Here is a 903,386-nt window from a genome sequence, read left to right on the forward strand (position 1 = left end):
GCGCGTTGAATATTCCATCGCCGATGCCGTGCAGCAGCGCGGCCTCGTCCCCGTGCTCATCGCGGCGCTGCGCGCTTATTGGAGCCGGCCACGCCTGCCTCCAGACCTGCCCGCTTACCTGCGGGCCGATATCGGGCTAGGGCCCGTGTCGGAGCCCGCGCACTGGCTTGACGTGCCGATCAATCCTCATGGTGGCGGTCCCACGCCGCCGCCGCCCTTGTGAGGGCAGGGGTGGGCTGGATTGACCCGGCCCACCCCTGTTGTCACCCCTTGGCCGATCCGCTAAGGACGACGCGTGCCCCAGGACCGCCCAATGACCCAAAAAGCCAAGCTGATCGCTCCGCGCCTGCCGCGCGGCTTTGAAGACCGCACGTCCGGCGAGATCGCGGCCGTTGATGCCATGGTGCAAACCATCCGCCAGGTCTATGAGCGCTATGGCTTTGATCCGGTGGAAACGCCGCTGCTTGAATACACCGAAACCCTCGGCAAATTCCTGCCCGATACCGACCGGCCCAATGCCGGCGTGTTTTCGCTCCAGGACGATGACGAGCAGTGGCTGAGCCTGCGTTATGACCTGACTGCGCCGCTCGCCCGCCACTTCGCCGAGAATTTCGAAACCCTGCCCAAGCCCTATCGCTCCTATCGGCAGGGTTATGTGTTCCGCAACGAAAAGCCAGGCCCCGGCCGCTTCCGCCAGTTCATGCAGTTCGATGCCGATACCGTTGGGGCCGCCGGCCCCGAGGCGGACGCCGAAATGTGCATGATGATGGCCGATGTCATGGATGCACTCGGCCTGCAGAACCAGTATGTGGTGCGCGTCAACAACCGCAAGGTGCTCGATGGCGTGCTGGCGACCGCCGGCGTTGCCACCGAAGAGCAAAAGCTCATCGTGCTGCGCGCCATCGACAAGCTCGACAAATTTGGCACGCAGGGCGTCAAGCTGCTCCTGGGCGCGGGTCGCAAGGATGAAAGCGGCGACTTCACCAAGGGCGCTGGCCTGTCGGCCGAACAGATCGAGCCCATCTTGGGCTATCTCGAAAGCGGCACTCCCGCGCCGGGCGTGGAAAAGGGCAGCAATGCCCATGTCATCGCCACCATCAACAATCTTGCCGGCCTGATCGGCGGCTCGGCAACCGGGCTTGAGGGCGTGCAGGAATTGGCATCGATCTTTGGCTTGGTCAGCGCCGCTGGTTTTGGCGGCCGCGTCGTGCTCGACCCCTCCGTCGTGCGCGGCCTCGAATATTACACCGGTCCAGTTTTCGAGATCGAACTCACCTTCAAGGTGCAGAACGAAAAGGGTCAGGACGTGGTGTTCGGCTCGGTAGGGGGCGGCGGGCGCTATGATGGCCTCGTGTCCCGCTTCCGGCGTGAGCCCGTTCCGGCCACCGGCTTCTCCGTTGGCGTGTCGCGCCTGGCCAATGCCCTTAAGCTCACCGGCAATCTCAAGGCAGCCGAGCCGGTTGGCCCGGTTGTCGTGCTGGTGATGGACAAGGACCAGACCGCCGGCTACGCCGCGATGGTGTCCGAGCTGCGCGCGGCCGGCATTCGCGCCGAAATGTTTTTGGGCAACACCAAGAATTTCGGCAAGCAGGTCGCCTATGCCGACAAGCGCAATTCCCCTGCCGTGATCATCGAAGGCTCGCTTGAGCGCGAAGGGGGCATTTTGCAGGTCAAGGATCTCGTGGCCGGCAAGCAGGCCGCCGCCGCCATCACCGACAATGCCGAATGGAAGGCCGCGCGCCCCGGCCAGTTCGAGATCAAGCGCGAAGACCTGGTATCGGCCATCCAGCAGCTGCTGAGCGAGCAATGACCGGGGCCCTGATCGGATCGGAAAGCACACCAGGAGCTCAAGGCTCCTGCCCTCCCTCCCCCTTGAGGGGAGGGCCGGGGAGGGGGTCATTCAGTGAATTACCCAGCCCGGCTTATCCTCGATCCGGAGCGGTCGCATGACGCACGCCGCTTACCGCCGCGCCCAGCTCGAATCCCTGGTGGAGGCTCAGGGCGCCACCCGGGCCGCGCCGCCCCTGCTGCTGCCGGCTGATCCCTATTTCGACCTGGCCGGCGAGGAATTCGGGCGCCGCTTGTTGCTGACCTCGGGCGCCAGCAGTGCGGAATACTGCCTGCGCCCCGATTTCACCCTGCCCATCGTGGCCGATTACATCGCCAATGGCGCCGGTGAGCCGGCCGCTTTTTCCTATTTGGGTCCGATTTTCCGCCAGCGAGAGGGCGTTCCCGCCGAATTCGACCAGGCGGGGCTTGAACTCGTCGCGCAGCCCAATGGCGATGTGGCCCTCGATCAGGTGCTGACCTTTGCCCGCGCCGCGCTCGACCTTTATGGCGTGCGCCCGCATATCCGGCTGGGTGGCGTTGGCTTGTTCGAGGCCCTGTTGGCCCAGGCGGATATGCCCGCGCCTTGGCGCCCCCGCATCCGCCACCGCTTCGGCCACACCGAGGCGATGGCTCGGCTGCTGAGCCGGCTGGAAGCCGCCCCCGACGCTCCCCGCGCCGAGCAGCCCACGCGCGAAGCGCTGATCGGCGAGATTACCGAAAACATGGTGGCGGCGGGCCTCAGCCTGTCGGAAGGACGCACCCCCACCGAAATCGCCGACCGCTATCTCGAGCAGCAGGCGCTTGATGCCGCCCATGTGCCCCCCGCAACCCTGGCGCTGCTGCGGGACTATCTCGCCATTTCCGGCCCCGTATTGCAGGCGCTGACCCGGCTCGAAGCGCTGGCGGCGCGGCACCGGCTGATGCTGGGCGCCCCCATTCGCACTATTCGCCGGCATCTCGACAATCTGGGCGAAGCGCATGTGAGCTTTGACGCCAGCTTCTCGCCCCGGCTCGATTATTACACGGGCATTGTTTTCGAGATGCGCGGTCCCGGCGGCGCCGTCCTGGTGTCGGGCGGGCAATATGATCGGCTGCTCGAGCGCCTTGGCGCTACGGCGCCCATCGCCGCCTCCGGCTGCGCCGTGTGGGTTGATCGTTTGGAGGCCGAGTTAGCGCAATGACCGGCCTTACCCTTGCCGTGCCCTCCAAAGGGCGTCTTGAAGAGCAAACCCGCGACTGGTTCGCCGCCCGCGGCCTCGAGATCACCCGCCCCGGCGGCGCGCGCTCTTATCTGGGCGCAGTGGACGGACACCCCGAGATCACCGTGCGCTTTTACCCCGCGGCCGAGATTGCGCGCGAATTGATCCGCGGCACCATCGATCTGGGCGTCACCGGGCTCGACCTGATCCACGAAACCAGCGAAGTCGGGCCGGCCGCCGTTGCGGTTGCGGCCGAGCTGGGTTTTGGCAATGCCGATGTGGTGGTCGCCGTGCCCGATAGCTGGATCGATGTCACCCATCTCCATGATCTGGCCGATGTCGCTTCCGACTTCCGCTCCCGCCACGGCCGTTGGCTGCGCATTGCCACCAAATATATCACCGTCACCCGCCAGCATTTCGCCCGCGCCGGCATTGCCGAATACCGGACGGTCGAAAGCCTCGGGGCCACTGAAGCCGCGCCCGCTTCGGGCGTAGCCGATATCATCGTCGATATCACCAGTACCGGCTCGACCCTTGCCGCCAACGGCCTGCGCGTATTGGAAGACGGCGTGATGTTGCGCAGCCAGGCCTGCTTGTTTGTGTCGCGTGGCGCCGATTGGACGCCCGAGCGTCGCGTGGCGCTCGAGAACATATTGGGCACGTTAGGGGCCGCCGCCGACTTCTAGCGCTGCGCCCCATTGCCAGCCCTCCCCATTGGCGGCTAAGCCAAGTGCCGACTCTTCCGCCCGCCGCCTAACCCCCGGACCCTGATATGCTGCTCGATCCCCTTGTGCTGCTGGCGCTCGCTGGCGCTGGCATGCTGGCCGGCTTTGTTGACGCCATCGCCGGGGGAGGGGGCATGATCTCGCTGCCCGCGCTGCTTTCGGCCGGCGTGCCGCCCGTGGCCGCGCTCGCGACCAACAAGCTGCAGGGGGTGGTGGGAACGAGCCTTGCGGCGCTGACCTATTGGCGGCGCGGCTTTGTCACCCTGCGCAAGCTGGTCCCGTCACTCTTCACCACCTATGCCGGCAGCCTTGTTGGCGCTCTCGTGGTCAAGCAGATCGACGTGACCCTACTAGATGTCGCGGTGCCGGTGGCGCTGATCGGGGTGGCGCTGTATTTCCTTTTCGCCCCCAACTTGTCCGACCTCGACCGCGCGCCGCGCCTGCGCTTTGAGCTTTTCGTGCCGCTGATGGGCTTTGTGCTCGGCTTTTACGATGGGGTGTTCGGTCCGGGCACTGGCTCGTTCTTCACCATCGGCTTTGTGATGCTGTTCGGGCTCGGCATCACCCGCGCTGCCGGCAACACCAAGATCCTCAACCTGACCTCAAACCTTTCGGCCCTGATCATCTTCATCATCGCCGGGGACGTGGTCTGGCCAGCCGCCATCGCCATGTCGGTTGGCCAAGTGGTGGGCGGCTATGCCGGCGCGCGCATCGGCATCCGGTTCGGGGCCAAGATCATCCGCCCGCTGGTGGTGGTCGTCTCGATCATCCTCGCCCTGCGCCTGCTGATCTTCCGCTAAGACCTAGTCCTCGGGCTCCAGCCCGGCGGCCTGGCGCAGCGCGGCGTTGATGCGCTCCTGCCAGCCCGGCCCATCCTCCTGGAAATGCTCCAGCACCGCCCGGTCGAGCCGCAGCGACACCAGTTCCTTGCCAGCCGGTGGCGTTGCCGCCTTGGCGGGTGCCGCAGGTGCAGCTGGTTTGCTCGTGGCGCTCTTGAAGGCGGCTTCCGCCTGGTCGTAAGCGCTTCCGCGTCGTGGCGTCCGCATGCAATCCTCGTGGGTTGAGAGCCCTCACTCTAGCGCGGGATCGGCGCAAGAAAAAGGCGCAGTGTTTCCACTGCGCCTTTCCAACCAAGATCGTGACTGGGAAGAAACGATCCTGAATTTTTTGCCTGAATGGCTGGACTAGAAGTCCATGCCGCCCATGCCGCCCATGCCGCCGCCGCCCGGCATTGCCGGTGCTGCGTCCTTGGGAGCCTCGACGATCAGGGCTTCGGTGGTGATCAGCAGCGAAGCAACCGAAGCTGCGTCCTGCAGGGCGGTGCGAACCACCTTGACCGGGTCGATAACGCCCAGCTGCACCAGATCGCCATACTCGCCGGTTGCGGCGTTGTAGCCGAAGGTGAGCGAGGAGTTCTCGAGGATCTTGCCCACAACCACGGAGCCTTCGGCACCGGCGTTATTGGCAATGGTGCGTACGGGCTCCTGCAGAGCGCGCTTGACGATGGCGATACCAGCGTCCTGGTCGGCGTTGATGCCCTTGACGGTCATTGCGTTAGAAGCGCGCAGCAGTGCCACGCCACCACCAGCAACAATGCCTTCTTCAACGGCAGCGCGGGTAGCGTTGAGAGCGTCGTCAACGCGGTCCTTGCGCTCCTTGACTTCCACTTCCGTGGAGCCGCCGACGCGGATCACGGCAACACCGCCAGCGAGCTTGGCCAGGCGTTCCTGCAGCTTTTCCTTGTCGTAGTCCGAGGTGGTTTCCTCGATCTGCGCCTTGATCTGGCCAACGCGACCCTGGATGTCTTCCTGGGTGCCGGCACCATCAACGATCGTGGTGTTTTCCTTGGTGATCTCAACGCGCTTGGCAGTGCCCAGCATGTCGATGGTCACGTTCTCGAGCTTGATGCCGAGATCTTCGGAGATCACTTGGCCACCGGTCAGGATGGCGATGTCTTCGAGCATTGCCTTGCGGCGGTCGCCAAAGCCCGGAGCCTTGACGGCAGCAACCTTGAGACCACCGCGCAGACGGTTGACGACGAGGGTCGCGAGAGCCTCACCTTCAATGTCTTCGGCAATGATCAGCAGCGGGCGCTGGCTCTGCACAACCGACTCGAGGATCGGCAGGATAGCCTGCAGGTTCGAGAGCTTCTTTTCGTGCAGGAGGATCACGGGATCTTCCAGAACGGCAGTCATCTTCTCGGCATTGGTCACGAAATAGGGGCTGAGATAGCCACGGTCGAACTGCATGCCTTCAACGACATCGAGCTCGGTCTCGGCAGTCTTGGCTTCCTCGACGGTGATCACACCCTCGTTGCCGACCTTCTGCATGGCTTCGGCAATCATGTCGCCGATGGACGATTCGCCATTGGCGGAAATGGTGCCGACCTGGGCGACTTCGGACGACGACTTGATCTTGGACGAAGCGGCCTTGAGCGAAGCCACGACTTCTTCCACGGCCATGTCGATGCCGCGCTTCAGATCCATTGGGTTGAAGCCGGCGGCAACAGCCTTGACGCCTTCAACAACAATGGCCTGACCCAAAACGGTCGCGGTGGTGGTGCCGTCGCCGGCGATATCGTTGGTCTTGGAGGCGACCGAACGCAGCAGCTGCGCGCCCAGGTTCTCGAACTTGTCTTCCAGTTCGATTTCCTTGGCAACGGTCACGCCGTCCTTGGTGATGCGCGGAGCACCGAACGACTTTTCGATAACGACGTTACGACCCTTGGGGCCCAGGGTCACCTTGACCGCATTGGCCAGGATGTTGACGCCACGCAGCATCTTGTCGCGCGCGTCGGTGGAGAACTTTACTTCTTTAGCTGCCATGTGAGGCGCTCCTTAAAGTGCAGACAGGGAAAAGGGCAGGGGAAGCGGGCTATTTGACCGAGCAAATAGCCTTACGCTTCGACGATGCCCATGATGTCGGATTCTTTCATGATCAGCAGGTCTTCACCGTCGACCTTGACTTCGGTGCCGCTCCACTTGCCAAACAGCACGCGGTCGCCGGCCTTGACGTCCAGCGCCACAACCTTGCCGCTGTCATCGCGGGCACCTGGGCCAACTGCAACAATAACGCCTTCGGAGGGCTTTTCCTTGGCGGTGTCGGGAATGATGATCCCGCCTTTAGTCTTTTCCTCGCTGTCGAGACGGCGGACGACCACGCGGTCGTGGAGGGGACGGAAGCTCATGATTGCTCCTATAGCATCATCGGGACTGCAAATTCGCGCCCTTTGGCACTCACCGAGTGAGAGTGCTAACAGGGTGTCGCTGATATATGCAGGGGGCGCATCCGAGTCAAGCCGGGGCAGGGTGAACCCCGGGCGGGGATGATGCGTTGAGCACCGATACGCACAGCTAGAAAGGCACGAGATCATGACCGTTCAATGTCTTGATAAGGACATCAAGATCCGGCCGGCCGAAGGCCGCGTCCATGTCATCTTCGATGATGCGGAAATTGCCGATTCCATCCGGGCGCTGGAAGTCGATGAGCCCGGCTCCCCGCTGCGCATTTACCTGCCGCGCGAGGACATCCAGCCCGGCATTCTCGAAGCAACCGATACCCACACCACCTGCCCCTATAAGGGCGAGGCCTCCTACTACACCATCAAGACCCTGACGGCGACTGCCGAGGATGCTGCCTGGTATTATCCCGATCCTTGTCCACTGGTGGAGCCCATCCGCGATATGATCGCCTTCTGGGGCGACAAGATCGAATATCGCCGCACAGCGGTTTAACCGCCATTGCGGGTTGCCTTGGGGCTTTCATCGCCCCAGGGCTTGGGGCATAAGGGAAGCCATGAACACACCAGCTCAACCCCTCCAGATCCGCCTGCGCCTCAAGGGCGGCAGTGGCCAGAACGCCAATTGGCAATGGGAACTGCTCGATGCCGCCGGCGCCGTTGTCAAATCCGGCAGCGCCATGGGCCCCGAACACAAGGCCTTCGCCACCGCCCGCCAGGCCAAGGAAAAACTCGAAAAAGCCGCTGCCAACTAAGCCAGCGCAAACGAGACGCAAGTGACACTTTCCGGCGGGGCCAACCCGGCTTTTTCTCCACCTGCCACGGTTGCTCCGCTACGCGGCATCACCCTCAAGGTTGCTTCGGTCTGCGTTTTCGTGGCGATGTCGGCCCTGATCAAGGCGGCCGAGAACATCCCCGCGGGCGAACTCGTGTTCTACCGCTGCTTTTTCGCCATCGTGCCGGTGCTGGTTTATCTCGCCTGGCAGGGCAATCTGCGTTTCGGCCTGCACACCAACAATCCGTTCGGCCATGTGCTGCGTGGCCTCATCGGCATCGCCTCCATGGGCCTGAGCTTTTACGGGCTGACCATGCTGCCGCTGCCCGAGGCCATTGCCATTGGCTATGCCGCGCCGTTGGTCGTGGTGGTGTTGGGCGCCGTGCTGCTCAAGGAGCGGGTGCAGCTTTACCGCTGGACGGCGGTGATCGTGGGCCTGGTCGGCGTGATCATCATGCTTTGGCCGCGGCTCACCATCCTGAGCGGGCAAACCGCCATGGGCACCGGCGAAACCCTGGGCGCGCTCGCCGCGCTGCTTGCTGCCATCTTTTCGGCCTTTGCCATGATGCAGGTGCGCCGCCTCGTGCAAACCGAGCGCACCGAAACCATCGTGCTGTATTTCTTCATCACCGGCTCGGTGCTGTCGCTGTTGACCCTGCCGTTCGGCTGGGTTTGGCCCACGCTGGAGCAGACCGTGATCCTCGTCCTGGCCGGCATTGCCGGGGGTGTTGGGCAGATCCTCCTCACCGCCAGCTATCGCCATGCCGAAATGTCGGTGATCGCTCCGTTCGAATATACCTCGCTGCTGCTCGGCCTGGCGGTGGGTTTTGTCGCTTTCGGCGACATCCCGACGCTGCCCATGCTGGGCGGCGCTGCGATCGTGATCGCTTCGGGCATCTTCATCATCTTCCGCGAGCACCGCCTGGGGCTTGATCGGAACAAGGCCCGCCAGGCCAGCAGCCTCTAGGCCGCATTGCCGGGGACGCGATAGCGCGATTGCACCAGGCCCGATGGAAAGGCCCGGGTTTCCACATGCTCGAGCACCAGGTCGGCCTCGAGCGGCCCGAACAGGGGAATGCCCTCGCCGATCAACACCGGAATGCGGCTGATCACCAGATCCTCGATCAGCCCGGCGCGCAAAAACGCCTGGATCAGTTTGCCGCCATCCACATAAGCCGCGCGCCAGCCCCGGCCCGCGACCAGTTGCATCGCCTCCTCGGGCGTTGCATCCACAATCTCGACCTTGTCGGCAATCTCCTCGGGCACATCGGTCTGGGTGATGCTGCCGCTCAGCACCAGCACGGGCTTGGAATAAAACCACGGCCGGAAATGCTTGATCACCTCATAGGTGCCGCGCCCCATGATCACCCCATCCACTCGTTCCATATGGGCGTTGAAACCGTGATCCTCGCCAAGCGTCGGGTAATCCGTCAGCCAGGCGATGTCGTCATTCTTGCGCGCGATAAAGCCATCCAGGCTGGTGCCGATAAACACATGACCAGTGGTCACAACTCACCTCCATTGCTTAACCGGGCTTGATCTAAATCCGTGCCCTGTCAAACCCTGGCAGCAGGCTAGCTGGCCACCTCCAGCCCAGCCCAGCCCTGGCGCTTGCGGTAGATGGTCGAGGGGCTGATCTCCAGGGCCGCTGCCGCCAGCGAGATATTGCCGCCAAAGCTGGCAATGGCATCCTCGATGATGCGCTGTTCCTGCTCCCACATTGGCCGCACCGGCGAACGGCGCTCGGCCCGATTGCCGCCGGGCCCCAGTTCGCCCACTGCAGCGCTCGAAGCCACCATGGCCGCACTCACCTCGCCGCCATCGGCGAGCACGGCGATGCGCCGCATCAGGTTCTCGAGCTGCCGCACATTGCCGGGCCATTCCGATCCGCCCAGGACCGCAACCGCCTCGGGCGAAAACCCGGAGAACTGCTTGCCCTGCTCGCGCCCGAACCGCTCAAGGAAATGGCGGGCGAGGGGCAACACGTCGCTTGGCCGTTGCCGCAGCGGCGGCAGGTGGATCGGCAACACATGCAGCCGGTAAAACAGGTCTTCGCGCAATTGCCGGGTTTCGATCAGCTGCGTCAGCGGCTCCTTGGTGGCGCAAACCACTCGTATATCGAGCGCGTTGGTTGGCACCTCGCCCTCGCCAGTGATCCGGCCGGTCTGCAACAGGTGCAGCAGCTTGGCCTGCAGTTCGGGGTCGAGTTGCGCAACTTCGTCAAGAAACAGCGTGCCGCCATCCGCCCGCCGCGCCGCGCCCACGCCATCCGAGCCGGCGCCGAACAATTCGCGTGCCAGGGAATCAGCGTCGGCTGCCGCGCAGTTCACCACGACCATGGGGCGGCCAGCGCGCGGGCTGCTGCCATGCAGCGCCTCGGCGCACAAATTCTTGCCGGTGCCGCTTTCTCCGGTGATGAACACCGGGGCGGGGGAAGACGCGATCCGCATGATCTGATCGTAAACGGCCTGCATCGCCCCTGAGCCACCCACAAAGCCAGCAAAATCGGCCGAGGGCGGGGGCAGGGCGGGCTCACCCAAAAGGGCACTGGCCTTGCCGTGGCGCTGTGCCAACTCGCCGATTCGCGTCAACAGCGTCGCCCCGTCAACCGGCTTGGTCAGGCAATCATGCGCCCCAGCCCGCATCGCCACCAGCGATGCCGACACCGAACCACCATCAGACAGGGCAATCACCAGCGCGCCATCGGCCAGTTTGACCAGTCGCGCCATCGCCTCGTCAGTGCCGGGATCTTCGAGGCTTCCGAGATCCACCAGCACCAGGTCAAAGGCTTCGCGCCGCAAGGTTTCCGCCCCGGTCCGGCCGCAGGCCGCCAGGGCAAGCTGTGGCGCTGGCTGCAATTGCCCCGAGAGAGCTTCTTTGAGGTGCCGCACCGATCGCTGATCACGCTCGATCAGGAGCAGCCGGCCCGGCACTGCCAGGGGTCCCCCAGTGTTTGTCGCCATTGCGGCTTTGCCTTTGGTATAGTTCGACGCGCGCCGATTGTTCTCCAACAGGGTAAATATTCCGTTCCAGCCCGGGCCGGGGCGATGCTAAGAACATTGGGGCCGAATCCCGGCGCCCGTTAGGGGATCGCATCGCGCTGTGCAGGGCCTGGTTTATACCTTTATCGCGGTTTCAGCGGCGGCAGCGGGAGCTGCGGCGTATTTCGGGCTCGCCTTTACGCCCGCTCAGGCGATTCTCGCCGCGTTGGTTTTCGGCTGCATCGCCGTTACCGCCCATGAGCGTGTCCTGCGCCAGCGCGCCGAGCAGCGGCTCGAGCGCGCCATCGAGGAATTGTCGCGCCTCCTGTCCACCGATGCTAAGGCTGGCGCGGTGCTCGGCCAGCGCATCAACGCCATGGCCGACCTCAATGCCGGCCCGCGCCTGGGCGCCGTTGAGGCCGATATTTCCGTTCTGGGCACCGTGATCCGCCAGGTCGCCGAAGCCGTCGCCGATATCGAGGAAAGGGCGGCCCAACCTCAGGCCGCACCCGCCGCGCTGCGACCTGCCCCAGCCGCGACCATCGTGCCGCCACCACGCGAACCTACGATTCCGCTCGAAACCGTGCGGCGCGCCTTTGGCGAAGGGCGGCTGCTCTTTCACGTCCAGCCCGTCGTGACCTTGCCCCAGCGCCGGCCCACCGGCTTTGATCTGGTGCCGCGCCTCGCCCTCGAAGCGGGCGCATTGGCTGAACCGGCCGATTTCCTGCCCCGCCAGGGCGGCGCCGATGTGCTGCGTCAGCTCGAAAGCATCGGTTTGCTCGAAGCCATTACCCTGGCCCGCCGGGCCCGCACTGCCGGGCAAAGGCCCAATCTCTTTGTGCCGCTGTCGCGGGCGACCCTGGGCGACGGCCAGGCCGCCGAAGGGTTGATCGCTTCGCTCGAAGCCAATCGCCCCGTAGCGCCCAGCCTGATCTTTGCGATCGAAGAAGCAGAGTGGCTGTCCCTGACCACCGCGGAGCGCGCCGTGACCGACGCCGTCCACAAGAAGGGTTCTGGCTACAGCCTCCTGGCCGTGCAATCGCTGCGCCTCGATGTTGGCGAGCTTGCCGCCCGCGGCGTGCGCTCCCTGCGGATCGATGCCGCCCGCTTCCTCCACGCCCCCGAATCCCTCACTGATTTCCACGCCGCCGATATCGCCGATTACCTCGCCCGCTTTGGCGTGACGCTGCTTGCCAGCGGGGTATCAGCGGAAGCGCAGATCCCCGAATTGATCGATCACCGCATCACCCTCGTGCAAGGGCCTCATCTGGGCGCTGCCGCCCCGTTGCGCGGCGATCTGCTGCTCGATGGCGGCCGCCAGCCCGCGCCCGCCTTGCATCGGGTCGAGGGCTAACTCCACCACTCCCGTGCTGTTTGGGCTTGATCGGCGCCCCCAAGCTGCCACATAGCACGCAGCAGTTTATTTCGGAGTTCCCCATGACGTCCCATCCCGCCTCCATTTCCGGCCTGTCCGATCTTGCCGGGCGCTATGATGCGGTGCTGAGCGATGTGTGGGGTGTGATCCACAATGGCGTGTCGGCCTTCCCCAGCGCCGTCGACGCCCTCGTGAAATATCGTGAAGCTGGCGGCACGGCCGTGCTGATCACCAATGCGCCGCGCCCCTCGGGCCCGATCGTCGACATGCTTGATCGCCTTGGCGTGCCGCGCTCTGCCTATGATGCCATCGTTTCCTCGGGCGACGCCACCCGCGCCATGATCGCCCGCTACCAGGGCCGCCCGATCCACCATGTCGGCCCCGCCACCGAAGACGATGCGCTCTACGAGGGCCTCGATGTGCGCCGCACCACGGCCGATGAAGCCGAAGTGATTGTGGTCACCGATCTCGATGACGACACCCACACCCCCGAAATGTATCGGGAACGCGCCGAGCACTGGCTCGCGCGCAAGCTCCCCATGATCTGCGCCAATCCCGACCGCGTCGTGGAACATGGCGACCGCCTGATCTATTGCGGCGGCGCGCTGGGCGACCTCTACGAAGCCATGGGCGGGATCGTGCACATGGCCGGCAAACCCTATCGCCCCATCTATGAGGAAGCCTTCCGCCTCGCCGAACAGGCCGCTGGCAAGCCCCTCGACAAAAGCCGCGTGCTCGCCATTGGCGACAGCGTGCGCACCGATGCCACCGGCGCCGCCCAGTTCGGGCTCGACCTGCTGTTCATCACCGGCTCGATCCACGCGGCCGAACTCGATGCCTTTGGCAGCCCCGATCCGCAGCTGATCGCCGATCTCGTGGCCCCCAGTGGCGCCCGCCTTGCCGGCTTCCTGCCGCGCCTCACCTGGTAGGCGCGCGTGGCCTTTATTCGACTATCCAGCCTCGATGACGTCCCCGCCGCCCTGCGGGGCGCCTATGTCGCCATCGGCAATTTCGATGGCTTTCATCGCGGCCACCAGTCGATCCTGGCCGCCCTCAAGACCGAAGCGGCGCGGGCCAAGGCGCCCGCGGTGCTGCTGACCTTCGAGCCGCATCCGCGCGATGTGTTTGCGCCCTCGCCCTTCATGTTCCGCCTCACCGATGGCGACGCCAAAGCGCGGCTGGCGGAAGCCCTCGGGCTCGATGGCATCGTCATCCTCCCCTTCGATCGCGCCTTTTCCCAGATCGAGGCGGAAGACTTCGTGTCCCGCTTTCTCGTCGATGCCATGAACGTCGCCGGCGTCATTGTCGGCTCCGACTTTCATTTCGGCCGCGGCCGGCGCGGCACGCCCACTTTCCTCAAGGCGGCGGGGGAGGCGGCGGGCTTTGCCGTCCAGACCCTTGATCTGATGGACGAGGGCGACGAGCCCATCTCCTCCTCGCGCATCCGCGCCGCCCTCTCGGAAGGGGCGGTCACCGCGGCCAATCGGCTTTTGGGCTACCACTGGTTCTTTGATGGTTGCGTCGTGCGCGGGGACCAGCGCGGCCGCGAACTGGGCTACCCCACGGCCAACACCATGACCCCCAACGGCTTCCAGCTTGCCCAGGGCGTCTATGCCGTGCGCGCCCGCCTCGGCAATCGCCTTTTTGGCGGCGTTGCCGCCTATGGCAAGCCCATGTTCGACAACCAGCGCCCGCCCTTTGAAACCCACCTCTTCGACTTCGACGAGGACATCTATGGGCAAACCATCACCGTCGCCCTGGTCGGCCATATCCGCGGCCAGGAAGTGTTCAGCGGCCTCGATGAACTGATCGCCGCCATGGACCGCGACTCGGGCAAAGCCCGCACCCTCCTCACCCAAGCCACCCCCCTCAGCCCGCTCGACGAACAGCTGGGTTTCGTCGGCTAGCCCAAGAACTCGGCCCCATGAGCCATCGCCTCCCTCCCCCCTTGAGGGGAGGGACCGAGGGTGGGGGTTCCGGCTTTGCCTCCGAGTGGAGCCTGGGTACGGTTCCCCTTCGCTCCTCCACTCAAGCTCAGCCGCCTGCACCCCCACCCTAGCCCTCCCCTCAAGGGGGAGGGGACCCACCGTGCCTCGGCTTCGGCCGGCGCTTATCAGGGATGGCAAAGCGCTCCCGGCCCGACCAAGAACTCGAGCCCCAGAGCCATCGCCTCCCTCCCCCCTTGAGGGGAGGGACCGAGGGTGGGGGTTCCGGCTTTGCCTCCGAGTGGGGCCTGGGTACGGTTCCCCTTCGCTCCTCCACTCAAGCTCAGCCGCCTGCACCCCCACCCTAGCCCTCCCCTCAAGGGGGAGGGGACCTATCGTGCCCAACTCCTTGCTCTCGGCTCCTGCCCTCCCTCCCCCTTGAGGGGAGGGCCGGGGAGGGGGTGGTTCGGTGGGCCACTGATGGACCCCCACCCCCAACCCCTCCCCTCAAGGCGGAGGGGAGGCCTTCCACCAAGCTCTGCGTAAGCGGGAGTTCAGCAAGCGGGTCCACTGCGCTTAAATATCTCCTCGCAAGCCAAATCCCGCAGCCATCGCCTCCCTCCCCCTTGAGGGGAGGGATCGAGGGTGGGGGTGCCGGCCCTTCCATCCAGTGGAGCTTAGGTGCGACCCGGCATGAGTCTCAAACCCCAAACCTCTAGGCTCGTGCCCTCCCTCCCCCTTGAGGGGAGGGCCGGGGAGGGGGTGGTTATGTGGGCCACTGATCAACCCCTGCCTCTAACCCTCCGCTCAATGGTCAGAACCCACCGTGCCTCCGCGTCCGCCGGCATTCACGCGGAACTGACGGCCCCCCATCACCCCCGCCCACCGCAAATCAACCTTTGCCCCTCGCGCCTCACCTTGCTAAAAGGCCGCCAACCTCCCCCAAAGATTGCCGCCTCCATGACCGATACCGCTGCAAGCGCCACCGAAACCGATTATTCGTCGACGCTGTTTTTGCCGCAGACCGAGTTTCCCATGCGCGCCGGGCTCCCCGATCGCGAGCCGCTCTGGCTCAAGCGCTGGGAAGAGATGGATCTTTATGCCCGCCAGCGCGAACAAGCGGCCGATCGTCCGCTGTTTACGCTCCATGACGGCCCTCCCTATGCCAATGGCAACATCCATATCGGCCACGCGCTCAACAAGACGCTCAAGGACATGGTCAGCCGCTCCATGCAGATGCTCGGTTTCAACTCGGCCTATGTGCCGGGTTGGGACTGCCACGGCCTGCCCATCGAATGGAAGATCGAGGAGCAGTATCGCGCCAAGGGCCGCGACAAGAACGAAGTGCCGATCATCGAATTTCGCCAGGAATGCCGCGCCTTTGCCGAGCAATGGGTCGATATCCAACGCGACGAGTTCAAGCGTCTTGGCGTGCTCGGTGAATGGGACAATCCCTATCTGACCATGAGCTTTGACGCCGAAGCCCAGATCGCGCGCGAGCTGATGAAGGTCGCCGCTTCCGGCCAGCTTTATCGCGGCTCCAAGCCCGTGATGTGGTCGGTCGTGGAGCGCACCGCCTTGGCCGAGGCCGAGATCGAATATCAGGATTATGAAAGCGACACGATCTGGGTGAAATTCCCCGTGCATGGCGCTTCAGCCGAGGCCGGCGCGGATTTCGCCGCCACCGCCCGCCAGGTGCGCGACCTCGGTTCGGCCTTTGTGCTGATCTGGACGACCACCCCCTGGACCATCCCCGCCAACCGGGCGATCTCCTATTCCTCCAAGGTTGCTTACGGCCTCTACGAGATCACCGCGGCCCCAGAAGGCAATTGGGCCAAATCGGGCGAAAAATACGTCATCGCCGACAAGCTCGCCGCTGAAGTCTTTGCCAAGGCCAAGGTCGAAAGCTTCACGCGCCTTGGCGATGTCGATCCCGGCCAGATCACCGCCTGCCACCATCCGCTGCGCGGCCTTGCTGGCGGCTACAATTTCGATGTGCCCCTGCTCGATGGCGAACACGTCACCGATGATGCGGGCACCGGCTTTGTGCATACCGCACCCAGCCACGGCCTCGATGACTTTGAAATCTGGATGAACTCGGGCCGGCTCCTCGCCGAGCGCGGCATCGACACCTCCATCCCCTTTGCCGTGGACGATGCCGGTTTTTACACCGCCGAGGCCCCCGGCTTCGAAGGCGCCCGCGTCATCGATGACAACGGCAAGAAGGGCGACGCCAATAACCGCGTGATCGCCGCGCTCGCCGAGCGCGGCATGATGGTCGCCCGCGGTCGCGTCAAGCACTCCTATCCCCACTCCTGGCGCTCCAAAAAGCCGGTGATCTTCCGCAACACGCCCCAGTGGTTCGTTTACATGGACCGCGCCATCGAGGGCGTTGCCGGCGACACCTTGCGCCACCGTGCGCTCAACGCGATCGACGCCACCAAATTCTACCCGCCTGCGGGGCAGAACCGCCTGCGCTCGATGATGGAAGACCGCCCCGATTGGGTGCTGTCGCGCCAGCGCGCCTGGGGCGTGCCGATCACCGTCTTCGTGCATCGCCAGACCAACGAAATCCTCAAGGACGAAGCGGTCAACCATCGCATCGCCCAGGCCTTTGAGGCCGAAGGCGCCGATGCCTGGTACGCCGAAGGCGCCGCCCAGCGGTTCCTCGGCGACAGCTACGACGCGGCGGACTACGAAATGGTCCGCGACGTGCTCGATGTGTGGTTCGACAGCGGCTCGACCCACGCCTTTGTGCTGCGCAACAAGCAGAAATGGCCCTACCTCAAATTCCCCGCCTCCATGTATCTGGAAGGCTCGGACCAGCATCGCGGCTGGTTCCATTCCTCGCTGCTCGAGAGCTGCGCCACCAACGGCTTTGCCCCTTATGAAAGCGTGCTGACGCACGGCTTCACCATGGATGGGGAAGGGCGCAAGATGAGCAAGTCCCTGGGCAACACCGTTGCCCCGCAGGACATCATCAAGCAATACGGCGCCGATATCCTGCGCCTCTGGGTGGCGTCCTCGGATTATTCCGAGGATCTGCGCCTGGGCAAGGAGATCGTCCAGACCACGGTGGATGCGTACCGCAAGCTGCGCAACACCCTGCGCTGGCTCCTGGGCAATCTTGCCCATTACCAGCCCGCCGATGCGACCGAGCCCGCCGACATGCCCGAGCTCGAGCAGCTGATCCTGCATCGCCTGGCCCAGCTCGATGGCCAGGTGCGCGCCGCCTACAAGGAATATGACTATCGCCGTGTGGTGACGCTGCTCACCAACTTCATGAATATCGAGCTGTCGGCGTTCTATTTCGATATCCGCAAGGATGCGCTCTATTGCGACCCGATCTCCTCGGTGCGCCGCCGCTCTGCCCTGACCGTGCTCAATGGGCTTTTTGATTGCCTCACGGCCTGGCTCGCGCCCATCCTCGTTTTCACCATGGAAGAGGTTTGGCTCGAGCGGCACAAGGAAGCCGATGCCTCCGTGCATCTGCGCTTGTTCCCCGAAGTGCCCGCCGCCTGGCTCAACGACGAACTGGCCGCCAAATGGCAGCTGATCCGCAATGTGCGCCGCGTCGTCACCGGGGCGCTCGAGATCGAACGCCGCGAAAAGCGCATCGGCTCCTCGCTCGAAGCGGCCCCCAAAGTGTTCATCAGCGACCCCGCTTTGCTCGCCGCAGTGCAGGGTGAAGACCTGGCCGATATCGCCATCACCTCGGCGGTTGAACTGGTCGAGGGCGAAGGCCCCGCCGATGCCTTCCGCCTCGATGACGTGGCCGGCGTTGCGGTGGTGCCGGGCCTTGCCGAGGGCAAGCGCTGCGCCCGCTCCTGGAAGATCCTGCCCGAAGTGGGCAGTGATCCCGACTTCCCCGACGTCACCCTGCGCGACGCCCAGGCCCTGCGCGAACGCGCCGCCGCCGGTCTCTAGCCTGGTGCCCGAGCTTCGATCTCAGCTCCGCACGCCCCTTCACCTCCCCCTCCGTGGGGGAGGTCGGGTGGGGGTGAACGAGCCCCGATCCTCGGGCAACACTGCGACACCCCTCAACTGGTTGGACGCCCAACGATGAATCTGCGCGCCCTTGCCGACCCTTCGGTTTATGTCTCGCTCACCGCCGCCGTCCTCGCCTTTGGCCTCGATCGCGCGCACAAGAGCATGCAGGTTTCGGCCAATTGCATTTCGCTGCTGGCGGGTGCCTGCGTTGATCACTTCGAGGCTTTCATCCCCTTTTCCATGAGTGGCTGGAGCGGCGGGGAAGTGGTGCGCGTCACTCCGTTCTTTGATTATGTCCTCGTCTGGAACACCGGCATTTCCTATGGCCTGCTCGACGGCTTGCCGGTCTGGACCCTGGGGCTTGTCATGCTGGCCGCCGTGGTCGCCCTCGCCATCTGGTGGGTGCGTGCCGATAGTGCGCTGCTGCGTCTGGGGCTGGGCCTGTGCATCGGCGGCGCCCTTTCCAATGGCGTCGACCGGCTGATCTACGGCGCCGTGGCCGATTTCTTTCATTTCCACTGGGGCACGCTGTCGTTCTACATCTTCAACCTGGCCGATGTGGCGATCACCGCCGGGGTCGTCTTGCTGTTGCTCGACATGCTGGGCGTTGGCCGTCCACGCCCCGCTACGCCCACTGCTTGAACATGCTCGCGCCCCAATCTGGTTTTAGGCGCGGAACTAGTTTATAAGCACTCCCGACATTCTGAAGGACGTTTCATGCGCATGGGATCCACCGGGCCACAGACTGCTGCAAAGCGAGCTTCCCTTTGGGGCAAAGCCGGCTTGGCTCTGCTGCTGACCCTGACTATGGCGGCCTGCACCACCGTGGAAGGCACCAATGCCTTGACCGATGTCGGCACTTTCGAGCGCGAAGTGATGACTTCGACCGCCCGCGGCGTCGGCCTGCTCAACCGCGCCGACCCCAAGGAAGATCTGACCCAGGCCCGCGCCCCGCTGGTGCTGCCGCGCGATGCCGCCTCGCTTCCGGCTCCGACCCAGTCGGCCGCCGCCCAGTTGCCCGTCAACAGCGACCGCGTCCAGCTCAACACCGCTGGCATGAGCGAGGCCGAGATCAAGCGCCTGCGCAATGCCCGCGTGGTCGATACCCGCACCATCGCCGGTCGTCCCCTGACCGAGCAGGAAACCTCGGCGCTGACCGCCCGCATGCAGGGCGCCAATATGGAAGTCAGCACCACCGGCAAGCGCCCGCTTTATCTGCCGCCTGACGACTATTTTACTCGCGTGGGCGATGCCGATCTGCTGTGCCGCACCCCGAGCGGGGAAGTGGTCTCGCTGCGCGACCGCCGCTGCCCCGCCGATGTGCGCCGCGCCATCGAGGCCCAGCAGCCCCAAGTCACGAGCCCCGGCACTTTGGGCGCCGGCCCCAATGCCAGCATGAAGAGCATGACCAGCAGATAGGCTCAGGCCGCACTCGTTATTCAGCCCCGCCCATTGCGGCGGGGCTTCTTGTTTCCGCGCCGCCCCTTTGGGTCCCGCATGAAAGGCACCGAACTCATGGCCGACCAACCAGCCTCCCCCGATACCGGCGATCGTCTCGCCAAGGTCATCGCCCGCTCCGGGCTTTGCTCGCGCCGTGATGCCGAAGTGTGGATCACCGAGGGGCGCGTCGCCGTCAACGGCAAGAAGGTCATCACCCCCGCCTTCAACGTCACCGACCGCGACAAGGTCACCGTCGATGGCGCCCCGCTCGCCGCCCGCCAGGGCACCCGCGTGTGGCTTTATCACAAGCCCGCTGGCCTCGTGGTCACCGAGAAAGACCCTGAAGGCCGCCCCACCATCTTTGAAGCGCTCGAAACCCACGGCCTGCCACGCGTCGTGTCGGTCGGCCGGCTCGACATCAACACCGAAGGCCTGCTGCTCCTCACCAATGATGGCGGCCTCAAGCGCGTGCTCGAACTTCCCGCTACCGGCTGGCTGCGCCGCTATCGCGTGCGCGCCCATGGCACCGTGACCCAGGCCGCCCTTGATCGCCTCAAGGACGGCACCGAGATCGATGGCGTCAAATACGGCTCCATCGAAGCCACCCTCGAGCGCGAGCAGGGCTCCAATGTCTGGCTCGTCATGGCACTGCGCGAAGGCAAGAACCGCGAGGTCAAGAACGTGCTGGGCGCGCTCGGCCTTGAGGTTAATCGCCTGATCCGCGTCTCCTATGGCCCGTTCCAGCTCGGCGACATTCCCGTCGGCGCCATTGAAACCGTGCGGGCGGCCACCCTGCGCGACCAGCTCGGCAAAAAACTGGCCGAAGCGGCCGATGTGGATTTCGACAGCGAAATGCCTGAAGCCAATGCCCTGATCGGCAAGCCTACCCGCGACCGCCTGACCGGCCGCGGCACCAACACGGTCGAGATTGCCCGCCAGCGCTTCCGCTTCACCGACCATGCCGAAAAAACCGAGGAAGAGCTGCGCGCCGAACGCCCGCGTCAGGATCGTCCGGGCCGCTTTGACAACCGCAAGCCCGGCCCGCGACGTGTCGAGGAGCGCGAGGAATACGAGGCGCCACCGCGCCGCGTGATCTTTGATGATGGCCGTGAAGAAGAATTCGTGGCCAAGCGTTCCACCCGCGCCCCCGCCTTCCGCGACAGGGACGACCAGCCCGCCCGCAGCTTTGGCAAGGCCCCCGAGCGTCCCGCCAAGCCCGCCTTCGACAAGCCCCGCGGCCCTCGCCGCGAGGATGGTGACCGCAGCGGTCCAAAATCTTTTGGCGACAAGCCCAAGCGCTCCTTCGGCGATCGTCCTGGCGGCAAATCCTTCGGTGACCGCCCCGGCGGCAAAGCCTTCGGCGATCGCTCCGGCGGCAAGTCCTTTGGTGGGCGTCCTGGTGGCAACAAGTCCTTTGGCGATCGGCCCCGTCCGCCGCGCCCCGAAGGTGGCGCCGAGCGCCCATCGCGCGAGTTCACCGGCACGCCCCGTGGTCCGCGCCGCAGCGACGCCGAACGCCCGCAGCGTGATTTCCAGCCGCGCACGCGCGCTGACGCCGAGGCCGCGGGCGCGCCCCGCGCTTACACCCCGCGCCCCGACGCCGATCGTGCCCCCTCGCGCCCTGGCCGCAATTTCTCGGACAAACCGCGCGGCAATCGCCCCGATGGCGATCGCCCACAGCGCGGTCCTCGCCCTGCCGGTGATCGGCCGCAGCGCCCGGCTGGCGCTCGCCCGGGTGGTCCGCGTCCGGGCCGCGACGAGTTCGGCTCGGAAGCCAAGACCTATGGCAAGCCCAAGGTTCGCCCCGACGGCAAGCCTCATCCCAAGCGCGAAGGCGCGGCCCCGGCCCGCGGTCCGCGTCCCGGCGGCTTCGGCAAGCCCGGTGGCGCCCGCCCCGGTGCATCCGGTGGCGCCCGCCCTGGTGGCGGCGGTCGTCCGGCTGGTGCTGGTCGGCCAGCGGGTGGCCCACGTCCCGCGGGTGGGGCAGGGCGCCCCTCGGGCCCCCGCCGGCCAAAACCCTGACCGCAAGCGTGCCGAAAGGGGTTTGAGCTAGATGCGCATCGTTGCCGGCCGCTTTCGCGGCAAGGGGCTCAATTCGCCCTCCGATCTCTCGATCCGGCCTACTGCCGATCGGGTTCGCGAATCCATGTTCAACATCCTTGCCTCGCGCCTTGGGCCGGTGCTGGATGGTGTTCGCGTGCTTGATTTGTTTGCCGGCACCGGCGCGCTGGGGCTCGAAGCCCTGTCGCGCGGCGCCGCCCATGTCACCTTTGTCGATACGGGGGCCGAGGCGCGCGGCCTCATTCGCGACCATATCGAGGCCTTTGGCGCCGGCGGCATCACCAAGCTCTTGCGCCGCGACGCCACCGATCTGGGCGTGCCCGGCTCGATGAAGCCCTTCAACCTCGTCTTTCTCGATCCGCCTTATGGCAAGACCCTGGGCGAACAGGCGCTTGCGGGCCTGCGCGATAACAACTGGCTCGCCCCCGGGGCCACCATCGTCTGGGAAGAAAGCCGCGACGCCACCCTCGACATCCCCGCCGGCTTAACGCTCACCGACCGCCGCGAATACGGCGCCGCCGCCATCCACTTTTTGGTCTTTGGCGAACCGGAAGCAGCGGTCGAGGCGTAGGTAAGCCGGTGGCGAGGCCCCATCGCCTCCCTCCCCCTTGAGGGGAGGGATCGAGGGTGGGGGTTCAGGCCGTCGGACAAACTCGTCACGGGGGAAGACCCACCGCTCGAACCCCCACCCCAGCCCTCCCCTCAAGGGGGAGGGGGCGCATCGCGCATCTGGACGGTCAGGAGGACTTAACAGCGTGCGAGGTCCAATCTCTCCCACCCACCAGCTGTCACCCCGGTTTTGAGCCGGAGCCCATCCCGAAATTCTTCCGCTTGCCCCAACGGCCCGGCCCCATCGCCTCCTCCCCCTTGAGGGGAGGGATCGAGGGTGGGGGTTCAGGCCGTCGAACAAACTCGTCACGGGGGAGACCCACCGCTCGAACCCCCACCCCAGCCCTCCCTCAAGGGGGAGGGGGCGCATCGCGCATCTGGACGGTCAGGAGGACTTAACAGCGTGGGAGGTCCAATCTCCCTCGCCCCCAGCTGTCACCCCGACCCTGAGCCGGGGCCCGTCCCGAAATTCTTCCGCTTTCGCCAACGGCGGGGTCCCATCGCCTCCCTCCCCCTTGAGGGGAGGGATCGAGGGTGGGGGTTCAGGCCGTCGGGAAAACTCTTAACGGGGGAAGACCTACCGCCCGAACCCCCACCCCAGCCCTGCCCTCAAGGGGGAGGGGGTGGCATCGAGCCTAGCCCCTACACCCCCACACAAGCCTCGCACCGCCCGCGAATTTCCATCGTCGTGCGCTCAACCTTGAACCCGGTCTTGCCCGCCCATTCCCCTAGCCGACCTTCGATCACCGGGTCAGCAAATTCATCGACCTTGCCGCACCCTTCGCAAATGGCAAACGCGATCAGCCCCTTGCGATGGCAGTGCTCGTCCGCACAAGCAACGAACGCATTGAGCGATTCCAGCCGGTGGGCGAGGCCCCGTTCCACCAGCTTGTCGAGCGCGCGATAAACCTGCAGCGGCGCCCGCAAACCGTCCTCGCGCAGTCGGTCGAGAATGTCATAGGCGCTGAGGGGAGCCGAGGACCCGGTCAGCGCGCCCAGCACCAGCCCCTGGTTGCGCGTCAGGTCAGTGGGTGCGGCGTGGCTATGCGCCATGAATTTTCCTCCCGAACAATTTGTGGACCGGCACGGCGAGCGAAACCAGAAACACCAGCAAGGCCGCCACGACGATGGAGGGTCCGGAGGCCGTATCCCAGTTGCGCGAGCCGAACAGCCCTCCCACCACGGCAATCACCCCGAGCCCCGCCGCCACCGCGGCCATGCCTTCAGGTGTTGCGCTTAGGCGCCGCGCGGTTGCCGCCGGAATGATCAGCAAGGAGGTAATCAACAGCACGCCCACCAGTTTCATGGCAATGGCAATGACGCTGGCCATCAGGATCATGAGGATGATCCGGCTCGCTTCCGGGCGCAGCCCTTCGGCTTCCGCCAGCTCGGTGCTGACCGTCGAAGCCAGCAGCGGCCGCCAGGCCAGCGCCAGCACGACGAGGATCGCCGCGCCCCCGCCATAGATCACCATGATATCCTCGACCGAAACGGCAAGAATATCGCCAAACAAAAAGCCCATGAGGTCGATCCGCACCGTGGTCAAAAAGCCCACCAGCACCAGTCCGACCGCCAGGGTCGAATGGCTCAAAATGCCCAACAGCGCATCGGTCGAGAGCGTCGCCTGCCGCTGCAACAGCAGCAGCGCTCCGGCGACGAGAGCCGCAACCGCAAACACGCCCAGCGTCATGTTGAGTGACAAGATGATCGACAGCGCCACGCCCAGCAGCGCCGAATGGGCCATCGTATCGCCGAAATAGGCCATCCGCCGCCACACGACGAAACACCCCAGCGGCCCCGCCACCAGCGCCAGCCCAATCCCGGCGATGAGGGAGCGCGAAAAGAAATCACCGAACATGTGCGGCTCCCTGGAGGACCGATGCAACCGCCCCAATCCCGCCAAACGCGCGATCCCGTTCCCTCCCCCTTGAGGGGAGGGCTAGGGTGGGGGTTCGGGCGCCTTCAACATACTCGGGTTTCATGCCCCTAGTGCCCATGCCGGTGCCCCCCATGCCCGTGCGAATGAGCATGCTCATGCACCGCCCCAGCCGCCACCACGCAGCCGTCGTCGTGGTGCTCATGGTCGTGGTGGTGCTCATAAATTGCCAGCGTTTCCGCCGCGCGCGGTCCGAACAGCTTGAGATATTCCGGGCTGCGCTTGACCGCCGCCGGCGTGCCGGTGCAGCACACATGTCCATTGAGGCAGATCACCGTGTCGGTTTCCGCCATCACCACATGCAAATCATGGCTGATCATCAGGATACCGGCGCGCGAGCTGTCGCGGATCTGGCGCACCAATTCATAGAGCGCCACTTCGCCGGCAAAATCGACGCCCTGCACCGGCTCGTCCAGCACCAGAAGGTCCGGCTTGCGGATGGTGGCGCGGGCAAACAACACGCGCTGGAATTCCCCGCCCGACAATTCCTGCACCGCCGCTCCGAGGAGCCGCCGCGCCCCGACCAGATCGAGCGCCGCCTCGATTTCGCTGCGGCTGAAGCGGCCGGTCAGCGTCATCAGCCGCTCCACCGTCAGCGGCAGCGTCCAGTCGATGGTCAGCTTTTGCGGCACATAGCCGATGCGCAGCCCCGGCAGGCGCGTCACCGTGCCCGTTGTCGGCTTGAGCACGCCCGTCGCCATCTTGGCCGTGGTGGATTTGCCCGAACCATTGGGCCCGATCAGCGTCACGATCTCGCCGCGCCGGATGGCCAGGTCGACCCCTTCCACCAGCACGCGCGCCCCCCGGCGCACGCCAGCGCCGCTCATGCTGATCAATGTTTCGCGTCCTGCCTGCCCGTCCATTTCCGCTCCGTCACGTCGCTTGACAGCGTTCTAAACGTTATAGCATAACGCAGCAAGAACGTAATAACATAACAGGATTGCGCCGATGAAGCTGCTCCCCCTTGCCTTGGTTTCGAGCCTGCTGCTGGGCAGCACGGCCATGGCCGCGCCCAATGTGGTAGCCTCGATCAAGCCGGTGCACTCCCTCGTTGCAGCCGTGATGGAGGGGGTAGGGGAGCCGACCCTCGTCGTGCGGGGCGCCGCCTCACCCCACACTTATGCGCTGCGCCCGTCCGATGCCGGCGCGCTGCAGGATGCTGATCTGGTGTTCTGGACCGGCGCTGGCATGGAGCTGTTCCTCGCCGATGCACTGACCACCCTTTCAGGGCAAGCCGAAGTGGTGGAGCTGAGCCAGGCGCCCGGCATCACCCTCCTGCCAGTCCGTGAAGGCGGCACTTTCGAGGCCCACAGCCACGAGGGCGAGGGTCATGACCATGAGCACGACCACGAGGGTCACGATCACGAAGGCCATGACCACGAAGAGCACGACCACGAGGCGCACGATCACGAAGAGCACGCCCACGAAGGGCACGACCACGACCATGGCGGCGACATGCATTTCTGGCTCGATCCGCAAAACGCCATGCACATGGTCGATGCCATCGCCGCAGCGCTGAGCCAAGCTGATCCCGGTAACGCCACGGCCTACGCCGCCAATGCCGAGCGCGAAAAAGCCAACCTCGTCGCGCTGCAAGCCGAACTGACCGCGACCCTCGCGCCCGTCGCCGACAAGCCCTTCCTCGTCTTTCACGACGCTTACCAGTATTTCGAGAACCGCTTTGGCCTCACCGTCGCGGGCTCCGTCACCGTCACCCCCGACGTCATGCCCGGCGCCCAGCGGATCGACGCCCTGCGCGCCCGCGTGGCCGAACTCGGGGCCACCTGCGTTTTTGCCGAACCCAATTTCGAGCCAACCATCATTGCCGCGATCACCGAAGGCAGCACGGCCAAGGCGGGTGTGCTCGACCCCGAAGGCGGGGCCCTCACTGAAGGCCCAAACCTTTACCCCGAACTGCTGCGCGGCCTCGCCAATGGGCTCCTCGATTGCCTGGGCTAACTAACCCAGCGGCCCCTTGAAGATAAAGAATGCCCCGAGCGCAATGAGCCCGAACCCGACTCCGTGGTTCCAGGTGAACTGCTCGCCGAGGTAAGTGGCGCTGAACAGCACAAAGACCGACAGGGAAATCACCTCCTGAATGGTCTTGAGTTCGGCGCCGCTATAAACCCCGTAGCCGATGCGATTGGCGGGCACCGCCAGCCAATACTCGAAAAAGGCGATGCCCCAGCTTGCCAGCACCACCACCCACAGCGCCGTGCCGGGGAATTTGAGGTGCCCATACCAGGCAAAGGTCATGAAGAGGTTGGACGCGATCAAGAGCCCGATCGGGGCCAGCGTGGCAAAGTTCCAGCCCATTGCGATTACCGCGCGCCCTTGGTGGGCTGTTCGAGCGCATACAGCGCATCGCTGATCGACTCGAGCTTCTTGCGCAGCAGCTCCTGGGCGTCGTGCAGCCCGCGATTATAGTAATAGGCGCCCATCTTTTCGGCAAAAAAGGTCATCAGCATCTCGGCCGGCATCTGCCCGATGGTCTGGTCCAGCTCCAGCCGGAAATAATCCTGAATCTCCGCCACCATGGCCTTGGTTTCGTCGCGGCTGAACTTGATCGGCTTCATTGGGATGGGGCTCCAGAATCGGCGGCACGATAATGCCGCGATCGCCCGTCCGGCAAGCGCCACGCCGCGATTGACCCCTCCGGCCCGCCATGCGAGAACACAGCCTGTGTCGGTTCCCCAAGCCCGTTGTGGCGCGGGGATCAAAAGGGAACACGGTGCGGATTACCCATCAGGGGCCAAAACCGTGGCTGCCCCCGCAACTGTAAGCGGTGCGCTCCTCTCCTTATGCCACTGGCAGCCAAGCTGCCGGGAAGGCGAGAGGCGCTCTATTCACCGCAAGCCAGGAGACCTGCCGGCACAGCAACGAGCTTGTAAGCTCTTTTTCGTTCCGCGCACGGAGGGTGCCGCATGAATACCGCCACTGTTTCGACTGGCCTTCAGTCTCTCTCGCTGTCCCAGCGTCTTGTCGCCGGCTCGCTCGCGCTCCTGCTTGGGCTGACCCTGCTGGTCGGCACCGGCTTTGCCGGCGATTATCGCCTGCACAACGGCGCCCATGACACCCGCCACGCCATGGGCTTTCCCTGCCACTAAGGCCGGGCACGAGAGACGAACAAAGATGTTCCGCAATCTGTTTTTCGCTGCGCTGGTCGCAGCCCTTTGTGCTGGCCTTGTGGCATCCACGGTCCAGCATTTCCGCATCACCCCGCTGATCCTCCATGCCGAAAGCTTTGAAGGGGAGGGCGGCCATTCCCATGGCGAAGAGGCCCCCGCCGCGCATAGCCACGATGCGGCCACCCCGGCCCATGATCACGGCGCCGACGAATGGGCGCCCCAGGACGGTTGGGAGCGCACAGGCTATACCGTGCTCGCCAATCTCCTCGCCGCCGCCGGCTTCGCCCTCGTGATCGGCGCCGTGGGCCTCCTGGCCAATATCCCCATCGCCACCGGCAATGCGCTGTTGTGGAGCCTGGCCGGTTTTGCCAGCTTCTCCCTCGCGCCCGCCTTTGGCTTGCCGCCCGAGCTGCCCGGCATGCCCGCCGCCGGTCTGGGCGCCCGCCAGCTCTGGTGGGTCGCGACGGCCCTTGCCACCGGCGCCGCCTGCCTGCTGCTGGCTAAGACCCGGGCGGGCTGGGCCATTGCCGTGGCGCTCGCACTCGTCCTCGCGCCGCACATCGTGGGCGCCCCCGCGGCTCCCGAAGAGCCAAGCGCCGTTCCGGCCCATCTCGCCACCGCCTTTGCCGCCGCCACCATCGGCACTTCAGCTGTGTTCTGGCTGGTGCTGGGTGTCGTCTTCGGCCTCGTCAATGATCGCCTCGCCCGCCGCGAGGCGTCCCACCCCATCGGAGCTCCCGCATGACCACCAAGATCCCCACCACCGTCATCACCGGCTTTCTGGGCGCGGGCAAGACCACGCTTGTGCGTCACCTCCTCGCCCATGCCCCCAAGGGCAAGCGCATCGCCCTCATCATCAATGAATTCGGCGATCTCGGCGTCGACAAGGACATCCTCGCCGGCTGCGGCGACGAGACCTGCCGTGAAGAGGACATGGTCGAACTCTCCAATGGCTGCATCTGCTGCACCGTGGCCGACGAATTCATTCCCACCATGCAGGCACTGCTGAATCGCCCTGAAAAATTCGATCACATCGTCATCGAAACTTCGGGTCTGGCTCTGCCCCAGCCCCTGATCCGCGCCTTCAATTGGCCCGAGATCAAGGCGCAGGTGACCGTTGATGGCGTGGTGACCGTGGCCGATGCCGCAGCGCTTGCCGAAGGCCGCTTTGCCGCCGATGAAGCGGCTGTCGACCGCCAGCGCCGCCTCGACGAAATGCTCGACCACGAAACCCCCTTGGGCGAGCTCTTCGAGGATCAGCTTGCCGCCGCCGACATGGTCATCATCAACAAGACCGATCTCGTGGATCCCGCCACCCTCGAAAAAGTCGAGCAGAATATCCGCGCCGAGCTGCGCCCCGGCGTCGGCATTGTTCGCGCCGCCAATGGCCATGTCGATATCGCGGCGCTTCTGGGCCTTGGCATGGCTTCCGAAGACGACATCGCCAACCGCCCCAGCCACCACGAACTCGAGCACGAGGGCGAAGGGCACGAGCACGACGATTTCGACAGCTTTTCGCTCCAGCTCCCCGCCATCGCCGGCAAGGACGAGCTGCTTGCCATCATCGAGGACACGATCCGCACCCATGACGTGCTGCGCCTCAAGGGCTTTGCCGCCGTGCCGGGCGCGGCTGCGCGCCTCGCCATCCAGGCCGTCGGCCCCCGCATTACCGCCTATTTCGACCGCCCCTGGGCGCCCGGCGAAACCAGGCAAACCGCACTCGTCGTCATCGGCCAATCCCCGCTGGACCGCGCCGCCATCACCCAAAGCCTGCGCCGCGCCGAAGCCGTGGCGGCATAAGTTCCAAGAGAATGGCACAGGCACGGCACATTCGGCTTCATCCCACCGTCCCCCGTGCGGGGAGGGGGTTGTCGTGCTCGTGCCGTGGCATATCTGTGGCCTTCATCACCACCCCCTCCCTCGATCTCTCCCCTCAAGGGGGAGGGAAGCACAAGAGCCCCACGCTCAGTGACTTCGGCTCCTGCCCTCCCTCCCCTCAGGGGGGAGGGCCGGGGAAGGGGGCTCTCGTCTCCTCCACCAAGGCCCGCTGACATGCACCTTCTTTCCGCCCAAGCCGGTGCCATCCAGCAGGAAGGCGAGGCCATCGATCTCGCCCAAACCCCTGGCGCCTTCATCTTCGCCTCCTCGGCCGATAGCGAACTCGCCATGCTTGCCGCCGCGGCCGATCGCGCGGGCGAAACCGAGCTGCGCCTCGCCAACACGCTGCGCCTGTCCAACAATCTGTCCGTTGATCTGTGGCTCGAGCAGACCGTCCGCCATGCCCGCCTCATCGTCCTGCGCCTCATCGGCGGCGCTGCCTATTTCCAGTACGGCGTCGATGAGATCACTGCCCTCTGCGCCAACGGCAAGATCCCCCTAGCCCTGCTCCCCGGCGACGCCAATCCCGACCCCATCCTGCAAGCCCGCTCCACCATCCACCCCGAAGACTGGACCCGCCTCCACGCCCTCCTCATCGCCGGCGGCCCCGCCAATGCTGATGCGATCTTGAGGTCGTTCACTGAACTCGCCGTCGAGCCCTCCCTCCCCCTTGAGGGGAGGGCCGGGGAGGGGGTCCCTCAGACCGAACTCAAGCCCCGCCTCTCCCACCTTCAGCCCCAGCCCTTCGCCCGCTTCTCCCTCTGGCACCCCGCCACCGGCATCACCGACGAAACCGGCCTGCGCGTCCTGCACGGAAGACCTCATGGTGAGCCCGTCGAACCACGAGGTCGGGCACTCGATCTCGCCACCACCTCGTCCTTCGACAAGCTCAGGATGAGGTCTGCTGAGACATACATCCCCATCCTCTTTTACCGCGCCGCCCTCGAAGGCGCCGGCACCGCCACCCTGCAAGCCCTCGTTGCCGAGATCGAGAACCAAGGCCTGCTGCCGGTCCCGATCCTCGTGTCCTCGCTCAAGGAAGCCGCCTGCGTGCGCTTCGTGCAGAATGTGCTCGAGAGCTTCCCGCCCGCCGCCATCTTCAACCTGACAGGCTTTGCCCTCGCGTTGGACCCCAACGACACGAAGTCCGACCCCTTCAGCGGCACCGATGCCCCCGTCATCCAGCTGATCCAGTCCGGCCGCTCGGCAACGCAATGGCAGGCCGACCCCCAGGGCCTGTCCTCCAAGGACATGGCGATGTTCCTCGTCATGCCCGAACTCGATGGCCGCATCGGCGGCATTCTCGTCGGCCACAAAGCCGATGCCGTCTGGCACACCAGCACCCAATGCCCGCTCAGCGCCTATGCTCCCGACCATTCCGGCATCGGACGCGCCGTCCAGCTCGCCCGCAACTGGACCCGCCTCCGCGCCGCCCCCCGGCCCGAGCGCAAACTCGCCCTCATCCTCGCCAACTACCCCCTCCGCGACGGCCGCCTCGCCAACGGCGTCGGCTACGACGCCCCGGAGTCGACCGTGGAAATCCTCAAGGCGCTGGATGGGGCCGGGTACACGCTTTCAAACCAACCACCGGCCTCATCCCCCTCCCCCTTGAGGGCAGGGATTGATTGTGGGGGTTCAGGCCCATCAACCTACCCAAAATCCTCAGCCGACCTCATCGCCGCCCTCCAGTCCGGCCCCACCAATGCCGACCCCCAGCGCGGCTCATCCGCCGCCACGCTCTCGCTCGCCCGTTATCGCGAACTCTTCGCCGCGCTCCCCCAAGCGATCCAGACCGAAGTCAGGGCCCGCTGGGGCGACCCCGCCACCGACCCGTTCGTGCGCGACGACACCTTCCACCTGCCGGCGCTCATCTTCGGCAATGTCGCGATCCTGCTGCAGCCCGGGCGCGGCTATGGGCTCGACGAAACCCAGAGCTATCACGATCCCTATCTGCCGCCGCCCCATGCCTATCTCGCCGCCTATCTCTGGCTGCGGCACCAATGGGGCGCCCAGGCGCTGATCCACAACGGCAAGCACGGCACGCTGGAATGGCTGCCCGGCAAATCGACTGCGCTCGACGCTTCGAGCTATCCCGATGCGCTTTGGGGCCAGCTGCCCCATCTCTACCCCTTTATCGTCAACGACCCAGGCGAGGGCACCCAGGCCAAGCGGCGCACCGGGGCGGTGATCATCGATCACCTCATTCCCCCGCTCACCCGCGCGGAAACCTATGGCCCGCTCAAGGACCTCGAAGCGCTGCTCGATGAATATTATGCTGCCTCGGGCATGGACAGGCGCCGGCTTGCCGACCTGCGCCGCCGCATCCTCGATTTCACCCGCGACAGCCGGCTCGACCGCGATATCGGCCTGCCCGAGGACGAAACCGAGGCCCTGCTCAAGATCGACAATTTTCTTTGCGACCTCAAGGAAGCCCAGATCCGCGATGGCCTGCACGTCTTTGGCCAATCGCCCACCGCCGAACTCGAACGCGATCTCATCGTCGCCCTGGCCCGCGTCCCCCGCGGCGAGGCCCCGGGCGAGCGCTCCCTGATCCGCGCCCTCGCCGATGATCTCAAGCTCGGTTTCGACCCCCTGACCGCCAAGCTGGGCGAGCCCTGGGCCGGCCCGGATCTATCTGCATTGGCCTGCCTCCCCCTTGAGGGGAGGGCCGGGGAGGGGGTCCCTCCGCTCCGTCACCGCACCGTCGGCGACATCGTCGAACAACTCGAACACCTCGCCGCCGAACTGGTCTCCGGCCGCGCGCCCGAGCCCGGCTGGACCCAAACCGCCGCCGTGCTCGAAACCGTCGAAGCCGTCATCCGCCCGCGCCTGCGCGCTTCGGGCCCCGCCGAAATGGCCGCGCTGCTCGATGGGCTGGATGGCAAGTCTGTTCGCCCCGGCCCTTCGGGCGCACCTTCGCGCGGGCGCCTCGATGTGCTGCCCACCGGGCGCAATTTCTTTTCCGTCGATACTCGCGCCGTGCCGACCCCCACCGCCTGGGAGCTGGGCCGCAAATCGGCGGAAAACCTGATCCTGCGCCATTTCCAGGATACCGGCACCTATCTGCAGGCCGCCGCCATCTCCGTCTGGGGCACCGCCAATATGCGCACCGGCGGCGACGACCTCGCCCAAGCCATGGCGCTCATCGGCGTCAAACCGGTCTGGGATCCCGGCTCGCTGCGCGTTTCGGGTTACGAGATCATCCCGCTCGCCAAGCTCGGTCGTCCACGCGTCGATGTCACCCTGCGCATCTCGGGCTTTTTCCGCGATGCTTTCCCCGCCCAGATCACCCTTTTTGATCGGGCGGTCCGCGCTGTGGGAGCCCTCGATGAACCCACCGAGGACAACCCGGTCGCCGCCCGCATGCGCGCCGAAGCGCTGGGGTTGATGGCGCAGGGGCAAAGCGAAGCCGAGGCGTTCCTTGCCGCCGGCCACCGCATCTTCGGCTCGCGCCCCGGCACCTATGGCGCCGGCCTTGGCGCCCTCATCGATGCCGGCACCTGGCAAAACAAGGCCGAGCTCGCCGCCCGGGTCCTCGATTGGGGCCACTATGCCTATGGCGCCAAATCAGTCGGCACCCCGCAGCGCGACGGTTTCGCTGCGCGCCTCGCTGCCGTGGACGCGGTGATCCACAACCAGGACAACCGCGAGCACGACCTGCTCGATTCCGACAACTACTACCAGTTCGAGGGTGGCCTTGCCGCCGCCGCCGAAACGCTGAGTGGCCACCAGCCCGCCGCCTATCACAACGATCATTCCCGCCCCGAACGCCCGCTGATCCGGACCCTCGGCGAGGAAATCAGCCACGTCATGCGCTCGCGCGTCGTCAACCCGAAATGGATTGCCGGGGTCAAGCGCCACGGCTATCGCGGCGCCTTCGAGATCATCGCCACGGTGGATTTCATGTTCGCCTTCGCCGCCACGACCGGCGCCGTGCAGACCCACCATTTCGACCTCGCCTTCGAGGCCTTCATCGAGGACGACGCCACGCGCGACTTCCTCGCCACCGCCAATCCCTTCGGCTATGCCGAATTGCTCAAGAAATTCAACGAGGCCCGCGAGCGCGGTTTTTGGACCCCGCGCTCCAACTCGGCCTTTGCCTATCTGGAGACCGCGCCATGACCGACCAGCCCGCCAAGCCGCTCAAGAAGACCGACCTGATGAGCGAGGCCGAGCGCGACGCCTACCACGCTGAAAAAATGCGCAAGAAAAAGGAAGCCCGCAACAAGATCCTTGCCACCAAGACCGCGGAAAAGGGCCTCCTCATCGTCCACACGGGCAAGGGCAAGGGCAAATCCACCGCCGCTTTCGGCATGGTGTTCCGCGCGCTGGGCAATGGCATGCGCGTGGGCGTCGTGCAGTTCGTCAAGGGCGTCTGGAACACCGGGGAGCGCACCGTGCTCGACAAATTCCCCGATCAGGTGACCATCAATGCCATGGGCGAGGGTTTTACCTGGGATGTCGCCGACCGCCAGCGCGACCTCGCTGCCGCGCGCAAGGCCTGGGAGCAGGCCAAGGCGCTGATCCTTGACCCCAGCTACAAGCTCGTCCTCCTCGACGAGCTCAATATCTGCCTGCGCTACGACTATCTCCCCATCGAGGAGGTGGTCGAGTTCCTGCGCAACAAGCCGGCCGACAAGCACGTCATCGTCACCGGCCGCAATGCCAAGGATGAACTGATCGAAATCGCCGATCTCGTCACCGAAATGACCGAGATCAAGCATCATTTCCGCGCCGGGGTGAAAGCCCAGGCCGGCATCGAGTTTTAGCAGCCCACCTTCCGCAGCGCGCGCCCGAGCCGGTCCAGCACCGGGCGCATTTCGCCGAATTGCGCCGCCGAGATTTCGATCTGCCAGCTTGCGGTGCTTCGCCGGTCGCACAAAAGGATGGTGCGGCCAAACCGCATCCGCGAGCCTTTCACGGCCGAAAAACTCGCCCAGTCGGGCGTCACCACTTGCTCCCCCGTCCGCCAGCCGCTGCGTTCCAGCTCACGCCCGATCCGCGCCACCGTTCCCGCAAACGGGCCGCGCATCGGCTCGCCCCGGGCGCGCAAGGTCACCGCTTCCCCCGCCAGCTCGAAACTCTGCCCCGCCTCATCGCTTTTGCCCGCGACAAACCCGGCCGGCACCTCCAGTGCAAAGCCGAACCGCGTGTTCTCGTAACGCAGCGCCCCTTGCCCCCAAGCGGGCGCCGCCAGCAGCATCAGGCCCAACATGGCCAGCACCCGCATCACAGCACCACAATCCCGGCATGCTTGGCCTTGTTTTCCGGCTCCACGTGAATCGTGATCTGCGCATCCTTGACCGCTTCGCGCAGCTTGCTTTCGATCCCGTCGCAAATCCGGTGCGCTTCATCGACGCTGAGCGCGCCCGGCACCACCAGGTGAAAATCGATAAACACCATGCGCCCGGCCTGCCTGGTGCGAATATCATGGGCCTCGATGGCACCCGTAGCGTTGGTCGCGATCACCTCGCGAATGGTTTTCTGCGTTTCGGCCGGCACGGCGACATCCATGAGGCCGCCTACGCTCGCGCGCACCACGCCCCAGCCCGACCACAGGATGTTGACCGCGACCATCGCCGCGAGGATCGGGTCGAGCAGCGCCCAGCCGGTCATGATCGCCAGGCCCAGCCCCACCAGCACCCCGATGGTGGACACGACATCGGTCAACAGATGCTTGCCATCGGCTTCAAGCGCCGGCGAGCCTTCCGCGCGGCCATGGCGCAGCAATACGCCCGCCCAAACGAGGTTGATCACCGTGGCCACCGCGGCCAGCAGCAATCCCTGCCAGGGCGCATCGGGCAGCCGGGGGTGGAAAAACCCGACCCATGCCTCGCGCAGGATCAGGATTGCGGCCACGATGATCATCACGCCTACGATCACCGCCGAAAAATACTCGGCCTTGCCATAGCCATAGGGCAGGGCGGCGTCGGCCGGTCGTTGCGCCAGCCGCACCGCGATCAATGCGGTGAGGGCCGTCACCACATTGACGATCGATTCCAGCGCGTCGGAAAACAGCGCCACCGACCCGGTGAGCCACCAGGCGAGGAACTTGATGCCAAGCACCACCAGCCCAACCAACAGGCTTGCAGCAGCGATGTGAAGGGTTCTTTGCATGGCCTCGATCCGTCCGGCCTCCTTGTTGCGCCTGCGGCAAACGGGGAGGGCGGCCTGATAGCCCGTTCCGGCCAGCGCAACAATGATTGTCTTTGCAACTGCTTTTCATCTGCAAGGCCCCTGTGGGAAAGCGGCTGTTTTTGCCTGCAGGAGCGGCACGTCCAGGCTCATCGCCCGCGAGCGCAACGCTCGCACTGGCCTCAAGAGCCGCCCTACCCACAAGTGTCGTCCCGACCTTGAGCCGGGATCCATCCTGAAGTGGCAGCAGCTACAGCAATGGGCCGTCAGGCTGCGGGCGCCACGCCCCCAGGCTCATCCCACTGGTGGACTGATCCGCCGCTCGGCGCGGTAAAGCCCGATGCTGTGGATAAACACCAGCACCCCCAAGCCCTCCAGTGCTTCCTCGATGATCGCCACGAGGCGATAGGAGGCGGCGGTCACATCCCCCGTGGCATCCGAATAAAGCTTGCCCCCGATCAGCTCCATGCCGATGGCGCCGCCGATAAACAACGCTGCCGCCAGTAGCATGGTCGCGCGCACGCGTCCCGGCAGCGCCCGCAAAAAGGGAATAAAGGCCACCAACCCCAGTAGGCACAGCGCCGCCACCGGTAGCACCCAGGCGAAGGTCAGGAACCCCGATGTGCCAAGGCTCGAACCTACCGGCGCCGACAGCAACTCATGAACGCTCAGCGCCTCGTCGGCCGATAGCCCGAAAAACACCACACCCAGCAGCGTCCACTGCGCCCCGATCAGCCGCTCCCGGCGATAAACCCTGGCCCCGGTATCGAGCAGCATCAGGCCTGCGCCCGCCAGCAGCAGCTGGGAAAACCAGGTGTAAACGCTGCGCTCCACATCGAGGTCGAGCAGCCAGATCCTATCCTCCCCGTCCAGTCCCAGCCCATGCTGCACCACGGCAGCACCGATCAGCACCGCCCAGATCAGCAGCGGCACGAGGATAGGGCGGACAACCGGCCGCGCGGCGTCCAGCCTGCGGGCGTGCTCCTCTGTTATCTCGGTCATCGCTTCGCCCCGGCCCAGTGTCATTGGACTGTCATAATTGACCCCGGCTGCCGGACGATCTACCCGTCATGGCGCGTATAACCGCTCCGGCCGAGTACCTAATCCAAATGGCCTAGCAACCCCCTTCAGAGCCGCCGCAAGGGGCGCCCCCGGCCTGGCATCTCAACTCTAAGAGCTATTCGCCCGGTCCTACCGGCGCCGCATTCCGCCGCATTGATTGCCCCTATCGGCTCGGGCGCTTACAAGCCGCAGGGCAAGCGGCATCGAGCCTCATGCTGCACACGGGAGCAACCACATCGCCATGGGGCAGGGCACTGTGCATACCATTCCAGCCGAGCCGGCCCGGGTATTGGCCGGAATTGGCTCGCGCCGCCTAACCGATCCACAGGAGATCATCGCCCTTGTCGGGCAATGCCTCGAGGAAGCTGGCATGCCATTGGCCACATTGGTGGCCCTTGCCAGCCATGCCCGCAAGGCCGGGGATCCGGCGTTGCTTGCTGCCGCAGACGGGCTCGGCGTTCCCCTCCGCCTGCTTGATGGTCACGCCCTACGGGCAGCCGTCCCCACTCCATCAAGCGTGGTTGAGCGCCATACCGGGCTCCCCTCCATTGCCGAAGCCTGTGCCCTTGCCGCCGGCACGCTGCTGCTGCCCAAGCGGCAAACCGCTCGCGTCACCTGCGCGCTCGCTTTGTGCCGCCCCAGTTGGCAGCTCGATCGCTTCGGCCAGCCCGCGCCTCAGCCAGCCAGTGCCGCCACGCAGGCCTCCACATCGGCGACCTCGCGCGCCGGCGGATAAGCTGGACGCGCGACCATGATCACATTAGTCCTGCGCTGGCGCGCCGCCTCGAGCTTGTCGGCGGTTTGTGCGCCGCCGGAGTTCTTGCTGACCAGATGTGTGATTGCTTCCCGCTCCAGCAGCGCCAGTTCCCCTTCAAGTCGGTAGGGTGGGCGCGACAGAATTATTTCGGCATGCGGCGGCAGTGGCTTTGCCGGCGGCTCGATCAAGCGCACCACAAACCGGCAATCCTGGCGGCGGAGAAAGGCCTCGAGCCCACCATGTCCGGTGGTCAGCAGCACTTTGGCGCCCGCAGGGATGGCCGCGGCCGCGGCGGCCAGGTCGGGCACATGGGTCCAGGGCGCCTCGGGCGGCTCCCGCCAGGCTGGCCGCACCAGCCGCAACAGCGGGACGCCAGCGCCGTTTGCCGCGGCAACCGCATTGGCCGACATTCCGGCAGCATAGGGATGGGTCGCATCGATCAGCCAATCAAACCCGCTCGCCTGGAGAAAGGCCGCGAGGCCCTCAGCCCCGCCCAACGAGCCAATCCGCAATTGTCCCGCCGGAACCATCGGCTCCTGCGTACGTCCAGCCAACGAAGTCGTCACTTGGTGCCCGAGCGCCACCAGCCGCTCGGCCAGCTTGCGTGCCTCCCCCGTTCCGCCCAGCACCAGGATATTCATCTGTTCGCCATCTGCTTGTTCGCTCCCCGCCATTGTGGCGGCTCCGCCCGCGCGCCTCAAGGCAATCCCTGCCGCTTTCCCGCCGCAGCCCTGCGGCAAGGTGGTGCGGCGTGAGCCGGGGCTTTGTGGTTGCGGCCCCCCGCTCGGGTTCTGGCAAGACGGTCATCACCCTTGGCCTGCTCGCCGCCTTTCGGGCGCGTGGCACGGTCGTGGCCCCCGCCAAGGTTGGCCCCGATTATATCGACCCCACTTTTCTTAGTCGCGCCGCCGGCCGCGACGCGGTCAATCTCGATCCCTGGTCCATGACGCCGGGTCGCCTGCGCCATCTCGCGGGCGTTCAATCCACCGGCGCCGACCTCCTAATCGTTGAAGGGGTCATGGGCTTGTTTGACGCCGGCGCCGATGGCTGGGGCTCCACTGCCGATCTTGCCCAGATGTTGGACCTGCCCGTGGTGCTGGTGGTCGATGCCGACAAGCAAAGCCAGTCCGTTGCGCCCCTGGTCGCCGGCTTTGCCCATTGGCGTTCCGGCGTGCGCATCGCCGGCATCATTCTCAATCGCGTGGCTTCCGCCAAGCATGAGCGCATGCTGCTTGAAGCGCTGCTGCCCACCGGCATCCCCTGTCTTGGCGCCATTCCGCGCAACACCGAACTGGCGCTCCCCGAGCGCCATCTCGGGCTTGTCCTGCCCGGCGAGATCGATGGTTTTGCCGATTTCCTCCAAACCGCCGCCACCAGCATGGGCGACTATCTCGATCTCGATCGGCTCCAGGCACTCGGCGCGCCCCTCGCCGCAGCCGATGCTGGGAGCACTCCGCTGCCCCCGCTGGGTCAGCGCATCGCGATTGCGCGGGACGCGGCGTTCGCCTTTCTTTATCCGCACCTGCTGGATGGCTGGCGCGAGCAGGGGGCCGAACTGCTGTTCTTTTCCCCGATGGCCAACGAGCCGCCCGCGCCGGGGGCTGACGCCGTGTTCTTGCCCGGCGGTTATCCCGAACTCCATGGCGCAACCCTCGCCGCCGCATCCATCTTCAAGGCGGGTCTCCTTGCCGCTCGCGACCGCAATGCGCTGATCTATGGCGAATGCGGGGGCTTCATGGTTCTGGGCGACGCTTTGGTGGACAAAGCGGGCACTGAACACGCCATGGCCGGCCTCTTGCCCATCACCACCCGCATCGATCGCCCCAAGCGCATTCTCGGCTATCGGCGCCTGCGCCACACCGGCGCCTTGCCCTTTCCCCCCAATCTGCACGGTCACGAATTTCACTATTCCTCCGCCAAGCAGTCGCGCCTGCCGCCCCTTTTTATCGCAGCTGACGCGCGCGGGGATAACTTGCCGCCGATGGGTGCAGTGATCGGTCGGGTGATGGGATCCTATGCCCATGTCGTGGATGCCGCCCCATGAGCGCCCGCGCCCTCATGGTCATGGGCACCGGCTCCGATGTGGGCAAATCGCTGATCGTCGCCGGCCTCTGCCGCGCCTACACCAATCGCGGCCTGCGCGTTGCCCCGTTCAAGCCGCAAAACATGTCCAACAACGCCGCGGTCACCGCCGATGGCGGCGAGATCGGTCGCGCCCAGGCCCTGCAGGCCCGCGCCTGCCGCCGCGACCCGCTCACCGCCATGAACCCGGTGCTGCTCAAGCCCGAAGGGGAAACCGGCGCTCAACTGGTGGTGCGCGGCCAACGTCGCCAGTCCATGGCCGCCCGCGAATATTTTGACCGCCGCGCCGAACTCCTCCCCGAAGTGCTCGCCGCCTACCGCGAATTGGCCGCCGACACTGACCTGGTTTTGGTGGAAGGGGCGGGCAGTGCCTCCGAAGTCAACCTGCGCGCCACCGACATCGCCAATTGGGGTTTTGCCCGCGCCACATCCATCCTGACAATTTTGTTAGGTGACGTTCATCGTGGTGGCGTAATTGCGGCACTGGTGGGCACTTTTGCGGTAATCGACCCCGAAGACCGCGCCCTGATCGCCGCCACCATGATCAACAAATTCCACGGCGATCCAACCCTCTTCGACGGCGCCAAGCGCTTTCTCGCCGAGAAAACCGGCGTCCCCTGCCTCGGCCCCATCCCCCATTTCCCCGCCGCCCACCGCCTCCCCGCCGAAGACGTGCTGGCGCTCGAAGTCAGCCAACCCATTGCCAGCGCAGGAAAATTCACCATCGCGGTCCCCCGCCTGCCGCGCATCGCCAACTTCGATGACCTCGATCCCCTGCGCGCCGAGCCCGGCCTCGAGCTCATCCTCGTCCAGCCCGGCCAACCGATTCCGCGCCAAGCCGACCTTGTGATCCTCCCCGGCTCCAAAGCCACCCGTTCCGACCTCGCCGCCCTCAAGCTAAATGGCTGGGACATCGACATAAAAGGCCATCACCGCGCCGGCGGCCGCATCCTCGGCATCTGCGGCGGCTACCAAATGCTGGGACAATCCATCGCCGATCCCGACGGCATCGAGGGCGCCCCCGGCACCAGCGAAGGCTTAGGCCTACTCGACGTCACCACAATCTTATCCCCCACCAAACAACTGCGTCTCGAGCAAGCCATCCACCCCGCCAGCGGCCAACCCATCAGCGGCTACCACATGCATATGGGCGTCACGCAAGGCCTTGATACAGCTCGCCCTTTCGCAGAAGTTGCCGGCCAGCCGGAAGGCGCCATCAGCCCCGATGGGCGAATCATCGGCACCTATCTGCACGGCCTTTTCGCCGCCGATCCCTTCCGCCGCGCCTTTCTCGGCGCCGTCGCCACCCCCGATCTCGACTACGAAGCCGGCGTCGAGCAAACCCTCGACGACCTCGCCGCCCATCTCGAGCACCATCTCGACCTCGACGCCATCCTTGCCCTGTCCCGGATTGCCCAGCCGTGACCCCTTTCCTCATCGCCCCCATCGCGCTCCTGCTCGAACGCTGGCTCGGCTACCCCGACCTTTTGCTCCGCGCACTCGGTCACCCCGTCATGTGGTTCGGTCGCCTCATCGCCTGGCTCGACAATCGCGCGGACCGCGACCGGCTTTCCCCCGAGGCGCAGCGCCGGGCAGGGGTGGTGGGCGTAGTCGTGTTGCTGCTTGCAACTCTCGCCATCACCTTGCCGCTGCAGCTGTTTTTGCGCGCGCTGCCTTTTGGCTGGCTGGCGGAAGCCCTGCTGGCGACGCCATTTCTCGCGCAAAAGGAACTCGGGCGCGCCGTCAACGCCGTTGCTCTCGCCCTCGACCGCTCACTGGCCGAGGGCCGCGAAGCCGTCAGCCACATCGTGGGTCGTGACCCCGAACAACTCGATGAGGCTGGGGTCGCGCGGGCAGCGGTAGAAACCCTGGGGGAAAGCACGTCAGACGGCGTCGTCGCGCCCTTGTTCTGGCTGCTCATCGCGGGCCTGCCCGGCATCGCGCTCTACAAGGCGATCAACACGGCAGATTCGATGATCGGTCACCTTAACGAGCGCCACCGATACTATGGCTGGGCCGCTGCCCGGCTTGACGATCTCGTCAACTGGATCCCCGCCCGCCTCACCGCCGTACTGATTGTCCTCGCCTGCCGGTTCGTGCCCGGTGCCTCGGCGGCGCAGGCCTGGGCAACGATGCGCCGCGATGCCCGCAAGCATGCTTCCCCCAATTCCGGCTGGCCCGAAACCGCCTTTGCCGGGGCGCTGGGTTTTGCCCTTGGTGGGCCGCGCGCCTATGGGGGCGAAGTGGTCGATCTGCCGCTACTCGGGTCGGGCAAGCGCGACCTCGACGCCAATGACATCAGACACGCGCTGGCGCTTTACCGGGCAACACTTAACGTGCTGCTGGCGGCCTGCCTTGTCCTGCTCCTCCTGGGATGGCTGGCCGACTAGCCCCAGATCAGTCGTCCGTGGCGCCCTTGAGCGTCATCGGCAATCCGGCAACCACGAAATACACATCCTCGCAGATATCGGCGAGGCGCTGATGGGCGGCTCCCGCAAGATCCCGGAACGTCCGGGCCATCGCATTGTCCGGCACAATGCCCAACCCCACCTCGTTGCTGACGAGGATGACGCGGGTCTTCTCCATTTTCGCCAGCGCCTCGACGAGTTCTTCAACCGCCCTGGCCACATCGGAATTGGCGACGAGCAGATTGGTGATCCAGAGGGTTAGGCAATCCACCAGCACCACATCATGGCTGTTGCCAGCGCGCAGCAGCGTCTGGCTGAGCGCCAGCGGTTCCTCAATGGTGGTGAAGCGCCCACCGCGGCCGCGCTGGTGGGTCGCAACCCGCTCGCGCATCTCGCTGTCCAGCGCCTGCGCTGTGGCGAGATAGGCGGGGCTGCCGCCAGAGCGAATCGCCAGCCGCTCGGCAAATGCCGTCTTGCCAGAGCGCGCCCCTCCCAGAACCAGCACATGCCGCTGCATCATCGCACCTTTGTGTTTTTAGCCGTGAGGGCCGGTTCAACGTCGGCCGCACTTTGATCCCTAGTATTAGGCCGATTTGGCTGTGCAAGCGAGCTTGCCCTGGACTGGACGATCCGGCGCTTATTGTACTTTCGTCTTAGCGGCTTTCGCACTATGGTCCGCGCCGAAACGAGCCATTACCATTCCCGATCTCGCAACGGAGTTCACCCGCGTGCCCCGGTTTTATCTTGGCGTTGACGGCGGCGGCACCAATTGCCGCATCCGCTTGGCTGACGAAAATCTGCAAACGCTTGCCGAGGTCAAGAACGGGCGCTCCAATCTACAGATCGATGGCGCGGATCCCGCTTACAAGGCCATCCTCGACGGCACCCGCGATGTGTTTGCCGCCGCCGGGCTCGACCACGCACTCACGGCCGATACTTACGCGTGCTTTGGCATGGCGGGTGGGCGCATGGATACAGCCCGTGCCGCTTTTGCCGCGCGGCCCTGGCCCTTTGCCGGGGTGCAGGTCTATGACGATATCGACATTGCCCATGCCGGCGCCCTGGCGGGCAATGATGGCGGGGTGATCATTGTCGGCACCGGGTCTGCGGCCCTGGCCGTAGTCGAGGGGCAGCGCTTCCAATGCGGCGGCTGGGGCTTCCAGATCGGCGACCAGATGTCGGGCGCTATCCTCGGGCGCGAACTGGTGCGCTATGCCGTTGAAGCCAGTGACGGGCTGGTCGAAGCCTCGCCGCTGACCGAAGCTGTGCTTGCCGCCTTGGGCGGCGACAACCAGGCGGTCATGAGCTGGTCCTTTGCGGTCGATCTCGACGTCAAGATCATCAGCCGCGACGGATCGGAAGGGTGCGATGATGCCTTGATCGGGCGAGCTCCGGCAGAATTTGGCAAGCTGATCCCGCTGCTGATGGAATACTTTGATGCTGGCGACCCGGTTGCCCAAAAGATGATGACCGTACAACTGGGCTATGTGGATGCCTATGTTCGCTGGTTCCAGGCCCGCAACGCCAAGGTGATGGCGGTGGTAGGTGGCTTTGGGCAGCGCATCTTCCCCATCCTGCGTGAACGTTATGGCAATTTCGTCGCGCTGCCGCAGTTTGAACCGCTGCATGGCGCAGTTATCCTCGCCAAGCAAAACTTCGCTTCTGCCGCCAACAAGGGACTATAGCTCGTGTCCAGTCGCATTATTCCGGTCCAACCGTTCGACTACGTGGTTTTTGGGGCCACTGGTGACCTGACCAAGCGCAAGCTGATCCCGGCCCTTTATCATCGGTTCAAGGATGGGCAGTTCGACGAGCGGTCTCGCATCATCGGCGTTTCACGCTCTCCCTTGTCCGATGCCGAGTTCCAGACCCTTGCCCGGAATGCGGTCACGGAGTTTGTCGAGCAGGAATATCACGATGAGGCAACGATCGACCGCTTTGTGTCGATCTTCTCCTACGTCGCCAATGATGTGAGCGACCCGGCGAACTGGGCCGACCTGGACGGCGCGTTGCGGGACGATCCCGAGATCGTGCGCGCCTTCTACCTGGCGGTGGCACCCGACCTGTTCGAGCCGATAGCCGAATATTTGTCGAAGAAGGGCTATTACCGGCGCGACGCCCGCGTCGTGATCGAAAAGCCGCTTGGCCACGATCTCGCATCCTCTATGGAAATCAATGATGGCGTGGCCAAGATCTTCGAAGAAGATCAGGTTTATCGCATCGACCATTATCTGGGCAAAGAAACGGTGCAGAACCTGCTGGCGCTGCGCTTTGCCAACACCTTGTTTGAGCCGGTCTGGAACTCGGCCCATATCGACCATGTCCAGCTTACCGTTTCGGAATCGGTCGGCGCGGGAACGCGCGGCTATTACGACGAGAGTGGCGCCCTGCGCGACATGATTCAGAACCACATGCTGCAACTGCTCTGTCTTGTGGCGATGGAGCCGCCAGCCTCGGACGACGCCAATGCGCTGCGCGATGAAAAGCTTAAAGTGCTGCGCTCGCTCAAGCCGATTACTGCGGGGGATGTAGCGCGCATGACCGTGCGCGGGCAATATCGCGCGGTGTCTTCGGAAGGCACTTCGGTCAAGGGCTACCAGGAAGAACTTCCGGGCGAAAAGAAGGGTTCGCGCACCGAAACCTTTGTGGCGCTCAAGGCCGAAATTGGTAATTGGCGTTGGTCGGGCGTGCCGTTCTATCTGCGCACGGGCAAGCGCATGGCCCAGCGCGTCTCGGAAATCTGCATTCAGTTCCGCGCCATCCCGCACTCCATCTTCGATCACGCCGAAGGCGCGCCCAAGGCCAACAAGCTAATAATCCGCCTGCAGCCCGATGAGGGCGTCAAGCTGATGATGATGATCAAGGATCCCGGGCCGGGCGGCATGCGCCTGCGCGAAGTCCCGCTCAATCTGAGCTTTGCCCAGACCTTCACCGAGCGCACGCCGGAGGCCTATGAGCGGCTGCTGCTGGACGTGATCCGCGGCAACCAGACCTTGTTCATGCGCCGCGACGAGCTGGAAGCGGCCTGGAAATGGGTCGATCCGATCCGCGAGGCCTGGGACAATTCGAGTGAGCCGCCCCAGCCTTACACCGCCGGAACCTGGGGCCCATCGGGTGCCATTGCGCTGATCGAGCGCGACGGCCGCACCTGGTATGAGGAAGATCACTAAGACCATGCTCGACCGCCGCACCTTTGCCGACAAGCCCACCCTCGCCAAGGAATTGGCCGAAGCCGTTGCGGACCGTATCCGCGCAGCCATCGCCGAGCGGGGCAATGCAGCCATTGCCGTGAGCGGCGGCTCGACGCCCGCGCGCTTTTTCCAGGCCCTGGGCAAGTTCAAGGACCTCGACTGGGAAAAGGTCGTGGTCACCCTTGTTGATGAGCGGTGGGTCGATGAAACCAACGATCGCTCCAATGCGCTGCTGGTCAACGAGCGCATGCTGCAGGGCCCGGCCGCGGTAGCGCGGTTCTTGCCCCTTTATTCCGGTGGCGATGCACCCGACAATGCAGCTGTAGAGCGCACCAACGCTCAACTGGAAGCGCTGCCGCGCCCCTTTGCCGCCGTGGTCCTCGGCATGGGCAGCGACGGGCATACCGCGTCCTTCTTTCCCGGGGGCGATACCCTGGCCGAGGCGCTGAGCGCGCCGGGACCAACCATCGCCATCCGGGCGCCTGGTGCGGGTGAGCCCCGCATCACTTTTACCCTTCCGCGTCTTCTGGAAACGGATGGGCTCTACCTCCATATCGAGGGGGAAGAAAAGGCCGCCGTTCTGGACGCGGCGCTGGGCGACGGTCCGGTCGAGGACATGCCCATTCGCGCCGTGCTGCGCTCCGGCCATCCGTTAACTGTATACTGGTGCCCATAGTCCCCGAAGCGCTCCCCAATTGACCGCTTTGGCCACTTGCGGCTCCACCAAGGAGCTCCAATGCCTGTTCAGCAAGCCATCCAGGATGTCACCGACCGCATAGCGGCGCGCAGCCGCGACAGTCGCGCCCAATATCTACGCCGTCTCGATGCTCAGCGGGAAGCCGGGGTTTATCGCTCGAGCTTGTCCTGCGGCAATCTCGCCCACGGCTTTGCCGCCTGCTCGCCTGCCGAAAAGGCGGCGCTGGCCGGCACCAAAACGCTCAATCTGGGCATTGTCACCTCGTATAATGACATGCTCTCGGCGCACCAGCCCTACCAGTTCTACCCCGAAATCATCAAGCAAGCGGCTGCTGCGATCGGTGCCACCGCCCAGGTGGCGGGCGGCGTCCCCGCGATGTGCGATGGCGTGACGCAAGGCCAGCCCGGCATGGATCTGAGCCTGTTTTCACGCGATGTGATTGCGATGGCGACGGCTATTGCGCTGTCGCACAACATGTTCGATGCGGCCGTGTATCTCGGCATTTGCGATAAGATCGTCCCCGGCCTCCTCATCGGAGCGCTCACCTTCGGGCACCTTCCCGCCGTGTTCATTCCGGCAGGGCCCATGCCCTCGGGCTTGCCCAATGACGAAAAAAGCCGCGTGCGCCAGCTTTACATGGAAGGCAAGGTGGGACGCGCCGAACTGCTGGAAGCGGAGGCCAAGTCCTACCACTCGCCGGGAACCTGCACCTTTTACGGCACCGCGAACTCCAATCAGATGCTGATGGAAATCATGGGCCTGCACCTGCCCGGCGCCAGCTTCGTCAACCCCGGCACGCCCTTGCGCGATGCGCTGACCCGGGAAGCTACCGTGCGAGCACTGTCCTTGACTGCCCAGGGCAACAACTGGACCCCGGTGGGGCACGTGATCGACGAAAAGGCCATCGTCAACGGGCTCGTTGGCCTGCATGCGACGGGCGGCTCCACCAACCATACCATGCACCTGATCGCCATTGCGGCCGCCGCGGGGCTGCACGTGACCTGGGACGACATGTCCGATCTCTCCGACGCCACCCCGCTGCTGGCGCGCGTTTATCCCAATGGCGTTGCCGACGTGAACCACTTTCATGCGGCAGGTGGCATGGGCTTTCTGATCCAGGAATTGCTGGCATCGGGTCATCTGCATGAAGATGTGAAGACCGTCTGGGGCGAGGGCCTCTCTAATTACACGGTTGAAGCCAAGTTAATCGAGGACAAGCTCAGCTTTGAGCCGGCTCCCAAGCAATCGCACCTGCCCAAGGTGCTGACCGGCACGGCCGCACCCTTCCAGCAGACTGGCGGCCTCAAGCTCCTGACCGGCAATCTCGGGCGCTCGGTGATCAAGGTCTCCGCAGTCAAGCCCGAGCACCGGGTGGTCGAGGCTCCGGCACGGGTGTTCAACGGCCAGGAAGAAATGCAGGCGGCGTTCAAGGCGGGCGAGTTGAACGGCGACATGATCGCGGTTGTCCGCTTCTCGGGTCCGCGGGCCATCGGCATGCCCGAACTGCACAAGCTCACTCCTGCCCTCGGCGTGTTGCAGGATCGCGGCTTCAAGGTCGCGCTGTTGACAGACGGGCGAATGTCGGGCGCTTCGGGCAAGGTGCCGGCGGCCATTCATATGAGCCCGGAGGCGGTCGATGGCGGCCCTATCAGCAAGCTGCGCGACGGCGACATGATCCGGCTCGATGCCAATGCGGGAACCTTGCAGTTCATGGGCGATGAGGCCGAACTCCATGCCCGCCCGGCCGCCACCGAAGACTTGAGCAACCAGCAATGGGGTATGGGCCGCGAACTGTTCGCCGGCATGCGCAGCCTTGTGGGCGTAGCCGACCGGGGTGCCAGCGTATTCAGCTGAGCCCCGCTAGACCCCGAACGGGTAGGTTTCGGGGACCCCACGGGGCCGCACGGTTGGGAGCGGCGTGACTGCCTTTGTCTCATTGAACCAGACAAAAGCGTCGAATTGCTCTGGCAGCACGGCATTGAAGTAATGGCTCTGCCGCTCCGTTTCGGGGCGGTAGATCACCCCGATCGCTCGCTCCAGCCGGGGTTCTGCCAACGCCGACCGCAGCTGAGCGTCGCTGCGCCAATCGACCAGACCGCGCTCGACCCCGGCGTCGCGGAATATCCGCTCATGTGAATCGGGGCGGGCTGGACGGACCGTCTTGATCCGCATCGGCTCGTCCCAATCATCGGCCGCAGCCACCGTTCCGCGATCGGTGCCAAAGCCAATTGCAACTGCACGCTCGCCCCACGCCGATTTGGCATGATCGCCGATATTAAGCTGCCCCTGCCAGCCCATTTCCGTCGCCGCCGCCCGGCCCACATGCGAGTTGTGCGCCCAAACAATCGCCTTGGCGTCGGGACCCCGATGCTCCAGCACTGCCTCGAGCGTCTCGAACATATGCCGGTCGCGCAAATTCCAGGATTCGTTGGAGCCCTGATACATGACGCGGTAATATTGCTCGGCGGCGAGCACCACTCGGGCATTTTGGGTCGCATCGAAGAAATCGGCGCTGTCCTCACCTGCGTAGCTGAATTGGTGACCCATTAGCTCGGTGAGTTGCTGCACTACCTTTTCTTCGCACGGGTCGATCTCGCCAATGATGACGGAGCGGCCATACCATTCGGGCTCGGCTTGCCAGGGCGTCAGGCAACCATACCGCCGTCGTGCCTTTCGGGCTTCCGCCGGATCCACACGGTCGAGATAGCCCAGCACTGCACTGATCGATCCACGCAGGGAATAAACGTCAAGCCCGCGGAACTCGACGCGCCGGTTGAATGGCAGTGCTGAATTATGGGTATGCAGCCAGCCCACAAAGTTGGCCACATCCTCGTTGCGCCACATCCAGGTGGGAAAGCGGGCAAAGGCGGTTTCATCATAGCCAGGGCCTGGCCGCTGGCGGACATGGTGATCAATCCGGTTCGCGTCGGGCCAGTCCGCCTCCACCGCGACGATGGAAAAGCCATGGTTGACGATCAGGTGGCGGGTGATGGCCGCGCGCGCAGCGTAAAATTCCGAGCTGCCATGGCTCGCTTCACCCAGGAGGACGACTTTGGCGTCGCCGAACGCATCGAAGCAGCGCCCGAACTCGATCACTTCGGCTGGATCGGGTAGGATCTGGATGGCCTGTTGTATCTGGCGGACGATCCCGGCGGCTGCTTCCGGCCTCTCATCAACAACGCTCATCTCGACCTCCTGCAGGAGGTTAACGTCTGGGCCCGGGTGATCGCTGCAGCCTTAACCTGGTTAGCGGGTGCGGCCGAACAGGCGCTCGATGTCGCGCTGCTTGAGCTCCACATAGGTTGGGCGGCCATGGATGCACTGGCCGGAATGGGGCGTACGTTCCATGTCGCGCAGCAGCGCGTTCATTTCCTCCACCCGCAACCGCCGGCCTGAGCGAACCGAGCCGTGACACGCCATGCGCGCGATGATCGCTTCCATCCGATCAGCCAAGGCCGAGCTGGTTTCCCACTCCGCCAAGCCATCGGCAATGTCCTGTACCAGTCCTGCGACGTCCGTTTGGCCTAACAAGGCAGGGGTCTCCCGCACCGCCACCGCTCGCGGGCCGAAGCGCTCAAGATAGAGCCCGAACCGCTCCAGTTCGGGGGCCGCTTCCTCGAGCCGGGTGCAATCCTCCTCGGGCAGTTCCACCACCACCGGGATCAGGTGGGCCTGGCTTTGTATCGGGCCCGCCACCATTTGCTGCTTAAAACGTTCGTAGACAAGCCGCTCATGAGCGGCATGCTGATCTACCAGCAGCAGGCCATCGCCGTTCTGGGCGATGATGAAATTGTCAAACATCTGTGCCCGGGCGGTACCCAGCGGATAATCGCCTTGATCCCTGGCCTCTGGCACGGTTTCCACCCTGGCGCTGGGCTCGGCAAGGCCGGCGAGGCTCCGGGGCAGCGACCTCGGGGTGTCCACAAGCTGCCTGCTACTTAAGGATGGTGCGGCTGCATAGGGCGGGGCGGAATAGCCAAGCCCCGGGGTTTCTGCCAACTCAGGGGCCGATGCGAGGATTGGGTTTGAAAAGGCACCAAGCACGTCATCGGCAACACTGGACGAAGCCTTCCAGCCCGCTGCCGTCAGCGCTTCACCCACCGCGCGGATCACCGCACTGCGCACCGCTCCCGCATCGCGGAACCGTAACTCAGCCTTGGCGGGATGAACATTGACATCCACTTCGCCCGGATCGATCGCCAGATACAGCGCCACCACCGGAAAGCGGTCGCGGAAGGTGTAATCCGCATAGGCGGCCCGGATGGCGCCGATCAGCACCTTGTCGCGTACCGAGCGGCCATTGACGAAATAGAACTGGGACAGCGAATTGGCGCGGGTAAAGGTCGGCAAACCGGCCAGCCCCGCAACCACGACGCCATGGCGTTGCGTGGCAAGGGCCACGGCGTTGCGGGCGAAATCATCACCCATGATCTGAGCGAGCCGACCTTCGAGCGCACCCGACCCATGCACCGCGGGCCAATTGGCGGGTGAACGATCTGTTCCACCCAGCACGAAATGCACGCCGGGATTGGCCATCGCGAGCCGCTTGACCACTTCGGTGATCGCCCCGGCTTCTGCCCGGTCCGACTTGAGGAATTTGAGCCGCGCCGGCACATTGCGGAAGAGGTCCTTGACCTCAACCACGGTGCCGCGGTTGAGCGGGTGCGGGATCGGACCGTGTCGCACGCCATCCCTGACGGACAGACGCAACCCGCTTTGCGCTCCCGCCGGACGCGAGGCGATAGAAAGTTCGGCGACCGAGCCGATCGAAGCCAAGGCTTCCCCACGAAACCCCAGCGTGCGGATCTCGTCGAGATCGTCAGCCGAAAGCTTGGAAGTAGCGTGCCGTTCCACCGACAGCACGAGATCGTCGCCGTCCATGCCGCAGCCGTCATCCTCGATGCGGATCAGGCTTTTGCCGCCGCCGGCTGTGGTGATTGTGATGCGGCTCGCTCCGGCATCGATAGCGTTCTCCACCAGCTCCTTGACCACGCTCGCGGGCCGTTCCACCACTTCGCCCGCCGCGATGCGGTTGACGAGATTTTCGGGCAGTTGCCGGATCGGCATGGGCGATTCTCCTTGCGGCCAGCATAAGCCAAGCCGGCTGTTATGCCGACCCTGCTTTTGTGCTGCGCGGCGACATTAGCGAACCATGACGACCCGCACCGCATTGTATCGGGGCAGCAAGGAGCGCGCACCATGAGCGAAATCACTAAGCCCGGCAGCCCGGCAGACGAGGCCAAGGCCGCCAATGAAGCGGCCAATCGGCAGTTCAACGGCGCCAAGCCGGCCCCTGGCGCCAAACTGCCCGAGGCCAACGACGACGTGACCAAAGCCAACCACGAAGCTAATGCGGAATTCAATGGTTCGGGGGAGGGCGCCCCTTCGGGCAACAGCGTGGGCGGATTGCGCGGCCCAGCCGATTAAGTCTAATCCTCCGGGACGAATGCGCCCGGAGAACCAATGCATGTCCCAAGCCGCTATGGACCTGGCCCTGGAGCTGGCCGAAGAAGCCGCCGCCGATGGCGAGGCTCCCGTTGGGGCGGTTGTCGTGGAAGGGGTGCAGATCCTGGCGGCCGAGCGCAACCAGATGCGCGCGCTCAACGATCCTACAGCGCATGCCGAAATGCTGGCCATCCGCGCGGCGCTCGCCCGCCGAGGCACCGGTCGGCTGGATGGCTGCGATCTTTATGTGACGCTAGAGCCCTGCGCCATGTGCGCCGGCGCCATCGCCCATACGCGACTGCGTCGAGTTTATTTCGGTGCTGAGGACCCGAAGGCGGGTGCGGTGGAGAACGGCATTCGCCTCTTCGCCCAACCGAGTTGCCACCATCGCCCGGAAGTCATCGCGGGCTTAGGAGCTGCCCGGTCTGAATTCTTGCTCAAGCGCTTTTTCGCCAAGCTGCGCTAGCGCACCACGTCCGGCGAGCTGTCGATCACCGGTATCCGGCCTTGCATATAATCTTCCATGCGCTGCGACAGCATCCGCTTGAACCGGTCTTTGTCTGCATCCACATGGGCGAAGATTTCGCGCACCCGCCAGAACTCAAGCATGCCGAAGGACGAGACATGGGGGCGGATATAGATGTCGGGTGGATAAGCCGCCATCATATGCGCGGTCAGCGAGTGCATCATGATCTGGGCCGAGCCGAACCACATATCGATCGGCTTGTGGTCGGTCTTGTTGAGCCCCAGCGAAGGGTCGCCATTTACATCAATCCCGATCAAGAAGTCGGTGCCGATATCGGCTTGGTCGAGCGGCAGCGGGTTAACGACGCCCCCATCGACCAGGACGTGATTGGCATAGCTCACCGGCTTGAAAAAGGTTGGAATGGCAATGGAGCCGGCAATGGCTGGCCGCAACAGGCCGGTGTTGAACACGACCTGATGCCAGGACTGGTAATCGGTTGCCACCACATAAAGCGGCACCGATAGCTCTTTAAACGTTTCCGGGAACCCGAGGGGGGTGAAGGCATCAACGATGCTGGTGGCATCGAGCTGGGTCGGAATACCGTTTCTGAGAATGCCCCCAAGCCGGATATGGGTCGCCCAAAGCTTGCCGGCTATGATCCGCATCGTGCCCAGCACTTCAGTCGAGTGCTCGCGCAACTCCTTGCCCGTCATACCGGCAGCCCAGCCAGCGCCGATCAAGGCACCGATCGAGGTTCCGGCGATAACCGAAGGCCGCAAGCCAAGCTCATCCATGGCCTCGATGTAAGGAATATGGGTGAGCCCGCGGGCCGATCCGCCACCCAGTGCTACCCCGATCTTGGGTCCGGCAGATGTGCTCACCCCGCTCCGCTCCGCCCGTAAGCCGCGCAAATGATCCCCAAGAGCCTTGCCGCGCAGCTGCAGAGCCGTCAGCTTACGCCTAGGTGGAACGCCGTCAAAGGTGGGCGGCGGGGATGGTAAATCCGTGCCGTTGGTGTGGGGCTTAGGCGCGGTTACGCTCGATGGCCCGCCAGCCAATATCTCGGCGGCAAAAGCCCTCTGGCCAATCAATCTGGTCCACGCATCGGTAAACACGACGCTGCGCCTCTGCTATATCAGCCCCAAGCGCCGAAACGTTGAGAACCCGTCCCCCTGCTGCCAGTAAACGCCGGCCCTCGCGCCGCGTTCCGGCATGGAAGATTTGAACACCGTCGTGGTTAAGCCCGTCCAACCCCTTGATCTCCGACCCTGTCGTGTAGGAACCGGGATAGCCCTGGCTGGCGAGGATCACCGTCATGGCTGTCTCGGGGCTCCAGCGCACCTCGTGCCCCGCGAGATGGCCAATCGCCGTGGCATAAAGCAGTTCCAGCAGGTCCGACTGCAGCCGCAGCATCAGCACCTGCGTTTCCGGGTCGCCGAAGCGGGCATTATATTCAACGAGCTTGGGGCCCTCATCGGTCAGCATCAGCCCGGCATAGAGCACCCCTTGGTAAGGCGTGCCGCGCGCAGCAAGGCCGCGCACGGTGGGCTCGATGATTTCGCGCAGAACGCGCGCTTCCAGCTCGGGTGTTAGAATGTCGGCGGGGCTGTAAGCGCCCATGCCGCCCGTATTGGGGCCGGTATCGCCGTCAAAGGCGCGCTTGTGGTCCTGCGCGGTGGTAAGCGGCAAAATAGTTTGGCCGTCGCACAGGACGAAAAGGCTCACTTCCTCGCCCGTCATGAATTCTTCGATCACCACCGATGCCCCGGCGGCACCGAACGTGCCGCTGAAGCAATCCACGACCGCAGCGCGCGCGTCCTCCAGGGTTTCGGCGACCGTCACGCCTTTGCCCGCCGCAAGGCCATCGGCTTTGACGACGATGGGGGCCGTCTGGGTGGCGAGGTAATCGAGCGCCGGACCTTGGCTCTCAAAGCGGCGATAAGCGGCCGTCGGGATGCCCATCTCGTCGCAAAGCGCCTTAGTGAAGCTTTTGGAGCCTTCAAGCTGCCCGGCGGCCTTTGAGGGGCAAAAGCAGGCGACACCCGCCCTCCGCAGATCGTCGCCTAGCCCAGCGACCACCTGGGCGTCAGGGCCGACCACCACGAAGTCGATGGCCATCAGCTTGCAGAAGTCGATTACGGCTTGGTGGTCGGTGATGTCGATGGCGACGTTTTCGGCGATCTCGCTCGTGCCACCATTGCCGGGCGCGACAAAAAGCTGGGTCAGCCGTGGCGACTGCGCCAGTTTCCAGGCGAGCGCATGTTCACGTCCGCCCGAACCAATCACCAGAACCCGCATTCGCCCCTCCGTCACTGTCTGGCGCGGTGATGCACCAGAGGGTGGGCGCGGAGCAAGGCAGAACTACATTTCGGCTTCGCGGAAAATCGGCGTCACGTCCTCGTTCCACTCGCCGTTGAACTTGGCGAGCCACCGTTCAGCCGGGGACTGGGACAGGCGGATGGTTTCTTCCAGCGGCGCCAGATGGATGGTTTCGTCCTTGCCGGCGGCATTGCGGCGATCACGCCGTACGAGGCCAGCTTCGGCAATGCCCACCGCCTGCGCAGCAAAATCATAAACATTGGTGCGCCCCAGCGGCGTATCGAGGCCCAGGCGCGGCACTTCGCGGCGCAGGTGCTCGCGATCCCCCTCGGTCCAGGGCTGGATCATCTCATAGGCGGCTTCGAGGGAGATATCGTCGTAGAGCAGACCAACCCAGAATGCCGAGAGCGCGGTGACCGACTTCTCGTCGCCCATATCGGCGCCGCGCATTTCGAGGAACTGCTTAAGCCGCACTTCGGGGAAGATGGTCGAGAGATGGTCTTCCCAATCCTTGATGGTGGGCTTTTCGCCGGGCAGTTGGGGAAGCTCGCCCTTGAGGAAGGCACGGAAGCTTTCGCCCGCGACATTGACGTATTGCCCGTCGCGGATAACGAAATACATCGGCACGTCGAGTGCATAATCGGCATATTGCTCAAAGCCGAAGCCCTCTTCGAATGCGAAGGGCAGCATGCCGGTGCGGGCTGCATCGGTGTTGAGCCAGATGTGGGAGCGGAAGCTCAGGAAACCCGAATCGCGGCCATCCACAAAGGGCGAATTGGCAAAGAGGGCGGTGGCGATGGGTTGGAGGGCGAGGGCCACTCGCAGTTTGCGCACCATGTCTGCTTCGCTCGAAAAATCGAGATTGGCCTGCACTGTGCAGGAGCGGAACATCATCGAGGTGCCGAGTGTGCCCACCTGCTCCATATAGGGCGCCATGATGCCATAGCGCGACTTGGGCATGGAGGGGATCTCGGCGACCGACCAGGTCGGCGTCACGCCCAGCCCAAGGAAGTGGATGTCGAGCGGCGCGGCTGCGGCCTTGGCGACGCGCATATGCTCGGCCAACTCGGCCGCGGTGCCATGCAGGTCCTCCTGCGGGGCGCCCGAGAGTTCGAACTGCCCGCCTGGCTCGAGCGAGATGCCGCCCGCGATCTCGTTGTTACGCAGGCCGATGGGATTGTCCCCATCGAAAAAAGGCTCCCACCCGGTGAGCTGCTGCACCCCTTCCAGCAAGGCGCGAATCCCCTGCGGGCCATCATAGGTGACGGGCCGCAGTGGATTGGTGTGGAACACGTGCTTTTCGTGCTCCGTGCCGACCCGCCAGGCGCTTTGCGGCTTGCAGCCGCGCGCCATCGCCTCGATCAGGTCGGCGCGCGATTCGATGGGAGACGAGGGGTGTTCGGCGCCGGCCATGGGATGCTCTTGCAATGGAAAGGTCGAGTATGGCGCGAACATAGCGTTGCACCGCGACAAAGCAATCAGCTTATCGCCAATCACCGATGCTAGCCTGAATCACCGCTAGCGCTGCGACAGCCGCCGTATCAGCCCTGAGAATGCGGGAACCGAGGCTGATCGGCACCACAAACGGAGAGCCATGCAGACGAGCGCGCTCCTCGGGCGAAAAGCCGCCTTCCGGGCCGATCAGCATGCCGACGGGCGTGTCGCGCAGCTCAAAAAGCCGATCCAGCGGTGAGCCCGATGCCTCCGACTCGTCGGCAACAACCAAGCGCCGCTCGCCTTGAGCTTCGCTCCAGCCGTCCAGCAATGACCCAAGCGTGATCTCGCGCTCAATGCCGGGGACAGTCAACACTTCGCATTGTTCGGCCGCCTCCACGGCATTGGCGACGAGCCGTTCATGCTTGAGCCGGCTCACCTGGGTGAACTGGGTCAGCACCGGCTGGATGGTTCCAGCTCCCATCTCGGTGGCTTTCTGAATCACATAATCGAGCCGCTCGGTCTTGAGCGGCGCAAAGCCATACCAGAGCGGCGATGGCGGCGTTTGGGGGGCAATCTGCTCGAGGGTCTCAAGCACCACGGCCTTTTTTGCATCCACTACCATCCGGCAACGCCAAGCGCCGTGGCGGCCGTTGAACAACACCACTTCGTCCCCCACGCTCTTGCGCAGCACCGCGGCTAGATAAAGGGACTGCTCCTTGCCCAGCGCAATTGGTGAGCCGGGCCCAAGATCGGGCTCGACATAAAGGCGGGGCAGGGTAGCGTGGGAGCGGGGCATGAAGAAGGTCCAATGAGCGCAGAAAGCCAGCCAGCGGGCGCGGCGCGGTCAGCTCTACTCTAATTCGCGCAAACGCAGTAGAGCAGCAGCACGAGGCGAATGATCCGCGCCCGCGCAATCAAATGAGGATAGCATGGCGAGCCCATTGGACGCTCAGATCGGAAAGGGTGTGGCTGATGCCGCACAGGGCAATTGGGTTGACCGTTTCGCGCCCGCATGGCTCAAACCCTATGCGCGATTGGCGCGCTGGGATCGACCGATCGGCTTTTGGCTCCTGTTCTGGCCCTGTGCCTGGGGCCTGGGACTTGCTGCTGTAGCCGAGCCGCTTCGCGGCTTTGATTGGCGGGCGGCCGTCCTGACGTTTGTTGGCGCCGTGCTGATGCGGGGCGCCGGCTGCACGTTCAACGACTTTGTGGATCGCGACATCGACACCAAAGTCGCACGCACCCGCTCGCGGCCGATCCCTTCCGGGCAGGTTTCGGCAAAAAAAGCGCTGGTATTTCTGGTGGTGCAGGGGCTGCTGGGACTGCTGATTCTGCTGCAGTTTAATCCCTTCACCATTGTTCTCGGTGTGGCCTCGCTGGTGCTGGTCGCCATCTATCCCTTCATGAAGCGCGTGACCTGGTGGCCGCAGGCCTTTCTGGGCCTCGCCTTCTCCTGGGGCGCGCTGATGGGGTGGTCGAGCCAGACGGGCGGGCTGTCGGTGGCGCCGCTGCTGCTTTATTTCGGCTGTATCCTGTGGACCATCGGCTACGACACGATCTACGCCTTGCAGGACGTGGAAGACGATGCCCTGATCGGGGTCAAATCCACCGCTCTGCTGTTTGGAAAGCGCGCCAGAGCCATTGTGACCGGCTTTTATGTCGCGGCCTTCGTCTTGTGGCTGGCGGCGGCGGTGCTGGTGGGCGCCGGGGTGCTGTTTGCCGTGCTTTCGCTGATCGCCTTGGGGCTCTTGTTCTGGCAGGTGCAAACCCTTGATGCGGGGGCCCCCGGCAATGCGCTGCTGCGCTTCAAGAGCAATCATTATGTCGGGGTTGTCTTGACCCTGGCTCTCCTTGCCGAGTGGGTCTGGTAAGGGCGCGCAAAACGCCAAAGGGACCAGCCGCACCACCGACTGGTCCCTTCAACGTGCTTGGAGGCAACTCGGAATCTAGTTCGCTTCGCCCTGGCCGGGCTTGCGGCGATTAAGGAAGCGGGGGCGGCGGGCGGCATCGGCAGCAAGGCGGCGCCGAGCAACCCCTTGCCCGAGCATTACCCCGTCCACCTGCTGCGAATAGGGCAGATAGGTGCCATCGCCCGCCTTGATAAACAGCGGCAGGCGAAGTTTGCGACCCCAGTTCTGCCATTCGGCGACGACGTTCTGGTTACCCTCTTCCTCGAACACCCGGTAGTTCAGGTTTTCGTCCGCATGGACCAGTTCGATCGCGCTCGTCAAAGCACCCTCGATGGAAATGGACGTCGCCACCGCGACGCCGATGAATTCATGCACTGGAACCTTGATCTTGATCACAATGCCGCTCTGCTCGAGCTGCTTGCGAACGGTCACGGTCTTTACCGGTTCCTTGGGGCCATTATCGTTTGCTGCAACAAAGCGGCGATCGATTACGTTCGGTCGGCCAAATGCCAGCACCACTGAACCGCCTTCTATGGCTAAGCCTTCACCCATTTGATCTGCCTTCCTGCTAACCCCGAGAGCTTATTGCGTGCTCTCTTTTGTGCGGCCAATCTAGCGCGTCCCCTTACCTGTCGCCTTAATCCGCTCGGTTAAGTTTATCTTGTTTTCCTGCAGGGTTAGCAGGATGTGACCCGGTGTAGGAGCCGGTTAACCCCAACCAATCGGCTGCTGGTTTGCGCGCATTACGCAAGGAAGGGGGGCGAAATGTCCCAGGCCAGCTTGCACCTTGTCCAAAGCCGGGCACCGGCCTAGAACCGGGCCCATGCATGCAGCCCCCACCAGCGCCCAAGAAGATCTTGAACTGTTGCGCTCGAGCGCCGTCTCGGCAGGCATCATTGCCTGCGGCTTTTTCCGAGCACCGGTTAAGGCCTGGACCAAGGACAATGCTTCGCCCGTCAGTGAAGCCGATATTCTGGTTGATCGCTACCTTGCGGCCTCATTGCTCGCCGCGCGCCCCGATTATGGCTGGCTTAGCGAGGAAACGGCGGACAACCCGTTGCGCCTGACCTGTCGGCGCGTGTTTGTGGTCGACCCAATCGATGGAACCAAGGGGTTCTTGCGCGGCGAAGATAGTTGGACCGTTTCCCTGGCCGTCGTTGAGGACGGGGTGCCGATTGCCGGCGTGGTTTATGCGCCGGTGCGCAACGAAATGTATGATGCTTGCCGGGGCACAGGTGCTCGCCTCAATGGAGCGCCATTGAGCCGTCGTCGCCGCGCCGGAGGTTTGCCTTTGATTCCGGCGCCCACCGCGGTTCATCAGGAACTGGCCGCCGAGGGGTTGGATTACACCAGGGGTCCCTCATTGCCTTCGCTGGCCTATCGCCTCGTACAGGTGGCTACGGGTAAGCTTGACGCTGCCGTCTCGCGTCGGGGTGCGCAGGATTGGGACATCGCAGCCGCCGCCCTGATCCTCGAAGAAGCCGGCATTCCGCTTGCCGATGTCTGTGTGGGGCAACCAGTGTTCAACAAGCGCGATGTTCGCCACGGCGCGCTTGCGGCCCTGAGTGACATGAGCCTAAAACCGCTTGTTCATGCAGCGCTGATCAAGGTCTATGGATGCCCATCCGCCGCCGAGCCGGCGCTCGATTCTCCCCAGCCTTCGTGATGGAAACCCCGTTATGCCAAGCACCAAACCAGAGCCCGAAAAGCAGTTGCTTCACCTCGTGATTGGCGGGGAGTTGTCCAGCCTGGAAGGCGTCACCTTTGCGGACCTCGACAAGGTCGACATCGTTGGCGTGTTCCCAAACTATGCCACCGCTTATGCCGCCTGGAAGCAAAAGGCGCAGATGACGGTCGACAGCGCGCAGACCCGCTACTTCATTGTGCATCTGCACCGCTTGCTCGACCCGCGCCCAAGCTAATCCTCGGCGAGGGCAGCGAGCACCGCTGCGATAGCGCCGGGCGGGCCGATGCGCTCGCGGCCGAGCGCGCCAAGCTGCGCACGCTTGTCGGAATCTTCGAGCAGATCCCGCAACGCATCGCCAATTGCGGCTGCCTGCGGCGCCACGACCGTTCGCGCTTCTCCGAAGAGATTTTGTTCGTCGTTGAAGCGCGAGCGGCGATCGCGTGCATTGATGAAGGTGATAACGGGCTTGCCCATTCCCAAGGCTTGAACCGTTGCCGTGCCTGCTTGGGACAGCACCAAGTCTGAATTCTCCAGCAAGCTCCCCAAGGCCGCGCCCCGTGCCAGGTGGATGGTAAGGCCCTCTTGGCCCAGCGTTCCCAGATCATTGGCTTCGTGACTGTGAAGGCCAATCCGGCCCAGATCAGCCGCGCGCGCCAGTTCATCGATATTGACGCTGCCGGCAACCGCCAGAAAGACGTCGGGGCGCAACGCCTCAGGCAGGGTGCGCAGCGCGGCAACCTGCAGCGCAAAGCTTTCAGGGGTAAGTTGGCGGCTGCCGGGCAGCAGGGTGACCGCCAGCGGACGCGTGCGACGAGCAGCAGCGTCATAGGCGCCATCTGGCACCGTATCCATCATGATATTGCCGGCGCAGCGCGCGTCGATATCGAGCGCCTGGAGGTTTTTTGACAATTTGGGGCTGCGAGAAAAAACGATGCGGCAGGTGCGCTTAATGGCCCAACGCTCCGCCACGGAATAAAGGCGTGCAGCACCGGTCTTGTAGACGTCGAGGTAAAACAGGTCGCGATGGCCGGTCACCAGCCCTGCGAGCACGCCGACCATGTCACCTACAACCACAACCCGCTCATACTGGCCGACGCACTGGCGCATGAACCGCAGGGCCGGGGGGATGATTGCCAGTCCGCCGCTGGCAACGTCGCGCCGCAGCGAGCCCTTGACGTTACGCCAGCCCTCTGAGGCGAGGGTCGCCCGGGGACCAACGATCGGGCAAATGCCGGCGTAAGCATTGCCCGCCCCGATCATCGGATAGGCCTCGGCGCGCATGCCGTCTGGCAAGCGGGCAATAATCGCGGCAGCGATGCCGTCTTCCCCATGCCCGTTCGAAATGAACAGCAAGGGCCGGCGGGGTGAGGCTGGCACCACGCTCAGGATCCCAGGCCGTACCGCTCATAGGCCTCATGCGCAGCGGCGGCATCGACATAAGCCTCTTGCCGATCAACATTCCAGTAGCTCAACTCGTCGAGCGGAATGGCCTTGCCGGTAATGGCGCAACGCACAAAGGTGCCTGGCTTGAGCACGACATAGTCGCCGTCGAGATAGCGGACAACTGCCTCGCTGGCGGAAAAGCCTTTGTCAAATATGTTCATGCGGCGGCTCCTTACAGTCGGGCCCGATATAGCGCTCCCGAGCCTCGATCAAAAGAGGCTCTCCTGAGCTTGAGGCTCAGGATCGGCTGGACGCGGCTTGCGGCGGGGTGTCGCCGGGGCGCCAGTGATGGTGGCCGAAGTCTGCCCATCGGTGAACTCAATGCCCACGGTCTGCCCGGGCTGAAGTTCTGCGCGTTCGCGCACCAAATTGCCCGCCTCGTCCTTGATCACCGCAAACCCGCGCGCCAGAACGCTCTTGTAGCTGAGGGAAACCAGTAGTTTCCCCTCCTGATTGAGGGCAGCGCGCCGGTCAGCCAGGCCGAGGGCTATGCTTGAGCGCAACCGAGCCGCAAGGGGCGCCAATTGGCTGCGCCCGTGCCGCAACTCGGCCTGCAGGCTGCGGGGCGACAGCTTGGGCGCCACCGCCTCGAACAAGGCGCGCTTGCGCTCGAGCAGGCGCCCGGCCACTGCATCCAGCCGCCCCGCACGGGGATCATAGGTAAAGCGGGCCCGCTCCACATTGAGGCAGAGCCCGCTATTGGCGCGATGGCTCAGGTTGCGCAGACGTTCCGCGCCGTCGCGGTGTCGCTGCTCGAGCAGCTGCGGGCGCAGCTTGGGCTCAACGCGCGACAGCCGCATGCGCTGCTCCTGCACCGAGTGGCGCAGGCACGAGAACAGGTTGCTTGAAGCATGGTCGAGCCGTTGACGCTGCGTCGCCACGAGATCGGAAGCGCGCGGCAGGCCGGCGGCTACCGCTCTATAGCGATCGCGCGCGTTGTTGACGAGACGCCGGCTGGCGCCGCGCTGGCGGGCGCCGAGGTCATCGACATAGCCGATCAATTCGGCGCGCACCGGCACTGCCGCTTCGGCAGCAGCAGTTGGGGTCGGGGCCCGCATGTCGGACGCATAATCGACGAGCGTCGTGTCGGTCTCGTGTCCCACCGCCGAGATCACCGGAATGGCGCTGTTGGCGACGGCGCGCACCACCGCTTCCTCGTTGAAGCCCCAAAGATCCTCGATGGAGCCACCGCCGCGGGCCAGGATCAGCAGGTCGGGGCGAGGTATCGCGCCGCCGACGGCCAGACCATTAAAGCCCTCCATGGCGGCGACCACTTCCGGCGCGCAGGTGTCGCCCTGCACACGCACGGGCCAGACCAGCACGTGGCTGGGGAAACGATCCTCGAGACGATGGAGGATGTCGCGGATCACGGCGCCGGTTGGTGAGGTAATGACGCCGATCACCCGGGGCAAGTAGGGCAGGGGGCGCTTGCGCTCGCGGGCAAACAGGCCCTCGGCCAGCAGCTTCTTGCGCCGCTCTTCCAGCAGCGCCATCAGCGCTCCGGCACCGGCGGGCTCGATATTGTCGATGACGATCTGGTATTTGGAGGAACGCGGGAAGGTGGTGAGCCGGCCGCTCGCAATCACTTCCATCCCTTCTTCGGGCTTGAAGCTGAGGCGCGGGTAGCTCGTTTTCCACACCACGGCATCTATCGCCGCGTTCTCGTCCTTGAGCGTGAAGTAGCAATGGCCAGAGGCGTGCTGGCCGCGAAAGCCCGAAATCTCGCCACGCACTCGCACCGAGCCGAATTCATCTTCCACCGTCCGTTTCACCGCCTGAGCGATCTCGGACACGGTGAATTCGGCGGCATTGGTCAATAGCTGGGGCATGGGATTGTGGTGCTCCGAAGGGGCAGCTCAGTCAAGGGCGCGGCCTATTCGGCGGCCACAGCGTTTGTAGCGGGCTGCACGTGCAGATTGCCCATTGAGCTGACAATATGATTGGCGAGCGCATCATAGATGCTGCCATAGGCGTGGCTCGCGCGCAGCAGCGCCAGTTGAGCATCGCCGAGGCGCGGCAGGTTCTGGTCATCGCTCACCACGCGCATGCCCGGTTGCAGCGCGCTCTCGGGCAGGAACCCGACGGCCAGGTCCGACAGCACCGCGCTCGAGATCGCAAGAGCGTTGGAGGAAGTGTAGGCGATGCGATAATCCTTGCTGACCCGATTGAGCGCCTCAACGGCATCAGCCCGCCAGATGCAGCATTGCGGCCCGCAGGCGATCGGCAGCGGATCGCTCCCCAGGGCCTGCCCGCCGTGGGACGCGACCCAGAACATCTTTTCGGTGCGGAAGAGTTCGCCGAACGTGTTGCCGGTGCCCTGGGTGAATACGATCAGATCGTAGCGCCCCGCTTTCATGCCCTCAAGCAATTGCTCGGATGCCATGCAGGCGACATCAACCACGATCTTGGGATGGGTGCGCTGGAAGTTGGAGAGAATGACCGGCAGCAGGCGGACCGCATAATCATCGGGCACGCCGAACCGGATCGAGCCGGCCAGATCCCCTTCTGAGAAGTGATCCATGATCTCGGCATTGGTGCGCAGCATCTTGCGGGCGCGTGAATACAGCGCCTCGCCATGATTGGTCAGCGAAACGCTGCGGCCATCTCGCGTCAGCAGCTGTTGTCCAAGCCGCTCTTCCAGCCGCTTGATCTGCATGGAAACCGCCGACTGCGTCTTGTTCACCCGCCGCGCGGCCTCGGTGAAGCTGCCGCAATCGGCAATGACGCAAAAGCTCTGCAACTGATCGAGGTCCAGCGGAACGGCCATAGTGTGCATCACGGTATTTGATGGCGAGGATGAAATCTATTTGTTAGACGAATAGATGTCCAGCCCATACTGATAGACTTACCGGCCGCGCAATGCTGCCGAGCCGGCTAGGTGCCGGCATCCTTCTGAGGTATCATCATGGCGCACTCGCTGTTCAGCGAGCGGCTCGTTGCGGCCGCTCCCGCTTTTCCTCGCCCTTTGCTCGCCCTGCGACGCTATCTGGCGCAGGCGCAAGTCGCACGAGCCCGTCGCTACGCACTCCGTGCCCTGCTAGAGCTCGAAGACTGCCGGCTCAATGATCTCGGTATCTCGCGCAATGACGTGCTTGAGGCAGCGCGTACTTCCAGCCGTTCCCCCGGTCTGGCGCTTTCTGCAGCGCGGGCGCGTCGGTCCCGCCGCTAACCAAAGTTTGCACCGGCCCATCAGCCGGTGCCTTTCCGTTGGCCTGGGCGGTTAACCTGCTGCTCCCGCCATCTCCCGGGGCCGGTTTTGCCACCGACCCTTTTCCTGATGACTTGCCGGACAGTGCCCTGGGCACTCGTCCGGCTTTTTTTGGGGGATGGTTCGCCCGATCAGGGCAGCTTGGCAAAGCCGTCGGCAAAGCCGTTGAGCGACACGGGAATGCCGATGCCTTCCTCGGGGGTCTTGAACACCACGAAGATCGCGTCCGTGCCGGTCGAGAGCGTTTCGATCAGCGCATCATCGAGCATCACTTCGGCCACGCAGCCGTTGGGCAGGCAGCGCACAAAGGCGACGCGTCCCATATCCTTGCCATCGACATTGAGCCCGAGGCCATTGGGCAGCAACACGCCAAGCGGCGCCAGCACCCGAAGCAGCCGCGCTTCACGATCGGCGGTCTTGAGCACGATCACGGACAGGCCGACATTGGGCTGATCCTCAGCCATCACATTCTGGATGATGGCGCATTGCTCAAAGCTTGCGCCGGGCGGCGTATCGCAGCTCATCTGCCAATCGCCGAACTGCTCGCGCACCGTTCCTTGTGCATTGGCGGCTACGCCCCAGCCAAGCGTGGCCAAGAGCACAACGCCTGCAAAGGCGAGATGGTGCTTGATATTGTGCATCACTTTTCCTGTCTCCAGCCGATCTTCCGCGCGCGCAGGATGGCCGTGTATTTCCGGACAGCGGTGAACCCGCCATCAACCAAAGCTGTGCCTTGTAACCTGACATGAGCGTTCAACTGCGGCAAGGGTGAGGCACCAATGCCGCAACAGGCACATTTTGACGCAGAGTTAGACAGTGCGGGTGCGATGGACTCACTTGGTTTGATGTGATTTAGGTCAGGCCAGAGTTCTGCGCTCCGAGGTTGAGTCGGGGCGGCGTTAGCTATGCCGCATTGCCTCCTCAATCCCGGTGTGGATGCACCAGTTGATGCCGATAGGGGGTTTGTGTGACCAGGCAAGTCTTTGGAAGATTGAGTGCTGCTGCGGCAGCTGCGCTCGCACTGCTCCCGGCTGCGGCCATGAGTCAGGAACAAGCTAACCAGGGTTATGCTGCCCCGGGCCAGATCCATCTGATGGATTCGGTGACCCCGATCATGGACTCCATCACGGCGTTCCATGACGGCATCCTGTTGTGGACGATCTCGCTGATCGTGCTGCTGGTGCTCGTGCTGCTGATCGTTGTGATCGTTAAGTTCAATGCCAAGGCCAATCCCATCCCCGCACGCTTCACTCACAACACTCTTGTTGAGGTGATCTGGACCGTGGTCCCGGTGGTGGTGCTGATCATCATTGCCATTCCCTCTTTTGGTGTTCTGGCTGATCAGTTGATCACCCCCGACGGGGAGCGCAAATATCTCGGCTCGCACGTCTTCTCATTTGGTGAGGTGGAAGTTCCCGCGCCCTCGCTGACCATCAAGGCGACCGGGCAGCAGTGGTACTGGGATTATGAATATGTCGATCAGGGGGTTGGCTTCACCCAGCTCCTGCTGGCCGAAGAAAGCACCGACGGCACGGATCGTCCTACGGTAAAGCCCAACCAGCCGCGTCTTTTGGCTGTCGACAACGAGTTGATCGTGCCGGTCAATGCCACTGTGCGCCTGCAGGTGACGGCTGATCCTGCCGGTGTGATCCACGCCTTTGCGCTGCCGTCCTTTGGCGTCAAGATGGATGCCGTGCCGGGCCGGCTGAACGAAACCTGGTTCAACGCTCGCGAGACCGGCATCTACTACGGTCAGTGCTCGGAGCTGTGCGGCAAGGACCATGCCTACATGCCTATCGCTGTACGCGTGGTGACCGAGCAGGAATTTGCAACTTTCATGGCTGCTCTTGAAGGCGGCGACTATGCTGCCGCCAGTGCAACGCTCGCGGCAGTCCAGTAAGAACACGGGTTAGGGGATCCTTTCCAAATGGCCGATATTGCTCACCTCGAAGCCCAAGCCACCGGTCATGCTCCTGTGGCGCATGACCCGCATCAGCCGACTGGCTGGCGCCGCTGGGTATATTCGACCAACCACAAAGACATTGGTATCATGTACCTGATCTTCGCCATCGTGGCGGGGATCATCGGGGGCCTGCTTTCGGGCGTGATGCGCCTGGAGTTGCAAGAACCTGGCATCCAGATCTTCCACGGTCTGGCAGCGATGGCGTACGGCATCGAGGGCGGTGAAGCGCTCGATGCCGGCAAGCACATGTACAATGTGTTCACCACCGCCCACGCGCTCATCATGGTGTTCTTCCTCGTGATGCCGGCGACCATGGGTGGTTTTGCCAATTATTTCGCGCCCCTCATGATTGGTGCGCCCGATACGGCGTTCCCGCGCATCAACAACATCGCCTTCTGGCTGCTACCGCCCGCGTTCATCCTGCTGCTGATGTCGCTGTTCTTTGAAGGCACGGGCACCTATGGTTTGGGCTTTGGTGGCGGCTGGACCGTTTACCCACCGCTCTCGACCGCCGGTCACCCTGGCCCTGCGCTCGACTTCGCGATCCTCGCGCTGCATGTGGCCGGTATCAGCTCCATCCTTGGTGCGATCAACCTGATCACTACCATCTTCAACATGCGTGCTCCTGGCATGACGTTGCACAAGATGCCGCTGTTTGCCTGGGCGGTACTGGTCACCGGGTTCCTGCTGCTTCTGGCCCTGCCAGTGCTTGCCGGTGCCATCACCATGCTGCTGACGGACCGCAATTTCGGGACCACCTTCTTTTCGCCTGAAGGTGGCGGCGATCCGATCCTTTACCAGCACCTGTTCTGGTTCTTCGGTCACCCCGAAGTGTACATCATGATCCTGCCGGGCTTCGGCATTGTCAGCCACATCGTCTCAACCTTCTCGCGCAAGCCCATCTTCGGCTACATGGCCATGGCCTACGCCATGGTGGCCATTGGCTTCGTCGGCTTCGTCGTGTGGGCTCACCACATGTACACGACCGGCCTCAGCCTTGACGTTCAGCGCTACTTCGTGGCCGCAACCATGGTCATCGCGGTACCCACCGGCGTGAAGATCTTCTCGTGGATCGCCACGATGTGGGGTGGCTCGATCACCTTCCGCACCCCGATGCTTTGGGCTGTCGGCTTCATCTTCCTGTTCACCGTTGGTGGTGTGACGGGCGTGGTGCTCGCCAATGCCGGTGCCGACCGTTACCTGCACGACACCTACTATGTGGTCGCACACTTCCACTACGTGCTGTCACTGGGCGCCGTGTTCTCGATCTTTGCTGGCTGGTACTACTGGTACCCCAAGATGACCGGGCACATGTACAACGAGTTCCTGGGCAAGCTGCACTTCTGGGTCATGTTTGTTGGCGTGAACCTGATCTTCTTCCCGCAGCACTTCCTGGGTCTTGCGGGCATGCCGCGGCGCTATATCGACTACCCCGACGCCTATGGTTTCTGGAACCGGATCTCTTCCATCGGCTACTACATCATGTTCGTCGGCATGCTGATCTTCTTCTACGCGATGTGGGAAGCCGCCCGGAAGAAGCGTCCCGCGGGTGACAACCCCTGGGGTGAGGGTGCGACGACACTGGAATGGACACTGAGCTCGCCTCCGCCATTCCACCAGTTCTCGACCCTTCCCAATATGGACACCTCCAAGGCGCACTAAGCGCAGCATCAAGCCGGACCGCCCAAGTGCGGTCCGGAAAACTTAAGGCAAGGCGTGTGGCACTAGTTGACAACAGCACAATGATCTCCTCGGGGGCGAGCGAGGCGCGGGTAGAAGACTACTTCGCGTTGCTCAAGCCTCGTGTGATGTCGCTGGTGGTGTTCACCGCCCTTGTCGGCCTCGCAGTTGCCCCGGGCGGCATCAACCCGGTGATTGGGCTGATCGCTGTGTTGTGCATCGCCATTGGGGCGGGCGCCTCGGGCGCTCTCAACATGTGGTACGATGCCGATATCGATGCAGTCATGAGCCGGACGGCCAATCGCCCCATTCCGGCCGGGCGCATCAGCCGTGGTGAAACCCTGGTGTTCGGCGTTGTGCTGTCGGTGTTCTCCGTGGCGCTGCTTGGCCTCGCGACCAACTGGGTTGCCGCCGCTCTGCTCGCTTTCACGATTTTCTTTTATTCGGTGATCTACACCGTGTGGCTCAAGCGCTCGACGCCACAGAACATCGTCATCGGCGGTGCCGCCGGCGCCTTCCCCCCAATGGTCGGCTGGGCCGCGGTCACGGGCTCGATCACGCTCGAAAGCTGTGCGCTTTTCCTCATTACTTTCCTTTGGACGCCGCCGCACTTCTGGGCCCTGGCTCTTTACAAGCAGGGCGATTACGGCGCGGCCGGCATTCCGATGATGCCCAATGTGGTGGGTGAAGCCTCCACCAAGCGGCAAATCCTCGCCTATTCCGTTCTGCTCGCCGTTGCGGCCCTGCTGCCGACCGCTCTGGGCTTTGCGGGCCCGCTTTATACCGTGGTAGCCGTGGTAACCGGCGCTTGCTTTTTGTACTTTGCCTGGCAGCTGTTCCGCGCCCCCGATGGCGTGCCGATGCGCAAGGCGGCGCGCAAGCTTTTCACCTATTCGCTGAGCTACCTCTTCGTCGTTTTCTTCGCAGTCCTGCTCGATAGTTTCGTCGGGCGTATTGGAGTGTTCGGCTCATGAGTTCTCCCGAGGAGCCACACAAAGTTCAGCCTTTGGACCCTGCAGCCGAAGCTGCGCGCCTGCGCACCCGCCGGCGTCGCTCCATCGCACTTGGCGCCGCCCTGGCCCTGTTCGCGGTGATCTTTTACGTGCTCACCGTTATCAAGATGGGCCCGGGTATTTTGGATCGGGCACTGTGATGGCGACCATTGAGCATGATCACAAAGCCGATCCGGGCCGGCGTAACAAGCGCATCGCCATCTCGCTAGGCGCGATCGTCCTTTCGATGGCGGGCCTGGCTTACGCTTCGGTGCCGCTTTACCAGTTGTTCTGCCAGGTCACCGGCTATGGCGGCACGACCCAGGTCGCCGCCGACAACCCCAAGGGCGTCATTGCTCGCGAGATGACGGTGCGCTTCGACTCCAATGTCGAATCTTCCTTGCCCTGGACCGTAACGCCGGCCGCTTCGATCACCGATCAGATCGGCCGGGTCGATACCGTGAACTATGTGGCGACCAATCGGTCCGACAAGCCGGTTACCGGCATGGCGATTTTCAACGTCTCGCCCGATCGGGCGGGCGTCTACTTCAACAAGATCGAGTGTTTCTGTTTCACCGAGCAGACTTTACAGCCGGGGGAAACGGTGGAGATGCCGATCGTGTTCTTTGTTGATCCCGAACTCGATGATAACCACGAGCTCGCGACCATCAAGGAAATCACCCTTTCCTACACTTTCTATGCTTCAGACAACGAGGGAAGCTGAACATGGCCGAGATTGCCAAGAACCATGACTACCATCTCGTACCGCCCAGCCCCTGGCCGTTCGTTATGTCCGTTTCCGTGTTTGTTTTCGCGGTCGGGTTGATTTTTTGGATGCATCAGTGGACGCCCTGGATCTTCGTGATCGGTCTGATAGGCGTGCTTTACACCATGTACGCATGGTGGTCCGACGTCGTGCGCGAAGCCAATAACGGCGTAGATCATACCCCAGTGGTGCAGATGCACCATCGCTATGGCATGATCCTGTTCATCGCCTCCGAAGTGATGCTGTTCGTAGCCTTCTTCTGGGCCTATTTCGACGGCTTCTTCCGCCTCGACGATGTGGAGCAGTATGCTCGCATGGCCGCGACAGAAGGCAGCTGGCCACCGGCTGGCATCGAGCTGTTCGATCCCTTCCACCTGCCGCTGTTCAACACGCTGCTGCTCCTGACCTCGGGCACGACTGTCACCTGGGCGCACCATGCGCTGCTGCAGAACGATCGCCAGGGACTGAAGTGGGGTCTCATCCTGACGGTGCTGCTGGGTGCGGTATTCACCGTCGTGCAGGCCATCGAATATTCCGAAGCTGGCTTCTCGTTCAGCGGCAACATGTATGGCGCCACCTTCTTCATGGCGACGGGCCTGCATGGCTTCCACGTCTTGGTGGGTACGATCTTCCTGCTGGTCTGCCTGATCCGTGCCATGCGGGGCGATTTCACCCCAGAGCGCCATCTGGGCTTCGAGTTCGCCGCCTGGTACTGGCACTTTGTCGACGTGGTATGGCTGTTCCTGTTTGCCTCCATCTATGTCTGGGGCAGCTGGGGCGTTGCGATCAATCACTGATCGCGCCATCGACAATATTCTAGCGAGGCGCAGCCAAAAGCTGCGCCTCAAGCTTTTCTGATGCAGCGTCGAGCCGACCATCGTGTTCTGTCCGTTGCAGCCGCCCTACCTGCGCCCGGCGCAATCCCTTTTGTCTGGCCCGGCTTTGCTTCCCCTGGAACCATCAAGGCCTTGACCGCCCTAGGAGCCATCAATGACTTCGGCAAGTGAGCGCAGACCCGGCCGCGTCATGACCGGCATTTTCGTGGTGCTGATGCTGGCGCTGACCGCTGTTTGCTTGTGGCTGGGCAATTGGCAACTTCAGCGGCTGGGAGAAAAGGAAGCGTTGGTGGCGGCGGTCGACGCCAGGCTTCATTCGCCGCCAGTTCCGGCTCCTCCTGCTGGGGAGTGGCCGGCGCTTGACCTCGAGGCGTGGAATTTCCAGCCCGTTACGCTGACCGGGGCGTTTCAGCCCGATCAAACCGTTGCCGTCTTCACCAGTCTCACCAATCCTCGCGGGCCCGCTGGGGGACCGGGGTATTGGGTGGTTACCCCTTTCGTGCTGGATGGCGGTGGCACCGTGTTTGTGAACCGCGGCTTTGTGCCCGAGCAGTACCGCGAAGCCGCCCAGGCCGACCGGGAGGGGGCGGGGGTGCCCATGACCATTACGGGCCTTTTGCGTCCGGGTGAAAAGGCCGGTTGGCTGGTGCCCGAGCCCGACACTTCGAATCGGGTTGAATGGGTCCGCGATCCCGAGCGCTTGGCCGAAATGGTCGATCCGGCGCTCGCGCCGTTCGCCCCCTTCTATGTGGACATGGTGGCCGGCGAACCCGGAACCCTGCCACAGGGTGGCGAGACCATAGTGGAGTTCCCCAACAACCATCTGGGCTACGCGTATACCTGGTTTGGCTTTGCCATTGTCGCGCCCGTGATGCTGGTGGCCTGGCTGTGGGCTCAGCGCCGCCGCATGGAGCCTCAGGGCTAAGCAAGCCGATGCTGCCTTGCGGTTCGCGCCTGCTTTGACTAGGTTGCACCAAATCTCGAAAGGCACTTGCGTTCGATGCAGTTTGTTTCTACGCGCGGCCAGGCCCCCGTGCTGGGTTTCGCCGATGCCGTGCTGGCTGGCCTAGCGTCTGATGGCGGGCTTTATGTGCCGCGCGAATGGCCGCAGGTTTCTGCCGCTGAAATTGCGGGCTTTGCTGGCAGGCCCTATCCGGAAGTCGCTTACGACATTATCAGCCGTTTTGTTGGCGATGATATCCCCGCGGCCACGCTCAAAACCATTATCGATGATGCCTATGCGGTGTTCCGCCACCCCTCGGTGGCGCCGCTGGTGGAACTCGAGCCCAATCATTTCGTGCTCGAACTGTTTCATGGCCCCACGCTCGCCTTCAAGGACGTGGCCATGCAGTTCCTCAGCCGCGTGATGGATTACATCCTGCAGCAGCGGGGGCTTAGGGCCACCATTGTTGGCGCGACCTCGGGCGACACCGGCTCTGCTGCGATTGAAGCCTTCCGCGGCCGTGACACCACCGACATCTTCATTTTGCACCCGCGCGGTCGGACCTCGCCGGTGCAGCGCTTGCAGATGACCACGGTGCTCGATGCCAATGTGCACAACATTGCGCTCGAGGGCACTTTTGACGACTGTCAGAACAGCGTCAAAGCCATGTTCAACCACGCGCGCTTCCGTGACACGGTGCATCTCTCCGGCGTCAACTCCATCAATTGGGGGCGGATCGTCGCGCAGATCGTTTATTACTTCACCGCGGCCGTGTCCCTGGGCAGCCCGCATCGCCCGGTTAGCTTCACCGTGCCAACGGGCAATTTTGGCGACATCTTCGCCGGCTATTGCGCACGGGCCATGGGCCTTCCCATAGATAAGCTCGTCGTTGCGACCAACAGCAACGATATCCTGCGCCGGGCGATCGAGACGGGGCGCTATCAAACAGACGGTGTGGTGCCCACGCTCAGCCCCTCAATGGACATCCAGATTTCGTCGAACTTCGAACGCCTGCTGTTCGAGGCTGTGGATCGTGACCCAAGCGCTGTGGTGCGGATGATGGATGGGCTCAAGCAGTCGGGTGGCTTCAGCTTGCCCGAAACTGCTTTGGCCAAGATCCGCCGGGACTTCGCGGCCGGCACCACTGATGAGGCCCAGACCAGCGCCACCATCGCCCAGACCATGAAGTCCGCGGCTTACTTGCTGGATCCTCATACCGCTGTGGGTGTCCATGTGGCACGCGAACACTTGCCGTCCAGCACACCGATGATCACCCTGGCCACAGCCCATCCGGCCAAGTTCCCGGCGGCCGTAGCTGCGGCTTCGGGTATCGATCCAGCCCTCCCAACCTGGCTGGTTGATCTGCACAGCCGCGAGGAGCGCCTCGAGGTGCTGCCTAACGACCAGGACCAGGTGGAAGCCTTTATTGCCGCGCGAACGCGCGCCGCCACAACAGAACGCTGATCAGGCGCTCGCAGATCGCGGCGGCCGGGAGGATTGCTTGAGCGTACAATCGACGACCCTCGATAATGGCATGGTGGTGCTCACCGACGACATGCCGCATCTGGAAAGCGCCTCGCTCGGGGTCTGGGTGAAGGCGGGGGCACGCAGCGAGCGCAAGGCCGAGCACGGGATCTCCCATCTGCTCGAGCATATGGCGTTCAAGGGCACCAAGGGTCGGACGGCGCTGCAGATCGCCGAGGCAATCGAGAATGTTGGGGGCGACCTCAACGCCGCGACCTCGATCGAACATACCGGCTATTTCGCCCGGGTGCTCAAGGATGATGTGGTACTGGCAGCCGACATTCTCGCCGACATCCTCCAGAACTCGCAATTCGATGACGACGAGCTGACGCGCGAAAAGCAGGTGATCGTCCAGGAGATTGGCGCGGCCCGCGACAATCCGGACGATCATGTGTTCGACCTGTTCCAGCAAGCTGCGTATCCCAGCCAGCCCATCGGCCGCACCATTCTGGGTACCGTTGACTCGGTTCGCGAATTCACCCCTGACACAATCCGCAAATACATGAGCCGCAACTATGTGGGCGACCACATGGTCATCGCCGCCGCGGGCAATGTGGATCACGAGGGCCTGGTTGACGTGGCGCGCCAGCGCTTTGGCGATCTCAAGCCCAATGGGGCACCGGCGCCCCAACGTGCTGAATATCATGGCGGCGAGGAGCGCCTCCTGTCCGATCACGAGCAGGCTCACATCGTTCTGGGTTTTGAAGGGCGCGCCTATAATTCCGACGGCTTCTACGCCGCCCAGGTGCTGGCCTCCATACTGGGTGGCGGGATGAGCTCGCGCCTGTTCCAGGAGGTGCGCGAAAAGCGTGGGCTGTGCTATTCCGTTTACGCCTTCCATTGGGCCTTTGCCGATAGTGGCGTGTTCGGTGTTGCCGCCGCCACGGGGGAAGACGAGGTCGAGGATTTGGTGCCCGTGGTGCTGGACGAACTGCGTCGCGCGACCGAGACCATCACCGATGATGAGGTTATCCGGGTGCGCAACCAGATTCGTGCCGGCCTGCTGATGTCCCTGGAAAGCCCTTCGGCCCGCGCCGGCCAGCTGGCGCGCCAGCAGATCTTGTGGGGCCGTCCGATTCCGATGCAGGAAACCGTTGAGCGCATCAATCGCATCACCGCCCAGCGCGTGCAGGAGGTCGCCGAGCAGTTGTTCACCACAGGGGCACCAACCCTTGCCGGCATCGGTCCGGTCGGCAAGCTGGCGGAAGTCGACGCTATCGGCGACCTGCTGAAGCGTTGAGCCGGCACCATGCTCTGGCCTTGGTCACCTCCGACATCGCCCCTGGCACTGCGTGGCCCAAGGGTGATGCTGCGCCTGCCCCAGCATGGTGATTATGACGCCTGGCATCAACTGCGCCGCTCCAGCCGCGATTTCCTGAAACCCTTCGAGCCCCGTTGGACCGAAGCCGATCTGGCGCGGCGGGTATTTGCCAGCCGGGTCAAGCGGGCCCGGGAAGAGGCCGAGCAGGGCAGTGATTACTCCCTGTTCATCTTCCACCCTCAAGGCGACCGCCAAGTCCTGGTAGGGGGAATTACCCTTTCCAATATTCGCCGCCGCGCGGCGCAGTTCGTTACCCTGGGCTACTGGATGGGCCAGCAATGGGCCGGGCAGGGGTTGATGACCGAGGCAGTCGGCGTGACCCTGCCTTTTGTCTTCGACACGCTGGACCTCCATCGCATCCATGCCGCATTTCTTCCCGGCAACATGGCGTCGAGGCGCGTGCTTGAGAAGAACGGCTTTGTCGAGGAGGGCTTTGCCGAAAAATACCTGCAGATTGATGGGCGTTGGGAAGACCACGTGCTGTTTGGCCTGGTCAAGGAACGCTACCAGCGGCTGCACTACGGACAGCGCTGATATCCACCGTTGCGCATCAGCAACACTGGGCAAAGCTTGTTCGATTCAGCTTTCCCGGCTACCACAGCGCAATGTCGCCACGCCAAGCCGTCGCCCTTCGCTTCTGAACGCGCCGGACCACTGCCTTAATGCAGCCTAGCGCAGGATATAATCGCCCCTGATGCGTCACCTTATTGCTCTCGCGACCTGCCTTGCACTCGCGCTGTTGGGCCTCGCGCCCGTCGCCGCCCTTGAGGTTATTACCGTCCCCCAGGACGTCAACGCCGTTAACCTTTCGGACGTGGTTCAGCTCCAGCAAGGCAGCGAGGGGCGGGTACAACTGTCTACCGCGCCCGGCGAGGACGGGATTATCCGCCGCATCGAGGTTTTGGCCAGCCAGCAGGGCACCAATCCCAACTGGGCCCTGTTTGCGCTGCGCAATGATAGCGACCAGCAGATCGAGCGGCTCCTCGTGGCCCCGTTCTTCCGTTTGCCAGGCTCGGGCGTGTTTCAGCCGGACCTGGGTAATGAGCGGATCACCGCGCTGACGCCAAGCGCCGGCATTCGCCCGGTGCGGCTGGCCGATAGCGAGGCCGATGTTTTCGAGATTACGCTCGATCCAGGTGCGACCGTAACGCTCGTGGCTGAATTGGCGACCGGCGAGTTGCCGGAGCTTTATCTCTGGGAGCCCAACGCCTACCGCGATTATGTGAACTCCTTCACGCTGTTCCGAGGGGTGGTGCTGGGCGTCGCCTCGCTTGCGGCCGTGTTCCTGACCATCATGTTTGTGGTCAAGGGCCGCGGGGTGTTTCCTGCAACGGCCGCCTTTGCCTGGGCGGTGCTGATTTACCTGCTGATCGATTTTGGCGTGCTGGGCCGATTGCTGGGCCTGCCCGCAGGGGCAATGCAACCCATCCGGGCAGCTTCGGAGGCTGGGATCGCCACGACCCTGGCGGGCTTTCTTTTTATCTATCTCAACCTGCATCGCTGGCATCTGCGCTTCGTGCATTTGGCGCTCGGCCTGGCGGCATTGTTCCTGGCGCTGTTTGCTTTTGCTTTTTTCCAGCCAGCGATCGCCGCGACGATTGCGCGTCTCGTCCTCGTGCTCCTTGGCGTGTCGGGCTTTTTCCTGATCCTTCTGCTTGCCCTGCGCGGCTATGACCGGGCGGTGCTGCTGGTGCCGACTTGGATCATCATCATTGCCTGGCTGTTTTTCAGTTGGCTGGTTATTTCCGGGCAGGTCTCCAATGACGTGGCCCAGCCGGCGGTGGGCGGGGGGCTGGTGCTCGCCGTCATGCTGCTCGGCTTTACCGCCGTGCAGCACGCTTTCTCGGAAGGGCAGGTGTCGATTGGAACATTGTCGGAGGTCGAGCGCCGGGCGCTGGCACTGACGGGCTCCGGCGACTTCGTTTTCGACTGGAACATCGAGCGCGACCGCGTTTCGGTATCCGATGAACTGGCGACCCGCCTGGGCGAGAAGCGCGGCGCCTTGCGTGGCTCGATCAAGCGCTGGCTCGACCGCGTTCATCCCGAAGATCGTGACCGCTTCCGCACGGCATTCGACACCCTGGTGGAGCTGAGGCGCGGCAAGGTTTCGGCCGATATGCGCATTGCCGGCCATGACGGCAACTACCGGGCCTTCCGCATGCGGGTGAAGCCGGTGCTTGGTGGCGACGGGCAGGTCAACCGCATTGTCGGCACGCTCCAGGATGTCACCGAGGATCGTGCGGCCCGTGAGCGGCTGCTGCATGACGCGGTTCATGACAGCCTGACTGGGCTGCCTAATCGGCAGTTGTTCCTTGACCGGCTGGACCGCGCCCTGGAACGGGGCCGAACGCCCAATGGCGTCAAACCGGCCGTGTTCCTGATCGACATCGATCGGTTCATGGAACTCGAAGAACGCATCGGGCATTCGGCCGCCGATTCAGTGCTGCTGGCCATTTCACGGCGCATCGCCCGCATCATGCGCCCACTCGATACGGTGGCCCGCATTACCGGCGATCAGTTCGCCGTGGTGCTGGCCGCGGAGCAAACCGCCGGGCGCATTGCCGAAACGGCCGAGCAGATCCGCAAATCGCTCAAGGCGCCGTTCAATTTCGGCGACCGCGACCTGACGCTAACAGCGTCCATTGGCATTACCATCTATGACAGCGAGCCGGCTACGGCCACCGAAGTGCTGCGCGATGCCGAGCTGGCGATGTACTACGCCAAGCGACTCGGTGGCGACCGGATCGAGGCTTACCGCGCTTCGGCCCGCTCCATCTCCGCCTACAACCGCACCAGCGAGGAGGACCTCGAGCGCGGCATGAAGAATGGCGAGCTACAGGTGCAGTTCCAGCCGATCATGGATATCCAGTCCGGCAAGATCGCCGGTGCGGAGGCGCTGATGCGCTGGAACCATCCAACGCGCGGGGTGGTGGCACCCGAGGAGTTCATTACCCTGGCCGAGCGCTCGGGGCAGATCGAGCGGCTGGGCCGCATTGCCTTTGAGCAGGCGGCCTACCACACCCGGGACTGGGTGAGTTCATTGCCCAACCTGTCCGAGGAGTTCTTCGTTTCGGTCAATCTGTCACCGACGCAGTTGGCGACGGAGGCGTTGCTCAACGACATTCGGACGATCCTCGGCCAGAATGCCGGCATTGCCAGCCACCTCAAGCTTGAGCTGACGGAGTCACAGGTGATGACCAACCCCGAGCACTCAGCCTTTGTGCTCGATGCCTTGCATAAGCTGGGGATCGGGCTCGCGCTCGATGATTTTGGCACCGGGCACTCCTCGCTCGGTTACCTGCACCGCTTCCCGTTCGACACCATCAAAATTCCGCCCGACTTCGTGCAGATCAGTGCCGTCAATGGTGCTGGACATACGCAGGGGCCGATCATGCGCGCCATCATTGCGCTAGCCAACGATCTCGATCTCGCCGTGATCGCGGAAGGCGTGGAAACCCAGCCGGAATTGGAGCGCCTGCGCGAGCATAATTGTCGCCTGGCGCAAGGTTTCGTGTTTGGCGCGGCGATGAGCGCCAGTGAATTCACCAAGCATCTGAGCGCCCAGCTGGCGCGCTAGCCCTCAGGGCTAGGCGTGGCCGGCTTCGGTGCTCAGATTGGCCAGGCTCGCATGCATGCTGGCCAGCGCCGCCTCGTAGCGCTGTTCCACCGGCGTTTCGAACACCAGGTCATGGGTAAAGGGGACGGTGAGCCAGCCATTATTGCTGATCTCGCTTTCGAGCTGGCCGGCGCCCCAGCCGCAGCAGCCAAGGGCGAATAGCGCTGACTTGGGCGCAGGACCAAAGGCCATGGCACGCAGGATGTCGAGCGTTGCCGTCACGCACACCCCATCGGCAACGGCATAGGTATTGCCGCTCTTGTAGTCGGCCGAATGCAGCACGAAGCCGCGGCCCTTTTCCACCGGGCCGCCGCGCATCACCGGGCGTTCGCGGATGGTGTCGGGCAGCCGGATCACGGCGTCGGGGTCGCCCAGGTCGAGCTCGTCGAGGATATCGGCGAACCGCATCTCGGTGATGCGCTGGTTCACAACCAGTCCCATGGCGCCGTCGTCGTTATGGCCAACGAGCAGGATCACGCTTTTGGCAAAGCGTTCATCTGCCATATCAGGCATCGCGACCAGCATCTGTCCTTCAAGTGTCGTCATAGCGCTATAATAGGCATTCGCCGCGGCACTGCCAAGTTGGGCTGCGGCAGGTTGGCATATCGGGGGCATCACGAAGCCCTGATGAGGCGTCAGCTTTTTCTTCACCTCATCCTGCGTTAATGCCCGCCCATGCAGTGCGCTCCGCTCATCGCCGCTTTTTTTGTGCTCGTCTCGCCCGCCTGGGCTGGCGAAACGCCGTGGCAGGAAGTGGCGCCGGGCGTGAAGCTCCGGCTGATCAGCACCGGCGAAGTGCGGGCCGATGGCTCGGCCATGCTGGGCCTCGAGATCGACATGCCCGCAACGACCAAGACCTATTGGCGGGTGCCGGGCGATACGGGCCTGCCGACCAAGCTCGATTGGACCGGATCGGTGGGCATAATGGGCGGGCAGATCCATTGGCCCTATCCCTCTCGCTCTGAGACCGCGGACTATCTCGACTATGTCTATTTCGGGCCAACGGTGCTGCCCATCGAGGTGAGCGTCGATGGCGCCGAGCCGGTGGTCGAGCTCTCGGCCCTGTTGGGCATCTGCTCCGATATCTGCATGCCGGCCCAGGCCCGGTTTACGCTGCCGCTCCAGCTCGATGCGCCGGACCGGGCCAATGGTTTGCGCATCCGGCAGGCCTTGGCCGATATCCCCGTTCCCTGGGACGGGTCGGGCGAGCCCATTTCCGGAGTGCAACTGGGGGCCGATGGCGAAAGCCTCGATGTCCGGATTGCCGATCCGGCGGTGGAGCCGAATTCACTGATTGCCGCGACCGCTTCGGGCGAGCCGCTGTTTGGCAGCCCGCAACGCGGGGCAGAGCCCGGGCTGGTGCTGGTGCCGGTGCGAGGCGAGGATGGCGCCGCCGATCTGCACAACGAGACGATCGAGTTGACCTTTATGACCAGCCGCGGGCCCTATGTCGTGGTTCGCAAGGTCCAGGGGCCGCAAACGCCCGAGGAATGAGGAAATCGGGGATCGCCCTTGTATGCCTAACCAAAGCCGCATATCCCGGTCAGGAAGGTGGCGGTATCGGCCGCAAAGACGGCCTGCAATGGAGCAAAAACAGCAATGATCAAGAGTGGCGATGCGCTTCCGTCCGTGCCGGTAAAGCTTGTCGGGGCCGAGGGGAGCACTGACACCACCAGCGATGCCGTGCTGGGCACGGGCACGGTGGTGTTGTTTACCGTTCCCGGTGCGTTTACCCCGGGCTGCCACGTCAATCATCTGCCTGGCTTTATCGCCAACGAGGCCAAGCTGCGCGCCCAGGGCGTGGATCGCATTGTTTGCGCCGCCGTCAACGACCACCATGTGATGAAAGCCTGGGCCGAAGCCTCGGGCGCCGTGGGCAAGATCGAGTTCCTGGCCGATGGCAATGGCGAGCTTGCCGACGCCATGGGCCTGAGCAAGGATCTCAGCGTTGCCGGCATGGGCAAGCGCTTCATGCGCTCGGCACTGGTGATCCGCGATGGGGTGGTGCAGATCGTGGCGCCCGAGGAAGGCCCCGGGATCACGGCCAGCGGCGCCCCAGCCATTCTGATGGCGCTGGAAGCGGCCAACACCCCTTCGACGCTCTAGGAGGCCGGTATGCGCAAGATTTCGCTTCGAGCGGCGGGCAAATTCGGCATGCGCGCGGGTGGCGCGGGCGTCGTTGCGGCGCTGTTGGCGGGTTGTTCCATGGGCGGGTTGATGGGCGGCAACGGCACGCCGGCGGCCCAGCAGAACCTGCAGAACGCCACCGCGAGCCCGGCCGCCATGGCCGAGGCGCAAACCAATGCCCTGCCGGCGATTGCCACCGAATGCCCGCCCATCAAGGTGCGGCCGGGCGGGGAGGCCATGTATTATTACGGCAATGGCCGAACCGGGGACCCGCGCTCACTGCAGTATCAGGGCGTGATCGAGGAAAGCTCGCGCAATTGCGTGGTTTCCAATGGCCTCATCACGGTGCAGATGGGTGTGGTCGGCCGCGTGCTGCTGGGCCCGGCGGGCGACCAGAAATCGGTGACGGCGCCGATCCGCTTTGCAGTCGAACGCGACGGGCAGGCTGTGTTCTCGGAGAAATACTCCATTCCCGTGGCGATCACGCCGCCAGCGCAATCGGCCGAGTTCGTCAAAGTGGTCGAAAACGTCGCCATTCCCTATCTCGGGGGCGAAGAGATCACCATCTGGGTCGGCTTCGACACCCGCGGCTAAGCCAGGCCAAGCTATCACCGGGCGTGCCAAAGCGCCGCCCGGGTCTGAAACCCTGCGGTTGCTGCTGCGTCATGGGGCGAGATTCGTCCCGGTGCCGGTCGTCCGGCGTTGCAGGATAGAGGTGGAACTCACCTCGCCCCATGTTTCCCAGGGACTCTGTGGTGAAAGACCGTCCTCGGCTTGGACCCGCGCCGACTAGGGCACGATGTGCCCGGTGCCCGGGGTGAGGTCGGGCCAGATCATCCGTCACCGCAGGAGATGGAGCGACCTCCACCTCACCCGGCATTCCCGCACCGACCGTTCGTCGCGACCGCGCAGCTTGTGCGGGAACAGGAGCGATTGTGCCTGAGGTTTTCGGGGGCGGGGATAATTTTGTTGCGGGGCTGGTGCTGGCGCCCTCGCCCTTCGAGGCCGCTGCGCGGCACCTCAGGGTGAGGGCTGGGCGGGGCTGGTGAGTGGGCGTTAAGGTTGGAAAGAGCAGGGAGCTTTCCGGAGCCCTCATGGTGAGGTGCGCAGCGAAGCGTAGCCTCGAACCATGGGGGCGGCCATCATCAACTTGCGAGTTGCCCCACAAAGGGCGTTTGAAGACGGTGCCACAGGCTCGATTGTCAGGCCGGGATAAGTCGGTCCAAGAGTCCCGGCATCGAGTTCTTGGATAGGCCTGAACCCCCACCCTTGATCCCTCCCCAAAGGGGGAGGGTGTCGACTGAAAAGGCGGTTCATCAAATGGCGGTCTAGCGACGGGCCGGTGCTGCACCCACGCAGAACCGCCACCCTTTCAGCCATTCGGGCATAGCCCTCATGGCCTTCTTGCCTCCCATCGCTCCACTGGAGCGATCGGCCGCGGTGCGGACGGCGCGAAGCTCCACAAGGGGAGGGTGTCGACTCAGGGGCTGTCCCGCACGCCCACAAAAAAGCCCCCGGCTGGTGCCGGGGGCTGCAGTCAAGTTCCCAATGCGGCAGCGGCTTATTCCGCCGCTTGCGCCAGCTCGGTGGGTTCCCAGCGCAGGATGGGACTGCGGGCGGCGCGGGTTTCGTCGAGCCGACGGCGAGGGGCCTTGGTGGGGGCGGCGGTGAAGCGCTCGCTATTGCCCGCCTTGGCTGCGGTCGCCAGTTCCACCATCACATCGCAGAATTGGTCGAGCGTCTGCTTGCTTTCGCTTTCGGTGGGCTCGATCAGCATGGCGCCGTGCACGACCAGCGGGAAATACATGGTCATGGGGTGGAAACCCTCGTCGATCAGCGCCTTGGCGAAATCGAGAGTCGAAACCCCGGTATCCTTGAGGAAGCTGTCGTCAAACAGCGCCTCGTGCATGGTGGGATAATCGGGGAACGGCACCGAGAACAGATGCCGCAGGCGCGCCTTGATGTAGTTGGCGTTGAGCACCGCATCCTCGGCGGCTTGGGCGAGGCCATCGGCGCCGTGGCTGAGCATATAGGTGAGGGCGCGGACATACATGCCCATCTGGCCGTGAAAAGCCGTGACGCGGCCAAGGGCCTGGTCCTGCACATGTTCCACCAGTTCCAGCCCATCACCGCTGTTGCGCACGAAGGGGACCGGCGCAAAGGGTGCCAGCGCCTCCGACAACACCACCGGACCGGCACCGGGCCCGCCGCCGCCATGGGGTGTCGAGAAGGTCTTGTGCAGGTTGATATGCATGGCGTCGATGCCAAGATCGCCCGGGCGGACCACCCCCATGATGGCGTTGAAATTGGCGCCATCGCAGTAAAAGAACGCCCCGGCATCATGCACGGCCTGGGCAATCTCGATCACTTCGGGCTCAAAGAGGCCGCAGGTGTTGGGATTGGTCAGCATGATGGCCGCGACTTCGGGCGACAATGCCGCCTTGACCGCTTCCACATCGACGGTGCCATCGGCGCGGGCGGGCACGGCCTTGACCGAATAGCCGAGGAAGGCGGCGGTGGCCGGATTGGTGCCATGGGCGCTTTCGGGCACCAGCACGACAGTGCGGTGCGCCTGACCGGCGGCTTCCTGAGCCGCTTTGATCGCCATCATGCCCAAGAGCTCACCGTGCGCGCCGGCCTTGGGGGAGAGGGCCACAGCGGCGGTGTTGGTGAGGGTCATCAGCCAATGGCTGAGCTGGTTCATCAGCTCGAGCGCACCCTGCACGGTGGAAACCGGCTGGAGCGGGTGGATGTCAGCAAAGCCGGGCAGCCGCGCCATCTTCTCGTTGAGGCGCGGATTGTGCTTCATCGTGCACGAGCCCAAGGGATACATGCCGCTGTCGATGGAATGGTTCATGCGCGAGAGGCGCACATAGTGACGCATGGCTTCGGGCTCGGTGAGCCCGGCCAGGTCGAGCTTGGCCTTGCGGCCAAAACCGCCCAAGCGATCACTGGCAAGCTCCACCTCGGGCAGATCGACCCCTGAATGCTCGGTATCGCCGATCTCGAACAGCAGCGGTTCATCGGGGATGAGTGCCGAGCCAGAGGCGCTGGTGCTGCCGCCGGTGCCGATACCGGAGGGCCGACCCTGATTGTTCATGCTCATGCCAGTTCCTCCGTCAGAGCCGCGGTAAGGGCGGCGATATCGGACTCGGTGGTGAGTTCGGTCGCGGCCACAATGATGAAATTCTCCACCTCGGGATCACCCGGCAGTAGGCGGCTCGCGGGCACCCCAGCCAGGATTCCCCGATCGGCGAGCCGCTCGACAAGGCCAGCAGCCGACTGGGTGACCCGGATGGTCATCTCATTAAAGAAGGTCGCATTGAGCACCTCTATGCCTGCAATCCCGGCCAGCGCATCGGCCAGCCGCATCGCATTGGCATGGTTGAGGCGGGCCAGGCGCACAAAGCCCGCCTCGCCCAAGAGCGCCATATGGATGGAGAAGGCCAGGGCGCAAAGCCCGGAATTGGTGCAGATGTTGGACGTGGCTTTCTCGCGGCGGATGTGCTGCTCGCGGGTGGACAGCGTCAGCACGAAGCCGCGATTCCCGTCGGCGTCAACGGTTTCGCCGCAAAGACGACCCGGCATTTGGCGAATGAATTCCTTCTTGGTCGCCATGAGCCCAAGATAGGGGCCGCCGTAGTTGAGGGCATTGCCGATCGACTGGCCTTCGCCGACGACGATATCGGCACCCAGGGCGCCGGGCGCTTCGATGAGCCCTAGTGACACGATTTCGGTGATGACGACGATCAGCAGCGCGCCCTGGGCATGAGCGGCATCGGCGGCCGCCTGCAGATCACGCAAATGACCAAAGAAATCGGGGGTCTGCACGACGATGGCGGCGGTTTGCCCATCGATATGGTCGAGCAGGTCGCCCTGGCCCTCGGGGGAGGGGGAGAGGCAGACGAGATCGGGATCGTCCTTGAGATAGGAGCGGACCACATCGCGATATTGGGGATGGAGGCCCCCCGACAGCACGATCTTGCGCCGGCGCGTGAGGCGCCGGGCCATCAGCACCGCTTCAGCGGTGGCGGTGGAGCCATCGTAAAGCGAGGCATTGGCCACATCCATGCCGGTGAGCTTGGCGACCTGGGTCTGGAACTCAAACAGCATCTGCAGGGTGCCCTGCGAGATTTCGGGCTGATAGGGCGTATAGGCGGTGAGCCATTCCGAGCGCTGGATCAGGTGATCGACCGTGGCGGGCACATGATGGCGATAGGCACCGGCGCCGAGAAAGAACGGGCCATCCCCCGCGGCATGGTTCATGCCGGCAAGGCGGCGCATATGCGCCTCGACCAGATATTCGGGGCTGTGCGCGGGCAGGTCGAGATCAAAGGATTTGAGGGCGCCTGCGGGCACGGCGCTGAACAGCGCCTCGACGCTCGTGGCGCCGATCACATTGAGCATGGCGGACCGTTCGGCCGCCGAGTGGGGAAGGTAGCGCATGAGGGGGTCCGCCTAGAGCGTCAGTTCGGCATAGCCGTCGGCGTCAAGCAGGGTGTCGAGCTCGGCGGCATTGGCAATTTCAACCTTGAACAGCCAACCCTGCGCTTCAGGATCGCTGTTGATGAGGCCGGGCTGGCCGGAAAGGGCCGGATTGACCTCGGTGACGGTGCCCGACACCGGAGCATAGATCTCGGACGCGGCCTTGACCGATTCCACGACGGCGGCTTCGGCGCCCTTGGTCAGCTGCTTGCCGACTTCGGGCAGCTCGACAAAGACGATATCGCCCAGCTGTTCCTGCGCATAAGGCGTGATGCCGACAATGCCGGTGGTGCCTTCAACGCGGATATATTCGTGCTCGGGAGTGAACTTGGTGGTCATGGGAGAAGGCCTCTCAGCTGGCTTTGGCTTTGCGGAAATAGCGGTGGGGAACGAACGGAGTGGCGACGACCTCGGCGGGCTGGCTGCGGCCACGCACGGAGACGAGGAGCCTTGTGCCCGGTTCGGCCTGGGCGGGTGGCACAAAGCCAAGGGCGATGGCCTTGCCCAGCGATGGGGCAAAGCCGCCGCTGGTGACAACGCCAATCGGGGCGCCGGCGGCGTCGAGGATCTCGGCGCCTTCACGGGCCGGGGCGCCTTCAACCAGAAGGCCCACACGCACGCTGCTCAACTGGCCCTCGCGTTCGGCAAGGATGCGGGTGGCGCCGGGGAAATCACCCGCTTCGCGGCGGCGCTTGCTCACGGCAAAGCCGAGCCCCGCTTCAATGGGGGAAATGGTGGGGTTGAGGTCATGCCCGTAAAGCGGGAGTCCCGCTTCGAGGCGCAGGCTGTCGCGAGCGCCAAGGCCAATCGGATTGACGCGCTCATCGGTCACTAGCTGGTCCCAAAGAGCAGGCGCATCAGCGGCGGGCACGAGGATTTCAAAGCCATCTTCGCCGGTATAGCCGGAGCGGGCGACAAGGAGCTGCCCGTGCGCCCAAGGGAAGGCGGCATAGGTCATGAAGCCGAGATCGCCGGCGCCGGGGAGGAGCGCGCCGAGTACGGCAACGGCTTCGGGTCCCTGTAGCGCCAGCAGCGCCTGATCGGCATCGGCGCGCACGAGGGTCGCGCGATCACCGGCGGCCGCTTCGATGCGGGCGAAATCGGCGTCCTTGGTGCCGGCATTGACGACGATGTAAAGCTCGCCGCCCGCCTGGGACGAGCGGGCGACCATCAAGTCGTCAAGCGCGCCGCCTTGCTCGTTGAGCAGCAGGGTGTAGCGAATCTGGCCCGGCTTGAGGCCGAGGATGTCGCCGCAGATCAGGGGCTCGATGATCGCCGCAATGGCGGCATGGTCGGCCTCGGCATCGCCGCTGGGATGGTTGAGGCGCAAAAAGCTCGGGCCCATATGGCTGACATCGAAGAGCCCGGCATGGTCGCGCGTCCATTTGTGTTCGGCCATGATGCCGAGCGGATACTGGACGGGGAGATTATAGCCGCCAAAGGGCACCATGCGCCCACCGGCAGCGAGGTGGCGCTCATAAAGCGGCGTGGTCTTGAGAGCTTCGGCGGCGAGTTGGGCCATAAACGCATCCCGGAAAATGAACAAGGCGACACGACTACATCCGCCCTGCGGCGAATGGCGTGCCCCCTCTGTCCTCGACACCTGAGAGATTTCCCGGCTGAGCGCCGGTTGCTCCTTCGGTGGGACCGCAGCGTGCGGTCCGCTTTCCAGAGTTATCGCGTAAACTGCGGTCCTTTTGCCTGAGAGTTTCCGGGGCGGTTGCTCCTTCGGCGCTGGAGAAACCCAGTCTCTCCCGCAGTGGCGGCAACATGCTGGAGATTCTCGGAGCCGTCAATCGACTCCTTGTGTTGGTCCCGGCCATCGCAGAGCGGTGATGGAGCCAGCGCTACAGGCAACGGGTTTTGCCAGCACGCTACGCGGGCGCTAGGGTGCGGCGAGCTTGGGGAGATCACCGATGCAAAGCCTTGGTCCTGTTGCACTAGCCGTAACGCTGATCGCAAGCCTCGTGCCGGTGAGCAGGGCCGCGGAACTGGCGCCGCTTGTCGGCATGATCAATCCGCAGAGTTTGCCGCCTTACCCATCGGAGGCGGCGCAGCAAGCCGGGCTGGATGATCTCTCGCCCGCCCTCAAGCGCTGCATAGCTGTTTATCGGCTGCATTATGCCTTGCAGCAGCAGGGGCAGGGCGCCACGGATGATCCGACGATCTATGCTCCCGAAGATGGCGCTTTGTTCCTTCGGGTGGCGAGCCAGCAAGCGCAGATCCCGAGCATTACGGCGGCGGTGGCGCAAGTGGCCGGGGAAATCGAGCCCATCCTCGCCGCTTATACCGATCGCGTGGTCGAGAACATCAAGGCGGGAACGCCGGCGGTGGACGAGCTGATCGCTGGCGATCTGGAGCAGTGCCGCGCCGTGGCGATGGCGCTCAAGGCGTCCTAGGCGGGCCCACGCCGGCCCCGAATCGGATCACCGCACCAGGGGCAGCAGGCGATGGCGACCCCTTCGTTGAGCGCGAAGAACCCGTCGCCGCTGACAGGGAGCAGATAAAAGAGATTGCTCGCCTGCGCGCCTTCGCCCACCAGTTCGGGGCTGACAAAGATCAGTTGATCTTCCACGGCCTGGGCCAGTTGCCCGCATGAGCAGACTGGGCGCTCCGCCCAGCCAAATTGCCCCCAGACATCGTCGGCACTGACCTCGACGCGCCGCAGCATATCCATCTCGCATCATCCCATGCACTTCGCCGCACGGACAACCCTTGGGGCCGGTCACGGGTTCACAGCGAGCGCTAAACGGCTTCGAGGAAGCTCTCGGCGGTGCGCAGGTCGACCGAGACGAGCTGGCTGACGCCGCGTTCGGCCATGGTGACGCCGAACAGGCGATCCATGCGGCTCATGGTGATGGGGTTGTGCGTGATGCACAGGAACCGCGTTTCGGTGCGCTCGCGCATGGAATCGAGCAGGTTGCAGAAGCGCTCCACATTGGCGTCGTCGAGCGGAGCATCCACTTCGTCGAGCACGCAGATCGGCGCCGGGTTGGACAAGAACACCGCAAAGATCAGCGACAGCGCGGTCAGGGCCTGCTCGCCGCCGGACAGGAGGGTCATGGTTGCGGGCTTCTTGCCGGGCGGGCAGGCGATGATCTCGAGGCCCGCCTGGAGCGGGTCGTCGCTTTCCACAAATTGCAGCTCGGCGGTGCCGCCGCCAAACAGGGTGGTGAACAGCTCGCGGAAATAGCCGTTGACGCGCTCAAAGGCTTCGGTGAGCCGGGCGCGGCCCTCGCGGTTGAGCACACCGATGCCGGTGCGCAGCTTGGCGATGGCCTCGATCAGGTCATTGCGATCCTTGACCATGGCGTCGAGCCGGGCCTGGGTTTCCACCGCCTCGGCTTCGGCGGAAAGATTGACCCCGCCCAGGCGGTCGCGCTCGGCGCGCAGGCGCTCGAGCTTGCTTTCGGTATCGGCTTCGGCGGGAAGGGCCTGGTGCGGCTTGATGCCTGAAGCTTCAAGCGTGCGGCTGGCGGGGATGCCCAGGGTTTCCTGCACTTGTCGTTCTACGGCGCGCAGGCTCGCCATGTGGCCATTGAGGCGCTCCTCGACGCGGGTGAGCTCGATGCGCACCTCGGCCAGGGCGGCGGCGGCGCTCTTGTGGGCCGCATCGGCCTCGCGCCAGCGGGTTTGGGCGAGTTCAACCTCGTGCCGGGCCGCCTCGTGATCGCGGCGGGCGTTCTCAATCTGGCGTTCAAGCTTGCTGCGCTGTTCGGCAAAGCCATCCGGGGTTTCGTCGCTGCCGTCGAGCTGCGCCTGCGCTTCGGCGCGGCGCCCCTCGAGGGTTTGCAGTTGGGCCAGCGCCGCATCGCGCCGGCGCGCCCAGTTGGCGGCTTCCCCTTGCAACTGGGCGAGCCGGCTGTCGCGCAGGCGGGCATCGGCTTCGAGGCTGACCAGGCGGTTGCGCGCGGTTTCGGCACCCTCGCGCAACTCGCGCAGGCGCCGCTGCCGGGTTTGCGCCAGCGCCGCTGTTTCGGTGTCTTCGTTAAGCTCGGCCAGGGCGTCGGCCGCGTCCTCGCGACTTCGCTCGGCCTCGGTGATGGCCGTGGCGAGCTGATTGCGCGCCGCTTCAAACGCACTGCGTTGCGACGCAAGATCGGCCAGCGCGCGTTCGGCGGCGTTGACGCCGTCCTGCGCCTGCGTCACGGCGCGCTGGGCCCGGCGCCAGCCCTCGCGGCCATCGCGCTCATTGGTGCGCGCCAGATCGAGCGCTGAAGTGAGGGTTTCCACCTCGCGCTTCCAGCTGTTGCGCTCGCCCTTGGCGCGGGTGATGTCGGCATCGAGCTCGGCGAGCCGATTGCGTTGCGCCAGCCGCTGGGCGGCAGGGCTTGGGGCATCAGCGGCGGCCACAAAGCCGTCCCAGCGCCACAGCGCACCATCAAGGGTGACGAGGCGTTGGCCGGGGCGCAGCGCTTGTTGCAGATCGGCGCCATCGGCGGCATGGACCACGCCGATCTGGTCGAGCCGACGCTTGAGCGCCGGGCTGCCGGCGACATAGCGCGAGAGAGGCTCGGCGCCCTGAGGGAGGGCGGGATCATCGGAGCCATCGAGCGCCTCGCCCCAATGGAGGGGCGCATCGGGATCGGTGGAGGCTTCCAGATCATCGCCGAGCGCCGCGCCAAGGGCGGTCTCAAAGCCGGGCTCAACCTGTAGGTCGTCGACCACGGCGCGCCACATGCGATCGGTGAGATCGAGCATTTTGAGGAGGGTCGAGGCTTCCGCATCGAGCGCAATCAGCGCTGCTTCAATGGCCTGAAGGCGCGGCCGGGCGACGTCGATCCGGGCCTGGGCGGCAAGGGTGGCCTGTTCGGCGGCAAGGGTCGTCCGTTCAGCTTGCCCGAGGGCCTGCTGTGCGGCCCGCAGGGCATTGCGTTGCTCAAGCAGGGTCTGGTCGGCCTCTCCACGCGCATGGAGTGCGGCGGCGTCGCGGGCCAGATCGGCGGCTTGTGCCTTCAGCTTGGCGACCCGACGAGCAGCGTCTTCGAGATAGCGCTGGGCGGAGGCGCGGCGGGCTTGTTCTTCGGCCAGGGCCTGCTCGGCCACACGCGCTTGTGCTTCCGCTTCGATGACCTCGGCGCGAACAGCCTCGGCAGCATCTTGGGCTTCGGCCAGGGCCTCAGCAGCGGCTTCGGCTTCGCTTTCGAGGCGCTCGGTTTCAGCCTGGCTCGCTTCCAGCGCTGTTTCGCTGTCGCGCAGTTGTTGTTCTTCGCGCGTGCGGTCGGCGGCGAGTTGTTCCAGACGCCGTTCCAGTTCGGAGCGTCGTGCGTGGCTGCGTTGTTCCTGCTCGGCCAGTTGCTCGGCCAGGATGGTGTAGCGCTGCAAGACGGCCGCGGCGACCGTTTCGCGCTCGCGCAGGGGCTCGAGTGCGGCTTCCGCCTCGTCGAGCAATTCCTGGGCCTGCCGTTCCTTGTTGGTCGCGTCACCCAAGCGGCGGATCAGCACCGCCTGGTTGGCTTCCGATTCCTTTTCGGCAAACACCGCTGCGACCCAGCGCAGATGGAATAGCGTAGCCTCGGCGCGGCGGATATCGCCCGAAAGGCCGCGATAGCGGATGGCGAGGCGCGACTGGCGCTTGAGCACGTCGAGCTGGGTTTCGACCTGGGCGATGATGTCATCGACCCGCTCGAGGTTCTGCTCGGCGGCGCGCAGGCGCAGCTCGGCCTCGTGACGGCGCGAATGGAGCCCCGAAATGCCAGCGGCTTCCTCGAGCAGGGCGCGCCGGGCGGTGGGCTTGGCCGAGATCAGCTCGCCAATCTGGCCCTGGCGCACCATGGCGGGGGAATGGGCTCCGGTGGAGGCATCGGCAAACAGCAGTTGCACGTCGCGGGCGCGCACTTCGCGGCCATTGACGCGATAAACCGAGCCGGCCTCGCGCTCGATGCGGCGGCTGACCTGGAGCTCGTCGGCGGTGTTGAGGGCGGCAGGGGCGGTGCGATCGGAGTTGTCGAGCACCAGCGTCACTTCCGCCGAATTGCGGCCGGGCCGGCTTCCCGAGCCCGAAAAGATCACATCATCCATGCCCGACGCGCGCATGGCCCGATAGGAGCTTTCGCCCATGGCCCAGCGCATGGCTTCCACGAGATTGGATTTGCCGCAGCCATTAGGACCGACGATGCCCGTGAGGCCCGGCTCCATCTGGAGCACGGTTTCTTCGGCAAAGCTTTTAAAGCCATGCAGGCGCAGTTGGGAGAACTTCATGGCTGGCACACCAGGACGCGCCGGCCGCGGCTATCGGGATTGAGGAAGGTCGGGACGAGACTGCGCCCAGGCTTCCCGATCCCACCTAGGGAAAGGGAAGCCGTGGGCATGCAATCAGGGCGCCGCGGGAGCGGCAGGCGCCACTGGCGTGGCAGTTGGAGCCGCAGGTGTAGCGGCCGGTGACGCAGGTGATGCCGCTGGAGGAGCAACGGGGGTTGCGGCCGGTGCAGCCGGCGTAGCAGCAGGAGCTGCCGCAGGAGCGGGCTGAGCCGCAGGTGCTGCAGCGGGCTGGGCAGGAGCTGCGCCGTTGCTTGGCGTGAAACCGGCGGGCACCAGCGCGTCGACTTCAGCGGCCAGCTGTTCAAGCGTTTTGTCGCCGGTGAGCGTCTTGCCGTTAACATAAAAGGTTGGTGTGCCTTCGAGTCCAAACTCGTTGAGCGCCTGCTCACGAATGGCTTCCATCCCGGTGAACAGGGCTTGATTCGTCAAGGCAGCATCAAAGCTTTCCTGGGTAAAGCCGAGCTGGGTCGCGATTTCGAGGATCGCGTCGCGCGGGGTTTCCGAAGTGCCCCAGTCCTGCTGGGTACGGAAATAGGTGCCGATGACATTGTGGTAATTCTCATCGCCCGAGGCTTCGGCGAGCATGAAAATGGCGGCGTCGAGCACATTGCGCACAAATGGACGCAGGATGAAGCGCACCTTGCCCGTGTCGATATAGGCTTCCTTGAACGGGCCATAAACCGTGTTGTGGAAGGTAGCGCAGTGCGGGCAGGTGGGTGAGGCATATTCGATCACGGTGACCGGCGCGTCGGGATTGCCCAGCACCTTATCAGCGATGCCGCCGGCCGGAGCGAGCAGCTTGGCGGTATCGACCATTTCGCCTTCCGCCGCGCCGGCGCTCGAAATGCCACATACGCTGAGCGCGGTGGCAGCGGCGGCGAGAACAATGGTGTCACGGCGGTTTAACTTCACGGCGAACGCTCCTGTTTTTGTTTGGGCGACACTATACGGGCGGGACGTGTCGGCAAGTGGGCATAGCTATCAACTGGGGGTGAACACACTATTTGCGTTTCGGCTCCGCTTGCGCGGCCAGTTGCAGGCCCAGCATCCGCAATGCTTCACGCACGCCTTCATCTTCAACCCCCGCCACCGCGGCGCCAATGCGCGCCTCGACAACCGGGTCCGGCGGAGGGGGAGGAGGCGCCTTTCCAGCTGAACCGGAGCTGAAGGGCTCGGCCGAGAGCCGGACCTGGCCCACCAGCACATAGCCGAAATAACGATTAACCGCCGCAGCAATGGCCGGGGCTTCATGGGCCAGCATCAGCGCATGGCCGGGCTGGCAGCGCAGGTACAGCGTGGCGCCATCGGCACTGCGCTCGCCGCGCGGCCAGCTGAGCTTGTCGGGGATCGCCACGGTGTTGTAGGGGGCGGGTGCCATGGCGTGCCAATGCTCGAGAATATCGCGGCTGGCAAAGCCGCGTTTCTTGAGCACGGGATCGAGCGCCCCCGCAATCGCATCGGCAACGCTGACGGCGCGGTTGCGACGCTTGGGTTCGGTAGGGGGCTTGACCATGCCGGCAAACTAGCTTCCCGACAAGGCAGCGGCAAGGCCACCTTCCGGCGATTGCTGGCGCCGATGTGACCAAGGCGGCCTTGTCGCAGGCGCCGCGGCAGGGCAAACGGAAGGCATGCAGCTTTCCCACTCCCGCCCCGTCGATGCCGCCGCGGTTCTGACCTGGTATGACCGCAATGCGCGCGACCTGCCCTGGCGGGTGTCCCCCAGCGATCGGGCGCGTGGTGTGCTGCCTGATCCCTATCGGGTGTGGCTGAGCGAAGTGATGCTGCAGCAAACCACGGTTGCTGCCGTTAAAAGTTTTTTCCTGCGCTTCACCAGCCTTTGGCCGACGGTGTTCGACATGGCCGCGGCCCCGCTCGACAGCATCCTCAAGGAATGGGCGGGCCTGGGCTATTATGCCCGCGCACGGAACCTGCATGCCTGTGCGCAAGCCGTGGTGCGCGACCATGGCGGCGTGTTTCCGGCCACTGGCGAAGCGCTGCAGGCGCTGCCGGGGATTGGCGCCTATACCAGCGCCGCCATTGCCGCGATTTGTTTTGACGAGCGGGTGCCGGTGCTCGATGGCAATCTCGACCGGGTGCTGGCGCGGTTTTACGCGCTGCCGGTGCCGGTGCGCGAGGCCAAGGAGGAATTGCGGGCGGCGCTTGGCACAGCAGTGCCGGCGCGGGCGGGGGATTTTGCCCAGGCGATGATGGATCTGGGTGCCACTATTTGCGCGCCGCGCGCCGTGCTGTGCATGCTGTGCCCGCTGCAGGAGGGGTGCAGTGCGCTTCGCACCGCCCATCCGCTGAGCTTTCCGGTCAAGGCAGAAAAGCCGGAACGCCCCGTGCGGCGCGGCCATGCCTTTGTGATGCGAGACGGGGCGGGGGATGTGTATCTGCAAACCCGGCCCGACAAGGGGCTGCTGGCCAAAATGACCGAAGTGCCGTGCTCCCCTTGGGGCGAGGCGTTGGCCGAACCCAGCTATCCTGCCGCCGGCGACTGGCGCCACCATGGCCAGGTGGTGCATGTGTTCACCCATTTCCGGCTCGAACTGGAAGTGTGGTCGGCAACAGTGGAGCCCGACGGGCTTGACAGCGGCTGGTGGAGTTCACCGGCTGATCTGCACGGGGAAGCGCTGCCAACGCTGTTCCGCAAGGTGCTCGCCGGGGCGGGGGTGGAGGGGGCTTAAGCGGCGGCCATGGATAGTTCGTTCAGGCCGGAGCCCTGCACTTCACAGCCATCCATTGGCTTTCATGATCGGTGCAAGCAGATCGAGGTTCCGGGTGCGCTCGGCAGCCGCTGCGATCTTCGGGCAATTCGCCTTGAACCAGTCCTGTCCCGGTCTCCACGAGACCATGGCCGCTAGATAAGCATCGAGAACCGAGACGTTCTCGCCCATGACAAAGGAGCCGACAACTTCGCCTTCCAGCCACTGATACAGGTGCTGACGATGAGCATCACTGGAGGCGCGCAACTCGGACGGGGCGGAAGGTGCCCAGCGTTCGGGGTAATCGCCATAGGTGAATGTCGGGTAGACATTGGCGACCAGCCAGATCAGCAGGCGATAAAAGCGAAGTCGCTCCGGCGTGTCTTGGGGCGGTGCCAGGTGCGGTGCCTGATCAATCACCATAAGCGCGATAGCTGCGCTTTCGGTGATGACCTGCCCGGTTGCGAGGACCAGGGTGGGTATCTGCGCCAAGGGATTGGCTGCGGTAAGCGCATCGCGCGACGCACCGGGCTGATCGAACCCGGTGACATCGATAAGTTCATACTGCATGCCGGCGAGCGTAAGCATCGCCTCCGCAATGCCCGAACCCCAGCCGCGCACTCCATAAAGCTGCATCCCGTTCCCCTCCCGTTTCCGGTTGCTCAGCCGGTGACCTTAGCTGACCTGCAGGTTCCGCTCCATTGTGGGAGCATGGGTGGCACGATTACCAGTGAGCAGCCTGCGGCCCGCGGCAATTGCTGCAGCGAAATCAGTAGGCGGCAGTGAACCGCACGCGACTATGCCGATGTTGTTCAAGTTCGTCGACCATGGCGATTGCATAATCCGCAAAGCTGATTTTGCTGACACCAGCCTCATCAACAACCAGCTTGTCACCGCCCAGGCGGTAGTGACCAAGACGCGGGCCAGCAAAAAAGTCAGCGGCCGGGGAGAAGAAGATCCAGTCGACATCTTTCTCGGCACGAAGGTCTTCAAGGAAGGTGATGCCACCCTGCACAAAGGGTTTGGCTTCCTCGGGAAAGTCGGGCGCATCGATAAGCCGTACACCTGGTGCAACTTCCAGACTCCCTGCGCCCCCGGTGAACAGTACCCTGCCTATTCCAGCCTGCTTGACGGCAGACAATAGAGTTGCGGCAGGCACGTCGAAGCGCAAGGCGCTGATGACAGCGTCACTTCCGGCAATAACCTTGGCAAGCGCTGCAGGGTCGAATGCGTCAGCACTGACAGCGGTTACTTCCGGAGCACGGGGCACGGCATCCGGGTTCTGGTCCACTGCGAGCACCGCGTGCCCCCGGCGTGCAAGCTCCTTGGTGATTTCCGAACCGGCGCGTCCGCTTGCTCCGAGTACTGCGATTTTCATTTGTCGTCTCCTGTGGTAGTAACCATTGGAAACCTAGTTATAGATAGAAACGACACATGCAAGACGGCACTTTCACCACATCAGGTTACGCCGAGGAAACCCGAACGGCACGCGGAACCGTCTTTGCCAGTGACTGTTCGACACGAAAGCTGCTCGACCGCATCGGTGACAAATGGAGCGTCCTGATCCTGCTTGTGCTGGGAGATTCAGAAGCCCGGTTCAACGAACTGAGGCGGCAAATCGGCGGCATTTCGCAGAAGATGCTAAGCCAAACCCTTCAATCGCTTAGACGGGACGGGCTCATCACCCGCGAGGTTGAACCTACTACGCCGGTAACGGTCACCTATGCGATTACGCCCCTTGGCCGTGAACTGCTGACCGCATTGCGCATGATGATCGATTGGGCAGAAACCAGGCTGCCGGAGGTTGAGGCGGCGCAGCGTCTTCATGACGGGGCCTCGCAGTCGTTGGATTGATAAAGTCTGCGTGACCTGGCTGCCAGCGCCGTGGCCGAAAGATGCCGGGTCCTTCGCCTGACACATGTCAGCGGACGACGGCGTGAACGAAGCTGCATCAAGGGCACGGACCGTCGCCTTGCGTGTGTTGTTCTCTATGGCGATCCCCAGGAAGGGGTCTATGCAGGGTTTATCCCAGCATCAGCCATGAGCGCTCCGGTGAGCACAACTGGGAAAGGCCCCTCCGAGAACCCCGGGCAAAGAAAAGGCCGCCGGTTTGGAACCAGCGGCCTTGAAGTAGAGCCTGAATGATTGGAGGTCAGGATCAGGCAGAAAGCAAATCAAGTTTCGCGCGGATATCCGCCCGAAGGTCGTCGATGGGAGCGATATGGCCCCCTTGTTCGTAATGCCAGAAAGTCCACCCGTTGCATGCCTCGGCGCCCTGCACCAGCGCACCCACTTTGTGGATGGAGCCCTGATGGGAACCCGAGACGAGCGAGCCGTCTGCACGAACCATGGCGAAGTAACGTTTGGTTAAGTCGAAAAGTTGCGTGCCCGGTTCAATCATTCCTTGCTCGACGAGCGAGCCGAAAGGAATGCGGGTTTCCTTGCGCTTGGGCGTGACCGATTGCAGGGCTTCAAAGACACCCGGCCGGATGGTCGCGATGCGGTTGCGCGCGGCATCCACATAGATCTGCTCGCGCTCGATGCCGATGAAATGGCGCCCGAGCTTGCGCGCGACAGCCCCCGTCGTGCCAGTGCCGAAGAATGGGTCAAGCACGATGTCGCCGGGCTTGGTGGTGGCATTGAGAATGCGGAACAGGAGGGCTTCGGGCTTTTGCGTGGGATGCACCTTGCCGTCGTCCTCGCCCTTGAGGCGCTCATTGCCGGTGCACAGCGGAAACAGCCAATCGGAGCGCATCTGCGTGTCGTCGTTGGCGAGCTTGAGCGCTTCATAATTGAAGGTGACGCGGCTTTTCTGGTTCTTGGCCGCCCAGATCAGCGTTTCATGGGCATTGGTGAACCTTGTGCCCCGGAAATTGGGCATCGGATTGGCCTTGCGCCAGATCACGTCGTTGAGCATCCAGAAGTCGAGATCCTGGAGCGCCGCGCCAACGCGGAAAATGTTGTGGTAGGAGCCGATGACCCACAGGGCGCCATCGGGCTTGAGCACGCGGCGCGCCGCCGCCAGCCAAGCGCGGGTGAAACGGTCATAATGGGCAAAGCTGTCGAACTTGTCCCAATCATCGTCTACCGCATCGACGCGGCTTTGATCGGGACGGGTCAGGCCCGATTCCAGCTGCAGATTATAGGGTGGGTCGGCAAACACCAGGTCCACCGAACCCGCCGGCAGGCTGTTCATGTGCTCGATACAATCGCCCACAAGAATGGTGTCGATGGGGAGACGCCTTGGCTCCTCCGCAAAGGCCGGTTCGGCCCGACGCGCGGTACGCAACATACACTTAACCCTAACGCAACACTAACGCTCCTGTTGTAGCGCGTCAGGGTTAAGGGAGCGTGTGCAATGGGTTAGCGTGGAGTTAAGAGGCGAGCAGGACCGGGACAGCCGCCAGCGCCAACCGCTCGCGCGCTTCAGCAACAGGGGCAAAATCGGCGCGGTGATGGCGGCAGGGACCATGGTCCTTGAGGGCGCGCATATGCTGGGGCGTCGAATAGCCCTTGTGGCTGGAAAAGCCGAAATGGGGTGCATCGCAATCCATGATCCGGCACATCCGGTCGCGCGTGACTTTCGCAACGATGGAAGCGGCAGCAATCGAAACGCTGCGACCGTCGCCACCCACCAGCGCTAGGCCTTCGCAGGGCAGGCCCATGGGTACATCGCGACCATCCACCAGCACCCGATCGGGACAAACGCAAAGGCCGTGCACGGCCTGGGTCATGGCCCAGAGCGTCGCGCCGCGAATATTGCGGGTGGCGATGATGGAGGGAGGCGCGATCACCACCGAAACTCGGGCGGTGTCCACAATCTGGGCGAACAGCGCCTCGCGCACCTCTTCGGTCAGCTTTTTGGAATCGTTGAGGCCAACCGGAATGCAGGTGGGATCGAGTATCACCGCGGCCACGACCACGGGGCCGGCCAGGGGACCGCGGCCGGCTTCGTCCACGCCGGCGACGACGCGCGCCCCACGGGCCTGCGCGGCAAGCTCATGGGAATAATCGGGTTCAAGCTGGATGGGTGATTCGATCAGCATGCCGCCAGCATCGCGATGGGCCTGCGCGGCGTCAACCCGGCGCCAAGTCGCGCCGGGATCACAAATCAGAAGAGGCTCATCTGCCGGTCTTCGAGCTTGGGGGCAACGAAAAGATCGCTGCGCAGGCCCGGAAGCTTGGCGTCGAGCCCATAGCGCTCGCGCGCCTTTTCGAAGCGCTGGGTCAGCAGGGTCGCATACGGGCCTTCGCCCGTCATGCGGGTGCCCCAGCGCGAGTCATAATCCTTGCCACCACGGGTATCGCGCACCAGCGATAGCACATGCCGCACCCGGTCGGGGAAATGGCGCAGCAGCCATTCCCGGAAGATGTCGCGCACTTCGCCGGGCAAGCGCAGCAGGATCATCGCGGCTCCCTTGGCACCTTGGGCGGCGGCGGCATCGAGGATGCGCTCGAGCTCCATGTCGTTGATCGCTGGGATCATCGGGGAGGCGAGTACGGAGACCGGCACGCCCGCTTCCGACAGGAGCCGAATGGCTTCGAGGCGCCGCGCCGGGGAGGAGGCGCGCGGCTCCATCTTGCGGCTGAGCTTGTGGTCCATCGAGGTCATAGAGATCCCGACTTTGACCAGCCGGAGCTTGGCCAACTCGGTCAGGAGATCGAGGTCGCGGATCAGGAGGGCCGACTTGGTGGTGATGGTGACCGGATGGCGGGTTTCCAGCATCACTTCGAGGATGCCGCGCGTCAGCTTATGCTTGCGCTCGGCCGGCTGGTAGGGGTCGGTATTGGTGCCCATGGCGACCGGCTTGACGCGATAATTCTTGGCGCCGAGTTCCGCGCGCAGCGCTTCCACCGCATTGGTTTTGACATAGATGTCGCGCTCGAACTCGATGCCCGCGGAATGGCCGAGGAAGGCGTGGCTGGGGCGGGCAAAGCAATAGGAACAGCCATGCTCGCAGCCGCGATAGGCATTGATCGAGCGATCAAAGCCGATATCGGGGCTGTCATTGCTGGTGATGATGGTCTTGGCGCGCTCGATATGCTCGACCGTTTCGAACTGGGGCAGCGTTTCCACGCTGTTCCAGCCATCATCAAAGCTTTCCCGCGCCTGGCGCTCGAAGCGGCCGCTGCGGTTGGATTGCGCGCCCCGGCCGCGATTGCGGCTGGGATCAACCAGTTCGCGCCGCGCCAGATCGGCGTCGCGGCTGCGGCTGAGCTTTTCCAGGGCTTCAAAGGACGGCGCTTGATAAAGGGCCATGAGGCGATCTCCTTGCGCTTGCCCGGTCGAATCGCGACGGCACGCAGCGTGGGATTCACATAGCGCACGCACGAGAACAAAACAAGAACAAGGGTGAACAGCTGAGCTGCCTCGACCCATCAGATGGGCGTGGGGAACGGCTGATGCAAGACTGCCCTGCGTTCTGGCGGGTGGACGGGCGCGCTTGCACCCACTAAACCACCCGACCCGGTCCAGGGCGCCACCGCACTCGCTTCGGCGATGTCGAAATCGGGTTGGCCCGATCGTCAGGGCTGTGTTCCAGCTGCCCGGGACCGAACAAATTCAATTCTGCGAAAGGCACACCATGTCCAGCGATGCTTCTGTTTTAGATGCTGTGCCCCCATCCGCCGCCGCAGCTGAGCCAGGGCTTGGCGCGCGCAATCGGCTGGTGATCAACCTGCTGCTGGTTTCGGCCTTTGTGGTGATCCTGAACGAAACCATCATGGGCGTGGCACTGCCGCACCTGATGACCGATCTGGGGATCACCGCAAGCGCCGGCCAGTGGCTGACCACGGCGTTTCTGCTGACCATGGCGGTGGTGATTCCCATCACCGGCTTCTTGCTGCAGCGCTTTCATACGCGGCCTGTGTTTGTCGCCGCCATGAGCACGTTTTCGCTCGGCACCCTGATCTGCGCCACCGCGCCTGGCATTGAACTGCTGATTGCGGGTCGGGTGGTGCAGGCCATCGGCACGGCGATCATGATGCCGCTGCTGATGACGACGGTGATGAACCTCGTGCCGCCCGCAACGCGGGGCAAGACCATGGGCAATATCTCGACCGTGATCTCGGTGGCGCCAGCGATCGGGCCGACCATTTCGGGCCTGATCCTGTCGCAGCTGGATTGGCGCTGGATGTTTATCCTCGTTTTGCCGATTGCGCTGGGGAGCCTCGCGCTGGGATTTGCGCGCATCCGCAATGTTTCGACGCCCAAATCCGTGCCGATCGATGTGATTTCGGTCGGTATGTCGGTGGTCGGTTTTGGCAGCCTGGTTTATGGGCTGAGCGGGCTGGGGGAAGCTGCGAGCCATCCCGGTCCTGTGCCGGCCTGGGTGCCGCTGGTGCTCGGCGTCGTGGTGATCGGGCTCTTCGTGCTGCGCCAGCTTTCCCTACAGAAGCGCGACCGTGCCCTGCTTGACCTGCGCACCCTGCAAACGCCGACCTTCAGCATCTCGGTGGTGCTGATGGCGGTGATGATGATGGCGATGTTCGGTATGTTGATCCTGCTGCCCATCTATCTGCAGAACGTGCTGGGGCTGTCGACGCTGCAGACCGGCTTGATGCTGCTGCCGGGAGGCCTCGTTATGGGGCTCTGCGCGCCAGTGGTAGGTCGGCTCTATGACAAACATGGCCCAACCGTGCTGCTCGTGCCCGGCGCGACCATTGTGAGCCTTGTCTTGTGGAGCCTGACCATGGTTACGGAAAGCACGCCCTTTGGCTGGCTGCTGGCCGCCCATCTGGCGTTCAGCGTCGGTTTGTCGCTGATGTTTACGCCCCTGTTCTCGGCGAGCCTCGGTTCGCTCCAGCCCAAGCTGTATTCGCATGGCAGCGCCGTGATCGGCACGGTGCAGCAGGTGGCGGGCGCGGCGGGAACGGCGTTGTTTGTGGCGCTGATGACCCTGCAGTCAGCCAATCTGCTGGCCGGTGGTGCCGAGCCGTTGGCGGCAGCGGCGGGCGGCATCCGCTCGGCGTTCTTCGTGGGGGCGATAATCTCGCTGTTCGCGATCGTGGCCGCATTCTTTGTGCGCAAGCCCAAGGGCGGCACACCGGGCATGGTGCACGGGCACTAAGGCATCTCAAGTCCGATAACACTTCAGAACGGCGGCCTTCGGGGCCGCCGTTTTGCGTTTCAGCGCTCGGCGAGGCGGGGCATCACTTCCACGAAGTTGCAGGGTTTGTGCCGATAATCGAGCTGGTCGCGCAAAATGCCGTCCCACGCATCCCGGCAGGCCCCGCGGGAGCCCGGCAGGCAGAACACAAAGGTTTCCCCGATCAGCCCAGCCGTGGCGCGCGACTGAATCGAGGACGTGCCGATCTTGGTGGCCGAGTATTGGTGGAACAGCACCGAAAAGCCGTCCATGCGCTTGTTGAACAGCGGCTCGATGGCTTCGGGGGTAACATCGCGGCCGGAAAAGCCGGTGCCGCCCGTGGTCAGCACCACGTCCACTTGCGGGTCCGCAACCCAGGCCTGCACGGCGGCGCGGATGGCCTGCACATCGTCAGGCACCACCTGGCGCCCGGCGCTGCGGTGACCATCTTCCTCGAGCATGGAAACAAGCAGGGCGCCGGAGGTGTCGGTCTCGAGCGTGCGGGTGTCCGATACGGCGAGCACGGCGATGGACAGGGGCCGGAACTCGCGCTCGTCAAATCTTGCCGTGATAAACATCGCTTTGCTCCGCTGCAGCCTGCTGTTCGTCGAGTTCGGTTTCCTCGATATCGGCCCGAGGATCAAGCGCCACCGTTTCTGGCGTCACCTGCTCGTCCGAGGCCATAGGCTGGAACGGCGTGCGCGTGGCTGCATCGGGCGCGTTGCGGATGCGCATGCGCAGGATGGCCGCGACGGCCAGGATGGCGTGGAAGATACCCGTGACGACAAAAAGCCCAACCGGATGGAATGCACCCATGATCATGGAAGCGACGGCTGGGCCGATGGCGAGGCCAACACCCAGGGTCAGCAGCATGCCGCCAGCGATCTTGGCGAACTCGCCTTCCTTGGCGAAGTCATTGGCATGGGCCACCGCCACCGCATAAAGCGGATTGGCGGCAAAGCCATAAGCGGCGAACAGCACATACATCGGCCAACCGGCGGCGGGGTTGAGCAGCACCAGGGTCAGGGCCACGAGGGCGGCAAAGGTGGACAGCCCGATCATCACCAGGCGGCGATCGATCCGGTCGGAAAGACGGCCAAAGGGAATTTGCGCGGAGGCCCCCAGAATGGCGGCAAGGGCAAAAAGAAAAGCGATGCCGCCCGCATCGAGCCCCTGGGCATAGCCGTAGACCGGCGCCAGGGTGCCAAAAGTGCCATTGGCCATGCCGCAGCAGAATGCGGCAATCGCAGCAATGGGAGAGGTGCGGTAAAGGAGGCGCAGATCAAGCCGCGCCGAGGATAGGGGGCGCGGCTGGGGCGTCGAGGTGAGGGCGGTCGGCAGCACTGCGCAAATAAAGCTGATCGCGCCCAGCACGAAGGGCACATAGCCGGCGGTGCCGGTCATGGACATGGCGAACTGGCCAAGCACCGACGAGCACATATTGACCGTGACATAGATCGAAAAGGTCGTGCCGCGGCTGCGGTTATCGGTCACCTCATTGAGCCAGCTTTCAACGATCATCGCGGCGCCGGCAAAGCAGAAGCCCGATAGCGCGCGCAAGACAATCCAGCTGATGTCGTTGACCATCAGCAGGTTAAGGAGGATCGTGACCGTGCCAATCGCGGCCATCACGGAAAACGCGCGGATATGACCGACATTGCGCACAATCAGCGGCACGACGAGCGAGCCCGAAACAAAGCCTACCGACCAGCCAGTGCCGATCAGGCCGAGCGAGAGCAGCGAGAAGCCTTCTTCTGCGCCGCGAACCGAGAGCAAGAGACCCTGCAGGCCACCCCCGAACATCAGCAGGGCAGAGCCAAGGAAGAGGGCGTAAATCTTTACAACGGAGGCCATGACGCTTTCGGGGGAACGGAGTTGATTCGACTGAGTGTGGTTGGATCACGCAACGGTGACATTAAGGGGGCAAAATCCCCCAGCCCAAGCTCCAATGTCAGCCGATGCCCAATTGGTCCATTTTGGCCTTGAGGCTGAGCAGGTCGCGCCAGGCCTGCTGCTTTGCCGCAGGGTTGCGCAGCAAATAGGCGGGGTGAAGCGTGGCGATGGCCTCGGTTTGATGGTTGCCGATGCTCACCGGGCTCCATTTGCCGCGCATCTTGATGATGCCCGTACTGGTGGAGAACACCGTCTGCATGGCCGGTCCGCCGACGGTGAGCACAAGACGGGGCGCCACCAGCTCCACTTGCCGTTGCAGGAAGGGCAGGCATAGGGCCAGCTCCTCGGGCGTGGGCACCCGATTGCCGGGCGGGCGCCAGGGCACGGTATTGGCGATATAAACCTTGGTACGATCGAGCCCGATGGCGCCGAGCATCTTGTCGAGCAACTGGCCGGCGCGACCCACAAAGGGGCGCCCCTGCCGGTCCTCTTCGGCGCCGGGGGCTTCCCCGATCACCATGATCTGAGCTTGGGGATTGCCATCGGCAAACACCAGCTGGGTGGCACGGAGCTTGAGCCCGCAGCCATCATAGGCGCGCAGGATCTCTTCGAGTTCAACCAGGTTCTGCGCCTTGGCCGCAAGGCTGCGCGCTTCGGCCGGATCGCCCCCGAGTGCAGGCATGGGTGCGCTCGGCGCGGCCGAGGCGGCGGGATTGGGGACGGCGGGGCTGGGGGCAACACGGGCAGGCGGGCGCTGGTTGAAGCGGTCCACCGGCTCTTCGCCAAGGGCCAGGTCCACACCGGCAGCCCGATACCATTCGAGCACCGAGACCATCTCGGCGTGATTTAGCGGTCGCATCTCGGCCATGTTCTCTGTTATGGCACACCGCGTTTGCCGCGGCCAGCCGCGCGTGGAAAGAGACGACGGAGATTTCATGGCAGAAGCGGGCGAGCGCGAAAGCCTTTCCACCGATGTCGTGATCGTTGGCGCTGGTCCTGCGGGGCTGGCAGCGGCTATTCGCCTCAAGCAACTCCATCCCGATCTGGGGGTCACCGTGGTGGAAAAATCCGCCGAGATCGGCGGCCACATCATTTCGGGCGCGGTGATGGACCCCAGGGGCCTCGATGCCCTCTTGCCCGATTGGCGCCAAATGGGCCCGCCGGTGGGCCCGGCGGTCACGCGCGACACCTACCATTTCCTCACCGCCAACGGCGGGGTGAGCTTTCCCCATTGGCTGATGCCGCCGCAAACGCAGACGCCAGGAGGAGTGATCGTCAGCCTTGGGGATCTCGTGCGCTGGCTGGGCGAACAGGCGCAGGCGCTGGGCGTCGATATTTTCCCCATGACCGCAGCCGTCGATGTGCTGCGCAGCCCCGAAGGGCCGGTCCGGGGCATCATCACCGGCGATCTGGGGCGCGATCATGCGGGCAATCCCAAGCCGGGCTTTGCCGAAGGCATTGGCCTTGAAGCCAAATATACCCTGCTGGCGGAGGGGGCACGCGGCTCGCTCGCCAGGGCGGTGATCGGCGATTTTGCCCTCGCCAGCGAGCCACAGAAATATGGGCTCGGGATCAAGGAAGTCTGGGAAATTGCCGCCGACCGGCACGAGCCAGGGCGGGTGGACCACTTTCTGGGCTTTCCGCTCGACAACAGCACTTCGGGTGGCGGCTTTGCCTATCATGCGGCGGACCGCAAGCTTTACCTCGGGCTGGTGGTGCATCTTGATTACGCCAACCCGACGCTGTCGCCCTTTGACGAGTTCGGGCGGTTCAAGACCCATCCCAAGATCGCGGCGCTGCTCGAAGGGGCGACGCGCCTCAGTTATGGGGCGCGGGCGCTGGCGACGGGCGGCTGGCAATCGGTGCCGACGCTGGCCTTTCCTGGTGGAGGGCTGATTGGTTGCGCGGCAGGGTTCATGAACGCGCCGCGCCTCAAGGCCATCCACAATGCGATTCTGTCGGGGATGGGGGCGGCCGAAGCGGTGGGCGCCGCCATTGCAGCGGGGCGCCAGCACGACGCAATCGAGGATTTTGCCGGCCGCATCATGGCCACCGGGATCGAGGACGAGTTGCGCGCTGTGCGCAATGTCAAACCCCTGTGGTCGCGCCTTGGCACGGCTATGGGCGTTGCCGCGGCGGGCGCTGAAATGTGGAGCAGCGCAATCCTGGGCCGGTCCGTGCTGGGCACGCTGCGCCACAAGGGGGCGGACTTCGCTGCCACTCGCACCCTGAGCGAAGTGACGCCCAAGACCTATCCGCGCCCGGACGGGCAAAAGGTGTTTGACCGCGCCGCTTCAGTTTTTCTGGCCAATCTCGCCCATGACGAGGACCAGCCCAATCACCTGCGGCTGGCCGATCCGACCGTGCCGATCCGCGAAAACCTGCCGCGTTATGGCGAGCCGGCCCCGCTTTATTGTCCGGCGGGGGTCTATGAGCTGGATCGCTCAGGGGCCGAACCGGTGTTTCGCATCCATCCGGCCAATTGCGTGCACTGCAAGACCTGCGACATCAAGGATCCCGCGCAAAACATCACCTGGGTTCCGCCCGAAGGTGGCAGTGGTCCCAACTACAGCGGAATGTGACTGACCCGCCGACCGGCCGCACTTGCGGCGCGGTCCCAAAACCGCCAATCTTGCCGCCCAGAACTGGGCCGGTTCGGCCAAGGGAGATCCAAGCCTCGTGTCAATGCTATCCAATCGTCTGGCGCGACCCGCCTTTGTTGCCCTGATGCTGACCGGCCTCGTGGTTCCCCTGGCGGCCCAAACGGCCCCCACGTCCACGCTCGACATGCTGTCGCTGTTCCGCCCCAGCGTGACCGGCTCCTATCTGGCCGGGCAAGGGGCGCTCAAGGACCTGCGCACCGAGGAAGCCGCTCGCTATTTCAGCGATGCAGCCAAGGCCGACTGGGACAACCCGGTCATGGTGGAACGCGCCTTTATTGGCCTTGCCGCCGATGGGCAGATCGGGGAAGCGGCCTCCACGGCCCGGCACCTGCTCGAGCTCGACCCTGGCAACCAGCTTGCCGAACTGGTGCTGGCGACCGAAGCGCTCAAGGAGCGCCGCTACGGCGCTGCCGACCGCATGCTGGCCTCGGTGGGCCAGGATAGTTTTGTTGGCATCACGGCGGGTATCTTGCGGGCCTGGGCGATGATTGGCGACAATCGGGTCAAGGAAGCCGACAAACTGCTCGATGGCCTGGGGCAGGGTGGGCTTGAGGATTTCCTCGTGTTTCATCGCGCTCTCATGGCGGAAGCGGCCGGAGACAACCAGCGCGCCATTCGCTATGCCGGCCAGGCCTTTGATGCCGAGCCTGGCGTAGCCCGGATCGTCGAGGTTTATGCCCGCGTGCTCGCCAATGCCGGCGAGTTCGACCAGGCCAAGGCCGCCATCGCCAAGTTCCAGGATGCGGGGCTGAGCCATCCCGTCGTCACCATCGTCAAGGAAGCGGTCGATGCCGGGCAGCGCCCCGGGATCTTTGCCGCCAATGTGCAGGTCGGCGCGGCCGAAATGTTCCACGGCATCGGCGTGGCGCTCGCGCGCGACAGCAGCATGGACGTCTCGGTAATGTTCCTGCGCCTAGCGCTTTATCTTGATCCGTCTGCCGATGTGGTGGCGCTGGCCCTCGGCCAAGTGCTTGATGCGGCCGACCAGCATGACGCGGCCAACCGCATCTATGAAAGCGTTCCCGCCAATTCGGCGATGAAGCCAACCGCGGTGGTTCGGGTCGCCCAGAACCTCGACAATATGGGTGATCGTCCCGAGGCGCTGCGCCGGCTGGGCAATATCGTGGCGACCCAGCCCGATGACCTCGATGCGGTGTCGGTTTATGGAGACATCCTGCGCACCGACGAGCAATACGCCAAATCCATCGACGCCTATTCCACGGCGCTGGACCTCACCGGCGGCGAGAATGCATCGGATTGGCGCTTCTATTATGTGCGCGGCATCTCCTATGAGCGCAACAAGCAGTGGCCCGAGGCCGAGCGCGATTTCCTCAAGGCGCTTGAACTGCGCCCCGACCAGCCGCAGGTGCTCAACTATCTGGGCTATAGCTGGATCGACAAGGACATGCACCTCGTAGAGGCGCTAGCCATGATCGAAAAGGCCGTCGCTGCCATGCCCCAGGATGGCTATATCGTCGACTCGCTGGGCTGGGCCTTCTACAAGCTTGGCCGCATGGAAGAAGCGGTCAAGACCCTCGAACAGGCCGTGCAGTTGCAGCCCAACGACCCCGAGATCAATGACCATCTGGGCGACGCTTATTGGCGCGCGGGGCGGCGGCTCGAGGCCAAGTTCCAGTGGAATGTGGCGGCCTCCGTTGACGATATCGGCGTCGTCAAGGAGCGTGTGCAGCCCAAGCTGGCCAATGGTCTGGACGAACAAACGGCCGCCCAGTAGTTCGGGGCATGGGGCAGTATTGGACGCAGTCGGCGCCAGCCAAGGTCAATCTGGCGCTGCATGTCACCCGTCGGCGTGACGATGGCTACCACGACCTGCAAAGCCTGGTGGTGTTCGCCGACTTGGCCGACGAACTGGAAGCGGCGCCAGCGGCCAGCGACAGTCTTGCGATCACTGGCCCTTTTGCGCGTGGCCTGAGCGGTGGCGATACCAATCTGGTGTCGCGTGCCGTAGCCGCCTTTCGCGCCCGCTGGCCTGAGGCTGTGCCGCCGGGCCTCGCCATGCGGCTGCGCAAGAACTTGCCGGTGGCGGCGGGCATTGGCGGGGGCTCCGCCGATGCCGCTGCGGCGCTGCGCCTGCTCGCCGATCTGTCGGCCACGCCGATCCCTGTCACGGAACTGGCTGAGCTGGGGGCAAGGCTGGGCGCGGATGTTCCCGCCTGCCTCGTATCCGCCCCTCTGGTGGCGCGCGGGGTAGGGGAGATCCTTTCGCCGCTGCCAGCCTTTCCCGAATGCTATCTGGTGCTCGTCAACCCGCTGCTGCCGGTCTCGACGCCCGAAGTGTTCCGGCGCCTGCTCAAGAAGGACAATCCGGCAATGCCAGCCTTGCCTGAGCCGATGACCCGGCCCGCGCAACTGGGCATCTGGCTGGCGGAAACCCGCAATGACCTGCAGGCGCCGGCAGTGGAACTGGTGCCCGAGATCGGCCGCATCATTGCTCGGCTTGCGGCGGCACCCGGCTGCATGCTGGCGCGGATGTCTGGATCGGGGGCAACGGTGTTCGGGCTGTTCGGCTCGGGGGCGCAGGCGCATCAGGCGGCCCATGAAATGCGTCGGGCGACACCAGACCATTGGATTGCCGCGGCGCCGGTACTCGGGCCCTAGAACAGGCGCATCACGCTGAATTCGACCACATCGGCCAAGAGCGCGTTCATCGCGCCAGCGGGAGCGGCGTTGAGCGCGTCACGGGCGGCACCCGCATGGGCATGGGCCTGCCTTATGGTGCGCCCCAGGGTATCGTGCCGCTCCATGATGGCAACAACACTGCGCACCTGATCGTCGCTCGCCTCGGCATCGCCCAGCGCGCCGGTGATCACTGCCCGCTCGGCCTCGCTGGCGTCGGCAAGCGCCAAAATAACGGGCAGGGTCATCTTGCCTTCGCGCAGGTCATCGCCGCTGTTCTTGCCCAGCGTATCGGTCTCGCCGCGATAATCGAGCACATCGTCAACGAGCTGGAACGCGGTGCCCAGCTCAAGCCCGTAGCGGGCCAAAGCCTTGCGGCCCGGCGCATCGGCGCCGCCCGACATCGCGCCCACTTCGCACGCGGCCTGGAACAGCACCGCAGTTTTGGCGCGGATCACTTCGGCATAGTCTTGGGGCGTGGTGGAAAGATCGCCAGTCTTGGCCAACTGGAACACTTCGCCCTCGGCCATGGCGGCCGACGCGGCGGAAAGCACGCCCAATGCTGCAATGTCGCCAGTTTCCACCATCATCATGAAGGCTTGGCCGAGGAGGAAATCGCCAACGAGGATCGAGGCCTTGTTGCCCCACACCATGCGGGCAGCGGGCTTGCCGCGGCGCATATCGCTTTCATCGACCACATCGTCATGCAACAGCGTGGCGTTGTGCATGAACTCGACGGCGGCGGCGAAATTGATCGCCGAGCCGGTACCCTTGCCAAAGAGGGACGCCGCAGCCACGGTCAGCATCGGGCGCAGGCGCTTGCCACCGCTTTCGATGAGGTAGCGGGCCAGCTCGGGCACCATCTCGACATGCGAATCTGCCCGCGCCAGGATCAGCGCATTGACCTTGGCCATGTCAGCGGCAGTAGCATCGATCAGCCGATCAACAGCATTGGCACTGAATGCCGGTTTGGATTGCGTAACAACAGACACGCGGTACGGTCCTCGTTTGCCCCTACTGGCAAATCTGGTTGAGCCTGATGCGCTTGCCACTTAAGCTCGCGTAAAAACCGGCCAATTGGGTGCGATGTCCCTAGACCAGACCAGCGACTTTGTCCAACAGCAAACCACGACGTCAGACGCCTTTCTGGGCGGCCGCATCACTGTGCTCCAACCGGCCCGGGGCTTCCGGGCGGGGCTCGACAGCGTGCTTTTAGGGGCTTCGGTACCCCCTAGCGCGCAAACACTGCTGGATCTGGGCAGTGGCGTGGGGACCGCGGCACTCGTGGCACTCGCGCATGCTCCGGGCCTGCGCGCCACGCTTGCCGAGCGGGACGAAGCCATGCTGACGCTCGCACAGGATAATGCGGCCGCGAACGGCTTTGCCGACCGGGTGAGCTATGCGCATGCCGATGTGGCCGCCCCGGGCAGTGCGCGTCAGGGGGCGGGAATCGAGGAGAATGCTTACGAGACGGTTATCGCCAATCCGCCGTTTTTCGATGCTGCCCGGGGCACGCTCGCGCGCGTACAGGGTCGGGCGGGAGCCCGGCACATGCAAAATGAACAACTGGAGCTCTGGGTCAAATCAGCGGCGGGCGCTGCGGCGGGCGGCGGCGAGGCCATTTTCATCTATCCCGCGCAGGGGCTGCAAGCCTTGCTGGGCGCGTTTGGCGGACGGTTCGGGGCGCTGACCATTCTGCCGCTCTGCGCGCGGCCCGATGGTCCTGCCACCCGAGTGCTGCTGCGCGGCATCAAGGGATCGCGGGCGCCGTTGACGCTGCTCGGCGCGCGGGCGCTCCATGAGGCAGATGGCCGGGCGTTCCGGCCCGAGTTTGAAGCAATCTTCCGCGGCGAGGCGCGGCTTGTCTGGTAATCCCCCTGGATGCACCCTAAATGGGGCGGCGAGCGTGAAAGGAACCCGATGGCTGTTCAAACCCCCGCCTGGATGGGCCGGATCTGGCGTCGCCTGGGCGGCAACAAGACGGTTATCCCCGTGGTTCGGCTTCACGGCGTGATCGCCGCTGAACAGCGCCAGGGGCGGCTGAGCATTGCTTCGGTGGAGCCCTTGCTGCAGCGCGCCTTCGCCATCAAGTCAGCGCCAGCCATCGCCATCGTGGTCAATTCTCCCGGCGGCTCGCCGGTGCAGTCGCGCCTGATCTCCAAGCGCATTCGCGACCTGGCCGACGAGCATGGCAAGCCGGTTCTCGTCTTCGTGGAGGATGCGGCGGCGTCCGGGGGCTATTTCATTGCCGTGGCGGGTGACGAGATCATCGCTGATCCCTCTTCGATCGTGGGCTCCGTCGGCGTGATCATGGCCGGCTTCGGGTTTGTCGGCGCACTTGAAAAGCTCGGCATCGAGCGGCGGGTGCACACGGCAGGCCGCAACAAATCCACGCTGGACCCCTTCTTGCCGGAGAATCCGGGCGATGTTGAGCGCATCAAGGCGGTGGAGCTCGATATCCATTCGGTGTTTATCGAGCATGTGAAAGCGCGGCGGGGCGACCGGCTACGCGCCCCCGACGATGTGCTGTTCACGGGCGAATGGTGGCCCGGGCTTCGCGGCGTCGAACTGGGGCTGGTGGATGCGATTGGCGACCTGCATGCAACGCTGCGCACCCGGTACGGCGCCGATGTCGTGCTCAAGTTCATTGCGCCCAAGCGGTCCTGGTTTGGCGTGCCACGCCTCAGCTTTGCCGCTGAACTGCCCGCCGCCATGACCGCTACGCTGGAGGACCGCGCCTTGTGGTCCCGGCTGGGACTATAGCCAATGACCGCAGTTCTGCTTCGCCTCGCCATCTATCTCGTCATCGCCGCGGCCATCTATCTGGGTGTTCGCAAGATCTGGCGCGACTGGCAGGGCCAGTTCAAGAGCCAGGATGAGGAAGCCCGGCGCCTGCGCCGCGAGCGCGACCAGGCCGAGCGCGCCAAGCCGGGCGTGATCGATCTCAAGCGCGACGCGGACGGCACCTACCGGCCGGGCGGACCCGGCGACGAGAACAATCGCCGTTGACCGCTCCCGGCAGCCTCAATAGAGGATGGACCCGCACAAAGGGACCACGCCCATGACTGACCGCCCCGCCCATATGGACCCCAAGAACTCGTTCCAGGGCATGATCCTGACGCTTCAGAATTTCTGGGCCGAGCAGGGCTGCGTGATTTTGCAGCCCTATGACATGCAGATGGGCGCCGGCACCTTCCATACCGCGACCACCTTGCGCGCGCTGGGCCCCAAGCCCTGGAACGCCGCTTATGTGCAGCCTTCCCGCCGGCCCAAGGACGGGCGCTATGGCGAAAATCCCAACCGCCTGCAGCACTATTATCAGTTCCAGGTTATCCTGAAGCCGTCGCCACCCGACATTCAGGAGCTTTATCTCAAGTCGCTGGCGGCGATCGGTCTTGATAGCGCCCTGCACGACATCCGCTTTGTCGAGGATGACTGGGAAAGCCCGACGCTGGGCGCCTGGGGCCTTGGCTGGGAATGCTGGTGCGATGGCATGGAAGTCAGCCAGTTCACCTATTTCCAGCAGGTGGCGGGCTTTGAATGCTCGCCGGTGCCGGGCGAAATCACCTATGGGCTCGAGCGCCTCGCCATGTATGTGCAGGGGGTCGAGAACGTTTACGACCTCAACTTCAATGGTGGCGGCGGCAACTCCAAGGTCACCTATGGCGATGTGTTCCTGCAGAACGAGCAGGAGCAGTCCAAGTACAATTTCGAGGCGGCCGATACCGAGATCCTGTTCCGCCATTTCGCTGATGCGGAAAAGGAATGCCGGGCCATTCTGGAAGCCGGCCGCGAGGGCGACCGCCACACCATGGCCGTGCCGGCCTATGAGCAGGTGATTAAGGCTTCGCACAATTTCAACCTGCTCGACGCTCGTGGCGTTATCTCGGTGACTGAGCGGCAAAGCTATATTCTGCGCATTCGCGAACTTGCCAAGGCCTGTGGCGAAGCCTGGCTGCACACCGCGGGCGGTGGCGCCTGAGGCGCTAGACCCCCGCACGCCGCTGCAATGGACAAGGCTTCGTCCCCTTGCTAGGCACAACCCACACGCTCGAACGCCCGGTTTAAACCATGCCCGATCTGCTGCTCGAACTGTTTTCCGAGGAAATCCCTGCCCGTCTTCAGCGCCGCGCTGCCGAAGACTTGCGCAAGGCGGTGACCACAGCGCTGGTGGATGCGGGTCTGGTTTACGAGGGCGCCAAGGCGTTTGTGACGCCGCGCCGGTTGGCGCTGACGGTTTCGGGCATTCCGCCGCGCTCGCCCGACACGCATGAAGACAAGAAGGGCCCCAAGGTTGGCGCGCCCCAGCCGGCAATCGATGGCTTTTTGCGCTCGGCCGGGTTGAGCTCGATCGAGCAGGCCAAGGTTGAAAGCGATCCGAAGAAGGGCGAGTTCTACGTGGCCCATATCCACAAGCCCGGCGCCGAGGCCGCAACGATTCTGTCGGGCCTGCTGCCGCGCGTGATCGCCGATTTTCCCTGGGCCAAGTCGATGCGCTGGGGCTCGGGCAGCACCAGCTGGGTGCGCCCGCTGCGCGCAATTACTGCGACCTTCGGCACCGATAATGACGAGCCGATTGTAATCCCCTTCGAGGCTGCAGGGGTTGGGTCTGGCCAGACCACCTATGGTCATCGGTTCCTGGCGCCCGGAGCCATTCGTATCCGGCGCTTTGAGGATTATCTGATGGGGCTCGAGCGCGCCAAAGTCGTGCTCGACCTTGACCGGCGCAAGGACATCATCCGCAGCGATGCCGAACACCTCGCCTTTGCGCGCGGCCTGTCGGTGATTGGCGACGAAGGCCTGCTCGAGGAAGTGGCAGGGCTGGTGGAATGGCCTGTGGTGATGATGGGCGCGTTTGACCCGGCCTTTCTGGAACTGCCCGAAGAGGTGATCATCGCCACCATTCGCGCCAACCAGAAATGCTTCTGCCTGCGCGACGGGGCAGGGCGCCTGGCCCCCTATTTCATCATCACCGCCAATACGGTGGCGATCGACGGCGGCGCCGCGATCATCGCCGGCAATGAGCGCGTTATTCGCGCTCGCCTGTCCGACGCCAAGTTCTTCTACGAAGGGGATTTGGCAACTCCGCTCGAGCACGGTCTGCCCAAGCTCGAAGACACCGTGTTCCACGCCAAGCTCGGAACCCAGTTTGCCCGCGTCGAGCGCCTGGTGAAAATGGCAGGGCAGATCGCCCCGCAGGTGGGGGCCGATCCGGAACGCGCCAAGCGCGCCGCCATGCTGGCCAAGGCTGACCTCACCACCGGCATGGTCGGTGAGTTTCCTGAACTGCAGGGATTGATGGGGCGCTATTACGCCCTGGCGCAGGGCGAGCCTGCTGACATCGCCAATGCCATCGAACAGCACTACAAGCCGCTTGGTCCTACCGACGAGGTCCCCACCGATCCCGTCGCGATCGCCGTGGCGCTGGCCGACAAACTCGATCTGCTGACCGAATTCTGGCGCATCAACGAAAAGCCCACCGGCTCGCGCGATCCTTTTGCGCTGCGCCGTGCCGCCTTGGGCGTGATCCGGATCATCACCGAAAACGGCTTGCGCTTCCCCTTGCTGGTGGAGCCCGACCTGCTGGCCTTCTTCCATGACCGGCTCAAGGTGTCGCTGCGCGATGCGGGCGCCCGTCACGATCTGATCGATGCGGTGCTCTCTCCCGACAGCAATGACATGCTGCAGATCACCCAGCGTGCCGAAGCGCTGTCGTCGCTGCTGTCCTCGCCCGACGGGACCAATCTGCTGGCCGGCTATCGCCGCGCCGCCAATATTCTTGCTGCTGAGGAAAAGAAGTTCTCGTTGACCTATGATGGCGAGGTCAAGCCCGAGCTGTTGCAGTTGCCCGAGGAAACCGCGCTGGCCGCTGCGGTGACCACGGTGCAGCCGGCAGTGGCAGCCCGGGTAGCGGAGGATGATTTTACCGGCGCCATGGGCGATCTGGCGGCCCTGCGCGCCCCGGTGGATGCGTTCTTTGAAGCGGTGCTGGTCAACGATCCCGATCCGGCCACGCGCATCAATCGGCTCAACCTTCTGGGGCGCCTGCGCCAGACAATGCATCTGGTGGCCGATTTCTCCAAGATTTCGGGCTAGCTGCGGATGGAACCCCGGGGGTAGCCCCGCTCGTTTCCCCTGCCACATCTAAGCTGCGGCAGGAATGAAGATATGAGCGTTGGATTATTGGCGTTGCTCGACGACGTCGCGGGCCTGGTGAAAGTTGCCGCGGCGTCGCTCGATGACGTCGCGGGGCAAGCCGCCAAAGCAGGCGCCAAAGCCGCTGGGGCGGTGATCGACGATGCCGCTGTCACGCCTAACTATGTGCACGGTTTTACCGCTGATCGCGAAGTTCCCATTATCGGCAAGATCGCGCTGGGTTCGGTCAAGAACAAGCTGATCTTCCTGTTGCCCGCGGCATTGCTGCTCTCGTTTTTCGCACCCTGGGTGATCACGCCCTTGCTGATGATCGGTGGGGCGTATCTCTGCTACGAGGGAGCCGAGAAGGTTTTCCATGCGCTTCTGCCCCATCAGGCCGAGGCGCATGAGGCCGCACTGGTGCCGGCGGCGATCACCGCCCAGACCCTTGAGGACCAGAAGGTCGCTGGCGCGATCAAAACCGATTTCATTCTTTCCGCCGAGATCATGACCATCGCGCTGGCCAATATTCCGGTCGAGAACGTCATCACCCAAGCGATGGTGCTGGCCTTGGTCGGCATCGGCATCACGGTCTTGGTTTACGGTGCGGTTGCGCTGATCGTCAAAGCCGATGATTTCGGGTTGCTGCTGGCCAAAAAGGGCCGCACGGGTGCCGGACGCGCTTTCGGCCGCGGGCTGGTGACCGGCATGCCAGGCTTCATGCGCGTGCTGAGCCTTGTGGGTACTGCGGCCATGACCTGGGTCGGCGGCAGCATTGTCGCGCATGGCCTGTACGAGTTCGGTTGGGACCTGCCTGAACACATCATTGAAGGGGCCGCTCACTGGGCCGAGCACACCTTCAGCTCGTTTGCGAGCCTTGCGGGATGGTTCGCTACCGCCTTTGTGGACTTTTTCTTCGGCCTGCTGCTGGGCACGCTGCTGATTCCGGTGGCGGGCTATGTGGTCTCCCCGCTCTGGGGTTTGATCAAGCGGGTGTTGCCCAAAAGAGCCGCTAAACCGGTGGCGTAAACGCAGCCCGCTTGTTCTTGTAGGGTGCCATGCCTTCATTGGCGAGCTGATCGGCGCGCTCGTTAAGATCGTGTCCGGCGTGGCCCTTGACCCAATGCCAGGAGATGGTGTGGCGCTTGGTGGCTTCGTCCAGTGCCTGCCAGAGCTCGAGGTTTTTTACCGGCTTCTTGTCGGCGGTCTTCCAGCCGTTGCGCTTCCAGCCCTTCATCCAGCTTTGCACGCCGTTTTTGACGTACTGGCTGTCGGTATGCAGTTCGACCGTGCAGGGTCGGGTAAGCGCGTTAAGCGCCTCGATGGCGGCGGTCAGCTCCATCTTGTTGTTGGTCGTCAGCGGTTCCCCGCCGCACAATTCCTTGCGCTTGTCGCCATATTGGAGAATGGCGCCCCAGCCGCCCGGACCGGGATTGCCCGAGCAGGCCCCGTCCGTATGGATCACAACGGCTTCACTCATGGGGCGACGGTGACCTCGACGGGGCGCAGCTGCCGCGGCACGTTGAAGGCGATGTTCTCGACCGCCGTGACCTTCGCCTCGACCTTGATGTCGTAACGCTGCGCAAAGGCTTCGATGACTTCATCAACGAGCTTTTCAGGCGCCGAGGCGCCAGCCGAAACACCCAGGGTGCGAATGCCTTGGAGGCGGCTCCAGTCGATTTCGCTGGCGCGGTCCACCAGCATGGCGACGCGACACCCGGCCCGTTCGGCTACCTCGACGAGGCGAAGCGAGTTGGAGGAGTTGGGCGAGCCAACCACGACCATGGCGTCGACCAGCGGAGCTACCGCCTTGACAGCCTGCTGCCGGTTTGTCGTGGCGTAGCAGATGTCTTCCTTGTGCGGTCCATGGATTAGTGGGAAGCGCGACTGCAGGGCCGCCACGATCTCGCTGGTGTCATCCACGGAAAGCGTGGTTTGCGTCACATAAGCGAGTGCTGCCGGATCGCGGGGTGTAATGGCCATGGCACCGGCCACATCTTCCACGAGCGTAATGGCGCCGAGGGGCAACTGCCCCATCGTGCCCACGACCTCGGGATGGCCATGGTGCCCGATCAGCACGATTTCGTGACCTTCCTCGAAATGGCGCTGTGCTTCCACATGCACCTTGGACACCAGCGGGCAAGTCGCATCCAGAAACATCATGTTGCGGCTACGCGCATCGGCCGGAACGCTCTTGGGCACACCATGGGCCGAGAACACCACTGGCGCATCGCCCGGCGGAATCTCGCTCAGTTCTTCCACGAAAACCGCGCCTTTTTGGCGCAGCCCATCCACCACATATTTGTTGTGGACGATGGCGTGGCGCACATAAACGGGCGCGCCATATTTCTGCAGGGCGAGTTCGACGATCTGAATGGCTCGGTCGACCCCCGCGCAAAATCCGCGAGGGGCGCACAGCAGGATGTCTAGTTGTGGCCGCTTTTCCATCCCAGATCAGATGCTTTCGCGAGCCGGCCAAGTCAAGCCTTGTTGCAGGCAGGCTAGCTCATAGGCATTATGCGCCGCGCGGCATGGCAGGGATAGCAAGGTGAGTTTGGCCCAGGAAATTTTTGCGATTGCCCCTGCGGTGGGCAAGGCGAACCTATCGGCCTCGCAGCTCAAATTGCTTTCGGGCAAGGCCCGCTGGATTTTCCGCGTCAGCGATGCCGGTTTTCCCACCATTCCCACGATCTGCATCACCCGGGCGGCATGGGAAGCTCTGCAGGCCGAGCGCACGCGCCGGGACGCCAAACTGCGCACCCACTGGATCGCGTGCCTGTTCAAGCTGGTCGGCGATGATGGGCAAACGCCCTATCTGGCGGTGCGCACTTCAGCGGCGTCTCATAATGCGGGCCTGCTGCCCGCCAAGACCGGCATCGCGCCCCCCCTGAGCGCGGCCGATGCCGTTGATCCCAACCGGCCCCTCGGACGTGCGATCAAAAATGCCTTTGACAGCTATGGCTTTGCGCGCCCGGGTTGGGGTGAAGCGCGCCCGGATGACGAACGTGCGCGCCAGATCGTTCTGGTGCAAAGCTCGGCAGGCGGGGCAATCGTGTCCTTTCTCACCCGCAACGCGGCAACGGGGGGGCTCGGGCCGGCTCCAACCGACGGCAACATGCTGCCAGCGCTGCCTGACAGCATAACCGCCCTTGTGACGCTGCTCGATGCCAAGGCGGGGCGGCATATGTGCTGTTCGGTCGCGGTGAGCGGGAACGAGGCACAATTCTTGTCCGCACGGCCAGTCCAGGCCAGCCCCGCGGCCGAGCTTGAAGCGGCGGTGGACCGGGTGAGCCGCGGCGTCTGGTCACCGCAGAACGCCGTGTCACGGGTGGAGCCTGCCCGCCTGGCGCAGTTGCTGCATCCGCGCCTCAAGGCATCTGCTGCCGCCATTCCCATTGCCACCGGCCTCGGCGTGTCACCGGGAGCGGCCAGCGGTCCCATCGTCTTTAACGCCGAAGACGCAGCGCGCCTGCGCGCTCGGGGCAAGCATTGCATTCTTGTGGTCAACGAAACCGGCCCCGCAGATATCGAAGGCCTGAAGGCCGCGACCGGCATTCTCACCGCTCGTGGCGGCATGTCGAGCCATGCCGGCGTGATCGCCCGCATCACCGGCAAGCCCTGCGTGGCGGGCGTGCGGACCATGTCGGTAAACGCGACAGAAATGGTGTGCCGCATCGGCGAGCGCGATTATCGCACTGGCGACCGGGTGACCATCGATGGCACCGATGGGCAGGTCTATGCCGGGATGTTGCCGCTGAGCCAGCCCCATATCGGGGGCGCGATCGGCACGCTGCTGGGTTGGTCCGATCGCAGCCGCACCATTGCGGTGCGTACCAATGTGGAAACGGTGGAATCCGCCCGCACGGCGCTCAGCTTTGGTGCCGAGGGTATTGGGCTGGCGCGTTCCGAGCACATGTTCTTTTCGCCCGAACGCATGCTGGCGCTGCGCCGCGTGATCCTGTCCGAGGACGGCGACGATCGCAATCGAGCGGTGAACGGGCTGATCGGTTACCAGACCGGGGACTACGAGGCGCTGTTTTCCACCATGCGCGGGCTGCCGGTGACGGTGCGCCTGTTTGATCCGCCGCTGCACGAATTCCTGCCGCGGACGGAGGAAGAAATCGAGGACACGGCGGCTTCGCTTGGCCTGGCTGTCAGGGCTTTGCGGCTGCAGCTGGATCGTATCGCCGAGATCAACCCGATGCTGGGCCATCGCGGCGTACGCCTCGCCATCACTTATCCCGAACTGCTGCAGATGCAGACTCAGGCGCTGATGGCCGGCGCGCGTCAGGCTAGCGAAAGACAGGACGAGCCGGTGGTGATCGAGGTCATGGTGCCCTTTGTCTCTACCGCGACCGAAGTGGCCTTTGTGCGGGACCGGGTGAATGCCATTGCCGCCAATTCCGGGCTCTTGCGCTCCGACCGGGTGCGGTTTTCCTTTGGCACCATGATCGAGCTGCCCCGGGCTTGCCTGCGGGCCGGCGATATCGCCCATCTCGTGGACTTCATATCCTTTGGCACCAATGATCTGACGCAAACGACCTTTGGCATTTCACGCGACGACGCGCCCACTTTCCTGACCGTCTACCAGCGCAAAGGCATTTATGAGCGTGATCCCTTTGTCACCATCGACGAAAAGGGGGTGGGCGAGATGATTTCCATCGCCATTGCCCGCGGGCGCGCCGCCAATCCCTCGCTCAAGATCGGCATCTGCGGCGAACATGCGGGCGATCCAGCATCCTTGCGGTACTTTGCGGGGCTGGGGATCGATTATGTCTCCTGCTCGCCCTATCGGGTGCCGGTGGCGCGACTGACCTTGGCACAGGCAGCGTCTTAAAATTCGGGCTCGCAGTGCCTATGTTGTGAGCGCAGGGCCACCGATGGCGGAAGGGACATTTTGCTCGTGAACAAACTGCCGATGCTGGCGCTCATCCCGCTTCTTTTTGTTTCAGCGCCAGCGTTCGGGCAGTCAGATGGCGCGCAATGCGCCAGCATCCAAAATGGGGTTGAGCGTCTGGCCTGCTATGATGCCTTGTTCAGACCCGGTACTGACCCCGCTGCAGCGCTGGAAGCCGTGCTGGAATCCACCCAGCTGATCCCGGCTCGCCCCAGCGGCCGCGGTCCTGCAACCCTGACTGTGCGCTGTGAGGCGGGGAAGTTGAGCATCTGGTTTGGTTTTGCGGGCAATACGCTATCGGCCTTGGGCAATGATGCCGGCCTGACCCTGCAATATGATCTGCAAACCGACCGCAGTCGTACCTTGCCGGTGGACCCGACCAATACTGCCATCATCATCGGGGATCAGGCGGAAGCCGCCGCCTTTGTCGACAGCCTCGCGGGCGCGACTAATATCACGGCGCGGGTCACGCCGGTGAACTCGCGTTCTCTTTCGGTCCGGTTTCGGGTGGATAGCTTCGTAGACGAGGCGCAGGCTGTGAGGGATGGTTGCAGCTAAGTACTGCGACAAATCAGCCCGAAGGCCTCTTGCCCGGTTCTCGCCATTCTTCATCCACGTCACTGCCTGATTGGGCGTTTACTCCACGCTAACCCTAATAAGACATCATTTCACTGTCGGCCTCTTAGCGTCACTTTTGCCGATCAGTAGTTATGTTGCGTTTTGTTGAGTAGCTGAGATGGCCCTATCAAATCGGTCCGTCGTGCCTGTGCACGCGACCAAGTCGGCTCGTCGCCACCGTCCCCATGCCAAGCTTATGGCGTTCGGACTCGTGGGCGTACTGAGTTATGCGGGGCTCACCAGCGTCGCCTTCAGTCCCGCAGATGCGAGCGGCGAGTTAGCGGCACCGCCTGTTGTCGTCCAGGGCAGTCTTGGCGGTACAACAACGGTGCGCACGCCACAATCGTTCGATCACCTGTTCGAGAGCGCTAGCTTTACCGGTCCCAACCGGGCGGAAAAGACCGATCGGCTTCGTCCGAAGCAGGATGCACTGGCAATTTCTCGTAGCTTCGAGGAAGTGCGCACCCGGCTCGCGGCGCTGCGTGTCGCTCCCGGCCAGCCCGAAGCCTTGGGCCAAAGCCAAATCGCCGATGCAGCCATCGAAGCGCCGGCCGAAACCGATCCGGGTCCGCGCATGTCGGTGGCTTCCATTAATCCCGAAATCGGCTCCTCCGCCCTTGACGCCATCGCCGGGATTGCCCCGACCAGCACTGCTGGGACTTTGGGCCAGCCCATGCCGGCGGTTGCCTCCGAGCAACTCGCCTATGCCCGCGCGAATGCGCCGGTTCTTGGTGCCTTCGACACTGGCAAGGCGGTTGAGGTTTCCGACAAGGAGTTGTGGTGCCTGGCCACGGCAATCTATTTCGAGGCGCGGGGCGAAAGCTATCGCGGTCAGGTCGCTGTTGCTCAGGTCGTGCTCAACCGCGTCAAGGATCACCGCTATCCCAGCACGATCTGTGGCGTCGTGTTCCAGAACCAGCACAAGCGCAATGCCTGCCAGTTCTCCTTTGCCTGCGATGGCATCCCCGAGCGGATTTCGGACAAGAAGTCATGGGCGCAGGCGGAAGACATTGCGGCGCGCTTTGTGGACGGCGAGTTGTACCTGACCGAGGTCGCCGACTCCACCCACTATCACGCCACCTATGTGCGCCCCGCCTGGGCACCCCGCATGCAAAAGTTGACGCAGGTTGGGCTGCACGTGTTCTACAAGTTCAAGCGCGGCTGGCTATTTGGCTAGAACCGATCAGCAGACGCGATAGCTTTTGCCATATACGCAGGTAAAATCTCTGCCGATCCGCACCGCGGTTGCTGCATTGGCAAAGATCATCGACATGCCAGCGGTCGGAGTGAAAGAGGTCCAGCTCTGGCCGTCCCAGAACGAGAAGCGGTTGCCTGGACCGGGCTGCTCAACCGGCGAGACGCTAATGCCCGGATACTGGATGTGCTCTGAAACCAGCGCGTCAGTAGAATAGGTGCCGGTCGCCGTGACGGCGATATCCACCCAACTCACCCGGCCCGCCTCGATCTTCTTGACCCGGACGGTTTGGAGCGGGTTGGTGTCCACCCCTTCCTCATATTGCACGTGATACTCGCGATCATCAAAGCGCACGAGGCTGGCCGTATCGATGCCAACGCCGCGTTCCCCGGCGATTGCATCAACGACTATGCCAGGTCCGATCGCCGCCAAGGCGGTGGCGCAAACGGCGCCCAGACACATTCCGACTAGCATATGGCGCGTGGGTAGGTTCATGGCTGCGTCCCGAAATGAGGCGGTTTGATCCTGCTTGTTAACAAAGCAGTAACCTTTTTGCCGCAGCCGCAGCAAAGTTCAAACAATATTAGGGTTAACGAGTGGACGTCTAGGCGGAGGGCAGGATCGCCTCGCACGCAGCGATGAAGCGATCCTGCGCTTCGCGCGTCGGCCAGGGCCGGATCAGCCGGTCGAACTGATCAACGTCAAAGGTAGGCAAGCTCGGTGCGCCGAAAAAACGTTGGGCTTCAACAGCCGAAAAGCCGGCCAGATGCACGGCTTCGAAATAAGCGGCCTCGCGATCGGCTTTCTTGATAAGTTTTCCCAAGGCTGCACCGGCTGTAGCAGGGAGGGAAAACCGCAGATAGATCGCGCCCAGCAGCCGGTCTTCCACCGTTTTGTAATTGCCGCCCATCGCCGCCTTGAAGGGCGAGATGATGTCGCCCATCACATATTCAGGGGCGTCATGCAGCAGCGCCTGCAGCTGGGCGGTGTTGTCGGCCTCGGGGTTGTGGGCGCGAAACAATTCGAGCACGAGCACCGAATGCTGCGCGACCGAAAAGGCGTAGTCGCCCAGGGTTTGCCCGTTCCAGCGGGCGACGCGGGCGAGGCCATGCGCGATATCGGACAGCTCGACATCGAGCGGGGAGGGGTCGAGAATATCGAGCCGTCGGCCTGACAACATCCGTTGCCAGGCTCGGTCTTTGCCGCGCGCCATGATGCCCCAAAGCTAAAAGAGTGGTGGCGAAACGCTACTCATCGGGCGTTGATTCGCCAAACGCATAGCTTGCGTAAGGCGGCAGGGAAAGGCGGACAGGCTTGCCCTCGACGGTCGCGGCGGAGGGATCGCTGATCCGGTCGAGCCGGACAATGGCAACAGCGCGACCGTTGACGACCTGGCCCAGGCGCCCCGCTTCGCGTTCGCCCGCCAGCACGGCACCCCCCGAAGGCGCATCGACACCGTCAACGATCACCGGGCGGCGGCGGGCGGTGCCGCGGTGTTTCATGCGGCTGACCACTTCCTGGCCGACATAGCAGCCCTTGGCAAAATCAATGCCCTCGAGCAGGTCGAGCCCGATGTCATGGGCAAAGGCGTCGTTGGCGGGAAAGTCATTGCCCTGGTGCAGGATGCCAGAAGCAATGCGCTGCTCGTGATAGGCCGTGTCGTCCGCAACCCAGCCGTTGGCCGGCTCCACCGGCGCGATCTGGCGCCAACCCAGCCTAACGGGCCCCAGCCGATCGAGATGGCTGATCGCGGCGGGGTCCTGCTCGGTGGCAAAGCCGACGCGGTGGGTTTCCCGGAGATCATCGATCACCACCTGGGCACGGAGGCGATACATCTTCATGCGCTTGAAGAAATCATCGGCCACGGACTGGTGCACATCGAGCCAGATCGCGTCGCCTGCGTAACCGGCCAGACCTTCGGCGAGGATCTTGCCTTGAGGGGAGAGCAGCGCCCAGGCGACACCGGCTTCGCCCGTGCCATCGCCCTGCGCGGGGATATGGCCGGTAACGACATCGTTGAGCAGCTTGTGGGCGTCAACGCCCGAAAACCGGAACACTGCCCGGTCGGCGCGCAGATAGGTGGTCATGATCGTCTTGCTTCCCCAGACTGTCCGCCCGCAGCAACTGCTGCGGGGATTGCGGACATGGCGCGAAGCGCTAGCATTTTCAAGAACGCGGCCAAGGTCAACCGCCGACACCGAAAGCAGGCAGCATGACGGCCCGGTTCAGAGCAATTTATTGCAGCGTACGATCGAGGTTGTATTCGCCCGCGCGGATGCGTTCGGGCAGCAGCGCCACCATTTCGGCGGCTGCATCATCGCCATGCAGTTTGACGAGAGTCGCCAGCGCCGCAAACAGGGAAGCATGAGCGAGCGAGGCGCATTCCACCCCGTCGTCTTCAGCGCCATTCCAGGCCTCCGCCAGATATTCGAGCGCGATTTGACGCTCGCTTTGCTCGTGGCTGGGCAGCTCGATTTCGGCCGCGGTGATGAAGTGAGATTTTCTGATCGCCATGCTCAGCGGGTTAACATGGATGAACGGGGCTGGCGCACCACAAATGAGTGAAGGGTTAATGCAACCTCCGCAAATTTCGTTAACGCGGGGGCTCCCTATTCGGCATAGCGGGTGTGGATTTCGCGGGCGGTTCTTTCCGCTTCTGTCAGCAGGCGCGTGAGGGCTTCGCGGGCGCTCGGGGTGCAGGCGCGGTGAAAGCGCGCATAGGCGGTGTAGCCGGTGTTGAACGCCCCGGCGAGGCGCTGGCGCTGATCATCGTCGGGCTCGTCGAGTTCGATCAACTCGGCCATCTCGGCGCGCCAATCCTCGGTGCCTGCCTGGCAGAGGGGCTGGAGGAAATAAAGGCTCCCCATGATCTCGGCGAGCCGCTCCATGCGCGGCTGATAGGGCGGGTCGATCGCCAGCGCCGGCGTGACGACGGTCAGACAAAGGGCCGCCGCAATGGGGGCGAAACGCAGCTTCACTTGGATCCTGATCTCCTGATGCTGGGCGCTCTTAGCATTACCCGGCCAGAACGGCGAGGCATTGCCGGATCACGTCGTCGAGCCGGGTCGTCGTGCGAAAGGCGGGCAGCGCTGCGGGATCGACCCATTTGTGATCGGCGATTTCACTGGAGGGCATGATGGAGCCGCTGAAATCGGAGGAAACGAACACGGCCAACTGGTAGGTGCCACCGCCGCCCAGCTGCTGCACCAGCACGGGTTGCGGATTGCGCACGGCCAGCCCCAGCTCCTCCTTGACCTCGCGGATGACGCATTGCTCGATGGTTTCGCCGGGCTCGAGACGGCCTCCCGGGAACGTCCACAAATGCTGATAGGGGGGGAAGGCGCGCTTGATCAACAGCACCTTGCCGTTGCGTACCAACGCCACGCTGGCGGCGTTTGGAAGGTCCGTCATCTCGGCTCCATTTGCGATTCAACACTGCACCCCCTATTTTGGGGCGAGCATCAGGGAGAAGCAAATATGTGTGGTCGCTATGCGGCAACGCTGCCGCCCGAGCAGATGGCGGAACTGTTTCGCCTGCTCAATCGGATCGAGATGGTGCCGCGCTTCAACATCGCGCCCACCCAGCCGGTGGTGGCGATCTGGGAAGAAGCGGGGCGGCGCGAGGCGCATTTTGCCCGCTGGGGCCTCGTGCCGCGCTGGGTCAAGGATCCGCGCGAGTTTCCGCTGCTGGTCAATGCCCGGGTCGAGACCATGGCCGAAAAGCCGGCTTTTCGCGACGCCCTCAAGCATGGCCGCTGCATCATCCCGGCCAGCGGCTATTATGAATGGCACACCGGGCCCGACAAGAAAAAGCAGCCCTATTACATCACCTATGCCGATGGCCGCCCGATGGCGCTGGCCGGGCTTTACGCCACCTGGGTAGGCCCCGAAGGCGAGGAGATCGACAGCGTCGCGACCATTACCGTGCCCACCAACAACCAGCTCTCGGTAATCCATGATCGCATGCCCGCCATTCTCGAAGGCGAAGCGATGGAGCACTGGCTGGATGTGCGCGATGTGCGGGCCGAGGAAGCCCGGCAGTTGGCGCTGCCGCTGCCCGACAATGTGCTGAGCTATCGGCCGGTCTCGACCCGGGTGAACTCGGCTGCAGTTGATGACCCGAGCCTTATCGAGGAAGTAACGCCCGAACTGGCGGAACCCACCGCGCCAGTACGGCGCAAGGCCGCTGGTGCGGGAGCGCAGCTCGATCTGTTCTAGGCGGGAGCAAGGGAATGGAGCAGTTTACCGGCGGTTGCCTCTGCGGGAAGGTCCGGCTGGTGGCGTCCGGCCGACCCTATCGGGTCGGAATCTGCCATTGCCTTGATTGCCGCAAGCATCATGGCGCCCTGTTTTATGCGGCGGCAATGTTTCCGCAGGAGGCTGTGGCGGTCAGCGGGGAGGTCGGAGAATTCGGGGGGCGGTGTTTTTGCCCCACTTGCGGGTCCTCGGTTTTTGCCCGATCGGGCGACGAGATCGAGGTGCATCTGGGCGCGCTCGATGCGCCCGATCAGCTGGTGCCGAGCTACGAATGCTGGACGATCCGGCGTGAAGCCTGGCTGCCACCCTTTCCGCTCAGCCACCATTATGAGCGCGGCCGCGACCATGCCAGCCGCTTCGAGGACGAGGGTCCCGCCTAAACACCGATGCCGAAATAGCCCAACGCATCGCCCATCGCGTCTTCCTCGTAGCCGAGATGAGAGAGCAGGATGCGCTCAAGCGTGCGGTAGACTGTCTTGGCGTCTTCGAAGTGCTCGGGCGTGGGCTCGCTCGCCAGTGCGTTAAGTGCATCGACAAGCCGCAGCAGCAGTTCATGGACCACCACATGCTCGGCGCGCAGCCGCTCGGCAATCGCCTTGAACGCGGCGCCCTGTTCGGCCAGCGCGGGGAAGATCGCGTAGTCCTCGATCGAATGATGGGTGTCGACTAACTGGCAGTATTGCCCGCACAAATTGCCGAAGCGGCGGAAATTGCTGACCATCAGGAGGCCAGAAGTTTCGCTCTCCACCTCTTCGGGCGAGACGGCGCCGGTGGAGGCGCGCTCGATCAGGCGTCCGAGCACTTCCATGTTCTGGCGCAGATGATCGTGGATCATCTTAAGATGCTGGCCGGGCAGGCGCTGGTCTGGCGTCAGCCCCTCGAGCTTTTGCAGCGGCGGGCGAGTGGCATCGTCAAGAAAGGCAATGTCATCGAGCATGGGCAACTCCCCTGTGATTGCCCCGAAATGGGGCAAGGGGGAGATGCGATCAAGTAGGCACGCGCAGGTGACTGGGCCCGGTCAGCCCAGCATCTTGCCGGGATTGAGAATGCCCTTGGGATCGAGCGCATCCTTGATCGCGCGCATCATCTGCAGGGCCACCGGGTCCTTGACCTGGCGCAGGAGGTCGACCTTGAGCTGGCCGATGCCATGCTCGGCCGAAACCGATCCGCCCAGCTTGAGCACGATCTCATAGATGGCGGCGTGGACCGGCTCGGCTCCCGCCATGAACTGCCCGTTGTCGGCGCCGGGCGGGGGGCTGAAATTGAAGTGGATATTGCCATCACCCATATGGCCGAACGGCACCGGGCGGATGCCGGGCACCACCTGCGCGGCGGCAGCCGAACCTTCTTCGATCAGCCGGGGCACGGCGGCGAGGGGCACTGAGACGTCGTGCTTGATCGAGGCGCCTTCGCGCGACTGGCACTCGCTCATTTGTTCGCGAAAGGCCCACATGCGGGTGCGGTCCTCAAGAGATTCGGCGACCACGGCATTGTCCACCAGCCCTTGGGAGAACGCAGCTTCCAATGCTTCCTGCAGGAGGCCGGGCCGGCCGCCTTTGGGCCGTAGCACCTCGATCAACGCATACCAGGGGGAGGAACCGGCCGTGGGATCGCGATCGAGCATGCCGTGCCGCAACTGGATCTGCAGGCCAATCAGCGGGATCAGCTCAAAGGCATTGAGCTGCGCCCCCGCGCGATCCCGCATCAGCTGGAAGAGGGTAAAGGCCGCGTCGGGCGAGGCGATATTGACGAGGGCGGTTTCATATTCCTCGGGCTGGGGGAAGATCTTGAGGGTGGCGGCCGTGATGATGCCGAGCGTGCCTTCGGCGCCCACCAGCAGATCCTTGAGATCATAGCCGGTATTGTCCTTTTTGAGCCCATTGAGACCCTGGTAGAGCCGGCCATCGGCCAGCACCGCCTCGACCCCCATGCACAATTCGCGCGCATTGCCATAGGCCAGCACATTGACCCCGCCGGCATTGGAGGAGAGGACGCCCCCGATCCGGGCCGAGCCTTGCGAGGCCAGCCAGAGCGGGAACATGGCCCCTTTGGCTTCGGCAGCGCGGTGGGCGTTTTCGAGCACGACGCCGGCTTCGGCAACCATGGTGCCCGCCCCGGCGTCGATTGTGCGCACCCGATCAAGCCGCGCGAGGCTCACGATTACCTCGTCGCCGCGCAGGGGTACCTGTGCGCCAACGAGGCCGGTATTGCCGCCCTGCGGGATAATGCCCACGCCATGCTCATTGGCCCAGCGGGCTAAAGCCTGCACCTGCTCAACCGAACCGGGCAGGGCTACCGCTGTTGCCGGGGTGTGGAAGCGCTTGCGCGGCTCATGCAGAAACGACCCCATCCGCTCGGGGGAAGCGATCACCTGATCGGCACCCAGCAGGGATTGAAGCTGGGCGATGGTCTCGGCTGGGCTGAGTGGCATGGAAAACCCCGGCTGGTGCAGTGCAATTGCAGGGCAGCGAACTTGCCCCTTTGCCCCCCGATGTGCCACAACCCTGCTAACGACTCCAGCAAGGGATAACAATAATGAGCACTGGATTGATGGCCGGCAAGCGTGGCCTGATCATGGGCTTGGCCAACAACCGCTCGATTGCCTGGGGCATCGCCAAGCAGCTGCATGCGCAGGGCGCCGAAATGGCGTTTTCCTACCAGGGCGAAGCGCTCAAGCGCCGCGTCGAGCCGCTGGCGGCCGAAGTGGGCTCCGACTTCCTCGTCGAGTGCGACGTCTCCGACGAGGCGGCGATGGACGAGACCTTCCGCCAGATCAAGGAAAAGTGGGGCAGCCTCGACTTCGTCGTGCATGCCATCGGCTTTTCCAACAAGGACGAGCTTGAGGGCCGCTACCTCGATACCAGCCGCGACAACTTCGCGCTGACGATGGATATCTCGGTGTATTCCTTCACCGCCGTCGCCAAACGCGCCGAGCCGCTGATGAACCCGGGCGGCTCGCTGCTGACGCTGACCTATTATGGTGCGGTCAAATACGTCCCCAACTACAACGTCATGGGTGTGGCCAAGGCCGCGCTCGAGGCGTCGGTGCGCTATCTCGCGGTTGACCTGGGCAAGAACGGCATCCGCGTCAACGCCATCTCGGCCGGGGCGATCAAGACGCTGGCGGCTTCCGGCATTTCGGGCCTGCGCGACATGCTGCACTGGCAGGAAGCCAATTCGGCGCTGCGCAAGAATGTCTCGATCGATGATGTGGGTGGCGCGGCCACCTATCTCCTGTCAGAGCTCGCGGGTGGCGTCACCGGTGAAATCCACTATGTGGATGCCGGCTTCAATGTTGTCGGCATGAAGCTGCTCGACAACGACACGCCAGCGTCCAGCGAATAATCTTCAAGGTTTCGAGTTTCCCATGAGTGATGCGTTTCAATGGCCTGACTTCTATTTCGCGCGCCATGGTGAAACCGACTGGAACCGCGAGCAGCGCTACCAGGGCACGCGTGACATTCCGCTCAACCGGGTTGGGCAGTTACAGGCCGACGCCAATGGGGTGCTGTTGCGCGAACTGCTGGAGCGGGACGGCAAGGACCCCGCTTCGCTCAACTGGTTCGCTTCGCCCCTGAGCCGCGCCGCCGAAACCATGGACCGGATGCGGGCGGCCTTTGACGTGCCGCTGCCGCCCGTGATCCACGACCGGCGGCTGGTGGAAATCTCCTTTGGAGCGCTGGAAGGGCGCCTCCACTCGGAGATCAACCGGGAACAGGCGCTGGCCCCCGGTATGCGGGATGCGAGCTATTGGAGCTTCCGGCCCGAGCGCGGCGAGAACTATGACGACGTGGCGGTCCGCCTGCTCGAATTTGCCCGCGACCTGACGCAGAACGCCGTGGTGGTGGCCCATGGCGGCGTGCTGCGGGTGTTGCGGCACCTGGTGGAAGGCACCGAGCGCGCCGAAGTGCTGAACTGGCCACCGCCGCAAGGGGTGATCGCCCATTTCAGCGGAGGACGCATGACGCTGCATGCGGCGCTCGACACCTGGAACGCGCCGGCTGATTGACCGGCCTTCCTGTCCAGACAGGGGCAAGCAGGAGTTTTATTGCATGTCGTTCAACACCTTCGGCCAGCTGTTCCGGTTCACCACCTGGGGCGAAAGCCATGGGCCCGCCCTGGGCGTGGTGGTGGATGGCTGCCCGCCCGGCCTGACCTTGACCCCCGAAATGATCCAGCGGGACCTGGACCGCCGCAAGCCCGGCCAATCCAAATATACGACGCAGCGCCGCGAGGCAGACGAGGTGCGCATCCTCTCGGGCGTGTTCGAGGACGAGCGCACTGATGGGCCGCGCACTACCGGAACGCCCATTTCGCTGATGATCGAAAACACCGATCAGCGCTCCAAGGATTATGCCGAGATCCGCGACAAATACCGGCCGGGTCACGCCGACTATACCTATGACCAGAAATACGGCATCCGCGATTATCGGGGCGGCGGGCGCACCTCGGCGCGCGAAACGGCCGCCCGGGTGGCCGCAGGAGCCGTGGCGCGGCAGGTGCTGGGAGGCATTACCATTCGCGCGAGCCTCGTCCAGGTGGGGCCGCACAAGATCGACTATTCGCGCTTTGACTGGTCGCAGGTCGACCAGAATCCGTTCTTTTGCGCCGATGCCGAGGCGGCACTGCTGTGGGCCGATTATCTCGATGGCATCCGCAAGGCCGGCAATTCGGTCGGGGCCGTGATTGAGGTGGTCGCGGAGAACGTACCGGCGGGCTGGGGCGCCCCGATCTATGGGAAGCTCAGTGCCGATCTCGCCTCGGCGATGATGAGCATCAATGCGGTCAAGGGCGTCGAAATCGGCGCCGGCTTTGATGCAGCGAGCCTGACCGGCGTCGACAATGCCGACCAGATGCGGGCAGGGGCCGAGCGGCCCTATTTCTTGTCCAACCATGCCGGCGGCATCTTGGGCGGGATCTCCAATGGCGATCCGGTGGTGTGCCGCTTTGCGGTCAAGCCGACTTCATCCATCCTGCAACCGCGCCAAACCGTCACGACCGCTAATGCCGACACGGACATCATCACCAAGGGCCGCCACGACCCCTGCGTCGGGATCCGCGCCGTCCCGGTGGGCGAAGCGATGATGGCCTGCGTGCTGGCCGACCACTTCCTGCGGCATCGCGGCCAGACCGGGCGCGATGGTGCGCTGGGCTTCGGGCGAAACTAAGCGGAGCGCTTGCGCACGAATTCGGTGCGGAGCACGAGGCCCTTGATCGCGTCGTAGCGGCAATCGATCTCTTCGGGATTGTCGGTCAGCCGGATCGACTTGATCACCGTGCCCTGCTTGAGGGTTTGGCCCGCGCCCTTGACCTTGAGGTCCTTGATCAGCACCACCGCATCGCCATCGGCGAGCGGGGTGCCGGCGCTATCGACGACGCTTAGCGTTGCCGCGGCACTGGCCGCAGCAACTTCGGAGGCTGGGCGCCATTCGCCGGTCTGCTCGTCATAGATATAGTCGTCGTCAGCTGCGGTCATACCGGGCTCCGGGTTGGGCCAGCTAGGGCCCTATAAAGTCAGGGGGTGCGGCGAAAGATCAGCACCGTTTCCACATTGCCATCGCCGCCGGCGATGGGGGAGGTGACGGAATGGCGATGGGCAAAGCCCTGCGCCGCCATGAAGGCGATCACGTCCTCCAAGGCCGTAGCGATGGCGGGCTCATTGGTGACGATGCCGCCCTTGCCCACATTGGGGCGCCCGACCTCGAATTGCGGCTTGAACAACACTACGGCGTCGGCAGTGGGGGTGCAGAGCGCTAGCGGGCCGGCCAGGACCTTGATCACCGACACAAAGCTGACGTCGGACACCAGGACGTCGATGGGCTCGGGGATCAGCTCAGGCGTGAGGTCGCGCGCATTGACACCCTCCATGCTGACCACGCGATCGCTGCCCGTGAGGCGTTCATGCAACTGACCATGGCCGACATCCACGGCGTAAATGCGCCTGGCGCCACGCTCCATCAGCACCTGGGTAAAGCCGCCGGTGGAGGCGCCGACATCGATGCAGGTTTTTCCCGCAACCTCGATTTGCCCGGCATCGAGCCCGGCCACAAGCTTGAGGGCCGCACGCGAAACATAGTTGGCGGCGGGATCGCTCAGGGCGAGCTTGTCATCCCGGGCCACCATCTGGTTCTGCTTGTGGGCAGCGACACCATTGATGGTGACGGTCCCCCGCAGGATCGCGTCCCGCGCCCGGGCGCGGCTCGGCACGAGGCCGCGCTGCTCGAGCGCCAGGTCGAGCCGGATACGGTCGCTCAATCTTCGACCAGTCGCTTGACCTTGGCCACAGCCGTTTCGGCGGCTTCGCCATAGGCAACAGTGCCATCAAAGCTGCCATCGGCATTGATCAGGAAGGTCGAAGCGGTGTGGTCCACCAGATAATAGGGATCGTTGGGCTCGCCACTTTTTTCGGAAAACACGCCAAAGGCGGCCTTAGCATCTTCCGTCGCCTCGGGGCTGCCGACGAGCCCGATAATGGACGGATCATAGCCTTCCACATAGCCCTTGACCGTTTCGAGCGTGTCGCGCTCGGGATCGACGGTCACAAAGATGATGCGCAGGTCTTCGGGAGAAAGGCCCAGCTGCTGGCGCCAGGCAGTCGTTTCGGCCAGGGTGGTGGGGCAGACATCGGGGCAGAAGGTATAGCCAAAGAACACGAGGCTCGGCGTGCCGCGCAGATCGTTCTGCGTGAAGCTGCCGCCCTGGGTGGATTCCAGCGCAAATTCTCGGCCGGTCAGACCCAGCGGGCGCGCCGGGGGGCGGAACAGGTAGAGCATGGTGGCGGCAAAGGCGACCACAACCACAAGGCTCCACAAAGCGATCCGGAACCGGCGCAAGGATTTGGGCGATTGTGACATGGCTCAGGCGTCCAGCGGTTCGGTTCCGGTGGCGCGACCATCGCGCGACAGGGTGATCTTTTCGATGCGCGCTTCGGCCGTGCGCAGCAGGGTTTCGCAATGGGCTTTCAGCGCTTCGCCGCGCTCATAGATCGCTATGGATTCCGCCAGCGGCGCCTTGCCGCTTTCCAGCTTGCCGACGATTTCCTCCAGCTGGGCCAGCGCGGCCTCGAAGCTGAGGGACTTGACGTCTTCATGGGTTGGTTCGGCCATAGGAAATCCTATTCTTCGAGACGGCCCACAGCGCCGTCCATCAGCATGGCGACATGGTGCGAAACGCCCCCCGCCAGGCCCTTGAGGTCATACCCACCTTCCAGCAGCGATACAATCCGGTTGGCACAGTGGCGTTCCGCCACATCCATGAGCTTGCCGGTGAGCCAGCTGAAGTCTGAGGACTGCCAGTTGAGCTGGGCCAGAGGGTCGCGGGCGTCGGCGTCGAAGCCGGCTGACAGCAGCAGCAGATCGGGCGAAAAGTCGATCAGGGCGGGGATGATGCGCTCGAGATAGGCTTCGCGCATTGCCGCGCCGTCGCTTTGCGGATCGAGCGGCACATTGACGATATTGCCGACGCCGGTTTCGCTGGCAGCGCCGGTGCCGGGGTAGAGCGGCATCTGGTGGCTCGACGCATAGAAAACGGTCGGGTCGTCCTTGAAGATATCCTGAGTGCCGTTGCCGTGATGCACGTCGAAATCGATGATGGCGATGCGCTCGGCGCCGTATTTGCGCTGCGCTTCGCGGGCGGTGATGGCGGCGGTGTTGATGAGGCAAAAGCCCATGGGCCGGGCGATTTCGGCGTGATGGCCCGGCGGGCGGATGGCGCAGAAGGCGTTGTCGACTTCGCCGAGGAGAACGGCGCGCAGGGCGGTGAGGGCGCCGCCGAGGCCGGTGGCGGCGGCGTCCATGGAGCCGGGGGAGATAAAAGTGTCGGCATCGATCCGCCCGATGCCTTCAAGGGGGCGGGCGTGGCGCAGGCCGGCGAGATAATCGGGGCTGTGCACCAGCTCGGCCAGGGTCAGATCGGCGAAATCAGCGTTGCGGCGCAAGAGCTTATCGAAACGCGGCCGCGCCAGCGCTTCTTCCACTGCAGCGATGCGGTCGGCCCGCTCGGCATGTTTGGGCGGGGTCTCGTGGTCGGCAAAATTGGGCTGGCTGACAAGAAGAGTGGTCACAGGGGAGGGGCTCCGCGAAGGCATCGTCTTGACGTGCTGGGGCTTGGTTGTCAAACCAGCGCCATGAAGATGAACGACGGATTAACGGTTTCCGATCCCACCGACCCACAAGAGGCGGCGGCCTTGCTGCGGGCCGGCCAACTCTGCGCTTTTCCAACCGAAACGGTCTATGGGTTGGGCGCTGATGCGACCAACCCCGATGCGGTGCTCGCGATCTATGAGACCAAGGGTCGGCCTCGGTTCAATCCGCTGATCATCCATTGCGCTGACATCGGCATGGCCGAAGCACTGGCGCAGTTCTCGCCGCTGGCGCGGCGGCTCGCGGCGTTGTGGCCGGCGCCACTGACCTTGGTCCTGCCGGCGCGGGCGGGCAATGGGCTGGCCGATGTAGCGACGGCCGGGCTCGACACCGTGGCGATCCGCATTCCCGACCATCCGCTGGCGCTGGCAGTGATCCGTGCGGCGGGGCGGCCGCTGGCAGCGCCGTCGGCCAATCCATCAGGAAAGTTGTCGCCGACCACAGCCGAGCAGGTGCGGCGCGGTTTTGGGGGCAGGGTGCCGGTGCTCGATGGCGGGCCGTGCAAGGCTGGGGTGGAATCCACGATCATTGCTGTGGATGGTGAGCGGCTGGTGCAATTGCGCGCCGGGGCAATGGCGCGCAGCGAAATCGAGGAGCGCCTGGGCTTAGCGGTGGAACAGGCCAGCGCCGATGCGGCAGTGACGGCGCCAGGCATGCTGCGCAGCCATTATGCGCCGGGCGCGCTGATGCGGCTCAACACCACGCCGCAGCCGGGCGAGGCCTATCTGGCCTTTGGCGAAGCGCCCGATTTTGCGGGGCCGATGCGCAATCTGTCCCCCAGCGGGGATTTGCACGAGGCGGCGCGGAACCTCTTTTCCATGCTGCACGAGCTCGATGCCACGGGCGCCCCGACCATTGCGGTCGCGCCCATTCCCGCAACGGGGCTGGGGGAAGCGATCAATGACCGGCTGGAGCGCGCGGCGGCCCCGCGCTAGGGCGGCAGCCTCGCGGGCTTAGTCGCGGACCTTGTAGGGTTTCTGGTCGCGCCAGAAGCGCATCAGGCTTTCAAGGTCCGGATCGCCGCCCGGGGGCAGCACGACCCGCAGGTTCACGTACAGGTCGCCATCGCCATAAAGACCCTTGCCCTTGAGACGCAGGGACTTGGAAGTATCGACGCCCGGCGGCAGGTTGAGCTCGACCGAGCCATCGAGCGTGGGGACGCGCACCTTGACCCCAAGCACGGCCTCGTAAAGCGTGATGGGCAGATCGGTGCGCAGATCGCTGCCGTCGCGGCGGAAGGCCTTGGACTTCTCGAACTTGACGGTGACCAGCGCATCGCCGTTTTCCCCGCCGAAGGGGCTGGGCTGACCCTGGCCCTTGAGGCGGATCTGCTGGTTCTCCTCGACCTTTTCGGGGAGCTTGACCGACAGCACCTTGCCGCTGGGCATCCGCACCGGGATGGAAGCCGCCTTGTGCGCGTCTTCGAGGGACACAGCAGCGGTGACGATGATGTCCTCGCCCTTGCTGCGCAGGCCCGCACTGGTGCTGGCGGTGCCGGTAAAGGGATCCCACTGGGCGCCGCCGGCACCCGCGCTGCGGCTGGCGCCACGCGGCTGGCCGCCAAAGCCGTTCATGAATTCCTTGAGGATGTCCTCGGCTGAAAAGCCGCCCTGCGCCGAGCGGGCGCCACCGGCGCTGCCATAAGCGCCCGGGTTGAAGCCGGGGTGACGCGGATTGCCATCGGCATCGATCTCGCCGCGGTCGAACTGCGCGCGTTTTTCGGCGTCGTTGAGCAGGTCATAGGCATTGGTCGCCTCAGCAAACTTGCTGTGCGCGCTGGGATCGTCTGGGTTCTGATCGGGGTGGTACTTCTTGGCCAGCTTGCGATAAGCGGACTTGATGTCCTTTTCGCTCGCCGTGCGAGGCACCCCAAGTACGGTATAGGGATCGCGCATGGGTTCCAATCAGTTGAGGGTTGCGAGGCGTTGCTTAGCCTCTGGTTCAAGCTCTATATGGCGAGCGCCCCTCCCAATGTCTAGTTTGGGTGGCCCGAAGGGTAGCGGAAAAGCAAAAGGACAGGTCGATGTTGCAGACACTTACCGAACGGCTGTTCGATGACAGCGACCGCTCCGAGCTCGATCCCTTCGCCTTGTTCGAGGAATGGTTTGCCCTGGCTAAGGAGGGCGAGCTCAACGATCCCAATGCGATGGCTCTTGCGACCGCCGATGCCGATGGCATGCCCGATGTGCGCATGGTGCTGCTGAACGGGCGCGATGAACGGGGCTTTGTGTTCTTCACCAATTTCGAAAGTGCCAAGGGGCGCCAGCTGCTGGCCAACCCCAAGGCGGCCATGCTGATGCATTGGAAATCGCTGCGGCGGCAGGTGCGCGTGCGTGGGCCGGTGGAAGTGGTGTCGGTCGAGGAAGCCAATGCCTATTTCGGCGCGCGACCCAAGGGCTCGCAACTGGCGTCATCGGCTTCCCTGCAGTCGCGCCCGCTCGATAGCCGCGAAACGCTCGTCGAGCGCGTGGCGGAGTTGACCGAAAAAGTGGGTGAGAACACGGTGCCACGGCCCGCGCACTGGTCCGGCTTTCGCATCGTGCCCCTCGAGATCGAATTTTGGAAGGACGGGCAGTTCCGCCTGCATGACCGGGTGCGGTTTATGCGCCCGGAGCGCAATGCTGGCTGGACCAGCACGCGCCTTTACCCCTAGCATTGCCCACCAGTTGATCCTTTCGCAAGACATGCGCGCTCAGCTCGCACCATATTCAAGACCGGCGGCCAAGTGCGCATTCTGATCAGAACTTCAAAGACCGCTATCTGGGCGCGCTGGCTTGGGGGGCTGGCCGTGCCGGTGCTGGTGATCCCGGTGGTGATGCACCGGCTGCGCTGGCTGACGGGGGATCTGTTCCTCGTGGCCATGGTGCTCGCCTGCATCATCGCCGTGCTGGCGGTCGGCACGGCCATCGTGGCGCTGGCTCGCTTGTGGCAGAGCGGCGACCAAGGCTGGAACCGCGCCCTTGGGGGGCTGGTGATGGGGCTGCTGTGTCTGGCGCCCTTCGCCTGGTACGGCAATCTGGCGCTGACCTATCCGCCCGTGACCGATATCGCGACGATCGACCGGGGCGCCATGCCCCTGGTGTTCGAGCCCGGCACCGCCGCCATGCCGCCGCCGCGCACGCTGACGCGCGAGCAGATCGCGGCGCTGTTTCCCAATGTGGAAACGCGCGAATATCCGCTGACGCCCGAGCAGGCCTATGAAGTGGTGCTGCGCCAGGTGACGAGCCTGGGCTGGGATTTGCGCCTGCAACGCCCGCCGCTGGGAAGCGAGCCCGGGCGCATCAATGCCCAGATCATGACCTGGCCGGGCTGGCGCGAGGAAGCGGTGTTCCGCATCGAGGCCGGGCCCGAAGGCTCGCGCGTCGACATGCGGTCGGCCTCGCTGCATGCCTTTCATGATTTTGGCAGCAATGGCACGCGCATCGAGACGTTTCTCAGCGCGCTAGACGACGAAGTGACGGTGCTGCTGCGCGACAATCCCAGCACCACCCAGCCGGTGGATGCGGAGGCCGAGGAGACCGGCGAGTCAGAGACTGACGCGGAGGCCGAGGAGGCCGGATCGGAGCCGTAACCGGCCGAGATCGGCGAGATATTCCAGTTGCGCGCCCACAGTCATGGCCGCGGCCCGGCGCACGGGCAGGGACACATCGGGATAAAGCGCGCGCACAATGGCGGGGATGGAGCGGGCGCCTTGCTCCACCGCGGCAATGATCTGTCGGTTGCGCTCCTGCCGGTGGGCGAGGAGCGCCCTGGCATAGCTCGGACCATCTTCGATGGGGCCGCCATGGGCGGGAACATAGCGGCGATAGGGCAGGGCGATGAGCTTTTCCAGCGACTGGAGATAATCGGCCATCGAACCGTCCGGGCTCGCGACGAGAGTGGAATTCCAGCCCATGACGTGATCGCCTGTCAGCACGGTGTCGGTGCCGGTAAGGCCAAAGGCGAGGTGGTTGGCGCAATGGCCCGGCGTCGTATGCACCAGGAGCTCGAGGTCGCCGGCCAGGATGGTTTCCCCGTCCCTCAATACCCTGTCAGGCTGTAGCTCCCAATCGGAGGAGCGGCGCAGGGCGTTGGTTTCTCCTGCGCGCAAGGGGCGGGACAGGCGATGCGCCCCGCCAAACCAGAGCGGCGCGTTGAGTTCGGCTGCCAGTTGGGCGGCGCCAGCGCTATGGTCGCGATGGGTGTGGGTGAGGATGATGGCGCTCACCGGGCGCCCGGCGATGGCCTGCTCGAGTGCGGTGCGGTGCGCCGAATCATCGGGACCCGGATCGATGAGGGCGAGCTGCTCGTGCCCGACGAGGAAACTATTGGTGCCGGTGAAGGTATAGGGGCTGGCATTGGGCGCGGTGACGCGCATCAGGCCCGGGGCCACGGCAACAGTCTTGCCGGTCTGGGAATCGAAGCTGCGCTCGAACACGAGCTTGGGAGGTGTTGCCATTGCACTCACTAGGGCGAAAGACTAAGACTGGACAACCATATGGCTCCCCGAGCGGAAGCCGCATCATCTGCAGAAAGGTATGAAATGGCCGTGACCTTGACCACGCCCAATACGCTCCTCGGCGCGATCCAGCCACAGACAGGCACGGCCAAGCTGGCCGCCAATCTGGCGACCGTCGTGCTGGGCACGCTGCTGATCACGGCAGCGGCCAAGATCAATGTGCCGGTCTGGCCTGTGCCGGTGACCCTGCAGGGCATGGCCGTGGCCGCTCTGGCGGGTGCCTTTGGCCTGCGCATCGGCGTTGCCACCGTGGCGCTTTACCTGCTGCAGGGCGCGATGGGCCTGCCCGTGTTCGCTGCCGGCGGCGGCATGCTGTATCTCGCCGGCCCCACGGGTGGGTTCCTCCTTGGCTTCCTGCCCATGGCTGCCATCATCGGCTGGGCTGCCGATCGCGGTGCGTCGCGCAAGGTCATGCCAATGCTGGGCGCGATGCTGGCTGGCGAAGCGGTGCTGCTGGCGCTGGGCTTTGCCTGGCTGCTGGTTTTGTCCGGCCAGGCCGGCTGGATCGACCAGTCCAATGTGCTGGCTTCCGCCTGGAAGGGCGCTGTCGAGCCGTTCATCGTTTGGGACGGGCTCAAGATGGCCCTCGCCGCGCTGACCGTGACCGGCGCCTGGAAGCTGCTGCAGTCCAAGCGCTAAGCGCTGCACAGAGAAATGCGAAAGCCGGTCCCGAGGGGCCGGCTTTTTTGTTGGGCTTCGCTCAGTCGCCGATGGGCTGCATGGGCTCGCCTGCCTCGATCGTGGTGAGGCTTTGGCGCACGCGCCGCAGCAGCTCCAGCACTTTGGGGCCGATGGATTCGGCGGCAGCCATGGCAAGAATGTCGACCACGGCCAGCATGGCATAGCGCGAGGACGAGGGCTTGTAGAGCTGGGTCTGGTCTTCCTCAAACACAAAGGGGACGAGGTGCTGCACGGCGCCCGCCAATGGCGTTCCGGGCTTGGTGATGGCAATGCAGGTGGCATCATATTGGCGCGCGACGGCCACCGCGTCGAGGATCGAGCGCACGCGGCCAGAGGTGGAAAACGCCACCACCACGGTGTGCTTGTCCGACACCGAAGCGCTCATGGATTGCAGCTGGGGATCGGCATAGGCGGTGCTGTTGAGCCCGAGGCGAAAGAGGCGATTCTGCAGCTCCACCGCGGCCATGGAGGAATTGCCGCCGGTGCCATAAACGATGATGCGCTTGGCGCCGGCGATTTGCTGGCCAAGGCCGGTGACATCGGTATTGGCGAGCGCAACGCTGATGAGATCGAGCGCCGAATGGGCGCGGCTGCAGATGGTCGAGACCACCTGCTGGGAATTGTGGTTAGCCTCGGTGCTTTCGGCCGCGCGCAGATAGGCGCCACCCAGGGCGAGGGCCTGGGCCATATGCACTTTCATGTCGCGGGTGGAGGCAAAGCCGAGCGAGCGGGCGAGCCGGGTCACGGTGGGCTCGCTGACCCCGGCGCGGGCGGCGATCTCGGCAATGGGGGCGGTGGTGGCGAAGTGCATGTCACCAAGGATCACCTCGACGAGCCGCACTTCGGCCCGGTTGCCCTCCTCGAGCCGCGCCTTGAGCCGGGCAATGATGTCGATCCGCGGCTGGGGCGCAAGCGGTTTGGCCCCCGGCTTGCCAGCCATCACTGCACCGTGGCGGTGGAGGGCAGGCGCAGGCCGGTCGTGGCGTCAAAGATGTGGATGTGGCCGGGCTCGGCCCCCAGGCGCAGCACTGTACCGGTGGCCGGATCGAGCCGGAGGCGGAACACGCAGCGCACTTCCGCGCCGGCGATGCGCCCGAACACATGGGTTTCGGGGCCGGTGGTTTCCACCACTTCGGTCTGGAACTGCAGGGGACCGTTGTCGAGGAGGACATAGTTTTCCGGGCGGATGCCGACATCCACCACGGTGCCATCGGGTGCGTCCACCGGGTTGACCGGCAGCAGGCCGCCATCGGCAAGCTCGATGGCCATGCCGAGAGAGTTGCGCCGATAGGTGCCGGAAATAAAGCTCATCGCGGGCGAGCCGATGAAGCTGGCGACAAATCGGTTGACGGGGCGGTCATAGAGCTCGAGCGGCGCGCCGATCTGCTCGATGCGCCCGCCATTCATGACGACGATCCGGTCGGCCATGGTCATGGCCTCGATCTGGTCGTGGGTGACGTAAACCATGGTGGTGCCGAGCTTTTGGTGCAGCGCCTTGATCTCGGTGCGCATCTGCACGCGCAGCTTGGCGTCGAGGTTGGAGAGCGGCTCGTCGAACAGGAACACCTTGGGGTCGCGCACGATGGAGCGGCCCATGGCAACGCGCTGGCGCTGCCCGCCCGAAAGCTGGCCAGGGGTGCGATCGAGATAATCACCGAGATTGAGGATCGAGGCGGCACGGCCCAGCGCCTGCTGGGTGGCCTCGGATTGTTCGCGGCGCATGCGCGGGCCAAAGGTGATGTTGTCGCGCACATTCATATGGGGGAAGAGGGCATAGGACTGGAACACCATGGAGATGTCGCGCTGTTGCGGCGGCACGTCATTGGTGCGCGCGCCGGCGATGAAGAGGTCGCCGCCGCTGATCTCCTCGAGGCCCGCGATCATGCGCAGCAAGGTGGATTTTCCACAGCCCGAGGGGCCGACGAGCACGATGAACTCGCCATCATTGATGTCGAGCGAGACCCCATGCAGAACCCGGGTCGGGCCGTAGCGCTTTTCAATGTTCTGCAAGCTGAGTTCAGCCATCTCACCTCTCCCTTCACCTTGGGTTTGTCCCGTCAGGTTACCCCGGCAATGTAATAAAGCAACATTGCCGTCACAATTCACTTGAAACTTCCTCGAATATGAAAAAATCTATCACGAGGCGAAAGGGGAGGTCCGCTGAGGCAAACCTTCCAGGCCTGCCACAATGGGAAGGGAATGTTCATGTCGTTGCACTGGTTGAAAGTCGCGACTGCGACCGGCGTCGCTGCCATCGCGCTCGCAAGCGCCTCGTATGCCCAGACGGTCCGGGTGACCGTCGCCGAGTACAGCTCCAAGACCGGCCCCTATTTCGAAAAGGCCGCCAGCGAATTCGAAGCCGCCAATCCCGGCACCGACATCCAGATCGAAGTGGTGCCGTGGGATGTGCTGCAGCAAAAGCTGACTACCGATATTTCCGGTGGCGCCAATGCCGATCTCGCCATTATCGGCACCCGCTGGCTGATCGATTATGTCAGCCAAGGCATTGCCGCCCCGCTCGACGACTACATCACCGACGACTTCCGTGCCCGCTTCATCGATACCTTCCTCAGCCCCTCGGTGATGGAAGGCCAGACCTATGGCTTGCCGATCGCCGCCTCGGCGCGCGCCATGTATTATAACAAGTCGTTGTTCGAGGAAGCCGGCATTGCCGAGCCGCCCGCCACCTGGGACGAGCTCAAGGCCGCCGCCGAAAAGATCAAGGCACTCGGCGGCGATGCCTATGGCTTTGGCCTGCAGGGCAAGGAAATCGAGACCGACGTCTACTTCTATTATGCGCTCTGGTCGCAGGGCGGCACTCTCATAGAGGAAGACGGCACGTCGGGCCTCGACACCGAAGCGGCCTATGCTGCCGCGCAGATCTACAAGGACCTGATCGATGGCGGCTTGACCGAGCCGGGCGTCACTTCGCTCAACCGCGAAGACGTGCAGAACCTCTTCAAGCAGGGCCGCATCGGCATGATGATCACGGCGCCTTTCCTTGCCAACCAGATCAAGGAAGAAGCGCCCGACCTGCAATATGGCGTTGCCGCCATTCCCGCCGGCCCCAATGGCGACCGCGGCACCTATGGCGTTACCGACTCCATCATCATGTTCGAGAACAGCCAGAACAAGGACACGGCCTGGAAGTTCATGGACTTCCTCTTCACCACCGAAAAGCGGGCCGAATTCGACGAGAACGAAGGCTTCCTGCCGGTCAATGCCGAAGAAGCGGCCATGCCGCTCTTTGCTGACAACGCTGACTTGAAGGCCTTCACCGACCTGCTGCCCAGCGCCCAGTTTGCGCCGGTGATCGCCGGCTGGGAAGAAATGGCCGCCGCCACCTCCAATGCGCTGCAGCGCATCTATCTGGGCGAGGGCGAGATCAAGGCCGAACTCGACCAGGCCGCCGCCGAGATCAACGGCATCATCGAAGCCAACAACTAGCATCTGCAGTGCGGGGCGGCGGACCGAACCGGCCGCCCCGTCTTTTTCGCTACCAACAACAAGGTCCAGCCAGCGCATGAACCGGTCGATCTTCACCAACCCTTATGTGCTGATCGCTCCTGCATTCCTGCTGGCCGCCTTCATCATCCTGTGGCCGCTGTTCCAGATCGGGGAAATCTCGATCAGCAATGTCAATCGCTTCGGGCAGTTGCGCGGTTTTGCCGGCCCCGACAACTTCATGGCCGTGCTGGCCGATCCGCAGTTCCTCGCCTCGCTCTGGCGCACGGTGATCTGGACCGTCGGCATCGTCGCCGGCACCATCCTCGTTTCCATTCCCGTGGCGCTGATCCTCAACGAGGATTTTTATGGCCGCGGCCTCGCCCGCGTCATCATCATGCTGCCCTGGGCGGTGTCGCTGACCATGACCGCCATTGTTTGGCGCTGGGCGCTGAGCGGGGAAAGCGGCATGCTCAATTCCGCGCTGATGGGCCTGGGCCTCATCGACCAGAACATCCAGTGGCTGGCGCAGGCGGGTACCGCCTTTCCCATGCAGATCGCCATCGGCATTCTCGTCTCGATCCCCTTCACCACCACCATCTTTCTTGGCGGCCTGTCGGCGATCCCCGACGATCTTTATGAAGCCGCGCGGCTCGAAGGGGCCAGCGGCTGGCAGATTTTCCGCACCATCACGCTGCCCCTGCTGCGGCCCTTCATCAACATCGCGGTGGTGATGAACACGATCACCGTGTTCAACTCGTTCCCCATCATCTGGGCGACGACCCAGGGCGGGCCGGCCAATTCGACCGATATCCTCGTCACCTACCTCTACAAGTTGGGCTTTAATTTCGGCAAGCTCGGGGAGGCCTCGGCGCTGTCGCTGCTGATGTTTGCGCTGCTGCTGTTCTTCACCATCATCTATGTCCGGCTGGCCATGCAGGGAGAGCGGGAATGAAGACTTCGCGCCTGCTGCGCCGCTCGATCATCTCCTGGCTGATCCTGTCGCCGCTGATCATTGCCGTGCTGTTTCCCTTTGCGGTGATGTTCATCACCGCCATCAAGCCGGCCAGCGAAGTGCTGCGCCCCACCTGGTGGCCCAGCAATCCGCAATGGAGCAATTTCGTGACCATGTGGAACGCCACCAATTTTGGGGCGGCCCTCTGGAACTCCATCTATGTCGCGGTGCTCTCGACCGTGCTGTCGATTGCCGTTTCGATCCCGGCCGCCTATGCGCTCAGCCGCTTCCGCTTCACCGGCAAGGGCTTTGTGCAGCAGTTTCTGCTGATCAGCCAGATGCTCTCGCCCATCGTGCTGGTGATCGGGCTGTTCCGCCTCTTGGTCGCCCTCAAGCTGCTCGACAATCTCAATGCCGTGGTGTTCGTCTACGCGACCTTCAACATCGCCTTTTCGGTGTGGATGCTGCAGAGCTATTTTTCGACCATTCCCAAGGATCTCGAGGAGGCCGCCTGGATGGAAGGGGCCACCCCCTGGCAGGCGCTGCGCAAGGTGTTCCTGCCGCTGGCGCTGCCGGCCGTAACGGTGACCGCGATTTTCTCGTTCATCAATGCCTGGAACGAGTTCGTCATTGCCCTGACCATGCTGCGCAATCAGGCGAGCTATACCCTGCCCATCCAGGTGTTCTCGCTGGTGGCGGGCCGCTACACGGTGGAATGGCACCATGTGATGGCCGCAGCCTTCGTCGCCACCATTCCCATCGCCATCGTTTTTGCCTGGCTGCAGCGCTATCTCGTGCGCGGCCTGGCGCTGGGCGCGGTGAAATAAGGCGCCACCCCCACCAACCACTGTTCACCCGATCGCCGCTCGCCTGGGCCACCCCGCGAGCGGCACACTTCAAGGAGCTTTCCGATGGCTTTGCCCGGAACCAGTTATGACCTCGTGCTCAAGGGCGGGCGCGTCATCGACGAACGCAATGGCATCGATGGCCAGTTCGATCTTGCCATCAAGGCCGGCAAGGTTGCCGCCGTGGCGCCGGCCATCGAGGCCGGCACGGCCGCCGTGCGGGATGTGGCGGGGTGCGTCGTCGCGCCCGGGCTCATCGACATCCACACCCATGTTTATCATAAGGCCACGTCGCTCAGCGTCGATCCTGGCTTCATCGCCCGCCGCTCCGCCTGCACCACGCTGGTGGATGCCGGCAGCGCCGGCGCCGGCAATTATGACGGGTTCCGCGATTATGTGATGAACCACTCGCCCTATCGCATCCTCGCCTTTCTCAACATTTCCTTCCCGGGCATTTTCGGCTTCGACAAGGATGTGTCGATCGGCGAAGCCACGGCACGGTCCATGCTGCCGGTGCACCGGTGCGTGGAAAAGATCGAGGCCAATCGCGACCGCATCATTGGGGTCAAAGTGCGCATTGGCGGCATCGTCACCGGCGATCTGGGCCTGGGGGCGCTGGAACTGGCCCTCGAAGCCGCCGAAGCGGTCGACCTGCCGCTGATGACCCATATCGGCACCCCGCCACCCAGCTATTCCGACGTCGTCGATATGCTGCGCCCGGGCGATATCCTGACCCATTGCTATCGCCCCGATCCCAATTCGGCCATTGGCGAGGATGGCAAGGTGCTCGATGCCGTTTGGCGCGCCCGCGAGCGCGGCGTGTTGTTCGACATCGCCCATGGCATGGGGGCCTTTGGCTATGACACGGCTGAAACGGCACTGCGCGACGGCTTCAAGCCGGACCTGATCTCATCGGATGTCCATGTGATTGCTGTGGAAGGACCGGGCTATGACATGCTTCATACCATGAGCAAGTTGCTCAATTGCGGGCTGACCCTGGCTGAAGTCATCGGCATGTCCACCAGCCGCTCGGCGCTGGCGATCCGCCGGCCCGAACTGGGGCAATTGGGGGTCGGCGCGCCCGCCGACATCACCGTGCTGCGCGAGTACGACAGCAATTATGTGTTCGAGGATGTGGTCGGCACCCGCCGGCAAGGCTCGACCCTGCTGCAGCCCGAGGCGGTTTATCTGGCGGGCAAGGAAATGGAAGTCAGCCGCCGGCCGTTTGAAGAAGCCTTTTTGCGCGGGCATCACCACGCCCATTAGAGGGTAGGGCAGGGGCTTGCCCCTGGCTGCGGCGCCGGTTCCCGGGCGCTGCCTTGCCGGCAAGTTGAACAGGCCGAACCAAAAAGAAAGCAGCCCGCGATCCCCCGGGCTGCTTTCCCTTGCCTGGATTATTCGGTGAAATCGAATTCGGCGAGTTCGCAGACATTGTTGTTGGCCGAGACGAGCTGGTCGCCATCATCGAACACGGCCAGGAAATCATATTTGCAGTAACCGCTGCCGTCATCGATATTGATCATGGCGCTGGAGCCTGAAGCGAGCACATCGCTGCCCAGAATATCCTCTTCCCAGTTTTCGGTACCAGTGTTGGAGGCGTAAAATTCGGTGATCACATAGGACGTCTTGTTGTTGATCTTGACCTTGCGGTCGAGCGCCGACGCCGTCACCACGCTGGCACACAGCATCGCCAATGCGATGACTGCCGAACACTTCTTCATGATATCCCTCAATGTTGCAGAACTGCGCCCCAGCCCTACTGGTCCGAGCATCTACTTAGCAACAGGATTCTCGCGAGGCGTAAGGGCGGCAGGGATGGTGCCGCGAGGCGATAGGGAAGGGGGCGGCTGGCACAGGAACGGTCGATCCTTCGCGCGTGCTGCTTACGACTTGTTCCCGAGCAACGCTCCTAAAGCTGCGCCAACGCCTAAGCCGACGGCAACGCCGACCGCCAGATTGTCCAGCACTGTCAGGCCGACTGCGGCTCCAATAGCGAGCCCGATCGCTATTGCTGCGCCCATGCACCTTCTCCATCCGGCCGAACGCGAACACGGTAATACCGGCGCCAGGGAAGCCAAGTTCGCAGGGAACGGCGAGAAAAAACCGGACCTCCTGAGAGGCCCGGTTTGGTTGGTCGGAGTAGAGTGATTCGAACACTCGACCCCCTGCTCCCGAAGCAGGTGCGCTACCAGGCTGCGCTATACTCCGTCAGAACGTCCGGGGTTTGCTGGTGCGAGCCCCTGGCTGGGCCGTTATCCCTCGCGTTGGCGGCTTTATAGCCGCGGCGGGCAAGGCATTCAAGCACTCTCGATCAAGCAAATTGAGTGGCGCCCGAGCGTGTTGCACAGTGCCGGCAAAGCGTGTAGGAACCGCCGCAGTTGGGGCGTCGCCAAGTGGTAAGGCACCGGTTTTTGGTACCGGCATTCCTAGGTTCGAATCCTAGCGCCCCAGCCAGGATTTTCTCACCTCCCGTTTACGGCATTGGCCTCCGTTCCATTTTGCCGGTCAGCAGAAACCTGTGATTTCGCGGGTATGCCTTAAGTTGCGGCATCCATGGTGAGCTCCAGGCTGCGCAAGCGCTTTTGCGGATCGTACATATCGGACACGATCATCAGCTCATCGGCTTGCGTGCGCTCGATGATCTGCTGCAGGCCGCGACGGACGGTTTCCCTGCTGCCGATGACGCTGAAATCCAGCATCTGCCCGGCCTGGGCCTTTTCCATCGGTGTCCAATAGGTGTCGATATCATCGATCGGCGGCTGCATGAGCTGACGCTGTCCGCGGAAGATATCTGCGAACGACATCTGTTGCGACGTGGCAAGGAAACGCGCTTCCTCATCCGTTTCTGCGGCAATCACATTGACGCCGACCAGCGCATAGGGGGCGGCGGCCTGTTCGGATGGCTTGAAACGATCGCGATAGATCGCCAAGGCCTGATCCAGCGCCTGGGGCGCGAAATGCGAAGCGAAACCATAGGGCAGACCCAGTTCAGCCGCCAATTGCGCACCGAAAAGGCTCGATCCGAGAATCCAGAGCGGCACATTGCTGCCTGAGCCAGGAACGGCTTCAATCCGCTGGTTTGGCCCGGCTGGGGCGAGAAAGGCCTGCAACTCCAGGACGTCCTGCGGGAAATTCTCGGCATTGGCGGGATCGCGCCGCAAGGCGCGCAATGTCAACTGGTCGGTGCCTGGAGCGCGTCCCAGGCCAAGGTCAATGCGCCCCGGAAACAGCGTCTCCAGGGTTCCGAACTGTTCAGCGATGACATAGGGAGCGTGATTTGGCAGCATGATGCCTCCGGCACCGACGCGGATCGTGCTGGTTCCAGCTGCGATATGGGCGATCACCAGTGACGTGGCCGCTGTGGTCACACCGGCCATGTTGTGGTGCTCGGCAACCCAGATCCGGCGATATCCCAGCTTTTCGGCGTGCTGGCCAAGCGCCCGCGCCTCATCAAGTGCCGTGCGCCGGTCAGAGCCTTCGCGCACACGACCCAGTTCGAGAATTGAAAGTGGGATCACCCTGAAATGCCTCGGCTAAAGTAAACAGTGTCCGATCCCCTCCAAGCCGAAGGAAACCGTCGTATCCACCCCAGATAGGTGGGCTGCTGCACCAGTTCAATCGCGGAGGCGCTTGTGTCTGGCGAAGTCAACATAGCAGGCCTATGCCTATCCGAGATACTGAGGAGGCAGTTTGAGCGGAACGGGCGCTTAACGACCCATGGCAGCCGTTCCGTGGCGCCGAACCAGCACGGAGGATTTTAGGATGGCAAATGACGGGTTCAACGACCGCAATGGTGCGCTTTGCAGAAGCCGTCTCAGTCAGTGGGCTACCGATACTGTTTTTGCATGTTGAGACCGCCCCCGGAAACTCAGTCGACCTCCGCTCCAACTGCGTAGAACGGGTCGGGTTTGTCGACAATACCAGCCAAGGGAACAACGGGGCAGATCGGGGCGGCATCAGGCTCCAGGTGTCGCAAATGACGCACATCGGCGCCTGCCGTTGATGAGGAGGTCGTGCTTCAAGCACAGCCCATCCTGTGCCCGGACCGATGCGGCCGCCGAGGACAGCGCTGTCAGCCCAGGCAATTCACGTTCAAGCCGCCCCGGATCACTGCAGAAGTGTGCGCAGGAGAAACAGGTCTCGTGCGGGGCCTTGCTGCCGTCCAACCCATTGCGGATGAGGGCAAGAAGGCTCATTGGCCCAGCGCTTCCCAGTAAAAACCAAAGACATAAACCGAGAGGATAAAACCGAGGACCACATTGACGGCCACCCCGGCGGTGAAGGCGCCAAACGGTTTGGGACCTGCGGCGGCCAGGTCGCGAAAGCGGGTGGTCAGGCCGATGCTGAAGAAGCAGAAGATGAAGGTCCAGGTGAACAGATTCCGGATCGGCCCGATCAGGTTGGGAATGACGATGCGGTTATAGTCCTCAAGGCTGAATTGGGTGGTCACCGTGGTGATCACAGCCGAGGCCAGAAAGAAGCCGATCACGAATTTGGGAAAGCGCCGCCAGATTTCGCCGACATCGGGAGCGCTCCCTCCCGGACGGGCATCCCAGCGCATGGTCGCGACGATGGCGAGCCCCACGGCCCAGATGCCGATCCAGGGATCGCGACCGACGACCTTCATCAAGGTAAATGCCTGTACCGCCTGTTCGGGGGTGCCAGCAATACCATCCACCCGCCCGGCATAGCCCCCATAGGCCTGGGCCGCGGCAATGCCCGCGGCATCGGCAAATTCGGAGGTGCCGATCCAGGCGCCGGCGATCCCGGTTGGCAACCCCAGCGCACGGGCAACGAGCGGGAGAACAAAGATCATCACGATCGCCCAAAGCACGACAATGGTGATCGTAACGGCAGTATCCTCCTTCTTGCCGCCTACGGCGCCCGCTACTGCAATGGCGCCCGACACGCCGCAGACAGCCCCCCCCACGCCGAGCGTCGCGGCAAAGCGCCGGTCAAGGCCAAGCCGCACGGCCACCAGATAGATCACGCCGAAGGTCGTCAGCGACACAAGGGAAGCCTGCAGGATCGCAATGGGCCCGGCCTTGGCGATCAGCGACAGCGGCACGGTGGCACCGAGCAGCACGATCCCGGTCTTGACGTAGAACTCGCCCTTGAAGCCGGCATCGAGCCAGCGCGGCAGCCCTACGGTGTTGGCAATAACGAGCCCAAGCAGAAGCGCGACCAGGGGCGGCTCGAGATTGAAGTGCACCGCTTCCTCCCACTTGCCGATCACAGAGATGGCATAGGCCGCCAGGAAGAGCAGGGTGAATGCGGGTGCGAAGGCGCGAATACTTTGGCCAAGCGCTGCGAGCGCGAGCGAGAAGGCCACCAGCCAAAACAGATACAGCGCGCCGTAGCGCGGCCAGTTTGCCGCCAGGTCGTCGATTACCTGGGAGAAGTTGCTCCACTGCGGCGGCACCACCGCCAGCCAGCGCAAGCTGCCCCCGCTCCAGAACAAGAGGCACCCTATTGCGACCACCGTTAGGCCAATCCAGATGGCCCACCAGTCTTCCTTGCGCCATAGCTCGCGCCAGCCTGACGGGGGGGCATCTTTGGCCGGCGCGGTGGTGTCCGTCATGATCATGATCCCCCAAAGAGTTGTAGCGCGGCGGCATGCGCGGTCGAGGGCGAATGCAGGGCGCGGGTTCCACAGCACGTTGCGAGCTTGCGGTCTGCTGGAGGCGCTGCCCGTCCGAAGTCGGGCGCGAGCCTAGGTCTTGGGAATTAAGACGGACGAAGCCACAAGCACGCAAATTATACCTAAAGCGGCTTGCAGCGGAGGAAACCTGGGGGGCCAAGTACGCCGCTGCTATTCTCTAGGGCTGTTCAGAACCGATCGACAAAGTCCAAAGTGGCTGCCGGCTTCCGGGTAGGAGCCGTCGACACTAAGTTTGTCGATATCCCGGTAGCGCTTGTCGCTAAAGGTTTTCGCCTTTGGAGCTTTGCCCAGAAGTTATCGGTCTGCGATCCACCCGTTCAAAGCTGTTCCCCGACCGCAAACCGCGCGGGCAGCCTTCAGGATCTCGATCGCATGGGTTGAATGGAGAAGAGCTCGACCTTGAGATCGGGATAGTCACGCAGGATCGGCTTGTGCGCAAACCATGAACGGGCCCAATTGCGTGGTGATCGCCCTTGGCGCTGGCGCGACGGGTTGATCAGTTCGGCGGTTCTCGCCGAGTTGATCGGAGCGGGGGCTCACTGGTGTCCAAGCGGTCGGTCCCCTCACGCGGACCACCCACCTTCCTCGCTGCCCCACTAGCCGAGGCCGCTTCGTTGCCCTTGCTGAACCGCACGAGGAACTTGGCGCCGCCGTTATCGCTCCTGCCCACAGAGATGCTGCCGTTGTGCCGCCTGATAATCTCCTTGACCAGGCTCAGGCCAAGACCGGACCCTTCGTTCATGGGCTTGATGCGATGGAATGGCTCAAAAATCCAATCCCGGCGATCTGCGGGAATACCCGGCCCACTGTCGCTGATGGCGATCGACCGGTCCGCATGGACCGTCAGCAGGATTTCACCCTCGCCGCCCGCATGGATAATCGCATTCTGGACGAGGTTGATCAGGCCACGCTCAAGGGAGCTGGCATCGCCCAGCACCACCAAACTTTCCACCTCCGTGTCAAAGACCGGATCATACCCCGCCGCAATCGCCAGCGGCGCCAGGTTGGCCATGACATTGCGGCTCAACGCCACCATTTCCACCGGCTGAGGCGCCGTCTCCTGATGCTCGATCCTTTGCAGATCCAGGAGCTGTTCGGCCAAATTGGCCAGCCGGTGTACGTCCATGAGGACGCGATGGTCGAATTCCCCTTTGCGGGACAGCTCCAGTCGGTTCAACAGGATGGCGATCGGCGTCCTCAACTCATGGGCGGCATCGGAGAGGAAACGCTGCTTTTCGGCATAGCCATCGTCCAGGCGGCTCAGAGCGGCATTGATCGCATTAACGAGCGCCGCGACCTCCGAGGGCACCTCATCGCTCGGCAGCCGCACGCCACGTTGTTCGATGTCGATCCGGGAAGCCACGCGTTCGACGGCCCGCAGACTCGATAAACTGGCGCGCACGACCTGCGGAACCACGAGCATCGTCAAACCACCGAGCACCGCAACGAGAAGCACGAACAGGGGGCCGACTTCGCGTCCGGCAAAGGACAGCATGCCCGCGATCCAGCTCGGCCTCGCTCCGCCGCCGAACATGACCTTGACGTCCCCAACCCGGGAATCCTCCTCAAACAGCATGGCTCCATCGAAGTCGCTGGTTGAACCGAGCACCTCCAGGCTTTCGATGTCAGCGAGCCCATCCAGCAGCGAGTTCATTTGTGGCGGAACCTCGCCCCCGACGACCCGCCGCCCGAACTCGTCCACAACAACGTACCAGAGCCTGGGCGATGACCGGCGCACTTCCGCAAGGTCTTGGGTATCCTCGATCCGGAGCGCCCCGCCCTCGGCCACCAGGCTATCCGCGAGGATCTCGGAGATGTCGAGGTCGAACTTGGCTCCGGTATAGTCCTCGATATAGTAGAAAAAGAACACGCTGCTCAAAGCTATGGTAAGCAGAGCCGCCAGTTGCCAGAGCAGCAGCCTGGTGGTCAGCGTCCTGCGCAGAGAGCGTCCTGCAGCCACCGTCAAAGCGCTTTCAGAAGGTGGCCGACACCCCGCAGGGTTCGGATCTCAACAGAAGCCCCCGTCTGGGTCAGACGCTTACGCAGCCGAGAAATGTGGGCGTCCAGCGTATTTGACGCAATCTCATCGTCGAAGTTGAACACTGCATCCTCCAGCCCTTCCCGGGTCACGGCCCGGCCAGCCCGACGGATCAGTGTTTCAAGGATCAACATCTCCCGCCTGGGCAAGGGCAGGAGAACGTCGTTCACTGCCGCCTGGCGCGACTGGGTGTCAAATGTGACGTTTCCCACCCGAATGACATCGGGCGACAGAACAGCGCTGCGCCGCAACACCGCCCTAAGCCGTGCGAGCATCTCGTCGAAGGTGAAGGGCTTGCTGAGATAGTCGTCAGCGCCCAGTTCCAGACCGGCAACGCGGTCCGGGCTCGTTTTCAAAGCCGAAAGCACGATCACGGGAACGCCTTTCAGATGTTTCCGGATCACCGGCAGCAGGTCGAGACCTTCTCCGTCCGGAAGGCGCCGGTCGAGCAGGACCGCGTCGTGAACCCCTGCCAGAATGGCTTCAGTTGCGAGCTCGATCGTGGGCGCGTGATCGATGATCATGTCCTGGCGGCCAAGAGCCTGAGCGATATTGGCCGCCATATCGGGTTCGTCCTCAACCAGCAAAATCCGCACGGCCCGCCTCCTGTGTTCCTGTATGGCTTGCGACGCGGACATTGCCGTAATGTTGCGGATTCTGCGGGTAGAGCGCTGTCTTTGTAAGGTTCCTGCAAAGTGATCGGACCGGCATCTGGATCACGCAAGCCCGCCTTCAAAGCGGCCCTAACCGCCGGTTCGCGGCAACTGCCCGGACCCTGGCTCCATGCACAAGCTCGCGACTGGCGCCACGATCTCGTAGATCACGCCGCTTGGACGGAAGTCGATCCTCGTTGTCGCTCGTAACTCTAGCTGGACAAGCTCTCCGAGTATACGTGAGCCAAATCCACTTCGGACCGGAAAGACCACCTCCGGGCCACCGGCTTCGATCCAGCGGAAGCGCAGCATCAGAGTCTCCTGCTGTTCAATAGTCCAGAACACCTCGACCGATCCGCCCGAGGCCGAAAGAGCGCCGTATTTGGTGGAATTGGTCGCAAGCTCATGGAGGGCCAGCGACAGAGTTGAAACAACTTTGGGGCCGAGTAGAACGTGCGGGCCGGCCGTATGGATGTTGTCCGCCTGGAACGGCAAGACGCTTTTCTCGACGACGTCAGCCAGATCCGCGCAACCCCAACCGAGGTCGGGAATAAGATCCTGAGCGCTGGCCAAGGCTTGCAGTCTACCCATGGAGCGAGCCTGGGCATCCTGCAGGGAAACGGCTGTCCTTATCGACTGAGCGACAACTGCTTGTGCAAGCGCGAAAAAGTTTTTAGCCCGGTGTCTGGCTTCGTTTGATAGCAGCTTTCGATGCTCGTCGGCTTCGCGACGGGTGGTGATATCGAGCAAAACCCCGGTGATGATGGGCGCGGTCTTGATCAAGGCGCCACTGACCTTTCCCCTGAGCTCGATCCAGCGAACCTGGTGCAAAGGGGTTTGCAGTTTTACCTCTACAACCAATTCCTCGCCGGTCTCGATGGCCTTGTCGAGGGCTTCGCGCCAGGTTCTGCGATGTTGACCATCAAGCGCATAGAGCATGTCGTCATAACTGAACGGGCTTTCCGGCCGGTGCCCGAACATGAGCTTGCATTGTTCTGAGGCAATGAGAGTTTCGGTGGCGACATCGAGCGCCCAGACTCCCACTCCAGCATCTTGCAAGACGGACTGGAGTACCGATCCCGCCGCAGCGGCGGTCCAGCCGCCAGTGTTCGGACTGGCGAAGTCGTAGTTATCGTTCATGTTCGCTCCATATGGGGCCGTAATGTGGAGGCATCTGACAGCTGCGGATCACTGTAATCGTGTGTCGAACAGCAGATCACCGGAGACGACTCCCCAGTTGAAAGAAGTGTGGCGGAGGCATCACGCCTTATCGCGCTGCACTGGACAAGCTAGTCCTGGACCGGGGGGGATGCCGTTTGTCGGCACCTCCTGGCGCCCGATGGGGCGGCTGCTGCATCAACGCTCTTTATTCGGACAGTCAGCTTGCCAGTGGCACCCCTGATCGCGGGGGACATCGTTCCTGAGCCTTTCCACGGGACGCGATTGCCAAGAGGTGGGAAGGCGCTCAGGTGGGCTGCAGCAGGGCAGGGCACTTGAGCGCTGGAACCCATTAATTCTCTTGTTCCTGGCCGACCAAGGATTCAGCGGTCGCGGCCGGTAGTGGGGACCATTTGAAACCGGCGACCGGGCTCGTATGTTCTACGGCTGAGCGCTTGGGCGAGTTGCTGACCGGGCGAAGGGTGTCCTTCTCGAGCATGACGACGTAGCGCTCGCCATTGTCCTTGATCGCGTCGACACGAATGGAGTCGCCCCAGGCTTCGACGTGCTCGGCATCGATCCCACGGCTGTGCAATGTCGAAGTAAGATCAAGGACAGTCCTTCCATGAACCTCGCGGTCGGAGAGAAGGGATTCTGCTGCATTCGCGGAAGCCGTGGCCAGGAAGATTGCTGCAGCGGCAGTGATGAACTTGTTGTGCATAGGATGTTCCTTTCTGTTTTGAACATCCCCATCATCTCGCTCGAGCATTGCGTCCAGATTGCGTGATTTCCACTTTCGCATTATCAGTGGAATTCTTTCCGGCGGGCGTCTCGGCCCCAACGCTGCACCGACGTGAGCCTTACTTCCCGTTTGGAACCGATCTATTCGTTTCGTTGGTCGAAGTCGGCCTGGGCCTGCTCGAGCTCGGGACCACGCTCGAGCGCCCATGCGTAAAGCGCCTGGAACGGCTCCCGCAGTGAACGACCAAGCGGGGTGATCGTGTATTCGACGCCGACGGGCGTCGTTGGCAGAACTGTGCGCTTGACGAGGCCGTTTCGCTCCAATCGCTTCAGCGCATCCGCCAGCGCCTTGTGGGTGATGCCCTCGAGACGTCGCATGATCTCGTTGAAGCGCGACGGTCGCGTGCATAGGACTGTCAGGATCAGCACCGACCACTTGTTGGCGATCTGCTCCAGGATCGGCCGCGTCGTGCGCGCGTCGATCAGAGCTTCGTCGGGCGCCTGCCGAGCAGGCGCACGGGGGTATCGTTGGGAGGTGCGCATCTCCGTCGTGGCTTTGGACAAAGGTATACTCCGCGATATCTACGCTAAAGGCAGTGCGTAATTGACCGTAGATATAGGATCTATATTGCTCCGTCCATCAACATCAGATGGATGAGATATGACCAAACTCCAAGATAAGACAGTCCTCATCATTGGTGGCTCGGGAGGTATCGGAGGCGCGATCGCCCATCGCTTCGCGCAGGAGGGGGCGAACGTTTATGCCACCAGCCGATCCGCCAAAACTGAAGGGACCACCACGTCGGTGGGGACAGGCTCGATTCGCTCCGTATCGGCCGACGCCTCCCAGCCGGCCGATCTCGAAGCGGCGATCGCCCGGATCTACGGGGACGCCGGGCGTATCGACATCCTTGTGTTCAACGCGGGCCTTTCGGAGTTCGCCACCCTCGACGGCTTCACCGAGGAACACTTCGACCGCACCTTCGGGCTCAATGTCCGCTCACTTGTCTTCGCCGCCAAGGGCGCTGCAGGTCACATGGGCGCTGGGGGCTCAATCGTTCTGGTGGGCTCCATCGCCGGCGACATTGGCACCAAAGGCTACGGGGCTTACGGAGCGACGAAGGCCGCGGTCCGCTCGTTCGCCCGAACCTGGGCCAACGAGCTCGCACCGCGAGGCATCCGCGTGAACGTCGTCAGTCCCGGTCCCACCGACACGGCGATGTTTGCGTCCGCCTCCGACGAGATGCGGGCGATCCTGACGGGCATGATCCCGCTGGGACGCATGGGACGTGCGGACGAGGTCGCCGCCGCCGCTCTCTTCCTCGCCAGCGCTGAGGCGAGTTTCGTCACGGGAGCCGAGCTGCCAGTCGACGGCGGCATGGCACAGGTTTGAGGTTTATCACGATGTGCGGTTCTACGTTTCGCTGCCTCATCATAACCCTTGCGCGAGGCAGCGCAGTACGGATGCGCGGTTCGGCGAGCCGAGGCGGCCGCCGAAGACTGTGCATTTAAGCGCCGCGGCGGCATTGGCGAAGGCAACAGCCTCTGGAATGCTGCGGCTTTCGGCGAGGGCCAGCGTAAAGGCGCCGTGAAAAACGTCGCCCGCCGCCAGCGTATCGACAACATCCACCGCAGGGGGCAGCAGGTTGTGCAGGCTGCCGTTCTCCAGCCAAAAGCAACCTTGGGCACCGTCCGTAACTCCGACAAAGCCGGCAAAGCGGCCGGTCAACTCGCGTGTGGCCGCTGCAACGGAGTCGGTGCCAGAAACCAGCATTGCCGCTGGAGCCGAGAAAACCGTGTGGCTCGCCAAGGCAGCCAGAGCAAGGATCACCTCGGGCGGCCCGGTATCGGCGTCCAGCACGGCGATCTTGCCGGCTCCCCGCGCAAGGGAAAGCACTTTCGTGGCGGCTTCTGGCCAGCGGATGTCGACCTGGACGGCATCTGCCGACTGAATGAGAGTCTCGGGGATCCAATCCGGATCAACCCTGAGACCCTTGTCATAGTAGGGCAGGATCAATCGCTCGCCGCTGCGGTCGACAATGACCGCGCTGAGGGGCGTGGGAACGCCCTCAAAGCGCCGGATGTGTTCACAATCGACGCCCTCTGCTGTGACTTGGGCAACGAACTGGTCGCCCATGCTGTCATCGCCGATCCGGGTAATGAGCGAAGTTCTTGCCCCAAGGCGAGTCGCAGCAATCGCGGCGCTCGTTGCCATGCCGTGTGCCGCCTGGATCATCGCCTTGGGCAGCACCTTGCCCGGCGCGGTGGGCAGGGCGTCGACAGCAAAGATCATGTCCATGGTTGCCGCGCCGGCGAAAACAATGTGGGGAACCTGGGACATTGGCGGCTACTCAATACGGTCCGGCGGAAGCACAGGCGCAGGTGGTGCACGGGCCCGAGGGTCGGTGCTCGGTTCGGCGATGGTCGTCCACCGGCACGGTTAGGCCCGGTTCGACTTGGCCATAGCACTGGCAGCCTGGGCGATGAGGTCCGAATCGTTGGCCGAAATAACAAAGCTCACGCCCTGGTCACGCCAGTAATGCGCCTGTTCCGGGCCGCCGCAGTCGATCCCGACGATCTTGCCGGCGGCGCGGCCGCGGGCAATCACATGCAGGATAGTTTCGCGCAATTTGTCCGACTCGAGATAGCCTTTGCGCTCGAGACCGATGCTGAGCGAGAGGTCGTTGGGGCCGATATAGATGCCGTCGACCCCGTCGACCGCGAGGATCGCATCGACATTGGCGAGGCCCTCGGCCGTCTCGATCATAACGAGGCAAGTGGCGGCGGCATCGCCTTCGGGTGCCTGGGGTATGCTCGCGCGCACATTGCGCCAGATCGGTCCCCAGCTGCGGTTGCCTGCGGGGGCATAGCGGCAGGCGTTCGCGGCTGAACGAGCCTCCTCGGCATTGTTGACCAAGGGCACAATGATTGCCTCGGCCCCCAGATCAAGCGAGCGCATGATGAGGTCCGGCGTGTTCCATGGCACGCGCACTACAGCGGGCGAGTCAGCCTTGTGCAAGGCATCGAGCAAAGGGCTGAGCTGGGCCATGGTGACAAAGCTGTGCTGCAGATCGACACAAATGAAGTCGAACCCGGCGCGCCCCATGATCTGCGCGACCTGCGGGTCGGCAAATCCCGTCCAGGCCCCATAGCTCATCTCGCCGCTGGTGAAGCGTTGCTTGAGGCTCATTGTGCGGGTGTCCCGAACCTGGTGTGGAGGGCCTCGATGGTGGCGAGGGCCTCGGCATCGGGCAGGCCGACAGCCATGCGCGCCCGGCCGGCCGGAATGCCTTGCAGGCGCAAGCCAGTCTTGAGCCGTTCGATGTCGCCGAGCAAACCATCCACAGCTGCCTCAACATCGGCCTGCAATTCCGCCCGGTCCGTTTCGCCGCGGGCAACCGCGCCCGCCATGGCGACGAAAGGTTCGGGATAGACCGAGGCAATGCCCGAGATCACGCCATCGGCCCCGACTTGGTCGAGATTGCCGATCTCGCGATCCGACCCGGTCAGCACCAGAAACTCGGGTGGCAAGAGCTGCCGATAGGTGCCGACCGTTTCGAGGGATTCGCCGCTGATCTTGACACCGATGATGTTGGGAAGCTTCGCAAGCTCGGCCATGAGCTGGGGTGACACGGTGATGCCAGTGCGGGCCTTGAAGATGTAGACAAAGACGCCGAGGCCGTCCGAGATGTCCGAGATATGCGCATAGAATTGGCGCAGGGCTTCCTCTGTAGACGGCAGGAAATAGGGTGTGATGGCGGCGACATACTTTGCGCCTTCGGCGCGCGCTTGCTGGATCAGCCGCTCGACCTGGTAAAGACTGGCGGCACCGACATGGACCACCACCTGCTTGTCGCCCAGAATGTCGAGGCTGAGGCGGGTGAGCGCCTGGCGCTCGTCTTCGCTGAGCGAGGGAAACTCTCCAGTGGTGCCAAGTACAAAGGCGCCGTCCACGCCAGAGGCTGCGCATTTACGCATGATGGCGGTGTTGCCTTCAGGCGATACCGAGCCGTCGTCGGCAAAAGCGACAGGGAGCGCCGTCAGGATAATGGGCTTTTTGGGCATGGAAATACTTTCAGGTAAAATCAGGACGGATTGGCTTTGGCCCGCTTGGCCTTGCGGCGGGCCAGGAGTGGGGAGCCGAGAGCGGCGATAACGGCAATGATGGCGAGACCGATCAGCGTGGCCGAAATAGGCTTGTCGATGAGGCCCGTCGGGCCGTCGATCAGCAGCGAGCGCCGCAGATTGGATTCTGCAAGGGGGCCGAGGATAAGGCCGAGCACAATGGGGCCCGCGGGAATACCACAGCGCTTGAGGATCAGCCCGACTACACCGAAGAACAGCATCACCCAGACGGTGAACAGGTTATTGGTCGTAGCGTAGGTGCCGACGATGCAAAAGACCAAGACCGTCGCCCAGATATAGGGTTTGGGCATGTCGAGCAGCTTCACCATCATGGGCATGCGCACCAGATTGATGGCGAGCGTGATGAAGGTGGCGAGAACCATGATGGCCGTGATGGTTGCGACCAGGGCCGGTTCATTGACGAAAAGGCTGGGACCCGGCTGGATGCCCCAGACGATCATCGAGCCGATCATCACTGCCATGACCGAGTCGCCCGGAATGCCGAGGGCCATCGTGGTGGTGAGCGAGCCGCCCAGCGTCGCGCTGGAGGCGGTATCGGCAGCCGCAACGCCCTCGATATTCCCCTTGCCGAAGGTTGCCTTGGTGCTGGAGGCAGCCTTGGCCCGATCCCAGCCGAGCAAGCCGGCAATATCACCGCCTGCTCCCGGAATGATGCCGACCACGAGGCCAACCAGACCCGATATGGCGGTAGGCTTGGCGATGCGCTTGTATTCGGCTTTGGTTGGCCACCATCGGCCCAGCGCCGAGATCGGCTTTACTTCATGATTGCGATGGGTAAGCAACTGATCGAGCAGTTCGGCAATACCGAACAGGCCGATGATGACCGCAATGAAATCGAGCCCACCATTGAGCTCGCGGATACCGAAGGTGAAGCGGGCGTCGCCAGTGATCGGGTCGCGCCCGATCGTGGCGATAAACAGGCCGATAATGCCCGCGAGCAAGCCCTTGGTGATCGACTTGGACGAGATCGAGATCATGATGGTCATGGCCAGCACCACGACGGCGAACATCTCGCTCGGGCCGAACCGGAGTGCCAGCTGGGCCAGCGGCACTGCAGCGCCGGCGAAGAGCACCATGCTGGCCACAATGCCGACGGCGGAAACCAGCGCTGAAACGATCAGCGCCAAACCGGCCTGACCGTTCTTGGCCATGGGATAGCCATCGAAGGTGGTCGCGATGGAGGCGGGCGTGCCGGGCGTGTTGATGAGGATGGAGGGGATGCGATCGCCGAAATTGGCCGCCACATAGATAGTGAGCAGGACGGCCAGTCCCTGCACGGGCTCCAGCGTCATGGTGAAACCGCTGGCCAAGGCCACGGCCATCGTGGCCGTGATGCCGGGGAACATACCCACCAGCATGCCAACCACCACGCCGATGCTCAGGCACAGCATGACGCTTGGCTCAAAGACGGCAAGCACGCCGTCAAGAAGGGCGCTCATAGGGGAACTTTCAGCAGATAATGGAACAGGCCGTAAATGAACGCGGTTGTTGCCAGGGAAAAGATCACCAGCCCCTTCCAGCTGCGCAGCCCGAACAGGAACAGCAGGGCGGCGGTGAACACGAGGGTCGGAATGACATAGCCGATGGTTGACCAGGCAAAGACGTAGATGGCGCTCAGGGTCAGAGCGACCAGCATCCGGATCCAGCCGTCTTTTTCGGTCGCTTCAACCTCGCCCCGGCTCATCGGGGGAGCCAAAAAGGACATGCCGACCAGGATCGCTGCAAGACCGGCGGCGAGCACGGACAACAGTGTCGGCCACCATTTGGGGTCGACCCCGCCGCCGCCCATTCGCAGGATTATATTGCGCGATAGCCACAGCGCCAGCAGCGACAACATCAGCGCCGTTACGGCGATGGCGATCTCAAGGCGCCGGGAAGGAGCGGCAGAGTAATCTGGCTCGGCAATTGTTTCGTCCAGCGGCGGGGTGCCGCCGGACGAAGTTGCGAGCTGTTCAAGCTCGGCCACGATCAGGGCGCCAGAACTTCGGCATAGCGAGCAGCTTCGGCGTCAACGAACGCCTTCCACTCCTCACCAGTCTTGTAAACAGGCAGGATGCCGGCAGGCGTGATCGCATCAAGGAAAGTCTGCGAGGAGGCCGCTTTCTTGATGGATTCCTCGAGGATTGCCTTCACGTCGTCCGGAATTCCCGCTGGTCCATATACGCCGCCCCAAGCGCCGAACGTAAGGTCGTAACCCTGCTCCTTGGCGGTGGGCACTCCTGGAAAGGCGGGATGCGCTTCCTCGGCAAAGATCGCGAGGACCTTGAGCGAGCCATCGGCAAAGGCGCTTGCGGTTTCGCCGGCACCGGCGGTTACGGCGTTGACATGGCCGCCTAGAGCGGCGGCCACGGCTGGTGCGCCGCCGTCAAAGGGTACGCCTACCAGCTTGGCTTCGGTCAGCTTGGCCAATGTGAAGGTCGTCGCAGCGAAGGAGGACGCGGCGCCGGAGTTGGATACCGACATTTCCGTGGTCTTGGCCGCTTCGATGAACTCGCTCAGCGTGTTGTAAGGGCTGTTAGCGGGCACCGCGAGAACTACCGGGCTGTTCATGACCTGAGCAAGGTAGGTGTAGTCGGCGCGGTCGAAGTCATAGCCGAGGTGCTCGGCGATGGCGAATTCCACCGGACCGAAGCCAATCGTGTATCCGTCAGCCGGCTGCTCGGCCACATGGGCGAAGGCCACTGTGCCGGTCGCGCCGGGGCGGTTCTCGACGATGACGCTAACGCCAAGGTCCTTCTCAAGCTCCGCGGCGATAGCGCGCGAGGTCCGGTCAGAGGCGCCGCCGGCGGCAGCCTGAACGACAAACGTGATGTCTTTGGACGGAAAGCTGTCCTGCGCCCAGGCCGGAGCCGAAAAGGCGACGCCCGTAAGCGCGGTGGCTGCAAGGGCCTTGATGATCAAACGACGGGTATTCATGGTTCTCTCCCTAGATGAATTTTTGGATTTGTTGCCCTGACGGGTTCTCGCTTACGCTGGGGTGCCCCGATGCCTTTGCAGGGCGCGCTCCCATACCTTGACCATCCGCTCGCGTGAGCCGTCGAGATGAATGGCGAGTTCGGCTTCTGCCGGGTCTGGATCACCGGCTTCAATAAGATTGAGCAGCTTGCGGTGCTTGTCCGTGCTGGCGTGAAGATTTTGGTCGAGGGATATCGTGAGGCGCAGAAGCGTCATCATGACTGCCTCGTATTGCTGCCAGACATCCGTTAGGCGCTTGTGTCCCGATAGCAGGCAGATGGCGTTGTGAAAGGCAATATCGGCTTGCGCGAAGGCCGCCGCATCATTGACGTCCGCAGCGGCCTGCATACCGTCCACATATCTGCGCAATTCGCTAAATCCCTCCTGCGGGCCACGACGAACAGCCAGGCGCACGGCAAGCCCTTCGAGGGCTCCTCGAAGGGAATAGAGTTCGCTGATTGCATCCTGATCGATGCCGATCACGGTCACACCGCGCTGCTGGCTTTCAACCAAGCCTTCGAGTTGAAGAATGCGAAAGGCATCGCGAATGGGACCCCGGCTAACGCCGTAAGCTTCGGCCAGCTCGGCCTCGATCAACCGCTCGCCACGGGCATATTGCCCAGCCGCAATGGCTTCGCGGAGCGCGGCAGCGACCTGCGATCCAAGCGCATCACGATTGATAACGAAGGCTGGCGCGTTGGCCATTATCCCGATCTCCCCCTCAGGTCTGTTAACGGTAAGCCGTCAACGGAAAACAAGTCAAAGACTTTATTGCCTCTGGACTCCGGCTGAGGACGTCCCGACCGACTGAGGGTGAATCCCTAAGCAACGCGAATGATGTGCGGCGGCAGAGGGCGGCGCTTAGGGGAATGGGAGGTGGTGCTGCAACAAGCCTGTTGCGTTTGGAAGTAACTGCCAGGGGACCTTTGATAGGGCACCCAGTCCAGCATTGGCCGGGTTTACCTCAAGCCCCCCGGGACGTTGAGTCGGAGGGGCGATGCCGGCTTCGTTCGGTCCGACCACGCTGCCCTCCATCGAGGGGAGGGGCAGCGTGGCCGGGCAGAGGGTCTTAGCTGCGCGCCGCGAGCACGGCTGTTTTGGCGGGGATGGAGAGCACTTCGCGGATGGTCTGGAGGCGCTCGGGGGTGTAGTGGCCCGCGACGTCGAGCAGGTTCATGCAGCCGACCAGTTCGTCCTTGATGATGATCGGGACGTTGACGACGGACTGGCAGCCCAGCTGGTTGATCAGCTCATGGTCGAACAGGACCTTGGCGATGTCCTCGATGGTGTTGGCCACGAAATATTCGCGCTTGCCATGAACGATGTCGAACCAGGGGCCGTAGTTGAGGGGCTTGGTGGCCGAGGTGGGGTAGCTGACGGGATCGCTGGTAAAGGCGCGGCGCGACAGTTCGGCTTCCATATCCACCAGCATGATGGTGAAGAGCTTGGCGCCCACGGTGGCGCGGGCGAGGTCCTGCAGGGCGGTGAAGGCCGCTTCGGCGGTAGTCGCCTTGGCAATGGCGGCGTCAAAGGCGAGCAGGGCCTGGGTGTGGTCAGTCATGGTTTAGTCCTTGGGGTCTTGGAAGAGGCGCGGCGGCTAGCCTTCGGTTGCCGCCAAAAGTTCGCGCGAATAGGGCTCGCTGAGGTGGCGGGCCTTGAGGTTGGCGACGTCAGCGATTTCCACGATGCGGCCGCGCTGCATGACGGCGAGGCGATCGCAAAGGAAACTCACCACGGGCAGGTTGTGGGTGACGAGGAGATAGGTCAGCCCCTGTTCGCGGCGCAGGCGCTTCAAAAGGTTGAGGATCTCGGCCTGCACCGACACGTCGAGCGCCGAGGTCGGCTCATCAAGCAGCATGACCTTGGGCTTGAGCATCAGGGCGCGGGCAATGGCGACGCGCTGGCGCTGGCCGCCCGAAAGCTGGTGGGGAAAGCGGAAGCGGAAGCGCTGGTCGAGCCCGACATCGCGCAGCACCGCTTCCACCCGCTCGCCGCGATTGCCGAGGCCGTGGATGGCGAGGGGTTCGCTCAGGGCCGCATCGATGGTCTTGCGCGGATGGAGCGAGCCATAGGGGTCCTGGAACACCATCTGGACCTGGCTCGAGACGGCGCGATCGACGCCATGGCTGCGCGGCTTGCCCATGACGGAAATGGCGCCGGTCCAATCGGGGGCGAGCCCGGCAATGGCGCGCAGGATGGTTGACTTGCCCGAGCCCGATTCACCCACGAGGGCAAAGCTTTCGCCCTCCGCGATGGCGAGATTGACGGCATGGACGACCTTGGTGTCGCCATAGGAAATATCGAGGTTTTGCAGGTCGATGGCGTTCATGTGCCGGCCCATTGCGTGCGGTCGAGCACCGGGAGTTCGTCGCGGTTCTCATCGATTGTCGGCATGGCTGCAAGCAGGCCACGGGTATAGGGGTGGGTGGCGTTTTCGAGTTGCCCGGCGGCGCATTCCTCGACGACGCGCCCGGCATTCATGACGAGGATGCGGTCGCAGTAGCGACTGACGAGCGCCAGGTCGTGGCTGATCAGGATGAGCCCCATGCCCTTGTCGCGCACGAGATTATCGATGATGTCGAGCACCTGGGCTTGCACGGATACGTCGAGGGCGGAGGTGGGCTCGTCGGCAATCAACAGTTCGGGTTCGGGGATCAGCATCATGGCGATCATAATGCGCTGACCCATGCCACCCGACACTTCATGGGGATAGAGTTTGACCACCCGTTCGGGCTCGTTGATGCGCACGGCATGCAGCATCTCGATGATGCGGGCCTGGACGGCGCTGCGCGGCAGTTTCTGGTGGGTGACGAGGGCTTCGGCGATCTGGTCGCCGATGGTCATCACCGGGTTGAGCGAGAATTTGGGATCCTGCATCACCATGGAAATGCGGGCGCCGCGGAGGTCGCGCATCTGCCGCTCGCTTTGCGCTGTGATGTCGATGCCGGCAAAATGCAGCTTGTCGGCGGTGACTTCGCCCGGCTTGCGGATGAGTTTGAGGATCGAGCGGCCGGTCATGGACTTGCCCGAGCCGCTTTCGCCCACAATGCCGAGGCGCTCGCGCCCGAGGGTGAAGGAGAGGCCTTTAACGACTTCGACCCGGCCCGAATTGGTGGGGAAGGACACGCGCAGGTTTTCGACTTCGAGCAGGGGCTTGGTCATTGTGGGCCTCCGAGACCGCCGGGCGTGTGGAGGGACACCCCCCTCCTGGCCTCCCCCACAAGGGGGGAGGTGAGGGATGTGCGGAGGAGGGGATGTGCCAGTGAAGTCGCAGCCACCCTCCCCGTTGTGGGGAGGGGAGCAAAGCTTGGCCAGAGGCCTAGCGGAGCTGGAGTGGGGGTGGTGCGGTGGGGCGCTGATGGACCCCCTCCATCGATCCCTCCCCTCAAGGGGGAGGGAGGCAATGGAGCCGAGGCATTCCAGTTGGCGGCGGCAAATGCTGCTCGGTCTAGGGCTTTGCTACGGCCGATAAGTTGGGCCTCCCTCCCCCCTTGAGGGGGAGGGTTGGGGAGGGGGGTGGTGCAGTTGGCCACTGATGGACCCCCTCCCTCGATCCCTCCCCTCAAGGGGGAGGGAAGGGACGGAGCCGAAAACTCCGCGTCAGAAACAAAAGGGGTCATCAGTTCTTGCCCTCGCTCTTTGGATCGAGGACGTCGCGGAGGCCGTCGCCGAGGAAGCAGAAGCCGAGGGAGACGATGATGATGGCAAAGCCGGGCATGGTGGCGACCCACCATTGATCGACGATGAAGGTGCGGCCGCGCGAGATCATGGCGCCCCATTCGGGCAAAGGCGGCTGAGCGCCGAGGCCGATAAAGCCAAGGCCGGCGGCGGTCAGGATCACGCCGGCCATGTCGAGAGTGACGCGGATGATCATGGAGGAGGTGCAGAGCGGCAGGATGTGCTGGACGATGATGCGGATCGGCCCGCCGCCGGCCAGCTGCACGGCCGAGATATATTCGGCGTTCCGCACGGTCAGGGTTTCGGCACGGGCGATGCGGGCATAGGCGGGCCAGGAGGTGATGGCGATGGCGATGATGGCATTGTTGATGCCGGGGCCGAGGGCCGCAACGAAGGCCAGTGCCAGGATCAGCTTGGGCAGGGACAGGAAGATATCGGTAAAGCCCATGAGGATGCGATCGACCCAGCCACCGAAATAGCCGGCAATGGCGCCGACCAAGAGGCCCAGCGGCGCCGAAATCAGCGCGACGAGCCCGACAATGGTGAGGGTGATCTGCGAGCCCCAGACCACGCGCGAAAAGATATCGCGCCCGAGCTCGTCGGTGCCCATCCAGTATTGGCTGGATGGGGGGAGCAGGCGCGCCGAGAGGTTCTGCCCGGTGGGGGAATAAGGGGCGATCCAGGGCGCGAAGATGGCGGTGAGGATCAGGGTCAGGATGATGATGCCGCCCAGGGCCGATAGCGGATTGCGCAGGAGCGCGGTCAGTACGCGATAAGCGCGGCCGGCATTGGCCTGCAGGCGCGAAGTGGGGCTATCGGCAAGGAGCCAGGCGCGGGTGGTCATTGTGCTTGCTCCAGACATGCCGGGGATTGAAGGCTTTGGCCCTCCCTCCCCCCTTGAGGGGGAGGGTTGGGGAGGGGGGTGGTGCAGTGGGTCACTGAGGAACCCCCTCCCTCGGTCAAGCCATTCGGCATAGCCTCATGGCCTTGTTCGCTCAAATCGCTCCACCGGAGCGATTTGTCCCCTTGGGCCGCTCGCAAGCCCCTCAAGGGGGAGGGAAGGGCAAGAGCCGAGAGTCTTGGAGATTGCGGGGTCATCATCAGCGGGCCCTCGGGTCGAGGACGCGGTAGAGGACGTCGGAGACTTTGTTGATAACGATGAAGACGGCGCCGATCACGAGGGTGGCGCCGAGGACGGCGTTCATGTCGGCGTTGAGGAGGGCGGTGGTGAGGTAGTTGCCGAGGCCCGGCCAGGAGAAGACGGTTTCGATCATCACCGAGCCTTCGAGGAGGCCGGCATAGGAGAGGCCGATGACGGTGATCAGCGGCACGCGGATGGGCTTGAAGGCGTGGCGCCAGACGACGACGCGCTCGGGCACGCCCTTGACGCGGGCGGTGGTGACGAATTCCTGGCTCAGCTGATCGAGCATGAAGGAGCGCGTCATGCGCGCAATATAGGCGAGGCTGAAAAAGCCGAGCACCGAGGCGGGCAGGATGATGTGGGAGACGGCGTTCCAGAAGATCTCGGTTTCCCCGCGCAGGAGGCTGTCGATCAGGATCATGCCGGTGACGGGCTGGACAAGGCCATCATAGAAAATGTCGAGCCGGCCCGGGCCGCCCACCCAGCGCAGCCGGGCGTAAAACAGGGCGAGGCCCACAAGCCCGAGCCAAAAGGCGGGCACGGAATAGCCCAAGAGCCCCACGACGCGGATGGCCTGATCGAGCCAGCTGCCCTGGCGGGCTGCGGCAATGACGCCGAGCGGCACGCCCAGCGCGACACCGATCAGGATGCCCAAGGTCGCCATTTCGAAGGTCGCCGGGAAAAAGCGGCTGAGATCTTCGGCCACGGGCCGGCCGGTGGAAATGGAGCGCCCGAGATCGCCCTGCAGCACATTGCCGACATAGGCGATGAATTGCTGCCAGAGGGGCTGGTCGAGCCCCATGGCGGCGCGAGCGGCGTCATATTGGGCCTGGGTCGCGCGATCGCCCACCACGGAAAGCACCGGATCGATCGGGATCACCCGGCCGATAAAGAAGGTGATGGCCAGAAGGCCCAGAAAGGTGAGGGAAAGCGCCAGCAGGAAGCCGCCAATGGTCAGCAGGTTGCGGCCGATGCGCTTGTTGCGCATGCCTGGAGCGAGGGCGGGAGAGGCCAATTGCTGATCGAGCGCCACGCAGAATTCCTGTTTCAGAACAAACCAATAGCGCCGATGAAGCCATTCACCGCCGTGTTGCAGAAGCTGCATATTTCGCTTCCACCATATAGAATTGTTTGCTTATATCAAAAAAATTTTGGTGGAGACGGGTTTGGCCGAGGCGCTGGCAACACGGGAAACGGGGCACCCCAAAGTGGGTGCGTTGATCCGTGCGCGGCGCCGGCAACAGCAGCTGACCCTGGTGGCGCTGGGGGAAGCGGCCCAGCTTTCAGTGGGTTATCTCAGCCAAGTCGAGCGTGACCATGCCACGCCATCGCTGGGGACCCTCGCGCAGATCGCCCGGGCGCTCGGGGTTTCCATGGATTATTTCGTGGCAGCGCCCGCCGCGCAGAATGCGCTGACGCGGGCAGGCGAGCGCAACCGGTTTTCGCTCGATGGCTCCTCGATCCTTTACGAGCGGCTGGGCGCCGACTTTCCGGGCAACCAGCTGTCGAGCTTTTTGATGATCGTGCCGCCGGGCTATCGCTCCGAAACGGTGGCGCATGAGGGCGAAGAGATCCTTTATGTGCTTGAAGGCTCGATCACCCAGCGGCTCGATGGCGAGGAGATGGTGATGGAAGCGGGGGATAGCCTCCATTTCCGCGGCAATCGCCCCCATTCCTGGAGCAATCACACTGCGCTACCAGCGCGCCTCTTATGGACGGGAACGCTCGCGCTGTTCCGGTCCACGGCCCGGCCGCGTCCGGCCATCACCAAAGCCAAAGCCGGCGCCAACAAGCCGGTCCGCAAAAAACCCATCCCCAAGGAGAAACGCCCATGAAGCTCTTCCGCGCTGCCCTTTTGGCATCCGCGCTGGCCTTGCCGCTCGCGGCCGGCGCCGCCACTGCGGCCACCCCGGCCAATGCGCTGGTGATCGCCCAGAATATCGACGATATCGTCGCGCTCGACCCCGCGCAGGCCTATGAATTCTCGGCGGGCGAGATCAACGCCAATCTCTACGACAAGCTCGTGCAGTATGATGCGGTTGACACTACGGTGCTGGCGCCGGGGCTTGCGAGCGAATGGGTGGCGGATGAAGCGGCGAAATCGCTGACCTTCACCATGCGCGAGGGCGCGACTTTTGCGTCGGGCAATCCGGTGCGGCCCGAGGACGTCAAGTTCTCGTTCAAGCGCGTCGTGACGCTCGACCTCACCCCCGCCTTTATCCTGACCCAGCTGGGCTGGACGCCGGAAAACATCGACGAGATGGTCACGGTCGAGGGCAACACCGTCACCGTCAAGTGGACGGGGGATTTCGCCTCGGCCTTCGTGCTCAACGTGTTGGCGGCGCGCCCCGGCGCGATCGTTGATGAAGTGCTGGTGATGGAAAACGAAGTGGATGGGGACTGGGGCAATGCCTGGCTCAACACCCATTCGGCCGGCTCGGGCCCGTTCGTTCTGACCGACTATCGCCCGGCGGAGCTGGTGCGCCTCACGGCCAACGAAAACTACTGGAATGGCGCGCCGGCGATGAGCCAGGTGCTGATCCGGCATGTGGCGGAAGCCGCAACCCAGCAGCTGCTGCTGACCTCGGGCGATGTCGATATCGCCAAGAATTTGACGCCCGACCAGATCGGGGGCCTGGGCGAAAACGTCAAGGTCGAGGCCTATCCGCAGGCGGCGGTGCATTTCCTGTCGTTCAACCAGAAGACCGATGAGCTCACCGATCCCGCGATCTGGGAAGCGGCGCGGTACCTCGTTGACTATGACGGCATGACGCAGAGCTTCCTCAAGGGGCAGATGGAAAAGCACCAGGCCTTCTGGCCCAAGGGTTTTCCGGGCTCCTATGACGAGACGCCCTTCACCTATGACGTGGAAAAGGCCAAGGCGATCCTTGAGGAAGCCGGGATCGAAACGCCGATCAATGTGACGCTCGACGTGATCAATTCGGCCCCGTTCACCGATATCGCCCAGTCGCTGCAGGCCGGGTTCTCGGAAGCCGGGATCAATTTCGAGATCCTGCCGGGCACCGGCGCGCAGGTGATCACCAAATATCGCGAGCGCACGCACCAGGCCATGCTGCTGTATTGGGGTCCGGACTTCATGGATCCGCACTCCAATGCCAAGGCGTTCGCGTACAACTCCAACAATGCGGACGACAACTACACGGCCACGACGACCTGGCGCAATGCCTGGGAAGTGCCGGCCGAGATGAATGAAGCGGTCAATGCGGCGCTGGCCGAGCCCGACCAAGCCAAGCGCAACGAGATGTACACGGAGCTGCAAAAGCAGGTGCAGGCCGAAAGCCCCATCGTCATCATGTTCCAGGCGGCGCTGCAGATCGCCATGGCCAACAATGTCGAGGGCTATGTGAACGGCTCGAACTCGGACTTCGTCTACTACCGCCTCGTGACCAAGAACTAACACCGCTCATGCCTGCGACGGCCCTTCCGGGGCCGTCGCTCCACGCCCCATCGGCTTGCCGGCTCTCAGCGCACGCGTAGTGCTTCGATCAGCGCCCGCAAGGCCGGAGGGCTTTGCCGCCGGCTGGAGTGATAGAGGTAGCAGCCCGGAAAGGTCGGGCACCACTCGTCCAGCACCTGCACCAGACGGCCGGAAGCCAGGTCTTCGGCAACATCCTGCTCCATCATGTAGCCTAGCCCCGCGCCGGCCCGGACAGCTGCCGCCACCAGGGCGCCTTCATTGACGATCAGGGGCCCGGAGGGCTTGATCTTGATGTCTTTACCCTCATGCCGAAACTCCCAAGGCAGCAGCCCGCCAGACGTGCTCAGGCGGTAATTGATGCAGGCGTGACGCTCGAGATCATAAGGGGAAACAGGCGGTGGATTGCGGCTGAAATAGTCTGGCGTAGCCACAACAATGGTGCGCAAGTCCGGCCCCACCCGCACCGCGACCATGTCCTTTTCAACCGTTTCGCCAAAGCGAATGCCGGCATCGAACCCGCCCGCAACGATATCGACCAGCGAGTTCTCGATATTGACCTCGACCCGTATATCGGGATTGGCCAGCAGGAAAGCGGGGAGCTTGGGCTCAAGCACTGTCTGCGCCACCCAGGCGAAAGTGGTGATCCGCACCAGCCCCGATGGATGATCGCGCCATTCGCTGAGCCCGGCCAAGCCATTCTCGATGGCTGAAAGGGCAGGGCCAAGGGACGCCAAGAGCTGCTCGCCTGCGGGAGTGGGCGACACGCTGCGGGTGGTGCGTGACAGGAGCCGGACGCCAAGCCGCGTTTCAAGCCCGCGCATGGCGTGGCTCAAAGCCGAGGTCGAGAGGCCCAGCACAGATGCAGCACGGGTGAAGCTGCCCTCGCGGGCAATGGCAGCAAACATGGCAAGATCGTTGAGCGGCGTTCGTTCCATTGTTGCAGGGTGCTCACAAGCTCATCCCACGGGCAAGGGCTAATCGGGTGCCACTCTTGGCTCTACTTGTCAGGTGCAGCCTCAAGCCTTGAAGGATAAGCCTCATGAGTCTCACTCAATACCGCACCCTTGGTGCATCCGGCCTTGTCGTCAGCCCACTCGCGCTCGGTACCATGACCTTCGGCACCGGACGCTGGGGCACCGACGAAACAAGCTCCCGCGCCATCTTTGACACCTATGTCGCCGCGGGCGGCAACTTCGTTGACACAGCTGACATCTATTCAGGCGGGCAGAGCGAAGAAATGCTCGGCCGTTTCATTGCCCAGAGCGGCTTACGCGACAAACTTGTTGTCGCCACCAAGTTCGGCTTTTCGCGCCAGCAGGGCACTGCGCTTGCCGGTGGCAATGGCAAGAAGAACATCCGGGCCGGCATCGAGGGATCGCTCAAGCGCCTGCAAACAGATGTTATCGACATGTACTGGATGCATGTCTGGGACCGCACCACGCCGGCAGAAGAGGTTCTGGGCACCTTGAGCGACGCCGTTCGCGCGGGCAAAATCCTGCACTATGGCTTCTCCAATACGCCAGGCTGGTATGTCGCCAAAATCGCCACCCTGGCTGCCGCGCATGGGCTGCCCAAGCCGATTGGGCTGCAATATTCCTATTCGCTGATCGATCGTGGCGTCGAACTTGAACTTGCCCCAGCCGGAGCGGAATTCGGGTTGGGCCTCGTACCCTGGAGCCCTCTCGGCGGCGGGTTGCTAACCGGCAAATATGGTCGCGACATGCTTTCGCGTGCCGAGCAGGCGCCCGCTATGCCCGACAGCGCCGGCGATGGCGGCGAGCAGGGGAGCGATGGTCGGCTTAACGGTGACAATCCTTTCGGCGGCATGCTGTTCACGGAGCGGAACTTCGGGGTGGTGGACGCTGTGCGCGAAATTGCTCAGGAAGCGGGCAAGTCCATGGCCCAGGTCAGCCTGGCCTGGGTGGCGGCACGGCCGGGCGTTTCCTCCGTGCTGATCGGCGCCAGCCGCCCCGATCAGTTGGTGCAGAACATCGCCTCGCTTGAGGTGAGGCTGTCCGCTGATCAGTTGCAGCGCCTTGAAGCGGCTACCGCCCTGCCGCTCCCAAGCCCGTACTTCATCTTCCAGTTGCCGCGCGGCGCGTTCTTTGGCGGCAATGAGGTTGCGCCCTGGAACGCTTCGGCACACTGAACAGCACGAGGGGAGCCATGGCTCCCCTCGGCGTATCTCGGTTCGATTTACCAGGGATAGGCCTCGTTGACCGATCCGGTGAAGGTGCCGGTTGGGCCGTCGCTGCCGAGGAGAGCGACGCGTACGGCTTCGGCCGCACCCTGCTCGACGGTTTCGTTGCCTTCGTAGTTGTTAAGCGCAGTGCTGGTATAGCCGGGGGTCACCGCATTGACCTTGATCCCTTCCGCTTCAAGATCGATGGCAAAGGCTAGCGTAATGGCATTGAGCGCGGTCTTGGACGCGCCATAGCCGGGGTTGAACGTTGCCCTATAGGGACCGGGTTTGGAGTTGATGGTGAGCGAGCCAAGGCTGCTCGACACATTGACGATGCTGGCATCTTTCGATTTGCGCAGCAGGGGCACAAATGCCTGGGTGACGGCGAGCACGCCGAAAACATTGGTTTCCCAGATGGTGCGCACTTCATCGACCGAGATCAGGGTGGCCCGTGAGCGCTTGATATAGTCCTGCATGGTCTCGGTTTCCTGGCCGTTGGCCCGGGAAATCGCGGCATTGTTGACGAGAACATCGAGGCGGCCGAACTGCTGTTCGACTTGCGCCGCGGCGGCGCGGATCGAAGCCTCGTCGGTGACGTCGAGCTGGATAGGATGCACATCGCCGGCAATAGTTTGCGCGGCTGCCTTGCCCCGTTCGAGATTGCGCGAGGCGAGCAGCACCGTCACGCCATTGGCGGCGAGATCGGTTGCGATCTGGAGGCCGATGCCCTGATTGGCGCCGGTGACGAGTGCGATGCGGGTATTTTCGGTCATGGCTTGATCCTGTTCTTGATTGGCCGAACAGGAGGTGGTCATCGGCTGGTGGACGTTCTATCTTCAAACGTCCAAGATTATTTTGAATGAGTCCAGAATGGCTGATCCCCTCGCGCAGATCGTCGGCTTGCTGCAGCCGGGCGCGCCCTTTTCCAAATGCGTCACCGGATCAGGACCATGGCGGGTGAGACGGACCCAATCGCCCAATCCCTATTATGTCGCGGTCCTTAAGGGGAGCCTGCGCTACCGGGATCACCAAAGCGGGGAGATCCTCGTTAATGCGGGGGACTTCATCCTGATCCCCTTTGCGCACGACTTCAGCATGTGGAGCGAAGCGCCAAGCAGCGACAAAAATCTGGTGATCGATCCCGTTATCCTGCCCGGCGGTGGCTACCGCCTCGGCAGCATTGATGGCCCGACCGATATGCGGGCACTGGTGGGCTACTGCATATTCCAGTCGGACGATGCGAGCTTGCTGTCCTCGCTGCTGCCCGAAGTGGTTGTGGTGCGCAGCGAATATCGGTTGGCGATGCTGATGCAGTTGCTCGGCGATGAGGCTGTGGGCACCAAGCCGGGACGAGAAGTGGTGTTGCAGCATCTGCTCGAAGTGCTGCTGATCGAAGCGCTCCGCTCCACTGCCGATCTGGGAGATTCACCGGGATTGCTGCGCGGCTTGGCGGACGAGCGGCTCGCGGTGGCGCTCAGGGGCATGCATGCAAGACCGGAGCGCGGCTGGACCGTGGCCGAGCTGGCGCGAGAAGCCGCTTTGTCCCGGTCAGGTTTCCATGATCGGTTTCAAGGCGCTGTGGGCATGGCGCCGATGGAATATCTCAAGTCCTGGCGACTGGCTCTGGCCAAGGACCTGCTGCGCAAGCGGGAAGCGAGCGTGAGCGAGATTGCCCGCCAGGTTGGATATCGCTCGGCCAGCGCCTTCAGCGTGGCCTTTATGCGCGAAGTCGGCGTATCGCCGGTGCGTTATGCGCGCCAGGTCGCTGCTGCGTCATCCGGCATGGCGGCAGAAGAATTCGAAGGCGCTATCGCCTGACGGAGAAGCTCAGGGAAACCTGGTCCGCGCTCAAAGGCGGCGTTGTGGAAGTGCCCTTCGTGCCGAAGTATGATGATGTCACCAGCAGCTATCGGCGGTATTTCCCGAGGCCATTGCTGGCGAACTCAAGCGGAAAGAACACTCATGCGCCGCTGGATAATCCTTCTTGCTACCATGGCGGGGTTGGTCGCGGGCTTCCTGGGCGTGCTGGAGTTGAGCAATGCCAGAGGTTTCCAGCTCTTTGGCGATATCGTCGCGCGCCTCGACACTGATGCGCCCGTCGTGGCGCTCACTTTGGATGACGGCCCGACGCCAGCCTATACGCAGACCGTGCTCGACATTCTCAACGAACGCGATGTCAAGGCGACCTTCTTCCTCACTGGCCGGGAAAGCGCTGAGCATCCGCAGCAGGTTCAAGCCATAGCCGCGGCCGGTCACGAGATCGGCAATCATTCCTGGTCGCACAAGCGCATGGCCTTCATGTCGCCCGCAAGTATTGCCGAGGAAATCGAAAGCACCGATGTCGCCATCCGAAAGACCGGCTATGCGGGCCCGCTGCACTTCCGCCCGCCCTATGGCAAGAAACTCGTCGCCCTGCCTTGGTACCTCGCCCAACACGGTCGCACCACGATCATGTGGGACGTAGAACCTGAAGCTGATGCGGCTGATGCGGCCAGCCCCCGGAGCCTAGCCGAATATGCGATTGCCAATGCGACAAACGGCTCCATCATTATCATGCACGTCATGTATGAGAGCCGAGCATCAAGTAGACTAGCATTGCCTGCTATCATCGATGGCCTCAAGGCCCGTGGTTTCAAATTCGTCACGGTTTCCCAATTGCTGGCCGGCAGACAACAAAGCTCTGCAGCCGATTGATGGGCGTCTGGTCGCCGCATGGACCGGGAAAGCCCGGCGGTGTTTCGCGACGCCATCAAGGGCAGCGAGCTGAATTGGCAGCGTGGCGCCGCTTGGGCCTTCCGGCAGGCCACGGGCCTCGTATGGTATTATCGGCAGTCCAATCCCACGATGAGCGCTCTCGGGCGGAGCACCATTTCGCGTCTCGTCGAATACTTAGCCCCGTAGTCCGGCGATTGACGACGCTGCAGCAGGGTGGATCACGGCCATGATGTGGATGTCGATCTCCTGGTTGTCGATCATGGCCCCCAACCGCCGCGTGCCCTCCAGGGCAAAGCCGTGCTTCCGATAAAGGGCGATGGCCCCGCTGTTGTTGGCGAACACCTCGAGTTCCACCCGGCGAAAGCGCCTTGATCGCGCGGTTTCGAGCGTGGCAGCGAGCAGCCGGGACCCAATGCCTTGGCCGCGGAACTGCGTTACGAGGCCCATCCCCAGCACGCCGGAATGCTCAAATACGGGTTTGCTCTGCCGGCAAATGTCACACCAGCCAATGATTTGAGAACCCGCCAAGGCGACGAACTGTGGATTGCCGTTTTTGATGTTGCCGGCAACAAAGCTCGCTGTGCTCTCGATCGGCGGTGCCTGATGCGAGGACAAAAAGCGACGCTCCCGGGCCACGCTGTCAAGAGCAGCGTAGAAGCCGTCGAAATCACTCATTGCGATAGGCCTGATCTCGACCTTCCTGCTGCCCATCAGTCGCTCTTGTTGTTCTTAATTTCCGTTCAGCTGGGGTAGAACGCAAGCAAGCGTACCCAAGGCGTATCCCCCGGCCTTGCCAGGCTAAGCCGGCACGACTGCACTTCGTTTTTCCAGCCGGATCATGCACAGGGCAGCCACCAGCCCGAAGGCGCAAAGAGCGCTGGCAAACAGGAAAACGCTGCCGCTGCCGGAGGCGTAGAGCTGCCCGCCCACAAGGATAAAGACGCTGCCGAGGAGCCCCCCTGCCGCCGCATAGGAGCCGGTAGCGCTGGCAAGAAAGTGCGGGGCAACATGTCGGCGCATATAGGCGGCGACGCCAACTTGGGTAAGGCCCAGTGTCGCGCCTTGCAGTAACTGCATCAACAGGGTGGGCAAGATGTCGGTCGAGTAGCCGAAGGTACCCCAGCGCAACACGCCGGCAAGACACCCGATGCTGATGATCATGCCGGGCGTCAGCCGCGTCGTGATGCGGCTGGCAAACGCGAAGGCAATGATTTCGGCGGCGACGCCGATGGTCCAGAACATGCCGATTTCGAAGGTCGAATACCCAGCGCCCAGCCAGCGAAACGTGCTGTAAGCATAAAACAGGCCATGGCAGGCCTGGGAAATGGCTGCACTGCCGATAAGGAGCAGGAAGCTGCGGTTGCGCAAGGCCTTGGCAATCGCCGCAGTCGAGATCGGGCCGATCGCTGCACCATCCCCGCGGCCGGGGAGGGCGCTTGAAAGCCCGGCCTGCAGTGCAAGAACCAGGATCAGCACGAGGAGAATGACGGTGGGGCCCGACCAGTCGACCAGATAGCCGCAAAGCAGGGTCGTGACCACGACCGACGCCGAGCCCCAGGCTCGCACCCGGCCAAATTCCAGCCGGTATGTGGCAAGGTTGGCGATGAGGATCGACTCGCTGAGCGGAATGAGTGGCGCGCTGACGAACCGGAGGATGAGGTAAACGCCGGCCACGATGAGAGGGCCATTGGCGGCCAGCAAAGCGGCGGAAGCAAGCGTGGCGAGCACGACGAGGCCGAACAGGATCGCCTTGTTGCTGCGGGTGCGATCGGCCGCACCGCCAACCACGGGATTGACCACGACCGCCAGCGCCGAGGCAAGCGCGAGGCAGACCCCGATCTCTTGAACCGTAAGGCCGCCTGATTTCAGCCACAGCGGCATGAAGGTGATGCCGATCGCCACCTGCGCGTAAAGCGCAAAATAATACGCGTAGAACGCCATGCCCGAAACTGCCCACTCCGCTGCCACGTCAACGCGCTTGCGAGAGGCAACACCTTGTTGTCCCCCAACGGAGCGCGTCCTCCCCCCGGGCAGTCCGCCACTAGCCTTAGGCTGAGCGCCGCGGGATTTCCAGAAGCATCCAGCGGTTGGCACGCGCAAACGCATTACCTCCGTCGGGTGTTACCGGATGGCCAGAGAGCGAGGCCACTCTGGAGCCCCTAGGTGACGACAGTTTGCTGGCGGCGCGCAGTCAGGCGCCTTCAGTTTGCGCATGCAGCAGCTTCTGGATCTCCGCCATGGTGGCGGCCGGCAGCGGTCCTTTTTCAAGCGCCCCCAGGTTGTCGCGCACCTGCTCTTCCGTCTTGAAGCCGGGAATAGGGAAGGTGTTAGCTGACCTCGCCAGGTTCCACCCCAACGCGCCCTGGGCCAAGGTCCGGCCGCCCTGGGTGAGCAGGTCCCGCAGCGCTTCGATGCGGCTCAACACTTGTGGGGTCGGTACCCCGTTTTCAAAGTGCCGCACCCAGGGATGGCCCGCGCCGCGGACATCGGTAGCGGCCATCCGGCTGGCAGAGGTGAACTTGCCCGACAGCAGGCCCATGGCCAAGGGCGACCTGTTCATGCTGGCCAATCCGGCTTCCGCGCAGAGCGACAGCATGGCAGGCCCGTCGTGCAGGATGTTGAGTTCCTGTTGCACACCGGCAAAGTTGGGGAACTTCAGCATGCGGCGGGCCGCCGCGGCATCATCCGTGCTCCAGCCCCAGGCTCGGATCTGCCCTTTTTCAACCAGGCGCTCCAGAGCCTCGCCGGCCTGCTCCGCTTCATGATCGCCAAGTGTACCGGGATGAATCTGGTAGAAATCGATCACATCGGTCTTCAGTCGCTTGAGCGATTGCGCCACGGCCCAATGGATATAGCGCGAACTTACATCTACGGCGCCTAAAGCGCGGCGCTCGGCGTCATAGGTGAAGCCGAACTTGGTCGCGATCACGGCTTGGTCGCGGCGACCTTGCAGTGCGGCGCCCAGCACTTCCTCGCTATGGCCGGTGCCATAGGCATCGGCGCTGTCAAAGAGATTGGCGCCAAGCTCGAGTGCGAGGTGGATAGCGCGAACGGACTGGCTGTCGTCAACGGCGCCCCAGCCGTCGCTACGGCCATCAAGCGTGAACTCGCCCCCGATAGCCCAGCAGCCCAGGCCGACCGCGCCGACCTTCCAGCCCGTGCGCCCAAAAATACGTGTGGTTGTCATGCCGACCCCCTAGTGAGTGTGGTGAGCAACAAATTGGTTGAGCGACCCTCGCTCGGCACCAAGATCGGCGAGCAGCCAATCGTCAAGGAGCGCCAGCTTGCGCCGGGCAATCTGTTGCTTTCTCCAGTTTTTGATCTTGCAAAGAAGTCGTCCAAACATCCAAGCCTCCGATCATGTTGCGAAGCGGTTGATGTTGCAGTTTTGCGGTGATGCGCACCCTGACGCGCTCTGTAGCGCCGGCTACGGCTGTGTTTATTGCGCGTCTTCCCCAGGATCGGCTACGATCGACGCTGCAAAGGGCTTTGCAGGATTGAAAAATGGACCTGTCCTGGGACGGATTACGACTGTTCCTCGATGTTGCCCGCTTGGGCGGGCTGACGGCGGCCACGAGCAAGACTGGCGTATCTGCGGCAACCCTGGGACGCCGGATCACGGCGCTGGAGCGGCAGGTCGGCGAGCGGCTTTTCGTGCGCTCCCAGACCGGCTATCGCCTGACGCCAGTTGGGGAAGAGCTGCTGGTGCGGGCCGAAGAGGTTGAAGCATCCATGCTCGCGCTCAAGCGCTGGAAGGATGGGGCCATCGGGGAACGGGTGGTGCAGGTTTCGGCGGGACCATGGACCTCCGCTTTTCTTGGTCGGCAGATCGGCCGGGTATGGACAGCCACGGATCGCTTCGGGCTTGAACTGGTGACCGCCAACCAGAAGGTCGATATTGGTCGGCGCCATGCCGATCTGGGCATCCGCAACCAGCGCCCCACCGAGCAATGGTTGGTGGGGCGACTGATCGGCAAGGTGGCATATGGGCTTTATGCCAGGCCAGAACTCGTCAGCGGGGTTGCGGCCGGTTACTTTGTCGGCGTGGCCGGGGAAGCCAGCCAGACCCATTCTGCCCGATGGCTGCATGCCCGTCACGGCGACCGCATTGCCGTGCGGGGCAATGATGCCTTGAGCGTGCTCGAACTCGTGGCCGCAGGCGCCGGCATTTCCGTGTTCCCCTGCTTCGTCGGTGACAGCGATCCGCCGCTTGCGCGCCTGGCGGAGGCTATCCCCGAACTCGAAACCGAACAGTGGCTCGTGGCCCATCACGAGGAGCGCCACAGCTTTGCCGTGCGTACCGTCAGCGAGCGCATTGCGGCGCTGATGCGCGAGCACGGCGCCTTGTTCCGTGGCCAGCAGAGCCGGACCAATTGAATGGCATAAAGGTCAAGTCGACGACTGCCGCCCAAGATAGGCGGCGTACCAGTGCTTGAAATCCTCTTGCTCGGCGTATTGTGGGTAGGTCTGGGCGATCTCCGCGACAATCCTGCTAGGGACGGTGGCGCGCAGCGCGATGATCTCGGGGCTGCGGGGCAGCCGGAAGCAGGAGTGATCGTGGTGACTGCCGACGGCGAGGGAGCCGATTGGCTTGCCGTCGGCACCGCTGATGATCGACCACATCCAGCGTTGCTGATGGGTTTCGTCCGCATTGCCCCATTCCCGGCTGCGCGGGAAGCTTCCCGGCAATCGGGGTGTTGCCTTGAGGCCAGCTTCGCGCAGGGCGGCGTGCACAGGACGGAACAGCTCGGCATTAAGCGTGCCATAGGCAAGATCGCCGACTTCTTCGAATTGCTGCTGGAACTCCTGCAGCCGCACGGGCAAGATGCGGGCAAGTTCAAGGTCGATCATCGCCTGGGCGCGCCTGGCCAAGGCATGAATGTCAGTGCCCGCCCCGTCCGTCAGCAAATGAGCCTGCGCCGGAACTTGGGTCGAGCTTTGCTGCGTAACGGTTTCCACCAACAATCTTGCCGCTCGAGCAGCGCCATTGCTATGCATGGTACTGGCGAGTGCCCGGGCCCGGGTGGCGGTTTCGGGTTGGAGCCCTGTGTTGAGGGCCACGCAAAGGGACTCCATTGTTGGTGCGGCACCAGGATGCGCTACGCCAATCCCGAGCCGCTCGATCTGTCGTGCCCAAAACGGTTGGTCAGCGCCTTGGGGCACGATCACCTGCGGGGCACCCGCCCGTGCAGCGGTGGTCGTGGTGCCGGCGCCGCCATGATGGACCACGACGGCAACCCGTCTGAAAAGTGCCTGTTGGTTGACCTCACCGACAAGAAAACAGTCGCTTTGTTGGTCGGGCAGCGTGAGGCCAGCCCAGCCCCGCGCCAGAACTGCGCGGCGCCCATGGGCGCGGATGGCGGTTGCCGCGGTTTGGACCAACCGGTCGGCATTAGGCGCCGCTATGCTGCCAAAGCCAAAGTAAACGGGCGGAGTGCCAGCGTCCAAAAAGGCCTCCAGTTCGGGTGGCAGCGGGCGCGTGTCGGGCAGGATCCAAGCCCCGGTCTGCTCCGGTGCACAAAGATCGGTTGGCTCCCAGGGGCAGAGCGCCGCCTCCGAAGCCAGGAGCGGGCGCGTCGTAAAGACATGCTGGCGAATATCGGTCACTGCCGGCAGGCCCGTGGCGATCCGTTGTTGGTTGATCGTGCCGCCGAAAAGGGCGTTCATCACCTCGAGGTTGTGGTTCCACAGTGCGCGGTGGTCGGTCTCTCCCGTTGGGCGGGAATGACCGGGATAGGAAAGTGGCGGGTGGTGCTCGGATGGCAGGTACATCGGGCAGAACGATGCGTGGATAAAGGGCAGACCGCGCTTTTCGGCCACGCACTGAGCCGCGCCTACCGAAGGCATGAGACCGGTCGCGAGGATTGCATCGCAGCCGGCGGCTGCCGCGTCGATGGCCCGGCACTGGGCGGCGATCATCCTCATCCCGTAACCCGGGACATCGCTGGGAAATCGTTGAGCGAGCGCAATCCACTTTCGCACGCGCATGAAGGCGGGGACTAACTCAACGCCGGCACGTTCGGCAAGCACCACAAACTCCTGGTCGCCCGGAGCGGACAGCACCGCTTCCACACCGACCGCCTCGAGCGCGACTGCAAGCGCCACAATAGGTTCGACGTCACCCCGCGACCCATAGGTCGACAAAAGTACCCGCATCGATGCACTCCCTTTGCTTGGATACGGCAAGGGTTTTACGGCGGGGGCTTGAAGCAAGCCGCTTGTGATCTACATATCGAAGTTGGCGAGGGGTTGAGACCGATGTGTGTACCGAGGCCCAACTTAGCACGCCGAGGATCGACGTTCAGGCGGCCGCGGCAAACCCCAGTCGCCAAATGGCCGGCGCCGCCAGGGAAACACCTGATAGCAGCAGGAGCGAGAACGCCACGCGGCGCAGCGTGAGGACCGCAAATGGCGGCGGCCAGCGTTTTGCGGCATAGGTGGTGGCGGTAACCACGGGCGCCGCCAACAGCGCCCACCAACTTGCCTCATAGGGGAAGCTGCCGGTCAAGCCGACCAAGGACAGCCGGAACAAGGCGTTGACGCCAAAGATCAGCACTAAGGTGTCCCTGATGGCGGCCGCTGGCAGGGGTTGGCGATAGAAGTGATAGATCAAGGGCGGTCCGGCCGTGGAGAACATCCCGCCCAGAAAGCCGCCCAATGCACCCACCAGGACGAACGAACCCGAAGAAGACCGGTTGGGCAGCGGATGCGGCTGCAGGATCAACTGGATGCTGGCACCAACGATGACGGCGCCCAGCAGCAGGCGTAGTCCGTCCAGATTGGCGTCCGCAAGCCATTCGAGCATGAAATAACCCAGCACCACCAAAAGGAGGCTGGCGCCAATGGCGAGGCGAAACTCGCTCCAGGCCACGTTACGCCAGCCTCGGGCCAACACCTGAGTTGCATTGACCACCGTGAGGATGCTCACGATCACCGCGGCTTCGGGCAGGGGCAGCAGCCCGAGAATGCCGATACCGCCCATCATCAACAGGCCAAAGGCAAAGCCCGTCAGCGTCTGCACATAAGCGGCAGCGCCGGCAAGGACCAAGAGCATGGCGACATTCAACGGGTCCATTACCAGCCTGTAAACAGAATCAACGCCCGGGATAATAGCTGCATTCCCCGGGCTTGGCGCCGTGAGGCGGCAAATCAACGACTGACCGCTGCTCTCTGGACTTCGTTCTGCGCAACTGGGACGGCGAAGCGCCAGGCATTGTCAGCCAGATAATCGACGAGCCGCCGGCCCGGTCGCCCGGTGAGTTGGCTGAAATCGTCAGTGACCTGGCTGAAATGACCCGCGCGAGTAGCAGTAAAGATCGGCAGCATCTGTTCAACCAGAGCTGGCGCCAGTTTCATGCGCCCCGACTCGCGCTTGAACTGCGCCTCGTCGACACCCTCGTAGGTGACGGTGCGGCCGCTGATCGCCGCAAGCGCCGCTACGGCCTCGGCATAGCCCAGGCTGTCGGGGCCGGTCAGGTTGAAAGCCCGACCATCCGCAACTGCCTGGGTCAAAGCGATAGCGGCAGCTTCGGCGATGTCGCGCGCATCAATCAAGCTGGTCGTGGCATCGCCCGCGGGAAGCGCAAGCCGGCCAAGCTCCATGATGCCGGCGTGCCAGCGCCCGTGGAAATTGTCGAGGAACCAGTTTGGACGCAGGATCGCGTAGGGCGCGCCTGAGCTTTCGATCTGCCGCTCCAGTTGCCGCAGCGGAATGGCGTCATTGGCATCCACCCCCAGAGCTGATTGCAACACCAACTTAATGCCGCGCCGCGCTGCGGCCTCGACGAAGGGGCCAAGCAGTAAATGTGGTTCGGCCGAGGTCGGAACGACGAGGTAAGCCGCATCGGTGCCGGCAAGCGCCGCTTCAAAAGTCCGGGCCTGACTATAGTCCAGCAGCACTGTGTTGGCGTCACCTCCTCGCCTTGTGCCAATTTTGACGCTGTGCCCGGCGATCAGCAGCCGATTGGCCAGGTGCTGCCCAACTGTGCCGGTTCCGGCCGCAACAAGTATGGTCTTGAACATCGCGTTCTCCTTTCTAACCAGGAGAAAGATGGCGCGCCCTGAGAGGACAAGCCATGTGAGCCGATCTCCCCTTTCTTGCAGATCGTCTTGAAAAGGTGCAGGAGAGCGGCATGAATGTGCTTGATCAATGGATCCGCATGTACGCCCGCAGCCGGATGACCCTCGTCCGCAGCCGGATGGTTGAGCCTTGGGGCTTCCGGCTCGATCCGGGGGCAATGATCGCCTTTCACCTCGTCTGGCAGGGGACCGCTTGGCTTCGCCGGGCTGGCGAAGCGCCACTCCGGCTGGAAGAGGGTGATCTGGTGGTCCTGAGTGATGGAAAGGCCCACGATCTCGTGGCCAGCCCCAAGGGCGAGGCGCCCCCCGTCAGCCAGTTCGTGCAACAAGGATTTGATGTCACCAGCCAGTCTCCTGACGCGGTGATCTTTTGCGGGCGCTTCCAGGTGGATGGCACGCGCCGGCTGGGACAATCGGCGCTACCGCCCTGCATTCACCTGCCCGCCGCCGAGCTGCGCAAGGACAATGGCATTTTGCCGATCGTGCTGTTGCTGGCCGAGGAATTGGAGCACCAGGGCTTGGGCAATGAAAGCCTGGTGGAAAGTCTTGCCGACAGCCTGCTGGTTTACGTGCTGCGCCGTGCAGCCGAGCGCGCCGGGCATTCCGCCGGATGGTTGCCGGCAATGAAGGATCCCAACCTTGCCAAGGTGTTCCGGGCGATCCATGCCGATCCCGCCGCCAAATGGACTGTCGAGGGCATGGCGAAGGTGGCGGGGCTGTCGCGCGCTGCCTTTGCCAGACGATTCCATAACCGGGCGGGAGAGCCGCCATTGACCTATCTTAAAGGCTGGAGGCTGACTCTGGCCGCCAGAAAGCTTGCCAGTGGCCCTACTTCGGTAGGGTCACTGGCAAGCGAAGCCGGCTACGCCTCGGAGGCGGCTTTCACGCGGGCGTTCAAGGACTATCACGGCCTCGCGCCTCGAGCTTATCTGCAGACGCTCCAAAGTGGCGCGCGCTTGCCTGATGGACAAGCAATCCAGGAACTGCGTCAAGCATCGCAAAGCGCCTGATCCAAGATCAACTCCGCCAATACAGACATGTGCTTGCATTTGCCGGCGATGCTGCCCTATGCTGGCCCTATCCACAGGGGTGCTCCGTATGGTCGGGGCTGAGATGAGGGCGGCAAGCCTTCGGACCCTATAGCTGATCTGGGTAATACCAGCGGAGCGAGGCGGGCCATGTTCTCAGGCGCACAGATTTCCCTTTATCCAATGACCGGCGACTTTGTCGGCGTGATCATGAACGCGCTGGGTGCGCTCGATCCCTATCGTGAACGCTTGCGCATCGAGACCGATGACGTCTCGACCCTGTTGGTCGGCCCGCCCGAAGTGCTGTTTCCGGCCATGCGCGATCTGTTCAGTGCCGCCGCGCGCGACGGCACCCATTGCGTGCTTTCGGCGACAATCTCGCGCGGCTGCCCGGGTGAGCCCGATGATGCCATCTGCCAGTCCAATTTGTTCGAGGGGCAGGCTGCGCCTCTTGAGGAGCGGCGCGCCAGTGCGCTTACGGCAGTGCAGGATGCGCCCGACATCGGCGTCTTCGGGGTGGCCCAATTGTCTCTCTATGTGATGGGACAGGGCCATCACATGGACGAAATCTATGGCTGCATCGACTTTCTCAAACAGTCGGGCACCTTCGAAAAGTCCAAGCATTTCGCCACCAAGCTCAATGGCGACACCGGCGCGCTATTCGCCACCATCGAGCAGGCCTTCTGCCGGTTTGGACCGGCTGAGGGACATGTCACCATCGACCTGACCGTGTCGGCCAACAGCCCCAGCGCGCGCTGAGCGGAAGGTCCGGCATGGCGCAGTTGTTCTCCTTCGGGCGCCTTGTCGCCCGGTTTCTCAGTCAAGCAGGGCCCGCCGTGTTTTCGGTGGTGACCCTGATCCTGGCCTGGGAAGCTTATGTGCAGCTTTCGGGCATCTCGCCAACGGCGTTGCCGGCGCCATCCCGCATTGTGGTTCAGGGCTACCAGAACCGGGACGCGCTGGCCGGGCACACATTAGCGACCTTGCAGGCCACCATTTTGGGTTTCGGCTGCTCGCTCTGCGCCGCATTGCTGTTTTCGGTCGTGGTGGACTTCTTTCGCCCGGTACGGCGGGCGTTGTTTCCGGTGTTCATCATCACCCAGACCCTGCCGCTGGTCGCCATCGCGCCGCTCATCGTGCTCTGGTTCGGCTTCGGGCTGACGCCCAAGATCGTGCTGGTCGCGCTGGTCACTTTTTTCCCAATGCTGGTGGCGCTGGTGCAGGGCTATGACTCCACCGATCGCGATATCGAGGCGCTGCTGGCGTCCATGGGAGCCTCGCGCTGGCGCCGGTTCAGGATGTCGCGGCTGCCTTCGGCCTTGCCTTATTTCTTTGCCGGGCTGCGCATTTCCATCACCTATGCCGTAGTCGGCGCGATCTTTGCCGAATATGCCGGGGCGGTCCGCGGCTTGGGCATCTATATTCTCAATGCCAAGAACAATTTTCGCCCCGACCTGGTGCTGGCCGCCGTCGTCGTCAGCGCGACGCTGACCCTGCTCCTGTTTGGCGCTACCGTCTTGGTGCAGCGGCTGACGATGCCCTGGACCCGCTTGGCGCAGAGGCGCCCATGACCACGCCCAGGCTTGAACTGCGCAACTTGGGCAAGAGCTTTGGCGATTCCGAAGTTCTGGCCGACATCAACTTGAGCGTTGGAGCAGGAGAGTTCGTTTCGATCCTCGGCCCTTCCGGCGCTGGTAAATCCACCATCCTACAGCTGCTGACCGGAGCGGTGTCCACTGATGGTGGGGAAATGCTGTTTGATGGCACGCCACTCGCCCCAAAGAGCCACCCCTTTGCCTTCATGCCGCAACGCGATGCGCTGATGCCGTGGCGGCGGATCATCGACAATGCCACTCTGGGCCTTGAGGTGGCGGGCATGACGCGCAAGGCGGCCCGGGCGGCAGTCCAGCCGCTCTTTGCTGAGTTTGGTTTGGCCGGATTTGAAAACTATTACCCCGCGCAGCTTTCCGGCGGCATGCGGCAGCGTGCAGCGCTGCTGCGCACAGTGGTGCAGCATAAATCCATGCTGCTGCTTGACGAGCCTTTCGGGGCCCTGGATGCCCTGACCCGCACGCGAATGCAGCGCTGGCTGGCTGGGATGTGGACGCGCCATCGCTGGACCGTGTTGCTGATCACCCACGATGTCCGCGAAGCGGTGCTGTTGTCCGACCGGATCTACCTGTTGTCGCCGCGCCCAGCGCGGATCGTGCGCCGCGTCGACGTGCCGCTCGAGCATCCGCGACCCCCAGCAGGGTCGGCGGTCATCGCTCAAATCGAAGCCGATATCCTGCAGACCTTGTTTGAACCGGAGGAATAATCATGCCGCTTTCGCGCCTGCTGCTGATCCTTGGCCTTGCCGCCGCCCTCGCCAGCCCACCCGCACTGGCCCAGCCGGTGCCGGTGACCATGGCGCTGGACTGGACGCCCAACACCAACCATGTCGGCCTCTTTGTTGCCCAGGCCAAGGGCTTTTATGAGGAGGCGGGGGTCGCAGTTGAGATCCTGCCTTATTCCGACACTTCCGCTGGCACGCTCGTGGCCAATGGGGTGGTAGATTTCGGTATTCTTGGCTCCATCGGTCTGTTCACCCAGCGCACGGCCGGGGTTGATCTGGTCGCGACTTATGCACTGGTGCAGACCGAAACGGGGCGCCTTGTGTTCAACGGCGACCGGCAGGATATTCAAAGCCCCAAGGACCTCGACGGCAAGACCTATGCCGGCTTTGGCAGTGACTGGGAGAATGCCCTGATTGGCACGATCATCCGCGCCGATGGCGGCCGGGGGGAATTCGAGACGGTCACCTTGGGCACTTCGGCCTATGAAGCGCTGGCTAACGGCGCGGTGGATTTCACCCTCGAAGTTTATACCTGGGAGGGGGTCAAGGCCGAACGCGATGGGCGATCACAGCGCGCCTTCCGCTATGCCGATTGGGGCGTGCCCGACCAGCACACCAACTTCATCGGCACCACTGGCGCCTTTTTGGCTGAGCACCCGGACACTGCCAAGGCGTTCCTTGGCGCGAGCCAGCGCGGTTACGCCTATGCCGTCGCCCATCCCGGCGAGGCGACCGATATTCTGGTCGCAGCCAATAGCGACGCGCTGCTGGACCGGGACTTTGTGCGCGCATCGCTGCAGGCGCTGATCGATGGGCACTACCTGCGGGCCGAGAATGGGGCCGTGGGCGTCATCAATCCCGCCAAGATGGAGGCGATGGGCACGTTCCTGTTTGAAGCCGGCATCCTCAAGGACGGCGACGGCAATCCTCTGGCCGCCAAGCCTGACTTCTCCGGCTACTATACCAGCGCCTATGTGGAAGCCGCGCCGTGACACCAAGGCGGCGCATGGGGCTCAACGCGGTGATCTATGGGCTGGGGAGTCATGAAGCAGGCTGGCGCATGCCTGAAAGCAATGCGTTGGCCTCGACCGATCTGGGCTATTGGACCGACATCGCTCGTCGGGCTGAAGCGGGTGGGTTCGATGCTTTGTTTCTGGGCGATGTGCTGGCGCTGCAGCAAGGCGCTGACCGGCACCTCTCGGACGCGATGGACCCCTTCGTCATCCTTTCGGCGCTGGCGGCAGTGACCGAGCGGATCGGGCTAATCGGCACGGCCTCGACCAGCTTTGATCATCCCTTTCATCTCGCCCGCCGCTTTGCTTCCCTCGATCACCTCAGCGGTGGCCGGGCGGGCTGGAACATCGTCACCTCCTCCAACGCCCTCGAGGCCCACAATTTCGGGCTCGACGCCATGCCTGACCATGGCGAGCGCTATGCGCGGGCCGCAGATGTCACCGCGGCTGTGCTGGCACTTTGGAGTTCCTGGCAGGCCGATGCCCGGATCGCGGACAAGCAGGCGGGCCGCTATCTTGATCTCGCAAAGGTTCGGACGGTAGATCATCACGGTCAGTTCGTGCGAACCCGCGGGCCGCTGAACGTGCCCCGCTCGCCGCAGGGCCGCCCTTTGCTGGCGCAGGCCGGCGCCTCCGAGGCCGGGCGTGATTTCGCGGTGCGCTATGCCGATCTGGTGTTCACGGTTCAGGCCGATCTTGCCGAGGCGCAACTGTTTTATCGCGACATGAAGGCAAGGGCTTCCCGCCACGGCCGGCCACCGGAAAGCCTGCTGATTTACCCTGGCATCGTGCCTATTGCTGCCCCGACGCGGGCGCAGGCGGAAGACCGCTTGGTGCAGTTGAATGGGTTCATGGTGCCTGAGCACGCGCTGGCCAAGCTCTCCGCGTTCCTGGGCACCGACTTGTCTGCGGCACAGCTGGATGACCCGCTGCCTCCTTTTGTCGGTGCAGGGGCCCCCAGCCAGTCGAGTCAAAGCCGCGTGGCTGTTTTGGTGGGCATCGCCAAACGAGAGGGGCTCAGCCTGCGGCAGTTGCTGATGCGCCTTGCCAGCGGTCGAGGGCACCTGCTGGCGGTCGGAACGGGCGCCGAGATCGCGGCGACCATGCAAGACTGGTTCGACCAAGGGGCCGCGGACGGCTTTAACGTGATGGCACCGTTGATGCCGGCCGATCTGCAGAGCTTTGTGGATCTGGTGATACCAGAGCTCACGGCATCGGGCCTGTTTACCGCAAGCGGGGAAACGCTGCTGCGGCAGCGCGTCCAACTCGGTCCGGCATAGGTCAGTCCACCCCCTGCCGGTGCAGGCTCTTGGTGTAGAGCCGGTACATCGACAACGTTCCGGCGGCTTCAAGGTAAACCTTGGCCCGCAGGTCCCGCAATTGCCCGCCGCGTTGCAGCACCAGTCCCAGCGCCAGCCGCGCTGCTTCCTCGGGAGTCGCGGCGACCTGAATAAACTCTTCCGGTGCGCCTTCTGTCGGGGCGCAATCTACGACGCGATATTTCTTACTCAAACCCAGCACTCAGACGCATATCGGCGGCTCCCTTCGAATTGACCATTGCTGTTGGGACTGTCACCGAGGACCTGCTGACGAGCGCAAGGAAGCAACTTCCTGTTTGAGCCGTTCGATCTCCTGCTGGGCAGCTTCAAGCTGCCGCTCCAGGTCAGCGATCCTTATATCTGCCAGCTGGAGTTCGCTTTGCTCGGGCACCAGCTCACCATTGGGTACATCCTTGATCTTGTCGCTCATACCAGCTTTTCTTCGCACTTGGTAATTGCCGCTAGTCTAGCCCCTCCTATCCTCCCGGGACAATGGCATGGCGACCCTTATCGCCGCGCCGAAGCCGGGATGTGGAGAATGGACGCGAGCAGATGGCCCAGGGTGACCCGAATAAACCAACGGCGATGGGACGGATCGTCCCAATCACGGAACCGTGCGGAGGTCGAGGCGTTGGCCGCTAGCATGGTTAAATCGGAGGGGAACCATCGCCCCATGACCAGCCCACCCCGTCTGCCGCGATGGGATGCTCAGCTAAAGTCTTCAAGGCGGATGCCTCGGCAGGAGCTTCCTGGGAGGGTGTTCCGTGGATCCAGCAAGCGTTGAACCGCCTTTCAACCAAGGACATCAATGATTCCAGCGTCGTCCTTTTCCTTCGATATGAGCTTTTGCGGGCCGCCACCCACGCTGGCAACCCTGTGGGGGCGCTGGAACCTTGATCCCTTCATGTTGATCGCGCTGGCGTTGGTTGCCGCTCTTGCCGCCATCAGCTTGCGGACGGCGTCCCGGCAGCGCCAACTGGCAGGAGGGGCGAGCTGGGCACTAGCGGCGACGCTTTTCGGGTCCCCTTTATGTGCGTTGACCGTGGCGCTGTTCTCCGCCCGGGTGGGTCACCACATCCTCCTCACCATGGTCGTGGCGCCGCTCCTGGCGCTGGCGCTGCCGCCTGAGCGGGGGCGGCGGGCAAAACTCTTCCCTGCGCTGCTGGTCTCGACCGTGGCGCTCTGGCTCTGGCATGCGCCCGATTTCTATGCTGCGGCGTTCACCCATCCTGCGATTTATTGGGCCATGCAGGTGAGTTTGCTGTTGGCTTTCACCTGGCTGTGGCTGGGCATGCTGCGGGCCGACAATGCCATGGCCGCCGGGCTGACGGCGCTGTCCGGCGCCATCCAGATGGGCTTTCTGGGTGCGCTGCTGGTGTTTGCCTCCGGCCCGCTCTACCTGCCGCATCTGGCCACGACCCTCGCCTTTGGCTTTTCGCCGATCGAGGACCAGCAATTGGGTGGGCTCATCATGTGGGTGCCTGCCAATCTGCCGCTGCTGGGCGTTGTGATCTGGCGCCTGGTTGATGCGCTGCGGCCGGAACGCCGCCCGGCGGTGCAATGACCTGGGGTTTTGTCGTCGCCTGGCTCAAATTCATCCATGTCGGGGGGATCGCGCTCTGGTCGGCGGGGCTCCTGGCACTGCCTTTCCTTTACCGGCAGCGGCGGGGGCTGGAAGACGATGCGCTCCATCGGCTGCACGCCTTTACGCGCTTTTTGTACGTCAAGCTGGTGTCGCCGGGAGCTTTCGTAGCCATTGCTTCGGGAACTGCGCTGATCCTGATGCAGGGCACCTACCAGAACTGGTTTTCGGCCAAGCTGGTCGGGGTCGCAGTGCTGACAGGCATCCACATCTTTTCGGGTTTGGTGATCCTGCGCATTTTCGAGCGCAACGGCCACTATCCCACGGCGCGCTTCATGGTGATCGTGCCCCTGACCCTCACAGTGGTCTGCGCAATTCTGGCGCTCGTGCTGGGCAAACCACGCCTGCAATGGCCGCAAGGCCTGCAGGCGTTTTTCGCCCCCGGCGCCCTTTCCGAAATGGTCGGCCCCTTTATTGCCGGGTGGATATGATGAGGCCAACCCCATGATCGAACACCAGCTTGCCGCCATGCCAGCTTGCAAAAGCGGTGGCCATGCTCGCGAGCACCGAAAGCATCAGGCCGTTAGGCAGGATCTGTTCGGGGTAGAAAATGCGCAGGCCAGCATTGGCGCCGGCTATGGCGACGAGCACCATGGCGGCAACCGCATGGTTCCAACTGGCAACGCGCACCCGAATGCCGGGAACCGCCAGGAGTTCGGCCGTGCCGGCAAGCGCCGCCAGGACGCCGAAGGCGAAGGCCGCGGAAGCCGACCAGGTGCCGACCTGCACCCAGAACGGATCAGCGCCCCACCAGTAGAAGATATCGATGCCCAAGGTTGCGATAATGAACGCAATGGGAAAGTGCACCATCATGGCATGTATGGGATGGCCGGCGACGGCAATGGCCGAGCCGATATCCTTGTCGGCAATGGAGCGAATATAGGGATTGGGGTGATCAGAGCGTGCTTCGGGCGGCGTTTCTTCCCGCTGGGCTTCCTGTTCTTCTTCGCTCGATTGGCTCACCGCAGAGTTCCCTTGTTCAAGAGGCTGTTACTGGGGGCAACGCCAGCATTGCTGGGGGGTTGCAGCGGCGATTTGTCGGCGCTCGATCCGGCCGGACCGCGCGCGGCCAATCTTGCCACCCTGTGGTGGGTGATGCTGATCGGCGCGGCGGTGCTGTTCGGGCTCGTCATGGCCCTGTTCGCACTGGCTTATCGACGCCCCGCCTGGATCACGCGGGTGACGCCGGCGCAATGGATCGTGGGTGGGGGGCTCGTGCTGCCCATCCCCATTCTGATCGTGCTGACCGGCACGGCTCTGGTGTTGGGCGAGCAATTGCTGCCCAAGGGCGAGGCCCCGGTGCGCGTCGAGGGACGGGCGCAGCAATGGAGCTGGCACTTCACCCATCCCGAGAGCGCCCTTGCGCCCAGCGAGATCCTGCATATTCCCGCTGGAGAGCCGGTCGACATCGCCGTGACCTCCCTGGATGTTATCCATTCGCTCTGGGTGCCGCGGCTTGGGGGCAAAATCGACGCCATTCCCGGCAAGGTCAATATCATCCGCCTCCAGGCCGATGAGCCCGGTGTCTATTGGGGACAATGCGCCGAATATTGTGGCGAGGGCCATGACGGCATGCGCTTCCGGGTGGAAGCGCATGAGCCAGAGGCATTTGCCGCCTTGCTGGAAGGGCGCGCGCCATGAACCATCATCAGCAGCAGAACCATCGGCATCAGCTCTCGCCCATCGCCCTCCATAAGGCCCTGGAGCGCATCTGGGGCACGCCACCCGGTTGGGGGCGCCTGTCCAGCGTCAACCACACTGTGCTGGGCAAGCGGTTCATGGTCGTGGCGCTGACCTTTTTCGGCGTTGGCGGCCTCTTGTCCATGCTGATCCGCGCTCAGTTGGCGACGCCCAACAGTGCGTTTGTGGGCCCGGAAATCTACAATCAGATTTTCACCATGCATGGCACGGTGATGATGTTCCTGTTCGCCATTCCCATGTTCGAGGGCTTTGCGCTTTACATGCTGCCCAAGATGCTGGGGGCGCGGGACATGGCGTTTCCGCGCCTTACCGCCTATGGCTTCTGGTGCTACCTCTTTGGCGGCTCGATCCTGATCATCGCCATGTTACTGGGTGTGGCGCCCGATAGCGGCTGGTTCATGTATACGCCCCTATCGTCGCGCCCCTACACGCCCGGCATCAATGCCGATGTCTGGCTGCTGGGCATCACCTTTGTCGAAATCTCGGCGGTCACAGCTGCCATCGAGATGTTCGTTTCCATCCTCAAGATGCGCGCGGCCGGCATGTCGCTGGCGCGGATGCCGCTCTTTGGCTGGTATATGCTGGTGACGTCGGGGATGATGATCATCGGCTTTCCCCCGCTGATCCTGGGCTCGATCCTGCTCGAACTCGAACGCGCCTTCGACCTGCCGTTCTTTGATCCCACCCGCGGGGGCGATCCGCTGCTCTGGCAGCACCTGTTCTGGCTCTTCGGCCATCCCGAAGTCTACATCATCTTCCTGCCCGCTGCCGGGGCGCTGTCAACCATCATTCCCGTGTTTGCGCAGCGCCCGATCCTGGGCTATCGCGCCATCATCGCCGGCATTGTGGCCATGGCGTTCCTGAGCTTCGGGCTTTGGGTGCATCACATGTATACGGTGGGCATCCCCCATCTGGCGCTAGCCTTCTTTTCGGCCGCAAGCGCGCTGGTCGCGGTGCCGACGGCGATCCAGATCTTTGCCTGGATCGGCACGCTGGCCTCGGGCAAACCGCGCTGGGACGTGCCCATGCTTTATGTGGGCGGGTTCTTCTTCGTCTTCGTGATCGGCGGGCTGACGGGGGTCATGCTGGCCATGGTGCCGTTCAACACCCAGGCCCATGACAGCTATTTTGTGGTGGCGCATCTGCACTATGTGCTGGTGGGGGGCTTTGTGTTCCCCATGTTGGCCGCGCTCTACCACTGGCTGCCGCATTTGACCGGGCGAAAGAGCCTCTATGGGCTTTCGGTGCCCGCGTTCTGGCTGATCCTGATCGGCTTCAACCTCACCTTTTTCCTGATGCACCTGACGGGGCTGATGGGCATGCCGCGGCGCATCTCGACCTATCCCTCCAACTGGGGCTGGGATTGGCTGAACCTGCTGTCCTCGATCGGGGGCTTTATCCTCACCAGTGGCTTTATGCTGGTGCTGGCCGACCTCGTGCTGCAATTCCGCTTCGGCAAGCGGTTCCGGCGTGACCCGTGGTCGGCACAAACACTGGAATGGGCGACGCCGACGCCACCGCCAAGCTATAACTTCGCCTCGCTCCCGCAGATCGACCAGCGCGCGGACCTGCTCGAGCCGGCAGTGATCGGGCCAAAGCTGGCCGGTGGCCATGGCTATCTCGGTTTCGTGCGCAATGACCATATGGAGACGCTGGGCGTCGATATCGTCACTGGCGCGGCCGAGCATGTGATGGTGTTGCCGCACCGATCCTTCCTGCCGCTCTGGACGGCGCTGGCGACCGGTAGCTTTTTCCTCGCGCTGCTGTTCGGGCAATATTGGCTGGCGCCGATCAGCGCGCTGCTGGTGGTCGGGCTGTTCCTTGTCTGGCCGATGAGCCTGGGGAAGAAGCGCGATCACGGCCCGGTCGAGATCGGCATGAACGAGGCCGCGCCGTTCGACAGCGAAGTGGCAGCCAATGTCACCGTGCTCGCCAATGCCACCGGCCTTGTGACCAATGGGACCCTGTTTGCCTCCTTGCTGTTTGGCGGCCTGTTTCTTCTGGTGGTGGCGCAGAATTGGGAGGCGGTTCCACCACTCGCGCTATCGCCCTTGCTGCTTGGGCTGGCGGGTGCGAGCGCCCTTTTGGCGGCAGGACTGGCCTTTGCCGCGCAACGCCGTAACCAGGCGGGCCGCAGTCCGGTCCCACTGCAGGGCGGCGCCGTTGCACTGCAACTTCTGGCCGCGGCGGCCCTCCTTGCCCTCATGGTTGGGGTGGGGGACGCAACCCTTCATGCCCGTTCGGCCGTGGTATTTGCCACGCTGGGCTATTGCGCACTCCATTGTGGCATCGCCGCGCTCATTGCCGGACACGCGATCTGGCGGCATGTGCAGGGCTTTGTCTCCGCGCGTCGGCAGACCGATCCCAACCTGGCGCTGCTCTGGAACCTTTATGCGGGCCTTGCCGTGGTGCCCGGGGTCGGGCTTGCCCTCCTGCTTGCAGGTGCCGCATGAGCGCTTCCAACCGCCTCGCCCTGGTCCACCTTGTTTCCGGCTTTGTCGTCTGGTCGCTTGGCTTTGTGCTGCTCTATGGGCTTCAGGCGCTGGGCTGCGCCTATGGCTGGAGCCAGCACCGCTTGTGGCTGATATCAGCCTTTGTTGCCGTGCTGGTGCCGCTGGCCTGGCTGGCTTGGCGGCCCCGCCGCACCGGGCCGGAAGCGTCTAGTCTAGCAACGGCCGCGCTTTGGGTTAATCGGGCCGCGCTCGGGGCGGCAATATTGGTGTTCCTGCCCGTCACTTTCGCCTCCACCTGCATTTGAGTTAAAGCCTGCGCAAAAATAACAGGCAGGCTGCTTGTTTTGTGTTCAACAGCATGCCGGGCTGGGCTAGAGCATTGCCCAGCTTTGTTTTGACTGTGAGGGACTCCAATGATCGTCGAGAAGCTGCAACCTGTGCTTGATCAAGTGCTGCTGCGCAATGCAGGAGAGCCCGAGTTCCACCAAGCCGTTCGCGAAGTGCTGGAAAGCCTCGGGCCCGTCATTGCCAAGCATCCCGATTATCTCGAGCACGCGCTCATCGAGCGCATCTGCGAGCCCGAGCGGCAGATCATCTTCCGCGTGCCGTGGGTGGACGACAAGGGGCAGGTCCAGATCAATCGCGGCTTCCGGGTGCAGTTCAACTCGGCGCTCGGGCCCTATAAGGGCGGGCTGCGCTTTCATCCCTCGGTCAATGTCGGGATCATCAAGTTCCTCGGCTTCGAGCAGACCTTCAAGAACGCGCTGACCGGGATGCCGATTGGTGGCGGCAAGGGCGGCTCCGATTTCAACCCGCGCGGGCGCTCGGATGGCGAGATCATGCGCTTCTGCCAGTCGTTCATGACCGAGCTTTATCGGCATCTGGGCGAATATACCGACGTGCCGGCCGGCGATATCGGCGTTGGCGGCCGCGAGATCGGCTATATGTTCGGGCAATACAAGCGCCTGACCAACCGCTATGAGGCAGGCGTGCTGACGGGCAAGGCGCTGTTCTACGGCGGCTCGCGCGCCCGCACGGAAGCGACCGGCTACGGCAACACCTATTTCATCCAGTCCATGCTCGCGACCAAGGGGGAAAGCTTTGATGGCAAGCGGGTGGTGATTTCCGGCTCCGGCAATGTCGCCATCTATAGCGTCGAGAAGGTACAGTCCTTTGGCGGCAAGGTCGTCGCCATGTCGGACAGCTCCGGCTATGTCGTTGATGAGCAAGGGATCGATCTCGAACTGCTCAAGCAGGTCAAGGAAGTGCGCCGCAGCCGCATCTCCGATTACCTTCAGCTTAAGGGCTCGCAGTCCGGGGCTTATTTCGTGGGGGCCGAGAAGGGCTCGATCTGGGATGTGCCCTGCGATGTCGCCATGCCTTCGGCCACCCAGAACGAATTGACCGGCAAGGACGCACGCGCTCTGGTAAGCAATGGCGTGATCGCCGTGGGTGAGGGGGCAAACATGCCCACCACGCCCGAGGCGATCGGCATCTTCCGGCAGGCCAATGTGATGTTTGCCCCGGGCAAGGCTGCCAATGCCGGCGGCGTCGCCACCTCCGCGCTCGAGATGCAGCAGAATGCCTCACGCGACAGCTGGAGTTTTGAGCAGACCGAGTCCCGGCTGGCCGAGATCATGCGCGCCATTCACGACAACTGCGCCAGCACCGCCGAAGAGTTCGGCTCGCCCGGCGATTATGTGCTGGGCGCCAACATCGCCGGCTTTGTGCGGGTGGCCGAAGCCATGCGTGCGCTTGGCGTAGTTTAAAGCCGAGCGCCTTCAGCAAAGGGAGGCGCCACCGGCGCCTCACCCAGCCTGACGCTGCCGGATCAGTGCTGCCAGAGGACGAGGCCGGCGGCGGAGGCCATCATCACCCCGGCAGTCTTGTTGAGCCGGCGCAGCGCCGGCTCACTCTTGAAAAGGTCGCGCGCCGCGGCAGCCAGCAGCGCATAGCCGCAGCCCACGATCATCAGCACCACGATCACGATGGCCGTCAACTCGGCGAAAGCCAGCGGGTTCATCTGATCCAGCGGGATAACGGTGGGCAGGATTGCCAGATAGAACACAATGGTCTTGGGGTTGCCCATGGTCAGCGAGAAGCCGGCGAGAAAGGTCTTAAATGAAGCTTCGCTGCGCGGCTTCATTTGTTCGGCGCCCGGTGCGGCCGTCCAAAATTTGTAAGCGATGTAAAGCAGATAAGCCGCGCCGGCCCAGCGCACCAAGGTGAAAACTGGCCCGAGATAGGTGGCGATAGCGGCAAGGCCGAACACCGCAAAAATGAAATACACCATGTCGCCGGCGAGAATTCCCAGCACCATCGGGAAAGCTCCGCCAAAGCCCCCACCCAGTGCCCGGGCCACGACTGCGGCAACACCAGGTCCAGGCACCAGCACCGCGATGCCATATGCGAGGGTGAAGGTGAGAAGGGTCCAAAGATCCATGATCACGCCCGGGGAAAGCCAGCAGGAAAAGTCATCGACCGGGGCGGTCTTTATCGCCGCTGCCGGCCCTCGATGATGGCTATCTCGCACACATTCCCACTTCGGCAAACCCCTCGCGGCTTGGCTGGTCGGCTCAGGGGTTGGCGGGTTCGGGGGTCGTTGCGGCAAGGTCGTCCGCGTCAGCTTCTGGACCCAGCAGCATGAGGCTGGGTTCAGTGGCAAAGATCTGCTGGGCCATGGCCTGCACATCCGCCGCTGTAACCGCTTCGATCAGCCCGGCGCGCTCCGTGATGTAGTCGACCGGCAGGTCGCGCAACTGCTGACCCACCATGGCCCGGGCAATAGATACCGACGAGCGGAGTTGGTTGATGGGGTAGGCGCCGATCAAATAGCGTTGGATACGTTCGAGTTCGACGGGGTCCGGGCCATTTTCCGCCAAAGCCGCCAAGGTCGTCTTGATCACCTCGATGGTTTCATCCGCCTGATCGGAGCTGGTCGAGGTTCCGATGGTAATCGCGTGGGCATGGGCAAGATCAACCATGTTCCCCGAAACGCCATAGCTGAGCCCGCGTTTCTCGCGCACTTCCACATTAAGGAGCGACAGCAGGTTCCCTCCGGCGAGCAGTTCGGTCATCACATAGGCGGGGAAGAACTCCGGATCCTCCTGGGCAATGCCGGGAAAGGCCATGTTGATCGTGGTTTGTGGCAGGGGATAGCTGACCGCCAACTCCTGCCCAAAACTGAGTTGCGCGTCGGGGATCGGTATGAGCTCGGGTGCCTGAGGCAACCCACCGAACACCACGTCGATCATCTCGCCAGCTTCTTGGGGAGTGATGGCCCCTACAATCCCGATCTTGAGGTTCTCGCGCGCAAAAACGGCATTGTGGAAGGCTCGCAGGTTTTCGATCGTGATCACGGGAAGGGTTTCAACCGTCCCCTCCACCGGGCGGCTATAGGGATGATCGCCAAACAAGGCTTCATTCCACATCAGCCTGGCGGCATAGCCAGGGTCCTGCGACTGGGCGACGAGCCCGGCCATGATCTGGGCGCGCATGCGGTCCACGGCAGGTTGGTCGAAGCGAGGCTCGTTGACGGCCAGCGCAAGAAGCTCGGTTCCGTCTTCTCGCGCTTCTGACAGCATTCGCGCCGCACCCGAGAAGTTATCCTGGTCGGCGGAGAACTGGATTTCGAGGCCCACCTCGTCCAACTGCGTCTGGAAGGCCTCGCTATCGAGATCGCCCGCGCCTTCGTCGAGCAGGGTCGACATCAAATTGGCCCGGCCGAGCTGGTCGTTGGGATCCTGCGTGGCACCAGCACCTTTGAAGGCAAAGCCAAGGGTGATGATCGGAATGGTGTGGTCTTCCACCATCCAGGCCGAGATGCCACCAGGCGAGGTGATGGGCACGAACTCGGTCTGTGCATTGGCTGGCAGGATCCAGGCAAGCAGCGCCAATGGCGCCAGCAGGAGGGTCAAGGCGCGGCGCTGAGGTCGAGGTGAAACGATCATGGTGCGGGTTCCTCGGCAGGGGGCAGCAGATAGCCGGTGACGGCATTGTCGGCGCCAAGATAGCGAGCAGCGACGTCCTGCACGGCTTGCGGGGTCACGGCGCGGATCCGATCTGGCCAGGTGTTGAGGCCCTCGATCGTGCCCCCATTGGCGAGCCACAGCCCGTAGCTCATCGCCAAATGTGTGGGGTCGTCGCGCTGGAATACGGTATCGCGCGCAAAACGGTCAGCCACGCGGTCCACGTCCTCCTGACTGACGCCATTGGTGATGATGTCCTCGATCTCGGCGGAGATCGCCGCAATCAATTCTTCAAGTGTTGCGTCCGGCCGTGGCGCGCCCGAAAGCGTGAAAGTGCCCATGTCAAAAGCGGCGCCATCATAGCTGGCATTGGCCTGGGCAGCGATGCCCAACTCCACCACAAGCTTTTGGTAAAGGATGCTCCTCGTGCCGTCGCTCAACAGCCCAGCCAGAACATCAAGGGCCTCGGCTTCGCCCGCCGCGCCGGTGCGATAGCTGGGCACGACCCAGCCGCGCGTGAAACTGGGCAGCGCCACCCGCGGGTCGGTCAGGGTGACGGTGCGACTCGTGTCCTGCGGCGGCTCCTGGCGGCGGACGCGCTCAGGCAGATCGGGGCCGCGTGGAACTGCGCCATAGGTCTGCTCGGCGAGGGCGCGCACGGCTTCCGGTTCAACATCGCCAGCCACCACCACCAGCGCGTTGTTGGGCGCATAGTATTGGTTGTAGAAGCTGAGCGCGTCGTCACGGCTGAGCTCTTCGATCTCATGGGCCCAGCCGATCACCGGCGAGCCGTAAGGGTGGTTCTGGAACTGGGTTGCAGCCAGTTCTTCCGCGAGGATCCCATCGGGGTTGGACTCGATGACCTGCCGGCGCTCCTCCATTACGACCGATCGCTCCGCATCGATTATCTCGGGCGGCAGCGCCACATTGCGCATGCGGTCCGCTTCGATCGCCATGATTTCTCCCAATGCATCGGGGGGAATGGTCTCGAAATAGGCGGTTACGTCCCAACTGGTGAAGGCGTTCATGTTGCCGCCCAGCTCACTCACCAGGCGGTCGAGCGCACCGGCGGGATAGGTCTCGGTGCCGCGGAACATCAGGTGCTCAAGGAAATGGGCGACGCCCGATTGTCCAGGGGGCTCATCAGCAGCGCCCACGCGGTACCAGACGGTATGGGTCACGATCGGCGCCCTTGTGTCAGGCATCACCACCAGCTGCAGGCCATTGTCGAGGGTGAACTCACTGATCACCGGCGGCGGAATCTCTTCCTGCGCCAAAGCCGGTGCCGCAAGCATCAGGCTTGTGAACAGCCCCAATGCGGATCGATGCATATTGCTGGTTCCCTTGGATAAAGGCGGGGTTTTGAGGTGAGGGGTACGCTTGCCTGCCGCGCGCATTCACACTGCAGCGCAGGAGCCGGACCGGCGGCGTCGAACAGATGCAACAGCTTGGTGGGCGGTTTGGTTGCCGGTAAATTCCCCGCTGTGGCGGTTACGGGAAACAAGAATCCGGGAGGACGTGACCTAGTTCTCGAGCCAGTTATCCAGCAGGCCGGCGGCCACGACTTTGGCGCCTGCCAGCGTTAAGTGCGCGTAGTCGAACTGCATAGGTATGCCGTCTTGAGCAGTTTCGCGGCAGTTCCCGTCCGGGCAAATAATGCTGAGCGGTGAGCGGTAAGCGATTCCGGTCTGCACCAATCTTGCCGCAAGGGCATGGTCGACTGACACGGGCTCCGGCAGCATCGCGCGCGACAACACGCCGGCAGCCCCGCCCCAGACCTGTGCCCGCGCCAGAATATTGGGCACCGCACCGCCATATTCGGCGCTGGGCCCGACGATCATCACGGCCGGGCTGTGCTGGCCGGCAGAGTTGGCGAGGGCAACAATGCCGTCGACGTCCCCCTCGCGCCACCGGCCAGCGATGATGAGGCCGTCCAGGCGGGCATTTGGCAGAAACCGCTTGAGCACTAACTCGGTCAGATCAGCGCAACGCTTATCCTGCCAAGCCCCTTCAAGCGGTCGGCAGCCTGCCGCGGTGGCCTGCAGGAAATTGTAGTGCGGGTAGGCAGCCCGCAGCCCGCCGGACAGATGGGCGGCATGGCTATCGCCCAGCAGCAGGATATTGGGCCGCGTTGGATCAAGCCGTAGGCATGCTTCGCTATCCAGCACCGTGCCAGGCAAGTCGCGGTCGTCGAGAAAACAATGCCCCGCCTGGAAGTGCGCTCGATACTCCGCCGTCTGCGGATACCGGGCATAATCTGCGAGTGCCAGGACTTCGCCGGAATAGTCGCGAGCCCCAAAGTCCAGCCGTGTCAGGGTGAAGCCCGCGCCCGCAATGACCAGCAGTGCCGCAGCCCCGCTCGCCAGCACGCGAGATGGCGGCATGTGCTGCAGTCCCCGGCGCGCCGGCATTTCGATCAAGGGACGTGACAGCGCCGCTAGGGCCAGCGACATCGCAACTACCCGCACCATATCGAGGGCGTTCATGTCGGGCCCGGTGACGGCCCGATCGAACACGATCACCGGCCAATGCCAGAGATACAGCCCATAGGAGATGAGCCCGAGGTAAACCAGTGGCCGCCACTTGAGCATCGCTCCAACTGCGGTGCCCTCGCTCCAGGCAATCAAGAGGACAGCGCCGAGTACCGGGGGCAAGGCGTTGAGACCCGGGAACACACTGGTTTCGCTAAGGTACAACACGGGCGCGACCACAAGAGCGAGCCCGAGCCAGCCTGCCGCTTCACGCCAGAAACGTGAGGGGATCGATCGCGCCGGTTTGAGCGCCAGCAGCGCGCCGGCGCCAAGTTCCCAGGCTCGGGTAGGCAGCAGGTAGAAGGTGAAGAAACGCGCCAGTTCGGCACCAAACAGGCTCAGCACAAAGGAGCTAAACATCAACGCCACCAGGATGGCGACGAGATATCGCCGCGCCCAGCGATGCAGCGCCCATAGCAGCGCCGGGAAGGCGAGGTAGAACTGTTCTTCCACCGCCAGGGACCAGGTGTGGAGAAGCGGCACGCTGCGGGCCGGCGCGTCGAAATAGTCAGTGGTGAGATAGAAATAGATGTTGGACACGAACAGCGCTGCGGCAACGGCTGTTTCCCCAAGCGCCCGCAACTCGAAGGGAAACAAGACGAATTGCGCGGCGACCAGCACCGCCAGGATAACAAAAAGGAGCGGCGGCCCGATGCGCAGAAAGCGGCGGCGGTAAAACTCCAGAAAAGAAAACTGGCCGCGTTCGAGATCAGCCGAAATAATCGAGGTGATCAGATAGCCCGAGATCACGAAAAATACGTCGACGCCAACAAAGCCGCCGCCCAGTGCAGTCACGCCGGAATGGCCCAACACCACCGGGACAATGGCGAGGGCCCGCAGTCCGTCGATATGGGGTTTGTACTGGATGGCCGCACCGGAATGGGCTGGATTGAGCTCCATTGTACTAGTCCATAAGCCCAGGGCCTTGTCCATCATCGGCGCCTTAGGCGGGCTGAACTTATCCCCGGGTGGTTTACGCGGGTGGATAACGCTCCTCTCGGCTTTCCTGGAGGATGCACATGACCGACCGCTTCGAACACCATGCCAAGGGCCTCGACAGCCCTGCGAGCCATGCCTTCGCCATTACTCCCAACGACAGCGAGCCGCTGATCGAGGCTACCCGCGCCATCTATATCGGCGCTGGTGGAGCGCTCAGCGTCACGCTGTTGTCGGGCGCACAGGTCGTCTTCGTTAATCTGTCCGGCGGGAGTGTGCTGCCCGTCCGGGTGGTTCAGGTGAAGGCGAGCGGCACCACCGCCAGTCAGATCCTGGGGCTGGTGTGATGCTTGGCATATCCCTCAGTGCAGCCATTCACCAGCGCACGGGTGCTGCGTTGCCGGTTCCCGTTCCGCCACCTGCGGGCCTGTCCTTCACGCCCGATATCGCGGTCTTTCGGGACCAATTCGGCGCCTATACTCACGATTTTGATGCCCAAGCCCGCAAGCCTGCGCCCACGCATACCGTTTATGTCGGCAAGGGCGGTGACAACACCGCTGACGGCCTGAGCTGGTCCAGCCGCGTTCGCTCCATCAAGCAGGGTTTGGTGCGCGCCGCAGGCCTGGGCAGTCCCGGCGCTTCGACGCGCGTCCGTCTGTTGGTTCAGGCCGGGGAGTATCGCTTTTCCGAACAGGATGTCAGTGGCATTCCCGATAGCTGGGCGGGGCAATCCTGCCAGCGCAATCTTATCATTGAACCCTGCGATGGGTTCGGATCGCCATCCATGATGGGCCGGATCCGTTCAGTCCATGATCAGGTGATGCCGCCATTCCTGCCCGTTGCCGGCTCCAGCACCGTTTACGCGTCCGTTTTCACCAGCGAACGCGTCACCTCCTGCGTTTGGGATCGGACTTATGCCGACGAGTGGGGCAATCCGCTTTGCGCCCACAATGCGCCGCCCCCTAGCGCCGCCTATGCCAATGAAGCGGCGGTTGTAGCGGGGCTCGAGGCCATGCATGCGGCCGAGGGCGAAGGCGCCTGCTGGCTCGATGCCACGGGAAAAAAGCTCTATGTGCGCCTGCGGGACGGCCGGGCCCCGGACGCCAACATGATCGTGGGCCGTGGCACCAATGACAGCGTAGCTAACCCTGCGGACTGGAACATCTATTACGGGGGCATCCATGGAACTCTGGCAACGCTTTGGGCGACGCGGCTCGATGCCTTGGGCGGCGGCGGTTTTTATCTCTATCCAGATTGGAGCGGCAACCGCCGCGCCAGTGTGGTCCTCGACCAGTGCGACGCACTTTACAGCGCCAATATGGGCTTTCTTGCCTATGACGCCACGAATGTGATCCTGCATCGCTGCCGGGCGGCCTACTGCTTCAATGATGGGGTGGCTTATGATCAGCCCGGCTTCGGCACCTACAACCCCGACGCGGCATTCACTGGCGCGATCATCGGCGCCAGCCTAACAGTTTCCGCCATGGCAGGGTCAGCCGCAGGGGTGCTCGATATCGGCATGGTGATCGCGGGTGCGGGAGTCGCAGCCGGTACCCGGATCATCGGGAAAGGCAGCGGCACGGGTGGCGTTGGCACCTACCTCCTCGATCAAAGCCAAAGCGTTTCAAGCACAGCCATGACCGGCACCGGTGGTTTGGGTGGCGCGCGCTTTCATGAACTCGATTGCCGCTTCCGCTGGTGCGGCAACAACAGCCAGTTCGACACCTCCCGCAATGCCAGTTCGGCCCATGTCAACTGCACCGGCCTGCGCATCAACAGCCATGCGCTGTCCACGCAGAACCGCGCCTTCCATGACATCCACAATGCCCGTTCCTGGAATTTAGGCTGTGTTGGAGAGAGTTGCCGCCAAACCGGGGTGCAGAGCGCGGCTTTTACCGCCGGGCTAGAGCCGAACAGCAATGAAACCGCGCAGATGTGGCTGGATGGCTGCCAAAGCCTGGGCAACACCGCCGATCTGCAGGCGCACAAGGGAGCCGGACTCCGATTGCGCAATATGGGCGCGATCGCAGCCTTCCAAACGCTCGTCAGCGGTGGAGGCACGATCGCCCTTTATTGAACCACAAGGCTGCGGCAAGCCGATCATTGCCGCAGCCGATCTGCCATCCCTTTGTCAAGCAAGCCACGAATCTGGCGGCGCCAGCCACGGGGAACACTCCAGATCGAAGCGTAGGCAAACAACTGTCGCAGGGTCGGACTGCCATGGCGGAACGCAGCGGCAAGCAGTGGCAGGGCGGCCCGGTACGCCCCTTTGCCCTGAGCGTCGCGGGAAAGGTAACCGAGCAGGAAGCCACTATGGGCGCGCCTTGTCAGCAGCGATCCCAAGCTCTGCGCCCATGTCACGGACTGTTGCCAGCGATATTGGCCCGAGAGCGAAGGGCGTGGCTCATCGCGGTAATGCACCACCAGAGGCTGGGGAACAGTCAGCAACGGGTAGTTCAACTGCTTGGTCGCGCGCAGCACCAGTTCCCATTCTTCGTGCTGGCGCGCTGCAAAGCCAATATGCTCGAACACCGCCCGCGGCACCAGGAGCGAGGAGGTTTGGAGGAACCCCGCCCCGCGTCCCAGCCAGGTGTGCCGATCAAACAGCCATTCGTCAAAAGGCACTGCGCCATGATAAGGGCGCTCAGGCAGCAGAACGCTGGAGTGCGGGGTGACGACCCGGGACATGGTCATCACCACTGCCGGACGATTTGCGGCAAGTGCCAGTTGTTTTTCGAGCTTGTTGGGGCAGCCATTCGTCGTCGTCATCGAGAAAAGCCAGCCAGTCACCGGTGCTCAGGGCTGCGCCACGATCCCGGGTTCGGGCCGCGCCCAGCTGTGCGGGGTTGGAGAAGACGCGCAGCCGCGGCTCCTTTATCGGCTCCAGAGCGGCAAGCGTCGCCCCGTCCTCCCCGTCGATCACGACCAGCAGTTCCAGATCAGCCATGGTTTGAGCCAAGACGCTCCGGACCGCCCGCAGCACCAATTCGCTGCGCCCAAAGGTTGGAACAACCACGCTGACGGTCGGCATGTTGTCTCCATTTTGGCAAACAGATGCGCTGGCCCTGAGCCTAGCCAGCCGCTTGCCCCCGCGGCAACAGGCTTGTGGTTTCAGACTTAACTGAGAACCTGGCGCAGCAGCCGCTGGGCCCGCATCCAGATGCCGGCAGCGAACACCGCTTCCCCCAGTGCAATGCCGACGAGACTGAAGACCAGTTGACCCTGAGCTACGACGACGGCGACCACCGCAATGGAAATGGCGCAGGAAACCAGGCTGGCCAGGGCAAGGGGGCGGAACTGCCCAGCGGCCTGCAGCAATACACTGTCGGGCATTCGGAGGCTGCGCAGCAGGGCAATGGCCAGCCATTGCAAGGCTCCCGCCCAGATGACAGGCAAGCCATACTCGGGTGGAAACAAGAGGCGAGGCTGCCAAAGAAGAATGCTCAACCCCGCGCAGAGGCAGACGACCCAGATCAGCAGCAACGCCCGCCGGAAGAAACCCAAGGCGCCGCGCACCGCCCAAGGCTTGCCGCCTTGCGCCAGGATACGCGCGAGTTGCGGTCGCTCCAGATCACTTAGAGCATTCATCGCCAAGGCCATGGGGCGGATCAGCAGGGCGCTCGCCGCGAGGGGTGCAAAGCCGCTCGACCCTGCCACGAGCGTCACGATATAGGCGTGGGCATTGGCGGTGCCCTCCGTGGTGACAACCCCGAGCAGCGACCAGCGCGAATGGGCCTGCCAGATCTGTCGATAAGCAGGCATTGCGCGAAGCGAGAGCTGGGCGAATTGGCTGCGCAGGAAATCGGGCGCCAAGGCGAGCAGGCCAATGGTGGCGCTGCCCACGAGGGCCCAACCGGCGGCAAGCAGGCTTGCTGCATCCAGCAACTGGATCAGGACTATCCCGCCGCCCAAGGTCAGCCCATAGCTAATGTCCGAAAGTACCACCCGACTTTGCTGCTGCTCATAGGCATGGGCGCGACCGAACCAGCGCAGGACGTTGATGGCACCAAAGGCGGCAAACAGAGCCGCTTCGAACGTCCCCAAGGCGAGCGACACAGCAATGACGCCCAGCGCCAGCCCAGTCGCAATCGCCAGCACCAGATTAACGGCAAACATCGAGGCCACCACTGCGGTCGTGGCGCCTCCCTGGCGCAGCAAGACTACAGGGTAGGGAGCACAAAGCAGTGCCACTGCAATCCCAAGGCTAAGCTGTGAGCACACCAGTAAAAATGCAAAGCCGCCGAACTGCGCCAGTTCAACCGCGTGAAGCAGTTGAAGGGACAAGAGGAATTGCGCCCCCGCCGAGGCGATCGAGCCCATCGCGGCCAGGCCATAGGAGCGGGCGCGGGACGGAGTGCTATTCTGGCGGGTCTGGGGTGGAAGCAAGGCACGATTCAATTTGCTGCACACTCCGCGCGATGGCACACTTCATCCCGATCAACCCGAGCGCCTTGGCCCATGTACCTACGGCCTTTGACAGTTCAAACCTTTAGCGCTGCCGCTGTGTGCCCGGCTGGCCGCACCGGTTTTTACGCGGCGTTGTGTCTTTTTACGGTGCTGCTGCTGGTCTGCATAGGGCTTCAGCCCCTCCCCCGCGGCGGGGATGCGGCGGGGGCGGAAGGCGACCCTATCCGGCAGGTCAGCTATCTCGCCCTTTTCGCGGCGACCATGGTGGTGACGCGCCGCTCAACCTGGTTCTCGATTGTGCCGTGGAGCTTTTTTCTCGTGTTCGGATGGTGCTGGCTCAGCCTGCTGTGGGCGATCGAGCCAGGCATCGCCCTGCGGCGGGTGGGCATCACCACGGTGCTTGCAGTGCTGGTCTTTGCCGCAGTGCATTGCGCAGGGGCGCGCCGCTCCTTTGCCGCCCTATGGTGGGCGCTGGTGGGGGTGCTTGCCGTCAACTACGCGGCCGTCCTGCTGAGCCCCGCCGGGGTCCACCACGCGGGCGAAACCGGCGATCTTGCCTTGGCCGGCAGTTGGCGCGGCGCGACGATGCACAAGAATTTTGCCGGTCCCGTTTGTGCACTGACGGTTCTGGTGCTGCTGTTGGATCGGCGCCCGGTAAATGTCTGCCTGCGCTGGCTACTCCTCGCGGGCGCAGCATACTTTTTGTGGCGCACGCAGTCCAAAACCGCAATGGCACTGCTGCCCGCCGCCCTCCTTGGCGGACTGGTTTACATGGCCCTGGGACGCCGGCAACGGGTCTGGATCCTGCCTGCTGCCGGCTCTATCCTGTTGTCTTCCCTTCCATTTTGGGCTGAAATTCTTGGCGCCTTCAACCGATATTTGGCGCAACCTGAGGCCCTTACCGGCCGGACCCAGGTCTGGTCGCTGCTGCTGCGCTATGCGGGTGAGCACCCGTGGCTGGGCGCTGGATTTGGGTCGTTCTGGGGGGTGGGGGCGAGGGGGCCCGTGGGGGAGTTGGTGGAGGGGTGGGTGGCCGGGATATTCTCAGGGCACAATGGGTATCTGGATGTTCTGGTGCAGCTGGGGTGGCCGGGACTGGCCCTGGCGGTGCTGGCCTTTGCCATCGCGCCGCTCTCGCGCATCCTGGGGGCCAGCGGAATTGCGAGGCGGGACGGGGGGTTAGTGGTGGGGGTGCTGGTTTTTACCCTGGGGCACAACCTGACGGAATCGAGTTTGCTGAACCGCGATCATCCCGGCTGGGTGTTGTTCCTTGTGGCGGTGGCGCTGGTGTGCCAGCTGCGATGGGAGCGCCAAACAGCCGCTTTGCCGGGTTTCCGCCATGTTGATGAACGGGTTCTGAACGGCTTCCCGGCCGGGGTTGCGGCGGGTGCGATGGCCCCGCGAGGGGCAGCCGCTACAGCATCAGTATTAATCCAGTAATTCTTATTCACAGGTTGAAATATCGTGCTAAGCTCACTCTGCGGTGCTGATGAGTTCAAGCAGGATATAAGTTGTTGGGTGTGTCCGGCAGTTCTGGTTCGAGTTATCGCAGGTTAATTGCAGGTGCCGTTGCACAAGCATCTAGATGCTGGTCGCGGCATTCGACCAATTCTACTGGAGCGTGCTTCCACGTAACTGCTGTCCGTTGTGGTGGCGCTGAAATAGGCCTGTTGCTGCTGAGCGGGCATGACACGCAGGGCGGGATCACCAGTTTCATCGGATCGTTGCGGGCAGGGCTCGAGGCCGGGGGGCAGACTTGCCGCAGCGTGGCGCTCTACCAGGCGTTCATCTCGCAGCCGGGAGCTTATGAGCAGGTGCTCGTGCGCAAGCGGCGGATGTCGCCGCTCGATTATGCCGGGGCGGTGTTCCGATTGCTGCGACTGGTGCTGCGCGAGCGCCCCGCTGCGGTGGTGACGGTGATGCCGCTGGCAGGGGTGGCGGCGGGGCTGGTAAGCCTGCTTACCGGCACGCCGGTGATCGCGACCCACCACAGCACGTATCGGGACAACGGGCGCATCGTGCGCTGGCTGGACCGGATGGTCGGGGGGCTGGGTGGATACCGGCAGATCGTCTGTGTGTCCCAGGCGGTGGCGGATAGTTTTGCTGGGCATCCCAAGGCTTATCGCGCGCCGCTGCGGGTGATCGCCAACGGCGTGGCAGAGGTGCCGCCCGCGATGGGTCGAGCGCAGTGTCTTGCCCGGTTCGGCCTGCCGGCGGATGGGTCGGTCGTGCTCATGGCGGGGAGGTTGGCGCGGCAGAAGAATGTGCTGACGGCCGTCAAGGCAGTGGCACGACTTGAGGGCGTGGATCTGGCGCTGGCGGGTGATGGCCCCCTGCGCGAGGAGGTGCGGCAGCTTGCGCAGCAGTTGGGGGTGGCCGAGCGGGTGCATCTGCTGGGGCATCTGGGTCATCACGATGTGGTCGACCTGACCTTTACCTGCGACGCCTTTGTGCAGATCAGTTTCTTTGAAGGGCAGAGCCTGGCACTACTGGATGCGGTGCGTGCCGGAACGCCGATTGTCGTCAGTGACATTGCGGTGCAACGAGAGGTGATCAAGACGCCGACTGGCGAATTGGCGGGTGTTATCTGCGACCCGCAGGACGCCGATGATGTGGCGCGCGCCATTGCCGAACTGTTGCGCGATCCCGCGCGACAGCAGCAGCTGCGGGCGCAGTTAGCGTCACGGGTGCGCAGCGAAGCGCAGATGGTGGCGGATTACCGGGAGTTGTTGCGGCCTTTACTCGGCCAAGAGGCGCAGCCGCCCGTGGCCTGGGAAGGCGCGACCAGATGAGCAAGCCCGGCTCCCGCAAAAGGCTGCTGGCCGTATCCTCGAGCGGAGGCCATTGGCAGCAATTGCTGTTGCTTGGAGAGGCGTTTGCCGATTTCGACGTGGTTTATGCCAGCACAGTGGCCGAGGGTCGGCTGGCCAATGGCGGAACCAGCCTGAGGCTGCGCGAGGTCAACCGCACCCAGCCCTGGCTCGCTTTGCCCGCCCTTTGGGAAGCGCTGCTGCTGGTGCGCGGGCTGCGGCCAGCGGTGATTGTCAGCACCGGAGCGGGGCCAGGCCTCCTGGTGCTGCTGGCGGGGCGACTGCTGGGCGTGCCCACTGTGTGGGTGGACAGTGTCGCCAATGCCGAGCGTCTGAGCATGAGCGGCTGGCTGGCGCGGCGCTTTGTGCAGCTCCATTGCAGCCAATGGGAGCACCTGGCAGACGGGGGCCGCACCAAGTTCCTGGGGCGAATGCTGTGATCCTCGTGACAGTTGGAACCCAGCTACCCTTTGACCGGCTGGTCGCGGCCGTGGACCAACTGGCGCCGAGCCTTGGCGTACCCGTGTTCGGGCAAGTCGGCCGGGGGGCGCACGTGCCCAGCAACATGGAATGGGCCCCTGTGCTTTCGTCCGACGAGTTCGCCCGCCGTTTTGCTGCCGCGAGCACGATCGTGGCGCATGCCGGGATTGGCACGGTGCTGATGGCGCAGCGCTGGCGCAAGCCGATCATCCTCGTGCCACGGCGCGCCGGGCTGGGTGAACATCGCAACGACCACCAGCTGGCAACCTGCTCCGAACTTGAAGGGCGGCCCGGCATCTATGTTGCGCGCCAAACAGCGGAACTGGCCGACTTGCTTGGCCAGCCATTGCTGCCATCGGGCAACGAGGACGACGCAGACAACCGGCAAGGCTTGATCGAGGGGCTGCGCCAGCAATTGCGCCGATGGAGTTAGCCCGCTGCACCTTTGTGGCGCAGGACCGCTCCCCCGCTTTGCCTAGCCCTAAGCCAAGCCGGGGCGGCGCCGGTTAACCTGCTATCAGCGACCCTGTGGCATGGTTGGGGACGGCTTGGAGACCCCTGATGGGCGCAGCGGTTCGATTTGGGGTCACTTTGGCCTGCCTGGTGCTGCTTTATGCGCTGGCAGCCGGCGGCGGCTTGCGCTCCATCGATGCCGGCTTGCGCGATGTAAGGCTGGCGCTCAACGCCGTGCCGGCCAGCGGCAGCACGGTGGTGGTCGATATCGACAGCGAAAGCCTGGCCGAGATCGGCGTTTGGCCCTGGCCCCGCAGCCTTTATGCCCAGGCGCTGGATCGGCTGGTCGAGGCCGGAGCCGCCGAGGTGGCCTTCGATATTGATTTCAGCAGCGCCAGCACGCCGGCCGAGGATCAGCAACTGGCCCAAGCACTCGAGCGCGCTGGTGGCTATGCCTATCTTGCGGCGTTCCAGCAGTTGAGTGGGGCAGAGGGGGAACTCGCCCTGTCCATGCCCATGGCGTCCTTGCTGGAGCAAGCAAGCCCAGTGCTGGTCAACGTATTTCTCGATTCATCGGGGCAGGCCAGGTCATTTCTGTCGCGCGTCGAAACGGACCAGGGTGAGGTACGGGCGCTGCCGGTGGAACTGGTTCCGAGTGGGCAAGCCCTGCCGCGCAGCGTCAACATCGATTTCAGCATCGATGCGCGCACCATTCCGCGCATCCCCTTTGCCGATGTGCTGGCGGGACGGGCCGATCCGACACTGCTGCAGGGCAAGCAGGTGATCATCGGCGCCAGCGCCATTGAACTGCGCGACCTGTTTTCCATTCCCCGTTTCGGCATTGTCGCGGGGCCGGTGTTGCAGGCCGTTGCCGTCGAGACACTCAAATCTGGGCGCATCATCACCGATTTGCGGCTTGGCCCCTCTGCTATTGCGCTCGTCCTGATGGCGCTGGCCCTGCTGTTTCTGCGGTCGCGGTTGCGGTTGTGGCAGATCGGGCTCCTTGCGGCCGGGCTCGGTGCCGTTTGGGAAGTGGCGGCGCTCGTGACCTACCGCACCATGGCGGTGAGCTTTGATACCGGCTTTTTCCATGGCGGCATCGTGGTGTTGCTGGTGCTGGCTGTCGTGGACGAGGCCTTTATCCAATATCGGGGTCGCATCGCCGCCCTGCGCCGGCTGAGCCATCTGGCGCGCCATGACCAGACCACCGGGGCACTGTCGCGGGCCGGGCTGATCGAGGCGGCCGCGCCCTGGGGCTTTGCGCCCAAGGCCGTGATCCTGGTGCGGGTGCAGCGCCTCAACCTGTTGCGCGCTTCGCTTGGGCACGAAGTGACCGACAGCCTGCTGCACGCCATCGGGGAGCGCCTGTCCGGCCAGGTGCCGGGGCTGGTCGGCTATGTGGCGGACGATAGTTTTGCCTGGGCCTACCGGCTGGAGCGCCCAGACATGGCGGTGATGGACGAGGCCTGCCGCAGCCTTTCAGCCCGGCTCGGCGGGATCTATGACACGATCGGTCACCGCATCCATGTCGAGGTCAGATGCGGTTATTCGGCTGGCCCGCTCAGCGTGGACGACCTGCTGAACCAGGCCGAAACGGCGCTGCTGCAAGCCGATGCGGAGCGCGCGCCATTTGTGGGCTATAGCCCGACCGACCAGCAGCGCCTCGAGGAGCGGCGCCAGCTCGATCTCGATCTGCGCCATGCCGTTGAAGACGGGCAGCTCGAAGTGGTGTTCCAGCCCCAGATTGACCTGCGCACCCGCACCATTGTAGGGGCTGAGGCGCTGCTGCGTTGGCGCCATCCGCAACTGGGGATGATTTCCCCGGCCCAGTTCATTCCCCTTGCCGAAGAAACCGGTCTCATTGTCGATCTGGGGCGTTGGATCCTCGAGGAAGCGTGCAGCCAGGCCATGGCCTGGCCCTGGGAAGGGCGGATGTCGGTCAATGTGTCGCCGGTGCAGCTGCAATTGTCAGATGTGCCGGCGATGGTAGCAGGGGCGCTGGTCCTTTCGGGCCTGCCGCCGAAACGGCTTGATATCGAGATCACGGAAAGCAGTCTTGTTGCGGGCATCGGCGGGATCATCCGCACCTTTGCCGCGCTCAAGGGTATCGGGGTCGATGTGGCGCTGGATGACTTCGGTACCGGCTATAGTTCGCTGAGCTATCTCAAGGACCTGCCTTTCGACAAACTCAAGATCGACCAGAGCTTTGTGCGCGCCATGGGCGATGGGGCGGCGGGCGACGTGATCGTTGCCAGCATTATCGGGCTGGGGCGCAGCCTGGGCAAAACCACCGTGGCGGAGGGCATCGAGGACGAAGCCGCGGCCAGCGCGCTTGCGGCAATGGGTTGCTCGATCGGGCAGGGTTATTATTTCGGCCGGCCCGTTGACGGGCCGACCATGCGCGCATTGGTGGAAACAAACCTGCCTTTGCCGCAGGCCGCCAGCGCCTAGGCGCCGATCAGCACGGCAAAGCCGTGCTTCGCCAGCGAGCCGGCGGCCCCGGCCGTGCCAGCTACGGGTTGGCCGGTCATGGCGTCGCGGTATTGACCGGGCGGCAGGGCTACCCCTGCTGCAGCCTGGCCGCCATGGCCGGGAGACAGATCGGCAATCACGACAAGGCGCTCGCTCCCATGGCTGCGGGCAAAGCCGAGCACCTGCTCGCTGCCCGTGGCGAGGGGCTCATAGTTGCCCCGGAGCATGAGCTCGGGATGGGCCTTGCGCAACTGCAGCAGCGCCCTTGTCAGCACGATCTTGTCGTCGCCCGCGGCGCCCGGGCCAGCGGCAACCCGCGTCAGCCGCTCGCGCAATCCCGCAAAGTTGAGATCGCGCCGGTTGTCGGGGTCCACAAAGCTTTGCTCCCAATCTTCAGCGCCGCGATAGATATCGGGCACGCCGGGGACGGAAAGCTTGAGCGCCGCCTGGATGAGGCTTTTGCGCCGGCCGATATCGGCGAGCTGCTGCTGCAACTGCCGGAAGCTCGCAAGGAACGCCTCGTTGCGCAGCGCTGCCGCGACAAAGTCCTGAATGGCTTGCTCATAGGCTGGGTTGTTGACGCTCCAATCGCTGTGGAGCCGCGCTTCGCGCACCGATTTGAGCATGGCGGCCCGCAGGCGCTCGGTGAGGGTAGCCAGCGAGGGGGACTCGCTGCTATCGGTGGGGGGCCACCCGCCCAGCAGCAGTTGCAGGAAGAGGTAGATGTCGTTGTTGTCGAGGGCCAGCTCGGTGCTGTTTGCGAGCTGGTCGCGCCAGCCGAACACGGCCGCATCCCAGATGTCGGGCCGGTCGGCAATGGCGCCGATATTGGCGCGGGTGTCCTCGCCACGCTTGGTGTCGTGGGTCGAGGTAGTCAGCATGGTGGCGGGGTGATGCAGGAGGCGGCGCCGGTTGGCGTCGTGGAAGGCATCGATCCCCACCGAAAAGTTCTGCGGATGGGCGCCCACTTCGTTGAGCGAGACCAGCCGGTTGAAGCGATAAAGCGCCGTGTCCTCGAGGCCCTTGGCTATCACCGGGCCGGTATATTGCTGGAACTTGCCGAGCGCGCCCAGGGTCTCGGAGGGATCATACTGGTGCGGCAGCCCGGCGGTGAGGAACTGGCCGAGAAAGTCAAAAAGCGAGGGGGCGAAAAAGGGTTGCGAGCGGCGCGCCTTGGCGACGGCATAGTTGATCTCGCGGATATCGCGCTCGTCGGCCTCGGGGCCATCGATATAGGTGCGGTAAACCTGCAGCCAAGCGATGATCTCGCGCAGGCCCTTGCGGATGGCGTTCTGCGTCAGGTCCCGGGTTTGCGGCACGGACTGGGCGACAAGAAAGACGCGGTGCGCGAGGCTGAAGAGCTCGGCGGCGAGCTCATTGTCCATGACGCGCAGCTTGCACTGATAGGCTTCGGTGACGGGGTCGACGACATCGCCCACGAAGCGCTCGTAGGTGGCGGAAAGCGGCGTTTCGGCGGCGGGATTGGTGAGGACGCGGGTAAGGAGGGCACCGAACTCGTAGCCCGTCGTGCCCTCGACCGGCCAGTCGGCGCGCAGATCCTCGTGCGGGGCGAGGATCTTTTCGATCAGCAGATAGATCGGGCGCGGGGATGCGGCTCGCAGATCCTCGAGATAGCCCTTGGGATCAAGCAGGCCATCGACATGGTCGATCCGCAAGCCATCGACGAGCCCTTCCTCAATGAGGCCAAAGATCAGGGCGTGGGCGTGGTCGAACACGTCGGGCCGGTCGATGCGGATGGCGCCGAGGTCGGAATTGATGAAAAAGCGGCGATAGTTGATGTCGTCGGCGGCGGCGAGATAATGGACGAGCCGCCAGTGCTGGGTGGCAATGAGGCTATCGAGGGCGGCCCAGCTGCCGAAATGACCCGGCTCGCCATTGAGGGCGGCGACAGCGGCTTCGGGCTCGCCGTAATGGGCGAGGAGCTGCGCTTCGTCCTCGGGGCGGAGGGGGAGCTTGTGGGTGCCGTGGGCCCAGACGGCAAGGCCATCACTGTCAGCCTTGAGCACGATCTCGCCCGCTTCAAGCGCCTGGGCGTAGGACGTGCCGAGGAACGGGATCATCAGCTTGCCCTCGAGCGCCGGATTGGCGGGGGCCCAGTTGATGTCGAACCAGTCGGCATATTGGCTGCCGGGGCCGTGGCGCAAAACGTCGAGCCAGAGCGGATTGTCGGCGCCACCCACGCCCATATGGTTGGGCACGAAATCGAGGAGGATGCCGAGGCCGGCGGCGCGCATGGTTTGGGCGAGATCGCGGAACTCCTCGATCGTGCCGATCTCGGGATTGATCAGCGTGTGATCGACCGTGTCATAGCCATGGGTGCTGCCCGGCTGCGCCTTGAGGATAGGGGAGAGATAGGCGTGGCTGACGCCCAGATCGGCGAGATAGGGCACGAGAGCCTTGGCGTGGGCGAAGGTGAAGCCCTTGTTCAACTGCAGCCGATAGGTGGAAAGAGGAGTGGTGGAACTATCGCTCATGGGGCTCAACTGCTGGCGGCGCGGAGGGCGCGCGTCGGTGAAGGGGCCGCGGGGCCGGGAAAATGCCCCGGACAACGGTCCGTGCCAGCCTTTGTTCCCGGCTCAAGGATCGCGATAACCTAGCACTCTGAGCGCGAGGGTCTCGGGGGTGACGGGGCGATCAAACACCAGCGCCACGGGGCTTTGCGACTGGGCGGGGGCGTAATCAAGGGTCACGCTGCCGCTCACGGCGTCTTGCCCCGAACCCACAGTGCCTTCGATGCCCACTTCCGCAGCGGTGGCGTGGCCGAGATTGAGCACGGTGACATCAGCGACAAAGCCATCGGACGTTTGCCGAACGGCATCGAGCCGCAGCGTCAGCTCGGGATGGCTGCCGGTCTTGGTCAGGGCTTCCACCAGCAGAAAGCTGGCCAGCCCCAGAATAACGAGGGCCGACAGGGCGGCCAGGATCCACTCGATCAAACCCGCTTTACGGGCGGCGGGGGATGGGGGCGGGTTGCTGGCTTGGTCGGACATGGCAGGGCCCCCTTACAATATCAGCCGCGCGGCGGCGGCGCCGATGGCGGCAGGAAAGCCCAGCACCACCAGAACCCCCAGTGCGGTGCTGAAGGATAGGCCATCGAAACGGCCAAAGGTCCAGAGCACATAGCAGGAGATGGCGAGCGCGATGGCATAGCCCACGGTGGTGAAGCGCAAAAAGGCGCTCCACCAGGGCGTGTCGGGGGTGGCTTCGCTGCCCTTGAACTCGGATGCAAAAACAAAGCCGTGCATGAGCAGCAGCGACAGGGCGATCAGCGCCAGCGACTGCCAATCAGTCATGCGAAAGGCGATGAGGATCATTTCCTCGGTGGGGGCGACATTGAGCCCGAGATAGAGCGAGCCGGCGGCCATGATTCCCAGTTCGCTGCCATAGGATTGCTCGCGCTCTTCTTCCTCCTCTTCATCGCTTTGCCCGAACTGGCTGCGGCCAAGAAGGGCGCCAAGGGCGGCGGGAATGGCATGGATCACGATCTTGCCCACAAGTTCTGGCGCGCGCATGCCGGGCCCGATGACGCCGAGAACGAAAAGCAGGATCGTGCTGCTGAGGAGAGCAATACCATAGGCGATGGCGACATCGCGCAGATCGTCCTTCCAGCCCCAGGTCGCCTCAAAGCCCGAATAATGGGACAGGAACATCAGCATGGGCAGGCTGGAGGCCAGCAGGAGCAGCAAGCGCCAGCGCTCCATGGCAAAGCCGAGCTCCCACATTTCCATGGTCATCAGCATGGGGAGGGAAAAAACGAGGGCGCCGCCAAAGGCGCGGCCCAGGCCGGTGACGAGATCGCGAAGCTCGTGGCCGCCCGCATCCGCCTCGTTGGCCGCTGCTGTGCTCATTCTGCTTACCCCGCGTCAGGAAGGCCGCCCCGGAAGCGGCGCTGGTAGTCGGCATCATAAAGGGCGCTGTCGCGGAAATCGTTGCTGGCAAGGGAGGGGCCGACAAAGATGATGGCAGTGCGCTCGATGGGTTCCTCGGCCACTTGCGCAGCGATCGTGCCCAGCGTGCCGCGCAGAATGCGTTCACCCGGCCAGGAGGCATGCACGACAATGGCGACGGGGCAGTCGGGCCCGTAAAGCGGGGTGAGTTCAGCGACCACCCGCTCGAGCGCATGGATGGCAAGGTGAATGGCCAACGTCGCGCGCGTGGCGCCAAAGGCGGCGAGGGTTTCGCCCGCGGGCATCGGGGAGGCGCGGCCCGAAACGCGGGTCAGCACCAGGCTTTGCGCCTGGGCCGGAATGGTCAGCTCACGCCCAAGGCTCGCGGCTGCCGCGGCAAAGGCGGGGACGCCGGGCGTGAGCGTATAGGGAATGGCGTGGCGATCGAGCCGGCGCAACTGCTCGGCCACGGCACTCCAGATGGAGAGGTCCCCCGAATGGAGCCGCGCCACATCGAGGCCCGCCGCATGGGCGGCGACATATTCGGCCTCGATCTCATCGAGGGAAAGGGCGGCGGTATCGACGAGGCGGGTACCGGGGGCGCAGTAATCGAGCATCTCGCGCGGCACGATGGAGCCGGCATAAAGGCAGACCGGGCAGCCGGCGAGGAGGTCGCGGCCGCGCACGGTGATGAGATCAGCAGCGCCGGGTCCGGCGCCAATGAAATGGACGGTCATGGCTTGCTCCAGCACCATTGCAGCAACGGCATGGCCGGGCGCCAGCCCGTCATGGTGCCGATGGGAGAAGCGCGGCTGAGCTCGATGCGGGTGAGGCTGCCGCCATGGGCGGCGTGGTGGGCGAGCAGCACGGCTTCCATTTCGAGGGTGACGGCATTGGCGACGAGCCGGCCACCGGGGTGAAGGCTTTGCTGGGCGGCTTCCATAACGCCGGGCTCGCTGCCACCACCACCGATGAAGATGGCGTGCGGGGGCTCAAGACCCTCGAGCGCCGCGGGCGCGGTGCCTTCAACGAGTTGCAAGCTGGGGACGCCGAACAGGGCGGCGTTGTGCTTGATGCGGGTGCAGCGCTCGGGATGGCTTTCAATGGCAATGGCGCGGAGGCTCTGATGAGCCAGCATCCATTCGATAGCAATCGAGCCTGAACCCGCGCCGATATCCCAAAGCAATTCGCCCTGCCGCGGGGCGAGAGCGGCAAGGGTGAGGGCGCGCACTTCGCGCTTGGTGATCTGTCCGTCATGCTCGAACAGCGCATCGTCGCGTCCGGGCACCAGCGGCAGGATGCGGGCTTCGGACAGGGCAACGACAGAGATGGCCACAACATTGAGCGGATTGATGTCGGCGAGGGTAAAGGCACTGGCGGGCTGGGAGCGGACGCGCTCCTCGGGGCCGCCCAAGGCTTCAAGCACGGTTACGATGGAAAGGCCAAAGCCGCTGTCATGCAGCAGCTGGGCGAGCTGGGCCGGCGAATCGCCATCGGAAGTCAGCGCGAGGATACGCGCGCCGGGCTGCAGATGGGGGCGCAACAGATCCTGCGACCGCCCATGCAGCGACAGGGTGGTGATCTCACCGAGCGGCCAGCCAAGGCGAGCCGCGGCAAGGCTGAAGGCGGAAGGATGGGGCAGGACCCGCATCTGGGCGGGATCGATGCGGCGGGCGAGGGTGGCGCCGACGCCGAACTGGAACGGATCGCCGGACGCCAGCACGCAGACGGATTTGCCGCGAGCGGCGACCACGGCATCGACGGACAGCGAAAAGGGGCTGAGCCAGGGTTGCTGTTCGCCAGCGATCAAGGGGGCGGCAAGGCGCAGATGGCGTTCGCCGCCAAACACCAGTTCGGCCTGGCTGATGGCGGATTTCGCCGCATCGCCAAGGCCCGCGATGCCGTCTTCGCCGATGCCGACAATGGTCAGCCAGCTCATCGTGGTCCCCCGGCGGAACGGGGCGAATAAACGATCGGCGTGCGGCCGGGCCGTTCGATAACGCGGGTTTCGGGCGAGCCGATGATGACGCAAGTGGCCATATCGGCGGTGCTGGCATCGGCATCGGCGAGGGTGACGAGGCGCAACATCTCGTCAGGGCGGCCAGCGGCGCGACCAAAGATCACCGGGGTGCTCCAGGGCAGAACTTCGCGCAGGATGGCAAAGGCGGTGCCGAGCTGCCAGGGGCGGGCGCGGCTAATGGGATTGTAAAGCGCGATCACGAGCCCGGCGCCGGCAACGGCACGCAGGCGCTGCTCGATCAGCGTCCAGGGCTTGAGATTGTCGGACAGGGAAATGGCGCAGAAATCATGGCCGAGCGGGGCGCCCATGCGGGCGGCAACGGCGAGCATGGCAGTGACACCGGGCACGACTTCGAGCTCGAGATGGCGCCAGGGCTCGGGGCCATCCTCGATGGCTTCGCAGACGGCGGCGGCCATGGCGAAAACGCCGGGATCGCCACCCGACACGACGCAGACCTTTTCTCCCGCGGCGGCGGCCTGAAGGGCGGCACGACTGCGGTCGAGCTCTTCGCGGTTGTCGGAGGCGACGCGCTGCTGGTCGGGGCGCAGGGAGAGGCGATCAAGATAAGGGCCATAGCCAAAGAACAGCCGGGCTTCGGCCACGGCCTTGAGCGCTTCGGGGGTGATCTGGTCGGGATTGCCGGGCCCGAGGCCGACGACGCTGATTTTGCCGGTCATGGCCGCTCGCTCCAGCCGGGGACCAGCACCAGGGCAAAATAGGGGGCGGTGTCGTCCGGCTTGTCGCACAGGCGCATGGACTGGCCATTGCTCATCGTGCCGCGCTCAACATAAACCGCGGTTTCGAGCTTGCCCGCCGCAGCAATGGCGCGGCGGATCTTGGGCAGGTTGCGCCCAACCTTCATGATGACGGCACCTTGCGTGTCACCGAGGCGCCGTTGCAGTTCGGCTTCCTCGAGCGTGCCGGGCAGAACGGCCAGCACATCATCGCCCTGCACCAGCGGCAGGCCGGCCATCGACCAGCAGCCCGACATCGCGGTGATGCCGGGCACGACCTCGGTGGGGTAGCGATGGGCGAGGCGCACATGCAGATGCATATAGGAGCCGTAAAACAGCGGATCGCCTTCGCTTAGCACCGCAACCTTGCGCCCGGCATCGAGATGGGCGGCGATGCGCTCGGCCGCCTCGGCATAGAACTGCGCGGTGGCGCTGCGATAATCGGCGTGGTGCCGGTCGATCTCGGTGGTGACAGGATAAAGCAGGGCTTCCTCGTGCTGGGTGGGCGCAAGGAGATCGGCCACGATGGTGCGCGCATTGCTGCGATTGCCCGACTTGGCGAAATAGGCGACCACATCGGCGCCCTGGATGGCGCGCACGGCCTTGAGGGTCAGGAGCTCAGGATCGCCGGGGCCGGTGCCGACGCCGTAAAGGGTGCCGGTCATAGACCGGGCCTTGCCAGCGCATTGAGCGCCGCGGCGGTGATGGCGCTGCCGCCGAGACGGCCGCGCACGATGGCATAGGGCACGCCATAGGAGTGTTCGGCGAGCGCGGCCTTGGATTCGGCGGCGCCCACAAAGCCGACGGGCATGCCCAGGATCGCGGCGGGGCGGGGGGCGCCGTCGCGCAGCATTTCGAGGAGGTGGAACAGCGCCGTCGGGGCATTGCCGATGGCGACCACGGCGCCGGCCAGGCGCTCGCCCCAAAGATGGAGCGCGGCGGCCGAGCGGGTGTTGCCGATCTCTTCTGCAATGACAGGAGTCTGCGGGTCGCGCAGGGTGCAGAGCACAGGATTGTTGGCGGGCAGGCGAGCGGCAGTGACGCCGCGCACCACCATTTCGGCATCGCAGAGAATGGGGGCGCCGGCCTCAAGCGCGCCGCGGGCGGCCTCGACAAAACCGGGGCCGAATTCGAACTGCTCGGCGGCTTCCACCATGCCGGCGGCATGGATCATGCGCACGGCGAGTTCCGCCTCATCGGGGGTGAAGCGGCGCAGATCCGCTTCGGCGCGGATGATGGCGAAGGACTGCCGGTAAATGGCGTCCCCCGCTTTGATGTAGTCGTATTCGATCATGGCAGGTGGGGTCCAAGAGCGGCGGCGATGCGCACCGGGCCAAGCGCGGCCAGAACCGCGGCGCTGGTTTGGCCAGGCGCGCGATGCGCATGGAGAAGGCCGGCAAGGCGGGCAAAACCCGCGCGGGCATCGGCATGGGGGACGAGGAGCAGGGGTGCGTCGCTAGCGCGGCCCGATAGCACCACCGCCGAGCCGCCGGGCTGGGCCACGAGGGTCAAATCGGCCGGCCGCGGATGGGCGCAACCCTTGGGGCAGCCCGAGACATGGAGAGTCGCGGTGCCATCAAAGAGGGTCGGGAACGCGTCGAGCAGCTGTGATGCCAAGGTGCGGCTGGCGGCAAGGCCCGAGGCGCAGCCTTCATTGCCGATGCAGGCATGGGCATAAAGGCGCGGATCGGCGGGATTGGTGAGGAGGCCCAGCGCTGCGGCGGCGCGCCCGAAGGCGGCGAGCGCGGCGGGGGCACCCAGGGCGAGGAGGGCGTGGCCGGGGGAAAGGCGCAGCTCGGTGATGCCGGCAGATGTGGCGTCCTGCGCGAGGGCGGCGAGCACGGGGGCGGCGATGCTGCCAAAGGGCAGGGCGACGGGGAAAGCCGCGCCATCGCGCAGGGGAATGAGGCCGGCGGGCGGCGGGGGCGCGGGAAGGGTGGCGGGTGGGGACAGCCGGGTGGCGAGTTCGGCCTGGATCGCGGCGGGATCGAGATCGCGGGCGCGGGCGGCGGGGCCGAGCTCGGCAAGGCGGTGCAGGATCAGGCTGGCGGCAGGGAGCACGGCGGGGGTCGGGAGGGTGCCAAGCGCGGTTTTGCCCAGCGTGATGAGCCAGCGCTCGGCATCGAGGGCGGTGAAGCGCAGATCGGCGCCGAGGGGCGTGAGAGGGATGGCGCCACCGGCATCCACGACGACAGTGACCTTGGGGCCGAGGCGACGGGCGAGCGGGGCGGCCGCGACGCGGATGGCGGTTGCGAGGGGGCGCGGATCGGCCCGTTCGAGCGGATCGAGCCCGGCCAGAGGCGGGGTTTCCACCACGAGGCCGGCTTCGATGGGCAGGAACGCTTCAATGGCCTCGGCAAAGGGGGGGGCGGACTGCTCGGAGAGGCCCCGCGCCTGCAGATTGCCGCGGGCGGTGATCTCGAGCTGGCCATTGCCGTGCCGGGCGGCGAGTTCGGCGATGCGGACCAGCTGAGCGGGACTGACACGCCGCTCGGGCAGGCGCAGGCGCGCGAGGAGCCCGTCGCCGGTCGCCATCGGCTCGCGCAGGCTCGGGCAGGCACCGCGGCGCGCGGGCGCTTGGGGGTCAGTGATGGGCAGCAGCTGGAGCAAGTTCGGGCTTCGTGTTGCGTGAAGCCCTGTCCTTATACGATCCCTCGGGCGGCACAAAGCGCTCTATGGTTCGCGTTGTCGCAGCAGGTAGATGTCCATGATCCAGCCATGGCGCGCGCGGGCGGCCCGGCGCGTCTCGAGGATGGTGTCGCGGACATCGCCGAGGCGGCCGGCAATGGTGAGCTGGTCGGGGGTGCCGAGATAGGCGCCCCAGAAGATCTCGAGCTCCGGATCGGCATGGATAAAGGCGGTTTGCCCGTCGAGCATGACGACGCTGTCGCCCCCAAGGCCCGATTCGACCAGGCGGCGGCCGGTGGTGATCTGGACGGGCTCGCCGATGCGGTTGAGGGCAATGGCATGGGCCGAGGTGAGGGCCTGGATGGAGGTGATGCCCGGGATCACCTCGACCTTGAAGCTTTGGGGCTGGGGGAGCTGGGCGATGATGCGCAGGGTGCTGTCGTAGAGCCCCGGATCGCCCCAGACGAGAAAGGCGCAGGAGCCGCCATCGGGCACATGGGTGGCGATGAGCTCGGCGAAGATGCCGGCGAGCGTGGCGTGCCATTCGCTGACGGTCTGGTTGTAATCGGCGCCGCTGCGGCGGGTGGGGACGCGGTAGGGAACGAGATTGGGGGCGTCGAGATAGCGCTCGCAGATGTCGCGTCTGACCTGGGCGAGCTCGGCCTTGTCCTGGCCCTTGTCGGGGATGAAGAGGGTACCGGCGCGCTGAAGGGCATTGATGGCCTGCACGGTCAGGTGCTCGGGATTGCCGGTGCCTATGCCCACAAGGATGATGGTTTTCACGCGCGTTCTCCTGGCTGTGGGGGAGATGGCATGAAGGGCCGGGGCGAACAAGCCACACGATGGCGCGGCTGGGGAACGGGGCTTGACCTTCCCATGTTGGAACGCCGCATAGCTCGTGCCCCGACCAATCAGGAGGTTTGAAAATGAAGTGTCTGGCTCTTTCCCTGTGCGTGGCTGCCGCCTTGAGCCTGCCGGTAGCGGCGCAGGATCATGCCGGCCATGGCATGGCCGGCGGCGATAGCCCGGCAACCGAAGCCTTCAAGGCGGCCAATATGCGCATGCACGAAGCCATGGACCTCGACTATAGCGGCGATGCCGATGTGGATTTCGTGCGCGGCATGATCCCACATCACCAAAGCGCGGTGGAGATGGCGCAGATCGTGCTCGAGCATGGCAGCGATCCCGAGATCAAGGCGCTGGCCGAAAAGATCATCGCCGACCAGGAAGGCGAGATCGCCCAGATGCAGGAATGGCTGGCCAAACACGGCCACTAAGGAAAGAGGGCCACGCTCGGAAAGGAGCGTGGCCCTTCGGGTTTATGCCGGCTCGGGGGTGTAGCCGGCTTCGCGGATGGCCGCTTCCGCCTTGGCGCGGTCGCCGGTGAAGCTGACGCGGTGGGTGTCGAGATCAACGGCGATCTCGGCGCCGGGGAGCGCTTCCTCGAGCGCCTTGCGCACGGTGCCCACGCAATGGGCGCAGCTCATATCCTCGACGCGCAGAGTGGTTGTTTGGCTCATTTCAATGTCCTTTCACGGGTTGCGGCCCGGCCAGATCATCGAGGATCGGGCAATTGGGCCGGTCGTCGCCGCCGCAGCAGTGAACGAGATGCTTGAGCGTCCCGACCATGCCCTGCAGTTCGGCAATCTTGGTTTCGAGGTCGGCGATATGGGCCGAGGCGACCGCCTTGACCTCGGCACTGGCGCGGCTCTTGTCCTGCCAGAGGCTGAGGAGGCGGCTGGTTTCCTCGACGGAAAAGCCCAGGGTGCGGGCCCGCTTGATGAAGCGCAGCACATGCACCTGATCGGGGTCATAAACGCGGTAATTGCTGTCAGTGCGCCCGGGCGGCTCGATGAGGCCGATGGACTCGTAGTAGCGGATCATCTTGGCCGAAACGCCTGAGGCCTGGGCGGCTTCCCCGATATTCATGGGTTCACTCCTTGCAGGGTTACGGGGCGCACGGTGCGCAGCCGCTGGGCGTTGCCGACCACGAACACGCTCGAGAGGGCCATGGCACCCGCCCCGATCATGGGGGACAGGAGAATGCCGACGCTGGGATAGAGCACGCCTGCGGCCACCGGGATCAGGATGACGTTGTAGGCGAAGGCCCAGAAGAGGTTCTCGGCAATATTGCGCATGGTGGCGCGGCTGATGGTGAGGGCATTGAGCACCCCCTTGAGGTCACCGCCCAGGAGAACGACATCGGCGCTTTCGATGGCGACATCGGTGCCCGTGCCCACGGCAATGCCGATATCGGCGGCGGCCAGCGCGGGCGCATCATTGATGCCATCGCCGACAAAGGCGATCTTGCCTCCGCCGCGGCGTAGCGAATTGATGGCCTCGACCTTGCCGGCCGGCAGGATTTCGGCGCGCACTTCATCGATCCCGAGCTGGTCGGCAATGGCTTGGGCCGTGCGCTGGTTGTCGCCCGAGATCATGGCGGTGCGAATGCCTAAGCGGTGCAGTTCGGCAATCACCGCCTTGCTGGTCGGGCGGGCCCGGTCGGCAACGGCAGCCACGGCGGCAAGCTTGCCATCGATGCCCACCAGAATGGGCGTCTTGCCCTGGCCGGCGAGGGTGGTGAGCTGATCGGCAAATGCGGCCTTGTCGATGCCGGGCAGCTGGCCGGCATTGCCTACCAGCACCTGGCGCCCGCCAACGACGCCGCTGATGCCGTGGCCGGCCGAGGAGGCGAACTGCTCGGCCTCGGCAATGGGCAGGCCGCGCTCGGTGGCGGCGGCAACGATGGCGGTGGCGATGGGGTGTTCGGAGTAATGTTCCACCGCTGCCATCAGGGCCAGCACTTCGGGCTCGGCAAAGCCCTCGGCAACAACGAGATCGGTCAGCACGGGACGCCCTTCGGTCAGGGTGCCGGTCTTGTCGAAGGCGATCATGTCGACGTCGCGCAGGCTTTGCAGGGCTTCGCTGCGGCGGAAAAGGACGCCCAGCTCTGCGGCGCGGCCGGTGCCCACCATGATCGAGGTGGGGGTGGCCAGACCCATGGCGCAGGGGCAGGCGATGATGAGGACGGCCACCGCATTAACCAGCCCAAAGAGATAGCTCGGCTCAGGCCCCCAGATCAGCCAGACCACAAACGTGGCGAGCGCTGCCGCCATCACCGCCGGCACGAACCAGAAGGTGATGCGGTCGACCAGCGCCTGGATGGGGAGCTTGCCGCCCTGGGCATCCTCGACCATGCGGATGATCTGGGCCAGCATGGTATCGGCGCCCACCTTGGTGGCGCGGAAAGTGAAGCTGCCTTCGCCATTGACGGTGCCGCCGACCACACTGGCGCCTTCGGCCTTGCTCACCGGGATGGGCTCGCCCGAGATCATGGATTCATCGACATGGCTTTGCCCGCCGACGATCTCGCCATCAACCGCGATCTTTTCACCGGGCCGCACCAGAAGGATATCGCCGACGACCACCTGGTCGATGGGCACTTGCACAAAGCTGCCATTGCGCTGCACCTGGGCGGTCTTGGCCTGTTGCTGCACCAGCCGGGCAATGGCGGCGCCAGTGCGGCCCTTGGCCAGTGCTTCAAGGAGCCGGCCAAGCAGGATCAGCGTCACGATCACGGCCGCCGCTTCGAAATACACATAGCGGCTGGTGACCGGCACGAGGCCGGGCGCGAAGGTAACGAGCGTGGAATAAAGATAGGCCGCGCCCGCGCCCAGGGCGACGAGCGAGTTCATCTCGGGGGCGCCGCGCAAAAGCGCCGGAATGCCATGCGCAAAAAAGCGGCGTCCGGGGAAGAAGAGCACAATGGTCGTGATGACAAAATAGGCGATGTAGAGCCACTGAGTGGGCACCAGATGCATCACCGCCATGTGCATGCCGGGGATCAGGTGGCTGCCCATTTCGAGCACGAACATCGGCGCGGTCAGGACCGCGGCAAGGATCACGTCGCGCCGGAGCACGGCGGCGTCCTCGTCATGGTGGTGGCCGGCATGGCTGCTGCGCTGTTCGGGCGCGGGCTGGCCGGAATAGCCGGCCTTGGTTATGGCGGCGAGAACGGGCTCGAGTTGCGCATCGGGAGTGAGCTCGACAGTGGCGCGCTCGGTGGCGAGATTGACGGAAGCTGCCTTGACGCCGGGGGTCTTAAGCAGGGCGCGTTCCACCCGCGCCACGCAGGAAGCGCAGGTCATGCCTTCAATATCGATGGAAACGGGTCGGGTTTGGAGTGCCTGGTCGGTCATGATTTTCTCACCTCGTCCCACCCCATGTAGGGCTTCCCATCGTGGGAAGGTCAAGGGCTTCTGCCGCTTTCGCGCCATCAGAATGAATGGATTGTGAAGCCCGTGCTCATTTTGTTTGCACCTAGTGCATAAGAGGTGTGCAGCAAGGCGCGGTTCTCATCAGCCGGGGGTGCCACTACATAAGGCTCAGCAAAAGAGAGGACCCCCGCAAATGAATATCCGTCAGTCGATCCGCAACTATGTCCAGTACCAGCGCACCCTGCGCGAGCTGAACTCGCTTGACGCCCGCCAGCTCAATGATTTGGGCATTACCAAGGGCGACATCAAGAACATTGCGCAGGGCAAGGGCTTCTAAGCTCTTTCCAGCAGCAGTCGAAGAAGAAGGCGTCCACTTGGGCGCCTTTTGTCTTTTCAGGAACTAGCGGATGAGGTCGGCGGTCTTGCCGCCCAGGGCGCGGATGAGATCGTCGGGCGCCAGATTGATCTGCAGCCCGCGCTGGCCGCCATTGAGATAAACCCGGTCCTGCAAGGCGACGAGTTCTTCCACGCAAGTGGGCACGGCCTTGCGCTGCCCGAAGGGGCTGATGCCCCCGACCTTGTAGCCGGTGAGGCGCTCAGCGACGGCGGGCTTCATCATCTGCGCGGTCTTGCCGCCAAAGGCGGCGGCAAGCTTTTTCATGTTCACTTCCTCGTCCGACGGGACGACGACACAGACTGGCTTGCCATCCACCTCGGCCATCAGCGTCTTGAACACGCAGCCGGGATCAACGCCCATCGCCTCGGCAGCCTGCAGCCCCACCCGCTCGGCATCGGGATCGTAAGCGTAGGTCGCGAGCTCGAAGGGGATGCCGGCTTTGAGGAGGGCTGCGGTGGCGGGCGTGGTCTTGGACATGGAGCGGAGTTTACCGCTCCCATATTGGCTGGCAAGCGGGCCTAGCGCGGACAATGATCGCCCAGAATGGTTTCGGCGCCGATATCGCGCAGCAGATGGGGCGAGGCATGCAGCAGATCGAGGGTGACGCGGCGCCGGTGGCGGCGGATCAACCAGTTGCGCAGCGGATTCCATGGGCGGCGCGGGGCCGGATCGCGCGCTTCTTCGCAGCTTGAAACAACACTCATGGCATAACCAGCCTTATGCGGCTGCCTCTGGGATTATCGGGATAGCCGCGATTATTGCTGGCGGGTCGGCGCGCTTCCAACTAAAGCTGCCAAGGCTTCCATAAGGAGGTTTGATGCATGAGCCCCTTGCCACCACTGCCGGCGATCCGCGCCTTCGAGGCCGTGGCGCGCCATTTGAGCTTTACCCGCGCGGCCGAGGAACTGGGCATGACCCAGGCCGCCGTAAGCTACCAGATCCGCATTCTCGAGGAGCGGGTGGGCACGCCCCTATTCCTGCGCAAGCCGCGCCGGATTGAGCTCAGCCAAACCGGGGCGCAGCTGGCGCCTGAAGTGGCCAAGGGCTTTGCGGTGCTGCGGGCGGCTTTTGCCGAACTGGGCGGACGGGTCGACGCCACGCTCGCGATCAGCGCCGTGCCCACTTTTGCCAGCCAGTGGCTGGCGGCCAATCTCGGGCTGTTCCAGGTCGGGCATCCCGATATCGCGGTGCGCATCGAAAGCGCGCCGGAGATCATCGATTTCGCCGGCACCGAGATCGATGTGGCGATCCGCGCCACCGGGCGGATGGCGCCGGGACTGGTGGCGCATGGGCTGACCAAGGTGGAATATGCCCCCATGCTGCATCCGCGGCTGGTGGAGGAATATGGGGTGCGCGAACCCGCCGATCTGTTGCGGGTGCCTCAGATCACGCCCGATGACCCATGGGTCGCGGCCTGGTTCAAGCGGGCAGGGGTGGCGGTGCCGCCAGCGCCCGAGCGGCCCTTTGCGCGGCTGGGATTTCAATCCATGGAAGCGGTAGCCGTGATGGCCGGGCGGGGCGTCGCCATGCTGACGCCCCAGTTCTACCCCGAGGAAATCCGGGCCGGCCGCATGGTGCAGCCCTTTTCGACCGTGGGCTGGGACGGGCACTACTACTATCTCGTCTACCCCGAAGCGCGGCGCAACAACCCCAAGATCCGCGCCTTTCGCGACTGGATCCTCGAGGCGACTGCGCCGCTGCGGGCGCTGGAGCAGAGCTAGACAATACCGCCCGAGCCGCCTTCCACCGCCGGGCGGATGGCCGCGACCTTGGCGCGATAGCCAGAGGCCCGGTAGGCGCCGAGCAGGTCGATGGCGCCGCCCGCTTCGAGGCGGGCCATGGCCAGGATCGGCTCCACATCGGTGCGATAGGCGAGGCGCAGGGCCTGGGTGGCGCCCAGCGCGTCATTGGCCTGCTGCGCTGCTGCGAGCGCGGCGCGATCCACAAGGAGTGCCTGGGCATAGGCGCGCTGCACATCGGCGGCCGACAGCATCAGCGATTCGATGGGGTCGGTGACGTTGTGCGACTGGTCGAGCATATGGGCGGGGTGGAAGTCGGAGTAGCGCGCTTCGGCATCCACCAGCTCGTTGAAGACGAGGAACAGGCGGAACGGGTCAATCGAGCCGGCATCGAGGTCGTCGTCGCCATATTTGCTGTCGTTGAAGTGAAAGCCGCCGAGCTTGCCGAACTGGGCGAGGCGCGAAACGATCATTTCGATATTGGTGTTGGGCGCGTGGTGGCCGAGATCGACGAGGCAGAAGGCCTTGTCGCCGAGCTCGGTGGCGATGAGGTAGTTGGTGCCCCAGTCCTGCACGACGGTGGAGTAGAAAGCCGGCTCGTACATCTTGTGCTCGGTGTAGACGCGCCAGTCAGCCGGGAGGGCGGCATAGATCGCCTTCATGGCGTCGAGATAATGCTCGAACTGGGTGGCGAAATTGACCTGGCCGGGGAAGTTGGAGCCGTCGCCGATCCAGACGGTGAGGGCCTTGGACCCAAGGGTCTGGCCGATCTCGATGCATTCAAGATTGTGCTCGATGGCTTGCTGCCGGGTGGCGGGATCGGCGGCGGAGAGCGAGCCGAACTTGTAGCTTTGCAGCTGGCCGCGGGCGTCCGAAAAGGTGTTGGAGTTCATCGCATCAAAGCCGAGGCCGAAGCGGCTGGCGGCTTGCTTAAGGCGGTTGGGATCGGCTTTATCCCAAGGGATATGGAGGGAAACGGTGCGGGTGGCCCGGGTCAGCTGGGCGATGACGGCGCAGTCTTCGAGCTTGTCGAAGATATCGCGCGGCTCGCCCTGGCCGGGGAAGCGGGCAAAGCGGGTGCCGCCGGTGCCGACGCCCCAGGAGGGCACGGCAATGTTGAAACCGGCGACCTTTTGTTTGATCGCTTCGATCGCTATGCCCCGCCGGTCGAGCCGCTCGCCGAGGGAGTCGTAGTCCGCGCGCAGATCGGCTTGGCAGCGGGCATTGTCGGCTTCGATTGCGGTGGGGTCGATGATGTGATCGGTCATTTGTTGTGCCTCCCCTGCGACCCCCTCCCTCAGGAGCCGCGTGTTTTGTTGTTTTTGTTCTGCGTGAATCAGCGCGTAAAGGACTGGGCGTTGCCGGCGTCGACATTGAGGATGTTGCCGGTGGATTTAGCCGAGGCTTCGCTGGCAAAGAAATAGATGGCTTCGGCGATGTCTTCGGGGAAGACGGAGCGTTTGAGCAGCGAGCGCTGGCGGTACATGTCCTCGAGGCCCTCCTTGTCGGTCTTGTAGGTTGAGGCGCGCTGTTCGAGCCATTCGCCGGCCCAGATTTTCGAGCCGCGCAACACGGCGTCGGGATTGACGACATTGACGCGGATCTGCGCTTCGGCGCCCTCGAGGGCAAGGCAGCGGGCGAGGTGGATTTCGGCGGCTTTCGCGGTGCAATAGGCCGCTGCATTGGGGGAAGCGGCTAGGCCGTTCTTGGAGGCGACAAAGACCACATTGCCCCCGATCTTTTGGGCGCGGAACAGGCGGAAGGCCTCGCGCGAGACGAGGAAATAGCCGGTGGACAGGATGTCCATGTTGCGGTTCCAGAGCTCGAGCGTCGTGTCCTCGATGGGCGCGGAGGAGGCGAGGCCGGCATTGGAGACGAGGATGTCGAGGCCGCCGAATTCCACCACGGCATGGGCAAATCCTGCGATCACCTGGTCTTCGCGGGTGACGTTGATATTGACGGGGCGAACGACATCGGCGCTGAAGGCGGCAGCAAGTTCGGCAGTTGCGGTGTCGAGCGCGGCCTGATCGATATCGGCGAGCACGACGCAGGCGCCTTCGCGCAGCAGCCGGGCCGCCGTGGCCTTGCCGATGCCGCCGGCGCCGCCGGTGACGAGCGCGATCTTGCCAGCTAGGGACTTGGGCTTGGGCAGGCGCGCAAGCTTGGCTTCTTCGAGGAGCCAATATTCGATGTCGAAGGCCTCCTGCTCGGGCAGGCCTTGGTATTCAGAGACGGTCGAGGCGCCGCGCATGACGTTGATCGCGTTGACATAGAACTCGCCCGAAATGCGGGCGGTGGCCTTGTCCTTGGCGAAGGTGAACATGCCGATGCCGGGCATCAGATAGACCACGGCATTGGGGTCGCGCATCGCCGGGGAATTGTCGTGCTTCGAGCGCTCGTAATAAGCGGCGTAGTCGGCGCGATAGGCGGCGATCTGGTCGGCGAGGCCGGCAACCACGGCATCCACATCGGGATTGGCGGGATCGAAATCGATCACGAGCGGACGGATCTTGGTGCGCAGGAAGTGGTCGGGGCAGGAGGTGCCCAGCGCCGCGAGCGGGCGCAGATTGTTTGAGTTGACGAATTCCAGCACGGCCGGGGAATCGTCGAAATGGCCCAGCTTATGGCTGTCTTCGGAAATGAAGCCGCGGATTTTCGGCATCAGGCGGGCGGCGATGGCGCGGCGCTGTTCGGGCGGCAGCACCTGGACGGCCGCGCCACCAAAGATGGTCTTGCCCGCGGTTTGCGCTTCGAACCACTCGATGGCCTGGTTGATGATGGCGATGGTGGTTTCGTAGCACTCCCGAGGGGTGTCGTCCCAGGTGAAGAGGCCGTGGGATTCGAGGATCACTCCCTTGGCATTGGGGTTTTCTTTGCAGAACTTGCCCAGCCAGAGGCCAAGCTCGAAGCCCGGCTTTTTCCAAGGCAACCAGCCGATCGTGTCGCTGAAAATCTGCTGCGTCAGTTCGCGCGAGTTTTTCGAAGCCGCGATCGCGATGATGGCGTCGGGGTGCATGTGATCCACAAAGGGATGGTTCACATAGGCGTGGAGCGGGGTGTCGATCGAGGCGGCGCGCGGGTTGAGGTTGAAGGTGGCATGGGGGAGATAGCCCACCATTTCGTCCTCGAACTCGACCCCGCGGTAGAGGTTCTTGAGAGCGCGCAGCTTGTCCATATACAAGGTGGCAAAGCCATCGAGCTTGATCGAGGCGCTGTCCCCGCCCGAGCCCTTGACCCAAAGCACCTCGACCATCTCGCCAGTGAGGGGATCCTTTTGCATGATCTTGGAGGAGGTATTGCCGCCGCCATAATTGGTGACCCGCTTGTCACTGCCCAAAATGTTGGAGCGGTAAACCAGCCGCTCGGGCTCGCTCATGGCGGCGGCCTTAGCATCATCCCATAAATTCTGGAGGCGCTTGGGGGCGGGGGCGGACATGGGGTTCCTCTCAGATCGGGCAAAACTCCTGCCGAACTGGACATGATTGAAATGCGCTGTCAATCACAAACGATCAGCAGCAAGCAGAGCTGCGCAATGCTGAGTAATTCAGGTGGGTCCATGATTGACACTGATTGAAAAGCGCGCAAGGAATGCTGAAGGGAGGAGTGCTGCCGTGCATGAAACTGAGCGCCATAGAGTGATCGGGGCTGCGCTGCGGACGCGTTCCTTCGTGAGCGTGGCTGAACTCTGCGACGTCACCGGCGCTTCGGAAGCCACGATCCGCCGGGACATTGCGGCGCTGCATCTGAGCGGGCAGTTGCGGCGGGTGCGGGGTGGCGCGGAAGCGGTGAACCCGCCCGAAGAAGGCGCGCTGATGGGGCGGCCCTTCTCTGTCAATGAAACGCTCAATATCGCGCAAAAGCAGGCAATCGCCCGCGCTGCGGCGCAGCTTTGCCGTGATGGCGAGCCGATCATCATCAATGGCGGCACCACGACCTATCAGATGGTGCATCATCTGACGGGCAAGCGGCTGACCGTGTTCACCAACAGCTTCGCCATTGCCGAACACCTGATCCACAATTCGCGCAACAGCGTGGTTATTCCGGGCGGCACCATCTATCGCGACCAGAATGTGATCCTGTCGCCCTTTGGCGGGGTGGTGGCCTCGCATTTCTACGCCAAGCGCATGTTTATCGGCTGCCAGGGAATTGGCGAGCACGGGCTGATGGAAGCCGACCCGATGGTGGTGCAATCCGAACTGGCGCTGATCGGGCAGGCCGAGGAGCTGGTCGTGCTCGCCGATTCATCGAAGTTTTCGGGCCGCTCGAGCCTGATCCTGTGTGAACTCAACAAGATCGCCGCGGTGATCACCGACAGCGGCATCCGTGACGAAGACCGCCAGATGCTCGAAACAGCCGGCGTGCGGTTGATCGTGGCCGAAACAACTACTCAGGTCCAAGCGCAATCAAGCAGGGCCTGAGCCAACAACTAGCTGATATCAAAGCATTCCAGGGAGGGAATACCGCATGAAACTGATCAAGATCCTGGCCGCATCCACGGCTGTCGCCGTGCTGCTCGCCGCACCAGCCTATGCCCAGACGCGCATTGCGCTGGTGGTCAAATCGCTGGGCAACGGCTTTTTCGATGCCGCCAACAAAGGCGCGCAGGAAGCGGCCGCCGAATTGGGCGATGTCGAGGTGATCTATACCGGCCCAACCGCCGCCACGGCCGAAGCGCAGATCGAAGTGGTCAATTCGCTGATTGCCCAGCAGGTCGACGCCATCGCCATCTCGGCCAATGACCCCGACGCGTTGGTGCCGGCACTGCAGCGCGCCATGCAGCGCGGCATCAAGGTGGTGAGCTTTGACTCAGGCGTTGCCGAGGAAGGCCGCCAGATCCACCTCAACCCATCCGACACCGCGCTGATCGGGGAAACCATCATCAAGCTGGCCGCTGATCACCTGCCCGAGGGCGGCGATGTAGCGATCCTGTCGGCCGCATCCACCGCGACCAACCAGAATGCCTGGATCGAGGCGGCCAAGGCGGCACTGCCCGAGAAATTCCCCAACATCAATCTCGTCGCGACGGTTTATGGCGATGATGACTCGGTCAAATCCACCGAGGAAGCCAAGGGCCTGATCGCCGCCCATCCCGACCTCAAGGCCATCATTGCCCCCACTACGGTGGGTGTCGTAGCCGCTGCCCAGGTGGTGACCGACCAGAACCTGATCGGCAAGATCAATGTGACGGGCCTCGCGCTCCCCTCCGAATTCAAGCAGTTCATTGACAATGGCGCTTCGCAGGCCGTGGCGCTGTGGAACCCCATCGATCTGGGCTATTCGGCGGTGATGCTGGCCGACCAGCTGATCGATGGCAAGGAAGCGGCGCCCGGTGAAACATTCTCCATCGGCCGGGTCGGCGAAGTGACGCTCGACGACACCAACGCGGCGGCGATGGCCGTGCCGTTCCAATTCGACAAGACCAATATCGAAGAGTTCTCCAAGATCTATTGAGCTCCGTGCGCGCAGGGCGATAGCACCCCGTCAAGGCAGGGTAGCTGCAGTCTGCCCTCCCTACCCCTTGAGGGGAGAGGAGGGCCGGGGTGGGGGTCCTTCAGTGATCACCAGCCGACCCCCTCCCTCGATCCCTACCCTCAAGGGGGAGGGAAGCACAAAAGCCGGTGGTTCCGCGCATGGCGGGTACCCCCGGCGCCACCATCGGGAACGTAGATGACGCAGCCCATCCTGACCCTTTCTGGCATCGGCAAGAGCTTTCCCGGCGTGCGGGCGCTCAATGGCGTGGCGCTGGAGCTTTATCCGGGCGAGGTGACGGCGCTGATCGGCGAGAACGGGGCCGGCAAATCTACCCTGGTCAAGATCCTGACCGGGATCTACCAGCCCGATGCGGGGGAGATTGCCATTGCGGGCAAGCCCGTGGTGCTACCGACGGCCCATGCCGCCTTTGCGGCGGGGGTGACGGCGATCCACCAGGAAACGGTGTTGTTCGACGAGCTGACCGTGGCCGAAAATATTTATCTGGGCCATGCGCCGCGCACGCGGCTGGGGCTGATCGACTGGCGCACCATGCGCAGGGAGGCCAAGGCAACGCTCGATGCCATGGCGGCCGGGATCGAACCCGATCTCAAGCTCAAGGAACTGGGGATCGCTAAAAAGCACCTGGTGGCAGTGGCACGCGCGCTGTCGATCGACGCGCAGGTGGTGATCATGGATGAACCCACCGCCGCGCTCAGCCAAAAGGAGATCGAGGAGCTTTATGTGCTCATCGAGCTGCTCAAGGAGGACGGCAAGGCGATCCTCTTCATCTCCCACAAATTCGACGAGATCTATCGCATTGCCGACCGCTTCACCGTGTTCCGCGATGGCGAAATGGTGGGCAAGGGGCTGATCCGCGACACCAGCCAGAATCAGATCGTGCAGATGATGGTAGGGCGCGCGGTGGACCAGATCTTTCCCGCCCGCACGCCCGAGATCGGCGAGGTGGTGCTCGAGGCGAGGGGGCTGTCGCACCCCACCGAGTTCGAGGATGTGTCGTTCAGCCTGCGCCGCGGCGAAATCCTCGGGTTTTATGGCCTCGTGGGCGCGGGGCGCAGCGAGGTGATGCAGGCGGTGTTCGGCATGACGGCGCTGTCGGGCGGTACGCTGAGCCTCGACGGCAAGCCGATCAACCCGCGCTCGGCCGCCGATGCGGTGGAAGCGGGTATTGTTTATGTGCCCGAGGAACGCGGGCGGCAGGGGGTGATCACCAACCTGCCCATTTTCCAGAATGTGTCACTGCCCTCGCTGCGCCGCACGAGCAAGAGCCATGTGCTGCAGCTGGCACAAGAATTTGCGCTGGCGCGCTCGTTCACCGGGCGGCTCGATCTGCGCGCCTCCTCGCTAAGCCAGGATGTGTCGACCCTTTCGGGCGGCAACCAGCAAAAGGTGGTGATCGCCAAATGGCTGGCGACGGGGCCGCGGGTGATCATTCTCGACGAGCCCACCAAGGGCATCGATATCGGCTCCAAGGCCGCGGTGCATGGCTTCATGGGCGAGCTGGTGAGCGGCGGGCTGAGCGTGATCATGGTGTCGTCCGAGCTGCCTGAGGTGCTGGGGATGAGCGACCGCATTGTGGTGATGCGCGAAGGGCGGGTGGTGGCCGTGCTCGACAACAAGGGGCTGCAGCCCGAAACCCTGGTGCGCCTCGCGGCGGGGATCGCGCCAGAGGAAGCGGCGGCATGAGGAGCATCGCCAAGCAGCGCGAGATTTGGCTGGCCGGAGCGATTGTGCTGGTGATCGTGCTGGTCACCCTGCGCTTTCCCCGCTTTGCCCAGCCGGGCAATCTGCTGACCATTTTCAACGACACCTCCATCCTGATCATGCTGGCGCTCGGGCAGATGGCGGTGATCCTCACGCGCTCCATCGACCTGTCGCAGGCCGCCAATTTGGCGCTGACCGGGATGATCGCGGCCATGTTCAATGCCGCGTTTCCGGGGGTGCCGATCCCCGCGGTGATGGCGATGTGCCTCCTTGTGGGTGCAGTTCTGGGCGGGGTGAACGGGCTTTTGGTGTGGAAGCTCAACATCCCCTCCATCGTCGTGACCCTGGGGACGTTGACGATCTTTCGCGGGCTGGTGTTCGTGCTTTCGGGCGGGGCCTGGGTCAATGCCGCCCAGATGAGCCCCGATTTCATCAATCTGCAGCGCGCCGTGGTGCTGGGGCTGCCGGTGCTGAGCTGGATCGCCATTGCGGTGGCGGCGCTGTTTTACGTGCTGATGACGCGCACGCCGCTGGGGCGCGCGATCTATGCCATCGGGGTCAATCCGACCGCGGCGGTTTATACCGGCATCGATGTGGGGCGCACCAAGTTCCTCGCCTTCACCATTGCCGGCGCGGTTGCCGGGCTGTGCGGGTATCTCTGGGTGTCGCGCTATGTGATCGCCTCGACGGAGGTCGCGAGCGGCTATGAGCTGACTATCATCGCCGCTTGCGTGATCGGCGGCGTGTCGATTGCCGGTGGCATCGGCACCGTCGGCGGCACGCTCTTGGGGGCGTTGTTCTTGGGCGTGATCAACAATGCGCTGCCGGTGATCAATATTTCCCCGTTCTGGCAGATGGCGATCTCCGGTGGCGCGATCCTGTTGGCGGTGGTGCTCAATGCCCGGGGAGAGCGCTCGGCAGGGCGGGTGATCTTGCGAAAGGCGGAGGCGTGATGGCTTCCATGCCGGGTTCTGGCGCTCCCTCCCCCCTGGGGGAGGGACAGGGCGGGGGGTGGTGCAGTGGGTCGCCGGATCTGCAACTATCGGAAGCTATGAGATGACCGACACCGTAACAACCCGCCAATTGCCGGACCGGCTTGATCATCCCCTGCGCTCGGCGCTGCTGAGCTGGGAGTCGCTGCTGGTGCTGGTAGCGGTGGGTATTTTCATCGCCAATTCATTGGCTTCGCCCTACTTCCTCAATGAATGGTCGCTGTCGGACCTGACCTTCAACTTCACCGAAAAGGCGCTGATTGCGCTGGCCATGGCGCTGCTGATCATTTCGGGCGAGATCGATCTGTCCGTAGCGGCGATCATTGCCCTGGCCTCGACATTGATGGGTTTGGCGCTGCAATGGGGCGTGGATACGCCCGGGCTGGTCGCGATTGGGGTTGGAGTGGGGCTTTTGTGCGGCGCCTTCAATGGGGCGCTGGTGACCGGGCTCAAACTGCCCTCGATCGTCGTCACCATCGGCACGATGAGCCTGTTCCGGGGCATCGCCTTCATCATCCTGGGCGATGGCAGCTTCAAGGGTTACCCGGCCAGCTTCAGCTTTTTCGGGCAGGGCTATGTGTGGTGGGTGATTTCGTTCGAGCTGGTGCTGTTTGCGCTGGCGGCGGTGATCTTCTGGTTCACGCTGCATCGCACCGTGTTCGGGCGCCAGATCTATGCCATCGGCAACAATGCCGTGGCGGCCCGCTTTACCGGCGTGCGGGTGGATCGCATCAAGTTCGTGCTGTTTTGCCTGACCGGGCTGATGAGCGGCATTGCCGCCGTGCTGCTGACGGCGCGGCTGGGCTCCACCCGGCCGTCCATTGCCGAAGGCTTCGAGCTCGAGGCCATCACCATGGTGGTGCTGGGCGGGGTCAATATCCTGGGCGGCGGCGGCTCGATTATTGGCGTCGTACTGGCCGCCGTGATCATGGGGCTGGTGACCTTCGGGCTTGGGCTGCTCAATGTTCCGGGCATCGTCATGTCGATCTTTATCGGCACGCTGCTGATCGTGGTGATCGCGCTGCCCATCCTGTTCCGCCTGTGGAGAACGCGCAGCCAATGAGCGACTGGGAAAAACACGCCTTCAAGATGCAGCTCAATCCCGGCATGGCGGCCGAATACAAAAAGCGGCATGACGAGATTTTTCCCGAACTGGTTGACCTGCTCAAGCAGGCCGGCGTGCGCGATTATTCCATCCATCTCGATGAGGAAACCAATATCCTCTTTGGCGTGCTGTGGCGGCGCAAGGATCACACCATGGACGCGCTGCCCAACCATCCGGTGATGCAGCGCTGGTGGGCCCACATGGCCGATGTGATGGCCACCAATGAACGCAACGAGCCGGTTTCGGTCGACCTCAAGCCCATGTTCTGGATGGAGTAGCCGCGCGCCCCTAGTGGAGAGACGCGGGCGCGTGGGCTTTGCGGACGGCCCGCGCCATCAGCCACACCGCGAGCACGACGAAGGGCGCTGCGATCGAGAGCGCCATGGTCTTGTGCAGGTGCAATTCCTCGAGCGGCCCGGCGAGGAGATAGCTCAGGATGCCCAAAAGGTAGTAGCTGATGGCGATGGTCGAGAGCCCTTCCACGGTGCGCTGCAGCAGGAACTGGCTGCGCGAGGTCTGGGCGATGTTGTCGAGCACGGCGGCGTTTTGCACCTGCATATCAACGCCGATGCGCACATTGAGCAGGCCGATGGCGCGTTCGAGCTTGGCCGACAGTACGGCGAGGCGCTTTTCCATCGCCGCGCAAGTGGCAAGGCCCGGATCGACGCGGTTGCCGATATAGCTGCCCAGGGTCGAGCCGCGATCGGTGCCCGATTCCCGGATGCCCTGCACCCGCACGCGCAAAATGTCGCCATAGGCGTGTCCGGCGGCAAAGCGATAGCCGAGGCGTTCCGACATCTGGCTGGAGCGCACTGAAAGCGCATGGAGGGCATCAAGGGCCGCCTGGACCGCAGCGGGCGTAGTCGCCTCGGAAAGCTCTTCCATCAGCGCGGTGAGTTCGGTTTCGATACGCCGCAATTCCGGGGCGGTGCTGCGCGCCAGCGGCAGGCCGAGCAGGGCCATGGTGCGATAGGTTTCGATCTCGAGAATGCGGCGCACGATGATGGAGCGGCGCAGCGGCGTCAGCCCGCCGGCCGCCAGCTCGAACCGGGTGAAGCGGTCCGCATCGGGCACAAAATCGGTGGCGATCTGGGCTTTGCCCGCTTCCACATTGGCGAGGCACAGGCTGGGCAGACTGAACCCGGGCACCAGGCGGTCGGGTATGGTGGTTTCGGCAATGACATCGAGCCGCATCGCCCCGATCAGGAGCCCATCGGCCAGAACCTCAAGGCCAAGCCCATCGGGACGATTGTCGTTGTCGTCCAGCTCGCTGCGCCACGTGACGGTGACGAACTCGGTGTGAAACTCCCAGGTGACCTGCCGTCCGGCGCCGCCAAAGCTGTGCTGGCGCGTATCGGGCTGGGGCAGCGGGAGGTCTTGTTCGGCGCAAAACGCAGCGAAGCGCTCGAACACGGCCAGCATGGCGCCGGCCACGGGCGGCATCACCACGACGAGGCGGCGCAATCGGCAGGTCTCGGGCACGATCTCCACGGGACGGGCATGGACCTCCGCCATAATGGCGTCGCGGTAGGGGTGATCAGCAATGGTGGTTTGAACCATAAAAGGGCTCCGGCCCGGCCCGAATGCCGGTCGGCCATGTGGCGCTACCCGGCCGCGCTTGGCAATGAGGCGTTCGGGCGCGCTACTTTGGTCGAAGAGGCGGGAACGCTAGGGTGGGGATAGCGCTTATCATGGGTTAGAAGCCCGGCGCAGAGCCGTGATTTCGCTCGCGCTCGGTTTGCCTGGATACGAGGAATATTGGGCGAGTTTTTCCGAGCTGTTTCCTTTGCCGCCAATTTCGCCCTAGCTCATTTTCGCAGGCGCGCTAGGTTAACCCGAATGGGTCGAGCGCCCGCACACACGGAGAATCGCCATGCGTCTTGCCGTCAAACTCCTGAGCGCCGCCGCCGCGCTTGCCGTTTCCATCACCGCCGCCCAGGCGCAGGTGGTGGTGTCCTCCAAGATCGACACCGAAGGGGGCGTGCTGGGGAACATCATTCTCCAGGTGCTGCAGAATAACGACATTGCCGTGGAAGATCGCACGCAGCTGGGCGGCACGCCGATCGTGCGCGAAGCCATCATTGCCGGCGAAATCGACATCTATCCCGAATATACCGGTAATGGCGCCTATTTCTTCGAGGGGACCGATCCCGCGCTCTGGAACGACGCGGCCAAGGCCTATGCCGAGGTCAAAAAGCTCGACTATGACGCCAACAAGATCGTCTGGCTGAGCCCGTCGCCGGCCAACAATACCTGGGCGGTGGCACTGCGGGGCGATCTGGCGGAAGCCAATAACCTCAAGACCTTCTCCGAGTTCGGGGAATGGGTGGCTGGTGGTGGCGAGGTCAAGCTCGCCGCCTCGGCCGAATTCGTCAACTCGCCCGCAGCGCTGCCCAAGTTCCAGGAAGTCTATGGCTTTACCCTGTCGCCTGACCAGCTGATTACCCTTTCGGGCGGTGACACGGCGGCGACCATCGCGGCGGCGGCCCAGCAGACCAATGGCGTCAACGCTGCCATGGTTTATGGCACCGATGGGGGCATCGCGCCTTCGGGCCTGGTGGTGCTGGAAGACGATAAGGGCGTGCAGCCCGTTTATCAGCCCGCCCCGATCATCCGCGAGGAAGTTCTGACCGAGTATCCGCAGATCGAGGAACTGCTGACGCCGGTGTTTGAGGCGCTGACGCTCGAAACGCTACAGGAGCTCAATGGCCGCGTGCAGGTGGGCGGTGAAGCCGCGTCGGCGGTGGCCACCGACTTCCTGACCCAGGGCGGGTTCCTGAACTAGGCCCCGTGCGCGAAGTGGGGATGCGCATGCACCCCACTTCTGGCCTGCCATGGCGCAAGGGAGCCGCATGAGCACTGCCACTGCCGCTCCAGCGCGCCGGCCCATTTGGCTCGGCCTCGACAAGCTTGGCGTTCTCATCGCGGCCATCGCTGCGGCGGGGACGGTTTTGCCGTTCGCGCTGTTTCGCGCCAATCGCATCGTGCCGGGCGAGGCGCGCGGGATTCTCGAGGCCCTGCCGCCCGCCGAGGGCGCGGTGCTGCTCGGCGTGCTGGTGGGTGGGATCGTCGCGGCATTGCTGCGCCTGCCGCGCCGGATCAAGCTGGGAGCGGCGACACTGGCGCTGGCGTCCCTGGCGGTGATGATCGGGCGCTCGGCGGAGTTTCTGACGCCGCCGGAGAACACTTTTGCCCGGGTGTCCCCGGGCGCCGGGTTCTGGCTGCTGGTGTTTGCTTTTGCCCTGCTGCTGGCCGATTGCCTGACGCGATTGCGGCTCCAGCCCTGGCTGCGCATCGCCGTGCTCGCTGGCGTGGCCTTAGCGATGGCGGCGTGGCTGTGGTCGGGCGCGTGGAACGACCTCGCCCTGCTCAAGGAATACAGCACCCGCGCCGCCGCGTTCTGGAACGAGGGGCGCACGCATCTGGCGCTGGCCTTCGGCTCGGTGGCGGCAGCGATTGCCGTGGGCGTGCCGCTGGGCGTCCTGTGCTTCAAGGTCAAGCCGCTGCGCGCGGGCGTGCTGGGCGTGCTCAACATCATCCAGACCGTCCCCTCTATTGCCCTTTTTGGCCTCCTGATTGCGCCGCTGGCCTGGGTGGCCGCAACGGTGCCGGGGGCGGCGCGGCTGGGCATTTCCGGCATTGGTGCGGCGCCGGCGCTGGTGGCGCTGTTTGCCTATGCGCTGCTGCCCATTGTTTCCAATACTGTGGTGGGGCTGGTGGGCGTGCCGCCGGCGGCCGTGGATGCAGCGCGCGGCATGGGCATGACGGCAAGGCAGCGCCTGCTCGGTATTCAGTTTCCGCTGGCTTTCCCGGTTATTCTGACCGGGATCCGCATTGTGCTGGTGCAAAATATCGGCCTTGCGACCATTGCGGCGCTGATCGGGGGCGGGGGCTTTGGCGTCTTTGTGTTCCAGGGCATCGGGCAAACCGCGATGGACCTGGTGCTGCTGGGCGCCATTCCCACGGTGGCGCTGGCCTTTGCCGCGGCAGTGGTGCTCGACGCGCTAATCGAGATGAGCGGAGGGCGAGGGCGGCCGGCATGATCGAGATCGACAATGTTTCCAAGATCTATGACGGCACCGCGGTGGTCGATGCGGTGACGCTGACCGTGGCGCCGCGCACGATCTGCGTGATCGTGGGCACGTCGGGCTCGGGCAAGACGACGCTGCTGCGCATGATCAACCGGCTGGTGGAGCCCAGCGCCGGCACGATCCGCATCGATGGCGAGGATACGCGCAGCATCGAGGCCTATCAGCTGCGCCGGCGCATGGGCTACGCCATCCAGGGGCATGGGCTGTTTCCCCACCGCACGGTGGCGCAGAACATCGCCACCGTGCCCAAGCTCCTTGGCTGGGACAAGGCGCGCCGCAATGCGCGGGTCGATGAACTGCTCGAGCTGTTCCAGCTCGATCCCGGCCAATATCGCGACCGGCTGCCCCATGAACTGTCGGGTGGCCAGCAACAGCGCATCGGGGTGGCGCGGGCGCTGGCGGCCGAGCCCAATATCTTGCTGATGGACGAGCCCTATGGCGCGCTTGATCCCTTGATCCGGGCCAAGGCGCAGGAGGATCTGCTGGCGATCCAGCGGCGGTTCAAGACCACGATCGTGCTCGTGACCCATGACATGGAAGAAGCCATTCACCTGGGCGACACGATCGCGGTGATGGACAAGGGCCAGCTGTTGCAATGCGCCGCGCCCGCCGAGATCATCGCCCGTCCCGCGAGCCCCTTTGTGGCCGAGCTGATCGGCACCAGCGAGCGCCCGTTCCGCCTGCTGTCGCTCGAGCGGGTGGGCGATCATCTCGAGCCCGGCACCGGAACGGGCGAGCCGATCGAGGCCGGCGCTTCGCTGCGCGATGCTTTGGCCGAATTGCTGTGGTCGGGGCGGGCGGCGCTGCCGGTGCGCCGGGACGGGCAGATCGTGGGGCAGGTGACGCGCGAGGCGCTGTCGCGGCTGGCGGCGCGACCGCAATGACAGCGGGCAATGGGGTGCGGCTGCTGGCACTGGCGGTGCTGGTGCTGTTTTTGATGCAGCCTGAGCTGTTCAGCCCGTTTTTTGCGCTGTTCACCAAGCCGGGGCAGCCGGCGATCTATAACCAGGGCGGTCTGCTCGACATCACGTTCAACCATCTGGGAATCGTGCTGGCGGCTACCATCGCCGCCACCATTGCGGCGGCCGGGCTGGCGATCGTCGTCACGCGCCCGTTCGGGGCCGAGTTCCTGCCGCTTTGCCGTTCGCTGGCCAATATCGGCCAGACCTTTCCGCCGGTGGCGGTGCTGGCGCTGGCGGTGCCGGCGCTTAACAGTTTCGGCACGGCGCCGACGCTGCTGGCGCTGTTTTTGTATGGGCTGCTGCCCATCTTCGAAAATACCCTCACGGGTCTCACCAATCTGCCCGCCGCGGTGACAGATGCGGCCAAGGGCATGGGGATGACGGGCTGGCAGCGGCTCATGAAGGTCGAGCTGCCGCTGGCGCTGCCGGTGATCCTCGCGGGCATTCGGCTCTCGACAGTGATTTCGCTCTCGACAGCGACCATCGGCTCGACCGTGGCGGCGCGCACGTTGGGCGAAGTTATCATCGCCGGCCTATTAACGGGTAATACTGCCTTCGTGCTGCAGGGCGGGCTGATCGTCGCTGTTCTTGCGGTGCTGATTTATGATGGGCTTTCGGCGCTCGAGCGGATGCTGATGGTGCGGACGGGGCAGGCGGGCCGGGCGGAGGGGTGAAGGATGGCGCGCGATCACGAATTGGAGCAGCGGGTGCTCGACGATTTCGGACCGCTGCCGGGGTTGAGCGAGAAAGCCATGTTTGGCGGGCTGGTCTGGCTGCTCGATGGGCACATGTTGTGTGCGGCCACCGGCGAAGGTCTGATGGTGCGGCTGGGCAGGGGCAATGACGCCTGGGCGCTGCAAGAGCCTGATATTGCTGTGGTCGTGATGTCTGGCAAGCCGATGCCGGGCTGGGTGCGGGCGGGCATCGGGGCCTGTGCCGACGAGCAATTGCGGCGGCGCCTGCTCGATGCGGCGGTCACTTTCGTGGGCGCGCTACCGCCCAAAAACTGAGGGTTTTTGCCTTCGAGCGGACACAAAGATGAACCCCAGCTGAACGGGGTTTTAATCATGAGTTCAATGGTCTGCGCTAAAGTGCTCATGTCCAGCCAGTTGAAAGCCGAACCACCATGAACAAGCGACAGGAAAAGGTGTTGATCGCGACGCTGTGCGGCTTGGTCGTGACCGCAGCGGCAGGCTTTGTAATTCAGCCGGCCAATGCGGCCAGCACGCCGGTGCAGGCGAGCTCTTTTGCCGGCGAACCGGTGGCGCTGCCGAGAGCGCCAACGCTGCAGGTCCTGACGCAGCCGCTGGCGCCTCCCGGCCTCTGGCATTGACTTTTCCGGCTGGCTGCTAGTCGCAAGAAGTGGTTAGTTGGAGTGCTTTGCGATGGATGCCAATCCCGTTCTTGCCGAGACCACCCGCGGCAACTGGATCGAGAACCGCCATCGTGGCGCCTTTGCCGTGGTGGATGCCAATGGCACGGTGATCGCCTCGGCCGGCGATATCGACTTTCCCATCTTTCCCCGCTCCGCCATCAAATCCATGCAGGCGCTGGCCATCTTTGGCAGCGACGCCATTGGCGAGTTCCATCACAGCCCCCAGGAGCTGGCGCTGGCTTGCGCTTCCCACCATGGCGAGGAGCCGCATGTGGAAGGCGTCGCCCATCTGCTGGAGCGATTGGGGCTGTCGGTGGATGACCTGGAATGCGGCGCCCATCCGCCCACCAATCCCGCGGCGCGCGACGCGCTGCGCCAGGCGGGGCTCAAGCCCACGGCACTGCACAATAATTGCTCGGGCAAGCATGGCGGCATGCTGAGCGTGGGGCTGGCCATGGGCGTGGCAACCAAGGGCTATGTGGAGCGTGAGCACGCGGTGCAGCGCGCGGTGCGCGAAGCCATTGAAATGGTGATCGGCGAACCGCTGAGCGAGGAGCGCTGCGGCACCGACGGCTGTTCCATCCCCACTTTTGCGGCGCCCTTGCGCGCCTTTGCCCGCGGCTTTGCCGTCATGGCGACGGGGCGGGGCCTGCCGCCCGACATGGCGGCGGGCGCGCGGCAGCTGTTTGATGCGGCCACGCAATATCCGCTGCTGGTGGCGGGAACGGGCCACGCCGATACCCGCATCATGTCCGCTTTTGGCGGGCGGGTGATGCAAAAGATCGGCGCCGAAGGGGTGCAGTGCGGCGCCATCCGCGACAAGGGCTGGGGCTATGCCCTCAAATGCGATGACGGCAACATGGCTGCTTCCCAGTCCATGCTGGCAGGCCTGCTGCTGAACTATTCCGATCCCGAGGCCGACGAGCTGGCGGTGCTGCAATCCATCGCCAACCGGCCGATCAACAGCGTCCGGGGTGCCCAGGTGGGCTGGCTCCGCCCGGCCGGTCCCCTGGCTTAAACCATGGCGCGGCTTGTCCCTGCCGCCGGCGCACCGCTATAAGGACCCTCCTTAGTCAAGGCGAGGCCGATGCGCGACAGTGATCAAATCTTTCTCGGGGCCAGCACGCAGCCCGAAACCCTGGCGCTGCGCTATGCCAATCGGCATGGGCTGATCACCGGGGCGACGGGCACCGGCAAGACGGTGACCCTCCAGGTGCTGGCGGAAGGATTTTCGCGCGCCGGGGTGCCGGTGTTCTGCGCCGATATCAAGGGCGACCTGTCGGGGCTGGCCGTTGCGGGCGAGGCCAAGCCGGCGCTGATGGAGCGGGCCGACAAGATCGGGCTGCCCGGCGGGCTGGTGTTCGAGGGCTCGCCCACCATTTTCTGGGATATCTTCGGCAAGCAGGGTCATCCCGTCCGCACCACGATTTCCGAGATCGGGCCGCTGCTGCTGAGCCGCCTGCTCGATCTCAACGACACCCAGGAAGGCGTCCTCAACATCGCCTTCAAGGTGGCCGATGACGAAGGCCTGCTGCTGCTCGACCTCAAGGATCTGCGCGCGCTGCTGACCGATCTGGGCCAGCGCAACAAGGAAATCTCGCTGCGTTATGGCAATGTCAGCTCGGCAAGCATTGGCGCGATCCAGCGCGACCTGCTGGTGCTCGAGCAGCAAGGGGCGGAAAGCTTTTTCGGCGAACGGGCACTCGAGATTGCCGATCTCATGCGCACCGATCGCGACGGGCGCGGCTTTGTGTCGGTGCTGGCAGCCGACGAGCTGATGCGCTCGCCCCGGCTGTATTCGACTTTCCTGCTTTGGCTGCTATCGGAATTGTTCGAGGAACTGCCCGAAGTGGGGGACCCGGAAAAACCGCGGCTGGTGTTCTTTTTCGATGAAGCCCACTTGCTGTTCGACGATGCGCCCAAGGCGCTGATCGACAAGGTCGAGCAGGTGGTCAAGCTCATCCGATCCAAGGGCGTGGGCGTGTATTTCGTGACGCAAAACCCTGCCGATATTCCTGAAGCGGTGCTGGCGCAGCTGGGCAACCGGGTGCAGCACGCGCTGCGCGCCTATACGCCGCGCGAGCAAAAGGCGGTGCGCGTGGCGGCCGAGACCTTCCGGGCCAACCCCGCTTTTTCGACTGAAGACGCCATCACCCAGCTGGGGACCGGCGAAGCGCTGGTCTCGACGCTAGGCGAAAAGGGCGTTCCTTCGATGGTTGGGCGCACCATGATCCGCCCGCCGAGCGGCCGCATCGGTCCGCTGACCCCGGCCGAGCGGCAGGCCGTGATTGCCGATTCGCCGGTCGGGGGGCTCTATGATGCGGTGATCGACCGGGATTCAGCGTTTGAAGTTTTGGCGCGCAAGGCCGAGCGCCGCCAGGATGAGGCGGGCGCCGAGCGAGAGCGCAAGGAGACGCAGGCCCCCCGGCGTTCCTCACGCCAGACTCCGGCGGAAGCGGCGATGAATTCACTGGCCCGCACCGTGGCCAACCGGCTGGGCAGTGCGCTGGTGCGCGGCGTGCTTGGCAGCCTGAAGCGGGGATGGTGATGATGGCGGATTCGGTTTCCCCCACAGTGACATTGGCGGTTTTCGCGTCTGACCGGGGGCCGGGCGATCCCGAGCGCTCGAGCATCATGAGCCAGGCGGGAAGCCTGTTTGCCCGCAGGGGCGCCGCGATCGTGTGCCTGGCCGAGCAAGGCGTGTTGCCGGTGCCGCTGATCACCGCGGCGCGCGCTGCTGGCGGGCGGGTGCAGATCATTGGGGACGACACCATTGTGCTGCCGCCAGCGCTTGACGGCGTGCCGCTTGAGATCATTGCCGATCGCAGCGAACGGGCGGCCCGGGTCGGGGCGCTTGCCGATGCCTTCGTGGCGCTGCCGGGGTCGCTGGCTTCGATTTCGGCCCTTTTCACCACCTGGTCCGCCGCCAAGGAAAAGGGACTGGTGCGGCCCGTGGTCATGCTCAACCGGCACAAGGCCTTTGACGTGGTGCGCGGTTATGCGGCCGATGTGCTGTCGCACAGCCTGCAGGGCCACGATCGCCTGCTGCAGTTTTCCGACTCGGTCGAGGATGTCTGGACGCGGGCGAGCCGGCTGGTGGGCGAGCGCTAGTTCGGCGAGAGCTGGGGCGCGCTGGGCTGCGCTCGCTTGGGAAACAGCTGCACCACATTGTCCGAAGCGCGCCGGTTATGAAGCGGCTGGGGCGAGATGCCGGGCAGGTTTTTACGGCGCTCCGGGCCGCGGTAAACAGGCACGGGGCTATAACCGGTGCCGGCGGCGGCCCGCAGGCGGGCCTGCACCCGCTGCAGCAGATGGCGGGGCGACATTGGCTTGATCACCACTTCATCAATGCCCGCGCTGATGGCCTGATGGCGCATGGGGGGGGTGATGGCACGGGTCAGCGCGATCACCGGCACCTCGCGGCAGAGAATGGTGAGGTCGAGCCGGATCGCTTCCACCATTTCATAGGCGGGGCGGCCTTCCCGATCGAAATCGACGATCAAGACATCAATGGGGGCAAGGCGCATATAAGCAAAGAGCGCGGCTTCGCAATCGAACTGGCGCACGCGCAGCCGCAGGTCACCAGCCAGAACCATCGCCAGCAGGGATGACAGCGCGTCATTGGCTGCAAAAACAGCGACAAGTTTGCCTGATGAAGACACGCACACAACCCCTAATGGTAAACAAAGGGTTAGCAGGTGACATTGAGTCGGGCGAAGCAAAGCCGCAGCGCCCACAGCATTTCTTGTGGAAAGCACAGATGAAGGCTTGGGGGCGGGGCGCGGCCCAAAGCAAAAGGCCCGCCGCAATCAAGCGACGGGCCCATTGGCTGGAAGCGGAAGCGATCAGCCGCGCGCTTCGGTGAACATCTGCTCGACATGTTCCCAGTTCACGAGATTGTCGAACCAGGCTTCGAGATATTTCGGGCGGGCATTGCGGTAGTCGATGTAATAGGAGTGTTCCCACACATCGACGCCCAGGATCGGCTTGCCGCCATGCACGAGCGGGGACTCGCCATTGGCGGTCTTGGTGACTTCGAGCTTGCCGTTCTTGACCGACAGCCACGCCCAGCCCGAACCGAACTGGGTGGTGCCGGCATTGATGAAATCGGCACGGAACTTGTCAAAACCGCCCAGATCGGAGTCGATGGCTGCCTGCAGCGTGCCGGGCAGCTTGTTGCCGCCGCCATTGGGCTTCATCCACTGCCAGAAATGCACGTGGTTGTAGTGCTGGCCGGCATTGTTGAAGAGGCCCTGATTGGTGCCAAAGCTCGCCTGCACGATTTCTTCGAGACTCTTGCCTTCCAGCCCCGAGCCTTCCAGCAGCTTGTTGCCGTTGGTCACGTAAGCCTGGTGGTGCTTGTCGTGGTGAAACTCCAGCGTTTCGGCCGACATATAGGGGCCAAGCGCGTCCTTGGAATAGGGCAGTTCGGGCAGTTCAAAAGCCATGAGTAGCCTCCTGTTGAATCGATAAATCCGGGCCGGGTCCAAGCCTATAAGAGCTTGCCGGCATTGCTGCAATCAGCCCTGCGCTGATTGAGTTGATTGCGCCAGCCCGACGCAATCGAGCGCAAAGGCATAGCACATGGCGGTCTCCTTGATACGGTCGAACCGTCCCGAAGCGCCGCCATGCCCTGCGCCCATATTGGTCTTGAGGTAAAGCGGCGCCGCGCCGGTTTTGGTTGCACGCAATTTGGCGACCCATTTGGCGGGCTCCCAATAGGTGACGCGCGGATCGGTGAGGCCCGCAAGCGCAAAGATGGGCGGATAATCCTGGGCCGCGACCTGCTCATAGGGCGCGTAGCTGGCGATGCGCCGATAATCCTCGGCCGACAGCAGCGGATTGCCCCATTCGGGCCATTCTGGCGGGGTGAGGGGGAGGGTGTCGTCGAGCATGGTGTTGAGGACATCCACGAACGGCACCTGCGCGAGGATCCCGCCCCACAGATCGGGCCGCATATTGGCGACGGCACCCATCAGCATGCCGCCGGCCGAGCCGCCTTGCGCGACGATCCGGCCCTTGGCGGTATAGCCTTGCGCGATCAGCATTTCGGCGGCGGCGATGAAATCGGTGAAGGTATTGGTCTTGTGCTCGCGCCGGCCCTGGGCATACCAGCGATAGCCCTTTTCCATGCCGCCCCGGATATGGGCAGTGGCATGGATGAAGCCGCGATCAACGAGCGAGAGGGCGGATACGGAGAAGGCCGCGGGCATCGACATGCCATAGGCGCCATAGCCGTAGAGCAGGGCAGGGGCTGTGCCATCGAGTGGGGTGCCCTGGCGATAAAGCACGGTGACCGGGACCTGCTCGCCATCGGGGGCGGTGGCAAACAGGCGCCGCGTCACGTAATCGGCGGGGTTGTGGCCCGAGGGCACCTCCTGCTCCTTGAGCAGCGTGCGCTCGCCGGTCTCGAGATCGAGGTCATAGGTGCGCGAGGGGGTCGTGGGCGAGGAATAGGTGAGGCGGAAGGTCGAGGTATCGAACTCGTAGCCCACTGACATGCCCAGCGAATAGGCTTCCTCGTCGAACCCGACGCTGTCCTCGGCGGAGGTGCGCAGGTCGCGCACGATGATGCGGGGCAGGCCTTCGAAACGCTCGAGCCGCAGCAGGTGGTTCTTGATCACCGTGGTGTCGAGGATCAGCACGCCCTGCTGGTGGGGCACGAGATCGGTCCAGTTCTCCGGCCCCGGATTGTCGGCGGGGGCGGTGACGATCTTGAAGTCTTCCGCGCCATCAGCATTGGTGCGGATGTAAAGCACGCCCTCGCGCTCATCGACGTCATATTCGCGCTCGGTCACGCGTGGGGCAACGCAGCGGAGTTCGCCCGTGCCGTTCGCGTCGAGCAGCCAGACTTCAGAGGTCTGGTGGTCATGGGCATCAACGACGATGAACTTGCCGGACAAGGTGCGCCCGACCCCGACGAAAAAGCCGGGATCGCTTTCCTCGAAAACAATGCGATCGCTCTCCTGGGGCGTGCCGATGCGATGTTCGCGCACGCGGAAGGGGCGGTGATTGTCGTCGTATTCGGTATAAAAGATGGCCGTGCTGTCGTTGTTCCAGACATAGGAACCCGCGGTTTCGGCAATCACTTCCGGGCTGTCCGTGCCCGTATCGAGATCGCGCACCACGATGTCGTAATATTCCGAGCCGGCGCGGTCGGCGGCCCAGGCGAGATAGCGGTGGGAGGGGTCGTGCTCGGCCCCGGCAAAGCCAAAATAGCCGTCGCCTGCCTCGATATTGCAGTCGAGGAGCACGGTTTCGGGCCCGCCATCGCGCGGGGTGCGCACGACCTGCGGATATTGCTTGCCCTCGAGCATGCGCGAATTATAGGCGAAGGGGCCATCGGGGGAGGGGATGCCGCTGTCGTCTTCCTTGATGCGGCCGCGGATCTCGCGATAGATCGTTTCCTGCAGATCAGCGGTCGGGGCGCCGAACTCGGCCTCGAAAAAGCTGTTTTCGGCTTCGAGATAATCGCGGATTTCCCCATCCAGCGTTTCGGGCTGCTGCATCACTTCCTGCCAGTTGGGTGCGCGCAGCCAGTGATAGGGGTCCTCGCGCCGGTCATTGTGGTGCGTGGCGAAGTAGGGCTTGCGGGCGGCGACAGGTGAGGAAAGCTTGGGCATGAAAATTCCAGATGGGGCGAAAGCATCGGCCAAGGTGCCGGCTGCCCTCGCAGGGAGATGAAGGCAAGGTAGGGCTCCCGCCCGGTGATTTCCAGAGCGGAGCGGCAAAGCTGCAGCAACTCTGCAGGGCCAATTGTCACGCTCCCGTGATTTTAACTTGTCCCAGCAAGTCCATCCGCTAAGGTCGCCGCCCAAACAAACCGCCGGAATCGGCACTCAACTGGGGCGGACACTTGGAGTTCTGGACACCGGCAAGCTTGTATCTGGCAGTTGGGGCGCCCGCCCTGGCCGCACTCCTGGCGCCGCTGCTCGTGCGCTGGATGGGGGGAGCGGCCGGCTGGCTGCTGGCCCTGGTGCCTGCCGGCGTGTTCGTGCTGCTGTTGGGCGGGCTCGAAGCCGTGGCGGCCGGTCTGCCACTGCGCCAAGGCTTTGACTGGGTGCCGACCCTGGGGCTGCGCCTGTCCTTTGCGCTGGATGGGCTGAGCCTGTTGTTCAGCCTCACCATTGCGGCGGTGGGCACGCTGGTGGTGCTGTATTCCGGCGCTTATCTCAACGGGCATCCCCATCAAGGGCGCTTTCTCGCCTTTATCCTTGTTTTCATGTCGGCCATGCTCGGCGTGGTGCTCGCGGATTCCACGCTGGCGCTGTTTGCCTTCTGGGAGCTGACCTCGGTCACCTCGTTCCTTTTGATCGGGTTCGATCATCGCCGCGAGGCGGCGCGGCGGGCGGCCATCCAGGCGCTGGTGATCACCAATATTGGCGGGCTGGCGCTGCTGGTCGGCGTGCTGCTGCTGTGGCAGGCGACGGGCAGCTGGGAGCTGAGCGCGCTGGCCGGAACGGACATTCGCGCGCATGGGCTTTATGGCGCGATCCTGGGCTGTATCCTCCTCGCCGCTTTCACCAAATCGGCGCAGTTTCCGTTCCACTTCTGGCTCCCCAATGCCATGGAAGCGCCGACGCCCGTTTCGGCGTTTTTGCATTCGGCAACCATGGTGCAGGCCGGCGTTTATCTGCTGGCGCGCCTGTCCCCGACCTTGGGCGACACCCCGATCTGGACCTTGCTGCTGATCGTTTTTGGCGGCTTGACCCTGCTTTGGGGCGCTTTTGGCGCCTTGCGGCAAACCGATCTCAAGCAGATGCTGGCCCAATCCACCATCGCGTCGCTTGGGCTACTGGTGCTGTTGATCGGCATCGGCAACGAGGCGGCGATCTCAGCCATGGTGATCTATTTCCTCGCCCATGCCTGCTACAAGGCCGGCCTCTTCATGGTCGCCGGCGCGGTGGACCATGGCACCGGCACCCGCAATCTGCCGGCGCTAGGTGGCCTTGCCGACCAGATGCCGGTGAGCTTTATCGGCGCGGCGCTGGGGGCCCTTTCCATGATCGGCCTGCCGCTGACGCTGGGCTTTTTCGGCAAGGAAGAGATGTATCTGGCGCTGTTCACCTCACGGCTCGACTCGCTGCTGGGGTTGGTGGTGCTGATCCTGGGCAATGCACTGCTGGCTGGCGTCGCCATGGTGGTGATGATCAAGCCGTTTCTCGGGCCGCTCCTGCCCACGCCCAAATCGCCCCACGAGGCACCCATTGCCATGCTGGTCGGCCCCATTCTGCTGGGCGGGGTGGCCATTTTGGGCGCAGTGGCGGTGGAATGGCTGGGCCATGACATCGTCGCACCCGCGGCAAGCACTATCCTGGGCGAACAGGCGCTGAGCCATCTGGGGCTTGCCATCGATCTGCGCAGCCCCATCGTGTGGTTGTCCATCCTGACCTGGGGACTGGGCGTCGCCGTGTATTGGCAGGCCGCCACTATCCGCACCGTGCTGCGGCGCGGCGGGCGGGCGATGGGCTGGACCGCCGACCATGTTTTCGACCACGCCATGTTTGGCCTGATCCGCTTCGCGGCCGACGTCACCCGCTTCCTGCATCACGGCCGGCTTGAGGTTTACCTGCTGGTCGTGTTTGCCGCCCTGGCGCTCGTATTGCTGGTGCCGGTGATCGGTCTGGGTGGGCTCGATGTTCTGGGCTCATGGGCGCAGGGCAACTGGCCCGCCAATCTGCAGCCGACCATGCCCTATCTGCATGAATGGGTGGTCCTGGCGCTGGCGGTGACCGGGCTGGGTGCGGTGCTGCTCGCCCCCAGTCGGCTGGTCGCTATCCTGGCGCTGGGCATCCAGGGCACGGCCGTGGCGCTGCTTTATCTGCTGTTCGGCGCGCCGGACCTTGCCTTTACCCAATTCATGGTGGAAGTGCTTTCGGTCGTGATCCTCACCCTCGTGATGACGCGGCTGCGGCTCGATGAGCGCGATCACCGCCCGCTCGGGGAGGCGCTGCGCGATGGCGCGGTGGCGCTGGCCTGCGCTGTTGGCGTGAGCCTGACGCTGCTGTTGGTGCTGACCGGCACGCTCGACCCTACGCTGAGCGATTTCTTCACCGCCACCAGCGTGCCGATCGCGCATGGGCACAACATCGTCAACGTGATCCTGGTCGATTACCGCGGCTTTGATACGCTGGGCGAAATCTCCGTGCTGATGGCGACCGGCATTGCCATTCTGGCGCTGATCCGCGGCACGGCCAAGGCCGGCAGCGGCGCCAAGCGCCGGGCCGCCAAACCCGTCGAAGACGGCCTGGAGGGCGAGGCATGAACACCGTTATCTTTCGCACCACCGCCCCGGTGGTGATTGCCGTCATGCTGGTGTTTTCCGTGTTTATTTGCCTGCGCGGGCATAACGAGCCGGGCGGCGGCTTTATCGGTGGGCTGATCGCGGCGTCCGCCATCGCCATTTATGGCATGGCTGCGGGCGTGGATCGGGTGCGGCGCGCCATGCGGATCGACCCGCTGGCGCTGGCGGGCGCTGGCGTTCTGCTTGCCGCGGGCACGGGCGTGCTGTCGCTGTTTACCGGTTCACCCTTCATGACCAGCATCTGGTACGAGCTCAACCTGGGGGAATCGTCCGTGGCTCTTTCCACCCCGATGTTCTTTGATATCGGCGTGTATCTGGTGGTTTTTGGCAGTGTTTCGGCCATCGCCCTGGCGCTGGAAGCCGGTCGGGAGGAGGACCTCTGATGAATTTCTTTCTTGCCGTGCTTGTTGGCGTTTTCATCGGTTGCGGCGTTTATCTGCTGCTGTCCCAATCGGTGATCCGCATGCTGCTGGGCCTGACCGTGCTGGGCAATGGCATTAACCTCTTGATCTTCACCGCCGGCCGGCTGACCCGCGAAGTGGCGCCCATCGTGCCGCCCGGCCTCGATGTGCCGGTCGGGCCGATTGCCAATCCGCTGCCCCAGGCGCTGATCCTGACCGCCATCGTCATCAGCTTTGCCATGTTCAGCTTTCTTCTCGTGCTGGCCTTCCGCGCCTATCAGACGCTGGACGCGGACAACACCAACACCATGCGCCTGGCCGAGCCGCCCGGGGCGCCCCAGCCGCCGTTGAGTTATTGAGATGGCAGAGCCTTTTTCCCTGATGATCGGGATGACGCCGGCCAGCGAATGGCTGGTGGTGCTGCCCCTGGTGCTGGCGCTGATGGGCTCGGCATTCCTGCTTGTGCTGCGCCGGGCACCCGGCGCACCGGCGATTGCCGCCATGCTGGTGGTGATCGGCATCATCGTCTGCGAGATCGCCTTGATCGCGCGCATCCTGCGCGAAGGGCCGGTCAGCATGACCATGGGTGGCTGGCAGCCCCCATTTGGGATCAGTTTCACCGCCGACCTGCTTGGTGCCGGCTTTGCCCTCGCAGCCGCAATTGTCGCCCTGATCGTGCTGGTTTATGCCGAAGCGGAGCGGGATCCCGGCGAAGGCGCTCGCGATGGCTTTCACGCTCTGGTGCTGTTGCTGCTTGGCGGAGTGACGGGTTCGTTCCTGACCGGGGATCTGTTCAATCTTTATGTGTGGTTCGAGGTGATGCTGATCGCGTCCTTCGGGCTGCTGGTGCTGGGCGGCAAGCCGCTGCAGCTCGACGCCGCAGTGAAATACGGCTTTCTCAACATCATGGCGGCGAGCTTTTTCCTGCTCGCGCTCGGCCTGCTGCATGGCCTCTTGGGCACGCTCAACATGGCCGATATCATCGGCTTGGCCCCGGGGGCGAACCCGGCAGCGATGACGGCGGTGGCGGCCTTGCTGATGCTGGCCTTTGCCATCAAGGGCGCGGCCTTTCCGGTCAATGCCTGGTTGCCGGCGTCCTATCATGCGCCCTCGGCCGCAGTATCGGCGCTGCTGGGCGGCTTGTTGACCAAGGTGGGCGTTTTTGCCCTGTTGCGCACCATGATCGTGCTGCTGCCCGGCAGCTATGGCTTGCTGCAGCCCTTGCTTGCCACCGCGGCGATCGCGAGCCTGATCTTGGGGCCGCTCGGGGCGATCGCTGAAACCAATCTGCGCCGCGCCATCGGTTTCATGCTGATCGGTGGCATTGGCGCGGTGCTGGCCGGCATCGCCATGCCAACCCCCGAAGGCATTGCCGGTGCCGGGCTTTATATCTTCCACGCCATCTTCACCCTAACGGGACTGTACCTCGTGGCGGGCATGATCGAGCGCCGTACCGGGCAAACCGATACGCGCCAAATGGGTGGGCTTTATGCAGCCTCAACCCCCATGTCGATCCTGTTCTTCTTGCTGGTGCTGGCGGTTGCCGGCGTGCCGCCGCTGCTGGGTTTCTGGCCCAAATTGCTGCTGCTGCAAGCTGCGACGGCCGGGATCGAGGGCGGAGTTGATCCGGCGCGGCTGCTGTTGATGCTTGCCCTGCTGGGCAATGCGGTGCTGACGCTTATTGCGGGCACCCGGATCTGGGCGCATGTGTTCTGGCGCGGCGGCTGGGAAGGGGCGGGTTCCGAGCACCAGAATGCGCCGCTTGTGACAGTGCCTCGTCGCTCGAGCCTGCTGACCTTTGGAGCCACTGGCGCCCTGGTGGTGCTCGTGGTTGCTGCCGGGCTTTGGCCCAATCCACTGCTCGACGCGGCGCGGATCGGGGTAGCCGACATGATTGATCCGCAACGCTATATCGCGGCGGTGGAACTCGCGGGAGAAGCACCATGAAGCTGCCACTGCTGGTGATCATCCTGGCGCTGCTTTGGCTGGCCATAACCGGCAATTTCAGTGGTGCCAATCTGGTGTTTGGCGCCGTGATTGCCGCGGGCGCCATGTTCCTGCTGCGCGACTCGGTGGCGCCGCCCCGCGCGCTCAAACGCCTGCGGCGGATCGTCTCGCTGGCGGTCCTGTTCGTATATGAACTCAATCTCAGCGCCATCCGGGTCGCCATTCTGGTGCTGACGCCTGACCTGAAATCGGCGCTCCGCCCGGCGGTGGTGACGGTGCCGCTCAAGGTCAAGAGCGATGCCGAGATCACCCTTCTGGCCAATCTCATCACCCTGACGCCGGGCACGCTGAGCATCGATCTGTCGCCCGACCGCAGCCATCTCTATGTGCATGCGCTATCGGTGACCGACCCCCAGGCGGTGATCGACGATATCACTTCGGGCTTTGAAGCGCGCATCCGCAAGGTGTTCCAATGATGCCGGCAACCGAGTTCCTGGCCCATGCCACGACGGCGGCGCTGGTGCTGCAGGCTGCGGCCTTGTTGTTGTCGGTGGTGCGGATCATCATCGGACCAACCCTGGCCGATCGGGTGCTGGCGCTTGATCTCTTGACGGTGGTGGCGCTGGGCTTTGTCAGCATCATCGCCATCCGCACCGGGCTGATGCTGTATCTCGATATTGCTATCGCTCTGGGACTGCTGGGCTTTCTGGCAACAATCGCCCTGGCGCGCTATCTGCTGGCCCGCCGCAAGGCCACCACCATCGCCGCGGTGGAGAGCAAGCCATGATTGTTGAGCTGGCGCTTTATCTTGCGGCGTTGCTGATGCTGGTGGGGGCGGTGTTCAGCCTCCTCGCCACGATCGGCGTGCTGCGCTTTCCCGATCTGCTGACCCGCATGCATGCCGCCTCCAAGGCGGGGGCGGTTGGTGGTGGCTTGCTGCTGCTGGCCGTGGCGCTGGTGAGCCAGGATGCGGCAGTGGCGCTGCGGGCCATCCTGGGCATCCTGTTCCTGTTGCTGACCACCCCGGTTGCGGCCCATTTGCTGGCGCGGGTCACCTACCAGCCCGCCGAGGAAAGCGGGCAGCAGGTCACTCCTCCCCCGGAGTAGTATGGTAGTAATTGCTCCGAGGCCTTGAGACCGCCCAAATTGTCGCAACAGTTAGGCGGTAGGTATCATTGCGCCTGCGCCTAAAGACGCATAAGTAAACAGTACGGCGGTGAGTTAGGCTCACCCAAAAACAATAACAGAAAGGTTAACAAATGAACGATACCGCTGAGGCGGCGAGCGGCTACGAGACGGATCTAATCGAACTCAGTTCAGATATCGTATCGGCTTACGTCAGTCATAATGCCGTGAGTCCTACTGATCTGACGAAGTTGATCTCGGAAGTTCATGGTGCCCTGCGCTTGTTGCAGAGCAACGAAGTACCCGCGCCCCCGCCCGAAGAACTTAAGCCTGCTGTGTCGGTCCGCAAGTCTGTGGCGCCTGACTACATTATTTGTCTTGAAGACGGCAAGAAGTTCAAGTCGCTCAAGCGCCATCTGCGTACCCACTACAATATGTCTCCCGAAGAATATCGCGAGAAGTGGGGTTTGCCTGCAGATTACCCAATGGTCGCGCCGAACTATTCTGCGACCCGCTCCAAGCTCGCCAAAGATAACGGGCTCGGCCGCAAGGCTGTCTAAGCCCAGCTAACCGCTACGACTGGTCGCGTTCGCATCGCTCACGAGCGATTCAGGACGGCGGCTATGATCTGCCCCTCAAACGGCCGCTCCTGGAGCGGCCGTTTGACTTTGTGGGGTTTGTGCGCCCCAACTTATCCCCGCCCGGGCTTTACCGATGCAGTATCTAGGAATAAATTCCTTGATGCGCGGAGGTTGCAAGATGTCAGGGCAAACAGCACAACGGACTCAAGGCCGGCCCGACCCCGCTTGCGAGCAGGTGATTGCCTTGGTGGCGCGGCGGAAAAACGTGCCGGGGGAATTGCTTACCAGCCGCTCGCGCTGTCGGTTCGCTGCGGCGCGGGCCCGGCAACTGGCCATGTACCTGGCGCATGTAAGCCTGGGGCGCAGCCTGACCCAAGTGGGCGCGGTGTTCGGGCGCGATAGGACAACAGTCTCATATGCTTGTGCGCTGATCGAAGACCTGCGCGATGATCCGCGTTTCGACGACGAGGTCTGCGACCTCGAGCAGCGAATCGCCGGGCTGGTGGTGGGAGCGTCCGCTCATGAGCACTAAGCCAGGCGAGGCCAGCGCACCCCGATCGGCGGACCATCCCCTGCAGCGGCTGGGTGCGGGTAAGGATGACGAAGCCTTTCTCCAGGCTCATCACCTGCTGGCCGCCGAGCGGCTGATGCGGCTGGTGGACCGGGCGCGGCTCACCCCGCGCGTGACCATGTCCTATGATCCGGCGCGGGTGGGAGGGGGCAGGGGTGGGGGCAACGCCGCGCTCGAGATGTCCGATGCGGCCGCGGACGCGCGCAAGCGCCTCGGGCAGATCGCCGCGGCCATGCCGGGCGATTGCTGGGGCGTGGTGATCGATGTGTGCGGCTTCAGCAAGGGGCTGCAAACGGTGGAAACCGAGCGGCAATGGCCGCGGCGCAGCGCAAAGCTGGTGTTGCGAATTGGGCTCGAGCAGCTCGCGCGGTTGTGGGGCTTGTCGGGCAGTGCCAGCGGGCCGGAGCAAAGTCGGGCGCGGGGATGGCTAGCGGAAAGGCTGCCGTTGATCGGGGAGGAGGAGGAGGCGGGGCGCTAGCTTGCGCTCAGCGCCCGCCCTTCGGAGCGGATGCGGTTGACCATGGCAACGAGCCCATTGGAGCGCTGCATCCCCAGATGCTCGCTCAGCCCGATCTTTTCGAACCAGGAGACCGCATCGGTTTGCGCGACCTCAGCGGCTGGACGGCCCGAATAAAGCGCGATCAGGATCGCCACCAAGCCTTTGGTGATGATGGCATCGGACTGGCCCTTGAAGGTCATGGTGGCAGAATCGCCCCCGCGATTGGCCTCCGACACCAGCCACACATTGGACGCGCAACCCTTGACCTTGTTTTCCGGGGTCTTGTCGGCGTCCGGCATGGGGGGCAGGGCTTGGCCAAGCTCGATAACGTAATTCAGCCGATCCTCCCAGTCGTCAAGGAAGGAAAGGTTTTCGGCAATGTCCTGGAAGGCTTGTGGCTCGCTCATGCCTTTTAACTAGGGTACCGCAAGCGCCTTTTCCAGATGCAATGCGTTAGCTGCGGCGCGGACGTGGCCGCGGCAGGGGCACGGCGTCGGCGATCGGCGGGGCAGGGGCCAGCGTGGGTGGCGTTGCTGGTGCAGAAGCCGCAAGGGCTCCCGACAGCAGTGCCTTGCCGCCGGCGCATTCAAGGCTGGTGCAGGTGATTTGTGCGACGCCGTGGGAGGCGGCCTGGCGACCGGCCGCAACAGCCGTGGCTGACAGGTCCGAGCCCATGCGCGCGAGATCGGCACCGGGCTTGATCACCATATAGGCCAGACACAGCCAGAACATTGAGCGCAGCAAGAACATCATGTTTTCCGCGGTTGCCCGAAAGGGCCTGCCTCCGCGCGCCATTAAACCACAGCCGGGGTGTTCGATAAGCTTTGATGCAAATGCTGCTTAACAGATTTCCCATGCACACACCTTGTTTACGCTACCGGGAGAAAGCCGCCCCGGATCGGCGCCAAAGCTCCGCGTCACACCGGTCATTTAAGGCGCTCTTAGCTCTTGGGTTGCAGGGTGCAGTCAGTATCCAAGCCAGTGGCGAACTGCCCCGGCGCGGTGTCCCGGTACCCTTCCCCGGGACCTTAAGTGCGAGTGTAAGTATATGCGTAGCCTCTACTCTTTCGGCGCAAGCAAAGAGATGAGCCTGGCCGTTGCCGGATCCGGGCACCGCCCGGAAATGCTGCGCCGCAAGACCATTGGCGACAATGCCCGGCTGCTGCTGCTGGCCTCGGTGCTGGCCATGCCCTTCGCCGTGTTCTGGCTGGTCGGTGGGCGGGCGCTCCCCTTTGTTGTGGTCGCGATCGGCCTCGGCATTGGCATGGCAACCTTGGCCTTCCATGCCAGCCGCCAATATGAGCAGGCCGCTGCCGGCCAGGTATTCGGCATTCTGGGCGCTGGTCTGATCCTGACCCTGGTCGACCCGATGCTGGTCGATACGGGGCTCACCATTGCCTTGATCGCCCCGGTCCATGCTTCGCTGCTGGCGCGCTCTTCGCTGCGCAAGCTGAGCTGGCTGTTGCTGGCCGGCGTGCTGGCTTGCGGGATGGCGGCTTCAGTGGCCGGCTTTGGTGGCGCCGATGTGCCTCAAACCATGCTGGGGATCGTTTCGGGCCTCGCCTTCATCACTTGCGCCGGGATGGTTGCCTATACCGCCCACGGCATCGGGGCGGCATTCGAGGTTTACGACAAGGCCCAGGTCACCGCCTACCGGCACCTGATCGAGCATGTGCGTGATTCGGTGATTCGCTTTTCAAGCGAGGGCGACGTGCTGCTCGCTTCGCGCTCCTCGGAAACGCTGTTTGGTTGCCGGCGCTATGAACTGAGCGGCGCTTCGCTGAGCGAACGGCTTCATGTGCTGGACCGCCCGATCTACCTCACGGCATTTTCCGACGCCAACAAGGCCGGCAAGTCGCGCGTCGTGGAAGTGCGCATGCGCCAGGACGATCCGGTCGGTGGCACCAAGCTGCCCCGCTATATCTGGGTGGAAGCCAGCTTTTCGCCGGTGCGCGAGGATCTGCCTAGCGAAGGCGGCTATGAAGTTGTGGCGCTGTTCCGCGACATCACGGCTCGCAAGGACAATGAAGTGGCCATGCGCGAAGCCCAGCGAATCGCCGAGGAAGCCTCCACCGCCAAGTCGCGTTTCCTTGCCACGATCGGCCATGAGCTGCGCACGCCGCTCAATGCCGTGGTTGGTTTTTCCGAAATGATGACCAGTGGCATCGGCGGCGAATTGTCGCCTACACATCGCGAATATGCCGGCCTGATCCATCAGGGCGCGCGGCATCTGCTCGAAGTGGTGCGCATGCTGCTCGACATGAGCAAGCTTGAGGCGGGCAAGTTCGAGCTGCAGACCGAGCCCTTCGTGGCGGCCGATATTATCGAGCCCTGCATGCAAATGGTGGAAGCATCGGCGCGCCAGCGGGGCATCAAGATCGTTGCCGATATTGCGCCCAAGCTTCCGGCCCTGGTTGGCGATGAGCGCGCCTGCCGGCAGATCCTGCTGAACCTGCTGTCGAACGCCATCAAGTTCAGCCATGACGGGGGCACCGTCACCGTATCGCTCAAGCGCCAGGGCCAGTGCCTCAATTTGTCGGTCAGCGACACCGGGGTCGGCATGGCGCCCGAGGCCCTGAGCCGGCTGGGCGAAGCCTTCTTCCAGGCCCATGAAGGGCTGACCCGACGCTATGAGGGCACGGGGCTGGGGCTCTCCATCGTCAAGGGTTTGGTGGAATTGCATGAAGGCACGCTGCGGGCACTTTCCGAAATTGGAGCGGGGACAACCGTTACGGTCTTGCTGCCGGTAAACGGTCCGGCAATAAAGGTAGAGGACACTGCCGCCGTAACGCCCCTCCATCGTGAGCCGGTCTCTTCCCCAATCAGTTCATGGCAAGACGAAAAAAGAAAAGCGCAATGACGGCAACGACCATCTCGCGCCTGCCTCTCCTGGCGGGCAGCGCCGTGGCGACCAGTTTGGGTCGCGCGGGGCTCTGGACACTTTCTCGCTATATGCGCGCTCCGCTGGCCTCGACAGGCCTGCTGGCGCTGGTCACCCTGACGGCGCTGGCGGCCAGCAATGCGCTTTACTTCCAGACCCGGCACCATCCCGCGCCGTTCTTCGGCGAGGCGGGCGGCGAGTTGGCCGAGGCGGTGCCCGTGCCGGTGCCAGTCGCAGCACGACCCGAACCACAACTGCAGGCCATACCCGAATCGGTGCCGCAAACCACGGGCACCGTGTCCAAGCCGGTGGCCGCGCCCCAAGTGCCCGACCAGCCGGTGGGCAATGCCGAAGTGTTCGAGCTGCAAAAGCGGCTGGTTGAACTCAAGCTCTTTGACGGAATGGTCGACGGCTACTATGGCCCGCGCACGGCCCGGGCGATTCGCGCCTTTGAAGAACGCAACGGCATGACGCCGACCGGCGCCATGACCCGCGCGGTGATCGAGGCCATTCTCCAATCCGACAGCAACGGCGTGGCCTCCAAGGTGCAGCCGGCGGCGCAGGTGCAGCCCGCGCCCGCGCCGGCGCCGGTGGCCCCCGTGCAGGTTGCTGCGGCACAGCCGCAGGCGCAAACCGGCTTGCCGCCGCTGGCGCCTGTTGCGCCGGTGACGCGCAAGGCCGATCCGGTGGTGACCGCCGCCGCGCAAAGCATCGATTCCATCGTTGCCGCCGCCGATGGCGGCAGCCAGCCTGCGCCCACCGCTGTTGCCGCACCCGCACAGGTGGCGGCCGCCGCTCCCGTGCAGGCCCCGCCCGCCCAGCCCATGCCCGAGCCGATCCAGGTCGCTTCGCTCGAAGAGATCGCGCCGCCTGCGCAATCGGCTTTGGCGGGCAGCGACCCGGCCGACCAGGTGATGGCGGCCACGAGCCTGCCACCAGCCAACAACAAGCAGCTGGTGAGCCAGATCCAGCGCGGGCTCGCGAGCCTTGGGTTTTTCCATGCCCCCATCGACGGGCACCCTGGCGCCGAAACGGCCAAGGCCATCCGCGAATTCGAGAATTTCCACAATTACCGCGTGACCGGACAGGTCAATCCCGACCTGCTCGGCCTGCTGCAAGAAGCGGGCGCTTCGATCTAAGTGGGACCGCTGCGCAGCGATCTATGGTGTGGAGCCTTTGTGCGCCGGCACAATGATCTGGGCCATATCTGCGTAGTGTCGCGCAGGGGCGACCCAATTGCCGGGCAGGTGTTCATCGAGGTGGATCATCTCGATGGCACCGGCTCGCTGTTTACCCCCGCGCCCATGGCCAGCAGAGGCGACGAGGCCGGGCTGGTGTTTCAGCGCCGCTTCAGCCGCGTGGAGCCCGCCAAGATCCGCGAGCGCATCGCCCAGGAAGCTCGGTTCGATCCCGATCTGTGGGTGTTGAGCCTTGATCTGCGTGGCGATGATCCCGGGATCGAGATCGTCCCCTAGCTTGCCCGCTTAATGCCGAGGCGCGCGGCGCTTTCGACGGCGCCGTTGACTGCTGACGATTGGCTGGCCGACAGCAAGCGGCGCTGCGATTGCGGCTGGTATTGTGGCTTGTTGAGCTCGAGCAGGTTCACTTCACCGCGCCAGGCACTCATCAGATAGGCCATGGCGTCGGCCGGCACGGTGCTGAAAAGGGTGGCAAAATCACCCAGGGCGCGCGAGCGATCGCTGTCGTGGCTGGTGGCGTGGATGAGCACTTTGAGACCCTCATAGGCCGAGCATCCAAAGGCGCGTAGGATCACGAACAGCGATGCGCCCGTGACGTCGTGGGCGATCTGGCCGCAGCGCACTTCATCGAGCCCGGTGATCTGGCTGAGGAGGCGCGTCACTTCCGGGCGGCGGTTTTCGGAAAACAGCTTCATCAGCGCCCGGGTCAGTTCCTGGTTGGCGACCGAGATCTGCTCGATGGTCTTCTTGATCGGTGCCAGCGGAGTGGGTCGGTTGGCAAAGGACTGGATGACCTTGATGCGGTCATCGTCCGAGAGGTCAAAGAAGGCCGGCGCCAAAAGGCCAGCATCGAAATCCTCGCGCTTGGCGAGGGTTTGGGCGACCACATGGTCCATTTGCGCCGAACGGGCCAGGGCGCTGAGGTAAGCGCCGCGCGGCACGATGGCCGCGTTGGCGGCGAGGGCGCGGTAGACCTTGCGCGAATTGAGGCCAAAAAGCTTGGCCAGCGCGGCATTGGACAGATCGTCCCGGCCCGCAAGGATGGCGGCGGCGCCGACATCCCCGTCCGCGATGATCTCGAGAATAGTGTCTTCGGATAGCGCCGGCACCGCTTCGAGAAAGGCCTGAAGGTCGTCCCCGATATGGGCCGTCACGAGCCGCTCAAGGGCGGGGGACAGGAGATCGGCCTTGCCCAGGATGGCGGCGCCCTTGGCGCGCGCCTGGGGGCTGGCGGCGGGGAAAAGGCGGCTTGCCAGCGCCTCGAACTGGTCCAGTTCCACCGGGGTGGGCTTGCCGCGGCGGGCATAAGCGTCGCAGGCGGCAATCAGCAGCGTATTGGTGCGCTCGATGCCGCCGTTTTCGACCAAGAGCTGAAAGGTTTCGTAGGGCTGGAAGCCAAGCATGTTCGCGGACCGTCAACTGCTGCTGCGCACAAATCGGGCGTGTTTCCACTTTTGCCCCCAATTCGTTAGCGGACTATTAACCATGATGTTCGCTAAGTGGGCCCAGGCGCGAGGGGCGTTTCGCCGATACAGATTTAGCCGTGCATGCTGCCCCCGCTAGGGACGGGGGAGCCGAACACATTGGAGGCTAGCTTGGGAAAGCTCGTCAAATTCGAACTGCGCGAACGACCAGCGGCGGCCGCGGGCAAACCCTGCGGCAACGCCCAGATTTTGCTGTTTACCGGAGTGCGCTATGAACGCGGCACCACCTGTCCGCCGGCGGACCTGCGCGATCCGTCCCGGCCCAAGCGCCGTCGTGGCTAGCAGCGCCATCGGCAAATTTGGTTGGTCCTGCCTCTTGGTTGCCGCGCTGCTGGGAGGCTGTGCGCCGCGGCCCACGGGCGATTTTGGTCGCGCACGCCCGAGCTATACCCATGACGTGTTGCTGCCCGAAGCGGGCAAGGTTTTGGCCGATGCACGCGACGAGCCGGTCTCCAGCTTCAACCTTACGGACCAGGAAACGCAGATGCATAACCGCGTCTGGCGGTTCCTCGTGGCGCCCCATACCAAGGACTGGTTCTTCGATTATGCCACCGAGCTGCAGCGCACGCGCATTGCGGTGGACCTCGACACCCGCTTCGACATCGATCGCTATTACAATTGGCTGCGCCGCACCGAGTACCAATCATCGCGCGTGCGCTACAGCACGGTGGGCCGGCATATCGAGGCCGATCTGGATACGGTGCCCGGCACATTCCTCGCGATCTGCGCGGTGATCGAGGTGGATCGCCAGCGCGCCATTGCTGCGGCGACCTTGAGCAGTGTCGGGGCGGGGGAGCGGGCCGATGTGGCGGCGCGCAAGGCCGAGAACACGGCGCGGATCGACTGGTTCGTGCGCGCGCTTGATTACCGCTTTCAATCCTACAATTTCGCCCTCAACCAGTTGCTGGTGGAAACGCCCCATGAGCAATCAGTGGAAGTGGATGCGGTGCTGCGCCGGATGGCGGACTTTGTCAGCCGGGCCAAACGCCGGGATTTCTGCGGGGGCGCCGGAGCGCTGATTGTCGGCCGCAGCCAAGGCACGATCCCCTCGCGCTACCAGACCCAGCATATCGACCGGGAAGTGGTGCTGCCCAAATAGGCCAGCCTAGGACGGCGTGCCGCGATTGCCGCACTGCACCTTGGCGAGCTCGGCTTCAAAGCGCGGCCGCATCACGCCATGGGGTGGGGCGAGGCGAATAACGACGAAGAGCTGGTCGGAGGTGGCTTCCACCACCAGCAGCCCTTCGGCGATATCGAGCTGCTGCTGGGCAAGGAGGCGTGTTTGGGCGGCATTGAAGACGCCCAATTCGAGCGTTTGCCCGATGCCATCGCGATTGGTGGTGGCATAGGTCACGACACCAGCGGAATTGAAAATGGCCAGCGACCAGAAGGCGTCGGGCAGCAGGCCGCTCATATAGGCGGGGCCTTCGGCCAGATCGATGCGGCAGATGCCGTAAACCAGCTCGGGATCGAGTTCGAGCGGATTGGGCTGGCCGGCAACGACCGGGGGCAGGATGACGATGCGGTTTTCGGCGCCCAGCGCCTGGAGCCGCGTCCACAAGGTTTCCTCGGCGACAAGCGGCAGGGACAGGATCACCACGATATGGATGATGCCCCCCAGTAGCACGCCCGCTATGGCCCAGATCAGGGTGCGGATCATGTGCATGCCCCCCGCTGGATCGCGGGCATGGTATCGCCGGTGGCACCAAAGCCGGTGAACACGGCGGTGTCGTAGAGCGTCAGCCCCAGGGTGAACGGTCCTTCGCCCGCAAGTTCCAGCCAGTTGCCAGGGGCAAGCGTGGTGCCGACATGGATGCGGAACGAGCCGTCATTTTCGCGCACGATACCGGTGGAGCGTAGCGCCAGCGGGCCATCGGGCACGGCAACATTGATGCCGGCGGGGTCGGTCGCCACGAGAGTCCAGAACGTCGCCTGGGGTGTGCGTCCTTCAATGAGATAGCTGCAGTTGCGCCACAAGGGCTCGCCGGCGCTGTCGACATTGGCGACGAAGTGGAGGCCTTCTGCCTGGCCAAGCTGCAGGGCCGCTTCGCGGGTCAAATGGGCTCTGGTATAGGGATTGGGGTTGGGCGAGCCCACATCGGGCCAGGCCGTCCAGGGGCCGAGCTGGCTGACGGTGAACATGCGCCCATCGGTCAAGGCATAATAGCTCAGCCCAAAGCCAACCCCCAGGGCGATGACGCACAACAGCAGCAAGCGAAACACAAAGCGCACGGGTCAGCGGCTCGGAACGGGACGTGACGGCATGGACGGCTGAACCTGTGCGGGTCGAAGGACCTGCATGGCTATAGCAATGAGGCCGGGGCGGCGAAAGCGCATAGTGTCGCGTTCCCGGCATTTGATTGCCGGCACCCGCCCGCTACAGCGCCTGGGTGGGAACAGTCGCTGGCGCGGCTGCCTGGTCCGTTACGGGCTGGTTGGCCCGCAGGGTCGAGCCCAGCCGGTCGGCCATGTCGATCAGCTTGCGCGCAGCTTCGGGCGTGAGGCTTGGGGGGCGCTGCTCGGGCGGCTCTTCGAGCGCGGCATCGGCATCCGCGATCACCACGTTTTCGGGCGTGAAATCGACGCCAAATACCGGCAGCACCTCGATATTGGTGTGGGCATAAGCCATGAATTTTTGCCAGGCCATAGCGGGCAGGGTGCCGCCGGTGAGGTCATTGGTGGGCCGGTAGTCGTCATTGCCGAACCAGACAGCGGCAACGAAATTGCCGGTAAAGCCGCAGAACCAGGCATCGCGATAGGAGGATGTAGTGCCCGACTTGCCGACGGCGGGAACGCCGGGCACATCGGCGCGACGGCCCGTGCCGCCAGTGACCACGGTGCGCATCATGTGGTTCATGTTGGCCGCCGTGGTTTCGCTCAAGATGCGTTCGCGCGGCGCTTCGGGATCGGCCTCGAACACGACCTCGCCGGTCAGGGTCGACATGCGGGTGATGCCATAAGCGGGCGTCTTGAGCCCGCCGCTGGCCAGCACCGCATAAGAGGAGGTCATGTCGAGCACGGAAACCGAGGCCACGCCCAGGGCCAGCGAACGGGTCACGGGGTAATCGGCACGTAGGCCCATGCGGTGGGACAGGTCGGCAATAGGCTCGCGCCCGGTTTTGATGGAAAGCGTCACCGGCACCGTGTTGAGCGACTGGGCAAAGGCCGATTCCAGCGAGACATTGCCCTTGTAGTTGCGGCCATAGTTCTGCGGGCACCAGTCGCCGATGCAGACGGGACGGTCGGTAATGGTGTCCTTGGGCGTCAGGCCCAGCTGCTCGAAGGCTTCGGCGTAAACAAAGATCTTGTAGGCCGAGCCGGGCTGGCGGGTAGAAACAATGGCGCGGTTGAACTGGGACTTGCCGTAATCGGTGCCGCCCACCATGGCGCGAATGGCGCCATTGGTGTCGGTAACGACCATGGCGGCCTGATCAACGTCATATTGCTCGCCATTTTCGCGCACCACCGAGGTCACCGCTTCTTCGGCGTATTTCTGCAAAGTGGTGTCGATCGTGGTGCGGACGATGAAATTGTTGGAGGTGTGGTTGGACGCTTCGATCAGGCGCTTGGCTTCTTCGAAGGCCCAATCGAGGAAGTAATTGGGCGAGTTGATGTCCTCGCTGCGATCGATCGGCGCGGCGGGGTGGCGACGGGCCGCGGTGACCTGCCCTTCGGTCAGGAAACTGGAGGCCACGAGATTGGTCAGCACCAGATTGGCGCGACCGCGTGCGGCGGCCAAATCCACATGCGGGGCATAGCGGGTAGGGGCCTTGAACATGCCCGAGAGCATGGCCGCTTCGGCGAGGGTGATATCCTGCACCCGCTTGCCGAAATAGTATTCGGAGGCGGCGGTGACGCCGAAATTGCCGCCGCCCATATAGGCGCGGTCGAAATAAAGCTTGAGGATCTCGTCCTTGGTATAGTGCCACTCGAGCCAGAGGGCGAGATAGGCCTCGATGATCTTGCGCTCGAGCGTGCGCTCAGAGGACAGGAACAGGTTCTTGGCGAGCTGCTGGGTGATGGACGAGCCGCCCTGGGTGGAGTTTTCGCCCGCGGCATTGCTGACCAGGGCGCGCAGTGTGCCCACGATATCGATGCCGAAATGCTCGTAAAAGCGCCGGTCCTCGGTCGCGAGGGTCGCCTTGATCAGATAGTCCGGCATATCAGCGAGAGCCACGGAATCGTCCGAGCGGATGCCGCGGCGACCGATTTCGTTGCCGAAACGGTCCTGGAAGATCACCGAGTAGTCCTCGGCCTTGTTGTATTCACCCGAAGCGGTGGCATTGAAGGCCGGCAGCGCTAGGGCCGTCATCAGGACGGCGCCGATGGCCCCGAAGCTGAAGGCGTCCGAAAGGATCTCGACAAAGAAGCGCTTGATGCCCGCGACATGGAAAATGGACATGAAGTCCTGAAAGCGCGTATAGCCGCGCCCCAGCCAATGCCAGAATTCATAAAGCGAGGAATCCAGCCAAGCATCGGCGGCGAGCATGCCACCCTTGGTGCGACGCTTCTGCTTGGTGTAGAATGGATCGGACAAGAGGCAACCCCGGCTGGCTCACGCAGTGTTGTCCACCTTAGCACCGCAAGGCAACACAATCGCTGGAATATGATTGCGTCGCCGCGCCCGCAAGGGCAAACCCGCAACACGCTCAACCAAGCACTAGGATCGCATGGCCTTCTGGGAAGAAAAAACGCTCGCAGAAATGAACGACGCCGAGTGGGAAGCGCTCTGCGACGGGTGCGGTCGTTGCTGTTTGATCAAGCTCGAGGATGAAGAAAGCGGGCTGTTGATAACCTCCGATGTGCGCTGCCAGCTGCTCGATGGCGACAGCTGCGCCTGCACCAATTATCCCGGCCGGCAGGCCATCGTCCCCGATTGCATCAAGCTGACCCCGACCAATGTGACCGAGATCAAGTGGATCCCCACGACCTGCGCTTATCGGCGGCTGGCCGAGGGCAAGGGGCTGGCCTGGTGGCATCCGCTGGTCTCGGGCGATCCGCAGACCGTGGTGGATGTCGGGGTTTCGGTAAAGGGGCGCACTTTTGACGAGCGCTCGGTGGCGCCCGACGAGTGGGAAGAGCATGCGGTGGACTGGCCCGAATGGGAGCCGCCGGAAAGCCTTTAACCCTCTGTTCACCATACTGGCTGACGCTGCCTTAACCATGACTGGTGCAACAAGGCGGCAGTTCAACTGGGTACGGAGCCGGGCATGACCGACCTTCTTTCTGGCGGGGATACAGGGTTTTACTGGGACCGCGTGCGCGTGGCCCTCGAGAGCCTGACGCGAGCATGGTCGCAAGCCTCGGCGAAACAAGGCAGCAAGCTCGTCACTTTGTCCCGCCCGGCGGTCGACCAGCAGGCTGAGGCGGCCCTGCACTGGGCCTGGCGCTCCGCACAGCGTGCAGGCGGGCCGGTGAGCCTGCTCCTGCTGGCGATTGACCGCAAGGACGATTTTCTGGCCGCTTATGGCCCCGCAGCCGCCGAAAACTGCGCCTTGCTGGTGGGCGAGGCAATCAGCTCCGCCTTGCCGCATGGCGAGATCGGTTTCCTGCGCTTCGGACCCAATGAATTTCTGGTGCTGCTGCCCGGCGTTGAGCGGCGCGCGGCCCGCAAGCTGGCGCGTCATCTGGTTGATGCCGTCCGCGCCTGCCGGCTGAGCCACAAGGAAAGCCACGCCGGCGTGGTGACCACCAGCGTCGGGCTGGTGAGTGCGGCGCCGGAGCATTGGCCGGCAAGCGAAGTGCTGCGCCGGGCCGCCAACGGCTTGCATAAGGCGCAACGCGGCGGCCTGGCGCGAATTGCGGTGGCCGAGTTGCGCGCTTTGTCGCGGCGTGCGGCATAGGGGAGGGTTCCCCTCGGCCCGCGAAGCCCTTAAGGAAGCCGTCCCCGCTTTTCCCCCGCGCTCGGCTTTCGGTTACTTTTTCCATGATACACGCTTGTGGCCTCGATTTTGGCACGTCCAACTCGACTTTTGCGCGGGTGGACGCGGACGGCGTGCCGCATCTGTTGCCGCTCGAAGGCGCCAACGAAACCATCCCCAGCGTGCTGTTCTTCCCGTTCGACGACGAGCCGGTGCAGTTCGGCCGGGCGGCAGTGGCGCAATATGTGTCGGGCGCCGAAGGGCGGCTGATGCGCTCGCTCAAGAGCGTGCTGGGCACCAGTCTCTTTGCGGAAAAGACGCGCATCAAGGCGCGCAGCATGGGGTTCGACGAGATCCTCGGGATCTTCATCGCCGAGCTCAAGCGGCGCGCCGAACTGGCGCTGGGGGAACCTGTCGAGCAGGTGGTGCTGGGCCGGCCGGTGCAGTTTGTTGATGACGATCCGGTGGCGGACCGGCAAGCGCAGGACCAGCTGGAAGCCGCGGCGCGCGCACAGGGTTTTGCCAAGATCGCGTTCCAGTTCGAGCCCATTGCCGCTGCCCTCGACTTTGAGCGGGGTGTGGCGCGCGAGCAGCTGGCGCTGATCGTCGATCTGGGCGGCGGTACTTCGGACTTTTCGCTGGTGCGGGTCGGGCCCGAACGGGCAAAGCGGGCCGAGCGGGGCGACGACATTCTGGCGACCGGCGGCGTGCATCTCGGCGGCACCGATTTCGACCGCCTGCTGGCCGTCGCCAAGGTGATGCCGCATCTGGGGCTGGGCACGCAGACCAAGGATGGCAAGCGCTTTCTGCCGGTGGCGCCCTATCATGAGCTGGCCACCTGGCACCGGATCAACCGGCTGTACACCACCCAAAGCCTGCGCGACCTGCGCGGCACCGCCCGCGAAGCGCGCGAGCCCGAAAAGGTCGAAGCGCTGATCGGGGTAGTCGAGGATCGACTGGGGCACCAATTGGTGGGGGCGGTGGAAGCGGCCAAGATTGCGCTCTCGAGCGAACCCGAAATGCGGTTCAGCTTTCCCGTGCGCGACCGACGGATCGAAACCGAGATTGGTAGCAATGAGCTATTCGATATTCTTAATGGTTCGGCTGAGCGGCTCGAAGCGGCGATTGCCGAAGTGCTGCGCCGCGCCGGGGTAGGGGCGAGGGCGATAGATAGTTTGATCCTGACGGGCGGCTCAACGCAGGTGCCCGCCATTGCCGGACGGCTAGAAGCGCTGTTTCCAGAGGCGGAACTGGTGCGCACCAATGTGCTGGGCAGTGTGGGACTGGGCCTGGCGCTCGATGCGGCGCGCCGGTTCGGTCCGGCCCGCTGAAGTCTTTTCGATAGCTCCGGCCAAACAACTTATCCCCGCGTGACGCTGGGATGGTATGGTTATGCCACGATCAGAAAAGTGGGTAATACGGGGGGCGGCGGCTCTCAGGCCGAGCGGATCGCCTGCCAGCGCCGCATCCGCTTTTCGCTGGGGTCCACGAGGGCGGCGGGGTAATGGCCGCGGATCTGGCTGTTAAAGAATTTTCCGCGCGAGGGAGCCTCGGCAAAGGCGTTGAATACCTCGAGGGGCACATCGGCATATTTATAGCGCCGCCCCTCGGGGCCGAACCACACCGATAGCTCTCTGAACTCGGGTTTGTAATGGATATGGCGAATGGCGGACGACATCGGAGCCTCCCGGGGCCTGCGTGTTCCGCACGAGTGAATCCAGCGAGGAACCAAGCCGTTCCGCATAAAAGTTAAGATCGATTCACAAATGAGTCATTGATGGATGAACCAAGCACGGCAGCCCTGCCGGGCCTCGAGATCGACTGGCCCGCAGTGCGGATCGATTACGAGGAACTGGTGCTTACCCGCAACGCGATCTGCCGCAAGCATGGCGTGCCCATGGCGCAGCTTCTCGAGCGGGCATGGAAGTCGCGCTGGGAGCGGCCCGATGGCGAGGTGACCGATCGCAATATCCTGATCAACAAGCTTCTGGCGCTGCTGGAAGCCCAACTGGACGGACTGGAGCAAAGCATGGGTGGCGGCGTGGACAAGGAAGTCAATGTGCTGGGCGGCCTCGCCAAAAACCTCAAGGAGCTGATCGGCATGCAGAGGGCCGAGCGCGCCGGCAAGGTGGACGATGCCGAAACGCGCGAAATGCAGGACCTCAGGCGCAAGCTGGCCAAGCGCATCGATGCTCTCACCAAAGGCTGAGCTGCAAAAAGCCGCGGCCAAGCTGGGCGACGTTTCGACGAGGAAGTTGTTGCTGGATTGGCCGGCCTGGGCGCGGACGGCGCAATTGCCGCCCGATGGCGAATGGACGACTTGGCTGCTGCTGGGTGGGCGCGGTTCGGGCAAGACGCGGGCCGGCGCCGAATGGGTCAAGCAACTGGCGCAAAGTGGGGTGTCTCCAATTGCGCTGGTGGGTGAAACCATGACCGAAGCCATGGCGGTGATGGTGAAGGGGGAAAGTGGGCTCTTGGCCGTGCATGCCCGGGCCGAGCGACCAACCCTCAAGGGCACGGTGCTCACTTGGCCCAATGGCAGCGAGGCACATCTGATGTCCGCCTCCGACCCCGACCGGTTTCGCGGGCCGCAATGGGCGGCGGCCTGGTGCGACGAACTGGGCTGTGGGGCGGTCGACAAGGGAGCCAACCAGCCCAATATTTTTGGCGACGAGAAAAGCGCTGAAAGCGGGCGGCCGTTCTTTTCGAGCGGCGCCCCCGATCCGCTGATCCAGCGGCAGTTCCTGCGCGCCCAGCAAAGGTTCTGGCGCGACCCGGCTAACAATCCGGCGGGGATGGTGGATGTCGGGCGCATTTATCTCTGGACCTGGGACGCCCGGCCTTATCCCGCCTTTCCGGCGTTGGACGAGATTTGGGCCGACGGCGTCAATCACCGCACCGGCCACTGGCTGACAGGACGACTGGGCGGCGCGAGCAGCCAGGAACTGCTGGCGGCGGTCGCGGCCGAGCATGGCGTCGCGCTGACCGCCGAGCCGGCGCTGCCCTTTGTGGCGGGCTATCTCCTGGGCGATGCCAGCACCGGCCGTGAGGCGATCGAGCCGGTGCTCGAGGTGAGCGGCCTGCGCCTGCGCAGCCACGTCGATGGACTGCATTCCGGCCGCCCCTTGCGCGGGGAGGCGGTGAGGATCGAGCCGGATGCGCTGGTGCGGGCGGAAGGGCCGGTGCTGTCGCGCCGGCGTGGTGATAGTGCCGAAGCGCCCGGGCGGCTGGCGCTGTCCTATCTGGATCGCGAGCGCGATTACCTGACGGGGACCGTGACGGCGATGCGGAGCGGGGAGGGACCCCTGAGCGGGCAGTCGGTGGCGCTGGTGCTCGATGGCGCCGGCGCCCGGGTGGCTGCCGAAACCCTTTTGGGGGCAGCGGCCGCCGAGCGCGAAACGCTGACCCTCACCCTCGCGCCCGATCAGTTGGCGCTGGAGCCTGGCGATCTCGTGCAGATCGCCGGATTGGCCGAAGGGCCGTTCGAGATCAGCGAGATTCGCGACGGGCTGGCGCGGCAGGTGACGGCGCGCACTTTGCCTCAACCGGTGCCGGTGACGACCGTTGCCGAGCAGCGGGCGCCCGCGAGCCAGGCCGCGCAGGCCCGCGCCTTGCCACTGGTGCTGGCAGCGCAACTGCCTGGATTGGGCGCCGACCCGCTGGCCACACGGCTGGTGATCGGCGCCTTTGCCAGGCCCTGGCCGGGGGCAATCACTGTGGCCGATGAGGTCACCGGTGCCCCGGTAGCGCAGCTGCCGCGCGCGGCCGTTCTGGGCGAACTGGTCGCGAGCCTGCCCGCGGCAGCGGGTGGACTGTGGGACGATGCCAACACGCTGGAAATCCGGCTGCATGGGGGCCATCTGGCCAGCGCCAGCGACGCGGCCGTTCTGGCCGGCGCCAACCAGCTGGCGGTGCAAAGCCAGGCAGGAACCTGGGAGATCATCGGCTTTGCCCAGGCCGAGCTGCTCGGCGCTGGCCACTTCCGCTTGCACCGCCTGTTGCGCGGACAGGCGGGCACCGCTGGCACGATGGGTGACACCCCTGCCGGCACGCCCGCGATGCTGCTGGATGGCCGGGTCGGGCGGGTGGAGCTTGAGCGGCAATGGCTGGGGCAGGAGCGCCTGCTGCGCTGTTACGCCGGAGCGGGCGACCTGACGGGCACGGAGCTCGATGTCGCCGTGACCAGCGCGCCGGCCTTGCCGCTGCCGCCAGCCGAACTCACGGCGGAGCGGGATAGTGCCACTGGAGCAATCGTGCTGCACTGGCGGCCGCGTCACCGGCTCGACGCCAATGGCGGGCAGGGCTTTGCCCCGTCGCCTGATCACCTGCCCGAAGCCTATCGGATCACGATCCGGGCAGGCACGGCGGTTCGGCGGGTCGTGGAAACCGGCGCGGCGCAGTGGAGCTACCCACTTGCAGACCAGCTCAGCGACTGGGGCGGTCCGGCCGCACAATTCCAATTTTCGGTGTGCCAGCTCAGCGCTGTGCTGGGCGAAGGCCATAAGGCGGAGGGCGTGTTTGGTGGCTGAAGAGCAGTTCGAGCGGTGTCTGGCGCAGGTGCTGCGCCATGAAGGCGGCTTTGCCGACCACCCCGATGATCCCGGTGGGGCAACCAATATGGGTATCACCCGGCAAACCCTCGCCGCCTGGCGCGGAGTGAGCCCGGCAACGGCGCTGCCCGTCGGGGCTGTCCGTAATTTGAGCCGGGCCGAAGCGGCGCAGATTTACCGCGCCCAATACTGGGCCCCCGTCGGCGCTGACACGCTGCCCTTGGGGCTAGACTTGGCGCTGTTCGATTTTGCCGTTCATTCGGGACCAAGCCGAGCCGTCAAGACGCTGCAGGCCGAACTGGGCGTGGCGCGGGATGGCACCGTCGGCCCGGTCACCCTAAGGGCGGTGGGGCAGCGCGTTGCGCGCGAGGGCGCGGACGAACTGATCGATGCCCTGTGTGGACGCCGGCTGCAGTTCCTCTCGGAGCTTTCCACCTTTTCCGTGTTCGGCAAGGGCTGGACCGCCCGCGTCGCCGCTATCCGGCAGACGGCGCTCGATTGGAGCCCGGCTGCCCCCATTTCCACTAAAAACCGGAGCACGAGCATGACGTTTCTCAGTGGCTACAAGACCTATATCGTGGCGGCAATCATGCTGCTGACCGGGCTGGCGCAGGCGCTGGGCCTCGAGGTTCCGACGCTGCAAGGCAGTTCGGCGGGCCATTTGATGATGGAGGCGATCGCCGTGCTGTTGTTGCGTCGCGGCCTCAAGGCCAATGCCGCATCAACCTAATGCCCGTTGCGGCGTGGCGGGCCCGGAGACCGGCAGCCACGCCGCCAATATTGGGACGGTGGGGCAGAACATCGGCAAGGTATTGAACCAAGGCACCGCTGACCTATTCATGTGACATTCAGTTATATGTTTTTAAGGTGGCGTTATGAGAACCATGAGTCCCAAACCACCCATGTCCGCCGCCCTTGCTTTAGCTGTTGTGCTTGCGCTTGCCTGGGTGGGTCCGGCCAGCGCCCAGGCGTGCCTTGATAAGCGCGAGATCCAGGAGGCGGTTTCGAGCGGGCAGATCATGTCGCTCAATGCCGTGCTCGCCTCGGCCGGGGTTGACCGTAATGCCGAAATCCTGAGTGTGCAGGTCTGCGACCAGGGCGGCAGGCTGGTTTATGTCATCGGTGTGCTCAGTCCCGATGGCGCCGCGCAGAACCTGGTTGTATCAGCGCAGTAACGGCAGCATTAGGGGCACTCCATGCGAATTTTAGTGGTCGAGGACGACACCAGTCTCAATCGCCAGCTCAAGGAAGCGCTGACTGACGCAGGCTATGCGGTGGATGTCGCCTTTGACGGCGAGGAAGGTCATTATCTCGGCGATACCGAGCCCTACGACGCCGTGGTACTCGATATCGGCCTGCCACAGATGGACGGACTCTCGGTGCTGGAAAGCTGGCGGCGCGGGGGCAAGACCATGCCGGTATTGCTGCTGACGGCGCGCGATCGCTGGAGCGACAAGGTGCAGGGCATCGATGCGGGTGCCGACGACTATGTGGCCAAGCCCTTCCATATGGAAGAAGTGCTGGCGCGGCTGCGAGCGCTGGTGCGCCGGGCGGCCGGGCTGGCCTCCAACGAAATCACCGCTGGGCCGGTGCGGCTCGATGTGCGTTCAGGGCGGGTAACTGTGGATGGGCAGGCGGTCAAGCTCACCAGCCATGAATTGCGGCTGCTAAGCTATCTGATGCACCACAAGGGCAAGGTGATCTCGCGTACCGAATTGACCGAGCACCTTTATGATCAGGACTTCGACCGCGACAGCAACACGATCGAAGTGTTTGTGGGGCGGCTGCGCAAGAAGCTGCCGGAGGATTGCATCCAGACCGTGCGAGGACTGGGTTATCAGATCGCCGAGGACTAGTGGGTGAGCACTGCTGCGGCAACGCTGAAGCGCAAGGGCTCGATAACGGCGTCGTTGTTCTGGCTGTCGGCCGGCTGGCTGGTTGTGGCGCTGGTCGCGACGGGCTTTTTGCTGTCCGACCTGTATTCGCGCGCGCTCGACACTAGCCTATCGGACACGCTCGATTTCCATCTGGAAAGCCTGGCCGGCGCCTTGCTGGAATCAGGTGATCCGACCAGCAACGCCATTTCCCTGGCCGATCCCCGCTTTGATCGGCCCCGCTCGGGCTGGTACTGGGTAATTCGCGATGCCAACGGCACCCTGTACAATCTCTCGACCTCCGTGGTGGGTATCGATCTGCCGGTGATGATGGGCCCGCCCAATGCGCTGGGCCGCCGCACGGCGGTGATGGATGACGCCTTTGGCACCAATATGCGGGTGGTGGAGCGCACGATTACACTTGCCCCGACCACTTACCAGGTGGTGGTGACCGGCAATCTCAGCGAAATCTTACAGCTGGTGGATGAATTTCGCGGCCAGGCCTTTGTCGTGCTGGGCGCGGTCGGCGTAATGCTGGCGATCATGAGCGCCATTGTGGCGCGCATTGCCATGCGCCCGATTGCGCGCCTGAGCCAGTCGATCGAGGCCGTGCGCTCTGGCGAGAGCGGAGCGGTGACCGGCACTTATCCGGTTGAAATCGCGCCCCTGGCCGAAGAGGTCAACGAATTGCTGCGCTCCAATACGCAGATTATCGAGCGCGCCCGCAATCAGGTGGGCAACCTAGCGCACGGGCTCAAGACCCCTATTGCCGTGTTGCGCAACGAGGCCGAAACTCGCCAAGGCGCGCTGGCCGATGTGGTGCTCGCCCAAACCGACAAGATGAGCGGCCTCGTGGCCACTTATCTCGACCGGGCGCGACTGGCGGCGCGCACCTCGGTGGTTGGCAAGCGGGCCGACCCGGCGGCCGTCCTGTTGCGGTTGACGCGGGTGATGGGCAAGATCCACCCCAATATCGATGTGCGCTACGATCCGCCCGGTGGGGCAGTCCCGTGGTTCCGCGGCGACGAAGCCGATCTCGAGGAGATCACGGGCAATCTGCTGGATAATGCCTGCAAGTGGTCAAAGGGGGAGGTGCGGGTTCGGCTGGCCAGCGAGCAGGGCGACACCGCTACGAGCCTGTTGATCCGCATCGAGGACAACGGCCCCGGCCTGTCCGAGGAGGATGCTCAGAAAGTGTTGCGCCGCGGCGTCAGATTGGACGAGAAGACGCCGGGAAGCGGGCTAGGGCTGGATATCGTCAAGGAACTGGTTGATGTGTATGGCGGCAGCCTGCAGCTCAAGCGTTCGGCGCTGGGCGGGTTGCTGGCAGAACTGCGGTTGCCGACGGTGCGCTCCTCGAGTGCTGCCAAAGGCTGACGCATTTCCGCCACATTGCGTCCCAACAAGCACTTACCCCTTCGCGAGAGCCCGCAGATGAACCGTTTAGCATTCCTGGTACTGCCGTTATTGCTGTCGAGCCTTGCCGCTTGTTCGAGCACCGGAACCACGACCCAGGCGGTGCAAACAGCCCCCATTGTCCAGGCGCCAGTAATCGCCGCGCCAACGACGCCAAGCCCGGCGCAGACTACCCAGCAGGCGATGCTAACCACCAGCATTGCCAATGGCTTTGTGGATCCGGCAGCGCTGGCCCTGATGTCCTCAAAGGATTCGGCAGAAGCCAACAGCGCCCAGTTCTATGCGCTACAGTTCGGGCGCCCCGGCGCGCCACGCCAGTGGGCGGGCGACAAGGGTGCAACCGGTGCGGTGAGCGTAGGCCCCTATGTGCGGGTCAACAACCTCGATTGCCGCGACTTCACTCACTCCGTCAAGATCGGCGGGCAGGACTATACCCGCAAGGGCACAGCCTGCCGCGAGCAGAACGGTAACTGGGTCGTCGAGCGCGGCGCGGCCTGATCGCGTCGGTGCAGCAGGGATTGTTTACCGAACGCGGTTAGCATTGGAGGGTCATTCCTCCAATGCACGCCCGTTTCATGGCCCAAGCTGCTTTGCGCACCGACCCCACTGCCCCGCCATCGCGATTGGGCGGCGACGCGGTCATGCCGGCGCCCGTTTTTGGCGGCCTGCTCGATCCGGTACTGGTTGAGCATCGGCTGGCCTTTGCGTCATCAAGTTGCATTGCGCGGCAAGACGCCAGCACGATATGGCGCTTTGTTGTTCGCGACCTTTGTCCCGACCTGATCCCGCTCGCTGCGCTTGATGGACAGCCCTACGGAGCTGACGAGTTCCTGGCTGTAGTGGCTGTGGTAGCTGACCGCATCCGCGCTGCGATGACGGCAGCGGCGCGCGACCCCGAAGCGGCCCGCCGCCTTGGAGCGCAGTTGGGCGGCGAGGCTGGTTTGGCGGCGCTGCCCCTGGTGCTGACAGGCTTGGGGGGCTGGCCGCTGCTCGGCAAGGCGCACGCGCTAGGTCAGGCGATCAACGCCATCAGCGATGATGGGGCGATGGGGAGGGCCCTTGGGGCGCTGCCGCTCGCCGATCCGCCGCTTGCGGCGCTGCTGTTTCACGCCATCCTCACCGGGATCAGCAATCCAGCGCGAATGGTGTTGGCAGCGATCAAGGCCGCGGGCGGGGCAGGCGAGGCGCGTCTCAGCCAGGCGGGGTTTGCCCCGCTGGTGGAAGCCTCGTTCGCCCATGCCCAGCAGCAGGCGCTGGGCCTGCAGCCGCAAAGCGGGTTCGCCGACATGGATCTGGCGTGTCAGCGTCTTGAGCGCTACCACCGCTTGCTCCGGGCCTTAACCGCCAATATCGAATTTGCCCGGGCCAGTCGCTGGAGCGGGATACTGAACGGCATTGTCAAGCTAGCATCCGAGCGGGTCGAAGACCGGCTGCGCGACGTGGTGCCGGACCTGAACTCTGCCCTGCGACGCGCCCGGTCGGGGGCGGATCGCTCAGATGCCGATCGCATGCTGGCGGCGATCAATGGGATCTATCTCGTCGCGGCAATCCGCGCCTGTCGGGAGTCGCTGGCGGTCAACGCGCTTTTCGATCAGGTTTGGGCGCAATCGGGCGAAGCGCTTGAGCTGCACTGCAAGCACAATCTTGAACTGCTGCAGACAGATCCGCCTAACCCCATCATTGCCGCGCGGCTGGATGGCGCCATCACCATGGCGCAGGTGCGTTTCAATCCTGCCTATGCCGAAACGCTACGCCGCGCCCGTGCCACGGCCGAGCGCCGCAGCTAGATCCATGTCGTCGCGATAGGGCGCGACAAGGCGGATGGGGATGGCCCCGCCGTGATCGCGCAGGCTCGCCCACTCACCGACTTGCGCCCCTGGCTTGCCGATCAGGGCGATGGCGCCGCCATCGAGTGCGGCCACGACAACGCCGATGGCGTTCCGCGGATCGCTCCGGTCCGAGGCGAGGTGGATCAAGGCGCCCCGATCCAGCGCCCGAGCTTCGCCCGGGGCCACTAGCCAGAGCTTGGGGTCGTTGCCAAAGCGCCCGGCAAGGAATGGTGGTACCAGTCCAGCCTGGCTCTGCCGACCAGGTGGCGCTGCTGGTGTGGCGTCCCCCAAAGGAATCACCGCTGCGCGCTCTTGGGCGACGTGGCCAGCGCTTTCAGCTGGAATTGTTCCGAGCTGCACCGCGGCCGCGACTTCCGCCACGCCAAGAGACTGGGCATCGGCCAAGCTCCCCTCAGAGCGGGGACGATGCAGGAACCAGCCTCGCAAAATGCCGGTGGCGGAGTCAGCGGCAGGCGCAACCACATGCAGCCCACTTTCGCTCAAGAAAGCCTTGTCCGGCAGGGCTGCGGCTTGCAGCGAGATAGGCGTTGGCGCATCGGGGGTTTCATACAAGGGGTCGATCAGGCGCTCTTCCACCTTGGGGCGCTGCTGCCCGGTCAGCGCATAAACAGCATCGGCGCCACTCATCATGCAAGCCTGCCGGCTGAGATATCCGCCTGCCGCACCTGCAAGCGCGATGCCGGGCAAGGTGCCCTTGGGCACGAGGCGCGCGGTGGTTCCATCCCAGCTGCTGGCCCCGCCCGCCATGTGCCAAAGGCCCAGATCTGGCTGGAAGCCGCCGCAGACCAAGACACGTTCAACGGCAAAGGGAGCCTCTTGCCGGCCCAAATCGCCAAGGGCGAGTTGGGGCACCGCGCGCAAACCGCGCTCGCGTTCGCCCGGCTCAATGCTCCCGAGCAGGGTGCCCGGCGCCATGGTGATGCCATAGGCCTTGCAGAATTCAATGAAGCGCGATTGCGGCTGCGGGCGCGCGTCAAGCGTGCGGCGCACTGTTATGCCGGCATCGCTGGCCAGCATGGCCAAGCGATAAGCTGCATTGCTGACGGTCGCCACCAGGGCCGACTGGCCCGGCCAAACCCCGTAGCGGTGCGCAAGTTCAAACGCGTCAAGCGTTGTCATGACGCCAGGCAGCCGGTTGCCCGAAAAGATCGGCAGGCGTTCAATTGTTCCGGTGGCCAGCACGATGTGCGGAGCCGCAAAATCCAGCACCTGGCTGGTCCAACTCCCCCCATCCTCCTCCACCACATGCGCCCGTACCAGGCCTGGTGCTGCGGCAAAGGCTTGGGCGCGGGTGACAATGCGGATTTTGCCGGTTTGCTGAATGGCCGCGACAAGCCGGGAAATGCTCTCGTCGGGAGTTTCCTCGCCCTCTTGCGTGCCAAACAGGCGCGCCGAACCGCCAAGACAAGGCGATGATTCCACCAAGGTGACGCCAAGGCCCAGAACCAGGCCCGTCAGTGCCGCCGTCATCCCCGCGACCCCACCGCCCACCACAATGAGATCAGACGGGGCAGCAGGCGTGGGACCCTGATTGCGCCAGGCTTCGGGCAAGGCGTCCAGGCGATCCAGCTGCAGGTCCAGCGAGCGGGAAGGGCCGAGCAGGCGACGAACCCTGCCGAGCGGTGACGTGCCTGAGGGCCCTGCGGGATCGGTGACCATCTCGGCGCCATTGACCGCAGGCGCCTGCTGCATCGGCACGGCCGGCCCGCGCGAGCCCGTGGAACTGATAACCGAAACGGCAGGAGCAAAGCGCGGGCCAAGCCCCAAAGGGCGTCCGCCCAAGCGGCCTATCGCCTCAATGCCACTCGCGAGGGCCGCGCTGAGCACAGTGTCGCCTTCAAAGCCCTCCACCTCATATCCGTTGAGCTGGAACTGCAGAGGGCGGCTTCGATCGATCTGGGTACCGGCAAAACCGTGGCCGCCTGCAGGGTCGAGCCTGTTGGGTTGTTGGCTCAAGACGTCGCCTCCAAAGCAGCAGCACCAAACTCCGTCACCACCGAGCTTTGCGTCGAGCGCGCCGGGGTGCGGGCCTCGATCCAGCTTGCTTCCTGGGGCCTCGCCACGCCGGCTAGCCAGCGCGCGAATGCTGGAGCGAGGAACGCGCCCGCGGTGCCAAGCCCTGCCAGGATGGTGGGTCCTGTTTGGCTGATGCGACCGACCAGCGGAGCGCTATCGGGGCCAGCGACAGCATGGTAGCGGGCCTGGCCTACCTGTACCCAGCCCGATTGTGGGCCGGTGACCTGGCGCAGGGACGGGGCAAGCTCATCAACTCCGCCGTCGCCTACTCCCGAAACGCCCCCACCGGCTGTTTGCACCACAACCATGTCTCGATCCAGTTGAAGCACCAGCGGCGCCGCAAGTTGCGGCAGCGCCCGGAGCAGCAGGGTAGCGCGCGGACGCAAAGCCGCGAAGGTCGCAAGCTCGGCAGGCGGCACATTGCCCAAAATGGCTTCATCATCGGCAAGGACAAGATGATTCGCCCGCGCCTGCCACTCCTCGCTCCACAGGGTGCCTCCGCCATCCCCGTCAACGGAGATATGCGCCAACGATGCCTCGAGATAGGCCACCCCTTGCGCGGCCCCCCAGCTCGCAAGGCCCGGCTGCAGCCCCGGCCGGTGCAGCAGGGCGACGTCGCGCAAGATCCAGCCTTGCTGGCTGCCACGCAAGCTCGAAAGGGGCACCGGCTCGACCTCGTGGCCAAAACCCTGCGCTATGTGCCGGATATGGTCGAGCGCCGCCACCCCTTCGGGCTCTTCGCTGATGAACAGCGGATTGGCGCGCGACCAGCTTTCGCGCCCGGCTGCCTTGCTGATCGTCCGAAGGGTTTCGGGCACGGTTTGGTCGAGCAGCGCCCATGTTTCTGGCCGGGTCAGGGCACCCGCCGAAAGGTCAAAGCCCCGCGGCAGGCGCAGGCCGGACTGTCGTTCGCCGACCTGGATCACGCGGCGCCGATGTTGACCCGCCAGCAGGCCGGCCAACAGCATGGCCAAAGGGGTCGAGCCCACGACGGCAATGTCGAATTGTGTCGCGATCATTGGCGGTCACCAGCCAGAGCCTGTGGCAAACCGTCCCCCTCAAGCCTGCGTGTTTTGGTGGTTTTTCGCCACAGTGCGCTTATAGATGACTCTCCCGTGCCGCGTGCCGGCGCCAAGCATCCAGGGCCCATGCTTTTCTGGTTCATCGCCACTGCCGTTACTGCCATTGCCTGCGCTGCGCTGTTTTACGCAGGGGCAGGTCACAGGGTCAACGCGACGCGGCCCCAATTCGCCGCAGCCGATTCACACTTTGCCACAGTTCTGGCGCGCATTGAGGCCGATGAGGCTTCCGGTCTGCTCGGCGCTGCCGAAGCGGCAGGCGCCAGGGCGGAACTGGCGCGCGAAGTGCTGCGCGCAGAGAACGAGGCCCGCCGCCCTGCAGCTGGCAGGGGCGAGCTGACCCGCACTCCCTTGTTGCTCGGGCTCGGGGCAATCGCTGCAATTTCGCTGGGGACCTATGGATTTCTAGGGAGTCCCAACCTGCCTAGCCAGCCACTGGCTGGGCGCGCTGCGCCGGTAGCGGAGCCAGTCGATATCAACGCTGCAGTCGCGCGCATTGAAGCACAACTCGCCCAGCGGCCCGACGATCTGCGGGGCTGGACCGTGATTGCGCCCGCCTATGTTGATCTTGGCCGGTTGGAAGATGCGGAGCGGGCCTATCGGCGCGTTCTTGAGTTAGGCGGAGCAACGCCCGATGTGCAAACCAAGCTAGCCGAGGTGCTGATCCTGCAGGCTGACGGCGCGGGGTCGGCAGAATCGATGCAACTGCTGCGAGCGGCCGCGGCGAGCGATCCCAACCATGTGCTTTCGCGACTTTATCTTGCGGCCGAACTCACCCGCACGGCCAAGTACGAGGAAGCTGTGGCGGCTTGGCGCGAAGCGCTTGCATTGTCGCAAGGCGGCGAAGGGTGGCTGCCGGCGGCCCAGCAGGGGCTGGCAGTAGCGTTGAACGGCGGACAAGCTCCGGCCGAGCCCGCTCAATCGGAGATGATCGGGCAAATGGTTTCCGGCTTGGCCGCGCGACTGAACGCCGATGGCGGTTCGCCCGAAGAGTGGACGCAGTTGGTGCGCGCCTATCTGGTGCTGGAGGACCGCGAGGCGGCCCAGAGCGCCTATGACGCGGCAGTAGCGGCTTATCCGCAAGCCTTTGATCGTGGCCAACTCGACACTATTGCCCTGGATGCCGGGCTGACAACACCGGGAGCCACGCGATGACAGTGTCCGCAACCCTGCGCAAAAAAGGCTGGAGTCGCAAGCAGAAGCGGCTCGCGGTGATTGGGGGGCTGGCTGTTGTGGTCGCGCTCGCAACCACCCTGGTGCTGGTCGCATTGCGCGACCAGATCGTCTTTTTCTATGCGCCGTCCGATATTGTTGCCCGGCAGGTGCAGCCAGGCCAAGCGATCCGCGTGGGTGGTCTAGTCAAGGAAGGCAGTTGGGTGCGGGACGGGCAGAACAATAGCTTTGTGGTAACCGATAACCAGAACGAGATTGCCGCCAACTATACTGGCATCTTGCCCGATCTGTTCCGGGAAGGGCAGGGCGTGGTCGCCGAGGGCAGCCTTGGACCCGATGGCACCTTCAAGGCCAGCAATGTTCTGGCCAAGCACGACGAGAATTATGTTCCCAAGGAAGTGGTCGAAGCGCTCAAAAAACAGGGCGAGTGGCGACCCGAACCAGCGGTCGCAAACTGATGGCGATTGAACTCGGACATTTCGCGCTAATACTTGCCTTTGCCATCGCCACCGTTTCGGCGGTGGGCGGCTTTGCGTTGCGTCCGGGCGGAGAGCGGCTGGCGCTGGTGTTGAGCCAGGGGGCAGTGCTGCAGTTCGTGCTGGTGGCAGTGGCCTTTGCAGCCCTGATCCAGGCCTTCGTCAGCTCCGATTTCTCATTGGCACTGGCGGTCAACAACTCCCATTCGCTCAAGCCGCTCTTGTTCAAGATTTCAGGGGTATGGGGCAATCATGAAGGCTCCATGGTCCTCTGGATCCTGATCCTTGTGCTGTTTGGCGCTCTCGTCGCTGCCTTCGGCCGGGGGTTGCCGCCCGACCTACTGGCGCTGGTGCTGGCTACGCAAAGTCTGTTGGCCGCCGCCTTCGGGGGCTTTACGCTCTTTACCTCCAACCCCTTCGTGCGGATGGTGCCCGCGCCGTTGCAGGGCCGCGACCTCAACCCGGTGCTGCAGGATGTTGGGCTCGCCATTCATCCGCCGCTGCTCTACGCCGGCTATGTGGGCTTTTCGATCTGCTTTTCCTTTGCGGTTGCGGCGTTGATTTCGGGCCGCATTGACCAGGCCTGGGCCCGCTGGGTGCGGCCCTGGACCATGCTCAGCTGGACCTTTTTGACCTTGGGCATCGCCATGGGCTCCTACTGGGCCTATTACGAGCTGGGTTGGGGTGGCTGGTGGTTTTGGGACCCGGTGGAAAATGCCAGCTTCATGCCCTGGCTCGCTGGCACGGCGCTGCTGCATTCCGCGCTGGTGATGGAGAAGCGCAACGCGCTCAAGATCTGGACGATCTTTTTGTCCATCATCACCTTTTCCCTGTCACTGCTTGGCACCTTCCTGGTGCGCTCGGGCATTCTGACATCGGTGCATACCTTTGCCAGCGATCCCACCCGGGGGCTGGTGATCCTGACGCTGCTGGCTGTTGTGATCGGTGCCGCATTCACGCTCTTTGCGCTGCGTGCTTCGACGCTGCGCCAAGGTGGGCTGTTTGCGCCGGTGAGTCGCGAAGGCGCGCTGATCCTCAACAATCTGTTCCTTGCGACGGCAGTGGGTGCCATTCTCGTCGGCACGCTTTATCCATTGGTGCTTGATGCGCTTGGCGGCACAACCATTTCCGTGGGTGCCCCCTTCTTCAACCTGACCTTTGGTGCATTGATGTCGCCGCTCCTGCTGATCCTGCCTTTCGGGCCGCTGCTGGCCTGGAAACGGGCCGATGTGGTGAACGCCGCACAGCGCTTGCTGGGCGCCGGGGCACTAGCGATTTTTGTCACCATCCTGGTTGCTTCCCTGAGCGGCCGCTCAATCTCGCTAGCCCCGCTTGGGCTGCTGCTTGGTTTCTGGGTGGCTTTCGGGGCCGTCGCCGAGCTGGTCGACCGCGGGCGGATCGGACGCATCCCGCTGCGCGAAAGCGTGCGGCGACTGGTAGGACTGCCGCGTTCGGCCTGGTCAACAGCCATCGCGCATTTCGGGGTTGGCGTGACCGTGCTGGGCATCGTGGCGACATCCGCTTGGCAGACGGAACTCGTCACCACCCTTGACCCGGGCGAAACCGCCGAACTGTCCGGCTACAAGGTCGGCTTCGACGAGTTCGCCGAGCTAGCGGGTCCAAACTACCGCGCCGAGCAGGGGCATTTCACCATCACTGCCCCCAATGGCGGCACCCGGCCGCTGGTGGCCGAGCGGCGGATCTATGGCGCCAGCGGCATGACCACCACGGAAGCAGCGATCGGCACCTATGGGTTCTCCCAGCTTTATCTGCAGCTGGGTGAGCCGCTGGACAACACGCATGTGGTTCGGATCTGGCACAAGCCTTACATCACCCTGATCTGGCTGGGGGCCGTGCTGATGGCTGGGGCAGGGGTCTTGTCCTTGTCCGATCGCCGCCAGCGCATCGGGGCTCCACGCCGTACTGCCAAGGCAGTGCCGGAGCCAGCCGAATGAGTTGGTTGCGTGTGCTCATGATGCTGTGTGGATTGCTGCTGGCACTGCCCGCAGCTGCGGTAGGGCCGGATGAGATTCTACCCGACCAGGCGCTGGAGAGCCGGGCCCGCGACATCTCGGCGGGCCTGCGGTGCCTCGTATGCCAGAACCAATCCATTGACGACAGCGATGCCGACCTCGCCCGGGACTTGCGGCTTCTCGTGCGTGAGCGTCTGGTGGCGGGGGACAGCGACGAGGCGGTGCGGCAGTTCGTTGTCGATCGCTATGGTGAATATGTGCTACTGGCCCCGCGCTTTGGCGCCCATACGCTGCTATTGTGGGCAGCCGGGCCGCTGCTGCTGCTGGTGGGCACGGCCGGAGTCTGGCTTGCTGCTCGCCGACACGGGGGCGCCGGGCAGGGCGGCGATCTTACTGATGATGAAGTGGCAGCACTGGAGCGCCTGCGGCAGTCCAAAGCTGAGCGTTAGCGAGCTCTCACCTTACGAAAGTTTAATCCGAGCGCAACGTCGCCGAAAGGCGGTGCATTCCATATGTATCGCACAGGCTTATGAAACGGCCTTTCCAAGGAGACGAATCCCAATGCGCTCAACTATTCTTACTCGGACGCGGCGTTGGCTCGGGGCCTCGGCCCTGGCACTGACGGTAGCTGTCGGCGGCGTATCCACCGCTTTCGTGATGACCGGCCAGGCAGCTAATGCCCAGGTTCAAAACAGTGCACAAATCATCGTACCACCCGTGGAGCAGCCGCAGCAGGGCTTTGCCGACCTGGTGGAAGCGGTCAAGCCAGCGGTGGTTTCGATTCTGGTTGAGGCCGAAGCGGCTGGCCAGGCAGCTCAGCGGGGCGGTCAGTTCAATTTCAACATGCCGGACCTGCCAGAAGGGCATCCATTCCGTGACTTCTTCGACCAGTTCAGCGACCGCTTTGGGTCTGATGGTCGAGGGCAGGGCTCCGAAAACATGCCGCGGCCGCGGCCCTATATGGCGGCGGGTTCTGGCTTTGTGATCTCGGGTGACGGCTATGTCGTTACCAACAATCACGTGGTCGAAAATGCCACCAAGGTGACCGTCGTTTTCGATGACGGCACCGAGCAAACGGCCGAGATCGTCGGCACCGATGAGCGCACCGACCTTGCCGTGCTCAAGATCGAGGGTACGGACCTCCCCTTCGTGAACTTCGAAGGCGAGCCGAGCCGCGTCGGCGACTGGGTGGTTGCTGTCGGCAATCCCTTTGGTCTGGGCGGCACCGTGACCGTTGGCGTGATCTCCGGTTCGGGCCGCAACATTGGAGGCTCCGGCTATGGCGATTTCCTGCAGATCGACGCGGCCGTCAACACCGGCAACTCGGGCGGCCCTGCCTTTAACACCAGGGGCGAAGTGGTGGGCGTCAACACCGCCATCTACTCCCCCAATGGCGGCAATGTCGGCATCGCCTTTGCCATTCCCGCAGCCACGGTCAAGACCATTGTCGGCCAGTTGATCGAGGACGGTTCGGTGACCCGCGGTTATCTGGGCGTGTCCATTCAGGACGTGACCAAGGATATTGCGGACAGCGTGGGCCTCCCCAATGCTGCGGGGGCGATCGTGCGTGATGCCGCTCCCGATGGTCCAGCCGCCCCGGCAGGCGTTCGCTCGGGCGACATCATCATCCAGGTGGATGGTGAGCCCATCGACGACGCACTGGACCTGAGCCGCACGATTGCGGGCAAGGCTCCGGACTCCACGGTTGAGCTGACGATTTGGCGCGATGGCGCTGAAACCAAGCTTTCCGTCCAGCTCGAGACCTTGACCGAGGAAACGGCCCAGAACGACACCGAACAGGCGCCAACCACTCCCGAGCAACAGCCAGCGCAATCGAGCGAGGGCCTCACCCTGGTGCCCAATGGTGACGGCTCGGGCGGTCTGCTGATCCAGGAGGTTGATCCCGAAAGCCCTGCGGCGGAACGTGGTTTTGCAGTTGGCGATGCAATCCTTGAAGTCGACAACAAGCCTGTCGCAACCGTGGAGGATTTCCAAGCCGCCATTGCCGGCGTCAAGGATCGCGGGCTCAATACTGCCCTGGTCAAGGCCAGCCGTGATGGTGAAGCCCGCTTCATCGGTCTGCCACTAAGCGAATAAACCCGCTACGGTCCCGGGGCAGCCGCTCCGGGACCCTTTTCTCAGCGCTGCGCCGGGAGCGTCACGGTGAAGATTTTGCTGATTGAAGACGATCGTGAGGCAGCAAGTTACCTGATCCAGGCGCTTGATGAATCCGGTCACGTGACCCACCACGCCACCGATGGGGAAACCGGCCATGCCATGGCGTCGGATATGGAATACGACGTGCTGATCGTTGATCGCATGCTGCCTCGCCGGGACGGTCTTTCCATTGTTGAGTCGCTAAGGGCCAAGGGTGACAATACGCCCGTATTGATCTTGTCGGCACTCGGCGAGGTCGATGATCGTGTCACCGGGCTGCGCGCGGGCGGCGACGACTACCTGACCAAGCCTTATGCCTTCACCGAATTGCTGGCCCGGGTTGAGGTGCTTGCCCGCCGCTCGAGCCCCTCTGAAGCCGCCACGACCTATGAGGTTAGTGGCCTGACGCTGGACCGCCTGTCACGCAAGGTGGAACGGGATGGCGAATCTATCCTGCTCCAGCCGCGGGAATTCAGACTACTGGAATACCTGATGAGAAATGCCGGTAAGGTGGTGACCCGCACCATGCTGCTGGAAAATGTCTGGGATTATCATTTCGACCCACAGACCAATGTCATCGATGTGCATATGTCGCGCCTGCGGGCCAAGATCGACAAAGGCTATGCCAATCCACTGCTCCACACGGTGCGGGGCGCCGGTTACATGATCCGCGAGTAGCGCGTGCACCGTCTTGCCCAACTCTGGCGCACCTCCACGGTCCGGTTGACCGCCGCGTTTATCCTGATCTTCATCCTGTTTGCCGTGCTGCTGCTGGGCTTTATTACTTGGCAGTCCAGCGTGCAGATCCAGCGCCAGCAGGCTGATGATATCGATCGCGAAGTGCGCTTGTTCCAGCGGATCGATGCGAACCAGGGGCTTCGTGGCCTTGCCATAGCCGTGGACCGGCTGTCGCGCCAGCCGGGCCCGGGCGTATACTTCCTGGGCGACGCATCCGGCCAGTACCTGTTGGGCAATGTCGTGCAAATTCCCGCGGGAGTGCTGGTGGAGCCGGGCGTTTACAGCTTCGACTATGAACGGGCCAGCCCCTTGGGGGACGACGGCCAGTCCGATGCGGGTCCCCGCCGGGGCGTTGCTGTGGTGCGTTCGCTTGAACTCAGCAACGGGCTGCGGCTGGTGGTTGGCCGTGACGTGCTGGAACGGCGGGGCTATTCGGCCATCATTGTGCGAAGTTTCCTCGTAGGCGTCGCCGGAATCATCTTCTTTTCCATGGTGGCGGGGGGCCTCACCGCCAGAAGAGTGCTGCGGCGTATCGATTCCATCCGCGATACCTCGACCAAGATCATGTCGGGCAATCTCTCCGAGCGCGTGCCGATCACCCGGCGCAATGACGAATTCGATGGGCTGGCCACCAATCTCAACGCCATGCTCGACCGCATCGAGCAGTTGCTGCAGGGCCTCAAGGAAGTCACCGACAACGTCGCGCACGACCTAAAAACCCCGCTTACTCGCCTGCGCAATCAGGCAGAAGCGGCACTGCGCCCCGGGGCAAGCGACATGACTCGCGAGCAGGCACTCGAAACCACCATTGCAGAAAGCGATCGCCTGATCCGCACCTTCAACGCTCTTCTGATGATCGCCAGAGCGGAGGCGGGTGCCCCATCGGGCGCATTCGCTGAGGTCGATGTCAGCGCCGTCGTGACCGATCTGGCCGAGCTCTATGGCCCGGTGGCCGAGGACGAGGGAATTGCCGTCGAAACCGCAATTGCCCCATCCGTTCGCCTGAAGGGCAATCGCGAACTGATTGGGCAAGCTATGGTCAACCTGCTCGAGAACGCTTTGAAATATGCCAAGCCCGAGCAGGGCGGGCAGGGGCGGATCACCATCAGTTTGCGCGAAGAACGGGGGCGGGTCCTGATCGAGGTTGCCGATAATGGTCCCGGCATTGCAGAGGAAGATAGGCTGCGCGTTGTCGAGCGCTTTGTGCGATTGGAAAAAAGCCGGTCGGAACCGGGATCAGGGCTTGGGCTATCGCTGGTGGACGCGGTGGCGCGCCTGCATGGCGGCAGCTTCCGACTCGCCGACAATGCTCCTGGGGCGCGGGCGATCATCGACCTGCCTGCAGGGTGACGGGGACCGGCTTGCCGCGGCGAAACGTCCCATATATCACATAGGTTTATGGCTACTGCCCTCCAACAACTGCCCCCGACGCCAACGCCGCGCTTCGATGAATGGCTCGGCAGCCTTCCCGAGGCCGAGCGCGTTCCGCTGGCACTAGCTGCCAGTGCCCTTGGCCCTTTGCTCGAAACAGCGCCATATCTCTTGGGTCTAGCCCAAGCCAACGCGGGATGGTTGGGTCAGGCGCTGGGGCAAGTGCCAAATTCAGTGTTTCATGCCATCCTTGATGATGTCGCTGAGGCGGGGCGAACCGCGGCCGACGAAGCGGCGCTGGCGCCCATACTGCGTCGCGCCAAGGCGCGCACCGCCTTGTGGGCGGCGGTTACCGAAACGGGGCGAGCTCTAAGCACCGCACAGACCACTGCTGCCCTGTCCGACCTTGCCGATGCTGCCCTTGAAGCCGCACTGGACCTCTTGATGCGCCAGGCTGCGGGCCGGGGCTTGCTGGACATTCCAGTCGAGGAAGCGACGGCGGCCAATTCGGGCCTCGCCCTTTTCGCGCTGGGCAAGCATGGCGGACAGGAACTGAACTACTCTTCCGACATCGACATTGTCGCGTTTTTTGATCCGGAGAAAGGCGTGCTCGCTGAGCCGGCCGAAGCGACGAGGTTCTATTCACGCGTTGTGCAGCGGCTGATGGGACTGATCGAAGATCGCACGCCCGATGGTTATGTGTTCCGCACTGACCTGCGGCTGCGGCCCGATCCGGGTTCGACCCCGGTCGCGATCTCGGTTGATGCGGCCCTCGCCTATTATGAAAGCCGCGGGCAGAACTGGGAGCGGGCCGCCTGGATCAAGGCGCGAACTTGCGCCGGCGATGGGGAAGTTGGCGCCAGTTTCCTCAAGGAACTGGCGCCCTATATCTGGCGCAAGCATCTCGATTTCGCGACCATTGCCGATATCCAAGCCATGAAACGCCAGATCAACATTGCCAAGAACGTTGGCGAGATCCGCGTGGAAGGTCACAACGTCAAACTCGGGCGCGGCGGAATCCGCGAGATCGAGTTCTTCACCCAAACCCAACAACTGATTGCCGGCGGGCGCGACAAGAGCCTGCGCGCCAAACCTACGGTCCTCGCACTCGCGGCGCTGGCCGATGCCAATTGGATCACGCTCACGGCCGCTTCAGAGTTGAGCCACACCTATTGGTTCTTGCGCGCCGTGGAGAACCGGCTGCAGATGCTGCGGGATGAACAAACCCATACCATGCCGACCAATGCTGACGATCTGGCCAGCATTGCCCGGCTCATGGGAGAGGACAGCCTGCTGCGGTTTCAGGCCGAGTATCGTGCCGCACTCGAGCTGGTATCTTCCTACTATGGCGAGCTATTCACCGAAGGGGAGAGCCTGGGTAGTGCTGAAGGCAACCTAGTGTTTACCGGCAGCGATGATGACCCGGGCACGCTGGAAACCCTATCGCAGCTCGGCTTCACTGACCCTCATCTCGCGATCGCAACTGTTCGCAAGTGGCATTACGGCAGCTACCCTGCGACGCGTGCAGCGGCTGCCCGCGCCCATTTGACCGAGCTGCTCCCAGCGCTGTTGTCGACGCTTGGCGCTGCCGGCAATGCTGATCTGGCGCTGGCGCGGTTCGACAACTTCCTGTCCCGCCTACCCACGGGCGTGCAGCTCTTTGCCTTGCTGCGCACTCATGCCGATCTGCGCACCTTGCTGGTGCAAATGATGGCCTCGGCCCCCCGCATGGCCGAAGCGGTGATCCACCGCACCCATGTCATGGATGCCTTGATCGACCCCGCATTTGCCAGCGAAGTCACACATCGCGACGTGCTGATTTCCAAGGTCGATGCCTTCATGGCTGAAGCTCGCTCCTATGAGGAGAGCATCGATCGCGCCAGGATCATCGGACAGGAGCAGCGATTCCTGATTGCCGCGGGCTTGCTCTCGGGCACAGTGAGCGCGAAGGGTGCAGGTGAGCAGTTCACGGCCTTGGCCGAAACCCTGCTGAACCGCCTTTTCGCGACGGTTAAGGTCGAGTTCGAGCGCCGCCACGGCCGCATCAGTGACGGCCGGGTGGCGCTGCTAGCCTTCGGCAAAATGGCTAGCCGCGAGATGACAGCCACCTCCGACCTCGATTTCATCATGCTTTATGATGCTCCCGACGTGGAATCGGACGGCGACAAACCCCTCAGTGCCAGCCATTACTACACCCGGCTGACCCAGCGGCTGGTGGCCGCCATCAGCGCTCCGACAGCAGAGGGCGTGCTGTACCAGGCCGATATGCGCCTGCGCCCTTCCGGCAATGCCGGCCCGCTCGCCACCAGCTTGCACGGCTTTGTGGATTACCAGCTCGAACATGCCTGGACTTGGGAGCATCTCGCGCTCAGCCGCGCGCGCATAGTCTTTGCCGACGGCACCTTCGGCGAACAGATGAACGACGCCGTGGCCCGGGTGCTGGCAACGCGGCGTGACACCGCCAAGGTCATTGAGGATGTTCGTTCGATGCGGGCGTTGCTGGCCAAGGAACGGCCACCCCGCCACCCATTTGACCTTAAGCTCGCGGCGGGCGGACTGGTGGACCTGGAGTTCATCGCCCAGTCAGGGTTCCTGTCGGTCGGCTCCCAACTGGGCTTGCCGCAGGCGCTCACGGCGGAGGTGCTGACCCGGCTCGACGAGCTTGGCTTGCTGCCCAGCGGCACACGGCTCGCCCAGATCCATGGGCTTTATTCGGAAGTGATCCAGGTGATGAGCTCTGCCTTGCTCGACCCGTTCAAGGAGGAAGGCTGGAATGGGGCCTTCCGGGAATTGCTAGCGCAACTGACCCACTACCCCGATTTCAGCCGGCTTGAGCTGGATCTTGCTGAAATGCGCGCCGAGGTCTCGGCCGCAGCGCAGGCCTGGTACGAGCGAGCCGCAGCCCTATAGATGCCTATTCGGCCGCCCGAATGCCTTCTTCGCTGCGCAACGGCAGGGATATGGCCACCGTCGTGCCCAGGGAAGGGCTGGAGTCAATGGCCATGTGCCCGCCGCTGAGCTCGGCAATGGCGCGCGAAATCGAAATGCCAAGGCCGTGACCAACCCCTTCGCGAGTGAAGGTCGCGTCACCAAGGGCGAAAGGCTGGGAAAGACTGGCCAGCCGCTCCTCGTTCATGCCGAGCCCGGTATCGGTGATTTCAATAACAACGCCATCATGGGCAGCAAAGGCTGCCAGCGTGACTCGGCCCCCGCTCGGCGTGAAGCGGATCGCGTTCTCGACGATATTGCCGATCATGCGCAACAGCCCTAGGCGGTCGCCATGCACAACCGCGCCGCAACCTTCGCCGCGCACAAAGCTCAGCCCGGCTCGCGCAGTTTGTCCACGGAAGCGCTGCCCGACCTCGTCGAGGAGCTCGTCCACGCTGAGTGGATCGGAGCGCAGCATCTTCTGCCCGCCTTCAAGCTCCGCGAGATCAAGAATGGTCGCAAAGGAATCCAGCAGGTGTTCGCCAGAGGACTTGATCGACTGCACGTAATCCTTGTAGCGGCGATCGCCGAGCGGGCCATAAGCCTCATGCCGCATCAGTTCGGCAAAGCCGATGATGTGGTTGAGCGGCGTGCGTACGTCATGGCTGAGATGAGCCAGGAAATTGGTCTTGGAGCGGCTGGCGGCCTCGGCCTTGAGCTTTTCCTCATGATAGCGGCGGGCGAGCAGCCGCTGCTCCTCCCGGATGGAGTTCAGCAGTGAATCGGCTTTCTTGCGCTCGGTGACATCGGTCACGAGCGTAAGGAAATTGCCGTCGCCCAAGGGACGTTCCTCGATCAGCATGCAGCTGCCGTCTTCGCGATGCAGCTCCATCAAGCGGGTGTTGTCCGCGTCATTGACCAGCTTCATGTATCCGCCGGCAATCAGTCGCTTGACCATTTGGGGGTAGGTCACGCTTGTACCCTCCAGGTCCAGGCGCTCGCGGTACTGTTGATTGCAGACCACCAGCTGGCCCGATTTGGTCCAGCACGCCATCCCCATCGGCACAGCCGAAGCAAGGGTCTGGTAGACAAAACGCTGCATGCGATCGGGCATTTCGTTGAAGTGGCTGCGGCGCCAGGAGAGGCCTGTCATCAGCGCAGCCACGGCAAGGGCGGCCAGGGCCCGGACCAGCAGGCCGGGCCATATCAGGTCCTCATTGGCTTCAAGCAACAAGATACCGTGCTGACCAACGGGGAACTGCTCGCTGACGAGCGTTCTCTGGGGAGCAGTGGAAGGATCGGCGTGTAGCCGCGCATGAACGACACCGCCCGACAGCCTTACCGCTTGTTGCAGCTGCGGCAACGGAGCGGTGGTTGCGGCAATCTCGTCTGCCATCAATGCGCCGATGGCGGTCAGGTCGCGACGGGCCTCATCAAGGGTCCTTGCCGTGTCATAGATAATGAAAAGCGTCGCGGCCAGGATGGCGGTGAGTGCGACGGTCCTCGTCACGGGCGAAACCTTGCGGAAAAGGGACCCTGTATGGGTGTTCTCGCCTTCTGGCCGATGAGCTGAATTCTGACCTTTGCCCACGCTGAATCCATCAGCGCCGACGCCGGATTGCTCCGCCGACCGCATGAATAACTCCGTAATGTGAGGCTAATTGCCCCGACCGATACCCTTAACGAACAATGAATCAGGCGGTGGCAGCTTGTCCATACCTCTCCGGCCAGCGCTAAAGCGAGACCCGCCAAAAGGCGAGTCTCTTGAATCACTTAGCGACGGAGAAATATTCTTCCACAGGAACGTGCATTTAGCTTCCCAACATGCGGGAAAGTATGTCAGCCGTGTTGCGGCTCAGCTCGGTCGAGGCCTGCAACTGCCGGAGCGCAGAGTGTGCTGCCTCGCGCCGGTTTGGCTCCAGATTTTGCCAGATTCTGAAGCCTGTCAGCACCCGCGCAGCCACCTGCGGATTGACCGAATCCACCTCCGCCACGAAGTCCGTAACGAAGCGGAAACCAGCGCCGTCAGCACGGGCAAACTGAGTCGGGTTGCCCATCGCAAATGTCCCCACAAGCGAGCGCAAGCGATTCGGATTGGTCTTGGGGAAGCTGGGATCGGCAAGGATGGCACGCATGCGCTCGATCACCCCATCATCGGTGGCGCTGGCCGAAACACTGAGCCATTTGTCAAACACCAAAGGGTCCCCGGCAAAGCGCAGGCGGAAGTCAGCTAGAAGGGCAGGGGCGTCGGCGGTCCACTGCGAACCGCTGACCGCGAGCGCCGCCAGCCGATCGGTCATGTTGGTGGCTTCATGGTACTGCCGGGCTGCGAGCGCGGCCCCATCGGGGCTCGCCTGGACCAGGATGGACAGCAGGCGATTGCGCAAGGATCGCTGCCCCGACTGCGCCGTTGTGGGGGCATAAGTCTCCGTGATGGCGAGACCCTGGTAAGCCGCCTGCAGCATTGCAGCGACCGGTCCGAAGACTGCGCCGATCAAAGCCTGGCGCACCTGATGGACGCGGTCCGGATCTACATCCCGGCCGATGGCCCGGGCCACAAGCGACTCGTCGGGCAGACCAAGCGCCTGCGCCTTGAAGGCGTGGTCGAGCCCGGGGTCACCCAGCGTCTCCATCATGGCTTCGCGCAGTGCGGAGACCGCTTCATCGCGCCAGGTCGTGCCTTGGGCAGCTGCCACCATCAATTCGGTGCTGACCGATTGCAGCGCTTCCCAGCGGTTAAACGGATCGCTGTCATGCCGGGCCAGGAACAGATTGTCCGCCGCGGACCGGTCGGCATGGACCTGCACCGGCGCGGAAAAACCACGGAACAAGGAAGGAATGGGCGGGTTGGCGACCCCGCTGAACTCGATGACCGCTGTTTCGGTGTCGAGGATGATGAGGTCGTCGCGCACCGTTCCGCCAGATACGCCTGTCCAGCTTAGTTCGCTTCCGTTGGGTCCGAGCAGGCCGAACTTGACAGGGATGACCAGCGGCGACTTCTCCGGTTGCCCGGGAGTTGGTGCGGTGTGTTGCTTGAGGGTCAGCCGATAGGTGCGACTGATGGGATCATAGCTGTCTGAAACCGTGACCTGAGGGGTGCCAGCCTGCAGATACCAGATCTTGAATTGCTCCAGATCGATATCGTTGGCTTCCGAGAAGACCGCGAGGAAAGCCTCGATAGTCGTGGCTTCACCATCGTGCCGCTGGAAATAGAGGTCCATGCCCTTGCGGAACCCGGCTTCGCCCAAGAGGGTCGCCAGCATCCGCACGATTTCGGCACCCTTCTCGTAGACGGTGGTCGTGTAGAAGTTGTTGATTTCGCGATATTGGTCGGGGCGGGGTGGATGGGCCAGCGGCCCACCATCTTCGGGAAACTGCGACACGCGCAAATTCTGCACGTCATGGATCCGCTGCACCGGACGGCTGCGCTCGTCCGAGGAAAACTCCTGGTCCCGGTAAACCGTTAACCCTTCCTTGAGGCAAAGCTGGAACCAGTCGCGACAGGTAATGCGATTGCCCGTCCAGTTGTGGAAGTATTCGTGAGCGATGACGCGCTCGATCGAAGCGTAATTGGCGTCGCTGGCCGTGTCCGGCCGGGCAAACACCAGCCGATCGTTGAAGATGTTGAGGCCCTTGTTTTCCATGGCGCCGAAGTTGAAATCCGACACCGCGACGATGTTGAAGATGTCGAGGTCGTATTCGCGCCCAAACCGCTTCTCGTCCCAGGCCATCGAGCGCTTGAGGCTGTCCATGGCCCAGCCGCACTGGTCTTCCTTGCCTGGCTCGCAATAGATCGCCAGTTCCACCTTGCGGCCGGACATGGTGGTGAAGCTGTCGCTGATCGAGCCGAGCTTGCCGGCAACAAGGGCAAAGAGGTAGGCCGGCTTGGGGAAGGGGTCCTCCCAAACCGCATAATGCAGGCCGTCGCCAGCGTCACCGCGCTCCATCAGATTGCCGTTGGAGAGCAGCACCGGTGCCACGGCCTCCGGCGCCGTTATGCGCACCTTGAATGTGGCGAGGTTGTCGGGGCGATCGAGGTAATAGGTGATGCGCCGAAAGCCCTCGGGCTCACACTGCGTGCACCAGGTCCCGTTAGAGCGATAAAGCCCCATTAACTTGGTGTTCTTTTCCGGCCGCAGGGTGACCTCGGTTTCCAGCACAAACCGACGCAGTGGCGGCTCAACGAGAGTCATCCCGTTGGCATCGGCTGCATAGGCAGCCTCCACCAGCGGCAAGCCGTCGAGGGCCACCGATTGCAGCCGCAAACCGTCGCCATCCAGCACCAGCGGCGTGCCTGCAGCCGTGTCCGGGCGTGGCTCGATCGTCAGCAGCGAGCGAACGCGCGTCCCCTCTTCGAGGATGCGAAAATCCAGGTCTACCGCCGTGATGCGATAAGGACTGGGCGCGTAATCTTTGAGATAGATAGTGTGCTCGGTTTCAGTACGCATGATTTCGGTCCAGGTGTGAACCTTAGTCTTCAATCGATTGTGGCCGTGCCGCAACAGCAGACTTCGGTTAGATATGCGATCAGTGCGGCTCGCGGCCGCCTCCCTCCTTCTACGTCAAATTGGACGTCAATGGGGAGGGAAACCAGTTATGTGGCTGGCGTCCCGCGCAAGATTTCCCCCGGTTGACGTTGCAGCGTCATCTATTTCTGGGACTCAGCGTCGTGACAGGGCGCTCTTGAACGTCTGTTGCTTGTTGAAGGGGTGACCGCATGTTGCGCTGGTTTGAACAACGTCTGAACCCATATCCTGCCGAAGAGCCCAGTGAACCACCCCGTGGGTTGCTCGCTTTTTGCCTGTATTACAGCCGTGGCGCCAAGAAGTGGCTCGCCCTGATGGCTGTGACCGCAGCGCTCATCGCAGCGGGCGAAATCTTGCTGTTCGGCTTTATCGGCGATGTGGTGAACTGGCTGGCCGACGCGGACCCCCAGACTTTCCTGGCCACAGATGGCTGGAAGCTGGCCATCATGGGCGCGATCGTCGTTCTCGTGCTGCCGGGGCTGGTGTTGCTCTCAACGCTCACCATGCACCAGACACTCCTCGGCAATTTCCCCCAGCGCATCCGCTGGATGAGCCATCGTTATCTCATCCGCCAGTCGATGAGCTACTTCCAGGACGAGTTTGCCGGGCGCATCGGCGCCAAGCTGATGCAGACCTCGCTCGCCGTGCGCGAAGTGGTGATGAAGCTGCTCGACATGCTGGTCTATGTGAGCGTTTATTTCACCGGCGCGGTCGTGCTCGCCGCATCGACCGACTGGCGGCTGGCACTACCGTTCTTGGGCTGGGTCGTCTGCTACATCCTGTTGATGTGGTATTTCATTCCGCGCCTAGGCAAAATTTCCGAGCAGCAGGCCGATGCCCGCTCGACCATGACCGGCCGCATCGTCGACAGCTATACCAATATCGCGACCGTCAAGCTGTTCTCCCATTCCAATCGGGAGGAGCGTTATGCCCGCGAGGCAATGGATGGCTTCTTGGACACGGTTTATCGGCAGATGCGCATGTTCACCGTGCTCAATGTGGCCGTGAATTTCTCGAACGCGCTGCTGCTGTTTTTCGTTGGTGCCACCGGCATCTATCTGTGGTTGCAGGGAACCATGTCCCCAGGCGCTTTGGCGGTGTCGCTGGGGCTCGTGATGCGCTTTCAGGGCATGAGCCAGTGGGTGATGTGGGAAATGTCGGCGCTGTTCGAAAATATCGGCACGGTGCGCGACGGCATTGCTTCGATCTCGCTGCCGCGGGTGGTATCGGATGCCGAAGGCGCCAAGCCAATCGGCAAGGTGACCGGCGACATCCGCTTTGAAAATGTGAGCTTCCACTATGGCAAAGACAGCGGTGTCATCGACGGTTTAAACCTGCACATCCGGCCCGGCGAGAAGATCGGTCTGATCGGCCGCTCGGGCGCCGGCAAGTCCACCATCGTCAACCTGCTGCTCAGGTTCTACGATCGGCAGGGCGGCAGCATCCTAATCGACGGCAAGGATATCGCCGCCGTCACCCAGGACTCATTACGCGCCAATATCGGCGTTGTGACCCAGGACACATCCTTGCTGCACCGGTCAGTGCGCGACAACATCGCCTATGGCCGTCCTGACGCGACCGACGCCGAAATCCGCCAGGCCGCTGAACTGGCGGAGGCCGCCGACTTTATCGAAACCCTGAGCGATGCGCAGGGCCGCACAGGCTACGACGCCCATGTTGGCGAGCGCGGGGTGAAATTGTCCGGCGGCCAAAGACAGCGCATCGCCATTGCGCGGGTGCTGCTAAAGAACGCGCCAATCCTGGTGCTCGACGAAGCCACTTCCGCGCTCGACAGCGAGGTGGAAGCTGCCATCCAGAGCCAGCTGCAACTGCTGATGCGGGGCAAGACCGTGATCGCCATTGCCCACCGGCTTTCGACCATTGCTGCCATGGATCGGCTCGTGGTGCTCGACCATGGACGGGTAGTCGAGCAGGGCACCCATGCCGAGCTGCTCGAGCAGGGCGGGCTTTACGCTCAACTCTGGCAGCGGCAATCCGGCGGCTTCATCGAAGCCGAACAAAGCGAAGAGGCCGCTCAGTAGAGCGGCCTCTTGGCCGGCATGCCCGTGCCGGCGCTCCTAAAATTATTCTGCGCCTCGACGGAAAAACTCTTGCACAGCCAGACCACCCCCATTGGAGCTATCCGGCAGACTCTGTAGAAGGCTGAAATCGATTGCAGCGGTGCTTTCGCTGCTTTGAACGACGTCTACTGGGAGGAACCGGATGTCCACTGCCGCCGCTTATTCTGTGCTTGAACTTGGAGGGACATTCCGCCTTTCCTCGCCGACCTATCACACCTCGGTTCTCATCACCTTGCCTGGCGACGTGCATGGCGCCCTGCTGGCGAATGGGGAGATCCCTGATCCCTATTTTGGCGAGAACGAGAAGGAGGTCATGTGGGTCAATCGGACCGAATGGTCGGTCGAGCGCAGCTTTGAAGCAAGTGCGGCTGATGTTGATGGCTATCTGACCCTGACTTTGGCCGAGGTGGACTGCATCGCCACCATTTTCCTCAACGGTGAAGCGATTGCCCGCACCGATAATTCCTTTGTTCGCCACGACATCGATGTGACCGGCAAGGTCCGGGAAGGCAGCAACACGCTGCGCATCGAATTTGCCGTAACGCGCGATGTGGCCAAGGCGCGCGCCGAAGCGCATCCATTTCCGCTGCCCTTTACCAAGAACTACCAGACCAATGGCCTGGAGGGCATTCACCTCAATTTCGTGCGCAAGGCCCAATGCCATGCCGGCTGGGACTGGGGCATTTGCCTGATGCCGATCGGCATTTATGGCACGATGCAGCTGCGCCGCTCGCGCCTCGCGCGTCAGGAAAGCGTGCAGGTCGATCAGCTGCACAGCCATGGCGCTGTTGAGCTGACCATCCGCACCCGCATCTTCGCCTTCACCGCCGGCGAGGTGTCGATCAGTCACGCAATCGATGGGCAGAGCATTCGCGAAACCGTGCCCGTCCACCGCGGCGAAAACCTGCTCATCCATGGTGTTCGCATTGAAAACCCGCGCCTGTGGTGGCCGGATGGGCAGGGCGAGCAGCCCCTTTATGAGCTGGAAACCGAGCTCGATGGCGAGCGCACCACCCGCAAGCTTGGCTTGCGGCAGCTCGAATGGGTGGTCGAGCCCGATGAGATCGACCACACCTTCAAGTGCCGTATCAATGGGCGCGACATCACCATGATGGGGGCCAACTGGATCCCGGCGGATGCCATTCCAAGCCGCATTACGCCTGAGGTTATTCGCGATCTGCTGGGCAGCGCCAAGGCCGCGAATATGAATATGCTGCGGATCTGGGGCGGTGGGCAGTATGAGCCCGATTGCTTCTATGATCTGTGCGATGAGCTTGGGATCCTCATCTGGCACGACTTCATGTTTGCCTGCATGAGCTATCCGTCCGATCGGGCGTTCCTTGCGAGCGTGCGCGAGGAGGTGACCCAGCAGGTGCGCCGGCTGTCCCATCACGCCTGTATTGCCTTGTGGTGCGGGGACAATGAGGTGATCGGCTCGCTGGGCTGGTACCCGGAAACGCGTGCCGCGCCAGAGCGTTACGTGGCGAACTATGACCGGCTCAACCACATGCTCGGCACCATTGTCGAGGACGAGGATCCGGCCCGCCGGTTCTGGCCCTCATCGCCCTCAATGGGTTATCTCGATTTCTCTGATGGCTGGCATGCCGATACGCGGGGCGACACGCATTACTGGGATGTCTGGCATTCGGCCAAGGCCTTTGAGGCCTATCGGACGGTCAATCCGCGGTTTGCTTCCGAGTTCGGCTTCCAGTCGTTCACCTCGATGAACGTCATTGAAACGTTCTCTGAACAGAAAGACAGGAATCCCTCTTCGCCCGTGATGGAGAACCATCAGCGCAATGACGGGGGCAATGCGCGCATCCTCGAGACCATGACGCGCTACTTCCGCTTCCCGCGCGATTTCGACCAGATGGTGTTCCTGTCCCAGATCCAGCAGGGCCTGGCGATGAAGACCGCCATCGAATACTGGCGCTCGACCAAGCCGCGCTGCATGGGCACGCTTTATTGGCAGATCAACGATATCTGGCCGGTCGCGAGCTGGGCGAGCCTTGATTACGGCGGGCAGTGGAAGCTGCTGCAGTATATGGCGAAGCGCTTCTTCTTGCCGGTGAACGTCGTCGCGGTACCCCGGCATGCAGAACTCAAGACCAATTCGCGCGGGCTGCCGGTCGAGGGTGCGGCGCCAACGCAGATCGTGCTCAAGGCCGTCAACGATACCGCGGCCGAGGTGACGATCAGCCTCGAAGTCCGGGCGGTCAAGGTCGGCGGGGGCGATCGAGTGGTGTTCTCCGGCAGCAGCGCTGTTGGCCCGGATGCTGCAATGGCTGTGGCGACGCTCGACGTTGCCGATCTCGCCGCCGACGAGTTCCTGTTGTTCACCTGGCGCGATGCGGCCGGCAAGGTGCTGGGCGAGAATGATTACTTCCCCAAGCCCTACAAGGCCTATGAGCTGCCGCCCGTAGCGGTGTCGGCCAGCTGGGCCGAGGGCCCCGCCGGCCCGGTGCTGACCCTTGAGGCCGATAAGCCCGGCCTGTTCACCACCGTGACGGTCGATCAGCCCGGCTATTTCTCCGACAACGCCATCACCCTGCTGCCGGGTCGGCCCACAGTGCTGGGCTTTACGCCTCGCCATGGCGGCAAGTTCAGCGCCAAGGAGCTTGCGGCCACGCTCAGCATCCGCACGCTGGCAGATACCTTCTAGCTCCGGCCAGCCCCTTGTCTCGTGGCAAGGGGCTGACTCTTCAGCCCTGTTCGCGCCCGGATCAATGGTTGACAGGGCGCGGTGGGTGCGGCCAACCTGCCGATGCCGCGTTCTCCTGCGGCGCTCCGGATCCGCTCCATGTCGACGACTATTGCTCCCCTCGAGGAGCGCCGCCTGTTTGGCATCGGCCTCGTGCTGTGCGCCAATCTGCTGTTTACCTGCCTGGATGGCTCAGCCAAATGGCTCGGCCTGGTTGGCTTGCCGGCGATGCAGATCATCTTTGCCCGCTATTTCGTGCACCTCGTAATTGTTTCAGCGGTCAACCTGCCCAAGGGTGGTCGCGATCTGGTGCGCACCGCCAATCTCCGGATCCAGATCGTGCGGGCGCTGGCGCTGCTCGGATCGAGCCTGTGTAACTTCACGGCGGTGCGCTATCTGCCACTGACGGTCACCGGTGCCATCGGCTTTACGACACCGCTGATCATCTGCCTGCTCTCGGTGGTGTTCCTGCACGAGCAGGTGGGCTGGCGGCGCTGGACCGCCATTGGCGTGGGGTTCATCGGCATCCTGATCATTGTCCATCCGGGCAGTGAAGCCTTCCAACCGGCCACGCTGCTGTCGCTCGCCGGTGCTGGGTTCTACGGGGCCTATGTGCTGCTGACCCGGCGCCTGGCGGGGGTGGACTCGGCCGCGACCCAGCAGTTCTATACCGGCGCCGTGGCAGTGGTCTTGCTGTTGCCCTTCGCCTTTGCCGATTGGATCTGGCCAACGACAACGCTCGATTGGGTGGTTTTTGCCGCTGTCGGCGTGATTGGTTTCCTGGGGCACCAGTTCGTAACGGTGGCACATCGTTTTGCGCCGGCCTCGACCCTCGCGCCGTTCTCCTATGTGCAGATCATCTTCATCGCCGCACTGAGCTGGATCGTCTTCAACCAGCCGCCCGATATCTGGTTCTTGCTTGGCGCCCCCATCGTCGTGGGCAGCGGCTTTTACATCTGGCTGCGCGAGCGGGCCCTGTCCAAGCCCGTGGGTCCCGTCACCGAGCAACGCTGACGGGGCGGGCCGCCATGGCTCGCTCGCGCCAGGTGGCGGCATAGGCGTCCAATAGGGGCAGGGCCAAGGGGGCGATGGGCTTTCCGCGGCTCGAGCCCGGCTTAGCGCCGCCAAACAACATGCTGGCTCCAAGACTGGTGCCAGTGCTGTCGGCCGAAGCGCTGACCGGCACGCCGGTGAGCTGGGCAAGCGCCGCCGCGAACAGCCCATTGCGCGCAAAGGGGCCCTCGATGATGATCTCCTCGCCCAGCCCGCAGAGTTCGAAGCAGGTCTGCGTCACCAAGGCGAGATAGAGCGCGGTGGCAGCCGATCGTTCGCCCGGCGACAAGCGGTCGGGATTGGTGGTCCAGCGCCCCGTAGCAGCCGGGAAGGGGCCAACGCCGGGAGCAAAGCTGGGCAGGGCCTGGATGTCGCCGGCGATCACCGCATGGAGCTCGGCGCTTGTGGGTTCGACATAGGTGCCGACAAGAGCGTCAAATTCCCGACCGCCCATGAAGCGGGCGGTGGGTACGGGCCGGCCGAACGCGTCCACATTGGCGAGGCTGTCGCGCCGCTCATCGAGCCCTTGGGTCTTGCCGCCGATGGTCATGGCGATGGTCCAGGTGCCGGTGGAAAGGATCGTGACCGGCGCCTGCTGTCGACCGAGATGCGGCAGCAGCGAAGCGTTGGAGTCGTGAATGCCTGAGGTGACCGGGGTGTCCGGCGGCAGTCCGGTCTGGGCGCTGATCTCTGCCTTGATCGTACCGATAATGCTCGCGGCAGGGCGGATGGGTGCGAAAAGTTTTTCCAACCCCTGGCTGGTCACCAGCGATGAGAACTTGCCCTGCGCCGGCGCCCACAGATCGGTGTGGCAGCCAAGCGAGGTGACCTCGCTGGCGAGAACCCCGGTGAGCCGCCAGGCCCAGTATTGCGGATAGGGCAGGATATGGTTCACGCCGGCAAACGCATCGGGGAAGCTGCGGGCTTGCCAGAAGAGCTGCGCCCCCAGGTTCAGTCCACCGGGCAGACTCGGCGACAATGTCTCGGCAAAGCCGGGGCGTACAGCCCGGTACTGGGTGGAGAGGGCATCGGGCCCGGCATATTCATAATCCAGTACGGGGAGGGCCAGCTCGCTCCCGGACAGCAGGGCCGCCGTCGCGCCATGCGTGGTGATCGAAATCCCCTCGATGCCGTGCTCGGCATGCAATGCTTGAAGGCTCGCGAGGATAAAGGACCAAAGCCGGTCCAGATCGGCATGGGGGTAGGGCCCGTCGCGGACCACGCTGTTGGGCGTGCTGCGGCTCGCCACTTGTGCAGCGTTCACCGTGTCGATCAGCACCAATTTGGCGTTGGTCTTGCCAATATCGATGACGGCTACCAGTCGAGGATCGGGCATTGCAGCAGTTCCAAGCAGACCCTCCTGCAGTACTGCAGAAGATAGAAGCGCGCTAGCTGGCGCTATTGGCACCGCAGTTTTGAGGGCCCGGTGTGCCCTTGGCGGTTGAAGAACGCGGGCAAGCGCGTAAATAGGGCCCATGAACACTGCCCTTTCGCCAGCACAAGTCCCCACCGAACCCTTCTCGCTGCGCGAAGCTCGCCGCTTTTCCGTGGCACCGATGATGGAATGGACTGACCCCAGGTGTCGCTATTTTCACCGGCTGCTGACGAAGCGCGCGTTGCTGTTCACCGAAATGGTGACGAGCGCGGCGCTGGTGCATGGTGATGCGAGCCGGCACTTGCGGCTCGATCCGGTTGAGCAGCCGGTGGCCGTGCAACTTGGTGGGTCGGACCCGCACGAGCTTGCGGCCGCCACGCGCCTTGCGGATGCGGCAGGTTTCGCCGAGATCAATCTGAATGTGGGATGCCCCTCTGATCGGGTGCAATCGGGCCGGTTCGGCGCCTGCCTGATGGCCGAGCCGGGACTGGTTGCGCAATGCGTGCGGGCCATGCGCGATGCCACCGATCGGCCAGTGACGGTCAAGTGCCGCATCGGTATCGACGATCAGGACACCAAAACCGGTTTGGATCGCTTTGCCGATGCCATGGTGGAAGCCGGCGTTGACGCGCTTTACGTGCATGCCCGCAAGGCGTGGCTGAAGGGCCTGTCACCCAAGGAAAACCGCACCATCCCACCACTGGACTATGATCGGGTGTATCGGCTGCGGGCACGCCTATCGCCGCTGCCGGTGATGATCAACGGTGGCATCGAGACCCTGGAACAGGCGGAGGCTCATCTCGCCCATACCGACGGGGTGATGCTGGGGCGGGCCGCCTATCATACGCCCATGCTGCTGGCCGAGGTGGATCAACGCTTCTTTGGCGCCAGCGAGCCGAGGCCCGGGCTTGCCGAAGTAATGCAGGCAATGGCCGACTATGCCGCCCGCGAGCGCGCCACCGGGATGCGGGTCAATGCCGTGACCCGCCATATGCTGGGCCTGGCCAATGGACTGCCGGGGGCGCGGCAGTTCCGGCAGATTCTGAGCGTTGATGCCTGCCGGGCAGGGGCGGACGAAGGCGTCATCCTGCGCGCGCTCGATGCCCTCGAAGCTTCGGCGCTGCGGATGGCTGGCTAGTCGACCAGTTCGAGCGAGTTCTGGGACACGCTGTAGCGGCTCAGGGTTTCGAGATAAGTCATGCCCAGGAGACTGGTCTCGAGCGCATTGCGCTCGGCCACAAAGGCCGTGACCCCCTCGCGCACAATGCCGCCCACTTCGATCTGATCGAGCCGCACCCGCGCCGCCTGACCAGTGCCGTTGGCGGTGGCGACGGGGATCGAGTAGCGCAGCCGGCTGGTGTCGATGCCGGCGGCTTCCGCATCGGCTTCGGTCAAGACCACCGCGCTGGCGCCCGTATCGAAGATCATCGGGGTGGTGTGGCCGTTGATCGTGGCGGCGATTTCGAAATGTCCGCCCATGCCGCGCCGGAAGGTGGCGATACCACGCTCGGCATCCACGACGGCAACCCCCGGGCGCAACTCGCCGGCGACCCGCCCGGCAATGCCCACCAGCTCATCGCGATAGCTATAGGAGACGGCCGCTATGGCAAAGATCGCGACCCATAGACCAATGGCGCCAAAGAGCTCGGACGCGCGCCGGCGCCGGCCAAAGGCGCCGCCGGCAAAAACAACGAGCAGAATTAAGAGAGGCAGGAGTTGGGCTGTTTGCGCCTGGGTGAGGCCCAGAAGGGCACCCGCATCACTGCTCACGAGAGCGGCCAGGCCAACAGCAACCAGAAGGGCGATGCCGATAAAGATCATGCCTGCGCCCTGTTCCTAGCTGTGCAAATCATCTCACAGCATAAAGGAAAACTCGGGGGCGATTTCAAGGCCCGGCGGCAAAGCACACGAGAACCGCGAGCACCACAATCTCGAGGAGCGCGACGAGGCCACCCACGACGTCGCCGGTTTGACCGCCCAGCAAACGCCGGCAAAGCCCCGCCCAGGCAACGGTGGCGACGCCAGCAAGCAGCGCGGCGAGGAGGGGAGGGAGCCAGCTGCCCAAGGGCCAGGTGCTGAGGGTGAACAGCACCAGGGCGAGGGCCAGCCCTATGGCAAACGCAGGACCGCTGAGACTACCGGCCGTGGCCGAGGCACCGTCGCGCCGGGCGGGTGGCAGGGCCACGGCGAGCCACAATGCTCCCGAGCGGGCTAGCACTTGCGCCCCTAGCCAGAGGGTGGCGGCTCCAAGCGGATCGACAGCGGCAAGGCTCGCCAGCGCCGCGACCCGCATCAGGAGCAAAAGGCAAAGGGCAGCGACGCCATAGGTGCCGTGCCGGCTATCCTTCATGATCTCGAGCCGGCGCTCGACAGTTTGGCCGCCGAACAGCCCGTCGGCACTGTCTGCCAGCGCATCCTCGGCCATGGCGCCGCCGGCAACCACCAGCACGGCAACGGCAAGAGCGGCGGCAAGCAAGGGCGGCATGCCCAAATGCGGGGCGACAAAGAGCGTGAAAGCCGGTGCAAGCCCGATCAGGATGCTGGCGAGCGGCAGAACCGGGGCCATGCGATCGAGCTGTGGCAGCTCATGGGGTGCAGATCCGGTGGGCAGGCGCGAAAAGAAGCGGATGGCCATCAGCAGATCGGCCGGCACGGTGGGCCAGCGGCGCGGTCGCGCTCCGTTCAATTGCATTTCGCTCCCATCTGCGCCAGAAGTCCGGCCTTCCCTACCACTCGTTGTCCGGTTTCTCCATGCCCCTACACCCAGCCTATGCCGATGTGCTCGAACTGTTGACGATCCTGCCCGAAGGCGACGAGCAGGCAGTCAGCGCAGTGCGTGAGCGCGAGCGGCACCTGACCAAGCCCGCGGGGTCGATGGGCAAGCTTGAGGATCTGGTGGAATTCCTGGCGCGCTGGCAGGGGCGGGCCAAGCCGCGGCTCGACAATCCCATGGTTACGATCTTTGCCGGCAATCATGGGGTGACCGACCAAGGCGTATCGGCGTTTCCGCGCGAAGTGACAGCGCAGATGGTGGCCAATTTCACCGAAGGGGGCGCCGCGATCTCCCAGATCTGCGCCCTGCACGAGATCAATCTGCGCGTGTTCGAACTGGCGCTGGAACTGCCCACGGGCGACATCACGCAAACGGCGGCGCTCGACGACAAGATGTGCGCGGCCACCATCGCCTATGGCATGGAAGCGATCGCTGGCAAGCCCGACCTGATCTGCATCGGGGAAATGGGCATCGGCAATACCACCGTGGCGGCTGCGATCTATGCGGCCCTATACGGCGGCAGCGGGCGCGACTGGGTCGGGCGCGGCACCGGGGTGGACGATGCCGGCTTGGCGCGCAAGGCCGATGCCGTGGACCGCGCGCTGGCTTTGCACAAGAGCGACCTGGATCATCCGCTGGCGATCCTTGCTCGGCTTGGCGGCCGCGAGATTGCGGCCATGCTGGGGGCGATCATTGCCGCGCGCCATCAAAAGGTGCCGGTGATCGTGGACGGCTTTGTGGCAACGTCAGCGGCGGCGATCGCCCATGCCGTGCATCCCAATGCGATCGATCATTGCCTCTTTGCCCATGTTTCGGCCGAGCCGGGGCACCGCCGGGCACTTGAAGCCATGGGGCAAACCGGGCTGCTCGATCTTGGGATGCGGCTGGGGGAGGGGAGTGGCGCCGCCCTGGCCGCAGTGCTGGCCAAGACCGCGCTGCACCTGCATAACAACATGGCAACCTTTGAAAGCGCGGCGGTCACGGACCGCGCCTGAGGGCCAAAGACGCCGAAGCGGGTTAGCCCGCTTCGGAATAGATCTGCAGCCGGTCTTTTTTCTGCACTACTGGCGCCAGGGCATCCATGACCCGGGCGCGGGGGAAGGTCGCGATCACTTCGGTGCCGAAGCGCACTTTGGAGAAGAGATCAAAGCGCCCCTGGTGCAGTTCCATGATCTTCTGGACGATCGGCAGCCCAAGCCCCGCGCCTTGCTCGGCGGTCTTTTGCGCCAGCGAACCCTGGCCGAAGGAGGACAGCACGGTGGCAATCTCGTCCTCGGGGATGCCGGGGCCGTTGTCCTTGACTGAGATCAGCTGCCCGCCATCGCCGCTGCGAGTCACGACGAGAGTGATCTTGCCGTTCTGGGGCGTAAACTTGATGGCATTGCTGAGCAGGTTCAGGATCACCTGGCGGATGGCGCGCTCATCGCCCCACAGCCGCGGCAGGTTGTTCCCTACATTGAACACCAGCTCGATGCCCTTAGCCTTGGCGCGCAGTTCCATCATGCGGCGGCAATCGGCGGCGATATCGACCAGCGAGACGATCTCTTCATTGAGCTCATATTTGCCCGCCTCGATGCGGCTGAGATCGAGCAGCTCGTTGATGAGATTTAGCAGGTGCTGGCCGCTGGCGTGAATGTCGCCGGCATATTCCTTGTATTGCGGCACCTGATGGGGGCCCAGCAATTCGGACTGCAGCACTTCGGAAAAGCCGATGATCGCGTTAAGCGGCGTGCGCAATTCGTGGCTCATCGTCGCGAGGAACTGCGACTTGGCGATGTTGGCCTGCTCGGCATGGCGGCGGGCTTCATCGGACATGTGCCGGGCTTCTTCGAGTTCGCCGATCAGCGTATCTTTTTCCGCCTGGTGCGTGACGGTTTCGAGTTCGGACGCGTGCAGCTGGCGCGCAAGGTAAACAAAGAAAACTTCGCCACAAACCGCTACGGCCGCCAGCATGAAGTTGAGCGTGCCGCCCAGAGCGATGAGGTTGATCGAGACGGTGAGCGTCACCGGCAGCGTGCTCATCAAGGTGGCGGGCGGCAGGGTGTGGGTGGCCACGGCATTGGCCGCCACGCTCACCAGCACCATGGCAAACATCACCGGCGTCAGGCTCTCGGGACTGGCTACCAAGGTAAAGAGGGCCAGCAGCGACCAGGCGAGACCATAAACAGTCTCGCAGGCGACAAAGCTTGCCGTCCACTGACCGGCATTGAACTTGGCGGGATCACTCGCCTTGAAGCGCCGCGCGACCAGCACGATCACGAGAAGGCTGAGCAGGACTGTCCCTGCCCAGAGCGTGGCAAAGAGCGGCGGCACCCAGAAACTGGAAACAAAGGACAGGATGACCACGATGGCGGCCATTGGCAATGCCGCAGCGAGCCGGGCGCTGGCATAGTCATGCAGCAGCTCGAAATCGAACGCCGCGCGGGTGCCCGAACTGGACGTCAGGCGTTGGCGCGCATCCAGCACGGTCTTTTGTGCGTTGCGCTTGGTGTCACGCCCCATAAGCGAGCGGACGTCAGCGTCGATCGTGGCCCAGGACGGCATTGAACTCTTACTCGGTACTAAGTGATGCGAACCAGAAACGCATTCGCTACGCTCACAGCTGAACACTAGCGATGGCGTAGTTAACGGGCGGTGAAGTCCTGAATCGATATCTAAGGCAAAGGCGAGTGTTCGCCGGACGACGCGGCTCGCTGGCGGCAATGGTGATCCTTGCGCTCGTGGCGGTGTTGGCCGCATGGCTCGAGCCCGATCTCCCGCCGGTGGGCGGCGCCGGGCGCGCCAGCGATGGGGACAGTTTGCGCTTGGGCGAGCAACGTGTCCGTTTGCTCGGCCTCGACGCTCCCGAACTCAACCAGACCTGTCGCCGCGACGGAGCGAACTGGCCCTGCGGACAAGCGGCCCGCGACCGCATGGCGCAATTGCTGCGCTCGGGTGATCTCGACTGCCGCCCCGAAGGCCGGGACAAATATGATCGCTTGCTCGCGCGCTGCAGCATCGGATCCCAGGATCTTGGCGGCCGGATGGTCGCCGAAGGTTGGGCGCTTTCGTCGGGTGACTATGATCGCGAGCAAAGGGCCGCTCAGGCCGCCGGGCTGGGTATCTGGAGCGGCTCCTTCGTGCCGCCACGCGAATGGCGGGACCAGCAGGATCGTCCCGAGGCGGTCTGGGACTGGTTGCCGTTCTTCTAGGCGTTGAGGTTAGCTGGCTGCTTGCGCAAGATTATTGCGGCGCTCGCTGGAATGTGGCAGTTAATAACCTAAATTGGGCCGGCAAACCGGCCGGAGACGGAATAGGTTTTCGCGGGGGCGAGATGGCGCTGGACAAGATCGATCGTAAAATACTGACCTTGCTGCAGAAAGACGCTACCATGCCGGTCGCTGAAATCGGCCGCAAAGTGGGGCTGTCGACGACCCCATGCTGGCGCCGCATTCAGAAAATGGAAGAAGAAGGCGTGATCAAGCGGCGCGTTGCCGTTCTGGATCCCGTCAAGGTCAATGCCGGGGTCACGGTGTTCGTGTCGGTCAAGACCAATGAGCACAGCGAAGGCTGGCTGCGCAAGTTCGCGGCGGTTGTCGAAGATTTCGCCGAGGTGGTCGAGTTCTATCGCATGAGCGGAGACATCGATTATCTCCTGCGCATCGTGGTGCCCGATATCGCCGCCTACGACACCTTCTACAAAAAGCTCATCACCAAGATCGCCCTCACCGATGTGAGCTCGAGCTTCGCCATGGAGCAGATCAAGTACACGACCGCCTTGCCGCTGGACTTCGCCCTCGTTGTCGATGACGATAAATAGCCATGCTGCAGGGGTTCGAACATATCGGCATGACTTCGGGCGATCTTGATCGCACCATCTGGTTCTATTGCGATCTGCTGGGATTGCGCCTGCATCTGCGCAAGCCGGCATCCTCTGGCGAAGTGGCCTTCCTTGATGCCGGCGGCGGCATGCTCGAAATCTTCGCGCCGGCCGAGCCGGTGACCCGAGCCCAGGATGTGCCGCCGCAAACGGCTGGTATGCGCCACATGACCTTTGCCTTCTCCGACATCGACCCGGTGGTGCAACGGCTCGAGGAAGAGGGGCTCGAAATCATCGAGCGTCCACGGCTCGCGCACAACCAAGACGTGTTCAAGCGGGTGGCGTTCTGCCGTGATCCTGATGGGATCATCGTCGAACTCGCGGAACGGGCGGCTAGCCGCCCGTAACCGACATGTGCCGCCCCAGTGCCGGTGCTGGCCGGGCCCGGTCGATCACGAAGTCATGGCCCTTGGGCTTGATCAGCATGGCATGGTCCAGCGCCGCATCGAGCGCTTCAGCACCGCCCTCGCGCAGCGCGTCGCGGAGATTAACCTGATCTTCCTGCCCGAGGCAGAGGAACAGCTGGCCAGTCGCGGTCAGGCGGACCCGGTTGCAGCTTTCGCAGAAATTGTGGCTCATCGGGGTGATGAAGCCCAGAACGCCCCCAGTTTCAGCGACATGCATATAGCGGGCGGGGCCACCGGTACGCTGGTCGAGCTTGCTCAAGGTCCAGCGGCGAGCCAGCCGGTCGCGTAGCTCACGCAGGGGCAGATAGCTGTCGACCCTGTCGAGCCCAACTTCCCCCAATGGCATGCCTTCGATCAGTGTCAGGCCCATGCCCCGGCCATGCGCCCACTCCATCATGGGCTCGATCTCGTCTTCGTTGACGCCGCGCATCGCCACCATGTTGATCTTGATCTGCAGGCCCGCCGCTTGCGCGGCGTCAATGCCGGCCATCACATCGGCCATCCGGCCGCGGCGAGTGATTTGCGCAAAGCGGTCCGGATCAAGGGTATCGAGGGACACATTGATCCGCCGCATGCCCGCCTTGAAGAGGTCGCCGGCAAAACGGCTGAGCTGACTGCCATTGGTGGTCATGGTCAGCTCTTCAAGGCCATGCTCGAGATGTCGGGCCAGGCTGCGCACCAGATCAAGAATGTCGCGCCGCACCAGGGGTTCGCCGCCCGTCAGGCGCAGCTTGGTGACGCCGCGTTGCACGAAAGCGGCGGCAATGGTCTCGATTTCCTCAAAGCTCAGCACTTCCCGCTTGGGCAGGAAGGTCATGTTTTCCGCCATGCAATAAACGCAGCGGAGATCGCACCGGTCCGTGACCGAGATGCGCAAATAGGAAATATGGCGGCCGAAGCGATCAACAAGCGGTCGCGCAACGGAGACGGGGCTGGTCATGGCGCCAACCTAATCGTCTTCGCGCTCATTTCAAAGCGTGCTCGCCCGGAATTGCTTGGGCCGCAGCATTGATCCCTCTGGCGACCTGCTTTGGTCTGGGTTGACACGGGGCAGTATTGCCCGGCATCACCGCCGCAAAAGAAGGGGATGTGCCGGTGAGCGATGATCTGAAACGAGAAGCGGCTCGCATGGCCTTGTCGCAGGTTCAACCCGGCATGCGGCTCGGCCTGGGCACCGGTTCGACCGCTTGGCACTTTGTTGATCTGCTCGGCGAGAAAGTGGCCCAGGGCTTCGAGTGCATCTGCGTGCCCACTTCGGAGCGCACCGCCGAGCAGGCGATGGGCCTCGGCATCGCGCTCAGCGACCTTGATCATCTCGATCGCCTTGACCTCACCGTCGACGGTGCCGACGAGATCGACCCCCACCTCAATTTGATCAAGGGCGCCGGCGGGGCGTTGCTGCGCGAAAAGATCGTAGCGGCGGCCTCGGATGCAATGATCGTGATCGCTGATGGGTCCAAGGTTGTGGAGCAATTGGGCAGGTTTGCACTTCCGGTGGAGGTCAACGCCTTTGGTTTCGGCGCCACGATGCGAGCCCTCAACGCCGTAATGACTGCCCATGGCGCCGAGGGCCAAGCCAAGCTGCGCCATACTGCCGACGGTCAGGCCTACCATACGGATGGCGGTCACCTGATCGTTGATGCTTGTTTTGGCCGCATTTCGACGCCAGAAGCGCTGTCGCGCGATCTCCTTGACATACCAGGGGTGGTGCAGCATGGGCTTTTTCTTAACATGTGCAAAACCGCTTATGTGGCGACGCCGGATGGCGTAAGAACCATGCAGCGCGGGGACTGACCAACAGCGAGGTTCGATCAGGATGGCATTTTCGACGAAACGGGGTTTGACTGGGCGCGCTAAAGCGCTGCTCGCGGTGACACTCAGCGCCGGGCTGTTTGCCCTGGCCGCTCCCGCCATGGCCCAGGAAGTGCCGCCTGAGCAACTGGCGCTGGCGCGCAAATATGTGGAACTGACGGACCGCTCTGCCATCTATGAAGTGACCCTGGTCGAAACTGGCGTGCAGACCATGCGCCAGATCATCCAGCAGAACCCCGAACTGGTCGACGCCACCGACAAGGCCATTTCCAAGGTGTTGGAAGAGTACAAGGGCCGCAAGGGCGAACTGATGGACCAGTTTGCCCGCGTTTATGCGGTGCGCTTCACCAACGAAGACTTGCAGCAGATCGTCGCCTTCTACGAATCGCCAGTCGGCCAGAAGCTGGCCCAAGCCAATTCAGAACTGAATACCGACCTGCAGCGGGTCTTGATGGTGTTCACCAACAATGTGCAGCGTGAGTTCTTCGCCAAGGTGCGAAGCGAGCTTCGCGCCAATGGCGTCGAGATCTGATCCAGACGCATATGACCCCGCCTTGTGCGGGGTCTTTTTGTAGCAATGCGCCGCTCCATATCTAGGGGCGGTACTTGTGGGGCGTTGCAATGAGCGAAGCATATGATCTGGTCGTGATCGGCGGGGGCTCCGGCGGTGTCCGCGCCGCACGGATGGCCGCCAGCTATGGCGCGCGAACGGCTATCATCGAAGAATTCCGCGTTGGCGGGACCTGCGTGATCCGGGGTTGCGTTCCCAAAAAGCTCTATGTCTATGCCAGCCGCTTCAACGAGCTGTTCGACATAGCCTCCAGCTTTGGCTGGCAGGTGGATGCTTCCTTTGATTGGCCCACGCTCGTGGCTGCCAAGGAAAAGGAAATCAGCCGGCTCGAGCACGCCTATACCACCAATCTGGAGAACCCCGGCGTCGAGGTCATCAAGGACCGCGCGGTGGTCACCGGGCCCAATGGGGTGCATCTGGTGCGCGCCAACCGGGAGCTGCAGGCGCGCCATATCCTTGTGGCCACCGGCGGGCAGCCCATTGTTCCCGATATTCCGGGCGCCGAGCTCGCCATAACCTCCAACGAAGTCTTCGACCTGCCGCGCTTGCCCCATTCGATCCTGATCGCAGGCGGCGGCTATATTGCGGTTGAATTTGCCACCATCTTTGCCGGACTTGGAGTCAACACCAGCATCGTTTATCGCGGCGACTGCGTGATGCGCGGCTTCGACGACGACCTGCGGCGCGGCCTTGAGGCCGGACTGCAGGAACGCGGCATCCGGCTGATCTACCAGACCACGATCAAATCGCTGGTGCAGCAGGGCGATGATATCGCCGCGACCTTCAGCGACGGGGTGACGGCGCCTTTTGGCGCGGTGATGTTCGCTGTGGGGCGTCGGCCCAATGTCGAGGGGCTGGGTCTCGAAACGGCCGATGTCGAGCTGACCGCTGGCGGCGCCATTGCGGTGGACGAATATTCGCGCTCGTCCTGCCCATCCATCTATGCAGTGGGCGACGTGACCGGGCGCGCGGCGCTGACGCCCGTTGCGATCCGCGAAGGCTGGTATTTCGCCGAAACGGTGTTCAACAACAATCCCATAGCCGTGGATCATTCCCTGATCCCGACCGCGGTTTTTAGCGAGCCGGAACTCGGCGCCATTGGCCTGACCGAGGCTGAAGCGGCGACCCATGGCGATATCGACGTTTATATCGCGCGCTTCCGCCCGATGATGAACAGTCTCTCGACGCGGACCGAGCGCATGATCCTCAAGCTCATCACCGAGGCCGATGGTGGCAAGGTGCTGGGCTGCCACATTCTGGGGCCGGGGGCAGGGGAGATGATCCAGCTCGTCGCCATTCCGATGAGCATGGGCGCCAGCAAGGCCGATTTCGACCGGGCCATTGCCGTTCATCCCACCGCGGCCGAGGAACTGGTGACCTTCAAGGGCCCGACCTATGTTTACCGGGACGGCGCCAAGGTCTGAGCCGATAAGGCTTGGCAGGCCGGCGTGGCCTTGGTAGACCGCCCCTATCCGGATAGCGGGAAAGCGAGACAACCCATGACCACTTGGACCCCCAGCAGCTGGCGCGACAAGCCCATCCTGCAGGTGCCCGCCTATCCCGATCCGGTTGCCCTGGCCGAAGCCGAGCGCCAGTTGGCGACCTTTCCGCCGCTGGTATTTGCCGGCGAGGCACGGGACCTCAAGACCAAGCTCGCGGCAGTCGCGCGCGGCGAAGCTTTCCTGCTCCAAGGTGGGGACTGTGCCGAAAGCTTTGCCGAGCACGGCGCCGACCATATCCGCGATTTCTTCCGCGTGTTTCTCCAGATGGCCGTGGTGCTCACCCATGGCGCCTCCAAACCCGTGGTCAAGGTCGGACGCGTTGCCGGCCAGTTCGCCAAGCCCCGGTCTGCCGATACCGAAGTGATCGATGGGGTGGAACTGCCCTCCTATCGCGGCGATATCATCAACGCCATCGAGTTCACCGAAGGGGCCCGCCTACCCGACCCCGATCGCATGCTGCAGGCTTATCGGCAATCGGCGGCAACGCTGAACCTGCTGCGTGCCTTTGCCTCGGGCGGCTATGCCGAACTGACCCGCATCCATGAATGGACCGTCGGGTTCATGAAGGGCTCGAACTGGTATCCGCGCTACGAGGAAGTAGCGCGCAAGATCGACGACGCCATCACCTTCATGGCCGCGCTCGGCCTTAACCCGGACAATACCCCGGCCCTGCGTCAGACCAGTTTCTTCACCAGCCATGAAGCGCTGCTCCTCGGTTATGAAGAAGCGCTGACCCGCCGCGATTCCATTACCAATGACTGGTACGCCACGTCGGGTCACATGCTCTGGATCGGCGATCGCACCCGGCAGCCCGATGGTGCCCATGTGGAATATTTCGCCGGCATCCACAACCCGATCGGCATCAAGTGCGGCCCGTCCTTGGCCAGTGAGGACTTGCTGCGCCTGCTCGATCGCTTGAACCCGACCGATGAAGCGGGCCGCATCACGCTGATCTGCCGGTTTGGCGCGGAGAAGGTGCATGAGCACCTGCCGCGGCTGATCGAAACCGTGCAACGCGCCGGACGTACCGTGGTTTGGTGCTGTGACCCAATGCACGGCAACACGATCAAGGCCTCCACGGGCTACAAGACGCGGCCCTTTGATCGCGTGTTGTCGGAAGTTCGCTCCTTTTTCGAAGTGCATCGGGAAATGGGCACTTACGCCGGCGGGGTCCATATTGAGATGACGGGCGATGATGTCACCGAATGCGTAGGTGGCGTTTCGGCAGTAACCGAGGCCTCGCTGTCAGATCGCTATCACACTTATTGCGACCCTCGGCTCAACGCCAGTCAGGCGCTGGAACTGGCCTTCCTAGTCGCCGAAGAGGTGCATGCGCAAAAGCCGCCACGGCAGCACGCGCTGGCGGGCGAGTAACAGGCGCGTGATCTGCCGCGATCAACACTGACCGGGTGTTGATCGACGGGCGGGCTTGCTGTCCTATGCCAGCGCTTCGCTGACCCTGCTGAAAGTCGTTCATGCCAAGATCCCTGTTCCCTGCGGCATCGCCAGAGGTGCGCGCCCGCCTCGAACTGGACCCGACGATCAAACTGATCAATCATTATGATTGGGCTTCCAACCCGCTGGGTCCAATTCCAGCTTGGCCGGAAAGCCTCAAGGGGGCCGTCCGGGTCATGCTCGCGACCTCCACCCCAATGGCCATGCTGATCGGCTCTCAGGGCATCCTGATCTACAACAACGCCTATGCGGTGTTCGCCGGCGAACGGCACCCACACATCTTCGGACTTCCCGCCGAACAGGCCTGGCCTGAAATTGCCGAGTTCAACCGCCACAAGATTGACTTGGGACTGCGCGGGGAAACCCTGCATCTCGAGGAGCAGGAACTGCTCCTCAATCGCAACGGCACGCCCGAAGCGGTGTGGCTGGACCTGCATTATAGCCCTGTGCTGGCGGAAGGCGGCACCCCTTTGGCGGTGCTTTGCATTGTTCAGGAAACGACCACCCGAGTGCTGGCCGAGCGTGCCGTGGCTCGCAGCGAGGAGCGACTGTCGCTTGCGTTGAACAGCTCAACCCTGGTGGGAACCTGGGATTGGGACATTGTGGCCAACAGCGTCACCGCCGACGAAAAATTCGCCACCATGTATAACCTCGATGCGGCCACGGCCAAGACCGGGATCGCGCTTGAAGGCTTCATGCAGGCCATTCACCCCGAGGACGTGGGACGGGTGGGCGTCGAGATCAGGACCGCCTTGGCAGACGGCTCATCCTTCCGCTCGCAATATCGCCTGCTTGGACCTGATGGGACGATAAGGTGGGTTATCGCCTCGGGGCGTCCGCGTTTGGGCGACGATGGCAATGCCATCCGCTTCCCCGGGGTCGTGGTGGATGTCACCGAGCAGCGCCGTGCGTCGGACGCGCTGGCGGAAAGCGAGCTGCGCTTCCGAACCCTGACCAACGCCATGCCACAGATGGTGTGGTCGACCCTTCCTGACGGCTTTCACGACTATTACAATGACCGCTGGTACCAGTTCACTGGGGTGCCGCAGGGGTCCACTGATGGGGAAGGTTGGAACAACCTGTTTCACCCCGATGATCAGCAGAGAGCCTGGGCGATCTGGCGCAACTCCCTGGAAACGGGCGAGCCATACCAGATCGAGTACCGACTGCGGCATCATACCGGCGAGTACCGCTGGACCTTGGGTTTGGCGCTGCCGATCCGTGATAGCCAGGACCGTATCATACGCTGGTTCGGCACCCTCACCGATATCCATGAGACCAAGCTTGCAGCGACCGAGCGGGACCTGGTGGCGCAGGAGCTGAGCCATCGAATCAAGAACATCTTTGCGGTATTAACCGGCATCATCAGCCTGTCGGCGCGCAGCCAGCCGGAGATCAAGCCCTTTGCCGATCAGCTGCGCCAGCGCATCTTCGCTCTGAGCGAGGCGCATGATTTTGTCCGGCCCCATGCTGCCCGCTTACAGGACACCGAACACCAGGGCTCACTCTGGGCCTTGATCGAGCGCCTCCTGCAAGCCTACCACCGGGAGGGTACCGCGCGGGTCAGCTTCCGCGGTGAGGACGCTCCGATCGATGATGGCGCGGCTACTCCACTTGCACTCCTGTTCCATGAGCTGGGCACCAATGCCGCCAAATACGGCGCGCTGAGCGTTGCCGATGGGGAGGTGGTGCTGGAAGGCCGGGTAAGCGAGGATGGCTACCATCTCTCCTGGAAGGAGCGGGGCGGTCCGGTTCTTGATGGCGCGAGGCGACCGGAAGGTTTCGGCTCACGCCTCGTGAGCCTGAGCGTGGAAGGCCAGATGCGTGGCAAGGTCGAGCGGATCTGGGAAGCGGACGGGCTGAGGGTCGAGGTCGACCTTCCTGCTACGGCTCTGCGCCGCTCCGGGCGGTTGCAGAGCTAGAGCAACGGCTTGGTCAGCACTCCGTGGGCTCGGGCGTGGGGTCGAGCCAATCAAACAGCTGCAAACGACGGGGCGGGGCAGCTTCCTGCGCCTGGCGCCGAGCCACGGCATAGCCCACAGCGTCCCGTAGTTCCTTATCCGTGACCGGCTTGGGCAATACGCCCAGAGTGCCGGGAATGCCGGTGCCAAGCTGCGAAGGGTTGGCCGTCATGAACAGTACGGTGACGCCATGAGTTTGGCTGAGAGCCCGGCCAATGGCCGCCCCGGTAGGACCATCCTCAAGATTGAGGTCCACGAGGGCAACGTCAGTCGTTGCCGCGAGGCTAAGGGCCGTACGCTGGTCGGCAGCAATGCCCACCGGCTGGTGCCCCATTTCCGCGATGACATGCTCGATTTCGGTGGCAACGAAGATCTCGTCTTCAACTACCAGTATTCTGCAACTCATCACGCAAACTCTCGTCGGGTACTGGAGGGCAACTCGCTCGACCGGCTTCGGTTGCGCCGTGATTGGTCGCCGCCAGCCCTATACCCGATTACACCTTAAGATAGTTAGCGAAAAGTCTCTGTCTTCACTTAGCGGACTGTTAACCCTAATGAGGCATCAATGTGGCGTTGGGCTGAACGGCCCGGGTCTCAGAGGTTCCGATGAAGCGCACCCTCACCATTGCCTCCCTGCTTGCCGGAAGCGTTGCCTTGCCGGCAACTGCGGCTGACTACGGCTATGGGGGAATGCGGACCGCCTATCCCACCAACTGGCAGATCGGCGAAGACAATCCGCTGCGTTTCGAAGCGGGCGTGCGCTACTGGTATTCGCTCGGCGAGCAATCCTTGTCCCTTCAGGGCTACGAGCAGGACATCAACAGCACCTCCCATTCGGGGGAGGCCTTTGTCCGCATCGATGACGACAGCACGCGCTCCTTCTTGGAGGCCAATGTCGGTTACGCCTTTGCTACGAGCGGGGACTACTCCACGGATGGCATCGGGGGGACCTTCGATCTCCCTGGCGCGCGGTTGGGCTATGTCGGTGCTGACTTCGGCATGATGCCGTTCGGCAATGAGAGCTTTGGCGTCGGGGCTGTGATCGGCTACCAATACTTCAACGAATCGCCCGAGACCGGCCGCGCTTCGTTCACTACGGCTCGTTCAGCCAGCGACATCGCCTGGTCCAGTTCCACTGGAGATTGGTCCATAGGGTTCGACAGCGAGCCCAACAACTTCGACATCCACGCGGCCAAGATCGGCCTGGTTAGTCGCTTCGAAGTGGCGGATGCTTTCGACATCACTGCAGAAGCTGCAGCATTGCCCTATGCATGGGTGGACGGTACTCTCGGGACTCCGGACCTGGTGCCCGAAGATTTCGGCGGCAACGCTTTCCTCGCCTCTGCGGCCAGCGTCGGTGGCTACGCCTATGGCGCTGCGGGCAAGTTAATGGTTGGCTTTCACCCAACCGAGAACCTGACGGTTCGGATCGGCGGCCGGGCTTCCTATCTCCAAGGTGAGTACGACGCGACCTTCGACACTGCAACGGTGACGCCGCCGCAGCCGTCCTTCGAACCCGATGGCACGCCAGCGGACCCGGCATACACGGCGCCCAATCTTTCGCGGCAGTCCTATATCTCGACCAACAATCCCTTTTCATTCTTCCGCTACGGCGCCCTGTTTGAGCTGGCCGGCCGCTTCTGAACCATCGGCCGTGATCAGCCGTTACCAGCTTGTTCTGCCGGGGGCGAGTGGGTAAGGCTTGCGCGCGCTTCGTTCGCCCTGGAGGGAGCGTATCCGCGTCAGCTATAGGCCTATATCGTGACCGACCACCTGCGTATCGCGCTTGCTCAGCTCAATCCCAAAGTGGGCGATCTGGATGGAAACCTGGTGCTGGCGCGTGGCGCGCTGGCGCAGGCGGTGGCCGCAAAAGCCGATATCCTGCTGCTCTCCGAACTCTTCCTGACCGGCTATATTGCGGACGATCTTCTGTTCAAGCCGCAATTCGTGGCCGATGCTATCAAGGCGGCGCAGGATCTGGCAGCCGACACGGCCGGCACCGATGTGGCGCTGATCATTCCCACCATTTGGCAGGCGGAAACCGGCTTCCACAACGCGCTTATCGTCGCCGAAAAGGGCGAGATCACTGCCATCCGCTTCAAGCGCGAACTGCCGCGCAACGACGTTTTTTACGAGGAGCGCTATTTCACATCCGGACCGCTCCCGCTGCCAGTGACGATCAAGGGCGTGCCGATGGGGTTGCCAATCTGCGAAGACATCTGGCACCCCTGGGTGTGCCAGCATCTGATCCAGGCTGGGGCCGAAATGCTGCTTTGCCCCAATGGCTCCCCCTATTGGATGCAAAAGCACGAAGTCAGGGACCGGCTGGTGCGCGCCCGCACCTCCGAAGACGATGTGCCCATGCTTTATCTCAACCAGATCGGCGGGCAGGACGAACTGGTCTATGATGGCGCCTCCTTTGGCATGGAGCCCGGGGACAAGCTGGTGTTCCGCGGCGAGACCTTCGCACCCGATTTTATCCTGTCCGATTGGGAGCGCCGGGACGGGCGCTGGACCTGCGTGGAGGGTCAGATCAAGCCGCAGCTTTCCGCCGAGGAAGCGCCGTGGCGTGCCTGCGTGCTGGCACTGCGCGACTATGTCCGCAAGAACGGCTTCAAGCAGGTGGTGCTGGGGCTGTCCGGCGGCATCGACAGCGCGGTGGTGGCGGCGATGGCGGTGGATGCGCTTGGCGTCGAGAATGTCCACTGCATCATGCTGCCCTATCACTACACTTCCGAGGCAAGCCTTGTGGACGCCAAGCAATGCGCCGAACTGCTGGGCGTGCGCTATGACGTCGTTGCTATCGGTGGGCCGGTGGATCAGGCGCTCAAGGAACTCGACCCGATTTTCGCCGGCCGCCCCGCTGATCTTGCCGAAGAAAATATCCAGTCGCGCATGCGCGGCGTGATCCTGATGGCCGTGTCCAACAAGCTGGGCTCGATGCTCCTGAGCACGGGCAACAAGTCGGAAATGGCCGTGGGCTACGCCACCATCTATGGCGACATGAACGGGGGCTTCAACCCGCTCAAGGATATGCTCAAGATGCAGGTCTATAAGCTTGCGGATTGGCGCAACAAGCACCTGCCGGGTGATTGCCTGGGACCGGCGGGCCCGGTTATCCCCCAGAACATCATCGACAAGGCTCCCAGCGCCGAACTGCGTCCCGACCAGACGGACCAGGACAGCCTGCCGCCCTATCCGGTGCTCGATGCCATCATCGAGGGTCTGGTGGAGGACGAGTTGTCGATCGCCGAGGTCGCAGCGAAGGGGCATGATCTGGCGCTGGTGCAGCGCATTGACCGGCTCATCACCATTGCCGAATACAAGCGTCGGCAATCGCCGCCTGGACCCAAACTGACCTGGCGTGCCTTTGGCATGGGGCGCCGCTATCCCATCACCAATGGCTATCGCGATCGGACCGGCGCATGAGCGCACCTGTTGTACGCTGGGCCCCGTCACCCACGGGGCGCATTCACCTGGGCAATGCGCGGCCCGCGCTGCTGAACTGGTTCTTCGCGCGCCGCCATGGCGGCCGCTATGTGCTGCGCATGGACGACACCGATGCGGCGCGCTCCACCCGTGAGTTCGCGGACGGCATCGAGGTGGATCTGGCGTGGTTCGGCGTGAAGCCCGATCTGCTGGTGCGCCAATCGGAGCGGACGGCACTCTATGAGGCGGCGCGCGAGCAGTTGATCGCCGCGGGTAGGTTGTATCCCTGCTACGAAACCGAAGACGAGCTGGATCGGCGGCGCAAGCGAGCGCGGGCCATGGGCAAGCCCCCCATCTATGATCGGGCGGCACTAAAACTCACGGCGGAAGATCGCGCGCGGCTCGAGGCCGAAGGACGCCGCCCGCATTGGCGCTTCAAGCTCGACGGCAAGCCGGTTCAGTTCGATGACCTGATCAGGGGGCCGCAGACCGTCAACACCGCCTCCATGTCCGATCCGGTGCTGGTGCGCGAGGATGGCTCCTACCTTTATACGCTGCCCTCAGTGGTGGATGACATCGACCTGGGCATCACCCATGTGATTCGCGGCGAGGATCATGTTTCCAATACGGGCACGCAGATCGAGATCTTCGAAGCCCTGGGCGGCGCCGTGCCGCAGTTCGGGCACCACAATCTGCTGACCGACCCCGAAGGGCAGGGCTTTTCCAAGCGCCTCGGCTCCCAGTCGATCGCGGACTTCCGGCAGGAAGGCTATGAGCCACTGGCGGTGGCCATCATGGCGACGCTGACCGGCACGAGCATTCCCGTCGAGCCCTATGAGTCACTCGACGTCGTGGCGGAATTGCTCGACTTTGCGGCAATCTCGCATGGACCAGCCCGGTTCGATCCGGCCGAACTCGACACGCTCAATTCGCGTATCCTCCACGCCATGCCTTATTCCGAAGCGCAGCCGCGCCTGGCGCAGTTGGGTCTTGATGACGAGCCGCTCTGGCTGGTGCTGCGCGAGAACCTGGTCAAGTTCAGCGACGTGGTGGAATGGGCCAAGCTAATCCGCGGCCCGGTGGAGCCGGTGATCGCCGAGGAAGACCGCGACTTCCTCGTGGCCGCGCGCGAGTTGCTGCCAGCTGAGCCCTGGTCAATCGAGACCTGGGGCGAGTGGACGGGGGCCGTAAAGGCCCAGACCGGCCGCAAGGGCAAGGGCTTGTTCCTGCCCCTCCGCCTTGCACTGACCGGTCGCCACGATGGGCCCGAGCTTAAGAGCCTGCTGCCGCTGCTTGGGCGTAAGGCGTGTCTGGACCGACTACCCTGACCACCTTGTCGCCGAACTGAACCAGCCGCAGGCTTTTGTCTTCGGCGGTTTGCGGCGCAGGCCGGGTGACCGGGGTCTCGCCGGGGCCGGCAGGACGCGGCCGCGGCAGAGGAACATCGATCAGCGTGGCCGTTTGCAATGGCGCCTCGACCGGCGCGACGACTGCTGGCATCTGCCGGCGCGGATCGCGCGGGGGCAGGGGGAAGCTCACGCCTGATACTTCAGCGATGGTCCGGTTCTGGCCGTCAGCTGATACGGCGTTCCGGATCGTGCCCCCGCCAGCCGGGGTAGCACGGCAGCTGCTTTGCATATCCACCGCCTCGCGATATTTAAACGCGTTGGGCAAGGCGGAATAAGGCTGGCCACTGACGTTGCGCATCTGCTCAACTTCCTGACCCGGATTGTCGTAGAAATAGAGTTCCACCGGTGTGTTGGGACACATCGCCTGGCATTGCTGGGCGTCATTGCCGACATAATCGGTCAAAGTGGCGTAGCTGATGGGCCAGAAGTAACCATCGCTCAACCGCACGCAGAGGGTTCGCACAGTGTTGGAGCCCTGGCTGCCCCAATAAGCGCCATCGTCGACCAGGTCGCCATCGGTGAAATCGCCCTGGGTGGTAGTGCCGAACACGCGATCAAAGATCGACTGCCGCTCGCGCGAGAAGTCGGCGCTCGAGCCGCGCCCGGCGCCGCAACCAAAGCGGGCCAGTTCCTGCAGGATGGCTTCGCGCTGCTGGGCCACGGCACCGGCGCTATTCACCGACTGCGAGACCTGGGCATATTGTTCGCGTAAGTCCAGCACATCGCGTCCAATGCTCTGGCAGCGCGGTGACAGAGTGCGGCCAGCCCGCGCGTCATCATTGCAGCCTTCGCGGATGTAACGGCTTTCCGCGCTCTGCACCTGATCAGCGAGGCGACGGGCCGAGCGCGAATTGCCCTGCCGTTGCTGAAAGTCCGCGTTCCGATCGAATTGCCGCAGCGAATCTTCCAGCCGGGCGCAAGCGGCGGCCTGCGCATGCGCCGTGCCAACATCGAGCAGCAGGCAGACAGCTGCCACGAGCAAAAGGAGAAACGGGCGCAGGGTTGTTCTGCTCAAAGTCAATGCGTGGTCCTTGCTTGCGGCTGGAAGCGGCGGCGTTGCAAAAGCCGCATAGGCCAGCGCCGATCTGGTGGCAACACTATAGTCCCCGGCCAGATGGCGTGATAGCGCTGGCGCAACACTCGAGCGGGAGATTGCGCCACGATGAAGCTTGCTACCCTTAGAAATGGTCGCCCCGATGGCCAGCTGGTGGTGGTTTCCGCAGATGGACAGCGCTGTGTTGCCGCAGGCCGCATTGCGCCCCATCTGCAGGCAGCGCTCGATGACTGGGACAACGCGGCTCCTCAGCTGGCGGCACTCGCGTCCGAGTTGAACGCGGGTGCGATTGCCGGTCAGGTGTTCGAGGCCAGCCAAGCGCTCGCGCCGCTCCCACGCGCCTATCAGTGGATCGATGGCTCGGGCTATATGAGCCATCTCGAACGCGTCCGCACACTGCGAGGCAGCAAGGACGCCGAACTGCAATCCACCCGACCCCTGCTGTATCAGGGGGGTTCGGATACGCTGCTGGCGCCGACCGCGGCGATCGTCGTGCCGGAAAACGATCTGGCGCTCGACTTTGAGGCGGAGATCGCCGTGATCATCGGCCCCGTGCCGATGCAGCCATCCCGCGAGCAAGCGGCCGCTGCCATTCGGCTGGTCACGATCTGCAACGACGTATCCTTGCGCAGGCTGGTGGCCGAGGACCTGCAGGGCGGGTTCGGCTTTTTCCACGCGAAGCCCTCAACCAGCTTCGGCCCCGTCGCCTTGACACCCGACGCCCTGGGCGACGCCTGGCGGGACAACCGTCTGCACCTGCCGCTTCGGGTGGAGGTCAATGGCAATCTGATCGGACAGCCCAATGCCGGACGGGACGTGCAGTTCGATTTCGCCGACCTGATCATGGAGGCCGCTCGCACGCGCAGCCTTGCCGGCGGCACCATTGTCGGCTCGGGCACCGTGTCTAACCGGCATGACGAGAGCCTGCCTACCAAGCGCGATGGCATCGGCTTTGCCTGTCTTGCCGAACTGCGCACCGTCGAAAAGACTAAGTTCGGGCGGGCGCGCACGCCGTTTCTGCAGCCGGGCGACAGCCTGCGGATTGCGGCAATCGATGGGGCGGGCCGGGCACCATTTGGCGAAATCAATCAGCAGGTGACCCTGCTCGAGCGGCCGGCTTGATCGAATTTTCACGAAGGGCTTGATTTGGCGGCGGCTTGGGTCGAAGGTGGCGCCATGAAGATCAACGTTAATCCGATTAACGGCTGCGTTATTACCTGCTAACCACGATTTGGCAGCGCGGTCTTCTTTATCCAAAAAACCCGATACTCGAAGCGCCCGCAGCCAGTGCCCATCCGCATGGCCAGGACGTCAACATGAACTCGGGACTGCCGCCGCTTTCGCTCTACAACACACTGACGCGCCGGGAGGAGCTCTTCGAGCCTCTCGATAGCAGCAATGTGCGGCTCTATGTCTGCGGCCCCACCGTCTATGACTTCGCCCATATCGGCAATGCGCGGCCAGTGATTGTCTTTGATTTGCTGTTCCGCCTGCTGCGCAACGTCTATGGCGCCGAGCAGGTCACCTATGTCCGCAACATCACGGATGTCGACGACAAGATCAATGCGAGGGCGGCACGCGATTATCCCGACCTGCCGCTCAACGAGGCCATCCGGCAGGTGACGGAAAAAACCTCGGCGCAATTTGCCGCCGATGTCGCGGAACTGGGCGCGCTGGAGCCCACCTACCAGCCCCGGGCGACCGATTTTGTGCTGCCGCGCCCCGATGGCAAGCCCGACATGGTCAGCCTTATCGAAACCCTCATTGCCAAGGGCCATGCCTATGAGGCGGCCGGGGAGGTGCTGTTCGATACCACCTCCATGCCCGATTATGGCCGCCTCTCTGGGCGCAATCTGGAGGACAACCTTGCTGGTGCGCGCGTCGCGGTCGACACGCACAAGAAGAACCCGGCCGATTTCGTGCTTTGGAAACAATCGAGCGCCGATGAGCCGGGCTGGGAGAGCCCTTGGGGGCGAGGGCGCCCGGGCTGGCATATCGAATGCTCGGCAATGAGCGCCGCTTATCTCGGCGAAGTCTTCGATATTCATGGCGGCGGGTTGGACCTGATCTTTCCCCACCATGAAAACGAGATCGCTCAATCGCGCTGCGCGCACGGCACCCACGAAATGGCGCGGGTCTGGATGCATAACGGCTTTCTGCAGGTGGAAGGGCAGAAAATGTCCAAGAGCCTGGGCAATTTCGTCACCATCAACGAACTGCTCGCCACCGAGACATTCGGTGGCCGGCGCTGGCCCGGCGAGGTGCTGCGCCTCGCCATGCTGATGACCCATTATCGCGAGCCGATCGATTTCAGTGTTCGGCGCCTGGAAGAAGCAGAAACCAAGTTGCGCGACTGGCAACGCGCCACCGGGGGTGTCGCAGTTGAGGATGGGGCGGCGCCCGACGCAAGTGTGGTTGGGGAGTTGGCCAAGGACCTCAATTTCCATCGCGCCTCGGTGGCGCTCGACTTCATCGCCAAGCGTGCGAACCGGGGAGAGGGCGACGCCCGGCATTGCCTGGCGGCAACGCTGCGCTTCCTCGGCTTCAGCCTCGACGGGCTGCTCGCCAACAGCAGCGATGAGGAGCCGGCCCATGTCGCGGCCGCCGTTGCTGCCCGCCTTGCCGCCCTCAACAGCAAGGACTTTGCCGAGGCTGACCGCATCCGCAGCGAACTGGCGGAGCAGGGCATTGCGCTGATGGACTACAAGGACCCACAAAGCGGCGAGCGTCGCACCAAATGGGAGCTCAAGCGATGATCAGCTCGGAAGGCAATATCGAGGCGCATGCCGGCGGCTGCCAGTGTGGCGCGGTGCGGTTCCGCGTCAAGCTGCTGGGGCGACCGTCCATTTGTCACTGCCGCATGTGCCAGAAAGCGTTTGGCGGCTTCTTCGGGCCCCTGGTCACCGCCCATGATGCGGTCTGGAGCCGCGGTGAGCCGAAATGGTACCAGAGCTCCAACGCGGCGCGGCGCGCCTTTTGCGGCGATTGCGGCACTCCGCTCGCTTATGAAACCCGGTTTGGCCTTGAATTGGCGATCGGTGCTTTCGATGACCCGACGGTTGCTACCCCGGCGTTGCAGGTTAACCTGCACGACAAGCTGCCCTTCTTTGATGATCTGACAAGCTTGCCGGTGCGGACGGAAGACAGCGACGAGTGGCGCGACTTCCTTGCCGGCATCCACTCCAACCAGCATCCGGACCACGATACTTCGGATTGGCCATCGCGGGAGAGTTCACATGAGTGAAAGCTGGAGCGGCGGCTGCCAATGTGGGGCGGTGCGTTATCGGTTCACCGAGCGCCCGAGCAACGCCCATATCTGCCATTGCCGCATGTGCCAGAAGGCCTTCGGCGCTTTCTATGCGCCACTCGTGGGCGGCGCCCGCTCGACCTGGGAGCTGACGCGGGGGGCACTCGCCACCTTCATGTCGTCCGATCACGCCGAGCGTGGCTTTTGCGCCCGTTGCGGCACGCCGCTGACCTTCCGCTATACCGACGGCGATCGGATCGCTGTGTCGATCGGCTCGCTGGACCATCCTGAAGCCTTCCCTCCAATCAACCAGCACGGCGTTGAAAGCCGCATCAGCTGGGTGCCTGCGCTGAGCGGCCTGCCTGATTGCCCGCCCAGGACACCGCCACCTGGCCCGAACAGCACTAGAGTTCCATGTCCAAAGACCGCCTTTATCTCTACGACACCACCCTGCGGGATGGCGCCCAGACCGCCGGCATCGAGTTCTCGCTGGACGACAAGATTTCCATTGCGGCTCTGCTCGAGGAGCTTGGCGTCGATTACATTGAGGGCGGCTACCCCGGCGCGAACCCGGTGGACACAGAGTTCTTTGGCGAACAGCGCACCAACAAGGCCCGGTTCACCGCCTTTGGCATGACCAAGCGGGCCGGGCGCTCCGTTGCCAACGATCCAGGGGTACAAGGTTTGCTGCAGTCGCGCGCCGAAGCTGCGTGCTTTGTCGCCAAGGCCTGGGACCGGCAGGTGGAAACGGCGCTGGAAATCACGCTAGAGGAAAACCTCGCCAATCTGAGCGAAACCGTGGTGGCAACTGTTGCGGCCGGCAAGGAAGCTCTGGTTGACTGCGAGCACTTCTTTGATGGCTTTAAGTCCAACCCGGACTATGCGCTGTCTTGCGTGCGCACCGCGCTCGAGGCTGGCGCGCGGTGGGTGGTGCTGTGCGACACCAATGGCGGCACCATGCCCGCCGAAATCCGCGAGATCGTTACGGCGGTTCTTGGGGTGGCCCCAGGCGACAAGCTCGGCATCCACGCCCATGACGATACCGGCCAGGCCGTGGCGAACACACTGGCCGCCGTGGAAGCGGGCGTTCGCCAAATCCAGGGCACGCTTAACGGCATTGGGGAGCGCTGTGGCAACGCCAATCTCGTCACCATCATCCCTACGCTCTTACTGAAGTCCCATTACGCGGATCGGTTCGCAACGGGCATCGATGCGGGCCGCCTTGAGCGCCTGACTCAGCTTTCCCGAGCGTTCGATGATCGGCTCAACCGCGCACCGGCCCGGCAAGCGCCCTATGTCGGCGCCTCCGCCTTTGCAACCAAGGCGGGCATTCATGCCTCGGCCCTGGCAAAGGATTTTTCCAGCTACGAGCACATTCCGCCCGAAAGCGTGGGCAATGAGCGCTCGATCATGGTGAGCCAGCAGGCGGGCCGCTCCAATCTGCTGACGGCGCTTGCCCGACACGGCATCGCCATCGCCAAGGATGACCCGCGCCTCGAGCGGCTATTGGCCACCGTCAAGGAACGCGAGGCGCGTGGTTATTCCTATGACGGCGCTGATGCATCCTTTGCCGTGCTGGCGCGAGAAGTATTGGGCACCTTGCCCAACTTCTTTGCTGTCGAAAACTATCGCGCCAGTGTCGAGCGGCGCCATAATGCTCAGGGCGAAGAGGTCACGGTCACCGAAGCGGTGGTCAAGATCCGGGTCGATGGCGAATTGTTGATGTCGGTCGCCGAGGGCAATGGGCCGGTCAATGCGCTCGACCTTGCCCTGCGAAAGGATCTTGGCAAATTCTCTAGCCGGATCGAGGACTTGGTGCTCGTTGATTTCAAGGTTCGTATTCTGGACGGGGGCACGGGCGCGGTCACCCGTGTGCTGGTGGAAAGCCGCGATGGCACGGGCGAACGGTGGCACACTATTGGCGTGTCGCCCAACATCATTGATGCTTCTTTTGAAGCGTTGTATGAATCTATTACCTATAAGCTCTTGAAAACTGAGGCCACAGCAGCCAAGGCCGTCAAGACTGCCTAACCGGGCTGCCCATAGAGCGGCGCAGCTCCAATCGTCCTGGAGGACAAACTGGCCGACCCCGTTCCGAACAAGCCACTCGCGCTCACCATTGGCGCCGCTGCGCTCACGCTCGTAGTTGTTGTCGGTGTCCTTTCGGGGCCCTCGCTGGTTGCTTGTTTCAACAGCAGCGATGGAATGGGCCATTGTCTTCGCGGCAAGATGAGCGATGCCGGCATTCTGCCTGCCCCAGCCGTGGCCGCCACCGATGTTTCCGCCCCCGCGTCTGCCACGGAGGCGGTCGCGCTCGCTCCGGCTCAGTCCACTCCAGCAACAGAGACGTTAGCAGAACCTAATGCGTCTAGCCAAACGCCCCCGGCCCCGGCCGACAGCGTGGTTGCCGCGAACTTTGGTTTGCTTCGCGCGGAGCCCGATGGTTCGGTGGTGATCGCTGGCAGCGGCAAGCCTGGCAGCGAAGTTGAAGTGTTTTCCGATGGCGCGTCGATTGGCCGGACTAACGTTGAGGCAAGCGGCGATTGGGTGCTGGTGCCTGAATCGCCGCTCCCTCCGGGCGGAACTGAGCTCACCCTCGCCGAAGTTGGCGAGAAGGGGCAGTCGGGCCAGTCCTTTGTGGTTGTCATCGACGAGGCCCGCACGGCTGAGCCCTTGGTCGTAGCTAGTACACCAGGTCAAGCTAGCGAAGTATTGCAGGGCCTTGAACGCCCCAACACGGGCGCCGAGATTACAACCGCTGCGGCCCAGTCCGTTACAGAGCCGGCGGCCACCACTCCGGAAACGCCTGCCGCGGCGACATCACCCAGTCCATCTGCCGCCGTATCTCGGGCAGAAGCTCCAGCTGCGCCGGCCGATGCTCAGCCGGAAGCTCAAGCCGCGGCCGCTGCCACGCCCGGCACCTTGCCCATTGGTACGAGCACGACGGCACCGCCTGTCGAGATCGCTGCCGCTCCAGAACAAGAACCCACTGCCCAACTGCCGGGTCAGCCCGAGCCCGTGATGGCTCCGGCGCAAAACTCAGACCGACTTGCTGGAGCCCCGCCATTGCCGAGTGGGAGCACGGTTCCCGGTTCGCCGGGAGCAACGGTTCCGACGGTGCCCTCTGCAGGGCAGGCGCCAGCCAACCTACAAGTCGCAGCCGTCCCGCAGTCGACAGCACCACTTGGGGCCGCTGCGCCAGAGCCAGTTGTGGCGGCAACGCCCTCCGTTCCATCTGTTCAGCCGGGCGAGGAACCGTCATCCCTTTCTGCACCAACGCAGCCAAGCATTGATGCCATTGAAGTCGAAGGGGAGCGGGCATTTTTTGCCGGCGCTGGCCCGGAGGGTGGCACGGTACGGCTTTATGTTGATGACGTCTTCATTGCCGACGCCGTAGTTTCGGACGGCCGTTGGCTGGTGGAGAGCGGTAATGTTCTAACCAAGCCTAATCAGCGCATTCGCGTTGATCTCATCGACCCCGCAGATGCGAGTGTTTCGGCCCGAGCAGAAGTGAATTTCGTTCTCGAGGTCCCCACTGCGGACGCTCCGACGGCAGTAGCCCAGGCGCCTCGTCCGACGTCAGCACGCCCGGCCGCAGCGCCAACACCTTCAGCGGGCGCAACAGAACAACAGGCACCGGTCAATAAGCAGCAGCCTGGGCCGGTAGCAGAAGCAGGCTCCTCGGCCCCGCAGGTCGCCAGCCCTCCTGCCAGTGAGCGGTCCCCCACAACCGCTTCATCAAGTGCTGCCGCTGTAAACCTTCAACCGAAGGCGGCAGAGGCTCCGGCCGCGGCTGGCTCCGTTGCCTCAGCAACAAGCGCGGCGGAATCAGGTCCCGCCGAGGCGGCGGTACGCCCCGATACCACTCTGGCGACAAAGCCAATTGCTGACCAGGTGTCGCCGCCTAACCTTGTGGAGCCTTCTGCTGCGTCCCCAGCGGTGGAGACGCCCGCATCCGCACCTGCCGTCGCCGCCTCTCCCCGGCCTTCGAAGGTGGCGCGGGGCCCGGCCGCACCAGACGAGGTGCCAACTTTGGTTGGGGTCCAGGTCGGCAATGCCGAAGAGCAGCGTTTTGCCTCTGGCAAGGCCATCATCCGGCGCGGTGATAACCTTTGGACCATTGCGCGCCGCGTCTACGGTGCCGGCATCAAGTACACGACGATCTACCAGGCCAATAATGGTCAGATTCGCGATCCCAACCGGATCTATCCAGGCCAGGTGTTTGATCTGCCCGCCGGGGAGCAGTAGCGGTCAGGGCCGCTTCTGCTCGGTAAGCCGCGGGCAATTGCGCTTGCGCCGTAGCACACCATCTTCTATCGCTTGTTGACGATCAAAGAAGTGGCCTTCATGCAAGACGACGATTTCGCGACCATCATGCGGGCGCTCGGCCATCCGGTCCGCCTCAGCATATTGCGTATCCTGGCACGGGAGCAGCAGCGGGAATGCTGCTGCGCCGATGTCACAGAATCCTTGCCGCTGGCACAATCCACCGTCTCCCAGCACATCAAGGTATTGCTTGATGCCGGGCTGATCGAACGCAAGCCACGTGGGACCCGGAATTGCTATGTGGTGCAGCATGATCGCCTGCAGGCGCTTGGAAGCGCTTATGCAAGCATGCTGGAGGGTCTTGCGCCCGTGGTCCCAGCTATCCGGGAAACGGAACCAGTCTGATGTCAGTTGATCAAAGCCGGAAGGCAAAATCGTCCGTAAACGCGGACGAGGGTTCTGTGTTCGCCACAGTGCGCAATCTGTGGACCTATATGTGGCCAGCGGATCGGCCTGATTTGCGGCTGCGGGTGGTGCTGGCGATTGCGGCTTTGCTGCTGTCCAAGGTCGCAACGACGCTTATTCCCTTCGCCTATAAAGGTATCGTCGACAGCCTCGACGGCTCCCAGCCGAACAACACCTTGGTCATGGGCCTGGCTGTCCCAATTGTGCTGGTGATCGCCTATGGTCTCGGCAACATCATCGATGCTGGCTTCCAGCAATTGCGCGACGTGTTGTTCGCCAGCGTTGGCCAGAATGCCGTGCGTAAACTGGCCTACCGCACCTTCAATCACGTGCACCAACTCTCGCTCCGTTTCCACCTGGCGCGCCGCACGGGCGGTCTGAGCCGGGTGATCGAGCGCGGCACCAAGGGCATCGAAGCCATCGTGCGCTTCACCATGCTCAATATCGTGCCGACCCTGGTGGAGTTCGTGATCACCGCGGTGATCTTTGTCTACATGTTCGGCGTCAGCTATCTCGGCATCCTCGTGGTGACTATCTGGGGCTATCTCTACTTCACCATCAAGGCGTCCAACTGGCGTATCGCTATTCGCCGGGACATGAACAACAGCGACACCGATGCCAATTCCAAGGCCATCGACAGCATGCTGAACTTCGAAACAGTGAAGTATTTCGGCAATGAGAAGATGGAGGCCGAACGCTACGACCGCGCCATGGCCGGTTACGAGCGCTCAGCGATCCGGATTTGGACCTCGCTTGGCGTGCTCAACTTCGGCCAGGCGGTCATCTTTTATGCCGGCTTCATCATCATCAGCGTCATGGCGGTGAACGGGGTGATGAACGGCACCCTGACTCTGGGTGACTTTGTCCTGCTCAACACTTTCCTGATGCAGATCTATCGGCCGCTCAATTTCATCGGCTTTGTGTATCGCGAGTTGCGGCAGGGCCTGACCGATATCGAGGAGATGTTCAAACTTCTCGAGCAGCCCGCCGAAATCGTCGACAAGCCCAATGCCAGGCCGCTGGTGGTGACGGGCCCGGTCATTCGCTTCGATCACGTCAGCTTTCATTATGATCCCGACCGGCCGATCCTCAAGGATGTGAGCTTTGAGGTTCCGGCCGGCAAGACCGTCGCCATCGTTGGGCCGACCGGCGCCGGCAAGTCGACCATTTCACGGCTGCTGTATCGCTTCTATGACGTGACGGGCGGCGCCATCACCATCGATGGGCAGGACCTACGCGACATCACGCAGGATAGTCTCCGAGCGGCTATTGGCATGGTGCCGCAGGATACCGTGCTGTTCAACGACACCATTGGCTACAACATCGAGTATGGCCGCCCCGGCGCCAGCCATGAAGAGGTCCGCAAGGCGGCCGCAATGGCCCAGGTCGGTCCGTTCATCGAAACGCTCCCGAAAGGCTATGACACGCCCGTTGGCGAGCGTGGCCTCAAGCTGTCGGGCGGCGAGAAGCAGCGCGTGGCGATCGCCCGCACCATCCTGAAGGCGCCACCGATCCTGATCCTCGATGAAGCGACCTCGGCCCTCGACACCAAGACCGAGCGTGACATCCAGTCGGCACTGGACATCGTTTCGGCCAATCGCACCACGGTCGTGATCGCCCACCGGCTTTCCACCGTTATCAATGCGGACGAAATCCTCGTGCTGCGCAGTGGCACCGTCGCCGAGCGCGGCAATCATCGCGATCTGCTGGCGCAAGGTGGCCTTTACGCGCAGATGTGGAACCGCCAGCGCGAAGCCACCGAGGCCGAAGAAAAGCTGCGGCAGACCGCCAACGACCCCGATGGTTTTGTCAAGACTGTGGCGCCGGCGGCGGAATAGGGCAGGGGTCGTCCCAGCTTCGGGACCAAGCTTTTCGTCCTAACAAAGAAAAGGCCCGCATCGCTGCGGGCCTTTTTGTGTTTCTCAGAGCCGAGGCTATTCGGCTGCGTCCCGTCGGTCGACGCGCGGGCCGTTGGCGCCATCTTCCTTGAGGCCAGCGTCCTTGGAGACGATGTAGCGGCGGGCGCCATCGGCTTCCTCTGGGACTTCCACGGCCATGCCGTCGAACCCTGCTGGCACCGCCAGGGCGGTCTTGCGGCGGCCGAACCGGGAGAAGATAGAGCCCATCTGCTGCTTGATCACGCTGGGGGCGGTGATCATCACCGGCACCATGATCAGGGTCAGCAGCGTTGAGAAGAACAGGCCCGACACCAGGGCCGCCGAAAGGTGGATGAACCACGAGCCGGCTAGGCCCCCGATCACGATCTCACGGCGGATGAAGTCGAACTCCACATTCGCCCACATCGGGATCACGCCCAAGGCTGTGAGGAACGCGGTGAGCAGCACCGGGCGAACACGCTGGCCGACAGTCAGCAACATAGCCCTGACCGCCTCGACACCTTGATGCCGGTGGTAGTCATTATAGGTGTCGATCAACACGATGCCGTTCTTCACCACAATGCCTGCCAGGGCCACAATCCCCAGGCCGGTCATGATCGCAGAGAAGGTCATCCCCGTCGCCAGCATGCCCAAAAGCACACCCGCGACCGACATCGCTACTGTCGAGAGGGTCACCAACACCTGATAGAAGCTGTTATACTCGAGCAGCAGCACGAAGAAGATGATGGCCATGGCCATACCCATCGCCTGCACAATGAAGGCGTTTGCGTCGCCCATCTGCTCTTCAGCCCCGCCAAATGCCACATTGACCGTTTCGGGGAAGTTCTGCTCGCCGATCCAGGCTTGCAGCTCAGCCACCTTGTCAGCCGGAAAAACGCCTTCGGGAAGGTTGTTAAGACCTGCGGCCACGTTCATCACGTAGACTTGGTTGCGCCGTTCGATATTGGCGACCTTAGGCACCGGCTGACGGTCGATGAAGTTCGACACCGGGATCAGGCCTTGGGCTGTAGCAATACGCATGCTTTCCAAGGCATCGAAGGTGCGCTCGTCCTCGGGCAGGCGAACGCGGATGTCGAGCTCGTCGCCGGTTTCCGCGTCACGATAGGTGCCGAGCTTTACGCCGGAGGTGATCAGCTGAACATAGGGGGACAGCTCGCGCACGCCGATCCCGTAACGCCCCGCTTCCACGCGGTCGATCGTGATCTGCCAGTCGATGCCGCGCGAGGGCCGGCCGTCCTCCAGGTCAACGGTTTCGGGCCAGCTCGCCAGCTCGTTGCTGATGGCAGTGACCACGGGTAGCAGGTCATCATAGTTGGTGCTTTCCACCCGCATATTGATGTCCTTGCCCGCCGGCGGGCCGTTCTCGAGCGGCAGCACCTGCACGTCGAGCCCTGCAATGGAGCTCACGCGCTGGCGAATGTCGCCAAAGATCTGCTCGGCGGGGACCCGCTCGCTCCAATCAGTCAGCTGCAGCTGGAAGTTGCCCAGGGTGTTGGGCGGCATCGTGCCCGCGGCGCCGGTATCGCCGAACTGCATGATGACATCCTGGATGCCTTGAACATGCAGGATTTCGTCCTGCACCTCCACCAGCATGTCGCGTACTTCTTCGGGGCTGTAGTTGCCTTGGCCCACCACCGCCACAGTGGCATACTCAGGCTCGGAGGCAGGGAAAGCCTCAGTTCCCGTGGGGTTGTTGCTGTACAAGATAAAGATGCCGACGATGATGCCGAACCCGACAGCCAAGGTCGGGATCGGCCAGTGCATCAGCTTTTCCATCAGCCGCACATAAACGCCCGTAACGCCGCTTACCTTCTTGGCGTCGAACTTCTCGGGATACATCACCAGGTCGGCCTTGGCCTTTTCCTTCTCGTCCACATGGGTCGAGGCGATCACCGAGCCAATCACCGGCATGAAGATCAGCGCCGAGATGAAGGACGCGACCATCACGATGATCACGATCGTGGGCAGATAACTCATGAACTTGCCGATAATGCCCGGCCAGAACAGGAGCGGGATAAAGGCGCCCAAGGTCGTGGCGGTAGCGCCCACCACCGGCACGAACATCTTGCGCATCGCCATGATGAAGGCTTCCTTCTTCGGAACGCCCTCCATCAGTTTTCGCTCGGCATATTCAACGACCACCACGGGGTCGTCCACCAGCACGCCCACCGCGATCACGAGACCGAACATCACCATCATGTTGATGGTCATGCCCAGCATTTCGGCCACGAGGAACGCCATCATGAACGAGAGCGGAATAGACAATCCGATCATGAGGGCAGGGCGCAGGCCCAGCGTCGCGATACAGGTGATCAGCACCAGCGCCACGGCCGTGAGCACGGCCGCTTCCAGGGAGCGGAATAGGTTGGTGGTGGTTTCCGCCTGATCGAGGAAGAAGCTATAGCCAACACCGCCCGACCAGTTGGCCGCAACATTCTTGGTTGTTTCGCGCACCTGATTGGATACGTCGATGATGTTAGTGCCGGTCTTTTTGGCGACACTCAGGATCAGGGCTGGAGAGCCGTTCACCTGGGTATATTCGGTGGCGTCAGCCAACGACCGGGTGATGGTCGCCACGTCCCCGAAGGTGACCACGGTATTGCCGTCGGTCTTGAGCGGCAGGTCATATACGTCCTGTGCCGTGGTGATCAGCCCAGGCACTTCGATGTTGAAGGCGCCTTGGCCGGAATTATAGGTACCGCCAGGCACCACCATGTTGTTGCGCGCCAGCGAATCCAGCAATTGGCCAGCGGTGAGGCCATAGGCTTCAAGCCGGGTCTGGTCGATGCGGATTTCGAGCTGCTCGTCGCGAGCGCCTGACAGGGTCACTTCGCGCACGTCGCCAAGGGCCTCGAGCGCGTCTTGCAGTTCCTCGGCGCGGCGGATCATCTCCTTGTCGGGGGCGCTGCCATAGATAGCCACCGACATGATGGGGCCGATGAAATCGATCTCGGTGACGGTCGGATCGTCGGCTTCGCTTGGCAGCTTGGCCCGCACGGCATCCATCCGGGCGCGCGTATCGGCAAGGGCCTGGTCCTTGTCCGTGTTGATGTCGAACTCGAGCAGCACCGAGGCGTGCCCGGTCGTGGATGTTGTGGTGATGTTCTCCAGTCCCGTCAGGGTCGCCAGTTCTTCTTCTGCCGGCTTGGCCAGAAGATTTTCGGCGTCAGCCGGCGACACACCAGTCTGCGTGATCGACACATACAGATAGGGAATCTCGATAGCCGGGAAGCTTTCCTTGGGCATGGAGACATAGGCCACCGAACCCGCGCCGAGCACGAGCACCATGATCGTGAGGACGACGCGGGGCATCCGCAGAATGCGTTCGATGAAGTCGAGCATGGATGCGCTCCTTAACTGGCGGTCGCTTCAGCGCTTGCAGTGTCGGCGGGAGTCGCCTGCACCTGGTCGCCGGTGGTTACGCTTTCCTGGCCTACAGTGATCACCTCTGCCGTTTCCGGCAGGCCGCTCACCCAGGCACCGTCGCGGGTGTCGCTGACCACAGTGACGGGATAAAAGGCCACCTTGCCGTCCTCCACTGTGCGCACGCCCAATACGCCATCATCATCCAGCGTCAGGACAGATTGTGGCAGCAGGTGCCCCGGAACCGTTCCGACGTTGACGATTGCGCGTGCGGTGATGCCGTCGCGAATGGCGAAGTCTTCGTTGGGGATCTCGATCTCGGCTTGGAACGAGCGGGTGGCGTCGTCAGCCACCGAAGAGATGTAACTGACCTTGCCTTCCACCGTGTCACCGGTGACGGTCGTCACCGTTGCATCGAGACCGGTCTTGGCCCTGGCAATGTCGCCTTCTGCCACCGAGCCGCTGAACACGATAGGGTTGAGCTGCACGATGGTTGCGCAAGGCGTGCCGGCACTCAGCATGGAACCGGCAACAGCGACGGGGTCCTGGACCAAGCCGGCAACCTTGGCCTTGATCTCGGTCCGGGCCAGTTCTTCGCGGGCATTGTCAATGCCCGCCTGAGCCTGGGACACTCCCGCACGAGCCTGGGCCAAGGCCACTTCGGCTTCATTGGCCGTGTTTGTGGCGGCAAGGCCGCGCTTACGCAGGTCGGCATTGGTCGCATAATTGAGTTCGGCTTGCGCCAGTGCTGCCTCGGCTTGCGCCAAGCTGGCTTCGGCCTGAGCGACGGCCGCGGCGCGCGTGCCCTGATCGAGCGTGCACAGCAGCTCGCCAGCTTCGACGCGCTCGCCCTTGGTTACATGCACCACATCCACTGTGCCGGTTGTTTCCGCGACGGCAGCAACCGTGGACTTGGCCTGCGTGCGCCCGCGCACCGGCACTTGGATGGTCATCGGTTGTGCCGTGAAGGTCTGCGTACGTACGGATTGAACCGGCGCGTTGGCGCCAGTTACCGCCTCGGTACGTTGTGCAATGGTGAGTTTGGGATCGACCTCGGCCTCGTGATGCTCGGCCAAGACGCCAGCCTCGGCCAAGGCAGTGTGGATCGGACCGTGGTCTTCGCCCTCGATGACGGCAACGATTGGCTGCACGCCATTGCCCGGGCCTTGCCCGCCCTGCACCAGAGTACCGGTCGCCAGCCAGCCACCGGCCAGCAGCAGAATGGCGAAGGCCAACCCAAAGGAAAAGAATGCACGCATCGTACTTAGCCCCTTACTCAGCCGCGTCTTTGTTTCGCTCGGTCTTCGCCAAGCCGATCAACTCGTGCATATGCGCACGCAAATACTTTTCCGAAGCTTCCATGATGGCCCGGCCAAAGCCGACCACCCAGCAATCGGCTGCGCTCATCTCGCGCTCGGTAGCAGCAGTTTCCATGCCGCTTCGGCAGTCCAGGGTGCGCTGCAGATACTCAGAGCCACGCTGCTCCACAAGGTCTGCCGGCATCAGATGGGCGTAGCGGGCAAACAGCAGAAAAGGGCTGCGCAGCACATCTTCGCCGAGAGGTTCTGCCAACTCCTTGGCAAATGCATGGCGGCCTTCGATTGTGATGGCATAGACCTTCTTGGCCGGCTTGCCTTCTTGCTGCTCGGTGCGGCTGGTGACGAGCCCTTCTTCTTCAAGCTTGGCCAGCGCGGGATAGATCGAGCCGAAGCTGGCTTCGATAAAATAGGAACATTCACCCTCCACACATCGGCGGCGGATCTCGTATCCGGTCGCTTCGCCCTCATAGAGGATCGAAAGGCACAAGGTTCTGACGTTCATGGAAGGCTCCAGCAGACCTATTCAGGTCCGATATATGCTGGAGCTATATAGGGGGGAGGAGCAGCAAAGCAAGTGTGATTGCGACAGAAGGACGCAAACCAGTTAAGAAGGCCTCGCATGGCTCTTAGCCGTCCGGCTAAGCAGCACCTTTATAATGCGCAGGGGCGTTATGGCGCCAGTGGCAATGTAATAGGGGCAAGATCAAAGATCACGCCCCTCTAATTACTATGATTTAGCTCGAATTATCGGATCAGACTTTGCGCCCCGTCAATCCAGAGCGGCGTGCCGGTGATATGGCGCGACTGCTCGGATGCAAAGAACAGAATGGCGTTGGCCACGTCCTCTGCTTCGCCGGGTTCACCGCCGGTCAGGGGGATGTCGCCCTCAGGAAACTCAGCCGGTACTTCGGCCGCTTCGCTGTTGCGTTTTTCGGTATTGTCCGAAATTTCGGATTCGATGGCACCCGGGCAGATCGCGTTGATGCGGATGCGATGCTGCCCGAGTTCTACAGCCAGTTGCTGCACCATGGCGACTTGCCCCGCCTTAGTCACGGAATAGGCGGTGGCGCCGGGATTGGTGAAGGTGCGCGTGCCATTGATCGAGGAGATCACGACGATCGATCCGCCGCCCGCCTTGATCAGGTGCGGCACCGCATAATGGATGGTCAGGTAAGTGCCGCGCAGATTGATGGCGATGGTCTTGTCCCATTCCTCGGGCTTCAACTCGGCAATGGGGGCCCAAACCCCGTTCACGCCTGCGTTGGCTACGACGATGTCAAGGCGCCCATGTTCCTGCACCAACTGGCTGAACAGCTCTGCCATCGCCACATCGTCAGAGGTGTCGGCGGTCATCGCCGTGGCTGTGCCGCCGGCCTGCTTGATCTCCTCGGCGGTTTTTTCAACCTCCTTGGCCGTGCGGCTCATCACCACCACGCTGGCGCCCGCTTGGGCGAGCGTCAGCGCTGCGGCCTTGCCAATACCCGAACCGGCACCAGTCACCAGCGCCACCTTGCCCGAAAGATCCTGCGTCATGTGCTTTCTCCGTTTTGCCCTTAACGCTTGAAGCGCGCAAAACGTGGCAGGGCAGGTCCCGATTACCTAGGTCAAGGCGGCGGTATCGTCGGTCTGGATGATCGCATGCGAGAGCGAACCGATCGCTGGATAAAGCGGAATAAGGCAGGCTTGCAGGGCATGGTAGATATCAGGCTTACCCACGAACAGGCGCGATGTGGGCTGCAAGTCCTCCGTCAGTTCCGAATGCCAGCCGCCACGCTCATGGTCGATCATGTGATTGGCCGCAAAGTCCCAGAACCGGCGATACCAGTGCTGGAAATAGAGGTCCCGATCGTAATGAGAGAGGAACGCCGCCGCACCGATCGCCTCGCTTACCGGCCACCAGAGCTTCTCGCGCATCGCTGGCTGGTTGTTCCAGTCCAGCGTGTAATAGAAACCGCCATGCTGCTTGTCCCAGCCCAGCTCGATGGCCTGGCGGAAGAGACTGCGCGCCGCTTCGGTCATCCATGAGTTGCGCTTGTCGCTTAGAACCCAAAGCTGGAGCAGCAGCCGCGACCACTCCATCCAATGTCCGGGCGTGGTGCCGGAGGGCCGGAACATCTCCGAGCCGAGGTAATCCCTGTCTAACACCCAGTCCTGCGTGAAGTGCTCTGCCACCCGGTAATCGAGTGCGCTGGCATGCTTGCCGATGATGAGTTCGGCAATCCGTTCGGCTTTGTTCAGGTAAGCGCGGTCGCCAGTGGCCTCAAAGGCGGCCATCAGCGCTTCGGTCATGTGCATGTTGGAGTTCTGGCCGCGATAGGTGCTGATCGCGGACCAGTCGGCGCCGAACTCATCTCGCACCGCCCCGACCTCAGCGTCCCAGAATTGGCGGTTGATGATTTCGGTGACGTCAGCCAGCATGAGGTCGGCAAGGGGGTGGCCGGCGAGCTTGGCGCTCGATGCGGCCAGCAGCACAAAGGCGTGGCCATAGGCCTGCTTGCTGCTGTCCTTGAGCCCGTCATTGTCGAGCGACCAGCTATAGCCGCCATGCGTGCTGTCGCGGTGCCGCTCCCAAAGATAGCGCATTCCGTGGTCAACGATCTCGTCCGACCCCGGCCGGCCCAGCAAGCTCCCAAGCGCAAAGCAGTGCACCATGCGGGCGGTGGTGTGGATTGCCCGCACCGGGTTGTCGGCATTGAGCGGGTGACCATTGTCATCTAGTTCAAAGAACCCGCCCGCGGCGTTGATCGAGGCACCTTCAAAAAAGTCGAAAAGGTCATTGGCCTGCCGCATCAACCACTGCCGATGGAATGGGCGGTTGCTCCAAAGGCTTCTGTTGCTCGGTGGCAAAATCGGATGCGTCTCGCTCATTTGGCTCCCCCAGCCGACGCACAGAGGCCGGCTCCTCTGGGGAATGTATAAGGAGCCGCACCCGCGCTCGTAAACCCAGTTCTATAGCCTTTGGTAATGCGCCTCAACGCGCGCCACTTCCTCGGCCGACCCCAGGATCACTGGTACGCGCTGATGGATGGAGGTGGGCTGGACCTCAAGGATCCGCTGGGGTCCGGTGGTGGCGCGTCCCCCCGCAGCCTCGACAAGAAACGCCATGGGGTTGGCTTCATAGAGCAGGCGCAGGCGACCGCCCTTGCTCGCAGTTTCACTATCGAGCGGGTAGAGGAAAATGCCGCCGCGCATCAGGATGCGGTGGATGTCGGCGACCATGGAGCCGATCCAGCGCATGTTGTAGCGCTTGCCCGCGACACCCGTTTCGCCCGCGACGTTCTCGGCAACATAAGCGCTGGTGGCCTGGTCCCAGAAGCGGGCACGGGCCGTATTGATGGCGTATTCTGCTGACGCTGAGGGTACGGACACCCCGTCCTCAACCAGGGCAAACTGCCCGCTTGCGTCAATGGCGAAGGTCGCCACCTTATCTCCAAAGCTCAAGACGAGGCTGGTCGCCGGACCATAAGCGGCATAGCCCGCTGCAAGCTGACGCGTGCCGGGTTGCAGCAGGTCAGGAGCCTTGGGGTCAACGGCCAGGATGGAGAAAATGGTGCCCACGGTGACGTTCACATCCAGATTGGACGAGCCATCCAGTGGATCGCAGGCGACCATAAACCCGCCCTCATCGTTCAGGTGAAGCGCTTCATCCAACTCTTCGGACACTAGAATCGAAACAGCCGCATTTGCCCGCAAGTGCCTGACAAATATGTCGTTGGAGATTACGTCCAACTGCTTTTGCGCCTCGCCCTGGACATTGGTGGCCCCCGCAAGGCCCGTTTGTCCCGCGAGCGGCGCCAGGCGCAGCACTGCGGCGATCTCGGCACAAGCTCCAGCCACGGTATCGACAACCCATGCGAGTTCCGGGCTGGAGGTGGCAGTGGCAAGCCACTGCTTAAGCGTCTGGGTCATTGGCGCACTCGCGGTTGGTAGGGCTTGCTGCAAGTGTCGCAACCTCCATGAGGCTGGCAAGGCAGACTTTCGCCTAAGGCGGAGATGTTAATGCAGTGTGGTGGGATAGAACGGCGTGCCGCCGGGGGCAAGGGGCGGTCCCGCCCAGAACACGACATAAAGCAACTCCGCGCCGGCGGCATCGGTGATCTCGATCGAGCCGCGCAACTCGGCGTCTTCATCCTCGGCGGCCAGCCGCTCGACAATGGCGCGGCCGATTTCGCCGGCCCGCAATTCGGCAGCATCAAGATCGGGGTGTTCGCTGCCATCAAGGTCACGGATCAACCGGTCATCGGTGCGGTAGTGAAAAAAGAAGCGGGGCAAGGGGGACCTCCCTGGGTGAAAGGGAAATGCAGGCGGCGCCTGGCAGTTGCCGAGCCATACCCTGCATGCAACGCTTATTGGTGTCTTGTTAACGAATGGTAGTGATGCCGCTGCCAAAGCAAAGGCGAGCGCGTGGTGGTCGTTTCCGCCTCAATGATCGCACCCGCAAACAGTACATGGGTACCCGTCTCAATGGCGCCGATCACTTCGCAGTCGATGGCAGTGACGGCGCCCAGCAGCATAGGGTTGCCAGAAGGCCAGCTTCCCCATTGTCCAGAGGCGAAGCGATCCAGCGGGTCCATCCGGCCCGCAAAAGCATTGCCGATCTCGCTTTGATCATCGGCCAGCATGGCAAGGGAGAACCCACCGGTCTTGGCGATCACATCGGCCAGCCGGCTCACCATGTCGATGGACACCAGGATCGAAGGCGGCGCCGCCGACAGTGACAGCATGGAGGTTGCTGTGCGTCCGACGCGTTCCTCGCCGCGCCGTGCTGTCACCACATGGACCGTGGATGCCATCGCGGCCATGGCGGCGCGGAACTCGGCATCGCCGACTGTGGGGCGACGGGGGGCGCGGAGACGCAAGGCGTCGGGATAGTCAAAGTCAGCCATCCAGCCGTCCACCATTTGCCGTCGTCCGTCCTACTGCAATCCTCGCGCACACGCGCCGGTTCCATCTGTTGGATCGGCGTGAGCCGCTTTGGCGGGCTGCCGATTCCGGAGCGAGCTTGATCTAAGCGCTGGTTCCGGGTATTTTCCAAGTAGTTCCTTTGAAAACCCGCTCGCCCTCGATGTCAAGCCACGACATGCAAGACCACCAGTGGTCCCCTCGCAGCCCAGGGGAGCGGCTGCTCATGGCTATAAAGATGCATGGCTCGCTGAGCACCGCAGCTTTGGGTGCCCTGCTTGGCACCAGTGCAGAAGCGGCTCGCCAACAATTGCTCAAGCTGGCAAACCAGGGTCTGGTCAGCGCCACCAGCGAGCCCAAGGGTGTGGGTCGGCCTGGCCAAAACTGGAGCCTCACTTCCCAAGCCATGGCACGGTTTCCCGACACGCATGCGGCGCTGACGGTGCAATTGCTTGAATTGATCCGCAGCCAGTTGGGTGAGGCGGCACTCGACACCGTGATCTCGGGCCGGGAGATGGCGACAACCGCAGCCTACCACGAGGCTATGCTTGACAAGGCAAACCTCAGCGAGAAAGTTGCCACCTTGGCCCGGCTCCGTTCGGATGAAGGTTACATGGCGGAGTGGCGCCAGGAGGAGGACGGCGGTCTGTTGCTGATGGAAAACCATTGCCCGATTTGCGCCGCCGCCACGGCCTGCCAGGGTTTTTGCCGGGCCGAGCTCGATGTGTTCCGCCATGTGCTAGGGGAGGGTGCTCAAGTGGAGCGAACCGAGCACATCGTCTCGGGCGGCCGGCGCTGCTCCTATTCCATTCGCCCGGCGTTACGCGATGTCTGATACAGAGTTTCCCGCAAGCGCCAGGCTGTCCCGCATCGGCTGGGACATGCCGGTGGGACTGGACGAGGCACTGATCCGACGCGTGGTGAACGCATTTTATGCCGATGCCCGATCCGACCCGTTGATCGGGCCGGTCTTCAACCGCCTCATCCCCGAGGACCACTGGCCGCGGCACCTCGAACTCATCGCGGATTTCTGGTCGTCCATGCTGTTGGGCACGGGGCGCTATGGCGGACGGCCGCTGCCCAAGCACATCGCCATTCCCGAGCTTTCCGACGTGCACTTCCAGCGCTGGCTGCGGTTGTTTCGGCAAACGGTTGTGCGGATCTGCCCCGCTGAGATCGCTGCAGTCTTCATCGAACGCTCCGAGCGGGTCGGGAACAGCTTCCGCATGAACATCGCCATGCGGCGGGGTGAGGACATCACCACTATGGGTCCGCTGCAGCGCGAAGAAATTTAGTGCGGCCGTGCTGCCCGAGGAGGTCAAGGTCGCCGCGTGCTGCCGGGGCGGCCCCCGCGAGTATTATTTTTCCAGACGCTCCTGCAATGCGGCAGGTAAAGGCTTGTTAATCCCGACCGACCCGCTAGGTTTTCCGCGCAACGGCACGGGGGCGCGAGATGAGTATCGATTTTCCGATAAACGCCAGCGGCGTTAGCCAGCGTGATCCCGCTACCAGTGGCGGGGCTCCTTGTTGAGTACGCTGACGGCAACGACACCGGTGCGCGCCCGCTGGCGCTTCCGTCAGTCCAGCGTAATCCCCGGGTTTGGCCTGACCCTCGGTTTCACGCTGACCTCTTTCTCCTTGATAATCCTCGTGCCGCTGGTCTTTCTCGTTTTGCGCTCCACCGGGCAGGGGCTCGGCGTGTTCTGGGCCGCAGCGGTTGATCCGCGGGTGGTGGGAGCACTGCGGGTCAGCTTTTTGACCGCGCTGTTTGCCGCGGTAGTGAATGTGATCTTCGGCACGCTGATTGCCTGGGTCCTGGTACGCTATCGCTTCCCGGGTCGGCGGCTCCTCGACGCAATGGTTGACCTGCCCTTTGCCCTCCCAACGGCGGTGGCTGGGGTGGCCCTGACGGCGATCTACGCGCCGAACGGCTTTGTTGGCGCCTTGCTCACGCCGCTGGGCATTCGGGTCGCCTATACGCCGACGGGCATCATCATTGCGATGATCTTCATCGGCTTGCCTTTCGTGGTGCGTACCATCCAGCCCATCCTTGAGGAGGTCAGCCGCGAAGTAGAAGAGGTGAGTGCCACCCTGGGGGCTAATCGCTTTCAGACCATCACGCGCGTCGTGCTGCCGAGCTTGACGCCGGCCATCCTCACTGGGTTTGCGTTGGCATTCGCCCGAGCGGTAGGGGAATATGGCTCCGTGATCTTCATTGCCGGTAACATTCCTTTTGTTTCGGAAATTGCGCCGCTGCTGATCGTCATTCGGCTGGAAGAGTTCAACTATACCGGCGCCGCCGTGATCGCGACCGTGATGCTGCTGATCTCCTTTGCCCTCCTCTTTGCCATCAACCTGATCCAAGCCTGGAGCCGAGCGAGGTATGGCTATGGCAATTAGCCGACACTCCCCCATTTCAGAAAGCATCGGGGTCCGGCTCGCGCTGATCGTCATCAGCGTCCTGTTCATGGCGCTGTTTTTGCTGTTGCCGCTGGTGGCAGTGTTTTCGGAAGCGTTCCGGGCCGGGTTTGGCCCCTACCTCGCGGGGCTAAGCAGCCCGGACGCGCAGGCTGCGATCCGCTTGACCCTGCTGGTTGCGGCGATTGCAGTGCCGCTCAATGTCGTCTTTGGCATCTGCGCCTCCTGGTCTATCGCCAAGTTTGAGTTCAAGGGTAAGGCCTTCCTCATCACGCTGATCGACCTGCCATTCTCCGTGTCGCCCGTGATCTCGGGCCTCGTTTATGTGCTGCTGTTCGGTGGCGGCAGCCTGCTGGGCCCGTGGCTAAAGTCCCACGGCATCGAAGTGCTGTTTGCGGTGCCGGGCATTGTCCTCGCCACCATCTTCGTCACCTTTCCCTTTGTCGCCCGTGAACTCATTCCCTTGATGCAGGATCAAGGCACGGGGGATGAGGAAGCGGCGCTGTCGCTCGGTGCCGATGGGTGGCAGACCTTCTGGCGCGTCACCTTGCCCAATATAAAATGGGGCCTGCTCTACGGCGTGCTGCTCTGCAACGCCCGTGCGATGGGCGAGTTCGGGGCCGTTGCGGTGGTGTCTGGCCGGATCCGCGGCCAAACCACGACCATCCCGCTGCAAGTCGAAATGTTCTACAACGAGTATAATGCCACGGCTGCTTTTGCGCTGGCGTCCCTCCTGGCCATGCTGGCCCTCGTGACGCTCGTGCTCAAGACCGCCCTGGAATGGCGCTTTGGCGATGAAATCGCCGCCAGCGGCCACTGATCGGAGATCGAGATTTAATGGAAGTTCGCGTTAGCAATGTGCGCAAGGAGTTCGATGGCTTTGCCGCGCTCAAGGACGTGTCGCTCGATATCCGTTCAGGCGAGTTGATCGCCTTGCTGGGGCCCTCCGGCTCCGGCAAGACCACGCTGTTGCGCTTGATCGCTGGGCTGGAAATGCCGAGCCAAGGCAAGATCTTCTTTGGCGACATGGACGCCTCGGAAAAGACGGTGCAGGAGCGCAATATCGGCTTTGTGTTCCAGCACTATGCGCTGTTCCGGCACATGACCATTCTCGAAAACATCTCCTTTGGCCTCAAGGTGCGCCCACGAGCCACGCGACCGCCAGCAGGGGAAATTCGACGTCGCGCCATGGAACTGCTCGATCTCGTCCAGCTTTCCGGCCTCGAAAAGCGCTACCCCAATCAGCTTTCGGGCGGGCAGCGCCAGCGCGTGGCTCTCGCCCGCGCCCTGGCCATTGAGCCCGGCGTATTGCTGCTCGATGAACCTTTTGGCGCGCTCGACGCACAGGTCCGGCGCGAGCTGCGTCGGTGGCTGCGGGAAATGCATGACCGCACCGGTCATACCACTGTCTTTGTGACGCACGACCAGGAGGAAGCGCTCGAGCTGTCCGACCGCCTCTGCGTCATGAGCCAGGGGGCCATCGAACAGGTGGGCACCCCCGATGAGGTCTATGATCACCCCGCCTCGCCCTTCGTGTTCGGCTTTATCGGGGAATCCAGCGAACTGCCGGTGACGGTGGACAAAGGGGAACTGCTGGTTGCCGGTCGCGCGATCGGCGTGCCTGCTCCTGGGGTGCAGCCCGGTCCGGCGCGCATGTTCTTCCGGCCGCACGACGTGGATCTGGTGGAAGGCGATGCGACGCTCGCTGGCACGGTGCACACCAGCCGCCGCGTCGGGGGAACACGACGGGTTGAAGTTGATCTCGGTCCGGCCAACCACAAGGTGGAACTGGACCTTCCTTTTGATCATCCGGCTGGTGAACGCAGCCAGCTCACCTTCCGGCCGCGCCGCTGGCAGCTGTTCCCCGCCACCTGACGCTGCGATCAAAACAAGAGTTGGCATGGGGGGAACACGGGCACCTCACCCGCGTTGCCGGAGTCCAGTTGTTTCGAGTGACCTTCCCATGACCACCCCTGCTGCCGAGGCTATTCCCTCGCGCCGGCTCGCCCCTCGGGGCAATCCAGCATCCATTGAGCAAGATCGATCGGCGGCTTCCCGGCAGCCGCCCGCCGCCGCAACCGCGTTCCGCCTGGCGGCCATGCTTGGTGCGAACAGCTCAGTCCTGCTGATTGTCTCGAGTGAGCGTCGAGCTGAGGAAACCGCTCGAGCACTGCGCAGTTTTGCCCCCGAGGCCCAGGTGCTGTTGCTGTCTCCCTGGGATTGCCTCCCCTATGACCGGTCTTCCCCCAGCCATGAGAGCATGGGCCAACGGATGTCCGCCCTTCGGCAGTGCCTGGGTGAACGGGCCGGGGCCCGCGTCCTGGTAACGTCGGTGGATGCCGCGTTGCAGCGGGTTCCGCCATCTGAAGCCGTCAGCGGCTGTGTGCTTGAACTGCGCCGCGGTGAAACGCTGGACCGGCAAGCGCTCGAAGCGTTTGCCGGGCGCGCTGGTTACGAAGTTGACGACCGGGTAGATGAGCCTGGCGAGATTGCGCTCAGGGGCGGCGCGATCGAGATTTTTCCAGCCGACGGCGAAGCCCCATTCCGCCTGATGCTCGATGAAGCCGACCGGATCGAGAGCGTTTTTGCCTACGATCCGCGCAGCCAGCGGACCGAAGAGGAACAGGACAAGCTGCTTTTGGGGGCCGCCTCTGAATTGATCGGCGATGATGTCGAGCGGCTCCCCGGCGCCGAGCATCGGCTGCCGCAGCAATACGAGCGGCTGCAAACGGTCTTCGATTACCTTCCGGACGCCACCCTTTGGGTCAGCGAGATTGCGGCGGAGCGCGCGCCCACCTTGATCGAGCAGATCAGGGAAGCCCACCAAGCCGCAACTGACTTCGGCGCTGAATCAAGGCCGCTGCAGCCTGAGGCGCTTTACCTCTCCGGTGACGAGTGGACCACAGCGCTCGCGAGCCGCCAATTACAGGAGCTCGACCTGGAAGGGGTCGAGCCCGCACCGCGCTTTACCTTGGAGCGGAATCCCTCCCGCGCATTTGCGGGCTTCACGCGCGAGCAGCTGGAGGGTGGGCAACGAGTAGTGGTGACAGGCACCGACGGCGAACTGGAGCGGCTGCGAACAATGCTCCGCCGCTCCCGCGGGCCCTCGCCAAAGCTGCTGGCCACCTGGCACGATGTAGACGCGGAGCCAACGAACCAGCCTTTGGCGCTGCCCTTCGACCTCGACGCTGGCTTTGTGGACCGGGCCAACAACCTTGTTGTCATCGCCGCCCCTGACGCCTTGGGCACCCGCCTTGCCGACGCGGAACAAACCGATGCTGCCGTGCTGCTGGGCCAAACCGAGCTGCGGGTCGGCGACGTGGTAGTGCACGAGGACTATGGCGTCGGCATTTTGCGTGACCTTGATCGTGTCGAGGTAGAAGGGAGCGAGCAAGACACCGTGCGCCTGGAATACCATGGCGGTGCGTCCGTGCTGGTGCCGGTGGAGGACTTCGGTCGGTTGTGGCGCTATGGCGCCGACGCCGAGGCTGTCACACTGGACCGGCTGCACACCGATGCCTGGAAGAATCGGCGGGCGGAAGTCAGCGCTCAGATTGATGCCGCCGCCGAGGGATTGGCGGCAGCGGCCAAGGCCCGGGCACAGGCCACGGCCGAGCCGATCGAACCACCTGCGGCAGCTTTTGCGCGGCTTGCGGCCCGGTTCCCCTATCCAGAAACACCCGACCAGTCGGCCGCGATCCACGCAGTGCTGGAGGACCTGGCTTCCGGGCGGCCGATGAACCGCCTGGTCTGTGGCGATGTAGGGTTTGGCAAAACTGAAGTCGCATTGCGAGCAGCCGCGGCAGCGGCCTTGGCTGGCCGGCAAGTGGTGCTGGTCGCTCCCACGACGGTGCTGGTCCGCCAGCACCTGCAAAGCTTCGAGCGGCGCTTCGCGGGCACCGACATCAAGGTTGCCCAGCTCTCGCGTTTGCTGACGTCGGCGCAGAGCAAGGCGGTTAGGGAAGAGCTTGCGAGCGGAGAGGTCCAGGTCCTGGTGGCAACCGAAGCCGTGGTGGGCAAGGACGTGGCGTTCAATGACCTTGCCCTCGTGATCATCGATGAGGAGCAGCGGTTTGGTGCCAAGCTTAAGGCACAGTTGCGCGCGCTCGCACCCGATTTGCACGTGCTGATGATGAGCGCGACGCCGATCCCGCGCACCCTCCAGGCAGCCCTGGTGGGTTTGCAGGATGTGAGCATTATAGCGACCCCTCCCGCTCGCCGCCGGCCCATCCGCACTTTCCTGGCGCCCTTTGATGCGGGCTCGTTGCGCACCGCTTTGTTGCGCGAGCGGCGACGCGGCGGGCAAAGCTTCATTGTCGTGCCGCGCATCGAAGATATTCCTCCATTCGCCGAGGAACTGGCCCGCATCGTCCCGGAATTCACGGTGGCGATCGCCCATGGCGATCTGCCCCCGGCCGAGATTGACCGGGTATTGGTGGATTTCGCCAATGGGGTGGGGGATATCTTGCTGGCCACCACCATTATCGAAAGTGGTCTCGATGTGCCGCGCGCCAACACCATGCTGGTCTGGCACGCCGACCGCTTCGGCCTATCGCAGCTGCACCAGTTGCGCGGTCGCGTGGGTCGGGCCCGGGCCCAGGGGATCGCCTATCTCCTCACCGATCCCAACGATGAGATCCCCGAAGCTACACGGGCCCGTCTCTCGACGCTTGAGGCCTTTGACCGCCTGGGCTCGGGATTTGAAATCAGTGCCCGTGATCTTGACCTGCGCGGCGGCGGCGATCTGCTTGGCGACGAACAGGCCGGACATATGAAGTTGCTCGGGGCGGGGCTTTACCAGGATCTGCTGGAGCGCGCCGTCACCGCCGCCAAGGGGGAGGGCGGCAAACACAGCGGCCCCATTCATCTCAATCTGGGTGGCGGCGGCTCAATCCCGCCCGACTACGTTCCGGAAGCCGTGGTTCGCATCAATCTATATGCCCGGCTGCAACGGCTGCGCACCACCGAAGCCTTGGATGCCTTTGCCGATGAACTGGCGGATCGTTTTGGCGAACTGCCTGAGGCGACCCGAACCCTCCTGGGTGCTGCTCGCATCGCCATTGCGGCGCCCGCCTTGGGCATCAGCAAGATCGAAGCCGGTCCCCTGGCGATCGCCCTGACCGCCCCGGAACGCAGCGCCCAGAGGCTCGCCAAAAAAAGCGGAGGCGTACTGGAACTGAGCGATGGACGACTCATCTCGCGCCAAGAAACGCAAACACCTGCCGAGCGGGTGCTCATCATTGGTGAACTGCTGGAAAGCCTAGCCGCCTAGGTGGCCAGGAACAACCGGATCACGAGGCCAAGAGCGGTTACAGCCGCAACCCCCGCGATCCACAGGCCAACGAACCACAACCATTGGCTGGCCCTTGAACGGGGGCCGGTCAATGGTAGCCCTCCTCCGGGTCGATCTTGCCGCGAAACACCCAATAGGCATAGGCGGTGTAGGCCAGGATAACTGGCACCAGAACAACAGCGCCAACCAGCAGGAACAGCAAGGAGCTATCGGGCGCCGCGGCTTCCTCGATAGTAAAGCTGCCCGGCACGATATAGGGGTAAAAGCTGATGCCGACCCCGGCAAAGCTCAAGACAAACAGCCCCAACGCGGCGAGAAAGGGCTGCAAGTGCTTGTCGGTTACGAGCCCCTGCCAAAGGGCAAAGGCGCAGGCGGCCAGCAGCAGGGGAACCACGCCCGAAAACAACATCGTGGGCCAGCCAAACCAGCGCTCGAAGTAAACCTGGTTGATGAAGGGGCTCCACAGCGAGACCACGCCGATTAGCACGAGCAGGCCCGCGCCCGACCACATCGCCACTTTGCGCGCATGGGCCTGCAGTTCCCCTGAGGTCTTAAGGTTGAGCCAGGTTGCGCCCAGCAAAGCATAGCCAACCACAACAGCGACGCCGCACAGCACGGAAAAGGGCGACAGCCAGTCCCACCAGCCTCCAGCGTAGGAGCGGCCCTCGACCCGGATACCTTGCACCAGTGCACCCAGCGCAATGCCCTGGGTAAACCCGGCCAAGGTGGAGCCGATCCAGAACCCCTTGTCCCACCAGGCAGAGCCGCGATGGGTGCGCCAGCGAAACTCGAAGGCAACGCCGCGAAAGATCAGGCCGAGCAGCATCAGAATGATCGGCATGTAAAGGGCCGGCAGCACGGTGGCATAAGCCACCGGGAACACCGCCATCAGCCCACCGCCGCCCAGCACCAGCCAGGTTTCATTGCCGTCCCATACCGGGGCGACCGAATTGGTCATCACGTCGCGGTCGTGCCGCTTGGGGAAGAACGGAAACAGGATCCCGATCCCCAGATCAAAGCCGTCCAGCACCACATAGGCCAGCACCGCAAAGGCGATGATCCCGGCCCAGATTGTTGGCAGATCAAGGTCAATTGGCACCGGCGCCTCCTGATCGGATCGGGTCTTCCTGCGCGGGGCCGGGCATGATTCCGGCGGCGCGATGCGGGCCTTTGTCTAGCTCGTGATCCTCCTCTAGGATCGGCGGCCGGCGCATCAACCGGAACAGATAGAAGACGCCCGCGCCGAAGACGACGAAGTAAACGATGATGAACGCGGTCAAAGAGGCGCCCACTGCCGGTGCCGCTACGGGTGACAAGCTGTCGGCGGTGCGCATAACGCCGTAAACAGTGTAGGGCTGCCGGCCGACTTCCGTGGTGTACCAGCCCGCGAGCACGGCAACATAGCCGGACGGTCCCATCACCAGCGCTGCGCGATGCAGCCATGAATTGGTGAAAAGGGTCTTGCGCCAGCGCGCCCATAGTGACCACAGCCCGATGCCGAGCATCAGAAAGCCGATACCGACCATGATCCGGAAGGTGAAGAACGGGATCAAGGCTGGCGGACGGTCTTCAGGTGCCCACTCCTTGAGGCCTTTGACCTCACCATCGAGCTTGTGGGTCAGGATCAGCGAGCCGAGCTTGGGAATCTCGATTGCGAAATGGGTCGTTTCAGCCTTGTCGTCCGGAATCCCGAACAGGATCAGCGGCGCGCCGTCAGTATGGGTCTCATAATGCCCTTCCATGGCGGCGATCTTCGCTGGCTGATATTCGAGCGTATTGAGCCCCTGCAGGTCGCCAGCAAATATTTGCAACGGGGTGACCACGGCCGCCATCCACATGGCCATGGAGAACATGATCTGTGCCTGACGGTTCGATCTGTCCCGCAACATATGCCAGGCCCCCACGGCACCGACGGTGAATGCGGTGGTGAGATAGGCGGCGAGCACGGTATGAGTGAGACGATACGGGAACGAGGGGTTGAAGATGATCGCCCACCAATCCTCGGGCAGGAAGATGCCGTTCTCAGCGACGGAATAGCCCGCCGGAGTATGCATCCAGCTATTGGCTGAGGTGATCCAGGTAGCGGAGATCAGGGTGCCCAACGCCACGGCACACACTGCAACCATGTGGAGCGTATCGCCCACGCGTTGACGGCCAAACAGAGCAATGCCGAGGAAACCGGCTTCAAGGAAGAACGCCGTCAGCACTTCATAGCCCATCAAGGGGCCAATAACCGCGCCTGCGCGGTCGGAGAACACGGACCAGTTTGTGCCGAACTGGTAGCTCATCACGATGCCTGAAACCACGCCCATGCCAAAGGTTACGGCAAAGATGGTCTTCCAATATTCAAACAGGCGTAGATAGGCGTGGTCGCGTTTCCACAGCCAGAGACCATTGAGGACGGCAAGAAAGCTGGCCAGCCCGATGGAAAATGCGGGAAAGATGAAGTGGAATGATACCGTGAACGCGAATTGGATGCGCGCCAGGAGCTCTGCTGTAAGGCCATAGGTCATGACAACGCTCCGCCAAGACGCCGAACTACTCTATTTCAGCCCAGCTCCAACGCCCCCGTTTTCGGGAAAGAAGCTGGTGCCGGAGCGCGGTGCCTGATCGGTATGTAGGCACCAAGTGCGCAGCAGCACAATCCGCCGGGGCCGCGGCAAAACGGCCCGCATGTTCGCGTGTGGACCTCCAATATGGTCCAAAGACAGGAAAGCCGCCCGGGAGGAGGGGGCGGCTTTCGGGAAGGGGAGCGGACTGGTCCGCTCCCGATCTTGAAACGGGCTTACTGGCCCGCAACCACCGTACCAGGCGAGTAGATCACGGAGCGGTTGCCCAGATCCACGAAGTAGACGCGATCTTCGGTGTAGAAGTAACCGAGATTGTCGCGGCCCTCGACCGGAGCGATCACGACGGTTTCTGGAACCACATAACCAACGTCGACGTCGCCATCGATGACCACTGGCTCGGTTGGGTTGAGGCGGACATAATCAATGTCGCTGGCCTCGACGCCGGCTTCCGCACCGATTGTGGCGCCCGTAAAGCCGCCGATGATCGCTCCGATCGGCCCGAAGATCAGCCCACCGGCAACGGCGCCAGCAACACCGCCTGAGGTCGCTCCAACAGCTGCGCCAGCATCCGTGTTGTTCTTGAGGATCTGGGCAAATGCCGGGCTAACGCCCATTGCGATAACAGCCACCGAAGCCAAGAGAATCTTCTTCATTGTTATACTCCAAATTGTTCCGGTGCCCCGTTCGTGCACCTTGGTTCGCGCCGTAAAAACTGCGCTCTTGCCCCGCGGCAGACAGAACGGCCTAGCCTGAACTCGGTTCCGTTGCCGCGCGATGCCTCGTGGGATGGTTATGCCTTCCTTCTTCCGAAGGGTGGCATTGTTGTCCGCCCAGATCCGGGCCAGACTGCATTCTCCGACGCTGCAACCACCAAGGACATCAAGGATGCTAAAAGGGATTGATCCACTGCTGAGCCCCGAGGCGCTACTGGCACTACGAGCGATGGGGCATGGCGACGACCTGATCATCGCCGATTCCAACTTCCCGGCCGATTCGGTGGCGCGCAGCACGGTTTTCGGGCGGCCGATCCGCATGGATTGCGGCATTGTGCGTGCTGTCCAGGCCGTGCTCTCGGTGATGCCGATCGACACTTATGTCACCGATGCTGTCGCCCGGATGGAAGTGGTCGGCGCGCCCGACGAGATCGTGCCGGTCCAGGCGGAGGTCATGCAGTTGCTGGAAGGCACCGAGTTCCGCATGATCGGTATCGAACGCTATGCGTTTTACGAGCGGGCCAAGCAGGCTTACGCTGTGATCTGGACGCAGGAGCGCCGGCCCTATGCCGATTTTGCCATCCGCAAAGGTGTGCTTGGCCCTGACGAAGTCTTGCCCAACAGCTGAAAGTCTTAGCTGAGGGATAGTTTCTCACCCAAAGCCTTAAGGCTGGCGAGCGCGGCACTGGCATTGGGTGCTGTGCCGTCCAGCCGCTGCAGGAACGGGCAGGTGAGGGCGGCAATGGCAAAGCCGTCCGGCGACAGCACAGGCACGCTGATGTCTTCCACCCCCACCAGCTGCTGGCTTTGTCCGACGCGGAAGCCCTGCGCCTTGTACGCCGCGAGTACCTTTTCGCTGTCGAGTACCCGCGCCTGCTTGTCAGTGCCTCCCCAGCGCACCAGCAGTTCCTCGCGCGTATGCGGGTCCTGAAACGCCAGCAGCAGCAGTCCTGACCCGGTGGACAGCAGGTCGAGATGGGTGCCTACCCGGATGCCAAATTCCCAGTTGCCCGGACAACTGGCCTGCGCCACGACAATCCCGCTATCGGCGTCCGGCGCCACGAGGTGGCAGGATTGCCCGATCTCCCGGGCAAAGCCGTCCATCAGTGGCATGGCCCGAGCCACCAGCCGCCGCACGGGGGGATGGCGATGGGCAAGCACAAAGAGCTTCATCGTCAGCGCGTAGCGATCGCCCTCAGCCGAGCGGCTGACATAGTCGCGCACGACGAGCCGCTCGAGCATGCGATAGATTTCGCCCGGGCTGCGGCCCATCGCCTTGACGATCTCGCCGCGGGTCAAGCCGCCCGCCTGCTCCGAGAGCAGCTCCAGAATATCGAGGCCCTTGTCCAGCGCCGGGGCGCGATAACGGTCCTCGCGCTCATCCGCAAGCGCAGCAGCAGATTTGGTCATGGCGTGCTCCCCTCCCTTGTTTTCTATTGCAGGTGTGGTTCATTTGTGAACACATGATTTGTATATGAGACGCGTCGGCGTCCGAGATTGAACTGGAGGGGGCAATCAATATGCGGCTGCAAGGCAAGCGGATCTTCATTTCGGCGGCGGCTCAGGGCATGGGGCGCGCCAGTGCGCTGGCCTGCGCGGCGCAGGGCGCTGAAGTGATCGCCGTTGACATCAATGCCGAAGGGCTCGCGAGCCTCGAAGTCGAGAATGCGGCCATCACCACCCATGTGCTCGACATGCGTGATGGTGCGGCCATTAAGGCGCTGGCCGCTCAGCTGCCGCCGCTCGATGGCCTCTTCAACTGCGCCGGCTTTGTGCATAACGGCACCGTGCTCGATTGCACCGACGCCGACTGGGAATTCAGCTTCTCGCTCAATGTGCAGAGCATGTTCCACACCATCCAGGCCTTCCTGCCGGGCATGCTGGAGCGCGGCAAGCAGACCGGCGGTGGCGCCATCCTCAACATGGCCTCTATGGCCTCCTCGGTGAAGGGTTTTCCGAACCGCTTCCTTTACGGCACCACCAAGGCTGCAGTGATCGGCCTGACCAAGGGCATTGCCGCCGATTTCGTTAAGCAGAACCTGCGCTGCAATGCGCTGTGCCCCGCGACCGTGGATACGCCCTCGCTGCGCAGCCGCATCGCCAGCGCTGCCGACCCGGTGCAGGCCGAAAAGGACTTCATCGCCCGCCAGCCCATGGGGCGCTTGGCCACTGTTGATGACATTACCCCCATGGTGGTGTTCCTGTTGTCCGATGAATCGCGCTTCGTTACCGGTCAGGCGGTCGTCGTCGACGGCGGCGTAACGATCTAGGCCGCTCAGATCATGTCCGGGCGCATCGATTCCCACTGTCACTTCTGGCAACTGGGGCGGGGCGATTATGGCTGGCTGCAGCCAGACAACGCCGCCCTTGCTCCCATTTATCGCGACTGGGGGCCGCAGGACCTCGACCCACTCGCGCAAGAGGCGGGCATCGAAAGGCGTATGCTGGTTCAGGCGGCTCCCACGGTCGCTGAAACCCGCTTCCTGCTGGACGTCGCCGCTGCCGATCCACGAGGCGGCGGGGTTGTTGGCTGGGTAGACCTGGCAGCGCAAGATGCTGCCGAAACCATCGCACAATTGGCCACCTTCCCCCTGTTCAAGGGGGTCCGCCCCATGCTGCAGGATCTCGACGAGGCCGACTGGATCGCGACGCGTCCGCGTCCGGACGCCATCGAGGCTCTGCTCGAGCACGGCTTGAGCTTCGATGCCCTGGTCATGCCGCGCAATCTCGCATCACTGCGGCAATTCACTGCCCGCTACCCGGATCTGCCGGTGGTGATCGACCATGCCGCCAAGCCCGCGCTCGCCGCCCCTGCAGACGATCCGCGCCACGTGATGTGGCTTAGTGGCATGGCTGAACTCGCGCAGGACCCGCGTATCTGCTGCAAGCTCTCGGGCCTCCTCACCGAGATGGCTCCCGAGCAACGCAGCACAGTCGAGATGGCGGTGCAAACGCTCCAACCAGTGCTGGACCGCCTGCTGGAATGGTTCGGCCCTGACCGGCTGCTCTGGGGCTCAGATTGGCCAGTGCTGACGCTGGCGGCGCCTTTCGCGTTCTGGACCGAGGTCACTGATCGCCTGCTTGGCGACCTTTCCCAAGCGGAACAAGCGGCCGTTCTCGGCGGCAACGCCGCCCGGTTCTATCGCTTGCCAGAAGGAGCTGCGGCGTGAGCGTCCTTGTGGCCATGACCGGGATCGACAAGTCGTTCCCGGGCGTACGGGCGCTCAAGGGGGCTCAGTTCGAACTCCTCTCGGGAGAAGTGCATGCGCTGATGGGAGAAAACGGCGCCGGCAAGTCGACGCTGATGAAGATCCTTTCCGGCGTTTACAGCGCCGATGCAGGGACCATCCTCGTCGATGGCCAGTCCGCCAGCATTGGCAGCCCGCGCGAAGCACAGGCGCTGGGCATCAGCATCATCCATCAGGAACTGGCGCTGATGCGGGACCTGACCGCGGCGCAGAACATCTTTATTGGCCGCGAACCGCGCCGCGGGCTGCTGCTCGATGAAAGCGCGCTCAACCGGCAGGCCGAGGCCATTTTCCGCTCCATGAACCTGGCGCTCGATCCGCGCGTGCCGGTGGAAAGCCTCACCATCGCCAAGCAGCAGATGGTCGAAATCGCCAAGGCGCTGTCCTATCGCTCGCGCGTTCTCATCATGGACGAGCCGACCGCCGCCTTGAACGACGCCGAGATCAACGAGCTTTTCACCATCATCGGGCGGCTGAAGGCTGAAGGGGTGGGGATCGTCTACATCTCCCACAAGATGGACGAGCTCAAGCGCATTGCCGACCGCGTCACCGTGATGCGTGATGGCGAATATGTCGGCACGGTCCCGGCGGCCGAAACGCCGATCGAAACCATCATCCAGATGATGGTCGGCCGTACTCTCAGCAACGAAACGGCGGTGGTGCCCGATACGCAGGCAGCGCCGGTGGCGCTCGAAGTGCGCAATCTTACCCGTGGCCGCGAAATCCGCGATGTGAGCTTTTCCGTGCGCAAGGGCGAGATCCTCGGCTTTGCCGGGCTGATGGGGGCCGGGCGCACGGAGGTGGCCCGCGCCATTTTCGGCGCCGACCCGATCGAGGCGGGCGAGATTCTTGTCGATGGCAAGCCGGTCCGTATCCGCTCCCCCCAGGATGCGGTGCGCGCCGGCATCGGTTACCTTTCGGAAGACCGCAAGCATTTCGGCCTCGCTACGGGAATGGACGTGCGCAACAACATCGCGCTGGCGACCTTGAAGCGCTTCACGGGCGCTGCGGGTGTGCTTCGGGACGGCGCGATGCGCCAGACGGCGCAGGGTTATATCAAGCAGCTCGCCATCAAGACGCCGTCCGATACCCAGGAAGCGCGGCTCTTGTCGGGGGGCAACCAGCAAAAGGTGGTTATCGCCAAATGGCTGCTGCGCGATTGCCCCATCCTGATCTTTGACGAGCCAACGCGCGGCATCGACATCGGGGCCAAGTCCGAGATCTACAAGCTGCTCAATGCTCTCGCGGCGCAAGGGCGTGCGATCATCGTCATCTCCTCGGAACTGCCCGAAGTGCTGCGCCTCAGCCACCGCATTGCGGTGATGTGCGAGGGGCGCCTAACCGGTTTTCTACCCCCGGGTGCCCCGCAGCAGGATATCATGCGTTTGGCAACGCTGCGGCCCAGTGCCGTAGGTGCAGATGAACTCGAGCGAAAGGCTGCATCATGAGCACAATTGGCACTGCCGACCGGCCAGCCCTGCTTGCGGGCATCCGCTCATCGGGCGCCTACCACAAGCTGCTGGCTTTCTCCGGTCTGATCGCGCTTCTCGTCGTGTTCAGCCTTGCCTCACCCAATTTCCTCCAAACCGCCAATGTGCTGGCGATCCTGCAGGCGACCTCGGTCAATGGCGTGCTCGCCATTGCTGCCACCATCGTCATCATCACCGGCGGCATCGATCTGTCGGTGGGTACGCTGATGACTTTTTGCGCGGTGATCGCCGGTGTGCTCCTCACCAATCTTGGCCTGCCGCTACCCATCGGGGTGGTCGGTGCCATCCTGGCGGGCACCGCGAGCGGGCTGATCTCGGGTACGATCATCGCCAAGCTCAAAGTGCCGCCCTTTATCGCGACCCTGGGCATGATGCTGATCCTCAAGGGTTTGTCGCTGGTGATTTCTGGCACCAAGCCGATCTATTTCAACAACACGCCCGGCTTCACCCAGATCGCGCAGGGCTCGCTGATCGGCTCGGTGATCCCGGCGCTGCCGGTGCCCAATGGCGTGCTGATCCTGTTCCTTGTCGCCATCGTCATCAGCTTTGTGCTGAGCAAGACCGCGCTCGGGCGCTATACCTTTGCGCTGGGCTCCAACGAGGAAGCGGTGCGCCTGTCCGGCGTCAATGTCGATCGCTGGAAGATCGGCGTTTACGCCCTTGCCGGCAGTGTCGTGGGCATCGCCGGTCTGCTCATCGCTTCGCGCCTCAACTCGGCCCAGCCGGCACTGGGGCAGGGCTATGAGCTCGATGCCATTGCGGCGGTGGTGATTGGGGGCACTTCGCTCAGCGGCGGGCGGGGCACCGTGCTGGGCACCCTGATCGGTGCGCTGATCATCTCGGTGCTCGCCAATGGCCTGCGCATCCTTTCGGTCGCGCAGGAATGGCAGACCGTCGTCACCGGGCTCATCATCATTCTCGCCGTTTACGCCGATATCCTGCGGCGCCGCAAATTATAGGCGCCGAGCAAGCGATCGCGCCGCGGCGCCAACACCAAGAAGGCGAGCAACGCCTCTGGCTGCATACATAACCAGTTCCCTCCGGGAGGAAAAAACATGACGACCAGACGTACCCTGCTTGCGGCCATCAGCGCCCTTGCTCTCTTGGTTTCCGGCGGCGCCAGCTCTGCGCAGGAAACGCGCGAGATCGCGCTGATCTCCAAGGGCTTTCAGCACCAGTTCTGGCAGGCGGTGAAGGCCGGCGCCGACAAGGCCGGTGCAGAATTTGGCGTAACGGTGACCTTTGAAGGTCCGGACAATGAAACCCAGGTCGATCGTCAGATCGACATGCTGGCAGCCGCCCTGTCGCGCAATCCCGCTGCGATCGGCTTTGCGGCGCTCGACAGCCAGGCGGCAACGCCCCTGCTGCAGCAGGCCAAGGATGCCGGCATCCCGGTGATCGCCTTTGACTCGGGCGTCGACAGCGACATCCCGCTGACCACCGCAACCACCGACAACGTCGCTGCCGCAGCGCTTGCAGCCGACAAGATGGCCGAGCTGATCGGTGGCTCCGGCAAGATCGCCGTTGTCGCCCATGACCAGACCAGCCGCACCGGCATTGATCGGCGCGATGGGTTCGTCAACCGCATCGCCGAAGCCTATCCCGATATCGAGATCGTGTCGGTTCAGTATGGCGGCGGCGACCAGCTGCAATCGACCGAGATCACCAAGTCGATCCTCCTCGCCAATCCGGACCTCAAGGGCATCTTCGGCACCAATGAAGGCTCGGCGATCGGTGTTGCCAATGGCAAGCAGGAATTGGGCAGCCAGGTCGTGGTGATCGGCTTTGACTCAGGCGCGGCCCAGAAGGGGATGGTTGAAAGCGGGCTGATGGCCGGCGCTATCACACAAAACCCGGTCGGCATCGGCTACGAAACCGTCAAGGCGGCGGTGACGGCGCTCGATGGCGGCGAGCTGCCCGAGGTGATCGACACCGGCTTCTTCTTTTATGACGCCAGCAACATGAACGATCCCGAGATCGCCGCGGTGCTCTACAACTAGGGGCCAAGACCCTGCACCTACCTGCCGGGGGCGCTTTGCCTCCGGCATGGATCTTCGGCCAAGCGCCTTCCTTCGGAGTTTTTCGTGACCAAGATAGTCAATCTGCAGGTGCTGGACCTGCGTTTTCCAACCTCCGAGCAACTGGACGGCTCGGACGCGATGAACCCTGATCCCGATTACTCGGCCGCCTATGTGATCCTCGAAACCGACGCCCAGGAGCTGGCCGGCCATGGCCTGACCTTCACCATCGGGCGGGGCAATGAAGTTGTCTGCGCCGCCATCGAGGCCCTGCGTTCACGTGTCCTGGGGCTCGAGCTTGATTGGATCCGCGAGAATCCCGGCCGCTTCTGGCGGCATGTGACCGGCGACAGCCAGCTGCGCTGGATCGGCCCCGACAAGGGCGCCATGCATCTGGCGACCGGCGCAGTGGTCAACGCTGTCTGGGACCTGCTCGCCAAGGAGGCCGGCAAGCCGGTGTGGCAGCTTGTGGGCGAGATGAGCCCCGAAGAGCTCGTCTCGATCATCGACTTCCGCTATCTCACCGATGCCGTCACGCCCGAAGAGGCCCTGGCGATCTTCCGCAAGGCGGAAGCGGGCAAGGCGGAGCGCATGGCGACCCTGCGGGCCGAGGGCTATCAGTGCTACACCACCAGCGCTGGCTGGCTGGGCTATTCCAACGAAAAGCTGACGCGCCTCGCCACCGAGGCGGTCGAGCAAGGCTTCAACCACATCAAGATGAAGGTCGGGCGCGACCGTGACGACGATATCCGCCGCCTCGAAATCGTGCGCTCGATAATGGGACCTGACCGCTTCCTGATGATCGATGCCAACCAGGTGTGGGAAGTCGGCGAAGCCATCGAGTGGGTCAATGCCCTCTCACGCTTCAAGCCCTATTTCATTGAGGAGCCCACGAGCCCCGATGATGTTTCAGGGCACAAGGCGATTCGCGAGGGGGTCTTCCCGGTCAAGGTGGCGACCGGCGAGATGTGCCAGAACCGCATCATGTTCAAGCAGTTCATCAAGGACGGTGCCATCGACATCGTCCAGATCGATGCCTGCCGCATTGGCGGGCTCAATGAGGTTCTGGCCGTCCTGCTGATGGCGGCCAAATACGACCTGCCGGTGTGGCCGCATGCCGGGGGGGTGGGTCTCTGCGAATATGTGCAGCACCTCTCCATGATCGATTACCTCGTCGTGTCGGGCACCAAGGAGGGGCGGGTGATCGAATATGTCGATCATCTGCATGAGCATTTCCTCGATCCCTGCGTCATCGAGAACGCCGCCTATATGCCGCCCACGGCACCGGGTTTTTCCATCGAGATGAAGCCCGCTTCCCTTCAAACCTATCAGTTCAGGAACTGAGCATGGATCTGCAGCTCAAAGACAAGGTCTTCATCGTCACCGGGGGCGGGGCCGGCATTGGGGGGGCCATCACCCTCGGCCTTGCCGCCGAAGGGGCCATTCCCGTGATCTTCGCGCGCAGCGAGCTTGCCGAGGACTTTCGCGATCATCTGCTAGCGCTCTCGCCCCGATCGCGGCTGATCAAGTTCGAGCTGAGCGACGAGGCGGCCTGCGCGGCCGCCGTTGCCGAAACGCTCAAGAGCTATGGCCGCATCGACGGGCTGGTCAACAATGCCGGGCTCAATGATGGCGTAGGGCTTGAAGCAGGGCCCGACGCATTCCGGGCTTCGCTCGAAAAGAACCTTACGCACTACTATACGCTGGCCCATCATTGCCTTGCTGCGCTGCGCCAGACCAAGGGCGCGATCGTCAACATTTCCTCCAAGACCGCGCTGACGGGGCAGGGCAATAACAGCGGCTATACCGCGGCTAAGGGGGCGCAGCTTTCCCTCACGCGCGAATGGGCGGCATCGCTGCGCAATGACGGCATCCGGGTCAATGCCGTGATCCCCGCCGAGGTGATGACGCCCATGTATGCCAACTGGATCCAGTCGGCGGCCGATCCAGAGGCGCGGCTCAAGGAGATCACCGAGCGCATTCCCCTGGGCAAGCGCATGACCACGGCCGAGGAGATCGCCGACACGGTGGTGTTCCTCTTGTCGCCGAGGGCAAGCCACACGACGGGCCAGTGGCTATTCGTGGATGGCGGCTATACGCACCTGGACCGGGCTCTGATGTAACAAGGACTTGGCCGGAACAATGGGGGCTGATCCGAGTGGTCCGCCGCTGTTGTATGTTCAGTCGTGATAGCCATTGGCTTGCAGGTGGGTGACCACGGGCCGCGGTAACCAGCCCGAGCGAGGGGCCGGAGGCGGCTACAACAGTCTGCTTGAATTGCGCCTCCGAGAACGCAGAAAAGGCTTGTAAGGCCAAACCCATAAGGCACTATGGGCCCGTGCTGGAGCTTGTGCCTTCGGCGCGGGCGCGCACGGGCAAGGCGCGCCGCTGGGGGAAGCGCGCATGACCATGTTCAGCCAGGGAGTGCCGGCCGAGGACGCCCCCATCGATGTGCGTGCCATTGTGGGGCTGCTGCGGCGGCAAACGCGGCTGATCCTCCTGATCGCAGCCCTCGTTGCGGGTGGGGCGGTGCTGGTGAGCCTCTTGCTGCAGCCGGTTTATACGGCGAGCGCGCTGGTACAGGTGGATCCGGCGAGCAAGGATCTGCTGAACCCGCAAAATCAGTCGGCCACGGCCAGCAGTGACAATGCGCGGGTGGAAAGCGAAGTGGAGCTGGTGCGCTCCGACCGGGTGCTGCTGCAGGTGATCGAGGACGAGAATTTGCTCGCCGATCCGCAATTTGCGCCGGGTCTGGGGCTGCGGGACAGCATCATGGCCTTTCTGCGCCTAGGGCCGCCCGTCCCGGAGGGGCGCGAGGTGCAAGGCGAGGTGCTCAACACGCTGCGCGCGGCGGTGAGTGCGGAGCGGCGGGGCCTGACCTATCTCATTGCCGTCGAGGCGCGCTCGAGCGATCCCGCCGCTGCGGCGCAACTCGCCAATGCGGTGGCCGAGGCCTATATCGAGCAGCAGGTGCGCGGCAAGATCGACAGCACGCTTGTGTCGCGCGACGTGCTGCAGGAGCGCATCAACCAGGGGCGGGCTGCCATCCTTGCCAGTGAGGGTGCGTTCGACCAGTTCATTGACGACAACCTTATCCGGATCGATGCCGAGGGCGCGGGAAGCACAATTGCACAGTTGCGTGCGCAGATCGACCAATTGCAGGCGGAGCGGAGCCAGCAAGCGGGCCTGGCGGATCAGCTGTCCCGGCAGGTAGCTTTGGCCGATTGGCAGGGCAGCGCGGAGCTGCTGGGCTCGGATGCGTTGCGCGATCTGGAGCGCGAAAGGGTGGAGATCAGCGCCTCGCTCGCCACGACGGCGCCGGAGTCACCCGCCTTCCCGCAAATGCGCTCGCAACTCGATGACGTGGAAGGCCGCCTGCAGCAAACCGCGACCGCAGCGCTTGGCACACTGCGCACCCAGATGACCCGGGCCGAGGGCCGCGAACAGGTGCTGCGCCAGCAGATGCGCCAGAATGTGCTAGGCACCCAATTGCCCGCCGACGTGGTCACGGGCATGTATGAACTCCAGCAAGGGGCGGCACTGGCACGACGCCAATACGAAATGCTGCTGGCGCGCGTCCAGGATTTGGATGCACAGGCGTCGCTGCAGGTCGCCGATAGCCGTATCGTGTCGCCCGCACTTGAGCCGACCCGCCCCAGCTTTCCCAACCCGGGGACAACTTTGTTTCTTGCGGCATTTGCGGGGCTGGGGCTCGGCGTCGGCTGCGCCTTTCTTTACGAGAATTTTCTTGGCGGCTTCACCTCCGAGCAGCAAGCCGAGGCGGTGCTGCGCCACCGCGTAGCGGCGGCACTCCCAATGCACAAGCCGGGGCGCCGGGGCATCACGGTGCCGGCCGATGCACTGGTCCATGCGCCATTGTCGGCGTTCTCGGAAGCGGTGCGCCGCATCCAGGGCTCGATCGACCAGTTCGCCGGCAACACCAAACCCGGCACCAGCGAGATTGTGGTGGTAACCTCCACGCTCCCCGACGAAGGCAAGACCATTGCCGCCCTAGCGCTGGCGCGCTCCTATGCGCTGGCGGGGCGCTTGACCCTCTTGATTGACGGGGATCTGAGAAAGCCCAGTATCCACAAGGCGCTTGACTTGGAGCCATCCGAGGGATTGCTCGACTTCCTGGCTGACAAGAGCGAAAGCCTCAGCATTGCTTCGCTGATCCGCAAAGACCCGCACACTGAGTTAACCGTGCTGATGGGCGCCCGGCGCAGCGATATTCCGACGGACCAGCTGGTAGCGGGGGGCGGCTTCCGGCGGTTAATCGAGGCGGCAGCGGAGTCCTTCGAGGTCGTGGTGATCGATTCGCCCCCGCTCGCCCCGGTGGTGGACGGGCTTTATCTGGCGCGCTTTGCCACGGCGGCGATCTTTGTGGTGCGCTGGGCGAGCACGCCACAGACTGATGCCAAGAAGGGGCTCGCCGCGCTCGATGAAGCGGTGCGGCCCGGTGCGCCCGTACTGGTCGTGCTCAACGGAGAGGAGGTGCCGCGCTCGCGCTATGAAGCCCATTATGGCGGCTATTATGTCGATCCGGCTTGAGCCCAATCGTGCCGGTCAGCCCGGGGCGGCAATGTTGCGGGTCTTCGCGTATCTTGATAGAATTACCTAAGTAACGAAACAAGCCGCGCGCGCTTCTCGGACCGGCACTGTTTAGCCAACCGTTTCAGCCGGGTTTTGGTGGCGCGCACGCCGAGGCCATGCCCAATTGGCACTTTGTTCTCAGCACCTGCACCAAGTCAGCCGCAGCGGGGGTTAACGCAAGTTTAATGATTAAGCCGGATCCTCATGCCCTAGCCAAGCCGCCGTCCGAAACGGCCGGAGAACCGGGCATGACGACGCAAGCCCTGAGCAAACGAGAGCGGTTGCCCATTGCGCGAGGCTGGATCGTGCTTGGCTTTGTGGCCCTGAGCTGGATCGTGCTGGCGCTTTGCATCATTGGCTTTTGGGCCGTGCTGCAGCTGTTCTTTTAGCCCGACTGGGATCCCATTCGGTTCCCGCCCAAACGGCGAAACTACGGCATAGCCCGCCCGCAAACAGCGACACTTCTACCGGTACTCTGGCTCTGCTAAGTGATCCCTCACTGTTGCGTGGGGATTGTTGATGCATATTGCTGTTGTGGGAACCGGTTATGTGGGGTTGGTCAGCGGCGCGTGCTTTGCCGATTTCGGCCATACGGTGACCTGCGTTGATCTGAACGAAACCAAGATCGAAGCGCTCAAGCGCGGGGAAATCCCGATTTTCGAACCCGGTCTCGACCAGTTGGTGGTGGATAATGCCGCCGCCGGGCGCCTGCTGTTTACGACGGACCTCGCCGAAGCGGTCAGGGATGCGGATGTGGTGTTCATTGCGGTGGGAACGCCGGCGCGCAATGGCGACGGTCATGCCGACCTCTCCTATGTCTATGCCGCAGCCGCTTCCATCGCCGAGGCGGTGACGGACTTTACCGTCGTTGTCACCAAATCCACCGTGCCGGTGGGTACGGGCGACGAGGTCGAGCGCATTATCCGCGAGACCAATCCAAATGCGGATGTCGTGGTGGTGTCCAACCCCGAGTTCTTGCGTGAAGGGGCGGCGATCCATGATTTCAAGCTGCCTGACCGCATCGTCATCGGCATCGAGGACGAGCGGGCCCGCGAGCCGATGACCGAGGTTTATCGCCCGCTTTACCTCAACCAGGGGCCGCTGATGTTCACGGGTCGGCGCACCTCCGAGCTGATCAAATACGCCGCCAATGCGTTTCTGGCGATGAAGATCACCTTCATCAACGAGATGGCCGATCTCTGCGAAAAGGTCGGCGCCAATGTGCAGGACGTCGCGCGCGGCATGGGGCTCGACAACCGCATCGGCACCAAGTTTCTCCATGCCGGACCGGGCTATGGTGGCTCGTGCTTTCCCAAGGACACGTCGGCCCTCGCCAAGTCCGGCCAGGACCACGAGGCGCCCTTGCGGCTGGTGGAAACCACCATCGCCATCAATGACGGGCGCAAGCGCGCCATGGGGCGCAAGGTAATCGCGGCCATGGGTGGGGAAGTGCGCGGCAAGACCGTGGCGGTGCTGGGCCTGACCTTCAAGCCCAATACCGACGACATGCGCGATGCGCCATCGCTCTCCATCGTGCAGTCACTGCTCGATGCGGGCGCCAAGATCCGCGCCTATGACCCCGAGGGCATGGACGCGGCCAAGGCGATGATGCCCGACATCCATTATGCGCGCGATGCCTATGACGCGGCAGACGGCGCCGAGTGCCTGGTGCTGGTGACGGAGTGGAGCGAGTTCCGCTCGCTCGATCTCGAGCGGCTCAAGGGGGCGATGAACGCCCATACTCTTGTGGACCTGCGCAATGTCTATCGCGGCAAGGAAGTGGAAGCGGCCGGCTTCCGCTATGCGAGCGTCGGGCGCCCCTAAGGGCGCCCGCACGGGCCTATTCGGCGGCCAGTGGCTGCTGCTCGATGGTGTCGCGGAAAAACGCGATGGTCTTTTCCAGACCCTCGCGCAGCGCTACATTCGGCTCCCAGCCCAGCACGTCGCGTGCCTTGCTGATATCGGGCTTGCGCTGCTTGGGATCATCCACCGGCAGATCGGTGTACACCACCTTGGAGCCGGAATTGGTCAGCTCCACCACAAGCTCGGCCAGTTGGCCAATGGTGAACTCCACCGGATTGCCGGTATTGATCGGGCCGGTGACTTCCGGTCCGGTATTCATCATGCGGTGCATGGCGTCCACGAGGTCGCTGACATAGCAGAATGAGCGGGTCTGGTTGCCGGTGCCGTAAACGGTGATCGGCTTGCCCTGCAGCGCCTGGACGATGAAGTTGGACACGACGCGACCATCGGCCGGGTGCATGTTGGGGCCATAGGTGTTGAAGATGCGGATCACCTTGATCTGCACATCGTGCTGGCGGTGATAATCAAAGAACAGGGTTTCGGCGCAGCGCTTGCCTTCGTCATAGCAGGAGCGCGGGCCGATCGGGTTCACATGACCCCAATAGCCTTCGTGCTGGGGATGCACTTCCGGATCGCCATAGACCTCCGAGGTCGAGGCCTGCAGCACCGGCACGCGCAGGCGCTTGGCGAGCCCGAGCATGTTGATGGCGCCCATGACGCTGGTCTTGGTGGTCTGGACCGGATCGAACTGGTAGTGCACCGGCGAAGCGGGACAGGCCAGGTTGTAGATCTGGTCCACTTCCACATAAAGGGGGAAGGTCACGTCGTGGCGCATGAACTCGAAGCGCTTGTTGTCGAGCAGGGCTTCGATGTTGCGGCGCCGGCCGGTGAAGAGATTGTCGACGCACAGCACTTCATTGCCTTCGTCGAGCAGTTTTGCGCAGAGATGCGAGCCGATGAACCCGGCGCCACCCGTGACCAAAATGCGCTTGCTCATGCAGACTCCGTCAAATTCAAGGTTTGTAGCTTGCGCGTAAAGCCTCCGGGCAGCGCCAGCAAGGACTTTTGCGCGCTGGGCCCGCTGCGCCGGTTCAGCGTCGCACGCGCCGGCTGAGCGAACTGGCTGAAACGGCTAGGAGAATAATGCCACCGACAAGGATTTGCCGGACATAGCTATCCACGCTGAGCTGGGTGAGGCCGTTGTCGAGAATGCCCAGGATCAGCACGCCGACGATGGTGTAGAGCAGGCGCGGCTCGCCCTGTTCGGAGAGCGTGGAGCCCAGAAACACCGCCGCAATGGCGTTGAGCATGAGCCCGCTGCCCTGGGTAGGGTTGGCGGAGGCGACGCGGCTGGCATACATGATCCCCGCCATGGCCGCCGAGCCGCCAGTGAGGGCGAAGGCGATGAGCTTGAGCTTGCGCACGGCCACGCCGCTGAGATGGGCCGCCTCCATATTGCCGCCCATGGCGTAAAGCCGGCGGCCGAAAGTGGTTTGCTCGAGGAGGACCCAGGCGAGCGCGGCCACGGCGATGGCGAGGAGCGTCAGGTTCGGGATGGCAATGGCAACGCCGCCCCATTCGCCCAAGGGGAGCCCGCCGCGCGCGAAATCGCCGAACTCCGCAGGGATCGCCCGGCCCGAAATGGTCTTGCCGCCGCTGACCACGAAAGCGGCGCCCGACAGCATAGTGAGGGTGGCAAGGGTCGCGACAAAGGGCAGGATGCCGACATAGGCGATCAGCGCGCCATTGATCGCGCCGCCCACGACGCCGACGAGGAGGCCAATGCCAACGGCGGCCCAGATCGGCACGCCAAAGGTGAACAGAATGGCGACCACAATGCCGGCGAGGCTCGCCATCGAGCCGACGCTGAGGTCGAAATCGCCCATCACCATGACAACAGTCATGCCGGCGGCGACCACGATCAGCATGCTCATCTGCTGGCTGATGTTGAGCCAGTTGCGGGCAGTCATGAAGGTGTCCGGCAGCAGCACCCAGAAGGTGACGAGGATCAGCGCGAAGCCAAGGAGGGTGCCATAGCGGCGAAGGAGGGTGAGCATCGAATTATCCTGTGGCGCGGCCGTAGCAAAGATTGAGCAGCTTTTCCTCGTCGAGCGCTGAGGCGGGGAGGATGTCGCTGATGGCGCCCTCGCGCATCACGGCGATGCGGTCGGCCATGCCCAAAAGCTCAGGCAGATCGGAGGAGACCAGCACCACGCCCATGCCGCGCGCGGTCATGGCGCGGATGATGGCATAGACGTCGAACTTGGCGCCGACATCGACGCCCCTTGTGGGCTCGTCGAGCAGCAGGAGGCGCGGGTTGCCGACCAGCGCCTTGGCAAAAATGACCTTCTGCTGGTTGCCGCCGCTGAGCTCCTGCGCCCGCTGCCGGGGGCCAGCGGCTTTGAGGCGTACCAGTTCCCCCTGTTGGGCGGCCAGCGCCATCTCGTGGCGGGGTGTGAGGAAAGTGCCCCAGCGGCTATGGTCGGCCAGATGGGGCAGGGTGGTGTTCTCGAAAATGGGGCGGCTGAGGACGAGGCCTTCGGAGCGGCGCTCGCGCGGGATATAGCTGACGCCGGCACGCCAGGCATCGGCCGGGCTGCGCGGGCGATAAGGGGCGCCATCGAGGGTCATGGTGCCGCCGCTGGCGGCAAGATCGCCAAACAGGGTGCGCAGCAATTCGCGCTGGCCGGCATTGGCGATGCCGGCGATCCCCAGCACTTCCCCGGCATGGACGGCAAAGCTCAGCGCCTTGCCGCCGCGCGGGGTGAGCGCCTCGGCGGCGAGCACCACGGCTTCCCCGGGGGCGGTGGTGCGCGGCGGATAGGCCTCTTCGACGCGGCGGCCGATCATCAGGGAGACCAGGTCATCATGGGTGATATCGGCGATGCGGCCGGTATCGATGCTGCGCCCGTCGCGGATCACCGTGGCCATGTCGCAGATGGCCATGACCTCATCGAGCCGGTGCGACACATAGAGCACGGCAGCGCCCCGGGCGCGCAGCTGGCGCAGCACGGTGAAGAGGCGCTCGGATTCGCCACGGCTGAGGGCGGCGGTGGGCTCGTCGAGCACGTAAAGGCGGGCCGGGGCGTCGGCCTCGCCGATAAAGGCGGCGGAGATGCGCACCAGCATCTGGTCGCCCAGCGACAGGCGCCCGAGCGGGGTGGCGGGATCGAGATGGGTGATACCGAGGAGCGCGAGGGTTTCGCTTGCGGCCTGGTTCAGGCGTCGCCAATCCACAAAGGCACCGGCGCGGCGCGGATAGGGGCGCCCCAGAAAGATGTTTTCCGCCACCGACAGCGCCGGAACGACATTGAATTCCTGGTGGATGAAACGAAAGCCGAGCCGATAGGCTTCGCGCGGGCTGCCGATGCGGATCGGGACGCCGTCGAGCACGATCTCGGCGGTGTCGGGGGCAACGACGCCGGCGAGGATCTTGATCAGGGTGGATTTGCCCGCCCCGTTCTCGCCCATCAGCGCATGGATTTCCCCGGCGTTGAGATCGAGATCGACACCGCGCAGGGCGGGCACGCCGCCATAGGCCTTGGCGACGCCGCGCAGCCGCAGCAAGGGCGAAGAGGAGGGAACCGGCGGCGCTGGGTCGCCGGGCAGGGGATGGCTCAGCGTTTATTCCTCGCCCACATTGGCCGAGGTGATGAGCTTGGAGGGCACATAGATGACGCCCTGGACGATCTCTTCGCCCGCCAGCACACGTTCGACGGCGTCAGCGGCAGCGGTGCCGATGCCGGCAAAATCCTGGGCGACGGTGGCTTCCAAATTGCCGCCGGCGCGGATGGCGTCGCGCGCCTGGGGATTGGCATCGATCCCGGTCACGACAATGCCCTCACCTTCGCGGCCGGCCGCCTCGATGGCCTGCAGCGCGCCGAGCGCCGGCTGGTCCCAGGCGGCCCAGACCGCCTTGATGCTGCCCGGCTCGGGATTGGCCGCAAGGATGGCTTCCATCTTGGCGCGCGAATCGGCAATGCCGCCATCGGACACATCGGGGGTGACGCGATCGAGCACGGTGATATCGGGGAAGTTGCCAAAAACCGCATCGGCCACGACGCCGCGCACCTGGACGGGCGGGAAGGCCTCGAAAACGAACATCACGATATTGCCCTCGCCATCGATCCGGTCGGCGACATAGGCCGCGGTTTCGGCGGCCATGGCATAGCCATTGCTCGTGACATTGGTGACGAGCAGCGGATCGGAGCCGGCATCCATGCCGATCACCGGAATGCCGGCATCCTCGGCGGCGCGCAGACCGGCGGTCACCTGGGTCGGATCGACATTGAGCACGATGGCATCAACGTTCTGGTTGACCATGTCTTCCATGCGGCTGATCACGGCCGCGACGTCGCCAGCGGTGTCGATCACATTGACGTCCCAATCCTTGCCTTCTGCGGCCGCCTCGAAGGCTTCCACATAGAACTGCGTGCCGGGCTGGGCCAGATAGGGGGTGATCACCGCGATCTTGGATTGGGCGAGGGCAGCGCCCGCGCCAAGGCTGGCGGCAAGCAGAACAGTGCCGGCGAGCAGGCGCCGCGTCGTGGCCCGGGTAATGGTCATGTGCTGGTGTCCCCCAATGCGGCGGGCCGCAAGGGCCCGCGCGTGTTTCCTTTTTCTAGCCGGCACCATATGGGAGAGCCCAGAGATCGGCTAGAGTTTTGAGGACCGGCGCGTGGCGAAAAGCACACTTATCGGCGTGGATGTGGGGACAACCGCCACCAAGGCCGTGCTGATCGGGGAAGGGGGCGAGCGGCTGGCCGCCTTTTCGCAGGCTCACCCCACCCACCGCCCGCAGCCGGGCCATGCCGAGCAGGACCCGCGCGACTGGATGGCCGGCGTGCTGGCCGCGCTCGAGCGCTTTGCCGCCGAACATGACTTGAGCGGGCTGCAGGCGATCGGCATCTGCAGCCAAGTCAACACTCATGTGTTCGTCGATGGCGCAGGAGAGCCGCTCCTGCCCGCGATCACCTGGCAGGATACGCGCACCGCCCCCGATGCAGCCGCGCTCGAGGCGCAGGTGACGCCCGAGCAAAAGCTCGCCTGGTTCGGGGGCCCGGTGCCGATCGATGCCAGCCATGCTCTGTCACGCATGGCCTATGTCCGGCGCGTCGATCCCGCGCTTTATGCCCGGACAGCGCATGTGCTGCTGCCCAAGGATTTCTGCGTGCTGCAGCTGACTGGAGCCGTGGTGAGCGATCCCGTTTCGGCCGTGGGCATGGTCAATGAGCAGGGCTATGTCGCTGATCTGCTCGATCTCGTGCCCGGTGCCGCTGCCAAGCTGCCGCCGCTGGCGAGCTTTACCACCGTAGCCGGACGGGTGCGGGCCGGGCTGCCCTGTGCGGGCACCCCGGTGGTCGTGGGCGCCATGGATGCCTGGGGCGGCATGTTCGGCGTCGGGGTCGTGGGCAATGGCGATGCGATGTATCAAAGTGGCACCAGCGAGATTGCCGGGATCGTGTCCGCAACCGTGGTGCCGACGCCGGGGGTGATCCTGTTTCCGCCCTATGAGGGGATCGTCATGCATGCCGCGCCCACGCAAATGGGCGGCGCGGCGCTGGGGTGGTTTGCCGGAGTGCTGGGGCGCAGCCCGGCCGACACCGCGGCGCTGGCAGGGAGTGCCAAAGGAACGGTGCCGCTGTTTTTGCCGCATCTGCAGGGGGAACGGGCGCCACTCTGGGACGGGCAAACCAGGGGCGTCTTTGCCCGGCTCGATCCGAGTGCGGGCGCGCCCGAAATGGCGCGCGGCGTGCTTGAAGGTGTGGCCTATGCGGTGCGGCTGGCTTTTGATGCGCTGCGCCAATCGAGCGCCGTGGAGCCCGCAGTGATCAATATTGGCGGCGGCGGCGCCCAATCGGACCTCTGGTGCCAGATCCGTGCCGATGTGCTGGGCACGCCTCTGCGGCGCTGCGTGGCGCCGGAATCGGCAGCGCTTGGCGCCGCGATTTTGGCCGGGCAATCGCAGGATGCGAGCACGCCGCTCGCCGAAGTGGTGCGCCGGCTGGTGCGGTTCGACCGGGTGTTCGAGCCGGATCGGGGGATGGCGGATTACCATGCTGCGCGCCTGGGGCAGTATCGGCGACTTTATGAGGATCTGCGCGGGTTCAATAGCGGGTTTTGAGGTTTTTTCTCGCGTGCAGGAGTGGGCTCTCCCTCCTTCTGAGGGGAGGGCTGGAGGGGGTGGTTCTGGTGATCACTGATGGACCCTCACCCCCGGCCGCTCCCCTCAAGGGGGAGGGTGGTGCCCAGACCGAGAGCCCCGATGCACACCCTCCCCCTTGAGGGGAGGGATGGGGTGGGGGTTCTGGCCTGTCCAGCCAGGTGGGTGGTTGCTTGAGTCCCGGGAAAACAAGCGCCTGGCACAAAACTCCACTCGCGCTCCGACGCCTGCACCCCCACCCTAGCCCTCCCCTCAAGGGGGAGGGGACGGTTCGCGTTTGTGGCGGGGCTGGGTTCAAGCCTGGAGCTCTTTTGTTCTTCAGCCTCCATGCCGGCAGTCTGGCCTCCCTCCCCCTTGAGGGGAGGGCTGGGGAGGGGGTGATTCTGGTGATCACTGATGGACCCCCACCCCCGGCCCCTCCCCTCAAGGGGGAGGGGAGGTACGAGCCCGGAGCATGGGTCTCGTGGAATGACCCTAAAGCGTCAATGTCGTCCCCAGACCGAGAGCCCCGATGCACACCCTCCCCCTTGAGGGGAGGGATGGGGTGGGGGTTCTGGCCCGTCCACGAGTGGTTGCTTAAGCCCTGGAAAATTAGGGCGCTCCGCACAAAACTCCACTCGCGCCGCGACGCCTGCACCCCCGCCCTAGCCCTCCCCTCAAGGGGGAGGGGACGGTTCGAGTTTGCGGCTGGGCCGGGGTTCAAGCCTGGAGCTCTTTTGTTCTTCAGCCTTAATGCCGGCAGTCAGGCCTCCCTCCCCCTTGAGGGCAGGGTCGAGGAGGGGGTGGTGCGGTGCGTTGCTGAGGGACCCCCACCCCCGGCCCCTCCCCTCAAGGGGGGGGGAGGCGTAACCCTTGAGACTCGTTCTTGTGGGAGGGCTGGGGAGGGGGAGGCGTGAGCACCTCGTTCTGTGCAATTGCCCGCCTACACCCGGAACCAATCCAGGCATCCCAGGGGCAGGATGGAGTTGCTGACGAGGAGGGCGCCGTTTTGGTAGAGGGCGGTGGTGTCGCCGCCCTGGGAGAGGTCGACGGCCCAGAGCTGGTTGTTGGGATCGCTCCAAAGGAGGCGGGCGCCTGATTGCTGGATGGCGGTGAGCGCCTCTCCGGGGGTGATGCCGGGGCGGAACATCACCATGACGCTGTCCTGACCCGGCGCCGGAAGGGCGGCGAGGGGGGCGGCGACGACGACGGCGAGGACCAGCGCCAGGGGCGAGCTCATCAGCCGGCGCCCGCCGGTGGGACGGCGGCGCAGGAGGAGGCCGGCGACAAAAGGAATGATGCCGAAGATTGCCAGCCAGAGTAGGTCCCAGAACAGGGGATTGTCCACATCCATGCGGATGCGGTGAATGCCCAAGAGCCAATGGGACAGGACGGCATCGATGATATGCCAGGTGCCAAAGCCGAGGAGGGCCATGGCAAGCAGTAGCCGGTCGGCGCCCGGTTCGGCAAAGGCCTGGCGCGAGCGCCAGAGCAGCCATAGGCCAATGGCGGTCACGATATACATGAGGAGGTGGAACAGCCCGTCGGTCATCACCAGCACGCGCAGGTCCTGGCGGGCCTGTTCGAGCCCGCTCAGCAGATGGTGCCATTGCAGCACCTGATGCAGCAGGATGCCGTCAAAGAACCCGCCGAGTCCGAAGCCGATGGCAAAGCCGGCCCAGCCGAGGCGCCCACCCAGGTTCCTGCCTTCGGTTGCCGCCATCGCCTGTGCCATTCCTTGCCTCCGGATTTAAGGGTGGCTCAGTAGGTTGCGCGGCCACCAGACAGATCAAACACCGCCGCCGTGGTGAAACTGTTTTCCGCTGACACAAGCCAGGCCACCATATTGGCGGCTTCCTCGACCTCGAGGAACCGGCCGCGCGGAATGCGGCTAAGCATGTAATCGATGAACTCGGGCTTGAGTTCATCGAGGATGCGGGTTTTGGCCGTCGCGGGGGTGATCGCATTAACGGCGATATTGTATTTGGCCACTTCCTTGCCCACGGCCTTGGTCATGCCGATGACGCCAGCCTTGGCGGCAGCGTAGGCGGCGGCATTGGGGTTGCCTTCCTTGCCGGCGATGGACGCGATGTTGACGATGCGCCCGTAATTGCGCGCCTTCATGCCCGGCAGCACGGCGCGATTGACGTGAAAGGCCCCGTTGAGATCGATATCGATCACCCGGCGCCATTCATCGAGTTCATATTCGTCGAGCGGGGCGTTCTTGCCGGCGATCCCGGCGGAATGCACGACGATATCGAGGCTGCCGGCTTCCTGTTCGACCTGGGCGACCGCTGCGGCCACGGCATCGTAATCGGTGATGTTGAGGGTGATGGTCGAGGTGGCGCCGCCAAGGGCGGTGCGCGCCGCTTCCAGCAGCTCGCCGTTGATGTCCCACAACCACACGCGGGCGCCCGAGGCGACCAGCCGCTGGGCAATGGCAAAGCCCAACCCTTGCGCCCCGCCCGTCACCACAGCCACGCGTTCGCGCAAATCGATCTGGTTCATGCCTTGCTCCTCCGGCTTGTTTGACCCTCCCAATTCCCCCCTTGCGGCACTGGCTGTCAACACCCGGCAGGGGCCGTCCACTGTCTGCTGGCGTACGCAACGGGAAGGGGCGGCGCATGGGGTGGAGGGGATAACCGTTCGTCTGTCAGTGCGCGTGAATGGTTGAGAGACGTCGTTTGCTCTTGACCCAGGATAAGAGCCAATGAAACTGCAGCAGTCCACCATCCTCAACCGTCTGCTCGCCCTGCTTCCGGTCGCCGAGTTTGCGGTGATTGCGCCCATGCTCGAGCCGGTTCAACTGCCGCTGCGCGCGGTTCTGGCCGAGCCTGACCAGCCGGTGGAGCATGTGTTTTTCGTGGAGCGCAGCCTAGGCTCTATCCTAGCAACTTCCCCCGAGGGGCAGCAGGCGGAAGCCGGCATCTTCGGGCGAGAGGGGTTTGCCCCGACGGCGCTCGCGTGTGGGCTCCGACCGCACCATCATGCGCTAAGGCGTCAGGCGGGCAGCAGCCAGCGTAGCGATTGCTGCAATTGCTGCCTGCCGTTCTGCTCGAACCAGCGGCCATGGGCAAAGATCACCCGTTCCGGATCCAGCGCGACGAGCCGCGCCGCGGCCGCCGATGCCGCCGCACCACCGGCCTTGAAGGCGGCACGGGCATAAACCGGCGCTTTGCCGTCGGGCGCGGCCGAACCCACCAGCTTGGCGCCGATCTTCATCAACGGGGGCAGCTTTTCGGGCTCCACATTGACCACCAGATCGGTGAGCACCAGGCTGTGCGAGGGGCGGTGGAACAGGGCGGCTTCTGCAATGGCGCCGCCGCGCACCACCACCACTTCGACCTCACCATTCCATTCGCCAGGCGCCCCGTCTTCCAGCACCCGATCGAGCTTTAGATCGGCCTTTTGCACCGCCGGCCGCTCCTTGAGCGTCGGGGCACCCCACGAAACGACGCCGGGATAATGCTCCTGCCATTCCTTCATGAATGACCAGTGCACGGTGTTTGGTGCCACCAGATGCCCGATGCGGCCGATCGTCTCCAGCCGCGCGCGCAGCTCGAAGCTGAACTGAGTGGGTGAATGGAGCACCAGCTCCCCATTGCCAAGCCGGATCACCGTCATGCGCAGGGGAATGGGCATGCCGGCCAGATGCATGGGGCCACTATCGACGATCCAGAGATCTGGGGCGACGGGCTTGGGCTCGTTGATGGGTAGATAAGCAACGCTCGTCATGCGGACCTCCGGAGTGGGAGGTTGGATAACGCCCCCGCGCCGCAAAGGTCGCGCCGCTTTACCTGGAGCACCTCAGCGCGGCGCCGGCGAGGTGTAAAGATCAACCAGCGCCTTGGCACGCTCGACCACGAGGTCGAGCCCTTCTTCATAGGAAGCGGAAACCTTGGTGGGCAGCAAGGCGCGGGTGGCCTGTTCGGTCACTTCTGCTGTCAGGATCTTGTCTGCCAGAACCACGATGACGTGCCTTTTGTAGTAAACCAGCAAGAACCCGACCCTTGAACATTGCGCCCGACAACGCAGAGGGTGGCTGGTGGTTTCGGCCGGTTTCTTGGGAAATCGAGAAAGTTTGCCGGGCGAGAGTGTTGACAACCCGGGAACCGCCGCCCCGCCTCGTGTTTTCTATGCCATTGGAAAATCACAACATTGCGTGGCGATGAGGTGACCAGCGCGGCCGCTAGCCAGGACGTGACGGGTGGTGGCCACGCGTGCAGGGGTGTAGTAGCCATTCCCATCGAGCTCCTTTTTGAGCCAGGTTTCTCCCGCAAACGAGTATCGCCCTCGATGAATCCCGTTCTTTCCACCCGTATGGCCAGGCTGCGCGAGCGGATGGCTGCCACTTCCACCGACCTTGTGGTGATCGGCCCGTCCAGCCACATGCTCTATCTGGCCGATCTGTCGCCCCATGGCGACGAACGCCCGGTGCTGCTGATGGTCAGCCAGAGCTTTGCGGGTTTCCTGATGCCGGCGCTCAATGTCGACAGCGCCCGCCAGCACACCGATCTGCCGTTCTTTCCCTGGGCCGATGCCGAAGGGCCCGATGCCGCACTCGAGCAGCTGCTACAGGCGACGGGCGTGCCGCGCAGCGGCGCTTCGGTCGTGCTCGATGAAACCATGCGCGCCGATTTCGCCCTGCTGGTGCTCGATGCGCTGCCGGGCGCCCAGCGCCGCTTCACCGGCGATACGGTGAGCTATCTGCGTTCGCGCAAGGACGAGGCCGAATATGCCGCGCTCAAAGCCAGTGCCGTGCTCAACGACGCCGCCATGCTCGCGGGCTTTGCCGCGCTGCGGCCGGGGATCACCGAGCGCGAAGTGGCCGATGTGATCGGGCAGTTCTACAAGGATCATGGCGCGGCGCGCGAATTCACCAGCATCTGCTTTGGCCCCAATGGCGCCTTTCCCCATCACCACACCGGCGACACCCAGCTCAAGGCGGGCGATGCGGTGCTGATCGATACCGGCGCGCGCATCGGCGGCTATCCCTCCGACATGACGCGGGTGGGCTATCTCGGCACGGCGCCGGAAGGGTTCGACGAGATCCATGCCGTGCTCGACCGGGCGGTGGAGGCGGCGATCGCGGCGGCCAAGCCGGGCGTCCTGGCGCGGGAGGTCGACAAGGCGGCCCGCGATGTGATCACCGCGGCTGGCTACGGCCCCAATTTCCTGCACCGCACCGGGCATGGGCTGGGGATCGACATCCACGAAACCCCCTATATCACCGCAACCTCCGACACGGTGCTGGAAGAGGGCATGGTGTTTTCGATCGAGCCGGGGATTTACCTGCAGGGCCGGTTCGGCCTGCGGCTCGAAGAGATCGTCATCATCCGCAATGGCGTGGCGGAGATCTTGTCGGATCTGCCGCGCACGGCGATTGCCGGCGGCGCCTGAGCGAAGGGGCAAAGAAATGGGGAGGGCGCCGGGCGCTCTCCCCATTTGGTCGGCACTGGCGGCGCGCCTAGAAGGACCAGCGCACGCCTAAGGTATTGGCATTGGCGCCTTCGCCCATATGCCCAAGCGTATTCCAGCCGCCCGAGCGGTGCTGCAGGCGCCAGAAAAATTCCATATCCGGATTGTCGTGGGTGGAGATGCTGAGCTCCGGGGCCATGTAGAACAGGAACGTGCTGTCGCCATCGCGCTTTAGCTCGCGCACCACTTCGACATCGAGCGGATTGGTGATCAGGGACAGCCCGCCGGTGATGCTGGCCGAGATCTTGATCTTGTCGGTGTTGATGAACCCGTCCGAGCGCGCCACGACGCCTGCCCACACTTCGCCGGCAAAATCGGGGCCCTTGCGCACGGCCGCGCCGCCCTCGAGCCCGAGGCGGAAGCCGTTTTCCTGCCCAAGGAAGAAGTGCTGATAGCCGGCGCCCAGCATATAGGCGTCCTGATAATCGGTGGCGATGAAGTTGAAGGTTTCGCCGACCGATTCGCTGGAATAAACGCCACCGAACAGGAACACATTGCCGTTCTTGTCGAGAGCGGGAACCTCCACTTCCTGGGCAAGAGCCGGCATCGCCAAAGCCCCCACAAGCAAGCTGCAAACCGCAAAGCTGATCACGCGTCCCAAACGAAAACTCCTTACTGCAAGCCTGGCTCACCCAGCATCTCAGATGGTTCAGTCAAAACCAAGGCCGAATTGGCAATTGTACCCGTCGCGGAGCCGCTTGTGTCGGGAGCGCAACAAGAGAAAGCGGCACCCTTAAGCGGAGGGCGCCTTGAGCGGCAAGGCTTCGGTGTTGCCGCCCATGGTGGAGCGCCGCACGATGAGTTCGCCACTGAGCGGGTTGTGGGAAGGCGCAAGCTCGGGATTGGCGAGCTGGCCCAGGATCAGCTCGACGGCCTTGTCGACCATGGCATCCACTGGCTGGCTGAAAGTTGTGAGCGAATAATGGGGCCAGCGCGTGAGCTCGACATCGTCGAACCCCGCTACGGCGATGTCCTCGGGCACGCGCAGGCCGGCCGCCTCAGTCAGCGCATCCATGCCGCCCGCAGCAAGGATGTCATTGGCGAAAAACACCGCGTCGGTGGCTTCGCCGCGCGCGATCTCGAGAGCCGAGCGATATCCAGCCTCATAGCTGTATTCACCGCCCGCAATGCAGTGGCTGAGGCGCATGCCGAGTTCCGCCACCCGGGTGACATAGGCATTCTGGCGCTCGAGATTGGTCGAGGTATGGGGCAGGCCGGCCACATAGGCGACGCGCTGCCGGCCGATGGCATAGAAGTGGTCGGCAATAGCGCGGGCCCCCTCGATGTTGTTGCAGCTGACGGAAGTTAGGCTGAGATCGGGAATGGTGCGGTTGACCAGCACCGCTGCCCGTCCTTCGGTGGCCCAGCGCAGGGAAGCGCCGGACAGCACGGTGGCCGAAATGATCACCACCGCATCGACATTGTATTTCCGCAGGGCCAGCAGCTGCTCTTCGATATTGGACCCGCGGGTGATGTTGAACATGAGGCTCTGCAGACCCACCCGCTGCAAGCCGCGCGAGAGCTTTTCGATCAGGCTGGGATAAAACGGGTTCTGCATCTCCGACACGACAATGCCCGCAATATTGCTGCGTCTGGTGGAGAGCATGGAGGCGATGGCATTGGGCTGGTAGTCGAGCTCTTCGGCCGCCCGCAGGATGCGCTGCCGCAATTCCGGTGAGATCGAACTGCCCGGCGTGAAGGCGCGCGACACGGCTGACTGGCTGACACCCATCAGGCGCGCCAGTTCACGCGCCGTACGGGGCTTATGGCGCAGTTGCAGTGCCTCGGGGTCGGTCTTGGTCATCTAGCGTCTCGATTGTCTGGGCAGCATAGCGCATCGCTCCAGCTTAGGACATATCTTTGCATACGGATGCAAACAAGCGGTTGCATCCGTATGCAAGCGTGTTATCGTCGAGCTGTGGCAGGCCAAAGACTTCGTAGAAAAGTCCGGCCAACGCCGATCCGTCCGCGCCATTGGTGCGGCAGGGAGGTGAGTGCGCTGCAATCCTGTTTGCTTGACTTGTCATTGGGAGGGGCCATGACGGGCGCCTTGGACCACCTGCGCGTGGTCGATTATTCAGATACTCTGGCCGGGCAATATTGCGCCCGCCTGCTGGCCGATTACGGCGCTTCCGTTATTCTTGTGGAAGGACCGGACGGCTCGCCCGTCCGCCGCATGGCCCCGTTTTCGCGCCACGGCGATTCCCTGCAGTTCTTCCATCTCAATTCGGGCAAAAGCTCACTGGTGCTCGATCCCGATGCACCCGATGCCGCCGAGCGGCTGGCCATGCTGCTGGTCGGCGCCGACATAGCCGTGCTGCCCCCCGGTGCCGATGCGCAACGGATCAGCCGGCAGAACCCCGCCTGCATCGTGGTGCAGCCCTCGAGCTTTGGGGCTGATGGTCCCCGCGCCCAGTGGCAAGGCCCGGAAATCGTGTTGCAGGCCCTGTCAGGCATGATGCACAATAATGGTGCGGCCGGACGCGAGCCGCTGTTTGGCACCGGCAATCGCGCCGCCATGGCCAGCGGCATCGGCGCCTTTATTGGTACGCTTGCCGCGGTTTATGCTCGCGGCGAAACCGGTCCCGGCCAGATCGTGCAGATCGATGCCGCCGAAACCGCCGCCGCCATGTGTTTCCCCTATGTGATGCAGCATATCTATAATGGCTCCGTGCGGCAGCGCACGGAACAGGCCGTGCAGGCGGGGCAGGTGCTTTGCCGCGACGGCTGGGTGTGCATCTGGATCTATAACTTCCGCTGGCATGCACTGCTGGGGGCGCTCGAGCTCCCCGAGCTCGAGCATGATCCGCGCTTTGCCGATCCCGCCGACCGGCGTGCCAATTGGGATACGCTGTTTGCCATCTTCCAGGCTAAGGTCGCCGATCTCGAGGCCGAGGCGCTGGTGGAACGGCTGCAACAAGCGCAGGTGATTGCCGCCAAGGCTTATCGCCCATCCGAATTGATCAACAGCCGCCATCTGCGCGAGCGCAATTATTGGCAGACCCTGGACGGCCGGACCGTTCTGGGGGCGCCCTTCCGCTTGTCAGCGACGCCACGCCAACTGCGCTCGCTGGCACCGGCACTGGGTGCGGGCCCGACCGAGAACCTCCCATCGGCGCGGCCCGCGCCCAGCGCGCCGCCTCGCCACGACAAGCCCCTGCAAGATATCCGCGTGATCGAGTTGACGACCGCGTGGGCTGGGCCGATGGCCGGCCGGGTGCTGGCCTATTTCGGCGCTGAATCCATCCATGTCGAAGCGCCCAACCGAGTCAATTCCTGGCGGCTCAACAAGGACAAACCCAATCCGGTCAACTTCCCAGATCGGGAGCCCGGGGCGCGCTGGTATGATCGCTCGTTCCTGTTCAATTCCCAGAACGTCAACAAGCTCAGCTGCATCCTCAACCTCAAGACGGAGGAGGGCAGGGCGACCCTGCGGCGCCTGGTTGAGGTCGCCGATGTGCTGATCTGCAATTTCCGGCCCAATACGCTGAAAAAGCTTGGGCTCGACTACCAAAGCCTCGCCGCCATCAAGCCCGATATCATCGTGGCCGAACTGCCCGCCTTTGGCGTGACCGGACCGATGTCCAACCATGCCGCGCTCGGGCCCACCATGGAAATGGCGGCCGGCATGTCGGCGATGATCGGCTATCCCGGCGGGCAGCCCGAAGTCACCGGCCCTTCTTATCTGGACCCCATCGGGGGCTTCAATTCGGCCGCTGCGATCCTCACGGCCCTGGTGCATCGCCAGCGCACGGGGGAGGGGCAATATGTGGAGATCCCGCAGGTGGAAGCGGCCATGCACCTGATCGGTGCGGAAATCCTCAAGGCCGCTGAAACCGGCGATGACCCGCCGCTCAACGGCAACCGCGTACCCTACGCGGCCCCGCATGATGCCTTCCCCGCGCGGGGGGATGATCAATGGATCGCCATTGCCGCCATGGACGAAGCGCAGTGGCAGCGCCTCTGCGCCGAAATGGGTGCGCCGGAGCTGGCGAATGATCCGCGCTTTTCGAGCCTGGATCGCCGGCGCGACAATGATGAGGCGTTACGTGCCATCATCAGTGGCTGGACGGCCGACAAGGACAAGCATGCCCTGGCCCAGCAGCTGCAAGCCGCCGGGATTGCCGCAGCGCCGGTGCAGAACCCCAAGGATCTGGCCGAGGATCCCTATCTCGGTTATCGCGGCTTTTTCACCGAGCTCGAGCATCCCGATGCCGGCCGGCACCCGCATCCGAGCCTGCCCATTCACCTCAGCGCCACGCCCGGCGCGCAGATCCGGTCCGCCCCCACGTTCGGCGGGCACAACCGGCATGTGCTGCAATCCATTCTGCGCCTGCCCCCCGAGGAAATCGCGCGCATCGAAGCGAGCGACGCCATGGGCACCGAACCTTTGGCGGGGGCTTGAGCCATGCTCGACAAAGCCGAATTTCCCCGCGAACTGAGCGTGCATGTGCTGCTCGACGATGCCCCGCATTACAAGGGCTCGATCCATGATGATGCGGTGGCGCGGGCGCGCGGCTACAAGGCCGCGCTGATCCCCGGGGCGTTTGTCTATGGCCATATCAGCCGGCTCGCGGTTGAAGCCTGGGGCATGGACTGGGCGGAGCGCGGCGCCATGTCGGCCCGGTTCCGCAAGCCGGTCTACAACCACGACGATCTGATCGTGAAGGGCGAGGCGCTGGAGGATGATGGACAGTTCCTGCGCAGCGCGGTGACCGTGCTGAATGGGGACGGTGAAACCGTCGCCGCCGGTTCCATTTCACTTGCCCATGCGCCGCAAGTGCCGGCGCCGGGGCGGGATCTGAGTTTGCTGCTGCCGCCCTCCGAGGCGCCGGCGGTCAAAGCGGGCGAGTTGCCGGTGGGGGCGCCGCTGCATAGTCGAAATCGCGTGCTGACTCCCGAGGACGTTGCCGTCTCCAAAAGCGCCTTTGCCGAAAACCATCCGCTCTATGCACAAAGCGGCATCGTGCATTCGGGCATGCTGATGCGGCTGGCAATGGGCGACACCAATAGCGGTTGGAAGTTTCCGGCAGCCGTGGTGCTGGTGGAAACCGAAACCCAGCATTTCCGCCCGGTTTATCCCGGCCAGGGCATCCGCACCGCCGGCTGGATCGCCCAAACCTATGAGCGCAAGGGCAAGCACTACTTCGTGGCCGAGGAGTATTTCCTCGCCGATGGCGAGATCGCGGCGCGCTTCCGGAGAACGCAGATCTATGGCTGAGAACTGGATCGAAACGATTGAGGGCTTGTCGGTCAGCTACACCGCTTCCCCCAGCGCCGAGGATGTGGCGCGCTTTGTCGAGCTGAGCGGGGACGACTATGAGGCCCATACGGACGAGGCCTTCATGGCCCGCTCCCAGTTCGGGCGGCGTATCGCGCATGGCGCATTGCTGGTTGGCTATATGTCGGCCGCTGGCACCAAGGCGATCCGCGCGTCGCAAGGGCGGGGCAACACTACCGTGCCGGTGTCGCTCGGCTATGACCGGATGCGCTTTGTAGGGCCAGTGTTCTTTGGCGATACCATCACCGTGACCTACACGGTAACCGGTGTTGACGCGGAGCGCCGCCGCTCGGTGGCAACGCTCGAAGCGAGCAATCAGGACGGGCAAACCGTGGCTTTGGCCGAGCACATCATGAAGTGGCTGCATCCGGATGCAAACTAGCTGTTCGGGCCGCTTGCATACGGATGCATATAATGTAAGGTGAATGCAACGCATGGATAAGAACGGCACGCCAAGCCGTCGCCATGCCGCAAAGGGAGAGGCCCCATGACTGGAGCGGAGTTGGCCATGCCTGCTCGCGCGCGCGGCTGAGCGATGGAGCGTCAGCCACCCGCCCGCCGCGCCGACTACCGCTGGTTCTGTGTTGTTTCGCTGCGCTGGAACGACATCGACATCTTCGGTCACGTCAACAATGCGCGCTATTACGAGTTCTTCGACACGGCCGTGTTGCAGTTCCTGCACCAGCAAGATTTCGGCATCGGCACGGGCGGAGCGAGCCTGGTCGTGGCTGAAAATGGCTGCCGCTTCGTGCGCGAAATTGTCTTCACCGATCGGCTCGAGATGGGCCTGCGGGTGGAGCATGTCGGCTCCTCCTCCGTGCGCTACGGGCTTGCCGCCTTCACCAACGAGAACGAGACGGCCGTGGCCCAGGGCCATTTCGTCCATGTGTTCGTGGACACCCAAACCAAGCGCCCGGCGCCTTTACCCGAGCCGCTGCGCCAGCATCTGCAATCCATCCACCATCCCGCCTGAAAGATCCGACCGTGGCTACAGCTTCAACCATCAGATCCGTCGATGCCTTCCAGGTCGCCTGGAACCCCGGTGATCCGCCGGGCCGCCGCACCGCCTTTGTGCGGGTCACCACCACTGAAGGGCTGGTGGGCTATGGCGAAGCGTCGCCCATGTATGGGGGCGAGCACTCGCTTTGGGTGCTACGGGATGCGGCGGACTCGCTGGTGGGGGCCGATGTGCTCGACCATGGGGTGATCTATGACCGCCTGCTGCACCGCTATATCAAGCTGGGGCCCGAAGGGGCGGTCACCGGCGCCTTGGCGGCCCTCGACATCGCCTTGTGGGATCTCAAGGGCAAGCTGTTCAACCAGCCCATCTACAAGCTGCTGGGCGGCGCCTGGCGCACCGAAGTGCCGTTCTATGCCTCGATCGGGGGCAACGCTAACCGTAGCGTCGATGAAACCGTGCGGGTGGTGGAACAGCGCTGGCTCGCCGAAAAGCCCGCAGCCATCAAGATCCGCTGGGACGGTGACCGCACCCGGCAGGACTATGACATCCAGGGCGACATCGCCAAAGCCAAGGCCGTGCGTCAACTGGTAGGCCCGGACTTCCCACTCGCCTTTGATGCCAATAATCAATACTCGGTCGGCGGCGCCATCCGGGTTGGCCGGGCCCTCGAAGAGCTCGGCTATATCTGGTTCGAGGAGCCGGTGCAGCACTACGATGTGCGAGCCATGGGCGAGGTGGCCCAGCGCCTCGACATCACCGTTTCGGCGGCCGAGCAGACCTATACGACCCAGGCCCTGGTCGACATGATCAACGCCGGCGTGCGCATGGTGCAGCCCGATATCGTCAAGATGGGCGGCATCACCGGGCTCATGCAATGCGCGGCCATCGCTTACGCCCATGGCGTGGAACTGGTGCCGCACCAGACCCAGCCCACGATCGGCCACATGGCCAATCTGCATGTGCTCGCGACCATCATGCACCTGACCAAGCCGGCCGAATTCGCCGACCCCGACACCCGCATGTATCCCGGCTTCCGCAATCCGCCCAAGCCGGTGGATGGCAAGTTCCAGATCCCCTCGGCTCCCGGCCTCGGGCTCGAACTGATCGATGCCGAACTCGAACAACGGCGCGTCCGCTAGAGCCGCGCGACCACAAGAACAAGAGGAGACCCCAATGACCCTGAACCGCCGCAACTTCCTGGAACTGGCCGCAGCCGGCACGGCGCTTTCCGCGCTGAGCATTTCGGCCGCCCATGCCCAAGGCGACGATACGATCCGCATCGGCATTGCCGCCAACAACCCGCGTCACTCGGACCCCAACCAGACCACGCAAGGGCCGGACAACTGGGCCGTCGAGCAGATGTACGAGCAGCTCGTGCGTCCCGAAGATGGCAAGTTCGCGCTGACGCCGGAGGACTACCAGCCGGTGCTGGCCACCGAATGGACCATGTCCGAGGATGCCAAGACCTGGACCTTCAAGCTGCGCGAGGGCGTGCAGTTCCATCGCGGTTATGGCGAGATGACCGCCGACGACGTGGCGTTCACCTTCCTCAAGGCCAAGGATTTCGGCACTGGCCGGGTGATCTTCGCCAACATCGCCGATGCGGTGGCCAATGGTCCCTATGAAGTGGTGATCAGCCTGCACCAGCCCGACGTCAACTTCCTGGGCACGACGGTCTTCTCGCTCAACGCCAATATCGTGTCCAAGAAGGCCTATGAGGAAATCGGGGTGGAAAAGTTCACCACCGACGCCGTCGGCACCGGACCCTATGAATTGGCCAAGTACGACTCCGAGAGCGGCACCTATCTCAAGCGCTTTGAGGACTATTGGGGCGAGCCGGCCAAGGTCGGTAATATCGAGTGCCTCTATATTGCCGATACCACGGCGCGCACGCTGGCCCTGGTGTCCGGGCAGGTCGACATGATCGAGGCGGTGCGCGCACCAGGCTGGATTGACTCGATCCTGCAGCGCGACCCCAACATGAAGATCGACATGACGGTGCCGGGTTCGTTCAACACCCTTCATGTCAATCTCACCCGCGCGCCCTTTGACAATCTCCTGGTGCGCCAGGCGCTGATGCATGCGATCGATCGCAAGACAGTGGCCGATGCGCTGGCACCCATGGGTGGCGTACTGGTCGGCTTGCAGCCCGACTTCTTCCCGCCCGGGCTCAAGACCGAGGACCTGCCGCCCGAGCTGCGCTACGAATATGATCCGGAAAAGTCCAAGGCCCTCCTGGCTGAAGCGGGCTTCCCCAATGGGGTGAGCTTTGATGCCCTTTGCAGCCAGCGCGAGGATTATTCCTCCACCATGCTGATCGTGCAGGAGCTGATCCGCCCGGCCGGGTTCAACATGAACCTCATCATCGGCGATCACACCGCCTACCACGCCGACAACCGCTCGGACAAAAACACCCTGGCGATGCATGCCTCGAGCTATCCGCCGATTCCGACCCAGATCTACATCCAGCAGCTCTATTCCAAGGCTGAGGTGAAGGCCGATGGCTCGGGCGGCGGCAATTACAGCCATTATGGCGTGGCCATCCCGGGTGTTGATGCACTGCTCGAGCAGGCGCTCAGCGCCACCGACTACGACACCTATCTGCAATTGTGCCGCGAGATCGAGCTGCAGGTGCTGCGCGACCTGCCCCTGATCGGTCTGTCGACACTGTCCTACACCATGGTGCGCAATCCGCGCCTCGAGCTCGGCTACGAGGTGGAGAGCGGCTACGCACGGTGGCGACTGCATCGCGCCACCAAGGCGTGATCCATGCCGGCGCCGGACCCATCCGGCGCCGTTCAACCAGGGAGGAGGAACCCATGGCTTTGAACAGACGGAGTTTTCTGGAACTAGCGGCAGCCACCACGGCTTTGACAGCCATTGGTGTGCAGGCCAGCCACGCGCAGGACGCCGATACCCTGCGGATCGGCATTGCCGCCAATGGCCCCCGTCACTCGGACCCGAACCTGACCACGCAAGGTTCGGACAACTGGGCCACCGAGCAGATGTATGAGCAGCTGGTGCGGCCCGACGATGGTCGCTTCGCGCTGACTCCCGAGGAATACCTGCCTACGCTTGCAACGGAATGGACGCAATCAGAGGATGCCAAATCCTGGACGTTCAAGCTGCGCGAGGGGGTGCAGTTCCACCGCAATTACGGCGAGATGACTTCGGAGGACGTCGTCTTTTCGTTCGAGCGGGCTATCAAGGAAGGCACCAACCGCACCATCCTCTCCAATATCGAGAGCGTTGTCGCGACCGGGCCCTATGAGATCGCCATCACCCTCAAGCAGCCCGATGTGAACCTGCTGGGCACTTCGATCTTCAACAACAACACCTCCATCGTCTCCAAAAAGGCCTATGAGGAAATTGGGGGCGAGGCTTTTGCCACCGATGCCGTGGGCACCGGGCCATACGAGTTGGTGCAGTTCGACCCTGAATTCGGCACCCGCCTCAAGCGCCATGAAGGCTATTGGGGCGACAAGGCCAAAATTGCCAATGTGGAATGCGTTTATATCGCCGACACCACCGCCCGCACCCTGGCGCTGTTGGCTGGCGACGTGGACATTATCGAAGCGGTCCGAGCGCCTGGCTGGATCGACTCCATCCTGCAGCGTGACCCCACGCTCAAGATCGACATGACGACCCCGGGCTCGTTCAACACGCTCCACATCAACCTGACGCGCAAGCCCTTCGACAATCTGCTGGTCCGCCAAGCGTTGATGCATGCGATCGACCGCCCGGCGGTTGCCGCGGCACTGGCGCCGATGGGTGGGGTCATGGCGGGCCTGCAGCCCGATTTCTTCCCCGCCGGCTTCAAGACCGAGGATTTGCCGGCAGAGCTGCAATATCCCTACGACCCCGAAAAATCCAAGGCATTGCTGGCCGAGGCCGGTTTCCCCAATGGCATCAGCTTTGACTCGCTGTGCTCGCAGCGGGAGGATTATTCCTCGACCATGCTGATCGTGCAGGAGCTGATCCGCCCGGCCGGGTTCAACATGAACCTCATCATCGGCGATCACACCGCTTATCACGCCGATAATCGCTCGGACAAAAACACCCTGGCGATGCACTCCTCCAGCTATCCGCCGATCCCGACCCAGATCTATTTCCAGCAGCTGGCCTCGGCTTCGGAAGTGAAGTCGGACGGCTCAGGCGGGGGCAATTACAGCCATTATGGCGTGGCCATGCCCGGCATCGACGACCTCCTGAACCAGGCGCTGACCGCTTCGGATTACGAGACCTATCTAGACCTGTGCAAGCAGATCGAGCTGCAGGTACTGCGTGACCTGCCCCTGATCGGGCTCTCGACGCTGGGCTTTACGGCGGTGCGCTCGGCCAAGGTCGACCTCGGCTATGAGGTCGAGAGCGGCTATGCGCGCTGGCGGTTCCACCGCGCGACCAAGACGGTCTAACCCAATCCCCTATCCGGGCTCCCGACGGGAGCCCGGCCACTCCAAGGCGGTGCACTCATGGCCAGATATCTGCTTCTTCGATTGGGCGATGCCATCCCAACCCTGTTCCTGGTGTTGACCCTGGTCTTTATCGCCATGCGCATCCTGCCGGGTGATCCCGCGCTCGCCGCGTTGGGTGACGCAGCCTTGCCCGAACAGCTGGCTGAGTTCCGGGAGCGCATGGGCCTCAATGTCCCGCTCTGGCAGCAATATTTCAATTTCCTCGGCGGCGTGCTGACGCTCGATTTCGGCCGCTCGCTCCTGTCCAACACGCCCGTGCTGACGCTGATTGCGCAGAACCTGCCCTATACGATCGAGCTGACCCTTGCTGCGATGGCCATGGGCATCGTCGCCGGCATTCCCATGGGTGTTTTGGCCGCCACCAATCGCAACAAGCTCCCCGACGCTGGCGTGCGCCTGTTTTCACTGATCGGCTATGCCATTCCCGACTTCTTCCTTGGGGCGCTGTTGCTGATCACCTTTGCGCTCAATCTGGGGTGGTTCCCGATCAATGGCGCGGGCACCGATTTTGCCAGCCGCATGCACCACATCTTCCTGCCGGCGCTGACCCTCGCCTTCGTCAAGGCCGCGTTTCTCGGCCGGCTGACGCGAACGAGCCTGCTCGAAGTGCTGGGCAAGGACTATGTGCGCACCGCCCGCGCCAAGGGCGCCCGCGAAAAGCGGGTGATCTATAATCACGGGCTGCGCAACGCCATGCTGCCCATCACCACCGGGCTGGGCCTCAGCCTGCTTTCGACGCTCTCGGGCTCGGTCGCGGTGGAGCTGGTGTTCAACCGCCCGGGTATCGGGCGCCTCTTGATCGATGCCATCGCGCAGCGCGATTACGCGGTGATCCAGGGCGGCGTGCTGGTCTTTGCGGTTTTCGTGGTCCTCATCAACCTCCTGATGGACCTTGTTTATGTCGTCGTCGATCCTCGTGTGCGGGTGAGCTGATATGACTGTCGTAACCAACGATCCCGTTCGCCTCGCTCCCGCGCAGCCCAATGCCTTCCAGAAAGTGGGCAAGCTGCTGTTCGGGCGCATCGAAACGACGCTCGCCACCATCATGATCGGCATTTTCATCCTGGTGGCGCTGCTCGCGCCGTGGCTCGCGCCCTATGATCCGCTGGCGCAGTCGATCCTCAAAATCAACCGGCTGCCCAGCGCCGAGAATTGGCTCGGCACCGACCAGTTCGGCCGCGATGTGCTCAGCCGCCTCATCTATGGTTCGCGCAATTCGCTACTGTTCGGCTTCATCTCGCCGGTGCTGGCTGCCTTGTTCGGCACCTTGCTGGGCGTGACTGCCGGCTATTTCGGGGGCGTCACCGACCGCCTGATTTCGCGTGTGATCGATCTCTTGCTGGCCTTCCCCGAATTGCTGCTGGCGATCCTGATCGCAGCCGTGCTCGGGGGCGGGTTCTGGAACATCATCGCGGTGATCACGGTGGCCTTTATTCCCGGCTTTGCCCGTGTCGCCCGCGCCCAGACCCTGTCGATCAAGCAGGAGCCCTTTGTGGAATCGGCCATCGCTGTTGGCGTGCGCACCCCGGTGATCATCATCCGCCACATCATCCCCAACATCATGGCTCCGATCGTGGCGCTGATGACGCTGTGGGTAGCCTCGGCCATCCGCATCGAGGCCTCGCTGAGCTTTCTGGGCATCGGCACGCGCGCGCCCAATCCAAGCTGGGGCAACATCATCCGCGATGGTCTCAATAGCCTCTTTGGTTCGCCCTGGCCGATCATTGGCGCCGGCGTGGCCATTACGCTCGTGGTTCTGTCTTTCAACCTGGTCGGCGATGCCATCCGCGATGCGCTCGACCCCTCGACCGCCCGATAGGAGTGGATATGGCCAATACGGGTGCTCTTGCTGTTGAACGCGTCGTGCCCGATCCCGCGGCCGGGTCGGTGCTGTCCGTGCGGGATCTGCGCACATCCTTTCTGACCTCCAATGGCTGGGTGGAGATCGTCAAGGGCCTGTCCTTTGACATCGGGGCCGAGGAAACGGTGGCCGTGGTCGGGGAATCCGGCTCGGGCAAATCGGTGACCGCGCTTACGATCATGCGCCTGCTTGATCCGGCCGCGAGCCGCGTCGAAGGCTCGGTGCAGTTGGAGGGTCGTGAACTCCTGACACTGCCGCCAGCGGAGATCCGCACTGTGCGCGGCCGGCAGATGGGCATGATCTTTCAGGAGGCCATGACCAGCCTCAACCCGCTCCAGACCGTGGGCCAGCAGATCGCCGAAGTGCTGACCATCCATGGCCGGCATTCGGGACAGGCGGCGACGCAGGAAGCGTTGCGGCTGCTCGAGCGGGTGCGCATCCCGGGGGCCGCGTCCCGCCTCAAGGATTATCCCCATTCGCTTTCGGGCGGCATGCGTCAGCGCGTGATGATCGCCATGGCACTGGCTTGCAAGCCCAAGCTGCTGATTGCCGACGAGCCCACGACCGCACTCGACGTCACCATCCAGGCCCAGATCCTGCAGCTGATCAAGCAGCTGCAAAAGGAAGAAGGCATGGGCGTGCTGTTCATCACCCATGACATGGGCGTGGTGGCCGAAGTGGCCGACCGCACCGTGGTGATGCTGGAAGGGCGCGCGGTGGAGTCGGACACCACCGAAGCCATCTTTGCCCGCGCGCAAAACCCCTACACCCGCGCCCTGATCGCCGCGGTGCCCAAGCTGGGCGAGGGCAGTGAACACGGGCCGCAGCATTTTCCCATTCTCGATCGCGCCACCGGTGTGATCGTGCCGGGTCGGCAGCGTCCCGATACTGTGCGCCGCGACGCCGAGCCGGTGTTGCGGGTGCGCGAACTGGTCAAGCGCTTCGATATCCCGGGGGGCCTGTTTGGTGGGCCAACGGGCCGCGTTCATGCCGTCGAAAAAGTGAGCTTTGATCTGCGCGGCGGGGAAACGCTCTCACTGGTGGGGGAATCGGGTTGCGGCAAGTCCACCACCGGACGGGCGATCATGCGCCTCATCGAGCCGCAAAGTGGGGAGATCAGCATCGGGGGCACCGATATCCGCGCGCTCGACAAGGAGCGGATGCGCGGCATGCGCCGGCATATCCAGATGATCTTCCAGGATCCCTATGCCAGCCTCAATCCACGCATTACGGTAGGTGACGCCATTGCCGAGCCGTTCCTGACCCATAAGCTGGGCACCAAGGCCCAGGCGCGCGACAAAACCATGGACCTGCTCAAGCGGGTCGGGCTCACCCCGGAAATGGCCAACCGCTATCCCGCGCAGTTTTCGGGGGGGCAGCGCCAGCGCATCTGCATCGCCCGGGCGCTGTCGCTCGAGCCCAAGGTGATCGTGGCCGATGAAAGCGTTTCGGCGCTGGACGTCTCGATCAAGGCGCAGGTGGTCAATCTGATGATGGACCTGCAGGAGCAGTTCGGGCTTTCCTACCTCTTCATCTCCCACGACATGGCGGTGGTCGAGCGCATCAGCCACCAGGTGGCAGTGATGTATCTCGGCGAGATCGTCGAGAAGGGCCCGGTCGCGGCCGTGTTCGGCAATCCGCAGCACCCCTATACCAAGCGCCTGATGGCGGCCGTGCCCGTGCCCGATCCCGCCCGCCGCTTGCAGGTGCGCCCCGTCAACAATGACGAGATCAAAAGCCCGCTGCGTCCGGTGGATTTCGAGCCACCCAAGCGGGAATACCGGGAAATCTCACCCGGCCATTTCGTGCAGATCTGGGGCGACGACTGGAAGGTCTAGCGCCTTCTTCGTCCCCCGGCACCGAACAACAAGGATGTTTTCATGAGTTTTCAGGCCCTCGTTACTGACCGCAGCGCTGATGGGAAGGTTTCCTCGGCGCTCCAGACGCTCACCGACGATCGCTTGCCCCAAGGCAATGTCACTGTGGATGTCGATTGGGCAGGGCTCAACTACAAGGACGGGCTGTGCCTGACCGGGGCAGGGGGGCTGGTGCGCAACTATCCCCATGTGGCGGGTATCGATTTTGCCGGTACCGTGCGCGACAGCGAAGACAGCCGCTACAAGGCGGGCGACCCCGTGGTGCTGACCGGCTGGCGCGTGGGGGAAGCCCATTGGGGCGGCTATGCCCAGCGCGCCCGCGTCAATGCCGATTGGCTGGTGCCGCTGCCGCAGGGGCTGACCACCCGCGACGCCATGATCGTGGGTACGGCAGGGCTCACCGCCATGCTCGCCATCAACCGTCTGGAAGCGGCGGGTCTCAAGCCGGACGCGGGCGAAGTGCTGGTCACCGGCGCCGCTGGGGGCGTGGGTACTGTCGCCCTGTCGCTGCTGGGCAAGCTTGGCTACAAGGCCGTGGCGCTCTCCGGCCGTCCCGAACATGGCGACAGCCTCAAGGCGCTGGGCGCTGACAGCATCCTGCCGCGCGACGAGTTCCTGGCCCAACCCGACAAACCGCTGGAATCCGCGCGCTGGGCGGCGGCCATCGACAATGTGGGTGGCCCCCTCCTCGGCAAGCTGCTCAAGCAGGTCAAATATGGTGGTGCCGTTGCGGCCATCGGCAATGCGGCGGGCATCGAACTCAATACCAATGTGCTGCCGTTTATCCTACGGGCCGTATCGCTGCTGGGCATCGACAGCGTGATGCAGCCCTATGAGGCGCGCATTTCGGCCTGGTCCCGCATTTCCCAAACCCTTGATCTGGCCGCTTATGGGGCCATGGTCGAGGAGATCGGGCTCGACGGGCTGCCCGAAGCGGCGGGGCGGATCCTGGCGGGCCAGGTCAAGGGCCGCGTTCTGGTGCGGACCCGCTGATCGATGACCCTGGTTATCGCCCACCAATACGGCGAGCGGCTGGCCGCTTCGGTGGCCGCCGAACTGCCCGAGGAAGTAAGCTTTCACGGAATGGAGCCGACGCCGCAGACCGCCTGGCAAGTGCCGTCCGAAGCCGAGGTGCTGCTGGTCAGTCAGGATAGCGCCGCGGTGGGGCTCCATCCCAACATGCCTGAGCCCGCCGGCTGGCCGTTCAATTTGCGCTGGGTGCATCTGCGCTCCACCGGCATCGACAAATACCCGGCCTGGGTGTTTGCCGTGCCCAAGGTGACGGTGAGCCGGGGCACTTCGGCGGTGCCGATCTCGGAATATGTGCTGGCCGCCATGCTGAGCGTTGCCAAGCGCATTCCCGAGATCTGGACCGATGCGCGCAGCGTCTGGCGGCACCACAAGCTGGGTGAGTTGCATGGCAGCACGCTGGGGATCATCGGCTTTGGGGAGATCGGCCGGGCGGTCGCCGAGCGGGCGCTGCCTTTTGGCATGACGGTGCTCGCGACCCGCCGCTCGCCCCGCCCCAGCGGCATGGATGGCGTCGAGATCGTCTCGCTCCCAGATCTGCTTGGCCGTTCCGACCATATCGCGCTTTGCGCGCCGCTGACGCCGCAAACCCGCGGCATGCTTGATGCAGACGCCTTCGCCGCGCTCAAGCCCGGCGCCCATCTCATCAATATCGGCCGGGGCGCGGTGATCGACACCGAGGCGCTGCGCGCCGCGCTCGATGGGCCGCTGGCCTGCGCCACGCTCGATGTCACCGATCCCGAGCCGCCACCGGAAGGCCATTGGCTCTACACCCATCCAAGGGTGCGGCTGTCTCCGCATATTTCGGGCAGTTCGCCCGAGAGTAATCGCCGCACCACGGCGTTCTTCATCGCCAATCTGGAGCGGTTCATGCGCGGGCAGGACCTCGAAGGTGTGGTCGACCCGTCCGAGCGCTACTGAGCGCCAGCCCGCTTATTCCCTTTCTCCCTTCCACAAGGATGCACCATGCCCCAATGGCTCAAGCGCGGAAAAAATGTTGAGGAGCGCGCCGCCGCCGATCGGCAGGTGCGCGCCACAGTTGAAACCATTCTGGCCGATATCGAAGGGCGCGGCGATGCGGCCGTGCGCGAGCTCTCGGCACGCTTTGACAACTGGGATCGTCCCGATTTCCGCCTGACCCCGGCCGAGATCGACGCCTGCCTCGCCCAACTGACGCCGCAGGACCTGCACGACATCGAATTTGCCCAAACCCAGGTGCGCAACTTCGCCCAAAAGCAGCGCGCGACCCTGCAGGACCTCGAAGTGGAAACCCTGCCGGGTGTGACGCTGGGGCACCGGCATGTGCCCATCAATGCCGTGGGCTGCTATGTGCCGGGCGGCAAATATCCGCTGCTCGCTTCCGCGCATATGTCGGTAATAACCGCCAAGGTCGCCGGCTGCGCGCGCGTGATAACCTGTGCGCCGCCCTTCAACGGCAAGCCCGCCCCGGCGATCGTTGCCGCCCAGCACATGGCCGGTGCCGACGAAATCTATGTCCTGGGCGGTATCCAGGCGATCGGCGCCATGGCCATTGGCACGCAAAGCATCGATCCGGTCGATATGCTGGTGGGCCCTGGCAATGCCTTTGTGGCCGAAGCCAAGCGACAGCTTTACGGCCGGGTGGGGATCGATCTGTTTGCCGGACCGACCGAAACCCTGGTCATCGCCGACGACACGGTGGATGGCGAAATCTGCGCCACTGACCTCTTGGGCCAGGCCGAGCATGGTCCGACCTCGCCGGCGATCCTGTTGACCAATTCGCTGGCACTTGCCCACGAGACGATGCGCGAGATCGAGCGCCTGCTGGGCATCCTGCCCACCGGCCCGGTGGCCCGGCAGGCCTGGGAGGATTTCGGCGAGGTAATCGTTTGCGATAGCTACGAGGAGATGTTGGCCGAGGCCGACCGCATCGCCTCCGAGCACGTTCAGGTGATGACCGATCGTGACCTCTGGTTCCGCGACCATATGAGCAATTATGGCGCCTTGTTCCTGGGCCCGCGCACCAATGTCGCCTATGGCGACAAGGTGATCGGCACCAACCACACCCTGCCGACCCAGAAGGCGGCGCGCTACACCGGAGGGCTATGGGTGGGCAAGTTCCTCAAGACCTGCACCTGGCAGGAGGTCACCACGGACGAGGCCTCGGCAGCCATCGGCGAATATGGCTCGCGCTTGTCCATGCTGGAAGGTTTTGTGGGTCACGCCGAGCAAGCCAATCTGCGCGTGAGGCGCTATGGTGGCCGCAATCTGCCCTACGGCACTGCCGCAGCGCCGCGCACTCAAGCAGCCGAGTAAGCCATGAAAGCCGTTATTGCCGAACTTGAACACAAGCGGGCGGGAGCGAGACTGGGAGGCGGGCAAAAGCGCATCGACACCCAGCACGGCAAGGGCAAGCTGACGGCGCGCGAACGGCTCGATGTGCTGCTCGATCCCGGCAGTTTCGAAGAATACGACATGTTCGTCACCCATCGCGCGACCGAATTCGGCATCGGTGAAACGGTGATCCCCGGCGATGGTGTGGTGACGGGCTGGGGCACGATCGAGGGGCGCCTGGTTTATGTGTTTTCCCAGGATTTCACCGTCTTTGGCGGCTCCCTGTCGGAAACCCATGCCGAAAAGATCTGCAAGATCATGGATCTGGCCATGCAGAATGGCGCGCCGGTAATCGGGCTCAACGACAGCGGCGGCGCCCGCATCCAGGAAGGCGTGGCTTCGCTGGGCGGTTATGCCGATGTGTTCTGGCGCAATGTGCAGGCTTCGGGCGCCATTCCCCAGATCTCGGTGATCATGGGGCCTTGTGCGGGCGGGGCGGTCTATTCCCCGGCGATGACCGACTTCATCTATATGGTCAAGGACACCAGCTATATGTTCGTGACCGGCCCCGACGTGGTCAAGACGGTCACCAATGAAAGCGTGACCCAGGAAGAGCTGGGTGGAGCGTCGACTCACACCAAGCTCTCCTCGGTGGCCGATGCGGCCTTCGAGAACGACATCGAAACCCTGCTTGAAGTGCGGCGCCTCTTCGGCTTTCTCCCGCTCGCGGCCGGGCAGAAGCCGCCGCGCCGCCCGACCCAGGATCCGCTCAACCGCGATGATCCTTCGCTCGATACGATCATTCCCGACAGCGCCAACCAGCCCTATGACATGCGCGAAGTGATCGAGAAGGTTGCCGATGAGGGCGATTTCCTCGAGATCGGCAAGGATCACGCCGGCAATATCCTCTGCGGCTTTATCCGGCTCGATGGCCATCCGGTGGGGGTTGTGGCCAACCAGCCGCTGGTGCTCGCGGGGTGCCTCGATATTTCGGCGAGCAAGAAGGCCGCCCGGTTCATCCGCTTTTGCGACTGCTTTGAAATTCCCGTGCTGACCTTTGTCGATGTGCCCGGCTTTTTGCCGGGCGTGGCGCAGGAATATGGCGGCATCATCAAGCATGGCGCTAAGCTCCTTTTCGCCTATGCCGAAGCCACGGTGCCGCTGGTCACCGTTATCACCCGCAAGGCCTATGGCGGGGCCTATGACGTGATGGCGAGCAAGCACATCAAGGCCGATGTGAACTATGCCTGGCCCTCGGCGGAAATCGCGGTGATGGGCGCCAAGGGTGCAACGGAAATCCTTTATCGCTCGGAGCTGGGGGACAAGAACAAGATCGCCCAGCGCACCGCCGACTACGAAGCGCGCTTCGCCAACCCGTTCGTCGCGGCCGAACGCGGCTTCATCGACGACGTCATCATGCCCCACGGCACCCGGCGGCGGGTGATCCGGGCGTTCTCGACCTTGCGGCACAAGCAAAGCCATGCGCCGCGGAAAAAGCATGGGAATATTCCGCTGTGAGGGGGCTCGAAATACCCCCACCCCAGCCCTCGCAACGTGGGGGAGGGAGGCGCGCCGGTGCACTGGACGGCCCACGCATGACTTCTGATGAGGACCAGCAATGACCATCACTAAACTCCTCATCGCCAATCGGGGCGAGATTGCTTGCCGCGTCATCAAAACAGCCAAGCGGATGGGGATTGCGACGGTCGCGGTTTATTCCGATGCCGACCGTGATGCCCTACATGTGCAGATGGCCGATGAGGCCGTGCATATCGGGCCGTCGCCGGCACGGGACTCTTATCTCCAGATCGACAAGATCATCGCCGCCTGCAAGCAAACCGGGTCGCAGGCGGTGCATCCCGGCTATGGGTTCTTGTCGGAAAATCCGCGCTTTGCCGAGGCGCTTGAGGCCGCGGGGATCATCTTTGTCGGCCCGCCGGTCCGCGCGATCGAGGCGATGGGTGACAAGATCACGTCCAAGAAGCTCGCGGCCGAGGCGGGGGTGTCAACCGTGCCCGGACATATGGGGCTGATCGAGGATGCCGAGGAGGCGGTCTCGATCAGCCAGTCCATCGGCTACCCCGTGATGATCAAGGCTTCGGCCGGCGGTGGCGGCAAGGGCATGCGCATTGCCTGGACCGATGGCGAGGCGCGCGAGGGCTTTGAGCGCTCCAAGTCGGAAGCGGCCTCGTCCTTTGGCGATGATCGCATCTTCATCGAGAAATTCGTCACCGAACCACGCCATATCGAAATCCAGCTGATCGGCGATAGCCACGGCAATGTGCTTTATCTCAACGAGCGGGAATGCTCGATCCAGCGGCGCAACCAGAAAGTGATCGAGGAGGCGCCATCGCCCTTTCTCGACGAAGCGACGCGCCGGGCCATGGGCGAGCAGTCGGTCGCGCTGGCCAAGGCGGTGGGCTATACCAGCGCCGGCACGGTGGAGTTCATCGTCGATGCCGAGCGCAACTTCTATTTCCTCGAAATGAATACCCGCCTGCAGGTGGAGCACCCCGTCACCGAGCTCATCACGGGTCTGGATCTGGTGGAGTTGATGCTGCGTGTCGCCGATGGCGAAGCGCTGCCCCTGACGCAGGACGAGGTGCAGCGGAACGGCTGGGCCATTGAATCGCGCCTTTATGCCGAAGATCCCTATCGCAATTTCCTGCCTTCGACCGGGCGGCTGACGCGCTATCGTCCCCCGGCCCAAAGCCACACGCCCGAGCTCGTGGTGCGCAACGACACGGGCGTGTTCGAAGGCGGGGTAATCTCGACCTTCTACGATCCCATGATCGCCAAGCTCTGCACCTGGGCGCCGACCCGCATCGAAGCGGTGGACGCGATGGCGGTGGCCCTCGACAGTTTCGAGGTGGAAGGGGTGGGCAACAATTTGCCGTTCCTTTCCACCGTTATGGACCAGGAGCGCTTTCGCGAGGGGCGGCTGACCACCGGCTATATCGCCGAGGAATTCCCCGATGGTTTTACCGGCGCGCAATTGCCGCGCGGCCGGCTGATCGAGGTGGCGGCAGCGGCGGCCATGCTGCGGCTGACCGAGGAGGACCGCAAGGGGCTCGTGTCCCATTCCCCCATTGCCGGGGCGGTGGAAGTCTATGGCGAATGGGTGGTGGTGATCGAGGGCGAACAGGTGCCAGTCAAGCTGCGCCGGCTCGATCCGGCCGGCAGCTGGGAGCTTAACCTCTTTGATACGGCGCTGACCGCCGCAAGTTTTGCCTGGCAGCCCGGCGACAGCCTCGCCACCATCGAGTGGCCGACCGGCGAAACGGCAGTGCTGAAGGTCGAGCCGACCACATCGGGCTGCCACATCCGCTATCGGGGGGCCGACCTCAAGCTTTTGGTGCTGCCGCCCCATGTCGCGGCGCTGCTCAAATACATGCCGGTCAAGACGCCGCCCGATATGAGCCGCTATCTGCTCTGCCCCATGCCCGGCCAGGTCGTGCGTATCGACGTGGCCGAGGGCGAGGTCGTGGAGGACGGCCAAACTCTGGCCATCGTCGAGGCGATGAAGATGGAAAACGTGCTCCGAGCCGAAAAGCGCGCCCGCGTCAGCAGAATCCACGCCGCCCCCGGCGCGGTGCTGGCAGTGGATGCGGTGATCATGGAATTTGAGGCGGTGTGATGGGGCTGGTGTTTGTGGAGAGACACCCCCTCCCTGGCCCTCCCCACAAGGGGGAGGGTGACACCGAGTATGTGGCACAGTCTCGCCCCAGCACTGGCATCACCCTCCCCCTTGTGGGGAGGGAAGGGAGGGGGTAGCCGATGCCCACGCGCGCGCAACGCCTGCGCAAGAACCCGACGGCAGCCGAGATCCGCTTATGGCGCCTCATTGCGCCCTTGCGGCTCGGCTCATATCACTTTCGCAAGCAAGCGCCGATCGGCCCCTATATTGCTGATTTTGCCTGCCACCATGCCAAGCTGATCATAGAGATCGACGGCGAGAGCCATTTCCTCGGCGCCGGGCCTCAGCGCGACGCAGCCCGAACCAGCTTCCGTCAGGCTGAAGGATACCGGGTGCTGCGCTTCACCAATCTTGACGTGCACGACAACCCGGATGGCGTTTACGCCAGCGTGTTGGCTGCCCTTGCAACGGATACCGCCCATGCCCGCTAACTTCACCCACTGGGCCACCCTCGCCCAAAAGGAACTGCGCGAGACTCCGGTGTCCGCGCTCAACCGGGATTATGGCGGCACGCCGGTCAAGCCGGTGTATTTCGCCGAGGATGCGCCTCCAATGGACGAGGTGCCGGGCGCCGAGCCGTTTACGCGCGGCATTCGGGCGACCATGTATGCCAACCGGCCTTGGACGATCCGGCAATATGCGGGCTTTTCCACCGCCCGGGAGTCCAACGAATTTTATCGCCAGGCGCTGGAGCGGGGTCAAAAGGGACTTTCGGTGGCGTTCGATCTCGCGACCCATCGCGGATATGACAGTGATCATCCCCGTGTTGTGGGCGACGTCGGCAAAGCGGGGGTGGCCATCGACAGCGTCGAGGACATGAAGATCCTCTTTGCCGGCATTCCGCTCGACCAGATGAGCGTGTCGATGACCATGAATGGCGCGGTGATCCCGGTCTTGGCCATGTTCATCGTGGCGGCCGAAGAGCAGGGCGTCCCCCAGGCCAAGCTCGAAGGCACCATCCAGAACGACATCCTCAAGGAGTTCATGGTCCGCAACACCTATATCTATCCGCCCGAGCCCTCCATGCGGATCGTGGGCGACATCATCGCCTACACCGCCCGGCACATGCCGCGCTTCAACTCGATCTCGATTTCGGGCTACCACATGCACGAAGCCGGGGCGACGGCGGTGCAGGAGCTCGCCTATACGCTGGCCGACGGCATCGAATATGTGCGGGCGGCGCAGGGGCGCGGGCTCGATATTGACGCCTTTGCCGGGCGGCTGAGCTTTTTCTTCGGCATCGGCATGAACTTCTTCCTCGAGATCGCCAAGCTCCGGGCCGCGCGCCAGCTCTGGAGCGAGATCATGACGGGGCTGGGGGCCAAGGACCCGCGCTCCAAGATGCTGCGCACCCATTGCCAGACGTCGGGCGTGTCGCTGACCGAGCAGGACCCGCACAACAACATCATCCGCACTACGATCGAGGCGCTGGCGGCCACGCTGGGCGGCACGCAGTCGCTGCACACCAATTCCTTTGATGAAGCCATTGCGCTGCCGACCGAGTTTTCCAGCCGGATCGCGCGCAATACCCAGCTGATCCTCCAGCACGAAACCCGCATCACCGATGTGGTCGACCCGCTGGGCGGCTCGTTTTATATCGAGGCGCTGACGGCTGAACTGGTGGCCGGCGCCAAGGCGCTGATCGGGGAAGTGGAAGCCATGGACGGCATGACGGCGGCCGTGCAAAGCGGTGGCCCCAAGCTCGCCATCGAAACGGCGGCCGCGCAGCGCCAGGCCCGCATCGATCGCGGCGAGGACGTGATCGTGGGCGTCAACCGCTTCCGGCTTGATGCCGAAGAGCCGCTCGCCACCCGCCAGATCGACAATGCCAAGGTTCGCGACGAACAGGTCGCGGTCCTGGAGCAGGTGCGCCGCACCCGTGACGAGGCCCTGTGCCAATCCATGCTCGCGGCCCTGCGGGAGATGGCGGCCATGGATGAAGGCAATCTGCTGGCGGCGGCCATTGCCGCGGCGCGCGCCCGCGCGACCCTCGGGGAAATCAGTGGGGCGCTGGAAGATGTGTTTGGCCGCCACTCCGCCACCAACCGGGTGATTTCAGGCATCTATGCCGCCAGCTACGAGGGCGACCCCGAATACAGCACCGTCGCCGAGCGCGTTTCTGCGTTCAAGGCGAGCCGGGGCCGGGCGCCCTCGCTGCTGGTGGCCAAGATGGGGCAGGACGGGCACGATCGCGGCGCCAAGATCATCGCTTCGGCTTTCGCCGATCTGGGCTTCGCGGTGCATCTGGGGCAATTGTTCCAGACGGCGCAGGAGGTGGCCGATGATGCCGCCAGGCTCGATGTCGATGCCGTTGGCGTATCGTCGCTGGCGGCCGGGCACCTGACGCTGGTGCCTGAATTGATTGCGGCCCTGCGCGAGCGGGCACTTGGCGACACCACCGTGATCGTGGGTGGCGTGATCCCGGAAGGGGATTACGCCTTCTTGCTGGATGCTGGCGTGGCGGCCATTTTTGGCCCCGGCACCAATGTGCTGTCCGCTGCCTTTGCCCTCCTGGACCAGATCGAGGGCCGGCTCAGCAACCGCTAACCGGTCAGTTCTTGTCGACGGGCCTCGAGCGCATGCGGGACACCGTTTCGCGCTCCGCCCGCTTGCCGCGCAGCGGCGGCAGGCCGCGATCGAGCAGCGCCATATCCTCGAGCACCATGTCGCCCATGCGCTTGAAGGCGATATCGAGGGCCCCCGCCCGATGCGCCGAGCGCAACAGTCCCTCAAGACTGCGGGCGGGATGATCGAGGGGCAGCGGCTCTTCGGGGAAGACATCGGTTGCCGCCCGGATATGACCGCTGCGCACCGCCTCCATCAGCGCCTCGAAATCCACCACGTCGGCGCGGCTGAGAAGGATGAACGCGGCGCCCGGGCGCATGCTGTTGAAGGCCTCGGCGCCAAGGAACGCCTTGTTTTCCGAGGTTACGGCAGCGACGACGAACACGAAGTCGCTTTGCGTCAGCACGTCGTCGAGCGTCGCCGGCACGACGCCATGCTCTTCGAGCAGCGATGGTGGCAGCCACGGGTCGAACACGCGAACCCGGGCGCGAAAGCCGGCGAGGAGCCGGTTGAGCGTGCGGCCCAGATCGCCAAAGCCGATAATGCCGATCTCCGAGCCGCTCAGCAGCCGGGCGCTCCGGTTGCCGTCGCCACCCCAAAGCTCGGTGCCGGTGCCGAAGGCCGCATCATTGCCGCTGATCCCGCGCGCCAGATCGAGCGCCAGGCCGAGGCCCAGCTCCGCTACCGGCTCGGCAAACACCGCTCCGGTGGTGACCACATGGATGCCCCGCTCGAACAACGTGTCGTAGGGCATGTTGTTGATGAGATTGCTTTCGACATTAAAGACGCAGCGCAGATTGGTGAGCTGGTCGAGAACCGCCGGGGAGATGGGCGGCTGACCCAGAATATAACGCGCCGCGGCGAGACTTTCTCCGGGGACGGCATCGAGCGCGGTTGGCTCGATCTCGAGCACCCGATAGCGGGCCAACAGCGCGGCGCGCGCTTCGGGCGTGAAGATGAGATCGATGCTGCGGGGATGGGGCGCGCTGATGATGAGGGGTTTGGCGTCGGAGGGCATAGGGCACCATGGCGAGGCAAAGGCGTGCCGGGGCGCGCTCGCCGCCACGGTCACACCCGGTCTGCCGGTTGTTGAGAGAAAGGCAGGCGGCGGAACGCTCCGGGAGCGCCCCGCCACGGCGATCACTGGGCTGAACTATTGGCAGGCGCCGGGATCGGCCTGGGTGCACTTGTTGAATTCGAGATAGGTGAATTCTTCCACCGGCTCGCCTTCGATCAGCTTGATCATCAGGTCAGGGGCTTGGTGGCCCATCTCGAAGGGCTGCTGGGCCACATTGGCGTGCGAACGGCCTTGCTTGAACGCCTGGACCTGGGTGTCAAGCAAGTCGGAGGATACGATCACGATCTCCTTGGATTGGAGCTTGTCCATAATCGGGTCGGTGACCTGGGTATAGGCCTGCGGGCTGAACTGGGCCCAGCCGCCAACGAGGAAGAGGGCGTCGATATCGGGATTGGCGGTCAGCACGTCGGTGAGCTGGGTATTGGCCAGCGCCGAGTCGTCATTGGTGTAGACGGGGCAGCCTTCCACTTCGGTCCAGCCACCCTGGCCGGTGAGGCGGTCGGTGTTTTCGGCGCCCGCGAGCGTGTCGCGCGCGCCGGCGACGCGCTCATTGATGTTGGCCGCCGCCACATTGCCGAGCTGGAAGCAGACCGTGCCGCCCTCGGGCTTGAGCGCCATCAGCTCCTTGGCGATTTCCTCGCCCAGCAGATAATTGGAGTGCCCAATGAAGCCCTTGCGCAGCGATGCATCGGCTTCCAGCAGATCGGCATCGATGGTCATGATCGGGATCGTGGGGGCACGCTGTTTCAGCAAGTTCGCCATGGCGGGTGCATTGGAGGGCGAGATCGCCATCGCAGCCACCCCACGGGTCAGCAGATCGTCCACGATCTGGACCTCGCCCGCCTCATCCGATGACAGGGCCGGGCCGGTATAGGTGCAGATATATTCGGAATCCGGGTTTTCCTCGTTCCACAACTCGCAGCCCTGGTGCATCTCCTCGAAATAGGGATTGTCGAGGCCCTTGACGACGATGGCGAGTTCTTTCTTGTCCTGCGCCATAACCGGGTTGCAGGCCATGACGAGGGCGCTGCCGGCGAGCAGCAGCCACAGTTTGGTGTTCATTGTCTCACTCCCATATTCTCAGTTCGGGCTCGTTGGCCCGCAACAATAAGCAGACACGGGCAACACGCCCGCTCCTCAGTCGGCTTCAATAAAGTAGGGGTCTTCAACTGGCGGAAAAGCCGCCAGCCTCCTCACAATACAATGCTTAGTACCCGCAAGCGCGAAGTCAACTGGCTAGTTCGAGCGGTTGTGCTTGGCTCAGCCAAGCAGGAGCATTGACGTGCCCGACTGGGCCAACCTAAGCTTGCCGGCAAAGGAGGCGGGCAAACCGCCGGGGCGAGGAGCGATGGCATGAGCGTGTTGGAGCTGGACCACGTGTCCAAGCACTATGGTGCGATCCAGGCCCTGAGTGATGTTTCCCTCACGCTCAAAGCCGGGGAATGCGTGGGGCTGGTGGGCGACAATGGCGCGGGCAAGTCGACGCTGGTCAAGATCATCGCCGGTAACTTCCACCCGAGCAGCGGCGAAATCCGGATCGATGGGCAAAAGACCGATCTGCATAGCCCTAAGGACGCGCGCACCAAGGGAATCGAGATCGTCTACCAGGACCTGGCGCTGGCCGACAATCTGACCGCGGCCGCCAATATCTTCATGGGCCGCGAGCTCACCAATGGCTTTGGCATTCTCGATTATCGCGGCATGTACAGGCGGGCAGGGGAGCTGTTTGCCGAGCTGAAGTCCGAAACCCGGCCGCGCGATGTGGTGCGGCGTATGTCGGGCGGGCAGCGCCAGGCCGTGGCGATTGCGCGAACGCGGCTATCCAACCCCAAGATCGTGCTGATGGACGAGCCGACGGCGGCCATCAGCGTGCGCCAGGTGGCCGAAGTGCTCAACCTCATCCGGCGCCTCAAGGACCAGGGCATGGCCGTAGTGCTGATCAGCCACCGCATCCCCGATATTTTCGAAGTTTGCGACCGGCTGATCGTGCTGCGGCGGGGGCGTAAGGTTGGCGACAAGCGCGTCGCCGACTCCTCGCCCCAGGAGGTCACCGGCCTCATCACCGGCGCCATCGAACAGGTCTAGGGAGCAACAGAGATGGCCGCCGATTCATCCCTTTCGAGCGCGATCGACCAGCAAACCCATCGCGGTTTCCTGCCCTGGCTGCTTAGCCGGCAAGTGTTCTGGGTGGTGGTCGCTACCCTCGGGGCCTGCCTCTTCCTGTCGCTCTACACCTCGACTTTTGGCACGGCGCAGAACCTCTTTAACGTCACCCGCAATTTTGCGTTTGTCGGCATCATCGCGCTGGGCATGACGGCGGTGATCATGACGGGAGGGATCGATCTTTCGGTGGGCTCGACCGTGCTGGTCGCCGCCATTGTCACCAGCACGCTGATGGCCAGCGGGCTGCCATTGGGTATCGCCATGCCGGCAGCTTTGGGGGCAGCGCTGCTGATCGGCCTCGTCAACGGGGTCTTTGTCGCGGTTCTGGGCATGCCGCCTTTCGTGGTGACGCTGGGCATGATGTCGATCGCCCGCTCGCTGGGCATGGTGCTGTCCAACAACAAGCTGATCTACGAATTCGGGCCCGACCAGGGGCTGCTGTTTGCCATTGGCGGCGGCTCGGTGGTGTTCTTTGGGCTCCCCGTGCCCAATCCGCTGCTGGTGATGATTGCCCTGGCGCTGGTCACCGGCTTTGCCTTTCGCTGGACCAAATGGGGCCGCCATGTGCTGGCCATCGGCGGCAATGAACATGCCGCTGTTCTCACCGGCATTCCGGTCCGCGCCGTCAAGGTTTCGGTTTATATGTTCGCCGCCTTCACCGCGGGCCTCACGGGCTTTCTCGAAGTGGGCTGGCTCGGCGGCGTCAGCACCGGGCTGGGCACCGGCATGGAGCTGACGGTGATCGCGGCGGCCGTGATCGGGGGCGCCAATCTCTCCGGCGGCAGCGGCTCGGCGCTCGGGGCGGTGATGGGCGCGGCGCTGATCGAGGTGATCCGCAACAGCCTGATCCTCCTGGGGATCAGCACGTTCTGGCAGGGCACCTTTGTGGGCTCGGCCATCGTGCTCGCGGTCGCCTTCAACAAGCTGCGCGACAAGGACACCAGCGAGTAGCGGGGCACGGAAGCCCCTAACTCTCGAGGATCTTGCGCGCGATCGCGGCGGCTTGCACCCGGATATCGGGCACGGCCTCGATCTCGAAGAACCGCCCGCGCGTCAGCGGACCGAGCGCCAGCAGGTGCCGCGAGGGCTGCCCTTCGGCATTGACCACAAAGCAGTCGGGGCTGACATCGAGCCCGATATGGAGCGGGTCGGGGCGGGCGGCGCCGCTGGCCACGAGGTCGCGGATCACCGGATTGGAGCTCGAAAGCACATCGACGCTCACCCCGCCGCAATCATAGACCCGGGCGATATCGAGCGTTTCGCGCTCCTGCGTGCCCCGGCGGCGGATGGTGGCACGGACCCCTTCTGGAGCGCGGTCGATGCCGACAAACTCGGCCGCGACGAGGCTCACCTGACCCTCGGTGACCGCTTCCTCGAGACGCTGATGCAGCTCAGGTGGCAGCCGGTGGCGGTGAATGTTCCACCACGGCCGCAAATGGCGCAGCGCCTGGCGACGCGTGTGATCGGACCAGCTCTGCCAGATGCGCTGGTTATAAGGGCGAAGGCCATCAACGACGCTGCGCCAGTCGCCACCATTCGCTTCGGTCTGCGCCACAAGGCCCCGGAACCAGCCCATGAATTCGGGCAGGGACGCGCCAAAGGGCACATCGGCCTCCGCGATGCTGAGCGGGGGAATATCGCGGTGCCCCTTGGGCAGCAGCCCATTGCGCGACACGACGAGCGTTGGGCCGCGATGCTCGGCTTTCGCTAGGGACAGCCAGGCATCTACCATGGAAAGACCCGAGCCCAGGATCATCACCGGCGCATCTGGATCAAGCGGCGTATCGGCCTCCGAACCGACGCGCACGGCAATGCCGCGTCCCCGGGCCGGCTGGGTTTCGTGACCCACCGTCAGCACGGCAAAGCGGCTGGTAATGCTCGACCCATTGGCGAGCAGCGTTTCCACCTCGTGGCGCCCTTCGGTGAGGCGCACAACTTCTTCGCTCTGCACCACGAGCCGCCCCGGCCGCGCGCGAGCGGCTTCCGCCAGCACATCCTCAAGATAGGCGCCATAAAGCCGACGCGGCACGAACACCCAGGAGCCGCTCTCGGTGGGGTAGTTCCTCGCCTGCAGCCAGCGCCAGAAATGGTCGGGATCATCGGCAAAGGCGCTCATGCCGCGGGCCGGCACATTGACCTTGTGGTCGCGCTGGGTCGCGGAATAAGCGACGCCTTGCCCAACCTGTCCCCGGCGCTCCAAAAGGGTCACGCGGATATCGGCGGCCGGATCGCGCAGCAAATGGGCGGCCAGCAACACGCCGCTGGCACCCCCGCCGATGATAGTCACTGCCAGCTCTCTGTTGCTCATCGAGAGCCTCCCTAACTATGCCCGGCTATGGACCCGTAGCCTCTAGCGACCCAAGCGCGCACAGACAAGCCACGCAGGGATGCCGCGCTTCCGAGGGGAACGTCCATTGAAGCATCGACGTTGCCACCTCACTGTTCCCGAGGAGCCTTGGACCTGAACCTCAAGAGCTCTAAACCTCAGGGCCATACGACCAAAGCATAGCTTTTCACGCCGCGCGGCAACTGGTCTCAAGAAGCTGCGCTTGCGCAGCGGCAACACCAGAGGTGTTTTGCCATGCCCTGGCTGCGCGTGCATGTTAACGGCGGAACGGCTCGCCCGAACTGCTGCCGAAAAGGAAACCACCCATGGCTGACGACAACACCACGAGCCTGCGCGACGCCGCGCTGCATTTCCACGAATATCCCAAGCCCGGCAAGCTCGAGATCGTGGCGACCAAGCCCCTCGCCAATACCCGTGATCTGTCGCTAGCCTATTCGCCCGGCGTGGCGATTCCCTGCGAGGAAATTGCCGCCGATCCCCAGGCCGCCTACAAATACACCTCCAAGGGCAATCTGGTTGCCGTGATTTCCAACGGCACCGCCGTGCTGGGCCTGGGCAATATCGGCGCGCTGGCTTCCAAGCCGGTGATGGAAGGCAAGGCGGTACTGTTCAAAAAGTTCGCCGGCATCGATTCCATCGATCTCGAGGTCAACGAGCAGGACCCCAAGCGTTTCATCGAGATCGTGGCCCCGCTCGAGCCCAGCTTTGGCGGCATCAATCTCGAGGACATCAAGGCCCCCGAGTGCTTCGAGATCGAGGTAGCGCTGCGCGAGCGCATGAACATCCCCGTGTTCCATGACGACCAGCACGGTACCGCCATCATCGTGGCCGCCGCCGTGATCAACGCCATGCGCCTTGTGGGCAAGGACATCGCCAAGGCCAAGATCGTGACCTCTGGCGCGGGCGCTGCCGCCATTGCCTGCATGAACATGCTGATCGCCGTTGGTGCCAAGCGCGAAAACATCTGGATCGCCGACAGCAAGGGCCTCGTCACCCGCAAGCGCGACAACTCCGTCGATCGCTGGCGCGGTGCCTTCGCGCAGGATACCGACAAGACCGAGCTCAGCGAAGTCATGGCCGGGGCCGATATCTATGTCGGCCTCTCCAAGGCCGGCGCGCTCAAGCCCGAGATGATGCGCGACATGGCGCCCAATCCGCTGATCCTGGCGCTGTCCAACCCCATCCCCGAGATCATGCCCGAACTCGCCCGCGAGGCGCGGCCGGACGCGATGATCTGCACGGGGCGCTCGGACTATCCCAACCAGGTCAACAATGTCCTCTGCTTCCCGTTCCTCTTCCGCGGCGCGCTCGATTGCGGCGCCACCGTCATCAATGAGGCGATGAAGGCAGCCGCGGCCGAAGCGATCGCCCAGCTTGCCCATGAGCCCGGTCTCGAGGCGAGCAGCCATGGCGTGCCCGCTATTTTCGGGCCGGACTACCTCATCCCCAATCCGTTCGATCAGCGCCTGATCCTGCGCATCGCCCCCGCTGTCGCCAAGGCGGCGATGGACACGGGCGTCGCCAAGCGCCCGATCGAGGACTGGGCCGCCTATCGCGATACGCTGCATCGCTTTGTGTATCGCTCAGGCCTCGTCATGAAGCCCATGATCGAGCGGGCGCAGGAAAGCCTCAAGCGCATCGCCTTTGCCGATGGCGAGGACGAGCGGGTGCTGCGCGCCACCCAGGTGCTGCTGGAAGACAAGATGGGCCGTGCCATCCTGATCGGCCGCCCTTCGGTGATCGAGCAGCGCATCGCCCGGTTCGGGTTGACGCTGCAGGCCGGGCGCGATTTTGACGTCATCAACCCCGAGGACGATCCGCGCTATCGCGACTATGTGGACCTGTTCCACTCGCTGGTGGGCCGCAAGGGCGTCACCCCCGACACCGCCCGCACCATTGTGCGCACCAACACCACCGTGATCGGGGCCTTGGCCGTCAAGCGCGGCGAAGCCGATGCACTGATCTGCGGATTGCAGGGGCGCTTCATCAAGCATGCGCGTGATATCCAGTCGATCATTGGCCTCGCCCCCCAGTCGCGCCAGCTTTCGGCGCTTTCCATGCTGGTGATGAGCCGGGGCGTGTTTTTCCTCGCCGACACCTATGTCAACATCGATCCCAGCGCCGACGAGATCGTGGCCATCACGCTGCAGGCGCGCGACCACCTCAAGCGCTTCAATATCGAGGCGCGGGCGGCGCTGCTGAGCTATTCCAATTTCGGCTCGCGCGACGGCGCCACGAGCCTCAAGATGCGCGACGTGTTCGAAAAGCTGCAACAGGTCGCACCCGACCTTGTGGTCGATGGCGAAATGCAGGGGGATCTGGCGATCAACGAAAACCTCCGCGAGCGCTATGTCCCGAACTCGCTCCTGCGCGGCGAAGCCAATCTGCTGATCTTCCCCAATCTGGAAGCGGCCAACCTGTCCATGACGCTGCTCAAGGAACTCAACAACGCCCTCCCGATCGGTCCCATCCTCATGGGCACCAACCAACCCGCCCACATCCTCGCCCCCTCCGTCACCAGCCGCGGCATCGTCAACATGGCCGCAGTCGCGGCCAGCGAAGTGGGGGTGGGCTAAAGCCACACCCGTGCGCAGTCCGGTGATGGGCTGCGCCTTTCATTGCAGGAGGGGCTAGGAAGCCGTCGCGCGCGCTTGCACAAAGCCGAGCAGCGCCGCGTCCGCGCGATCGGTCACCTCGGCAATGACCCGGTCTGGACTGAGTTGCGGCTCGGCTCGCGCAATTGCGGAAAGTCTTCTGGCTGCAAGCTGCGTCAGTAGCTTGTTGGGTGCTCTGGCGGCCGGGTGATGTATCAAGAGATTGGCACGGCCTTCGTAATACTTCTTGCCGCCCGTGATCTTGAAATAAAGCTCTTTCGCATTGGTGGGAAAGAGCTCCTTCCATCGGATCTGCGTGCTGAGTGCCTCAGACCAATCGAGCCATTTGGTGTGATGCAAGGGATGAATAGGCTGGGCCGCAATCCATGGCGTTCGCAGCGCATCGGCGACGATGGCACCGTGCATGGCTTCGGTAACGAGACGCTCCAGACCGGCAATAGTGCTGAGCGTTTGCTGCACAGGTGCCGTGGGGTCGATGAATTTCACGCCCGCAAGGGCACAAGCCTCTTGCCAGTGGCCTCTCGCAAGGCTTTCAAAATGCGGCATGAAGCCAGTGCCGGATCGGCTGGCTCGTCCGATGGGGTAGATCTTGCGTAACAGAACGGCGCTGTCGCAAATGGCGAGCCCGGGGGGAAGTCTGAGCAGCTGTGCCGTGCGCGGTCCGCGCACGAAGACGGGCGACCAGCTGCCATCATGCAGATTGGGCAGCTTGCTATAGCCGCCATAACCCGAGCCGATAATGAATTTGCGCGAGGTGGAGGGCAGGAAATCCCAGATGATCGAGCCGATGCCGAGAAAGAGTTCGCTATCATCCTCGTCCAAAAATCCGCTGGGCAACAGGTGGGGCCACAGATAGGTGTTCAGTTCATCGCCGAAATTGGGCGTGTGGCCGCGGTAGTAAACCAGCTTCACTTGCTGCTTCTCCGCTTTGAGATCATGTCCCAGATTGCGTGCAGCTGCCGGTGCGCCAGCAACCAGGCAACGCTGCCATACATTAAGGCGCCGACCGCCACCGCCGCGATTATCCGCGCCGCCGGGTCGGTGAGTGGCCAGGCCGCCGACGTAAATTGAATCGAAACGGCCATGGCCAGCGTAGCGAGAACGGGTACCCGGAAGCCCCAGAGATAGCAGAGCATCGGCATGTTCAGAATGCGCGCCACCATATGCACGGATGGCAGCCACATCAGATAGGTCTGGATGGCCAGGCCAATGCTGAGTTCGGCAACGCCAAAGCGGAAAAGCAGGACGATACAGATGCCGGTCGCCAGCTGGCGACCCACCAAATAATAGAGCCACAGATCCGCATCGCCATTGCTGTTGATCAGCGAGCCTTGCAGCACCCCGATACAGGCCAGTAGTCCAATGGCACAAAATGCCTGCACCACCGGCACCGCCTCACGCCAATGCGCACCGAAAAGGAATGGTACCAAATCCGGTGCGATAAGCGCCACGCCGGTGAACACGGGAAACGACACCGAAGCGGACAGGAACGTAGCGATGAGAAAGGCCTTGCGCCGCAACTCCGACTCGTCCTGCATGGAGGACAACAGGGAGAACGAGACCGCGTTGAGCGGTCCGGCCATGACATCGCTCAACAACTGGAAAATGCGCCGCGAGAAGCCGAACAGGCCTAGTGCATAGGGACCCAGCAGGCTCCCGATCAGCAATTGGTCGATGTTGATGCTGTTGATGAAGTTAGCGCCCGTGGCAAAGCCACCAAAGCGTGACAGCTCCTGCAGGGCTGACCGGCGGAAGGAGACGCGTGGCAGCCATTTGGCGCTGACCAGGCAGGCTAGGGTGGCCGCGGCCGAGGAAACAAGCTGGGCCAAGGCGAGCGCCCAGAGCCCGTAGCCGGCAAACAACACAGCCAGGCAAACCACAGCGCCCGCAAGCGAAGCCACCACGGTGCGCAAGGCGAGTTTGTGGAACAACATGGTTCGAACAAGCAGGGCGTTCGGCACGATGGCGACGAGGTCGAGCACGATCTTGATCCCTAGCACGGGCATCAGCACTGCAAGCAGAGGCTGACCCATGGTCTCCGCCAGGGGTCGGGCGAGCACGCACACCAGCGCATAAAGCAATGCGGCCAGCCCGGCACCCAGCCAGAACACGACGTCAAGATGCGCCGCGGTGATGTTGGCGCGCTGAATGAGCGCTTGTCCGAAACCGGTCGGCGCCACCGCGCCGAGCAGGGCGATGATCGTGCTGGCAAAGGCGACGATGCCGAAATCATCGGGACCAAGGGCACGCGAGGTTGCCAGAAACACTCCGGCACTAACCAGCCCTGGCATAAGGCTGCTGAAAACCGACCAGAGCACCCCGACAACGGCCGAGCGGCTGCGGGAGCCGGCGAGATGGAGGTCTACCTGCGCATCATAGGCCATCAGACACGACTTCCCGGGTGGTCTTGCAGAGCCACACAGCCGCGTGCCCTACCAATTGGCAGCGTCTCGACGCGCCGTTGCGATGGCGGTGCAAAGCGTTACGGGGAACCGGAACGGAAAGGACGGGTCGGCTGCCGCAAGCTTTCGCAGCATTCTGAAATTGGGCAGCGACAATCGGATGAGCTGGCGCAGCATGATAAACGCGTAGGCTCGCTCGATGAGCTTGAGGGTGCTCTTCGCTATTGCCCGTTGTTCATCGTCCAGTTCCACCTCGCTCAGGACGCGATGCCAGAACAGCTTGAGATAAACGTAGCGGGCCACGGTTTCCTTCTTGGACCAGTCGAAGGCGGAGAAATAGATGTTGATGCCGGTGCCGCAGACAACATTGACCGAGCAGGAGAAAGCCGCCCCGTCGGCCAACTGCCCCAGCTTGATCCAAAAAAGATGGTCCTCTCCTGCAGCGCGCAGCCCGGTGTCAAAACGCAGATCGGGAGCGGCCCGCAGGCGATACACGACGCACGAGGTCTGACTGAGATACTCCCGCAAGTAACCGGTTAGCAGGGTGCTGGAGTTCACGAGCGCCCTTGTTCCGCGCCAAACGACACCCGATGCGCCGCGTTGCCAGTCTGCCATGGTGTCGAGTTCGCCAAAAAGGCTGTGCCCCCAGACCGACCGCGTGTGATCGCAGAAATAAAACGATGCCTCTGACCCGAGGCACTGCAGCGCCTCCTGCAGATGATGTGGCGCCCATTCGTCGTCCGAATCGAGGAAGGCGATGAAGTCGGCACCCAACTCGACGGCCCGATCGATTCCCGTGTTGCGGGCGGCACCGGGACCACCATTCGGCTGTTCGATCGGGATGAGCTCGTGCGGGAAACCCGACCATACGAGCGCGAGTTCGTCACTTGCCCGGATCGGGGACCCATCATCGACAACGATCACCGTCAGCTTGATTGCGCGCCCGAGCTCCTGCGCGGCAATCGAACGGAGCGCCCGCGCAAGTATACCCGCCTCCTTCTGGTAGAAGGGGATGATGATTGCGACGAGGGATTGTTCGCCGCTTGTGCTGTCATGGCCGGGCAAAGTACTCGCTCCGTAGTTTGGGGGTGAGCAGGCGCAGCTGGGCGAGAAGCCGGAGCTGAGCCAGAACGCGACGCCGACGGGGGCGGAACTGGCGCCATATCGCGCTCGATGCGCTGACGGCATTGTCATGCCCTACTCGGTAGATGGCTCCGGGGAATGGTAGTGGTGCGAGGGGAGTGCCAGCTTGGGCGAGACGCCGCTTGGCAAATTTGTGGCTGCCGAACCACTGGCGCAGATAGGTTTCGTCGGCGGCTTCCAGCGTGGGCGGCAGCACCAGCCGATCGGCATGGATGATCAGGGACGTGCCGCACAGCTCGTCAAAGCCTGACCCCAGCCGCATCAGGGTCGATGAGCCGTCATAGAGATAGCCGCTATCGACAAACCAGCCTGGCTGGGCAGGGTGAGCTTCGGCGAAGGCGGCGAGGCGATTGCTGACCAGATCATCGTAGTCGACGGTCATCACATAATTGTCCGGATCGACGGAAAGAATCCCCGCAAGCACCCGGCGGCCCTTGTCTGCCCGGATCGCCTCGAACCGGTGCTCCATATTGGCCAGGGGCGGCAACGGCGCCGGTGTGGGCAGATCGAGGCGATGCACTTCGATCTTGCCGGGCAAGTGCGGCAGGGGAGAATGGCGGCTCGCCACGACAATGCATCGCCAGCTCGAGCTGGTTTGTGCCGCGATCGAGGCTGCGGTAGCCTGCAGATTGCGCATGGCTGCAGGCCAGTCGGCCACACCGGCATGGTCGCGAATTGGGATGACGAAGCTCAGAGCTGGCATATGCTGGCCGGGGTTACAAAGCCGGGTGCCCGCACCCGTTTCCCGGTTTTAGCAGGCGCATTGCCACCAACTCAGCGCACAACTACTTACGCAATGCCCACCTTATGTATCGGGAGGGCTGCCCCTCCAACTATCCCACCCGCCAGCCATGCGTGAACACCTCGAAGCCATCGTCTCGCGCCACGCCGAGGAGGGTGATGTTGGCCGCTTGGGCGGTTTGAATGGCGAGGGTGGTGGGGGCGGAAATGGCGAGGAGGATGCCGGTGCCGAGCACGGCGGCTTTTTGCACGAGCTCCACCGAGATGCGGCTGGTGAGGAGGAGGGCGGCGTCCGCAGCGGGGAGGTGCTGGCGGCGGGCGGCGCCGGCGAGTTTGTCGAGGGCGTTGTGGCGGCCGACGTCTTCGCGCAAGGCGACAAGGCCCGCCTCGGGATGCCAGAGCGCGGCGGCATGCACGGCGTGGGTGAGGGCGTTGAGCGATTGCGCCGGCCGCAGCGAGGCGATGGCGGCCATGATCTGGTCGGGCGACAGGGTGAGCCTGGCCTCCACCCGCGGCGTCGTACGCAGCGCCTGTTCGAGGCTTTCGATGCCGCATAACCCGCAGCCGGTCGGACCGGCCATGGCGCGGCGGCGGGCGGCGAGGGCGCGCGCCCGTTCCTCGGCGACCCAGAGGCGTGCTTCCATGCCGGCGGCGTGCTCGACGATTTCGAAGCGCTCGATTTCGCCGAACTCGGCAATCATCCCCTCGGTCAGCGCGAAGCCGATCGCGAAGTCTTCAAGATCGGCCGGCGTCGCCATCATCACGGCATAGGTCGAGCCATTGACCACCACGGCCACGGCCGCTTCGGTGGCAATGTCGCGCCCGGCCGGGTCAAACTGCCCGGCCCAGCGCTGATGCTGCACGGACTGATGGGTCGGGATCACGCCGGCACGATCCGCACCGGCACCGACTTGGCGGCCGGCACATGGCTCTTCTCGGCGTGCTGGTAGACTGGGATCAGCACATTGCACTCGGGATAATAGCCGCCGCAGCTGCCTTTGGGCATGTCGTATTTAATGGCGCGCAGCCCGCCGAGACGACGCGGCACGCCATCATCGGCCACCGTTTCGAGGGCGACAGTGCTGCCATCGGCAATGCCGAAGCGCGCCATGTCTTCGCCATTGAGAAACAGCACGTCGCGGGTGCCTTCCACGCCGCGGAAGCGGTCGTGATACCCATAAACGGTGGTGTTGAACTGGTCATTGCTGCGCAAGGTGATGAGGCGCAGCACATCGGGATCCTTGCCATCATCAAAGCTGCCGCCCAGAGCCGAGGGCACCTTGAAATTGGCTTTGCCCGTCTTGGTCTTCCATTGGCGGTGGCTGGCGGCGATCGGGCGGCGGAAGCCTTCGGGCTTTTTGATGCGCTGGTTAAAGTCCCTGAACATTTCGGGCCAGGTGCGCTCGATGGCGTCGCGCACGAGGCTATAATCGCCCACCCACTGGTCCCAGGGGACATTGGGATTGGGGGGCAGGGTGGCCTTGGCGATCTCGGCCACGATGCGCGGCTCCGACAGCAGATCGGGGCTGGCGGGCTCGTTGATGGCGCGTGACTGGTGGATCACGGCGGTGGAATCCTCCACCGTCACCACCTGCTTGCCGGTGGCCTGCCGGTCATATTCGATCCGTCCAAGGCAGGGCAGCAGGAACGCCGTCTTGCCGCAAAACAGTTGGCCGCGATTGAGCTTGGTGGCGATCTGCACGGTCAGGCGCATCTTGGGCCAGTGCTCTTCCATCGGCCCATGATCGGGCACGGCGCGCAGGAAATTGCCGCCAAGCCCGATAAAGGCGTCGATCGTGCCATTGATGATGCCCTCGCAGGCTTCCACCGTGGTGGTGCCTTTTTCTCGCGGTGCCTTGAACTGGTAGAGTTCCTCCATCCGGTCGAGCGGCACGAGTTCGGGCTTTTCAGCGATGCCGACGGTGCGCTGGCCCTGCACATTGGAATGGCCGCGCACCGGGCAGATGCCGGCGCCGGGCCGGCCGATATTGCCGCGCAGCAGCGCCAGATTGACCAGCATCTGCACCGCTTCGACCCCCAGCTTATGCTGGGTGATGCCCATGCCATAAACCACCATGGCGGCCGGGGCGGCGGCATAGATGGCGGCAGCGCGCTCGATCTGAGCGCGGGTGAGCCCCGTTTCGCGCTCGAGATCGGCCCAATCCTGCGCTTCGGCAAAGGCGCGGAACTCCTCCATGCCATGGGTGTGTTCGGCAATGAAGGTGTGGTCCAGCACCGGCTGGCGGTTCTCGGCTTGCGCCTTGGCGTCGGCCTCGAACAGCCATTTGCACATGCCGATCACCACCGAAATATCGCCGCCCGGGCGCACCTGGTAGTATTCCCGGCTGATGCGGGTTTCGTGCTGCGTCAGCATCTGCACCGGGTTCTGCGGATTGACGAACCGCTCGAGCCCCCGCTCCTTGAGCGGGTTGAAGCTGACAATTGTCGCGCCGCGGTCGCTGGCTTCCTGCAACTGGTGCAGCATGCGCGGGCTGTTGGAGCCCACATTCTGGCCGAAAAAGAATAGGGCATCGGCGGATTTGAAATCGTCCAGCACCACCGTGCCCACCGGCACCCCGATGCTTTCGGCCAGACCCACCGAAGTGGACTCGTGGCACATATTGGAGCTGTCGGGCAGGTTGTTGTTGCCATAAAGGCGCGCCAGCAGCTGATACATATAGGAGGTTTCAAGCGACGCCCGGCCAGATGCATAGAACACCGTGCGCTTGGGATCGATGTCGCGAATGGCGGCCAACTCGCGTCCGATGCTGGCAAAGGCTTCGGTCCAGTCCACGGCTTCATATTTATCGGTCTGGGCGTTATAGCGCAGCGGTGTCGTTAGCCGGCCGATGGCCTCGAGGTCATGGTCGGGCCAGGTCTTGAGTACGCTCACCGTGTGTTCGGCGAAGAAACTGGGCGTCACCCGCTTACGCGTCAGCTCCCAGGCGGTCGCCTTGGCCCCATTTTCGCAGAACTCGGCGGGATGGGATGGCACCGGCTTGGCCCAGGCGCAGCTGACACAGGCAAAGCCCTCGGGCTTGTTCTGCTTGCGCAGCGCCAGGGGGCCCGTCGCCAGAATGCCTTCGCTGTCCAGATATCTGCCGACGGACTTGATTGAACCCCAGCCGCCAGCCGGTCCGCTATAGGGCGCGATGGTGATTTTTCTGGCCATGAGACGCTCGCTTTCATCGACAGCTTGGTTAAGTTCAAACACCCCCGACGCTAACCGGTTGCGGCGCGAGCGGAAAGACTGCCCGCAACGGAAAATCGGCTTTCTCCCTTGCGCCGATCAAGAATAGAAGCCAACAACTGCAGTCACTTGGCGCAGTTGATTGATTCCACCCTGGAGCTTGGCCACTGTCCGACAAGCAAACACAACTGGGTGACGCCTCCGTTCGAGTGGCTCGGAAGGCCGATATTGTCGTGATTGGCGCTGGGCAGGCGGGTTTGTCTGCCGCCTATCACCTGCGCCAGCGCGGCATTGTCCCGGGCCGCGGCTTTGTCGTGCTCGACAGTGCCGATGCCCCAGGAGGCGCTTGGCAGTTCCGCTGGCCCTCGTTGACCCTTAGCACCGTCAATCGCGTCCATGATCTGCCGGGGCTGGCTTTTGGCGACGCGATCGCGCTGGATGACCCGCAGGTGCAGGCCCGGGTGGCGGTGCCGCAGTATTTCGCTGAATATGAACGCAGGTTCGAGCTCCCGGTGCTGCGGCCGGTCAGCGCGCGCTGCGTGGTCAGCCGTGGCGAGCGGCTGCGGATCGAAACGGACCGGGGTGTGTTCTCGGCCCGGGGCATCATCAATGCCACCGGCACCTGGACGGCGCCCTTCGTGCCGCATTATCCGGGGGCCGAGACGTTCGGCGGCGAGCAATTGCACACCGCCGACTATCAGGGGGCCGAGCACTTCCGCGGCAAGCATGTGGTGGTGGTTGGGGGCGGCATTTCGGCCATCCAGCTGCTCGACGAAATCTCGCAGGTGACCACGACGCTCTGGGTAACCCGGCGTGAGCCGCAGTTCCGCACCGGACCCTTCGACATCGAAGCCGGCCGGACCGCCGTCGCTATGGTGGAGCAACGCGTGCGGGCCGGCCTGCCGCCACTTTCCGTCGTGTCGGTGACGGGGCTGCCCGAAACGCCGGCGATATCAGCGATGCGGGCGCGTGGCGTGTTGCAGCGCCATCCGATGTTCAGCGAGATTACCGAATCCGGCGTGCGCTGGAGCGATGGAAGGGAAGAGCGGGCCGATGTCATCCTCTGGTGCACCGGCTTTCGCTCGTCGCTAGATCATCTTGCCCCGCTCGACTTGCGCGAAGAGGGCGGTGGCATCCGCATGGGCGGGCGGCTGGCCACCCAGGTCTTGCGCGATCCGCGGGTTCATCTGGTCGGCTACGGCCCGTCGGCATCCACCATCGGCGCCAACCGCGCGGGCGCGGCGGCCGCGGCCGAATTGATCGCGACGCTTGGCCTCGGCAAAGCCATGGGCTAGCGCCCGCGCAGGCGGCCGATCAAGAGGGTAATCATCTCCATGCCCTCGGGCGTGAAGCTGACCGAATTGTCTTCGCGCGTGGCGAGGCCAAGCTCTTCGAGTTCGGCAACGGCCTTTGGATCGGCGTGGTGGCCCTTGCCGTCATCGGCGATCACTTTGGTGACGGGATCGCCGCTTTCGAGCTGGTGATAAATGGCAAAGGCGAATACTGCGAGGGCCGCATCGCTCAGGGTGTCGGGCGTGGTCATGGCTTGATCCTTGCTGGCGTGGAACGCGCCCGGGCGCGCTCCCGCGTGATCCGAGCTAGCTAGTTCTTGGGTTTTTCTTCGGTGGGGCGCTGATAGGTGCCCACCACTTCGCCCTTGGCCAGCACATGGCCTTCCATCGCCGCCAGCACGTCCTCGCGTTTGGCCCCCAGTTCCACCGGCAACTCGGCCAGATCGAGCGCAAAGACCTGGAAATGGTAGTTGTGGGCGGGATCCTCGAGCGGCGGGCGGGGGCCGTAATAGCCGGTCTGGCCGCGGCTATTGCTGCCCTGCTTGGCCCCTTCGGGGTCCTGCAGCACCGGATCGGTGTTGATGCCCTCGCGCAGGGTCGTGACGTCAGCGGGGATGTCGAAAAGCACCCAGTGCACGAAGGGCTTGGGCTCGTCGGCATCGGGATCATCCATGATCACGGCGAAGGACTTTGTGCCTTCGGGCGCCTCGTCCCAGGAGAGGGCAGGGGAGGCATTATGCCCTTCGGCGGCATGGGCGATGGGGATCGCACCATTATCCGCAAAGCTGGGGCTGCTGACAGCAAGCGTGCCATCGGCCTCCACGAGATTGATCGCGGTGTCGGAAGGCGCGGGTGTTTCGACCAGATTGGGCGTGCTGGACGCCGCAGCCGCATCGCTGCCTGCCCCATCCTCGCCCTCATAGCTGATGCGGTAGAGGATGCCGTTGAAATCGTCGGCCAGCAGCAGCGAGCCATCGATATCCTCGGTCAATCCGGCAAGCCGGGCGAGGAAGTCATAGCTTTGATCATCGTTCTCGATCAGCCAACCAGTGGCAAAGGAGGTCCAGTCCTTGGGCTCGCCGTCCTCGAAATCGACCCGGGTGATTTCATAGCCGCTCGGCGGGCGGCGGTTCCAGGAGCCGCGCATGGCGATAAAGGCGTCGCCGCGATATTCCTCGGGAAAGGCCTCGCCCTGGTAGAAGGTCATCTGCATGGGGGCGGCATGGGCGGTATAGCCGAGCAGCGGTTCCTCGCTCGCCTCGGCCCATTCCTCCAGCGTAATGCCCTCGGGCGGATTGTCCTGCGGATTGAAGTTGGAGAAGTCGTAGATGTAGGGCCAGCCATATTGCTTGCCCTGCTCGACGAGGTTGAACTCTTCCTTTTGCTCCTCGTCGCCCAGCCAGTCGGTGCCGTGATCGGCGCCGTAAAGCTTGCCCGTGCCGGGCTCCCAGCCAAAGCCGATCGTATTGCGCAGACCGCTGGCGAAGATGGTGCGCGTCTTGCCGTCGGGGGTGGCGCGCAGAATGGTGGCGCTTTCCGGGTTGGACTCGTCGCAGGCGTTGCAGGTCGAGCCCACGGTTATGTAGAGCATCCCGTCCGGGCCGATCGCCAGGGTGCGGTTGGGGTGCTGGCCGGCATCGGGCAGATCGTCGATGATCCGCGTCAGTTCGCCAAAGCTGCCATCGTCCTCGATTGGTGCAGTGAACACCTCCTTGGCGGTGGCAAGGTAAGCGGTGTCGCCATCGATAAAGATGCCGTGCATGCCCGGGCGGCCGGCGACCTTGGCGAAATCCTCGAACTTGCCATCGCGATCGGCGTCGATCAGCCGGATGACATCGCTTTCCTGGCGGCGGGTGGCATAAACATGCCCGTCCTCGTGCACCGCCAGCATGCGGGTATTGCCGAGATCCCGGCCCACCACCTCGACGGTGAAACCCTCGGGCACCGTGATCTTCCCGGCTAGCTCCGCGTCATCTTCAATCTCGACCGGGCTGGGCTCGAGGATCGACCCCTCGATAGTCACATCGGAATATTGTCCAACAGTGCCCTGCGGCTGGGCGGCGGCCGGAGTGGCCAAGGCCAGCAACACGGTTGCGGAGGTGGCGAGGGCGGAAGAAGCTCGGGTCATCGGGGTTTCGTTCCTGAGGGGTTTGGTTAATCCAACTCCTCAGGCCCGGTTCCCGATCCCCGCCAGCAAGAATTTGCTGGCACCAGAGGCATAAGAGAAGGCAGGCGGGCGCCCGATAGGGCGCCAACCTGGGTTAAGCGCCGGGCTTCATCACCACCTTGATGCAGCCATCTTCTTTGTCCCGGAACTTGCGATAAAGCTCGGGCCCTTCCGATAGATCGGCCTGGTGGGTGATCACGAAGGTCGGATCGATTTTGCCGTCCACCACCAGCTGCAGCAGCGGCGCCAGATAGCGATGGGTGTGCGTTTGTCCGGTCTTGAGCGTCAGCCCCTTGTTCATGAAGGCGCCCATGGGCACTTTGTCGAGCATGCCGATATAAACGCCGGGCATCGAGATGGTGCCGCCCTTCCGGCAACACATGATGGCCTCGCGCAGCACATGCGCCCGGTCGGTGCCGAGACCCACCTTCTGCTTGACGTTGTCGATCACCGAATCCGGTGCGCCGCTCGCATGGGCCTCGGTGCCCACGCAATCGATCACCCGGTCCGGGCCGCGCCCATTGGTCATCTGGAACAGCACGTCATAGGGGCTGGCGTTGTCGAAATTGATGGTTTCGGCCTTGCCATGCACCTCGGCCATCTTGAGCCGCTCGGGGACATTGTCGATGGCGAGGACGCGGCCCGCACCCATCAGCCACGCGCTCTGGATGGCGAACTGCCCGACAGGGCCGCAGCCCCAGATGGCGACCGTGTCGCCCGGCTCAATCTCGGCATTTTCCGCGGCCATATAGCCCGTGGGGAAAATGTCGGACAGGAACAGCACCTGCTCGTCGGTGAGTTCCTCAGGCACCTTGATCGGGCCGACATCGGCAAAGGGCACGCGCAGATATTCGGCCTGCCCGCCGGCATAGCCGCCCAGCATGTGCGAATAGCCAAAGAGGCCCGAGGGCGAATAGCCCATCGCGGCGCGAGCGATCGCCGCATTGGGATTGGAGCGATCGCACAGAGAGAACATCTGGTTCTGGCAGAACCAGCACTGCCCGCAGGCAATGTTGAAGGGCACGACGACGCGGTCGCCGACCTTGAGCTTGGTGTTGTCCTTGCCGACCTCCACCACTTCGCCCATGGTTTCGTGGCCGAGCACGTCCCCTGACTCCATCGTGGGCATGAACCCATCATAAAGATGCAAATCCGAGCCGCAGATCGCGCAGGAGGTCACCTTGATGATGGCGTCCTGGCCATGGACGATCTTGGGGTCATCGACGGTATCGTAGCGAACATCGCCTTTGCCGTGCCAGCACAACGCTTTCATTGGGTTCTCCAGGGTTGGTGCGGCCAGCGCCAGTCGCGCCTTCCGCAGGAATAAGCCTCGGAACCGAGCCGATGCTCGTTCCCGCTGGCCTTTGCTGCGTGGTTAACGCGCGCTCGCCGTGATCCGATCCAGTCCCGGCAACACCTTGGTGCCAAATGCCTCGATAAACTCCGCCTGGTTGCGCCCAACTTGGTGCAGATGCACTGCGGTCGCCCCCAATTCGCCGTAAGCCTCGATAGCGGCGCGATGCCGGCCAAGATCGGCCGACACGAACACTGCTTTGGCCATGTCTTCGCGTCGCACAAAGCGCGTGGCCGCATCAAAGTCGCTGGGACGGCGCAGATCCCAGTTGACCTCGCCGCCAATGACATTGGCCGACCATTGATCCAGCGCCTGCTCGAACGCCTCGTCCTCGGTCGCCGCCCAGCACAGCGCGTGCTGGATATGAACGGGCTTGTTCGCACCGCCATTGTCGCGGAAGGCCTCAATGGTCGGACGGATCTCCTCCACATCGCCGCCGGTGATCAACAAGCCATCGGCCCACTCGGCAACAAACGCTGCGGTCTTGGGGGTAATGGCGGCGCCAAATAGCGGCACCGGCTGGGCGGGGCGGGAATAAAGCTTGGCCTCCACCACTGTGACCCTGCCGCGATGGGTGACGGTTTCGCCGGCAAACAGCGCCCGGATGACCGCGGCACACTCGGCCAGCACGGCATTGCGCTCGGCCTTGTTGGGCCAATAGGTGCCGGTGATCGATTCATTGAGCGCTTCCCCGCTGCCGAGAGCCAGCCAGAACCGGTTAGGAAACATTTCCCCCAGCGTTGCCGCGGCCTGCGCGACGATGGCCGGGTGATAGCGATATCCCGGGGCCGAAATGGAGCCGATCGGAAAATCGGTCACTGCCATGGCGGCCCCCAGCCACGACCAAGCAAAGCCCGAGTGACCCTGCCGCTCGCTCCAGGGATGAATATGGTCCGATGATTTGGCGCAGGAAAATCCCGCTTCTTGCGCCTGTTGCACCAGCTTGAGCAGGCTCGAGGGAGCAAACTGTTCGTGGGAAGCGTGATAGCCGATCTGCATGGATTATCCCTCGCGTCGCCATTGATCGAGCACGTCCTGCGTGGTGCAGGCCGTCAGCTGGATGCCAAAGCGGCTGTCATAGATGGAAAGCATTGCGGCGTGAGTTTCGGCCGCCGAGCTGCACACCGCATCCTTGGGCAATACAACGTGGTATCCCAGATCGATCGCGCCCATGAGGGTGGACAGCACGCACACCTCGGTTTCGCCGCCGGTAATCACCAGCGTGTCGACCCCTTTGGCTTGCAACTGCTGGTGCAGCGCGCCTGACCACCAGGGTGAATAAACCGGTTTGTCGATCACTGCGGCCGGCGGAACAAAGCGCTGCAGCGAGGGGACCAGGTCCACCATCTCCGGCGCCATGCGCTCGCGCAGCATATTGGGCCAAGCCTCGTAATATTCTTGCCAGCTCCCCTGCGCGTCTTCAGCCCGCTCCGGCGGCACAAAGCGGGTGAATACCGTCCGCGCGGCGTGAGGCTCGGTCATTGCCTCGATCGCGGGCAGCACGCCGGCAAGCGTTTCGACATGCCAGTCGGTCTCCTCCGCGAACATGCGTTGCATGTCCACGCAGAGATGCACACAATTGGTGAAATTCATGGTTGATCCGCACAAGTAAGTGCCGCGTCAACGCCACCCCATGGCGATTGTTCCCGGACGGAACACACCTCCACCCCCGGCATTATCGTTGCAAACGGAGACGGCAAATGGCCAAAGACGCACCCACCACCGACCAGTTGCGCCAGGAAATCGACAGCGGAGCGACCGGCGAGAAAATCGGCTTCCCCGATCCCGCCGCGGCCCCGCTCGGGACCGATGCTGAAGCAGGTGGAAGTCCCCCAACCGCCTCGGAGCGCAAGCTGGACGCCGCCAGCCGGCCGAAATACCGCCAGGGACCCAAGATGCCTGGCACTGCACTTTATGCGATCTTTGTAGCGATCGGTGCGGCCGTGGTGGTCGGCGCCACGCTGCTTGGCACCATGGGCTGAGCCTTAGGCGTCGCGTTCGCCTTCAATTCCACGCGCGAGGTTGTAAACCTCGCGCGAATTAAGGTCCGTGTCGGAAACATCGCCAATCGGTTCCCGGTTTCGGTCGGCCGCGATCTCGCCCCATGCCGGGTTCCAAAGCAGATCGTCCTGCAGCACCACGACGACTTCGGCAAAGCCATGCAGCTGCCGTGCCGCCTCGGCGGCGGCAAAGGCGCTCGCGACATCGTCATATTGTGCTTCGTCGCCGTCCACATCGCCGCTTGCCGGCCACCAGACCGCAGCAAATGGCCGGCCATCCGAACCCGCTTCGATCCCGACGGTTACGGCATTGCCAGCGTCTTCCCCAACAGCGATCCGCCGATAAGAGCCTTGTTCGCCCGCCATCTCGCCCACCCTATTGTTGATCGTTGTAGCGCGGCTTGGTCATCCCCACGGTACGAGCCAGCTCGGTGAAGTCAGCCGTTTCGGGAGACTCAAGGGCGGTCTGCAACAAACGGATGGGAAAACACACGGCATCGCGCTCGGCTGGAGACAGGCTGTTCATCCGCTCGGCCCCCATTGCCATGGCTTCGGTCTTGCGGAACGCCAGGTCGAGCTGCTCGGTGCTGACAACGCCGGCATCGATCAGGGCGCGGTTCACCGCGGCAAGCGCCAGGTAAAGCCCTTCGAGCTGTAGATTAGCCGTATTCAATTTCCCCTCCATGCTAGACACAAAAAACCGGCGGCAGAGCGTGGCTCCGGCCGCCGGCGCATAAAACTACAGGCGCGTCGTCGTGGTGGTGCCGCGCTCGGCGATCACTTCGTCCGTGGACATGGCCTTGAAGAACGGCACTAGCTGGTAGATGGCCGACAGGCCGACAAGCACGTAAACAATACGGGCGATTGCCCCGTCCTGGCCGCCAAACAGTTGTGCCACCAGATCGACCTGGAAGGCGCCAACCAACAGCCAGTTGATGCCGCCGATGATGATTAACAGTAGAGTAATCAGATTGAGAGCCTTCATAAGTGCCTCCTGGGCAGGTTATGAACAAACAAGCACGCCCGGACCCTTTGGGTTCCGTAAAACCGCGCAGCTCTTTAGTATTACCCTAAATACCGGGCGCGATGGCGTTGTCAGCCCATCGACATGTAAAAGATCGTCCCCGCAACAACGATAAAGACGATTACCGCCACGACGATGCGGACAATGCTGCCGCGTGGGTCCTCACCCAATACGGCGCGTTCTGCCGGGCCACGTCCGCGGTCGGTCACGGTCGCCGAAGTCTCTGATTGCGGCTGGTCGCTGGGGGTCCCGTCCTGTTCCATTTCAACTCCCATGTTGCTGCTACTGCAACCGCCGTGGGCCTAGGCAGTTCCACTCTTCATTGGGAAACCAGCCCCACCGGGTCCCGATAACGTGCGTTAACTGGGAGAACAGCGATGAGCAGCAGTAAAGCGACTACCGGCGCCAACGACCGTCCCAAGGACGAAACCATTGCCCAGACCGGCGCAGGCCTTCCTGACGATACCTCCTTGCCGGTCGATGTCAGCGACGAGGACGTGGAACGCGCCCGTCAGAAACTGACTGAGGGAACGCCATTTGCCTCGGGCCGTCAAAAAACACGGGGCGCCTAGTGGCCCACTGCTCTGCCTTGACCATCCGCAGCACAAAGGAACCACCATGGCTGTTCAGATCCCCCTGAGCCAGGACGCTCGAGCCGACGAAACCAAGCAGGACGAGCATTTGCGCGAACTGGCGCCCGATCTAGCTTACCTGCGCATCGTCATGGTCAATGTGGTGTTCATCGGCGCCCCGACTGGACCCTGGGTGCTGGTGGATAGCGGGCTGCCCGGCTCGCGCAACAAGATCCTGGACGCCGCAGAGTCGCGCTTTGGCGCCGTGCCGCCTTCGGCCATCATCCAGACCCACGGCCATTTCGATCATGTCGGAGTGCTGGAAGATCTGGCCCGGCACTGGAATGTGCCCGTATACGCCCATGCCCTCGAAGCGCCGTTCCTTTCAGGGCAAGAGGCCTATCCACCGCCAGATGCGGCAGCCGATGGCGGCATCATGCCCAAGCTGGCACCGCTGTTCCCGCGCGATCCCGTCAATGTCAGTCAGTGGCTGCAGTTCCTGCCGCCCAGTGGCGCCGTGCCGGTGCTGCCCGGCTGGCGTTGGCAGCACACCCCGGGGCACACCCGAGGCCATGTTTCGCTCTGGCGGGAAGCCGACCGGACGCTGGTGGCGGGCGATGCGATCATCACCACCGGGCAGGAGTCGGCCTATGAGGTGCTGGTGCAGGAAGCCGAAATGCACGGGCCACCGCGCTATTTCACCCCGGACTGGATCGCGGCAGAACATTCAGTACGCACCCTGGCAGCCTTGGAGCCCGAACTAGTGGTCACAGGTCATGGCCGTGCCATGAGCGGCCCCGAAATGCGCGCGGCGCTGCATCGCCTCGCGGAAAACTTCCGGGAAATTGCCGTACCGCGCAGCCAGAAATAGGCTGCGCGGCAGAGGATCAGATCAGGCGACGGTGCGGCGCGGTGGGATTGTGTACCGCGCACCTGGCGAAACCACATCGATCACATGGCCATCGAGATCGCGCAGCACCGCGCGCGTCAGCGGGCCAAAGGTGGTGGGCTCCTCGATGATCTCGGTACCGAACGGGCGAATGGCCTCGACGGCTCCCGCCACGTCCTCGACGACCACTTCGAGATAGGCGCCTTGCGGTTCACCCCGCGCGGCGCGGGGCACGAACTCGCTCACCCAGTCGATCAGCCCAAGTTGAAACTGGCTGTCCGGGCTTGCCGCCAGCACCACATACCAGGCTTCCTGGTGCACGATCTGAAAGCCACAAAGGGCTTGGTAGAACGCGATGTTGTCGGCGATATTGCGGGTCAGCAGATTGATCGAAATACGCTGCGCTATGGGCATGAAAACCTCTTGTTGGGCGGAAAAAAGGGAGGGGCAGGGTGCCTGCTCCTCCCGGGTGCCGTTAGGGATTGTTATCGTCTTCGGCCTCGGCACCGATCGGGCCATCGGCCCCCGGCACGTGATGGTCTGAAGTCTTGCCCTCGCTGGGCTTGTCTTTTTTGGGCTTGTGGTCCGCCCCTTTAGCGGGGACGTCATCGGTCTTGCTGTGGCTTACGGGAGTTTTGCTCATTTGCTTCTCCTTGCCGGCGATTCCGGCGCGATTACCTCTTGGCCGTTTCGCCCACTTCGCGCAGCGCTGCATATTGCAGGGTAACTGGCTCGATATGCTGGTCGAGCCATGCCGCCATGTCCTGCTCTTCGCGCAGGTTCTGCGTCAGCAACTCAACGGCGCGCGTGTCGCCGATATGGTTGGCCAGCGCCAGCAGCGACTTGTAGGCGGCGATTTCGAAATGCTCGAACGCGTAGTTGGCAAACGAGTTCTTGACGATCTCGTCGGGCGCGACCGTGTGGCCAAGGGCCGCCATCGCGCCAGTGAAGGACAATGCCATGTCCTTGAGCGTCGAATTGTCTCCACCCATGCCCTCGAGCAACTGGTCAAGGCGTGAGAGTTGCACTTCAGTCTCGGCGATATGCTGCTCCAGCCGGCGTGCCACCTCGGGATAGTTCTCGATGCGGCTCACCTGCGGCTTCATGATGGAAAGGGCCTGGTTCTCCATGGCATGCGCATTCCGAAGGCCGCTCAGGAAGATGGAAGATACTTCATTCATGATGTTGTCCTCAGGTTATGGCAGGGTCGAAACACCAACTCTCGCCTGGGGTGAGGGTTCCCGTATCGGCGCCCTGGCTAGTCGTCCTCGCTCGTGACCCGCCGGCGAAAGTGCATCAAGGCTGGGCACAACAACTCGTGGCGTGCTGAAAGCGGCCTCCGGCGCCACCTCCTCCCACAGTCGCTGCTTTGCTTACAGCAGGCTCGCTCCGGCCCATTTGTTTGCTATATGAGCCGCGATGCAGCCCGGTCTGCCCGAACAATCAGCCGTGGATCTCGGCTCAACAACACGGACCTCCGCCCATGAGCGATCTTCTGGCCATTTCCGGCGCTCCGATCTTTGATGGCGAGCGCTGGCATGAGAATGCAGCATTGCTGGTGGAGTTCGGCCACGTCTCCGCGATCGTGGATGCACATCAGATTCCCGGCAATGCCGAGCGCGTCGTGCTGGAGGGCGGCAGCGTCGTGCCTGGGTTCGTTGATCTCCAGGTCAATGGCGGCGGTGGCGTGCTCTTCAACAATGATCCCTCCCTTGAGGCCATCCGCACGATCTGCGCCGCCCATGCCCAGTTCGGCACCACCGCGCTGTTGCCGACCTTGATCACGGACACTCCCGAGGTCAACGAACGCGCCATTGCCGCCGGGGCGCAGGCCGCCTCTGCTGGGGTGCCTGGTTTTTTCGGGCTGCATCTGGAAGGCCCGCACCTCGCCGTGGCGCGCAAGGGCACGCACGATCCCAGCCTGATCCGTCCGATGACCTCTGCCGATCTCGCGCGACTGCAAGCCGCTGTAACACTTCTCCCGTATCTGATTTGCACGGTAGCCGCTGAAACCGTCACTCCAGAGCAGATTGCGGCGCTGGCCGAGGCTGGCGTCACCGTCAGCATCGGCCATTCCGATGCCGACTATGCCACCGCTTCGCGCGCCTTTGCCGCGGGAGCTACCATGGCCACGCACCTGTTTAATGCCATGAGCCAGTTGGGCCATCGGGAGCCGGGAGTGGTCGGTGCCACGCTCATGCATGGCGCAGTGTTCGCGGGTCTCATCGCCGACGGGATCCACGTCCATCCCGCCGCCATTTCCGTTGCGCTGCGCGGCAAGGCCGGTCCGGGGCGCATCTTCCTCGTGACCGACGCGATGTCGCAGACTGGTACCGACCTGCGCACGCTGACACTTAATGGCCGCACCATCTATCGCGCCGATGGCGCGCTGCGCCTGGCTGACGGCACCCTCGCTGGCGCCGATCTCGATATGATCGACGCCGTCCGCTTCATGCATTCCGAGATTGGCGTGGCTTGGGAGGAAGCATTGCGGATGGCCTCGCTTTATCCAGCCGAAGCTATTGGGGCCGAAGCCGAGCACGGCCATCTCCGCCCCGGCGCCGTTGCCAGCTTTGTCCATCTCTCCGCGTCGCGAGAAGTGATGGCCACCTGGATCAACGGCACCGAGCAATATCGAGCTTAACTAGCCCCGGCCAATATACGGCATGGTGGTCGCCATCACCGTCATGAACTGCACATTGGCCTCGAGCGGTAAACTCGCCATATAGAGCAAGCCCTCCACCACATATCGTAGATCGAAAGTGGGCTCGGGCGCGATCGTCCCGTTAGCCTGCAGCGCTCCGCCGTTCATCCCGCTCGTCATGTCAGTGGCGGCGTTGCCGATGTCGAGCTGGCCACAGGCAATGTTGAACGCTCTCCCGTCCAGCGAGATCGCCTTGGTCAACCCGGTAATCGCGTGCTTGGATGCAGTATAAGAGGCAGCGCCCGGGCGGGGCGTATAGGCCGAGATCGAACCATTATTGATGATGCGCCCACCCTGGGGCGTTTGGCTGCGCATCTGCCGAAAGGCTTCGCGAGCAACGTAGAACGCGCCGTTGAGATTGGTGTCGATCATTTCCCGCCAGGTTTCCACGGGCAGGTCACCGAAATTGGTGGTGGGCGCAAACCGCCCCGCATTGTTGAAGACGAGGTCGATCCGCCCGTAACGCTCCACTACGCCGGCAAAGAAGGCCGCGACCGCCCGGTCATCGGTGACATCGCAGCGTGCCCAATGGCCATCAATCGAATTGGCTACGCTCTCCAGCGCTTCCGCGTTTCGTCCGCAGATCGCTACCTGATAGCCTGCTTCTGCCAAACCCCGGGCGGCCGCAAGGCCGATTCCCGAACTCCCACCGGTTACTACCGCAACCTTGCTCATGCTCACCCTCGCCCAGTTCCCAGCACAATGCCGCCATCTTTTGCCAAAGCATGATGCCACACCAAGCAGTCAAAACCACCGCTTCAACTCGTTAAATCTTTCCCGATCCCCTGCTAAGTGGCTCGCGCGGCAAGCAATTTAACCCGATGTTAACGACTATTAACAGGAAGTTCACGTTCCTGTGCTGAATCTGCAACATCCACTCCGCAACCATATTGGTGCGGCGGCAAAACGGCCTGTCTGTGATTGCGTACTCTGGGCGTATGCGTAGAGTGGGTCTTGCGAATCCATGCATGGGATCGTTTGTCGGTCGCGACGCGACGGCAACACACTGCACCACGATAGTGTGGTCGCGTTACGGCACCGCTGGGCAACCGGCACCAAGAATTGACTTTGGAGGTCAACAACAATGAAACTCAAGAGCCTTATCCTCGGTTCTGTTGCTGCTGCCGGTCTCTCGACCGCTGGCTTCGCCGCCGACCTGGGCGTTCTCACTTCGCTCGACGTTTGTGACTCGCTTGGCCTGTCCGGCCTGACGATCTCGTCCGACACCAACTGCCTGCAGATCTCGGGCGGCGTCGCTTACGAATTCCGCTTCGGCGATTACCGCGCTGCTGACGACATCGTCCTGACGCCAATCGGCAACGACTACAACCTCCCCACTTTCGGTAGCCCCGACTTCATCGGTCCCGACTCCGGCCCGCTCGGCTCGAATGACTGGCAGACCAAGGTCACTGCATGGCTGAAGTTCGTTGGCACCGCTTCGAGCGACTTCGGTCCTGCCAAGGCCGTCCTGACGCTGAAGCAGGTTGAAGCTGTTCGTTACCGCAACGAAGCTCGCGACACCTGGGGCGACAACGAGCCTCTGCACATCGACGAGGCCTATGTCTCGATCGGCGACACCACCACCATCATGGCCGGCCGCAAGTCCTCGATCGCCTTCTTTGGCGACAGCCAGCCGCTCAACTTCCTGGGCACCTTCGGCTATAGCGGCGTCGATAACGGCGTGATGTTCGACAATGACGACGAGCTGGATGTGCTCGGCGGCCATGTCATCCAGGTTACCTCGGATGTCGGCAACGGCGTCAAGGTTGGCGTTGGTCTCGAAAACCTCGACGGCCTGGACGACTCTGGCTTCCAGGATACCGATCCTTCGCGTACCGGTTCGCTGGTCGGCGTTGTCAGCTATGCTGGCGAAAACATCACGGCTCACCTGACCGGTTTCGGTATCGGTGTGCTGGATGGTGAAATCGACGAGTGGGGCGCTCATGCTGGCGTCACCGGCAAGTTCGACGCCTTCCGCGTTACCGCCGCTGCTGGTTATTACAACAACGACATCATCGACCTCGATAAGTTCCATGGCCTGGTGTCGGGTGCTGCCACCTTCGACATGTTCACTCTGGCTCTGACCGGTGAATATCAGCGTGCGGAGAGCGACGGCCTGGTTAATGACGGTTACGGCATTGCCGGCTCCGTTGGTGCCAATGTCACCGAAGGCGTCTCGATCAACCTCGGCGCTCGTTACTTCTCCGCTGACTTCGAGCTTCCTCCAATCGATGGTCCGTTCGTCGGCATCACCGAGAACGAAGCTCTCCAGGTTGCTGCTCAGTTGATCTTCGCGGTCACCGAGACCCTGAAGCTCACCGGCGAAATCGGTGGCTACTTCGGCGAAGATACCCTGCCGCTGGTCACTGCCGATGCAGACGACAATGTCTACTACGGCGCTGCTCGTCTCGATTGGTCCCCGAGCACCGACTTCACCTCGGGCGTTCAGGCTGAAGTTTACTCGAACGAGGCTTACCGCCTGACCGTTCGTGCACAGAAGACCTTCGAATAAGCTGAGCTAGCTTCGGCTACTCGTTTGAAAGGCCCGGCATTGCCGGGCCTTTCTTTTTTGCCTGCCGCATTAATCGGGGCTTCACTCGTGTCGCCGATGCTGCCCTCGGCATTCGGACAGCGGCTGGCGCGACAAAGTGGCCAATCCCACCATTGCCGCAGAAAAAGGCCGTAATTAGCGGCAAGCATTGAGCTATCAGGAAGCGAGCACCAGCCGTGAGCAGATCCGTTCCCCTTCAACAGGTCCTTCAATCGGCGTTGCTGCTGGTGACCGTTGTTTCGTTGCCAATCGGGATGGCGGCCAGCTCCGCGGTTTTGGCTCAGGCGCAAGTGGCCCCGCGAACCTCGCAATCCATTATCGACCTCCCCGCGCCGCGGGTAGAGGACTACTGGATCTCGGCGACGCGGCAACCCGGTGGAGCGCTGGTCTTTGATGGCTATGCTCCCGATGAGGCCACTCGCGATCGCTTGGCTGAGGTGCCCGGTGCCGATGTGAACTGGCTCAAGCTTGGCAGTGGTGCGCCCGAGCTTTATGACGCGGGCCTGCAATTCGGGATCAAGGTGCTGGAGCGGCTAGGGGAGGGGCGCTTCGCGCTCCGCCAGAACATTGTGACGCTGAGCGGCGTGGCCCGCTCCGGCTATGATCATGATCTGATCATGCAGAGCCTTGCGGGCCTTCCGGCGGGCCTGGTGCTCGCCCGGGCGGAGATCGCGCTTCCTGAACCCGCCGCCTATAGTTGGTCGGCCAGCAAGTCCGCTGCCGGAGAAGTGCTGCTATCGGGTTCCTTGCCCACGAGGGATCTGGGTCTTGAAGCCTTGTCGCATGCCGGTCCCTCGGCAGTTGACCAAACCAGCATCGCGCCAGGCGCCCCGTCGGGCTTTGGCGAGAATATCCTGGCTGGGCTCGATGCCCTCCAATTGCTGCGCTCGGGCACCGTTCGGTTTGACGGCACTGGCTGGAGCCTTACGGGCGAACTGCCCTTGGATCGTGATGAGACCGCAGTGACCGAGGCGCTCGATGCCGGCCGCATTCCGCCGGCGGCTTGGTCACTCAAGCTGGCTCAGGCGCCCGCACCAAGGCCCCAGTCTCGCGCGCCTGCGGCTGCTGCGCCCGCCGAGCCACGCCCCGCACCCACAGCCATGCCGTCAACTTCCCCACCAGCGGAAGCACCCAGCGCTCCCGAGCCTGTCGAGGAGCCCGCCACGCCTTCAGTGCCTGCCGCACCGGCAGTGGCCCCGGTTCAAAGCCCGGCGCCCGCGACGAGCGTGCCCGCACCGGCGCAGGCGCCCGCTGCCCCACCACCTGCGCCACCCAAGGCTCCCGCAGCGCCTACGCCGCCACCAGCCGCCAAGCCAGCTGCAGCCGCCCCAACTCCCGCCCCCTCGTCCACCAAGGCAGACCTCACCGCTTGCCGCGCGACGCTGGCGGAGTTCTCTGCCCGCAATTCCATTCTCTTTTCATCTGGAGCTGCGCGGATCGCGCCGGAATCCGAGGGCGCGCTCGATGAGTTGGCTCGCGACCTCGCCGCCTGTCCGGAGGCCGTGGTGCATATCGAGGGTTATACCGATTCAGAGGGCGACGATCGCGCCAATCTGGCCCTATCTGTCGCGCGCGCCGAGGCTGTGGTTGATGCACTGATCCTGCGCCGGATCAGCCCCGATCGGCTTTATGCGGTCGGTTATGGGGAATCCAACCCCATCGCCGACAATGCCACGGCCGAAGGCCGCCGGCTTAATCGCCGTATAGTCGTCACCATTCCCGAATAGCGGGTCGCCCTAGGCCGCCTTGCCGAGCGCTTGTTTGCTGATCCCGACCAGAAAGGCGCAGATGGCCTCCATCTCTTCCTTCTGGTCGAACAGGGCCGGGGAGCCTTGCCCGGCAATGGTCAGTGCCTGGGCATCTGGCCGGCGACGGGCCATTTCGCGAAAGATTTGCGGGCGCAACTGGTCGGTAAGCTGGGTGCGCAGCAATTGCAGGGGCGCACAGCGCAGGGCGTCGAACATCGGCCATTGCGGCTCCAGTTCATCATCGATGCTGATGCTATTGAGCGCCTCGAGCAGCTTGGCGTGATAAAGGGGCTTCGCGCGGCCCCGCTGATCCACGAAATGCGTGCGACCCATCAGTGCTTCGAGCCGTGCGTCGCCCAGCCCGGGATAGTCCCCGGCCAGCATGCGCCGGAAGCTGGCCGTTAGATTCTTCGTCCCGCGCAGGCTTTCCACATGGCCCATATTGTTGCGCAGCCGCACGATCCCGCGCGCGTCGGTTACCGGCCCCGCGTCGAGCAGTACGGTCCCCGCGAGCAGTAATGGATGCGCCACGCTCAGCGCCATGGCGACTTGCCCGCCATAACCCTGGCCAAGCACCACCGCGCGATAAATGCCAAGGGCGGCGAGAACACCCGCGACGTCCTCGGCCGCCCGCACGGCGCCATAGTCGGCAATGCGTTGCGGATCGCCCGAGCGGCCGCGGCCCGGCAGATCCAGCAGCACCACTGGCCAGCGCCCCCCGTCAAACCCGCGGAAGAATGCCGCAAACTCGGTGAAATCGCTCATATTGCGCTGAAAGCCGGGGATGCAGAGGATCGGCAACCGCCGGCTCGACAACTGCCCCTGCACATGGACGGCGATGGGCGTGTCGCGTGCGGTGATGGTCTGGATCGACAAGCCGGCAAAAGCCGGATGGTCGGGTGGAACGAAGCGCTTGCGGGCCATTAAGCTTCTGCTGTTGAAGGTGGCCCCAGTTACGCCAGCCGCCCTCCAGTTCTCAAGCAAAATCGCGGCTCATCGAATGCTGCGCAGCGCTGCTTGCGCGGAAATGGCGTCATGCCCGAGCCTCTCGCGATACACGAGGTAATTGCCCATAACCCGCTGCACATATTTGCGCGTTTCGGGGAAGGGGATCAGTTCCACCCACAAGACCGGATCAACATTGTCGGCGCGCGGATCGCCAAACGCCTTGATCCACTTGTTGGCATTGCCAGCCCCGGCATTGTAAGCCGCCGCCGCCAGCAGCAGCGAGCCATCATACCGCTTCAACTGCGCCTCGAGGTAGAACGAGCCCAAAAGCGCATTATAGCCGGGATCGCTCAACAACCGTTCGGGCGAATATTCCACCCCCACCTTGGCTGCGGTTTCCTTGGCGGTGCCCGGCATCAACTGCATCAACCCACGCGCGCCCACCGACGACACGGCGTCGATCTGGAACATGGATTCCTGCCGCACCACCGCCAGTACCGCCGCAGGGTCGGCCTTGAGCTTGGCCTCGACAATGCGCTCGTCCTTGGGGAAGGCCAGGAGGTCAAGGGCGATGCCCTGCTGCTCGGCGGCCGCAGCGATGGCGATGGCAACATTCTGTGCGCCAAGTTCCTGCGCCAGACGCCCGGCCAGCAACAAGTCGCTGGGTTGAGTGAGTTCACTGCCAAATTGGCGCAACAGCGTCAGGGCCATGCCGTGCTGGCCATTGGCTTCCAGCATCCGGATCGCACGCACCACTTCATTGGCTTCAAACAGCGCAGCGCTGTCGCGCCAGCTGGGCAGGGGGCGAATGCCTGCCCCGGTCTGCCCAAGTTCGGCCCGGGCCAATTGGCCATAATAGGCGGTTGGATAAGCGGCGGCTGCCGCAAAGGCGGCTTTTGCCGCTTCCGTGTCGCCGAACTGGCCTTCGGCGCGAGCAAGCCAGTATTTGGCCTGCGACACGCTGTCGGCCAGGGTGGCATGAGTAGCCATTTCGCTGAAATGGGTCTTGGCCAGTTCCGCGTCCTTGAGGAACGACAGTGCGATCCAGCCCGCATGGAAATTTGCCTCCACGAGCCGACCATCGGAGCCATGGGTGAACCCTGCCGCTGCCGCAAAGGCGAGCTCCGGCTTGCCAGCCGCCAGCAATTGCCGGATCAGCCCGCGCCGCTCGCCCCACCACAGCGTTGCTTCGGGCACTTCCCCCTTGGCGCGATTGAGCCAGGCGACGGCATCGTCCCACAATTCAAACTGCCGCGCCCGTTGCGCCCGGGAGAACTGATAGACCGGGTGGTCCCGCACGGCAGGATCCACCTTGTCGAGCAGCGCCTTGGCATTGGGGGCATCGCGGGAAACTGCGGCGCGCGCCACCACCAGGGTTTTCTGGGCTTCGCTCAAATAGGGCAGCAGCCTTTCGCTGCCCTGGGCGCGGTCATGCATCATCAAATAGGTGGCGCGCGCCCAATGCGCTCCGCGATCCAGCGCCGAACCCAACTTGGCCAGCACGCGCGATTCCTGTTCGCGCGTCAGCGCATTTTCACTCCACACGCGCCGCGCGAGAGCCGCGCCGCGTTCTTTGTCGCCGCTTGCGAGCAGGGCCTGCGCCAGCCGGATTTGAGCTTCGAGCGTCGCGGGCTCGTCATCGAGCGCGGCAATCACGTCCGCGTCCTTGGGTCTCTGCGCCAGCAAGGCTTGTTCCACCCGGCTCTTGAATACGTTGCCGCCGGCAAACGCCGGGGCGGTCGCGGCGAATTCGGCAATATCGCTAAAGCCAACGTCCCCGCGATGGAAATAAATCGCGGCCCATTGCAGCGCCCGTCGCTCGGCGAGGTTAGGCAGGCCCTTGGCCCGCGTGAAAGCAGTGCTGGCATCGCCATCGGCGAGCGCCGCCAGTGTTTCCTGGAAGGCGGCTGAGCCTTTGGGGTCAGCTTTAGCCGCTGCTGGCACGCTGCTCGGCATTGGGCGAACTGGTGCCATGCCCATGCTGGCCATGACCGGGGGCGCGGCTGCCGTGAGCAGGGGGGCAGGGGGACTTGGCAGCGAGCCGGTGATCACCGGGTCTTGCCCCTTGTGGGCTGCCAGATGCGACACGGGGGTGGCCGGCAGCAGCGCCAGCGTCATCGCCAGAAGGCTTGCATAAATATGGCCGGTCATCGTCGTGCCTTGCTGGTTGATCCACATCTGGCCGGCGCCACTTTCTTGCGAGAAGCGCCAGCTTGCCCTATGAGGGTAAACGCTGTGTTGCTGCCTTGTCGGCTAGCTTGCCTTTGCAGGCTCCCTTGTGGTCGCTGGCGACAAAAACTATGCTGCCCAGTCTCAGGAGCCCACTATGAGTGGGTCTATTGCATTCGCCCAAGTCACAAGTGTGGCACTCAACGAGGAAATTTCCATCAAATGCTGCGAGGATCAATAACGGCACTCATCACCCCCATGCTCAACGGGGCGGTGGATGAGAAAGCCTTCTCGAGCTTTGTGGACTGGCAGATTGCCGAAGGCACGCATGGGCTGGTTCCTGTTGGCACTACCGGCGAAAGCCCGACCGTGACCCATGCCGAACACCAGCGCGTGGTCGAAATTTGTGTCGAGGTCGCCAATAAGCGCGTGCCCGTGGTCGCGGGCGCCGGCTCGAACTCTACTGACGAGGCGGTCTCGCTCGCGCGCTTTGCCGAAGCCACGGGCGCCGACGCAGTGCTCTCGGTTGTGCCTTATTACAACAAGCCCAACCAGGAAGGGCTGTTCCAGCATTTCTCGGCTGTTGCCAACGCGATCGGCATTCCGGTTATTCTTTATAGCGTCCCCAGCCGCACCACCGTCGATCTCACCGTCGATACCATTGCGCGCCTGCGCGAGGCCCATGCCAATATCATCGGCGTCAAGGATGCCACTGGCAGCTTCGAGCGCGCGGCCATGCAGCGCGCCAAGCTCGGTGAGGACTTCATCTTGCTCTCGGGCGATGACAGCTCGGCGCTGGGCTTCAACGCCCATGGCGGCCGGGGCTGCATTTCGGTGTCCGCTAATGTGGCGCCGCGTCTTTGCTCGCAAATGCAGGAGCTGTCCCTAGCGGGTGACTTCAAGGCCGCGCTCGCGATCAACGACAAGCTGGCTTATCTCCACAAGGACCTGTTCATCGAGCCAAGTCCTGCTCCCGCCAAATATGCGGCCAATCGCCTCAATCTATGCGCCAATGAGATGCGCCTGCCGATCTGCCCGATCAGCAAGCCAGCTCAAGAGGCCATGGACTTTGCAATGGCCCATGCAGGTCTTATCTAGGCCCCTATGTCCGCAAAAAATGACAAAGCCAAGAACGGCGTGATCAGCCATGGCCTCGTGGCTGAAAACCGCCGCGCGCGCTTTGACTATGAAATCGTCGACACACTTGAAGCAGGTTTGGTGCTGACCGGCACCGAGGTTAAATCCTTGCGGCTGGGCAAGGCCCAGATCACCGAAGCCTATGCCTCGCCCGAAAGGGGCGAGCTGTGGCTGATCAATGCCCATATTCCCGAATATCTGCAGGCCAATCGATTCAACCACGAAGAGCGCCGCCCGCGCAAATTGCTGGTGTCGCGCAAGCAGTTGGCGCGCCTCGATGCCGAGGTGTCCCGCGCCGGGAACACTATTGTGCCCCTCAAGCTGTTCTTCAACGATCAGGGCCGCGCCAAGGTGCTGATTGGCCTGGGCAAGGGCAAGAAGAACTATGACAAGCGCGAAACCGAGCGCAATCGCGACTGGAACCGCGACAAGGCCCGCATCATGAAGGAAGGCGGCCGAGGCTAAAGGGCTGGGGCAGGGCAGTCCTTTCCCCCGCTGGCTCTTTCGGTGCCGGAACCATCGGCGCCACCTGCATTTCTGCTGTCGCACCAAACCTTGTGCTGTTGCCGGCATTGGTGTAAGCAACCCATTCATCCCCATCCAATTTGGAGACGTCCGTGGCCCGCGTCACCGTTGAAGACTGCATTGAAAAGATCGAGAACCGTTTCGATCTGGTTCTCATGGCCGCTCATCGCGCCCGCATGATCGCCTCGGGTGCGCAGATCACCGTCGCCCGTGACAACGACAAGAACCCGGTCGTCGCCCTGCGCGAGATCGGCGATGGCGCTATCTCCCCAGAAGATTTGCGCGAGGACTTGATCCATTCGCTGCAGAAATATGTCGAGGTCGACGAGCCCGAGCAGCATGCAGCGCCCTTGATCGAAAGCGGCGACGAAGATTCGCTCAACTTCGACACCATCAGCGAAGAAGAGTTGCTGCGCGGCATCGAGAGCCTGGCTCCGCCTGAGCGTCGCGACGACTAGGAATTTAGCGGCGATTAGCCGGATCTGCAGATTGCACGATCTGGCAATATCCCTATATCACTGGGAGGCGTTCGGCAGCTGTCGAACGCCTCTTCTCATTTGCTTTCAATGCACTAAGCTCACCGCTGGCGGGGCGGCCCTGATATGATGCGGCAATACGAGCTCGTCGAACGCGTTCAGGCGTATAACCCGAACGTCGACGAGCAGCTTTTGAACAAGGCCTATGTCTATGCTATGCAAAAGCATGGCACGCAAAAGCGCGCCTCGGGCGACCCCTATTTTGCCCATCCCCTCGAAGTCGCCGCGATCCTCACCGACCTCAAGCTCGATGATGCGTCGGTTGCCGTGGCGCTGCTGCACGACACCATCGAGGACACCGACGCCACCCGCGCCGAGATCGACCAGCTCTTTGGCCCCGAAATCGGCGCCATTGTCGATGGCCTGACCAAGATTGAGCGCCTCAACCTCGTCTCGCGCGAGGAGGCCCAGGCCGAAAACCTGCGCAAGCTCCTGCTCGCCATCAGCCAGGACGTCCGCGTTCTCCTCGTTAAGTTGGCCGATCGCCTGCACAATATGCGCACGCTGCAATATATGCCGGCCAACAAGCGCGAGCGCATCGCCCAGGAAACCATGGATATCTATGCTCCCCTCGCGGGCCGCATGGGTATGCAGGACATGCGCAACGAGCTTGAGGACATCTCCTTCAAGATCCTCCAGCCCGAACATTACAAGGCTATCACCGAGCGGCTGGACCAGATGAAGGTCCATTACCGCGAAGCCATCGATACGATCTCGACCGAGCTGACCGAGCGCCTCGCCAGCGAAGGGATCACCGCGCGCGTCAAGGCCCGGGTCAAGTCGCCCTTTTCGATCTTCACCAAGATCGAGCGCAAATCCATCGCCCTCGAGCAGCTCTCGGACATGATAGGCTTCCGGGTGATCGTGGGCTCGATCGACGAGTGCTACCATACGTTGGGCGTGGTCCACACCCGCTGGAAGCTCGTGCCCGGTCGCTTCAAGGACTACATCTCCGTCCCCAAGCACAATGACTACCGCTCCATCCACACCACGATCGTGGGTCCCGGCCGGCAGCGCGCCGAGCTGCAGATCCGCACCGAGGAAATGGACCGGATCGCCGAATTCGGTATCGCCGCCCATAGCCTTTACAAGGATGGCGCCTCCGCCGATATGGGCCGGCTCGAGCAGGAATCGCAGGCCTATGGCTCGCTGCGCTCCACCATCGAGCATCTGACCGCCGGCGCCACCACCGAAGACTTCCTGGAATCCACCAAGCTGGAGCTGTTCCAGGATCAGGTGTTCTGCTTCACCCCGCGCGGCCGGCTGATCGCGCTGCCGCGCGGCGCCACCCCCATCGATTTCGCCTATGCGCTCCACACCGATATCGGCGACACCTGCGTAGGCGCCAAAATCAACGGCGCCATCCTGCCGCTTGTTACGCAGCTGCGCAGTGGCGATGAAGTCGAGATCATCCGCGACCGCAACCACCTGCCGCCCGCCAACTGGATCGGCATTGCCGCGACGGGTAAGGCCCGCTCGGCCATTCGCCGTTCCGTGCGCAACGCCGCCGCCCAGCGGGCCCTGGCGCTTGGCGAGAGCGTTCTCAATATGCTGCTCGATCGTGAAGGTGTGTCCCTCGAGGAAAGCGAAGCCAAGGCGCTGGCCGAAGCCCTGCATATGCCGAGCAAGCGCGAACTGCTGATCGCGGTGGGCGAAGGCAAGATCGGCAGCGAGCAGCTGGGAACCGAACTCGCCGCGCTCAAGGGCCTCCGCAAACGCCGCCGCAAGCTTGATCTGCCCGTCGCCGATACTGCCGATGGCTGGTTCGCTCTGCGCGCCACTGACCTCTTCCGCTTCCGCGTGCCGGGGGGCCAGCGGGCCGGCGCCCGCGCCCGAGCCGCTCTTGCCCAGCTCGATTTTCATATGCCCGTCACCATTTCGGGGGAAGGGGTCGTGCCCGGCGATCGGCTGGTCGGCATCCTGCAGCCCGATGTGCCGATCACCGTCTATCCCATCCATTCCGAAGCGCTGGTCGACCTGCACGACAGCGACGTGGCCTGGGTGGATGTGCGCTGGAACCTCGATGGTGGCGGTGAAGAGCGGCTTTACCCCACCGTAGTCACCATGGAATCGGTCAACCGCCCCGGCTCGCTAGCGCAGATCTCCTCCGCCATTGCCGCCTGCGACGCCAACATCAATAATCTGGTGATGCGGATGATTTCACCCGACTTCCACCAGATGATCTTTGAAATCGAAGTGCGCGACCTGGCCCAGCTCACCGATGTTCTGGCCACGCTCAAGCGCAGCCCGGGCCTGTCTTCGGTGCAGCGCGCCGGCATGCGCGAAGCTGGCATGATCTCGACTCTGGAATGGGATGGCCGGGTTGAACGGAGGGGCAATGACGAAGACCTGGAGTAAACCCGCCTTGCCAAACCCTGTCGCCGCCGGAGCCACGCCATGATCATCGGCCTGGGCTCGGACCTCTGCCAGATCAACCGCGTCGAGCAAACCCTTGCGCGCTTTGGCGACCGCTTCACCCAGCGCTGCTTCACTGAAATCGAGCAGCGCAAGTCCGATCGCCGCGCCGAGCGTGCCGCTTCCTACGCCAAGCGTTTCGCTGCCAAGGAGGCCTGCTCCAAGGCTCTGGGCACCGGCCTTAATTTCGGCGTCTATTGGCGCGACATGGGCGTGGTGAACCTTCCCTCAGGCAAACCCACAATGCAGCTCACCAATGGAGCGGCGCGGGCGCTGGAGCGTCTGGTTCCCCCCGGCCACGAGCCGCTGATCCACCTGACCATCACCGATGATGCCGGCTTGGCCCAAGCCTTCGTGATCATCGAAGCGGTGCCGGTTGACCAACACACCACGACGCCTTAACGCTTCGGCGTAGCTTAACGGGATTATTCATGAGCCAGCCCGCCGGAAAAACTGTCAAGAAGGCCGAAACCAACGAGTGGTGGGATACCATTGTCGTTGTGGTCGAGGCCCTGCTGATCGCCATCGTGCTGCGCTCGTTTTTGTATCAGCCCTTTTCCATCCCCACCGCCTCCATGCAGCAGACGCTGATGATCGGCGACTACTTCGTCGCCAACAAATTCGTCTGGGGTTATGGCAAGCATTCCTTCTCGCTGGGACGCTACGGCGATTTCACGCTGCTCGATTTCGAGCTGCCTATCAACAGCCGCATCCTGGGGCGTGATCCCAATCGGGGCGATGTCGCGGTGTTCCGCCCGGTGCCGCAGAACATGGAATACATCAAGCGCATTGTCGGGCTCCCCGGCGATCGCATCCAGATGCGTGAGGGCCGCCTTTACATCAATGGCACCATGGTCGAGCGCGAGTTCATCGGCACTGCCATGGATACCGACAGCGAAGGCGATACGCGCGAAGTTGCCGTTTATCGCGAAACTTTTCCCGATGGTAACGTCCACACCATCCAGGAAATCGGCGATAACGGCCCGCTCGACAACACCCCCGAATATGTCGTTCCCGCCAGCCACTATTTCATGATGGGTGACAACCGCGACCGCTCCGCCGATAGCCGCGTCCTGTCTTCGGTCGGCTATGTGCCGGCAGTGAACCTGATCGGCAAGGCTGAAGCGCGCTTCTTCTCCATCAAGGACAATATCCCACCCTGGCAGCTCTGGCAGTGGCCTGCCAATGTGCGCTGGGACCGGATGTTCCAGCAAATCGACAAATGAGCCGGCGGGCCCGTTCTCACGAAAAGCTTCAGTTCCGGCTGGGCTATCAGTTTGCCGACGAAGACCTGCTTGAACGGGCGCTGACTCATTCCAGCGCCGTTTCACCGTCGCGGCGCATCGAGCGCTCCTATCAGCGGCTCGAATTCCTGGGCGATCGGGTGCTTGGCCTCGTTGTGGCCGATATGCTTTACCGGCGCTATCCCAAGGCCAATGAGGGCGAGCTTTCGCGCACGCTCAATACCCTGGTGCGCAAGGAAACTTGCGCCGTCATCGCGCGTCAGCTCGATCTCGGCTCCGAGCTTCGGCTGGGCGAAAGCGAGGCGCGCACCGGCGGCGCCCACAAGGAAGCCATTCTGGGCGATGTCACCGAAGCGGTGATCGGCGCCATTTTTTGCGATGGGGGGCTCGGCAAGGCCTATGAATTCGTCGAGCGCTTGTTTGAGGAATTCCTGAGCGAAGGCAATGCCGGCCGCGCCGATGCCAAAACGACATTGCAGGAATGGGCACAGGCGCGCGGGCTTGAGCCACCCGCCTATACCCAGACCGAGCGCACCGGCCCCGACCACGCGCCCGAATTCACCATCACCGTTTCCCTTGGGGATTTTGAACCCCTCAGCGCCACCGGCCCTTCCAAGAAGATCGCCGAGCACAAGGCCGCCGAACTCTTCCTGGTGCGCCAGCAGGTCTGGAAGGATCCCGCATGACCGACATTACCCCCACTGACACCTCCTGCGGCTTCATCGCCCTGGTTGGCGCCCCTAACGCCGGCAAGTCGACGCTCCTCAATGCCCTTGTCGGCACCAAGGTCTCGATCGTTACCCACAAGGCCCAAACCACCCGCTCGCAGGTGCGCGGCGTCGTCACCATCGACAAGGCGCAACTGGTCTTCATCGACACCCCCGGCATCTTCACCCCCAAGCGCCGCCTTGAGCGCGCCATGGTGGATAGTGCCTGGGGCGGGGCAGGGGATGCCGATCTGGTCGCCTTCATCGTTGATGCCGAAAAGGGGCTGACGTCCGAGATCGAAACCTTGCTGGAAGGGCTGGCCAATGTCACCCATCCCAAGATCCTGATCCTCAACAAGATCGACACCATCAAGAATGAAGCTCTTCTGGCCCTCAGCCAGGCGATCAACGAGAAGGTGCGCTTTGAGGCAACCTTCATGATTTCGGCCCTCAAGGGTTATGGCGTCAGCGACTTCATGGATTGGTGCATCAAGCACATTCCGCCCGGCCCCTGGCACTTCCCCGAGGATCACCTCACCGATCTGACGATGGCGATCACCGCCGCCGAGATCACGCGCGAAAAGCTGTTCCTGCGCGTCCATGACGAGATCCCCTACAACGCTACGGTCGAGACCGAGAGCTTCAAGATCCAGAAGGACGGGTCCTACAAGATCGACCAGGTGGTCTATGTCACCCGTGATAGCCACAAGAAGATCGTCTTGGGTGCCGGCGGGCAAACCATCAAGGCCATCGGCGCGGAATCCCGCAAGGAGCTGATGGCGATGTACGAAGTCCCCATCCACCTCTTCCTCTTCGTCAAGGTGCGCGAAAAATGGGCCGACGACCCCGAGCGCTACCGCGAAATGGGCCTGGAATTCCCCCATGGGAAAAACTGAGCGGACTATCCCCGCCTCGGATGTGATTGTCTCCTTAGGCATGAGGGGGGTGGCCCCTTCGGTGCACCACCGGACCACCCCCCACCCCAACCCTCCCCCTCAAGGGGGGAGGGAGACCATGCTCCGCATCTTCAGCAATATCGCGCACATCATTGCCTCGGCTCTATTCCTTCCCTCCCCCTTGAGGGGAGGGACCGAGGGAGGGGGTCCCTCAGTGACTCGCCAGACCGTCCCCACGCCGGCTCTGCTCTCGAACCCAAGGCATTGTCCCTACCCCGCTCGGACCTCCCCCTGAAATGGAATGGACCGGCGAAGGCCTGCTGATCGGGGTGCGGCGCCATGGCGAAACCAGCCTCGTGGCTGAAGCCATGGTGGCCGGACGCGGCCGCCATTTGGGCCTCGTACGTGGCGGCCGTTCCTCCAAGCTCGCCGCCGCCCTCCAGCCCGGCAACACCGTGCAACTGGTCTGGCGCGCGCGCCTCGAGGATCATCTCGGCATCTTTGCCGTGGAACTCCTCACCGGCCGCGCCGCCATTCTCATGGCCGACAAGGCCCGCCTCTACCTCAGCCAGCTCGTCTGCGAGCTGCTGCGGCTCCTGCCTGAACGCGACCCGCATGACCGGCTCCTCGCCATGGCGCTGGGCCTGCTCGACCGCCCGCTCGATGGCATGGCGCTCGCCCGCTTTGAGATTGCCGTGCTCGACGAATTAGGTTTCGGGCTCGATCTCTCCGCCTGCGCCGCTACCGGCGTTACGGACGATCTGACCCATGTGTCGCCCCGCACGGGTCGCGCCGTTTCCAACTCCGCCGCCCAGCCCTATCTTGATCGCCTGTTGCCCTTGCCCCCCTTCCTGCTGAACGAAGACGACGCCGCGTCCCCCGCCGATCTCGCCGCCGCGTTTCGCCTGTCCGCCCATTTCCTCGATCTACATGTCTGGTATCCCCGCCAGCTGACGCCACCTGCGACGCGTGAAAGCCTGGTTGCAATCCTCACCACCGCTGCTTAGCGGCCAAGCGGGGTCGCAGCACCGCAATGTCTGGGCAAAAACCCCAGAAACCCTGCGCATTGGGGGCTTTGCGGCTATAGTGTTTCCCGATTCGTTCTCCTGAAAGTGCTGTGATGTCCGACGCCGATACACTCCCGCCCGCCGACAACCAGCGCGTTGTCGATCTGCGGCAGGCGCTGGAAGAACGCTATCTCAGCTATGCGCTGTCCACGATCACCCAGCGCGCGCTGCCCGATGCGCGTGACGGGCTCAAGCCCGTCCACCGCCGCATCATCCACGCCATGCGCCTGCTCAAGCTCGATCCCAATCAGGGCTACAAGAAATCGGCGCGTATCGTCGGCGACGTGATCGGTAAGTTCCACCCGCACGGCGACCAGTCGATCTACGACGCTCTGGTACGCCTCGCCCAGGACTTTGCCCTGCGCTACCCGCTGGTCGACGGACAGGGGAACTTCGGCAATATCGACGGCGATTCCGCGGCCGCCATGCGCTACACCGAATCGCGCATGACCGAGGTGGCGACGCGCCTCCTTGAAGGCATCACCGAAGACGCCATCGATTTTCGCCCCACCTATGACGGCGAAGACGAAGAGCCGGTGGTGCTCCCCGCCAATTTCCCCAATCTCCTTGCCAACGGCTCCACCGGCATCGCCGTGGGCATGGCGACCTCCGTGCCGCCCCATAACCTCGTCGAGCTGTGCAATGCCGCGCTCAAGCTGATCCACAATCCGGCGGCCACGGTCGATGAACTGATCCATCGCGATTTCGCGGCTCCCCCCAGCAACGAAGATCTGGTGCGCGGCCCCGATTTCCCCACCGGCGGCCAGCTGGTTGAAACCCGCTCCGCCATTGTGCACGCCTATGAAACGGGCCGCGGCTCGTTCCGCCTGCGCGCGCAATGGAGCAAGGAAGAAAAGGGCCGCGGCGTTTACAACATCGTCGTCACCCAGATCCCCTATGGCGTGCAAAAGTCGCGGCTGGTCGAAAAGATTGCCGAGCTGCTGCTCGCCAAGAAACTGCCGCTGCTCAAGGATGTGCGCGACGAAAGCTCGGACGATATCCGCCTCGTCCTTGAGCCGCGCGCGGGCACCGTCGATGCCGTGATCCTCATGGAGCAACTCTTCCGCGTCACCGATCTTGAGGTCCGCTTCCCGCTCAATCTCAACGTGCTCGATCGCGGCACGCTGCCGCGGGTGATGAGCCTGGCCGATGCGCTCAAGGCCTGGCTCGACCACCGCAAGATCGTGCTCGTGCGCCGCTCGCAGCACCGGCTGCAGCAGATCGCCAACCGCCTCGAAGTGCTCGAAGGCTATATCATTGCCTATCTCAACCTCGATGAGGTGATCCGCATCATCCGCGAGGAGGACGATGCCAAGGCCTCGTTGATGGCGACCTTCTCGCTCACCGACAACCAGGCCGAAGCCATCCTCAATATGCGCCTGCGCTCCTTGCGCAAGCTCGAGGAACTGGAACTGCGCCAGGAGCACAAGAACCTGACGGCCGAAAAGGGCCGCCTTGAAGCGCTGCTCGCTTCCGACAAGCGCCAATGGGGCGAAATCGCCAAGCAGGTCGAAGCCCTCAAGAAGGCCTATCCGCTTTTTGCGGAGGACGGCTCGCCCCATCCGCTGGGCGCCCGCCGCTCCATCCATGGCGCCGCCCCCAATGCCGATCACGCCGAAATCACCACCGCCTTCATCGAGCGCGAGCCGATCACCGTGGTTCTGTCGGAAAAAGGCTGGATCCGCAGCCTCAAGGGTCATGACGCCGCCATCGATGAAAAGGGCTTCAAGGCCGGCGATCGCCTCAAGCTCGCCTTCAACGCCGAAACCACCGACAAGCTCCTGATGCTGACCACCGGCGGCAAGGTTTATACCCTCTTTGGCGACAAGCTGCCGGGCGGGCGCGGCCAGGGTGAGCCGGTGCGCATCATGGTGGATATGGAAGAGGACCAGGACATCGTGTCCCTCTTCGTGCATCGCCCCGGCGCCAAGCGCATCATCGCTTCGTCTAATGGCTACGGCTTTGTCGTGGGTGAGGACGAGATGATCGCCAATACCCGCAAGGGCAAGCAGATCCTTAATGTCACCGCCCCCGATGAAGCGCGCCTCCTTGTGCCCTGCGAGGGCGACCGTGTCGCCGTGATCGGGCAGAACCGCAAGCTCCTCGTCTTCCCCCTGAGCCAGCTCGCCACCATGAACCGCGGTCGCGGCGTGCGCCTGCAGCGCTACAAGGATGGCGGCATTTCCGATCTCAAATGCTTCTTCATCGCCGATGGGCTGACCTGGACCGATAGCTCCGGGCGCACTTTCACCAAACCAGCCGAAGAGCTGACCGACTGGATGGGCGATCGCGCCGCCGCCGGCCGCCAGCCCCCCAATGGCTTTCCCCGCAACAACAGGTTTGTCGGCTAGCCCCGACCCGCAGCACAGGCCCGGCCATGATCCGCCATTGCGTCTTCTTCCGCTTCCGCCCCGAAGTCCCCCAGGATGAGCGCGATGCCATCTATGCCGGGCTCAATGCGCTGGTCGGCCGCCTCCCGGGCCTGCTGTCCGCCCAGTTCGGCCCCAATGCCTCGCCCGAAGGCCTGGGGCAGGGGTTTAATGACGGCTTCATCATAGATTTCGCCGATGCCGCAGCGCGTGATCATTACCTCGTCGATCCCGATCATGCGCAAGCCGGCGCCCGCCTCGTTGCCGCCCTCCAGGGCGGCCGTGACGGCCTTATCGTCTTTGATCTGGAGATGAACGGAGCCTAGACCGCTTCCTCGAGCCGGCACCAGCCCAGTGTGCCTTTTTGCACTTCCAGCGGCTGGAACTGCGCCTTGTAGGCCATCTTGGGCGAGTTCTTCACCCAATAGCCCAGATACACATAATCGAGCCCGGCGGCGCGCACCTGGGCGATATGATCAAGGATCAGGAAGGTCCCCATGCTGCGATGGGCGAAGTCCGGATCGTAAAAGCTGTAGACCATCGAGAGCCCATCGGGCATCACATCGGTCAGCGCCACTGCCACCAGCGGCATATCCGGGTGGTTGCGCAGCCGGTATTCCACCAGCACCGATTGCACGGGCGTGTCCTCGACCATGTATTCATAGTCGACAAAGCTCATCTGCGTCATCCCGCCGCCGGCATGGCGGGAATCGAGATAGCGCTTGAAGAGGTCGTATTGCTCGGAGGTCGCCGTGGTCGGGCGCACTTCGATCGCGAGGTCGTCATTGTTGCGCAGCACGCGGCGGAAGCGCTTGGACGGCTCGAAGGCATCGGCCACGATCCGCACCGATTGGCAGGCGCAGCAATTCTCACAGGCCGGGCGATAGATCAGGTTCTGGCTGCGCCGGAACCCGTTCTCGCTGAGCAGGTGATGCAGGCTCGCTGCCCGCCGCCCCGATAAATGGGTAAAGAGCTTGCGCTCCTGCTTGCCGGGCAAATAGGGGCACGGCATCGCTGCGGTCAAAAAGAGCTGGGTCGTTTCTGGTGTCTGGTCGGTCAACGCGGGACCTTTAGCTGCCAAGACGGGAACTGTAATCCGCTCCCGTCCGCCCTGCAATCGTTCAATATGCTTGGTTCATGCGCGCGCGCTGCATCCGCCAGTGCCGCTCCATGGGGGAGCGACGCAGCATCAGCGTGCCGGTCAACAAATCGTGGATCATCTGCCGACGCGGCGTGAACAGCGCAAACAGCAACGACACGGGCCAGGAGATCCAGACCGTGACCCAGAAAACCGCCGCATGCAGGATCGCCATGCCACCATTGAGCGGCTGCCCGCGCGCCGGCGTCAGCACCAGATCCATCATCTGCATGCCGACGGTCGCCCGCCGGGCCGAACCCAGGGTGACGGCATAATAAAGGATCACGGACAGCGGCACGACCAGCGCCAGGGCACCCCAGGCCAGCCCGAAGGTCAAAAACCCCGCGATCAGCCCGACAAAGCTCAGCACCAGCACGATAACGCCCATCAGCACCAGATCGACCAGATAAGCCGACACGCGCCGCGTCAGCAAACCCTGGAACAGTTCCGGGGCGGAAGCGGGATCAGGCAGGGCAGGGGCGGCAGAATAAGTTTGGCTCATGACCAACAAATTGTCATAGCCGCGCCTCTGTGCAAGACCCCCGGCGCAAGGAATGCGCAGACGGGACCCTAGTCCCCCAGCGCCCGCGCCACTTCCAGCGCATAATAGGTCAAAACGCCATTGGCGCCTGCGCGCTTGAAGCCATGGAGGCTCTCGAGGATCGCCGCGCCCCGGTCGATTGCGCCCGCCGCGGCGGCCATCTCGATCATCGCGTATTCCCCGCTCACCTGATAGGCATAGATGGGGATGTTGAAGCTGTCCTTGGCCCGCCTGATGATGTCGAGATAGGGCATGCCCGGCTTGACCATCACGCTATCGGCGCCTTCGGCGATATCCTGCTCGATTTCGCGCAGCGCCTCGTCCGAATTAGAATAATCCATCTGGTAGGTCAGCTTGTCGCCCTTGAGCCGGCTGCCCGAACCCACCGCTTCCCGGAACGGCCCGTAAAAGCACGAGGCATATTTGGCCGAATAAGCCATGATCTGAGTGTCGTCGAACCCTTCGGCATCGAGCACCTGCCGGATGGCGCCCACCCGGCCGTCCATCATGTCGGAGGGCGCGATGATGTCGGCGCCCGCCTGCACCTGCACCAGCGCCGAGCGGATCATCACCGATACGGTCTCGTCATTGAGTACGCGGCCGTCCTGCACCAGCCCGTCCTGCCCGTCGCTGGAATACTCGTCCAGCGCCACATCGGCGATGAGCCCGATCTCGGGCACCGCGCTTTTAATGGCGCTCAGTGCCTGGCACATCAGATTGCCCGAGTTATAGGCCTCTTCGGCCCCTTCGCTGCGCAGATGGTCGGGCGTATTGGGGAACAGCGCCAGCGCCGGAATGCCCGCATCGCGCGCTTCGCGCGCTGCCGCCACGCACAAATCCACGCTCAGCCGCTCCACACCCGGCATCGTCTCGATGCTCGAGCGCTCATTGCTGCCCTCGATCACGAACAGGGGCCAGATCAGGTCGGCGGGGGTAAGCATGGTCTCGCGCACCATTGCCCGGCTCCACGCCGATTGCCTTGTCCGGCGCAGCCGCCGCCCGTCAAGGAACCCCATATCGTGCTTCTGCCAATACTCGGCCATCACTAAAACTCCTTTGCGCCCATATCCATAGCAGCGCCCGCGCTCCCCCGAAAGACATTGCCTTGTCCAGTGCTTTGCAGAGGGTTAGAACTGCGCGCATGGAATTCAACGCCCGCTCCACCGCCCTTTATGTCCGCGTCATTGCCCTGGTGAGCCTGATGCTCGGCCTCAACGATGCGGCACGCCTCCTTGGCGTGCAGCTGGGGGCACAAAGCCCGATCGAAGCCTGGGGCGTCACTGGCTTTGTCTACCTCGCCATTTTCGCCGGCGCCCGGCTCTTTGCCGCAGTGGGCCTTTGGATCAAGGCGAGCTGGGGCGCGGTGCTCCTCGTCGGCGCCACCGGCGTCGAGCTCGTGCTCTACCTACTCGGCAACCCCGATGTCACCATGACCGCACCCGGCTTTGCCGTGCGCCTGTTCCTCGTCGCCGCCATCATCGTGCTCTTTGCGCTCAACTGGCGCCACCGCCGCGCCCAGGCCGCCGACTGACGCCCGCAACGCCCCCATCGGCATTGCCGCGCTCCTGCCACGCTGTTGCGAAACCATGGCACCAAGACCGCAATCAACTGGGGAGGTTTCCAGTGGATGACCTTTGGCAGATCGAGCGTAGCCTCTGGCTCGATGGCGTTGAGGCTTACCGGGCCCATATGGCCGGCCAGTGCCTGATGGCCTTCGGCCCGGTGGGGACCATGGCTAACGCGGCAATCCTTTCCAGTCTCGAGCACGCGCCGCGCTGGTCCAGCGTTGCCTTTGCCAGTCAAACCGCCATCCGACCTGGCGACGTTCTGGCTGTTTTGTCCTATGAAGCGCTGGCCGAGCGCGCCGGCGCCCCGCCTTACCGCGCTCTCTGCACCTCGACTTACCTTCGCCAGCCCCAGGGCTGGAAGATCGTGCAGCATCAGCAAACCCAGCTCTCCTGAGCCTGCCCAAAACTTTCACCCGATCTCCTGGAGTGTTCATGCAGCCCGCCGTTTTTGTCCTTGCCGCTGCTTTCCTGCTGCTGCCACTGCAGGCAACTCAGGCCAAGACCATCTGCACTGTTGTGGCCGATGCGGAGAGTGGCACCATCCTGCTGGAAGAGGGGGATTGCCGCACCCGCGTCACCCCGGCATCGACCTTCAAGCTAGCCTTGAGCGCGATGGGCTATGACGCCGGCGTTCTCTCCAATGCCACTACGCCTACCCTCCCGTTCCAGCCCGGCTACCCCGATTGGGGTGGGCCGGAGTGGCAGCAGCCCACCAACCCGCTGCGCTGGATGAAGCATTCCGTGGTCTGGTTCTCCCAGCAGATCGCCGCAAAGCTTGGCGTCGAGCGCCTGCAGGGCTACGCCCAGGATTTCGGCTACGGCAATGCCGACTTCGCCGGCGATCCCGGGCAGGACAATGCCCTTGAGCGCGCCTGGATCAGCTCGTCCCTCCAGATCGCCCCGGTCGAGCAGGTGGCGTTCTTGCGCCACCTCGTCAATGGCACTCTGCCGGTGGAGCGGCACGCAATCGACATGACCATGGCCATTGTCGAGAGTTGGCCGACCTCCGCTGGCTGGACGGTTTCTGGCAAGACCGGATCGGCCTATCCGCGCCGGGCTGATGGCTCGTTCGACCGCGCCAGGGGCTGGGGATGGTTCGTCGGCTGGGCCGAGCACAACACTCGGCGCCTGGTCTTCGCACGCCTCCTGCAGGACGAGGAGCGGCAGCGCAGTTCAGGGGGAATCCGGGCGCGCAACGACGTATTGGAGAACTGGGATGAACTTGTCGTGAGGCTTGCTCAGTAGAGCTCGCCGAGCCGACACATGAAGCCACTGCCACCCGACGTTTTCACGAGGTTTTCCTCCTTAACTCCCTCTTTAGGTTACAATTGTGTTGGTGGGTGTAACGAAGAATAAAGCCAAATTCTCGTTGTTTTCCCGTAAGATAGTTTTAAGCGTGTGGCTTAGGCGCATGTTAGCGGGGGACGCCATATTTTCCTCTCATGAGATGCGAAAAGTCGCACGGACAGCAACAGCGAGGCTCAAATGGTAGGCAAATCGAACGCCAGCGAGGCCATGGTACCCGAGCAGCCCAAGCGGCTGAAGCCACTCTATCTGGAAGCCGTTTCACGCGTTGAACGGCTGCATCGCCGCCTGCTCGACCTGATCAAGGACGAGTTTGACCGCATGGGTTGGGACGACATCAACCCGGTTCAGGCGCTGCTGATGTTCAACATCGGCGATGCGGAACTGACTGCAGGGGAGCTGCGCTCGCGGGGCTATTACCTGGGATCCAACGTTTCCTATAACCTCAAGAAACTCGTCGAAAGCGGCTATATCTTCCAGGAACGCTCGCGTTCGGACCGCCGCTCGGTGCGCATCAAGCTTTCACCTAAGGGTGAGGAAGTGGCCGAGGTGATCGACGAACTTTATGACCGTCATCTCAAATCCATCGACAAGGTCGGTGGTCTGGGGGATGACGAGTTTGACGGCCTCAACAAGGCCCTCGCGCGCCTCGAACGCTTCTGGGTCGATCAGATCCTCTACAAGCTCTAGGCTCGTCTTAGTAAAACTGTAGCAATGGTGCCACACACCAAGTGAAACGCTGGCCTCGGCCGGCGTTTACTTATTTGTGCCGCAAACTGGCGACACAGCGCTGGTTACGCGGTTGAAACCATTTCCCGCGTAATGATGGTTCCTGAATTCTAAAGCTCGCCCGTTCGGGTGACCCTGGCGGTGGGCTGCGGAACACGATGGTAAGACCCTCGCAACTCGCGACGGGCAAATTGGATGTGTTTAGATGCGGTTGAATCGACGTTCACTCCTCCGGTCCATGGCCGTTGCCGGAGCCAGCGCTGCCCTTCCTTCCGCCGTTTGGGCGCAGGACGGCAGCATCTTGGATCTGTTCTCGGGCAATCGGACCCTGCGCGAAATCGACTCCGACGGCAACACGGCCGCCGCCGAAGCCTTGATTGCGACCAATGAGCCGATCCTGTCCTTTGATACGGCCTATAATCTGCAGCTGGCGATTTCCCAGTATGAGCCCTTTGTCGCCGCCGGCGGCTGGGAAGAAGTCCCGCAGGAAGCCTATGGTCTGTCCAGCGGCAAGAAGGGCAAGCCGGCCATCGCGCTCAAGCGCCGCCTGATCTCGTCAGGCGATATGGCGCTGGTGGAAAATGTCGATGATGTAGTCGATGAAGTCACCGATCGCGGCATCCGCACCTTCCAGGCTCGCCACGGCCTCATCGTCAACGGCAAGATCGACGAGCCCACCTGGTACGCCCTCAACGTTCCCGCCCAGACCCGCCTCAACCAGCTCTACCTGAACTTCCAGCGGGTGCAGAACCTCGCGCCCAACCTGTCCGAGCGCTATGTTGTGGTCAACATCCCCGCCGCCACCATCGAGGCGGTTGCTGGCGGCATGGTCGAGCAGCGCCACGTCGCCGTGGTCGGCCGTGTCGATCGCGCCACCCCGATCATGGCCAGCAAGATCAGCCAGATCAACTTCAATCCCTATTGGCACGTGCCCAAGTCGCTGGTCCGCAAGGACCTGACCAAGTACATGCAGGAAAACCCCAACTACTTGGCCGAGCAGAACATCTTCATCTATGATGGCTCGGGCAACAAGATCGATCCCGCCACGATCAACTGGGCCAATATCAGCGATACCGAAGTCAACTACATGTATCGCCAGGAGCCAGGCGCCGCCAACTCCATGGGCCACTGCAAGATCAACTTCTACAACCCCTATGACTGCTACCTGCACGACACCCCCACCAAGGCCCTGTTCGGCGAAAATGCACGGTTCCACTCTTCGGGCTGCGTGCGCGTCGAAAGCGTGCATCAGCTGGTGAGCTGGCTGTTGCGGGACAATGGTGACTGGACCCAGGACCGGGTCAACGCCACCTTCGAGTCGCTGCAGCGTCTCGACGTCAAGTGCGAGGGTCAGGTGCCGATCCACACCACCTACATCACCGCCTGGGCCAACCGGCAGGGCACGGTCAGCTTCCGCGACGACGTTTACAACTTCGACGCGCAGGGCAAGACGACCTTCGAAGCCTAAGCGGCGCACTAATCGAGGCCCTCCTTCGGGAGGGCCTTTTTTGTATGGTCCACAATTGAGTGGAGGGCGGGAGTAGCATCCTCCCGGAGACAAGATGAACGACGTTCAGGTTCTGTTTGAATTCGTTCAGGTTGGCGCCCAGATGCGCGTCGCCGCCATCGACAGCGCCACTGGGACCGAGGTCGTGGTGATCACGCCGGCCGCCGCAACCCGCACCCAGATGCAGCAAGTGGCGCTCGCCAAACTTCGCCGGCGCCTCGCCGAAACGCCGGCACCCGCCGCAACACCACGTCTGTTCTAGTAAAAAGCCCGGGAAACCCGGGCTTTTTGGAGGAGCTAGCTGCTAGAGATTGCAGCGGTGACGATAGCCGTCATAGCCGAGGAACGTATCGGTGCGCGCATCATAGGAGCGATAGCGCGCATAACAGGCCCGCACATGGGCACTGTAGGACGGCCCGTAATCATAAACCGGGCCAATCAGGCGATCACCGCGGCGATTGTCGTTGGCGATGGCTCCGCCCACGATTGCGCCAAGGCCAAAGCCCAGCACACCGGCGGCAACTGCGCCACCGCCATTACCGCGCCAGCCGCGATGATGATGCCGACGCGGGCGCCAGTCGCCCCGATCATGCCAGTCGCGATCGTGCCAGCCGCGATCATGGCGGCTGAACAGGCCCTGCGCCTCGGCGGGGACCGATCCGGAAAAGGCCAGCAAGCCGGCCATAGCTACGGCGCCTACGGTATTGAAGATGGTTTTCATGATAAACTCCTGCCCCCACGTGGCCGGCCTATCCGGTCTCCAACTGCTAAAATGATCCAGCGGCACGCAAGTTGCGTCACATAAGCGAATAGCTAACGCGCCCTTGGATTGAGCCCGCGCTTTGTGCTACAGGCTGCGCCATACCACCCACCACAACCCAATATCTTGGATTCTGGAGTACGCCATGAGCGCTGCTGCCTCTCTTCCGCTCTTTCCTCGGTTCTTCTCCGCCGGTCTGGCAGAAACCGATCCTGAAATCGCGGGCGCTATCAGCAGCGAGCTGGGTCGGCAGCAGCACGAAATCGAGCTGATTGCTTCGGAAAACATCGTCTCGCGCGCTGTGCTTGAAGCCCAGGGCTCGATCATGACCAACAAATATGCCGAGGGCTATCCGGGCAAGCGCTACTATGGCGGCTGCCAATTTGTCGATATTGCCGAAAACCTCGCCATCGAGCGGGCCAAGCAGTTGTTTGGCGCCGGTTTCGCCAATGTGCAGCCCAATTCCGGCTCGCAGATGAACCAGGCCGTGTTCCTGGCGCTGCTGCAGCCCGGCGACACCTTTATGGGCCTCGACCTCAACTCGGGCGGGCACCTGACGCATGGTTCGCCCGTCAACATGAGCGGCAAGTGGTTCAATGTCGTGTCCTATGGCGTGCGCCCCGACGATCACCTCCTTGATATGGACGAAGTCGAGCGCCTGGCCCACGAGCACAAGCCCAAGCTGATCCTGGCCGGCGGCACGGCCTATTCCCGCTTCTGGGATTGGGCGCGCTTCCGCCAAATCGCCGACGCGGTTGGCGCTTACCTCATGGTCGATATGGCCCATATCGCCGGTCTCGTTGCCGGCGGTGTCCATCCCTCCCCAGTGCCGCATGCCCATGTGGTCACCACCACCACGCATAAATCGCTGCGTGGTCCGCGCGGCGGCATGATCCTGACCAACGACGCGGACATCGCCAAGAAGGTGAACTCCGCCGTGTTCCCGGGCCTGCAGGGAGGGCCCCTGATGCATGTGATCGCCGCCAAGGCTGTCGCCTTCAAGGAAGCGCTGCAGCCCGAGTTCCGCGCTTATGCGCAGCAAGTCGTCACCAATGCCCGTGCTTTGGCCGAAACGCTCAAGTCCCACGGGCTCGATGTTGTCTCGGGCGGCACTGACAACCACCTCATGCTGGTGGATCTGCGCAAAAAGAACGCCACGGGCAAGCGGGCAGAGCAGGGGCTTGGCCGCGCCTATATCACCTGCAACAAGAACGGCATCCCCTTCGATCCGGAAAAGCCGTTCGTGACCTCGGGCATTCGCCTCGGCACCCCTGCGGGCACCACCCGCGGCTTTGGCGTCGCTGAATTCCAGGAAATAGGCAATCTCATCGTTGAGGTTCTCGATGGTTTGCGTGAAGCCAATTCCGAAGAGGGCAATGCCATGGTCGAAGCCGCGGTGCGCGACAAGGTCGTCGCCCTCACCAACCGCTTCCCGATCTACCAGTAAGGCTTAGGCATGCGCTGTCCCTATTGCGGCGACGACGATACGCAGGTCAAGGACAGCCGCCCGACCGAAGATTCCGGCGCCATCCGGCGCCGGCGCATCTGCACCGGCTGCGGCGGCCGCTTCACCACTTTCGAACGCGTGCAACTGCGCGACCTAACCGTGGTCAAAAAGAGTGGCCGCAAGGTCCCCTTCGACCGCGAAAAGCTGGCCCGCTCCGTTTACACCGCCCTGCGCAAGCGCTCGGTGGATCCCGAGCGCATCGAGCGCATGATCTCGGGCATCGTGCGCCAGCTCGAATCGCTGGGTGACGTGGAAGTGACCTCCGACCAGATCGGCGAATATGTCATGGAAGGGCTCAAGGGGCTCGACGACGTGGCTTTTGTCCGCTTCGCCTCGGTCTACAAGAACTTCTCGGCTGCAGACGACTTCCGCTCCTTCCTGTCCGAATTGGCGCAGGCCAACAGCAGCCCGCCGCTGCCTGAAGACTGATCCCGTGTTTCACCCGGTCGCGCTTTTCCGACGCGCAATGAACCGGCCACCCCCCATTCGAGTTACCCCCTCATGGCTCAAGCCCCCAAACGCGACCCGCAAACCGACCGACCCGCCAATCAGCGTGGTGCTGCCCGGCTGGCAGCGGTGCAGGCGCTTTATCAGATGGATGTCGGGCACCAGAGCCTGGAAGACACCCTCGCGCAGTTCGGCGCCTTTCATCTCGGCCGCGAGATCGAGGGCGAGCAGTATCTGCCCGCGGACGCCGATTTTTTCCGCCAGATCGTAGTTGGCGTCGCCAAGCACCAGCTTGAGGTCGATCCTGCCGTTGATCGGGCGCTGGCCGAAGGCTGGCCCATGGAACGCGTCGATGCCACGCTGCGCGCCATCCTGCGCGCCGCCGCCTTTGAGCTGCTACGCCGCCGCGATATTCCGCCCCGCGTCGTCATCACCGAATATGTGGATGTGGCCAAGGCCTTCTACGAGGACGATGCCAGCGGGCTGGTCAATGCCACGCTTGATGCCATGGCGCGCGAACATGGCAACAACCTCAGCGAAACGCTCTAGCCAATAAAAAAGCCCCGGGAGACCGGGGCTTTTGTGTCACTGGGGCAGCCTTGCCTCAGAACGAATTGAGGATCGAATCCACAAACGAGCGATCCTCGCCAAACGACGGGGTACGGCGGCTCTCGATGGTCACCGTCTTGCCGTCGGCCAGCGAATACACCGCCTTGTCGACCACCTTGTTGTTCTTGTCGAAATACACCACCAGCACCGTGCGGGACTTGATGTTGGTCAGCCCGAAATTGGTCTGCTGCACCTTGGTTTCGACATAGTAGAAGGCCGACTGGTCGCCAAAGGTATTGGTGGTCTGGGGTGAGCCGAGCACCAGCGTCACCAGTTCCTTGCTTTGGCCGACGCGAATCTGCGCCAGCGCGCTTTCCGAAATTTCATAGCCCTGGGTCCGGTTTTTGACAAAGGCAGTGCTGCTACCGGTACAGCCGGCAAGTGCCACGGCAATCACAGCGGCGGCAGCAAACGGCATCATCGGTCCGAGGGCGAAACGCACAGGCATGAATTTGACTTTCCAGATGGCACTCGATTATAGCCGTCCCCACGAATTCGTGGTCTTTCCGGCCGCCGAAATGTGTACCTGCCAAGGCGCCAATCTGGCAAGGTGGCAATCACCCGTCCGCAGGTCCTGCTTCGTGTTTGACCGATCAAGACGCTGAGCGCAATCCATGATCCTCTCCCTGTTCCGCAAGAACCCTGCTGCCGAGCCCGTTTACGCCGTTTATAGCGCCATTGTGTCTCAATCCCGGCAGCCGCTGTTCTATCGCGACTGGGGCGTGCCCGATACCGTCACTGGGCGTTTCGACATGATCAGCCTGCATCTGGCCCTGTTGTTCCGCCGCCTGCGCTCGGAAGATGCGCGCACCAAAGAATTCAGCCAGGCCGTGTTTGACCTGTTCTTCAAGGACATGGACCGCTCCCTGCGTGAAATGGGCGTCGGCGACATGGCAGTGCCCAAGAAAATTCAGAAAATGGGCAATATCTTCTTTGGTTTGCTCGCTGCCCTTAATGTTGCCATCGACAGCAATGATCGTGCAGCTCTCGAATCGGTGCTGACGCGCAATGTGCTCGATGGCGCCGAGCCGGCCCAGGTCGCGGCGCTCGCCGATTATGTGCTGGCGCTCGATGCGGCCTTGGCGCGCCAGTCGAGCCAGGCGATCACCACTGGCACCCTTTCCTTTGAGGTAGCGGCATGAAGCACACTGATGCACCCATTATCGACGCAGTGATCCGGGTGGATCGGTTGCCTGCAACGGGCCGCGAGATCGAGGTTCACCCCCAAGCCGCAGCACTCGCTGCGCTGGCCGAGCAACTCAAGCTATCTGCCGTGGAGCAATTCGGCGCCAAACTGGTGGCGACCCCACTGCGCGGCGGCATCCGGGTGCTCGGTCGGCTGACCGCGCGCATCGTGCAGCCTTCCGTCGTGACCTTTGAGCCAGTGGTGCAGGAGATCGACGAGCCGGTGGACCGCGTCTTCCTGCCCGAGCCCGATCAGGCCCACAAGGCTACGCCCGGCTCGGAACTGTTCATCGACCTCGAGGATGATGATTTTCCCGATCACATCGACGGGCCCGAGGTTGACCTCAGCGCCTTGCTGATCGAGACGCTGGCCCTGGCCATCGATCCCTATCCGCGCTTGCCCGGCGAAAGCCTCGACGCCTTGGGTATTGTGGCGCCTCCCGAAGATCAGGGGCCGTTCGCGAGCCTGCGCCAGCTCAAGACTGGCGACGATAAATAAGAACTTGCCCTCTTGGCCGGGCTTGCGCCGACCCCATGGTGGGGTATGGTGCCGCCGAGCCTTCCGGGGACCAACCATAGGCCGAAATGACTGACACGATAACCATCTCAGTGGACGCAATGGGTGGCGACAACGCCCCCCGAGCCGTGATCCACGGTGCGCTTTTGGCCTGGCGCGAGCACCCCGATAGCCGCTTCATCTTCCATGGCCGCCAGGAACAGATCAGCCCCTTGCTCGATGAGTTCTCCGAGCTAAAGCCGGTCAGCACCGTCAATCACTGCGAAGCGGTGATCGCCATGGATGAAAAGCCGAGCCAGGCCCTGCGCAAGGGCAAGGGCACGTCGTCCATGTGGATGGCTATCCAGGCGGTCAAGGATGGCCAGGCCGATGTGGCAATCTCGGGCGGCAACACCGGCGCCCTGATGGCCATGGCAACTTTTTGCCTCCGGCCCATGGAAGGCATTGCGCGCCCCGGCATTGCGGCGATCTGGCCAACGCTGCGCACCGACATCATCGTGCTCGATATGGGCGCCACCATTGGCGCCGATGCGCGCCAACTGGTGGATTACGCCATTCTGGGCTCGGCGCTCGCTCGGGCGCTATTCAACCATGAATCCCCCACCATCGGGCTGCTCAATGTGGGCACCGAGGAAGTGAAGGGCCTCGATTCCATCAAGGAGGCCGGCCGCATCCTCGCCGATGCCAGCGGCGCCGGTTTCACCTATCATGGCTTTGTCGAAGGCGATGATATCGGCAAGGGCACGGTTGATGTGGTGGTCACCGAAGGCTTTGTTGGCAATATCGCCCTCAAGACCGCCGAAGGCACCGCCCGCCAGGTTGGCAAATACCTCTCCAACGCCCTCAAGGCCAATCTGATGAGCCGAATCGGCGCGCTCTTTGCCATGTCGGCCCTCAAGCAGCTACGCCATAGGATGGATCCTCGCACCGTCAATGGCGGCGTGTTCCTGGGCCTCAATGGCGTTGTCATCAAGTCCCATGGCGGCACCGATGAAATCGGCTACAAGAGTGCCCTGGGCCTTGCCTATGAAATGGGGCGTAACCGCCTGATCGATAAGATCGGCGACAGCATGAAGCGTTTCCCCGTCAGTGCCGTTGCCGAAACTCCACCTCCACCATCCGAGGCGAACCCGGCGTGACCAAGACTCGTTCTATTATTCGCGGCGTGGGCGCCTATCTGCCCGAAAAAATCCTGACCAATGCCGAACTGGCCAAGATGGTGGATACCTCCGACGAGTGGATCCAGCAGCGGGTCGGCATCAAGGAGCGCCACATCGCCGCCGAAGGCCAGTTCACCTCCGATCTGGCCGTTGCTGCCGCCCAGCAGGCGCTCGATGCCGCCGGCATGACGCCCCACGACATCGACCTCATCATCGTCGCGACCACCACGCCCGATTACACCTTTCCGGCCGCGGCGACCTTGGTGCAGATGAAGCTGGGCATGCATCACGGCATGGCCTTTGACCTGCAGGCGGTCTGCTCGGGCTTTGTGTATGCGGTCGCCACTGCCGACAGCTACCTGCAGAACGGCCTTGCCAGCCGCGCCCTCGTGATTGGTGCCGAAACCTTTTCGCGCCTGCTGGACTGGACCGATCGCGGCACCTGCGTCCTGTTCGGCGACGGCGCCGGTGCGGTGATCATGGAGCGGGTGGAGATCGCTGATGGCGCGCCCGATCGCGGCGTTCTTGCTTCCGCCCTGCGCTCCGATGGCCACCATTGGGACAAGCTCTATGTGGATGGCGGCCCATCCTCCACCAAGGGCGTCGGCCATGTGCGCATGCAGGGGCCCGAAGTGTTCCGCCATGCCGTCGGCAAGATTACCGATGTGGTCTACGACACGCTCGACAAGGCCGGCTACACCGTGGACGACCTCGACTGGTTCGTGCCCCACCAGGCCAACCGCCGCATCATCGATGGGGCAGGGGCCAAGCTCGGCTTGCCCCCCGAAAAGGTGGTGATCACCGTTGATCGCCACGCCAACACATCGGCCGCCTCAGTTCCCCTCGCGCTCAGCGTTGCGGTGGCCGATGGCCGCATCAAAGAGGGTGACCTCGTGATGCTCGAAGCCATGGGCGGTGGCTTCACCTGGGGTGCTTCGCTTATTCGCTGGTAAGCCTTTTTGGCTGCATTGACCTGAGGTGTTTCAAGGCGTTAGTGTTAACGGCGGGCCGGAGGAGCCCGGTGCGGCAATCGCTGGAAGCATGTGAACTGAGCGGGTGGCAACACTGTTCTGTGGCCGCTGCCCGGGCGAAACGCGCTGGGTGCTGCCGCCACAAGCAGGCAAGCAATCGGCCTGTTTGCATGGGCCGGCCCTGACGTCCAAACGGGGGTGCGAATGACTCAGAAGACAGTAACGCGGGCTGACTTGGCGGAGGCCGTTTATGGCTCGGTAGGTCTGTCCCGAACCGAATCGGCGGAATTGGTCGAGCGCGTGCTCGATCTGATCTCGGAGGCGCTGATTTCGGGCTCCAATGTGAAGCTCTCCTCGTTCGGCTCCTTCCAGGTACGCTCCAAGAACGAGCGGATCGGGCGCAATCCCAAGACTGGTGAGGAAGTACCCATCCTGCCGCGGCAGGTTCTTGTGTTCAAACCCAGCAACGTATTGAAATCCAAGATCAACAAATCTATGGTCACCGCTGAAAAGTAAGGCGTTTTTGCCAAGGGGTGTGTGTTGGACAAGTCTCCCGACGCCTTCCGGACCATTTCCGAGGCTGCTGAAGAACTCGACCTGCCCCAGCACGTGCTGCGGTTTTGGGAGACGCGCTTCTCCACGATCAAGCCTCTCAAACGCGGTGGCGGGCGCCGCTATTATCGGCCCGAAGACGTGCTGCTGCTGCGCGGCATCCGTCATCTGCTCTATGATCAGGGCTTTACCATCAAGGGCGTCCAGCGCATTCTCAAGGATCAGGGTAGTCGCTATGTCATCGCTGTGGGCGAGGGCAAGCCGGTGGAAGACATCTTGCCCATGATCGAAATGGCCGAAGAAGCCGGCGACGAAGCCGAGATCGAAGAGGCGGTGATGACCGCCAGCCCCGCGCTGGATAAGGAGGCGCGCAACAAGCTCTCCGACGTGTTGCGCGAACTCCTGGAATGCAAGCGCCTGCTCGAGCGGGCGCGCGAAACCTGATCTAGCCGAACACCACCGTCTTGTGCCCGTTCAGCATCACCCGGTTTTCGAGGTGCAGCTTGACGGCCCGCGCCAGCACCCGGCTCTCGATATCGCGGCCAGCTGCCAGCATATCCTCAGGGCTCATCGAATGGGTCACCCGAGCGGTTTCCTGCTCGATGATCGGGCCTTCATCGAGGTCCGGCGTCACATAATGCGCCGTGGCGCCGATCAGCTTGACCCCGCGCTCATGGGCCTGGTGATAGGGTTTGGCGCCCTTGAAGCTGGGCAGGAACGAGTGGTGGATATTGATGATCTTACCAAAGAGCCGCGTCGACAGCGTATCGGACAGCACCTGCATATAGCGCGCCAGGACCACAAGGTCGGCGCCGCTTTCCTGCACCAGCGCCAGCACCTTGGCTTCCTGCTCGGCCTTGTTGCCTGCATTCACCGGCCACAGATGGAACGGAATGCCCTCGTTCTCGGCAATGCGCTGCCCCTCGGGATGGTTGGACACGATAGCGACCACCTCGGCATCGAGCCACCCAACGCGAATCTGGTAGAGCAGGTGCAACAAGGCATGGTCGAACTTCGAGACCATGATCACGATCTTGGGCCGGCGCGACAGCGGCACCAGCGTGGTCTTCATCCCGAACCGCTCAATCGGAGCGCGCAGCGCCCGCTCCAGCGCATCGCGATCGACGCCCTCGGGCGCAGCAAAGGCCAGCCGCATAAAGAAGGTGCCGGTCTGCCGGTCCCAGAACTGGTTGCTTTCGGCGATATTGGCACCCAGCGCCGCCAATTCGGTGGTCACCGCGGCGACAATGCCCGGCTTGTCCACGCAGCTTAGCGTCAGCACATATCCAGCTTGTTGCTCGCTTGTCGGCGCCATTGATTCCCTCCGCCTTGTTCCTGGGCTGGCGAGGAGATAGCGCCCCCCGGCACGATCGACAACGCTTTCCCGGCGGAATGCTCAATCATTCCGAATCGATCGCCCGCCGGGAGAGGCTGGGGCGCCGTAGCGCCCCGGCTCAGCGTGACGCCGGAACGCTGCGCCCGCTATCCTGCCGCATGATGAACAGCGATGCCCCCACGATCAACAGCGCGCCGGGCCAGAACCAGAGATCTGGCGCCTGGGACAGGATGAGCCAGCTCGCCAGCACATTGAGCGGCAGCTTGAGATCATCAAAGGGTTGCAGATAGGTCGCGTCTGCCACCGCATAGGCCTTGGCCAGCAGATACTGTGCCGCCGCCGATAGGAACCCGATCAGTACCATCAGCCACAGCACTTCGCCGCCCGGAATGGCCAACCCGGTCGGGATCAGGAACAGCGCATTGGCGGGTGTCATCAGCAGCATCAGGTAAAGCGTGATCGATTCGGGCGTTTCGAACCGAGTGAGATATTTGGTCAGCAGCGACGATCCCGCCCACAGCGCGGCCGCCAGGATCGGCAGCAGTGCCGCCCAGGTAAACACCGAACTCCAGGGCTGCAGGATAATCATCGCGCCGGCAAACCCGGTCACCGTGGCCAGGATTCTCGGCAACCGCACCTGCTCGCCCAGGAACAACCAGGCCCCCAGGATAATGAAGAACGGCGAGGTCATGACGAGCGCGATCACCTGCCAAAGCGGCACGCCCAAGGCAAAGGCAAAGCCAAAGGCCTGCGCCCCCGCGGCCGACAGCACGATGCGCACGAGATGCACCACGGGATGACGCGTCTTTAGCGCCTTGAGCCCCATGTTCCACACCAATGGGATGCAGAGCAGCGCCGCAATTAGATATTGCCAGAACACGGCAGAGGTGGAGGGAAAGCCCAACTGATAAGTGGCAATGGGCGTGGCGACATTGACGCCCGCATAGGCAATCCCGGCGCCCAGCATCAGCATGGCGCCCTGGATGGAAGGTGAAATCTGCCGACGGGGGGAGGCGGAGGCAATCTGGCTCAACGAGTTATCCTTTCGCGTAAGACCCAGCTACCTCAGGGTTTACGGGAAGGAATGGCGCTCACCCCCCGCAGCGGCACAACCGCAACGAAGCTCAAGCTCCATAGCCAGACCCGTTCTCTCTCATCCGGACTATAACCGTCGGCTCCGGAATCACACCGGATCTGCTGACCCCGACCTGCGCCGGGCGCTCGCGGGCTTGGGTTTCCCCTTACCGCCGGTGGGGAATTACACCCCGCCCTGAGAACGAATGCAGGAAACATCTCCTGCATCGCCAAACATAGGGCAGGGGAGCAGGCCAGACAAGACGGGGACACCGGTGTAACCGACAGGGCTCGCATGCGTCCTAAGGCGCTCCGAACTCGGGGCGAACTTGGTTGTCATCTTCCAGCATGAAGAAGTAGTCGGCGTGAAATGCGTTCTCCAGGCGAAAGCAGTCGTCAAGATTTTGGACGCCGAATTTCTGCGGCTGGTTGTGAACATAGCGAACGCGCGGATCCCTGAGCTCCTCGAGCACACTACGCGCGCTGCCATCTGGGCAATCATCGCGCACCTCGCAGATCCATTCGCCATGGCTTTGCGCCCGTAGGCACTGAATGGCTCGTTGGAGCGGTTCCGAGCCACGGTAGGTCGGGGTCCTGACAAGCACCAAAGGCATACGACCCTTCGCCCTGACGGCTGTAACTGTTGTCCAATGTTCAGCTACTAGGCCAAATCGGCGTTGTGTTCGCTGCGCCTCAAATCAGAATACACCAGGCACCAGCCGATAAGGCACGGCAGCAGTGAAATCACGATAGCTTGCATCGCGCGCTAAGACTCTTTCCTCCGCCAAGATGCGCCCGATCTGAAAAGCAAATGCTGCAGAATAAACCGCCAAGTTGAAGACGCTCGGGTAGGAGAGGAGGAATCCAATCTGGGTCAAGATGTAGCCGGCGTACATGGGGTGGCGAACCAGCCGATAGGGACCTTTTTTCTTCACCCCCCGGTTCGCTGCCACGGCTCCGAAGCTCCGTCGCAACGTTAATTTGGCAGCGATCTGGACAGACATTCCAACCAACATCAGCGCTGCGCAAAGAGCCTGCGGAGCAAGCCCTTCATTTCCAGAGGGCTGTACCAGGAGCGGCGTTGCAGTGCCCAAAAAAGCGAGCAGCCAATCCCCAGGTAGCATCGAAACTTCGGTAGTGAAGCGCCTGAAAAGCACAAAAAAGAGAACTGCGCCTTCCGAAACAAGAGCGATAAGCGTGATGATGCTTCCGGTTGTCAACCACGATTGACCGAGCTTCCATGCGAAGAAGCTGAAAATTACACTCAGCACGACGCGCTCTAGGGCGTCCAAAAAAACTTGAACATTATTGCGGAGCGGCTGTGATGAATGCATCTTATCTCGCAGCATGTCGGGTGTACGAGCTAACAATTATCTCGTAAACGAACCCCATATCGAACTGGAATTTTGCCGAACACTTATAAAACGTACTTAACAACGGGTTTAAAGGAGCAATTCTACGTACACAGAACTTGCCTGGTAGGTGTTTGATCTGTCCCTGCCAATCCTGGGCAGTTCATCGCGCCCCAGCCTCTCCCTCCTTTGGGGTTTCGGTTAGGGTCGTTCTATTTCGATTAGCCAGATCGCCTGTTGCTTTAGCTATGGCAGGCAGGGGATGGCCTGCTGGTTTTGGTGGCAATAAGCTCAACGAGCCGATGCGGCTCTAGCGTGCCCTCTAAGAAGCTCTGATCAAGCGTAGCCTCGAACATTGCGACAAACTACTCTTTGTCCTCAGTACCTCCGGACGTCCGGGCAGGAGCCAATCAATGTGGCGCATCCTCCAACCAATCCGCTGCTCTTGTTTGGCGCTCAGTTCCATCTCCCCTCTCCCATTAGCTTTGGACCGGAGGGGTGGGAGGGGGCATCCAGTGGGTGGGGTCTCGACCGCCTTTCTCAAACTGGCAATTCCAACATCCTCCGCCCCAAACGGTCCAGACGCATCGCTGCAGGTCTGGTCAGCCGCGAAGCCGCTAGACGGCGGTAGAACCCCAAGAATACGGTCCCATCCGTCGGCGCGTCATCTATCGTATTCTACTGTGCCATCTGCCTTGCTCCACCGCCGTGAACGAAAAGCGCAACCTCTGTGACGCTTTGGTGGGGCTTTCTCCCACTAACAGCGTTTTTCGACGTCGAATTTTCGGTTTGTTCCTTTGTTCCCGAATTTCGGGGTTGCCTGAAAACCCTAGCTTCTCTATGTGTCCCAGCAGTCGGGGCGTAGCGCAGCCTGGTAGCGCATTTGTCTGGGGGACAAAGGGTCGTCGGTTCAAATCCGGCCGCTCCGACCATTTTCAATTCACGCTTCAAGAAGCGGGCACACCCGCCATGCCGTTGCATCAGCGCGATCTGGAATCCGTGCGAACGCTCTGGCCGCAGCTCGGCACGGCCACCCTCACCCTCATCAATCATTCCGAAAACCACACTTTTCGCGCCGATCTGCCCGGTGGCGAGCGGTTTTGCCTGCGCGTTCATCGCCCGGCCTATCAAAGCCCGGTGACCATCGAGAGTGAACTGACTTGGCTCGCCGCCCTCGAGCGCGACACCGATCTGCCGCTGCCCCAACCCGTGCCGGGCGCCAATGAGCGCCTCTTGCAGACCGTCACCACGGCGGCGGGAGAATTGCGCAATGCCGTGCTGTTCCGCTTCATTGCCGGCACCGAGCCAGCCATCGACGCCGAGCTGACGCCGCTGTTCGCTACTCTCGGCGATTATGCCGCCCGCCTCCATGCCCATGCGCTGGCCTGGCCGCGCCCCGCCGGCTTTGTCCGCCAGGCATGGAACGCCGCCACCATTCTTGATCCCGATGGCCTCTGGGGCGATTGGCGCGTAGCCCCAGGCGTAGACGGCGCCATCCGCCCGCTGCTCGACCGACTCGATACCGAACTGCGAGTCCGCCTTGCGGCTTATGGCACATCGAGCGAACGCTACGGCCTCATCCATGCCGATATGCGGCTGGGCAATCTCTTGGTGGATGGCGACACCGTCAGCCTCATCGATTTCGATGACTGCGGCTTTTGCTGGTTCACCTATGATTTTGCTGCGGCTATCTCGTTTCACGAAACCCATGCTTCGGTGCCCGACCTGCGCCAGGCCTGGCTCGCCGCCTACACAGCGAAACGCTCACTCACCCCGGCCGATATTGCCTCGATTGATTCCATGGTCATGCTGCGCCGCATGGCGTTGTTGACCTTTATCGGCTCCCATATCGAAACCGAGCTGGCCCAAACCCATTTGCCCGGCTTTGCCCAAGGCACCGCCGAGCTCGCCGAGCGCTATCTCGGCGGCGCGCTCTGGCCGGGCTAGTAGGCGTTCTCGTTCTTGGACACCAGCGAGACCGGCGTCAGCAGCACGATGTAGAGATCGAGCAGGATCGACCAGTGCTCGATGTAATAAAGGTCGTGGTTCACGCGCTGCATGATCTTGTCGATCGTGTCTGTTTCCCCACGCCAGCCGTTCACCTGCGCCCAGCCGGTCATGCCGGGCTTGACCCGATGCCGGGCGAAATAGCCTTCCACCGCCTCGTAATAGAGCTGGTTTTCCGCCTTGGCCTGCAGCGCATGGGGGCGAGGGCCGACAATGGAAAGTTCCCCGCGCAGCACATTGAACAGCTGCGGCAACTCGTCGATCGAGGTGCGGCGGATGAATTTCCCCACCTTGGTCACCCGCGGATCATCCTTGGTCACGAGCTTGCTCGCGCTCTGGTCGATCATGTCGGTACGCATGGAGCGGAATTTGAAGATGCGGATCAGCTCATTGTTGAAGCCATGCCGCTTCTGGATAAAGAACACCGGCCCCGGGCTCTCGAGTTTGATGGCGATGGCCGTGGCTACCATCACCGGGGACAAGACGATCAGCGCCACCAGCGCCACGAGCTTGTCGAACAGCCACTTGAAGATGAGGTTCCAGTCCGAAATCGGCCGGTCGGCCATGTCGAACACCGGCACATCCCCGACATAGGAATAAGCCTTGTTGGTGAATTTGAGCTTGCTCATATGCGCCGATAGCCGGATGTCCACCGGCAGCACCCAAAGCTGGGTCAGCATTTCGAGCACGCGCTTTTCGGCCGATAGCGGCAGCGACACGATCACGAGATCCACCGGCGTGCGCCGCGCAAACTCAAGGAGGTCGGCCACCTTGCCCAGCTTGGGGCACCCATCCACCGTGTCGGGCGAGCGATCATCTACTCGGTCATCGAACAGGCCCAGAAGCTTGATGTCGTTGTTGGCACTGGCGCGAATCTGGCGGATCAGCACTTCGGCGTCGGCGCCACCGCCCACAATCGCGGTGCGGCGCTTGAGCCGGCCCCGCTCGGTCCAATAGCCAACCACCCCGCGCAGGCTGAGCCGATAAGCGATCAGCGTTGCCGCGCCCGCCCCATACCAGCCAATGAGCCAGACGCGGGAAAACATGTCCCCGGCCTTGAAAAGGAACATGCCCACGGTGAGCGCCACCATCACCAGCGTCCAGCCCACAAGGACGCGGCTGATCTGGTTGAAGATGGTGCGATAGGCGGCGATGCGGTGGGTGCGCGCCGCGTTGAACAGCACATTGGCCAACAGGCAAGCGCCAATGATCACCGGTACGTAAAAGCCGGGTTCATCAAGCTGCACATAGAAATGATAAATGCCGTAGCCCAGCGTGGCCAAAAGCAGCGCTTCGATGATCTGCGCGACGCCAACGATCACGGGACCCGAGATCACCCCTTCCACCGGCTGGGCGATGATGGCTTCAGCCTGGGGCGAAAGCGCGCGTGGGCCAGGTGTTTCTCCCAAGGCCTTATTGACGTGTTCAACCACGGCCTGTTGGGGATCGACACGAAACATGGCGCAGCAACTACTCCCTGGGAAGGGAGCAGTGTGGGTCAAAAGGAATGAAAACTCAGTGAAATTATGACGCTAAGGCTTATCTAACAGGCCGCGGTAAAGGGCTTCGATCTGCCCGCTCATCTGCTCGAGCGAGAAGTTCTGGCGGACAAAATCGAGCCGCGTTGCCATCTCTGCTTGCGCTTGTTCACGATGATCCAGCGCCTGCTGCATTGCTGCCCGCAAGGCCAGCGGATCGTTGGGCGCGACGAGACTTCCGGCCGTCGGCCCGAAGATTTCGGGAATGCCCCCCACCCGGGTGGCAATCACGGGCAGCTGCCCCGCCGCCGCTTCCAGCACCACATAGGGCAGTGATTCCGCCAGCGACGGCACCACCGCGCACCAGCCCTGAGGAAAAACCTGGCGCGCCGGCATTGCGCCGGGCAGCACGACGCGATCGCTCAGTCCCAACTGCCCAATCCGCTCGATCAGCGACTGCCGGTCGCCACCATCACCCGCCATCACCAGCCTTGCCGGCGATCCATCGGGGCGACGCACATCCACCAGTGCTTCCACCAGCACAAAGATGCCCTTGAGTTGACGCAGCTCGCCCACGAACACGAAGTCCGCCGCATTGGGAGCCGGGGGCAGGGGCACGAACTCTTCGCGCGTCAGCCCATTATAAATCACCACTGTCGGGCAACTCGGCTCGGCGATCAGGGCGGCATAGGTGGCCTTGGCATAGGCGCTCTCAAAAATGATGGCGCCGGTTTGCCTGAGCAGCGCCCGCTCCAGCAGGTGGAACACCTGTCCTGATCGGCTGGCCGAGGAGAAATGCAGCACTCCGCCATGGGGCGTATAAACCGCCGCGGCCCTTGCCCCGGCAAGCCGTGCCAACCGCGCATAAAAGCCACCCTTGGCGCCATGCCCGTGCAGCACATCGATATCGAGCTTGCCCGCCAGCCGGCGCACTGCCAGCGGCGTGGCGAGGTCGCCCGCGCCCAACACGCGCGGCATGGCGAAGCGGTGAATGCCAAGGCTTGCATGAGGGAGGAGGGCGGTCAGCCTGGTTTCGGTCTGCGCGTCATTGGCGAGGCTGTCGACCACCAGCCCGACCTCATGCCCCATTCCGGCAAGGGCCCGCGTCAGGTCGGCGACGTGCCGAAACAGCCCGCCCACTGGGGCGCGCATCACTTGCAGGATCCGCAGCTTGCCTGTTTGGCGCCCCGCCACCCCTAGAACCAGCGCTCCAGCACAACAATCGTGTCGCCGGGATAAATGGGGAAGTCGAGGTCGACCGTGCCCTTGGCCATCTGGTCACCCTGACGGCGATATACCACGGCCTTGTTGCGGTCCGCCGTATCGCTGAACCCGCCCGCCGTGCTGATCGCGGCGCGAACAGTCATGCCATGGATATAGGGAAACTGGCCGGAATTGCCGATCTCGCCCTGGATAAAGAACGGCCGGTATTCCGCCACTTCCACTGCCACGTCGGGGTTGCGCATATAGCCATTGGCGAGCGCCCCGGCCAGCCGCCGGCTCGCCGTCTGGGTGGTTTGCCCGCGCACCTGCACCGGACCCACCAGCGGAAACGCCACCGAGCCGCTGTCATCGACGCGGTAGGTGTCGGTCAGCTGTTCGTCGCCATAAACGGTCACGCGCAAAGTATCGCCGGTGTCGAGCTGATAAGGCCCCTTGGTCTCGACCAGATAGGTTGCGTCGCGTGTGGTTGCACAGGCTGCAAGAGGCATCACCAGGGCAATGGAAAGTATTGGAAGCCAGCGCATGCAAATCTCGGCATTTGAGTTGCGCTACTTTTGTCCTGCCATGGTTAAGATTTTGCTTAGTTCGTTGCTTGCCGGTCGCGCTTTGCGAGCAGCTTAACGGATTGCTTACCACGCCGGCGCAATAACAAGGCAGAACTTGGGCGAGGTAGGCGATGTCTTATGAGGCGCAAACCGTGCAGGACGCACGGATCGATATGGCTGCGCTGAGCGGGGCAGTCCTGCGGCGGCTTCCGCGCATCATCCTCGTCACGCTGGTGCTGCTCGCCGCAACCTTTGCCATCCTGATGTTCATGCCGCGCCTTTACGAGTCGACGGCCGGGATCCTGGTTGAGCCGCGCAGCAACATTTATACCCGCTCGGCCAACGAGCAGGCTCCTTCGGTGACCGGCGCGGAAGCCGGGGTCGTGTCTAGCCAGATCGAACTGATCAAGTCGCGCGACACCCTGTTGCGCGTGATCGACCAGCTCGGTCTGCGCTCGGTTGCCGAATTCAATGGGGGCAGTGCGGGCTTTTCCCCGCTCGCTATGCTGACCCAGATGCTGGGCCGTCCCAGCGCCCCCAACAACATCGATGAAACCGTCTTGGCCAATATCTACGATCGGCTCACCGTGATCCAGGAGCGCGACTCGCGCATCATCTCGGTGATCTTCCGCTCGACCGATCCGCAGCGGGCCGCCGAAATCGCCAATGCCATTGCCGCGGCCCATGTGGCGCGCCGCGCCGAGCTGTCTCTTTCCGACACCGCCGAGGCCTCGGGCTGGCTCGATGCCGAGATCCAGAAACTGCGCAGCCGCGTCACCGAAGCCGAGGCCGCCGTCGCCAACTTCAAGGTCGACAACGACCTCTTTGTTGGCAACAACAATACCAGTCTCGTCGACCAGCAGCTTTCCACCATTGCGACCCAGATCAACGCCGCCCAGGAGCGCAAGAACGCCGCCCTGTCGCGCGCTGCCTTGATTCGCGGCCTCTTGGAGCGCGGCCAGCCCATCGACGGCGTCGCCGATGTGCGCGACTCCGCCGTGATCCAGCAGCTCAGCCAGGAAAAGGCGCGCCTCCAGGGCGAGCGGGCCCAGCTTTCGGCGACCCTGCTCGGCAACCATCCCAATATCCGCGCCGCCGACGCCCAGATCAACGAACTCAACAACCAGATCGCCATCGAGGGCCGCCGCGTCGCCGAAGCGCTCGAAGCGGAAGCCCAGATCGAGGCCGATGTGGAAGCATCGCTCCGTGGTGATCTCACCACCGCCAAGACCTCGGCCTCCACCGCGACCCAGGACACCGTCACCCTCGACAGCCTTCAGCGCGAAGCCGCGGCCCAGCGCAATCTGCTCGAAGGCTACCTGCAGCGCTACAGCGAAGCCGCGTCGCGCACTGACACCAACTCGACTCTCCCCGATGTGCGGGTGGTGACCATGGCCGCTCCCGCCGTCACCCCTTCTTCGCCACGCACCCAGTTCACCTTGATCCTGGTGGGGCTGGCTTCCCTGCTGCTCCAGCTGGGCCTCGTGATCTTCAACGAGCTGATCTCGGGCCGCGCCATCGCCCCCGCGCGCACCGTCGTTGTGCAGCGCAACCAGGATGAGCTCGACGCCGTCCCCTTCCAGGAAGCCGAGCTCGAGCCCGACCAGCGTTGGGAAGAACCCGAGCCCGCCACCGCCGAACTGGGCCCCGAAGCCGCGCACCTGATCGACGCCGACGAGCCCCTGCATCGCTATGCCGAGCCCGTCTTTGCCGACGAGCCCGATGTCGTTACGCTCGCTGACGAGGCCGAGGCCGAGGACAACGAGGATGAGGACGCCGAGGACGAGGATGAGCCCGTCATGATCGAGGTTCCTGTGGTCGCCCAGGCCGAGCCCCTCGTACCCGTCGTGGTGGTCCCCGTCCTCGCTGCGCCACCGCCAGCCGACGAAGCTGAGCCCGAGCCTGTTGCGAGCGACGAAGATGAGGCGGACGTTCCCGCCCCCGAGCAGGTTTCCGCCGAAGACGGCCATGCCCGCCTGCGCCGCGCCCTGCTTGAAGTCGCGCCCGATCTCGTGGTCGAGGACCAGCCCGAACAGCAAACCATTCCCGACGCCCTGGCCCACGCCTATGCCGCATCCCATCTGGACACGCCGCGCCTCCACTATCGCGATGAAAAACTGCCCGACACCGTCGCCTTCAGCGACCTGGCTGCCGATCTCGCACTCGGCCGCACCCGCCTCGTGATCCTGGCCGGTCTCGCCGGTCATGACGAAAGCGCCGCTATGGCCGAGGAACTGGTGGGCGATGCCCTTGCTAGGGGTCTCAGCGTCGCTTTGGTTGATGCGGGCAGCGCCCGCCTCACCGAGGAGCCCGGCCTGTCCGATCTGACCAATGAAGCGGCAAGCTTTGGCGAAGTCGTGCACAAATCGGCCGACAACAGCTTTGCCGAAGTGCCCTGGGGCCAGTCCCCGATGCTCGATCGCCGCTCCACGAGGCCCGTGACCCTGGTTGAAGCTCTGGGCGACATCTATGAGGTCGTGGTGCTGCTGACCGGTCCCGCTGGCCCCAATTCCACCCTGCCCATGTTTGAGGCGCTCGATGGCCGGGTTATCCTCGTCACCGCCTCCATCGACAATGTCGACCAGATCGAGCAAACCCGCGAGCAGATGCTGGAGGCCGGTTTCGGGCTGGTGGAAGTCGCGTCCTTCCCCGAAGAACGTGTCGCGGCCTGAACCGCGCCATGTCGCTCAAATACACCGCCATCCGGGCCATGTTCGAGGCCTTGTGGCTGTCCCGGCTACCGGGCCTTGTGCGCACGCTGTCGAGCGCGCGGGGCGTGATCTTCACGCTCCACCGCGTCTTGCCCGAAACCCCGCCCGATTTCTCGCCCAACGCGATCCTCCAGATCGAGCCCGCCTTCCTGGACTACGTGATCGAGCGGCTGCGCGACCTCGGGGTCGACATTGTCTCCCTCGATGAGGCCATCGCGCGCCTGGCCGCCCCTGCCAAGACCCGCCCCTTTGCCGTTCTCACCTTTGACGACGCCTACAAGGACAATCTCCACTACGCGCTGCCCATCCTCGAGCGCCACGCGGCTCCTTTTACCCTTTATGTACCCACCGCCCTGGTCGATGGCACTGGCGATGTCTGGTGGCAGGCCATCGAGGACATCACCGCCGCCAATAACCGCATCGCCATCGCTGACGAGCCCGCCCCGCGCGACGCCCTGACAACAGCCGAGAAACAAGCCGCCTACGATGCACTCTACTGGCGTATGCGCCAGATGCCCGAGCCCGACCGCGTCGCGCTGCTCCATCGTTTCGCCGCCGACCACGGCTTTGATCTGGCCGCTCATTGCCGCGAACTGATCATGGATTGGGCCGAACTCGCCACGATTGCCGCCAATCCGCTCTGCAGCATCGGCGCCCACACTGTGCATCATTATGAACTCGCCAAGCTTCCCCCGGACGAGGCCCGCGAGGAAATGCAGCGCTCCGCCGAAATCATCGGCACCCGCCTCGGCACCCGCCCGGCCCATCTGTCCTATCCCATCGGCGGCCCGGCCTCGGCCGGGGAGCGCGAATTCGCCGCCGCCCGCGAACTCGGCTTTGCTTCGGCCGTCACCACCCGGCCGGGCGGGCTTTACCCGCACCACGCCCAGACGCTCCACGCGCTCCCACGCGTGTCGCTCAATGGCCTCTTCCAAAACCGTCGCTATGTGGATGTGTTTGCGACCGGGGCGCTCTTCACCTGGCTGGGCAAGATCGGTGCTTAAGCGCTGTCGGGCTTGGCCATCCAGCGGATGATCGCCATGGCCGGCAAGCACCAGCCCATGCCCACCACCAGAAAATAAACGATCAACACCAGCGGATGCAGGTCCGGCGGAAGTTGCAGATAGATCGCCGTGCCGATCCACAACCAGGCCACGATGGATCCCAGCAGCAAAACGATGCCGATCAACTTGCGGTTACGCTGGGTCATGTGCGGCAACGCGCCTGTTGCGAGAAAGGATGGCCGGGCATACCACTCGGCAGCCTTTCACGATACCGGGAATACACCCGTGACTCTTGTCCACGATGCCGCACTGAGCCCTGCCATTTCGCCAGCCGCCGATCGCCTGCGTCCGGTGCGCATCTGGCTTTATGGCCTGGCCGCCTTTGTGTTGCTGATCGTGGTTGTGGGCGGCATCACCCGGCTAACCGAATCGGGCCTGTCCATCACCAGCTGGAAGCCGATCACCGGCGCCATTCCCCCGCTGACCGAAGCCGATTGGCTCGCAGAATTCGAAGCCTACAAGCAGATCCCGCAATATCAGGTCAACAACACCTGGATGTCGCTGGCCGACTTCAAGATGATCTTCTTTTGGGAGTGGTTCCACCGCCTGCTCGGCCGGGTGCTGGGCTTCCTCTTCATTGTGCCCTTCGTTGTTTTCCTGTTCCAGAAGCGCCTGCCGCGCACGCTGGCGCTGCCGCTGTTCGGCCTTTTCCTGCTCGGTGGTTTTCAGGGCGCGCTGGGCTGGTGGATGGTGTCTTCGGGGCTGACGGAACTCACCTCGGTGTCGCAATACCGCCTCGCCGCTCACCTCACGGCTGCCGGCGTACTGCTGATCGCACTGACCTATGTGCCCCGCTCCATCGATCCAAGGCCGGTAACGGGGCAGGTGAGTGCCAAGCACCTCTGGAGCGCCGGGCTGCTTCTTGTTCTCATCATGATCCAGATCGCGGCCGGCGCCTTTGTTGCCGGGCTTGATGCCGGCATGGGCTATAATACTTGGCCTCTCATGGACGGTGCCCTTGTTCCCAACGGCCTTGGGGCCATGCAGCCGGGCTGGCGCAATCTTTTCGAGAACAACCTGACCGTTCAGTTCAACCACCGCATGATCGCCTACGGCATCGTGCTGTATATGGTCTGGCTGCTTTGGGCGCAGGCGAGGGCAGGGGGCTTTGCCGGCGTTCACCGCTGGCTGCCGCGCCTCGCTGTGATCGTGCTGCTCCAGGTAGTCCTGGGCATTTCCACCCTCCTGTCCCAGGTGCAGATCGACCTTGCCGTGGCCCACCAGGCCGTGGCCTTCATCCTCGCCGGCGCGGTAACGCTATACTTGGCCGATCTGCTACGCGCCGCGCGCTCAGCTGGCGTCCAGCGCACGGCTTCCCCCGTCTCAGTCGGCCTTGCAGAATCGATGCGGTAATATAATACCGCGTCTGTAAGCGCTTGTTTCTGCTGGCGATTTTATTCGTACTTGACGGGAGCTCATTCTCCCACTACACGGCCAGTCGAACATGCCGGAAACCGCTCGTGAGTGGTCGTCGGCAGGCATAGCTTTCTAAGGATATCAACATGACCACTTACTCGGCAAAACCGAGCGAGATCGACAAGAAGTGGCTCCTGATCGACGCCGAAGGGCTGGTCGTCGGCCGCCTCGCGTCAATCATCGCTTCGCGTCTGCGCGGCAAGCACAAGCCCACTTTCACGCCTCACATGGACATGGGTGACAACATCATCGTCATCAATGCCGACAAGGTGAAGCTGACCGGCCGCAAGCTCGATCAGCACCGCTTTTACTGGCACACCGGCTACCCCGGCGGCATCAAGGACCGGACTGCCCGCGAGCTGCTGGAAGGCCGCTTCCCCGAGCGCGTTCTGGAAAACGCCGTGCGCCGCATGATGCCTGGTGGCCCGCTGACCCGCGCCCAGCTCAAGAATCTGCGCGTCTATTCGGGTGCCGAGCATCCCCACGAGGCTCAGGCTCCCGAGCAGCTCGATGTTGCCGCGATGAACTCCAAGAATGTGAGGGCTAAGTAATGGCCGAGACCATCAACTCTCTTGAAGACCTTGGCACTTCCACTGTTGCCCCGGCCGTCAACACCGCTCCCGTCCATGTCCAGAAGCTCGACGCGCAGGGCCGCGCCTATGCCACCGGCAAGCGCAAGAACGCCGTTGCACGCGTCTGGATCAAGCCGGGCAAGGGCAATCTGGTGATCAATGGCCGCGAATTCGCTGCCTATTTCGCTCGTCCCGTGCTGCAGCTCATCGTCAAGCAGCCCATCGTCGCGACCGAACGCACCGACCAGTATGACGTCACCGTCACTGTTGCCGGCGGCGGTCTGTCCGGCCAGGCCGGTGCCGTTCGTCACGGCATCTCCAAGGCCCTCAACTTCTTCGAGCCGGACCTGCGTCCCGTGCTCAAGAAGGGCGGCTTCCTGACCCGCGACGCCCGCGTCGTCGAGCGCAAGAAGTACGGCAAGGCCAAGGCCCGCAAGTCCTTCCAGTTCTCCAAGCGCTAAGCTTCGGATTTTTCATTCGCGACTACGAAAAGGGCCGGGCAACCGGCCCTTTTCTTTTGCGGTGAAGGCTCGTGCTGCTTAGTCCCGCACCAGATGCTCATCCCTATCTCCCCCCATCGCTTCCATCCCTTGAGGGGAGGCGCCCACATCCCCACTTCCCATCCTCCCCCACCCGCCTATATGTGACGGGCCTCCGGACCCCCGCCATGCCCAGCCTCGTTACCCGCTTCCACCTGCTTTTGTTTGGCGTCACCCTGGCCATCGCCGGGGTCGCCCTCATCCATGTGCCCGAGGGCTATGTCTTTGTGGCCCATTGGCAGGGCAGCACCGCCGATTGGGCCTGGCCGCGCGACATTGCCCTGGCGGTCCCCCCGATGGTTGAACTGGCGCTGATGGGCGGCTTCTGGCTGCTCGGTCGTCGCCTGTCCAATAAGCAATTGGCCGATACCCGCCACATCCTCGATCCCGCCCTGACCCTCGCGCTTGCCATTGCCACGGCATGCCAGTTCGCCCTTCTGATGCAGGGTGTCGGCTCCGATCTCGACTTTTTCCGCGCCACCGCCTTTGTGCTGGCTGGCGTCCTCCTCGTGCTGGCCGCAGTGCTGTTTGAGGCTGAGCGCCACACCTATCGCGGCTTGCGCCTGCCTTGGCCGATCGCCTCCGAACGCGCCTGGCGCCTCGTCCACCGCCTGACCGGCCTGTCCTGCGCAGCCTTGGCCTGCCTCCTGATCTGGCTCGGCTGGATGGATGCCGGGGCCGGCCCACTGGTTCTGGCCATGGGCGCGAGCCTGCTGGCCGTTCCCCTGCTGGGCGCGACCCTCAGTGCACTGACGCGCCGCCTGTAACAGGCCCGGCATCAACAAAAGGGGAGGCCCCTGCCTCCCCTTTTTCTTTGTCTCGCAACGCGCCTCAGCCCACGAGCTTGAGCGCCGGGCGCCGCGGCTTGGTGCGCACCGGCTTGTAATTGGCCATCACGCCTTCGATCACGTCGATCGCCTTGCCCGTGCCGTCCTCGGCCTGCAGCAATTCGGCGATCTCGCCGGCATTGCGCCGATAGGTCTCGTTGGTGCTGAGGTCCTGCAGCGCGGCCGCCAATATCTCGGCGGTCAGCTTGCGCAACCGCACCGGCTTGGGCCCGCAGCCCATCTCATACACGCGCCGCCCCCAATAAGGCTGGTCGATCGCCTGTGGCACCACAAAGGTCGGCCGCCCCAGATGCAGCCCCGCCGAGGTTGTGCCCGCCCCACCGTGATGCACCACCCCGCTGACATAGCGGAACAGCTTGTCATGCGGCGCCTTTTCGAAGGCAAAGATGCTGTCGGGCAAATCGGACGGATCGATCCCGCCCCAGCCGCGCGCCACCACCGCCCGGCCGCCCCACAGCCGCACGGCCTCTTTCAAAATCTGCGTATTGCGCTCCGCCCCGAAGGGCATGGAGCCAAAGCCGATATAAACCGGCGCATCCCCGGCAGCCAGGAACCGCTGGAACTCGGGGGAGGGGTGCCAGTCATCATGCGTCTTGAGCTGCCAATAGCCCGTCACCAGCGCGGTCTTGGGCCAGTCGCGCGGCCGCGGCGATACAGCTTCCGAATAGGCATAAAGCGTCGTCAGCGGCGTGCCCTCGGTATTGGTGAACAGCCCGCCCATCAGCCGCGCATCTAGCCCCATCAGCTCGCGCCGCAGCTTGTTGCGCGGCAGGTTCCAATAGGCCTGCTGCACGGTCGCCGCCGTATAGGACAGCTTGTTGAGCGCCGGCCCCAGATCATTGCCCACATAATACATGCAGAGCGGAAACTCGCTGGTCGAGTTGAGCGGCTGCAGCGCCGTCATGATCGCGGGAATCTTGAGCGCTTCGGCAATGTCGATGCCAAAGCTGGTATTCATGTTAATGATGATCGCGTCGCACCCCTGGCACATATTCCAGGCGTGGCGCGCCGCCGTATCCACGATCTGCTGGCCCTGGCGCAACAGCGCGGGCGCATTGATCAGCATGGATTGGCTCATCGCGTTCTCGAACCGCGATTGCTGCAAAAATGCCTGGATGGAGGGTCCGAGGGAATGGAATTCGACGCCCCGGCTTTCGATCAGGTCCTTGAACTCTTCGGAAGCCCCAAGCACCGTCTCGTAACCGCGCTCCTGCAGGGCGATTGCGAGGGCCAGGTAAGGTTGAACGTCGCCTTGCGTTCCAATCGTCACCAAGGCTATGCGCTTCAAGATTGGACCTCGTCATCCGCTGCATGTGGTGCGGAAATCGGCCTGCGGCAGACCATTTACAATACCCGGGTCAGCATTTATGAACAACGAACCTTTAGCCGGTTTTCATAACTACGTCGCATCTTAAGGGCAAGAGTCATGCCGTTCCCCACATGATTGCATTGGTTGGAGCCTTGCTCGCCGGCAGTCCCGTGGCAGCCGCCACGGTCGGGGCAGCGGCGAACGCCCGCTAGCTCTTCCCGCTGGGCCACGCTGTTGGCCGGGAAGAGCCGAACAAATCTGCGATCCCTTCGAGAACGCTTAACCCTGTTCAAACCATAATTCCGCGACAATAAGCCAGTCTGTTGCAGACTGCGCGGCCCCAGCGCGTTGTCGCTAGCAAGGTCCCACCCCGGACCGCCCGAGGATTCCATGAGCGAAGATTTCCACCGCATCCGCCGTCTCCCGCCCTATGTTTTTGCCCATATCGACCCGATCAAGGCCAAGGCGCGCGCCGATGGCGTCGACATCATCGATCTGGGCATGGGCAATCCCGATATGCCCACCCCCGAGCACATCGTGAACAAGCTCCAGGAAGTGGTGAAGGACCCGCGCACCCATCGCTATTCTACCTCCCGTGGCATTCCGGGGCTGCGCAAGGCGCAGGCGAGCTATTATGGCCGCCGTTTTGGCGTCAAGCTCAACCCCGATACCCAAGTAGTCGCCACCCTTGGCTCCAAGGAAGGCTTTGCCAATATGGCTTCGGCCATCACCGCCCCGGGCGATGTGGTGCTGGTGCCCAATCCCACCTATCCCATCCATTCCTTTGGCTTCATCATGGCCGGCGGCGTCGTGCGCTCCATGCCCGCCGATCCCAATGAAGATTTCATGCGCTCGCTCGATCGCGCCGTGCGCCACTCCATCCCCAAGCCCATCGCGCTGGTCTTGAACTATCCCGCCAACCCGACCGCCTATACGGCCTCGCTCGATTTCTATGCCGAAGTGGTCAAGTACTGCCGCGCCAACGACATCTTCATCCTGTCCGATCTCGCCTATTCGGAGATCTATTTCGACGAGAAGGACCCGCCGCCTTCCGTGCTGCAGATCCCGGGAGCCATCGACATCTCGGTCGAGTTCACCTCCATGAGCAAGACCTATTCCATGCCCGGCTGGCGCGTCGGTTTCGCCGTCGGCAATGAGCGCCTGATTGCCGCCCTTGCGCGCGTCAAATCCTATCTCGATTATGGCGCCTTCACCCCCATCCAGGTCGCCGCCACTGCCGCCCTCAATGGCTCCGATGAAGTGATCGAGGAAGTGCGCAAGATCTACAAGGCGCGCCGCGACGTCATGGTGGAAAGCTTTGCCCGCGCCGGCTGGGACATCCCGGTCCCCAAGGCCACCATGTTCGCCTGGGCCCCCATTCCCGCCCAGTACGCCCATATGGGCTCGCTGGAATTCGCCAAGATGCTGATCCAGGAGACCGGCGTCGCCGTCGCCCCTGGCGTCGGCTTTGGCGAATATGGCGATCAGTATATCCGCCTGGCATTCGTCGAAAACGAACAACGCATCCGCCAGGCCGCCCGCAACATCAAAAAGCTCCTCGGCACCAAAACCGGCACCGGCAACGTCGTCCCCCTGACCGCCTGATTTTGGGCAGGGCAGGGGTTAATCCACTTCCCGCCCCACCTAACCCACTGCGCCAATCTCTCGGCTCCTGCCTCCCCTCCCCCTTGAGGGGAGGGGCCAGGGGAGGGGGTCGCCGCATGACCCACTAATGGACCCCCACCCTCAATCCCTCCCCTCAAGGGGGAGGGAAGCCCAAGAGCCAACACTCTTCTGCCCAACCGCAACTAACCCACCGTCACGAACGACTCACGCGGTGAGGATGCCCTGCGTCCAACCGCAACGCTGAGCTAGTGACACTCAATCTGTGTTAAGCATCTCTAGCTTCCACCCACCAGCCCCTCCGTTCCCCTCCCCCTTGAGGGGAGGGGTCAGGGGTGGGGGTTCAGGCGCTTGGGCTACCCTCGAGCTGCAAACAGCGCACCATAAAGAACCCTCCGCCACACAACCTCATCAGCCTGCCTCCCCTCCCCCTTGAGGGGAGGGGCCAGGGGAGGGGGTCGCCGGGTGACCCACTGAGGGACCCCCACCCTCAATCCCTCCCCTCAAGGGGGAGGGAAGCACAAGAACCTGGCAGCGCACTAAGCCAAGCTACCGATCCCGAGCTGAGGCTGACTGGCCGATCCATACCTATCCAACCACCAGCCTGTCCGTTCCCCTCCCCTTAAGGGGAGGGGTCAGGGGTGGGGGTGCAGGCGGATCGACAAGAGTGGAGGCCCGGGGATCAACCGGTGCTTCCATCTCAGGCCTCTGGTCGGCGGAGGGGCCGTACCCCCAACGCCAAAAGACACAAAAAGGCGGGTCCGAAAACCCGCCTTCTTCAATCTTCCCTCGCGTAAAACCTTAGTTCAACCGCGAACCCACATCGGCAATTGCCCGGTCGACCACCTGGCCGCCGCGATTGTTCATCTCGTCGGTGAGCACCACGCGCGCAGCCTCAATGGCAACATCGGCGGAGCGGGCGCGCACTTCGGCAATGGCCTGGGCCTCTGCCTGAGCGATCTTGTCTTCCACCGTCTTGGTGCGGCGGGCGACAAGTTCAGCCAGCGAGGCCTGGGCTTCATTGGTCAGGCGCACGGCGTCTTCCCGAGCGGTGGCGATGATGCTCTCCGCTTCGCTTTCGGCCGCAACACGCTTTTGCTCATATTCCACCAACAATGCGGCGGCTTCTTCGCGCAACCGCTTGGCTGCTTCCAGCTCATCGGCGATCTGCCGGATCCGGCCGTCGAGTAGTTTGGCAATGGTTTTGGGAATGCCGAAATAGGCAGCCACGGCAAAAAACAGAACCAGCGCGACGGTGGCCCAGAAGCTGTTATCCATCCATTCCATGCTGCTTACTCCTTGCCAACTTTGGCGACTGCAGCGCGAACGCTTTCAGGCGAAACTTCGCCCACGAGCTGGGCGACGATGGTCTGCGCCGTTTCGGCGGCGATATCGTCGACCTGGGTGAGGGCGGCTGCCTTGGTCTGGGCGATGCGGGCTTCCGCCGAAGTCATGCGACCGGCAAGGTCCGCTTCCACGGCCTGGCGCTTGGCGGCCAGTTCGGTCTGGATGGATTCGCGCGTTTCGGTGGCAATGCCCTGCGCCTTGCTCTTGGCGGCGGCAAGTGCCGCCTCATAGGCAGCGATGGCGGCATCGGTTTTCTGGCGGCTCGCATCGGCGGCAGCCAGGTCGGCATCCAGCCGTGCCTTGCGCTCGTCGATGATCGAACCGAGGCGGGGCAGGGCCAGCTTGCTCATCAGCAGGTAGAGCGCAGCGAAGGTGATCGCCAGCCACAACAGCTGTGAGGGGAATGTTGCGGGGTCGAAGGGCGGGAACACGCCGGTGTCATGGGCATCGGCGCCCACTTCGGTGCCGTGGTGTTCGGCAGCGGGGTCATGCCCCGTGGCGCCTTCCACAGGCTCCCCATGGGGGACATCAATAACCGTGTCGAGGTTTTGCTCGCTCGGTGTTTCCGCCTCTTGGGCGAAGGCTTGCGTGGCCATCGGCTTGGTTCCGTTCGATCCGGAGAAACCGGCGGTCGGCCGGTCGAGAAAAGGCAGCCGGGTCTAGAGCCCCGGCTGCATCAGCGTCGTGCTGCCTTGGATTAGGCGACGAACAGCAGGATCAGGGCGACCAGGAACGAGAAGATGCCCAGTGCTTCGGTCACGGCGAAACCGAAGATCAGGTTACCGACCTGCGAAGGAGCAGCGGACGGATTGCGCAGTGCGCCCGTCAGGAAGTTCGAGAAGATGGATGACACGCCAAGGGCAGCGCCGGCCATACCGAGGGTTGCAATACCAGCGCCGATGAACTTTGCGGCTTCAGCGTCCATTTGGGTAGTCCTTTCGAGGGGTCAAAGAAGTTGGCGGGTTCGCCGGGGAAAAACTCAACGCCTAGTGTGAAGGGTGAACCGCGTCGTTGAGATACATCGAAGTCAACACTGCAAACACATAGGCCTGCACTGCTGCCACGAGGAATTCGAGTGCTGTCAGGGCAACGCCCATGAAGAGCGGCAGGATGGCGCCCATCCAGCCAAGGAACCCGGCAGCACCCAGCGTCACCACAAAGCCGGTGAACACTTTAAGCGTGATGTGTCCAGCCAGGATATTGCCGAACAAACGAACCGACAGGCTGATCGGACGCGACAGGAACGACACGATTTCGATCGGCACGACGATGAAAAGGATCGGGGTCGGGATGCCGGCGGGGGCGAACAGCTTGAAGAACTTGAGGCCATGGCGCATCACGCCATAGATGAACACCACGCTGATCACCAGCATGGCGAGCGCGAAGGTCACGATGATGTGGCTGGTAAAGGTGAAGGCATAGGGGATCATGCCGAACAGGTTGCCCACCAGAACGAAGGCAAACAGCGAGAACACGAAGGGGAAGAAGCGCATGCCTTCGGTGCCGGCCGAACTCTTGAGCATATTGGCTATGAACTCATAGCCCATTTCCGCCACCAGCTGCAGCCGGCCGGGAATGATGCTGCGCCGGCTCGTTGCCAGCAGCAAAAAGCCCGTGATCACCACCACTGCCAGCACCATATAAAGCGAGGAGTTGGTGAAGGCGATATTCAGCCCCGAGCCGGGGGTGCCATCGCCACCAATCGTGGCAATGGGAAAAATGTCTTCGATGACAAACTGGTGGATCGGATCAGTACCGGCCAATGGAGAGCCCCTTGCGCGTCATCATCTAATCGATCCGCTCTTCCTCATCCGGCTCGGGCCCCATATCGGAGCCCGGCGGAGGCGGTGAAGCGGCGTTCATTTCCGTCACCACGCGGATGACATTGAATACTCCGGCAGCAAAGCCCACCAACAGCAGGATCAGCATGCCCCAGGGGCTTGAACCCAATCCCAAGTCGATCAGGTAGCCAAGACCTGTACCAACCATGATGGCGGCGACGAATTCGGTGCCGATGCGCATGCCGCGCGCCAGTCCGCTCATCTGCCTGGAATGGTCCTGCGAGGCTCTGTTGTCCTCGCGCTCCCGTTCCCGCCTGGCCTGGGCAATGCGCAATGCCAGATCGCGCGTTACCCCTGCAGCACTGGGCCGACCTTCGGTATCTTGCGGCTCTTGCATCCGCCTCTTCCCCTTGGCCGGCTTGAACCTGCACTTGGCAGGGCGCCCTTTTCTAAGTGGCCGCAACATAGTGGCGCCCCCTACGGGTGTCAAGAACACTGCAATTGGCGCAAATGCTTGTTAATAATAGCCTTTCCGGTTTTACCTAGGGGTGCGGCATGCTGTCCTGTCCCCGGTGTGGCAAAGTTAAGGCGAGCAGGGCAGATTCTGTGCCCCACCCGGGCCTCCCATTCGGCGCCATTCCTGCCTGTGGACTGGCCGGCGCAATCGCGATAGCGCTCGTCGGTGAACTCCTATTGACCTCTAGGTCATTTCCTATGCAGATGCGCGCCCATGAGCGATATCAAGTCTTTCCGCCAGTCTGTTGAATCTTTCATTGCCGCACGCGGCTGGACCCCGACCCGGTTCGGGCGCACCGTGGCGGGCGATCCGCTGTTTGTGTTCGACCTGCGCGAAGGGCGCGAGCCGCGCAGCGAAACCCGCGCCCGCATTTTGCGCGCGATGCAGGAGTTCGGGGAAGGGGAAACCGCCCCGCCGCTGCGCATCGGCGTTGCGGGCCTCGGCAATGTCGGTGCGACCCTCGTGCGCATCCTGCAGCGCGACGGTGCCGAACTCACGCGCAAGCTCAACCGCCAGATCGTCGTCACGGCCGTTGCCGCCCGTTCCCGCTCGCGCGACCGCGGCATTGATATTTCGGGCCTTGAATGGTTCGACGATCCCGTGGCCCTGGCCAAATCCGACGGCATCGATCTCTTCGTCGAGCTGATCGGCGGCGAAGACGGCCCGGCCTTTGCTGCGGTGAAAGCCGCGCTCGAGATCGGCCGCCCCGTCGTCACTGCCAACAAGGCGCTCCTCGCCAAGCACGGCGTTGCCCTCGCGCGCCTTGCCGAAGAATCCTCGGCCCAGCTCGGCTTCGAAGCCGCGGTTGCCGGCGGCATTCCCGTCATCAAGACCCTGCGTGAAGGCCTGGGCTCGGCCCGCATCGCCAAGGTCTTTGGCATCATGAACGGCACCTGCAACTATATCCTCACCCGCATGGGCAATGAGGCCATTTCCTTTGCCGATTGCCTCAAGGACGCGCAGGCCCTGGGCTATGCCGAAGCCGATCCGACCTTTGACGTCGAGGGCTTTGACACCGCCCACAAGCTCTCCATCCTCGCCACCCTCTGCTTTGGCTACGAGATCGCCCCCGACAAGATCCATGTGGAAGGCATCTCGCGCATCACCCAGCACGACATCAAGGTCGCCGCCGAGCTGGGCTACAAGATCAAGCTCCTCGGCATCGCCCAGCGCACCGAAGACGGCATCGAGCAGCGCGTTCACCCCACTTTCGTGCCCAAAGGCTCGGCCATTGCCGGCGTCGACGGGGTGATGAACGCCATCGCGCTCGAAACCGATCACGTCCACGAACTGCTCCTCGCCGGCCCCGGCGCCGGCGGCCCGCCCACCGCCGCTTCGGTGCTGTCTGATATTCTCGACATCGCCCGCGGCACCCGCGTGCCCCCGCTCGGCGTGCCCTCCGAAGAGTTGATGCCCTATAAACAGGCGCCCATGCGGGCCCATGAAGGCGGCTATTATATCCGCCTCAGCGCCAAGGACGTGCCCGGGGCCCTCGCCGCCATTGCCACCCGCATGGGTGAGCGCTCGATTTCCATCGATTCCGTCATTCAACGGTCCGATCTTGGCGTTAAGGCTGTGGCCGAAGACGGTACGCCTGTCCGCACTGTGGTGATGATCACACAGCGGACTTTGGAATCGGATGTGCGTGAATCGCTTGCGCAGATCGCCGCTGACGGGTTCATAGTGGGTGAACCGCAGTTGATCCGGATCGAAATGCTCTGACACTCCCACCGGGATAAGAACAGGGCCCGGGGGGAGCCAGCATGAAACTAAGCAAGGTCGAGGCCGAGAGCCCGGCCAATCTTCACCGCAGCCTGACGCTGGAGCTCGTTCGCGTCACCGAACGGGGCGCCATCGCCGCGGCCCAGTGGCGCGGCAAGGGCAACGAACAAGCGGCCGATGAGGCCGCCGTCGGGGGCATGTGCGACGAGCTTGCCACCGTTGCCATCGATGGCCGTATCGTCATCGGCGAAGGCGAAGAGCATGAATGCGAACGCCTGTTCATCGGCGAACGCGTCGGCACCGGTGCGGGTCCCCAGGTCGATATCGCCGTCGATCCGCTCGAAGGCGTCACCCTGTGCGCCAAGAACCAGCCCGATTCTATCGTCGTGCTGGCCATGGCCGAACGCGGGGGGCTGCTCAACGTCGCCCGCGATGTTTACATGCACAAGATCGCCATCGGCTCGGACTATCCGCCCGGCACCGTCCATATTGATTGGACCGCGACCCAAAATGTTACCGCCCTGGCCAAGGCCAAGGGTGTGCCGCTGAGCGAAATCACCGCCATCGTGCTTGATCGGCCCCGCCATTCCGCCCTGATCGAGGAGCTGCGCACTGCCGGCGTCGCGGTCAAGCTCATCAGCGATGGCGACATCGCCGGGGTCATCCACGCCGTCAATGCCGGCCAGACCGGCGTCGATATCTATCTCGGCTCCGGTGGCGCGCCCGAAGGCGTGCTCGCGGCTGCCGCACTGCGCTGCATTGGCGGGCAGATGCAGGGCAAGCTCATTCTCGATACCCCCGCCAAGCGCGAGCGCGCCCACCGCATGGGCATCACCAATCCAGCGCGGATCTATGAGGCAGGCGAACTCGCCGCCGGCGATGTGCTGTTTGCCGCCACCGGCGTTACCGACGGCACCTTGCTCGATGGCATCCGCCTCAGCCGCAATGCGGTGGAAACCTCCACCATCGTCATGCGCTCCTGGTCCCAGACCGTCCGCTGGATCCGCGCCCGCCACGCCCGTTGAACCAAACTTTCCGGGCTACCCGGAAAGTCTGCTCTTTGCTCCCGCCTCGGGCGGGCGTACGGGCCGCTTTGCCGCGCCGGCCGCTCGCCCCTCGAAATTGCCTCCAATATAGCTTAACTCTGCGCCATGCTGGAGCTTCCCCGCCACTTTCTCGACGTTTCCCGTTCCCTGTCCGGCCGCGCCTGGGTCGATCGCCTCGATCCCAACACCACGCGCATCGCCACGGCCATCAGCCAGCGCACCGGGATTTCTGAGATCCTCGCGCGCATCATCGCCGCCCGCGGCGTGGGTCTCGATGGCGCCGAAAGGCATCTCGAGCCCACCGTGCGCGAGCTGATGCCCGACCCGTCGACCCTCACCGATATGGACGCCGTGGCCGAGCGCATCGTCGCGGCAATCGAGGCGGGCGAGCCCATCGCCCTCTTCGGCGATTACGACGTGGATGGCGCCTGCTCCTGCGCCCTCATGGCCCGGTTCCTCCACCATTTCGGCGCCGCTCCGGACGTTCACATTCCCGACCGCATCTTTGAAGGCTATGGCCCCAATATTGCCGCCATGGACAAGCTCATCGATGGCGGCGCGCGCCTCATCATCACCCTCGATTGCGGCACCACCAGCGATGCCCCCATCGCCCATGCCCGCAATCGCGGCGTCGATGTTCTGGTGATCGACCACCATCTCTCCGACCACGATTTGCCGCCCGCTACCGCCCTGGTGAACCCCAACCGGCCCGACGACATTTCGGGTCTTGGCTATCTCTGCGCCGCCGGCGTCACCTTCATGGTGCTGGTTGGCGTCAACCGCCTCTTGCGCACGCGCGGCCATTCCGGTCTGCCCGATCTGATGCGCCTCCTTGATCTTGTCGCTCTCGCCACTGTTTGCGACGTGGTCCCCTTGGTGGGCCTCAACCGCGCCTTTGTGGTGCGTGGGCTCCAGATCGCCCGGCGCGGCGACAATCTGGGCATTGCCGCCCTCGCGCTCGCCGCCCGGGTCAACGGTCCGCTCAATCCCTATCACCTCGGCTTTCTGATCGGCCCGCGTATCAATGCGGGCGGGCGCATCGGCAATGCCGCCCTGGGCACCGAACTCCTCACCCTCACCGACGAGCACCACGCCCTCGCCATCGCCGCCCGGCTCGATGAGCTTAACAATGAACGCCAGCGCATCGAGATCGAAGCGGTGGAAGAAGCCACGCGCGTCGCCGAACTCGAAATCGGCAATGGCGAAGGCCCGCCGGTGCTAGTGCTGGCTTCCGCCGCCTGGCACCCCGGTATTGTCGGCCTTGTGGCGGCCCGCCTGCGCGAACGGTTTGAGCGCCCTGCCTTTGCCATTGCGCTCCAGCCCGATGGCTCGGGCACCGGCTCGGGCCGCTCCATGCCGGGCGTCGATCTGGGGCGTGCCGTGATCGAAGCGGTGGAAACCGGCCTCATACCCAAGGGCGGCGGCCATGCCATGGCGGCCGGCGTCACCATCCGCCCCGGCCAACTCGGCCCCTTCCGCTCCTTCCTTTTTGAAGCGCTGGGGTCCGCTGTGGGCACCGCCCGCCGCGCCACGAGCCTGCCGGTGGATGCCGCGCTCACCAGCCGCGGCGCCGCGCTTGAACTTGTGCATGAAGTCGAGCGGGCAGGGCCCTTCGGCGCCGGCAATCCTTCCCCCCTCTTTGCCTTTCCAGCCCATCGCGCCAAGTTCGCCCAGGTTGTCGGCAAGGGCGGCCATGTCAGCTTTTCGCTGACCTCGGGTGATGGCGCGCGGCTCAAGGCCATTGCCTTTCGTGCTGCGGGCACCCCGATCGGCGATGCCCTGCTGGCCAATTCCGACCGGCCGCTGCATTTCGCCGGCGGGCTTTCGATCGACCATTATCAGGGCCGCGAACAGGTGCAGTTTCGCCTCACCGATCTAGCCGTGCCTGCCCCGTGAGGTGAACTGAGGCTTGCATCTGCTTGTGGGCTGCGTAAATTAAGCGCATGGGCCTCTTTGTCGCACTGCCGACAGCGCGCCAGGGAGGGGGTTCTATCTCGGGGCAGTCGCTCTGCAGCGCTGCCAGGTAGCTGGGCAAGCGTTTATGCGTAAAACTGCAGTCACGAATACCGCCGCCGGCAGCAAACCTCTGACGGCGATACTGTCCTGGGCCGTCGAGCAAATCGGCTCCCGCGTCGTCAACGCGCCCCGGCATGGCGGCGTCACGATCATCTTCCCCAATGGCCGCACACGAACCTTGGGCAATCCCGCTACCGGCCTACATGCCGTGTTGCGCCTCAACAATTTCCGGGTTCTGAGCGAATCCATGCAGCGGGGCACGGTTGGCTTTGCCGCCGCCTATATGAATGGCGACATCGAAGTCGACGACCTTACCGCCTTGTTCCGCTTCTTTCTGCAGAACCGCGATATCATTCAGCGGGCCAATCCCGGCATCTTCCGCAAGGCGGCCGGCGATCTGCATTATCATCTCTCGCGCCGCAACACGCTCGATGGCTCCAAGCAGAATATCGCCGAGCACTATGACCTCGGCAATGATTTCTACGGGCAGTGGCTCGACCCCTCCATGACCTATTCTTCGGCGGTCTTTACCTCCGGGGACCAAAGTCTCGAGGAAGCCCAGCTCGCCAAATATCACCGCGTCGCCGACATGGCCGGCATCACCCCCGGCTCGAGCGTCCTGGAAATCGGCTGTGGCTGGGGCGGCTTTGCCGAAACCGTCGCGCGCGACTATGGCGCCAATCTGCGCGGCATCACTCTTTCCGCCGAACAACTGCGCTTCGGCCAGGAGCGCCTGCGCCGCCAGGGCCTCGATGACCGCGCCAAGCTTCATTTCGAGGATTATCGCAACACCACCGGCGAGTTCGACCATATCGGCTCGATCGAAATGATCGAAGCGGTGGGGCAGGAACACTGGCCGAGCTACTTCCAGACGGTCCATGACCGGCTCAAGCCCGGCGGCACCGCCGCCATTCAGGCCATCACCATCGATGAGGCCGATTTTGCCGGCTATAGCAGCGGGCCCGATTTCATCCAGCGCTATATCTTCCCCGGCGGCATGCTGCTGACCAAGACGGCGATGCGCGAATGCGGCGAGCAGCATGGCCTCGTGCTCGAACAGGTCGAAACCTTCCGCCTCTCCTATGCTCGCACCCTCCGGCTCTGGCGTGAGCGCTTCCTTGAGCGTTGGCCCATGATCGCGCCGCTCGGCTATGACGAGCACTTCCGCCGCAAATGGATCTATTACCTCAGCTACTGCGAAGCGGGCTTCACCGAAGGCTGCATCGATGTTGGAATCTACCAGTACCGCCGTCCGGCCTGAGCTCTAATCCTTGGGCTTGGGCAGCCGGCCCATCACCCAGAAGAACACCGGGTAGGGCATCATCCGCAGCAGTTTCATCGGCCACACCAGGCGCCGGGGAAACGCGATCTCGAACCGATCCGAGCCCAACAGGCCATCAACGATCCGCCGCGCCCCATCCTCGGTTTCCATCAGGAACGGCATCGGGAAATCATTGCGCGCCGTCAGCTCGGATTTCACGAATCCCGGAGCGATCATCCGCACCTTGATCCCGCTGCCAGCCAGTTCCGTGCGCATCGTCTGCAGCAACGCGATCATCGCCGCCTTGGTCGAGGAATAAGCCGCCGAACGCGGCAAGCCGAAATAACCCGCTACCGAAGCGATCCCGGCAATCTGCCCGCCGCCTTGCCGGCGCATCTGCGCGATAATCGGATCGAGGAACCGCACGAATCCCAGGAAATTGGCGTCCACCACCGCGCTGAAGGGTTCAATGGCATAATCGCTGACCTTGCGCTCCTGCCAGGCCGCCGCCCCGAACACAAACAGATCGATTCGCCCCAGCCGCGCGATTACCTCCGCCACTGCCGCATCCACCGCCTCGGTGTCGGTCACATCCAGGGGAAAGGCATGAATGCGCTTGCCATCCGCGACCTCGGCCAGCTTTTCGACCCGCCGCCCCGAAACCGCAACCGTCCAGCCCCGGTCCGCCAGCATCCGCGCCACCGCCGCCCCGATCCCCGAACCGCCCCCAATGATCCAGGCAACTTTTTCGGTCATGCCAAACTGCTCCCCAAACTGTCCCCACTGCCGCTGCAAATCCTCCCCGCCCCCTTAAGGGGAGGGGCCGGGGGAGGGGGTCGTTCAGTCACCACGATTGTCTCCGCCCAGAATCACCGCCCCATCATCACCCAACCCGAACCGTCCGGGCATAACTTCGGCGCCAAAAAGCCCCGATGAACAAATCGACAGCCGCCGTTCATCAACCCGGCGCAAAAGTGGCAAAAGGGTGCAAACACGCAAAAAGCCGATCCGTCAGTTCCCTGACGCGATCAGCACAAGCGGCAATAAATTGGAAGCAAGACCCTGGTACGCCCAAGGGGAATCGAACCCCTGTTCCCGCCGTGAGAGGGCGGTGTCCTGACCGCTAGACGATGGGCGCGGAGGAGGTCTTAGTGCTAGCTTATCCCCGCAACAGCAGCAAGGAAAATGGTACGCCCTAGGGGAATCGAACCCCTCTCTCCACCGTGAAAGGGTGGCGTCCTGACCGATAGACGAAGGGCGCCTAAGCGCTGGTGGTCGTATAGTCGGACCCTTTTGGATGTGCAACACCTTTGCGCGCTTTCCATCAACTTTTTCAACAGCCTGAGAAAGTCACCGGCCGCCGATAGCCCTTGGGCCGCTCACGCACATCCACATGAATAAAGGGTTTACCAGGATAGCACCCGAGCCCGCCAACCGCCGGCGTGCGCATGGCAAAAGCGATCAGCTCGCGCTTGTCTACCCCGGGGATATAGAAGTCAGCCGCCATGCATTTGGTGTGAAAAGAATTGTCCGCGCCGCCCGCCGCCTTGTTGTGCCGGCCATCGCGATAGCCCGAGCTCATGATCACCTTGCGCCCGAAATGCCCCTCGAACTCCCAGATCAGGAAACGTAGTTGCGGGCTGATGCAAAAGGCATTCACCTCCCGGCTGGCAACATAAGTGCCCCAGTCCGAGCGCTTGCCGGAATAGGCTTGCCCACTGCCACTGGCGAACATCGCCATTGGCGCGCAGCCAGCTAGGACCAGAACACAAATGAGGAGGGCGGCGATCGTTTTCATGGCGTCCACTCAGGTCGGCCAGTTGCGCACAAGCAACACAGCAACTGATGGTTTGCGAAGCCACTAAAATACGATCGAGATTGCTAACCCGCGCCTAAGCATCAGGGTTAACGAAGCTGTCTACCGGCCCTTGGCCGGCAGACAAAAATCGGGATTCGCTAGCTTACCACTTGCCGGTATTTGGCATGGAAGCCCAGGGCTCCTGCGGGGGCAGGGTGCCGTTCTGGATCAGCTCAACCGAGATCCCATCGGGCGAACGCACAAAGGCCATATGCCCGTCGCGCGGCGGCCGATTGATCACGACACCCATGTCCGACAGGTGCTGGCACAAGCCATAGATGTCATCGACGAGATAGGCGAGGTGCCCGAAATTGCGCCCGCCGGTATATTCTTCGGGATCCCAGTTATAGGTGAGTTCAACTTCCCCACCTTGGTCGCCCGGAGCGCGCAGGAAGATCAGGGTATAGCGGCCCTTCTCGTTTTCGCTGCGCTTGACCTCTTCTAGGCCTAGCCCCTCGCAATAAAATCGCAGGCTCGCTTCCACATCGGTCACGCGGACCATGGTGTGCAGATATTTCATCGGGGTAATTCCTCTGCAGTTCGGGCAACTCGCCTAACAAGTGAAGACGTGAGCCGCAACTGCCACACCTAAACTATTTCGAAACACCTTCTTAACTTTTGCCACTGAATCGGACACAGTGCTAAGGCTAGTGGAGTACCTCGCGGCGCGAGGCGAGTACGAAAAGGCGGCATCTATGGGGGCCAAACTGAGCGGCGAGGGCGACGAGCCTACGACCCTGTCTACCGGGGCGGTGACCGATCGCCCGCAAGCGACTGACGGCAGCATGGATACCATCGAGGTTTCCGGTGCCATCAAGTGGTTTGACGCTGGCAAGGGTTTTGGCTTTATCGTGCCCGATAATGGCATGGCCGACGTGCTGCTGCATGTCACCTGTCTACGGCGCGACGGCTACCAAACCGCCTATGAAGGCGCCCGCATCGTGGTAGAGGCCCTTAACCGCCCCGGCGGGCTACAGGCTTTTCGTATTATTTCCATGGACGAATCCACCGCGCGGCATCCTTCGCAGATGGCGGCGCCGCGCACCCATGTGGTGGTGGAGCCAACTTCGGGCATGGTCCGGCTCGAGGTGAAATGGTTCAACCGCATTCGCGGCTTTGGCTTTCTGTCCGCGGGCGAGGGCACGCCTGACGTGTTCGTCCATATGGAAACCTTGCGCCGCTTCGGCATCACCGAGTTGCGGCCCGGCCAGTTCGTGCTGGTTCGCTATGGCGATGGCCCCAAGGGCCTTATGGTTGCCGAGATTCGGCCCGATGGATGGGGCGACGCACCGTCTTCGCACTAGGATCACCATCCATGCTTACCGCCTTCACCGCGCCTCCCGCTGCCGCCCAAGTGGTGCGCCGTTCCGGTCTGCTCGTGGCTGCTCTCTTCGCGGTCGCGCCGCTGGCGGCCTGCAGCGATGAGGGCCAACTGGTTCTCCACACCTCGACCGGCGATCACGCCTTCAAAGTCGAAGTCGTCGATACGCCCGAAAGCCGCGCCAAGGGCCTGATGTACCGCCAGGAACTGGCTGATGACGAAGGCATGCTCTTTGACTTCGTGGATGAGCGGGAGGTGTCATTCTGGATGCGGAACACCTTTATTCCGCTCGACATGATTTTCATCGATGGCAAGGGCGTCGTCAAAACCGTGCATGTGAATGCCCGCCCGCACGACCCCACTTCGATCCCCTCGCAGGTTCCAGTGCGTTATGTGCTGGAGATCCCCGGCGGGCGCTCCCAGGAGATTGGCCTCAAGCCGGGTGATACCGTCGAGCATGACCTCATCGAGGCGGCGCCACAGCCCTGATCCTAGAGCCGCTTGAACACCATGCAATCAAGCACGGCCCACAGGTGCAGGCTGGCGCCCGCGACCACGAAGACGTGCCACAAGGCGTTCTGAAATCTCAGCGTTTCCCACAAGTGGAAGATAATTCCGAGCGAATATACGACGCCGCCCGCCAGGATCAGCCACAGTGTTGAGGCGGGCAGGGCGGTGGCCAGCGCCTGGAACACCAGGATGCCGCTCCAGCCGATTGCCAGGTACAGCAGAATGGCAAGGCGCCCGAAGCGGTGCGGCACCAGCAGCTTGAGGGCCACGCCAATCAGCGAGGCGGCCCATACGAAGGTGGTCATCACCATGCCCGTGGTCGTGCCGCCCAGCACCGCGAGGAAAGGCGTATAGGTGCCGGCGATGAACAGGAAAATGGCGGCCTGGTCGAGCCGCGCCAGATGCATCTTGATCGGCGAAACCGGCCATAGATTATACGCCAGCGACACGCCAAGCACGCAGATCAGCGTTGCCACATACAGCACAAGCGCCGGAAACGCCTCCGGCGCAGTGTGCGTCAGGGCAAATACCAGAAGGAACGATCCGGCAACAAGCGCCCCCACCAGCCCGAACACATGCACCAGACCATCGGCCACCAGTTCGGCCGGGGTATAAGGACGCTGCTCGCGGCTCCACCAGGAATAGGACGGGGACTGCTGAACGGGGTGCTGCACTACGGGCTCCTGCGGCGAGCCTGTTGCTGCCGGGTTGCCAACGCACTGATAAGCCACAGAGTTGCAGCGCGTGCGCCTGTGCCGCAGGCCAGAAGGCCACGAGCGGCCTTGGCGCTCCGTCCCACCGGCCCGCAATCGCTTGACCCGACCGGCCGTTCCATGTTCGACCAGCCGGGGAGGAATAGCATGTTCGACCTGACGCTGCCGACATTGTTGACCCGCATTGCGGTGCTGGTCCCAATCCTCGCCATCTACGGATTTGCCCTTACGGGTGCCGCGCGTTTGCTGGGCGATCAAGGCCCCGCCCAAGACGGCCGCCTCACCCTCAACCCTGCTGCTCATCTCGATCTGATCGGCGCTGTCGCCTTCTTGGTGTCGGGCCTGGGCTGGATGACGCCACTGCACCTGACGCCGACACGTCTGCGCCCCCCCGTTCTCGGCCCGGTTGCGGCCGTGCTCGCCCCAAGCTTGGCCATGCTGGCCCTGGCTTGGCTGGCCCAGCGGCTCATCCCACTCGCGATCAACATGGATTCGCTAGCCTGGGGCGCCATCGTCACCAGTGGTCTGCAAACGCTTTCAGGCAGCGCCGTGCTGTTTGCGCTGATCAACCTCGTGCCCGTGCCGCCGCTGGCGGCTGGCGCATTGCTCGGCCGGACATCGGAAATTGCCGGCTGGCTGGAGCGGCGGCGACTGCTGGTCAGCCTTGCCCTTCTTGTGGTGTTCGCGACCGGCAAAATCCAGCTCTGGCTGGCCCCAATCGTGGCCGCGGTTTTGGCGCTGATCGACTGAGTTTGGGCTAATCGAGGTACTTGACGGTCAAGTCATTGAGCCGCCCGTCGTCACGGATGCGCGCCAAGGCAGCAACGATGGCGCGCTTGAGGGTTAGGTCCCCTTTCCAGAGGCCAAACACCAAAGCGTCATCCCCGAGCGGCGGCGGCAGATCGGTCATGACCAAGCCAGTCTCGCGAGCCAGCGCGTGGGCATAAAGCGCGTCGGCAATGCCGGCATCGGCCGAACCGTCTGCAATTGCGGTCGCGAGATCATCGGGCGAGCGCACCAGCTGGGGGGTAACGCCTTGCCCTCGCAAGAACCGCGACAGCCCCAATCGGTCGGCACCCGGCACATTGGCCAGCACCGCCACTGTCGTCCCGGGCTGCAGTCCGCCCGCTGCCCGGGACAGAACCACCCAACCCGTCTCGCCAAATGGTGGCGTTACATCCAGAAAGGCGCGGGTGGCTGCTGTGTCTAGCGTGCCACCACCCACCACCGAGCATTGCGCCCGGCTGATCCGCCACAGGCTCAGATCAAAATCCTCACCCATGGCGGGCACTGTGACCGGCCGGAACCGGACGCCAATTTCCTCGGCAATCATCTGCAGCAGTTCAACTTCGAGCCCCGGTTCGGCCTCGTCAGCGGTCACGAGCGGCGGCCGCGTCACGGGCAGGCAGGCGCTCAACAGACCCTGGCGCCGCACCTCCGAAAGCGAGGTATCGGGCGGGAGCAAATACACCGCCAACAACAGAGCCATACCCCCGATTAACCAGGCATATTGCGACACAGTATCGAGGAGGCGGCGCAACATGGCTCAGTTCTTGCGGAAGTCGAACAGCGCCCAGCCGAAAAAGACCACGCACATGCCCACCAGCACCAGCGGCCCCAGGGCCGGATCGAACTGGGCGAAGCCGATGAAGTTTTTTCTTAGCGCATCAACGGCATAGGTCATCGGATTCGCGTGGATAAGGAACACCAGCCATTCCGGATAGATGATCGCCGCCTGCGCCCGCGACAGCGCTGGATCGAGCGGAAACACCGAGCTCGAGAGAAAATACAGCGGCAGGATCACGGCGTTCGAAAACACCCCGAAGCCCTCAAAACTGCGCACCCGATGCGCAATTACGATCCCCAGCGACGTCAGGCCAAAGGACAGGAGGAACATCAACAGCAGGCCCATGGCGATATCGGCTGGCGCGATGGGCACATCGACGAAAAACGCCAGGATCAGCACGAGGCAGCCATGAAACATCGCCACCGTCGCGCCGCCCAGCACCTTGCCGAGCAGCACCAGCGCGCGTGGCATGGGCGATACCAGCACTTCGCGCAAGAAGCCGAACTCGCGGTCCCAGATCAGCGACACCGCCGATTGCACCGAAGTGTACATGATGTTGAGGGCGATAACGGCCGGGAAGATAAACTGCAGATAGGTGAATGGGATCACAAAGCGGACCGCGCCATAAACCTCGCCGCGGAAATAAGGGTTAAGCCCGATCCCTAGTACCAGAACCCAGAGCAGCGGCCGGCTAACCCCACCGATTAATTGCCCCTTGTCCCGCGCGGCCCGCTTGATCTCGCGCAGCCAAATGGCAAACACCCCGCTGGCCAAAGCCCGCGGCCCCAGCGGTGTGGTTTGGGGAAAGTCATCTACCAGGCTCATCGGCGTCCCTCCCGCTTGGGCGTGACGGGTTCCGGGCGCTCCAGTTGCCGACCGGTAATGGCGAGAAACACGGAAGCAAGGCTCGAGCGATCAAAGGACAGGTCGGTGAGCCGATCGCCGAATTCGCCCAGGAACTCCCGCGTGAACTGCGATTGTGGGATGCGAACCAGCAACCCCTCCGGGATAGGCGTCACCAGCTCAGGATAGCGCGACTGGATTGCCTGCGCTGCCGCGGCATCCACCGGGCGCAGCCGCATATATTCCTGCCCGTAGCGCGATTTCAGCGCATGCGGCGTGTCCAGCGCCACCACCTTGCCCTGGTCGATAATGCAAACCCGGTCACAGTTCTCCACCTCCTCGACATAATGGGTGGTGATGATGAGGGTCAGGTCACGTTCGGCACGCAGCTTGGCGATATAGTCCCACATGGCGTCGCGTGAACGAGCGTCGAGCCCCACCGTCGGTTCATCCATCACGAGGATCCGCGCGTCATGCACAAGGGCGCGGGCAATTTCGAGCCGCCGCTTCATGCCGGCCGAAAGCGTCTGCACCAATGCGTTGGCGCGATCCGCAAGCTCGACCGCCGCCAGCACTTCCTGGATTCTGTCCCGCCTCAAAGCCTTGGGCACGCCATAGACCATGCCGTGGAACTCGAGGTTTTCACGAACCGTCAGGCGTCCATCCAGGCTGGAGGTCTGGAACACTACGCCGAGATTGCGCCGCACCCGTAATGGGTCGCGCATCACATCGGCCCCGCCGACCTTGGCCGTGCCACTGTCGGGCGCCAGCAGGGTGCAGAGGATATGCAACAAGGTGGTCTTGCCGGCGCCGTTGGGGCCGAGCAGGGCAAAGACCTCGCCGCGGTTGATCGTCAGGCCTACCCCATCGAGCGCCAGATGACGGCCATAGCGCTTGCTGAGGTCGTGCAGTTCGACTGCAGGAGTCATGGATTGGAGGGTGCCGCACCGGGCATGTCGATTTGCGTCAGCAACTCATCGACGACGCCATCCGCGACCAGCGCCGCAATCGCCTGGTCGATATTGTTGCGCAAGAAGGTGTCCCGGCTAAGCATGACGCCACCAATGGGCACCGGCGGCAGGTTGAGCGGGCTGGGAGAGGCGATGATGTCGAGCGCGGCGATATCAGGGCGGCTCTTGCCCAAGGCATAAAACGAGGGTGCCCAAACCAGGGCGGCGGCGACAGTGTCGCTCAGCACGGCGTCGAGCGCCTGGGTGTCGGTCGCCATCGGAAAACGCCGCCAGCGCTCCCCGGCCGGGCGGGAATTGTTGAACTGCACGAGGCGGAAATCTGCCGCAGAGCCGATCGTGGCCCCAAGCGCCTGGCCCGGGGCGATGTCGCCGAGGGTCGCGGGGGCGGGGGACTTGGCCACAAACACATAGCCGGTTTCGTAATAAGCCCGGGTGACTGTCACCCATTCGGGATAACCGCCGGCAAACAGTTTGAACCCGAAATACACGGCGCAATCGGCCAGCAGGTGCCGATACACATCCTCGAACTCGGCGCGCTCATTGGTGTCGGTCACCACATGCATGCGCGGCTCGAGCAAGAGGCTATCGGCAATGGCAAGGCCAATCGCCTTGTCGAACTCCCACCCGGGATCACGCGGATCAACACAAAAGCGGAAGGAATACTCGTCGCTGGCCCGGCCGAACTTTTCTTGGTCGGGCAGGCTGGGGCGATCCTGCGCCAGTCCCGGGGCGCAAAGGGCAGCCGCACAGAGCAGGCACGAAGCAAGAACCCGCCCGTGGCGGCGAAGGCGGGATAGCAAAACCATCAGGCTGGTTCCTCAAGAAAAACCGCGGGCGCCGAAGCGCCCGCGTCCAACTGCCTAGTTTGCGGCAGCTTGCGTGTCGGCAGCACCTGCTGCGTCGTCAGGCAGGGCGAACACCCAGAGCACCGAGCCAGCGGTTGGTACCACCAGTTCAGGCGTCAGCGTCGCTACCGAGCGCGCCATGCTCGAGCCGTTACCCACGGCAACCGCGACATACTGCTTGCCATCGGCTTCATAGCTGACGGGGAAGGAGTTGATCGCGTTGTTGGTGCGCATCTTCCAGAGCACGTCGCCCGACTCGTCGTCGAACGCATAGAACCAGCGGTTCCAGTCACCGGCGAACACGACGCCGCCTGCTGTGGGCAGCACGGCCGAGACGATCGGTGCGCGCTGGCGATGCGACCAAGCGGTTTCCTGGTCAACCATGCTCACGGCATCCACGCGGCCGATATTGCCGTCGCTGCCGTCAACCGGAATACGCGAGAAGGTCGCACGACCACCACCGGTATAGATCTGGCCGGCGTCAAGCGGCTGAGGCGTGGTGTTCGAGCAGTACTCGTTGAGCGGCAAATAAAGCATCTGCGTGCGCGGGCTGTAAGCCGTTGCTGGCCAAGCGCGGCCACCGGGGTCAGCCGGGCAGTTGAGCGTGGTTTCGCCGATCTTCGGGATGGAATCAGGGTTGATGGTCTTTTCGCCGGTTTCCTGGTCGATGGAAGCGACCACGTTCTGCGGCACGGTTTCCTTGGCCCAGAGCCATTCACCCGATTCGCGGTCCAGCGATTCGATGATGCCCAGCTTGCCGGCTGTCACGACCTGCTTGCGATCGGTACCATCATGGGGAAGATCGATCAGGATGCGCTCATAGATATAGTCCAGATCCCAGGTGTCGTTCTTGAGATACTGGTGGTGCCACTTGAGCTCGCCCGTCTGGGGATCGAGGGCAAGGGTCGAGTCGCTGTAAAGCGCGTCATTGGTGACGCCTTCTTCCTCGGATGCCGGCAGCAGGCCGCTCATCTCGGCAATCCACGGATAGGGCTGGCCCACACCGCTGAATACGGTCTTGGTTTCCGGATCATAGGTCCCGGCCAGCCACACCGATGCGCCAAAGCGGCTTTCGAGCGGTATGCCGTTCCAGGTTTTGTCGGCCTCGCCATCGCGAGCGATGGTGTAGAAGCGCCACTTTTCTTCGCCCGTTGAGGGGTCGTGTCCGGTGATGAAGCAGCCGCCAGGCTGGGCATTGCCGCAACCGGTCATGCCCTGGATCACCACGCCGTCGGCAATCAGCGGACCAGCTGAATAGCGCCAGCCCTTGTTCCAGTCCGCAGGCTGCACGTCCCACACGACCTGGCCGGTCTTGGCGTCGAGCGCGATGATATGAGTGTCCGATGTCGCGAGGATGATCTTGTCCTCGTAGATCGACATGTTGCGCTTGGTGGCCGTGTTGCCGGTGCCAGCCGCCACAACGTCCTCAGGCAGATCGCGCACATATTCCCAGAGCAGGTCACCGGTAGCGCCGTCGAGCGCCTGGACCTTGTCGAGGTTGTTGTGCACGTAAAGAATGCCGTCGTGAACGATCGGCGTGGTTTCGGTCGCGCCCGGGGTCAGCGACCAGGTCCAGGCGACGGTCAGGTTGCTGACATTGTCCTTGTTGATCTGCTCGAGTGGACTATAGCCCCAACCGTCATAGGTGCGGCGCCAGTGCAGCCAGTCGCCATCGGCGGGGTTCAACAACGTTTCGTCGGTCACCGGGGTGTAGCTATCGAGCCGGGACGGCGTTTCCTGGGCATGAACAATGCCCGAGGCAAGAACAAGCAATGAGCTCGCGAGCGCTGATGAGGCGAGCAGTAACCGCTTTTGCATTTGAGTATTTCCTCCGTAGACGCTGAAAGCCCGATTTTCGTCACGGGCTTTGTGCCCTCGCGACGCAATGGTTTGGCAGCGTTACACCGATCATGCGCCCCGTTACTTGGAGCCGTCAACCTTGGTCAGGCTAAGCGTGATCGCCATACCGTCGGGGCGCGGACGGCAATACCGACGGGGGTGACTCGGGCGCAAACCCCTCTGTGCCGGGCCATGGGCCGTGCTCGTCGGCGGCTGCGGCGGCCTGCCGCAGCAAGTCCACCCGGCGTCGCATTCAACTAAAGTATGAAGCTCACCTGCGACTCCTAGGCCTGGCAGTAAACCCGCGTCGCGTCACAAATAAACTTGTTGTCCTGCGCAGCCGATTGCTTCACGCTTGAGTTTGCCCAGACCGGGTAACCAAGCCCGGCAACTAGCCTGTGACGTTCTGAGGAGAATTTCGATGCTGCTTCGTACCTTCGCCATCTCGGCGGCAATGGCCGGACTCGCCTTGTCTGGAACACTGGCCAACGCCCAGGAAGACCTGCCCAAGGCAAGCTTCACTGCCGCCCAGGCCGATGCTGGACGCGCGGAATATCAAAAGAGCTGTCTGGATTGCCACGGCGCCAATCTCGATGATGGCGAGTTCGGTGGTCCGCCCCTGCGCGGCAGCAATTTTGAAGGCACCTATTTCGGTTTCACCGCCGATGGTCTGTTTGGCTTCATCAAGACGGCCATGCCCCCCGACCGCCCGGGTCGCCTGAGCGACAAGACCTATGCCGAACTGACGGCCTATATTCTGTCTAAGAACGGCGTCCAGCCCGGCACCACCCCGCTGCCCGACAACCTCGATGCCCTTGCGGGCCTCGTTATTGAGAAGTAGCGGCGGCGCTGTTGCGCTGTTGCGCGATTGTGCGGGGAGGGGACACCACCCCCTCCTGGCCCTTACCATGAGCACCGAAGTTGCGGCGCGTGGCGCTCCCGGCAGGGCCGTGCGCTAAAGCGAGAATGCTGATCCGACGGGATTCAACCGAACCCTGCACTGGACTGAGCAGCAGTTGGACTGGTCAAGCCCGCTGAAGCCGATCCGATCCTCGAACATGAGATCAGCCCCAGCCTAGACATGCACCGCGTGAACGGCTTAATGAATTCGTCCGCACGCCCCGCCTGTCAGCGGCACCGGCAGTTCCGTGTTACTGCTGGTCGGATCGGTCGCCGGTAAGCTCGAAAAACAGCCAGGTCGAGTAAGCGGCAATCGCCAGAGTGGCGCACACATACAATTCGGACATTCGGGGACTCCTCACGCAGGCCTTGCAGCCGTAACTCAGCATGGCCTGTTAACCTAAACGAGCCCCTAACGTTCCAGGGTGGTGGGATTTTTCCGCTGGAGCAGCTCAGCCGAATTGCGATCCAAAATTGAACGCCGGTTCGGTCCGATTGGCCAGGCCAGCAGCGGTCAAGCCTGAGCCAGCGCGCGCCAAATCTTCGATCGGTGCTGCGTCAGTGCTTCCACCCAAGTGCGCATGAGCAGAGACTCGGTTGGGTCCTCCCCCATATCTGCAATCGTGTCCCTGACCTCGTTCACGCCAATCGACGTAATCTCGTCATAAACCCAAGGCGCCACGCGGGGCAGTTCATCCAAATCAAACCGGTCGGTGAGCGGGTCACGGATGCGGTCGATTGTCGAAATGGCCATTCTAGGATCTCCTCTGTTTGAGACCAATGCCAATGACCTAGCGTAGTTCCCCGTGCTCACTTGCTGTTGAAAAGGGTCAACATGCGGTGCAATAAATCCTGCAGGGTAGTGTGCTCGCAAAATCTGGTGAAATTGGCGATCCCGGCAGGACTCGAACCTGCGACCAACAGCTTAGAAGGCTGCTGCTCTATCCAGCTGAGCTACGGGACCTCGGCCAAGCCCTCCTTTACCCGATTTCGGCCAGAAAAAAACCCGCCTCTTGGTCTCTGGCGCATCCATCTTTGTACGGGGCGTCGCAACAGCAGCCACCACGCGCGATTTTGTCGATCCCGGCAGGCGATGCTCCTAAGCTCCTGCTCGCAAGAACCCGGTTTTCCGAGGGTTTTCCCTGCAAGTTCAAATGCACCTTGACAGCAATGAGGTACGTGTATGAAACTAATGCAATCGATTGCAGAGGTCTCTTGGACGCCAATGAAATCGATTTAAACGCGGCCAGCTCGGGATATCTCACAAGAAGATAACCTTGCGGCTGGCAGATTTGCGGAGCGGTTCGCTCCAGGATCCTTGGGAGGATGCATCTATGACAAAGTTTACCGTGGCTGCCGCGATGGCGGCTGCCTTGATGAGCTCGACTGCCGCGATGGCTGCAGAGCTGGAAGTCACCCATTGGTGGACTTCGGGCGGTGAATCCGCCGCCGTGGCAGAGTTTGCCCGCTTGTTCGATGCGACCGGCAATAAATGGGTCGATAGCGCCCTGGCTGGTTCGGGCACCGGTGCCAACCCCGTCATCATCAGCCGCATCCTCGGCGGCAATCCGATGGGCGCCACCCAGATGAATACCGGCCGCGACGCCGAGGGCCTCATCCAGGCCGGCCTGATCCGCGACCTCACCCCAATTGCCGAAGAAGAGGGCTGGAAGGAATTCTACGCCGATCCAGGTCTCTTTGACGCCTGCACCTACGAGGGCAAGATCTACTGCGTGCCCGTCAACATCCACTCCTGGCACTGGCTGTGGCTCAGCACCAAGGCTTTCGAGACCGCCGGCATTCCGGTTCCCAAGGACTGGAATGAATATGCCACTGCCATTCCCCAGCTGCGTGAAGCTGGCGTCATCCCCTTCGGCCTTGCCGCTGGCTGGCCGCTGAACGGCATTCCCGGTGTGCTGCTGGCTGACGTTGGCGGTCCCGAACTTTACGAAAAGGTTTGGGGCGAGCATGACGCAGAAGCTGTTCGTAGTCCCGAGTTCCGCAAGGTTGCCGAAGCTTGGGCCACCATCCGCGATGCTGTTGACCCGGCTGAAGTCGTGCCGCAGTTCGGCGACGTCGCCAATCAGCTGATTGCCGGCGAAGCTGCCGCCAACATCCATGGTGACTGGATCCAGGGTGACCTGCAGGTCGCCGGCGCCGTTCCCGGCGAGGACTACGAATGCCTGCCGGGCCTGGGCCTGACCCAGCGCATCGAGGGTGGCGGCGACGCCTTCTACTTCCCGCAGCTGCCAGAGGGCACCTCGCAGGACGTCTTGGATGCTCAGGTGGAGCTCGCCAAGCTGCTCGTCAGCAAGGAAGCCCAGGTGGCGTTCAACCTCAAGAAGGGCTCCATGCCCATCCGCACCGATATCGACCTGTCGACGGCCAATCCCTGCATGCAGAAGGCCATCGCGATCCTCCAGAGCCCCGAAGGCCTGCTGCCTTCCGGCGAAACCCTGAACTCGAGCGACACCCAGCAGCAGCTGGACGACCTCAATCAGGAATTCTTCGCCGACAAGAGCTTCTCGGTTGACGACTACATCGAAGAATACGCTTCGATTATCGAGTCCGCCAACTAAGCTGGTCCTGCCGAACGGGGGCCGCTTGTGGCGGTCCCCACCGGCGCGGCGGGCGGCCCCTTGGCCGCTTCGCCCAAGTTTTCGCTAAAGGGGAAGCGCTATGACCGACATCCAGCACGCTGGTGCTTTGGGTCGGCCGGTGGCGGCCGACAAGCCACCAGGACTCCTGCACAATCTGTTTGTGCGCAATCTGAGCGCCAAGATCGCGGCGACACCCATGGTGGTGATCGTGCTGGTGGTGTTTATCGGCTGTACGCTCTGGAGCGTCTGGTTTTCGTTCACCGATTCACGTGCGCTGCCCAATGGCGCCTTTATCGGCTGGGAACAATATGAGCGCCTCTTTGCCGCCCGGCGCTGGCGCATCTCGGCCACCAATCTGTTGACCTATGGCATCTTCTCGCTGGTCTTCACCATGGTGGTGGGCTTCCTGCTCGCCGTGTTGATGGACCAGAAGATCCGCTTCGAAAGCGGCTTCCGCACCATCTTTCTGTATCCCTTTGCCCTCTCGGGCATCGTCACCGGCCTCGTCTGGCAGTGGATCATGAACCCCACGCTGGGGTTGCAATCTACGATGCGGGGCCTCGGCTGGACCAATTTCACCTTCGACTGGATCACCAATACCGACATGGTGCTGTATGCACTCATGATCGCGGGGACCTGGCACGGCACGGGCTTTGTCATGGTGCTGATGCTGGCCGGCCTGCGGGGGGTGGACGAGGAAATCTGGAAGGCCGCGCGCGTCGACGGCATTCCCACCTGGCGCACTTACCTGCAGATCGTGCTGCCCATGATGCGCGGCGTCATCGTTACCACGCTGGTGATCGTCGGCTCGGGCCTTGTGCGCACCTATGACCTTGTGGTGGCGCTCACTAATGGCGGCCCGGGCCTGTCCTCCGAAGTGCCCGCCAAATACGTCATCAACTACATGTTCAACGCTGGCAATCTGGGCCAGGCCCTGGCGGCCTCGACAGTGATGCTTGCGGCCGTGTTCGTGATCCTGATCCCCTGGATCGTCATCGAATTCGGACCAAAGAAGGCGCGCTAGGAGAACACCATGGCCACTATTGCCGCTACCGCCGAGCCCTTTGGTCCTCGCCCCCGTCCGTTTTTCACGCCAGCCCGCATCATCATCTACGGCATCATCATCGTCGCGGCCCTGTATTACCTGCTGCCGCTCTATGTGATGATCATGACCTCGGTGAAGGGCCTGCCCGAGATCCGTCTCGGCAACATCTTCGCCCCGCCGCTTGAAGTCACCTTCGAGCCCTGGGTTAAGGCCTGGACCAGCGCCTGCACCGGCCTGACCTGTAACGGTCTTGCCCCCGGCTTCTGGAATTCGGTCAAGATCACCCTCCCATCCACCGTTGTTTCGGTGTTCGTCGCCGCTATCAGTGGCTATGCGCTGGTCAACTGGCGCTTCAAGGGCTCCGAATTCTTCTTCACCTGCCTGCTGCTGGGCTCGTTCATCCCCTATCAGGTGATGCTCTACCCGATGGTGATGATCACCCGCGAGCTCAAGATCTTCGGCACGCTCTGGGCCGTCATCCTTGTCCACACCGTCTTCGGCATGCCCATCCTAACGCTCCTGTTCCGTAACTACTTCGCCTCGCTGCCCCAGGAATTGTTCAAGGCGGCGCGCGTGGATGGTGCAGGCTTCTGGCGCATTTTCTTCCAGATCATGGCACCCATGTCGCTGCCCATCTTTGCCGTGGCGATTATCCTCCAGGTTACCGGTATCTGGAACGACTTCCTGTTCGGCGTGGTCTTTGCCGGCACGCAGAACAACCCAATGACCGTGCAGCTCAACAACATCGTTAACTCGGCTCAGGGTGTGCGCGAATACAATGTCAACATGGCCGCAACGATCCTGACGGCAGCGGTACCGCTGACTGTTTATTTCGTCTCAGGCAAATGGTTCGTGCGCGGCATCGCCGCTGGCGCGGTGAAGGGATAAAGCAATGCAAAGCAGCGTTTCCATCAAGGATCTGTCGCTTAACTTCGGCTCCGTGCCGGTCCTCAAAAGCCTCGATCTCGAAGTGGGGCAGGGCGAATTCATCGTCCTGCTCGGGCCCTCCGGCTGCGGCAAATCCACCTTGCTCAACTGCATTGCCGGTTTGCTCGATGTCTCGGGCGGCCAGATCTTCATCGGTGGCAAGAACGTCACCTGGTCCGAACCCAAGGACCGCGGCATCGGCATGGTGTTCCAGTCCTATGCGCTTTATCCGCAGATGAGCGTGGAAAAGAACCTCTCCTTTGGCTTGCGCGTCACCGGCATGCCCAAGGACGAGATCCAGCGCCGCGTGGCGCGGGCCGCCGAAATCCTTCAGATCGAGCCCTTGCTTCAGCGCAAGCCGGCCAATCTTTCGGGGGGTCAGCGCCAGCGCGTCGCAATCGGACGTGCTCTCGTGCGCGATGTGGATGTGTTCCTGTTCGACGAGCCCCTTTCCAATCTCGACGCCAAGCTGCGCAGCGATTTGCGCGTCGAGATCAAGCGGCTCCACCAGCGGCTCAAGAACACCATGATCTATGTCACGCACGACCAGATCGAGGCGCTCACGCTGGCCGACCGCATCGCCATCATGCGCAGCGGTGAAATCCAGCAGCTGGCCGATCCGCACACCATCTACAACAAGCCTGTGAACCTTTACGTCGCCGGCTTCATCGGTTCGCCCTCGATGAACTTCATCAACGGCACCCTCAACGGCGGCGCTCAGCCTCACTTCGTGGCCGAAGATGGCACCCATGTTTCCATGGGCACCTATGATTTCGCCACCGCTCCCCAGGGCGCCACCAAGACCGTGCTCGGCGTTCGGCCCGAGCACATCGTGCTTGGCGATGTCGCTGCAACGATGCCCTTCTCCACCGAAGTCGAGATCGAGATCGTCGAGCCCATGGGCTCGGACACGCTCGCCTGGACGCGGATCGCCGGCCAGCCCGTCACCTTCCGGGCCGACAGCGATGTGCAACTTCATGTCGGCCAGAAGCTGCTGGTCGGCTTTGATCCGGCTCGTGGCTCCATCTTCGACACCCAGAGCACCAACCGGCTCTGACAACCGCTTCGGCTCCGCCGTCCGGCAGGGCCGCCTATTCACGCCAGATTTTTCGAACAAGAGGCCCCAATGACCGAGTTGTCATTTCAGCTTTATAGCGCCCGCAACTACCCCGATCTCGATGACTTCCTCGCCAAGCTGGCGGCTCTCGGCTACACCCAGGTGGAAGGCTATGGCGGTCTTTATGCCGATGCGCCCGCACTGGCGGAAAAGTTCAAGCGCAATGGCCTGTCCATGCCTACCGGCCACTTCGGTCTTGCTCAGCTGCAGGACACCGATACCGCGCTCAAGACCGCTGAAACCCTCGGTGTGAAGCGCCTCTACTGCCCCCATATCGGCCCGGAAGGGCGCAGCGCAGACGAAAGCAAGTGGGTCGAGCTGGCTGAAACCCTTGCGGGTCTGGGGGAAACCTTCACTCGTGAAGGCTATGGCTTTGGCTGGCACAACCACGATTTCGAATTTGTGCCCACCACCAGCGGCCGCACCCCGATGGAAATCATCCTCGAAACTGCCCCCGCGCTAGAATGGGAAGCCGACGTTGCCTGGATCGCCCGCGGCAAGGCTGACCCTGTGCAGTGGTTCGACCGCTATGGCGACCGCATCACCGCCGTGCACGTCAAGGACATTGCCCCGGCCGGGGAAGCCACCGATGAAGACGGCTGGGCCGATGTCGGCTTTGGCGTCCTCAACTGGGACCAGTTGATCAACGAGGTCACCAGCCGCACCAAGGCCCAGTATTTCGTCGCTGAACACGACAAGCCCTCCGATGCCGAGCGCTTTGCCCGCCGCTCCATCGCCACCGCCAAGAACTGGAAGTAACCGCTATGGCCAAGACCTTTGGCGTCGGCATCATGGGTGCCGGCAATATTTCGAGCGCCTATCTGCGTCTCGCGCCCCTGTTCAAGGGGCTCGAAGTGCGCGCGGTCGCCGACATCATCCCCGAAGCCGCCCGCAAGCGCGCCGAGGAGTTCGGTGTCGCCGCCCAGACGCCCGACGAGCTGCTCAAGAACAGCGAACTCGACGTGATCGTCAATCTGACCATCCCCTCGACCCATTATTCGGTGTCCACGGACATCGTTTCGGCCGGCAAGCACGCCTATTCCGAAAAGCCCTTCGTGCTGTCGCTCGAAGAAGGCCTCGCGCTCAAAAAGGCCGCGGACGAGCGTAATCTCCTGGTTGGCAGCGCGCCCGACACCTTCCTGGGCGGCGCCCATCAGCAGGCGCGCGACATCATTGATTCCGGTGCCCTCGGGCGCATCATGAGCGGCACCACCCATGTGATGAGCCGCGGCATGGAGCACTGGCATCCCAATCCTAATTTCTTCTTCCAGGTTGGCGCCGGCCCGGTGCTTGATGTCGGCCCCTATTACGTGACCGACCTCATCCACCTGATCGGCCCGGTTAAGCGCGTCTCCGCCTTCACCAACATGGCGCGCACCGAGCGTGAAGTGACGGCACCCGGTCCCTATCAGGGCACCAAGATCAAGGTCGGCACCCCGACCACGGTTCATGGCGTGCTCGAGTTCCACAACGGCGCCATCGTCACCATGGGGGCCAGCTGGGACGTGGCCAGCCACGGCCACCACAATATCGAGCTCTACGGCACCGAAGGCACGATCTATGTGCCCGATCCCAACTTCTTTGGCGGCGAACTCGTCACCACCGATATCGAAGGCACCAAGACCACGGTCACGCCCTGGGATCATCCCTTCGGCAAGGTCAACCAGGATCAGGACAAGCCCAACCCCCGCGCCAATTACCGCACGGCTGGCCTTGCTGACATGATGGCCTCCATCGAAGGCGGCTACCGCGCGCGTTGTGGCCTGGACGTCGCGCTCCATGCTGTCGATGTCATGACCTCGTTGCTCAAGGCCGGCGAAAGCGGGCAGGTGCTGACGCTCGCCACCACCTGCGAGCGCCCCGCCGCGCTCAAGCCCGAACAGGCCCAGGCCCTACTCAAGGCGTCGGCTTGACACTATCGCCGCGAGCGATAGCGTAACACTAACGAGGATCGGCGGCCGCGTGCCGCCGATTGCATCTGGGGAGCCCGAGCTGGCGACATGACTTGCCCGGCTTGGGACGGGAATTATCGAGGAGAAACATCATGCGCACCATCAAGGGCCCAGCCATTTTCCTGGCCCAGTTCGCCGGCGACACCGCCCCCTTTAATGAGTTCGGCAGCATCTGCGCCTGGGCGGCGGGTCTGGGCTACAAGGGCGTACAGGTCCCGACCGGCGTTGGCGCCATGATCGACCTCGAAAAGGCCGCGACCTCCAAGACCTATGCCGATGAAATCGCCGGCATCGCCCGCGAAAACGGCGTCGAGATCACCGAACTCTCGACCCATCTTCAGGGTCACCTCGTCGCCGCCCATCCCGTCTACGACACCATGCTGGATGGCTTTGCCCCCGCTTCGGTGCACAACAATCCCAAGGCGCGCCAGGAATGGGCCGTGCAGCAGATGCTGTGGGCCGCCAAGGCCTCGCAGAACCTGGGCCTGACCGAACACGCGACCTTCTCGGGCGCGCTGGCCTGGCCGTTCCTTTACCCCTTCCCGCAGCGCCCGGCCGGCCTTGTCGAGGAAGCTTTTGACGAGCTCGCGCGCCGCTGGACGCCCATCCTCAACGCGTTCGACGAGGCGGGCGTCGATGTCTGCTACGAGATTCACCCGGGCGAGGATCTGCATGACGGGGTCACCTACGAGATGTTCCTCGAGCGGGTGAACAATCATCCCCGCGCCAATCTGCTCTACGATCCCAGCCACTTCGTGCTGCAGCAGCTCGATTATCTCGAATACCTCGACATCTACCACGAGCGCATCCGCATGTTCCACGTCAAGGATGCCGAGTTCAACCCGACCGGCCGCCAGGGCGTTTATGGGGGCTACCAGAGCTGGATCAACCGGGCAGGGCGCTTCCGTTCGCTGGGGGATGGGCAGGTGGATTTCGCCTCGATCTTCTCCAAGATGGCGCAATATGACTTCGCCGGCTGGGCGGTGCTCGAATGGGAATGCGCCCTCAAGCACCCCGAGGATGGGGCGCGCGAAGGCGCCGAGTTCATCAAACACCACATCATCCACGTCACTGAGCGCGCCTTTGACGATTTTGCCGCTGCTGGCACTGATCAGGCGGCTAACCGGCGCATGCTTGGGCTCGAGTAAAGCTCCGCGACCTCACATGGCTCATTAAGGGCCCATCACCTCCCCCCTTTTGGGGGAGGCTGGGTGGGGGTATCGCCCCCGAACAAAGTAATCAAAGAACAAGGGGAGGCATTTCATGGCTGAAAACGGCGCAAGGCGCATTCGCCTCGGCATGGTTGGCGGCGGCAAGGGAGCCTTTATCGGCTATGTGCACCGCGTCGCTTCGCGCATCGATGGTGACTATGAACTGGTGGCCGGCGCGCTCTCGTCGCGCCCCGAAGTCGCCCAGGAATCCGGGCGCAATTTGGGGCTCGCACCTGACCGCATCTATACCAGCTTTGAGGACATGGCCCGCGCCGAAGCGGCTCGTCCCGACGGCATCGAAGCGGTCTCGATCGTCACCCCCAACCATCTCCATTTCGCCCCAGCCAAGGCCTTTCTCGAGGCCGGCATCCACGTCATCTGCGACAAGCCCATCACCTCGACCCTCGAGGACGCGCGCAAGCTCGCCGAAATCAAGCCGGCGAACGGCGCCAAGTTTCTGCTCACCCACAACTACACCGGCTATCCCCTGATCCGGCAGGCTCGCGAACTGGTGGAATCGGGCGCGCTGGGCACGATCCGCGTCATTCAGGCCGAATATCCGCAGGATTGGCTGACCGAGCCGGTGGAGCAATCCGGCACCGCACCGGGCGCCGAATGGCGCACCGATCCCGAGCGCTCGGGCGCTGGCGGCGCCATCGGGGATATCGGCACCCACGCCTATAATCTCCTGCGCTTTGTTACCGGCCTTAAAACCGAAGCCGTGTCGGCCGACCTGACCAGCTTCGTTCCCGGTCGCAAGCTCGACGATAACGTCCATATCATGCTGCGTTTCGCCGGCGGCGCCCGCGGCATGCTCTGGGCCAGCCAGGTCGCCGTCGGCAATGAAAACGGCCTGCAACTGCGCGTCTATGGCGACAAGGGCGGCCTCGAATGGCGGCAGGACAACCCCAACTACATGTGGTTTTCCGAGTTCGGTAAGCCGCGCCAGTTGCTGACCCGCGGAGGCGCCATCTCCCAGGTCGCGGCCTCCACCATGAATGTGCGCATCCCCTCCGGCCACCCCGAAGGGTACTTGGAGGCCTTCGCCACGCTCTACAGCCAGTTCGCCGAAGTGATCCGCGGCAACGGGGAAGCCTACGAAGGCCTGCTCCCGAGCCTCGCCGATGGCGTCGAAGGCATGCAGTTCATCACCGCTTCGGTGCAATCGAGCCGCAATGACGGCAAATGGACCAAGCTCAGCGATGTCTGAACGGCCCGGGGCCCGCTCGCGGTGCTCAGCCCTAACGGACCCCGAGGTGACCCACCGCGTTCACCCCACCCACACCTGTCACCCCGGCCTTGAGCCGGGGTCCATCCTGAGATGCCTTTGAAGAAAACGGAACGCGTGCGAACCTGGCCGCGCTACCGCACTAGCCGCGCGCCAAGAAAACCAGCAAGAATAGAACTGAAACGTCGCGTTCTAAACCGCGCCGTCACGGGGCAGGGGAATCAACACCCATCAACCCAAAGGCGCCTAGTGCGTCCAGGGCGCCTTGCGGTCGTGGCGGAAATTGTCGGGATAGCTCACGCGCTTGACGGTGGGCTCATGGGCCGGCTGCACCGAATAAGCGATGCCATTCTTTTGCGCATAAGCTTCGGCCGCTTCCAGCGTCTCGAACGAGAGGCGGATCTGCTGGCGCGTATCGGCTGAACTGGTATAGCCCATCAGCCCTTCGATCGAGCGGGGCGTGGACTGCTCATGCACCAAAACCCACTGCTTGGACTTGCCCTTGCCCGATTGCGTCGCGCTGCGGGCCGGCCGGTAGATGCGAGCGGTCATGGAACAACCTCAAGACTATGCGGTGCGATGGTCGGAGTACAAAGATTCGAACTTTGGACCCCCGGTTCCCAAAACCGGTGCTCTACCAGGCTGAGCTACACTCCGAGATCGCCGGGCAGTGGTTAGCCTGTTCCGGCGCAAAGGGCAAGGCACCCGTGCCCCTCATTTCACACTAATCGTCTATCACGCGATTTGGTTCACCGCGCGGCGCTATAGCGCTCCAGTGCCCGCGCGAGATCGGCCTTCAGATCATCGATCGCCTCGAACCCGATATGAAGGCGCATCATATTGCCCTCTGCCGTCCACGGCACGGCGGTGCGGCTCCCGGCGGGCTTGATCGGCAGGCAAAGGCTTTCATAGCCGCCCCAGGAATAGCCCATCGAAAACAGCGACAACCCATCAACGAACGCGGCGAGGGCCGCGCGCGGGGCAGGGGCGAGCACAATGCTGAACAGGCTCCCCGAGCCGGTGAAATCACGCTGGAACAGCGCATGGTCGGGGTGGCTAGGCAGGCCCGGATGCAACACCGCCGCCACCTCAGGCTGCTCCTCAAGCCAGCGCGCCATCTCGAGCGCCCGCTTTTGGTGTTCCGCCATCCGAATCGCCAGCGTGCGCAAACCTCTTGCCACAAGGAAGGCTTCGTCCCCGGAGGTGAAAAAGCCCAGCAGTGTGCGTGTCTTCAACACATCAACCCAAACGGCTTCTGTGGTGGAAATCGTGCCGGCAAACGCATCGGAATGGCCCACAAACATCTTGGTGCCGGCATGCATGACGATATCAGCGCCCAGCGCCAGCGGCTGGTGATAGAGCGGGCTCGCCCAACTATTGTCCACCAGCAGCCGTGCTCCCCCATCATGGGCAACCTTGGCCAGTGCGGGCAGGTCCTGCACTTCAAAGGTCAGCGAGCCTGGGCTTTCCGCCAGCACCGCCCTGGTGTTGGGCTGCATCATCACGGCAAGACCCGCCCCAACCCGCGGATCATAATAGCGCGCTGTCACCCCCATTCGCGCGAGAAAGCCATCGGCAAACTTGCGCACCGGATCATACGCACTGTCCGAGATCAGCACATCATCACCCGCCTTGACGCAGGCCAGGAGCGCCACCGTGATGGCAGCAAGGCCCGAGGGGAGCAGGAGCGTGCGGTGCGCGCCTTCCAGCGTCGTGACGACCGCTTCAACGCTGGCGGTGGTGGGATTTCCCGCGCGACCATACAAGAAGCGCTGCTCCTGGGCTTCCAGATCTGCCAGGCTGTTAAACAGTACGGTTGAACCGCGATAAACCGGGGTATTCACAAACCCGAACTGATCCTCGGGCGAGCGGCCAGCATGGGTGAGCAAGGTTTCGACGGACAGTTTCGGCGTCTCGTCGGATGAATTTTGGCGATGCATCTATGCTCACTTCCACGTCAAATCGCTGTTCTGACTAAATATACGCCAAATCATCGCGGGAGAGCTAGCTTGGGCTCTTGACGCAAATGGCTTTAGTCGGTTCGATGCATATCAGCATCAAAGCCGCCCAACCAAGCGGCGGTGCAACCAGAGCCGGGCGCCTGCGCCGAACGAGCTGTGGGACACTAGTCAGGAAACAAAAGGCAACCGAATGCACAAGACGCTCGTCAAGTTCGCTGTGACTGCCGCTTTTGGCCTCACAGCAACTGCCGCCTACGCCGATACGCTCGGCGACGTTAAAGCCAAGGGCTATGTTCAATGCGGCGTTACCGGCGGTGTTGCCGGCTTCTCGGCACCGGACGCCAACAACAAGTGGGCCGGCCTCGAGGTCGACTTCTGCCGCGCCGTGGCTGCCGCCATCTTCAACGACGCCGAAGCCGTCCGCTACACGCCCCTGACCTCGCAGGAGCGCTTTGCAGCTCTGTCTGCCGGCGAAATCGATATTCTGTCGCGTACCACCACCTGGACCATGAGCCGCGATACCGATCTGGGCATCAAGTTCATCGGCACGATTTATTATGACGGCCAGGGCTTCATGGTGCGCGAGGCCGATGGCATCGCTGCGGCCACGGACCTTTCGGGCGCTGCCATCTGCATCGAATCGGGCACCACGACCGAACTCAACGCCGCCGACTACTTCGCGGCCAACAATCTCGAATTCAACACCGTCGTCTTTGTGGATCAGGACGAAGTGGTGAAGGCCTATGAAGATGGCCGTTGCGACGTCTACACCACCGACGCTTCGGCGCTTGCTGCCGAGCGCTCCAAGTTCGCCAACCCCGACGAGCATATCATCCTGCCCGAGATCATCTCCAAGGAGCCGCTTGGCCCCGTGGTGCGCCAGGGCGACGATCTGTGGTTCAACATCAACCGCTGGGCCTATTTCGCCCTGCTGGAAGCTGAAGAACTGGGTGTAACCTCCGCCAATGTCGATGAAATGCTGGGCTCGGACAATCCGGCCATTAAGCGCCTGCTCGGCGTTGAAGGCGATTTCGGCACCCCAATCGGCCTGACCAAGGACTGGGCCTACCAGATCATCAAGCTCGTGGGTAACTACGGCGAAGCCTTCAACCGCAATGTCGGTCCCGACACCGCTATCGGGCTGGAGCGTGGCCTCAATGCGCTGTGGACCGATGGCGGTCTGCAGTACGCCCCGCCGATCCGCTAAGCCTTGAAGTAACCAGCCGGCGCTTTCCCACGAAAGCGCCGGTTTTGATTCGAACCGACTATTGGGTTGCCGGAAGATTTGGTTTTTCTGCCATGCAGGGCCGACTGCCTTGTGCTTCCATATCCTTTTGCAACCCGGGTTCATCATGAAAGGACCGCATGCCACATGGCCATGCAAGAAACCCTCGGCACCAGAGCGCCGCGCAGCTCCTTGGTGAATGACCCGGTAATCCGGGGCATTATCTACCAAGTTCTCGTTGCGGCGGCGGTGATCGCCTTTTTCGGCTGGATCATTCTCAACACCGCCCAGAACCTCGCCGCCCAGAACAAGACCACCGGCTTCGATTTCCTGTTTCGCACCGCTGGTTTCGATATCAGCTTCACGCTGATCCCCTGGAGCCGCACCTCGCTCTATTGGGAGGCCTTTCTCGCCGGCCTGCTCAATACGCTGCTCGTCGCCGTGATCGGCATCTTCTTCGCTACGATCATCGGCTTTGCCCTCGGCATCGCGCGCCTTTCGTCCAACTGGCTGATTGCCCGTGTGGCTACGGTCTATATCGAGACCATCCGCAACATCCCCCTGCTGCTGCAGCTCTTCTTCTGGTATTTCGCGGTGCTCAAGGCCATGCCGGCCGTGCGCGACAGCTTCCTCCTGCCCCTGGGAGTCTATGTCAACCAGCGTGGCATCATGGTGCCAAAACCCTTGCCGGACCACGAGTTCATCTGGGTTGCGGTGGCTTTCGGCATCTGCCTCCTCGCCGCCATCGCTATCGGCGTATGGGCCACGCGCCAGCGCACCCTGACCGGGCACTATCCTGCCGCCATTGTGCTGGCTGCCCGCATTGCCAATGCGATCGTCATGTTTGCCCTGGGCTACCTTGCCTTCGCCCTGATCGGCACGCTGCTGCCCGCCCTCGGCCAGCCGGCCGTTGCCGCGCTCGGCGGCGCGGTGTTAGCGGGTCTGACCTTTACGGCGCTCCGCCCCTATGCCGGGGGATTCGTCGCTTTCGCCCTCAGCTGGATCGTCCTGGTCTTCCTGCTGCAGGGCATGTTCGCGTGGCTGCCCGCCGTGGTCCTCTATGTCGGTGCGGCGCTTCTCGGGCTGACCGTCGGCTGGCTCACCCTGGTCCGCATCAGCGACACGCCCGCCGACGATAGCAAGTTCCCCACGGCGCTGCCCATCCTGGTGGTCGCCGGCATTCCCCTGCTGCTCTACTATCTCATCGGTGCCGAGTTGGCCTTTGAAGTGCCCGAACTGCAGCGCTTCAACTTCCGCGGCGGCGTCCAGCTCCCGCCCGAACTTGTCGCTCTGGTCTTCGGCTTGGCCATCTATACGGCCGCCTTTATCGCCGAGAACGTCCGTGGCGGCATTCGCGCCGTCAGCAAGGGCCAGACCGAGGCGGCCCAGTCGCTCGGCCTCAAGGAAGGTGATCGGCTGCGCCTGGTTATCATTCCCCAGGCCATGCGCGTCATCGTGCCGCCGCTGACCAGCCAATATCTCAACCTCACCAAGAACTCCTCGCTTGGCGCGGCGATCGGCTATCCCGAACTGGTGAACGTCTTCATGGGCACTACGCTCAACCAGACCGGCAAGGCCATCGAGGTGGTTGCCCTGACCATGGCGGTCTATCTCACCATCTCGCTGCTCACCTCGGCATTCATGAACTGGTACAATGGCCGCGTGGCCCTGGTGGAGCGCTAGAACCATGACCACAGATCTCGGCTTTGTCCGCAAGGACTTCATCGCCTCCAAACCGGCTCCCGGCCGCACCGGCGGCCCCATCCTTTGGCTGCAGCGGAACCTCTTCGCCACTCCGACCGACGCGCTCTACACCATCATCGGGATGCTGTTCCTCCTCTGGGCCGTCCCGCCGATCTACAACTTCATCATCGGCCACGCCGTGGGGCCAACGGGCACCGTTCTTGAATGCCGCGACGAAGGGGCAGGCGCCTGCTGGGCCTATATCTATGCCCGCTTCAACTTCTTCATCTACGGCTTCTACCCCATCGACCAGTACTGGCGGCCCAACCTCGTCTTTGCCCTGCTGGCGGTGCTCATCGTTTCGCTGCTGACGCCCGCGGCACCCTTCAAGCGCACCACTGCCCTGCTGTTCTTCCTGGTGTTCCCGGTGGTCAGCTTCTACCTGCTGCATGGCGGCGTTTTCGGCCTGCGCACCGTGCCTACCGGTGATTGGGGTGGCCTCATGGTCACGCTCATCATTTCTTTGGTGGGCATCATCTGCTCCTTCCCGATCGGGGTCCTGCTTGCCCTCGGCCGGCAGTCCAAGCTGCCCATCATCAAGACGCTCTGCGTCATGTTCATCGAGCTCTGGCGCGCCGTGCCGCTGATCTCGGTGCTCTTCATGGCATCGATCATGCTGCCGCTGTTCATGCCGGCCGGCACGACGGTGGACAAGCTGCTGCGCGCCTTGGTGGGCGTCACGCTCTTCACCTCGGCCTATGTGGCCGAAACGGTGCGTGGCGGCCTTCAGGCGCTACCGCGCGGGCAGTACGAGGCGGCGGCGGCCCTGGGGCTGGGCTACTGGAAGCGGATGTACTTCATCATCCTGCCCCAGGCGCTCAAGCACGTCATTCCGGGCCTGGTGAACAACTTCATTGCCTTGTTCAAGGATACGTCGCTGGTCTCCATCGTCGGCATTTTCGATTTGCTCGGCACCGTGCAGGCCGCCAGCGCCGATATCGATTGGGCATCTCCAACCCAGGCCGTGACCGGCTATATCTTTGCCGCCTTCATGTTCTGGATTTTCTGTTTCGCTATGTCCCGCTATTCGCTCTGGATGGAGCGTCGGCTGGATACCGGGCACAAGAGGTAAGTTATGAGCCAAGTTTCCGAAACCACGGTGGAACGTGATATCCGCACCGAGGGCATGCAGGTCTCCAAGACGGACGTGGCCATTGACGTGATCGGCATGCACAAATGGTATGCCGATTTCCATGTTCTGCGCGACATTAACCTCCGTGTCATGCAGGGTGAGCGCATCGTCATTGCCGGGCCCTCGGGCTCGGGCAAATCCACCCTGATCCGCTGCATCAACCGCCTCGAAGAGCACCAGGAAGGGCGGATCATCGTCAACGGCACCGAACTGACGGCCGATCTCAAGCGCATCGATGAGGTGCGCCGGGAAGTCGGCATGGTGTTCCAGCACTTCAACCTCTTTCCGCACCTGACCATTCTGCAGAACCTGACCCTCGCACCCATCTGGGTGCGAGGCATCCCCAAGGCCGAGGCGGAAGCCACGGCCATGCATTATCTCGAGCGCGTCAAGATCCCCGAACAGGCCAACAAATTCCCCGGCCAGCTGTCCGGCGGCCAGCAGCAGCGTGTCGCCATTGCCCGCTCGCTCTGCATGCAGCCCCGGATCATGCTCTTTGACGAGCCGACCTCCGCGCTCGACCCTGAAATGGTCAAGGAAGTACTGGATGTGATGATCTCGCTCGCCGAAGAAGGCATGACCATGATCTGTGTCACCCACGAAATGGGGTTCGCCCGGCAGGTCGCCAACCGGGTCATCTTCATGGACCAGGGCCAGATCATCGAGCAAAACGAGCCCGAAGCCTTCTTCTCGGCGCCACAGCATGAGCGGACCCGTCTCTTTTTGAGCCAGATCCTGCATTAATGCCGCACGCTCTTTGGTGAAGATCAGCCACTGATGGATTGACCCACTGGCGGCCCGGTCCAATATGGGCGCGCAATGGAGCAAGACATCGTATTGAGCCGTTTTTCCAAGCTGTTGCTGCGGATTGCCATAGCGCTGGCCGGTCTTTGCGCGTTGGCGCTCGCCAGCACTGGCGCGGCGCAGGCGCAAACCCTGCAAACCGTGCGCGACCGCGGCTTTCTGATCTGCGGTGCCACCAGCCCCTTGCCCGGCTTTGCCCAGCAGGATGCCGAAGGGCGCTGGTCGGGTTTTGACGTCGATTTGTGCCGCGGCATTGCTGCCGCGGTGTTCGGTGACCCCAACCTCATCGAGTTTCGCGCCCTGCGCGGCGAAAGCCGCTTTGCCCCGCTCCAGACCGGGCAGGTCGATGTGCTCACCCGCAATGGCTCCTGGACGCAGCGGCGCGATACGCTCTTTGGCGCGAGCTTTGTTGCCACCGCCTTTTTCGACGGGCAAGCCTTCATGGTCCCGCAGTCGCTGGGCGTGGTTTCCGCCTTTGAGCTCGACGAGATCAGCATCTGCGTGATCGATGGCGGCGAAGAGCTCGAGCGCGTGCAGGAATTCTTTTTCCTCAACCAGGCCAGCTATACCGAAGTGCCCTATGAGGACGTGGCCGATCTGTCGGTCGCTTATCGGGCCGGCCTGTGCCAGGCCGTCTCGGCATCAGGCCGCCAGCTGCAGGCAATGCGCCGCGATCTGCCCGAGCCGGCCAACCATCGCATCCTGCCCGAGCGCATTTCCAAGGAGCTATTGGGCCCGGCCGTCCGCGCCGGTGACGATCAATGGTTCAACATCGTTAAATGGACCATCTTTGCCCTGATCAACGCCGAGGAAGTGGGCATCACCGCCCTTAACACCAACTCCCTGGCCAATGCCCGCACTCCCGCCGTGCGGCGCCTGCTGGGGGTGGATGGTGATTTCGGCACGCCGCTGGGCCTCCGGCGCACCTTCATGAGCGATGTTGTCCGCGCCATCGGCAATTATGCCGAACTCTACGACCGCCATTTCGGACCGCAAACCGGGGCGGCGCTGCTGCGCGGTCAAAACGCGCTCTGGAGCAATGGTGGGCTTCTATATGCGCCCCCTGTCTTGTAGCGGAATCTAATCGGCAAAAAGCAGGTTTACGCGCCTGTTCTGCTTGCCTTTATTCTCGATCTTACCGATCGCCAGTTTGCCGATCTCGCTCGTATTGGCCACATGCGTGCCCCCACAAGGCTGCAGGTCGATCGAACCGATCCGGATCAGCCGCACCCGGCCTTGCCCCGTCGGTGGCTTGACGTTCATGGTCTTGATCAACTCGGGATTGGCTTCCATTTCCGCGTCGCTGATCCATTCCTGGCTGATGGGGTGCGCCGCTTCCACCATGGCGTTGAGCGCCGCTTCCACTGCCGCCATGTCCCCGGGCACTTCTGGCATCTGGAAATCCAGCCGCCCCTTGTCCGCCCCGATCGAGCCGCCAGTCACGGGGAAGGGCAGGGCGACCGACAGCAGATGCAGCGCGCTATGCATGCGCATCAGCCGGTAGCGTCGCTCCCAGTCGAGCTCGAGCACAACTTCTTCCCCCACCTCCGGCAGCGCCGCCCCAGCCTCGGGCACATGCACGATCTGCGTCTTGTCGCCATCGGGGTGAACGGCCGTCGCAATACTGATTGCCGAGCCTTCCGCCCGCTGCAGCGTGCCGCTATCGCCCGGCTGCCCGCCCGAGGTGGCATAAAACACCGTCCGATCCAGCACGATCCCGCCTTCGGGCGTGATCGCCGTCACGGTGGCAGCGGTGGAGCGAAGATAGCTATCGTCGCGAAACAGGAACTGGGTCATCTCGGCACTCAAAGCAGGGGGGAAAGCAGGCGCGCCGCCTGCGTCAGGAAGCGCATCGGCAGGCTGCGGGTGGTGACTTCTTCCATGTCCACCTGCCGGCAGCCCTCGAAATCCTGGATCAGCATGGATTCCACCGCCTGGATCGATTTGGGATCGGCGAACCACAAGGTGATCTCGAAATTGATCGCAAAGGATCGGTTGTCGAAATTGACACTGCCCACCGATGCGATCTGGTCATCCATCAGCACCACCTTCTGGTGCAGGAAGCCGTTCACATAGCGGTAGATGGACACGCCATGCTCCACCATCGCATCGGCATGGGCAATGCTGGCGAGCCACACCATTTTGTGGTCGGGCACATTGGGCAGCATGATCCGCACATCAACGCCCCGTAGCCGTGCGGCAAACAGCGCCGTGCGGATATCGGTGTCGGGCACGAAATAGGGGCTCACGATCCACAGCCGCTCGCGCGCCCGCCCGATGATATCGGTAAAGGCGATGGCGCATTCCTCGAGCTTGTCGGCCGGCCCGCTGCCCATCACCAGCACCGATTCGTCGCCCGGCGTCTTGACCACTTCGGGGGGCGTCGAGGGCAGAACTTCCCCCGTCGCCCATTCCCAATCTTCGCGGAACAGCAGCGCGCAGCCAAGCGCGGCCGGACCCGATACCTTCACATGGGTATCGCGCCAATGGCCGAACCGCTTGTCGAGGCCGATATACTCCACCCCCACATTGTGCCCGCCCACCCAGGCTTCCTCGCCATCCACCACCACGATCTTGCGGTGGTTGCGATAGTTGATGCGGCTGGGCCCATACATGCGCAGGAATTTGTGCCGCTGGTTGAAGCCGGCAACGCTGATACCCGCTTCGCGCAGGCGCTTGCGATACTTCCGGGGCATCCCGGTGCTGCCCACATCGTCATACAGCAGGCGGATCTTGACGCCGGCCTTGGCGCGCTCGATCAGCCGCTCTGCCAGTTCCTGGCCCAGTGCATCGTCGCGCACGATATAGAACTGCACGAGGAGATAAGACTTGGCCCGCGCTATCCCGGCAAAGATCGAGTCGAAGGTGGCCTGCCCATCGATCAGCAGTTCCACCTCATTGCCGTTGAGAAACGGCACTTCGGAAACCTTGCTTTGCACCGGCCAGCGCTCGCTGGTTTCCCGGTCGATCAGCGACAAATCCTTGGCCCGCAACGGCCGCGCCGAACGCCCGTTGCGAATGCGGTCGGTGGCGTAGTCGTCAAAAAACTTCCAGCCAAAGATCAGGTAGAGAAACGCGGTGGGGAAGGGCAGCAGCAGCAGCGACAGCAGCCAGGCGATGGAGCCCTGCGAGGTGCGCGAATTCATGATTTCGCGCACGGCGCAGACCAGCGCCAAAAGGTAGATCAGTGCGGACGCGATGGCGATCAGGTGCAGATCGGCCGCCACCATGTCGAGAATATCTATTAAACTAAACAATGCTGTGCCCGAACCTGTTGCGGCGTCAATCTAGCAGGCGCCGGCCCGGGCACAATGGTGGAGTGGCTCAGGCCGGGTCTGCTTCCATCACCGAGGAAATGTCGATGCTGGGGCGCTCCTCGAGCCAGCGGGGGACCGGCAGTCCCTTTGCTCGCAGGAACTCGGGATTATAGAGCTTGCTCTGGTACCGGTTGCCGTAATCGCAAAGTATGGTGACGATCGTCTTTCCGGGGCCGAGGTCGCGCGCCATGCGCACGGCGCCCGCGATATTGATCGCGCTCGAACCGCCAAGGCAAATGCCCTCGTGCTCGAGCAGGTCGAACACATAGGGCAGGGCCTCTGCGTCCGGGATCTGGTAGGGGTTGTCGATCGTCAGGCCTTCGAGATTGGCCGTGATCCGGCCCTGGCCGATGCCCTCGGTGATCGAATCGCCCGAGGACGCCAGCTGGCCCGTCGTGTAATAGCTATAAAGCGCCGCCCCTTCGGGATCAGCCAGCCCGATGCGCACATCCGAGCTGCGCGCCCGCAGGGCTTCGGCGACACCGGCGAGCGTGCCGCCCGAGCCCACCGCGCAGATAAAGCCATCGATCCGGCCATTGGTCTGCTGCCAGATTTCGGGACCGGTGGTTTCCACATGCGCGCGCCGGTTCGAGACATTGTCGAACTGGTTGGCCCAGATCGCGCCGCCCGGCAACTCCCGCGCCAGCTTTTCGGCCAGCCGCCCAGAAACCTTGATGTAATTATTGGGGTGGCGATAGGGCTTGGCCGGAACCTCGATCAGCTCGGCGCCAAACAGGCGCAAGGCGTCCTTTTTTTCCTGGCTCTGGGTTTCGGGGATCACGATCACCGATTTGAAGCCGAGCGAATTAGCCACCAGCGTCAGCCCGATGCCGGTATTGCCCGCCGTGCCTTCGACGATCGTGCCGCCGGGCTTGAGCGCCCCGCTTTTCACCGCGTCATGGATGATGAACAGCGCTGCCCGGTCCTTGACCGACTGGCCGGGGTTCAAAAACTCGGCCTTGCCCCAGATTTCGCAGCCCGTCAGCTCGGAAACACGGTTGAGGCGGATCAGCGGCGTGTTGCCGATAGCGGAAATCAGGTCTTTGTGCTTGGCCATGGATCGTGTGCGTTCGGGTTGGGGAGAGCTTAGTGTAGGTGTGCACCCAACGTGTCACAAGGCAGAAGGGTGCACTGGGGGAAGCTGTTCTCCACGCACCGGCTCGCGTGGGCCCTCATGCTGGCAAGCCGCTCCCCGCTAGAACCCTGTTCCCGTGTCAGCCGATCACTTCGGCCAGCTGCTCCATGGCCGCGCTCCAGGCTTCCATGGAAAAGATGCGCGTCTGTGGATCGGCATGGGGCAGGCCCCGCTCGGTGAGGGTAATCCGCGTGCGCCCTTCGCCCGCGGCCTCGAACACGATATCGAGCACGAACAGCAGCTCGTTCTCTTCGTCTTCCTCGTCCTTGTGCACCCAGGACAGCACCAGCCGCTGATTTTCGACGAACTGCAGCACTTCCCCGCTGACCACATGCTCATCGGGGTCTTCGTCATCGCCATAGGTGACGAACCGATATTCCCCGCCTTCAAAGGCGTCGAACTCGGCATAGTCGGCCTGCCACTGCTCGATCAGGGCCGGATCGGTCCAGGCAGCAAACACATCGGCCAGTTCGGCATCGATGGTGCGGGTCAAAGTGATCTGGCTTTCGCCATCGAGGTCCATGCCGTCGCTCATCGTGGAGCCTTTCTGTGCAAGCCAGCGTCATCGGCCACAATGTCGTGGTCGCTGAACTGGTTCAATGCGGTGCTGGGTAAGATGGGGAGCTGGGCTCGACCCTTGATAAACGAATGGCTCCGCGAGTAGGACTCGAACCTACGACCCAGCGGTTAACAGCCGCTTGCTCTACCAACTGAGCTATCGCGGAAGACATTCGGTAAGCCTTCTTGCGAAGGCGTGGTCCGTGTACCCAATGTGATTTGGTTTGCCAACCCCCTAAGCCACCAGTTCACGAAATTTGCGGTGGATTATGTTGGCGCTCGCGTTTTTCGGCCGCCAGCAGCTCGGCTAGCGTGTTGATGTTGATGAATGGATTATTCTCCCCCGCCGGCCAGTCCAGTTCCGCCGAACCCAGCTGCCGGTGCAGCGCCTTGAGGCTGGCTGGCGCGCAGCCCCTGCCAAGATCACCGAGCAGCGATTGCAGCGCCTCCAGCCGCCACGCGGCAACCGGCGGGTAGAAGTCTTGCCCATGCCTTGCATAGATCGCCTCTGCCTGCCCCAGCGCATCGGCTATCACCTGGGCAAAACCGGCCGGCAAAAACGGCGTATCCACCGGTGCAGATACCAGTACCCCCGATTCGATGCCGCTTTGCTTCAGTGCTGCCACCGCAGCCGCCAGCCCAGCCAGCGGGCCGCCAACAGCGGCAGGGAGGTCGGGGACCGCGAGCGCCCCGTCCGGCAGTGGAGCCGGTGCTCGATGAGGCCCTGTCGCAATCAACAAGGGCGCAGCGACAAGCCCGAACGCGGCTGCCACCCGCTCGAGCAGGCGCACCCCGCCCACGCGCAGTTCCGCCTTGCGCACCCCACCCAGCCGCTGCCCTGCACCCCCGGCGATGATGACGCCGAAGGGGAGGGTCACGAGCGCGTCGCTCTGTTGCGGTTCAGCTTCCAGCCCAGCAGCACCAGCATGCCGATGCCCCCGACGAGACCCCAGAACGGGGCGCCAAGTCCGGCGATGGTGATGCCGGAAGCCGTGGTGATGAAGCACATCATTGCCGGCAGCCGCACCTCTTCCTCCGCCAGCGCCCCAGTCAGCGCCGCCACGAGGCTCGACAGCAGTGCGAGGCCTGCTACCGTCTGAATCAGCAAGGGCGGCGAAGCGGCAATGAACGCCGCCGCCAGGCTCGCGGCCAAACCCAGAAACAGGTAGACGACACCCGCAGCGATTGGCGCGGGCCAGCGATGCTGCGGTTCCGGGTGGGATTCGGGGCCGGCACAAATCGCCGCAGTCAGCGCGGCCAGATTAACAGTATGCCCGCCGAACACCGCCGAAACGGCGCTGGCCAGCCCCGTCACCGTGAACAATGGCGCGGGCGCCGGGTGGTAGCCATTGGCCTGCAGCACTGCGAGCCCGGGCAGATTCTGCGACGCCATGGTGACGATAAAGAGTGGCAGGCCCAGCCGCAGCGCGCCATCCAGAGTAAAGTGTGGCATCACCGGCAGCAAGGCGGGCCAGGTCCCGTCGAGCGAGCCGGGCGCCAGATGCGTCGATACCGCCAGCATGGCCGCCGTCACTGCCACGGCAATCGGCACCGCATAGCGCCGGGCAAAGCGCAGCGCCACCACCCAGGCCAGCAGAATCGGCAGCGCCAGCGCCGGCAGTTCCGCCACGGCGGTCAGCGGCACCAGGCAGAGCGGCAGCAACATGCCGGCGAGCATGGCGTTGGCGATCGGAGCCGGAATCGCGCCCACCAGCCGCGCCAGGGGTTTGAACAGGCCCGTCAGCACGATCAGCCCGGCTGCCACCATGAACCCGCCCAGCACCGCCGGGAACCCACCCTCGGTCGCCCCCGCCGTCAGCAAGAACGCCATGCCCGGTGTTGACCAGGCAAAGCTCACCGGCACGCGCAGCCTTGCGCTGCCCACAATGTTGAGGACCCCGATCACCAGGCACGCAGCAAACAGCCCCGATCCGGCCTGCTGGGGCGAAGCGCCGGCTGCGGTCAGCGCCGCCAGCACCACGGCAAAGGTGCTGGCATAGCCAACCACCGCCGCGAGCGCGCCAGCCATGATTGGCTGCAGATAGATTCGCCAGCCAGTGTCTTGTGTTGATGTGTTGGTGGACACGCTTGCTCTTCCCAGTGGCGACCGCCCAAGCTGCGCCGCAACAAGGCGCCGGTTGCTCGGGCTCCTGGGATGATGATTTGGAGGCCACGCCCGGAATTGAACCGGGGTTCACGGATTTGCAATCCGCTGCGTCACCACTCCGCCACGTGGCCTCACCGGCGAGGTTTCTAAGTTAGCCCCTTGGCTTGCGCAAGAGCGCTGATGCAATTTCGCTCGCCATTCGGAACAAAGCTCCGGTGCCTGTTCGTAAATGAGTTCAGCTAGCGTTCCGCTTTACATGGGCGTGGCGGCGCACGGTGGCGCTTGAAACGCGCTTCTCGGTCCGCTTGGCATATCGCTCCATCGACAAGGTAGAAGATCGCGCTGCTCACAGGCGGAACGGTGTGGGACCACAATCTGGAGATCGCGTTTCGCAAGGACTCGTACCTTGGGCTGTTCTGGATCAAGTGACGCGAGGATGTCGGTAGCGTCATCCACCGGGAACCCGCTCACGGCGGCCATCCTCGATATGCTGCGATCGACCTGGTATCAAATGCCGAGCAGCGCGGGGGCCTGGCTTAATGGCCGAAGAAATGCTCGATCAGCAAGTTAAGAACGTTTCTCCAAATGAATCTCCAGGCCGCATCGCGAAGTTGTAGTTGAAGTGCAAACCATTTATGCCGGTAAGGTATTTATGGTGCAGATACGAATTCGACTGGAGTTACTTCGTGAGCGGTTTTGTTTTCACTGGTGCCAAATGGGGTAATCCAAGTCTTGGAACCTCCGGCGGTCAAGTCACCTGGAGCTTCGCAGCAGCAGCTGCTGGGGCCTTTTATATGTTCGATGCGCAACTTGGCGGCGCGTTTCAGTCGCTGGTGCGCGCGGCATTCGACCGCTGGGAGAGCCTTGCTAATATCGACTTAGTCGAAGTTAGCGACAGCAGTTCCACAAACATCCGTCTGGGCTGGGACAGCATGGATGGTAGAGGGGGCACGCTGGGTGAAGCAAGGTACTCCTTTTTCCAAGACGGGCAAATGAGCAAGGCTGAGATAGCCTTCGACTCGGCGGAAAACTGGTCAACTGATCCACGCGATGCGGGCTTTGGCACAAACTTCTTTGCAGTTGCGATGCATGAAATCGGCCACGCGCTAGGGCTTGGACATCCCGACGACCCTCAAGCCCTGATGTATCCTTATTTGGGGCCGCAGATGGAGTTGGACAACTGGGACGCTGAGGGCATAATCAATCTCTATGGGAGAAGCGGCCGCACATTTGGCACTGTAGCCGCTGATCAGTTCCAGGGATCCTTCGGTGCCGATGTTTACTCGGGAGGCGACGGCGGGGACACGCTGTATGGCGCAGGTGGTGATGACCTTCTCTATGGCAATCCAGGGGAAGATCTGGTTTTTGGCCATGAAGGCCAGGATACTATTTACGGCGGGCAGGATCGAGATACGCTTTACGGTGGGCAGGACAATGACGCCCTGTTCGGCAACATGAGTGATGATGCGCTTTTCGGAAATTTCGCCAATGACTACCTCCATGGCGGGCAGGGGAATGACTTTCTCCACGGAGGCCAAGGCGATGACACGCTGATCGGCGGTGTCGCAAACGACACCATGAACGGCGGTCTCGGAGCAGATCGCTTTGTGTTCGCCGAGGGCGGCGGCAGCGACCGCATCGAAGGTTTCAACTTCAGTGAGGGTGATCGCCTCGACCTGGGTGGTCAGACCTCTACCCGCGCTTTCGCCGAGGGCAACACCATTCTCACACTCGGCGACGGCGGCACGATCACTCTGATCGGCACGGACGCCGGTAGCCAGCTGTTCTAGGGCCCTCTAGTCAAAACACGCAGCTACTTAAGCCCCGCTTCGGTGGGGCTTTTCTTTGGGCGGTACACATGGATCACTGCACCCTCTGGTTGGTCCGGATCCCCCGTTGGGACCGGCCGATATGTCGCGAGGCACATGACCGGGATTAAAGCCTGGGCGTGGTGATGGTTATTTCAGACCACTTTGTACGCGCCTGCGTGAACGCCACGCTGCCGGGGAGGGCGATCTCATGTGGTGGGAACTGACCTTCGTCTTTGGGTGGGCCAGCAACTGGTTTTACCGGCGAAACAATACCCAGATCGCGCTAGGCGTTTCGCCCGGCGCTCTGAAGGGAGGATCACAGGGGACGGCGCCGGCGGCCACCGTCGCGGCGATGATCATGGATCCCGTCGGATGCTCAGAGCCTGCGTGAGTGTTCTGCGCTAGCCGCAAAGCGGACCAGACGACGTTAGGTATTTGTAATGGAATCGTACATGTACATGTCGGACCGGCGTCCGCCAAAGCACCACCACGATCTTAAGGCCATACATTGCCTGTACCTACCACAACCGTGAACTCGATTGCCTTTTCAGCTGACATGGGCGCTTCGGGGTCTGATTTTATCACCAACATCGCGTCACAGACAATTTCAGGCACACTCAGCGCTGCCTTGGCCGCTGGTGAAACTGTCCAGTTCTCGCTCGATAACGGGGCTAGTTGGACCTCGGGTGCTGCCACTATTGACTCTACCACCTTTTCGATACCGGGGGTCATTCTTGCTGGTTCGAATGTCCTCAAGGTCAGGGTGGTTGACGGCACCGATGCTGGCGCCGCAGCACAACGGGCCTATGTACTGGATACGACAGCCCCGGCCGTGACGATCGCTAGCAGTGCGTCCACGCTGAAGGCAGGTGAAACCGCCACCATCACCTTCACTTTCAGCGAGGACCCGGGTTCAACCTTTGATCCAGGTGATGTGCTCGTAACCGGTGGCACAGTTGGCTCAATCTCGGGTACTGGCCTTACACGTACGGCAATATTCACGCCATCGGCAGACACCAATGCGGGGACAGCCAGTATCACAGTTGCGGCTAGTAGCTACGAAGATGTGGCGGGTAACAGCGGCAGCGCTGGAGCGAGCCCAAGCTTGGTCTTTGATACGCAAGTGCCAACGGCTCCATCTACGCCCGTCTTGATTGCAGCAAGCGACACTGGGGCGTCAGACAGCGACGGCATCACGAACGACAACACACCCACGTTCAGCGGAACTGCCGCGAGCGGATCCGTGGTAACATTGTACGACAGTGACGGCGCCACTGCGTTAGGCTCGGCAACCGCGATTGGGGGTACTTGGTCCATCACTGCACTACCCTTAACGCCCGGAACCCACACGTTAACGGCTAAAGCATCAGACGCAGCCGGCAATAGCAGCGCAGCTTCGGGCCCTTTGTCGCTCACTATTGATACCTCGGCGCCCAGTGTAGCGATCAGCAGCAATGCTACCACGCTCAAGGCGGGTGAGACTGCGACTGTCACTTTCACCTTTAGCGAAGACCCAGGTGCGACCTTTACCTGGAATGGGACAGCAGGTGACGTGGTTGTAAGCGGCGGTACACTGGGCGCTCTGTCCGGAACAGGCCTCACTCGCACTGCAACGTTCACGCCTGCCCCTGATACCAACGGCGGTACTGCCAGCATCACCGTTGCCGCTGGCAGCTATCAGGATCTTGCTGGGAATAGCGGCGGTGCCGGAACAACTCCAAGCCTGACCTTTGATACCCTTGCGCCCGGCGCCCCGTCGGTCCCTGACTTAGAGGCGGTAAGCGACAGTGGCGCATCAAACAGCGACAACCTCACCAACATCACCACTCCGACTTTCACGGGAAGCGCCGAGAGTGGATCGACTGTCACGCTTTACGACACCGACGGGACTACGGCGTTAGGCACGACAGTTGCGGACGGTGGTAACTGGTCCATCACCAGCTCAATTCTGGCTGCCGGAGCCCACAACATCACTGCGAAGGTCACCGACGCAGCAGGAAATACCGGTGTGTCCTCTGCCGCGCTCGTAGTCACTATCGACACCGCTCGGCCCACAGGCACTATCGCCCTGAGCGATAATGCCCTGACCGTTGGGGAAACCTCCATTGTCACGTTCTCCTTCAGCGAGGCGGTGACGGGTTTCACTATTTCCGATGTCACCGTTGAAAATGGCGTCCTCTCCGGTCTGTCTTCGGCAAATGGGGGGGCAACTTGGACGGCGACACTGACCCCCTCTGCCAATGTTTCTGATGCGACCAACATCATCACGCTTGACCAGTCAGGTGTGTCCGACTCGGCCGGAAACGCTGGGCTTGCGACTGCTGTGTCCGGAAACTACACCGTCCAGACGGTTATTTCGACGCCACCAGCACCCACTCCCATCGTGAACCCCGGTACGCCGGGCAACGATATCGTGTTTGGTGGCGATGCCAACGACAGCGTATCTGGCGGACAGGGAGCAGATTACGTCTACGGTGGTGCTGGCAACGACGCCGTCTACGGCAACCAAGGCAATGACGTTGTATTCGGCGGCTTGGGTTCTGACAGCGTCTATGGCGGGCAGGACAATGACGTCGTTTATGGCGGCAACTCTGGCGTCGATACTAACGATGGTGCCGACGAGGTCTACGGCGGCCGCGGCAACGACGTAGCCTATGGCAACGCGGGCGATGACAAGATCTTTGGCGGCGAAGGCTCCGACACTGCCTACGGAGGTCAGGGCAGCGACGTCATGTATGGCGGCGAAGGAGTGGTCAGCACTGACGACGCTGCCGATCTGCTGTACGGCGGCTTCGGCAACGACGTGATCTACGGTAATTTCGGCGATGATCAGCTGTTCGGCAACCAAGGCGACGACATTATCTTCGGTGGCCAGGGCAATGACTTCATCCATGGCGGGCAGGGCAACGACACCCTGACCGGCGGCGTTGGCAACGACACCCTGACCGGTGGCTTGGGAGCGGACCGGTTCATGTTCGCACAAGGTGGCGGCAATGACCGCATCGAAGGCTTCAATCATCGTGAGGGCGACCGCATCGATCTTGGCGGGCAGAGCTTCACCAGGAGTTTTGCCGACGGCAACACCATTTTAACACTCGGTGACGGCGGCTCGATCACTCTGATCGGCACGGACGCTGGTAGCGCCCTGTTCTAAGCCTCCTAGTTCAGCAACAGCAACTCAGAGCCCCGCCTAGGCGGGGCTCTTCTTTGTCCACCGTCTGTCAGGAGCCCGGCGATGATCTCTTGCTCCAAGAGTTCCGATTCGTGCCCCCCGGAGGCGTCGCCATTCGCGATTGGCAGTCAACTGGCCGGTGCCGCCGCCGCATCCGCGGGGTCAAGAGATGTTGAACTTCGTGGCCGCTTCGGAACCGCGCGCAGCGGCGTTTCCCTCGTCCGGTATCCTGCAACAGCGGAGCACAGCGATGAACGGCAGAGAAATCTCCAACATTGTCGAGACTTCAATCACGGCGGCCGTGCGGGAGCGCAACTCCAAGCACCCGGTACTACCGGTGTCGCGGGCCGTGAGCCTGGCCATGGAGCGGATGAAGGCGGCGGACAAGGAGCGGGCGATGGTGTCTCGCCTGGTCTGCGACCACGGCATTCGCCGCGGCCTTGTGCTTCAGTTCGACGACAGGTGAGTTCCGCTACCCAGCGGCGGCGACGGTTTTCAGCGCGATCGGAGCCATCACGGCCCGGTTCTTGCCGCTGGTCTTGGCGTGATAAAGCGCTTCGTCCGCGCTTGCCACCATGGCCGAGAGTGGCTCGGACTGGTGCCTTGAGTGGATGCCAATGCTGATGCTGAGGGGATAGTCGTCGGGCATGCCCGCGATCTGAACCCGCGGAAATGCGGCGCGGATGGATTCGGCAATCGCCAGCAACTCGCTGCGCTGGCATTGGGGAAAGAACAAAGCGAATTCTTCGCCCCCTGTCCGGCCCACCAATGGGGTCTGCCCGAAGCTGGCCAGCACCCTGCTCGCCGCCGCTATCACCTTGTCGCCGGCAATGTGGCCAAAGTTGTCATTGACCTGTTTGAAGTTGTCGATGTCGACCAGCATGATTGCCGGCTGGGCTCGTCCCGCGCCGGGGGCCGCCATTGCGGCGTGCACGCCGGCATCAAATCCCCGCCGGTTCAGCAGTCCGGTCAGGTGGTCGCGGTCGGCCTCCGTCCGCAACTCGCTCAGCGCCCGCACCGTCCAGGCGGCAAAGAATGCCAGGGCCGTCGTGGTGGCGAGCACCGGGGTCATGGCCTGCACCGTCGCCCAATAATCGGAGGCCTGCAGCGAGCCGCCCGCATTGGTGTCGAGCGCATGCATCACGGTGGCAAGCGGGCGTGCCAGTGCCAGGGTAACCAGGAGCCCACCCAGCCCGACAAACAACCAGTCCACCGCTGATTTGGGTGTCGCTTGCAACAATTGCCATACTGTCACGGCACCCATGATCGCCAGGGTGGTGTTTGCCGTATAGATGCGCCCTTCCGTTGAGGGGGCAACCAGCAAGAACCACAGGAACAACACCGCCCCGAGCATATTAGTGGCGGCAAAGGCCGCAACCGGAACCGGCGCGCCAACTCGCACCATGGCGCTCACACAAAGCGCACCCACGGCTACCGTGAACAGCAGATTGACCACGATCCGAAGCCCAGGTCCCTCCCAGTGTTGCAGGAAGTCATTGGCGACAAAGGCCGCTCCGCAGCACACAAAGGCCAGCGCCAGAACGCAAAGGTAATCGTGGTTGGGTCGCAGGCGCCACAGCAGCAGGAAAGTTAGCCCCAAAACTGCCGATAATGCGGGGTTCAACAGCGCGAAAATGAACTCACCGGTCACAACTGCGAACTCACTTCCTGAACGCGGGCCTGGACCATGTCGCTGCACCGTCACCAAGAAAAGGTTAAGTTGATTGGTTGGATTGTTCCTACCCTTAACAATTCATCTGCACTGTGTCTGGCTGTATACTCTCCCTGGCCCCCTGAGCTCACCTAGGTGCGGACAGAAGCGGCTCGCCAAAGCTCCGGAACGCTTCCCCTGCCGGGTCCCTTGTGGCGCAACGGCTCGATCCGGACACACTAACTAAAAATTAACCATTCTTTCGGTCGTGGTTAAAACCAGCGGCTTGCCAGCGGTCCGGGGCAGGGATATTCACGTCCGGCATATCACCTGCCAGGACGTCCAGCCGATGACCGATTACGAACGCGCGCGCAAGCAGATGGTGGAGAATCAGCTGCGCACCAATAGCGTGGTGGACCGGCGCCTTTTGGCTCAGATGGGCCAGGTGCCGCGCGAACTGTTTGTTCCGCCCGAGCGCCAGCCGGTCGCCTATATCGATGACATCCAGCCGCTCGGCGAAAACAGCCAGCGCTTCCTTTCCATGCCACTCACTTTTGCCCGCATGGCCCAGCTTGCCGACGTCCAGCGGGGGGACGCTGTGCTCGATATCGGCTGCGCCACCGGCTATTCGGCTGCAGTTCTGGCTGGCCTTGCCGCTTCGGTGGTAGGTCTGGAGGAGGATGAGGGCCTGGCACAATCGGCTGCCGCTACCCTCGGTGAGCTCGGCATTACCAATGCTGAGATACTGGCCGGCGGACCCGAACAGCTATCGGGGCGCGATTTCGACGTCATCATCGTTGAGGGCACGCTCGATGCCGCGCCACAGAACCTTTATCCGCTGCTGCGTGATCACGGGCGCATGGTCGCCTTGATTCGCGATCGAGGCGTGGCGGTAGCCCACCTTTTTGTCCGCACCGGCAGCAACGTCGCGGCGCGGGCCGAGTTCAACGCCCATTTGCCGCCGCTCTGGCTCGCCAAACCCGAAGAAAACTTCGTGTTTTGAGGTGTCTGGAGTGTTGCGTTCAAAGCACGAGTTTCAACGATTCGTGCACCTTGTCGTGCTAGCTCTTGCCCGCCGGTTGTTTGCCGCGGCTGTGCAGCGTACAGTTTTTTGAGTATTGGAGGCGCGCGATGAGCATACGCGTTAAATTAACCGCGAGCGCCTTGGCTATTGCATTGGCAATGGGTGGGACCGCCGCGCAGGCGCAGTCCATCACCCAGGCGCTGACCGCAGCATATTCCTATGCGCCCGATTTGCAGGCGGCAGTGCTTGACGCCAAGTCCCGGGCCGAGAATATCGTCCAGGCCAAGTCCCGCAAGCTCCCCACCATCGGTGCATCGGTCAACGGCACCTATAACTGGAGCATTGCGGGCGGCCAGTTCCAGGACAGCACCTCCTTGAATGCCGGGCTGTCCTACAGCCAGACCCTTTTCGACAACTTCCAGACCGAAGCGCAGATCGAAGCGGCGCGCGCCGGTGCGGAGGCTGCCGAATACCAGATCCGCAACACCGAGCAGAACGTGCTGCTCAATGTGGTGCAGGCCTATATGTCGGTGCTGAGCGACCGCCAGCTGGTCGGCCTGCGCCAGGAAAACGTCAACTTCTACAACACCCAGCTGTCGTCGGCTCGCGATCGGCTCGAAGTGGGCGAGGGCACGCGGATCGACGTTGCCCAGGCCAATGCGCGTCTGGCGCAGGGTCAGGCCGCCTATCAGGCCGCAGTCAACAGCCTTGAAGTCAGCGAAGCCACCTTCCAGCGCTATGTCGGCCAGGCGCCCCGGGACCTGCAGAGCTCGCACAGCTTTGCCCGGCTGATCCCCAATTCGCTGCAGTCGGCCATTGCCGAAGCCGAAAGCGGTCACCCCGCAATCCTGACCGCCAAGGCTGCAATCCGCGCCGCCCAGGCCGGCAGTGATGCCGCCCAGGGTGCCTTTGGTCCCACCATCGATGTCACCGGCAGCATCGGCGCCAGCGATGGCACGTCCAGACAAGGCACTCCCCAAGCCGTCAGCGGTCAGATGCGCCTCAACATCAGCGTGCCGATCTATGCCGGTGGTGCCCTGGGTTCGGGCGTCCGCCAGGCCAATCTCGATCAGATCCGCTCCGAAGTCGACGCCATGTCCATTTATGACCAGATCCGGGAAGCCGTAATTTCGGCCTGGGCCGGCATCCAGAATGCCGATGCCCAGATCCAGGCGGCCCAGTCCGCCGTTTCGGCCGGCCAGGAAGTGGTCAATGGCGTGATCCAGGAACGCGATCTTGGCACCCGCACCACGCTCGACGTCCTTAATGCGCAGGCGGAACTGATCAGCGCCCGCGAGGGGCTGATCAATGCCTCGAGCAGCAAGGTTATCGCCACCTTCTCGCTCCTTGCCTCCATCGGCCGCCTGACGGCCGGGGACCTCGGTCTGCCCGTGCAAACCAAGACTGCCGTCAACTACACCCAGGAAGTGGAAGACGTCTGGCAGGAACTGCGGGTCGTCAAGGACGAGTAGGTCCAGGCGCATCGCAACAAGTTCTGGTGGCTGGGCAGTGCCCGGCCACAACTTTTAGGGGACATCTCTCGGGGCGGCCTCGCGGGTGATTCCCCATCGCTGCGCCCGGAGTTAATGTGTTGTTGACGAATCATGCGGCTGCGCCGGCGAGCAGCCCTCGTCCAGCGCAAGCGAGAGGCCCATCATGAACAAGCCTGCACCCAAAGAACCCTCCATGGACGAGATCTTGTCGTCCATCCGCCAGATCATCGCCGATGATGATGCGGCGGGGCTTCCGCGACGCTCCTCGGCTCAGGCCGCGCCCGCGCCAATGCAGCCCGCCTCCGCTTTCGCGCGAGCCTATAGCGCCCCCGCACCCATCGACCTTGATGACCAGTTCGAGGACGCCGAGCCCCTGGCCCTGTCCCCCGCCCAGATCATCGAGCAGCGAACCGAAGAGGCCCCATCCCCGTTCAGCTTCGAGAGCATGCTCGCTGAAACGCCGTCCGCCCGCCAGGACGATGCTCAAGACGAAGAGGAGGCCCCCTTGGCCGCACCCGAACCCGTAAGCTTTGAGCCCGAGGAACCCGAGGAACGCCCGGTTGCGACCGCTGCGCCGCTGCGAGTGCCTGGTTCCGATGCACGTCCCACGCCTGAGCCCGCTCGTGCCGAAACCGTACGTGTGCCCGAGCCGCCGCGGCCCGAGGCGCCAAGCGCCCAGGCTGCAGCCTTGCCCGATCCCACGCTCAGCAGCGATTTCGCCGAAGAACTGCTCGGCCCTGCCACCAAGGCTGCTGTGCGCGGCTCCATCACCAAGCTCAACGCCATTGGCCTTGGCAATGCCGGGCTCACCATCGAGTCCTTGATGCGCGACATGCTCCGCCCCATGTTGAAGGAGTGGCTGGACGAAAACCTGCCCGCCGTGGTCGAGCGCATGGTCGAGCGCGAGATTGCCCGCGTTTCGCGCGGCGAATAAGTTAATGCACCCTTGCGCGCGCCGCTGTTGACCATCCGGCGCGCATTTGGTTGATACACCGACAGATTTAGAGACGGCCCGCACAGTGCGAACTGGCGGGTCATTGTTGTTGCGAGTGACGCTATGATTGAAAAGAGCTATGAGCCCGGCGCCGTTGAAGGACGCATCTACGAGCAATGGCTCGAGGCTGGCGCTTTTGCCGCCGGGGCAGGGGCCGCGCCCGGCGCGGAAACCTTCACCATCGTCATTCCCCCGCCCAATGTCACCGGCTCGCTCCATATCGGGCACGCGCTCAACAACACCATCCAGGACATCCTGATCCGCTTCAACCGGATGCTCAAGAAGGATGTTCTCTGGCAGCCCGGCACCGACCATGCCGGCATTGCCACCCAGATGATCGTCGAGCGCCAGCTGGCTGCCAAGCAGATGAACCGTCGCGACATGGGGCGCGAAAAGTTCATCGAGCGCGTCTGGGAATGGAAGGCCGAGTCGGGCGGCACCATCATGAACCAGCTCAAGCGGCTGGGCGCGTCAGCCGATTTCAGCCGCGAACGCTTCACCATGGGCGATAATGGCTCGGCTGACGACCAGATGGTGCGCGCCGTCACCAAGGTGTTTGTCGAGCTGCACAAGCGCGGCCTCATCTATCGCGCCAAACGCCTCGTCAATTGGCATCCGGGCCTCGAAACCGCGATCTCGGACCTCGAGGTCGAGAATATCGAGATCAAGGGCCATATGTGGCACCTGCGCTATCCGCTCGCCGATGGCGTCACCTATCAGTTCCCCATTGCCCATGACGAAGAGGGCAAGCCCACTGAGTGGGAAACGCGCGACTACATCATCGTCGCCACCACCCGTCCTGAAACCATGCTCGGCGATGCCGGCGTTGCCGTGCATCCCGAAGATCCGCGCTATGCCGAACTCGTCGGCAAGTTCGTCGATCTGCCGCTGGTCGGGCGCCGCATCCCCATCGTTGCTGATGAATATGCCGACCCCGCTCTTGGCACCGGCGCGGTCAAGATCACGCCCGCCCACGATTTCAACGACTTCGAGGTCGGCGTTCGCAACAACCTCGAACAGATCAACGTCTTTACGACGCGGGGCGCCATCGTCGATGAGCCCTTCATCCCCGCCGCTTATCGTGGCCTGGATCGTTTCGACGCCCGCAAGCGCATCGTCGCTGATCTCGCCGCGCTCGCCGAGGAAAACCCCACCCGCGGCCTCGATCATATCGAAGACAAGAAGATCATGGTGCCCCATGACGAGAAATCAAAGCTCGTCGTCATCGAGCCCTTCCTGACCGACCAGTGGTGGGTCAAGGCCGATATCCTCGCCCAGCCGGCGCTTGCTGCCGTGCGCGAGGGCCGCACCAAATTCGTGCCGCAGCAATACGAAAACACCTATTTCGCCTGGCTCGAGAACATCAAGCCCTGGTGCATCTCGCGCCAGCTCTGGTGGGGTCACCAGATCCCCGCCTGGTACGGCCCCGACAACCACGCCTTTGTGGCTTCGAGCGAAGCGGAAGCGCAGGCCCAGGCCGATGCCCATTATGGTGCACCGACCCCGATCAAGCGCGACGAAGACGTGCTCGATACCTGGTTCTCCTCGGCCCTCTGGCCGTTCTCGACCCTCGGTTGGCCCGACCAAACCCCTGAGCTCAAGCGCTACTACCCCACCGATGTGCTGGTGACCGGTTTTGACATCATCTTCTTCTGGGTCGCCCGCATGATGATGATGGGCCTTGAATTCCTCGAAGAAGAGCCCTTCCACACCGTCTACATGCACGCCCTGGTCCGCGACGAAAAGGGCCAGAAGATGAGCAAGACCAAGGGCAACGTCATCGACCCCCTGCAGCTCATCGACCAATATGGTGCCGACGCCACCCGCTTCACCCTGGCGGCCATGGCCGCGCAGGGCCGCGACATCCGCCTCTCGATCAACCGCGTCGAGGGCTATCGCAACTTCGTCACCAAGCTCTGGAACGCCGCGCGCTTTCTTGAGATGAACGAGTGCCGCCGCGTCGAGGGTTACGATCCCAAGGCCACTACGCTCCCGCTCAATCGTTGGATCGTTGGTGCCACCGCCCGTGCCGTCGCTGCGGTGCGCCGCGGCATCGAGGACTACAAGTTCAACGAAGCCGCCAACTCGGCCTATGACTTTGTCTGGGGCACCTTCTGCGACTGGTATGTGGAATTCGCCAAGCCCGTCTTCATGGGCACCGATGAGGGCGCCAAGGCCGAAACCCGCGCCACGGCCGCCTGGGCGCTCGACCAGATTCTGAAAATGCTGCACCCCTTCATGCCCTTCGTCACCGAAGAGCTCTGGGCGGAAACCGGCGCCCACGGCCCGGCGCGCGACGGCCTGCTGATTCTCTCGACCTGGCCGGAGCTTGATGGTCTCGAAGACCCTGCGGCCGATGCCGAGCTCAGCTGGCTGATCGAGGTGATCACCAATATCCGCTCGGTGCGCAGCGAAATGAACGTGCCCGCCAGCGCCAAGCTGCAGCTGGCGGTAATCGGCGCTGACGACACCACGCTGCGCCGCCTCGTGGCCGGCACCAGCCTCATCACCCGCCTCGCGCGGCTCGAGGCCATCAGCCCGCAAACCACGGTACCCGGCGAATCGGCGCAGTTCGTCGTGGGCGAAGCTACCTGGGCGCTGCCCTTGGCCGAGTTCATCGACATATCAGCCGAAAAGGCCCGCCTGCAAAAGGAGATCGGCAAGCTCGATGCTGAAGTCAGCCAGATCGACAAGAAGCTTGGCAACGAGCAGTTCGTTGCCAAGGCGCCCGAAGAGGTGATCGAAGAACAAAAGGCCCGCCGCCAGGCGGCCGCCGACCGCCGCAGCCGCATCGGCGACGCCCTGCAGCGGCTCAGCTGACCGCGATGGATGGTCATCCTCCCGAGCCAACGGCCCGCGCCATCCAGAACGGTCTGGTTGGCGTAGGCACGGTGCTCGTCTTTGACGGCAAGGGAGGGGTTGGCCGCCAAGGCCCCGGCGGCGACCAGCCAATGGTGCCAAGCCGGGGTTTCAAGCTGATCTCGGGCAATCCCAAGTCGCCCGAGTTCGCCGCCTGGCTAAAATCCGACCTTGGCGACTTCAATGCCGGCCTGCTGACGACCCCCAGCACCCGCACCCGCTGCACGGTGCTGGAAGACAAGGCGCTGGTCGTCCTGCGGGTCGCCCGGCCTGGTGCCGAGCCGGAGGATATCGGCCGGCAGTTGCTGACCTTATGGATCGAGCGCGGCCGCGTTATCATTGCCTCCGAACTCAACATCATCGACTTTCTTGGTGTGTCCAAATGGGAAGCCTCTCACCACGCTCCCCTCAGCCCGGCGGACCTGATTGCGCGGCTCGCTCTGCGGGCCGCTGATCGGCTGGAGCCGCTGGTTGAGCGCCTTGCCGAACGACTGGACGAGATTGAAGAAAAGCTGCTTTCCGAAAACGGGGCAAAGTCGCGTAGCCGGCTGGCGCATCTGCGACGTACCCTGATCAGCTTTCGCCGTTTGATCTGGCCGCAGCGCGACGTGCTCAACACGCTCGAAATCGAGGACCTCTCGTTCTTCACCGCCAAGGACCGGCTGCGCCTGCGCGAAGCCTCGGGACGAACCGGCCGAATTGGCGAGGAGCTCGCCGCCCTTTCGGAGCGTGCTGTTCTGGTCCATGAGCAACTGGCCGACGCGCGCGCCGAGCAGATGAATCACACCATGCTGATTCTTGCCGCCGTCACGGCGGTCTTCATGCCACTGACGCTGCTCACCGGTGTGCTCGGCATGAATGTGGCGGGCATTCCCTTCTCCGAAAGTGCCCACGCCTTTTGGGGCGTTTGTGTCATGCTCCTGTTGCTGGCGCTGGTGATTGTTGGGTGGATGCGCAGACGGCGCTGGCTCTAGCCCAATTTCGCTCCGAGAGCCTGTTTGTCCGCGGCACAAGGTCTTGAATCAAACTCTGCGCCACCCGACCTTACTGCTTCCAAACACATGCGATTTTGCTCAGCAAGCATTAGGCGCATTCCTGCTTTGTGCTTATTGCGCAACAGCGCAGTTGATTCACTGCATTAACATCGTCATGCAACGATTTAGCGACATTTCCCGCCACAATGTTTGGGTATGAAGCAAGTCATGACAGGCATGGGCGTTGACCTAGGGGATCGCGGTTCCCAGTTGATCAGCATGCGGGGATTGGTCCGCGGTTTCGGGCCATGGTTCGACGACGTCCACCTTGGAGTGGGCGAAAGGAGTGAGATGCGGATCATGGGGGAACATTCCCTGATCTCCGTCGCGATGGGCGCGGTATTCGCTTTGGCGATGCTGGTACCCGCGCAGGCGCAGACTGCGGCAGATGCAGCGCTGGATATGGCCAAGATGCTCGACGGGGCAGGGGGCGGCGTGTCGGGCGACGACCTCGTCGCGGCGCTCGAAGATGCGGCGGCGGCCGGCCAGCCCATGGCCATGTGGCAGCTTGGTACCATGTATGAAAATGGCGAAGGCGTCGCCCGGGACCCAGTCAAGGCCTTTGGCTATTTCGCCCAGATTGCCAACCAGCATGCCGATGCCGCGCCCAAGGGCGTGGAATCCGACATCGTCGCGCAGTCCTTCGTCAAGATCGGCGATTATTTCCGGGACGGCTTGCCCGATGCCGGTATCAAGGCTGACGCCGATCGCTCCCATGCTTTGCTCCTCCATGCCGCCACCTATTTTGGCGATGCGGATGCGCAGTATCGCGTTGGCCTGTTGTATCTCGATGAAAATGAACTGGGCCTGAACCCTTTGCAAAGCGCCCGCTGGTTTTCGCTGGCCGCCCGCAAGGGCCATGGCGCGGCTCAGGCCCATCTGGGCGATCTGCTGTTCCACGGCGTTGCCGGGCTCGTGCCCCAGCAGGTCGAAGGCTTGATGTGGCTGTCCCTGGCGCAGGCCCGGGTCGCCGGCACGGCCGACGAGGTCTGGGTCAACAAACTGGTCAGCAATGCCATGTCGGTGGCAACGCCCGAGCAGCGCGCCGAAGCCGGTTCACTGGCCGCCAGCGTTGCCCCGCAATTCGCTTCGTTCTGAGCGGCGCTAGAAGGTAAACCAGCCTTCCACGGGCACATGGTCGCTCGGCTTGTCCCAGCCGCGCACATCCTTGTGCACCACCACATCGTCGAGCCGGTCGGCAGCCTGCGGCGACAGCAGCAGGTGATCGATGCGGATGCCGTGGTTGCGCCGCCAGGCGCCGGCTTGGAAATCCCAGAACGTATAGGACGGCTCTGCCGTGACCGCGCGCAGGGCATCGGTGAACCCCAGGTTGACCAGCGTGCGGAACCGCTCAAGGCTTTCAGGCCGGTAAAGCGCGTCGCCCCACCAGTTTTCCGGGTGATGCGCATCGATGGGGGCGGGGATCAGATTATAGTCCCCCAGGATGATGAAGGGCTCTTCGAATTTGAGCCGTTCCTCGGCAAATGCCGTCAGCCGCTCCATCCAGCGCAGCTTGTAGGGGAATTTTTCGCTATCCACCGGATTGCCGTTGGGCAGGTAGATATTGCACACGCGAATGGCCCCTGACGCGACCGAGAACACGCCCTCGATCAGCCGCGCCTGCTCGTCTTCGTCATCGCCCGGCAAGCCGCGCGTCACCTCATCAAAGCGCATCAGCGACAAGATCGCCACGCCATTCCAGCTTTTCTGCCCATGCGTTTCAACATGGTAGCCCAGCGCCTCGATTTCGGCGCGCGGGAAGGCCTCGTCGACGCTCTTGATCTCCTGCAGGCAGACGATGTCGGGCTTTTCCTGCTCCAGCCACTGCAGCAGCAGCTCCAGACGAGCCTTGATGCCATTGATGTTCCAGGTGGCGATGCGCATGCGATGGTCAACTCCTTGCGGGCGCGCGAAAGCTAGTCCGCAACGCCGCGCACCGCAACCGCCCTCAGGTCGGCCAATAGATGGCGTCGCGGATATCGAGGGGAAAAATCCCGTCGCTGCCCTCGAGCCCCGTATTGGTCATGGCCCCGACCGATAGCCCCGCCACCGGATCGATGAACCAGCTATGCCCATAAATCCCGCCCCAGCGCATCGTGCCCACGGCACACGGGCTGTCGGCAGCGATCGGATCAACCAGATACGCCCCGAAATAGCCGAACTGCCAGCCCGGCCCGCTCGCCTGTTCCAGTTGCGGCGTCTGGTTGCCCAGGCCCGCCGCCGTGGTTTCCCCCTTGATCACGCCACCGCCCCCGGTGCGCAGCGCTTCCAGCAGCACCATGAAGTCAGGCGCCGTGCCGGCCATGCCGCTGCCCCCGGAATGATAGGCCTTGGCATCAAAGATCCGCCCGGGCGAGAATGTCGTCAGCGTACCCGCAGGATTGGGCACGCTATGGGGATCGCCCATCAGCACCGGCGGCTCGCCATGCTCGGGATTGTCGGCATAAGCCGCCGCCAGCCGCGGTTCTCCTTGCGGCAGCAGGAACACCGTGTCGCTCATGCCCAGCGGTCCGGTCACATAGCGGGCTACCGCCTCACCCAGCGTCGTTCCCGTGACCCGCGCCACCGCCGCGCCCAACAGATCGGTGGATTGGCCATAAGCCCAGCCCGCTCCGGGCGCAAAGGGCAGCGGCACGCCGGCAAGCAATTCCATGTTCTCGTCCAGGGACAAGTGCCAGCGATTGCCCCCTACGGCCTGCACGGCCGGCCCCGCCAACTCAGTCTCCGACAGCACATATTCGCGCCCGAGCCCCGATGTGTGGGTCAACAGCTGCCGGATCGTGATCTCGGCGCCTTCGCCGCTCGCGAGCTTTGGTCGGAAATAGGGGAGATACCGGCTCACCGACGCCTCAAGCTCGAGCAGCCCGGCATCCACCAGCGCCAGCGCCGTTGTGGCAACGATAGGCTTGGTCAGCGAGGAAAACCGGAACACGGTGTCGAGCGCCATGGGGCGCTCGGCTTCCCGGTCGGCCAGCCCCAGCGCGTTCTCGTAGATGGTTTGTCCACGCTCCTTGGCGATCACCACCGCCCCGACAATGCGATTGTCGCTGATGGCGCGCTTGATCGTGGCGTCGAGGCGTTCGGCTATTGGCACATCGATTCTCCCCCTGAGGAAGAAACGATCACCGCGAAATCAGCTCAATCGCAAGTGCTTAAACGGCAAAGCTCGTGCCACAGCCGCAGGACGCCACGGCATTGGGATTGCGGATCTGGAACGCTTGCCCGATCAAATCGTCCACAAAGTCGATCTCGGCGCCGCCCATGAATTCAAGGCTCATGGCATCGATCAGTACCACCGCATCGCCTTTTTGCAGCACGACGTCGTCGGCCGCGGGCTGTTCTTGCACGAGGTTATACTCGTACTGGAAGCCCGAGCAGCCCCCGCCGGCCACCGAGATACGCAGCACCGTGCCTTGCGGCTCCTTGCTAAGGATGCGCGACACGCGCTTGGCGGCCCGATCGGTGAGCACAACTTCCGGAGCGAGGGCGATAGCTGACATTTGCGATTCCATGCCGTTTTAGGGGGACATAACGGTCAGGCTAAAATAGGAACCTTTGGGCCAATTGGAAAGAGCCCTGCGATCACCGATGAGCGACACCGCGCCCTATGCCTCCAAACCCGAACAATCCCTGGGCCGTCTTTACGGCACGGGGCCCAGTCCAACCCGTTCGGAATTTCAGCGCGACCGCGATCGCATCATCCATTCCACCGCCTTTCGCCGTCTGCAGCACAAGACGCAGGTGTTCCTGCACCATGAGGGCCGCCACTTCCGCAACCGGCTGACTCACACGCTCGAGGTCAGCCAGATGGCCCGCTCCATCGCCCGCGCTCTCAGGCTCGATGAAGACCTCGCCGAAGCCGTCGCCCTGTCCCATGATCTGGGCCATACCCCTTTCGGTCATGCCGGCGAGCGGGTGCTGCAGGGCAAGATGGCGCCCTGGGGCGGGTTCGACCACAACATCCAGGCGCTTCGCGTCGTGACCCGGCTCGAAAACCGCTATGCTGAGCATGACGGGCTCAATCTCACCTGGGAATCCCTTGAGGGCATCCTCAAGCACAACGGCCCCCTCATCAATGCCGATGGCACTCCCTTTGGCAAATACGCGCTCGAAGGCCTGCCCGCTGGCCTCGATGATCTGCCCGCCAGCGCCGATCTGCGCCTGTCCACCTTCGCCTCGCTCGAAGCTCAGGCGGCAGCCGTCGCTGACGACATCGCCTACAACGCCCACGACATCGACGATGCCCTGCGCGCCGGCCCCTTAACCCTCGATGCCCTCGCGCCCGTTCCCCTGGTCGGCCCCATGGTCGCCGAAGTGCGCGCCCGCTATCCCGAGGTAAGCCCCAAGCGCCAGGCCCATGAAGTGCAGCGCCGCCTCATCACCTCCAGCATCGAGGATGTTATCGCCGCATCCTCCGCCAATATCGCCACCGCGGGGATCGAGACCGCCGAGGATGTGCGCCAGGCCGGCACGACCCTTGTCCACTTCTCCCGAGCCATGGCGACGCAGGTGCAGGGCCTCAAGCAGTTCCTCTTCGAGCAGGTTTATCGTCACCCCAGCGTCATGGCGCCAGTGCGCCAAAGCCAGGACGTAGTCGCGGCCCTCTTTGATCATTATCTCGCCACCCGGGATCTTCCCGAGCGCTGGGGCACTCTCGCCGCCGCCGCGCCGACTCAGGCCGATCTCGCCCGCGTCACGGCCGACTTCATCGCCGGGATGACCGACCCCTATGCCCTCGATGAATATGCCCGGCTGTTTGACGCTCGCCCGGAATTCCGTTAACCCGGCCCTATATTCCCTGTCAGGTTGAATCATGGACGTTTTCGCGCTCTTTGCCGCACGAGTGGCCGATGCTTTGGCATCGCTCTATCCCGATCTTGCCCCCGAGCTGCTGGCGCGCATCGTCGTGGAGCCGCCGCGCGATCCCGCCCATGGCGATCTCTCCACCAATGCCGCCATGATCGTGGCCAAGCCGCTGGGCAAGAATCCGCGTGAAGTGGCCAATGCCATCGTCGAGCACTTCCAGGCCGATACCGACGTCAACTCGGTTGAAGTGGCCGGCCCCGGCTTCATAAATTTTCGGCTCGCCCCCGCCATCTGGTTCCAGATGCTGCGCTCGGTCGCCGAGCTCGGCCCCGATTTCGGCCGCTCGACCCTGGGCAAGGGCGAAAAGGTCAATATCGAATATGTCTCGGCCAACCCCACCGGCCCCATGCATGTGGGCCACACCCGGGGCGCGGTCTTTGGCGACACCTTGGCCTCGCTCATGGCCTATTCGGGCTTTGAGGTGACGCGCGAATATTACATCAATGACGCCGGCAGCCAGATCAACACGCTCGCCAGCTCCACCCTCCTGCGCTATCGCGAGGCCCTGGGCGAAACCATTGAGATCCCCTCAGGCTTCTACCCGGGTGATTACCTGGTCCCCGTAGGGCAGGCCCTGGCCGCCGAGTTCGGCCCCAAGCTGCTCGCCATGCCCGAAGCCGAAGCCCTCGCACTGGTCAAGGATCGCGTCCTTGTCGCCATGCTCGAACTAATCCAGGGCGATCTGGCCAAGCTCAACATCCACCACGACGTGTTCTTTTCCGAAAAAACGCTGCACGGGCAGGGCGGGGACATCGACACCACCCTCGAATGGCTGCGCGAGCAGGGCATGGTCTATCAGGGCCGGCTCGAAGCGCCCAAGGGCAAGACCCCCGAGGATTGGGAAGACCGCGAGCAAACCCTGTTCCGCGCCACCGACTGGGGCGACGACGTGGATCGTGCGCTCGTCAAGTCGGACGGCAGCTACACCTATTTCGCCGCCGACATCGCCTATCACCGCAACAAATATCTGCGCGGCTTCAAACACATGGTCAATGTGCTGGGCGCCGACCACTCCGGCTATGTCAAGCGCCTCCAGGCCGCCGTCAAGGCCGTGTCCGGCGGCGCCGCCGATATGGACGTCAAGATCTGCCAACTCGTGCGGCTGATGAAGAACGGCGAGCCGTTCAAGATGAGCAAGCGCTCGGGCGATCTCGTCACCCTTGCCGATGTGGTGGAGGAAGTGGGCGCCGACGCCGTGCGCTTCATGCTCCTGTTCCGGCGCAACGATGCGGCCATGGATTTCGACTTTGCGCTGGTCAAGGAGCAGACCCGCGACAATCCGGTGTTCTATGTCCAATACGCCCATGCGCGCACCTTCTCGGTGTTCCGCACCGCTGCGCGCGACCTGCCAGAAATGGATGTGTCACCGGCAGCGCTCGCGACTGCCCAGCTTGATCGCCTCGATTCTGCGGCCGATCTCGAACTGATCCGCGCCCTTGCGGCCTGGCCGCGCTCTGTTGCCGCAGCCGCAGTCGCCCACGAGCCGCACCGCGTTGCCTTCTACCTGCACGAGTTGGCCGCGGCCTTCCACGGCTTTTGGGCCAAGGGCAATGAAGATGCGCGCTTACGCTTTGTTAACGCTGAAGATCCAATGCTGTCATTGGCGCGGCTCGCGCTTGTTGATGCCGTTCGTCAGGTGCTTGGCAACGGCTTGGCGATCCTGGGCGTGTCTGCGCCCGAGGAGCTTTCATAATTCGGGCGTAATACTATGTTGTCTCGCCGCCAATAGCCGAGCTTCGGCTATTGCAGGAACCTAGAGGGCGCTGCTCCAATAACGACAGCGAAACCGCAGCCAATGGGTGCACAGTCCACATCCCCTGATGATCTGATCGCTGAACTCGCGCGTCTCATGGCCGAAGATGCCACGCCGACCCAGCCCAGCCCTCCACCCGCTCCGCCTGCGCCCGCACCGGCTGCGTCGGCTGCTGGCGTGCGCGTGCCGGGCGCCCATGCGCCTGAGTCGAGCCAGCCTGTGCCGGCGGCGCCAGCCGCTCCGGCATCGCCGTCGCGCTATGATTTCGGCCGCTTCACCCCGGCCCCAGCACCGCGCGCCGAGCCCGCACCCGATCAGTTCCGCCTTGAGCCACGGCCGCTGGCCACCGCACCCACGCACCCAGAGCCGGTGGAGCCGACTGCACCCCCGCAGCCCGCCGCAGCCGAGCCGGCCCCGCGCCACGACCCCTTTGATTTTGACTTCGGCTTTGGCACCCCCGCGGCACCGGCTCAGCCAGCAGCGTCGGCGCCGGTCGCTGCCTCCACTTCTCCCGCTGCTGATCCCGTGCCGACGCCCGAGCACGATTCCATTGGCGATCTGATCGCCGCCGAACTGTTTGGCGAAACCCGCGACGAACCTTCGCGCGGGGAAGCGCCCGACGTGGTGATGCCGGGCACCCAGTCCCGCGTCGAGCCCGAAACCGGCCGCGAGCCTGGCCAGCCACAATCGGGCGCCCGCATCGAGCCCTCCATGGGTGCGACGCGGCCAACGCCTTCGGCCCCGCCGCCACCCGCTTCGCAATGGGCCGCGCCGCCCGTGAATATGTCGCGCACTCCGGAGCCCGCGCCGGCACCCGTGAGCCCGCCACCACGTGAGCCCGAATTGCCATCCGCTGCCGCAGCGCCGGTGCGGGGTACGCCCCAGTCCGGCGCCTCGGGTGATCCTATCAGGGACATCGAAGATCTGATCGGGCGCGCTGCCCGCGTGGATATGGAGACTCCGCCCCCTCGGCCCGCGCCCGCGACACCGCAGCGCAGCCTTGCGACCCCCACTTTGCCGCCTCAGCCCACGGGCAAGCGCGTCGTCTCTGGCGCCGACGAGGCCATCCTGGCCGCTGCCGCCGCCACGGGTGCGGAAGTGGGTTGGGTGGATGATCCCGAACCGGTTGAGCCCGCGCCTCGTGGCCGCCGCGTCAAGGCCGAGCGGGCACCCAAGCCCGAACGTGCGCCCAAGCCGCCGCGCGTGCGCCGCGTCAAGCCCGACCGCGCGGACAGGGCCCCGCGCTCCTTTGGCTGGAGCCGCGCCCTTGTTGGTCCCGGCGTCGCGCTGGTTCTGCTCCTGCTGGCCGGTGGCGGCCTTTACTGGGTGCTCGGCAATAACGGCGACAGCGGTCCTGCGCCGCTGCTCACCGCTGACGCCACCCCCGTCAAGGAAGAGCCCCCTCCGGTCGATGAATCCGCAGCCCCCCAGCAATCGGTGATCTTCAACGAGATCGATGGCGTCGTGCCCGGCGCCGAAGAACAGCTGGTGTCGCGCGACCAGGCCGATGTCAACGAAGTCACCCAGGTGCCGCCCCCGGCAGCTGCGCCCGAGCCTGAAGGCGTGGTCAATCGCAAGGTCCGTACCGTTACGGTTCGTCCGGACGGCACCATTGTCAGCGGTGACAACAGTGTCGCAGGCAGCGCCATGCTGCCGGTGGACCGCCCCAATGTCCCGGAAGTTCCGGGCGCCAATCCCGCCGAGCCGAGCCTGCTGGGCAGCCTTGGCGCCGATCCCGCGCCCGGCCTCGCTCCTCCGCCGGGCGGCGCTGCTCCTGCAACGCCTGCCGCCCCTCCCGAGGCGCAAGTCCCCGCGGGGCCACCGGTCACCCCCGTTGTGCCTGGCTCCACGGTTCCCGCTGTTGACGTCAGCGGTGCGCCCATCCCGGGCAAGACCGCGCCAGTGCCGCTCAATCGTCCCGCTTTCACCGCCCGGCCCACCGCTGCAGCGCCAGCTGCTGCGGCGGGCGGCACCAACCTCGCGCCGCCACCGGCCGCAACTTCGCCGGTCAATGCGCTGGTTGACCCCGCACCGGCGCCGCAGGCTGCCGCTCAGCCCCCGGCTGCGCAAACCGTGATCGAGGCCAGCGCTGCAACGCCCCTCAGCAACGCGCCGGCTTATGTGCAGCTCTCGTCGCAGCGCACCGAGGAAGCCGCCCGCCAAAGCGCCTTGCAGATCGCCAACCAGTACGGCCCGCTGTTCAAGGGGGCCAATCTGGAAGTGCAGCGCGTCGATCTGGGCGAACGGGGCATCTTCTATCGCGTTCGCGTCCCGGCCAACTCCACCGCCGATGCCAACCAGCTCTGCTCCAGCCTGAAATCGGCCGGCGGCGATTGCTTCACGCTTTAGTCGTGCGTATCGCCTTGCTGCGGGCCGGCTCCGCTTGACCTTGATCGGCTGAGGCGCCAGCTTGCGCGCCCAGCCACCCGCAGAACCTTTTATGAGCAGCAGCATCGCCACCGATTGGCTCGACCCCAAGCCCGACCACGGGCCGGTGCTGCATGTCGATCTGGACGGCTACGAGGGTCCCCTCGATCTGCTGCTGGATCTGGCCCGCCGCCAGAAGGTCGACCTTGCGGCCATTTCCGTGCTGCAACTGGCCGACCAATATCTCGCCTTTGTGGAAGATCAGCGCGAACAGCGCATCGAACTCGCCGCCGATTACCTCGTGATGGCCGCTTGGCTCGCCTATCTCAAGAGCCGCTTGATGTTGCCCGCCGCGCCCGCCGACGAGGCGCCCAGTGGCGCCGAAATGGCTGCCCGACTGCAATGGCGGCTGCGTCGCCTCGAAGCCATGCGCCAGGCCGCTACTCGCCTGCGCGATCGGCCGCGCCTCGGCATTGCGGTGCATCCCCGCGGCGATCCAGAGCCCGTCGAGATCGCCCGCCACACCCGCTGGGACACGAGCTTGCTTGATCTGCTCAAGGCCTACGCCACCCAGCGCGAGCGCGTCCATCCGCCCGCTTATTCCCCCCGCATCCGCGTCGTCTGGTCGCTCCAGGATGCGCGCGACCGGCTGCGCATTCTTGTGGGCGAAACCGGCGATTGGGTCAGCCTCGACGCCTGCCTTTCCGCCTATATCGATGATCCCGCCGAGCGGGTCACCGCCCGCGCCTCGAGCTTTGCCTCGAGCTTGGAACTGGTGCGCCAGGGCGAAATCGAGCTGCGCCAAAAGGAAACCTTTGGCCCGCTGATGCTCCGCCGCCGGAGCGGGGAGGGCGCTTGACCAACCACGATCCTCTCGCGCCCGATCAGGCGCTGCGCATCCTCGAAGCGCTGCTCTTCGCCTCGGCTGAGCCGCTGACGGCGGCCCAGCTGGGCGCGCATCTGCCCCAAGGCGCCAATGTCGAGGCCGCAATCGATCAGCTTGCCCGCCATTATGCCGGCCGCGGCGTCAATCTCGTCCGCCGTGGTGACGCCTACGCCTTTCGCACCGCGCCCGACTTGTCCTTCCTGCTCCGCGCCGAGCAGGAGGAGAGCCGCACCCTGTCGCGCGCCGCGCTCGAAACCCTTGCGATCATCGCCTATCATCAGCCCGCCACCCGCGCCGAGATCGAGGAGATCCGCGGCGTCGCCGTCGGCAAGGGCACCATGGATATCCTCCTCGAAACCGGCTGGATCCGCCTGCGCGGCCGCCGCCGGGTTCCCGGTCGCCCCGTGACCTATGGCACCACACCAGCCTTTCTCGACCAGTTCGGGCTGGAAAGCCTCGCCGATCTACCTGGCATTGAAGACCTCAAGGGGGCAGGGCTGCTGGTTTCGCGCCCGCCAACTTCGCTGCGCCTGCCCTTTGATGGCCCGCTGCACGAGGATGAAGATCCGCTGCAAGACCTCGATTCTGCTGAGCAATAGTCGCGTGCGGCATTACGGGGTGTGCAATCAGCAACACGTTCTTGTGTTTGCCCGCGATTAAACCTATTTCTCGCTATATCTGTCAGGCTATCGCGATGGACGTAGTTCAAGGGAGATTGATATGCACGCGCCAGGAATTTGGGGCATCCTCGTTGTGGCCGTTGTGGTCATCCTGTTGTTTGGCCGTGGCAAGATTTCCGGCATGATGGGTGAAGTCGCCAGCGGCATCAAAGCCTTCCAGAAAGGCATGCGCGACGACGATGACAAGCCGGTCAACCGGGTCACCACCACCGCCGATATCGAAGCCCGCGAAGCCGAAAAGACCCGCGAGCTCTAAGGTCCCGGTCATCGGGTCCGTTAAGACGACGCGTTCGTAGGCAAGGATACTTATATGCTCGGCTTGGGCTGGACAGAGATGCTGGTCATCGGGGTCGTGGCGTTGATCGTCATTGGCCCCAAGGACCTGCCCGTAGTGATGCAGCGCGTCGGCAAGATCGTCGGCCAGATCCGTCGCATGGGCAACGAGTTCCAGCGCGAGATCAACAAGACGACGGGGCTCGACGAGGTGCGGAATTTGCGCAACTCCATCACCGCGCCGCTTAAAAAGACCAGCGAAGAAATCCGGCGTGAGTTCAACGCCATGACCCCGACCGGGCCCAAGCCCAGCGGGATCATCAAGCCTGCCGATCCGGCGGCCGAAAGCGTGGTCGACGAGATACGCGCTGCCGCTGGCATCCAAACGCCCGCCGCCGAGGCGACTGCTTCGGCGCCCGCTCCGCTCCCTCCCGCTCAGATTGTTGAGGCGCCTGTGCAAGCCACCCCAGCCCCTACCGCGCCGGTCACCACCACCGAACTCGCGCCCCTCAATGCTCCGGCCACGCCCAAGACGCGCAAGCCGCGCACCAATAAGGCGGCATCTGAGGGCGAAGTGCCCGATGCTCTGCCCACCGAGCCTGCCGATTCGCCGGCGGCCCCAACGCCCCGCCAGCCGCGCAAGCGCTCCAAGAAACCGAGCGAAACCGAACAAGTGCCCGCGCTTCCCGGCGAGCCTGCCGATAGCCCGGCAGCTCCAACGCCGCTTGAGAACACCTGACTATGGCCGACGAAAAGCTCAAGATCGAAGGCACGGCGCCCGAGCCTGAAGACGAGCTGGCGGGTAGCGAAGCCCCGCTGCTCGAGCATCTGGTCGAGCTGAGAAAGCGCCTGATCTATTCGGCGATCGCCGTGGTCGCCCTGATGATGCTGTGCTTTGTTTTCGCCGGCAACATCTTCGATGTGCTGCTCGGACCCTATCGCTCGATCTATTCCGATCCGGGCGATCTGGAGCTGATCTATACCGCGCCCCAGGAATTCTTCTTCACCCAGCTCAACCTCGCCCTGTTTGGTGCCATTTTCCTGGGCTTCCCGTTTATCGCCAGCCAGATCTACATGTTCGTGGCGCCCGGCCTCTACAAGCATGAGCGCCGCGCCTTTATCCCTTACCTCATTGCCACGCCCATCTTCTTCATTCTGGGCGCTTGCATGGTGTATTTCGTCGTCCTGCCCATGGCGCTGCACTTCTTTGCGGGCATGCAGACCGATGAGATCCGCATGCTCACCAGCGTCTCCGAATATCTCGGCCTAGCCATGACGCTGATCCTGGCTTTCGGCGTTTGCTTCCAGCTGCCCGTGGTGTTGACGCTCCTGGCTCAGATCGATCTGGTCCATGTCGACATGCTCAAGAAGGGCCGCCGCTACGCCATTGTCGGCATCCTGATCTTTGCCGCCTTCATCACCCCGCCAGATCCGATTTCCCAGATCGGTCTTGCCGTGCCCATGTACCTGCTCTACGAGCTTTCGATCATGTCAGTGCGCATGATCGAGCGGCGCCGCGCTGCGGCCGAAGCGGCTCGGGCGAGCGGACTCTCGTCCTGATCGCCGGCAACTGACCGACCCGCTTGGGGCCTGCCTGCCGCATCTGCTGGCGGCTGGCCCCCGCGTCCCGAAACCCTTGAAGAGGTGGGGTGCAGCCCCTCTAGCCATGTTCGATATCAAATGGATCCGCGCCAATCCCGAAGCCTTTGATGCTGGCATGTCGCGCCGCAAGGGCGTGCCTGTGCGCGCGGCCGATCTCTTGGCCATTGATGATCGCCGCCGCGACATCATCTCCCGCCTCAATGACGCGCAGGAAAAGCGCAACACCCTGTCCAAGCAGATCGGCCAGGCCAAGGCACAAAAGGACGAAGCCAAGGCCGCCGCGCTGATGGCCGAGGTCGCCGGCCTCAAGGAGTTCATCCCTCAGGGCGAAGCCGAAGAGCGCGCCGTTGAGCTTGAGCTTCGCAACGCTCTGTCGGTGCTGCCCAACCTCGTCTTCGAGGATGTGCCCGATGGGACCGACGAAACCGGCAATGTCGAATATTTCGGCCGCAACGGCACGGCCGAAACCGCCGCGCAGGTGCGTGCGCCAAAGCCGAGCCTGAGCTTTGCCCCCAAGGAGCATTTTGAGCTCGGCGAAGCCATGGGCGCCATGGACTTTGAAACTGCCGCCAAGCTCTCGGGCAGCCGCTTTGTTGTCCTCAAGGGTCAGCTGGCCCGCCTGGAACGCGCCCTCGGCCAGTTCATGCTCGATCTGCACACCACCGAGCATGGCTACCTCGAAGTGCAGCCGCCCTTGCTGGTGAAGGACGAGGCGCTGTTTGGCACCAACCAGCTCCCCAAATTCGAGGAAGACCTGTTCTTCACCCCGCATGGCGACAGCCGGCTCGCCCTGATCCCCACCGCCGAAGTGCCGCTCACCAATCTCGTGCGCGAAGCGATCCTCAGCGAGGAAGAACTGCCCCTGCGCTTCACCGCGCTCACCCCGTGCTTCCGCTCCGAAGCGGGCTCGGCGGGTCGCGACACCCGTGGCATGCTGCGCCAGCACCAGTTCAACAAGGTCGAGCTCGTTTCGATCACCACGCCCGAAACTTCGGTCGATGAGCACGAGCGCATGCTGGGCTGTGCCGAAGCCGTGCTGCAGCGCCTCGGCCTGCATTACCGCGTCATGAACCTGTGCACCGGCGATATCGGCTTTGGCGCCAAGCGCACCTATGACCTCGAGGTCTGGCTGCCCGGCCAGAACACCTATCGCGAAATCTCCTCGGTTTCGGTCTGCGGCGATTTCCAGGCCCGCCGCATGGATGCCCGTTATCGTCCCGCCGGCGAAAAGCAGGCGCCGCGCTTCGTTCATACCCTCAATGGGTCGGGCACGGCCGTGGGCCGCTGTCTTATTGCCGTCATGGAAAACTATCAGCAGGAAGATGGCACCATTGCCATTCCCGCTGTGCTCCAGCCCTATATGGGCGGCCTCACCACGATCGGACGCCCATAATGGCCTTGCGCATCCTCATCACCAATGACGACGGTGTGGATGCGCCGGGCATCGAAGTGATGACCGCCATCGCCCGCGAACTGAGCGACGATGTCTGGATCGTCGCGCCCGATGGCAACCAGAGCGGGGCAGGGCACCGCTTTACGCTCGGGCGCGAACTCAGCATCGACGAGCGCGGGCCCCGCCGCTTTGCCGTGGTCGGCGGCTCGCCCGCCGATTGTGTCGTGGCCGGCATGACCCACCTCCTGGGCGATCACCCTGCCGACCTCGTTCTTTCCGGCGTCAATGCCGGCCAGAACCTGGGGGACATCATCAATTGCTCCGGCACCGCTGGGGGTGCGCGCGAAGGCGCGCTTCAGGGGGCTGTAGGCATCGCCATGAGCCAGGCCATCAATTACGAGCAGGGCCACGCCATCGATTGGTCCAATGCCCGGCGCTATGGCGCCGCTGCCGCCCGGGCAATTCTCGCTGCGTCCCCGCCGCGCGATATCTATTACAACGTCAACTTTCCCACCTGCGCCCCCGGTGCGGTCAGCGGCCTCGCCGTGGTGCGCCATCAGCGCTTTTCGCGCTCGCCCTTCCGCTATTACGCCAGCGACAATCCCGGCAAGTTCTTCGTCGCCATTCCCGAAACCCCCATGCCCTTGGATCCAGCCGCCGATTTCGAGCAGCTGCGCCAAGGCCATGCGGTCACCGTAACCCCACTAGGCCTGCAGCAAACTGACACCGCCGAATTGTTGCGCATCGCCGGAACGCTGACGCTGGCCCAAGGCTGAGCGGCCTTTCCGCGCCTTAACCTTACCGAACACAAGACCCGTTCGGATTTTATGCAAATCGCGACGGCTTTAAACTCGTCTTTACCTTACCGGCCTAGATTCAAACTCGTGTTGAGTAGCCGCGTACGGATGAGAATAATGAGTACACGCGTATCCCGCCGGGCCTTAAAGAATGCCGTCGCGATCGGAGGCCTTGTGGTCGGTGCGGTTGCGCTTTCTGGCTGTTCGAGCCTGGGTAGTCGCAGCTTTGGTGACTCGACGGTCACCAGTTCTGTGGGCCAGTCCTCGCCGGCTTCGCTCAACCAGCCCATGCCATCGAGCTTGGGCGCGTCCACCCGGGTTGCCGAAGGCTCGTTCGTGCCCCCCGCTAATGTTAGCGGCGGTGGCGGCGGCTGGAATTCGCCTCCCTCAGGCTACCCACAACCGATGACCGCAATGGCGCCGGTTGCGCCGACGGGCTCGATGCCGTCCGTGCAGTCCCAAGACCTTCCAGTACTGAGTTCACAGTCTTCAATGGGAACACAACCCGCCATGCAAGCCCAGACCAGCCTTGCCCCCGTCGCTCCCCTTCCTCCCGCCGTTGCCATGGGCGCTCCGCCGTCCAACCTTGCAGCCCAGCGGCCTCAGATGGCTGCCACTCCGGCCCCAACGGCTCCCGCCGCCAGTGCCAATGGCGCCTACACCCACACCATTGCCAGCGGCGAGTCGCTCTACACCATCGCCCGTCGCTATGACGTGACCACCCAGGCCCTGGTGCAGGCCAATGGCCTGTCCTCGCCCGACAAGATCGTTGTGGGCCAGGCCGTGATCATTCCGGGCCGCTCGGATCTGGCCAAGCCAGCCGCTCCAGTGACCCAGCTGGCCAGCGCTGCACCGACTGCCGCGCCTGCCGCCACCACCATCGCCACTCTGCCCACGACGCCGACCCCAACCGCTGCGGCACCCGCCGCTCCGAGCCAGCCCGCGGCGGCACCGGCAGCGCCCACCAAGACGGCCACGGCTCCGGCGCCCGCCGCCGAGCCGGCCATGTCGGGCAATGACAAGTTCCGCTGGCCCGTCACCGGTCGCGTTCTCACTGATTTTGCCTCGTCCAAGGGCACGGGCATCAATATCGAGGCCTCCGAAGGCAGCGCTGTCGCCGCCGCCGAAAATGGCACCGTCATTTATGTCGGCTCGGGCGTCGAGGGTTATGGCAATCTGATCCTGATCCGCCACCCCAACGGCTATGTCTCGGCCTATGCGCACCTCAAGTCGATGAGCGTTGCCAAGGGTGCCGTGGTCAATCGCGGCGACACCATCGGTGCCGCCGGCATGTCGGGCTCGGTGTCCAAGCCCCAGCTCCACTTCGAGCTGCGCAAGGGCGCAACCCCGGTCGACCCGATGCCGCTGCTCGCCAGCTAGGCATCGCCTGACATCTTTGGAGACTGCTTGAAGGGCAGGGCGGTTTATACCGCCTTGCCCATTTCTCCGGCCAGCGTCCGCACCAGCTGGATCGCCACGCGACCCGACCGTGCCCCGCGCGTCGCCGACCACTCGATTGCCCGCGCCCGCAACGTTTCCTCGTCGATGTCGAGCCCGTAATGCTCGGCATAGGTCTTGACCATGAGGAGGAACGTGGGCTGGTCGCAATTGTGAAACCCGAGCCATAGCCCGAATCGATCCGACAGGGACACCTTCTCCTCCACCGCTTCCCCTGGCGTGATCGCGGTGGCGCGCTCGTTCTCGATCATGTCGCGCGGCATCAGGTGGCGCCGGTTCGAGGTGGCATAGAACAGCACATTGTCCGGCCGCCCCTCGAGCCCGCCATCCAGAATGGTCTTGAGCGACTTGTAGGAGGTTTCCCCGCTGTCAAAGCTGAGGTCATCGCAAAAGACGATGAACCGCCCCTCGGCATTGGCGATCCGCCGCATCAGCACCGGCAGCGATTCCAAATCCTCGCGGGCAATCTCGATCAGCACCAGCCGCAGGAAGCCCTCATCGGTTCGCTCGACAATGTCGGCGTGAATGGCCTTGACCAGCGAACTCTTGCCCATGCCCCGCGCGCCCCAGAGCAGCGCATTATTGGCCCCATGCCCGCGCGCAAACTGCTCGGTATTGCGCAGCAGGATATCCTGCACCGCATCGATTCCCTTGAGCATGGCCAGCGGCACCCGGCTTACCCGCGGCACCGGCATCAACTGCCCGGCAGCACCGTCCCAGTGGAATGCCGAATCGCTCGCCAACACCGCCGCCTGGTCGACGCCTGCATCCTTTGGCTGTAAGGCTTGGGCGATCCGGGCGAGGGACTGGGCGATCTCGGCGAGATAGTCTTGGCTGGTCAACGGGGCTTCCTTTGTTGTTGCCGCGGCAATGTGTGACTCCCGGATTGCCTTTGCAATGGAAGGGGGCCGCGGGTATACTCCGCGCGATTTTGATCCGGGCGCAAGTGCTGCAGCCTAGATTTGCGTCCAGTCGCGCCCTACATGCCAATCGGCTAGGCGCCCGTTCTCCAGCAAAGCCAAAAAAGAAAACCTAAAGGAGCTCGCCGATGTTTGTTACGCCCGCTTTTGCCCAGGCGGCAGGCGCCCCCGTCGCCGGTGGTGGAATTCAGGACATCATCATCCAGATGATGCCCATTCTGCTGCTCGTGGTGATCTTCTGGCTGCTGATCTTCCGCCCCCAGCAGAAGCGCCTCAAGGCGCAGCGCGAAATGCTCTCGGCGATCCGTCGTGGCGATACCGTTGTGACCACTGGCGGCATCATCGGCAAGGTCACCAAGGCCGTTGACGGCGAGGACCTCGAAGTCGAGATCGCCCAGGGCGTCAAGGTCAAGCTGGTGCGCGGCATGGTTGCCGATGTTCGCACCAAGGCCGAGCCCGTCAACGACAACAAGCCTGTCGTCTAAGCAGGATCATGCCGGGGCTCTGCCCCGGTTTTTTCGTCTCTAGGACACCTGATGCAGTTCTCGCCCGTTCGTACCGCTATCATCGTCATTGTTGCCCTGATGGGCATTCTCTTTGCCGTGCCGAGCTTCTTGCCGGACAATGTGAGGGAGAACTGGCCCGGCTGGCTGCCGAAGCAGACCGTGGTGCTGGGGCTTGATCTGCAGGGCGGTTCGCACCTGCTGCTCCAGGTCAACGAACAAGGCATCGTGTCCGAACGGCTGCAAAGCCTGCGCCGTGATGTGCGTAACGTCTTGGCCAACCAGAACGGCATCGGCAATCTCATCACCACCGATGCCGCCAACAACAGCCTCGTCATCGAGCTGACTGACCCCAGCCAGCTCGAAGCGGCGCGTACGGCCCTCCAGGGCCTGCAGAACACCGTCAGCAATTCCATGTTCGCGGCCGGCGGCGTCAACGAACTGGCCTTTGGCGAAACCCCCGATGGCAAGCTCACCGTTTCACTGACCCGCGAAGGCATCGCCGAGCGCACCTCTTCGCTCGTGTCCCAGTCCATCGAAGTCATTCGCAACCGCATCGACGAGCTTGGCACCACCGAGCCCTCCATCCAGCGCCAGGGCACCAATCGCGTTCTTGTCCAGGTTCCTGGCTTCGGCGATAGCGAGCGCCTCAAGAACCTCATATCCCAGACCGCGCGCCTGACCTTCCACATGGTCTATCCCGGCCTGACTGCTGCCCAGGCGGAAGCCCAGGGCCTACCCGCCGGCACCATGATCCTGCCCAGCCAGGATGGCGGCGCCGAGCTGATCTTTGAGGACGTGGCTCTTGGCGGCGAGTCGCTCGTTGATGCCCAGCCCAGCTACGACCAGCAGCGGGGCATTCCGGTCGTTTCCTTCCGCTTCGACACCAACGGCGCCCTGACCTTTGGCCAGATCACCTCGGCCAATGTCGGCCAGCGCTTTGCCATCGTGCTCGACGAGCAGGTCATCACCGCTCCGGTGATCCAGCAGCCGATCACCGGCGGCACCGGCCAGATCTCGGGCAGCTTCACCACCCAGAGCGCGAGCGATCTTGCCGTGCTGCTGCGCGCCGGCGCCTTGCCCGCCTCGCTCGATGTGGTCGAAGAGCGCACCGTTGACGCCAGCCTTGGCGCCGACTCCATCCGCTCGGGCCTCACCGCTGGTATTGTCGCCGCCGTCCTCGTGATCACTTTCATGGTGATCGCCTATGGGCTGTTCGGGGTCTTCGCCAACATCTCGCTGATCCTCAACATCGTCCTGATCTTTGGTGCCCTGTCCATGCTCGGCGCCACGCTGACGCTGCCCGGCATCGCCGGCATCGTGCTGACCATCGGCATGGCCGTGGACGCCAACGTGCTTATCTACGAGCGCATGCGCGAAGAAATGAAAGCGGGTAAAACCCCGCTGCAGGCCATCAATGCCGGCTTCGAGCGCGCCTGGGGCACCATCGTTGACTCGCACCTGACCCAGCTCGTTGCCGCCGTGGTGCTCTATTTCCTCGGCTCGGGTCCCGTGCAGGGCTTTGCGGTTACCCTCGCGCTCGGCATCGTGACCTCGCTCTTTACCTCCTACACGGTCACGCTGTACTTCGTGCGGCTGTGGTACAACTGGCGTCGCCCCAAGACCCTCAAGATCCAGCACTTCCGCTTCATTCCGGACGGCACCAAGATCCAGTTCATGAAGATCTCGCGCTATGTGATCGCCTTCTCGCTGGTCGCTTCGGTGCTGTCGCTGGGCTCGGCCTATTTCAAGGGCTTCAATCTCGGCATCGACTTCGTGGGCGGCACCGCGATCGAAATCCAGCATGTCGGCGGCCCCGCCGATGTTGGGCAGGTGCGCGAGCTGCTTGAGGGCCTAGGCCTCGGCGAAGTGCAGGTGCAGGGCTTTGGCACGCCCGAGGACGTGCTGGTGCGCGTCCAGGCCCAGGAAGGCGGCCAGGATGCCGATCAGGTCGCGGTCCAGAAGGTCGTCGACGCTCTCGCCACCGAGAACTACGAAGTGCGCCGCACCGAAGCGGTGAGCGGCACCGTCTCGAGCGAATTGGCCTGGAAGGGCACGATCGCCGTGATCATCGCGCTCGTGGCCATCCTGTTCTATCTCTGGTTCCGCTTCGAATGGCAGTTCGCCATGGCCGCGGTCACGACCACCACGCACGACATCATCATGACCATCGGTCTGTTCTCCATTACCGGATTGGAGTTCAATCTGACCTCCATCGCGGCGGTGTTGACCCTGGTGGGTCTGTCGCTCAATGAAACCGTGGTGATCTCGGACCGGGTCCGCGAGAACATGCGCAAGTACAAGAGCATGCCCATGCCCGAACTGATTGATCTGTCGATCAACCAGACCATCGTGCGCACCTCGCTCACCCAGTTCACCGTGTTCCTGGCGCTCATTCCACTGGTGCTGTTTGGCGGGGAAGTGATCCGCTCCTTCACCATCGCCATGACCTTCGGTTCGCTGGTGGGCATGTATTCTTCGATCATCGTTGCCGGCCCGATCCTGATCAATTTCGGCCTCAAGTCCCGGGCTGAGCGCACCGATCTGGCCGAAAAGAAGCCCGTCGACGAGCCGGCTGTCTGAGGCCATGTCGGAGGAAGGGCGCGGCAGCGGCTTTTACCCGCAACAGGTCGGCATTGATGCCTATGGCAAAGGCGGGTTCCGTTTTGCCGACCTGTCCCATCGCGGCTCGCTCCTCTGCCTGCCCACGGGCATGCACGCCTGGGACGTCACCGAGCCCGGTGACATCACGCTCGAAAGCCTCGCTCCGGTTTTTGCCGCGGCCGACGCCATCGATGTTCTGCTGATCGGGCTCGGCTTTGACATTTTCGGGCTACCCCGCGGCATCCGCGAAGCGCTGCGCGAGTGCAACATCATCGTCGAAGCCATCGCCACTGGTGGCGCCGTGCGCACCTATAATGTTCTGCTGGCCGAGCAACGCGCCGTTGGCGCCGCGCTGCTGGCCGTCGACCGGGTCCGGTGATGGCACAGGCCCAGGCGACTGGCAGCAATCAAAGCTTCAGGCATGCCGCCACGAGCCTGCGCGAACTCGACCGCGGCCGTTATCTCTCGACCTTGGTGCTGGGCGAGCACCGGGACCCCGTCACCGCGCTTTATGCCTTCAGCGCCGAAGTCGCCGCCATTCGTGAGCGCGTCTCCAATCCCGCGCCCGGCGAAATTCGCCTCCAGTGGTGGAATGACGCTCTGAGCGGAGAAGGGCACGGCGAGCTGCGGCAGAACCCGGTAGCCGACGCGTTGCTCCAAACTGTGGAGCGCTACGCCATTCCCGCCGGCACCCTGCAGCGCCTGCTGGGGGCGCGGCGCTTCGATCTCTATGACGATCCCATGCCCGATCTGGAAAGCTTCGAGGGTTATGCCGGCGAAACCGCCTCGACCCTGTACCAGCTCGCGGCGATGGTCCTCAACAACGGCCAGCTCGTCGAGCCCGGTGACGCCGCCGGTCATCTCGGCGTCGCGCACGCCCTGATCGGCCACCGCCGCGCCTTTGGTGTCCTCGCCCGGCAAGGGCGCATCATGCTGCCCTGGACCATCTTTGCCGCCAACGGTGTGCGCGAAAGCGAGATCTTTACCGGCACCGAAAGCGAAGGCCTCGCCGCCGCCCTTGGCCAGATCGCCGAACTCGCCGCCGACCACCTCGCCAAGGCCGAGGCCGCCATCGCCGCGTTGCCCGGCAATCTGCGCCCCGCCTTCGCCCCGCTCACCACGCTGCGCGCCCAGCTCGAGCGCATCAACAGCTCAGGGGAGGGCCTCTTCGCCATTCCCCCTGACTTGCCCGACTGGCAGAAAATCGCCCGCCTCTCCTGGTGGACCTTTCGCAACCGCTAGGCGTCCCTGCGGCCGGGCGGACTTCCGAGGCCGCCCCACCCACTAGCTGTCACCCCGGCCTTGAGCCGCGGCCCATCCCGAGATGGCGGTGCCTAAGCACGACGCGCGGCTACTCCCGCTCCCCGCCAAACGCCACAAACTCGCCGCGAAACGCCCCCGCCATCTCACCGGCATGATCCACCTGCGAGCGCACCGCGATCCGCGCCACGCCCTTGCGCGCCAGCATGCGCGTAAACGCCGCCCAGTCGCCCTCGAGGCTCGCTGTGGCGGTGAAGTCCCCCGCAACGGGGTGCAGATAGTCCATGCTATTGCGCTGGATCACCAGCCGGCTCGGCAGCCCCTCGGCGCTCAGCCTGACATGCAGCAGCGACCAGGCGGCGAGGGTCGCCACGGCGGAAGCGCTGCCGCCAAACACCGTGTCGCGATGATTGATATTGGGCGCGAGCGGCGCGCCCAGGGTCACGGCGTCGACGCTGCTCGCCACCACCTGCACCCCCATCGCCCGCGACAGCGGGATATGCTCATGCAGATAGGCTTGCAGCGCCTCGTTCGTCATGCCCAGCTCTTGAGATCGTCCAGCGCCCGCGCCGTGATCATGCGCCGTTTGGCGATCACCTTGTCATTGCCGCGCCAGCGCCCCGCGCCCTCGGGCTTGGTCACCGTCACTTCCGGGAACAGCCCGAAATTGACATTCATCGGCTGGAACGAGCGTGCTCCGCTATAGCCTTCGGCTTCGAGGTGCCCGCCGGTGATATGGCCGAGCAGTGCGCCCAGCGCCGTGGTGATCGGGGGCGGAGGCAACTGCTCGCCGCGTGCCTCGGCCGCCGCCATGCGTCCGGCCAGCAGCCCGATCGCCGCGCTTTCCACATAGCCTTCAACGCCCGTCACCTGGCCGGCAAAGCGCAGCCGCGGATCAGCCTTGAGTTTGAGATCGGCGCCCAGCACCTTGGGGGAATTAAGGAAAGTGTTGCGGTGCAGGCCGCCGAGACGCGCGAACTGCGCGTTCTCGAGCCCCGGGATCATGCGGAAGATCTCGGCCTGGATGCCATAGCGCATCTTGGTCTGGAACCCGACCATGTTCCAGAGCGTCCCCAGCGCATTGTCCTGCCGCAGCTGCACGATGGCATAGGGCTTGACCGTGGGGTTGCGCGGATTGGTCAGGCCAACCGGCTTCATCGGCCCATGCCGCAGCGTTTCGCGCCCCCGCTCGGCCATCACTTCGATGGGCAGGCAGCCATCGAAATAGGGCACCTTCTCCCAGTCCTTGAACTCATGCAGCGGCGCTTCGATCAGCGCATCGACGAACCGGTTATACTGCTCCTGGTCCATCGGGCAGTTAAGGTAGTCCGCCCCGGTGCCGCCCGGGCCCGCCTTGTCATAGCGCGACTGCGCCCAGACAATGTCCTGGTTGATGCTGTCGTAGTGCACGATGGGCGCAATGGCGTCGAAAAACGCCAGCGCATCCTCACCCGTCAACTCCAGCACCGCTTCCGCCAGCGCCGGGGAGGTGAGGGGGCCGGTCGCCACGATCACATTGCGCCAGTCCGCTGGCGGCAGCCCCGCCACTTCCTCGCGCTCGATGGAAATATTGGGGTGGCTCTCGATCGCCTTGGTCACCTCGGCCGAAAAGCCGTGCCGGTCCACCGCCAGCGCACCGCCGGCCGGCAACTTGTGCTGGTCGGCCGCCTGCATGATCAGCGAGCCGCAGCGCCGCATCTCTTCATGCAGCAGCCCCACGGCATTCTGCTCATGGTCGTCCGAGCGGAAGCTGTTGGAACACACGAGCTCCGCCAGACTCTCGGTCTGGTGGGCATCGGTGGCACGTACCGGGCGCATTTCGTGGACGATGACGCGCGCGCCGGCCTGTGCCGCCTGCCAGGCAGCTTCGGAGCCGGCCAGACCGCCGCCAATGATATGGATAGGTTCTGATGAGGACATGCGCGCCCATAACAAGGCCGCTGCCTCAGTGCAACTGCCGCGTCTCGCGGCCGGGCTGCCAGGCGCTCAATTGCGCTTGAGCACTTGTTCAGCAGGCGTTCATCGCGGTGAACGGCAATCCTGCTTTGCCCTATTGCTGGGCGACTCTTTGCAGCTGATTGTCAAACGAGCAGGCTCGCTTGAACAGCAAAACACCCGCATCTCACAGAGAAGCGGGTGTTCGGTCTATGTCAAACCTGAGGCTTGGGCAGTAATGCTTAAAGCGTGCTGGCATGATCGCGAGCAACACGGGTGATATCGGTACGCGAAATACCCAGATCGTTCAGCTGGCGATTGTCGAGAGCGGTGAGCTCACGGACGGTCTGCTGGTAAGCGGCCCACTTCTTGAAAGTCTTGCGGATGTCCATTCGATTTCTCCTTGCGTCTACGCCGATATATCTAGGCCATTGCGCACGACACTTGCAGTGGGTGATTGGTCAAACGAGCCATGCACGCCAAGCGCGGCTTTAACCACCGCCGTTCATTTCCGGTTAAAGCTCCGGTCAAAAATAAGGCCGCGGGATGGAGATCCCACGGCCGGTGCTTATTTCTGCGCTTGGCGTGTTCAGCGGTCGAACAGCCCGCGCGTCATTTTGTTGAACTCCGGCCCGCAAAGCCCCAGCGGATCAGGCTCTCGCCGGCAGGGGAGGTTGATTTCCCGGCGGTCCTGCTTGATCTCGACAGGGCGCTTGATGCACCAGACGGCACGCACGAACATGGCCCGTGCTCCTGTTCCAAATCGCGACAAACCCAAGCATGCCGAGCTTCGCTGTCACCTTCCACTGCTCATCGGGCAGGCGCGACATGCGCCCTCCGCATGGCGGGCTACTCCGCCGCCCGCCGCGCCGTGGCCGGCCGCCGCTCCATCACCTGCTTGAGGAATGTACCGGTATGCGAACGCGGGCTCGCCGCCACCTCTTCGGGCGTGCCTTGCGCCACGATCTCGCCGCCGCCATCGCCCCCCTCGGGGCCCAGGTCGATCACCCAGTCGGCCGTCTTGATCACCTCGAGATTGTGCTCGATCACCACCACCGTATTGCCGGTATCCACCAGCTCGTGCAGCACATCGAGCAGCTTGGCGACATCATGGAAATGCAGCCCCGTCGTCGGCTCGTCCAGCATATACAGCGTGCGCCCGGTTGCCCGCTTGGACAGCTCCTTGGATAGCTTGACGCGCTGCGCCTCGCCGCCCGACAGCGTCGTTGCCGGTTGCCCAACCTTGACATAACCCAGCCCCACCCGCTGCAGCGTGGTGAACTTGTCGCGGATTGTCGGCACCGCGGAAAAGAACTCCACCGCCTCGTCGATGGTCATGTCGAGCACATCCGAAATGGACTTGCCCTTGAACTGCACCTCAAGCGTTTCGCGGTTGTAGCGCTTGCCCTTGCACACATCGCAAGTGACATAAACATCGGGCAGGAAGTGCATCTCGATCTTGAGCACCCCGTCGCCCTCGCACTTCTCGCAGCGCCCGCCCTTGACGTTGAACGAGAACCGCCCCGGCCCATAGCCGCGCGTCTTGGCTTCCGGCAGGCCGGCAAACCATTCGCGTAACGGCGTGAACGCGCCGGTATAGGTCGCCGGATTGGAGCGCGGCGTGCGCCCGATGGGGGACTGGTCGATGTCGATGACCTTGTCGAGATGCTCGAGCCCGGTTAGGGATTTGTGCGGCGCCGGCATCACCCGTGCCCCGTTGAGGCGCCGCGCGATAGCGGTATACATGGTGTCGATCATCAGGGTCGACTTGCCGCCGCCCGACACCCCGGTAATGGCCACGAACATGCCGAGCGGCACATCCACATCCACATCCTTGAGGTTGTTGCCCGTGGCGCCGCGCACCGACAGATACTTGCCGGTCTTGCCCTCGCGGCGCTCCGCCGGAATGGCAATGCCCATGCGGCCCGACAGATATTTGCCGGTGAGGCTGTCCTCATGCGCCAGGATCTGGTCGGGCGTGCCTTCGGCCACGATATGGCCGCCATGCACCCCGGCACCCGGGCCGATATCGACCACATAGTCGGCCGTCAGGATTGCATCCTCGTCATGCTCCACCACGATCACGGTATTGCCGAGATCGCGCAGCCGCCGCAGCGTATCGAGTAGGCGCGCATTGTCGCGCTGATGCAGCCCGATCGAGGGCTCGTCGAGCACATACAGCACGCCCGTCAGCCCCGAGCCGATCTGGCTGGCGAGGCGAATGCGCTGCGATTCCCCACCCGACAGCGTGCCCGAATTGCGCGACATGCTGAGGTAATCGAGTCCCACATCGATCAGGAAGGTCAGCCGGTCCCGGATTTCCTTGAGAATGCGCTCGCCGATCTGCTTCTGGCTCGGCGTCAGCTGCGCCATCAACCCGGCAAACCACTCGTCCGAGGCGCGGATCGACATTTCGGTGACCTGCCCGATATGGAGCCCCGCAATCTTTACCGCGAGCGTTTCGGGCTTGAGCCGATACCCGTTGCAGGCCACGCATGGCGCCTGCGACATGTATTTCTCGATCTCCTCGCGCATCCCCGCGCTTTCGGTTTCCTTGTAGCGTCGCTCAAGGTTGCCGATCACCCCTTCAAAGGGCTTGGTGGTCTTGTATTGCCGCAAGCCGTCGTCATAAACGAACTCGATTGCCGTCCGTCCGGTGCCATAGAGCACCGCCTGCCGCACCTCGTCGGGCAGGTCGGCCCAGGCGGTCCCGGTCGAGGCACCGAAATGCTTGACTACCGCGCTCAGCGTTTGCAGGTAATAGGGCGCCGAAGTCTTGGCCCAGGGCAGCACCGCCCCGTCGCGCAGGCTCAGGCTTGAATCAGGCACGACCTGGCCCGGATCGATCTTCTGCTCGGTCCCCAGCCCGTCGCACACCGGGCAGGCACCAAATGGATTGTTGAACGAAAACAGCCGCGGCTCGATCTCGGCAATGGTGAAGCCGGAAACCGGGCAGGCAAACTTTTCCGAAAAGGTGATCTGGCGCGGCTTGCCGTTCTCATCGGTTTCGTCGGCCAGTTCCACCAACGCGATGCCGTCGGCGAGCTTGAGCGCCGTTTCAAAGCTTTCCGCCAGGCGCCCGCTGAGGTCGGGGCCCACGACCACCCGGTCGATCACCGCCTCGATATCGTGCTTGAACTTCTTGTCGAGGGTAGGGGCATCCTCGAGCTCGTAATATTCGCCGTCGATCTTGACGCGCTGGAACCCCTTGCGCCCCAGTTCCGCCAGTTCCTTCTTGAACTCGCCCTTGCGCCCGCGCGCAATCGGCGCCAGCAGATAAAGCCGCGTGCCCTCGGGCAGCTCCAGCACCCGGTCCACCATTTGCGACACGGTCTGGGACTCGATCGGCAGCCCCGTTGCGGGTGAATAAGGAATGCCTACGCGGGCAAACAGCAGGCGCAGGTAATCGTAGATTTCCGTGACCGTGCCCACCGTCGAGCGCGGATTGCGCGAGGTGGTTTTCTGCTCGATGGAAATCGCGGGAGACAGCCCCTCGATATGCTCCACATCGGGCTTTTGCATCATTTCGAGAAACTGCCGCGCATAAGCGGACAGCGACTCCACATAGCGCCGCTGCCCCTCGGCATAGATGGTGTCAAAGGCCAGCGAGGATTTGCCAGAGCCGGACAGGCCTGTCATCACGATCAGGCTGTCGCGCGGCAGCCGGACATCGATGCCCTTGAGATTGTGTTCGCGCGCGCCGCGCACCACGATTTCACGATTAAGGCTGGGATTGGGCATCACGATCCATGTTCATAAAGGCTGCGCCAGACAGGTGTCGGCATATAACGGCCGGACGGTCGGCGGGAACTCACAAATAGGGGCGCGCCACCGGGCAGGCAAGGCAAAGGGCCGGCATGGCGGCCTTGCACCCGCTGTCAACGCGCCCAACAAAGCCCCGGGGTCAGGCGCTCACCCCTTTGGAGCCACTCCATCCTGCAGGCCTGCTGACACAGCGTGTCAGTAGCATCCCCATCGCGCACCTCCCGAGCGGCCCCTTCCGCCGTCCTTGACTCGCCCCGCACTGAGAACATAAGATGAACGAAGTTAAAGGGCAATCCCCATCTACTGGGGTCCAGCGGTCAGGCGCAGCCGGCACAAACCGGTTCAAAACGCCAAAAAAGGCTGAGCGGCCGCGGTTTTGGGCGTTAAGTAGAACCCAAGCGGGCCGCAGGCCAAGCAAAGCGAAACGGAGCATGTCATGGCAGGCAGCGTCAACAAGGTCATTCTGGTAGGCAATCTGGGCAACGACCCCGAAGTGCGCAATCTTCCCAGCGGCGGCAAGGTGGTCAATCTGTCCATCGCCACCTCGGAAAACTGGAAAGACAAGAACACCGGCGAGCGGCGCGAAAAGACCGAATGGCACCGGGTGGTGATCTTTTCGGAAGGTCTGGCGCGTGTAGCCGAAAGTTACCTCAAAAAGGGCTCCAAGGTTTACATCGAAGGCCAGCTTCAAACCCGCAAATGGCAGGACCAAAGCGGGCAGGACAAATACTCCACCGAGATTGTGCTGCAGGGCTTCAACTCTAACCTTACGCTGCTCGACGGCCGCGGCGAGGGTGAAGGGGCAGGGGGCGGCGAGCCCGGCGGCTTCCGTGGCGCCCGCCAGTCCGACAACAACGGTGGTGGTGGCGGCGGCCGCCGCCCATCCCCGAGCGCCCCAGCCTTTGAGTCCGGCGGCATGGACGACGACATCCCGTTCTAGAGCCCGGTATCCGGCGGGTGTAAATCAAGCCGCCACAACACATTGATATCTATCAGGAAATGGCCGCTTTCGAGTGGCCATTTTTGTAAACTAATTCTGGATCTAGAACCCGATATCCGCCGAGTGTAAACTAAATCGGCGCAAGCGGTTGAATCCAAAGCAGATTCAGCCATCATCAATGTGTTTTAGCATTGCAATTAGACCAAGCCATGCACTCGTGAGAGCCTGAATGGGAGTTTTCCATTTGAGTTCCGCGCATGCAGTCAAGGCCGATCCGGTTCACCGCCCAGCCGTTCACGTTCCCGTCCACAGGCGAGCGCATCGTCATTGTTGAAGGACCGCCGCACGGTATCATCTACGAGCCGGCCTCGATCTATATCACCATTAACCTGCGCTCGCATGGGCTGTCGCCGAACACCATGCTCAAGCAGATGCAGGCGGTCACGATGCTTCTGAACTGGGCAGTCGATAGCAACCTGGATATCGAGCAGCGCATCGGGACCTGTGACCTCTTTCTGGTCGAGGAAATTCACGCCCTGAAAGAAGCCCTGCGCATGCACACCGGCAACGGGCAGCGTCGCGACCAGGAACTCGTCAGCGCCTCGCATTATACCAATCGCGTTATCGCCGTTCGAGATTATGTGGCCTGGCACGTCCAGCGAGTGATCCAGCGCATTCCTGCCAGCGGTGTGCACCGCGTTCTCGAGGCCCGTCGTCGCCTGGATGATTTTCAACGCCTAATGACGAGCGACTTGCCGGCGGCACGCATCAGGGAGCGAAATGGGCTGTCGGACGAGATCCAGCAGATATTCTTGGACGCGATAGTTCCGGGCAGCCTGACGAACCCTTTCAAGCCGCCCTACCAAATCCGGAACTACTGCCTCTTGCTATACTATCATGAGTTTGGATTGCGGCGAGGAGAGCCCTTGAAGATCAAGGGCGAAGATCTTGCATTGCACGGCACCCACCCCATCCTAATGCTGCGCGACCGCAAGGACGAAATCGAAGATCCCCGGTCGAGGGAGCCAAGGTTCAAGACCTATGCGCGCGACCTGGCGATGGGGTCAGTTCTCGTCTCGGCTACCAAAAAATGGTTGGCTGACAGATCCAAGAATTACCCGCTAGCAAAACGGTCGCCCTACCTCTTTCTCTCTCGGACGGGCCGGCCGTTGTCGATGAACACCGTCAACGACATGTTCCTGCTGATGAGGACCAAAGTCCCTGGATTGCCGCCTGACTTCACGGTCCACCATACCCGCCACAATGCGAATGACCGCTTTACCGCATTTGCAAAGGAGCAGGGGTGGGATGAAGCGACCACCAAACGCAATCGCAACTACATGTTCGGCTGGGCAAAAACGTCGGACCAGGGCGAGAAGTACACCAATCGTAGCACGCGTGAAGATGCCGCCCGGGCGTCGATGGCAATGCAAGATCGTAGTGTGCGCGGAGGGTTTGCGCCATGATGAACCCCAACAGCAAGCAGGCCCATGCCGGGTATCGCTCTCAGGGCGTCATCTACGACCTGGACAATCTGCCGGTCGATGCAACCACCCAAAAGTGGCGCTTGAACAGTGTCGGCAACCACGTGCTCAATTGGGCGGGTGTACCCTTTACGTCGCCCTCCATTTTGGATGCAGCGATCGGGTTCATGAAGTCTGTCGTGGCCACACAGGCCCCAGTATCTGCCTTCAATACCTTCCACGCCATCCAGACATTGGATCGCAGCCCAGCATTCGTGGATGCTGATGAGTCCGACGATGTCATTCCGCTGGTCGCCTTCACCGAATTGCTGCTGGCAGATGCAAATGACACATGGCGTACCCACTACGTCCGCCAATTTTACAATTGGGCGGCGGATTGGGGTTACCCCAATTTTTCGGCTGAAGTCGCCTTCGAAGCCAACCAAATGCGGATTGGCGGCAACGAAAAGGGGCGTGCTGTCCTGTCGGCAGACCCAGAAGCTGGTCCTCTTACCGATCTGGAAATCACGGGCCTATTGAACGCGCTTAAGGCGGCCGAGGACTCAGGGTCGCTCAATCCAGATGAAGCGGCCGCCTTGTGGCTGTCGATCGCCCTGGGACCAAACTCCGTGCAGATGTCGACCTTGCGTGAGGAAGACCTCAAAATCTTCAAAGACGATGGGGGAAAGCCGGCGTTTTTTCACATGGACGTACCGCGCATGAAAAAGGCGGGCCTCGGCCTTAGGGCCGGCTTCCGTAGGCGGCCGCTGAACACTCAGATTGCTGCGAGCGTCCTTCGTCTCATTCATCACAACGCACGAATGCGGAAGAGCTCGAAGCACGTGCGTGAGAAGATCCGCCCGATGTTTCCTCGGCCTGCCGTGAGGCACTCGATCGAAGACGGGCCGATGGCTGACTACGCTACCCATATGACCCCACCGGAGTTCACCCGCCTCATAGCCAGTGCCGTCGACAAACTTAGCGTTATCTCTCACCGCACCGGGCGGCCGCTCAAGGTGACCACTCGGCGCCTGCGCTATACCTTCGCCACTCGCCTGGTGCGCGAAGGTGTTTCCAAGCGCGAAGTGGCGGATCTGCTCGACCACAGTGACCTGCAGAACGTCCAGGTCTACTTCGACATCAAGTCCGATATCGTCGACAATCTCGACAAGGCGATGGCGATGACGCTGGGGCCGCTCGCTCAAGCCTTTATGGGAAAGGTGGTCCAGGGCTCGGACCAGGCCACGCGTGGCACCGATCCCACCAGTAAGGTGGCGACGATCGACAAGGAGCGGAACGCCATACGCGAAGTCGGCAGCTGCGGCTCATTCTCGTTCTGTCGCCTGATGGCCCCGATCGCCTGTTACACCTGCAAAGACTTCCAGCCTTGGATGGACGCACCTCACCACCTGCTGCTCGATGATCTTCTCAAAGATCGTGAGCGCAAGCAGAAGGCTGGTATGGACGCCCGTATGGTGTCGATCGCCGACAGCACCATCCTGGCGATCGCCGATGTCATCAACCGAATTGAGGAAGCGACCAGGGAGGCTGGCAAATGAATGTCATCATCCTTCCGTCAGCTCGCGAGCGGGATGCCCGTACAAATCTAACCGCATTCATCGACAAAGCCCGGCAAAGTGGCGCATTCGGTCCTGTCGTCTTCCAAGAAGCGGTGTGGGAAGCCGTCGCTCTTCGCACCAAAAAGCGTGTGACGGCCGGTAAGGTATCAGAGGGTTTGCACTTCCTGACCAATGGCGGTGGCAAGGGTGCCGGCGCTCCGGTACCATTCCCGGAACCGTTCGGCGCGTTCGTCAAAGCTGTGGTCAGGATGCGGGAGACATGGACGCCGACGGCGATCGAGAACCATCGCGTCTTAATCCGCGCTTGCCGGTACCTGCTCCCGGAGTTGGAGCAGTTCGGCTATGACCCCACATACCTGATCGCAGATCATTTCGATGCAGCCGCCCGGCGAGCACTGGAACAGTTGTCACCTTTGACGGCGTACGGCACCGGCAAGGCCTTGGCTCACGTGGCGACGATCGTCTCGCAATACAACCTGGCGCGTGTTCGCATCGACTGGTCCAATACCATCCGCCGCCCTCATAGTCAGGACCGTGTGAGCGATGAAGCGGTGGCGACCCGTACCAAACGCCTGCCCACGCAGGCGGCGCTGGATGCGCTTCCGACAATAGCTAATCTGGTCGCGGAAGATCGTGACATCCTCCGCATGCGCGCCATCGAGCTTCTGGTCTGTGGGGGATGGCGTATCAACGAGTTGCTTAACCTGCCTCTCGATTGCGAGGTGGAGGAGGCAACACTGAAGCACGGCCGGCCATCCGAAAACGACGACGGTTCACCGGGCGTCCGGTACGGCATCCGCTACAAGGCGGAGAAAGGCTTCAGCTGGACTATCAAGTGGATACCGACCGGAATGGTCGACGTTGCTCGCCGAGCTGTCGCTGACATCACCAGGATCACCCAGCCGGTGCGGGACGATGCCCTATGGATGCTGGATAACCCTGACTCCATCAATATTCCCGAGCTGCACCGAGATCCGGAACGGTTGATCAAAACCAAGGAATTTGAAGCCATCACGGGCCTCAAATCTCAGTTTTTTGGAGATCGCAGCGTTCCTATCTTCAAGACCGGAGGGCCTCGGGGGGAAGTGGCTGCGAAGGCAGGCGACATCATCAAAGCGCTCCTGCGCGAGAGCCCGATCGCTCAAGGAGAATATCCCGCTCACAAGTACCTCTTCCTGATCCGAGAAAACGGCATGCACGCGCAGCGTGGAGCCCTTCCCGGAACGGTCCGACACCTGACCGACGCGATGATCTCGAACTTCATAGTCGGCAGCGCCGGGGTGAGGAATGTGTTCGAACGCTTCGGCATGTTCGAATCCGACGGGTCGCCGATCAGGGTGACGTCGCATCAGTTTCGGCACTGGCTCAACACCCTGGCGCAGGAAGGCGGGATGAGCCAGGAGCTGATCGCGCGCTGGTCGGGACGGAAGGACATGGCACAGAACGCGGCATACGATCATATGACCGGGCGCCAGCTGGCCGAACAGGTTCGAGCGATGGCCGACAGCGGTCGGGTCCATGGCCACCTCATCCAAGTCGGCGAAGGCTTGCCGCCGGCCGACCGCAAGGACTTCCTGGCAACGCAGCTCGCGACCGCGCACGTCACCGATCTCGGTCTATGCTCTCATGATTGGGGGCTCGCTCCGTGCCCGGTGCATGGGGATTGCGCGAGCTGCGGTGAGCACCTGATCGACAAGGGAAACGAACTCCAGAAGCAGGCGGCGATTGATCTGCTTGCCGATGTCGAAGGTCTGATTGCGGTGTCGGTGGTGGAGGCTGAAGACGGGACCTATGGTGCGAACCGATGGTTGGACGCGCACGTGCGACAGCGTAATGATCTGAAAGCTGTGTTGGCGGTGCACGAAGATCAGTCCATCCCAGACGGCACACTGGTGCATTTGGGTCAGCAGGCGGCCGAACCGGTAGAACGGACGAGTGGCAGGTAAAATATTCTATCCACTGTATTCCCAGGCATTCCCGGAATTCGGCAAGCCTTACAGAAATTGCCTTTTAATGACAATCACTTACGTTGCAGGCGGCTCATAGTGAAGTCACGATGTCGGTGGGCGGCGGTTGCCCCCGTCGTGTCGGCATGCGCTGCCAGGCTCGTTGAGTGATCTTCGGGGACGGCATCGGCTATCCTTAAGGTACGTGAATTCATGCTGGAATCCGTCCTGCAATCCATTCGGGTCAGACCTTCGTTAAAGGTATCGCTCTATGCATCCCATAGAAGTGGGAGCCGATCCTTGGCCAAGCCGATGTCGAAAGTAGCGTTGCGCAACGCCGAGGGACCGAAGCTACGGGTCGCCGGGCGCCGGCGCATCACCGACTACGACATGAGGACGATCGTGCAGATCGTGCGCAATTGGCCTGCTGCTCCAATAACGTGGGAACTCATTGTCGAAAAGGTGGAGCGTGAACTCGCTGTCGCCGATCCGGAAGGAAAAAAATCAGGTCTGGGCGGTTGGACCCGCCAAGGCCTCTCCCGCCGGCCTGCAATCAAGAAAGCCTATCTCGAGCGACGGACGGAATTGGCGATCGAGGTCGAGCGCGTCAAGAAAAACCCAGCGCGAAACCGGGATCCTGAGATCGTCGTCTTGCGCCGAGAGCGAGACGCCCTCAAGATCGAGAATGCCCAGCTAATCGAGCAGATCCAGCAGTACCGGCAGCGCATTGCCTTCATGACGCATAACGCTGCAGTAGGGAAGCCGCCGGACCAGCTCGAGCAACCCCTCAAGAAGAAGATGCATCGCAGAGGCCTGGATTGAACGCACTTTCCGGGGCGGACATCGGCGCCAACAATGCCAGTCGGCTTGCAGAGTATCTGTCGGGCTTGGAGACCGCAGGCATAGGCTTGCCGGTGCGCGGCGGCAAACCCAACATGTCTGCTATCGCCATCGCCTGTTCGTTCGACCGTCAGGTGCTCTACAAGAACCCTGCGGCGGCATCCTTGCTCGAAGACTTCATTGCCCGACATCCGATCGCTGGGTCGGGTACGGACGTCGTCGTCGATCGCGAAGACAAGCCAACGGCAGACAAGCGCGACAACCGCATCCGTCAACTCGAGCAGCAGCTCGCCGCGGCCCGGGCCGAAGTGTCCGGCTTGCGTGAACAACTGCGGCGATACCGGCATATCGAAGAGCACGTCATCTCCACCGGTCGCGGCGTCCGTGCTCCCTTTCTTTCCGGGCCGTCCCTTGGAGAGATCGGAAAGCCGTGACCGTCCCTCGGAGCCGACCTGCCATTGGCGGGACTGCCGCGCGCAGCGATAGGCAAGAGGTGACCCGGTCCGCGCTTCAGCGCGGAGTGGTGCGGGAACCTCTTGCCGAAGCGAGCACGGCGGTATCGTCGAATGCAGTCGGGTCGAACGCTGGTGCATTGAGCGTCATCGTTAAGCACCTAGCCACCGATCCCGAATTCATCGGTATCGGATACGCCAAAGCCGGCAAGCTCGCGGAAAAGTTCGGTAGCGAGCTGCCCAAGATGCTGGCGGACGGCGACCCCGGACCGTTCGCGCCTATCGTGGGCCAGGAAGCGGCAGACACGCTGGTCGCCGCATGGCGCCGGAACCTTGCCAAAGGCGATGTCGTCGTCTGGCTCGCCGAGCTCGGCTTCGACCCTCATCTCGCCGGCAAGGTGGTCGACTTGTGGGGCGACACCGCCACCGAGCGGCTCCACGCAGATCCTTACGCGATGATGGCTTTGGCGGCCTTTCCGACCGTAGACGCCGCGGCGGCGAAGCTGGGGATCGATCCTAATGATCCTCGCCGGCAGGTCGCGGCCGTCGAAGGCGTCCTTTACCTGCGTCTGGACAAGGCCCACACGTGGATGTCGGCAGACGACTTAGCTGCCGGTACAAAGGCAATTCTCGGTGTGGAGGAGCATGATGCCCTGCGCGCGATCGATCTCGCGGCGGAGCTTGGCGCGGCAGTCAAATCCGGATCGGGGTACCAGCCCGCCGGCGCCGCCATGATGGAGGCCTATGTGGCGGACCGCATTGCCGCCATGGCGGCGCCTCCGGAGATGGATGATCTGATCGCCCGAGAGGTGTCGGCCGAAGAGGTCGACCAGTTTCTCGACGGGTGGACACGGGCCCGGGGCCTGGTCCTCGACGAAGACCAGCGCGATGCGGTGCATCTCGGCGTGCGCAGTCGGTTCTCGCTCGTGCTGGGCGGCGCCGGTGTCGGCAAGACCACTGTGCTGAATGCTGTGGCCGCGGCCTGTGAGACATTCGGCCGGGTAACGCATATGGCGGCGCTGGCTGGCCGTGCAGCCGTGCGCATCAGCCAGTCGACCGGACGTCCGGCAATGACCATCGCGGCCTTCCTGAAGGGCTGCGAGGCCCGCCAGATCGCCTTGGGACCCGAGAGCCTGGTGGTGGTCGATGAGAGCTCGATGCTCGACTTGCCGACGCTCTACCGGCTTTTGCGCGCATTGCCGGAGGGCGCCCGCCTGATGTTGGTCGGCGATCCCGGGCAGTTGCCGCCGATCGGATTTGGTCTGACCTTCCACGTCCTGGCCGAGACACCTGAAATGACCAAGGTCGAGCTGAGGCGAATCTACCGCCAGACCAGCGACAACGGCATACCGGCGGTGTCGCGTGTGATCCGGGCCGGGTCGATGCCGGAGTTCGACCAGTTCAGGGGCCCCGGCCAGGGAGTGAGCTTCGTCCAGGCGCCGAAGAGCCAGATGGCGGACATCATCACCGACATTGCTGCCGATCTTGGCGGTATCGGCGACGACCTCCGCATCCTTTCCGCCGTGAAGGCCGGCGACGCCGGAGTGCACGGGCTGAACGGCAGATTGCATGATTTTGTGGCCCGCGGCCGCCGGGTGGTCTCCGGGTACGCCGTTGGTGAGCCGATCATGTTCCTCAAGAACGATTACCGTCGGGACTTGCGCAATGGTTCGCTGGGAACGGTTGTGTCGCTCGGGGATGGCGTCGAGTGCGATATCGACGGCCGGCGGCACGTCTTCAGCGGCCGCGACCTCGCCGACCTTCAGCTGGCCTACGCCATGACCGTCCACAAATCCCAGGGATCGCAGTTTCGACGGGTGATCGTGCCGATCCAGCGGAGCCGGGTCTTGGACCGTACCCTGGTTTATACGGCGGTCACCCGTGCCACAGAGCAGGTGATGTTGGTCGGAGACCTGCCGGTACTACAGGAGGCGATCATGGCGCCGCCAATGGCCTCGAGGCGGGAGACAGGGTTATCAGGGCGTCTGGCAAGTACCGTTGCCTGATTGCCTGCTTGCCCCATTTCGGCCGTTGGACGGCCCATTACAAATCCAGAATGTGGGCATCCCGGCAGGAACCGACCCCTTTTCGGACTTTACGCTTTCAAACTTGATCTGCGGGAGGCGGACGCTGCGCCCAGTTTCGGTCGGCAGATGGCTCTGGTAATTTGACTGCATGAATACGACCCACAACCATAGCTTCCGGGCTGTGATGCCTGATGATCTCGCGATGCTGGCAAGTTGGCAGGCGAACCCTCATGTTCGCGAGTGGTGGGACCGCGAACCTTATAACGAGGCTGACTTAGCTGACCTAAGGGTGTCACGATGGATCGTCCTGAACGGAGATCGCCCCTTCGCCTACATGCAGGATTACTCCGTCCATGCATGGGAAGATCACCCGTTTTCGTACCTCCCACGGGGGGCACGGGGTATTGACCAATTTATTGGTGATCCCGAAATGCTGGGGATGGGGCATGGCTCAGCATTCATCTCGCTGCGGATGCGAACTCTTTTTGCCGAGGGGGTTCCAGTCATTGCCACTGACCCTCATCCCGATAATCTTCGCGCGATAGCGGCCTACAAGAAGGTGGGTTTCGAAGCGGTGGGAGCCGCGCAAGAAACTCAATGGGGCCTCGTCTTGCCTATGCTGGCCAAGCCCGTTTGATTGTTATTCAACTCGGACACGCATTCTGCCGTAGGTTGTAGAGTGTCAGCTTCTGTGGCTGCCTGAGCCGAAACCTACCTGTCCGCATCCCACCCCATCTAGGCCCCTGACACCAACTCGTCCCGGACTGTGGTATGGAGGTCTCCCCAGCACTCCGTGATTTTACCCTTTACGAAGCGATACATCACCAGCTCCTGTGTGCTGATCACCCTCCCGGTGGGCGCTATACCGCGGAAAGTGCCGCTCTGGGTGCCGGTGCCAATCAGGCGAGCAGCAAGCCAGTCTCCGTCGGCAACGGCGTGTTGTAAACTCCAGCGGTAATCGGGAAACGCTGCGACCACATCGAAACAGCCGGTGACATAGTTCACCAGGCCTTCGGTTGATCCTCGCACGTCTTTGGCGACGAACTCACCGAGCTCGGCAAATAGATGCTGGTTACAGCGCTCAAGGTATCGATGGTACAATGCAAGCTGCTCGTCTCGGTCCATGTTCACTCCACACATTGATCTAACCGCCGGCCTCTCGGTTCGTCATTCCGCCGGCGATTACACGGCCGGCTTGTAGTTCGATGCTGCCTAGCGACCATTGGCCACTTTCCAGATAAGGGTTTTAAAGCAGCCTACCCGGCCTCAGCCCGAAAGCATCGGCACATGTTGCAGGGAACAGCTCTTGGATAGGTATTCGTTGCCCTAGCGAGCGTCGGGCCCCTGCTAAAGCATCGGTAAGCCGCCTGTTTTCGTCGCCCTTGGCTTGGGGTACCTCTTGCTTTGACAGGAGCAACGGTTCTCGATGTCCGAAATGCAGATCACAGCAGCAACGTTCTCCGATCCTTCAATGTGCTCTCACCTCCAAGCCTATTAGACGGGAACGAGCTGGCAGAACGTTCCTGCGGTTTGCCAAACGGTGCTGAAACGACGGTACGGCGTAAAACGTTCAGGCGGTGTGCAGAACGGGCAGCTAGGCGGTGCGGCGGTGAAAAGCGACAGCTGTCACCTGAGGGAACCCCGCTTCGCCTTCTTCGGTTGAAACTAAACAACCGGAGTAACCACCATGATCCCGACTCGCGTCCACGGCGTCATCGACTAACTCGTCGGCATTGTCCTGATCCTTGCCCCATTCATTCTAGGCTTCGCTGATGGAACAGCAGCTCAATGGGTACCCATCATTATCGGCGTGGCAACGCTTGGTCTCGGCATGATCACGCGCCATGAGCTGGGCCTTGTCAAAATTGTGCCTATGACCACCCACATCATCATTGATGTGGCTTCCGGCCTTCTGTTGCTCGCTTCACCCTGGCTATTCGGCTTTGCCGATCGGGTCTGGTGGCCACACGTGCTGGTCGGCCTTTCGTATATCGTCATCTCGCTGCTGACCGCGCGTCACAGCCCCGTCGAGAACACTGTTCGGGCTTGAGCTTCACGCTGGCGAGGTCCCCCGGACTGGGGACCTCGTCCATTGGCATGTTTGTACCAAACGACAGGGCATCGGTGACCGTCCGCTTTTGTGTCCGACGATCTAAAAGCGGACTATCAGCAACCCACCCCCAAGATGCCGGTCCTCGGCTTTGAAAGCGAACCTTGCAGGTGGCCGTTTTTCATGGATCATATCTGTTGAGATCGGGGGGCAGAACTGTCGCTTTGACCGGGAATATAGCGAAATCAACCGCCCAGGAGGCGTGATGAGCGCAGGAGATGAAGTTGTAGGTGCTGCTTCCGCATCAAGCGAATTCGAGAGCCTGCACGAGATCGTGGGGAAGGCTCACCAGGTTCTGCTGAAAGAAAAATGGGATAGCCTCACAGGTGGGGCGGAAACGGAAACAACCCTCAAACGCAACCGTCTGGCCATAGATTCCATCGCCTTCAAACCGCGTGTGTTACGCAACGTCGGCACCGTAGATCTTTCCGTCGAGCATTTCGGCCGCAAGCTTCGACTGCCTGTGTTTCTCGCACCTACTGGTCCGTTGAGCTTATTCGACTCTGGCGGAGGAGCAACTGTTGTATCGGCCGCTCAAGCTTTCGGCATCGGCCACATGCTCAGCTCGGGATGCACACCGCTTGAGACCGTTGCCAAGGCGGCTCCCTCAGCTCTGCGAATGGCGCAGCTCTATGTCAGAGGTGATGATGTTTTCGTGCATGAGTATATTGGTCGCGCGCTCGCATGCGATTGTGCCCTAGTCTGCCTGACTGTCGATAGCGCGGTTCTCGCTCGTCGTGATCGAGACATAGCCAACCGCTATCGCACGGCTGGATTGGGAAAGTGGCAAGGTCAGGCCTATCAGGCCGGCCTCGACTGGCGAACCGTCAAGTTGATCAAGGACACCTACGACATTCCACTCGCGCTCAAAGGCATTGCCACGGTCGAAGATGCTCGTATCGCGGTCGATCATGGCGTGGACTGGATATACGTTTCGAACCATGGTGGCCGCCAGCTCGACCATGGCAGAGGTACGATGGATGCCTTGCCTGAAATCATTGATGCCGTAGCCGGCCGCGCAAAGGTGATGGTCGATGGCGGTTTCTGTCGCGGGTCAGATATCCTAAAAGCCCTCGCGATCGGTGCGAACCTAGTGGGCCTTGGTCGCATGCAATGCTATGCCCTCGCTGCGGGAGGTGAGGCCGCAATTACTCGCATGCTTGAGCTAATGGAAGACGAAATGCTCCGTTCCATGGCCCTGCTTGGTGTTTCAACCATTGGAGAGCTGGATCGGTCTTATCTGCATCCGGCAGTCCCGGTCACGATACCAGGCGCCTTGAGCGCATTTCCGCTCGTAGACCTGTCGTGAACTTAGTGACAGATCGGTCGCCCCGCCTGACACAACTTGACCTGACCGGCCCCTTTGAAGTCTTCGCTCGCGTACCTGGGCTTTCAATCGATTTGGTTTGGAAGGAACGCATGGCGATTGTGGACGCCTCAGGTCTTCGCCTGTTGCCACTCACGCCTCCACGATGCACCGCCTACTGACATTCTGTTTGTTCCGGGCGGCCCAGGGCAACTGGCTTTGATGGACGACGCTGAGACGCTGAACTTCCTGCGTCAATGGGCGAAACAGGCCAAGTTCGTGACATCGGTATGCACAGGGTCCCTCGTTCTTGCGGCTGCCGGGTTGCTGCAGGGCGCCGGGCTCACTTGATGTCTACTTCGTACCTTACCACCTTGGATCAGGGCGTGACATCGCGACGATTACGTCACCTCACCAACGCCAATCGCCTGCTTTGCCGGCCGCACCCCACCAGCCCAGCCGAGCCGAGCCGACGATCTCCCAGGCTTTGTGACAAAGGTTGGGAAGGATTGTCCTTGCGGTTCAGGAACCTGTCGGCGAACCTAGACGAACCTGAATTCCTGATTCTTTACACACGATCATCTCGAGGGCCGAAAATGCATGTGCTTTGCCAACGCACTAACACACACAGTTGCATTTGTTGCCCGGCACTACCGTTCTGAGGCTCGACGTCTCTATAAAAACCAGGAAAGTGGGTCGCTTCGGCGGCCCATTTTTTTTGCCGTATAGCCTTTCCGACTTCAAAGGCATGAAGCGACAGCGCGGCCCTGGGAAACAGCCCCATTATTGACTTTGCTCAATTTGCGGCACCCGCGACGGGCTAGTTTCACGGTGAAATAAGGCGTGCATGCCCGCACCATCCAAGAGTCGCCCAGACTTTGGCGCGGTGGCACCGAGCTGCCGATCTCTGTTTGCACGCAAGAGCCCTGACCGGAAGGAACCACCATGTTGACGTCCAAGGCATCTGCAGCTCTGCTCGTGACCGTCCTTGCGGGCTCGCTAACCCTGTCCCCGCTGGCGGTGGGGCAGGACAATGCCACCCCCGCCACCACGCAAGCCGCGCCTGAGGAGCCCGATGGAGCGCACCGCGCCATCCGCTGGGCGCAAGCCCATTTGCAGGAGATGGATGCCGCCATCACCGTTCTGGAGCAAAACACCGAACAACTCGCGGGCGACGCGCGCACCAAGGCCGAAGCGGAACTCGACAAGCTGCGCGCCGTGCGGGAGGATTATCAGCGCTCGCTCGAGGAGGCGCTGGCCACCACGGACGCCAGGACTCGCGAGGAAACCGAGCGGCTGGGCAGTGCGCTCGCCACCCATTGGGACGACTTCGAGACCGATCTGGCCGCCTATTATGACGCCGCCAAGGCTGATCACGAACTTCGCCGCGCCGTATTCATCGCGCGGGCCGAGGCGCAGGAAGCCGCCTTCAGGCAGGAAATCGAGGACCTCGACCAATCGGTGGCCAATGCGGCTGCAGGCGCCAAGGCCGGGCTCGACGCGCGCAAGGCAGCGCTGGAAGCCCGGCTGCAGGAAAGTCGCGAACAACTCGACCGGCTGGGCGCCGCGACCGACGCTTCCTGGCAGCAATTCGTCGATGGCCTGCACAATGCCCGCACGGCATTCCAGGCCGAGTTTGAGAAACACCAGTAAGCCTTTGATCTATTTACAGGCACTGCAGGCCCGTCGCGGTCGGCAGAACGGGAGATCGGCAGATGTGCACCGGCGCCAACTACACCACCAAAGACCATTATTTCGGCCGCAATCTCGATCTGGAGTTCTCCTATAACGAGACCGTCACGGTTACGCCGCGCAACTTCCCCTTCGAGTTCCGCAGAATGCCCAGGCTCGACACGCACCACGCCATCATCGGCATGGCGACCATCTCGGATGGCTATCCGCTGTACTACGACGCGACCAACGAGAAGGGGCTCAGCATGGCGGGGCTCAATTTCCCCGGTAATGCCGATTACAAGCCCGAAGCCCCCGGCCAGACCAATATCACGCCCTTCGAGTTCATCCCCTGGATCCTGGGCAAGTTCGAAACGGTGGACCAGGTCAGGCAAGAGCTGCGCGCGTTCAACCTCGTGGACATTTCGTTCAGCGAGGCCTTCCCGCTCTCGCCACTGCACTGGATCATCTCGGACCGCAACAAGTCCATCACTGTGGAGTCGGTGCGCGACGGCCTGAAGGTCTACGACAACCCCATCGGCGTGCTCACCAATAACCCGACCTTTGACATCCAGTCCTTCAACCTCAACAACTTCATGCACCTGTCGCGCAACCCGCCCGAGCAGCATTTCTCGGACCAGCTCAGCTTCGACGTCTACAGCCGCGGCATGGGCGCCATTGGATTGCCCGGCGATCTGTCTTCGTCCTCCCGCTTCGTCAAGGCCGCCTTCACCAAGCTGAACGCAATTTCGGGCGACTCCGAGTCGGAATCGATCAGCCAGTTCTTCAAGATCTTGGAGTCGGTGGCCCAGCAGCGCGGCTGCGTTGACGTCGGCAACGGCAAATACGAGATCACCATCTACTCGTCGTGCTGCAACACCGACAAGGGCATCTATTACTACACGACCTACGAGAACAGCCAGGTCACCGGGGTCGACATGCGCAAGGAGGACCTCGACGGCTCCGCGCTGGCCGCCTATCCGCTGATCAAGGGCCAGCAGATCCAGATGCAGAACTGAGGTCTCGGCTGCCGGCCGGCGCCCAGAACTCCCGGGCGAATGGGGGCAGCTTGTCGAGGCACTCGGCAAAGCTCGATTGATCCGTGCTGCGCCACAGCACCGTCGCCACATCCTCGATCGCGCTCGGGGGCGAGATATTATGGTTGGGCCGCAACTCCCGTACCTCCCGGCGCCATGCCGCGCGGTCCAGCACCGGAGCGGGAGCGGCGAGGGGGTCCCAGTCCATCACAAACAGCGCCCGCAGCATGGGCGGCAGGATCTGCACGAAGCTGATGCCCTCCTGAGCCGTCAGTCGCCGCCGAAACGCCAGCAACACCCCTTGGAGCGTGGTATAGGCCTGGTGGCGCGTCGCCAGTCCCGCTTCCTCGGCAATCGCGGCCAGCAACGCATCGAACTCAGCCGAAGCCCGCCGGTATTCGTTCGGCACCGTCATCCGCATCCTCCTCTCAGCCGATCACCAATCTGCCACCACTTGGCCGCGCGCGCACGCTGGCGGCGCCAATTCGCGCCCTCCTGACAAGACTTGTCCCGCGCGGCCCGTAAACCGCCAGCAGCAATCAATCAGGAGGCACGGAGATGAGTGAGTTTGTGGATAAAACCGCCCTGGTCACCGGGGCTGGCTCGGGCATCGGGGAAGCGACGGCTCGGGCCCTGCACGGGGCGGGAGCGCGGGTGTTTGTCGGCGTGCACACGCTCGAACAAGCACAGCGCCTGCAGCGCGAACTGCCGGGCATCGTTGCCGCGCCCTGCGACGTGCGGGACCCCGCTGCCGTCGAGCGCATGGTGGCGCAGGCCGTGGCGGCGTTCGGCCGCCTCGAGCTTTGCGTCAACTGTGTCGGCATCACCGGACCCGCGCCAACCCCCATTGCCGATTACGATCCGACGGTTTGGGCCGAAGTCATCGCCACCGATCTCACCGGCATGTTCCATTGCCTCAAATACCAGGTACCGGCGCTTGCGGCGGCTGGCACTGGGGCCATTGTCAACCTGTCCTCGGCTAATGGCGTGGTCGGCATTCCCGGCATGGCTGCCTATACTGCAGCCAAGCACGGCGTCGTGGGTCTTACTCGCAGCGCTGCTCTGGAGCTCGCCAACATCGGCATTCGCGTCAACGCCGTCGCACCCGGCTATGTGGCCACGCCCAAAGTGCTCGCCGCCGGCGAAGATGCGCTGACCCTGTTCCGCCAAAGCCACCCGATGGGGCGGCTGGCCGAGCCCGAGGAAGTCGCCGAGTTCATCCTCTTCCTGCTATCCCCGCGCAGCGCCTTCGCCACTGGCGCGGTTTACGCGCTGGATGGTGGCTACACCGCCCAATGACGCCGGCGCACATACGAAAAGGGCGACCACCCGGCCGCCCCTTGCAGTCATCCTTTGGGCTCAAAGACTATTTGCTGAACGGCACATTGGCGCGGATGCTTTCGCCAGTTTCAACATAAACCACGTTGAAGCCCACCGTGATCTCGTCCTGGTCGAGCGCAATATCGGCCGAGATATCGTATTCCTTGCCTTCTTCGTCCTGGTCGCGTTCGCGCAGGTTGAACAGCAATCCCTTGCCGCGCTTTTGCCCCACGGCAATGCCCGAAAAAGCGGCGTTGGAGGTCATCGCCGCCTCGAACCGCCGCTGCGCGTCCACATAGGCGAGCGTGCCATTGATCGAGAGCACCTTGCCGGCCAGCGTGCAGCGCCCGCTATAATTGACCTTGTCGCTATTGCCCGTGCTGACCTTGAGCCGGCACACCACGGTTTCCGAGCGATCCCCGGTCAGCGTGCCGCGGCCGCGCCAATCCCCGATATAGGATTGGAGCAGGGCCACATCGGCCGGCGCAGCAAAGGCCGGCGCCGCACCAACAACGCCAGACAAGGCAAGACCCGCGAATGCCAGGGCACGCGCCACAGGCCCGAAATAGTTCATCCTAACCCTCCGAATGGAAAAACTGCCCCCCGGCCACAGCGCCCGAGCTTAGCAAAACCCTGCTGCCGCGCGGCAAAATTCGCGACAATGTGAACAACCCAGATCCCACGCCAGCGAGCCAGCTACGAAACGATCGAGGACGGCGCCGCGCCGCGGGAAGCCGCTTCTCCGCTCGGATCATCGGGCGTCGATTCATGATCGGCCATGCGCACCTTGATCTTGCCCAGCGGGTGAAAGAACTTGCCGCCCGCGGCCAGCAAGGCCGGCAGGATGAACAGATCCCCGATCACGGCAAAGGCCAGCGTCGATACGAACAGCTTGCCGAACAGCGCTACCTGCGGCAGCTCCGAAAAGGTCACGATCACCACCCCGGCGCAGAGGATGATCGTCGTCGCGACGATGGCGCCGCCGATCCGGTCCAGCGTGTGCTTGACCGCCGCCAGGTGCTCCATGCCTTCCTCTCGTCGCGCATGCAGATAATGCGACAGGAAATGCACGGTGTCGTCCACCGCGATGCCAAAGGCGATGGTCAGCGCAATCACCGTGGTCAGTTGCAGCCCGGCGCCCGAGAAATACAGCCACGCCTCCGTTCCCAGCACGGGAAAGAGGTTGGGAATGGCCGAAGCCAGCGCCACCCGGAAGCTCTGGAAGGCAAAGCCGATCAGCCCCAGATTGACCAGCACCGACAACGTCAGGTCGAGCTGCAGCCCGCTCACGATCTGGTCGGTGGCAAAGGTCGTCATCACCCGGAACCCGCCGATTTCAGCGCCCTCGATCCCCGCCGTCCGCAGTTCCGCCGTCACATCGGTGACGAGGTCCTTGAGCGAATCCGAATCAAGGATCGTCGGCATGAACCCGGTCACCAGCGCCTGGGAGCCGTCGTCATTGATGAAGCGCCGCTTCATGAACGGGCCCACGGCCTCAAACACCTCTTCGCGCGTAAAGCCCGCTTCGGTGTAATTGGTCAGGCTGGCGGCGGAGATGACCTTGTTCTCCCCTAGGTGGGCTTCCATGATCTCGTGCACGCGCCGGATCGTCTCGAAATCCTCGGGCGCGACATTGGGATCGTTCTGCTGCAGCGGCACCCGCACATAAAGCGGCGCCACCCCGCCCACACCCTGGTCGATCTGCTGCGCCGCAGTGATCGCGCTGGATTCGCGCGCGGTGAAATCCTCGAAGGCGAAATGCGGCTTGATCAGGAAGTAGGGGACGAACAGGACGAGCGTGACCGCGATGGCGACGATTGAAACCAGTCGCCCATAGCGCCGGGCGAGAAACCAGCTCAGGGGCAGGGGAGCCGTCAGCACCAGGCTCGATCGCTTAGGTGCCTTGAAACCGAGCCGCAGCGATAGCTTGAGCATTAGCGGCATGAAGGTCATCAGGCACACAAACAGCAGGAACGAGCCGATCGCCCCCGCGATCGAAAACTCGCGCACGCCCTGGCCTGGGGTCAGCGACAACGACGCAAAGCTCACCAGTGTTGTCAGCATGGTCAACGCCGCGGCCGGCCCCACCAGCTTGACCGTGGCATCCACCGCCTTGTTGGGCTCCATCCCGTCGTCGCGCCAAAAGGCTAGCCAGTTAAAAACGAAGAACATGGATTCGGCGAACGAGATCACCAACACCAGCGTCGTCACCAGGATGGTGAGGAACGAGAACGAGCCGAAAAACAGCAGGATGATTCCCATCGTCCACATCACTGCCACAAACGGCGTCGCGGCAACGAGAATGGCGCCCGGCAGCGAGCGCAGCGCGAGGAGCGCGATCAGCGACCCCAGCCCAAAGCCCCAGACGGTGAACTTGAGCTGGTCGCTAACCGCCGCGTTCAGCATTTCCGTGGTCCAGACCGGCGGGCCGGTCAACTCCACCTGGATGTCTGCGTCCTGGTAAAGGGCGATGGTTTCGCGCAGGGAGGCGATCATCGCCTTTTCCCCGTTTTCCTGCACCGCATCGCGGTTGGGGAACATGATCAGCACCACGCCCGACAAATCGGGTGTGATCAGGTTGCGCATCATCGGGTCGTTCTGCTGCAGCTCACTCAGCGCCGCCGCAACCTCCGCCGGATCAGTCATCCCTTCAGGCACTGCCGGCACCGAGCCGCCGCCGCCATCAGGCTTGCGCAGCGTAAAGGGCGACATCGTGCCCACTGCGTATTCGCTCAGCTCCATGTCGAAGGCCAGCTCGCGCACCCGCTCAAGCACTTCCGGATCGGTCAGGCGAGGCGAGGTCACCAGCACATAGATGTCGTTTTCAAAGGTGCCGAAATTCTCCGACAGCCGCTGATAGGCGTCGTAATGCTCGCCCGACTCGGCAAACACCCGCAGCAGGTCCCCATCCACATTGGCGCGTGGGATTTGGCTGAACGCCAGGGCCGTAATCGCCAGCACGGCAAGTGCCACCGCCAGCGGATAGCGCAGTGTGGTCAAACCGATATGTTCAAGCCCAAAGCCGATGGAGCGGTCATGCGTCACCCGGGCCAGGGCGCGCTGGAGCAAAGCAGAAAAGGCCAAGACACCCGGTCTCCACGTATAAGGCGACGAATTGGCGCGATTTCTACGGCTTTGCGGCAGTTGCGTCCAGCAGCCACTGTAGTGCTGGGCGCAATGTTGTTGGTGTGTGCTTGGAAAAGCGCTGGCTTAACTTGCCAGACTCTCGCGGTGCAGGGCCAGCACCGCTTGCAGGTTTTGCGGCGCGCGGCCGGTAAACCGCTCCACCGTGTCGGCAACAATGGCGTGGTGACCCTCGGCAGCATCGCGGTCAAACGCCACCAGCAGATTGGCCATGAAGGGCGGCAGGCCCGCTGCCAGCATGCCTTCGAGCAACTGCTCGGGCGTCACCCCGATCCGGGCAATGCTCTTGCCGGACAGCTCGCTGAGCAGACGCGCAACTTCTTCCTGGGTCACCGGGGCAGGGCCGGTCACATCGAAAATGTTCTGCCCTTGCGCCTCGAGCAACGCGCCCGCCGCGGTGCGGGCGCAGTCGGCCCGGCTCACATAAGCACGGCCCTTGCCCGCCGTGGCATCGAACATTTGCCCCGATCGCAGCGCTCCCGCGGCGCCCATCAGCACCGCCTCGGCATAGATGTGATTGCGCAGCACAGTGAACTCGAGCCCCGATGCCGCCACCGCCTGCTCGGTCCAGTAATGATCGGCAATGCCCCCGGCGCTGGCGTTCGGCCGGGGATTGGGGGCTGAGGTATAGATGATGTGCTGCACGCCAGCGCTGCGGGCCGCTTGCACGGCTGCGCGCTGCTGCTCGGCCCGGTTTGCCGCGACCGTACTGATCATCAGCATGCGCTCGACGCCGTCCAGCTTGGCGGCCAGATCGGGGTCATCGAAGTCGATTTGCCGCAATTCGACCTCGCGTCCCTCGAATTCTGCCAGCTTGCCCGGCTCGCGCGAGCCCGCAATGATCCGCCGCGCCCCCTTGGCCAGCAATTCCTCCACCACCAGCCGGCCCAACTGGCCACCGGCCCCGGTTACCAGCACTGTTTTGTCGGCAAAACGGCTCATCATCGTGCTCCTTGTTCGGGCGTGAGGCAGGTGCCGCCCGGCACTTGGCCCTCGCCCCAGACTTAATGAGCGCGCAGCGGACTTGTAAGAAGGCACCTGCCTTATACCGCCCCCCACCTTATCAATGCCCGGCGACAAGGGGTCCCACCGCCACGATTGGTAATTTCGCGCGAAATCACCTATTTACTACTCAGCTGAATCAACCCGAATCGATACCGTGACCGATACGCCCGACACCGGAACCGGCGCGCCCCCGCCCTCCGACGATATCGCCCTCATCTCCATCACCGACGAGATGCGCAAATCCTATCTCGATTACGCCATGAGCGTGATCGTGAGTCGGGCCTTGCCCGACGTGCGCGACGGCCTCAAGCCCGTGCACCGGCGCATCCTGTTCTCGATGAGCGAGAATGGCTACGAGTGGAACAAGCCCTATCGTAAGTCCGCCCGCGTGGTCGGCGACGTTATCGGTAAATACCACCCGCACGGCGATCAGTCGGTTTACATGGCGCTGGTGCGCATGGCCCAGGATTTCTCCATGGGCCAGCTGCTGGTGGAAGGGCAGGGCAATTTCGGCTCGGTCGACGGCGATATGCCCGCCGCAATGCGTTACACCGAAGTGCGCATGCAGCGCATCACCAACAGCATGCTCGACGATCTCGACAAGGATACCGTCGATTTCCGCGACAACTATGACGGCTCCGAGCGCGAGCCTTCCGTGCTTCCGGCCCGCTTCCCCAATATGCTGGTCAATGGCGGCGGCGGTATTGCGGTGGGCATGGCCACCAATATCCCGACGCACAACCTAGCCGAAACCATCAACGCCGCGCTGATCCTGCTCGACAATGGCGAAGCCACGGTCGACGACCTGCTCGAAGTTCTGCCCGGCCCCGATTTCCCGACCGGCGGCATCATCCTTGGCCGCGCCGGCATTCGCGCCGCCTATGAAACGGGCCGCGGCTCGGTTCTGGTGCGCGGGCGGGTTGCCATCGAGGAAGTGCGCAAGGAACGCGAAGCCATCATCATCACCGAGTTGCCCTATCAGGTGAACAAGGCGACGCTGGTGGAAAAGATCGCCGAACTCGTGCGCGACAAGCGCATCGAAGGCATCTCCGACATGCGCGACGAATCCAGCCGCGAAGGCATGCGCGTCGTGGTCGAGATCAAGCGCGACGCGCTGCCTGACGTCGTGCTCAACCAGCTCTACCGTTACACCCAGCTGCAATCCTCCTTCGGCTGCAACTTCGTGGCGCTCAATGGCGGCAAGCCGCAGCTGATGACCCTCAAGGAAATCCTTGAGGCCTTTATCGCCTTCCGCCATGAAGTCGTGACGCGCCGCGCCCGGTTCCTCCTCAACAAGGCCCGTGACCGCGCCCATATCCTGGTTGGCCTGGCCGTCGCCGTCGCCAATATCGACGAAGTCATCGCCCTGATCCGCACGGCGCCCGATCCCGCGACCGCGCGCGAGCAGTTGATGACCCGCCGCTGGCCGGCTGCCGATGTAGCCCCGCTCATCGCGCTGATCGATGATCCACGCCACCGCATCAACGAGGACGGCACCTTCAACCTCTCCGAGGAACAGGCCCGCGCCATCCTCGAGCTGCGCCTCGCCCGCCTCACCGCCCTTGGCCGCGACGAAATCGGCGAAGAACTCAACGGCCTTGGCGCCGAGATCAGCGATTACCTCGATATCCTGCGCTCGCGCGAGCGCGTGATCGACATCATCCGCGACGAACTGGTTGCCATCCGCGACCAGTTTGGCACCCCCCGCCGCACCGAAATCGCCGACAGCCTCGCCGATTTCGACGACGAGGACCTGATCGCGCGCGAAGACATGGTCGTCACCGTTTCCCATGGCGGCTACATCAAGCGCGTGCCGCTTTCGACCTACCGGGCGCAGCGCCGCGGCGGCAAGGGCCGCTCGGGTATGCAGACCCGCGACGAGGATTTCGTTTCGCGCCTCTTTGTCGCCAGCACCCACACTCCGGTGCTGTTCTTCACCTCGCGCGGCATCGCCTACAAGCTCAAGGTCTGGCGCCTGCCGCTCGCAGCCGCCAATGCCCGCGGCAAGGCGCTGATCAACATCCTGCCGCTCGAGCAGGGCGAACGCGTCACCTCCATCCTGCCGCTGCCCGAGGACGAGGCCACCTGGTCCGATCTCGACATCATGTTCGCGACCTCGCGCGGCACGGTGCGCCGCAATTCGCTGGCCGATTTCACCTCGGTCAACCGCAACGGCAAGATCGCCATGAAGCTCGACGAGGGCGATCGCATCGTTTCCGTCGAAACGGCCAGCGCCACCGACGACATCATGCTCACCACCGCACTGGGCCGGGCCATCCGCTTCGGCATCAACGATGTGCGTGTGTTCAAGGGTCGCGACTCCACCGGCGTGCGCGGCGTGCAGCTGGGCGAGGGGGATACCGTTATCTCCATGTCGATCCTCCGGCACTTCGAGGCCACCCCGGCCGAGCGCAACACCTTCATCAAGCAATACGGCGCCAATCGCCGTGCCGCGACCGGTGAAGAGGCCGAGGTCGAGCTCACCGGCAGCGAGGACAGCGAAGAGGATGTGGGCGTCACCGCACTGTCCGTCGAGCGCTATGCGGAAATGGACGCCGCCCAGCAGTTCGTCCTCACCGTCAACGAAAAGGGCTTCGGCAAGATCTCGTCTTCCTACGATTTCCGCCTGTCCAACCGCGGCGGCAAGGGCATCCGCGCTACCGACCAAAGCAAGCTCGACGAGATCGGCCATCTCGTTGCGTCCTTCCCAGTGGAGGAAAGCGATCAGCTCATGCTCGTGTCCGATCGCGGTCAACTGATCCGCGTCCCGGTCGACGGCATCCGCTTCTCGAGCCGCGCCTCCAAGGGCGTGCGCATCTTCTCGACCGGCGCGGGTGAAAAGGTCGTTTCCGTGGAACGCATCAGCGAGCCCGAAGGCGACGACCCCGGCGAAGTCGACGGCAGCGACGCCATCGCCCCCTCGGGCGAATAACCAAACATGCGGGCAGCGCCGGGGTATCGAACACTCCTGGCGCTGCCTGCCCCCCGCTGGCTGGCGCTCGCGAGCCTGCCTGCCGACTTCGCCGACTGGCTCGATTACGCCGCAGTGGTGGCGCTCCTCGTCTTTACCTGGCAGCAAGGCCCACTCGCACTCGCCCTTTTTGCGCTTTGCCTGGCGCTCCCCTATCTCACTGCCGGGCCGGTGCTGGCCATCTATGTGGATCGCCTGCCGCTCCGGCGCGTCTTGTTCTGGAGCAATCTCGCCCGCGCCCTCGCCACCTCAGCCCTCCTGATCGCCCCGAACACGGCAGTTGTGCTCCTTTTGGTCTTCGTCCGCGGCTGCATCGACTCTGCCTTCAATCCCGCCCGCCAGTCCGCCATTCAGGCCTCCACCCCGGCCGACCTCCTGCCGCATGCCAATGCCCTCCACCACGCCATCAACCAGGGCTCCAAGATCCTCGGGCCGGCCTTGGGCGGGCTCTTGCTGACTGCGCTCTCGCCCCAGGGCGTCTTTGCCGTCAATGCCGGCTTCTCACTTCTTGCCGCGCTTCTCGTGCTCCCGCTGCAACTCGCCTCGCGCCAGCCCACCACCACCCCGGAACGCTTCTCGGTGGCGCTCCTCGCCGGAGTCAGCGAGTTCGGCCGCAGCCGCCTCTTGCTGACCGCCTTGGTGTTCTCCGCCATCGCGTTCTTCGCGTTCTTTCTCTACGACACCTTTATTGCCCTGCTGCTCGATGATCTCGGTTATGGACCATCCGCCCTGGGTTTCTCGCTGGCTTGTTCCGGCCTTGGCGGGTTGTTGGGGGCCGTGCTGGCCGCCCGGATGCCTCCGGAGAACCCGCTCGCCAGCATGATCAGCGGCGCGCTCATAGCTGGGCTGGCGGTCGGTGCGCTCGGCCTTGGCGCCGCGCTCGAACTGGGCCTGCCGCTCCCGGCTTACCTCGCGCTGATGGCGGTTATGGGCGGCTCCACGGCTTTCATGCTCGTGCCCTATCGCACGATCATCCAGACTGAAACTCCGCCCGACCGCATCGCCCGCGTGTCGGCCGCGGGTGAGGCCGTTACCACCGCCATCATGCTGTCCGGGCCATTTGTCGGCAGCTTCATCGCCACCCTTTGGGGCAACGCCGCTGCGTTTATTGCCGGCGCCTGCGTGCTGCTTCTGCTCGCCTTTGCCGGCCTCGTCATTCTTGCACTCCGCCCCCGCCCGTGACACAAACCCCAAAACTGCGCGGAGGGGCACATGAGCAGGCTGGTAGGGTTTTATCCCGGATCGTTCGACCCGGTGACCAATGGCCATCTCGATGTGATCGAGCGCGCCTGCAAGCTGGTGGATACCCTGGTTGTCGCCGTTGGCATCAATCCGGGCAAGAAGTCGCCGCTCTTTGCCCATGCCGACCGACTGGCCTTGCTCAACCAGGTGCTCGCGCCCATCGGCAAGCGCACCGATACCGAGTTTCGTGTCGTTGATTTCTCCGGCCTCATGGTCAATGCCGCCCGCGAACACGGCGCCAAGCTCATCATCCGCGGCCTGCGCGACACCACCGACTACAATTACGAGATGCAGATGGTGGGCATGAACGCCCAGATGGCGCCCGATCTGCAGACCGTCTTCCTGCCTTCCAGCCCGCCCGTGCGGCACATCTCGGCCACATTGGTGCGGCAAATTGCCGAAATGGGCGGCGATATCGCCGCCTTTGTTCCTCCCATTGTGCTCAAGGCTCTGCAATCCAGATGACCAATGCTTTTCGCCCGACTCGCCGCCTGTTCAGCGCCCTGGCGCTTGCCACTCTCGCCTTCGGCGCGGCTCCCGCCTTTGCCCAGGAAACGCCCAGCGGCACCCCGCACCTGCTGCTGACGCTTGAAGATGGCGTGGTCGATATCGAACTGCTGCCCGAGATTGCGCCCAAGCATGTCGAGCGCGTGGTCACCCTGACCAATGAGGGCTTCTACAATGGCCTCGTCTTTCACCGCGTGATCGAGGGCTTCATGGCCCAGACCGGCGATCCCACCGGCACCGGCATGGGCGGCTCGGAACTGCCCGACGTCGAAGCCGAGTTCAACAGCGAAAGCTTTGGCCGCGGCGTTGTGGGTGCTGCCCGCTCGCAGAACCCCAATTCCTTCAATTCCCAGTTCTTCATCACCACCGGCGATGCCTCGTTCCTTGACGGGCAATACACCGTGTTCGGCAAGGTCGTTTCCGGCATGGAAGCCGTGGACGCCCTCGAAAAAGGCCCAAAGTCGGCCAATGGCCAGGTCGAGAACCCCGACAAGATCGTCGAAGCCAAGATCGAATATAAGTAACTCGAACCGGGCTGCCCCTTCGGGCCTCCACGCACGCGATGTCATCCCGGCCTCGAGCCGGGATCCATCCTGAGACCCATCACCACGGCAGCGCCGCGTGAACCGTCAGGCGGTTGCACCCGCCGCCCAATGCCCTTACATCCCGCCCCATCAATCAACGAAAGCGAAAACCATGGCCGATTACGCCGATCCCGAAAACACCCTCGTCATTGACACCACCAAGGGCGAAGTCGTTATCCAGATGCGCCCGGACCTCGCCCCCAACCACGTCGCCCACATCAAGAAGCTGGCGCGTGAAGGCTTTTACGACGGCATCGTCTTCCACCGCGTGATCGAGGGCTTCATGGCTCAGACCGGCTGCCCCCGCGGCACCGGCACCGGCGGCTCCAAGTACCCGGACCTTAAGCAGGAATTCAACAACGAGCCCCACGTCCGCGGCACCGTTTCCATGGCCCGCGCCCAAAGCCCTGACAGCGCCAATTCGCAGTTCTTCATCTGCTTTGACGACGCGTCCTTCCTCAACAAGCAATACACCGTCTGGGGCCAGGTCATTTCCGGCATGGAAAACGTCGACCAGATCAAGCGCGGCGAACCCGTCCAGAACCCCGACAAGATGAACTCCGTCAAAGTCGCCGCCGACATCGCCGCCTAAGCATTTTTCTTGACCAACTTCCACGGGCGCCCCACCAGGGCGCCCGTTTTGTGTCTGCAGCCTCGCTTCCAGCCCCAAGTACCACCCTCGGTGCTCTTGCCTCCCTCCCCCTTATGGGGAGGGCCGGGGAGGGGGTCGCCGTGCTGTTGCCCCGATCCCTCTGATGCCGATAGCCGCACAAGCACCTATCTCAGCGCCATCGTCTCCCTCCCCCTTGAGGGGAGGGATCAAGGGTGGGGGTTCAGGCCGTGCCGCAAGCTCGGTGTTGAGGTTTGCTCCAGGACAAAAAGAAAGTTCCAAACCCACCACACTCAGCGCTGTGTCCTCCCTCCGTCTTGAGGGGAGGGCCGGGGAGGGCGCCGCCGTGCTGTTGCACCGATCCCTCTGATGCCGATAGCTGCACAAGCACCTATCTCAGTGCCGTCGTCTCCCTCCCCCTTGAGGGGAGGGATCAAGGGTGGGGGTTCAGGCCGTGCGGCAAGTTCGGTGTTGAGGTTTGCCCCATCACAAACAGGACGTTCCCCCACCCACCACCCTCAGTGCTCATTCTCCCTCCCCCTTGAGGGGAGGGATGGAGGGTGGGGTGCCGGCCGTCCCGCGAACCGGGTTCCTGTGGCACCCCCGCGACGCCCAACACCCTTCCGCCCCCCCCACCCCCATGCTAATCCCCCCGCATGCGCGTTTCCGATTTTGATTTCGAGCTCCCCGAAAGCTCCATCGCCCTCCACCCAGCCGAACCCCGCGACTCCGCGCGCCTGCTGGTCGTGGACCCGCAGCACGGCCTTTCCGACCGCCACATCCCCGATCTGCTTAACCTCCTCCACCCCGGCGATGTTCTCGTCGTCAACGACACCCGCGTCCTGCCGGCCGAACTGCGCGGCACCCGCATCCGCGGCGACAACCGCGCCTCCGTCTCCTTCAACCTCCACAAGCGCGACGATGCCAGCACCTGGCGCGCCTTCGCCCGCCCCGCCAAGCGCCTCGCCCTCGGCGACCAGCTCGAGCTGGGCAATGGCCAAACCGAGCCGCTCCGCGCCACCGTTGCGGGCAAGGGCGATGGCGGCGAAATCATCCTCCGCTTCGCCCTCAGTGGCGCTCAGCTCGATGAAGCGATCAAGTCCCATGGCGCCATGCCGCTGCCCCCCTATATCGGGGCCAAGCGCGCGCTCGAGGAGCGCGACAAGACCGACTACCAGACCGTTTATGCCGCCGAAGACGGTGCCGTGGCGGCTCCCACCGCCGGGCTCCATTTCACCCAGGACCTGCTCGACCGCCTTGAGGCCAAGGGCGTCACCATCGAGCGCGTGACCCTTCATGTCGGCGCCGGCACCTTCCTGCCCATGAAGGCGGAAGACACCGAAGACCATGTGATGCATGCCGAATGGGGCGAGATCGACGCCCCGACCGTCGAGCGCATCCTTGCCGCCAAGCGCGCCGGCGGCCGCGTGGTCGCCGTGGGCACCACAAGCCTGCGCCTCCTTGAGTCAGCCGCCCGCCCCACCGGCACGCTCGCCCCCTTTGTGGGCGATACCGACATCTTCATCACCCCGGGCTTTCAGTTCCGCTGCGTCGATCTGCTGATGACCAATTTCCACCTGCCCAAATCGACCCTCTTCATGCTGGTCAGCGCCTTTAGCGGGCTCGACACCATGCAGGCCGCCTATCGCCACGCCATCGACACCGGCTATCGCTTTTATTCCTACGGCGACTCATCGCTGCTGCTGCGAGCGCAATAGTGCTCGCCCGAGTTCCACGCCCCTCTTGCTGCAGGCTCGACCAGAATTAGCGCCTCACCCTAAGGGCAATCGGGAATTTCGAACCCCTTGCTCTTCAGCTTCCGTAGCCCTCATGGTGAGGCGGGAGCGCAGCGACCCTCGAACCACGAGGGCGTGGCACGACGACGGGCTCTTCCCACTCGCAGTTCAACCCACTACAACCCAGCGCCATGAAACAGGTCACCTTCACCCTTGCTGCCACCGACGGCGCCGCCCGCCGGGGCCGCATCGATACGCCCCGCGGCGATATCCAGACGCCCGCCTTCATGCCCGTGGGCACGGTCGGCACCGTCAAGGCCATGTATCCCGACCAGGTGCGGGAAACCGGCGCTGATATTCTCCTCGGCAACACCTATCACCTGATGCTGCGCCCCGGCGCCGAGCGCGTCGCGGCGCTGGGTGGCCTGCACGACTTCATGGATTGGCAGCGCCCCATCCTCACCGATAGCGGTGGCTTTCAGGTCATGTCGCTGGCCCAGCTGCGCAAGCTGACCGAACAGGGCGTCACCTTCAAATCCCATATCGATGGCTCCGCCCACCAGCTCACCCCCGAGCGCTCGATCGAGATCCAGACGCTCCTCGACAGCGACATCATCATGCAGCTCGACGAGTGCATTGCGCTCCCCGCCGAGTACAAGGAGATGGAGCGCGCCATGGAGCTGTCCCTGCGCTGGGCCGACCGCTCCAAGACCGCCTTCAATAATCAGGCCAATCGCGCCCTCTTCGGCATCGTTCAGGGCGGCGATTCCGCCGAACTCCGCGCCCGCTCCGCCGCCGGCCTCCGCAGCATCGGCTTTGATGGCTATGCCGTCGGCGGCCTCGCCGTCGGCGAGCCGCAGGAAGTGATGTTCCGCGTCCTCGACGAAATCACCCCCGAACTGCCCACCGACCGTCCACGCTATCTGATGGGCGTCGGCAAGCCCGACGACATCCTGGGCGCCATCGGCCGGGGCATCGACATGTTCGATTGCGTCCACCCCACCCGCGCCGGCCGCCACGGCCATGTCTACACGCGCTTTGGCGTCATCAACCTCAAGAACGCGCGCCACAAGGATGACCCTCGTCCCATCGACGAGCAGTCTCCCAACCGCAATTGCCGCCGCTGGAGCAGAGCCTATCTTCACCATCTGGTGCGGACGGAGGAAATTTTGGGGGCCATGATCCTTTCGCAGATCAATCTGGCCTACTATCAAGAACTGGTGAGTGGTGCTCGCGTGGCAATCGAGGCGGGTCGGTTCGCCGATTTTGCCGCCGAAACTCGCGCTGCTTGGGCGGCGGGCGATCTGCCGGTTATTTGACGTTCAGAAAGGGTTCATTTTCATGGCGAAATCAGGGCGCAAGGCCAGCTTCACCGACCTCGGCAAGCATCGCAAGCGGCTTGAAACCCAGCCCATGCGGCTGCAATTCGCCGAGGATCCCAACCGCTTTGAGCGCTTTTCCGCCCGTGCGGGCGACCTGCTGCTCGACTACAGCAAGAACCGCATCGACGAAGAAGCCATGGCCGCGCTCTTCGACCTCGCCCGCGCCGCAGGCCTCGAAGAGCGCCGCACCCAGATGTGCGAGGGCGAGCATATCAACCTCACTGAGAACCGCGCGGTCATGCACATGGCCCTGCGATATCAAGGGGACAGGCCTGTTCCTGTCGATGGCAAGGACGTCATGCCGGACGTGCGCGCAGTGCTTGCGGCCATCAAGACCTACACCGACGCCATCCGCTCCGGCGAGATCCGCAGCCATACCGGCGAGCAATTCACCGATGTCGTCAATATCGGTATCGGCGGCTCCGACCTCGGCCCCGCCATGGTGACCCTCGCGCTCGAGCCCTATACCCGTCCCGACTTGCGCGCGCACTACGTCTCCAATGTCGATGGCGCCCATATTCACGACACGCTCAAGCGCCTCAACCCGGGGACAACGCTTTTTATCGTTGCCTCCAAGACCTTTACCACCGACGAGACCATGACCAATGCAGGCTCCGCCCGCAAATGGCTGGCCGAATCGCTGGGCGAGGAAGCCGTCCCCAGCCACTTCGCCGCCGTTTCCACCAACATCCCCGCCTGCGCCGCCTTCGGCATCCAAGAGGATCGCATCTTTGGTTTCTGGGACTGGGTCGGCGGTCGTTATTCCGTCTGGTCGGCCATCGGCCTACCGATCGCCCTTGCCGTCGGTTACGACCATTTCTCCGCGTTCCTGAGCGGTGCCGACGCCATGGACCAGCACTTCCTCTCCGCCCCACTTGAGAAAAACCTGCCTGTTATCATGGGTTTGCTGGGTGTTTGGTACCGCAATGTCTGGGGCTTCTCCACTCACGCCGTCTTGCCCTATGACCAGCGCCTGTCGCGGTTTCCCGCGTATCTGCAGCAGCAGGACATGGAATCCAACGGCAAATCGGTGACCCTGAGCGGCAAGCCCGTGGCGTGGTCCACCGGCCCCATCGTTTGGGGTGAGCCGGGCACCAATGGCCAGCACGCCTTTTACCAGCTGATCCACCAAGGCACCGATGTCGTGCCCGCCGACTTCCTCGTTGCTGCCCGCCCACACGAGTCCATGCCGCCCCACCACGCCAAGCTCGTGGCCAATGTGCTGGCGCAGTCCGAAGCGCTGATGCTGGGCAAGACCGAAGAAGAGGTTGTGGCTGAACTCAAGGCACAGGGCCTCGACAAAAAAGCGATCAAATCTTTGGCTCCGCACAAGATTTTCCCGGGCAACCGGCCATCCAACACCTTGTTTTATCCCCAGCTCACCCCCGAAATGTTGGGCTCGCTCGTCGCTCTTTACGAGCACAAGGTCTTCACCCAAGGTGTGATCTGGAACGTCAACTCCTATGACCAGTGGGGCGTCGAGCTTGGCAAGCAACTCGCCAAGGCGCTGTTGCCCAAGGTTGAAGGCACTGCCGGCGCCGACGGGCATGACAGCTCCACCCAGGGCCTGCTCGCCTATTTCCATGCCAACAAGGGTGGATCGGCATGACCGTCAGCACCGAAGAGCAGCTGCAAGCCCTCAAGGAAATCGGCCGCATCTGTGCAATCACCCGCGACGCAATGAGCTCGGCCATGCGGCCGGGCATGACCACGGCCGAGCTGGACGACATCGGCCGCGCCGTTCTCACTGAGCATGGCGCGCGCTCGGCACCCGAGATCACCTATGAGTTCCCCGGCGCCACTTGCATTTCCGTCAACGAGGAAATCGCCCACGGCATCCCCGGCACGCGCGTCCTGCGGGAGGGCGACCTCGTCAATATCGACGTCTCGGCCGAAAAGAACGGCGTTTTTGCCGATACTGGCGCGTCCTTCGTGCTGGGCAAGGGGGACGCCCGGCTCGATGCCCTTTGCCGCGACGGCAAGAAGGCGATGTGGGCCGGCATCCGCACCGTCAAGCCCGGCGCCGGGTTCAACGAGATCGGCAATGCCATCGGCAAGTTCGCGAAGAAAGGCGGCTACACCCTGATCCGCAATCTCGCCAGCCACGGCGTGGGTGATAGCCTGCACGACGAACCCGGTGAAATCGCCACCTGGCCGGACCGCTCCGAACGCCGCCGCATCACCAATGGCTTGGTGTTCACCATCGAGCCTTTCCTGTCGCTCGGTGGCCGCTGGGCGGAGCAGAAATCCGAAGACGACGAATGGACGCTGGTCAGCAAACCGTCGGCCCCCTGCGTGCAATATGAGCATACAGTGGTAGCCACGCCCCGCGGTGCGCTGGTGGTGACGCTGGCCGCCTAAGCCTATACGGCGTTCAGGATCATCGGGGCAGCGAGGATAGCAGCAATTGCCACCAGAAACCGCAGATTGCCCAGCGCTCGCAGCGACGCCATGCTGAGAATTGTCGACAGCGCGGCGAATGCAGCTAGCGCAATCGCCATTGGCAGTAGCCCAGCTGTGGATATCGCCGCGCCGTCCGTGAGTTGCTCATAGGCCGTCTGCCCGGCCCAGCAACCAAGCAGGGCCACGATCAGCACCGTCATGGCCTTCGCCGCGATCAAAAGGGCCAGATCGATCGTCTGGCTCGCCAGCAACAGGGCCACGCCGCTGGCACTGACATGGGCCGCGACCAGGATCACGAACAACCGCGGATCCGCCAGCAGCGGCACCATTCCAGGAGGAGACGCGAGGGGCAGGTTGCCGATGAGTGACAGGTCGCCGCCGTAGCGCCTCAGCAGCAGGATGACATACAGCATGACCAAGGTGCCGACGGCGAAAACAAGCGCCGTCGCCACCCAGACTTTGATCAGTTCGATATTTTCCTGCGACACGGAGAAGTCCGGCTGATGGAGGGATGCTGATCGAAGTGCCGATCAATACCCGCCCAGCTCTAGCAGCCGAATCTCACCGCGAGGTAAAGCGCGGCTCTGGTAGGCTGCCGCTACTGGCCACCCGGATTGGAGGGGCCTTCGGATTCGCCGGCTTCGACATTTTCGAGTTCAGTATTTCCCGCGCCGCCGCTGGGAGCCTGGTTCACACCGGTAAACACCAATGTTGCCACCGCAATGATAACCACAACAACAATGATCGCCCCGATCACACGCCTGTTCATGCACATGCCTTTCTGCTTGTTGTCGACACAACGGGAAACGAGCGTTCAAGTTTCCTGCGCCGCAAATCAAGGCTGCCAAAACACTTAGCCTTCAAGCAACCCCGGGGGCAGGGTGCCGAGCCGAACCAGCACGCGGGGCTCGTCATAGGTGTCGGTTTCGATGTCGACTTCCTGGGAAAACGCAATGACCCCAGCGCGTGAAGGGGCCAGCCGTTCGGCTGTCAACAAGGCCTTGTCCCCGCTCTTGACCTGCTGCACCGGCTCGGCCACGAGCTTTTTGCCGACCTGCTTGAACGCCTGCACCAGATACATCGTCGCCACGCACGCCTCCGTTCAATGAGCACGTCCACGCGCGCCAAACACATTGCGCCTAGCCCTTCGGCTCTGCACACCGAGCTTAACTCAGCATATAAGTGACGTGGATAAGAAAGATGGTATGCCGGGAGGGGGTCGAACCCTCGACCATTCGATTAAAAGTCGAATGCTCTACCACTGAGCTACCGGCACAAACCAAAGGGGACGCCTTGCGGCGTTGCGGCGGAACATAGTCAGTGGCTGCCCGCTGTCAACCGCAATCACAAACCTGTACCGCGATATGGTGCCGGTGAACAGGCAATGGATACCTGTTGCAGACGAGCGCACAGCGCTGCTGCCTCGCCTTCTTCGCCCATCGGACCCGCAATGATGCGCTCCTGTTCGCTCCCCGCTTGCTGTCCCAGCAGCGGAACAAGGCCGAGCAACAGCGGTCCCACCTTATCTTGCAGTTCGCGCCAGGCGGCGTTTGCTTCGGCAGGCGCGATCGCATCCCCCACAGCCACGCCGAACGCCGACCCCTCGCCCGTGGCGGCTTGCTGGACGCCGAGCCGCTCCGGCAAGGGTTGGTTGGGCGATAAACTCGGCAGCGCCGGGAGCGGGGTTCGCCGGATGCGCACTGAGCCGCCTTGGGCTTCCTCTACAACGCTTCCATCCTCCCCTACCGAGGCCGTGACCGCCTCGCGATCAATGCCCAATCCTGCCGGCAGAGCTTCGAGGAGATTGGGCACGCTGACCTCAAGTGCCCCAACGCGCTGAACTGTTTGGCGGCCCGCTTGCTCTTGCAGGGCAAAGCGGTTCAACAGCGTTCCATTGTCGCGGCGCAGCCGCACGGTCTCGGAATTGAGCTCAGCAACCTGGTCCTGCAACTGCTCGAGACTGGCGCCCTCAAGCCGCGATTTATGCAGGCCGTTGAGCACGCTAGGGGGCAACAGGGCCGACACATTCGCGGCCAATACGGCCAGGGCGCTGCACACCAGGGCTATGATAGCCCAGCGTGTTACGTCCGATTGCCGAAAATGCCCGGAAGGGTTAGCCACTTCAGCCCTCTTGCCGCCCGCCGAATCGCGCGGTTAATGGAGCTTAGCACTGCGGCGTTGTTATCGCTTCGCCAACGCTTGCCTGCCATAATTTCCTGCCAACGCGTGTTCCCAACAACGCGGTCCGGAGAAGACGATCATGACTGAACTGCTTTCGATCATTCTTGCGGCGGGCGAGGGGACCCGAATGCGCTCGGCAATCCCAAAGGTTCTACACCCCGTGGGGGGATTGCCCGTAGTCGGCCATGTGGTGCGCGCCGCCCGTGCGGCCGGATCCCAGCGGATGGCGCTTGTCACCGGGCCGCGACACCAGTCGATCCGCGATGCGGTGTCGCGCATCGATCCTGAAGTCACTCATTTCCAGCAAGACGTGCCCCGGGGTACCGCACACGCCGCCTCAATGGCGCGCGAATTGTTCAACAGCGCCGAAGGCTATGTTGCCGTGGTGTATGGCGACCACCCGCTGTTGCGCGGAGAAAACTTCCGCCTCGTGCTAGATCGCCTTGATGCCGGGCTCGACGTGGCCGTTTTGGGCTTTGAGCCCGCCGACCCCACTGGCTACGGCCGTTTCATCACTGAGGGCGACCAGCTGGTTGCGATCCGCGAGCACAAGGATGCGACGGAAGAAGAGCGCCGCATCGGCCTCTGCAATGCCTGCATCCTGGCGTTCCGGGCTGAAGTGTTCCGCGACCTCATCGACAAGGTCGAGACCAACAATGCCCAGGGTGAGTTCTACCTGACCGATCTCGTAGAGCTGGCCAACAAGGCCGGCAAACGCGTCGGTTTCGGTGTGGCGCCGGAAAACGACGTTATGGGCGTTAATGATCGCCGCCAGTTGGCGCATGCCGAAAAGCTGTTCCAGCAGGTACGCCGCGACGATTTCATGCGCGCCGGCGTGACGCTGCGCGATCCCGACAGCGTCTGGTTCTCCTACGACACCGAGATCGCCCAGGACGTTACGATCTTCCCCAATGTGGTCTTCGGCCCCGGGGTCAAGATCGCCAGCAATGTGGAAATCCGCGCGTTCTGTGACATCGAGGATGCCGTGATTGCCGAGGGCGCCAGCATTGGCCCGTTTGCTCGCATTCGCGGCGGCGCCGAGATCGGGGAAAAGGTTCATCTCGGTAATTTCGTCGAGGTGAAGAAGTCGCGGATCGGCCCAGGCACCAAGGCCGGGCACCTCAGCTATCTCGGGGATGCCGAGATCGGTACGAACACCAATATCGGTGCCGGCACCATCACCTGCAATTATGACGGGGTGAACAAGGACAAGACGGTGATCGGCGACAATGCCTTTATCGGCTCCAACGCCTCCCTGGTGGCCCCCGTCACCATCGGCAATGGCGCCTACACGGCCTCGGGGAGCGTCATCACCGAGGACGTGCCCGCAGAGGCGCTGGCCTTTGGCCGCGCCCGTCAGGAAAACAAGCCCGGCTATGCGCCGCGGCTGCGCGAGCAGGCGCTCGCCAAAAAAGCGGCAAAGGGAAAATAGCATGTGCGGCATTGTCGGCATTGTCGGCAGCGAACCCGTCGCCACCCGGCTCGTGGATGCGCTGAAACGCCTCGAATACCGCGGCTATGACAGCGCCGGCGTCGCCACCCTGGAAGCGGGTGCGATCACCCGGCGGCGAGCGGAAGGCAAGCTTGGCAATCTCGCGCAAAAGCTTGCTTTCGAGCCCCTGGGCGGCCAAATCGGCATCGGCCACACTCGTTGGGCCACCCACGGCGCACCCACCGAGCAAAATGCCCATCCTCATGCGACGGACCGTGTCGCGGTGGTCCACAACGGCATTATCGAGAACTTTCGCGAACTGCTGGCCGATCTCGCCAAGGACGGCTACCTGCCCAAGACCCAGACCGATACGGAATCGGTGGCGCTCTGGACCAGCCGCGAGCTGGACAATGGCGCCGATCCCGAACTGGCCGTAGCCCGCACGCTCAAGCAGCTGCGCGGTGCCTTTGCGCTGGCCTTCCTGTTCAAGGATCGCGACGGCCTGCTGATCGCCGCGCGGCACGGCGCGCCCCTCGCCATCGGCTATGGCACGACCGAAATGTATCTGGGCTCCGACGCCATGGCGCTGGCGCCTTTCACCTCGCGCCTGACTTATCTCGAGGACGGCGATTGGGCCGTGATCACTCCTGAGGGCGTCACCATCCGCGACGGGCGCGACGCCATTGTGCAGCGCGAGCAGCAGATTTCCCAAACTTCTGCGCTCCTGGTCGACAAGGGCAATCACCGCCACTTCATGGCCAAGGAGATCTACGAGCAGCCCGAAACCATCTCCCACACGCTCAGCCACTATGTGGATATGGGCGCCGAAGCGGTCTCCTTGCGCGAAACCCTGCCGTTCAGCTTCGCTGACCTGACCCGCCTCACCATCAGCGCCTGCGGCACGGCTTATCTCGCGGGGGCCGTCGCCAAATACTGGTTCGAGCGCTTTGCCCGCCTGCCGGTCGACATCGATGTGGCGTCCGAGTTCCGCTATCGCGAACCACCGCTGGAGCAGGGCGGGCTCTCCCTCTTCATCTCCCAGTCCGGTGAAACCGCCGACACGCTGGCCGCCTTGCGCTATTGCGCACGTGAGGGCCAGCATGTCGCCTCGCTGGTCAACACGCTCGAATCCACCATCGCGCGGGAATCGGGCGTGGTGTTCCCCATCCTCTGCGGCCCCGAAATCGGCGTGGCTTCCACCAAGGCGCTGACTGCGCAACTGACCGCGCTAGCGAGCCTTGCCATTGCCGCCGGCCGTGCCCGTGGCGTGCTCAGCGCCGAGCGTGAAGCCGAGCTCGTGCGCGCCCTGATCAGCTTGCCTGCCGCCGTCTCGCAGGCCCTGGCTGCCGAAGGGCAGATCAGCGACATTGCCAAGCGTCTCTCCAAGGCCAAGGACGTGCTTTATCTCGGGCGCGGTCCCATGTTCCCTATCGCCATGGAAGGCGCGCTCAAGCTCAAGGAAATCAGCTACATCCACGCCGAAGGTTATGCGGCAGGCGAGCTCAAGCACGGCCCCATTGCCCTGGTTGATGAGGACATGCCGGTGATCGTCGTCGCCCCGTCGGACGAGCTGGTCGACAAGACCCTGAGCAACATGCAGGAAGTAGCGGCCCGCGGCGGCAAGATCATTCTAATCACCGATGCGGAGGGCGCCAAAACTGTCGGTCACGGCGTGGCCGACATCATCGAGATTCCGCATGTCGACGGCTTCGTCGCGCCAATCCTCGCCTGTATTCCCGTGCAACTGCTGGCCTATCACACCGCTGTCTTCATGGGCACCGATGTGGACCAGCCCCGCAACCTCGCCAAGTCGGTGACGGTGGAATAAGGCTAGCCCGCCCGGATCAGCTGGATCGCCTGATCCTTGCGGAACAGGTAGAGCAGGGTGCGCAGTGCCTCGCCGCGCTCACCGACAAGTCCAGGATTGGCCGCCAGCGCCGCCTTGGCATCCTCATGGGCAAAATCCAGCAGGTGGCGGTGCACATCGGGCACCGCCAGGCGATAACCTGGCATGCCTGATTGCCGCGTGCCAAGCACATCGCCTTGCCCCCGCAATTCCAGGTCGCGCTCGGCGATCTCGAACCCGTCTTCCGTGCCCTTGATCGTATCGAGCCGGGCCCGCGCCGTGTCGCTCAGCGGCTCCTTGTAGAGCAAGAGGCACGCCGACCGCTGCGAGCCGCGCCCCACCCGCCCGCGCAGCTGGTGCAATTGTGCCAAGCCGAACCGCTCGGCATGCTCGATGATCATGATGCTGGCATTGGGCACATCGACGCCCACCTCGATCACCGTCGTTGCGATTAGGAGCTTGAGTTCATTGGCGGCAAAGCGGCTCATCACCTCGTCTTTTGCTGCCGCGCTCATGCGGCCATGCACCAGCGCCACCTGATCGCCGAACACCTTGCGCAGCTCGGCAAACCGGTCTTCGGCCGCCACGACCTCGAGATGTTCGCTTTCCTCCACCAGCGGGCAAACCCAGAAGGCCTGTGCCCCTTCGGCTAGTCGCGCCTGGAGCCGTGCCACCACCCGCCCGTAATCCTTGATCGGGAGCACAGCGGTGTCGATCGGCTGCCGCCCCTTGGGCTTTTGCCGCAGCACGCTCGCCGCCATGTCGCCGAAATGGGTGAGCACCAGCGTGCGCGGAATCGGCGTCGCCGTCATCACCAGCAGATCGGTATGCCGACCCTTGTCGGATAGGGCGAGCCGCTGATGCACGCCGAAGCGATGCTGCTCGTCCACCACGGTGAGGCCCAGGTCATGAAACACCACGCCCGACTGGAACAGGGCATGCGTGCCGACGACAATAGTCGTCTCGCCGCTCGCGATCCGGGCGAGGATGGCCCGCCTCTCCCCCGCCGGCATCTTGCCCGTCAGCAGCTCACACCCCAGCCCCGCCGCCTCGCAAAGCGGCTTGAGGGTGCGGAAATGCTGGTTCGCCAGGAGTTCAGTTGGCGCCATCATCGCCGATTGCGCGCCGCTTTCCGCCACCGCCGCCATCGCCATCAGCGCCACCACAGTCTTGCCCGCGCCCACATCCCCCTGCAGCAGCCGCGACATGCGCTCGGGCTTGGCGAGATCGGCACGAATATCCTCGACTGCCAGCTGCTGCCCTTCGGTCAGCGAAAAGGGCAGCGCGGCAGTGACCTTCTCGGTAATCCCGCCGGTGAACTGGCGTGCCACCCCATGCGCGGCGACCATGCTCGAGCGGATCAGTTGCAGCGTCAGTTGCCCCGCGAGATATTCGTCATAAGCCAGCCGCATGCGGGCCGGGGACCACAACTCCGCTTCAGCCGGGTTGGCGGGCAGATGCACCGCGCGCATTGCCTCGCCAAAGCTGGGCCAACGCCGCTCCGCTATGATGGCATCATCGATCCACTCAGGCAGCGCCGGCACTGTTTCCACCACTTGCCGCACCAGCTTGGCCAGCGCTTTGGAGCTCAGCCCATTGGTGAGGGGGTACACCGGCTCGACCAGCGGCAGCGTATCGAACTTGTCGGCTTCCACGATATAATCGGGATGGGTGATCTGCTTTTCGCCGTTGAAAAACCCAATCTGCCCGGAAACGAAGCGCTCCTCACCAACGGGCAGCGCCTTCTCCACCCAGCCGCCTTGGGCGCGAAAGAACACCAGTTGCACGTCCCCGCTCTGGTCGTGGGCAAATACCCGGTGCGGCACATGCGGCTTGCCCCGCGGCGGGGGCTGGTGCCGGTCGATGTGAAGGCGCAAGGTGACGATCTGGTTGAGATAAGCCTCGGCAATACCTACCTGTCGGGAGCGGTCCACGACGCCCGAAGGCATATGCATCAGGATATCGAGCGCAATCGCTTCCTGCCCCTCCGGCGCCCCGAAAAAGCGCGACAACAAAGCCGCCAGCTTGTCGCCGACGCCCTTGATCGCGTGGAGCGAGCGAAACAGTGGATCAAGCGAACTTGGACGGGACAACGGCGAATTCCTGAAACAGCGCGAGGGACGAGTCCTGCTGACAAGCCACCCTATTGACGATAAGAAGCCCGCTCAATCAACCGCAACCAGGATCATGGCGCCCAAATGACTGCCGGTGAGGACATTACCATGCGCCGCAAGAAGATCCGCTACCGCGCCTGGCATCGCGGCACCCGCGAGATGGATCTTGTACTCGGCCCCTTTGCCGATCGGCATGTCGATACGCTGAGCGCCGAGGATCTCGACCGCTTCGAAGCGCTCCTCGATGAGGAAGATCCCCCTTTGCTCAAATGGGTGCTCGACCAGGAAGCCCCGCCGGCAGGTGTGGACCTCCACTTTTTAGGCCGGGTTATCGCCGATCACAGGAGCCGCATGGCCAAATGAACGAACAAAAACCCGTGGTTCGTCCCAGCCGTATCATCTCCAATGTGCCCGATGGCATGCAGCCCATGGTGCTGGCCAAGCTGGTCGAGCAGCGCCTCAAGGCTGCGCCCGAGGACGGCACGAGCCTGGTTTTCGTGGCCCGCGATGGCCGCCGCATGCAGCGCATCGCCGACATTCTGGGACCCATGCTGCCCGGTCATACCGTGCTGACACTCCCCGCCTGGGACTGCCTGCCTTACGACCGCGTATCGCCGAACAATGTGACCATCGCCGCCCGCATGAACACGCTGGCCGCACTCACGGCCGGCAATGAGCGTGGCGTGGTGGTGCTTACCGCCGTAAATGCCCTGATCCAGCGCCTGCCGCCCCGGGACGTGGTTGCCGGCATGTCGTTTTCGGCCGTGACCGGTCGCATCGTCGACAGCGAAAAGCTCATCGCCTGGGCTGCCAATAATGGCTATCTGCGTGTCCCGACGGTCCGGGAGTCGGGCGAATACGCCGTCCGGGGCGGCCTCGTGGACTTGTTCCCCGCCAGTGCCGAAGCACCCTTGCGTTTCGACTTCTTCGGCAGCCAGCTCGAATCCATCCGCACCTTCGACGCCGATACCCAGCGCACCACCGGCACGCTCAAGCGCGTTGATCTGACGCCGATGAGCGAACTGGTGCTCAACGAAGAAACAATCCGTCGCTTCCGGCAGAATTACACCGCCGCCTTTGGCGGCAACACGGTCGACGACACGCTTTATGCCAGCGTCAGCGGCGGCGCGCGTTATTCGGGCACCGAACACTGGTTGCCGTTTTTCTACGAGCACCTGGAAATGCTCTCCGCCTTTACGGGGGACGCGCCCTTTGTGTTTGATGACCAGGCGGCCGAAGCCTATGGCGAGCGCGTCACCCAGATCCGCGATTACTACGAGGCGCGTGAATCCGCTCGCACGCAAAAGCCGGTAGCCGGGGCAGGGGCGCCCTACAAGCCGGTCAAGCCCGAGCTGCTTTATGCCGTTGACCAGCATCCCTATGAGCTCGCCGGCGCCTCGGTTATCCAGCTCTCGCCCTTTCTGTCGCCTAACACCAAGGGCGCCGACGATGCAGGCGGCCATATCGCACCCAGCTTTGCCGCCGAGCGGCAGGCCACCGACACCAACCTCTTCCAAGCCGTGGTGGATCGCCTCCAAGCCGAACGCCGGCAGGGTCGTCGCACGGTCATTGCCTGCTGGAGCGCGGGCACGCGCGACCGCATGTCCCAGGTGCTCAAGGACCATGGACTGACGAACCCTCGCCTCGCCGAGAACTGGCGCGACGCCGAAACCACTAGCGCCGCCACGACCTCGCTTGTGGTGCTGCCGCTCGAAACCGGGTTCGAAACCAAGGACCTGCTCGTTCTATCCGAGCAGGACATTCTGGGCGAGCGCATCCTGCGACCTCAGCGCAAAAAGAAGGCAAGCGACGCGCTAACCGAGGCGGCGAGCCTCGCGGCCGGCGACCTTGTCGTGCATGTGGATCACGGCATCGGGCGGTTCCTCGGCCTCAAGGTCATTGAAGCCGGCGGCGCGCCGCACGAATGCGTGGAGCTGGAATATGCCGGCGACACCAAGCTCTACCTGCCGGTCGAGAATATTGAGCTGCTGTCGCGCTATGGCGCCGACGATGCGAACACCGCGCTCGACAAGCTGGGCGGCGTGGCCTGGCAGGCCAAGAAGGGTCGCCTCAAGAAGCGCATCCGCGAAATGGCGGAACAGCTCATCAAGATTGCGGCCGAGCGCCAGCTCACCCATGCCGATGTGGTCGAGATCAACCCGGGCGCTTATGACGAGTTCGCGGCGCGCTTCCCCTATGAGGAAACCGAAGACCAGATGGCCGCCATTGAGGCAGTCTTCGATGATCTTACCTCCGGTCGGGTCATGGACCGCCTGGTCTGCGGCGATGTGGGCTTTGGCAAGACAGAAGTGGCGCTGCGCGCCGCTTTCGCGGTGTCCCTCTCGGGCAAGCAGGTCGCCGTGGTTGTGCCCACGACCTTGCTCGCTCGCCAGCACTTCAAGACGTTCTCGCAGCGCTTTGCCGGCCTGCCGGTGAAGGTGCGCCACGCCTCGCGCATGGTATCGGCCGCCGAGCTCAAGGCGACCAAGGAAGGGCTCGCCGATGGGCAGGTCGATATCGTCATCGGCACCCATGCCCTCTTGTCCAAGACCATCAGGTTCAAGGATTTGGGCCTCCTCATCATCGATGAAGAGCAGCACTTTGGCGTCGGCCACAAGGAGCGCCTCAAGGAGCTCAAAGCCAATGTCCACGTCCTGACGCTCACCGCAACGCCCATCCCGCGCACGCTGCAGCTTGCGCTGACGGGCGTACGCGACCTGTCACTGCTCGCAACCCCCCCGGTGGATCGCCTCGCGATCCGCACCTTCATTTCGCCATTCGATCCCCTGTCGATCCGCGAAGCACTGCTCCGCGAGAAATACCGTGGCGGCCAGAGCTTCTATGTCGTGCCGCGCATCAAGGATCAGGCGGAAATAGCTGATTTCCTTCGCGAACAGGTGCCCGAAGTTAGCTTCGTCGTGGCCAATGGCCAGATGGCGCCGGGTGAACTCGACGACATCATGAACACCTTCTACGATGGCAAGTTCGACGTGCTGGTCGCCACGACGATCGTCGAATCGGGACTCGATATCCCTAATGCCAATACGCTGGTCGTGCACCGCGCCGACAATTTCGGCCTCGCCCAACTCTACCAGATCCGCGGCCGTATCGGCCGGGCCAAGGCGCGCGCTTATGCACTCTTCACTGTGCCGCCCGATCGAAAGCTGACTGACACTGCCGAGCGGCGTCTGGGCGTGCTCCAGTCGCTCGAAAGCTTGGGCGCCGGCTTCCAGCTCGCCAGTCACGATCTCGACATCCGTGGCGCCGGCAATCTCCTCGGCGACGAGCAATCCGGCCATATACGCGAAGTCGGCTTCGAGCTTTACCAGGCTATGCTTGAGGAAGCTGTCGCCAATCTCAAGAACGGCGACGCCGATTACGAGGACACCAACGAGTGGAGCCCACAGATCTCGCTGGGCATGCCGGTGATGATCCCGGAAAACTATGTCCCTGACCTGCAGCTGCGCATGCAGCTCTATCGGCGTCTGGGTGACCTGACCGACATCCGTGAGATTGACGCCGCCGGCGCCGAACTCATTGACCGGTTTGGTCCTTTGCCCGAGGAAGTCGAAGCGCTGCTCAAGGTCATTCTGGTCAAGGCTCTGTGCCGCCAGGCCAATGTGGAAAAGGTTGATGCCGGTCCCAAGGGCGCGGTATTAACCTTGCGCAACAACGAATTCCCCAATCCAACGGCTTTGGTGCGAATGGTTGCCGATCCTGCCAGTCAGGTTCGCGTCAAGCCCGACCAAAAACTCGTTTTCGCCCGCAACTGGCCCACTCCCGAGGCTCGCCTCAAGGGTGCTGCGGCCATCCTGTCTCGCCTCGCCAAGCTCGCCGCAGCCCAAGGGTGAGAGGCGCCGCATAATCCTTTGGCAAGAACGTCATGTTATTGCCCGATTTCAGCACTTGAAGGGCTACCAAGAATTGGGTGGCACCCTCGTCACCGGCTCCGCCAGAAAGCCAAGGAACGTTTATGATCTTCAGGAAACCTCTCGTAGCCGGAATTACCGCGGCAGCGCTTCTGCTCTCGCCTCTCTCCACCTTTGCGCAGGAGACTCCCGCTCCAGCTGCTCCGGCAGCCGAAGCTCCAGCTACGCCGGATGCGGCAGCTCCCGCCGAAGCTGCAACCGCTCCAGCAGCGGGCGGTCCCACGCAGAACTGGCTCAAGGTTTGCGATCCGCTGCCCAACAACCAGAAGGCCTGCATTATGCGTCAGGTCGTCTTGGCAAACGGGCAATTCCTGGGTTCCTTCCTGCTGCGTGATGATCCCGGTCAGGAAAGCCGCCTGCTGGCCGTCGCAGCCGTGCCGCTCGGCGTGCTGCTCCCTTTCGGCCTGACCTGGCAGATCGACGGCTCCAAGCCGGTACGCGTGCCGTTCATGCTGTGTGACCCCACCTCTTGCGCGACCCAGCTCGTGATCAACGAGGCCTATGTCAATTCCCTGAAGAAGGGCAGCACGCTCAAGCTGACCGCCAAGAACCGCCAGAACGAAGATCTGGTGATCGAGATCAACCTCGCCGGCTTCACCGCCGCCTATGATGGCGACGCTTCGCTGACCTTTGACCAGTTCCGCCAGGAAACCAGCGGCGAAAACGCCCTGGAGCAGGTTCTGCAGGATCGCGCCGAGCAGTTGCGCCAGCAGCTTGATGGTGGCGCCGCCGCACCCGCCGACGGTGCCGCGCCTGCCGCAGATGCTGCGCCCGCTCCAGCAGCAGCGCAGTAATCTGCAACTCAGAACAAGCAAACGGCGCGGGCAAACCGCGCCGTTTGTGTTTTCAGCCTAACGAATGCCCATGCCGAGCGAGAATGCCTGCCGGCGCAACCCTGGGAGCAGCTTGAGCGCCCACAGTCCGGCTGAACGCATCGCCTGGGCCGGGAGCATGTCTGCCAACAGCGACCGGAACAACGCATCCACCATGCCGCCGGTGCGGGCCAAATCCGCCGCCCGGCGATCGGAATAGGCTTTGCTGACCTCTTCAGCCCAAGAGGGGTTGGTAGTCGCAACGCCCTTCAGCACCGCCGCCAGATCTGCCACATCGCGCAGCCCCAGATTAAGACCCTGTGCTCCGATCGGCGGAAACGCATGGGCAGCTTCCCCCACCAACACCACTCCGCGGAAGCCCGCCCGCTCGACACTCAGCGTGCTGAGCGGAAACACATGCGCGGGTGTCGCCAGCGTGATCGGGCCGAACAGGTGCTGCGATTTTGCTTGGAAGATCGGTATCAGCCGCTCGGCCCCGCCTGCCTTGGCCCCTCGCAGCACTTCACGATCATCGATCCAGACAAGATTGGCGCGATTGTCCCCGGCCGGCACCAGCGTGAATGGGCCTTGCGGGTAGTGAAACTCAACCGACATTCCGCCGATCGGCCGCGTCAACTCGAGGTCACACACCAGCGCCGCCTGGGTGAAACCGTTCTCGCGTGCGCGAAATCCGGCCGCCGAGCGGATCAATGACTTCTTGCCATCTGCGCCCACGATCAAAGGAGCGCGCAGCCGTGATCCACCGGTGAGTGTGAGTTCCGGCAAAATCGCCTCGAAAGCAAATTCGGCAACCCCGAGCCGCCGAGTTTCCAGGTTTGGCAACTCGGCGGCTCGGGTCCGGAACTGGGCCAGCAAGCGTTGATTGGCGAAGTTCCAGCCAAAGGCCTCCAATCCAGACTCGCGCGCTTCGAACAAGGTCTCGGGTGCCCGGATCAATCGGCCTGTTGCATCGATGATCCGAATTTCGCTCAGCCGATGCCCCAAGGCTTCTGGTTGCTCGATCAAACCCGCTGAGCGCAGAAATTCGACGCTCGGCATCATCAAGGCGGAGGTGCGATTATCGACGGGGCCAGGAGGCGCAAGGTGAATGACCTGCAGACCCGTTTTTGCAACGGCGATAGCCGCCGCTAAGCCAACAAGCCCGCCACCAACAACGATGGCATCGGCATCGGCACTCGTTGACGCGCTCGGATTTGGCAGGTCGGACATAAGAAACCTCGGTTCGACGTTAGGCTGAACTAGCACTTTCCGGCCCGGTGAAGCCAGCGCTCCCGCAAACTGCTGCCTAACCAGCAGGAGCGGGAAAACACAGACTTGCACTTCTCTAGGAGAGCGGAGCAGCCTAGATATGGTGGCCTGACAGCCGAGATGGAGTCTTGAATGCTGGAGCTGCTCGCCGATCCCAATGTATGGATCGCATTTGGTACCCTGACGGCGATGGAAATCGTCTTGGGGATCGACAACATCGTCTTCATCTCCGTGCTGGTGTCACGCCTGCCCAAGGAGCAGGCGGACCGGGCGCGCAAGATCGGTCTTGCACTGGCTCTCATCTTCCGCATCTTGCTGCTGCTGGTGATCAGCTGGATCATCAGCCTCACTCAGCCTGCGTTCAGCGCTTTCGGACTTGAGCTTTCCTGGAAGGACCTGATCCTCATCGCCGGTGGCCTGTTCCTCGTCTACAAGGCCACCCACGAAATGCATGCTGCCATCGAGGAGCCTCATGAGGCCGATCTCGCGCAGAAGGCTACCGCAGCCTTCGCTGCGATTATTGGGCAGATCATCGTAATCGACGTGGTTTTTTCCATCGATTCCATCGTCACGGCGGTTGGCATGGCGGACCATGTCGAGGTGATGATTGCGGCCGTGATCGTGGCTGTGGGCGTGATGTTTGTTGCATCCGGCCCGGTTGCCAAGTTTGTTGCCGATCACCCCACCACCAAGATGCTGGCGCTGGCCTTCCTGCTGTTGATCGGCATGTCCTTGGTCGCCGACGGGTTCGGCTTCCATATTCCCAAGGGCTATATCTATTCGGCCATGGGCTTCTCGGTACTGGTTGAGGCGATCAATATCATCGCCAAGAGCCGCAAGGCCAAGAGTGCCGCTCCCGTGGCTCCATTCACCGGACCTAGCGGCGCAATCAGCGGCAACTCTGGCGCGGCTGCGGCGACGACTCGCTCCCCGGGCAAGTCAACGCCCGTGAGCCGCGCGCAGTCGCGCCCCAAATCTGCGCCCCGCAAGCCTCGGAGCTGAGCATGAGCAAGGCGATCGTCGTTCAACATACCGGTGGCCCAGAGGTCATGGAGTGGACGGACTGGCCTGTGGCCAGCCCGGGCGAGGGGCAGGTCGCCGTCCGCCAAACCGCGATCGGCCTCAACTTCATCGACACCTACCAGCGCTCGGGCCTTTATCCGCTGCAGACCCCGTTTGTTGCGGGCAATGAAGGCGCCGGCGTTGTTACCGAAGTTGGCCCAGGCGTGCAGGACCTCGCCGTTGGTGACCGGGTGGCTTACCAGGGGCAGGTCGGCGCCTATGCCGAGCAGCGCTTGTTGGCTGCGGACCGCGTCGTGCGCATCCCAGATGGCGTGGACGACCAAACCGCGGCAGCGGTGATGCTCAAGGGGCTTACTGCCTTTTATCTTCTGTTCAAGACCTGGCCGGTCCAATCGGGAGAAACCATTCTATGGCACGCTGCCGCAGGCGGCACAGGTCAGATCGCCACCCAGTGGGCCAAGTCCCTGGGGGTGCGCGTCATCGGCACGGCGGGGAGTGAGGAAAAAGTCGCCCTCGCCCTGCAGCATGGCTGCCAAGCGGTCATTAATTACAAGACCGAGGATTTTGCCGCCCGCGTGCGGGAGCTAACCGAGGGACGCGGCGTCGATGTGGTTTATGACGGCGTCGGCAAGGCCACGTTCGACAAGTCGCTTGATTGCCTTCGCCCCCGCGGATTGATGGTCAGCTTCGGCAATGCCTCGGGCGTGGTGTCCATTCCCGACCTCACCGTGCTGTCACGTAAGGGCTCGCTGTTCGTGACCCGGCCGATCAGCGTGCATTATTTCCCCCAACGCCGCGATCTGCTCGAGGGCGCCGAGGCCCTGTTCGGGGCAATCAGGTCGGGGGCGATCAAGGTCAATATCGGACGCACTTTCCCCCTCGCGCAAGCAGCCGAGGCACATCGCGCGCTCGAGGATCGGCAAACCACCGGCTCGGTGATCCTGCTGCCATAGGGGGATGGACAGCCAAACCGCCAGCGGCTAAACGCTGGCGCGTCGGGTAGGTGGCAGAGCGGTTGATTGCTCCGGTCTTGAAAACCGGCGAACGTGAAAGCGTTCCGGGGGTTCGAATCCCTCCCTACCCGCCAATCCCATAGTAGCAAACATTCTCCAGCGCGTAGGGCAGGGGTGGGAACCGCAGCTTCCGCGGGCCTTTGCGGCTGCACCTGTGGACTGCCCATCTAGCCTAAACGCCCGAAATGCTCTCTCTGACCTGTTTGTTCTCCAAAGCTGGGGACTTCCGCATTTTAGTCCCCAGCTTTTTAGCCGTGGCATCTCAGGCACTTAGGCCGGGCCCCTGATTTGAGTTAGAGAGCCGGCTGTTGGATGGCAGCAGAGCCTGGCGTCGAACTTTCGCAGTTAGTGCCGCTTGCGAACAACGAAGCGTCGCACTTAACTGGCAGCAGCCAACCCCGAACGTGCACGTGCACGATACCCCTTCCGACTCGTTGACCTGCGCACATCGCGTGTTCGCGCGCTTGAAGCGGCGCGGGGCATGTAGCTCCGAGGGCAGCTTTGCGCCCCATTGCCGTCATCCAGCGCGTTCCAGAGATTTCCTAGAAGCAGACGTACACTGCTAAGGTCTATGCGCTGTGTATGTGAGCGAAGCGGATGCGCTTCAACGCTTATTCAAGAGGTCAAGCATAGCGGGCCGATGCAGTCTTGGTTCTCCGCAGTAGACAACACTGGTCCTCGTTACCAATCGCGCTGCTTGATGTGCGTAGCTGAGAGCTCTCACTGAAATTAAAATCAAGGAACCTCAGCTTATTTTTCCTTGCCTGGAGTTGGGTTTCGATCTGAACGGACCAGCTCGACCAAGACACTGGCCGCGATCGGGAGCACGTCGTCATCGAACGCATATTCGGGATGATGCAGCGCCACCCCGCCGTTGTGGCCGATGAACAGATAGGCGCCCGGAACAACATGCAGCATGTCGGAAAAATCCTCGCTACCCAGGCTTGGCCGCATGGTTTGGATGATCCGGTCGGCGCTGACAACCGAAGCGGCGCATGCCTTGGCCCGCTCCGTCATGTGAGCATCGTTAAATGTGACGCCAAAGAAGGGGCGGCTTTCAACCTTTGCCTTAAGGCCATGAGCCGCGGCAACGCCATTTGATGTTCGGTGCAAGGCCTGCCGAAGGATCTCGGCGACCTCCGGGTTGAAGTAGCGCAAGGTTCCGGCTAGGGCGGCGGTTTCCGGAAGCACGTTGTAAGCGGATCCGGCTTGGATCCGGGTAACAGAAAGAACCGCTGCCTCGATCGGATCGACGCTACGACTAACCGCGGTTTGCAGCGCCAAAACAAGCTCGCTGATTGCAGGAACAACGTCGAGTCCCAAATGGGGTTGAGCAGCATGGGCACCGCGACCCATGAGCGTGATATCAAAGAAATCTGCGCCAGCCATTACCGGACCAGGCATCACGGCAAGGCTGCCCAGCTTAAGGTCCGGCCAGTTGTGCCACCCGTAGATTTCATCACAGGGAAAGCGATCAAAGAGCCCGTCGGCCAACATGGCGCGCGCTCCGCCCAAGGCCTCTTCAGCGGGCTGGAAAATGAAGACAACGGTTCCAGCAAGGTCGACATTGCTGGCGAGGCAATGCGCAGCCATCAGCAGCGACGTCGTATGGCCATCGTGCCCGCAGCCGTGGAACACCCCATTCACCGTCGAGGCCCAGGGTACGTTGAGGCGTGACTGCATCGGCAGCGCGTCCATGTCCGCCCTAAGTCCAATGGTCGGCCCTTCCCTCCGTCCGCGCAGGACACCTACAACCCCAGTACCACCAACACCCGTGCTGCACTCAATGCCCCAATCGCGCAGCTTTTCTGCGACGATGCCGGCGGTCCGGTGTTCTCCAAAACCAATTTCAGGGTGGGCGTGAAGGTCCCGGCGCAGCGCCACGAAATCGGCGGCGTGGCGCTGGATAAAGGGGTGGATGTTCACTTGGGTCTCGCCATGATGCCGCAACGGCTTGGTTGATGGGGTTCTGAACAGGCTACCGGTCAGCAGACGGTGACGTTAGCTGCAAGGCCAGCAAGGCTGGTTTCCTTGTAGCGCTCGCTCATGTCGTGACCAGTTTGCCGCATGGTTTCGATACAAGCATCGAGCGAGACGACGTGAAGTCCATCTCCTTTGAGGGCCAGCGATGCAGCCGTGACGGCCTTAACCGCTCCAAACGCATTGCGCTCGATGCATGGGATCTGCACGAGGCCGGCCACCGGGTCGCAGGTCATCCCCAGATGATGCTCGAGCGCGATTTCCGCGGCGTTTTCCACTTGTCGGACGCTGCCGCCCATGATCGCGCAGATGCCGGCTGCTGCCATCGCCGAGGCTGATCCTACCTCGCCCTGGCATCCTACCTCCGCACCGGAAATAGAAGCATTGTGCTTGATGATGCCCCCAATCGCCGCCGCAGTCAGCAGGAAATCATGCACCTGCCTGCGCCCGCCGCCTGGGGTGAACTTGACGAAATATTGCAGCACCGCCGGCACTACGCCGGCGGCTCCATTGGTCGGAGCTGTCACAACCCGACCGCCGGCGGCATTTTCCTCATTCACTGCCATCGCGAAAAGGCTCAACCAGTCATTGGCCAGCATCAGGCTGGGCTGGTTCTGACGCGACGATGCTTCGAGCTGCTCGTGGATGTTTTTGGCGCGGCGATTGACCTTGAGGCCACCTGGCAAGATCCCGTCCTGCCTTAGGCCCCGCTCGATGCAACTCGACATCGCAGACCAGATGGCGTCCATGCCGCGATCGAGTTCGTAACGACTGCGCACCGTTTCTTCATTGGCGCGCTTCATCTGAGCGATTGTCAGCCCCGACGCTTCTGCCATGGCCAGCATTTGGCTGGCCGTCTCGAAGGGATAGGGTATATCGCCCCGAACTGCTTGTAGCAGTGGGCCAGATGCCAATTCGTCCGCACTGACCACAAAGCCGCCGCCGATCGAAAAATAGGACTGGCGATAGATCACCTGCCCTGCTTCGTCCCGTGCGATAAATTGCATGCCATTAGGATGGCCGCGCAGTGGATTGCGCTTGTCGAGAACAAGATCGACGGCCGGACGGAAACGATAGGGCGGATGATCCGGCGGATGGACCTGCCCCTCCGCTTCGACACGCGCGACGATCGCATCAACCTGATCTGGATCGACAGAAGCGGGCAGGCATCCGCTCAAGCCCAGAATGATCGAACGGACGGTGCCGTGCCCGACGCCAGTAAAGGCCAGCGAGCCGTGCAGTGACGCAGTCAGGGCCACCGGTTTGGAGCGAGCGGGCCTGGGCCGATCCAGCCTTGCCAGTTCATCAAGGAACCGGCCGGCAGCCGTCATCGGGCCCATCGTGTGCGAGCTCGAGGGTCCGATGCCGATCTTGAAGATGTCGAAGATCGAAAGAAACATGAATGGGGCTCGCCCTTTGCGGCCATGTCGCCTAGGCAGATGCCGCGGGAACGAGGCGATCCCGCGGCTAGTTCTTTACGGAGCCACCATCTTCAGATTGGTGTCCAGGAACTCGGATGTAAAGGCATCGGCCGGATCGAAGGGAGTCTGGATGTCGAAATAGGTTTCGACAAGTTCATAGGTCTGGGCAACGCGATCGGCGTCTAGATAGCCGAGAGCTTCGGTGGTGGTGAACTCGTCGGCCATCAATTCCTTGACCCGGGTCCAGTGCTTGTTCATTTCGCCACGTTCAAGGCCACTGGCGCTTTCCGTGAGGGCATCGATGCAGGGATCGATGTTCGCCACGCACTCCGAATAGGCACGCTGCGTAACCCTAACGAACGCCGCGACGGTGTCCCGATTGTTTTCAAGAAAATCAGCGTTGACGATAAAGGAATTTCCATAAGGATTGAGGCCCAGTTCGCTCCAGCGCACGAAGCCTAGGTCATCGCCAAAGGTTTCGACTTTGAGATCGTGCCCGTTATAAAAATCGGAAATGATGTCGACCTGGTCGGCGGCCAAGGTTGCCACCTTGGCTTGCGGTGTCACGTTGACAAAACTCACCGAGTCTACCGCCAACCCTGCCGCTTCTGCAAAGGCGGGCCACATCACCCGCGCCGCGTCGGCCGGCGGATTGCCGATCGTGTGACCGGCGAAATCGGCCACGGTCTCGATGCCCGAAGACTTCTTCCAGTAAAAAGCAAAAGGCGCCTGGGCGTAAAGGCTCATTACGGCGACCACATCGGCACCCATGCTGCGGGCCACAAAGGCCGTTCCCAGTTCGGCAATGCCGATCGCATGCTTGCCTACGCCAACTGACTGCGCCGACATCGCCGAGCCGCTGCCTGCATCGATCGTGAGGTTGATACCGGCTTCCTCGTACCAGCCCTGCTGTTTGGCATAATAGATCGGCGCGTGGTCGGCGCCAGGCGTCCAGTTCAACACAATACCGACCGCCTCCTGCGACTGCACTGTGGTGGAAGTCAGCGCAATTGCCGCAACTCCGGCCAATAATCCGATAGATTTCCTCATGACGTCCCTCTTCCCCTTAAAGGCCTAGGTCAACGACCAGGCACAACCATCTCCAATGGTCCTGCGGGCGTACACGGGTGTCGACCGTGGGTACGATCTGCATTAAACAAACGCTAGACCTGGGCCGGTCCCGCGTCAATAACCTGATCAACTGTTTGGTTGCCTCTATGTCGAAGCTCACTGATGCGCCCGAAATCGGCGAGCCGCCGTCTCCGGCCAAGCCGAAGCGTCGGGTTGCCAAAAAATCGGATATCTCAAGTCGCGAACTGCTGCTGCGCGCTGCCAGCAAGGAATTCGCCACAAAGGGCCTGGAGGGTGCTCGCGTCGACCAGATTGCCAAGAAAGCGGGGGTCAATAAGCAGCTCGTTTACCACCACTTTTCCAGCAAGGAAGCGTTGTACCAGGCGGTGGTGGAGCAGGCGTACGCCCGCATCCGCGCCGAGGAAGCCAAGCTGCATCTTGACGCGGGCGATGCCAAGGAAGCAATGACGCGGCTTGTCGTATTTTCCTTTGACTATCTCGCGGACAACCGCGATTTCGTTGCGCTCCTGACCGACGTTAACTTTCATCAAGGGCGCCACTTTAAAGCGTCGGAAAACCTGCCGCAGCTGCATACGCTGCTTGTTGGCATGATCAAGGAAACACTTGATCGAGGCGCTGCTGCAGGCCAATTTCGGGCTGATGCGGACCCGGTGCAGCTTTATATCTCGATCGCCGGCCTGGGCTTCTTCTATTTTAACAACATCCATACGCTGTCCTCGATCTTTGACCGCAAATTCAACGACAAGACGCACATTGCTGAGCGTCGTGCGCATGTCGTCAACTTTGTCTTGCAAGCACTCCGGCCCGATTGACAGCATCAGATCGCCCGCATAGCATCCATCAACTAGTTGGTTGGTTTTGTTCTCTGGAGGGGGTGCGGATGTCAGCGATTCAGGAGGCAGATCCGCGCATCGCCGCCCCAATTCAGCGGAGCCACCGGCGGGAATTTTCTGACAAGCTACCCCGTTACGCCATTGTCGTCGGCATGCATCTGGCGGTGCTGCTGATCTGGCAGATTGCTGCCAGCTCTGGTGCCGTGCCCGCTTTCATTCTGCCGTCGCCGATGGCGACGTTGATGACCCTGGTCGAGCCGCGCTACCAGTGGCTCAGCAATAGCTGGGTCACCGCCGTCGAGATCTTTGTCGGCTACGCGCTGGCCGTGGCGTTTGGCGTCGTGGTGGCGCTGCTGTTCTCGTGGTTCCGCTTCCTCCAGATGGCCCTTTTCCCACTGTTCGTGACCTTTAGCCTTGTGCCAAAGGTGGCGCTTGGGCCGCTCCTGGTCATCTGGCTTGGCTATGGCATCACGACCAACATTATCTTTGCCTTTATCCTCTCCTTCTTCCCGATCCTGATCACCACCGCCCGCGGACTTCGCGAAGTCGAGCCCGATTTACTTGACCTGGTGCGGAGCCTGAAAGGATCGAGGACCCAGATTTTCCTCAAGATCCAGCTGCCAGGCGCGTTGCCCTACATCTTCTCGGCAATGAAGGTGGGCGCCGTGCTTGCGGTAGCCGGTGCGATCGTTGGCGAGTTCGTCGCTTCCAGCCAGGGCCTTGGCTATCTGATGATCCAGGTGCAAGGGCAGCTCGACGCAGCCGGCATGTTCATGGCTGTGATCCTTCTCACCTTGCTCGGTGTCTTGCTCTATGCGCTGGTGCTGCTGCTCGAACGGATTTTCGTGGTCAAGGACGCCCGTCTTGACGGGAACTCGCCATGAGCCACGGTACCGGCAAGCTGGCCTTCGCTTCGGCGAATGACCTGCTGGAAGGATATAGGCACGGAACGATTTCGCCCGTGGACGCCCTGGATGCCGTCCTCGATCAACTCGACCGGCTGGAACCCGTGCTTAACGCCTTCTGCGTTGTGGACAAGGATGGTGCGCGCCAGCAGGCCGAGGCTTCGGCCAGCCGGTGGCGAGAGGGGCAGCCCAAAGGGCTGCTCGACGGCGTGCCCGTTTCGATCAAGGATATCATCCTGACGGCGGGATGGCCAACCCTGCGTGGCTCCCGCACCGTCGATCCCAACCAGCAATGGAATGAAGACGGACCCGCTGTTGCGCGCTTGCGCGAACATGGGGCGGTGCTGTTCGGCAAGACCACGACACCCGAATTTGCCGCTAAGGGTGTGACGGACTCGCCGCTGACCGGCATTACCCGCAACCCCTGGAACACCGACCTGACGCCTGGCGGCAGCAGCGGCGGTGCTGGTGCTGCCGTAGCGACCGGCATCGGCCCATTGGCTCTCGCGACCGATGCTGGTGGCTCAATCCGCATCCCGGCGAGCTTTTCAGGCGTGTTCGGACACCGACCCTCGGCCGGCCGCGTGGCGATGTATCCGCCAACTCCTTATGCCTCGCTGGCCGCCTTCGGGCCTATGTCGCGGACGGTGCGCGATGCGGCACTGATGCTGTCGGTGATCGCCCAGCCCGACGTGCGCGACTGGGAAGCCGATCCCACCCCGCCTCTGCTGTACGCCGACCTCCTGGACAAAGCCGATCCGAGCACATGGCGCATCGCCTGGAGCCCGACCCTTGGCTATGTCGACCTGCACCCCGAAGTGCGCGCCATCGTCACCCGTGCCGTGGAAGTATTCCGCGGCCTCGGCGCGACGGTCGAGGAAGTCGAACACGTATTCGAAGATCCCTGGCCAGCCTTTCATCGCTTCAAGCGTGGGCTGACGGCCTTCGCCTTTCGCAACGTTACGCCGTCCCAGTACAACTTGATGGATTCAAGCCTGGTCGAAGATATCGAGGAAAGCCGCGGCGCGACGCTTGAGGAACACTTGGCGGCCCAGGTGGAGCGCGCCATGCTGGCGCGGCGCATGGGTGAGTTTCACCAGCGCTTTGATCTCCTGCTGACCCCGACTCTTGCCGTGCCGCCTTTCGCGGTCGGCCGCAACAGCCCGGACGGCTATAACGGGCGCTCTTGGTACGGCTTCACCTACCCATTCAACCTGACGCGCCAGCCGGCCGCCAGCGTGCCGTGCGGCTTGACCGAAGCCGGCTTGCCCGTAGGCCTGCAGATCGTCGGCCCGCCCCGCAACGATCTTATCGTCCTGCAGGCTGCCCACGCCTATGAACGCCAACTTCCATGGCAGCGTTTCGCGCCACTTGCCACGAGGACCAACACACCATGAGCGAACGCCTGATCCGCTTGCAGAACGTGCGCAAGGTTTATAAGACCCGGGACCGCGAAGTGCTGGCCGTTTCCGATGTGAACCTCGAGGTCAATAGCGGCGACTTTGTCTCGCTGGTTGGGCCTTCCGGCTGCGGCAAAACCACCGTCCTCAAGATCCTGGCCGATCTTCATCACGCCGACGAAGGCGTCGTTGAGATCGGTGGCGACACAATCCCCTTCGTCGCTGGGCGCGATGTCGGTATGGTGTTCCAGCAAGCGCTACTGTTGAAGTGGCGCAAGATTTTGGACAACGTCCTTTTGCCCGCTGAGATCCTGGGCCTGCCTCTTAAGGCGAGCCGCGAACGTGCGCTCGACCTCCTTCATATGGTCGGACTCAAGGGCTTTGCCGACCGTTACCCCTACGAGCTTTCGGGTGGCATGCAGCAGCGCGCCTCGATCGCGCGGTCCTTGGTGCACGATCCCAAGCTGGTATTGATGGACGAGCCCTTCGGTGCGCTCGACGCGCTGACGCGTGAAAAGATGAATCTTGAACTCCTCCGCATCTGGCAGGAGTCGCAAAAAACCATCATCTTCGTGACGCACAGCATTCAGGAGGCCGTGCTGCTCGGCTCCCGTTGTGCGGTGTTGACGGCAGGGCCGGCGCGCATGGCCGAATACTTCCCCATCGATTTGCCCTACCCGCGTACGCTTGAAATGAAAACTGGGGACGCTTTTGGCGCCTATACGCGCCGCATCTACAAGCTGCTCAATATGTGATCGGGTTGCTTCAGGCGAACTCCGGCCCGGTCAGCGCGAACACCCTGGCAGCGTCATCGAATGGTTCACTCCGGCCATGGAGCATGCGGGTAAATTGACGCTGCGAGGTGAACCCGCGTTGCCGCAGCACTGAATGGATTTCAACATGGCGATCCGGCACGTCGATATAGGCCGGTCCATCGATCTTCGACAGGACCGCTCCCAGCAGGTCGGCTGCGACGGTGTCATCCACTGCAACGAGGGGGCCGACCTGCGTGGCTCTTCCCCCCTCGCGACCTAAAACAAACCCCACGCATTCGCTGCCGACGAACTTGGTCTTTGCCAGTCCAGGCTGGCGGCGGAGTAGGCTGGCAAGAAGCGGCGTGCGATCAAGGACGAAGGCGCTGCGATCGAGCGCCGCCATAGCCTCAAGATCTTCCGGAGTGGCCGAGCGAATGGCACACCCGTTGGGGTTTTGCGCGACGAGCGCGTCGCATTGGAGGCGCGTTATCGAGTAGATGTCACGATAGCCCTGCCGCAGGTAAACCTGGCGACCGGCAGGCGTGGCATCGAGCCCAGGCGTCAGTCCACGCGCGGTCAGCCGTGCTCCGGCCCATTCCAGCAATTTCGTCGCATAGCCGCGACGTTGCTCGCTGGCCGTGACCAGCACCATGCAGACCCAGCCCACGGTCCCATGGGGGATTATGGCCGCCGTGGCAATAAGTTGGCCGTCACGGAACAGCCCTCGACCCTCGCCGACGGTGAGGATCGTGTTCCAGTCGTTCGCCGTCTGGTTCCAGCCCGCCTCGGCGACGAGGCGCATACAGGCGTCGACATCAGCAGGCGTGAGGCGTCGATCGGGCGCGGACATGACCTTAATATGTCCCGGTGCGAACCTCAAAGTGGGTCGCCTTGTTGAGGCTTCCCAAGCCACGCCTCAGCCAATCGGCCTGCCAATCGATCAGCGTAGCCAGCGCCACGGTAGGATAGCCGAAAAGTGAGGATGCACGCGACGTATTGGCGAGCCACGCTGTCGGCGCTTCCTCGCCGACCAACTTGACTCCGCATTCGAAGCGCCGGCCAAATTCACGGGCTAGCCAGGCAATTGAGACGGTTTCCGGCCCCGACACGTTGAGCGGTTGCGCCGGCACCGAAGTGTGTAGCAATGAGCGCAACGATTGGGAACAAGCATCGCCCTGCCAGATGACGTTGACATGGCCCATCGACACATCGATCTCCTGGCCTGCGAGGACCTTCAACGCCAAGTCATGCAAGACGCCGTAGCGCATATCGATGGCGTAGGAGAGTCGGAACAACAGGGCCGGCGTGTCGAGCGTCTTGCTGAAATGCTGGAAAATTCGTTCGCGCGCCACGCAGGACATGGCGTATTCGCCGGGCGGGGAAACCGGATCTTCTTCGCGCGATCCACCATGCGCCACCGGGGCGAAAGGATAGACGCAGATGGTGGAGTAAACCACGATGCGGCTGCCGGCAAAATGTTCGGCGACCAGCGCCGGAACATGGCTGTTCATCGCCCAAGTTAATTCTTCCGAACCGCTGGAGCCGAACTTGCGTCCCGCCATGAAGATGATGTTCTTAGCGCGTGGCAGCGCCGCTACCTGTTGGCGGTCTAGCAAGTCGGCGGAAATCGTCTCGATGCCGTGGCTTTCGAGATAGGCTTTGAGCTTCGGCTCGGAAAAGCGTGCCACTCCAAACACCCGGCGATCCGGCGCCGCTCGCTTGGCCATACGCGCGACCGTGGGCCCCATCTTGCCGCCAGCTCCGACGATCATGATGTCGCCATCGAGCTTTTCGAGATCGGCAATGAGTTGCGCATCCGGGGAGGACATGAACTCGTCCAGTTCGGCTTCGCTGGCAAAGAAATTTGGCTGGCGCGGGGTCATCATCGTCCCTCCCGTTGGTAGTTCAATGCCCGAGGAAACGGGCGAGGTTTTTTCTTACGAAGGTATCGTCCGTGAGGTGCGGATAGGCAGCAATGACCTGATCAAGGGCCTCGCGCTGACCGCGCCCCAGCCCCTCCTCGGGATCGAGGCAAAGGATATTTTCGAGCAGGCCTTGCCGACGCAAGACCTCATGGCATCCTGCAATGCAGCCGTGAAAATCGTTCTCGACATCGAAAACGGCAGCGTTCATCGCCGTGACCTGGGAATCGAGCGCCAGAAGCTCTTCCGGATTGGCGCCCTGAGCTGCCGCCCGCTTGCAGCGGTTGAAGATATCCACGGCCGAATGGGTCCAAACGCTCCAGTGACCGAGCAAGCCGCCTTTGATCCTGACGGTCACCGGCTGGTTGTCCCGATGAGCAACGAAAGGGAGCAGAAGGTCCAGGACGATGTGGTCGTCATTGCCGGTGTAGAGCGTAATCCGATCTTCGGCACCCGCATCCACCAGGCCCTGGATCACATCCAGCGTGCGATACCGATTGAACGGCGCCATCTTAATGGCAATGACGTTTTCGATTTCGCAGAACCGCTTCCAGAAGCTGCGTGGCAGATGGCGCCCACCCACAGCGGGCTGCAGATAAAATCCGAAAAGCGGAATGCGCTCGGCAACCGCGCGGCAGTGTTCGATGATCTCGTCTTCGCTTGCCTCACGCATGGCGCCGAGACTGAGGAGACCGGCATGGTAACCCAGACCAACCGCAACATCTGCCTCTTCGACGGCCTGATCCGTGCGGCCGGCAAGTCCGGCAATCATCGCCAGATTATGGTCGGGGTAGTCACTGGCAACCGTTTCAGCCGCCAGGCGCAGGACGGGCTCATAGAGCCCCACCGATCGGATGGCGAACTGCGTCGTGTGAACTCCTACAGCTAACCCGCCCACTCCGGAGTCGATGTAATACCTAGTCAAGGCCCGCTGCCGACGTTGGTCTAACCGACGATCAGCATCAAGTGCTAACGGATGCGCCGGAATGGCCAGTCCACCAGCAATCGCCGCGCGCAGCTCGGGTTTCAGCCCAACAATCTTAAGTGACATCTATTTACCCACTGACCAACTGTTTGGTTGAAAATAGCTATGAACACGCTGAAGTCAATGCCCGCCGGGATGTCAGTACGACGGGTAAATCAGAGTACTCGGACCGAAATCCCGGGGCAAATAGCGCGGATCAGAAGGTCGCGTGGAGTAAACGCGAAGCTAACCTTGATCATTGCTCTCGAGCGACAACCGCAAACATCGCGACGGCCGTGGAATGAGAGGCTGGACGGCAGCTAGCCCTGCCTTAGGCCCAAAAAGCAGACGGTCCGCAAACGGCCCCATTCTTGCCGTTGGTCGGTCACGCTGAATGTCTGAAACGGGGTCGATTTAAGCCACTGCCGGATGGGTGGGCGACTGTCTGCTCAGGTAACGGTTCGCAGCAGAGGTACTTCACCATCCCTGCGGCATCAGCGGTCCCCGCTCTGTGGCGGGATTATCCATGATCTCTTTATTCCTGCGGTGCTTCTCGATCGCTCGGTTCAGGCGCCGCTTTTGCTCTGCAACGTCCTGATCCAGGATGCCCGGAAAAAGCGTGCGTACAACGTCGTCTTCGTCATCGTGATGCATCGCGCCTTCTCGGATGCCGTACCACCACACCTGAAATACCTGAGCCTCGATCGGTAATTTGCGTGTTACCGCCAGATAGTCCCACCACCCCAGAAAGAGCGGAATAAGGTTGGCCTGATCGGAAAAGGTCGCCATGACTGCTTCATCATCCCGCGATGGATCATTCCGGTCTTTGCGAGTGAAGTGCTTGATCGCGTTCCAATAGACATTTCGCTCCTTCCGCAGCGACTGGACGTCAAACTTAGGGGACTTGTCCCAAATCAGCATCGAAATAGGCGCAACGTTTTCCTTGTGGGCAACGCGCTCAATGATCTCGCATCCGCCGCAAGCAAGCGACTGAATGGCGATCGGGTCTTTGTCGCGTAGGAAGAGAGCAAGAGCGCTGCCAAGCTGATGACGGGCAATGCGAACTGGGGTTTCGGAATCTGGGCTCATGCGCATAAGTATTGCGAGGCAATCGCAGCTGCACAAGACGTATGTACGGTTCGCGTCCAAGGCCAGTGCGCCTGCAGTCAGAGTGTCTGCTATTTATCTAGCGCAGCCAAAAGCGGACTGTCCGCAACCGGCCCCCAAAGTGCCGCTCGAAAACGGGGCTGCCTGACAACGCTCTCCACTAACCGCAACACCGTCTAGCTTTTCTCCTCCTTTCGCTTGTTGTCAGCTCTCGCTGCGGACTCTGTGAGAGGTTCGAGCCGCATCAAGGCTGCGAACTCCTCGTGAGTTAGAAAACCTAGAGCGACCACCGTCGCCTCGACGGAATGTCCGCTCCCCTGCGCCGCCTTCGCAACGGCGACCGCGTTCTCGTAGCCGATACGAGGCACTAAAGCTGTTACAGCAACGAGGCTGTTGCTCAAGAGGCTCGCAATTCGCGTCTCGTCGGCAACGATCCCTGTCACGCACCGCTCTGTCAGCACCGTCATGGCGGCTTCCAGCATACGGATCGACTGGAGGATGTTGAAGATAACAACCGGCTCCATCACGTTGAGCTGAAGCTGGCCGGCTTCAGCGGCGAGGGTCACCGTGAGGTCGTTTCCGATCACCTGGTAGGCTGTCTGGTTAACGACCTCGGGGATCACCGGATTGACTTTGCCCGGCATGATGGATGATCCGGCCTGCACTGCCGGCAGGATGATCTCGCCGATCCCGGCCCGCGGTCCGCTGCCGAGCAGCCGCAGGTCGTTGCAGATCTTCGAGAGCTTGACCGCAATGCGCTTCAGCACCCCCGAGAAGGTCACGAACGCACCGAGGTCCGAAGAGGCCTCTACCAAGTCGGTTGCCGGGATCAGCGGCATGCCAAATATGGCGGATAGTTGAGACACTGCGGCCTCCCGGTAGCCCGCCGGAGCATTGATGCCAGTTCCCACTGCAGTGCCGCCAAGATTGGTTTCGCGCAGTAGGTCTGAAACCTGACCCAGGCGCTCGATGTCTTCATTGATTGTTGCCGCGAAAGCGGAGAACTCCATTCCCAAAGTCATGGGAACCGCATCCATCAACTGGGTGCGGCCAACCTTCACTATCCCGGCGAAGGCACGGCCCCGCTCGGCGAACGCCTCGCTGAGGTGGCGCTGCACGCCCATCAGCGGTCGGGAGGCGAGCAGAATGGCAAGCCGTGCGGCGGTCGGGTAAACGTCGTTGGTCGACTGCGAACAGTTGACGTGGTCATTGGGATGCAAATGCCGATAGTCACCACGCGGCCGTCCGAGCCGGTCAAGCCCAAGATTGGCGATCACCTCATTGGCATTCATGTTGGTCGACGTACCGGCCCCGCCCTGGATCATATCAACGACGAAGTGCTCGTGGTGCTTCCCGTCGATGATCTCGTCGCAGACAGCGGCGATGATTTCGGCGAGCTCGGGGGCCAGCGCTCCCACCTGGGCGTTTGCCAGCGCCGCCGCCTTCTTCACCATAGCCAGTGCGCGCGGTAGCTCAGGGAAGTGCGACAGCCTCACGCCCGTGATGGGAAAGTTGGTCAGCGCCCGCGCGGTGTGGATACCATATAGGGAATCGGCTGAAAGGGGCAGTTCCCCAATCGAATCGTGCTCGAGGCGCTTGCTCATACATTTTCCTATGGCTTAGCCGGGGCCTGCCGCTCTCCTTGGCACCTGGCTCTCCGGCTGTTTTGTTCCGAGACGGTGAGACTGCGCTTGCACATCAGCTCCCAGCCACGTCAGCTGTATAAAGCAGAGTAACAGGAACAACATGCAACAGAAGCGCGACCCCACGTAGCCATGCGAACGGCGGATTGACGGTCGCGGATGCGGCCGGTCATTTGCCGTCCCCAAATGAGCCATGGACGTGTGGGCAAGCCAAACGGCTGCTTTCGACAACGCCGCCGCCCGGAGCGGACAGACCGCTTCCTGCCCCAAATCGGCCCTGCTTATCCCCGCAGCCAGGAGCAGGGGTACTCTACCTCCAAACAGGAGGTGAACATGTCACGAGAAGTTAGTCGCACCCGAGCTCAATACCTCAACGGCATAGCGGTGGCTCTGTTGGGCAGCAGCGTATCAGCAGTCAGCGCCGGTGCTCCGATGTGGGTGCTTGTACCTGCAGTAGCCGGAAGCCTGCTGTTGCACTGGCAGGCTGTACAAACTATCCGGCAGGGAAAGTGAGGGTTTCGGGGAAAGCAACTGCTGAGGCTGGTGCTGGTAACCTTGCCTTTGCCTCCGGGTCGCAATGCAGCCTGCTTTTACAGGATGCGCCATGAGTATTACACGCCTTAGCCGCCCCGACTTGAGCCTTGAGGAGGTGAGGGAAGCGCTGGCCGTTCGCGATACGCCATACTACCACCTGATCAGTTACGGCCGGCACGTGGGCCTACGGCGATCTTTGGAGGGGGACTTCTGGGTTGCTCGCATTCGCACCAGGGCAGGCGGCTACTATCGGCGGCAGATCGGCCCCGTTTCTGACAGCACAAGCCCGGGACTGACATACGCGGAGGGGGTGGCTGCAGCGCGAGAGTGGTTTTCTCGTCCCGGCGTTCACGCACATGCCGCCGACGAGAAGCGCATTGGGGTGCGGCAAGAGCTTGTGGTCTGCCCTGTGCCGGGGCTTTATAGCGTTGCTCACGCGATGAACGAGTACGTGGAGTGGAAGCGACTGGCTGCAGCCAAGAGCCACTTCGAGACCAATCTATCCCTCATCAACCACCACATTATTCCTCGCCTGGCCCATGTGCCTGTTGCAGAGTTCACCGGCGAGCACCTCAGGCGGTTTGTTAAAGAGGTGCTGGAAACACCGCCCAAACGCGGCAATCAAACGCTAGGCAAGAAGCGCAGCATCGACAGCCTTGATGACGAGCAGGCGCGGAAGCGCAAGAAGACCATCAACACCCTGATCGGCATTCTGCGGGTGGCCTTCCAAATGGGGTGGGAAAGCGGCAAGATCGAAAGCGATCGATCCTGGCGCTGCCTGAGGCGCATTCCTGCGGTGGATCGGCCTCGGATACTACATCTGTCCAGACCCGAATGCCGCGAACTTCTGGCGCAGTGCCGGCCGGACGTCGCTCGGTTGGTTCTAGGCGCTCTGTACACGGGCTGCCGGGCTACTGAACTGCTGCGCCTGCGCTGCGGCGATGTCGGGCGCGACGGATACGGCATCTATGTGGCGCCGCTCAAGACGTACAAGCCCCGGTTCGTGTTCCTGCCCGATGAAGCCATGGCTTGGTTTCTGGACCTCACCAAGGACCGCAAGCGCTCAGACCTGGTGTTTATCCGCGACAGCGGCAAACCCTGGTTCGGCAACTACAAGCACCTGTTCAAGGCGGCTGTCCGCGCTGCCGCTTTGCCAGAAGAGTTCACGTTTCATGGCTTGCGCCACACCTATGCCAGCCAGCTCATCCAAGCCGGAGCAACCGTGTACGCGGTGGCCGAGCAGCTAGGTCATGCTGACCCTACCACGGTTCTGAGGACGTACGGTCACCTCTCCCCACAGATCCGAGAGTCTGAGGTGCGGCAGCGGTTCACCACTCTCAGCCACGATAACGCTCAAGTCGCCAAGGACCGCCGCGACGAACTCCGCACTTGGCGTGGTAGCCTGCATGGAGCCGACTGGCGGGAATATGCAAAGATCTCAGATGTGCAGGAATACGAGACCGAGCAGATCGATTAGCCGGCCAAGTTCCGCTCCTGCTCATGCCACAGCTCGGTCTTGAGCGACAGTAGCGGTGGCAGGAGCAGATCAATTCGCTGTCCTTCCAGGATGCCCTCGATAATCTCGGGCGCGAGAAGGGTCATCCTAACCACCCGGCTAACATAGGATCTATCGATCCCCTCTGCATCCGCCATCTCCGCCACGGTGGCGTAGGCACCACTCTCCAGCAGCTTGCGCCACCGGAAGGCTCGCGCGAGGGCCTTGACCAGAGTGTTGTCGATCCGCGGGCGGGCAGAGGTGGCGATTTCTTCTCCTGCTGGCGACAGCACCAGCTTGCGCCCGCCGCGTCTGCGGATGGTTAGCGGAACGGCAATTGTGAGGGTGTCTGCAGCCTCGTTCTGATGTGTTCTGCTCATGCTGCCTGCCGGTGCTTGCTGGTGGTCGGCAGTTCGGCTGCGAGGGTTTGCAGTCCCTCGCTCCTGATCCGAATCCTTGCGCCTTCAGTGCTCAGGTCCACTCGCTCAACCAGCAGCTGCACGATCCTGGCCTGCTCGGCCGGGAACAGCTGATCCCACGCGCTTTCGAACTGCTGTAGGGCGAGCCTAACCTCATCATCTGTCACGCTTGGATCCTGCTGCCGTGCCGCCGCTGCGGTCCTGGCGATGATTTCGGGTGACCTCAGGATTCCTCGCAGCTGATCGATGACCACGCGCTCGATCTCGGCAGCACTAATGCGCCGGATGGGGCAGGTCTCAGGTCCCAGCTTAAGCACCGACATCGTCACGTAGTAGCGGTAGAGCTTGCCCCGCCGCCTGGTGTGAGTTGGGGTCATTGCCACGCCATTGGGGGCAAACAGCAAGCCCTTGAGCAGGGCAGGGGTTTGCGCCCTGGTTTTGCACGCACGGGAGCGAGGGCTTTCTTCCATGATAGCGTGCACCTTGTCCCATAGCTCGTGGCTGATGATCGCCTCGTGCTCGCCGGGGTAAGCAGTGCCTTTGTGGACGGCCAGGCCAAGATAGGTGCGGTTGCCTAGAAGTTTGTAGATGTACCCCTTGTCGATCGGCTTGCCCGAACGGGTGCAGAGGTTCTGCTCTCCGAGTTCCTTGGCGAGGAGTGTGGCGGAGCCGAGTTTGAGGAAGCGGGCAAAGATGGTGCGGACGATCTCAGCTTCGTCTTCTCGCACCCGGAGCTTGCGGTTTTCCACCCGATAGCCGAACGGCACCAGCCCACCCATCCACATGCCCTTTTTGCGTGAGGCCGCTACCTTGTCCCTGACGCGCTCGCCAATGACCTCGCGCTCAAACTGGGCAAACGAAAGGAGGATGTTGAGGGTCAGCCGACCCATGGAGGTGGTGGTATTGAACGACTGGGTCACCGAGACAAAGGTCACCCCATGCTTGTCAAACACATCCACCAGCTTGGAGAAGTCCATCAGTGAGCGGGACAGGCGGTCGATCTTGTAGACCACGACCACGTCAACGAGGCCGTCTTCAATGTCAGCCATGAGGCGCTTGAGGGCAGGGCGGTCGAGATTGCCACCCGAGAACCCACCATCATCATAGTCGTCGCGAACCGGGATCCAGCCTTCCGGCTTTTGGCTGGCGATAAAGGCTTGGCAAGCCTCCCGCTGCGCGTCGAGCGAGTTGAAGGCCATGTCCAGGCCTTCCTCGGTTGATTTGCGGGTGTAGACGGCACAGCGCAGCCGTCGCATCACCACATCCTTCATGGCTTGCTCCTCTGGTTCTTGAGCCCAAAGAAGGTCCAGCCATTCCAGCGGGTGCCGGTGATGCGCCGGGCAATGGCTGAGAGGGAGGTATAGGGCACGCCGAGATAGTCGAAGCCCTTGTCGGTGACAGTGACCGTATGCTCGACACCCTGCCACTCGCGTAGCAGGCGCGTCCCGGCAATCGGCAGTAGATTGGCAGACCTTTTGCGCACCTCGATGCGGCCGCCGTCCAGTTGTTCGCCGAGCTGCTCCAGGTGCCGAATGGTCTCGGGCTTTAGCCCACCATAGACCAGCTCCTGAATGCGGTAGGTGAGGCGGCTCTCCAGGAACTTGCGGTTGTAGGGTGGTGGTTCGGTGCCAAACAGGGTCCGCCACTTGGCCTTGAGCTCGGAGATGGAGAGAATCTTGAGCTCAGCAATCTGCGCCAGCACGCTTTCGCGCTGAGGATCGCTGGTAGGTCTATTCTTTGCTGCAGCAGCACTCATACACGCACTCCCGGTTGGTTCTGGGGCACACACATGCGTGGTGTCGGCGACCTATCCAGCCCAAGATCTGCCGACTGCGGAGAGAGTTTGGTTGACTGTGCCGCTCGCAGGCGCATGAGGCCAAGCGCCAAGATCTCTGTCACCTCGGCAATTCGCTCCGGGGCGGTCATTCTGTTGGGGTGCAGCGGGTTCATCTTGTGCCTCCGGTTGGAAGCAAGATGCCCATGGCCAGCAAGCCGCACAAACAAAATCAGGTACTTAGGGTAGAGGTGCGGCTAGAAAGTCAGTCCAGCGTAGCTGATCGCAGTTGCAGCTTTTCCACAAGGATGTGCGCCCCACGAGGCCCGCAGGCCGCCCCGCAGAATCAGACTCGACTCCCATAAGCAGGAGAACATAAAGTGAACGAAGCGGAGAGTAGACGGGCGTAGAACCTTGGCTTGCGCGCTTGCGCAACAGGTATGGAGATCACCATGAGCTTTGGAGCTTTGCTGCGGACCAGGCGGAACGAGCGCGGGCTGACGCTCGAGGATGTCGCGGTCCGCGTTGAACTATCGCTTCCTCATCTGTCTCGCATTGAGCGGGACCGGGAGAATCCACCGCGTGACGAGATCATTGAGAAGCTCGCCGCGACCATCGGTATTCCGGCTGATGATCTCTTCGCTGAAGCCAGGCGCCTGCCGCCTGACCTCAAAGAGCAAGCTGGAGAGGTATTTGCTCTGTACCGTCGTGCGAACCGCGGCTGGACACGCTGATGGTTGGCCAGATCGCCCTTAAGTATCCGCATGACGCGCGATCTCTCGAGCCCGGCCGCCTGCGAAGATCTGACATCGCGGCGCTCGCCCTCGAGGTGCGGGAGCAGTTGGTTCCCGATCGAACGCCCAAGCTGGACGTGACCAGGATCATTCATGCGACCAGGCAATTGCGCGTCAACGGGCTTGAATACGATGCGCACTGGGAGCTGCGGAAAGACCTGCAAGGTGAGTTCGGCGAACCTGCACTCGGTCTTGTCGACTTCGACAAGGAGCTGCCCAAGACAGCCCTGGTGTTCCTCGATGAGTTCGAGGTGCACAACAGAGACTACATCGCACGTTCGACCGCGGCTCACGAGCTCGCCCATCTGCTGTTCGACGCACCCGCTCGCCTGAGGAAGATCGAGCGAGGGGAGACGCTCTCGCCTGTGCAGAAGGCCGATCTGATGCTGCCCAAGGACCGATCGGGGCGAAGTGAACCGATGAACTGGGTCGAATGGCGCGCGGATGAGTTCATGGGATCGCTGCTAGCGCCGGCGAAGGTCATTCATGCCCACATGCTCAGGGTGTGCATCGCTCTGCGCGTACCGCGGCGCGCTAACGAACAAGGTCGGTTGATGATCAACGGCAACAAGGCTGGCAATGATTTGATCCAGGCTGTCATCGACGAACTGGCCGAGATCTTTGGACTTTCGAGCGTCTTCATCGAGTACCGACTGCAGCGTTACGGCTTTGTGCATGGGGAGCGGAATCGCTTCCATGCTTAAGCACATCAAGACCTACTTCAACCTGCGCGAGATCCAGGCCCGCTGGAACTCTGATGATGATGACATACAGTACTTCATCCTCAACGATCTGCTTGAGGTCTGTGTATGGACTATGAATGTTGAGGTAAGGCCGACGGACGGCAGTGAGACTGTGATGCTTGACGGCGTTCAGCCCGTGTTCGGGAAGGATCTGTGGCCGGTTCTCAGAACAGGTGTGAGCCCGGTGAATAGATTCCGCCAGGGCGATAAGGAGTTGATCAGGCAGAACCCGGCCACGCCCTTTCTAGTCAGAGTGGATGATCTGCTTGTGACCCGTGTGGAGCGAGATCGCTTCGAGCGAGAGAACGGCTTCGCCCTTGAGCCGGAGCTTACGGCAAGTCCTGAGTTGTTCGATCCGCTAGCGACGTTCAAGCACGATGCTACCTACGCCCATGTTACCATCGCCAACAGTGTCTTCAAGCTTGGTGCTCTTCAGGGGAACATCATCAAGCAACTGCACGCAGCCGCAAAGGCCGGTCAGCCCTGGGTTCACCAGGATGTTCTGCTGAGCAATACAAATGCGGGCTCGCCCAGGGTGGTGGACCTGTTCAAAGACAGAACGAAGCGAACCGCTCTGTTGAACGGCGACGGTAAAGGCCACTTTCGTTTGAACCTTCCCGTCAGACCTGTCACCTCGCTGAAGCGGAGCGCTTACTCCGCTGCTGTGTTCAGAGGTGAAATCAGCAAAGTGGGACGCTCATCCCACCCATCCCACCTGACATCCCCCTTCATGGGACGCTGATCCCCCTCTAGCTCCCACCCCATCCCACTCCAGAGCACCACGTGCGAAGCTGTTCGCCATGGAATGCTTCTCCTCGCAAGGCATCAAGCCAAGGAGAAGCCAAGTGAGTGTAACAGAGCTCTTTATCGATCAGATCCAACTAGCCCGCCGCTGGAAGTTGTCGCACCGCACTTTGGAGCGCTGGCGCTGGGTTGGAGAGGGCCCCAACTATACCAAGATCGGCCGGCGCGTCGTGTACCGGCTGATTGACGTCGAGAAGTTCGAGGCCGATGGCTATCGCGCCACCATGCAGGCGGAGGCTGACCGCCGTGGTTGACCGTCACCGTCTCCCTAACCGTCGTTCATGCACCACGCTGGCGTTTCGGCACAATGGCGCCGCTTACAACCTGACCGCCGGCTATTATGCCGATGGCCAGATCGGCGAGGTCTTCATTGATGGTCCGCGGATCGGTAGTGAGGTCTCGCACCTCGTGCATGATATCGCAGTGCTGGTCTCGATTGCCATCCAGTACCACGTCCCAGTCGAGGTCATGCAAGGCGCCGTCGGCCGCACCGAGATCACCGGCACACCGCATAGCGTTGCCGGTGCCGTGCTCGACCTGGTGGCTGGGGAGGGAGGACGATGATGAGCATCGATCATGCCCTGCTTGCCGCTCGAGAGGAGTTCTACGAGCGCGCCTGGGCTCACCCCAAATACATGCACTATGTCCGTCAGCATGGCCTGCAGCTGGCCCGGATCAATGGCTTTGCCGGGGCCACCGGTATGTTGCCCGTCGTGGACTGTGGCGGTGGGCACTTCGACTTCGAAGCCCCTGGGGAACTCGTTGAGGCCTTCATCTGCGAGGCTCTGGGCGAGGACGGGGAGAGTGTTATCGACCTGGTTGCCTGGCCGGTGAATCGCCCAACCACCGTGATGAGCATGTTCGGCCGGGCTCCGGTGCTCGGTCTGTGGGAGGCGGTGAATCCATCGACCTACTTTGGCGGCAAGGCGCTGCAAATGCACCGCACCCCACTGGAGTGGCTGCAGTCCGGCTGTCGCGGCGCTGCTGTCGTGGTGCCCCATCTCGCTGCGCGCTTCCTGTTCGACGTTGAAGGTCCAATTGCCGGCAAAGATGAGCGGCACCGGCGTCAGCTGCTGGATCTGGTGCGCAGCATTGTGGATGATCGCAAGATCATCTGCACGGCGGAGCAAGCGAGAGCGGCATGAGCGACCTGCCGTTCTCCTCTTCTGACAACTTCAGCTTCGATGCTGGCACGTGGCGCTCGCCTGGTACGAGCCATTCCCAAAAGCGGTTCATCGATCTGGTGCGCGCCAGCGCCTTCGATGGCATGGAGGTGCCGGTCCGGCGCTGGCACGTGCGGGAGCTGATCCCTGCCGGCACGGTCACCATCGTCAATGGCGATGGGGGCACCGGCAAATCGCTGCTGATCACCCAGCTGGCTCTTGCCACCACCAGTAACACGCCCTGGATCAGTCGGGAGGTGGCGCAGGGTCCCTGCATTTATCTCAGTGCTGAAGACGATCTGGACGAACTGCACCGCCGCATTGTTGCTATTGCCGAAAGTGCAGGGGTGCCCTTAACGCGTCTGGACGATCTCCACATTGTTCCCTTGGCTGGTGAGGATGCTCTGCTGGCCGCGCCCAAGCCGGGCAGCAATGTGCTGACCACCACGCTGCTGTTTGAATCCATTGAGGAGGCCATCAAGGAGGAGCAGCCCGCCCTGGTTGTCCTGGACACCCTGGCAGATCTGTTTGGTGGTGAGGAGAACCAGCGGTCGCAGGCGCGCCAGTTCGTTGGTCTTCTTCGCGGCTGGGCCATAAAGCACCACACCACGATCGTCCTGCTGGCCCATCCGTCCTTGAGCGGCATGGCCAATGGGAGCGGCTCCAGCGGCAACACCGCCTGGAACAACAGCGTGCGCAGCCGCCTCTATCTGGAGCGGGTGATAACCAAAGACGACAACAAAGTGTTTGAACCCGATCCAGACGCCCGGGTGCTTAGGACTGTGAAGGCGAACTATGGGAGAGTTGGCGGTGAGATCGCGCTCAGATGGGTGGATGGTGTACTCGAAGCCAAAGCCCAGCCGGCAATCAGTTCGCTTGCGCAGATGTCGGCGGAGAACAGGGCCGATCAGATATTCCTCAGCCTATTGGCTCGGTTCGAAGCAGAGGGAAGGCGAGTCAGCCCAACGCCTGCCGCACCCACCTATGCGCCATCGTACTTTGCCAAACATGCCGGAGCAGAAGGGATCACTAAAAGGGGGCTAGAAGCGGCGATGAACCGCCTATTTACGGCAGGTAAGATCCGGGTTGCGAAGTCTCCGGGGCCTCCATCCAAGCAGACCGACATCGTGGTGTTTAGCAGAGGGGATGGGCAGCATGATTGACCTACTTACCCCCTGCTTTACCCCCTGCAGAACGGGTGCGTTACCCCCTGCCGCACATCCTGCTTACTCCCCTGCGAACCCCTGCTTACCCCCTGTTCTTCCGCACCCCCATACCCCCTATACGCGTTGCGCCCTCTTTGAGGGTGGGCGCATGCGTATACAGCATCAGGCCGCGCAGGTGAGCTTGGTGCCTATTATATTCGGAGGCGGAGCTGAAAGCGGTACCAAAAGCTGACGGGTTCGGAGTATTACTCGCCGGACCACGGGGCCAATCGCAAGCCCCCGGGCATTTCGCGTTCGGCTTAGGGTTCGCCTCGACGGGCCTTTTGTTTGTCTGTCTCAACAGCTAAAATTGGTAGCACGCTTGTTTTTAAGCTGGGATGAGAACGGGAAGTATGAACGCGAGACTTAGGTGCTCATTTGCGGCCGCTGCTCTCCTATTGATGGTGTTGCCGGCTCAGGCCCAGCAATCGCCATTTAGTCAGCCGAACAGTGTCAGCGGCCAAGATTTGATCTTTTTGAGCGTGGGCTACTTGATAAATGCCCAACGCATCTGCGGTGTCAGGTATGATCCTGCCCGGTTCGACGCGGATATTCAAATGCTGGCCCGGTCTTTCGATATGTCTCCGGCGTCAGTTCTGCAGAAGGCTCAGGAGTTTGCTGACTATGCGGCCCCGCAGGTAACCGAGAAAACATGTAGAGAGGCGCCGGAGAAGGTTAAGCGCTTCAACAGGCCACCCGACTACAAGCCACCAGAGCAAACTCCGCCAGCTCCCAACTCGCTTTCGGAGTGAGTGATAAGAGACCGGCGCCGCCAGCTTGTGAAGTTCATGACGGATGCAGGTCCGGGGCTCTGCGCGAGTCAATTGCGTTCGCAGGCGATACCGTCTTTGTCGCGGTCCAACCTGTGAGGGTCGCCAGGGCCGTTCCGCTCGTAGAACTCCTGTGCTTCTCGCTGGGAACGGAAGTCAGAGCAGTCGCGGTCGGCTTGCGCCATTGATGATCCGGTAAAGCTAAGCAGCAGAAGCGTGCTCGCAAGCACAGCTTGAATGATGTTCATGATTGTCTCGCCCTCCAGCCAAGCTTTCACTCCACCTGCCGAGAGTCAATCACCACAGGCGGCTTGGTTATTGCTCTGATGACAACGTTCTTAGCATAAGTGAGCTACCAACTTTGCCAAAATTGGGCGTCGCTATTGGATATCGGTGGTAGGGGCTCTAATGGAACACATAACTCGGCGCGCCCGAATTACCAAAACTTGGCGCGTGGCATATGCCTGCTTCGCACTTGCCGTCCTTCTGGTCCCGGCTGCAGCAATGCAGGTGTCCAAAGGAGTGAACTGGGGTGCGGAGGACTTCGTCGCGGCTGCCGGTCTGCTTGGGATTGCTTGGGCGGCTGTCGAGGTTCTGTTTAGAGTTGTCGAGCGTCGTCCTGCGCGGGTCATCGGCACAAGCTTAGCCGTGATCGGAGTTCTTGCTGTGTGGGCTCAGTTGGCTGTCGGCATCATCTAATTGGCGGTCCAAGCTTCCTACCCGAAGACGCTCAAGTGATGGTACTCTCCGCGCAGCTTCGAAGAAATGACGTCCTTACAATGCAGCAGGGCCGCTGCGAGCCTCTGATTGCGAGCTAGACCATCCACATGGCGGGGGGGGGACGTATAAGTGTGGAAGGCTGAAGGGGCACGGACCCGCGTCCCTCTCACGCACAGATTTTTTCCCGCCTATAAAAAAACGCGCGCGAGGCTTTGGCGCCGGGGCAACGCCTCGCACATTGCTTTCTTAAAAGCACGGCAAATGACCAACTACAAATGGCTAACTCGGCGGCGCTGGGCCGCTCGCAGAGTGACCCCGCCACATGACGATCCCGATGTGCTTTGCGCCGACCCGCCCCGCATGGCACTCTGCGGCCAATTGCAGGAGAATGGTTTGCGCAGTTTCGATTTCAGTTCCTGGGAGAGTGTCTTAACCACCCTGGTCGGCATCGCGCTGTTCGCGCTGGTGGGCATCGGGGTTCGGCTGGTGATGATGACCACGATCCAGCAGCGCCAGCAGCGGCAGAACCGGCAGATCAACGAGCGCCTCAAAACCTTGATGGCCGCCTACAAGGTGCTAGGCGGCTCGTTTACCGGAAGGCTCTCGGTCGAGCCGCGCCACCTTCGCGATATCCGAGCGGCGGAAAAGGTGGCGGCCGAGCAGGGCGGAGAGGCGGTCGTGCCGCGCACCATGAGCGACGAGATGTTCGAACGCGTTCGCCAGATGCGTGACGCGGTGGAAGCGGCGCTGTCCGACATAATCCTGCTGGGCACTGACGAGCATGTTCGGCTGGCCGAGAAGGCGGCGCGTGACCTCGTGGCCGGCAATCAGATCCATACCGATGAGCTCGTGGTGTCGCTACGCAATTTCATTCGCCAGGCGCTCGACCTGTCTGCAATTCCGGCTGACCTGCAGATCCCCATGCAGGGCCCGAGCCGACCGGCCAGCACTGGCGGACGAGGTAGGGGTGGTGGTCAGCAGGGCAGCGGTGGCCGCGAAGGTGGCGGAGGCGGTGCCGGTGGTGTTGGCGGAGGTGGCGGAGGCATGGGGATGGGCATGGGCGGCCGGCCCGACGATGCGACCCCGCCAGGCGGTCCCTAACGGCGGCTGCATAGGTTGAGCATTTCGACCGAAAACGGGCACGAGGGGGTCGGAAGCGGTCGATGCATAACCAAGATTCCGCACCAGTTGCCTCCCTTTGTTCAACGGCTTGCATGGCGCAGAAGCGGGCACGGCTAGATCACGCTCACACCTCAGTCATTGGGAATGTCGTCTTGCTGGTCACTTCACCCTGCCTCGCAGACGGTCCGCGCAGCCCTGCGTAGGTCTGAGCAATAATGTCGTGCTTACCTGGGTTTAGCTCAGATGCTAGACTCTGAACATGACCCATCAGAGCCCCACAACTACCGTCTGGCCAGCCGACAAGGTGGAGCGCCGACGCCTAGCTGAGCTGGTGCCCTACGCTCGCAACGCCCGGACCCATTCGCCAGCCCAGATCAGCAAGATTGCAGCGTCCATCGATGAGTGGGGCTGGACCAATCCCGTGCTGGTGGATGAGAGCGGCAGCATCATTGCCGGCCATGGTCGGGTGCTTGCGGCCAAGAAGTTGGGCATCGTTGATGTTCCTGTCATGGTCGCATCCGGTTGGACCGAAGCACAACGACGTGCCTATGTCCTGGCCGACAACCGCCTGGCGCTGGATGCTGGTTGGGACGAGGACCTGCTCCGGAGTGAAATGGCTGACCTTGGTGAGCTCGGCTTCGACCTGCCGCTGACCGGGTTCTCGGAGGCGGAGCTCGGCAAGCTGCTGCCCGAGGTAGTCGAGGGTGACGCCGACCACATCCCGGCTGTTCCTGAGCAGCCGGCCAGCCGCCCAGGTGACCTATGGATCCTGGGTGATCATCGCATCATCTGCGGCGACAGCACTGATCCAGAAACCGTTGCTCGACTGCTCAACGGTGCCAATCCCCACCTGATGGTCACGGACCCACCCTATGGCGTGGACTACGATCCCGAGTGGCGCAACCGGGCAGGGGTGTCCACCACTGAACGGCTGGGCAAGGTCGAGAACGATCATCGGGCGGACTGGCGGGAAGCTTGGGCCTTGTTCCCTGGTGAAGTTGCCTATGTCTGGCATGCCGGCATCTACGCCACCACTGTGGCCGAGAGTCTCTTGGCATCAGGCTTCTCCATGCGCTCGCAGATCATCTGGGCCAAGCCGCGGCTGGTGCTGAGCCGGGGGCACTACCATTGGCAGCACGAGCCATGCTGGTACGCGGTCCGAGAAGGCGGGCAGGGGCATTGGCAAGGCGCACGGGATCAGACCACCATCTGGGCCATAGATGGAGCAGGGGACAATCAGGACACCAGCCATTCCACCCAGAAGCCGGTCGAGTGCATGCGCCGGCCCATTCAGAACAACAGCCAGCCAGGGGATGGAGTGTATGAGCCATTCTCCGGCTCTGGCACCACTATCATCGCGGCCGAGCTGGAACACCGCCGCTGTTACGCCGTCGAGCTTTCCCCCGAATACGTGGATGTTGCGGTGCTGCGTTGGCAGGCATTCACGGGCAAGGAGGCGAGGCTTGAGCACGGGCCGACCTTTGCCGATGTAGCAGTTGAACGCCGCATACAGTTCAACGCTCAAGAGCCCAGCTCATGACCACTCGCGGTCGTCCTGCTTATGAGCCCACCGACAAAGACCGGCGTGTGGTCGAGATGATGGCGGGCTGGGCTATTCCCGAGGAGCGCATTGCCAAGGTGCTGACTATTGATCCCAAGACCCTGCGCAAGCACTTCGCCCAGGAGCTGGAGGTCGGCCATGCCAAGCTAGAAGCACAACTGGCGCAGAACCTGCTGCGTATTGCCCAAGGGCATGACCGCCAGTCGCTCATCGCGACAATCTTCGCGCTCAAAAGCCGTTTTGGCTGGGTTGAGCAGCAACCTCCAGCGCGTGAGCAGCCGCTGGGCAAGAAGGAGCAGATGCGGGAAAACGCCAGGCGAGCAGGCGAGGGCTCGTCTAAGTGGGGTGACTTGCTGAAGGTCCCGGAGCCGCCGCGGTACTATCGTGAGGGCAGGGCGGCACCTGATGAGGAGGTGAACTAGCTGACGGTACAGTTCTCCTCAGCACGGCCATTTCGAAAGACAATGCACACAGTGAGGCGACCGCTCGTGTGCACGCAACCGATCAGAAAAAGAGAATGGGGCTTGGCCTCGGCTAGTTGCCAGAGTCGGCTCCACCCTGAGGAGGGCTCAATGTTGGGAACGGCCCCTGGTGAGGCTTGATCGGCAGTCTAGGACTTTGAACGAGAGTCCCCGGCGCCGTTCTCGATGGCGGGACGTTCCCTAACGAAGCCATAAAGGGCTGGACGCGGATTGCCTCGGTGCTGATACTTTAGGTCGAGTGCACCGGTCGGGATGGCAAAGATGACGTCAGTCATAGTGGAACACCGCGGCGTAAAGATCGACATCGCCCCTTCGGAGATATCAGAGCCGATCAAAGAGGCGATCCGAGGAGGTTGGTACGAGCTTCCTGAAAGTGAGGCCTTGGACCGCTTAGTGCTGGATGACGATATTGTTCTGGAGCTTGGCGCTGGTTGCGGGTTCATATCCACTTATGTCGCAAACCAAGGACGCGCCAAAGAGATCTTTGCCGTCGAGGCGAACCCCACTCTTATCCCGATCATCAAGCGTACCCATGAGCTGAATGGCGCTCAGGTGCGCGTTTTCAATGAGATGCTGGGGGCGGGCGAAGGCGAGACGCAGTTCCACATGCACCCGGATTTCTGGGCGTCCCGCTCCAACAACAAGTGGGACGGCGCGCAAACGATAACAGTGCCCCAGCGAGGCTTTCGTGCCCGATTAGAGGCTTGGCAGCCATCGCTGCTGATCATGGACATCGAAGGCGGCGAGCTGCCCTTACTTCGAATGGGTCTGCCCCCCTGCGTTAATCGTGTCGTCCTGGAGGTGCACGGGTGGGCGTACGGAGGGCCCGGTCTGCATGAGATCATGAGGTTGCTCTGCGACTACAGCTTCCACTACATGCCAATGGCCTCGAAGGGGTCGGTTGTGTGCTTCAAGCGGCTGGACAGCTAAAGGCGTTGATTGGCACAACTCGCACCAACCCAAGTCGGTGCGTCACGCAACCCCAAGACCAGCCCGCTTTGTGCGGGCTTTTTCATAGCCAGAAGTAAGGCGCCTGCGATCGACTGGTGCTCAAAAGCAGGCGCCCGCCTCTGTGGCGGTTAGCCGCAAGGCGTTAGGACTATAGCGCCTTTCTAGGGCGGCGTGTTTCCTAAATCTGACTGCTGCCGAATGCCTTCTGCAAGGCCCATTGAATAAGCTTCCATGAGAGCGTCCGAGATAGCCATCAGGAGCAGGGTTCGGTCACTCTCAATCTCAGCCAGCGAGATCTCGTCAGGCGGGCGCTTTTCCGCCGCCCCTTCGTAATCAACAATCTCGTTAGCCTTCGCCAACGCCCAAAGGGTGGTCTCGTGTTTGGCCATATGAATTAGGTCCGATATGCGGTCAGTTCTGAGTCAGGACTACCACGTCAGCTGTTGGTCGTATCCGCCACTTCAGCGGAACGGTGAACAGGGCGCGAACTACCCGCACTCCCTCTTCCTCATCAAACACGCGGGCGGGAATGTCGACCTTTCAAGGCTCCAGGGTGAACAGTCGCTCGATTCACTTGGCGTCTGATCTTCACAAGCCGCGGGTCTGAAGTCGACAACAAAGCCCGATAATCCAGCACCAGAGCAGCAACACCACAGCCGCGAGCGGCGACATGAACACGTGGTAGCGGTCTACCGGGAGCACGGACACCGACATGATTGTGTAGACGAAATAGCGAGCGCCTAAGACGCCAGTAAGCACCAAAGCCGACAACAACAGTGGCTGGGCCACTCGTCTTCTGGAGATGAACCCAAAGGCCCCGCCGCCGATAGCTCCGACCAGCAGCATCAGCCAGTAATTGCCGACGAACCACTCCCGGACCTCGTCCATGTTGCTTTGGTACTGTGCAACAACTAGGCGCTGTCGGCGGTTCAGAGCGTTATCGTAAAGCTCCGGCCTATGGTCCTCCGTCGCGTGGAAGCCTGCCTCATGTGGTCGAGGGAGCAACATCTTCCGCAGGTTAGCCAAGAGCCCGCCCGGTACCTCACCAACCCAGTTGCCGAAGTTCGGGTCTAGTGGATAGGGCAGGGTTGGTGAATGGCTGGGGTGTCGGCCGGCGTCGAGGGCGGATTCGATTTCCGCCGCCGCGGCGTTCATCTTTGCTGAGAGAACCCGATCATCAGCGCCGTACTGCTCGTTGACCAGCATAGCTATGAGCCAGAGCGTTCGTGTCGGGTCGATTTCACGGCGGCCTACGAACTCGCTCGAGTGAGTGCGCCAAGTATGGATACCCGTTCCTTCCACCTGATCATCGGGAAGAATAGAGCGGCGGGCGAACTCGGCAAAGGTGGGGCTTAGGTCGAGCGCAACCTGGAAGCTCTTCCGAGTGGCGGGAGCGAACCGGGTGCTGTCGTCCACTTCAATCCGATGGAGTTGAGTCAACAACGCTTGGTAGCTCGGCAGCAGAGCGCGGTAATGCCAGTCACCCCAAGCCGTGCCATTCTTGACTGCGACACCGGACAAGCCGATGAAGATCACCGCTAGGGCGGCCAAGGTAGGGCTCGCGGCGGAAACGAAACTACTAACGAAACGACTACGGTGCCTATCGGGGCTTCTGAACCAGAAATAGGCGGCGCCGGCACAGGTGAGCACAAACCCGGCGGCCACGAACAACTCTTCGCCCTCGCGAGTCAGGATGATCGCGACACCGAAGGCACCGAATATGGCCCAGCGGAAAGTGGCCGTGCTCCATTCGAGTGGACGCACTAATCCGACTATCGACCAGAACCATGCGAAGTAGAAAACCAAAAGCAGCGGCTCCCGTTGAAACTCGGTGAAGCTGCGGATGGTGTAGGGATTGAGGAAAACCACCGCCGCGCTGATCAGCGTCCATGCAGAGCCAACATAGGGCCTGATACGACAGTGCAGCGCCACCACTGAGGCGATGAATGCTCCCTCGAGGAACATACGCCAAGGAACGCCCGACCAAAGGACTGCCCTGGAGACTAGTGCGAGCATCGGCGGTCGCATGCTGTCGCTCGGCCTATTCCATGGCCCCTCAAGCGTAAGCAGCGCCAGACCGTCGGTGTCCCATATAGCGCCGACTATTTCGGTGTTGGACACTAGTAGCGCTCGGAAAAGCACGACGAACCCTAGCAACCACAGGAATGTCTTGGTTGGTCCTGAATTATTGATGATGCGTGCGTGGCGAATCTCATCTGGAGCCCTTTTGCTTGCCTCCGCCTTACCATCGTCCGACGCGCCGGCCTATTGAGCACCCTTGGTTTTTTCCGCTCGTACTGACGTAAGCGGCTCCCCGACTAACACCCCTACATCCTGGAGACTGACCATGAACGCGGAAGCGACTTTCCGTGCGAAGGCGCCTGGCATTATGGCCAAGCTCCTGAGCGACTTTCCCATTGGCGTCGATGACGCTGCAGCTGTCCTCGGCAACGTGGGCCACGAGTGCGCAGGCTTCACCGCCATGCAGGAGTTCAATCCGGTGGTGGCCGGCTCCAAGGGCGGCTGGGGCTGGCGACAGTGGGCCGGTCCCCGGCGTCGTGCCTTCGAGGCGTATTGCAAACGGAACGGCAAGGATCCCGCCAGCGACGAAGCCAACTATGCCTACCTGTTCATCGAGCTAAAGGGCATCGAAGGCAGCGAGAAAGCAGCGATCCCCAAGACCATTGCCGCCAAGGGTCTGGACGCCAAAGTCATTGCGTTCGAACTGGCGTTCCTGCGGGCCGGGGTGAAGCATTACTCCAGTCGGCAGCAGTGGGCGCGCGTTGCTCTGGACGCTTGGAAGAAGGCCGGACAGCCCGCCTCTCTGCCGTCTGCACCTGAGATACCTCGCTACCCCGAGCCGCCAGCGGCGCCCCTCGACGTGCCCCCGCGCACCATCCCCGCCAGCGACAAGCACCAAGCGGACACTGACGGGAGCAAATGGCCCGGCATCATCGCCATTGTCATCATCATCCTTATCGCCCTGGCCATCGCCGGGGCTTTTTTCTGAGCGCTAGGAGGCGCAGCAACATGATCGGCAACAACATCGTTCTGGGCTGGCTCTAGCGCCGGGCGCAGGAGCTCGGGGGCCTCGGCGGCACACTGGCGTTCCTCTACATGTCCCTGCCATCCGAGGGCAAAGACGCCATCAACCAGATCTTGGCCGGTGGCTGGCAGAACGTCTCTCTGGGCGCCGTTGCCACCATCGCGCTTTATATCTGGAGCCAGTGGAAATCCTGGCGCTCCACGGTGCGCCCGCAGGTGGTGACCGCGGATGCGCAGCAGATCATCCTGCCAAAGGAGAGCGTGGCCACGGCCAAGGTCGAGGCGATCGCCAAGAGCGCACCTGTGCCGCGCTCGCGCACCATCATCGACATGATCAGGCGCCGATTGCCATGAAGGCGATTATCGAGGAAAGCGCTGGCCATCTGCGCCAACGGTTTCGCCTCCGCAGTCTTGAGTGGCAGAACGCGACGACATCGATCGTGTTCGGGCTAACCATATTGTTCAATCCGGCGCTGTTCGATGCCGTCTCGTTCCGCGGCTTCGTGGGCGGGCCATTTGTGTGGGGAGGGGGCATATTCCTGCTCGGCTGCGTCAATGTGGCGGCCCTCATCATCAACGGCACGGTGCCTAAGCCAACAGCTGCGCTGCGCACCATCTCGGCGCTGCTGCAGGTCTTTCTCTTCTTTATGCTTTCCATCGGCTTCTATGCCTCGGGCACCGGCACCACCGGTATTGGCACCTACGGCGTCCTGGCCTTCTACGGGTTTTTTGCGGCCGCATGGGCGCTCTTGGACGCGGTGGCACCGGAATATGGACAGTGAACAGATCAGCGCGCTCTACCAGCTCGGCGGTGCCGCCGCCGTAATCATCGTCGGTGCCTTTTTTGGCATCCAGTGGGTGGTTCGCACCGTCCAAGCCATGAAGACCAGCCCTTCGGTCAAGACTGAGAAGACCACCATTATCACTGGCGATACGGTCGCCATGGATCGATTGGCTGGCACGATCGAAGCCAGCAACACCATCCTGACGGAAAACAACGTGCTGCGGCGTGAAGAGCACGCCGACAGAAGCATGATGCGCAAGGCCCTGGAGGAAAACACCGAAGCTCTGGAGAGGGCCACAGCCGTGCTCCAGGACATCCGGCCCGAGATCCGCGAGCTGACCCGGGAGATCGTGAGGTCGGGGAAGTGAATAGGTGAAACAGAAGCGGACGTTCGTTGCTGTGGCGACAGCCGGGAGCCAATCAGCGCATCAGGAGCGCTCGCAATTCGCGGTACAAATAAATGAACCCTTAACGCACGACCTGTTATGTAGTCCGGCATAAAGGACTGCTTCGACTCTAATTGCCTCATACCCAAACGGTCCTACTCACCCTCGTTTGTATCCGTGCCTCACGGGCCTTGCTGGGCCGCGACAGCCTGTCGCGACTTCAACCTATTCGCGAACGCGGTCCAGAGGTGGGTTATCTCTTTGCCGTCTCCGCCAAGGAGATCTAATGGCTATTCTCATCGTAAGCTCCTCAGAGTATCCCACCATAGCAGCAGCAATGGCCGCCGCAGCTAACGGCGACACAATCCAGATCGAGCCTGGGTTTGGGATCAACGAAAGCGTTTCTGTCACAAGCGACAGCTTGACCATCAGCGGCACCGCGAGCTCAACAGGCATCGTGCTGCAACTGGCGCCGGGGATTTTGTCGGTCACCCTGGATGGGGACGCATCGATCAACGTTCTCGATGCTCAAGGCAGCAGCACCGATGGCAATAGAATCCTGGGCAATGCCGGTGATAATACGATCACGGTCAGCGGCGGCGCCGATGTGGTCAATGGCGGCGCGGGCACCAATGATCGTTTGGTCGTGGAATATTCTAATGCGACAGGCGCCGTCACCGGCGACTCGACCTCCAACTTTACCGATGCGGGCGGCAGCGGCTCCGTGACCGTCAGCGGTGGTTTTGAGAACTTCACCATTAATACCGGCAACTTCGCCGACACGCTCACCACAGGCGATGGCGACGACAGCATCAATGCCGGCAATGGTGCCAACACCGTGACGGTCGGCCAAGGCGCCAATCGCATCATCGGCGGCGCTGATACCGATACCTTTGTAGGGCTGGACGGCGGCAACTACATGGATGGCGGCGACGGCACTAATACGATGACATCAGGTGGTGGCAGTGACACCATTATTTCCGGCAGTGGCACGGACAGCATCGTGTCGGGGGCGGGCGACGACACCATCAGCATCGTTGGGGGCTCCGACGTTGTGAATGCTGGCGCTGGCACTGATCAGTTGATTGTCGATTACGGGGACAGCACAACGGCTGTGACCTTTACGTTCTCGGGTGGCGACATCGGAACCGGATACGCCGGTCAGGTCGCCGCCGGCTCAACAAACATTGTTGATTTCGTTGGTGTAGAAAATTTCAGCATCAACAGTGGCAGCGCCAATGACGTGATCGTCTTAGGCGGCGGCGACGATTCGATCACTTCAGGCAACGGCAATGACACGCTGACCGGGTCGGGCGGTGACGATACTATAAATGGCGGCGCCGGCGCAGCCGATCTGGCGGTATATTCGGGGAATCGCACCGACTATACGATTACAGCTGTCGGACAGTCTTTTCGGATCGTGGACAATCGAGTAGGCTCGGCGGATGGCATTGATCTCGTCTCCGAGGTTGAGAACTTTCAGTTTGCCGACGGAACTCTGACGGCGTCCGCGCTTGCCGATACCATCATCCCACCAACAACCACGGTCAGCTCGGTAGACATTTCGGGTGACAGCGGTGCGTCCAATAGCGACTTCATCACCAATGTCGCCGCCCAGACGATATCGGGCAATCTCAGCGCCAATCTCGTAGCCGGCGAAACAGTCGAAGTCTCGGTCGATGACGGACAGAGCTGGGCTACTGCGACGTCCAGTGTCGGAACAAGCACATATTCAGCCAGTGCCACCCTTGTTGGATCAAACATCCTCCAGGCTAGGGTGGTGGATGAAGCGGGTAATTCCAGTGCCGCCATCAAGCAAAGCTATGTGCTTGACACTTCTGCACCGACTTCGTCATCACAGCCCGACTTGGCTGCGGCGAGCGACAGCGGTACATCAAGCACCGATGACCTCACCAATGACGTCACCCCAACATTTACGGGAACAGCCGAGAGTGGCTCCACGGTCACTCTGTACGACAGCGACGGCACGACGGTGCTGGGTACGGGAACCGCAACGGACGGCAATTGGTCCATTGCCGCAACAACCCTGGCGGGGGGCGCTCACACCGTCACTGCCAAGGTCAGCGACGCAGCCGGTAATGTCAGTGCTGTCTCGACAAGCACAACAGTCACGGTGGACACAGAGGCCCCTACAGGCACAATCACGCTGAGCGATGCGGCAATCACCGCCGGGGAGACGTCCACAGTGACGATCACCTTCAGCCAAGCTGTCGCGGGCTTCAGCAATGACGACCTGACGGTTCAGAGCGGTCTGCTGAGCATTGTTGCATCCACCGATGGCGGCATCACCTATACGGCCACCTTCACTCCGGCGGCTGGGGTTAATGACTTAAGCAACGTCATCACGCTGAACCAGGCCGGTGTAGCAGACGCCGCCGGGAATTCGGGTGCGGGAACGGCAACTTCTGCCAACTACACGGTCAACACTGCGCAGGTACCTGCTCCGCCGCCAGCGGGCGGCAATGATGGTGAAGACACTATTACTGGCGGCAATGGCCCAGACAATCTCGCAGGCGGCCTGTCCAACGACACCTTGGATGGCGGCAGCGGGGATGACGTGGTTTATGGCAACCAAGGCCAAGACGTGCTTTACGGCGGCCCTGGCCGGGATAGTGTTTTTGGCGGCCAGGACAATGATACCGTTTATGGCGGTAGCTCAGGACTAGATCCCGCTGACGATGCCGATGCTCTCTATGGCAACAAGGGTGATGACCTTGTTTATGGCAATGGCGGCGATGACAGCGTGTTTGGTGGCGAGGGCGCCGACACCGCCTTCGGCGGTCAGGGTAATGACCTGATCTTTGGTGGCGACGGTAGCGTGAGCATCGTTGATGGCAATGATCTGCTGTATGGCGGGTTCGGCAATGACACGATCTATGGCAATGGTGGGGATGACGCGCTGTTTGGCAACCAGGATGACGACATCGTCTTCGGTGGACAAGGCAATGACTTCATCCATGGCGGTCAAGGCAACGACACGCTTGTCGGTGGCAAGGGTGACGACACCATGAATGGCGGCCTTGGTTCGGATCTCTTCCTGTTCGCAGCAGGCGGCGGAAATGACCGAATCGAAGGCTTCAACTTTGGCGAGGGCGACCGCCTGGACTTGGGTGGTCAGAGCTTTACTACGAGCTCATCTAATGGAAACATGATCGTCACACTCGGCGACGGTGGCACGATCACTCTGATCGGCACGGACGCTGGTAGCCAGCTGTTCTAAGGCCTCCTAGTCGAGCAACAGCAACTCAGAGCCCCGCTTCGGCGGGGCTTTTCTTTGTCCGCCGTCTGCCAGGAGCCGGCGATGATCTACTGCCGAAAGTGCTCCGAACCGTGCCAGTGGGAGCCCAGCAAGATCAGCGGCCGATTGGTGATCTGGTATCGGTGCGAGTGTGATGGGGCAGGGCCATGGCGCCGGTGGGATGCAGAAGTGAATCTGCCCACGCGAGCTAGAGAATCTGCGATGCCTCCCTGAACATCCTTTGTAGCTTAGACCTCAAGGCTCCTGCCGGTCAGTTCTTGATAAAGCCGGACGGTTTCGTGGTCCGGCCCAACGCCCAGTTCCTCGTGCAGCTGCTTGCTGCAAGCGTTGAAGAGCTGCTTAACGCGCGAGAACTCCCCCTTCGCAGCCGCGTCAGACATCAGAGCCCGGTGGGCGCCTTCATGACAGGCGTCCAACTGTAGCAAACGGGAGGCACAAAAATGGCGTTGCTGAGGGGTGAGTTCTGTCCCGCTTTGCAGTGCCGCTGAAACCGTCCTGTTGAAGTCCTGGAGCAACGCGGTGCGCTGGAACGCAAGCCATTCCTCGAACCCGTTTCCCACGGAGCCAGACGAATCTAGTAGCTCACCGCGGTAAATTTCGCACATCCGCACGCACGCCCTTGGGCTGGGACTTGCAATAAGACCTATGAACTCCGCCAGATCGATATAGACGTTCTGGTCGGGGTTGAGCCAGACCGTTTGGGTATCTGCCGAGAGCAACTCAAAGTTGTAATCTTGCTGGAACTTGCGAATGCGACCCATACTTTGGCGGATGTCGGCGTTGGCCCGCTCGGAGCCGTTGTCGGACCAGATCAGATCACGGATACGCCCCCTCGATACGGGCTTACCCCGCCTTTCGAGCAGCACATAAATCAGAACCCGCAGCAGGTGGAGCGGCGGAGTGGCCAACTTTCCGGACGAGCGAACATGGCAGTGGCCGAAGACAAAAACCGATACAGTTGCGGTCACATCGTATCGTGCGGACATCATGTTCCTCTAAAGGTCCGGCTTACGCTCCCCATGCAGCCTTTAAACCAAGCGGTCGATAGGCACGACTATCATCAAGGAAATGCTCATCTTGATGATGAACAGCACTGCGCCTGATCAGGTGGGTAGCAGGTCGAAAGCTAGGCTCGATTGAATAAACCAGAACCCTCTGCGGCTGTCGATTACTAGAGCCGAACAATCTGGTTCCGGCAGCTCGTCGGATCTATGCGGAGGCGAGCACGGAGCTTGGCCGGCAATAGGTGGCAGACTGATGCGCTGACATAGGTGCGACTGCAACGGGCCCGCCATGGCCCCGGCGGGATGCTGAGGGTCAATGGGACGGCTTGTAAGGACGACCCCAGCCCTTCCTAGAGCCGGGGCCACCGCCAAAAAGGTCCTTGGAACTTGCAGACTCTCATCTGCACGGCTCAACGGCGCGGCGCCTTCGGAGTTCCGCAACAAAGCCGAGAGAAACATGCACATGAGGCTGGCAACGATTCACAGGGCCGTGAGTTAGAATTGCTCCTGGCCGACGAGGTCCGGCTAACCTTGGAGCTAAACATGATCAAAACTCGCCCCCTTGCAGTTGTTCTTACCGTCGCCCTGCTTTCCGCCAGTTCTGTAGCTGCCTTCGCTCAGGCGACGCCAGCTCCTACCGCGCCCGCTGTGGTGGAAGTCGACGAAAATGACGACGATGGCTTTGACATGGGCTGGCTGGGCCTGCTCGGACTTGCTGGTCTTCTCGGCCTGCGCGGGCGTCGTCATGACACTACGAACACGCGTACGACCACCGGCCACTAGTCTCTTAGCGCTGTTCCAGATTCGCCGCGTAGCTGAAGCAAGCTACGCGGCTTTTACTCGCCCGCTCAAAGCGTGCATCTGGTAGCACGGCGGGCATAAGGATGGTACACAACAGTATCGTCTGCCGGTTTCCGGGCGCGGACGGCTGGGAGAACATATTTGCTCTTGCCCCCTGAATGGGAGAAGAGCTGTGTCCAGCTTTGATCAATACAAGATGTTTACCCGCCAGTCTGCCGGGACTTCCAGAGGTCAGTTCCGCTACGGATTGGTAGCTCCAAGCGCTGCAGTGGCCCTGCACCTGTTGAGGACATTGAACGGGACGCCCAGAGGCACCGCAACGGCTCCAAGAAGTTCTGTGGCTACACGACCTCTGAATGCAAGCGACCTCGCCATCTGCTTACCGCTGGAGGAGGCCTTTGCCGCTGCAATCCAGATGGCGAACAAGTACGATACAGAACTATTCGTCACCGGCGAGGCGGGGCTTTGGCAGCCAGCCTGGGGCGGCCTACTCACCGAGCGTGAGGAAGGCTCTGATACGCCTCGCCTGCTGCTGAGGAAGCGCAGATGCCTCCAACCCTGTGTAAGAACAAACTCGCCTAAGCACCTAGACGCACAGGGTTGATATGGAGGGTAACAATTAGGCCATCGCTGGCCCAATCGTAGTCAATGGACCCCTGCAGCGCGCCTGAAATGCTGCGCGCGACGAGCTTCGTGCCATACCCCGCCGGCCGCTTCCAATGGGGTGGGGTAAAGACCCCAACGGGGGTGTTGGGGTCTAAGTGGGTGGGTGTAGCTAGGGCCACGATGGGCAGTCGCTACCATCAGTGCCGCCCAGCCTTAGGGGCTGCAGGAGCATAGGTCTGGCCTCCGGCTCCCCACTACAACGCGGGCCTAAGCCGTTCAGCGGCGACTTGGAAATCAACAACGTTCTGGCCAACATTGCGATGTGCGATGCTGGACGTGTAGGTTAGCGCAATAGCGCGCTCGATCATTTCTTCCAGCTCAACTGAAGTTGGATCGTTGTAAGGTAGGACTACTAAGGCCTGCTCGAGGAAGCCCCTGACCAGTGTCATACGTGTTGGCAAATGGAGCCCCCGTTCGCTGCGTTGAGTACATCGTTGGAGCTACATCGTTAGAGCTGCCGTTTGCTCGTACCCCTAACGGCTCAAGCGCAGTTTTAAACGCGCTTGATGCTGATTGTACGCGACCCCGTTCCGGCAGCCGAGAAGTGCCGGAGTCGGCCCATGTCCATTGCCATTGTTCCAAGCATTCAGACCTGAGCCAGGCGTTGAAGCAGCTGCATCCGGAGATGACCGAACAAGACATTGCGCAGAAGCTTGGCGCGGCACCCTCTGACGTTCGCCATGCACTCAGGGCCAAGCAGAGGGTGCGGAAGAAGTTCGGTCAGCGCGATTGATCTGCCATGGTCCCGGCCAGGCTACAGTGGCACCGCGAAGGAACGCGGTTCGTTGCCTACCCATTAGGGCGCCGGCATCCGGAGCGTGGCGCCGCTATTGAGTTGCGTCAGCATCTTCCAACCGGCCGTCAATGGTTCTGGATGGTCGCCTGGCCCAAGTGGTTTGAGCAGAACGGGCAGGCGGCCGACAAACAAGCTGCAGCAGATGCGGCAACCGAAGCTTGGTGGGCGCATGTGGCTACGCCCATACCGCGGGACGTAGAAACCGAAATCGATGTGCTGGTGGCACGGGTGTTGGTGGCGCCGCCACCCAACTACCTGTTCAGCGAGGATAGTGAGTTCCTTCGTAAGCTGATCAGTGCGCTGCGTCTGCAGTTCGAAGCGCAGATGCGGGCGGGTGAGACGCCAAAGGTGGTAGAGGATCTGCTGACAAACCTATCGGCGGAGCTGTACCGGCGGCGGGTAGCCCGAGCACTTTGACCGTCAGTCTCCAAAGGGTTCAAGCAATGCTCTGTTCGGCCCGGGGGCCGCAGACATTTCCGGCCCGGTGGCGCCGGCTCCCGACCTCGATCAGATAAAAGAATGGGCCAAACGCTCCCCACAGAAACGGCGCCCCAACGTAAGCCCAGTTGGCAGTTGGTGATACAAGAATGCAGACCGCTGCGATAACTCCCATGGCGGCAGTAATTGCGTAGACATTTGGCGCATGGCGGAATGACAACGCTAACAGCACGATGAACGCCGACAGTGGGAGGATGTTGGTCAGTGACCCGCTCAAGGCCCTGATCGGCGCCAGCACTGCTCTGTGTAACCATTCAGGCTGATATTCCTGAACGGCAGCAAAACTGTCAGATTTGGCCATGTGAAAATCCGGCGTGTCCCGCCGAGCGTATTTGTCCACAATCTGCCACGTGCGGCTGCCTAGTGTGACCGCTGTTCTGTAAAGGGCGCGCCATACAGCAGGCACCGGGTCTTGGGCTATGGCACCGGGCAGATTGTTTCGTAGTTCGCGTGTAGCTTTCAACTGCTCCTCAGCTGGACGCGCAGAGACAAAATCCCAAAAGAAGTTCTCGGGGCCCGCTGCGCAAAGCGTCTCGACGGGGCCCAATTCGGCAAAGATGGATACTATATCTGGATGGCCCGGGGCACAGGCGTAGGGGTGGGCGATGTCGGCAAGAACGGTAAGAGCATATTCGCTACCCTCGCCGGCCTTATAGAGGGCGGGCACTGCGAAGTTGAGGGCGAGCACCATAGCTACACTCGCCGCAGCCCCGGTTGCCACTAGGCGCCTGCTATATAGACGCAGGCACAACGGGAACATCACGAGCAGTAGCAAAGCGTATTCTGCTCTAAGGGCAACCGCCAAACCGATCAGTACTGTAAACCACCAGAAACGAGCTCGCGTTGCCCCTGTCGCGGACGCTACGAAAAAAACGGCAATGGCAAGCAGCACTACAGCCGGAGCCAAGAAATACCGCTGGCTAACGAACTGCACCGCCGTGAACTGGGGGCTGAGCGCAACAATCACGAGCAAAGCGAACGACGCAACCACTCCTCCTTTACGTCCAGTCTTGATCCATCCAAGCACCAGCACCAGTAAGAACAGGGTTGAAAAGACGAGTTGGCCAAGTATCAGGTGCGGAGTTCCAAGCGGCATAACCAGCTTGGTGTATAGTGCATAGACGGGGCTGTACCAGGTGACGAACTCGCCGGCGTTCGTCCTGCCAAGGATGGTGTCTGAGGTGAAGAAACCCGGATAGAAGGCCACCAGCTTCAAGCCCAAAATTAATCCTGCGACGGCCAAAGGCCAGTCTGTTTTCCAAGAAAAGCGCACATCTGGTAGTCTAGCTGCAGCGACGGCAGTGCCAGCTAAGACAGACAAAACCAGTAGGAAGATCAGCCTCTCAAGGGAGAACACCCCACTCTGAGCGGTGTCTATTGCAGCACGGCCATTCTCATCCAGGGTGAAGGGCCTGCTAAAACCGTCCTTCATCAGAACATACTGGCTTCCTGGAGAGCCTCGGAAGTACACAGTTCTAGGAAAGTCCGCTTGCTGGGGCCCAATGCTCGCTGTGCCGTCAGGCTCAAAAGGCACCTTGACGCTGTTCTCGTAGAATTTGCTCAGATACAGATCATCCGCTGCGCTGGAAATGGCTCTAACTTCATAAAGTCCGTGTGCCGCCTGCAGCCCACCAAAGCCGGCGACGAACACCGTCAGCGTCGCCAGTACCGCTAGCCCAATCCGTGCAGTATGCATGCAGATTCCTCCGACAAGAAACTTGCTGGCACGCCCGCGAGGCCGCGGCAATAGGGTTGGCTGCATGTGCTCCGTGAGTAGCTTGCCCCATCACGCGCAACAAAAAGCCCGCCGGTTAGGGCGGGCTAGGTGCTTTGGAGAGGGCCTGGCTACGCTGCTCGTTTATATACCGACTGGTCAGCCTCAAGCTTAATCACGCTCGTTGTCCACTGCGACAGCAGGCCGACGTCTGCAGGGTCGGTCCGCTTTTCGGCCGAGAGTACTGCTGTTCGTAGCGGGCTGTCCTCGAGCTGCGCTACGTCCTGGAACTTCACGATGGCGCCGTTGATGGAAACGTGGTGGGGCGTGACCAGGTCAAAGAGTACGCGCCCATGCTCTCCATCAACCAACGCAGCAAAGGTGCGCACTCTGCTCGACCGCCCCGGTAGAGAGATATCAAACGCTGCCCGCCCTTTGAAGGCCGCCCCAAGCTTGTCTTGCAGTTCACGCCGAAGGGAAACTTCCTTATCTTCCGACATGCGTTCGGCTGTCATCCCGACGGCCATGCGGCTCGCAGAGCCGACAAAGATTACGCTATTAGCGAGCCAGTCTAAATTGACCCGAGCTGCAAACATCATGTGTCCGTCGAATTGGATGCCGTTGCGATGCGCGACAGATGGAGCCAAACGACTGAACGTTCCCGTCCCACCAAGGTGCTCAGCGGCCAAATAGCCGGCCCCTTGGTCGTTCACGACGAACTCGTCTCCGTGTTTCTGAATGCGAACTACAACTGCGTCCCCCCGGGATATATCTGGGGAAGAGCAATCAGGCCCTCGCCATTCACGGTATCGGTCAGCACGAGGTTGCGGGCAAGCTGTTCTAGGATGCCCTTCATTTCGTCGGTCTTGTTCAGACTATCGTGGTGGAGCATGGCGGTTCCTCCATCCATAGACCGGGGACAACGAACGCAGTTCGTGTGGCGAACATCAACGCTGTCAGACCAAGGAACGGGCGACCGGGGCGGACCAGTTCCGGCCCCTTCATGTTGATCCTGAGCCCGAGTTTCACCTCACCATCAACCCCAAGCGGCCGGGTAAAATGAACCTCGCGTCCGGCGTTGTGCTTTCGTGTTTCCCATTCAGGGTTATCGCTGACGACCTTCTCGGCCGCGCAAACAGCCTTCAGACCGTCGATACCCCAAGAACGGGCGCTCAAGTAATGCTCCGGGCTTTGAGCTTGTGGGCTGCGCTCATGCATTCCCCTTTTGGCGGAACATCTTTCGCGCCGGAAGCCTTGAGCGCGGCTTCAACTTCATCCAGAAATCGTGTCCACATAGGCTTGCCCTCGTGCAGGGCATCTGGCTGGATCTTGTACGCTTTACAGCGCTCGCGGCACGCTTTCTCTCTCGGGTCTACGGGGTTACGCGGGCGGGGGGCGCGCTTCGGGCGCTTGGGCTTGGGGTCGGGGGGCACTCACACATTTCCCTTAGGCTCGATATCCTCAAGCCTTATCTCTTCCTCGCAACGAGTATGGCGAGTCTGTCACGCTCCGTCGACTCGCATTCTGCTGCCCCTATAGAGCGTTGACCACCGGCTTCTTCACGTCGGTTCCCTCACGCCGGCTGTTGTTCACCTCCGACCGATATGGCGCGTGCTGATAGGTTTGCCGATTCCTCGGACGCAGCACTATTTGCTAGTCAGGCCAGCCAATATAGGTGGGCGACGGGTCGCACACATTGAGCGGCTTGAAAATGATGTGCTTGCCGTTCGTGAAATCAATACGCGTGTTCCTCGCGCAACGGCCGCCGTCTTCGACAGTCACGGTCAGCCTGCAATGGGTGTTAATGCACGGCGGGTTAGTGCCAACCTCCTCGGCTCTCAGCACATCAATCTTGGCAACTTCCCAATCAATAGTGTTGACGATGAAGACCTTGTATTCTGCAGCATGAGTCATGCCGCAGAGCATCAAGCTTGCAAGAACGCCTGCTGCTAACTTGACGGTGAACATCTTCATCCTTTCAGAGTTTTGACCAGTGGGAGTTGTCACAAGAGCCTCAGAGCTGCAAGTTGAATCCGGCTGACCAGTGTGACCTGTTCATTCAAAGCGGATTGACCAGCGGCTTCTTCACATCCGTACCCTCATACCGGCTGTTGTTCACGGCGCGGCTTATCCGGTGGAACTGCAGCTGGCTATCCAGCTGATTGTCGAGCAGCAACCCCTTCGCCTCATCGCCCTGAGCTTCGCCTGACAGCCAGGCGTCATAGGCGTCCTCCTCCAGTATCACCGGCATGCGCCCATGGATGTGCGCGATGTGCTCCACGGCCGGCGCCGTGATGATGGTGCAGCTGGTCACGCCCAGGTTGTCGTTGTGGGCCCATAGCCCAGCAAAGCTGAAGCCGCGGTGCTCCGGTAGATAGAGGAGCCACGGGTCTTTCTTCCCGTCGTCCGGATTGGTGGTCCACTCAATATAGGCGTCGGCCGGGATCAGGCAGCGGCGCTTCTTGAACGGCTCACGAAAAGCCGGCGAGGTGTCAATCGTCTCAATGCGGGCATTGAACATCGTGGCTTTGGGCACTTCCTTGGCCCAGAACGGCACCAACCACCAGCGGCCTTGGTCCAGTTCGCGGTTGCCCGCCTTGTCGTGGTGAACGAACTGCACGTCCTGCGTCGGGGCAATGTTGTAGCGCGGCTGCATGTTGGAGGGCGCGATCGGGTAAAGCTCATCGCTGAGCTTGTAGAGGGCGTGAAGGTCGGCCCAGGTCATCTCGTTGGTGAAGCGGCCGCACAAGACGCGATTTACCTTTGCAACTGAGATCGAGCAGCTTGCGACGCTTGCTTCAGGGTCTCGCATACAGCCATGACCGCCGCTTGGTCGGTGTGACTGTAGATCTGCTCCCACTGCTTACCCATGGCTGCCTCGCTGAAGACATCAGGTGTCACTCCGTTCTCTGGCGTGCTGTACACGCCTAGAAAGTCGACGTTCCACCGGATCAACTCTAACTGCTTAGGGGTCCAGCCAAGCTCACAATTATCGTTGGCGACAATTACCATAGATAGAGACTCAAGGCCGATCCCCGCTGCGGACAAGGCATTCCGAATGTCAGCTTCAGGGCCTCGCTTGTTGGCGAAATCTTCAAGCTGGAGTTCCTGCGCGAGAGTGGATCCGCAAAGCAAAGATGCAGCAAGAAAGACGGCGATCAGCTTCATCATCAAACTCCCGGCTTCGCTTGGCTAATCCTACGCATACTCCTGCGCGGTGCCACAAGAGCGCGGCCTTCTAGATATCCGCCCAGGTCATCTCATTGGTGAAGCGGCCGCACATCGTCAGGCACCCTGCTTTTCGATGAGGCCCATTAGCCGGTCAACTTGGAGCTCCAGCTTTTCAATCCGAGCATCGAGCGCAGCTAAGGTTTCCATGTTCAGCAGTGCGGCAAGGTGAGCAGCGTTCCGGGCCTTAAGCTTGATCATCGCATGGGCCCGATAAACCTCTACAGTCCGACCAGAGAGTCCCAAAACCGCTCCCGCCTCGGCGCAAGTCAGACCCTGCGCCGTAAGCTCTGCCACTTGGCGCTCTCTGCTCGATAGCTCTTCCCGCATCAGTTATACCCCGGAAACTCCCTAAGTGTGCCCCACTCGTCGCGCCAAAGCGAGCGCTCCTGGAGGCTGATCACCACCCGCTCAAATGCCCACAGGGCGCAGAGGAACTCGGCGCGCCAACGCATCAGGAACGGAGTAGGGACCTTCCATGGTGGAGAGCACCTTATCGCCGCCGGTGATCCAGTCCGGCCAGTAGATCGAGGCGACAGTCTCGGGGACGATCAGCCCAAGCTTTTCCAGCACTGCCGTATCGCCTCCAACGCCAACAGTGATTGCGTCGAGCGCCACCTCATCGTCGTCATCGGTCCATTGGTAGGGGTCGGCATCACTTCCGCTTGGCAAACTCGTCGGCCTTCCGGTCTAGATCATTGAGGAAATGGCGCGACCTGGTCTGGTCTGCGACCTCCGCCTCGACGGCTGGCCCGACGAGCTTCCCCACCTCATCCAGCAGATCCGGCTTTCGCCTCGGCACCACCGGCAGGCGCATCAGTTGCACCACCACTCTTCGCCATCCGGCCAAGCAACAGCAAGCCGCTCCTCAATCAGGATGTCACCCACGTCTCGACCGCCAATCCGTATGGTCGCCAAGCGGCGCTTTTCTTCCGTTGCATCAAGGCCTCCGCGCTCGATGGTCCACTCGTTGCTGTTCAGCAGCTCAAGCATGCGGGCACTCGCCTGCCGCGCTAGCGCCTTCTCGCGATCTCCGCCGCAGATATGAGTCTGTGGCTCTGGGGTGTCAAAGCCCTCCAGTCGGATCTTCTCACCAGAGAGCCACAGGGTGTCCCCGTCCACCAAGCACGTTTTGGTCGGCGTGTTTCGTTGGTTGCCGCACATCTCGAGGCGCAAGCGAGGATGGGGTTGAGCTGCCGCGGGGAGGGCAGTTTGCAGCATCAAGACCGCGGCAATTAGCAGTGTGGCGTGCTTCATCAATCCACCGGGTCATCGTCATTAGCGATCGGGATTTCTTGGTCCACCTCTGTGGCTGCCATGAACTCGGCCAGGGCGGTGATCAGCGTTGCCGCTGCGCTCGGGTTGACCGAGATCGGGAGAAAACCCTGGTCAGTGTCCAGTTCCAGAATGCCGAGGTGGTGCTCCCCGACGGAGATAACACGCACCTGGCAGTCCAGCAGCCGATTCGGTTCGTTTAAGTCGATGGTGATGTTGAGGGTCATCAGTTCACGGTATCTCGCTAAAAGTGTCAGGTGGCAAGGTGGTGCTGCATGGCGCGTGCGCCACTGGAGAATGTTGGATGCCAGTTCCTTTCGCTCCGCCAGTGCCGCTCTTCTGCAGCGGCCCTGGCTACCTTTATCCGGAACCGTCAGACGCCATGTCGCCTCGGCAGGAACCGCTTGGGCAGGCGGCAGGCAACGGTGTAGGCCGGATCGAACACATTGGCGACGTCGTATCGAACGACTTGACCCATCAAATGGCTCGACGCCACGAGATCGAGACCAAAATCCTGACCGAGCCACTGCGCCATTTCGGTGGTGGCGTGCTGAAGGGCTTGATCGAGCGGGCGCGCATTGCCGATGGTAATGATATCCTCGGCCGTTTCCGCCCTTGGCCAGACCTGCGGCCGCCGCTTTTCCACACTTAGGGTAATGGTGACCTCAAAGCTGGTCTCCACCCCCGTGCCGACGATCTCGCCATCCCCCTGAATGGCGTGACCGTCGCCGAGAAAGAACAGCGCGCCCGGCGCGGCTACGGGAAACCACACCGTGGTGCCCGGGCCAAAGCGCCGGTAATCCATATTGCCGCCGTGCTCGGCGCTGGTTGCGGTGGAAATTGCCTGCCCAAGTGTGGGGGCGACGCCAAAGCACCCGATCATCGGCGCAAGCGGCAGCACCAGGTGCTCAAGACCGGGCACCGGGTCTTGCAACTGCACGGTCCCTTGTGCGCGATCGATGCGCCATTCCGTTCGGTTGCGGGGGGGTAGGACGCGAACAAATTCGGGGTCAACCACATTGGCGGCCAGCACTTGCCGGGTCCAGCCCGTGTCACGCGTGGGCTCCATCGCCATGATCTGCACCCGCAACGCGTCGCCGGGCTCGGCGCCTTCCACAAATATCGGCCCATTCATGGGATTGGGTCCACCCGAGCGGTTGACACCGTGCTCGTCATCGCCGGCCGCGTCCAGCGTTCGGGTTATCACCGTGTCCCCATTGGCAATGCGCAGAGCCGGCGGAAAAGTGCCGATAACATTGTAATAAGTGGTCGGCGTGAAGCGATGGATGGCCAAGCTGTTGTTCCTTCGAGGGGTTGAACTGGCGACACACGGCGCCGGGCTGATGCACTCCCTGGCCAGCCTAACCCCAAGCTGCCCCCAGCATCCAGCCACCAGTGCTGTTGAGCAAGCCAAGCCGTTCTGAACATAGGGCGCGGGAAACCAGTCGCCAATGCGGCCGGTCAGTTTGTAGGCGATCAAGCCAATCCATTCGCGGATCGCCAGTGTGGTGGTGTTCAGGTTCAGGATTGGGTTGGCCAGATCAAAGCCCATGCCCTCGGTCCCTGAGCTGCGATAGTCGACCGGCCGCGGCAGCACCTCAAGGCCAGCGCTGCGGAACAAGCCCACAGATCTGGGCATGTGAAACGCCGACGTGACCAGCACGATGGTCCTGGCTTCCGCCCCAAGCAGGGCGGCGCTGTTGGCCGCATTCTCGTCGGTGTTGCGCGACTCTCCTTCAAGCACCAGCCGCTCGGGAGCGATGCCCTGGGCGCTAAAGAACCGCCGGGCCGTTTCTGCTTCTGGTTCGCCATCAGCGATCAGCAGACCGACACCTCCGCTCAGCAGAATCTTGGCCTGGGGATACTGCTTGGCCAGCTGCAGGGTTTCGGTGAGCCTATCCCCTGCCTCGTTGAGTTCGGCAATGCGCCGCGCCGTGCTGACCCGGCCGGCCGTGGCGCCGCCCAGCATTATGATGGTTTGCACATCCGAGGGGAGGGGCTCTCCGCGCGGAAAGCACTCTTCCGGCGGTGCAATCAGGTTGTGAAGCCAAGCGTGGTAAAGGCGCTTAGCCCAAAGATCATCAGCCCCAAGCCAACGAATACCAGCCCCGCTAGTCGACGGCGCAACAGGCTCAACATCCATCCCGCCAAAAACAGCACGAAGGTAAGGCTGACGGGCTGCACGAACAGCCAGAAGATCTTGGACAGGATGAAAAACATGCGGGGCTAGATGCCCCGGAGCGGCAACGGAGTAAAGCGCTTCCCGCGCCACGTTGAATAAGTGGGGAGAAGTCTAGCCTCCGGTGCTCTTGATGGCGGCGGTCAGGAGTTGGCCCACTGCGGTTGAGCCGGCCCCGAGGTCGAGAGCTATGCTCATATGGTTGCTGTCCGGGATATCGATCCTTCTGGTTGGCACCTGCTGGGCAGCAAGCCGCGATCGCATCGCGTCTGCCTGGGAATGGAACGGCAGGGTTTCTTGCTCTCCCACCAGCAGCAGCACATCGCCGCCTGCACGATAGTTTCTCGAGAGAGGCGAGAATTTAGTGACCTCGTCCTCCGTCAGGCCGATCATTGGCTGCAGAAAGGACGACCGCAGCGGCTTTAGGTCATAGATACCGGCGAGAAGGAGCGCGCGCTTGGGCGCTACTGGGATATCTGCTTGCAGCAGCGTGCAGCACAGATGGGCGCCGGCGGAGTGGCCCGATACGCTCAGTTGGTTCGGGTCGCCGCCAAAGCGAGGTATATTTGCTACAAGCCAATCGGCAGCGCGGCGGACCTGCGCTACAATCGTCTCCATGCGAACCGCTGGCATCAGGGAATAGTCCATAACAGCGGCGATGGCGCCGGCAGCGACCACCGTATCGGCAATAAAGGAGAAGTCGTCCTTGCTGAACATCCGCCAATAGCCGCCATGAATAAAGAGATGCACCGGCACCCGGGCGGCCGCGGGCGGTGGCAAAAACAGGTCGAGCTTTTCGTCTGGCTCGGGCCCGTACTCAAGGTCCAGTACAGCCCGGTGATTATGCCGCGCTAGGGCGCTGCGGCCGGCATATTCTTTCAGGTAGCCCTCAAAGTCCGGCACGTGATCGCGTGTCCGAAACAGGTCCTTGGCATCTTCCACGATCATTTCCCCAGCTTGCACGTCATCCGTTTTTCGCACTGGCCACTTCCCGGGCTGAGCCTCTTGTGCGCCCCGAGGCAACTCGGAGCAACCGCGCGTCTGTAATCCAATATCATATACGATTGCATGTCGAGGTATGTCGTGCTAGCTGTTTGTCATTGCGAGGGGGAAGCAATGGCTCGGCACGTGCTCACGAGAGATGCGAAAATGGAGGCGGACAAAAGCGCCGCGCCAATCCCGCGCCCGATCAGTCTCGCCAACGAAGTCTATGAGGCAATCTTTTCCCAGTTGATGGCGCTAAAGATCGCGCCTGGTGCCCGCATAACCGTCGACAATCTTTCCCGCGAGCTTGGCGTTTCGCAGACTCCCATCCGTGAGGCCTTGGGGCGCCTCGAGGGTGAGGGGCTGGTCAACAAGACTCATCTCATCGGCTTTAGCGCCGCCCCACAGATCTCGGTTCGACAATTCGCGAACCTTTATGAACTTCGCCTTCTGCTCGAGCCTCATGCTGCTCGGGAGGCCGTTGCGCGCCTCACCGACAAGAACCTTGCTGCACTAACCGAAGCTGCGGGGGTTATGGGGCGGCGCGCCAAATCAGGCGATGAACGCGCGCGCTATTCGCAATTTGCCCGGCAGGACGCGGTGTTCCACGACATGATCGTGCAGACCGCTGGCAACGATCTGATCCGGGATACGCTGGCACACCAGCATGTCCACTTCCACATCTTTCGCTTGATGTTCCACTCGCGCGTCACCGCGGAAGCGCTGGAGGAGCACGAGGCGATTATTGCTTCGTTTGAAGCGCGTGACGGGCAGGCCGCAGAGCAGGCGATGCGGGCCCACATCGAGCGCTCGCGCGACCGCTTGCTGCCGGTTTTCGAATGACCGGGGTCGCGCACGCTGTGCTCCAGGATCGGGCGCAAACCACAGCGCAGCCGCTGATGCAATTGCAGGATCTGGGCAAAGCCTATGGCCCGATCACGGTGCTGAGCGGCGTTGACCTGGATATACGCGCCGGGGAAATCCACGCCATTATCGGCGAGAACGGCGCTGGCAAGTCTACGCTGATGCGCCTGGTTTCCGGGCATGTCGAACCCACCACCGGTACCATCACCTATCGCGGTCAGCCCGCACACTTCAGCAAGCCGGTGCAGGCCGAGAATGCCGGCATTGTATTGGTGCATCAGGAGATCCTGCTCGCCGACGGTCTCACCGTGGTGGAAAACCTCTTTCTAGGCCGCGAACTCGGTCGCAACGGGCTCGTCGATGACGCGACCATGGAGCGCATCGCCGCCGAGCGGCTCGCGGCGATCGGCTGCACCGCTTCCCCCCGGGACTTGGTTCGCAATCTTCCCATCGCCCAGCGCCAACTGGTGCAAATCGCCCGTGCCCTGCTCGAAGAGCACACCATGGTGATCTTCGATGAACCCACCGCGGTGCTCGCCGCCACCGAAGTCGAAACTCTGCTGGCGATCGTGCGTGGCCTACGGGACCAGGGCGCAGCCGTGCTCTACATCTCCCACCGCCTGGATGAGGTCGAAGCTCTCGCCGATCGCATCACAGTGCTCCGCGATGGCAAGAAGATCGGCACCTATCCCGCCACTGATTTAACCCAGCAGGACATGGCCAACCTCATGGTCGGACGCGACCTGGCTATGCTCTACCCACACAAGCGCGGCCTCTCCACCGCAGCGCCGCTGCTCGAAGTCGAGCATGCCGATGTGCCAGGTTTCGCGCACGACATTTCCTTCGTCGCCCGCCCGGGCGAAGTGCTCGGCTTTGGCGGCATGATCGGGGCTGGGCGAACCGAGCTCTTTGAGGGCCTGCTGGGACTGCGGCCCGCCAAGACCGGTGCCGTGCGCGTCGGCGGCAAGAAGACCCATATCCGTTCGGTTGCCGATGGCATCGAGGCCGGGATCGGCTATCTGACAGAAGATCGCAAGGGCAAGGGTCTGCTGCTGCGGGAGCGACTGGCACCCAACCTGGTGCTGACGGCTCTGTCCTGGATATATCGCAAACCATATCTCGAGCAAAAGCTCGAAGATCAGCAGCTCGATCGCGCGGTGCAGGAATATGATATCCGCGTGCGCAGCCGCCAATTGCAGGCCGGTCAGCTCTCGGGCGGAAACCAGCAAAAGCTGCTGCTCGCCAAGATCATGCTGCTCAACCCTTCGGTCGTCATCATCGATGAGCCGACGCGCGGCATTGATATCGGCAACAAGAGCCAGATCTACACTTTCATCGACAAGCTGGTGCGTGAGGGCAAGTCCTGCATCGTCATCTCCTCGGAACTGCAGGAGCTGGTGGGCCTGTGTGACCGCATTCTCGTGATGCGGTCGGGCCGGCTCGTGGCCGAACTGGAGGGCGACGCCATCACCGAACATGCGGTGGTGCTTGCCGCAACAAGTGGCGGGGCAACCGCCAGTTCAACTGGAGGAATTGCCCGTGGCTGAGATCAGTGCCGCATCACCGCGCGAAACCCTGCTCGGGCGCATCAACTGGGTGGATCTGGGCCCCTTCATCGCCCTGGCCGTCCTCGTGATCGTCGGTTTCCTCGTCAACCCCGATTTCCTCTCGCCCACCAACCTCACCAATGTCATCACGCGTTCGTCCTTCATCGCCATCATCGCGGTGGGCGCCACCTTCGTCATCTCCTCGGGCGGGCTCGACTTGTCTGTGGGCTCCATGGCGGCATTCGTGACCGGCGTCATGATCATGTTCATGAACGCGCTGGTCCCCAGCCTCGGGGCCAATGCCATCATCGCCGGTATGGCGCTGGTGCTCTGCGTCGGTGCGCTGTGCGGGCTGTTCAACGGTCTCATTGTCACCATCGGCAAGATCGAGCCCTTCATCGTCACCTTGGGCACGATGGGCATCTTCCGCGCCCTCATCACCTTCATGTCCAATGGCGGCACGATCCCGATCGACCGCAGCCTGCGCGAGCCCTTCCGCCCCATCTATTTCGGCACCCTGGCTGGTATCCCGATCCCCATAATCGTTTCGATCGTCGTGGCCCTGATCGGCGCCTTCCTGCTCTACAAGACCAAGTTCGGCCGCCGCTGCGCCGCCGTGGGTGCCAATGAGGAAGTGGCGCGATTTTCCGGTATCTCCATCCCCAAGATCCGCACCACCGCCTTCGTCATCCAGGGCGTATGCGTTGCAATCGCCGCGATCTGTTACGTCCCGCGGCTGGGCGCAGCCACCCCCACTACGGGCCTGCTCTGGGAGTTGCAGGTGATTACCGCCGTGGTGATCGGCGGCACCGCCCTGCGCGGCGGGAAGGGGCGCATCTGGGGCACCATCGCGGGCGCGGTGATCCTTGAAATGATCGCCAACCTGATGGTGCTGTCCGACTTCATCTCCGAATACCTCGTCGCCGCGGTGCAAGGCGTCATCATCATCATTGCGATGCTCGTACAGAGGTTCTCGAAAGCGCAGCCGTAAAGCGACCGAACGGCTTGCACCTGCGAAAGGTCCAAGGGAGGAAACTATGTCTCGATTGAATATGCTTGCCGCGATCAGTGTCGCCGCCGCGCTCGTGGCCGTGCCTGCTCTCGCCCAGGAAAAAAAGCTGATCGCCGTCTCGATCCCGGCCGCCGACCATGGCTGGACCGCCGGTGTCGTCTACCACGCCCAGGCTGCCGCCGAAGAAATCCAGGCCGCATTCCCCAATATCGAAGTTGTCGTCAAAACTTCTCCATCCGCTTCCGCACAGGTCAGCGCGCTCGAGGATCTGACCGCGACCCGCCAGCCGGATGCCCTCGTGATCCTGCCCCATTCCTCCGAGGAACTGACAGGGCCGGTCCAGAGCATCAAGGATGCCGGCACCTTCATCACCGTGGTTGATCGTGGTCTGACTGATCCCGAAATCCAGGACCTTTACGTGGCCGGCGACAACATCGCCGTTGGCTCCACTACGGCCCAGTTCCTGATCGACAATCTCGGTGGCAAGGGCGATGTGGTGGTGCTGCGCGGCATTCCCACCGTGATCGATGACGAGCGTATCCAGGGCTTCCAGGACACGATCGAAGGCACTGACATCAATGTGCTCGACATCCAGTATGCCAACTGGAACAGCGACGAAGCCTTCAGCCTGATGCAGGACTATCTCGCCAAGTACCCCCATATCGACGCCGTGTGGGCCAATGACGACGATATGCTGCTCGGCGTACTCGAAGCCATCCAGCAGTCTGGCCGCACCGAAATCAAATATGCGCTCGGCGGCAATGGCATGAAGGAAATCATCGAAAAGGTGATGGCGGGTGACCCCATGACCCCGATCGAGACGCCTTATCCGCCGTCCATGATCAAGACCGCGATCTACATGACCGCTGCCCAGTTCCACGGGCAGGCTCCGGTGCGCGGTTCTGTAAAGCTCGACGCGCCCTTGATCACCAAGGACAATGCGGCTGAATATTACTTCCCTGACTCCCCGTTCTGATAGCTGCAGGGCCAGCCCAGTGCTGGCCCCGCCCATACAACCACTGGAGACGCAAAATGCCAGGCAAGAAAATCCTGATGCTGGTCGGTGAATTCACCGAGGAATACGAGATCTTTGTTTATCAGCAGGCCATGGAAGCTGTTGGCCACACGGTCCACGTCGTCTGCCCCGACAAGAAGGCCGGCGATATCATCGCCACGTCCCTGCACGATTTTGAAGGTCACCAGACCTATACAGAAAAGATGGGCCACTATTTCCAGCTCAACAAAAGCTTCGATGAGGTCAAGCTGGACCAATACGACGCCGTCTATGCCGCGGGCGGCCGTGGTCCCGAATATATCCGCACCGACAAGCGCGTGCAGGCCATGGTCCGGCACTTCCACGAAACCAACAAGCCCATCTTCACCATATGCCACGGCGTGCAGATTCTGGTGGCGGTGGACGGCGTCGTGCGCGGCAAGAAGGTCGCGGCCCTAGGCGCCTGCGAGCCCGAAGTGATCCTGGCCGGCGGCACCTATATCGATCTGTCGCCCACCGAAGCCTATGTGGATGGCACCATGGTTTCAGCCAAGGGTTGGACAGCTCTTGCCGCCTTTATCCGCGAATGCCTCAAAGTCCTCGGTACCGAAATCCGCCACAGCGGCGACGTCACCGAGAAAGCCGCCTAACCACCATTGAGCCGGCCGCGCCACGTGGCCGGCTCAATCTTTGCATCAGACGAGGTCGAGGAACCGACCCGTATCGAGATCGATCGGCACCCCATGTTGGCGTCGATGTTCGGCTCGCTTCCATTCCCGGTCGCCGGGTGCCATGACCTCGTGTCCCTCCCGCGTGGGCGCTTCGCGCAAGGAGGCGATATAGCGCGACATGCCCATCTCGAAGATGGCCCGACCGGCGAAATGGTCAGGATCGATCGCCAGCACGAAGTGGCCCATATTGCGGGGCGTGCTGATATCGTCCGCCCCGACCATCGGGATGAAATCGGCATCGAGGGTTGTGCCGGTGAGCACGGCCGAAAGCAGCGTGGCGAGGCCCGCTAGCCCCGCGCCCTTGTAGCCATACTCGTCCCCGCCCAATGGCAGAACCATCTCGGCGCTATGCGGGTCGGTCACGGTGCCGCCGCTCTCATCGGCCGCAACACCGGGCGGCAGTTCCTTGTCCAGCGATCGATGCAGCAGCACGCGGTTCATCGGGATCGAGGAAGTCGCCATGTCCAGCAGCCAGGGCTTGTGGCCGGGCAGGGGTGCCGCAAAGGCCAGCGGATTGGTGCCGTGAAAGCGCTTGGCGCCACCAAACAGCGGCACCATGGAATCGGTGTTGGTGGTGGCAAAGCCGATCATGCCCGCATAAGCGGCCTCCAGGGCATAGGCACCCGCGGCGCCGAAATGAGACGAGCGGCGGACCCCCACCGCGGCAATGCCGCTTTCCTTGGCCCGCTCGCAGGCAATATCCATCGCCCGGTAAGAGGCGTAATGACCCAGCCCGTCATCCCCATCCAGCATGGTGCTGCCGGATCCCTTGTGCTCGACGCGCAGTTCCGGGTTCTTGTTGATCCGGCCGCCACCCAGCATCTGGCAATAATGCCGTACGAGGCGCACGCCATGGCTGTCTACCCCAAGCATCGAAGCATGCATCATCGCCTTGGTCGCAGCCAGCAACGACGCTTCGCTCGCGCCCGCTGCCCGCAGCGCCCCCTGGACTCGTCCCTCCAGCTCCTCGGGGGCAATGGTAATGGTGCCGGCAGAAACATCCGTCATATCAGCGCTTTCAGTTCTTGTTGGGTGAGGGGTCGCCAGGCAATCGCGGTCGCCCGCGCGAGAGCGCGGTGGCTGCAGCCGCTGCCATTCCGTGGCGTAATCGATCCGGCGGGCCTAGCCGAGATTTCGCCGGGTATGGACATTGGTGGGGCCGACATACCAGTCGCGCGCCGCAACCTCTTCGAACACCACCCAGACATCTTCGGGCGCCAGCCCCGTCGCCTCGGTTACCGCATCGCTCACCTTGCGCGCGATCTGGGCCTTCTTGCCTTCGGGGTCATCGGCGATGACTTCCCGGACCAGTCGGATGTTGATGAACGGCATGGGAATCTCCTACCCTTTTTTGGTGCTATCCTGCGTGGCCGGGGCATCCTCCACCCAGGCCAGGATGACGTCGCGTGCCCGCTCTATGTGATGCCGCATGGCGTCTTCGGCGCCCTTGGCATCGCCAGCACGAATAGCGGCACAGATCTTTGTATGTTCGGCAATCACCGCATCGGCATCGACCACGCCACGATTGCGATAAAGCGGGCCAATACGATGATTGGCTTGCAACTGGGCCAGGGCCCCTGTGATGAACATATTGCCGCAATCGGCGGCAATGGTTTGGTGGAACAGGGCATCTGCGTCCACGAAGTTCACGAACAGCTGGCTGCGTGGGCCCCGTCCGGCCGAGTTGATTCCCTTGATCGACTGCTCGAGCGTCGCAATGGTCTGCTCGGTACGATGCTGCGCCGCGAGAGCCGCGGCCGCAGGCTCCAGCAGCAAGCGCGTTTGAAACAGATGCGCGTAGTCGAGCAGGGACATGGCGGGCGCCGCCTTGTAGCGCCCATTGCGCAGCCGTACGACGAGCCGGTCCCCTTCGAGGCGCGCCAGGGCTTCGCGGATTGGGGTCTGGGACACGCCCAGCTTGCTCGCGATCACATCGATGCCGATCACCTCACCGGGCTCGACGGCTTGGTCGAGCACCAGGTTGCGAATGTGATTATAGGCCTGCTCGGCCAGGCTGGTCTTGTCGAGGGTCTTGTCCGCCGCCGGCATAATCGTCCTTTCCGATGGCGCGTCCTGCAGCACGACGCCAGGCACGCCACGTCTTCACGGCTCCCCATCAGCAACCTGCTCTGCAAACCACCACAAGCCAGCTTGCTAATCAATATCCTATATACTACGAAATCGGACAGAACAGAGCCAGCTCGCATCCGACAACCTGGTGCGAAGCGACCCGTCCAAAGAAGCAGGTAAGCTGCTCAGGTGTTGCGCGAGCTGACGAGGGGTTCAAAGGGCCGCCTGGCGGCGAGGAGGAATATCAATGAAGCGTTCACTGATTCTGCTGACTGCAGTTCTGGCATCGACCAGCCTGACCGGCATCGCGCATGCCGAAACATCGGGCAAGCGCATTGCCCTGTCCAACAACTATGCCGGTAATTCCTGGCGTCAGGCCATGCTCGAAAGCTGGGAGAAGGTGACGAGCCAGGCGGTTGCCGACGGGATCGTCGCGGCCGTCGACACCTTCACCACCGCCGATCAGGAAGTGCCCACCCAGGCCGCCCAGGTCCAAAACCTGATCCTGCAGGGCTACGACGCCATCGTCATCAATGCCGCCTCCCCCGACGCCCTGAACGGCGCCGTCAAGGCCGCCTGCGACGCCGGTATCGTTGTTGTCTCGTTTGATGGCACTGTGTCCGAGCCTTGCGCGTGGCGCGTGGCGGTCGACTACAAGCAGCTCGGCCAGCAGCAGCTCGACTATCTCGCCGGCCGTCTTCCCGAAGGCGGTAATCTCCTGGAAATCCGTGGTCTTGCCGGCACTTCCATTGATAACCTCATTCATGAAGGTATCGCCGACGGCGTCAAGGCTCATCCAAACTTCACCATTGTGGGTGAAGCTACCGGCAACTGGGATCAGGCCACGGCCCAGCGCGCTGTGTCGACCGTGCTGCCCTCGCTGCCCGAGATCGATGCCATCGTCACCCAGGGCGGCGACGGCTATGGCGCGGCTCAGGCCTTCCGTGCTGCCGGCCGTGATGTGCCGATCATCATCATGGGCAACCGTCAGGACGAGCTGGCCTGGTGGCAGGAGCAGCGCGATGCCAATGGTTACGAGACCTGGTCCGGCACCATCGCGCCCGGCATCTCGACGCTCGCCTTCTGGGTTGCCCAGCAGATCCTTGACGGCAAGGAAATCCCCAAGGACGTGACCGTTCCCTACCTGACCGTCACCCAGGAAACGCTGGATGAAGCTGTTGCCAACACGCCGGTCGGCGGCGTTGCCAACAAGGAATACTCGCAAGAGGAAGCCATCCAGGCCATCGCAGACAACCTCTAGGCGAGAGCAGAAGTAAGCCATGACCGCGCCAAACGGATCGGCAATTGAGCTGGCGGGTGTTTCCCGCTCCTTTGGCGCGGTGCGCGCCCTGTCCGACGTCAACTTGTTGATTGCCGGGGGCCAGTGCCTCGGACTTGTCGGCCATAACGGCGCCGGCAAGTCGACCTTGATGCATGTCCTTGCCGGCACGCTGCGACCCGATCAGGGCCGCATCCAGGTCGGCGGGCAGCAATACGACCAGATTTCGGTGCACCTGGCGCAAACCCTCGGGCTGCGCTGCGTGTTTCAGGAACTGTCCTTGTGCCCCAACCTCACAGTGGCGGAGAACACCCGCATCCTCCATCCTTCCATCAAGGGCTGGGGCTGGCGCAAAAAGGCCGGTGCGCTGATCAGCGCCATGCTGGAGCGCATTTTTCCCGGCCACGACATTTCGCCCGACACCGTAGTCTCCGACCTATCCATCGGCCGCCGCCAGATGGTCGAGATCGCTCGAGCCTTCACCGTCAGCGAAGGCGTGCTGCGCCTCGTGATCCTCGATGAACCGACATCCTCGCTTGATGCGACCACGTCGCGCCAGTTACTGGAGTTCGTGCGCAAGGAGGTCCAGAGCGGGGTCTCGTGCATCCTCATCTCGCATATGCTGGGCGAAATCCTCGACTACTCCGACCAGATCGCGGTGATGAAGAATGGCCAGCTCGTAGCTTCCGGCCCGGTCGCCAACTTCTCGCGCGACAGCCTCGTCGATCTGATGAGCGGCGGCGAGCATCCTGACCGCGCCGCGCGCGAGCGCTCGATCCGCTCCCTCGCCGACGCTCCCATTGCCGTCAAGGCTGAACGGGCGGGCAGGGGGCTACCCTTCGTTGCCCGGCGCGGCGAGGTCATCGGCCTTGCTGGCTTGTCCGGGCATGGTCAGACCGAATTCCTGGTGCAGGTCTTTGAAGCGGCCCGCGCCCGCAAGCCCGAAATCACCGTCACGGGCGCGGTGTCCTTCGTCGCCGGCGACCGGCAAGCCGATGGCATCTTCCCGCTCTGGTCCATCGCCGACAACATCGCGGTCGGCTCGCTGCCGGTGCTCCGCAACGGCCTGCTTCTGTCAGGCGCCAAGGAGCGGGAGCTTTCGAGCCGCTGGGGCCGAACCATGGCGATCAAGGCACCCTCGCTTGACGACGAAATTCTCTCCCTATCCGGCGGCAACCAGCAAAAAGCGCTCTTTGCCCGGGCGCTCTCGACCACATCCGCCGTGGTGCTGATGGACGATCCCATGCGCGGCGTCGATATCGGCACCAAGCTCGAGGTCTATGACATCATTGCCGAGCAGGCAGCGGGCGGCCGAACCTTCCTTTGGTACACCACCGAGTTCGAAGAGCTCGAATATTGCGACCGCGTCTACGTGTTCCAGAACGGGCGCATCGTGGGCGAACTGCAGGGCGCTGACATTACCGAGGCCAGCGTGATTGGCTCCTCGTTCAAGGACAAGGACGCGGCATGACCACCGATATCTCGACCACGGCACGCGGCCAGAACCTGGCTGCGTCCTCCCGTCAGCGCCTGCTGCGCGGCGCCCTGCCGGCGGTCTCGCTCGTCATCGTGCTTGCCGCGATCTGGTACTTCAATCCCCGGGCGATCAGCTACTTCGGCCTCAACCTGATGCTGAACCTGGCCATTCCCGTCGCTCTGGCCACCATCGCCCAGATGTGCGTCATGGCCACCAACGAGCTCGATCTGTCGATCGGTGCCTTTGTCGGCTTCGTCGCCTGCGTCACCGCCACCTATATGCCCGAAGCGCCGCTGCTTGCCGCGCTGATGCTGGCCGGCGGCGTGCTGGTTTACATGCTGGCGGCCATCATCATCCACTTGCGCAACGTCCCCTCCATCGTCGTGACCCTGGGCCTGAGCTTTTTCTGGGCGGGCCTCGCCCTCTTGATCCGCCCGACACCCGGCGGCTCCGCCCCCGGCTTTCTGCGCGACTTCATGGCCCTCCAGCCCCCGTTCATCCCAATGCCAGTCCTGCTGGCGATCGTGATTGGGGTGGTCGTACACCTCATCCTGATGCGCTCCTCCTATGGCGCGGTGCTGCGCGGCGTTGGCGGCAATGCCCGCGCGGTCCATCGTGCCGGCTGGTCCATCCTCAAGGCCAAGGTCGCCATGTTTGCCCTGGCCGGTGTCTTCGGCATTCTGGCCGGCATGACGCTCGTCGGCGTGTCCTCCAGCGCCGACGCCAATATGGCCACCGGCTACACCTTGCTCTCCATCGCCGGAGCGGTGATCGGCGGCGCCGAGTTCGTTGGCGGTCGCATCTCGCCCATCGGCGCGGTAATCGGAGCCCTGGTGCTGCAACTGGCCTCCTCGGCGCTGAACTTCTTCCAGGTGCCGTTCCTGCCCGGCGGCCGCATTCCGCAGGAATGGCAGGTCGGCGCCCAAGGCATGTTCCTGATCATCATCCTCGCCGCTCGCGTGCTCATCAGCAAAGCTGAAAAATGACCGATCAGACCCTTTCCCTTTCGCGGTTCACCCTAAGCAGTCTGCCGGTCTGGCTCTGGTCATTCCTCGGCGCCTTTCTGGTCTGGGTGCTGTCCTTTTCCATTGCGGGGCAGGGCGCCCAGGGCATGCTCGTCGCCGCCCTGTCCTTCTCGGTGTTCACCGTCATGGTGGGCTTGGGCCAGATGTTCGTCATCACCCTCGGGCCCGGCAATGTCGACCTGTCGATCCCGGCCACCATCGGCCTGGCCAGCGCCGTCGCCATGAAGGTCATGGATGGACAGAACAGCCTTATCCTCTGGGGTCTCCTTGCCGCGCTCGCCTGCGGCATCCTGATCGGTGGCTTCAATTATCTCCTGATCAGGCTCCTCCGTATCCCGCCCATCGTGGCGACCCTGTCCTCGAGCTTCATTATCCAGTCCGTCGGCATCAGCTATGGCCGCGGTCTGCAGATCAAGCCGCCCGCGGCGCTCTCCGATTTTACCTTCTCGCGCTTTCTAGGTGTTCCCGTACTCGCCATCGTCGCCATCGCCCTGTCGGTCGTGGCAGGGATCGTGCTGCACCGCACCATCTATGGCCGCACCGTGCTCGCCACTGGCCAGAACATGCGCGCCGCCCGCTTCGCCGGCCTGTCGGTCGAGCGCACCCGGCTGTTGACCTATGTGCTTTCCGGCGCTCTTGCCGCGCTGTGCGGCGCGCTGTTGGCCGGATTTTCGGGAGGTTCCTCGCTGTCGATGGGCCGCGAATACCTGCTGACCTCAATCGCCGTGGTCGTGCTCGGCGGCACCTCGGTCGCGGGCGGGCGGGCCAATGTCCCTGGGCTCTGGGGCGGTGCCTTGTTCCTGTTCATGGTGTCCACTCTGCTCAACACCGCAGGCTTCGGCTCGGGCTTGCGGGACGTCTTTACCGGTCTGATCATCGTTGCCGCGATCGCCATCACTGGCACGCGTCAGGCGCTCAGGTAAGAGCCCAAGAAGCAATCTCGGAGGAGGGTATTTTGGCTGCATCGGATTATGAAGTTCTGGACGAACGCTTTGCGCGCCTGCCGTGCACCACGGCCAACGTCCACAAGCTTTATCAAGGCTGCCATTGGGCCGAAGGTCCCGCATACTTCCCGGCCGGGCGCTACCTCGTCTGGTCCGACGCGCCCAACAACCGCATGCTGCGCTATGATGAGGCCAGCGACGCCGTCAGCGTCTTCCGCCAGCCCGCCAACAACAGCAACGGCAACACCGTTGACCGCCAGGGTCGCCTTGTTACCTGCGAACATGGCACCCGCCGCGTCACCCGCACCGAGCATGACGGCTCCATCACGGTCCTTGCCGACAAGTTCAACGGCAAGCGGCTGAACAGCCCCAATGACGTGGTGGTCAAGTCAGACGGCTCGATCTGGTTCACCGACCCGACCTATGGCATCGATTCTGACTACGAGGGCAACAAGGCCGAAAGCGAGATCGGCGCGTCCAATGTCTACCGGATCGATCCCGCTTCCGGCGCGCTCACCATTGTCTGTGATGACTTCGTCAAGCCAAATGGCCTTGCGTTCTCGCCCGATGAAAAGTTGCTTTACGTCGTTGACACCGGCCGCACCCACGGTCCGCAGAACCCGGCCCATATGCGCGTCTTCGAGGTCGGCGAGAATGGCACGCTCTCAGGCGGTCGGGTGTTCGCGGATTGCACGGCCGGGCTGTTCGACGGCTTCCGCCTCGATACGGCAGGCCGCATCTGGACCTCGGCTGCCGATGGCGTGCACGTTTATGATCCCGATGGCACGCTGATCGGCAAGGTGCGCATTCCCGAAGTCGTCGCCAATGTATGCTTTGGCGGACCCAAGCGGGACCGACTTTTTATCTGCGCCACGACGACACTGTATTCCGTGCGCCTGTTCGTTAACGGCGCGAAGACCTTCTGACCCGATCGCGCAGGCTTAGGCAAGCGCACAAAAACAAAGGCCCCGGCAGCTATAACAGCGCCAGGGCCTTCTTTTCGCCGGCGGCCGCGAGGAGGGGATCGCGCACCGGCTTAACCCTTAGATAGTTGCGGCTGGCCTACCCGCAAGACGCTCCCCGGTCACGAGATAGAGAGGGTGCATCAAGGGTAGTTTCCTGTTCTTTGCTGCGTGCTCCGCTCCCGATCTCCCGATCTCCCGAGCCCTGTAGTGCGGGCTTTCCGCGGCATTGAAGTGCTAAATCCCTGTTCCCAACAGGTCCAACATCTCCGCTGGCGCGTGCGAGTAAAGGTTACAGCGGCGCTTGGGGAGCGTCCTCAATGTCCAGCTACACGCGACCTGCGTCGACCAGGCACACCTGTCGCAGGGTTGACGATCCTGGTTTGGACGCATGTTGGGCAGCAACGCCCCACAATAAGGACGCAATGCGGCATGGTCCCAGAATCACCCTAATCCAGCCGTTCCGTCCGCCCATTGAGGCCGCAACGATCCCTTTAATGCTGACCTCAACGTCAACAGCGAGATATCGTTCCCTTAATGCAGAAGATTTTCAAAGCCGCCGCCGTTGCTCTTTCCCTCACCCTCGCCGCAGTTCCAATGGCTCCACAAGCTTTCGCCAAGGACAGCACCTTGTCGGGTGTGGCTTCCTGGTATGGCCCCGGCTTTCACGGGCGCACCACGGCCAATGGTGAGAAGTACAATATGCACCAGCTCACCGCGGCTCACAAATCCCTCAAGTTCGGCACCAAGGTTCGTGTGACCAACAAGAAGAACGGCAAGTCCGTCATCGTGCGGATCAATGATCGTGGACCTTACGTCGGCAGCCGGATCATCGACCTTTCCAAAGGCGCTGCCCAGGCCATCGGCATGATCGGCTCCGGGACCGCGTCGGTCACTGTAGAAATACTCGCATAAATAAGCTGAAATTGCACCTCAATGCGCTCGGGAACAAACCAATAAGACGGGTGTTCTTCAAGCAGAGGTGATCATCATGCGTAAAGTCCTTGTAGTCTTCGCAGCCGCTGTGGCACTGGCAGGCTGTTCTACGTCTCGAGAGCGCGTCGTGGTCTTATCACCACCAACTGCGGTTATTGTTCAGCCGCAGCCAGTGGTTCGGCGCGTCGAACCGCCACTCGCCAGGGGAAATGTGGATTCCGTCGCGGCGCTGCGGCCCGGCCGCGGCTATGTCGCCGCGTTTCCGGAAGCTGACCGCCGTGCGGCATGCGTGCGGCTCGATTATCGGCCCGGCACCCGCGGCTTCTCGCGCTGCTTGGTAGGAGATTTCCCGGAGAACCCCTACTTCGCCAGCCGATAGCCAAGCCAGCGTTGACCCAGAAGACTGCGCAATTTGCCCCGAGCGGCCGGTTCAGCGATCGGCTGCTGTTCGCTGAGTCCTGCGCTTCTGATCATCCGCCATTCGGGGTAGAGCTTGGCGCCTCCCGCACTTTTGTTGCCATGCGCCACTGGTTTATCGGCGAGCCAGATGCTAGGCGCCGTATCGATCTGCCCAAGAAAGGCGCGTTCCCGTTTTGCAGCCGAACTTTCTCGTTACTCACTCCGGTGGCTTTCACGCCGACGAACTCCTGTCCAGCGTCGTTCTGACCCGGCTCTTCCCCGATGCGCAACTAATCCGCTCCCGCGCTGCACAGTGGATTACTCCCGCCCAAGACCGCATCATCTACGATGTTGGCGGCGCCTATGATGCCGCAGCACAGATATTCGATCACCATCAGCGCGGTGCGCCGGTTCGGGACAGCGGCGAGCCGTTCAGCTCCTTTGGCTTGGTCTGGAAGCACTACGGACGCGATTATCTCCGTGCCTCAGGGATCATCGACGCCAATTTGGATGAGGTGCACGCCTCCTTTGACAGCGAATTCGTTCTCCCGGTCGACCTGATGGACAATGGCGCGCTCAGCGCCAGCGTCGCGGGGGCCCTGGCCGAACTAACCCTGCCGGCTTTGCTGGATAGTCTCAAGCCCCCCTTTGATCAGGCCGATCCAGCCAGCGAAGACAGAGCCTTTGCCGAAGCTCTCGCCATCGTCAGCCGGTTTGTTGAGGGCAATGTCGCTCGCAGGGCTGCCAAATTGCGCGCGGAACAAGTGGTTTTGCAGGCCATCGAAACAGCCGGCTCAGGACGGATCCTAGAGCTTCCCCAGGGCATGCCATACCGATCAGCGATCGCGAAATCAGGTGCCGACCACCTGCTCTTTGTGGTCCATCCCCGCGACAAGGATTGGTGCCTGGGCGGCATTCCGGTCGTGCAAGGCGAATTCAAGCTCCGCGCGGATCTTCCCGCCGCATGGGCAGGCTTGACCAATGGCGATCTCGAGGCCGTCTGCGGCGTCGAGGGCGCGAGCTTCTGCCACAATGGGCGGTTCATCGCGGCGGCAAAGTCTCGCGACGCCATCCTGGCCATGGCCGACTTGGCTGTTCGAGAAATTACCTCCTGATCCCACTCCGCTCCGATCCCTCGGGGCAGGGGCGTTGTTCGTTACTGCAGTTGCGGCTTTTGCAGGAAGCTGTTGCGGTCCGCGGTTTTTACCCGGACCCAATTGTCTCTTCCGTCTCGGACCAGGCGCAAGGCGAACTCGGAGCCCACCGGCGACGTGGTCCAAAGCTTGCGGTAAAAATCACTCAGGCCATTGATAGCATGGCCGTCGAGCTCACTGATGATGTCCCCGCTCTTGAGCCCCGCGTCTGCAGCGGGGCCGTGCTCGGCGACGCTCATCACGATCACCTCGTTGTTCTGCTCGGCCGTGAACACGCCTAGCCACGGGCGAGGCTCGTTCCGCGACCGCCCGAGGTTGACGAGGTCATCAAGGATGTCCTTCAACAAATCGATCGGCACGAACATATTGATGTCCGTGGTGCGCCCGAGTTGCAGCATCTGCAGGCGCAGCGAACCCAGTCCGATCAGCTGACCCTGCGGATCCACCAGCGCAGCCCCGCCCCAGGAAGGGTGGAATGGGGCGGTAAAGATCGCCTCATCAAGCAGATATTCCCAGTAACCGGCGAATTCCTGCTTGGCGACTATCTCGGTCAGCACCTCACTGCCTTCCCCATCAATGATAGTGCCGATATCGCCCAACTTGGTGGCTCCGGAACTGCCAAGGGTAAGGGCAGGGAGATCCAGTTCTCCCAAAGCCTGGACGAGGCCAAATCCGGTTTGCTGGTCGATGCCGAGCACATGGGCGTAGACAACCCGCCCGTCATGCGTGGTTAGCCATACTTCCTCAGCCTCGGTGATGAGATATCCGATGGTCAGGACCAGGCCGGTGGTGTTGATGACGACGCCGCTGCCTTCGCGGATCGTACCCAGGGTCGAGGCGGTGAATGCCGTTTCGGGCACCATCGCCCTGAGGGACACAATGGAGGTTCGGAACTTGTTGGTCATTTCTATCTCCCCACGGCGAGCCATGCACTTGTTCCAGATAGGATGATATCGCACAGCCGCAAGGCTCGTCTCCAGCCCGTTAACATGCTCTGCCGGTTCAACCCGCGAGAGTGAAGTGCCATACAGAAGCTGGCCTCGTGCTTTACGTTCACTGGCGCCTGTCAGCTTCGGAGTGAAACATTGACAAAACGCATGTCCAAGACCCTCGCGGCAGAGATCGCAGAACGAACAATGCAGGTCGTCAACCCGCAAAACCGCGCTCTCGCGCTGAGCGCGACGCTGCGCCGACACGGCTTTGCCTTGCCCGACCAGTTGCCCGCTTCCATTTTGGATAAGTCCGAGCTGAAGGCCTGGTTGCTAGCCACCTACACTACAAGCGGCTGACGCCAGGAGCCCATTTCGGCAATCCAGGAAGGTAAGTCCCACTCCCTCAACGACAATCCTTGCGGCTTTGATCTAAGTTGCGGCAATCTCGGTTGGAACCACATAGGATTTTAGTGGTTCACTCTCCATCTTACCTCCGGAGGAAAACATGAAGAAGATTGCACCTATTGCCTTGGTCCTTGTTGGGGCCATGTCCCTTACTGCGTGCACCACCACTGAGCGTACTGTCGCTGGCGCTGCGATTGGCGCTGGCGCTGGCGCAGTTGTCGGCGGCGCGGTCGCTGGCACGCCCGGCGCCGTTGTCGGTGGCGTCGCCGGTGGCGCGACGGGCGCCGTCATTGGCCGGAACTCCCGATAGGCGACCAATACGTCTCGAGAATGTCTGGGGCTTGAGTTCGCTCGGGCCCCTTTTTCATGGGCGATAGGTTGGCGTCAGTCGCGAATCTGACGATCCGTACTGTCTCTCGCCTTGAGCTCGAAACCAAGGTTCACCACCGCGGGCACAGGGCGCTCGCCATTGGCGGCGGCGATGATCATGTCGATCGCCTGGCGCCCCATTTCGTAGCGCGGCGTGCGGATCGATGACACGCTCGGCGCGCTCGCTGCAGCATATTCCAGGTCGTTATAGCCCATAATGCCGAATTGGCTCGGTACGCGGATATGTCGCCGCTGGCACTCGAAAAGGGCGCCCAGGGCCATGTCATCATTGTTGCAGAATACGGCATCTGCATCCGGCACCAGTTCAAGAAAATCGGCGAGCATCTCCGCGCCTCGGGTGACCGAAGATGGGTGCGGGCTGGTATAGATCAGCCTTTCGTCAAACAGATCGACAGCTTGCAAAACGTCCCGATATCCCTCCAGCCGCCGTTGCGCGCGCGGGTCCATACGGGCTCCAATGAAACCGATACGCCGATAACCTTTCTCCAGCAGGTGCCGCGCCGCGGCGCGCCCGCCTTCCCGGTGGTCAAACCCGATCATCATGTCGATTGGGCTGGCGCCGATGTCCATGATCTGCACCACCGGACAGCCGAAGCTGTCGAGCATGGCACGCGCCAATTCGCTTTGATCGATTCCCGCTACCACGAGCCCCGCGGGACGCTGTGCACCAAACAAGCGCAGAAGCTCTTCTTCCTTGCGGTTCGTATAACGCGAATTGCCCAGCTGCACTTGGTAAGCTGTGCCTTCCGCCGCGTCGAAAATGCCCCGCAGCACCTCCGCAAAGACCTGGTTGGTCAGGGATGGGATGATCACCCCGATGGTCGAGGTGGTCGCGGATGCGAGCGCGCGGGCTGCCTGGTTAGGTGTATAGCCGAGACTCGCAACGGCCTCTTTTACCCTCGCCAAAGCAAGCCCGGACACTATGTCAGGCGTCCGCAAAGCGCGAGATGCGGTGATAGCGCTTACACCAGCAGCGGCCGCGACATCCTTGAGCGTTACCGCTCTGTAACTTCTGCCATTTTCCCCCATCGCCCCTCCAAATGCACCCGTCCGCAGCAGGTGAGCCGTTGACAATGACATACGCTGTCATTTAAGCCGTTGTCTATATTGACGGCTGACCAGAGCAGTCGTGAGGGGAGAGCGGCAGGCCGCAATGCGCGGCAGGCTGTGGGGAGAAGATCATCGTGACCAATGCGACTCCGTTCGCCACACTCGGGGCATGCTTGCCATGAGGCGGCTCACTTCGGGCATCGGCAGGATCATCGAAGTATCCCTTGTGCTGCTGCTTGCAGGCATGGCGGCCATGATCTTTCTCAATGTCGTGCTTCGCTACGGATTTAATTCCGGCCTGGTCATTTCCGAGGAAATGAGCCGGTTCTTTTTTGTCTGGCTCACCTTTATCGGGGCCGTGTTGGCCTTCAGTGAGAATGGTCATCTGGGTGTCGAAACGCTGGTTCGTCGGTTCGGCCGCCGTGGCCGCATCATCTGCATGGCGCTGACCAACATCCTCATCCTGTTTTGCGTGGTGGTTCTGTTCTGGGGCACCTGGATGCAGGCGCCGATCAACGCCTCCATGCGTTCGCCAGTCGCTGGCATGCCCCTGGCCTATGTGTTCGGTGTCACCTTCTTTACCGCGGCCGGCATTGGTGTGATCGCGATCTGGCGGTTGTTCCGAATTTTCACCGGCCGGGTGACCGAAGGCGAGATCGCCCAGTTCGTGGGTGACTACGAGAGTATCGACAGCTTGCTGGAGCGCGGCGAATGACGCTGTTCGTATTCCTCTCGTCACTGCTGGGCGCCATGGCTATCGGCGCACCGATCGCCTTTGCGCTGATGTTCTGCGGCATCGTGCTGATGACCTATATGGGCATCTTCAATCCCCAGATCGTCGCCCAGAACATGGTCGATGGCACCAACAGCTTCATTCTGCTGGCCATTCCGTTCTTCATCCTCGCTGGCGAGTTGATGAATGCGGGTGGCCTGTCCAAGCGCATCATCGATTTCGCCATCTCCTTTGTTGGGCATCTCCGTGGCGGCCTCGGCTTTGTCGCCATCTTCGCAGCCCTGATCATGGCCTCGCTGTCGGGTTCTGCCGCCGCCGATACGGCAGCGCTGGCCGCCATTCTGATCCCCATGATGAGCAAGGCCGGCTACAACGTGCCTCGTTCTGCTGGCTTGATCGCAGCGGGGGGCATTATCGCCCCAGTGATCCCACCTTCCATCGCCTTCATCGTTTTTGGCGTGGCCGCCAATGTGTCGATCACTCAGCTGTTCCTGGCCGGCATCGTGCCGGGCCTGCTGATGGCGGTGGCGCTGCTAGTTGCTTGGTCCATCGTGTCGCGCCGGGATGGCGTCGAGGTCCTGCCGAAGCAGGATTGGGGTGCCCGCGGCCGTGCCACCTTGCGTGCTGGCTGGGCGCTGATGATGCCCGTGATCATTCTGGGCGGCATTCGCTTCGGCATCTTTACGCCAACCGAGGCTGGTGTGATCGCCGCCGTATACGCCATGTTCGTCGGCCTGTTCATCTATCGCGAACTCAAGCTCGTCGATCTTTATTGGGTGTTCCTGCGCGCCGCCAAGACTACATCGGTGGTCCTGTTCCTGGTAGCGGGTGCGCTGGTTTCGGCCTGGCTCATCACCAGCGCCAACATCCCGGGCGAGATCACCCGCATTCTTGAGCCGGTGATGGGCAACCAACTGCTCCTGATGCTGCTCATCATGGTGCTGGTCTTCGTCGTCGGTACGGCGCTCGATCTCACCCCCACCATTCTCATCCTCACCCCGGTCCTGATGCCCATCGTGCGTCAGGCCGGTATCGACCCGGTCTACTTCGGCGTCCTGTTCATCATGAACAACTGCATCGGCCTGCTGACGCCGCCCGTTGGTGTCGTGCTCAATGTGGTGAGCGGCGTGGCGCGCGTGCCCCTTGGCAAGGTTATCACCGGCGTGATGCCGTTCCTGCTGGCGCACTGTTTTGTGTTGCTGCTGCTGGTGCTGTTTCCAGAACTTGTCCTCACGCCGTTGCGCTGGCTGCGCTAGCCCCGCCGCGAGGACCTGACGACTAAAGAACGACGTCCAAAAGAGGAGGACAACCACATGACACTCAAGGCACTTCTTGCCGCAAGCGTATCGGCAACTCTGATCGCGGCCCTGACCGTCCCGGCCAGCGCCGAAGTTTCCCAGCGCACCATTCGCATCGCCAACGGCATTGCCGCCGATCATCCGGTGGGCGACGGCGTCGATGCGATGACCCAGTGCATCGCCGAGCGCACTGACGGCGCCTGGACCGTCAACGCCTTCTGGAGCTCGGCGCTGGGCGACGATCTGCAGTCCGCCCAGTCCCTTCGCTCCGGCACGCTGGAAATGGTGATTTCCTCGAGCTCGCCACTTGTCGCCATCGAGCCGGCGCTGGGCGTGTTTGATCTGCCATTCCTGATCTCGAGCGAACAGGAAGCTGATGCCCTGCTGGATGGCGAATTCGGCCAGTACATCGCCGACATGATGCCGAAGCACAACTTGGTCAACTTGTCCTATTGGGAGAACGGCTTCCGCAATCTTTCCAACTCGCTGCGTCCGGTGGAAAGCCTTGAGGACTTCAAGGGCATGCGCGTTCGCGTGATGCAGAACAACATCTTCCTCGATACCTTCCAGACGCTGGGCACCAACGCCACGCCAATGGCATTCGGCGAAGTGTTCACGGCCCTCGAAACCGGCGCAATCGATGCGCAGGAAAACCCCTATGTGACGATCGACACCTCGCGCTTCTTTGAAGTGCAGGATTACGTCTCCAACACCCGCCACGCCTATACGCCGTTCATGGTCCTGTTCTCGAAGCCAATCTTTGACACCTACTCGGCCGAAGAGCAGCAGATCCTGCAGGAATGCTCCGTGGTTGGCCGCGACGTGCAGCGCAAAGCCAGCCGCACGCTTTCCGAGCAGTCGCTCCAGCGGATCAAGGATGCGGGCCTCGAGGTCAACGACATCTCGCCAGAGAACATGGCCAAGATCCGCGAAGCCGTGCAGGGCGTCTACGAGCGCAGTGCCGCCACCATCGGTGCCGAGGTCGTCGAGCGCGTCAACGCGGCCCTAGCCGAAATCCGCGGCTAAACCCGCGAGCGCATCACGGGGGCGGGACCAGTGCTTTGGTTCCGCCTCTTCTATCCCGCCCTGCCTACCCAATCCGCTGCTCGTTACTCAGCACGGCGCGGACAACCGCTCCCGGATTGCCTAGATGAAGATCACCGGCGTCGAAACGCTTCGGCTTGCCGAATTTGCCAACATTGTCTGGATTATTCTGCGCACCGACGAGGGCGTGAGCGGTCTGGGCGAAACCTTCATGGGCGCCGCAGCCGTTGAAGCCTATATCCACGAGACAGTTGCGCCAAAACTGATCGGCCGTGACCCGCTGCAGATCGAAGCCATTAATCGGGACCTGATCGGTTATCTTGGCTGGCGCGGGGCCGGTGTGGAAACACGCGGAAATTCCGCGGTGGATATCGCGCTTTGGGACATCTTCGGCAAAGTGCTTGGGGTGCCGATCTCGGTGGCCCTGGGTGGCAAGTCGCGCGACAAGATCCGCACCTACAACACCTGCGCCGGCTACCGTTACATCCGCGATGCGCGCGCGCAAAGTGTTGCCAATTGGGGCATGGGCGAAGCCGCCCCCGGTCCATACGAAGACTTGGACGCATTCCTCAACCGCGCCGACGATCTAGCCCACTCCCTGCTCGAGCAGGGCATCACCGGCATGAAGATCTGGCCCTTCGACTTGGCGGCCGAGCGCACCAATGGCCTGGATATCTCTGCCGAGGAGCTCACCATCGCTCTGGCGCCCTTTGAGCGCATACGCCGGGCGGTAGGCGACAAGATGGACATCATGGTGGAGTTCCACTCACTGTGGAAGCTGCCGGCCGCCCAGCGCATCGCCCGAGCGCTCAAGCCCTACGACACCTTCTGGCACGAAGATCCTGTTCGCATGGATAGCCTCGAGACGCTCAAGGCCTATGCCCCCCATTCCGATGCGATGATCTGTGCCTCCGAAACGCTGGCCTATCCCCATGCCTTCCGCGACTATCTCGCGACCGGTGTCGCGGGCGTTGCCATGCTCGATCTGTCCTGGTGCGGTGGCCTCTCCGAAGCCCGGAAAATTGCTGCACTCGCCGAAGCGCACCACATTCCGGTGGCGCCCCATGATTGCACGGGTCCCGTCGTGTTCATGGCCTCCTGCCATTTTTCGCTCCATGCGCGAAACACCCTGATCCAGGAGTCGGTGCGAGCCTTTTACACCGGCTGGTACACCGAGCTTGTGACCGCGTTGCCCCTCGTCAGCAAAGGCGAGATTTCGGTCACCGACGCGCCCGGCTTGGGGCTTGAGCTTCTGCCTGAGTTGTTTACCCGCCCCGATGCCATCCACCGCCGCTCAGGCGCCGACGGAGAAGTGACGTGACCACATCTAAGCCAGCCATGTCCCCCGCTCGAATGGGGGTGCTCGTCATGCTGCTGGCGATGTTCCTGTTCTCGCTCAATGATGCGATGGGCAAGTGGCTGGTCTCGACCTATTCGGTCGGTCAGGTCCTGCTGCTGCGCTCCGCCGTGGCGCTGCTGATCCTCTTGCCCTTCCTGTGGAAAGCGGGACTGCGCCCGATCCTTTCGGCCGAGCGCCCGTGGCTGCAGTTCATGCGCGTCGTGTTCTCCACCGCCGAAGTGTTCTGCTTTTACTGGGCGGTGTATTATCTGCCGCTCGCCGACGTGATGACCTACTGGCTTGCCGCGCCCATCTATGTCGCAGCCCTTTCGCCAATCCTGCTCAAGGAAAAGGTCGGTCCGGTGCGCTGGGCGGCCATTGCCCTGGGCTTTGTCGGCGTGCTCGTGGCGCTGACGCCCTCGGGTGAGATCAATTTCATTGCGCTCGGCGCCGCATTGGTCGGCACGCTGGCCTTTGCGCTAATGATGATCACTGGCCGCAGCCTGCGCGGCACGCCCGATACCACGCTGGTGCTGTTCCAGCTCGGCGGCGCACTGGTCGCAGGCCTGGTGCTGACCCCCTTCAGCTGGACCACGCCCACCGCCCCCGACTTCCTGCTGCTCGGCGCGCTCGGCGTTGTGGCCATGGTGGCCCATATCGGGGTCAATCGTGCGGTCAAGCTGGCCGATGCGGCAACCATCGCGCCCCTGCAATACACCCTGCTGCCCTGGGCCATCATCCTGGGCTATCTATTCTTCGGCGATCTGCCGCGCCCGCTGACGCTCCTCGGCGCGGCCATCATCCTCGCCTCGAGCTTCATCATCTATCTGCGCGAAAACCGCGCCAAGACCGAACTCGGCGCGGCCCAGCCTGAACCGGGTTGATCAGGCCGCCCACATCTTCTTGCGGGAGGTCTTGCCGATGCCAGGGTTGAAGCTGTTGGTTGGATCAAGGCTCCGATAGAAATCCTCAAGCGCCGGCTGCGCCTTATAGAGATGCCCCACATTGTGCTCGGCCGGATATTGCGCGCCCCGCGTGTCGAGGATCGCCAGCATCTCTTCTTCGAGCGCATGGCAATCCACGCCCTTCTTGGCCAGATATTCCTGGTGCAGCACATGGCAGAAGAAATGCCCGCAATAGATCGTGCGCTCGATCCGCTCGGTAATGCTGGCAGGCAGGGTTTCGAACCAATCAACCGCATTGCGGGGCAGGGCGACATCGAGCGCCACAATATTCTCGACCGTCTTTTTGTGCGTGGCGCGATAGCGCACCACTGAACCACCCACGACGAAGCGATGGAGGAACGCAGCTTCCCCTTCCTCCTTGGTGCATTCGAAAAAGTCCGCATCCCCACTTGGCAGGCGCGCGGCAAGATACTGGCGCGCTTCAGCCACGCCGGCGCCGCCCATCTTGAGCAGCAGGTGATGGGCATAGCGGTCGCGATACTCGTTCATGCGCTTGGGCAGGTGCTCGGGCCATAGTCGCGCCAGCGCGTTGAGCACATGGTCGCCAATGGTCGAGCCCAGCCGCAGCTGCTCGGTCAGGCCATCGAACCAGCTCTTGGCCGCATAGGCCTTGGGCACATTGTCGGTGCCGAAAGCTCGGATGAACAGGAACAAATCCTTGCCGTAGACCTGCGCGGTCTCATAGGCCTCCCGGTGGATATATTCCCCGGCAATCGGCAGGTTTTCGAACCTGGCGAGGATATCGCGCCGGATCTCCCCCAACGTATTGGGGTCATTAGCGCCGATATAGAACACGGTCACATCCTTATCGGCCTCGAACGTATCGAGCCGCACCGCAAAAACGCCGATGCGGCCGGCCGAGCCCGAAGCCTCATAGTGCCGCCGTGGATCGGCATTGAACCGTGCCGGCGTCGGGGCATCGATATCGCGCACATGCTCGCAATATTGCTTGTCCGAGGCCCACTGATTGCTCGCATGGGTGATGTCGCTGTCCCGATAATCCTTGCGGTCCAGCCGCGACAGCACCGTCTCGGGATCATCGCCCAGCGCCACACCCAGATGGTTGACCAGCTGCAATCGTCCTTCCGCATCGATCTGCGCATAAAGGGCAAACTGCGTGTAGGCCGGCCCGCGCCGGATCAGCGAGCCACCCGAATTGTTGCACACCCCGCCCGTGACCGACGCCCCGATGCAGCTCGAGCCAATAACCGAATGCGGCTCGCGGCCTATGGGGCGGAGCGCTTTTTCCAGCTTGTCTAGGGTGGCGCCGGGCAGGGCGATCACCTGCCGCCCTTCCTCGATGAGGTCGATCCGGTCGATCCGCATCGTGTTGATGATGACAATGGGCCGATCATAGTCGTTGCCTGCAGGCGTTGACCCGCCCGTCAGCCCGGTATTGGCCGCCTGAAAGATGACGATCACATCAGCCGCGACGCAGGCCTCGAGCACCCGCCATTGCTCGAGCAGCGTTGCCGGCCGCACGGCCGCGAGGATCTCCCCGTCACCATAGCGATAGCCCTTGCGGAAGCGGCGGGTGGCGCGCTCGCCCACATGCACATGTCCCGGTCCGACGATCGCTTCGAAAGTTTCAATCAGCCGATCCATGCTGCAGCTCCGAAATTTCAGACCGTTGCCGCTTAGCACGGCGCAAACTAGTTTTCACGCCTTCCGAGGTGACCGAGACGTTCAATAATCAGCGCTTTTCATCGGCAGACCGCAGGGCCGCAGAACTGCTTAGAGGAAATCGGCACGATGTGGCGTGAACACATCCACGAGGCGGCCCCGCTCAAGCGCCTTGACGCCATGGACCAGCCCTGACGGCACGATGAAGCTGCCCCCCTCGCCCACGGTTTGGGTTACCCCGTCGATGGTGACTTCGAACGAGCCCTCCGCCACATAGCTCACCTGGATATGGGGATGGCTATGGAGGGCGCCGATCGCACCGGCCTCGAAGGCGAACTCGACCTGCATCAACTCGTCGGTGTGGATCAGCACCCGGCGTTTATTGCCCGGGCCCAGTTCGGTCCAGGAGGTTTCGTTCGCCTGTGCAAAAAGCTTCATTTCATTACCTCGCGAGCCAGCCGCCATCCACGGGGATGACAGCGCCATGCATGTAGTTTGCAGCGTTGGACAGCAAGAACACTGCCGCATCGCCAATATCGGCAGGGGCACCCCAGCGCCCCGCTGGAATCCGCCCGAGGATCGCGGACGAACGTTCCGGATCGGCCCGCAGGGCCGCGGTGTTGTTGGTCTGGATATAGCCGGGGGCAATGGCATTGACGTTGATGCCCCGCGCCGCCCATTCATTGGCCAGCAGCCGGGTGATGCCGAGCACACCGCTCTTGGACGCCGTATAGCTCGCCACCCGCACGCCACCCTGAAAGCTGAGCATGGAGGCGATGTTGACGATCCGCGCCGGGCGGTTCGCCGCCAGCGCCTTCCGCCCCAAGGCCTGGCACAGAAAGAACATGCTCTTGAGATTGGTGTCCATCACATCGTCCCAATCGGCTTCCGTGAGGTCAACCGCATCGGCCCGCCTGATGATGCCAGCATTGTTGACCAGCCCATCAATCGGACCATGTTGGTCCCAGACGGCATCGAACATGGCTTGGGCGGCGCTGCTTGAACTCAGGTCTGCCTGCACTGGCACGAACGGGGCCGCCAGTTCGGCCAGCAACCCCGCAGTTTCATCCATGCTGGATCGGCCAACCCCGATCACGCGTGCGCCGGCCCGTCCGACCGATACGGCGATGCCTTGGCCGATCCCCGTATTGGCGCCGGTCACCACCACCGTATTGCCTTGAAGGCTGAATGCCGAAAGGTCCATCACAGCAGTTGATCCATGCCGACCTTCTCGACATCGGTATAGTCGACATTGTCGCCGGCCATGGCCCAGATAAAAGTATACGACCCCGTGCCTGCGCCTGCATGGATCGACCAGGGCGGGGAAATCACCGCCTGCTCGTTGCGCACGATAAGGTGCCGGGTTTCTTCGGGCTCGCCCATCAGATGCACCACCAGCGCATCGGGCTTGAGATCGAAGTAGAGATAAGCTTCCATGCGCCGGTCATGCACATGGGCCGGCATGGTGTTCCACACCGAACCCCGGGCAAAACTCGTCAGCCCGACCACCAACTGGCAGGTCTGCACGCTATCGGCGTTGACGAACTGGAAGATCGAACGCTCGTTGGCCGTTTCCTGGCTGCCGAGGTCGAGCCGCTTGGCGTCGCTCTGCCGGATGAGCTTGGTCGGGTACCCGGCGTGTGCCGGTGCGCTCAGCAGGTAGAACTTGGCCGGCTCGCTCTCGCCGGCCGAAGCGAACGTGACCGCTTGGCTGCCCATGCCGATATAAAGCATGTCGCGCGGCGCGAGTTCGTGCCTGGTGCCATCCGCCTCGATGCTGCCGGGCCCGCCAACATTAACGGCAATCAGTTCGCGCCGATCCAGAAAAGCCGCCGTGCCAGTAGGCGCAATGGATTCAAGCGTGAGCGGCGAGCCTGCCGGCATGGCGCCACCCACGGCCATGCGATCATAATGGGTATAGGTCCAGTTTACTGCGCCCGGCGTAAACAGGCTCTCGATCAGGAAATGCTCCCGCAATTCCTCGGTGTTCATGGTGGCCGCGCTGACCGGGTCGATGGCAAAGCGAATTTCATGTTCAGTGGTCATAACTGGTCCTCGGTAAGCGGGTTAGACGGTGCGCAGGCGGGCGCGATAGCGCTCCTGGCTGCGGGAAAGATGCTGGCGCATGGCCTCACGTGCGGCGGCCGCGTCCTGTGCCGAGATCGCCTCCATGATATCGCGGTGTTCTCGCTGCAGCCCGGCCTGATACTCACGGCTTAGAACAGTTTCGGTGCTCCAGGGCGAGGCCACATCGCATGGAATGGTTCGGCTACCCAGCGCTTCGAGCACCTCGGTGTAGAATGGGTTGTTGGTTGCCGCGGCAATCGCCCGATGGAAAGCGAAGTCTGTCTTGCCCGTGGGAATTCCCAGCTTGAGCAAACGGCCAAACTCGTTCCAGGCCTCATGAATGGCAGCTTCCTGGCTGGCGCTGCGCCGCACCGCTGCCAGACCCGCGGCTTCGATCTCGATGCCCATACGCACTTCAAGCACGTTGATGGCGACGGAAATCTTGTTGGCGCTTTCCGCCCCCAGGGCGTTGAAGGGGCTGGCCGGACTGGGCACAACGAACACCCCGGCGCCCTGGCGCGACTGCACCAGCCCGTCGGCTGCAAGAGCTGCGATTGCCTCGCGCACCACCGTGCGGCTGACGCCGAAGATCGTCGTCATCTGGCCCTCGGTCGGCAGCTTGCCGCTGGCGTCATATTCGCCCGCCGCGATCCGCCGGCGCAGCGTTCCGGTCACGAGGTCAGCAAGCTTTGGTCTTCGCAGGGCAGGGGAGCTTTCGGTTGCGCTCATCGCCTATCCCCTGAACAACGCCGGCAGCCACAGCGACAGGGCGGGGATATAGGTAACCAGGCCCAATACCACGATGCCGGCAAGGTAGAACGGCCAGATACTCTTCATCGCCTCCATCACGCTGATCTTGCCCACCGCAGCCGCCACGAACTGCACCGGCCCGAGCGGTGGCGTATTGAGCCCGATCCCGAGATTGAGGATCATGATCACCCCGAAATGCACGGGGTCCACGCCAAATGCCTTCACCATCGGCAAGAAGATCGGCGTCGTGATGATGATCAGTGGTCCCATATCCATGAAGGTGCCCAGCAGCAGCAGGGCCACATTGATCATCAGCAGGACCAGCAGGGGGTCCGAGGAGATCGTAGCCATGCCTTCGGTCAGAATGAGCGCGACTTTCAGATAGGCCATTAGCCAGGCAAAGCTCGCCGCCGCTCCGATGATAAACAACACCATTGCCGTGGTCCGCACCGCCCCCAGCACGGCTTGGACGAACTCGCTCCAGTTGAGCGAGCGGTAAATGATGAGGGTCACGAGCAGCGCATAGATCACCGCGATGCAGGAGCTTTCTGTCGCGGTGAATATCCCGGAGCGCACCCCGCCAAAGATGATGACGATGAGCATCAAGCCAGGGATGGAAACAAGGAAGAAGTAGCCGGCGCGCCGAAAGCCCGGAAAAGGCTCGGTGGGGTAACCGCGCTTGACGGCAACGAAATAAGCGGTGATCGCCAGCACAACCGCCAACAGCAAGCCCGGAATGATCCCGGCGGTGAACAGGTCGGCGATCGAGATATTGCCACCGCCCGAGAGCGAATAGATGATCATGTTGTGACTGGGCGGCAGCAGCAGCGCGATCAGCGCCGCCATGGAGGTCACATTGACCGCATAATCAGCGCCATAGCCGCGCGCCTTCATCTGCGGGATCATGATGCCACCCACCGCCGCAGCTTCCGCTACGGCTGAGCCCGAAATGCCGCCAAACAGTGTTGAGGCGGCAATATTGACCTGCCCCAGACCGCCCCGCACATGGCCGATCAGCGAGCCGGCAAAGGAGATGATGCGCGAAGCAATCCCGCCCCGCATCATCAGATCGCCGGCAAAGATGAAGAACGGAATGGCAAGCAGACTGAACGCCGACACACCCGAATTGAGCTGCTGGAACACCACCACCGGCGGGCGTCCGAGATAAACGATGGTGGCAAAGCTCGCGATCCCGAGGCAGAACGCGATCGGGGTGCCGATCACCATCAGCACGGTAAAGACGCCGAAAAGGATCCAGTATTCCATTGTGTTCAGGCCTCGGTGATCGTCGGGTCGGCGGCAACATCATCGATCGGCTCGCCGGCCAGCCGCAGCAGGAGGCGCTCGGCGGCAAACAGGCACATCAGCGCGCCAGACAAAACGATGGGGAAGTAGGTAAAGGATGTAGGCAGGCCGAGCACGGGAATGCGGGTCGACCAATAGCGCACCGCCAATTCGCTGCCATAAACCACCATGCCTAAAGCAAAGGCCAAGACGCACAGATCGCTGAGGGCCCGCAGCCATGGCTTGGCGCCCGGCGGCAGGACGTAGAGCAGCACGTCAAAGCCCATATGGAAGTTCTCGCGCACCCCCACGGCTGCGCCCAGGAAGATGAACCAGGTCATCAGCATGATCGAGCCGCTCTCCGTCCAGGCGGGGGAAGCGTTGATCACAAAGCGCATGAACACCTGGTAGGCAACGATCGCCGTCATCGCCACGAGGCCAATGCCGGCCAGCCATAAAATGACGGTCGAGAGCTGTCCCAGCCAGCGGCTGGTGGGCAAGAGCCAGGTTCGCATTGCAGTTGGACCTCATGGGTGAGCCTGCCGAGCCACCCGTCGTGGCCCGCAAGGCGTCACGCGCCCCCGTCAGCACCATGCGGCGGAGCGCGGTGGAATGGGCCGACGCCCGTGCGCCGGCCTCCGTTCCTTTTCGATCAGCCTTCGGTCGCCTGGATGCGGGCAACCAGATCCTGCAGCGCCGGGTCGGTGACATATTTGTCGTAGACCGGCTTCATCGCTTCGATAAAGGGAGCCTTGTCGACTTCGTTGATCTCGGCACCGAGTGCTTCCACGGCAGCCTTGGATTCCACTTCCTTGGCGGCCCAGAGCTCGCGCTGCTTGGCAACGGACTCCTTGGCGGCTTCGCGGAACAGCGCCTGGTCTTCTGGCGTCAGGCCATCCCAGACCACCTTAGAGATCACCAGCACTTCGGGCACCATCAGGTGCTCGTCCAGCGAATAGTATTTCGCCACTTCCGCATGGCCGGCCGTGTCGTAGCTGGGATAGTTGTTTTCGGCGCCATCGATCACGCCGGTCTGGATGCCCGAATAAACTTCGCCATAGGGCATGGGCGTGGCATTGCCACCAAAGGCGGCGACCATATCGACGAAGATATCGGACTGCATGACGCGCATCTTCATGCCCGAGATGTCAGCCGGGGAGGTGATGGGCTTCTGGCTGTTGTAGAACGAGCGCGCGCCACCATCGTAGAACGCAAGCGCCACCACATCCACCTTGTCGAAGGCGCCCAGGATTTCTTCCCCGATCGGGCCATCCAGCACCGCATGGAAGTGATCGGCCGAGCGGAAGATATAGGGCAGCTGCGTGACCGTGGCTTCCGGCACCTGCGTACCAAAGGCACCGATCGAGATGCGGTTCATGTCGATGACGCCAAACTGGGTCTGCTCGATCGTGTCCTTTTCCTCGCCCAGCTGGGCGGAATGGAACACTTCGACGCTGTAGCGGCCATCGGTTTTCTGGCTCAGCAATTCGCCGAAATGCTTGACTGCTTCCACCGTTGGGTAGCCGTCGGGATGCGTGTCGGACGAGCGCAGCACGGTTTGCGCGCTGGCAGTCGAAAGCATCAGGGTCGTAGCGACGAGCGCCGTCGCTGCCAATTTAGGCAGATGAAACATGGTATCCTCCCATATGCATGTCCGTGCGCTTTGCTCTAGGCATCGGCACCCCTGCTGGCTGCATTCTGGCCAGCACCGGCAGCGCTATTGCGCTTTGGGAACTGCATGATTGGTAGAAAACGGCTCAAATCCAGTCAACATACAAATACCAAAACTTGTATGATGAATCGCGCGAGCGTCTGCGGAGCTATTGTTGAGGGGGCAGAAGGGTAAGTATAGGCGCGTCCAAGCTAAAGCATACTCGGCCGAGTGACTCCGCCGGCGCCATTTTTGGCGCTGCGCAGCACCTCGGCCAGATCAAGCGCAATGCTGGCTTCCATCGCCGCCCGCGCCTTAGCCCGGTCGCCCGCTTCGATGGCGTGGATCAGCTCATCATGTAGACCGATCGAGCAGGTGGCGTATTGCGGCAGCACATTGGCTCCGCCCTTTGAGACCGCGAGCGCCAGGGTGAGTTCCACCACGCCCAGCACCGAGCGGAGGAGGGGGTTACCCGATCCATCCGCCAGCACGCGGTGGATTTCGAGACAGGCGAGGCCAAACTGTTCGGCGCTGCTGTCGGCCGTGCTCATCTGGTGCAGCCAATATTTCATCAGGCGCACCTGCTCGGCGGTCCGTCGCTGCGCCATCCGTTCCGCTGCCTGCGCCTCAAGCGGCGCGCGCACCTCGAACAGACCCTCGATGAAGGGGCCGGGCAGGGTGGCATAGAAGTGCCAGGACAGCACCTGCGGGTCGAAATAATTCCAGCGGCTTTGCGGCGACACCCTTGTGCCGATCTTGGGCCGCGCTTCCACCAGCCCCTTGGCCTCAAGCGTCTTGAGCGCTTCGCGCAACACGGTGCGCGACACGCCATAGCTCTCCATCATCTCCGCGTCGCTGGCCAGCGTGGAGCCGACGGGAAAGCTTCCGCCCACAATGGCTTGCCCGATTTCATTGATCACGAAGCTATGGAAGTTCCGTGCAGCAGGCCGCCCGGAAAGCGAGCGGATAAGGCTGCCAGGTTCGATCATCTCAGGCCTTCTCGGGTACCTTTTCCCCCGGACCGGAGGCCGCGAAGATCAGCCGCTGCAGCACGATGAACAGGAACAACAGCACCCCGATGACGATCTTGGTCCACCAGCTCGAAAGCGTGCCATCAAAGATGATGTAGGTTTGCACGAGTCCCAGCAGCATCACGCCCACAAGGGTTCCGACCACAAAGCCATAGCCACCCGTCAACAGCGTGCCCCCGATCACCACCGCGCTGATGGCGTCAAGTTCGACGCCAACCGCCGCCAGCGGATAACCCGCGGAGGTGTAGATGGAAAACACGATCCCCGCCAGCCCGGCCATGGTGCTCGAGAGGATATAGATCAGCACCGTCGTGCGCGCCATCGGCACCCCCATCAGCGCCGCCGAAGTCGCATTGCCGCCAATGGCATAGACATAGGAGCCGAACTTGGTGCGATGCGCGAGCACCGCGCCCAAGGCGAAGATCCCGAGCATTAGGAGGCCGATAAAGCTCAGCCGCCCGCCACCGGGCAAGCGGATGATGAGGCTTGTGAGCCAATCCACAAACGGGTGGTCGATCCCCACTGAATCCTGGGTGATCACCGAAGCGCCACCACGGGCGAGGAACATGCCCGCGAGCGTGACGATGAACGAGGGCACCTGGAGGAAATGGATCGCGAGCCCCATTGTGGCGCCGAACGCCGCCGCTACGGCCAGCGCAATGGCAAAAGCCAGCACTGGATGCAGCCCCATCCAGGTAATCAGCACGGCAACAAGCACGCCGGTAAACCCGATCACCGCGCCCACCGAGAGATCGATGCCACCCGAGATGATCACAAAGGTCATGCCCACCGCGGCGATGCCGAGAAAGGCATTATCGGTAAGGAAATTGCCCAGGACGCGCGTGGAGAACATCCCGGGGAACTGGAGCACGGCCAGCCCATAGGCAACGAGGAAAATGACGAGGGTGGCGAGAAGCGGCCGGAGACTGCGATTCATGAGGTCTTGACCTTGGGCACGGCCACCAGCTTGCGCGGCATGACCCGGCCGGCGAGCGGCGATTGCACCAGCAGGATCAGGAAGATCATGCCAGCCTTGACGATGAGGTTGAACTCGGGCCGGAACCCGGAGACGAGAATGCCGGTGTTCATGGCCTGGATGATGAGCGCCCCCACCACCGCCATCGGCACCGAAAAGCGCCCGCCCAGCAGCGACGTGCCCCCGATCACGACGGCCAGGATGGCGTCGAGTTCGAGCCACAGCCCGGCATTATTGGCGTCGGCACCGCGAATATCTCCAGTGACGATCAGCCCGGCGATCGCGGCGCATAGTCCCGAGAGGGCATAAACAAAGAACAGCAGCATGCGGCTGCGAATACCCGAGAGGCTCGCTGCGGCGCGATTGACCCCGACAGCCTCGATGAAGAGCCCGAGCGCGGTGCGTCGCACCAGCAGCGTCACCCCCACCATCAGCACCAGCGCAATCACTGCCGCCATGGGGAAGCCGAGAAACGAGCCGGTGCCGATAAAGACCAGCAGGGGATTGTTGAAGGTGACGATCGAGCCTTCGGTGATCAGCTGGGCAATCCCGCGCCCCGCCACCATCAGCACCAGCGTGGCAATGATCGGCTGGATGTTGAACACTGCCACCAGCAGCCCGTTCCACAAACCGCAGGCGAGCCCGAGCCCCAGCGCCGCCGCCACGGCAATGGGCGCCGGATAGCCTGCCACGACGAGGCTCGCCGCCGCCGCGCCCGCGACGGCCATGATGGCGCCCACCGACAGGTCCACACCCTTGGTGGCGATCACACCCGCCATGCCGATGGCGAGAATGGCAACTGGCGCCCCGCGATTGAGCACGTCGATCAGGCTGCCAAAGAACCGCCCGTCCTGCCAGGTGATGCGAAAGAAGTTGGGAAATAGCAGCCAGTTGATCAGCAGCACCCCGACAAGGGCGAGAAGCTGCGGATTGGCGAGGCGGTTGAGCGACTGGCGGATCATGCCTCCTCTCCTTCCTTGTGGTTGGCGATGGCCTGCACGATCACGGCCGGGCTCATTTGCTCGCCATGCAATTCGGCCACGAGTTCACGGTCGCGCATGACGACGATGCGCGAGGAATAAGCGACCACTTCGTCGAGCTCGGACGAGATCACCACTAGTGCCATGCCATCGTCGCGCAATCGGTTGATGGTGCGCACGATCTCGGCATGGGCGCCCACATCGATGCCGCGGGTCGGCTCATCCAGGATCAGGAAGGCCGGATCGGTCGCGAGCCAGCGCGCGAGGATCGCCTTTTGCTGATTGCCGCCCGACAAGAGCTTGATGGGCATGTCGAGGGAAGCCGCGCGGATATCGAGTGATTCCCCGAACTTGCCGGCAATCTCGAGCTGTTCATCCCGGCTGAGCGCGGTGAACCACCCGAGCTTGCCCTGCAGCGCAATGACGATGTTTTCGCGCACCGACAGATCGCCGAAAATGCCCTCGATCTTGCGATCTTCGGGCAGGAAGCCAAATCCGTGATTGATCGCATCCGTTGGGCGATTGATGACGAGCTGCACGCCTTCCATCGACACGCTGCCTTCGTCGGCCGCGTCGGCCCCGAACATGATGCGCGCCATTTCCGTGCGACCTGACCCCAGCAGGCCCGCGACCCCGATCACCTCGCCTTTGCGGATGGTCAGGTCGAAGGGATGAACGCTGCGCTTGCGGCCATAGCCCTTGAACTCCAGCAGCACCTCGCCGCGCGCCCCATCGGCCTCAAGGCTGGTGGCACCGGAAAAGGCGATATCCTTGCCAAGCATCAGGCGTACCACTTCGCTGCGATTGAGCGTATCGATGTCGCGCGTGCCCACGAGCTTGCCGTTGCGCAGCACGGTGACGCGATCGGCGATGGCAAACACCTGCTCGAGGAAATGGGTGATGAACACCACCGCCATGCCTTGGGCCTTGAGCCCGTTGATGACCTCGAACAGCCGCTCCACTTCATTGCGGTCGAGGCTCGCGGTGGGTTCGTCGAGGATCAGCACCTTGCCCGAAAGCTCGACGGCCCGGGCAATGGCAACGATCTGCTGCACCGCCACCGAATGGGTACCCAGCTCGCTGCCCGGGTCGAGCGCCAGGCCATAGCGCGCCAGCACCACGCGTGCTTCGCGCTCCATGCGGCGCCGGTCCACCAGGCCCCATCGCGTCGGCTGGTGCCCCAGGAACAGGTTCTCGGCGACCGAGCGATTGGGCAGGAGATTGACCTCCTGATACACCGTGCCGATGCCATGGGTCTGAGCGTGCTGCGGATTGGCCAGCACAATTGGCCGCCCTTCCGCGAGGATCCGCCCCCCATCGGGCTGATAGGCCCCGGTCAGGATTTTAATCAGCGTGGATTTGCCGGCGCCATTTTCACCCAGAAGCGCATGCACTTCGCCCGCGCGCAGGCTGAAATCGACCTGGTCGAGTGCCAGGTGATTGCCGAAAATCTTGGTGATGCCGCGCGCTTCAAGCGCATAAGGGCCGTCTGACAAAACCGCCTCCTGGTTCAGCCGACCCGCTTTGATGACCCGGTCGGCAGCTCGCCGGCCCTGGTCATGGGTCTGACTTGCACCCCGGCGCGGAGCCGGGATGCAATTGCGATGCGATCAGGTCAGTAACCGAGATCCTTGCGGCGCTCGTATTCGCCCTCGGGATCGTTCTCGGCCGTATAAAGCTTGGACTCGGTGATGATGAACTTCTCGGGCTCGGTGCCGTCAGCCCAGTAAGCGCCCAGGGCGTCAAAGGCGGGACCAGCCATGTTTGGCGTCAACTCAACGGTGGCATTGGCTTCGCCGGCCGCAATGGCCTGGAAGATGTCGGGCACGGCGTCAATTGAGACGACCTTGATGTCGGTGCCCGGCTTGAGGCCGGCATCCTTGATCGCCTGGATGGCGCCAACCGCCATGTCGTCGTTATGGGCGTAAACCGCGCAGATATCGGCGCCATTATTGGACGACTTGAGGAAGGCTTCCATCACTTCCTTGCCCTTGGCGCGGGTGAAATCGCCCGTCTGGCTCTGGCCGATCGTGATGTTGTCGTGGCCAGCAATGGCTTCTTCAAAGCCCTTCTTGCGGTTAATGGCTGGCGTGGAGCCAACGGTGCCCTGCAGCTCAACGACATTGCAGTCCTCGTCGCCGACATTGTCGACCAGCCACTGGCCGGCCACACGGCCTTCTTCCACCTGGTCGGAGGCGACGGAAGTTAGGTACAGATCCTCAGGGGCATCGACGCCGCGATCGAGCAGCACGACCGGGATCTCGGCTTCCTTGGCTTCGGACAGCACGTCGTCCCAGCCGGTCGCCACCACTGGCGCGACGAGGATCGCGTCAACGCCCTGGGCGATAAAGCCGCGAATGGCCTTGATCTGGTTTTCCTGCTTTTGCTGGGCATCGGCGAATTTGAGATCGACGCCGCGCGCTTCGGCTTCCTGCCGGGTCACAGCGGTTTCAGCCGCGCGCCAGCCCGATTCCGAGCCGATCTGGGAAAAGCCGATGACCTTGCCGGAAACATCCTGCGCCAGGGTAGCGGAAGACAAGGCAGTAGCGAGGCCTGCCGCGAGGGCAAGCTTGGTAATGATGTTCACTGGTAACCTCCCATGTGCCAGTCGCGGCGTATTCACCTGCGACGGTGGGGAATCCCTACTAAAAGTACTATTATATGTAAAGTGGGTTGAGCGACTGCTGCCGCAGCAGACCCAAGTAACTGGTGCGGGCTATACTTCCGGGGCAGAGAGCAGGGGTGAGCCCTCACTTCACCTGGGTGCGGTCACACCAGTTTTTCTCCCGGACATGATCTTTCCCCAAAGCACCGGCAAAGGAGCATGGACGAGAGACTCGCCAAACCGCCCGCCAAAGGAAAACCCATGAAGCTGCTCCCCTTCGCGGCCATTGTGCTGACCATGATCATGCCCGCCCAAGGGCAGGAGCAATCGGCTTCCTGGGTTGAGCAGAAATGCGGGGCTTACCAGGCAGCCTGGACGGATGCCGTCGCCGCTGCCGACGAGACCCAGGTCAACTATGCCTTCATTGCCGCCAACGAGAACTTCATCGCCGGTGGCTGCACCGAACCGGTGGAGGCCTGCCCGCGCTCGCGGGTGGAACTGGACATCGCCAATGCGCTCACGCTGGCAATGATGAATGCCGGGGCGGCAAGCACCTTCCTGCCCTTCCGCTGCCCGGTTGAACCGACGGACAATGGCTGGTCCGGCCCAGGCCTCTAACGTCGGGCCGTCGCCTCCTTAGGTTACGCAGCCTTCCGCGCCGTCCAAACCATGTGACGCGCCCCACGCCCACCAGAGCGAGCTCGCACCCGGTTCTCCTCGACACTGGCAAAGCCCGAGCCCTCGAGGCGGCGCGTGAACTCCGCGCTGGGATGGGCTGACCACACAGCCAGGACCCCGCCCGGACGCAGTGCCGCCCGCGCCGCCGCCAGTCCCGCCCGGCTATAAAGCGCATCATTGCCTTCCCGGCTGACCCCGTCAGGGCCATTGTCGACATCGAGCAGCACCGCGTCATACGCGTTCTTGCCCGCGCCGATCAGCCGCCGCACATCGGCCTCGACCACGCTCACCCTGGGGTCGGCGAGGCAATCGCCGAACACCGGCCCCAGCGGCCCATGCGCCCAGGCAATCACCTGCGGCACGATCTCGCCGACTGTGATCCGCGCATCGGCATTGAGCAGCGTGAGCGCGGCGCGCAGGGTAAATCCCATTCCGAGCCCGCCGATCAGGATATGGGCCCTGGGGCGCGCCTTGATCGGGTCGCAGGCAAGCCGCGCCAGTTCTTCTTCCGAGCCGCTGAGCCGGCTATTCATCAGCTCATTGGTGCCTAGCATGATGGAATATTCGTCCCCGCGCTGCATCAGCCGCAGCCGCGTGTCACCACCCGGTACGCTGGCGGAATCAAGCTCGATCCAAGGCTTCATCGGCGGCCCGTCCTGGCTGGTGCAAACGGCAACGCTGCCGCGGCAGGTAGCCCGGACAGACCTGTCCGGGCACGGCGACAACCAAGGCGGTGTCATAGGAGCCGTACCCCGCAAGATCAAGCAGGGCCGTTTTAAGCTCACTCGCCAAGCTTCGCGAAGTCCAATGCCATCAGTGGCTTGACTGCTAGACCGGATTCTCTTGCAGAACTTACTATGAACGTTGCCGGCCATTGTCCGCTCTTCTTGCAACCAGCCGGTTGCCATGCGGCGCCTTAGCGGCCAAAATGCCGCAGCGTCAGTTCGTTCAGGAGGAATATCAATGAATTCAAGCGCCAAGACCAGCATGGGTCGCCTATCCACCCAAAGCCTGCTCGCTGGAGTAGCACTGGCCGGCCTGCTCGCCATGCCCATGCTTGCCTCGGCGCAAGAAACGCCCGTCGAGATCCCCAAGGGTCAGAACGAGCTGTTTTCCTCTCGCGTTGTGTCCACGGCCCTCAGCAATCCATGGGCCATGCGCTGGGGTCCCGACGACCAGATTTGGGTCACCGAGCGCACCAGTGGAGAAGTTACTCGCGTTGATCCCGAGACCGGCAACCAGCAGGTGCTGCTGACCCTTGATGACGTCTACACCGGCGTGCAGCACGAGGGCCTTCTGGGCCTGGCGCTTCATCCTGAACTGCTTCAGGGCACCGGCAACGACTATGTGTATCTGAGCTACACCGTCAACAACGGCACGGCCGAGGAGCCCGATCCTTCCGCCCGGATCGTGCGCTACACCTATGACGAGGCCACGATGCAACTGAGCGACCCCACGGTCCTCATCGAAGGGCTGCCGGCCTGGAACGACCACAATGCCGGCCGCGTCGTCATCGGGCCGGACATGAAGCTGTATTATTCCATCGGCGAGCAGGGCGCCAATTTCGGCCGCAACTTCCGCCGCCCCAACCTCGCTCAGGCCCTCCCCACCGCCGAGGAAGTCAGCGGCGAGGATTGGCACACCTATTCCGGCAAGATCCTGCGCATGGAACTCGACGGCGCCATCCCCGAGGACAACCCGGAGATCGAGGGCGTGCGCAGCCATATCTACAGCTATGGGCACCGCAATCCGCAGGGCATCGCTTTCGGGCCCGATGGCACGCTCTACGAAGCCGAACACGGCCCCTCGAGCGACGACGAGCTCAACATCATCCAGCCCGGCGGCAATTATGGCTGGCCCAATGTCGCCGGCTTCAAGGATGACATGGCCTATTCCTATATCAACTGGAGTGAGGCCCCGCCCGACATCGAACGCATCGTTACTCCAGTGCCCGACACCGTCCCGCAAACCGCGGAAACCGAGTTCGAGGGCGAGATGGTGGATCCGCTGGCCACCTACTTCACCGTCGACAGTGATTTCCCCTTTGGCGAGCAGTGCGGCTTCATCTGCAACCCCACCATCGCCCCCGCATCGGTGCTGTTCTACGAAGCCGGCGAGAACGGCATCGCCGAGTGGGACAACTCCATCCTGATGCCGACCCTCAAGCATGGCGTGCTCTACGTGCAGCACATGAGCGAAGACGGCAAATCGGTCGATGGCCTGCCCGAAGCCTGGCTCGGCAGTCAGAACCGCTATCGTGACGTGATCATCGCCCCCAATGGCCGCGATGTCTTCATCGCCACCGACGCCTTTGGCTCCGTCGTCCAGCTGTATGGCGATGAGCTGACCACGAGCGTGCTGCACAATCCTGGCGCGATCCTGAAGTTCACCTATGGTGGCGAGGAAGGCAGCGTGATCGGCACCGCCGGCGAGGCGCCAACCGACGCGCCTGCGTCCGAAGCCGTGCCGCCTGCCGGTGGCCCCGAGGAATGGGAGAACCCGGCCAATCAGGGGACCGAAACGGCACCCGCCGAAGGCGCGGCTCCCGACAATGCTGCCGCCGCACCGGCCGCCGGGGCAGGGGAGGCCGATCTTGCTTCCCTCGTCAGTGCCGGCCAGCCTAAATTCGTCTCCACCTGCTCGGCCTGCCATGGCGTCAACGGTCAGGGTGGCGCCGGCGCGGTGCTTGCCGGCAACCAGAACCTGGCCGATGCCGGCCATGTCGCCTCAACCGTGATCCATGGCTTGGGCTATATGCCACCCTTTGGTGATGAGCTCAGCGACGAGGACATCGCCCAGATCGGCAGCTATATCCGCAATTCCTGGGGCAACGACTTCGGGCCGCTGACCATCGATGAGGTGGCCGCCAAGCGCTAGTCGAGCTGCAACCGTGACGCAAAAGGCGGGAGCAATCCCGCCTTTTCTTTTGCTCAACTCGGCAACGCCGCCTCGACCGCCGACTTGTCCAGCACCGACGAGACCGTTTTGATCTGCCCATCCTCGAATCGGTAAAACACGTGCTCCGCGAATTGCACCCGCCGCCCATTTACCGGCCGCCCGAGAAAGCTCCCGCGTGGCGTGCAGTCGAACCACAAGCGCGCCGCCACATTGGCCCCCTCGCAGACCAGCAGGTCGATTTGGAACCGCAGATCCGGGATCTGCCGAAAATCCTCCTCCAGCATCGCGCGATAACCCGCCAGCCCGAACGCCCGCCCGTTATGGCTGACTTCCGCATGCACGAACGTGCCGAGCCGCTCCCAGTCCTGGGCATTGAGGCAGTCGACATAGCGCCGATAGATCGCCCCCAGATCGTCACCCGCCATCGCCCCCTCCCAGCTAAACCGCGCCCGCAGCCTCAACGCTGCTCTGGGCCTGCGCAATCGCCGCGCCGAATTCAGCCGGCGTCGGCGACTCGGGAAAAGCCGGAACGCCCTCGGGCAGCATCACCCAGGCTTGCTTGCGGCTGGTCCACAGATGCGCGACCGGCGCAATCGCCTGCCGCTCGTTCAAGGTGCCGGCGCGCAGGAACACCATGCCCGGGAGCACATCATTGCGGTTAAACAGGCGCGTATGACACTCGCGGCAGAACAGTTCTTCGGAAACCATGCCCTCGATCTTGCGCCGATAGGCCTCAAGTTCGCCCTCGCATTCGAAGCTGGCGGCCCGAACCATGGCGTGTTCGGCAAAGGCACTGCCGCTGCGCAACTGGCAATCGAGGCAGTGGCACGCATAAACATGCACCGGCTCGTCCGCCGCGATCCTGTAGGTCACGGCCCCGCATTCGCAGCTTCCGGTTTTCGGCATCTATTCTGGTCGTCCTGTCAATCTACGGCGCCCGCTAACGGGCGAGCGCTCTTTAGCCCTGGAGAATGGCTAACAACAGCCGCAGCACCTGCCCGAACCCCACCAGCATCAGTGCCAGCGCCAGGTCGGTGAGCAGGGTGTGAAAGCGCGTCACATCAGGCACATCCCGCGCCGAAAAGGCGCGCAGCAGCGCCAACAGCGCCAGCACGCCCGCCGCGAAAAAGAAGGTATAGATCAGGATCTGCGTGAACATGCGGCGGTCTCCTCCAGGGTGGCCTGTTTTCGCACGCTCCGCCGCCGAGCACAACGACCAGCCCCGCAGGCGCTCAGGCGCCGCTCACGCAACTTCGCCTCAGGTCGGGTGCGCTTCGGGCTCTTCGCTGCCGTCCTCGATCTCGCTTTCAAAGGCGTCCAGCGCATCGGCCACTTTCATCGCCACAGTCGGGTTCGCATCGCTTTCCGACTTGGCCTGCTCATAGCTGGTCAATTCCTGCGGCGAGATCCCCGCGCGGGCGGCGAGGTCATCAAGGGTGATGCCGAGGCGTTCGCGCCGGTCGCGGTCGGCAACGGGCGAGTGGTCGGTAAGGGGAATTCGCATCGCGGCCATGATCGTCTCCAGAGATGAAAAGCTGGACCTCAACGTGGCAGGCGCGCAAGCGTTTCCCCTCGTTCCCTCACGCCTTGAGCTTGGGCGAGCGGCCATACAGCAGCAGCATGGCCACGATCACGACGCCATAGATGATCTGCCGGCCATATTCGGCCATCTGCATCACTGACAAAATTGATTGCAGCAGCGTGATCAGGATCACCCCCGCCACCGTGCCCAGATAGTTGCCGCGCCCGCCCAGAATCGAGGTGCCGCCCAGCACCACGGCGGCGATGGCCGGCAGCAAATAGGCATCGCCCATCGATTGCGCCGCCTTGCCGCCATATCCCGCCAGCATCACGCCCCCGAGCGCCGCGAGCCCGCCCGACAGTGCGAACGCCACCATCACCACCCGCTGGGTGGGGATACCCGAAAGGTAAGCCGCGCTTTCCTTGTTGCCGATGGCATAAACCGACCGGCCAAAAGTCGTGCGCTGCAGCAGGAACACCGCCAGCGCTCCAGTGATAGCCCAGCCGATCACCGCATTGGGAATGCCCAGGATCGGATCGCCCGTTGCAATGAAGCGCATCGCGGCTGAAGCAGAGTCGCGCGGCGACGAGCCCCCGGAATAGGCCACCATCAGCCCTTGCGCGACCGCGTTGACCGCAAGGGTGATGATCATGGACGGGATGCGCAGATAGGCAACGCCCACCCCGTTGATCAGCCCCAGCAACACTCCGCACAGCACCCCAAATGGAATGGCAAAGAACTCGCCCATCGGCCCATAGGCGGCGGCCGCCGAAGCCATCATCGCCCCCACCGTCACCGTCCAGGGCACCGACAGATCGATCTGGCCCAAGAGGATCACCAGCATCATGCCGGTGGCAATGATGCCCAGGAACGCCCCCACCTTGAGTTGCTGCAGCAGATACTCGGGCGACAGGAAATTGGGGGAATAGAGGCTCCCCACCACCAGCAGTACGATGATGCAGCCGAATGCCGTCAGCACCGGCAGATCGAGGCTTTGCCGCAGCGTGCTCCACCGGTCGGCTGGAGCGGAATGCGCCTGAATGCTCATCGCTGCCTCACGTAAACAGGTCGAGCCGGTTGCGAACCTGGAACAGTCGGGCCGAACCGAGCGACACCGCCAGCAGCAGCACAATGCCCTGGAACAGCGGTTGGTAAAGCGGATCAAGATCGAACACGAATAACAGATCGCCGATGGCGCGGAAGGCGAGGGCGCCAAAGATCGCCCCGATCGCCGAGCCGCGCCCGCCAAACAGCGACACCCCGCCCAGCACTACCGCGGCAATGGCATAGAGCGTGTAGGTGTTGCCGTTGGATAGGGAGGCTTCGCCCGAATAGGTGAAGAAAGTCAGGAAGATCCCGCCGATCGCTGCGAGGAGGCCCGAGAGCACATAGGCGAGGAACTTGGCCCGCCGGATCGGCATGCCCGACATGTAGGCGGCCATTTCGGCTGATCCGACCGCATAGGCGGCGCGCCCCAGCACCGAGCGCTGGAATGGCACCCAGATCACCAGCACGACCCCGAGCAGCACGACGAGACTCGTGGGCACAACGCCGAACAAGCGCCCGGTGAGCGCGTCGGCCAAGCCGGAGTTAAAATTGGGATCGGAGCCAGGAAAGGGGCGCAGGATCAAGGCAATGCCGAAATAGACCGCCCCCGTGGCGATAGTCGCGACGATGGGCTGCAAGCGCCCGAAGATCACGATCAAGCCGTTGATCGCTCCGCAAGCCAGGCCCACCAGCAGGGTAGCACAAACCCCCAAGCCCGTTTCCCAGCTTGTACCACCGAGGAGATACGAGGCGACGCAATTGGCGAGAATGAAGATCATTCCTACCGAGAGGTCGATCCCAGCGGTCAGCACCACAAAGGTCTGCGCCATCGCGACGAAGGCCAGCAAAACGCCCTTGTTGGCCGCAGTCTGCACCACATTGGCGGTAAAGCCTGCAGGGTGGTTGGCGACATAGAGCGTGAACATCGCCACAAAGATCAGCAACGCCAGGAGCGTGCCGCGCTGGGCCGCGAAATGAAAGCGCCAGTCCCTCATGCTTGCGCCGGCGCGCCGGCCTCCCTCGTCATTTCCACGTTGAGGGCGCTGCCGATCAGCGCGCGCTCGGTGATCTCCTCGCCCACCAATTCGCGCTTGATCGCGCCGTCATACATCACCAACACCCGGTCGCAGCAGCCGATCAGCTCGTCGTAATCGGTGGAGTAGAGAATGATCGCCGCGCCCCCATCCGCCAGCTGGCGCAACAGCTGGTAGATTTCCTGCTTGGTGCCCACATCGATGCCGCGGGTGGGATCATTGAGGAGGATGATGCGCGGCTGCCCCATCAGCCATTTGGCAATCACCACCTTTTGCTGGTTGCCGCCCGAAAGCGCCGCCACCGGCACCTCGGTACTCGCCGTCTTGATGGCCAAGAGCTTGATCATCTCGTCGGCCGCTCGCCGTTCGGCCGCCTTGTCGATGATGCCGGCATGGGAAATGCGGCTCATGCTGGCCAGGCTCAAATTCTCCATCACCGACATGGGCAGCATCAGCCCCTCGGTTTTGCGATCCTCGGGGATCAGCGCCATGCCGACCAGCGGCGCCTTGGCGGCGCGCGGCCCGGTGAGCTTTCGCGCTTGCCCATCGATCAGGATCTCGCCCCCGGTGCCGCGCAACACCCCGAAGAGGGCGAGCAGCAATTCGCGCTGCCCCTGGCCGTCGAGGCCCCCGAGCCCGAGGACCTCGCCGGGCCGCACCCCAAAGGAGATGTTGTTGAGCCGGTCGGTCCAGGTCAGGTTGCGCACAGCCAGTACGGGCTTGACCGAAGCGGGCAGGGGCGCCGGCTTGGGCGGAAACACATTGGAATATTCCCGCCCGATCATCATCTCGATGACTTCGCCATCGCTGCGCGTGCCCGCCGCAAAACTGGCGACCTTGCTGCCATTGCGGAACACGGTGCAGGTATCGGCGAGTTCGGCGATCTCATGCATGCGGTGCGAGATATAGAGCAGCCCCAGCCCTTCGCTGCGCAACCGTTTGAGCACGCCAAACACCTTGGCGACGTCAGCCGCGGTCAGCGCCGATGTGGCCTCGTCCAAGATCAGCAGCCGCGGCTTGCGCGCCAGCGCCTTGGCGATCTCCACCAATTGCCGGCGCGACAGCGGCAAATCCTTGATCAGCGCCAGGGGATGAATGTCCTCGGCGCCCGCCCGCGCCAGGGCCGCTTCGGCGAGCCGCCGCTGCTCGCGCCGGTTGATGAGGCCAAACCGCGTCGGCGGGTTGGCGGCAATGATGTTGTCGGCCACCGAAAGCTCGGGGATCAGCGAGAGTTCCTGGAAGATGCAGACGATCCCCGCCGCATTCGCCGCCCCCGGATCGGGAAAGCTCACCGGCTTGCCGTCGAGGAACATTTGCCCTTCGTCAGGCGCCACCACCCCCGACATGATCTTGATCAGCGTCGATTTACCCGCGCCATTCTCGCCCAGAATGGCGTGCACGTGCCCGGCCTCGACCACGAGGTCGGCCTTCTCCATCGCCCGCACGCCACCATAGCGTTTGGATATCCCTTCCATGCGAAAGAGCGGAGCGGTGTTGTCCATGTCACCCCCAAGCCATCGACCAGGAGCGGGAGCCCGAAGGCCCCCGCGCCAGGCACTTACTGATTGCCTTCGGTCTGGCTCATGATTTCCTGGGCGCTGAAATTGATGCCGCAGGTGGGGAAGGAGTTGCCGACAAAGAAGTTGTCGGATTCGGCGGTGTAGAAATTGGTGCCATCGACAAAGTTGGGATCTTCGGTGATGTCGAGCGGCAGGTTGATCGCCTGCGGGATCACCTTGCCATCGAGCGCATCGATGGCGGTCTTGATCGCCACGGCGACCTGCGCGGGGCCCGAGCCCGCCGAAGAGCATTTGAGGCCATCGGCCGAATACTGCGCGCAGAACTTGCGGAACCCGTTCTCGGTTTCCCCGCCAAAGGGCACCATGGGGTGCTTGGCATCGAGCATGGCCTGGACCACCCCGGTGTCGCCGCCCTGGGCGGTGATGCCATCAAACTGGCCATGCACGGCAAAGGCGTCGGCCGCGGCTTTCTGCGCCACCCCATCGTCCCACTTGCCAACCACTTCGACCACTTCAAACGTCTTGCCCGAATTGGCGAACACTTCATGGATGCCGTTATGGCGATCGGTATCCACCGAAGTGCCGGCTACCCCGCGTACTTCCAGGATCTTGCCGCCCTCGGGCAGGTGCTGCACCAGCCAATTGCCCCAGAGTTCGCCGAGGCCCTTCTGGTCAACATTGACGTTGATGGCATCCTTGGTGTCGAGCGTATTGTCGAACGCCACGAGGATCACCCCGGCATCCCTGGCGCGCTTGATCACCGGTGCAAAAGCCTGCGGGTTCTGCGCGTTGACAACCACGGCGTCGTAGCCGGAATCGATGAAGTTGTTGATGGCCGAAATCTGCGCCGCCACGTCCTCGCCGGTGGAAACGACCTTGAATTCCTCCAGCCGCTCGGCGACTTCGGGCTGCGCCGCATAAGCCTTGGCCGTCTGGATCATCTGGATGCGCCAGGTATTGGCGACATAGCCATTGGCCAGCGCGATGCGATAGGGCCCGGTTTTGGCGGGAAACTGGAAGAACTGGGTGTCTTCCGTGGTGGGTACATAGCATTGCGCGTCGTCGGCCGGGCCTTCGACGATCTCGGGCTGCGCGGCAGTCAGCCCGGTCGAAAGCAGCAAGACGCCGATAGCCACCGAAGTGGTGCGTAGCATGTTCATTGTCTCCTCCCAGAGAACTTTGGCTTGCGCAAAGGTCGGGGTATCGGCGGCCGGGTTGTTGTGCACTGGTTTGCCAGCATCCACCCGTTTCCGCTCGCCCCGGAGGCTTGCGCAGAATCATGCTAACATGCCGTTTTGGGGCCTGCGAGCCCCCGTGAGCGACATTTGCAACACGAGCCGCCCCCGCGTCATTCGCCCTCATCCGGCCCGGCGCGACGGGCTGCCGCGCTGTCCATGTCCCCGGCAAATCAACAGCGGTGCCATGGCCGAAAGCGACCTTTACCTTCCCCTCAAGAGCTTCATGGAACAGCAGGGCTTCACCGTCAAAGGCGAGGTCAATGGCTGCGACCTCTTGGGTGTGCGCGAAGGCGAGCCGCCCGTTCTGGTAGTCTGCGAACTCAAGCTCAGCTTCAATCTCGAACTCGTCCTTCAAGGCGTGGATCGCGCCCCCGCCTGCGACGAAGTCTGGCTCGCCGCGCGCCTATCCAAGGCGGGCAGGGGGCGCGAAGCCGATGCGCGCTATCGCAATCTCTGCCGTCGCTTGGGTTTTGGCCTGCTCGGCGTGTCGGCATCCGGCGCGGTGGAGGTGCTGGTGGCCCCCTTTGCCGCCACCCCGCGCCGCAACCCCAAGCGGCGCTCGCGCCTCCTTGACGAGCATCGCCGTCGCATTGGCGATCCCAACAAGGGTGGCGGCAACCGCCAGCCCATCATGACCGCCTACCGGCAGGATTGCATCGCCTGTGCCCGCGCTCTCCTCGATGGCCCCCAATCGCCCAAGCAGCTCCGCACAATCGTCGATCGCGCTCCCATCATCTTGCGCCGCAATGTCTATGGCTGGTTCGTGCGTGAAAGCCGGGGTGTCTATGGCCTGACCGAGCTTGGTCGCTCATCTGTTTCACCGGCCGACTAGGGGCGACGCCCGAACCACATTCGTCAAGTTTGCCTGCCGCGCAGCGAGGGAACAAGCCGGGCCGTGCGCCGTTCATCCGCCGTTCACCTCATTAGGCGCTTTGTGCGCTCAGGGCGGAATCGCCCCCCAAACTTAAAAGGACATCGCGGCAATGAAATCAAAATTGCTAAGGGCTGCCTTGAGCAGCATCATGCTGGTAGGCATGGCCGGAGCCGCACTTGCCGCGCCCGCTATTGCCACCGCCAACGTCAATGTTCGTTCCGGTCCCGGGACCGATTACTACGCTGTCGATACCCTGCGCCGTGGTGATCGCGTTGATGTCGAAGGCTGTCGCGCCGGCTGGTGCTATATCGAGACCCGCCGCACCGAGGGTTGGGTTTCCTGGCGCTACCTGGCCGAACGCAACCGTCCTTCGCGTCCTGCCACCGTGTTCCAGTTCGATTTTGGTGCGCCCCCACGTTGGGAAGCCCCGCGCCATCGACCAGGCCGTGACTGGGACGGTCCGCGCCGCCCTGATCGTGACTGGGACGGCCGTGGTCCTGGCCGCGGTGACGGCCGTGGTGACGGGCGCGGCGATGGCCCGGGTCGCGGTGATGGCCGTGGCGACGGTCCGGGGCGTGGCGACGGCCGCGGTGATGGCGCAGGCCGTGGCGATGGTCCAGACCGCGGCAATGCCGGTCCTGATCGTCCGCGCGATGACGGCGCCAAGTGCACTTTGGGCATGCCCAACTGGCCCAATTGCGACCGTAGCTAATAAGCAAAACAGCCGCGCCCCACTCGGTGGCGCGGCTTTTTCGTGCCTCTTGCACATAGCAGGTGATCCGCTGCTAACCTGCTGATTTACAGCGTATTTTCCGTTCATTCTTATCAACCATCGGTGACGGAACAGGCTTCACGCCGCCGCCATTTATGCTGGTGTCGACCTCACGAGGCGCCGCTTGCGCCAAGGGCGCAGAGCGCTCGTAACCAAAGAGGACACTCCGGCAATGAAATCGAAATCGCTACCCGCCGCCTTAGGCGGCTTGATGCTCTTCGGCATGGCCGGAGCTGCACTTGCCGCGCCCGCCGTGGCGACAACAAACGTCAATGTTCGAACCGGACCTGGGACCAACTACGCGCCAGTCGCCGTCCTGCGGCAAGGGGATCGCGTCGAGGTCGATGGCTGCCGCCGCGGCTGGTGCTACGTCGAAACCCGGCGCACCGAAGGCTGGGTTTCCGGCCGTTATCTGGCCGAACTGCGGCGCCCAAGGGTGCCCGCGACCGTGTTCAGCTTCAATTTTGGCCCGCCGGATTGGAATCCTCCCCGGCCGCCGCCACGTCCTCCTGGCCCTCCTCCGGGACCGCCTCCCGGTCCTGGACCCGGACCTGGACCCGGACCTGGACCTGGACCTGGACCTGGACCTGGACCTGGACCCGGCCCTGGACCTGGCCCTGGACCTGGACCTGGACCTGGACCTGGACCCGGCCCTGGACCTGGCCCTGGACCTGGACCTGGACCCGGACCCGGACCCGGACCTGGCCCCGGACCCGGACCTGGCCCCGGACCCGGACCTGGACCGGGGCCCGGACCCGGACCTGGCTCGGACGGTGGCCCACCACCACCCCCGCCGAACTCCGGTTCAGGCTCCGGAGGCAATGGGGGACCGCCCCTGCCACCGCCGCGCATCGACTAAGAACTCTTTCACAAAATCGTACAGGAGCCGCGCCCGCTCAGGACGCGGCTTTCTTGCATAAGCCTCGGAAACTCAGATCTGGGGGCCCGGCCGCGTCGGCATGTCGTCGGTCAGCGGCACGGTTTGCCGTTCGATCAGCCGATGCACCAGTGGTGGGTTCTCCCCACGATGCAGGGCGCGCAGTTTCTCGAGATTGTCGGCATCGGCCTTGGTGCGGCGCATATTGTGGCGCACATAATCGATCCAGGTCGGCACATGGTAGGTTTCGGTCCAGATCTCAGGCTTTTCGAGGTCCCGCAACAGCGCCCACTGTCGGGCCCCATCGCGCCGGCGAATGCGGCGGCGCTCATTCATCAGCGCGAGGAACTCTTCCACGTCTTCCTGGGCGATTTGGTAGTCGACCATCACCATCACTGGCCCGCTGCGGGGGCGTAATTCCAGTCGGAGCACCGGCTCGTTGAACTTGTTGAGCGGCGTCAGATCGCGCGAGCTGAACTGGGGCAGGGGCAAGACGAACCCGATCAGCGCGCAGCCGAGCAGGGCGAGGGCCGCGCTGGCCAGCGACCAGTCCGGACCCCACAGATCGGCAACGCTCCCCCACAGCCAGCTTCCCGCCGCCATGCCGCCAAAGGTTGCGGTCTGGTAGAGCGACAACGCCCGCCCCACCACCCAGCGGGGTGTCGAGAGCTGGATCGAGACATTGAACAGCGACAGTGCTAGCACCCAGCTCGCGCCCGCCGGCAGCAGCGCCAGGTGGCTGAGCACTGGTTGCCGGCTGAACCCCAGCCCCGCGCAGCTCAGCGCAAATACCACGCAGGCGATCCGCACAATGGTTTCATTGCTGTAGCGCTCGCGGATTGCGCCGTTCAGAAACGCGCCGCCAATCGCCCCCAGCCCGAAAAAGCCGAGCAGGCTGCCATAAACAAAGGCGCCACCCCCCACATATTCATTGGCCACCGAAGGCAGCAGCGCCAGCACCGAAATAGCCGCCAGCCCGAACAGCAACCCACGAAAGAGGACTATGGTCAGGTTGGGAGATAGCGACACATAACGAATGCCCGCCCACATCGCGCTGCCAAAGCGCTCGCGCGGCAGCTTGGTGTTGAGCGGCGGTGATTTCCAGCGCCCCAGCGCCACGATCAGCGGCAGATATGAGACGGCATTGAGCGCAAACGCCGCCGCTGCCCCGGCAATGGCCACGATCAGCCCGCCAATCGCCGGTCCAACGCTGCGCATCATGTTGAAGCCGACGCTGTTGAGCGTCACCGCGCCCGGCAGGTCCGAGCGCGGCACGATATCGCCCATTGAGGCCTGCCAGGACGGATTGAACAGCGCCGTGCCGCAGCCGATCAGGAAGGTGAATGTCAGCAGCAGCCAGGGATTGAGCAAGCCAAGATAGCCCATCACCGCCAGCGCAACCGACACCAGCGCCATGCCGCATTGGGCAATGATCATCACCGTGCGCCGGTCGAAATTGTCCGCCAAGGCACCCGCCGCCAGCGAAAAGATCATGATGGGCAGGGTGGTCGAGGCCTGCACCAGCGCTACCATATTGTGGGAGTCGGTGAGCGTGGTCATCATCCAGCCGGCGCCAACCGACTGCACCAGCCCGCCAAGATTGGAGGCGAGCGTTGCCAGCCAAAGCAAACGGAAGGTCTCGTGCCGGAAGGGAGCAAGCACGGACGCTCGTTCAGACATACCAGTTCCTTTTCATGCGCCTGGTGATGGAACACCACCGCGGCCAACAGGTTGCGGGCCCAACTTGCCTGCAACATTGCTTCAATCGGCAGTCTCAGCGCCTCGAGTCGCTGCTCGATCCGCTGCTGCCGCACCCAACCTCATCAAGGGGTCAGGAACAAGTCCAATGCCGCCTTTACCGCACTGCTAGGCACGATATGCCCGCCCGTAAACTCGTCATACCGAACCTCATAGCCGCCCGCTTCGAGGGCGGGCACAATGCGACGACTGCAGCGGTCGACCGGCAGCACATTGTCCTGGCGCCCATGGGAGATAAAGATGCGCGGCTTGCCCTCCTCACGGCTGGGAGCGAGAAAACCCGGCGAGAACGCGAGGACTGACCCGAACAACTGCCCATTGCTGAGCCCAAGGCTCAAGGCATAAGAGGCACCGTCGGAAAAACCCGCCACGGCAACACGCTCGGGATCCACCGCGAAAGTGCTGAACACCGTTGCCAACGCCTCGTCGATCTGCCGGACATCTGGTCCGTACTGATGCGCGATCACATCCCAAGTCGGGGCGCGCGATTGCGGCGCCAGGATCAGGAATTTGAGCGCTTCGGCATGCTCCTGCAGCACCGACAAGATGTCCGAAGCGGTGCCACCGGCACCATGCAGCAGCACGACGAGCGGGACTGGTGTCTGCGGCAAGTTCCTGGGTACAAACAGCACCGGCTGCCGCTCGCCTTCACCCAAAGGCCAGACGCGGCCCGCATGGGGCGGATGGGATTGGCGCTGGCGATAGGGCTGGGCGCTAAGAACCCCCGCGCGCCAGAGTTCCTGAGCTGTGGGCATGGCAAAACTCCTTGCCCCTCCAACTTCGATGCGCCACCGCGGTTCCCCGGTGTAATCCTCGGCAGGCTCAAACAGCACTCGCGAGCGATAGAGTCCTGCCGGCGCGCCTTATAGTGCCTAAATCGCGAGATATTCCTGGCGCAGCTCGGCATTGTCGAGCACTTCGGCCGCCGTACCGCTGAACACCGTTTCCCCCGTATCAAGGATCACCGCCCGGTCCGCCAGGTTCAGCGCCGCAATCGCATTCTGCTCGACAATGATCGTCGTGATCCCCAGCGGCTTGATTGAATGCAGGATCCGTTCGATCTCCTGCACGATCACCGGAGCCAAGCCTTCATAAGGCTCATCGAGCAGCAGCAGTTTTAGGTCACGCGCCAGCGCCCGGGCGATCGCCAGCATCTGCTGCTCGCCGCCCGATAGCGTCACGCCCTCCTGCTTGCGTCGCTCCGCCAGGCGCGGAAAGCTCTGGTAGATTTGCTCGAGGCTCCACCCATTGCCCGGCGCCACCTTGGCGAGCGTGATGTTCTCCTCCACCGTCAGCCCCGAAATGATGCGCCGGTCCTCGGGCACGAGCTGGATGCCCGCGCGCGCCGCCTGAAACGCCCGCATCTGGTGGATGGGCTGGCTATCGAGCCAAATCTCGCCTTGCCGCAATTGCGGATTGTCAGTCCGAGCAATCGTGCGCAGGGTCGAGGTTTTGCCCGCCCCATTGCGCCCCAGCAACGCCAGGATCTCGCCCTTGCGAACATCCAGCGACACGCCCTGGACGATATAGCTTTCGCCATAATAGGCGTGCAGGTCGCGCACGGAAAAGAATGGCCGGGTGGTTTCCACCGCCGCGGCCTGGGCAACGCGCGTCTTTTGTCCCTCGAGCGTGATCGTGCTCATGCGTGCGCTCCCCCCAGATAGGCTTCCTGCACTTTAGGATTGCCGCGCACCTGGTCGGGCGTGCCATCGGCGATGATGCGACCTTGCGCCAGCACCGAAATCTTGTCGGCCAACGAAAACACCACATGCATGTCGTGCTCGATAATCACCTTGGTCATGCCCCGCGCCTTGATCTTTTGCAGCAGCTCGATCGTGGTATTGGTATCGTGCCGGCTCATGCCCGCGGTCGGCTCATCGAGCAGCAACAGCCGCGGATGCTGGATCAGGCACATTGCCAGTTCCATCCGCCGCTTGTCGCCGCGGCTGAGGCTCCCGGCCGTCATTTCCCGCCGGCTATGCATGCCGACATCCTCCAGCATGTGCTCGGCCTCGTCGCGGATGGCCGTTTCGCTGTCGAGCGAGCGCATGATGTTGAGCTTGAACGCACCATCGCGCTTGGCCAGCGCCGGGATCATCACATTATGCAACACGCTCAGATCGGCGAAGATCTCGGGCGTCTGGAACACCCGGGCAATGCCGAGCTGGTTGATCTGATAGGGCTTGCGCCCCGTCAGCACCGCACCATCGAACACCACTTGGCCGCTCGAAGGTGCGAGCTTGCCGATGATCACATTGAGCAGGGTCGATTTGCCCGCGCCATTGGGCCCGATAATGGCGTGGGTCTGGCCTTCTTCGACCTGCAGGTCGATATCAGCGAGGGCATGCAGGCCGCCAAAATGCTTGTGCACATCGGCGACGTGGAGAACGACATTGGGTGTGGTCATGGCGGCGTCCTCATTCAGCCGGTTGCGCTTGCCGGAGGGGCTTGCCCGGCACGGTGGGCGAGGGACGTGAGCGGTTGAACAACCCAGCGATCCGGCGCACCCCTTCCATGATCCCGCCGGGCAGGAACACGACGATCAGCACGAAAACGAGCCCCAGGGTCAGGAACCAGCCTTCCCCGACGAACTTGCTGGTGACCGTCACGAACCCGTCTGCAACCCCGTCAGGCAGGAAACCAAAGAAGCGGCGCAGCACCGAGTCATTAATCGCCGAAAAGATGTTCTCGAAATATTTTATCAGCCAGGCCCCGATCACTGGACCGACAAGCGTGCCCGCGCCACCCAGGATGGTCATCAGCACCACTTCGCCCGAGGCCGTCCACTGCATGCGCTCGGCGCCCGCCAGCGGATCGGTCACTGCCAGCAAAGCCCCTGCGAGCCCCGCATACATGCCCGAGATCACAAAGGCCGCCAGGGTATAGGGCTTGGTGTTGAAGCCGGTATAGTTCATCCGCGTCTGGTTGGACTTGATCCCCTTGAGCATCATCCCGAAGGGCGAGCCGGTAATGCGCTGGGCAAGGAAGAACGCCAGGATCAAGAAGCCCGCGCAGAAGTAGAAACCGGCAAACCCACCCAGCGACTGGCCCAGCAGCGTCGGCACCGGCTGGCCAACACTGCTCTGCCCGATCGCAGCATCAAGATGGCGGGGATCGCCCAGCGTCAGCTGCAGCCCGGTTTCACCATTGGTAATCGGGGTTAGCACGGAATAAGCGAGGTTATAGCTCATCTGCGCAAAAGCGAGCGTCAGGATGGAAAAGTAGATGCCCGAGCGCCGCAGGCTCACATAGCCGATCAGCAGCGCAAACACGCCCGAGACCACGATGGCAAACACCAGCGCTGGGATAGCATCGAGGCTCAGCAGCTTGAACGACCACACCGCCGCATAGGAGCCGACGCCGAAAAACGCGGCATGCCCGAAGCTGAGATAGCCCGTCAGCCCGAAGAGGATGTTGAACCCCACCGCGAAGATGGCAAAGATCATGAAGCGTTGCAGCAGGTCGGGATAAGCGGCGCCAAAGGGCTGCATCCAGATCGGCATCAGCAGCACGGCCGCCGAAAAGCCCAGAAACAGCAGCAGGTCGTTGCGGGACATGGCGCGCATCTCAACCCTCCATCACGCCACGGCGGCCAAACAGCCCGCGCGGCAAAACCAACAGGATCACGACGGCAACCAGGTAGATGATGATCTGGTCGATGCCCGGAATGAGCGCCTTGACCTGTGTCATCGAGGCAAAGGATTGCAAAATCCCGAGCAGGAACCCCGCGGCCACCGCGCCGGGCAGGGAGCCCATGCCACCCACGACCACGACCACAAAGCTGAGCACGAGGAAGTCCATGCCGATATGGTAGTTGGGCGGCAGCAGCGGCGTGTACATCACTCCCGCCAGCCCCGCGACCACCGCGGCGAGGCCGAACATGATGGTGAAGCGCCGGTCAATATCGATCCCCAGCAGCCCCACGGTTTCGCGGTCCGCCATCCCGGCACGCACCACCATCCCGAAAGTGGTGAACTGCAGGAAAGCAAACACGCCGCCGATGATCGCCGCCGAAAACAGGAAATAGATCAGCCGCCAGATCGGATAGGTGATCACATTGGCCTGCATGCCCAGCCACGCCCCGATATCGGCAGCTCCGCGCAGATCGGTGGGCATCGGCTGGGGAATGGGGTTGGGGCCGAAAAACGCCTTGATTAATTCCTGCGCCACGATAGCGAGCCCAAAAGTCACAAGGATCTGCTCGGCATGCGGGCGTTTATAGAAGTGCTTGATGATGCCGCGCTCGAGCGCCACCCCGATCACCAGCATGATGGGGATGGTGACGATGATCGACACCGGCACTGAATAGTTCACCAGCACCGCGCCCCAATCGCCGAACCAGGCCTGCACCAGCGGCTCGCGCACTTCGAGCGGCGTGCCCCAGGGCGAGAGCTTGGTGGGGTCGACCGTCACCGTTTCGAGCGTCAGGAACTGCCGGAACAGCACGGCACAAAAGGCCCCCAGCATGAACAGCGCGCCATGGGCGAAGTTGACCACCCCCAGCGTGCCGAACACCAGGGTGAGCCCCAGCGCGATCAGCGCGTAAGCGGCGCCCTTGTCGAGCCCGTTGAGGAACTGCAGGAAAATCACGTCGATCATGGTCTGGTTCTCGAACTCGGCGGCATCCGCAGTAGTCCTCATGGTGAGCCTGTCGAACCACGAGGACGTGGCAGTGGCGCGCTTCGCCCGTCAACAGGCTTTGGATGAGCTCTTCTGAACAAAAAACCCGCGCCACGGGGGGAGTGGCGCGGGGAAACTTGGCTAAGCGCAGATCGGCGCCGGCTCGGCCGGCCCAAGATCGCCGCCGAACATCGCTGGATCGTAAGCCACATCCGCGCGCGGGATTTCCTGGACGATGTTGAGCACGTCGAACTGGCTGGTCGGGCTTTGATTGCCCTGCACCACGAGCACGTTCTTGATGCACTGGTGATCTTCAGCGCGGTAGAGCGTCGGGCCATTGCCCATGCCGTCAAACTCGAAGCCTTCCAGCGCCGCAATCACTGCTGGCGGATAGAATGTCCCGGCACGCTCCACCGCATCGGCATAAAGCAGCGCCTGCACATAGGCGGTGTGCGCGGCCTGCGATGGCGGGGAGCCATAGGCGGCACCAAAAGACTTGGTGAAGGCCTGCGTGCCCGGATCCTGCAGGTTCCAGTGCCAGTTCGAGGTGCCGAAAATGCCCTTGACGCTTTCGCCCGCGCCCTTGGCCATCAGCTCGGAAATCAGCGGGGTGACGATCTGGAAGTCCTTGCCATTGGCCTGCCGGTCGCGCATCCCGAACTGCACCGCCTGGGTCAGCGAATTGACCATGTCCGTGCCATAGTGGTTGAGGATCAGCACATCGGCGCCCGAATTGAGGATTGGCGTCAGATATTGGCTGAAATCGGCTGCGCCCAGTGGCGTGCGCACGGCCTGCACGGTTTGCCAGCCCAAGGCTTCGGTGGCGTTCTTGATCGATTCTTCCTGCGTCCAGCCCCAGGTATAATCGGCCGTCAGATGGTAAGCGCGCCGGTCGGCGCCATATTCCTGGCCCAGCACCGGGGCGAGACCCACGCCCGACTGGTAGGCATTGAAGAAATGCCGGAAGCCGTAGCGGCGCTTGTCCTTGCCAGTGGTGTCGTTGGAATGGGTGAGGCCCGCCATGAAGATGACGCCCATTTCCTGGCAAAGACCCTGCACGGCAATGGCTTCGGCCGAGGAAGAGCCGCCCGTGACCATGATAGCGCCGTCGCGCTCGATCATGCGGGTGGCGCCGGCGCGGGCCACATCAGCCTTGGTCTGGCTGTCCGAGGTCACGAACGCGACCTTCTTGCCCAAAATGCCATTGCCCTTGAGAGAGGTGGGCTTGAGCATGGCGACGAGCCCACCGTCGCCTTCGCCATTGAGGTGCTTGACGGCCAGTTCATAGGCCTTCTGCTCGTCCGCGCCTTCTTCGGCGTAAGCGCCGGTCAGCGGCAGGTTGAGCCCGAAGGTGACGGTGTCGCCTGTGGGATTGTTGCAGAATTCCTGCGCCCAGGCACCGCGGGTGAAAATGGCGGGGGCGACGCCCGTGGCGATAATGCCGGCCAGGCCGGTCTGCAAAACCCTGCGGCGGGACAGGCCACGCTTGAGAAGTGTCATTGGTGTTCCTCCTTTTGGCGCGGGGCAACTGATGCATAGCCAGCCGCTCACCGCCGGTGAATATTTCCACCTCAGTAAAACCACAGCAATAGTGCATTGTTATTGCAGCGCTATTCTGTAAATTGTTGATCAGGCTGGGCCGATAACCAGTCAATCAATTTACAGGGGGAGGGGAGGGCATGCGGGCGCCGATCGGGTTTCGCATCAGCAACCGGCGGAAATCGCTCAAGATTTCGCAGGCAGCCCTGGCCCGCAGCCTTGGTATTTCGCCGAGCTATTTGAACCTCATCGAAAACAACAAGCGCGACATCGGCGGGGCGCTGCTGAACCGCGTCGCAGCCCAGTTGCAGATCGATATCGATGAACTCGCCGGGCGCACCGAGCAAAAGCTGCTCCAGGAGCTCGAGGAAGCCCATGCTGACCCCTTGCTTGAGTCGCTGCCGTTCCGGCCCGACGAGCGGCGTGAACTCGTCGCCCAATATCCCGCCAGCGCCACCGCTCTCGCGCGGCTGCATCGCGCCTATGCCACCGCCCAGTCCAATGCCGATGCCTATGCCGATCGGCTGCGCTCGGACCCGCTGTTGGGCGAATTGCTTCACCAGATCCTATCGGGCATCACCGCCGTGCGCTCCAGCGCCGAAATCCTTGAAGATGTTGGAGACCTCGACGAGTCAGAGCGCCGCCAGTTCCTTGCCGCCATTAGCCGGGAAGCGCGCACCCTTTCGGAGGTCGCGCGCAACCTCATCGGCCAGTTCGAAACCGCGAGCGAAAGCCGGCGCAGCGGCTCGCCGGCGCGTGAAATCGACGATCTCATTATCGAGCAGCACAACCATTTCCCGCTGCTCGAAGAGGCGGCCGAGCACTTGCGGGCCCAGCTCGAGCGCGCCGGCTCCTTTGGCCCCGCCACCCTGACGACCCTGCTCGCCACCCACTTCGGCATTGAGGTTACGGCTGGCGGCCCGCCCCCGGAGCCAGGCTTTCCCGGTCAATACAGCTTTGACGCCACAACGCGCCGGATGTGGTTTGCCGGCGCCTCCACCCTCGCCACCCGCCAGTTCCAGCTGGCCCGCCTGTATGGGGAGCTGGCCGCTCCCGATGCCATCGCGCTCACCCTGCAGAACGCGCTGCTATCCACCCCGACCGCCCGGCGCCTCGCCGCCCGCGCCGCCGGCTCCTACCTCGCCGGGGCCATCGTTTTCCCCTATGGGCAGATGCTGCAGCGCGCCGAAAGCTGCGCCTATGACCTCGATCACCTCCGCCAAAGCTTCAACGCCAGCTATGAGCAGGTCGCCCATCGCCTCGTAACCCTGCGCCGTCCGGGGCAGGAGGGGATCCCCTTCGGCTTCCTGCGCTCCGATCCGGCCGGGCGCCTCACCAAGCATTTCCCGTTGCCGGGCCTCCTGCTGCCCAACAGCGGCCATGCCTGCCCGCTTTGGGCCATTTATGGCGCCTTCCGGACCCCTGAGGCGCTGCTCCGCCAGGTCGTTCGCTTCTCCGATGGCTCCCGCTACCTGTTCCTTGCTCGCACGGTGCAGCGCCGCGCCGGTTCCTTTCGCGAACAACCCGCTATCTCCTCGGTGATGCTGGCATGCGACGTGCTGCATGCCGACCGCACGATCTATGGCGCCGGCCTCGATCTCTCCAATCCGGCCGCCGATATTCCCGTCGGCCCCGCCTGTCGCCTGTGCACCCGGCGCGACTGCGCCAGCCGGCAGGAAGAACCTCTCGCCCCCGGCGGCAGCACGGCTCCAGATCGCGCGCCCTTGCTGCCGCACCAGTTTGGCCTTGGCGATCCGGCGTGATTGCGCTTTAGTGCATGAACTTGCGGAGGGGAGACCGCGGGTAAGGGGGGACTTTGACAATCGATATTGTCATTGCCGAGGATGAACCGAGCATTCTGGAATCGCTCGATTTCATTCTGCGGCGCGCCGGCTGGACCATCAGCGCCGTCACCGACGGCGATGCGGCGTTAGAGGCCGTGCGCCGCCTGCGCCCGCGCATCTTGGTGCTCGATGTCATGCTGCCCAAGCGCTCGGGCTTTGAGGTGCTCAAGCATATCCGCGCCAATGCCGATACCGAGCACCTGCCGGTGCTGATCCTGACCGCCAAGGGCCAGCAGCAGGACCGCCGCATTGCCGCCGAACTGGGCGCCAGTGATTTCGTCACCAAGCCCTATGCCAATGCCGAGGTGGTGGGCGCGGTCAGGCAATTGCTGGGCGAGCCCGGTGGACCGCTCTAGGCTCATCCCGGCCATGCTGGTGCTCACCATACTGGGCGCCATGCTGATGCTGCCCCCCCTGGTCTATGTGTTCAACCAGGACATCGCCCATTTCGGCGTCCGCCAGATCGTCTTTTACCTGTTCGCCCTTTGGCTGGCCCTGATTATCGGCACCGCCTTGCTCGCCCGCGCGCTCCCGCCCGAGCCGGCCGACCCCGATGCCGGCGAGGGTGAACGCTGATGCTGTCGGCCGATTTCGTGATTGCCACGGCTATCGGCTATGTCGGACTGCTCTTCGTGCTGGCCTATCTGGGTGATCGCCGTGCCCGCGCCAACCAGCGCTCGTTCCTCCATTCCCCCGCTGTTTATACCCTCTCCATCTCGGTCTACTGCACCAGCTGGACCTTCTACGGCGCCGTCGGCAATGCCGCCCGCAGCGGCCTCGAATTCCTCACCATCTATCTCGGCCCCACGCTCGTTTTCGTGGGCTGGTGGTTCCTGCTCCGCCGCCTCGTGCGCATCAGCCACCACCAGCGCATCACCTCCGTGGCCGATCTGCTGTCCTCGCGCTTCGGCAAATCCAACCGGCTTGCCGTGCTGGTGACCTGCATCGCGGTGGTCGGCATCGCCCCCTATATCGCGCTCCAGCTCAAGGCGGTGACCTCGTCCATCCAGGCCGTCGCCGGGGCCTCCGAGTTCGGGCAGGGGAGCCTCGCCGGCATCGATGATGTCGGCCTCGCGCTCGGCATCGCGGCGGGCATGGCGCTCTTCACCATCCTTTTTGGCACCCGCCATGTGGACGCCAAGGAGCAGCACCACGGCGTCGTCGCCGCCATTGCCTTTGAAGCCGTGGTCAAGCTCGCCGCGCTCCTGACCGTTGGCATTTTCGTGGTTTATGTCGGCGGTGGCTTTGAGGCCATCTTCAGCCGGGCGGCCGAGTTGGGCGTCGCCGTCGATGCCGCCAACACCTTTGATAGCCGCTGGTTGACCACGCTTGCCCTTTCGGTTGCCGCGATTGTTTGCCTGCCCCGGCAGTTCCAGGTCACCGTGGTCGAGAACTCCGACGAGAACCATCTGCGCGTCGCGAGCTGGGCCTTCCCCGCCTATATGCTGTTGATGAGCCTCTTCATCCTGCCCATTGCGGTGTTCGGGCTCACCACCATGCCCGCAGGCTCCAACCCCGACATGTTCGCCCTGACCCTGCCCATGGCCTTTGGCCAGGATGGCTTAGCGCTCCTCGCTTTCATCGGCGGCTTTTCCTCGGCCACCTCCATGATCATCCTTGAGTCCATTGCCCTCTCGATCATGGTGTCCAACCACATCCTCATGCCCCTGATCCTGCGCTTCAGTGCCGGCAGTAGCGGGGACGGGCAGGGGGTTACGCGGCTGCTCCTCAATGCCCGGCGCGTTTCCATCGTGCTGATCTTGTCGCTGGGCTTCTTCTACTTCTTTTTCACCCGCGACTCCGACGCCCTGGCGCCCATTGGCCTCATTTCCTTCACCGGCATCGCCCAGTTCTTCCCCGCCGTGCTCGCAGCCCTGTTCTGGCGCGAAGCCTCGCTCAAGGCCGCGACCTCTGCTATCGCGCTGGGCTTTGTCTTCTGGGTCTGGTGCAGCTTCCTGCCGTCCTTCCAGTCCGTTTCCCCGGCGGTCGCCATGCTCCTCGCCCACGGGCCCTGGGGCATCTCCTGGTTGCGGCCCGAAGCCATGTTCGGTCTCGATGGCTGGGACCCGCTGGCACATGCGGCCTTCTGGAGCCTCACGGTCAACGTCCTCACCCTGACCATCGTCTCGCTCCTCACCCGCCAGTCAGCCCTCGAGCGCCTCCAGGCCAGCGTCTTCCTTGATGTGTTCAAGCGCGGCCACCACGCCCGCGGCAACTTCGTGCTCGGCTCGGCCACGGCCAACGATCTCTACTTCGTCGCCGAGCGCGTGCTGGGCGAGCGCCGCGCCGCCGCCCTGTTTGAAACCGCCGCCCGCGAAGCCGGCGTTGGGGCAGACCAGCTTGATCCCACCCCCGAATTCATCAGCCGGCTCGAGCGCGAGCTCGCCGGCTCCATCGGGGCCGCGTCCGCCCATGTGATGCTCTCCAAGGTCGTGTCGGGCAGCGACATCTCGCTCGAGGAAATGATGCAGATGGCCGACGAAACCCAGCAGGTCATTGAATATTCCCAGCAGCTCGAGCTCACCTCAGCCGAGCTGCGCTCCACCGCCCGCCAGCTCGAAGACGCCAATGGCCGTTTGCGCGAACTCGATATCCGCAAGGACGATTTTCTCAGCCAGGTCAGCCACGAAGTGCGCACCCCCATGACCTCCATCCGCTCCTTTTCCGAAATCCTGCTTGAGGAGCCCGACATCAGCGAACGCCAGCGCCAGCATTTCGTCGGGACCATCCACCAGGAATCGCTGCGCCTGACCAAGCTGCTCGACGAAATCCTCGATCTCAGCGCCCTTGAGCGCGGCGAACGCGCCTGGGAAAACACGCCCACCGATCCCCAGGCGGCGCTCGATCGAGCGCTGGTGGTGTGCGAAGCCGCCCTGCGCCAGCATGGCGTCCGGCTCGAATTGGGCGAGCGAGCTCCCGCCGCGCTGGTGGAGGGCGACGCCGATCGCCTCTGCCAGGTCTTCATCAATCTCATCATCAACGCCATCCGCTACAACAACGCGCCCGCGCCCGTTGTGCGGGTGCAAACCGCTGTTCGCTCAGGCAGTTACGCCGTCGAGGTGGTGGACAACGGCCCCGGCATTCCCACCGGGGAGCGTACGCTCATTTTCGAGAAATTCAGCCGCGGCAAGCGGGGCCTCACCGAAAAAGGCGGCGCCGGCCTTGGCCTTGCCATTTCCCGCCAGATCGTCGAGCGCATGCACGGCACGCTCGAACTCGTCGATGGCCCCTTGCCGGGCGCTTGCTTCCGCGTGCAGCTGCAACTAGCTTGCTGATCCGGTGCTGAGGGGCAGACCGCCCTATACTGCGCCCTTCTGACCTATTCTGCCTATTTTGAACAATATCGCTTATCCATCGTTTATGCCGAACGCTGACACATATTGGAGCTGATGAATGGCCGAAAAGAAGGCGAACTCCGGACTATCCAAGCCTGTGGAGGTCGGTCCCGACCTGGTGCCGATTGTCGGCAAAGGCCCGATGTCCCGCCCCGACGTCACCAAGAAGGTCTGGGAATACATCAAGAAGAACGACCTTCAGGACCCCCAGAACAAGCGCAACATCAAGGCCGATGACAAGCTCAAGACCGTGTTCGGCGGCAAGGATACCGTCACCATGTTCGAGATGACAGCCCTGGTGTCCAAGCACCTCGGCTAGTTCTTCCGGCGGGCCGACCGTTTTCGGCGGGGCCCAGCCATTCCGATCAGGCCAGAACCTCGTCGCACAGCACCACTTGGGTGCCGAAGGCGCCGAGGCTCTGCGCCACCCCGCCGTCGGGCAGCCGGTCCGTGAACAGGCAGGTAATCTTGCTGAACGGCACCACCTTGACCGCCGCCTCGCGCGTCCACTTGCTGGCATCTGCCGCCAGAAAACTCAGGCGCGAATTTTCCACCAGCGTTGAGGTGATCTGGGCCTCGCTATAACTGAAGTCCAGCACCCCATTGCTGGGATGCAGGGCGCCTGCGCCAATAACCGCATAGGACGCATAGAACTTCTCGAAAAACCGCAGCACATCGGCGCCCACCACGTCGCGGTCATTGTGCCGCAACAGCCCGCCGGTGAGATGCACCTCGATCTGGGATGCATTACACAGCGTCAGCGCCACATCGATATTGTTGGTGACCACGGTGACCCCCGCATGCTCGCGCATCGCCTCGGCCACATATTGCACCGTACTCCCAATGCCCATGAACACGGTTGAGCCCGGCTCGATCGCCGCCGCGATACGCTTGCCAATGCGTTGCTTGGCGCCGCTGTTCTGCGCCACTCGGGCATGCACCGATATATTATGGGCTTCCACCGGCACGTCGGCGCCGCCATGGAAGCGCCGGGCAAAGCCCAGATCGCAAAGTGTGTTGATGTCGCGGCGGATTGTTTGCGTCGTCACGCGGTAGCGGGCAGCCAGGGTCTCGATATACTGAGCCCCTTCGGTTTCAATGCGAGCAAGAATGTCGCGTTGTCGGCCCGACAGCATGTTCAACCCCATCACGCACTAGCCTAGAAACACCTTCGGGTCGTCGGTGATCACGCCGGTTAGCCCCGCGGGCCAGAAGGACGCCAGGACCGAGGGCTCGTTGACCGTCCAGGCCCGTACTTTGACGCCGCGCTCGCGCGCTTGTTCCAGAAAGCCGATGCTGAGCGCCTTGTAGTCGAGGTGCACGCTGCTTGCCGGAATGGCCGCGAGCTGCTCGGCCCAATCCGCCGGCAGCTTGCTCCACAGCATCGCTAGCTCCATCTCCGGGAACAGCCGATGCATTGCTGCCAATGCCGCGGGGTCAAAGCTCGAAATCATGATCGGGGGCAGCGCAGGGCACCCCTCGATCGCGCTTTGCACAGCTCCGGTCAGTTGCTCGAGCGAACGGTGGTGCTTGTGCTGCTTGATCTCGATATTGGCGCCCACGCCAAGCTCGCCCAACACCGCCAGCACTTCTTCCAGTGTCGGGATGCGCTCGCCTTTGAACGCGTCCCCGAACCGGGCGCCGGCGTCGAGTTCGGCCAGCGCACTGCGCGTCAACGCGCCCAGCGAACCCGTGCCCGTTGTGGTCCGGTCCACGCTGTCGTCGTGGATCACCACCAGGGTGCCGTCCTGGAGCAGGGCCACGTCTAGCTCCACCCATTTGGCGCCCTGTTCAGCCGCTTCGCGGAAGGCGGCAATGGTGTTTTCCGGCGCGGCGAGCGAGGCGCCACGATGCGCCTGCACTTCGTCCCGCTGCGGGCCGTTAGGGGTGCTGTTGGTCATGCGCGTTCCTTCTGCGGTCGTCCTGATCCGCTGCCTCGCCTGGATCTCAGGCGAGGGCGTCTGTGCGCCGACCCGTGCTGCTGTTGAACGGGTGGATCAGCGAGGCGGGGGCATAAAGCTTGATCGCCGCCCCTTCGGCCAGTTGCGGCCGCCCAGGCACCCGCAGGATCAACGTCTGGTCTGCCAGGCGCACATGCAGATGGCTTTCGCCGCCAACGGGCTCGAGCAGTTCCACCACGGCGTCGAGCACAATGGTTTCGCCCGCCGGCTTTTCGATCACCAGCTGGTCGGCGCGCAGGCCGACAATGTCGGTGTTTGCGGGTAGATTGCCCGGGTGGAAGCCTTCGGCGCCGGCCAGGGCCGCGATGGGGATCAGGTTCATCGGCGGCGAGCCAATAAAGCTCGCGACAAACAGCGTTGCCGGGCGGTCATAAACCTCAGTTGGCGTGCCGATCTGCTCGACCAGCCCACCATTCATCACCACCAGTCGGTCGGCCAGAGTCATGGCTTCGAGCTGGTCGTGGGTCACATAAAGGCTGGTGGTCTTGAGCCGGCGCTGCAGGCGGCGGATTTCCACCCTCATCTGCACGCGCAGCTTGGCGTCGAGGTTCGACAGCGGCTCGTCGAACAGGAATGCGGATGGCTCGCGCACAATGGCGCGGCCCATGGCGACGCGCTGGCGCTGCCCGCCGGACAATGCCCGTGGCTTGCGGTCGAGCATTGGCCCGATCTCGAGGATATCAGCGGCTTCCTTGACGCGCCGGTCGATCTCGGCGCGCGGGGTGCCGCGGTTCTTGAGCCCGTATTCCAGGTTTCCGCGCACCGTCATATGCGGATAAAGCGCGTAGTTCTGGAACACCATGGCGATGTCGCGCTCGGCCGGCTCGGCCTTGACCACATCGCGGCCATTGATCTCGATCCGCCCGGAAGTGACGGTTTCCAGCCCGGCCACCATGCGGAGCAGGGTGGATTTGCCGCAACCGGAGGGGCCGACCAGCACGATCATCTCGCCATCGGCGACATTGAGATTGATGCCTTTGACCGCCATGACATCGCCGCCATAGCTCTTTTGCAGGTCGACTAGGTTGATGGTTGCCATATCTATTTTTCCGTTTCGACCAGGCCTTTGACGAACAGGCGCTGCATGAGAAGGATAACGAGCACTGGAGGGAGCATGGCGAGCATCACCGCTGCCATGACGAGGTTCCAGTACGGATCGGTGTCGGCACTGGCCGCGAGCCGTTTGATGCCCATGACGATGGTGTAATAGCCGGTGTCGGTGGTCACCAGCAGCGGCCACAAATACTGCACCCAGCCATAGATGAAGAGGATCACGAATAGCGCGGCGATATTGGTCCGGCTGAGGGGCAGCAGGATGTCGCGGAAGAACTTCATCGGACCCGCGCCATCCACCCGCGCCGCTTCCATCAGTTCATCGGGAATAGTCAGGAAGAACTGGCGGAACAGGAACGTCGCGGTCGCCGAAGCGATCAGCGGAATGGTGAGACCGGCATAGCTGTTCAGCATCCCGAGATCCGCCACCACCTTGAAGGTGGGCATGATGCGCACTTCCACCGGCAGCATCAGGGTGATGAAGATCATCCAGAAGGCGAGCAGGCGGAACGGGAACTTGAAATAGACGATCGCATAGGCCGAGATGATCGAGATGGCGATCTTGCCGATGGCGATGGTCAGCGCCATGATCGTGGAATTGATCAGCATCATCCAGACCGGCGGCGCCCCGGCCGAAGACAGGCCGTTGGTGAGCATCCGCGCATAATTGTCGATCATATGCGGCCCGGGCAGCATGGGCGCTAGCCCACGCGAGAACGCGTCCGCGCCATGGGTGGATGCGATAAACGCCAGGTAGACCGGGAACGCCACCACGGCAACGCCGACGATCAGCAGCAGATGCGTCAGGATATTGAGGAAAGGCCTGTTTTCGACCATGACCGGCCTCCTAGTATTGCACGCGCCGTTCGACCCAGCGGAACTGGACGACGGTCAAAGCGATAACGATCAGCATCAGCAGCACGGACTGGGCCGCCGACGAGCCGATATTGAGGCCGACAAAGCCGTCGGCATAAACCTTGTACACCAGCGTGTTGGTGGCGCCCGCAGGGCCGCCGGCGGTGGTGCCGTCGATGATGCCGAAAGTGTCGAACATCGCGTAGTTGATGTTGACGATCATCAAGAAGAAGGTCGTGGGCGACAGCAGCGGGAACACAATGGTCCAGAACCGCTTGAACGGGCCGGCGCCATCGATAGCGGCCGCCTCGATCAGTGATTTGGGCACCGATTGCAGACCCGCCACGAAGAACAGGAAGTTATAGGAAATCTGCTTCCAGCTGGCCGCGATGATCACGAGGATCATGGCGTCGTTGCCGTTCACCCGGTGGTTCCAGCGATAACCGAACGCATCCAGCAGATAGGGCACGATGCCGATCGTGGGGTTGAACATGAACCACCACAGGATACCCGCAACGATCGGCGCCACCGCATAGGGCCAGACCAGGAGCGTGGTGTAGAACTTGCCCGAGCGCAACAGCCGGTTAACCGCCACAGCCAGCAACAGCGCCACGCCCATCGAGAGGATGGTGACGCCAACGGCGAACACCGCCGTGTTGGATGCCGCGCGCAGGTAGCCGGGGTCGGCGAACAAGCGGGTATAGTTCTGGAACCAGATAAAGGTGGTCCGGAAGCCGAACGGATCTTCGCGTTCAAAGCTCGACCGGACTGCCTGGGCCGCGGGCCACAGGAAGAAGATGATGGTGATGATCAGCTGCGGCGCCAGCAGCGCGTAAGGCAGCAGTTTGTTGGGGAAAATCGTGCGTTTGGACTGCATTGGGGCTCGCTGGCTGGGCCTCGGATGAAGACCCGCACCATTGGCGCGGGTCTTCCTGGCGTTAGCGGATTAGCTGTTGTTGGCTTCGAAATCGCGCAGGATGGCGTTGCCGCGGTCCACGGCGCTGTCCAGTGCTTCCTGGGCGGTCTTCTGGCCGGCCAGCATGGCCTCGAACTCGGCGTCCACGGCATCGCGGACCTGGGTCAGGTTGCCGAAGCGCACGCCCTTGGAGTTGGCTGTGGGAGTGCCGCGCATGATCTGCTCGATGGCAATGTCTGAACCCGGGTTCTCGGCGTAGTAGCCCTGCTCCTGGCCCAGCTCATAGGCAGCCGTGGTGATCGGTAGGTAGCCGGTGAACTGGTGCCAATCGGCCTGCACTTCGGGCTGGCTCAGATAGGTGAAGAACTTGGCGACGCCCGAATACACTTCGTCGGACTTGCCGTTCAGCACCCACAAGGTGGCGCCGCCGATGATCGAGTTCTTCGGTTCGTCGATCAGGTCGTCATAATAGGGCAGGGGCGCAAAGCCGACTTCGAAGTCCACGGCATTGCGGATAACGCCAGCGCGGCCAGCCGAGGAGTTCATGAACATCGCGCATTCCTGCGCCACGAACTTGGGCTGCGAATCGTTGCCGCCCACCGGGCCGCCATACTGGAACAGGCCTTCGTCAGCCCACTTCTTGAGATTGCCCCAATGCTTTACGACGGCTTCATTGTTGAAGGTCAGCTCGGCGGCCGGGCCACCAAAGCCGTTTTCCAGCGTGCCGAAGGGCTGGTCGTGCAGCGCCGACATGTTTTCGGTGTGGATCCAGGTGATCCAGGCCGTGGTGAAGCCGCACTTGGCTGCGCCGGAATCGACGATCTTGCGCGAGAATTCTTCCACTTCCGCCCAGGTCTTGGGCGCGACTTCCGGATCAAGGCCGGCTTTTTCGAACACGTCCTTGTTGTAGTAGAAAATGGGCGTGGACGAGTTGAAGGGCATCGACAGGATGTTGCCTTCGGTGTCCGAATAATAGCCAACCACCGGCTGCAGGAACGCGCTCGGATCCCAGGGCTCGCCCTTGTCGGTCATCAGCTGGTGCACGGGGTAAACGGCGCCCTGGGCGGCCATCATCGTGCCGGTGCCAACTTCATAAACCTGCACGATGGCGGGCTGCTCGTTGGCGCGGAACGCCGAAATCGCGGCGTTCAGCGTTTCAGGATAGGTGCCCTTGAAAACCGGGGTAACCTTGTACTCGGTCTGGCTTTCATTGAAGCCCTGCGCCACTTCCTCGAGCTTTTCGCCGAGTTCGGCGCTCATGGCGTGCCACCAGGTGATTTCGGTCTGGGCATAGGCCGGTGTTGCCGACATCACGGCGACCAGTCCTGCAGACAACAGCAAAGCGTTTTTGAACATGCTCACTCCCATGTTATTGCGCTGGGAGCTTTTCGTCCCAAGCTTGGCACCACTTGATAGCATCGATTCTTCCTTTGCAAACTGAAATGCTCATTTGAACATTCAAGAAGGGGGGTTGATGGCCTTGCTGCAGCCTGCTTAGGCTTCTAGTTGGAGCACCTAACCGTTTTATGACAGCGCACAGCGTCATTCGCGGTTTTGCCCCAAGCAGTTGCATCACTGGGGTTCATGTGAACATCATAGGGGCTGGCCATTTGGCCGCTCAAGGAGGCGTCGTTTGTATTTCATCGCAGTGCATCTGGTAGCCGCCATCGTGCTGCTGCTCTGGGCAGTGCGCATGGTGCGGACCGCGGTTGAGCGCGCCTATTCGCCCCAGCTCAAGCGTTTGCTGGCCTACGCCAACAAAAGCCGCATCGGCGCCGCCGCTGCCGGCACTGCCATGGCCGTTGCCCTGCAAAGCTCCACTGCCGTTGCCGCGCTCGCCTCGAGCTTTGCTGCTGGCGGGCTCCTCGAAGGCGGCACGGGCCTCGCGCTGATGCTGGGCGCCTATTTCGGCTCGGCGCTCGTGGCCAGCATCCTGTCCTTTGATCTCACCCTCCTCATGCCCCCGCTGATCATCATCGGCGGCATGCTGTTCCTGCGCGGCCAAAGCCGGGGCACGAAGCAACTCGGCCGCATGGTGCTGGGCATCGCCTTTGTGCTCCTGTCGCTGCAAATGGTGGGCGAAGCCACCGCCCCCTGGCGCGACAGCCGCGCGCTGGGCTCCGTCATTACCTATCTGCAGGGCGATCTCTGGACCGGTTTCCTTGTTGCCGCGCTTATCACCTGGGCGTCCTATTCCTCCGTCGCCAGCGTTCTCGTCATCATCTCCTTTGGCGCCACCGGCCTTATCCCGCTCGAAGTGGCCACCGCCTTTGTGCTCGGCGCCAATCTGGGCGGCACGCTGATCTCCTGGAGCATGACCAGGGCCGCCGATGTGCGCGCCCGCCGCATCGCTGTTGGCGCGCTGGCCTTCCGCGGCGGCGCCGCGATCCTCGTTCTGCTGCTGGTCCAGCTGCTGCCCCATCTGCTTGACGCTATTCCAGGCAGTGTCGGCCTCCAGGCAAGCATCCTCCATATCGGCTTCAACTTCGCCGTTCTGGTGCTGGGCTTGCCGCTGACCGGCCTTGTTGCCCGCCTGACCGAGCGCTTCATCAGTGAAGCGCCCGTCGAAGGCGAGCTCAATGTCGCCCGCCTGCGCTCCAACGCTCTGCTCTCGACCCCTACCGGCAACATCGATGCCGCCCTCGCCAGCGCTACGCGCGAGTTGCTGCGCATGAGCGAAACGGTCGAGGTCATGCTCCAGCCGGTGATGGAAATCTTCCAAAGCTGCGACAAAACAGCCATCCGCCGCATCAAGGCGCTCGAGTCCGAGGTCGATCAGGCCAATCGCGAGATCAAGCTGTTCCTCACGCGCCTTGAATGGGAGGAAATGGACCCCGCCCAGACCCGCCGCGCCAAGGACCTGACCAATTTCGCCATCAGCCTCGAACAGGCCGGCGACATCATCGTCAAGCAGCTGCTCAAGCTCGCCGAGCAAAAGCAGGAGCGGCGCCTCGCCTTTTCGTCCCAGGGCTGGAACGAGCTGACGGACCTGCATGCGCGCGTGCTGGGCAACATGCAACTGGCCTTCAATGTGCTCGTCTCCGAGGACACCGATTCGGCCCGCCAGCTCGTGGCGGAGAAGGACGAGATCGGCGTGCTCGAGCGGCGCAGCATGGAGCAGCACTTCAGCCGCATGCGCGACGGCAACCCCACCAGCATCCAGTCGAGCGACCTGCACCTTGAAACCGTGCACGCCCTGCGCCGGATCAACTCCCTGCTGACCGGCATCGCCTATTCCATCCTCAGCGACAGTGGCGAACTGCTCCGCACCCGGCTCGTGCAGACGGGTTAGTCCAGCGCAAACGCCCCGCGTTTGTCGCGCAGCGCAAACCCGGCGCAAACGCCCCCCGGCGCGTGCGCTTTTGCGCACGTCGCTCCCCCGCGCCTAAACCGTCTTCAGCCAGCCGCCATCGACGAAATAGGTCGAGCCCGTCGAATAGCTGGCCTTGTCCGAGCACATGAACACAAAGAAATTCGCCAGCTCCTCGGGGCTGGCGAAGCGCTTCATGCCCCCGGCCTCGTTGGCAACGCCCTGCAGATGCGCCTCCCAGCCATCTTCGCCGGCGATCTGCTTGGCCGTCTTGATCCAGTCGGGCGTCAGGATCAGCCCGGGATTGATGGTGTTGACGCGGATATTGTCGCCGACGACCTCGGTGGAGAGCGTCTTGCTGAACATCATCAGCGCGGCCTTGGTGGTGTTGTAGATCGGCTCATACCAAAGCGGCTGCACCGCGCAGATCGAGGCGTTGTGCAGCACCACCCCGCCGCCCCGCGCCTTCATGCTGGGCACGAGCCCACGCGCCAGCCGCACCGCCGCCATCACATGCAGGTCCCAGTAATACTGCCACTTGGCGTCATCGGCCTCCTGGATGGTTTCATTGGAGCCGGTGCCGGCATTGTTGATGAGGATATCGACCCCGCCAAAGCCGCGCTTGGCCCCGGCGATCACCGCCTCGCAGCCGGCGGTCGTTGCCACATCGGCGGCAATGGCGGAAACGATCACCCCATAGGTTTCGGCAATGCGGATGGCTTCCCGCTCGGCGCGCTCCCCATCGCGCCCGACCAGCACCAGATTGGCCCCTTCTGCCGCCAGCCCCTCGGCCACTGCCAGCCCAATCCCCACCGTGCCGCCGGTGATCACCGCGACCTTGTCCCGCAAACCCAAATCCATGCTCAAACCTTTTGTTCTACCGGCGGCGGCATCGCCCCGGTCATGATCGCCACCGCATCGGACATGGAAAAGTCCTTGGGGTTGATCACCGCGATTCGCTTGCCGAGGCGGTGGATGTGAATGCGATCAGCCACCTCGAACACATGGGGCATGTTGTGCGAGATGAGCACGATCGGCAAGCCGCGCCGCCGCACATCAAGGATCAGCTCCAGCACGCGCCGGCTTTCCTTGACCCCTAGCGCCGCTGTCGGCTCATCCATGATCACGACCCGGCTGCCAAAGGCCGCGGCCCGCGCCACCGCGACGCCCTGCCGTTGCCCGCCCGACAGGGTTTCCACCGCCTGGTTGATGTTCTGGATCGTCATCAAGCCCAGCTCCGAGAGCTTTTCGCGCGCGATTTTCTGCATGCGGCCGCGATCGAGACTGCGAAACACCGAGCCCATGACGCCTTGCTTGCGCAGCTCTCGGCCCAGGAACATGTTGTCGGCAATCGAGAGGGCCGGCGACAGCGCCAAATCCTGGTACACCGTCTCGATCCCCGCCATCCGCGCTTCGAGCGGCGAGCGGAAATGCACCGGCTGCCCCTCGAGCAGGATTTCCCCGCCATCGGGCAGCACCGCACCACAGAGCGCCTTTATCAGGGTGGATTTGCCCGCACCATTATCCCCGATCACCGCGAGGATCTCGTTGGGCATCAGCTCGAAATCGGCATGGTCGAGCGCCACGACCCGGCCATACCGCTTGGTCAGTTGCCGCGCTTCGAGAATGGGCTGGGTCATGCCGAAACCCTCCGGATCCATTGGTCGATCGCCACGGCGATGATGATCAGCGCGCCAACCGTCAGCTGCCGCCACAGCGGATCGACCCCGGTCAGCGACAATCCGGAATCGAACACGCCCACGATCAATGCGCCGAACAGCGTCCCTAGAATGGAGCCGCGTCCTCCAAACAGCGACGTGCCCCCGATCACGACGGCGGTGATGGCGTCGAGATTGGCGGTTTGATTGCCCAGCGGCGACACGGCGCCGACCCGGCCGATCAGCACCCAACCGGCAATCCCGCACAGCAGCCCTGCCAGGGTATAAACGCCCAACAGGGTGCGGTTGACCTGAATGCCCGCAAGCCGTGCGGCATTGGCATCATCGCCAATGGCATAAACATGCCGCCCAAAGGCCGTGCGGCTCAGGAGATACCAGATCACCACCGCGACCAGTAGCATCAGGATCGAGCCATACATCAAGAAGGCACCACCTCCGAGCGGGATGCGCGCACCCATCCAGCGCAGGAACGGCGCATATTGATCCAGCGCCTGCGCCCGGATCGTCGCGGCATTGGACACCAGCGTAATCAGCGCCCCATAAATGCTCCAGGTGCCCAGCGTCACGATGAACGGTGGCAGCTTGAGCGCGGTAACGAGAAGGCCATTGAGGAAGCCGCACAACAGCCCCGTCAGCAACCCCGCGGGGAAGGCAATTGCCACCGGCACCTGATAGTCCACCGCCAGCTTGCCCATGATGATGGACGACAGCACCATGATCGCGCCGACGGACAGGTCGATCCCCGCGGTAATGATCACGAGGGTCTGCGCCGTGCCCAACAAGGCAATAAGCGTCACCTGCGCCAAAATCAGCGACAGGTTAAGTGAGCCAAAAAACCGACCGCCGGTCACGAACCCGAACACCGCCACCGCCACCAGCAGGATGATGGCGGGAATCGCTGTTGGGTTCTGGTGAAAGAAGTGCTGGATCCGGCGCCCCGCACCGGGTGCCTCGTCCTCAAAGCTCGCCACTCCGGCAGGTCCGCTGCCAAGGCCACGCTCCGCCGTCGTCACGCCGCTGGCGTCGTCACTCATCGCCTGCTCCTCCTGGGGTGAGCGGAATGCAGTGGGCCCCTCCGGCGAGTGGCCGGAGAGGCCGGGGAGGCGTCTAGCCCCAGCAGAGTTCGGCAGCTTCAGTGGTGTCGATCGATTCAACCCCGTCCACCGGCTTGTCGGTCACGAGGCGTGCGCCCGTATCGTAAAAGCCCAGTTCCGGGTCGACTTCGGGCTTGGTACCGTCCTCGGCGAACTTGGCGATCGCCTCCATGGCAAGCGATGCCATGTCGAGCGGGTATTGCTGTGAGGTTGCGCCGATAATGCCTTCCTTGACGTTCTGCACGCCAGGGCAGCCACCATCGATGGCCACGATCAGCACCGAACCATCATCCTTGCCCACCGACTGCAGGGCCTGGTAGCCGCCCGCCGCCGCCGGCTCGTTGATGGCATAAACCACATTCACATCCGGGCAGCGTTGCAGCAGCGTTTCCATCGCGGTCACCCCGCCTTCTTCGGCGCCGCCGGTGACTTCATGCCCGCAAATGCGCGGATCGTCCTCGTCGCCATAGCGATTGGGATCCTTCACATCGATGCCGAAGCCTTCCATGAAGCCCTGGTCGCGCAGATAGTCCACCGTAGGCTGGTTGGTGGCCAGATCCAGGAACGCGATCTTGGCATTGGCCGCTTCATCGCCCAGCGTGCCAGCGGCCCATTGCCCGATCAGCCGTCCCGCCTGCCGGTTGTCGGTGGCAAAGGTCGCGTCGGCCGCATCCATCGGGTCGAGCGGGGTATCCAGCACAATGACCAGCAGCCCGGCATCGCGGGCCTGCTGAATAGTGGGCACGATAGCTGACGAATCCGAAGGAACGATGGCAAAGCCCTTGGCGCCCGCGGCGATCAGGCTTTCGATAGCGGCGATCTGGCTTTCATTGTCGCCATCGAACTCGCCGGCAAAGGTGCGCAACTCGAGCCCGAGTTCCTGCGCCTTGGCCTGCGCGCCTTCGCGCATCTTGACGAAGAAGGGATTGCCCTCGGTCTTCGTGATCAGTCCGACAATTTCCTGCGCATAGGCCGAGCCGGACGCAAGGCCGAGCAGCACGGCGCTAGCCGCCGTGGCTTTCCAAAACCTGTTCATGTGTTCTCCTCCAGAACAAGGCCGCCCCGAATTTTTTCGGTCACGACCGCTGCGAAGTTCGCGCGCACTCCTCGTGCGCCGCTTCGATAAAGATGATGTCAGCACGCCACCTTGGGGCCTGTCAATCAACCGGAATGGGGCTTTGCTCGTTTGTTGCTGTTGCTTCCGCCCTATCTTGGTGCGAGAGCCTGGCGGCAAGTAAATGCTGCCGTTTCCTTGTGCATTTGCTTTACGTAACGCTGCGCAATTTACCCCAATCGAACTCCACGCCCGTGCCGGGCACATCCGGCGCCACCGCCAGCCCGTCGCGCAACTGCAGGGGGCGGATGGTGTACTGGTCGATGTCAAAGCTATGCGCCTCCACCCAACCGGCATTGGGCTGTCCGGCTACGAGGCTCACATGCAATTCCTGCATCCCGTGGCTGCACACCGGCACCCCGTGTGCGCGCGACAGCTCTGCCACCCGCAGGAACCCGGTTATCCCCCCGCAATTGGAGGCATCGGGCTGGATGAACGAGAGTTGCGACTGCGCAAAGGCGTATTCGAACTCATGGATGGTGTGGAGGTTCTCCCCCATCGCCAGCGGCATCCCCGTTGTCTCGACGATCGTGGCGTAGCCGGCGTAATCATCGGGGATGATCGGCTCCTCGAACCAGAGCAGATCGAAGGGCTGGAACGCTCTCGCCGCCGCAACCGCGCGGGGCACATCCAGCGCATAATTGGCATCCACCATGAACGGGGTATTGGGGCCGATGAGCGCTCGCACGGCGCGCACCCGCTCCACATCTTCGGCCAGATCCGCCTTGCCCACCTTGATCTTGATCGCCCTGAAGCCTGCCGCCAGATACCCCTCGATGCTCTCGAGCAGCTCGGGTAGGGTGTAGTTGAGGTCGATCCCGCCGCGATAAACCTTGGCCGTTGCCCCGGCGCCGCCGGCCATCTGCCAGAGCGGCCGCCCCTCGCGCTTGCCCTTCAAATCCCAGAGCGCAATATCCACCGCCGACATGGCAAAGGCGGTGATCCCGCCGCGCCCCACATAATGGATGTGCCACCACATCGCGTCATAGATGGCGTCGATCTCCCCGGCATCGCTTCCCAGGAGCATGGGTGTCAGATCATCCTCGACGACCGCGAGAATCGCCCGCCCGCCCTTGCCGCCGGTATAGGTATAGCCCGTGCCCTCCGCGCCATCGCTGGTGCGGATGGTGACGGTGATGAGCTCGAAATGCGTATGCGCCCCGTGCTTGGCATCCACCATCACCTTGGGGAGCGGCACCCGAAACAACTGGGCCTCGACGGCCTCGATCACTGGCGTGTTCATGTTGGCTCAGGACCAGTTCACATACATGGTTTTCTTGCGGAAATAGCCGTCCAGCCCATATTTGCCGTCCTCCCCGCCCAGCCCCGATTGCCCCCAGCCGGTGTGGAAACCTTGCACCAGCTCGCCGCTCGAGCGGTTGCAGTAGATTTCCCCGAACTGCAGCGCTTCCGCCGAGCGCATCAGCCGCTTGAAGTTCTGCGTATAAACATAGGCAGAGAGTCCATATTCGCTGTCATTGGCGAGGCTCAGCGCCTCCTCGAAATCTCCCACCACCATGGCCGGCACCACGGGTCCAAAAATCTCCTGCTGCATCGCCGGCACCGAGTTGCTGGGCACTTTCATCACCGTGGGCGCATACCAATGCCCGCGGGCAAACTCCCCCTCCCGCAGCGGCCCCCCCTCGAGCAGCACCTCGGCCCCCGCTGCTACCGATTGCGCGACGATAGCGGCGACCTTTTCGACCTCCGGTCCACTGATCTTGGGCCCAAGATCGGGGTCACTCAACGGATCGCCGATCCGCAACCGCTGCGTGCGCGCCACAAATTTTTCCAAAAACTCATCGGCAATCCCCCGATGCAGATACATTCGCTCGTTGCAGGTGCAGATCTGCCCGCAATTGCTGAACCGCGCCGCCACCGCGCTTTCGACTGCCGCATCCACATCGGCATCGTCCATGACGATAAACGGCGCCTTGCCCCCGAGTTCGAGCCGCAGCACCTTGATCTGGTCGGCGCCCGCCCGGTAGATTTCCTTGCCCGCTCGCGTGCTGCCGGTCATGGTGATGAGGTCGGCATGGGGATGGGTCACCAGCGCTTCCCCGACGCTCCGCCCCGCGCCCGTCACCACATTGAACACGCCCGGCGGGAACCCCACTTCTTGTGCTAGTGCCGCGAGGGCCAGCCCCGAAAACGGCGTGAACTCATGCGCCTTGAGCACGAATGTATTGCCCGCCACCAGCGCGGGCCCCAGCTTGCGCGTGGCGAGCGCCGCCGGAAAGTTCCACGCCGTCAGCCCCACCACGACGCCATGCGGCACCCGCCGGATCCACACTTCCTCATTGGCCACGTCCGAGGGAAAGATATCCCCCTCGATCCGCCGCGCCGACTCCGCCGCATAGCGCAGGAAAGTCTCGGTCGCCCCGATCTCGCCCATGGCCTGGTTGAGCGGCTTGCCCTGTTCGGCCACCACGATCCGCGCCAGCACGCCATCGTTCTCGCGCACCGCGTCGGCCAGTCGCGAAAGGAGCTTGGCCCGCTCGATCGGCGGCCGCGCCCCCCAGGCCGGCTGCGCTCGCCGCGCCGCCTCCAGTGCCGCCGCCGCATCCTCGGGCCCGCCCTGGGGAATGGTGCCGATGATGCGCTGATTGGCCGGGTTCTCCACCTCGAACACATCGCGCGCGCCCCCATCGGTCCAGCGCCCGTCGATCAGCATCTGTCCGCGATACACCCCGCTACCGGCCAGCTCCGCCAACATCTCCTGCAGCATCAACGGCTCCTCCGCTTTGCTCCGACCAAAACAGCATAAGTGAGGCTGTGCAGCCCCACAAAGTCAAGCCCCGCCGCAGTTCACCAAAACTTTGGACGGACCAAACGGTGTTTTGCGCTTGCATTCTGATGCGAACTTGGTTGAGGTATCGGGCAAAGGAGAGCGGTGACGTGACGGGCGCAATGGAGCTGGCAGCGGAACACCGAAGCGGAGCGAGTGATCGCGCCGCCGATATGGTCGTGGCCCGGCTCGAAGCCATGATCGGCAGCGGCGAACTGCCTGATGGCAGCTATCTGCCCGCCGAGCGCGAGCTCATGGCTCAGTTCAACATCAGCCGCACCGTCGCGCGCGAAGCGGTGGCGCAACTGGCGGGCAGGGGGCTGGTTGAAACCCGCCCGCGCTTCCGCCCAGTCGTGCGCCGCGCCGGCTATGATGCCGCTCTTTCGGCTCTCGGTGGCGTCGTCGGCCAGCTACTCGGGCAAACCGCGGGTGTGAAAAACCTCTACGACACCCGCGTTTTTCTCGAAGCCGCGCTGGTGCGCCATGCTGCGCTCCATGCCCGCAAGGATGATCTCGCCGCCCTGCGCACCGCGCTCGAGGCCAATGAAGCCGCCATCGGTGATGCCGCTGAATTCTATCGCACCGACATGGCCTTTCATGCCGTCTTTTACGAGCTGCCGCGCAACCCGGTGATGCCCTCGATCCATCGCGCCTTCACCGGCTGGCTGCGCCCCCATTGGGAGCGCATGGATCGCTCCTCGGAGCGCAACCGCACCAATTGGCTCAGCCACCGCGAAATCTACCAGGCCATTGCCGAACGTGACCCCGAGGGGGCCGAGCGCGCCCTCAATGGCCACCTGACCGCCGCCTGGGAATATGTGCGAGGAACATTCGACCAGGGCTGAACTCCGCCAAGAGAGGACGCCCACCCGAGGAGGACCACCAAGCGTGACGCAGGAATACGATCATATCGTTGTGGGCGGAGGCGCGTCGGGCTGCGTGGCGGCCGCGCGGCTGGTCGAGGCCGGGCGCCGGGTGCTGCTTCTGGAGGCCGGGCACTCCCACCATCATCCGCTGCTCGATATGCCGCCGGGCATCTTCAAGATGATCAACGGCTCCAAATTCATGCGCTACCATGCCACGACGCCCCAGGAGCATCTGGACGGGCGCGTCCATGAGATTAGCCAGGGCAATGTGCTGGGCGGCGGCACTTCAGTGAACGCCCAGGTCTATATGCGCGGCCGCCCGTCCGACTACGATGCCTGGGATGAGCTCTTACGCGGCAACAATGCCGGAGTGCGCTGGGACTGGGAGCATGTGCTCCCCCATTTCCGCGGCATGGAAGGCAATAACCGCTTTTTCGATGAGCGCCACAACGACAGCGGCCCGCTGCTCGTATCCGATCCCGGCCATATCGATGATGTGTCGCGCTGGTTCGTGCAAACCATGCAGGGGCTGGGCGTCCCCTTCAATCCCGATTTCAACGGCCCGCGCCAAACCGGCGTCGGCTTCTACCAGTTCATGAACCGGCGCGGCAAACGCTCCAGCGCCGCTTACGCTTTCGTCGAGCCACTGCTCAAGCATCCCCGCCTGACCGTCAAGCTCAACGCCGCCGTGCAGCGCCTCGTCATCGACAAGGAGCGGGCGACCTCCGTCGTTTACGCCGACAACTCGGGCGAGCACACCGCCCATTCGGCTGCCGATATCATCGTCTGCTCGGGGGCGCTGGTTTCCCCCAAGCTGCTGATGCTTTCGGGCATCGGCCCCGCCGATGAACTGCGCGGGCACGGCCTTCCCGTCACCCTCGACGCGCCCGGCGTCGGCCAGAACCTGATCGATCATCCCGAAGTGCCGATCCTCGCGCACTTCAATGGTCCCTATGGCTATTTCGGCCACACCGATGGCTGGCGCATGCTCATGCACGGCCTGCAGTTCAAGGTTTTTGGCTCGGGCATGGTGACCTCGGCGGGCGTTGAAGCCGGGGCCTTCGTCAATCCCATCGACCCCGAGGCGGAACCCAGCATCCAGGCCTTCTGCGTCCCCTTTGTGTACCTCGACCGCGACCTGCTCAAGCTCATCGCGCCCACCCATGGTGTCACCGTCACCACCGTCGTCACCAAGCCGAAATCGCGCGGCTTCGTGAAGCTGCGGTCTGCCAATCCGGCCGATATGCCCGTGGTGTCGCCCCATCTGCTCAAGCACCCCGACGATATGGCCACCATGATCGCCGGCCAGCGCTTTTTCCTGCGCGCCTTCCAGAACGGCCCCTTGGGCTCGCGCGTCGACAAGATCCTGCGCCCCGACCCGGCCGATTGGAGCGACGAGGCCCTGGCGACCCACTGCAAGCGCATGGTCAAGACCAATTACCACCCCGCCGGCACCTGTCGCATGGGGCCTGATGGCGATCCATTGGCCGTCCTCGATGCCCAGATGCAGGTGCGCGGCATCGACAATCTGCGTGTCGCTGATATGTCGGCGTGCCCCACCATCAATGCCGGCAACACTGCCGCCCCGGCCATGATGCTGGGCGATCGCTGCGCCAGCTTCATCTTGGGCAGCACAGTCAATCAGATGGACGGAGTACGCGTTAGCCATGTCGCTTGAAGGCAAATCAGTTCTGGTCAGTGGTGCGGGCAAGGGTATCGGCCGGTCCACCGCTCTTATGCTCGCCAAGGCGGGCGCCCATGTCGTGGCGCTCAGCCGCACCGAGTCTGACCTGGATAGCCTCGTCGAGGAAATTGGCTGCACGCCGGTCGTGGTGGACTTGTCCGACCCTGAGGCTACTGTCGCCGCGGCCCATGCAGGTGGACCGGTCGACTATCTCGTCAACAATGCCGGCACCACCATCCTCGAAAGCTTCCTCGAAACCAGCGTCGACAGCCTCGAGCAACTAATGGCCGTCAACCTGCGCGCCCCGATGCTGCTCGCCCAGGAATATGCGCGCGATCGCATCAGTCGCGGCCTCGGCGGCGCCATCGTCAATGTCTCGAGCAATGCCGCATGGATGGGCTGGGCCGATCACGCTGCTTACTGCGCCAGCAAGGGTGCCCTCGATGCCATGAGCCGCGTCATGGCCAACGAACTGGGCCGCCATGGCATCCGCGTCAACACCGTCAATCCGGCGATTACGCTGACGCCGATGGCGGTAAAGGCCTGGAGCGATCCGGCCAAGGCCGATCCCATGCTGCGGCGCATGCCCCTCGGGCGGTTCGTGCAGCCCGAAGAAGTCGCGTCCGTGATCCTGTTTTTACTCAGCGACGCGGCCGCCATGATCAATGGTGTGGCCCTGCCGATAGATGCGGGTTTTGCCGTGAACTGAAGCAGCAGAGGGGAGCCCGGCAGGAAATTTGAGGGAGATAGTCGCAGGTTCCGGCCATGCTCCGGGCGCAGGTGCGTGTCGCTTAATACACCAAGGATTTCAGTTAGTTAGTACTAATTAGCTGCATTGACGTCGCAAGATTATTTCGTCAACTATCATGGTTCGTGGCTCAAGCCACCGGTCGCGCAACAGCGGCCAAACTGGGAGGAAAACTACATGATGATTACCCGTCGTAGTCTGCTGATTGCTTCGGCCGCCAGCGCCGCAGCGTCCATTCTGGCCTCGCGTGCCTTTGCCGCCGCGCCCCCGCTGGAACAGAAGGACACCTACAAGGTCGGCTTTGCCCAGACCGAGTCCAACAATCCCTGGCGCCTCGCGCAAACCAAGTCCATGCAGGACGAAGCCGCCGCCCGCGGCTGGCAGCTGGTTTATACCGATGCGGCGGGCTCCGCCGCCAAGCAGGTGGCCGACGTCAATTCCATGATTGCCCAGGGCGTGGATCTGATCTTCCTCGCCCCGCGCGAAGAAAAGCCGCTGATCCCCGCCATCATGGCCGCCAAGGGCGCTGGCATTCCGATTATCCTGCTCGATCGCAATGTGGACCAGAGCCTCGCCAAGCCCGGCGAAGATTACGTGACCTTCATTGGCTCCAATTTCGTCGAAGAAGGCCAGCGCGTCGCCGAATATCTGGTTGGTCTCGGCCTCGACAAAAAGGTCATCATCGAACTCGAAGGCACCACCGGTTCCTCACCGGCCAATGACCGCAAGAAGGGCTTTGATGACGTCATTGCCCAGAATTCGGACTTCCAGATCGTGGCCTCCCAGTCCGGCGACTTCGCCCGCGACAAGGGCCGCCAGGTGGCCGAAACCCTGCTGCAGGCTCATCCCGACGCCAATGTCATCTATGCCCACAATGACGAGATGGCCATTGGCGCCATTGCCGCCCTTGAAGCGGCTGGCCGCACCGCCGGGCGCGACGATTGCCTCGTCTTCTCCATCGATGGCGGCAAGGAAGCCGTGCAGCTCGTGGTCGATGGCAAGATCGAAGCCGTGGTCGAGTGCAACCCGCGCTTTGGCCCCAAGGCCTTCGACACCGCCGTGGCTTATGCCGCTGGCGAAACCATCCCGCCGGTGATCATCAATCCCGACGAGATGTATACGCCCGAAAACGCCGCCGAACTGCTCGACACTGCCTACTGATCGCAAGGTGACGGGCATCCGCCCTCGGGGCGGGTGCCCCCGTTTTTCGGAGTTCCAGCATGGCCGATGATCTGCTGCTCTCGATGACCGGCATCGACAAGCGCTTCGCCGGCATCCCGGCCCTGTCCGGGGCCTCGCTTGAGGTACGCCCCGGCGAAGTGCACGCCCTGATCGGCCAGAACGGCGCCGGCAAATCCACCATGATCAAGGTGCTGACCGGCTATCACAAGCGTGATGGCGGCGAGGTCCTGTTTGCCGGCCAACCCTTTGAAGTGGGCTCCCCCCATGAAGCCCAGTCGCGCGGCATCAGCACCATCTACCAGGAAATCAACCTCGTCCCCTTCCGCTCGCTCACCGAGAATATCTGCCTGGGCCGCGAAGCGCGCCGCTTTGGCATGCTCGATTGGAACGCCATGCACGCCGAAGCGCAGCGCCTGCTTGCGAGCTTCGGCATCACCGTCGATGTCCGCCGCCCCTTGATGGATTTCAACACCGCCACCCAGCAGATGGTCGCCATTGCCCGCGCCATCGGCTTTTCCGCCCGCCTCGTCATCATGGACGAGCCCACCTCGTCGCTCGACGAGGGTGAAGTCGCCATGCTGTTCAAGGTCATCCGCCAACTCAAGGCCGACGGCGTTTCCGTCATCTTTGTCAGCCACAAGCTCGATGAGCTCTATGACGTCTGCGACCGCGTCACCATCATGCGTGATGGCCGCACCGTGCGCACCGCCGACATGCACGAGATCGACAAGCTCGATCTCGTCTCCGCCATGCTCGGGCGCGACATCAGCAAGGCGGAAGGTCACGCCACCGCCTTTACCGAAAGGCACCGCGAGGCGGGGGAAACCGTCTTTGCCGCCCGCAACCTGGCCGCCCGGCAGGCGGTGCAGGATGTCAGCTTCGATGTCGCGCGGGGTGAGATTGTCGGTTTTGCCGGCTTGTTGGGGGCAGGGCGCACCGAAACCGCCCGCCTCGTCTTCGGCATCGATCGCGCGCGCGCCGGCGCCATGCAGATGGGCCACCAGCCCTATGCCCCCGGCCGCGCCAAGGACGCCATTGCCGCCGGCATGGGTTTTGTCACCGAGGACCGCAAGGCCGAAGGGATCGTGCCCGAACTCAGCGTCGCCGAAAACATGACCCTCGCCCTCCTGCCGCGCATCAGCAGGAACGGGGTCGTTTCCGAAACCGAGCAGCGCGAACTGGTCGAGCGCTTCATCGCCCAGCTCGGCATCAAATGCTCCGGACCCAACCAGAAGATCCGCGAACTCTCCGGCGGCAACCAGCAAAAAGTGCTGCTGGCCCGCTGGCTCGCCACCAATCCCAAGCTCCTGATCCTCGATGAACCCACCCGCGGCATCGATGTGGGCGCCAAGGGCGAGATCCAGCGCCTCATCCGCTCCCTCGCCGATCAGGGTCTGGCCGTGCTCATGATCTCCTCCGAACTCGAGGAAGTCGTCGAAGGCGCCGACCGCGTCTTTGTGCTGCGCGAAGGGCGGACAGTCGCCGAACTCACCGGCAGCGAGATCACCGAAGAGCGCGTGCTCGACGCCATGGCCCACGGCCATTCCACCCGAACCGAGCAGGTGCAGGCGTGACCGCAACTCTTCCCGCCCCGCACGCCGCCGAGCGCCGCCCCTTTGACGTTTTCGATTTCCTTTCGCGCTATGGCACGCTGATCGCGCTTGCGCTGCTGCTCGTCTTTAACCTCATCTTCACCCGCAACTTCGCCACCGTCCAAACCCTCAACGTCAATCTCACCCAGGTCTGCACCATCGTCATCGTCGCCGTCGGCATGACCATGGTGATCGGCACCGGCGGCATCGACCTCTCCGTCGGCTCCATCATGGCCATCTCCGGTGCGCTGGCGCCGATGATCTTTCTCGGCACCATCTTTCCCGTCGGCCCCATCGGCCCCGCCGTGGCCCTCGCTATCTGCGTCGCTCTCCTTGCCGCGACGCTCCTTGGGCTCTTCAATGGCTGGCTCGTCGCCTATTTCCGCATCCAGCCCATTGTCGCGACCCTCGTCCTCTTCATCGCCGGCCGCGGCATTGCCCAGGTCCTCACCAACGGCAACCTCCAGGTCTTCCGCACCCCCGAATTCCAGTGGATCGGCCTGGGGCGCCCCTTCGGCATCCCCGTCCAGGTGCTGATCATGGCCGCCATCGTGCTCCTTGCCGCCTGGGTCCTCCGCCGCACCGTCTTTGGCCGCGCCATCCTCGCCACCGGCGGCAATGAGCGCGCCGCCGAACTCTCGGGCGTCCCCGTCAGCCGCGTCAAACTCGCCGTCTACGCCATTTCCGGCTTTTGCGCGGGCGTGGCCGGGCTCATCGTCATCGCCATCAACTCCGCCAGCGACGCCAATCTCGTCGGCCTCGGCATGGAGCTTGACGCCATCGCCGCCGTTGCCGTCGGCGGCACGCTGCTGAGCGGCGGCAAGGCCACCATCATCGGCACCCTCATCGGCGCGCTCACCATCCAGCTCGTGCGCTACACGCTTCTCGCCAATGGCGTCCCCGACGCCGCCGCGCTCGTGGTCAAGGCCGCCATCATCGTCCTTGCCGTCTGGCTCCAGCAACAGGGCAGGGCGCGATGACCCGCAAGCCCGATCTGCGCATTCTCCTCGGCACCTATGGCGTCGTCATTGCCCTCCTCGCCCTCATCGCCTTTGGCTGGTGGCGCTACGACAACTTCGTCGGCTTTTTCAACATCACCAGCGTTTTGCGCTACAATTCCATGTTCGCGCTGGTCTCGCTCGGCATGTGCTTCGTCATCATGACCGGCGGCATTGATCTCTCCGTCGGCTCCACCGCCGCCCTCGGCAGCGTCGCGGCGGCCCTTGCGAGCCCCTATGGCATCCTCCCCGGCGCCGCGGCCGGCATCGGCGTCGGTCTCCTCGTCGGCGCCATCAACGGCCTTCTCGTCACCCGCGCCAACATCATGCCCTTCATCGCCACTCTCGCGACCATGCTCGCGGCCAGCGGCTCGGCGCTGCTGCTGGCCAACAACCAGTCCGTCTCCGTTTCCTATGAAAGCGGCTTCACCGCGCTGGGCCAGGGCAATCTCTGGATCCTGCCCATCCCCGCCGTGATTGCCGGGGTTGCCTATCTCCTCGGCTCGGTTGTCCTCAACTTCACCAGCACCGGCCGCACCGTCCTCGCCATTGGTGGCAATGAGGAAGCTTCGCGCCTCATGGGCCTGCGCACCGATGCCATCAAGTTCCTGACCTATCTGGCAAGCGGGGGCCTGGCCGGCCTCGCCGGCGTCATACTTGCCGCCCAGTTCGGCGCCGGCCAGCCCATCGAGGGCGTCGGCTGGGAGCTCTTTGCCATCGCCTCGGTCGTGGTCGGCGGCACGCTGCTGACCGGCGGCGTCGGCTCCGTCGGCACCACTTTGGCCGGCGTGCTGCTGCTCGGCATCCTCTTCAATGTGCTCAATTTCGAGAACGGTATGGGCTGGATTTCCCTTTCCGCCTATTGGCAATCGGTTATCCGCGGCGCCTTCCTCCTCGTCGTCGTGATCATCCAGGCCCGCATGGTGACGCGCCCAAACGCCCCGGCTTAGTCCTGCCGCCGGAACCACTAGCGTCCCAACCAGACTCAACACTTGAGTCTGGGACGCATTGTTCCTGTGAAAAAACGCAGGTCTGTTATGCGTCCGCTCTTGTGGCGCTCCCCCGCCGCAGCACATATGTAGCTCCCTACACTGTAGGTGAGCACGAACATGGCCGAGACATCCGAACTGCTTCGAAATGTCGCCAAAGCTGGGCGGGAACTGAGCGTGGGCTTTGATGTCCATCTCAAGGATCTCAACCTGACCACGGCGCGCGCGCGCGTTCTGCTGCTGTTGCTGCCCAGCACGGAAGGCGTCAGCCAGGCCGCCGTGACCGAACATTTGCGCGTTGAGCATCCCACCGCCGTGCGCATCCTCGATGGGCTGGAGAGCCTTGGCTATACCCATCGCGTGCCCAGCCCCGACGATCGCCGCGCCCGCATGATCGTTTTGACGCCGCAAGGCCGTGCTGTGGCCAAAAAGGTCTCGGCTATCGTTTCCTGTCTCAATGATCATCTGATGTCCCAGCTTGATCCCGCCGAAGCCGAGATCGCCAATCGTGTCCTGCTCCAGCTCCTCGACGGGCTGCAAAGGGTCAAGTCGGACATTGCCGGTTCTCTCACCAAGGATCGGGAGCACGCCCCCTCATGAGCACGCGCAGCACGGTAATAGCGGTCGCTGATCCCGTTGAGGATCGCGCCGCCGAGAACTCGACTCCGACCGAACAGCAGGCCGCCCTCGCGTCCGCAGCAACAACGGACACCCAGGCTGAACCGGAGGCGCAGCCAAGCGCGCCGCCAGCGGCGGCGCCGGCCTCGGGCATGCCCGCCATGCCGCCCTTCGTGCCCAAATCGCCGATCATGAACCTGGTTTATATCCTGAGTTCGCTGATCCTCGGGCTGACGCAGGGGCTCGGGCTCAATCTCATCACCGCCAATCTACCGGGCCTGCAGGCATCCTTTGGCGCCACCCAAACCGAAATGGGCTGGCTCGCCGCCGCTTATTTCGCCACCAATCTTGCGGGCACTATTCTCCTCTTCAAGGCGCGCACCCAGTTCGGGCTGCGGCGCTTCGCCGAGTTGGGGATCGCTGCCTATGTGGTGGTGGTCATCGCCCACCTGTTTGCCCATGATCTGCACTCGGCCATTGTCGTGCGCGCCATCATGGGCGTGGCCGCGGCCCCGCTCAGCACGCTCGGTTTTTACTACATGCTGGAATGGCTGCCCCCGCAAAAGAAGATGAGCATTGGCATCTGCTTTGGCATGCTCGGCTCAACCCTTGCCTTGCCCTTGGCTCGGGTCATCTCGCCCGATCTGCTGCAGATGGGCGATTGGGTGGGCCTTTATGCCGTTGAAGTGGGCATGGCGCTGGTCTCGCTCGCGATTGTGTTTCTCGTGCCTTTGACCGCCCCGCCGCGCATGAAGGTCTTTGATCGTGCCGATATCCTGAGCTTTCCGCTGATGACGGTCGGCTTTGCTTGCCTTGCCATCGTGCTCGGCATGGGTCGGGCCTTCTGGTGGTTCGAAACCCCCTGGATCGGCGAACTCCTGGCCCTCGGCATTGCCTCCATGGTGCTGTTCTGCATGGTCGAGCTGCATCGCAGCAATCCGATTATCGACCTGCGCTGGCTCACGGGTCGCGACATGCTGATCTTTGCCGGGGCCCTCGTCGTGTTCCGCCTGCTGCTGTCAGAGCAGTCGGTGGGGGTGTTTGGCCTCTTCACCGTGCTTAATCTGCAGAACGATCAACTGATCCCGCTCTTTGGCGTCATCGGCGTTGTGACCTTCATTGCCACCGCTGTCCTTAGCGCAGTGATCAAGCCGCAGCGCACCGAGATCATCCACCTCGTGGCGCTGGTCCTGATTGCGGCTGGCAGCTGGATGGATGCGCACAGCACCACGCTCAGCCGGCCCGAGCAATTCTATCTCAGCCAGGCGCTGATTGGCGCCGCTGGTGGCTTGTTCCTGCCGCCAGCCATGCTCAATGGCTTCATGAAAGCGCTGGCGCGAGGCCCGCAATATATTCTGTCGTTCCTTGCCGTGTTTCTCACCACCCAAAGCCTGGGTGGCTTGTTGGGCAGCGCCATCTTCACCACCTTCGTCGCCCTGCGCGAGCAGTTTCATTCCAACATGCTGTCGCAAGGGATCACCCTGCTTGATCCACTCGTGGCCCAGCGCATCCAGGCCTATGGCGGCGCTTATGCGCGCGTCCTGACCGATCCCACCCAGCTCAGCACGCAAGGGCTGAACCTGTTGACCCAGTCGCTTACCCAGCAATCCTGGGTGCTCGCCTATAACGACCTCTTCCTCGTGGTCTTCTACGGGGCGCTGGCATCCACTGCCGCGCTGGTCATTCACATGAGCCTCACCAAGCTCGCCGCCCTAAACGCCGCCAAAACTGCCAGCGCCGCCAGCCCGGCCTGATTGCCTCCCTGGAGAATTGACTATGCCTTTCCTCAAACTGCTTAAATCCAAGGGCACCTGGGCTGCCTTGCTGATCGGCCTCATCGGCGTTGGCGTCGTGCTCTATGCCTGGCAGCTGCCGCCTTTCACCTCCACGATCCAGTCCACCAACAATGCCTTTGTGCGTGGCCGGGTGACCATGATCGCGCCTCAGCTTGCCGGCTATGTCACGCAAGTGCCGGTCAGCGACTACCAGCAGGTTACGAAGGGCGATCTGCTGATCAAGCTCGATGACCGCATCTATCAGCAGCAATTGGCGCAGGCCGAAGGGGCCCTGGCCCAGCAGCGCAACGCCCTCGACAACTATGAGCAGAACCGGGCATCCAAGCAGGCGAGCCTCGACTATGCCAACGCCCAGCTCGAAGCCGCCGAAGCCTCGCTTGAGCGCGCCCAGGCCGATGCCGCGCGCAGCGAGTCATTGTTGGCTTCGGGCCTGTCGCCGCAATCGAGCAACGACCAGGTCCGCGCCGCATTGCTGCAAGCGCAATCCAGCGTCGCCCAGGCCCAGGCCAATATCAGCGTGGCTGAACAGAACCTGTCGCTGGTCGAGGGCAGCGTACCGGCATTGCAGGGGGCGGTTCACTCGGCTGAAGCTGCGGTGGAACTGGCCAAGATCAATCTGGCCAATACGAGCATCACCGCGCCCGTCGATGGTGTGCTCGGCGAAGTGACGGCGCGCGTGGGCCAGTATGTGTCCACCGGCAGCCAGCTAACCTCCGTCACCCCGCCCGATCGTTGGGTCGTGGCCAATTTCAAGGAAACGCAACTCGCCAGCGTCCATATCGGGCAGGAGGTCACCTTTTCCGTCGACGCGCTCAATCACCAACAGGTCAAGGGCCATATTTCGGAAATCTCGCCGGCGACCGGCTCGGAGTTCAGCGTCATCAAGCCCGACAACGCCACGGGCAACTTCACCAAGATCGCCCAGCGTATTCCGGTGCGCATCGAGCTCGATGCCGAGCCCGAACTGGTCACTCAGCTCCGGCCGGGTATGTCGGTGGAAGTCTGGGTCGACACGCAGCTCTAGGCGCGGGTGAGGGCGGCAGGAGCACTTCAGTGCCGCTTTGCTCACCAGCTGGCGGGCTTCGCGCCCGCCGGCAGCCTTTCGTCAGCTCGCCTCGATAACCGCTGACACAGCCTTGGCCAGTTCAGTTTGACGGAACGGCTTGGCGAGCCGGGGCAGCTCGATGCTTTCCTCGCCGGCTAGGTCCACAAAGCCGCTGGCAAGAACCACCGGCAAGTCAGGCCGTCGCGAGCGGGCTTCCCTCACCAGTTGCAAGCCCGTCATATTGGGCATGGCATAATCGGTCAGCATCATGTCGATCGGCTCACCGGTGGCCAGCACCTTGAGCGCCTCGGCGCCCGAGCCCGCCAGGATCGGGCTATAGCCGAGGTCCTCAAGCATGTCTGCGACATTGCCCAGCACCAGTGCATCATCGTCTACCACCAGCACCACGGGTTTTTTGGCCGGCTCGGTCGGGTGTGATTGCTGTTCATCGGCAGTGGCGGTGTCGAGCGTCGTTTCTGCTGCAGCTTCGGGCAGCCAGATCTGCGCCGTGGTACCCGTGCCTTTTTCGCTGGTGATCACTAACCTTCCGCCGGATTGTTCGACCATGCCCTTGACCATGGACAGGCCGAGCCCGGTACCTTTTCCCACGCCTTTAGTGGTAAAGAACGGCTCGGTTGCGCGGGCCAATGTCGCCGCATCCATGCCCTCGCCATTGTCTTCCACGGTGATCCGCACATAGCGGCCGGGCGGCATCGGCTTGCCGGCTCCGACGACATCGATCGATTTGGCCGAGATCCGGATAATGCCGCCGCCGGGCATCGCGTCCCGCGCATTGACCACGAGGTTGAGGATGGCCAGCTCGAGCTGGTTGGCATCTGCACGGGCCGGTCGCAAGGTCGCGGCAAATTCGGTCACGAGGTCGAGGGAAGGACCAAGCGAGCGCTCCAGCAGGTCCAGAATACCACGCACCAGTTGGGGAACGTCGACGGACTCGGGATTGAGTTCCTGCTTGCGGGCAAATGCCAGCATGCGCTGGGTCAGCGAGGCACCCCGCTGGGCCCCCTGCAAGGCATTGCCGATCAAGCGGCGCAGCTTGGGGTCGTCCGGCAGCCGCTTTTGCGCGAGCTCGAGGCTGCTCTGGATCACCATCAGCAGATTATTGAAGTCATGCGCCACGCCGCCGGTAAGCTGGCCCAGCGCTTCGGACTTTTGCGACTGAAAGAACGCCTCGCGCGCCTCATCGAGTGCCCGTTGCGCTTCGCGTCGTTCGGTATTGTCGCGGGTGACCTTGGCAAAGCCGACAATGTTGCCGGCATGATTGCGGATCGGGTCGATCACCACATGCGCCCAGAAGCGGCTGCCATCCTTGCGGACGCGCCAGCCTTCCTTCTCGAACCGCCCCTCGCGCGTGGCGGTTTCGAGCGCGATCCTGGGCAGCTCGATTTCCTGGTCTTCGGGCGTATAGAAGCGGCTGAAGTGCTGGCCGATGATCTCCTCGGCGCTGTAGCCCTTGATGCGCTGGGCCCCGGCATTCCAGCTGCTGACCGTGCCCTCCGGCGAGAGCTGGTACAGCGCATAGTCCGTGACGCTTTGCACCAGCAGGCGAAACTGTTCTTCGCTTTCGCGCAGGGCCGTTTCCGCCGCTTTTCGCTCCGATAGATCCCGGGTGACTTTGGCAAACCCGATCAGCTCACCCGTCGGGCTGCGGATGGGGTCGATCACCACATGCGCCCACATGCGGGTGCCGTCCTTGCGAACGCGCCACCCTTCCTGCTCGAACTTGCCCTCTTCGGCGGCAGTGCGCAGGGCTCGCGCGGGCAGATTCGTTGCCTTGTCTTCTTCGGTATAAAATCTCGAGAAATGGTGCCCGATGATCTCGGAAGCTTCGTAGCCCTTGAAGCGCTGCGCGCCAGCATTCCAGCTCACCACCGTGCCGTTACGATCCAGCATGTAAATGGCATAGTCCACGATGCTGCTCACCAGCAGCTGATAGTGGTCACTGCCGGGTGTCGTGACCTGGCTTTCGGTTTCGATCATGTCTGCCCGCACCTTCGCATCAATCGTCTCTCTCATCTACCCATTTGCCGCCGATGTCCAAACGTCTTGAGAGCGTCGCACGATCAAATGCGTTCCCTCGACACAGCAGGTGATGCAACTGGCCAGTTCCGGCGGGAACAGCTCGACGCCATGGGAGTTGGATTTTCGCCCATTCATAAAGGCTTTGCAGTGGTTCATAATGCGTTCATCGGTACGGCAGGATGGAGTCTAAATCGGGACTTTTCCGAGTTCCAGGGGGGAGGAACCGCCCTGGAGCGCTACGCCGCCGTATTCTCCGCCACCGAGGTAAACTCCAGCTTTCACCGCCGTCACCGCCCATCCACCTGGCAGCGCTGGCACGATTCAGTCCCGCAAAACTTCAAGTTCTCCGTCAAGCTGCCCAAGACCATCACTCACCAAAGTCAACTTATCGACCCCGAAACTGACCTCGATGAGTTCTTCGCCGACATCGCTCCGCTCGGCAGCAAGCTCGCGGCCATCCTCGTACAACTCCCGCCCAAGCTGGCATTTCAGCGCGAGTCCGCATCGGCATTCTTCTCCGCCCTCCAGGCGCGCAGCCCGGTGCCCGTTTATCTGGAGCCCCGCCACGCCACCTGGGCCAACGCGGAAGCTTCCGAACTGCTGCAGGCATTCAAGATCGCCCGCGTCTATGCCGATCCACAGCAAGAAGGCTTGCGCGCGGCGGCGCTTGCCGACGGCGCAACCTACCTGCGGCTGCACGGTTCGCCGAAAATCTACTATTCAGAGTACGACCATGCAGCCATTGAGCTTTTCGCCGCACTGCTCAGGGCTGGGAGTGGTCCAGGCTGGTGCATCTTTGACAATACCGCATCAGGCGCGGCGCTGCGCGACGCCTTCAAACTGCGCGATATTATCGCGGAGGAAAGCCCCGCAAGCACGGTCGCCGCTACAATAAGCGATGGTGCCGCCGGGGCGGACCGTTAAGGGCCCGCCTCGGATGCATACGCACGCGCGTTGGCTTTCTCTCTTCCGAGAGTTCATCGGCGTCGGCCCGGTAGTCGAGCTCGGCGTATGGGTCTGGGTCGTACTGGCAGGTCATGGCCGCAGCGGTCATTCGCTTAGTGAACGGCCTCGTCGGGCGGGCCGATCAGCTGGGCAATGCCTTCTTCCTCAAGCGCACGCTGGAACTCGTTCCAGGCGTCCATCTCGGTGGGGAAGGTGTCTTCCCAGATCAGCGAATTGTCGTCATCGTCCACCACTTCCAGGGTCCAGCCATCATTGCTGTCCTTGAGGCGGTAGATGCCGACCTGAACGGTGATCCCGTCCTGGGTGAATTCGCAGCTCTGCTCGGAAAGCTCAATATCCTGATTTTCGTCGCTCATCATTGCTCTCCATTGTTCGGTGCGCTCCCATAGCGCGACGAGGCGGCTATGGCCACCGCCAAAGCGTCGCCCCAACCATGCGCCTGGCACCTTCGACATATGGGAAACGCCATCTAAGTGGTTTCTTGTATGCTTTCTTTCGCGCCCATTGCCGGAACAGTGACGCGTTGCTGCCGGTCAAGGATCACCGGCCGCACATCTCCGGCTTCTTGGATTAACTACAGAATTGTCGCGGTAACGAACCGTAAACCACGTTCCGCTTGCAATTGCATCGAATTGCGCAGAGTTCCGTTGCTTCTGCACGGATGTGTGGAGTACGGCAATGGATCAAGCGTTGCACAATACTGTAGATCAGATCGGTGATGACCGGCGCGATACCGCCGTGGCAGTGGCGCAGTTTCTTGCGCTGGCCAAGGCTGCCAACGTCACTTTCGACCTGGTGGATGATCGGCTGACGATGAGGGCAGTCAAGCCGAAATGGGCCCTATGGGCACCGATCCGGCACTGCTTGGATGAGATCGGCATCGAAGCAATTGAAGAGCACTTCCGCAAAACCACGCCGCAAGAACGCGAAAGTCTTGGCGAGGTCGCGTGAGCTTGGGCTGTCACAGGGTCATGGTCATCGCGGCCGCAACGGCTACTATACCGAAGGCCGCCATCCCGGCAGCGAGGACCATCGCATGAGCCCGGGGCAGCCGGCGAATAGCTGAGGTGGATGCGTGGACGTCGTGGCCAGTTCCCTGCAATTCAACCTGTGTCATCGCTTACCCCTTGAGACAATGCGTGGCAGTCGCCAGTAGCTCGGGGCGGCCTTTGTTTAGTCGTTTCGCCCACGTCGCAAGCGTAGTCCAGCATGGCGGCAGGGGGAAAAGCCTTTCCGGAACGCCGTTAATTTTAATCTAATCCGCTCACTGGCCGATCTTGTATGGTAGTCGTTGATCTTGGGTCCGGATCATGGCAAAACCTGATCATGACCAATGCCCCGCACCTTCATCCCGATCGCTTTTTCCCTTTGGCCGAACCAGCACGGTCCGTCGCACGGGACCTTTATGCTGCTGTCAAAGATTTGCCGCTGATCTGCCCCCATGGGCACACGGACCCGTCCTGGTTTGCGGCCAATGATCGGTTTTCGGACCCCGCGGCGCTGTTTCTCACCCCAGACCATTACGTGTTGCGCATGCTGCGCAGCCGTGGGCTGAGCTATGACGATCTCGGCGTGCCCCGCAAGGACGGAAAGCCAGTTGCGGCCGGGCGAGATGCCTGGCGCCTCTTCGCCGCGAACTACCATTTGTTCGCGGGTACTCCATCCAAGACCTGGGTCGATCACTCGCTCCAGCTCACCTTTGGCATCAACGAAGAGTTGGGGCCAGACACTGCTGATGCGATTTATGACCTGATCGACAAACGCTTGGGTGATCCCGATTTGCTGCCGCTGGCGATTCTCGATCGTGCCAACGTAGAGACCATTGCGACCACCGAATTCGCCCTCGATCCCCTCCAGCACCATGCCCGTTTGGCTGACCGGGGATTGATCGGGCGGGTGCGTACCACCTATCGCCCTGATGATGTTACCGACGCCAGCCGCCCCGCCATCGCGGACAATCTTCAGCGTCTGGGGGAGGTCACGGGAGAAAATATTCCGACCTGGGGCGGTCTCATCAATGCCCACCGGAGCCGGCGAGAGTTCTTCCGGCGCTTCGGCGCCGTTGCGACCGATCATGGTGTTCCCACTGCCAACACCACTGACCTTCCCCTAGTCGAAAAGCAGGCCTTGCTCGACAAGGTCTTGGCTGGACGACACGATGCTGCCGATGCTGAACTCTTTCGGGCCCAGATGCTTACGGAAATGGCGCTGTTGTCGGTGGAAGACGGCATGGTCATGCAGATCCATGCCGGATCCCGCCGCAACACCGATCCGTTGCTGATGGCCGAGCGTGGCACCGATCTTGGCGCCGACATTCCTGGCACGACCGACTATGTCACCGGTATGCGGGCGCTCCTGGGCCGCTGCGGCAATGAGCCGAACTTACGCATCATCATGTTCGTACTCGATGAAACCACCTATGCTCGGGAGCTGGCGCCCATGGCTGGCTATTGGCCCAGCCTGATGATCGGCCCGCCGTGGTGGTTCCACGACAGCCCGCAGGGTATCCGGCGTTATCTTGACCAGGTGGTGGAGACGGCCGGCTTCTACAATCTCGCCGGCTTCAATGACGATACGCGTGCGCTGCTCTCGATCCCCGCCCGGCATGATGTCTGGCGCCGTGAAGTCAGCGGCTTCCTTGGGCGTTGGGTGGGCGAGCACCGGCTCTCGGCCGCGACCGCGCAGAACTTGGCCAAGCATTTGAGCTACACTGCAGCTAAGGATGCTTATCGCCTGAACTGATGGTCGCTTCGGGTGGGCGCTTATCAAGTTTTGGCGTAAAGAGCGCTGGGAGGTCGAATCACGACCATTGTTCTGCTCTAATGCGTCCATGATGAATCAGTCGCCCGTCGAAACAGCGCTCAGCCGCGCCATGATCCGCTGGTCCCTGACCCGCTCGCAGCCGCTTGCCGACACGGCAACCAGCTGGATTTTTCGCGTTGATCAGAATGGACGCAACTTTGCGGTGCTCAAGATCCTGAAGGCGGCGCCCCCAGATGCGGAGCGCCGCGGAGCGGCGCTGATGGCCTGGTATGGCGGGGAGGGCGCCGCGACCGTGTTTGACTCGCATGGCGACACACTGTTCATGGAATGGCTGGACGGCATTCCGCTCGGGGACGCTGTTCGTCGCGGCCACGACGAAGAGGCGACTGTCGCGCTTGCGACCGTGATCGCCAGTCTTCATCGGCCGCGTCCGCAGTCTCCCCCGGACTTACTTTCGCTACGCGAACGCTTTCAGATGCTATTCGATACCGATGTGCGGGTCTGGCCGCACACTGCCCGGGATCTCTACGCCCGTGCCAGCGGCATCGCGCTCAAGCTGTTCGACAAACCCAGTGCACAACTCCCGCTACACGGCGATCTGCACTACGACAACATCATCTCGTCGGAGCGCGGATGGCTCGCCATCGATCCGGTGGGCCTCTTCGGTGATCCGGCTTACGAAGTAGCACCCGCATTCGTTAGCCCCTCCGGCGCCGAAGCGCTGGTTGCCGACCCGCGCCGCATTTCGGCATTGCTGGACACCTTCGAGGCGCGACTCGATCTTCCCCGCAAACGGGTTTTGGGCTGGGCCGCGGCCCATGCAGCTTTGTCGGCGTCCGTGAACCTCGCGGATGGCAAGCCCATCACGATCCAACTCGCCTGCCTTCCTAATCTACTCAGCGCCTATGATCAGGCGTGACTTCAAGGGTTTTCTTCATGGCTAACCTGACCCGCCGCAGCGCGCTGGTGCTTGCGGGCGCGGCGCTGCTTTCGGCCTGCGCCACCACCGCGCCAATTGTTCCCGCCAGCGGTGGTACCACTCCCGAAACCTTGTCTGACGATCAAATCCTTGCCGCCATCAACGCGGTGCGCAAAACCAATGGCGCGCCGCCCTGGAGCTATAATCAGCGGCTTGAAACGGCAGCCCGTTCGCAAGCCCAGCTAATGGCAGCCAAGAACAAGCTCAGCCACGATCTGGGCGTTACCTTGCGCGAACGTGTAACCCAGGCTGGCTATCTCGGCGCAGTGGGCGAGAACGTTGCCGGCGGCCATCCCAATCTCGAAAGCGCCATCCAAGGATGGATGAATTCGCCTGGGCACCGGTCCACCTTGCTCAGCCCGAAATTCACTGAGTTCGGCTTGGCTGTGGCGCGCACCGACAAGGGCCGGCTGTATTGGGCCATGATCGCCGGCGGCTCATTCGAGGCTTGGCTCGTCTAGTCGCGCAGGCCTAAGCCGCTGTGCTAAGCGTGCGCCGCACTGCTGCGCCCCAACCGCTGAGCTTGCTCTCCCTCGTTGAGGGGTCCATTGCGGGCTCGAACCGCTGGTCACATAACCAGCCAGCGGCAAAGGCTTCCATGTCGGGCCAAGCCCCGGCGCGCGAGCCAGCGAGCCAAGCCGCGCCCAATGCAGTGGTTTCAAGGATCGTTGGCCGATCAACCGGCGCATCGAGCACATCCGCCAGGAACTGCATGGTCCAATCAGACGCGACCATGCCGCCATCCACGCGCAGCACGGTCTCCCCGCCAGTGCTTTTCCAATCCTTGCGCATCGCATCAAGCAAATCGCGGGTCTGGTAGCATACCGCTTCCAGTGCTGCCCGCGCGATCTCGGCTGGGCCAGTATTGCGGGTCAGACCATAAATGGCGCCGCGCGCCTCGGCATCCCACCAAGGTGCGCCCAAGCCCACAAATGCGGGCACCATGTAAACATGCTGGTTGGGATCTGCCGACTGCGCCAGGGGGCCAGTTTCGCTCGCCTTGTTCACAAGCTTCAGCCCGTCCCGGATCCACTGCACGGCTGCACCGGCCACAAAGATCGACCCTTCCAGCGCATAGGTGGTCTTGCCGTCCAGCCGATAGGCAAGGGTGGACAGCAACCGGTTATGCGACCGTACCAGTTCGGTGCCAGTATTGAGCAGCGCAAAGCAGCCAGTGCCATAGGTCGATTTCAGCATCCCAGGCTTGAAGCAGGCCTGGCCAATCGTCGCGGCATGCTGGTCGCCGGCAACGCCAAGGATCGGCACAGCCGCGCCAAACAGCGCCGCATCGGTGCTCCCGAAGTCGTCGGCGCAGTCCTTGACCTCGGGAAGCATCGCTGCGGGAACCCCGAACAACTCCAGCAGTTCGGGGTCCCAGCGATTGGCGACAATGTCAAACAGTAGCGTACGGGCCGCATTGGTAGCGTCGGTAGCATGCACTCGGCCGCCCGTTAGCCGCCAGATCAGAAAGCTATCAACAGTACCGAACAGCACTTCGCCACGTTCGGCGCGGTCACGGGCGCCAGGCACATGGTCAAGCAGCCACCTAATCTTGGTTCCAGAGAAATATGGGTCGAGCAGCAATCCGGTTCGCTCGGTTACCAGCGCCTCGACGCCGTCCCGCCGCAGCTGCGCACAAACCGGTGCTGTGCGCCTGTCTTGCCAGACAATGGCATTGGCGATCGGCTTACCGGTATCGCGATCCCAGCAAACCACGGTTTCTCGCTGGTTGGTGATGCCGATGCCAGCTAGCGCCGCCGGCTCAATTCCGGCCGCTGCAATGGCGGTTTGTGCTGTGGCAAGGACGCTTTCCCAAATGGCCTCCGGATCATGTTCGACCCAGCCATCCTGCGGGAAGATTTGCGCAAATTCCTGCTGACCGACCCCTCGCACCTGGCAGCTGGCATCAAAAACGATGGCTCGGCTCGATGTGGTGCCCTGGTCAATCGCCAGCACAAAACCCTCAGTCATTCCGTTCTCCCCCTTAGCGCCGTTGTGCCAGATAAGCGTCCAGGCGCGCCTTGTCTTCAGCCCCGGTATGCAGCCCCAGCTTGGTGCGGCGCCACAAGATATCGGCGGAACTCACAGCCCATTCATTGGCAATCAGATAATCCACCTCGCTTTGGTAAAGGTCAGCGCCGAAGTGAGCCCCCAGTTCGTGCAGTTCCTTGTTGTCCCCAAGGATTACCCGCGCCTTGGTTCCGTAAAGGCGCATCAGCCGCCGGATCATGGTGGCGGGCAGGCGGCTATAGTCCATAGCCAGGCGCCGCACTTCCGATTCAAACTGCAGCGGCTCGAACTCACCGCCCGGCAGTTTGGACTCCTTGGTCCAACGTGGGCCGCGTTGGCCCAGCACGCTTTCGATCTTTTCCATGGCGGACTCGGCCAAGCGCCGGGACGTCGTGAGTTTGCCCCCAAAGACGTGCAAGGCCGCTCCGCTGGCCAGATCGCCATCGAGCTTGAGGACGTAATCCCGGGTGGCTTCCTGGGCGGCGGTGGCGCCGTCGTCGAACAATGGGCGTACCCCGGAATAGGTCCAGACGATATCGGCTTTAAGGACAGGCAGCGCGAAGTACTCGCTGGCCGCCCGGCAGAGATAGTCGATCTCGCTATCAGAAATAGCGACGTCCTTGGGATCGCCCGTGTAGTCCTGGTCGGTGGTGCCGATCAGAGTGAAATCCTGCTCGTAGGGAATGGCAAAAATGATGCGCCCGTCGGCGTTCTGGAAGATGTAGCAACGATCATGGTCGAACAGCTTGCGCACCACGATGTGGCTGCCCTTCACAAGGCGCACATTGTGAGCGCCGTTGTTGCCCATCGTATTGCCGACCACTTCGTCCACCCAGGGACCAGCGGCATTGACCACGAACTTGGCGTGCACAGTCTGCTCGCCATCCGGCCCCGACAGCGTCAGCGTCCAGCCCCCGTTATCCCGGCGCGCGCTGGTGACCTTGGTGCGGGTGTAGACCGTCGCACCCTTGTTCGCAGCGTCCCGAGCGTTGAGAACGACAAAACGGGCGTCGTCCACCCAGCAGTCCGAATACTCAAAGCCCGTCTTGAAGCCCGGCTTGAGCGGCTTGCCGGCTTCATCCTTGCTAAGGTCCAGCGTCTTGGTCGGGGGAAGCAGGCGCCGTCCGCCCATATAGTCATACATCGCCAGACCCGCGCGCAGCACCACCTTAGGCCTCAGCCCCTTGTGGTGAGGCAAGACGAACCGGAGCGGCCAGATGATGTGCGGTGCGGCCGCCCAAAGGACTTCGCGTTCGGCCAAGGCTTCGGCAACGAGGCGAAACTCATAGTGCTCCAGATAACGCAGCCCGCCATGGACCAGCTTGGTCGCGGCCGATGATGTACCGGACGCTAGATCATTCATCTCGGCCAGCATCACCGAAAAGCCGCGGCCGACGGCATCACGAGCAATGGAAGTGCCGTTAACGCCTCCACCGATCACAAAAATATCGACTTGCTCTGTTTGGGTCATGCTGGGCTCCCGGGAGATTCCCGCCGCTTCTACGCCTTATGTTCGCTCATGAAAATGAACTTCATGTGCGTCTTGGAGCCGCCCGTCTCACTCCCTCGGATTGACCCGACCGCGACGGCAGTCTAGGGCAGGGGACCAGTTTCCAGGTTGCCCGGCCATGCTCGCCATATTCAATGTCATCGCGCCAATATTCGCGCTGATGGCGCTAGGCTACTGTGCCGTGCGCTTCCGGCTTTTTCCTGCCGAAGGCATCAAAAGCCTGATCGCATTTGTGAACAACTTTGCGACCCCTTGCCTGCTATTCCACTCCATTCTCACCAGCGATTTTCGTTCCGCCTTCAACCTTGCGATTATCGGCCCGTTTTACCTGGGCGCACTGATCTGCTTTGTGGTCGGCATATTCATCGCTCGAAGATTTTTTGTGAACACACCCGGCGAAAGCGTCTCGGTTGGCTTTTCCGGCACCTTCACCAATACAGTCTTGGTGGGGCTCCCCATCATGCAGCGCGCTTACGGTCTGGACTCGCTGCCGGTCACGCTCTCCATCATCGGCCTGCACGGTGCCATTTTGCTGAGCATCGGCATGGTGACCATGGAACTGGTCAAGCGGGATGGTCGCTCCTTGGGTAGAACGCTGCTGCTAGCGGCCAAGCGGGTCCTCTCCAACCCACTGATTTGGGGGATCGCCGGCGGGATGATCGGATCTTTTGCTGGGCTGCAACTGATCGAACCGGCCGATGCATTCTTCTTGATGATGAGCCAGGCGGTGGTGCCCGCCGCCTTGTTCGGCATCGGCGGCGCCCTGAACGAGTACCGCTTGTCCGACAATTGGAAGCAGGCCGTCGTGGCTTCGCTGATCAAGCTCGTCCTGCACCCCGCCATCGCCTATGTGCTTATGGTCTGGGTGATGCGGGTTGATATGGAGATTGCCCGATATGGCATTCTCCTGGCCGCTATGCCGCCCGGCGTTAATGTTTACGTGTTCGCGACCTACTACAATCGCGGCACCAGCGTCGCGGCGAACACGATTTTGATCGCAACACTTGCCTCGGCGGCTTCCATTTCGGCCTGGTTGTTGATCCTCGGTCCTTAGCGCTGGCCTAGGTGGCGGGCGCTACCGAGAAGCCCAGTACCCGCACGCCATCGCCCAGTGGCACTGCCCGTAAGGGCTGGGTCGTGTGGGCATCCAACCCCGCAGCCAGTCGCACATGCTGTTCAGTGGGGCAAAGTTGCAGCATGGGATCGAAGCCGATCCAGCCAAGCCGATCGTCAAAAGCTTCCGCCCAGGCGTGCAGCGCAGTGCTTCCGCCCTCGTCATCCGCAAGATAACCGGTGACATAGCGCGCCGGGATGTTGAGCGCTCGGGCCGCGCCGATAAATTGGTGGGCAAACTCGCTCGCCAGCGGCAATGACTTGATTGACGCTCCCTCACTTTCAGTCACCTCGGTCAGGCTCTCGCCCATCGACTGCGTCACCCCCCCGATCGATTGCGTCATGCCTGCCGCGGACATGGACTGGGCCGCCTCGCTGCCCCCGTTCGGGGGAGCCGCCGCATCCTCCACCTCTTGAGGAATAAGAGCTTCGCCCACCGCCGCCATCAGGCCATGCAGCACCTCCAGTCGATTATTGATGCTGCCTTTGAAGCGACCGAAGATTTCTTCGCTGCCCTGCGTTGACGACGTTTTGCGCTTGAAAAGACCTGGGACCGGTTCTCCCCCCACGCGCCCCAGAACACCATGCTTGTCAAGGGTCTCGACCACGCCGTCCACCGTGACCACGATCTCGCCTTCCGGGCGGCTTTGGTTAACCAGATGCATGATGTTCCCATAGGCGTCGGTAAACCGTGCCGCACTGTCGAGGCCCGGCATGTCCACAGTCCAGCTCTCGACCTTCTGCCCGACGCCTGATTGCGGCGTGAGCAGCAATTGCATCAGCGCATGCACGGTGCCGGGCGGGGGTGTAATGCTCAAGCGATGATGGATGGCGATGCGCATCTGGAAGCCTTTTGTGCCGAGCGATCCCGGGTGTCAGTAGAAATTGTAGCTGACCGACATGCACTCGGTGACATGATTGTTGCGGCCGATGAATTCGTTGAGGAACTCGTGCAAGCCGTGAGCGAAGATCGTGTCCATGGTTGTGTCCTCCACCATGGCACAGAGCTGTTCAGCCGCTTCGTGGCAGATCATGCGTTGCCCGTAGACATCCGCCAGCGTGTCCAGCGTGTCCGACATTGATCGTGCGCAATAGACCAGTGACCGCGGCATTTCAGGGCGCAGGATCAGATAGTCGGCAATGTTGTGGGCCTTGAAGCGGTCCCGATAGAAGTGCTGATACGAGCGGTGCGCCGATGCCGCCCGCAGGATCAGTGTCCATTGCTGGATGTCGAGCTCGCCCCCCACCATCGTCGCGCGTGGCAGCAGCACGTAATACTTCATGTCGAGAATGCGCGCCGTGTTATCGGCCCGCTCGACAAAACTGCCCGCCTGCGAAAACGCAAAACCGTCATCGCGCAAGATAGTGCCCAGCATGGCGCCGCGGAATTCGTGGCTGCGTTGCTTGACCCACTGCAAGAGGCCGAGCAGCTTGGCGCCGCGCACATCGCTGGGCTTGATCTGGGAGAACTCGAGCCAGGCGGCGTTCAAGCTCTGCCACATGTCGCTGGTGATGGCGGTGCGGACGGAGCGGGCGTTGGTGCGGGCCGCTTGCAAACATGAATGAACGGATGACGGGTTGTCCGGGTCGAACATCATGAAGTGCGCGACGCTGTCGACATCGGCCTGATCGTGCTTGGCGGCGAAGGCTTCGTCGACTTCGGCGGCCTGCATCATCGAGACCAGATGCTCGCTGGCGCCACCTTCGCGCCGCGAGGTAAGGCTCATGCGATAGCCAACTTCCAGCAGGCGGGCGATGTTCTCGGCCCGCTCCACATAGCGACTCATCCAGAAGAGGTTTTGCGCTGTGCGCCCCAGCATGGTCATGGCATCAGTCCTCCAGCACCCAGGTGTCCTTGGTGCCGCCACCCTGGCTCGAATTGACGACGAGCGATCCCTCCTTGAGCGCCACGCGAGTCAAGCCGCCCGGTGTGATCCGCACCTTGTCACCCACCAGAACATAGGGCCGCAAATCCACATGGCGCGGCGCCACGCCATTGTTGACGTAAGTGGGGCAGGTGGAGAGGGCGAGCGTGGGTTGGACGATGTAATTGTCCGGTCTAGCCAGGATCTTGGCCTTGAACTCCTCCTGTTGTGCCTTGGTAGAGGTCGGGCCAACCAGCATGCCGTAGCCGCCCGAGCCATGCACTTCCTTGACCACGAGTTCGCCTATATTGGCCAGCACCCATTCCCGCTGCTCGCGATCGGTACAGTTGTAGGTCGGGACATTGTTCAGCAGGGACTTTTCGCCCAGATAGAACTCAATGATGTCAGGTACATAGGTGTAGACGGCTTTGTCGTCGGCGATGCCGGTGCCGGGCGCGTTGACCAGCGTTACGTTACCCGCGCGATAGGCGTTGAAGAGGCCGGGAACACCCAGCATCGAGTCCGGACGGAAGGTTAGCGGGTCTACGTAATCATCGTCGATGCGCCGATAAATCACGTCTACCCGCGTCGGGCCCGTCGTGGTGCGCATATAGACCCTGCCGCCATCGACAAACAGGTCCGGCCCCTCGCACAGTTGGGCGCCCATCTGGTCCGCCAGGAACGAGTGCTCGAAATAGGCCGAGTTATAGATGCCCGGCGTGAGCACTACGATATTGGGCGAACTGCCGGCCCCTGCAGGCGCCACGCTTTCGAGCGTGCGGCGCAGGTTTTCGGGATAGGTTTCCACCGGCGCGACCTTGTAGCGATGGAAGAGGTCCGGAGCCAGTTGCATCATGGCCTCGCGGTCCTCGAGCATATAGCTCACCCCGGAAGGCGTCCGTAGATTGTCCTCGAGCACATAGAAATCATTGGGACCGACCCGCACGATATCGACGCCGATAATGTGGGCGTAAACGCCCTGCGCCGGCTCGAGCCCCATCATTTCGGGGCAAAAGGCGGCGTTCTGGAGGATCAGGTGCTCCGGTACCCGGCCCGCCTTGATGATCTCCTGACGATGATAGATGTCGTAAAGAAATGCGTTAAGTGCTCGTACCCGTTGCTCTATTCCCTTGCTCAGCCGGCGCCATTCGGCCGCCGAGATGATGCGAGGAATAACGTCAAAGGGGATGAGCTTTTCCGTGCCCTCACTCGAACCATAGACGGCGAAGGTGATGCCGAGCTTGCGGAAGATCGCTTCGGCGTCCGACTGCATCAGGGGCAGGGCTCGTTCGGGTTGCTCGGCCAGCCACTCGGCGAGAACGCGATAGGGTTCGCGGATCGATCCGTCCGCATTGTTCATTTCGTCAAACGGCGCTGTGTCGGCCATCTCGCTCCGAGGGTAAAGGGCTTGGTCCCATCCTATTCACATTGCTACATATTTGTGACGCGCCGTCCAGCGGGAGCAAGGGGCCATTTTCGCCAAATCTGGTCGACTCGGCGGGAACCTTTGTCTATTTCTCACCTGGGTTAAGAGCGGGGGGCGAGACCATGACCATCGAAATTCTGCAAACCAAGAAGCTGCTGGCCAGCTGCGAAGCGGCTCTTGCTGAACGGTTTACCGTGCATAAACTGCACGAAGTTCAGGAACCTGAACGCTTTCTGAACGAGGTTGGACCCCGCATTCGGGCCCACGCCGGCAGCGATGTAAATGCCGACCTCATCGCCAAATTGCCCAATCTGGAAATCATCGCCGGCTTCGGTGTTGGCACCGACAATATCGATCTTGCGGCAGCCAAGGCGGCTGGGGTGCGGGTGACCAATACGCCCGATGTGCTCAATGATGCCGTGGCCGAACTCACCATCGGCATGATGATTGCGCTGGCCCGCCGCATTCCGCAGGCTGACCAGTTCGTGCGGGCGGGAAAATGGCCGGCGGGCAATATGGGCCTGTTCACCGAACTGACCGGCAAGACCGTCGGTATTCTGGGGCTGGGGCGAATCGGCAAGGAGATCGCCACCCGGGCGCAGGCGATGAAGATGCGGGTGGTTTATCACGGCCGCAAGCGGCAGGAGAAAGAGCCCTATGTGTTCTATCCCGACCTGCTGGAGATGGCCCGCGATATTGACTGGCTGGTGATCATCGCGCCGGGCGGCAAAGGCACCAACCGGATCGTGTCGCGCGAAGTGCTCGAAGCGCTAGGCCCCAAGGGCATGCTGGTCAATGTCGCGCGCGGCCCCCTCATCGATGAGCCCGCCATGATCGAGCTGCTGTCGAACGGCAAGCTGGGCGGTGCAGCGCTGGATGTGTTCGAGAACGAACCTGAGGTGCCCGAGGCGCTGCTGAAGCTCGAAAATGTCGTGCTCTCGCCCCATCAGGGCAGTGCCACTCATCAGACGCGCGATGCGATGGGCGCGCTGCTGGTGGCCAACCTCGATGCCCATTTTGCCGGCGAGCCGCTGCTGAGCGCCGTCGTTTGATCTAGCCCTGAGCCGGCGGCAGCGTTGCTGCTGTCGCCGCTCCCTCGCTGAGCCCCTGGCGCCGCCGGATCAGCACGACGAGCAGCGGGATGACAAAGCTCAGCAGCAGCAGGCGGATCATGTGGTGGGCCGCGATAAAGGCGGCGTCGAAGCTGAGCGCCACACCCAGAGCCCCCATACCTTCGAGCGCGCCCGGCGACAGGCCGATCCAGATCTGCCCGAAGGGCATGTCCACCAGCCGGCTCACTCCGAAAGAGACGACGGTGACGATGCCGACGGTCATCGCCGTGGCGATCAGCCCGCCAAGGGCGGCCTGCATGAACTCTTGCCGGGTGATGCCCGCAAAGCGCGAGCCGATCAGCGCCCCTGTCAGCACAAAAGCGATGATCACCAGCGGCTCAGGCATGGCGCCGCTATAAAGCCCGCCAAGCTTGGCCGCAGTCGCCAGGGCCATCGGCCCCATGACCATGGCTGCGGGAACGCCGAGGCGCATGAAGACGAGCCCCAACGCCACGCAAGCGGCGGCGAGGGCCAGCAGCTCGCCCCAGCTCAGGGTTGTTGTCGGGGCAGCGCTGCCAAAATGCTCCACCGGCAGGAACATGGCGCCGATCGGCACACAGATCGTCAGCATCAGCAGCCGGATGACCTGGATGATGACGATCTGGCGGGCGTCGCCGACGCCGGCCGAAGCGATCCCCATGATGAAGGACAGATGCCCGGGAATGGAACCGAGATACGCCGTGCCCGGATCGAGTTTGAACACGCGCACCAGCATCCAGCCGGTGAGCGCGATGATCAGCACCATTTCGAGCACGAGGCCCGTAAGGCTGATCGGCCAGCTGGCGAGCAGCGACAGGCTGTCGCTGGCCACGGTTGTGCCCATCGACATGCCGATCAGCACAAAGGCGATGTCGCGCAAGCGGACGGGCATGCGCACGGGCAGGCCGATCATCGCCGCGACAGTCACCGCCAATGAGCCGCCCATGATCCAGCCGCCGGGCAGGCCCAGCGCGGTCGCCCCCAAGCCGCCTAAGGCGGACAGGGTAAGGGTCAGGAGGGTCAGCCCCAGGATGCGGGGCCGCCACCAGAGCTCTAGCGGATCGGCAGGGCTCGTTCCGCCAGCTTTACCCAATAACTTGTCCCCACCGGAATGATGGCATCGTTGAAATCGTACGTGTCCGTGTGCAACTCGGAACTGTCGCCATTGCCAAGAAAGATATAGGCGCCGGGCCGCTGCTCGAGCATGAATGAGAAGTCTTCCCCGCCCATGGAGGGGGGCACGTCCTTGTCGACGCGCTCGGCGCCGGAAACCTCCTCGGCAATGCCGGCGGCGAAGGCGGTTTCGGCGGGGCTGTTCACCGTTACCGGATAGCCGCGCATATAGTTGACCTCGGCCGACCCGCCAAAGCTTGCGGCAAATTGGGGCACGAACTGCTGCAGACGGGCTTCGATGAAGTCCTGCACCCCGGCATCGAGCGTGCGCACGGTGCCTTTAAGGCGTGCGGTACGCGGGATGACATTGTCGGCGTCACCGGCTTCCAGCACCGTGACCGACAACACAGCACTACCGAGCGGGTCCACATTGCGCGACACTACGGTCTGCAACGCGGTGATGAGTTGGGCGGCGATGATCACGGGATCGACCGTGGATTGCGGGCGCGCGGCATGGCCGCCCCGGCCCTCGATATCGATCACGAACCGATCCGTCGCCGCCATGATGCCGCCTACGCGAATGCCGAAATGGCCAGCCGGGATGCCCGGCCAGTTGTGCATGCCGTAAACTTCGTTGATGCCGAAGCGCTCGAGAACGCCGTCCTCGACCATTTCGCGCCCGCCGGCGCCGCCTTCTTCGGCCGGCTGGAAGATGAGGGCGACTCGCCCATCGAAGTTGCGGGTTTCGGCGAGATACTTGGCTGCGCCCAGCAGCATGGCTGTGTGACCATCATGGCCGCAGGCATGCATGCTGCCCGGCACCGCACTGGCGTAAGGCTTGCCCGTGCGTTCGGCGATCGGCAGGGCATCCATATCCGCGCGCAGGCCCAGGGTGCGCCCGCTTGTATTGCTCTTGCCATTGATGATGCCGACAACGCCGGTCCGCCCCAGCCCGGTCACGACCTCGTCGCATCCAAAAGCGCGCAGGAGTTCCTCGACCTTGCCCGCCGTGCGATGCACCTCAAACAGGATCTCGGGATTGCGATGCAGGTCCTGACGCCAGCCAGCGATCTCGTCGTGAAACTCGGCAATGCGATTGATTACGGGCATGAAAAACCAGAAAATTGTTCTGGGTCAGTGTCGCTGCCATAACTCTCCGCGTCAACCTCGCGGCGTCGGTCCGTGCCGGCAAACGGCAGCGTTTTTTAACATCGTGTGCCAGCTTGGGCCGTTATTTCCGCCCGCCGCCTTGTTCCGCTCGCCCAGATTTGCCAAACCATGCCCCGTGTTCCGGAGCCTCCTGCCGCCATGAAGATCCTTGTCGCCGTAAAGCGTGTTGTTGATCACAATGTTCGTATTCGCGTCCGCCCCGATGGATCGGGCGTGGAAACCGCTGGCGTGCGCATGTCGATGAACCCCTTTTGCAAGCACGCGGTGGAAGCGGCAGTGCAACTGGCGGAGAAGGTGGCAGATAGCGAAATCGTTGTGGTCTCGATCGGTCCCAAGCCCGCGACCGACGTGATCCTGACCGCCCTCGCCATGGGCGCCCATCGCGGCGTGCTGATCCAGACCGATGCCGAGCTCGAAACCCTCGCCATCGCCAAATTGCTGGCCAAGGTCGTGGCCGAAGAGCAACCCGATCTCGTGCTGCTGGGCAAGCAGGCAGTGGATGACGACAGCAATCATGTCGGGCAGATGCTGGCGGCCCTGCTGGACTGGCCGCAGGCCACTTTCGCTTCGGCCATCAACCCGACTGGCGACGGACTTGAAGTGACGCGTGAAGTGGACTGGGGCCGTGAAACCGTGGCGCTGCCGCTGCCGGCAGTAGTGACGGCCGATCTGCGCCTCAATACGCCGCGCAATGCGGCGCTGCCCATGGTGATGAAGGCGCGCAGCAAGCCGCTGGCGGTGCGCCCTGTGGAAGACTTCGGCGTCGACGTGACGCCGCGCCTGCGCGTTGACAGCGTGTCGCCCCCGCCTGATCGCGCTGCTGGCAAGACCGTGGGCAATGTTGCCGACCTCGCCCGGCTCATTGCCGATGACGTTGCCGATCTGGAGGCGCTGTGATGCCCGTTCTGGTTCTGGCCGAGCATGATCTCGGACTGCTCTCACCCGCTACGGCGCGTCTCGTTGGGGCAGTGTGCGAGTTGGGTGCGGTGGACCTGCTGGTTTTGGGCGAAGGGGTGGACCAGGTGGCGCTGGATGGCGCGCGCCTTCTTGGCGTCAATCGCGTGCTGGTGGGGCAGGGCGCCGATCTGGCAGCGGGCCTGCCCGACAGCATCGTCCCGTTGCTGGCGGGCCTGGCGCCACAATACACCTATATTGTCGCCGCCGCCGCGGCCGCTGGCCGGGACCTGATGCCGCGCCTTGCGGCCAAGCTCGACCTGATGCCGATCACCGATGTGGTGTCCATCCAGGCGCCCAACCGCTTTGTGCGGCCCATCTATGCCGGCAACGCGCTTCAAACGGTGGTGTCCGACCAGAAGCAGAACCTTTTGACGCTGCGCGCTTCCGCATTCCGTCCGGCCGGGTTCGGGGACGCCGCCCCGATCGAGCCGCTGCCACACGCGCCGGTGGCGTCGGCGGCGCGGATCATTGCGGCACACCGCACCGAAAGCGACTCACCCGACCTTTCCACGGCGCAGATCGTGGTGGGCGGCGGCGTGTCGGTGGGTTCGGCCGAAGGCTTCAAGCTCATCGAGCAGCTCGCCATAACGCTGGGCGCTGCCGTTGGCGCGACGCGCGCGGCGGTGGATGCAGGCTACGCACCTAATGACTGGCAGGTGGGGCAAACCGGCAAGATCATCGCGCCGGACCTTTATATTGCCGTCGGCATTTCGGGGGCCTTGCAGCACCTGGCGGGCATTCAGGGCGCCAAGCGCATCATCGCCATCAACAGCGATCCCGAAGCGCCGCTGTCCAAAATGGCCGATGCGGTGCTGGTGGGCGATCTCTTCACGATCGTGCCCGCGCTCATCGCCGAACTCGACCGTCTCGGCGTCAAGCGCTGACGGTTGCAAATCCCATCCCGGCTTCTATAAAGGCCGCGCCTCCCAACGGAACCCAGCCCCGCAATGTTCGAGACCCTTTCCAAGGCCCCTGGCGACAAGATTTTGGCGCTGATGGGCGAGTATGCCGCCGATCCGCGCACTGACAAGATCGACCTCGGCGTCGGCGTCTACAAGGACGAAACCGGTACCACCCCGATCATGTCCGCGGTGCGCAAAGCCGAAGAGCGCATTCTGGCGGCAGGCACCACCAAAACCTATCTCGGCATTGCCGGCAACAAGGGCTTTGGCGCCGCGGTGCTGGACCTGGCGTTGGGTGATGCGGTGGAACGCTCGCGCGTGCGCATCGCGCAGGCTCCCGGCGGCACCGGCTCGCTCTGGGTGCTGATGCAGCTGATCAACCGGGCCCGTCCGGGTGCCACCGTGTGGGGCTCGGACCCGACCTGGCCCAACCACAACCCCATCGCCGAAAATGCCGGGCTGACGGTCAAGAAGTACCCCTATTTCGATACGCAGACGCGCGGCGTGAAGTTCGATGCCATGCTGGCCACGCTTGATGGCCTGGGGCCGCAGGATATCGTGCTGCTGCATGGCTGCTGCCACAACCCGACCGGCGCCAACCTTTCCAACGAGCAGTGGGACGCGGTGGCCGCGAGCCTTGCCCGCACTGGCGCATTGCCCTTTATCGATCTCGCCTATCTCGGCTTTGGCGATGGCCTTGCTGAAGACGCCTATGGCACCCGCAAGGTGCTGGCAGCAGTGCCCGAGGCCCTCGTCGCATTTTCCGGCTCCAAGAACTTTGGCCTTTATCGCGAGCGCATCGGCGCGGCGATCCTTGTGGCCCGTGATGCCGCACACGCCGATATCGCCAATTCCCAGCTGCTCAACATCATCCGTGGCGCTTATTCCCAGCCGCCCGATCATGGCGCCGAGATCATCCGCACCATCCTCGAGGATGCGCAGCTGCGCGCGGAATGGGAAACCGAGCTCAACGAGATGCGCGCCCGCATGATCCGGCTGCGCGAGAAGTTGGCCGACGCCATCCGCCAGAAGAGCAATTCGGAAGACTTCGATTTTATCGCCCGCCACCGCGGCATGTTTTCGCTGCTCGGGCTCGATAATGCCACTGTCGAGCATGTAAAAGCGGCCCGGGGTGTCTATATGATAGGGGACAGCCGCATCAATGTCGCGGGCATTCCCGAGGACCGCGTTGACGATCTCGCCCATGCCCTGCTTGCGGGAACGAAATAAAGCGGCGCCCGTCACCCTGACGCGCCGGCAACCCAGACTCTAGGAGGAAACGATGAAGTTTTTCGTCGACACCGCGGACATCAATGACATCCGTGAACTGCATGAAGCCGGCCTGGTTGACGGCGTGACCACCAACCCCTCGCTGATTGCCAAGTCCGGTCGCGACTTCAAGGAAGTGATCAAGGAAATCGCGGCGATCACCCCCGGCCCGGTTTCAGCTGAAGTCGCCTCGCTCGAATATGAAGGCATGGTTGCCGAAGGCGAGCACCTTGCCAAGATCGCGCAGAACATCGTGGTCAAGCTGCCGCTGACGCTCAATGGCCTCAAGGCCACCAAGCACTTCGCGGAAAAGGGCATCAAGACCAATGTGACCCTGTGCTTTTCGGCCAACCAGGCCCTGCTCGCAGCCAAGGCCGGCGCGACCTATATCTCGCCCTTCCTCGGGCGCCTCGATGACCTCAATCTCGATGGCGTCGAGCTGATCGAGAATATCCGCACGATCTACGACAACTACCAGTTCGACACCCAGATCCTGGCCGCTTCGATCCGTACGCCCAATCACGTGACCCAGGTCGCGCTGATCGGTGCTGACGTCGCGACGATCCCGCCTGCCGTGATCCGCAAGCTGGCCGATCACCCGCTGACCAAGTCGGGCATCGACAGCTTCCTTAAGGATTGGGCCGGCACCGGCCAGTCGATCCTCTAACTATGCTTGGGCTCCGGATCATCCGGGGCCCGCTTCTTGTTCGAGACAATTGCCGCGGTCAGCTCATGGGCCGGCCGCAGCTATAGGGCAGGTGCGGCGCCTGCCTCATTCGTGAAAGCCTGACATGGCCGATACCGAACTTGCTGCTGCGGTGAAAGCCGCCTTGGACGCCGTCGAGATCCCCGGCGGCGACACGCTGGCGGGTTATGCCGGCCTCTCGGAAATCATCGTGACGCCCAGCGCCGTGGCCTTTGCCATTGCGGTGCAGCCGGGCATGGAAGCGGCCTTCGGGCCGGTGCGCGAGGCGGCGCAGCGCGCCGCCCAAGCGGTGGCGCCGACGCGCAAGATCATGGTTTCGCTGACCTCGGACAAGGCGCCAGCCACCGGGCAGGCCGCGGCACAGGGCCGGCCGGGTCCTGCACCAAAGCAGGCTGTGCCTGGCGTCAAGCGCATCATTGCCGTTGGTTCGGGCAAGGGCGGGGTGGGCAAATCGACCACGGCGGTCAACCTGGCGCTGGCATTGCAGGCGGACGGGCTGCGTGTCGGCATCCTCGATGCCGATCTTTATGGCCCATCCATTCCCAAGCTCCTGCATCTGGAGGGCAAGCCGGCGGTGCGAGAGGACGGAATTTTCTCGCCGCATGATGCCTTCGGGCTCAAGGCCATGTCGATCGGCTCCATGCTCAATCCGGGGCAGGCGGTGGTCTGGCGCGGGCCGATGGCCACCTCGGCCTTGCGGCAATTGCTCCGCGAAACGGACTGGGGCGAGCTCGATATCCTCGTGGTCGACTTGCCGCCCGGGACGGGCGACATCCACATCTCGCTGTTCCAGCAGGCGGAAGTGGATGGCGTAGTGATCGTTTCGACGCCCCAGGACCTGGCGCTGATCGACGCGCGCAAGGCCATCGACATGCTGCGGCGGCTTAGTGTGCCGTTGCTGGGGCTGGTCGAGAATATGAGCTATTTCATCGCCCCCGATACCGGCAACCGCTACGATATTTTTGGGTCGGGTGGCGCCCAAAAGGCGGCAACTGAACTCGACATGCCGTTCCTGGGGGCGGTGCCGCTGGTGATGTCGATCCGCGAGGCGTCGGATCGGGGTGCGCCGCCGGTGGTGGCTGATCCCAATGGTCCAGAGGCCGAAGCCTTCCGCGCCATTGCGCGCAGGATTCTTGCCGCTACGCCGTCGCTGCGCCACTAAACTGAGCGCATCCTTGCCCTAGGTTGCGGCGCCGGGAACGAGTTGCCAGCTAGAACATTAAGCGAACACCGGAACGGAGTTCGACATGTCCACGACCAATCCCAAAGTTGCCGACGCCCCCAATTCCAATCTTCAGAAGGACCCTGATGATTGGACCACAGGGGACGACCCGATGACGGGCGCACAGGCGTCCTATCTCAAGACGCTAAGCGAGCAGGCCAGCGATCCCGATGCCTTTGCCGAGGATCTGAGCAAGGCGGAGGCCTCCAAGCGCATCGACGCGTTGCGCGAAAAGCTCGGGCTTTAAGCGAGGAGCGCGCCGGCCCCAAGCTCGGGCAGGCGAGCGCCGACCAACTCCTGCGTCAGGCGGTGCTGGGGGTGCTCGAAGATCGCCTTCGGCTCGCCCTGTTCAACGATGCGACCGGCCTCCATCACCATGACCCGGTCCGCCATGGCGCGGACCATATCGAGGTCATGGCTGATCAGGAGATAAGTCAGCCCGAACTCGGCCTGCAACCGCGCAAGCAGGTTCAGCACTTCCCCGCGCACCGACACATCGAGGGCTGACACCGGTTCATCGAGCACCAGCAGCTTGGGCCGGGTGACGAGGGCGCGCGCGATGGCGAGGCGCTGGCGCTGTCCGCCCGAAAATTCATGCGGGTAGCGCTCGAGCATTTCAGGGGACAGGCCAACGGCAGTGATGGCTTCGTGCAGGCGTTCAGTGCGTTGCACGAGGCCAAGTTCAGGCCGCAGCCGCAACGGCTCACCAACGGATTGCCCGATGGTGAGATGCGGATTGAAGCTGCCGAAGGGATCCTGGAACACCAGGGAAATGTCAGCCCGCAACGCCCGGGGCAGGTCGCGGCCGTGATAAGGCTTGCCGCCAAGCCGCACTTCCCCGTCGCTGGCACTATCGAGGCCCGCAATGATGCGGGCGAGGGTGGTTTTGCCGCAGCCGGAAGGACCGACCAGAGCCAGGCATTCGCCGCTGCGAAGCGTGAAAGAAACCTCGTGCAGCGCCCGTAGGGGCTTGGCCGCCCATGGCCAAAGCCCATTGCCGCGGTAGTCGCGACTGACGGCTGCAACCTCCAGCAGGGTTTCACCGAGCGGGGCCCGGTTGGGGCCGACCACGTCGAGGCGTGACGCAGCCACCAGGCGACGGGTGTAGTCTTGTTGCGGGGCGCCCAACACCGCCCCCGTGGTTCCCTGTTCCACAACCACGCCGCGATGCATCACCATCACGCGCGAGCAAAGCGCCGCAACCGCCTTCAGATCATGGCTGATAAACAGCAAGGCCATGTGCCGTCGCTCGCAGATCTGGGCGATCAGTTCGAGCACGCGGCGCTGAGTGACGAGATCGAGGGCGGAAGTGGGCTCATCGGCAATCAGCAAATCGGGTTCGCTCGCGAGCGCCATGGCGATCATGGCGCGCTGCCGCTGTCCACCCGACAACTGATGCGGATACCGACGGGCGTGCTCGGGCAGAAGGCCCACCTCGGCCAAGAGCTGGGGCACGGCGGTTGCCGCACTCGTGTTGGCCTCGTTTAGTTCAACAGCTTCCTCGATCTGGCGACCGATGCGCATCAGAGGGTTAAGCGCGGTCATCGGCTCCTGGAACACCATGCCGAAGCGTTTGCCGCGCAGTCGCGCCATCGGGCGTTCGGCGGTGGGCAAGGGGGTGCCATCGAGGTGGATGGTGCCTGTCAGTGTGGCGCCTATGGGCAGCAGGCCAGTTATCCCGAGGGCCGTCAGGGTTTTGCCAGATCCACTTTCTCCGATGATGCCAAAGCGTTCGCCCGGCTCCAGAGCAAAGCTGACGTTTTTGACCACCTCGGTTTGGCCGAAGGCGATTGATAACCCGCGCACCTCAAGCAAGGGCATGCGCAGCTCCCTGGCGGCGCAGGCGCGGATCAAGCACGTCGCGGAGGCCATCGCCGGCGACATTGATGCACACAACGATCAACACAATGGAGAGCCCCGGCACCAGCGTCAGCCAGGGATGAATTAGGAAGAGGCTCTGGGCATCACGCAGCATCAAGCCAAGGCTGGTGGCCGGGGGCTGGGTGCCGAGCCCGACATAGGACAGGCCTGCTTCCGCCAGGATGCCCAATGATAGCTGGATCGTGCCCTGAACGATCAAGAGGCTGAGAATGTTGGGCAGCAAGTGTCGCCAAGCGATGGCCGCGTTGCCAAGGCCAGCGAGGCGGCCAGCGGCGACGAAATCCAACGTGGCAAAGCTCAGGGCTCCGCCACGGGCGACGCGGGCAAACACCGGGATGTTGAAGATGCCAATGGCAATGGTGGCATTGATGGCGCCCGGGCCAAACAGAGCGGTGATCAGAATTGCAGTGATCACGGCAGGAAAGGCAAACACCACATCGCTGAGACGCAGCACCAGCCATTCTACCGGACCACCCCATGCGGCGGCAGCAAGGCCTAAGGGCACGCCGATGCCGGCGCCGATCAACACGGCCATCGCCGCCACGACAAAGCTAGTGAGCGTTCCTGCCATGACGAGCGAAACCATGTCCCGGCCCAACTGGTCGGTGCCGAGCCAGTGGGCGGCCGTGGGACCAAGAAACCGGCGGCCGATATTGATCTCCGCGATGGAATAGGGCGTCCACCAGATCGAAACGAGGGCTAGCAGCGCAAACAGCAGCGTGCCGGCTGCGCCGAGGCGAAAGCTCCGGTTGGCAAAAAGGCGTTCGATCATGTCGCCACGCCTCGCCCGCGCAGGCGCGGGTCAACCAGGCCGTAGGCGAGGTCGACCAGCAACATGGTGAGGCTGACCGTCACCACCAGCACCATTACCGCGCCACGCACAAGGATCAGGTCACGCTCCGAGATGGCGGTGAAGATCAGGCGGCCCAGACCGGGCAGATAGAACACATTCTCAACGATAATAGCGCCGGCGATCAGGAACGCGAATTGCAGACCCAGAATGGTCAACACCGGGAGCATGGCATTGCGCACGCCATGGCGCCAAACGGCCTCGCCCAGCGTCATGCCCTTGGCACGCGCGGTGCGGATAAAATCCTGCTCCTGGATGTCCACCAGCGCCGTGCGCATCACCCGCGCCAGGATCGAGGCCTGGGGCAGCGCCAGCGCCAGGCTCGGCAGAACCAGCGAGCGCATGGCAGCAAAGGGGTTCTCGTTCCATGGCGTAAAGCCACCGGGCGGCAGCCAGCGCAGGGCAACAGCAAAGACAAGGGTCAGCAACATGCCAAACCAGAAATTGGGGACGGCGACGCCCAACTGCGCCAGCACCATCAGCGCGGAATCGAGGGCCTTGCCACGGTGGCGGGCCGCAAGGATGCCGAGCGGCAGCCCGACCGCGACCGAAATGATGATCGCCGCGATGGTGAGGGGGAGGGTGACCGCGAGTCGCCCAGCAATCAGCGAGGCCACGGGAGCCTGCTGGGTGTAAGACTCCCCGAGATTGCCGTGCAGCATGCCCCAGAGCCAGGCGACGAAACGCTGCGTTGGTGGAGCCTCAAGGCCCATCTGCAGGCGCAGATTGGCCACGGCCTCATGGCTGGCAGTGATACCCAGGATAAAGCGGGCGGGATCGCCGGGCAGCAGGTCAAGCAGAAAGAAGATCGCCGTCGCCGCGAGCAGCAACGTCAGTGCAAACCCACCCAAGCGGCGCAGCAGAAAAACCATCATGCCGTGGCCGCCCCGGACGCCTTAGTCCACCCAGTGGATGGAGCGGAGCACCACGCCCTCGATCGGCGAATTCGGCCACATGCCTTCGAGCTTGGCGTTCCACACGCCGGTCTTTGCCAGCTCGAACAAGTAGCCATTGACCGCATCATTGGCGAGAATGGTCTGGGCCTCGATGGCGAGGGACTTGCGTTCCGCCTCGTTGGTGGTGGCATTGAGCGTCTCGATCAGCGCCTGGAATTGCGGATTGTCGTAGCCGAAATAATAGTTGGGATCGGCATAGATGCCGATGTCGAAGGGCTCCACATGGGCGATGATGGAGAGATCAAAGTCCTTGTTGGTCAGCACATCTTCGAGCCACTGCGCCCATTCGAGGTTGATGAGTTCGAGCTTGATGCCGACCTCGGCAAACTGGCTGGCGAGGATCTGTCCGCTGACCTTGGCATAGTTCACCGGGGGCAGCTTGAGCGTGGCGCTGAACCCATCGGGATAGCCGGCTTCGGCGAGGAGCGCGCGCGCCTTTTCGGGGTCATAGGGATAGGTATTGGTCAGATCGACATAATAGGGATTGTGCGGGGCGAAATGGCTGCCGATCGCCACGCCATAGCCATAGGTCGCCCCTTCGATGATGGCGGCGCGGTCAATGGCATGCGCCATGGCCTGGCGCACTTTGAGCTCGTTGAAGGGCGCCTTGGCATTGTTGGTGGACAAGATGGCCTCACCCTCAGTCGTGCCCACCAGCACCTTGAACTGCGGATTGCCCTCAAAGATCGGCAGCGCTTCGGCGGCGAAATTATTGGTGCCGTCTACGTCGCCCGCAAGGAGCGCATTGGTCATGGTTGCGGTGTCGCTGATAAACACGAAAGTTGCGCGGGTTATCGCCGGCAGCTCACCCCAATAGGGGCCATATTGCTCGAGCACGACGCGGCTGCCCTTGTCCCACTGCACAAAGCTAAAGGGGCCGGTGCCGATGGGGGCAGTGGCATTGTTCTCGGCGCTTTCGGGCGCAACGATGATGGCATCCCCACGCCCGAGATTGAACAGGAACATCCCGTCGGGGCGGCTGAGGGTAAAGGTGATGGTTTGGGGATCCTGGACCACAACGCTGGCGATGGGGGAGAACAGCGCCTTCTGAGCATTGATGCTCTCTGGCGCCAGCAGCCGGTCAAAGGTGTATTTGACGTCATCGGCATCAAAGCTGGTGCCGTCATGGAAGGTGACGTCAGGCTGGAGGATGAAGGTATAGGTCAGCCCGTCATCGCTGATCGTCCAGCTGCTGGCGAGGGAGGGCTGCACCGCGCCGGTCTGGTCGATCTGCGTCAGGCCCTCAAAGACGTTCTGATAGCCGATGTTGTCGATGGCTTCGGCAGCGCCTGCCGTAGGATCAAGGGTAGGTGGCTCTAGGGCGACGCCGATCCGGATTTGCGTCGAGGCAGCAAGCGCAAGGCTCGACCAGCTCATGCCAAGCATTGCCGCCATGCCCAGAATTTGTAGTCCCTTGCCCATGCTTTCGCTCCCCGTTGCGGCTCGGCCGCCTTGCGTTCTTTTCTATAAGGCAGTGCGCCCGGCATGGCACCTAGGCAAAGGATGAAGATTTGCTGGTGTGACCCCAGTGCATGGCATGATCATGCACTGCCGGAGCGGTGCGGCGGCCCGATTACTTCTCGCCGGCTTCGGCGATGGGCGCATCGACGAGGTCGGAGGGAATGCGCAGTGTGAACAGCAGCCCGTGCTCGCCAGCTGGGTCCACGGCCAGTGAAAAGGCGTTGACCGACAGCAGCGAGCGGGTGAGGGCGAGACCGACGCTGGAGCGCACCGGCGCCACGGCCTTGCCGTCCCGGCCCACGCCATCGCGGAACACCACGAAACGTTCAGCCATGTCGACTGCTGTGTTGGAGCTATCGCGCACATGGATGGCGATGCTGCCATCGTCCTCCCTATTGGAGGAGATGATGACGGCGCCACCCGCCGGGGTTTGATCAATAGCGCTGGCGAGCAGGTTCAGCACCGCTTGGGCCAGCGATGCCCGATCGGCCGTGACCTTGGGCAGGGATTCGGAAATCGCATTGCGCACGATCACCCGCGAGATGCCGGCCTGGTGGCGGATGCGCAGCACGCAGCTTTCGAGCAGTCCGGTCAGATCAATGCTGGCGCGTTGGGGCAGGTAGCGCCCATCGCGCAGGCGGGTGAAATCATCGAGTTCATCCACCAGCGCGGCGATCTCGTTGCCGGCAGTGACGATATCCTGCGCATAAGTCTCGTGGCGCTCGGTGCCGAGCCGACCAAAGGCCTCCGAACGCAGCAGATCGGAAAAACCGATGATGGTGTTGAGTGGGCGGCGAATCCCCCGGCTGATCCGAGCCAGCAGCGCTGGATCGATATCGCTCGGCGCTCCGAGGCGCGGCTGGCTGGTTTCGCGCTGGTGCACAAAGCCGAAATAACCGGTGACGACGCCCGCCTGGCCCTGCGCAAACAGCATCAATTCGGCACCCGCGGAGGCGGCGCGCAGCGACAGGCAGGGACGGGCCGATTCGGCAAAGCGCGCTGGCCGCTCAAGGAACGACTGCAGATCCGGGGTGTCGGCGCGGGCGACAAAGCTCGTCAGCGGCCGCCCCTGCAGCGACGCGCCTTCCTGGCCCAGCAGCGCGGCGGCACGCGGGGACACGACGCTCAGCACGCCCGCCCGATTGGTTTCGAAGAACCCGTCCCCACGCAAGCTGGCAAAGGTTTCCGCGAAGGCGCGCACTGCAGCTTCATGGCCAGTGCGAACTTCGGTGGCGCTCGCCGACAGCATGAGGGCCGGGCGACCCTGCCAGGAAATGGACTGCAAGCGTGCGGTCACCGGCACCAGCGTGCCATCACGCTGCACCAGATGGTTGACCGGCCCCGCTTCGTGACCTTCCGGTCCGGCCGCCGGGAACACCGAGGCCAGGCCGGCGGCGCGCAGGTTCTCCACCGAATCATAGCCGACCATCTCGGTGATGGCACGGTTGGCGAACAGCACTTGCTGATCACGGAACACGAGGATGCCGAGCGGCAGCCGGTTCAGCACCAGCGTTTCGCCACCCAGATTGATCAGTGCACCCGAACTGCTCGGTGGTTGGGCAACAGCGCGCTGCGCCTGACCCGAGGTCTCACCCATGCGGTCGTTCAGAATGCGCGAGAGCTCATCGAAGTTGTAGCGCGAAACGCGTTCCACCGCCTCAGGATCGGGGGCGCCCCGCGGCAGGATTTCCGGGCCATCCTCAGTCGCGGCATCGGATTGGGGCTCGGGAGTGTCATCGCCGTCGAATTCGGCAAGCTCGTCCTCGGCTGTGGACGCTAGCAACTGCTCCTGCGCGTTGTCCTCGTCCTCATCCACTTCCGGCTCGGGCTCATCGATAAAGGCGGCTGTTGGTTGCTCCATCGGCGCCGCCGATGCTTCGACCTCAATCGTCGCGGGGGTGTCCTGCTGATCTTCGGCCGCAGGGGCAGAAGCGGCAGCGACAAAGCCTGTGCCTGTCACCAGCCAGAGTTGTGGTGCAGCGCCGGTAACAACCGGGTCGCTTTGCAGCGGATCATCCGAATCGGTGAGCGGCGAGAACAAATCGGCGTCCGCACTCAACCGGTCGACCAGCGCCGATAGCCGGGTGCCCACGCCTGGCGCTTCTTCGACAGGCGGCTCGGAGGCGTCTGATGGCGTTACCTCTGGTTCGTTCTCGAACTCGGAAACCGCTTCCGAGGTCTCGGCGGCGCTGTCCTCGTCCTCGGCCTCATAGCCGCTCGGAGCGGCAGCATCGCTTTCGGTCGCCCGCCAGTTGTCGAGCTCGCGCTGATAGGCCGCATCATTGGCCTCGATCGCCGCGGCAATCGGGGCAAGCTCACCCACCTGGGGATCTGGTTCGACCGTTTCCTCGTCTTCATCAACCAATGCGACAGGCCGGAAGGGCGCCGTTTCCAGGACCACGCCGGGGGGCGGCAGCGGCAACCATGGCCGCGGTGGCAAGACAGGCCCTTGCGACTCAGCTGCGGGCAGTTGGGGCTCTTGAGCCTCTACCAGCGCAGCTTCCAGCTCGGGCGCCACAACTGAAAGCTCGAGCGACTCGGTGACCGGATCTGGCGAGGTCTCGGAGTCTATCGTCGTCGGCGGAGCAGCCGGCTCACTCGTCACGGCCATAGCCGAGGGTGCGGCCAGCGAATCGGCAGGGGCCAGGGCGGGTGCCGGACCGCTCGCCAACAAGATCTCGGCGTCGATGGCGTCAACCGCCACGATCAGCAGCATCGCTGCGCCTACACCATCGAGCAGCGGCGTTGTGGCGCAGGTCGCCGAGATCGGCTTTTCCCCAGCCAAGAACTGGATCCGCGCAAGACTGCTTCGACCGGTGGAGCCGAGTCGGATATTACGAGCTATCTGGCCCTTGATCGGTACTGGGGTGGGGCCGCGCTTGATGCCGCTTTTCTTGAGCTTGGCGCCAAACAGCGTTGCTGCCCGATTGTGCCAGATCAAGTGCAGCCCGTCGGCGGACCATAGCCAGGCCGGGCGGGGATCCTCGGCGTGTTGCAACACGCGGGCACCAGCTGGCGATGTGATCCAGTCGTCATCCATCGATAACCGCTACCCGTTGCATCTGTGCCATTTCGGTACAGTTCATTCTTGTTCGTTAAGTGTTCTTCAATATAGCGCCCCTCGCACCCGGTCCATAGCAGTGCGGCCGAGACCCCCCAACAAACTTGGGCATGGTTAAGAGGAGCGGTGCAGAGGGGTAAGCTGCAAAAGAGCGCTTGTCATCAGCGACAAGTCGACCTATGTATCGCGCGCTTTCGGGACTCGCTTGGCGATGTACCCGGACAGGCCCATTGCCGCCTTAGCTCAGTTGGTTAGAGCGCTAGATTGTGGATCTAGAGGTCCTCGGTTCGATCCCGAGAGGTGGTACCACTCCTTCACATCCCTGCTGCCGCATGTTGCGCCCGACAGATCAAGTCGGCGTCGAACTTGCCCGCTGCGGCGCCGGGATCCCAAACACCTTCCCATTGCCACCGAAGGGGCGGAAATCCCGCAGCAATGGCCCGATTTGTGTGCCCGAATCTTAACCATCGGTATCTTGCGATATATCATTGCGCCCCCTCAAAGAGCGGCATAGCATCCCCATGATGCACGCACGGCCTCGGGCCTTCGGTCCCCGGCATGGCGCGCCCCTTTGCTTTGTCCAACATGTGCGCGATGTGGCCAAATGGGTATGCGGAACAAAACCTTCATCTCCGATCTTCTGCAGCAACACGACATCCAGGTGGGAGGGCAGCGACCCTTCGATGTCACCGTTTACGACGAAAAGCTGTTTGACCGGGTGATGCTGCAAGGCACGCTCGGCCTCGGCGAGGCCTATATGGAGGGGTGGTGGGACGCTGCGGCGCTCGATCAGTTCATCTACCGACTGCTGGTGAACAACGTCAAAGCCAAGCTGCCGATCGACTTTGCCCTGATGTGGAGCATGCTAAAGGGCCGCATCCTCAACCTGCAGCGCCTGAAGGTGCAAGAAGTGGGGGAGCGGCATTATGACATCGGCAACGATCTTTACGCTGCCATGCTCGATCCACGCATGATCTATTCCTGCGGCTACTGGAAGAACGCCACCACTCTTGCTGAGGCGCAGGAAGCTAAGCTCGACCTCATCTGCCGCAAGGCAGGGCTGGAGCCGGGTATGCGCATTCTCGATATCGGCTCGGGCTGGGGCGGGTTCCTGAAGTTCGCCGCCGAGCGCTACGGTGTTGAGGGTGTGGGGGTAACCATCTCCAAGGAGCAGGCGAGTTGGGCCAATAGCCACTCCGAGGGCTTGCCGGTCGAAACCCGGCTGATGGACTATATGGCGCTCGAGGGAAAGTTTGACCGCATCATCTCGATCGGCATGTTCGAGCATGTGGGCTACAAGAACTATCGCCCCTATATGGAAAAGGTGCGGGAGTTGCTCGCCGATGATGGCCTGTTCGTACTGCACACTATCGGCGGCAATCTCACCCAGTCGCATGGCGATCCATGGAGCGAAAAGTACATCTTTCCCAATGGCATGCTGCCGTCGCAAAAACAGATCAGTGAAGCCAGCGAGGGCCTCTTCATCATGGAAGATTGGCACAATTTCGGGGCGGATTACGACCGGACCCTGCTGGCTTGGTACGAAAACTTTGAGGCAGCCTGGCCCAGTCTCAAGGACAAGTATGGCGACCGCTTCTATCGGATGTGGCGCTATTACCTGTTGAGCTTCGCCGCCACATTCAGGGCGCGCTATACCCAACTCTGGCAGGTGGTTTATTCACCCAAGGGCGTGGTTGGGGGCTATTCCAGCGTCAGGTAGGCGGGGCAGACTGGCCTCGCGACTGAAACGACTTGAATTTTACTGGCTGGGCAAATTGTCCAGCTCGTTGATCCCGGCCAGCAGTTTGCGGATCGATTCGATCTGGATGGTGAGGTTCTTGATGCGGGTATTGGCGCGCTCGGCATTGCGTTCGAGCTCGGAGATGGACTGCTCGTCGGCGGCGGAGCGTTCACCGAACTCGCCCAGCTGTGACAAGGAGGTCGCCGCGACGGCGTAATCGCGCTCGCGGCGCCGCGTCAGGCCATCGCGTTCATTGATCGCCGCTTGCAGCTCGCCTGCAACGGCGCGGCGCATCCGCTCGATGCGCGCACGGTCCTGCTCCTTGTCGCGCTCGGGCGAGCGGGTCTGGAACATGCTGAAAGGAACTTTCATGGGAGCGGATCGCCGAAGACATCTGGAGCCTAGGTGAGTCTAGCTGCGCGCAGGCCCATATAGCAAGGCGCAAAGGTCAGCGCGGCTCGGCTGGTGGCGCAGCACCCTGCCGGGGCAGCATGGTGCCGGGCAGGCTCAGCAACAATTGGGCATGGAAGCCCGCCGACCAGGCCAGTTGCATGATGGCGCCGGCGAGCGCCGCCGTGATGCCATGGAAAACGCCATGGTGGCTGGACCAGCGGCTGGCAAAAACCACAATCACCCCAGCCCAGCCCAACAGCGGCAGCGCCGCGAGCGGCGTGGCCGATGTGAATAGCGCCAGGCCAAGGGCGGGCAGCAGCAGGATGACCAGCCAGCGCCGCGCATTGGGCGGCTGGCGGTGCATCAGCGCCGTACGCGCCCGGCCGCGACCGAAATTGAAGTATTGCCGCCAGAGACGATCAAGGGAATCGCGGGGGAAATACTCGATGGTGAGGGGCGCGAGATAAAGGCGCCGCCCTGTGGTGGTGAGGCGCAGATCGAGTTCGGCGTCTTCGTTGTGGCTCAAGGTCTCGTTGTAGCCGCCAACGGCGAGGAAATCGTCGAGGAGGAACAAGGCATGATGCCCATGCTCCACCCATTTGCCGCCCGAGATGCTGCGATGCGCGGCGCCGCCAGTGCCATAGATCGAGTTCTGCGCTTCGGCGATGGCGATCTGCAGGGGCGCTTGCCCCACCGCTTTCATGCTCACCACGACCGAATTGGCTTGGGTCTGCCGTTGAATGGCAACGAGCTGGCTCACATAATCACGCGGATAGGCGGCGTGGGCATCGATGCGCACTAGAAAGCGGCAGTCCTGCCCGAAGAGGCGAGCGGCGAGGTTGACGCCGGCACTTTGCAGCCGCCGGGTATTGCGGATCAGGTGTACTTGCGGGGCGGCTTGAGCGATCTGCCGGACAATGGCCGCGGTTTCGTCGGTGCTGCCACCATCGGCCACCACAATGGTCATTGCCGCGGCGAGAGGGTCAGCAAGGAGCGAGGCAAGCACATCGGCGATGTGCCGGGCTTCGTTCAGCGTGGGAACAACAACGAGGACGCTTTCTCGCAACAATGTGGATCCACTGCCCAAAGTGATGCGCCTCGATCAGCTGTCGCTGCGCCTCCGGATGGGGTAAATGGAAGATTAACGGGCAACAAGAATCGCCCAATACGTACGGAAACCTCGCTAGGCCGGTGGATATCCGTGCTCATACGGAGGCTGCGCAGCGGATAACCTTGCGGCGCTGGCGACGGTCGGTCCTGAGGGCAGGGACAAGCCGACTCGCCCCTGCCGGCAAGTCTCGTCTTGCCCCGGCGGGGCCTGCAGTAGTAGGACGGCGCGAACCAACACGCCGAGGATCACGTGAGCAGACGCGACTTTGATGCATCGATCATGCGCCGGCTGCGGCGGGTTGCCGGACGGCACGGGCTGACCATTCTGACGGCCGAAAAGCTCACCGCCAAAATGGGCAAGGGCGGCCATGCGCTGCGCGACGACGAGAGCTTCAACGTGGTCTACGGGCACGACCCGCTGCCGTTCACCGCGACCCTGGCCGATATCGAGGCTTATCTCGACAAGCTCGATGCGGGCGAAGAGTAAGTCTGGCTGACCTTGCTGGCAACCGGCCTATGCGCCCTCATCGGCGAATTTGCATTATTTATTCTGTAACATGAATCGAAGCACACTCCCTTCATTGGCTACTTTGGAGGCGCGTATGTTCACTCTAATAAACGCCGACGCAGAGGACGACGACGCGGAAATCACCGACCCCCAGGAAATTGCCGAGCTGTTTGCCGCTATTGCAGCCGTGGCCATCGAGGCCATCGGGGCAGGGCAAGCCCGCCAGCTCTTTGATGCAGTTGTCGAACAGGAGGGCCGAGATCCCAACTAGCTCTCCCACTTCCAGCCCTCACCACTGACCACGCCGCGCGATCGGGCGCTCAGGTAGCGATCGGCAAATGGTTCTGCTAAGGCGGGACCATCGCCAATCAGGGACTTTGTGCGCCATGTCTGACGCAGGCCTGCCACGGGTCAAGCCCACTATCTTGCCGCTCGGTGACGCGGCAGTGCTGGTGCGCTTTGCCACGAGCTTAAGCGAAAGCGCCAACAATGCTGCGGTAGCGCTGGCGCGCCTGCTTGGGTGGCAGCCTGTGCCAGGGGTAGTCGAAATCACGCCCAATCTGGTGTCGGTGCTGGTGCGGTATGATCCCGCGCTCACCGACGCGGGGCAGCTGGCCGGTGAACTGCGGTTGCGGCTGGCCGGGTTGGACAATGCAGCGGAGTCAGGGGAGCAGCACAAGATCAAGGTGCGCTTCGGCGGCGCGGCTGGCCCCGACCTGCCAGAGGTGGCGGCGCTGCTCGGCATGGAGGCGGACGCCTTTGTGCAAGCCCATAACCGGGCACCACTGCGGGTGCTGGCGACCGGTTTCGCGCCGGGCTTTGTGTATTGTGGTTTTCACGGCTCCGAACTGGTGCTGCCGCGGCGCACGGCAGTGCGGCGCGCCGTGCCCGCCGGTAGCGTGCTGTTTGCGGCCGGGCAGACCGCCATTGCCGCCACGGAAATCCCGACGGGCTGGCACGTGATTGGCCGCACCGAGTTTCGCAATTTCGACCCCGCCGCCGCAGCGCCAACGCGGCTTGCGGCTGGCGACGCGATTCAGTTCGAGGCCCAAGCGTGAGCGCCACCATTACGATTCTCCGGGCGGGGCCGCTCACGACCATTCAGGACGAGGGCCGCTCTGGATTGTTGGCCAGCGGGATCAGTGCGTCGGGACCAATGGACACGGCTGGGTTTGCGTTGGCAGCGGACATGTTGGGCGTCCAAGCGCTTGGGGGCATCGAGTTCACCATGGCGGGGCTCGAACTGGCCGCGACTGCCGGCTCCTGCCGCATCGGCTTTGCCGGCGGTGCTTTTACGGTGCGTCACAATGGCGAACCGGTGAATTGGCCCGGAACGGTGTTGCTGCAAGCGGGCGACCGGCTGGCGATCACGCCCGGTGGTGCGGGGAATTACGGCTATCTTCGCTTCGATGGAGACCTGCAACTGCCGGCAGTGCTGGGTAGCCTAGCTACCAACAGCCGCGCGCAATTGGGGGGATTGGCCGGGCGGCCGCTGCAGGCCGGTGATCGCTTGGAGCTTGGAGCGGGCGCCAGCGGTGCACCGAGACTGCAGCGGTCAAGACCAGTGCCCGCCGAGAGCGCCTTTCGTGTGGTCTGGGGCATCCATGCCGACCTGTTCTCGCCCCAAACACGGCAGGCCTTTGTTGCAGGACGCTTCGAGGTGAGCCCACAAATGGACCGAATGGGCGTGCGCTTGCGCGATGCCGAGAGGGTTTTTGCCGGTGCGGGTGCGCTATCGCTGGTGTCTGACGCGACTGTTCCGGGCGATATCCAGATCCTGGGCGATGGCACGCCGATCGTGCTGATGCGCGATCATCAGCCCACGGGCGGCTATCCTCGCATTGCGACGGTAATCTCGGCCGATCTGGATCGGTTCGCGCAACAGCGCCCCGGAACCACAATTGCATTCCAACCGGTCACTGTCGAACATGCCCATCGTTTGCTGCGCGGAGAAACGCCATGATCTCGATTGATCTCAATGCCGATCTTGGCGAAGGCATGGGCGGTGATGATGCGCTGCTCGCGATCGTCTCGAGTGCTTCGATCGCCTGTGGCGGCCATGCGGGGGATGCGACCACCATCCGCCATGTCCTGGAGCTGTGCAAGGCGCGGGGAATCAGGGCTGGGGCTCATCCCGGCTATGCTGATCCGGCGCGGTTTGGCCGCTTCCGGATGGATATTTCCGCCGAGCAGCTGCTCGGCCAGATCAGCACGCAGATGCAGCTGATCCGCTCCGTTGCCGAGGATGTGGGCGCTGAACTGGCCTATGTGAAACTGCATGGCGCACTGGCCAACCAGACCGCGGAAGACCTTGAGCTTGCAACGCAGGTGTTCAGGGCGATCAAAGCAACGGACCCTCAACTGGCAGTGCTGGCGCTCGACAACAGCCAACAGGTGCGCGCCGCCGAGGGGCTTGGTTTGCCCCTGATTCGGGAAGCCTATGCGGACCGTGCCTATACGCCTGCAGGGATGCTGATGTCGCGCTCGGAGGCTGGAGCGGTGATCCATGAGTCGGACGCCGTAATCACGCGTTGCCTGCGGCTGGCCCTGGCCGGCGAGATCGTCGCCATTGATGGAACAGTGCTGACCTCGTCAGCGCGCTCGATCTGCCTGCATGGCGACACGCCCGGGGCGGTGGAACTGGGCAAGGCGGTGCGGCTGGCGCTGGAAGCCGCAGGGGTCACCATTGCCGCCCAGCTACCCGAACAACAGCCAGCCTAGGTCAGAAGTGGCCACTGTCGGGGATGTTAAGAATATGCCCGCAAGCCTTGCAGTGAACCGCATCGGGATCGTGCCGCTGCAGCCCGCATTGCGGACAGGGGAAATGCACCTTGTTGGGGCGAAAGATCGCCTGCGCCAGGCGCACGAACAATGAGATACCGACGAACATGATGACGATGGAAACGAGCTTTCCCGTCGTGCCGGGCAGGGTGATATCGCCAAAGCCCGTGGTCGTGATCGTGGTGACGGTGAAATAAAGCGCGTCCACATAGCCGGCGATCCCGCCGCCCCGGCCGGCAAACACGGTGTAAACAAAGCCAGTGACCACAAACAGGAACACCAGCAGGTTGATCACCGCCTGGATGGTTTCCTGATATTGGGCCAATCCCCGCTTGCGGAGCGGCCGCCAGAAGACGGTGCTGCGGGTCAAGGTCCACAGGCGCATGATGCGCAGGAACCCCAGATTGAAGAACCAGGTCGGCGCCAAGAGCGTCAGCAGGATGAAGATGTCGATAATCACCGGCAATTGGCGCAGCCAACGGGTAAAGTTGTTGGTGGCAAGCGCGCGGGCGATGATGTCCAGCCCCAGCAAGGCGGCGATGGAATAATCCAGCCACAGAAAGGCATCCTGATCGCGGATCAGGGGAGAGGCGATGAAAAAGCCGATGATCGCGAGGTCCACCACCAGCACAAGGTACTGAAAGCGAACCGCCGCTGGCGACTGACCGTGATACAAGACGCGCAGCGTCGAGCGCAGGCGTGTAAAGCCGCTCCGCTTGGAGGCTCGGTCGGGCTGATCCATGTCATCGTAACCTATCAAGGGAGACGGGTGGCGGTTGCCATAGTGAGCTGGTCAGGAATAGCGTTGTTCACGCCACGGGTCGCCGTGGTTGTGATAGCCGCGCGTTTCCCAAAAGCCAGGCTGGTCTGTGGCCGCAAATTCGATCCGGCGCAACCATTTGGCGCTTTTCCAGAAATAAAGATGGGGCACGACGAGGCGCATCGGGCCACCATGCTCGGCGGTCAGCGGGGTGCCTTCCCAGCTATGGGCCAGAACCGCATCTTCCACCAGGAAATCGGCGACGGGCAAGTTGGTGGTGTAGCCGTCATTACTGAACAGGTGAACGAACTGCGCTTCGGGCTGCAACCCGACCTGCGCCGCCAACTCCTGAGTGGAAACGCCTTGCCAGTGGTTGTCGTAGCGCGACCAGGTGGTGACGCAATGGATGTCTGAAACTGGGTTCACCTGGGGCAGGGCCATGAAGCCGTTCCAATCCAGTGTGGTCAGCCGATCCACGAGCCCGGTGACGTCGAGCTTCCAGTTGGTCAGATTGATGGGAGGCTCGATCCCCAGATCAAGCACCGGCCAGTTCTTGACCAGGTGCTGGCCTGGAGGCAAGCGGCTATCCTCGGGGCGGCTGGTGCGGCCCGTGATGAAGCGACCCTCGGCGGCCCATTTCGCCTTGGTGCGGGTCAGTTTGCTGTCTTGTGTCAGATCGTCTGCCATCGCGCGCTCCGCTTCTGGGTAAGCGAACGCGCCGGGGTGCACCGAAGTTTCGGCGTCAGTTCATCCGCAGGTTTTGTTGTACCACCGTCAGCATTTCCTGGGCAGAGGCGAACTCCACCGCAACCCCGTTCTGGAAATGGCGCACGACGCGAGCGCGCATGCGGCCCAGCGTAATCGGCGTGCCCAAGGCGGGGCGCACATCCAGCTCCACCGCGGCGCCCGAGAGTGAGATGTCGATGATCTTGCAGTTATAGCGTCGGCCATCATCCAGCACGACGCTGGAATGGCGGATATCGGGCACCACACGTTCGTGGCGGCGATCTTCAGGCAGGTTCAGCAGTTCCTTGTTGGCGAGCCAGGTCAGCTGGGCCGCCATCTTGTCGCGCTTGCGCGGCGAGGCGGCGATGTTCATGCAGAACCCACCATCGATCTGGGCGAGAATGGTGCCTTCGATGCGACCAACAAGGTCCACATACGCAATGACCTTTTCCCCCACAACGCCACTGATGGGCGCGACGACCACCGCGTCGCCGGGCGACATCTCAAGGATCTGGCAGGGGAACTCGCGGCGGTCCGCCAGCATATAGCGGCCAAGGACGGAAACCTTGACGCGCTGGAATTGAATGGGCTCGGCACGCGTGCGGGCCGGGGCGATGAAGCGCGGAGAAGGTATTGCGTCGCTGAGCATGCGCCAGACCGATGGTGAGCGTTATCCACGCAAACCTATCGAGCTTTGGTTAAACAGTTGTAAGAATTTGGGCGCCAAAGACGCGCAGATCGGCGTGTTTCTGGAGGTTCCGCGGCAAGGCCTTACTTACCACGACCGCCGTCGATCACCGCCAGATGGGCGTAGCGGCGGGCGGAGCGGCCATAAACGGTGGCGGGCATTGGCGCCGAGGCGGAATAGCTGCGCTCGCCCACCACCTGCACTGATACATCTCTGACGGTTTCCTCCAGCGCCACATCATCGGGCCAGATCAACCGCAGGCCGGAAATGCGCTGCTCGATGATCGGCTGCACGCCCAGCCAATAGGGCTCATTGACGGCCGTCATGGCGCCCAAGAGGCGGGTATGGGTGGAGCCATTGTGCCGCAACGGCATCAGGATAGTTTCAAAGCTGGCCTTGGTGTGGATTGCCGTGGTGCCGCTGAAGGTTACCAGCGCCACCGCATGGTCTTCGGTCACCGCACGCAGGAGGGTATCGAGCGCATCCTGATCGCGTTCATGCCAGAGGGCGGAAAAGGAGCGGCCCTTGAGTTCGCGGCAATAGCTGTTGCACAGATGGGAACCAGCAAGGCGGAACGAGAATTTGTCGTTCTCGTCCAGTTCAAGGATGAAGGTGTTGCCCAGGGCATCGCGAATGCGGGCCGGGTCAATATCCTTGCGGTCTGGAGCGCTGCGGGAACCCCGCAGCTTGTTCCAATAATCATAGAGCGTTTTGGTGCTCGTTTTTTGCATGGTCGACCCAGTTGCGGAATGGGCGCGCATTCCCCCCATGGAACGCTTTCGCCGCATCTCAACCATGGCAAAATGGCTCGACAATTGCGCCATTAATCAAAGCTTAAGGTTAACGCGCCCACCCGATTGTGGATAAAGAAGCGCAAACGGGCAGTGCGCCTGAGAGTCGGAGAGATCACATGGCCGAACAAGGCCCCCCAGCCGGTGAGGCCGGTGCTGCCGGGCGCGAACCGGTTTTCTTGCTGCCAGGTTCGGTGACGGCGCTCTGTGGCGTGCTGGTTGCCATTCACCTGGCGTCAACCTTGATCCTTAACCCCGACGGGTGGAATCAGCTGATCTTCTGGGGTGGGTTTCTGCCGCTGCGAATCGCTGCCGCCTTTGATGACCCCAGCCTCGGTGTGCCGCTGCTCTGGACCCCGCTGACCCATGCATTCCTGCATGGCAGCTGGGACCATTTGCTGGTCAACGTGGCCTGGCTCGCGATCTTCGGCACCCCGGTCGCGCGCCGCTATGGCGCCGTGCCGATGCTGCTGATCTTTTGCGTGTCCTCGATCGCCGGTGCGGCGGCCTTTGCCGCCACCACACTGTGGAACGGGGCTTATCTCATCGGGGCTTCAGGTGGCGTGGCGGGGCTCACCGGCGCGGCAGTGCGATTCTTCTTCCAGCCGGTGCTGGTAGGGGTGGATCCCGAAACCGGCGAGCAGGTGATTCTCGGGCGCCGGCTGGCGAGCCTGCCCGAGCTGTTCCGCGACAAGCGGGCCCGGATGTTCGTGCTGATCTGGGTGGTGCTCAATGCGGCGGTGCCGCTCCTGCCCATGCTGACCGGCACCAATGTGGGCATTGCCTGGCAGGCCCACCTTGGTGGCTTTTTTGCCGGTCTGTTGATGGTCGGTTTGTTTGAGCGGCGGCCTTAGCCGTAGACTTCGTCGGGATTAAAGAGGCGCGGCGAGCCGTCATCTTCAAGCATCAGCTCGCCTTCGTTGAGCACGACGCGCCGGTAAAAGCAGCTCTGGCGGCCGGTATGGCAGGCAGCGCCGCGGCCGGTCTGCTCAACGGTAAGGGCGATGGCGTCCTGGTCGCAATCGAGTCGCAGCTCGGTGACCTGCTGCAGCTCGCCCGAGGTTTCGCCCTTTTTCCAAAGCGCGTTGCGCGAGCGCGACCAGTAATGGGCGATGCCGGTTTCCAACGTTAGCCGCAGGGCTTCCTTGTTCATATGGGCCAGCATCAGCACGGCATTGCTGCCCGCTTCCACGGTGACAACGGTGATGAGGCCATTGGCATCGAACCGGGGAGCAAAGGCGGTGCCTTCCTCCAGTTCGGTAGGGGACAGGCTCGCGGGATCGGCAAAGGTAATGTTCATGGGGCTGGTTTATCCTGCACCTGGCGGCTTTGCCAACCGGTCAGCGTCGCGTTACCATCGCAAAAAACCGGTCACGCTCCACCCGGTCCTCGGCAAACACGCCGGTGAAGCGATGGGTGACCGTGGTGACATCATGGGCCCGCACGCCGCGCATGGACATGCACATATGCTCGGCTTCGAGCATCACGGCGGCTCCGCGGGGCGTAAGGCTGGCTGTGATGGCGTCGATGATCTGCGCCGTCATTGCTTCCTGCGTCTGCAGGCGACGCGCGAACACATCAACCAGGCGAGCCAGCTTGGAAAGTCCAACCACCCCGTCAACGGGCAGATAGGCGATATGGGCCTTGCCGACAAAGGGCACCATGTGGTGCTCGCAATGGGAGTGGAACGGGATATCGCGCAGAAGGACTATGTCGTCATAGCCGCTGATATCGCGGAAGGTCGTGGACAAGATCTCGGCGGCGTCCTGCTCGTAGCCGGAGTAGAACTCGCGATAGGCTTTGGCCACGCGGCTGGGCGTTTCCAAGAGGCCTTCGCGGTTGGGGTCGTCGCCGGCCCAGGCGATCAGCGTGCGCACGGCCGCTTCCGCTTCCTCTTGGGTGGGACGGCGCACGGGCGCCGGAAAGGGGGCAACGGGAACGGCGGTTTTCGATAGAGCGTCCATGGCGGCTCCGGTAGCGGCCGGCAAGCAGGCGGGCTGAGCGGGAAAGTGACCGGTTCAGATGATACCGCGCCTGTTACAAGGCATGCGCGCTCCTATATAGAGGGAGCGGCGGGCTCTCACAAGAAACAGAATTTCGTGGTTGATGGAACTTAGCGATCTCTATTCCGAGCGTATTCTCGATCTGGCGGCCAATGCTGTCCAGCCGGGGCGCCTGGCGCAGCCCCATGCTTCGGCGCGCAAGGTCAGCCGCGTCTGCGGTTCGCTCATCGAGGTGGACATCGAGGTGACGGACGGGGTGATCACCGGCTACGGCCATCATCTCTCCGCCTGCGCCCTGGGGCAGACCTCTGCGGCGGTGGTGGCGCGCGAAATCGTGGGCACAGATGTCAGTGCGTTTCGTGAGTTGCGGGCGCAGATGTACGCGATGCTGCAGGCTGAAGGGACGGGTCCCGCCGGCAAGTGGAGCGATCTGGGCTATCTGCTGCCCGTGCGTGACTACAAGGCGCGGCACGCTTCGACCCTTCTGGTGTTCGACGCCGTGGCGGAAGCGCTCGACACCATCGAAGGCAAGACCGAGCCCAAATGAAGCCGTCCGCCCAAGCGTTCTGGCGCGCCATCGACCTGCCGTTCAAGCTGGTGGCGGTGCTGCTGATCACCATCTATCGCTACACGCTGTCGGCCTTTGTCGGGCGAACCTGCCGGCATTTGCCGAGCTGTTCGGAATATACCGGCGAGGCGATCTGGCGCTTCGGGTTTTGGCCGGGCGGCTGGATGGGACTGGCGCGCTGGAGCCGCTGCCGGCCCGGTGGCACCCATGGCTATGATCCGGTGCCTGAGGCTTTGCCGGAGGAGGGGCGCTGGTGGCAGCCCTGGCGCTATGGCCGCTGGCGCTAGCACCTGGAAGTCGAGGCGGCACCGAGTTTTTGGTGTGCTCAGGTGGCAATAAACGCAAAGCGTGCTAGATAGGCCCGCCTTGCCGCGAACAGCGCGGCATGAACCCATTTCTGGAGAGAAACAATGACGATCAAGGTGACGTTCCCCGATGGTGCAGCTCGCGATTTTGCGCGCGGCACCACCGGCACCGAGATCGTCGAGGGTATCTCCAAGAGCCTCGCGAAAAAGACGGTGGCAATGCGCTGGAACGGCGTGTTGAGCGATCTCAGCGATCCGCTCGAAGCCGATGGCCGCATCGAGTTCGTGACGCGCGACAGCGGCTCCAAGGATGTGCTGGAGCTGATCCGCCACGACGCCGCCCACGTGCTGGCCGAAGCCGTGCAGGAATTGTGGCCCGACACGCAAGTGACGATCGGCCCGGTGATCGAGAACGGCTTTTACTACGACTTCAAGCGCGACGAGCCGTTCAGCGAAGACGATTTCCCCGCCATCGAAAAGAAGATGGCTGAAATCATCGATCGCGGTGCTGCCTTTACGAAGGAAATCTGGACGCGCGACCAGGCCAAGGCCTTTTTCAACGCGCGCGGCGAGAACTTCAAGGTCGAGCTGGTGGATGCCATTCCGGCCGATCAGTCGCTCAAGATGTACAAGCAGGGGCAGTGGATCGATCTGTGCCGTGGCCCGCATATGCGCTCGACCAAGGATGTCGGCAGCGCCTTCAAGCTGACCAAGGTGGCCGGCGCTTATTGGCGTGGCGACAGCAATAACCCGGTGCTGAGCCGCATTTACGGCACGGCCTTTGCCACCAAGGATGAGCTGGAAGCCTATCTCCACATGATGGAGGAGGCCGAAAAGCGCGACCACCGCAAGATCGGTCAGGAAATGGACCTCTACCATTTCCAGCCCGAAGCGCAGGGTTCGGTGTTCTGGCATCCGCGCGGCTATGTGCTCTACAACCAGATGGAAGCCTATATCCGCCGGCGCCTTAATTCCTCGGGCTATGTGGAGGTAAAGACCCCGCAGCTGATGAGCTCGAAGTTTTGGGAAATGTCGGGCCACTGGGGCAAGTACCGCGAGAACATGTTCGTGGTGCCCGATGAAGTGCCTGGCACTGAGGAAGAAGGTCCGGTGCTGTCGGGCAAGGGCGACCTCATGGCGCTCAAGCCCATGAACTGCCCGGCCCACGTGCAGATCTTCAACCAGGGCATCAAGAGCTATCGCGATCTGCCGCTACGCATGGCCGAATTCGGCTGCTGTCACCGCAACGAGGCCCATGGCGCGCTGCATGGCCTGATGCGCGTTCGGCAGATGACGCAGGACGACGCCCATATCTTCTGCCGCGAAGACCAGATTCAGAGCGAAACCGAGCACTTCGTGCATCTGCTGTATTCGGTTTATGCGCATATGGGCTTCGACAATGTGGTGATCAAACTCGCCACGCGCCCCGAAAAGTTCGGCGGCACGATCGAGCGCTGGGATGCGGCCGAAAAGGCGCTGGGCGATGCGCTGCGCGCCACCGGCTATGATTTCGAGATCGCCGAAGGCGAGGGGGCGTTCTATGCGCCCAAGCTCGAATTCCACCTCAAGGACGCGATCGGGCGCTCCTGGCAGGTCGGCACGCTGCAGCTCGATTATGTGCTGCCCGAGCGGCTGGGTGCCACCTACATCGCCGAAGACGGCTCGCGCCAATATGCGGTGATGCTGCACCGGGCGATCCTTGGTTCGCTCGAGCGCTTCATCGGCATGCTGATCGAGAACTATGCCGGCAAGATGCCGATGTGGCTGGCTCCGACCCAGGTCGTGGTCGCCACCATCGTTTCGGAAGCGGACGATTACGCCGAAAAGCTGGTGCGCCAGCTACGCGAAGCGGGCATCCGGGCCGAACTTGATACGCGCAACGAAAAGATCAACTACAAGGTGCGCGAGCACTCCGTGGGCAAGGTGCCGCTCATGTTCGTGGTGGGCAAGCGCGAGGCCGAGGAGGATACGGTTTCCGTGCGCCGACTCGGCACCGAAGGGCAAAAGGTCATGCCGGCCATGGACGCCATCGTGGCGCTGATGGCGGAAGCGACCCCGCCCGACCTCCAGCAAAAGGCCGCCTGAACCGTGCCGCAACGTCCGTCCAACCGCGAACTCAAGGCGCTGACGCATCTGGGCGAAGACAACATTCTTGGCCCCGATGACTTCAAGGATATCGGCGAGAAGGTCTTTGCCGGCATGGAAAAGAAGGGTTGGGTTGTTCCTGCCGAGGGGCACCCCAACCGCTTCAAGGCCACGATCAAGGGCCTCACCGTCCATGAAGGCGAAATCATCTTTGCCGGTCGGCTGAAGCGCTAAGCCGAGGAAGCGGGCATGGCCGATCCGATCCCCATCACCCGCTCAATCTCGATCGATCCCGGTGAGATAGAGGAGACCTTCGTGCGTGCGGCCGGGCCCGGCGGACAGAACGTCAACAAGGTCTCGAGCGCGGTACAGCTGCGCTTTGACCTAGCCAACTCCCCCTCCATTCCCGAAGGCATGAAGCGGCGGGTAGCGGCGCTGGCGGGCAAGCGCCTGACCAAGAACGGCGTGATCGTCATCACCGCCAACAGCCACCGGGACCAGCCGATGAACCGCGCCGATGCGCTGGAGCGGCTGGTTGGGCTGTTGGTGGCTGGCGCTCATGTGCCAAAGCCCCGGGTGGCCACGCGCCCAACGCTGGCTTCCAAGCGGCGCCGACTAGAAGGCAAGTCGATCCGCTCCGCCACCAAACAGCTACGCAACACTCGGCCAGACGCTGAGTAAGGCAACGCCGCCGACTGTGGTTTGCCGGCGGCGCTGGATTGAGCCTGACCTTATTGGGCGGTGGCCTTGATTGTCACCTTGTCGATCAGAACCTTGGGGTCCTCTTCGGCCGCCATGAAGTCCACGACGCTGACGCCGCCCGGCTCCTTGGCCACCACATCGATATTGAGGTTCTTGGCTTGGCCGCTGACAAAGGTGTTGATGGCGCGCCCGACATTTTGTGCATCAGCGGCGCCGGCGAGCAGCCCCACGATCGTGCCCTCGGCCAGCCCGGCAAAGATTGGCCGGAGCGCTTCTGGTTGGGTGCCCTGCTCAGCGGCAACGGCGGCAAAGATGATGTCGGTGAGCCCCTGATCGCTCACATCGACATTGAGCTTGCCGACGGCCAGTTCCATGCCGGCGGCGAGCGCCGTATCCGCGTCCAGGTCAAACAGCGCGGCGGTGGCATTGGTAAGGGTGCCCGTCATGACGATAGTCGCCAAATCCGCCCCGGTCACCGAGATCTCGTTGATGTCGATGCTGCTCGTGGCTTCGTTCCAGGCCGCGGCGATCTTGAAGCCGGCATCGATGTCGGTGACACCCAGCGCGCGCAGTTGGGCCAACTGCGGGTCGCTCGTGTCTTCCGGCAAGGCGAAGGCTAGATTGGTCGCCGACATCAGGAAATCGGTGGGAATGCCGTTGCGGTATTCGGCCAGGGCCAGGTCGAACGCGCCCAGGCTGCCCTTGATGCGCACGGAGCTGTCTTCAGGATCGGGCACATCGACGCTGATCTGTTCAAGCGAGAAGCCGGTAAAGGCGGGCACCAGCGCCCGCGCATTGGCATCAAGCCAAGCTTGGTCGATCGCCTCGGGCGCCGCTTCGATGGCGGCAATCGGGCCAGCGAGGTCGATCTGCTTGAAGACCGCGCGGCCCATTTCGAAGTGGCCATCGCCTTCAACCGCAATGGTCATGCCCTCAATGGTGATCTCGGGATAGATGCCGGGGGACAGCCCGGCCATGCTCATGCTCTTGACCCCGACCGTAAGCGGGCGGTCTTCGTCATCGACGCCGTTGCAATCAAAACCGCCGAACTGGGCAGGGGAGGTTTCAAAGGCGGTGAAGATGTCGGCATACATACGCAAGGCCGCGCCCATCAGTTCTGGCGAGGGGGTCTCGTCGTCCTCATCCTCATCGTCGAGCGCACTGGAGAGGGCCATGAATTCGGCCATGGAATGGCGGAGCGGCCGGCCCTTCACTTCGGCCATGGTGATCGGGCCCATGGTGCAGCTGACTTCGGGGGCTTTAAACGAGCCGCCCTCAAAGTTGAAATTGGTGTAAAGCGGCGTCAGCTCATTTGAAGGATTGGTCTGGACCAGTCCGTAAAGACCGAGCACCGCGCCGATGTCGAGCGTCGCCGCCGTCATGGCGCCCATCTGGGCACTGCCCTCGTCTTCGCTCTCTACAGTTGTGCCGCCAAGCGACACGGTTGCGGCAACGCCATTCACGACATCAGTGAGCACCAGATCATTAAATACGACTGTGCTTTGCGTGGCGTCGTTGTCGCCACTTGTGGTTTCGATCCGGACATTGATGGCCGGGATGGTAATGCTGGTGGCGGACAGCGACGCCAGCGCTTCGGCATTGTCGGCGATATTGCCGCTGAAAATCTCGCGCAACGTGGCTTCATCAAGATTGGAGTCCACCGCCTCGATCGTATCGATCTCGACCTGCTGGGTCGTGGTTACCTCCGCCGGAGCTGGCTGGGACACCTCCGGCGCCGGGTTCTTGATCTTTTGCGCCCAGGCGGCTCCAACCGGCAGAGCGACGGTGAGCATGCAGGCGGTGACAAGAGCGGCGAGGCCGCGATGGGGTCGGTCACAAAACAACATTGGGGATCTCCTCGCCACTCGGCCCCCACTGCATACTATAGGCTGGCCGGCAGACAAACCCCGTGCCGGCAAGTCGCGCCCGAACACCCTAGCTTGGGCGGCTGGTGACCGCTGTCAGCACTTCGATGTCTTGGGCTGATCCCGGTTGCACCTGGAAGGCGCGGTCAAACACCTTGTCGCCGATCTTTGCGAGCACGACGTAGTCGCCAGCGGACAGGACGGTGGAGGGAAAGGCGCCCAGATCAGTAAAGAGGGTGGCGCCATCCGAGTTTTTCACCGTCCATTCCACGTCAGCAATGGCTTCGCCGCCCGGCTCGGACACCAGCTTGAAGGCAACCTGACTGGCATGATGATAAAGCGTTGCGTCGGTGAGTTGGCCGGGCTCCACCCGAAGATCGGCCCGGACTTCGGCATTGATCGTGCCGAAATGGGACACCACGTGGTAGGTGCCGGAATTGAGCGTTACAATGTCGTTGGGCGTCAGGCCCTCCGCGATGGGCACGCTGCCGGTGGCTTCTTCGAGGAAGATGTCGAACCGCAGCAAGTCGGGTGGGATCGGGATGTCCCCCGTCACTGCAGCATTGAGCCGCAAGGCACCGGCATCGAGCACAAAGCTTTTTTCGTTGGGACCGGCAACAACCGTCACCGTGTCGCTGATCTGAGCCCGGCCATAAGCGATGTGGACCACGTAATCTCCGGGCGCCAGTTCCAGCTTGGCCGTGCCTTCATCGGATTTGGCGACCAGGGGAAGCTCCCCGCTGGCGTCCGGCGTGGGTTCGAAGATGCGCCAAACCAGCCCGTTGGGAACGACTGCCCCGTCCTGAGTGATCTTGGCAGTGAGCGAAACGGGCTGGGGTGCGGATGTCAGCGCATTGATGGCGGCCGTGGCGGGCGTGCTGCCCGGCGCGGCTGGCCCACTGCCGCCCTCACGCTGTGGCCGCGGGCGGGGCATGGGCGGCGACTCCGCACTTTCCTCCTGGGCCAATGGCCCTGGTGACCCCCATGGCAGTTGGGCTCCGAAAACCAGAGTCAGTCCAACAGCAAGGATCGGTCGCAAACGCATGTTAACTCCAGGCCAGACAGTCGCCCCCCGCGCTGATCTCAGGCGCGGATGCTAGGCAGCGATTGGGGAGAAGCTGTGTCACAGACCATCCCGGTTGAAAACAGTGGCATGGGCATAGCTACCATTTTGTGTGGTTCTGGACTGGCCCGGTCCCGGCGCACTTGCTATGGCAGCCCCAACAACGGAGAATTTCCATGCCCGCCAACCAGGCCATGCTCGATTATCTTCTGACCCGCCGGTCGGTGGGCATGGCTTTCCTCCAGGAGCCCGGGCCCACCGCCGAGCAACTCGAGCAAATGCTGACAATCTCCACCCGCGTGCCTGATCATGGCAAGCTGGCGCCTTGGCGGCTGATTCTGATCCAAGGCGAAGATCGCCTGGCCGCCGGCGAGAAACTGGCCGAAATTGCTGCAGCCAAGAACCCTGCGATCGAGCCCGTGGCTATGGATTTGGAGCGCCGCCAGTTCTTGCCGGCGCCCCTGACCGTGGGCGTGCTCTCCACCGCTAAGCCACACCCCAAGATTCCTGAATTCGAACAGTTGCTGTCGGCGGCCAATGTCACCTTCAACCTTGTTCATGCCGCCTATGCCATGGGCTTTGCCGCCCAGTGGGTTACGCGCTGGTATAGCTATGATGAAACCGCCGCGGCCGCACTTGGTGCACGGCCAGGCGAACGCTTTGTCGGCTTCGTCCATATCGGCACCCCTACCGCAACGATCGAGGATCGCCCCCGCCCGGCGCTTGCCGATGTGGTGACGCGCTGGACGCCTTCTGCAACATAGAACCTCCCCACCGCGTTGTTGCGGAAAGGGAGGAATGGCCATGGCCGAGCATCACTACATCGTTGCGCGCAGCGAAAGCCAATGGAAGGTCAGCTATCGCGGCACCGACCAGGGTCCGTTCACCAGCAAGGAAGAAGCCATCGAGATCGCCATCGCTGCGGCCCAGGCCGAGTACAACGACGGCGAGGACGTGGAAGTGCTGGTGCAGGATATCGAATCGAACTTCCACACGGCGTGGACCTCAAGAAATACCGGGGACGAGGGTGCTCCCCTGGCCACCAAGGCTTGAGCCTTAACGCGGCGTTAACCATATCCGTCGCTTAGTCCAGGGGCAAGTTTCTGGAACCGTGCCGCGCATGGGCGTTCAACCAATCGCAGTGCCACAAAGCCTGGCTTATGTGCTCAATGCCGCCGGCGACCGCAACGGCGTCGATTTTGATTATCTGCTGCAAACCGCCATTCGTGAAAGCAGCCTCAATCCGCAGGCCAAGGCGCAGACCTCCTCGGCCACCGGGCTGTTCCAGTTTCTCGAAAGCACCTGGATGCAGGTGATGAAGGAGCAGGGCCCCCGGCTTGGCTATGGCGATTATGCCAATGCCATCCAGCGTAACAGCGAGGGCGACTACTTCATCGCCGACCCCCAGGCCCGCCAACAGATTCTGAAATTGCGGGAAGACCCGCAGATCGCCGCCGATCTCGCCGCGGCCTTCACCAAGACCAATGGCGACTACCTGCAATCCCGTTTCGGCCGCATGCCCAGCGCGGGCGAGCTCTATATTGCCCATTTCCTTGGGGCGCAGGGCGCCGAGCGCATGTTCACCGCGGGTTTGCAGAACCCCGATCAGATCGCCGCGAACCTGTTTCCCCGCCAGGCCTCGGCCAATCGCGCGATCTTTTATGCCGATGGCCAACCGCGCACGATCCGTGACGTTTATCGGGTGCTGGTGTCCAAGCATGAAGCGGGCGGCGCCAATGCGAGTTTCGCGGCCCAGCAGTTGACAGGTGTAGCGCCACCATCCGCGGTGCCGGCACCGGAGGTGGTGCCCTCACGCTTTTCGCCGGCCAATATGTCGTTCACGGGCCTGTTCACCAACCAAGGCACCTCGCCTGCGCCCGAGATTGCCCCGGAGCCAGGCTCGGCCTTTTTCACCCAGCTCTACGCCCCCTGACATGAATCGGAACCCGGTTGGCGTCATGACGTTCCTGTCAAAACGCTGACACAGCAGCCGGGAGGCCTGCCATGCGCCATCATTCTGTTCCGTTCGCGCCTAGCCACGAGTTGAGCATCCCGCCAGGATGGGTGTTTGTCGGCTTGCTGGTGGCGAGTTGGCTGGCCGTGATCAGCTTGGCGCATCTGGCGCTCCACCTTTTCGCCCTCCTGACAGGCACTTGATTGCACCGCTATCATGGTGAACGTTTCCTTAAGTCTCCGTGACTTAGAACTTTCTGCGCGTGTGTGCGGAGTGAGTCATGGTTGGCTATCAGGAGTTCGTGTCGCTGTGTCAGTCCCCCGATAGCGAGGATCGAGGTCGCGCCGCACATTTGTCGGCGATCGCTTATCTCAACCACCATGGTCCCGCCGATGAACAGGCCGCGCTTTATGCTGCCTTGATCGGTTTTCTGGATGATCCCTCGGTCAAGGTACGCGCAGCGCTAGCCTATGGACTGCTTCACTCGTCCGACGCGCCCCGTCCGATCATCCTGGCACTGCTGCACGACAGCGCCGTGATCGCGCGCGCCGTGCTCCAATATTCTCCCGTACTGATCGATGCCGACCTGTTCGGCCTGGTACAATCCGCCGAGCCCGGCCTGCTGCTGGCGATCAGCGAGCGCGACCGCATCAGCCCGCGCCTGGCGGCGGCGCTGGTGTCCTGTGGCGACCGGCCCATTACGCTGCGGCTGCTGCGGCGAACGGAGATTGATTTGCCGGCGCCGCTACTCTCGAACCTGGCCGCGACGCATGGGGATGAAGCGCAGTTCCGCGGGGCGCTGCTGGCCCGCGACGACCTGCCGGCCGATGCGCGCCTGCTGCTGGTGCAAAAAATCAGCGCAGCCTTGCGCAATTGCCGCGTGGTCAAGGGATCGCTTGCCACCGAGCGGCTCAACCGCCTGCTCCGCAACAGCGAGGACACTGCGGTATCCTCGATCGGGGAACGTGAAGCCGTTGCCGGGCCATCCAACTATGTTTCGGCTCTGGTGGAGACCTCGCGGATTAATGCTCGCGTCTTGCTGCATGCCATGGTCACCGGTCACGTGATGTTTTTCGCCGCGTGCCTCGCCGAACTCAGCGATGTACCGCATGCCAAGGTGCTCGCCATTCTTGAGCGCGGCAGCCGGCCTGCGCTGCATGCGCTGTTGTCTCGATGTGGGCTGGGGCAGGGGGTGGGCAACCTCCTCGCCCGCCTTGTGCTGCATGCCCGCGCTACCGATCTTGTCGATGATGCTGCCGCTCGCCATTATGTGGTTACGGCGCTGACGGAAGAGTTGATCGCCGAGCATGCCGGTGTCATCCCGGCCGAGCTCGAAGAGGCTTTTGCATACCTCAGCGAGCAGAACATCCCCTTGGCACGCCAGGCCGCCCGCGGGGTCATGGCCGCCTTTGCCGAGGAAGCCAGCCTTGATCGCGCGCTGCCTGCCCCGGTGGTCGAGCCGATAGCGCTGCCCGCAGCCTGAACCGCTAGAAGCGGAACTGCTCGCTCAGCACCCGCTCTTCAAGGCTGGTGCCGGGGTCGAACAACAGCGTCACCCCATGCGAGCGATCTTCGTGCACGGTGACTTCGAGCACGTTCTGAAACTCGACATTGTCAGCAACTGCGCTGACGGGGCGCTTGGCCGCTTCCCGAGTGACGAATTTCACCACCGCCCTGTTGGACAGGATAGCACCACGCCAGCGGCGCGGCCGGAACGGCGAAATCGGCGTCAAAGCCAGCAGTGGGGCCTCGATCGGCAGGATCGGGCCGTGGGCGGAGAGATTGTAAGCTGTTGAACCGGCGGGCGTTGACAGCAGCGCCCCATCGCAGATCAACTCCTCGAGCCGGATCTCCCCGTCCACGATGATCTGGATCTTGGCGGCCTGATAGGACGAGCGGAACAGCGACACCTCGTTGAGCGCCAGGGCTGTTTGCGTGTTGCCCGCCACATCGAGCACCTGCATGGACAGCGGATAGATACGGGTCTGCTGCACGGCCGCCAGGCGCTCGTCGAGCCCGTCTTCGGAAAAGACGTTCATCATGAACCCGACCGAGCCGAAATTCATGCCGTAAACCGGGATGTCGCGCCGCATCACCTGATGCAGGGTTTGCAGCATCAAGCCATCGCCACCCAGCGCCACGACATAGTCGGTCTGGTCTATCGGGTAATCGCCGTAGCGCTGCCGCAGCCGCTGCGCAGCGGCCTCCGCGTCGGGAGTGCCATTGGTGACAAAGCAAATTCGAGGCGGGGCTGACGCGGCCAAAGCTGCACTCCAAAGGAAACGCGTCTGCCTAACATGTGAAGCAGGCCCGTGCCAGCAGTCTCGCGGGACCGCCGCTCCTGTGGGTCGCTGCAATAGCCCATTGCCCGCAGGCGCCCGCAATGCTAGAGGGCCCTCGGCGCCGGTATAGCTCAGCTGGTAGAGCACCTGATTTGTAATCAGGGGGTCGCGGGTTCGAACCCTGCTGCCGGCACCAGAAAAACTCCCCAGCGGAGAGTTACGGCACTTACCAGACAATCCAAAACGAGCAGTTGAGCGGGCAAAAGCGCCGGTCACAGCTTAGCCGTTCCCCTGCGCGCCAGACGCCGGCAGCCCCACTTCTCCACACGCACGATCACCGATCCTGTTCGTCGCTCCAACCATTTGCCCAGAGTAGGCCGATGATTGCTCCCTTGCTCGATGGCAGGATGGCGAGGGGGATGATGATGGCGAGCGGTACGAGGACATAGATGTAGACAAGTGGGCTGCCAGCGCCCCTGAGCTCCATCTCCAGCATCACAAAGCCGATGATATGGCCCACCACCGTGATGACGAGGAGAGGCAGGATCAGGCCTACCCGGTAATTGGCGAGCGGCTCGCCGCACACGGCGCATTGATCAACCTGCTCAAGATAATGGTGGAAGAGCCAGCCCTCGCCGCATCGAGGGCAGCGGCACTTGATGCCGTTCCATATTGCCGGCCAGGTCTTCCTGGTTTCGCCGCTTGAGGAAGGCATGGGAGGCCTCCATTTTGGATGGAGCGAACTTCCCGCTCCGCCACTCGCTCCCGGGTTCAATTGCACGAGCTTACATCCGGCCGCCCCGAGTAATCACGTCAAATGTCATGCCTGGGGGCCGGGCGCTGTTTTTGCCGTTTGCTGTCGATAGTGTCTCGCTATGCTTGCTAATCCTGATTAGCATTGGGAAACCGCAGAGACGGCATGCCGTTGGTCTGTCGCTCAACGCTTGGTTCCCCATGTCCCCCGGTGTCATTCTCGCTCTTCTGGCCTACGGCCTGTTCTCCTGTTCCGATGCCTCGATCAAGAGCCTGGGCGGGGAGCTCAGCGTGTTCGAGATCGGCTTTTTCACCTCGTTGTTTGCCGTAGGACCGGCGCTTTTGAGCAAAGCCCGCAAGGAGCGCTGGCGCGACGTCTTGCAGTTCAACAATCCATTGTTGCTCAATATTCGCGGCCTTTCCGGCGTGCTTGGCTCTGGCTGCGTGATTTATGCCTTCACTCATGTGCCGCTCGCCGAAGTATATTCCCTGGCTTTCCTCGCGCCTATTTTCGTGGTGCTGCTGTCAGCTATGCTCCTCGCCGAAGCCATTCCGCGCTATCGCTGGCTCTTGCTGGTGCTTAGCTTTGTCGGCGTGCTGATCGTTGTGCGTCCCGGGTTCCGCGAATTGCAGCTTGGCCACCTGGCGGCGCTGGCCTGTGCCTTTTTCACGGCGACTAATACGGTTGTGCTCCGCTCCCTCGCGCCGCGCGAGCATCGGCTGAGCATCTTCGCCACGGTGACGCTCTACGCACTGGTCCTGAATGGGATCGGCATGATCATCTGGGGCAGCAGCCTGCCAACCTTGCCCCAGCTTGCGGTGCTGGCCCTGATCGGCACCATGGGCGGCGTCGGACACCTGACCTTTATTGGGGCCACCAGGCTGGCGCCAGCCAACCAGGTGGCGCCCGCCCAATATACCCAGATGCTGTGGGCCCTGGGGCTGGGGGCGCTGTTCTACGGCGAGTACCTGGATGGCATTGGCATAGTTGGGCTCGTCATCATGATCGGTGCGGGCGCCTTGAACCTGCTTTCGCCCGAGGCCTATGGCCGACACCTCAGCCTGAAGAGACATGGCGGCGCTGCTCAGCAGCCGAGCGAGGCCAAGGTGCTTGACGATATTGCGATTTCGCAGTGCGCGATAGCCGGGTCGGGTCCGCAGCAGGCGAAGTCGTAACTACCGCAGTCTTGATCGCCGCCTGTGCTGAGTGACCGCAACCAAAGCTGCCTGCTGCCGCTTTACGCAAACTGCACGCGCAATGGAGAAAACGCGATGATCACCAGAACAGCTTTGTCCCTCGCTCTCGCCGCCGTAATGGTCCTGCCAGGCGCCGCCTTTGCCCAGGAAGAGCACCGGATCGCCGGCAAGGCCGTTCCCGCCGATCAGGTGGCCGGGGTCCAGGCAAAATGCGACGAGATGCGCAAGGGCGAAACCACTTCCCCCGTGGCCGAGGCCGCAGCCGATGAGCCCAACAAGGAAGCTGGCGGCGAAGCGGCCGCTGACGCGGCCGTGGAACTCTCAAGCGAGCTTTGGACTGCAGACGGCACCATCGATCTGGAAAAGCTCTCGATCGAGCAGTGCAGCGAAGGCAATTTCGGCCTCGCGCCCAACTAAGCCCGGCATCGAAAACACAAAAAGAACTGGAGTTCCGCGCCTGCGGAACTCCAGTTTTACGTTCAGGCGCCGGTGATGCGCCAGATCACATCACCCACGTCGTCCGCCATCAGCACCGACTTGTCGGCAGCAATGGCCACGCCCACCGGCCGGCCAAAGGAGAACTTCTCGTCGGCCGACAGGAAGCCGGTGAGAATGTCGCGGGGCAGGCCAACTGGCTTGCCGTTCTCGAAGGCGACGAAACAGAGTTTGTAGCCGCTGAGCGTGCTGCGGTTCCACGAACCATGCTGGCCGATGGCCATGCCCGCTGGGAAGCCGGGCAGGGTACCTTCCGGCAGCCAACAAAGGCCGAGCGACGCGGTGTGCCCGCCCAGCGCATAATCGGGCGCGAGGGCCGTCGCGACCTTGGTCGCGTCCTGGGGCACCCGGTCATCTACGGTTTGACCCCAATAGCTGTAGGGCCAGCCATAAAAGCCGCCATCGCGCACTGAGGTCAGGTAATCGGGCGGGGTCTCATCGCCCAAGCCGTCGCGCTCGTTGACCACGGTCCAGAGCGAACCATTGCTCGGCTGCCAAGCCAGACCCACCGGATTGCGCAGACCACCGGCAAAGATGCGCGATTGGCCGGTCGCGAGGTCCAGTTCGTGGATGCAGGCGCGATCGATTTCGGCTTCCATGCCCGCGTCACCGATATTGCTGAGCGAGCCCACGGCCACATAAAGCTTGGAGCCATCGGCGCTGGCGATGAGGTTGCGCGTCCAGTGCCCGCCCGGCTTGGTGCTCATGAGCTTGCGGGGTGCCGCGGTGATCTGGGTGGCGCCCGCTTCGTAGGGATAGGCCAGCACCGCGTCGCTCGCACCGACATAAAGCGTGTCGCCGATCAGCACCATGCCATAGGGCTGGCGCACATTGTCGATGAACACATGCCGGATTTCGGCCACCCCATCCTCGTCCGCATCGCGCAAGAGGGTAATGCGATTGGGGCTCCTGCCCGAAGCCTTGGCGCGCTTCATCGTGCTCGACATCGCATGGTCGAACAGCGACTTCGGCTCCCCCGATTCGCCCATGGATTCCGCCACCAGCACATCGCCATTGGGCAGCACATGCATGTTGCGCGGGTGGTCGAGCTTGCCCGCAAAGGCATTGACCTTGAGCCCGGCTGCGGCTGTCGGGGTGTGCCCCGGTTCCCAGCCTTTCGCCGTCGGCATCTTGAGGGTTGGGATGCTGCCCTGTGGCTTTGGCGCCGGAATGGTGGGGGCAGTGCCGTAAACCGGCGGGCGGGGGCCGTCGCCCGAGTGGCGGACGGCAACGGCAACCGCGCCTACGGCGGCAACGACACGGGCGAAGACGGCACTGGTGTTCATTGACGGATCTCAACTGGCGGAACAGGTTAGCTCAAGCTAACGCCATTGCGACGGGTCGAACACCCCTGCAGGGAGCGATCTTGCACGCTTTTAGTGTTGGCTGGTCGCCGAGTTGCTTCCTGTAGCTCTCCCTAACCGCGCACATCGGAACAAAGGGAATCTCCAGTCGTTCCTGAAGGACACACACAGAGGAGACGACGATGCGAATTCTAGCCCTAGCTGCCCTTGTTCTGATGTCCGGCACGGCTTTTGCCCAGGACGCCGCTCCTGCCGCCGGTGGCGCGGCCCCGGCCGCAAACCCATCCGCCAGCACAACGGCGCGCACGCCGGTGGAGACGCCCCAGTTCATCGAACAGGCTGGCTTTTCCGGCACCTTTGAAATCGAGTCCAGCAAGCTGGCGCTGGAAAAAGCCGAGCGCGACGACGTCAAGGAATTCGCCCAGCACATGATCGATGAGCACACCGCCAATTCCGAAGCCCTGACGGATGCGGTAGCCGCGACCGGCATCGAGATTGCGGTGCCAACCGTGCTTGATCCGGTGCATCAACAGATGATGGACACGCTTGAAGCCTCGACCGACTTCGACATGGACTATCTCAAGATGCAGTATCAGGCCCATCAGGACGCGATTTCACTGTTCTCGTCCTATGCCGAGGCTGGCGAAGCCGGCCCGATCAAGGAATATGCTGCAGCAAGCCTGCCCGCCTTGAACATGCATCTGGAAATGCTGCCCGAGGACGCAAAGCCCGAATAGGTCCTTTCCGCCTCTACAAAAAAGCCTGCCGCTCCCGAAAGAGCGGCAGGCTTTTAATCAGATAGTGGCAACTCGACCCGGAAGAGCCGCGTAGCCAAACAGATTATTCGGCCAGCTCAGCATACATGGCGTCGAAACGCGACTGTGCCTTGGGCGGAACCTTGACGCTCTTGGCTTCTTCCAGATTGGTCGGCTCGCCGACAACAACCAGGGCCACCATGCCCATGCCGAAGTGCGGAGCGCACTTGACGCCGTAAACACCTTCGGTGTCGAAGGTCACGGTGATTTCTTCATTGAGCTTGCCCTTAAACGGGGTAGCGCCTTCGGGCAGCATGCCGGCAATGGTTTCGGCGTTGTGGCCCTTGTCGGTGGGCACGAAGGTGACAGTGTCGCCAACGGCAATTTCGGTCAGCGCTGGCTCGAACACCATCGTGCCGTCCTCGCCCTTGTTGAGCATCTGGACCTGATGGTCAGCAGCGAAAGCGGGGAGTGCGAAAGCGGATACCGCTACGGCCGCAAGACCGAGAGTTTTGAGAATACGAATTTTAGCCTCCTGAAGGAACTACTACTACAACCGGAAGTACGCCGTGGTGTTCCCGCATGTCAGTCACTTATCGAAAGTGAATGCCACCGGCGTCTGAGGTTCAGATAGGAAATGAAATGTGGTTTGCCAACCGGACCGCACCTGTGAACAGGTTCTTCAGCGCTTGCTCTCGCCCCCTCTATGACGCAAAAGCACGCATGATCCGTTTTCACAGAAATCCTAGCGCTACCACAGGTTTGGGCGGGGCGGTTCGCGTAGATTTGCCCACCTCGGGAGGGGGCCGGAAGTGACTATACCCTCTGTTTTCGTTGACAATTTGTCGCATAGCTATGCCGGGAAACTGGCGCTCGACAAGGTATCCCTCACCATCGCGCGCGGTTCCAGCTTTGCCCTGTTGGGTCCAAACGGGGCCGGCAAGACCACGCTGATCAGCATATTGTGTACGCTGCGGAAGGCCGACAGCGGCACCGCCGAGGTGGATGGCATTGATGTCAGGCGCAGTCCGACGGCCGCGCGCAAGCGCATCGGGGTCGTGTTTCAGGACTCCAGCCTCGATGATCGCCTGAGCGCCTATGAGAACCTCAACTTCCATGGCCTCGTTTATGGCATGCCCGCCCGCGACCGGCGGCAGCGCATCGGCGAGATGCTGGCCCTGGTTGAGCTGGAAGACTGGCGCGATGCCATCGTGCGCAGCTTTTCGGGCGGCATGCGCCGGCGCCTCGAGATCGCCCGGGCGCTGCTACACAACCCAGCCATCCTGTTTCTCGATGAGCCCACGGTTGGCCTTGATGCCCAAACGCGCGAGCGCATCTGGCAATATCTCGATCAACTGCGCCGCGAGCGCGAACTGACGGTACTCACCACGACCCACTATATCGAGGAGGTGGAGACCGCTGATCAGGTGTGCATAATCAACAATGGCGTCATCGTGAACCAGGGCAGTCCCGCCGAACTCAAGCTTGCCCATGGCCGGAGCTGGATCCATGTCGTGCCCAGGGACGACACTGTGCGGACGGCGATCCTTGCCCGTTTTCCCGAGACGCGGGATCTGGGCAGTAACCGCTTGGCTGTACCCGTTGCCGGCGATGGCTTTGTCGACCAGTTCCTGGCCAGCTTTGGCAGCCAACTCAGCGAAATGCGCCTGGAACAACCAAGCCTTGAAAGCGTGTTTCTCGCCCTGACCGGAACCGAGCTGCGCGACCGCGCTGCTGGCCGCCGCGATGCCGAGCAGGCGGCCGGCAGAAGGGCAGGGCGGCGATGATCATGTCCGTGCCTTTCCTCCTCCCTCAGCGTCATCCGTGGCCATCGGCCGTTCAACCCCGCGCTGGCAAACCCCATCTGCGAGGCACAGCATGAACGCCATATTGCCCCTGCTGCGCGGCGTTTATGGCGTGTGGCTGCGCGAGGTCACCCGCGCAACGCGCGATCGCGGCCAGATGATCGGCGGCGTCAGCCGCCCGCTCATCTGGCTGCTGATCCTGGGCGTCGGGCTCAATCCTTATTTCCGCGGCGAGGTCTATGGGGAGGTGCGCTATGTCATCCCCTATACCTATCTGCAGTTCCTGTTCCCCGCCGTTATCGTGCTCAACATCATGTACACCTCGATCCAGTTCGCGGTGTCGGTGATCTGGGATCGTGAATTCGGCTTTCTCCGGGAAGTGCTGGTTTCGCCCATGCCCAAGCCGCTGGTCCTGCTCGGCAAGGTGCTGGGCGGTAGCACGGTCGCGACGCTGCATGGCGCGGTGGTGCTGATCCTGGCCCGGTTTGCCGATGTCACCATGACGCCAGAACAGGTGGTGACGGCTCTGGCCTTCATGTTCCTGCTGTCCTTCGGGCTGACCTGCTTTGGGGTGATCCTCGCGGCTCGGGTGCGCAGTTTTGAAGGCTTCGGGGTTTTCTCCAACACGCTGATTCTGCCGCTTTATTTCACCTCGTCCTCGGTGTTTCCGCTCGACCCGGCCCTCAGCCGCACCCAGACCACCGCCAGCTACCCGGAATGGCTGGTGTTCCTGGTGCAAATCAATCCGATCACCTATGCGGTCGATACGCTGCGAGGGGTGCTGATCGGCTTTAATCAGTTCACGCCCAGCTATGGCCCCGCGATCGTGGTCGGCATGGCCATCGCGTTCTTTGTGCTGGCCCTCGTGGATTTCGGCCGGTCATGAGCACGAAGCGCCCGCATCGCTGGCTGCGGGCAGCGGCCAACCTCGCGCTGATCGCGGCGCTGCTGTTTGCCGTGAGCTTCCTGCCGCCCGACACTTCGCTCAAGGAGCGGCGGCAGGCGGGGGTCCTCAAACTCTGCGTCCCCCCGCGCTATCCGCCTCTGGTCACCGGTGATCCCGCGCAACCTGGGTTCGACATCGAGCTGGCCCAGCATATCGCCGATTTCATCGGTGTTCGGCTCATCGTCAATGCCCTCCCATCGATGGGCCGCGACTTCAATCCACGCAATTGGCAACTTTCCCGCGCCCAGTGCGACATGATCGCGGGTGGCCTGACCGACACGCTGCAAACGCGCGGGTTTCTCCAGACCATCCCCACCACGGCCGAAACCGGCTGGGTGGCTATCGCGCCCAACGGAGAACTGCCATCTGGGGGTGCTGCCGCGGCCGTGCTGCCGGGCTCCAGCGGTCTTGACCGCCTGGCCCTGTCGAGCTGGCTGCGCGCGCACGGACTGCGGCCCGTATTGGTCAGCGGCCCCGATGAGCTGACCCGTGCGCTAAGCGAGGGGAGGGCGCAGGTGGGATTTGCCGAGCGATTCGCGGCGAGCGCCATTGGGAGCCTGCCGCCTGACTTCACGCTGTCATGGCTCCCGGCGCAGGATCTGCCGCGCTACCAGATGGCTCTCGGCTTGTGGAAAGGCGACCAGACGCTGATGCGCGCCGTTCGGGCGGCAATGGAGCACCTGCAGGAAAGCGGATCCCTCGATAATCTGCGGGAACGCTACAGGCTAGGCGGGGTTCTTCCTGAACAAGGCTCATTGTAGCTATACGCGAAAGCAATCTGAACTTCGCATCGTTACGCCTCAGTTACCTATTGAAGCCGGCGGGTTTGAGGTTTAGGCGTGCCGGTGCAACGATATGACCACTATCGCTTCGGGCGCGCTCACGGGCGTGCCATCCAACTCACCACCTTTGGGAGGTTATCGTGATCGAAAGATCCAAAGGGCTATTTGTCAGCGCCACATTGTTGTCGCTGACCCTCGGGCTGCTTGGGAGTGGCGCTGCCACTGCCGCCGGCTTTACGGCGGAACAAGCGGAAGCGGGGAAGTCCTCGTACGATTCCAACTGCGCACAATGCCACGGCTTCCAGCTTGAGGGCCCCGATGCCCCCGGCTTGGCCGGACGCGACGTAATGCAGAACTGGTATACCGCTGCCGGTCTTTATGACTTCATCAGCGTCGCCATGCCGCCTTCGGCCCCCGGCCTGCTCGGCGAAGACGTCTATGTCAACATCGTCGCCTACATCATGTCGTTCAACGGCGCTCAGCCCGGGGACACGCCCATGACTGCCGATCCGGAACTGTTGGCATCCATCTCGCTGCCGGAAGAAACCGCAGCTGGCGCCGCTGCCACGCCGTCTGCTCCGGCTGAAGCTGCGACTGCCACGCCGGAGACGACCGTGCCGCAGGCCTTCACCTGGGGCAAGCAATTGCCTGGTGGCGCGCCACCAGCGGCAGCAGCTGCGCCTACTGCGGCGGCTGAACCGGCCGTTCCGCAGGCTTTCACCTATGGCAAGCCATTGCCCGGGGCAACCAACTAACTCACTGCATCTAAGCGCGTCCGCGACGCGCACCATTGGAGAGAATCGATGAAAATCGGTGTTTTGAAATCAGTCTTGGTGGCGACGACAGCCATGATGGCATTGTCCGGCGCAGCTTTCGCCCAGGGCGTGCGCGAAGACTACAAGCCCGTCACCGAAGAAATGCTGGAAAACCCTCCAGCTGAAGAATGGCTGATGTGGCGTGGCACCCGCGACAACCAGGGCTACAGCCCGCTCGATCTGGTCAACAAGGACACGGTCAAGGATCTCGAACTCGCTTGGGCCTGGCCTATGGCTGAAGCCGGCATCCAGGAAACCGCTCCCCTGGTGCATGACGGCGTAATGTTCCTGCAGACCAGCAACGCTATCGTCGAGGCGCTCGACGCCAAGACCGGCGACCTGATCTGGCAGTACCGCCATGCCATGCCCGAGATCCCGACCTCGTGGAGCTACCAGGCCAACCAGGCTCGCCGCCAGAAGAACTCGATCGCTCTTTATGAGGACAAGATCGTTCTGACCACGCCCGACGCCAAGATCGTCATGCTCAACGCAGCAGACGGCAAGGTTGTGTGGGAAAAGCAGGTTCTCGATTACAACCTGGGCTATTCCTACACGATTGGGCCGCTGATCGTTAAGGACAAGATCATCTCGGCCATCTCGGGCTGCTCGATCGCCGGCACCGCCGGTGGTTGCTTTATCCTGGCTCACGACGCCAACACTGGCGAAGAGCTGTGGCGCTTCAACACCATCGATGACCCCAACAATCCTGAGCAGCAGGCAAGCTGGGGCGAAGTGCCGCCGGAAAACCGTTGGGGCGGTACGCCCTGGGCAACCGGTGCCTATGACGCTCGCACCAACACCACCTTCTGGGGCATTGGTATGCCCGGCCCCTATGCCGAGCTGATCCGCGGTTCGGGTGACGGCAACGTGCTCTACACCAACTCGACCCTGGCTCTCGACGCCGATACGGGCGAGCTGAAGTGGTACTACCAGCACCTGCCGCGCGATAACTGGGATCTGGACAGCCCGTTTGAGCGTATCCTGGTTGACCAGGAAATCGACGGCGAGATGCATCACCTGCTGATCAGCGTTCCCGGCAAGAACGGCATCGCCTTCGGCCTTGACCGCGACACTGGCAAGTATCTGTGGCACAAGGAAACCGTTGTTCAGAACGTCGTCACCGGCGTTGATCCTGACGGCACCGTGCACATCAACGAGGACCTGATCTCCGAAGCCGTTGGCCAGGAACACCTGGTGTGTACTTCGGTGTCGGGCGGCAAGCTCTGGCAGGCCGGCTCCTACAGCCCGCTGACCCAGACCTTCTTCGTGCCCCTGACCGAGGCTTGCAACACCGTTGCGCCGACCCAGACCGAATTCACCGCCGGCAATGCCGTTGGTGCGGTCAAGTTCGGCCCGCGCGTTCTGCCTGAGGGCATCACCGATGCCGGCCTGCTGCAGGCGCTGGACATCAACCCGATTCAGGCCGAATCCAAGTGGCAGGCGCGTGAGCGTCCGTCCATGACCAGCTCGGTTCTGGCAACCGGCGGTGGTCTGGTGTTCGGCGGCGACGCTGCCCGCTACGTCAAGGCCTGGGATCAGGACACCGGCGAAGTGCTCTGGGAACAGCGCCTGAACGCCCCGATCGGTGGTTACCCAATGACCTACGAGATCGACGGCGAGCAGTATGTCGCCATCCCAACCGGCTACAGCAACTCGGCGAGCTCGATCTCCTCGGCCTTCCCCGAGATCCCGCTGCCGACCGGTTCGGGCAACTCGGTCTTCGTCTACAAGCTGCCGAAGGAATAAGCTTCCGGCGCGATCAATTGAAAGGGGCTTCGGCCCCTTTCTTTATTTTGGAGAACCTCATGCTTCGCACTCTCGCGCTTTCAATGGCGCTGCTGCTGTCTGGCCAGGCCTTGGCCCAAACCAGCAGCGTGCCGGGTGAACTGCTCGACAATTCGCGCCGCCAGAACGGCGACCAGATCAATGTCTGCTTTGACACCAGCAGCGTCATCAGCGCTTTCGACCACGACGTCGCCCAGGCCATTGGGGATGCGCTGTTCCTGCAGGTCAACGTCAAGGAAGGCTTTGGCGGCTTTCCGGTAAACGGCGATGGCTTCATGGACGAGCTGATGCTGGCCATGAACAACACCTGCGACATGTTCATGGGTGTTTCGGTGCAAACCAACTCGCCCTTTCCCGAATGGGCTGCCGTGACCCGTCCCTATGCCACCATTCCGTTCGTGCTTGCGGTGGAGGATGCCAATTGGAATAGCTGGGCCGACATTCCGCATGACCGCAAGATCGGCACCGCGCTGCAAAGCGTGGGCGAGCTGGTGTATATCACCTGGTCGCTGCAGCAGCCCGAAGCCGAGCGCTGGAAGCGTTTGCCCTATGCGGACAATTCACTAATGGCCAAGCGCGTGCTCGATGGCACGCTTGGTGGCATGCTGCTCTGGCAGCCCGCGCTGCGCAAGCTCCAGAGCGAGGTGCCTGAGGCCGCGGCTTTGCGGGTGATTGAACTTGCCCCGGTGCCTGCGACCGCGATCAAGGTCGGCGCCGTGGTCTCGAGCCGGGACGCCTTCTTGCGCACCCAGGTTGACCAGGCCATCGACGCCCTTGTTGCCGACGGCACTATCCAGACCTTGCTGGACAAATATGGCTATACCGGCCAGGCCGGCGATCAATAACTGATCCTGCGCGTGAGCCAATGGCTCACGCGCCAGTTGTTGGCTTAGCCCAGCAGCTGGGCCATCGCAGCGGGCAGCCAGCCCGTCACGAGCAGCACAACAAGACCTGCCAGCACGAACGGCTCCCACCGGCGGATCTTCTTTTCCGCCTCTGGAAAGGCCGCCTGCAGGAACAAGCCCCCAACGAGCCCTGGGAGCGGCAGGATGTTCAGGATGGTTGTAGCCAAGGTAATGCGCTGCAACTCCAGCACCACCCCAAGCACGGCGTAGCCGCCGGTGCGGGGGAGGGCGACCTGCAGCAGCGGCCGTAGCCACCACAGCAGCGGGATCAACAGCAACACCGCTGCGAGCCCAAGGATCGCGACTGCCGCAGCGCGAAGGCGGCTGTTGCCGCTGCCGTCTACGTCCAGCCACATAGAGCGAATCCACCCCATCTGAAACAGCGTCCCCATCGCCAGCCCCCAGACCGACAGATGGGCAAAGGGATTGGCGGTCAGCCGACCTTCATGCTTGGGGCGCAGGAAACCGAGCAGCCGCGCAAACAGCGCCAGCAGGCCACCCAGCACCGCCGTATAAATCAGGAAAGCCCCAATGCGGGAGGCGAGCAAACCCACGGTCAGTTCGTTCAGCAGGCCCAACTGACTTTGTCCTCTCGTCGCGTCCAGGTTCGTGCTGCTGAAACACGATGCCGGCGCTCACTTCAAGTGGGAAGTGAGCGCCGGGATTGTTTGCCCAAGCCGAAAAACTTAGCCGAAGCTTGGTGTCGTCTGCGAGCCAGTGCGCCCCGTTGCCAGCGCGGCGGCAGCAAAGTCGGCGATGGCCGGATTGTAAACGTCCGACCGCTCGAGAAAGCCCATATGGTTCACGCCTTCGATCTTCCGCAGCGTGGCGGTTGGCGTGTATCCGGCGATGGTTTCGCTCGCGACCGGCTTGGTCACGATGTCGACCTCGCCTGCCAGCACCAGAACTGGCACCTGCAGCTTTGCGGTTGCGCCCGTTGCATCCCAGCGGAACATCGCCAGATTGCCATCGGCGATAGCGGCCTGGGAATTGCGCGTGCTAAGCAGCGTGGTGTGATCAAGCTGGCTGCGCGTCACGTATTTGCCAAAACCCAGACGATTGGCCATATGCGCGGTGCCGCTGAGATAGCTCTGCCATGCACTCAGCTGGCTGAGGGGCAACAGCCATTTGGTCAGCGTCATCAGGGGCTCCAACACCGGGAAGCGCAGCGCTTGCATGAGGCGCGGCAAGATCATGGTCTTGAGCGGGTTGGTATAGGTGGTGTTGACCAGAACTACCCCGGCCACTTTGGTGTCGAACACCCCCGCATGGTCACGCGCCAGGGTCTGGATGGTCATGCCACCAATGCTGTGCCCAACCAACACGACGCGAGTTGCACCGGTCCAGGCGATCACTGCGGCCAGATCAGCCGCGAATGCTTCCAGGCTGATCTCGCCACGCGATTTCCCTAGCCCGGGCAGATCCCAGCTGACGACCCGGAACTGCTGGCCCAGATCGCGTTTGGCGTAATTCCAGATCGTGCTGTCCATGCTCCAGCCATGGGTCAGGATGATTGTTTCGCCGCCGGGTGCCCCTGCCTGCTCCACATAAAGCTGGGCGCCGTTTGGCGCCTCGATGGTGGTGCCATTGCCACGGACCGGAGCAGTACGATCCTTGTCGGCACCCGCCAGCAGCAGAACCACCAGCGGTCGACCCAGAAAGGAAAAGGCGAGGCCAGCCAGCCCCACCCACAGCAGCCAGTCCTCGCGCACCCGCACAATCGTGCCGTCGGTTTGGCGGACGAGATCGCCATCCCACCACGACCACAGCAGATAGCCAGCCGCAATCAGGATGGCGAGGGAGATGAGGTTGGCGAGAAAGCGGAACAGAAATTGAAGCGGCATGGGAACCCTTGCGGTAAAGCCTTGTGCAAGGGGTAATCGCCTCGATGCCTGAATGTTCCGGCCTGTTCTATGCTAGTGCGGCTTGCCCGCCACTCTCAGGCCGGGGTGAGGCTATATGCGGTGGCCATGAAGGCCAGCGAGAGAACAAAAAGGCTGGTCAGGAGAAGCGTGCGACGCATGAGGAGGGTTCCGGCTTGCCCCGGGCTTAGGACCCACAGCTGTCGGGGTCCAACCCCATCGCGTCGTAACCCTAACCGGTATTGTTAGCGTGGACAAACCGGCCGCCTGGGGCACTGGCCCATTGCAGCCCAAATCCCGAAATGCAAACGGCGGCCGCTGTCCGAGGACAACGACCGCCGCAATCACACCAACCAGCACCGTCGCCTATTGGTCGCCGCGTTCCAACTCGAGCACGAAGTGGAGCATGGCTTCACGCAGGTGCAGCAAACGAGCGCGGGCGTGATAGCTCGCCTCGAGCGCGGCCTTGCTTTCGCGCAGCTTCTGCTGCTCGAGTTCGATGGTCTGGTCGAGATTGGTGATCTGGGTGTGCAGCATTTCGAGCTGGGTGCGGTGGCTCATGATGTTGTGGTCGAATTCATCGCGCCCATGCATGTCTACATAACGCGTTGCGCCAAGGTCCTTGGTAGGAGCCCGGTTCTGGCGCAGGAATTCTGGAGATGCATTTGCGTTGAGTGCAGCCGCTGCCGCCTTGTTGTCGAGTTCAGTTGCCATTGTGTATCCTCCGGCTTGAGTGGCCATGTTGGTGTGGTTGTGAATAACCGTGAATTGCTTGTTGCACGGCGAAAAGTGGCGATCCAGCAGTGACTTAACCAGTGGTTAATCTTAACCAAATGCTTGCTGGCTTAAGTCCGCGATACGGACCTGTTAACGCCGGTGTATTTTTGGTGAATAACCCCGGCGCCGCCCTTCCAAGGTTGTGCGACTCTGTTACAGTTTTCTCCATGGCAAACCGATATATCCTCAATTCCGACGCCGATGGTTCGTTCTCGATCGTCGACATGTTCACGGGCTGGAACGCCCGACATGTCGGGCGTGAACTCACCCGTATTCCCGCTCATATGGCGCAATCTGGCCTCGCACTCATGAATGCGCTTGATGCGGCAGAGCGTTTGGAACACAGCAAGCCGGTCGAAGCCAGTCGCAGCCGGACCTAGCGTTAATAGAGCCACCCTGAACAGGGTGGCCCGAGTCTTAACAGCGTCATGCCTCGACTAGTTCGCGCACGGTCGCGACGATTGTCTCAGGGTTATAAGGCTTTACGAAAAATTTCCCGTCCGGCACTTCGCGCGGGCTCACCCGCCGGACGCCCGAGGCCACCACAATCTTGATGTCGGGCCATTCGTCCCGCACTGCCGCGGCCAGCGTCAGGCCGTCCATTCCCCCGTCCAGATCCACATCGGTGAACATGGCGTGCACCGCCACGTGCGAATACAGCAGCGCTAGCGCGGCCGCGGCGCCGGCTGCTTCATGCACCTTGAAACCCTCATTCTCGAACACCGCGACAATGTTCATGCGGATAAGCGGTTCGTCTTCAACGATCAGGACGGAGATCTGCTCGGTCATCGGACACCAGGGGCTGGGAGATACTCCGGCCTGAACGTCACCACCTTTGAATCGATCCTTCACATTCGGCGCGAAGCTCGACATTTGCCCGGACTCGTTTGGCCCCGATCGAACCCCAAGATTGCCCAGTCGTGCCCCGGCAAATGTAGGATCGTGGCGTCTTCAAGCGTCAGCAGCAACAAGGAGGTGCACCATGCCCTATGTTGATGGATATGTTCTTGCCGTGCCGAAGAGCTTTCTGGAGCAATACAAGGAAATTGCCCGCCGGGCGGGCGAGGCCTGGATGGCCTACGGCGCCTTGGCCTACAAGGAAGCCGTCGCCGATGACGTGCCCTACGGGGAGCTGACATCCTTCCCGCGCGCCGTGATGGCCACCGAGGACGAAGTCGTGATCTTTTCCTGGGTGCTTTATCAATCGCGCGAACAGCGCGATGCCGTCAACGCCAAGGTCATGAACGACCCCGAGCTCACCGGGCTGATGGAAAACGCACCGATCGACATGAAGCGAATGATTTTCGGCGGCTTCACCACCTTCGTCGATCTATAGGCTAGACGGCCGGGGAGGGGGTTGCCTAAGCCCGGCCGAACTCATCATCCAAGCGCGTGATGTCGTCTTCACCGAGGTAAGAGCCCGTTTGCACTTCGATCAATTCCAGCAAGATTTTGCCGGGATTAGCCAGTCTATGCGTACACCCCAGCGGAAGATAGACCGACTGATTCTCGGTGACAGTTTGCACTTCATTGTTGAGCGTCACCTCGGCGGTCCCTCGCACCACAATCCAGTGTTCGGAACGATGATGGTGCCGCTGCAGCGAGAGCTTCCTGCCTGGCTTGACAAACAGGCGCTTGACCTGGAACCGCTCCCCGGTCACCAGCGAAGAATAACCACCCCAAGGTCGATACGAGGTACGGTGTATCTGGGTCAAGGCCGCGGTATGGCTTCGCCCGCGCAACTGCTGGACCATGTCGCCGACCTTTTGCGCTTCGGACAGCCGCCCGACATAGATTGCGTCTTCGCTGGCGATCACCGCCACGTCCTCCAGGCCCTCCACGGCGACATGAGCACGGTCGGTCACTACCAGGGAGTGGCTCACATTGGACAAGGTGACCCCGCCGCGGCTGACATTATCCGATCCGTCCTTGTCTGCGACCTTCCACAGCGCAGCCCAACTCCCTAGGTCAGACCAGCCAAAACTCACGGGGACCACCGCGGCGCAGTTGGTCCGTTCAAAAATCGCAATATCCACGGAGACGTTCGGTGCCTCGGTGAAGCCGGTCTCATCCAGCCGAACGAAGTCGGCATCGATCCGGCGCTGCTCCATCGCACGCGTTGCAGATAGGAAAGTCACCGGTGCTAGTTTTTCGCATTCCAGTAGAAACTGGCTCGCACCTAGCATGAACATGCCCGAGTTCCAGAGGAATTTCCCGCTCGAGAGCATTTCCTCGGCACGAGCGCGATTGGGTTTTTCCACGAACCTTGCAACCCTGTGGCAGCCGGCCCTCAGCGGCTCGCCTGGGGAGACGTATCCGTAGCAGGTCTCCGGTTCGGTAGGTGCGACGCCAAACGTGACAAGGCTCCCGTCACGTGCAGCTTCAGCCGCAAGTTGCACTGCCGCGGCGTAGCCCGCGTCAATCTGTACCTCGTGATCCGACGGGAGTACGTGGACGATGGCGTCTTCCCCGGCCTGGCGTACCGCTTCCAAGCACGCGATTGCGATCGCCAGGGCCGTGTTACGGCTCATCGGCTCTAACAATATTGCAGCAGGAGATTGTTGAACTTCAACCGCCTGTTCGGCAACTATGAAGCGGTAATCGATATTGGTGATGACCAGCGGCTCGCTATAAACGCTCCGGTCGCTGACGCGCAGTAATGCTGCTTGAAACAGGCTGGTTGATCCGACGAGTTCCAAAAATTGTTTGGGCCGCGCCGCGCGTGACATCGGCCAGAGCCGCGTACCCTGTCCGCCAGCCAGTATTACAGGAACGATCAGACCGGCCATACTTAGTCTCCGCCACCCAGACAAGCCCACGGCGCAGCCTGCAAAAGTACTTAGCAACAAGGTTGCTGCTGAGCGCAAGAACATCTTGACCTTTAGTTAACTCTGCTGGGAGTTCCGCAAACTTGCCGCCTGCCCTTGGCTGTGCCAAACCTTGCCCGCACCACCAAAGGAGTCCCAGCCATGAAAACCCGTGCCGCCGTTGCCTTTCAGGCCGGCAAGCCGCTCGAGATTGTCGAGGTCGATCTTGAAGGTCCTCGCGCGGGCGAAGTTCTCGTGGAGATCAAGGCGACAGGTATCTGTCACACCGACGATTTCACCCTTTCTGGGGCGGATCCGGAAGGGCTGTTTCCCGCCATTCTCGGCCATGAAGGCGCAGGCGTGGTTGTGGATGTCGGCGCCGGCGTCACTTCGGTGAAAAAGGGCGACCACGTCATCCCGCTTTATACGCCCGAATGCCGTGAATGCCCGTCTTGCCTGTCGCGCAAGACCAATCTGTGCACCGCCATCCGCACCACGCAAGGGCAGGGGCTGATGCCCGACGGCACCTCGCGCTTCTCGTTCGAAGGCAAGCCGATCCACCATTATATGGGCTGCTCGACCTTCTCGAACTACACTGTCTTGCCCGAGATCGCCGTGGCCAAGATCGACCCGGCCGCGGCCTTCGACAAGGTCTGCTATGTCGGCTGCGGCGTCACCACGGGCGTTGGCGCCGTGATCAACACGGCCAAGGTCGAGATTGGCGCTACGGCCGTCGTCTTTGGCCTCGGCGGCATTGGCCTCAACGTCATCCAGGGTCTGCGTCTGGCCGGCGCCGACATGATCATCGGCGTTGACATCAACAACGACAAGAAGGCCTGGGGAGAACGCTTCGGCATGACCCACTTCGTCAACCCCACCGAGATCGAAGGCGACGTCGTCCCCTATCTCGTCAACCTGACCAAGCGGCGCGGCGACCTGATCGGCGGTGCCGACTACACCTTTGATTGCACCGGCAACACCAAGGTCATGCGTCAGGCCCTCGAAGCCAGCCATCGCGGTTGGGGCAAATCGGTGGTGATCGGCGTCGCCGCAGCCGGTCAGGAAATCTCCACCCGTCCGTTCCAGCTCGTCACCGGCCGCACCTGGATGGGCACCGCCTTTGGTGGCGCGCGCGGCCGCACCGATGTGCCGAAAATCGTTGACTGGTATCTCGATGGCAAGATCGAGATCGATCCCATGATCACCCATACGTTGCGCCTCGAAGACATCAACAAGGGCTTTGAGATGATGCATTCCGGCGAAAGCATCCGCAGCGTTGTAGTTTACTGATGTAGTGCGCCTGACCCTGGCTGCGGCCGGGTCAGGCTCCCTTGCTCCAAACATGCATGGATTTTATGCCGGCACCCACCATTTACGTTGATGCCGATGCCTGCCCGGTCAAGGACGAGGCGCTTCGCGTTGCCGAACGGCTGGGGGTGGCGCTGGTCTTTGTTAGCAATGGCGGGGTGCGGCCCTCGCGGGATCCGATGGTGCGGGTGGTCGTGGTACCCGCCGGCGCCGATGCGGCCGATGACTGGATCGTCGAACAGGCGCAAGCCAACGACATCGTCCTGACCGCCGATATTCCGCTGGCCAGCCGCGCCCTCGAAAAGGGCTGCCATGTGCTCGGCTTTACCGGCAAGCCCTTCACCCAGAACTCCATCGGCATGGCGCTCGCTATGCGCGAGCTCAAGCAGCACCTTCGCGAAACCGGCGAAAGCAAGGGCTACAACGCGAGTTTTGGTCGCGCTGATCGCTCGGCCTTTCTCAGCGCGCTTGATCCGCTGGTGCGGCGAGCCCTGGCCGCAGCAAGCGAGTAAGCTGAGCTACTCTTCGTCGTCTTCGACATCGGTGAGGTAAACCGACACCTCGATGTCGATCCCATGCACCGCCACCGCGGCGGCGAGATGCGCGGGCAGACGGGCCGACATCGATTCGCCCGCTTCGGGGAAATCAAAGGCCAGGTCCAGCACCGCCCGGCCCAGCCGCCGATCTTCCAGCATGGCCTCGATGGCGGGGCCCGATCGTTCCGCCAACTCGAGTACAGCCCGAACCGGATTGGCCGTATCGAGGTCCACTTGCGCATACCAGTTGTTGTCGGCGTCTTCCGGCTCGTAACGGCTGGTCAGCTGCTTGAGCGCCGTATCCAAATCCCGCTGGGTGATGCTGACGCCCGAAAGCCGCAAGGCAATGGCAAATGGCTCGAACTGGCTCATGCAGACCGTCCTGCAGTTGCAGCAAACAGCGCGATCGCTGCCGCATTGGAAACGTTGAGGGACTTGATGGGACCGGGCATGTCGAGCTTGACCATCTCGTCGCAAAGCTCGCGCGTGCGCTGCCGCAAGCCCTTGCCTTCCGCTCCCATCACGATGGCGAGCGGCTGATCGTCAGTGCGGGGCCGCAGGGGTTGCTCGCTTTCAGAATCAAAGCCGAGGACCAGCATGCCGCGGCTTTTCAGCTTTTCCAACGCATCGCCGAGATTGCGCACCTCGATCATGGGCACGAGATCAAGCGCACCCGAGGCCGACTTGGCCATCACCCCGGTCTCCCGCGGCGAATGGCGCGCAGTGGTAATCACCGCATCGGCGCCAAAGGCGCAGGCGGTGCGCAGAATAGCGCCGACATTGTGCGGGTCGGTGATCTGGTCGAGCACCACCACGAGCTTGAGCGGGTCGATATCGTCGAGCCCGAACCGGCTGACCGGATCCACTTCCAGCGCTACGCCCTGGTGCACGGCATCGGCCCCCAAGAGCCGATCAAGCTCCTTGGGCGTGGTTTCGGTCACCTTGACCTTGCCCAGCTCGCCGCTTTCGCGCAGCCGCAACAAGGCATTGGGCGTGGCCAACAGCGCCTTCTTGACGCGACCGGGATTATCCAGCGCAGCGCGGACGGTATGAAAGCCATAAAGATAGACCGGGCCGTCATCGGGATTGTAGCGCTGCTTGGGGGGAAATTTGTTGATGCTCATGGCCGAGCGTTAGCCTCTTTGCGTCGCTCCGGCAAGCAGAGGGGCATGGTGGAAGTGCCCCGTTTTCGTTTTCTTGCGGGCAACCGGGTCAGGGGTGTTGACAGGAGCGGGCAGGGCACCCATAAACCGCCCCGACGACGCGCTTCGGTGCATCGTTTCCTGCCCAACGGCGAAGTTGCAGTGGAGGGGTGGGAGAGTGGTTAAATCCATCAGACTGTAAATCTGACCGCTTAGCGTACACTGGTTCGAATCCAGTCCCCTCCACCAACGCCGCCGGGCAACGCGCCCGGTTCCCGGCCCCCCATCTCCTTCCTTGATCGTTTCGAACAGGCTGCGGCCTTGGTTCGTGTGCAAGGGTTTGGCTGCCGAGCATTGGCTTGCATCCAGTCCGCTGGTGCCCAGCTCGTGAGTGCTTGGCCAAAGCCGGCGAAGTTCTCGTCTTCAACCCGGGCCGATGAGTTCACCCTCGACCCGCAACCCCTGCTCATCGAACAAGTGCCATTGCCCGGTAGCTGGGGTGACATGAAGTGCGTCCCCGCTCCGCAACCCGCTTTGGCCGGCCTCATGCACCAGTAACGCCGTGCCGTTGGGCATAGTGCAGTGCAGGTAGCTGCTGGCGCCATGCTGCTCTGCCACCTTGACCTGAACGGGCCAGCCTGTGTTGGAGGAGACCAGATGTTCGGGGCGGATCCCGAGCGTTGCGCTTGCCCCGGTTTGCAAGGGCACGCGACGCACCGGCAAGGTCAGGTCGGGCAGGCCTTGGCCTGAGAGAGTCAGCCCTGCATCATTGTTGGCCGCCACCACCGTTTCCACAAAATTCATCCGTGGCGAGCCGATGAAGCCGGCCACAAAGCTGTTGCGCGGCCGGTTGTAAAGATCGAGGGGAGCCCCAACCTGCTCGATCTTGCCTTGGCGCAGAACCACGATCTTGTCGGCCATGGTCATGGCCTCGATCTGGTCATGGGTGACATAGATCATCGTATTGCCTAGCCGCTGGTGCAAGCTCGTGATCTCAACCCGCATCAGCACCCGCAGCTCTGCGTCAAGATTGGACAGCGGTTCGTCAAACAGGAAGATTTTCGGGTCCCGCGTGATGGCTCGCCCGATCGCGACACGCTGCCGTTGTCCGCCGGAAAGTTGCTTGGGTCGACGCTCCAGCAATTGCTCGATCTGCAGGAGCGTGGCAGCGCCAAGCACCCGTTGTTCGATCTCCTGCTTGGGCATGCGGATATTTTCGAGGCCGAAACTGAGATTCTCGCGAACCGTCATATGCGGGTATAGGGCGTAGGACTGGAACACCATGGCCACGCCCCGGTCGGCGGCCGGAACGTTGATCACGCTCTGCCCATCGATGCGAATGTCGCCGGAAGTCGCGTCTTCGAGACCGGCGATCAGGCGCAGCAGGGTCGACTTGCCGCAGCCCGACGGGCCGACAAACACTACGAACTCCCCGTCGGCGATTTCCAGATCGACGCTGGGGATCACTTCCACGAGGCCGAAGGATTTGTTGAGGCTTTCAAGCACGAGATTTGCCATGCGGACCTCACTTGATCCCGGTTGAGGCAATGCCACTGGTGATGTAGCGCTGCAGGAAAATGAATGCGAAGGCGAGCGGCAACGCCGTCAGGGTGGTCATCGCCAGCAGCTGTTCATACCGAACGACATTCTCGTCCTGATAGGAGGCGAGGGCGAGCTGGAGGGTGAACACTTCGCGCCGATTGAGCACTACCAGGGGCAGCAGGAAGTCGTTCCACCGCGAAAGAATGGAAAAGATCGCCACCACCGCCAGAGCGGGCGAAGACAGGGGCAGGATGATCCGCCAAAAGATGCGCCATTCACTGGCATGATCCATCCGCGCCGCCTCGATCAGCTCATCGGGAATGGTGAGCATATATTGCCGCAGCAGGAACACGCCGGTCGGCGTGGCCACCGTGGGCAGGATGACGCCCCACAGATTGTTGACGAGCCCCAGCTGGGCTACGATCAGATAGGTGGGGACCAGCACCACCGTCGCCGGGATCATCAGCGTTGAAAGAATGGCCACGAGCGCCAACCCGTCACCGCGGAACCGGTACTTGGACAAGGCAAACGCCGCCATCGAGTTCATGATCAAGGTAATCACCGTGGCTGCAACGGTGATGAACAGGCTGTTGAACACGAACCGCCAGATATCGCTGCCCGAACTGGCGAGCAGCTGGACATAGTTCTCGACGGCAAAATGCACCTTGCGCACGGGCATGGCGTTAGCAACTGGTACAACGATGCGGCCGGCCTCAGGATTGTCCGGATCCACCATCTGGGCATTAAGGCCCACTCGCCGGATCTGCGCGAGTTGAACCACCTCGCCGCTTTCAGTCGTGACGTCGAACAGCGGCAAGCTCTGGTCATAGCCTTGGACCATCACCTGTTCGGTTGAATAGGGCAGAAGTGTCGGTGGAAATTCCTGCAGCGCCGCTGGGGTTTTGAACGAGGACAGCACGACCCAAACCACGGGCGCGAACATGATCAGCACGCCTAGGAGCAGATAGCCGTAGGTCAGGAAGTCGGAAAGCGCCAGTTTCCCCCTGCCACGGCGGCCCAGCAGCATGGCCCTCACTCCACCCTCGGATCGCGGCAAGCTCAGGTCAGCCATTGCTCGATCCTCGCGAAACGCGCAGTTGGACAAGAGTGAAGACGAGCAGCACCACCCCCAGCAGCAGGGACGCGGCAGCGGCCAGTCCGAAGTTGCGCGGCTGGATGGCAAAGCCAATCTCGTAAATATATTGCACCATCAGCAGGGTCGCCGAGCCTGGGCCGCCGCCCGTTAGAACGTAAAGCTCATCAAAGGTCTGCACCGAACGGATCACCGCCAGGATGAAGACCACCAGCAGCACTGGCCGCAGCAGCGGCAGGGTGATGCGGGTGAAAACGCGCCAGTGACTGGCGGAGTCCATCTTGGCAGCCTCGTACACGTCGCGGGGGATCGCCTGCAGGCCCGCCAGCAGGATGATGGTGTAAAAGCCCATATGTGCCCAGACGGTGACGAACACCGACCAGAAGAATGCCGAGTTGGCGTGGACCAGCCAGTTCACCGGCTCCATGCCGAGATTGGTGAGAATGCCGTTCAGCACGCCGGTGCGCTGGAGGATCCACTGCCAGGTTAGGGCGACCACCACTGGCGACAGCATCACTGGGAAAAGAACACGCCGCGAAAAAAGCCGCGGCCCCTGATGTCCCCGTTAAGGCAGATAGCCGTCAGCAGCGCGATGCCAATCATGGCTGCAACCTGGGTGGGCACAAACACCAGGCTGTTGCCGAGGGCGCGCCAGAACAGGTCACGCGAACAGGTGGAAGGATCGAAATAATTGCCGCAATCCAGCAGCGTCTCGTAATTATAGGTGCCGATGAACGGGCGTTCGGATGGGTAAAGGCGGTCGCTGCCCGTGAAGGAATAAAAGATGTTCACAAACACGGGCAGCAGGGAGAACAGGATCACCGCAGCCAGGTTGGGCAGCAGGAAGAACCACGGCATTCGTTTGATGCCGATCAGCCTCTGCAGCCCCGCCATGAGCGGCTCGATTGCCCGCGCCGGCAGGGAAAATACCGATCCCGTAGCGTGCGCAATACGAGATGAAGCACCCATGCCGCCCTCCCGGATTAAGCTTTACTGCGCCTTGGCGGCTTCGATCGCGAGGTTCACGTCCTGCTTGATCCGGTCCATTGCGCCATCCACCTCAAGTTCGCCATTAAGGACCTGGCTGATGCGGGTGGTGAGGGCATTCATCATTGCGCGTTGGTAGCGCCAGCCTTGGAAGCGGTACGCTGCAGGCGCCATCTTGGGAATCTGCGCGATGAAGGTAGAAAGCGCTTCCTGGGTCCGCTCCGAGGCGCCGGGATATTCGATGCCGCTTTCGATCAGGGTGGAGGCAGCCGGGATTTCCACGGCTGCTGCCAGCACTTCGCTCAAGTTTTCTGGCCGAGCCAGATAGTTGATGAACTCCCCCACCAGTTCAGGCTGGTCGGTGTGCTGGAACGCCACCAAAGCGCCGCCGCCGGGCATGACCGTGCAGGAGGAGGGGCCGCATGGAGCGGCAATAACCTTCCAGTCGAACAGGTCTCCCACTTCCTGGTCCATCTGGCTTAGCGTCCATGAGCCGCCGAAATAAAGCACGGTGTTGGCGTTGAGGAAGTCCGAGAACAGCTCGCGGTGGGTGGCGCCACCCACGGCGCCCCACAAATCCATCGGCATGGTGCCGTCCTGGTGCCAAGCCACGAACTGCTCGATGGCTGCGCGCAAGCCATCGTCGACCACCGGATTGCCCGCCTCATCGACGAGTTCGGCCCCATAGCTTATCGCCAGGCTGGAAAAGCGGTGTCCCGATCGGTCCATTTCCATTGCAAAGTCGGTGCCGGTCGCTTCGGCAACCTGGCGTGTCGCTTCGGCCCATTCCTCCCAGGTGGCGCCTTCTTCAGGCACCGGGATCCCGGCCTGTTCAAACAAGGTCAGGTTGACATAGCCCCCGTTGACCGTCAGCGAAGTCGGCATGCCATTGATCGCTGTGCTGTTCGCCTCGCCACCGCGCAACCATTGCAAGGTCCGCTCGAAGTTCTCGTTGAACAGGGCTGGATCAACATAGGGCGTGAGATCCAGGTAATAGCGGCTGAGGCCACCAAGGTCGGTGACGATGGCTGCGTCGGGGCCTTGCCCCGACGCCAACTGCACCGGCAGGCTTTCGAGCATCGACTGATAAGGGACGACTTCCAGGTTGACGGTCTTTCCCGGGTTCTCCTGCATGAACCTCTCGGCGATGGGCTGCATCGTGTTGCAGCCAAAGCCGAGATCGTCGCAGACCACCGTGATTTCTTGAGCCAGCGCTGGTGCGCTGGCGAGCATCAGGGCGCCCAAGGCGCAAGTCAGGCGAAGCCTAGAAAGCTGCATGCGTTCCTCCTCCACATCCGCTTCGAGGCAACGGCTCCTCCGACCCTCGAACGAGTTTGGTCTAGCCAGCAGGCTCTGGCCTTACCAGCAGGTTGGTGCGATCGGTTGGGCTTGTCAATAGTTCCTGCGCCTTGACCGAACAGACCGTCCAGCCACTTGGCCGCCTTGACAGCAAGCCCTTCCCTGATGTGTCTTGGAGCGGTTTTGGTCTTACCAGATGACCCGGAGGCCAAGAAGCCATTGCGCCGGGAGAAAGTTAGTCAATGCTGAGATTTGCCGCGATAGGCATCGATCATGGTCACATCTTCAACCACATCGATGGCCTGCTCGATGCCGGCGCAGAGTTCGTCGGCTATTGTCCAGAAAGTTCGGTTCCCGCTCTGGTGGACACCGTGCGCAAACAACATCCTGGCGTGCCTGAAGTCAGTCGGGACCAGCTTCTTGCCGATAAGGGCATCGATGTCGTCTGCATCGCTGCGGTTCCCCGCGACCGGGCCGGTCTTGCCATCACCGCCATGAAAGCCGGCAAGGACGTGATCGTCGACAAGCCGGGCGTGACCACCTTCGCTCAACTGGACCAGGTCAAGCGCACGGTGATGGAGACGGGCCGGATGTTCTCGGTCTGCTTTTCTGAGCGCCTCTGCGTTCCCTCGGCGGTCAAGGCCGGCAAGCTGGTTGCAGAGGGCGCGATTGGCAGGGTGGTGCAGACAATCGGCATGGGACCCCATCGCCTTTCTGCCGCCAGCCGCCCCTCCTGGTTCTTCGATCTGGATGCCTTTGGCGGCATTATCGTCGACATCGCATCCCACCAGATCGACCAATTTCTCTTTTATACCGGCTCCAATTCGGGCGAGGTCGTTGCCAGTTCGGTCGGCAATTTCGGCACGCCGCAAAGCCCGGATTTCCAGGATTTCGGAGAGGTCTTGCTGCGCAGTGAGCAGGGTTCCGGCTATATCCGCGTTGATTGGTTCACCCCCGCCGGCCTGCCGACCTGGGGCGACGGTCGCCTCACCATTCTGGGCACCGACGGCTATATCGAACTGCGCAAATACATCGATATCGGCGGTCGGGACGGCAAGGACCACCTCTTCCTGGTCGACGGATCTGGCGTGCGTCACATCGACTGCAGCAGCGAGCCGCTCGACTATTTCACGAGCTTTGTCGCCGACGTGCGCGAGCGCACGCAAACGGCAATGACCCAGCATCACGTATTCGAAGTCTGTCGGCTCTCGCTCGAAGCGCAGCAGCAGGCAACCCATATTGGCGGGAGGAAGTCGGCATGAGCCAAAAGTTGCGAGTGGCAGTTATCGGTGCAGGAATCGCCGAGCGCCATCTCATGGCCTATCAGTGGAACAAGGATCTGTTTGATGTAGCGGTGCTTTGCTCGCTCGATGAAGATCGCGGCCGGCGCCTCTGCGAAACCTTCAACATCCCTGAGTACACCCAGGACGTCGACACCCTGTTCGCCCGGGGGGACATCGATGTGGTGGATGTGTGCACACCGCCGCACAACCATTTCGAGCTATCGCGCCGCGCCATCGAAGCGGGCAAGCACGTCATCTGCGAAAAGCCGCTGTTCGGCTCCATCGCCGAAGTGGATGCCATGGCCGAAATCGTCGCGCGCTCCGGACGCAAGCTGATGCCGATCTTTCAGTATCGCTATGGGACCGGCCTGCAAAAGCTCAAGTTGCTGATGGATGCGGGCCTCACGGGCAGGCCGTTCATGACCACAATCGAAACGCACTGGTGGCGCGGTCCGGCCTATTACGAAGTGCCATGGCGCGGCAAATGGGCGACGGAGTTGGGTGGGGGCCTGCTCGGGCACGCCATTCACGCCCACGACATGCTGAACTATGTGCACGGGCCCTGCGCCGAACTCTTCGCCTATGGCGCGACCCTGGTCAACAAGATCGAGGTCGAGGACACCATGGCGCTGGCGGTAAAAATGCAGAATGGGTCGCTCGCCACGCTTTCGATGACCTTGGGCTCGCGCAAGGAGATCTCCCGGTTGCGCTTCTGCTTCCACGATCTTGTCGCCGAAAGCATACTCGAGCCCTACACGATGGGCCGCGATCCCTGGCAATTCACCGCCGGAACGCCCGAGCACCAGCAACGGGTGGACGACGCCCTGGCCGGCTGTGAGGTGAAGGAGGATGGCTACACCCGACAGTTCGAGCTGTTCCATCAAGCGATCATCAGTGGTGGCGAGCCGCCCGTGACCTTGCAGGACGCCAGGAACTCGCTTGAACTGGTCACCGCGGCCTATCAGTCTCAGCGCACGGGCCTGCCGACTCCAATGCCGATCGGTCCAGGCAATCCCCTTTATCGCTCCTGGCTGCCGGAAACGGAGGCCGCCGCCTGACGCAGTTGAAATGGAGGAGGCTAGAGAGTGGGGCATTTCCTCCCACGCTCGGCAAGGACAAGATGGATCGCACCCAGCGGTGCGGCTGATCCCAGCATCAGGGGATCAGCTTCCACGCGAGCGGCGCTGATTATGGCTCTGGTCCTTTCAAGCTGCTGGAAGTGCGCCCCCGCGAGCCGGGCAGGGCGGCTTGTCCCGGCGGTCCGCTTCAGCGTTCGATGAGTTCGATCATGATGCCGTCCGGATCTCGGCAAAATGCCACCCGCCGCGCAATGTCGCGGTTATGCGCATCGCGGGGCGGCTCGACGATATCAACGCCGGCATCCAGCAGAATGTTGTAGATCTCATCCACGCTGTCGAAATTGAAGGTGAGATGCCGCACACCCGCCCGCCCGATGGCCACGTCTTCGGCGGTCAGCGCGCCCGTGGCGGGGCAAACCATCTCCAGCATCGGCCCCTTGGCGTCCAGGAATGCCAGTTCGTCGCCATTGAACACCCGACGACGCACGCGCAGCTCCAGCCCGAGCAGGTCCACGTAAAAGGCCAGGCTTCTGTCGATGTTCTTCACGGTGATGCCCACATGCTCAAAACCCTTCAGCATGGCCGCGTCTCCCTCTAATCCTCAGGTCCGGTAAGCCGCCGGCGTTCGTCGGCTTGCAGCAATTCCTCCGACACGTTGTTGATGTGTCGCGCCATGGCTTTGTAGGCCGCATCGGCATTGCGCAGCTTCAACGCTGCAACAATCGCATGGTGGTCGCCGATCCAGGTCGGGCGGACCGCGTCGCCGTGCATGTGCTCGTGGATCTTCTTCCACATGCGCGAGGCATCACGTTGTGCCCACAAGGCCTCGGTGATGGAGACGACGATTGCGTTTCCGGTCATATGGGCGATGATCATGTGGAATTCGCGGTCGTTCTTCTCGTTGTGGACCGCTGAACTGCCCTCGTCCTGCATGCGAGCAATACTGTCTTCGAGCCGCATGATGTCATAGCTATTGGCGCGCTGTGCCGCGATGGCGGCAGCGCCTGACTCGACGGCAAGTCTTGCCTGCAGCAACTCGAACGGTCCCGGCCCGATATCGGTATTGATGATGTCGAAGTTCACATCATTGGTTTTTCGCGGCAGGATAACGATGCCGGCGCGGCCCCGGACCTCGACCACGCCGCGCATCTCGAGGGCAATCACCGCCTCCCGGATCGATGGCCGGCTCACCTGTAGCTCTTCCGCCAACTCGCGCTCTGACGGCAGGCGCCAGGATGGATCGCCCGAATGCGCTTCGATCATCTGGGCGATGCGCTGAGCCACCACCTGGTAGAGGCGCTTGTTGCTGAGCTGATAATTCGCACCGTCTACTCGGTCCAACCGCCTGTCCTTATTCAAGCATGCCCCTAAGCGAACAGCTTTATCCATGATCGAGCGGCAAGTCGCGCGATCAGTTGCATCCCCTATGCCACTCCTAGCACAGTTCTCGTTCCTCAGCCGTTCTCTTGATGGTAAGATCTAGCCGGCGGCAGTACTCGCAAGCCCGATGCCCCCCATCAAACTCGTTTTCCCCGTCGAACTTTGTTTCCTCTGAGCAGTTGTGCAGCAGAGCTTGAGGACAACAACCATGCAGCAGAGATGGCCCCGGCGCTTGTGGATCGTGCGCCACGGCGAAAGCACCGGCAATGTCGCCCGCCAGGCGGCAATGGATGCCGGCCTGTCCGAGATCAACATCGATCACCGCGATATCGACGTTCCACTCAGCCCGCTGGGGGAAGAGCAGGCCATTGCGCTCGGCCGCTGGTTTTCCCGCAATCGCCACGAGGGCCTGCCCGAAGTGGTGCTGACCTCCCCCTATGCCCGCGCCAACCGCACGGCCGAGCTCATCTGTGAGCATGGCGCCTTCACCGATGCCGAATTCATTGCCGACGAGCGGTTGCGCGAAAAGGAATTCGGCATTCTCGATCGCCTGACGACGGCGGGGATCCAGGAGCGGTTCCCCGATCAGGCGCGCTTCCGAACCCTCTTGGGCAAGTTCTACCACCGTCCGCCGGCGGGCGAGAGCTGGTGCGACGTGGTTTTGCGCCTGCGCAGTCTGATGGACACGATCGGGCTTCATCATGGTGGCCAGGACGTGCTGATCGTCAGCCACCAGGTCGTCGTGCTCTGCTTGCGCTACTTGCTGGAGCGACTGAGCGAGGAAGAGATCCTCGCCATCGATCGGGAAGGCGATGTCGCCAATTGCTCGATCACTGAATACCACTTTGCCGAAGGGACGCGCAAAGGCGGCGAACTCGTGCTCAAGCGGTACAATTTCCTGGCTCCTCTGCAAGAGGATGGCACCACCGTCACCGCCGAGCCGCCCGTCGCCAGTGCCAATCCATGAGCGAGCACTCCATTACGCGTGAGTTCCTGCTCGAGAACCCGCTGCCTCTGCCGCAAGGCGAGGTCGACAAGGACGCCCGCGGCCGGGTCATGGCCGTCGGCGGGCACCGCGAAGTTCCGGGCGCCGTGCTGCTTTCCGGCGAGGCTGCCTTGCGTGCCGGCGCCGGCAAGCTCGGGATTGCGACCGTGCGCAGCAGCGCGTTGGCGCTGGGGCTCGCCATTCCCGAAGCGCGGGTGCTGGGCTTGTCGGAGACCACCACCGGCGAGATCGAGGCGGCAAATGCCGCAGCCATAGCTGCCGCGATCCACGACGACGATACAGTTCTGCTCGGCCCTGGCATGCTGGACGATGAAGTGGCCGGCGAACTCGCTGCGAGCCTGCTGTCCTCGCTCCATGGCCGAAGTTTTGTTCTGGATGCCGCGGCTTTGACCGGGTTGCGGACCCGACTCGAACACATGAAGGAACACGCCGGACGCGTTGTTATCACGCCCCATGCTGGCGAAATGGCCACCTTCCTCGACATTCACATTCGGGAAGTTGCCGCCGATCCCGCAGCCGCTGCCCGCCGTGCCGCTGCGGCAACGGGTGCGGTTGTGGTGATGAAGGGCAGCCACACCAGGATCGCGAGCCCACAGGGCGAGATCTGGGAGGCCCGGCAGGGCAATGTCGGTCTTGCTACGTCGGGTTCGGGCGATACGCTCGCAGGCATCATCGCCGGCCTGCTGGCGCGCGGCGCCTCCCCGCTGCTCGCGGCGCAATGGGGCGTTTACATGCATGGGGAAGCCGGCGAGCGCCTCAAGCAGGTCCATGGCCTGCTTGGCTATCTCGCGCGCGAAATCCCGGTGCAAATCCCTGCCATCATGCGAGACCTGCAGCCCGCAGCCAGTTGAGTGCTCGGGACGGGGCCGACCGGTGTTGACCGGCCCCAACCATCTCACGCTGAAAGCACCGTTTCGCTGGCATTCATCGGCTCGCCCCTATTGGGCCTGCCCGTCCCGGTGGTGATCAAGGCCTTAAGGCTCCCGCCGATATAGGTGCCCCAGCCGTCCGAGCAGACATCGAAGCACTCATATTCCGGCACAAGCCCGATATGGGTGAAGCGCAACTGCGTCCCACCCTCCACAGGCTGGATATCAAAGACGATGTCGGTGCCGGTCCACTCGGACTTGTCCTCGGTGAAACTGAAGTGGTTCTGGACCACATGCCAGGCAACGCGGCGATCCGGGATCAACTCGGTGACGCGGATCTGCGCCCGGTGCACGTCGCGATACGCATAGTCGAAGGTGGAGCCCAGGATATCAGTCGCGCCCTTCACATCCTCGGACCACCAACCCCGAACATTGGTGATGGCGTCAAAGACGGCAGCAGGTGGTTGCGGCACGTTAAAGCTGGTCTCGAAGTTTTGGTCGTTCATCGCTGGTCTCCTTGGTTGAAGGCATGGACGTGCTGCGTCGGCCGCGCCGCAGCGCGTCGATGGAAAAGGAGCGGCCGTGTAGTATCCTCGTGAGGGCTGGCTTAGGGCTGCAGCCTCACGCCCTGCAAATCATAGTGCTGGATGTAGAGCTCCTGCCGCCGTTGCCAGCCGTTCGGATCGACGCCCCCTGTAGCGCCGTTCAGCAGGGATTCGAGGTGATCAAGAAAGTCGTGCCAGCCCGGCAGCATCAGGGCGCTGTTGACATAGGGCATGCCGCGATGGGTGAAGATCAGCCTCGTTCCGTTCCGGTGGCGGCTCAGCTCGTAGCGCACCACGGACTCGGGTGCATGGGTGTTCGACCAACTGTATTCGAGCAGGTGAGGGGGCTCCCATGCCCGCACGATGCCGGTCATGGGATGCGGGCCGCCCACCATCAGCTCGAACCGCCCACCGAGGCGGGGCTCCACATAGGCCGCCCCCATCCAGTCGGCGAGCCGCTCGGGTTCGGTGATCGCGCTCCACACCGTTTCAACCGGTCGGTCGTAATGCCGCTCGAAGCGCACATCGATATGATCCGCTTGGCGGGTAAAGACGCCCAGTTCATCGTTGAACGCCATTTCAATCACTCCTTTTGAGGTGATCATCGAGCGCATCGAGCTTGTTCGCCCAGAACGCGCGATAGGGCTGCAGCCAGTGATCGAGTTCCGCCAAGGGCTCTGGTTCCAGGCTGTAGAGCCGCCGTGGCCCGTCCACGCGAAAGCGCACCAGCCCCGCCTCATGCAGGGCCCGCAAATGCTTGGACACATTGGGCTGCGGCAGGTCCAGCCGATCCACCAGCACACCGGCGGGCTGCTCGCCCGCCAGCAGCAGGCCCAGAATTTCGCGCCGAACGGGATCGGCTATAGTTGTGAAAATCGACATGCAAGAATATTCCGCCATAGGCATATGCCTGTCAAGGAATATTACCGGGATATCGGAGCCGCTATTGGGCGAGGTCTGCCCGGGCTTTTTCGAGTTCATTGCTGTAGCGGCGCAGCAGGTGCGCTTCGGTCAGAATGCCGATCACCTTGGGATCGCCGAGGTCGCTGACGACCACGATGGCTTCGGCATTGTGCTTCTCGAACAGCGCCCCGGCATCCAGCGCCTGCAAGGCAGGATGCAGCATCACATCGGTCTGGCGCAGGATTTGGCTGACGGTGCCCGCTTCGTCGAGCCCGTCTGGGGCATAGGCGTCCGCCACATCGATAAGGCCGACATAGCGGCCATCATCGCGTGTGGCGATCACCCGGTTGGCCGAGCCAAGTGGATAAGCGCGGCGAAACTCTTTGAGCGTCATGGTTTGCGGCACCATCTTGACGTCCCGGCGCATCATCTTGCCCACGGTGAGATTGCGCATCCAGCCCACATCATGCGCGCTGCGGATGGTTTCCCCGCGCAGGTGAAAGCGCCAGGTGGTGAAGGAATAGCCGAAGGTTTCCCGCACCAGCATGGAGGAGGTGACCGCCGCCACCAGCACCGCAATGGTCAGCGGCAAGCTGCCCGAAATCTCGAGCGCAAGAAACGCCATGGTCAGAGGCCCCCCGACCACGGCTGCGGCGAGCCCCGCCATCCCCACCAGCATGGGAATGCTCGGATCGGGAAACAGCCCCGGGCTGATCGCCTGCGCCAGCCAGAAATACACCTGGCCCAACAAGGCGCCGAGGAACAGCGAGGCAAAGAACAGCCCGCCGCGGAACCCCGACCCCAGGGACACAGCCGAAGCGAGGACCTTGAGCACGAGCAGGCTCACCGCCACCCCGATGGGCAGGGGCGGCGAGGCAAATGCCCGCTCGAGCGCGCCATGGCCGGCCGACAGCACCGAGGGCGAGATCATCGCCAGCCCACCCACGATCAACCCGCCGACCGCCGGTCGGCACCAGCTGGGCACATGCGACTTGCTGAAGCTGCGTTCCACCACGCCGACAAGCCGCATCAGCAGAATGCCCAAGCCGCCCGCCGCGACCCCGCTCACGACGATCAGCAGCACCTGAGGAACCCCAAACGACAGCGCTTGGCTGATCGACACCACCGTATGGCCTTGCCCGAAAACGGAGGTTACCAGCACCGCCGAAATGCAGGCGGCGATTACCGGCGCCAAGGTCGAGATGGAATAAGTGCCGATGATTAGCTCGAACGCGTAAAAGGCGCCGGTCAGCGGCGCCCCGAAAGCTGCGGCGATGGCCGCACCGGCGCCGCACCCCACCAGCTTGCGCAAGTCGCCGCGCCGCAGGTGAAAGAAGTCGCCCAGCTTGGATGCGGTTGCCCCGCCCATCTGCGTATAGGCCGCTTCCAGCCCCACCGAGGCGCCAAACCCGTTGGAGATCAGCGTTTGTGCGGTGATGATGAGACTATCCGTCATGGAGAGCTTGCCCCCATGCAGCGCATTGGCCTCTACCAAGTCGACATAACGCGACTTACGCCGGCGCAGCAGCAGGCCGAGCAGCCCCAGCAGCAAGCCGCCGATTGCCGGTACAAAGGCCAGGTCAAAGGCCAGCGCGGGCAGGGCGCTCAAGCGTTCGCCGGGTGATAGCTGAAAGAGAATGCTCTGCATGCCATAGGCCAGCTCGCGCAGCACCAGCACGACGAGCCCGGCCAGCGCGCCGATCACGACGGCCAGCACCACCAGCCCGGTTTCGCGCCGCCGGATCAGGCTGCCCATCCACGCCGACATCCCCTCTGCGGTTAGCCGATGCTGCAACCAGCGCAGGCCCTTGCCGAGCTGCGAGGCGCTCCAGCCCGGTTGCCCCTGCGCGCCGGCGTTTTCGGGCACAGCTTGATCCGGCGCGCCGTCAGGAGCTTTGTCGATCTCGGCTTGCTGGGCCTCTGGCTCTGGCATGGGCTCGCTGCTCCTCACGCCCGCCGGGCATCAAAGGCAAGGCGAAAGCCGACATTGCTGGCGGCACTGTCCCGTGACAGGGCCATGCGCGCGGCGATCCGGTAGCGATAGCAGTAGCTCTTGTGGCACAAAAACGAGCCGCCCTTGAGCAGTCGCTCCCCATGCAGCCGCGCCGCCTCATTACGCTGGCGCGCCTTGAGCGACACCGAACGAATGCGGAATGGTTCTGCCGTCCACTCCCAGACATTGCCGACCATGTTGTAAAGCCCGAGCTCGGATGGAGCGAAGCTGCGCGCCGGCGCCGTGGCTTCAAACCCATCGCGAGCCGTATTCAGCCGGGGAAAGCTGCCCTGCCAGATATTACAGAAAATCGCCTCATCGCTCGGCTCCTCGTCCCCCCAGGGAAAGCGTTGCCGCCGCGCACCGCCCCGAGCTGCATGCTCCCATTCGGCCTCGCTCGGCAGCCGCCCGCCCCCCCATTGTGCAAAGGCTTCCGCATCCCGCACCGACACCTGCGTCACCGGATGATCCTGCCGCTCATCCACTGAACTGCCGGGCCCTTCCGGTTCGCGCCAATACGCACCATCTACCCGGTGCCACCAATTCAGGCCCGTGCCAACAACTTCCCCTAAACCCTTGTCGCCGCCCAGGAACACCGATGACCAGCCGAACTGCTCGGCCTCTGTCACATAGCCCGTGGCCGCCACAAACTCGGCAAAGCGCTCCACCGTCACTGTGGTTGTTTCCAGCAGGAAATCGTTGAGCTTGACCGGTCGCTCCGGTCCTTCCCCGTCAGCGGCAATCACCGGATCGTTCGTCCCCACAAAGCTGCGCCCACCCTTGATCAACACGGCATCCACCGACCGCGTCGGCGCCACCGGGGCAGGGGTCGCAACCGGGGTGGCCGTCACCGCCGCCGCTAACCTGCCCGAAGAAGGGGCGCAACAGGACATGGCTCAGCTCACGCTCAAGCCGGCAAGCACCTCGGCGCTGTTGTGCTCGGGAATGTCGCCGATCTCGGCCATCTTGGCGTCGAGCTTGCTCAGCATCCGCGCGAACACATCGCGATAGTCGGGGTCGTTCGCGCGATTGATCAGCTCGTGCGGATCGCTCTCGCAGTCGAACAGCTCCCATTCAGGCGGCTCCTCGCCGGGAAAGGCGCCGAGCTGGCCCAGATCATCATTGTACCAATAGATCAGCTTGTAACGATGGTCGCGCACCCCGTAATGGGCAAAGGCGTTGTGGTAATAGTCCTTGTGCATCCAGTAGCGATGATAGGCCACATCCTGCCAGTCGCCCGCCGCACTGTCCTCGAGCAGCGGTCGCATGCTCACCCCCTGCATATAGCTCGGCAGCGGCGCGCCGGCGTAATCAAGGAAGGTCGGCGCGAAATCCACATTGGTGGCGATCTGCTTGGACACTGAACCCGGCTTGATCGCCGCCGGATAGCGGATCACGAACGGCATCTGCAGCGATTCCTCATACATGAAGCGCTTGTCGAACCAGCCATGCTCGCCCAGGAAGAAGCCCTGGTCGGAGGTGTAGATGACGATCGTGTCCTCGGTCAGCTCATTGGCATCAAGATAGTCGAGCAGCCGCCCCACATTGTCGTCCACCGCCGCAACCGTGCGCAGATAGCGCTTGATATAGCGCTGGTATTTGAAGAGGTGCAGCTCGCGCCGGCTGGTGAAGGTGAAGTTCTCGCCGGTGTCCTTGTCGATCAGGCGCAGGCCACTGACATCCTCGCGGTCGGGAATCTTGCGACCGACAAAGCCGTTCTCAGCGCGCTGGGCTTCGCCGATCTCATCTCCGCCCTCGGGCTGCACCAGCCCCAGATCGTCATAGGTCATGTCCTCGCGGATCCGCATCTTGGCAAGCTTGGCGGCCTCAGCGCGATTGCTGTAGTCATCGTCATAGGTTGGCGGAACCGGCAGATCCTCGGTGTAAAGCCCGCGATAGCGCGGATGGGGCGCAAAGGGCCGGTGTGGCGCCTTGTGGTGGCACATCATGAAGAATGGCCTCTCGCGATCGCGCCGCTCGAGGAAGTCGATGCACTTGTCGGTGACAATGTCGGTGGCGTAACCCGCTTCAACCGTCGCGCCATCGGGCCCGATCATCACCGGGTCGAAATAATCGCCCTGGCCAGGCAGCACCGACCATTCATCAAAGCCCGTGGGCTGGTGCTCGGGGCCTTCGCCCAGGTGCCATTTGCCGAACATGGCGGTCTGGTAGCCGGAATGGCGCAGATGCTTGGCCACATTGGGCAGGCGGTTATCGAGATGGGTGGCGAGCGTCGTCACCCCATTCACATGATTATAGGTGCCGGTCAGGATCGAGGCGCGGCTGGGTGTGCAGATCGAATTGGTGACATAGCAATGATCGAGCCGCATGCCCTCTTCGGCGATCCGGTCCAGATTGGGCGTCGAGTTGAGCCCCGAGCCGTAGCAGGAGATGGCATTGGCCGCATGGTCATCGGACATGATGAACACGATATTGGGGCGCTTGCTGGTCATTGAATGTTCCGCGGTCTTGAGCGTGCCGGCAGCTGCGGCCACCCAGCGGGCAGCCGCAGCATAGGGCGATAGATCAGTTCGAATAAAGGTTCGACAGGTAGAACTCGCTGGCGGGCAGCGGATCGGTGATCTTGCCGAAGTCCACATAAAGATTGGCCAGCGTATCGAGCCAGCCATTGACCGTGCCATCGGCGCTGAGTTCTTCGAGTTCGGCGCTCGAGGGCAGGCGGGCCTGCGGCGCTTCGGCCGCCAGCGGCTCCACCGGCACGCCCAGGAACGCTGCGGTGATCTGCACCGACTGGTCGAGATTGCCGCGGCGATAATCCAGCGCTTCCTTGATCACCGCATTCATTTTGCGCACGGTGTCTTCGTCGTTGGCTTTCTCGTTGCTGACGATAAAGGAGCTGGGGAACGCCACTTCGGGGAAGAAATCCTCGTTGGAAGAGAGCTCCTTGAGGTCCTTCACCCGCTGCCGGATCACGTCGACGAACGGATACCAGATGCCCGCGCCATCCACCTGGCCCGAGGAAAAGGCCGTGACGATCGTGCTGGGGTCCATGCTGACCACCTGGACGTCCTCGATGCTCATGCCGGCCTTGTCGAGCGCGAGGCGCAGCAGCATGTCGCCCGAAGTGCCTTCCGGCACCGCGACGCGCTTGCCGCGCAGGTCCTCGATGCTCTCGATCCCCGGCTGCCCGATCACCCGGTCGGTATAGCCCAGCGCATTGATGGCGATCACCTTGGCCTTGCCAGAAGCCGGCAGCCACAGGGCACCTGGCCCGATATAGGCAAAATCCAGCGAACCCGCGCCCAGCGCCTGCACCTGGATCGGGCCATTGGTGAACACGCTTAGCTGCGGGTCGAGCCCGTGCTTGGCCCACAGGCCCTGGTCATTGGCGATGGCAACCATGCTCGAGCCGAAATAATCGGCGATATAGCCCACGCGCACCTTGGTGAGGTCCTGGGCGAAGGCGGGGGTCAATGCCGCGCTCGCCAGCGCCATGCCCGCGATGATCTTGATGAAGCTGCGTTTGTTCAAGGCTTACTCCTCCTGGTTGCTATTGCTTTGGCCCGATCGTGTGTAGACGGCATGCCAAACTTGGTTGCGGATTGCTGCAAATTGCGGTGACAGCCGGATCTCGTCATTGCGCGGATAAGGCAGGTCGACCTCGATGATCTCCTGCAGGCGCCCCGGACGAGAGGCCATGACCACCACGCGGTTGGCCAGGTACACCGCCTCGTCCACATCATGGGTGATGAACATCACGGTGCGCCGCTCGCGCATCCAGGTGTCGAGCAACTGGTTCTGCATCCGCACCCGTGTCAGGGCATCGAGCGCGCCAAAGGGCTCGTCCATCAGCAGCACCTGCGGATCCACCGCATAGGCCCGCGCAATGGCGCAGCGCTGCTTCATTCCGCCAGAAAGCTGCTTGGGCAGCGCATCGGCAAAATCCGAAAGGCCCACCAGTCCAATATAATGGTCCGAAATCCGCCGGCGCTCGGCCCGCTCCACGCCCTTGAGCTTGAGCCCGAATTCCACGTTCTGCCGCACCGTTAGCCAGGGAAACAGCGCATATTGCTGGAAGATGACGCCGCGCTCGGGTCCGGGCCCTTCCACCGCCTTGCCATCCACAAGGCACTGGCCGCTGCTCGGCTTGAGCAAGCCGGCCGCAATATTCATCGCTGTCGACTTGCCGCAGCCCGACGGGCCCACCACGGTGACGAATTCGCCATCGAACACCTGGAGGTTGAAGTTCTCCAGCGCCACGAAGCGCCCATCAGGCACGCCGAACACCCGTCCGACATCGCTGAAATCGATCTTGACCTCGGCGCTCAATGCTCGACCCTTTCCTGCCAGGAGGTCAGGCGACGCTCGAGAAACAGCACGATGCGATCCATGATCAGGCCCAGTATTCCGATCGTGATCAGCGACACAAAGATGACCGGCAGGTCGTAGTAAAGCTGCCCTTGCTGCATGCGGAACCCCAGCCCCGATTGCGCCGCGATCAGCTCGGCGGCCACCAGCGTCGCCCAGGCAGCGCCAAGACCAATGCGAAAGCCCACGAGGATGAACGGCGTTGAGGCCGGGATCACCACCTTGGTGAAGATCACCCAGTCATTGGCCCCGAGCACGCGGGCGGCATTGATGAAGGTTTTGTCGACATTGACCACGCCCTGATAGGTCGCGACCACGGAAGCCAGGAACGAGGCGAGAAAGATCACGAAGATCTTGGGCGGCTCGTCGATGCCCAGCGTAACAATGGCCAGCGGAATGATCGCCAGTGGCGGGATCACCCGGAAGAACTGGATCCACGGGTCGATCAGCCCACGCGCCACCCGATACCATCCCATCAGGAAGCCGACCGGGATCGCGATGGTGATGCCCAGGAGGAAGCCTGTCAGCACTCGGACAATGGAAGCTCTGACGTCATTGAATAACTGTCCGCTGCTGATCGCGGTGCCAAAGCGCTGCACCACCTGAACTGGGCCCGGCAAGGGTGTTGAGCCGCTCGCCGAATACAGCCACCAGATCCCGATCCCGACCACAAAGGAAATGGTGCCCAGCGCAAGATTGGAGCGCAGCAGGCCGCCGGGTTGCCCCGTCTCCGCGGCGGCTTCATGGTTCGTGGTCATCCAAGTCATCCCTGATAGCGAACTCCTTCAATCCGCCGCGGGCATCTCCCAGAGGCGCCGTTTTGGATTGCCGAAGTGCCCGTCCGACTCTCACCATCGGAACCGCAGCATCAGCTGTTGTGGCAGGAATGCTTGGAGGACGCCAGCGCGGCGCAGTCGCAGCTTATCGCGTGAGCCGGCCTTGATCCGGTGACGCGGACAATGGTTCTAAGACCTTTCAAGCACCCGCATTTCCCCGTCCCAGTCGATCTCGTCCGCCGGCAGGGCAATACCATGATGGCTGGCCGCTGCATCGATGGCGCGTCTTGGATTATTGGCGGCCATGATGATCGCGGTATCGAACGAAGCGATGTTCCAGCGAACCACATTGCGAACCGCCTGATCCATCTCCAAAGCCGAACCGGCGAGATTGTCGTGCCCGGGAACCCGCACCATCCCATCAATATCGCGCTCTATGCTCATGCCCGCAAATTCGTACTGACCAGGCTCCGCCGCCGCAGCCAGCACGGCGTCGCTCACCAGGATGGATTTGTCGACGCCCTTGAGGCGAACCAAGGCGCGCAGCGCGTCCGGTGCAATATGATGCCCATCCGCGATGAAGCACGCCCAGAGCCCCTCGGCTCCCAGCTGTGCCAGCAGCGTATTGTTGAGCTTGGGCAAGTGCTGGGGCAAGCCATTGCCCAGATGGGTTGAGCAGCTGGCGCCTGCCGCTACCGCCATCTCGATCTGTGCGTAATCGGCCGCACTGTGCCCGATACTGACCGCCATCCCGGCCTTCTTGAGTGCGCGGATCGCTTCCGCGCTCCCTTGGCGCTCCGGCGCCAGCGTTATCATCAGGATCGGCCGCCCCAGCCCAGCGGATAAGCCCTGAACCATCGCAGCATCGGGGTCGCGCATCGCGTCGGCGGGATGACACCCCTGGTAGCCCGCCTCTGCACGCAGGAACGGCCCTTCGAGGTGATAGCCAGGAACCATGCTGGGGCCGAGCCGGCTGCTGCGGGTCGCCGCGTCAAGCGCCGCGAGCCGCTCGGCCAGTTGATCGGGATGCGCCGTGATGATGGTCGGCAAACACCCGGTGACCCCGGCCTTGCGCATCGCCGCCAGGGCATGATCGAGGGCGTCCGGCGTAATCGCGGGATCGTTGAAGTCGACCCCGGCATAGCCGTTCACCTGCAGGTCAAACAGCCCGAGCGTGGTGATCGCCATCAGCCATGCACGGGGCGCAGCAGGGACGCTGCCGCCGGGTCCAGATAAAGGCCGGCATCGGGATGCTGCTGAACAATCGAGGCGGGGAACAGGTTCGAGACCGGCCCCTCCACCGCGGCCTGCACCGCCTTGGCCTTGCGCTCATCAGGCACTGCAAGGATCAGCGCTTCGCACGCCATGATGCGCCTGATGCTCATGGAGATGGCCCGGGTGGGCACGGCCTCCAAGGTCTCGAACCAGCCTTCGCCGAACTGCTGCTGCCGGCAAGCGGCGTCGAGATCGACCACGAGATAGGGCTGGTCATAGTCGAAATCGGCCGGTGGGTCATTGAACGCGAGGTGGCAATTCTCCCCGATCCCGGCAAAGCATACATCGATCCGCTGGCCGGCCAGGGCCCCGTTGAGGCGCGCCAGTTCAGCATCAAGATCAGCGGCGTCGGCGTTGATGGCGAGGAACGACTTGTAGCCCGGCAGGCGATCCAGGAATCGCTCGCGCAAATAACGCCGGAAGCTCGCCCCATGCGTCACTGGCAGGCCGACATATTCATCCAGATGGTAAAAGCTGACTGCCGACCACTCGATTTCGGCCTGCAGCAGCTGTTCCAGCATCTCGAACTGGCTGGCGCCTGTCGCCAGCACCACATGCGCCTCGCCATGCTGCGCTATCGCTTCGCGGATCAGGCGGGCACCATGTTCGGCGGCAGCCGTACCCAGCGCGGGCTTATCGGGGCAAATGGAAATCTTCACTGCAAACTCCGGCGAAAAGGGCAGGGATGAGAGCGGTTACGCCCGCGGGCAATGGCAATGCTCAATCAAGCGCGATAACCCGCAAGCCGGCAAGCACTGCAGGATCATCAAAGCGCTCCTTGGGATCGCCATTCGTGATCAGCACGTCCACATCGGCCAGTTGGGTCACCACATGCGGCGCGCGGCGGCCGAACTTTTCGTCATGGGCCATCAGGATCACTTGCCGCGAATGGGGCAGGATGGCCCGCACCAGCTCGACCTCCATCGGGTCGAACTCCTGCACGACCCCATCACGATCGATGGCGCTGGCGCCGATCACCGCCAGGTCGAACTTGAACCGGTGCCGGCTTTCATCGGCCACCGTGAGCACCGAGGAGTCCTTGTTGCGCACATAGCCGCCATAGACATAAACCGTGGCATCGGTCTTGAGCGCGCAGGAATGCGCCACTTCGAGGTTCGGTGTGGCGATCAGCACGCCGGGATGGCGTGCCAGCACTTCATGAAGAGAATCGAACGTCGTCCCCAGCCCCACGAAAATGGTCGCGCCGGGCGTCAGGAACTCCTCGAGCGCCAGCACCAGCCGGCGCTTGACCGCCACACCAACCGCATGACGCTCGTCATGGGTATGATGCGCCACGCCTGGAGAGGCGAACGCACCGCCAAAACCCTTTTGCAGCAGCCCCTCGGTTTCGAGCGTGCGCAGATCCCGGCGGATGGTCTGGTAGGTCACGTCGAACCGAGCTGCCAGCTCGGCCACCGAGGCCGCGCCATTGGCCCGCACCGCCTTCAGGATCGCCTGCCGCCGCTCGCCCGCCCGGATATTGCCCCCCGCGCCAGCCTCGGCGTCGGTTTGCGGATGCAGCCGGGGCGCGTGCTCGCCGCTCATTTCAGCCGCACACCCAGATAGCTGCGATCGTCGGTCAGCTGCAGGGCAGTCGTGCCCTTGGTGCTCATATAGGGGCCGATCTTGTGCAGATCCTCTGCCTCCACTTCCTCGAAGGCGGTTTCCCAGGATGCCACGCCGAACTCGGCGCCCATCTTGAAATAGCCGTCCGAGAACAGCTCGATGGTCTCGATCTCGGCCAGTGGATAGCTGCGCGTCTCGATGAAGCGCTTGGGCACGGCAAAGCCATCCAGCCCGCCATAACCCAGCACCGGCTCGGTGACATTGGAGAATTGCCCCTGACCGTGGGAAATCCCGTGCTGGATCAGCACCAGGATTTCAGCCTCGGGCACGCTGGGCAGGTGCTGCCGGCAGGCGCTGAGGGCGCTCTGCTCAATCGCCTCCACGATTTCGGGCGCGGCGGTGACTGTGCCCGCCTGCTGGTTGCGCGTGCCCTGCCAGGTCATGGCCGCGGCATGCTTGTCGCACTCCTCGAGCGAAGCGCCCCGCTGTTCGAAATAGCGCCAGGTCTCGCGGCGCAGGATTGCCGTCACATCGTCGAGGGGCTTGAGCACCTGCAGCGTATCGTGGCCGTTGATGCGAATACCGCTGTCACCGACTGCCACCACTTCGAGCCGGTCGCCCAGGAGCAGCGCGGCCATCACCGTGCAGCCGCCGCGCAGCTTCCAGTCCGCTTCCACAGCCTCAAGCGCCCCATGCTGGGCATAGCCGGCATGGATTGCCTCGCCGAGATAATCGACGAAATGCTCGCCGCCCTGGAATTGCAGGTCCGGCTGGTCGGGCTGGCCTTGCGCCAGCAGAAAGATTTCGATGGCCCGCTTGACGGTGCGCGAGGCAAACTGCCCCGACAGCATGCCGCCAAAGCGGGTGCCATTGCGATCGGTTACGCCGTCGATGACGGCGTAACCTAGGTTCGGCATGATTACGAGGCTGTCTTCATTGGTCTCCGGCTGGCCAAATTTCTTGCCCAACGTAAAAGCTTCAAGCTGCCGCATGTAATCCTGCTCTAGTCGTGTTTTTCGATGTGGTGGGCCGGCTTATTCGCCGACGGCCGTCCGCCACTTGGCCAGTACGTCCTCGGCGCCGCCGAAGTCGCTGAGCGGCTTGACATTGACGAGGGTCAGATCGGCCAGGTTCGGCGTGCCGGCCGGGCCTTCAACGTCGAGGCGCACCGAGCGGCGGCCGATATCCATGGCGAGCTTTTCCTGGGTCGACTTGGACATGGCCCAGTCGATAAACGCCTTGCCGCCTTCTGGATTGGGGCTGTTCTTGACCAGCGCCACGCCATCGGGGGTCGCTGCCGTGCCATCGGTCAGGTGCACGATCGAGATCGGTGCGCCGCCCTGCACATATTCCAGCGCATTGTCTTCGAGGGTCAGGCCCATTGCGGTTTCGCCATCGGCAACAAAGCGCGGCACGGCGCCCGAAGAGTCGGCGAACACGAAGTTCTGGGCGATCTCGGCATACTTGTCCCAGCCCTCGTCACCAAAGACGGTGAGGACAGTCTGCAACTGCTGCATGGCCGAACCCGAACCATCGGCACGGGCCGTGGCGATCTGGCCGGACCATTTGGGATCGGCAAGCTCAGCCCAGGTCTTTGGCGCCGATTCGAGCGGCTGCAGGTCGGTGTTGACCGCCAGCACGTAAACAACGGCAGTGTAGGGGGTCCAGGCGGGATCCTTGACGAACTGCGGATCGATCTGGTCAGCCTCGGGGGGCGTATAGGGCTCCAGCAGATTGCTGAGTTCGGTCAGCTGGCTACCCGAGATGGACCAGATTACGTCTGCGGCCGGTGCGCCCGCTTCGGCCTGCACGCGCTTGGCGATATCGCCCGAACCGAGCTTGACCACTTCGGCCTTGAGGCCGGTTTCCTGCTCGAAGATCGGCAGCAGCGTATCGACGATCGATGACTTGTGGGCGGTGTAGATCACCACCGAGCCGTCCTGGGCCAGCGCCAGCGAGGTCATGCTGGTCGAGGCGATCAGGGCCGCGGCCGACAGTGCCAGGAATGTACGTTTGCGAATGCTCATTCGAATCCTCCGGTTCGTTTTTAGACATTTTTCGGGTGAGATGATCCTGAACTACGCCGAAAGATGTTGCAATACGAAACTAGGCCGGTGTCATATGTGACAACGCAGTCCGGGAGGAGCAGGCATGAGTTATCTTGAGGTCCGCAACGCTACCAAGCAGTTCGGATCCACTTTCACGGCATTGGCCGGCGTTTCCATTGCGGTTGAACGCGGCGAGTTCTTCACTCTTCTGGGCCCGAGCGGCTGCGGCAAGACCACCTTGCTGCGCGCCATCGCCGGCTTCAATGACCTCTCATCGGGCGAGATCACCCTGGACGGCGCCAATCTGCGCGTCGTGCCCCCCCATCAGCGCGACATCGGCATGGTGTTCCAGGACTATGCGGTGTTCCCCCATCTCAGCGTCTTCGACAATGTCGCTTTCGGCCTCAAGCCCCGCAAGGTGCCGGCCGCCGAGATCAAGACCCGTGTGACCACCGCGCTTGAAGCCGTACGGCTCGGCGCCATGGCAGAGCGCCTTCCCGCCGCCATGTCAGGCGGCCAGCAGCAGCGCATCGGCTTGGCGCGCGCCATGGTCATTAATCCGCGCCTGCTGCTCATGGATGAGCCCCTGTCCAATCTCGACGCCAAGCTGCGCATCGAGCTGCGCGAGGAAATCCGCGACATCCAGAAGCAGGTCGATATCGCGACCATCTATGTGACCCATGATCAGGAAGAGGCGCTCGCGATCTCGGACCGCATCTGCGTTATGAGCGCGGGCAAGATCGAGCAGATCGGCACGCCCCAGCAGATCTATGGCGATCCGCAGACCAGTTTTGTCGCCCAGTTTGTGGGCACCCTCAACATCTTCACCCCGGGCGATGCGATCAATGTGCTCGTCGCCCAGCTAGGCCTGTCCAACGAAGGCGTCGCCAACTGGACCATCCGCCCGGAACGTCTAGCCCTTGGGAACGGCACCGAGCCGGCCTCTGCCCAAACCGCTACGCTGCCCGGCACCGTGACCAAATACACCTATCTCGGGCGCGAGGCTCATGTGCAGGTGGAAACCCCGGCTGGCGTTGTCATCGTTCAGCTGGCCGATCCCGGCATGGCGGCGACCAGGCAGGCGGGCGAAACGGTCTCGGTTCTGGTGCCGCGTGAGGCCCTCATGGCGTTCCGCGCCGATGGCACGAGGATCCAGCAATGACCCTGCTGCAGCGCCTCAATTTCTGGTCCGTGGTGATGATTCTCACCTGGGTCCTGCTGTTTGTGCTGCTGTTCATTCCCGTGGGCTCGGTCCTGGTGTCGAGCCTTTATGATCAGTCCGGCAATCTGACCATCGCCAATTACCTGAAGTTCCTTGGCGAACCGCGCTTCCGGCAGGCCTTTGTCAACACGCTGGTGGTGGGCTTTGGCGGCCTCTTTGGCGCGCTGCTGCTCGGCTCCATCATGGCCTTTTGCGTGTCGCGCTTTGTTATTCGGGGCGGCAAGTTCGTCTCGCTCCTGGCCATTCTCGCGCTCGTCTCGCCGCCCTTTATCGGCGCCTATTCCTGGATCGTGCTGTTTGGGGCAGGGGGCGTGGTGCGTGGCTGGCTGCGCGAAGTGGGGATCACCATGCCGCCCATCTACGGGCTGGGTGGCATCCTCATCGTCTTCTCGCTCAAGTTCTATCCATACGTGTATCTCATGGTCTCGGGCGCGCTGAGCAACGTCAACCGCTCGCTTGAAGAGGCAGCCGAAGGCCTGGGGCTAACCCCTTGGCAGCGCACCATGCAGATCTCGTTTCCGATGGTGTTCCCGGCGCTCACCGCCGGAGGGCTGCTCGCTCTCATCCACGCCATCGCTGATTTCGGCACCCCGCGTCTCCTCGGCCGCGGCTACAACGTTCTCGCCACCGAAGCCTTCACCCTTTATTCGGCCGAAGTGGGCTCCAACATGTCCATGGCCACCACGATCAGCGTCGTGCTGATCCTGGTCTCGATGGTCTTCGTCATGCTCCAGCGCTACATGTCGCGCCGCAATGTTTATCATGGCAACATGATCAACAAGCCGACCCGCATCCAGCTCAAGGGCTGGCGCAATGTCCTGGCGCATTTCGCCGTCTACTTCATCGGCCTTTGCGGTGCGATGCCGGTCATCATCTCGGTGATCTATTCCTTCCGCAAAACCAATGGTCCGGTGTTCCAGCAGGGCTTTGCCCTCCAGAGCTATGAACGCATCCTGTTCAACCTCGGCGATGTCGTGCGCAACTCGCTCACCTTCTCGGTGGCAGCGGTTGTTCTGATCGTCATGGTCGGCACCGTGGTCGGCGTACTGGTGGCGCGGCGCACCAATCTCAACACCGCGCTGCTCGATGGGGCCTTCATGGTCCCCTATGTGATGCCCGGCATTGTCATCGGCATCGCCTTTATCGCCGCCTTCAACACCGGCCCCATTGTTCTGACCGGGACGGCTGCGATCATCATCCTGTCGATCTTCATCCGGCGGCTGCCCTACACGGTCCGCACCACCGCTTCCTCGCTGCGACAAATTTCCCCCAGCATGGAAGAAGCCGCGGTCTCGCTCGGCTACAGCCCGTTCCAGGCTTTCCTGCGCATCACCGTGCCGCTGATCGTCCCCGGCATCATTGCCGGCGGCATGCTCAGCTTCGTCACGGCGATCAACGAGCTGTCGTCCTCGCTCGTCCTTTATGTCGGCAGCACCATGACCATGCCGGTGCGCATTTACCTTCTGATCCTCGACGGTGATTTCGGCACCGCCGCGGCCCTCTCGACCGTGTTGCTGCTGTTGAGCGGCTGCGCCGTTTACATCGCGTTCCGCTTCATGGGCCGTAATGAACAGGCACTGCTGTGACATCTGTGCAGCTTGACCATCTCACCGGGCAGGGGCCTTTGCGCCCCAGCTTCATCTACTTGCCCCGCATCCAAGCAAAGGATCGCTCTATGAACCGCACCTCCATGATCAGCGTGTCAGCTCTCGCCCTGGCTCTCGGCGTGTCCAGCCTTGCCGCACTGCCCGTGCTCGCCCAGGAAGACATCTCGGGCTCGACCCTGGTTGTATACACGCCCAACGAAGAAGGCATGCTCGACAGCCTCATCCCGGTCTTCGAGGACCAGACCGGCGTTGAAGTGCAGCTGATCACTGCTGGCACCGGTGAGCTCTACCAGCGCATCGGCAGCGAAGCGGGCAATCCGCAGGGCGATGTGATGTTCGGTGGCGGCGCCGCCCAGGCCAATGCCAATCAGGAACTCTGGGCCGAGTATGTCTCGCCCGGCGATGCCGAGATGGTCGAAGCGGGCAAGAACACCACCGGCTTCTTCACCCCCTACCAGGCCGATGGCTCGAACCTGCTGGTCAACACCGAAGCGGCCGCCAAGGCCGGCGTCGAGATCGACAGCTATGCCGATCTGCTCGCGCCCGAGCTCAAGGGCAAGATCGCCTTTGGCGATCCCACGGCTTCGTCTTCCGCCTTCGCCCAGCTTACCAATATGCTCAAGGCCGTCGGCGGCGATTATGAATCCGACAAGGGCTGGGACTTCGTCCGCTCGCTCGTGACCCAGCTCGATGGCATCACCATCGGCTCCTCGAGCCAGGTGGCCCAGGACGTCGCCAATGGCGAATACATCGTCGGCCTCACCTATGAGCCGCTCTCGTTCAACTTCGTCCAGAGCGGCGCTCCCGTCGAGATCGTCTACCCCGAAGAAGGCGCGGCCTTCCTGCCCGCGACCGTCCAGGTCATCAAGGGCGGCCCCAATGAGCCGGCTGCCCAGGCCTTCATCGACTTCGTGATCTCCGAAGAAGGCCAGACCATCATCGCCGAGCAGACCGCCGGCCGTCCCCTGCGTGAAGGCGTCGACAAGCCCGGCCTGCCGGCTCTCTCCGAGATCCCGACCGTGCAGGAAGATGGCGCCTATGTTGCGGCCCATCGCGACGAAATCGTCGCCAAGTACAAGTCCATCCTCGAGGAACAGTTTTAATGCTTGACGGCATCAATCAGGGAGCAGCGCGGTGACCAGTATTGCGCTGCGCTCGCTCCGCAAGGAGTACAACAACCAGGTCGCGATCCCCGATCTCGACCTGGACATTGCCGATGGCGAGTTCTTCACGCTGCTGGGTCCCTCCGGCTGCGGCAAGACCACGCTGTTGCGCATGATCGCCGGCTTCAACTCCATTGAATCCGGCACCATTTCGTTCGACGGCGCGGTGATCAATGATCGCCCGCCGGCCGCGCGCAATATCGGCATGGTGTTCCAGAACTACGCCTTGTTCCCGCAGATGACCGCGGCCAAGAACGTGGCCTTTGGTCTGCAGACCCGCAATGTTGAAAAGGCCGAGATGGCCCGCCGCGTCGAGGCGGCGCTCGCTTCCGTGCATATGGCCCATCTCAAGGATCGTCTGCCCGGCGCCATGTCTGGCGGCCAGCAGCAGCGCGTGGCCCTCGCCCGCGCCCTTGTGATCCAGCCGGCCGTGCTGCTGATGGACGAGCCCCTGTCCAATCTTGACGCCAAGCTGCGCGTTGAAATGCGCGACACCATCCGCCAGGCCCAGCGCGAAGCGGGGATCACCACCGTCTACGTGACCCACGACCAGGAAGAGGCGATGGCGGTGTCCGACCGCATTGCCGTGATGCACCAGGGAATCGTGCAGCAGGTCGGCACGCCCGCCCAGATCTATCGCCACCCTGCCAACCGGTTCGTTGCCGAATTCATCGGCAAGACCAATCTCCTCACCCGCGATCTGCGCCGCGTTGACGGACGCGCCCTGATCGATCTCGGCGATGGCGAACCCCTCGACATCACTGCCGCCGTCAGCGACGCCGCCAGCGGCACCGTCGAAGTCTCGGTGCGCCCCGAAGCCGTCCGTGCCGCCGCAACCGGCCTTCCCGCGGAGATCGTCGAGGAAACTTTCCTTGGCTCCCATTCCCAGGTCCAGGCGCGCCTGCAGACCGGGGAAACCGTGGAGTTCCTCGAATTCTCCCGCCGCTCCTCCCAATGGACGCGTGGCGAGCCGGTCTTCCTGCAGTTCGACCGCGACATGCTGACCTTCTTTGATGCGCAAACCGGCACCTCCATCAGCAATGGAGCCCAGCAGTGAAGCTCGCCGGCGATCGTCTCGACGGCTGGACGGCCATCGCACTGACCCTCACCGGCGGCTACCTGCTCATGGTGATCTGGCCGCTCGTGATCGTGCTGATCAACAGCGTCAGCGCTGGCGGCGAGTTCTCGCTCGCCGGCTTTGCGACCTTTTTCTCCTCGCGCCTGTATTATGGTACCCTGGTCAACAGCCTGCTCGTGACCGTCTGCGTCACCATCCTGGCGCTGGCCGTTGCGTTCCCGCTCGCTTACTTCATGACCATGTTCCGCATCCGCGGCAATCGCACCGTGCAGATGCTGATCCTGGCCTCCATGATGTCCCCGCCATTCATCGGGGCTTATTCCTGGATCCTGCTGCTGGGCAACAACGGCATGATCACCCGCTGGCTCGAAAGCACCTTCGGCATCGAATCGCCCAGCATCTATGGTTTCCCGGGCATTGTCCTGGTGCTCACGCTCCAACTCGTGCCGCTGATCTTCACCTATCTGATGGGCGCCTGGCGCACCATTGATGTGTCGCTGCTGGAGGCCTCCGAAAGCATGGGCATCACCGGCTGGCGTCGCGCCATGCAGGTGATCTCGCCGCTGCTGCTGCCCACCGTGCTGGCCGGCAGCCTACTGGTGTTCGTGCGCGCCTTTGCCGATTTCGGCACCCCGATGCTGATCGGGCAGGGATTCCGCACCATTCCCGTGCTCATCTACAGCTCCTTTGTGGGCGAGGTCAGCATCGACAAGAGCTTTGCCGCCGCAGTGGCCGTCATCGTCATCCTGGTGACGCTTACGGTCTTCCTCGTGCAAAAAGTGCTGGTGGATCGCCGGCAGTTCTCGATGACCGCCCTGCGCTCCATCGAGGCGCGCAAGCTTCCAGGCTGGCGCGGCGTTGCCGTGCATGCCTATGTCTATGGCTTCCTGGTTCTCGCCTTGGCGCCGCTCGCAGTTGTCGTGGTGAGCTCGTTCCGCAAGACGCTCTACGGTCAGTTCGTGGCCGGCTGGACGCTCGACAGCTATACCGACGCCCGCCGCGACATCCTCCGCTATATCGGGAATACCTTCGGCATTGGCCTGACCGCGCTGGTCATCCTTGTCGTCATCGCCGTGCTGGTTGCCTACCTGACCGTGCGGCGCAAGGGTGCCCTCAGCAATACGCTCGATACCATGACCATGGTGCCCTATGTGGTGCCCGGTCTCATCATCGGCATTGCTCTCGTCACCGCCTTCAGCCAGGGCCCGCTGGTGCTCACCGGCACTTTCGCCATCATGGTGATCGCGCTGACCATCCGGCGCGTGCCTTATGCCGTGCGCTCCACCACCGCGCTCATGCACCAGATCAGCCCCAGCATCGAGGAAGCGGCGATCAGCCTCGGCGCCTCCAAGTTCCGCACGCTGGTCCGGGTGATCGTCCCCGCGCTGGCGCCCGGGATCATGTCGGGTGCGGTGCTGAGCTGGGTGACCATCATCACTGAGCTCAGCACCACCCTGTTCCTCTACAACACCTCGACGCAAACGCTCTCGCTGGGCATCTACGCCCAGGTGATCCGCGGCCAGCTCGGCACCGCGGCTGCGTTGTCGACGATCTTGCTGGCGCTGACCATGCTGTCCCTGTTCCTGCTGATGCGCCTGCCCGGCGGTCACAAGGAACTGCGCGTTTAACTCGGTCGAGCTGGCGGCAAGTTGTCCGCCAGTTCACGCTCACCAGCATGATTGCCTTGGTTGCCTGCTGCAACTAGGCTAACCCTCTGGTCGGCGCTGTTTGTCCGCGCTGCCCGGGGGATCCCATGAAAGCAGAAACCGGCAACCTGTTCCGTAAGCTGGAAGCCATTGGCGAACTGACCGAGGAGATGAAGGCGGCGATCGACGCCATGCCCCTTCGGGTCAAGTCGCTGGCCAAGGGTGAGCACGTCGTCAGCGATGGCGAAATCCCCCGGCATAGTTGCCTGCTGCTCGAAGGCATGCTGCACCGCAGCAAGCTTACGCCCCAGGGCAATCGGCAGATCCTTTCCATCCACATCCCGGGGGATGTGCCCGATCTGCACAGCTACCATCTCAAGAAGATGGACCATGACCTGGTGGCAACGGTCGACTGCCAGGTAGCCTTGATCGCCCACGAGGACATCGGGCAGGCTATCCACGCCAGCCCGGCGCTGAGCGACCTTCTCTGGCGCGAAACCCTTATCGATGCCGCCACCTTCCGCGCCTGGATGACCATGATCGGCCAAACCCAGACGCTTGCCCGTGTCGCCCATATCCTGTGCGAGCTTTATGTCCGCTGGGAGATGATCGGCGACCTCGAAGGCGGGCCTTTTCCCTTCCCGCTAAGCCAGGACGAAGTGGCCGATGTGATCGGCGCCAGCATTGTCCTTGCCAGCCATAGCTTGCAGGCCCTGCAGCAGCGCGGATTGGTCAGCCTGGAGGGGGGCAAGGCGACCGTGCTCGATTGGCCCGCCCTGCGCGACCTCGCGCAGTTCGAACCCGCCTACCTCTATTACCTCCACGAGACCCGCAGGCGCTAAGCCTGGCCCGGCCGCTTGATCGTCAAGCTGATGGAGAGCTCCAGCAGTCGCTCCTGGTGCTCGTCTCGCACCCACATGGTGATGCTGCCCGGCGGCGAGGTGGGAATCAGATCGCGCACCATCTCGGCCAGCGCCTTCACAGCCTCATCCTCCGCGGCCTGTTCGTCGCGCAGGTTCGTGCCTTCCGAGTCTTCGTGGAAGCTCCCGTCATCGACGTCGAAAAAGAAGCGCTGCATCACAAAGGCACCCTGTGTAGCCCGTCAACGAAGATGGAGCAGGCCAGTTGCTGAATTAACCTGTGCCGGGCTCGGGTCTTTGCACCGCGCCAAGCAAGCTTGTGCGGCTAAGGTCCTGATTATTCTCCTATCGTGAAATCCGGCCACTGCCCATGATTTAGGTCAAGCAATCGTGAGCCGCAAAGTGATACCAATAAAGGGGCTCCGAAGCGGTGCTCGCCGCCTCGGGTGCTTTGCCCAGCTTGGGCTTTCCTGTGGGCAACTTATGGTTTCGCAACTCTTGCGGGTGACGCCGAACCGCCAAAAGCGCACTGTGCCAAGGCAACGCACTGGGGCCGATACGATGCACCTGCTACCCCACACCATGCAGACCATTCTCGACGAGCAACCCGCATCAGCCGATTCGGTGACGGCGCAAGCAGTGTCGCGGCTCGAGCAGCGCTTTGGGATGACGGCAGCGATGTCGCTCAATGCCCGGCTGCTGGCCGAGGCACTCAATGCCGCCCTTTCCGATCCCCACACCCGCAGCCTCTTGCAGGCACCAGGCACGGCCGGCGCGGTTTAGCCTGGCCCGAAACCGGCGCTCCAACGGCAAAAGCGCCCCGCAGAAGCCTGCAAGGCGCTGAACAGCACGGCAATGGATGTTATCGGGGGCGGAGCCCTCTGCAGGCTCGGGCTTAAAGCCCCTGCAGATCAGCCTCGGCGACGACGCGCTCGCGACCGTCGGAATCGTCGTGGACGCGGTACTGAAATTCGCGGCCTTCAAAGGGCAGCAGGCGCAGCACGACGCATGGCGTCGCCGCCTTGCCTGCGCGCACATTGCTCAGCAGCATCAGCCGATCGCCGGTGCTGTAGAGATGGTTGACCTGGCGGGCCACGGGGGCAGGGATGCTACGGGCCATCGGCGCAACATTATCAGTCACCGCAGGCACAGGGGCAGCAGCTGCGGAACCCCGGCTGCGCTTCATTGGCACTGCGATACTTTTCAAGTTAGCCGACACAAGAGCACTCCCGCCTGGAACAAAACAAACACCGGGATGTGCCAGGCGGCGCACCCCGGTGCTAAAGTCTTGGGCTTAGCTCAGCAGCGACAGATTGGCTGCCGAAACCTTGCCGTCACGACCGGTTTCCAGTTCGTAGGAAACCTTGTCGTTTTCATACAGGCCCTGCAGGCCCGAACGCTCTACTGCCGAGATGTGGACGAAAGCGTCCTTGCTGCCATCTTCAGGCGAAATAAAGCCGAAGCCCTTGGTGGTGTTGAAGAATTTTACGGTACCATTGATGGTTGCCATGATGAAGTCCTTTGAAAGCCCGAAGCACATGCAAGCGAGCACTCCCTTGGGCGACATGCGCAAGGGTGATAACGTTCGCAAGAAAGAGAAGGGAGCCAGGGCCCGGAGAACCGGAAGATCAGGCAGCCGACGATTGGCTGTAAACGTGTAACCCTTGTATGACAGTCAATGGTGTTCAAAGCAAGGCCGCATGTCCGCCGCGCCAGTCCGGGCCAGTTTGGCCCCGGGAAGCCGCTGGCGCTTTAAAGGCTGGCGACATGCCCGTGGCCCGACTACCATCATAATATTCCGGCCTTCTTCCGGCTTTTCAGTGCGGACCTTTCCATGACCACAGCCTTCCCGGCAGAACTTGTTCTCAACAATGCACGTATGGTGCTGGCCGATGAGGTGATCCAGGGTTCCCTTCGTGTCGTGGACGGGCATATCGCCGAAATCGGCAGCGTCAGTGCATCCGGCACGGACCTGGAGGGTGACTACCTGATCCCCGGTCTCGTGGAACTCCATACCGACCATCTGGAAACCCATTACGCCCCGCGTCCCCGCGTGCGCTGGAACCCAGTGGCGGCAGTGCAGGCCCATGATGCCCAGATCGCCGCTTCCGGCATCACCACCGTGCTCGATGCCATTCGCGTCGGCACCGATGAGCACGCCGATGTCGGCCTCGATGAGTCGCGCATCTTGGCGGGAGCTATTGGGGCGGGGACGCGGGCAGGGCGCCTGCGCGCCGAACATCACGTCCATCTGCGCTGCGAGGTTTCCGCACCCGACTGCCTTGAGAGCTTTTTGCAGGTGATGGACGATCCCCAGGTGCGCTTGGCATCGTTGATGGACCACGCGCCCGGCCAGCGCCAATTCGTCAAGGAAGAGGTCTATAAGTCCTATTACCAGGGCAAGCTCAAGCTCAGCGACGCCGCGCTCGAGGAGTTCACCACGCGGCGCAACATCGAATCGCAAACCTTTGCCGGCCGCCACCGCCGCGCCATTGCCGATCTGTGCCAAAGCCGCGGCATCGTCCTAGCCAGCCACGACGACGCGACGTCAGACCATGTGGAAGAAGCGGTGACGCTCGGCACCCATATCGCCGAATTTCCCACCACGCTGGATGCGGCGCGCGCCTCCCGCGAGGCCGGCATGGCGATCCTGATGGGCGGGCCCAATGTGGTGCGCGGTAGCTCCCACTCCGGCAATGTCTCGGCCCGCGCGCTGGCCGCTGCCGACCTGCTCGACATCATCTCCTCCGACTACATCCCGTTCAGCATGTTGCAGGCCGCCTTTGCCCTCGCCGACGGCCCCGAAGGGGTGAGCTTGCCCAAGGCTGTGCAACTGGTCACCAAGCGTCCGGCCGCCGCCATCGGCTTTGATGACCGCGGCGAGATCGCCGTCGGCAAGCGCGCCGACCTGGTGCATCTGCGCATCGAAGACGGCATCCCGATCGTCCTGACCGTCTGGCGCCAAGGTCGCCGGGTGGTATGACCGGCACCTTCGTCGCCGTTGTTGGCCCCAGTGGCGTCGGCAAGGACAGTCTGATCCGCTTCGCCCGCGATCGGCTGGGCGATAAGATCTGTTTCGTGCGCCGGGTCGTTACCCGCAGCGCCGATGGCAATGCCGAGGATCACGATACGCTCGATCCCGAAGGTTTCCTGCAAGCCGAAGCCCGCGGCGAGTTCGCGCTCAGCTGGGCCGCACACGGCCTGCGCTATGGACTGCCGGCCACACTGGAACATGAACTCGCCAGTGGCCGGGTCGTCGTCGCCAATCTCTCCCGCGGCGTGTTGCCAGCGCTGCTGCAGCGCTATCCCACCGCGGTGGTCGTCTCCGTGGTGGCGGATCGCCCGGTGATCGCCGAGCGGCTCCTGCGCCGCGGTCGGGAATCACCGGCCTCGGTGGAGCGACGCCTCGCGCGCCGCATCGAGTGCAACACCGTGCCCGCCAACGCCGTCGTCATTGACAATTCGGGTGAGCTTTCCGTTGCCGGCGCTCAGTTCGTGACGCTGCTGCAAGAGCTCGGTGGGCGCTGAACTAAGCTATAGTAAGTACGGGAAAGTTCAGCTTACTCAAAAGGTTAACTGTGCGTGATTCTGCACCTCTATACAGTGTTCTTTAGTTACGAGAGTAGGCAGCAGCATGGATCTTCCTGGCATCGGCAGACGTGAGTTTCTCGCCAAGGCAACCCGCACTTTCACCGCTACGCTCCTTGCCGGCTCGCTCGTAGCTTGCGGGTCGGGCGGGCACCGGCGCAGCGCCCGGTCCCGCTCCGTGATTGGCGGTGGGGCCGCCGACACTGACGCCGTCTCCTGCTTCCTGCCCGGCACGCGCATCGGGACGGCCAAGGGCACTGTTGCCGTCGAAACCCTGCGGATCGGCGATCTCGTGCAAACCGCTTCCGGCACCCAGCCCGTCAAATGGATCGGGCGCAGCCTACGCCGCCGTCCAGCCGCTGGCTGGTCGCTCGCCATGCGCCCAGTTCGCATCCGCCACTCGGCCATGGCCCAAAATGTCCCCAGCCGCGACCTGCTGGTCTCGCGCGAACACAGCCTCTTTCTCGATGGCGTGCTGATCCCGGCCTATCAGCTCATCAACGGCACCACCATTACCGCAGAGCCCTGGGATCATTCCCCCACACTCGAGCTGTTCAACATCGAATTGGCTGAGCATCAGGTGATCTTTGCCAATGGAGTGGCGGTCGAAACCCTCCTCGCCAATAATGGCCGCGACCAGTTCGACAATGCCGCCGAATATGCGCTTCTATACGGCCCGGACACCGTCACCGCCGCCAAATACGCCCGCGTCATCCGCTATGGCCGTCGCCGCGACCGCGCCATGGCCTCTGTCAGGCGCTGGCTCACCCGCTGGGGTCTTGATCTGCGTGACGCCTCCATGCGTGCTCATGACCGCTTCGCCGCCCGCGCCCAAATGGCCGGTTGAGCGGGCAGGGGCCTCGCTGCGCATCAATCCCCCGCAAAGTGCGCGATGGCCCACCCGCGCTCTTGCATTGGGCTGCGCCTCCCGCTAGTTCTGTGCGTCGGGTTCGCCCCCAAGCGGGCGGGTATAGCTCAGTGGTAGAGCAGCAGCCTTCCAAGCTGAATATGCGGGTTCGATTCCCGCTACCCGCTCCAAAATCCCTCACATTGTCAGTAAATTACCCGCACGCGCTGCAAGCGCGTCGTAACTCCGTTGCAACTCCCATCGCGGGTGCGGCTGCATTGGCGTCGGCAATCCTCCATATTGGGCCCGAACGCCTGCCGGCTGTGGAGGACCCCCGATGCATTTTACCTTCCGCCAGGAGCCAGGGGTGTTCACCATCACCGCCGGGCTGGTCGACGCCCATGGCGATGTGCGCACCGGCAACCGCGTCCAGAGCGATAAAACGCCGCTCACGCTGACCGAAACCCGCGTGTCCTTTGGCCTCGATATCCAGAACCTTGATTACGATCGGCTGGCGCTGGCCTGCTGCCTGCTCTTCCTGCCTTTCATCGGCAACAAGGTCTCTTTTTCCTTCCCAGTGTCCGATGTGATCCCCGAGTTCCTTCACGCCAATAAACGCGGCGCTCCCGGGCCCGAGCCGGTCGAAGTCACCACCACCGTAACGGGGCCGCGCCCCGAGAATGCTTCGCCCATCACCCTCGCCACCTGCGGGCTCGCCTTGGGCGGGGGCTTTGATGCCGTCGCGGTCAAGACGCTGCTGCCCGAAGTGTTCAGCTACCACCTCGTCAGCGCCATCATCGTCAACAACGTCTTCCACCTGCCCATCTACCGCTTCTACGCCGATCGCGACGCCATCCGGCTCAACGACGCCCCCGTCTGCGACCAGTATATCTGGACCAATGCCGAAAACATCGCGTCCCCGCGCGGCGTCACCACCTGGGCCACCTATGCCATTCCCATGCTGCTGGCCGGCGCCGATCTCGGCCTCAACTGCATCCTGTCGGGCACGGTGTTCGAAGGCTCGTTCAACGAAAACGGCCGCCGCTATGTCGAGTTCAGGCCCGGCAATCGCCATGACACGATCGGCCGGGCCTTCGCCGCCCTTGGCCTGCGCATCGCGCCTGCAGCCACCATGCTGCCCGAATATCTCAACATCAAGGAAGTTGCCCTGCATGGATTGGGCGACCAGGTCTCGTTCTGCATCATGGGGCCAAATGGCGGGCCCTGCGGGCGCTGTCTCAAATGCTACCGCAAGCGCCTGCTTTACGAGGCCCTGAAGCGCGAAACCGCGATCTCCATTCCCCAGTTCGAAGCGATGGACATCGCCCGCTTCGACAATCCCTATATCGCCAAGCTCTGCCAGGTCAGGCCGGTTTACCTCGCATCCTCGTTCAAATGGCTGCAGGGCCGGGTGCCGGAGAGCCTCTACCTGCCCAGCATGGCCGACGCGGTTGCGCAGGTGCCCCCCGTCCGCTTCGATCTCGGCCGATACTTCCCACCGGGGCTCGATATTTTGCCCGACACCATCGCGTCAGCCATGACCGAACGCTTGTCGCGGCGGTACCAGCCCATGAGCGCGGAGGAGATCGCCGCGGTGCGCGCCTGGAACTGCTTTGCTGCCGCCTAGATCCAGCCCGCGATCGCGCCAAGGCCCGCCAGGGCAAAGCCGCCGCCCGCCACGCGCGTCGCCCCGGCGCCAAACCGCCCGGCGAGTCGCGCCACCGTCAAGCTCGCCGTCATCCCGGCAAGATGCAGGCTCACGGTCGCCAGCGTGAATCCGGCGACATAGTCCAGCCCATTGGCGCCGCCGGGCATTTCCGCCCCATGCGCATGGCCATGGAACAGCGCGAAGACCCCCACGAGGCCCATTGCCGCCGCGACCGGCATCGGCCGCCCCAGCGCCGCGGCGCCCCCGATCAGCACGCTCGAAAGGGCAATCCCCAGTTCCACAAACGGCACCGGCAGCCCGGCAACTCCGGCGCCAAAGCCGACAATCATCATTGCCACAAAGCTCAGCGGCACCGCCCAAAGCGCGCGCCCGCCCAACACAAAGGCGAACACCCCAACCGCCACCATCGCCAGCAGATGATCGAGCCCACCAACGGGATGCTCGAATCCGTGCACAAAGCCGAGGGCGTGTTCGGGCCCGCTATGGGCAAAGGCAAGGTTGGGAAAAACGGCGAGCATAACAAGGGCAAGCACTAGGCGCATCGATATCCTTTCGGGGACACGTCCGTCCCTCCGGTTCAGGTTGCTTCCCACGGCTTCCATTCACTCGCGCGTTAGTTATCCCCGGAGGCGCCACGCTTGTAAATGCCCCCTCGTGCCTCGCGCACCTTGTTTGGCGCCCCGGCGTTTAGCGGTTCTCAAGCCCGTGGCGCTGGGCCACACTGCGCGCCTTAACCGGAGTCGCCCCTTGCCATGCTGTTGATCATCTTTCTTGTGCTGCTGCTCCTCTTTGTGCAGTCCCAGCTTCCCGGCGTTCTCCTGGCCAAGCAGGTCGGGCCCGAGGCGCAAATGGGCGCGCGCGACAATCTGCCCGAACCCACGCCCGAACTAGCCCGCTCACGCCGCGCCCTCGCCAATCTGCAAGAAAACCTGCCGGCTTTTCTCACTCTGGCCGTGCTCTCGATTGTGCTGGGGGAGCAGGGCTGGCTGTCCCTCCTGGGCGCGACATTGTTCCTCGCGGCGCGAGTCGCTCATCTCTTATGCTATATGCGCGCGCTCAGCCCCTGGCGCTCGATCAGTTATGCGCTGGGCCTGCTCGGCACCATCCTTGTGGCGGTCCCGCTGGTGCCCCATCTTTGGGGATGAGCGTCGCGAACCTCTTGCACAGCGCGCGCTTTGCCATTAGTGGATAGCTCGCCTGAAGGGGTTTAGCTCAGTTGGTAGAGCATCGGTCTCCAAAACCGAGGGTCGTGGGTTCGAGTCCCCCAGCCCCTGCCAGGCACTTCCACCATTGATCGCTGCCAGCCCGCTCGGTGAGCGTGCTTTTTGTTGCCTGTCCGGTTTGGTGATGCGCTGGGCAAGAAACCGATAGCGACCTATGGCCCGGCTCTGCCCCTTGGGAGTTATTCGTTCCACTTGGGAACGGGGCTGAAACGGGGCAGCTCCTTGAAGCGCTGTTCCAGCTGGTTCTGCCGCCAGTCGGTCTGCAAATCCTTCAGTTGCCGCTCGTTGGCACGCGCCGCGGTTTCCTCGGCCAGTTCCTGCTGGATGCACACGATGCGGTTATTGGTTTCCTGCACGCTGCGGGTGCCGGGCGGGCAAGCGGCCATTGCTCCGCTGACGGGTACGAGCAACACGGCGGCAATGAGGGCGGATCGCAACAGCATGGTTTGGCTCCATTCGTATCCGCGCAAGCGCGGCAGAAAACTCACCCCTTAATCTAGGCCATATCAGCGGGAATGAAACCCCGCGAGGCTCCTCAGGCCGATCAACTGCACCAGCAACCCTTGCCGCGGTGCCACCAGCCTTCGCCCATTTCCTGAAAAGGAGGGTAGGGGCGGGGGCACTGGCCCCCGGCACCAGTGCACGCAGACACTATCCTTCCCGGGCCATCCGCTCCTGCCGCGCTTGTTCTGCCGCCGTGGGCTCGGCCAAGGCAAAGGATCCGGTTGAAACCTCCCCCGCGCGCTCATAAACGCTCAAGCTGACCCCGCTCGCCGAGACGCTGTTGCTGACGAGTTTAAGGGCCCGCGGCTTGGTGCCGTGCCCGAACAGCCGCTTGCCCGGGCCCAGCAGCACGGGAAAGCTCAGGAGGCGAAGTTGATCCACAAGGTCATGGGCCAGCAGCGTTTGCACCAACACCGTGCTGCCTTGCGTCAGCAGATGGGGGCCATCCTCCGCCTTGAGGCGCCTTAGGGACTCCACCACCTCACCGCGCAGCGGAGTGGTATTGATCCACCCAAACTCCTGGTCGGATCGGGTCGCGACATATTTCGTCACCTTGTTGAAGGCCGTGGCAATCGGATCATCCGCCGGCATATGCGGCCAGTGCGCAGCAAATATTTCGTAGGTCTTGCGCCCGAGCAGCAGATCATAGGGCTCGGCAAACCCGGCATCCATGAATTGCCCCACCGCTTCGTCGAAATAAGGGACACCCCAACCACCATATTGAAAGCCACCCGTGGGATCTTCGCTTGGGCCGCCGGGGGCCTGCATCACGCCGTCAAGGCTGGCAAATGCACCTACGATGAGCTTTCTCATGCCTGTAACTCCTCATATCCGTCGCAATCAGGACGCCCACAAAGGCGCATAGCCGACATTCAGCCACACGGAAATTTGCATCGGCGCTGCAGGGGAGTTTGGATTGGCCGTGGCCGTTATGAGGCTTCAGCGCAGTCGGCCTTGAACCCGGCCACCAGGCTCCGCGGTAGCAGCCGCCATTGCTTCGCTCGCCGCGAGTTCGTCCGCCTCCATCTGCTCGTGCCGGGCCTTGATCCGGTTGAGCTGATGGGCGGCGTGGGCAAGCAGTGCAGTGCGGATTTCGGCGGCCTGGGCGCGCCCGATATCGGCCCGGCATTTCAGGTCCAGCGAGAACTCCGAAACCGCCCCCATGAAGGTTTCGCGCACCTTTACCCGGATCACCCCAACCGTGCGGCCCTTGATGATGCGGTGCGGCTCGAAATACAGGATGTCACAGGCCTTGATCTCAAAGCTCATCGACCCGTCCTCCACCGGCCAACCGCCCGATCGCATCAAAGCAGATCAGTGTGACACTGCAACTCAACTTCCCGGCCTAGCTCGGGGGATGTAGACTGTGGCAGGCAAGCTGTTCGGGCCCAGTGCGGTCCAACAAATCGGGCAGGGGCTGTTGCAATCCGCGTCTGATTTCTCTAGATAGCAGCTTCCAGCCGTGCGGGTGTCCTGCGCGGCCTTTGGTTTTGCACCAAAACACCAAAGAGATGATTCGCTGATGGCGCGTACGAACCCGATCACCTTCCTCCAGCAGGTTCGAACCGAAGTCAGCAAGGTGACTTGGCCCGGCCGCAACGAGGTGATGATCTCTACGATCATGGTACTTGTGCTGGTTATGTTGGCCAGTCTGTTTTTCTTGTTGGCCGACCAGCTGATTTCGTGGCTGGTATCGCTGATGCTGTCGATCCGCTAAAGCGGTCGGCGAATAACCACTAGGGAGCGACGAGGCGGCATGGCCAAGCGCTGGTATATCGTTCAGGCGTATTCGAACTTTGAGCGCAAGGTGGCGGAAGACATTCGCCAGAAGGTTGCGCAAAAGAAGCTCGAGCATTTGTTCGAGGACGTGATCGTGCCGACCGAAAAGGTCACGGAGATCCGTCGTGGCCGCAAGGTCGATGCCGAGCGCAAGTTCTTCCCCGGCTATGTGCTGGTAAAGATGGATATGACCGACGAGGCCTTCCACCTCATCAAGAATACCCCCAAGGTCACCGGTTTCCTCGGTTCGGACAACAAGCCGATGCCGATCTCGGAAAAGGAAGCCATGGCCATTCTGCAGCAGGTGCAGGAAGGCGTGGATCATCCCAAGCCGTCCGTGTCCTTCGAAGTGGGCGAGAATGTCCGCGTGTCGGATGGCCCCTTCGCCAGCTTCAATGGCGTGGTGGAGGAAGTCGACGAGGAGCGTTCGCGCCTCAAGGTCGAGGTGTCCATCTTCGGGCGCCCCACTCCGGTGGAACTCGAATACGGTCAGGTCGAAAAGGTCTGATCGATTTTGCCGCGCTGATCCGCGGCATCCCCATTCCGGCGCAAGCCGGATACTGCCGGAGCGATCCGGCAAAATCTGTGGAAGAGGGCGGTTGCTGCCAGGCGGCCGATCAAGCTTCGCACCACAGCGTCAAACGCTCCGCTTGACCGCGGAGACAACATCAAAGGACGATCATGGCAAAGAAAATCACTGGCTACGTCAAGCTGCAGGTGCCTGCGGGTTCCGCAACACCTTCCCCGCCGATTGGCCCAGCACTGGGTCAGCGCGGTCTGAACATCATGGAATTCTGCAAGGCGTTCAATGCCGCCACGCAGGAAATGGAAAAGGGTTCGCCCATTCCAGTCGTGATCACTGCCTATGCCGACAAGAGCTTCACTTTCGAGATGAAGTCTCCCCCGGTGACCTACTTCATCAAGAAGGCCGTCAACCTCAAGTCCGGCTCCAAGCTTCCGGGCAAGGAATCGGCTGGCACCATCACGCAGGCTCAGCTGCGCGAAATCGCCGAAAAGAAGATGAAGGATCTCAATGCCGACAATGTCGACGCTGCTGTGTCGATGATCGCCGGCTCCGCCCGTTCCATGGGCATCCAGGTCGAGGGTTGATAGATGGCACATATCGGTAAGAAGACCGTCAAGGCACGCGAAGGCATCGACCGCAACAAGCTCTACAAGCTTGATGAGGCAATCAAGATGGTCAAGGAACGCGCCACCGCCAAGTTCGACGAAACCATCGAAGTTGCCATCAATCTGGGTGTTGATCCCCGCCACGCCGACCAGATGGTCCGCGGCGTTGTGAGCCTGCCCAATGGTACCGGCAAGACCGTGCGCGTCGCCGTGTTCGCCCGTGGCGCCAAGGCTGATGAAGCCACCGCTGCTGGTGCCGACATTGTTGGCGCCGAAGACCTGATGGAGCAGATCCAGGGCGGCAAGATCGATTTCGATCGCTGCATTGCCACCCCTGACATGATGCCCATCGTTGGTCGTCTCGGTAAGATCCTCGGGCCACGCAACCTGATGCCGAACCCCAAGGTCGGCACCGTGACCATGGACGTCGCTGGCGCCGTCAAGGCCGCCAAGGGTGGCGCTGTTGAATACCGCGTCGAAAAGGCCGGTATCCTGCATGCTGGCGTTGGCAAGGTTTCGTTCTCGGACGAAGCCCTCCTGCAGAACATCAAGGCGTTCACCGACGCCGTGCAGAAGAGCAAGCCCGCCGGTGCCAAGGGCACCTATGTCAAGCGCGTTGCCGTGTCCTCGACCATGGGCCCCGGCGTGCACGTAGAGCCGGCTTCCGCGCTCTAAAACGAAATTCGGGCGGTTCGCCGCCCGGACCGCACCCGATTGGTTCGCCTGTCGGGTGCGTAAGTCCTGTCCGAGACTGCCGGTGCTGATCGATCTGGATCAGCTTAATGTCCACCGACGCCAGCATAGATGGGGTGAAGACCAAGGATTTTCCGGCCCGCAAGGGCCGGGGTGTTCAAGGTTCGAACCAGGCCAGTTGCCCATCCGGGCAGCACGGTTGACAGGCATGTAACCGTTGCTCCTCTCCTCCTTCGGGAGATCGGAGGGCAGCAATTGGCAATGGCCCGGCATTGTTTCTTGTCGGGCTCAATGTGGAGACTAGCAGTGGAAAGAGCGGAAAAGCGTGAGCTTGTCGCATCGCTTCAGTCAGCCCTCTCGGGCGCTGGGTCGATCGTCCTCGCGCAGAATGCCGGTCTGACCGTGGCCAATCTGGAATCGCTTCGCCGTGAGGTGAAGGGTGCCGGTGGCTATGTGAAGATCGCAAAAAACCGTCTTGCCAAGCTTGCTCTTAAAGACACCGACCACGCCGACATCTCGGACCTGTTTACCGGTCCGATCGTCATCGCCTATGCGGAAGACCCCATGACTGCGCCCAAGCTGGCGCAGAAATTTGCCGACAAGAACGCGAAATACGTCGTTCTTGGTGGCGTCATGGGCAAGACCGCTCTCGACGCAAACAGCGTCAAGGCCTTGTCGACCATGCCGTCGCTCGATGAACTGCGCGCCACGCTCGCCGGGATGCTCAAGCAGCCCGCGACCCGTATCGCTTCGGTCATCGTCGCTCCGGCTGGTGGTATCGCGCGCGTGTTGGCCGCTCACGCGGAAAAGAGCAACGAAGCAGCGTAACCCCCATGGTTCCCTCTGGAACCGGTTTGAACTGAACACCTGAAAAGAAGAGATTTATCAAATGGCTGATCTCGCCAAGATCGTAGACGACCTGTCTGCCCTGACCGTTCTGGAAGCTTCCGAGCTGTCCAAGATGCTTGAAGAAAAGTGGGGCGTTTCGGCTGCAGCTCCTGTTGCTGTTGCCGCTGCTGGCGGCGGCGCTGCCGCTCCTGCTGCTGAAGAAAAGACCGAATTTGACGTGATCCTCGCCTCCTTCGGCGAGAACAAGATCAACGTCATCAAGGAAGTCCGCGCCATCACCGGCCTGGGCCTGGGCGAAGCCAAGGCACTCGTTGAATCGGCTCCCAAGGCCATCAAGGAAGGCGCCACCAAGGCTGAAGCCGAAGACATCCAGAAGAAGCTGGAAGCTGCCGGCGCCAAGGTCGAACTCAAGTAAGTTCGCTTTTACCCCTTGCAATTTGCGAAATGGCGCGCTATGTGCCATTTCGCTTTATCGTTTCAGCTTGGAAACGAATCGCCGGACCGGTTGGATAGGTCCTGGCGCCAATTTGCGGAACATATGACGATTTCGATGTCTGAGGCACGCTGACGTCCCGAAACCTCATGGTTATTGGCCATGGGGTTGTTTGACGTTTCATGTCTTCCCTTCCCATGGCTGGGGCAGGGCCTTGAGCCATCGCTGAGCCTAAACGACTAGACCCCACAAGGGCACATATCCCGATCCCCGACGGCTGATAGTCGGGGCTTTGGCTAGGTGCCTCCGAGACAATCGCAGAGAAACAGGAGCTTTCATGGCTACCACGTTCAACGGCCGCCGCAAGGTACGCAAGTCCTTCGGTTCCATTCGCGAAGTCACGGAGATGCCCAACCTGATCGAGGTCCAGAAGGCCTCCTATGATCAGTTTCTTCTCGTAGACGAGCCCGAAGGCGGCCGTCCCGATGAAGGGCTTCAATCCGTATTTCGTTCGGTGTTCCCCATCACCGACTTTTCCAACACCGCTTCTCTCGAATTTGTGAAATACGAATTCGAGCAGCCCAAATACGACATCGACGAGTGCCGTGCGCGCGATATCACTTTCGCTGCCCCGCTCAAGGTGACGCTGCGGCTGATCGTGTTTGAAGTGGACGAGGAAACCGGCGCCCGCTCGGTAAAGGATATCAAGGAGCAGGACGTCTATATGGGCGACATGCCCTTCATGACCTCCAACGGCACCTTTATCGTCAACGGTACCGAGCGCGTCATCGTTTCCCAGATGCACCGTTCGCCTGGCGTGTTCTTTGATCACGACAAGGGCAAGACCCACTCCTCGGGCAAGCTCCTGTTCGCAGGCCGCATCATTCCCTACCGCGGCTCCTGGCTCGATCTGGAATTCGATGCCAAGGACATCGTCTATGCGCGTATCGATCGGCGTCGCAAGATCCCGGTGACCTCGCTGCTCAAGGCACTCGGCATGGATGCCGAGGAAATCCTCGCGACCTATTACACCACGCTCCAGTACGAAAAGACCGCGAGCGGTTGGCAGGTGCCGTATGACGCCGAGAAGTGGAAGGGTGCCAAGCCCAGCCATGACCTGATCGACGCCAAGACCGGCGACGTCGTCCATGAAGGCGGCAAGAAGCTGTCTGCTCGCCAGGCCAAGAAGCTGGCCGAGAATGGTTTGACCCATTTGCTGGCGACCGATGCCGATCTCTACGGCATGTATCTGGCCGAGGATCTGGTCAATCTCCAGACCGGCGAGATCTATGCCGAAGCTGGCGACGAGCTGGACGAGAAGGTGCTTGCCACCCTGGTTGACCTCGGTTTCGATGAGCTGCCCCTGCTCGATATCGACCACATCAATGTGGGCGCTTACCTGCGCAACACGCTTGCCATCGACAAGAACGAGTCGCGTGAAGACGCGCTGTTCGACATCTATCGCGTGATGCGTCCCGGCGAACCGCCGACCGTTGATACCGCCGAAGCCATGTTCAAGTCGCTGTTCTTTGACAGCGAGCGCTATGACCTGTCCGCCGTGGGCCGCGTCAAGATGAACATGCGCCTTGAGCTCGACGCTCCCGACACCATGCGCACCCTGCGCAAGGAAGACATCGTTGAAGTCGTGCGCACCCTCGTGGATCTGCGCGACGGCCGTGGCGAAATCGACGACATCGACAATCTCGGCAATCGCCGCGTGCGCTCGGTCGGCGAGCTGATGGAAAATTCCTATCGTCTTGGTCTGCTCCGCATGGAGCGCGCCATCAAGGAGCGCATGAGCTCGGTCGAAATCGACACGGTCATGCCCCAGGATCTGATCAACGCCAAGCCGGCGGCTGCCGCCGTGCGCGAGTTCTTCGGTTCTTCCCAGCTCAGCCAGTTCATGGATCAGACCAATCCGCTTTCGGAAATCACCCATAAGCGCCGCTTGTCGGCTCTTGGGCCTGGTGGTCTCACCCGTGAGCGTGCTGGCTTTGAAGTGCGCGACGTGCACCCGACCCACTATGGTCGTATCTGCCCGATTGAGACCCCTGAAGGTCCCAATATCGGTCTGATCAACTCGCTCTCGACCTTTGCGCGCGTCAACAAATACGGCTTCATCGAAACCCCGTACCGCAAGATCGTCGACGGCAAGCTGACCGACGACGTGGTCTATCTGTCCGCCATGGAAGAGGCCAAGCACTATGTCGCCCAGGCCAACGTCACTTTCACTGAAAGCGGCGAGCTTGAGCATGACCTGGTGGTTGCCCGCCATGCTGGCGACAACGGCCTGACGCCCAAGGAAAACGTCGATCTGATGGACGTTTCCCCCAAGCAGATGGTGTCGGTTGCCGCCTCGCTGATCCCGTTCCTCGAGAACGACGACGCCAACCGTGCTCTGATGGGCTCCAACATGCAGCGTCAGGCTGTGCCGCTGCTGCGCGCTGAAGCGCCGTTTGTCGGCACCGGCATGGAAGCTGTGGTTGCCCGTGACTCCGGCGCCGCCATCGTGGCCAAGCGCAAGGGCATCGTTGATCAGGTGGACGCGACCCGTATCGTTATTCGGGCGACCGAAGAAACCGATGCGAGCAAGACTGGCGTCGACATCTACAACCTGATGAAGTTCCAGCGCTCCAACCAGTCCACCTGCATCAACCAGCGTCCGCTGGTGGTCGTGGGCGACCATGTGAACCAGGGCGACATCATCGCCGATGGTCCCTCGACTGAACTGGGCGATCTGGCTCTGGGCCGCAACGTGCTCGTCGCGTTCATGCCCTGGAACGGCTACAACTTCGAAGACTCCATTCTGCTGAGCGAGAAGATCGCGATGCAGGACGTCTTCACCTCGATCCACATCGAGGAATATGAAGTTATGGCCCGCGACACCAAGCTTGGTCCTGAGGAAATCACGCGCGACATTCCGAACGTGTCGGAAGAAGCGCTCAAGAACCTCGACGAAGCCGGTATCGTCCATATCGGTGCCGAAGTGATGCCAGGCGACATTCTCGTGGGCAAGATCACGCCCAAGGGCGAGTCGCCGATGACGCCGGAAGAAAAGCTCCTCCGCGCCATCTTTGGTGAAAAGGCTTCCGACGTTCGCGATACCTCGCTCCGCGTTCCGCCCGGCGATGCTGGTACTGTTGTTGAAGTGCGCGTGTTCAATCGCCACGGCATCGACAAGGACGAGCGCGCCATGGCCATCGAGCGCGAGGAAATCGAGCGTCTCGCCAAGGACCGTGATGACGAACAGTCGATCCTGGACCGCAACGTTTATGCGCGTCTCAAGGAAATGCTGTTTGGCAAGGCTGCCACTGCTGGCCCGAAGGGCTATGTCGTCGGCACCCGCCTCAATGACCAGATGTTCGAGGCCCAGCCCCGCTCCAAGTGGTGGCAGTTCGCGGTCGATGACGACAAGGTCATGACCGAGATGGAAGCCTTGCACGCCCAGTACGAGGAAAGCCGTCGTCTGCTCGAGCAGCGCTTCATCGACAAGGTGGACAAGCTGCAGCGCGGTGACGAACTGCCTCCGGGCGTGATGAAGATGGTCAAGGTCTTCATCGCGACCAAGCGCAAGATCCAGCCAGGCGACAAGATGGCCGGCCGTCACGGCAACAAGGGTGTGGTGTCGCGCATCGTGCCCATCGAAGACATGCCTTATCTCGAAGACGGCACTTCGGTGGATATCGTGCTCAACCCGCTCGGCGTGCCTTCGCGCATGAATGTGGGTCAGATCCTCGAGACTCACCTGGGCTGGGCTTGCGCCGGCATGGGCAAGAAGATCGACGAGATGGTGCGCATCTATCAGCAAAAGGGTGACCTCAAGCCGCTGCGTGCGGAAGTGGGTGCGCTGTTTGCCGGTGATGAATCCATCACCGATCTCGATGACGACGGTCTGATCCGCCTCGGCGAACACCTCTCCAAGGGCGTGTCGATCGCGACCCCGGTGTTTGATGGCGCCAAGGAAGCCGACATCGTTGAGATGCTGGAGCGGGCAGGGCTCAAGGGCTCGGGTCAGTCCACCGTGTTCGACGGTCGCTCGGGCGAGCAGTTCGATCGGCAGGTGACGGTTGGGTATATCTATATGCTCAAGCTCGACCACCTGGTGGACAACAAGATCCACGCCCGTTCGATCGGCCCGTACTCCCTGGTTACCCAGCAGCCGCTGGGCGGCAAGGCACAGTTCGGCGGACAGCGTTTCGGCGAGATGGAAGTGTGGGCTCTCGAAGCCTATGGCGCGGCTTACACGCTCCAGGAAATGCTCACCATCAAGTCGGACGACGTTACCGGTCGTACCAAGGTCTATGAATCCATTGTGCGCGGCGACGATACGTTCGAGCCGGGCATCCCCGAGAGCTTCAACGTTCTGGTCAAGGAAATCCGTTCGCTCGGTCTCAATGTCGAACTCGACATGCGCGACCTCGGCGGCGACCTCGGTCAGGCCGAAGCGGAGCTCGCACCTCCTCAGGAAGCGGCGGAATAATCCGGCACTTCCCCATCCCGTTCATCATCCGTTCAGGTCTGTGGCGAAACCACGGCCTGGGCGGGTAGAGGAGAGTTTGAATGAACCATCATTCCCACGTCATGGACCCGTTTAATCCGGCTGTCCCGGTGCAGACCTTCGATCAGATGAAGATCTCCATCGCTTCGCCCGAGAAGATCCTGAGCTGGTCCTACGGCGAGATCAAGAAGCCCGAGACCATCAACTATCGTACGTTCAAGCCTGAACGCGACGGTCTTTTCTGCGCGCGCATCTTTGGCCCTGTGAAGGACTACGAATGCTTGTGCGGCAAGTACAAGCGCATGAAGTTCAAGGGCGTCATCTGCGAAAAGTGCGGCGTTGAGGTGACCCTCAGCCGCGTGCGTCGCGAGCGCATGGGCCATATTGAATTGGCCGCGCCCGTTGCTCACATCTGGTTCCTGAAGTCTTTGCCGTCCCGTATCGCGCTCTTGCTCGATATGACGCTCAAGGACATCGAGCGCATTCTTTACTTCGAGAACTACGTTATTCTCGATCCGGGCCTCAGCCCCTTCACCCAGCACGAGCTGCTGACCGAAGAGCAGTTCCTGGACGCTCAGGACGAATACGGTGCCGACAGCTTCACCGCCAAGATCGGCGCTGAAGCCATTCGCGACATCCTGCTGGCGCTCGATCTCGAAAAGATCGCCGCTGACCTGCGTGTCGAGATTGCCGAGTCCACCACCGAGCTTAAGCCCAAAAAGCTCGCCAAGCGCCTCAAGATCGTCGAGCAGTTCATCGTGTCGGGCAACAAGCCCGAATGGATGATCATGACCGTCATCCCGGTCATTCCGCCCGAGCTGCGCCCGCTGGTACCGCTGGATGGTGGCCGCTTTGCCACGTCCGATCTGAACGACCTTTATCGTCGCGTCATCAACCGCAACAACCGGTTGAAGCGCCTGATCGAGCTACGTGCGCCCGACATCATCATCCGCAACGAAAAGCGCATGCTGCAGGAAGCTGTGGACGCGCTGTTCGACAACGGCCGCCGTGGCCGCACCATCACCGGTGCCAACAAGCGTCCGCTCAAGTCGCTGTCCGATATGCTCAAGGGCAAGCAGGGCCGGTTCCGCCAGAACCTGCTCGGCAAGCGCGTCGACTATTCCGGCCGTTCGGTCATCACCGTTGGTCCCAACCTCAAACTGCACCAGTGCGGCCTGCCCAAGAAGATGGCGCTTGAGCTCTTCAAGCCCTTTATCTACTCGCGCCTTGAGGCAAAGGGTTTCTCCTCGACCGTCAAGCAGGCCAAGAAGCTGGTTGAGAAGGAAAAGCCCGAAGTCTGGGATATCCTTGACGAAGTGATCCGCGAGCACCCGGTTCTGCTGAACCGTGCGCCCACGCTCCACCGTCTGGGCATCCAGGCCTTCGAGCCCATCCTGATCGAAGGCAAGGCCATCCGTCTGCATCCGCTCGTTTGCTCGGCTTTCAACGCCGACTTCGACGGTGACCAGATGGCCGTGCACGTTCCGCTGTCGCTCGAAGCGCAGCTGGAAGCGCGCGTGCTGATGATGTCGACCAACAACATCCTGCACCCCGCCAATGGTCAGCCGATCATTGTGCCCTCGCAGGATATCGTGCTGGGCCTCTACTACCTCTCGTTGATGAACGAGAAGGAGCCGGGCGAAGGCATGGTGTTCGGCTCTTATGCCGAGCTCGAGCATGCCCTCGACAACAAGGTTGTGACCCTCCACACCAAGATCAAAGGCCGTGTCACCAGCTTCGATGAAGCGGGCAACAAGACCACCGAGATCGTGGAAACCACTCCTGGCCGCATGCTGATTGGGCAGATCCTGCCCAAGAACCCGGCGGTGCCGTTCTCGACGGCCAACCAGCTGATGACCAAGAAGATGATCTCCAAGATGATCGACACGGTTTACCGTGGCTGCGGTCAGAAGGAGACCGTGATCTTCTGTGACCGAGTCATGCAGCTCGGCTTCAAGAACGCCTGCGACGCTGGCATCTCGTTCGGCAAGGACGACATGGTGATCCCGGCGTCCAAGTACACGATCGTGGAAGCTGCCCGTAAGCAAGTCGAAGAGTTCGAGCAGCAGTACAATGACGGCCTGATTACTCAGGGCGAGAAGTACAACAAGGTCGTTGACGCCTGGGCCAAATGCGGCGACGCCGTGGCCGAAAAGATGATGGAAGCCATCCGCACCGTCCAAATCGACGAAGAAACCGGTCGCCAAAAGCCCATCAACTCCGTCTACATGATGAGCCACTCAGGCGCGCGTGGTTCACCGGCACAGATGAAGCAGCTGGCTGGTATGCGTGGTCTAATGGCCCGTCCCGATGGCTCGATCATCGAGACCCCGATCACGGCTAACTTCAAGGAAGGCCTCAACGTTCTCGAATACTTCAACTCCACCCACGGTGCCCGTAAGGGTCTCGCTGATACGGCATTGAAGACCGCGAACTCGGGCTATCTCACTCGTCGCCTGGTGGACGTGGCGCAGGACGCGATCATCGTGTCAAATGATTGCGGCACCGAGCGTGGCCTGACCATGGAGCCGATTGTCGATGCCGGCCAGATCGTGGCCTCCATCGGTCAGCGGGTACTTGGTCGCACCGCTGCCGACGACATCTTCCATCCGCTGTCTGGTGATCTGATCGCCACCAAGGGTACGCTGCTGGAAGAAAAGCATATCGACATCATCGAGGAAGCGCGCATCCAGTCGATCCGGATTCGCTCCCCGCTGACCTGCGACATGCGTCAGGGTACCTGCGCGGCCTGCTATGGTCGTGACTTGGCCCGCGGTACGCCGGTCAACATGGGTGAGGCTGTTGGCGTTATCGCTGCTCAGTCCATCGGTGAACCCGGCACCCAGCTCACCATGCGTACGTTCCACATTGGTGGCACGGCGCAGGTGGTCGACTCCTCGTTCCTTGAGGCCGGTGCGGAAGGCACGATTGCCGTTCGTAATCCGAACCTCGCCAAGATCGAGGGCGGTCGCCATGTGGTGATGTCGCGTAACGTGTCGCTGGCAATTCTCGATGCCGACGGTAAGGAGCGGGCTACCCATAAGGTGACTTACGGCTCCAAGCTCCTCGTCGCTGAAGGCGACACGGTGCGGCGTGGTCAGCGTTTGGCTGAATGGGATCCCTACACCCGTCCAGTGCTTGCCGAAGTTGAAGGCGAGGTCGTGTTCGAAGATCTCGTCGATGGTGCCTCGGTTGCGGAAAACACCGACGAAGCCACCGGCTTCACCAAGCGCGTTGTCATCGACTGGCGCACCAACCAGCGTGGCGAGGGCCTCAAGCCCGCGATTGCCATTGCCCGAGGTGGTGTGGTCCAGAAGGTGGAACGTGGCGGCGACGCTCGTTACCTGCTCTCGGTTGATGCCGTCATTGCGGTTGAACCCGGCGAGAAGGTTGCGCCCGGTGACGTGCTGGCCCGTATTCCGCTGGAATCGGCCAAGACCAAGGACATCACGGGCGGTCTCCCACGGGTTGCCGAATTGTTCGAAGCTCGTCGTCCGAAGGACCACGCCATCATCGCTGAGATCGATGGTACCGTCCGGTTCGGTCGCGACTACAAGAACAAGCGTCGCGTCATCATCGAGCCGCATGAGGAAGGTGCAGAGCCCGTCGAGTACCTGATCCCCAAGGGCAAGCCCTTCCACCTTCAGGAAGGCGACGCCATTGAAAAGGGTGAGTACATCCTCGACGGCAACCCGGCGCCGCATGATATCCTGGCCATCAAGGGCGTGGAGGAGCTTGCTCGTTACCTCGTCAATGAAATCCAGGAGGTCTATCGACTGCAGGGCGTGCTGATCAACGACAAGCACATCGAGGTGATTGTTCGCCAGATGCTGCAGAAGGTCGAGATCGTGGATCCCGGTGAGTCCGGCCTGCTCAAGGACGAGCAGCTCGACAAGCTGGATTTCGACGAACTCAACGACCAGCTGGTCAGCGAAGGCAAGAAGCCGGCAACCGCCAACCCGGTCCTGCTCGGCATCACCAAGGCGTCGCTCCAGACCCGCTCGTTCGTGTCGGCAGCCTCGTTCCAGGAAACCACCCGCGTTCTCACGGAAGCAGCGGTTTCGGGCAAGGCCGATTTGCTCGAGGGTCTCAAGGAGAACGTGATCGTGGGCCGTCTGATCCCAGCCGGCACCGGCGCGGGTATCTCCTCTGCACGGATGATCGCCGCCAAGCGCGACGACCTTATCCTCGAGGAGCGCCGTCGCCAGGCGTCGACCGTCCAGATCCCGGCGCCAACAGCAGCCGAGTAAGACCGGCTACTGCGATTTAGGGGAGGGGGCCGCAAGGCCCCCTTTCTTTATGCTAGCTGCACATCTCGCTCCCGCAGTGGCGGTTCAACGATGGCGAACGAGGCGAAGGCAGCGGTCTAAGCGCCTAGGACGGCGCCGTGTAACCGACGTGATCTGCGAATTGCTCGACCACCATGGTCCAGATTGCTACTTGCGAACTAAGGTAGGCCGGGCTCACCCCTTCGACCAGATCGATGTCCATCTCGACACACGCGTCCTTGTCCTGGTCGAGGTAGGCGCGGCTAAAACGCTTGGATGCATTCCACTCGTTGATCACCTCCAGCGTTGGCTTCACATCAACAAAGCCAAGAAAGAAGTTGATGTCCTCACAGTCGGCATTGTCCGTGCAGTTGCGGAACAAGATCTGATAGCCGACTTCTCCGATCTTGCCATTGATCAGTGGATCCCCGTTGGGCTGAGCCGAAAGGACTGCTGTACCGTACTCGGTTGCTGCCGCTAGAACCGCATCCACATCGGCCCCGGTAATCGCCTCTTGCCCTGTGGCAATGCCGGTAAAAGCGAGCACCATGAATGCGCCGGCAGTCTTTGCTATAACTCTCATCAAAACCTCCATGGTGGGCTGACAGCCAAGGGGCTGTTGCTCGATCGAACACTACACTTTCACTGCTTTGGAGGAAGGGCGTGGCGCCCGAAAGGAGAAGCATGGTTGAACCGCCATGAAGGTCGCAAATCTCAACATGCTGAATATTTGACGCATGCCTCCAATGCGCAAAATCACGAAAGAATCCTTGACGGAACGACTCTCCGCCTCTAAACAGCCCATACCTTAGCGGTCGGTCGTGATTGTCGCTTCGGGTACCTGCCACCTAGCGCGGGCATCCAGGACACTCAAACACACTGTGGGTAGATAGACGAAGTAAATCCTTGTGCGCATGACTGCCGCCTTTGTTGGCGCGTGGTCCGCTGCAATTGAGGCGCCGCCATACCCCTTAGGGGGTCAGGTGAGCGCTATTTTGGTTTGCTTGTCACGATCGAAATGAATTTGGACGATGGAAAGAGCTCAATGCCGACCATTAATCAGCTGATCCGCAAACCACGCGCCAGCAAGCCCAAGCGGAACAAGGTTCCCGCAATGGAAGCCAATCCGCAGAAGCGCGGCGTGTGCTCCCGTGTCTATACGACCACTCCGAAGAAGCCGAACTCGGCCCTTCGCAAGGTTGCCAAGGTGCGCCTGACCAACTCCCGCGAGGTGATCTCGTACATTCCGGGCGAAGGCCACAACCTCCAGGAGCACTCGGTTGTGCTGATCCGTGGCGGTCGTGTTCGCGATCTTCCGGGTGTTCGTTATCACGTGCTCCGCGGTGTCCTTGACACCCAGAGCGTGAAGGACCGCAAGCAGCGTCGTTCGAAGTACGGCGCGAAGCGTCCGAAGTAAGGAGAGAGTCATGTCCCGTCGCCACCGCGCAGAAAAGCGTGACGTTATCCCTGATCCCAAGTTCGGTGATCTCGTCGTAACCAAGTTCATGAACTCCCTGATGAAGGACGGCAAGAAGTCCGCTGCCGAGTCCATCGTTTATGGTGCGTTCGATATCGTCGAAGCCAAGATCAAGCAGGACCCGATCACGGTGTTCCATACCGCGCTCGACAACATCCGTCCGGCTGTGGAAGTTCGTTCGCGCCGTGTTGGCGGTGCAACCTACCAGGTTCCCGTCGAGGTCCGTGCCGACCGTCAGCAGGCTCTTGCCATTCGCTGGCTGATCGACTCGGCCCGCAAGCGCGGTGAGAACACCATGCGTGAGCGCCTTTCTGGCGAGCTCATGGATGCTGTGAACGGGCGTGGTCAGGCCGTCAAGAAACGCGAAGATACGCACCGTATGGCTGACGCCAACCGTGCCTTCTCGCACTACCGCTGGTAGTAGGAGCGCCCTATGGCACGCGAATATCCAATTCCGCTCTATCGTAACTTCGGCATCATGGCGCACATCGATGCTGGCAAGACGACTACGACTGAGCGCATTCTGTACTACACCGGTAAGTCCCATAAGATCGGCGAAGTCCACGACGGCGCCGCGACCATGGACTGGATGGAGCAGGAGCAGGAACGCGGCATCACGATCACGTCTGCTGCCACGACCACGTTCTGGAAAGACCGCAACGGTACCCAGCACCGCTTCAACATCATCGACACCCCCGGCCACGTTGACTTCACCATTGAAGTTGAGCGTTCGTTGCGTGTGCTCGACGGTGCCGTTGCCCTGCTGGACGCCAATGCTGGTGTTGAGCCACAGACCGAGACCGTTTGGCGTCAGGCCGACAAGTACCGGGTTCCCCGTCTGATCTTCGTGAACAAGATGGACAAGATCGGCGCCGATTTTTATCGCTGCGTCGAGATGGTCGGTTCGCGTCTTGGTGCCAAGGGCGTTCCGGTTCAGCTGCCGATCGGCGCTGAGAATGAGTTCAAGGGCGTTGTCGACCTGATCGAGATGAACGCTCTGGTCTGGCGCAACGAAGAGCTCGGGGCCCAGTGGGACGTTGTTGAGATCCCCGAAGATCTCAAGGACAAAGCCGAGAAGTATCGCGAAGCGCTGATCGAAGCCGCGGTTGAACTCGACGACGACGCCATGGAAGCGTACCTGAACGGCGAAGTGCCGAACAACGATACGATCCGCCGGCTGCTTCGTCGCGGTGTTATCGACGCCAAGTTCTTCCTGATCTTTGCGGGCTCCGCCTTCAAGAACAAGGGCGTGCAGCCTTTGCTGGACGGCGTGATCGACTACTTGCCGTCGCCTGCTGACGTTCCGGCCATCCAGGGTATCGATGCCCGTACGGAAGCGCCGATCGAGCGTCACGCCGACGACAATGAGCCGCTGTCGATGCTGGCCTTCAAGATTGCCAACGATCCGCACATGGGTTCGTTGACCTTCTGCCGCATCTACTCGGGTCACATCGAGCAGGGCGCAATGCTGGAAAACACGGTCAAGGAAAAGCGCGAACGCGTCGGCCGTATGTTCCAGATGCACGCCAACAGCCGCGAGCAGATCACCGAAGCCTTCGCTGGCGACATCGTCGCTATCGTTGGCCTCAAGGACACGACCACGGGCGATACGCTTTGCGCGCAGAATGCTCCGGTTATCCTTGAACGCATGATCTTCCCCGAGCCGGTTATCGATATCTCGGTTGAACCGAAGTCGAAGGCCGACCAGGAAAAGATGGGTCTTGCGCTCAATCGTCTTGCTGCAGAAGATCCGTCGTTCCGCGTCAAGACCGACGAAGAATCGGGTCAGACCATTATCTCGGGCATGGGCGAGTTGCACCTCGACATTCTCGTTGATCGCATGCGTCGCGAGTTCAAGGTGGAAGCCAATATCGGTCAGCCGCAGGTGGCTTATCGTGAGACCATCACCCGCAAGGCCGATGTGGACTATACCCACAAGAAGCAGTCGGGTGGTTCGGGCCAGTTCGCTCGTGTCAAGCTGACGGTTGAGCCAGGTGAAGTCGGCAAGGGTCTTGAGTTCGTCAACGCCGTTGTTGGTGGCTCGGTGCCCAAGGAATATATCCCGGGCGTCGAAAAGGGCGTGAAGTCGGTGATGGCTGCCGGTCCGTTGATCGGGTTCCCGATCGTGGACGTCAAGGTGACGCTGACCGAAGGCGCCTACCACGATGTTGACTCCTCGGTGCTGGCATTCGAAATCGCCGGTCGTGCTGGTTTCAACGAAGGTCTTCGTAAAGCGGCTCCAAAAATCCTGGAGCCCATCATGAAGGTTGAAGTTGTCACGCCGGAAGATTACATGGGCGACGTCATCGGCGACCTGAACTCCCGTCGGGGCCAAATTCATGGAACCGAGAGTCGTGGTGTCCTTCAGGTGGTGAATGCCTATGTGCCGCTCGCGAACATGTTCGGCTATGTGAACTCGCTGCGCTCCATGAGCCAGGGTCGTGCACAATATACGATGACGTTCGACCACTACGAGCAAGTGCCACAGGCAGTCGCTGACGAAGTCCAGGCCAAGTACGCCTAAACAAGAAACTGAAACTAGGTTGGCCGCAGGGCTAACCGATACGGAGAGAAGCAATGGGCAAGGAAAAGTTTTCCCGCAATAAGCCTCACTGCAACATCGGCACCATCGGTCACGTTGACCATGGCAAGACCTCGCTGACCGCAGCCATCACCAAGGTTCTGGCCGAAACCGGTGGCGCGACCTTCAAGGCGTACGACCAGATCGACGCGGCGCCCGAAGAAAAGGCCCGTGGCATCACCATCAACACCGCTCACGTTGAGTATGAGACTGCCAATCGGCACTACGCTCACGTGGACTGCCCCGGCCACGCCGACTATGTGAAGAACATGATCACCGGCGCAGCCCAGATGGACGGCGCGATCCTGGTCGTGTCGGCTGCTGACGGCCCAATGCCCCAGACTCGCGAGCACATCTTGCTGGCCCGTCAGGTTGGCGTGCCTGCTCTCGTGGTGTTCCTGAACAAGTGCGACATGGTCGACGATCCGGAACTGCTTGAGCTGGTTGAGCTGGAAGTCCGCGAGCTCCTGAGCTCGTACGAATTCCCCGGCGATGATATCCCGATCACCAAGGGTTCGGCCTTGGCCGCTCTCGAGGACTCGGACAAGGCTCTTGGTCACGACGCCGTTCTGGCGCTGATGAAGACCGTTGACGAGTACATCCCGCAGCCAGAGCGTCCTGTTGACCAGCCGTTCCTGATGCCGATCGAAGACGTGTTCTCGATCTCGGGTCGTGGTACTGTGGTGACCGGTCGCGTTGAACGCGGCATCGTCAAGGTTGGCGAAGAAGTCGAAATCGTCGGCATCAAGGCAACCCAGAAGACCACCGTTACGGGTGTCGAAATGTTCCGCAAGCTGCTCGACTCGGGCCAGGCTGGCGACAACATCGGCGCGCTGATCCGTGGTATCGACCGCACCCAGGTGGAGCGTGGTCAGGTTCTGTGCAAGCCCGGTTCCGTGACCCCACACACCGACTTCGTTGCTGAGGCCTATATCCTCACCAAGGAAGAAGGCGGCCGTCACACCCCGTTCTTCGGTAACTACCGTCCGCAGTTCTACTTCCGGACCACCGACGTGACCGGTATCGTGACCCTGCCGGAAGGCACGGAAATGGTTATGCCTGGTGACAACATCAACATGAACGTTCAGCTGATCGTTCCGATCGCAATGGAAGAGAAGCTCCGCTTCGCTATCCGTGAAGGTGGCCGCACCGTCGGCGCCGGCGTGGTCGCCAAGATCCTTAAGTAAGAGCGACTGTTTATTCGCGGCGCGCGGATTGACGCGCGCCGCGTCCATTTCTGTCAGGATTCACAAGATGAACGGTCAAAATATTCGCATCAGGCTCAAGGCCTTTGACCATCGTGTGCTCGATAGCTCGACCCGCGAGATCGTCAATACGGCCAAGCGTACGGGCGCGCAGGTACGCGGCCCAATTCCGCTGCCGACGCGGATCGAGAAGTTCACCGTCAACCGCTCGCCGCACATCGACAAGAAGTCGCGCGAGCAGTTCGAGATCCGGACCCACAAGCGTCTTCTCGACATCGTGGATCCGACTCCCCAGACGGTTGATGCACTGATGAAGCTCGACCTCGCCGCCGGTGTGGACGTCGAAATCAAGCTCTAAGTGACATAATTTTCGCGCTTGCCGCCAACAGGGTCCTCTTGGGAAACAATGACCCGGCACAGCGCCAGTTTGAAAAGGTTTAAACCGATGCGTTCTGGATTGATCGCACAGAAGCTGGGCATGACCCGCATTTTCACCGATGACGGCGCGCATGTGCCGGTCACGGTGCTTGAGCTGCAGAACTGCCAGGTGGTAGGTCAGCGGACTGCGGAAAAAGACGGCTATGTGGCGTTGCAGCTCGGTGCTGGGCAGGCGAAAGCCAAGAATACGACCAAGGCAGAACGCGGCCAGTTCGCCGTCGCCAAGGTCGAGCCAAAGCGCCACGTCGCTGAGTTCCGCGTTGATGAGGCCAACCTCATCGAGGTCGGCGCGCAGCTGCAGGCTGACCACTTCGTCGAAGGCCAGCTGGTGGATGTCACCGGCACCTCGATTGGTAAGGGTTTTGCCGGCGGTATGAAGCGCTGGAACTTTGGTGGTCTGCGCGCGACCCACGGTGTGTCTGTGTCGCACCGTTCGATCGGTTCGACCGGTGGCCGTCAGGACCCGGGCAAGACCTTCAAGAACAAGAAGATGCCGGGCCATATGGGCGATCGTCGCATCACCACGCAGAACCTCAAGGTCGTCAAGACCGATGTCGAGCGCGGTTTGATCATGATCCAGGGTTCGGTCCCAGGTGCCAAGGGCGCTTGGATCATGATCAAGGACGCCGTCAAGAAGCCCGCTCCCAAGGATGCGGCTTTCCCCGGTTCGTTCAAGCCCGCCGCTGATGTTGCGGGGGAGGCAGTATAAATGGAACTCCAGGTAACCACTCTTGATGGCCAGTCGAACGGCAGCGTTACGCTTGCTGACGACGTGTTCGGCCTCGAAGTGCGGCAGGACATCCTGCACCGCATGGTTCGCTACCAGCAGCTCAAGGCCATGTCCGGCACGCACGATGTCAAGCATCGTTCGGAAGGCGTGCGCACGGGCAAGAAGTTTGTGAAGCAGAAGGGTTCGGGCGGCGCCCGTCACGGCGATCGCAAGGCTCCCCAGTTCCGTGGTGGTGGCCGTGCATTCGGTCCGACCCCGCGCAGCCATGCGATCGATCTTCCCAAGAAGGTCCGCGCCCTGGCACTCAAGCATGCTTTGTCGGCCAAGGCTAAGGCAGGCGATCTGATCGTCCTGGATAGCGTTGCGACTGCTGCTCCCAAGACTGCGGCGCTTCGCACCGTGTTCGGCAACTTGGCCTGGTCCAATGCGCTGATCATCGATGGTGCGGCTGTGGACCAGAACTTCGCTCTGGCCGCCCGCAACATTCCGCACATCGACGTGCTGCCGGTGCAGGGGATCAACGTTGTTTCGATCCTCAAGCGTGAAAAGCTCGTCCTGACCAAGGCAGCGCTCGAAGCGCTGGAAGCGAGGTTCGCATGAACAAGCTTAGCGCTTACGACATCGTCCGCAATCCAGTGGTGACTGAAAAGTCGACCATGGCTTCGGAAAACAACCAGGTTGTTTTCGATGTGGCAATCGATGCCAGCAAGACCGAGATCAAGGCCGCCGTCGAGCAGCTCTTCCAGGTCAAGGTGAAGGCAGTTAACACCCTCGTCCGCAAGGGCAAGGTGAAGCGTTTCCGCGGCAAGATCGGCGTTCGTAACGACGTCAAGAAGGCCATCGTGACCCTCGTCGACGGCCAGTCGATCGATATTTCGACCGGCCTCTAAGGGACAGAGACAAAAATGGCTCTAAAAACTTACAATCCCACCTCCGAAGGCCGTCGTCAGCTGATCACGACCGATCGTTCGGAACTCTGGAAGGGCGCTCCGGTCAAGACCTTGACCGAGGGTTTGTCCAAAAAGGGCGGCCGCAACAACCGTGGACGCATCACTGCGTTCCACCGTGGCGGCGGTCACAAGCGGACCTATCGTCTGGTTGACTTCAAGCGCGTCAAGTTCGACTCGGTCGGCACTGTCGAGCGGCTGGAATATGATCCCAACCGTACCGCCTGGATCGCCCTGGTGATCTACGAAGACGGCGAGAAGGCTTACATCATTGCGCCGCAGCGTTTGTCGGCTGGTGACAAGGTCATCTCTTCGATGAACGGCGCCGACGTGAAGCCCGGCAATGCAATGCCGCTCGAGCGTATGCCCGTTGGCACGATCGTGCACAACATTGAGCTTAAGCCCCGCAAGGGCGGTCAGGTCGCTCGCTCGGCTGGTGCTTATGCCCAGTATGTTGGTCGCGACCAGGGTTGGGCGATCCTGCGCCTGAACTCGGGTGAACAGCGCCGCGTGCATGGCACTTGCCTTGCAACCGTTGGCGCGGTTTCCAACCAGGACCACTCCAACACCTCGCTCGGCAAGGCCGGCCGGTCGCGTTGGCTGGGTCGCAAGCCCGTCACCCGCGGCGTGGCCATGAACCCGATCGATCACCCGCATGGTGGTGGTGAAGGCCGTACCTCTGGTGGCCGTCACCCGGTTACGCCTTGGGGCAAGCCGACCAAGGGCAAGAAGACTCGCAGCAACAAGGCAACGGACAAGTTCATCGTTCGTAGCCGCCACGTGAAGAAGGGCAGGTAAAACATGACCCGTTCGATTTGGAAGGGGCCGTTTGTTGACGGCTATCTGCTCAAGAAGGCCGAGAAGGCCCAGTCGTCAGGCCGCAGCGATGTGGTCAAGATCTGGAGCCGCCGCTCGACCATTCTGCCGCAGTTTGTCGGCATCACCTTCGGCGTCCACAACGGCCAGAAGCATGTTCCGGTGAACGTCACTGAAGACATGATCGGCCACAAGTTCGGCGAATTCGCTCCTACCCGTACCTATTACGGGCATGCGGCCGACAAGAAGGCCAAGAGGAAGTAAGATGGGCAAGCCAAAAACCCAGCGTTCGCTCAAGGACAACGAGGCCAAGGCTGTGCTGCGCATGCTGCGCATCAGCCCGCAGAAGCTCAACCTTCTGGCCCAGCTGATCCGTGGCAAGAAGGTCGAGAAGGCTCTGGCCGAACTCGAGTTCTCGCACAAGCGCATTTCCGGCCAGGTCAAGAAGGTGCTCGAGAGCGCCATCGCGAACGCCGAGAACAATCACGGCCTCGATACCGACGCGCTCGTCGTCGCCGAAGCCTATGTCGGCAACTCGCTTGTCATGAAGCGTTTCACGGCTCGCGGCCGTGGCCGGTCGTCGCGGATCGAGAAGCCTTTCGCGCATCTGACGATCATCGTCCGGCAAGTTGAGGAGGCCGCATAATGGGCCAGAAGATCAATCCAATCGGCTTCCGCCTGGGCATCAACCGCACTTGGGACAGCCGCTGGTTCGCCAACAAGGGCGAATACGGTTCGCTGCTGCAGGAAGACCTCAAGATCCGCGAGACTCTGCTCGAGGATCTCAAGGCCGCTGCCGTGTCCAAGATCGTCATCGAGCGTCCGCACCGTAAGTGCCGCGTGTCGATCCACACCGCCCGTCCGGGCATCGTGATCGGCAAGAAGGGCGCGGACATCGACAAGATCCGCGCCAAGGTCAAGAAGTACACCGACAGCGAAGTGCACATCAACATCGTTGAAGTGCGCAAGCCGGAAACCGATGCGACCCTCGTTGCCCAAGGCATTGCCCAGCAGCTGGAACGTCGTGTTGCCTTCCGCCGCGCCATGAAGCGTGCTGTGCAGACCGCAATCCGCATGGGCGCTGGTGGCATCCGCGTGAATGTCGGTGGTCGCCTTGGTGGCGCTGACATCGCTCGTACCGAATGGTACCGGGAAGGTCGCGTTCCGCTGCACACCCTGCGTGCTGATATCGACTACGGCACTGCCGAAGCCGAAACCACGTATGGCATCATCGGTATCAAGGTCTGGATCTTCAAGGGTGAAGTTCTTGAGCACGATCCCACTGCCCATGAGCGTCGCGCGACTGAAGGCAACGATGCCGGTGGTCAGCGTAGCGAACGCAGCGAGCGTGGTCCGCGGCCTGATCGCGGTGACCGCGATCGTGAACGCGCATAAGAAGGTTAGTTCATTATGCTGCAACCAAAAAAGACTAAGTTCCGCAAGGCGCACAAGGGCCGTATCCACGGCGTCGCCAAGGGCGGCACCGAGCTTGCCTTCGGCCAGTATGCCCTCAAGGCAACTGAGCCAGAGCGGGTCACCGCTCGCCAGATTGAAGCTGCTCGTCGCGCCATTACCCGCGAGATGAAGCGCCAGGGTCGTGTCTGGATCCGTATCTTCCCAGATGTGCCGGTTTCCAAGAAGCCGACTGAAGTGCGTATGGGTAAGGGCAAGGGTTCGGTTGAATTCTGGGCTGCTCGTGTTAAACCGGGCCGCATTGTATTCGAGATCGACGGCGTCCCCGAGGACGTTGCCAAGGAAGCGCTGCGCCTTGGCGCAATGAAGCTTCCGATCATGACGCGGGTTGTTACCCGCATTGCCGACTAAGGACTGCGAGCATGAAAGCCAGTGATGTGCGGAGCAAGACCGCAGACGAACTGAAGGATCAGCTCGTCGACCTCAAGAAAGAACAGTTCAACCTGCGTTTCCAGCGTGCTACCCAGCAGCTGGAAAAGCCGGCCCAGGTAAAGTCCGTCCGCCGCGACATCGCGCGGATCAAGACGATCCTCGGCGAAAAGAACGCAGCGAAGTAAGGAGCCGCGACCATGCCAAAGCGCGTTTTGCAGGGGACTGTGGTCTCCGACGCCAATGAGAAGACGGTCGTGGTGCGCGTTGAGCGCCGCTTCACGCATCCCGTGATGAAGAAGACGGTTCGCCGGTCCAAGAAGTATCACGCCCATGACGAGGCCAATCTGGCCAAGGTCGGGCAGATCGTTTGGATCGAAGAGTGTGCGCCGATTTCCAAGAACAAGCGCTGGACGCTGGTTCAGGACGCGGCTCAGGAAGGTGCTACGCCATGATCCAGATGCAGTCCAATCTCGATGTCGCCGACAACTCCGGCGCCAAGCGGGTCATGTGCATCAAGGTACTCGGCGGTTCGCACCGCAAGTACGCTTCGGTCGGCGACATCATCGTCGTCTCCGTCAAGGATGCCATTCCACGTGGCCGTGTCAAGAAGGGCCAGGTCATGAAGGCCGTGGTCGTTCGCACGGCGTTCGACATCCGTCGTCCCGATGGCACCGTAATCCGCTTCGACAAGAATGCCGCGGTTCTGATCAACAATCAGAAAGAGCCAATCGGCACTCGTATCTTCGGACCAGTTCCGCGCGAGCTTCGCGCCAAGAACCACATGAAGATCATTTCGCTCGCGCCAGAGGTGCTGTAATGGCTGCCAAGATTAAAAAGGGCGACAAGGTCGTCGTCCTGGCCGGCAAGGACAAGGGCAAGACCGGGCAGGTCCTGCAGGTCATCCCGACCGAAACCAAGGCGCTGGTCCAGGGTATCAACCTGGTTCGTCGCCACACTAAGCAGACCGCGTCGACCGATGCAGGGATATTCACCAAGGAAGCCCCGATCCATTTGTCGAACATCGCGCTCGCCGACAAGGATGGCAAGCCCACCCGCGTCGGTTTCCAGATCAACGACGGCGTCAAGACGCGCGTTGCCAAGTCGACCGGAGATGTGATCGATGGCTGAGACCGCTTACATTCCGCGGCTTCGTACCGAGTATGAAGAAAATATCCGCAAGGTTCTTCAGGAGCAGTTCTCCTACAAGAACGTCATGGAAATGCCCAAGCTCGACAAGATCGTGCTGAATATGGGCGTTGGCGAAGCCGTCAACGACACCAAGAAGGTCAAGAGCGCTGCGGGCGATCTGGAAAAGATTGCCGGCCAGAAGCCCGTGATCACCCATGCTCGCAAGTCGATCGCCGGCTTCAAGGTGCGCGAAGACATGCCGCTGGGCGTCAAGGTCACGCTGCGCAAGACGCGCATGTATGAATTCCTTGACCGTCTGGTCAACATTGCGCTGCCCCGCGTGCGAGATTTCCGCGGCCTCAATCCGAATTCATTTGACGGCCGTGGCAACTACGCTATGGGCATCAAGGAACATATCATCTTCCCGGAAATCAACTACGATCAGGTTGACCAGGTCTGGGGCATGGACATCGTCATTGCGACGACGGCCAAGAGCGATGATGAGGCGCGCGCGCTTCTCAAGGCATTCAACTTCCCGTTCCGCCAGTAAGCGGGCAGGGGAAGGATAAGGAACAGGACATGGCCAAGACCAGCTCCATTGAAAAGAACAAGAAGCGCGTTGCGCTCGCCAAGCAGTATGCCGGCAAGCGCGCAGCTCTCAAGGCGCAGACCAAGGATCAGTCGATCCCCATCGATCAGCGTTTCGCCGCCCAGCTCAAGCTGGCCGAACTGCCTCGCAATTCCGCCAAGGTGCGGGTGCGTAACCGTTGCGAAGTGTCGGGTCGTCCACGTGCTTACTACCGTAAGCTCAAGATGAGCCGTATTGCACTGCGTGAGCTTGGCAACATGGGCATGATTCCCGGCCTCGTGAAGTCGAGCTGGTAAGGAGAATCTGAGATGAGCTTTTCCGATCCCATCGGCGATATGCTGACCCGCATCCGCAATGCCCAGTTGCGCCGCAAGACTTCCGTGTCCACGCCGGCTTCCACGCTGCGTGGCCGCGTCCTGGACGTGCTTCAGTCCGAAGGCTTCATCCGCGGCTATTCGGAAACCAAGTTCGAGAACGGCGCTGCCGAATACGAAATCGAACTGAAGTATGCCGAAAACGACCCCGTGATTCGCACCATCGAGCGCGTTTCGCGTCCGGGCCGTCGCGTTTATGCGTCGGTCAAGAATATCCCCCAGGTTGCGAATGGCCTGGGTGTGTCGATCCTCTCCACCCCCAAGGGTGTGATGGCCGACCACGAAGCCAAGGCCGCCAATGTCGGTGGCGAGGTACTCTGCCGCGTGTTCTAGGGCTTGTGCCCTGGATCCACGGTAAGACGATTACTCAAGGATTGAACTGAAAAATGTCACGTACTGGCAAGAAACCGGTTGCACCGGTGAGTGGCGTTACGGTGACCGTCAATGGTCGCACCGTAACCGCCAAGGGGCCCAAGGGCGAGCTGAGCCTGCCCCTCATGGAAGTTGTCAATGTTGAGCAGGGCGACGACGGCATCACCGTTGTTCCGGCCAACGACACCCGTGAGGCGCGCGCTGCCTGGGGCACCACCCGTGCACTGATCCAGAACATGGTCACCGGTGTCAGCACGGGCTTTGAAAAGCGGCTGGCGATCCAGGGTGTTGGTTATCGCGCTGCTATGCAGGGCAAGGATATCAAGCTTTCGCTTGGGTTCAGCCACGAAGTGATCTACCAAGCCCCTGCGGGCATCACGCTTGCTGTCCCTGCACCGACCGAGATCATCGTGACCGGTACGGACAAGCAGCAGGTTGGCCAGGTTGCGGCCAATATCCGCGAGTGGCGTGCTCCAGAGCCCTACAAGGGCAAGGGCGTGCGGTACCTGGGCGAACAGGTCTTCCGCAAAGAAGGCAAGAAGAAGTAAGGAGCGCCAGCTATGGCTATTAGTGCAAAAGGTGCGGAGCGCCGCAAGGCCCGTGTCCGCAAGGCGCTCAAGGCTCGTGCCTTCGGTCGTCCGCGTCTGTCGGTTTTCCGTTCGGACAAGAATATCTACGCTCAGATCATCGATGACACGACGGGTCGCACCCTTGCGGCCGCTTCGACGCTCGACAAGGACATCAAGTCCAGTGTTGCCAATGGCAGCACCGCTGAGGCTGCAGCAGCGATCGGCAAGCTGATTGCCGAGCGCGGCACCCAGGCTGGCGTCGCTGAAGTCGTCTTCGACCGTGGGTCGTACATCTATCACGGCCGTGTAAAGGCCCTTGCAGAGGCAGCCCGCGAGGGCGGTCTGCAGTTCTAAGACACGGCAAGGAAAAACATTATGAGCAGAGACGTTCAAGAACGCGAAAGCGAATTCGTCGATCGCCTGGTCCACATCAACCGTGTGGCTAAGGTGGTCAAGGGTGGCCGTCGCTTCGGCTTTGCAGCGCTTGTTGTTGTCGGCGACCAGAAGGGCCGCGTTGGCTTCGGTCACGGCAAGGCGCGCGAAGTTCCAGAAGCAATTCGCAAGGCAACCGAGCAGGCCAAGCGGCAGATGATCCGCGTGCCGCTGCGCGACGCTCGTACGCTGCACCACGATGTGCAGGGTCGTCACGGCGCCGGCAAGGTGATCCTGCGCGCAGCTGTTCCCGGTACCGGCATCATTGCTGGTGGTCCGATGCGCGCTGTGTTCGAAACGCTTGGCATCAACGACATCGTTGCCAAGTCGCAGGGCACTGCAAACCCATACAACATGGTGCGGGCTACCTTTGATGCGCTCAAGCGCGTTGATAGCCCTCGCTCGGTGGCCTCCCGTCGTGGCCTAAAGGTTTCCGAACTGCAGGCTCGCCGCGGCGAAGCCGCCGTCGAAGTCTGATCGCACCACCTAGTCGGAGATTAAAAATGGCTGATGGCAAAACCATTACCGTCCAGCAGATCGGATCACCGATCCGCCGTGACAAGGTGCAGCGTGCAACCCTGATCGGTCTGGGGCTGAACAAGATGAACAAGAAGCGCGAGCTGATTGATACGCCCGAAGTGCGCGGCATGATCAACAAGCTCCCGCACCTCGTCCGCGTAATCGGCGAGTAGGAAAGAAGGTCCCCCATGACCCGTTTGAACGAACTTCGTGATAATCCAGGCTCCAGCAAGACCCGTATCCGCGTAGGCCGCGGTATCGGTTCGGGCAAGGGCAAGACCGGTGGTCGCGGTGGCAAGGGCCAGACCGCACGCTCAGGCGTGGCGATCAACGGTTTTGAAGGCGGCCAGATGCCCCTTCACATGCGTATGCCAAAGCGCGGCTTCAATCCGCCGAACCCCAAGGACTGGAACCAGATCCGTATCGATCGCATCCAGAACTACATCGACAGCGGCAAGCTGGACGTGTCCGGTGTTGTCGATGCTCAGGCTCTTGTTGCTGCCGGCGTGATCCGTCGCGTCAAGGACGGCGTGCGCCTGATCGGTGCTGAGGGTTTCACCGCCTCCAAGGTCACCTTCAAGGTTGATTATGCAACCAAGGGTGCGCTTGCAGCTATTGAATCTGCAGGCGGCAAGGTCGATTTGCTCAAGGCAAAGTCGACGGCAGAGGACGCACAGGCCGAGTGATTTCACTCGGTCTTACGCGCCTGGCCTTAAAGCCATAGGGAGCGATGCATGGCGTCCGCAGCCGAGCAACTAGCTCGTAATCTTAACTTCTCGACCTTCTCGAAGGCCAAGGCCCTTCAGCAGCGCATCTGGTTCACACTGGGCGCGCTGCTCGTTTATCGGCTTGGCACTTTCATTCCCGTTCCTGGCATTGATCCGGACGCGTTCCGCGCGACCTTCGAACAGTCCCAGCAGGGCATTATTGGCATGTTCAACATGTTCGCCGGCGGTGCCGTCGAACGCATGGCGATCTTTGCCCTCAACCTGATCCCCTATATCACGGCTTCGATCGTCGTGCAGGTGATCGCCACCGCATCGCCTCGTCTTGAGGCGCTCAAGAAAGAAGGCGAAGCTGGCCGTCGCAAGATGAACCAGTACACGCGCTATCTTGCCGTGGTGTTTTGTGCCGTTCAGGCCTATGGCATCGCCGTCGGACTGGAGGGCAGCCAAGGCGTTGTGCTCAATCCAGGTTGGTTCTTCCGTATCTCGACGGTGATCACGCTGGTTGGCGGCACCATGTTCCTGATGTGGTTGGGCGAACAGATCACTGCACGCGGCGTAGGTAACGGCATTTCCTTGATCATCTTTGCCGGTATTGTCGCCAACCTGCCGACCACGATTGTTCAGACTTTCGAGCTGAGCCGGACCGGTGCCTTGCCGCCCCTGGCTGGCTTTGGCATCGTGCTGCTTTCGATTGCGGTGATTGCCTTCATCGTGTTCTTTGAACGCGCCCAGCGCCGGCTGCTGATCCAGTATCCAAAGCGCCAGGTCGGCAACAAGATGTTCCAGGGCGATACCTCGCATCTGCCGCTCAAGCTCAACACGGCAGGCGTGATCCCGGTGATCTTCGGTTCATCGCTCCTGCTGCTGCCTGCAACCATCGCGTCCTTTGCCGCTCAAGGCAACGCGCCGCAATGGCTTCAGGTGACCACGGCGCTGCTTGGTCGTGGGCAACCACTTTACCTTGCGCTCTTTGCCTTCTTCATCATCTTCTTCGCCTTCTTCTACACGGCAATCGTCTTCAACCCGCAGGAAACTGCCGACAATCTCAAGCGCTCTGGCGGCTTCATCCCGGGCATTCGTCCCGGCGAACGGACCGCTCAGTACATCGACTATGTGCTGACTCGTATCACTCTGATCGGCGCGCTTTATCTGACTGTTGTGGCGCTGATTCCCGAGTTGATCCACAACCAGCTGGCGGTGAGCCAGTTCATCGGCGGCACCTCGCTGCTGATCATGGTGACGGTGACGCTCGATACGGTTAGCCAGATCCAGAGCCATCTGATCGCGCAGCAATATGAAGGGCTGGTCAAGAAGTCTCGTCTGGGTGGGGGCAAACGTCGATGAGGTTGATCCTGTTGGGGCCGCCAGGAGCGGGCAAGGGGACACAAGCAAAAATCCTGCTGGAGACCTACGGAATTCCGCAGCTCTCCACCGGGGACATCCTGAGGTCGGCTATTGCGGCCAAGACCCCGTTGGGGCTTGAGGCCAAGGCCATTGTGGATCGTGGGGATCTAGTTTCCGACGAGATCGTTAATGGCATCGTTGCTGAACGCCTCGATGCACAGGACTGCCAGCCGGGCTTTATCCTCGACGGCTTTCCCCGCACCATTGCCCAGGCGGAAGCCTTGGGTGAGATGCTGGCGGCCAAGGGTGTCGAGCTCGACGCCGTGGTCGAGATCAAGGCCGATCCCGATGTTCTGGTCCAGCGCGTGATTAATCGCGCCAAGGAAAGTGGCGGCGCTCGCGCCGACGACAACGAGGACGTGCTGCGCAAGCGCCTTGCCGTTTACGGCGAGCAAACCGCGCCGTTGGTTGCCTATTACAGTGGCAAGGGTCTACTGCGAACTGTGGACGGCATGGCGCCGGTCACCGCAGTGACCGATGCCATCAAGGCGGCCATCGAGCACTGAAGGCAGATTTGGCAGGGCAGTTGACTCTGGCTTGTCAAGTCCTTAAAGAACCGCGTCAGTTCCATAGATTATTGGGCTGGATTCGGTTCCTCAATTGGTTGGGGGTCGAAATCCGGTCCCTTGTTGTTTAAAGGCACGGGCCGTGACGGTATCCGTGTTGAATGAAGGAGAGCAGACGTGGCTCGTATTGCTGGCGTCAATATCCCGACGAATAAGCGCGTGATCATCGCGTTGCAGTATATCCACGGGATCGGTGACAAGTTCGCCGAGGATATCTGCACCAAGGTTGGCATTCCAGCCGAGCGCCGCGTCAATGAATTGACCGACGCTGAAGTTATCCAGATCCGTGAAACCATCGACCGCGACTATGTCGTGGAAGGTGATCTGCGCCGCAATGTGGCAATGAACATCAAGCGTCTGATGGACCTGGGTAATTATCGCGGCCTGCGCCACCGTCGCGGTTTGCCGGTTCGCGGTCAGCGTACCCACACCAATGCCCGCACCCGCAAGGGTCCGGCCAAGCCGATCGCCGGCAAGAAGAAGTAAGAACCCATTTGGGGTTCTTCGATGTAGCTGCCGGGGCCGCTCCAAGGCTGACGGCAGCGTAGATATCGATCAGAGGAATTAAATGGCTAAGACTGAAACCACGCGCGTCCGCCGCAAGGAGCGCAAGAATATCACGTCGGGTGTTGCTCACGTGAATGCATCCTTCAACAACACCATGGTCACCATCGCTGACATGCAGGGCAACACGATTTCGTGGAGCTCCTCGGGTGTGATGGGCTTCAAGGGTTCTCGCAAGTCGACCCCGTACGCGGCTCAGGTCGCTGCTGAAGATGCTGCCAAGAAGGCTCAGGAACACGGCATGAAGACCCTTGAGGTTGAAGTGCGCGGTCCTGGTTCGGGTCGCGAGTCTGCGCTGCGCGCTCTCCAGGCTGCCGGTTTCAACGTCACCTCGATCCGTGACGTCACTTCGATCCCGCACAACGGCTGCCGTCCGCGCAAGCGGCGCCGCGTTTAATAGAGCAGTCAAGAGCTCCCGGCCGGGGCGGCCGGGAGTCTTATTGCGTTTGCGGCGGTGCGGCCGGGCGAGGGCCGCGATTTTGAAAGGACAAGAACCGTGACGATCCAGAGGAACTGGCAAGAACTGATTAAGCCGACCAAGCTGGAGATTGTTTCGGGCAGCGATAACGCGCGCGTGGCCTCGGTGGTTGCCGAGCCGCTTGAGCGCGGTTACGGGCTTACCCTTGGTAACGCCCTGCGTCGCGTGCTGCTGTCGTCGCTTCAGGGCGCGGCGGTGACGGCAATCCAGATTGATGGCATTCTGCACGAATTCTCCTCGCTGCCGGGCGTGCGCGAGGACATGACCGATCTCGTCCTCAACGTAAAGGAAATTGCGTTGAAGATGGGCGGCGAAGGCCCCAAGCGCCTGCAGCTGACGCGGCAGGGCCCGGGCGCTGTGACTGCTGGCGACATCAAGGTCTCCGGCGACATCGAAGTGCTGAACCCCGATTTCGTGATCTGCCATCTTGATGATGGCGCCGAGATCAATATCGAGTTCACCGTGAATACCGGCAAGGGCTATGTCCCGGCCGACAAGAACCGTCCTGAAGACGCACCGATCGGCTATATCCCGGTCGACTCGCTGTTCTCGCCGGTTCGTCGCGTGTCCTACAAGGTCGATGCCACCCGTGCTGGTGAATCGCTCGACAAGGACAAGCTGACGCTGCAGGTGGAAACGAATGGTGCGATCTCGCCGGATGATGCCGTGGCTTATGCCGCTCGCATTCTGCAGGATCAGCTCTCGGTGTTCGTGAACTTCGAAGAGCCCAGCAAGGAAAAGGCGCAGGATTCCGTGCCCGAGCTGGCCTTCAATCCGGCGCTGCTCAAGAAGGTCGACGAACTCGAGCTTTCGGTGCGTTCGGCCAACTGCCTCAAGAACGACAACATCGTTTACATCGGCGACCTGATCCAGAAGACGGAAGCCGAGATGCTGCGGACCCCGAACTTCGGCCGCAAGTCGCTCAACGAAATCAAGGAAGTCCTGGCACAGATGGGGCTTCATCTCGGAATGGACGTCAACAACTGGCCACCCGAGAATATCGATGACCTCGCCAAGCGCTACGAAGATCATTATTGATCGCGCGCTGCCAAGCACTTTAGGAGACCACCATGCGCCACGGTAATTCAGGCCGCAAACTCAACCGTACGGCCAGCCATCGCAAGGCGATGTTTGCCAACATGTCCGCCGCGCTGATCAAGCACGAGCAGATCGTCACCACGCTTCCCAAGGCCAAGGACCTGCGTCCGATCGTCGAGAAGCTCGTCACCCTCGCTAAGCGCGGCGACCTGCATGCCCGCCGTCAGGCTATCGCTCAGATCCGTGACGAAGGCCAGGTTGCCAAGCTGTTCGCAGTGCTCGGCCCGCGTTATGCCGAGCGTCAGGGCGGCTATATCCGCATCATGAAGGCCGGCTTCCGCTATGGCGACAATGCGCCCATGGCCGTGATCGAGTTTGTTGATCGTGACGTCAATGCGAAGGGCCAGGACAGCGGCCCGGTACAGTATCGCGACGAAGACGAGTCCGAAGCCGCGTAAGCGCTCAGACCCATAGACTTTTAGAAGCGGCTGCGGTTCACTCCGTGGCCGCTTTTGTTTTGGGGGGAACGATGGCCAAGGGTATGGTTGTAGTTACGGGCGCCAGTGGCTTCGTGGGGAAGTACGTTCTGGCGGATCTCATAACTGCCGGTTATCGCGTGCGTGGGACCGTACGCGACCTCACCAAGAGCGATGCAGTTCGCGAGGCGGTATCTTCCATAACGGGCCAGTCGGTTCGCAGCGAACTCGAGTTGGTCCAGGCAGATCTCCTGGACGATGCGAACTGGTCCGAACTTCTTTCCGGCGCTGACGCGGTCATGCATGTTGCCACGACAGTTCTGGCCATCGAGCCTAAGGACCCTGATCTGGTTGTGCGCCCCGCCGTTGAGGGCACGGAACGGGTGCTGCGATTTTCCGCTGCAGCTGGCGTCAAGCGCATCATTATGACGTCATCACTTGCCACGATCGGCTATGGCCTTGGTCACACCAGCGGCAAACGGGTCTACACCGAAGCTGACTTCACGCGGCTCGAAGCGCTGGAGCATCCCTGGGCCTACTGCATCGGCAAGACCCGGGCGGAGCGTGCTGCCTGGTCTTTCGCCCAGGCCAATGATTTGCATCTCACCACTATCCATCCCGGTGCCATTCTCGGGCCGGCGTCCGATCCCGATACCAGCGTATCGCTGGGCTTGGTGGTTAACTTGCTTAGCGGGGCCACCCAGGCGGTCATCAACACTGGATTCGCCATTGTTGATGTGCGTGACGTTTCGGCGATGCACCTGGCGGCTCTGGAAGATCCAGCTTCAGTGGGCGAGCGCTACATCGCTGCCGATGGATATACTCGCTTTGAGGAGGTCGCGGCCATCCTTCGCCGTCACTACCCGGATTGCCCCATTACGGATCGCGTGCTCCCGGACGAAGTCCTGCTAGCCATGCTGAGATCTGGTGGCAGCTCCAGCCAGATCATCAATGATATCGGCAATGAAAAGCACTACGATGGTGCCAAGGGCAGGGCGCTGCTGGGGCGTCCTTATATCTCGCCGGAAGAGGCGGTGCTTAGTGCGGCGCGTAGCGTTATCGAGCTCTGCATGGTCCAGCCGACGCAGGCCGCCTAGCCGATTCGGAGTCCCATCTGCGTCAGTAAAAGGCCGCCTCGGGTGATCGAAGCGGCCTTGTCAATTCATTCCGGCTGGACATCCTTGCCGGTATAGACCTCTTCGACCCAATACTGGTCGCGGCGATCAAAGCCGTTGAAGGGGGTCAACGAGGCCTGGGTGTAGGCGCCCATCAGGCCGAACTCGATCCAGTCGTCTTCATCGATATCGGCGGGCAGGGTGAACACCTGGGGCAACACGTCATAGCTGTCGCAGGTTGGGCCCCAGATGGTGAACTCAGAGAACTCCGCATTGTTGTCGTGCACCCGCGCACCGCGCCACACCCGCACTGGGGGAGTAAAGTGCATGAACTTCACTTCCATCAGCGAGCCATAGGCGCCGTCATTGACATAAACCGATTGGCCGCCACGCTGATGCTTTACCCGCAGCAGCAGCGAGGTGGACGAGGTCACGAGGGCCCGACCGGGCTCGATGATCAGCTCAGGGCGATTCTTGTTGCCGAAATGATCCTCGACCGCGGTCGAGATCGTTTCGAAATAATAGTCCATCGGCGGCGCTTCGCTGGTCGGGTAGGGGGCGGGATAGCCGCCACCGATATTAAGGCGTTTCAGCTCGATCCCCGCTTCGTTCACGATGCGCGATGCCGCCGCGATGTGACGCTCATAGGCATAGGCGTCTTCGCACTGCGAGCCGACATGGAAGCACAGGCTCGGCGTATAGCCCATCTGCTCGACCATGGTGACGATCTCGGCGGCGCCTTGCTCCATCACGCCGAACTTGATGCCAAAGTCATAGGACTTGAGCGCCTTGCCCGCCTTGAAGCGCGTGGTGACTTCCACATCGCGCGACGGCGACACCACTGACGCAAGCTGATCGAGCTGCTGGGGATGGTCGATGGTGAAGGAGCGAACGCCGAACTCCTCATACGCCCGCACGATTTCCCGCTTGTTCTTGATCGGGTTGTTGTAGTGCATTGCTGCACCCGGCGCATAGTCGCGCACCAGCTCCATCTCTCGATTGGAGGCAACGTCGAATGCTTTGAGCCCTTCGCGGTGCAGCTGCGCAATGATGTGAGGCGAGGGGTTGCACTTGACGGCATAAGTCAGCAGCCCGTCAAAGCCCTTGCGAAACACCTTAGTGGCCTTGTGCAACTCCCGCTCCGAGAACAGAAATGCCGGAAAATCCGGAGCTTCCGCAGCGATCAGCGCGGAGGTATTGGGAAACACGTGTTTCGGCTCAGTGGTCATTGACGACTTGCCTTTCCGGCACAGGAGAGAGGGGGGAGGTGAGCGCTGCATATAGGGTGCCACGCCCCCCAATTCAAACCTTTATTTGCATTGGATTTATCTGCTGGTCGCTGTGCCATTTTGACGACAAAGTCTGGGCGTTTCGCTGCCCCTCCGCGGCCCCCGGGCCGCACCCTTTGCTGGAGTTTTGCTGGATGCGTGTGCAGGCTTGGATCGGGGCTGGTTTGGTGCTTGGAGCTCTGGCTCTGGGCGGGACAATGGCTTTGGCTCCACTACAGCAAGCCTCCATGGCGCAAAGCCAGGATTTGACAGAGGCGCCTGCCACTCGGCAGGTGCCCCAGAGCGAGGGGCAGCTCAAGCTCAGCTTCGCACCGGTCGTGGCGACGGTCGCCCCTTCGGTGGTCAATGTTTATGCGACCCGCATCGAGCAGCAGGCTACATCCCCCTTTGCCAGCGATCCATTCTTCCAGCGCTTCTTTGGCGGGCGCCAGTTCCAGAGCCGCCCGCGCGAGAGTCGCTCGCTGGGCTCTGGCGTAATTGTGGATGCCAGCGGCGTCGTGCTCACCAACCGCCATGTGATCGAGGGCGCCACTGATGTGCGTATCGCCCTTTCCGATGGCCGTGAGTTTGCAGTCGACATCGTCGTCGAAGATGGCCAGACTGATCTGGCCGTCCTGCGCGTGCGCGACCCCGCTTCCGTGACCTTCCCCGCTATCACCTTTGCCGATTCGGACGGGCTCCTCGTTGGCGATCTGGTGCTCGCCATCGGCAATCCCTTCGGTGTCGGGCAGACGGTGACGAGCGGCATTGTTTCCGCCCTGGCCCGCACCGGCGTGGAAAGCAGCGACTACGAGTTCTTCATCCAGACCGATGCGGCGATCAATCCGGGCAATTCCGGCGGCGCTCTTGTCGATCTCGACGGCAAGCTTGTGGGCATCAACACCGCCATTTATTCGCAGACCGGCGGCTCGGTGGGCATCGGCTTTGCCATTCCCGCCAACATGGCGCGGCTGGTGGCCGATGCTGGCGTCGCCGGTGGCGAGATCGTGCGCCCCTGGTTTGGCGCCAAAATGCAGACAGTGACCGCTGATATCGCCAAGAGCCTCGGCATGCCCGCACCGCATGGGGCGCTCATCACCGAAGTAGCGCCCGGCGGG

General features: G+C 62.9%; 888 protein-coding genes, 16 tRNA genes, 2 pseudogenes and 4 riboswitches (2 of these 910 cut by a window edge). Of the genes and pseudogenes, 509 read left to right on the forward strand and 397 right to left on the reverse strand.

Going from position 1 to position 903,386, the window contains the following annotated elements; translation table 11 throughout:
- The 5 genes from ELX51_RS03015 to ELX51_RS03035 all read left to right on the forward strand — a co-directional run.
- Positions 1-223, forward strand: partial view of a hypothetical protein gene (locus ELX51_RS03015; protein WP_127752118.1) — the 3' portion only. Its footprint begins 35 nt before the window's first position; the window shows 223 of its 258 coding nt (coding positions 36-258); the start codon falls outside the window, past its left edge; its stop codon occupies positions 221-223.
- A 90-nt stretch (positions 224-313) separates the two neighbouring features.
- Complete coding sequence (hisS, locus tag ELX51_RS03020) at positions 314-1,810, forward strand: histidine--tRNA ligase (protein WP_127752119.1); 1,497 nt, start codon at positions 314-316, stop codon at positions 1,808-1,810.
- Between the two features lie 136 nt (positions 1,811-1,946).
- Positions 1,947-3,011 (forward strand): ATP phosphoribosyltransferase regulatory subunit, encoded by a 1,065-nt coding sequence (locus ELX51_RS03025; protein WP_127752120.1) that lies wholly within the window; start codon positions 1,947-1,949, stop codon positions 3,009-3,011.
- The gene (gene hisG, locus ELX51_RS03030; RefSeq protein WP_127752121.1) at positions 3,008-3,715 is read left to right on the forward strand and encodes an ATP phosphoribosyltransferase; all 708 of its coding nucleotides are present in this window, start codon (positions 3,008-3,010) and stop codon (positions 3,713-3,715) included. Before ELX51_RS03025 ends, hisG begins: the two co-directional genes overlap by 4 nt.
- An 86-nt stretch (positions 3,716-3,801) precedes the next feature.
- Entirely contained in the window at positions 3,802-4,554 is a 753-nt protein-coding gene (locus ELX51_RS03035) for a TSUP family transporter (RefSeq protein ID WP_248305231.1), read from the forward strand.
- A 3-nt stretch (positions 4,555-4,557) separates the two neighbouring features.
- On the opposite strand, the gene ELX51_RS03040 is transcribed toward ELX51_RS03035, so the two are convergent.
- The 3 genes from ELX51_RS03040 to groES form a co-directional block, all read right to left on the reverse strand.
- Positions 4,558-4,800 carry a BrnA antitoxin family protein gene (locus tag ELX51_RS03040; protein ID WP_127752122.1) on the reverse strand — a complete coding sequence of 81 codons (243 nt, stop codon included), beginning with the start codon at positions 4,798-4,800 and terminating at the stop codon, positions 4,558-4,560.
- Positions 4,801-4,938: 138 nt separating this feature from the next.
- Positions 4,939-6,579, reverse strand: a complete 1,641-nt coding sequence (gene groL / locus ELX51_RS03045) for a chaperonin GroEL (protein WP_127752123.1) — start codon at positions 6,577-6,579, stop codon at positions 4,939-4,941.
- Between the two features lie 71 nt (positions 6,580-6,650).
- Positions 6,651-6,941 carry a co-chaperone GroES gene (gene groES, locus ELX51_RS03050; RefSeq protein ID WP_127752124.1) on the reverse strand — a complete coding sequence of 97 codons (291 nt, stop codon included), beginning with the start codon at positions 6,939-6,941 and terminating at the stop codon, positions 6,651-6,653.
- A gap of 184 nt (positions 6,942-7,125) precedes the next feature.
- Here groES and ELX51_RS03055 point away from each other — a divergent pair, with 184 nt between their 5' ends.
- The 3 genes from ELX51_RS03055 to ELX51_RS03065 all read left to right on the forward strand — a co-directional run bounded on the left by ELX51_RS03055 (position 7,126) and on the right by ELX51_RS03065 (position 8,734).
- Positions 7,126-7,488 (forward strand): DUF427 domain-containing protein, encoded by a 363-nt coding sequence (locus tag ELX51_RS03055; protein ID WP_127752125.1) that lies wholly within the window; start codon positions 7,126-7,128, stop codon positions 7,486-7,488.
- Between the two features lie 61 nt (positions 7,489-7,549).
- Entirely contained in the window at positions 7,550-7,747 is a 198-nt protein-coding gene (locus ELX51_RS03060; RefSeq protein ID WP_127752126.1) for a hypothetical protein, read from the forward strand.
- Positions 7,748-7,768: 21 nt separating this feature from the next.
- Entirely contained in the window at positions 7,769-8,734 is a 966-nt protein-coding gene (locus ELX51_RS03065) for a DMT family transporter (RefSeq protein WP_282567572.1), read from the forward strand.
- Here ELX51_RS03065 and ELX51_RS03070 read toward each other — a convergent pair.
- Positions 8,731-9,276 (reverse strand): dihydrofolate reductase family protein, encoded by a 546-nt coding sequence (locus tag ELX51_RS03070; protein ID WP_127752127.1) that lies wholly within the window; start codon positions 9,274-9,276, stop codon positions 8,731-8,733. The genes ELX51_RS03065 and ELX51_RS03070 overlap by 4 nt on opposite strands.
- 65 nt (positions 9,277-9,341) lie before the next feature.
- On the reverse strand, positions 9,342-10,730 hold the full coding sequence (locus ELX51_RS03075; RefSeq protein WP_127752128.1) for a sigma-54 dependent transcriptional regulator: 1,389 nt from the start codon (positions 10,728-10,730) through the stop codon (positions 9,342-9,344).
- Between the two features lie 139 nt (positions 10,731-10,869).
- On the opposite strand from ELX51_RS03075, the gene ELX51_RS03080 reads away from it, so the two are divergent.
- The 8 genes from ELX51_RS03080 to rsmD all read left to right on the forward strand — a co-directional run bounded on the left by ELX51_RS03080 (position 10,870) and on the right by rsmD (position 22,110).
- Positions 10,870-12,102 carry an EAL domain-containing protein gene (locus tag ELX51_RS03080; protein ID WP_127752129.1) on the forward strand — a complete coding sequence of 411 codons (1,233 nt, stop codon included), beginning with the start codon at positions 10,870-10,872 and terminating at the stop codon, positions 12,100-12,102.
- A gap of 83 nt (positions 12,103-12,185) precedes the next feature.
- Positions 12,186-13,052: a TIGR01459 family HAD-type hydrolase gene (locus ELX51_RS03085; protein ID WP_127752130.1), complete on the forward strand. Its 867-nt coding sequence runs from the start codon at positions 12,186-12,188 to the stop codon at positions 13,050-13,052.
- 6 nt (positions 13,053-13,058) lie between these two features.
- Positions 13,059-14,030, forward strand: coding sequence for a bifunctional riboflavin kinase/FAD synthetase (locus ELX51_RS03090; protein ID WP_127752131.1), 972 nt, complete (start codon positions 13,059-13,061; stop codon positions 14,028-14,030).
- 978 nt (positions 14,031-15,008) lie between these two features.
- The gene (gene ileS / locus ELX51_RS03095; RefSeq protein ID WP_127752132.1) at positions 15,009-17,975 is read left to right on the forward strand and encodes an isoleucine--tRNA ligase; all 2,967 of its coding nucleotides are present in this window, start codon (positions 15,009-15,011) and stop codon (positions 17,973-17,975) included.
- A 135-nt stretch (positions 17,976-18,110) separates the two neighbouring features.
- Positions 18,111-18,680 carry a signal peptidase II gene (lspA, locus tag ELX51_RS03100; protein ID WP_127752133.1) on the forward strand — a complete coding sequence of 190 codons (570 nt, stop codon included), beginning with the start codon at positions 18,111-18,113 and terminating at the stop codon, positions 18,678-18,680.
- 75 nt (positions 18,681-18,755) lie between these two features.
- A complete protein-coding gene (locus tag ELX51_RS03105) occupies positions 18,756-19,457 on the forward strand; it encodes a hypothetical protein (RefSeq protein ID WP_127752134.1) in 702 nt (233 codons plus the stop codon).
- 96 nt (positions 19,458-19,553) lie between these two features.
- On the forward strand, positions 19,554-21,500 hold the full coding sequence (locus ELX51_RS03110; protein ID WP_248305232.1) for a pseudouridine synthase: 1,947 nt from the start codon (positions 19,554-19,556) through the stop codon (positions 21,498-21,500).
- 31 nt (positions 21,501-21,531) lie between these two features.
- Positions 21,532-22,110, forward strand: a complete 579-nt coding sequence (rsmD, locus tag ELX51_RS03115) for a 16S rRNA (guanine(966)-N(2))-methyltransferase RsmD (RefSeq protein ID WP_127752136.1) — start codon at positions 21,532-21,534, stop codon at positions 22,108-22,110.
- Between the two features lie 680 nt (positions 22,111-22,790).
- Here rsmD and ELX51_RS03120 read toward each other — a convergent pair.
- The 3 genes from ELX51_RS03120 to ELX51_RS03130 all read right to left on the reverse strand — a co-directional run bounded on the left by ELX51_RS03120 (position 22,791) and on the right by ELX51_RS03130 (position 24,947).
- Positions 22,791-23,201 (reverse strand): Fur family transcriptional regulator, encoded by a 411-nt coding sequence (locus ELX51_RS03120; protein ID WP_127752137.1) that lies wholly within the window; start codon positions 23,199-23,201, stop codon positions 22,791-22,793.
- Positions 23,191-24,006 (reverse strand): metal ABC transporter permease, encoded by an 816-nt coding sequence (locus ELX51_RS03125; RefSeq protein WP_127752138.1) that lies wholly within the window; start codon positions 24,004-24,006, stop codon positions 23,191-23,193. The genes ELX51_RS03120 and ELX51_RS03125 overlap by 11 nt, the downstream gene beginning before the upstream one ends.
- Before the next feature lie 128 nt (positions 24,007-24,134).
- A complete protein-coding gene (locus ELX51_RS03130) occupies positions 24,135-24,947 on the reverse strand; it encodes an ATP-binding cassette domain-containing protein (RefSeq protein ID WP_127752139.1) in 813 nt (270 codons plus the stop codon).
- Between the two features lie 85 nt (positions 24,948-25,032).
- Between ELX51_RS03130 and znuA the strand changes: the two genes are divergently transcribed.
- The gene (znuA, locus tag ELX51_RS03135; RefSeq protein WP_127752140.1) at positions 25,033-26,043 is read left to right on the forward strand and encodes a zinc ABC transporter substrate-binding protein ZnuA; all 1,011 of its coding nucleotides are present in this window, start codon (positions 25,033-25,035) and stop codon (positions 26,041-26,043) included.
- Here znuA and ELX51_RS03140 read toward each other — a convergent pair whose 3' ends face one another.
- Both ELX51_RS03140 and ELX51_RS03145 read right to left on the reverse strand, forming a co-directional pair.
- Positions 26,044-26,400 (reverse strand): DMT family protein, encoded by a 357-nt coding sequence (locus ELX51_RS03140; protein ID WP_127752141.1) that lies wholly within the window; start codon positions 26,398-26,400, stop codon positions 26,044-26,046. It abuts the gene before it with no gap.
- Positions 26,401-26,405: 5 nt separating this feature from the next.
- On the reverse strand, positions 26,406-26,660 hold the full coding sequence (locus ELX51_RS03145) for a DUF2164 domain-containing protein (RefSeq protein ID WP_127752142.1): 255 nt from the start codon (positions 26,658-26,660) through the stop codon (positions 26,406-26,408).
- 93 nt (positions 26,661-26,753) lie between these two features.
- Positions 26,754-26,972, forward strand: a riboswitch (cobalamin riboswitch).
- 36 nt (positions 26,973-27,008) lie between these two features.
- Between ELX51_RS03145 and ELX51_RS03150 the strand changes: the two genes are divergently transcribed.
- From ELX51_RS03150 to cobO, 5 genes are all read left to right on the forward strand, one after another.
- Entirely contained in the window at positions 27,009-27,191 is a 183-nt protein-coding gene (locus tag ELX51_RS03150; RefSeq protein ID WP_127752143.1) for a CbtB domain-containing protein, read from the forward strand.
- Between the two features lie 25 nt (positions 27,192-27,216).
- Positions 27,217-27,957: a CbtA family protein gene (locus ELX51_RS03155; RefSeq protein WP_127752144.1), complete on the forward strand. Its 741-nt coding sequence runs from the start codon at positions 27,217-27,219 to the stop codon at positions 27,955-27,957.
- Complete coding sequence (cobW, locus tag ELX51_RS03160) at positions 27,954-29,012, forward strand: cobalamin biosynthesis protein CobW (protein ID WP_127752145.1); 1,059 nt, start codon at positions 27,954-27,956, stop codon at positions 29,010-29,012. Before ELX51_RS03155 ends, cobW begins: the two co-directional genes overlap by 4 nt.
- Positions 29,013-29,264: 252 nt before the next feature.
- Positions 29,265-33,212 carry a cobaltochelatase subunit CobN gene (gene cobN, locus ELX51_RS03165; RefSeq protein WP_127752146.1) on the forward strand — a complete coding sequence of 1,316 codons (3,948 nt, stop codon included), beginning with the start codon at positions 29,265-29,267 and terminating at the stop codon, positions 33,210-33,212.
- 38 nt (positions 33,213-33,250) lie between these two features.
- On the forward strand, positions 33,251-33,859 hold the full coding sequence (cobO, locus tag ELX51_RS03170; RefSeq protein ID WP_127755159.1) for a cob(I)yrinic acid a,c-diamide adenosyltransferase: 609 nt from the start codon (positions 33,251-33,253) through the stop codon (positions 33,857-33,859).
- Here cobO and ELX51_RS03175 read toward each other — a convergent pair.
- From ELX51_RS03175 to ELX51_RS03185, 3 genes are all read right to left on the reverse strand, one after another.
- Positions 33,856-34,320, reverse strand: coding sequence for a hypothetical protein (locus ELX51_RS03175; RefSeq protein WP_127752147.1), 465 nt, complete (start codon positions 34,318-34,320; stop codon positions 33,856-33,858). The two genes, cobO and ELX51_RS03175, sit on opposite strands and share 4 nt — an antisense overlap.
- Positions 34,320-35,207: a cation diffusion facilitator family transporter gene (locus ELX51_RS03180; protein WP_127752148.1), complete on the reverse strand. Its 888-nt coding sequence runs from the start codon at positions 35,205-35,207 to the stop codon at positions 34,320-34,322. Before ELX51_RS03180 ends, ELX51_RS03175 begins: the two co-directional genes overlap by 1 nt.
- Positions 35,208-35,519: 312 nt before the next feature.
- Entirely contained in the window at positions 35,520-36,227 is a 708-nt protein-coding gene (locus tag ELX51_RS03185; protein WP_127752149.1) for a hypothetical protein, read from the reverse strand.
- Between the two features lie 316 nt (positions 36,228-36,543).
- Between ELX51_RS03185 and ELX51_RS03190 the strand changes: the two genes are divergently transcribed.
- Positions 36,544-37,023, forward strand: a complete 480-nt coding sequence (locus ELX51_RS03190; RefSeq protein ID WP_248305233.1) for a cobalamin biosynthesis protein — start codon at positions 36,544-36,546, stop codon at positions 37,021-37,023.
- On the opposite strand, the gene ELX51_RS03195 is transcribed toward ELX51_RS03190, so the two are convergent.
- Positions 36,963-37,718, reverse strand: a complete 756-nt coding sequence (locus ELX51_RS03195) for a cobalt-precorrin-6A reductase (RefSeq protein ID WP_248305234.1) — start codon at positions 37,716-37,718, stop codon at positions 36,963-36,965. The genes ELX51_RS03190 and ELX51_RS03195 overlap by 61 nt on opposite strands.
- 77 nt (positions 37,719-37,795) lie before the next feature.
- Here ELX51_RS03195 and ELX51_RS03200 point away from each other — a divergent pair, with 77 nt between their 5' ends.
- Genes ELX51_RS03200 through cbiB form a run of 3 tightly spaced genes read left to right on the forward strand, consistent with a single transcriptional unit; the run spans position 37,796 to position 41,516 of the window.
- Entirely contained in the window at positions 37,796-39,088 is a 1,293-nt protein-coding gene (locus tag ELX51_RS03200) for a cobyrinate a,c-diamide synthase (protein ID WP_248305235.1), read from the forward strand.
- The gene (locus tag ELX51_RS03205) at positions 39,085-40,551 is read left to right on the forward strand and encodes a cobyric acid synthase (RefSeq protein ID WP_127752151.1); all 1,467 of its coding nucleotides are present in this window, start codon (positions 39,085-39,087) and stop codon (positions 40,549-40,551) included. Before ELX51_RS03200 ends, ELX51_RS03205 begins: the two co-directional genes overlap by 4 nt.
- Positions 40,548-41,516, forward strand: coding sequence for an adenosylcobinamide-phosphate synthase CbiB (gene cbiB, locus ELX51_RS03210; RefSeq protein ID WP_127752152.1), 969 nt, complete (start codon positions 40,548-40,550; stop codon positions 41,514-41,516). Before ELX51_RS03205 ends, cbiB begins: the two co-directional genes overlap by 4 nt.
- A gap of 7 nt (positions 41,517-41,523) precedes the next feature.
- On the opposite strand, the gene cobU is transcribed toward cbiB, so the two are convergent.
- Entirely contained in the window at positions 41,524-42,051 is a 528-nt protein-coding gene (gene cobU / locus ELX51_RS03215; RefSeq protein ID WP_127752153.1) for a bifunctional adenosylcobinamide kinase/adenosylcobinamide-phosphate guanylyltransferase, read from the reverse strand.
- Between the two features lie 211 nt (positions 42,052-42,262).
- Between cobU and ELX51_RS03220 the strand changes: the two genes are divergently transcribed.
- The 4 genes from ELX51_RS03220 to edd are packed head-to-tail and all read left to right on the forward strand — an operon-like array spanning position 42,263 to position 47,276.
- Positions 42,263-43,219 carry a BadF/BadG/BcrA/BcrD ATPase family protein gene (locus ELX51_RS03220; protein ID WP_164854733.1) on the forward strand — a complete coding sequence of 319 codons (957 nt, stop codon included), beginning with the start codon at positions 42,263-42,265 and terminating at the stop codon, positions 43,217-43,219.
- Between the two features lie 3 nt (positions 43,220-43,222).
- Positions 43,223-44,704 carry a glucose-6-phosphate dehydrogenase gene (gene zwf, locus ELX51_RS03225; protein ID WP_127752155.1) on the forward strand — a complete coding sequence of 494 codons (1,482 nt, stop codon included), beginning with the start codon at positions 43,223-43,225 and terminating at the stop codon, positions 44,702-44,704.
- Complete coding sequence (gene pgl, locus ELX51_RS03230; protein WP_206524690.1) at positions 44,688-45,401, forward strand: 6-phosphogluconolactonase; 714 nt, start codon at positions 44,688-44,690, stop codon at positions 45,399-45,401. The genes zwf and pgl overlap by 17 nt, the downstream gene beginning before the upstream one ends.
- Before the next feature lie 60 nt (positions 45,402-45,461).
- Positions 45,462-47,276 carry a phosphogluconate dehydratase gene (gene edd, locus ELX51_RS03235; RefSeq protein ID WP_127752156.1) on the forward strand — a complete coding sequence of 605 codons (1,815 nt, stop codon included), beginning with the start codon at positions 45,462-45,464 and terminating at the stop codon, positions 47,274-47,276.
- Positions 47,277-47,282: 6 nt separating this feature from the next.
- Here edd and ELX51_RS03240 read toward each other — a convergent pair whose 3' ends face one another.
- Both ELX51_RS03240 and mutL read right to left on the reverse strand, forming a co-directional pair.
- Positions 47,283-48,608: an erythromycin esterase family protein gene (locus ELX51_RS03240; protein ID WP_127752157.1), complete on the reverse strand. Its 1,326-nt coding sequence runs from the start codon at positions 48,606-48,608 to the stop codon at positions 47,283-47,285.
- 60 nt (positions 48,609-48,668) lie between these two features.
- The gene (mutL, locus tag ELX51_RS03245) at positions 48,669-50,489 is read right to left on the reverse strand and encodes a DNA mismatch repair endonuclease MutL (protein WP_127752158.1); all 1,821 of its coding nucleotides are present in this window, start codon (positions 50,487-50,489) and stop codon (positions 48,669-48,671) included.
- 132 nt (positions 50,490-50,621) lie between these two features.
- On the opposite strand from mutL, the gene ELX51_RS03250 reads away from it, so the two are divergent.
- Together ELX51_RS03250 and ELX51_RS03255 are read left to right on the forward strand one after the other, a co-directional pair.
- Positions 50,622-50,849 carry a hypothetical protein gene (locus ELX51_RS03250; protein WP_127752159.1) on the forward strand — a complete coding sequence of 76 codons (228 nt, stop codon included), beginning with the start codon at positions 50,622-50,624 and terminating at the stop codon, positions 50,847-50,849.
- A 40-nt stretch (positions 50,850-50,889) separates the two neighbouring features.
- The gene (locus ELX51_RS03255; RefSeq protein ID WP_206524691.1) at positions 50,890-51,333 is read left to right on the forward strand and encodes a nucleoside deaminase; all 444 of its coding nucleotides are present in this window, start codon (positions 50,890-50,892) and stop codon (positions 51,331-51,333) included.
- Here the strand turns inward: ELX51_RS03255 and ELX51_RS03260 are convergent.
- The 4 genes from ELX51_RS03260 to ELX51_RS03275 all read right to left on the reverse strand — a co-directional run bounded on the left by ELX51_RS03260 (position 51,330) and on the right by ELX51_RS03275 (position 55,885).
- Positions 51,330-52,214, reverse strand: coding sequence for a patatin-like phospholipase family protein (locus tag ELX51_RS03260; RefSeq protein WP_164854734.1), 885 nt, complete (start codon positions 52,212-52,214; stop codon positions 51,330-51,332). The two genes, ELX51_RS03255 and ELX51_RS03260, sit on opposite strands and share 4 nt — an antisense overlap.
- A 142-nt stretch (positions 52,215-52,356) precedes the next feature.
- The gene (purD, locus tag ELX51_RS03265; protein WP_127752161.1) at positions 52,357-53,631 is read right to left on the reverse strand and encodes a phosphoribosylamine--glycine ligase; all 1,275 of its coding nucleotides are present in this window, start codon (positions 53,629-53,631) and stop codon (positions 52,357-52,359) included.
- Positions 53,632-53,694: 63 nt separating this feature from the next.
- On the reverse strand, positions 53,695-55,065 hold the full coding sequence (locus ELX51_RS03270; RefSeq protein ID WP_127752162.1) for a glutamate--cysteine ligase: 1,371 nt from the start codon (positions 55,063-55,065) through the stop codon (positions 53,695-53,697).
- A 70-nt stretch (positions 55,066-55,135) separates the two neighbouring features.
- Complete coding sequence (locus ELX51_RS03275; RefSeq protein ID WP_127752163.1) at positions 55,136-55,885, reverse strand: 16S rRNA (uracil(1498)-N(3))-methyltransferase; 750 nt, start codon at positions 55,883-55,885, stop codon at positions 55,136-55,138.
- A 133-nt stretch (positions 55,886-56,018) separates the two neighbouring features.
- Between ELX51_RS03275 and ubiA the strand changes: the two genes are divergently transcribed.
- On the forward strand, positions 56,019-56,960 hold the full coding sequence (gene ubiA, locus ELX51_RS03280; protein ID WP_127752164.1) for a 4-hydroxybenzoate octaprenyltransferase: 942 nt from the start codon (positions 56,019-56,021) through the stop codon (positions 56,958-56,960).
- Between the two features lie 75 nt (positions 56,961-57,035).
- Here ubiA and ELX51_RS03285 read toward each other — a convergent pair whose 3' ends face one another.
- Complete coding sequence (locus ELX51_RS03285; RefSeq protein ID WP_127752165.1) at positions 57,036-57,551, reverse strand: DUF6101 family protein; 516 nt, start codon at positions 57,549-57,551, stop codon at positions 57,036-57,038.
- Positions 57,552-57,822: 271 nt separating this feature from the next.
- Here ELX51_RS03285 and ELX51_RS03290 point away from each other — a divergent pair, with 271 nt between their 5' ends.
- Positions 57,823-58,665 carry a 3'(2'),5'-bisphosphate nucleotidase CysQ gene (locus ELX51_RS03290; RefSeq protein ID WP_127752166.1) on the forward strand — a complete coding sequence of 281 codons (843 nt, stop codon included), beginning with the start codon at positions 57,823-57,825 and terminating at the stop codon, positions 58,663-58,665.
- Between the two features lie 13 nt (positions 58,666-58,678).
- Positions 58,679-58,921, forward strand: coding sequence for a DUF4170 domain-containing protein (locus ELX51_RS03295; protein WP_127752167.1), 243 nt, complete (start codon positions 58,679-58,681; stop codon positions 58,919-58,921).
- Here the strand turns inward: ELX51_RS03295 and ELX51_RS03300 are convergent.
- From ELX51_RS03300 to ELX51_RS03315, 4 genes are read right to left on the reverse strand one after another with little or no spacing between them, the layout of a single operon-like run.
- Positions 58,918-60,063 carry a hypothetical protein gene (locus ELX51_RS03300; protein ID WP_127752168.1) on the reverse strand — a complete coding sequence of 382 codons (1,146 nt, stop codon included), beginning with the start codon at positions 60,061-60,063 and terminating at the stop codon, positions 58,918-58,920. The genes ELX51_RS03295 and ELX51_RS03300 overlap by 4 nt on opposite strands.
- Positions 60,064-60,068: 5 nt before the next feature.
- A complete protein-coding gene (locus ELX51_RS03305) occupies positions 60,069-60,290 on the reverse strand; it encodes a DUF2093 domain-containing protein (RefSeq protein WP_127752169.1) in 222 nt (73 codons plus the stop codon).
- A 48-nt stretch (positions 60,291-60,338) separates the two neighbouring features.
- A complete protein-coding gene (gene xseA, locus ELX51_RS03310) occupies positions 60,339-61,958 on the reverse strand; it encodes an exodeoxyribonuclease VII large subunit (protein WP_127752170.1) in 1,620 nt (539 codons plus the stop codon).
- 44 nt (positions 61,959-62,002) lie between these two features.
- The gene (locus ELX51_RS03315; protein ID WP_164854735.1) at positions 62,003-62,896 is read right to left on the reverse strand and encodes a LysR family transcriptional regulator; all 894 of its coding nucleotides are present in this window, start codon (positions 62,894-62,896) and stop codon (positions 62,003-62,005) included.
- Between the two features lie 138 nt (positions 62,897-63,034).
- On the opposite strand from ELX51_RS03315, the gene ELX51_RS03320 reads away from it, so the two are divergent.
- Entirely contained in the window at positions 63,035-63,298 is a 264-nt protein-coding gene (locus tag ELX51_RS03320) for a DUF1127 domain-containing protein (protein ID WP_127752172.1), read from the forward strand.
- Between the two features lie 170 nt (positions 63,299-63,468).
- Here the strand turns inward: ELX51_RS03320 and ELX51_RS03325 are convergent, their stop codons facing one another.
- The gene (locus ELX51_RS03325) at positions 63,469-63,978 is read right to left on the reverse strand and encodes an invasion associated locus B family protein (RefSeq protein ID WP_127752173.1); all 510 of its coding nucleotides are present in this window, start codon (positions 63,976-63,978) and stop codon (positions 63,469-63,471) included.
- Between the two features lie 398 nt (positions 63,979-64,376).
- On the opposite strand from ELX51_RS03325, the gene coxB (ELX51_RS03330) reads away from it, so the two are divergent.
- The 11 genes from coxB (ELX51_RS03330) (at position 64,377) to ELX51_RS03380 (ending at position 76,939) form a co-directional block, all read left to right on the forward strand.
- On the forward strand, positions 64,377-65,237 hold the full coding sequence (gene coxB / locus ELX51_RS03330; protein ID WP_127752174.1) for a cytochrome c oxidase subunit II: 861 nt from the start codon (positions 64,377-64,379) through the stop codon (positions 65,235-65,237).
- A 27-nt stretch (positions 65,238-65,264) separates the two neighbouring features.
- The gene (ctaD, locus tag ELX51_RS03335; protein ID WP_127752175.1) at positions 65,265-66,962 is read left to right on the forward strand and encodes a cytochrome c oxidase subunit I; all 1,698 of its coding nucleotides are present in this window, start codon (positions 65,265-65,267) and stop codon (positions 66,960-66,962) included.
- A gap of 56 nt (positions 66,963-67,018) precedes the next feature.
- Positions 67,019-67,954: a heme o synthase gene (locus ELX51_RS03340; RefSeq protein ID WP_248305236.1), complete on the forward strand. Its 936-nt coding sequence runs from the start codon at positions 67,019-67,021 to the stop codon at positions 67,952-67,954.
- Positions 67,951-68,133 carry a hypothetical protein gene (locus tag ELX51_RS03345; RefSeq protein ID WP_127752176.1) on the forward strand — a complete coding sequence of 61 codons (183 nt, stop codon included), beginning with the start codon at positions 67,951-67,953 and terminating at the stop codon, positions 68,131-68,133. The genes ELX51_RS03340 and ELX51_RS03345 overlap by 4 nt, the downstream gene beginning before the upstream one ends.
- Entirely contained in the window at positions 68,133-68,696 is a 564-nt protein-coding gene (locus ELX51_RS03350) for a cytochrome c oxidase assembly protein (RefSeq protein ID WP_127752177.1), read from the forward strand. The genes ELX51_RS03345 and ELX51_RS03350 overlap by 1 nt, the downstream gene beginning before the upstream one ends.
- Before the next feature lie 2 nt (positions 68,697-68,698).
- Complete coding sequence (locus tag ELX51_RS03355; protein WP_127752178.1) at positions 68,699-69,535, forward strand: cytochrome c oxidase subunit 3; 837 nt, start codon at positions 68,699-68,701, stop codon at positions 69,533-69,535.
- 193 nt (positions 69,536-69,728) lie between these two features.
- Positions 69,729-70,499 carry an SURF1 family protein gene (locus ELX51_RS03360; RefSeq protein ID WP_127752179.1) on the forward strand — a complete coding sequence of 257 codons (771 nt, stop codon included), beginning with the start codon at positions 69,729-69,731 and terminating at the stop codon, positions 70,497-70,499.
- Positions 70,500-70,574: 75 nt separating this feature from the next.
- Positions 70,575-71,981 (forward strand): threonine synthase, encoded by a 1,407-nt coding sequence (gene thrC / locus ELX51_RS03365; protein ID WP_127752180.1) that lies wholly within the window; start codon positions 70,575-70,577, stop codon positions 71,979-71,981.
- Between the two features lie 37 nt (positions 71,982-72,018).
- Positions 72,019-73,281 carry a pitrilysin family protein gene (locus ELX51_RS03370; RefSeq protein ID WP_127752181.1) on the forward strand — a complete coding sequence of 421 codons (1,263 nt, stop codon included), beginning with the start codon at positions 72,019-72,021 and terminating at the stop codon, positions 73,279-73,281.
- A gap of 66 nt (positions 73,282-73,347) precedes the next feature.
- The gene (locus tag ELX51_RS03375) at positions 73,348-73,896 is read left to right on the forward strand and encodes a GNAT family protein (RefSeq protein WP_248305237.1); all 549 of its coding nucleotides are present in this window, start codon (positions 73,348-73,350) and stop codon (positions 73,894-73,896) included.
- A 160-nt stretch (positions 73,897-74,056) separates the two neighbouring features.
- Positions 74,057-76,939, forward strand: coding sequence for an EAL domain-containing protein (locus tag ELX51_RS03380; RefSeq protein ID WP_127752183.1), 2,883 nt, complete (start codon positions 74,057-74,059; stop codon positions 76,937-76,939).
- Between the two features lie 9 nt (positions 76,940-76,948).
- Here ELX51_RS03380 and ELX51_RS03385 read toward each other — a convergent pair whose 3' ends face one another.
- Positions 76,949-77,524 (reverse strand): YqgE/AlgH family protein, encoded by a 576-nt coding sequence (locus ELX51_RS03385; protein WP_127752184.1) that lies wholly within the window; start codon positions 77,522-77,524, stop codon positions 76,949-76,951.
- Positions 77,525-77,653: 129 nt separating this feature from the next.
- On the opposite strand from ELX51_RS03385, the gene ELX51_RS03390 reads away from it, so the two are divergent.
- From ELX51_RS03390 to ELX51_RS03400, 3 genes are all read left to right on the forward strand, one after another.
- Positions 77,654-78,472, forward strand: a complete 819-nt coding sequence (locus ELX51_RS03390) for a protein-disulfide reductase DsbD domain-containing protein (protein WP_127752185.1) — start codon at positions 77,654-77,656, stop codon at positions 78,470-78,472.
- A 105-nt stretch (positions 78,473-78,577) separates the two neighbouring features.
- Positions 78,578-79,084: a peroxiredoxin gene (locus ELX51_RS03395; protein WP_127752186.1), complete on the forward strand. Its 507-nt coding sequence runs from the start codon at positions 78,578-78,580 to the stop codon at positions 79,082-79,084.
- Between the two features lie 9 nt (positions 79,085-79,093).
- On the forward strand, positions 79,094-79,699 hold the full coding sequence (locus ELX51_RS03400; RefSeq protein ID WP_127752187.1) for a hypothetical protein: 606 nt from the start codon (positions 79,094-79,096) through the stop codon (positions 79,697-79,699).
- Positions 79,700-80,666: 967 nt separating this feature from the next.
- On the opposite strand, the gene gcvPB is transcribed toward ELX51_RS03400, so the two are convergent.
- From gcvPB to gcvT, 4 genes are read right to left on the reverse strand one after another with little or no spacing between them, the layout of a single operon-like run.
- Positions 80,667-82,211, reverse strand: coding sequence for an aminomethyl-transferring glycine dehydrogenase subunit GcvPB (gene gcvPB / locus ELX51_RS03405; RefSeq protein ID WP_127752188.1), 1,545 nt, complete (start codon positions 82,209-82,211; stop codon positions 80,667-80,669).
- Positions 82,208-83,551, reverse strand: a complete 1,344-nt coding sequence (gcvPA, locus tag ELX51_RS03410) for an aminomethyl-transferring glycine dehydrogenase subunit GcvPA (RefSeq protein ID WP_127752189.1) — start codon at positions 83,549-83,551, stop codon at positions 82,208-82,210. Before gcvPA ends, gcvPB begins: the two co-directional genes overlap by 4 nt.
- Positions 83,552-83,563: 12 nt before the next feature.
- On the reverse strand, positions 83,564-83,929 hold the full coding sequence (gene gcvH / locus ELX51_RS03415) for a glycine cleavage system protein GcvH (protein ID WP_127752190.1): 366 nt from the start codon (positions 83,927-83,929) through the stop codon (positions 83,564-83,566).
- 13 nt (positions 83,930-83,942) lie between these two features.
- Complete coding sequence (gcvT, locus tag ELX51_RS03420) at positions 83,943-85,112, reverse strand: glycine cleavage system aminomethyltransferase GcvT (RefSeq protein WP_127752191.1); 1,170 nt, start codon at positions 85,110-85,112, stop codon at positions 83,943-83,945.
- Positions 85,113-85,269: 157 nt separating this feature from the next.
- A riboswitch (glycine riboswitch) is annotated at positions 85,270-85,357 on the reverse strand.
- A 149-nt stretch (positions 85,358-85,506) separates the two neighbouring features.
- On the opposite strand from gcvT, the gene ELX51_RS03425 reads away from it, so the two are divergent.
- Complete coding sequence (locus tag ELX51_RS03425; protein WP_127752192.1) at positions 85,507-85,989, forward strand: hypothetical protein; 483 nt, start codon at positions 85,507-85,509, stop codon at positions 85,987-85,989.
- Here ELX51_RS03425 and ELX51_RS03430 read toward each other — a convergent pair.
- From ELX51_RS03430 to ELX51_RS03445, 4 genes are all read right to left on the reverse strand, one after another.
- Positions 85,986-86,267, reverse strand: coding sequence for a hypothetical protein (locus tag ELX51_RS03430; protein ID WP_127752193.1), 282 nt, complete (start codon positions 86,265-86,267; stop codon positions 85,986-85,988). The two genes, ELX51_RS03425 and ELX51_RS03430, sit on opposite strands and share 4 nt — an antisense overlap.
- 68 nt (positions 86,268-86,335) lie before the next feature.
- The gene (locus tag ELX51_RS03435; protein ID WP_127752194.1) at positions 86,336-89,791 is read right to left on the reverse strand and encodes an AAA family ATPase; all 3,456 of its coding nucleotides are present in this window, start codon (positions 89,789-89,791) and stop codon (positions 86,336-86,338) included.
- A 114-nt stretch (positions 89,792-89,905) separates the two neighbouring features.
- Complete coding sequence (locus ELX51_RS03440) at positions 89,906-90,763, reverse strand: DsbA family protein (protein ID WP_127752195.1); 858 nt, start codon at positions 90,761-90,763, stop codon at positions 89,906-89,908.
- A gap of 88 nt (positions 90,764-90,851) precedes the next feature.
- Positions 90,852-91,364: a DciA family protein gene (locus ELX51_RS03445; RefSeq protein ID WP_127752196.1), complete on the reverse strand. Its 513-nt coding sequence runs from the start codon at positions 91,362-91,364 to the stop codon at positions 90,852-90,854.
- 115 nt (positions 91,365-91,479) lie between these two features.
- On the opposite strand from ELX51_RS03445, the gene ELX51_RS03450 reads away from it, so the two are divergent.
- Positions 91,480-92,538 (forward strand): A/G-specific adenine glycosylase, encoded by a 1,059-nt coding sequence (locus tag ELX51_RS03450; protein ID WP_127752197.1) that lies wholly within the window; start codon positions 91,480-91,482, stop codon positions 92,536-92,538.
- Positions 92,539-92,580: 42 nt separating this feature from the next.
- On the opposite strand, the gene ELX51_RS03455 is transcribed toward ELX51_RS03450, so the two are convergent.
- Positions 92,581-93,192: a glutathione S-transferase gene (locus ELX51_RS03455; protein ID WP_127752198.1), complete on the reverse strand. Its 612-nt coding sequence runs from the start codon at positions 93,190-93,192 to the stop codon at positions 92,581-92,583.
- A 133-nt stretch (positions 93,193-93,325) separates the two neighbouring features.
- Positions 93,326-93,934 (reverse strand): NAD(P)-dependent oxidoreductase, encoded by a 609-nt coding sequence (locus tag ELX51_RS03460; RefSeq protein WP_127752199.1) that lies wholly within the window; start codon positions 93,932-93,934, stop codon positions 93,326-93,328.
- Positions 93,935-93,990: 56 nt separating this feature from the next.
- Between ELX51_RS03460 and ELX51_RS03465 the strand changes: the two genes are divergently transcribed.
- Positions 93,991-94,410, forward strand: coding sequence for a helix-turn-helix domain-containing protein (locus tag ELX51_RS03465; RefSeq protein ID WP_127752200.1), 420 nt, complete (start codon positions 93,991-93,993; stop codon positions 94,408-94,410).
- Between the two features lie 304 nt (positions 94,411-94,714).
- Here the strand turns inward: ELX51_RS03465 and ELX51_RS03470 are convergent, their stop codons facing one another.
- The 3 genes from ELX51_RS03470 to ELX51_RS03480 all read right to left on the reverse strand — a co-directional run bounded on the left by ELX51_RS03470 (position 94,715) and on the right by ELX51_RS03480 (position 97,816).
- Entirely contained in the window at positions 94,715-95,848 is a 1,134-nt protein-coding gene (locus ELX51_RS03470; RefSeq protein ID WP_127752201.1) for a site-specific DNA-methyltransferase, read from the reverse strand.
- 82 nt (positions 95,849-95,930) lie between these two features.
- Positions 95,931-96,602 carry a ribonuclease HII gene (locus ELX51_RS03475; protein WP_127752202.1) on the reverse strand — a complete coding sequence of 224 codons (672 nt, stop codon included), beginning with the start codon at positions 96,600-96,602 and terminating at the stop codon, positions 95,931-95,933.
- 65 nt (positions 96,603-96,667) lie between these two features.
- On the reverse strand, positions 96,668-97,816 hold the full coding sequence (locus ELX51_RS03480) for a PA0069 family radical SAM protein (protein WP_127752203.1): 1,149 nt from the start codon (positions 97,814-97,816) through the stop codon (positions 96,668-96,670).
- Positions 97,817-98,141: 325 nt separating this feature from the next.
- On the opposite strand from ELX51_RS03480, the gene ELX51_RS03485 reads away from it, so the two are divergent.
- Positions 98,142-99,626, forward strand: coding sequence for an MDR family MFS transporter (locus ELX51_RS03485; protein ID WP_127752204.1), 1,485 nt, complete (start codon positions 98,142-98,144; stop codon positions 99,624-99,626).
- Positions 99,627-99,685: 59 nt separating this feature from the next.
- Here the strand turns inward: ELX51_RS03485 and moaB are convergent, their stop codons facing one another.
- From moaB to ELX51_RS03500, 3 genes are all read right to left on the reverse strand, one after another.
- The gene (gene moaB / locus ELX51_RS03490; RefSeq protein WP_127752205.1) at positions 99,686-100,222 is read right to left on the reverse strand and encodes a molybdenum cofactor biosynthesis protein B; all 537 of its coding nucleotides are present in this window, start codon (positions 100,220-100,222) and stop codon (positions 99,686-99,688) included.
- Positions 100,200-101,498 (reverse strand): MFS transporter, encoded by a 1,299-nt coding sequence (locus ELX51_RS03495; protein WP_127752206.1) that lies wholly within the window; start codon positions 101,496-101,498, stop codon positions 100,200-100,202. The genes moaB and ELX51_RS03495 overlap by 23 nt, the downstream gene beginning before the upstream one ends.
- 97 nt (positions 101,499-101,595) lie before the next feature.
- On the reverse strand, positions 101,596-102,405 hold the full coding sequence (locus tag ELX51_RS03500; protein WP_127752207.1) for a uracil-DNA glycosylase: 810 nt from the start codon (positions 102,403-102,405) through the stop codon (positions 101,596-101,598).
- A gap of 67 nt (positions 102,406-102,472) precedes the next feature.
- Here ELX51_RS03500 and ELX51_RS03505 point away from each other — a divergent pair, with 67 nt between their 5' ends.
- The 3 genes from ELX51_RS03505 to ELX51_RS03515 all read left to right on the forward strand — a co-directional run bounded on the left by ELX51_RS03505 (position 102,473) and on the right by ELX51_RS03515 (position 106,819).
- Positions 102,473-104,119, forward strand: a complete 1,647-nt coding sequence (locus ELX51_RS03505) for an electron transfer flavoprotein-ubiquinone oxidoreductase (protein ID WP_127752208.1) — start codon at positions 102,473-102,475, stop codon at positions 104,117-104,119.
- Between the two features lie 103 nt (positions 104,120-104,222).
- On the forward strand, positions 104,223-105,935 hold the full coding sequence (locus tag ELX51_RS03510; protein WP_248305315.1) for a tetratricopeptide repeat protein: 1,713 nt from the start codon (positions 104,223-104,225) through the stop codon (positions 105,933-105,935).
- Between the two features lie 8 nt (positions 105,936-105,943).
- Entirely contained in the window at positions 105,944-106,819 is an 876-nt protein-coding gene (locus tag ELX51_RS03515; RefSeq protein WP_127752210.1) for a 4-(cytidine 5'-diphospho)-2-C-methyl-D-erythritol kinase, read from the forward strand.
- On the opposite strand, the gene ELX51_RS03520 is transcribed toward ELX51_RS03515, so the two are convergent.
- Positions 106,816-107,829, reverse strand: a complete 1,014-nt coding sequence (locus ELX51_RS03520) for a polyprenyl synthetase family protein (protein ID WP_248305239.1) — start codon at positions 107,827-107,829, stop codon at positions 106,816-106,818. The genes ELX51_RS03515 and ELX51_RS03520 overlap by 4 nt on opposite strands.
- A 94-nt stretch (positions 107,830-107,923) precedes the next feature.
- On the opposite strand from ELX51_RS03520, the gene ELX51_RS03525 reads away from it, so the two are divergent.
- From ELX51_RS03525 to ELX51_RS03550, 6 genes are all read left to right on the forward strand, one after another.
- On the forward strand, positions 107,924-108,709 hold the full coding sequence (locus ELX51_RS03525; RefSeq protein ID WP_127752211.1) for a methyltransferase: 786 nt from the start codon (positions 107,924-107,926) through the stop codon (positions 108,707-108,709).
- A 48-nt stretch (positions 108,710-108,757) separates the two neighbouring features.
- Positions 108,758-109,600: a S49 family peptidase gene (locus ELX51_RS03530; protein WP_248305240.1), complete on the forward strand. Its 843-nt coding sequence runs from the start codon at positions 108,758-108,760 to the stop codon at positions 109,598-109,600.
- Positions 109,601-109,603: 3 nt separating this feature from the next.
- Positions 109,604-109,846, forward strand: a complete 243-nt coding sequence (locus ELX51_RS03535) for a hypothetical protein (protein ID WP_127752212.1) — start codon at positions 109,604-109,606, stop codon at positions 109,844-109,846.
- Between the two features lie 52 nt (positions 109,847-109,898).
- Complete coding sequence (locus ELX51_RS03540; RefSeq protein WP_127752213.1) at positions 109,899-110,819, forward strand: glycine--tRNA ligase subunit alpha; 921 nt, start codon at positions 109,899-109,901, stop codon at positions 110,817-110,819.
- A gap of 89 nt (positions 110,820-110,908) precedes the next feature.
- Positions 110,909-112,933, forward strand: coding sequence for a glycine--tRNA ligase subunit beta (glyS, locus tag ELX51_RS03545; RefSeq protein WP_127752214.1), 2,025 nt, complete (start codon positions 110,909-110,911; stop codon positions 112,931-112,933).
- A gap of 72 nt (positions 112,934-113,005) precedes the next feature.
- Complete coding sequence (locus ELX51_RS03550) at positions 113,006-114,001, forward strand: DUF808 domain-containing protein (protein WP_127752215.1); 996 nt, start codon at positions 113,006-113,008, stop codon at positions 113,999-114,001.
- Here ELX51_RS03550 and rnhA read toward each other — a convergent pair.
- The gene (gene rnhA / locus ELX51_RS03555; protein ID WP_127752216.1) at positions 113,985-114,452 is read right to left on the reverse strand and encodes a ribonuclease HI; all 468 of its coding nucleotides are present in this window, start codon (positions 114,450-114,452) and stop codon (positions 113,985-113,987) included. The two genes, ELX51_RS03550 and rnhA, sit on opposite strands and share 17 nt — an antisense overlap.
- A complete protein-coding gene (ispH, locus tag ELX51_RS03560) occupies positions 114,449-115,420 on the reverse strand; it encodes a 4-hydroxy-3-methylbut-2-enyl diphosphate reductase (RefSeq protein ID WP_127752217.1) in 972 nt (323 codons plus the stop codon). Before ispH ends, rnhA begins: the two co-directional genes overlap by 4 nt.
- 100 nt (positions 115,421-115,520) lie before the next feature.
- Here ispH and ELX51_RS03565 point away from each other — a divergent pair, with 100 nt between their 5' ends.
- The 3 genes from ELX51_RS03565 (at position 115,521) to ELX51_RS03575 (ending at position 119,664) form a co-directional block, all read left to right on the forward strand.
- On the forward strand, positions 115,521-117,809 hold the full coding sequence (locus ELX51_RS03565; RefSeq protein ID WP_127752218.1) for a putative PEP-binding protein: 2,289 nt from the start codon (positions 115,521-115,523) through the stop codon (positions 117,807-117,809).
- Between the two features lie 66 nt (positions 117,810-117,875).
- Complete coding sequence (locus ELX51_RS03570; protein WP_127752219.1) at positions 117,876-118,427, forward strand: hypothetical protein; 552 nt, start codon at positions 117,876-117,878, stop codon at positions 118,425-118,427.
- A 178-nt stretch (positions 118,428-118,605) separates the two neighbouring features.
- A complete protein-coding gene (locus tag ELX51_RS03575) occupies positions 118,606-119,664 on the forward strand; it encodes a cell wall hydrolase (RefSeq protein ID WP_127752220.1) in 1,059 nt (352 codons plus the stop codon).
- A gap of 6 nt (positions 119,665-119,670) precedes the next feature.
- Here ELX51_RS03575 and ELX51_RS03580 read toward each other — a convergent pair whose 3' ends face one another.
- The 6 genes from ELX51_RS03580 to ELX51_RS03605 form a co-directional block, all read right to left on the reverse strand.
- Positions 119,671-120,177, reverse strand: a complete 507-nt coding sequence (locus tag ELX51_RS03580; protein ID WP_127752221.1) for a hypothetical protein — start codon at positions 120,175-120,177, stop codon at positions 119,671-119,673.
- 109 nt (positions 120,178-120,286) lie between these two features.
- The gene (locus tag ELX51_RS03585; RefSeq protein WP_248305241.1) at positions 120,287-120,862 is read right to left on the reverse strand and encodes an HD family hydrolase; all 576 of its coding nucleotides are present in this window, start codon (positions 120,860-120,862) and stop codon (positions 120,287-120,289) included.
- Between the two features lie 67 nt (positions 120,863-120,929).
- Complete coding sequence (locus ELX51_RS03590) at positions 120,930-121,769, reverse strand: folate-binding protein YgfZ (RefSeq protein WP_127752223.1); 840 nt, start codon at positions 121,767-121,769, stop codon at positions 120,930-120,932.
- Positions 121,770-121,917: 148 nt separating this feature from the next.
- On the reverse strand, positions 121,918-122,196 hold the full coding sequence (locus ELX51_RS03595; protein WP_127752224.1) for a hypothetical protein: 279 nt from the start codon (positions 122,194-122,196) through the stop codon (positions 121,918-121,920).
- Positions 122,197-122,291: 95 nt separating this feature from the next.
- Positions 122,292-122,660 (reverse strand): TIGR02301 family protein, encoded by a 369-nt coding sequence (locus tag ELX51_RS03600; protein WP_164854736.1) that lies wholly within the window; start codon positions 122,658-122,660, stop codon positions 122,292-122,294.
- A gap of 37 nt (positions 122,661-122,697) precedes the next feature.
- The gene (locus ELX51_RS03605) at positions 122,698-123,093 is read right to left on the reverse strand and encodes an NUDIX domain-containing protein (protein WP_127752226.1); all 396 of its coding nucleotides are present in this window, start codon (positions 123,091-123,093) and stop codon (positions 122,698-122,700) included.
- Between the two features lie 66 nt (positions 123,094-123,159).
- On the opposite strand from ELX51_RS03605, the gene ELX51_RS03610 reads away from it, so the two are divergent.
- Together ELX51_RS03610 and ELX51_RS03615 are read left to right on the forward strand one after the other, a co-directional pair.
- Positions 123,160-123,900: an SOS response-associated peptidase gene (locus tag ELX51_RS03610; RefSeq protein ID WP_127752227.1), complete on the forward strand. Its 741-nt coding sequence runs from the start codon at positions 123,160-123,162 to the stop codon at positions 123,898-123,900.
- Between the two features lie 14 nt (positions 123,901-123,914).
- Complete coding sequence (locus ELX51_RS03615; protein WP_127752228.1) at positions 123,915-124,319, forward strand: GFA family protein; 405 nt, start codon at positions 123,915-123,917, stop codon at positions 124,317-124,319.
- Here the strand turns inward: ELX51_RS03615 and ELX51_RS03620 are convergent.
- Both ELX51_RS03620 and ELX51_RS03625 read right to left on the reverse strand, forming a co-directional pair.
- Positions 124,316-124,876, reverse strand: coding sequence for a hemerythrin domain-containing protein (locus ELX51_RS03620; protein WP_127752229.1), 561 nt, complete (start codon positions 124,874-124,876; stop codon positions 124,316-124,318). The two genes, ELX51_RS03615 and ELX51_RS03620, sit on opposite strands and share 4 nt — an antisense overlap.
- 81 nt (positions 124,877-124,957) lie before the next feature.
- Entirely contained in the window at positions 124,958-126,370 is a 1,413-nt protein-coding gene (locus ELX51_RS03625) for an FAD-binding oxidoreductase (protein ID WP_127752230.1), read from the reverse strand.
- Positions 126,371-126,474: 104 nt separating this feature from the next.
- Between ELX51_RS03625 and ELX51_RS03630 the strand changes: the two genes are divergently transcribed.
- Genes ELX51_RS03630 through aroC form a run of 3 tightly spaced genes read left to right on the forward strand, consistent with a single transcriptional unit; the run spans position 126,475 to position 129,107 of the window.
- On the forward strand, positions 126,475-127,284 hold the full coding sequence (locus ELX51_RS03630; RefSeq protein WP_127752231.1) for an SDR family oxidoreductase: 810 nt from the start codon (positions 126,475-126,477) through the stop codon (positions 127,282-127,284).
- A 22-nt stretch (positions 127,285-127,306) separates the two neighbouring features.
- Positions 127,307-127,948 (forward strand): histidine phosphatase family protein, encoded by a 642-nt coding sequence (locus ELX51_RS03635; RefSeq protein ID WP_127752232.1) that lies wholly within the window; start codon positions 127,307-127,309, stop codon positions 127,946-127,948.
- A 43-nt stretch (positions 127,949-127,991) separates the two neighbouring features.
- Complete coding sequence (gene aroC, locus ELX51_RS03640; protein ID WP_127752233.1) at positions 127,992-129,107, forward strand: chorismate synthase; 1,116 nt, start codon at positions 127,992-127,994, stop codon at positions 129,105-129,107.
- Here aroC and ELX51_RS03645 read toward each other — a convergent pair.
- From ELX51_RS03645 to ELX51_RS03665, 5 genes are read right to left on the reverse strand one after another with little or no spacing between them, the layout of a single operon-like run.
- Positions 129,104-129,415 (reverse strand): alkylphosphonate utilization protein, encoded by a 312-nt coding sequence (locus ELX51_RS03645; RefSeq protein ID WP_127752234.1) that lies wholly within the window; start codon positions 129,413-129,415, stop codon positions 129,104-129,106. The genes aroC and ELX51_RS03645 overlap by 4 nt on opposite strands.
- Positions 129,416-129,453: 38 nt before the next feature.
- A complete protein-coding gene (locus ELX51_RS03650) occupies positions 129,454-130,194 on the reverse strand; it encodes a TlyA family RNA methyltransferase (RefSeq protein WP_127752235.1) in 741 nt (246 codons plus the stop codon).
- Positions 130,191-130,793 (reverse strand): SCO family protein, encoded by a 603-nt coding sequence (locus ELX51_RS03655; protein ID WP_127752236.1) that lies wholly within the window; start codon positions 130,791-130,793, stop codon positions 130,191-130,193. Before ELX51_RS03655 ends, ELX51_RS03650 begins: the two co-directional genes overlap by 4 nt.
- A gap of 3 nt (positions 130,794-130,796) precedes the next feature.
- A complete protein-coding gene (locus ELX51_RS03660) occupies positions 130,797-131,045 on the reverse strand; it encodes an exodeoxyribonuclease VII small subunit (protein WP_127752237.1) in 249 nt (82 codons plus the stop codon).
- 8 nt (positions 131,046-131,053) lie between these two features.
- Positions 131,054-132,001 (reverse strand): histone deacetylase family protein, encoded by a 948-nt coding sequence (locus ELX51_RS03665; RefSeq protein ID WP_127752238.1) that lies wholly within the window; start codon positions 131,999-132,001, stop codon positions 131,054-131,056.
- A 69-nt stretch (positions 132,002-132,070) separates the two neighbouring features.
- Between ELX51_RS03665 and ELX51_RS03670 the strand changes: the two genes are divergently transcribed.
- The gene (locus tag ELX51_RS03670) at positions 132,071-133,015 is read left to right on the forward strand and encodes an L-threonylcarbamoyladenylate synthase (protein WP_127752239.1); all 945 of its coding nucleotides are present in this window, start codon (positions 132,071-132,073) and stop codon (positions 133,013-133,015) included.
- An 18-nt stretch (positions 133,016-133,033) separates the two neighbouring features.
- On the opposite strand, the gene ELX51_RS03675 is transcribed toward ELX51_RS03670, so the two are convergent.
- Complete coding sequence (locus ELX51_RS03675; RefSeq protein ID WP_127752240.1) at positions 133,034-133,975, reverse strand: J domain-containing protein; 942 nt, start codon at positions 133,973-133,975, stop codon at positions 133,034-133,036.
- A gap of 128 nt (positions 133,976-134,103) precedes the next feature.
- Here ELX51_RS03675 and pdxH point away from each other — a divergent pair, with 128 nt between their 5' ends.
- The gene (pdxH, locus tag ELX51_RS03680) at positions 134,104-134,733 is read left to right on the forward strand and encodes a pyridoxamine 5'-phosphate oxidase (protein WP_127752241.1); all 630 of its coding nucleotides are present in this window, start codon (positions 134,104-134,106) and stop codon (positions 134,731-134,733) included.
- Positions 134,734-134,805: 72 nt separating this feature from the next.
- The gene (locus ELX51_RS03685) at positions 134,806-135,651 is read left to right on the forward strand and encodes a DUF1499 domain-containing protein (RefSeq protein WP_127752242.1); all 846 of its coding nucleotides are present in this window, start codon (positions 134,806-134,808) and stop codon (positions 135,649-135,651) included.
- Here the strand turns inward: ELX51_RS03685 and ELX51_RS03690 are convergent.
- On the reverse strand, positions 135,607-136,518 hold the full coding sequence (locus ELX51_RS03690; RefSeq protein ID WP_127752243.1) for an MBL fold metallo-hydrolase: 912 nt from the start codon (positions 136,516-136,518) through the stop codon (positions 135,607-135,609). The genes ELX51_RS03685 and ELX51_RS03690 overlap by 45 nt on opposite strands.
- An 84-nt stretch (positions 136,519-136,602) precedes the next feature.
- Here ELX51_RS03690 and ELX51_RS03695 point away from each other — a divergent pair, with 84 nt between their 5' ends.
- Positions 136,603-137,217 (forward strand): biotin transporter BioY, encoded by a 615-nt coding sequence (locus tag ELX51_RS03695; RefSeq protein WP_127752244.1) that lies wholly within the window; start codon positions 136,603-136,605, stop codon positions 137,215-137,217.
- Positions 137,218-137,278: 61 nt separating this feature from the next.
- Here the strand turns inward: ELX51_RS03695 and ELX51_RS03700 are convergent, their stop codons facing one another.
- Both ELX51_RS03700 and ugpC (ELX51_RS03705) read right to left on the reverse strand, forming a co-directional pair.
- Positions 137,279-138,199, reverse strand: coding sequence for a MurR/RpiR family transcriptional regulator (locus ELX51_RS03700; RefSeq protein ID WP_127752245.1), 921 nt, complete (start codon positions 138,197-138,199; stop codon positions 137,279-137,281).
- Positions 138,199-139,284 (reverse strand): sn-glycerol-3-phosphate ABC transporter ATP-binding protein UgpC, encoded by a 1,086-nt coding sequence (gene ugpC / locus ELX51_RS03705; protein ID WP_127752246.1) that lies wholly within the window; start codon positions 139,282-139,284, stop codon positions 138,199-138,201. Before ugpC (ELX51_RS03705) ends, ELX51_RS03700 begins: the two co-directional genes overlap by 1 nt.
- A 180-nt stretch (positions 139,285-139,464) precedes the next feature.
- Between ugpC (ELX51_RS03705) and ELX51_RS03710 the strand changes: the two genes are divergently transcribed.
- The 4 genes from ELX51_RS03710 to ELX51_RS03725 all read left to right on the forward strand — a co-directional run bounded on the left by ELX51_RS03710 (position 139,465) and on the right by ELX51_RS03725 (position 143,769).
- Entirely contained in the window at positions 139,465-140,706 is a 1,242-nt protein-coding gene (locus ELX51_RS03710) for a sugar ABC transporter substrate-binding protein (RefSeq protein ID WP_127752247.1), read from the forward strand.
- 76 nt (positions 140,707-140,782) lie between these two features.
- Positions 140,783-141,658, forward strand: coding sequence for a sugar ABC transporter permease (locus ELX51_RS03715; RefSeq protein ID WP_127752248.1), 876 nt, complete (start codon positions 140,783-140,785; stop codon positions 141,656-141,658).
- Positions 141,655-142,485, forward strand: coding sequence for a carbohydrate ABC transporter permease (locus ELX51_RS03720; RefSeq protein WP_127752249.1), 831 nt, complete (start codon positions 141,655-141,657; stop codon positions 142,483-142,485). The genes ELX51_RS03715 and ELX51_RS03720 overlap by 4 nt, the downstream gene beginning before the upstream one ends.
- Before the next feature lie 84 nt (positions 142,486-142,569).
- Entirely contained in the window at positions 142,570-143,769 is a 1,200-nt protein-coding gene (locus ELX51_RS03725) for an amidohydrolase/deacetylase family metallohydrolase (RefSeq protein ID WP_127752250.1), read from the forward strand.
- 128 nt (positions 143,770-143,897) lie between these two features.
- Here ELX51_RS03725 and ELX51_RS03730 read toward each other — a convergent pair whose 3' ends face one another.
- The 3 genes from ELX51_RS03730 to ELX51_RS03735 all read right to left on the reverse strand — a co-directional run bounded on the left by ELX51_RS03730 (position 143,898) and on the right by ELX51_RS03735 (position 144,711).
- Positions 143,898-144,224, reverse strand: coding sequence for a hypothetical protein (locus tag ELX51_RS03730; RefSeq protein WP_127752251.1), 327 nt, complete (start codon positions 144,222-144,224; stop codon positions 143,898-143,900).
- 162 nt (positions 144,225-144,386) lie between these two features.
- Entirely contained in the window at positions 144,387-144,524 is a 138-nt protein-coding gene (locus tag ELX51_RS19915; protein WP_164854737.1) for a hypothetical protein, read from the reverse strand.
- 110 nt (positions 144,525-144,634) lie between these two features.
- Positions 144,635-144,711: transfer RNA gene (locus tag ELX51_RS03735), tRNA-Pro, on the reverse strand.
- Positions 144,712-144,882: 171 nt separating this feature from the next.
- Between ELX51_RS03735 and ELX51_RS03740 the strand changes: the two genes are divergently transcribed.
- Positions 144,883-144,957: transfer RNA gene (locus ELX51_RS03740), tRNA-Gln, on the forward strand.
- 83 nt (positions 144,958-145,040) lie between these two features.
- On the opposite strand, the gene ELX51_RS03745 is transcribed toward ELX51_RS03740, so the two are convergent.
- The 7 genes from ELX51_RS03745 to ELX51_RS03775 all read right to left on the reverse strand — a co-directional run bounded on the left by ELX51_RS03745 (position 145,041) and on the right by ELX51_RS03775 (position 153,298).
- Positions 145,041-146,021, reverse strand: a complete 981-nt coding sequence (locus tag ELX51_RS03745) for an LLM class flavin-dependent oxidoreductase (RefSeq protein ID WP_127752252.1) — start codon at positions 146,019-146,021, stop codon at positions 145,041-145,043.
- Positions 146,022-146,695: 674 nt separating this feature from the next.
- Positions 146,696-148,084 (reverse strand): putative sulfate exporter family transporter, encoded by a 1,389-nt coding sequence (locus tag ELX51_RS03750; protein WP_127752253.1) that lies wholly within the window; start codon positions 148,082-148,084, stop codon positions 146,696-146,698.
- Positions 148,085-148,661: 577 nt separating this feature from the next.
- A complete protein-coding gene (locus tag ELX51_RS03755) occupies positions 148,662-150,035 on the reverse strand; it encodes a HAMP domain-containing sensor histidine kinase (RefSeq protein WP_127752254.1) in 1,374 nt (457 codons plus the stop codon).
- Between the two features lie 92 nt (positions 150,036-150,127).
- The gene (locus tag ELX51_RS03760) at positions 150,128-150,799 is read right to left on the reverse strand and encodes a response regulator transcription factor (RefSeq protein ID WP_127755167.1); all 672 of its coding nucleotides are present in this window, start codon (positions 150,797-150,799) and stop codon (positions 150,128-150,130) included.
- 147 nt (positions 150,800-150,946) lie between these two features.
- Complete coding sequence (locus ELX51_RS03765) at positions 150,947-151,996, reverse strand: HWE histidine kinase domain-containing protein (RefSeq protein WP_127752255.1); 1,050 nt, start codon at positions 151,994-151,996, stop codon at positions 150,947-150,949.
- A gap of 370 nt (positions 151,997-152,366) precedes the next feature.
- Positions 152,367-152,735 carry a hypothetical protein gene (locus ELX51_RS03770; protein WP_127752256.1) on the reverse strand — a complete coding sequence of 123 codons (369 nt, stop codon included), beginning with the start codon at positions 152,733-152,735 and terminating at the stop codon, positions 152,367-152,369.
- A 161-nt stretch (positions 152,736-152,896) separates the two neighbouring features.
- Positions 152,897-153,298, reverse strand: coding sequence for a helix-turn-helix domain-containing protein (locus tag ELX51_RS03775; RefSeq protein ID WP_127752257.1), 402 nt, complete (start codon positions 153,296-153,298; stop codon positions 152,897-152,899).
- A 118-nt stretch (positions 153,299-153,416) separates the two neighbouring features.
- On the opposite strand from ELX51_RS03775, the gene ELX51_RS03780 reads away from it, so the two are divergent.
- Positions 153,417-154,148 carry an SDR family oxidoreductase gene (locus ELX51_RS03780; protein WP_127752258.1) on the forward strand — a complete coding sequence of 244 codons (732 nt, stop codon included), beginning with the start codon at positions 153,417-153,419 and terminating at the stop codon, positions 154,146-154,148.
- Between the two features lie 39 nt (positions 154,149-154,187).
- Here the strand turns inward: ELX51_RS03780 and ELX51_RS03785 are convergent, their stop codons facing one another.
- The 12 genes from ELX51_RS03785 to ELX51_RS03840 form a co-directional block, all read right to left on the reverse strand.
- Positions 154,188-155,096, reverse strand: a complete 909-nt coding sequence (locus tag ELX51_RS03785) for a PfkB family carbohydrate kinase (RefSeq protein WP_127752259.1) — start codon at positions 155,094-155,096, stop codon at positions 154,188-154,190.
- A gap of 99 nt (positions 155,097-155,195) precedes the next feature.
- Entirely contained in the window at positions 155,196-155,945 is a 750-nt protein-coding gene (locus ELX51_RS03790; protein ID WP_127752260.1) for an aldolase/citrate lyase family protein, read from the reverse strand.
- Positions 155,942-156,820: a dihydrodipicolinate synthase family protein gene (locus ELX51_RS03795; protein WP_127752261.1), complete on the reverse strand. Its 879-nt coding sequence runs from the start codon at positions 156,818-156,820 to the stop codon at positions 155,942-155,944. The genes ELX51_RS03790 and ELX51_RS03795 overlap by 4 nt, the downstream gene beginning before the upstream one ends.
- A gap of 20 nt (positions 156,821-156,840) precedes the next feature.
- Positions 156,841-158,340 (reverse strand): tripartite tricarboxylate transporter permease, encoded by a 1,500-nt coding sequence (locus ELX51_RS03800; protein ID WP_127752262.1) that lies wholly within the window; start codon positions 158,338-158,340, stop codon positions 156,841-156,843.
- Positions 158,337-158,867: a tripartite tricarboxylate transporter TctB family protein gene (locus ELX51_RS03805; RefSeq protein WP_127752263.1), complete on the reverse strand. Its 531-nt coding sequence runs from the start codon at positions 158,865-158,867 to the stop codon at positions 158,337-158,339. Before ELX51_RS03805 ends, ELX51_RS03800 begins: the two co-directional genes overlap by 4 nt.
- Before the next feature lie 2 nt (positions 158,868-158,869).
- A complete protein-coding gene (locus tag ELX51_RS03810; RefSeq protein WP_127752264.1) occupies positions 158,870-159,817 on the reverse strand; it encodes a tripartite tricarboxylate transporter substrate binding protein in 948 nt (315 codons plus the stop codon).
- Positions 159,818-159,868: 51 nt separating this feature from the next.
- On the reverse strand, positions 159,869-160,561 hold the full coding sequence (locus ELX51_RS03815; protein ID WP_127752265.1) for a GntR family transcriptional regulator: 693 nt from the start codon (positions 160,559-160,561) through the stop codon (positions 159,869-159,871).
- Between the two features lie 364 nt (positions 160,562-160,925).
- Positions 160,926-161,417 carry a GAF domain-containing protein gene (locus ELX51_RS03820; protein ID WP_127752266.1) on the reverse strand — a complete coding sequence of 164 codons (492 nt, stop codon included), beginning with the start codon at positions 161,415-161,417 and terminating at the stop codon, positions 160,926-160,928.
- 36 nt (positions 161,418-161,453) lie between these two features.
- Positions 161,454-162,185, reverse strand: coding sequence for an ABC transporter ATP-binding protein (locus ELX51_RS03825; RefSeq protein ID WP_127752267.1), 732 nt, complete (start codon positions 162,183-162,185; stop codon positions 161,454-161,456).
- Positions 162,182-163,018, reverse strand: a complete 837-nt coding sequence (locus ELX51_RS03830; RefSeq protein ID WP_127752268.1) for an ABC transporter ATP-binding protein — start codon at positions 163,016-163,018, stop codon at positions 162,182-162,184. The genes ELX51_RS03825 and ELX51_RS03830 overlap by 4 nt, the downstream gene beginning before the upstream one ends.
- A gap of 457 nt (positions 163,019-163,475) precedes the next feature.
- Positions 163,476-164,378 carry an ABC transporter permease gene (locus tag ELX51_RS03835; protein ID WP_127752269.1) on the reverse strand — a complete coding sequence of 301 codons (903 nt, stop codon included), beginning with the start codon at positions 164,376-164,378 and terminating at the stop codon, positions 163,476-163,478.
- A 256-nt stretch (positions 164,379-164,634) separates the two neighbouring features.
- Positions 164,635-165,663 (reverse strand): ABC transporter permease, encoded by a 1,029-nt coding sequence (locus tag ELX51_RS03840; protein ID WP_127755168.1) that lies wholly within the window; start codon positions 165,661-165,663, stop codon positions 164,635-164,637.
- Between the two features lie 178 nt (positions 165,664-165,841).
- Between ELX51_RS03840 and ELX51_RS03845 the strand changes: the two genes are divergently transcribed.
- Both ELX51_RS03845 and ELX51_RS03850 read left to right on the forward strand, forming a co-directional pair.
- Positions 165,842-166,510, forward strand: a complete 669-nt coding sequence (locus ELX51_RS03845) for a cupin domain-containing protein (protein WP_127752270.1) — start codon at positions 165,842-165,844, stop codon at positions 166,508-166,510.
- Positions 166,507-168,093 (forward strand): ABC transporter substrate-binding protein, encoded by a 1,587-nt coding sequence (locus ELX51_RS03850; RefSeq protein WP_127752271.1) that lies wholly within the window; start codon positions 166,507-166,509, stop codon positions 168,091-168,093. The genes ELX51_RS03845 and ELX51_RS03850 overlap by 4 nt, the downstream gene beginning before the upstream one ends.
- Before the next feature lie 65 nt (positions 168,094-168,158).
- Here the strand turns inward: ELX51_RS03850 and ELX51_RS03855 are convergent, their stop codons facing one another.
- Positions 168,159-169,049: a LysR family transcriptional regulator gene (locus ELX51_RS03855; protein WP_127752272.1), complete on the reverse strand. Its 891-nt coding sequence runs from the start codon at positions 169,047-169,049 to the stop codon at positions 168,159-168,161.
- Between the two features lie 104 nt (positions 169,050-169,153).
- Between ELX51_RS03855 and ELX51_RS03860 the strand changes: the two genes are divergently transcribed.
- The gene (locus ELX51_RS03860) at positions 169,154-170,263 is read left to right on the forward strand and encodes an aldo/keto reductase (RefSeq protein WP_127752273.1); all 1,110 of its coding nucleotides are present in this window, start codon (positions 169,154-169,156) and stop codon (positions 170,261-170,263) included.
- A gap of 47 nt (positions 170,264-170,310) precedes the next feature.
- On the opposite strand, the gene ELX51_RS03865 is transcribed toward ELX51_RS03860, so the two are convergent.
- Positions 170,311-171,069, reverse strand: a complete 759-nt coding sequence (locus ELX51_RS03865) for an SDR family NAD(P)-dependent oxidoreductase (protein ID WP_127752274.1) — start codon at positions 171,067-171,069, stop codon at positions 170,311-170,313.
- Between the two features lie 97 nt (positions 171,070-171,166).
- Between ELX51_RS03865 and ELX51_RS03870 the strand changes: the two genes are divergently transcribed.
- The 3 genes from ELX51_RS03870 to ELX51_RS03880 all read left to right on the forward strand — a co-directional run bounded on the left by ELX51_RS03870 (position 171,167) and on the right by ELX51_RS03880 (position 173,197).
- Positions 171,167-172,114: an AraC family transcriptional regulator gene (locus ELX51_RS03870; RefSeq protein ID WP_127752275.1), complete on the forward strand. Its 948-nt coding sequence runs from the start codon at positions 171,167-171,169 to the stop codon at positions 172,112-172,114.
- Positions 172,115-172,258: 144 nt separating this feature from the next.
- Entirely contained in the window at positions 172,259-172,990 is a 732-nt protein-coding gene (locus ELX51_RS03875; protein ID WP_127752276.1) for a polysaccharide deacetylase family protein, read from the forward strand.
- Positions 172,991-173,008: 18 nt separating this feature from the next.
- Entirely contained in the window at positions 173,009-173,197 is a 189-nt protein-coding gene (locus tag ELX51_RS03880) for a hypothetical protein (protein WP_248305242.1), read from the forward strand.
- Here ELX51_RS03880 and ELX51_RS03885 read toward each other — a convergent pair.
- From ELX51_RS03885 to ELX51_RS03895, 3 genes are all read right to left on the reverse strand, one after another.
- Positions 173,186-173,722 (reverse strand): GNAT family N-acetyltransferase, encoded by a 537-nt coding sequence (locus ELX51_RS03885; RefSeq protein WP_127752277.1) that lies wholly within the window; start codon positions 173,720-173,722, stop codon positions 173,186-173,188. The two genes, ELX51_RS03880 and ELX51_RS03885, sit on opposite strands and share 12 nt — an antisense overlap.
- 87 nt (positions 173,723-173,809) lie before the next feature.
- Positions 173,810-174,952 carry an MFS transporter gene (locus tag ELX51_RS03890; protein WP_164854738.1) on the reverse strand — a complete coding sequence of 381 codons (1,143 nt, stop codon included), beginning with the start codon at positions 174,950-174,952 and terminating at the stop codon, positions 173,810-173,812.
- A gap of 250 nt (positions 174,953-175,202) precedes the next feature.
- Positions 175,203-176,198: an aldo/keto reductase gene (locus ELX51_RS03895; protein WP_127752279.1), complete on the reverse strand. Its 996-nt coding sequence runs from the start codon at positions 176,196-176,198 to the stop codon at positions 175,203-175,205.
- A gap of 21 nt (positions 176,199-176,219) precedes the next feature.
- Here ELX51_RS03895 and ELX51_RS20250 point away from each other — a divergent pair, with 21 nt between their 5' ends.
- On the forward strand, positions 176,220-176,408 hold the full coding sequence (locus ELX51_RS20250; protein ID WP_248305244.1) for a hypothetical protein: 189 nt from the start codon (positions 176,220-176,222) through the stop codon (positions 176,406-176,408).
- Between the two features lie 107 nt (positions 176,409-176,515).
- Complete coding sequence (locus tag ELX51_RS03905) at positions 176,516-177,388, forward strand: LysR family transcriptional regulator (RefSeq protein ID WP_127752281.1); 873 nt, start codon at positions 176,516-176,518, stop codon at positions 177,386-177,388.
- Positions 177,389-177,400: 12 nt separating this feature from the next.
- On the opposite strand, the gene ELX51_RS03910 is transcribed toward ELX51_RS03905, so the two are convergent.
- The 3 genes from ELX51_RS03910 to ELX51_RS03920 all read right to left on the reverse strand — a co-directional run bounded on the left by ELX51_RS03910 (position 177,401) and on the right by ELX51_RS03920 (position 181,033).
- Complete coding sequence (locus tag ELX51_RS03910; RefSeq protein WP_127752282.1) at positions 177,401-179,167, reverse strand: DUF6022 family protein; 1,767 nt, start codon at positions 179,165-179,167, stop codon at positions 177,401-177,403.
- 145 nt (positions 179,168-179,312) lie between these two features.
- The gene (locus ELX51_RS03915) at positions 179,313-180,086 is read right to left on the reverse strand and encodes a TSUP family transporter (protein ID WP_127752283.1); all 774 of its coding nucleotides are present in this window, start codon (positions 180,084-180,086) and stop codon (positions 179,313-179,315) included.
- A gap of 74 nt (positions 180,087-180,160) precedes the next feature.
- Positions 180,161-181,033 (reverse strand): NAD(P)H-binding protein, encoded by an 873-nt coding sequence (locus ELX51_RS03920; protein ID WP_127752284.1) that lies wholly within the window; start codon positions 181,031-181,033, stop codon positions 180,161-180,163.
- A 110-nt stretch (positions 181,034-181,143) separates the two neighbouring features.
- Here ELX51_RS03920 and ELX51_RS03925 point away from each other — a divergent pair, with 110 nt between their 5' ends.
- From ELX51_RS03925 to ELX51_RS03950, 6 genes are all read left to right on the forward strand, one after another.
- Positions 181,144-182,100, forward strand: a complete 957-nt coding sequence (locus ELX51_RS03925) for an AraC family transcriptional regulator (protein ID WP_127752285.1) — start codon at positions 181,144-181,146, stop codon at positions 182,098-182,100.
- Positions 182,101-182,165: 65 nt separating this feature from the next.
- Positions 182,166-182,278: riboswitch (TPP riboswitch) on the forward strand.
- Positions 182,269-182,877, forward strand: coding sequence for a YkoF family thiamine/hydroxymethylpyrimidine-binding protein (locus ELX51_RS03930; RefSeq protein WP_127752286.1), 609 nt, complete (start codon positions 182,269-182,271; stop codon positions 182,875-182,877). It overlaps the preceding riboswitch by 10 nt.
- 14 nt (positions 182,878-182,891) lie before the next feature.
- Positions 182,892-183,689 (forward strand): ABC transporter permease, encoded by a 798-nt coding sequence (locus ELX51_RS03935; RefSeq protein ID WP_127752287.1) that lies wholly within the window; start codon positions 182,892-182,894, stop codon positions 183,687-183,689.
- Entirely contained in the window at positions 183,686-184,435 is a 750-nt protein-coding gene (locus ELX51_RS03940) for an ABC transporter ATP-binding protein (protein ID WP_127752288.1), read from the forward strand. The genes ELX51_RS03935 and ELX51_RS03940 overlap by 4 nt, the downstream gene beginning before the upstream one ends.
- Before the next feature lie 2 nt (positions 184,436-184,437).
- On the forward strand, positions 184,438-185,445 hold the full coding sequence (locus tag ELX51_RS03945) for an ABC transporter substrate-binding protein (protein ID WP_127752289.1): 1,008 nt from the start codon (positions 184,438-184,440) through the stop codon (positions 185,443-185,445).
- A complete protein-coding gene (locus ELX51_RS03950; RefSeq protein ID WP_127752290.1) occupies positions 185,442-186,746 on the forward strand; it encodes an LLM class flavin-dependent oxidoreductase in 1,305 nt (434 codons plus the stop codon). The genes ELX51_RS03945 and ELX51_RS03950 overlap by 4 nt, the downstream gene beginning before the upstream one ends.
- A 1-nt stretch (position 186,747) precedes the next feature.
- On the opposite strand, the gene ELX51_RS03955 is transcribed toward ELX51_RS03950, so the two are convergent.
- Both ELX51_RS03955 and ELX51_RS19920 read right to left on the reverse strand, forming a co-directional pair.
- Positions 186,748-186,978, reverse strand: a complete 231-nt coding sequence (locus ELX51_RS03955; protein WP_127752291.1) for a hypothetical protein — start codon at positions 186,976-186,978, stop codon at positions 186,748-186,750.
- 60 nt (positions 186,979-187,038) lie between these two features.
- Positions 187,039-187,215 carry a hypothetical protein gene (locus ELX51_RS19920; protein WP_164854739.1) on the reverse strand — a complete coding sequence of 59 codons (177 nt, stop codon included), beginning with the start codon at positions 187,213-187,215 and terminating at the stop codon, positions 187,039-187,041.
- Positions 187,216-187,593: 378 nt separating this feature from the next.
- Here ELX51_RS19920 and ELX51_RS03960 point away from each other — a divergent pair, with 378 nt between their 5' ends.
- Positions 187,594-188,349, forward strand: a complete 756-nt coding sequence (locus ELX51_RS03960; RefSeq protein ID WP_248305245.1) for a cytochrome c oxidase assembly protein — start codon at positions 187,594-187,596, stop codon at positions 188,347-188,349.
- Complete coding sequence (locus tag ELX51_RS03965; RefSeq protein ID WP_127752292.1) at positions 188,346-188,858, forward strand: CopD family protein; 513 nt, start codon at positions 188,346-188,348, stop codon at positions 188,856-188,858. Before ELX51_RS03960 ends, ELX51_RS03965 begins: the two co-directional genes overlap by 4 nt.
- Here the strand turns inward: ELX51_RS03965 and ELX51_RS03970 are convergent.
- A complete protein-coding gene (locus ELX51_RS03970; protein ID WP_248305246.1) occupies positions 188,839-189,390 on the reverse strand; it encodes a DUF2231 domain-containing protein in 552 nt (183 codons plus the stop codon). The genes ELX51_RS03965 and ELX51_RS03970 overlap by 20 nt on opposite strands.
- Before the next feature lie 12 nt (positions 189,391-189,402).
- On the opposite strand from ELX51_RS03970, the gene coxB (ELX51_RS03975) reads away from it, so the two are divergent.
- The 4 genes from coxB (ELX51_RS03975) to gdhA all read left to right on the forward strand — a co-directional run bounded on the left by coxB (ELX51_RS03975) (position 189,403) and on the right by gdhA (position 194,350).
- The gene (gene coxB, locus ELX51_RS03975; protein ID WP_248305247.1) at positions 189,403-190,068 is read left to right on the forward strand and encodes a cytochrome c oxidase subunit II; all 666 of its coding nucleotides are present in this window, start codon (positions 189,403-189,405) and stop codon (positions 190,066-190,068) included.
- Complete coding sequence (gene ctaD, locus ELX51_RS03980) at positions 190,065-192,581, forward strand: cytochrome c oxidase subunit I (RefSeq protein WP_127752295.1); 2,517 nt, start codon at positions 190,065-190,067, stop codon at positions 192,579-192,581. The genes coxB (ELX51_RS03975) and ctaD (ELX51_RS03980) overlap by 4 nt, the downstream gene beginning before the upstream one ends.
- On the forward strand, positions 192,578-192,886 hold the full coding sequence (locus tag ELX51_RS03985) for a hypothetical protein (RefSeq protein WP_127752296.1): 309 nt from the start codon (positions 192,578-192,580) through the stop codon (positions 192,884-192,886). The genes ctaD (ELX51_RS03980) and ELX51_RS03985 overlap by 4 nt, the downstream gene beginning before the upstream one ends.
- 108 nt (positions 192,887-192,994) lie before the next feature.
- Positions 192,995-194,350: an NADP-specific glutamate dehydrogenase gene (gdhA, locus tag ELX51_RS03990; protein ID WP_127752297.1), complete on the forward strand. Its 1,356-nt coding sequence runs from the start codon at positions 192,995-192,997 to the stop codon at positions 194,348-194,350.
- A gap of 62 nt (positions 194,351-194,412) precedes the next feature.
- Here the strand turns inward: gdhA and ELX51_RS03995 are convergent, their stop codons facing one another.
- The 4 genes from ELX51_RS03995 to ELX51_RS04010 form a co-directional block, all read right to left on the reverse strand.
- Positions 194,413-195,024 carry a LysE family translocator gene (locus ELX51_RS03995; protein WP_164854740.1) on the reverse strand — a complete coding sequence of 204 codons (612 nt, stop codon included), beginning with the start codon at positions 195,022-195,024 and terminating at the stop codon, positions 194,413-194,415.
- A 133-nt stretch (positions 195,025-195,157) separates the two neighbouring features.
- The gene (locus ELX51_RS04000) at positions 195,158-196,531 is read right to left on the reverse strand and encodes a pitrilysin family protein (protein ID WP_127752299.1); all 1,374 of its coding nucleotides are present in this window, start codon (positions 196,529-196,531) and stop codon (positions 195,158-195,160) included.
- Positions 196,528-197,880, reverse strand: coding sequence for a pitrilysin family protein (locus tag ELX51_RS04005; protein ID WP_127752300.1), 1,353 nt, complete (start codon positions 197,878-197,880; stop codon positions 196,528-196,530). Before ELX51_RS04005 ends, ELX51_RS04000 begins: the two co-directional genes overlap by 4 nt.
- A gap of 192 nt (positions 197,881-198,072) precedes the next feature.
- Positions 198,073-199,980 carry an acyltransferase family protein gene (locus ELX51_RS04010; RefSeq protein WP_164854741.1) on the reverse strand — a complete coding sequence of 636 codons (1,908 nt, stop codon included), beginning with the start codon at positions 199,978-199,980 and terminating at the stop codon, positions 198,073-198,075.
- A 119-nt stretch (positions 199,981-200,099) separates the two neighbouring features.
- On the opposite strand from ELX51_RS04010, the gene ELX51_RS04015 reads away from it, so the two are divergent.
- Both ELX51_RS04015 and ELX51_RS04020 read left to right on the forward strand, forming a co-directional pair.
- Complete coding sequence (locus ELX51_RS04015) at positions 200,100-200,363, forward strand: hypothetical protein (RefSeq protein ID WP_127752302.1); 264 nt, start codon at positions 200,100-200,102, stop codon at positions 200,361-200,363.
- Entirely contained in the window at positions 200,363-202,093 is a 1,731-nt protein-coding gene (locus ELX51_RS04020) for a hypothetical protein (RefSeq protein WP_127752303.1), read from the forward strand. The genes ELX51_RS04015 and ELX51_RS04020 overlap by 1 nt, the downstream gene beginning before the upstream one ends.
- A gap of 23 nt (positions 202,094-202,116) precedes the next feature.
- On the opposite strand, the gene ELX51_RS04025 is transcribed toward ELX51_RS04020, so the two are convergent.
- From ELX51_RS04025 to ELX51_RS19930, 3 genes are all read right to left on the reverse strand, one after another.
- Entirely contained in the window at positions 202,117-202,710 is a 594-nt protein-coding gene (locus ELX51_RS04025; protein ID WP_127752304.1) for a hypothetical protein, read from the reverse strand.
- Positions 202,661-203,047 carry a glycosyltransferase family 2 protein gene (locus tag ELX51_RS19925; protein WP_164854742.1) on the reverse strand — a complete coding sequence of 129 codons (387 nt, stop codon included), beginning with the start codon at positions 203,045-203,047 and terminating at the stop codon, positions 202,661-202,663. The genes ELX51_RS04025 and ELX51_RS19925 overlap by 50 nt, the downstream gene beginning before the upstream one ends.
- Before the next feature lie 86 nt (positions 203,048-203,133).
- A complete protein-coding gene (locus tag ELX51_RS19930; RefSeq protein WP_206524694.1) occupies positions 203,134-204,402 on the reverse strand; it encodes a hypothetical protein in 1,269 nt (422 codons plus the stop codon).
- An 87-nt stretch (positions 204,403-204,489) separates the two neighbouring features.
- On the opposite strand from ELX51_RS19930, the gene ELX51_RS04035 reads away from it, so the two are divergent.
- The 5 genes from ELX51_RS04035 (at position 204,490) to ELX51_RS04055 (ending at position 210,617) form a co-directional block, all read left to right on the forward strand.
- Entirely contained in the window at positions 204,490-205,863 is a 1,374-nt protein-coding gene (locus ELX51_RS04035) for an O-antigen ligase family protein (protein WP_164854744.1), read from the forward strand.
- Positions 205,864-206,093: 230 nt separating this feature from the next.
- Positions 206,094-207,215 (forward strand): glycosyltransferase family 4 protein, encoded by a 1,122-nt coding sequence (locus tag ELX51_RS04040; RefSeq protein ID WP_127752307.1) that lies wholly within the window; start codon positions 206,094-206,096, stop codon positions 207,213-207,215.
- A complete protein-coding gene (locus ELX51_RS04045) occupies positions 207,212-207,673 on the forward strand; it encodes a glucuronosyltransferase (protein WP_127752308.1) in 462 nt (153 codons plus the stop codon). The genes ELX51_RS04040 and ELX51_RS04045 overlap by 4 nt, the downstream gene beginning before the upstream one ends.
- Positions 207,670-208,146: a glycosyltransferase gene (locus ELX51_RS04050; protein WP_127752309.1), complete on the forward strand. Its 477-nt coding sequence runs from the start codon at positions 207,670-207,672 to the stop codon at positions 208,144-208,146. The genes ELX51_RS04045 and ELX51_RS04050 overlap by 4 nt, the downstream gene beginning before the upstream one ends.
- 128 nt (positions 208,147-208,274) lie before the next feature.
- Entirely contained in the window at positions 208,275-210,617 is a 2,343-nt protein-coding gene (locus ELX51_RS04055; protein ID WP_127752310.1) for an EAL domain-containing protein, read from the forward strand.
- Here the strand turns inward: ELX51_RS04055 and treY are convergent.
- The 10 genes from treY to cobF form a co-directional block, all read right to left on the reverse strand.
- On the reverse strand, positions 210,614-213,133 hold the full coding sequence (gene treY / locus ELX51_RS04060; protein WP_127752311.1) for a malto-oligosyltrehalose synthase: 2,520 nt from the start codon (positions 213,131-213,133) through the stop codon (positions 210,614-210,616). The two genes, ELX51_RS04055 and treY, sit on opposite strands and share 4 nt — an antisense overlap.
- A 102-nt stretch (positions 213,134-213,235) precedes the next feature.
- On the reverse strand, positions 213,236-213,649 hold the full coding sequence (locus ELX51_RS04065; protein WP_127752312.1) for a hypothetical protein: 414 nt from the start codon (positions 213,647-213,649) through the stop codon (positions 213,236-213,238).
- A 12-nt stretch (positions 213,650-213,661) separates the two neighbouring features.
- The gene (locus tag ELX51_RS04070; protein WP_127752313.1) at positions 213,662-214,507 is read right to left on the reverse strand and encodes a TIGR02587 family membrane protein; all 846 of its coding nucleotides are present in this window, start codon (positions 214,505-214,507) and stop codon (positions 213,662-213,664) included.
- A gap of 5 nt (positions 214,508-214,512) precedes the next feature.
- Entirely contained in the window at positions 214,513-215,283 is a 771-nt protein-coding gene (cobM, locus tag ELX51_RS04075; protein WP_127752314.1) for a precorrin-4 C(11)-methyltransferase, read from the reverse strand.
- Positions 215,280-216,485, reverse strand: a complete 1,206-nt coding sequence (cbiE, locus tag ELX51_RS04080) for a precorrin-6y C5,15-methyltransferase (decarboxylating) subunit CbiE (RefSeq protein ID WP_127752315.1) — start codon at positions 216,483-216,485, stop codon at positions 215,280-215,282. Before cbiE ends, cobM begins: the two co-directional genes overlap by 4 nt.
- Positions 216,482-217,243 (reverse strand): precorrin-3B C(17)-methyltransferase, encoded by a 762-nt coding sequence (locus tag ELX51_RS04085; protein ID WP_127752316.1) that lies wholly within the window; start codon positions 217,241-217,243, stop codon positions 216,482-216,484. The genes cbiE and ELX51_RS04085 overlap by 4 nt, the downstream gene beginning before the upstream one ends.
- On the reverse strand, positions 217,240-217,965 hold the full coding sequence (locus ELX51_RS04090) for a precorrin-2 C(20)-methyltransferase (RefSeq protein WP_127752317.1): 726 nt from the start codon (positions 217,963-217,965) through the stop codon (positions 217,240-217,242). The genes ELX51_RS04085 and ELX51_RS04090 overlap by 4 nt, the downstream gene beginning before the upstream one ends.
- Positions 217,962-218,594: a precorrin-8X methylmutase gene (locus ELX51_RS04095; RefSeq protein ID WP_127752318.1), complete on the reverse strand. Its 633-nt coding sequence runs from the start codon at positions 218,592-218,594 to the stop codon at positions 217,962-217,964. Before ELX51_RS04095 ends, ELX51_RS04090 begins: the two co-directional genes overlap by 4 nt.
- Positions 218,591-219,910 carry a precorrin-3B synthase gene (gene cobG / locus ELX51_RS04100; protein WP_127752319.1) on the reverse strand — a complete coding sequence of 440 codons (1,320 nt, stop codon included), beginning with the start codon at positions 219,908-219,910 and terminating at the stop codon, positions 218,591-218,593. The genes ELX51_RS04095 and cobG overlap by 4 nt, the downstream gene beginning before the upstream one ends.
- Before the next feature lie 63 nt (positions 219,911-219,973).
- Complete coding sequence (gene cobF, locus ELX51_RS04105) at positions 219,974-220,711, reverse strand: precorrin-6A synthase (deacetylating) (protein ID WP_127752320.1); 738 nt, start codon at positions 220,709-220,711, stop codon at positions 219,974-219,976.
- Between the two features lie 143 nt (positions 220,712-220,854).
- Between cobF and ELX51_RS04110 the strand changes: the two genes are divergently transcribed.
- Entirely contained in the window at positions 220,855-221,205 is a 351-nt protein-coding gene (locus ELX51_RS04110) for a DUF305 domain-containing protein (protein WP_127752321.1), read from the forward strand.
- Between the two features lie 42 nt (positions 221,206-221,247).
- On the opposite strand, the gene ELX51_RS04115 is transcribed toward ELX51_RS04110, so the two are convergent.
- Genes ELX51_RS04115 through ELX51_RS04125 form a run of 3 tightly spaced genes read right to left on the reverse strand, consistent with a single transcriptional unit; the run spans position 221,248 to position 224,127 of the window.
- The gene (locus ELX51_RS04115) at positions 221,248-221,448 is read right to left on the reverse strand and encodes a heavy-metal-associated domain-containing protein (RefSeq protein ID WP_127752322.1); all 201 of its coding nucleotides are present in this window, start codon (positions 221,446-221,448) and stop codon (positions 221,248-221,250) included.
- Between the two features lies 1 nt (position 221,449).
- Positions 221,450-221,857 (reverse strand): Cu(I)-responsive transcriptional regulator, encoded by a 408-nt coding sequence (gene cueR / locus ELX51_RS04120; protein WP_127752323.1) that lies wholly within the window; start codon positions 221,855-221,857, stop codon positions 221,450-221,452.
- On the reverse strand, positions 221,854-224,127 hold the full coding sequence (locus ELX51_RS04125; RefSeq protein WP_206524695.1) for a heavy metal translocating P-type ATPase: 2,274 nt from the start codon (positions 224,125-224,127) through the stop codon (positions 221,854-221,856). Before ELX51_RS04125 ends, cueR begins: the two co-directional genes overlap by 4 nt.
- 211 nt (positions 224,128-224,338) lie before the next feature.
- Between ELX51_RS04125 and ELX51_RS04130 the strand changes: the two genes are divergently transcribed.
- On the forward strand, positions 224,339-224,482 hold the full coding sequence (locus tag ELX51_RS04130) for a DUF1127 domain-containing protein (protein WP_127752325.1): 144 nt from the start codon (positions 224,339-224,341) through the stop codon (positions 224,480-224,482).
- Positions 224,483-224,545: 63 nt separating this feature from the next.
- On the opposite strand, the gene ybaK is transcribed toward ELX51_RS04130, so the two are convergent.
- Both ybaK and ELX51_RS04140 read right to left on the reverse strand, forming a co-directional pair.
- A complete protein-coding gene (gene ybaK / locus ELX51_RS04135) occupies positions 224,546-225,019 on the reverse strand; it encodes a Cys-tRNA(Pro) deacylase (protein WP_127752326.1) in 474 nt (157 codons plus the stop codon).
- Positions 225,020-225,060: 41 nt separating this feature from the next.
- On the reverse strand, positions 225,061-225,246 hold the full coding sequence (locus ELX51_RS04140) for a hypothetical protein (protein ID WP_127752327.1): 186 nt from the start codon (positions 225,244-225,246) through the stop codon (positions 225,061-225,063).
- A 117-nt stretch (positions 225,247-225,363) separates the two neighbouring features.
- On the opposite strand from ELX51_RS04140, the gene ELX51_RS04145 reads away from it, so the two are divergent.
- The gene (locus tag ELX51_RS04145) at positions 225,364-226,263 is read left to right on the forward strand and encodes a LysR substrate-binding domain-containing protein (RefSeq protein ID WP_127752328.1); all 900 of its coding nucleotides are present in this window, start codon (positions 225,364-225,366) and stop codon (positions 226,261-226,263) included.
- On the opposite strand, the gene rhaI is transcribed toward ELX51_RS04145, so the two are convergent.
- Positions 226,260-227,549, reverse strand: coding sequence for an L-rhamnose catabolism isomerase (rhaI, locus tag ELX51_RS04150; protein WP_127752329.1), 1,290 nt, complete (start codon positions 227,547-227,549; stop codon positions 226,260-226,262). The two genes, ELX51_RS04145 and rhaI, sit on opposite strands and share 4 nt — an antisense overlap.
- 68 nt (positions 227,550-227,617) lie before the next feature.
- The gene (locus ELX51_RS04155) at positions 227,618-229,717 is read right to left on the reverse strand and encodes a bifunctional rhamnulose-1-phosphate aldolase/short-chain dehydrogenase (protein WP_127752330.1); all 2,100 of its coding nucleotides are present in this window, start codon (positions 229,715-229,717) and stop codon (positions 227,618-227,620) included.
- A gap of 175 nt (positions 229,718-229,892) precedes the next feature.
- Between ELX51_RS04155 and ELX51_RS04160 the strand changes: the two genes are divergently transcribed.
- The 6 genes from ELX51_RS04160 (at position 229,893) to rhaM (ending at position 235,850) form a co-directional block, all read left to right on the forward strand.
- A complete protein-coding gene (locus tag ELX51_RS04160) occupies positions 229,893-230,699 on the forward strand; it encodes a DeoR/GlpR family DNA-binding transcription regulator (protein WP_127752331.1) in 807 nt (268 codons plus the stop codon).
- Positions 230,700-230,745: 46 nt separating this feature from the next.
- On the forward strand, positions 230,746-231,732 hold the full coding sequence (gene rhaS, locus ELX51_RS04165) for a rhamnose ABC transporter substrate-binding protein (RefSeq protein ID WP_127752332.1): 987 nt from the start codon (positions 230,746-230,748) through the stop codon (positions 231,730-231,732).
- Between the two features lie 216 nt (positions 231,733-231,948).
- Positions 231,949-233,457, forward strand: coding sequence for a sugar ABC transporter ATP-binding protein (locus ELX51_RS04170; RefSeq protein WP_127752333.1), 1,509 nt, complete (start codon positions 231,949-231,951; stop codon positions 233,455-233,457).
- Positions 233,454-234,428: an ABC transporter permease gene (locus ELX51_RS04175; RefSeq protein ID WP_127752334.1), complete on the forward strand. Its 975-nt coding sequence runs from the start codon at positions 233,454-233,456 to the stop codon at positions 234,426-234,428. Before ELX51_RS04170 ends, ELX51_RS04175 begins: the two co-directional genes overlap by 4 nt.
- A gap of 103 nt (positions 234,429-234,531) precedes the next feature.
- On the forward strand, positions 234,532-235,530 hold the full coding sequence (locus ELX51_RS04180; RefSeq protein ID WP_127752335.1) for an ABC transporter permease: 999 nt from the start codon (positions 234,532-234,534) through the stop codon (positions 235,528-235,530).
- Positions 235,527-235,850 (forward strand): L-rhamnose mutarotase, encoded by a 324-nt coding sequence (gene rhaM / locus ELX51_RS04185; RefSeq protein ID WP_127752336.1) that lies wholly within the window; start codon positions 235,527-235,529, stop codon positions 235,848-235,850. Before ELX51_RS04180 ends, rhaM begins: the two co-directional genes overlap by 4 nt.
- 10 nt (positions 235,851-235,860) lie before the next feature.
- On the opposite strand, the gene ELX51_RS04190 is transcribed toward rhaM, so the two are convergent.
- Positions 235,861-237,132, reverse strand: a complete 1,272-nt coding sequence (locus ELX51_RS04190) for a DUF3422 domain-containing protein (protein WP_127752337.1) — start codon at positions 237,130-237,132, stop codon at positions 235,861-235,863.
- 313 nt (positions 237,133-237,445) lie between these two features.
- Between ELX51_RS04190 and ELX51_RS04195 the strand changes: the two genes are divergently transcribed.
- The 9 genes from ELX51_RS04195 (at position 237,446) to ELX51_RS04235 (ending at position 245,111) form a co-directional block, all read left to right on the forward strand.
- Complete coding sequence (locus ELX51_RS04195; RefSeq protein WP_127752338.1) at positions 237,446-238,357, forward strand: ABC transporter substrate-binding protein; 912 nt, start codon at positions 237,446-237,448, stop codon at positions 238,355-238,357.
- A gap of 67 nt (positions 238,358-238,424) precedes the next feature.
- On the forward strand, positions 238,425-239,615 hold the full coding sequence (locus tag ELX51_RS04200; RefSeq protein WP_127752339.1) for an ABC transporter permease: 1,191 nt from the start codon (positions 238,425-238,427) through the stop codon (positions 239,613-239,615).
- Positions 239,612-240,547 carry an ABC transporter ATP-binding protein gene (locus tag ELX51_RS04205; protein ID WP_127752340.1) on the forward strand — a complete coding sequence of 312 codons (936 nt, stop codon included), beginning with the start codon at positions 239,612-239,614 and terminating at the stop codon, positions 240,545-240,547. Before ELX51_RS04200 ends, ELX51_RS04205 begins: the two co-directional genes overlap by 4 nt.
- Positions 240,544-241,299, forward strand: a complete 756-nt coding sequence (locus tag ELX51_RS04210; protein ID WP_127752341.1) for an ABC transporter permease — start codon at positions 240,544-240,546, stop codon at positions 241,297-241,299. Before ELX51_RS04205 ends, ELX51_RS04210 begins: the two co-directional genes overlap by 4 nt.
- A 3-nt stretch (positions 241,300-241,302) precedes the next feature.
- On the forward strand, positions 241,303-241,635 hold the full coding sequence (locus ELX51_RS04215) for a TfoX/Sxy family protein (protein ID WP_127752342.1): 333 nt from the start codon (positions 241,303-241,305) through the stop codon (positions 241,633-241,635).
- Positions 241,636-241,751: 116 nt separating this feature from the next.
- Positions 241,752-241,958 carry a hypothetical protein gene (locus ELX51_RS04220; RefSeq protein WP_127752343.1) on the forward strand — a complete coding sequence of 69 codons (207 nt, stop codon included), beginning with the start codon at positions 241,752-241,754 and terminating at the stop codon, positions 241,956-241,958.
- 52 nt (positions 241,959-242,010) lie between these two features.
- Positions 242,011-243,018: an asparaginase gene (locus ELX51_RS04225; RefSeq protein WP_127752344.1), complete on the forward strand. Its 1,008-nt coding sequence runs from the start codon at positions 242,011-242,013 to the stop codon at positions 243,016-243,018.
- 69 nt (positions 243,019-243,087) lie between these two features.
- Positions 243,088-244,548: a helicase HerA-like domain-containing protein gene (locus ELX51_RS04230; protein WP_127752345.1), complete on the forward strand. Its 1,461-nt coding sequence runs from the start codon at positions 243,088-243,090 to the stop codon at positions 244,546-244,548.
- On the forward strand, positions 244,548-245,111 hold the full coding sequence (locus ELX51_RS04235; RefSeq protein ID WP_172122727.1) for a hypothetical protein: 564 nt from the start codon (positions 244,548-244,550) through the stop codon (positions 245,109-245,111). Before ELX51_RS04230 ends, ELX51_RS04235 begins: the two co-directional genes overlap by 1 nt.
- On the opposite strand, the gene ELX51_RS04240 is transcribed toward ELX51_RS04235, so the two are convergent.
- The 3 genes from ELX51_RS04240 to ELX51_RS04250 all read right to left on the reverse strand — a co-directional run bounded on the left by ELX51_RS04240 (position 245,108) and on the right by ELX51_RS04250 (position 248,623).
- Positions 245,108-245,662: a response regulator gene (locus ELX51_RS04240; protein WP_127752347.1), complete on the reverse strand. Its 555-nt coding sequence runs from the start codon at positions 245,660-245,662 to the stop codon at positions 245,108-245,110. The genes ELX51_RS04235 and ELX51_RS04240 overlap by 4 nt on opposite strands.
- A 183-nt stretch (positions 245,663-245,845) precedes the next feature.
- Positions 245,846-246,448, reverse strand: coding sequence for a superoxide dismutase (locus ELX51_RS04245; RefSeq protein WP_127752348.1), 603 nt, complete (start codon positions 246,446-246,448; stop codon positions 245,846-245,848).
- Between the two features lie 72 nt (positions 246,449-246,520).
- A complete protein-coding gene (locus tag ELX51_RS04250; RefSeq protein ID WP_127752349.1) occupies positions 246,521-248,623 on the reverse strand; it encodes a S9 family peptidase in 2,103 nt (700 codons plus the stop codon).
- 320 nt (positions 248,624-248,943) lie between these two features.
- Here ELX51_RS04250 and mbhE point away from each other — a divergent pair, with 320 nt between their 5' ends.
- The 10 genes from mbhE (at position 248,944) to ELX51_RS04300 (ending at position 256,407) form a co-directional block, all read left to right on the forward strand.
- Complete coding sequence (gene mbhE / locus ELX51_RS04255; protein ID WP_127755170.1) at positions 248,944-251,265, forward strand: hydrogen gas-evolving membrane-bound hydrogenase subunit E; 2,322 nt, start codon at positions 248,944-248,946, stop codon at positions 251,263-251,265.
- Positions 251,262-251,687, forward strand: coding sequence for a Na+/H+ antiporter subunit B (locus ELX51_RS04260; protein WP_127752350.1), 426 nt, complete (start codon positions 251,262-251,264; stop codon positions 251,685-251,687). The genes mbhE and ELX51_RS04260 overlap by 4 nt, the downstream gene beginning before the upstream one ends.
- Entirely contained in the window at positions 251,687-252,064 is a 378-nt protein-coding gene (locus ELX51_RS04265; RefSeq protein WP_127752351.1) for a Na+/H+ antiporter subunit C, read from the forward strand. The genes ELX51_RS04260 and ELX51_RS04265 overlap by 1 nt, the downstream gene beginning before the upstream one ends.
- A gap of 1 nt (position 252,065) precedes the next feature.
- Positions 252,066-253,652 (forward strand): proton-conducting transporter membrane subunit, encoded by a 1,587-nt coding sequence (locus ELX51_RS04270; RefSeq protein WP_127752352.1) that lies wholly within the window; start codon positions 252,066-252,068, stop codon positions 253,650-253,652.
- Positions 253,649-254,128 (forward strand): Na+/H+ antiporter subunit E, encoded by a 480-nt coding sequence (locus tag ELX51_RS04275; protein ID WP_127752353.1) that lies wholly within the window; start codon positions 253,649-253,651, stop codon positions 254,126-254,128. Before ELX51_RS04270 ends, ELX51_RS04275 begins: the two co-directional genes overlap by 4 nt.
- Complete coding sequence (locus ELX51_RS04280; protein WP_127752354.1) at positions 254,125-254,439, forward strand: cation:proton antiporter; 315 nt, start codon at positions 254,125-254,127, stop codon at positions 254,437-254,439. Before ELX51_RS04275 ends, ELX51_RS04280 begins: the two co-directional genes overlap by 4 nt.
- A complete protein-coding gene (gene mnhG / locus ELX51_RS04285; protein WP_127752355.1) occupies positions 254,436-254,759 on the forward strand; it encodes a monovalent cation/H(+) antiporter subunit G in 324 nt (107 codons plus the stop codon). The genes ELX51_RS04280 and mnhG overlap by 4 nt, the downstream gene beginning before the upstream one ends.
- A gap of 152 nt (positions 254,760-254,911) precedes the next feature.
- The gene (locus tag ELX51_RS04290; protein ID WP_127752356.1) at positions 254,912-255,337 is read left to right on the forward strand and encodes a MucR family transcriptional regulator; all 426 of its coding nucleotides are present in this window, start codon (positions 254,912-254,914) and stop codon (positions 255,335-255,337) included.
- 199 nt (positions 255,338-255,536) lie between these two features.
- Positions 255,537-255,890 carry a helix-turn-helix domain-containing protein gene (locus ELX51_RS04295; RefSeq protein ID WP_127752357.1) on the forward strand — a complete coding sequence of 118 codons (354 nt, stop codon included), beginning with the start codon at positions 255,537-255,539 and terminating at the stop codon, positions 255,888-255,890.
- A complete protein-coding gene (locus ELX51_RS04300; protein ID WP_127752358.1) occupies positions 255,880-256,407 on the forward strand; it encodes a DUF6456 domain-containing protein in 528 nt (175 codons plus the stop codon). Before ELX51_RS04295 ends, ELX51_RS04300 begins: the two co-directional genes overlap by 11 nt.
- Here ELX51_RS04300 and ELX51_RS04305 read toward each other — a convergent pair.
- Complete coding sequence (locus ELX51_RS04305; RefSeq protein WP_127752359.1) at positions 256,404-256,835, reverse strand: SufE family protein; 432 nt, start codon at positions 256,833-256,835, stop codon at positions 256,404-256,406. The two genes, ELX51_RS04300 and ELX51_RS04305, sit on opposite strands and share 4 nt — an antisense overlap.
- A 46-nt stretch (positions 256,836-256,881) precedes the next feature.
- Positions 256,882-257,181 (reverse strand): hypothetical protein, encoded by a 300-nt coding sequence (locus tag ELX51_RS04310; RefSeq protein ID WP_206524696.1) that lies wholly within the window; start codon positions 257,179-257,181, stop codon positions 256,882-256,884.
- A gap of 331 nt (positions 257,182-257,512) precedes the next feature.
- On the opposite strand from ELX51_RS04310, the gene ELX51_RS04315 reads away from it, so the two are divergent.
- From ELX51_RS04315 to ELX51_RS04325, 3 genes are read left to right on the forward strand one after another with little or no spacing between them, the layout of a single operon-like run.
- Entirely contained in the window at positions 257,513-259,288 is a 1,776-nt protein-coding gene (locus ELX51_RS04315) for a PAS domain-containing sensor histidine kinase (RefSeq protein ID WP_164854745.1), read from the forward strand.
- Positions 259,285-260,448 carry a peptidoglycan-binding domain-containing protein gene (locus tag ELX51_RS04320; RefSeq protein WP_164854746.1) on the forward strand — a complete coding sequence of 388 codons (1,164 nt, stop codon included), beginning with the start codon at positions 259,285-259,287 and terminating at the stop codon, positions 260,446-260,448. The genes ELX51_RS04315 and ELX51_RS04320 overlap by 4 nt, the downstream gene beginning before the upstream one ends.
- On the forward strand, positions 260,449-260,784 hold the full coding sequence (locus ELX51_RS04325) for a DUF1491 family protein (RefSeq protein WP_127752363.1): 336 nt from the start codon (positions 260,449-260,451) through the stop codon (positions 260,782-260,784).
- On the opposite strand, the gene ELX51_RS04330 is transcribed toward ELX51_RS04325, so the two are convergent.
- Positions 260,781-261,911 carry a DUF2336 domain-containing protein gene (locus ELX51_RS04330; protein ID WP_127752364.1) on the reverse strand — a complete coding sequence of 377 codons (1,131 nt, stop codon included), beginning with the start codon at positions 261,909-261,911 and terminating at the stop codon, positions 260,781-260,783. The genes ELX51_RS04325 and ELX51_RS04330 overlap by 4 nt on opposite strands.
- A gap of 192 nt (positions 261,912-262,103) precedes the next feature.
- On the opposite strand from ELX51_RS04330, the gene ELX51_RS19935 reads away from it, so the two are divergent.
- Both ELX51_RS19935 and ELX51_RS04335 read left to right on the forward strand, forming a co-directional pair.
- Positions 262,104-262,274, forward strand: coding sequence for a hypothetical protein (locus tag ELX51_RS19935; RefSeq protein ID WP_164854748.1), 171 nt, complete (start codon positions 262,104-262,106; stop codon positions 262,272-262,274).
- Complete coding sequence (locus ELX51_RS04335) at positions 262,267-263,091, forward strand: hypothetical protein (protein WP_127752365.1); 825 nt, start codon at positions 262,267-262,269, stop codon at positions 263,089-263,091. Before ELX51_RS19935 ends, ELX51_RS04335 begins: the two co-directional genes overlap by 8 nt.
- Before the next feature lie 6 nt (positions 263,092-263,097).
- On the opposite strand, the gene ELX51_RS04340 is transcribed toward ELX51_RS04335, so the two are convergent.
- From ELX51_RS04340 to ELX51_RS04350, 3 genes are all read right to left on the reverse strand, one after another.
- The gene (locus ELX51_RS04340; RefSeq protein ID WP_127752366.1) at positions 263,098-263,652 is read right to left on the reverse strand and encodes a hypothetical protein; all 555 of its coding nucleotides are present in this window, start codon (positions 263,650-263,652) and stop codon (positions 263,098-263,100) included.
- Positions 263,649-264,224: a DUF1214 domain-containing protein gene (locus ELX51_RS04345; protein ID WP_127752367.1), complete on the reverse strand. Its 576-nt coding sequence runs from the start codon at positions 264,222-264,224 to the stop codon at positions 263,649-263,651. The genes ELX51_RS04340 and ELX51_RS04345 overlap by 4 nt, the downstream gene beginning before the upstream one ends.
- A 145-nt stretch (positions 264,225-264,369) precedes the next feature.
- Positions 264,370-266,529, reverse strand: coding sequence for a PBP1A family penicillin-binding protein (locus ELX51_RS04350; RefSeq protein ID WP_127752368.1), 2,160 nt, complete (start codon positions 266,527-266,529; stop codon positions 264,370-264,372).
- A gap of 133 nt (positions 266,530-266,662) precedes the next feature.
- Between ELX51_RS04350 and ELX51_RS04355 the strand changes: the two genes are divergently transcribed.
- From ELX51_RS04355 to ELX51_RS04365, 3 genes are all read left to right on the forward strand, one after another.
- A complete protein-coding gene (locus ELX51_RS04355; RefSeq protein WP_127752369.1) occupies positions 266,663-267,118 on the forward strand; it encodes a YcgN family cysteine cluster protein in 456 nt (151 codons plus the stop codon).
- Between the two features lie 84 nt (positions 267,119-267,202).
- Positions 267,203-267,835 (forward strand): diguanylate cyclase, encoded by a 633-nt coding sequence (locus tag ELX51_RS04360; protein ID WP_127752370.1) that lies wholly within the window; start codon positions 267,203-267,205, stop codon positions 267,833-267,835.
- Positions 267,836-267,918: 83 nt separating this feature from the next.
- Positions 267,919-269,184: an Hsp70 family protein gene (locus ELX51_RS04365; protein WP_127752371.1), complete on the forward strand. Its 1,266-nt coding sequence runs from the start codon at positions 267,919-267,921 to the stop codon at positions 269,182-269,184.
- A gap of 104 nt (positions 269,185-269,288) precedes the next feature.
- Here ELX51_RS04365 and ELX51_RS04370 read toward each other — a convergent pair whose 3' ends face one another.
- The gene (locus ELX51_RS04370) at positions 269,289-269,531 is read right to left on the reverse strand and encodes a KTSC domain-containing protein (RefSeq protein WP_127752372.1); all 243 of its coding nucleotides are present in this window, start codon (positions 269,529-269,531) and stop codon (positions 269,289-269,291) included.
- A 99-nt stretch (positions 269,532-269,630) separates the two neighbouring features.
- Here ELX51_RS04370 and ELX51_RS04375 point away from each other — a divergent pair, with 99 nt between their 5' ends.
- The 8 genes from ELX51_RS04375 (at position 269,631) to ELX51_RS04410 (ending at position 277,480) form a co-directional block, all read left to right on the forward strand.
- Positions 269,631-270,062 carry a hypothetical protein gene (locus ELX51_RS04375; protein WP_127752373.1) on the forward strand — a complete coding sequence of 144 codons (432 nt, stop codon included), beginning with the start codon at positions 269,631-269,633 and terminating at the stop codon, positions 270,060-270,062.
- Positions 270,043-272,382, forward strand: coding sequence for a glycoside hydrolase TIM-barrel-like domain-containing protein (locus ELX51_RS04380; protein WP_164854749.1), 2,340 nt, complete (start codon positions 270,043-270,045; stop codon positions 272,380-272,382). The genes ELX51_RS04375 and ELX51_RS04380 overlap by 20 nt, the downstream gene beginning before the upstream one ends.
- The gene (locus ELX51_RS04385) at positions 272,375-273,133 is read left to right on the forward strand and encodes a glycoside hydrolase family 108 protein (RefSeq protein ID WP_127752375.1); all 759 of its coding nucleotides are present in this window, start codon (positions 272,375-272,377) and stop codon (positions 273,131-273,133) included. Before ELX51_RS04380 ends, ELX51_RS04385 begins: the two co-directional genes overlap by 8 nt.
- Positions 273,134-273,278: 145 nt before the next feature.
- Positions 273,279-273,578 carry a hypothetical protein gene (locus tag ELX51_RS04390; RefSeq protein ID WP_127752376.1) on the forward strand — a complete coding sequence of 100 codons (300 nt, stop codon included), beginning with the start codon at positions 273,279-273,281 and terminating at the stop codon, positions 273,576-273,578.
- A gap of 21 nt (positions 273,579-273,599) precedes the next feature.
- Positions 273,600-274,259: a response regulator transcription factor gene (locus tag ELX51_RS04395; RefSeq protein WP_127752377.1), complete on the forward strand. Its 660-nt coding sequence runs from the start codon at positions 273,600-273,602 to the stop codon at positions 274,257-274,259.
- Positions 274,260-274,262: 3 nt separating this feature from the next.
- Positions 274,263-275,654: a HAMP domain-containing sensor histidine kinase gene (locus ELX51_RS04400; protein ID WP_127752378.1), complete on the forward strand. Its 1,392-nt coding sequence runs from the start codon at positions 274,263-274,265 to the stop codon at positions 275,652-275,654.
- Between the two features lie 57 nt (positions 275,655-275,711).
- Entirely contained in the window at positions 275,712-276,191 is a 480-nt protein-coding gene (locus ELX51_RS04405; RefSeq protein ID WP_127752379.1) for a hypothetical protein, read from the forward strand.
- Between the two features lie 77 nt (positions 276,192-276,268).
- Positions 276,269-277,480, forward strand: a complete 1,212-nt coding sequence (locus ELX51_RS04410; RefSeq protein ID WP_127752380.1) for a hypothetical protein — start codon at positions 276,269-276,271, stop codon at positions 277,478-277,480.
- On the opposite strand, the gene ELX51_RS04415 is transcribed toward ELX51_RS04410, so the two are convergent.
- Entirely contained in the window at positions 277,442-279,499 is a 2,058-nt protein-coding gene (locus ELX51_RS04415) for an FAD-dependent oxidoreductase (protein WP_127752381.1), read from the reverse strand. The genes ELX51_RS04410 and ELX51_RS04415 overlap by 39 nt on opposite strands.
- Positions 279,496-280,578 (reverse strand): hypothetical protein, encoded by a 1,083-nt coding sequence (locus ELX51_RS19940; protein ID WP_164854750.1) that lies wholly within the window; start codon positions 280,576-280,578, stop codon positions 279,496-279,498. The genes ELX51_RS04415 and ELX51_RS19940 overlap by 4 nt, the downstream gene beginning before the upstream one ends.
- 129 nt (positions 280,579-280,707) lie before the next feature.
- Between ELX51_RS19940 and ccmI the strand changes: the two genes are divergently transcribed.
- From ccmI to ELX51_RS04455, 8 genes are all read left to right on the forward strand, one after another.
- Positions 280,708-281,793, forward strand: a complete 1,086-nt coding sequence (ccmI, locus tag ELX51_RS19945; protein WP_164854751.1) for a c-type cytochrome biogenesis protein CcmI — start codon at positions 280,708-280,710, stop codon at positions 281,791-281,793.
- Positions 281,790-282,269: a cytochrome c maturation protein CcmE gene (gene ccmE, locus ELX51_RS04425; protein ID WP_127752383.1), complete on the forward strand. Its 480-nt coding sequence runs from the start codon at positions 281,790-281,792 to the stop codon at positions 282,267-282,269. Before ccmI ends, ccmE begins: the two co-directional genes overlap by 4 nt.
- A complete protein-coding gene (locus tag ELX51_RS04430; RefSeq protein WP_127752384.1) occupies positions 282,269-284,242 on the forward strand; it encodes a heme lyase CcmF/NrfE family subunit in 1,974 nt (657 codons plus the stop codon). Before ccmE ends, ELX51_RS04430 begins: the two co-directional genes overlap by 1 nt.
- Positions 284,239-284,709 carry a cytochrome c-type biogenesis protein gene (locus ELX51_RS04435; RefSeq protein WP_127752385.1) on the forward strand — a complete coding sequence of 157 codons (471 nt, stop codon included), beginning with the start codon at positions 284,239-284,241 and terminating at the stop codon, positions 284,707-284,709. Before ELX51_RS04430 ends, ELX51_RS04435 begins: the two co-directional genes overlap by 4 nt.
- 112 nt (positions 284,710-284,821) lie before the next feature.
- Complete coding sequence (locus ELX51_RS04440) at positions 284,822-286,357, forward strand: Do family serine endopeptidase (protein ID WP_127752386.1); 1,536 nt, start codon at positions 284,822-284,824, stop codon at positions 286,355-286,357.
- Between the two features lie 66 nt (positions 286,358-286,423).
- Positions 286,424-287,095 carry a response regulator transcription factor gene (locus ELX51_RS04445; RefSeq protein WP_127752387.1) on the forward strand — a complete coding sequence of 224 codons (672 nt, stop codon included), beginning with the start codon at positions 286,424-286,426 and terminating at the stop codon, positions 287,093-287,095.
- Between the two features lie 3 nt (positions 287,096-287,098).
- Entirely contained in the window at positions 287,099-288,505 is a 1,407-nt protein-coding gene (locus ELX51_RS04450; RefSeq protein WP_127752388.1) for an ATP-binding protein, read from the forward strand.
- A gap of 48 nt (positions 288,506-288,553) precedes the next feature.
- Complete coding sequence (locus ELX51_RS04455) at positions 288,554-291,436, forward strand: bifunctional [glutamine synthetase] adenylyltransferase/[glutamine synthetase]-adenylyl-L-tyrosine phosphorylase (protein WP_127752389.1); 2,883 nt, start codon at positions 288,554-288,556, stop codon at positions 291,434-291,436.
- 4 nt (positions 291,437-291,440) lie between these two features.
- Here the strand turns inward: ELX51_RS04455 and ELX51_RS04460 are convergent, their stop codons facing one another.
- Both ELX51_RS04460 and pepN read right to left on the reverse strand, forming a co-directional pair.
- Complete coding sequence (locus ELX51_RS04460) at positions 291,441-292,964, reverse strand: PAS domain-containing sensor histidine kinase (RefSeq protein WP_164854752.1); 1,524 nt, start codon at positions 292,962-292,964, stop codon at positions 291,441-291,443.
- 301 nt (positions 292,965-293,265) lie between these two features.
- Positions 293,266-295,902 carry an aminopeptidase N gene (gene pepN, locus ELX51_RS04465; RefSeq protein ID WP_127752391.1) on the reverse strand — a complete coding sequence of 879 codons (2,637 nt, stop codon included), beginning with the start codon at positions 295,900-295,902 and terminating at the stop codon, positions 293,266-293,268.
- Positions 295,903-296,171: 269 nt separating this feature from the next.
- On the opposite strand from pepN, the gene ELX51_RS04470 reads away from it, so the two are divergent.
- The 3 genes from ELX51_RS04470 to ELX51_RS04480 all read left to right on the forward strand — a co-directional run bounded on the left by ELX51_RS04470 (position 296,172) and on the right by ELX51_RS04480 (position 301,776).
- A complete protein-coding gene (locus ELX51_RS04470; protein ID WP_127752392.1) occupies positions 296,172-298,022 on the forward strand; it encodes an ABC transporter ATP-binding protein in 1,851 nt (616 codons plus the stop codon).
- Positions 298,023-298,203: 181 nt separating this feature from the next.
- Positions 298,204-300,723 carry a glycoside hydrolase family 2 protein gene (locus ELX51_RS04475; RefSeq protein ID WP_127752393.1) on the forward strand — a complete coding sequence of 840 codons (2,520 nt, stop codon included), beginning with the start codon at positions 298,204-298,206 and terminating at the stop codon, positions 300,721-300,723.
- 138 nt (positions 300,724-300,861) lie between these two features.
- Entirely contained in the window at positions 300,862-301,776 is a 915-nt protein-coding gene (locus ELX51_RS04480) for a DMT family transporter (protein WP_164854753.1), read from the forward strand.
- On the opposite strand, the gene ELX51_RS04485 is transcribed toward ELX51_RS04480, so the two are convergent.
- Positions 301,760-303,151 carry an FGGY-family carbohydrate kinase gene (locus tag ELX51_RS04485; RefSeq protein ID WP_127752395.1) on the reverse strand — a complete coding sequence of 464 codons (1,392 nt, stop codon included), beginning with the start codon at positions 303,149-303,151 and terminating at the stop codon, positions 301,760-301,762. The genes ELX51_RS04480 and ELX51_RS04485 overlap by 17 nt on opposite strands.
- A gap of 139 nt (positions 303,152-303,290) precedes the next feature.
- Here ELX51_RS04485 and dusA point away from each other — a divergent pair, with 139 nt between their 5' ends.
- The gene (gene dusA, locus ELX51_RS04490) at positions 303,291-304,328 is read left to right on the forward strand and encodes a tRNA dihydrouridine(20/20a) synthase DusA (RefSeq protein WP_127752396.1); all 1,038 of its coding nucleotides are present in this window, start codon (positions 303,291-303,293) and stop codon (positions 304,326-304,328) included.
- Here the strand turns inward: dusA and ELX51_RS04495 are convergent.
- Both ELX51_RS04495 and ELX51_RS04500 read right to left on the reverse strand, forming a co-directional pair.
- Positions 304,325-305,011: a TIGR02281 family clan AA aspartic protease gene (locus ELX51_RS04495; protein WP_127752397.1), complete on the reverse strand. Its 687-nt coding sequence runs from the start codon at positions 305,009-305,011 to the stop codon at positions 304,325-304,327. The genes dusA and ELX51_RS04495 overlap by 4 nt on opposite strands.
- A 64-nt stretch (positions 305,012-305,075) precedes the next feature.
- A complete protein-coding gene (locus ELX51_RS04500; protein ID WP_127752398.1) occupies positions 305,076-305,882 on the reverse strand; it encodes an adenosylcobinamide-GDP ribazoletransferase in 807 nt (268 codons plus the stop codon).
- Positions 305,883-305,941: 59 nt separating this feature from the next.
- Here ELX51_RS04500 and cobT point away from each other — a divergent pair, with 59 nt between their 5' ends.
- Positions 305,942-306,958: a nicotinate-nucleotide--dimethylbenzimidazole phosphoribosyltransferase gene (gene cobT / locus ELX51_RS04505; protein WP_127752399.1), complete on the forward strand. Its 1,017-nt coding sequence runs from the start codon at positions 305,942-305,944 to the stop codon at positions 306,956-306,958.
- A gap of 22 nt (positions 306,959-306,980) precedes the next feature.
- Here the strand turns inward: cobT and ELX51_RS04510 are convergent, their stop codons facing one another.
- The gene (locus tag ELX51_RS04510; RefSeq protein WP_248305248.1) at positions 306,981-308,507 is read right to left on the reverse strand and encodes a HAMP domain-containing sensor histidine kinase; all 1,527 of its coding nucleotides are present in this window, start codon (positions 308,505-308,507) and stop codon (positions 306,981-306,983) included.
- Between the two features lie 125 nt (positions 308,508-308,632).
- Between ELX51_RS04510 and ELX51_RS04515 the strand changes: the two genes are divergently transcribed.
- The 3 genes from ELX51_RS04515 (at position 308,633) to ELX51_RS04525 (ending at position 310,169) form a co-directional block, all read left to right on the forward strand.
- On the forward strand, positions 308,633-309,154 hold the full coding sequence (locus ELX51_RS04515) for a thermonuclease family protein (RefSeq protein WP_127752400.1): 522 nt from the start codon (positions 308,633-308,635) through the stop codon (positions 309,152-309,154).
- A 128-nt stretch (positions 309,155-309,282) separates the two neighbouring features.
- Positions 309,283-309,762 (forward strand): Lrp/AsnC family transcriptional regulator, encoded by a 480-nt coding sequence (locus ELX51_RS04520; protein ID WP_127755172.1) that lies wholly within the window; start codon positions 309,283-309,285, stop codon positions 309,760-309,762.
- Between the two features lie 2 nt (positions 309,763-309,764).
- Complete coding sequence (locus ELX51_RS04525; RefSeq protein WP_127752401.1) at positions 309,765-310,169, forward strand: VOC family protein; 405 nt, start codon at positions 309,765-309,767, stop codon at positions 310,167-310,169.
- Here the strand turns inward: ELX51_RS04525 and moaA are convergent.
- Positions 310,156-311,169: a GTP 3',8-cyclase MoaA gene (gene moaA, locus ELX51_RS04530; RefSeq protein ID WP_127752402.1), complete on the reverse strand. Its 1,014-nt coding sequence runs from the start codon at positions 311,167-311,169 to the stop codon at positions 310,156-310,158. The genes ELX51_RS04525 and moaA overlap by 14 nt on opposite strands.
- A gap of 155 nt (positions 311,170-311,324) precedes the next feature.
- Between moaA and rpiA the strand changes: the two genes are divergently transcribed.
- The 5 genes from rpiA to ELX51_RS04555 all read left to right on the forward strand — a co-directional run bounded on the left by rpiA (position 311,325) and on the right by ELX51_RS04555 (position 317,491).
- Positions 311,325-312,023 (forward strand): ribose-5-phosphate isomerase RpiA, encoded by a 699-nt coding sequence (gene rpiA, locus ELX51_RS04535; RefSeq protein ID WP_127755173.1) that lies wholly within the window; start codon positions 311,325-311,327, stop codon positions 312,021-312,023.
- 46 nt (positions 312,024-312,069) lie between these two features.
- Positions 312,070-312,573 carry a DUF2059 domain-containing protein gene (locus tag ELX51_RS04540; protein WP_164854754.1) on the forward strand — a complete coding sequence of 168 codons (504 nt, stop codon included), beginning with the start codon at positions 312,070-312,072 and terminating at the stop codon, positions 312,571-312,573.
- Between the two features lie 89 nt (positions 312,574-312,662).
- A complete protein-coding gene (gorA, locus tag ELX51_RS04545) occupies positions 312,663-314,036 on the forward strand; it encodes a glutathione-disulfide reductase (protein WP_127752404.1) in 1,374 nt (457 codons plus the stop codon).
- Positions 314,037-314,111: 75 nt separating this feature from the next.
- Positions 314,112-315,488, forward strand: a complete 1,377-nt coding sequence (locus ELX51_RS04550; protein ID WP_127752405.1) for a 3-deoxy-7-phosphoheptulonate synthase class II — start codon at positions 314,112-314,114, stop codon at positions 315,486-315,488.
- Between the two features lie 101 nt (positions 315,489-315,589).
- A complete protein-coding gene (locus ELX51_RS04555; protein ID WP_127752406.1) occupies positions 315,590-317,491 on the forward strand; it encodes a PAS domain-containing protein in 1,902 nt (633 codons plus the stop codon).
- Positions 317,492-317,504: 13 nt separating this feature from the next.
- Here the strand turns inward: ELX51_RS04555 and ELX51_RS04560 are convergent, their stop codons facing one another.
- On the reverse strand, positions 317,505-317,999 hold the full coding sequence (locus tag ELX51_RS04560; protein WP_282567580.1) for a response regulator: 495 nt from the start codon (positions 317,997-317,999) through the stop codon (positions 317,505-317,507).
- 137 nt (positions 318,000-318,136) lie between these two features.
- Here ELX51_RS04560 and ELX51_RS04565 point away from each other — a divergent pair, with 137 nt between their 5' ends.
- The 3 genes from ELX51_RS04565 to gltX all read left to right on the forward strand — a co-directional run bounded on the left by ELX51_RS04565 (position 318,137) and on the right by gltX (position 322,287).
- Complete coding sequence (locus ELX51_RS04565) at positions 318,137-319,174, forward strand: hypothetical protein (protein ID WP_127752408.1); 1,038 nt, start codon at positions 318,137-318,139, stop codon at positions 319,172-319,174.
- Between the two features lie 117 nt (positions 319,175-319,291).
- A complete protein-coding gene (locus ELX51_RS04570) occupies positions 319,292-320,959 on the forward strand; it encodes an NAD+ synthase (RefSeq protein WP_127752409.1) in 1,668 nt (555 codons plus the stop codon).
- Positions 320,956-322,287: a glutamate--tRNA ligase gene (gltX, locus tag ELX51_RS04575; protein WP_127752410.1), complete on the forward strand. Its 1,332-nt coding sequence runs from the start codon at positions 320,956-320,958 to the stop codon at positions 322,285-322,287. Before ELX51_RS04570 ends, gltX begins: the two co-directional genes overlap by 4 nt.
- On the opposite strand, the gene ELX51_RS04580 is transcribed toward gltX, so the two are convergent.
- A complete protein-coding gene (locus tag ELX51_RS04580; protein WP_164854755.1) occupies positions 322,232-323,383 on the reverse strand; it encodes a DUF2865 domain-containing protein in 1,152 nt (383 codons plus the stop codon). The two genes, gltX and ELX51_RS04580, sit on opposite strands and share 56 nt — an antisense overlap.
- 147 nt (positions 323,384-323,530) lie before the next feature.
- On the opposite strand from ELX51_RS04580, the gene ELX51_RS04585 reads away from it, so the two are divergent.
- From ELX51_RS04585 to ELX51_RS04620, 8 genes and pseudogenes are all read left to right on the forward strand, one after another.
- A complete protein-coding gene (locus ELX51_RS04585) occupies positions 323,531-324,544 on the forward strand; it encodes a fumarylacetoacetate hydrolase family protein (RefSeq protein WP_127752412.1) in 1,014 nt (337 codons plus the stop codon).
- Positions 324,545-324,738: 194 nt separating this feature from the next.
- Positions 324,739-326,178, forward strand: coding sequence for a cysteine--tRNA ligase (cysS, locus tag ELX51_RS04590; RefSeq protein WP_127752413.1), 1,440 nt, complete (start codon positions 324,739-324,741; stop codon positions 326,176-326,178).
- Positions 326,175-326,666, forward strand: coding sequence for a GFA family protein (locus ELX51_RS04595; RefSeq protein WP_127752414.1), 492 nt, complete (start codon positions 326,175-326,177; stop codon positions 326,664-326,666). Before cysS ends, ELX51_RS04595 begins: the two co-directional genes overlap by 4 nt.
- 85 nt (positions 326,667-326,751) lie before the next feature.
- A pseudogene (locus tag ELX51_RS20255) lies at positions 326,752-326,919 on the forward strand (GFA family protein); the annotation flags it as partial.
- A gap of 164 nt (positions 326,920-327,083) precedes the next feature.
- Entirely contained in the window at positions 327,084-328,700 is a 1,617-nt protein-coding gene (gene cimA / locus ELX51_RS04605; RefSeq protein WP_127752415.1) for a citramalate synthase, read from the forward strand.
- 1,992 nt (positions 328,701-330,692) lie between these two features.
- Entirely contained in the window at positions 330,693-330,917 is a 225-nt protein-coding gene (locus ELX51_RS19950; protein WP_206524697.1) for a LysM peptidoglycan-binding domain-containing protein, read from the forward strand.
- Positions 330,918-331,016: 99 nt separating this feature from the next.
- Positions 331,017-331,340 (forward strand): metalloregulator ArsR/SmtB family transcription factor, encoded by a 324-nt coding sequence (locus tag ELX51_RS04615; RefSeq protein ID WP_127752417.1) that lies wholly within the window; start codon positions 331,017-331,019, stop codon positions 331,338-331,340.
- Positions 331,340-333,238, forward strand: coding sequence for an ABC transporter ATP-binding protein/permease (locus ELX51_RS04620; RefSeq protein WP_127752418.1), 1,899 nt, complete (start codon positions 331,340-331,342; stop codon positions 333,236-333,238). The genes ELX51_RS04615 and ELX51_RS04620 overlap by 1 nt, the downstream gene beginning before the upstream one ends.
- A 96-nt stretch (positions 333,239-333,334) precedes the next feature.
- On the opposite strand, the gene ELX51_RS04625 is transcribed toward ELX51_RS04620, so the two are convergent.
- The 8 genes from ELX51_RS04625 to ELX51_RS04660 all read right to left on the reverse strand — a co-directional run bounded on the left by ELX51_RS04625 (position 333,335) and on the right by ELX51_RS04660 (position 342,866).
- Positions 333,335-336,640 carry an efflux RND transporter permease subunit gene (locus ELX51_RS04625; protein ID WP_127752419.1) on the reverse strand — a complete coding sequence of 1,102 codons (3,306 nt, stop codon included), beginning with the start codon at positions 336,638-336,640 and terminating at the stop codon, positions 333,335-333,337.
- Positions 336,641-336,651: 11 nt separating this feature from the next.
- Positions 336,652-337,920 carry an efflux RND transporter periplasmic adaptor subunit gene (locus ELX51_RS04630; RefSeq protein ID WP_127752420.1) on the reverse strand — a complete coding sequence of 423 codons (1,269 nt, stop codon included), beginning with the start codon at positions 337,918-337,920 and terminating at the stop codon, positions 336,652-336,654.
- 13 nt (positions 337,921-337,933) lie between these two features.
- Entirely contained in the window at positions 337,934-338,482 is a 549-nt protein-coding gene (locus ELX51_RS04635; RefSeq protein ID WP_127752421.1) for a PadR family transcriptional regulator, read from the reverse strand.
- 242 nt (positions 338,483-338,724) lie between these two features.
- Positions 338,725-339,513, reverse strand: a complete 789-nt coding sequence (locus ELX51_RS04640; RefSeq protein WP_127752422.1) for an SDR family NAD(P)-dependent oxidoreductase — start codon at positions 339,511-339,513, stop codon at positions 338,725-338,727.
- Between the two features lie 66 nt (positions 339,514-339,579).
- On the reverse strand, positions 339,580-340,770 hold the full coding sequence (locus ELX51_RS04645; RefSeq protein ID WP_348983129.1) for an AGE family epimerase/isomerase: 1,191 nt from the start codon (positions 340,768-340,770) through the stop codon (positions 339,580-339,582).
- A gap of 159 nt (positions 340,771-340,929) precedes the next feature.
- A complete protein-coding gene (locus ELX51_RS04650) occupies positions 340,930-341,889 on the reverse strand; it encodes a class 1 fructose-bisphosphatase (protein WP_127752424.1) in 960 nt (319 codons plus the stop codon).
- An 87-nt stretch (positions 341,890-341,976) separates the two neighbouring features.
- Positions 341,977-342,252 carry a hypothetical protein gene (locus ELX51_RS04655; RefSeq protein ID WP_127752425.1) on the reverse strand — a complete coding sequence of 92 codons (276 nt, stop codon included), beginning with the start codon at positions 342,250-342,252 and terminating at the stop codon, positions 341,977-341,979.
- Positions 342,253-342,326: 74 nt separating this feature from the next.
- Complete coding sequence (locus tag ELX51_RS04660) at positions 342,327-342,866, reverse strand: flavin reductase family protein (RefSeq protein WP_127752426.1); 540 nt, start codon at positions 342,864-342,866, stop codon at positions 342,327-342,329.
- Positions 342,867-343,108: 242 nt separating this feature from the next.
- Here ELX51_RS04660 and ELX51_RS04665 point away from each other — a divergent pair, with 242 nt between their 5' ends.
- The 6 genes from ELX51_RS04665 to ELX51_RS04690 all read left to right on the forward strand — a co-directional run bounded on the left by ELX51_RS04665 (position 343,109) and on the right by ELX51_RS04690 (position 350,572).
- Entirely contained in the window at positions 343,109-343,717 is a 609-nt protein-coding gene (locus ELX51_RS04665) for a metalloregulator ArsR/SmtB family transcription factor (protein WP_248305249.1), read from the forward strand.
- Entirely contained in the window at positions 343,710-344,177 is a 468-nt protein-coding gene (locus ELX51_RS04670; protein WP_348983130.1) for a group III truncated hemoglobin, read from the forward strand. Before ELX51_RS04665 ends, ELX51_RS04670 begins: the two co-directional genes overlap by 8 nt.
- 241 nt (positions 344,178-344,418) lie before the next feature.
- Complete coding sequence (cysT, locus tag ELX51_RS04675; protein ID WP_127755175.1) at positions 344,419-345,282, forward strand: sulfate ABC transporter permease subunit CysT; 864 nt, start codon at positions 344,419-344,421, stop codon at positions 345,280-345,282.
- Positions 345,266-346,120, forward strand: coding sequence for a sulfate ABC transporter permease subunit CysW (gene cysW / locus ELX51_RS04680; RefSeq protein ID WP_127752428.1), 855 nt, complete (start codon positions 345,266-345,268; stop codon positions 346,118-346,120). The genes cysT and cysW overlap by 17 nt, the downstream gene beginning before the upstream one ends.
- A 17-nt stretch (positions 346,121-346,137) precedes the next feature.
- Positions 346,138-347,175 carry a sulfate/molybdate ABC transporter ATP-binding protein gene (locus tag ELX51_RS04685; RefSeq protein WP_127752429.1) on the forward strand — a complete coding sequence of 346 codons (1,038 nt, stop codon included), beginning with the start codon at positions 346,138-346,140 and terminating at the stop codon, positions 347,173-347,175.
- An 88-nt stretch (positions 347,176-347,263) separates the two neighbouring features.
- Positions 347,264-350,572, forward strand: coding sequence for a DEAD/DEAH box helicase (locus ELX51_RS04690; RefSeq protein WP_164854757.1), 3,309 nt, complete (start codon positions 347,264-347,266; stop codon positions 350,570-350,572).
- A 109-nt stretch (positions 350,573-350,681) separates the two neighbouring features.
- Here the strand turns inward: ELX51_RS04690 and cydB are convergent, their stop codons facing one another.
- From cydB to ELX51_RS19955, 3 genes are all read right to left on the reverse strand, one after another.
- Positions 350,682-351,686, reverse strand: coding sequence for a cytochrome d ubiquinol oxidase subunit II (cydB, locus tag ELX51_RS04695; protein ID WP_127755176.1), 1,005 nt, complete (start codon positions 351,684-351,686; stop codon positions 350,682-350,684).
- Positions 351,682-353,106 carry a cytochrome ubiquinol oxidase subunit I gene (locus ELX51_RS04700; RefSeq protein WP_127752431.1) on the reverse strand — a complete coding sequence of 475 codons (1,425 nt, stop codon included), beginning with the start codon at positions 353,104-353,106 and terminating at the stop codon, positions 351,682-351,684. The genes cydB and ELX51_RS04700 overlap by 5 nt, the downstream gene beginning before the upstream one ends.
- A 272-nt stretch (positions 353,107-353,378) precedes the next feature.
- Positions 353,379-353,816, reverse strand: coding sequence for a DUF1236 domain-containing protein (locus ELX51_RS19955; protein ID WP_164854758.1), 438 nt, complete (start codon positions 353,814-353,816; stop codon positions 353,379-353,381).
- A gap of 232 nt (positions 353,817-354,048) precedes the next feature.
- On the opposite strand from ELX51_RS19955, the gene ELX51_RS04710 reads away from it, so the two are divergent.
- Complete coding sequence (locus tag ELX51_RS04710) at positions 354,049-354,504, forward strand: RbsD/FucU domain-containing protein (protein ID WP_127752433.1); 456 nt, start codon at positions 354,049-354,051, stop codon at positions 354,502-354,504.
- 5 nt (positions 354,505-354,509) lie between these two features.
- On the opposite strand, the gene ELX51_RS04715 is transcribed toward ELX51_RS04710, so the two are convergent.
- Positions 354,510-355,286: a helix-turn-helix domain-containing protein gene (locus ELX51_RS04715; protein ID WP_127752434.1), complete on the reverse strand. Its 777-nt coding sequence runs from the start codon at positions 355,284-355,286 to the stop codon at positions 354,510-354,512.
- Positions 355,287-355,396: 110 nt separating this feature from the next.
- On the opposite strand from ELX51_RS04715, the gene ELX51_RS04720 reads away from it, so the two are divergent.
- The 10 genes from ELX51_RS04720 to ELX51_RS04760 all read left to right on the forward strand — a co-directional run bounded on the left by ELX51_RS04720 (position 355,397) and on the right by ELX51_RS04760 (position 367,049).
- Complete coding sequence (locus ELX51_RS04720) at positions 355,397-356,146, forward strand: SDR family oxidoreductase (RefSeq protein WP_127752435.1); 750 nt, start codon at positions 355,397-355,399, stop codon at positions 356,144-356,146.
- A gap of 12 nt (positions 356,147-356,158) precedes the next feature.
- Positions 356,159-357,046 (forward strand): amidohydrolase family protein, encoded by an 888-nt coding sequence (locus tag ELX51_RS04725; protein WP_127752436.1) that lies wholly within the window; start codon positions 356,159-356,161, stop codon positions 357,044-357,046.
- A gap of 14 nt (positions 357,047-357,060) precedes the next feature.
- Positions 357,061-358,572, forward strand: a complete 1,512-nt coding sequence (locus tag ELX51_RS04730) for a sugar ABC transporter ATP-binding protein (protein WP_127755177.1) — start codon at positions 357,061-357,063, stop codon at positions 358,570-358,572.
- Entirely contained in the window at positions 358,569-359,573 is a 1,005-nt protein-coding gene (locus ELX51_RS04735; protein ID WP_127752437.1) for an ABC transporter permease, read from the forward strand. The genes ELX51_RS04730 and ELX51_RS04735 overlap by 4 nt, the downstream gene beginning before the upstream one ends.
- 96 nt (positions 359,574-359,669) lie before the next feature.
- Complete coding sequence (locus tag ELX51_RS04740) at positions 359,670-360,614, forward strand: ABC transporter substrate-binding protein (RefSeq protein ID WP_127752438.1); 945 nt, start codon at positions 359,670-359,672, stop codon at positions 360,612-360,614.
- 84 nt (positions 360,615-360,698) lie between these two features.
- Positions 360,699-361,976, forward strand: coding sequence for an L-fuconate dehydratase (locus ELX51_RS04745; protein ID WP_127752439.1), 1,278 nt, complete (start codon positions 360,699-360,701; stop codon positions 361,974-361,976).
- A 2-nt stretch (positions 361,977-361,978) separates the two neighbouring features.
- On the forward strand, positions 361,979-362,755 hold the full coding sequence (locus tag ELX51_RS04750; RefSeq protein WP_127752440.1) for an SDR family oxidoreductase: 777 nt from the start codon (positions 361,979-361,981) through the stop codon (positions 362,753-362,755).
- 280 nt (positions 362,756-363,035) lie between these two features.
- Positions 363,036-365,183 (forward strand): Wzz/FepE/Etk N-terminal domain-containing protein, encoded by a 2,148-nt coding sequence (locus tag ELX51_RS04755; protein ID WP_127752441.1) that lies wholly within the window; start codon positions 363,036-363,038, stop codon positions 365,181-365,183.
- 290 nt (positions 365,184-365,473) lie between these two features.
- Entirely contained in the window at positions 365,474-365,614 is a 141-nt protein-coding gene (locus ELX51_RS19960) for a hypothetical protein (RefSeq protein WP_164854759.1), read from the forward strand.
- A gap of 130 nt (positions 365,615-365,744) precedes the next feature.
- The gene (locus tag ELX51_RS04760) at positions 365,745-367,049 is read left to right on the forward strand and encodes a UDP-glucose/GDP-mannose dehydrogenase family protein (RefSeq protein WP_127752442.1); all 1,305 of its coding nucleotides are present in this window, start codon (positions 365,745-365,747) and stop codon (positions 367,047-367,049) included.
- 16 nt (positions 367,050-367,065) lie between these two features.
- On the opposite strand, the gene ELX51_RS04765 is transcribed toward ELX51_RS04760, so the two are convergent.
- The 4 genes from ELX51_RS04765 to ELX51_RS04780 form a co-directional block, all read right to left on the reverse strand.
- Positions 367,066-368,025: a UDP-glucuronic acid decarboxylase family protein gene (locus tag ELX51_RS04765; protein ID WP_127752443.1), complete on the reverse strand. Its 960-nt coding sequence runs from the start codon at positions 368,023-368,025 to the stop codon at positions 367,066-367,068.
- Positions 368,026-368,119: 94 nt separating this feature from the next.
- On the reverse strand, positions 368,120-369,085 hold the full coding sequence (locus ELX51_RS04770; RefSeq protein WP_127752444.1) for an ABC transporter permease: 966 nt from the start codon (positions 369,083-369,085) through the stop codon (positions 368,120-368,122).
- A gap of 4 nt (positions 369,086-369,089) precedes the next feature.
- Positions 369,090-370,595 carry a sugar ABC transporter ATP-binding protein gene (locus tag ELX51_RS04775; protein WP_127752445.1) on the reverse strand — a complete coding sequence of 502 codons (1,506 nt, stop codon included), beginning with the start codon at positions 370,593-370,595 and terminating at the stop codon, positions 369,090-369,092.
- 57 nt (positions 370,596-370,652) lie between these two features.
- Positions 370,653-371,594: a substrate-binding domain-containing protein gene (locus ELX51_RS04780; protein ID WP_127752446.1), complete on the reverse strand. Its 942-nt coding sequence runs from the start codon at positions 371,592-371,594 to the stop codon at positions 370,653-370,655.
- A 112-nt stretch (positions 371,595-371,706) separates the two neighbouring features.
- Here ELX51_RS04780 and ELX51_RS04785 point away from each other — a divergent pair, with 112 nt between their 5' ends.
- The gene (locus ELX51_RS04785) at positions 371,707-373,152 is read left to right on the forward strand and encodes an FGGY family carbohydrate kinase (protein ID WP_127752447.1); all 1,446 of its coding nucleotides are present in this window, start codon (positions 371,707-371,709) and stop codon (positions 373,150-373,152) included.
- Positions 373,153-374,113: 961 nt separating this feature from the next.
- On the opposite strand, the gene ELX51_RS04790 is transcribed toward ELX51_RS04785, so the two are convergent.
- From ELX51_RS04790 to ELX51_RS04810, 5 genes are all read right to left on the reverse strand, one after another.
- Complete coding sequence (locus tag ELX51_RS04790; protein ID WP_127752448.1) at positions 374,114-374,905, reverse strand: DUF2243 domain-containing protein; 792 nt, start codon at positions 374,903-374,905, stop codon at positions 374,114-374,116.
- Positions 374,906-374,931: 26 nt separating this feature from the next.
- On the reverse strand, positions 374,932-375,678 hold the full coding sequence (locus ELX51_RS04795; protein WP_127752449.1) for an SDR family NAD(P)-dependent oxidoreductase: 747 nt from the start codon (positions 375,676-375,678) through the stop codon (positions 374,932-374,934).
- A gap of 145 nt (positions 375,679-375,823) precedes the next feature.
- Positions 375,824-376,024, reverse strand: coding sequence for a hypothetical protein (locus tag ELX51_RS04800; RefSeq protein ID WP_127752450.1), 201 nt, complete (start codon positions 376,022-376,024; stop codon positions 375,824-375,826).
- A gap of 146 nt (positions 376,025-376,170) precedes the next feature.
- The gene (locus ELX51_RS04805) at positions 376,171-376,905 is read right to left on the reverse strand and encodes a DUF4336 domain-containing protein (RefSeq protein ID WP_127752451.1); all 735 of its coding nucleotides are present in this window, start codon (positions 376,903-376,905) and stop codon (positions 376,171-376,173) included.
- A gap of 72 nt (positions 376,906-376,977) precedes the next feature.
- Positions 376,978-377,169, reverse strand: coding sequence for a hypothetical protein (locus tag ELX51_RS04810; protein ID WP_127752452.1), 192 nt, complete (start codon positions 377,167-377,169; stop codon positions 376,978-376,980).
- Positions 377,170-377,466: 297 nt separating this feature from the next.
- Between ELX51_RS04810 and ELX51_RS04815 the strand changes: the two genes are divergently transcribed.
- Complete coding sequence (locus ELX51_RS04815; protein ID WP_127752453.1) at positions 377,467-378,570, forward strand: Xaa-Pro peptidase family protein; 1,104 nt, start codon at positions 377,467-377,469, stop codon at positions 378,568-378,570.
- 67 nt (positions 378,571-378,637) lie between these two features.
- Here ELX51_RS04815 and ELX51_RS04820 read toward each other — a convergent pair whose 3' ends face one another.
- Together ELX51_RS04820 and ELX51_RS04825 are read right to left on the reverse strand one after the other, a co-directional pair.
- Positions 378,638-379,249, reverse strand: coding sequence for a hypothetical protein (locus ELX51_RS04820; RefSeq protein ID WP_127752454.1), 612 nt, complete (start codon positions 379,247-379,249; stop codon positions 378,638-378,640).
- Positions 379,250-379,381: 132 nt separating this feature from the next.
- Entirely contained in the window at positions 379,382-380,452 is a 1,071-nt protein-coding gene (locus ELX51_RS04825) for a LacI family DNA-binding transcriptional regulator (protein WP_127752455.1), read from the reverse strand.
- Positions 380,453-380,686: 234 nt separating this feature from the next.
- On the opposite strand from ELX51_RS04825, the gene ELX51_RS04830 reads away from it, so the two are divergent.
- The 17 genes from ELX51_RS04830 (at position 380,687) to scpA (ending at position 402,689) form a co-directional block, all read left to right on the forward strand.
- Positions 380,687-383,053, forward strand: coding sequence for a CoA transferase (locus tag ELX51_RS04830; RefSeq protein ID WP_164854760.1), 2,367 nt, complete (start codon positions 380,687-380,689; stop codon positions 383,051-383,053).
- 3 nt (positions 383,054-383,056) lie between these two features.
- The gene (locus ELX51_RS04835) at positions 383,057-383,869 is read left to right on the forward strand and encodes a hypothetical protein (protein WP_127752457.1); all 813 of its coding nucleotides are present in this window, start codon (positions 383,057-383,059) and stop codon (positions 383,867-383,869) included.
- Entirely contained in the window at positions 383,862-384,311 is a 450-nt protein-coding gene (locus ELX51_RS04840; protein WP_164854761.1) for a MaoC/PaaZ C-terminal domain-containing protein, read from the forward strand. The genes ELX51_RS04835 and ELX51_RS04840 overlap by 8 nt, the downstream gene beginning before the upstream one ends.
- Before the next feature lie 153 nt (positions 384,312-384,464).
- Positions 384,465-384,902 (forward strand): thioesterase family protein, encoded by a 438-nt coding sequence (locus ELX51_RS04845; RefSeq protein ID WP_127752459.1) that lies wholly within the window; start codon positions 384,465-384,467, stop codon positions 384,900-384,902.
- Between the two features lie 11 nt (positions 384,903-384,913).
- Complete coding sequence (locus ELX51_RS04850; protein ID WP_127752460.1) at positions 384,914-386,029, forward strand: mandelate racemase/muconate lactonizing enzyme family protein; 1,116 nt, start codon at positions 384,914-384,916, stop codon at positions 386,027-386,029.
- A gap of 34 nt (positions 386,030-386,063) precedes the next feature.
- The gene (locus ELX51_RS04855; protein ID WP_127752461.1) at positions 386,064-387,656 is read left to right on the forward strand and encodes an ABC transporter substrate-binding protein; all 1,593 of its coding nucleotides are present in this window, start codon (positions 386,064-386,066) and stop codon (positions 387,654-387,656) included.
- Positions 387,657-387,709: 53 nt separating this feature from the next.
- Positions 387,710-389,305 (forward strand): ABC transporter substrate-binding protein, encoded by a 1,596-nt coding sequence (locus ELX51_RS04860; protein ID WP_127752462.1) that lies wholly within the window; start codon positions 387,710-387,712, stop codon positions 389,303-389,305.
- A gap of 57 nt (positions 389,306-389,362) precedes the next feature.
- The gene (locus ELX51_RS04865; RefSeq protein WP_127752463.1) at positions 389,363-390,298 is read left to right on the forward strand and encodes an ABC transporter permease; all 936 of its coding nucleotides are present in this window, start codon (positions 389,363-389,365) and stop codon (positions 390,296-390,298) included.
- A gap of 1 nt (position 390,299) precedes the next feature.
- Entirely contained in the window at positions 390,300-391,184 is an 885-nt protein-coding gene (locus tag ELX51_RS04870) for an ABC transporter permease (protein WP_127752464.1), read from the forward strand.
- Between the two features lie 8 nt (positions 391,185-391,192).
- The gene (locus ELX51_RS04875; protein ID WP_127752465.1) at positions 391,193-393,064 is read left to right on the forward strand and encodes an ABC transporter ATP-binding protein; all 1,872 of its coding nucleotides are present in this window, start codon (positions 391,193-391,195) and stop codon (positions 393,062-393,064) included.
- A 42-nt stretch (positions 393,065-393,106) separates the two neighbouring features.
- Positions 393,107-394,096: an oxidoreductase gene (locus ELX51_RS04880; RefSeq protein ID WP_127752466.1), complete on the forward strand. Its 990-nt coding sequence runs from the start codon at positions 393,107-393,109 to the stop codon at positions 394,094-394,096.
- Between the two features lie 3 nt (positions 394,097-394,099).
- A complete protein-coding gene (locus tag ELX51_RS04885; RefSeq protein WP_127752467.1) occupies positions 394,100-395,053 on the forward strand; it encodes an NAD(P)-dependent oxidoreductase in 954 nt (317 codons plus the stop codon).
- A gap of 45 nt (positions 395,054-395,098) precedes the next feature.
- Positions 395,099-396,427: a histidinol dehydrogenase gene (hisD, locus tag ELX51_RS04890; RefSeq protein WP_127752468.1), complete on the forward strand. Its 1,329-nt coding sequence runs from the start codon at positions 395,099-395,101 to the stop codon at positions 396,425-396,427.
- A gap of 3 nt (positions 396,428-396,430) precedes the next feature.
- Positions 396,431-397,963, forward strand: a complete 1,533-nt coding sequence (locus ELX51_RS04895) for an acyl-CoA carboxylase subunit beta (protein WP_127752469.1) — start codon at positions 396,431-396,433, stop codon at positions 397,961-397,963.
- 100 nt (positions 397,964-398,063) lie between these two features.
- Positions 398,064-400,082, forward strand: coding sequence for an acetyl/propionyl/methylcrotonyl-CoA carboxylase subunit alpha (locus tag ELX51_RS04900; protein ID WP_127752470.1), 2,019 nt, complete (start codon positions 398,064-398,066; stop codon positions 400,080-400,082).
- Positions 400,083-400,222: 140 nt separating this feature from the next.
- Positions 400,223-400,573 (forward strand): endonuclease domain-containing protein, encoded by a 351-nt coding sequence (locus ELX51_RS04905; protein WP_127752471.1) that lies wholly within the window; start codon positions 400,223-400,225, stop codon positions 400,571-400,573.
- A complete protein-coding gene (gene scpA / locus ELX51_RS04910; RefSeq protein ID WP_127752472.1) occupies positions 400,563-402,689 on the forward strand; it encodes a methylmalonyl-CoA mutase in 2,127 nt (708 codons plus the stop codon). The genes ELX51_RS04905 and scpA overlap by 11 nt, the downstream gene beginning before the upstream one ends.
- Before the next feature lie 4 nt (positions 402,690-402,693).
- On the opposite strand, the gene ELX51_RS04915 is transcribed toward scpA, so the two are convergent.
- Entirely contained in the window at positions 402,694-403,725 is a 1,032-nt protein-coding gene (locus ELX51_RS04915) for a hydroxyacid dehydrogenase (protein WP_127752473.1), read from the reverse strand.
- 135 nt (positions 403,726-403,860) lie between these two features.
- The gene (locus ELX51_RS04920; protein WP_127752474.1) at positions 403,861-404,847 is read right to left on the reverse strand and encodes a substrate-binding domain-containing protein; all 987 of its coding nucleotides are present in this window, start codon (positions 404,845-404,847) and stop codon (positions 403,861-403,863) included.
- 291 nt (positions 404,848-405,138) lie between these two features.
- Between ELX51_RS04920 and ELX51_RS04925 the strand changes: the two genes are divergently transcribed.
- Together ELX51_RS04925 and ELX51_RS04930 are read left to right on the forward strand one after the other, a co-directional pair.
- Positions 405,139-405,870, forward strand: coding sequence for an ATP-binding cassette domain-containing protein (locus tag ELX51_RS04925; protein WP_127752475.1), 732 nt, complete (start codon positions 405,139-405,141; stop codon positions 405,868-405,870).
- Between the two features lie 12 nt (positions 405,871-405,882).
- Positions 405,883-406,899 (forward strand): ABC transporter permease, encoded by a 1,017-nt coding sequence (locus ELX51_RS04930; protein ID WP_127752476.1) that lies wholly within the window; start codon positions 405,883-405,885, stop codon positions 406,897-406,899.
- A 16-nt stretch (positions 406,900-406,915) separates the two neighbouring features.
- On the opposite strand, the gene ELX51_RS04935 is transcribed toward ELX51_RS04930, so the two are convergent.
- On the reverse strand, positions 406,916-408,256 hold the full coding sequence (locus tag ELX51_RS04935; protein WP_127752477.1) for an FAD/NAD(P)-binding protein: 1,341 nt from the start codon (positions 408,254-408,256) through the stop codon (positions 406,916-406,918).
- A 344-nt stretch (positions 408,257-408,600) separates the two neighbouring features.
- Between ELX51_RS04935 and ELX51_RS04940 the strand changes: the two genes are divergently transcribed.
- On the forward strand, positions 408,601-410,871 hold the full coding sequence (locus tag ELX51_RS04940; RefSeq protein ID WP_127752478.1) for an NADP-dependent malic enzyme: 2,271 nt from the start codon (positions 408,601-408,603) through the stop codon (positions 410,869-410,871).
- Positions 410,872-410,925: 54 nt separating this feature from the next.
- Here the strand turns inward: ELX51_RS04940 and ELX51_RS04945 are convergent, their stop codons facing one another.
- The 6 genes from ELX51_RS04945 to ELX51_RS04965 all read right to left on the reverse strand — a co-directional run bounded on the left by ELX51_RS04945 (position 410,926) and on the right by ELX51_RS04965 (position 418,368).
- Positions 410,926-411,822 carry a polysaccharide pyruvyl transferase family protein gene (locus tag ELX51_RS04945; protein WP_127752479.1) on the reverse strand — a complete coding sequence of 299 codons (897 nt, stop codon included), beginning with the start codon at positions 411,820-411,822 and terminating at the stop codon, positions 410,926-410,928.
- Positions 411,819-413,294, reverse strand: coding sequence for a lipopolysaccharide biosynthesis protein (locus ELX51_RS04950; protein WP_127752480.1), 1,476 nt, complete (start codon positions 413,292-413,294; stop codon positions 411,819-411,821). The genes ELX51_RS04945 and ELX51_RS04950 overlap by 4 nt, the downstream gene beginning before the upstream one ends.
- A gap of 48 nt (positions 413,295-413,342) precedes the next feature.
- Complete coding sequence (locus ELX51_RS04955) at positions 413,343-414,377, reverse strand: glycosyltransferase family 2 protein (RefSeq protein ID WP_164854762.1); 1,035 nt, start codon at positions 414,375-414,377, stop codon at positions 413,343-413,345.
- Positions 414,364-415,158 (reverse strand): galactosyl transferase, encoded by a 795-nt coding sequence (locus tag ELX51_RS19965; RefSeq protein ID WP_164854763.1) that lies wholly within the window; start codon positions 415,156-415,158, stop codon positions 414,364-414,366. The genes ELX51_RS04955 and ELX51_RS19965 overlap by 14 nt, the downstream gene beginning before the upstream one ends.
- Positions 415,159-415,288: 130 nt before the next feature.
- Positions 415,289-416,080 carry a formate dehydrogenase accessory sulfurtransferase FdhD gene (gene fdhD, locus ELX51_RS04960; protein WP_127752482.1) on the reverse strand — a complete coding sequence of 264 codons (792 nt, stop codon included), beginning with the start codon at positions 416,078-416,080 and terminating at the stop codon, positions 415,289-415,291.
- Complete coding sequence (locus tag ELX51_RS04965; protein WP_127752483.1) at positions 416,077-418,368, reverse strand: FdhF/YdeP family oxidoreductase; 2,292 nt, start codon at positions 418,366-418,368, stop codon at positions 416,077-416,079. Before ELX51_RS04965 ends, fdhD begins: the two co-directional genes overlap by 4 nt.
- 227 nt (positions 418,369-418,595) lie before the next feature.
- Here ELX51_RS04965 and ELX51_RS04970 point away from each other — a divergent pair, with 227 nt between their 5' ends.
- Positions 418,596-419,681: an NAD(P)-binding domain-containing protein gene (locus ELX51_RS04970; RefSeq protein ID WP_127752484.1), complete on the forward strand. Its 1,086-nt coding sequence runs from the start codon at positions 418,596-418,598 to the stop codon at positions 419,679-419,681.
- Here ELX51_RS04970 and ELX51_RS04975 read toward each other — a convergent pair.
- The 5 genes from ELX51_RS04975 to ELX51_RS04995 all read right to left on the reverse strand — a co-directional run bounded on the left by ELX51_RS04975 (position 419,678) and on the right by ELX51_RS04995 (position 424,792).
- Complete coding sequence (locus ELX51_RS04975) at positions 419,678-419,929, reverse strand: hypothetical protein (protein ID WP_127752485.1); 252 nt, start codon at positions 419,927-419,929, stop codon at positions 419,678-419,680. The genes ELX51_RS04970 and ELX51_RS04975 overlap by 4 nt on opposite strands.
- A gap of 59 nt (positions 419,930-419,988) precedes the next feature.
- Positions 419,989-421,806 carry a YbhB/YbcL family Raf kinase inhibitor-like protein gene (locus tag ELX51_RS04980; protein ID WP_127752486.1) on the reverse strand — a complete coding sequence of 606 codons (1,818 nt, stop codon included), beginning with the start codon at positions 421,804-421,806 and terminating at the stop codon, positions 419,989-419,991.
- Between the two features lie 133 nt (positions 421,807-421,939).
- On the reverse strand, positions 421,940-423,118 hold the full coding sequence (locus ELX51_RS04985; protein ID WP_127752487.1) for a zinc-dependent alcohol dehydrogenase: 1,179 nt from the start codon (positions 423,116-423,118) through the stop codon (positions 421,940-421,942).
- 102 nt (positions 423,119-423,220) lie between these two features.
- A complete protein-coding gene (locus ELX51_RS04990; protein WP_127752488.1) occupies positions 423,221-424,198 on the reverse strand; it encodes a TIGR03885 family FMN-dependent LLM class oxidoreductase in 978 nt (325 codons plus the stop codon).
- A gap of 3 nt (positions 424,199-424,201) precedes the next feature.
- Complete coding sequence (locus ELX51_RS04995) at positions 424,202-424,792, reverse strand: cysteine hydrolase (RefSeq protein WP_127752489.1); 591 nt, start codon at positions 424,790-424,792, stop codon at positions 424,202-424,204.
- 107 nt (positions 424,793-424,899) lie between these two features.
- Here ELX51_RS04995 and ELX51_RS05000 point away from each other — a divergent pair, with 107 nt between their 5' ends.
- Positions 424,900-425,181 (forward strand): hypothetical protein, encoded by a 282-nt coding sequence (locus ELX51_RS05000; protein WP_206524699.1) that lies wholly within the window; start codon positions 424,900-424,902, stop codon positions 425,179-425,181.
- 3 nt (positions 425,182-425,184) lie between these two features.
- Here the strand turns inward: ELX51_RS05000 and ELX51_RS05005 are convergent, their stop codons facing one another.
- The 4 genes from ELX51_RS05005 to ELX51_RS05020 form a co-directional block, all read right to left on the reverse strand.
- Positions 425,185-425,565 carry a hypothetical protein gene (locus tag ELX51_RS05005; protein WP_127752490.1) on the reverse strand — a complete coding sequence of 127 codons (381 nt, stop codon included), beginning with the start codon at positions 425,563-425,565 and terminating at the stop codon, positions 425,185-425,187.
- 10 nt (positions 425,566-425,575) lie between these two features.
- The gene (locus tag ELX51_RS05010; protein WP_127752491.1) at positions 425,576-425,872 is read right to left on the reverse strand and encodes a hypothetical protein; all 297 of its coding nucleotides are present in this window, start codon (positions 425,870-425,872) and stop codon (positions 425,576-425,578) included.
- Between the two features lie 66 nt (positions 425,873-425,938).
- Positions 425,939-426,184 (reverse strand): DUF378 domain-containing protein, encoded by a 246-nt coding sequence (locus ELX51_RS05015; RefSeq protein ID WP_127752492.1) that lies wholly within the window; start codon positions 426,182-426,184, stop codon positions 425,939-425,941.
- 110 nt (positions 426,185-426,294) lie between these two features.
- Complete coding sequence (locus tag ELX51_RS05020; RefSeq protein ID WP_127752493.1) at positions 426,295-426,486, reverse strand: hypothetical protein; 192 nt, start codon at positions 426,484-426,486, stop codon at positions 426,295-426,297.
- A gap of 114 nt (positions 426,487-426,600) precedes the next feature.
- Here ELX51_RS05020 and ELX51_RS05025 point away from each other — a divergent pair, with 114 nt between their 5' ends.
- The gene (locus ELX51_RS05025; RefSeq protein WP_127752494.1) at positions 426,601-426,795 is read left to right on the forward strand and encodes a hypothetical protein; all 195 of its coding nucleotides are present in this window, start codon (positions 426,601-426,603) and stop codon (positions 426,793-426,795) included.
- A gap of 46 nt (positions 426,796-426,841) precedes the next feature.
- Entirely contained in the window at positions 426,842-427,666 is an 825-nt protein-coding gene (locus ELX51_RS05030) for an MBL fold metallo-hydrolase (RefSeq protein ID WP_127752495.1), read from the forward strand.
- 21 nt (positions 427,667-427,687) lie between these two features.
- On the opposite strand, the gene ELX51_RS05035 is transcribed toward ELX51_RS05030, so the two are convergent.
- The 3 genes from ELX51_RS05035 to ELX51_RS05040 all read right to left on the reverse strand — a co-directional run bounded on the left by ELX51_RS05035 (position 427,688) and on the right by ELX51_RS05040 (position 428,865).
- Positions 427,688-428,098: a VOC family protein gene (locus tag ELX51_RS05035; RefSeq protein WP_127752496.1), complete on the reverse strand. Its 411-nt coding sequence runs from the start codon at positions 428,096-428,098 to the stop codon at positions 427,688-427,690.
- Positions 428,099-428,159: 61 nt separating this feature from the next.
- A complete protein-coding gene (locus tag ELX51_RS19970; RefSeq protein ID WP_164854764.1) occupies positions 428,160-428,327 on the reverse strand; it encodes a hypothetical protein in 168 nt (55 codons plus the stop codon).
- A gap of 31 nt (positions 428,328-428,358) precedes the next feature.
- Positions 428,359-428,865 carry a ferritin-like domain-containing protein gene (locus tag ELX51_RS05040; RefSeq protein ID WP_127752497.1) on the reverse strand — a complete coding sequence of 169 codons (507 nt, stop codon included), beginning with the start codon at positions 428,863-428,865 and terminating at the stop codon, positions 428,359-428,361.
- Positions 428,866-429,167: 302 nt separating this feature from the next.
- On the opposite strand from ELX51_RS05040, the gene nagA reads away from it, so the two are divergent.
- Entirely contained in the window at positions 429,168-430,328 is a 1,161-nt protein-coding gene (gene nagA / locus ELX51_RS05045; protein ID WP_127752498.1) for an N-acetylglucosamine-6-phosphate deacetylase, read from the forward strand.
- Here nagA and ELX51_RS05050 read toward each other — a convergent pair whose 3' ends face one another.
- Positions 430,329-431,063 carry an SDR family oxidoreductase gene (locus ELX51_RS05050; RefSeq protein ID WP_127752499.1) on the reverse strand — a complete coding sequence of 245 codons (735 nt, stop codon included), beginning with the start codon at positions 431,061-431,063 and terminating at the stop codon, positions 430,329-430,331.
- Between the two features lie 409 nt (positions 431,064-431,472).
- On the opposite strand from ELX51_RS05050, the gene ELX51_RS05055 reads away from it, so the two are divergent.
- Positions 431,473-432,900, forward strand: a complete 1,428-nt coding sequence (locus ELX51_RS05055) for a porin (protein WP_127752500.1) — start codon at positions 431,473-431,475, stop codon at positions 432,898-432,900.
- A gap of 329 nt (positions 432,901-433,229) precedes the next feature.
- Positions 433,230-434,666, forward strand: coding sequence for an OmpA family protein (locus ELX51_RS20400; protein ID WP_127752501.1), 1,437 nt, complete (start codon positions 433,230-433,232; stop codon positions 434,664-434,666).
- Positions 434,667-434,675: 9 nt separating this feature from the next.
- Here ELX51_RS20400 and ELX51_RS05065 read toward each other — a convergent pair whose 3' ends face one another.
- Both ELX51_RS05065 and ELX51_RS05070 read right to left on the reverse strand, forming a co-directional pair.
- Complete coding sequence (locus ELX51_RS05065) at positions 434,676-435,611, reverse strand: alpha/beta hydrolase (RefSeq protein ID WP_127752502.1); 936 nt, start codon at positions 435,609-435,611, stop codon at positions 434,676-434,678.
- Between the two features lie 69 nt (positions 435,612-435,680).
- Entirely contained in the window at positions 435,681-437,786 is a 2,106-nt protein-coding gene (locus ELX51_RS05070) for a lytic transglycosylase domain-containing protein (protein WP_164854765.1), read from the reverse strand.
- Between the two features lie 240 nt (positions 437,787-438,026).
- On the opposite strand from ELX51_RS05070, the gene dapA reads away from it, so the two are divergent.
- The 11 genes from dapA to ELX51_RS05125 all read left to right on the forward strand — a co-directional run bounded on the left by dapA (position 438,027) and on the right by ELX51_RS05125 (position 449,026).
- A complete protein-coding gene (gene dapA, locus ELX51_RS05075) occupies positions 438,027-438,902 on the forward strand; it encodes a 4-hydroxy-tetrahydrodipicolinate synthase (protein ID WP_127752504.1) in 876 nt (291 codons plus the stop codon).
- 6 nt (positions 438,903-438,908) lie between these two features.
- Positions 438,909-439,406: an SsrA-binding protein SmpB gene (smpB, locus tag ELX51_RS05080; protein ID WP_127752505.1), complete on the forward strand. Its 498-nt coding sequence runs from the start codon at positions 438,909-438,911 to the stop codon at positions 439,404-439,406.
- 152 nt (positions 439,407-439,558) lie between these two features.
- Positions 439,559-439,924: a DNA-directed RNA polymerase subunit omega gene (rpoZ, locus tag ELX51_RS05085; protein WP_127752506.1), complete on the forward strand. Its 366-nt coding sequence runs from the start codon at positions 439,559-439,561 to the stop codon at positions 439,922-439,924.
- Between the two features lie 144 nt (positions 439,925-440,068).
- Positions 440,069-442,360, forward strand: coding sequence for a bifunctional (p)ppGpp synthetase/guanosine-3',5'-bis(diphosphate) 3'-pyrophosphohydrolase (locus ELX51_RS05090; protein ID WP_127752507.1), 2,292 nt, complete (start codon positions 440,069-440,071; stop codon positions 442,358-442,360).
- A gap of 39 nt (positions 442,361-442,399) precedes the next feature.
- Positions 442,400-442,819: a holo-ACP synthase gene (gene acpS / locus ELX51_RS05095; protein WP_127752508.1), complete on the forward strand. Its 420-nt coding sequence runs from the start codon at positions 442,400-442,402 to the stop codon at positions 442,817-442,819.
- 29 nt (positions 442,820-442,848) lie between these two features.
- Complete coding sequence (gene lepB, locus ELX51_RS05100) at positions 442,849-443,643, forward strand: signal peptidase I (protein WP_127752509.1); 795 nt, start codon at positions 442,849-442,851, stop codon at positions 443,641-443,643.
- The gene (gene rnc, locus ELX51_RS05105) at positions 443,640-444,347 is read left to right on the forward strand and encodes a ribonuclease III (RefSeq protein WP_127752510.1); all 708 of its coding nucleotides are present in this window, start codon (positions 443,640-443,642) and stop codon (positions 444,345-444,347) included. The genes lepB and rnc overlap by 4 nt, the downstream gene beginning before the upstream one ends.
- Positions 444,344-445,264: a GTPase Era gene (gene era, locus ELX51_RS05110; protein ID WP_127752511.1), complete on the forward strand. Its 921-nt coding sequence runs from the start codon at positions 444,344-444,346 to the stop codon at positions 445,262-445,264. Before rnc ends, era begins: the two co-directional genes overlap by 4 nt.
- Before the next feature lie 296 nt (positions 445,265-445,560).
- On the forward strand, positions 445,561-446,271 hold the full coding sequence (gene recO, locus ELX51_RS05115; RefSeq protein ID WP_127752512.1) for a DNA repair protein RecO: 711 nt from the start codon (positions 445,561-445,563) through the stop codon (positions 446,269-446,271).
- A 113-nt stretch (positions 446,272-446,384) separates the two neighbouring features.
- Positions 446,385-448,682, forward strand: a complete 2,298-nt coding sequence (gene parC / locus ELX51_RS05120) for a DNA topoisomerase IV subunit A (protein ID WP_127752513.1) — start codon at positions 446,385-446,387, stop codon at positions 448,680-448,682.
- A 26-nt stretch (positions 448,683-448,708) separates the two neighbouring features.
- On the forward strand, positions 448,709-449,026 hold the full coding sequence (locus ELX51_RS05125) for a Dabb family protein (RefSeq protein ID WP_127752514.1): 318 nt from the start codon (positions 448,709-448,711) through the stop codon (positions 449,024-449,026).
- On the opposite strand, the gene ELX51_RS05130 is transcribed toward ELX51_RS05125, so the two are convergent.
- From ELX51_RS05130 to hemB, 3 genes are all read right to left on the reverse strand, one after another.
- Entirely contained in the window at positions 449,023-449,760 is a 738-nt protein-coding gene (locus tag ELX51_RS05130) for an arginyltransferase (RefSeq protein WP_127752515.1), read from the reverse strand. The two genes, ELX51_RS05125 and ELX51_RS05130, sit on opposite strands and share 4 nt — an antisense overlap.
- A 61-nt stretch (positions 449,761-449,821) precedes the next feature.
- Positions 449,822-450,340 (reverse strand): RDD family protein, encoded by a 519-nt coding sequence (locus ELX51_RS05135; RefSeq protein ID WP_127752516.1) that lies wholly within the window; start codon positions 450,338-450,340, stop codon positions 449,822-449,824.
- A gap of 68 nt (positions 450,341-450,408) precedes the next feature.
- A complete protein-coding gene (gene hemB, locus ELX51_RS05140) occupies positions 450,409-451,422 on the reverse strand; it encodes a porphobilinogen synthase (RefSeq protein WP_206524700.1) in 1,014 nt (337 codons plus the stop codon).
- A 98-nt stretch (positions 451,423-451,520) separates the two neighbouring features.
- On the opposite strand from hemB, the gene ELX51_RS05145 reads away from it, so the two are divergent.
- From ELX51_RS05145 to ELX51_RS05170, 6 genes are all read left to right on the forward strand, one after another.
- Positions 451,521-451,910, forward strand: coding sequence for a DUF6163 family protein (locus ELX51_RS05145; RefSeq protein ID WP_127752517.1), 390 nt, complete (start codon positions 451,521-451,523; stop codon positions 451,908-451,910).
- Between the two features lie 92 nt (positions 451,911-452,002).
- Positions 452,003-452,341, forward strand: coding sequence for a DUF4440 domain-containing protein (locus ELX51_RS05150; RefSeq protein WP_127752518.1), 339 nt, complete (start codon positions 452,003-452,005; stop codon positions 452,339-452,341).
- Positions 452,342-452,379: 38 nt separating this feature from the next.
- Positions 452,380-453,192 (forward strand): class D beta-lactamase, encoded by an 813-nt coding sequence (blaOXA, locus tag ELX51_RS05155; RefSeq protein ID WP_127752519.1) that lies wholly within the window; start codon positions 452,380-452,382, stop codon positions 453,190-453,192.
- A gap of 240 nt (positions 453,193-453,432) precedes the next feature.
- The gene (locus ELX51_RS05160) at positions 453,433-453,942 is read left to right on the forward strand and encodes a MarR family winged helix-turn-helix transcriptional regulator (protein ID WP_127752520.1); all 510 of its coding nucleotides are present in this window, start codon (positions 453,433-453,435) and stop codon (positions 453,940-453,942) included.
- Between the two features lie 340 nt (positions 453,943-454,282).
- Complete coding sequence (locus ELX51_RS05165) at positions 454,283-455,449, forward strand: L,D-transpeptidase family protein (RefSeq protein WP_164854766.1); 1,167 nt, start codon at positions 454,283-454,285, stop codon at positions 455,447-455,449.
- Positions 455,450-455,543: 94 nt separating this feature from the next.
- Entirely contained in the window at positions 455,544-455,750 is a 207-nt protein-coding gene (locus ELX51_RS05170) for a serine hydroxymethyltransferase (RefSeq protein WP_127752522.1), read from the forward strand.
- A gap of 42 nt (positions 455,751-455,792) precedes the next feature.
- Here the strand turns inward: ELX51_RS05170 and ELX51_RS05175 are convergent, their stop codons facing one another.
- A complete protein-coding gene (locus ELX51_RS05175) occupies positions 455,793-456,209 on the reverse strand; it encodes a BA14K family protein (protein ID WP_127752523.1) in 417 nt (138 codons plus the stop codon).
- Between the two features lie 184 nt (positions 456,210-456,393).
- Here ELX51_RS05175 and glyA point away from each other — a divergent pair, with 184 nt between their 5' ends.
- The 3 genes from glyA (at position 456,394) to nusB (ending at position 458,751) form a co-directional block, all read left to right on the forward strand.
- A complete protein-coding gene (gene glyA / locus ELX51_RS05180) occupies positions 456,394-457,695 on the forward strand; it encodes a serine hydroxymethyltransferase (RefSeq protein WP_127752524.1) in 1,302 nt (433 codons plus the stop codon).
- Between the two features lie 9 nt (positions 457,696-457,704).
- On the forward strand, positions 457,705-458,184 hold the full coding sequence (gene nrdR / locus ELX51_RS05185) for a transcriptional regulator NrdR (protein WP_127752525.1): 480 nt from the start codon (positions 457,705-457,707) through the stop codon (positions 458,182-458,184).
- A gap of 72 nt (positions 458,185-458,256) precedes the next feature.
- Positions 458,257-458,751, forward strand: coding sequence for a transcription antitermination factor NusB (gene nusB / locus ELX51_RS05190; RefSeq protein WP_127752526.1), 495 nt, complete (start codon positions 458,257-458,259; stop codon positions 458,749-458,751).
- A 55-nt stretch (positions 458,752-458,806) separates the two neighbouring features.
- Here the strand turns inward: nusB and bamE are convergent, their stop codons facing one another.
- A complete protein-coding gene (gene bamE, locus ELX51_RS05195) occupies positions 458,807-459,259 on the reverse strand; it encodes an outer membrane protein assembly factor BamE (protein ID WP_127752527.1) in 453 nt (150 codons plus the stop codon).
- Between the two features lie 166 nt (positions 459,260-459,425).
- On the opposite strand from bamE, the gene ELX51_RS05200 reads away from it, so the two are divergent.
- The 6 genes from ELX51_RS05200 to ELX51_RS05225 all read left to right on the forward strand — a co-directional run bounded on the left by ELX51_RS05200 (position 459,426) and on the right by ELX51_RS05225 (position 463,640).
- Complete coding sequence (locus ELX51_RS05200) at positions 459,426-459,953, forward strand: ubiquinol-cytochrome C chaperone family protein (protein WP_127752528.1); 528 nt, start codon at positions 459,426-459,428, stop codon at positions 459,951-459,953.
- On the forward strand, positions 459,950-460,495 hold the full coding sequence (locus ELX51_RS05205; RefSeq protein ID WP_127752529.1) for a DUF177 domain-containing protein: 546 nt from the start codon (positions 459,950-459,952) through the stop codon (positions 460,493-460,495). The genes ELX51_RS05200 and ELX51_RS05205 overlap by 4 nt, the downstream gene beginning before the upstream one ends.
- Positions 460,496-460,581: 86 nt before the next feature.
- Positions 460,582-461,652 (forward strand): phosphate acyltransferase PlsX, encoded by a 1,071-nt coding sequence (gene plsX / locus ELX51_RS05210; RefSeq protein ID WP_127752530.1) that lies wholly within the window; start codon positions 460,582-460,584, stop codon positions 461,650-461,652.
- Entirely contained in the window at positions 461,649-462,626 is a 978-nt protein-coding gene (locus ELX51_RS05215; protein ID WP_127752531.1) for a beta-ketoacyl-ACP synthase III, read from the forward strand. The genes plsX and ELX51_RS05215 overlap by 4 nt, the downstream gene beginning before the upstream one ends.
- A gap of 222 nt (positions 462,627-462,848) precedes the next feature.
- Positions 462,849-463,160, forward strand: a complete 312-nt coding sequence (locus ELX51_RS05220; RefSeq protein WP_127752532.1) for an integration host factor subunit alpha — start codon at positions 462,849-462,851, stop codon at positions 463,158-463,160.
- A gap of 24 nt (positions 463,161-463,184) precedes the next feature.
- Positions 463,185-463,640 carry a MerR family transcriptional regulator gene (locus ELX51_RS05225; protein ID WP_127752533.1) on the forward strand — a complete coding sequence of 152 codons (456 nt, stop codon included), beginning with the start codon at positions 463,185-463,187 and terminating at the stop codon, positions 463,638-463,640.
- Position 463,641: 1 nt separating this feature from the next.
- On the opposite strand, the gene purU is transcribed toward ELX51_RS05225, so the two are convergent.
- From purU to ELX51_RS05245, 4 genes are all read right to left on the reverse strand, one after another.
- Complete coding sequence (purU, locus tag ELX51_RS05230) at positions 463,642-464,511, reverse strand: formyltetrahydrofolate deformylase (protein ID WP_127752534.1); 870 nt, start codon at positions 464,509-464,511, stop codon at positions 463,642-463,644.
- 139 nt (positions 464,512-464,650) lie between these two features.
- Positions 464,651-465,565: a DMT family transporter gene (locus ELX51_RS05235; RefSeq protein ID WP_248305250.1), complete on the reverse strand. Its 915-nt coding sequence runs from the start codon at positions 465,563-465,565 to the stop codon at positions 464,651-464,653.
- A 108-nt stretch (positions 465,566-465,673) separates the two neighbouring features.
- A riboswitch (FMN riboswitch) is annotated at positions 465,674-465,814 on the reverse strand.
- A 94-nt stretch (positions 465,815-465,908) separates the two neighbouring features.
- Positions 465,909-466,220: a glycosyltransferase gene (locus ELX51_RS05240; protein ID WP_127752535.1), complete on the reverse strand. Its 312-nt coding sequence runs from the start codon at positions 466,218-466,220 to the stop codon at positions 465,909-465,911.
- Positions 466,221-466,304: 84 nt separating this feature from the next.
- A complete protein-coding gene (locus ELX51_RS05245) occupies positions 466,305-466,955 on the reverse strand; it encodes an isoprenylcysteine carboxylmethyltransferase family protein (protein ID WP_127752536.1) in 651 nt (216 codons plus the stop codon).
- 858 nt (positions 466,956-467,813) lie between these two features.
- Between ELX51_RS05245 and ELX51_RS05255 the strand changes: the two genes are divergently transcribed.
- A tRNA-Pro gene (locus tag ELX51_RS05255) sits at positions 467,814-467,890 on the forward strand.
- Between the two features lie 37 nt (positions 467,891-467,927).
- Positions 467,928-468,905, forward strand: coding sequence for a phosphotransferase (locus tag ELX51_RS05260; RefSeq protein ID WP_127752537.1), 978 nt, complete (start codon positions 467,928-467,930; stop codon positions 468,903-468,905).
- Here ELX51_RS05260 and ELX51_RS05265 read toward each other — a convergent pair.
- The 3 genes from ELX51_RS05265 to ELX51_RS05275 all read right to left on the reverse strand — a co-directional run bounded on the left by ELX51_RS05265 (position 468,902) and on the right by ELX51_RS05275 (position 472,191).
- Positions 468,902-470,425 carry an undecaprenyl-phosphate glucose phosphotransferase gene (locus tag ELX51_RS05265; RefSeq protein WP_127752538.1) on the reverse strand — a complete coding sequence of 508 codons (1,524 nt, stop codon included), beginning with the start codon at positions 470,423-470,425 and terminating at the stop codon, positions 468,902-468,904. The genes ELX51_RS05260 and ELX51_RS05265 overlap by 4 nt on opposite strands.
- A 72-nt stretch (positions 470,426-470,497) precedes the next feature.
- Complete coding sequence (locus tag ELX51_RS05270) at positions 470,498-471,595, reverse strand: glycosyltransferase family 4 protein (protein WP_248305318.1); 1,098 nt, start codon at positions 471,593-471,595, stop codon at positions 470,498-470,500.
- Between the two features lie 44 nt (positions 471,596-471,639).
- Positions 471,640-472,191 carry a polysaccharide biosynthesis/export family protein gene (locus ELX51_RS05275; RefSeq protein ID WP_127752540.1) on the reverse strand — a complete coding sequence of 184 codons (552 nt, stop codon included), beginning with the start codon at positions 472,189-472,191 and terminating at the stop codon, positions 471,640-471,642.
- A gap of 152 nt (positions 472,192-472,343) precedes the next feature.
- Here ELX51_RS05275 and ELX51_RS05280 point away from each other — a divergent pair, with 152 nt between their 5' ends.
- Complete coding sequence (locus ELX51_RS05280) at positions 472,344-474,884, forward strand: GumC family protein (RefSeq protein WP_127752541.1); 2,541 nt, start codon at positions 472,344-472,346, stop codon at positions 474,882-474,884.
- 8 nt (positions 474,885-474,892) lie between these two features.
- Positions 474,893-475,927, forward strand: coding sequence for a polysaccharide deacetylase family protein (locus tag ELX51_RS05285; RefSeq protein WP_127752542.1), 1,035 nt, complete (start codon positions 474,893-474,895; stop codon positions 475,925-475,927).
- Here ELX51_RS05285 and ELX51_RS05290 read toward each other — a convergent pair.
- Positions 475,924-476,133, reverse strand: coding sequence for a DUF2842 domain-containing protein (locus ELX51_RS05290; protein ID WP_127752543.1), 210 nt, complete (start codon positions 476,131-476,133; stop codon positions 475,924-475,926). The genes ELX51_RS05285 and ELX51_RS05290 overlap by 4 nt on opposite strands.
- A 79-nt stretch (positions 476,134-476,212) precedes the next feature.
- Between ELX51_RS05290 and ELX51_RS05295 the strand changes: the two genes are divergently transcribed.
- The 4 genes from ELX51_RS05295 to ELX51_RS05310 all read left to right on the forward strand — a co-directional run bounded on the left by ELX51_RS05295 (position 476,213) and on the right by ELX51_RS05310 (position 479,281).
- On the forward strand, positions 476,213-477,340 hold the full coding sequence (locus tag ELX51_RS05295; protein ID WP_248305251.1) for a COX15/CtaA family protein: 1,128 nt from the start codon (positions 476,213-476,215) through the stop codon (positions 477,338-477,340).
- Between the two features lie 149 nt (positions 477,341-477,489).
- The gene (gene rplM / locus ELX51_RS05300; RefSeq protein WP_127752545.1) at positions 477,490-477,954 is read left to right on the forward strand and encodes a 50S ribosomal protein L13; all 465 of its coding nucleotides are present in this window, start codon (positions 477,490-477,492) and stop codon (positions 477,952-477,954) included.
- Positions 477,954-478,436, forward strand: coding sequence for a 30S ribosomal protein S9 (gene rpsI, locus ELX51_RS05305; RefSeq protein ID WP_127752546.1), 483 nt, complete (start codon positions 477,954-477,956; stop codon positions 478,434-478,436). Before rplM ends, rpsI begins: the two co-directional genes overlap by 1 nt.
- 206 nt (positions 478,437-478,642) lie before the next feature.
- Complete coding sequence (locus ELX51_RS05310; RefSeq protein ID WP_127752547.1) at positions 478,643-479,281, forward strand: SdpI family protein; 639 nt, start codon at positions 478,643-478,645, stop codon at positions 479,279-479,281.
- Positions 479,282-479,345: 64 nt separating this feature from the next.
- Here the strand turns inward: ELX51_RS05310 and ELX51_RS05315 are convergent, their stop codons facing one another.
- Positions 479,346-480,650 carry a glycosyltransferase gene (locus ELX51_RS05315; RefSeq protein WP_164854767.1) on the reverse strand — a complete coding sequence of 435 codons (1,305 nt, stop codon included), beginning with the start codon at positions 480,648-480,650 and terminating at the stop codon, positions 479,346-479,348.
- Positions 480,651-481,061: 411 nt separating this feature from the next.
- On the opposite strand from ELX51_RS05315, the gene ELX51_RS05320 reads away from it, so the two are divergent.
- Positions 481,062-482,276: an LL-diaminopimelate aminotransferase gene (locus ELX51_RS05320; protein ID WP_127752549.1), complete on the forward strand. Its 1,215-nt coding sequence runs from the start codon at positions 481,062-481,064 to the stop codon at positions 482,274-482,276.
- Between the two features lie 819 nt (positions 482,277-483,095).
- Here the strand turns inward: ELX51_RS05320 and ELX51_RS05325 are convergent.
- The 5 genes from ELX51_RS05325 to ELX51_RS05345 all read right to left on the reverse strand — a co-directional run bounded on the left by ELX51_RS05325 (position 483,096) and on the right by ELX51_RS05345 (position 485,819).
- Positions 483,096-483,581 carry an ATP F0F1 synthase subunit B gene (locus tag ELX51_RS05325; RefSeq protein WP_127752550.1) on the reverse strand — a complete coding sequence of 162 codons (486 nt, stop codon included), beginning with the start codon at positions 483,579-483,581 and terminating at the stop codon, positions 483,096-483,098.
- A gap of 5 nt (positions 483,582-483,586) precedes the next feature.
- Positions 483,587-484,237 (reverse strand): ATP F0F1 synthase subunit B, encoded by a 651-nt coding sequence (locus ELX51_RS05330; RefSeq protein ID WP_127752551.1) that lies wholly within the window; start codon positions 484,235-484,237, stop codon positions 483,587-483,589.
- Between the two features lie 101 nt (positions 484,238-484,338).
- Positions 484,339-484,566, reverse strand: coding sequence for a F0F1 ATP synthase subunit C (locus tag ELX51_RS05335; RefSeq protein WP_127752552.1), 228 nt, complete (start codon positions 484,564-484,566; stop codon positions 484,339-484,341).
- A gap of 61 nt (positions 484,567-484,627) precedes the next feature.
- Entirely contained in the window at positions 484,628-485,404 is a 777-nt protein-coding gene (locus tag ELX51_RS05340; RefSeq protein WP_127752553.1) for a F0F1 ATP synthase subunit A, read from the reverse strand.
- Positions 485,405-485,429: 25 nt separating this feature from the next.
- Complete coding sequence (locus tag ELX51_RS05345) at positions 485,430-485,819, reverse strand: AtpZ/AtpI family protein (protein ID WP_127752554.1); 390 nt, start codon at positions 485,817-485,819, stop codon at positions 485,430-485,432.
- 501 nt (positions 485,820-486,320) lie between these two features.
- Between ELX51_RS05345 and ELX51_RS05350 the strand changes: the two genes are divergently transcribed.
- The 4 genes from ELX51_RS05350 (at position 486,321) to ELX51_RS05365 (ending at position 491,984) form a co-directional block, all read left to right on the forward strand.
- A complete protein-coding gene (locus ELX51_RS05350; RefSeq protein WP_248305319.1) occupies positions 486,321-487,661 on the forward strand; it encodes a homoserine dehydrogenase in 1,341 nt (446 codons plus the stop codon).
- 41 nt (positions 487,662-487,702) lie between these two features.
- The gene (gene glpX, locus ELX51_RS05355) at positions 487,703-488,686 is read left to right on the forward strand and encodes a class II fructose-bisphosphatase (RefSeq protein WP_127752556.1); all 984 of its coding nucleotides are present in this window, start codon (positions 487,703-487,705) and stop codon (positions 488,684-488,686) included.
- 126 nt (positions 488,687-488,812) lie between these two features.
- A complete protein-coding gene (recJ, locus tag ELX51_RS05360; RefSeq protein ID WP_127752557.1) occupies positions 488,813-490,603 on the forward strand; it encodes a single-stranded-DNA-specific exonuclease RecJ in 1,791 nt (596 codons plus the stop codon).
- Between the two features lie 145 nt (positions 490,604-490,748).
- Positions 490,749-491,984, forward strand: coding sequence for a cyclopropane-fatty-acyl-phospholipid synthase family protein (locus tag ELX51_RS05365; protein WP_127752558.1), 1,236 nt, complete (start codon positions 490,749-490,751; stop codon positions 491,982-491,984).
- Between the two features lie 3 nt (positions 491,985-491,987).
- Here the strand turns inward: ELX51_RS05365 and ELX51_RS05370 are convergent, their stop codons facing one another.
- From ELX51_RS05370 to ELX51_RS05390, 5 genes are all read right to left on the reverse strand, one after another.
- Positions 491,988-492,740, reverse strand: coding sequence for an SDR family NAD(P)-dependent oxidoreductase (locus ELX51_RS05370; RefSeq protein ID WP_127752559.1), 753 nt, complete (start codon positions 492,738-492,740; stop codon positions 491,988-491,990).
- 307 nt (positions 492,741-493,047) lie between these two features.
- Positions 493,048-493,122 (reverse strand) — tRNA-Glu (locus ELX51_RS05375).
- A gap of 48 nt (positions 493,123-493,170) precedes the next feature.
- Positions 493,171-493,245, reverse strand: a tRNA-Glu gene (locus tag ELX51_RS05380).
- 72 nt (positions 493,246-493,317) lie between these two features.
- Entirely contained in the window at positions 493,318-493,782 is a 465-nt protein-coding gene (locus tag ELX51_RS05385; RefSeq protein WP_127752560.1) for a D-Ala-D-Ala carboxypeptidase family metallohydrolase, read from the reverse strand.
- 163 nt (positions 493,783-493,945) lie between these two features.
- The gene (locus ELX51_RS05390; RefSeq protein WP_127752561.1) at positions 493,946-494,362 is read right to left on the reverse strand and encodes a VOC family protein; all 417 of its coding nucleotides are present in this window, start codon (positions 494,360-494,362) and stop codon (positions 493,946-493,948) included.
- Positions 494,363-494,627: 265 nt separating this feature from the next.
- Between ELX51_RS05390 and ELX51_RS05395 the strand changes: the two genes are divergently transcribed.
- The gene (locus ELX51_RS05395; RefSeq protein WP_248305320.1) at positions 494,628-495,146 is read left to right on the forward strand and encodes a cold-shock protein; all 519 of its coding nucleotides are present in this window, start codon (positions 494,628-494,630) and stop codon (positions 495,144-495,146) included.
- Between the two features lie 11 nt (positions 495,147-495,157).
- A complete protein-coding gene (locus tag ELX51_RS05400; protein ID WP_210258526.1) occupies positions 495,158-495,652 on the forward strand; it encodes a DUF192 domain-containing protein in 495 nt (164 codons plus the stop codon).
- A gap of 2 nt (positions 495,653-495,654) precedes the next feature.
- Here ELX51_RS05400 and ELX51_RS05405 read toward each other — a convergent pair whose 3' ends face one another.
- The gene (locus tag ELX51_RS05405) at positions 495,655-496,347 is read right to left on the reverse strand and encodes a hemolysin III family protein (RefSeq protein WP_248305252.1); all 693 of its coding nucleotides are present in this window, start codon (positions 496,345-496,347) and stop codon (positions 495,655-495,657) included.
- Between the two features lie 186 nt (positions 496,348-496,533).
- Here ELX51_RS05405 and ELX51_RS05410 point away from each other — a divergent pair, with 186 nt between their 5' ends.
- Positions 496,534-497,136, forward strand: a complete 603-nt coding sequence (locus tag ELX51_RS05410; RefSeq protein ID WP_248305253.1) for a hypothetical protein — start codon at positions 496,534-496,536, stop codon at positions 497,134-497,136.
- A 7-nt stretch (positions 497,137-497,143) separates the two neighbouring features.
- On the opposite strand, the gene ELX51_RS05415 is transcribed toward ELX51_RS05410, so the two are convergent.
- From ELX51_RS05415 to ELX51_RS05435, 5 genes are read right to left on the reverse strand one after another with little or no spacing between them, the layout of a single operon-like run.
- Entirely contained in the window at positions 497,144-497,929 is a 786-nt protein-coding gene (locus tag ELX51_RS05415) for a transporter substrate-binding domain-containing protein (protein WP_127752565.1), read from the reverse strand.
- A 3-nt stretch (positions 497,930-497,932) separates the two neighbouring features.
- A complete protein-coding gene (locus tag ELX51_RS05420) occupies positions 497,933-498,778 on the reverse strand; it encodes an ABC transporter permease (protein WP_127752566.1) in 846 nt (281 codons plus the stop codon).
- Entirely contained in the window at positions 498,775-499,725 is a 951-nt protein-coding gene (locus tag ELX51_RS05425; protein ID WP_127752567.1) for an ABC transporter ATP-binding protein, read from the reverse strand. Before ELX51_RS05425 ends, ELX51_RS05420 begins: the two co-directional genes overlap by 4 nt.
- Positions 499,722-500,573 carry a transporter substrate-binding domain-containing protein gene (locus ELX51_RS05430; RefSeq protein WP_127752568.1) on the reverse strand — a complete coding sequence of 284 codons (852 nt, stop codon included), beginning with the start codon at positions 500,571-500,573 and terminating at the stop codon, positions 499,722-499,724. Before ELX51_RS05430 ends, ELX51_RS05425 begins: the two co-directional genes overlap by 4 nt.
- A 54-nt stretch (positions 500,574-500,627) precedes the next feature.
- Entirely contained in the window at positions 500,628-502,430 is a 1,803-nt protein-coding gene (locus ELX51_RS05435; protein ID WP_127752569.1) for a PQQ-binding-like beta-propeller repeat protein, read from the reverse strand.
- 442 nt (positions 502,431-502,872) lie between these two features.
- Between ELX51_RS05435 and ELX51_RS05440 the strand changes: the two genes are divergently transcribed.
- Complete coding sequence (locus tag ELX51_RS05440; RefSeq protein ID WP_127752570.1) at positions 502,873-503,292, forward strand: cytochrome c; 420 nt, start codon at positions 502,873-502,875, stop codon at positions 503,290-503,292.
- A gap of 573 nt (positions 503,293-503,865) precedes the next feature.
- On the opposite strand, the gene ELX51_RS05445 is transcribed toward ELX51_RS05440, so the two are convergent.
- Both ELX51_RS05445 and ELX51_RS05450 read right to left on the reverse strand, forming a co-directional pair.
- Positions 503,866-504,105 carry a hypothetical protein gene (locus ELX51_RS05445; protein WP_127752571.1) on the reverse strand — a complete coding sequence of 80 codons (240 nt, stop codon included), beginning with the start codon at positions 504,103-504,105 and terminating at the stop codon, positions 503,866-503,868.
- Between the two features lie 133 nt (positions 504,106-504,238).
- Positions 504,239-504,315, reverse strand: a tRNA-Arg gene (locus tag ELX51_RS05450).
- Between the two features lie 370 nt (positions 504,316-504,685).
- Between ELX51_RS05450 and ELX51_RS05455 the strand changes: the two genes are divergently transcribed.
- The 8 genes from ELX51_RS05455 to ELX51_RS05490 all read left to right on the forward strand — a co-directional run bounded on the left by ELX51_RS05455 (position 504,686) and on the right by ELX51_RS05490 (position 513,413).
- Positions 504,686-505,930 (forward strand): ABC transporter substrate-binding protein, encoded by a 1,245-nt coding sequence (locus ELX51_RS05455; RefSeq protein ID WP_248305254.1) that lies wholly within the window; start codon positions 504,686-504,688, stop codon positions 505,928-505,930.
- A gap of 100 nt (positions 505,931-506,030) precedes the next feature.
- On the forward strand, positions 506,031-506,975 hold the full coding sequence (locus tag ELX51_RS05460; RefSeq protein ID WP_127752572.1) for a sugar ABC transporter permease: 945 nt from the start codon (positions 506,031-506,033) through the stop codon (positions 506,973-506,975).
- Between the two features lie 9 nt (positions 506,976-506,984).
- On the forward strand, positions 506,985-507,884 hold the full coding sequence (locus ELX51_RS05465) for a carbohydrate ABC transporter permease (RefSeq protein WP_127752573.1): 900 nt from the start codon (positions 506,985-506,987) through the stop codon (positions 507,882-507,884).
- A gap of 4 nt (positions 507,885-507,888) precedes the next feature.
- Complete coding sequence (locus tag ELX51_RS05470) at positions 507,889-508,980, forward strand: ABC transporter ATP-binding protein (protein ID WP_127752574.1); 1,092 nt, start codon at positions 507,889-507,891, stop codon at positions 508,978-508,980.
- A 69-nt stretch (positions 508,981-509,049) separates the two neighbouring features.
- A complete protein-coding gene (locus tag ELX51_RS05475; protein ID WP_127752575.1) occupies positions 509,050-509,799 on the forward strand; it encodes a sugar phosphate isomerase/epimerase in 750 nt (249 codons plus the stop codon).
- 5 nt (positions 509,800-509,804) lie between these two features.
- On the forward strand, positions 509,805-510,953 hold the full coding sequence (locus ELX51_RS05480; protein ID WP_127752576.1) for a Gfo/Idh/MocA family oxidoreductase: 1,149 nt from the start codon (positions 509,805-509,807) through the stop codon (positions 510,951-510,953).
- A gap of 131 nt (positions 510,954-511,084) precedes the next feature.
- Positions 511,085-512,140 carry a sugar phosphate isomerase/epimerase gene (locus tag ELX51_RS05485; protein ID WP_127752577.1) on the forward strand — a complete coding sequence of 352 codons (1,056 nt, stop codon included), beginning with the start codon at positions 511,085-511,087 and terminating at the stop codon, positions 512,138-512,140.
- Between the two features lie 115 nt (positions 512,141-512,255).
- Positions 512,256-513,413, forward strand: a complete 1,158-nt coding sequence (locus tag ELX51_RS05490) for a Gfo/Idh/MocA family oxidoreductase (RefSeq protein WP_127752578.1) — start codon at positions 512,256-512,258, stop codon at positions 513,411-513,413.
- Between the two features lie 264 nt (positions 513,414-513,677).
- Here the strand turns inward: ELX51_RS05490 and ELX51_RS05495 are convergent, their stop codons facing one another.
- The 3 genes from ELX51_RS05495 to metC form a co-directional block, all read right to left on the reverse strand.
- Positions 513,678-513,983 (reverse strand): ETC complex I subunit, encoded by a 306-nt coding sequence (locus tag ELX51_RS05495; RefSeq protein ID WP_127752579.1) that lies wholly within the window; start codon positions 513,981-513,983, stop codon positions 513,678-513,680.
- A 28-nt stretch (positions 513,984-514,011) separates the two neighbouring features.
- A tRNA-Pro gene (locus ELX51_RS05500) sits at positions 514,012-514,088 on the reverse strand.
- Between the two features lie 92 nt (positions 514,089-514,180).
- The gene (metC, locus tag ELX51_RS05505; RefSeq protein ID WP_127752580.1) at positions 514,181-515,371 is read right to left on the reverse strand and encodes a cystathionine beta-lyase; all 1,191 of its coding nucleotides are present in this window, start codon (positions 515,369-515,371) and stop codon (positions 514,181-514,183) included.
- Between the two features lie 211 nt (positions 515,372-515,582).
- Here metC and ELX51_RS05510 point away from each other — a divergent pair, with 211 nt between their 5' ends.
- From ELX51_RS05510 to ELX51_RS05530, 5 genes are all read left to right on the forward strand, one after another.
- Positions 515,583-516,599, forward strand: a complete 1,017-nt coding sequence (locus ELX51_RS05510; protein ID WP_127752581.1) for an amino acid ABC transporter substrate-binding protein — start codon at positions 515,583-515,585, stop codon at positions 516,597-516,599.
- 165 nt (positions 516,600-516,764) lie between these two features.
- Entirely contained in the window at positions 516,765-518,300 is a 1,536-nt protein-coding gene (locus ELX51_RS05515; RefSeq protein WP_127752582.1) for an ABC transporter permease subunit, read from the forward strand.
- Between the two features lie 4 nt (positions 518,301-518,304).
- Complete coding sequence (locus ELX51_RS05520) at positions 518,305-519,432, forward strand: amino acid ABC transporter permease (protein WP_127752583.1); 1,128 nt, start codon at positions 518,305-518,307, stop codon at positions 519,430-519,432.
- A 3-nt stretch (positions 519,433-519,435) separates the two neighbouring features.
- Positions 519,436-520,236, forward strand: coding sequence for an amino acid ABC transporter ATP-binding protein (locus ELX51_RS05525; protein ID WP_127752584.1), 801 nt, complete (start codon positions 519,436-519,438; stop codon positions 520,234-520,236).
- 93 nt (positions 520,237-520,329) lie between these two features.
- Positions 520,330-521,370 carry an amino acid ABC transporter substrate-binding protein gene (locus ELX51_RS05530; RefSeq protein ID WP_164854768.1) on the forward strand — a complete coding sequence of 347 codons (1,041 nt, stop codon included), beginning with the start codon at positions 520,330-520,332 and terminating at the stop codon, positions 521,368-521,370.
- A 6-nt stretch (positions 521,371-521,376) separates the two neighbouring features.
- Here ELX51_RS05530 and ELX51_RS05535 read toward each other — a convergent pair whose 3' ends face one another.
- From ELX51_RS05535 to ELX51_RS05570, 8 genes are all read right to left on the reverse strand, one after another.
- A complete protein-coding gene (locus ELX51_RS05535) occupies positions 521,377-522,093 on the reverse strand; it encodes an alanyl-tRNA editing protein (RefSeq protein WP_127752586.1) in 717 nt (238 codons plus the stop codon).
- A gap of 8 nt (positions 522,094-522,101) precedes the next feature.
- The gene (cls, locus tag ELX51_RS05540) at positions 522,102-523,553 is read right to left on the reverse strand and encodes a cardiolipin synthase (RefSeq protein WP_248305255.1); all 1,452 of its coding nucleotides are present in this window, start codon (positions 523,551-523,553) and stop codon (positions 522,102-522,104) included.
- 67 nt (positions 523,554-523,620) lie between these two features.
- The gene (locus ELX51_RS05545; protein ID WP_127752587.1) at positions 523,621-524,670 is read right to left on the reverse strand and encodes a cysteine synthase A; all 1,050 of its coding nucleotides are present in this window, start codon (positions 524,668-524,670) and stop codon (positions 523,621-523,623) included.
- A gap of 157 nt (positions 524,671-524,827) precedes the next feature.
- Positions 524,828-525,283, reverse strand: coding sequence for an SRPBCC domain-containing protein (locus ELX51_RS05550; RefSeq protein WP_127752588.1), 456 nt, complete (start codon positions 525,281-525,283; stop codon positions 524,828-524,830).
- Between the two features lie 114 nt (positions 525,284-525,397).
- A tRNA-Asn gene (locus tag ELX51_RS05555) sits at positions 525,398-525,473 on the reverse strand.
- An 81-nt stretch (positions 525,474-525,554) separates the two neighbouring features.
- The gene (locus ELX51_RS05560; protein ID WP_164854769.1) at positions 525,555-526,184 is read right to left on the reverse strand and encodes an NTP transferase domain-containing protein; all 630 of its coding nucleotides are present in this window, start codon (positions 526,182-526,184) and stop codon (positions 525,555-525,557) included.
- The gene (locus ELX51_RS05565) at positions 526,181-527,335 is read right to left on the reverse strand and encodes a benzoate/H(+) symporter BenE family transporter (protein ID WP_127752590.1); all 1,155 of its coding nucleotides are present in this window, start codon (positions 527,333-527,335) and stop codon (positions 526,181-526,183) included. Before ELX51_RS05565 ends, ELX51_RS05560 begins: the two co-directional genes overlap by 4 nt.
- A gap of 135 nt (positions 527,336-527,470) precedes the next feature.
- Positions 527,471-527,544 (reverse strand) — tRNA-Cys (locus ELX51_RS05570).
- Between the two features lie 555 nt (positions 527,545-528,099).
- On the opposite strand from ELX51_RS05570, the gene ELX51_RS05575 reads away from it, so the two are divergent.
- The 3 genes from ELX51_RS05575 (at position 528,100) to ELX51_RS05585 (ending at position 532,862) form a co-directional block, all read left to right on the forward strand.
- Positions 528,100-529,203, forward strand: coding sequence for a matrixin family metalloprotease (locus ELX51_RS05575; protein ID WP_164854770.1), 1,104 nt, complete (start codon positions 528,100-528,102; stop codon positions 529,201-529,203).
- A 550-nt stretch (positions 529,204-529,753) separates the two neighbouring features.
- On the forward strand, positions 529,754-532,378 hold the full coding sequence (locus ELX51_RS05580) for an Ig-like domain-containing protein (RefSeq protein WP_127752592.1): 2,625 nt from the start codon (positions 529,754-529,756) through the stop codon (positions 532,376-532,378).
- Between the two features lie 268 nt (positions 532,379-532,646).
- The gene (locus ELX51_RS05585) at positions 532,647-532,862 is read left to right on the forward strand and encodes a hypothetical protein (protein WP_127752593.1); all 216 of its coding nucleotides are present in this window, start codon (positions 532,647-532,649) and stop codon (positions 532,860-532,862) included.
- A gap of 6 nt (positions 532,863-532,868) precedes the next feature.
- Here the strand turns inward: ELX51_RS05585 and ELX51_RS05590 are convergent, their stop codons facing one another.
- Positions 532,869-534,047 carry a GGDEF domain-containing protein gene (locus ELX51_RS05590; RefSeq protein ID WP_127752594.1) on the reverse strand — a complete coding sequence of 393 codons (1,179 nt, stop codon included), beginning with the start codon at positions 534,045-534,047 and terminating at the stop codon, positions 532,869-532,871.
- 349 nt (positions 534,048-534,396) lie between these two features.
- On the opposite strand from ELX51_RS05590, the gene ELX51_RS05595 reads away from it, so the two are divergent.
- From ELX51_RS05595 to ELX51_RS05620, 6 genes are all read left to right on the forward strand, one after another.
- On the forward strand, positions 534,397-535,050 hold the full coding sequence (locus tag ELX51_RS05595; RefSeq protein WP_127752595.1) for a protein-L-isoaspartate O-methyltransferase: 654 nt from the start codon (positions 534,397-534,399) through the stop codon (positions 535,048-535,050).
- 128 nt (positions 535,051-535,178) lie between these two features.
- Positions 535,179-536,543, forward strand: coding sequence for a TolC family outer membrane protein (locus tag ELX51_RS05600; RefSeq protein WP_127752596.1), 1,365 nt, complete (start codon positions 535,179-535,181; stop codon positions 536,541-536,543).
- Positions 536,544-536,727: 184 nt separating this feature from the next.
- Positions 536,728-537,498 (forward strand): DUF2497 domain-containing protein, encoded by a 771-nt coding sequence (locus ELX51_RS05605; protein WP_248305256.1) that lies wholly within the window; start codon positions 536,728-536,730, stop codon positions 537,496-537,498.
- A 123-nt stretch (positions 537,499-537,621) separates the two neighbouring features.
- Positions 537,622-540,378 carry a valine--tRNA ligase gene (locus ELX51_RS05610; RefSeq protein ID WP_127752597.1) on the forward strand — a complete coding sequence of 919 codons (2,757 nt, stop codon included), beginning with the start codon at positions 537,622-537,624 and terminating at the stop codon, positions 540,376-540,378.
- Positions 540,379-540,383: 5 nt separating this feature from the next.
- Complete coding sequence (locus ELX51_RS05615) at positions 540,384-541,391, forward strand: CorA family divalent cation transporter (protein ID WP_127752598.1); 1,008 nt, start codon at positions 540,384-540,386, stop codon at positions 541,389-541,391.
- Positions 541,392-541,751: 360 nt separating this feature from the next.
- Positions 541,752-542,549, forward strand: coding sequence for a tetratricopeptide repeat protein (locus tag ELX51_RS05620; protein ID WP_164854771.1), 798 nt, complete (start codon positions 541,752-541,754; stop codon positions 542,547-542,549).
- Between the two features lie 6 nt (positions 542,550-542,555).
- Here ELX51_RS05620 and xth read toward each other — a convergent pair whose 3' ends face one another.
- The 3 genes from xth to ELX51_RS05635 form a co-directional block, all read right to left on the reverse strand.
- The gene (gene xth, locus ELX51_RS05625; RefSeq protein ID WP_127752600.1) at positions 542,556-543,335 is read right to left on the reverse strand and encodes an exodeoxyribonuclease III; all 780 of its coding nucleotides are present in this window, start codon (positions 543,333-543,335) and stop codon (positions 542,556-542,558) included.
- 64 nt (positions 543,336-543,399) lie between these two features.
- Positions 543,400-544,545: a serine hydrolase domain-containing protein gene (locus ELX51_RS05630; protein ID WP_127752601.1), complete on the reverse strand. Its 1,146-nt coding sequence runs from the start codon at positions 544,543-544,545 to the stop codon at positions 543,400-543,402.
- A 58-nt stretch (positions 544,546-544,603) separates the two neighbouring features.
- A complete protein-coding gene (locus ELX51_RS05635) occupies positions 544,604-544,951 on the reverse strand; it encodes an iron-sulfur cluster assembly accessory protein (protein ID WP_127752602.1) in 348 nt (115 codons plus the stop codon).
- Positions 544,952-545,039: 88 nt separating this feature from the next.
- On the opposite strand from ELX51_RS05635, the gene ELX51_RS05640 reads away from it, so the two are divergent.
- From ELX51_RS05640 to ELX51_RS19975, 11 genes are all read left to right on the forward strand, one after another.
- Positions 545,040-546,233, forward strand: a complete 1,194-nt coding sequence (locus ELX51_RS05640; RefSeq protein ID WP_127752603.1) for a deoxyguanosinetriphosphate triphosphohydrolase — start codon at positions 545,040-545,042, stop codon at positions 546,231-546,233.
- Between the two features lie 31 nt (positions 546,234-546,264).
- A complete protein-coding gene (gene argS / locus ELX51_RS05645) occupies positions 546,265-548,010 on the forward strand; it encodes an arginine--tRNA ligase (protein WP_127752604.1) in 1,746 nt (581 codons plus the stop codon).
- A gap of 102 nt (positions 548,011-548,112) precedes the next feature.
- Entirely contained in the window at positions 548,113-550,419 is a 2,307-nt protein-coding gene (locus ELX51_RS05650) for an SPOR domain-containing protein (RefSeq protein WP_127752605.1), read from the forward strand.
- 91 nt (positions 550,420-550,510) lie between these two features.
- The gene (locus ELX51_RS05655) at positions 550,511-551,296 is read left to right on the forward strand and encodes a ScpA family protein (protein WP_127752606.1); all 786 of its coding nucleotides are present in this window, start codon (positions 550,511-550,513) and stop codon (positions 551,294-551,296) included.
- Positions 551,293-551,922 carry an SMC-Scp complex subunit ScpB gene (gene scpB / locus ELX51_RS05660; protein ID WP_127752607.1) on the forward strand — a complete coding sequence of 210 codons (630 nt, stop codon included), beginning with the start codon at positions 551,293-551,295 and terminating at the stop codon, positions 551,920-551,922. The genes ELX51_RS05655 and scpB overlap by 4 nt, the downstream gene beginning before the upstream one ends.
- A 121-nt stretch (positions 551,923-552,043) precedes the next feature.
- Positions 552,044-552,259, forward strand: coding sequence for a twin-arginine translocase TatA/TatE family subunit (gene tatA / locus ELX51_RS05665; RefSeq protein WP_127752608.1), 216 nt, complete (start codon positions 552,044-552,046; stop codon positions 552,257-552,259).
- 54 nt (positions 552,260-552,313) lie between these two features.
- On the forward strand, positions 552,314-553,015 hold the full coding sequence (gene tatB, locus ELX51_RS05670; RefSeq protein WP_127752609.1) for a Sec-independent protein translocase protein TatB: 702 nt from the start codon (positions 552,314-552,316) through the stop codon (positions 553,013-553,015).
- A gap of 2 nt (positions 553,016-553,017) precedes the next feature.
- Positions 553,018-553,836, forward strand: a complete 819-nt coding sequence (tatC, locus tag ELX51_RS05675) for a twin-arginine translocase subunit TatC (protein ID WP_127752610.1) — start codon at positions 553,018-553,020, stop codon at positions 553,834-553,836.
- Positions 553,837-553,942: 106 nt separating this feature from the next.
- Positions 553,943-555,271: a serine--tRNA ligase gene (gene serS, locus ELX51_RS05680; RefSeq protein ID WP_127752611.1), complete on the forward strand. Its 1,329-nt coding sequence runs from the start codon at positions 553,943-553,945 to the stop codon at positions 555,269-555,271.
- Positions 555,271-556,047: a 5'/3'-nucleotidase SurE gene (gene surE / locus ELX51_RS05685; protein ID WP_127752612.1), complete on the forward strand. Its 777-nt coding sequence runs from the start codon at positions 555,271-555,273 to the stop codon at positions 556,045-556,047. Before serS ends, surE begins: the two co-directional genes overlap by 1 nt.
- A 627-nt stretch (positions 556,048-556,674) precedes the next feature.
- On the forward strand, positions 556,675-557,448 hold the full coding sequence (locus ELX51_RS19975; protein WP_164854772.1) for a M23 family metallopeptidase: 774 nt from the start codon (positions 556,675-556,677) through the stop codon (positions 557,446-557,448).
- Positions 557,449-557,492: 44 nt separating this feature from the next.
- On the opposite strand, the gene ELX51_RS05695 is transcribed toward ELX51_RS19975, so the two are convergent.
- Positions 557,493-558,368, reverse strand: a complete 876-nt coding sequence (locus tag ELX51_RS05695; RefSeq protein ID WP_127752614.1) for an ATP-binding protein — start codon at positions 558,366-558,368, stop codon at positions 557,493-557,495.
- Positions 558,369-558,574: 206 nt separating this feature from the next.
- Here ELX51_RS05695 and yajC point away from each other — a divergent pair, with 206 nt between their 5' ends.
- The 4 genes from yajC to ELX51_RS05715 are packed head-to-tail and all read left to right on the forward strand — an operon-like array spanning position 558,575 to position 562,795.
- On the forward strand, positions 558,575-558,931 hold the full coding sequence (gene yajC, locus ELX51_RS05700) for a preprotein translocase subunit YajC (RefSeq protein WP_127752615.1): 357 nt from the start codon (positions 558,575-558,577) through the stop codon (positions 558,929-558,931).
- A 51-nt stretch (positions 558,932-558,982) separates the two neighbouring features.
- A complete protein-coding gene (gene secD / locus ELX51_RS05705) occupies positions 558,983-561,532 on the forward strand; it encodes a protein translocase subunit SecD (RefSeq protein WP_127752616.1) in 2,550 nt (849 codons plus the stop codon).
- 4 nt (positions 561,533-561,536) lie between these two features.
- Positions 561,537-561,932, forward strand: coding sequence for an MTH938/NDUFAF3 family protein (locus ELX51_RS05710; protein WP_127752617.1), 396 nt, complete (start codon positions 561,537-561,539; stop codon positions 561,930-561,932).
- Positions 561,932-562,795 (forward strand): squalene/phytoene synthase family protein, encoded by an 864-nt coding sequence (locus tag ELX51_RS05715; RefSeq protein WP_127752618.1) that lies wholly within the window; start codon positions 561,932-561,934, stop codon positions 562,793-562,795. Before ELX51_RS05710 ends, ELX51_RS05715 begins: the two co-directional genes overlap by 1 nt.
- A gap of 109 nt (positions 562,796-562,904) precedes the next feature.
- Here the strand turns inward: ELX51_RS05715 and ELX51_RS05720 are convergent, their stop codons facing one another.
- The 5 genes from ELX51_RS05720 to uvrA form a co-directional block, all read right to left on the reverse strand.
- On the reverse strand, positions 562,905-563,351 hold the full coding sequence (locus ELX51_RS05720; RefSeq protein WP_127752619.1) for a YiiD C-terminal domain-containing protein: 447 nt from the start codon (positions 563,349-563,351) through the stop codon (positions 562,905-562,907).
- Positions 563,348-564,733, reverse strand: a complete 1,386-nt coding sequence (gene trmFO / locus ELX51_RS05725; protein ID WP_127752620.1) for a methylenetetrahydrofolate--tRNA-(uracil(54)-C(5))-methyltransferase (FADH(2)-oxidizing) TrmFO — start codon at positions 564,731-564,733, stop codon at positions 563,348-563,350. The genes ELX51_RS05720 and trmFO overlap by 4 nt, the downstream gene beginning before the upstream one ends.
- A gap of 257 nt (positions 564,734-564,990) precedes the next feature.
- Positions 564,991-565,140, reverse strand: a complete 150-nt coding sequence (locus tag ELX51_RS05730; RefSeq protein WP_127752621.1) for a DUF1127 domain-containing protein — start codon at positions 565,138-565,140, stop codon at positions 564,991-564,993.
- Positions 565,141-565,337: 197 nt separating this feature from the next.
- Positions 565,338-565,490: a hypothetical protein gene (locus tag ELX51_RS19980; protein ID WP_164854773.1), complete on the reverse strand. Its 153-nt coding sequence runs from the start codon at positions 565,488-565,490 to the stop codon at positions 565,338-565,340.
- A 107-nt stretch (positions 565,491-565,597) separates the two neighbouring features.
- Positions 565,598-568,489, reverse strand: coding sequence for an excinuclease ABC subunit UvrA (gene uvrA, locus ELX51_RS05735; RefSeq protein ID WP_127752622.1), 2,892 nt, complete (start codon positions 568,487-568,489; stop codon positions 565,598-565,600).
- 460 nt (positions 568,490-568,949) lie between these two features.
- On the opposite strand from uvrA, the gene ssb reads away from it, so the two are divergent.
- From ssb to ELX51_RS05775, 8 genes are all read left to right on the forward strand, one after another.
- Positions 568,950-569,453 carry a single-stranded DNA-binding protein gene (gene ssb, locus ELX51_RS05740; protein ID WP_127752623.1) on the forward strand — a complete coding sequence of 168 codons (504 nt, stop codon included), beginning with the start codon at positions 568,950-568,952 and terminating at the stop codon, positions 569,451-569,453.
- A gap of 257 nt (positions 569,454-569,710) precedes the next feature.
- Entirely contained in the window at positions 569,711-570,919 is a 1,209-nt protein-coding gene (locus ELX51_RS05745) for a tyrosine-type recombinase/integrase (protein ID WP_127752624.1), read from the forward strand.
- Positions 570,916-572,475, forward strand: coding sequence for a site-specific integrase (locus tag ELX51_RS05750; protein WP_127752625.1), 1,560 nt, complete (start codon positions 570,916-570,918; stop codon positions 572,473-572,475). Before ELX51_RS05745 ends, ELX51_RS05750 begins: the two co-directional genes overlap by 4 nt.
- Positions 572,472-574,442: a hypothetical protein gene (locus ELX51_RS05755; RefSeq protein ID WP_127752626.1), complete on the forward strand. Its 1,971-nt coding sequence runs from the start codon at positions 572,472-572,474 to the stop codon at positions 574,440-574,442. Before ELX51_RS05750 ends, ELX51_RS05755 begins: the two co-directional genes overlap by 4 nt.
- Positions 574,443-574,742: 300 nt before the next feature.
- On the forward strand, positions 574,743-575,264 hold the full coding sequence (locus ELX51_RS05760; RefSeq protein WP_127752627.1) for a hypothetical protein: 522 nt from the start codon (positions 574,743-574,745) through the stop codon (positions 575,262-575,264).
- Positions 575,261-575,716 carry a hypothetical protein gene (locus tag ELX51_RS05765; RefSeq protein ID WP_127752628.1) on the forward strand — a complete coding sequence of 152 codons (456 nt, stop codon included), beginning with the start codon at positions 575,261-575,263 and terminating at the stop codon, positions 575,714-575,716. The genes ELX51_RS05760 and ELX51_RS05765 overlap by 4 nt, the downstream gene beginning before the upstream one ends.
- Positions 575,717-575,874: 158 nt before the next feature.
- Positions 575,875-577,740: an AAA family ATPase gene (locus ELX51_RS05770; protein WP_127752629.1), complete on the forward strand. Its 1,866-nt coding sequence runs from the start codon at positions 575,875-575,877 to the stop codon at positions 577,738-577,740.
- A gap of 169 nt (positions 577,741-577,909) precedes the next feature.
- Positions 577,910-578,398: a GNAT family N-acetyltransferase gene (locus ELX51_RS05775; protein WP_127752630.1), complete on the forward strand. Its 489-nt coding sequence runs from the start codon at positions 577,910-577,912 to the stop codon at positions 578,396-578,398.
- Positions 578,399-578,496: 98 nt separating this feature from the next.
- Here the strand turns inward: ELX51_RS05775 and ELX51_RS05780 are convergent, their stop codons facing one another.
- Positions 578,497-578,886, reverse strand: a complete 390-nt coding sequence (locus ELX51_RS05780) for an ester cyclase (RefSeq protein ID WP_127752631.1) — start codon at positions 578,884-578,886, stop codon at positions 578,497-578,499.
- A 748-nt stretch (positions 578,887-579,634) separates the two neighbouring features.
- Here ELX51_RS05780 and ELX51_RS20265 point away from each other — a divergent pair.
- From ELX51_RS20265 to bsh, 4 genes are all read left to right on the forward strand, one after another.
- Positions 579,635-579,811 (forward strand): SPW repeat protein, encoded by a 177-nt coding sequence (locus tag ELX51_RS20265; RefSeq protein WP_248305257.1) that lies wholly within the window; start codon positions 579,635-579,637, stop codon positions 579,809-579,811.
- Between the two features lie 265 nt (positions 579,812-580,076).
- Entirely contained in the window at positions 580,077-581,180 is a 1,104-nt protein-coding gene (locus ELX51_RS05790) for an alpha-hydroxy acid oxidase (RefSeq protein WP_127755185.1), read from the forward strand.
- Positions 581,181-582,122: 942 nt separating this feature from the next.
- The gene (locus ELX51_RS05800) at positions 582,123-582,830 is read left to right on the forward strand and encodes a hypothetical protein (RefSeq protein ID WP_127752632.1); all 708 of its coding nucleotides are present in this window, start codon (positions 582,123-582,125) and stop codon (positions 582,828-582,830) included.
- A 62-nt stretch (positions 582,831-582,892) separates the two neighbouring features.
- The gene (gene bsh / locus ELX51_RS05805; protein WP_127752633.1) at positions 582,893-583,867 is read left to right on the forward strand and encodes a choloylglycine hydrolase; all 975 of its coding nucleotides are present in this window, start codon (positions 582,893-582,895) and stop codon (positions 583,865-583,867) included.
- Here the strand turns inward: bsh and ELX51_RS05810 are convergent.
- A complete protein-coding gene (locus ELX51_RS05810) occupies positions 583,836-584,300 on the reverse strand; it encodes a DUF2267 domain-containing protein (RefSeq protein WP_127752634.1) in 465 nt (154 codons plus the stop codon). The genes bsh and ELX51_RS05810 overlap by 32 nt on opposite strands.
- Before the next feature lie 143 nt (positions 584,301-584,443).
- On the opposite strand from ELX51_RS05810, the gene ELX51_RS05815 reads away from it, so the two are divergent.
- On the forward strand, positions 584,444-585,184 hold the full coding sequence (locus ELX51_RS05815; RefSeq protein WP_127752635.1) for an SDR family NAD(P)-dependent oxidoreductase: 741 nt from the start codon (positions 584,444-584,446) through the stop codon (positions 585,182-585,184).
- Positions 585,185-585,251: 67 nt separating this feature from the next.
- Here ELX51_RS05815 and ELX51_RS05820 read toward each other — a convergent pair whose 3' ends face one another.
- The 3 genes from ELX51_RS05820 to ELX51_RS05830 form a co-directional block, all read right to left on the reverse strand.
- A complete protein-coding gene (locus tag ELX51_RS05820) occupies positions 585,252-585,779 on the reverse strand; it encodes a hypothetical protein (protein WP_127752636.1) in 528 nt (175 codons plus the stop codon).
- A 122-nt stretch (positions 585,780-585,901) separates the two neighbouring features.
- Positions 585,902-588,289, reverse strand: a complete 2,388-nt coding sequence (locus tag ELX51_RS05825; protein WP_127752637.1) for an efflux RND transporter permease subunit — start codon at positions 588,287-588,289, stop codon at positions 585,902-585,904.
- 126 nt (positions 588,290-588,415) lie between these two features.
- Entirely contained in the window at positions 588,416-589,291 is an 876-nt protein-coding gene (locus ELX51_RS05830; RefSeq protein WP_127752638.1) for an SDR family oxidoreductase, read from the reverse strand.
- 217 nt (positions 589,292-589,508) lie between these two features.
- On the opposite strand from ELX51_RS05830, the gene gyrA reads away from it, so the two are divergent.
- The 9 genes from gyrA (at position 589,509) to map (ending at position 600,747) form a co-directional block, all read left to right on the forward strand.
- Positions 589,509-592,286 (forward strand): DNA gyrase subunit A, encoded by a 2,778-nt coding sequence (gene gyrA, locus ELX51_RS05835; protein ID WP_282567573.1) that lies wholly within the window; start codon positions 589,509-589,511, stop codon positions 592,284-592,286.
- A gap of 6 nt (positions 592,287-592,292) precedes the next feature.
- Positions 592,293-593,507 carry an MFS transporter gene (locus tag ELX51_RS05840; protein ID WP_127752639.1) on the forward strand — a complete coding sequence of 405 codons (1,215 nt, stop codon included), beginning with the start codon at positions 592,293-592,295 and terminating at the stop codon, positions 593,505-593,507.
- Between the two features lie 30 nt (positions 593,508-593,537).
- Positions 593,538-594,032 carry a pantetheine-phosphate adenylyltransferase gene (gene coaD / locus ELX51_RS05845; RefSeq protein ID WP_127752640.1) on the forward strand — a complete coding sequence of 165 codons (495 nt, stop codon included), beginning with the start codon at positions 593,538-593,540 and terminating at the stop codon, positions 594,030-594,032.
- Positions 594,029-594,598, forward strand: a complete 570-nt coding sequence (locus ELX51_RS05850; RefSeq protein ID WP_127752641.1) for a peptidylprolyl isomerase — start codon at positions 594,029-594,031, stop codon at positions 594,596-594,598. Before coaD ends, ELX51_RS05850 begins: the two co-directional genes overlap by 4 nt.
- Before the next feature lie 172 nt (positions 594,599-594,770).
- The gene (locus ELX51_RS05855) at positions 594,771-595,250 is read left to right on the forward strand and encodes a peptidylprolyl isomerase (protein WP_127752642.1); all 480 of its coding nucleotides are present in this window, start codon (positions 594,771-594,773) and stop codon (positions 595,248-595,250) included.
- Between the two features lie 674 nt (positions 595,251-595,924).
- A complete protein-coding gene (gene queA, locus ELX51_RS05860) occupies positions 595,925-596,986 on the forward strand; it encodes a tRNA preQ1(34) S-adenosylmethionine ribosyltransferase-isomerase QueA (protein WP_127752643.1) in 1,062 nt (353 codons plus the stop codon).
- Between the two features lie 209 nt (positions 596,987-597,195).
- Positions 597,196-598,323: a tRNA guanosine(34) transglycosylase Tgt gene (gene tgt, locus ELX51_RS05865; protein ID WP_127752644.1), complete on the forward strand. Its 1,128-nt coding sequence runs from the start codon at positions 597,196-597,198 to the stop codon at positions 598,321-598,323.
- Positions 598,324-598,345: 22 nt separating this feature from the next.
- The gene (gene pgi, locus ELX51_RS05870; protein WP_127752645.1) at positions 598,346-599,995 is read left to right on the forward strand and encodes a glucose-6-phosphate isomerase; all 1,650 of its coding nucleotides are present in this window, start codon (positions 598,346-598,348) and stop codon (positions 599,993-599,995) included.
- Positions 599,992-600,747 (forward strand): type I methionyl aminopeptidase, encoded by a 756-nt coding sequence (gene map / locus ELX51_RS05875; RefSeq protein WP_127752646.1) that lies wholly within the window; start codon positions 599,992-599,994, stop codon positions 600,745-600,747. Before pgi ends, map begins: the two co-directional genes overlap by 4 nt.
- A 2-nt stretch (positions 600,748-600,749) precedes the next feature.
- On the opposite strand, the gene ELX51_RS05880 is transcribed toward map, so the two are convergent.
- The 5 genes from ELX51_RS05880 to ELX51_RS05895 form a co-directional block, all read right to left on the reverse strand.
- Positions 600,750-601,277: a hypothetical protein gene (locus tag ELX51_RS05880; RefSeq protein ID WP_127752647.1), complete on the reverse strand. Its 528-nt coding sequence runs from the start codon at positions 601,275-601,277 to the stop codon at positions 600,750-600,752.
- Positions 601,278-601,387: 110 nt separating this feature from the next.
- On the reverse strand, positions 601,388-601,558 hold the full coding sequence (locus tag ELX51_RS19985) for a hypothetical protein (protein WP_164854774.1): 171 nt from the start codon (positions 601,556-601,558) through the stop codon (positions 601,388-601,390).
- Between the two features lie 84 nt (positions 601,559-601,642).
- Positions 601,643-601,870 carry a hypothetical protein gene (locus tag ELX51_RS05885; protein ID WP_127755187.1) on the reverse strand — a complete coding sequence of 76 codons (228 nt, stop codon included), beginning with the start codon at positions 601,868-601,870 and terminating at the stop codon, positions 601,643-601,645.
- Positions 601,871-601,990: 120 nt separating this feature from the next.
- Positions 601,991-602,065 (reverse strand) — tRNA-Lys (locus tag ELX51_RS05890).
- Between the two features lie 68 nt (positions 602,066-602,133).
- The gene (locus ELX51_RS05895) at positions 602,134-602,910 is read right to left on the reverse strand and encodes a hypothetical protein (protein WP_127752648.1); all 777 of its coding nucleotides are present in this window, start codon (positions 602,908-602,910) and stop codon (positions 602,134-602,136) included.
- Positions 602,911-603,049: 139 nt separating this feature from the next.
- On the opposite strand from ELX51_RS05895, the gene glmU reads away from it, so the two are divergent.
- Together glmU and glmS are read left to right on the forward strand one after the other, a co-directional pair.
- Positions 603,050-604,402, forward strand: a complete 1,353-nt coding sequence (gene glmU, locus ELX51_RS05900; protein WP_127752649.1) for a bifunctional UDP-N-acetylglucosamine diphosphorylase/glucosamine-1-phosphate N-acetyltransferase GlmU — start codon at positions 603,050-603,052, stop codon at positions 604,400-604,402.
- Between the two features lies 1 nt (position 604,403).
- On the forward strand, positions 604,404-606,230 hold the full coding sequence (gene glmS, locus ELX51_RS05905) for a glutamine--fructose-6-phosphate transaminase (isomerizing) (RefSeq protein WP_127752650.1): 1,827 nt from the start codon (positions 604,404-604,406) through the stop codon (positions 606,228-606,230).
- A gap of 2 nt (positions 606,231-606,232) precedes the next feature.
- Here the strand turns inward: glmS and recG are convergent, their stop codons facing one another.
- Entirely contained in the window at positions 606,233-608,341 is a 2,109-nt protein-coding gene (gene recG, locus ELX51_RS05910) for an ATP-dependent DNA helicase RecG (RefSeq protein ID WP_127752651.1), read from the reverse strand.
- Between the two features lie 105 nt (positions 608,342-608,446).
- On the opposite strand from recG, the gene ELX51_RS05915 reads away from it, so the two are divergent.
- From ELX51_RS05915 to ELX51_RS05925, 3 genes are all read left to right on the forward strand, one after another.
- On the forward strand, positions 608,447-608,725 hold the full coding sequence (locus ELX51_RS05915; protein ID WP_127752652.1) for a succinate dehydrogenase assembly factor 2: 279 nt from the start codon (positions 608,447-608,449) through the stop codon (positions 608,723-608,725).
- Positions 608,722-612,213, forward strand: a complete 3,492-nt coding sequence (gene mfd, locus ELX51_RS05920; RefSeq protein WP_127752653.1) for a transcription-repair coupling factor — start codon at positions 608,722-608,724, stop codon at positions 612,211-612,213. The genes ELX51_RS05915 and mfd overlap by 4 nt, the downstream gene beginning before the upstream one ends.
- 122 nt (positions 612,214-612,335) lie before the next feature.
- Positions 612,336-613,085 carry an invasion associated locus B family protein gene (locus ELX51_RS05925; RefSeq protein ID WP_127752654.1) on the forward strand — a complete coding sequence of 250 codons (750 nt, stop codon included), beginning with the start codon at positions 612,336-612,338 and terminating at the stop codon, positions 613,083-613,085.
- 57 nt (positions 613,086-613,142) lie between these two features.
- Here ELX51_RS05925 and ELX51_RS05930 read toward each other — a convergent pair whose 3' ends face one another.
- The gene (locus tag ELX51_RS05930) at positions 613,143-614,333 is read right to left on the reverse strand and encodes an FAD-dependent monooxygenase (protein WP_127752655.1); all 1,191 of its coding nucleotides are present in this window, start codon (positions 614,331-614,333) and stop codon (positions 613,143-613,145) included.
- Positions 614,334-614,504: 171 nt separating this feature from the next.
- Between ELX51_RS05930 and ELX51_RS05935 the strand changes: the two genes are divergently transcribed.
- From ELX51_RS05935 to ELX51_RS05945, 3 genes are all read left to right on the forward strand, one after another.
- On the forward strand, positions 614,505-615,374 hold the full coding sequence (locus tag ELX51_RS05935) for a TerC family protein (protein ID WP_127752656.1): 870 nt from the start codon (positions 614,505-614,507) through the stop codon (positions 615,372-615,374).
- Positions 615,375-615,376: 2 nt separating this feature from the next.
- Complete coding sequence (locus tag ELX51_RS05940; RefSeq protein WP_127752657.1) at positions 615,377-616,348, forward strand: quinone oxidoreductase; 972 nt, start codon at positions 615,377-615,379, stop codon at positions 616,346-616,348.
- 44 nt (positions 616,349-616,392) lie between these two features.
- Positions 616,393-616,482: transfer RNA gene (locus ELX51_RS05945), tRNA-Ser, on the forward strand.
- A gap of 676 nt (positions 616,483-617,158) precedes the next feature.
- Here ELX51_RS05945 and ELX51_RS05950 read toward each other — a convergent pair.
- The 3 genes from ELX51_RS05950 to ELX51_RS05960 form a co-directional block, all read right to left on the reverse strand.
- Complete coding sequence (locus ELX51_RS05950) at positions 617,159-618,334, reverse strand: amidohydrolase (RefSeq protein WP_127752658.1); 1,176 nt, start codon at positions 618,332-618,334, stop codon at positions 617,159-617,161.
- A 59-nt stretch (positions 618,335-618,393) separates the two neighbouring features.
- A complete protein-coding gene (locus ELX51_RS05955; protein ID WP_127752659.1) occupies positions 618,394-619,788 on the reverse strand; it encodes an L-serine ammonia-lyase in 1,395 nt (464 codons plus the stop codon).
- 75 nt (positions 619,789-619,863) lie between these two features.
- Positions 619,864-620,859, reverse strand: coding sequence for an ABC transporter substrate-binding protein (locus tag ELX51_RS05960; RefSeq protein ID WP_127752660.1), 996 nt, complete (start codon positions 620,857-620,859; stop codon positions 619,864-619,866).
- Between the two features lie 167 nt (positions 620,860-621,026).
- Between ELX51_RS05960 and ELX51_RS05965 the strand changes: the two genes are divergently transcribed.
- From ELX51_RS05965 to ELX51_RS05980, 4 genes are all read left to right on the forward strand, one after another.
- Positions 621,027-621,713: a TetR/AcrR family transcriptional regulator gene (locus tag ELX51_RS05965; RefSeq protein ID WP_127752661.1), complete on the forward strand. Its 687-nt coding sequence runs from the start codon at positions 621,027-621,029 to the stop codon at positions 621,711-621,713.
- A gap of 173 nt (positions 621,714-621,886) precedes the next feature.
- The gene (locus ELX51_RS05970) at positions 621,887-622,618 is read left to right on the forward strand and encodes an ABC transporter permease (protein ID WP_248305322.1); all 732 of its coding nucleotides are present in this window, start codon (positions 621,887-621,889) and stop codon (positions 622,616-622,618) included.
- A complete protein-coding gene (locus ELX51_RS05975) occupies positions 622,615-624,036 on the forward strand; it encodes an amidase (protein WP_127752663.1) in 1,422 nt (473 codons plus the stop codon). The genes ELX51_RS05970 and ELX51_RS05975 overlap by 4 nt, the downstream gene beginning before the upstream one ends.
- Positions 624,033-624,794 (forward strand): ABC transporter ATP-binding protein, encoded by a 762-nt coding sequence (locus ELX51_RS05980; RefSeq protein ID WP_127752664.1) that lies wholly within the window; start codon positions 624,033-624,035, stop codon positions 624,792-624,794. Before ELX51_RS05975 ends, ELX51_RS05980 begins: the two co-directional genes overlap by 4 nt.
- A 10-nt stretch (positions 624,795-624,804) precedes the next feature.
- On the opposite strand, the gene ELX51_RS05985 is transcribed toward ELX51_RS05980, so the two are convergent.
- The 5 genes from ELX51_RS05985 to ELX51_RS06005 all read right to left on the reverse strand — a co-directional run bounded on the left by ELX51_RS05985 (position 624,805) and on the right by ELX51_RS06005 (position 630,391).
- The gene (locus ELX51_RS05985) at positions 624,805-625,644 is read right to left on the reverse strand and encodes a GNAT family N-acetyltransferase (RefSeq protein WP_127752665.1); all 840 of its coding nucleotides are present in this window, start codon (positions 625,642-625,644) and stop codon (positions 624,805-624,807) included.
- Between the two features lie 4 nt (positions 625,645-625,648).
- Positions 625,649-626,680, reverse strand: a complete 1,032-nt coding sequence (locus ELX51_RS05990) for an NAD-dependent epimerase/dehydratase family protein (RefSeq protein ID WP_127752666.1) — start codon at positions 626,678-626,680, stop codon at positions 625,649-625,651.
- A gap of 19 nt (positions 626,681-626,699) precedes the next feature.
- Positions 626,700-627,767, reverse strand: coding sequence for a dihydrodipicolinate synthase family protein (locus ELX51_RS05995; RefSeq protein ID WP_127752667.1), 1,068 nt, complete (start codon positions 627,765-627,767; stop codon positions 626,700-626,702).
- A 390-nt stretch (positions 627,768-628,157) separates the two neighbouring features.
- Positions 628,158-628,769, reverse strand: a complete 612-nt coding sequence (locus ELX51_RS06000) for a hypothetical protein (protein WP_127752668.1) — start codon at positions 628,767-628,769, stop codon at positions 628,158-628,160.
- Between the two features lie 194 nt (positions 628,770-628,963).
- Positions 628,964-630,391 carry an aspartate ammonia-lyase gene (locus ELX51_RS06005; protein ID WP_127752669.1) on the reverse strand — a complete coding sequence of 476 codons (1,428 nt, stop codon included), beginning with the start codon at positions 630,389-630,391 and terminating at the stop codon, positions 628,964-628,966.
- 643 nt (positions 630,392-631,034) lie between these two features.
- Between ELX51_RS06005 and ELX51_RS06010 the strand changes: the two genes are divergently transcribed.
- The gene (locus tag ELX51_RS06010) at positions 631,035-632,441 is read left to right on the forward strand and encodes a site-specific integrase (RefSeq protein WP_164854775.1); all 1,407 of its coding nucleotides are present in this window, start codon (positions 631,035-631,037) and stop codon (positions 632,439-632,441) included.
- Here the strand turns inward: ELX51_RS06010 and ELX51_RS06015 are convergent.
- The 3 genes from ELX51_RS06015 to ELX51_RS06025 are packed head-to-tail and all read right to left on the reverse strand — an operon-like array spanning position 632,438 to position 634,634.
- Complete coding sequence (locus tag ELX51_RS06015; protein ID WP_127752671.1) at positions 632,438-632,839, reverse strand: hypothetical protein; 402 nt, start codon at positions 632,837-632,839, stop codon at positions 632,438-632,440. The two genes, ELX51_RS06010 and ELX51_RS06015, sit on opposite strands and share 4 nt — an antisense overlap.
- Positions 632,836-634,149: a recombinase family protein gene (locus tag ELX51_RS06020; protein ID WP_127752672.1), complete on the reverse strand. Its 1,314-nt coding sequence runs from the start codon at positions 634,147-634,149 to the stop codon at positions 632,836-632,838. Before ELX51_RS06020 ends, ELX51_RS06015 begins: the two co-directional genes overlap by 4 nt.
- Positions 634,146-634,634, reverse strand: coding sequence for a DUF2924 domain-containing protein (locus tag ELX51_RS06025; RefSeq protein ID WP_127752673.1), 489 nt, complete (start codon positions 634,632-634,634; stop codon positions 634,146-634,148). Before ELX51_RS06025 ends, ELX51_RS06020 begins: the two co-directional genes overlap by 4 nt.
- A gap of 470 nt (positions 634,635-635,104) precedes the next feature.
- Here ELX51_RS06025 and ELX51_RS06030 point away from each other — a divergent pair, with 470 nt between their 5' ends.
- The 8 genes from ELX51_RS06030 (at position 635,105) to ELX51_RS06065 (ending at position 640,113) form a co-directional block, all read left to right on the forward strand.
- Entirely contained in the window at positions 635,105-635,386 is a 282-nt protein-coding gene (locus ELX51_RS06030) for a helix-turn-helix transcriptional regulator (RefSeq protein ID WP_127752674.1), read from the forward strand.
- Positions 635,386-636,150 carry a hypothetical protein gene (locus tag ELX51_RS06035; protein WP_127752675.1) on the forward strand — a complete coding sequence of 255 codons (765 nt, stop codon included), beginning with the start codon at positions 635,386-635,388 and terminating at the stop codon, positions 636,148-636,150. The genes ELX51_RS06030 and ELX51_RS06035 overlap by 1 nt, the downstream gene beginning before the upstream one ends.
- Positions 636,143-636,931 carry a hypothetical protein gene (locus ELX51_RS06040; RefSeq protein WP_127752676.1) on the forward strand — a complete coding sequence of 263 codons (789 nt, stop codon included), beginning with the start codon at positions 636,143-636,145 and terminating at the stop codon, positions 636,929-636,931. Before ELX51_RS06035 ends, ELX51_RS06040 begins: the two co-directional genes overlap by 8 nt.
- Before the next feature lie 103 nt (positions 636,932-637,034).
- A complete protein-coding gene (locus ELX51_RS06045; RefSeq protein ID WP_127752677.1) occupies positions 637,035-637,247 on the forward strand; it encodes a DNA-binding protein in 213 nt (70 codons plus the stop codon).
- Complete coding sequence (locus ELX51_RS06050) at positions 637,240-637,557, forward strand: hypothetical protein (RefSeq protein WP_127752678.1); 318 nt, start codon at positions 637,240-637,242, stop codon at positions 637,555-637,557. The genes ELX51_RS06045 and ELX51_RS06050 overlap by 8 nt, the downstream gene beginning before the upstream one ends.
- Positions 637,554-638,138: a hypothetical protein gene (locus tag ELX51_RS06055; RefSeq protein WP_206524703.1), complete on the forward strand. Its 585-nt coding sequence runs from the start codon at positions 637,554-637,556 to the stop codon at positions 638,136-638,138. The genes ELX51_RS06050 and ELX51_RS06055 overlap by 4 nt, the downstream gene beginning before the upstream one ends.
- Positions 638,135-639,319 (forward strand): AAA family ATPase, encoded by a 1,185-nt coding sequence (locus ELX51_RS06060; protein ID WP_127752680.1) that lies wholly within the window; start codon positions 638,135-638,137, stop codon positions 639,317-639,319. The genes ELX51_RS06055 and ELX51_RS06060 overlap by 4 nt, the downstream gene beginning before the upstream one ends.
- A 395-nt stretch (positions 639,320-639,714) precedes the next feature.
- Positions 639,715-640,113: a hypothetical protein gene (locus tag ELX51_RS06065; RefSeq protein WP_127752681.1), complete on the forward strand. Its 399-nt coding sequence runs from the start codon at positions 639,715-639,717 to the stop codon at positions 640,111-640,113.
- 68 nt (positions 640,114-640,181) lie between these two features.
- Here ELX51_RS06065 and ELX51_RS06070 read toward each other — a convergent pair whose 3' ends face one another.
- Entirely contained in the window at positions 640,182-640,379 is a 198-nt protein-coding gene (locus ELX51_RS06070; protein WP_127752682.1) for an excalibur calcium-binding domain-containing protein, read from the reverse strand.
- Positions 640,380-641,112: 733 nt separating this feature from the next.
- On the opposite strand from ELX51_RS06070, the gene ELX51_RS06075 reads away from it, so the two are divergent.
- The 4 genes from ELX51_RS06075 (at position 641,113) to ELX51_RS06090 (ending at position 644,946) form a co-directional block, all read left to right on the forward strand.
- Positions 641,113-641,952, forward strand: coding sequence for a hypothetical protein (locus ELX51_RS06075; protein ID WP_127752683.1), 840 nt, complete (start codon positions 641,113-641,115; stop codon positions 641,950-641,952).
- Positions 641,953-642,232: 280 nt separating this feature from the next.
- Positions 642,233-643,513, forward strand: a complete 1,281-nt coding sequence (locus ELX51_RS06080; RefSeq protein ID WP_127752684.1) for a site-specific DNA-methyltransferase — start codon at positions 642,233-642,235, stop codon at positions 643,511-643,513.
- A complete protein-coding gene (locus tag ELX51_RS20130; protein ID WP_206524704.1) occupies positions 643,510-643,956 on the forward strand; it encodes a hypothetical protein in 447 nt (148 codons plus the stop codon). Before ELX51_RS06080 ends, ELX51_RS20130 begins: the two co-directional genes overlap by 4 nt.
- A 321-nt stretch (positions 643,957-644,277) precedes the next feature.
- Positions 644,278-644,946: an FkbM family methyltransferase gene (locus ELX51_RS06090; RefSeq protein WP_164854776.1), complete on the forward strand. Its 669-nt coding sequence runs from the start codon at positions 644,278-644,280 to the stop codon at positions 644,944-644,946.
- A 182-nt stretch (positions 644,947-645,128) separates the two neighbouring features.
- Here the strand turns inward: ELX51_RS06090 and ELX51_RS06095 are convergent, their stop codons facing one another.
- The gene (locus tag ELX51_RS06095) at positions 645,129-645,356 is read right to left on the reverse strand and encodes a hypothetical protein (protein WP_127752686.1); all 228 of its coding nucleotides are present in this window, start codon (positions 645,354-645,356) and stop codon (positions 645,129-645,131) included.
- Between the two features lie 199 nt (positions 645,357-645,555).
- A complete protein-coding gene (locus ELX51_RS06100) occupies positions 645,556-646,932 on the reverse strand; it encodes a hypothetical protein (RefSeq protein WP_127752687.1) in 1,377 nt (458 codons plus the stop codon).
- Between the two features lie 382 nt (positions 646,933-647,314).
- Between ELX51_RS06100 and ELX51_RS06105 the strand changes: the two genes are divergently transcribed.
- From ELX51_RS06105 to ELX51_RS06125, 5 genes are all read left to right on the forward strand, one after another.
- Positions 647,315-647,977: a phage tail tip lysozyme gene (locus ELX51_RS06105; RefSeq protein WP_127752688.1), complete on the forward strand. Its 663-nt coding sequence runs from the start codon at positions 647,315-647,317 to the stop codon at positions 647,975-647,977.
- A 107-nt stretch (positions 647,978-648,084) separates the two neighbouring features.
- A complete protein-coding gene (locus ELX51_RS06110) occupies positions 648,085-648,366 on the forward strand; it encodes a hypothetical protein (RefSeq protein ID WP_127752689.1) in 282 nt (93 codons plus the stop codon).
- The gene (locus tag ELX51_RS06115) at positions 648,363-648,794 is read left to right on the forward strand and encodes a hypothetical protein (RefSeq protein ID WP_127752690.1); all 432 of its coding nucleotides are present in this window, start codon (positions 648,363-648,365) and stop codon (positions 648,792-648,794) included. The genes ELX51_RS06110 and ELX51_RS06115 overlap by 4 nt, the downstream gene beginning before the upstream one ends.
- Positions 648,784-649,164 (forward strand): hypothetical protein, encoded by a 381-nt coding sequence (locus ELX51_RS06120; protein WP_127752691.1) that lies wholly within the window; start codon positions 648,784-648,786, stop codon positions 649,162-649,164. The genes ELX51_RS06115 and ELX51_RS06120 overlap by 11 nt, the downstream gene beginning before the upstream one ends.
- A 304-nt stretch (positions 649,165-649,468) precedes the next feature.
- Positions 649,469-652,423, forward strand: a complete 2,955-nt coding sequence (locus tag ELX51_RS06125; protein WP_127752692.1) for an Ig-like domain-containing protein — start codon at positions 649,469-649,471, stop codon at positions 652,421-652,423.
- A gap of 266 nt (positions 652,424-652,689) precedes the next feature.
- On the opposite strand, the gene ELX51_RS06130 is transcribed toward ELX51_RS06125, so the two are convergent.
- Positions 652,690-653,430, reverse strand: coding sequence for a BTAD domain-containing putative transcriptional regulator (locus tag ELX51_RS06130; RefSeq protein WP_206524705.1), 741 nt, complete (start codon positions 653,428-653,430; stop codon positions 652,690-652,692).
- 579 nt (positions 653,431-654,009) lie between these two features.
- On the opposite strand from ELX51_RS06130, the gene ELX51_RS06135 reads away from it, so the two are divergent.
- Together ELX51_RS06135 and ELX51_RS06140 are read left to right on the forward strand one after the other, a co-directional pair.
- Positions 654,010-654,249 (forward strand): WGxxGxxG family protein, encoded by a 240-nt coding sequence (locus ELX51_RS06135; RefSeq protein ID WP_127752694.1) that lies wholly within the window; start codon positions 654,010-654,012, stop codon positions 654,247-654,249.
- Between the two features lie 1,519 nt (positions 654,250-655,768).
- Positions 655,769-656,146 carry a hypothetical protein gene (locus ELX51_RS06140; RefSeq protein ID WP_127752695.1) on the forward strand — a complete coding sequence of 126 codons (378 nt, stop codon included), beginning with the start codon at positions 655,769-655,771 and terminating at the stop codon, positions 656,144-656,146.
- A gap of 19 nt (positions 656,147-656,165) precedes the next feature.
- Here the strand turns inward: ELX51_RS06140 and ELX51_RS06145 are convergent, their stop codons facing one another.
- The 16 genes and pseudogenes from ELX51_RS06145 to ELX51_RS06205 form a co-directional block, all read right to left on the reverse strand.
- The gene (locus ELX51_RS06145; protein ID WP_127752696.1) at positions 656,166-657,923 is read right to left on the reverse strand and encodes a hypothetical protein; all 1,758 of its coding nucleotides are present in this window, start codon (positions 657,921-657,923) and stop codon (positions 656,166-656,168) included.
- A 149-nt stretch (positions 657,924-658,072) separates the two neighbouring features.
- A complete protein-coding gene (locus tag ELX51_RS06150; RefSeq protein ID WP_127752697.1) occupies positions 658,073-658,654 on the reverse strand; it encodes a hypothetical protein in 582 nt (193 codons plus the stop codon).
- Positions 658,655-658,686: 32 nt separating this feature from the next.
- Positions 658,687-658,833: a hypothetical protein gene (locus ELX51_RS19990; RefSeq protein ID WP_164854778.1), complete on the reverse strand. Its 147-nt coding sequence runs from the start codon at positions 658,831-658,833 to the stop codon at positions 658,687-658,689.
- Positions 658,812-659,117, reverse strand: a complete 306-nt coding sequence (locus ELX51_RS06155) for a hypothetical protein (RefSeq protein WP_127752698.1) — start codon at positions 659,115-659,117, stop codon at positions 658,812-658,814. The genes ELX51_RS19990 and ELX51_RS06155 overlap by 22 nt, the downstream gene beginning before the upstream one ends.
- A 477-nt stretch (positions 659,118-659,594) precedes the next feature.
- Positions 659,595-659,909 carry a hypothetical protein gene (locus tag ELX51_RS06160; RefSeq protein ID WP_127752699.1) on the reverse strand — a complete coding sequence of 105 codons (315 nt, stop codon included), beginning with the start codon at positions 659,907-659,909 and terminating at the stop codon, positions 659,595-659,597.
- Between the two features lie 91 nt (positions 659,910-660,000).
- Entirely contained in the window at positions 660,001-660,690 is a 690-nt protein-coding gene (locus tag ELX51_RS06165) for an SOS response-associated peptidase (RefSeq protein ID WP_248305259.1), read from the reverse strand.
- Between the two features lie 8 nt (positions 660,691-660,698).
- Positions 660,699-661,112, reverse strand: coding sequence for a hypothetical protein (locus tag ELX51_RS06170; RefSeq protein ID WP_206524706.1), 414 nt, complete (start codon positions 661,110-661,112; stop codon positions 660,699-660,701).
- Positions 661,113-661,226: 114 nt separating this feature from the next.
- On the reverse strand, positions 661,227-661,499 hold the full coding sequence (locus ELX51_RS06175) for a helix-turn-helix transcriptional regulator (RefSeq protein ID WP_127752702.1): 273 nt from the start codon (positions 661,497-661,499) through the stop codon (positions 661,227-661,229).
- An 81-nt stretch (positions 661,500-661,580) separates the two neighbouring features.
- Complete coding sequence (locus ELX51_RS06180; protein ID WP_127752703.1) at positions 661,581-661,841, reverse strand: hypothetical protein; 261 nt, start codon at positions 661,839-661,841, stop codon at positions 661,581-661,583.
- Complete coding sequence (locus ELX51_RS19995) at positions 661,825-661,995, reverse strand: hypothetical protein (RefSeq protein WP_164854779.1); 171 nt, start codon at positions 661,993-661,995, stop codon at positions 661,825-661,827. The genes ELX51_RS06180 and ELX51_RS19995 overlap by 17 nt, the downstream gene beginning before the upstream one ends.
- Positions 661,986-662,426 carry a thermonuclease family protein gene (locus tag ELX51_RS06185; protein ID WP_248305261.1) on the reverse strand — a complete coding sequence of 147 codons (441 nt, stop codon included), beginning with the start codon at positions 662,424-662,426 and terminating at the stop codon, positions 661,986-661,988. The genes ELX51_RS19995 and ELX51_RS06185 overlap by 10 nt, the downstream gene beginning before the upstream one ends.
- The gene (locus ELX51_RS06190) at positions 662,426-662,671 is read right to left on the reverse strand and encodes a hypothetical protein (RefSeq protein WP_127752704.1); all 246 of its coding nucleotides are present in this window, start codon (positions 662,669-662,671) and stop codon (positions 662,426-662,428) included. The genes ELX51_RS06185 and ELX51_RS06190 overlap by 1 nt, the downstream gene beginning before the upstream one ends.
- Before the next feature lie 146 nt (positions 662,672-662,817).
- Positions 662,818-663,738, reverse strand: coding sequence for an acetamidase/formamidase family protein (locus ELX51_RS06195; protein WP_127755189.1), 921 nt, complete (start codon positions 663,736-663,738; stop codon positions 662,818-662,820).
- A 246-nt stretch (positions 663,739-663,984) separates the two neighbouring features.
- Positions 663,985-664,413 (reverse strand): annotated as a pseudogene (locus tag ELX51_RS20270) (YdcF family protein); the annotation flags it as partial.
- A 65-nt stretch (positions 664,414-664,478) separates the two neighbouring features.
- The gene (locus ELX51_RS20275; RefSeq protein ID WP_248305262.1) at positions 664,479-664,664 is read right to left on the reverse strand and encodes a hypothetical protein; all 186 of its coding nucleotides are present in this window, start codon (positions 664,662-664,664) and stop codon (positions 664,479-664,481) included.
- A 73-nt stretch (positions 664,665-664,737) separates the two neighbouring features.
- Positions 664,738-665,604 (reverse strand): alpha/beta hydrolase, encoded by an 867-nt coding sequence (locus ELX51_RS06205; protein ID WP_248305263.1) that lies wholly within the window; start codon positions 665,602-665,604, stop codon positions 664,738-664,740.
- A gap of 168 nt (positions 665,605-665,772) precedes the next feature.
- Here ELX51_RS06205 and ELX51_RS06210 point away from each other — a divergent pair, with 168 nt between their 5' ends.
- From ELX51_RS06210 to ELX51_RS06230, 5 genes are read left to right on the forward strand one after another with little or no spacing between them, the layout of a single operon-like run.
- Complete coding sequence (locus ELX51_RS06210) at positions 665,773-666,450, forward strand: GntR family transcriptional regulator (RefSeq protein WP_127752705.1); 678 nt, start codon at positions 665,773-665,775, stop codon at positions 666,448-666,450.
- A 56-nt stretch (positions 666,451-666,506) separates the two neighbouring features.
- Positions 666,507-668,018 (forward strand): sugar ABC transporter ATP-binding protein, encoded by a 1,512-nt coding sequence (locus ELX51_RS06215; RefSeq protein WP_248305323.1) that lies wholly within the window; start codon positions 666,507-666,509, stop codon positions 668,016-668,018.
- Complete coding sequence (locus tag ELX51_RS06220; RefSeq protein ID WP_127752707.1) at positions 668,011-669,009, forward strand: ABC transporter permease; 999 nt, start codon at positions 668,011-668,013, stop codon at positions 669,007-669,009. The genes ELX51_RS06215 and ELX51_RS06220 overlap by 8 nt, the downstream gene beginning before the upstream one ends.
- A 46-nt stretch (positions 669,010-669,055) precedes the next feature.
- Positions 669,056-670,006 carry a substrate-binding domain-containing protein gene (locus ELX51_RS06225; RefSeq protein ID WP_127752708.1) on the forward strand — a complete coding sequence of 317 codons (951 nt, stop codon included), beginning with the start codon at positions 669,056-669,058 and terminating at the stop codon, positions 670,004-670,006.
- Between the two features lie 56 nt (positions 670,007-670,062).
- Entirely contained in the window at positions 670,063-670,674 is a 612-nt protein-coding gene (locus ELX51_RS06230) for a DJ-1/PfpI family protein (RefSeq protein ID WP_127752709.1), read from the forward strand.
- Positions 670,675-670,719: 45 nt separating this feature from the next.
- Here ELX51_RS06230 and ELX51_RS06235 read toward each other — a convergent pair whose 3' ends face one another.
- From ELX51_RS06235 to ELX51_RS06245, 3 genes are all read right to left on the reverse strand, one after another.
- Complete coding sequence (locus tag ELX51_RS06235; protein WP_127752710.1) at positions 670,720-671,763, reverse strand: Ldh family oxidoreductase; 1,044 nt, start codon at positions 671,761-671,763, stop codon at positions 670,720-670,722.
- A gap of 114 nt (positions 671,764-671,877) precedes the next feature.
- The gene (locus tag ELX51_RS06240; RefSeq protein ID WP_127752711.1) at positions 671,878-672,087 is read right to left on the reverse strand and encodes a 4-oxalocrotonate tautomerase family protein; all 210 of its coding nucleotides are present in this window, start codon (positions 672,085-672,087) and stop codon (positions 671,878-671,880) included.
- 9 nt (positions 672,088-672,096) lie between these two features.
- Positions 672,097-672,849 carry a GntR family transcriptional regulator gene (locus ELX51_RS06245; protein ID WP_127752712.1) on the reverse strand — a complete coding sequence of 251 codons (753 nt, stop codon included), beginning with the start codon at positions 672,847-672,849 and terminating at the stop codon, positions 672,097-672,099.
- Between the two features lie 223 nt (positions 672,850-673,072).
- Between ELX51_RS06245 and ELX51_RS06250 the strand changes: the two genes are divergently transcribed.
- From ELX51_RS06250 to ELX51_RS06280, 7 genes are all read left to right on the forward strand, one after another.
- The gene (locus ELX51_RS06250; RefSeq protein WP_127752713.1) at positions 673,073-674,086 is read left to right on the forward strand and encodes an ABC transporter substrate-binding protein; all 1,014 of its coding nucleotides are present in this window, start codon (positions 673,073-673,075) and stop codon (positions 674,084-674,086) included.
- Positions 674,087-674,105: 19 nt separating this feature from the next.
- The gene (locus ELX51_RS06255; protein WP_127752714.1) at positions 674,106-675,575 is read left to right on the forward strand and encodes a sugar ABC transporter ATP-binding protein; all 1,470 of its coding nucleotides are present in this window, start codon (positions 674,106-674,108) and stop codon (positions 675,573-675,575) included.
- Positions 675,572-676,567 carry an ABC transporter permease gene (locus tag ELX51_RS06260; RefSeq protein WP_127752715.1) on the forward strand — a complete coding sequence of 332 codons (996 nt, stop codon included), beginning with the start codon at positions 675,572-675,574 and terminating at the stop codon, positions 676,565-676,567. The genes ELX51_RS06255 and ELX51_RS06260 overlap by 4 nt, the downstream gene beginning before the upstream one ends.
- On the forward strand, positions 676,564-677,529 hold the full coding sequence (locus ELX51_RS06265) for an ABC transporter permease (protein WP_127752716.1): 966 nt from the start codon (positions 676,564-676,566) through the stop codon (positions 677,527-677,529). Before ELX51_RS06260 ends, ELX51_RS06265 begins: the two co-directional genes overlap by 4 nt.
- A gap of 32 nt (positions 677,530-677,561) precedes the next feature.
- Entirely contained in the window at positions 677,562-678,476 is a 915-nt protein-coding gene (locus ELX51_RS06270) for an SMP-30/gluconolactonase/LRE family protein (RefSeq protein ID WP_127752717.1), read from the forward strand.
- A 633-nt stretch (positions 678,477-679,109) separates the two neighbouring features.
- A complete protein-coding gene (locus ELX51_RS06275) occupies positions 679,110-679,427 on the forward strand; it encodes a septal ring lytic transglycosylase RlpA family protein (protein ID WP_248305264.1) in 318 nt (105 codons plus the stop codon).
- A 614-nt stretch (positions 679,428-680,041) separates the two neighbouring features.
- Positions 680,042-680,962 (forward strand): MYG1 family protein, encoded by a 921-nt coding sequence (locus ELX51_RS06280; RefSeq protein WP_127752719.1) that lies wholly within the window; start codon positions 680,042-680,044, stop codon positions 680,960-680,962.
- Between the two features lie 41 nt (positions 680,963-681,003).
- On the opposite strand, the gene ELX51_RS06285 is transcribed toward ELX51_RS06280, so the two are convergent.
- On the reverse strand, positions 681,004-681,906 hold the full coding sequence (locus ELX51_RS06285; protein ID WP_127752720.1) for a S1C family serine protease: 903 nt from the start codon (positions 681,904-681,906) through the stop codon (positions 681,004-681,006).
- A gap of 192 nt (positions 681,907-682,098) precedes the next feature.
- Here ELX51_RS06285 and ELX51_RS06290 point away from each other — a divergent pair, with 192 nt between their 5' ends.
- Both ELX51_RS06290 and ELX51_RS06295 read left to right on the forward strand, forming a co-directional pair.
- On the forward strand, positions 682,099-682,290 hold the full coding sequence (locus tag ELX51_RS06290; protein WP_127752721.1) for a hypothetical protein: 192 nt from the start codon (positions 682,099-682,101) through the stop codon (positions 682,288-682,290).
- Between the two features lie 148 nt (positions 682,291-682,438).
- Complete coding sequence (locus tag ELX51_RS06295; protein ID WP_127752722.1) at positions 682,439-682,648, forward strand: YMGG-like glycine zipper-containing protein; 210 nt, start codon at positions 682,439-682,441, stop codon at positions 682,646-682,648.
- Between the two features lie 74 nt (positions 682,649-682,722).
- Here the strand turns inward: ELX51_RS06295 and ELX51_RS06300 are convergent, their stop codons facing one another.
- A complete protein-coding gene (locus ELX51_RS06300; protein WP_127752723.1) occupies positions 682,723-683,757 on the reverse strand; it encodes a LacI family DNA-binding transcriptional regulator in 1,035 nt (344 codons plus the stop codon).
- A gap of 199 nt (positions 683,758-683,956) precedes the next feature.
- Between ELX51_RS06300 and ELX51_RS06305 the strand changes: the two genes are divergently transcribed.
- From ELX51_RS06305 to ELX51_RS06325, 5 genes are all read left to right on the forward strand, one after another.
- The gene (locus ELX51_RS06305) at positions 683,957-684,493 is read left to right on the forward strand and encodes a TRAP transporter small permease (protein ID WP_127752724.1); all 537 of its coding nucleotides are present in this window, start codon (positions 683,957-683,959) and stop codon (positions 684,491-684,493) included.
- Complete coding sequence (locus ELX51_RS06310) at positions 684,490-685,767, forward strand: TRAP transporter large permease subunit (protein ID WP_127752725.1); 1,278 nt, start codon at positions 684,490-684,492, stop codon at positions 685,765-685,767. The genes ELX51_RS06305 and ELX51_RS06310 overlap by 4 nt, the downstream gene beginning before the upstream one ends.
- A 57-nt stretch (positions 685,768-685,824) precedes the next feature.
- The gene (locus tag ELX51_RS06315; protein WP_127752726.1) at positions 685,825-686,835 is read left to right on the forward strand and encodes a TRAP transporter substrate-binding protein; all 1,011 of its coding nucleotides are present in this window, start codon (positions 685,825-685,827) and stop codon (positions 686,833-686,835) included.
- Positions 686,836-686,959: 124 nt separating this feature from the next.
- Positions 686,960-688,174, forward strand: a complete 1,215-nt coding sequence (locus tag ELX51_RS06320; RefSeq protein ID WP_127752727.1) for a mandelate racemase/muconate lactonizing enzyme family protein — start codon at positions 686,960-686,962, stop codon at positions 688,172-688,174.
- Positions 688,175-688,191: 17 nt separating this feature from the next.
- Complete coding sequence (locus ELX51_RS06325) at positions 688,192-689,076, forward strand: DMT family transporter (protein WP_127755191.1); 885 nt, start codon at positions 688,192-688,194, stop codon at positions 689,074-689,076.
- Here ELX51_RS06325 and dld read toward each other — a convergent pair whose 3' ends face one another.
- The 13 genes from dld to ytfQ form a co-directional block, all read right to left on the reverse strand.
- A complete protein-coding gene (gene dld, locus ELX51_RS06330; RefSeq protein WP_127752728.1) occupies positions 689,077-690,762 on the reverse strand; it encodes a D-lactate dehydrogenase in 1,686 nt (561 codons plus the stop codon).
- 129 nt (positions 690,763-690,891) lie between these two features.
- Positions 690,892-691,218, reverse strand: a complete 327-nt coding sequence (locus ELX51_RS06335; protein WP_248305265.1) for a cupin domain-containing protein — start codon at positions 691,216-691,218, stop codon at positions 690,892-690,894.
- Between the two features lie 4 nt (positions 691,219-691,222).
- Complete coding sequence (kduD, locus tag ELX51_RS06340) at positions 691,223-691,984, reverse strand: 2-dehydro-3-deoxy-D-gluconate 5-dehydrogenase KduD (protein WP_127752729.1); 762 nt, start codon at positions 691,982-691,984, stop codon at positions 691,223-691,225.
- Entirely contained in the window at positions 691,984-692,826 is an 843-nt protein-coding gene (gene kduI, locus ELX51_RS06345; protein ID WP_127752730.1) for a 5-dehydro-4-deoxy-D-glucuronate isomerase, read from the reverse strand. Before kduI ends, kduD begins: the two co-directional genes overlap by 1 nt.
- Positions 692,827-692,847: 21 nt before the next feature.
- The gene (locus ELX51_RS06350) at positions 692,848-693,576 is read right to left on the reverse strand and encodes a FadR/GntR family transcriptional regulator (protein ID WP_127752731.1); all 729 of its coding nucleotides are present in this window, start codon (positions 693,574-693,576) and stop codon (positions 692,848-692,850) included.
- 3 nt (positions 693,577-693,579) lie between these two features.
- Positions 693,580-694,863, reverse strand: a complete 1,284-nt coding sequence (locus tag ELX51_RS06355) for a TRAP transporter large permease (RefSeq protein WP_127752732.1) — start codon at positions 694,861-694,863, stop codon at positions 693,580-693,582.
- 5 nt (positions 694,864-694,868) lie between these two features.
- Positions 694,869-695,396, reverse strand: a complete 528-nt coding sequence (locus ELX51_RS06360; protein WP_127752733.1) for a TRAP transporter small permease — start codon at positions 695,394-695,396, stop codon at positions 694,869-694,871.
- A gap of 137 nt (positions 695,397-695,533) precedes the next feature.
- The gene (locus ELX51_RS06365) at positions 695,534-696,514 is read right to left on the reverse strand and encodes a TRAP transporter substrate-binding protein (protein ID WP_127752734.1); all 981 of its coding nucleotides are present in this window, start codon (positions 696,512-696,514) and stop codon (positions 695,534-695,536) included.
- 230 nt (positions 696,515-696,744) lie between these two features.
- Positions 696,745-697,521 carry a FadR/GntR family transcriptional regulator gene (locus ELX51_RS06370; protein ID WP_127752735.1) on the reverse strand — a complete coding sequence of 259 codons (777 nt, stop codon included), beginning with the start codon at positions 697,519-697,521 and terminating at the stop codon, positions 696,745-696,747.
- A gap of 1 nt (position 697,522) precedes the next feature.
- Positions 697,523-698,500, reverse strand: coding sequence for a galactofuranose ABC transporter, permease protein YjfF (gene yjfF / locus ELX51_RS06375; protein WP_127752736.1), 978 nt, complete (start codon positions 698,498-698,500; stop codon positions 697,523-697,525).
- Positions 698,497-699,501, reverse strand: a complete 1,005-nt coding sequence (locus tag ELX51_RS06380) for an ABC transporter permease (protein WP_127752737.1) — start codon at positions 699,499-699,501, stop codon at positions 698,497-698,499. The genes yjfF and ELX51_RS06380 overlap by 4 nt, the downstream gene beginning before the upstream one ends.
- Positions 699,498-701,015 carry a sugar ABC transporter ATP-binding protein gene (locus ELX51_RS06385; protein WP_127752738.1) on the reverse strand — a complete coding sequence of 506 codons (1,518 nt, stop codon included), beginning with the start codon at positions 701,013-701,015 and terminating at the stop codon, positions 699,498-699,500. The genes ELX51_RS06380 and ELX51_RS06385 overlap by 4 nt, the downstream gene beginning before the upstream one ends.
- 119 nt (positions 701,016-701,134) lie before the next feature.
- The gene (gene ytfQ / locus ELX51_RS06390) at positions 701,135-702,106 is read right to left on the reverse strand and encodes a galactofuranose ABC transporter, galactofuranose-binding protein YtfQ (RefSeq protein WP_127752739.1); all 972 of its coding nucleotides are present in this window, start codon (positions 702,104-702,106) and stop codon (positions 701,135-701,137) included.
- 279 nt (positions 702,107-702,385) lie between these two features.
- Between ytfQ and ELX51_RS06395 the strand changes: the two genes are divergently transcribed.
- On the forward strand, positions 702,386-702,742 hold the full coding sequence (locus ELX51_RS06395) for a hypothetical protein (RefSeq protein WP_127752740.1): 357 nt from the start codon (positions 702,386-702,388) through the stop codon (positions 702,740-702,742).
- A 23-nt stretch (positions 702,743-702,765) separates the two neighbouring features.
- On the opposite strand, the gene ELX51_RS06400 is transcribed toward ELX51_RS06395, so the two are convergent.
- Positions 702,766-703,446, reverse strand: a complete 681-nt coding sequence (locus tag ELX51_RS06400; protein ID WP_127752741.1) for a hypothetical protein — start codon at positions 703,444-703,446, stop codon at positions 702,766-702,768.
- A 319-nt stretch (positions 703,447-703,765) separates the two neighbouring features.
- Here ELX51_RS06400 and ELX51_RS06405 point away from each other — a divergent pair, with 319 nt between their 5' ends.
- Positions 703,766-705,679 carry a glucose/sorbosone family PQQ-dependent dehydrogenase gene (locus ELX51_RS06405; protein WP_248305266.1) on the forward strand — a complete coding sequence of 638 codons (1,914 nt, stop codon included), beginning with the start codon at positions 703,766-703,768 and terminating at the stop codon, positions 705,677-705,679.
- Between the two features lie 53 nt (positions 705,680-705,732).
- Here ELX51_RS06405 and ELX51_RS06410 read toward each other — a convergent pair whose 3' ends face one another.
- From ELX51_RS06410 to ELX51_RS06445, 8 genes are all read right to left on the reverse strand, one after another.
- Positions 705,733-706,125, reverse strand: a complete 393-nt coding sequence (locus ELX51_RS06410) for an ester cyclase (RefSeq protein WP_127752742.1) — start codon at positions 706,123-706,125, stop codon at positions 705,733-705,735.
- A gap of 13 nt (positions 706,126-706,138) precedes the next feature.
- On the reverse strand, positions 706,139-706,606 hold the full coding sequence (locus ELX51_RS06415) for a GFA family protein (RefSeq protein WP_127752743.1): 468 nt from the start codon (positions 706,604-706,606) through the stop codon (positions 706,139-706,141).
- 52 nt (positions 706,607-706,658) lie between these two features.
- Positions 706,659-706,859 (reverse strand): hypothetical protein, encoded by a 201-nt coding sequence (locus ELX51_RS06420; protein WP_127752744.1) that lies wholly within the window; start codon positions 706,857-706,859, stop codon positions 706,659-706,661.
- Between the two features lie 99 nt (positions 706,860-706,958).
- Positions 706,959-707,213 carry a helix-turn-helix transcriptional regulator gene (locus ELX51_RS06425; protein WP_164854780.1) on the reverse strand — a complete coding sequence of 85 codons (255 nt, stop codon included), beginning with the start codon at positions 707,211-707,213 and terminating at the stop codon, positions 706,959-706,961.
- 67 nt (positions 707,214-707,280) lie between these two features.
- Entirely contained in the window at positions 707,281-708,270 is a 990-nt protein-coding gene (locus ELX51_RS06430) for an ABC transporter permease (RefSeq protein WP_127752746.1), read from the reverse strand.
- A gap of 7 nt (positions 708,271-708,277) precedes the next feature.
- Positions 708,278-709,264, reverse strand: coding sequence for an ABC transporter permease (locus tag ELX51_RS06435; RefSeq protein WP_127752747.1), 987 nt, complete (start codon positions 709,262-709,264; stop codon positions 708,278-708,280).
- Positions 709,261-710,805 carry a sugar ABC transporter ATP-binding protein gene (locus ELX51_RS06440; protein WP_127752748.1) on the reverse strand — a complete coding sequence of 515 codons (1,545 nt, stop codon included), beginning with the start codon at positions 710,803-710,805 and terminating at the stop codon, positions 709,261-709,263. The genes ELX51_RS06435 and ELX51_RS06440 overlap by 4 nt, the downstream gene beginning before the upstream one ends.
- Positions 710,806-710,861: 56 nt before the next feature.
- Positions 710,862-711,977 carry a sugar ABC transporter substrate-binding protein gene (locus tag ELX51_RS06445; RefSeq protein WP_248305324.1) on the reverse strand — a complete coding sequence of 372 codons (1,116 nt, stop codon included), beginning with the start codon at positions 711,975-711,977 and terminating at the stop codon, positions 710,862-710,864.
- 268 nt (positions 711,978-712,245) lie between these two features.
- Here ELX51_RS06445 and ELX51_RS06450 point away from each other — a divergent pair, with 268 nt between their 5' ends.
- The 3 genes from ELX51_RS06450 to ELX51_RS20280 all read left to right on the forward strand — a co-directional run bounded on the left by ELX51_RS06450 (position 712,246) and on the right by ELX51_RS20280 (position 714,627).
- Positions 712,246-712,893 carry a DUF2161 family putative PD-(D/E)XK-type phosphodiesterase gene (locus ELX51_RS06450; RefSeq protein ID WP_127752750.1) on the forward strand — a complete coding sequence of 216 codons (648 nt, stop codon included), beginning with the start codon at positions 712,246-712,248 and terminating at the stop codon, positions 712,891-712,893.
- 151 nt (positions 712,894-713,044) lie between these two features.
- A complete protein-coding gene (locus ELX51_RS06455; protein ID WP_127752751.1) occupies positions 713,045-713,647 on the forward strand; it encodes an SH3 domain-containing protein in 603 nt (200 codons plus the stop codon).
- A gap of 524 nt (positions 713,648-714,171) precedes the next feature.
- Entirely contained in the window at positions 714,172-714,627 is a 456-nt protein-coding gene (locus ELX51_RS20280) for a hypothetical protein (RefSeq protein ID WP_248305267.1), read from the forward strand.
- An 11-nt stretch (positions 714,628-714,638) separates the two neighbouring features.
- Here the strand turns inward: ELX51_RS20280 and ELX51_RS06470 are convergent, their stop codons facing one another.
- The 7 genes from ELX51_RS06470 to ELX51_RS06500 all read right to left on the reverse strand — a co-directional run bounded on the left by ELX51_RS06470 (position 714,639) and on the right by ELX51_RS06500 (position 722,462).
- Positions 714,639-716,264: an MFS transporter gene (locus ELX51_RS06470; RefSeq protein WP_127752753.1), complete on the reverse strand. Its 1,626-nt coding sequence runs from the start codon at positions 716,262-716,264 to the stop codon at positions 714,639-714,641.
- 143 nt (positions 716,265-716,407) lie between these two features.
- Complete coding sequence (locus ELX51_RS06475) at positions 716,408-717,097, reverse strand: alpha/beta hydrolase-fold protein (protein WP_127752754.1); 690 nt, start codon at positions 717,095-717,097, stop codon at positions 716,408-716,410.
- Between the two features lie 117 nt (positions 717,098-717,214).
- On the reverse strand, positions 717,215-717,985 hold the full coding sequence (locus tag ELX51_RS06480; RefSeq protein ID WP_127752755.1) for an ABC transporter ATP-binding protein: 771 nt from the start codon (positions 717,983-717,985) through the stop codon (positions 717,215-717,217).
- Complete coding sequence (locus ELX51_RS06485) at positions 717,982-718,749, reverse strand: ABC transporter ATP-binding protein (RefSeq protein WP_127752756.1); 768 nt, start codon at positions 718,747-718,749, stop codon at positions 717,982-717,984. Before ELX51_RS06485 ends, ELX51_RS06480 begins: the two co-directional genes overlap by 4 nt.
- Positions 718,750-718,759: 10 nt before the next feature.
- Positions 718,760-719,908 carry a branched-chain amino acid ABC transporter permease gene (locus tag ELX51_RS06490; RefSeq protein ID WP_127752757.1) on the reverse strand — a complete coding sequence of 383 codons (1,149 nt, stop codon included), beginning with the start codon at positions 719,906-719,908 and terminating at the stop codon, positions 718,760-718,762.
- 1 nt (position 719,909) lies between these two features.
- Positions 719,910-720,938, reverse strand: a complete 1,029-nt coding sequence (locus ELX51_RS06495; protein ID WP_127755194.1) for a branched-chain amino acid ABC transporter permease — start codon at positions 720,936-720,938, stop codon at positions 719,910-719,912.
- 165 nt (positions 720,939-721,103) lie between these two features.
- Positions 721,104-722,462: a substrate-binding protein gene (locus tag ELX51_RS06500; protein ID WP_127752758.1), complete on the reverse strand. Its 1,359-nt coding sequence runs from the start codon at positions 722,460-722,462 to the stop codon at positions 721,104-721,106.
- A 179-nt stretch (positions 722,463-722,641) separates the two neighbouring features.
- Between ELX51_RS06500 and ELX51_RS06505 the strand changes: the two genes are divergently transcribed.
- From ELX51_RS06505 to ELX51_RS06525, 5 genes are all read left to right on the forward strand, one after another.
- On the forward strand, positions 722,642-724,264 hold the full coding sequence (locus tag ELX51_RS06505) for an XRE family transcriptional regulator (protein WP_127752759.1): 1,623 nt from the start codon (positions 722,642-722,644) through the stop codon (positions 724,262-724,264).
- Positions 724,265-724,317: 53 nt separating this feature from the next.
- Entirely contained in the window at positions 724,318-724,701 is a 384-nt protein-coding gene (locus ELX51_RS06510; RefSeq protein ID WP_127752760.1) for a response regulator, read from the forward strand.
- Positions 724,688-724,921 carry a hypothetical protein gene (locus ELX51_RS06515; protein ID WP_127752761.1) on the forward strand — a complete coding sequence of 78 codons (234 nt, stop codon included), beginning with the start codon at positions 724,688-724,690 and terminating at the stop codon, positions 724,919-724,921. Before ELX51_RS06510 ends, ELX51_RS06515 begins: the two co-directional genes overlap by 14 nt.
- The gene (locus ELX51_RS06520) at positions 724,921-727,620 is read left to right on the forward strand and encodes a sensor histidine kinase (RefSeq protein ID WP_127752762.1); all 2,700 of its coding nucleotides are present in this window, start codon (positions 724,921-724,923) and stop codon (positions 727,618-727,620) included. Before ELX51_RS06515 ends, ELX51_RS06520 begins: the two co-directional genes overlap by 1 nt.
- Before the next feature lie 118 nt (positions 727,621-727,738).
- A complete protein-coding gene (locus ELX51_RS06525) occupies positions 727,739-727,999 on the forward strand; it encodes an SWIB/MDM2 domain-containing protein (RefSeq protein ID WP_127752763.1) in 261 nt (86 codons plus the stop codon).
- A 46-nt stretch (positions 728,000-728,045) separates the two neighbouring features.
- Here ELX51_RS06525 and ELX51_RS06530 read toward each other — a convergent pair whose 3' ends face one another.
- From ELX51_RS06530 to ugpB, 6 genes are all read right to left on the reverse strand, one after another.
- A complete protein-coding gene (locus ELX51_RS06530; RefSeq protein ID WP_127755195.1) occupies positions 728,046-728,828 on the reverse strand; it encodes a DeoR/GlpR family DNA-binding transcription regulator in 783 nt (260 codons plus the stop codon).
- Positions 728,829-728,834: 6 nt separating this feature from the next.
- Positions 728,835-729,581, reverse strand: a complete 747-nt coding sequence (locus tag ELX51_RS06535; RefSeq protein ID WP_127752764.1) for a glycerophosphoryl diester phosphodiesterase — start codon at positions 729,579-729,581, stop codon at positions 728,835-728,837.
- A gap of 46 nt (positions 729,582-729,627) precedes the next feature.
- Positions 729,628-730,680 (reverse strand): sn-glycerol-3-phosphate import ATP-binding protein UgpC, encoded by a 1,053-nt coding sequence (locus tag ELX51_RS06540; RefSeq protein ID WP_127752765.1) that lies wholly within the window; start codon positions 730,678-730,680, stop codon positions 729,628-729,630.
- A gap of 2 nt (positions 730,681-730,682) precedes the next feature.
- Positions 730,683-731,531, reverse strand: a complete 849-nt coding sequence (ugpE, locus tag ELX51_RS06545) for a sn-glycerol-3-phosphate ABC transporter permease UgpE (protein WP_127752766.1) — start codon at positions 731,529-731,531, stop codon at positions 730,683-730,685.
- Between the two features lie 10 nt (positions 731,532-731,541).
- Entirely contained in the window at positions 731,542-732,426 is an 885-nt protein-coding gene (gene ugpA, locus ELX51_RS06550; RefSeq protein ID WP_127752767.1) for a sn-glycerol-3-phosphate ABC transporter permease UgpA, read from the reverse strand.
- Positions 732,427-732,495: 69 nt separating this feature from the next.
- The gene (ugpB, locus tag ELX51_RS06555) at positions 732,496-733,821 is read right to left on the reverse strand and encodes a sn-glycerol-3-phosphate ABC transporter substrate-binding protein UgpB (RefSeq protein ID WP_127752768.1); all 1,326 of its coding nucleotides are present in this window, start codon (positions 733,819-733,821) and stop codon (positions 732,496-732,498) included.
- A 277-nt stretch (positions 733,822-734,098) separates the two neighbouring features.
- Between ugpB and ELX51_RS06560 the strand changes: the two genes are divergently transcribed.
- Complete coding sequence (locus tag ELX51_RS06560) at positions 734,099-735,757, forward strand: Na/Pi cotransporter family protein (RefSeq protein WP_127752769.1); 1,659 nt, start codon at positions 734,099-734,101, stop codon at positions 735,755-735,757.
- Positions 735,758-735,850: 93 nt separating this feature from the next.
- Here ELX51_RS06560 and ELX51_RS06565 read toward each other — a convergent pair whose 3' ends face one another.
- From ELX51_RS06565 to ELX51_RS06590, 6 genes are all read right to left on the reverse strand, one after another.
- A complete protein-coding gene (locus ELX51_RS06565) occupies positions 735,851-736,636 on the reverse strand; it encodes an SDR family oxidoreductase (RefSeq protein WP_127752770.1) in 786 nt (261 codons plus the stop codon).
- A 2-nt stretch (positions 736,637-736,638) separates the two neighbouring features.
- Positions 736,639-737,415, reverse strand: coding sequence for an ATP-binding cassette domain-containing protein (locus tag ELX51_RS06570; RefSeq protein WP_127752771.1), 777 nt, complete (start codon positions 737,413-737,415; stop codon positions 736,639-736,641).
- Positions 737,412-738,488, reverse strand: a complete 1,077-nt coding sequence (locus tag ELX51_RS06575) for an ABC transporter permease (RefSeq protein WP_127752772.1) — start codon at positions 738,486-738,488, stop codon at positions 737,412-737,414. The genes ELX51_RS06570 and ELX51_RS06575 overlap by 4 nt, the downstream gene beginning before the upstream one ends.
- 73 nt (positions 738,489-738,561) lie before the next feature.
- Positions 738,562-739,584, reverse strand: a complete 1,023-nt coding sequence (locus tag ELX51_RS06580) for a sugar ABC transporter substrate-binding protein (protein WP_127752773.1) — start codon at positions 739,582-739,584, stop codon at positions 738,562-738,564.
- A gap of 229 nt (positions 739,585-739,813) precedes the next feature.
- The gene (locus ELX51_RS06585; RefSeq protein ID WP_127752774.1) at positions 739,814-740,905 is read right to left on the reverse strand and encodes a mandelate racemase/muconate lactonizing enzyme family protein; all 1,092 of its coding nucleotides are present in this window, start codon (positions 740,903-740,905) and stop codon (positions 739,814-739,816) included.
- Positions 740,906-740,911: 6 nt separating this feature from the next.
- Positions 740,912-742,390 (reverse strand): aldehyde dehydrogenase family protein, encoded by a 1,479-nt coding sequence (locus ELX51_RS06590; RefSeq protein ID WP_127752775.1) that lies wholly within the window; start codon positions 742,388-742,390, stop codon positions 740,912-740,914.
- A gap of 170 nt (positions 742,391-742,560) precedes the next feature.
- Here ELX51_RS06590 and ELX51_RS06595 point away from each other — a divergent pair, with 170 nt between their 5' ends.
- The 10 genes from ELX51_RS06595 to ELX51_RS06640 all read left to right on the forward strand — a co-directional run bounded on the left by ELX51_RS06595 (position 742,561) and on the right by ELX51_RS06640 (position 753,947).
- Positions 742,561-743,295, forward strand: a complete 735-nt coding sequence (locus tag ELX51_RS06595; RefSeq protein ID WP_248305268.1) for an FCD domain-containing protein — start codon at positions 742,561-742,563, stop codon at positions 743,293-743,295.
- A gap of 43 nt (positions 743,296-743,338) precedes the next feature.
- Positions 743,339-744,994: a GMC family oxidoreductase gene (locus tag ELX51_RS06600; protein ID WP_127752776.1), complete on the forward strand. Its 1,656-nt coding sequence runs from the start codon at positions 743,339-743,341 to the stop codon at positions 744,992-744,994.
- Entirely contained in the window at positions 744,984-745,709 is a 726-nt protein-coding gene (locus ELX51_RS06605; RefSeq protein WP_127752777.1) for an SDR family oxidoreductase, read from the forward strand. Before ELX51_RS06600 ends, ELX51_RS06605 begins: the two co-directional genes overlap by 11 nt.
- Positions 745,710-745,928: 219 nt before the next feature.
- Positions 745,929-746,909: an ABC transporter substrate-binding protein gene (locus tag ELX51_RS06610; protein ID WP_127755197.1), complete on the forward strand. Its 981-nt coding sequence runs from the start codon at positions 745,929-745,931 to the stop codon at positions 746,907-746,909.
- A gap of 59 nt (positions 746,910-746,968) precedes the next feature.
- On the forward strand, positions 746,969-748,504 hold the full coding sequence (locus ELX51_RS06615) for a sugar ABC transporter ATP-binding protein (protein WP_127752778.1): 1,536 nt from the start codon (positions 746,969-746,971) through the stop codon (positions 748,502-748,504).
- 77 nt (positions 748,505-748,581) lie between these two features.
- Positions 748,582-749,502 carry an ABC transporter permease gene (locus ELX51_RS06620; RefSeq protein ID WP_248305325.1) on the forward strand — a complete coding sequence of 307 codons (921 nt, stop codon included), beginning with the start codon at positions 748,582-748,584 and terminating at the stop codon, positions 749,500-749,502.
- Positions 749,499-750,470 (forward strand): ABC transporter permease, encoded by a 972-nt coding sequence (locus ELX51_RS06625; RefSeq protein ID WP_127752780.1) that lies wholly within the window; start codon positions 749,499-749,501, stop codon positions 750,468-750,470. Before ELX51_RS06620 ends, ELX51_RS06625 begins: the two co-directional genes overlap by 4 nt.
- 159 nt (positions 750,471-750,629) lie before the next feature.
- Positions 750,630-751,109, forward strand: a complete 480-nt coding sequence (locus ELX51_RS06630; protein WP_127752781.1) for a MarR family transcriptional regulator — start codon at positions 750,630-750,632, stop codon at positions 751,107-751,109.
- Positions 751,106-752,881: an MFS transporter gene (locus ELX51_RS06635; RefSeq protein ID WP_248305269.1), complete on the forward strand. Its 1,776-nt coding sequence runs from the start codon at positions 751,106-751,108 to the stop codon at positions 752,879-752,881. Before ELX51_RS06630 ends, ELX51_RS06635 begins: the two co-directional genes overlap by 4 nt.
- 22 nt (positions 752,882-752,903) lie before the next feature.
- On the forward strand, positions 752,904-753,947 hold the full coding sequence (locus tag ELX51_RS06640) for an HlyD family secretion protein (RefSeq protein WP_127752782.1): 1,044 nt from the start codon (positions 752,904-752,906) through the stop codon (positions 753,945-753,947).
- 81 nt (positions 753,948-754,028) lie between these two features.
- On the opposite strand, the gene ELX51_RS06645 is transcribed toward ELX51_RS06640, so the two are convergent.
- Positions 754,029-755,966: a PAS domain-containing sensor histidine kinase gene (locus ELX51_RS06645; protein WP_206524708.1), complete on the reverse strand. Its 1,938-nt coding sequence runs from the start codon at positions 755,964-755,966 to the stop codon at positions 754,029-754,031.
- Between the two features lie 87 nt (positions 755,967-756,053).
- On the opposite strand from ELX51_RS06645, the gene ELX51_RS06650 reads away from it, so the two are divergent.
- Complete coding sequence (locus ELX51_RS06650; protein ID WP_206524709.1) at positions 756,054-756,932, forward strand: DUF72 domain-containing protein; 879 nt, start codon at positions 756,054-756,056, stop codon at positions 756,930-756,932.
- 134 nt (positions 756,933-757,066) lie between these two features.
- Here the strand turns inward: ELX51_RS06650 and ELX51_RS06655 are convergent, their stop codons facing one another.
- A complete protein-coding gene (locus ELX51_RS06655) occupies positions 757,067-757,330 on the reverse strand; it encodes a hypothetical protein (RefSeq protein ID WP_127752783.1) in 264 nt (87 codons plus the stop codon).
- A gap of 322 nt (positions 757,331-757,652) precedes the next feature.
- On the opposite strand from ELX51_RS06655, the gene ELX51_RS06660 reads away from it, so the two are divergent.
- The 4 genes from ELX51_RS06660 to ELX51_RS06675 all read left to right on the forward strand — a co-directional run bounded on the left by ELX51_RS06660 (position 757,653) and on the right by ELX51_RS06675 (position 761,177).
- Positions 757,653-757,925, forward strand: coding sequence for a hypothetical protein (locus ELX51_RS06660; protein ID WP_127752784.1), 273 nt, complete (start codon positions 757,653-757,655; stop codon positions 757,923-757,925).
- A gap of 375 nt (positions 757,926-758,300) precedes the next feature.
- Complete coding sequence (uxaC, locus tag ELX51_RS06665; RefSeq protein WP_127752785.1) at positions 758,301-759,716, forward strand: glucuronate isomerase; 1,416 nt, start codon at positions 758,301-758,303, stop codon at positions 759,714-759,716.
- Positions 759,717-759,807: 91 nt separating this feature from the next.
- Positions 759,808-760,656 (forward strand): aminoglycoside phosphotransferase family protein, encoded by an 849-nt coding sequence (locus ELX51_RS06670; RefSeq protein ID WP_164854782.1) that lies wholly within the window; start codon positions 759,808-759,810, stop codon positions 760,654-760,656.
- A gap of 17 nt (positions 760,657-760,673) precedes the next feature.
- Entirely contained in the window at positions 760,674-761,177 is a 504-nt protein-coding gene (locus tag ELX51_RS06675) for a CAP domain-containing protein (protein ID WP_127752787.1), read from the forward strand.
- Between the two features lie 10 nt (positions 761,178-761,187).
- On the opposite strand, the gene glpK is transcribed toward ELX51_RS06675, so the two are convergent.
- Together glpK and glpD are read right to left on the reverse strand one after the other, a co-directional pair.
- The gene (gene glpK, locus ELX51_RS06680) at positions 761,188-762,687 is read right to left on the reverse strand and encodes a glycerol kinase GlpK (protein ID WP_127752788.1); all 1,500 of its coding nucleotides are present in this window, start codon (positions 762,685-762,687) and stop codon (positions 761,188-761,190) included.
- Positions 762,688-762,700: 13 nt separating this feature from the next.
- A complete protein-coding gene (gene glpD, locus ELX51_RS06685) occupies positions 762,701-764,197 on the reverse strand; it encodes a glycerol-3-phosphate dehydrogenase (protein ID WP_127752789.1) in 1,497 nt (498 codons plus the stop codon).
- Positions 764,198-764,354: 157 nt separating this feature from the next.
- Here glpD and ELX51_RS06690 point away from each other — a divergent pair, with 157 nt between their 5' ends.
- Complete coding sequence (locus ELX51_RS06690) at positions 764,355-765,290, forward strand: AEC family transporter (protein WP_127752790.1); 936 nt, start codon at positions 764,355-764,357, stop codon at positions 765,288-765,290.
- A gap of 7 nt (positions 765,291-765,297) precedes the next feature.
- Here the strand turns inward: ELX51_RS06690 and ELX51_RS06695 are convergent, their stop codons facing one another.
- The 3 genes from ELX51_RS06695 to ELX51_RS06705 are packed head-to-tail and all read right to left on the reverse strand — an operon-like array spanning position 765,298 to position 768,601.
- On the reverse strand, positions 765,298-766,191 hold the full coding sequence (locus ELX51_RS06695; RefSeq protein WP_127752791.1) for a transglutaminase family protein: 894 nt from the start codon (positions 766,189-766,191) through the stop codon (positions 765,298-765,300).
- Between the two features lie 33 nt (positions 766,192-766,224).
- Positions 766,225-767,175 carry an alpha-E domain-containing protein gene (locus ELX51_RS06700; protein ID WP_248305270.1) on the reverse strand — a complete coding sequence of 317 codons (951 nt, stop codon included), beginning with the start codon at positions 767,173-767,175 and terminating at the stop codon, positions 766,225-766,227.
- Between the two features lie 4 nt (positions 767,176-767,179).
- Positions 767,180-768,601 carry a circularly permuted type 2 ATP-grasp protein gene (locus ELX51_RS06705; RefSeq protein WP_127752792.1) on the reverse strand — a complete coding sequence of 474 codons (1,422 nt, stop codon included), beginning with the start codon at positions 768,599-768,601 and terminating at the stop codon, positions 767,180-767,182.
- Between the two features lie 161 nt (positions 768,602-768,762).
- Here ELX51_RS06705 and ELX51_RS06710 point away from each other — a divergent pair, with 161 nt between their 5' ends.
- Entirely contained in the window at positions 768,763-769,692 is a 930-nt protein-coding gene (locus ELX51_RS06710; protein ID WP_127752793.1) for a 2-hydroxyacid dehydrogenase, read from the forward strand.
- Between the two features lies 1 nt (position 769,693).
- Here ELX51_RS06710 and ELX51_RS06715 read toward each other — a convergent pair whose 3' ends face one another.
- A complete protein-coding gene (locus ELX51_RS06715; protein WP_127752794.1) occupies positions 769,694-770,824 on the reverse strand; it encodes an AbrB family transcriptional regulator in 1,131 nt (376 codons plus the stop codon).
- On the reverse strand, positions 770,785-771,954 hold the full coding sequence (locus ELX51_RS06720; protein ID WP_127752795.1) for a M20 aminoacylase family protein: 1,170 nt from the start codon (positions 771,952-771,954) through the stop codon (positions 770,785-770,787). Before ELX51_RS06720 ends, ELX51_RS06715 begins: the two co-directional genes overlap by 40 nt.
- A gap of 198 nt (positions 771,955-772,152) precedes the next feature.
- Here ELX51_RS06720 and ELX51_RS06725 point away from each other — a divergent pair, with 198 nt between their 5' ends.
- The 6 genes from ELX51_RS06725 to ELX51_RS06750 all read left to right on the forward strand — a co-directional run bounded on the left by ELX51_RS06725 (position 772,153) and on the right by ELX51_RS06750 (position 777,317).
- Complete coding sequence (locus ELX51_RS06725; RefSeq protein WP_127752796.1) at positions 772,153-772,911, forward strand: electron transfer flavoprotein subunit beta/FixA family protein; 759 nt, start codon at positions 772,153-772,155, stop codon at positions 772,909-772,911.
- A complete protein-coding gene (locus ELX51_RS06730) occupies positions 772,911-773,855 on the forward strand; it encodes an electron transfer flavoprotein subunit alpha/FixB family protein (RefSeq protein WP_127752797.1) in 945 nt (314 codons plus the stop codon). The genes ELX51_RS06725 and ELX51_RS06730 overlap by 1 nt, the downstream gene beginning before the upstream one ends.
- A gap of 63 nt (positions 773,856-773,918) precedes the next feature.
- On the forward strand, positions 773,919-775,103 hold the full coding sequence (locus ELX51_RS06735; protein ID WP_127752798.1) for an amino acid aminotransferase: 1,185 nt from the start codon (positions 773,919-773,921) through the stop codon (positions 775,101-775,103).
- A 52-nt stretch (positions 775,104-775,155) separates the two neighbouring features.
- Complete coding sequence (gene fsa / locus ELX51_RS06740; protein WP_127752799.1) at positions 775,156-775,809, forward strand: fructose-6-phosphate aldolase; 654 nt, start codon at positions 775,156-775,158, stop codon at positions 775,807-775,809.
- A 124-nt stretch (positions 775,810-775,933) separates the two neighbouring features.
- On the forward strand, positions 775,934-777,010 hold the full coding sequence (locus tag ELX51_RS06745; protein ID WP_127752800.1) for an Mrp/NBP35 family ATP-binding protein: 1,077 nt from the start codon (positions 775,934-775,936) through the stop codon (positions 777,008-777,010).
- 85 nt (positions 777,011-777,095) lie between these two features.
- Positions 777,096-777,317 carry a DUF3072 domain-containing protein gene (locus ELX51_RS06750; RefSeq protein ID WP_127752801.1) on the forward strand — a complete coding sequence of 74 codons (222 nt, stop codon included), beginning with the start codon at positions 777,096-777,098 and terminating at the stop codon, positions 777,315-777,317.
- Here ELX51_RS06750 and ELX51_RS06755 read toward each other — a convergent pair.
- The 5 genes from ELX51_RS06755 to ELX51_RS06775 all read right to left on the reverse strand — a co-directional run bounded on the left by ELX51_RS06755 (position 777,314) and on the right by ELX51_RS06775 (position 785,258).
- Positions 777,314-778,891 carry an ABC transporter ATP-binding protein gene (locus tag ELX51_RS06755; RefSeq protein WP_127752802.1) on the reverse strand — a complete coding sequence of 526 codons (1,578 nt, stop codon included), beginning with the start codon at positions 778,889-778,891 and terminating at the stop codon, positions 777,314-777,316. The genes ELX51_RS06750 and ELX51_RS06755 overlap by 4 nt on opposite strands.
- A complete protein-coding gene (locus tag ELX51_RS06760) occupies positions 778,878-779,723 on the reverse strand; it encodes an ABC transporter permease (RefSeq protein ID WP_127752803.1) in 846 nt (281 codons plus the stop codon). The genes ELX51_RS06755 and ELX51_RS06760 overlap by 14 nt, the downstream gene beginning before the upstream one ends.
- Complete coding sequence (locus tag ELX51_RS06765; RefSeq protein WP_127752804.1) at positions 779,720-780,676, reverse strand: ABC transporter permease; 957 nt, start codon at positions 780,674-780,676, stop codon at positions 779,720-779,722. Before ELX51_RS06765 ends, ELX51_RS06760 begins: the two co-directional genes overlap by 4 nt.
- A 21-nt stretch (positions 780,677-780,697) precedes the next feature.
- Entirely contained in the window at positions 780,698-782,179 is a 1,482-nt protein-coding gene (locus ELX51_RS06770; protein WP_127752805.1) for an ABC transporter substrate-binding protein, read from the reverse strand.
- Between the two features lie 151 nt (positions 782,180-782,330).
- Positions 782,331-785,258, reverse strand: coding sequence for a histidine kinase dimerization/phospho-acceptor domain-containing protein (locus ELX51_RS06775; RefSeq protein ID WP_127752806.1), 2,928 nt, complete (start codon positions 785,256-785,258; stop codon positions 782,331-782,333).
- Positions 785,259-785,511: 253 nt separating this feature from the next.
- Here ELX51_RS06775 and ELX51_RS06780 point away from each other — a divergent pair.
- A tRNA-His gene (locus ELX51_RS06780) sits at positions 785,512-785,588 on the forward strand.
- 295 nt (positions 785,589-785,883) lie between these two features.
- Positions 785,884-786,999 (forward strand): cyclopropane fatty acyl phospholipid synthase, encoded by a 1,116-nt coding sequence (gene cfa, locus ELX51_RS06785; protein WP_127752807.1) that lies wholly within the window; start codon positions 785,884-785,886, stop codon positions 786,997-786,999.
- A 39-nt stretch (positions 787,000-787,038) separates the two neighbouring features.
- Here the strand turns inward: cfa and ELX51_RS06790 are convergent, their stop codons facing one another.
- On the reverse strand, positions 787,039-787,392 hold the full coding sequence (locus tag ELX51_RS06790) for a hypothetical protein (protein ID WP_127752808.1): 354 nt from the start codon (positions 787,390-787,392) through the stop codon (positions 787,039-787,041).
- A 76-nt stretch (positions 787,393-787,468) separates the two neighbouring features.
- Positions 787,469-788,482: a glycosyltransferase family 2 protein gene (locus ELX51_RS06795; RefSeq protein WP_127752809.1), complete on the reverse strand. Its 1,014-nt coding sequence runs from the start codon at positions 788,480-788,482 to the stop codon at positions 787,469-787,471.
- A 291-nt stretch (positions 788,483-788,773) separates the two neighbouring features.
- Between ELX51_RS06795 and ELX51_RS06800 the strand changes: the two genes are divergently transcribed.
- The 5 genes from ELX51_RS06800 to ELX51_RS06815 all read left to right on the forward strand — a co-directional run bounded on the left by ELX51_RS06800 (position 788,774) and on the right by ELX51_RS06815 (position 791,752).
- Positions 788,774-789,010: a hypothetical protein gene (locus ELX51_RS06800; RefSeq protein WP_127752810.1), complete on the forward strand. Its 237-nt coding sequence runs from the start codon at positions 788,774-788,776 to the stop codon at positions 789,008-789,010.
- A gap of 115 nt (positions 789,011-789,125) precedes the next feature.
- The gene (locus ELX51_RS20000) at positions 789,126-789,302 is read left to right on the forward strand and encodes a hypothetical protein (protein ID WP_164854783.1); all 177 of its coding nucleotides are present in this window, start codon (positions 789,126-789,128) and stop codon (positions 789,300-789,302) included.
- A gap of 115 nt (positions 789,303-789,417) precedes the next feature.
- Positions 789,418-790,089, forward strand: coding sequence for an allophanate hydrolase subunit 1 (locus ELX51_RS06805; RefSeq protein WP_164854784.1), 672 nt, complete (start codon positions 789,418-789,420; stop codon positions 790,087-790,089).
- A 131-nt stretch (positions 790,090-790,220) separates the two neighbouring features.
- A complete protein-coding gene (locus ELX51_RS06810; RefSeq protein ID WP_248305271.1) occupies positions 790,221-790,994 on the forward strand; it encodes a biotin-dependent carboxyltransferase family protein in 774 nt (257 codons plus the stop codon).
- Positions 790,991-791,752 (forward strand): 5-oxoprolinase subunit PxpA, encoded by a 762-nt coding sequence (locus ELX51_RS06815; protein ID WP_127752813.1) that lies wholly within the window; start codon positions 790,991-790,993, stop codon positions 791,750-791,752. The genes ELX51_RS06810 and ELX51_RS06815 overlap by 4 nt, the downstream gene beginning before the upstream one ends.
- A gap of 1 nt (position 791,753) precedes the next feature.
- On the opposite strand, the gene ELX51_RS06820 is transcribed toward ELX51_RS06815, so the two are convergent.
- The 4 genes from ELX51_RS06820 to ELX51_RS06835 all read right to left on the reverse strand — a co-directional run bounded on the left by ELX51_RS06820 (position 791,754) and on the right by ELX51_RS06835 (position 794,717).
- The gene (locus ELX51_RS06820; RefSeq protein ID WP_127752814.1) at positions 791,754-792,554 is read right to left on the reverse strand and encodes an ion channel; all 801 of its coding nucleotides are present in this window, start codon (positions 792,552-792,554) and stop codon (positions 791,754-791,756) included.
- A gap of 51 nt (positions 792,555-792,605) precedes the next feature.
- The gene (locus ELX51_RS06825) at positions 792,606-793,259 is read right to left on the reverse strand and encodes a sulfite oxidase-like oxidoreductase (RefSeq protein ID WP_127752815.1); all 654 of its coding nucleotides are present in this window, start codon (positions 793,257-793,259) and stop codon (positions 792,606-792,608) included.
- Positions 793,260-793,314: 55 nt separating this feature from the next.
- Entirely contained in the window at positions 793,315-793,947 is a 633-nt protein-coding gene (locus ELX51_RS06830) for a PilZ domain-containing protein (protein WP_127752816.1), read from the reverse strand.
- A gap of 122 nt (positions 793,948-794,069) precedes the next feature.
- A complete protein-coding gene (locus ELX51_RS06835) occupies positions 794,070-794,717 on the reverse strand; it encodes a PAS domain-containing protein (protein ID WP_164854785.1) in 648 nt (215 codons plus the stop codon).
- 179 nt (positions 794,718-794,896) lie between these two features.
- Between ELX51_RS06835 and ELX51_RS06840 the strand changes: the two genes are divergently transcribed.
- Positions 794,897-795,631, forward strand: coding sequence for a rhomboid family intramembrane serine protease (locus ELX51_RS06840; protein WP_127752818.1), 735 nt, complete (start codon positions 794,897-794,899; stop codon positions 795,629-795,631).
- Here the strand turns inward: ELX51_RS06840 and hisI are convergent.
- A complete protein-coding gene (gene hisI / locus ELX51_RS06845; RefSeq protein WP_127752819.1) occupies positions 795,628-796,077 on the reverse strand; it encodes a phosphoribosyl-AMP cyclohydrolase in 450 nt (149 codons plus the stop codon). The genes ELX51_RS06840 and hisI overlap by 4 nt on opposite strands.
- Positions 796,078-796,117: 40 nt before the next feature.
- Complete coding sequence (gene folE / locus ELX51_RS06850) at positions 796,118-796,741, reverse strand: GTP cyclohydrolase I FolE (RefSeq protein WP_127752820.1); 624 nt, start codon at positions 796,739-796,741, stop codon at positions 796,118-796,120.
- 142 nt (positions 796,742-796,883) lie between these two features.
- Between folE and ELX51_RS06855 the strand changes: the two genes are divergently transcribed.
- The 5 genes from ELX51_RS06855 (at position 796,884) to arfB (ending at position 800,419) form a co-directional block, all read left to right on the forward strand.
- Entirely contained in the window at positions 796,884-797,327 is a 444-nt protein-coding gene (locus ELX51_RS06855; RefSeq protein ID WP_127752821.1) for an iron-sulfur cluster assembly scaffold protein, read from the forward strand.
- A complete protein-coding gene (gene yidD, locus ELX51_RS06860; protein WP_127752822.1) occupies positions 797,324-797,635 on the forward strand; it encodes a membrane protein insertion efficiency factor YidD in 312 nt (103 codons plus the stop codon). The genes ELX51_RS06855 and yidD overlap by 4 nt, the downstream gene beginning before the upstream one ends.
- Positions 797,636-797,758: 123 nt before the next feature.
- Positions 797,759-799,738: a threonine--tRNA ligase gene (gene thrS, locus ELX51_RS06865; RefSeq protein WP_127752823.1), complete on the forward strand. Its 1,980-nt coding sequence runs from the start codon at positions 797,759-797,761 to the stop codon at positions 799,736-799,738.
- Positions 799,739-799,741: 3 nt separating this feature from the next.
- Positions 799,742-799,972 carry a hypothetical protein gene (locus ELX51_RS06870; RefSeq protein WP_127752824.1) on the forward strand — a complete coding sequence of 77 codons (231 nt, stop codon included), beginning with the start codon at positions 799,742-799,744 and terminating at the stop codon, positions 799,970-799,972.
- Positions 799,973-799,987: 15 nt separating this feature from the next.
- Positions 799,988-800,419 carry an alternative ribosome rescue aminoacyl-tRNA hydrolase ArfB gene (arfB, locus tag ELX51_RS06875; protein ID WP_127752825.1) on the forward strand — a complete coding sequence of 144 codons (432 nt, stop codon included), beginning with the start codon at positions 799,988-799,990 and terminating at the stop codon, positions 800,417-800,419.
- 50 nt (positions 800,420-800,469) lie between these two features.
- Here arfB and ELX51_RS06880 read toward each other — a convergent pair whose 3' ends face one another.
- Positions 800,470-802,287, reverse strand: a complete 1,818-nt coding sequence (locus ELX51_RS06880; RefSeq protein ID WP_127752826.1) for a hypothetical protein — start codon at positions 802,285-802,287, stop codon at positions 800,470-800,472.
- A gap of 88 nt (positions 802,288-802,375) precedes the next feature.
- Positions 802,376-803,239 (reverse strand): hypothetical protein, encoded by an 864-nt coding sequence (locus tag ELX51_RS06885; RefSeq protein ID WP_127752827.1) that lies wholly within the window; start codon positions 803,237-803,239, stop codon positions 802,376-802,378.
- Between the two features lie 305 nt (positions 803,240-803,544).
- On the opposite strand from ELX51_RS06885, the gene ELX51_RS06890 reads away from it, so the two are divergent.
- The 5 genes from ELX51_RS06890 to ELX51_RS06905 all read left to right on the forward strand — a co-directional run bounded on the left by ELX51_RS06890 (position 803,545) and on the right by ELX51_RS06905 (position 806,805).
- Positions 803,545-804,132, forward strand: coding sequence for a nitroreductase (locus ELX51_RS06890; RefSeq protein ID WP_127752828.1), 588 nt, complete (start codon positions 803,545-803,547; stop codon positions 804,130-804,132).
- 40 nt (positions 804,133-804,172) lie between these two features.
- Positions 804,173-804,421: a DUF2188 domain-containing protein gene (locus tag ELX51_RS06895; protein WP_164854786.1), complete on the forward strand. Its 249-nt coding sequence runs from the start codon at positions 804,173-804,175 to the stop codon at positions 804,419-804,421.
- Between the two features lie 67 nt (positions 804,422-804,488).
- Positions 804,489-805,301: a transglycosylase SLT domain-containing protein gene (locus ELX51_RS06900; RefSeq protein ID WP_127752830.1), complete on the forward strand. Its 813-nt coding sequence runs from the start codon at positions 804,489-804,491 to the stop codon at positions 805,299-805,301.
- A gap of 71 nt (positions 805,302-805,372) precedes the next feature.
- Positions 805,373-805,525, forward strand: a complete 153-nt coding sequence (locus tag ELX51_RS20005) for a hypothetical protein (protein WP_164854787.1) — start codon at positions 805,373-805,375, stop codon at positions 805,523-805,525.
- A 77-nt stretch (positions 805,526-805,602) separates the two neighbouring features.
- Positions 805,603-806,805 (forward strand): DUF2336 domain-containing protein, encoded by a 1,203-nt coding sequence (locus ELX51_RS06905; protein ID WP_127752831.1) that lies wholly within the window; start codon positions 805,603-805,605, stop codon positions 806,803-806,805.
- Positions 806,806-806,809: 4 nt separating this feature from the next.
- Here the strand turns inward: ELX51_RS06905 and ELX51_RS06910 are convergent, their stop codons facing one another.
- Complete coding sequence (locus ELX51_RS06910; RefSeq protein WP_164854788.1) at positions 806,810-807,586, reverse strand: NAD kinase; 777 nt, start codon at positions 807,584-807,586, stop codon at positions 806,810-806,812.
- Positions 807,587-807,724: 138 nt separating this feature from the next.
- On the opposite strand from ELX51_RS06910, the gene ELX51_RS06915 reads away from it, so the two are divergent.
- Positions 807,725-807,800: transfer RNA gene (locus ELX51_RS06915), tRNA-Thr, on the forward strand.
- A gap of 138 nt (positions 807,801-807,938) precedes the next feature.
- Here ELX51_RS06915 and ELX51_RS06920 read toward each other — a convergent pair.
- Complete coding sequence (locus ELX51_RS06920; RefSeq protein WP_127752832.1) at positions 807,939-808,319, reverse strand: DUF983 domain-containing protein; 381 nt, start codon at positions 808,317-808,319, stop codon at positions 807,939-807,941.
- 239 nt (positions 808,320-808,558) lie between these two features.
- On the opposite strand from ELX51_RS06920, the gene ELX51_RS06925 reads away from it, so the two are divergent.
- Both ELX51_RS06925 and ELX51_RS06930 read left to right on the forward strand, forming a co-directional pair.
- Positions 808,559-809,533 (forward strand): DMT family transporter, encoded by a 975-nt coding sequence (locus ELX51_RS06925; RefSeq protein WP_164854789.1) that lies wholly within the window; start codon positions 808,559-808,561, stop codon positions 809,531-809,533.
- A 96-nt stretch (positions 809,534-809,629) separates the two neighbouring features.
- Positions 809,630-809,971, forward strand: coding sequence for a hypothetical protein (locus ELX51_RS06930; protein WP_127752834.1), 342 nt, complete (start codon positions 809,630-809,632; stop codon positions 809,969-809,971).
- Positions 809,972-810,033: 62 nt separating this feature from the next.
- On the opposite strand, the gene ELX51_RS06935 is transcribed toward ELX51_RS06930, so the two are convergent.
- Positions 810,034-811,335: a sorbosone dehydrogenase family protein gene (locus ELX51_RS06935; protein WP_127752835.1), complete on the reverse strand. Its 1,302-nt coding sequence runs from the start codon at positions 811,333-811,335 to the stop codon at positions 810,034-810,036.
- A 200-nt stretch (positions 811,336-811,535) separates the two neighbouring features.
- On the opposite strand from ELX51_RS06935, the gene ELX51_RS06940 reads away from it, so the two are divergent.
- The gene (locus tag ELX51_RS06940) at positions 811,536-812,090 is read left to right on the forward strand and encodes a DUF4142 domain-containing protein (RefSeq protein ID WP_127752836.1); all 555 of its coding nucleotides are present in this window, start codon (positions 811,536-811,538) and stop codon (positions 812,088-812,090) included.
- Between the two features lie 103 nt (positions 812,091-812,193).
- Here the strand turns inward: ELX51_RS06940 and ELX51_RS06945 are convergent, their stop codons facing one another.
- Positions 812,194-812,628, reverse strand: coding sequence for a pseudoazurin (locus ELX51_RS06945; RefSeq protein ID WP_248305326.1), 435 nt, complete (start codon positions 812,626-812,628; stop codon positions 812,194-812,196).
- Positions 812,629-812,920: 292 nt separating this feature from the next.
- Here ELX51_RS06945 and ELX51_RS06950 point away from each other — a divergent pair, with 292 nt between their 5' ends.
- From ELX51_RS06950 to ELX51_RS06975, 6 genes are all read left to right on the forward strand, one after another.
- A complete protein-coding gene (locus ELX51_RS06950; RefSeq protein ID WP_248305272.1) occupies positions 812,921-813,895 on the forward strand; it encodes an ABC transporter ATP-binding protein in 975 nt (324 codons plus the stop codon).
- A gap of 91 nt (positions 813,896-813,986) precedes the next feature.
- Entirely contained in the window at positions 813,987-814,799 is an 813-nt protein-coding gene (locus ELX51_RS06955) for an ABC transporter permease (RefSeq protein WP_127752838.1), read from the forward strand.
- Complete coding sequence (locus tag ELX51_RS06960; protein WP_127752839.1) at positions 814,796-815,620, forward strand: transporter substrate-binding domain-containing protein; 825 nt, start codon at positions 814,796-814,798, stop codon at positions 815,618-815,620. The genes ELX51_RS06955 and ELX51_RS06960 overlap by 4 nt, the downstream gene beginning before the upstream one ends.
- Positions 815,621-815,781: 161 nt before the next feature.
- Positions 815,782-816,396: a cytochrome c gene (locus tag ELX51_RS06965; protein WP_164854790.1), complete on the forward strand. Its 615-nt coding sequence runs from the start codon at positions 815,782-815,784 to the stop codon at positions 816,394-816,396.
- A gap of 48 nt (positions 816,397-816,444) precedes the next feature.
- Positions 816,445-818,202: a PQQ-binding-like beta-propeller repeat protein gene (locus ELX51_RS06970; protein WP_127752841.1), complete on the forward strand. Its 1,758-nt coding sequence runs from the start codon at positions 816,445-816,447 to the stop codon at positions 818,200-818,202.
- A gap of 59 nt (positions 818,203-818,261) precedes the next feature.
- Positions 818,262-819,086: a transporter substrate-binding domain-containing protein gene (locus ELX51_RS06975; protein ID WP_127752842.1), complete on the forward strand. Its 825-nt coding sequence runs from the start codon at positions 818,262-818,264 to the stop codon at positions 819,084-819,086.
- A 44-nt stretch (positions 819,087-819,130) separates the two neighbouring features.
- On the opposite strand, the gene ELX51_RS06980 is transcribed toward ELX51_RS06975, so the two are convergent.
- The 3 genes from ELX51_RS06980 to ELX51_RS06990 form a co-directional block, all read right to left on the reverse strand.
- Positions 819,131-819,724, reverse strand: coding sequence for a hypothetical protein (locus ELX51_RS06980; RefSeq protein WP_127752843.1), 594 nt, complete (start codon positions 819,722-819,724; stop codon positions 819,131-819,133).
- Positions 819,725-819,832: 108 nt separating this feature from the next.
- Positions 819,833-820,990, reverse strand: coding sequence for an alpha/beta hydrolase (locus tag ELX51_RS06985; RefSeq protein ID WP_127752844.1), 1,158 nt, complete (start codon positions 820,988-820,990; stop codon positions 819,833-819,835).
- A 384-nt stretch (positions 820,991-821,374) separates the two neighbouring features.
- Positions 821,375-821,722, reverse strand: a complete 348-nt coding sequence (locus ELX51_RS06990; protein WP_127752845.1) for a hypothetical protein — start codon at positions 821,720-821,722, stop codon at positions 821,375-821,377.
- Between the two features lie 230 nt (positions 821,723-821,952).
- Here ELX51_RS06990 and ELX51_RS06995 point away from each other — a divergent pair, with 230 nt between their 5' ends.
- Entirely contained in the window at positions 821,953-822,165 is a 213-nt protein-coding gene (locus tag ELX51_RS06995; RefSeq protein ID WP_127752846.1) for a hypothetical protein, read from the forward strand.
- A 46-nt stretch (positions 822,166-822,211) separates the two neighbouring features.
- Here ELX51_RS06995 and ELX51_RS07000 read toward each other — a convergent pair whose 3' ends face one another.
- Complete coding sequence (locus tag ELX51_RS07000) at positions 822,212-822,574, reverse strand: response regulator (protein ID WP_127752847.1); 363 nt, start codon at positions 822,572-822,574, stop codon at positions 822,212-822,214.
- A 193-nt stretch (positions 822,575-822,767) separates the two neighbouring features.
- Here ELX51_RS07000 and ELX51_RS07005 point away from each other — a divergent pair, with 193 nt between their 5' ends.
- Positions 822,768-823,121, forward strand: a complete 354-nt coding sequence (locus tag ELX51_RS07005) for a DUF1428 family protein (protein WP_127752848.1) — start codon at positions 822,768-822,770, stop codon at positions 823,119-823,121.
- 25 nt (positions 823,122-823,146) lie between these two features.
- Here the strand turns inward: ELX51_RS07005 and ELX51_RS07010 are convergent, their stop codons facing one another.
- Positions 823,147-824,574, reverse strand: a complete 1,428-nt coding sequence (locus tag ELX51_RS07010; RefSeq protein WP_127752849.1) for a mannose-1-phosphate guanylyltransferase/mannose-6-phosphate isomerase — start codon at positions 824,572-824,574, stop codon at positions 823,147-823,149.
- Positions 824,575-824,754: 180 nt separating this feature from the next.
- On the opposite strand from ELX51_RS07010, the gene ELX51_RS07015 reads away from it, so the two are divergent.
- Positions 824,755-825,882, forward strand: a complete 1,128-nt coding sequence (locus tag ELX51_RS07015; protein ID WP_127752850.1) for an S-(hydroxymethyl)glutathione dehydrogenase/class III alcohol dehydrogenase — start codon at positions 824,755-824,757, stop codon at positions 825,880-825,882.
- Between the two features lie 65 nt (positions 825,883-825,947).
- A complete protein-coding gene (locus tag ELX51_RS07020) occupies positions 825,948-826,412 on the forward strand; it encodes a YaiI/YqxD family protein (protein WP_127752851.1) in 465 nt (154 codons plus the stop codon).
- Between the two features lie 6 nt (positions 826,413-826,418).
- Here the strand turns inward: ELX51_RS07020 and ELX51_RS07025 are convergent, their stop codons facing one another.
- Together ELX51_RS07025 and rlmB are read right to left on the reverse strand one after the other, a co-directional pair.
- On the reverse strand, positions 826,419-826,808 hold the full coding sequence (locus ELX51_RS07025; protein ID WP_127752852.1) for a hypothetical protein: 390 nt from the start codon (positions 826,806-826,808) through the stop codon (positions 826,419-826,421).
- The gene (gene rlmB, locus ELX51_RS07030; protein WP_127752853.1) at positions 826,805-827,560 is read right to left on the reverse strand and encodes a 23S rRNA (guanosine(2251)-2'-O)-methyltransferase RlmB; all 756 of its coding nucleotides are present in this window, start codon (positions 827,558-827,560) and stop codon (positions 826,805-826,807) included. The genes ELX51_RS07025 and rlmB overlap by 4 nt, the downstream gene beginning before the upstream one ends.
- Before the next feature lie 182 nt (positions 827,561-827,742).
- Here rlmB and ELX51_RS07035 point away from each other — a divergent pair.
- Positions 827,743-827,827: transfer RNA gene (locus ELX51_RS07035), tRNA-Tyr, on the forward strand.
- 174 nt (positions 827,828-828,001) lie between these two features.
- Here the strand turns inward: ELX51_RS07035 and ugpC (ELX51_RS07040) are convergent.
- From ugpC (ELX51_RS07040) to ELX51_RS07055, 5 genes are read right to left on the reverse strand one after another with little or no spacing between them, the layout of a single operon-like run.
- Positions 828,002-829,096, reverse strand: a complete 1,095-nt coding sequence (gene ugpC / locus ELX51_RS07040; protein WP_127752854.1) for a sn-glycerol-3-phosphate ABC transporter ATP-binding protein UgpC — start codon at positions 829,094-829,096, stop codon at positions 828,002-828,004.
- A gap of 7 nt (positions 829,097-829,103) precedes the next feature.
- Positions 829,104-830,192 carry a carbohydrate ABC transporter permease gene (locus ELX51_RS07045; RefSeq protein ID WP_127752855.1) on the reverse strand — a complete coding sequence of 363 codons (1,089 nt, stop codon included), beginning with the start codon at positions 830,190-830,192 and terminating at the stop codon, positions 829,104-829,106.
- Positions 830,185-830,727: a sugar ABC transporter permease gene (locus tag ELX51_RS20285; protein WP_248305327.1), complete on the reverse strand. Its 543-nt coding sequence runs from the start codon at positions 830,725-830,727 to the stop codon at positions 830,185-830,187. The genes ELX51_RS07045 and ELX51_RS20285 overlap by 8 nt, the downstream gene beginning before the upstream one ends.
- Positions 830,727-831,182: a hypothetical protein gene (locus ELX51_RS20290; RefSeq protein WP_248305273.1), complete on the reverse strand. Its 456-nt coding sequence runs from the start codon at positions 831,180-831,182 to the stop codon at positions 830,727-830,729. Before ELX51_RS20290 ends, ELX51_RS20285 begins: the two co-directional genes overlap by 1 nt.
- A 21-nt stretch (positions 831,183-831,203) precedes the next feature.
- The gene (locus tag ELX51_RS07055; RefSeq protein WP_127752856.1) at positions 831,204-832,478 is read right to left on the reverse strand and encodes an ABC transporter substrate-binding protein; all 1,275 of its coding nucleotides are present in this window, start codon (positions 832,476-832,478) and stop codon (positions 831,204-831,206) included.
- Positions 832,479-832,741: 263 nt separating this feature from the next.
- Here ELX51_RS07055 and ELX51_RS07060 point away from each other — a divergent pair, with 263 nt between their 5' ends.
- Both ELX51_RS07060 and ELX51_RS07065 read left to right on the forward strand, forming a co-directional pair.
- Positions 832,742-833,761 carry a Gfo/Idh/MocA family oxidoreductase gene (locus ELX51_RS07060; RefSeq protein ID WP_127752857.1) on the forward strand — a complete coding sequence of 340 codons (1,020 nt, stop codon included), beginning with the start codon at positions 832,742-832,744 and terminating at the stop codon, positions 833,759-833,761.
- Entirely contained in the window at positions 833,758-834,840 is a 1,083-nt protein-coding gene (locus ELX51_RS07065) for a Gfo/Idh/MocA family oxidoreductase (RefSeq protein ID WP_127752858.1), read from the forward strand. The genes ELX51_RS07060 and ELX51_RS07065 overlap by 4 nt, the downstream gene beginning before the upstream one ends.
- A 208-nt stretch (positions 834,841-835,048) precedes the next feature.
- On the opposite strand, the gene ELX51_RS07070 is transcribed toward ELX51_RS07065, so the two are convergent.
- Both ELX51_RS07070 and ELX51_RS07075 read right to left on the reverse strand, forming a co-directional pair.
- Positions 835,049-835,441: a VOC family protein gene (locus ELX51_RS07070; RefSeq protein WP_127752859.1), complete on the reverse strand. Its 393-nt coding sequence runs from the start codon at positions 835,439-835,441 to the stop codon at positions 835,049-835,051.
- A gap of 14 nt (positions 835,442-835,455) precedes the next feature.
- Positions 835,456-836,202 (reverse strand): FadR/GntR family transcriptional regulator, encoded by a 747-nt coding sequence (locus tag ELX51_RS07075; RefSeq protein ID WP_248305274.1) that lies wholly within the window; start codon positions 836,200-836,202, stop codon positions 835,456-835,458.
- Between the two features lie 247 nt (positions 836,203-836,449).
- Here ELX51_RS07075 and ELX51_RS07080 point away from each other — a divergent pair, with 247 nt between their 5' ends.
- Together ELX51_RS07080 and ELX51_RS07085 are read left to right on the forward strand one after the other, a co-directional pair.
- Positions 836,450-837,208 (forward strand): histidine phosphatase family protein, encoded by a 759-nt coding sequence (locus tag ELX51_RS07080; protein WP_127752861.1) that lies wholly within the window; start codon positions 836,450-836,452, stop codon positions 837,206-837,208.
- On the forward strand, positions 837,205-838,098 hold the full coding sequence (locus tag ELX51_RS07085; RefSeq protein ID WP_127752862.1) for an NAD(P)H-hydrate dehydratase: 894 nt from the start codon (positions 837,205-837,207) through the stop codon (positions 838,096-838,098). The genes ELX51_RS07080 and ELX51_RS07085 overlap by 4 nt, the downstream gene beginning before the upstream one ends.
- A gap of 44 nt (positions 838,099-838,142) precedes the next feature.
- Here ELX51_RS07085 and ELX51_RS07090 read toward each other — a convergent pair whose 3' ends face one another.
- From ELX51_RS07090 to ELX51_RS07155, 14 genes are all read right to left on the reverse strand, one after another.
- The gene (locus tag ELX51_RS07090; protein ID WP_127752863.1) at positions 838,143-838,622 is read right to left on the reverse strand and encodes an SRPBCC domain-containing protein; all 480 of its coding nucleotides are present in this window, start codon (positions 838,620-838,622) and stop codon (positions 838,143-838,145) included.
- Positions 838,623-838,723: 101 nt separating this feature from the next.
- Positions 838,724-839,239, reverse strand: coding sequence for an SRPBCC family protein (locus tag ELX51_RS07095; RefSeq protein WP_164854791.1), 516 nt, complete (start codon positions 839,237-839,239; stop codon positions 838,724-838,726).
- 1 nt (position 839,240) lies between these two features.
- Complete coding sequence (locus ELX51_RS07100) at positions 839,241-839,543, reverse strand: metalloregulator ArsR/SmtB family transcription factor (RefSeq protein WP_127752865.1); 303 nt, start codon at positions 839,541-839,543, stop codon at positions 839,241-839,243.
- Between the two features lie 61 nt (positions 839,544-839,604).
- Entirely contained in the window at positions 839,605-841,497 is a 1,893-nt protein-coding gene (locus tag ELX51_RS07105; protein ID WP_248305275.1) for a chloride channel protein, read from the reverse strand.
- Between the two features lie 14 nt (positions 841,498-841,511).
- Complete coding sequence (locus ELX51_RS07110; RefSeq protein WP_248305276.1) at positions 841,512-842,408, reverse strand: formylglycine-generating enzyme family protein; 897 nt, start codon at positions 842,406-842,408, stop codon at positions 841,512-841,514.
- A 45-nt stretch (positions 842,409-842,453) separates the two neighbouring features.
- Entirely contained in the window at positions 842,454-844,010 is a 1,557-nt protein-coding gene (locus ELX51_RS07115; RefSeq protein ID WP_127752867.1) for a sulfatase, read from the reverse strand.
- 73 nt (positions 844,011-844,083) lie between these two features.
- Positions 844,084-845,049, reverse strand: coding sequence for an aliphatic sulfonate ABC transporter substrate-binding protein (locus ELX51_RS07120; RefSeq protein WP_248305277.1), 966 nt, complete (start codon positions 845,047-845,049; stop codon positions 844,084-844,086).
- 3 nt (positions 845,050-845,052) lie between these two features.
- The gene (locus ELX51_RS07125; protein ID WP_248305328.1) at positions 845,053-845,829 is read right to left on the reverse strand and encodes an ABC transporter ATP-binding protein; all 777 of its coding nucleotides are present in this window, start codon (positions 845,827-845,829) and stop codon (positions 845,053-845,055) included.
- A 14-nt stretch (positions 845,830-845,843) separates the two neighbouring features.
- A complete protein-coding gene (locus tag ELX51_RS07130) occupies positions 845,844-846,644 on the reverse strand; it encodes an ABC transporter permease (protein ID WP_127752869.1) in 801 nt (266 codons plus the stop codon).
- A gap of 207 nt (positions 846,645-846,851) precedes the next feature.
- Positions 846,852-847,850 (reverse strand): amidohydrolase family protein, encoded by a 999-nt coding sequence (locus ELX51_RS07135; RefSeq protein ID WP_127752870.1) that lies wholly within the window; start codon positions 847,848-847,850, stop codon positions 846,852-846,854.
- Positions 847,850-848,596, reverse strand: coding sequence for a glucosamine-6-phosphate deaminase (locus ELX51_RS07140; protein WP_127752871.1), 747 nt, complete (start codon positions 848,594-848,596; stop codon positions 847,850-847,852). The genes ELX51_RS07135 and ELX51_RS07140 overlap by 1 nt, the downstream gene beginning before the upstream one ends.
- 61 nt (positions 848,597-848,657) lie before the next feature.
- The gene (locus ELX51_RS07145; RefSeq protein ID WP_127752872.1) at positions 848,658-849,482 is read right to left on the reverse strand and encodes a DeoR/GlpR family DNA-binding transcription regulator; all 825 of its coding nucleotides are present in this window, start codon (positions 849,480-849,482) and stop codon (positions 848,658-848,660) included.
- Positions 849,479-850,495, reverse strand: a complete 1,017-nt coding sequence (locus ELX51_RS07150; protein ID WP_127752873.1) for a protein phosphatase 2C domain-containing protein — start codon at positions 850,493-850,495, stop codon at positions 849,479-849,481. The genes ELX51_RS07145 and ELX51_RS07150 overlap by 4 nt, the downstream gene beginning before the upstream one ends.
- A gap of 42 nt (positions 850,496-850,537) precedes the next feature.
- On the reverse strand, positions 850,538-851,530 hold the full coding sequence (locus ELX51_RS07155; RefSeq protein ID WP_127752874.1) for an extracellular solute-binding protein: 993 nt from the start codon (positions 851,528-851,530) through the stop codon (positions 850,538-850,540).
- 124 nt (positions 851,531-851,654) lie between these two features.
- Between ELX51_RS07155 and ELX51_RS07160 the strand changes: the two genes are divergently transcribed.
- The 6 genes from ELX51_RS07160 to ELX51_RS07185 all read left to right on the forward strand — a co-directional run bounded on the left by ELX51_RS07160 (position 851,655) and on the right by ELX51_RS07185 (position 859,109).
- The gene (locus ELX51_RS07160; RefSeq protein ID WP_127752875.1) at positions 851,655-852,713 is read left to right on the forward strand and encodes an ABC transporter ATP-binding protein; all 1,059 of its coding nucleotides are present in this window, start codon (positions 851,655-851,657) and stop codon (positions 852,711-852,713) included.
- Positions 852,710-854,359 (forward strand): iron ABC transporter permease, encoded by a 1,650-nt coding sequence (locus ELX51_RS07165; protein ID WP_127752876.1) that lies wholly within the window; start codon positions 852,710-852,712, stop codon positions 854,357-854,359. The genes ELX51_RS07160 and ELX51_RS07165 overlap by 4 nt, the downstream gene beginning before the upstream one ends.
- Before the next feature lie 89 nt (positions 854,360-854,448).
- Positions 854,449-855,483, forward strand: coding sequence for an extracellular solute-binding protein (locus ELX51_RS07170; RefSeq protein ID WP_206524710.1), 1,035 nt, complete (start codon positions 854,449-854,451; stop codon positions 855,481-855,483).
- A gap of 31 nt (positions 855,484-855,514) precedes the next feature.
- The gene (locus ELX51_RS07175) at positions 855,515-856,600 is read left to right on the forward strand and encodes an ABC transporter ATP-binding protein (RefSeq protein ID WP_127752877.1); all 1,086 of its coding nucleotides are present in this window, start codon (positions 855,515-855,517) and stop codon (positions 856,598-856,600) included.
- The gene (locus tag ELX51_RS07180; RefSeq protein ID WP_127752878.1) at positions 856,597-858,249 is read left to right on the forward strand and encodes an iron ABC transporter permease; all 1,653 of its coding nucleotides are present in this window, start codon (positions 856,597-856,599) and stop codon (positions 858,247-858,249) included. The genes ELX51_RS07175 and ELX51_RS07180 overlap by 4 nt, the downstream gene beginning before the upstream one ends.
- A gap of 125 nt (positions 858,250-858,374) precedes the next feature.
- Positions 858,375-859,109 (forward strand): Crp/Fnr family transcriptional regulator, encoded by a 735-nt coding sequence (locus ELX51_RS07185; RefSeq protein ID WP_127752879.1) that lies wholly within the window; start codon positions 858,375-858,377, stop codon positions 859,107-859,109.
- On the opposite strand, the gene ELX51_RS07190 is transcribed toward ELX51_RS07185, so the two are convergent.
- Positions 859,106-859,345, reverse strand: coding sequence for a hypothetical protein (locus ELX51_RS07190; RefSeq protein WP_127752880.1), 240 nt, complete (start codon positions 859,343-859,345; stop codon positions 859,106-859,108). The two genes, ELX51_RS07185 and ELX51_RS07190, sit on opposite strands and share 4 nt — an antisense overlap.
- Positions 859,346-859,688: 343 nt before the next feature.
- Here ELX51_RS07190 and ELX51_RS07195 point away from each other — a divergent pair, with 343 nt between their 5' ends.
- Entirely contained in the window at positions 859,689-859,910 is a 222-nt protein-coding gene (locus tag ELX51_RS07195) for a hypothetical protein (protein ID WP_127752881.1), read from the forward strand.
- A gap of 112 nt (positions 859,911-860,022) precedes the next feature.
- Here ELX51_RS07195 and ELX51_RS07200 read toward each other — a convergent pair whose 3' ends face one another.
- The gene (locus ELX51_RS07200; RefSeq protein WP_127752882.1) at positions 860,023-860,247 is read right to left on the reverse strand and encodes a hypothetical protein; all 225 of its coding nucleotides are present in this window, start codon (positions 860,245-860,247) and stop codon (positions 860,023-860,025) included.
- Positions 860,248-860,421: 174 nt separating this feature from the next.
- Entirely contained in the window at positions 860,422-860,637 is a 216-nt protein-coding gene (locus tag ELX51_RS07205; protein WP_127752883.1) for a cold-shock protein, read from the reverse strand.
- Positions 860,638-860,961: 324 nt separating this feature from the next.
- Between ELX51_RS07205 and ELX51_RS07210 the strand changes: the two genes are divergently transcribed.
- From ELX51_RS07210 to ELX51_RS07230, 5 genes are all read left to right on the forward strand, one after another.
- Positions 860,962-862,110 (forward strand): alpha-D-ribose 1-methylphosphonate 5-triphosphate diphosphatase, encoded by a 1,149-nt coding sequence (locus tag ELX51_RS07210; protein WP_127752884.1) that lies wholly within the window; start codon positions 860,962-860,964, stop codon positions 862,108-862,110.
- Positions 862,107-862,655, forward strand: a complete 549-nt coding sequence (phnN, locus tag ELX51_RS07215; RefSeq protein ID WP_127752885.1) for a phosphonate metabolism protein/1,5-bisphosphokinase (PRPP-forming) PhnN — start codon at positions 862,107-862,109, stop codon at positions 862,653-862,655. Before ELX51_RS07210 ends, phnN begins: the two co-directional genes overlap by 4 nt.
- A gap of 106 nt (positions 862,656-862,761) precedes the next feature.
- Positions 862,762-863,562, forward strand: coding sequence for a Hint domain-containing protein (locus ELX51_RS07220; protein ID WP_127752886.1), 801 nt, complete (start codon positions 862,762-862,764; stop codon positions 863,560-863,562).
- Positions 863,563-863,679: 117 nt separating this feature from the next.
- Positions 863,680-863,753 (forward strand) — tRNA-Gly (locus ELX51_RS07225).
- 146 nt (positions 863,754-863,899) lie between these two features.
- On the forward strand, positions 863,900-865,189 hold the full coding sequence (locus ELX51_RS07230; protein WP_127752887.1) for a DUF6395 domain-containing protein: 1,290 nt from the start codon (positions 863,900-863,902) through the stop codon (positions 865,187-865,189).
- On the opposite strand, the gene ELX51_RS07235 is transcribed toward ELX51_RS07230, so the two are convergent.
- Positions 865,186-865,773 carry a HupE/UreJ family protein gene (locus ELX51_RS07235; RefSeq protein WP_127752888.1) on the reverse strand — a complete coding sequence of 196 codons (588 nt, stop codon included), beginning with the start codon at positions 865,771-865,773 and terminating at the stop codon, positions 865,186-865,188. The two genes, ELX51_RS07230 and ELX51_RS07235, sit on opposite strands and share 4 nt — an antisense overlap.
- A 210-nt stretch (positions 865,774-865,983) precedes the next feature.
- Here ELX51_RS07235 and ELX51_RS07240 point away from each other — a divergent pair, with 210 nt between their 5' ends.
- Both ELX51_RS07240 and ELX51_RS07245 read left to right on the forward strand, forming a co-directional pair.
- Positions 865,984-866,376 carry an MAPEG family protein gene (locus ELX51_RS07240; protein WP_127752889.1) on the forward strand — a complete coding sequence of 131 codons (393 nt, stop codon included), beginning with the start codon at positions 865,984-865,986 and terminating at the stop codon, positions 866,374-866,376.
- A gap of 56 nt (positions 866,377-866,432) precedes the next feature.
- A tRNA-Trp gene (locus tag ELX51_RS07245) sits at positions 866,433-866,508 on the forward strand.
- Positions 866,509-866,633: 125 nt separating this feature from the next.
- Here ELX51_RS07245 and ELX51_RS07250 read toward each other — a convergent pair.
- The 3 genes from ELX51_RS07250 to ELX51_RS07260 all read right to left on the reverse strand — a co-directional run bounded on the left by ELX51_RS07250 (position 866,634) and on the right by ELX51_RS07260 (position 868,227).
- On the reverse strand, positions 866,634-866,897 hold the full coding sequence (locus ELX51_RS07250; protein WP_127752890.1) for a hypothetical protein: 264 nt from the start codon (positions 866,895-866,897) through the stop codon (positions 866,634-866,636).
- A 208-nt stretch (positions 866,898-867,105) separates the two neighbouring features.
- Positions 867,106-867,771 (reverse strand): dihydrofolate reductase family protein, encoded by a 666-nt coding sequence (locus tag ELX51_RS07255; RefSeq protein ID WP_127752891.1) that lies wholly within the window; start codon positions 867,769-867,771, stop codon positions 867,106-867,108.
- A gap of 126 nt (positions 867,772-867,897) precedes the next feature.
- Positions 867,898-868,227 carry a hypothetical protein gene (locus ELX51_RS07260; RefSeq protein WP_127752892.1) on the reverse strand — a complete coding sequence of 110 codons (330 nt, stop codon included), beginning with the start codon at positions 868,225-868,227 and terminating at the stop codon, positions 867,898-867,900.
- Positions 868,228-868,477: 250 nt separating this feature from the next.
- On the opposite strand from ELX51_RS07260, the gene secE reads away from it, so the two are divergent.
- The 8 genes from secE (at position 868,478) to rpoC (ending at position 880,591) form a co-directional block, all read left to right on the forward strand.
- A complete protein-coding gene (gene secE, locus ELX51_RS07265; RefSeq protein WP_164854949.1) occupies positions 868,478-868,675 on the forward strand; it encodes a preprotein translocase subunit SecE in 198 nt (65 codons plus the stop codon).
- A gap of 39 nt (positions 868,676-868,714) precedes the next feature.
- Entirely contained in the window at positions 868,715-869,245 is a 531-nt protein-coding gene (gene nusG, locus ELX51_RS07270; protein WP_127752894.1) for a transcription termination/antitermination protein NusG, read from the forward strand.
- A gap of 173 nt (positions 869,246-869,418) precedes the next feature.
- Entirely contained in the window at positions 869,419-869,847 is a 429-nt protein-coding gene (gene rplK / locus ELX51_RS07275) for a 50S ribosomal protein L11 (RefSeq protein ID WP_127752895.1), read from the forward strand.
- Between the two features lie 3 nt (positions 869,848-869,850).
- Positions 869,851-870,543 (forward strand): 50S ribosomal protein L1, encoded by a 693-nt coding sequence (gene rplA, locus ELX51_RS07280; protein ID WP_127752896.1) that lies wholly within the window; start codon positions 869,851-869,853, stop codon positions 870,541-870,543.
- A gap of 324 nt (positions 870,544-870,867) precedes the next feature.
- Complete coding sequence (gene rplJ, locus ELX51_RS07285) at positions 870,868-871,389, forward strand: 50S ribosomal protein L10 (protein WP_127752897.1); 522 nt, start codon at positions 870,868-870,870, stop codon at positions 871,387-871,389.
- Positions 871,390-871,450: 61 nt separating this feature from the next.
- Positions 871,451-871,825: a 50S ribosomal protein L7/L12 gene (gene rplL / locus ELX51_RS07290; protein WP_127752898.1), complete on the forward strand. Its 375-nt coding sequence runs from the start codon at positions 871,451-871,453 to the stop codon at positions 871,823-871,825.
- A 355-nt stretch (positions 871,826-872,180) separates the two neighbouring features.
- Positions 872,181-876,323 (forward strand): DNA-directed RNA polymerase subunit beta, encoded by a 4,143-nt coding sequence (rpoB, locus tag ELX51_RS07295; protein WP_127752899.1) that lies wholly within the window; start codon positions 872,181-872,183, stop codon positions 876,321-876,323.
- Between the two features lie 80 nt (positions 876,324-876,403).
- Positions 876,404-880,591, forward strand: a complete 4,188-nt coding sequence (gene rpoC, locus ELX51_RS07300) for a DNA-directed RNA polymerase subunit beta' (RefSeq protein WP_127752900.1) — start codon at positions 876,404-876,406, stop codon at positions 880,589-880,591.
- Positions 880,592-880,715: 124 nt separating this feature from the next.
- Here the strand turns inward: rpoC and ELX51_RS07305 are convergent, their stop codons facing one another.
- Complete coding sequence (locus tag ELX51_RS07305; RefSeq protein ID WP_164854792.1) at positions 880,716-881,192, reverse strand: YbjN domain-containing protein; 477 nt, start codon at positions 881,190-881,192, stop codon at positions 880,716-880,718.
- 462 nt (positions 881,193-881,654) lie between these two features.
- Between ELX51_RS07305 and rpsL the strand changes: the two genes are divergently transcribed.
- The 32 genes from rpsL to ELX51_RS07465 all read left to right on the forward strand — a co-directional run bounded on the left by rpsL (position 881,655) and on the right by ELX51_RS07465 (position 900,982).
- Positions 881,655-882,026 carry a 30S ribosomal protein S12 gene (rpsL, locus tag ELX51_RS07310; RefSeq protein ID WP_046136734.1) on the forward strand — a complete coding sequence of 124 codons (372 nt, stop codon included), beginning with the start codon at positions 881,655-881,657 and terminating at the stop codon, positions 882,024-882,026.
- 10 nt (positions 882,027-882,036) lie between these two features.
- The gene (gene rpsG, locus ELX51_RS07315; RefSeq protein ID WP_127752902.1) at positions 882,037-882,507 is read left to right on the forward strand and encodes a 30S ribosomal protein S7; all 471 of its coding nucleotides are present in this window, start codon (positions 882,037-882,039) and stop codon (positions 882,505-882,507) included.
- A gap of 12 nt (positions 882,508-882,519) precedes the next feature.
- Positions 882,520-884,610, forward strand: coding sequence for an elongation factor G (gene fusA / locus ELX51_RS07320; protein ID WP_127752903.1), 2,091 nt, complete (start codon positions 882,520-882,522; stop codon positions 884,608-884,610).
- A gap of 53 nt (positions 884,611-884,663) precedes the next feature.
- A complete protein-coding gene (gene tuf, locus ELX51_RS07325; RefSeq protein ID WP_127752904.1) occupies positions 884,664-885,854 on the forward strand; it encodes an elongation factor Tu in 1,191 nt (396 codons plus the stop codon).
- Positions 885,855-885,921: 67 nt separating this feature from the next.
- On the forward strand, positions 885,922-886,230 hold the full coding sequence (gene rpsJ, locus ELX51_RS07330) for a 30S ribosomal protein S10 (RefSeq protein ID WP_072338649.1): 309 nt from the start codon (positions 885,922-885,924) through the stop codon (positions 886,228-886,230).
- 87 nt (positions 886,231-886,317) lie between these two features.
- Complete coding sequence (gene rplC / locus ELX51_RS07335; RefSeq protein ID WP_127755207.1) at positions 886,318-887,019, forward strand: 50S ribosomal protein L3; 702 nt, start codon at positions 886,318-886,320, stop codon at positions 887,017-887,019.
- Positions 887,020-887,640 carry a 50S ribosomal protein L4 gene (rplD, locus tag ELX51_RS07340; RefSeq protein WP_127752905.1) on the forward strand — a complete coding sequence of 207 codons (621 nt, stop codon included), beginning with the start codon at positions 887,020-887,022 and terminating at the stop codon, positions 887,638-887,640. It abuts the gene before it with no gap.
- Positions 887,637-887,930, forward strand: a complete 294-nt coding sequence (locus ELX51_RS07345) for a 50S ribosomal protein L23 (protein WP_127752906.1) — start codon at positions 887,637-887,639, stop codon at positions 887,928-887,930. Before rplD ends, ELX51_RS07345 begins: the two co-directional genes overlap by 4 nt.
- Positions 887,931-887,945: 15 nt before the next feature.
- Positions 887,946-888,785, forward strand: coding sequence for a 50S ribosomal protein L2 (rplB, locus tag ELX51_RS07350; RefSeq protein ID WP_127752907.1), 840 nt, complete (start codon positions 887,946-887,948; stop codon positions 888,783-888,785).
- A gap of 3 nt (positions 888,786-888,788) precedes the next feature.
- Positions 888,789-889,067, forward strand: a complete 279-nt coding sequence (gene rpsS / locus ELX51_RS07355) for a 30S ribosomal protein S19 (RefSeq protein ID WP_126151783.1) — start codon at positions 888,789-888,791, stop codon at positions 889,065-889,067.
- Position 889,068: 1 nt separating this feature from the next.
- Positions 889,069-889,449: a 50S ribosomal protein L22 gene (gene rplV, locus ELX51_RS07360; RefSeq protein ID WP_127752908.1), complete on the forward strand. Its 381-nt coding sequence runs from the start codon at positions 889,069-889,071 to the stop codon at positions 889,447-889,449.
- Positions 889,449-890,198 carry a 30S ribosomal protein S3 gene (gene rpsC, locus ELX51_RS07365; RefSeq protein WP_127752909.1) on the forward strand — a complete coding sequence of 250 codons (750 nt, stop codon included), beginning with the start codon at positions 889,449-889,451 and terminating at the stop codon, positions 890,196-890,198. Before rplV ends, rpsC begins: the two co-directional genes overlap by 1 nt.
- Before the next feature lie 15 nt (positions 890,199-890,213).
- Entirely contained in the window at positions 890,214-890,627 is a 414-nt protein-coding gene (gene rplP / locus ELX51_RS07370) for a 50S ribosomal protein L16 (protein WP_108459097.1), read from the forward strand.
- A gap of 11 nt (positions 890,628-890,638) precedes the next feature.
- Positions 890,639-890,833, forward strand: a complete 195-nt coding sequence (gene rpmC / locus ELX51_RS07375) for a 50S ribosomal protein L29 (protein WP_046172875.1) — start codon at positions 890,639-890,641, stop codon at positions 890,831-890,833.
- A 12-nt stretch (positions 890,834-890,845) separates the two neighbouring features.
- Complete coding sequence (gene rpsQ, locus ELX51_RS07380) at positions 890,846-891,100, forward strand: 30S ribosomal protein S17 (RefSeq protein WP_127752910.1); 255 nt, start codon at positions 890,846-890,848, stop codon at positions 891,098-891,100.
- Entirely contained in the window at positions 891,097-891,465 is a 369-nt protein-coding gene (rplN, locus tag ELX51_RS07385; protein WP_046138380.1) for a 50S ribosomal protein L14, read from the forward strand. The genes rpsQ and rplN overlap by 4 nt, the downstream gene beginning before the upstream one ends.
- Positions 891,465-891,776 (forward strand): 50S ribosomal protein L24, encoded by a 312-nt coding sequence (gene rplX, locus ELX51_RS07390; RefSeq protein ID WP_127752911.1) that lies wholly within the window; start codon positions 891,465-891,467, stop codon positions 891,774-891,776. Before rplN ends, rplX begins: the two co-directional genes overlap by 1 nt.
- Entirely contained in the window at positions 891,769-892,326 is a 558-nt protein-coding gene (rplE, locus tag ELX51_RS07395) for a 50S ribosomal protein L5 (RefSeq protein ID WP_127752912.1), read from the forward strand. Before rplX ends, rplE begins: the two co-directional genes overlap by 8 nt.
- Before the next feature lie 29 nt (positions 892,327-892,355).
- A complete protein-coding gene (gene rpsN / locus ELX51_RS07400; protein WP_127752913.1) occupies positions 892,356-892,661 on the forward strand; it encodes a 30S ribosomal protein S14 in 306 nt (101 codons plus the stop codon).
- Positions 892,662-892,673: 12 nt separating this feature from the next.
- Entirely contained in the window at positions 892,674-893,072 is a 399-nt protein-coding gene (gene rpsH, locus ELX51_RS07405) for a 30S ribosomal protein S8 (protein ID WP_127752914.1), read from the forward strand.
- 53 nt (positions 893,073-893,125) lie between these two features.
- Positions 893,126-893,659 carry a 50S ribosomal protein L6 gene (gene rplF / locus ELX51_RS07410; RefSeq protein WP_127752915.1) on the forward strand — a complete coding sequence of 178 codons (534 nt, stop codon included), beginning with the start codon at positions 893,126-893,128 and terminating at the stop codon, positions 893,657-893,659.
- 12 nt (positions 893,660-893,671) lie between these two features.
- A complete protein-coding gene (gene rplR / locus ELX51_RS07415; RefSeq protein WP_127752916.1) occupies positions 893,672-894,034 on the forward strand; it encodes a 50S ribosomal protein L18 in 363 nt (120 codons plus the stop codon).
- Positions 894,035-894,055: 21 nt separating this feature from the next.
- Positions 894,056-894,589 (forward strand): 30S ribosomal protein S5, encoded by a 534-nt coding sequence (gene rpsE / locus ELX51_RS07420; RefSeq protein WP_127752917.1) that lies wholly within the window; start codon positions 894,056-894,058, stop codon positions 894,587-894,589.
- Between the two features lie 26 nt (positions 894,590-894,615).
- Positions 894,616-894,804, forward strand: coding sequence for a 50S ribosomal protein L30 (gene rpmD / locus ELX51_RS07425; RefSeq protein ID WP_127752918.1), 189 nt, complete (start codon positions 894,616-894,618; stop codon positions 894,802-894,804).
- Positions 894,805-894,819: 15 nt separating this feature from the next.
- Positions 894,820-895,317, forward strand: a complete 498-nt coding sequence (rplO, locus tag ELX51_RS07430) for a 50S ribosomal protein L15 (RefSeq protein ID WP_127752919.1) — start codon at positions 894,820-894,822, stop codon at positions 895,315-895,317.
- A gap of 48 nt (positions 895,318-895,365) precedes the next feature.
- Positions 895,366-896,703 carry a preprotein translocase subunit SecY gene (secY, locus tag ELX51_RS07435; protein WP_127752920.1) on the forward strand — a complete coding sequence of 446 codons (1,338 nt, stop codon included), beginning with the start codon at positions 895,366-895,368 and terminating at the stop codon, positions 896,701-896,703.
- Positions 896,700-897,269 carry an adenylate kinase gene (locus tag ELX51_RS07440; RefSeq protein ID WP_127752921.1) on the forward strand — a complete coding sequence of 190 codons (570 nt, stop codon included), beginning with the start codon at positions 896,700-896,702 and terminating at the stop codon, positions 897,267-897,269. Before secY ends, ELX51_RS07440 begins: the two co-directional genes overlap by 4 nt.
- Before the next feature lie 177 nt (positions 897,270-897,446).
- On the forward strand, positions 897,447-897,815 hold the full coding sequence (gene rpsM, locus ELX51_RS07445; RefSeq protein ID WP_108398542.1) for a 30S ribosomal protein S13: 369 nt from the start codon (positions 897,447-897,449) through the stop codon (positions 897,813-897,815).
- An 82-nt stretch (positions 897,816-897,897) separates the two neighbouring features.
- A complete protein-coding gene (gene rpsK, locus ELX51_RS07450; RefSeq protein WP_127752922.1) occupies positions 897,898-898,290 on the forward strand; it encodes a 30S ribosomal protein S11 in 393 nt (130 codons plus the stop codon).
- 99 nt (positions 898,291-898,389) lie between these two features.
- On the forward strand, positions 898,390-899,409 hold the full coding sequence (locus ELX51_RS07455) for a DNA-directed RNA polymerase subunit alpha (protein WP_127752923.1): 1,020 nt from the start codon (positions 898,390-898,392) through the stop codon (positions 899,407-899,409).
- Positions 899,410-899,441: 32 nt separating this feature from the next.
- On the forward strand, positions 899,442-899,867 hold the full coding sequence (gene rplQ / locus ELX51_RS07460) for a 50S ribosomal protein L17 (protein WP_127752924.1): 426 nt from the start codon (positions 899,442-899,444) through the stop codon (positions 899,865-899,867).
- Positions 899,868-899,911: 44 nt separating this feature from the next.
- Positions 899,912-900,982: an NAD-dependent epimerase/dehydratase family protein gene (locus ELX51_RS07465; protein ID WP_127752925.1), complete on the forward strand. Its 1,071-nt coding sequence runs from the start codon at positions 899,912-899,914 to the stop codon at positions 900,980-900,982.
- Between the two features lie 65 nt (positions 900,983-901,047).
- Here the strand turns inward: ELX51_RS07465 and ELX51_RS07470 are convergent, their stop codons facing one another.
- On the reverse strand, positions 901,048-902,229 hold the full coding sequence (locus tag ELX51_RS07470; protein ID WP_164854793.1) for a type III PLP-dependent enzyme: 1,182 nt from the start codon (positions 902,227-902,229) through the stop codon (positions 901,048-901,050).
- 194 nt (positions 902,230-902,423) lie between these two features.
- Between ELX51_RS07470 and ELX51_RS07475 the strand changes: the two genes are divergently transcribed.
- Positions 902,424-903,386 carry the 5' portion of a Do family serine endopeptidase gene (locus ELX51_RS07475; protein ID WP_248305278.1) on the forward strand. It continues 501 nt past the right edge of the window, so 963 of the gene's 1,464 nt are visible here — the first part of the coding sequence; its start codon is at positions 902,424-902,426; the stop codon falls past the right edge of the window.

This window comes from Devosia sp. 1566 (assembly GCF_004005995.1).
Taxonomy (GTDB): domain Bacteria; phylum Pseudomonadota; class Alphaproteobacteria; order Rhizobiales; family Devosiaceae; genus Devosia.

Coding starts and splice junctions, on each gene's coding strand:
- ELX51_RS06125 (WP_127752692.1), top strand. CDS start 649,469: ATGGCTATTCTCATCGTAAGCTCCTCAGAGTATCCCACCATAGCAGCA.
- ELX51_RS06970 (WP_127752841.1), top strand. CDS start 816,445: ATGAAAATCGGTGTTTTGAAATCAGTCTTGGTGGCGACGACAGCCATG.
- ELX51_RS04975 (WP_127752485.1), bottom strand. CDS start 419,929: ATGACCACGCCCGACACCCTGAGCGATGCGGCCCTCGCAGTATTCGCC.
- ELX51_RS04700 (WP_127752431.1), bottom strand. CDS start 353,106: ATGACCTATGGCCTTACAGCAGAGCTCCTGGCGCGCATCCAATTCGCG.
- glyA (WP_127752524.1), top strand. CDS start 456,394: ATGAGCGCTGCTGCCTCTCTTCCGCTCTTTCCTCGGTTCTTCTCCGCC.
- ELX51_RS04340 (WP_127752366.1), bottom strand. CDS start 263,652: ATGATCCGCACCCTGATCTGGGCCATAGCGGGCGTGCTACTGGGGGGC.
- ELX51_RS07100 (WP_127752865.1), bottom strand. CDS start 839,543: ATGTCGATTTTCACAACTATAGCCGATCCCGTTCGGCGCGAAATTCTG.
- tatA (WP_127752608.1), top strand. CDS start 552,044: ATGCACGCGCCAGGAATTTGGGGCATCCTCGTTGTGGCCGTTGTGGTC.
- ELX51_RS07085 (WP_127752862.1), top strand. CDS start 837,205: ATGAGCGAGCACTCCATTACGCGTGAGTTCCTGCTCGAGAACCCGCTG.
- dusA (WP_127752396.1), top strand. CDS start 303,291: ATGAACACTGCCCTTTCGCCAGCACAAGTCCCCACCGAACCCTTCTCG.
- ELX51_RS05650 (WP_127752605.1), top strand. CDS start 548,113: ATGGGTGCACAGTCCACATCCCCTGATGATCTGATCGCTGAACTCGCG.
- gcvT (WP_127752191.1), bottom strand. CDS start 85,112: ATGGCCCAACTCGCCGCCGAAGCTCTCAAGACCACGCCGCTTTATGAG.
- ELX51_RS19915 (WP_164854737.1), bottom strand. CDS start 144,524: ATGGGCGCAGCAATAGCGATCGGGCTCGCTATTGGAGCCGCAGTCGGC.
- ELX51_RS04110 (WP_127752321.1), top strand. CDS start 220,855: ATGAAGTGTCTGGCTCTTTCCCTGTGCGTGGCTGCCGCCTTGAGCCTG.
- ELX51_RS03940 (WP_127752288.1), top strand. CDS start 183,686: ATGACCACGCCCAGGCTTGAACTGCGCAACTTGGGCAAGAGCTTTGGC.
- ELX51_RS04790 (WP_127752448.1), bottom strand. CDS start 374,905: ATGGCACAGGCGATGGCGGCAACCGAAGGCAGGAACCTGGGTGGGCGC.
- ELX51_RS05485 (WP_127752577.1), top strand. CDS start 511,085: ATGCGCACCATCAAGGGCCCAGCCATTTTCCTGGCCCAGTTCGCCGGC.
- ELX51_RS06480 (WP_127752755.1), bottom strand. CDS start 717,985: ATGAGCACGATCACGCTCGAGGGACAAAAGACGCGCGTTGCCCAGGCC.
- ELX51_RS03835 (WP_127752269.1), bottom strand. CDS start 164,378: ATGACCACCCGCGCCTGGCTCCTTGCCGATAGCCCCACTTCGCGCCTG.
- ELX51_RS05325 (WP_127752550.1), bottom strand. CDS start 483,581: ATGGAATGGATGGATAACAGCTTCTGGGCCACCGTCGCGCTGGTTCTG.
- ELX51_RS03910 (WP_127752282.1), bottom strand. CDS start 179,167: ATGCGGGTACTTTTGTCGACCTATGGGTCGCGGGGTGACGTCGAACCT.
- ELX51_RS07155 (WP_127752874.1), bottom strand. CDS start 851,530: ATGAGCATTCGCAAACGTACATTCCTGGCACTGTCGGCCGCGGCCCTG.
- ELX51_RS03675 (WP_127752240.1), bottom strand. CDS start 133,975: ATGCGCGATCCCTATACCGTACTTGGGGTGCCTCGCACGGCGAGCGAA.
- ELX51_RS03240 (WP_127752157.1), bottom strand. CDS start 48,608: ATGAGCGTTGTTGATGAGAGGCCGGAAGCAGCCGCCGGGATCGTCCGC.
- ELX51_RS07190 (WP_127752880.1), bottom strand. CDS start 859,345: ATGCAGCGCTTCTTTTTCGACGTCGATGACGGGAGCTTCCACGAAGAC.
- ELX51_RS06360 (WP_127752733.1), bottom strand. CDS start 695,396: ATGCGAACCTGGCTCTTGCCCACCAGCCGCTGGCTGGGACAGCTCTCG.
- ELX51_RS06530 (WP_127755195.1), bottom strand. CDS start 728,828: ATGGGGTTGAACATGCTGTCGGGCCGACAACGCGACATTCTTGCTCGC.
- ccmI (WP_164854751.1), top strand. CDS start 280,708: ATGCTTTTCTGGTTCATCGCCACTGCCGTTACTGCCATTGCCTGCGCT.
- kduD (WP_127752729.1), bottom strand. CDS start 691,984: ATGGACCTTTCGGCATTCAGCCTTCAAGGCAATACGGTGGTGGTGACC.
- smpB (WP_127752505.1), top strand. CDS start 438,909: ATGTCCGCAAAAAATGACAAAGCCAAGAACGGCGTGATCAGCCATGGC.
- ELX51_RS06225 (WP_127752708.1), top strand. CDS start 669,056: ATGTCTCGATTGAATATGCTTGCCGCGATCAGTGTCGCCGCCGCGCTC.
- ELX51_RS07115 (WP_127752867.1), bottom strand. CDS start 844,010: ATGACCAGCAAGCGCCCCAATATCGTGTTCATCATGTCCGATGACCAT.
- ELX51_RS04950 (WP_127752480.1), bottom strand. CDS start 413,294: ATGGCCTATGATGCGCAGGTAGACCTCCATCTCGCCGGCTCCCGCAGC.
- ELX51_RS06490 (WP_127752757.1), bottom strand. CDS start 719,908: ATGCGCGCCATGTCCCGCAACGACCTGCTGCTGTTTCTGGGCTTTTCG.
- ELX51_RS06020 (WP_127752672.1), bottom strand. CDS start 634,149: ATGAAGGATGTGGTGATGCGACGGCTGCGCTGTGCCGTCTACACCCGC.
- ELX51_RS06065 (WP_127752681.1), top strand. CDS start 639,715: ATGAACGCGAGACTTAGGTGCTCATTTGCGGCCGCTGCTCTCCTATTG.
- rplD (WP_127752905.1), top strand. CDS start 887,020: ATGGAACTCCAGGTAACCACTCTTGATGGCCAGTCGAACGGCAGCGTT.
- ELX51_RS05915 (WP_127752652.1), top strand. CDS start 608,447: ATGACTGCCGGTGAGGACATTACCATGCGCCGCAAGAAGATCCGCTAC.
- lepB (WP_127752509.1), top strand. CDS start 442,849: ATGAGCCAGCCCGCCGGAAAAACTGTCAAGAAGGCCGAAACCAACGAG.
- ELX51_RS04550 (WP_127752405.1), top strand. CDS start 314,112: ATGACCACTTGGACCCCCAGCAGCTGGCGCGACAAGCCCATCCTGCAG.
- ELX51_RS06820 (WP_127752814.1), bottom strand. CDS start 792,554: ATGGATCAGCCCGACCGAGCCTCCAAGCGGAGCGGCTTTACACGCCTG.
- ELX51_RS03465 (WP_127752200.1), top strand. CDS start 93,991: ATGCAAGACGGCACTTTCACCACATCAGGTTACGCCGAGGAAACCCGA.
- ELX51_RS06285 (WP_127752720.1), bottom strand. CDS start 681,906: ATGACCAACAAGTTCCGAACCTCCATTGTGTCCCTCAGGGCGATGGTG.
- rplV (WP_127752908.1), top strand. CDS start 889,069: ATGGGCAAGCCAAAAACCCAGCGTTCGCTCAAGGACAACGAGGCCAAG.
- ELX51_RS06445 (WP_248305324.1), bottom strand. CDS start 711,977: ATGCTACGCACCACTTCGGTGGCTATCGGCGTCTTGCTGCTTTCGACC.
- ELX51_RS03180 (WP_127752148.1), bottom strand. CDS start 35,207: ATGCAAAGAACCCTTCACATCGCTGCTGCAAGCCTGTTGGTTGGGCTG.
- ELX51_RS05510 (WP_127752581.1), top strand. CDS start 515,583: ATGCACAAGACGCTCGTCAAGTTCGCTGTGACTGCCGCTTTTGGCCTC.
- ELX51_RS05490 (WP_127752578.1), top strand. CDS start 512,256: ATGGCTGAAAACGGCGCAAGGCGCATTCGCCTCGGCATGGTTGGCGGC.
- ELX51_RS03890 (WP_164854738.1), bottom strand. CDS start 174,952: ATGGCGTTCTACGCGTATTATTTTGCGCTTTACGCGCAGGTGGCGATC.
- ELX51_RS03785 (WP_127752259.1), bottom strand. CDS start 155,096: ATGTCCCAGGTTCCCCACATTGTTTTCGCCGGCGCGGCAACCATGGAC.
- hisI (WP_127752819.1), bottom strand. CDS start 796,077: ATGAACATTACCTTTGCCGATCCCGCGAGCCTGTCCCCTACCGAACTG.
- ELX51_RS03305 (WP_127752169.1), bottom strand. CDS start 60,290: ATGAACATATTTGACAAAGGCTTTTCCGCCAGCGAGGCAGTTGTCCGC.
- ELX51_RS06435 (WP_127752747.1), bottom strand. CDS start 709,264: ATGAGGGACTGGCGCTTTCATTTCGCGGCCCAGCGCGGCACGCTCCTG.
- ELX51_RS06030 (WP_127752674.1), top strand. CDS start 635,105: ATGAGCTTTGGAGCTTTGCTGCGGACCAGGCGGAACGAGCGCGGGCTG.
- ELX51_RS05145 (WP_127752517.1), top strand. CDS start 451,521: ATGGAATTCAACGCCCGCTCCACCGCCCTTTATGTCCGCGTCATTGCC.
- ugpE (WP_127752766.1), bottom strand. CDS start 731,531: ATGGTCGAAAACAGGCCTTTCCTCAATATCCTGACGCATCTGCTGCTG.
- acpS (WP_127752508.1), top strand. CDS start 442,400: ATGATCATCGGCCTGGGCTCGGACCTCTGCCAGATCAACCGCGTCGAG.
- ELX51_RS03275 (WP_127752163.1), bottom strand. CDS start 55,885: ATGCCCCGCTCCCACGCTACCCTGCCCCGCCTTTATGTCGAGCCCGAT.
- nagA (WP_127752498.1), top strand. CDS start 429,168: ATGAGCGATCTTCTGGCCATTTCCGGCGCTCCGATCTTTGATGGCGAG.
- ELX51_RS04870 (WP_127752464.1), top strand. CDS start 390,300: ATGACTGTCGTAACCAACGATCCCGTTCGCCTCGCTCCCGCGCAGCCC.
- ELX51_RS04755 (WP_127752441.1), top strand. CDS start 363,036: ATGACCATGTTCAGCCAGGGAGTGCCGGCCGAGGACGCCCCCATCGAT.
- ELX51_RS03615 (WP_127752228.1), top strand. CDS start 123,915: ATGGAGCAGTTTACCGGCGGTTGCCTCTGCGGGAAGGTCCGGCTGGTG.
- rplB (WP_127752907.1), top strand. CDS start 887,946: ATGGCTCTAAAAACTTACAATCCCACCTCCGAAGGCCGTCGTCAGCTG.
- ELX51_RS05420 (WP_127752566.1), bottom strand. CDS start 498,778: ATGAGCCTGGTAGATGACTTTCCCCAAACCACACCGCTGGGGCCGCGG.
- ELX51_RS05750 (WP_127752625.1), top strand. CDS start 570,916: ATGATGAACCCCAACAGCAAGCAGGCCCATGCCGGGTATCGCTCTCAG.
- ELX51_RS05455 (WP_248305254.1), top strand. CDS start 504,686: ATGACAAAGTTTACCGTGGCTGCCGCGATGGCGGCTGCCTTGATGAGC.
- yajC (WP_127752615.1), top strand. CDS start 558,575: ATGTTTGTTACGCCCGCTTTTGCCCAGGCGGCAGGCGCCCCCGTCGCC.
- ELX51_RS07165 (WP_127752876.1), top strand. CDS start 852,710: ATGACCCTGCTGCAGCGCCTCAATTTCTGGTCCGTGGTGATGATTCTC.
- ELX51_RS03400 (WP_127752187.1), top strand. CDS start 79,094: ATGCGCAAGATTTCGCTTCGAGCGGCGGGCAAATTCGGCATGCGCGCG.
- moaA (WP_127752402.1), bottom strand. CDS start 311,169: ATGACCAGCCCCGTCTCCGTTGCGCGACCGCTTGTTGATCGCTTCGGC.
- ELX51_RS06230 (WP_127752709.1), top strand. CDS start 670,063: ATGCCAGGCAAGAAAATCCTGATGCTGGTCGGTGAATTCACCGAGGAA.
- ELX51_RS04740 (WP_127752438.1), top strand. CDS start 359,670: ATGACGACCAGACGTACCCTGCTTGCGGCCATCAGCGCCCTTGCTCTC.
- ELX51_RS03500 (WP_127752207.1), bottom strand. CDS start 102,405: ATGGCCGAGATGCGACCGCTAAATCACGCCGAGATGGTCTCGGTGCTC.
- ELX51_RS04915 (WP_127752473.1), bottom strand. CDS start 403,725: ATGCCCTCCGACGCCAAACCCCTCATCATCAGCGCGCCCCATCCCCGC.
- rpmD (WP_127752918.1), top strand. CDS start 894,616: ATGGCTGATGGCAAAACCATTACCGTCCAGCAGATCGGATCACCGATC.
- rpoB (WP_127752899.1), top strand. CDS start 872,181: ATGGCTACCACGTTCAACGGCCGCCGCAAGGTACGCAAGTCCTTCGGT.
- ELX51_RS04480 (WP_164854753.1), top strand. CDS start 300,862: ATGTCGACGACTATTGCTCCCCTCGAGGAGCGCCGCCTGTTTGGCATC.
- ELX51_RS06015 (WP_127752671.1), bottom strand. CDS start 632,839: ATGAGCAGAACACATCAGAACGAGGCTGCAGACACCCTCACAATTGCC.
- rplK (WP_127752895.1), top strand. CDS start 869,419: ATGGCAAAGAAAATCACTGGCTACGTCAAGCTGCAGGTGCCTGCGGGT.
- ELX51_RS07070 (WP_127752859.1), bottom strand. CDS start 835,441: ATGCTGAAGGGTTTTGAGCATGTGGGCATCACCGTGAAGAACATCGAC.
- ELX51_RS05830 (WP_127752638.1), bottom strand. CDS start 589,291: ATGAGCCGTTTTGCCGACAAAACAGTGCTGGTAACCGGGGCCGGTGGC.
- ELX51_RS04670 (WP_348983130.1), top strand. CDS start 343,710: ATGTCTGATACAGAGTTTCCCGCAAGCGCCAGGCTGTCCCGCATCGGC.
- ELX51_RS07240 (WP_127752889.1), top strand. CDS start 865,984: ATGCTGTTGATCATCTTTCTTGTGCTGCTGCTCCTCTTTGTGCAGTCC.
- ELX51_RS04665 (WP_248305249.1), top strand. CDS start 343,109: ATGGCTATAAAGATGCATGGCTCGCTGAGCACCGCAGCTTTGGGTGCC.
- ELX51_RS05125 (WP_127752514.1), top strand. CDS start 448,709: ATGATCCGCCATTGCGTCTTCTTCCGCTTCCGCCCCGAAGTCCCCCAG.
- ELX51_RS04125 (WP_206524695.1), bottom strand. CDS start 224,127: ATGACCGACCAGGCACTCCAAACCCGACCCGTTTCCATCGATATTGAA.
- ELX51_RS05520 (WP_127752583.1), top strand. CDS start 518,305: ATGACCACAGATCTCGGCTTTGTCCGCAAGGACTTCATCGCCTCCAAA.
- ELX51_RS05270 (WP_248305318.1), bottom strand. CDS start 471,595: ATGCGCGCCCCAGTGGGCGGGCTGTTTCGGCACGTCGCCGACCTGACG.
- ELX51_RS06105 (WP_127752688.1), top strand. CDS start 647,315: ATGAACGCGGAAGCGACTTTCCGTGCGAAGGCGCCTGGCATTATGGCC.
- ELX51_RS07005 (WP_127752848.1), top strand. CDS start 822,768: ATGCCCTATGTTGATGGATATGTTCTTGCCGTGCCGAAGAGCTTTCTG.
- ELX51_RS03185 (WP_127752149.1), bottom strand. CDS start 36,227: ATGACCGAGATAACAGAGGAGCACGCCCGCAGGCTGGACGCCGCGCGG.
- ELX51_RS04860 (WP_127752462.1), top strand. CDS start 387,710: ATGGCTTTGAACAGACGGAGTTTTCTGGAACTAGCGGCAGCCACCACG.
- ELX51_RS03320 (WP_127752172.1), top strand. CDS start 63,035: ATGGCGCACTCGCTGTTCAGCGAGCGGCTCGTTGCGGCCGCTCCCGCT.
- ELX51_RS03155 (WP_127752144.1), top strand. CDS start 27,217: ATGTTCCGCAATCTGTTTTTCGCTGCGCTGGTCGCAGCCCTTTGTGCT.
- ELX51_RS07060 (WP_127752857.1), top strand. CDS start 832,742: ATGCTGAGATTTGCCGCGATAGGCATCGATCATGGTCACATCTTCAAC.
- thrC (WP_127752180.1), top strand. CDS start 70,575: ATGCAGTTTGTTTCTACGCGCGGCCAGGCCCCCGTGCTGGGTTTCGCC.
- ELX51_RS05275 (WP_127752540.1), bottom strand. CDS start 472,191: ATGCGCTGGCTTCCAATACTTTCCATTGCCCTGGTGATGCCTCTTGCA.
- ELX51_RS04010 (WP_164854741.1), bottom strand. CDS start 199,980: ATGGAGCTCAATCCAGCCCATTCCGGTGCGGCCATCCAGTACAAACCC.
- ELX51_RS03915 (WP_127752283.1), bottom strand. CDS start 180,086: ATGGACCCGTTGAATGTCGCCATGCTCTTGGTCCTTGCCGGCGCTGCC.
- ELX51_RS04405 (WP_127752379.1), top strand. CDS start 275,712: ATGAACCGTTTAGCATTCCTGGTACTGCCGTTATTGCTGTCGAGCCTT.
- map (WP_127752646.1), top strand. CDS start 599,992: ATGACCGTCAGCACCGAAGAGCAGCTGCAAGCCCTCAAGGAAATCGGC.
- ELX51_RS20275 (WP_248305262.1), bottom strand. CDS start 664,664: ATGTTTTTCATCCTGTCCAAGATCTTCTGGCTGTTCGTGCAGCCCGTC.
- ELX51_RS05655 (WP_127752606.1), top strand. CDS start 550,511: ATGAGCAGCAGCATCGCCACCGATTGGCTCGACCCCAAGCCCGACCAC.
- era (WP_127752511.1), top strand. CDS start 444,344: ATGACCGACATTACCCCCACTGACACCTCCTGCGGCTTCATCGCCCTG.
- ELX51_RS06675 (WP_127752787.1), top strand. CDS start 760,674: ATGGCTAACCTGACCCGCCGCAGCGCGCTGGTGCTTGCGGGCGCGGCG.
- xseA (WP_127752170.1), bottom strand. CDS start 61,958: ATGCCCCAGCTATTGACCAATGCCGCCGAATTCACCGTGTCCGAGATC.
- ELX51_RS03480 (WP_127752203.1), bottom strand. CDS start 97,816: ATGGCCCTTTATCAAGCGCCGTCCTTTGAAGCCCTGGAAAAGCTCAGC.
- ELX51_RS06290 (WP_127752721.1), top strand. CDS start 682,099: ATGTCCAAGACCCTCGCGGCAGAGATCGCAGAACGAACAATGCAGGTC.
- trmFO (WP_127752620.1), bottom strand. CDS start 564,733: ATGTCCTCATCAGAACCTATCCATATCATTGGCGGCGGTCTGGCCGGC.
- ELX51_RS03880 (WP_248305242.1), top strand. CDS start 173,009: ATGGACCGGGAAAGCCCGGCGGTGTTTCGCGACGCCATCAAGGGCAGC.
- ELX51_RS06485 (WP_127752756.1), bottom strand. CDS start 718,749: ATGACCACACCCAATGTCGTTCTCCACGTCGCCGATGTGCACAAGCAT.
- ELX51_RS03530 (WP_248305240.1), top strand. CDS start 108,758: ATGGCTGTTCAAACCCCCGCCTGGATGGGCCGGATCTGGCGTCGCCTG.
- rplR (WP_127752916.1), top strand. CDS start 893,672: ATGGCTATTAGTGCAAAAGGTGCGGAGCGCCGCAAGGCCCGTGTCCGC.
- dld (WP_127752728.1), bottom strand. CDS start 690,762: ATGGATCGGCTGATTGAAACTTTCGAAGCGATCGTCGGACCGGGACAT.
- ELX51_RS04985 (WP_127752487.1), bottom strand. CDS start 423,118: ATGAAAGCGTTGTGCTGGCACGGCAAAGGCGATGTTCGCTACGATACC.
- ELX51_RS05975 (WP_127752663.1), top strand. CDS start 622,615: ATGAGCCACGGTACCGGCAAGCTGGCCTTCGCTTCGGCGAATGACCTG.
- ELX51_RS07145 (WP_127752872.1), bottom strand. CDS start 849,482: ATGAGCGGCGAGCACGCGCCCCGGCTGCATCCGCAAACCGACGCCGAG.
- ELX51_RS03830 (WP_127752268.1), bottom strand. CDS start 163,018: ATGACCAAGCCCCTGCTCGAAGTCGAAAACCTGCGCGTGTCCTTCCCC.
- ELX51_RS03055 (WP_127752125.1), top strand. CDS start 7,126: ATGACCGTTCAATGTCTTGATAAGGACATCAAGATCCGGCCGGCCGAA.
- ELX51_RS06370 (WP_127752735.1), bottom strand. CDS start 697,521: ATGATCGAACCTGGCAGCCTTATCCGCTCGCTTTCCGGGCGGCCTGCT.
- ispH (WP_127752217.1), bottom strand. CDS start 115,420: ATGGAAAAGCGGCCACAACTAGACATCCTGCTGTGCGCCCCTCGCGGA.
- ELX51_RS06615 (WP_127752778.1), top strand. CDS start 746,969: ATGGCCGATGATCTGCTGCTCTCGATGACCGGCATCGACAAGCGCTTC.
- ELX51_RS06735 (WP_127752798.1), top strand. CDS start 773,919: ATGTTCGAGACCCTTTCCAAGGCCCCTGGCGACAAGATTTTGGCGCTG.
- rplX (WP_127752911.1), top strand. CDS start 891,465: ATGGCTGCCAAGATTAAAAAGGGCGACAAGGTCGTCGTCCTGGCCGGC.
- ELX51_RS19980 (WP_164854773.1), bottom strand. CDS start 565,490: ATGTTCGTGCGTGCCGTCTGGTGCATCAAGCGCCCTGTCGAGATCAAG.
- moaB (WP_127752205.1), bottom strand. CDS start 100,222: ATGTTTATCACGGCAAGATTTGACGAGCGCGAGTTCCGGCCCCTGTCC.
- ELX51_RS05495 (WP_127752579.1), bottom strand. CDS start 513,983: ATGACCGCTCGCATCTACCGGCCGGCCCGCAGCGCGACGCAATCGGGC.
- ELX51_RS04115 (WP_127752322.1), bottom strand. CDS start 221,448: ATGAGCCAAACAACCACTCTGCGCGTCGAGGATATGAGCTGCGCCCAT.
- ELX51_RS03515 (WP_127752210.1), top strand. CDS start 105,944: ATGGGGCAGTATTGGACGCAGTCGGCGCCAGCCAAGGTCAATCTGGCG.
- ELX51_RS03750 (WP_127752253.1), bottom strand. CDS start 148,084: ATGACGGACACCACCGCGCCGGCCAAAGATGCCCCCCCGTCAGGCTGG.
- hisS (WP_127752119.1), top strand. CDS start 314: ATGACCCAAAAAGCCAAGCTGATCGCTCCGCGCCTGCCGCGCGGCTTT.
- ELX51_RS05615 (WP_127752598.1), top strand. CDS start 540,384: ATGGATGGTCATCCTCCCGAGCCAACGGCCCGCGCCATCCAGAACGGT.
- ELX51_RS03725 (WP_127752250.1), top strand. CDS start 142,570: ATGGCTTTGCCCGGAACCAGTTATGACCTCGTGCTCAAGGGCGGGCGC.
- ELX51_RS06830 (WP_127752816.1), bottom strand. CDS start 793,947: ATGCTCAGCGACGCAATACCTTCTCCGCGCTTCATCGCCCCGGCCCGC.
- ELX51_RS05220 (WP_127752532.1), top strand. CDS start 462,849: ATGACTCAGAAGACAGTAACGCGGGCTGACTTGGCGGAGGCCGTTTAT.
- ELX51_RS04500 (WP_127752398.1), bottom strand. CDS start 305,882: ATGCAATTGAACGGAGCGCGACCGCGCCGCTGGCCCACCGTGCCGGCC.
- ELX51_RS06655 (WP_127752783.1), bottom strand. CDS start 757,330: ATGAGCGACGAAAATCAGGATATTGAGCTTTCCGAGCAGAGCTGCGAA.
- ELX51_RS04390 (WP_127752376.1), top strand. CDS start 273,279: ATGAGAACCATGAGTCCCAAACCACCCATGTCCGCCGCCCTTGCTTTA.
- ELX51_RS04225 (WP_127752344.1), top strand. CDS start 242,011: ATGGATGCCAATCCCGTTCTTGCCGAGACCACCCGCGGCAACTGGATC.
- aroC (WP_127752233.1), top strand. CDS start 127,992: ATGTCGTTCAACACCTTCGGCCAGCTGTTCCGGTTCACCACCTGGGGC.
- ELX51_RS04000 (WP_127752299.1), bottom strand. CDS start 196,531: ATGATCGTTTCACCTCGACCTCAGCGCCGCGCCTTGACCCTCCTGCTG.
- ELX51_RS07105 (WP_248305275.1), bottom strand. CDS start 841,497: ATGCCAGAGCCAGAGGCCCAGCAAGCCGAGATCGACAAAGCTCCTGAC.
- ELX51_RS06215 (WP_248305323.1), top strand. CDS start 666,507: ATGCAATTGCAGGATCTGGGCAAAGCCTATGGCCCGATCACGGTGCTG.
- ELX51_RS05840 (WP_127752639.1), top strand. CDS start 592,293: ATGCGGGCAGCGCCGGGGTATCGAACACTCCTGGCGCTGCCTGCCCCC.
- ELX51_RS03075 (WP_127752128.1), bottom strand. CDS start 10,730: ATGGCGACAAACACTGGGGGACCCCTGGCAGTGCCGGGCCGGCTGCTC.
- ELX51_RS07255 (WP_127752891.1), bottom strand. CDS start 867,771: ATGAGAAAGCTCATCGTAGGTGCATTTGCCAGCCTTGACGGCGTGATG.
- ELX51_RS06840 (WP_127752818.1), top strand. CDS start 794,897: ATGGCCGAACAAGGCCCCCCAGCCGGTGAGGCCGGTGCTGCCGGGCGC.
- ELX51_RS07195 (WP_127752881.1), top strand. CDS start 859,689: ATGCACCTGCTACCCCACACCATGCAGACCATTCTCGACGAGCAACCC.
- nusB (WP_127752526.1), top strand. CDS start 458,257: ATGGCTCAAGCCCCCAAACGCGACCCGCAAACCGACCGACCCGCCAAT.
- ELX51_RS05240 (WP_127752535.1), bottom strand. CDS start 466,220: ATGCCTTTGGTGCTTGTCAGGACCCCGACCTACCGTGGCTCGGAACCG.
- parC (WP_127752513.1), top strand. CDS start 446,385: ATGTCCGACGCCGATACACTCCCGCCCGCCGACAACCAGCGCGTTGTC.
- ELX51_RS05585 (WP_127752593.1), top strand. CDS start 532,647: ATGAACGGCAGAGAAATCTCCAACATTGTCGAGACTTCAATCACGGCG.
- ELX51_RS06590 (WP_127752775.1), bottom strand. CDS start 742,390: ATGCTGCAGGAGATGTTGGCGGAGCTGGCCGGTAGCGGGGTGTATCGC.
- rpsS (WP_126151783.1), top strand. CDS start 888,789: ATGACCCGTTCGATTTGGAAGGGGCCGTTTGTTGACGGCTATCTGCTC.
- ELX51_RS19985 (WP_164854774.1), bottom strand. CDS start 601,558: ATGAACAGGCGTGTGATCGGGGCGATCATTGTTGTTGTGGTTATCATT.
- ELX51_RS04980 (WP_127752486.1), bottom strand. CDS start 421,806: ATGACCCGAGCTTCTTCCGCCCTCGCCACCTCCGCAACCGTGTTGCTG.
- glmU (WP_127752649.1), top strand. CDS start 603,050: ATGACTGAACTGCTTTCGATCATTCTTGCGGCGGGCGAGGGGACCCGA.
- ELX51_RS03315 (WP_164854735.1), bottom strand. CDS start 62,896: ATGGCCGTTCCGCTGGACCTCGATCAGTTGCAGAGCTTTTGCGTCATT.
- ELX51_RS06425 (WP_164854780.1), bottom strand. CDS start 707,213: ATGGCCGCGATGCGAATTCCCCTTACCGACCACTCGCCCGTTGCCGAC.
- cobN (WP_127752146.1), top strand. CDS start 29,265: ATGCACCTTCTTTCCGCCCAAGCCGGTGCCATCCAGCAGGAAGGCGAG.
- ELX51_RS04270 (WP_127752352.1), top strand. CDS start 252,066: ATGGCAGAGCCTTTTTCCCTGATGATCGGGATGACGCCGGCCAGCGAA.
- groL (WP_127752123.1), bottom strand. CDS start 6,579: ATGGCAGCTAAAGAAGTAAAGTTCTCCACCGACGCGCGCGACAAGATG.
- ELX51_RS05525 (WP_127752584.1), top strand. CDS start 519,436: ATGAGCCAAGTTTCCGAAACCACGGTGGAACGTGATATCCGCACCGAG.
- ELX51_RS04640 (WP_127752422.1), bottom strand. CDS start 339,513: ATGACGCAGGATCTTTCGGGCAAGGTGGCGCTGGTGACTGGTGCCGGT.
- ELX51_RS06520 (WP_127752762.1), top strand. CDS start 724,921: ATGCTGTCGGCCGATTTCGTGATTGCCACGGCTATCGGCTATGTCGGA.
- ELX51_RS03035 (WP_248305231.1), top strand. CDS start 3,802: ATGCTGCTCGATCCCCTTGTGCTGCTGGCGCTCGCTGGCGCTGGCATG.
- rplQ (WP_127752924.1), top strand. CDS start 899,442: ATGCGCCACGGTAATTCAGGCCGCAAACTCAACCGTACGGCCAGCCAT.
- ELX51_RS05885 (WP_127755187.1), bottom strand. CDS start 601,870: ATGTATCTGGTGCAGGCGTTCAAGCAGGTCGGCAAAAAGCTCGTGGCC.
- ELX51_RS05205 (WP_127752529.1), top strand. CDS start 459,950: ATGAAGCACACTGATGCACCCATTATCGACGCAGTGATCCGGGTGGAT.
- ELX51_RS06625 (WP_127752780.1), top strand. CDS start 749,499: ATGACCCGCAAGCCCGATCTGCGCATTCTCCTCGGCACCTATGGCGTC.
- secY (WP_127752920.1), top strand. CDS start 895,366: ATGGCGTCCGCAGCCGAGCAACTAGCTCGTAATCTTAACTTCTCGACC.
- ELX51_RS04690 (WP_164854757.1), top strand. CDS start 347,264: ATGACCACCCCTGCTGCCGAGGCTATTCCCTCGCGCCGGCTCGCCCCT.
- ELX51_RS05385 (WP_127752560.1), bottom strand. CDS start 493,782: ATGAAAACGATCGCCGCCCTCCTCATTTGTGTTCTGGTCCTAGCTGGC.
- ELX51_RS06275 (WP_248305264.1), top strand. CDS start 679,110: ATGGCTCCACAAGCTTTCGCCAAGGACAGCACCTTGTCGGGTGTGGCT.
- ELX51_RS06815 (WP_127752813.1), top strand. CDS start 790,991: ATGATCTCGATTGATCTCAATGCCGATCTTGGCGAAGGCATGGGCGGT.
- ELX51_RS07230 (WP_127752887.1), top strand. CDS start 863,900: ATGCATTTTACCTTCCGCCAGGAGCCAGGGGTGTTCACCATCACCGCC.
- ELX51_RS06315 (WP_127752726.1), top strand. CDS start 685,825: ATGACACTCAAGGCACTTCTTGCCGCAAGCGTATCGGCAACTCTGATC.
- ELX51_RS06430 (WP_127752746.1), bottom strand. CDS start 708,270: ATGAGCATTCAGGCGCATTCCGCTCCAGCCGACCGGTGGAGCACGCTG.
- ELX51_RS06880 (WP_127752826.1), bottom strand. CDS start 802,287: ATGTTGTTTTGTGACCGACCCCATCGCGGCCTCGCCGCTCTTGTCACC.
- ELX51_RS06835 (WP_164854785.1), bottom strand. CDS start 794,717: ATGCAAAAAACGAGCACCAAAACGCTCTATGATTATTGGAACAAGCTG.
- ELX51_RS03175 (WP_127752147.1), bottom strand. CDS start 34,320: ATGCGGGTGCTGGCCATGTTGGGCCTGATGCTGCTGGCGGCGCCCGCT.
- ELX51_RS03625 (WP_127752230.1), bottom strand. CDS start 126,370: ATGCCACTCAGCCCAGCCGAGACCATCGCCCAGCTTCAATCCCTGCTG.
- ELX51_RS06410 (WP_127752742.1), bottom strand. CDS start 706,125: ATGGCGGGTGACGATCTGGGGGCGATCTATCGGCGCTATGTCGACTGC.
- ugpC (WP_127752854.1), bottom strand. CDS start 829,096: ATGGCAAATCTCGTGCTTGAAAGCCTCAACAAATCCTTCGGCCTCGTG.
- ELX51_RS05065 (WP_127752502.1), bottom strand. CDS start 435,611: ATGGCCCGCAAGCGCTTCGTTCCACCCGACCATCCGGCTTTTGCCGGC.
- recJ (WP_127752557.1), top strand. CDS start 488,813: ATGCTGGAGCTTCCCCGCCACTTTCTCGACGTTTCCCGTTCCCTGTCC.
- ELX51_RS06580 (WP_127752773.1), bottom strand. CDS start 739,584: ATGAACAGGTTTTGGAAAGCCACGGCGGCTAGCGCCGTGCTGCTCGGC.
- ELX51_RS05170 (WP_127752522.1), top strand. CDS start 455,544: ATGAACGACGTTCAGGTTCTGTTTGAATTCGTTCAGGTTGGCGCCCAG.
- argS (WP_127752604.1), top strand. CDS start 546,265: ATGGACGTTTTCGCGCTCTTTGCCGCACGAGTGGCCGATGCTTTGGCA.
- ELX51_RS04990 (WP_127752488.1), bottom strand. CDS start 424,198: ATGCAGATCGGCTATCACGCTTCCCACGAACAGTTTGCTCCCTCGAGC.
- ugpC (WP_127752246.1), bottom strand. CDS start 139,284: ATGGCTGAACTCAGCTTGCAGAACATTGAAAAGCGCTACGGCCCGACC.
- ELX51_RS03460 (WP_127752199.1), bottom strand. CDS start 93,934: ATGAAAATCGCAGTACTCGGAGCAAGCGGACGCGCCGGTTCGGAAATC.
- ELX51_RS06810 (WP_248305271.1), top strand. CDS start 790,221: ATGTTGGGCGTCCAAGCGCTTGGGGGCATCGAGTTCACCATGGCGGGG.
- ELX51_RS05995 (WP_127752667.1), bottom strand. CDS start 627,767: ATGTCACTTAAGATTGTTGGGCTGAAACCCGAGCTGCGCGCGGCGATT.
- ELX51_RS04765 (WP_127752443.1), bottom strand. CDS start 368,025: ATGAGCAAGCGCATTTTGGTCACGGGTGGCGCCGGGTTCATCGGCTCG.
- ELX51_RS04525 (WP_127752401.1), top strand. CDS start 309,765: ATGCTGCAGGGGTTCGAACATATCGGCATGACTTCGGGCGATCTTGAT.
- ELX51_RS03885 (WP_127752277.1), bottom strand. CDS start 173,722: ATGGGCAGCAGGAAGGTCGAGATCAGGCCTATCGCAATGAGTGATTTC.
- ELX51_RS04155 (WP_127752330.1), bottom strand. CDS start 229,717: ATGTCCGCCCCCGCCCCCAAGCGCCTCCAGAATTTATGGGATGATGCT.
- mfd (WP_127752653.1), top strand. CDS start 608,722: ATGAACGAACAAAAACCCGTGGTTCGTCCCAGCCGTATCATCTCCAAT.
- ELX51_RS03945 (WP_127752289.1), top strand. CDS start 184,438: ATGCCGCTTTCGCGCCTGCTGCTGATCCTTGGCCTTGCCGCCGCCCTC.
- ELX51_RS04710 (WP_127752433.1), top strand. CDS start 354,049: ATGCTAAAAGGGATTGATCCACTGCTGAGCCCCGAGGCGCTACTGGCA.
- ELX51_RS07205 (WP_127752883.1), bottom strand. CDS start 860,637: ATGGCAACCATCAATGGTACCGTAAAATTCTTCAACACCACCAAGGGC.
- ELX51_RS07095 (WP_164854791.1), bottom strand. CDS start 839,239: ATGGCGTTCAACGATGAACTGGGCGTCTTTACCCGCCAAGCGGATCAT.
- ELX51_RS03820 (WP_127752266.1), bottom strand. CDS start 161,417: ATGACTGACCACACCCAGGCCCTGCTCGCCTTTGACGCCGCCATTGCC.
- ELX51_RS03825 (WP_127752267.1), bottom strand. CDS start 162,185: ATGAACGCCATCGACCTGCAAAACCTCGATATTTCCTATGGCGACACC.
- ELX51_RS05550 (WP_127752588.1), bottom strand. CDS start 525,283: ATGAGCGACGGCATGGACCTCGATGGCGAAAGCCAGATCACTTTGACC.
- ELX51_RS04565 (WP_127752408.1), top strand. CDS start 318,137: ATGAAGCGCACCCTCACCATTGCCTCCCTGCTTGCCGGAAGCGTTGCC.
- ELX51_RS03905 (WP_127752281.1), top strand. CDS start 176,516: ATGGACCTGTCCTGGGACGGATTACGACTGTTCCTCGATGTTGCCCGC.
- ELX51_RS04475 (WP_127752393.1), top strand. CDS start 298,204: ATGTCCACTGCCGCCGCTTATTCTGTGCTTGAACTTGGAGGGACATTC.
- ELX51_RS03710 (WP_127752247.1), top strand. CDS start 139,465: ATGTCGTTGCACTGGTTGAAAGTCGCGACTGCGACCGGCGTCGCTGCC.
- ELX51_RS07470 (WP_164854793.1), bottom strand. CDS start 902,229: ATGACCACTGAGCCGAAACACGTGTTTCCCAATACCTCCGCGCTGATC.
- ELX51_RS03525 (WP_127752211.1), top strand. CDS start 107,924: ATGTCCCTAGACCAGACCAGCGACTTTGTCCAACAGCAAACCACGACG.
- ELX51_RS06895 (WP_164854786.1), top strand. CDS start 804,173: ATGGCCGAGCATCACTACATCGTTGCGCGCAGCGAAAGCCAATGGAAG.
- ELX51_RS04720 (WP_127752435.1), top strand. CDS start 355,397: ATGCGGCTGCAAGGCAAGCGGATCTTCATTTCGGCGGCGGCTCAGGGC.
- rpoC (WP_127752900.1), top strand. CDS start 876,404: ATGAACCATCATTCCCACGTCATGGACCCGTTTAATCCGGCTGTCCCG.
- ELX51_RS05710 (WP_127752617.1), top strand. CDS start 561,537: ATGTCGGAGGAAGGGCGCGGCAGCGGCTTTTACCCGCAACAGGTCGGC.
- ELX51_RS03590 (WP_127752223.1), bottom strand. CDS start 121,769: ATGACCACCTATCTGCGCGCCGACCGGGCAGTGTTCCGGTTTTCGGGC.
- ELX51_RS03255 (WP_206524691.1), top strand. CDS start 50,890: ATGTCCCAAGCCGCTATGGACCTGGCCCTGGAGCTGGCCGAAGAAGCC.
- ELX51_RS03585 (WP_248305241.1), bottom strand. CDS start 120,862: ATGTTGTCAGGCCGACGGCTCGATATTCTCGACCCCTCCCCGCTCGAT.
- ELX51_RS04995 (WP_127752489.1), bottom strand. CDS start 424,792: ATGAATTTCACCAATTGTGTGCATCTCTGCGTGGACATGCAACGCATG.
- ELX51_RS05620 (WP_164854771.1), top strand. CDS start 541,752: ATGGGGGAACATTCCCTGATCTCCGTCGCGATGGGCGCGGTATTCGCT.
- ELX51_RS06400 (WP_127752741.1), bottom strand. CDS start 703,446: ATGAAGCCTTGGATCGAGCTTGATTCCGCCAGCGTACCGGGTGGTGAC.
- ELX51_RS03730 (WP_127752251.1), bottom strand. CDS start 144,224: ATGAAGAAGTGTTCGGCAGTCATCGCATTGGCGATGCTGTGTGCCAGC.
- ELX51_RS03195 (WP_248305234.1), bottom strand. CDS start 37,718: ATGGCGGGGAGCGAACAAGCAGATGGCGAACAGATGAATATCCTGGTG.
- ELX51_RS07130 (WP_127752869.1), bottom strand. CDS start 846,644: ATGACCACGAACCATGAAGCCGCCGCGGAGACGGGGCAACCCGGCGGC.
- rplL (WP_127752898.1), top strand. CDS start 871,451: ATGGCTGATCTCGCCAAGATCGTAGACGACCTGTCTGCCCTGACCGTT.
- ELX51_RS03550 (WP_127752215.1), top strand. CDS start 113,006: ATGAGCGTTGGATTATTGGCGTTGCTCGACGACGTCGCGGGCCTGGTG.
- ELX51_RS04220 (WP_127752343.1), top strand. CDS start 241,752: ATGAACAAGCGACAGGAAAAGGTGTTGATCGCGACGCTGTGCGGCTTG.
- ELX51_RS06930 (WP_127752834.1), top strand. CDS start 809,630: ATGATCACCAGAACAGCTTTGTCCCTCGCTCTCGCCGCCGTAATGGTC.
- rpsH (WP_127752914.1), top strand. CDS start 892,674: ATGAGCTTTTCCGATCCCATCGGCGATATGCTGACCCGCATCCGCAAT.
- ELX51_RS06250 (WP_127752713.1), top strand. CDS start 673,073: ATGAAGCGTTCACTGATTCTGCTGACTGCAGTTCTGGCATCGACCAGC.
- ELX51_RS05410 (WP_248305253.1), top strand. CDS start 496,534: ATGTTCGACCTGACGCTGCCGACATTGTTGACCCGCATTGCGGTGCTG.
- ELX51_RS06320 (WP_127752727.1), top strand. CDS start 686,960: ATGAAGATCACCGGCGTCGAAACGCTTCGGCTTGCCGAATTTGCCAAC.
- ELX51_RS06775 (WP_127752806.1), bottom strand. CDS start 785,258: ATGGATGACGACTGGATCACATCGCCAGCTGGTGCCCGCGTGTTGCAA.
- ELX51_RS04130 (WP_127752325.1), top strand. CDS start 224,339: ATGAATATCCGTCAGTCGATCCGCAACTATGTCCAGTACCAGCGCACC.
- ELX51_RS06295 (WP_127752722.1), top strand. CDS start 682,439: ATGAAGAAGATTGCACCTATTGCCTTGGTCCTTGTTGGGGCCATGTCC.
- hemB (WP_206524700.1), bottom strand. CDS start 451,422: ATGGCCGAGTATTGGCAGAAGCACGATATGGGGTTCCTTGACGGGCGG.
- serS (WP_127752611.1), top strand. CDS start 553,943: ATGTTCGATATCAAATGGATCCGCGCCAATCCCGAAGCCTTTGATGCT.
- ELX51_RS05800 (WP_127752632.1), top strand. CDS start 582,123: ATGTTGACGTCCAAGGCATCTGCAGCTCTGCTCGTGACCGTCCTTGCG.
- ELX51_RS03605 (WP_127752226.1), bottom strand. CDS start 123,093: ATGACGGACCTTCCAAACGCCGCCAGCGTGGCGTTGGTACGCAACGGC.
- ELX51_RS06350 (WP_127752731.1), bottom strand. CDS start 693,576: ATGAGCGCAACCGAAAGCTCCCCTGCCCTGCGAAGACCAAAGCTTGCT.
- ELX51_RS05440 (WP_127752570.1), top strand. CDS start 502,873: ATGCTGCTTCGTACCTTCGCCATCTCGGCGGCAATGGCCGGACTCGCC.
- ELX51_RS04855 (WP_127752461.1), top strand. CDS start 386,064: ATGACCCTGAACCGCCGCAACTTCCTGGAACTGGCCGCAGCCGGCACG.
- ELX51_RS05475 (WP_127752575.1), top strand. CDS start 509,050: ATGACCGAGTTGTCATTTCAGCTTTATAGCGCCCGCAACTACCCCGAT.
- ELX51_RS07260 (WP_127752892.1), bottom strand. CDS start 868,227: ATGAGCTTTGAGATCAAGGCCTGTGACATCCTGTATTTCGAGCCGCAC.
- yjfF (WP_127752736.1), bottom strand. CDS start 698,500: ATGAATCGCAGTCTCCGGCCGCTTCTCGCCACCCTCGTCATTTTCCTC.
- plsX (WP_127752530.1), top strand. CDS start 460,582: ATGACTGACACGATAACCATCTCAGTGGACGCAATGGGTGGCGACAAC.
- ELX51_RS19940 (WP_164854750.1), bottom strand. CDS start 280,578: ATGATCGCGACACAATTCGACATTGCCGTCGTGGGCTCGACCCCTTTG.
- ELX51_RS06990 (WP_127752845.1), bottom strand. CDS start 821,722: ATGGCAACTGAACTCGACAACAAGGCGGCAGCGGCTGCACTCAACGCA.
- ELX51_RS05460 (WP_127752572.1), top strand. CDS start 506,031: ATGACCGACATCCAGCACGCTGGTGCTTTGGGTCGGCCGGTGGCGGCC.
- folE (WP_127752820.1), bottom strand. CDS start 796,741: ATGGACGCTCTATCGAAAACCGCCGTTCCCGTTGCCCCCTTTCCGGCG.
- ELX51_RS19925 (WP_164854742.1), bottom strand. CDS start 203,047: ATGCCGACCGTCAGCGTGGTTGTTCCAACCTTTGGGCGCAGCGAATTG.
- ELX51_RS06110 (WP_127752689.1), top strand. CDS start 648,085: ATGTCCCTGCCATCCGAGGGCAAAGACGCCATCAACCAGATCTTGGCC.
- ELX51_RS04190 (WP_127752337.1), bottom strand. CDS start 237,132: ATGGTTCAAACCACCATTGCTGATCACCCCTACCGCGACGCCATTATG.
- ELX51_RS04930 (WP_127752476.1), top strand. CDS start 405,883: ATGGCCGCCGATTCATCCCTTTCGAGCGCGATCGACCAGCAAACCCAT.
- ELX51_RS03290 (WP_127752166.1), top strand. CDS start 57,823: ATGCATGCAGCCCCCACCAGCGCCCAAGAAGATCTTGAACTGTTGCGC.
- ELX51_RS05435 (WP_127752569.1), bottom strand. CDS start 502,430: ATGCAAAAGCGGTTACTGCTCGCCTCATCAGCGCTCGCGAGCTCATTG.
- ELX51_RS03350 (WP_127752177.1), top strand. CDS start 68,133: ATGGCGACCATTGAGCATGATCACAAAGCCGATCCGGGCCGGCGTAAC.
- gcvH (WP_127752190.1), bottom strand. CDS start 83,929: ATGACCACCAAGTTCACTCCCGAGCACGAATATATCCGCGTTGAAGGC.
- ELX51_RS03860 (WP_127752273.1), top strand. CDS start 169,154: ATGAGTCTCACTCAATACCGCACCCTTGGTGCATCCGGCCTTGTCGTC.
- ELX51_RS06115 (WP_127752690.1), top strand. CDS start 648,363: ATGAAGGCGATTATCGAGGAAAGCGCTGGCCATCTGCGCCAACGGTTT.
- ELX51_RS03695 (WP_127752244.1), top strand. CDS start 136,603: ATGGCCGTGACCTTGACCACGCCCAATACGCTCCTCGGCGCGATCCAG.
- ELX51_RS05635 (WP_127752602.1), bottom strand. CDS start 544,951: ATGTCAGCTATCGCCCTCGCTCCGGAAGTTGTGCTCACCGATCGGGCC.
- ELX51_RS03810 (WP_127752264.1), bottom strand. CDS start 159,817: ATGAATACCCGTCGTTTGATCATCAAGGCCCTTGCAGCCACCGCGCTT.
- ELX51_RS04025 (WP_127752304.1), bottom strand. CDS start 202,710: ATGACCATGTCCCGGGTCGTCACCCCGCACTCCAGCGTTCTGCTGCCT.
- ELX51_RS04435 (WP_127752385.1), top strand. CDS start 284,239: ATGAGTTGGTTGCGTGTGCTCATGATGCTGTGTGGATTGCTGCTGGCA.
- ELX51_RS06100 (WP_127752687.1), bottom strand. CDS start 646,932: ATGTTCCTCGAGGGAGCATTCATCGCCTCAGTGGTGGCGCTGCACTGT.
- rplF (WP_127752915.1), top strand. CDS start 893,126: ATGTCACGTACTGGCAAGAAACCGGTTGCACCGGTGAGTGGCGTTACG.
- ELX51_RS03425 (WP_127752192.1), top strand. CDS start 85,507: ATGCAAAGCCTTGGTCCTGTTGCACTAGCCGTAACGCTGATCGCAAGC.
- ELX51_RS06760 (WP_127752803.1), bottom strand. CDS start 779,723: ATGATCGAACGCCTTTTTGCCAACCGGAGCTTTCGCCTCGGCGCAGCC.
- ssb (WP_127752623.1), top strand. CDS start 568,950: ATGGCAGGCAGCGTCAACAAGGTCATTCTGGTAGGCAATCTGGGCAAC.
- ELX51_RS07015 (WP_127752850.1), top strand. CDS start 824,755: ATGAAAACCCGTGCCGCCGTTGCCTTTCAGGCCGGCAAGCCGCTCGAG.
- ELX51_RS03475 (WP_127752202.1), bottom strand. CDS start 96,602: ATGCTGATCGAATCACCCATCCAGCTTGAACCCGATTATTCCCATGAG.
- ELX51_RS05020 (WP_127752493.1), bottom strand. CDS start 426,486: ATGGAACAGGACGGGACCCCCAGCGACCAGCCGCAATCAGAGACTTCG.
- scpA (WP_127752472.1), top strand. CDS start 400,563: ATGCCCGCTAACTTCACCCACTGGGCCACCCTCGCCCAAAAGGAACTG.
- ELX51_RS05040 (WP_127752497.1), bottom strand. CDS start 428,865: ATGAATGAAGTATCTTCCATCTTCCTGAGCGGCCTTCGGAATGCGCAT.
- ELX51_RS03595 (WP_127752224.1), bottom strand. CDS start 122,196: ATGGCGATCAGAAAATCTCACTTCATCACCGCGGCCGAAATCGAGCTG.
- ELX51_RS04625 (WP_127752419.1), bottom strand. CDS start 336,640: ATGCTCGACTTCATCGAACGCATTCTGCGGATGCCCCGCGTCGTCCTC.
- ELX51_RS07440 (WP_127752921.1), top strand. CDS start 896,700: ATGAGGTTGATCCTGTTGGGGCCGCCAGGAGCGGGCAAGGGGACACAA.
- ELX51_RS06885 (WP_127752827.1), bottom strand. CDS start 803,239: ATGCCCCGCCCGCGGCCACAGCGTGAGGGCGGCAGTGGGCCAGCCGCG.
- ELX51_RS05470 (WP_127752574.1), top strand. CDS start 507,889: ATGCAAAGCAGCGTTTCCATCAAGGATCTGTCGCTTAACTTCGGCTCC.
- ELX51_RS03790 (WP_127752260.1), bottom strand. CDS start 155,945: ATGAGCCTCAAGCAACGCTTCACCAGCGGCGAGATGAGCTATGGGGCC.
- ELX51_RS06120 (WP_127752691.1), top strand. CDS start 648,784: ATGGACAGTGAACAGATCAGCGCGCTCTACCAGCTCGGCGGTGCCGCC.
- coxB (WP_127752174.1), top strand. CDS start 64,377: ATGAGTCAGGAACAAGCTAACCAGGGTTATGCTGCCCCGGGCCAGATC.
- ELX51_RS05935 (WP_127752656.1), top strand. CDS start 614,505: ATGCTGGAGCTGCTCGCCGATCCCAATGTATGGATCGCATTTGGTACC.
- treY (WP_127752311.1), bottom strand. CDS start 213,133: ATGAGCGATAGTTCCACCACTCCTCTTTCCACCTATCGGCTGCAGTTG.
- ELX51_RS03495 (WP_127752206.1), bottom strand. CDS start 101,498: ATGGCCTCCGTTGTAAAGATTTACGCCCTCTTCCTTGGCTCTGCCCTG.
- ELX51_RS04310 (WP_206524696.1), bottom strand. CDS start 257,181: ATGATGTTCTTGCTGCGCTCAATGTTCTGGCTGTGTCTGGCCTATATG.
- ELX51_RS06770 (WP_127752805.1), bottom strand. CDS start 782,179: ATGGGCAAGGGACTACAAATTCTGGGCATGGCGGCAATGCTTGGCATG.
- ELX51_RS06890 (WP_127752828.1), top strand. CDS start 803,545: ATGCCCGCCAACCAGGCCATGCTCGATTATCTTCTGACCCGCCGGTCG.
- fusA (WP_127752903.1), top strand. CDS start 882,520: ATGGCACGCGAATATCCAATTCCGCTCTATCGTAACTTCGGCATCATG.
- ELX51_RS03505 (WP_127752208.1), top strand. CDS start 102,473: ATGGCAGAAGCGGGCGAGCGCGAAAGCCTTTCCACCGATGTCGTGATC.
- ELX51_RS04555 (WP_127752406.1), top strand. CDS start 315,590: ATGCCAAGATCCCTGTTCCCTGCGGCATCGCCAGAGGTGCGCGCCCGC.
- ELX51_RS03445 (WP_127752196.1), bottom strand. CDS start 91,364: ATGGTCAAGCCCCCTACCGAACCCAAGCGTCGCAACCGCGCCGTCAGC.
- rplM (WP_127752545.1), top strand. CDS start 477,490: ATGACCACTTACTCGGCAAAACCGAGCGAGATCGACAAGAAGTGGCTC.
- cobO (WP_127755159.1), top strand. CDS start 33,251: ATGAGCGAGGCCGAGCGCGACGCCTACCACGCTGAAAAAATGCGCAAG.
- ELX51_RS06025 (WP_127752673.1), bottom strand. CDS start 634,634: ATGAGTGCTGCTGCAGCAAAGAATAGACCTACCAGCGATCCTCAGCGC.
- ELX51_RS03120 (WP_127752137.1), bottom strand. CDS start 23,201: ATGGCGCATAGCCACGCCGCACCCACTGACCTGACGCGCAACCAGGGG.
- ELX51_RS04715 (WP_127752434.1), bottom strand. CDS start 355,286: ATGACCAAATCTGCTGCTGCGCTTGCGGATGAGCGCGAGGACCGTTAT.
- edd (WP_127752156.1), top strand. CDS start 45,462: ATGCCTGTTCAGCAAGCCATCCAGGATGTCACCGACCGCATAGCGGCG.
- ELX51_RS04840 (WP_164854761.1), top strand. CDS start 383,862: ATGGCTGAGAACTGGATCGAAACGATTGAGGGCTTGTCGGTCAGCTAC.
- ELX51_RS06660 (WP_127752784.1), top strand. CDS start 757,653: ATGGATCAAGCGTTGCACAATACTGTAGATCAGATCGGTGATGACCGG.
- ELX51_RS05480 (WP_127752576.1), top strand. CDS start 509,805: ATGGCCAAGACCTTTGGCGTCGGCATCATGGGTGCCGGCAATATTTCG.
- ELX51_RS06700 (WP_248305270.1), bottom strand. CDS start 767,175: ATGACCATGCTGGGGCGCACAGCGCAAAACCTCTTCTGGATGAGTCGC.
- rpsL (WP_046136734.1), top strand. CDS start 881,655: ATGCCGACCATTAATCAGCTGATCCGCAAACCACGCGCCAGCAAGCCC.
- ELX51_RS03620 (WP_127752229.1), bottom strand. CDS start 124,876: ATGCTCGATGACATTGCCTTTCTTGACGATGCCACTCGCCCGCCGCTG.
- purD (WP_127752161.1), bottom strand. CDS start 53,631: ATGCGGGTTCTGGTGATTGGTTCGGGCGGACGTGAACATGCGCTCGCC.
- ELX51_RS07200 (WP_127752882.1), bottom strand. CDS start 860,247: ATGGCCCGTAGCATCCCTGCCCCCGTGGCCCGCCAGGTCAACCATCTC.
- ELX51_RS05600 (WP_127752596.1), top strand. CDS start 535,179: ATGAGCATACGCGTTAAATTAACCGCGAGCGCCTTGGCTATTGCATTG.
- ELX51_RS03430 (WP_127752193.1), bottom strand. CDS start 86,267: ATGGATATGCTGCGGCGCGTCGAGGTCAGTGCCGACGATGTCTGGGGG.
- ELX51_RS19975 (WP_164854772.1), top strand. CDS start 556,675: ATGGCTGCCACTCCGGCCCCAACGGCTCCCGCCGCCAGTGCCAATGGC.
- ELX51_RS06695 (WP_127752791.1), bottom strand. CDS start 766,191: ATGCGCATCGCCATCCATCATCGCTTGAGCATTACACCCCCGCCCGGC.
- ELX51_RS06135 (WP_127752694.1), top strand. CDS start 654,010: ATGATCAAAACTCGCCCCCTTGCAGTTGTTCTTACCGTCGCCCTGCTT.
- ELX51_RS05400 (WP_210258526.1), top strand. CDS start 495,158: ATGCTTACCGCCTTCACCGCGCCTCCCGCTGCCGCCCAAGTGGTGCGC.
- ELX51_RS04355 (WP_127752369.1), top strand. CDS start 266,663: ATGGCCTTCTGGGAAGAAAAAACGCTCGCAGAAATGAACGACGCCGAG.
- ELX51_RS05390 (WP_127752561.1), bottom strand. CDS start 494,362: ATGAAATATCTGCACACCATGGTCCGCGTGACCGATGTGGAAGCGAGC.
- ELX51_RS05330 (WP_127752551.1), bottom strand. CDS start 484,237: ATGGCCACGCAAGCCTTCGCCCAAGAGGCGGAAACACCGAGCGAGCAA.
- ELX51_RS06570 (WP_127752771.1), bottom strand. CDS start 737,415: ATGACCCAGCCCATTCTCGAAGCGCGGCAACTGACCAAGCGGTATGGC.
- ELX51_RS03205 (WP_127752151.1), top strand. CDS start 39,085: ATGAGCGCCCGCGCCCTCATGGTCATGGGCACCGGCTCCGATGTGGGC.
- ELX51_RS05565 (WP_127752590.1), bottom strand. CDS start 527,335: ATGGCTGGCGCGCTCGCGGCGGTGGTTGGCTATGCCAGCACCTTTGCC.
- ELX51_RS05545 (WP_127752587.1), bottom strand. CDS start 524,670: ATGGCCAAGCACAAAGACCTGATTTCCGCTATCGGCAACACGCCGCTG.
- ELX51_RS07185 (WP_127752879.1), top strand. CDS start 858,375: ATGAAAGCAGAAACCGGCAACCTGTTCCGTAAGCTGGAAGCCATTGGC.
- ELX51_RS06325 (WP_127755191.1), top strand. CDS start 688,192: ATGTCCCCCGCTCGAATGGGGGTGCTCGTCATGCTGCTGGCGATGTTC.
- ELX51_RS04020 (WP_127752303.1), top strand. CDS start 200,363: ATGCTTGGCATATCCCTCAGTGCAGCCATTCACCAGCGCACGGGTGCT.
- ELX51_RS06010 (WP_164854775.1), top strand. CDS start 631,035: ATGAGTATTACACGCCTTAGCCGCCCCGACTTGAGCCTTGAGGAGGTG.
- lspA (WP_127752133.1), top strand. CDS start 18,111: ATGAATCTGCGCGCCCTTGCCGACCCTTCGGTTTATGTCTCGCTCACC.
- rhaM (WP_127752336.1), top strand. CDS start 235,527: ATGAGCGACTGGGAAAAACACGCCTTCAAGATGCAGCTCAATCCCGGC.
- ELX51_RS03855 (WP_127752272.1), bottom strand. CDS start 169,049: ATGGAACGAACGCCGCTCAACGATCTTGCCATGTTTGCTGCCATTGCC.
- cfa (WP_127752807.1), top strand. CDS start 785,884: ATGGGTATGCGGAACAAAACCTTCATCTCCGATCTTCTGCAGCAACAC.
- ELX51_RS06040 (WP_127752676.1), top strand. CDS start 636,143: ATGCTTAAGCACATCAAGACCTACTTCAACCTGCGCGAGATCCAGGCC.
- ELX51_RS04140 (WP_127752327.1), bottom strand. CDS start 225,246: ATGAGTGTTGTTTCAAGCTGCGAAGAAGCGCGCGATCCGGCCCCGCGC.
- ELX51_RS05815 (WP_127752635.1), top strand. CDS start 584,444: ATGAGTGAGTTTGTGGATAAAACCGCCCTGGTCACCGGGGCTGGCTCG.
- ELX51_RS05055 (WP_127752500.1), top strand. CDS start 431,473: ATGAAACTCAAGAGCCTTATCCTCGGTTCTGTTGCTGCTGCCGGTCTC.
- ELX51_RS04430 (WP_127752384.1), top strand. CDS start 282,269: ATGGCGATTGAACTCGGACATTTCGCGCTAATACTTGCCTTTGCCATC.
- ELX51_RS03395 (WP_127752186.1), top strand. CDS start 78,578: ATGATCAAGAGTGGCGATGCGCTTCCGTCCGTGCCGGTAAAGCTTGTC.
- ELX51_RS05160 (WP_127752520.1), top strand. CDS start 453,433: ATGGTAGGCAAATCGAACGCCAGCGAGGCCATGGTACCCGAGCAGCCC.
- ELX51_RS06260 (WP_127752715.1), top strand. CDS start 675,572: ATGACCACCGATATCTCGACCACGGCACGCGGCCAGAACCTGGCTGCG.
- ELX51_RS06690 (WP_127752790.1), top strand. CDS start 764,355: ATGCTCGCCATATTCAATGTCATCGCGCCAATATTCGCGCTGATGGCG.
- ELX51_RS07160 (WP_127752875.1), top strand. CDS start 851,655: ATGAGTTATCTTGAGGTCCGCAACGCTACCAAGCAGTTCGGATCCACT.
- ELX51_RS06380 (WP_127752737.1), bottom strand. CDS start 699,501: ATGATCCGCCAGTCGCTCAACCGCCTCGCCAATCCGCAGCTTCTCGCC.
- ELX51_RS03690 (WP_127752243.1), bottom strand. CDS start 136,518: ATGGCAACACCTCCCAAGCTCGTGTTCGAGCGCAGCTTCGATTCCCAG.
- ELX51_RS03645 (WP_127752234.1), bottom strand. CDS start 129,415: ATGACCGCAGCTGACGACGACTATATCTATGACGAGCAGACCGGCGAA.
- ELX51_RS06650 (WP_206524709.1), top strand. CDS start 756,054: ATGCGTTCCCTCGACACAGCAGGTGATGCAACTGGCCAGTTCCGGCGG.
- ELX51_RS03285 (WP_127752165.1), bottom strand. CDS start 57,551: ATGGGTGAAGGCTTAGCCATAGAAGGCGGTTCAGTGGTGCTGGCATTT.
- ELX51_RS06420 (WP_127752744.1), bottom strand. CDS start 706,859: ATGTTCACGCAGATCCTGATCTATACCTTCTTTTTCGCGGCGGGCGTG.
- ELX51_RS06240 (WP_127752711.1), bottom strand. CDS start 672,087: ATGCCGTTCATCAACATCCGACTGGTCCGGGAAGTCATCGCCGATGAC.
- ELX51_RS03660 (WP_127752237.1), bottom strand. CDS start 131,045: ATGGCCGAACCAACCCATGAAGACGTCAAGTCCCTCAGCTTCGAGGCC.
- ELX51_RS03930 (WP_127752286.1), top strand. CDS start 182,269: ATGTTCTCAGGCGCACAGATTTCCCTTTATCCAATGACCGGCGACTTT.
- ELX51_RS06525 (WP_127752763.1), top strand. CDS start 727,739: ATGGCCGAAAAGAAGGCGAACTCCGGACTATCCAAGCCTGTGGAGGTC.
- ELX51_RS03150 (WP_127752143.1), top strand. CDS start 27,009: ATGAATACCGCCACTGTTTCGACTGGCCTTCAGTCTCTCTCGCTGTCC.
- ELX51_RS05260 (WP_127752537.1), top strand. CDS start 467,928: ATGCCGTTGCATCAGCGCGATCTGGAATCCGTGCGAACGCTCTGGCCG.
- ELX51_RS05370 (WP_127752559.1), bottom strand. CDS start 492,740: ATGACCGAAAAAGTTGCCTGGATCATTGGGGGCGGTTCGGGGATCGGG.
- ELX51_RS03985 (WP_127752296.1), top strand. CDS start 192,578: ATGAGCGCTTCCAACCGCCTCGCCCTGGTCCACCTTGTTTCCGGCTTT.
- ELX51_RS03965 (WP_127752292.1), top strand. CDS start 188,346: ATGACCTGGGGTTTTGTCGTCGCCTGGCTCAAATTCATCCATGTCGGG.
- cueR (WP_127752323.1), bottom strand. CDS start 221,857: ATGAATATCGGGGAAGCCGCCCAGGCCTCAGGCGTTTCGGCCAAGATG.
- ELX51_RS07345 (WP_127752906.1), top strand. CDS start 887,637: ATGAACAAGCTTAGCGCTTACGACATCGTCCGCAATCCAGTGGTGACT.
- ELX51_RS04800 (WP_127752450.1), bottom strand. CDS start 376,024: ATGCTCCACCGGCTGGTCAGGCTCGGCCAGAACCGCGCGCAGCGGCAG.
- ELX51_RS20005 (WP_164854787.1), top strand. CDS start 805,373: ATGCGCCATCATTCTGTTCCGTTCGCGCCTAGCCACGAGTTGAGCATC.
- cysW (WP_127752428.1), top strand. CDS start 345,266: ATGGCTATGGCAATTAGCCGACACTCCCCCATTTCAGAAAGCATCGGG.
- blaOXA (WP_127752519.1), top strand. CDS start 452,380: ATGCAGCCCGCCGTTTTTGTCCTTGCCGCTGCTTTCCTGCTGCTGCCA.
- ELX51_RS04905 (WP_127752471.1), top strand. CDS start 400,223: ATGCCCACGCGCGCGCAACGCCTGCGCAAGAACCCGACGGCAGCCGAG.
- ELX51_RS05070 (WP_164854765.1), bottom strand. CDS start 437,786: ATGACCGGCCATATTTATGCAAGCCTTCTGGCGATGACGCTGGCGCTG.
- ELX51_RS05245 (WP_127752536.1), bottom strand. CDS start 466,955: ATGCTGCGAGATAAGATGCATTCATCACAGCCGCTCCGCAATAATGTT.
- ELX51_RS04195 (WP_127752338.1), top strand. CDS start 237,446: ATGCGTCTTGCCGTCAAACTCCTGAGCGCCGCCGCCGCGCTTGCCGTT.
- ELX51_RS06635 (WP_248305269.1), top strand. CDS start 751,106: ATGAGCACGCGCAGCACGGTAATAGCGGTCGCTGATCCCGTTGAGGAT.
- ELX51_RS06755 (WP_127752802.1), bottom strand. CDS start 778,891: ATGCCCTTGCTTGAGGTGCGCGGGTTATCAATCGCCTTCGGCCAAACC.
- ELX51_RS03795 (WP_127752261.1), bottom strand. CDS start 156,820: ATGCCCAAAAAGCCCATTATCCTGACGGCGCTCCCTGTCGCTTTTGCC.
- purU (WP_127752534.1), bottom strand. CDS start 464,511: ATGGCGCCGACAAGCGAGCAACAAGCTGGATATGTGCTGACGCTAAGC.
- ELX51_RS04585 (WP_127752412.1), top strand. CDS start 323,531: ATGAAGCTTGCTACCCTTAGAAATGGTCGCCCCGATGGCCAGCTGGTG.
- ELX51_RS04210 (WP_127752341.1), top strand. CDS start 240,544: ATGACAGCGGGCAATGGGGTGCGGCTGCTGGCACTGGCGGTGCTGGTG.
- rplP (WP_108459097.1), top strand. CDS start 890,214: ATGCTGCAACCAAAAAAGACTAAGTTCCGCAAGGCGCACAAGGGCCGT.
- ELX51_RS05395 (WP_248305320.1), top strand. CDS start 494,628: ATGGATACCATCGAGGTTTCCGGTGCCATCAAGTGGTTTGACGCTGGC.
- rpsN (WP_127752913.1), top strand. CDS start 892,356: ATGGCCAAGACCAGCTCCATTGAAAAGAACAAGAAGCGCGTTGCGCTC.
- ELX51_RS06405 (WP_248305266.1), top strand. CDS start 703,766: ATGAATTCAAGCGCCAAGACCAGCATGGGTCGCCTATCCACCCAAAGC.
- ELX51_RS19920 (WP_164854739.1), bottom strand. CDS start 187,215: ATGAGCGACAAGATCAAGGATGTACCCAATGGTGAGCTGGTGCCCGAG.
- ctaD (WP_127752175.1), top strand. CDS start 65,265: ATGGCCGATATTGCTCACCTCGAAGCCCAAGCCACCGGTCATGCTCCT.
- ELX51_RS05025 (WP_127752494.1), top strand. CDS start 426,601: ATGAGCAGCAGTAAAGCGACTACCGGCGCCAACGACCGTCCCAAGGAC.
- ELX51_RS03780 (WP_127752258.1), top strand. CDS start 153,417: ATGACCAAACTCCAAGATAAGACAGTCCTCATCATTGGTGGCTCGGGA.
- ELX51_RS05415 (WP_127752565.1), bottom strand. CDS start 497,929: ATGTTGCGCCGCCTCCTCGATACTGTGTCGCAATATGCCTGGTTAATC.
- ELX51_RS03130 (WP_127752139.1), bottom strand. CDS start 24,947: ATGGACGGGCAGGCAGGACGCGAAACATTGATCAGCATGAGCGGCGCT.
- pdxH (WP_127752241.1), top strand. CDS start 134,104: ATGTTGCAGACACTTACCGAACGGCTGTTCGATGACAGCGACCGCTCC.
- thrS (WP_127752823.1), top strand. CDS start 797,759: ATGACGATCAAGGTGACGTTCCCCGATGGTGCAGCTCGCGATTTTGCG.
- ELX51_RS04315 (WP_164854745.1), top strand. CDS start 257,513: ATGAGCCTGGCCGTTGCCGGATCCGGGCACCGCCCGGAAATGCTGCGC.
- ccmE (WP_127752383.1), top strand. CDS start 281,790: ATGACAGTGTCCGCAACCCTGCGCAAAAAAGGCTGGAGTCGCAAGCAG.
- ELX51_RS04300 (WP_127752358.1), top strand. CDS start 255,880: ATGAGCACTAAGCCAGGCGAGGCCAGCGCACCCCGATCGGCGGACCAT.
- hisD (WP_127752468.1), top strand. CDS start 395,099: ATGCCCCAATGGCTCAAGCGCGGAAAAAATGTTGAGGAGCGCGCCGCC.
- uxaC (WP_127752785.1), top strand. CDS start 758,301: ATGACCAATGCCCCGCACCTTCATCCCGATCGCTTTTTCCCTTTGGCC.
- ELX51_RS20000 (WP_164854783.1), top strand. CDS start 789,126: ATGTTCACTCTAATAAACGCCGACGCAGAGGACGACGACGCGGAAATC.
- glpD (WP_127752789.1), bottom strand. CDS start 764,197: ATGACCCAAACAGAGCAAGTCGATATTTTTGTGATCGGTGGAGGCGTT.
- ELX51_RS03360 (WP_127752179.1), top strand. CDS start 69,729: ATGACTTCGGCAAGTGAGCGCAGACCCGGCCGCGTCATGACCGGCATT.
- ELX51_RS03375 (WP_248305237.1), top strand. CDS start 73,348: ATGCTGCGCCTGCCCCAGCATGGTGATTATGACGCCTGGCATCAACTG.
- ELX51_RS20265 (WP_248305257.1), top strand. CDS start 579,635: ATGACCACCCACATCATCATTGATGTGGCTTCCGGCCTTCTGTTGCTC.
- ELX51_RS04295 (WP_127752357.1), top strand. CDS start 255,537: ATGTCAGGGCAAACAGCACAACGGACTCAAGGCCGGCCCGACCCCGCT.
- ELX51_RS05320 (WP_127752549.1), top strand. CDS start 481,062: ATGAGCGAAGATTTCCACCGCATCCGCCGTCTCCCGCCCTATGTTTTT.
- ELX51_RS04290 (WP_127752356.1), top strand. CDS start 254,912: ATGAACGATACCGCTGAGGCGGCGAGCGGCTACGAGACGGATCTAATC.
- rpsQ (WP_127752910.1), top strand. CDS start 890,846: ATGCCAAAGCGCGTTTTGCAGGGGACTGTGGTCTCCGACGCCAATGAG.
- rplA (WP_127752896.1), top strand. CDS start 869,851: ATGGCACATATCGGTAAGAAGACCGTCAAGGCACGCGAAGGCATCGAC.
- fsa (WP_127752799.1), top strand. CDS start 775,156: ATGAAGTTTTTCGTCGACACCGCGGACATCAATGACATCCGTGAACTG.
- rhaS (WP_127752332.1), top strand. CDS start 230,746: ATGAAACTGATCAAGATCCTGGCCGCATCCACGGCTGTCGCCGTGCTG.
- ELX51_RS04925 (WP_127752475.1), top strand. CDS start 405,139: ATGAGCGTGTTGGAGCTGGACCACGTGTCCAAGCACTATGGTGCGATC.
- ELX51_RS04495 (WP_127752397.1), bottom strand. CDS start 305,011: ATGATCTTTATCGGCATCGCCCTTCTGGTTGCTGTTGGCCTGGCCGCT.
- ELX51_RS05135 (WP_127752516.1), bottom strand. CDS start 450,340: ATGAGCCAAACTTATTCTGCCGCCCCTGCCCTGCCTGATCCCGCTTCC.
- glmS (WP_127752650.1), top strand. CDS start 604,404: ATGTGCGGCATTGTCGGCATTGTCGGCAGCGAACCCGTCGCCACCCGG.
- ELX51_RS04095 (WP_127752318.1), bottom strand. CDS start 218,594: ATGATCGAATACGACTACATCAAAGCGGGGGACGCCATTTACCGGCAG.
- ELX51_RS05855 (WP_127752642.1), top strand. CDS start 594,771: ATGGCCGATTACGCCGATCCCGAAAACACCCTCGTCATTGACACCACC.
- ELX51_RS05985 (WP_127752665.1), bottom strand. CDS start 625,644: ATGTCCGCGCCCGATCGACGCCTCACGCCTGCTGATGTCGACGCCTGT.
- ELX51_RS06035 (WP_127752675.1), top strand. CDS start 635,386: ATGGTTGGCCAGATCGCCCTTAAGTATCCGCATGACGCGCGATCTCTC.
- ELX51_RS03995 (WP_164854740.1), bottom strand. CDS start 195,024: ATGGATCTTTGGACCCTTCTCACCTTCACCCTCGCATATGGCATCGCG.
- ELX51_RS03715 (WP_127752248.1), top strand. CDS start 140,783: ATGAACCGGTCGATCTTCACCAACCCTTATGTGCTGATCGCTCCTGCA.
- ELX51_RS04760 (WP_127752442.1), top strand. CDS start 365,745: ATGCATATTGCTGTTGTGGGAACCGGTTATGTGGGGTTGGTCAGCGGC.
- ELX51_RS04320 (WP_164854746.1), top strand. CDS start 259,285: ATGACGGCAACGACCATCTCGCGCCTGCCTCTCCTGGCGGGCAGCGCC.
- ELX51_RS04470 (WP_127752392.1), top strand. CDS start 296,172: ATGTTGCGCTGGTTTGAACAACGTCTGAACCCATATCCTGCCGAAGAG.
- ELX51_RS03670 (WP_127752239.1), top strand. CDS start 132,071: ATGAACGACGGATTAACGGTTTCCGATCCCACCGACCCACAAGAGGCG.
- ELX51_RS04485 (WP_127752395.1), bottom strand. CDS start 303,151: ATGCCCGATCCTCGACTGGTAGCCGTCATCGATATTGGCAAGACCAAC.
- ELX51_RS04875 (WP_127752465.1), top strand. CDS start 391,193: ATGGCCAATACGGGTGCTCTTGCTGTTGAACGCGTCGTGCCCGATCCC.
- ELX51_RS04085 (WP_127752316.1), bottom strand. CDS start 217,243: ATGACCGGCAAAATCAGCGTCGTCGGCCTCGGGCCCGGCAATCCCGAC.
- ileS (WP_127752132.1), top strand. CDS start 15,009: ATGACCGATACCGCTGCAAGCGCCACCGAAACCGATTATTCGTCGACG.
- ELX51_RS06750 (WP_127752801.1), top strand. CDS start 777,096: ATGTCCACGACCAATCCCAAAGTTGCCGACGCCCCCAATTCCAATCTT.
- ELX51_RS05965 (WP_127752661.1), top strand. CDS start 621,027: ATGTCGAAGCTCACTGATGCGCCCGAAATCGGCGAGCCGCCGTCTCCG.
- ELX51_RS04620 (WP_127752418.1), top strand. CDS start 331,340: ATGTCAGTTGATCAAAGCCGGAAGGCAAAATCGTCCGTAAACGCGGAC.
- ELX51_RS07150 (WP_127752873.1), bottom strand. CDS start 850,495: ATGCGGCAGCTTGAAGCTTTTACGTTGGGCAAGAAATTTGGCCAGCCG.
- ELX51_RS03800 (WP_127752262.1), bottom strand. CDS start 158,340: ATGAGCGCCCTTCTTGACGGCGTGCTTGCCGTCTTTGAGCCAAGCGTC.
- ELX51_RS19990 (WP_164854778.1), bottom strand. CDS start 658,833: ATGCTCCACCACGATAGTCTGAACAAGACCGACGAAATGAAGGGCATC.
- ELX51_RS03355 (WP_127752178.1), top strand. CDS start 68,699: ATGGCCGAGATTGCCAAGAACCATGACTACCATCTCGTACCGCCCAGC.
- ELX51_RS04770 (WP_127752444.1), bottom strand. CDS start 369,085: ATGCTCACCCTCCTTCGCCGCTATGGCACCCTCCTTGGCTTCGCGCTG.
- ELX51_RS06745 (WP_127752800.1), top strand. CDS start 775,934: ATGGCCGATACCGAACTTGCTGCTGCGGTGAAAGCCGCCTTGGACGCC.
- ELX51_RS05940 (WP_127752657.1), top strand. CDS start 615,377: ATGAGCAAGGCGATCGTCGTTCAACATACCGGTGGCCCAGAGGTCATG.
- ELX51_RS05730 (WP_127752621.1), bottom strand. CDS start 565,140: ATGGACATCCGCAAGACTTTCAAGAAGTGGGCCGCTTACCAGCAGACC.
- ELX51_RS06450 (WP_127752750.1), top strand. CDS start 712,246: ATGGCCGAAAGCGACCTTTACCTTCCCCTCAAGAGCTTCATGGAACAG.
- ELX51_RS06265 (WP_127752716.1), top strand. CDS start 676,564: ATGACCGATCAGACCCTTTCCCTTTCGCGGTTCACCCTAAGCAGTCTG.
- ELX51_RS03850 (WP_127752271.1), top strand. CDS start 166,507: ATGAAGCTCTTCCGCGCTGCCCTTTTGGCATCCGCGCTGGCCTTGCCG.
- ELX51_RS06670 (WP_164854782.1), top strand. CDS start 759,808: ATGAATCAGTCGCCCGTCGAAACAGCGCTCAGCCGCGCCATGATCCGC.
- ELX51_RS06080 (WP_127752684.1), top strand. CDS start 642,233: ATGACCCATCAGAGCCCCACAACTACCGTCTGGCCAGCCGACAAGGTG.
- ELX51_RS04365 (WP_127752371.1), top strand. CDS start 267,919: ATGATACACGCTTGTGGCCTCGATTTTGGCACGTCCAACTCGACTTTT.
- ELX51_RS03455 (WP_127752198.1), bottom strand. CDS start 93,192: ATGCAGCTTTATGGAGTGCGCGGCTGGGGTTCGGGCATTGCGGAGGCG.
- ELX51_RS05515 (WP_127752582.1), top strand. CDS start 516,765: ATGGCCATGCAAGAAACCCTCGGCACCAGAGCGCCGCGCAGCTCCTTG.
- ELX51_RS06805 (WP_164854784.1), top strand. CDS start 789,418: ATGTCTGACGCAGGCCTGCCACGGGTCAAGCCCACTATCTTGCCGCTC.
- ELX51_RS03060 (WP_127752126.1), top strand. CDS start 7,550: ATGAACACACCAGCTCAACCCCTCCAGATCCGCCTGCGCCTCAAGGGC.
- gdhA (WP_127752297.1), top strand. CDS start 192,995: ATGATCGTCGAGAAGCTGCAACCTGTGCTTGATCAAGTGCTGCTGCGC.
- ELX51_RS04645 (WP_348983129.1), bottom strand. CDS start 340,770: ATGCGGCAGGCCAATGACCTTTTCGACTTTTTTGAAGGTGCCTCGATC.
- ELX51_RS06185 (WP_248305261.1), bottom strand. CDS start 662,426: ATGAAGCACGCCACACTGCTAATTGCCGCGGTCTTGATGCTGCAAACT.
- rplO (WP_127752919.1), top strand. CDS start 894,820: ATGACCCGTTTGAACGAACTTCGTGATAATCCAGGCTCCAGCAAGACC.
- recO (WP_127752512.1), top strand. CDS start 445,561: ATGGAATGGACCGGCGAAGGCCTGCTGATCGGGGTGCGGCGCCATGGC.
- ELX51_RS04815 (WP_127752453.1), top strand. CDS start 377,467: ATGAATCCCGTTCTTTCCACCCGTATGGCCAGGCTGCGCGAGCGGATG.
- ELX51_RS04055 (WP_127752310.1), top strand. CDS start 208,275: ATGGGCGCAGCGGTTCGATTTGGGGTCACTTTGGCCTGCCTGGTGCTG.
- ELX51_RS06095 (WP_127752686.1), bottom strand. CDS start 645,356: ATGGCCAAACACGAGACCACCCTTTGGGCGTTGGCGAAGGCTAACGAG.
- ELX51_RS03720 (WP_127752249.1), top strand. CDS start 141,655: ATGAAGACTTCGCGCCTGCTGCGCCGCTCGATCATCTCCTGGCTGATC.
- ELX51_RS03840 (WP_127755168.1), bottom strand. CDS start 165,663: ATGCGCAACAAGCGCATCGGCCGCAACCTGCTGACCATTGGCGGCTTC.
- ELX51_RS06640 (WP_127752782.1), top strand. CDS start 752,904: ATGCCTTTCCTCAAACTGCTTAAATCCAAGGGCACCTGGGCTGCCTTG.
- ELX51_RS04070 (WP_127752313.1), bottom strand. CDS start 214,507: ATGAGCACAGCAGCGGCCAACGAGGCGGATGCGGGCGGCCACGAGCTT.
- ELX51_RS04205 (WP_127752340.1), top strand. CDS start 239,612: ATGATCGAGATCGACAATGTTTCCAAGATCTATGACGGCACCGCGGTG.
- ELX51_RS04900 (WP_127752470.1), top strand. CDS start 398,064: ATGACCATCACTAAACTCCTCATCGCCAATCGGGGCGAGATTGCTTGC.
- ELX51_RS04595 (WP_127752414.1), top strand. CDS start 326,175: ATGATCAGCTCGGAAGGCAATATCGAGGCGCATGCCGGCGGCTGCCAG.
- ELX51_RS05955 (WP_127752659.1), bottom strand. CDS start 619,788: ATGTTTCTTTCGATCTTCGACATCTTCAAGATCGGCATCGGACCCTCG.
- ELX51_RS06900 (WP_127752830.1), top strand. CDS start 804,489: ATGGGCGTTCAACCAATCGCAGTGCCACAAAGCCTGGCTTATGTGCTC.
- ELX51_RS06145 (WP_127752696.1), bottom strand. CDS start 657,923: ATGCATACTGCACGGATTGGGCTAGCGGTACTGGCGACGCTGACGGTG.
- ELX51_RS04410 (WP_127752380.1), top strand. CDS start 276,269: ATGGCCCAAGCTGCTTTGCGCACCGACCCCACTGCCCCGCCATCGCGA.
- ELX51_RS06440 (WP_127752748.1), bottom strand. CDS start 710,805: ATGGACAACACCGCTCCGCTCTTTCGCATGGAAGGGATATCCAAACGC.
- rpsK (WP_127752922.1), top strand. CDS start 897,898: ATGGCTAAGACTGAAACCACGCGCGTCCGCCGCAAGGAGCGCAAGAAT.
- ELX51_RS03535 (WP_127752212.1), top strand. CDS start 109,604: ATGACCGCAGTTCTGCTTCGCCTCGCCATCTATCTCGTCATCGCCGCG.
- ELX51_RS06455 (WP_127752751.1), top strand. CDS start 713,045: ATGAAATCAAAATTGCTAAGGGCTGCCTTGAGCAGCATCATGCTGGTA.
- ELX51_RS06055 (WP_206524703.1), top strand. CDS start 637,554: ATGATGAGCATCGATCATGCCCTGCTTGCCGCTCGAGAGGAGTTCTAC.
- ELX51_RS06005 (WP_127752669.1), bottom strand. CDS start 630,391: ATGAGCAAGCGCCTCGAGCACGATTCGATTGGGGAACTGCCCCTTTCA.
- ELX51_RS06585 (WP_127752774.1), bottom strand. CDS start 740,905: ATGAACACGCCAGTGATCGAGGCCGTCGAGGCCCAGTTGTTTCGGGTG.
- ELX51_RS04145 (WP_127752328.1), top strand. CDS start 225,364: ATGAGCCCCTTGCCACCACTGCCGGCGATCCGCGCCTTCGAGGCCGTG.
- ELX51_RS04265 (WP_127752351.1), top strand. CDS start 251,687: ATGAATTTCTTTCTTGCCGTGCTTGTTGGCGTTTTCATCGGTTGCGGC.
- rsmD (WP_127752136.1), top strand. CDS start 21,532: ATGCGCATCGTTGCCGGCCGCTTTCGCGGCAAGGGGCTCAATTCGCCC.
- ugpA (WP_127752767.1), bottom strand. CDS start 732,426: ATGCAGTCCAAACGCACGATTTTCCCCAACAAACTGCTGCCTTACGCG.
- ELX51_RS06935 (WP_127752835.1), bottom strand. CDS start 811,335: ATGAACACCAGTGCCGTCTTCGCCCGTGTCGTTGCCGCCGTAGGCGCG.
- cobU (WP_127752153.1), bottom strand. CDS start 42,051: ATGCAGCGGCATGTGCTGGTTCTGGGAGGGGCGCGCTCTGGCAAGACG.
- ELX51_RS05430 (WP_127752568.1), bottom strand. CDS start 500,573: ATGGTTTTGCTATCCCGCCTTCGCCGCCACGGGCGGGTTCTTGCTTCG.
- ELX51_RS06090 (WP_164854776.1), top strand. CDS start 644,278: ATGACGTCAGTCATAGTGGAACACCGCGGCGTAAAGATCGACATCGCC.
- ELX51_RS05930 (WP_127752655.1), bottom strand. CDS start 614,333: ATGTCCGACCTGCCAAATCCGAGCGCGTCAACGAGTGCCGATGCCGAT.
- ELX51_RS04805 (WP_127752451.1), bottom strand. CDS start 376,905: ATGACGAGCGTTGCTTATCTACCCATCAACGAGCCCAAGCCCGTCGCC.
- ELX51_RS04245 (WP_127752348.1), bottom strand. CDS start 246,448: ATGGCTTTTGAACTGCCCGAACTGCCCTATTCCAAGGACGCGCTTGGC.
- ELX51_RS05780 (WP_127752631.1), bottom strand. CDS start 578,886: ATGGACCGAGACGAGCAGCTTGCATTGTACCATCGATACCTTGAGCGC.
- ELX51_RS05365 (WP_127752558.1), top strand. CDS start 490,749: ATGCGTAAAACTGCAGTCACGAATACCGCCGCCGGCAGCAAACCTCTG.
- ELX51_RS05820 (WP_127752636.1), bottom strand. CDS start 585,779: ATGAACTATTTCGGGCCTGTGGCGCGTGCCCTGGCATTCGCGGGTCTT.
- ELX51_RS19970 (WP_164854764.1), bottom strand. CDS start 428,327: ATGAGCAAAACTCCCGTAAGCCACAGCAAGACCGATGACGTCCCCGCT.
- ELX51_RS06210 (WP_127752705.1), top strand. CDS start 665,773: ATGGAGGCGGACAAAAGCGCCGCGCCAATCCCGCGCCCGATCAGTCTC.
- bsh (WP_127752633.1), top strand. CDS start 582,893: ATGTGCACCGGCGCCAACTACACCACCAAAGACCATTATTTCGGCCGC.
- rpsI (WP_127752546.1), top strand. CDS start 477,954: ATGGCCGAGACCATCAACTCTCTTGAAGACCTTGGCACTTCCACTGTT.
- ELX51_RS05445 (WP_127752571.1), bottom strand. CDS start 504,105: ATGGCCATTTCGACAATCGACCGCATCCGTGACCCGCTCACCGACCGG.
- ELX51_RS03610 (WP_127752227.1), top strand. CDS start 123,160: ATGTGTGGTCGCTATGCGGCAACGCTGCCGCCCGAGCAGATGGCGGAA.
- ELX51_RS06255 (WP_127752714.1), top strand. CDS start 674,106: ATGACCGCGCCAAACGGATCGGCAATTGAGCTGGCGGGTGTTTCCCGC.
- ELX51_RS05005 (WP_127752490.1), bottom strand. CDS start 425,565: ATGGCGGGCGAACAAGGCTCTTATCGGCGGATCGCTGTTGGGGAAGAC.
- ELX51_RS04045 (WP_127752308.1), top strand. CDS start 207,212: ATGAGCAAGCCCGGCTCCCGCAAAAGGCTGCTGGCCGTATCCTCGAGC.
- ELX51_RS05030 (WP_127752495.1), top strand. CDS start 426,842: ATGGCTGTTCAGATCCCCCTGAGCCAGGACGCTCGAGCCGACGAAACC.
- ELX51_RS04825 (WP_127752455.1), bottom strand. CDS start 380,452: ATGACCAAGACCGACCCCGAGGCACTGCAACTGCGCCATAAGCCCCGT.
- glpX (WP_127752556.1), top strand. CDS start 487,703: ATGAAACTAAGCAAGGTCGAGGCCGAGAGCCCGGCCAATCTTCACCGC.
- ELX51_RS07135 (WP_127752870.1), bottom strand. CDS start 847,850: ATGGCGATCACCACGCTCGGGCTGTTTGACCTGCAGGTGAACGGCTAT.
- ELX51_RS07000 (WP_127752847.1), bottom strand. CDS start 822,574: ATGACCGAGCAGATCTCCGTCCTGATCGTTGAAGACGAACCGCTTATC.
- ELX51_RS04920 (WP_127752474.1), bottom strand. CDS start 404,847: ATGAACACCAAACTGTGGCTGCTGCTCGCCGGCAGCGCCCTCGTCATG.
- ELX51_RS19965 (WP_164854763.1), bottom strand. CDS start 415,158: ATGCCAGCTCTGAGCTTCGTCATCCCAATTCGCGACCATGCCGGTGTG.
- ELX51_RS05640 (WP_127752603.1), top strand. CDS start 545,040: ATGAGCGACACCGCGCCCTATGCCTCCAAACCCGAACAATCCCTGGGC.
- ELX51_RS06730 (WP_127752797.1), top strand. CDS start 772,911: ATGCCCGTTCTGGTTCTGGCCGAGCATGATCTCGGACTGCTCTCACCC.
- ELX51_RS04370 (WP_127752372.1), bottom strand. CDS start 269,531: ATGTCGTCCGCCATTCGCCATATCCATTACAAACCCGAGTTCAGAGAG.
- ELX51_RS03085 (WP_127752130.1), top strand. CDS start 12,186: ATGACGTCCCATCCCGCCTCCATTTCCGGCCTGTCCGATCTTGCCGGG.
- ELX51_RS05200 (WP_127752528.1), top strand. CDS start 459,426: ATGATCCTCTCCCTGTTCCGCAAGAACCCTGCTGCCGAGCCCGTTTAC.
- ELX51_RS04440 (WP_127752386.1), top strand. CDS start 284,822: ATGCGCTCAACTATTCTTACTCGGACGCGGCGTTGGCTCGGGGCCTCG.
- ELX51_RS05925 (WP_127752654.1), top strand. CDS start 612,336: ATGATCTTCAGGAAACCTCTCGTAGCCGGAATTACCGCGGCAGCGCTT.
- ELX51_RS06540 (WP_127752765.1), bottom strand. CDS start 730,680: ATGGCAACCATCAACCTAGTCGACCTGCAAAAGAGCTATGGCGGCGAT.
- ELX51_RS19960 (WP_164854759.1), top strand. CDS start 365,474: ATGACGACGCAAGCCCTGAGCAAACGAGAGCGGTTGCCCATTGCGCGA.
- ELX51_RS04685 (WP_127752429.1), top strand. CDS start 346,138: ATGGAAGTTCGCGTTAGCAATGTGCGCAAGGAGTTCGATGGCTTTGCC.
- ELX51_RS05720 (WP_127752619.1), bottom strand. CDS start 563,351: ATGACGAACGAGGCGCTGCAAGCCTATCTGCATGAGCATATCCCGCTG.
- rplE (WP_127752912.1), top strand. CDS start 891,769: ATGGCTGAGACCGCTTACATTCCGCGGCTTCGTACCGAGTATGAAGAA.
- ELX51_RS04630 (WP_127752420.1), bottom strand. CDS start 337,920: ATGCGTGCATTCTTTTCCTTTGGGTTGGCCTTCGCCATTCTGCTGCTG.
- ELX51_RS03385 (WP_127752184.1), bottom strand. CDS start 77,524: ATGACGACACTTGAAGGACAGATGCTGGTCGCGATGCCTGATATGGCA.
- ELX51_RS04865 (WP_127752463.1), top strand. CDS start 389,363: ATGGCCAGATATCTGCTTCTTCGATTGGGCGATGCCATCCCAACCCTG.
- ELX51_RS03510 (WP_248305315.1), top strand. CDS start 104,223: ATGCTATCCAATCGTCTGGCGCGACCCGCCTTTGTTGCCCTGATGCTG.
- kduI (WP_127752730.1), bottom strand. CDS start 692,826: ATGACCACTGAACATGAAATTCGCTTTGCCATCGACCCGGTCAGCGCG.
- ELX51_RS04885 (WP_127752467.1), top strand. CDS start 394,100: ATGACCCTGGTTATCGCCCACCAATACGGCGAGCGGCTGGCCGCTTCG.
- ELX51_RS05345 (WP_127752554.1), bottom strand. CDS start 485,819: ATGCAAGAGCCGCAAGATACCGAAGGTCGGCCCAGTGCTGCAGGGGTA.
- ELX51_RS05610 (WP_127752597.1), top strand. CDS start 537,622: ATGATTGAAAAGAGCTATGAGCCCGGCGCCGTTGAAGGACGCATCTAC.
- ELX51_RS03345 (WP_127752176.1), top strand. CDS start 67,951: ATGAGTTCTCCCGAGGAGCCACACAAAGTTCAGCCTTTGGACCCTGCA.
- ELX51_RS06060 (WP_127752680.1), top strand. CDS start 638,135: ATGAGCGACCTGCCGTTCTCCTCTTCTGACAACTTCAGCTTCGATGCT.
- ELX51_RS03025 (WP_127752120.1), top strand. CDS start 1,947: ATGACGCACGCCGCTTACCGCCGCGCCCAGCTCGAATCCCTGGTGGAG.
- ELX51_RS07020 (WP_127752851.1), top strand. CDS start 825,948: ATGCCGGCACCCACCATTTACGTTGATGCCGATGCCTGCCCGGTCAAG.
- ELX51_RS06500 (WP_127752758.1), bottom strand. CDS start 722,462: ATGACACTTCTCAAGCGTGGCCTGTCCCGCCGCAGGGTTTTGCAGACC.
- dapA (WP_127752504.1), top strand. CDS start 438,027: ATGCTGCGAGGATCAATAACGGCACTCATCACCCCCATGCTCAACGGG.
- ELX51_RS06415 (WP_127752743.1), bottom strand. CDS start 706,606: ATGCCGAAAACCGGAAGCTGCGAATGCGGGGCCGTGACCTACAGGATC.
- phnN (WP_127752885.1), top strand. CDS start 862,107: ATGACCGGCACCTTCGTCGCCGTTGTTGGCCCCAGTGGCGTCGGCAAG.
- ELX51_RS04260 (WP_127752350.1), top strand. CDS start 251,262: ATGAACACCGTTATCTTTCGCACCACCGCCCCGGTGGTGATTGCCGTC.
- ELX51_RS04795 (WP_127752449.1), bottom strand. CDS start 375,678: ATGAACCAGATCGATTTGCGCGAACGCGTGGCTGTGGTGACGGGCGGG.
- ELX51_RS03325 (WP_127752173.1), bottom strand. CDS start 63,978: ATGCACAATATCAAGCACCATCTCGCCTTTGCAGGCGTTGTGCTCTTG.
- rpsC (WP_127752909.1), top strand. CDS start 889,449: ATGGGCCAGAAGATCAATCCAATCGGCTTCCGCCTGGGCATCAACCGC.
- ELX51_RS03895 (WP_127752279.1), bottom strand. CDS start 176,198: ATGACAACCACACGTATTTTTGGGCGCACGGGCTGGAAGGTCGGCGCG.
- ELX51_RS04965 (WP_127752483.1), bottom strand. CDS start 418,368: ATGGCCAGAAAAATCACCATCGCGCCCTATAGCGGACCGGCTGGCGGC.
- secD (WP_127752616.1), top strand. CDS start 558,983: ATGCAGTTCTCGCCCGTTCGTACCGCTATCATCGTCATTGTTGCCCTG.
- ELX51_RS07045 (WP_127752855.1), bottom strand. CDS start 830,192: ATGGCTGACCTGAGCTTGCCGCGATCCGAGGGTGGAGTGAGGGCCATG.
- ELX51_RS05990 (WP_127752666.1), bottom strand. CDS start 626,680: ATGATGACCCCGCGCCAGCCAAATTTCTTTGCCAGCGAAGCCGAACTG.
- ELX51_RS07170 (WP_206524710.1), top strand. CDS start 854,449: ATGAACCGCACCTCCATGATCAGCGTGTCAGCTCTCGCCCTGGCTCTC.
- ELX51_RS06535 (WP_127752764.1), bottom strand. CDS start 729,581: ATGACCAACAGCACCCCTAACGGCCCGCAGCGGGACGAAGTGCAGGCG.
- glyS (WP_127752214.1), top strand. CDS start 110,909: ATGCCCGATCTGCTGCTCGAACTGTTTTCCGAGGAAATCCCTGCCCGT.
- ELX51_RS06985 (WP_127752844.1), bottom strand. CDS start 820,990: ATGCCGCTTCAATTTCTGTTCCGCTTTCTCGCCAACCTCATCTCCCTC.
- ELX51_RS03125 (WP_127752138.1), bottom strand. CDS start 24,006: ATGTTCGGTGATTTCTTTTCGCGCTCCCTCATCGCCGGGATTGGGCTG.
- ELX51_RS05605 (WP_248305256.1), top strand. CDS start 536,728: ATGAACAAGCCTGCACCCAAAGAACCCTCCATGGACGAGATCTTGTCG.
- ELX51_RS06995 (WP_127752846.1), top strand. CDS start 821,953: ATGGCAAACCGATATATCCTCAATTCCGACGCCGATGGTTCGTTCTCG.
- ELX51_RS06705 (WP_127752792.1), bottom strand. CDS start 768,601: ATGGCCGACACAGCGCCGTTTGACGAAATGAACAATGCGGACGGATCG.
- ELX51_RS04510 (WP_248305248.1), bottom strand. CDS start 308,507: ATGCCGTCCTGGGCCACGATCGACGCTGACGTCCGCTCGCTTATGGGG.
- tgt (WP_127752644.1), top strand. CDS start 597,196: ATGAAACAGGTCACCTTCACCCTTGCTGCCACCGACGGCGCCGCCCGC.
- ELX51_RS06300 (WP_127752723.1), bottom strand. CDS start 683,757: ATGGGGGAAAATGGCAGAAGTTACAGAGCGGTAACGCTCAAGGATGTC.
- ELX51_RS03635 (WP_127752232.1), top strand. CDS start 127,307: ATGAGTGATGCGTTTCAATGGCCTGACTTCTATTTCGCGCGCCATGGT.
- ELX51_RS03390 (WP_127752185.1), top strand. CDS start 77,654: ATGCAGTGCGCTCCGCTCATCGCCGCTTTTTTTGTGCTCGTCTCGCCC.
- mbhE (WP_127755170.1), top strand. CDS start 248,944: ATGGGGGGAGCGGCCGGCTGGCTGCTGGCCCTGGTGCCTGCCGGCGTG.
- yidD (WP_127752822.1), top strand. CDS start 797,324: ATGAAGCCGTCCGCCCAAGCGTTCTGGCGCGCCATCGACCTGCCGTTC.
- ELX51_RS05755 (WP_127752626.1), top strand. CDS start 572,472: ATGAATGTCATCATCCTTCCGTCAGCTCGCGAGCGGGATGCCCGTACA.
- rlmB (WP_127752853.1), bottom strand. CDS start 827,560: ATGAGCATCAACAAATTTCCCCCCAAGCAGCGCTACAATCCCGATGAC.
- ELX51_RS04615 (WP_127752417.1), top strand. CDS start 331,017: ATGCAAGACGACGATTTCGCGACCATCATGCGGGCGCTCGGCCATCCG.
- ELX51_RS06355 (WP_127752732.1), bottom strand. CDS start 694,863: ATGGAATACTGGATCCTTTTCGGCGTCTTTACCGTGCTGATGGTGATC.
- ELX51_RS07080 (WP_127752861.1), top strand. CDS start 836,450: ATGCAGCAGAGATGGCCCCGGCGCTTGTGGATCGTGCGCCACGGCGAA.
- surE (WP_127752612.1), top strand. CDS start 555,271: ATGGCCTTGCGCATCCTCATCACCAATGACGACGGTGTGGATGCGCCG.
- ELX51_RS04650 (WP_127752424.1), bottom strand. CDS start 341,889: ATGACCCAGACGCTTAAGCAGTGGCTTGCCACTGCCACCTCCAGCCCG.
- ELX51_RS05980 (WP_127752664.1), top strand. CDS start 624,033: ATGAGCGAACGCCTGATCCGCTTGCAGAACGTGCGCAAGGTTTATAAG.
- pepN (WP_127752391.1), bottom strand. CDS start 295,902: ATGCGTACTGAAACCGAGCACACTATCTATCTCAAAGATTACGCGCCC.
- ELX51_RS06000 (WP_127752668.1), bottom strand. CDS start 628,769: ATGAGCCCAGATTCCGAAACCCCAGTTCGCATTGCCCGTCATCAGCTT.
- ELX51_RS06470 (WP_127752753.1), bottom strand. CDS start 716,264: ATGTCTGAACGAGCGTCCGTGCTTGCTCCCTTCCGGCACGAGACCTTC.
- ELX51_RS03700 (WP_127752245.1), bottom strand. CDS start 138,199: ATGGCTGGCAAGCCGGGGGCCAAACCGCTTGCGCCCCAGCCGCGGATC.
- rpmC (WP_046172875.1), top strand. CDS start 890,639: ATGAAAGCCAGTGATGTGCGGAGCAAGACCGCAGACGAACTGAAGGAT.
- tatC (WP_127752610.1), top strand. CDS start 553,018: ATGGCCGACGAAAAGCTCAAGATCGAAGGCACGGCGCCCGAGCCTGAA.
- ELX51_RS03110 (WP_248305232.1), top strand. CDS start 19,554: ATGGCCGACCAACCAGCCTCCCCCGATACCGGCGATCGTCTCGCCAAG.
- ELX51_RS04750 (WP_127752440.1), top strand. CDS start 361,979: ATGGATCTGCAGCTCAAAGACAAGGTCTTCATCGTCACCGGGGGCGGG.
- ELX51_RS05790 (WP_127755185.1), top strand. CDS start 580,077: ATGAGCGCAGGAGATGAAGTTGTAGGTGCTGCTTCCGCATCAAGCGAA.
- ELX51_RS05335 (WP_127752552.1), bottom strand. CDS start 484,566: ATGGACGCTGAAGCCGCAAAGTTCATCGGCGCTGGTATTGCAACCCTC.
- ELX51_RS04375 (WP_127752373.1), top strand. CDS start 269,631: ATGGATGAACCAAGCACGGCAGCCCTGCCGGGCCTCGAGATCGACTGG.
- ELX51_RS04305 (WP_127752359.1), bottom strand. CDS start 256,835: ATGAGCGAGCCACAAGCCTTCCAGGACATTGCCGAAAACCTTTCCTTC.
- ELX51_RS05265 (WP_127752538.1), bottom strand. CDS start 470,425: ATGTTTCGTGTCGATCCCCAACAGGCCGTGGTTGAACACGTCAATAAG.
- ELX51_RS06790 (WP_127752808.1), bottom strand. CDS start 787,392: ATGAAAGTTCCTTTCAGCATGTTCCAGACCCGCTCGCCCGAGCGCGAC.
- ELX51_RS06170 (WP_206524706.1), bottom strand. CDS start 661,112: ATGATGAAGCTGATCGCCGTCTTTCTTGCTGCATCTTTGCTTTGCGGA.
- gcvPB (WP_127752188.1), bottom strand. CDS start 82,211: ATGAGCATGAACAATCAGGGTCGGCCCTCCGGTATCGGCACCGGCGGC.
- ELX51_RS04660 (WP_127752426.1), bottom strand. CDS start 342,866: ATGGCTGACTTTGACTATCCCGACGCCTTGCGTCTCCGCGCCCCCCGT.
- ubiA (WP_127752164.1), top strand. CDS start 56,019: ATGGCGAGCCCATTGGACGCTCAGATCGGAAAGGGTGTGGCTGATGCC.
- ELX51_RS06925 (WP_164854789.1), top strand. CDS start 808,559: ATGTCCCCCGGTGTCATTCTCGCTCTTCTGGCCTACGGCCTGTTCTCC.
- ELX51_RS03140 (WP_127752141.1), bottom strand. CDS start 26,400: ATGGGCTGGAACTTTGCCACGCTGGCCCCGATCGGGCTCTTGATCGCG.
- ELX51_RS05000 (WP_206524699.1), top strand. CDS start 424,900: ATGGCCAAAGACGCACCCACCACCGACCAGTTGCGCCAGGAAATCGAC.
- ELX51_RS03630 (WP_127752231.1), top strand. CDS start 126,475: ATGAGCACTGGATTGATGGCCGGCAAGCGTGGCCTGATCATGGGCTTG.
- ELX51_RS06160 (WP_127752699.1), bottom strand. CDS start 659,909: ATGTTCACCGTCAAGTTAGCAGCAGGCGTTCTTGCAAGCTTGATGCTC.
- bamE (WP_127752527.1), bottom strand. CDS start 459,259: ATGCCTGTGCGTTTCGCCCTCGGACCGATGATGCCGTTTGCTGCCGCC.
- rnhA (WP_127752216.1), bottom strand. CDS start 114,452: ATGAGTGAAGCCGTTGTGATCCATACGGACGGGGCCTGCTCGGGCAAT.
- ELX51_RS06720 (WP_127752795.1), bottom strand. CDS start 771,954: ATGCCCGTAATCAATCGCATTGCCGAGTTTCACGACGAGATCGCTGGC.
- ELX51_RS03960 (WP_248305245.1), top strand. CDS start 187,594: ATGATTCCAGCGTCGTCCTTTTCCTTCGATATGAGCTTTTGCGGGCCG.
- ELX51_RS03575 (WP_127752220.1), top strand. CDS start 118,606: ATGGCCCTATCAAATCGGTCCGTCGTGCCTGTGCACGCGACCAAGTCG.
- ELX51_RS06975 (WP_127752842.1), top strand. CDS start 818,262: ATGCTTCGCACTCTCGCGCTTTCAATGGCGCTGCTGCTGTCTGGCCAG.
- ELX51_RS03485 (WP_127752204.1), top strand. CDS start 98,142: ATGTCCAGCGATGCTTCTGTTTTAGATGCTGTGCCCCCATCCGCCGCC.
- ELX51_RS07010 (WP_127752849.1), bottom strand. CDS start 824,574: ATGGCCGGTCTGATCGTTCCTGTAATACTGGCTGGCGGACAGGGTACG.
- ELX51_RS03925 (WP_127752285.1), top strand. CDS start 181,144: ATGAATGTGCTTGATCAATGGATCCGCATGTACGCCCGCAGCCGGATG.
- tatB (WP_127752609.1), top strand. CDS start 552,314: ATGCTCGGCTTGGGCTGGACAGAGATGCTGGTCATCGGGGTCGTGGCG.
- ELX51_RS04880 (WP_127752466.1), top strand. CDS start 393,107: ATGAGTTTTCAGGCCCTCGTTACTGACCGCAGCGCTGATGGGAAGGTT.
- ELX51_RS04725 (WP_127752436.1), top strand. CDS start 356,159: ATGTCCGGGCGCATCGATTCCCACTGTCACTTCTGGCAACTGGGGCGG.
- ELX51_RS03765 (WP_127752255.1), bottom strand. CDS start 151,996: ATGAACGATAACTACGACTTCGCCAGTCCGAACACTGGCGGCTGGACC.
- ELX51_RS03105 (WP_127752134.1), top strand. CDS start 18,756: ATGCGCATGGGATCCACCGGGCCACAGACTGCTGCAAAGCGAGCTTCC.
- ELX51_RS04830 (WP_164854760.1), top strand. CDS start 380,687: ATGACGGGCGCCTTGGACCACCTGCGCGTGGTCGATTATTCAGATACT.
- ELX51_RS06855 (WP_127752821.1), top strand. CDS start 796,884: ATGGAACTTAGCGATCTCTATTCCGAGCGTATTCTCGATCTGGCGGCC.
- ELX51_RS05285 (WP_127752542.1), top strand. CDS start 474,893: ATGTCGCTCAAATACACCGCCATCCGGGCCATGTTCGAGGCCTTGTGG.
- ELX51_RS06645 (WP_206524708.1), bottom strand. CDS start 755,966: ATGATCGAAACCGAAAGCCAGGTCACGACACCCGGCAGTGACCACTAT.
- ELX51_RS05290 (WP_127752543.1), bottom strand. CDS start 476,133: ATGACCCAGCGTAACCGCAAGTTGATCGGCATCGTTTTGCTGCTGGGA.
- ELX51_RS03295 (WP_127752167.1), top strand. CDS start 58,679: ATGCCAAGCACCAAACCAGAGCCCGAAAAGCAGTTGCTTCACCTCGTG.
- ELX51_RS04835 (WP_127752457.1), top strand. CDS start 383,057: ATGCTCGACAAAGCCGAATTTCCCCGCGAACTGAGCGTGCATGTGCTG.
- gorA (WP_127752404.1), top strand. CDS start 312,663: ATGAGCGAAGCATATGATCTGGTCGTGATCGGCGGGGGCTCCGGCGGT.
- ELX51_RS03870 (WP_127752275.1), top strand. CDS start 171,167: ATGGCTGATCCCCTCGCGCAGATCGTCGGCTTGCTGCAGCCGGGCGCG.
- ELX51_RS06920 (WP_127752832.1), bottom strand. CDS start 808,319: ATGCCTTCCTCAAGCGGCGAAACCAGGAAGACCTGGCCGGCAATATGG.
- ELX51_RS20290 (WP_248305273.1), bottom strand. CDS start 831,182: ATGGGTGCTTCATCTCGTATTGCGCACGCTACGGGATCGGTATTTTCC.
- rplC (WP_127755207.1), top strand. CDS start 886,318: ATGCGTTCTGGATTGATCGCACAGAAGCTGGGCATGACCCGCATTTTC.
- ELX51_RS05175 (WP_127752523.1), bottom strand. CDS start 456,209: ATGAAAACCATCTTCAATACCGTAGGCGCCGTAGCTATGGCCGGCTTG.
- ELX51_RS04330 (WP_127752364.1), bottom strand. CDS start 261,911: ATGCTTGGCTTCCAGCCCTACGAAACCTTTCAGCTCTTGGTCGAAAAC.
- ELX51_RS05960 (WP_127752660.1), bottom strand. CDS start 620,859: ATGAGGAAATCTATCGGATTATTGGCCGGAGTTGCGGCAATTGCGCTG.
- rpsJ (WP_072338649.1), top strand. CDS start 885,922: ATGAACGGTCAAAATATTCGCATCAGGCTCAAGGCCTTTGACCATCGT.
- ELX51_RS07235 (WP_127752888.1), bottom strand. CDS start 865,773: ATGCGCCTAGTGCTTGCCCTTGTTATGCTCGCCGTTTTTCCCAACCTT.
- ELX51_RS07250 (WP_127752890.1), bottom strand. CDS start 866,897: ATGCTGTTGCGATCCGCCCTCATTGCCGCCGTGTTGCTCGTACCCGTC.
- cimA (WP_127752415.1), top strand. CDS start 327,084: ATGTCCAAAGACCGCCTTTATCTCTACGACACCACCCTGCGGGATGGC.
- coaD (WP_127752640.1), top strand. CDS start 593,538: ATGAGCAGGCTGGTAGGGTTTTATCCCGGATCGTTCGACCCGGTGACC.
- ELX51_RS20285 (WP_248305327.1), bottom strand. CDS start 830,727: ATGCTGTCGCCAGTGGTGGTCGCCCTAACCTGGCAGTGGATCCTCCAG.
- ELX51_RS03435 (WP_127752194.1), bottom strand. CDS start 89,791: ATGAAGTTCTCCCAACTGCGCCTGCATGGCTTTAAAAGCTTTGCCGAA.
- ELX51_RS04015 (WP_127752302.1), top strand. CDS start 200,100: ATGACCGACCGCTTCGAACACCATGCCAAGGGCCTCGACAGCCCTGCG.
- mnhG (WP_127752355.1), top strand. CDS start 254,436: ATGATTGTTGAGCTGGCGCTTTATCTTGCGGCGTTGCTGATGCTGGTG.
- ELX51_RS07025 (WP_127752852.1), bottom strand. CDS start 826,808: ATGAGCCAGTTCGAGCCATTTGCCATTGCCTTGCGGCTTTCGGGCGTC.
- gcvPA (WP_127752189.1), bottom strand. CDS start 83,551: ATGCGCTACCTTCCCCACTCGGCGGCCGAACGGTCCGCCATGCTCAAT.
- ELX51_RS05280 (WP_127752541.1), top strand. CDS start 472,344: ATGTCTTATGAGGCGCAAACCGTGCAGGACGCACGGATCGATATGGCT.
- ELX51_RS06070 (WP_127752682.1), bottom strand. CDS start 640,379: ATGAACATCATTCAAGCTGTGCTTGCGAGCACGCTTCTGCTGCTTAGC.
- ELX51_RS05535 (WP_127752586.1), bottom strand. CDS start 522,093: ATGACCCAGTTCCTGTTTCGCGACGATAGCTATCTTCGCTCCACCGCT.
- cobT (WP_127752399.1), top strand. CDS start 305,942: ATGCCCCTACACCCAGCCTATGCCGATGTGCTCGAACTGTTGACGATC.
- ELX51_RS04230 (WP_127752345.1), top strand. CDS start 243,088: ATGCGCGACAGTGATCAAATCTTTCTCGGGGCCAGCACGCAGCCCGAA.
- ELX51_RS19955 (WP_164854758.1), bottom strand. CDS start 353,816: ATGAAGAAGATTCTCTTGGCTTCGGTGGCTGTTATCGCAATGGGCGTT.
- ELX51_RS03815 (WP_127752265.1), bottom strand. CDS start 160,561: ATGGCCAACGCGCCAGCCTTCGTTATCAATCGTGATGCGCTTGGATCG.
- ELX51_RS05090 (WP_127752507.1), top strand. CDS start 440,069: ATGATGCGGCAATACGAGCTCGTCGAACGCGTTCAGGCGTATAACCCG.
- ELX51_RS04235 (WP_172122727.1), top strand. CDS start 244,548: ATGATGGCGGATTCGGTTTCCCCCACAGTGACATTGGCGGTTTTCGCG.
- ELX51_RS06575 (WP_127752772.1), bottom strand. CDS start 738,488: ATGAGTGACGACGCCAGCGGCGTGACGACGGCGGAGCGTGGCCTTGGC.
- ELX51_RS03145 (WP_127752142.1), bottom strand. CDS start 26,660: ATGAAGCCGATCAAGTTCAGCCGCGACGAAACCAAGGCCATGGTGGCG.
- ELX51_RS05465 (WP_127752573.1), top strand. CDS start 506,985: ATGGCCACTATTGCCGCTACCGCCGAGCCCTTTGGTCCTCGCCCCCGT.
- ELX51_RS04170 (WP_127752333.1), top strand. CDS start 231,949: ATGACGCAGCCCATCCTGACCCTTTCTGGCATCGGCAAGAGCTTTCCC.
- arfB (WP_127752825.1), top strand. CDS start 799,988: ATGGCCGATCCGATCCCCATCACCCGCTCAATCTCGATCGATCCCGGT.
- metC (WP_127752580.1), bottom strand. CDS start 515,371: ATGCATCGCCAAAATTCATCCGACGAGACGCCGAAACTGTCCGTCGAA.
- queA (WP_127752643.1), top strand. CDS start 595,925: ATGCGCGTTTCCGATTTTGATTTCGAGCTCCCCGAAAGCTCCATCGCC.
- ELX51_RS06765 (WP_127752804.1), bottom strand. CDS start 780,676: ATGATGGTTTTTCTGCTGCGCCGCTTGGGTGGGTTTGCACTGACGTTG.
- ELX51_RS03580 (WP_127752221.1), bottom strand. CDS start 120,177: ATGAACCTACCCACGCGCCATATGCTAGTCGGAATGTGTCTGGGCGCC.
- rplN (WP_046138380.1), top strand. CDS start 891,097: ATGATCCAGATGCAGTCCAATCTCGATGTCGCCGACAACTCCGGCGCC.
- pgi (WP_127752645.1), top strand. CDS start 598,346: ATGGCGAAATCAGGGCGCAAGGCCAGCTTCACCGACCTCGGCAAGCAT.
- ELX51_RS06610 (WP_127755197.1), top strand. CDS start 745,929: ATGATTACCCGTCGTAGTCTGCTGATTGCTTCGGCCGCCAGCGCCGCA.
- rnc (WP_127752510.1), top strand. CDS start 443,640: ATGAGCCGGCGGGCCCGTTCTCACGAAAAGCTTCAGTTCCGGCTGGGC.
- ELX51_RS06305 (WP_127752724.1), top strand. CDS start 683,957: ATGAGGCGGCTCACTTCGGGCATCGGCAGGATCATCGAAGTATCCCTT.
- ELX51_RS06235 (WP_127752710.1), bottom strand. CDS start 671,763: ATGACGGATGTTTCTGCCGGCACCATTACCATTGCCCCCGAGGAGCTG.
- ELX51_RS03450 (WP_127752197.1), top strand. CDS start 91,480: ATGCAGCTTTCCCACTCCCGCCCCGTCGATGCCGCCGCGGTTCTGACC.
- ELX51_RS06905 (WP_127752831.1), top strand. CDS start 805,603: ATGGTTGGCTATCAGGAGTTCGTGTCGCTGTGTCAGTCCCCCGATAGC.
- pgl (WP_206524690.1), top strand. CDS start 44,688: ATGAGGAAGATCACTAAGACCATGCTCGACCGCCGCACCTTTGCCGAC.
- ELX51_RS04380 (WP_164854749.1), top strand. CDS start 270,043: ATGCTCTCACCAAAGGCTGAGCTGCAAAAAGCCGCGGCCAAGCTGGGC.
- ELX51_RS06940 (WP_127752836.1), top strand. CDS start 811,536: ATGCGAATTCTAGCCCTAGCTGCCCTTGTTCTGATGTCCGGCACGGCT.
- ugpB (WP_127752768.1), bottom strand. CDS start 733,821: ATGTTCAAAAACGCTTTGCTGTTGTCTGCAGGACTGGTCGCCGTGATG.
- cbiE (WP_127752315.1), bottom strand. CDS start 216,485: ATGAGCTGGCTGACCATTGTCGGCATCGGCGAAGACGGCATCGCGGGC.
- ELX51_RS06710 (WP_127752793.1), top strand. CDS start 768,763: ATGACCATCGAAATTCTGCAAACCAAGAAGCTGCTGGCCAGCTGCGAA.
- ELX51_RS03470 (WP_127752201.1), bottom strand. CDS start 95,848: ATGTTGCGTACCGCGCGTCGGGCCGAACCGGCCTTTGCGGAGGAGCCA.
- rpsG (WP_127752902.1), top strand. CDS start 882,037: ATGTCCCGTCGCCACCGCGCAGAAAAGCGTGACGTTATCCCTGATCCC.
- ELX51_RS05310 (WP_127752547.1), top strand. CDS start 478,643: ATGCCCAGCCTCGTTACCCGCTTCCACCTGCTTTTGTTTGGCGTCACC.
- ctaD (WP_127752295.1), top strand. CDS start 190,065: ATGAACCATCATCAGCAGCAGAACCATCGGCATCAGCTCTCGCCCATC.
- ELX51_RS04250 (WP_127752349.1), bottom strand. CDS start 248,623: ATGCCCAAGCTTTCCTCACCTGTCGCCGCCCGCAAGCCCTACTTCGCC.
- ELX51_RS05050 (WP_127752499.1), bottom strand. CDS start 431,063: ATGAGCAAGGTTGCGGTAGTAACCGGTGGGAGTTCGGGAATCGGCCTT.
- tuf (WP_127752904.1), top strand. CDS start 884,664: ATGGGCAAGGAAAAGTTTTCCCGCAATAAGCCTCACTGCAACATCGGC.
- nusG (WP_127752894.1), top strand. CDS start 868,715: ATGGCCAAGCGCTGGTATATCGTTCAGGCGTATTCGAACTTTGAGCGC.
- ELX51_RS20130 (WP_206524704.1), top strand. CDS start 643,510: ATGACCACTCGCGGTCGTCCTGCTTATGAGCCCACCGACAAAGACCGG.
- ELX51_RS06825 (WP_127752815.1), bottom strand. CDS start 793,259: ATGGCAGACGATCTGACACAAGACAGCAAACTGACCCGCACCAAGGCG.
- ELX51_RS06725 (WP_127752796.1), top strand. CDS start 772,153: ATGAAGATCCTTGTCGCCGTAAAGCGTGTTGTTGATCACAATGTTCGT.
- ELX51_RS04935 (WP_127752477.1), bottom strand. CDS start 408,256: ATGAGCAACAGAGAGCTGGCAGTGACTATCATCGGCGGGGGTGCCAGC.
- ELX51_RS04065 (WP_127752312.1), bottom strand. CDS start 213,649: ATGTCCGACCAAGCCAGCAACCCGCCCCCATCCCCCGCCGCCCGTAAA.
- ELX51_RS03865 (WP_127752274.1), bottom strand. CDS start 171,069: ATGACCGAAAATACCCGCATCGCACTCGTCACCGGCGCCAATCAGGGC.
- ELX51_RS04730 (WP_127755177.1), top strand. CDS start 357,061: ATGACCGGGATCGACAAGTCGTTCCCGGGCGTACGGGCGCTCAAGGGG.
- groES (WP_127752124.1), bottom strand. CDS start 6,941: ATGAGCTTCCGTCCCCTCCACGACCGCGTGGTCGTCCGCCGTCTCGAC.
- ELX51_RS04360 (WP_127752370.1), top strand. CDS start 267,203: ATGACCGACCTTCTTTCTGGCGGGGATACAGGGTTTTACTGGGACCGC.
- ELX51_RS05970 (WP_248305322.1), top strand. CDS start 621,887: ATGCATCTGGCGGTGCTGCTGATCTGGCAGATTGCTGCCAGCTCTGGT.
- ELX51_RS03040 (WP_127752122.1), bottom strand. CDS start 4,800: ATGCGGACGCCACGACGCGGAAGCGCTTACGACCAGGCGGAAGCCGCC.
- ybaK (WP_127752326.1), bottom strand. CDS start 225,019: ATGTCCAAGACCACGCCCGCCACCGCAGCCCTCCTCAAAGCCGGCATC.
- ELX51_RS03875 (WP_127752276.1), top strand. CDS start 172,259: ATGCGCCGCTGGATAATCCTTCTTGCTACCATGGCGGGGTTGGTCGCG.
- ELX51_RS06630 (WP_127752781.1), top strand. CDS start 750,630: ATGGCCGAGACATCCGAACTGCTTCGAAATGTCGCCAAAGCTGGGCGG.
- mutL (WP_127752158.1), bottom strand. CDS start 50,489: ATGCCGATCCGGCAACTGCCCGAAAATCTCGTCAACCGCATCGCGGCG.
- cobM (WP_127752314.1), bottom strand. CDS start 215,283: ATGACCGTCCATTTCATTGGCGCCGGACCCGGCGCTGCTGATCTCATC.
- uvrA (WP_127752622.1), bottom strand. CDS start 568,489: ATGCCCAATCCCAGCCTTAATCGTGAAATCGTGGTGCGCGGCGCGCGC.
- ELX51_RS06475 (WP_127752754.1), bottom strand. CDS start 717,097: ATGCCCACAGCTCAGGAACTCTGGCGCGCGGGGGTTCTTAGCGCCCAG.
- ELX51_RS03380 (WP_127752183.1), top strand. CDS start 74,057: ATGCGTCACCTTATTGCTCTCGCGACCTGCCTTGCACTCGCGCTGTTG.
- ELX51_RS04895 (WP_127752469.1), top strand. CDS start 396,431: ATGAAAGCCGTTATTGCCGAACTTGAACACAAGCGGGCGGGAGCGAGA.
- ELX51_RS05810 (WP_127752634.1), bottom strand. CDS start 584,300: ATGACGGTGCCGAACGAATACCGGCGGGCTTCGGCTGAGTTCGATGCG.
- ELX51_RS03770 (WP_127752256.1), bottom strand. CDS start 152,735: ATGCACAACAAGTTCATCACTGCCGCTGCAGCAATCTTCCTGGCCACG.
- ELX51_RS04200 (WP_127752339.1), top strand. CDS start 238,425: ATGAGCACTGCCACTGCCGCTCCAGCGCGCCGGCCCATTTGGCTCGGC.
- ELX51_RS06335 (WP_248305265.1), bottom strand. CDS start 691,218: ATGAAGCTTTTTGCACAGGCGAACGAAACCTCCTGGACCGAACTGGGC.
- ELX51_RS03250 (WP_127752159.1), top strand. CDS start 50,622: ATGAGCGAAATCACTAAGCCCGGCAGCCCGGCAGACGAGGCCAAGGCC.
- cobW (WP_127752145.1), top strand. CDS start 27,954: ATGACCACCAAGATCCCCACCACCGTCATCACCGGCTTTCTGGGCGCG.
- ELX51_RS05350 (WP_248305319.1), top strand. CDS start 486,321: ATGCAGGAGTTCGGGGAAGGGGAAACCGCCCCGCCGCTGCGCATCGGC.
- ELX51_RS07210 (WP_127752884.1), top strand. CDS start 860,962: ATGACCACAGCCTTCCCGGCAGAACTTGTTCTCAACAATGCACGTATG.
- ELX51_RS04275 (WP_127752353.1), top strand. CDS start 253,649: ATGAAGCTGCCACTGCTGGTGATCATCCTGGCGCTGCTTTGGCTGGCC.
- ELX51_RS07220 (WP_127752886.1), top strand. CDS start 862,762: ATGGATCTTCCTGGCATCGGCAGACGTGAGTTTCTCGCCAAGGCAACC.
- ELX51_RS05035 (WP_127752496.1), bottom strand. CDS start 428,098: ATGCCCATAGCGCAGCGTATTTCGATCAATCTGCTGACCCGCAATATC.
- ELX51_RS04635 (WP_127752421.1), bottom strand. CDS start 338,482: ATGAACGTCAGAACCTTGTGCCTTTCGATCCTCTATGAGGGCGAAGCG.
- ELX51_RS07305 (WP_164854792.1), bottom strand. CDS start 881,192: ATGAGAGTTATAGCAAAGACTGCCGGCGCATTCATGGTGCTCGCTTTT.
- rpsE (WP_127752917.1), top strand. CDS start 894,056: ATGAGCAGAGACGTTCAAGAACGCGAAAGCGAATTCGTCGATCGCCTG.
- ELX51_RS06960 (WP_127752839.1), top strand. CDS start 814,796: ATGAGCACGAAGCGCCCGCATCGCTGGCTGCGGGCAGCGGCCAACCTC.
- ELX51_RS07090 (WP_127752863.1), bottom strand. CDS start 838,622: ATGAACGACCAAAACTTCGAGACCAGCTTTAACGTGCCGCAACCACCT.
- ELX51_RS05715 (WP_127752618.1), top strand. CDS start 561,932: ATGGCACAGGCCCAGGCGACTGGCAGCAATCAAAGCTTCAGGCATGCC.
- ELX51_RS04180 (WP_127752335.1), top strand. CDS start 234,532: ATGACCGACACCGTAACAACCCGCCAATTGCCGGACCGGCTTGATCAT.
- hisG (WP_127752121.1), top strand. CDS start 3,008: ATGACCGGCCTTACCCTTGCCGTGCCCTCCAAAGGGCGTCTTGAAGAG.
- ELX51_RS07055 (WP_127752856.1), bottom strand. CDS start 832,478: ATGCAGCTTTCTAGGCTTCGCCTGACTTGCGCCTTGGGCGCCCTGATG.
- ELX51_RS06365 (WP_127752734.1), bottom strand. CDS start 696,514: ATGTTTCATCTGCCTAAATTGGCAGCGACGGCGCTCGTCGCTACGACC.
- ELX51_RS04395 (WP_127752377.1), top strand. CDS start 273,600: ATGCGAATTTTAGTGGTCGAGGACGACACCAGTCTCAATCGCCAGCTC.
- ELX51_RS04735 (WP_127752437.1), top strand. CDS start 358,569: ATGAGCACAATTGGCACTGCCGACCGGCCAGCCCTGCTTGCGGGCATC.
- ELX51_RS04175 (WP_127752334.1), top strand. CDS start 233,454: ATGAGGAGCATCGCCAAGCAGCGCGAGATTTGGCTGGCCGGAGCGATT.
- xth (WP_127752600.1), bottom strand. CDS start 543,335: ATGCGCATCGCCACCTGGAACATCAATGGCATCAAGGCTCGTCTGGAG.
- gltX (WP_127752410.1), top strand. CDS start 320,956: ATGAGCGCACCTGTTGTACGCTGGGCCCCGTCACCCACGGGGCGCATT.
- ELX51_RS05425 (WP_127752567.1), bottom strand. CDS start 499,725: ATGACTCCTGCAGTCGAACTGCACGACCTCAGCAAGCGCTATGGCCGT.
- ELX51_RS03270 (WP_127752162.1), bottom strand. CDS start 55,065: ATGGCCGGCGCCGAACACCCCTCGTCTCCCATCGAATCGCGCGCCGAC.
- ELX51_RS06175 (WP_127752702.1), bottom strand. CDS start 661,499: ATGCGGGAAGAGCTATCGAGCAGAGAGCGCCAAGTGGCAGAGCTTACG.
- ELX51_RS04005 (WP_127752300.1), bottom strand. CDS start 197,880: ATGCATCGATCCGCATTGGGGCTGTTCACAAGCCTGATGCTTGCGGCA.
- ELX51_RS05745 (WP_127752624.1), top strand. CDS start 569,711: ATGCAGTCAAGGCCGATCCGGTTCACCGCCCAGCCGTTCACGTTCCCG.
- ELX51_RS07065 (WP_127752858.1), top strand. CDS start 833,758: ATGAGCCAAAAGTTGCGAGTGGCAGTTATCGGTGCAGGAATCGCCGAG.
- glpK (WP_127752788.1), bottom strand. CDS start 762,687: ATGACTGAGGGTTTTGTGCTGGCGATTGACCAGGGCACCACATCGAGC.
- ELX51_RS06565 (WP_127752770.1), bottom strand. CDS start 736,636: ATGGATTTGGGTTTGCGGGACAAGGTCGCGGTGATCACCGGCGGCACG.
- ELX51_RS03775 (WP_127752257.1), bottom strand. CDS start 153,298: ATGCGCACCTCCCAACGATACCCCCGTGCGCCTGCTCGGCAGGCGCCC.
- ELX51_RS04845 (WP_127752459.1), top strand. CDS start 384,465: ATGGAGCGTCAGCCACCCGCCCGCCGCGCCGACTACCGCTGGTTCTGT.
- ELX51_RS03655 (WP_127752236.1), bottom strand. CDS start 130,793: ATGTCACAATCGCCCAAATCCTTGCGCCGGTTCCGGATCGCTTTGTGG.
- ELX51_RS06190 (WP_127752704.1), bottom strand. CDS start 662,671: ATGACCCTCAACATCACCATCGACTTAAACGAACCGAATCGGCTGCTG.
- ELX51_RS04780 (WP_127752446.1), bottom strand. CDS start 371,594: ATGACCATTACCCGGGCCACGACGCGGCGCCTGCTCGCCGGCACTGTT.
- ELX51_RS03920 (WP_127752284.1), bottom strand. CDS start 181,033: ATGTTCAAGACCATACTTGTTGCGGCCGGAACCGGCACAGTTGGGCAG.
- ELX51_RS06395 (WP_127752740.1), top strand. CDS start 702,386: ATGAAGCTGCTCCCCTTCGCGGCCATTGTGCTGACCATGATCATGCCC.
- ELX51_RS05775 (WP_127752630.1), top strand. CDS start 577,910: ATGAATACGACCCACAACCATAGCTTCCGGGCTGTGATGCCTGATGAT.
- ELX51_RS05850 (WP_127752641.1), top strand. CDS start 594,029: ATGACCAATGCTTTTCGCCCGACTCGCCGCCTGTTCAGCGCCCTGGCG.
- ELX51_RS04455 (WP_127752389.1), top strand. CDS start 288,554: ATGGCTACTGCCCTCCAACAACTGCCCCCGACGCCAACGCCGCGCTTC.
- ELX51_RS05015 (WP_127752492.1), bottom strand. CDS start 426,184: ATGAAGGCTCTCAATCTGATTACTCTACTGTTAATCATCATCGGCGGC.
- ELX51_RS06955 (WP_127752838.1), top strand. CDS start 813,987: ATGAACGCCATATTGCCCCTGCTGCGCGGCGTTTATGGCGTGTGGCTG.
- ELX51_RS03540 (WP_127752213.1), top strand. CDS start 109,899: ATGACTGACCGCCCCGCCCATATGGACCCCAAGAACTCGTTCCAGGGC.
- ELX51_RS03935 (WP_127752287.1), top strand. CDS start 182,892: ATGGCGCAGTTGTTCTCCTTCGGGCGCCTTGTCGCCCGGTTTCTCAGT.
- ELX51_RS04940 (WP_127752478.1), top strand. CDS start 408,601: ATGGCTGACGACAACACCACGAGCCTGCGCGACGCCGCGCTGCATTTC.
- ELX51_RS04215 (WP_127752342.1), top strand. CDS start 241,303: ATGGCGCGCGATCACGAATTGGAGCAGCGGGTGCTCGACGATTTCGGA.
- nrdR (WP_127752525.1), top strand. CDS start 457,705: ATGCGCTGTCCCTATTGCGGCGACGACGATACGCAGGTCAAGGACAGC.
- ELX51_RS05595 (WP_127752595.1), top strand. CDS start 534,397: ATGACCGATTACGAACGCGCGCGCAAGCAGATGGTGGAGAATCAGCTG.
- ELX51_RS06075 (WP_127752683.1), top strand. CDS start 641,113: ATGACCAACTACAAATGGCTAACTCGGCGGCGCTGGGCCGCTCGCAGA.
- rhaI (WP_127752329.1), bottom strand. CDS start 227,549: ATGACCGATCACATCATCGACCCCACCGCAATCGAAGCCGACAATGCC.
- ELX51_RS06310 (WP_127752725.1), top strand. CDS start 684,490: ATGACGCTGTTCGTATTCCTCTCGTCACTGCTGGGCGCCATGGCTATC.
- znuA (WP_127752140.1), top strand. CDS start 25,033: ATGAAGCTGCTCCCCCTTGCCTTGGTTTCGAGCCTGCTGCTGGGCAGC.
- ELX51_RS04090 (WP_127752317.1), bottom strand. CDS start 217,965: ATGACCGGCACCCTTTACGGCGTCGGCACCGGCCCCGGCGATCCTGAG.
- ELX51_RS06605 (WP_127752777.1), top strand. CDS start 744,984: ATGTCGCTTGAAGGCAAATCAGTTCTGGTCAGTGGTGCGGGCAAGGGT.
- ELX51_RS06505 (WP_127752759.1), top strand. CDS start 722,642: ATGCGGGCGCCGATCGGGTTTCGCATCAGCAACCGGCGGAAATCGCTC.
- cysS (WP_127752413.1), top strand. CDS start 324,739: ATGAACTCGGGACTGCCGCCGCTTTCGCTCTACAACACACTGACGCGC.
- ELX51_RS04280 (WP_127752354.1), top strand. CDS start 254,125: ATGATGCCGGCAACCGAGTTCCTGGCCCATGCCACGACGGCGGCGCTG.